This window comes from Pseudomonas sp. LBUM1657 (assembly GCF_059716075.1).
The window spans coordinates 5,504,185-6,411,713 of record NZ_CP166799.1 but is presented as its reverse complement, the minus strand read 5'-3'; the positions used below and the strand labels follow the sequence as shown (position 1 = coordinate 6,411,713).

Annotated in this window: 821 protein-coding genes, 11 tRNA genes, 3 rRNA genes, 1 other RNA gene, 12 pseudogenes and 1 riboswitch (2 of these 849 only partly in view); of the genes and pseudogenes, 468 read left to right on the top strand and 380 right to left on the bottom strand. The window is 58.8% G+C overall.

What is annotated here, in order from left to right:
* From ACA055_RS29665 to aspA, 3 genes are all read right to left on the bottom strand, one after another.
* Nucleotides 1-800, bottom strand: the 5' portion of a protein-coding gene (locus ACA055_RS29665; protein ID WP_497681743.1) for an asparaginase. The gene continues 205 nt to the left of window position 1, outside the view; the window shows 800 of its 1,005 coding nt (coding positions 1-800); it begins with the start codon at nucleotides 798-800; its stop codon lies beyond the left edge, outside the window.
* A gap of 136 nt (nucleotides 801-936) precedes the next feature.
* The gene (locus ACA055_RS29660; RefSeq protein ID WP_497681742.1) at nucleotides 937-2,388 is read right to left on the bottom strand and encodes an alanine/glycine:cation symporter family protein; all 1,452 of its coding nucleotides are present in this window, start codon (nucleotides 2,386-2,388) and stop codon (nucleotides 937-939) included.
* Between the two features lie 559 nt (nucleotides 2,389-2,947).
* The gene (gene aspA / locus ACA055_RS29655) at nucleotides 2,948-4,372 is read right to left on the bottom strand and encodes an aspartate ammonia-lyase (protein WP_201184599.1); all 1,425 of its coding nucleotides are present in this window, start codon (nucleotides 4,370-4,372) and stop codon (nucleotides 2,948-2,950) included.
* 180 nt (nucleotides 4,373-4,552) lie between these two features.
* On the opposite strand from aspA, the gene ACA055_RS29650 reads away from it, so the two are divergent.
* From ACA055_RS29650 to ACA055_RS29630, 5 genes are all read left to right on the top strand, one after another.
* Nucleotides 4,553-5,470, top strand: coding sequence for a LysR substrate-binding domain-containing protein (locus tag ACA055_RS29650; RefSeq protein ID WP_497681741.1), 918 nt, complete (start codon nucleotides 4,553-4,555; stop codon nucleotides 5,468-5,470).
* Nucleotides 5,471-5,807: 337 nt separating this feature from the next.
* Complete coding sequence (gene purE / locus ACA055_RS29645) at nucleotides 5,808-6,299, top strand: 5-(carboxyamino)imidazole ribonucleotide mutase (RefSeq protein ID WP_017341565.1); 492 nt, start codon at nucleotides 5,808-5,810, stop codon at nucleotides 6,297-6,299.
* A gap of 11 nt (nucleotides 6,300-6,310) precedes the next feature.
* Nucleotides 6,311-7,393 (top strand): 5-(carboxyamino)imidazole ribonucleotide synthase, encoded by a 1,083-nt coding sequence (locus ACA055_RS29640; RefSeq protein WP_497681740.1) that lies wholly within the window; start codon nucleotides 6,311-6,313, stop codon nucleotides 7,391-7,393.
* A gap of 145 nt (nucleotides 7,394-7,538) precedes the next feature.
* The gene (locus ACA055_RS29635; protein ID WP_090177848.1) at nucleotides 7,539-7,784 is read left to right on the top strand and encodes a GlsB/YeaQ/YmgE family stress response membrane protein; all 246 of its coding nucleotides are present in this window, start codon (nucleotides 7,539-7,541) and stop codon (nucleotides 7,782-7,784) included.
* An 87-nt stretch (nucleotides 7,785-7,871) separates the two neighbouring features.
* On the top strand, nucleotides 7,872-8,408 hold the full coding sequence (locus ACA055_RS29630) for a DUF3299 domain-containing protein (RefSeq protein ID WP_497681739.1): 537 nt from the start codon (nucleotides 7,872-7,874) through the stop codon (nucleotides 8,406-8,408).
* 132 nt (nucleotides 8,409-8,540) lie between these two features.
* Here ACA055_RS29630 and ACA055_RS29625 read toward each other — a convergent pair whose 3' ends face one another.
* Both ACA055_RS29625 and ACA055_RS29620 read right to left on the bottom strand, forming a co-directional pair.
* Entirely contained in the window at nucleotides 8,541-9,440 is a 900-nt protein-coding gene (locus ACA055_RS29625; protein ID WP_497681738.1) for a D-hexose-6-phosphate mutarotase, read from the bottom strand.
* A gap of 72 nt (nucleotides 9,441-9,512) precedes the next feature.
* A complete protein-coding gene (locus ACA055_RS29620) occupies nucleotides 9,513-9,917 on the bottom strand; it encodes an acyl-CoA thioesterase (protein WP_007896491.1) in 405 nt (134 codons plus the stop codon).
* 365 nt (nucleotides 9,918-10,282) lie between these two features.
* Between ACA055_RS29620 and ACA055_RS29615 the strand changes: the two genes are divergently transcribed.
* The 8 genes from ACA055_RS29615 (at nucleotide 10,283) to ACA055_RS29580 (ending at nucleotide 21,066) form a co-directional block, all read left to right on the top strand.
* Nucleotides 10,283-11,581: an MFS transporter gene (locus ACA055_RS29615; RefSeq protein WP_497681737.1), complete on the top strand. Its 1,299-nt coding sequence runs from the start codon at nucleotides 10,283-10,285 to the stop codon at nucleotides 11,579-11,581.
* Nucleotides 11,582-11,830: 249 nt separating this feature from the next.
* Nucleotides 11,831-12,829 carry a phosphate ABC transporter substrate-binding protein PstS family protein gene (locus tag ACA055_RS29610; RefSeq protein ID WP_497681736.1) on the top strand — a complete coding sequence of 333 codons (999 nt, stop codon included), beginning with the start codon at nucleotides 11,831-11,833 and terminating at the stop codon, nucleotides 12,827-12,829.
* A 471-nt stretch (nucleotides 12,830-13,300) separates the two neighbouring features.
* Nucleotides 13,301-15,334 carry an ABC transporter permease subunit gene (locus ACA055_RS29605; RefSeq protein WP_497684512.1) on the top strand — a complete coding sequence of 678 codons (2,034 nt, stop codon included), beginning with the start codon at nucleotides 13,301-13,303 and terminating at the stop codon, nucleotides 15,332-15,334.
* A gap of 15 nt (nucleotides 15,335-15,349) precedes the next feature.
* On the top strand, nucleotides 15,350-17,020 hold the full coding sequence (pstA, locus tag ACA055_RS29600; protein WP_497681735.1) for a phosphate ABC transporter permease PstA: 1,671 nt from the start codon (nucleotides 15,350-15,352) through the stop codon (nucleotides 17,018-17,020).
* A 176-nt stretch (nucleotides 17,021-17,196) separates the two neighbouring features.
* Nucleotides 17,197-18,030, top strand: coding sequence for a phosphate ABC transporter ATP-binding protein PstB (pstB, locus tag ACA055_RS29595; protein ID WP_497681734.1), 834 nt, complete (start codon nucleotides 17,197-17,199; stop codon nucleotides 18,028-18,030).
* A 74-nt stretch (nucleotides 18,031-18,104) separates the two neighbouring features.
* Nucleotides 18,105-18,866 carry a phosphate signaling complex protein PhoU gene (phoU, locus tag ACA055_RS29590; RefSeq protein ID WP_084317714.1) on the top strand — a complete coding sequence of 254 codons (762 nt, stop codon included), beginning with the start codon at nucleotides 18,105-18,107 and terminating at the stop codon, nucleotides 18,864-18,866.
* Between the two features lie 168 nt (nucleotides 18,867-19,034).
* On the top strand, nucleotides 19,035-19,949 hold the full coding sequence (locus ACA055_RS29585; RefSeq protein WP_497681733.1) for a response regulator: 915 nt from the start codon (nucleotides 19,035-19,037) through the stop codon (nucleotides 19,947-19,949).
* Between the two features lie 220 nt (nucleotides 19,950-20,169).
* Nucleotides 20,170-21,066, top strand: a complete 897-nt coding sequence (locus ACA055_RS29580) for a peptidoglycan DD-metalloendopeptidase family protein (protein ID WP_497681732.1) — start codon at nucleotides 20,170-20,172, stop codon at nucleotides 21,064-21,066.
* Between the two features lie 131 nt (nucleotides 21,067-21,197).
* Here ACA055_RS29580 and ACA055_RS29575 read toward each other — a convergent pair whose 3' ends face one another.
* From ACA055_RS29575 to phoB, 3 genes are all read right to left on the bottom strand, one after another.
* A complete protein-coding gene (locus tag ACA055_RS29575; RefSeq protein ID WP_497681731.1) occupies nucleotides 21,198-22,538 on the bottom strand; it encodes a hemolysin family protein in 1,341 nt (446 codons plus the stop codon).
* 123 nt (nucleotides 22,539-22,661) lie between these two features.
* Nucleotides 22,662-23,948, bottom strand: coding sequence for a phosphate regulon sensor histidine kinase PhoR (phoR, locus tag ACA055_RS29570; RefSeq protein WP_497684511.1), 1,287 nt, complete (start codon nucleotides 23,946-23,948; stop codon nucleotides 22,662-22,664).
* Nucleotides 23,949-24,029: 81 nt separating this feature from the next.
* The gene (phoB, locus tag ACA055_RS29565; protein ID WP_046045002.1) at nucleotides 24,030-24,719 is read right to left on the bottom strand and encodes a phosphate regulon transcriptional regulator PhoB; all 690 of its coding nucleotides are present in this window, start codon (nucleotides 24,717-24,719) and stop codon (nucleotides 24,030-24,032) included.
* 152 nt (nucleotides 24,720-24,871) lie between these two features.
* On the opposite strand from phoB, the gene ACA055_RS29560 reads away from it, so the two are divergent.
* Nucleotides 24,872-25,258 carry a COG4315 family predicted lipoprotein gene (locus tag ACA055_RS29560; protein ID WP_497681730.1) on the top strand — a complete coding sequence of 129 codons (387 nt, stop codon included), beginning with the start codon at nucleotides 24,872-24,874 and terminating at the stop codon, nucleotides 25,256-25,258.
* A 66-nt stretch (nucleotides 25,259-25,324) separates the two neighbouring features.
* Here ACA055_RS29560 and ubiA read toward each other — a convergent pair whose 3' ends face one another.
* Nucleotides 25,325-26,215, bottom strand: a complete 891-nt coding sequence (ubiA, locus tag ACA055_RS29555; RefSeq protein WP_497681729.1) for a 4-hydroxybenzoate octaprenyltransferase — start codon at nucleotides 26,213-26,215, stop codon at nucleotides 25,325-25,327.
* A complete protein-coding gene (locus ACA055_RS29550; RefSeq protein ID WP_497681728.1) occupies nucleotides 26,215-26,778 on the bottom strand; it encodes a chorismate--pyruvate lyase family protein in 564 nt (187 codons plus the stop codon). The genes ubiA and ACA055_RS29550 overlap by 1 nt, the downstream gene beginning before the upstream one ends.
* Nucleotides 26,779-26,979: 201 nt before the next feature.
* Between ACA055_RS29550 and ACA055_RS29545 the strand changes: the two genes are divergently transcribed.
* The 3 genes from ACA055_RS29545 to ACA055_RS29535 all read left to right on the top strand — a co-directional run bounded on the left by ACA055_RS29545 (nucleotide 26,980) and on the right by ACA055_RS29535 (nucleotide 28,785).
* The gene (locus ACA055_RS29545) at nucleotides 26,980-27,147 is read left to right on the top strand and encodes a rubredoxin (RefSeq protein WP_339431519.1); all 168 of its coding nucleotides are present in this window, start codon (nucleotides 26,980-26,982) and stop codon (nucleotides 27,145-27,147) included.
* A 20-nt stretch (nucleotides 27,148-27,167) separates the two neighbouring features.
* Nucleotides 27,168-28,316: an NAD(P)/FAD-dependent oxidoreductase gene (locus ACA055_RS29540; protein WP_497681727.1), complete on the top strand. Its 1,149-nt coding sequence runs from the start codon at nucleotides 27,168-27,170 to the stop codon at nucleotides 28,314-28,316.
* Nucleotides 28,317-28,509: 193 nt separating this feature from the next.
* Nucleotides 28,510-28,785, top strand: coding sequence for an HU family DNA-binding protein (locus ACA055_RS29535; protein ID WP_003213368.1), 276 nt, complete (start codon nucleotides 28,510-28,512; stop codon nucleotides 28,783-28,785).
* Nucleotides 28,786-28,890: 105 nt separating this feature from the next.
* On the opposite strand, the gene ACA055_RS29530 is transcribed toward ACA055_RS29535, so the two are convergent.
* The 3 genes and pseudogenes from ACA055_RS29530 to ACA055_RS29520 all read right to left on the bottom strand — a co-directional run.
* Complete coding sequence (locus ACA055_RS29530; protein WP_497681726.1) at nucleotides 28,891-29,409, bottom strand: Hcp family type VI secretion system effector; 519 nt, start codon at nucleotides 29,407-29,409, stop codon at nucleotides 28,891-28,893.
* 419 nt (nucleotides 29,410-29,828) lie between these two features.
* Nucleotides 29,829-30,224 (bottom strand): DUF6124 family protein, encoded by a 396-nt coding sequence (locus ACA055_RS29525; protein WP_497681725.1) that lies wholly within the window; start codon nucleotides 30,222-30,224, stop codon nucleotides 29,829-29,831.
* A gap of 386 nt (nucleotides 30,225-30,610) precedes the next feature.
* Nucleotides 30,611-30,835, bottom strand: a pseudogene (locus tag ACA055_RS29520) (DUF2931 family protein); the annotation flags it as partial.
* Here ACA055_RS29520 and ACA055_RS29515 point away from each other — a divergent pair.
* The 5 genes and pseudogenes from ACA055_RS29515 to tagH form a co-directional block, all read left to right on the top strand.
* Nucleotides 30,835-31,617: pseudogene (locus tag ACA055_RS29515) on the top strand (type VI secretion system baseplate subunit TssF); the annotation flags it as partial. The pseudogenes ACA055_RS29520 and ACA055_RS29515 sit on opposite strands and share 1 nt — an antisense overlap.
* Nucleotides 31,581-32,588 carry a type VI secretion system baseplate subunit TssG gene (gene tssG, locus ACA055_RS29510; protein ID WP_497681724.1) on the top strand — a complete coding sequence of 336 codons (1,008 nt, stop codon included), beginning with the start codon at nucleotides 31,581-31,583 and terminating at the stop codon, nucleotides 32,586-32,588. The pseudogene ACA055_RS29515 and the gene tssG, both read left to right, overlap by 37 nt.
* 12 nt (nucleotides 32,589-32,600) lie before the next feature.
* Nucleotides 32,601-35,255: a type VI secretion system ATPase TssH gene (gene tssH, locus ACA055_RS29505; RefSeq protein ID WP_497681723.1), complete on the top strand. Its 2,655-nt coding sequence runs from the start codon at nucleotides 32,601-32,603 to the stop codon at nucleotides 35,253-35,255.
* Between the two features lie 10 nt (nucleotides 35,256-35,265).
* A pseudogene (locus ACA055_RS29500) lies at nucleotides 35,266-36,048 on the top strand (sigma 54-interacting transcriptional regulator); the annotation flags it as partial.
* Between the two features lie 3 nt (nucleotides 36,049-36,051).
* A pseudogene (tagH, locus tag ACA055_RS29495) lies at nucleotides 36,052-36,927 on the top strand (type VI secretion system-associated FHA domain protein TagH); the annotation flags it as partial.
* 75 nt (nucleotides 36,928-37,002) lie between these two features.
* Here tagH and ACA055_RS29490 read toward each other — a convergent pair.
* Nucleotides 37,003-37,383, bottom strand: coding sequence for a DUF6124 family protein (locus ACA055_RS29490; RefSeq protein WP_454864118.1), 381 nt, complete (start codon nucleotides 37,381-37,383; stop codon nucleotides 37,003-37,005).
* A 483-nt stretch (nucleotides 37,384-37,866) separates the two neighbouring features.
* On the opposite strand from ACA055_RS29490, the gene ACA055_RS29485 reads away from it, so the two are divergent.
* Nucleotides 37,867-38,256 (top strand): helicase, encoded by a 390-nt coding sequence (locus tag ACA055_RS29485; protein WP_497681722.1) that lies wholly within the window; start codon nucleotides 37,867-37,869, stop codon nucleotides 38,254-38,256.
* A gap of 312 nt (nucleotides 38,257-38,568) precedes the next feature.
* Here ACA055_RS29485 and ACA055_RS29480 read toward each other — a convergent pair whose 3' ends face one another.
* The 6 genes from ACA055_RS29480 to exbB form a co-directional block, all read right to left on the bottom strand.
* A complete protein-coding gene (locus tag ACA055_RS29480; protein ID WP_497681721.1) occupies nucleotides 38,569-39,969 on the bottom strand; it encodes an aminoacyl-tRNA deacylase and HDOD domain-containing protein in 1,401 nt (466 codons plus the stop codon).
* A 78-nt stretch (nucleotides 39,970-40,047) separates the two neighbouring features.
* A complete protein-coding gene (recG, locus tag ACA055_RS29475; RefSeq protein ID WP_497681720.1) occupies nucleotides 40,048-42,123 on the bottom strand; it encodes an ATP-dependent DNA helicase RecG in 2,076 nt (691 codons plus the stop codon).
* Between the two features lie 9 nt (nucleotides 42,124-42,132).
* Complete coding sequence (locus ACA055_RS29470) at nucleotides 42,133-43,062, bottom strand: hydrogen peroxide-inducible genes activator (protein WP_497681719.1); 930 nt, start codon at nucleotides 43,060-43,062, stop codon at nucleotides 42,133-42,135.
* 277 nt (nucleotides 43,063-43,339) lie between these two features.
* A complete protein-coding gene (locus ACA055_RS29465) occupies nucleotides 43,340-44,089 on the bottom strand; it encodes an energy transducer TonB family protein (protein WP_497681718.1) in 750 nt (249 codons plus the stop codon).
* Nucleotides 44,086-44,514, bottom strand: coding sequence for a TonB system transport protein ExbD (gene exbD / locus ACA055_RS29460; protein WP_497681717.1), 429 nt, complete (start codon nucleotides 44,512-44,514; stop codon nucleotides 44,086-44,088). Before exbD ends, ACA055_RS29465 begins: the two co-directional genes overlap by 4 nt.
* Nucleotides 44,515-44,520: 6 nt before the next feature.
* Nucleotides 44,521-45,486: a tonB-system energizer ExbB gene (gene exbB, locus ACA055_RS29455; RefSeq protein WP_497681716.1), complete on the bottom strand. Its 966-nt coding sequence runs from the start codon at nucleotides 45,484-45,486 to the stop codon at nucleotides 44,521-44,523.
* 189 nt (nucleotides 45,487-45,675) lie between these two features.
* Here exbB and ACA055_RS29450 point away from each other — a divergent pair, with 189 nt between their 5' ends.
* Complete coding sequence (locus ACA055_RS29450) at nucleotides 45,676-46,533, top strand: SDR family oxidoreductase (protein WP_497681715.1); 858 nt, start codon at nucleotides 45,676-45,678, stop codon at nucleotides 46,531-46,533.
* A gap of 139 nt (nucleotides 46,534-46,672) precedes the next feature.
* On the opposite strand, the gene ACA055_RS29445 is transcribed toward ACA055_RS29450, so the two are convergent.
* The 6 genes from ACA055_RS29445 to ACA055_RS29420 all read right to left on the bottom strand — a co-directional run bounded on the left by ACA055_RS29445 (nucleotide 46,673) and on the right by ACA055_RS29420 (nucleotide 51,981).
* On the bottom strand, nucleotides 46,673-47,413 hold the full coding sequence (locus tag ACA055_RS29445; RefSeq protein WP_497681714.1) for a hypothetical protein: 741 nt from the start codon (nucleotides 47,411-47,413) through the stop codon (nucleotides 46,673-46,675).
* A gap of 73 nt (nucleotides 47,414-47,486) precedes the next feature.
* Nucleotides 47,487-47,867, bottom strand: coding sequence for a RidA family protein (locus ACA055_RS29440; protein ID WP_003229509.1), 381 nt, complete (start codon nucleotides 47,865-47,867; stop codon nucleotides 47,487-47,489).
* Nucleotides 47,868-47,891: 24 nt separating this feature from the next.
* Complete coding sequence (gene spoT, locus ACA055_RS29435; RefSeq protein ID WP_497681713.1) at nucleotides 47,892-49,997, bottom strand: bifunctional GTP diphosphokinase/guanosine-3',5'-bis pyrophosphate 3'-pyrophosphohydrolase; 2,106 nt, start codon at nucleotides 49,995-49,997, stop codon at nucleotides 47,892-47,894.
* A 56-nt stretch (nucleotides 49,998-50,053) separates the two neighbouring features.
* Nucleotides 50,054-50,317 (bottom strand): DNA-directed RNA polymerase subunit omega, encoded by a 264-nt coding sequence (rpoZ, locus tag ACA055_RS29430; RefSeq protein WP_003177259.1) that lies wholly within the window; start codon nucleotides 50,315-50,317, stop codon nucleotides 50,054-50,056.
* 167 nt (nucleotides 50,318-50,484) lie between these two features.
* Entirely contained in the window at nucleotides 50,485-51,105 is a 621-nt protein-coding gene (gene gmk / locus ACA055_RS29425; protein WP_059403875.1) for a guanylate kinase, read from the bottom strand.
* 12 nt (nucleotides 51,106-51,117) lie between these two features.
* A complete protein-coding gene (locus ACA055_RS29420) occupies nucleotides 51,118-51,981 on the bottom strand; it encodes a YicC/YloC family endoribonuclease (RefSeq protein ID WP_033059347.1) in 864 nt (287 codons plus the stop codon).
* Between the two features lie 270 nt (nucleotides 51,982-52,251).
* Here ACA055_RS29420 and rph point away from each other — a divergent pair, with 270 nt between their 5' ends.
* The 3 genes from rph to gltS all read left to right on the top strand — a co-directional run bounded on the left by rph (nucleotide 52,252) and on the right by gltS (nucleotide 54,948).
* A complete protein-coding gene (gene rph / locus ACA055_RS29415; protein ID WP_010465211.1) occupies nucleotides 52,252-52,974 on the top strand; it encodes a ribonuclease PH in 723 nt (240 codons plus the stop codon).
* A 28-nt stretch (nucleotides 52,975-53,002) separates the two neighbouring features.
* Nucleotides 53,003-53,371, top strand: a complete 369-nt coding sequence (locus ACA055_RS29410) for a DUF4870 domain-containing protein (protein WP_497681712.1) — start codon at nucleotides 53,003-53,005, stop codon at nucleotides 53,369-53,371.
* A 371-nt stretch (nucleotides 53,372-53,742) separates the two neighbouring features.
* Complete coding sequence (gene gltS, locus ACA055_RS29405) at nucleotides 53,743-54,948, top strand: sodium/glutamate symporter (RefSeq protein ID WP_497681711.1); 1,206 nt, start codon at nucleotides 53,743-53,745, stop codon at nucleotides 54,946-54,948.
* A 109-nt stretch (nucleotides 54,949-55,057) separates the two neighbouring features.
* Here the strand turns inward: gltS and crc are convergent, their stop codons facing one another.
* Entirely contained in the window at nucleotides 55,058-55,837 is a 780-nt protein-coding gene (gene crc / locus ACA055_RS29400; RefSeq protein ID WP_007934608.1) for a catabolite repression control protein Crc, read from the bottom strand.
* 82 nt (nucleotides 55,838-55,919) lie between these two features.
* On the opposite strand from crc, the gene pyrE reads away from it, so the two are divergent.
* The gene (pyrE, locus tag ACA055_RS29395) at nucleotides 55,920-56,564 is read left to right on the top strand and encodes an orotate phosphoribosyltransferase (protein WP_054048446.1); all 645 of its coding nucleotides are present in this window, start codon (nucleotides 55,920-55,922) and stop codon (nucleotides 56,562-56,564) included.
* Between the two features lie 164 nt (nucleotides 56,565-56,728).
* Here the strand turns inward: pyrE and argB are convergent, their stop codons facing one another.
* The 4 genes and pseudogenes from argB to coaBC all read right to left on the bottom strand — a co-directional run bounded on the left by argB (nucleotide 56,729) and on the right by coaBC (nucleotide 61,056).
* Nucleotides 56,729-57,634 (bottom strand): acetylglutamate kinase, encoded by a 906-nt coding sequence (gene argB / locus ACA055_RS29390; RefSeq protein ID WP_497681710.1) that lies wholly within the window; start codon nucleotides 57,632-57,634, stop codon nucleotides 56,729-56,731.
* Between the two features lie 25 nt (nucleotides 57,635-57,659).
* Nucleotides 57,660-59,063: pseudogene (locus ACA055_RS29385) on the bottom strand (phosphomannomutase/phosphoglucomutase); the annotation flags it as partial.
* A 323-nt stretch (nucleotides 59,064-59,386) separates the two neighbouring features.
* On the bottom strand, nucleotides 59,387-59,842 hold the full coding sequence (gene dut / locus ACA055_RS29380; RefSeq protein ID WP_010465200.1) for a dUTP diphosphatase: 456 nt from the start codon (nucleotides 59,840-59,842) through the stop codon (nucleotides 59,387-59,389).
* A 5-nt stretch (nucleotides 59,843-59,847) separates the two neighbouring features.
* Nucleotides 59,848-61,056, bottom strand: coding sequence for a bifunctional phosphopantothenoylcysteine decarboxylase/phosphopantothenate--cysteine ligase CoaBC (gene coaBC / locus ACA055_RS29375; protein WP_497681709.1), 1,209 nt, complete (start codon nucleotides 61,054-61,056; stop codon nucleotides 59,848-59,850).
* A gap of 136 nt (nucleotides 61,057-61,192) precedes the next feature.
* Between coaBC and radC the strand changes: the two genes are divergently transcribed.
* Nucleotides 61,193-61,867 (top strand): RadC family protein, encoded by a 675-nt coding sequence (radC, locus tag ACA055_RS29370; RefSeq protein WP_497681708.1) that lies wholly within the window; start codon nucleotides 61,193-61,195, stop codon nucleotides 61,865-61,867.
* A 137-nt stretch (nucleotides 61,868-62,004) separates the two neighbouring features.
* Here the strand turns inward: radC and ACA055_RS29365 are convergent, their stop codons facing one another.
* On the bottom strand, nucleotides 62,005-63,591 hold the full coding sequence (locus tag ACA055_RS29365) for an ABC transporter substrate-binding protein (RefSeq protein WP_497681707.1): 1,587 nt from the start codon (nucleotides 63,589-63,591) through the stop codon (nucleotides 62,005-62,007).
* Nucleotides 63,592-64,036: 445 nt separating this feature from the next.
* On the opposite strand from ACA055_RS29365, the gene rpmB reads away from it, so the two are divergent.
* Together rpmB and rpmG are read left to right on the top strand one after the other, a co-directional pair.
* The gene (gene rpmB, locus ACA055_RS29360) at nucleotides 64,037-64,270 is read left to right on the top strand and encodes a 50S ribosomal protein L28 (RefSeq protein ID WP_007894701.1); all 234 of its coding nucleotides are present in this window, start codon (nucleotides 64,037-64,039) and stop codon (nucleotides 64,268-64,270) included.
* Nucleotides 64,271-64,281: 11 nt separating this feature from the next.
* Nucleotides 64,282-64,437 carry a 50S ribosomal protein L33 gene (gene rpmG, locus ACA055_RS29355; protein WP_007894709.1) on the top strand — a complete coding sequence of 52 codons (156 nt, stop codon included), beginning with the start codon at nucleotides 64,282-64,284 and terminating at the stop codon, nucleotides 64,435-64,437.
* 80 nt (nucleotides 64,438-64,517) lie between these two features.
* Here the strand turns inward: rpmG and ACA055_RS29350 are convergent, their stop codons facing one another.
* Nucleotides 64,518-64,736, bottom strand: a complete 219-nt coding sequence (locus ACA055_RS29350; RefSeq protein ID WP_497681706.1) for a peptidase inhibitor — start codon at nucleotides 64,734-64,736, stop codon at nucleotides 64,518-64,520.
* Nucleotides 64,737-64,883: 147 nt separating this feature from the next.
* Nucleotides 64,884-65,246 (bottom strand): cupin domain-containing protein, encoded by a 363-nt coding sequence (locus ACA055_RS29345; RefSeq protein ID WP_497681705.1) that lies wholly within the window; start codon nucleotides 65,244-65,246, stop codon nucleotides 64,884-64,886.
* A 229-nt stretch (nucleotides 65,247-65,475) separates the two neighbouring features.
* On the opposite strand from ACA055_RS29345, the gene ACA055_RS29340 reads away from it, so the two are divergent.
* Both ACA055_RS29340 and ACA055_RS29335 read left to right on the top strand, forming a co-directional pair.
* Entirely contained in the window at nucleotides 65,476-66,969 is a 1,494-nt protein-coding gene (locus tag ACA055_RS29340; RefSeq protein ID WP_497681704.1) for an aldehyde dehydrogenase, read from the top strand.
* Nucleotides 66,970-67,131: 162 nt separating this feature from the next.
* The gene (locus ACA055_RS29335; RefSeq protein WP_497681703.1) at nucleotides 67,132-68,277 is read left to right on the top strand and encodes an MFS transporter; all 1,146 of its coding nucleotides are present in this window, start codon (nucleotides 67,132-67,134) and stop codon (nucleotides 68,275-68,277) included.
* 113 nt (nucleotides 68,278-68,390) lie between these two features.
* Here ACA055_RS29335 and ACA055_RS29330 read toward each other — a convergent pair whose 3' ends face one another.
* Together ACA055_RS29330 and ACA055_RS29325 are read right to left on the bottom strand one after the other, a co-directional pair.
* The gene (locus ACA055_RS29330; RefSeq protein WP_497681702.1) at nucleotides 68,391-69,959 is read right to left on the bottom strand and encodes a phospholipase D family protein; all 1,569 of its coding nucleotides are present in this window, start codon (nucleotides 69,957-69,959) and stop codon (nucleotides 68,391-68,393) included.
* Nucleotides 69,960-70,019: 60 nt separating this feature from the next.
* Nucleotides 70,020-71,453 carry an aminotransferase-like domain-containing protein gene (locus ACA055_RS29325; RefSeq protein ID WP_497681701.1) on the bottom strand — a complete coding sequence of 478 codons (1,434 nt, stop codon included), beginning with the start codon at nucleotides 71,451-71,453 and terminating at the stop codon, nucleotides 70,020-70,022.
* Between the two features lie 179 nt (nucleotides 71,454-71,632).
* On the opposite strand from ACA055_RS29325, the gene ACA055_RS29320 reads away from it, so the two are divergent.
* Nucleotides 71,633-71,878, top strand: a complete 246-nt coding sequence (locus ACA055_RS29320) for a DUF1127 domain-containing protein (RefSeq protein WP_497681700.1) — start codon at nucleotides 71,633-71,635, stop codon at nucleotides 71,876-71,878.
* A 126-nt stretch (nucleotides 71,879-72,004) separates the two neighbouring features.
* On the opposite strand, the gene ACA055_RS29315 is transcribed toward ACA055_RS29320, so the two are convergent.
* Nucleotides 72,005-73,318, bottom strand: coding sequence for an NAD(P)/FAD-dependent oxidoreductase (locus tag ACA055_RS29315; RefSeq protein ID WP_497681699.1), 1,314 nt, complete (start codon nucleotides 73,316-73,318; stop codon nucleotides 72,005-72,007).
* 147 nt (nucleotides 73,319-73,465) lie between these two features.
* Between ACA055_RS29315 and ACA055_RS29310 the strand changes: the two genes are divergently transcribed.
* Entirely contained in the window at nucleotides 73,466-73,819 is a 354-nt protein-coding gene (locus tag ACA055_RS29310) for a YkgJ family cysteine cluster protein (protein ID WP_064680422.1), read from the top strand.
* A gap of 126 nt (nucleotides 73,820-73,945) precedes the next feature.
* On the opposite strand, the gene ACA055_RS29305 is transcribed toward ACA055_RS29310, so the two are convergent.
* A complete protein-coding gene (locus tag ACA055_RS29305) occupies nucleotides 73,946-74,434 on the bottom strand; it encodes an Lrp/AsnC ligand binding domain-containing protein (protein ID WP_003206849.1) in 489 nt (162 codons plus the stop codon).
* Nucleotides 74,435-74,591: 157 nt separating this feature from the next.
* On the opposite strand from ACA055_RS29305, the gene dadA reads away from it, so the two are divergent.
* The 6 genes from dadA (at nucleotide 74,592) to ACA055_RS29275 (ending at nucleotide 80,720) form a co-directional block, all read left to right on the top strand.
* The gene (gene dadA / locus ACA055_RS29300; RefSeq protein WP_497681698.1) at nucleotides 74,592-75,896 is read left to right on the top strand and encodes a D-amino acid dehydrogenase; all 1,305 of its coding nucleotides are present in this window, start codon (nucleotides 74,592-74,594) and stop codon (nucleotides 75,894-75,896) included.
* Nucleotides 75,868-76,221: a RidA family protein gene (locus ACA055_RS29295; RefSeq protein WP_497681697.1), complete on the top strand. Its 354-nt coding sequence runs from the start codon at nucleotides 75,868-75,870 to the stop codon at nucleotides 76,219-76,221. Before dadA ends, ACA055_RS29295 begins: the two co-directional genes overlap by 29 nt.
* A 98-nt stretch (nucleotides 76,222-76,319) precedes the next feature.
* On the top strand, nucleotides 76,320-77,393 hold the full coding sequence (gene alr, locus ACA055_RS29290; RefSeq protein WP_497681696.1) for an alanine racemase: 1,074 nt from the start codon (nucleotides 76,320-76,322) through the stop codon (nucleotides 77,391-77,393).
* Between the two features lie 128 nt (nucleotides 77,394-77,521).
* On the top strand, nucleotides 77,522-78,070 hold the full coding sequence (locus tag ACA055_RS29285) for a cupin domain-containing protein (protein ID WP_008150195.1): 549 nt from the start codon (nucleotides 77,522-77,524) through the stop codon (nucleotides 78,068-78,070).
* Nucleotides 78,071-78,239: 169 nt separating this feature from the next.
* The gene (locus ACA055_RS29280) at nucleotides 78,240-78,662 is read left to right on the top strand and encodes a c-type cytochrome (protein ID WP_497681695.1); all 423 of its coding nucleotides are present in this window, start codon (nucleotides 78,240-78,242) and stop codon (nucleotides 78,660-78,662) included.
* A 135-nt stretch (nucleotides 78,663-78,797) separates the two neighbouring features.
* The gene (locus ACA055_RS29275; RefSeq protein WP_497681694.1) at nucleotides 78,798-80,720 is read left to right on the top strand and encodes an acetyl-CoA hydrolase/transferase C-terminal domain-containing protein; all 1,923 of its coding nucleotides are present in this window, start codon (nucleotides 78,798-78,800) and stop codon (nucleotides 80,718-80,720) included.
* Between the two features lie 67 nt (nucleotides 80,721-80,787).
* On the opposite strand, the gene ACA055_RS29270 is transcribed toward ACA055_RS29275, so the two are convergent.
* Together ACA055_RS29270 and rep are read right to left on the bottom strand one after the other, a co-directional pair.
* Nucleotides 80,788-81,360, bottom strand: a complete 573-nt coding sequence (locus tag ACA055_RS29270; protein ID WP_083349906.1) for a xanthine phosphoribosyltransferase — start codon at nucleotides 81,358-81,360, stop codon at nucleotides 80,788-80,790.
* A gap of 56 nt (nucleotides 81,361-81,416) precedes the next feature.
* Complete coding sequence (rep, locus tag ACA055_RS29265; RefSeq protein ID WP_497681693.1) at nucleotides 81,417-83,426, bottom strand: DNA helicase Rep; 2,010 nt, start codon at nucleotides 83,424-83,426, stop codon at nucleotides 81,417-81,419.
* 262 nt (nucleotides 83,427-83,688) lie between these two features.
* Between rep and ACA055_RS29260 the strand changes: the two genes are divergently transcribed.
* Nucleotides 83,689-85,362 carry a putative bifunctional diguanylate cyclase/phosphodiesterase gene (locus tag ACA055_RS29260; RefSeq protein ID WP_497681692.1) on the top strand — a complete coding sequence of 558 codons (1,674 nt, stop codon included), beginning with the start codon at nucleotides 83,689-83,691 and terminating at the stop codon, nucleotides 85,360-85,362.
* A 107-nt stretch (nucleotides 85,363-85,469) separates the two neighbouring features.
* Here the strand turns inward: ACA055_RS29260 and ACA055_RS29255 are convergent, their stop codons facing one another.
* Nucleotides 85,470-86,867: a NorM family multidrug efflux MATE transporter gene (locus ACA055_RS29255; protein WP_497681691.1), complete on the bottom strand. Its 1,398-nt coding sequence runs from the start codon at nucleotides 86,865-86,867 to the stop codon at nucleotides 85,470-85,472.
* Nucleotides 86,868-87,025: 158 nt separating this feature from the next.
* Between ACA055_RS29255 and ACA055_RS29250 the strand changes: the two genes are divergently transcribed.
* Nucleotides 87,026-87,946 carry a LysR substrate-binding domain-containing protein gene (locus tag ACA055_RS29250; protein WP_497681690.1) on the top strand — a complete coding sequence of 307 codons (921 nt, stop codon included), beginning with the start codon at nucleotides 87,026-87,028 and terminating at the stop codon, nucleotides 87,944-87,946.
* A gap of 186 nt (nucleotides 87,947-88,132) precedes the next feature.
* A complete protein-coding gene (locus ACA055_RS29245; protein ID WP_497681689.1) occupies nucleotides 88,133-90,109 on the top strand; it encodes a methyl-accepting chemotaxis protein in 1,977 nt (658 codons plus the stop codon).
* A gap of 125 nt (nucleotides 90,110-90,234) precedes the next feature.
* Here the strand turns inward: ACA055_RS29245 and ACA055_RS29240 are convergent, their stop codons facing one another.
* From ACA055_RS29240 to ACA055_RS29190, 11 genes are read right to left on the bottom strand one after another with little or no spacing between them, the layout of a single operon-like run.
* A complete protein-coding gene (locus ACA055_RS29240; protein WP_497681688.1) occupies nucleotides 90,235-91,638 on the bottom strand; it encodes a vWA domain-containing protein in 1,404 nt (467 codons plus the stop codon).
* A 57-nt stretch (nucleotides 91,639-91,695) separates the two neighbouring features.
* Nucleotides 91,696-92,202, bottom strand: a complete 507-nt coding sequence (locus ACA055_RS29235; RefSeq protein WP_497681687.1) for a hypothetical protein — start codon at nucleotides 92,200-92,202, stop codon at nucleotides 91,696-91,698.
* Between the two features lie 4 nt (nucleotides 92,203-92,206).
* Nucleotides 92,207-92,938 (bottom strand): hypothetical protein, encoded by a 732-nt coding sequence (locus tag ACA055_RS29230; protein ID WP_497681686.1) that lies wholly within the window; start codon nucleotides 92,936-92,938, stop codon nucleotides 92,207-92,209.
* Nucleotides 92,939-92,971: 33 nt separating this feature from the next.
* A complete protein-coding gene (locus ACA055_RS29225) occupies nucleotides 92,972-94,516 on the bottom strand; it encodes an SUMF1/EgtB/PvdO family nonheme iron enzyme (RefSeq protein ID WP_497681685.1) in 1,545 nt (514 codons plus the stop codon).
* Nucleotides 94,506-95,729: an ABC transporter permease gene (locus ACA055_RS29220; protein ID WP_497681684.1), complete on the bottom strand. Its 1,224-nt coding sequence runs from the start codon at nucleotides 95,727-95,729 to the stop codon at nucleotides 94,506-94,508. The genes ACA055_RS29225 and ACA055_RS29220 overlap by 11 nt, the downstream gene beginning before the upstream one ends.
* Nucleotides 95,713-96,435, bottom strand: a complete 723-nt coding sequence (locus tag ACA055_RS29215; RefSeq protein ID WP_497681683.1) for an ABC transporter ATP-binding protein — start codon at nucleotides 96,433-96,435, stop codon at nucleotides 95,713-95,715. The genes ACA055_RS29220 and ACA055_RS29215 overlap by 17 nt, the downstream gene beginning before the upstream one ends.
* A 10-nt stretch (nucleotides 96,436-96,445) precedes the next feature.
* Nucleotides 96,446-98,440, bottom strand: a complete 1,995-nt coding sequence (locus tag ACA055_RS29210) for a vWA domain-containing protein (protein ID WP_497681682.1) — start codon at nucleotides 98,438-98,440, stop codon at nucleotides 96,446-96,448.
* Entirely contained in the window at nucleotides 98,437-99,462 is a 1,026-nt protein-coding gene (locus ACA055_RS29205; RefSeq protein WP_497681681.1) for a hypothetical protein, read from the bottom strand. Before ACA055_RS29205 ends, ACA055_RS29210 begins: the two co-directional genes overlap by 4 nt.
* 3 nt (nucleotides 99,463-99,465) lie before the next feature.
* Nucleotides 99,466-102,177, bottom strand: a complete 2,712-nt coding sequence (locus ACA055_RS29200) for a putative virulence factor (RefSeq protein WP_497681680.1) — start codon at nucleotides 102,175-102,177, stop codon at nucleotides 99,466-99,468.
* On the bottom strand, nucleotides 102,174-105,239 hold the full coding sequence (locus tag ACA055_RS29195; RefSeq protein ID WP_497681679.1) for a virulence factor SrfB: 3,066 nt from the start codon (nucleotides 105,237-105,239) through the stop codon (nucleotides 102,174-102,176). The genes ACA055_RS29200 and ACA055_RS29195 overlap by 4 nt, the downstream gene beginning before the upstream one ends.
* Nucleotides 105,240-105,256: 17 nt before the next feature.
* Nucleotides 105,257-106,600 (bottom strand): SrfA family protein, encoded by a 1,344-nt coding sequence (locus ACA055_RS29190; RefSeq protein ID WP_497681678.1) that lies wholly within the window; start codon nucleotides 106,598-106,600, stop codon nucleotides 105,257-105,259.
* A gap of 266 nt (nucleotides 106,601-106,866) precedes the next feature.
* Here ACA055_RS29190 and ACA055_RS29185 point away from each other — a divergent pair, with 266 nt between their 5' ends.
* On the top strand, nucleotides 106,867-108,081 hold the full coding sequence (locus ACA055_RS29185; RefSeq protein ID WP_497681677.1) for an aldose 1-epimerase family protein: 1,215 nt from the start codon (nucleotides 106,867-106,869) through the stop codon (nucleotides 108,079-108,081).
* A 92-nt stretch (nucleotides 108,082-108,173) separates the two neighbouring features.
* Here ACA055_RS29185 and ACA055_RS29180 read toward each other — a convergent pair whose 3' ends face one another.
* The 4 genes and pseudogenes from ACA055_RS29180 to ACA055_RS29165 all read right to left on the bottom strand — a co-directional run bounded on the left by ACA055_RS29180 (nucleotide 108,174) and on the right by ACA055_RS29165 (nucleotide 111,020).
* On the bottom strand, nucleotides 108,174-108,509 hold the full coding sequence (locus tag ACA055_RS29180) for a hypothetical protein (RefSeq protein WP_497681676.1): 336 nt from the start codon (nucleotides 108,507-108,509) through the stop codon (nucleotides 108,174-108,176).
* Nucleotides 108,510-108,526: 17 nt separating this feature from the next.
* A complete protein-coding gene (locus tag ACA055_RS29175; protein ID WP_497681675.1) occupies nucleotides 108,527-110,020 on the bottom strand; it encodes a YifB family Mg chelatase-like AAA ATPase in 1,494 nt (497 codons plus the stop codon).
* Between the two features lie 262 nt (nucleotides 110,021-110,282).
* A pseudogene (locus ACA055_RS29170) lies at nucleotides 110,283-110,462 on the bottom strand (BRO-N domain-containing protein); the annotation flags it as partial.
* 297 nt (nucleotides 110,463-110,759) lie between these two features.
* Nucleotides 110,760-111,020 carry an accessory factor UbiK family protein gene (locus tag ACA055_RS29165; protein WP_497681674.1) on the bottom strand — a complete coding sequence of 87 codons (261 nt, stop codon included), beginning with the start codon at nucleotides 111,018-111,020 and terminating at the stop codon, nucleotides 110,760-110,762.
* A 418-nt stretch (nucleotides 111,021-111,438) separates the two neighbouring features.
* On the opposite strand from ACA055_RS29165, the gene glnK reads away from it, so the two are divergent.
* From glnK to sutA, 4 genes are all read left to right on the top strand, one after another.
* Entirely contained in the window at nucleotides 111,439-111,777 is a 339-nt protein-coding gene (gene glnK / locus ACA055_RS29160; RefSeq protein WP_002555808.1) for a P-II family nitrogen regulator, read from the top strand.
* Nucleotides 111,778-111,812: 35 nt separating this feature from the next.
* A complete protein-coding gene (locus ACA055_RS29155) occupies nucleotides 111,813-113,150 on the top strand; it encodes an ammonium transporter (RefSeq protein ID WP_497681673.1) in 1,338 nt (445 codons plus the stop codon).
* A 213-nt stretch (nucleotides 113,151-113,363) separates the two neighbouring features.
* Nucleotides 113,364-113,789, top strand: coding sequence for a secondary thiamine-phosphate synthase enzyme YjbQ (locus tag ACA055_RS29150; RefSeq protein WP_007989493.1), 426 nt, complete (start codon nucleotides 113,364-113,366; stop codon nucleotides 113,787-113,789).
* Nucleotides 113,790-113,891: 102 nt separating this feature from the next.
* The gene (gene sutA / locus ACA055_RS29145) at nucleotides 113,892-114,215 is read left to right on the top strand and encodes a dormancy-specific transcriptional regulator SutA (RefSeq protein ID WP_403024226.1); all 324 of its coding nucleotides are present in this window, start codon (nucleotides 113,892-113,894) and stop codon (nucleotides 114,213-114,215) included.
* A gap of 187 nt (nucleotides 114,216-114,402) precedes the next feature.
* On the opposite strand, the gene ACA055_RS29140 is transcribed toward sutA, so the two are convergent.
* Genes ACA055_RS29140 through lptM form a run of 6 tightly spaced genes read right to left on the bottom strand, consistent with a single transcriptional unit; the run spans nucleotide 114,403 to nucleotide 119,016 of the window.
* Entirely contained in the window at nucleotides 114,403-115,110 is a 708-nt protein-coding gene (locus ACA055_RS29140; protein WP_497681672.1) for an HAD family hydrolase, read from the bottom strand.
* Complete coding sequence (xerC, locus tag ACA055_RS29135) at nucleotides 115,107-116,006, bottom strand: tyrosine recombinase XerC (protein WP_497681671.1); 900 nt, start codon at nucleotides 116,004-116,006, stop codon at nucleotides 115,107-115,109. Before xerC ends, ACA055_RS29140 begins: the two co-directional genes overlap by 4 nt.
* Before the next feature lie 2 nt (nucleotides 116,007-116,008).
* Nucleotides 116,009-116,734 carry a DUF484 family protein gene (locus ACA055_RS29130; RefSeq protein ID WP_497681670.1) on the bottom strand — a complete coding sequence of 242 codons (726 nt, stop codon included), beginning with the start codon at nucleotides 116,732-116,734 and terminating at the stop codon, nucleotides 116,009-116,011.
* Nucleotides 116,735-116,747: 13 nt separating this feature from the next.
* A complete protein-coding gene (gene dapF, locus ACA055_RS29125; RefSeq protein WP_497681669.1) occupies nucleotides 116,748-117,578 on the bottom strand; it encodes a diaminopimelate epimerase in 831 nt (276 codons plus the stop codon).
* Between the two features lie 4 nt (nucleotides 117,579-117,582).
* Nucleotides 117,583-118,830: a diaminopimelate decarboxylase gene (gene lysA, locus ACA055_RS29120; protein ID WP_497681668.1), complete on the bottom strand. Its 1,248-nt coding sequence runs from the start codon at nucleotides 118,828-118,830 to the stop codon at nucleotides 117,583-117,585.
* A 9-nt stretch (nucleotides 118,831-118,839) separates the two neighbouring features.
* A complete protein-coding gene (gene lptM, locus ACA055_RS29115) occupies nucleotides 118,840-119,016 on the bottom strand; it encodes an LPS translocon maturation chaperone LptM (protein WP_497681667.1) in 177 nt (58 codons plus the stop codon).
* Nucleotides 119,017-119,354: 338 nt separating this feature from the next.
* On the opposite strand from lptM, the gene cyaY reads away from it, so the two are divergent.
* The 3 genes from cyaY (at nucleotide 119,355) to rnk (ending at nucleotide 120,602) form a co-directional block, all read left to right on the top strand.
* On the top strand, nucleotides 119,355-119,687 hold the full coding sequence (cyaY, locus tag ACA055_RS29110) for an iron donor protein CyaY (protein WP_497681666.1): 333 nt from the start codon (nucleotides 119,355-119,357) through the stop codon (nucleotides 119,685-119,687).
* A gap of 4 nt (nucleotides 119,688-119,691) precedes the next feature.
* The gene (locus tag ACA055_RS29105; protein ID WP_497681665.1) at nucleotides 119,692-119,910 is read left to right on the top strand and encodes a DUF1289 domain-containing protein; all 219 of its coding nucleotides are present in this window, start codon (nucleotides 119,692-119,694) and stop codon (nucleotides 119,908-119,910) included.
* A gap of 281 nt (nucleotides 119,911-120,191) precedes the next feature.
* Entirely contained in the window at nucleotides 120,192-120,602 is a 411-nt protein-coding gene (gene rnk / locus ACA055_RS29100; protein WP_497681664.1) for a nucleoside diphosphate kinase regulator, read from the top strand.
* Between the two features lie 9 nt (nucleotides 120,603-120,611).
* Here the strand turns inward: rnk and ACA055_RS29095 are convergent, their stop codons facing one another.
* The 3 genes from ACA055_RS29095 to ACA055_RS29085 all read right to left on the bottom strand — a co-directional run bounded on the left by ACA055_RS29095 (nucleotide 120,612) and on the right by ACA055_RS29085 (nucleotide 124,473).
* Nucleotides 120,612-123,455: a class I adenylate cyclase gene (locus ACA055_RS29095; protein WP_497681663.1), complete on the bottom strand. Its 2,844-nt coding sequence runs from the start codon at nucleotides 123,453-123,455 to the stop codon at nucleotides 120,612-120,614.
* 195 nt (nucleotides 123,456-123,650) lie between these two features.
* The gene (locus tag ACA055_RS29090; RefSeq protein WP_497681662.1) at nucleotides 123,651-123,896 is read right to left on the bottom strand and encodes a TIGR02647 family protein; all 246 of its coding nucleotides are present in this window, start codon (nucleotides 123,894-123,896) and stop codon (nucleotides 123,651-123,653) included.
* A gap of 280 nt (nucleotides 123,897-124,176) precedes the next feature.
* Nucleotides 124,177-124,473 carry a hypothetical protein gene (locus tag ACA055_RS29085; RefSeq protein ID WP_347804154.1) on the bottom strand — a complete coding sequence of 99 codons (297 nt, stop codon included), beginning with the start codon at nucleotides 124,471-124,473 and terminating at the stop codon, nucleotides 124,177-124,179.
* A 125-nt stretch (nucleotides 124,474-124,598) separates the two neighbouring features.
* On the opposite strand from ACA055_RS29085, the gene ACA055_RS29080 reads away from it, so the two are divergent.
* A complete protein-coding gene (locus ACA055_RS29080; protein ID WP_497681661.1) occupies nucleotides 124,599-125,258 on the top strand; it encodes a glutathione S-transferase family protein in 660 nt (219 codons plus the stop codon).
* A 203-nt stretch (nucleotides 125,259-125,461) separates the two neighbouring features.
* Nucleotides 125,462-126,127, top strand: coding sequence for a glutathione S-transferase family protein (locus ACA055_RS29075; protein ID WP_497681660.1), 666 nt, complete (start codon nucleotides 125,462-125,464; stop codon nucleotides 126,125-126,127).
* A 60-nt stretch (nucleotides 126,128-126,187) separates the two neighbouring features.
* Here ACA055_RS29075 and argH read toward each other — a convergent pair whose 3' ends face one another.
* A complete protein-coding gene (argH, locus tag ACA055_RS29070) occupies nucleotides 126,188-127,582 on the bottom strand; it encodes an argininosuccinate lyase (RefSeq protein WP_497681659.1) in 1,395 nt (464 codons plus the stop codon).
* Nucleotides 127,583-127,926: 344 nt separating this feature from the next.
* Here argH and ACA055_RS29065 point away from each other — a divergent pair.
* The 8 genes and pseudogenes from ACA055_RS29065 to rsd form a co-directional block, all read left to right on the top strand.
* Nucleotides 127,927-128,043 (top strand): annotated as a pseudogene (locus ACA055_RS29065) (sensor histidine kinase); the annotation flags it as partial.
* Nucleotides 128,040-128,786, top strand: coding sequence for a LytR/AlgR family response regulator transcription factor (locus tag ACA055_RS29060; RefSeq protein ID WP_497681658.1), 747 nt, complete (start codon nucleotides 128,040-128,042; stop codon nucleotides 128,784-128,786). The pseudogene ACA055_RS29065 and the gene ACA055_RS29060, both read left to right, overlap by 4 nt.
* A gap of 138 nt (nucleotides 128,787-128,924) precedes the next feature.
* The gene (gene hemC, locus ACA055_RS29055; RefSeq protein ID WP_497681657.1) at nucleotides 128,925-129,866 is read left to right on the top strand and encodes a hydroxymethylbilane synthase; all 942 of its coding nucleotides are present in this window, start codon (nucleotides 128,925-128,927) and stop codon (nucleotides 129,864-129,866) included.
* Nucleotides 129,863-130,630, top strand: a complete 768-nt coding sequence (locus ACA055_RS29050; protein WP_497681656.1) for a uroporphyrinogen-III synthase — start codon at nucleotides 129,863-129,865, stop codon at nucleotides 130,628-130,630. Before hemC ends, ACA055_RS29050 begins: the two co-directional genes overlap by 4 nt.
* Nucleotides 130,631-130,646: 16 nt before the next feature.
* Entirely contained in the window at nucleotides 130,647-131,789 is a 1,143-nt protein-coding gene (locus tag ACA055_RS29045; RefSeq protein ID WP_497681655.1) for a uroporphyrinogen-III C-methyltransferase, read from the top strand.
* Nucleotides 131,786-133,024, top strand: a complete 1,239-nt coding sequence (locus tag ACA055_RS29040; RefSeq protein ID WP_497681654.1) for a heme biosynthesis protein HemY — start codon at nucleotides 131,786-131,788, stop codon at nucleotides 133,022-133,024. The genes ACA055_RS29045 and ACA055_RS29040 overlap by 4 nt, the downstream gene beginning before the upstream one ends.
* A gap of 267 nt (nucleotides 133,025-133,291) precedes the next feature.
* Nucleotides 133,292-133,843, top strand: a complete 552-nt coding sequence (locus ACA055_RS29035) for a disulfide bond formation protein B (protein WP_497681653.1) — start codon at nucleotides 133,292-133,294, stop codon at nucleotides 133,841-133,843.
* Nucleotides 133,844-134,003: 160 nt separating this feature from the next.
* Nucleotides 134,004-134,462: a sigma D regulator gene (rsd, locus tag ACA055_RS29030; protein ID WP_454188170.1), complete on the top strand. Its 459-nt coding sequence runs from the start codon at nucleotides 134,004-134,006 to the stop codon at nucleotides 134,460-134,462.
* A gap of 79 nt (nucleotides 134,463-134,541) precedes the next feature.
* Here the strand turns inward: rsd and ACA055_RS29025 are convergent, their stop codons facing one another.
* Entirely contained in the window at nucleotides 134,542-135,207 is a 666-nt protein-coding gene (locus ACA055_RS29025; protein WP_497681652.1) for an FKBP-type peptidyl-prolyl cis-trans isomerase, read from the bottom strand.
* Nucleotides 135,208-135,399: 192 nt separating this feature from the next.
* Between ACA055_RS29025 and ACA055_RS29020 the strand changes: the two genes are divergently transcribed.
* Nucleotides 135,400-136,497: an AlgP family protein gene (locus ACA055_RS29020; protein WP_497681651.1), complete on the top strand. Its 1,098-nt coding sequence runs from the start codon at nucleotides 135,400-135,402 to the stop codon at nucleotides 136,495-136,497.
* On the opposite strand, the gene ACA055_RS29015 is transcribed toward ACA055_RS29020, so the two are convergent.
* A complete protein-coding gene (locus ACA055_RS29015) occupies nucleotides 136,494-136,958 on the bottom strand; it encodes a TIGR02444 family protein (RefSeq protein WP_497681650.1) in 465 nt (154 codons plus the stop codon). The genes ACA055_RS29020 and ACA055_RS29015 overlap by 4 nt on opposite strands.
* Before the next feature lie 50 nt (nucleotides 136,959-137,008).
* Here ACA055_RS29015 and ACA055_RS29010 point away from each other — a divergent pair, with 50 nt between their 5' ends.
* From ACA055_RS29010 to ACA055_RS28990, 5 genes are all read left to right on the top strand, one after another.
* The gene (locus tag ACA055_RS29010) at nucleotides 137,009-138,919 is read left to right on the top strand and encodes an ATP-binding cassette domain-containing protein (RefSeq protein ID WP_497681649.1); all 1,911 of its coding nucleotides are present in this window, start codon (nucleotides 137,009-137,011) and stop codon (nucleotides 138,917-138,919) included.
* Nucleotides 138,919-139,500, top strand: a complete 582-nt coding sequence (locus ACA055_RS29005) for a mechanosensitive ion channel domain-containing protein (RefSeq protein WP_497681648.1) — start codon at nucleotides 138,919-138,921, stop codon at nucleotides 139,498-139,500. The genes ACA055_RS29010 and ACA055_RS29005 overlap by 1 nt, the downstream gene beginning before the upstream one ends.
* 238 nt (nucleotides 139,501-139,738) lie before the next feature.
* The gene (rhtB, locus tag ACA055_RS29000; RefSeq protein WP_497681647.1) at nucleotides 139,739-140,371 is read left to right on the top strand and encodes a homoserine/homoserine lactone efflux protein; all 633 of its coding nucleotides are present in this window, start codon (nucleotides 139,739-139,741) and stop codon (nucleotides 140,369-140,371) included.
* A 168-nt stretch (nucleotides 140,372-140,539) separates the two neighbouring features.
* Nucleotides 140,540-142,438, top strand: a complete 1,899-nt coding sequence (locus ACA055_RS28995) for an FTR1 family protein (protein ID WP_497681646.1) — start codon at nucleotides 140,540-140,542, stop codon at nucleotides 142,436-142,438.
* A 111-nt stretch (nucleotides 142,439-142,549) separates the two neighbouring features.
* Nucleotides 142,550-143,005, top strand: a complete 456-nt coding sequence (locus tag ACA055_RS28990) for a YaiI/YqxD family protein (RefSeq protein WP_192227491.1) — start codon at nucleotides 142,550-142,552, stop codon at nucleotides 143,003-143,005.
* 117 nt (nucleotides 143,006-143,122) lie between these two features.
* On the opposite strand, the gene elbB is transcribed toward ACA055_RS28990, so the two are convergent.
* The gene (elbB, locus tag ACA055_RS28985; RefSeq protein ID WP_497681645.1) at nucleotides 143,123-143,791 is read right to left on the bottom strand and encodes an isoprenoid biosynthesis glyoxalase ElbB; all 669 of its coding nucleotides are present in this window, start codon (nucleotides 143,789-143,791) and stop codon (nucleotides 143,123-143,125) included.
* Between the two features lie 115 nt (nucleotides 143,792-143,906).
* On the opposite strand from elbB, the gene ACA055_RS28980 reads away from it, so the two are divergent.
* Nucleotides 143,907-145,142, top strand: a complete 1,236-nt coding sequence (locus tag ACA055_RS28980; protein ID WP_497681644.1) for a sterol desaturase family protein — start codon at nucleotides 143,907-143,909, stop codon at nucleotides 145,140-145,142.
* On the opposite strand, the gene ACA055_RS28975 is transcribed toward ACA055_RS28980, so the two are convergent.
* Complete coding sequence (locus tag ACA055_RS28975; RefSeq protein WP_497681643.1) at nucleotides 145,123-145,746, bottom strand: DedA family protein; 624 nt, start codon at nucleotides 145,744-145,746, stop codon at nucleotides 145,123-145,125. The two genes, ACA055_RS28980 and ACA055_RS28975, sit on opposite strands and share 20 nt — an antisense overlap.
* Before the next feature lie 208 nt (nucleotides 145,747-145,954).
* Here ACA055_RS28975 and hemB point away from each other — a divergent pair, with 208 nt between their 5' ends.
* A complete protein-coding gene (gene hemB, locus ACA055_RS28970) occupies nucleotides 145,955-146,968 on the top strand; it encodes a porphobilinogen synthase (protein ID WP_008076082.1) in 1,014 nt (337 codons plus the stop codon).
* A gap of 18 nt (nucleotides 146,969-146,986) precedes the next feature.
* Complete coding sequence (gene ppk1 / locus ACA055_RS28965) at nucleotides 146,987-149,209, top strand: polyphosphate kinase 1 (RefSeq protein WP_497681642.1); 2,223 nt, start codon at nucleotides 146,987-146,989, stop codon at nucleotides 149,207-149,209.
* 167 nt (nucleotides 149,210-149,376) lie between these two features.
* On the opposite strand, the gene ppx is transcribed toward ppk1, so the two are convergent.
* The 5 genes from ppx to ACA055_RS28940 all read right to left on the bottom strand — a co-directional run bounded on the left by ppx (nucleotide 149,377) and on the right by ACA055_RS28940 (nucleotide 153,969).
* On the bottom strand, nucleotides 149,377-150,879 hold the full coding sequence (gene ppx, locus ACA055_RS28960) for an exopolyphosphatase (protein ID WP_497681641.1): 1,503 nt from the start codon (nucleotides 150,877-150,879) through the stop codon (nucleotides 149,377-149,379).
* Between the two features lie 243 nt (nucleotides 150,880-151,122).
* Nucleotides 151,123-151,860 carry an amino acid ABC transporter ATP-binding protein gene (locus ACA055_RS28955; protein WP_497681640.1) on the bottom strand — a complete coding sequence of 246 codons (738 nt, stop codon included), beginning with the start codon at nucleotides 151,858-151,860 and terminating at the stop codon, nucleotides 151,123-151,125.
* A complete protein-coding gene (locus tag ACA055_RS28950) occupies nucleotides 151,847-152,497 on the bottom strand; it encodes an amino acid ABC transporter permease (protein ID WP_497681639.1) in 651 nt (216 codons plus the stop codon). Before ACA055_RS28950 ends, ACA055_RS28955 begins: the two co-directional genes overlap by 14 nt.
* Nucleotides 152,494-153,162 (bottom strand): amino acid ABC transporter permease, encoded by a 669-nt coding sequence (locus ACA055_RS28945; RefSeq protein ID WP_497681638.1) that lies wholly within the window; start codon nucleotides 153,160-153,162, stop codon nucleotides 152,494-152,496. The genes ACA055_RS28950 and ACA055_RS28945 overlap by 4 nt, the downstream gene beginning before the upstream one ends.
* A 21-nt stretch (nucleotides 153,163-153,183) precedes the next feature.
* Complete coding sequence (locus ACA055_RS28940; protein WP_497681637.1) at nucleotides 153,184-153,969, bottom strand: transporter substrate-binding domain-containing protein; 786 nt, start codon at nucleotides 153,967-153,969, stop codon at nucleotides 153,184-153,186.
* A gap of 256 nt (nucleotides 153,970-154,225) precedes the next feature.
* On the opposite strand from ACA055_RS28940, the gene ACA055_RS28935 reads away from it, so the two are divergent.
* The 6 genes from ACA055_RS28935 to ACA055_RS28910 all read left to right on the top strand — a co-directional run bounded on the left by ACA055_RS28935 (nucleotide 154,226) and on the right by ACA055_RS28910 (nucleotide 160,342).
* Nucleotides 154,226-154,933 (top strand): FadR/GntR family transcriptional regulator, encoded by a 708-nt coding sequence (locus ACA055_RS28935; RefSeq protein WP_497681636.1) that lies wholly within the window; start codon nucleotides 154,226-154,228, stop codon nucleotides 154,931-154,933.
* A 120-nt stretch (nucleotides 154,934-155,053) separates the two neighbouring features.
* Nucleotides 155,054-155,383, top strand: a complete 330-nt coding sequence (gene trxA, locus ACA055_RS28930) for a thioredoxin TrxA (protein ID WP_003177349.1) — start codon at nucleotides 155,054-155,056, stop codon at nucleotides 155,381-155,383.
* 248 nt (nucleotides 155,384-155,631) lie between these two features.
* The gene (gene rho, locus ACA055_RS28925) at nucleotides 155,632-156,891 is read left to right on the top strand and encodes a transcription termination factor Rho (protein ID WP_007942421.1); all 1,260 of its coding nucleotides are present in this window, start codon (nucleotides 155,632-155,634) and stop codon (nucleotides 156,889-156,891) included.
* A 139-nt stretch (nucleotides 156,892-157,030) separates the two neighbouring features.
* Entirely contained in the window at nucleotides 157,031-158,497 is a 1,467-nt protein-coding gene (gene ubiD / locus ACA055_RS28920) for a 4-hydroxy-3-polyprenylbenzoate decarboxylase (RefSeq protein ID WP_497681635.1), read from the top strand.
* Nucleotides 158,497-159,465, top strand: a complete 969-nt coding sequence (locus ACA055_RS28915; protein WP_497681634.1) for a CDP-6-deoxy-delta-3,4-glucoseen reductase — start codon at nucleotides 158,497-158,499, stop codon at nucleotides 159,463-159,465. The genes ubiD and ACA055_RS28915 overlap by 1 nt, the downstream gene beginning before the upstream one ends.
* 208 nt (nucleotides 159,466-159,673) lie before the next feature.
* Complete coding sequence (locus tag ACA055_RS28910) at nucleotides 159,674-160,342, top strand: gamma-glutamylcyclotransferase (protein ID WP_497681633.1); 669 nt, start codon at nucleotides 159,674-159,676, stop codon at nucleotides 160,340-160,342.
* Here ACA055_RS28910 and glpT read toward each other — a convergent pair.
* On the bottom strand, nucleotides 160,318-161,667 hold the full coding sequence (glpT, locus tag ACA055_RS28905) for a glycerol-3-phosphate transporter (RefSeq protein ID WP_497681632.1): 1,350 nt from the start codon (nucleotides 161,665-161,667) through the stop codon (nucleotides 160,318-160,320). The two genes, ACA055_RS28910 and glpT, sit on opposite strands and share 25 nt — an antisense overlap.
* Nucleotides 161,668-161,994: 327 nt before the next feature.
* Between glpT and ACA055_RS28900 the strand changes: the two genes are divergently transcribed.
* Nucleotides 161,995-162,609 carry an energy transducer TonB gene (locus ACA055_RS28900; protein WP_497681631.1) on the top strand — a complete coding sequence of 205 codons (615 nt, stop codon included), beginning with the start codon at nucleotides 161,995-161,997 and terminating at the stop codon, nucleotides 162,607-162,609.
* A gap of 57 nt (nucleotides 162,610-162,666) precedes the next feature.
* On the opposite strand, the gene ACA055_RS28895 is transcribed toward ACA055_RS28900, so the two are convergent.
* The 3 genes from ACA055_RS28895 to ACA055_RS28885 form a co-directional block, all read right to left on the bottom strand.
* On the bottom strand, nucleotides 162,667-162,927 hold the full coding sequence (locus tag ACA055_RS28895; RefSeq protein ID WP_497681630.1) for a bacteriocin immunity protein: 261 nt from the start codon (nucleotides 162,925-162,927) through the stop codon (nucleotides 162,667-162,669).
* Nucleotides 162,924-165,647, bottom strand: coding sequence for a pyocin-S2/colicin E7-DNase domain-containing protein (locus ACA055_RS28890; protein WP_497681629.1), 2,724 nt, complete (start codon nucleotides 165,645-165,647; stop codon nucleotides 162,924-162,926). Before ACA055_RS28890 ends, ACA055_RS28895 begins: the two co-directional genes overlap by 4 nt.
* 255 nt (nucleotides 165,648-165,902) lie before the next feature.
* Complete coding sequence (locus ACA055_RS28885) at nucleotides 165,903-166,880, bottom strand: NADPH:quinone oxidoreductase family protein (RefSeq protein WP_315866798.1); 978 nt, start codon at nucleotides 166,878-166,880, stop codon at nucleotides 165,903-165,905.
* 150 nt (nucleotides 166,881-167,030) lie between these two features.
* Here ACA055_RS28885 and ACA055_RS28880 point away from each other — a divergent pair, with 150 nt between their 5' ends.
* Nucleotides 167,031-167,438 (top strand): flagellar basal body-associated protein FliL, encoded by a 408-nt coding sequence (locus ACA055_RS28880; protein ID WP_497681628.1) that lies wholly within the window; start codon nucleotides 167,031-167,033, stop codon nucleotides 167,436-167,438.
* Nucleotides 167,439-167,562: 124 nt separating this feature from the next.
* Here the strand turns inward: ACA055_RS28880 and ACA055_RS28875 are convergent, their stop codons facing one another.
* Nucleotides 167,563-168,015, bottom strand: coding sequence for an EVE domain-containing protein (locus ACA055_RS28875; RefSeq protein ID WP_497681627.1), 453 nt, complete (start codon nucleotides 168,013-168,015; stop codon nucleotides 167,563-167,565).
* Nucleotides 168,016-168,210: 195 nt separating this feature from the next.
* On the opposite strand from ACA055_RS28875, the gene ACA055_RS28870 reads away from it, so the two are divergent.
* On the top strand, nucleotides 168,211-168,363 hold the full coding sequence (locus ACA055_RS28870; protein WP_007942433.1) for a hypothetical protein: 153 nt from the start codon (nucleotides 168,211-168,213) through the stop codon (nucleotides 168,361-168,363).
* A gap of 34 nt (nucleotides 168,364-168,397) precedes the next feature.
* Here the strand turns inward: ACA055_RS28870 and ACA055_RS28865 are convergent, their stop codons facing one another.
* The 4 genes from ACA055_RS28865 to ACA055_RS28850 all read right to left on the bottom strand — a co-directional run bounded on the left by ACA055_RS28865 (nucleotide 168,398) and on the right by ACA055_RS28850 (nucleotide 169,819).
* The gene (locus ACA055_RS28865) at nucleotides 168,398-169,003 is read right to left on the bottom strand and encodes a 5-formyltetrahydrofolate cyclo-ligase (protein ID WP_497681626.1); all 606 of its coding nucleotides are present in this window, start codon (nucleotides 169,001-169,003) and stop codon (nucleotides 168,398-168,400) included.
* 83 nt (nucleotides 169,004-169,086) lie between these two features.
* A non-coding RNA gene (gene ssrS, locus ACA055_RS28860) (6S RNA) lies at nucleotides 169,087-169,265 on the bottom strand.
* A 30-nt stretch (nucleotides 169,266-169,295) separates the two neighbouring features.
* Nucleotides 169,296-169,613, bottom strand: coding sequence for a cell division protein ZapA (locus ACA055_RS28855; protein WP_497681625.1), 318 nt, complete (start codon nucleotides 169,611-169,613; stop codon nucleotides 169,296-169,298).
* Entirely contained in the window at nucleotides 169,610-169,819 is a 210-nt protein-coding gene (locus ACA055_RS28850; protein WP_007982902.1) for a TIGR02449 family protein, read from the bottom strand. The genes ACA055_RS28855 and ACA055_RS28850 overlap by 4 nt, the downstream gene beginning before the upstream one ends.
* Before the next feature lie 128 nt (nucleotides 169,820-169,947).
* On the opposite strand from ACA055_RS28850, the gene ACA055_RS28845 reads away from it, so the two are divergent.
* From ACA055_RS28845 to gcvP, 10 genes are all read left to right on the top strand, one after another.
* Nucleotides 169,948-170,508, top strand: a complete 561-nt coding sequence (locus ACA055_RS28845) for a YecA/YgfB family protein (RefSeq protein WP_497681624.1) — start codon at nucleotides 169,948-169,950, stop codon at nucleotides 170,506-170,508.
* Nucleotides 170,509-170,535: 27 nt separating this feature from the next.
* The gene (gene pepP, locus ACA055_RS28840) at nucleotides 170,536-171,870 is read left to right on the top strand and encodes a Xaa-Pro aminopeptidase (protein WP_497681623.1); all 1,335 of its coding nucleotides are present in this window, start codon (nucleotides 170,536-170,538) and stop codon (nucleotides 171,868-171,870) included.
* Nucleotides 171,867-173,054: a 2-octaprenyl-6-methoxyphenyl hydroxylase gene (ubiH, locus tag ACA055_RS28835; RefSeq protein WP_497681622.1), complete on the top strand. Its 1,188-nt coding sequence runs from the start codon at nucleotides 171,867-171,869 to the stop codon at nucleotides 173,052-173,054. The genes pepP and ubiH overlap by 4 nt, the downstream gene beginning before the upstream one ends.
* Nucleotides 173,047-173,532: a DUF4442 domain-containing protein gene (locus ACA055_RS28830; RefSeq protein WP_497681621.1), complete on the top strand. Its 486-nt coding sequence runs from the start codon at nucleotides 173,047-173,049 to the stop codon at nucleotides 173,530-173,532. Before ubiH ends, ACA055_RS28830 begins: the two co-directional genes overlap by 8 nt.
* 9 nt (nucleotides 173,533-173,541) lie before the next feature.
* Nucleotides 173,542-174,759 carry a 2-octaprenyl-3-methyl-6-methoxy-1,4-benzoquinol hydroxylase gene (locus ACA055_RS28825; RefSeq protein ID WP_497684510.1) on the top strand — a complete coding sequence of 406 codons (1,218 nt, stop codon included), beginning with the start codon at nucleotides 173,542-173,544 and terminating at the stop codon, nucleotides 174,757-174,759.
* A gap of 206 nt (nucleotides 174,760-174,965) precedes the next feature.
* Nucleotides 174,966-175,970 carry an extracellular solute-binding protein gene (locus ACA055_RS28820; RefSeq protein ID WP_497681620.1) on the top strand — a complete coding sequence of 335 codons (1,005 nt, stop codon included), beginning with the start codon at nucleotides 174,966-174,968 and terminating at the stop codon, nucleotides 175,968-175,970.
* Nucleotides 175,971-176,142: 172 nt separating this feature from the next.
* Nucleotides 176,143-177,759 carry an ABC transporter permease gene (locus ACA055_RS28815; RefSeq protein ID WP_497681619.1) on the top strand — a complete coding sequence of 539 codons (1,617 nt, stop codon included), beginning with the start codon at nucleotides 176,143-176,145 and terminating at the stop codon, nucleotides 177,757-177,759.
* A 156-nt stretch (nucleotides 177,760-177,915) separates the two neighbouring features.
* Complete coding sequence (gene gcvT, locus ACA055_RS28810; RefSeq protein WP_497681618.1) at nucleotides 177,916-178,998, top strand: glycine cleavage system aminomethyltransferase GcvT; 1,083 nt, start codon at nucleotides 177,916-177,918, stop codon at nucleotides 178,996-178,998.
* Between the two features lie 50 nt (nucleotides 178,999-179,048).
* A complete protein-coding gene (gene gcvH, locus ACA055_RS28805; RefSeq protein ID WP_033060614.1) occupies nucleotides 179,049-179,432 on the top strand; it encodes a glycine cleavage system protein GcvH in 384 nt (127 codons plus the stop codon).
* Between the two features lie 145 nt (nucleotides 179,433-179,577).
* Nucleotides 179,578-182,451, top strand: coding sequence for an aminomethyl-transferring glycine dehydrogenase (gene gcvP, locus ACA055_RS28800; protein ID WP_497681617.1), 2,874 nt, complete (start codon nucleotides 179,578-179,580; stop codon nucleotides 182,449-182,451).
* Nucleotides 182,452-182,627: 176 nt separating this feature from the next.
* On the opposite strand, the gene ACA055_RS28795 is transcribed toward gcvP, so the two are convergent.
* The 3 genes from ACA055_RS28795 to ACA055_RS28785 all read right to left on the bottom strand — a co-directional run bounded on the left by ACA055_RS28795 (nucleotide 182,628) and on the right by ACA055_RS28785 (nucleotide 185,239).
* A complete protein-coding gene (locus tag ACA055_RS28795) occupies nucleotides 182,628-182,948 on the bottom strand; it encodes a DUF2388 domain-containing protein (protein WP_497684509.1) in 321 nt (106 codons plus the stop codon).
* Nucleotides 182,949-183,025: 77 nt separating this feature from the next.
* Nucleotides 183,026-184,810 carry a type IV pilus assembly ATPase TfpB gene (gene tfpB / locus ACA055_RS28790; protein WP_497681616.1) on the bottom strand — a complete coding sequence of 595 codons (1,785 nt, stop codon included), beginning with the start codon at nucleotides 184,808-184,810 and terminating at the stop codon, nucleotides 183,026-183,028.
* A 90-nt stretch (nucleotides 184,811-184,900) separates the two neighbouring features.
* A complete protein-coding gene (locus tag ACA055_RS28785) occupies nucleotides 184,901-185,239 on the bottom strand; it encodes an ACT-like domain-containing protein (protein WP_497681615.1) in 339 nt (112 codons plus the stop codon).
* 126 nt (nucleotides 185,240-185,365) lie between these two features.
* On the opposite strand from ACA055_RS28785, the gene ACA055_RS28780 reads away from it, so the two are divergent.
* Complete coding sequence (locus ACA055_RS28780; RefSeq protein ID WP_046045137.1) at nucleotides 185,366-185,830, top strand: Lrp/AsnC family transcriptional regulator; 465 nt, start codon at nucleotides 185,366-185,368, stop codon at nucleotides 185,828-185,830.
* A 114-nt stretch (nucleotides 185,831-185,944) separates the two neighbouring features.
* Here the strand turns inward: ACA055_RS28780 and ACA055_RS28775 are convergent, their stop codons facing one another.
* Nucleotides 185,945-187,312 (bottom strand): CYTH domain-containing protein, encoded by a 1,368-nt coding sequence (locus ACA055_RS28775; protein ID WP_497681614.1) that lies wholly within the window; start codon nucleotides 187,310-187,312, stop codon nucleotides 185,945-185,947.
* A 177-nt stretch (nucleotides 187,313-187,489) separates the two neighbouring features.
* Between ACA055_RS28775 and argE the strand changes: the two genes are divergently transcribed.
* Nucleotides 187,490-188,665 (top strand): acetylornithine deacetylase, encoded by a 1,176-nt coding sequence (argE, locus tag ACA055_RS28770; RefSeq protein ID WP_497681613.1) that lies wholly within the window; start codon nucleotides 187,490-187,492, stop codon nucleotides 188,663-188,665.
* Nucleotides 188,666-188,921: 256 nt separating this feature from the next.
* Complete coding sequence (gene argA / locus ACA055_RS28765) at nucleotides 188,922-190,220, top strand: amino-acid N-acetyltransferase (protein ID WP_074871805.1); 1,299 nt, start codon at nucleotides 188,922-188,924, stop codon at nucleotides 190,218-190,220.
* A 53-nt stretch (nucleotides 190,221-190,273) separates the two neighbouring features.
* Here the strand turns inward: argA and tauA are convergent, their stop codons facing one another.
* On the bottom strand, nucleotides 190,274-191,263 hold the full coding sequence (gene tauA / locus ACA055_RS28760) for a taurine ABC transporter substrate-binding protein (RefSeq protein WP_497681612.1): 990 nt from the start codon (nucleotides 191,261-191,263) through the stop codon (nucleotides 190,274-190,276).
* A 360-nt stretch (nucleotides 191,264-191,623) separates the two neighbouring features.
* Between tauA and ACA055_RS28755 the strand changes: the two genes are divergently transcribed.
* The 9 genes from ACA055_RS28755 to ACA055_RS28715 all read left to right on the top strand — a co-directional run bounded on the left by ACA055_RS28755 (nucleotide 191,624) and on the right by ACA055_RS28715 (nucleotide 200,659).
* A complete protein-coding gene (locus ACA055_RS28755; protein ID WP_497681611.1) occupies nucleotides 191,624-192,946 on the top strand; it encodes an OprD family outer membrane porin in 1,323 nt (440 codons plus the stop codon).
* A 426-nt stretch (nucleotides 192,947-193,372) separates the two neighbouring features.
* Nucleotides 193,373-194,713 (top strand): OprD family porin, encoded by a 1,341-nt coding sequence (locus ACA055_RS28750; RefSeq protein ID WP_497681610.1) that lies wholly within the window; start codon nucleotides 193,373-193,375, stop codon nucleotides 194,711-194,713.
* 294 nt (nucleotides 194,714-195,007) lie between these two features.
* On the top strand, nucleotides 195,008-195,646 hold the full coding sequence (locus ACA055_RS28745) for a peroxiredoxin (RefSeq protein ID WP_497681609.1): 639 nt from the start codon (nucleotides 195,008-195,010) through the stop codon (nucleotides 195,644-195,646).
* Between the two features lie 332 nt (nucleotides 195,647-195,978).
* The gene (gene ssuE, locus ACA055_RS28740; protein ID WP_497681608.1) at nucleotides 195,979-196,572 is read left to right on the top strand and encodes an NADPH-dependent FMN reductase; all 594 of its coding nucleotides are present in this window, start codon (nucleotides 195,979-195,981) and stop codon (nucleotides 196,570-196,572) included.
* Nucleotides 196,573-196,673: 101 nt separating this feature from the next.
* A complete protein-coding gene (locus ACA055_RS28735; protein WP_497681607.1) occupies nucleotides 196,674-197,639 on the top strand; it encodes a sulfonate ABC transporter substrate-binding protein in 966 nt (321 codons plus the stop codon).
* A gap of 25 nt (nucleotides 197,640-197,664) precedes the next feature.
* The gene (gene ssuD, locus ACA055_RS28730; RefSeq protein WP_007939251.1) at nucleotides 197,665-198,813 is read left to right on the top strand and encodes an FMNH2-dependent alkanesulfonate monooxygenase; all 1,149 of its coding nucleotides are present in this window, start codon (nucleotides 197,665-197,667) and stop codon (nucleotides 198,811-198,813) included.
* An 8-nt stretch (nucleotides 198,814-198,821) separates the two neighbouring features.
* Nucleotides 198,822-199,604, top strand: a complete 783-nt coding sequence (ssuC, locus tag ACA055_RS28725) for an aliphatic sulfonate ABC transporter permease SsuC (RefSeq protein WP_497681606.1) — start codon at nucleotides 198,822-198,824, stop codon at nucleotides 199,602-199,604.
* Nucleotides 199,601-200,407 (top strand): aliphatic sulfonates ABC transporter ATP-binding protein, encoded by an 807-nt coding sequence (gene ssuB / locus ACA055_RS28720; RefSeq protein WP_497681605.1) that lies wholly within the window; start codon nucleotides 199,601-199,603, stop codon nucleotides 200,405-200,407. Before ssuC ends, ssuB begins: the two co-directional genes overlap by 4 nt.
* A 36-nt stretch (nucleotides 200,408-200,443) precedes the next feature.
* Nucleotides 200,444-200,659 (top strand): TOBE domain-containing protein, encoded by a 216-nt coding sequence (locus tag ACA055_RS28715; protein ID WP_003229256.1) that lies wholly within the window; start codon nucleotides 200,444-200,446, stop codon nucleotides 200,657-200,659.
* Between the two features lie 185 nt (nucleotides 200,660-200,844).
* Here the strand turns inward: ACA055_RS28715 and ACA055_RS28710 are convergent, their stop codons facing one another.
* Nucleotides 200,845-201,477, bottom strand: coding sequence for a TetR/AcrR family transcriptional regulator (locus tag ACA055_RS28710; protein WP_497681604.1), 633 nt, complete (start codon nucleotides 201,475-201,477; stop codon nucleotides 200,845-200,847).
* A gap of 226 nt (nucleotides 201,478-201,703) precedes the next feature.
* The gene (locus tag ACA055_RS28705) at nucleotides 201,704-203,080 is read right to left on the bottom strand and encodes a glutamine synthetase family protein (protein ID WP_007897683.1); all 1,377 of its coding nucleotides are present in this window, start codon (nucleotides 203,078-203,080) and stop codon (nucleotides 201,704-201,706) included.
* A 278-nt stretch (nucleotides 203,081-203,358) separates the two neighbouring features.
* Between ACA055_RS28705 and ACA055_RS28700 the strand changes: the two are divergent.
* The 8 genes and pseudogenes from ACA055_RS28700 to ACA055_RS28665 form a co-directional block, all read left to right on the top strand.
* A pseudogene (locus ACA055_RS28700) lies at nucleotides 203,359-203,676 on the top strand (gamma-glutamyl-gamma-aminobutyrate hydrolase family protein); the annotation flags it as partial.
* Nucleotides 203,677-203,776: 100 nt separating this feature from the next.
* Nucleotides 203,777-205,135, top strand: coding sequence for a glutamine synthetase family protein (locus tag ACA055_RS28695; RefSeq protein WP_497681603.1), 1,359 nt, complete (start codon nucleotides 203,777-203,779; stop codon nucleotides 205,133-205,135).
* Nucleotides 205,136-205,218: 83 nt separating this feature from the next.
* Complete coding sequence (locus tag ACA055_RS28690; protein ID WP_497681602.1) at nucleotides 205,219-206,583, top strand: aspartate aminotransferase family protein; 1,365 nt, start codon at nucleotides 205,219-205,221, stop codon at nucleotides 206,581-206,583.
* A gap of 181 nt (nucleotides 206,584-206,764) precedes the next feature.
* Entirely contained in the window at nucleotides 206,765-207,862 is a 1,098-nt protein-coding gene (locus ACA055_RS28685; protein ID WP_497684508.1) for a polyamine ABC transporter substrate-binding protein, read from the top strand.
* A 187-nt stretch (nucleotides 207,863-208,049) separates the two neighbouring features.
* The gene (locus ACA055_RS28680) at nucleotides 208,050-209,147 is read left to right on the top strand and encodes a polyamine ABC transporter substrate-binding protein (protein WP_497681601.1); all 1,098 of its coding nucleotides are present in this window, start codon (nucleotides 208,050-208,052) and stop codon (nucleotides 209,145-209,147) included.
* 70 nt (nucleotides 209,148-209,217) lie between these two features.
* On the top strand, nucleotides 209,218-210,360 hold the full coding sequence (locus ACA055_RS28675) for an ABC transporter ATP-binding protein (RefSeq protein WP_497681600.1): 1,143 nt from the start codon (nucleotides 209,218-209,220) through the stop codon (nucleotides 210,358-210,360).
* A gap of 35 nt (nucleotides 210,361-210,395) precedes the next feature.
* Entirely contained in the window at nucleotides 210,396-211,277 is an 882-nt protein-coding gene (locus ACA055_RS28670) for an ABC transporter permease subunit (protein WP_497684507.1), read from the top strand.
* On the top strand, nucleotides 211,274-212,167 hold the full coding sequence (locus ACA055_RS28665; protein ID WP_497681599.1) for an ABC transporter permease subunit: 894 nt from the start codon (nucleotides 211,274-211,276) through the stop codon (nucleotides 212,165-212,167). Before ACA055_RS28670 ends, ACA055_RS28665 begins: the two co-directional genes overlap by 4 nt.
* Nucleotides 212,168-212,311: 144 nt before the next feature.
* Here ACA055_RS28665 and ACA055_RS28660 read toward each other — a convergent pair whose 3' ends face one another.
* Nucleotides 212,312-212,953 carry an HD domain-containing protein gene (locus ACA055_RS28660; protein WP_497681598.1) on the bottom strand — a complete coding sequence of 214 codons (642 nt, stop codon included), beginning with the start codon at nucleotides 212,951-212,953 and terminating at the stop codon, nucleotides 212,312-212,314.
* A gap of 215 nt (nucleotides 212,954-213,168) precedes the next feature.
* On the opposite strand from ACA055_RS28660, the gene ACA055_RS28655 reads away from it, so the two are divergent.
* A complete protein-coding gene (locus ACA055_RS28655) occupies nucleotides 213,169-214,134 on the top strand; it encodes a GlxA family transcriptional regulator (RefSeq protein ID WP_497681597.1) in 966 nt (321 codons plus the stop codon).
* A gap of 136 nt (nucleotides 214,135-214,270) precedes the next feature.
* On the opposite strand, the gene ACA055_RS28650 is transcribed toward ACA055_RS28655, so the two are convergent.
* A complete protein-coding gene (locus tag ACA055_RS28650; protein ID WP_497681596.1) occupies nucleotides 214,271-216,682 on the bottom strand; it encodes a penicillin acylase family protein in 2,412 nt (803 codons plus the stop codon).
* 111 nt (nucleotides 216,683-216,793) lie between these two features.
* The gene (locus ACA055_RS28645) at nucleotides 216,794-217,375 is read right to left on the bottom strand and encodes a DUF6436 domain-containing protein (protein WP_497681595.1); all 582 of its coding nucleotides are present in this window, start codon (nucleotides 217,373-217,375) and stop codon (nucleotides 216,794-216,796) included.
* 97 nt (nucleotides 217,376-217,472) lie between these two features.
* On the opposite strand from ACA055_RS28645, the gene bipL reads away from it, so the two are divergent.
* On the top strand, nucleotides 217,473-218,420 hold the full coding sequence (gene bipL, locus ACA055_RS28640) for a phospholipase BipL (RefSeq protein ID WP_497681594.1): 948 nt from the start codon (nucleotides 217,473-217,475) through the stop codon (nucleotides 218,418-218,420).
* A 118-nt stretch (nucleotides 218,421-218,538) separates the two neighbouring features.
* On the opposite strand, the gene ACA055_RS28635 is transcribed toward bipL, so the two are convergent.
* On the bottom strand, nucleotides 218,539-219,291 hold the full coding sequence (locus ACA055_RS28635; protein ID WP_497681593.1) for a DUF2059 domain-containing protein: 753 nt from the start codon (nucleotides 219,289-219,291) through the stop codon (nucleotides 218,539-218,541).
* 108 nt (nucleotides 219,292-219,399) lie between these two features.
* Here ACA055_RS28635 and ACA055_RS28630 point away from each other — a divergent pair, with 108 nt between their 5' ends.
* Both ACA055_RS28630 and ACA055_RS28625 read left to right on the top strand, forming a co-directional pair.
* Complete coding sequence (locus tag ACA055_RS28630; RefSeq protein WP_497681592.1) at nucleotides 219,400-220,032, top strand: 2OG-Fe(II) oxygenase; 633 nt, start codon at nucleotides 219,400-219,402, stop codon at nucleotides 220,030-220,032.
* A gap of 2 nt (nucleotides 220,033-220,034) precedes the next feature.
* Entirely contained in the window at nucleotides 220,035-220,520 is a 486-nt protein-coding gene (locus ACA055_RS28625) for a 2-thiouracil desulfurase family protein (protein WP_497684506.1), read from the top strand.
* 140 nt (nucleotides 220,521-220,660) lie between these two features.
* Here ACA055_RS28625 and ACA055_RS28620 read toward each other — a convergent pair whose 3' ends face one another.
* Nucleotides 220,661-221,248: a transporter substrate-binding domain-containing protein gene (locus ACA055_RS28620; protein ID WP_497681591.1), complete on the bottom strand. Its 588-nt coding sequence runs from the start codon at nucleotides 221,246-221,248 to the stop codon at nucleotides 220,661-220,663.
* A gap of 135 nt (nucleotides 221,249-221,383) precedes the next feature.
* Between ACA055_RS28620 and ACA055_RS28615 the strand changes: the two genes are divergently transcribed.
* Nucleotides 221,384-221,809, top strand: a complete 426-nt coding sequence (locus ACA055_RS28615; protein ID WP_497684505.1) for a DUF4399 domain-containing protein — start codon at nucleotides 221,384-221,386, stop codon at nucleotides 221,807-221,809.
* 61 nt (nucleotides 221,810-221,870) lie between these two features.
* Here ACA055_RS28615 and serA read toward each other — a convergent pair whose 3' ends face one another.
* Nucleotides 221,871-223,100, bottom strand: a complete 1,230-nt coding sequence (gene serA, locus ACA055_RS28610; RefSeq protein WP_497681590.1) for a phosphoglycerate dehydrogenase — start codon at nucleotides 223,098-223,100, stop codon at nucleotides 221,871-221,873.
* Nucleotides 223,101-223,301: 201 nt separating this feature from the next.
* Between serA and ACA055_RS28605 the strand changes: the two genes are divergently transcribed.
* The 4 genes from ACA055_RS28605 to ACA055_RS28590 all read left to right on the top strand — a co-directional run bounded on the left by ACA055_RS28605 (nucleotide 223,302) and on the right by ACA055_RS28590 (nucleotide 227,552).
* On the top strand, nucleotides 223,302-224,696 hold the full coding sequence (locus ACA055_RS28605; RefSeq protein ID WP_497681589.1) for a D-2-hydroxyglutarate dehydrogenase: 1,395 nt from the start codon (nucleotides 223,302-223,304) through the stop codon (nucleotides 224,694-224,696).
* Between the two features lie 35 nt (nucleotides 224,697-224,731).
* A complete protein-coding gene (locus tag ACA055_RS28600) occupies nucleotides 224,732-225,397 on the top strand; it encodes a fumarylacetoacetate hydrolase family protein (RefSeq protein ID WP_497681588.1) in 666 nt (221 codons plus the stop codon).
* Nucleotides 225,398-225,588: 191 nt separating this feature from the next.
* Nucleotides 225,589-226,518, top strand: a complete 930-nt coding sequence (locus ACA055_RS28595) for an SdiA-regulated domain-containing protein (RefSeq protein ID WP_497681587.1) — start codon at nucleotides 225,589-225,591, stop codon at nucleotides 226,516-226,518.
* 116 nt (nucleotides 226,519-226,634) lie between these two features.
* On the top strand, nucleotides 226,635-227,552 hold the full coding sequence (locus tag ACA055_RS28590) for an SdiA-regulated domain-containing protein (RefSeq protein ID WP_497681586.1): 918 nt from the start codon (nucleotides 226,635-226,637) through the stop codon (nucleotides 227,550-227,552).
* A 125-nt stretch (nucleotides 227,553-227,677) separates the two neighbouring features.
* On the opposite strand, the gene rpiA is transcribed toward ACA055_RS28590, so the two are convergent.
* A complete protein-coding gene (gene rpiA / locus ACA055_RS28585) occupies nucleotides 227,678-228,352 on the bottom strand; it encodes a ribose-5-phosphate isomerase RpiA (protein ID WP_497400293.1) in 675 nt (224 codons plus the stop codon).
* Between the two features lie 147 nt (nucleotides 228,353-228,499).
* Here rpiA and ilvA point away from each other — a divergent pair, with 147 nt between their 5' ends.
* Entirely contained in the window at nucleotides 228,500-230,014 is a 1,515-nt protein-coding gene (gene ilvA / locus ACA055_RS28580) for a threonine ammonia-lyase, biosynthetic (RefSeq protein ID WP_497681585.1), read from the top strand.
* 39 nt (nucleotides 230,015-230,053) lie between these two features.
* Nucleotides 230,054-230,482 carry a DUF2269 domain-containing protein gene (locus tag ACA055_RS28575; protein WP_497681584.1) on the top strand — a complete coding sequence of 143 codons (429 nt, stop codon included), beginning with the start codon at nucleotides 230,054-230,056 and terminating at the stop codon, nucleotides 230,480-230,482.
* Between the two features lie 110 nt (nucleotides 230,483-230,592).
* On the opposite strand, the gene ACA055_RS28570 is transcribed toward ACA055_RS28575, so the two are convergent.
* On the bottom strand, nucleotides 230,593-231,249 hold the full coding sequence (locus ACA055_RS28570) for a histidinol-phosphatase (protein ID WP_497681583.1): 657 nt from the start codon (nucleotides 231,247-231,249) through the stop codon (nucleotides 230,593-230,595).
* A 143-nt stretch (nucleotides 231,250-231,392) separates the two neighbouring features.
* Between ACA055_RS28570 and ACA055_RS28565 the strand changes: the two genes are divergently transcribed.
* Entirely contained in the window at nucleotides 231,393-231,872 is a 480-nt protein-coding gene (locus tag ACA055_RS28565; protein ID WP_028623697.1) for an RNA pyrophosphohydrolase, read from the top strand.
* A gap of 22 nt (nucleotides 231,873-231,894) precedes the next feature.
* Nucleotides 231,895-234,174, top strand: coding sequence for a phosphoenolpyruvate--protein phosphotransferase (gene ptsP, locus ACA055_RS28560; RefSeq protein WP_497681582.1), 2,280 nt, complete (start codon nucleotides 231,895-231,897; stop codon nucleotides 234,172-234,174).
* Between the two features lie 132 nt (nucleotides 234,175-234,306).
* Here the strand turns inward: ptsP and ACA055_RS28555 are convergent, their stop codons facing one another.
* Complete coding sequence (locus ACA055_RS28555; protein WP_497681581.1) at nucleotides 234,307-235,053, bottom strand: NRDE family protein; 747 nt, start codon at nucleotides 235,051-235,053, stop codon at nucleotides 234,307-234,309.
* Between the two features lie 132 nt (nucleotides 235,054-235,185).
* Between ACA055_RS28555 and ACA055_RS28550 the strand changes: the two genes are divergently transcribed.
* The 3 genes from ACA055_RS28550 (at nucleotide 235,186) to ACA055_RS28540 (ending at nucleotide 237,878) form a co-directional block, all read left to right on the top strand.
* Nucleotides 235,186-235,968 carry a sulfite exporter TauE/SafE family protein gene (locus ACA055_RS28550; protein WP_497681580.1) on the top strand — a complete coding sequence of 261 codons (783 nt, stop codon included), beginning with the start codon at nucleotides 235,186-235,188 and terminating at the stop codon, nucleotides 235,966-235,968.
* An 83-nt stretch (nucleotides 235,969-236,051) separates the two neighbouring features.
* A complete protein-coding gene (gene lgt / locus ACA055_RS28545) occupies nucleotides 236,052-236,858 on the top strand; it encodes a prolipoprotein diacylglyceryl transferase (RefSeq protein WP_497681579.1) in 807 nt (268 codons plus the stop codon).
* 48 nt (nucleotides 236,859-236,906) lie between these two features.
* The gene (locus ACA055_RS28540) at nucleotides 236,907-237,878 is read left to right on the top strand and encodes a thymidylate synthase (RefSeq protein WP_008150524.1); all 972 of its coding nucleotides are present in this window, start codon (nucleotides 236,907-236,909) and stop codon (nucleotides 237,876-237,878) included.
* Between the two features lie 122 nt (nucleotides 237,879-238,000).
* On the opposite strand, the gene cadR is transcribed toward ACA055_RS28540, so the two are convergent.
* Entirely contained in the window at nucleotides 238,001-238,450 is a 450-nt protein-coding gene (gene cadR / locus ACA055_RS28535; RefSeq protein ID WP_123434771.1) for a Cd(II)/Pb(II)-responsive transcriptional regulator, read from the bottom strand.
* An 85-nt stretch (nucleotides 238,451-238,535) separates the two neighbouring features.
* On the opposite strand from cadR, the gene ACA055_RS28530 reads away from it, so the two are divergent.
* The 8 genes from ACA055_RS28530 (at nucleotide 238,536) to ACA055_RS28495 (ending at nucleotide 248,339) form a co-directional block, all read left to right on the top strand.
* Nucleotides 238,536-240,815 (top strand): heavy metal translocating P-type ATPase, encoded by a 2,280-nt coding sequence (locus tag ACA055_RS28530; RefSeq protein ID WP_497681578.1) that lies wholly within the window; start codon nucleotides 238,536-238,538, stop codon nucleotides 240,813-240,815.
* A gap of 16 nt (nucleotides 240,816-240,831) precedes the next feature.
* On the top strand, nucleotides 240,832-241,695 hold the full coding sequence (locus ACA055_RS28525; protein ID WP_497681577.1) for a LysR family transcriptional regulator: 864 nt from the start codon (nucleotides 240,832-240,834) through the stop codon (nucleotides 241,693-241,695).
* Nucleotides 241,696-241,953: 258 nt separating this feature from the next.
* Nucleotides 241,954-243,030, top strand: a complete 1,077-nt coding sequence (locus ACA055_RS28520) for a putative 2-aminoethylphosphonate ABC transporter ATP-binding protein (protein WP_497681576.1) — start codon at nucleotides 241,954-241,956, stop codon at nucleotides 243,028-243,030.
* A complete protein-coding gene (locus ACA055_RS28515) occupies nucleotides 243,030-244,754 on the top strand; it encodes a putative 2-aminoethylphosphonate ABC transporter permease subunit (RefSeq protein ID WP_497681575.1) in 1,725 nt (574 codons plus the stop codon). Before ACA055_RS28520 ends, ACA055_RS28515 begins: the two co-directional genes overlap by 1 nt.
* 50 nt (nucleotides 244,755-244,804) lie before the next feature.
* Nucleotides 244,805-245,830 carry a putative 2-aminoethylphosphonate ABC transporter substrate-binding protein gene (locus ACA055_RS28510; RefSeq protein WP_150659029.1) on the top strand — a complete coding sequence of 342 codons (1,026 nt, stop codon included), beginning with the start codon at nucleotides 244,805-244,807 and terminating at the stop codon, nucleotides 245,828-245,830.
* A gap of 146 nt (nucleotides 245,831-245,976) precedes the next feature.
* Complete coding sequence (locus ACA055_RS28505; RefSeq protein WP_497681574.1) at nucleotides 245,977-247,110, top strand: TIGR03364 family FAD-dependent oxidoreductase; 1,134 nt, start codon at nucleotides 245,977-245,979, stop codon at nucleotides 247,108-247,110.
* A complete protein-coding gene (locus ACA055_RS28500) occupies nucleotides 247,110-247,667 on the top strand; it encodes a phosphonate degradation HD-domain oxygenase (RefSeq protein WP_497681573.1) in 558 nt (185 codons plus the stop codon). The genes ACA055_RS28505 and ACA055_RS28500 overlap by 1 nt, the downstream gene beginning before the upstream one ends.
* A 138-nt stretch (nucleotides 247,668-247,805) precedes the next feature.
* On the top strand, nucleotides 247,806-248,339 hold the full coding sequence (locus tag ACA055_RS28495; RefSeq protein WP_497681572.1) for a hypothetical protein: 534 nt from the start codon (nucleotides 247,806-247,808) through the stop codon (nucleotides 248,337-248,339).
* A 15-nt stretch (nucleotides 248,340-248,354) separates the two neighbouring features.
* On the opposite strand, the gene ACA055_RS28490 is transcribed toward ACA055_RS28495, so the two are convergent.
* Together ACA055_RS28490 and ACA055_RS28485 are read right to left on the bottom strand one after the other, a co-directional pair.
* Nucleotides 248,355-249,731, bottom strand: coding sequence for a GTPase/DUF3482 domain-containing protein (locus ACA055_RS28490; protein ID WP_497681571.1), 1,377 nt, complete (start codon nucleotides 249,729-249,731; stop codon nucleotides 248,355-248,357).
* Nucleotides 249,724-251,094: a DUF2868 domain-containing protein gene (locus tag ACA055_RS28485; protein ID WP_497681570.1), complete on the bottom strand. Its 1,371-nt coding sequence runs from the start codon at nucleotides 251,092-251,094 to the stop codon at nucleotides 249,724-249,726. The genes ACA055_RS28490 and ACA055_RS28485 overlap by 8 nt, the downstream gene beginning before the upstream one ends.
* Nucleotides 251,095-251,179: 85 nt before the next feature.
* Between ACA055_RS28485 and ACA055_RS28480 the strand changes: the two genes are divergently transcribed.
* The gene (locus ACA055_RS28480) at nucleotides 251,180-251,692 is read left to right on the top strand and encodes a dihydrofolate reductase (RefSeq protein WP_497681569.1); all 513 of its coding nucleotides are present in this window, start codon (nucleotides 251,180-251,182) and stop codon (nucleotides 251,690-251,692) included.
* Between the two features lie 122 nt (nucleotides 251,693-251,814).
* On the opposite strand, the gene ACA055_RS28475 is transcribed toward ACA055_RS28480, so the two are convergent.
* Complete coding sequence (locus tag ACA055_RS28475) at nucleotides 251,815-253,206, bottom strand: L-cystine transporter (protein WP_497681568.1); 1,392 nt, start codon at nucleotides 253,204-253,206, stop codon at nucleotides 251,815-251,817.
* Between the two features lie 254 nt (nucleotides 253,207-253,460).
* Here ACA055_RS28475 and ACA055_RS28470 point away from each other — a divergent pair, with 254 nt between their 5' ends.
* A complete protein-coding gene (locus tag ACA055_RS28470; protein WP_497681567.1) occupies nucleotides 253,461-254,516 on the top strand; it encodes an HAD family hydrolase in 1,056 nt (351 codons plus the stop codon).
* Between the two features lie 195 nt (nucleotides 254,517-254,711).
* Here ACA055_RS28470 and ilvD read toward each other — a convergent pair whose 3' ends face one another.
* The 5 genes from ilvD to ACA055_RS28445 form a co-directional block, all read right to left on the bottom strand.
* On the bottom strand, nucleotides 254,712-256,553 hold the full coding sequence (gene ilvD, locus ACA055_RS28465) for a dihydroxy-acid dehydratase (RefSeq protein WP_497681566.1): 1,842 nt from the start codon (nucleotides 256,551-256,553) through the stop codon (nucleotides 254,712-254,714).
* A 258-nt stretch (nucleotides 256,554-256,811) separates the two neighbouring features.
* The gene (locus ACA055_RS28460; RefSeq protein ID WP_497681565.1) at nucleotides 256,812-258,032 is read right to left on the bottom strand and encodes an MFS transporter; all 1,221 of its coding nucleotides are present in this window, start codon (nucleotides 258,030-258,032) and stop codon (nucleotides 256,812-256,814) included.
* Nucleotides 258,025-259,002, bottom strand: coding sequence for a diiron oxygenase (locus ACA055_RS28455; protein WP_497681564.1), 978 nt, complete (start codon nucleotides 259,000-259,002; stop codon nucleotides 258,025-258,027). The genes ACA055_RS28460 and ACA055_RS28455 overlap by 8 nt, the downstream gene beginning before the upstream one ends.
* Entirely contained in the window at nucleotides 258,999-260,078 is a 1,080-nt protein-coding gene (locus ACA055_RS28450; protein WP_497681563.1) for a SagB family peptide dehydrogenase, read from the bottom strand. The genes ACA055_RS28455 and ACA055_RS28450 overlap by 4 nt, the downstream gene beginning before the upstream one ends.
* Nucleotides 260,079-260,501: 423 nt before the next feature.
* Complete coding sequence (locus ACA055_RS28445; protein ID WP_497681562.1) at nucleotides 260,502-261,698, bottom strand: class I SAM-dependent rRNA methyltransferase; 1,197 nt, start codon at nucleotides 261,696-261,698, stop codon at nucleotides 260,502-260,504.
* Between the two features lie 386 nt (nucleotides 261,699-262,084).
* Here ACA055_RS28445 and ACA055_RS28440 point away from each other — a divergent pair, with 386 nt between their 5' ends.
* From ACA055_RS28440 to ACA055_RS28430, 3 genes are read left to right on the top strand one after another with little or no spacing between them, the layout of a single operon-like run.
* Nucleotides 262,085-262,900 carry an HDOD domain-containing protein gene (locus ACA055_RS28440; RefSeq protein ID WP_497684504.1) on the top strand — a complete coding sequence of 272 codons (816 nt, stop codon included), beginning with the start codon at nucleotides 262,085-262,087 and terminating at the stop codon, nucleotides 262,898-262,900.
* Between the two features lie 28 nt (nucleotides 262,901-262,928).
* Nucleotides 262,929-263,741: a bifunctional DNA-formamidopyrimidine glycosylase/DNA-(apurinic or apyrimidinic site) lyase gene (mutM, locus tag ACA055_RS28435; RefSeq protein WP_497681561.1), complete on the top strand. Its 813-nt coding sequence runs from the start codon at nucleotides 262,929-262,931 to the stop codon at nucleotides 263,739-263,741.
* 50 nt (nucleotides 263,742-263,791) lie between these two features.
* On the top strand, nucleotides 263,792-264,115 hold the full coding sequence (locus ACA055_RS28430; protein WP_497681560.1) for a multidrug transporter: 324 nt from the start codon (nucleotides 263,792-263,794) through the stop codon (nucleotides 264,113-264,115).
* A gap of 150 nt (nucleotides 264,116-264,265) precedes the next feature.
* Here ACA055_RS28430 and ACA055_RS28425 read toward each other — a convergent pair whose 3' ends face one another.
* The 6 genes from ACA055_RS28425 to ACA055_RS28400 all read right to left on the bottom strand — a co-directional run bounded on the left by ACA055_RS28425 (nucleotide 264,266) and on the right by ACA055_RS28400 (nucleotide 270,037).
* Nucleotides 264,266-264,517: a YfhL family 4Fe-4S dicluster ferredoxin gene (locus tag ACA055_RS28425; RefSeq protein WP_497681559.1), complete on the bottom strand. Its 252-nt coding sequence runs from the start codon at nucleotides 264,515-264,517 to the stop codon at nucleotides 264,266-264,268.
* Nucleotides 264,518-264,619: 102 nt separating this feature from the next.
* Nucleotides 264,620-265,099, bottom strand: coding sequence for a pantetheine-phosphate adenylyltransferase (gene coaD / locus ACA055_RS28420; protein WP_074871700.1), 480 nt, complete (start codon nucleotides 265,097-265,099; stop codon nucleotides 264,620-264,622).
* Between the two features lie 187 nt (nucleotides 265,100-265,286).
* Nucleotides 265,287-266,165 (bottom strand): SDR family NAD(P)-dependent oxidoreductase, encoded by an 879-nt coding sequence (locus ACA055_RS28415; RefSeq protein ID WP_497681558.1) that lies wholly within the window; start codon nucleotides 266,163-266,165, stop codon nucleotides 265,287-265,289.
* 140 nt (nucleotides 266,166-266,305) lie between these two features.
* Complete coding sequence (locus ACA055_RS28410) at nucleotides 266,306-267,901, bottom strand: GMC family oxidoreductase (protein WP_497681557.1); 1,596 nt, start codon at nucleotides 267,899-267,901, stop codon at nucleotides 266,306-266,308.
* 131 nt (nucleotides 267,902-268,032) lie between these two features.
* Nucleotides 268,033-268,578 (bottom strand): twin-arginine translocation pathway signal protein, encoded by a 546-nt coding sequence (locus tag ACA055_RS28405; RefSeq protein ID WP_497681556.1) that lies wholly within the window; start codon nucleotides 268,576-268,578, stop codon nucleotides 268,033-268,035.
* Between the two features lie 28 nt (nucleotides 268,579-268,606).
* On the bottom strand, nucleotides 268,607-270,037 hold the full coding sequence (locus ACA055_RS28400; protein ID WP_497681555.1) for a coniferyl aldehyde dehydrogenase: 1,431 nt from the start codon (nucleotides 270,035-270,037) through the stop codon (nucleotides 268,607-268,609).
* 145 nt (nucleotides 270,038-270,182) lie between these two features.
* Between ACA055_RS28400 and ACA055_RS28395 the strand changes: the two genes are divergently transcribed.
* Both ACA055_RS28395 and ACA055_RS28390 read left to right on the top strand, forming a co-directional pair.
* Nucleotides 270,183-270,854, top strand: a complete 672-nt coding sequence (locus ACA055_RS28395) for a TetR/AcrR family transcriptional regulator (protein ID WP_497681554.1) — start codon at nucleotides 270,183-270,185, stop codon at nucleotides 270,852-270,854.
* Nucleotides 270,855-270,887: 33 nt separating this feature from the next.
* A complete protein-coding gene (locus ACA055_RS28390) occupies nucleotides 270,888-271,742 on the top strand; it encodes a sulfurtransferase (RefSeq protein WP_497681553.1) in 855 nt (284 codons plus the stop codon).
* 121 nt (nucleotides 271,743-271,863) lie between these two features.
* Here ACA055_RS28390 and ACA055_RS28385 read toward each other — a convergent pair whose 3' ends face one another.
* The 5 genes from ACA055_RS28385 to ACA055_RS28365 are packed head-to-tail and all read right to left on the bottom strand — an operon-like array spanning nucleotide 271,864 to nucleotide 277,214.
* Entirely contained in the window at nucleotides 271,864-272,703 is an 840-nt protein-coding gene (locus tag ACA055_RS28385; protein WP_497681552.1) for an AraC family transcriptional regulator, read from the bottom strand.
* Between the two features lie 4 nt (nucleotides 272,704-272,707).
* Nucleotides 272,708-273,706 carry a hydrolase gene (locus ACA055_RS28380; protein ID WP_497681551.1) on the bottom strand — a complete coding sequence of 333 codons (999 nt, stop codon included), beginning with the start codon at nucleotides 273,704-273,706 and terminating at the stop codon, nucleotides 272,708-272,710.
* Nucleotides 273,707-273,761: 55 nt separating this feature from the next.
* The gene (gene rsmD / locus ACA055_RS28375) at nucleotides 273,762-274,376 is read right to left on the bottom strand and encodes a 16S rRNA (guanine(966)-N(2))-methyltransferase RsmD (protein ID WP_497681550.1); all 615 of its coding nucleotides are present in this window, start codon (nucleotides 274,374-274,376) and stop codon (nucleotides 273,762-273,764) included.
* Complete coding sequence (locus ACA055_RS28370; RefSeq protein WP_497681549.1) at nucleotides 274,376-275,866, bottom strand: M16 family metallopeptidase; 1,491 nt, start codon at nucleotides 275,864-275,866, stop codon at nucleotides 274,376-274,378. The genes rsmD and ACA055_RS28370 overlap by 1 nt, the downstream gene beginning before the upstream one ends.
* Complete coding sequence (locus ACA055_RS28365) at nucleotides 275,859-277,214, bottom strand: M16 family metallopeptidase (RefSeq protein WP_497681548.1); 1,356 nt, start codon at nucleotides 277,212-277,214, stop codon at nucleotides 275,859-275,861. Before ACA055_RS28365 ends, ACA055_RS28370 begins: the two co-directional genes overlap by 8 nt.
* Nucleotides 277,215-277,558: 344 nt before the next feature.
* On the opposite strand from ACA055_RS28365, the gene ftsY reads away from it, so the two are divergent.
* The 4 genes from ftsY to rpoH all read left to right on the top strand — a co-directional run bounded on the left by ftsY (nucleotide 277,559) and on the right by rpoH (nucleotide 281,758).
* Nucleotides 277,559-279,103: a signal recognition particle-docking protein FtsY gene (ftsY, locus tag ACA055_RS28360; RefSeq protein ID WP_497681547.1), complete on the top strand. Its 1,545-nt coding sequence runs from the start codon at nucleotides 277,559-277,561 to the stop codon at nucleotides 279,101-279,103.
* Nucleotides 279,100-279,771 carry a cell division ATP-binding protein FtsE gene (gene ftsE, locus ACA055_RS28355; RefSeq protein ID WP_064680267.1) on the top strand — a complete coding sequence of 224 codons (672 nt, stop codon included), beginning with the start codon at nucleotides 279,100-279,102 and terminating at the stop codon, nucleotides 279,769-279,771. The genes ftsY and ftsE overlap by 4 nt, the downstream gene beginning before the upstream one ends.
* Complete coding sequence (gene ftsX, locus ACA055_RS28350; protein WP_462020716.1) at nucleotides 279,768-280,790, top strand: permease-like cell division protein FtsX; 1,023 nt, start codon at nucleotides 279,768-279,770, stop codon at nucleotides 280,788-280,790. The genes ftsE and ftsX overlap by 4 nt, the downstream gene beginning before the upstream one ends.
* A gap of 113 nt (nucleotides 280,791-280,903) precedes the next feature.
* On the top strand, nucleotides 280,904-281,758 hold the full coding sequence (rpoH, locus tag ACA055_RS28345; protein WP_007897890.1) for an RNA polymerase sigma factor RpoH: 855 nt from the start codon (nucleotides 280,904-280,906) through the stop codon (nucleotides 281,756-281,758).
* A gap of 191 nt (nucleotides 281,759-281,949) precedes the next feature.
* Here the strand turns inward: rpoH and mtgA are convergent, their stop codons facing one another.
* Nucleotides 281,950-282,672 (bottom strand): monofunctional biosynthetic peptidoglycan transglycosylase, encoded by a 723-nt coding sequence (gene mtgA / locus ACA055_RS28340; protein ID WP_497681546.1) that lies wholly within the window; start codon nucleotides 282,670-282,672, stop codon nucleotides 281,950-281,952.
* A 74-nt stretch (nucleotides 282,673-282,746) separates the two neighbouring features.
* Between mtgA and ACA055_RS28335 the strand changes: the two genes are divergently transcribed.
* The 4 genes from ACA055_RS28335 (at nucleotide 282,747) to trmB (ending at nucleotide 284,999) form a co-directional block, all read left to right on the top strand.
* Entirely contained in the window at nucleotides 282,747-283,118 is a 372-nt protein-coding gene (locus ACA055_RS28335) for a DUF423 domain-containing protein (protein ID WP_497681545.1), read from the top strand.
* Between the two features lie 90 nt (nucleotides 283,119-283,208).
* Nucleotides 283,209-283,409 carry a sulfur carrier protein ThiS gene (gene thiS / locus ACA055_RS28330; RefSeq protein ID WP_007897898.1) on the top strand — a complete coding sequence of 67 codons (201 nt, stop codon included), beginning with the start codon at nucleotides 283,209-283,211 and terminating at the stop codon, nucleotides 283,407-283,409.
* 60 nt (nucleotides 283,410-283,469) lie between these two features.
* Complete coding sequence (locus tag ACA055_RS28325) at nucleotides 283,470-284,264, top strand: thiazole synthase (protein ID WP_007897902.1); 795 nt, start codon at nucleotides 283,470-283,472, stop codon at nucleotides 284,262-284,264.
* Nucleotides 284,265-284,273: 9 nt separating this feature from the next.
* Nucleotides 284,274-284,999, top strand: a complete 726-nt coding sequence (trmB, locus tag ACA055_RS28320; protein WP_497681544.1) for a tRNA (guanosine(46)-N7)-methyltransferase TrmB — start codon at nucleotides 284,274-284,276, stop codon at nucleotides 284,997-284,999.
* A 73-nt stretch (nucleotides 285,000-285,072) separates the two neighbouring features.
* Here trmB and ACA055_RS28315 read toward each other — a convergent pair whose 3' ends face one another.
* The 10 genes from ACA055_RS28315 to ACA055_RS28270 form a co-directional block, all read right to left on the bottom strand.
* Nucleotides 285,073-285,396, bottom strand: a complete 324-nt coding sequence (locus ACA055_RS28315) for a DUF3392 domain-containing protein (RefSeq protein ID WP_084322429.1) — start codon at nucleotides 285,394-285,396, stop codon at nucleotides 285,073-285,075.
* A 22-nt stretch (nucleotides 285,397-285,418) separates the two neighbouring features.
* The gene (hemW, locus tag ACA055_RS28310) at nucleotides 285,419-286,624 is read right to left on the bottom strand and encodes a radical SAM family heme chaperone HemW (RefSeq protein ID WP_497681543.1); all 1,206 of its coding nucleotides are present in this window, start codon (nucleotides 286,622-286,624) and stop codon (nucleotides 285,419-285,421) included.
* Nucleotides 286,621-287,217, bottom strand: a complete 597-nt coding sequence (gene rdgB / locus ACA055_RS28305) for an RdgB/HAM1 family non-canonical purine NTP pyrophosphatase (RefSeq protein WP_497681542.1) — start codon at nucleotides 287,215-287,217, stop codon at nucleotides 286,621-286,623. Before rdgB ends, hemW begins: the two co-directional genes overlap by 4 nt.
* On the bottom strand, nucleotides 287,214-287,648 hold the full coding sequence (locus tag ACA055_RS28300) for a DUF4426 domain-containing protein (RefSeq protein ID WP_497681541.1): 435 nt from the start codon (nucleotides 287,646-287,648) through the stop codon (nucleotides 287,214-287,216). Before ACA055_RS28300 ends, rdgB begins: the two co-directional genes overlap by 4 nt.
* A 26-nt stretch (nucleotides 287,649-287,674) precedes the next feature.
* A complete protein-coding gene (gene metW, locus ACA055_RS28295; protein ID WP_497681540.1) occupies nucleotides 287,675-288,295 on the bottom strand; it encodes a methionine biosynthesis protein MetW in 621 nt (206 codons plus the stop codon).
* Between the two features lie 7 nt (nucleotides 288,296-288,302).
* Nucleotides 288,303-289,442: a homoserine O-succinyltransferase MetX gene (metX, locus tag ACA055_RS28290; protein WP_497681539.1), complete on the bottom strand. Its 1,140-nt coding sequence runs from the start codon at nucleotides 289,440-289,442 to the stop codon at nucleotides 288,303-288,305.
* 184 nt (nucleotides 289,443-289,626) lie between these two features.
* Nucleotides 289,627-289,920: a DUF167 domain-containing protein gene (locus ACA055_RS28285; RefSeq protein ID WP_497681538.1), complete on the bottom strand. Its 294-nt coding sequence runs from the start codon at nucleotides 289,918-289,920 to the stop codon at nucleotides 289,627-289,629.
* A gap of 4 nt (nucleotides 289,921-289,924) precedes the next feature.
* Complete coding sequence (locus tag ACA055_RS28280) at nucleotides 289,925-290,515, bottom strand: YggT family protein (RefSeq protein WP_497681537.1); 591 nt, start codon at nucleotides 290,513-290,515, stop codon at nucleotides 289,925-289,927.
* Nucleotides 290,516-290,525: 10 nt separating this feature from the next.
* Nucleotides 290,526-291,344, bottom strand: coding sequence for a pyrroline-5-carboxylate reductase (proC, locus tag ACA055_RS28275; RefSeq protein ID WP_497681536.1), 819 nt, complete (start codon nucleotides 291,342-291,344; stop codon nucleotides 290,526-290,528).
* Between the two features lie 33 nt (nucleotides 291,345-291,377).
* Nucleotides 291,378-292,076 (bottom strand): YggS family pyridoxal phosphate-dependent enzyme, encoded by a 699-nt coding sequence (locus ACA055_RS28270; RefSeq protein ID WP_497681535.1) that lies wholly within the window; start codon nucleotides 292,074-292,076, stop codon nucleotides 291,378-291,380.
* A 57-nt stretch (nucleotides 292,077-292,133) separates the two neighbouring features.
* Here ACA055_RS28270 and ACA055_RS28265 point away from each other — a divergent pair, with 57 nt between their 5' ends.
* Nucleotides 292,134-293,168: a type IV pilus twitching motility protein PilT gene (locus tag ACA055_RS28265; protein ID WP_497681534.1), complete on the top strand. Its 1,035-nt coding sequence runs from the start codon at nucleotides 292,134-292,136 to the stop codon at nucleotides 293,166-293,168.
* 141 nt (nucleotides 293,169-293,309) lie between these two features.
* Here the strand turns inward: ACA055_RS28265 and ACA055_RS28260 are convergent, their stop codons facing one another.
* A complete protein-coding gene (locus ACA055_RS28260) occupies nucleotides 293,310-293,930 on the bottom strand; it encodes a C40 family peptidase (protein WP_497681533.1) in 621 nt (206 codons plus the stop codon).
* A 249-nt stretch (nucleotides 293,931-294,179) separates the two neighbouring features.
* Between ACA055_RS28260 and ACA055_RS28255 the strand changes: the two genes are divergently transcribed.
* On the top strand, nucleotides 294,180-294,611 hold the full coding sequence (locus ACA055_RS28255; RefSeq protein WP_497681532.1) for an NINE protein: 432 nt from the start codon (nucleotides 294,180-294,182) through the stop codon (nucleotides 294,609-294,611).
* A gap of 112 nt (nucleotides 294,612-294,723) precedes the next feature.
* On the opposite strand, the gene ACA055_RS28250 is transcribed toward ACA055_RS28255, so the two are convergent.
* The 7 genes from ACA055_RS28250 to gshB all read right to left on the bottom strand — a co-directional run bounded on the left by ACA055_RS28250 (nucleotide 294,724) and on the right by gshB (nucleotide 300,728).
* Nucleotides 294,724-295,995 (bottom strand): dihydroorotase, encoded by a 1,272-nt coding sequence (locus tag ACA055_RS28250; protein WP_497681531.1) that lies wholly within the window; start codon nucleotides 295,993-295,995, stop codon nucleotides 294,724-294,726.
* Nucleotides 295,992-296,996 (bottom strand): aspartate carbamoyltransferase catalytic subunit, encoded by a 1,005-nt coding sequence (locus tag ACA055_RS28245; protein ID WP_007897943.1) that lies wholly within the window; start codon nucleotides 296,994-296,996, stop codon nucleotides 295,992-295,994. The genes ACA055_RS28250 and ACA055_RS28245 overlap by 4 nt, the downstream gene beginning before the upstream one ends.
* 27 nt (nucleotides 296,997-297,023) lie before the next feature.
* Nucleotides 297,024-297,527 (bottom strand): bifunctional pyr operon transcriptional regulator/uracil phosphoribosyltransferase PyrR, encoded by a 504-nt coding sequence (pyrR, locus tag ACA055_RS28240; RefSeq protein ID WP_497681530.1) that lies wholly within the window; start codon nucleotides 297,525-297,527, stop codon nucleotides 297,024-297,026.
* 84 nt (nucleotides 297,528-297,611) lie between these two features.
* Nucleotides 297,612-298,049, bottom strand: coding sequence for a Holliday junction resolvase RuvX (ruvX, locus tag ACA055_RS28235; RefSeq protein WP_497681529.1), 438 nt, complete (start codon nucleotides 298,047-298,049; stop codon nucleotides 297,612-297,614).
* Nucleotides 298,049-298,621: a YqgE/AlgH family protein gene (locus ACA055_RS28230; protein WP_497681528.1), complete on the bottom strand. Its 573-nt coding sequence runs from the start codon at nucleotides 298,619-298,621 to the stop codon at nucleotides 298,049-298,051. The genes ruvX and ACA055_RS28230 overlap by 1 nt, the downstream gene beginning before the upstream one ends.
* A gap of 192 nt (nucleotides 298,622-298,813) precedes the next feature.
* Entirely contained in the window at nucleotides 298,814-299,710 is an 897-nt protein-coding gene (locus ACA055_RS28225) for an energy transducer TonB (protein ID WP_497681527.1), read from the bottom strand.
* A 64-nt stretch (nucleotides 299,711-299,774) separates the two neighbouring features.
* Entirely contained in the window at nucleotides 299,775-300,728 is a 954-nt protein-coding gene (gene gshB, locus ACA055_RS28220) for a glutathione synthase (protein WP_497681526.1), read from the bottom strand.
* Nucleotides 300,729-300,963: 235 nt separating this feature from the next.
* Here gshB and pilG point away from each other — a divergent pair, with 235 nt between their 5' ends.
* The 15 genes from pilG (at nucleotide 300,964) to madM (ending at nucleotide 318,413) form a co-directional block, all read left to right on the top strand.
* On the top strand, nucleotides 300,964-301,368 hold the full coding sequence (gene pilG, locus ACA055_RS28215) for a twitching motility response regulator PilG (protein WP_008152601.1): 405 nt from the start codon (nucleotides 300,964-300,966) through the stop codon (nucleotides 301,366-301,368).
* 57 nt (nucleotides 301,369-301,425) lie between these two features.
* Nucleotides 301,426-301,791, top strand: a complete 366-nt coding sequence (pilH, locus tag ACA055_RS28210; protein WP_027926574.1) for a twitching motility response regulator PilH — start codon at nucleotides 301,426-301,428, stop codon at nucleotides 301,789-301,791.
* Between the two features lie 10 nt (nucleotides 301,792-301,801).
* Nucleotides 301,802-302,341 carry a chemotaxis protein CheW gene (locus ACA055_RS28205; protein WP_497681525.1) on the top strand — a complete coding sequence of 180 codons (540 nt, stop codon included), beginning with the start codon at nucleotides 301,802-301,804 and terminating at the stop codon, nucleotides 302,339-302,341.
* 156 nt (nucleotides 302,342-302,497) lie between these two features.
* Nucleotides 302,498-304,555: a methyl-accepting chemotaxis protein gene (locus ACA055_RS28200; RefSeq protein WP_497681524.1), complete on the top strand. Its 2,058-nt coding sequence runs from the start codon at nucleotides 302,498-302,500 to the stop codon at nucleotides 304,553-304,555.
* A 51-nt stretch (nucleotides 304,556-304,606) separates the two neighbouring features.
* Nucleotides 304,607-310,507: an Hpt domain-containing protein gene (locus ACA055_RS28195; protein WP_497681523.1), complete on the top strand. Its 5,901-nt coding sequence runs from the start codon at nucleotides 304,607-304,609 to the stop codon at nucleotides 310,505-310,507.
* Nucleotides 310,500-310,955, top strand: coding sequence for a chemotaxis protein CheW (locus ACA055_RS28190; RefSeq protein ID WP_497681522.1), 456 nt, complete (start codon nucleotides 310,500-310,502; stop codon nucleotides 310,953-310,955). The genes ACA055_RS28195 and ACA055_RS28190 overlap by 8 nt, the downstream gene beginning before the upstream one ends.
* Nucleotides 310,956-311,171: 216 nt before the next feature.
* Entirely contained in the window at nucleotides 311,172-312,842 is a 1,671-nt protein-coding gene (gene mdcA / locus ACA055_RS28185) for a malonate decarboxylase subunit alpha (RefSeq protein ID WP_497681521.1), read from the top strand.
* Nucleotides 312,842-313,717, top strand: coding sequence for a triphosphoribosyl-dephospho-CoA synthase (locus tag ACA055_RS28180; protein WP_497681520.1), 876 nt, complete (start codon nucleotides 312,842-312,844; stop codon nucleotides 313,715-313,717). The genes mdcA and ACA055_RS28180 overlap by 1 nt, the downstream gene beginning before the upstream one ends.
* Complete coding sequence (locus ACA055_RS28175; RefSeq protein ID WP_497681519.1) at nucleotides 313,717-314,016, top strand: malonate decarboxylase subunit delta; 300 nt, start codon at nucleotides 313,717-313,719, stop codon at nucleotides 314,014-314,016. The genes ACA055_RS28180 and ACA055_RS28175 overlap by 1 nt, the downstream gene beginning before the upstream one ends.
* Nucleotides 314,009-314,863, top strand: coding sequence for a biotin-independent malonate decarboxylase subunit beta (locus tag ACA055_RS28170; RefSeq protein ID WP_497681518.1), 855 nt, complete (start codon nucleotides 314,009-314,011; stop codon nucleotides 314,861-314,863). The genes ACA055_RS28175 and ACA055_RS28170 overlap by 8 nt, the downstream gene beginning before the upstream one ends.
* Nucleotides 314,860-315,663: a biotin-independent malonate decarboxylase subunit gamma gene (gene mdcE / locus ACA055_RS28165; protein WP_497681517.1), complete on the top strand. Its 804-nt coding sequence runs from the start codon at nucleotides 314,860-314,862 to the stop codon at nucleotides 315,661-315,663. The genes ACA055_RS28170 and mdcE overlap by 4 nt, the downstream gene beginning before the upstream one ends.
* Nucleotides 315,657-316,277, top strand: a complete 621-nt coding sequence (locus ACA055_RS28160) for a malonate decarboxylase holo-ACP synthase (protein WP_497681516.1) — start codon at nucleotides 315,657-315,659, stop codon at nucleotides 316,275-316,277. Before mdcE ends, ACA055_RS28160 begins: the two co-directional genes overlap by 7 nt.
* Nucleotides 316,274-317,185, top strand: coding sequence for a malonate decarboxylase subunit epsilon (gene mdcH / locus ACA055_RS28155; RefSeq protein WP_497681515.1), 912 nt, complete (start codon nucleotides 316,274-316,276; stop codon nucleotides 317,183-317,185). Before ACA055_RS28160 ends, mdcH begins: the two co-directional genes overlap by 4 nt.
* A gap of 65 nt (nucleotides 317,186-317,250) precedes the next feature.
* Nucleotides 317,251-317,643, top strand: coding sequence for a malonate transporter subunit MadL (gene madL, locus ACA055_RS28150; RefSeq protein ID WP_497681514.1), 393 nt, complete (start codon nucleotides 317,251-317,253; stop codon nucleotides 317,641-317,643).
* A gap of 5 nt (nucleotides 317,644-317,648) precedes the next feature.
* Nucleotides 317,649-318,413 (top strand): malonate transporter subunit MadM, encoded by a 765-nt coding sequence (gene madM, locus ACA055_RS28145; RefSeq protein WP_497681513.1) that lies wholly within the window; start codon nucleotides 317,649-317,651, stop codon nucleotides 318,411-318,413.
* Between the two features lie 83 nt (nucleotides 318,414-318,496).
* On the opposite strand, the gene ACA055_RS28140 is transcribed toward madM, so the two are convergent.
* Complete coding sequence (locus ACA055_RS28140) at nucleotides 318,497-319,411, bottom strand: LysR family transcriptional regulator (RefSeq protein ID WP_497681512.1); 915 nt, start codon at nucleotides 319,409-319,411, stop codon at nucleotides 318,497-318,499.
* A gap of 141 nt (nucleotides 319,412-319,552) precedes the next feature.
* On the opposite strand from ACA055_RS28140, the gene trhA reads away from it, so the two are divergent.
* Entirely contained in the window at nucleotides 319,553-320,170 is a 618-nt protein-coding gene (gene trhA / locus ACA055_RS28135) for a PAQR family membrane homeostasis protein TrhA (protein WP_497681511.1), read from the top strand.
* A gap of 96 nt (nucleotides 320,171-320,266) precedes the next feature.
* On the opposite strand, the gene ACA055_RS28130 is transcribed toward trhA, so the two are convergent.
* Together ACA055_RS28130 and ACA055_RS28125 are read right to left on the bottom strand one after the other, a co-directional pair.
* Nucleotides 320,267-320,986, bottom strand: a complete 720-nt coding sequence (locus tag ACA055_RS28130; protein ID WP_497681510.1) for a 16S rRNA (uracil(1498)-N(3))-methyltransferase — start codon at nucleotides 320,984-320,986, stop codon at nucleotides 320,267-320,269.
* Between the two features lie 143 nt (nucleotides 320,987-321,129).
* Nucleotides 321,130-322,536 carry an adenosylmethionine--8-amino-7-oxononanoate transaminase gene (locus ACA055_RS28125; RefSeq protein ID WP_497681509.1) on the bottom strand — a complete coding sequence of 469 codons (1,407 nt, stop codon included), beginning with the start codon at nucleotides 322,534-322,536 and terminating at the stop codon, nucleotides 321,130-321,132.
* Between the two features lie 222 nt (nucleotides 322,537-322,758).
* Between ACA055_RS28125 and ACA055_RS28120 the strand changes: the two genes are divergently transcribed.
* On the top strand, nucleotides 322,759-324,519 hold the full coding sequence (locus ACA055_RS28120) for an FAD-dependent oxidoreductase (protein WP_497681508.1): 1,761 nt from the start codon (nucleotides 322,759-322,761) through the stop codon (nucleotides 324,517-324,519).
* A gap of 354 nt (nucleotides 324,520-324,873) precedes the next feature.
* Here the strand turns inward: ACA055_RS28120 and llpB are convergent, their stop codons facing one another.
* The gene (gene llpB, locus ACA055_RS28115; protein ID WP_497681507.1) at nucleotides 324,874-325,386 is read right to left on the bottom strand and encodes a lectin-like bacteriocin LlpB; all 513 of its coding nucleotides are present in this window, start codon (nucleotides 325,384-325,386) and stop codon (nucleotides 324,874-324,876) included.
* A 606-nt stretch (nucleotides 325,387-325,992) separates the two neighbouring features.
* On the opposite strand from llpB, the gene ACA055_RS28110 reads away from it, so the two are divergent.
* On the top strand, nucleotides 325,993-326,544 hold the full coding sequence (locus ACA055_RS28110; protein ID WP_497681506.1) for a cytochrome b: 552 nt from the start codon (nucleotides 325,993-325,995) through the stop codon (nucleotides 326,542-326,544).
* Between the two features lie 32 nt (nucleotides 326,545-326,576).
* On the top strand, nucleotides 326,577-327,170 hold the full coding sequence (locus ACA055_RS28105; protein ID WP_497681505.1) for a YceI family protein: 594 nt from the start codon (nucleotides 326,577-326,579) through the stop codon (nucleotides 327,168-327,170).
* Nucleotides 327,171-327,417: 247 nt separating this feature from the next.
* Here ACA055_RS28105 and rhlE2 read toward each other — a convergent pair whose 3' ends face one another.
* The 4 genes from rhlE2 to ahcY all read right to left on the bottom strand — a co-directional run bounded on the left by rhlE2 (nucleotide 327,418) and on the right by ahcY (nucleotide 332,938).
* Nucleotides 327,418-329,292: an RNA helicase RhlE2 gene (gene rhlE2, locus ACA055_RS28100; protein WP_497681504.1), complete on the bottom strand. Its 1,875-nt coding sequence runs from the start codon at nucleotides 329,290-329,292 to the stop codon at nucleotides 327,418-327,420.
* Nucleotides 329,293-329,514: 222 nt separating this feature from the next.
* Complete coding sequence (locus tag ACA055_RS28095) at nucleotides 329,515-330,330, bottom strand: substrate-binding periplasmic protein (protein ID WP_497681503.1); 816 nt, start codon at nucleotides 330,328-330,330, stop codon at nucleotides 329,515-329,517.
* Between the two features lie 192 nt (nucleotides 330,331-330,522).
* Entirely contained in the window at nucleotides 330,523-331,368 is an 846-nt protein-coding gene (gene metF / locus ACA055_RS28090; RefSeq protein ID WP_497681502.1) for a methylenetetrahydrofolate reductase [NAD(P)H], read from the bottom strand.
* 160 nt (nucleotides 331,369-331,528) lie between these two features.
* The gene (gene ahcY, locus ACA055_RS28085; RefSeq protein WP_497681501.1) at nucleotides 331,529-332,938 is read right to left on the bottom strand and encodes an adenosylhomocysteinase; all 1,410 of its coding nucleotides are present in this window, start codon (nucleotides 332,936-332,938) and stop codon (nucleotides 331,529-331,531) included.
* A 23-nt stretch (nucleotides 332,939-332,961) separates the two neighbouring features.
* Nucleotides 332,962-333,064: riboswitch (S-adenosyl-L-homocysteine riboswitch) on the bottom strand.
* A gap of 198 nt (nucleotides 333,065-333,262) precedes the next feature.
* Between ahcY and ACA055_RS28080 the strand changes: the two genes are divergently transcribed.
* Together ACA055_RS28080 and ACA055_RS28075 are read left to right on the top strand one after the other, a co-directional pair.
* A complete protein-coding gene (locus ACA055_RS28080) occupies nucleotides 333,263-333,667 on the top strand; it encodes an acyl-CoA thioesterase (protein WP_497681500.1) in 405 nt (134 codons plus the stop codon).
* A 186-nt stretch (nucleotides 333,668-333,853) separates the two neighbouring features.
* A complete protein-coding gene (locus ACA055_RS28075) occupies nucleotides 333,854-334,741 on the top strand; it encodes a formate/nitrite transporter family protein (RefSeq protein WP_497681499.1) in 888 nt (295 codons plus the stop codon).
* Here the strand turns inward: ACA055_RS28075 and ACA055_RS28070 are convergent, their stop codons facing one another.
* Nucleotides 334,742-336,007: a cation:proton antiporter gene (locus ACA055_RS28070; protein WP_497681498.1), complete on the bottom strand. Its 1,266-nt coding sequence runs from the start codon at nucleotides 336,005-336,007 to the stop codon at nucleotides 334,742-334,744.
* Nucleotides 336,008-336,115: 108 nt separating this feature from the next.
* Nucleotides 336,116-337,285, bottom strand: a complete 1,170-nt coding sequence (locus ACA055_RS28065) for an MFS transporter (RefSeq protein WP_497681497.1) — start codon at nucleotides 337,283-337,285, stop codon at nucleotides 336,116-336,118.
* Nucleotides 337,286-337,502: 217 nt separating this feature from the next.
* Here ACA055_RS28065 and ACA055_RS28060 point away from each other — a divergent pair, with 217 nt between their 5' ends.
* Both ACA055_RS28060 and ACA055_RS28055 read left to right on the top strand, forming a co-directional pair.
* Nucleotides 337,503-338,336 (top strand): EamA family transporter, encoded by an 834-nt coding sequence (locus ACA055_RS28060; RefSeq protein WP_497681496.1) that lies wholly within the window; start codon nucleotides 337,503-337,505, stop codon nucleotides 338,334-338,336.
* Between the two features lie 41 nt (nucleotides 338,337-338,377).
* On the top strand, nucleotides 338,378-338,761 hold the full coding sequence (locus tag ACA055_RS28055; RefSeq protein ID WP_497681495.1) for an MAPEG family protein: 384 nt from the start codon (nucleotides 338,378-338,380) through the stop codon (nucleotides 338,759-338,761).
* A 126-nt stretch (nucleotides 338,762-338,887) separates the two neighbouring features.
* Here ACA055_RS28055 and mltA read toward each other — a convergent pair whose 3' ends face one another.
* The gene (gene mltA, locus ACA055_RS28050) at nucleotides 338,888-340,072 is read right to left on the bottom strand and encodes a murein transglycosylase A (protein WP_497681494.1); all 1,185 of its coding nucleotides are present in this window, start codon (nucleotides 340,070-340,072) and stop codon (nucleotides 338,888-338,890) included.
* Between the two features lie 128 nt (nucleotides 340,073-340,200).
* Between mltA and ACA055_RS28045 the strand changes: the two genes are divergently transcribed.
* Nucleotides 340,201-340,650 (top strand): c-type cytochrome, encoded by a 450-nt coding sequence (locus ACA055_RS28045; RefSeq protein WP_497681493.1) that lies wholly within the window; start codon nucleotides 340,201-340,203, stop codon nucleotides 340,648-340,650.
* A 156-nt stretch (nucleotides 340,651-340,806) separates the two neighbouring features.
* On the opposite strand, the gene ACA055_RS28040 is transcribed toward ACA055_RS28045, so the two are convergent.
* The 4 genes from ACA055_RS28040 to ACA055_RS28025 all read right to left on the bottom strand — a co-directional run bounded on the left by ACA055_RS28040 (nucleotide 340,807) and on the right by ACA055_RS28025 (nucleotide 345,451).
* Nucleotides 340,807-341,202: a DUF1090 domain-containing protein gene (locus ACA055_RS28040; RefSeq protein WP_497681492.1), complete on the bottom strand. Its 396-nt coding sequence runs from the start codon at nucleotides 341,200-341,202 to the stop codon at nucleotides 340,807-340,809.
* Nucleotides 341,203-341,301: 99 nt separating this feature from the next.
* Nucleotides 341,302-342,981: an NAD-dependent DNA ligase LigB gene (gene ligB, locus ACA055_RS28035; RefSeq protein ID WP_497681491.1), complete on the bottom strand. Its 1,680-nt coding sequence runs from the start codon at nucleotides 342,979-342,981 to the stop codon at nucleotides 341,302-341,304.
* Nucleotides 342,982-343,246: 265 nt separating this feature from the next.
* Nucleotides 343,247-344,437, bottom strand: a complete 1,191-nt coding sequence (gene metK, locus ACA055_RS28030) for a methionine adenosyltransferase (RefSeq protein WP_497681490.1) — start codon at nucleotides 344,435-344,437, stop codon at nucleotides 343,247-343,249.
* Between the two features lie 18 nt (nucleotides 344,438-344,455).
* On the bottom strand, nucleotides 344,456-345,451 hold the full coding sequence (locus ACA055_RS28025) for an ArsR/SmtB family transcription factor (RefSeq protein ID WP_497681489.1): 996 nt from the start codon (nucleotides 345,449-345,451) through the stop codon (nucleotides 344,456-344,458).
* A gap of 273 nt (nucleotides 345,452-345,724) precedes the next feature.
* Between ACA055_RS28025 and tkt the strand changes: the two genes are divergently transcribed.
* The 6 genes from tkt to fba all read left to right on the top strand — a co-directional run bounded on the left by tkt (nucleotide 345,725) and on the right by fba (nucleotide 352,105).
* On the top strand, nucleotides 345,725-347,722 hold the full coding sequence (tkt, locus tag ACA055_RS28020; protein ID WP_497681488.1) for a transketolase: 1,998 nt from the start codon (nucleotides 345,725-345,727) through the stop codon (nucleotides 347,720-347,722).
* Nucleotides 347,723-347,872: 150 nt separating this feature from the next.
* Nucleotides 347,873-348,925: an erythrose-4-phosphate dehydrogenase gene (epd, locus tag ACA055_RS28015; protein ID WP_497681487.1), complete on the top strand. Its 1,053-nt coding sequence runs from the start codon at nucleotides 347,873-347,875 to the stop codon at nucleotides 348,923-348,925.
* 12 nt (nucleotides 348,926-348,937) lie between these two features.
* On the top strand, nucleotides 348,938-350,101 hold the full coding sequence (locus ACA055_RS28010) for a phosphoglycerate kinase (RefSeq protein ID WP_497681486.1): 1,164 nt from the start codon (nucleotides 348,938-348,940) through the stop codon (nucleotides 350,099-350,101).
* A 34-nt stretch (nucleotides 350,102-350,135) separates the two neighbouring features.
* Entirely contained in the window at nucleotides 350,136-350,357 is a 222-nt protein-coding gene (locus ACA055_RS28005) for a hypothetical protein (RefSeq protein ID WP_497681485.1), read from the top strand.
* A 56-nt stretch (nucleotides 350,358-350,413) separates the two neighbouring features.
* Nucleotides 350,414-350,746 carry an MliC family protein gene (locus ACA055_RS28000; protein ID WP_497681484.1) on the top strand — a complete coding sequence of 111 codons (333 nt, stop codon included), beginning with the start codon at nucleotides 350,414-350,416 and terminating at the stop codon, nucleotides 350,744-350,746.
* A gap of 294 nt (nucleotides 350,747-351,040) precedes the next feature.
* Nucleotides 351,041-352,105 carry a class II fructose-bisphosphate aldolase gene (gene fba, locus ACA055_RS27995; protein WP_149416425.1) on the top strand — a complete coding sequence of 355 codons (1,065 nt, stop codon included), beginning with the start codon at nucleotides 351,041-351,043 and terminating at the stop codon, nucleotides 352,103-352,105.
* 84 nt (nucleotides 352,106-352,189) lie between these two features.
* Here the strand turns inward: fba and ACA055_RS27990 are convergent, their stop codons facing one another.
* Nucleotides 352,190-353,719: a DUF2599 domain-containing protein gene (locus tag ACA055_RS27990; RefSeq protein WP_497681483.1), complete on the bottom strand. Its 1,530-nt coding sequence runs from the start codon at nucleotides 353,717-353,719 to the stop codon at nucleotides 352,190-352,192.
* Between the two features lie 529 nt (nucleotides 353,720-354,248).
* Between ACA055_RS27990 and ACA055_RS27985 the strand changes: the two genes are divergently transcribed.
* Nucleotides 354,249-354,512 (top strand): hypothetical protein, encoded by a 264-nt coding sequence (locus ACA055_RS27985; RefSeq protein WP_497681482.1) that lies wholly within the window; start codon nucleotides 354,249-354,251, stop codon nucleotides 354,510-354,512.
* A 96-nt stretch (nucleotides 354,513-354,608) separates the two neighbouring features.
* A pseudogene (locus ACA055_RS27980) lies at nucleotides 354,609-354,833 on the top strand (IS3 family transposase); the annotation flags it as partial.
* Nucleotides 354,834-354,887: 54 nt separating this feature from the next.
* Here the strand turns inward: ACA055_RS27980 and ACA055_RS27975 are convergent.
* Complete coding sequence (locus tag ACA055_RS27975) at nucleotides 354,888-355,556, bottom strand: polysaccharide lyase family 7 protein (protein WP_497681481.1); 669 nt, start codon at nucleotides 355,554-355,556, stop codon at nucleotides 354,888-354,890.
* A gap of 324 nt (nucleotides 355,557-355,880) precedes the next feature.
* On the opposite strand from ACA055_RS27975, the gene ACA055_RS27970 reads away from it, so the two are divergent.
* From ACA055_RS27970 to ACA055_RS27960, 3 genes are read left to right on the top strand one after another with little or no spacing between them, the layout of a single operon-like run.
* The gene (locus ACA055_RS27970; RefSeq protein ID WP_497681480.1) at nucleotides 355,881-358,004 is read left to right on the top strand and encodes a putative bifunctional diguanylate cyclase/phosphodiesterase; all 2,124 of its coding nucleotides are present in this window, start codon (nucleotides 355,881-355,883) and stop codon (nucleotides 358,002-358,004) included.
* 45 nt (nucleotides 358,005-358,049) lie between these two features.
* On the top strand, nucleotides 358,050-358,541 hold the full coding sequence (locus tag ACA055_RS27965; RefSeq protein WP_497684503.1) for a M48 metallopeptidase family protein: 492 nt from the start codon (nucleotides 358,050-358,052) through the stop codon (nucleotides 358,539-358,541).
* 23 nt (nucleotides 358,542-358,564) lie between these two features.
* A complete protein-coding gene (locus ACA055_RS27960; RefSeq protein ID WP_090178776.1) occupies nucleotides 358,565-358,861 on the top strand; it encodes a winged helix-turn-helix domain-containing protein in 297 nt (98 codons plus the stop codon).
* Nucleotides 358,862-358,968: 107 nt separating this feature from the next.
* Here the strand turns inward: ACA055_RS27960 and ACA055_RS27955 are convergent, their stop codons facing one another.
* Nucleotides 358,969-359,421 (bottom strand): GNAT family N-acetyltransferase, encoded by a 453-nt coding sequence (locus ACA055_RS27955; RefSeq protein WP_497681479.1) that lies wholly within the window; start codon nucleotides 359,419-359,421, stop codon nucleotides 358,969-358,971.
* A 256-nt stretch (nucleotides 359,422-359,677) separates the two neighbouring features.
* Here ACA055_RS27955 and ACA055_RS27950 point away from each other — a divergent pair, with 256 nt between their 5' ends.
* Complete coding sequence (locus ACA055_RS27950) at nucleotides 359,678-360,415, top strand: substrate-binding periplasmic protein (RefSeq protein ID WP_497681478.1); 738 nt, start codon at nucleotides 359,678-359,680, stop codon at nucleotides 360,413-360,415.
* Between the two features lie 124 nt (nucleotides 360,416-360,539).
* Here ACA055_RS27950 and yccS read toward each other — a convergent pair whose 3' ends face one another.
* The 12 genes from yccS to betI form a co-directional block, all read right to left on the bottom strand.
* Entirely contained in the window at nucleotides 360,540-362,723 is a 2,184-nt protein-coding gene (gene yccS / locus ACA055_RS27945) for a YccS family putative transporter (protein WP_497681477.1), read from the bottom strand.
* Between the two features lie 230 nt (nucleotides 362,724-362,953).
* Nucleotides 362,954-364,132 (bottom strand): BaiN/RdsA family NAD(P)/FAD-dependent oxidoreductase, encoded by a 1,179-nt coding sequence (locus ACA055_RS27940; RefSeq protein WP_497681476.1) that lies wholly within the window; start codon nucleotides 364,130-364,132, stop codon nucleotides 362,954-362,956.
* Between the two features lie 152 nt (nucleotides 364,133-364,284).
* Complete coding sequence (gene dbpA, locus ACA055_RS27935; RefSeq protein ID WP_256730367.1) at nucleotides 364,285-365,622, bottom strand: ATP-dependent RNA helicase DbpA; 1,338 nt, start codon at nucleotides 365,620-365,622, stop codon at nucleotides 364,285-364,287.
* A 248-nt stretch (nucleotides 365,623-365,870) separates the two neighbouring features.
* A complete protein-coding gene (mdtD, locus tag ACA055_RS27930) occupies nucleotides 365,871-367,298 on the bottom strand; it encodes a multidrug transporter subunit MdtD (protein WP_497681475.1) in 1,428 nt (475 codons plus the stop codon).
* A 219-nt stretch (nucleotides 367,299-367,517) separates the two neighbouring features.
* On the bottom strand, nucleotides 367,518-368,855 hold the full coding sequence (locus ACA055_RS27925) for a TldD/PmbA family protein (protein WP_497681474.1): 1,338 nt from the start codon (nucleotides 368,853-368,855) through the stop codon (nucleotides 367,518-367,520).
* On the bottom strand, nucleotides 368,855-370,297 hold the full coding sequence (locus ACA055_RS27920) for a TldD/PmbA family protein (protein WP_497681473.1): 1,443 nt from the start codon (nucleotides 370,295-370,297) through the stop codon (nucleotides 368,855-368,857). Before ACA055_RS27920 ends, ACA055_RS27925 begins: the two co-directional genes overlap by 1 nt.
* Before the next feature lie 229 nt (nucleotides 370,298-370,526).
* Nucleotides 370,527-370,871 (bottom strand): AzlD domain-containing protein, encoded by a 345-nt coding sequence (locus ACA055_RS27915; protein WP_497681472.1) that lies wholly within the window; start codon nucleotides 370,869-370,871, stop codon nucleotides 370,527-370,529.
* Nucleotides 370,868-371,593: an AzlC family ABC transporter permease gene (locus ACA055_RS27910; protein WP_497681471.1), complete on the bottom strand. Its 726-nt coding sequence runs from the start codon at nucleotides 371,591-371,593 to the stop codon at nucleotides 370,868-370,870. The genes ACA055_RS27915 and ACA055_RS27910 overlap by 4 nt, the downstream gene beginning before the upstream one ends.
* A complete protein-coding gene (locus ACA055_RS27905; protein ID WP_497681470.1) occupies nucleotides 371,593-372,585 on the bottom strand; it encodes a hypothetical protein in 993 nt (330 codons plus the stop codon). Before ACA055_RS27905 ends, ACA055_RS27910 begins: the two co-directional genes overlap by 1 nt.
* Before the next feature lie 234 nt (nucleotides 372,586-372,819).
* Entirely contained in the window at nucleotides 372,820-374,523 is a 1,704-nt protein-coding gene (gene betA, locus ACA055_RS27900) for a choline dehydrogenase (protein ID WP_497681469.1), read from the bottom strand.
* A 146-nt stretch (nucleotides 374,524-374,669) separates the two neighbouring features.
* A complete protein-coding gene (gene betB / locus ACA055_RS27895; protein ID WP_497681468.1) occupies nucleotides 374,670-376,142 on the bottom strand; it encodes a betaine-aldehyde dehydrogenase in 1,473 nt (490 codons plus the stop codon).
* A 110-nt stretch (nucleotides 376,143-376,252) separates the two neighbouring features.
* Entirely contained in the window at nucleotides 376,253-376,846 is a 594-nt protein-coding gene (gene betI, locus ACA055_RS27890) for a transcriptional regulator BetI (RefSeq protein ID WP_497681467.1), read from the bottom strand.
* A gap of 379 nt (nucleotides 376,847-377,225) precedes the next feature.
* On the opposite strand from betI, the gene ACA055_RS27885 reads away from it, so the two are divergent.
* Nucleotides 377,226-379,175, top strand: a complete 1,950-nt coding sequence (locus ACA055_RS27885) for a BCCT family transporter (protein WP_497684502.1) — start codon at nucleotides 377,226-377,228, stop codon at nucleotides 379,173-379,175.
* A 209-nt stretch (nucleotides 379,176-379,384) separates the two neighbouring features.
* On the opposite strand, the gene choV is transcribed toward ACA055_RS27885, so the two are convergent.
* The 3 genes from choV to ACA055_RS27870 all read right to left on the bottom strand — a co-directional run bounded on the left by choV (nucleotide 379,385) and on the right by ACA055_RS27870 (nucleotide 382,419).
* Nucleotides 379,385-380,563: a choline ABC transporter ATP-binding protein gene (gene choV / locus ACA055_RS27880; protein WP_497681466.1), complete on the bottom strand. Its 1,179-nt coding sequence runs from the start codon at nucleotides 380,561-380,563 to the stop codon at nucleotides 379,385-379,387.
* Nucleotides 380,560-381,405 carry a choline ABC transporter permease subunit gene (choW, locus tag ACA055_RS27875; RefSeq protein WP_497681465.1) on the bottom strand — a complete coding sequence of 282 codons (846 nt, stop codon included), beginning with the start codon at nucleotides 381,403-381,405 and terminating at the stop codon, nucleotides 380,560-380,562. Before choW ends, choV begins: the two co-directional genes overlap by 4 nt.
* Before the next feature lie 66 nt (nucleotides 381,406-381,471).
* Nucleotides 381,472-382,419: a choline ABC transporter substrate-binding protein gene (locus ACA055_RS27870; protein WP_497681464.1), complete on the bottom strand. Its 948-nt coding sequence runs from the start codon at nucleotides 382,417-382,419 to the stop codon at nucleotides 381,472-381,474.
* Nucleotides 382,420-382,854: 435 nt separating this feature from the next.
* On the opposite strand from ACA055_RS27870, the gene ACA055_RS27865 reads away from it, so the two are divergent.
* Nucleotides 382,855-384,231 carry an L-serine ammonia-lyase gene (locus ACA055_RS27865; protein WP_497681463.1) on the top strand — a complete coding sequence of 459 codons (1,377 nt, stop codon included), beginning with the start codon at nucleotides 382,855-382,857 and terminating at the stop codon, nucleotides 384,229-384,231.
* A 531-nt stretch (nucleotides 384,232-384,762) separates the two neighbouring features.
* The gene (gbdR, locus tag ACA055_RS27860) at nucleotides 384,763-385,866 is read left to right on the top strand and encodes a choline metabolism transcriptional regulator GbdR (protein ID WP_007907526.1); all 1,104 of its coding nucleotides are present in this window, start codon (nucleotides 384,763-384,765) and stop codon (nucleotides 385,864-385,866) included.
* A 100-nt stretch (nucleotides 385,867-385,966) separates the two neighbouring features.
* On the opposite strand, the gene ACA055_RS27855 is transcribed toward gbdR, so the two are convergent.
* The 6 genes from ACA055_RS27855 to ACA055_RS27830 form a co-directional block, all read right to left on the bottom strand.
* Nucleotides 385,967-386,230 (bottom strand): hypothetical protein, encoded by a 264-nt coding sequence (locus ACA055_RS27855; RefSeq protein WP_497681462.1) that lies wholly within the window; start codon nucleotides 386,228-386,230, stop codon nucleotides 385,967-385,969.
* Nucleotides 386,231-386,616: 386 nt separating this feature from the next.
* Entirely contained in the window at nucleotides 386,617-387,780 is a 1,164-nt protein-coding gene (locus ACA055_RS27850; RefSeq protein ID WP_497681461.1) for a gamma-butyrobetaine dioxygenase, read from the bottom strand.
* Between the two features lie 24 nt (nucleotides 387,781-387,804).
* Complete coding sequence (locus ACA055_RS27845) at nucleotides 387,805-388,281, bottom strand: thioesterase family protein (protein WP_497681460.1); 477 nt, start codon at nucleotides 388,279-388,281, stop codon at nucleotides 387,805-387,807.
* 135 nt (nucleotides 388,282-388,416) lie between these two features.
* A complete protein-coding gene (locus ACA055_RS27840; RefSeq protein WP_429511716.1) occupies nucleotides 388,417-389,382 on the bottom strand; it encodes an L-carnitine dehydrogenase in 966 nt (321 codons plus the stop codon).
* 142 nt (nucleotides 389,383-389,524) lie between these two features.
* Nucleotides 389,525-390,412 (bottom strand): 3-dehydrocarnitine:acetyl-CoA trimethylamine transferase CdhC, encoded by an 888-nt coding sequence (cdhC, locus tag ACA055_RS27835; protein WP_140674841.1) that lies wholly within the window; start codon nucleotides 390,410-390,412, stop codon nucleotides 389,525-389,527.
* A gap of 74 nt (nucleotides 390,413-390,486) precedes the next feature.
* Nucleotides 390,487-391,431: a choline ABC transporter substrate-binding protein gene (locus ACA055_RS27830; RefSeq protein WP_497681459.1), complete on the bottom strand. Its 945-nt coding sequence runs from the start codon at nucleotides 391,429-391,431 to the stop codon at nucleotides 390,487-390,489.
* A gap of 208 nt (nucleotides 391,432-391,639) precedes the next feature.
* Here ACA055_RS27830 and ACA055_RS27825 point away from each other — a divergent pair, with 208 nt between their 5' ends.
* Complete coding sequence (locus tag ACA055_RS27825) at nucleotides 391,640-392,599, top strand: GlxA family transcriptional regulator (protein ID WP_497681458.1); 960 nt, start codon at nucleotides 391,640-391,642, stop codon at nucleotides 392,597-392,599.
* 138 nt (nucleotides 392,600-392,737) lie between these two features.
* Here ACA055_RS27825 and ACA055_RS27820 read toward each other — a convergent pair whose 3' ends face one another.
* The 4 genes from ACA055_RS27820 to ACA055_RS27805 all read right to left on the bottom strand — a co-directional run bounded on the left by ACA055_RS27820 (nucleotide 392,738) and on the right by ACA055_RS27805 (nucleotide 394,365).
* Nucleotides 392,738-393,154, bottom strand: a complete 417-nt coding sequence (locus ACA055_RS27820) for a DUF3010 family protein (RefSeq protein WP_497681457.1) — start codon at nucleotides 393,152-393,154, stop codon at nucleotides 392,738-392,740.
* 32 nt (nucleotides 393,155-393,186) lie between these two features.
* Nucleotides 393,187-393,510, bottom strand: coding sequence for a helix-turn-helix domain-containing protein (locus tag ACA055_RS27815; RefSeq protein WP_497681456.1), 324 nt, complete (start codon nucleotides 393,508-393,510; stop codon nucleotides 393,187-393,189).
* Nucleotides 393,494-393,748: a type II toxin-antitoxin system RelE family toxin gene (locus ACA055_RS27810; protein WP_497681455.1), complete on the bottom strand. Its 255-nt coding sequence runs from the start codon at nucleotides 393,746-393,748 to the stop codon at nucleotides 393,494-393,496. Before ACA055_RS27810 ends, ACA055_RS27815 begins: the two co-directional genes overlap by 17 nt.
* A 215-nt stretch (nucleotides 393,749-393,963) precedes the next feature.
* Complete coding sequence (locus ACA055_RS27805; RefSeq protein ID WP_497681454.1) at nucleotides 393,964-394,365, bottom strand: lysozyme inhibitor LprI family protein; 402 nt, start codon at nucleotides 394,363-394,365, stop codon at nucleotides 393,964-393,966.
* 248 nt (nucleotides 394,366-394,613) lie between these two features.
* On the opposite strand from ACA055_RS27805, the gene ACA055_RS27800 reads away from it, so the two are divergent.
* The 11 genes from ACA055_RS27800 (at nucleotide 394,614) to ACA055_RS27750 (ending at nucleotide 412,279) form a co-directional block, all read left to right on the top strand.
* Nucleotides 394,614-395,591 carry a dipeptidase gene (locus ACA055_RS27800; protein ID WP_008033250.1) on the top strand — a complete coding sequence of 326 codons (978 nt, stop codon included), beginning with the start codon at nucleotides 394,614-394,616 and terminating at the stop codon, nucleotides 395,589-395,591.
* Between the two features lie 79 nt (nucleotides 395,592-395,670).
* Nucleotides 395,671-396,201 (top strand): DUF5943 domain-containing protein, encoded by a 531-nt coding sequence (locus ACA055_RS27795; protein ID WP_008033249.1) that lies wholly within the window; start codon nucleotides 395,671-395,673, stop codon nucleotides 396,199-396,201.
* A gap of 15 nt (nucleotides 396,202-396,216) precedes the next feature.
* Nucleotides 396,217-398,277, top strand: coding sequence for a dimethylglycine demethylation protein DgcA (gene dgcA, locus ACA055_RS27790; RefSeq protein WP_497681453.1), 2,061 nt, complete (start codon nucleotides 396,217-396,219; stop codon nucleotides 398,275-398,277).
* 171 nt (nucleotides 398,278-398,448) lie between these two features.
* Nucleotides 398,449-400,398, top strand: coding sequence for a dimethylglycine demethylation protein DgcB (gene dgcB, locus ACA055_RS27785; protein ID WP_497681452.1), 1,950 nt, complete (start codon nucleotides 398,449-398,451; stop codon nucleotides 400,396-400,398).
* Entirely contained in the window at nucleotides 400,398-401,618 is a 1,221-nt protein-coding gene (gene etfA / locus ACA055_RS27780) for an electron transfer flavoprotein subunit alpha (RefSeq protein WP_497681451.1), read from the top strand. Before dgcB ends, etfA begins: the two co-directional genes overlap by 1 nt.
* A 15-nt stretch (nucleotides 401,619-401,633) precedes the next feature.
* Nucleotides 401,634-402,404, top strand: coding sequence for an electron transfer flavoprotein subunit beta (gene etfB, locus ACA055_RS27775; protein ID WP_497681450.1), 771 nt, complete (start codon nucleotides 401,634-401,636; stop codon nucleotides 402,402-402,404).
* Between the two features lie 109 nt (nucleotides 402,405-402,513).
* Nucleotides 402,514-403,080 (top strand): GNAT family N-acetyltransferase, encoded by a 567-nt coding sequence (locus tag ACA055_RS27770; RefSeq protein ID WP_497681449.1) that lies wholly within the window; start codon nucleotides 402,514-402,516, stop codon nucleotides 403,078-403,080.
* A gap of 188 nt (nucleotides 403,081-403,268) precedes the next feature.
* Nucleotides 403,269-404,519, top strand: a complete 1,251-nt coding sequence (locus ACA055_RS27765) for a retropepsin-like aspartic protease (RefSeq protein WP_497681448.1) — start codon at nucleotides 403,269-403,271, stop codon at nucleotides 404,517-404,519.
* Nucleotides 404,520-405,514: 995 nt separating this feature from the next.
* Complete coding sequence (locus tag ACA055_RS27760; RefSeq protein ID WP_497681447.1) at nucleotides 405,515-408,967, top strand: alpha/beta fold hydrolase; 3,453 nt, start codon at nucleotides 405,515-405,517, stop codon at nucleotides 408,965-408,967.
* 171 nt (nucleotides 408,968-409,138) lie between these two features.
* Nucleotides 409,139-411,007: a c-type cytochrome gene (locus ACA055_RS27755; RefSeq protein ID WP_497681446.1), complete on the top strand. Its 1,869-nt coding sequence runs from the start codon at nucleotides 409,139-409,141 to the stop codon at nucleotides 411,005-411,007.
* A gap of 27 nt (nucleotides 411,008-411,034) precedes the next feature.
* A complete protein-coding gene (locus ACA055_RS27750) occupies nucleotides 411,035-412,279 on the top strand; it encodes a metallophosphoesterase family protein (RefSeq protein WP_497681445.1) in 1,245 nt (414 codons plus the stop codon).
* A gap of 128 nt (nucleotides 412,280-412,407) precedes the next feature.
* On the opposite strand, the gene gbca is transcribed toward ACA055_RS27750, so the two are convergent.
* Nucleotides 412,408-413,703: a glycine betaine monooxygenase oxygenase subunit gene (gene gbca, locus ACA055_RS27745; protein WP_497681444.1), complete on the bottom strand. Its 1,296-nt coding sequence runs from the start codon at nucleotides 413,701-413,703 to the stop codon at nucleotides 412,408-412,410.
* 440 nt (nucleotides 413,704-414,143) lie between these two features.
* On the opposite strand from gbca, the gene gbcB reads away from it, so the two are divergent.
* Nucleotides 414,144-415,244, top strand: coding sequence for a glycine betaine monooxygenase reductase subunit (gene gbcB / locus ACA055_RS27740; RefSeq protein ID WP_497681443.1), 1,101 nt, complete (start codon nucleotides 414,144-414,146; stop codon nucleotides 415,242-415,244).
* A 65-nt stretch (nucleotides 415,245-415,309) separates the two neighbouring features.
* Here the strand turns inward: gbcB and ACA055_RS27735 are convergent, their stop codons facing one another.
* The 5 genes from ACA055_RS27735 to ACA055_RS27715 all read right to left on the bottom strand — a co-directional run bounded on the left by ACA055_RS27735 (nucleotide 415,310) and on the right by ACA055_RS27715 (nucleotide 419,911).
* Nucleotides 415,310-415,696, bottom strand: coding sequence for a hypothetical protein (locus ACA055_RS27735; protein ID WP_497681442.1), 387 nt, complete (start codon nucleotides 415,694-415,696; stop codon nucleotides 415,310-415,312).
* The gene (locus tag ACA055_RS27730) at nucleotides 415,693-417,156 is read right to left on the bottom strand and encodes a hypothetical protein (RefSeq protein WP_497681441.1); all 1,464 of its coding nucleotides are present in this window, start codon (nucleotides 417,154-417,156) and stop codon (nucleotides 415,693-415,695) included. Before ACA055_RS27730 ends, ACA055_RS27735 begins: the two co-directional genes overlap by 4 nt.
* On the bottom strand, nucleotides 417,153-417,638 hold the full coding sequence (locus tag ACA055_RS27725; RefSeq protein ID WP_497681440.1) for an Hcp family type VI secretion system effector: 486 nt from the start codon (nucleotides 417,636-417,638) through the stop codon (nucleotides 417,153-417,155). Before ACA055_RS27725 ends, ACA055_RS27730 begins: the two co-directional genes overlap by 4 nt.
* A 170-nt stretch (nucleotides 417,639-417,808) precedes the next feature.
* Nucleotides 417,809-418,633, bottom strand: a complete 825-nt coding sequence (locus tag ACA055_RS27720; RefSeq protein WP_497681439.1) for an SDR family oxidoreductase — start codon at nucleotides 418,631-418,633, stop codon at nucleotides 417,809-417,811.
* 237 nt (nucleotides 418,634-418,870) lie between these two features.
* Entirely contained in the window at nucleotides 418,871-419,911 is a 1,041-nt protein-coding gene (locus tag ACA055_RS27715; RefSeq protein WP_497681438.1) for a threonine aldolase family protein, read from the bottom strand.
* 131 nt (nucleotides 419,912-420,042) lie between these two features.
* Between ACA055_RS27715 and ACA055_RS27710 the strand changes: the two genes are divergently transcribed.
* From ACA055_RS27710 to fdhA, 8 genes are all read left to right on the top strand, one after another.
* Nucleotides 420,043-420,759 (top strand): TraX family protein, encoded by a 717-nt coding sequence (locus ACA055_RS27710; protein ID WP_497681437.1) that lies wholly within the window; start codon nucleotides 420,043-420,045, stop codon nucleotides 420,757-420,759.
* Nucleotides 420,760-421,042: 283 nt separating this feature from the next.
* Complete coding sequence (glyA, locus tag ACA055_RS27705; RefSeq protein WP_497681436.1) at nucleotides 421,043-422,296, top strand: serine hydroxymethyltransferase; 1,254 nt, start codon at nucleotides 421,043-421,045, stop codon at nucleotides 422,294-422,296.
* Nucleotides 422,297-422,319: 23 nt separating this feature from the next.
* On the top strand, nucleotides 422,320-423,570 hold the full coding sequence (locus ACA055_RS27700; protein ID WP_007947735.1) for a sarcosine oxidase subunit beta: 1,251 nt from the start codon (nucleotides 422,320-422,322) through the stop codon (nucleotides 423,568-423,570).
* Between the two features lie 14 nt (nucleotides 423,571-423,584).
* Nucleotides 423,585-423,914 carry a sarcosine oxidase subunit delta gene (locus ACA055_RS27695; protein WP_046818244.1) on the top strand — a complete coding sequence of 110 codons (330 nt, stop codon included), beginning with the start codon at nucleotides 423,585-423,587 and terminating at the stop codon, nucleotides 423,912-423,914.
* On the top strand, nucleotides 423,911-426,928 hold the full coding sequence (locus ACA055_RS27690) for a sarcosine oxidase subunit alpha (RefSeq protein WP_497681435.1): 3,018 nt from the start codon (nucleotides 423,911-423,913) through the stop codon (nucleotides 426,926-426,928). Before ACA055_RS27695 ends, ACA055_RS27690 begins: the two co-directional genes overlap by 4 nt.
* 176 nt (nucleotides 426,929-427,104) lie before the next feature.
* The gene (locus tag ACA055_RS27685; protein ID WP_497681434.1) at nucleotides 427,105-427,737 is read left to right on the top strand and encodes a sarcosine oxidase subunit gamma; all 633 of its coding nucleotides are present in this window, start codon (nucleotides 427,105-427,107) and stop codon (nucleotides 427,735-427,737) included.
* 159 nt (nucleotides 427,738-427,896) lie between these two features.
* Nucleotides 427,897-428,754 carry a formyltetrahydrofolate deformylase gene (gene purU / locus ACA055_RS27680; protein ID WP_497681433.1) on the top strand — a complete coding sequence of 286 codons (858 nt, stop codon included), beginning with the start codon at nucleotides 427,897-427,899 and terminating at the stop codon, nucleotides 428,752-428,754.
* 189 nt (nucleotides 428,755-428,943) lie between these two features.
* Nucleotides 428,944-430,143, top strand: coding sequence for a formaldehyde dehydrogenase, glutathione-independent (gene fdhA, locus ACA055_RS27675; RefSeq protein ID WP_007947729.1), 1,200 nt, complete (start codon nucleotides 428,944-428,946; stop codon nucleotides 430,141-430,143).
* 66 nt (nucleotides 430,144-430,209) lie between these two features.
* On the opposite strand, the gene ACA055_RS27670 is transcribed toward fdhA, so the two are convergent.
* The gene (locus ACA055_RS27670; protein WP_497681432.1) at nucleotides 430,210-431,214 is read right to left on the bottom strand and encodes an RHS repeat-associated core domain-containing protein; all 1,005 of its coding nucleotides are present in this window, start codon (nucleotides 431,212-431,214) and stop codon (nucleotides 430,210-430,212) included.
* 130 nt (nucleotides 431,215-431,344) lie between these two features.
* Here ACA055_RS27670 and ACA055_RS27665 point away from each other — a divergent pair.
* Nucleotides 431,345-431,527: pseudogene (locus tag ACA055_RS27665) on the top strand (formaldehyde dehydrogenase, glutathione-independent); the annotation flags it as partial.
* Nucleotides 431,528-431,667: 140 nt separating this feature from the next.
* On the opposite strand, the gene ACA055_RS27660 reads toward ACA055_RS27665, so the two are convergent.
* Entirely contained in the window at nucleotides 431,668-432,816 is a 1,149-nt protein-coding gene (locus tag ACA055_RS27660; protein ID WP_497681431.1) for an RHS repeat-associated core domain-containing protein, read from the bottom strand.
* A 224-nt stretch (nucleotides 432,817-433,040) separates the two neighbouring features.
* On the opposite strand from ACA055_RS27660, the gene ACA055_RS27655 reads away from it, so the two are divergent.
* Entirely contained in the window at nucleotides 433,041-433,595 is a 555-nt protein-coding gene (locus ACA055_RS27655) for a DUF2780 domain-containing protein (RefSeq protein WP_497681430.1), read from the top strand.
* Here ACA055_RS27655 and yihG read toward each other — a convergent pair whose 3' ends face one another.
* Complete coding sequence (gene yihG, locus ACA055_RS27650) at nucleotides 433,596-434,483, bottom strand: 1-acylglycerol-3-phosphate O-acyltransferase, YihG family (RefSeq protein ID WP_497681429.1); 888 nt, start codon at nucleotides 434,481-434,483, stop codon at nucleotides 433,596-433,598.
* A 294-nt stretch (nucleotides 434,484-434,777) separates the two neighbouring features.
* Between yihG and rloA2 the strand changes: the two genes are divergently transcribed.
* Nucleotides 434,778-435,284, top strand: coding sequence for a retropepsin-like aspartic peptidase RloA2 (gene rloA2 / locus ACA055_RS27645; RefSeq protein WP_497681428.1), 507 nt, complete (start codon nucleotides 434,778-434,780; stop codon nucleotides 435,282-435,284).
* A gap of 8 nt (nucleotides 435,285-435,292) precedes the next feature.
* On the opposite strand, the gene ACA055_RS27640 is transcribed toward rloA2, so the two are convergent.
* The 9 genes from ACA055_RS27640 to ACA055_RS27600 all read right to left on the bottom strand — a co-directional run bounded on the left by ACA055_RS27640 (nucleotide 435,293) and on the right by ACA055_RS27600 (nucleotide 445,692).
* On the bottom strand, nucleotides 435,293-436,354 hold the full coding sequence (locus ACA055_RS27640; RefSeq protein WP_497681427.1) for an RHS repeat-associated core domain-containing protein: 1,062 nt from the start codon (nucleotides 436,352-436,354) through the stop codon (nucleotides 435,293-435,295).
* Nucleotides 436,355-436,456: 102 nt separating this feature from the next.
* Complete coding sequence (locus ACA055_RS27635; protein ID WP_497681426.1) at nucleotides 436,457-437,086, bottom strand: glutathione S-transferase; 630 nt, start codon at nucleotides 437,084-437,086, stop codon at nucleotides 436,457-436,459.
* 190 nt (nucleotides 437,087-437,276) lie between these two features.
* On the bottom strand, nucleotides 437,277-437,456 hold the full coding sequence (locus tag ACA055_RS27630; protein ID WP_497681425.1) for a hypothetical protein: 180 nt from the start codon (nucleotides 437,454-437,456) through the stop codon (nucleotides 437,277-437,279).
* Nucleotides 437,453-438,583 carry a PepSY-associated TM helix domain-containing protein gene (locus ACA055_RS27625; RefSeq protein ID WP_497681424.1) on the bottom strand — a complete coding sequence of 377 codons (1,131 nt, stop codon included), beginning with the start codon at nucleotides 438,581-438,583 and terminating at the stop codon, nucleotides 437,453-437,455. The genes ACA055_RS27630 and ACA055_RS27625 overlap by 4 nt, the downstream gene beginning before the upstream one ends.
* A gap of 72 nt (nucleotides 438,584-438,655) precedes the next feature.
* Complete coding sequence (locus ACA055_RS27620) at nucleotides 438,656-441,085, bottom strand: TonB-dependent siderophore receptor (protein ID WP_497681423.1); 2,430 nt, start codon at nucleotides 441,083-441,085, stop codon at nucleotides 438,656-438,658.
* A gap of 233 nt (nucleotides 441,086-441,318) precedes the next feature.
* Nucleotides 441,319-442,293, bottom strand: coding sequence for a FecR domain-containing protein (locus ACA055_RS27615; RefSeq protein WP_497681422.1), 975 nt, complete (start codon nucleotides 442,291-442,293; stop codon nucleotides 441,319-441,321).
* Nucleotides 442,290-442,808: an RNA polymerase sigma factor gene (locus tag ACA055_RS27610; protein ID WP_497681421.1), complete on the bottom strand. Its 519-nt coding sequence runs from the start codon at nucleotides 442,806-442,808 to the stop codon at nucleotides 442,290-442,292. Before ACA055_RS27610 ends, ACA055_RS27615 begins: the two co-directional genes overlap by 4 nt.
* A 239-nt stretch (nucleotides 442,809-443,047) precedes the next feature.
* Entirely contained in the window at nucleotides 443,048-443,755 is a 708-nt protein-coding gene (locus ACA055_RS27605; RefSeq protein WP_497681420.1) for a 3'-5' exonuclease, read from the bottom strand.
* Nucleotides 443,752-445,692, bottom strand: a complete 1,941-nt coding sequence (locus tag ACA055_RS27600) for a putative nucleotidyltransferase substrate binding domain-containing protein (RefSeq protein ID WP_497681419.1) — start codon at nucleotides 445,690-445,692, stop codon at nucleotides 443,752-443,754. The genes ACA055_RS27605 and ACA055_RS27600 overlap by 4 nt, the downstream gene beginning before the upstream one ends.
* Before the next feature lie 251 nt (nucleotides 445,693-445,943).
* Between ACA055_RS27600 and ACA055_RS27595 the strand changes: the two genes are divergently transcribed.
* The gene (locus ACA055_RS27595) at nucleotides 445,944-446,405 is read left to right on the top strand and encodes a response regulator (protein ID WP_497681418.1); all 462 of its coding nucleotides are present in this window, start codon (nucleotides 445,944-445,946) and stop codon (nucleotides 446,403-446,405) included.
* 71 nt (nucleotides 446,406-446,476) lie between these two features.
* Here the strand turns inward: ACA055_RS27595 and ACA055_RS27590 are convergent, their stop codons facing one another.
* Nucleotides 446,477-448,654: a malate synthase G gene (locus ACA055_RS27590; RefSeq protein ID WP_497681417.1), complete on the bottom strand. Its 2,178-nt coding sequence runs from the start codon at nucleotides 448,652-448,654 to the stop codon at nucleotides 446,477-446,479.
* 547 nt (nucleotides 448,655-449,201) lie between these two features.
* Between ACA055_RS27590 and ACA055_RS27585 the strand changes: the two genes are divergently transcribed.
* A complete protein-coding gene (locus ACA055_RS27585) occupies nucleotides 449,202-449,720 on the top strand; it encodes a glycine cleavage system transcriptional repressor (RefSeq protein ID WP_007947710.1) in 519 nt (172 codons plus the stop codon).
* A gap of 215 nt (nucleotides 449,721-449,935) precedes the next feature.
* Here ACA055_RS27585 and rarD read toward each other — a convergent pair whose 3' ends face one another.
* The 5 genes from rarD to ACA055_RS27560 all read right to left on the bottom strand — a co-directional run bounded on the left by rarD (nucleotide 449,936) and on the right by ACA055_RS27560 (nucleotide 455,730).
* The gene (gene rarD / locus ACA055_RS27580) at nucleotides 449,936-450,823 is read right to left on the bottom strand and encodes an EamA family transporter RarD (protein ID WP_497681416.1); all 888 of its coding nucleotides are present in this window, start codon (nucleotides 450,821-450,823) and stop codon (nucleotides 449,936-449,938) included.
* A gap of 195 nt (nucleotides 450,824-451,018) precedes the next feature.
* Nucleotides 451,019-451,993, bottom strand: a complete 975-nt coding sequence (locus ACA055_RS27575; protein WP_497681415.1) for a serine/threonine protein kinase — start codon at nucleotides 451,991-451,993, stop codon at nucleotides 451,019-451,021.
* Between the two features lie 198 nt (nucleotides 451,994-452,191).
* The gene (locus ACA055_RS27570; RefSeq protein WP_497681414.1) at nucleotides 452,192-454,093 is read right to left on the bottom strand and encodes a PhoX family protein; all 1,902 of its coding nucleotides are present in this window, start codon (nucleotides 454,091-454,093) and stop codon (nucleotides 452,192-452,194) included.
* Between the two features lie 68 nt (nucleotides 454,094-454,161).
* On the bottom strand, nucleotides 454,162-454,926 hold the full coding sequence (locus ACA055_RS27565; RefSeq protein ID WP_497681413.1) for a TOBE domain-containing protein: 765 nt from the start codon (nucleotides 454,924-454,926) through the stop codon (nucleotides 454,162-454,164).
* Nucleotides 454,927-454,989: 63 nt separating this feature from the next.
* On the bottom strand, nucleotides 454,990-455,730 hold the full coding sequence (locus ACA055_RS27560) for a ComFC family protein (protein WP_497681412.1): 741 nt from the start codon (nucleotides 455,728-455,730) through the stop codon (nucleotides 454,990-454,992).
* A gap of 92 nt (nucleotides 455,731-455,822) precedes the next feature.
* On the opposite strand from ACA055_RS27560, the gene bioB reads away from it, so the two are divergent.
* The 10 genes from bioB (at nucleotide 455,823) to ACA055_RS27510 (ending at nucleotide 468,389) form a co-directional block, all read left to right on the top strand.
* Nucleotides 455,823-456,878 carry a biotin synthase BioB gene (gene bioB / locus ACA055_RS27555; protein WP_497681411.1) on the top strand — a complete coding sequence of 352 codons (1,056 nt, stop codon included), beginning with the start codon at nucleotides 455,823-455,825 and terminating at the stop codon, nucleotides 456,876-456,878.
* A gap of 154 nt (nucleotides 456,879-457,032) precedes the next feature.
* Entirely contained in the window at nucleotides 457,033-458,211 is a 1,179-nt protein-coding gene (gene bioF / locus ACA055_RS27550) for an 8-amino-7-oxononanoate synthase (RefSeq protein ID WP_497681410.1), read from the top strand.
* Nucleotides 458,204-458,935: an alpha/beta fold hydrolase gene (locus tag ACA055_RS27545; protein WP_497681409.1), complete on the top strand. Its 732-nt coding sequence runs from the start codon at nucleotides 458,204-458,206 to the stop codon at nucleotides 458,933-458,935. Before bioF ends, ACA055_RS27545 begins: the two co-directional genes overlap by 8 nt.
* Complete coding sequence (gene bioC, locus ACA055_RS27540) at nucleotides 458,928-459,740, top strand: malonyl-ACP O-methyltransferase BioC (protein WP_497681408.1); 813 nt, start codon at nucleotides 458,928-458,930, stop codon at nucleotides 459,738-459,740. Before ACA055_RS27545 ends, bioC begins: the two co-directional genes overlap by 8 nt.
* On the top strand, nucleotides 459,737-460,417 hold the full coding sequence (gene bioD / locus ACA055_RS27535) for a dethiobiotin synthase (protein ID WP_497681407.1): 681 nt from the start codon (nucleotides 459,737-459,739) through the stop codon (nucleotides 460,415-460,417). Before bioC ends, bioD begins: the two co-directional genes overlap by 4 nt.
* A 120-nt stretch (nucleotides 460,418-460,537) precedes the next feature.
* The gene (locus ACA055_RS27530) at nucleotides 460,538-460,834 is read left to right on the top strand and encodes a pyrroloquinoline quinone biosynthesis protein PqqE (protein ID WP_497681406.1); all 297 of its coding nucleotides are present in this window, start codon (nucleotides 460,538-460,540) and stop codon (nucleotides 460,832-460,834) included.
* Between the two features lie 278 nt (nucleotides 460,835-461,112).
* Nucleotides 461,113-462,918, top strand: coding sequence for a phenylacyl-CoA dehydrogenase (locus tag ACA055_RS27525; protein WP_497681405.1), 1,806 nt, complete (start codon nucleotides 461,113-461,115; stop codon nucleotides 462,916-462,918).
* Nucleotides 462,919-463,246: 328 nt separating this feature from the next.
* A complete protein-coding gene (locus tag ACA055_RS27520; RefSeq protein ID WP_497681404.1) occupies nucleotides 463,247-464,539 on the top strand; it encodes a GGDEF domain-containing protein in 1,293 nt (430 codons plus the stop codon).
* Between the two features lie 86 nt (nucleotides 464,540-464,625).
* Nucleotides 464,626-466,422, top strand: a complete 1,797-nt coding sequence (locus tag ACA055_RS27515; RefSeq protein ID WP_497681403.1) for an acyl-CoA dehydrogenase C-terminal domain-containing protein — start codon at nucleotides 464,626-464,628, stop codon at nucleotides 466,420-466,422.
* Nucleotides 466,423-466,610: 188 nt separating this feature from the next.
* Entirely contained in the window at nucleotides 466,611-468,389 is a 1,779-nt protein-coding gene (locus ACA055_RS27510; protein ID WP_497681402.1) for an acyl-CoA dehydrogenase C-terminal domain-containing protein, read from the top strand.
* 226 nt (nucleotides 468,390-468,615) lie between these two features.
* Here ACA055_RS27510 and ACA055_RS27505 read toward each other — a convergent pair whose 3' ends face one another.
* Entirely contained in the window at nucleotides 468,616-469,545 is a 930-nt protein-coding gene (locus ACA055_RS27505; RefSeq protein ID WP_497681401.1) for a LysR family transcriptional regulator, read from the bottom strand.
* A gap of 169 nt (nucleotides 469,546-469,714) precedes the next feature.
* On the opposite strand from ACA055_RS27505, the gene ACA055_RS27500 reads away from it, so the two are divergent.
* Both ACA055_RS27500 and ACA055_RS27495 read left to right on the top strand, forming a co-directional pair.
* Complete coding sequence (locus ACA055_RS27500; RefSeq protein ID WP_497681400.1) at nucleotides 469,715-470,998, top strand: aspartate aminotransferase family protein; 1,284 nt, start codon at nucleotides 469,715-469,717, stop codon at nucleotides 470,996-470,998.
* A gap of 206 nt (nucleotides 470,999-471,204) precedes the next feature.
* Nucleotides 471,205-471,363 (top strand): YqaE/Pmp3 family membrane protein, encoded by a 159-nt coding sequence (locus ACA055_RS27495; RefSeq protein WP_007904205.1) that lies wholly within the window; start codon nucleotides 471,205-471,207, stop codon nucleotides 471,361-471,363.
* Nucleotides 471,364-471,504: 141 nt separating this feature from the next.
* On the opposite strand, the gene ACA055_RS27490 is transcribed toward ACA055_RS27495, so the two are convergent.
* The 10 genes from ACA055_RS27490 to ACA055_RS27445 form a co-directional block, all read right to left on the bottom strand.
* Nucleotides 471,505-473,331, bottom strand: a complete 1,827-nt coding sequence (locus tag ACA055_RS27490; protein ID WP_497681399.1) for a S9 family peptidase — start codon at nucleotides 473,329-473,331, stop codon at nucleotides 471,505-471,507.
* Nucleotides 473,297-474,439, bottom strand: a complete 1,143-nt coding sequence (gene pqqE, locus ACA055_RS27485; protein WP_497684501.1) for a pyrroloquinoline quinone biosynthesis protein PqqE — start codon at nucleotides 474,437-474,439, stop codon at nucleotides 473,297-473,299. The genes ACA055_RS27490 and pqqE overlap by 35 nt, the downstream gene beginning before the upstream one ends.
* 4 nt (nucleotides 474,440-474,443) lie before the next feature.
* The gene (pqqD, locus tag ACA055_RS27480; protein ID WP_497681398.1) at nucleotides 474,444-474,719 is read right to left on the bottom strand and encodes a pyrroloquinoline quinone biosynthesis peptide chaperone PqqD; all 276 of its coding nucleotides are present in this window, start codon (nucleotides 474,717-474,719) and stop codon (nucleotides 474,444-474,446) included.
* Nucleotides 474,716-475,468 (bottom strand): pyrroloquinoline-quinone synthase PqqC, encoded by a 753-nt coding sequence (gene pqqC, locus ACA055_RS27475; protein WP_497681397.1) that lies wholly within the window; start codon nucleotides 475,466-475,468, stop codon nucleotides 474,716-474,718. The genes pqqD and pqqC overlap by 4 nt, the downstream gene beginning before the upstream one ends.
* A 138-nt stretch (nucleotides 475,469-475,606) precedes the next feature.
* Nucleotides 475,607-476,518: a pyrroloquinoline quinone biosynthesis protein PqqB gene (gene pqqB / locus ACA055_RS27470; RefSeq protein WP_497681396.1), complete on the bottom strand. Its 912-nt coding sequence runs from the start codon at nucleotides 476,516-476,518 to the stop codon at nucleotides 475,607-475,609.
* Nucleotides 476,519-476,592: 74 nt separating this feature from the next.
* Entirely contained in the window at nucleotides 476,593-476,667 is a 75-nt protein-coding gene (gene pqqA, locus ACA055_RS27465) for a pyrroloquinoline quinone precursor peptide PqqA (protein WP_009045898.1), read from the bottom strand.
* A 154-nt stretch (nucleotides 476,668-476,821) separates the two neighbouring features.
* Nucleotides 476,822-479,248 (bottom strand): pyrroloquinoline quinone biosynthesis protein PqqF, encoded by a 2,427-nt coding sequence (pqqF, locus tag ACA055_RS27460; protein WP_497681395.1) that lies wholly within the window; start codon nucleotides 479,246-479,248, stop codon nucleotides 476,822-476,824.
* A 38-nt stretch (nucleotides 479,249-479,286) separates the two neighbouring features.
* Nucleotides 479,287-480,081 (bottom strand): carbon-nitrogen hydrolase family protein, encoded by a 795-nt coding sequence (locus ACA055_RS27455; protein WP_497681394.1) that lies wholly within the window; start codon nucleotides 480,079-480,081, stop codon nucleotides 479,287-479,289.
* A 12-nt stretch (nucleotides 480,082-480,093) separates the two neighbouring features.
* Nucleotides 480,094-481,776: a flavin monoamine oxidase family protein gene (locus tag ACA055_RS27450; RefSeq protein WP_497681393.1), complete on the bottom strand. Its 1,683-nt coding sequence runs from the start codon at nucleotides 481,774-481,776 to the stop codon at nucleotides 480,094-480,096.
* Between the two features lie 259 nt (nucleotides 481,777-482,035).
* Complete coding sequence (locus tag ACA055_RS27445) at nucleotides 482,036-482,497, bottom strand: Lrp/AsnC family transcriptional regulator (protein WP_007980298.1); 462 nt, start codon at nucleotides 482,495-482,497, stop codon at nucleotides 482,036-482,038.
* A 175-nt stretch (nucleotides 482,498-482,672) separates the two neighbouring features.
* Here ACA055_RS27445 and ACA055_RS27440 point away from each other — a divergent pair, with 175 nt between their 5' ends.
* Nucleotides 482,673-485,030 (top strand): glucose/quinate/shikimate family membrane-bound PQQ-dependent dehydrogenase, encoded by a 2,358-nt coding sequence (locus ACA055_RS27440; protein ID WP_497681392.1) that lies wholly within the window; start codon nucleotides 482,673-482,675, stop codon nucleotides 485,028-485,030.
* A 141-nt stretch (nucleotides 485,031-485,171) separates the two neighbouring features.
* On the top strand, nucleotides 485,172-485,819 hold the full coding sequence (locus tag ACA055_RS27435; protein WP_497684500.1) for a peptidase M41: 648 nt from the start codon (nucleotides 485,172-485,174) through the stop codon (nucleotides 485,817-485,819).
* Nucleotides 485,820-485,977: 158 nt separating this feature from the next.
* Here ACA055_RS27435 and ACA055_RS27430 read toward each other — a convergent pair.
* From ACA055_RS27430 to rpsU, 5 genes are all read right to left on the bottom strand, one after another.
* Nucleotides 485,978-486,054: transfer RNA gene (locus tag ACA055_RS27430), tRNA-Ile, on the bottom strand.
* 15 nt (nucleotides 486,055-486,069) lie between these two features.
* Nucleotides 486,070-489,816 (bottom strand): bifunctional diguanylate cyclase/phosphodiesterase, encoded by a 3,747-nt coding sequence (locus ACA055_RS27425; RefSeq protein ID WP_497681391.1) that lies wholly within the window; start codon nucleotides 489,814-489,816, stop codon nucleotides 486,070-486,072.
* Between the two features lie 122 nt (nucleotides 489,817-489,938).
* Nucleotides 489,939-491,786 (bottom strand): RNA polymerase sigma factor RpoD, encoded by a 1,848-nt coding sequence (gene rpoD, locus ACA055_RS27420; protein ID WP_438658098.1) that lies wholly within the window; start codon nucleotides 491,784-491,786, stop codon nucleotides 489,939-489,941.
* Between the two features lie 67 nt (nucleotides 491,787-491,853).
* Entirely contained in the window at nucleotides 491,854-493,821 is a 1,968-nt protein-coding gene (gene dnaG / locus ACA055_RS27415; RefSeq protein WP_497681390.1) for a DNA primase, read from the bottom strand.
* A 476-nt stretch (nucleotides 493,822-494,297) separates the two neighbouring features.
* The gene (rpsU, locus tag ACA055_RS27410) at nucleotides 494,298-494,513 is read right to left on the bottom strand and encodes a 30S ribosomal protein S21 (protein WP_002551877.1); all 216 of its coding nucleotides are present in this window, start codon (nucleotides 494,511-494,513) and stop codon (nucleotides 494,298-494,300) included.
* A gap of 199 nt (nucleotides 494,514-494,712) precedes the next feature.
* On the opposite strand from rpsU, the gene tsaD reads away from it, so the two are divergent.
* Entirely contained in the window at nucleotides 494,713-495,738 is a 1,026-nt protein-coding gene (gene tsaD / locus ACA055_RS27405) for a tRNA (adenosine(37)-N6)-threonylcarbamoyltransferase complex transferase subunit TsaD (protein ID WP_497681389.1), read from the top strand.
* A 23-nt stretch (nucleotides 495,739-495,761) separates the two neighbouring features.
* Here tsaD and plsY read toward each other — a convergent pair whose 3' ends face one another.
* Nucleotides 495,762-496,331 (bottom strand): glycerol-3-phosphate 1-O-acyltransferase PlsY, encoded by a 570-nt coding sequence (plsY, locus tag ACA055_RS27400; RefSeq protein ID WP_497681388.1) that lies wholly within the window; start codon nucleotides 496,329-496,331, stop codon nucleotides 495,762-495,764.
* A gap of 74 nt (nucleotides 496,332-496,405) precedes the next feature.
* On the opposite strand from plsY, the gene folB reads away from it, so the two are divergent.
* Together folB and folK are read left to right on the top strand one after the other, a co-directional pair.
* Complete coding sequence (folB, locus tag ACA055_RS27395; protein WP_497681387.1) at nucleotides 496,406-496,762, top strand: dihydroneopterin aldolase; 357 nt, start codon at nucleotides 496,406-496,408, stop codon at nucleotides 496,760-496,762.
* The gene (gene folK, locus ACA055_RS27390) at nucleotides 496,753-497,271 is read left to right on the top strand and encodes a 2-amino-4-hydroxy-6-hydroxymethyldihydropteridine diphosphokinase (RefSeq protein ID WP_497681386.1); all 519 of its coding nucleotides are present in this window, start codon (nucleotides 496,753-496,755) and stop codon (nucleotides 497,269-497,271) included. The genes folB and folK overlap by 10 nt, the downstream gene beginning before the upstream one ends.
* Before the next feature lie 83 nt (nucleotides 497,272-497,354).
* Here folK and ACA055_RS27385 read toward each other — a convergent pair whose 3' ends face one another.
* The 11 genes from ACA055_RS27385 to ACA055_RS27335 form a co-directional block, all read right to left on the bottom strand.
* Complete coding sequence (locus tag ACA055_RS27385; RefSeq protein WP_497681385.1) at nucleotides 497,355-498,584, bottom strand: multifunctional CCA addition/repair protein; 1,230 nt, start codon at nucleotides 498,582-498,584, stop codon at nucleotides 497,355-497,357.
* Between the two features lie 63 nt (nucleotides 498,585-498,647).
* Nucleotides 498,648-500,210 carry a SpoVR family protein gene (locus ACA055_RS27380; protein ID WP_497681384.1) on the bottom strand — a complete coding sequence of 521 codons (1,563 nt, stop codon included), beginning with the start codon at nucleotides 500,208-500,210 and terminating at the stop codon, nucleotides 498,648-498,650.
* Nucleotides 500,207-501,478, bottom strand: a complete 1,272-nt coding sequence (locus tag ACA055_RS27375) for a YeaH/YhbH family protein (protein WP_007980218.1) — start codon at nucleotides 501,476-501,478, stop codon at nucleotides 500,207-500,209. The genes ACA055_RS27380 and ACA055_RS27375 overlap by 4 nt, the downstream gene beginning before the upstream one ends.
* Before the next feature lie 205 nt (nucleotides 501,479-501,683).
* A complete protein-coding gene (locus ACA055_RS27370) occupies nucleotides 501,684-503,606 on the bottom strand; it encodes a PrkA family serine protein kinase (RefSeq protein WP_497681383.1) in 1,923 nt (640 codons plus the stop codon).
* Between the two features lie 297 nt (nucleotides 503,607-503,903).
* The gene (glpE, locus tag ACA055_RS27365) at nucleotides 503,904-504,233 is read right to left on the bottom strand and encodes a thiosulfate sulfurtransferase GlpE (protein WP_429512788.1); all 330 of its coding nucleotides are present in this window, start codon (nucleotides 504,231-504,233) and stop codon (nucleotides 503,904-503,906) included.
* A gap of 33 nt (nucleotides 504,234-504,266) precedes the next feature.
* Entirely contained in the window at nucleotides 504,267-505,151 is an 885-nt protein-coding gene (locus tag ACA055_RS27360) for a symmetrical bis(5'-nucleosyl)-tetraphosphatase (protein WP_497681382.1), read from the bottom strand.
* Complete coding sequence (gene apaG / locus ACA055_RS27355; RefSeq protein ID WP_497681381.1) at nucleotides 505,151-505,531, bottom strand: Co2+/Mg2+ efflux facilitator ApaG/CorD; 381 nt, start codon at nucleotides 505,529-505,531, stop codon at nucleotides 505,151-505,153. The genes ACA055_RS27360 and apaG overlap by 1 nt, the downstream gene beginning before the upstream one ends.
* 115 nt (nucleotides 505,532-505,646) lie before the next feature.
* Nucleotides 505,647-506,465 carry a 16S rRNA (adenine(1518)-N(6)/adenine(1519)-N(6))-dimethyltransferase RsmA gene (gene rsmA / locus ACA055_RS27350; protein WP_497681380.1) on the bottom strand — a complete coding sequence of 273 codons (819 nt, stop codon included), beginning with the start codon at nucleotides 506,463-506,465 and terminating at the stop codon, nucleotides 505,647-505,649.
* Nucleotides 506,462-507,451 carry a 4-hydroxythreonine-4-phosphate dehydrogenase PdxA gene (gene pdxA, locus ACA055_RS27345; RefSeq protein WP_497681379.1) on the bottom strand — a complete coding sequence of 330 codons (990 nt, stop codon included), beginning with the start codon at nucleotides 507,449-507,451 and terminating at the stop codon, nucleotides 506,462-506,464. The genes rsmA and pdxA overlap by 4 nt, the downstream gene beginning before the upstream one ends.
* Nucleotides 507,448-508,764, bottom strand: a complete 1,317-nt coding sequence (surA, locus tag ACA055_RS27340) for a peptidylprolyl isomerase SurA (protein WP_497681378.1) — start codon at nucleotides 508,762-508,764, stop codon at nucleotides 507,448-507,450. The genes pdxA and surA overlap by 4 nt, the downstream gene beginning before the upstream one ends.
* Nucleotides 508,745-511,543, bottom strand: a complete 2,799-nt coding sequence (locus ACA055_RS27335; protein ID WP_497681377.1) for an LPS-assembly protein LptD — start codon at nucleotides 511,541-511,543, stop codon at nucleotides 508,745-508,747. Before ACA055_RS27335 ends, surA begins: the two co-directional genes overlap by 20 nt.
* Before the next feature lie 130 nt (nucleotides 511,544-511,673).
* Between ACA055_RS27335 and ACA055_RS27330 the strand changes: the two genes are divergently transcribed.
* From ACA055_RS27330 to ACA055_RS27320, 3 genes are read left to right on the top strand one after another with little or no spacing between them, the layout of a single operon-like run.
* Nucleotides 511,674-512,693, top strand: coding sequence for an aminoglycoside phosphotransferase family protein (locus ACA055_RS27330; RefSeq protein WP_497681376.1), 1,020 nt, complete (start codon nucleotides 511,674-511,676; stop codon nucleotides 512,691-512,693).
* A complete protein-coding gene (gene murU, locus ACA055_RS27325; RefSeq protein WP_497681375.1) occupies nucleotides 512,690-513,361 on the top strand; it encodes an N-acetylmuramate alpha-1-phosphate uridylyltransferase MurU in 672 nt (223 codons plus the stop codon). The genes ACA055_RS27330 and murU overlap by 4 nt, the downstream gene beginning before the upstream one ends.
* 1 nt (nucleotide 513,362) lies before the next feature.
* A complete protein-coding gene (locus ACA055_RS27320; protein WP_497681374.1) occupies nucleotides 513,363-514,130 on the top strand; it encodes a DnaJ domain-containing protein in 768 nt (255 codons plus the stop codon).
* A 150-nt stretch (nucleotides 514,131-514,280) separates the two neighbouring features.
* Here ACA055_RS27320 and ACA055_RS27315 read toward each other — a convergent pair whose 3' ends face one another.
* Entirely contained in the window at nucleotides 514,281-515,273 is a 993-nt protein-coding gene (locus ACA055_RS27315; protein WP_497681373.1) for an alpha/beta hydrolase family protein, read from the bottom strand.
* 73 nt (nucleotides 515,274-515,346) lie between these two features.
* Here ACA055_RS27315 and ACA055_RS27310 point away from each other — a divergent pair, with 73 nt between their 5' ends.
* From ACA055_RS27310 to trpE, 10 genes are all read left to right on the top strand, one after another.
* Nucleotides 515,347-517,743 (top strand): PAS domain-containing sensor histidine kinase, encoded by a 2,397-nt coding sequence (locus ACA055_RS27310; RefSeq protein WP_497681372.1) that lies wholly within the window; start codon nucleotides 515,347-515,349, stop codon nucleotides 517,741-517,743.
* Between the two features lie 90 nt (nucleotides 517,744-517,833).
* Nucleotides 517,834-518,487, top strand: a complete 654-nt coding sequence (locus ACA055_RS27305) for a response regulator (protein ID WP_178082239.1) — start codon at nucleotides 517,834-517,836, stop codon at nucleotides 518,485-518,487.
* A 341-nt stretch (nucleotides 518,488-518,828) separates the two neighbouring features.
* On the top strand, nucleotides 518,829-519,953 hold the full coding sequence (locus ACA055_RS27300; RefSeq protein ID WP_497681371.1) for an ABC transporter ATP-binding protein: 1,125 nt from the start codon (nucleotides 518,829-518,831) through the stop codon (nucleotides 519,951-519,953).
* A gap of 50 nt (nucleotides 519,954-520,003) precedes the next feature.
* A complete protein-coding gene (locus ACA055_RS27295; protein WP_497681370.1) occupies nucleotides 520,004-521,047 on the top strand; it encodes an ABC transporter substrate-binding protein in 1,044 nt (347 codons plus the stop codon).
* A gap of 144 nt (nucleotides 521,048-521,191) precedes the next feature.
* Complete coding sequence (locus ACA055_RS27290) at nucleotides 521,192-522,439, top strand: ABC transporter permease (RefSeq protein WP_497681369.1); 1,248 nt, start codon at nucleotides 521,192-521,194, stop codon at nucleotides 522,437-522,439.
* Nucleotides 522,440-522,451: 12 nt separating this feature from the next.
* On the top strand, nucleotides 522,452-523,276 hold the full coding sequence (locus ACA055_RS27285; RefSeq protein ID WP_497681368.1) for an ABC transporter permease: 825 nt from the start codon (nucleotides 522,452-522,454) through the stop codon (nucleotides 523,274-523,276).
* 208 nt (nucleotides 523,277-523,484) lie between these two features.
* The gene (locus tag ACA055_RS27280; RefSeq protein ID WP_497681367.1) at nucleotides 523,485-524,633 is read left to right on the top strand and encodes an iron-containing alcohol dehydrogenase; all 1,149 of its coding nucleotides are present in this window, start codon (nucleotides 523,485-523,487) and stop codon (nucleotides 524,631-524,633) included.
* An 80-nt stretch (nucleotides 524,634-524,713) separates the two neighbouring features.
* Nucleotides 524,714-525,388 carry a ribulose-phosphate 3-epimerase gene (rpe, locus tag ACA055_RS27275; protein WP_497681366.1) on the top strand — a complete coding sequence of 225 codons (675 nt, stop codon included), beginning with the start codon at nucleotides 524,714-524,716 and terminating at the stop codon, nucleotides 525,386-525,388.
* Complete coding sequence (locus ACA055_RS27270) at nucleotides 525,385-526,203, top strand: phosphoglycolate phosphatase (protein ID WP_497681365.1); 819 nt, start codon at nucleotides 525,385-525,387, stop codon at nucleotides 526,201-526,203. Before rpe ends, ACA055_RS27270 begins: the two co-directional genes overlap by 4 nt.
* Before the next feature lie 71 nt (nucleotides 526,204-526,274).
* Nucleotides 526,275-527,756: an anthranilate synthase component I gene (trpE, locus tag ACA055_RS27265; RefSeq protein ID WP_497681364.1), complete on the top strand. Its 1,482-nt coding sequence runs from the start codon at nucleotides 526,275-526,277 to the stop codon at nucleotides 527,754-527,756.
* 58 nt (nucleotides 527,757-527,814) lie between these two features.
* Here trpE and estP read toward each other — a convergent pair whose 3' ends face one another.
* A complete protein-coding gene (gene estP / locus ACA055_RS27260; RefSeq protein ID WP_497681363.1) occupies nucleotides 527,815-529,722 on the bottom strand; it encodes an esterase EstP in 1,908 nt (635 codons plus the stop codon).
* A 406-nt stretch (nucleotides 529,723-530,128) separates the two neighbouring features.
* Between estP and ACA055_RS27255 the strand changes: the two genes are divergently transcribed.
* The 4 genes from ACA055_RS27255 (at nucleotide 530,129) to ACA055_RS27240 (ending at nucleotide 533,415) form a co-directional block, all read left to right on the top strand.
* Nucleotides 530,129-530,722: an aminodeoxychorismate/anthranilate synthase component II gene (locus ACA055_RS27255; RefSeq protein WP_497681362.1), complete on the top strand. Its 594-nt coding sequence runs from the start codon at nucleotides 530,129-530,131 to the stop codon at nucleotides 530,720-530,722.
* A 9-nt stretch (nucleotides 530,723-530,731) separates the two neighbouring features.
* Complete coding sequence (trpD, locus tag ACA055_RS27250; protein WP_497681361.1) at nucleotides 530,732-531,781, top strand: anthranilate phosphoribosyltransferase; 1,050 nt, start codon at nucleotides 530,732-530,734, stop codon at nucleotides 531,779-531,781.
* Nucleotides 531,778-532,614, top strand: coding sequence for an indole-3-glycerol phosphate synthase TrpC (trpC, locus tag ACA055_RS27245; protein ID WP_497681360.1), 837 nt, complete (start codon nucleotides 531,778-531,780; stop codon nucleotides 532,612-532,614). The genes trpD and trpC overlap by 4 nt, the downstream gene beginning before the upstream one ends.
* Before the next feature lie 99 nt (nucleotides 532,615-532,713).
* Nucleotides 532,714-533,415 carry a lipoate--protein ligase family protein gene (locus tag ACA055_RS27240; protein ID WP_497681359.1) on the top strand — a complete coding sequence of 234 codons (702 nt, stop codon included), beginning with the start codon at nucleotides 532,714-532,716 and terminating at the stop codon, nucleotides 533,413-533,415.
* Here the strand turns inward: ACA055_RS27240 and crp are convergent.
* Nucleotides 533,412-534,056, bottom strand: a complete 645-nt coding sequence (crp, locus tag ACA055_RS27235; protein WP_497681358.1) for a cAMP-activated global transcriptional regulator CRP — start codon at nucleotides 534,054-534,056, stop codon at nucleotides 533,412-533,414. The genes ACA055_RS27240 and crp overlap by 4 nt on opposite strands.
* 231 nt (nucleotides 534,057-534,287) lie before the next feature.
* Between crp and ACA055_RS27230 the strand changes: the two genes are divergently transcribed.
* Nucleotides 534,288-534,710, top strand: coding sequence for an OsmC family protein (locus tag ACA055_RS27230; protein WP_008061600.1), 423 nt, complete (start codon nucleotides 534,288-534,290; stop codon nucleotides 534,708-534,710).
* Between the two features lie 237 nt (nucleotides 534,711-534,947).
* A complete protein-coding gene (gene speD / locus ACA055_RS27225; protein ID WP_497681357.1) occupies nucleotides 534,948-535,742 on the top strand; it encodes an adenosylmethionine decarboxylase in 795 nt (264 codons plus the stop codon).
* A 121-nt stretch (nucleotides 535,743-535,863) separates the two neighbouring features.
* On the opposite strand, the gene coq7 is transcribed toward speD, so the two are convergent.
* The 6 genes from coq7 to hemJ all read right to left on the bottom strand — a co-directional run bounded on the left by coq7 (nucleotide 535,864) and on the right by hemJ (nucleotide 540,471).
* Nucleotides 535,864-536,511 carry a 2-polyprenyl-3-methyl-6-methoxy-1,4-benzoquinone monooxygenase gene (gene coq7, locus ACA055_RS27220; RefSeq protein ID WP_497681356.1) on the bottom strand — a complete coding sequence of 216 codons (648 nt, stop codon included), beginning with the start codon at nucleotides 536,509-536,511 and terminating at the stop codon, nucleotides 535,864-535,866.
* A 191-nt stretch (nucleotides 536,512-536,702) separates the two neighbouring features.
* Nucleotides 536,703-537,041: a histidine triad nucleotide-binding protein gene (locus tag ACA055_RS27215; RefSeq protein ID WP_008147240.1), complete on the bottom strand. Its 339-nt coding sequence runs from the start codon at nucleotides 537,039-537,041 to the stop codon at nucleotides 536,703-536,705.
* 81 nt (nucleotides 537,042-537,122) lie between these two features.
* On the bottom strand, nucleotides 537,123-537,911 hold the full coding sequence (locus ACA055_RS27210) for an SDR family NAD(P)-dependent oxidoreductase (RefSeq protein ID WP_497681355.1): 789 nt from the start codon (nucleotides 537,909-537,911) through the stop codon (nucleotides 537,123-537,125).
* Between the two features lie 62 nt (nucleotides 537,912-537,973).
* Nucleotides 537,974-538,948, bottom strand: coding sequence for a DUF805 domain-containing protein (locus ACA055_RS27205; protein WP_497681354.1), 975 nt, complete (start codon nucleotides 538,946-538,948; stop codon nucleotides 537,974-537,976).
* A gap of 89 nt (nucleotides 538,949-539,037) precedes the next feature.
* Complete coding sequence (locus tag ACA055_RS27200) at nucleotides 539,038-540,006, bottom strand: NAD(P)H-dependent flavin oxidoreductase (RefSeq protein ID WP_497681353.1); 969 nt, start codon at nucleotides 540,004-540,006, stop codon at nucleotides 539,038-539,040.
* 33 nt (nucleotides 540,007-540,039) lie between these two features.
* Nucleotides 540,040-540,471, bottom strand: a complete 432-nt coding sequence (hemJ, locus tag ACA055_RS27195) for a protoporphyrinogen oxidase HemJ (RefSeq protein WP_497681352.1) — start codon at nucleotides 540,469-540,471, stop codon at nucleotides 540,040-540,042.
* A gap of 135 nt (nucleotides 540,472-540,606) precedes the next feature.
* On the opposite strand from hemJ, the gene argC reads away from it, so the two are divergent.
* A complete protein-coding gene (argC, locus tag ACA055_RS27190; RefSeq protein WP_282481849.1) occupies nucleotides 540,607-541,641 on the top strand; it encodes an N-acetyl-gamma-glutamyl-phosphate reductase in 1,035 nt (344 codons plus the stop codon).
* A gap of 168 nt (nucleotides 541,642-541,809) precedes the next feature.
* Nucleotides 541,810-542,160, top strand: a complete 351-nt coding sequence (gene erpA, locus ACA055_RS27185; protein ID WP_007947969.1) for an iron-sulfur cluster insertion protein ErpA — start codon at nucleotides 541,810-541,812, stop codon at nucleotides 542,158-542,160.
* Nucleotides 542,161-542,244: 84 nt separating this feature from the next.
* Here erpA and ACA055_RS27180 read toward each other — a convergent pair whose 3' ends face one another.
* Nucleotides 542,245-543,336, bottom strand: coding sequence for an anhydro-N-acetylmuramic acid kinase (locus tag ACA055_RS27180; RefSeq protein WP_497681351.1), 1,092 nt, complete (start codon nucleotides 543,334-543,336; stop codon nucleotides 542,245-542,247).
* A 3-nt stretch (nucleotides 543,337-543,339) separates the two neighbouring features.
* A complete protein-coding gene (locus tag ACA055_RS27175) occupies nucleotides 543,340-544,773 on the bottom strand; it encodes a peptidoglycan DD-metalloendopeptidase family protein (protein WP_497681350.1) in 1,434 nt (477 codons plus the stop codon).
* A gap of 211 nt (nucleotides 544,774-544,984) precedes the next feature.
* Here ACA055_RS27175 and tyrS point away from each other — a divergent pair, with 211 nt between their 5' ends.
* The 56 genes from tyrS (at nucleotide 544,985) to bfr (ending at nucleotide 588,650) form a co-directional block, all read left to right on the top strand.
* Nucleotides 544,985-546,184 (top strand): tyrosine--tRNA ligase, encoded by a 1,200-nt coding sequence (tyrS, locus tag ACA055_RS27170; protein WP_497681349.1) that lies wholly within the window; start codon nucleotides 544,985-544,987, stop codon nucleotides 546,182-546,184.
* 552 nt (nucleotides 546,185-546,736) lie between these two features.
* Nucleotides 546,737-548,275 (top strand): 16S ribosomal RNA (locus tag ACA055_RS27165).
* 82 nt (nucleotides 548,276-548,357) lie between these two features.
* Nucleotides 548,358-548,434, top strand: a tRNA-Ile gene (locus tag ACA055_RS27160).
* 30 nt (nucleotides 548,435-548,464) lie between these two features.
* A tRNA-Ala gene (locus ACA055_RS27155) sits at nucleotides 548,465-548,540 on the top strand.
* Between the two features lie 237 nt (nucleotides 548,541-548,777).
* Nucleotides 548,778-551,669: ribosomal RNA gene (locus ACA055_RS27150) — 23S ribosomal RNA — on the top strand.
* A 156-nt stretch (nucleotides 551,670-551,825) separates the two neighbouring features.
* Nucleotides 551,826-551,941: ribosomal RNA gene (gene rrf, locus ACA055_RS27145) — 5S ribosomal RNA — on the top strand.
* The 16S, 23S and 5S rRNA genes sit together here with 2 tRNA genes alongside, the layout of an rRNA operon.
* Nucleotides 551,942-552,074: 133 nt before the next feature.
* Nucleotides 552,075-553,034: a bifunctional biotin--[acetyl-CoA-carboxylase] ligase/biotin operon repressor BirA gene (gene birA / locus ACA055_RS27140; RefSeq protein WP_497681348.1), complete on the top strand. Its 960-nt coding sequence runs from the start codon at nucleotides 552,075-552,077 to the stop codon at nucleotides 553,032-553,034.
* Entirely contained in the window at nucleotides 553,024-553,773 is a 750-nt protein-coding gene (locus ACA055_RS27135) for a pantothenate kinase (protein WP_497681347.1), read from the top strand. Before birA ends, ACA055_RS27135 begins: the two co-directional genes overlap by 11 nt.
* A gap of 7 nt (nucleotides 553,774-553,780) precedes the next feature.
* Nucleotides 553,781-554,221: a hypothetical protein gene (locus ACA055_RS27130; protein ID WP_497681346.1), complete on the top strand. Its 441-nt coding sequence runs from the start codon at nucleotides 553,781-553,783 to the stop codon at nucleotides 554,219-554,221.
* 142 nt (nucleotides 554,222-554,363) lie between these two features.
* A tRNA-Tyr gene (locus tag ACA055_RS27125) sits at nucleotides 554,364-554,448 on the top strand.
* Between the two features lie 23 nt (nucleotides 554,449-554,471).
* Nucleotides 554,472-554,545 (top strand) — tRNA-Gly (locus ACA055_RS27120).
* Between the two features lie 26 nt (nucleotides 554,546-554,571).
* Nucleotides 554,572-554,647 (top strand) — tRNA-Thr (locus tag ACA055_RS27115).
* 84 nt (nucleotides 554,648-554,731) lie between these two features.
* Nucleotides 554,732-555,925: an elongation factor Tu gene (gene tuf / locus ACA055_RS27110; protein ID WP_007896619.1), complete on the top strand. Its 1,194-nt coding sequence runs from the start codon at nucleotides 554,732-554,734 to the stop codon at nucleotides 555,923-555,925.
* 53 nt (nucleotides 555,926-555,978) lie between these two features.
* A tRNA-Trp gene (locus tag ACA055_RS27105) sits at nucleotides 555,979-556,054 on the top strand.
* 45 nt (nucleotides 556,055-556,099) lie between these two features.
* The gene (gene secE / locus ACA055_RS27100; protein ID WP_008145488.1) at nucleotides 556,100-556,468 is read left to right on the top strand and encodes a preprotein translocase subunit SecE; all 369 of its coding nucleotides are present in this window, start codon (nucleotides 556,100-556,102) and stop codon (nucleotides 556,466-556,468) included.
* 9 nt (nucleotides 556,469-556,477) lie between these two features.
* Complete coding sequence (gene nusG / locus ACA055_RS27095) at nucleotides 556,478-557,011, top strand: transcription termination/antitermination protein NusG (RefSeq protein WP_007896622.1); 534 nt, start codon at nucleotides 556,478-556,480, stop codon at nucleotides 557,009-557,011.
* A gap of 117 nt (nucleotides 557,012-557,128) precedes the next feature.
* Nucleotides 557,129-557,560 (top strand): 50S ribosomal protein L11, encoded by a 432-nt coding sequence (gene rplK, locus ACA055_RS27090; protein WP_003210097.1) that lies wholly within the window; start codon nucleotides 557,129-557,131, stop codon nucleotides 557,558-557,560.
* On the top strand, nucleotides 557,560-558,255 hold the full coding sequence (rplA, locus tag ACA055_RS27085; protein WP_007896626.1) for a 50S ribosomal protein L1: 696 nt from the start codon (nucleotides 557,560-557,562) through the stop codon (nucleotides 558,253-558,255). The genes rplK and rplA overlap by 1 nt, the downstream gene beginning before the upstream one ends.
* A 198-nt stretch (nucleotides 558,256-558,453) precedes the next feature.
* Nucleotides 558,454-558,954 (top strand): 50S ribosomal protein L10, encoded by a 501-nt coding sequence (gene rplJ / locus ACA055_RS27080; protein ID WP_007896629.1) that lies wholly within the window; start codon nucleotides 558,454-558,456, stop codon nucleotides 558,952-558,954.
* A gap of 80 nt (nucleotides 558,955-559,034) precedes the next feature.
* Nucleotides 559,035-559,400 (top strand): 50S ribosomal protein L7/L12, encoded by a 366-nt coding sequence (gene rplL, locus ACA055_RS27075; RefSeq protein ID WP_010467258.1) that lies wholly within the window; start codon nucleotides 559,035-559,037, stop codon nucleotides 559,398-559,400.
* Between the two features lie 221 nt (nucleotides 559,401-559,621).
* The gene (rpoB, locus tag ACA055_RS27070; protein WP_462019840.1) at nucleotides 559,622-563,695 is read left to right on the top strand and encodes a DNA-directed RNA polymerase subunit beta; all 4,074 of its coding nucleotides are present in this window, start codon (nucleotides 559,622-559,624) and stop codon (nucleotides 563,693-563,695) included.
* Nucleotides 563,696-563,759: 64 nt separating this feature from the next.
* A complete protein-coding gene (rpoC, locus tag ACA055_RS27065) occupies nucleotides 563,760-567,959 on the top strand; it encodes a DNA-directed RNA polymerase subunit beta' (protein WP_007896632.1) in 4,200 nt (1,399 codons plus the stop codon).
* Nucleotides 567,960-568,175: 216 nt separating this feature from the next.
* Entirely contained in the window at nucleotides 568,176-568,547 is a 372-nt protein-coding gene (gene rpsL, locus ACA055_RS27060) for a 30S ribosomal protein S12 (protein WP_002555494.1), read from the top strand.
* Nucleotides 568,548-568,664: 117 nt separating this feature from the next.
* Complete coding sequence (rpsG, locus tag ACA055_RS27055) at nucleotides 568,665-569,135, top strand: 30S ribosomal protein S7 (protein WP_002555493.1); 471 nt, start codon at nucleotides 568,665-568,667, stop codon at nucleotides 569,133-569,135.
* A 30-nt stretch (nucleotides 569,136-569,165) separates the two neighbouring features.
* Nucleotides 569,166-571,271, top strand: a complete 2,106-nt coding sequence (gene fusA, locus ACA055_RS27050) for an elongation factor G (RefSeq protein WP_056743438.1) — start codon at nucleotides 569,166-569,168, stop codon at nucleotides 571,269-571,271.
* Between the two features lie 31 nt (nucleotides 571,272-571,302).
* The gene (gene tuf, locus ACA055_RS27045; RefSeq protein WP_008145495.1) at nucleotides 571,303-572,496 is read left to right on the top strand and encodes an elongation factor Tu; all 1,194 of its coding nucleotides are present in this window, start codon (nucleotides 571,303-571,305) and stop codon (nucleotides 572,494-572,496) included.
* A 141-nt stretch (nucleotides 572,497-572,637) separates the two neighbouring features.
* On the top strand, nucleotides 572,638-572,949 hold the full coding sequence (rpsJ, locus tag ACA055_RS27040) for a 30S ribosomal protein S10 (protein WP_003186070.1): 312 nt from the start codon (nucleotides 572,638-572,640) through the stop codon (nucleotides 572,947-572,949).
* Nucleotides 572,950-573,029: 80 nt separating this feature from the next.
* Nucleotides 573,030-573,665, top strand: a complete 636-nt coding sequence (rplC, locus tag ACA055_RS27035; protein WP_003186059.1) for a 50S ribosomal protein L3 — start codon at nucleotides 573,030-573,032, stop codon at nucleotides 573,663-573,665.
* 12 nt (nucleotides 573,666-573,677) lie between these two features.
* Nucleotides 573,678-574,280 (top strand): 50S ribosomal protein L4, encoded by a 603-nt coding sequence (gene rplD, locus ACA055_RS27030; RefSeq protein WP_007896707.1) that lies wholly within the window; start codon nucleotides 573,678-573,680, stop codon nucleotides 574,278-574,280.
* A complete protein-coding gene (rplW, locus tag ACA055_RS27025) occupies nucleotides 574,277-574,576 on the top strand; it encodes a 50S ribosomal protein L23 (protein WP_002555488.1) in 300 nt (99 codons plus the stop codon). Before rplD ends, rplW begins: the two co-directional genes overlap by 4 nt.
* A 14-nt stretch (nucleotides 574,577-574,590) precedes the next feature.
* Entirely contained in the window at nucleotides 574,591-575,415 is an 825-nt protein-coding gene (gene rplB / locus ACA055_RS27020) for a 50S ribosomal protein L2 (protein WP_003176423.1), read from the top strand.
* A 16-nt stretch (nucleotides 575,416-575,431) separates the two neighbouring features.
* A complete protein-coding gene (gene rpsS / locus ACA055_RS27015; protein ID WP_002555486.1) occupies nucleotides 575,432-575,707 on the top strand; it encodes a 30S ribosomal protein S19 in 276 nt (91 codons plus the stop codon).
* A 13-nt stretch (nucleotides 575,708-575,720) separates the two neighbouring features.
* Entirely contained in the window at nucleotides 575,721-576,053 is a 333-nt protein-coding gene (gene rplV, locus ACA055_RS27010) for a 50S ribosomal protein L22 (protein WP_003103908.1), read from the top strand.
* Between the two features lie 13 nt (nucleotides 576,054-576,066).
* On the top strand, nucleotides 576,067-576,753 hold the full coding sequence (gene rpsC, locus ACA055_RS27005) for a 30S ribosomal protein S3 (RefSeq protein ID WP_003176422.1): 687 nt from the start codon (nucleotides 576,067-576,069) through the stop codon (nucleotides 576,751-576,753).
* A gap of 12 nt (nucleotides 576,754-576,765) precedes the next feature.
* Nucleotides 576,766-577,179, top strand: a complete 414-nt coding sequence (rplP, locus tag ACA055_RS27000) for a 50S ribosomal protein L16 (protein WP_008145497.1) — start codon at nucleotides 576,766-576,768, stop codon at nucleotides 577,177-577,179.
* Nucleotides 577,179-577,370 carry a 50S ribosomal protein L29 gene (rpmC, locus tag ACA055_RS26995; RefSeq protein ID WP_008030901.1) on the top strand — a complete coding sequence of 64 codons (192 nt, stop codon included), beginning with the start codon at nucleotides 577,179-577,181 and terminating at the stop codon, nucleotides 577,368-577,370. Before rplP ends, rpmC begins: the two co-directional genes overlap by 1 nt.
* Nucleotides 577,371-577,372: 2 nt before the next feature.
* Nucleotides 577,373-577,639 carry a 30S ribosomal protein S17 gene (gene rpsQ, locus ACA055_RS26990; RefSeq protein WP_003176419.1) on the top strand — a complete coding sequence of 89 codons (267 nt, stop codon included), beginning with the start codon at nucleotides 577,373-577,375 and terminating at the stop codon, nucleotides 577,637-577,639.
* Nucleotides 577,640-577,662: 23 nt separating this feature from the next.
* Entirely contained in the window at nucleotides 577,663-578,031 is a 369-nt protein-coding gene (rplN, locus tag ACA055_RS26985) for a 50S ribosomal protein L14 (RefSeq protein WP_002555479.1), read from the top strand.
* Between the two features lie 11 nt (nucleotides 578,032-578,042).
* Nucleotides 578,043-578,357 carry a 50S ribosomal protein L24 gene (rplX, locus tag ACA055_RS26980; RefSeq protein ID WP_033059465.1) on the top strand — a complete coding sequence of 105 codons (315 nt, stop codon included), beginning with the start codon at nucleotides 578,043-578,045 and terminating at the stop codon, nucleotides 578,355-578,357.
* Nucleotides 578,358-578,377: 20 nt separating this feature from the next.
* Complete coding sequence (rplE, locus tag ACA055_RS26975; RefSeq protein ID WP_003176415.1) at nucleotides 578,378-578,917, top strand: 50S ribosomal protein L5; 540 nt, start codon at nucleotides 578,378-578,380, stop codon at nucleotides 578,915-578,917.
* A 13-nt stretch (nucleotides 578,918-578,930) separates the two neighbouring features.
* Nucleotides 578,931-579,236 (top strand): 30S ribosomal protein S14, encoded by a 306-nt coding sequence (gene rpsN, locus ACA055_RS26970; RefSeq protein ID WP_003176414.1) that lies wholly within the window; start codon nucleotides 578,931-578,933, stop codon nucleotides 579,234-579,236.
* 208 nt (nucleotides 579,237-579,444) lie between these two features.
* Complete coding sequence (gene rpsH, locus ACA055_RS26965) at nucleotides 579,445-579,837, top strand: 30S ribosomal protein S8 (RefSeq protein WP_003186040.1); 393 nt, start codon at nucleotides 579,445-579,447, stop codon at nucleotides 579,835-579,837.
* A 12-nt stretch (nucleotides 579,838-579,849) separates the two neighbouring features.
* Nucleotides 579,850-580,383 (top strand): 50S ribosomal protein L6, encoded by a 534-nt coding sequence (gene rplF / locus ACA055_RS26960; RefSeq protein WP_007896774.1) that lies wholly within the window; start codon nucleotides 579,850-579,852, stop codon nucleotides 580,381-580,383.
* Nucleotides 580,384-580,393: 10 nt separating this feature from the next.
* The gene (gene rplR / locus ACA055_RS26955) at nucleotides 580,394-580,744 is read left to right on the top strand and encodes a 50S ribosomal protein L18 (protein ID WP_003186037.1); all 351 of its coding nucleotides are present in this window, start codon (nucleotides 580,394-580,396) and stop codon (nucleotides 580,742-580,744) included.
* Nucleotides 580,745-580,747: 3 nt separating this feature from the next.
* Nucleotides 580,748-581,248: a 30S ribosomal protein S5 gene (gene rpsE, locus ACA055_RS26950; RefSeq protein ID WP_007943782.1), complete on the top strand. Its 501-nt coding sequence runs from the start codon at nucleotides 580,748-580,750 to the stop codon at nucleotides 581,246-581,248.
* 2 nt (nucleotides 581,249-581,250) lie between these two features.
* Nucleotides 581,251-581,427, top strand: a complete 177-nt coding sequence (gene rpmD / locus ACA055_RS26945) for a 50S ribosomal protein L30 (RefSeq protein ID WP_003186033.1) — start codon at nucleotides 581,251-581,253, stop codon at nucleotides 581,425-581,427.
* Between the two features lie 3 nt (nucleotides 581,428-581,430).
* Nucleotides 581,431-581,868 (top strand): 50S ribosomal protein L15, encoded by a 438-nt coding sequence (rplO, locus tag ACA055_RS26940; RefSeq protein ID WP_007896782.1) that lies wholly within the window; start codon nucleotides 581,431-581,433, stop codon nucleotides 581,866-581,868.
* Nucleotides 581,869-583,197, top strand: coding sequence for a preprotein translocase subunit SecY (secY, locus tag ACA055_RS26935; RefSeq protein WP_007896784.1), 1,329 nt, complete (start codon nucleotides 581,869-581,871; stop codon nucleotides 583,195-583,197).
* A 27-nt stretch (nucleotides 583,198-583,224) separates the two neighbouring features.
* A complete protein-coding gene (gene rpmJ / locus ACA055_RS26930) occupies nucleotides 583,225-583,341 on the top strand; it encodes a 50S ribosomal protein L36 (protein ID WP_002555468.1) in 117 nt (38 codons plus the stop codon).
* Between the two features lie 130 nt (nucleotides 583,342-583,471).
* Nucleotides 583,472-583,828 (top strand): 30S ribosomal protein S13, encoded by a 357-nt coding sequence (gene rpsM, locus ACA055_RS26925; protein ID WP_003186020.1) that lies wholly within the window; start codon nucleotides 583,472-583,474, stop codon nucleotides 583,826-583,828.
* A gap of 30 nt (nucleotides 583,829-583,858) precedes the next feature.
* On the top strand, nucleotides 583,859-584,248 hold the full coding sequence (gene rpsK / locus ACA055_RS26920) for a 30S ribosomal protein S11 (RefSeq protein ID WP_002555466.1): 390 nt from the start codon (nucleotides 583,859-583,861) through the stop codon (nucleotides 584,246-584,248).
* A gap of 18 nt (nucleotides 584,249-584,266) precedes the next feature.
* A complete protein-coding gene (rpsD, locus tag ACA055_RS26915) occupies nucleotides 584,267-584,887 on the top strand; it encodes a 30S ribosomal protein S4 (RefSeq protein WP_003210056.1) in 621 nt (206 codons plus the stop codon).
* A gap of 22 nt (nucleotides 584,888-584,909) precedes the next feature.
* A complete protein-coding gene (locus ACA055_RS26910) occupies nucleotides 584,910-585,911 on the top strand; it encodes a DNA-directed RNA polymerase subunit alpha (protein ID WP_003186012.1) in 1,002 nt (333 codons plus the stop codon).
* Between the two features lie 42 nt (nucleotides 585,912-585,953).
* Nucleotides 585,954-586,340: a 50S ribosomal protein L17 gene (gene rplQ / locus ACA055_RS26905; RefSeq protein ID WP_008145500.1), complete on the top strand. Its 387-nt coding sequence runs from the start codon at nucleotides 585,954-585,956 to the stop codon at nucleotides 586,338-586,340.
* Nucleotides 586,341-586,581: 241 nt separating this feature from the next.
* Nucleotides 586,582-588,036 carry a catalase gene (locus ACA055_RS26900; RefSeq protein WP_497459678.1) on the top strand — a complete coding sequence of 485 codons (1,455 nt, stop codon included), beginning with the start codon at nucleotides 586,582-586,584 and terminating at the stop codon, nucleotides 588,034-588,036.
* 149 nt (nucleotides 588,037-588,185) lie between these two features.
* Nucleotides 588,186-588,650 carry a bacterioferritin gene (gene bfr, locus ACA055_RS26895; RefSeq protein WP_007943775.1) on the top strand — a complete coding sequence of 155 codons (465 nt, stop codon included), beginning with the start codon at nucleotides 588,186-588,188 and terminating at the stop codon, nucleotides 588,648-588,650.
* A 64-nt stretch (nucleotides 588,651-588,714) separates the two neighbouring features.
* On the opposite strand, the gene uvrA is transcribed toward bfr, so the two are convergent.
* Nucleotides 588,715-591,549, bottom strand: a complete 2,835-nt coding sequence (gene uvrA / locus ACA055_RS26890) for an excinuclease ABC subunit UvrA (protein ID WP_497681345.1) — start codon at nucleotides 591,547-591,549, stop codon at nucleotides 588,715-588,717.
* 191 nt (nucleotides 591,550-591,740) lie between these two features.
* Between uvrA and ACA055_RS26885 the strand changes: the two genes are divergently transcribed.
* The 10 genes from ACA055_RS26885 (at nucleotide 591,741) to ACA055_RS26840 (ending at nucleotide 604,718) form a co-directional block, all read left to right on the top strand.
* Nucleotides 591,741-593,138: an MFS transporter gene (locus ACA055_RS26885; RefSeq protein WP_497681344.1), complete on the top strand. Its 1,398-nt coding sequence runs from the start codon at nucleotides 591,741-591,743 to the stop codon at nucleotides 593,136-593,138.
* A 9-nt stretch (nucleotides 593,139-593,147) separates the two neighbouring features.
* Nucleotides 593,148-593,678, top strand: coding sequence for a single-stranded DNA-binding protein (locus ACA055_RS26880; RefSeq protein WP_008145505.1), 531 nt, complete (start codon nucleotides 593,148-593,150; stop codon nucleotides 593,676-593,678).
* Between the two features lie 367 nt (nucleotides 593,679-594,045).
* Nucleotides 594,046-595,116: a site-specific integrase gene (locus tag ACA055_RS26875; protein ID WP_497681343.1), complete on the top strand. Its 1,071-nt coding sequence runs from the start codon at nucleotides 594,046-594,048 to the stop codon at nucleotides 595,114-595,116.
* Nucleotide 595,117: 1 nt separating this feature from the next.
* Nucleotides 595,118-596,692 (top strand): site-specific integrase, encoded by a 1,575-nt coding sequence (locus tag ACA055_RS26870; protein WP_497681342.1) that lies wholly within the window; start codon nucleotides 595,118-595,120, stop codon nucleotides 596,690-596,692.
* The gene (locus tag ACA055_RS26865) at nucleotides 596,689-598,677 is read left to right on the top strand and encodes an integrase (protein ID WP_497681341.1); all 1,989 of its coding nucleotides are present in this window, start codon (nucleotides 596,689-596,691) and stop codon (nucleotides 598,675-598,677) included. Before ACA055_RS26870 ends, ACA055_RS26865 begins: the two co-directional genes overlap by 4 nt.
* Nucleotides 598,664-599,155, top strand: a complete 492-nt coding sequence (locus tag ACA055_RS26860) for a protein kinase (RefSeq protein ID WP_497681340.1) — start codon at nucleotides 598,664-598,666, stop codon at nucleotides 599,153-599,155. Before ACA055_RS26865 ends, ACA055_RS26860 begins: the two co-directional genes overlap by 14 nt.
* 473 nt (nucleotides 599,156-599,628) lie before the next feature.
* Nucleotides 599,629-601,191, top strand: a complete 1,563-nt coding sequence (locus tag ACA055_RS26855; RefSeq protein WP_497681339.1) for an MltF family protein — start codon at nucleotides 599,629-599,631, stop codon at nucleotides 601,189-601,191.
* A 148-nt stretch (nucleotides 601,192-601,339) separates the two neighbouring features.
* Nucleotides 601,340-602,002 (top strand): hypothetical protein, encoded by a 663-nt coding sequence (locus ACA055_RS26850; RefSeq protein ID WP_497681338.1) that lies wholly within the window; start codon nucleotides 601,340-601,342, stop codon nucleotides 602,000-602,002.
* Nucleotides 602,003-602,059: 57 nt separating this feature from the next.
* Entirely contained in the window at nucleotides 602,060-602,881 is an 822-nt protein-coding gene (gene ppk2, locus ACA055_RS26845; protein ID WP_497681337.1) for a polyphosphate kinase 2, read from the top strand.
* Between the two features lie 49 nt (nucleotides 602,882-602,930).
* The gene (locus ACA055_RS26840) at nucleotides 602,931-604,718 is read left to right on the top strand and encodes a SulP family inorganic anion transporter (protein ID WP_497681336.1); all 1,788 of its coding nucleotides are present in this window, start codon (nucleotides 602,931-602,933) and stop codon (nucleotides 604,716-604,718) included.
* Between the two features lie 17 nt (nucleotides 604,719-604,735).
* Here the strand turns inward: ACA055_RS26840 and ACA055_RS26835 are convergent, their stop codons facing one another.
* A complete protein-coding gene (locus ACA055_RS26835) occupies nucleotides 604,736-605,104 on the bottom strand; it encodes a DUF5064 family protein (RefSeq protein WP_497681335.1) in 369 nt (122 codons plus the stop codon).
* A gap of 755 nt (nucleotides 605,105-605,859) precedes the next feature.
* Complete coding sequence (locus tag ACA055_RS26830) at nucleotides 605,860-606,312, bottom strand: potassium channel family protein (protein ID WP_497681334.1); 453 nt, start codon at nucleotides 606,310-606,312, stop codon at nucleotides 605,860-605,862.
* 464 nt (nucleotides 606,313-606,776) lie between these two features.
* On the opposite strand from ACA055_RS26830, the gene ACA055_RS26825 reads away from it, so the two are divergent.
* The 3 genes from ACA055_RS26825 to ACA055_RS26815 all read left to right on the top strand — a co-directional run bounded on the left by ACA055_RS26825 (nucleotide 606,777) and on the right by ACA055_RS26815 (nucleotide 611,862).
* A complete protein-coding gene (locus ACA055_RS26825; protein ID WP_497681333.1) occupies nucleotides 606,777-607,880 on the top strand; it encodes an AI-2E family transporter in 1,104 nt (367 codons plus the stop codon).
* A 407-nt stretch (nucleotides 607,881-608,287) separates the two neighbouring features.
* Nucleotides 608,288-610,108, top strand: a complete 1,821-nt coding sequence (locus ACA055_RS26820; RefSeq protein WP_497681332.1) for an ATP-dependent nuclease — start codon at nucleotides 608,288-608,290, stop codon at nucleotides 610,106-610,108.
* Nucleotides 610,090-611,862 carry a UvrD-helicase domain-containing protein gene (locus tag ACA055_RS26815; protein ID WP_497681331.1) on the top strand — a complete coding sequence of 591 codons (1,773 nt, stop codon included), beginning with the start codon at nucleotides 610,090-610,092 and terminating at the stop codon, nucleotides 611,860-611,862. The genes ACA055_RS26820 and ACA055_RS26815 overlap by 19 nt, the downstream gene beginning before the upstream one ends.
* A gap of 106 nt (nucleotides 611,863-611,968) precedes the next feature.
* Here ACA055_RS26815 and ACA055_RS26810 read toward each other — a convergent pair whose 3' ends face one another.
* Together ACA055_RS26810 and ACA055_RS26805 are read right to left on the bottom strand one after the other, a co-directional pair.
* Nucleotides 611,969-613,651, bottom strand: a complete 1,683-nt coding sequence (locus ACA055_RS26810; protein WP_497681330.1) for a hypothetical protein — start codon at nucleotides 613,649-613,651, stop codon at nucleotides 611,969-611,971.
* Between the two features lie 463 nt (nucleotides 613,652-614,114).
* Nucleotides 614,115-614,423, bottom strand: coding sequence for a helix-turn-helix domain-containing protein (locus tag ACA055_RS26805; RefSeq protein WP_497681329.1), 309 nt, complete (start codon nucleotides 614,421-614,423; stop codon nucleotides 614,115-614,117).
* A gap of 93 nt (nucleotides 614,424-614,516) precedes the next feature.
* Between ACA055_RS26805 and ACA055_RS26800 the strand changes: the two genes are divergently transcribed.
* The 3 genes from ACA055_RS26800 to ACA055_RS26790 are packed head-to-tail and all read left to right on the top strand — an operon-like array spanning nucleotide 614,517 to nucleotide 616,022.
* Nucleotides 614,517-614,930: a hypothetical protein gene (locus ACA055_RS26800; protein ID WP_497681328.1), complete on the top strand. Its 414-nt coding sequence runs from the start codon at nucleotides 614,517-614,519 to the stop codon at nucleotides 614,928-614,930.
* Nucleotides 614,923-615,519: an antitoxin Xre/MbcA/ParS toxin-binding domain-containing protein gene (locus ACA055_RS26795; protein ID WP_497681327.1), complete on the top strand. Its 597-nt coding sequence runs from the start codon at nucleotides 614,923-614,925 to the stop codon at nucleotides 615,517-615,519. The genes ACA055_RS26800 and ACA055_RS26795 overlap by 8 nt, the downstream gene beginning before the upstream one ends.
* 5 nt (nucleotides 615,520-615,524) lie before the next feature.
* The gene (locus ACA055_RS26790; protein ID WP_497681326.1) at nucleotides 615,525-616,022 is read left to right on the top strand and encodes a hypothetical protein; all 498 of its coding nucleotides are present in this window, start codon (nucleotides 615,525-615,527) and stop codon (nucleotides 616,020-616,022) included.
* 268 nt (nucleotides 616,023-616,290) lie between these two features.
* Here ACA055_RS26790 and ACA055_RS26785 read toward each other — a convergent pair whose 3' ends face one another.
* The gene (locus ACA055_RS26785) at nucleotides 616,291-616,482 is read right to left on the bottom strand and encodes a hypothetical protein (protein ID WP_497681325.1); all 192 of its coding nucleotides are present in this window, start codon (nucleotides 616,480-616,482) and stop codon (nucleotides 616,291-616,293) included.
* Nucleotides 616,483-616,628: 146 nt separating this feature from the next.
* On the bottom strand, nucleotides 616,629-617,777 hold the full coding sequence (locus ACA055_RS26780) for an MFS transporter (protein ID WP_497681324.1): 1,149 nt from the start codon (nucleotides 617,775-617,777) through the stop codon (nucleotides 616,629-616,631).
* A gap of 193 nt (nucleotides 617,778-617,970) precedes the next feature.
* Here ACA055_RS26780 and ACA055_RS26775 point away from each other — a divergent pair, with 193 nt between their 5' ends.
* The 13 genes and pseudogenes from ACA055_RS26775 (at nucleotide 617,971) to ACA055_RS26715 (ending at nucleotide 630,409) form a co-directional block, all read left to right on the top strand.
* Complete coding sequence (locus ACA055_RS26775; RefSeq protein WP_497681323.1) at nucleotides 617,971-618,468, top strand: MarR family winged helix-turn-helix transcriptional regulator; 498 nt, start codon at nucleotides 617,971-617,973, stop codon at nucleotides 618,466-618,468.
* Nucleotides 618,469-618,549: 81 nt separating this feature from the next.
* Nucleotides 618,550-619,053 carry an arsinothricin resistance N-acetyltransferase ArsN1 family A gene (locus tag ACA055_RS26770; RefSeq protein ID WP_497684499.1) on the top strand — a complete coding sequence of 168 codons (504 nt, stop codon included), beginning with the start codon at nucleotides 618,550-618,552 and terminating at the stop codon, nucleotides 619,051-619,053.
* 14 nt (nucleotides 619,054-619,067) lie between these two features.
* A complete protein-coding gene (locus ACA055_RS26765) occupies nucleotides 619,068-620,423 on the top strand; it encodes an NAD(P)-binding domain-containing protein (RefSeq protein WP_497681322.1) in 1,356 nt (451 codons plus the stop codon).
* Between the two features lie 320 nt (nucleotides 620,424-620,743).
* Nucleotides 620,744-621,157 (top strand): annotated as a pseudogene (locus ACA055_RS26760) (arsenate reductase ArsC).
* A 9-nt stretch (nucleotides 621,158-621,166) separates the two neighbouring features.
* Nucleotides 621,167-621,538: a metalloregulator ArsR/SmtB family transcription factor gene (locus ACA055_RS26755; protein ID WP_010455862.1), complete on the top strand. Its 372-nt coding sequence runs from the start codon at nucleotides 621,167-621,169 to the stop codon at nucleotides 621,536-621,538.
* A gap of 27 nt (nucleotides 621,539-621,565) precedes the next feature.
* On the top strand, nucleotides 621,566-622,036 hold the full coding sequence (locus ACA055_RS26750; protein WP_497681321.1) for an arsenate reductase ArsC: 471 nt from the start codon (nucleotides 621,566-621,568) through the stop codon (nucleotides 622,034-622,036).
* A gap of 17 nt (nucleotides 622,037-622,053) precedes the next feature.
* Nucleotides 622,054-623,127: an ACR3 family arsenite efflux transporter gene (gene arsB / locus ACA055_RS26745; protein ID WP_497681320.1), complete on the top strand. Its 1,074-nt coding sequence runs from the start codon at nucleotides 622,054-622,056 to the stop codon at nucleotides 623,125-623,127.
* Entirely contained in the window at nucleotides 623,120-623,836 is a 717-nt protein-coding gene (gene arsH, locus ACA055_RS26740) for an arsenical resistance protein ArsH (RefSeq protein WP_497681319.1), read from the top strand. The genes arsB and arsH overlap by 8 nt, the downstream gene beginning before the upstream one ends.
* A gap of 12 nt (nucleotides 623,837-623,848) precedes the next feature.
* Nucleotides 623,849-624,361 (top strand): cyclin-dependent kinase inhibitor 3 family protein, encoded by a 513-nt coding sequence (locus ACA055_RS26735; RefSeq protein ID WP_497681318.1) that lies wholly within the window; start codon nucleotides 623,849-623,851, stop codon nucleotides 624,359-624,361.
* Nucleotides 624,362-624,384: 23 nt separating this feature from the next.
* A complete protein-coding gene (locus tag ACA055_RS26730; protein WP_497681317.1) occupies nucleotides 624,385-625,389 on the top strand; it encodes an ArsJ-associated glyceraldehyde-3-phosphate dehydrogenase in 1,005 nt (334 codons plus the stop codon).
* A 9-nt stretch (nucleotides 625,390-625,398) separates the two neighbouring features.
* Nucleotides 625,399-626,619 (top strand): organoarsenical effux MFS transporter ArsJ, encoded by a 1,221-nt coding sequence (gene arsJ, locus ACA055_RS26725; protein WP_497681316.1) that lies wholly within the window; start codon nucleotides 625,399-625,401, stop codon nucleotides 626,617-626,619.
* Between the two features lie 390 nt (nucleotides 626,620-627,009).
* On the top strand, nucleotides 627,010-628,851 hold the full coding sequence (locus tag ACA055_RS26720) for an RNA-directed DNA polymerase (protein WP_497681315.1): 1,842 nt from the start codon (nucleotides 627,010-627,012) through the stop codon (nucleotides 628,849-628,851).
* The gene (locus tag ACA055_RS26715) at nucleotides 628,844-630,409 is read left to right on the top strand and encodes a DNA polymerase (RefSeq protein WP_497681314.1); all 1,566 of its coding nucleotides are present in this window, start codon (nucleotides 628,844-628,846) and stop codon (nucleotides 630,407-630,409) included. Before ACA055_RS26720 ends, ACA055_RS26715 begins: the two co-directional genes overlap by 8 nt.
* 198 nt (nucleotides 630,410-630,607) lie before the next feature.
* Here ACA055_RS26715 and ACA055_RS26710 read toward each other — a convergent pair whose 3' ends face one another.
* The 16 genes from ACA055_RS26710 to ACA055_RS26635 form a co-directional block, all read right to left on the bottom strand.
* Nucleotides 630,608-631,417, bottom strand: a complete 810-nt coding sequence (locus ACA055_RS26710) for a hypothetical protein (RefSeq protein ID WP_497681313.1) — start codon at nucleotides 631,415-631,417, stop codon at nucleotides 630,608-630,610.
* A gap of 201 nt (nucleotides 631,418-631,618) precedes the next feature.
* Nucleotides 631,619-632,134 carry a hypothetical protein gene (locus ACA055_RS26705; RefSeq protein ID WP_497681312.1) on the bottom strand — a complete coding sequence of 172 codons (516 nt, stop codon included), beginning with the start codon at nucleotides 632,132-632,134 and terminating at the stop codon, nucleotides 631,619-631,621.
* A 118-nt stretch (nucleotides 632,135-632,252) separates the two neighbouring features.
* A complete protein-coding gene (locus ACA055_RS26700) occupies nucleotides 632,253-632,567 on the bottom strand; it encodes a nucleotidyltransferase domain-containing protein (protein ID WP_497681311.1) in 315 nt (104 codons plus the stop codon).
* Nucleotides 632,564-633,208 carry a hypothetical protein gene (locus ACA055_RS26695; protein ID WP_497681310.1) on the bottom strand — a complete coding sequence of 215 codons (645 nt, stop codon included), beginning with the start codon at nucleotides 633,206-633,208 and terminating at the stop codon, nucleotides 632,564-632,566. The genes ACA055_RS26700 and ACA055_RS26695 overlap by 4 nt, the downstream gene beginning before the upstream one ends.
* Before the next feature lie 2 nt (nucleotides 633,209-633,210).
* Nucleotides 633,211-633,906, bottom strand: a complete 696-nt coding sequence (locus ACA055_RS26690; RefSeq protein WP_497681309.1) for a hypothetical protein — start codon at nucleotides 633,904-633,906, stop codon at nucleotides 633,211-633,213.
* Nucleotides 633,907-634,551: 645 nt separating this feature from the next.
* Complete coding sequence (locus tag ACA055_RS26685; RefSeq protein WP_497681308.1) at nucleotides 634,552-636,756, bottom strand: OsmC domain/YcaO domain-containing protein; 2,205 nt, start codon at nucleotides 636,754-636,756, stop codon at nucleotides 634,552-634,554.
* A gap of 157 nt (nucleotides 636,757-636,913) precedes the next feature.
* Nucleotides 636,914-638,071, bottom strand: coding sequence for a glutathionylspermidine synthase family protein (locus tag ACA055_RS26680; protein ID WP_497681307.1), 1,158 nt, complete (start codon nucleotides 638,069-638,071; stop codon nucleotides 636,914-636,916).
* Nucleotides 638,072-638,083: 12 nt separating this feature from the next.
* Nucleotides 638,084-638,803 carry a DUF1190 domain-containing protein gene (locus ACA055_RS26675; protein ID WP_438662382.1) on the bottom strand — a complete coding sequence of 240 codons (720 nt, stop codon included), beginning with the start codon at nucleotides 638,801-638,803 and terminating at the stop codon, nucleotides 638,084-638,086.
* A gap of 18 nt (nucleotides 638,804-638,821) precedes the next feature.
* Nucleotides 638,822-639,250 (bottom strand): DUF350 domain-containing protein, encoded by a 429-nt coding sequence (locus ACA055_RS26670; protein WP_010467290.1) that lies wholly within the window; start codon nucleotides 639,248-639,250, stop codon nucleotides 638,822-638,824.
* Between the two features lie 15 nt (nucleotides 639,251-639,265).
* A complete protein-coding gene (locus ACA055_RS26665; RefSeq protein ID WP_497681306.1) occupies nucleotides 639,266-639,940 on the bottom strand; it encodes a DUF2491 family protein in 675 nt (224 codons plus the stop codon).
* The gene (locus tag ACA055_RS26660) at nucleotides 639,927-640,961 is read right to left on the bottom strand and encodes an ion channel (protein WP_497681305.1); all 1,035 of its coding nucleotides are present in this window, start codon (nucleotides 640,959-640,961) and stop codon (nucleotides 639,927-639,929) included. The genes ACA055_RS26665 and ACA055_RS26660 overlap by 14 nt, the downstream gene beginning before the upstream one ends.
* Nucleotides 640,962-641,034: 73 nt before the next feature.
* Complete coding sequence (locus tag ACA055_RS26655) at nucleotides 641,035-641,598, bottom strand: rhomboid family intramembrane serine protease (RefSeq protein WP_497681304.1); 564 nt, start codon at nucleotides 641,596-641,598, stop codon at nucleotides 641,035-641,037.
* A 71-nt stretch (nucleotides 641,599-641,669) separates the two neighbouring features.
* Nucleotides 641,670-642,368, bottom strand: a complete 699-nt coding sequence (locus ACA055_RS26650; protein ID WP_497681303.1) for a PspA/IM30 family protein — start codon at nucleotides 642,366-642,368, stop codon at nucleotides 641,670-641,672.
* A gap of 24 nt (nucleotides 642,369-642,392) precedes the next feature.
* Nucleotides 642,393-642,974: a YjfI family protein gene (locus ACA055_RS26645; RefSeq protein ID WP_497681302.1), complete on the bottom strand. Its 582-nt coding sequence runs from the start codon at nucleotides 642,972-642,974 to the stop codon at nucleotides 642,393-642,395.
* Between the two features lie 273 nt (nucleotides 642,975-643,247).
* Nucleotides 643,248-644,072, bottom strand: coding sequence for an alpha/beta fold hydrolase (locus ACA055_RS26640; protein WP_497681301.1), 825 nt, complete (start codon nucleotides 644,070-644,072; stop codon nucleotides 643,248-643,250).
* A gap of 38 nt (nucleotides 644,073-644,110) precedes the next feature.
* Nucleotides 644,111-644,665, bottom strand: coding sequence for a cysteine hydrolase family protein (locus tag ACA055_RS26635; RefSeq protein ID WP_497681300.1), 555 nt, complete (start codon nucleotides 644,663-644,665; stop codon nucleotides 644,111-644,113).
* 102 nt (nucleotides 644,666-644,767) lie between these two features.
* Here ACA055_RS26635 and ACA055_RS26630 point away from each other — a divergent pair, with 102 nt between their 5' ends.
* From ACA055_RS26630 to ACA055_RS26620, 3 genes are all read left to right on the top strand, one after another.
* Nucleotides 644,768-645,763, top strand: coding sequence for a GlxA family transcriptional regulator (locus tag ACA055_RS26630; RefSeq protein WP_497681299.1), 996 nt, complete (start codon nucleotides 644,768-644,770; stop codon nucleotides 645,761-645,763).
* Nucleotides 645,764-645,971: 208 nt separating this feature from the next.
* Nucleotides 645,972-647,081 carry a DUF3182 family protein gene (locus ACA055_RS26625; RefSeq protein WP_497681298.1) on the top strand — a complete coding sequence of 370 codons (1,110 nt, stop codon included), beginning with the start codon at nucleotides 645,972-645,974 and terminating at the stop codon, nucleotides 647,079-647,081.
* A complete protein-coding gene (locus tag ACA055_RS26620; RefSeq protein ID WP_497681297.1) occupies nucleotides 647,071-647,829 on the top strand; it encodes an alpha/beta hydrolase family protein in 759 nt (252 codons plus the stop codon). Before ACA055_RS26625 ends, ACA055_RS26620 begins: the two co-directional genes overlap by 11 nt.
* A gap of 77 nt (nucleotides 647,830-647,906) precedes the next feature.
* On the opposite strand, the gene ACA055_RS26615 is transcribed toward ACA055_RS26620, so the two are convergent.
* The 5 genes from ACA055_RS26615 to ACA055_RS26595 all read right to left on the bottom strand — a co-directional run bounded on the left by ACA055_RS26615 (nucleotide 647,907) and on the right by ACA055_RS26595 (nucleotide 653,320).
* Entirely contained in the window at nucleotides 647,907-648,893 is a 987-nt protein-coding gene (locus ACA055_RS26615) for a lysylphosphatidylglycerol synthase domain-containing protein (RefSeq protein WP_497681296.1), read from the bottom strand.
* Nucleotides 648,890-650,176: a cardiolipin synthase ClsB gene (gene clsB / locus ACA055_RS26610; protein ID WP_497681295.1), complete on the bottom strand. Its 1,287-nt coding sequence runs from the start codon at nucleotides 650,174-650,176 to the stop codon at nucleotides 648,890-648,892. The genes ACA055_RS26615 and clsB overlap by 4 nt, the downstream gene beginning before the upstream one ends.
* Nucleotides 650,173-650,970, bottom strand: coding sequence for an endonuclease/exonuclease/phosphatase family protein (locus ACA055_RS26605; RefSeq protein ID WP_497681294.1), 798 nt, complete (start codon nucleotides 650,968-650,970; stop codon nucleotides 650,173-650,175). The genes clsB and ACA055_RS26605 overlap by 4 nt, the downstream gene beginning before the upstream one ends.
* Nucleotides 650,967-651,893: a DUF72 domain-containing protein gene (locus tag ACA055_RS26600; protein WP_497681293.1), complete on the bottom strand. Its 927-nt coding sequence runs from the start codon at nucleotides 651,891-651,893 to the stop codon at nucleotides 650,967-650,969. The genes ACA055_RS26605 and ACA055_RS26600 overlap by 4 nt, the downstream gene beginning before the upstream one ends.
* A gap of 215 nt (nucleotides 651,894-652,108) precedes the next feature.
* The gene (locus ACA055_RS26595) at nucleotides 652,109-653,320 is read right to left on the bottom strand and encodes an MFS transporter (RefSeq protein ID WP_497681292.1); all 1,212 of its coding nucleotides are present in this window, start codon (nucleotides 653,318-653,320) and stop codon (nucleotides 652,109-652,111) included.
* Nucleotides 653,321-653,655: 335 nt separating this feature from the next.
* On the opposite strand from ACA055_RS26595, the gene ACA055_RS26590 reads away from it, so the two are divergent.
* Complete coding sequence (locus tag ACA055_RS26590) at nucleotides 653,656-655,776, top strand: mechanosensitive ion channel family protein (protein WP_497681291.1); 2,121 nt, start codon at nucleotides 653,656-653,658, stop codon at nucleotides 655,774-655,776.
* A gap of 131 nt (nucleotides 655,777-655,907) precedes the next feature.
* Here the strand turns inward: ACA055_RS26590 and ACA055_RS26585 are convergent, their stop codons facing one another.
* The gene (locus ACA055_RS26585; RefSeq protein ID WP_497681290.1) at nucleotides 655,908-660,224 is read right to left on the bottom strand and encodes a DEAD/DEAH box helicase; all 4,317 of its coding nucleotides are present in this window, start codon (nucleotides 660,222-660,224) and stop codon (nucleotides 655,908-655,910) included.
* A gap of 300 nt (nucleotides 660,225-660,524) precedes the next feature.
* Between ACA055_RS26585 and ACA055_RS26580 the strand changes: the two genes are divergently transcribed.
* Both ACA055_RS26580 and pgnE read left to right on the top strand, forming a co-directional pair.
* Nucleotides 660,525-661,409: a sugar nucleotide-binding protein gene (locus tag ACA055_RS26580; protein WP_497681289.1), complete on the top strand. Its 885-nt coding sequence runs from the start codon at nucleotides 660,525-660,527 to the stop codon at nucleotides 661,407-661,409.
* Nucleotides 661,402-662,331 (top strand): UDP-N-acetylglucosamine epimerase PgnE, encoded by a 930-nt coding sequence (pgnE, locus tag ACA055_RS26575; protein WP_497681288.1) that lies wholly within the window; start codon nucleotides 661,402-661,404, stop codon nucleotides 662,329-662,331. Before ACA055_RS26580 ends, pgnE begins: the two co-directional genes overlap by 8 nt.
* A 146-nt stretch (nucleotides 662,332-662,477) precedes the next feature.
* On the opposite strand, the gene ACA055_RS26570 is transcribed toward pgnE, so the two are convergent.
* The 5 genes from ACA055_RS26570 to ACA055_RS26550 form a co-directional block, all read right to left on the bottom strand.
* A complete protein-coding gene (locus ACA055_RS26570) occupies nucleotides 662,478-663,176 on the bottom strand; it encodes an OmpW/AlkL family protein (RefSeq protein ID WP_497681287.1) in 699 nt (232 codons plus the stop codon).
* Nucleotides 663,177-663,396: 220 nt separating this feature from the next.
* A complete protein-coding gene (locus ACA055_RS26565) occupies nucleotides 663,397-663,915 on the bottom strand; it encodes a DUF3299 domain-containing protein (RefSeq protein WP_497684498.1) in 519 nt (172 codons plus the stop codon).
* A gap of 11 nt (nucleotides 663,916-663,926) precedes the next feature.
* A complete protein-coding gene (locus ACA055_RS26560; protein ID WP_497681286.1) occupies nucleotides 663,927-665,192 on the bottom strand; it encodes an ABC transporter permease in 1,266 nt (421 codons plus the stop codon).
* A gap of 1 nt (nucleotide 665,193) precedes the next feature.
* Nucleotides 665,194-665,904: an ABC transporter ATP-binding protein gene (locus tag ACA055_RS26555; RefSeq protein WP_497681285.1), complete on the bottom strand. Its 711-nt coding sequence runs from the start codon at nucleotides 665,902-665,904 to the stop codon at nucleotides 665,194-665,196.
* 136 nt (nucleotides 665,905-666,040) lie between these two features.
* Nucleotides 666,041-666,619 (bottom strand): DUF2796 domain-containing protein, encoded by a 579-nt coding sequence (locus tag ACA055_RS26550; RefSeq protein ID WP_497681284.1) that lies wholly within the window; start codon nucleotides 666,617-666,619, stop codon nucleotides 666,041-666,043.
* Nucleotides 666,620-666,754: 135 nt separating this feature from the next.
* On the opposite strand from ACA055_RS26550, the gene ACA055_RS26545 reads away from it, so the two are divergent.
* A complete protein-coding gene (locus ACA055_RS26545) occupies nucleotides 666,755-667,102 on the top strand; it encodes a hypothetical protein (protein ID WP_497681283.1) in 348 nt (115 codons plus the stop codon).
* Here ACA055_RS26545 and trxA (ACA055_RS26540) read toward each other — a convergent pair.
* The 3 genes from trxA (ACA055_RS26540) to ACA055_RS26530 all read right to left on the bottom strand — a co-directional run bounded on the left by trxA (ACA055_RS26540) (nucleotide 667,099) and on the right by ACA055_RS26530 (nucleotide 669,264).
* On the bottom strand, nucleotides 667,099-667,971 hold the full coding sequence (gene trxA, locus ACA055_RS26540; protein WP_497681282.1) for a thioredoxin: 873 nt from the start codon (nucleotides 667,969-667,971) through the stop codon (nucleotides 667,099-667,101). The two genes, ACA055_RS26545 and trxA (ACA055_RS26540), sit on opposite strands and share 4 nt — an antisense overlap.
* Before the next feature lie 175 nt (nucleotides 667,972-668,146).
* Nucleotides 668,147-668,803, bottom strand: coding sequence for a class I SAM-dependent methyltransferase (locus ACA055_RS26535; protein ID WP_497681281.1), 657 nt, complete (start codon nucleotides 668,801-668,803; stop codon nucleotides 668,147-668,149).
* Nucleotides 668,800-669,264 (bottom strand): YbaY family lipoprotein, encoded by a 465-nt coding sequence (locus tag ACA055_RS26530; protein WP_497681280.1) that lies wholly within the window; start codon nucleotides 669,262-669,264, stop codon nucleotides 668,800-668,802. Before ACA055_RS26530 ends, ACA055_RS26535 begins: the two co-directional genes overlap by 4 nt.
* A gap of 128 nt (nucleotides 669,265-669,392) precedes the next feature.
* On the opposite strand from ACA055_RS26530, the gene nrdR reads away from it, so the two are divergent.
* The 12 genes from nrdR (at nucleotide 669,393) to ACA055_RS26470 (ending at nucleotide 678,216) form a co-directional block, all read left to right on the top strand.
* Nucleotides 669,393-669,857 (top strand): transcriptional regulator NrdR, encoded by a 465-nt coding sequence (nrdR, locus tag ACA055_RS26525; RefSeq protein WP_003228656.1) that lies wholly within the window; start codon nucleotides 669,393-669,395, stop codon nucleotides 669,855-669,857.
* On the top strand, nucleotides 669,854-670,987 hold the full coding sequence (gene ribD, locus ACA055_RS26520; protein WP_497681279.1) for a bifunctional diaminohydroxyphosphoribosylaminopyrimidine deaminase/5-amino-6-(5-phosphoribosylamino)uracil reductase RibD: 1,134 nt from the start codon (nucleotides 669,854-669,856) through the stop codon (nucleotides 670,985-670,987). Before nrdR ends, ribD begins: the two co-directional genes overlap by 4 nt.
* Nucleotides 670,988-671,033: 46 nt before the next feature.
* Complete coding sequence (locus ACA055_RS26515; RefSeq protein WP_497681278.1) at nucleotides 671,034-671,714, top strand: riboflavin synthase; 681 nt, start codon at nucleotides 671,034-671,036, stop codon at nucleotides 671,712-671,714.
* A gap of 31 nt (nucleotides 671,715-671,745) precedes the next feature.
* Nucleotides 671,746-672,837: a bifunctional 3,4-dihydroxy-2-butanone-4-phosphate synthase/GTP cyclohydrolase II gene (gene ribBA, locus ACA055_RS26510; protein WP_403102729.1), complete on the top strand. Its 1,092-nt coding sequence runs from the start codon at nucleotides 671,746-671,748 to the stop codon at nucleotides 672,835-672,837.
* Nucleotides 672,838-672,928: 91 nt separating this feature from the next.
* Complete coding sequence (gene ribH / locus ACA055_RS26505; protein WP_003185938.1) at nucleotides 672,929-673,405, top strand: 6,7-dimethyl-8-ribityllumazine synthase; 477 nt, start codon at nucleotides 672,929-672,931, stop codon at nucleotides 673,403-673,405.
* On the top strand, nucleotides 673,402-673,902 hold the full coding sequence (gene nusB, locus ACA055_RS26500; protein ID WP_462019799.1) for a transcription antitermination factor NusB: 501 nt from the start codon (nucleotides 673,402-673,404) through the stop codon (nucleotides 673,900-673,902). Before ribH ends, nusB begins: the two co-directional genes overlap by 4 nt.
* A gap of 22 nt (nucleotides 673,903-673,924) precedes the next feature.
* A complete protein-coding gene (gene thiL, locus ACA055_RS26495; RefSeq protein WP_497681277.1) occupies nucleotides 673,925-674,890 on the top strand; it encodes a thiamine-phosphate kinase in 966 nt (321 codons plus the stop codon).
* Nucleotides 674,887-675,390 (top strand): phosphatidylglycerophosphatase A family protein, encoded by a 504-nt coding sequence (locus ACA055_RS26490; protein ID WP_497681276.1) that lies wholly within the window; start codon nucleotides 674,887-674,889, stop codon nucleotides 675,388-675,390. Before thiL ends, ACA055_RS26490 begins: the two co-directional genes overlap by 4 nt.
* Before the next feature lie 22 nt (nucleotides 675,391-675,412).
* Nucleotides 675,413-676,150, top strand: a complete 738-nt coding sequence (locus ACA055_RS26485; RefSeq protein WP_497681275.1) for a substrate-binding periplasmic protein — start codon at nucleotides 675,413-675,415, stop codon at nucleotides 676,148-676,150.
* 232 nt (nucleotides 676,151-676,382) lie between these two features.
* Nucleotides 676,383-677,000, top strand: a complete 618-nt coding sequence (gene ribA, locus ACA055_RS26480; RefSeq protein WP_007906827.1) for a GTP cyclohydrolase II — start codon at nucleotides 676,383-676,385, stop codon at nucleotides 676,998-677,000.
* Nucleotides 676,997-677,416, top strand: a complete 420-nt coding sequence (locus ACA055_RS26475) for an MFS transporter (RefSeq protein WP_497681274.1) — start codon at nucleotides 676,997-676,999, stop codon at nucleotides 677,414-677,416. Before ribA ends, ACA055_RS26475 begins: the two co-directional genes overlap by 4 nt.
* Nucleotides 677,416-678,216: a cobalamin-binding protein gene (locus ACA055_RS26470; RefSeq protein WP_497681273.1), complete on the top strand. Its 801-nt coding sequence runs from the start codon at nucleotides 677,416-677,418 to the stop codon at nucleotides 678,214-678,216. The genes ACA055_RS26475 and ACA055_RS26470 overlap by 1 nt, the downstream gene beginning before the upstream one ends.
* A 138-nt stretch (nucleotides 678,217-678,354) precedes the next feature.
* Here the strand turns inward: ACA055_RS26470 and ACA055_RS26465 are convergent, their stop codons facing one another.
* The 4 genes from ACA055_RS26465 to ACA055_RS26450 all read right to left on the bottom strand — a co-directional run bounded on the left by ACA055_RS26465 (nucleotide 678,355) and on the right by ACA055_RS26450 (nucleotide 683,510).
* A complete protein-coding gene (locus tag ACA055_RS26465; RefSeq protein WP_497681272.1) occupies nucleotides 678,355-680,238 on the bottom strand; it encodes a TonB-dependent receptor domain-containing protein in 1,884 nt (627 codons plus the stop codon).
* Nucleotides 680,239-680,392: 154 nt separating this feature from the next.
* Nucleotides 680,393-682,291 carry a 1-deoxy-D-xylulose-5-phosphate synthase gene (gene dxs, locus ACA055_RS26460; protein ID WP_497681271.1) on the bottom strand — a complete coding sequence of 633 codons (1,899 nt, stop codon included), beginning with the start codon at nucleotides 682,289-682,291 and terminating at the stop codon, nucleotides 680,393-680,395.
* A 92-nt stretch (nucleotides 682,292-682,383) separates the two neighbouring features.
* Nucleotides 682,384-683,271, bottom strand: coding sequence for a (2E,6E)-farnesyl diphosphate synthase (ispA, locus tag ACA055_RS26455; protein ID WP_497681270.1), 888 nt, complete (start codon nucleotides 683,269-683,271; stop codon nucleotides 682,384-682,386).
* Complete coding sequence (locus ACA055_RS26450) at nucleotides 683,268-683,510, bottom strand: exodeoxyribonuclease VII small subunit (protein ID WP_007894317.1); 243 nt, start codon at nucleotides 683,508-683,510, stop codon at nucleotides 683,268-683,270. Before ACA055_RS26450 ends, ispA begins: the two co-directional genes overlap by 4 nt.
* 380 nt (nucleotides 683,511-683,890) lie before the next feature.
* Between ACA055_RS26450 and ACA055_RS26445 the strand changes: the two genes are divergently transcribed.
* From ACA055_RS26445 to ACA055_RS26410, 8 genes are all read left to right on the top strand, one after another.
* Nucleotides 683,891-684,682 (top strand): YfaP family protein, encoded by a 792-nt coding sequence (locus ACA055_RS26445; protein ID WP_497681269.1) that lies wholly within the window; start codon nucleotides 683,891-683,893, stop codon nucleotides 684,680-684,682.
* A 48-nt stretch (nucleotides 684,683-684,730) separates the two neighbouring features.
* Nucleotides 684,731-686,443, top strand: coding sequence for a DUF2138 domain-containing protein (locus ACA055_RS26440; RefSeq protein WP_497681268.1), 1,713 nt, complete (start codon nucleotides 684,731-684,733; stop codon nucleotides 686,441-686,443).
* Nucleotides 686,444-686,475: 32 nt separating this feature from the next.
* Nucleotides 686,476-687,078: a DUF1175 domain-containing protein gene (locus ACA055_RS26435; RefSeq protein WP_497684497.1), complete on the top strand. Its 603-nt coding sequence runs from the start codon at nucleotides 686,476-686,478 to the stop codon at nucleotides 687,076-687,078.
* The gene (locus tag ACA055_RS26430; protein WP_497681267.1) at nucleotides 687,075-691,649 is read left to right on the top strand and encodes an alpha-2-macroglobulin family protein; all 4,575 of its coding nucleotides are present in this window, start codon (nucleotides 687,075-687,077) and stop codon (nucleotides 691,647-691,649) included. Before ACA055_RS26435 ends, ACA055_RS26430 begins: the two co-directional genes overlap by 4 nt.
* A 1-nt stretch (nucleotide 691,650) precedes the next feature.
* On the top strand, nucleotides 691,651-693,270 hold the full coding sequence (locus tag ACA055_RS26425) for a DUF2300 domain-containing protein (RefSeq protein ID WP_497681266.1): 1,620 nt from the start codon (nucleotides 691,651-691,653) through the stop codon (nucleotides 693,268-693,270).
* A gap of 3 nt (nucleotides 693,271-693,273) precedes the next feature.
* The gene (locus ACA055_RS26420; RefSeq protein WP_497681265.1) at nucleotides 693,274-694,089 is read left to right on the top strand and encodes a YfaP family protein; all 816 of its coding nucleotides are present in this window, start codon (nucleotides 693,274-693,276) and stop codon (nucleotides 694,087-694,089) included.
* A 183-nt stretch (nucleotides 694,090-694,272) separates the two neighbouring features.
* Entirely contained in the window at nucleotides 694,273-694,536 is a 264-nt protein-coding gene (locus ACA055_RS26415) for a helix-turn-helix domain-containing protein (RefSeq protein ID WP_497681264.1), read from the top strand.
* Complete coding sequence (locus tag ACA055_RS26410; RefSeq protein ID WP_497681263.1) at nucleotides 694,536-695,876, top strand: type II toxin-antitoxin system HipA family toxin; 1,341 nt, start codon at nucleotides 694,536-694,538, stop codon at nucleotides 695,874-695,876. The genes ACA055_RS26415 and ACA055_RS26410 overlap by 1 nt, the downstream gene beginning before the upstream one ends.
* Before the next feature lie 305 nt (nucleotides 695,877-696,181).
* Here ACA055_RS26410 and ACA055_RS26405 read toward each other — a convergent pair whose 3' ends face one another.
* Nucleotides 696,182-697,165, bottom strand: a complete 984-nt coding sequence (locus tag ACA055_RS26405) for an HNH endonuclease family protein (protein ID WP_497681262.1) — start codon at nucleotides 697,163-697,165, stop codon at nucleotides 696,182-696,184.
* Nucleotides 697,162-699,477: an AAA family ATPase gene (locus ACA055_RS26400; RefSeq protein WP_497681261.1), complete on the bottom strand. Its 2,316-nt coding sequence runs from the start codon at nucleotides 699,475-699,477 to the stop codon at nucleotides 697,162-697,164. The genes ACA055_RS26405 and ACA055_RS26400 overlap by 4 nt, the downstream gene beginning before the upstream one ends.
* Before the next feature lie 604 nt (nucleotides 699,478-700,081).
* On the opposite strand from ACA055_RS26400, the gene ACA055_RS26395 reads away from it, so the two are divergent.
* Entirely contained in the window at nucleotides 700,082-700,951 is an 870-nt protein-coding gene (locus ACA055_RS26395; protein WP_497681260.1) for an HNH endonuclease, read from the top strand.
* Between the two features lie 97 nt (nucleotides 700,952-701,048).
* On the opposite strand, the gene ACA055_RS26390 is transcribed toward ACA055_RS26395, so the two are convergent.
* The 8 genes from ACA055_RS26390 to ACA055_RS26355 all read right to left on the bottom strand — a co-directional run bounded on the left by ACA055_RS26390 (nucleotide 701,049) and on the right by ACA055_RS26355 (nucleotide 715,338).
* A complete protein-coding gene (locus ACA055_RS26390) occupies nucleotides 701,049-701,471 on the bottom strand; it encodes a very short patch repair endonuclease (RefSeq protein ID WP_497681259.1) in 423 nt (140 codons plus the stop codon).
* A 213-nt stretch (nucleotides 701,472-701,684) separates the two neighbouring features.
* Complete coding sequence (locus ACA055_RS26385) at nucleotides 701,685-707,114, bottom strand: ATP-binding protein (protein ID WP_497681258.1); 5,430 nt, start codon at nucleotides 707,112-707,114, stop codon at nucleotides 701,685-701,687.
* 1 nt (nucleotide 707,115) lies between these two features.
* Nucleotides 707,116-708,657 carry a hypothetical protein gene (locus ACA055_RS26380; protein WP_497681257.1) on the bottom strand — a complete coding sequence of 514 codons (1,542 nt, stop codon included), beginning with the start codon at nucleotides 708,655-708,657 and terminating at the stop codon, nucleotides 707,116-707,118.
* Nucleotides 708,658-708,661: 4 nt separating this feature from the next.
* Entirely contained in the window at nucleotides 708,662-710,776 is a 2,115-nt protein-coding gene (locus tag ACA055_RS26375) for a hypothetical protein (protein WP_497681256.1), read from the bottom strand.
* Between the two features lie 219 nt (nucleotides 710,777-710,995).
* The gene (locus ACA055_RS26370) at nucleotides 710,996-712,687 is read right to left on the bottom strand and encodes a DNA cytosine methyltransferase (protein ID WP_497681255.1); all 1,692 of its coding nucleotides are present in this window, start codon (nucleotides 712,685-712,687) and stop codon (nucleotides 710,996-710,998) included.
* A 630-nt stretch (nucleotides 712,688-713,317) separates the two neighbouring features.
* The gene (locus ACA055_RS26365; protein WP_497681254.1) at nucleotides 713,318-713,812 is read right to left on the bottom strand and encodes a JAB domain-containing protein; all 495 of its coding nucleotides are present in this window, start codon (nucleotides 713,810-713,812) and stop codon (nucleotides 713,318-713,320) included.
* A 134-nt stretch (nucleotides 713,813-713,946) separates the two neighbouring features.
* The gene (locus ACA055_RS26360; RefSeq protein ID WP_497681253.1) at nucleotides 713,947-714,915 is read right to left on the bottom strand and encodes a DUF932 domain-containing protein; all 969 of its coding nucleotides are present in this window, start codon (nucleotides 714,913-714,915) and stop codon (nucleotides 713,947-713,949) included.
* Between the two features lie 93 nt (nucleotides 714,916-715,008).
* Nucleotides 715,009-715,338 carry a hypothetical protein gene (locus ACA055_RS26355; protein WP_497684496.1) on the bottom strand — a complete coding sequence of 110 codons (330 nt, stop codon included), beginning with the start codon at nucleotides 715,336-715,338 and terminating at the stop codon, nucleotides 715,009-715,011.
* 498 nt (nucleotides 715,339-715,836) lie between these two features.
* Here ACA055_RS26355 and ACA055_RS26350 point away from each other — a divergent pair, with 498 nt between their 5' ends.
* Nucleotides 715,837-716,070 carry a helix-turn-helix transcriptional regulator gene (locus ACA055_RS26350; protein ID WP_497681252.1) on the top strand — a complete coding sequence of 78 codons (234 nt, stop codon included), beginning with the start codon at nucleotides 715,837-715,839 and terminating at the stop codon, nucleotides 716,068-716,070.
* A 384-nt stretch (nucleotides 716,071-716,454) separates the two neighbouring features.
* Entirely contained in the window at nucleotides 716,455-717,534 is a 1,080-nt protein-coding gene (locus tag ACA055_RS26345; RefSeq protein WP_497681251.1) for a YagK/YfjJ domain-containing protein, read from the top strand.
* Nucleotides 717,535-717,606: 72 nt separating this feature from the next.
* Here the strand turns inward: ACA055_RS26345 and ACA055_RS26340 are convergent, their stop codons facing one another.
* From ACA055_RS26340 to exaC, 11 genes are all read right to left on the bottom strand, one after another.
* Nucleotides 717,607-718,359 carry a hypothetical protein gene (locus tag ACA055_RS26340; RefSeq protein ID WP_497681250.1) on the bottom strand — a complete coding sequence of 251 codons (753 nt, stop codon included), beginning with the start codon at nucleotides 718,357-718,359 and terminating at the stop codon, nucleotides 717,607-717,609.
* A gap of 114 nt (nucleotides 718,360-718,473) precedes the next feature.
* Nucleotides 718,474-719,688, bottom strand: coding sequence for a tyrosine-type recombinase/integrase (locus ACA055_RS26335; protein ID WP_497681249.1), 1,215 nt, complete (start codon nucleotides 719,686-719,688; stop codon nucleotides 718,474-718,476).
* 535 nt (nucleotides 719,689-720,223) lie between these two features.
* The gene (locus ACA055_RS26330) at nucleotides 720,224-720,970 is read right to left on the bottom strand and encodes a S24 family peptidase (RefSeq protein ID WP_497681248.1); all 747 of its coding nucleotides are present in this window, start codon (nucleotides 720,968-720,970) and stop codon (nucleotides 720,224-720,226) included.
* 217 nt (nucleotides 720,971-721,187) lie between these two features.
* A complete protein-coding gene (gene ppa / locus ACA055_RS26325; protein WP_028620880.1) occupies nucleotides 721,188-721,715 on the bottom strand; it encodes an inorganic diphosphatase in 528 nt (175 codons plus the stop codon).
* 272 nt (nucleotides 721,716-721,987) lie between these two features.
* Complete coding sequence (locus ACA055_RS26320) at nucleotides 721,988-722,800, bottom strand: M90 family metallopeptidase (RefSeq protein WP_497681247.1); 813 nt, start codon at nucleotides 722,798-722,800, stop codon at nucleotides 721,988-721,990.
* 6 nt (nucleotides 722,801-722,806) lie between these two features.
* A complete protein-coding gene (locus ACA055_RS26315) occupies nucleotides 722,807-723,463 on the bottom strand; it encodes a DedA family protein (protein ID WP_497681246.1) in 657 nt (218 codons plus the stop codon).
* A 293-nt stretch (nucleotides 723,464-723,756) separates the two neighbouring features.
* On the bottom strand, nucleotides 723,757-724,218 hold the full coding sequence (locus ACA055_RS26310) for a GNAT family N-acetyltransferase (protein WP_497681245.1): 462 nt from the start codon (nucleotides 724,216-724,218) through the stop codon (nucleotides 723,757-723,759).
* 119 nt (nucleotides 724,219-724,337) lie between these two features.
* Nucleotides 724,338-725,162 carry an ethanolamine ammonia-lyase subunit EutC gene (eutC, locus tag ACA055_RS26305; RefSeq protein ID WP_497681244.1) on the bottom strand — a complete coding sequence of 275 codons (825 nt, stop codon included), beginning with the start codon at nucleotides 725,160-725,162 and terminating at the stop codon, nucleotides 724,338-724,340.
* An 8-nt stretch (nucleotides 725,163-725,170) separates the two neighbouring features.
* A complete protein-coding gene (locus tag ACA055_RS26300) occupies nucleotides 725,171-726,565 on the bottom strand; it encodes an ethanolamine ammonia-lyase subunit EutB (protein WP_497681243.1) in 1,395 nt (464 codons plus the stop codon).
* 51 nt (nucleotides 726,566-726,616) lie between these two features.
* Nucleotides 726,617-728,065, bottom strand: coding sequence for an ethanolamine permease (eat, locus tag ACA055_RS26295; RefSeq protein WP_497681242.1), 1,449 nt, complete (start codon nucleotides 728,063-728,065; stop codon nucleotides 726,617-726,619).
* Between the two features lie 160 nt (nucleotides 728,066-728,225).
* Entirely contained in the window at nucleotides 728,226-729,746 is a 1,521-nt protein-coding gene (gene exaC / locus ACA055_RS26290) for an acetaldehyde dehydrogenase ExaC (protein ID WP_046055564.1), read from the bottom strand.
* Between the two features lie 298 nt (nucleotides 729,747-730,044).
* Here exaC and ACA055_RS26285 point away from each other — a divergent pair, with 298 nt between their 5' ends.
* From ACA055_RS26285 to ACA055_RS26270, 4 genes are all read left to right on the top strand, one after another.
* Nucleotides 730,045-731,958: a sigma-54-dependent Fis family transcriptional regulator gene (locus ACA055_RS26285; RefSeq protein WP_497681241.1), complete on the top strand. Its 1,914-nt coding sequence runs from the start codon at nucleotides 730,045-730,047 to the stop codon at nucleotides 731,956-731,958.
* 188 nt (nucleotides 731,959-732,146) lie between these two features.
* Nucleotides 732,147-733,496, top strand: coding sequence for a UDP-N-acetylmuramate:L-alanyl-gamma-D-glutamyl-meso-diaminopimelate ligase (mpl, locus tag ACA055_RS26280; protein WP_497681240.1), 1,350 nt, complete (start codon nucleotides 732,147-732,149; stop codon nucleotides 733,494-733,496).
* A complete protein-coding gene (gene ubiX, locus ACA055_RS26275) occupies nucleotides 733,493-734,125 on the top strand; it encodes a flavin prenyltransferase UbiX (RefSeq protein ID WP_128871424.1) in 633 nt (210 codons plus the stop codon). The genes mpl and ubiX overlap by 4 nt, the downstream gene beginning before the upstream one ends.
* Nucleotides 734,118-734,402 carry a YceK/YidQ family lipoprotein gene (locus ACA055_RS26270; protein WP_497681239.1) on the top strand — a complete coding sequence of 95 codons (285 nt, stop codon included), beginning with the start codon at nucleotides 734,118-734,120 and terminating at the stop codon, nucleotides 734,400-734,402. Before ubiX ends, ACA055_RS26270 begins: the two co-directional genes overlap by 8 nt.
* A gap of 141 nt (nucleotides 734,403-734,543) precedes the next feature.
* Here the strand turns inward: ACA055_RS26270 and ACA055_RS26265 are convergent, their stop codons facing one another.
* From ACA055_RS26265 to ACA055_RS26255, 3 genes are all read right to left on the bottom strand, one after another.
* Nucleotides 734,544-735,191, bottom strand: coding sequence for an oxidoreductase (locus ACA055_RS26265; RefSeq protein WP_497681238.1), 648 nt, complete (start codon nucleotides 735,189-735,191; stop codon nucleotides 734,544-734,546).
* 26 nt (nucleotides 735,192-735,217) lie between these two features.
* A complete protein-coding gene (locus tag ACA055_RS26260) occupies nucleotides 735,218-736,936 on the bottom strand; it encodes a C13 family peptidase (RefSeq protein ID WP_497681237.1) in 1,719 nt (572 codons plus the stop codon).
* Nucleotides 736,937-737,049: 113 nt separating this feature from the next.
* Nucleotides 737,050-737,505 (bottom strand): MaoC family dehydratase, encoded by a 456-nt coding sequence (locus ACA055_RS26255; RefSeq protein WP_429529308.1) that lies wholly within the window; start codon nucleotides 737,503-737,505, stop codon nucleotides 737,050-737,052.
* 195 nt (nucleotides 737,506-737,700) lie between these two features.
* On the opposite strand from ACA055_RS26255, the gene ACA055_RS26250 reads away from it, so the two are divergent.
* The 4 genes from ACA055_RS26250 (at nucleotide 737,701) to ACA055_RS26235 (ending at nucleotide 739,656) form a co-directional block, all read left to right on the top strand.
* Complete coding sequence (locus ACA055_RS26250; RefSeq protein WP_497681236.1) at nucleotides 737,701-738,063, top strand: CidA/LrgA family protein; 363 nt, start codon at nucleotides 737,701-737,703, stop codon at nucleotides 738,061-738,063.
* A gap of 2 nt (nucleotides 738,064-738,065) precedes the next feature.
* On the top strand, nucleotides 738,066-738,776 hold the full coding sequence (locus tag ACA055_RS26245) for an LrgB family protein (protein ID WP_497684495.1): 711 nt from the start codon (nucleotides 738,066-738,068) through the stop codon (nucleotides 738,774-738,776).
* Between the two features lie 10 nt (nucleotides 738,777-738,786).
* Complete coding sequence (locus tag ACA055_RS26240) at nucleotides 738,787-739,377, top strand: LON peptidase substrate-binding domain-containing protein (protein ID WP_497681235.1); 591 nt, start codon at nucleotides 738,787-738,789, stop codon at nucleotides 739,375-739,377.
* 117 nt (nucleotides 739,378-739,494) lie between these two features.
* On the top strand, nucleotides 739,495-739,656 hold the full coding sequence (locus ACA055_RS26235) for a hypothetical protein (RefSeq protein WP_497681234.1): 162 nt from the start codon (nucleotides 739,495-739,497) through the stop codon (nucleotides 739,654-739,656).
* Nucleotides 739,657-739,746: 90 nt separating this feature from the next.
* Here the strand turns inward: ACA055_RS26235 and ACA055_RS26230 are convergent, their stop codons facing one another.
* Together ACA055_RS26230 and ACA055_RS26225 are read right to left on the bottom strand one after the other, a co-directional pair.
* Entirely contained in the window at nucleotides 739,747-741,063 is a 1,317-nt protein-coding gene (locus tag ACA055_RS26230) for a bifunctional DedA family/phosphatase PAP2 family protein (protein WP_497681233.1), read from the bottom strand.
* 173 nt (nucleotides 741,064-741,236) lie between these two features.
* Complete coding sequence (locus ACA055_RS26225) at nucleotides 741,237-741,935, bottom strand: DNA-3-methyladenine glycosylase (RefSeq protein ID WP_497681232.1); 699 nt, start codon at nucleotides 741,933-741,935, stop codon at nucleotides 741,237-741,239.
* A gap of 189 nt (nucleotides 741,936-742,124) precedes the next feature.
* Between ACA055_RS26225 and ACA055_RS26220 the strand changes: the two genes are divergently transcribed.
* From ACA055_RS26220 to ACA055_RS26160, 13 genes are all read left to right on the top strand, one after another.
* Nucleotides 742,125-743,396: a glutamate-5-semialdehyde dehydrogenase gene (locus ACA055_RS26220; protein WP_497681231.1), complete on the top strand. Its 1,272-nt coding sequence runs from the start codon at nucleotides 742,125-742,127 to the stop codon at nucleotides 743,394-743,396.
* 1 nt (nucleotide 743,397) lies between these two features.
* Nucleotides 743,398-744,087: a nicotinate-nucleotide adenylyltransferase gene (nadD, locus tag ACA055_RS26215; protein ID WP_497681230.1), complete on the top strand. Its 690-nt coding sequence runs from the start codon at nucleotides 743,398-743,400 to the stop codon at nucleotides 744,085-744,087.
* A 72-nt stretch (nucleotides 744,088-744,159) separates the two neighbouring features.
* Complete coding sequence (rsfS, locus tag ACA055_RS26210; protein ID WP_497681229.1) at nucleotides 744,160-744,654, top strand: ribosome silencing factor; 495 nt, start codon at nucleotides 744,160-744,162, stop codon at nucleotides 744,652-744,654.
* A 9-nt stretch (nucleotides 744,655-744,663) separates the two neighbouring features.
* Nucleotides 744,664-745,131: a 23S rRNA (pseudouridine(1915)-N(3))-methyltransferase RlmH gene (gene rlmH / locus ACA055_RS26205; RefSeq protein ID WP_007937439.1), complete on the top strand. Its 468-nt coding sequence runs from the start codon at nucleotides 744,664-744,666 to the stop codon at nucleotides 745,129-745,131.
* Between the two features lie 10 nt (nucleotides 745,132-745,141).
* Nucleotides 745,142-747,037 carry a penicillin-binding protein 2 gene (gene mrdA, locus ACA055_RS26200; RefSeq protein WP_497681228.1) on the top strand — a complete coding sequence of 632 codons (1,896 nt, stop codon included), beginning with the start codon at nucleotides 745,142-745,144 and terminating at the stop codon, nucleotides 747,035-747,037.
* A 31-nt stretch (nucleotides 747,038-747,068) separates the two neighbouring features.
* Nucleotides 747,069-748,172: a rod shape-determining protein RodA gene (rodA, locus tag ACA055_RS26195; RefSeq protein WP_497684494.1), complete on the top strand. Its 1,104-nt coding sequence runs from the start codon at nucleotides 747,069-747,071 to the stop codon at nucleotides 748,170-748,172.
* 17 nt (nucleotides 748,173-748,189) lie between these two features.
* Nucleotides 748,190-749,200 (top strand): lytic murein transglycosylase B, encoded by a 1,011-nt coding sequence (gene mltB / locus ACA055_RS26190; RefSeq protein WP_497681227.1) that lies wholly within the window; start codon nucleotides 748,190-748,192, stop codon nucleotides 749,198-749,200.
* A complete protein-coding gene (locus tag ACA055_RS26185; protein WP_497681226.1) occupies nucleotides 749,200-750,210 on the top strand; it encodes a septal ring lytic transglycosylase RlpA family protein in 1,011 nt (336 codons plus the stop codon). Before mltB ends, ACA055_RS26185 begins: the two co-directional genes overlap by 1 nt.
* 180 nt (nucleotides 750,211-750,390) lie before the next feature.
* A complete protein-coding gene (locus ACA055_RS26180) occupies nucleotides 750,391-751,548 on the top strand; it encodes a D-alanyl-D-alanine carboxypeptidase family protein (RefSeq protein WP_497681225.1) in 1,158 nt (385 codons plus the stop codon).
* Nucleotides 751,549-751,628: 80 nt separating this feature from the next.
* Nucleotides 751,629-751,904 carry a DUF493 domain-containing protein gene (locus ACA055_RS26175; RefSeq protein ID WP_129440902.1) on the top strand — a complete coding sequence of 92 codons (276 nt, stop codon included), beginning with the start codon at nucleotides 751,629-751,631 and terminating at the stop codon, nucleotides 751,902-751,904.
* Nucleotides 751,904-752,551, top strand: coding sequence for a lipoyl(octanoyl) transferase LipB (gene lipB, locus ACA055_RS26170; RefSeq protein ID WP_497681224.1), 648 nt, complete (start codon nucleotides 751,904-751,906; stop codon nucleotides 752,549-752,551). Before ACA055_RS26175 ends, lipB begins: the two co-directional genes overlap by 1 nt.
* Before the next feature lies 1 nt (nucleotide 752,552).
* Nucleotides 752,553-753,575: a lipoyl synthase gene (gene lipA / locus ACA055_RS26165; RefSeq protein ID WP_059402097.1), complete on the top strand. Its 1,023-nt coding sequence runs from the start codon at nucleotides 752,553-752,555 to the stop codon at nucleotides 753,573-753,575.
* Between the two features lie 162 nt (nucleotides 753,576-753,737).
* Nucleotides 753,738-754,688 (top strand): S66 peptidase family protein, encoded by a 951-nt coding sequence (locus ACA055_RS26160; protein WP_497681223.1) that lies wholly within the window; start codon nucleotides 753,738-753,740, stop codon nucleotides 754,686-754,688.
* A 121-nt stretch (nucleotides 754,689-754,809) separates the two neighbouring features.
* On the opposite strand, the gene ACA055_RS26155 is transcribed toward ACA055_RS26160, so the two are convergent.
* The 5 genes from ACA055_RS26155 to leuS all read right to left on the bottom strand — a co-directional run bounded on the left by ACA055_RS26155 (nucleotide 754,810) and on the right by leuS (nucleotide 760,857).
* Complete coding sequence (locus tag ACA055_RS26155; protein WP_497681222.1) at nucleotides 754,810-756,132, bottom strand: lytic murein transglycosylase; 1,323 nt, start codon at nucleotides 756,130-756,132, stop codon at nucleotides 754,810-754,812.
* A 62-nt stretch (nucleotides 756,133-756,194) separates the two neighbouring features.
* Nucleotides 756,195-756,359, bottom strand: coding sequence for an alternative ribosome rescue factor ArfA (arfA, locus tag ACA055_RS26150; protein WP_052967114.1), 165 nt, complete (start codon nucleotides 756,357-756,359; stop codon nucleotides 756,195-756,197).
* A gap of 120 nt (nucleotides 756,360-756,479) precedes the next feature.
* On the bottom strand, nucleotides 756,480-757,517 hold the full coding sequence (gene holA, locus ACA055_RS26145) for a DNA polymerase III subunit delta (RefSeq protein ID WP_497681221.1): 1,038 nt from the start codon (nucleotides 757,515-757,517) through the stop codon (nucleotides 756,480-756,482).
* Between the two features lie 39 nt (nucleotides 757,518-757,556).
* Nucleotides 757,557-758,162: an LPS-assembly lipoprotein LptE gene (locus tag ACA055_RS26140; protein WP_497681220.1), complete on the bottom strand. Its 606-nt coding sequence runs from the start codon at nucleotides 758,160-758,162 to the stop codon at nucleotides 757,557-757,559.
* Nucleotides 758,163-758,250: 88 nt separating this feature from the next.
* Entirely contained in the window at nucleotides 758,251-760,857 is a 2,607-nt protein-coding gene (gene leuS / locus ACA055_RS26135; protein ID WP_497681219.1) for a leucine--tRNA ligase, read from the bottom strand.
* Nucleotides 760,858-761,136: 279 nt separating this feature from the next.
* On the opposite strand from leuS, the gene ACA055_RS26130 reads away from it, so the two are divergent.
* Nucleotides 761,137-761,457 carry a hypothetical protein gene (locus tag ACA055_RS26130; RefSeq protein WP_497681218.1) on the top strand — a complete coding sequence of 107 codons (321 nt, stop codon included), beginning with the start codon at nucleotides 761,137-761,139 and terminating at the stop codon, nucleotides 761,455-761,457.
* Between the two features lie 106 nt (nucleotides 761,458-761,563).
* Nucleotides 761,564-762,322: a YdcF family protein gene (locus ACA055_RS26125; RefSeq protein ID WP_497681217.1), complete on the top strand. Its 759-nt coding sequence runs from the start codon at nucleotides 761,564-761,566 to the stop codon at nucleotides 762,320-762,322.
* Between the two features lie 109 nt (nucleotides 762,323-762,431).
* Here ACA055_RS26125 and lnt read toward each other — a convergent pair whose 3' ends face one another.
* The 5 genes from lnt to miaB form a co-directional block, all read right to left on the bottom strand.
* A complete protein-coding gene (gene lnt, locus ACA055_RS26120) occupies nucleotides 762,432-763,955 on the bottom strand; it encodes an apolipoprotein N-acyltransferase (protein ID WP_497681216.1) in 1,524 nt (507 codons plus the stop codon).
* 14 nt (nucleotides 763,956-763,969) lie between these two features.
* Nucleotides 763,970-764,809, bottom strand: a complete 840-nt coding sequence (locus ACA055_RS26115; protein WP_084319721.1) for a CorC family transporter — start codon at nucleotides 764,807-764,809, stop codon at nucleotides 763,970-763,972.
* 5 nt (nucleotides 764,810-764,814) lie between these two features.
* Entirely contained in the window at nucleotides 764,815-765,309 is a 495-nt protein-coding gene (gene ybeY, locus ACA055_RS26110) for an rRNA maturation RNase YbeY (protein ID WP_497681215.1), read from the bottom strand.
* Complete coding sequence (locus ACA055_RS26105) at nucleotides 765,302-766,318, bottom strand: PhoH family protein (RefSeq protein WP_497681214.1); 1,017 nt, start codon at nucleotides 766,316-766,318, stop codon at nucleotides 765,302-765,304. Before ACA055_RS26105 ends, ybeY begins: the two co-directional genes overlap by 8 nt.
* A 215-nt stretch (nucleotides 766,319-766,533) precedes the next feature.
* Complete coding sequence (gene miaB / locus ACA055_RS26100; protein WP_033053447.1) at nucleotides 766,534-767,862, bottom strand: tRNA (N6-isopentenyl adenosine(37)-C2)-methylthiotransferase MiaB; 1,329 nt, start codon at nucleotides 767,860-767,862, stop codon at nucleotides 766,534-766,536.
* Nucleotides 767,863-767,997: 135 nt separating this feature from the next.
* Between miaB and ACA055_RS26095 the strand changes: the two genes are divergently transcribed.
* Nucleotides 767,998-768,327: a DUF1820 family protein gene (locus tag ACA055_RS26095; RefSeq protein WP_007894425.1), complete on the top strand. Its 330-nt coding sequence runs from the start codon at nucleotides 767,998-768,000 to the stop codon at nucleotides 768,325-768,327.
* 121 nt (nucleotides 768,328-768,448) lie between these two features.
* On the opposite strand, the gene ACA055_RS26090 is transcribed toward ACA055_RS26095, so the two are convergent.
* From ACA055_RS26090 to ACA055_RS26075, 4 genes are all read right to left on the bottom strand, one after another.
* Nucleotides 768,449-769,003: a tetratricopeptide repeat protein gene (locus tag ACA055_RS26090; protein ID WP_497681213.1), complete on the bottom strand. Its 555-nt coding sequence runs from the start codon at nucleotides 769,001-769,003 to the stop codon at nucleotides 768,449-768,451.
* A 225-nt stretch (nucleotides 769,004-769,228) separates the two neighbouring features.
* Nucleotides 769,229-770,512 (bottom strand): glutamate-1-semialdehyde 2,1-aminomutase, encoded by a 1,284-nt coding sequence (gene hemL / locus ACA055_RS26085; protein ID WP_497681212.1) that lies wholly within the window; start codon nucleotides 770,510-770,512, stop codon nucleotides 769,229-769,231.
* 15 nt (nucleotides 770,513-770,527) lie between these two features.
* Entirely contained in the window at nucleotides 770,528-771,151 is a 624-nt protein-coding gene (gene thiE / locus ACA055_RS26080; protein WP_497681211.1) for a thiamine phosphate synthase, read from the bottom strand.
* A 17-nt stretch (nucleotides 771,152-771,168) separates the two neighbouring features.
* Nucleotides 771,169-771,966, bottom strand: coding sequence for a hydroxymethylpyrimidine/phosphomethylpyrimidine kinase (locus ACA055_RS26075; RefSeq protein WP_497681210.1), 798 nt, complete (start codon nucleotides 771,964-771,966; stop codon nucleotides 771,169-771,171).
* A 336-nt stretch (nucleotides 771,967-772,302) separates the two neighbouring features.
* Here ACA055_RS26075 and ACA055_RS26070 point away from each other — a divergent pair, with 336 nt between their 5' ends.
* The 4 genes from ACA055_RS26070 (at nucleotide 772,303) to ACA055_RS26055 (ending at nucleotide 778,788) form a co-directional block, all read left to right on the top strand.
* Nucleotides 772,303-774,687: a hybrid sensor histidine kinase/response regulator gene (locus ACA055_RS26070; protein ID WP_497681209.1), complete on the top strand. Its 2,385-nt coding sequence runs from the start codon at nucleotides 772,303-772,305 to the stop codon at nucleotides 774,685-774,687.
* Nucleotides 774,688-774,762: 75 nt separating this feature from the next.
* Nucleotides 774,763-776,409 (top strand): acyl-CoA dehydrogenase family protein, encoded by a 1,647-nt coding sequence (locus tag ACA055_RS26065; RefSeq protein WP_497681208.1) that lies wholly within the window; start codon nucleotides 774,763-774,765, stop codon nucleotides 776,407-776,409.
* A gap of 171 nt (nucleotides 776,410-776,580) precedes the next feature.
* The gene (gene amn, locus ACA055_RS26060) at nucleotides 776,581-778,080 is read left to right on the top strand and encodes an AMP nucleosidase (protein WP_497681207.1); all 1,500 of its coding nucleotides are present in this window, start codon (nucleotides 776,581-776,583) and stop codon (nucleotides 778,078-778,080) included.
* A gap of 72 nt (nucleotides 778,081-778,152) precedes the next feature.
* On the top strand, nucleotides 778,153-778,788 hold the full coding sequence (locus ACA055_RS26055; protein WP_497681206.1) for a pseudouridine synthase: 636 nt from the start codon (nucleotides 778,153-778,155) through the stop codon (nucleotides 778,786-778,788).
* Here the strand turns inward: ACA055_RS26055 and ACA055_RS26050 are convergent.
* Both ACA055_RS26050 and ACA055_RS26045 read right to left on the bottom strand, forming a co-directional pair.
* Nucleotides 778,783-778,992, bottom strand: a complete 210-nt coding sequence (locus tag ACA055_RS26050; protein ID WP_497681205.1) for a DUF2788 domain-containing protein — start codon at nucleotides 778,990-778,992, stop codon at nucleotides 778,783-778,785. The two genes, ACA055_RS26055 and ACA055_RS26050, sit on opposite strands and share 6 nt — an antisense overlap.
* Before the next feature lie 214 nt (nucleotides 778,993-779,206).
* On the bottom strand, nucleotides 779,207-779,686 hold the full coding sequence (locus ACA055_RS26045) for an Lrp/AsnC family transcriptional regulator (protein WP_403102566.1): 480 nt from the start codon (nucleotides 779,684-779,686) through the stop codon (nucleotides 779,207-779,209).
* Nucleotides 779,687-780,121: 435 nt separating this feature from the next.
* Between ACA055_RS26045 and ACA055_RS26040 the strand changes: the two genes are divergently transcribed.
* Nucleotides 780,122-781,141, top strand: a complete 1,020-nt coding sequence (locus ACA055_RS26040; protein ID WP_497681204.1) for a DUF6515 family protein — start codon at nucleotides 780,122-780,124, stop codon at nucleotides 781,139-781,141.
* On the opposite strand, the gene ACA055_RS26035 is transcribed toward ACA055_RS26040, so the two are convergent.
* Both ACA055_RS26035 and pmcY read right to left on the bottom strand, forming a co-directional pair.
* Nucleotides 781,135-782,031, bottom strand: coding sequence for a cation diffusion facilitator family transporter (locus ACA055_RS26035; protein WP_497681203.1), 897 nt, complete (start codon nucleotides 782,029-782,031; stop codon nucleotides 781,135-781,137). The genes ACA055_RS26040 and ACA055_RS26035 overlap by 7 nt on opposite strands.
* A 29-nt stretch (nucleotides 782,032-782,060) precedes the next feature.
* On the bottom strand, nucleotides 782,061-782,480 hold the full coding sequence (gene pmcY, locus ACA055_RS26030; protein WP_497681202.1) for a periplasmic Zn2+ metallochaperone PmcY: 420 nt from the start codon (nucleotides 782,478-782,480) through the stop codon (nucleotides 782,061-782,063).
* 109 nt (nucleotides 782,481-782,589) lie between these two features.
* Between pmcY and hrpB the strand changes: the two genes are divergently transcribed.
* A complete protein-coding gene (gene hrpB / locus ACA055_RS26025) occupies nucleotides 782,590-785,106 on the top strand; it encodes an ATP-dependent helicase HrpB (protein ID WP_497681201.1) in 2,517 nt (838 codons plus the stop codon).
* Nucleotides 785,107-785,437: 331 nt separating this feature from the next.
* On the opposite strand, the gene ACA055_RS26020 is transcribed toward hrpB, so the two are convergent.
* A complete protein-coding gene (locus ACA055_RS26020; protein ID WP_497684493.1) occupies nucleotides 785,438-786,367 on the bottom strand; it encodes a LysR substrate-binding domain-containing protein in 930 nt (309 codons plus the stop codon).
* A gap of 226 nt (nucleotides 786,368-786,593) precedes the next feature.
* On the opposite strand from ACA055_RS26020, the gene ACA055_RS26015 reads away from it, so the two are divergent.
* The 5 genes from ACA055_RS26015 (at nucleotide 786,594) to ACA055_RS25995 (ending at nucleotide 792,510) form a co-directional block, all read left to right on the top strand.
* Complete coding sequence (locus tag ACA055_RS26015; RefSeq protein WP_497684492.1) at nucleotides 786,594-788,087, top strand: aldehyde dehydrogenase; 1,494 nt, start codon at nucleotides 786,594-786,596, stop codon at nucleotides 788,085-788,087.
* Between the two features lie 31 nt (nucleotides 788,088-788,118).
* Complete coding sequence (locus ACA055_RS26010; RefSeq protein ID WP_497681200.1) at nucleotides 788,119-789,489, top strand: aspartate aminotransferase family protein; 1,371 nt, start codon at nucleotides 788,119-788,121, stop codon at nucleotides 789,487-789,489.
* 397 nt (nucleotides 789,490-789,886) lie between these two features.
* The gene (locus ACA055_RS26005) at nucleotides 789,887-790,873 is read left to right on the top strand and encodes an ABC transporter substrate-binding protein (protein WP_497681199.1); all 987 of its coding nucleotides are present in this window, start codon (nucleotides 789,887-789,889) and stop codon (nucleotides 790,871-790,873) included.
* Nucleotides 790,874-790,882: 9 nt separating this feature from the next.
* The gene (locus tag ACA055_RS26000; protein ID WP_497681198.1) at nucleotides 790,883-791,686 is read left to right on the top strand and encodes an ABC transporter permease; all 804 of its coding nucleotides are present in this window, start codon (nucleotides 790,883-790,885) and stop codon (nucleotides 791,684-791,686) included.
* Complete coding sequence (locus tag ACA055_RS25995; RefSeq protein WP_497681197.1) at nucleotides 791,674-792,510, top strand: ABC transporter ATP-binding protein; 837 nt, start codon at nucleotides 791,674-791,676, stop codon at nucleotides 792,508-792,510. The genes ACA055_RS26000 and ACA055_RS25995 overlap by 13 nt, the downstream gene beginning before the upstream one ends.
* 122 nt (nucleotides 792,511-792,632) lie before the next feature.
* Here ACA055_RS25995 and ACA055_RS25990 read toward each other — a convergent pair whose 3' ends face one another.
* Together ACA055_RS25990 and ACA055_RS25985 are read right to left on the bottom strand one after the other, a co-directional pair.
* Complete coding sequence (locus ACA055_RS25990) at nucleotides 792,633-793,712, bottom strand: endonuclease/exonuclease/phosphatase family protein (protein WP_497681196.1); 1,080 nt, start codon at nucleotides 793,710-793,712, stop codon at nucleotides 792,633-792,635.
* Nucleotides 793,713-793,786: 74 nt separating this feature from the next.
* A complete protein-coding gene (locus ACA055_RS25985) occupies nucleotides 793,787-794,461 on the bottom strand; it encodes a YciC family protein (RefSeq protein WP_497681195.1) in 675 nt (224 codons plus the stop codon).
* A 178-nt stretch (nucleotides 794,462-794,639) separates the two neighbouring features.
* Here ACA055_RS25985 and ACA055_RS25980 point away from each other — a divergent pair, with 178 nt between their 5' ends.
* From ACA055_RS25980 to ACA055_RS25965, 4 genes are all read left to right on the top strand, one after another.
* On the top strand, nucleotides 794,640-795,389 hold the full coding sequence (locus tag ACA055_RS25980) for a DUF2076 domain-containing protein (RefSeq protein ID WP_497681194.1): 750 nt from the start codon (nucleotides 794,640-794,642) through the stop codon (nucleotides 795,387-795,389).
* Nucleotides 795,390-795,525: 136 nt separating this feature from the next.
* Nucleotides 795,526-796,005 (top strand): LabA-like NYN domain-containing protein, encoded by a 480-nt coding sequence (locus tag ACA055_RS25975; RefSeq protein WP_054052625.1) that lies wholly within the window; start codon nucleotides 795,526-795,528, stop codon nucleotides 796,003-796,005.
* A 22-nt stretch (nucleotides 796,006-796,027) separates the two neighbouring features.
* Nucleotides 796,028-796,639: a 3'-5' exonuclease gene (locus ACA055_RS25970; RefSeq protein WP_046048736.1), complete on the top strand. Its 612-nt coding sequence runs from the start codon at nucleotides 796,028-796,030 to the stop codon at nucleotides 796,637-796,639.
* Nucleotides 796,640-797,103: 464 nt separating this feature from the next.
* The gene (locus ACA055_RS25965; RefSeq protein WP_497681193.1) at nucleotides 797,104-797,628 is read left to right on the top strand and encodes a BRO-N domain-containing protein; all 525 of its coding nucleotides are present in this window, start codon (nucleotides 797,104-797,106) and stop codon (nucleotides 797,626-797,628) included.
* Nucleotides 797,629-797,752: 124 nt separating this feature from the next.
* On the opposite strand, the gene ACA055_RS25960 is transcribed toward ACA055_RS25965, so the two are convergent.
* Nucleotides 797,753-798,205: an Lrp/AsnC family transcriptional regulator gene (locus ACA055_RS25960; RefSeq protein ID WP_497681192.1), complete on the bottom strand. Its 453-nt coding sequence runs from the start codon at nucleotides 798,203-798,205 to the stop codon at nucleotides 797,753-797,755.
* A 162-nt stretch (nucleotides 798,206-798,367) separates the two neighbouring features.
* Here ACA055_RS25960 and yedA point away from each other — a divergent pair, with 162 nt between their 5' ends.
* On the top strand, nucleotides 798,368-799,294 hold the full coding sequence (gene yedA / locus ACA055_RS25955; protein WP_497681191.1) for a drug/metabolite exporter YedA: 927 nt from the start codon (nucleotides 798,368-798,370) through the stop codon (nucleotides 799,292-799,294).
* A 65-nt stretch (nucleotides 799,295-799,359) separates the two neighbouring features.
* A complete protein-coding gene (gene rhlE1 / locus ACA055_RS25950) occupies nucleotides 799,360-800,694 on the top strand; it encodes an RNA helicase RhlE1 (RefSeq protein WP_497681190.1) in 1,335 nt (444 codons plus the stop codon).
* A 117-nt stretch (nucleotides 800,695-800,811) separates the two neighbouring features.
* Here the strand turns inward: rhlE1 and ACA055_RS25945 are convergent, their stop codons facing one another.
* Entirely contained in the window at nucleotides 800,812-802,053 is a 1,242-nt protein-coding gene (locus ACA055_RS25945) for a TIGR03862 family flavoprotein (protein ID WP_497681189.1), read from the bottom strand.
* Between the two features lie 281 nt (nucleotides 802,054-802,334).
* A complete protein-coding gene (locus tag ACA055_RS25940; protein ID WP_033054220.1) occupies nucleotides 802,335-803,255 on the bottom strand; it encodes a histone deacetylase family protein in 921 nt (306 codons plus the stop codon).
* A gap of 84 nt (nucleotides 803,256-803,339) precedes the next feature.
* On the opposite strand from ACA055_RS25940, the gene ACA055_RS25935 reads away from it, so the two are divergent.
* The 3 genes from ACA055_RS25935 (at nucleotide 803,340) to ACA055_RS25925 (ending at nucleotide 805,472) form a co-directional block, all read left to right on the top strand.
* On the top strand, nucleotides 803,340-803,909 hold the full coding sequence (locus tag ACA055_RS25935) for a GNAT family N-acetyltransferase (protein ID WP_497684491.1): 570 nt from the start codon (nucleotides 803,340-803,342) through the stop codon (nucleotides 803,907-803,909).
* Between the two features lie 103 nt (nucleotides 803,910-804,012).
* Entirely contained in the window at nucleotides 804,013-804,882 is an 870-nt protein-coding gene (tesB, locus tag ACA055_RS25930; protein ID WP_497681188.1) for an acyl-CoA thioesterase II, read from the top strand.
* A complete protein-coding gene (locus ACA055_RS25925) occupies nucleotides 804,879-805,472 on the top strand; it encodes an HAD family hydrolase (RefSeq protein ID WP_497681187.1) in 594 nt (197 codons plus the stop codon). The genes tesB and ACA055_RS25925 overlap by 4 nt, the downstream gene beginning before the upstream one ends.
* Before the next feature lie 115 nt (nucleotides 805,473-805,587).
* Here ACA055_RS25925 and ACA055_RS25920 read toward each other — a convergent pair whose 3' ends face one another.
* On the bottom strand, nucleotides 805,588-806,547 hold the full coding sequence (locus ACA055_RS25920; RefSeq protein ID WP_497681186.1) for an alpha/beta fold hydrolase: 960 nt from the start codon (nucleotides 806,545-806,547) through the stop codon (nucleotides 805,588-805,590).
* Nucleotides 806,548-807,435: a KPN_02809 family neutral zinc metallopeptidase gene (gene ypfJ / locus ACA055_RS25915; RefSeq protein ID WP_497681185.1), complete on the bottom strand. Its 888-nt coding sequence runs from the start codon at nucleotides 807,433-807,435 to the stop codon at nucleotides 806,548-806,550.
* A gap of 273 nt (nucleotides 807,436-807,708) precedes the next feature.
* Here ypfJ and ACA055_RS25910 point away from each other — a divergent pair, with 273 nt between their 5' ends.
* Nucleotides 807,709-808,485 carry an IclR family transcriptional regulator gene (locus tag ACA055_RS25910; RefSeq protein WP_497681184.1) on the top strand — a complete coding sequence of 259 codons (777 nt, stop codon included), beginning with the start codon at nucleotides 807,709-807,711 and terminating at the stop codon, nucleotides 808,483-808,485.
* 251 nt (nucleotides 808,486-808,736) lie between these two features.
* Nucleotides 808,737-809,615, top strand: a complete 879-nt coding sequence (locus ACA055_RS25905; protein WP_497681183.1) for a DMT family transporter — start codon at nucleotides 808,737-808,739, stop codon at nucleotides 809,613-809,615.
* 46 nt (nucleotides 809,616-809,661) lie between these two features.
* On the opposite strand, the gene ACA055_RS25900 is transcribed toward ACA055_RS25905, so the two are convergent.
* Nucleotides 809,662-810,996, bottom strand: coding sequence for an MFS transporter (locus ACA055_RS25900; RefSeq protein ID WP_497681182.1), 1,335 nt, complete (start codon nucleotides 810,994-810,996; stop codon nucleotides 809,662-809,664).
* 501 nt (nucleotides 810,997-811,497) lie between these two features.
* On the opposite strand from ACA055_RS25900, the gene quiC reads away from it, so the two are divergent.
* Both quiC and ACA055_RS25890 read left to right on the top strand, forming a co-directional pair.
* Complete coding sequence (gene quiC, locus ACA055_RS25895) at nucleotides 811,498-813,399, top strand: 3-dehydroshikimate dehydratase QuiC (RefSeq protein ID WP_497681181.1); 1,902 nt, start codon at nucleotides 811,498-811,500, stop codon at nucleotides 813,397-813,399.
* 102 nt (nucleotides 813,400-813,501) lie between these two features.
* Nucleotides 813,502-814,179: a TetR/AcrR family transcriptional regulator gene (locus ACA055_RS25890; RefSeq protein ID WP_497681180.1), complete on the top strand. Its 678-nt coding sequence runs from the start codon at nucleotides 813,502-813,504 to the stop codon at nucleotides 814,177-814,179.
* Nucleotides 814,180-814,254: 75 nt separating this feature from the next.
* Here ACA055_RS25890 and ACA055_RS25885 read toward each other — a convergent pair whose 3' ends face one another.
* The 3 genes from ACA055_RS25885 to ACA055_RS25875 form a co-directional block, all read right to left on the bottom strand.
* A complete protein-coding gene (locus tag ACA055_RS25885; protein ID WP_497681179.1) occupies nucleotides 814,255-815,109 on the bottom strand; it encodes a shikimate dehydrogenase in 855 nt (284 codons plus the stop codon).
* Between the two features lie 5 nt (nucleotides 815,110-815,114).
* Nucleotides 815,115-815,555 carry a type II 3-dehydroquinate dehydratase gene (gene aroQ / locus ACA055_RS25880; RefSeq protein WP_497681178.1) on the bottom strand — a complete coding sequence of 147 codons (441 nt, stop codon included), beginning with the start codon at nucleotides 815,553-815,555 and terminating at the stop codon, nucleotides 815,115-815,117.
* Nucleotides 815,556-815,685: 130 nt separating this feature from the next.
* Nucleotides 815,686-816,606, bottom strand: coding sequence for a LysR family transcriptional regulator (locus ACA055_RS25875; protein ID WP_497681177.1), 921 nt, complete (start codon nucleotides 816,604-816,606; stop codon nucleotides 815,686-815,688).
* 277 nt (nucleotides 816,607-816,883) lie between these two features.
* On the opposite strand from ACA055_RS25875, the gene ACA055_RS25870 reads away from it, so the two are divergent.
* Nucleotides 816,884-817,312 (top strand): DUF4160 domain-containing protein, encoded by a 429-nt coding sequence (locus ACA055_RS25870; protein WP_497681176.1) that lies wholly within the window; start codon nucleotides 816,884-816,886, stop codon nucleotides 817,310-817,312.
* Nucleotides 817,309-817,755, top strand: coding sequence for a DUF2442 domain-containing protein (locus tag ACA055_RS25865; RefSeq protein WP_497681175.1), 447 nt, complete (start codon nucleotides 817,309-817,311; stop codon nucleotides 817,753-817,755). The genes ACA055_RS25870 and ACA055_RS25865 overlap by 4 nt, the downstream gene beginning before the upstream one ends.
* A gap of 54 nt (nucleotides 817,756-817,809) precedes the next feature.
* On the opposite strand, the gene trmA is transcribed toward ACA055_RS25865, so the two are convergent.
* Together trmA and ACA055_RS25855 are read right to left on the bottom strand one after the other, a co-directional pair.
* Nucleotides 817,810-818,889, bottom strand: a complete 1,080-nt coding sequence (gene trmA, locus ACA055_RS25860) for a tRNA (uridine(54)-C5)-methyltransferase TrmA (protein ID WP_497681174.1) — start codon at nucleotides 818,887-818,889, stop codon at nucleotides 817,810-817,812.
* Nucleotides 818,886-820,181 carry an NCS2 family permease gene (locus ACA055_RS25855; protein ID WP_497681173.1) on the bottom strand — a complete coding sequence of 432 codons (1,296 nt, stop codon included), beginning with the start codon at nucleotides 820,179-820,181 and terminating at the stop codon, nucleotides 818,886-818,888. The genes trmA and ACA055_RS25855 overlap by 4 nt, the downstream gene beginning before the upstream one ends.
* Before the next feature lie 213 nt (nucleotides 820,182-820,394).
* Between ACA055_RS25855 and ACA055_RS25850 the strand changes: the two genes are divergently transcribed.
* Nucleotides 820,395-820,850 (top strand): DUF4879 domain-containing protein, encoded by a 456-nt coding sequence (locus ACA055_RS25850; RefSeq protein ID WP_497681172.1) that lies wholly within the window; start codon nucleotides 820,395-820,397, stop codon nucleotides 820,848-820,850.
* Between the two features lie 67 nt (nucleotides 820,851-820,917).
* Nucleotides 820,918-821,469 carry a DJ-1 family glyoxalase III gene (locus ACA055_RS25845; protein ID WP_497681171.1) on the top strand — a complete coding sequence of 184 codons (552 nt, stop codon included), beginning with the start codon at nucleotides 820,918-820,920 and terminating at the stop codon, nucleotides 821,467-821,469.
* A gap of 29 nt (nucleotides 821,470-821,498) precedes the next feature.
* On the opposite strand, the gene ACA055_RS25840 is transcribed toward ACA055_RS25845, so the two are convergent.
* On the bottom strand, nucleotides 821,499-822,737 hold the full coding sequence (locus ACA055_RS25840) for an MFS transporter (RefSeq protein WP_497681170.1): 1,239 nt from the start codon (nucleotides 822,735-822,737) through the stop codon (nucleotides 821,499-821,501).
* 480 nt (nucleotides 822,738-823,217) lie between these two features.
* On the opposite strand from ACA055_RS25840, the gene ACA055_RS25835 reads away from it, so the two are divergent.
* The 3 genes from ACA055_RS25835 to ACA055_RS25825 all read left to right on the top strand — a co-directional run bounded on the left by ACA055_RS25835 (nucleotide 823,218) and on the right by ACA055_RS25825 (nucleotide 825,923).
* A complete protein-coding gene (locus ACA055_RS25835) occupies nucleotides 823,218-824,660 on the top strand; it encodes a cytochrome ubiquinol oxidase subunit I (protein WP_497681169.1) in 1,443 nt (480 codons plus the stop codon).
* A 3-nt stretch (nucleotides 824,661-824,663) separates the two neighbouring features.
* Nucleotides 824,664-825,671, top strand: a complete 1,008-nt coding sequence (gene cydB, locus ACA055_RS25830; protein ID WP_497681168.1) for a cytochrome d ubiquinol oxidase subunit II — start codon at nucleotides 824,664-824,666, stop codon at nucleotides 825,669-825,671.
* Nucleotides 825,672-825,755: 84 nt separating this feature from the next.
* A complete protein-coding gene (locus ACA055_RS25825) occupies nucleotides 825,756-825,923 on the top strand; it encodes a DUF2474 domain-containing protein (RefSeq protein ID WP_497681167.1) in 168 nt (55 codons plus the stop codon).
* Between the two features lie 76 nt (nucleotides 825,924-825,999).
* On the opposite strand, the gene ACA055_RS25820 is transcribed toward ACA055_RS25825, so the two are convergent.
* Entirely contained in the window at nucleotides 826,000-827,124 is a 1,125-nt protein-coding gene (locus ACA055_RS25820; RefSeq protein ID WP_497681166.1) for a methyltransferase, read from the bottom strand.
* Nucleotides 827,125-827,298: 174 nt separating this feature from the next.
* A pseudogene (locus ACA055_RS25815) lies at nucleotides 827,299-828,012 on the bottom strand (helix-turn-helix transcriptional regulator).
* Nucleotides 828,013-828,347: 335 nt separating this feature from the next.
* Between ACA055_RS25815 and ACA055_RS25810 the strand changes: the two are divergent.
* Complete coding sequence (locus ACA055_RS25810) at nucleotides 828,348-829,124, top strand: ferredoxin--NADP reductase (protein WP_497681165.1); 777 nt, start codon at nucleotides 828,348-828,350, stop codon at nucleotides 829,122-829,124.
* A 43-nt stretch (nucleotides 829,125-829,167) separates the two neighbouring features.
* On the opposite strand, the gene mscL is transcribed toward ACA055_RS25810, so the two are convergent.
* On the bottom strand, nucleotides 829,168-829,584 hold the full coding sequence (gene mscL, locus ACA055_RS25805) for a large-conductance mechanosensitive channel protein MscL (protein ID WP_497681164.1): 417 nt from the start codon (nucleotides 829,582-829,584) through the stop codon (nucleotides 829,168-829,170).
* A gap of 720 nt (nucleotides 829,585-830,304) precedes the next feature.
* Between mscL and radA the strand changes: the two genes are divergently transcribed.
* Nucleotides 830,305-831,672: a DNA repair protein RadA gene (gene radA / locus ACA055_RS25800; RefSeq protein WP_462033335.1), complete on the top strand. Its 1,368-nt coding sequence runs from the start codon at nucleotides 830,305-830,307 to the stop codon at nucleotides 831,670-831,672.
* Nucleotides 831,673-831,803: 131 nt separating this feature from the next.
* Here the strand turns inward: radA and ACA055_RS25795 are convergent, their stop codons facing one another.
* Nucleotides 831,804-832,172: a PilZ domain-containing protein gene (locus ACA055_RS25795; RefSeq protein ID WP_497681163.1), complete on the bottom strand. Its 369-nt coding sequence runs from the start codon at nucleotides 832,170-832,172 to the stop codon at nucleotides 831,804-831,806.
* 161 nt (nucleotides 832,173-832,333) lie between these two features.
* On the opposite strand from ACA055_RS25795, the gene ACA055_RS25790 reads away from it, so the two are divergent.
* From ACA055_RS25790 to yjiA, 3 genes are all read left to right on the top strand, one after another.
* Nucleotides 832,334-834,400, top strand: coding sequence for a carbon starvation CstA family protein (locus ACA055_RS25790; protein WP_497681162.1), 2,067 nt, complete (start codon nucleotides 832,334-832,336; stop codon nucleotides 834,398-834,400).
* 14 nt (nucleotides 834,401-834,414) lie between these two features.
* Nucleotides 834,415-834,612, top strand: coding sequence for a YbdD/YjiX family protein (locus ACA055_RS25785; RefSeq protein ID WP_007895266.1), 198 nt, complete (start codon nucleotides 834,415-834,417; stop codon nucleotides 834,610-834,612).
* A 179-nt stretch (nucleotides 834,613-834,791) separates the two neighbouring features.
* Entirely contained in the window at nucleotides 834,792-835,763 is a 972-nt protein-coding gene (gene yjiA, locus ACA055_RS25780) for a GTPase (RefSeq protein WP_497681161.1), read from the top strand.
* Nucleotides 835,764-835,817: 54 nt separating this feature from the next.
* On the opposite strand, the gene ACA055_RS25775 is transcribed toward yjiA, so the two are convergent.
* The 5 genes from ACA055_RS25775 to ACA055_RS25755 all read right to left on the bottom strand — a co-directional run bounded on the left by ACA055_RS25775 (nucleotide 835,818) and on the right by ACA055_RS25755 (nucleotide 844,258).
* Complete coding sequence (locus tag ACA055_RS25775) at nucleotides 835,818-836,531, bottom strand: GntR family transcriptional regulator (RefSeq protein WP_497681160.1); 714 nt, start codon at nucleotides 836,529-836,531, stop codon at nucleotides 835,818-835,820.
* A gap of 25 nt (nucleotides 836,532-836,556) precedes the next feature.
* The gene (locus tag ACA055_RS25770) at nucleotides 836,557-837,261 is read right to left on the bottom strand and encodes a FadR/GntR family transcriptional regulator (protein WP_497681159.1); all 705 of its coding nucleotides are present in this window, start codon (nucleotides 837,259-837,261) and stop codon (nucleotides 836,557-836,559) included.
* Between the two features lie 67 nt (nucleotides 837,262-837,328).
* Nucleotides 837,329-838,642 (bottom strand): C4-dicarboxylate transporter DctA, encoded by a 1,314-nt coding sequence (locus tag ACA055_RS25765; protein WP_497681158.1) that lies wholly within the window; start codon nucleotides 838,640-838,642, stop codon nucleotides 837,329-837,331.
* 274 nt (nucleotides 838,643-838,916) lie between these two features.
* Nucleotides 838,917-840,170, bottom strand: a complete 1,254-nt coding sequence (gene glyA, locus ACA055_RS25760) for a serine hydroxymethyltransferase (RefSeq protein WP_162437764.1) — start codon at nucleotides 840,168-840,170, stop codon at nucleotides 838,917-838,919.
* Nucleotides 840,171-840,409: 239 nt separating this feature from the next.
* On the bottom strand, nucleotides 840,410-844,258 hold the full coding sequence (locus tag ACA055_RS25755; RefSeq protein WP_497681157.1) for a sensor domain-containing protein: 3,849 nt from the start codon (nucleotides 844,256-844,258) through the stop codon (nucleotides 840,410-840,412).
* Between the two features lie 278 nt (nucleotides 844,259-844,536).
* Between ACA055_RS25755 and ettA the strand changes: the two genes are divergently transcribed.
* Together ettA and gdhA are read left to right on the top strand one after the other, a co-directional pair.
* A complete protein-coding gene (gene ettA / locus ACA055_RS25750; protein WP_497681156.1) occupies nucleotides 844,537-846,201 on the top strand; it encodes an energy-dependent translational throttle protein EttA in 1,665 nt (554 codons plus the stop codon).
* A 362-nt stretch (nucleotides 846,202-846,563) separates the two neighbouring features.
* On the top strand, nucleotides 846,564-847,901 hold the full coding sequence (gdhA, locus tag ACA055_RS25745) for an NADP-specific glutamate dehydrogenase (protein WP_497681155.1): 1,338 nt from the start codon (nucleotides 846,564-846,566) through the stop codon (nucleotides 847,899-847,901).
* Here the strand turns inward: gdhA and ACA055_RS25740 are convergent.
* From ACA055_RS25740 to ACA055_RS25730, 3 genes are all read right to left on the bottom strand, one after another.
* Nucleotides 847,898-848,389, bottom strand: coding sequence for a GreA/GreB family elongation factor (locus ACA055_RS25740; protein ID WP_497681154.1), 492 nt, complete (start codon nucleotides 848,387-848,389; stop codon nucleotides 847,898-847,900). The two genes, gdhA and ACA055_RS25740, sit on opposite strands and share 4 nt — an antisense overlap.
* Nucleotides 848,390-848,591: 202 nt before the next feature.
* A complete protein-coding gene (locus ACA055_RS25735) occupies nucleotides 848,592-850,445 on the bottom strand; it encodes an Lnb N-terminal periplasmic domain-containing protein (protein WP_497681153.1) in 1,854 nt (617 codons plus the stop codon).
* Nucleotides 850,446-850,538: 93 nt separating this feature from the next.
* Entirely contained in the window at nucleotides 850,539-851,027 is a 489-nt protein-coding gene (locus ACA055_RS25730; RefSeq protein WP_064675806.1) for a DUF3015 domain-containing protein, read from the bottom strand.
* 274 nt (nucleotides 851,028-851,301) lie between these two features.
* On the opposite strand from ACA055_RS25730, the gene ACA055_RS25725 reads away from it, so the two are divergent.
* Together ACA055_RS25725 and ACA055_RS25720 are read left to right on the top strand one after the other, a co-directional pair.
* A complete protein-coding gene (locus tag ACA055_RS25725) occupies nucleotides 851,302-853,740 on the top strand; it encodes a Lon protease family protein (protein ID WP_497681152.1) in 2,439 nt (812 codons plus the stop codon).
* A gap of 317 nt (nucleotides 853,741-854,057) precedes the next feature.
* Nucleotides 854,058-854,399, top strand: a complete 342-nt coding sequence (locus tag ACA055_RS25720) for a PA4575 family protein (protein WP_090179723.1) — start codon at nucleotides 854,058-854,060, stop codon at nucleotides 854,397-854,399.
* A 5-nt stretch (nucleotides 854,400-854,404) separates the two neighbouring features.
* On the opposite strand, the gene ACA055_RS25715 is transcribed toward ACA055_RS25720, so the two are convergent.
* Nucleotides 854,405-856,234, bottom strand: coding sequence for a hypothetical protein (locus tag ACA055_RS25715; RefSeq protein ID WP_497681151.1), 1,830 nt, complete (start codon nucleotides 856,232-856,234; stop codon nucleotides 854,405-854,407).
* A 159-nt stretch (nucleotides 856,235-856,393) separates the two neighbouring features.
* Here ACA055_RS25715 and ACA055_RS25710 point away from each other — a divergent pair, with 159 nt between their 5' ends.
* The 3 genes from ACA055_RS25710 (at nucleotide 856,394) to bamJ (ending at nucleotide 858,013) form a co-directional block, all read left to right on the top strand.
* Entirely contained in the window at nucleotides 856,394-856,882 is a 489-nt protein-coding gene (locus ACA055_RS25710) for a TIGR00645 family protein (protein ID WP_007901849.1), read from the top strand.
* A 98-nt stretch (nucleotides 856,883-856,980) separates the two neighbouring features.
* Entirely contained in the window at nucleotides 856,981-857,274 is a 294-nt protein-coding gene (locus ACA055_RS25705) for a DUF6482 family protein (protein ID WP_497681150.1), read from the top strand.
* A 121-nt stretch (nucleotides 857,275-857,395) separates the two neighbouring features.
* Nucleotides 857,396-858,013 (top strand): BamJ family beta-barrel-assembly machinery protein, encoded by a 618-nt coding sequence (gene bamJ, locus ACA055_RS25700; RefSeq protein WP_109634978.1) that lies wholly within the window; start codon nucleotides 857,396-857,398, stop codon nucleotides 858,011-858,013.
* A 148-nt stretch (nucleotides 858,014-858,161) separates the two neighbouring features.
* On the opposite strand, the gene ACA055_RS25695 is transcribed toward bamJ, so the two are convergent.
* The 3 genes from ACA055_RS25695 to ACA055_RS25685 form a co-directional block, all read right to left on the bottom strand.
* Nucleotides 858,162-858,419 carry a PA4570 family protein gene (locus ACA055_RS25695; protein WP_095055691.1) on the bottom strand — a complete coding sequence of 86 codons (258 nt, stop codon included), beginning with the start codon at nucleotides 858,417-858,419 and terminating at the stop codon, nucleotides 858,162-858,164.
* A gap of 207 nt (nucleotides 858,420-858,626) precedes the next feature.
* Nucleotides 858,627-858,968 carry a zinc ribbon domain-containing protein YjdM gene (locus ACA055_RS25690; RefSeq protein WP_007901863.1) on the bottom strand — a complete coding sequence of 114 codons (342 nt, stop codon included), beginning with the start codon at nucleotides 858,966-858,968 and terminating at the stop codon, nucleotides 858,627-858,629.
* 184 nt (nucleotides 858,969-859,152) lie between these two features.
* Nucleotides 859,153-860,121 carry a polyprenyl synthetase family protein gene (locus ACA055_RS25685; protein ID WP_497681149.1) on the bottom strand — a complete coding sequence of 323 codons (969 nt, stop codon included), beginning with the start codon at nucleotides 860,119-860,121 and terminating at the stop codon, nucleotides 859,153-859,155.
* 240 nt (nucleotides 860,122-860,361) lie between these two features.
* Between ACA055_RS25685 and rplU the strand changes: the two genes are divergently transcribed.
* The 5 genes from rplU (at nucleotide 860,362) to ACA055_RS25660 (ending at nucleotide 864,121) form a co-directional block, all read left to right on the top strand.
* Nucleotides 860,362-860,676, top strand: a complete 315-nt coding sequence (gene rplU, locus ACA055_RS25680) for a 50S ribosomal protein L21 (protein ID WP_007901869.1) — start codon at nucleotides 860,362-860,364, stop codon at nucleotides 860,674-860,676.
* A 34-nt stretch (nucleotides 860,677-860,710) separates the two neighbouring features.
* Entirely contained in the window at nucleotides 860,711-860,986 is a 276-nt protein-coding gene (rpmA, locus tag ACA055_RS25675) for a 50S ribosomal protein L27 (RefSeq protein WP_003215862.1), read from the top strand.
* Nucleotides 860,987-861,179: 193 nt separating this feature from the next.
* On the top strand, nucleotides 861,180-862,403 hold the full coding sequence (gene cgtA, locus ACA055_RS25670; protein ID WP_201116282.1) for an Obg family GTPase CgtA: 1,224 nt from the start codon (nucleotides 861,180-861,182) through the stop codon (nucleotides 862,401-862,403).
* A gap of 123 nt (nucleotides 862,404-862,526) precedes the next feature.
* Entirely contained in the window at nucleotides 862,527-863,645 is a 1,119-nt protein-coding gene (proB, locus tag ACA055_RS25665) for a glutamate 5-kinase (protein WP_497684490.1), read from the top strand.
* Between the two features lie 11 nt (nucleotides 863,646-863,656).
* On the top strand, nucleotides 863,657-864,121 hold the full coding sequence (locus ACA055_RS25660) for a CreA family protein (protein WP_497681148.1): 465 nt from the start codon (nucleotides 863,657-863,659) through the stop codon (nucleotides 864,119-864,121).
* A 184-nt stretch (nucleotides 864,122-864,305) separates the two neighbouring features.
* Here the strand turns inward: ACA055_RS25660 and rpsT are convergent, their stop codons facing one another.
* Nucleotides 864,306-864,584, bottom strand: coding sequence for a 30S ribosomal protein S20 (gene rpsT, locus ACA055_RS25655; RefSeq protein WP_008154937.1), 279 nt, complete (start codon nucleotides 864,582-864,584; stop codon nucleotides 864,306-864,308).
* Between the two features lie 252 nt (nucleotides 864,585-864,836).
* Here rpsT and murJ point away from each other — a divergent pair, with 252 nt between their 5' ends.
* From murJ to ispH, 6 genes are all read left to right on the top strand, one after another.
* Nucleotides 864,837-866,375: a murein biosynthesis integral membrane protein MurJ gene (murJ, locus tag ACA055_RS25650; protein ID WP_497681147.1), complete on the top strand. Its 1,539-nt coding sequence runs from the start codon at nucleotides 864,837-864,839 to the stop codon at nucleotides 866,373-866,375.
* A gap of 129 nt (nucleotides 866,376-866,504) precedes the next feature.
* Nucleotides 866,505-867,455 carry a bifunctional riboflavin kinase/FAD synthetase gene (gene ribF / locus ACA055_RS25645; protein ID WP_497681146.1) on the top strand — a complete coding sequence of 317 codons (951 nt, stop codon included), beginning with the start codon at nucleotides 866,505-866,507 and terminating at the stop codon, nucleotides 867,453-867,455.
* Entirely contained in the window at nucleotides 867,456-870,287 is a 2,832-nt protein-coding gene (ileS, locus tag ACA055_RS25640; protein ID WP_497681145.1) for an isoleucine--tRNA ligase, read from the top strand.
* Nucleotides 870,280-870,792, top strand: a complete 513-nt coding sequence (gene lspA, locus ACA055_RS25635; RefSeq protein WP_497681144.1) for a signal peptidase II — start codon at nucleotides 870,280-870,282, stop codon at nucleotides 870,790-870,792. The genes ileS and lspA overlap by 8 nt, the downstream gene beginning before the upstream one ends.
* A 7-nt stretch (nucleotides 870,793-870,799) precedes the next feature.
* Nucleotides 870,800-871,237 (top strand): FKBP-type peptidyl-prolyl cis-trans isomerase, encoded by a 438-nt coding sequence (gene fkpB, locus ACA055_RS25630; protein ID WP_497684489.1) that lies wholly within the window; start codon nucleotides 870,800-870,802, stop codon nucleotides 871,235-871,237.
* A 162-nt stretch (nucleotides 871,238-871,399) separates the two neighbouring features.
* Nucleotides 871,400-872,347: a 4-hydroxy-3-methylbut-2-enyl diphosphate reductase gene (ispH, locus tag ACA055_RS25625; protein ID WP_497681143.1), complete on the top strand. Its 948-nt coding sequence runs from the start codon at nucleotides 871,400-871,402 to the stop codon at nucleotides 872,345-872,347.
* Here the strand turns inward: ispH and ACA055_RS25620 are convergent.
* Nucleotides 872,324-872,866 carry a GspH/FimT family pseudopilin gene (locus tag ACA055_RS25620; RefSeq protein WP_497681142.1) on the bottom strand — a complete coding sequence of 181 codons (543 nt, stop codon included), beginning with the start codon at nucleotides 872,864-872,866 and terminating at the stop codon, nucleotides 872,324-872,326. The genes ispH and ACA055_RS25620 overlap by 24 nt on opposite strands.
* Nucleotides 872,867-872,997: 131 nt before the next feature.
* On the opposite strand from ACA055_RS25620, the gene ACA055_RS25615 reads away from it, so the two are divergent.
* Genes ACA055_RS25615 through thiO form a run of 7 tightly spaced genes read left to right on the top strand, consistent with a single transcriptional unit; the run spans nucleotide 872,998 to nucleotide 879,793 of the window.
* Nucleotides 872,998-873,471 carry a GspH/FimT family pseudopilin gene (locus ACA055_RS25615; protein WP_497681141.1) on the top strand — a complete coding sequence of 158 codons (474 nt, stop codon included), beginning with the start codon at nucleotides 872,998-873,000 and terminating at the stop codon, nucleotides 873,469-873,471.
* A complete protein-coding gene (gene pilV, locus ACA055_RS25610; protein ID WP_497681140.1) occupies nucleotides 873,468-873,917 on the top strand; it encodes a type IV pilus modification protein PilV in 450 nt (149 codons plus the stop codon). Before ACA055_RS25615 ends, pilV begins: the two co-directional genes overlap by 4 nt.
* Entirely contained in the window at nucleotides 873,914-874,627 is a 714-nt protein-coding gene (locus tag ACA055_RS25605) for a PilW family protein (protein WP_497681139.1), read from the top strand. Before pilV ends, ACA055_RS25605 begins: the two co-directional genes overlap by 4 nt.
* A gap of 11 nt (nucleotides 874,628-874,638) precedes the next feature.
* On the top strand, nucleotides 874,639-875,127 hold the full coding sequence (locus ACA055_RS25600) for a pilus assembly PilX family protein (protein WP_497681138.1): 489 nt from the start codon (nucleotides 874,639-874,641) through the stop codon (nucleotides 875,125-875,127).
* Entirely contained in the window at nucleotides 875,114-878,221 is a 3,108-nt protein-coding gene (locus tag ACA055_RS25595; protein WP_497681137.1) for a pilus assembly protein, read from the top strand. Before ACA055_RS25600 ends, ACA055_RS25595 begins: the two co-directional genes overlap by 14 nt.
* Before the next feature lie 14 nt (nucleotides 878,222-878,235).
* Nucleotides 878,236-878,637: a type IV pilin protein gene (locus ACA055_RS25590; RefSeq protein ID WP_497681136.1), complete on the top strand. Its 402-nt coding sequence runs from the start codon at nucleotides 878,236-878,238 to the stop codon at nucleotides 878,635-878,637.
* Nucleotides 878,638-878,692: 55 nt separating this feature from the next.
* On the top strand, nucleotides 878,693-879,793 hold the full coding sequence (thiO, locus tag ACA055_RS25585; protein ID WP_497681135.1) for a glycine oxidase ThiO: 1,101 nt from the start codon (nucleotides 878,693-878,695) through the stop codon (nucleotides 879,791-879,793).
* A gap of 131 nt (nucleotides 879,794-879,924) precedes the next feature.
* Here the strand turns inward: thiO and ACA055_RS25580 are convergent, their stop codons facing one another.
* From ACA055_RS25580 to ACA055_RS25565, 4 genes are all read right to left on the bottom strand, one after another.
* Complete coding sequence (locus tag ACA055_RS25580; protein WP_497681134.1) at nucleotides 879,925-881,271, bottom strand: sigma-54-dependent transcriptional regulator; 1,347 nt, start codon at nucleotides 881,269-881,271, stop codon at nucleotides 879,925-879,927.
* The gene (locus ACA055_RS25575; protein WP_497681133.1) at nucleotides 881,268-882,857 is read right to left on the bottom strand and encodes a sensor histidine kinase; all 1,590 of its coding nucleotides are present in this window, start codon (nucleotides 882,855-882,857) and stop codon (nucleotides 881,268-881,270) included. Before ACA055_RS25575 ends, ACA055_RS25580 begins: the two co-directional genes overlap by 4 nt.
* Nucleotides 882,847-883,080, bottom strand: coding sequence for a PP0621 family protein (locus ACA055_RS25570; RefSeq protein WP_497681132.1), 234 nt, complete (start codon nucleotides 883,078-883,080; stop codon nucleotides 882,847-882,849). Before ACA055_RS25570 ends, ACA055_RS25575 begins: the two co-directional genes overlap by 11 nt.
* Before the next feature lie 125 nt (nucleotides 883,081-883,205).
* Nucleotides 883,206-884,228, bottom strand: coding sequence for an outer membrane protein assembly factor BamD (locus ACA055_RS25565; protein ID WP_497681131.1), 1,023 nt, complete (start codon nucleotides 884,226-884,228; stop codon nucleotides 883,206-883,208).
* Nucleotides 884,229-884,379: 151 nt separating this feature from the next.
* Here ACA055_RS25565 and rluD point away from each other — a divergent pair, with 151 nt between their 5' ends.
* The 7 genes from rluD (at nucleotide 884,380) to ACA055_RS25530 (ending at nucleotide 889,472) form a co-directional block, all read left to right on the top strand.
* Nucleotides 884,380-885,342, top strand: a complete 963-nt coding sequence (gene rluD / locus ACA055_RS25560; RefSeq protein WP_140681055.1) for a 23S rRNA pseudouridine(1911/1915/1917) synthase RluD — start codon at nucleotides 884,380-884,382, stop codon at nucleotides 885,340-885,342.
* Nucleotides 885,339-886,064 (top strand): peptidoglycan editing factor PgeF, encoded by a 726-nt coding sequence (gene pgeF / locus ACA055_RS25555; RefSeq protein ID WP_497681130.1) that lies wholly within the window; start codon nucleotides 885,339-885,341, stop codon nucleotides 886,062-886,064. The genes rluD and pgeF overlap by 4 nt, the downstream gene beginning before the upstream one ends.
* Before the next feature lie 129 nt (nucleotides 886,065-886,193).
* Nucleotides 886,194-888,758, top strand: coding sequence for an ATP-dependent chaperone ClpB (gene clpB, locus ACA055_RS25550; RefSeq protein WP_497681129.1), 2,565 nt, complete (start codon nucleotides 886,194-886,196; stop codon nucleotides 888,756-888,758).
* A gap of 298 nt (nucleotides 888,759-889,056) precedes the next feature.
* Nucleotides 889,057-889,132 (top strand) — tRNA-Asn (locus tag ACA055_RS25545).
* 9 nt (nucleotides 889,133-889,141) lie between these two features.
* Nucleotides 889,142-889,218 (top strand) — tRNA-Pro (locus ACA055_RS25540).
* Between the two features lie 5 nt (nucleotides 889,219-889,223).
* Nucleotides 889,224-889,299, top strand: a tRNA-Lys gene (locus tag ACA055_RS25535).
* A gap of 96 nt (nucleotides 889,300-889,395) precedes the next feature.
* A tRNA-Pro gene (locus tag ACA055_RS25530) sits at nucleotides 889,396-889,472 on the top strand.
* Nucleotides 889,473-889,624: 152 nt separating this feature from the next.
* Here ACA055_RS25530 and ACA055_RS25525 read toward each other — a convergent pair.
* The 5 genes from ACA055_RS25525 to ACA055_RS25505 all read right to left on the bottom strand — a co-directional run bounded on the left by ACA055_RS25525 (nucleotide 889,625) and on the right by ACA055_RS25505 (nucleotide 893,072).
* Nucleotides 889,625-890,014, bottom strand: coding sequence for an HvfA family oxazolone/thioamide-modified RiPP metallophore (locus ACA055_RS25525; protein WP_497681128.1), 390 nt, complete (start codon nucleotides 890,012-890,014; stop codon nucleotides 889,625-889,627).
* A 320-nt stretch (nucleotides 890,015-890,334) separates the two neighbouring features.
* Nucleotides 890,335-891,633: an NAD(P)/FAD-dependent oxidoreductase gene (locus tag ACA055_RS25520; protein ID WP_497681127.1), complete on the bottom strand. Its 1,299-nt coding sequence runs from the start codon at nucleotides 891,631-891,633 to the stop codon at nucleotides 890,335-890,337.
* Nucleotides 891,634-891,693: 60 nt separating this feature from the next.
* A complete protein-coding gene (locus ACA055_RS25515) occupies nucleotides 891,694-891,867 on the bottom strand; it encodes a DUF3094 domain-containing protein (protein ID WP_032830895.1) in 174 nt (57 codons plus the stop codon).
* A gap of 54 nt (nucleotides 891,868-891,921) precedes the next feature.
* Complete coding sequence (locus tag ACA055_RS25510) at nucleotides 891,922-892,449, bottom strand: MOSC domain-containing protein (protein WP_497681126.1); 528 nt, start codon at nucleotides 892,447-892,449, stop codon at nucleotides 891,922-891,924.
* Nucleotides 892,446-893,072 (bottom strand): DUF1780 domain-containing protein, encoded by a 627-nt coding sequence (locus ACA055_RS25505; RefSeq protein WP_008154887.1) that lies wholly within the window; start codon nucleotides 893,070-893,072, stop codon nucleotides 892,446-892,448. The genes ACA055_RS25510 and ACA055_RS25505 overlap by 4 nt, the downstream gene beginning before the upstream one ends.
* Nucleotides 893,073-893,324: 252 nt before the next feature.
* On the opposite strand from ACA055_RS25505, the gene ACA055_RS25500 reads away from it, so the two are divergent.
* Genes ACA055_RS25500 through ACA055_RS25490 form a run of 3 tightly spaced genes read left to right on the top strand, consistent with a single transcriptional unit; the run spans nucleotide 893,325 to nucleotide 897,195 of the window.
* Nucleotides 893,325-894,692 (top strand): aromatic acid/H+ symport family MFS transporter, encoded by a 1,368-nt coding sequence (locus tag ACA055_RS25500; protein WP_497681125.1) that lies wholly within the window; start codon nucleotides 893,325-893,327, stop codon nucleotides 894,690-894,692.
* Entirely contained in the window at nucleotides 894,689-895,909 is a 1,221-nt protein-coding gene (locus ACA055_RS25495; protein WP_497681124.1) for a benzoate/H(+) symporter BenE family transporter, read from the top strand. The genes ACA055_RS25500 and ACA055_RS25495 overlap by 4 nt, the downstream gene beginning before the upstream one ends.
* 17 nt (nucleotides 895,910-895,926) lie before the next feature.
* Entirely contained in the window at nucleotides 895,927-897,195 is a 1,269-nt protein-coding gene (locus ACA055_RS25490; RefSeq protein ID WP_497681123.1) for an OprD family porin, read from the top strand.
* A gap of 8 nt (nucleotides 897,196-897,203) precedes the next feature.
* Here the strand turns inward: ACA055_RS25490 and ACA055_RS25485 are convergent, their stop codons facing one another.
* Nucleotides 897,204-897,446, bottom strand: coding sequence for a DUF2790 domain-containing protein (locus ACA055_RS25485; RefSeq protein WP_497681122.1), 243 nt, complete (start codon nucleotides 897,444-897,446; stop codon nucleotides 897,204-897,206).
* Nucleotides 897,447-898,172: 726 nt separating this feature from the next.
* Here ACA055_RS25485 and ACA055_RS25480 point away from each other — a divergent pair.
* Together ACA055_RS25480 and ACA055_RS25475 are read left to right on the top strand one after the other, a co-directional pair.
* The gene (locus tag ACA055_RS25480; RefSeq protein ID WP_497681121.1) at nucleotides 898,173-898,862 is read left to right on the top strand and encodes an energy-coupling factor ABC transporter permease; all 690 of its coding nucleotides are present in this window, start codon (nucleotides 898,173-898,175) and stop codon (nucleotides 898,860-898,862) included.
* 63 nt (nucleotides 898,863-898,925) lie between these two features.
* On the top strand, nucleotides 898,926-899,141 hold the full coding sequence (locus ACA055_RS25475) for a hypothetical protein (RefSeq protein ID WP_497681120.1): 216 nt from the start codon (nucleotides 898,926-898,928) through the stop codon (nucleotides 899,139-899,141).
* A gap of 8 nt (nucleotides 899,142-899,149) precedes the next feature.
* On the opposite strand, the gene yacG is transcribed toward ACA055_RS25475, so the two are convergent.
* The 5 genes from yacG to pilB are packed head-to-tail and all read right to left on the bottom strand — an operon-like array spanning nucleotide 899,150 to nucleotide 903,761.
* On the bottom strand, nucleotides 899,150-899,350 hold the full coding sequence (yacG, locus tag ACA055_RS25470; RefSeq protein WP_497681119.1) for a DNA gyrase inhibitor YacG: 201 nt from the start codon (nucleotides 899,348-899,350) through the stop codon (nucleotides 899,150-899,152).
* Nucleotides 899,347-899,970: a dephospho-CoA kinase gene (gene coaE, locus ACA055_RS25465; RefSeq protein WP_497681118.1), complete on the bottom strand. Its 624-nt coding sequence runs from the start codon at nucleotides 899,968-899,970 to the stop codon at nucleotides 899,347-899,349. Before coaE ends, yacG begins: the two co-directional genes overlap by 4 nt.
* Nucleotides 899,967-900,839 (bottom strand): prepilin peptidase, encoded by an 873-nt coding sequence (locus ACA055_RS25460; protein WP_497681117.1) that lies wholly within the window; start codon nucleotides 900,837-900,839, stop codon nucleotides 899,967-899,969. The genes coaE and ACA055_RS25460 overlap by 4 nt, the downstream gene beginning before the upstream one ends.
* A gap of 1 nt (nucleotide 900,840) precedes the next feature.
* Complete coding sequence (locus ACA055_RS25455) at nucleotides 900,841-902,058, bottom strand: type II secretion system F family protein (protein ID WP_497681116.1); 1,218 nt, start codon at nucleotides 902,056-902,058, stop codon at nucleotides 900,841-900,843.
* A gap of 2 nt (nucleotides 902,059-902,060) precedes the next feature.
* Nucleotides 902,061-903,761: a type IV-A pilus assembly ATPase PilB gene (pilB, locus tag ACA055_RS25450; RefSeq protein WP_497681115.1), complete on the bottom strand. Its 1,701-nt coding sequence runs from the start codon at nucleotides 903,759-903,761 to the stop codon at nucleotides 902,061-902,063.
* 225 nt (nucleotides 903,762-903,986) lie between these two features.
* Between pilB and ACA055_RS25445 the strand changes: the two genes are divergently transcribed.
* Nucleotides 903,987-904,403, top strand: coding sequence for a pilin (locus tag ACA055_RS25445; protein WP_497681114.1), 417 nt, complete (start codon nucleotides 903,987-903,989; stop codon nucleotides 904,401-904,403).
* 316 nt (nucleotides 904,404-904,719) lie between these two features.
* A complete protein-coding gene (locus tag ACA055_RS25440) occupies nucleotides 904,720-905,073 on the top strand; it encodes a BON domain-containing protein (protein ID WP_497681113.1) in 354 nt (117 codons plus the stop codon).
* A 269-nt stretch (nucleotides 905,074-905,342) separates the two neighbouring features.
* Here ACA055_RS25440 and ACA055_RS25435 read toward each other — a convergent pair whose 3' ends face one another.
* Both ACA055_RS25435 and ACA055_RS25430 read right to left on the bottom strand, forming a co-directional pair.
* Nucleotides 905,343-905,639, bottom strand: coding sequence for a DUF2845 domain-containing protein (locus tag ACA055_RS25435; RefSeq protein ID WP_497681112.1), 297 nt, complete (start codon nucleotides 905,637-905,639; stop codon nucleotides 905,343-905,345).
* Nucleotides 905,639-907,529 carry the 3' portion of a DUF748 domain-containing protein gene (locus ACA055_RS25430; RefSeq protein WP_497681111.1) on the bottom strand. The gene runs 1,064 nt beyond the window's last position, so 1,891 of the gene's 2,955 nt are visible here — the last part of the coding sequence; its start codon lies beyond the right edge, outside the window; it ends in the stop codon at nucleotides 905,639-905,641. Before ACA055_RS25430 ends, ACA055_RS25435 begins: the two co-directional genes overlap by 1 nt.

The following is a 907,529-nucleotide window of genomic DNA, read 5'->3' as shown; positions in this document are numbered from 1 at the left end:
ACGACCACAACACCCTTGTCCCGTGCCCGCTCCAGACTGGCGAGAAACTCAGGGTTGTCACTCGGGCCGGTGCCGCTGCCGTAACACTCCAGCACCAGGCCCTGGATGCCGCTGCCCAACACACCATCCAGCTGCTCGGCGCCGATCCCGGGAAACAATGGCAGCACGCCGACTTTCGCCAGTTGCTTGTTCTGGTTGTAGGTCAGCTGTGAAGGCAAGGACGTCGCCTTCACGCCGCCGCCCTGACGTTCCAGTCGCTTGAACGGATGACGACCGAAGCTGCGAACCTTCGCGCAACGGGTCGGGTCCAGCAGTTCGCCGTGGAAGTACAGATGCACGCCAGGCGCCAGGCCTTGGCCCAACGCAACCAGCGCCCCGCTGAGGTTTTCCCAGGCATCGCTGTCGGTCACGCCGGCCGGCAGCATCGAGCCGGTGAACACCACGCGGGCATGCAGTCCGAGCAGTTGAAAGCTCATGGCCGCAGCGCTGTAGGCGAGGGTGTCGGTGCCATGCAGGATCAGCACGCTGTCGCAGCCTTGAACGTCAACAGCATCGACTACCGCTTCACGCAGTTGCTGCCAGTAGGCCGGGCTCATGTTGGCGCTGTCGATCAGTGGCGCCATCTCGCGAAAGCGCCACTGCGGTACCACGAGATCAGGTTGGCTATGCAGATATTCGCGCATCCGCAATTCGAAACCGGACGCCGGGGCCAGGCCGTGGGCGCTGGCTTGCATGCCTATGGTGCCACCGGTGTAGAGCACCATGACGTGCTGGGCGGCAGGGTAGGTCGAGGAATTCATGGAGACTCTCCGAAACGATGAGTTCCTGTGGGAGCGCTTGCTCGCGAATGGGGTTGATCATTCAACATTGATGTCGATTGACACACCACTTTCGCGAGCAAGCCCGCTCCCACATGGGATTGCGCACTTTAACCGATCAGCGTTGCGCTGCGGTCACGCCTTGCGGCTCAGCTGCGGCTTTAGGGGCAACGGCTGGCGGATTGGCGGGCCAGGCTTTCAAGTCCAGGTCCAGATCCGGGAATTTGCTCGAATCGAACACAGGTGTCTTGATGCCGGCGGCACGCTGGTCATCGTAGTCACGCAGGATGCGCATGCCGACCTTGAACAGCAGGAACAGCGCGATCAGGTTCACAAACGCCAGCAGGGTCATGGTGATGTCGGCGAACGCGAACACGGTGCCAAGGTTTTCGATGGCACCCCAGAAAATCAGCACCAATACCAAACCGCGATAGACGATCAACGCCTTGCGGTTTTCACCGATCAGGAAGCGCAGGTTGCTCTCGCCCAGGTAGTAGTTGTAGAGAATCGAGGTGAACACGAACAACGCCAGCGCCACGGAAATGAACATCCGGCCCCAGTCACCGACCACGGCGGCCAGGGAGTTCTGGGTCAGGGCAATCCCGTCACCTTCGAAGCCCGGTGTGTAGAAGCCCGAGAGCAAAATCAGCAACGCGGTACAAGTGCAGATGACGAAGGTGTCGAGGAACACGCTGAACGCCTGAACCACGCCTTGCGCGACCGGGTGCTCGACCGAAGCCACAGCCGCCACGTTAGGCGCACTGCCCAGGCCCGCTTCGTTGGCGAACACGCCGCGCTTCACGCCCATGACGATCGCGCTGCCGATCAGGCCGCCGAAGGCTTGGTCCAGACCGAAAGCACTTTTGACGATGGTCATCAGCATCGCCGGAACGTGGTCGAACTGCAGCACGATCACGTAGATGGTCACGCCGATGTACACCAGGGTTTTCACCGGCACCAGCAGGTCAGCGACCTTGGCGATGCGCTTGATCCCGCCGATGAACACCAGGCCCAGCAACACCGCCAGGGCCAGGCCGGTCCAGGTAGTGTCGAGGCCGAAGGCGTTGTTCAACGAGTGCGTCACGGCATGGGATTGCAGGCCGTTGAAGGCGAAGCCGAAGGTGATCAGCAGCAGGAACGCCATGATCATGCCCAGCCAGCGTTTCTGCAGACCGTGCTGGATGTAATAGGACGGGCCGCCACGGTACTGGCCTTCGGAATCGCAGCGCTTGTAGAGCTGGCCGAGGGAGCATTCGAAGAAGCTGCTGGACATGCCGACCAGCGCCGTCACCCACATCCAGAACACTGCACCTGGGCCACCGAGGGTCACGGCGATGCCGACACCGGCGATGTTGCCCGCACCGACGCGGCCGGCGAGGCTGAGCATCAGGGCCTGGAACGAGCTGAGTTGGCCGGCGCTGCTGCGCAGGCTGTCGCGGAACACCGCGAACATGTGGAAGAAGTGGCGCAATTGAACGAAACGCGAGCGGATCGTGAAGTAGCTACCGAGCCCGACGATGAGCACGATCAGTACTTTCCCTGAGAGGAAGTCGTTAATGACTTCGAGCATGGATTATTCCTCGCTGTTTTTTGTGTAGGCAAATGCTGGACCGTCAGAAACATCGCGTTACACCGGTTTGCGCACGGCACAACAGGTGAGGCGAAGATTCGTCCCGGTTCCAAATTGCGGGTTGTTATTAGTTCGGGTTTCGCATGGGTTTGGGCCTCGTTACCGACGACCGCTCACGCGAAGAGGGGCGGCACTATACCTATCAGTGTGCCGTCCGTCTGCACGGTTGTGGTGCAAGCGACGCTACGAAGCCTTTGAAACACCTGACATTTTCGGTGTCAGGCTTATGTGGGAACTGCTGTCTGTGGGAGCGGACTTGCTCGCGAATGCGGTCAGGCATTCACTGTTTAGAGTGACTGACGCACCGTCTTGGCGAGCAAGCCCGCTCCCACATTTTTCAGCTTCCAGACATTCTGTCTTGCTGCAAAAAGTTAAAAAAAAGGGCTTGGGAAATAAATCCCCAAGCCCTCAAAAGGTGAGAGGTGTCTAGTCCCTCGACCTGGTGAGCGTGGCTCCTGGTGCTCTTCGTTAAAAGAGCAAGAGCCGATGTTGCGTTCGGTTAAGCCTTCAAAGGCACCAGACGCGGAGCAATCATGTTTTCCGGGCGCAAGATGTCGGCGAGCATTTCGTCGTCGAGCAAGCCTTCTTCGCGCACCAGTTCCAGCACGCCGCGGCCGCTTTCGAGGGCGATACGGGCGATGCGGGTGGCGTTTTCATAGCCGATGTACGGGTTCAGCGCGGTGACCAGGCCGATCGAGTGCTCGACCAGTTCGCGGCAGCGCTCTTCGTTGGCGGTGATGCCGACGATGCAGTGCTCGCGCAGCATGTCCATGGCGCGTTGCAGCAGGCGGATCGAGTCGAAGATCTTGAACGCGATCAGCGGCTCCATCACGTTCAATTGCAACTGGCCGCCTTCGGCCGCGATGGTCAGGGCCAGGTCGTTGCCGATGATCTGGAACGCCACCTGGTTTACCGCTTCCGGGATAACCGGGTTGACCTTGCCTGGCATGATCGAGCTGCCTGGCTGACGCGCCGGCAGGTTGATTTCGTTGATGCCGGTGCGTGGGCCGCTGGACAGCAGGCGCAGGTCGTTGCAGATCTTCGACAGCTTGACCGCGGTGCGCTTGAGCATCCCGGAGAACAGCACGAAGGCGCCCATGTCGGAGGTGGCTTCGATCAGGTCGGCGGCCGGAACCAGCGGTTGACCGCTGATCAGTGCCAGACGCTGAACGGCCAGGTGCTGGTAACGCGGGTCGGCGTTGATGCCGGTGCCGATCGCGGTGCCGCCCAGGTTCACTTCGGTCAGCAGTTCAGGTGCCAACGTTTTCAGGCGCGCCAGGTCTTCGCTCAGGGTGGTGGCGAAGGCGCGGAATTCCTGGCCCAGAGTCATCGGCACGGCGTCTTGCAGTTGGGTACGACCCATCTTCAAGACGTGGCTGAATTCCTGGCCCTTGGCGGCGAACGCCTGGATCAGGCTGTCGAGGCTGGCCAGCAGCGCGTCGTGACCCAACAGCAGACCCAGACGGATCGCGGTCGGGTAGGCGTCGTTGGTCGACTGCGCCATGTTCACGTCGTTGTTCGGGTGCAGGTACTGGTATTCGCCCTTCTGGTGACCCATGGCCTCCAGCGCGATGTTGGCGATGACTTCGTTGGCATTCATGTTGGTCGAAGTGCCAGCGCCGCCTTGAATCATGTCCACCACGAACTCTTCGTGGAAATCGCCGCGGATCAAACGTGCACAGGCTTCGCTGATGGCAGCGTGCTTGGCTTCGCTCAGGTGACCCAACTCGCGGTTGGCGTCAGCAGCGGCTTGTTTAACCATTGCCAGGCCGACAACCAGCTTCGGGTAATGCGAAATCGGAACGCCGGAGAGGCGGAAGTTGTTCACCGCTCGCAGGGTCTGGATGCCGTAATACGCTTGAGCAGGTACTTCGAGTACGCCAAGCAGGTCTTTTTCTGTGCGGAAAGATGCAGCGGAGGACATGATAGAAATCATCTCGATAAGGACCCGGTCTGTGCCGGAACACTGCAAATGCTAGGCTTGTAGAGAATTTTGAGCCAATGCTGTTAAACACTAGCCTATGCACATTCGGCATAATGCCCGTGTGACGCCGTGTCTGCGGCGAGCGTGTGACCTAAATTGGTGCGTGTCCGGGAGGACGTGATGAATCTGGAAAGTAAATGGCTTGAGGACTTCAGCGCCTTGGCCGCCACCCGCAGCTTCTCCCAGGCTGCCGAACGACGCTTCGTGACGCAGCCGGCTTTCAGCCGACGGATCCGCAGCCTTGAAGCCGCGCTGGGGCTGACCTTGGTCAACCGCTCCCGCACGCCAGTCGAGCTGACAGCGGCGGGGCAACTGTTTTTGGTGACCGCGCGAACCGTGGTCGAACAACTCGGCGAAGTGCTGCGCCACCTTCATCATCTGGAAGGCGGGCAGGGCGAAGTGATGCAAGTCGCCGCCGCGCACTCACTGGCGCTGGGTTTCTTCCCGCGCTGGATTGCCCAATTGCGCAACGAAGGTCTGAACATCGCCACGCGGTTGGTGGCGACGAACGTGGGCGATGCCGTGCACGCCCTGCGTGAAGGTGGCTGTGATTTGATGCTGGCGTTCTATGATCCGGACGCGGCCATGCAGATGGACCCGGAAATCTTTCCGTCTCTGCACCTTGGCGACACCGAAATGCTCCCGGTCTGTGCGGCCGACGCCGACGGCAAACCGTTGTTCGACCTGGAAGGCGAAGCCAGCGTGCCGTTGTTGGCCTATAGCGCCGGTGCGTTTCTGGGGCGCTCGGTGAACATGTTGCTGCGCCAGCGGGCCCTGCGTTTCACCACCATTTACGAAACGGCCATGGCCGATAGCCTTAAAAGCATGGCCCTGGAAGGACTGGGGATTGCCTGGGTGCCACAACTGAGCGTGCGCGCCGAACTGGCGCGCGGCGAACTGGTGGTCTGCGGCGGTCCGCAATGGCATGTACCGCTGGAGATTCGTCTGTATCGTTGCGCGCTGGTGCGCAAGGCCAACGTGCGGTTGTTGTGGCGCAAACTTGAGGGTGGTGCCGCTCAAGGCACGACGGGTTCCTGAGACCACTGAAGATCAAATGTGGGAGCGGGCTTGCTCGCGAATGCGGTGTATCAGTCGATATCAGTGGTGCGTGACACACCGCTTTCGCGAGCAAGCCCGCTCCCAGAGGGGATTTGCGTAGTTCTGCTGCTGACCTTCGAGTCAATAAAACCGGCACTTTGCGCCGTATGACAGATGGTCGTATCGGGGGCTGTTTATCTGCTCCATTACGGTATACTGCGCGGCCTTCGGCCGGTTCGCCCGGCCTTAATTCGTACACTCAAGCCACGCCGGATATCCCGCGTGGCTTGTTGTTTTTTGACGCGCCTGCGGGCGCCCAGAGAGAAGAGGCACGACGATGAGCGCACTGGTTGGCGTGATCATGGGCTCCAAGTCCGATTGGTCCACCCTTAGCCACACCGCCGATATGCTGGAAAAGCTCGGCATCCCTTACGAGGTGAAAGTGGTCTCTGCCCACCGCACCCCGGACCTGCTGTTCCAGTACGCCGAAGAGGCCGAGGCGCGTGGCATCGAGGTGATCATCGCCGGTGCCGGCGGCGCGGCCCACTTGCCAGGCATGTGTGCGGCCAAGACCCACCTGCCGGTGCTGGGCGTGCCGGTGCAGTCGTCGATGCTCTCGGGAGTCGATTCGCTGCTTTCCATCGTGCAGATGCCCGCGGGCATTCCGGTCGCCACCCTGGCCATCGGCAAGGCTGGCGCGATCAACGCAGCCCTGCTTTCGGCCAGCATCCTGGGCGCCAAGCACCCGCAGTTTCACGCGGTGCTGAAAACTTTCCGTGCTGAGCAGACAGACAGCGTCCTGGAAAATCCAGACCCACGCATCGCCTGAGGTTGTTGACGATGAAGATCGGTGTAATCGGTGGCGGCCAGTTGGGTCGCATGTTGGCGCTGGCGGGCACTCCGCTGGGCATGAACTTCGCTTTCCTGGATCCGGCGCCGGATGCTTGCGCAGCCGCGTTGGGTGAACACCTGCGGGCCGATTACGGCGATCAGGATCACCTGCGTCAGCTGGCCGATGAAGTCGATCTGGTGACCTTTGAATTCGAAAGCGTCCCGGCTGAAACCGTGGCGTTCCTGTCGCAGTTCGTCCCGGTCTACCCGAGCGCCGAAGCCCTGCGCATCGCGCGTGATCGCTGGTTCGAGAAGAGCATGTTCAAGGACCTGGGGATTCCCACCCCGGCGTTCGCCGACATCCAATCGCAAGCCGATCTGGACGCTGCCGTGGCTGACATCGGTCTGCCGGCCGTGCTGAAAACCCGCACCCTGGGTTACGACGGCAAGGGCCAGAAAGTCCTGCGTACCGCTGAAGATGTGGTCGGCACCTTCGCCGAACTGGGCAGCGTTGCCTGTCTGCTGGAAGGCTTCGTGCCGTTCACCGGTGAAGTCTCGCTGATCGCCGTGCGTGCTCGCGATGGTGAAACGAAGTTCTATCCGCTGGTCCACAACACCCACGACAGCGGCATCCTCAAGCTGTCCGTGGCCAGTACCGATCACCCGCTGCAAGCCTTGGCTGAAGACTACTCCAGCCGCGTGCTCAAGCAGCTGAACTACGTCGGTGTGATGGCGTTCGAATTCTTCGAAGTCGACGGCGGCCTCAAGGCCAACGAGATCGCCCCGCGGGTACACAACTCCGGGCACTGGACCACCGAAGGCGCCGAGTGCAGCCAGTTCGAAAACCATCTGCGGGCGGTTGCCGGTCTGCCGCTGGGTTCGACCGCCAAGGTCGGTGAAAGCGCGATGGTCAACTTCATCGGCAAAGTGCCGGAGACCGAGAAAGTCCTGGCCATCGCCGATTGCCATCTGCATCACTACGGCAAGGCCTTCAAGATCGGTCGCAAGGTCGGTCACGCCAACCTGCGTTGCGCAGACCGCGAGACGCTGGCGGCGCAGATCCTCAAGGTCGAAGCGCTCATCGCCGAATAGTTTCCTGTGGCAGCGGCGGAACCATTCAGGGGCCGCCGTTCTCTCATGGCAGGATGCCAAAGTCTGACTAGGCTTGGGCTAGGTGCCAGGTCTCACCAATACTATTGGTGGGCAGGACACAGCCATTCAATCAGAGGGAAATGACATGGGAATTATCGGAACCATCTTTATCGGCTTGATCGTCGGCCTGCTGGCGCGGTTCCTGAAGCCGGGCGACGACAGCATGGGCTGGATCATGACCATCTTGCTCGGTATCGGCGGTTCGCTGGCGGCCACCTACGGCGGCCAAGCCCTGGGCATCTACCAGGCCGGTCAAGGTGCAGGCTTCATCGGTGCGCTGGTCGGCGCCGTGGTGTTGCTGGTGATCTACGGCTTGATCAGAAAGAACTGATTTAAGCGACAAAGCCCTCTCTGCGTCGCGCGCAGGGAGGGCTAGAATGCTCGGCGACTTACTGTCCTCTCTTTGCCGAGCACCTTCATGCGCCGTCTTCTGTTGACTCTTCTTTTACTGGGCACGGGCCTTGCCCACGCCGGCGAACTGCCGGAAACCGACTGGCTCGAACTGATGCCCAAGTCCGACCAGAAAGCCCTCGAGGCCATGCCCGAAATCGACCACGACTCCCCCGAAGCCAATGGCACCTTTACCGAGAAGGGTGGCATGAAGCAGAGCAAGGGCTTGCCGGCGGTGATGTATTCGACCAAAACCGTGCCGTCGATGAACGACAAGAACATCCGTCTCGGGGGTTATCCGGTGCCGCTGGAATCCGACGCCAAGGGTCGCAGCACGCTGTTCTTCCTCGTGCCCTATCCAGGCGCCTGCATCCACGTGCCACCACCACCGCCAAACCAGTTGGTGCTGGTGCGGTATCCCAAAGGCTTGAAGCTGGATGATATCTACACGCCGCTGTGGGTGACCGGCACGCTGAAGATCGAGAAGGTCAACAACGACCTTGCGGATGCGGCGTATGCGCTGGATGCGGCGAAAGTCAGAGTGGTGGAAGAGTCTGACCTGTAAAGCGCCAGTCGGTTTGGCACTGATCAACTGTGGGAGCGAGCCTGCTCGCGAAAGCGGTGTAACAGTCAGCGATGATGTTGAATGTTATGGCCTCTTCGCGAGCAGGCTCGCTCCCACATTGGTTCTGGGGTGTTACAGAGGTTTGCTGCCGATGCTCACGCCAAGGGTATGACTCGCACCCGGCGCCAGCGTCACCACATCATCCATCACATTCGCCGTTTCGATGCACAGCATGCGTTGCCAGCCGTCGTCGGCCATGTCGCTGAACGCTGCGGCGCGGTCGATCCACGGGTTCCAGATCACTGCCGAGCGCGAGCCACTGCTGGTCAATTCGATGCGCCGTTCCCAGGCCGGATCGACAATGCTCAGCTTCGCCGGAGTATTGAGGTAAATACGGTCGGTTTCGCCGGTAAAATGCAGATCGCCGCTCTGCTTCGCGGTTTTCCAGTCGTCCAGCGTCTCGATGTAACTCAGGCCATCCACCCCTTCGACATGCACATTGCGCACATCGCTGACCGCGAAATAGCTGTGCAGCGCCTGGCTGAGGGTGACTTTATCCGTGCCCTGGTTGTGACTGGTCAGGTTGATGTGCAGTTGCTCGTCCAGACGGATGCTCAACTTCAAATCCACCTGATGTGGCCAGCCTGGCAAGCCGCCTTCGGGATAGGGCAAGAGGAACTCGACCTTCAGGCTTTCGCCCTCGGCTTCGATACCGCCCAGTTCCCAGTCCATCGCCCGTACCAGTCCGTGGGCGGTCGGCGGTTCGTGGCTGACGCGCATCGCCTGAACGCTCTGCGGGTTGCGCGTGAAGTTGCCGAACCACGGCCAGCACACGGGCACGCCGGCCCGAATGCTCTTGCCGGTCTTGAACACGGCCTCGTCGTTGAGCCAGATCAGCGGCGGTTCGCCAGCCAATTGATAACTGAGGATGTGCGCACCTTGCTGGGCGACCAGCAATTCGGCCTGACCGTGGCGGATGCGCCAGCAGTTCAGTTCATCCAGTTTCACGGCTTCAACGTTGGGCGTGCTCATGGGACAGCTCTCGATCAGGAACAATGACTGCTATGGACCGCAAAACGGCCACCGGGTTTAACGCTGCCTGTTTTAGCGAGCTCTAGGCGGAACCGAGCGAGTACGGCCGCTGCCGTCGATGGCGACGAATACGAATACCGCTTCGGTCACTTTACGCCATTCGCTGGACAGCGGATCGTCGCTCCAGACCTCGACCATCATCTGGATCGAGCTGCGGCCGATTTCCAGCGCCTGGGTATAGAAGGAGAGCTGTGCGCCCACCGCCACCGGAACCAGGAACGCCATGCGATCGATCGCCACCGTGGCCACCCGGCCGCCAGCGACCTTGCTGGCCATCGCGGTGCCGGCCAAATCCATCTGCGCCACCAGCCAGCCGCCGAAAATATCGCCAAAGCCGTTGGTTTCGCGAGGAAGCGCGGTGATTTGCAGGGCCAGGTCGCCTTGCGGGATTGGATCTTCTTGTTCGAGCTCTATCATGCCGGGGGTGCCTCTGACCCGTGACTCTTCATTGGTACTTCAAGGTGAATAGCCGTCTCAAGGAAAAACGATTCAGCCCCGAACATACTACGTCCGTCACGTTTTTCGTAAGGCGCCTAAAGGGAAACTCTGCGAAATCGCCTATGAACCCCGGCAGGCGTTTTCGCACAGCAACCCTTTCAAGCTGTTGCAAGATTGCGAGTATATCGGTCGGTAGACCCCGAGACGACCGTCCGGTTCTCATTTTGACTGTCAAATACGCACCTCTATGTGCTTTTTCGAACAATTTGCTATCGTGCCGGACCTGCCCAAGCCTCCGCCAGCGTTGTTGGGGTTGCAGATCCGACTATAAGAGAAGCCTTGCCATGACCACAGCGCCCTCGAGCGTCGCGCAGCCAGTTCAATCCTCACGTCCGCTGACCCGTAGCGATTACAAGACTTTGTCGCTGTCTGCCCTGGGCGGCGCGCTGGAGTTCTACGACTTCATCATCTTCGTATTCTTCGCCACGGTGGTGGGCAAACTGTTCTTCCCGGCGGACATGCCCGAGTGGCTGCGCCTGATGCAGACCTTCGGCATCTTCGCTGCCGGTTACCTGGCACGGCCGCTGGGCGGCATCGTGATGGCGCACTTCGGTGACCTGCTGGGACGCAAGAAGATGTTCACCTTGAGCATTTTCATGATGGCCGTACCGACCCTGATCATGGGGCTGCTGCCGACTTATGCGCAGATCGGCATGTGGGCGCCGATCCTGTTGCTGTTGATGCGGGTGATTCAAGGCGCGGCCATCGGCGGTGAAGTGCCGGGTGCGTGGGTCTTCGTTTCCGAACACGTTCCTCAGCGGCATATCGGCTACGCCTGCGGTACGCTGACCAGCGGTCTGACGGCCGGCATCCTGCTGGGTTCATTGGTCGCCACGGCGATCAACAGCTTCTACACCCCCGTGGAAGTGTCGGATTACGCCTGGCGGATCCCGTTCCTGCTGGGCGGGGTGTTCGGCCTGTTCTCGGTTTACCTGCGCCGCTGGTTGCACGAGACGCCGGTGTTCGCCGAGCTGCAACTGCGCAAAGCACTGGCCGAAGAAGTGCCGCTGCGCGCGGTGCTGCGTGACCATCGCGGGGCGATTCTGATTTCCATGCTGCTGACCTGGCTGCTGTCGGCCGCCATTGTGGTTCTGATCCTGATGACCCCGACCGTATTGCAGACGGTCTACCACTTCTCGCCAACCACCGCCCTGCAGTCCAACAGCGTGGCGATCGTGTTCCTGAGCATTGGCTGCATCATTGCCGGCGCCCTGGCGGATCGCTTCGGCGCGGGACGAGTCTTCGTGTTCGGTTGCGCCGCATTGCTGGCGAGCTCGTGGACCTTCTACCACAACCTGGCTGACCATCCCGACTGGCTGTTCCCGATGTACGCCCTGACAGGTCTGCTGGTGGGCACCATCGGTGCGGTGCCGTACGTCATGGTCAAAGCGTTCCCGCCGGTAGTACGTTTCAGCGGCCTGTCGTTCTCGTACAACGTGGCCTATGCCATTTTCGGCGGCCTGACGCCGATGATCGTCAGCCTGCTGCTCAAGGAAAGCCCGATGGGGCCTTCGTATTATGTGGCAATCCTGTGCGGGGTCGGGATTATGGTGGGTGGGTATCTTTGGAAGAAGGGACGCTGAATTTTTCTGTGGGAGCGGGCTTGCCCGCGAAGGCGGTGGAACAGTCAGCATAGATGTTGAATGTTATGGCCTCTTCGCGGGCAAGCCCGCTCCCACAGGGGGCATGTATCAGGCAGAAAATCTCGAAAGGCCAGCCTTCTCAACAGAATGCTGGCCTTTCATCCAATTGTCATATTTCAGCCATAGAGTGTTCACACGGCCTGCTGATACTTGGCCCGACTAAACACACCTATCTGCTAGGAGTAAGGCATGAAACTGAAGCGTTTGATGGCGGCAATGACTTTTGTCGCTGCTGGCGTTGCGACTGCCAACGCGGTTGCCGCTGTTGACCCTGCTATCCCGAGCTACACCAAGACCACTGGTGTGTCGGGCAACCTGTCCAGCGTCGGCTCCGATACCCTGGCCAACCTCATGACCCTGTGGGCTGAGAACTACAAAAAAGAATACCCGAACGTAAACATCCAGATTCAGGCTGCCGGTTCGTCTACCGCGCCACCTGCGCTCACTGAAGGCACCGCTAACCTGGGCCCGATGAGCCGTAAGATGAAGGACAACGAACTGCAAGCCTTCGAAACTAAATATGGCTACAAGCCAACCGCCATCCCGGTTGCCGTGGATGCCCTGGCTGTGTTCGTGCACAAGGACAACCCGATACAACACATGACCATGGAGCAGGTCGACGCGATTTTCTCTTCGACGCGCCTGTGCGGTGCGAAAACCGACGTGAAAACCTGGGGTGATCTGGGTGTAACCGGCGACCTGGCGAACAAGCCGGTTCAACTCTTCGGTCGTAACTCGGTTTCCGGCACTTACGGTTACTTCAAGGAAGAAGCCCTGTGCAAAGGCGACTTCAAACCAAATGTCAACGAACAGCCTGGCTCGGCTTCGGTTGTGCAGTCGATCAGTTCTTCGCTGAACGGCGTCGGCTATTCGGGCATCGGCTACAAGACCGCCAGCGTGAAGACCGTGGCTCTGGCCAAGAAAGGCAGCACTGACTTCATCGAAGACACCGAAGAAAACGCCCTGAACGGCAAATACCCGCTGTCGCGTTTCCTCTACGTGTACGTCAACAAAGCCCCGAACAAGCCTCTGGCCCCGCTGGAAGCCGAGTTCGTGAAACTGATTCTGTCCAAGCAGGGTCAGGACGTCGTGGTGAAAGACGGCTACATCCCGCTGCCAGCCAAGGTTGCTGCAAAAGCACTGGCTGACCTGGGTCTGCAAGAAGGTAGCAACGTAGCAAAAAAGTAAAACCCTGAGCCCGGGTTGAAACCGGGCTCCAGTGTGGGAGCGGGCTTGCTCGAGAAAGCGGTGGATCAACAACAGAGATGTTGAATGTGAAAACCTCTTCGCGAGCAAGCCCGCTCCCACACCCCTCGAATTTTCACTCCGCTGCCAGTTCCCACGGGCGGCGGATTTGTTGCGTCACTGCATTGTCATCTTTCTGTCATACAGGATCGCTAGGGTGTGCGAATGAATGATCTGGCCAATTCCACAATGACTACAAATCCCCCCAAGCGAATTGACTTCAATACGCCTGAGCTGCAACGCAAGCGCCGTATACGTGCGCTCAAAGATCGCCTGACCCGCTGGTACGTCCTCGTCGGCGGCCTCGCCGTCCTCGGCGCGATCACGCTGATCTTTTTCTTCCTCGCCTACGTCGTCGCGCCACTGTTCCAGGGTGCCGACCTGACCGCCAAGGACGCCATCACGCCTGCCTGGATGCAAGACGCCGGCAAGCCGTTGATGATCTCCCTGGAAGAGCAGAACCAGGTCGCCCTTCGGGTTTCCGACAAGGGCCAGGCGCTGTTCTTCGATATCGACAGTGGTGCCGAACTCAAGCGCGTCGATCTGCCGGTTCCGGCAGGTACCAGCGTAACGTCTATTGGTGAAGACCAGCCCGGTCATCCGCTGGTGGCGGTGGGCTTTTCCAATGGTCAGGCCTTGGTGTTCCGTCACACCTATAAAGTCAGCTATCCGGATGGCAAGAAAACCATCTCGCCGGCGATCGAGTATCCGTACGGCGAAACGCCAATCGTGCTGAACGAGGCGGGCGGTGCGCTGGAGCATGTCAGCCTTAACGCTACCGATTCGACCCTGATGCTGGTCGGCTCCACCGGTTCGCAACTCAATGTTTTGTCGCTGACCAGCGAAGAAAACATGATGACCGGCGAGATCACCAACGAGCAGAAGCGTATCGATCTGCCGCAGATGACCGAGCCGGTTAAAAACATCTTCGTCGACCCACGCCAGCAGTGGCTGTACGTGATCAACGGGCGTGCCCAGGCCGACGTGTTCAGCCTGCGCGACAAGAGCCTCAACGGTCGCTACAAGCTACTCGATAACGGCGAAACAGAAGTCACCGCCAGCACCCAATTGGTGGGTGGCATTTCGCTGATTATTGGTGACTCCAAAGGTGGTCTGGCCCAGTGGTTCATGGCCCGCGACACCGATGGCGAGCAACGCCTGAAGCAGATTCGTACGTTCCAGATGGGCACCACGCCCATTGTTGAAATCACCGCGGAAGAGCGTCGCAAAGGCTTCATCGCCCTCGACGCCTCCGGCAAGCTCGGCGTGTTCCACAGCACCGCGCATCGCACCTTGCTGGTGGACCAGGTGGTCGATGGCCAAGGCCTGTTCGGTCTTTCGCCACGTGCCAACCGCGTGATCGTGGAAGCGGGCGGCAAGCTGCAACCACTGCTGCTGGACAACCCGCACCCGGAAGTTTCGTGGAGCGCGTTGTGGAGCAAGGTCTGGTACGAGAACTACGACGAGCCTAAATACGTCTGGCAATCGACCGCCGCCAACACCGATTTCGAACCCAAGCTGAGTTTGTCGCCGCTGACCTTCGGCACCCTGAAGGCCGCGTTCTACGCGATGCTGCTGGCCGCGCCTCTGGCCGTCGCCGCTGCGATCTACACCGCGTACTTCATGGCCCCGGGCATGCGCCGCAAGGTCAAGCCGGTGATCGAGCTGATGGAGGCGATGCCGACGGTGATCCTCGGTTTCTTCGCCGGCCTGTTCCTCGCACCTTATGTAGAAGGCCATTTGCCGGGCATCTTCAGCCTGTTGATGCTGATGCCGATCGGCATCCTGGTGGCGGGTTTCACCTTCAGCCGCCTGCCTGAATCGATCCGCCTGAAAGTGCCGGACGGCTGGGAAAGCGCGATTCTGATCCCGGTGATCCTGTTCGTGGGCTGGTTGTCGCTGTACATGAGCCCGTACATGGAAACCTGGTTCTTCGGCGGTGACATGCGCATGTGGATCTCCCACGACCTGGGCATCACCTACGACCAGCGCAACGCATTGGTGGTCGGTCTGGCCATGGGCTTCGCGGTGATCCCGAACATCTACTCCATTGCCGAAGACGCCGTGTTCAGCGTGCCTCGCGGTTTGACGCTTGGTTCCCTGGCCCTCGGTGCCACGCCGTGGCAGACCATGACACGCGTGGTAATCCTCACCGCGAGCCCGGGCATTTTCTCGGCGCTGATGATTGGCATGGGCCGTGCGGTCGGTGAAACCATGATCGTGCTGATGGCCACCGGTAACACCCCGGTCATGGAAATGAACCTGTTCGAAGGCCTGCGCACCCTGGCTGCCAACGTCGCGGTGGAAATGCCCGAATCGGAAGTCGGCGGCAGCCACTACCGCGTGCTGTTCCTCTCGGCGCTGGTGCTGCTGATGTTCACCTTCGTCATGAACACCCTCGCGGAACTGATTCGTCAGCGTCTGCGCAAGAAATACTCGTCGCTTTAAGAAAGGTAGAAGTCTGTGAAACAGAACTCCCTGAAAGGATGGTTCAAGAGCGGCGCCCCCGGCGTCTGGATCAGCGGCGGCGCGGTGTCCATCGCGGTCATCATGACCATTGGCCTGCTCGCGGTGATTGCCGTGCGTGGTCTGGGTCACTTCTGGCCGGCGGACCTGATACACGCTAGCTACGATGTGCCGGGCCAGGCCAATCACCTCGTCATCGGCGAAGTGGTGCAGAAAGAACAAGTGCCCCGCGAGCGCCTGAAAAGCGCTGGCCTGCCGGTGCCCGACGAGGGTCCGGAGTTCATGACCCGTGAGCTGATCAAGGTCGGCAACCGTGACCTGAACGGCAACGACTTCACCTGGATCGTCGGCGAGTGGCTGACGAACCAGAAGACGCCGCCGGAACTGATGGCCATCGAACGTCGTGAATGGGGCAATTTCTACGGCTACCTGGTCAACGTCAAACAGGACGGCAAGGTCATCGCTGAAGGCGAAGCGGCGTGGCCGGAGCTGCAGGCCCGTGTCGCCCGCGTCAACGAGCTCGCCGCACAGCTCAAGACCCTGGAAAAATCCGACATCGGCGCGATCAACGCTGGCCTCGAACGGATCCGTCTGCAGGGTCGCAGGCTGGAACTGGACGGCCGGCTCGACGCCGCCGCGCAAGCCGACATGGAGTCCGAGCGTGCCGAGCTGAATGCGCGTTACCAGGACATCGAAGCGCGCCTGAACGATTTGCACAGCCAGTTCAATCGCGACAGCCTGACCGCCCGCGACGCCAACGGCAAAGAGCTGGAAATCAGCATCGGCAAAGTGGTTCACGCCTATCAGCCGAACGCCATGGGTACCTTTACCAAGGTCCGTTTCTACTTCAGCAAGGTCTGGGAATTTCTCAGCGATGACCCGCGTGAGGCGAACACCGAAGGCGGGATCTTCCCGGCGATTTTCGGCACCGTGATGATGACCCTGATCATGGCGATGATCGTCACGCCGTTTGGCGTGCTGGCGGCAGTTTACCTGCGTGAATACGCCAAGCAGAACGCATTGACCCGGATTATCCGTATCGCGGTGAACAACCTGGCTGGCGTACCGGCGATTGTTTACGGCGTGTTCGGCCTGGGCTTCTTCGTCTATGTGCTGGGTGGATCGGTCGACCGGTTGTTCTTCCCGGAAGCACTGCCTGCACCGACCTTCGGTACGCCGGGCCTGCTCTGGGCTTCGTTGACCCTGGCATTGCTGGCGGTGCCGGTGGTGATCGTGGCCACTGAAGAAGGGCTGGCGCGGATTCCTCGCACCGTGCGCGAAGGCTCGTTGGCTCTCGGCGCGACCAAGGCTGAAACCTTGTGGAAGATCGTCCTGCCAATGGCCAGCCCGGCGATGATGACCGGCATGATCCTCGCCGTGGCGCGCGCCGCCGGTGAAGTAGCGCCGCTGATGCTGGTGGGTGTGGTGAAACTGGCGCCGTCGCTGCCGCTGGACGGCAACTACCCATACCTGCACCTGGACCAGAAGATCATGCACCTGGGCTTCCACATTTATGACGTCGGCTTCCAGAGCCCGAACGTCGAGGCCGCTCGGCCTCTGGTGTACGCCACGGCGCTGTTGCTGGTGCTGGTGATCGCCACTCTTAACTTGTCGGCCGTATACATTCGAAACCACCTGCGCGAGAAGTACAAAGCGCTGGATAGTTGATTACCTGTGGGAGCGGGCTTGCTCGCGAAAGCGGTTTGTCAGTCGCATCTTTGTTGGATGTGCCGACGTCTTCGCGAGCAAGCCCGCTCCCACAGTAGACCGGGTACACCGGAAATTTATTGGATGTGCCGCACTGCGGCGTTCCGAACCGAATTTGTTAGCACAGGGAGCCTCCCATGCAGCACGAAGCACATACCCACGGTATCAACATGTCCGCCCTGGGCCGCGACAAACAGAGCCTGAGCCTTGAACAGGAAACCGTGGCCATCGAAGTGCCGGGCCTGAGCCTGTTCTACGGCGACAAACAAGCGCTGTTCGACGTCGCCCTGAACATTCCGAAACAGCGCGTGACGGCTTTCATTGGCCCGTCCGGCTGCGGCAAGTCCACGCTGCTGCGTACCTTCAACCGCATGAACGACCTGGTGGACGGCTGCCGTGTCGAAGGCGCGATCAACCTGTACGGCAACAACATCTACCGCAAGGGCGAAGACGTGGCCGAGCTGCGTCGTCGCGTCGGCATGGTGTTCCAGAAGCCCAACCCGTTCCCGAAAACCATCTACGAAAACGTGGTCTACGGCCTGCGCATCCAGGGCATTAACAAGAAGCGCGTGCTCGACGAAGCCGTGGAGTGGGCATTGAAAGGCGCGGCGTTGTGGGAGGAAGTCAAAGACCGTCTGCACGAATCGGCACTCGGCCTGTCGGGTGGTCAGCAGCAGCGTCTGGTGATCGCTCGTACCATCGCCGTGGAACCGGAAGTGCTGCTGCTCGACGAACCGTGCTCGGCACTCGACCCGATCTCCACGCTGAAAGTCGAAGAGCTGATCTACGAACTGAAATCCAAGTTCACCATCGTCATCGTGACCCACAACATGCAACAGGCCGCGCGGGTTTCCGACTACACGGCGTTCATGTACATGGGCAAACTGGTGGAGTTCGGCGACACCGACACCCTGTTCACCAATCCGGCGAAGAAGCAGACCGAAGACTACATCACCGGTCGTTACGGCTAGGATGCCGCTAGCGTTGCTCACTGAACCACCGCTGCGGTCGACCGCACCTTACCGGACGCTCCAAGGACGCCAACATGATTAGCAAAGAAGGCCTTACCCATCACATCTCCGCGCAGTTCAACGCCGAGCTCGAGGAAGTGCGCAGCCACCTCCTGGCCATGGGCGGGCTGGTGGAAAAGCAGGTCAACGACGCGGTCACCGCGCTGATCGAGGCCGACTCCGGTCTGGCCCAGCAGGTTCGCGAAATCGACGACCAGATCAACCAGATGGAACGCAACATCGACGAAGAATGCCTGCGCATTCTGGCCCGTCGTCAGCCGGCGGCGTCCGACTTGCGTCTGATCATCAGCATCTCCAAGTCGGTAATCGACCTTGAGCGCATCGGCGACGAAGCCACCAAGATCGCCCGCCGCGCCATCCAGCTGTGCGAAGAAGGCGAAGCCCCGCGCGGTTATGTCGAGGTGCGCCACATCGGCGACCAGGTGCGCAACATGGTGCGCGACGCGCTCGACGCATTTGCCCGTTTCGACGCCGACCTGGCGTTGTCGGTGGCGCAGTACGACAAGATTATCGACCGCGAATACAAGACCGCGCTGCGTGAACTGGCCACCTACATGATGGAAGACCCGCGCTCTATCTCGCGGGTCTTGAGCATTATCTGGGTCCTGCGTTCGCTGGAGCGCATCGGCGACCATGCGCGCAACATCTCGGAGCTGGTGATTTACCTGGTGCGCGGCACCGACGTGCGTCACCTGGGCCTCAAGCGCATGAAGGAAGAAGTTGAAGGCACAAGTGGCGAAACCGCTAATGTTCCGGGCAAAGTTGACGATAAGTAAGATTGCCTGAAGAAAAGCGCCCGGCCTTTTGGCCGGGCGTTTTTGTTTGCGGTTTACGCATTCGAAAGCAGCACCCGCGAACGAAAAGTCCCGGCGTGACTGAAGGTTTTTGGCAATGTGCCATCAGCAAAGCGGTATGCTTGCCGGGATTTTTTAAAGGGGTGGTGGATGAGTAAGGTCAGTGTGTTGGTCGTGGACGATGCGTCGTTCATTCGTGACCTGGTGAAGAAGTGCCTGCGCAACTACTTCCCGGGTATCCGGATCGAAGACGCGGTCAACGGCAAGAAGGCGCAGTCCTTGCTGGCGCGGGAAGCGTTCGACCTGGTGTTGTGCGACTGGGAAATGCCGGAAATGTCCGGCCTGGAATTGCTGACCTGGTGCCGCGAGCAGGACAACCTCAAGACCATGCCGTTCGTGATGGTGACCAGCCGTGGCGACAAAGAGAACGTGGTGCAGGCGATTCAGGCCGGGGTTTCCGGTTACGTCAGCAAGCCGTTCACCAACGAGCAACTGCTGACCAAGGTCAAGCAGGCGCTGAACAAGGTCGGCAAGCTCGACACCTTGATGAACAGCGCGCCGACCAAAATGAACTCGGCGTTTGGCAACGACTCCCTGAGCGCATTGACTGGCGGCAAGGCTGCCGTGGTCGCGCCCGTCGCCGCGCCAGCCCCGGCTGCGGCACCGCCCCGTGGCCTGCTCAACAACCCGCCGGTCAAGGCACCCGTTGCCTCTGCCGCGCCTACTAGCGGGCGTGGCCAGGGCCAATTGCGTTTGCCGAACGGCATTCAGCAATGCGTGATCAAGGCGTTGAGCCTCAAGGAAGCGCTGCTGGTGGTGAAACGTACCGACGCACTGCCGCAAGTGCTCGACAGCGCCGTACTCGACCTGGAACAGGGCGACAACGCTGAAGTTGCCCGCCTGAACGGCTACCTGCACGCCATCGTCGCCCACGAGCAGAAACCTGACAGCGAATGGCTGCAACTGACCTTCCGTTTTGTGGATCAGGACGCGCAGAAGCTCGACTACATCTCTCGTTTGATAGCACGTGGTACAGCGCAGAAGCATTTCATTCCTGGCGCGTAATCTTCGTCGCTGACAGGCCGTCTTCGCGAGCAAGCTCGCTCCCACATTGGAATGCGTTCCCCTGTGGGAGCGGCGGTGCGACGATTCGACTTGCTCGCGAAGATGCAATTGAATTCACCGCCCATCTCCCGCCCACCCCATTTTGAAACATCTGCCGACTACCCGGGTCCATTGCAGCTGCTAGGCTCCTTCCCAGACCTTACTCGACAGAATCTTGCCCATGCTCGCGCGCCTGCTGTTTTTCTGTGGTCTTTTCATGGCCTCCACCTCGGCTGTGGCCATGACGATCTACAAGTCCAAAGACGCCAATGGCGTGGTCACCTACAGCGACCGCCCTACGAAAGGCTCCCAGGTGTTTGTTTTTCGAGATCGCATGGTTGAGCACCTTGAGCGTCAGGTGTACCTCGACATCAAGAAACAGAAGGGCATGGACAGCGTTTACGTGCGCAATGACCTGTATGCGCCAGTCGAGATCGAGTTGAGTTTCGCCGGGTTGAAGAACGTCAGCGGCGCGCCGAGCCGGCCGATTCGCCGGGTTATGCCGGCGCGCAGCAACATTCGTCTGGCGCTGCTCACGGCCACCCAGGCCGGAAGGCCGCTCGCCTACACCCCAAAGTTTGAATACTCCCTGGGCGACCCCTCAGACACGGCCATGGCCTATCGATACCCATTGCCGTGGCGCGGCGGGCCGTTTCGTTTGAGTCAGGGGGCCAATGGTCAATACAGCCACTTCGGTGCCAAGAGTCGTTACGCCATGGACATCGCCATGCCCGAAGGCACGCCGATCATCGCGGCGCGCGGTGGCGTGGTGGTGAAAACCGAGAACAAGCAGACCGGACGCGGTAACGATCCGTCGGGGAATTTCGTGCGGGTGCTGCATGATGACGGGACCATGGGCGTTTATCTGCACCTCAAGCGAGGGTCGGTGAGCGCTCGCGAAGGTCAACGGGTGTCGGTGGGCAGTGAACTGGCGCTGTCCGGCAATACCGGCAATAGCACCGGCCCGCATTTGCACTTCGTGGTGCAGCGCAATACCGGGTTGGGGTTGGTGTCTATTCCGTACCAGTTCAATCAACCGGTGGGGGCATTGCCCAACTTTGCGTTGGGCAAACAGTGACGGGTTGCCTGTTCTGACGCCTTCGCGAGCAAGCCCGCTCCCCCATTTGAAACGCATTCCAATGTGGGAGCGGCGGTGCGACGATTCGACTTGCTCGCGAAGGGCGCGACGCGGTTTAAGCCAGGGACGACTTAATCGAGCATCAACACCTTGGCCAGAATGATCTTCGGCCCTTTCATCTTCTTGATGATGATCCGCAGGCCTTCGACTTCCAGCACTTCCTCCTCTTCCGGTACCCGTTTCAGGGTTTCGTAGACCAGCCCGGCGAGGGTCTCGGCTTCGATGTGGTCCAGGTCGATACCCAGCAGCCTTTCGACCTTGAACAGCGGCGTATCACCTCGCACCAGGAGCTTGCCCGGCTGATACGCGAGGATCCCGCGCTCGGCCTTGCGGTGTTCGTCCTGAATGTCGCCGACCAGCACTTCCAGCACGTCTTCCATGGTCAAGTAGCCGATGATGTTGCCGTCGGCTTCTTCAACCAGGGCGAAGTGCGAGCCACCCTTGCGGAACTGTTCCAGCAACTGCGACAACGGCATGTGCCGCGACACGCGCTCCAGGGGGCGGGTCAGTTCGGCGAGGTTGAACGACTCGGGAATGTGGTCCAGGGCCGCCAGTTCCAGCAGCAGGTCCTTGATGTGCAGCAGGCCAACGAACTCCTGACTTTCGCTGTCGTACACCGGATAGCGGCTGAACTTGTGGCGACGGAACATCGCCAGGATTTCCTTGAGCGGCGCGTTGAACTCCAGCGTCACCAGGTCTTCCCGGGAGTTGGCCCAGTCCACCACTTCCAGCTCGCCCATTTCCACCGCCGAGGCCAATACACGCATGCCTTGGTCGCTTGGGTCCTGGCCACGGCTGGAGTGCAGGATCAGTTTCAGTTCTTCACGGCTGTAATGGTGCTCGTGATGTGGACCGGGCTCACCCTGGCCCGCGATCCGCAGGATCGTGTTGGCGCTGGCGTTGAGCAGGTAGATGGCCGGGTACATGGCCCAGTAGAACAGGTACAGCGGCACGGCGGTCCAGAGCGACAGCAGCTCGGGTTTGCGGATGGCCCAGGATTTCGGAGCCAGTTCGCCGACCACGATGTGCAGGTACGAAATGATAAAGAACGCGGTGAAGAACGACACGCCCTTGACCACTTCGGCGGACTCTACGCCCGCGGCGCTCAGTACCGGCTCGAGAATGTGCGCGAACGCCGGCTCACCGACCCAGCCAAGGCCCAGGGAGGCGAGGGTGATACCCAATTGGCAGGCCGAGAGGTAGGCATCGAGCTGACTGTGGACGGTGCGCAGAATGTGTCCGCGCCAGCCGTGCTTTTCTGCGATGGACTCGACGCGGGTCGAGCGCAATTTGACCATGGCGAATTCCGCCGCAACGAAAAAACCGTTGAGCAAAACCAGGATCAGAGCAAAAAGAATCATGCCGAAATCGGCGAAGAGTGTCGCGAAGGTCAAACCTGGGGAAGGGTCCATGATGGAGTTTTGCGGGTTCCGTGTATTCGAAAGAAAAGAAAAAAGTGCGCCTGAAGGGCAGGCGCAAGTCAGCCAATGTAGCGGCTGACCGGTCGATTGCCTAGTGGCGCGTGCCGGCCGGTATCAGTCGGTGGTGCTGATGACCCGAGATTTGGTGACCTGCGCTGGCGCAAAGTGGCAGGTAAACGTGCTGCCGTGGCCCGGTACGCTGCTGATTTCCATCCGCGCGCGGTGGCGCAGCAACACGTGTTTGACGATCGCCAGCCCCAGCCCGGTGCCGCCGGTGTTGGAGTTGCGGCTGGAGTCGACGCGGTAGAAACGCTCGGTCAGGCGCGGCAGGTGTTTGCTGTCGATGCCGATCCCGGAATCCTGCACGCTCAGGTGCGCACCTTGGTCGTCGCCCCACCAGCGAATGCGGATATTGCCTTCGGCCGGGGTGTATTTCACCGCGTTGAACACCAGGTTGGAAAACGCGCTGCGCAATTCAGCTTCGCTGCCCTTGAGCAGAATCGTCGGATCGGCGTCCAGCGTGATGGTCTGATTACGCTGGCCGGACAGTTGCTGCGCGTCGCTCTTGATCGATTGCAGCAAGCCGTCGATGGCCACCGGCTGGTTGTCCGACGGGTAATCGGTGGCCTCCAGTTTGGCCAGCAGCAGCAAGTCGTTGAGCAACGTCTGCATGCGCCCGCCCTGTTGCTGCATCTGTTGCAAGGCACGGGTCCAGCGCGGGTTCACTTCCTCGACATTGTCGAGCAGGGTTTCCAGGTAGCCGCAGATCACCGTCAGCGGCGTGCGCAGCTCATGGGAAACGTTGGCGATGAAGTCTTTGCGCATCTGTTCCAGCTGATGGATGCGCGTGACGTCGCGCACCAGCATCAGATGTTCATTATTGCCGTAGCGGGTGATGTACAGCTGAATACGCAGGCGATCGTTGATCGGCGAGGGGATGTCCAGCGGTTCGGCGTAGCTGTCCTGTTCGAAGTATTCCTTGAAGCGCGGATGGCGCACCAGGTTGGTCACCGGCTGACCGCTATCCTGAGGAGTTTTGAGACCGAGCAGGGTTTCAGCGGCGCGGTTCCACCATTCCAGGTTGCCATCGCTGTCGAGCATGATGACCGCATCTTTGAGCGCGGCGGTGGATTCCTGGACTCGGTCGATGACCGCTTGCAGGCGCCCCCGCACTCGTTGGTCGCGGCGTTGCAGGTGGTAGATGCTGTCGAACACTTCGCCCCACAGGCCGTAGCCATCGGGCGGTGCTTCATCGGGTTTGTGCAGGCGCAGCCATTCGTGCAGGCGCAGCAGTTGCTTGAGCGTCCAGGCCAAGTAAAGGCCCAGGCCCGCGGCGAGGCTCCAGCCGTAATAGCCGGTGATCAGTCCGATCACCAAACAGCCGGTCACCAGCAAAAGCATGTGGCGGATCAGGGTGCCATGCCAGTTTTGGTTCACTTGAACACGCGTCCTTGTCAGCTTGTCGGGCGGGAAAGGTCCGGATCAGGCTTTGGTAGAAAAGCGATAACCGGTGCCGCGCACGGTTTGTACCAGATTTTCGTAGGCATCGCCGAGGGCTTTGCGCAGACGGCGGATGTGCACGTCGACGGTACGCTCTTCGACATAGACATTGCCGCCCCAGACCTGATCCAGCAACTGGCCACGGGTGTAGGCGCGCTCCTGGTGGGTCATGAAAAATTGCAGCAGACGGTATTCGGTCGGGCCCATCTCGGCGGGTTTGCCGTCGATGGTCACGCGGTGGCTGATCGGGTCCAGTAGCAGGCCACCGACTTCGATCGGCGTCTCGCCATCGGTCGGTCCGGCACGGCGCAGCACGGCTTTGAGGCGTGCGACCAGCTCACGGGGGGAAAAGGGTTTGGTGATGTAGTCGTCAGCGCCGACTTCCAGGCCTTGGATCTTGTTGTCCTCTTCGCCCTTGGCGGTGAGCATGATGATCGGGATGTCCCCGGTCAGCTCATCGCGCTTGAGGCGTCGAGCCAGCTCGATGCCGGACGTGCCGGGCAGCATCCAGTCGAGCAGGATCAGGTCCGGCTTGCGGTCGACGATGATGGCATGGGCCTGCTGGGAGTTCTCCGCCTCCATGCAGTCATAGCCGGCCATTTCCAACGCAACGGCGATCATTTCGCGAATGGGCGCTTCGTCGTCGACGATCAGAATGCTCCTGCCAACCATGCCTAAGTCCTCTTGTCATTTAACTGTCTTGCGCCGCATTAGATAACGGAATTATTGCAGTCGTGTGACAGTATTTTAGACGCCCTGCGATTGCCATGAACCTGAACTAAGCTCTAAGTCCGAATCCTGACAACCACAAAAGGAAGGTTTCCATGAAGCACATCGCTCAATCCTGGAAGGCTCTGCTGGTCACTGCTGCGCTAACACTGCCGACAATGGCCTTCGCCGAAGACCCAGGCATGGTTAAAGACGGCATGTTGGTCGACCACAAGGGCATGACGTTGTACACCTTCGACAACGACACGGGCGGCAAATCAGCGTGCACCGGCAAGTGCGCAGAAAACTGGCCGCCGCTGAAAGCCACCGAGGCCGACAAGGCTGAAGGCAAGTGGACCATCATCAAACGTGACGATGGCACGATGCAGTGGGCATTCGACGGCAAGCCGCTGTACTACTTCGTTCAAGACAAGAAGCCAGGAGACATGACAGGCGACAAGAAAATGGACAAGTGGCACGTTCTCCAAGGGCCGAAGATGTAACGAGTTCAGTCTCCGCAGCCTCGCTCCCTGTAGGAGCGAGGCTTGCCCGCTAAGACGCCAGTCGCCTCAACGCATTCCGTAATCCAGCACAATCCCGACGAAAATCGCCAACCCGGCCCAGTGGTTGTGCAAAAACGCCTTGAAGCAGCGCATCCGGTCCTTGCCGCGGGTGTACCAGAACTCCCACGCAAAACAGCCCGCCGCCGCCAGCAATCCGAGATGGAACCAGCCACCGAGCTCGAATTTCGACCCGGCCAGCAGTAAGCAACCCAGCGCCAACCCTTGCAGGGTCAGGATGATCACGCGGTCCGCCTCGCCGAACAAAATCGCCGTGGATTTCACGCCGATCCTCAGATCGTCATCGCGGTCGGTCATGGCGTAATAGGTGTCATAGCCCACCGTCCACAGCAGGTTAGCGATCCACAGCAACCACGCCGCCGCCGGCAGTTCACCGGTTTCGGCGGTGAACGCCATCGGCATCCCCCAGGAAAACGCCGCGCCCAGCACCACTTGCGGGTAATAGGTGTAGCGCTTCATGAACGGGTAGGTGAAGGCCAGCGCCAAGCCGCCGAACGACAGCCAGACCGTTGCTGCGTTGGTGCACAGGACCAACAGAAAACTCACGCCCATCAGCAGCGCAAAAAACACCAAGGCTTCTTTGGAGCTGATCTTGCCGCTCACCAATGGCCGCTGTTCGGTGCGTTTGACGTGGCCGTCGACTTTGCGGTCCGCCCAGTCATTGATCACGCAGCCGCCGGCGCGGGTCAGTACCACGCCGAGGACGAAAATCACGATGTTGGCCAGGGACGGCGAGCCCTTGCCGGCAATCCACAGCGCCCACAGCGTCGGCCACAGCAGCAGATAGATGCCGATCGGCTTGTCCATGCGGGTCAGCTGAATGAAATCCCAGGCCCGTGGATTCAAGCGATTCAGGGACTTGAGTAGGCTCTGGTACATCAGCAGTTCTCCGGATGGACGCGGGCGGCGTTCCACAGGGTCGGCAGGAAAATTTCGGCCACCAGCACGCTCAGGGCGCCGCGATCGAAGCGCGAGCGACGGCCCCACAGTTCAGGTGACCGGCACTCCATCGGCAGCCACTCCTGAGGATAGTGACAAACCTCGATGGCCCGACGCTGGAACGCTTGATCGCAAAACAGCAGTTCGCCCAACGAGCGGCTGCCCAGCTCATCCATGTGCAACCCGTCGCCCTGCAACGCGCTTCGCGCCGCCACGCTGCGAGCAAACACCCAGGCTTCACCGTGACCGCGCAAATAAACCTCGCGCACCCAACCCTCGCTGCCTTCGGCCAGATCCAGCGCGGCACATTCATCGGCGCGCAGGGGCTGCCAGCCTTCGAACAGCGGGGTGACGCTGAACGCATCATTCGACAAACGCGTCAGCCGTCGTGTCAGCGATCCTTCATCGAACAGCCAGTCGAGGGTAGACGTGTCAGGGAGGGGCGCCAGTCGGCTTTCAGGGAGCCAGAGCGGGGACGGGCAGGGGGCTTTTGTGTGTTGCACAATGAGTCATTATTGGCAGCAAATGAGGCGGCGAGCTTACCATGTCAGCCGGCGATTTTGACTGATCCGGCCCTCCGTTGCGTCGAACAGGCTTGCATCTGACGGGCCCGATCAGTACAAAACGCCCCTGAGCCGGACGGCAGCGCTTCAACCATTGACCGTTCGCGCCGGCAAAAGCCTGAATCCTGAGGATGTACCTGAATGAAAAAGTGGCAATGTGTGGTCTGTGGCCTGGTCTATAACGAAGCCGACGGCTGGCCGGACGACGGAATTGCGCCGGGCACGTTGTGGCAAGACGTACCGGAAGACTGGCTGTGCCCGGATTGCGGCGTAGGCAAGATGGATTTTGAAATGATCGAAATCAACTAAGACATTTAGAGGAGCAAGGAATGAACGCACCTGTCGTGATCGTCGGCACCGGGCTGGCTGGCTACAACCTGGCCCGGGAGTTTCGCAAGCTCGATGGCGAAACCCCGCTGCTGCTGATTACCGCCGATGACGGACGCTCCTACTCCAAGCCGATGCTCTCCACCGGTTTCGGCAAAAACAAAGACGCCGACGGCCTGAGCATGGCCGAACCCGGCGCGATGGCCGAGCAATTGAAGGCCGAAGTACGCACCCACACCCGCATCAGCGGTATCGATCCGGGCCACAAACGCCTGTGGATCGGCGAAGAATCGGTGATCTACCGTGACCTGATCCTGGCCTGGGGCGCCGAAACCGTGCGAGTGCCTATCGAAGGCGATGCGACGGACGCGGTTTTTCCGATCAACGATCTGGAAGACTATGCCCGCTTTCGCGCGGCAGCCGCCGGCAAGCATCGGGTGTTACTGCTGGGGGCCGGCCTGATTGGCTGCGAGTTCGCCAACGACCTGATCGTCGGCGGCTACGAGGTGCAACTGGTTGCACCGTGCGAACAGGTCATGCCGACGCTGCTGCACCCGGCGGCGGCCGCTGCGGTCCAGGCGGGGCTGGAAAGCCTGGGAGCCCGCTTTCACCTGGGGCCGGTGCTGAACCGTCTGCAGCGAGTGGCTGACGGACTGGAAGCGCATCTGTCCGATGGCCAGGTCATCCCATGCGACGTCGTGGTTTCGGCCATTGGTCTGCGTCCGCGCATCGATCTGGCGGCCGCTGCCGGTGTACAGGTCAATCGCGGCGTTGTCGTGGACCGCCACCTGAAAACTTCCCACGCCAACATCTACGCGCTGGGCGATTGCGCCGAGGTCAATGGGCTGAATCTTTTGTACGTCATGCCCCTCATGAGTTGTGCGAGAGCGCTGGCACAGACCCTCGCCGGAAATCCTACCGCCGTGAGTTATGGCCCGATGCCGATCACCGTGAAAACCCCGATCTGTCCGCTGGTGGTTTCGCCACCACCACGGGGCCTGGAGGGCGTCTGGACGGTCGAAGGGCAGGGTGCCGACATCAAGGCTTTATGCCGCGATGCCACCGGCAAACTGCTCGGTTATGCCCTGACAGGCACGGCTGTGATGGAAAAACTGGCCCTCAACAAAGAGCTTCCGGCCTTGCTGGCGTAAATACCGGTCGTTCTGTCGGAATCACCCCGCTTTTGCCCCTACAAAGGTCGCGCCGAGACTGGCGCGGCTCTTCTGTGCATGCCATCCTCACTCCCGTCTGCCGCAGAGTAGAGCACCTGCGGCGCTTTGGGCGCTGTTCCAACGAGAACAGCACGGACATAACAACAAAAAACCGTCAAAGGGGCTTCACTAAATGCGTAAACCAGAACTCGCCGCAGCAATTGCTGAAAAAGCAGACCTCACCAAAGAGCAGGCCAACCGCGTTCTCAACGCCGTTCTCGAAGAAATCACCGGCGCTCTGCACCGCAAGGACAGCGTTACGCTGGTGGGCTTCGGAACCTTCCTGCAACGCCACCGCGGTGCCCGCACCGGCAAAAACCCGCAAACCGGTGAGCCTGTGAAAATCAAGGCCAGCAACACTGTTGCGTTCAAGCCAGGCAAATCGTTGAAAGACAGCGTTAATCCGTAATCTGTATTCCCAGCCCGCTTAACCGGGCAGCGGAAAAAAAATGGGCACGCCGATTGAATCGGGTGCCCATTTTTTGTGGCTTGTTGAGATGTGCTGAGTGTTTATTTAGCCGGTGACCGGGGTACGCCAGTCATCGGAACCCGAAGTACCGGATACTTCGTGGGTCCAGGTGATTTTGCGATAGGCGAACTGCACTTCTTCCAGATGGGTGAAGTGCAAGTTACCCGGATCCTGGCAGTTATGCATTTTGTTGTTGATGGCGACGATGGTCGCGTCTTCCAACTTGGTGGTGTAGTAGTGCTCTTGGGTGCCTTGTGCCGAAGTGCGAAACCACTGGATAACGATCTCGCTCATGCGCTCTCCGGAAGTCAAAGCCGCTTGTAGCAGAGGCGAAGCCTTGTCGTAGACCTTGGTAATCACTACTGGTTTGTGAATGCGCTGGCCGGTGGGCTGACCGGATTGCGGGTCCCGCGGGATGATCACGTCGTGCTCGAAAGCCTGAATCATGACCTGGTCTTCGTGACCTTCCTGGTAGGTGTTGCCAACGGAGTCGGCGGTGAAGGCGCCAGCAGTGATCAGACCTTGTTTCTCGCCAGTGACGGACATGTACGCTGGTGTTGCCATGGGTTTGCTCCTTGCAGTTGGTTAAGTGCCTGAATGGCGGTATTACTTGTGGGTGAAGCCGAGATTTTTGTTACCGAGAAGGATTAAAGCGCGATCTCCAGTCGTCCTTGACTAAACCCCGCGAAAGAAAAAGTTAAACGCACGCTAACAAGGCTTGCAACATATTGATGTAAGAAGCCTCCCGCATGTTTGTAGGAGCGCTCCGCATACAAAATGTTGTGAAAGAGGTGAGAGAAGATTTCCGGAGCAGAGAGTTACTTTGAGGCCAACGAGACTAAATCGGACGCGTCCTGCGTGTGTTTAGGAAATTGGGAAAATAATTGAAATGGTTATGTGTTCCCAGCTATGTGTTGGATACCTTGACGAGATAAACCCCGACGGGTGCAGGAATCACCGATCGGGGTTGTTTGCTCGGCGAGCTAGCAGGTTCGGCTTTGCTGCTTGGCAAAGATCGCCGCCATTTCCGGCTCATCCAGATGGTCCAGTGCTCGCTCCACTAACAAGTGCACTCCGTCTGCCATGCGGCTGAGCGCCAGGGCTACGGAGCGGCGTGAACCGTCCACATCGTCAGCGAGGTCGGCGGCGATGGCACTGATGGACAGCAGATCTTCCGAGGCGCTGGCCAGGAGTGCTTCAGTGTCGATGTTCGGGCAGACACTGAAGAGTTGGCCTGTGCGTTTCGGTGGTTTCGGTTCGGCTGGCGGGAAGTGATGGTCGAGGGCGCGTTCGGCGGCTTCATGGAGCTTGTTGGAGTCAAGGGATGCGTAGGGCGATGCCGGGTCGGTGTCCGGCGGATTCGGAGTTACCTTGAACATTTTCTTCAATTCCATAAATGATGCTGACAACACTTCGCCGACTAAACGAAGGGGTGGCAGCTGTACGCAGGTTAGTCGGACCGGGGAATTGAAGAAGCCGGCGCACCCGAAGGTGCCCTACGCACAGCCGCCATCAAATGCAGGTAGGAAACACCTGTCTGAAGGACGCTCGTGCTACTTCAATTACCAGCGGGCGACTAAACCCGATCACTGACAATCAGCGACGAGAATCAAACTACCGACCCGCCCCAAGGCGCACAAGCCGGCGGATTCTGGCGTAGCCGTAGGCAACGACGCAAGGTGTTGTTGCTTGCAGGACGTAACCTCAAGGCGTTTTAAACAAGCGCTGGCGAGTGGTGTTTAACCATCGGAAATGTTGGCATTCCTTACCAGCTTCCATAGGGAATTCCGAACTTCTCTATGTAAGCCTCAGATGTCTCGGACAAGGGTCGATGCTTGCCACTGGATTTTCCTTCATAGGGACCTCTTGGGTTTATGGTTCCTTCTACTCGTGCAATCTCGACTGCCTTCAAGCAAGGACCGCCCAACCAGACCTTGGCAATACCACCCGGCGCCAGACCAATGCCAATGTCATCGCGGTAGTCGGTAATACGACCTGGAAAACTGCGGCGTATTCTCGGTGGAAACCGTGACCGGCTGGAAACCTGGCGGCCTCGGCTATCAGGAGTACGTGCCGTTCGAATCCTTCGAGCACGACCCGAGTTTCGACGTGCCCACCAGCCGTCCGCATTACAGCATCCGCCAGCGTTCGTCTTCGTCGCACGATGGCCTCGACACCCACCTGAGTTTCGGCATCCGCCACACCGAAGCCCACGAAACCCTGTCGATCGAGCTGATGTGCACCAACCAGAACCTGCCGCGCAAGCTCAAGCTCGGGGACATCAGCCAGGCCTGCGAAGACACGCCGGAGTTCCTGAGTTTCCGCAACATCACCCCGGCCACCCCAAGTTATGCACCACCGCTGAACCGTGACTTCCTCTGGAAGCTGATCAGCAACATGTCGCTTAACTATCTGTCCCTGGCCGACGTCAATGCGTTGAAGGTGATTCTCGAAACCTACGACCTGCCGAGCTATTACGACCAGCACTCGGCAAAAGTCAGCAAGCGCCTGCTTGGCGGGCTCAAGTCGATCAAACACCAGCACGTGGACAGATTGCACCGAGGGTTGCCGGTACGCGGATTGCGCACCGAGCTGACCATCGACCCTGAGGGGTATATCGGTGAGGGCGACCTGTTCGTTTTCGCTTCGGTTCTTAACGAGTTTTTCGCGCTTTACGCCAGTCTCAATTCGTACCACGAGCTGCGGGTAAAAAGTACACAAGGAGAGGTGTACCAATGGACACCACGTATGGGCCTGCAGCCCCTGCTTTAAGCGGGCTGACCCGGGTTATACGCGAGTACTCGCTGTTTCAGGCCGTGCTGCTGGTGGTTGACCGGCTGCGCGATGCACACCCGCACCTGAGCGAAGACGATTTGTACGACCAGCTGGAATTCCAGGCCAACCCGAGCCTGGGTTTCCCTGGCAGTGACGTCGATCGCGTGGAGTTTTTCTACGAGCACGGGCAGATGCGCGCGCGTCTGCGCTTCAACCTGATCGGCCTGGTAGGTTCCGGTTCGCCGCTGCCGGCGTTCTATGGCGAACAGGCCTTGGGCGATAGCGAAGACGGCAACCCGACCCGCAATTTCCTCGACCTGTTTCACCATCGCCTGCAACGGCTGATGCTGCCGATCTGGCGCAAGTACCGTTACCGCGCGAGCTTCCAGAGTGGCGCCCTCGACCCGTTTTCCTCGCAACTGTTTGCGCTGATCGGTCTCGGTGGCGAAGAGATCCGCCGGGCCCAAGAACTGAACTGGAAACGCCTGCTGCCATACCTCGGCCTGCTCAGTCTGCGGGCGCACTCGGCGGCGCTGATCGAAGCGGTGCTGCGTTACTACTTCAAGCACGCCGAACTGACCATCGAGCAGTGCATCGAGCGCCGCGTCGAAATCCTCGAAGAGCAACGCAATCGTTTGGGCCGCGCCAACAGCCTGCTCGGCGAAGACCTGGTGCTGGGCGAGCATGTGCGCGACCGCAGCGGCAAGTTCCGGATTCACATCCGCGAGCTCGACTGGCAACGCTTCCACGAATTCCTGCCAATCGGTTTCGGCTATCAGCCGCTGTGTGCGCTGGTGCGATTTACCCTGCGTGACCCGCTCGATTACGACATTCGCCTGGTCCTGCGCCAGGAAGAAATCCGCGAACTGCGCATCGGTGAGCAGAACGCCTGTCGCCTGGGATGGACCAGTTGGCTCGGCCGCGAAAAAGCGGACGGCGTGGTGACCCTGGGTAGCAAAATTCATTAAGGACGTGAGCCAATGATCAACGTAGACCTGCAACAACTTATCCAGGCGCTGGACGCCGAAACCCGTCGTGACCTGGAAAGCTCTGCCGAACGCTGCGTCGCCCGTGGCGGTAGCAAGATTCTCGTAGAAGACTTGCTGCTGGGCCTGCTGGAGCGCCCGCAAGGCTTGCTCGCACGCGCGTTGCAAGACGCCGAAGTGGATGCCGGTGAGCTGAGCGCTGCGCTGCAATCGCGGGTCGAACACAGCGCTTCGCGCAACCCGGTATTCGCTCCGGAACTGGTGCAGTGGCTGCAAGACGCTTTGTTGGTGGCCAATCTTGAATTGGGCCAGAGCCAGGTTGAGCAGGCCGCATTGATCCTCGCGCTGCTGCGCAACCCGATGCGCTACGCCGGCAGTCGCTACCAGTCGTTGCTGGCCAAACTGAACATCGAGCGCCTGAAAGAATTCGCGTTGTCGCAGAAAGAACAACCGGCGACCGGCAAACCGGTCGTGCCGGGCGAATCGCTGCTGGAGCGCTTCACCCACAACCTGACCCAACAGGCCCGCGACGGTAAACTCGACCCGGTGCTGTGCCGCGATGGCGCGATCCGTCAGATGATCGACATCCTTGCCCGTCGTCGTAAAAACAACCCTATTGTGGTCGGTGAAGCCGGCGTCGGCAAAACCGCGATCGTCGAAGGTTTGGCTTCGCGCATCGCCGCCGGTGAGGTACCGCAAGTCCTCAAAGGCGTCGAGTTGCTGTCCCTGGACATGGGCCTGTTGCAGGCCGGCGCCAGCGTCAAAGGTGAGTTCGAGCGTCGTCTCAAAGGCGTGATCGACGAAGTCAAAGCCTCGCCGAAACCGATCATCATCTTCATCGACGAAGCCCACACCCTGATCGGCGCGGGCGGCAATGCCGGCGGTTCCGACGCGGCCAACCTGCTCAAGCCAGCCCTGGCGCGCGGCGAGTTGCGCACCATCGCCGCCACCACGTGGGCGGAATACAAGAAATACTTCGAAAAAGACCCGGCCCTGGCCCGGCGCTTCCAACCAGTGCAACTGCACGAACCGACCGTCAGCGAAGCGGTGACCATCCTCCGTGGCTTGGCTCAGGTCTACGAGAAGAGCCACGGCATTTACTTGCGCGATGATGCGGTGGTTGCCGCGGCCGAGTTGTCCGCTCGTTATCTGGCCGGCCGTCAGCTGCCGGACAAGGCTGTCGATGTGCTCGACACCGCGTGCGCCCGCGTGCGCATCAGTCTTGCGGCCGCACCGGAAAGTCTTGAGCGCCTGCGGGGCGAACTGGCTGAAGGTGGCCGTCAGCGCCAGGCGCTGCGCCGCGACGCCGAAGCAGGTTTGCTGATCGATCACGAAGCGCTGGACGCTTTGGAAGATCGACTGGCCGCCGCTGAAGACGAAAGGGTTGCGCTGGAAACCCTCTGGAATGAACAGAAGGAACTGGCCGAGCGCTTGCTGGACCTGCGTCAGCAACTGGCCAAGGCCCGCGAAACCGCCGCCGTCGAACCAACCGTTACGGTCGAAGAAGACGCCGAAGGCACCGTGATCGAAACCCTGGATGCACCAGTAGACGAGGCGCACAGCGTCGAAGCTCTGGAAGCATTGCTGAACGAGACCCATCGCGCCCTGACCGATGCCCAGGTCAAAGAGCGTCTGGTGAGTTTCGAAGTCTGCCCGCGTCTGGTGGCTGAAGTGATCAGCGCCTGGACCGGCGTGCCACTGGCGCAACTGGCCCGCGAACACAACGCCAAGGTCGCGAGTTTCGCCACCGACCTGCGCACCCGCATTCGCGGTCAGGAACAAGCCGTTCACGCGCTGGACCGTTCGATGCGCGCCACCGCTGCCGGCTTGAACAAACCTGACGCGCCGGTGGGTGTGTTCCTGCTGGTCGGCCCGAGCGGTGTCGGCAAGACCGAAACCGCGCTGGCCCTCGCGGATTTGCTGTACGGCGGTGATCGTTTTATCACCACCATCAACATGTCCGAGTTCCAGGAGAAGCACACCGTTTCGCGCTTGATCGGTGCTCCACCAGGCTACGTCGGTTATGGCGAGGGCGGCATGCTCACCGAAGCCGTGCGCCAGAAGCCGTATTCGGTGGTGTTGCTCGATGAAGTCGAGAAGGCCGACCCGGACGTGCTGAACCTGTTCTACCAAATCTTCGACAAAGGCGTGGCCAACGACGGGGAAGGGCGCGAGATCGACTTCCGCAACACGCTGATCCTGATGACCTCGAACCTGGGCAGTGACCGCATCAGCGAACTCTGCGAAAACGGCGCGCGTCCCTCCGCCGAAGTGCTCGAAGAAACCATCCGCCCGGTGCTCAGCAAACACTTCAAACCGGCGCTGCTGGCGCGGATGCGCGTGGTGCCTTACTACCCGGTCGGCGGCCCGGTATTGCGCGAGTTGATCGAAATCAAACTCGGTCGTTTGGGCGAGCGCCTGAACCGTCGTCAGCTGGATTTCACTTACTCCCAGGACCTCGTCGATCACTTGGCCGAACGTTGCACCCAAAGCGACAGCGGCGCGCGCCTGATCGACCACCTGCTGGACCTGCACGTGCTGCCGCTGGTGGCCGACCGCTTGCTCGATGCCATGGCCACCGGTGAAAGTCTCAAGCGTGTCCACGCGACGCTCGACGGCAACGCCAGCGTGACCTGCGAGTTCGCCTGAGGTGGGTGTGATGTTCACGCAAGTGCCGCAACCGCTGGTGTATGCCGAAGCCTTGCTGGCGCAATTCGCCAGCCTGTCGCGGGCGGCGGACGGCGCTGCGCTGCTGGGTGACTTCGTGCGCGGGGTGGCGGAACTCAGCGGTTGCGAGTTGACGCAGTTGTACCTGCTGGACGCCACCCACACGAGCCTGGGGATGAACGCCGAGTGCCTCAACGGCATCCTGCAGCCCCGGGAAGCGGCGAGCCTGCCGGCCGATTACAACGGTGAGCAACTGCTGCAATTCGCCCTGTGCCAAAACCGCGTGGTCAGCCTCGGCGAATTGAGCGGCAGCCTGCACGAAACCAGTTTCCTGCCGCCCCAGGCCACGCCGTGGCAGTCGCTGCTGTGCGTGCCACTGGTCAATCAGCACAAGGCCGTTGAAGGTTTGCTGGTGTGCGCCAGTGGCCGGCACATCGATCTGCAAGGCTTTGCCGATTCCCTCGGCCAGCTCGGTTCGTTTGTGCTTGGCCAATTGCACTTGCTGCACCGTTTGCGTCGTCCGTCCGGCGACGCACGACCGGCGACGCACGACCGGCGCCGGTCAGCGTCCCGAGCGCCAGCGGTTACGGTTTGATCGGCAAAAGCGCGGCCATGCGCCAGACCTATTCGCTGATCAGCAAAGTCCTGCACAGCCCTTACACCGTGCTGTTGCGCGGCGAGACCGGCACCGGCAAGGAAGTGGTCGCGCGGTCGATTCACGACTGCGGCCCGCGCCGTTCCCAGGCGTTCATTGTGCAGAACTGCGCGGCGTATCACCATGGAACTGGTTTTCGAAATGCTGAACACCAAGCAGTTCGTGCCCACGGATTTGTGCCAGAAGACCTTCAAGCAGGCCGGCGGCGTGATCGGTCGGGGCGAGGATTGCGACTGGATCATTCCGGACCGCAAGCGTCATCTGTCCAATCACCACGCGATGATCAGCTACCGCGAAGGTACGTTTTACCTGACCGATACCAGCAGCAACGGCATCCAGGACAGCGAAAGCGGCGCGCGCCTGCGCAAGGGCGAAGCGATGCGCATCGAGCACGGCAGCATCTACGTGCTGGGTGACTTCGAGATCCGCGCGCGGCTGGTGCGCGACCCGGCGACCTTCGACGTGGAAGTCGGCCGTCCGCAAGCGGCAGGCAGCATCATTCCGGACGATGCGTTCCTTGACCTCGACCCGCTGAACGCCCTTGATCAACAAGAGCGCGTGTACTCGGAAATCGACGAGTTGATCTCCCCGAGCACCACCCTCTCAGACACCCGTCAGCGTGCCGACTATGCGCGCATCGACATGGAAAGCCTGTTGGTTCCGGAGTTGATCAACGCCCCGGCAGAACCTGCGCCAGCCCCGATCCCGAAGGCTGTCGAGCGTCAGAGCGAAGGTTTCTGGGAGCATTTCGGTGCAGCGTTGGGCGTGGACCTTAAAGGCCTTGATCACGACGCTCGCGAAGCCCTGGCGCTGAATGCCGCGCGTCTGCTCAAGCAGAGCGTTGGCGGTTTGCAACAGAGCCTGCGCACCCGCAGCGAACTGAAAAACGAACTGCGACTGGCCCAAACCACCGTGCAAGGCACCCATAAAAATCCGCTGAAGTTCGCCGTCGATGCGGGTGAAGCGCTGGGCATTTTGTTGCAGCCGAACAAGCCGGGCATCTAAAGCTCGAAGTGCAGACGTGACAATGCATTGGAATGAAGAAGGGGACGTCAGTCCCCTTCGTATTTCTTGCTATGTCTTAGCCCGATGCTCCGCCGGATCCGGCGAGTCAATATGGTCCAGCGCTCGTTCCACTAACAGATGCACGCCGTCCGCCATTCTGCTGAGTGCCAGGGCTATGGAGCGGCGAGAGCCTTCTACATCGTCGGCCAGGTCGGCGGCGATGGCGCTGATGGATAGCAGGTCTTCCGAGGCGTTGGCCAGGAGGGTTTCCGTGTGGACGTCAGGGCAGACCATGAAGAGTGGGCCCATGCCGGGAGAGGGTTTTTCTTGGGGCGGAGCGAAGTGATGGTCGAGGGCGCGTTCGGCGGCTTCGTGGAGTTTTTTGGAGTCGAAGGATTCGTAGGGGGAGGTGGCTTCGTGCTCTGGAGGGTTGGGTGTTGGCTTGATCATTGGTGTAATCCCGTAATTAAGGAGCCGACACCGTTTCGCTTGCACTTCGAAAGAGGTGGCAGCTGTGCATAGGTGTGCAAGACCGGCGGGATTACCCGGCAGACCCAAAGGTCTCCCATACACAACTGCCATAACGGTTCGCGAGCATAGGAAAATGCTCGATGAATTGCCATAACCATTGTGTATCCCACCGGACTTGCACGTCCGTGTCACCGATTTTGCGGCGACGGACAAAGCCTATCGATGAAGCCAAGGCCTGCCTAGTTCATGAACAGCGCCACGTGTTGAAGGAAATGTCCGATAGCCCCGAGCGTAGAAAGCTCAATAAACCTCAGCTTTTAAACAGCACCGTTTAGTCAATGACTTGGTAGTCATCAGCGTCAAAAATACCGGTATCTTCTTCTAACACTGCACAACAGTGGCGTTCCTGCTCGAAGCCGCTACACTGCGCCGGCCGTTCATTTTTCTCTTGAGGCTGTGCGCATGAAATTTCGTTTTCTTCTGTGGATGCTGGGTTTGTTGATGGGTAAGGCCAGTCGGACTAATCCTGCGTTTCAGCAGCAGTTGGGTGACAAGGCGTTGGTGTTCCAGCTACAGACCCTGGACGGGAAAGTGGCGCGGCATTTCTTTGTGAAGGATCAGCGCATCACCAGTAAGTCCGGCGTGTATGCCGAGCCGGCGTTTGCGATTGCCTTTAAAGATGCGGCGTATGGCTTTGCCACGATGCAGGCGAAGAACAAGCAGTTGGCATTCATGACGGGGATTCAGGACAAGTCGATTCAGATCAAGGGGAATCCGGCGTTGGTGATCTGGTTTCAGGGGTTGACCAAGTATTTGAAGCCGAGGAAGGCCAAAGCTAAGGCAAAGGCTTGAGTCGAGTGACTGACTTTGTGGCGAGGGAGCTTGCTCCCGCTGGGCTGCGAAGCGGCCCTAAAGCCTAAGACCTCGGTTGTATCTGACACATCGCGTTGGCTGGGTTGCGACTGCTGCGCAGTCGAGCGGGAGCAAGCTCCCTCGCCACAGAGGTGTGGTGATTCAGAGATACCGAGTTGGATTCATCGCGAGCAGGCTCACTCCCACAAGGGGTTGAGGTGATTCAGTTGGATCGAGGGGGATTCATCGCGGGTAAGCCCGCTCCCACAGGGATCGCGTAAATCCTGTGAGAGTGGGTTTGCCCGTAGTGCTTTAGGCCTGGGTGAATTGCGAAGCCAGTTCACGCAGCAGGACTTCTGCTTCGAGGACTTTGCTGACGACGTCGTTGGCTTTGTCGCGGGTCAGGCCTACGCGTTCCAGCAGGGCGTCCGGGATGTCTTCATCCGGGCCGGAGCCGATGCCGCGGCTGCGCAGCAGACGTACGGACAGGCAGACCAGGTTCGGGTATTCGGCGTAGGGGCCGTCATAGCCCGGGTCGTGCTGGAAGCGCAGCGCAGTGGCCAGTTCTTCGGGCATGTCCCAGTAGCGCATCAGCCACGAGCCGATCTGTTCACGGCTGATGCCCAGCAGGTGTTGCTCGACGTAGCTGTGGCAAAGGTGCGGGTTGACCTCCAGGTGGCGGCAGATCAGCGAGAAGTGCGGCGGGAACACGTGGGCCAGCAGTAAGTAGCCGAAGTTGTGCAGCAGGCCGGCGAGGTAGGTCAGGCCGGCTTCCGGGCGCTGGGCGCGCGGCATGGCGCGGGTCAGGCCTTCGATGACGGCGGCGGTGTAGATCGATTGCTGCCAGTACGGCGTGGTGTGTTGCGGATGGTCTTTTGGCAGGCTCAGGGTTTTGCCCAGGGCCAGGCCCAGCGCCAGGTTGATCACCAGGTCGAAACCCAGCACCCGCACGATGGCGTCTTCCACTGAACGAATTTTGCCCGGCGACGCGTAGTACGGCGACGCCGCCCAGCTCACGACTTGTGCGGCGAGCGCCGGGTCGGTTTCGACGACGCCGGTGATGTCGTCGATGGTGGCGTTGGGGTCGACCCGAAGTTTGATGATTTTCTGCGCGGTCTCGGCCAGCGGCGGAATCTCGATGGTCGCTTCCAGGCGCTGCTGGATGCGTCGCGCGGTGAACGCTTGAACGGCCTGGGTGATTTCCTGGCGGTCATCGTCGGGGCGGTCGAGGTTCGGGCGGATGCTGGTCAGGTTCTCGCCGAAGTTGGCGGCGCTGGCCTTGGTCAGCATGGTTTTGAACGCTTCGCTGGTGACTTCCAGCAATACGCCTGGCTCCCCCGAGTTGATCAACAGCTTCGGCTCGCGCAGCAGACTTGCTTCATACAGACACGGTGAAGTGGTCAGCGCCGGCAGGCCGGGCAACAGGCTCAGGTTGTGTTTGCCGAGCATTTTCACCAGGCGTTCGGTGGACACGGCGGTGAGGCGGCGGCCCGTCAGTTCGGCGAGGCGGTTGAGGTCCAGCAATTGGCTCTGCGGGAACAGCACCATCAGAGAGCCAACGGCGTCATCCACCAGTACCGCCTGGACTTTGCGCGCGGCGTTCAGGCCGTGGTGTTCGAGAACTTCTTCGTAGGCAATTCCCAGTTTGCCCAGCAGCAGCCGAATAACCGACGGAGCGTGCGGGGTGGCGGGTGCGAGGGCAACTTCGGTCATGGTTTGTATCCGTTCTCAAACAATTGCAGGAGTATAACCAGCTTGTTTACAGCCAGGGTCTACAAACTGCGACGGTGCTCACACTTGGCCGTATTGCTGCCCGTGGCGCAGCCAGCGGTCGAGTAGCGGGCTGACGTGATCGGGCCAGCGCTCAAGCAAAGCTTGGGCGGCGTCGCGCACGGCGGGGAGCAAATCTGCATCGCGCATCAGGTCAGCGACCTTGAATTGCAGCAGACCGGTCTGGCGCGTGCCGAGCATTTCGCCAGGGCCGCGCAGTTCGAGGTCTTTTTCGGCGATGACAAATCCGTCGTTGGTTTCGCGCATGATCCCCAGGCGTTGACGGCCGATCTGCGACAGCGGCGGATGGTAAAGCAGCACGCAATGGCTGGCGGCGCTGCCCCGACCGACACGACCGCGCAACTGGTGCAACTGCGCCAGGCCCAGGCGTTCGGGGTTTTCAATGATCATCAGGCTGGCGTTCGGTACGTCGACGCCAACTTCGATCACTGTGGTGGCGACCAACAGTTGCAGGTTGCCAGCCTTGAACTCGGCCATGACCGCGGCTTTCTCGACGGGCTTCATGCGGCCGTGGATCAGCCCGACCTTCAACTCGCCGAGCGCGGCGGTGAGGTCTTCGTAAGTGGTTTCGGCAGCCTGGCAGGTCAGCTCTTCCGACTCTTCAATCAGCGTGCACACCCAATAGGCCTGACGCCCTTCGGCACACGCACCGCGCACCCGCTCGATGACTTCAACGCGGCGGGTATCCGTGATCAGCACGGTGTTTACGGGTGTGCGGCCGGGCGGCAGTTCATCGAGGATCGAGGTGTCGAGGTCGGCGTAGGCGCTCATGGCCAGCGTCCGTGGAATCGGCGTGGCGGTCATGATCAGCTGGTGCGGACACATCCGCCCTCCGACGCCTTTCTGGCGCAACGCCAGACGCTGCTGCACGCCGAAGCGGTGTTGTTCGTCGATGATCGCCAGCGCCAGGTTCTTGAACTGCACTTCGTCCTGGAACAGTGCGTGGGTGCCGACCACCATTGGTACGCCGCTGGCGATTTGCTCCAGCGCCGCCACGCGGTTCTTGCCCTTGAGTTTGCCGGCCAGCCACGCCACTTCGATGCCCAGCGGTTCGAGCCAGCGCTTGAAGGTGATGAAGTGCTGCTCGGCGAGAATCTCGGTGGGCGCCATCAGCGCGACTTGATAACCCGCTTCCAATGCCTGAAGCGCAGCAAGGGCGGCGACCACGGTTTTGCCAGCGCCGACGTCGCCCTGAATCAGGCGTAGCATCGGCTCATGCTGACTGAGGTCGTAGGCGATTTCGTTGCCGACGCGTTGCTGGGCGCCGGTCGGGGTGAACCCGAGGTTGGCCAGGTATTGCGCCGGCAGCTTCGTGGCTTTCGGCATCGCTGGCGCGCGTAGGGAGCGCATGCTCTCGCGCAGGCGCTGCTGGGACAGTTGATGAGTCAGCAGTTCTTCGAAAGCCAGACGGTGCTGCGCCCAGTGATGACCGAGGGCGAGTTCGTCGACGTCGGCATCGGCGGGCGGGTGATGCAGGTAGCGGATCGCATCGGCCAGCGGCGCAAGCTGATAGTCCCGGGCCAGTTCGGTCGGCAGCCAGTCGGGCAGGCTGCTGGGGCCGAGCAACGTCAGGGTTTGCATGCACAGTTGGCGCAGGCGTTGTTGGGTCAGGCCTTCGGTGAGCGGGTAAACCGGGGTCAGGGTTTCGTCCACCGGTGGCGGCTCGTCGCCAGTGATGGCGCGGTATTCCGGGTGGTAGATTTCCAGCCCTGACGCACCGGGCCGCGCTTCGCCGTAGCAGCGAATCCGCGTGCCGCGTTTGAGGCCTTCTTTCTGGGCGTTGCTGAAATGATAGAAGCGCAGGCTGAGCCCGCCGGTGCCGTCCTGTAGACGTACAACGAGACTACGGCGACGCCCCATGACCACATCGGCGCCGCTGACGGTGCCTTCGATCACCGCATCCTGGCCGGGTCGCAAATGGCCGATCGGGACCACGCGGGTGCGATCCTGGTAGCGCAGCGGCAGGTGGAACAGCACGTCCTGGAGATTCTCCAGGCCGACCTTGGCCAATTTCTCGGCCATGGCTTCGCCGACACCCTTGAGTGCCGTCACCGACACTTGCGACAACTCGGTCATGGCAGCGACTTAACCGGCAACCACCGGCGCCGGCGGCTTGGCCACCGAGCACAGGCGAATGGAGTCAGCGAGGATCTCAATCGCTTTCGGCCGCGGGAAGCTCGCGCGCCAGGCGATGGCAACGGTGCGGAACGGCACCGGTGGCGTCAGTGGACGCACTTCGATCACGCCGGGGGCGTAGTGATGGCTGTCCACCGCCGACAGCGGCAGGATCGAAATGCCGAGGCCGGAGGCGACCATGTGGCGGATGGTTTCCAGGGAGCTGGATTCCACCGTGGTGTGCTTGGCGCCGTCGTTGCCTTTGGCCAGGGTCGGGCATGCTTCCAGCACTTGATCGCGGAAGCAGTGGCCTTCGCCGAGCAGCAGCAGGCTCTTGTCGTTGAGCAGGGCGGCGTCGATGGATTCTTTTTGCGTCCACGCATGCTGGGCCGGCATCAGGACGTAGAACGGCTCGTCGTAGAGTTGCAGGGTCAGCACGTCGGCTTCGTTGAACGGCAGGGCGATGATGATCGCGTCGAGCTCGCCGTTGCGCAGTTTGTCGCGCAGCACGTGGGTGAAGTTTTCTTCGATGTACAACGGCATCTGCGGGGCGACCCGGTGCAGTTGTGGAATCAGGTGCGGGAACAGGTACGGGCCGACGGTGTAGATCGCGCCGACTTTCAGCGGGGCGGTCAGCTGGTTCTTCCCGGCCTGGGCCAGTTCGCGAATGCCTTGGGCCTGTTCCAGGACTTTCTGTGCCTGGGCAACGATGCCTTCGCCGACCGGGGTCAGGCGCACGGCACTCTTGCTGCGCTCGAAAATCAGCACACCGAGTTCGTCTTCAAGCTTTTTCACGCCCACCGACAGGGTCGGCTGGCTGACGTGGCAACGCTCGGCCGCATGGCCGAAATGCTGCTCTTGGGCGAGGGTAACGATGTAGCGTAATTCTGTCAGAGTCATAGCAAGCGTCCATGAAGTTGCGAGCCAAGCATACCGGCTGCAATCGATAGACGCACGTTATCAGAGAGAGTGTGCTGAGTGACACAGGGCAATGCCGGTTTGCCGTTGGCAGATAGGCAAAAGGCACCTTTCGGTGCCTCGCATGAATCTTATAGCTGTCGGTGATCTCCTGTGGGAGCGGGCTTGCTCGCGAAAGCGGTGTATCAGTCAACATGGATGCTGAATGTAATAGCCTCTTCGCGAGCAAGCCCGCTCCCACATTAGGATCTGCTGTGTTTCAACGCCGGCGTTTTTCCAGCGAATAAACAAACGGTGCAACAATTTCAATGGCGCCGTTAGTCAGCATATCGGCCGGTGGCTTGGGCAGCGGCTGGGCGCGTTTGATCATTTCCAGGGTGGCCCGGTCCAGATCAGCATTACCGGAGCGGCCCACCAGTTCGAACGACAGCACGTTACCTTCGGCATCCACCACGAAGCGCAGACGGTTCAACCCTTCCTTGCCCCGCGCCTGTGCACTGGCCGGGTACTTTTTGTACTTGGCCAAGTGAGCGAGCAGGGTGCCTTGCCAACTGGCCTTGGCCGCTTGCTGCGCTGGCGATGGGCCGGGTGCCGGTTGTGCGGATTTCTCCGTCGGCGCCTGAGTCGGTTGCGCGTCGCTTGGTTTTTCCTCGGATGGTTTTTCCTTCGGCGGCTCCGGCTTTTTCTCCACAGGCTTGGGCGGTTGAGGCTTGGGCTTGGGTTTGACCGGTTTCGGCACGGCAATCTCGGCCTTCGGCGCTTCAGCCAGTTTCGGGATAGGCAGTTCTTCCACCGGGGCGGGTGGCTGTGGTGGCGTTATGACCTTCGGCGGTGCCGGCGGTGGTGGGGCCGGAACCGGCGCCAACTCGACCATCATCGCCTGCGGCGGCAGCTCGATTGGCGGGCGCGACGTCCAGTTCAGCGCCAGCGCAATGGCCAGCGCATGGACGCCTAGCACCACGGCCAGGCTCCCGCTGTAACGCGTCAGATTTTGGCGCGTCGTGATCATTTCTTGACTGCCGTCTCGAGTCCGACCAGACCAACCTTCAGGTAACCGGCGGCGCGCAGTGCGTCCATCACGCTCATCAGGTCGCCGTAGTCCACGCCTTTATCGGCCTGGAAGAAGATCGTCGTGTCTTTCTTGCCCTTGGTCTTGGCGTCCAGAGTGGCGCCGAGTGCTTCGGCTTTCACTTCTTCTTCGCCGAGGAACAGGCGCTGGTCAGCCTTGACGCTAAGGAACATCGGTTTCTCTGGCCGCGGCGCCGGTTTGGCGGTGGAGGCGGGCAGGTCGACCTTGATATCCACGGTTGCCAGCGGGGCGGCCACCATGAAGATGATCAACAGCACCAGCATCACGTCGATGAACGGCGTGACGTTGATTTCGTGGTTCTCGGCCAGATCGTCGTCTGCGCCTTCTTTCAAATGCAGGCCCATGGCCGATTACCCCACTTTCACCATGTGCGGTTGCGAGCTGCGCTCAGGCTGGTGGTCGAGGTCACGGCTGACCAGCAGCAGAACTTCAGCCGAAGCGTCGGACACCTGCGCCTTGTAACCGGCGATGGAGCGGGCGAACACGTTGTAGATCACCACGGCAGGAATCGCGGCAACCAGGCCCAGCGCAGTGGCCAGCAGGGCTTCGGCGATACCGGGAGCCACGACGGCGAGGTTGGTGGTCTGGGTTTTGGCGATGCCGATGAAGCTGTTCATGATGCCCCACACGGTACCGAACAGACCGACGAACGGCGCGGTGGAGCCGATGGTGGCGAGGACGCCGGTGCCGCTGCTCATGTTGCGACCGCAGGCTGCCACCAGACGCTCGAGGCGGAAGGCGACGCGTTCCTTGATGCCTTCTTTCTCGCGGCTGTTGGCTGACAGGCGCATTTCTTCCAGCGCATCGTGCACCAGCAGGTTGGCGAGGGTGCCTTCCCTGGTCGCCGAAGCGCTGGCTTCTTTAAGGGTGGTGGCTTTTTTCAGGTGGACGATTTCGGTACGCAGACGACGCTTGGCGCCCATCAGCTCGAAACCCTTGGCGATCCAGATGGTCCAGGTGATGATCGAGGCGATGGCCAGACCGATCATCACGATTTTCACGATGATGTCGGCGTTTTGGTACATGCCCCATGGAGAGAGGTCGTGAGCCATGCCCAGGGTGTTGTCGGCTTCAAGGACTTCAGGAGCATCTTCGGCGATGGGGTCTACGGCTTGGGCCGGATCGGTCGCGGCCGGAGCTGCTGCAGGAGCAGCTTGATTTGCCGGAGCCTCGGCTGTCGTGGCCGGGGAGGCTGGAGCTTGTGCGTCAGCGAAAGCGGCGGTTGGCGCCAGCATCAGGCTGAGCAACAGGGCGGCCACCGCGCTCCAGGCGCGAGGTCGTTTGGTTGGCGAAGCGGGGAATTGATTGCGTGTCATGCTGGCCGGACCTGAGAAAGAAAATCGGTAGATGCTCTTCCAGGCCTCGCGAGGCCGAGAGCAAAAGTGGCGGGCATTATTGCAAGTAATTCTTGTTAACAGAAGTAATAGAGTATCTTTTTTTCCTTGATTGCTAGCCGCTTGTCCCTTGCCGGCGCTAGGCTGTGCCTTTCTGATGGGAGTTTTTTGATGTCTGCGCCTTCTGTTTTGATCGCCGGCTGCGGTGATGTTGGCAGCCGTCTGGCTACGCAATTGTTGGCTTTGGGGTGGGAAGTCCACGGCTTGCGGCGTGACGTCTCGCGCCTGCCCAAGGGTGTGATTGGCGTTGCTGGCGACTTGTTCAATAAAGACTGCCCGGCAACCTGGCCAGTCGGTGCAGTGGATTACCTGGTGTATTGCGCGGCCGCCACCGATCACGATGAGGCCGGTTACCGCACCGCTTATGTGCAGGGTTTGCAGCACGTGCTGGAATGGCTGGGCGACTACGGGCAAGTACCCAATCGGCTGCTGTTCGTTTCCAGCAGCAGCGTTTACGGCCAACAGGAGGGCGAGTGGGTCGACGAAGCTTCGCCGGCCGTGGCGGCTGGGTATTCCGGGCGTGTGATGCTCGAGGCCGAGCAGATTGCCCTCAATAGCGGTATTCCCGCCAGTATTGTGCGATTGACCGGTATCTACGGCCCAGGCCGCGAATGGCTGTTGACCCAGGTTCGCCGGGGTTATCGCGTGGCGATCGATCCGCCGCTGTACGGCAACCGCATTCACGCGGACGACGCGGCGGGGTTGATGGCGTTTCTACTTGAAGCGGATCGACGCGGCGTGGCGCTGGATGACGTCTATATCGGTGTCGATGACGCGCCGGCACCACTCGCAGAAGTCGTGGACTGGTTACGTGAATACTTGGGCGTAACCGAATGGGCCGAAGACGCGAGCGTGCGGCGTGCGGGCAGCAAGCAATGCAGCAATGCTAGAGCGAAGGCCTTGGGCTGGACACCGCAGTATCCAAGCTATCGCGAAGGTTATGCCGCGATCCTCGAAGGCCGCTGCTGACTCCCGGACACCACAAACAAATGTGGGAGCGGGCTTGCTCGCGAAGAGGTCATAACATTCAACATCATCGTTGACTGTTACACCGCTTTCGCGAGCAAGCCCGCTCCCACATGGGATCTTCTTTGAAGTTAGATCCGGATTACTGCTTTTCCAACAACCACTGCCGATTGCCAGGCGTGTAGGTCGGCTGTTCATCCTGCAAGGCAGTGTTGATCGCCGGAAAGATTTCCAGCTGCTTGCCTTTGCGGGCGAAGATCCACGGACTGCCTTGGCCATTCAACTGCAACCACAGGCTATCGTTGCCGCTGCTCATCGAAGCGCAATCACCCGCCAGACACAGGGCATAACGATCCGCACCCTGCAGGCCGGAAACCTGGCCGTCAGCCTGGAACTGCACCGTGCTGCCTTCACCGGGACCGCTGACGACTTTCCAGCTGCCACCCATATAGGCTGAATACAGCGCGCGTTCAAAACTGGCGCCAAGCGGTGCGCCCTCCGGCGCTGGAGTCAGAACGCGGTCGAAGACCTGCTCTGGTTCGTTTTCGGTCGCGGCCTGGCTCAATTGCTGGCCATCGCGTTTTAGCTCACTGCCAGAGCTGCCATAAAAGTCGATTTTCCAGGCGCCGGACTCTTCGCCCAGCAGCTTGCCTTCGACATTTTCAAACCCATTGGTGTAGCGGGCCTGAGCGGCCTTGGTGTTGACGTCCCACTCCAGGTTGGGGCCATAAGCCTGGAGCGCTTCACGCAGGGGGCCGCCTTTGGATGCAGCATCGATCGCCACCTGATTGATCCAGGTGCCGCTGATATCACGGTCGGCAGGGTCGCTGGCACAACCGCCCAGGAGTAGGGCGAGCAGCGAGAGAGCAAGCGCTTTGCGCATTTTGGAATCCTTTCAGAACCCTTTTTTTACGAGATAAGTCAGCGCAGCCTGTTTAGGGCTGCGCCGTACGCATTTACTCGATGACCAGGATGGCATCCATTTCAACCTGCGAACCCTTCGGCAGGGCTGCTACGCCGATGGCGGCGCGGGCAGGGTAAGGCTGGTCAAAGTACTTGCCCATGATCTCGTTGACCTTGGCGAAGTGGCTCAGATCGGTGAGGAAGATGTTCAGTTTGACGATGTCCTTGAACGAACCACCGGCAGCTTCAGCCACGGCCTTGAGGTTCTCGAACACCTGGACGGTCTGGGCTTCGAAGCCTTCAACCAGTTCCATGGTTTTTGGGTCCAGAGGAATTTGACCCGACATGTAGACAGTGTTGCCAGCCTTGATCGCCTGGGAGTAAGTACCGATGGCGGCCGGGGCCTTGTCGCTGGTGATAACAGTCTTGGTCATGAATGACTCCTTGTAATGGTGGGCTTATGCACGCATGCGGGTGATGCGAATCACCCCGGTCAGGGCGCGCAGTTTCTTGATCACGCGGGCCAGGTGCACGCGGTCGTGCACGCTGACCACCAGTTGGACCACGCTGATGCGACCATCGCGTTCGTCCATGCTGATTTTTTCGATATTGCCGTCGGCCGCGTTGACGCTGCTGGCCAGCAGGGCGATCAGGCCGCGTTGGTGTTCCAGCTCGACGCGCAGTTCGACGTTGAATTCACCGGTGACATCCTTGGCCCACGAGAGCTGGATGCATTTTTCCGGGTTGTGGCGGATTTCGCTGATGTTGCGGCAGTTGTCCAGGTGCACAACCATGCCTTTGCCTGCGGACAGATGGCCGACAATCGGGTCGCCCGGGATCGGCGTGCAGCACTTGGCGTAACTGAGTACAAGGCCTTCGGTGCCGCGAATCGCCAGTGGGCCTTCCGCGCTTGGCAATTGCTCGCCTTCGCCCAGCAAGCGGCGGGCGACCACATAGGCCATGCGATTGCCCAAGCCGATGTCTTCGAGCAGGTCTTCGATCAATTCGAGGCGGTACTCGGCGAGCATCGCCTTGACGCGCTCGGCCGGGACTTTGTCCAGGGAGCTGTCGAAACCGTTGAGGACTTTGTTCAGCAGGCGTTCGCCGAGGCTGATGGATTCGGAGCGGCGTTGCAGCTTCAGCGCATGGCGGATGTGAGTCCGCGCCTTGCCGGTGACCACGAAGTTGAGCCACGCCGGGTTCGGCCGTGCGCCGGGAGCGCTGACGATCTCGACCGTGGAGCCGCTTTGCAGCGGTTCGGACAGCGGCGCGAGACGACGATTGATCCGACAGGCAATGCAGCTGTTGCCCACGTCGGTGTGCACCGCGTAAGCGAAGTCGACTGCCGTGGAGCCTTTCGGCAGCTCCATGATCCGGCCTTTGGGCGTGAACACGTAGACCTCGTCCGGGAACAGGTCGATCTTCACGCTTTCGATGAATTCCAGCGAGTTGCCGGCCCGTTGCTGCATTTCCAGCACGCCTTTGACCCACTGGCGGGCGCGGGCGTGAGTGCCTTTGGGCTGCTCGTCGCCGCTGGATTTGTACAGCCAATGGGCGGCGATGCCGTTGTTGGCCATTTCTTCCATTTCACGGGTGCGGATCTGGATCTCGATCGGAACACCGTGCATGCCGAACAGCGTGGTGTGCAGCGACTGGTAGCCGTTGGCCTTGGGGATCGCGATGTAATCCTTGAAGCGCCCCGGCAACGGTTTGTACAAATTATGCACAGCACCCAGCACGCGGTAGCAGGTATCGACCTTGTCGACGATGATCCGGAACGCATAGACGTCCATGATCTCGTTGAAGGCCCGACGCTTGCCGCGCATTTTCTTGTAGATGCCGTAGAGGTGTTTCTGGCGCCCGCTGACCTCGCCCTGGATCTCATCGATGGCCAGGCAATGACTGAGGGATTCTTCGATCTTGTTGACGATTTCCTTGCGGTTGCCCCGGGCGCGTTTGACCGCCTGGTTGATCCGCGCGGAACGCATCGGGTGCATGGCCTTGAAGCCGAGGTCTTCGAATTCTATGCGAATGGCGTGCATGCCCAGCCGATTGGCGATGGGTGCATAGATTTCCAGGGTTTCCTTGGCGATCCGCCGACGCTTTTCGCCGGACAGGACTTCCAGCGTGCGCATGTTGTGCAGGCGGTCGGCCAGCTTGACCAGGATCACGCGAATGTCGCGCGCCATGGCCATGGCCATTTTCTGGAAGTTTTCGGCCTGGGCTTCGGCTTTGGTTTCGAAGTTCATCTGGGTCAGTTTGCTGACCCCGTCGACCAGTTCGGCCACGGTTTCGCCGAACTGCGCTTGCAGCGCTTCCTTGGCAATACCGGTGTCTTCGATCACGTCATGCAGCATTGCAGCCATCAAGCTCTGATGGTCCATGTGCATGTCGGCAAGAATGTTCGCCACGGCAAGAGGATGCGTGACGTACGCCTCACCGCTACGGCGGCGCTGGCCGTCGTGGGCTTGTTCGGCGTAGAAGTACGCTCGGCGGACCAGGTTGACCTGGTCCTTGCCGAGGTAGGTCGATAAGCGATCGGCGAGGGCGTCTATGCTCGGCATGATGATTCCTGCCGTTCGCTGTGACCCCGCGCCGTGCTACGTCGACCAGGCATGGCTTAGACTGCCTCGTTGGACTCGTCCTCGAACGCTGCGAACAGCGGTTCGTCTTCGACGATTTCAGCGTTGGCGATGAACTCGTAGCTCATCAGGCCTTCCGCGATTTCACGCAGGGCTACAACGGTAGGTTTGTCGTTTTCCCACTGTACCAGGGGCTCTTTGCCGCCGGTGGCCAGTTGACGGGCACGCTTGGTAGAGAGCATGACCAGCTCAAAGCGGTTTTCCACGTGTTCTAGGCAGTCTTCAACGGTTACGCGGGCCATGGTATTCCTCGGAGCGAATGCAAAATGCGCGCTGCCCGGTTGGGCGAGCGGACTCGACAGTTTAAAAAATCACCAGCGATTAGGGAAGCGCTGTTTTTTTGACCAAGCCCTTCAACCCGCTGCAAGTGCCAATGTAAAGCCCCCGCAGCGGTTTTGGGAAGAGCAAATCAACCCAGCAATTCAGCCAAAAGTTTTCCGTTACGCTGCTGCTGACGCTTCTGATGCAGCTGGTTTGCGCGGAAAATCGCCTTCAGATCGTCCAGTGCGTGGGCGAAATCGTCGTTGATGATCAGGTAGTCGTAGTCGACGTAGTGGCTCATTTCGCTGACGGCTTCGCGCATGCGGCCCTCGATGATCTCGTCGCTGTCCTGGCCGCGATTGGTCAGGCGCTGGCGCAGCGCTTGCTGGCTCGGCGGCAGAATGAAGATCGATCGCGCCTGGGGCATCAACTTGCGCACTTGCTCGGCGCCTTGCCAATCGATTTCCAGAATCAGGTCGTGGCCTTCATCGAGAGTCTGCTGCAAGTGGCTTTGCGAGGTGCCGTAGAGGTTGCCGAAAACTTCGGCGCGCTCCAGGAAATCGCCATGTTCGATCATCTTCACGAACTGTTCGCGCGAGACGAAGTTGTAGTTCACGCCGTCCACTTCGCCCGGGCGCATGGCGCGGGTGGTGTGGGAAACGGAAACCTGAATCTGCGGCTGGGCGTCGATCAACGCCTTGACCAGGCTGGTCTTGCCGGCGCCCGAAGGCGCGGAAATGATGTAGAGAGTGCCGGTGCTGTGGGTCATGTCGGTTTTGCCTTACTCAATATTCTGCACTTGTTCGCGCATCTGCTCGATCAACACTTTGAGGTTGACCGCCGCCTGGGTGCTGCGCGGGTCGAAGGCTTTGGAGCCCAGTGTGTTGGCTTCGCGGTTGAGCTCCTGCATCAGGAAATCCAGGCGCCGACCGGCAGCGCCGCCGGATTTGAGCACCCGGCGAACTTCGATGATGTGGGTGCTCAGGCGATCCAGTTCTTCGGCAACGTCGCTTTTTTGCGCGAGCATGACCATTTCCTGCTCCAGCCGCTGCGGGTCCATCTCGGCTTTCATGTCGGCGAAGCGATCAAGGACTTTCTGGCGCTGGGTGGCGAGCATCTGCGGGACCAGTTCACGCAAGGTCACCACGTCTTCCTCAATGGAGGTCAAGCGATCGTTGATCAGCCGCGCCAGCTCAGCGCCTTCTCGCTCACGGCCGGCCTTGAGTTCCTTCAGGCCTTCGTTGAACAGCGCCAATGCTTCGGCATTCAGGGCTTGCGGGTCGGTCGCGTCGCCTACCAGCACACCGGGCCAGGCCAGGACTTCGAGCGGGTTCAGCGCCGCCGGATTCTTGATCAGGCTGGCGATCGTCTCGGCAGCAGCGACCAGTTGCGCGGCGCGTTCGCGGTCCACTTGCAGTGGTTTGTCGGTGTTTTCTTCGGTGAAACGCAGGGTGCATTCGAGCTTGCCCCGGGAGATTCCCTGGCGCAGCGCTTCGCGGACTGCGCCTTCGAGATCGCGGAAGGACTCCGGCAAACGCAAGTGGGGTTCCAGGTAGCGGCTATTGACCGAGCGCAGTTCCCAGCTAAGGGTGCCTTGGGCGCCGGCTTTCTCGACGCGGGCGAAGGCGGTCATGCTGTGCACCATGGAGGTACCTCGCAATGCAGGCCGGCGCGCAACCTTCAAGGTTTCGCGGACCCGCTATCTGTGAATTTAAGCCGAGAGGCAGCAAAGGCGCAGGATTGTAGCGCAGTGGGGCGGATGCGCCCAAACACACCGTGTGACAAAGAGCTGCAGGCCGTCGGCTACGCTCTATTCAGGGCCTTCAATCGTCGGGCGAATTTTTTAGAAGTGCCCAGGCGCGGCCCACGGCTCTATAATGCTCCGCAGTTTTCCGTCCCCGTACAGGTATTCCCTATGAAACGTCCAAGTGGTCGCGCTGCCGATCAGCTCCGCTCGATCCGCATTACCCGCAACTACACCAAACACGCCGAGGGATCTGTACTGGTCGAGTTCGGTGATACCAAAGTCATCTGCACCGTCAGCGTCGAGAACGGCGTGCCGCGCTTCCTCAAAGGTCAGGGCCAGGGCTGGCTGACTGCCGAATACGGCATGCTGCCGCGCGCCACCGGCGAGCGTAACCAGCGTGAAGCGAGCCGTGGCAAGCAAGGCGGCCGTACTCTGGAGATCCAGCGTCTGATCGGTCGTTCCCTGCGCGCGTCGCTGGACATGTCCAAGCTGGGCGACGTTACCCTGTACGTCGACTGCGACGTGATCCAGGCTGACGGCGGCACCCGCACCGCGTCCATCACTGGCGCCATGGTTGCACTGGTAGATGCCTTGAAAGTGATCAAGAAGCGCGGTGGCCTGAAAGGTGGCGACCCGCTCAAGCAAATGATCGCCGCCGTTTCGGTGGGCATGTATCAGGGCGAGCCTGTGCTCGACCTCGACTACCTGGAAGACTCGGCTGCCGAGACCGACCTGAACGTGGTGATGACCAGCACTGGCGGCTTCATCGAAGTCCAGGGTACTGCCGAAGGCGCACCGTTCCAGCCGGAAGAGCTGAACGCTATGCTTGAACTGGCGAAGAAAGGCATGACCGAAATCTTCGAGCTGCAAAAGGCTGCACTGGCCGACTGATCGGGCCGTTCCACGCAAGGAGGACGCCATGAGTGACGAGCAACAGCTGCTTCCCACCCCGAGCAAAGAAGTTCGGCAGTGGGCGATGTTTTGTCACCTGTCCGCCTTGCTGGGGATCTGGATTCCGTTCGGCACGTTGATCGGGCCGCTGATTCTCTGGCAGATGAAGCGCGAGATGGACCCGTTTGTCGATGCGCAGGGCAAGGAGGCGCTGAACTTTCAGATCACCGTCGCCATTGCTTCCGCCATCTGCTTCCTGCTGATGGTGGTTATCGTTGGGTTCTTCCTGTTTGGTCTGGTGGCGATTGGTGCGCTGGTGTTGACGATCATTGGCGGAGTGAAGGCCAATGAAGGTGTGCCATATCGGTATCCGTTCACTTGGCGATTGATCAAGTAGGTCGCGACCGCGGTTTATAGCAAATGCCCTGACTTGTCGGGGCTTTTGTTTTTTTGCAATTAGATAAATGTCTCCAGTCGTGTACGGCGGTTGCCATTTTAGTTGAATGCTAAGTCCCGCCCAAAGTTTGTTATCTCTCTTACACTTTTAGTCACAACTGCAAAGCCTCAACGCCGCCTATATTCTTGGCAATAAGACTTGGCGATTGATAAAGTTGCCCCACGTAATAACTATCAAGAAATATTTCGATACGTTCAGGCCATTGACGGTCCCTGGATCTAAAATCAATCAGCGTTGAGACGAATCAACCTGTTCAAAAGGCGTGCCCAGGTAAAAAGTTCGCCTCTGAATGTATATCCAAGAATATCCCAATGGTTCAGCTCGATTTCTATGGAACACTTGTGGCCGCCTCTTTAGTGCTTTTGTTGGGGCGCGGACTTGTCGCACATGTTGGTTTCTTACGCACTTATAATATTCCTGAGCCAGTAGCAGGCGGCCTGGTAGTTGCTCTGGTTCTCTTGGCTTTGCGAGTCCTTGACGTTGAAGTTCGATTTGATACTTCACTGCAGACTCCTTTGATGTTGGCGTTTTTTGCCACCATTGGCTTGAGTGCAGACTTCGCCAGCCTGAAGAAAGGCGGGCGCGTAGTAGGGATTTTTCTACTGGCGGTCATCGGGCTTTTGGTGGTCCAAAATGCCATGGGCATCGGGCTCGCAACGGCGTTGGGGCTTGATCCGTTGATAGGCCTGCTGACGGGCTCGATTACGTTGGCGGGCGGGCACGGTACAGGTGCTGCGTGGGGAGCGACGTTCAGTGAAAAGTTCGGTCTCGCTTCCGCCTCTGAACTCGCGATGGCCTCTGCGACATTTGGCTTGGTGCTGGGTGGTTTGATTGGTGGTCCTGTCGCTCGCCTGCTCATCAAGCGTGTCCAGACACCCGGCTGCGAGCAAGGAAAGCCACGACTGCCAAAGGGCTTTGAGCAGCCGAACAAGGAGCGCTCGATCACGCCATTTTCGTTTATCGAGACACTCGCTCTGATCGCTGTCAGCTTACTGGCAGGCACACTGCTAAATGGCCTGCTGCACGAAACCGCATTTGAGTTGCCGACGTTTGTTTGTGTCTTGTTCGTGGGTGTAGTTTTACGGAACGGGCTTTCAGCACTTGGCTTGTATCAGGTGTTTGAGCGTGAAGTTTCCGTGCTGGGGAATGTCAGCTTGTCGCTGTTTCTGGCGATCGCTCTGATGTCGCTCAAACTGTGGGATCTGGCTGCACTGGCTTTGCCGTTCTTCATCATTCTGGCTGCGCAAACGTTGGTCATGGCGCTGTTTGCGATTTTCGTGACGTTTAGATTGATGGGTAGTAACTACGATGCAGCAGTACTGGCGGCAGGACACTGCGGTTTTGGACTGGGTGCCACGCCAACTGCCATCGCTAACATGCAAGCGGTGACACAGCGTTACGGGCCTTCGCAGATAGCGTTCCTGGTGGTGCCAATGGTGGGGGCTTTCTTTATCGACATCATTAACGTCATCGTGATCAAGTTGTACCTCGCGCTGCCGTTTTTCGCTGTTTCTTGATGTTCAGGCGCGCCTTTTACCCCGGATAGCGCATAAGAAAAATGCCCGTATCTTGCGATACGGGCATTTTCTTCGACTGGCCGGCTTTTTTGTCAGTGACAAAAAACACTTAGATGGTCAATGTCCAGTCGTAGTCCACGATCAGCGGTGCGTGCTGCGAGAACCGTGGCTGACGTGGCAAGCGCGCGCTGCGTACGAAGCGGCGCAGGCCAGGTGTCAGCAACTGATAGTCGAAACGCCAGCCGAGGTTGAGCATTTCGGCCTGTTCGTTATCCGGCCACCAGCTGTACTGGTCGCCTTCACGGCTGACTTCGCGCAGGGCATCGACATAACCCATGTTGCCGACAATCTCGTCCATCCAGGCACGTTCAGGTGCCAGGAAGCCCGGAGATTGCTGGCTGTCGCGCCAGTTCTTGATATCCAGCTTTTGTTGCGCCACGTACAGCGAGCCACAATAAATGTACTCGCGACGTTTGCGCCGCTGTTTATCCAGATAACGGGCGAAATCGTCCATTAGCTTGAACTTCTGGTTCAAATCTTCATCGCCGTTCTGCCCTGAAGGGAGCAGTAAGGTCGCGATGCTGACCTTGTCGAAATCGGCTTGCAGGTAGCGCCCGTAGCGGTCGGCCGTCTCGAAGCCGAGACCGCTGATGACTGCCTTCGGTTGCAGCCGCGAATACAAAGCCACGCCACCTTGGGCGGGAACTTCGGCTTCGCAGGCATAAAGGAAGTAGCCATCCAGTTGGAAGGCTGGATCGTCCAGTTCAAAGGCGGAGGCGCGGGTGTCCTGCAGGCAGATGACGTCGGCATTCTGTGCTTGCAGCCAACTGAGCAAACCTCGCTCCACTGCAGCCTGAATACCATTGACGTTCACACTGATGATCCGCATAAATGGCCCCAAAAATCGCGTGCGTGTATGATACACGGCGTCAACCTAATTAGCTAAATCCGTGGTATTTGGGGTTTTTTTCATGCAAGCGTATCAGCGCGATTTCATTCGTTTTGCCATCGATCGCGGCGTTTTGCGCTTCGGCGAGTTCACCCTGAAGTCCGGGCGTACCAGTCCTTACTTCTTTAATGCGGGCCTGTTCAACTCGGGTTCGGCCCTTGCGCAGCTGGGTCGTTTCTATGCGGCAGCCATCGTTGAAAGCGGCATTTCCTTCGACGTGCTGTTCGGTCCAGCCTACAAAGGCATCCCTTTGGCGGCGACCACCGCAGTGGCCCTGGCCGAACATCATGAGCGGGATTTGCCATGGTGCTTCAACCGCAAGGAAGCCAAGGCTCACGGCGAAGGCGGCAGCCTGGTCGGTGCGCCATTGACCGGTGACGTGCTGATTATCGACGACGTGATCACCGCAGGCACCGCGATCCGTGAAGTGATGCAGATTATCGCTTCCCAGGACGGCGCCAAGGCTGCGGGCGTGTTGATCGCCCTGAACCGTCAGGAACGTGGCAACGGTGAGTTGTCGGCGATCCAGGAAGTGGAGCGTGACTTCGGCATTCCGGTGATCAGCATTGTTTCGCTGAACCAGGTGCTCGAATTCCTGGCTGACGATCCGCAGCTCAAGCAACACCTGCCGGCGGTTGAAGCCTACCGCGCCCAATTCGGCGTTTGACTGCAATCCCTTGTGGGAGCGGGCTTGCTCGCGAAGACGGAGTGTCAGTCACATCAATACTGGATGTGCCGCCGCTTTCGCGAGCAAGCCCGCTCCTACAAGGATCGCAGGCAAAAAAAGACCCCGCTCAGCCAGGCTGAGCGGGGTCTTTTTGTTTGTGCGGCTTAGGGACGCTTGCGATTGCTGATCAGCGTGCCCACACCGGTATCGGTGAAGATTTCCAACAGAATTGCATTCGGCACCCGGCCATCGATGATCAGAGAACTGCCCACGCCACCCTGAACCGCTTCCAGCGCGCAACGGATCTTCGGCAGCATGCCGCCGTAGATGGTGCCGTCGGCAATCAGGTCGTCGACCTGTTGGGTGGTCAGGCCGGTCAGGACCGTCCCCGACTTGTCCATCAGGCCTGCGATGTTGGTCAGCAGCATCAGCTTCTCGGCTTTCAACGCTTCGGCCACTTTACCGGCCACCAGATCGGCGTTGATGTTGTACGACTCACCGTTCGCGCCGACGCCGATTGGGGCGATCACCGGGATGAAGTCACCTTTGACCAGCAGGTTCAGCAGGTCGGTGTTGATGCCGACCACTTCGCCCACATGCCCGATGTCGATGATTTCCGGCTGGGTCATCTCCGGCGTCTGGCGGGTCACGGTGAGCTTTTTCGCACGAATCAGCTCGGCGTCTTTGCCGGTCAGGCCAATGGCGCTGCCGCCGTGACGGTTGATCAGGTTGACGATGTCTTTGTTCACCTGACCGCCGAGGACCATTTCCACCACGTCCATGGTCTGCGCATCCGTCACGCGCATGCCATCGATGAAGTGGCTCTCGATCGACAGACGCTTGAGCAGGTCACCGATTTGCGGGCCGCCACCGTGAACCACCACCGGGTTGATGCCGACAGCTTTCATCAGCACGATGTCGCGGGCGAAGCCGGTTTTCAGCTCCTCGCTTTCCATCGCGTTGCCGCCGTATTTGATCACCAGCGTCTTGCCGACATAACGGCGAATGTAAGGCAGCGCTTCGGACAGGACCTTGGCGGTGTTGGCGGCGGCTTCGCGTTCGAGGGTCATTCAGGGCTCCGGGTGCTTCAGAAGATCAAAACGGTAATTGGAGATCAGGTGCAACACGCTTCAACTGGACTTTGAAAACATCCTTGATGCGCTGCAATTCAGCCTCGTCATCGGCCTCGAAGCGCAGCACCAGCACCGGTGTGGTGTTGGACGCGCGCACCAGGCCCCAGCCTTTGGCGTAGTCGACTCGCACGCCGTCGATGGTGGTCAGGTCAGCGCCTTCGCCCCACTTCGCGTCGTGCAGAGCATCAATGATGCTGAATTTGCTCTCTTCGGTCACATGGATATTGATTTCCGGCGTAGAAATATCGTTCGGGAAGGTCGCAAACAGCTCTTCCGCAGTGGATTTTTCCTTGCTGAGGATCTCCAGCAGACGCGCGGCGCTGTAAATGCCGTCGTCGAAACCGAACCAGCGCTCCTTGAAGAAGATGTGCCCGCTCATTTCGCCGGCCAGCAGGGCGCCGGTTTGTTTCATTTTCTTTTTGATCAACGAATGACCGGTCTTCCACATTAGCGGGCGACCACCGTATTCCTTGATCAGCGGCGTCAGGCGGCGGGTGCATTTGACGTCGAAGATGATTTCCGCGTCAGCGTTGCGCGCCAGCACGTCGCGGGCGAACAGCATCAGCAGGCGGTCCGGGTAGACGATGCTGCCGGTGTTGGTCACCACACCCACGCGGTCGCCGTCGCCGTCGAAAGCCAGGCCCAGGTCAGCGTTGGTTTCCTTGACCTTGGCGATCAGGTCCACGAGGTTTTCAGGCTTGCCCGGATCCGGGTGATGGTTCGGGAAATTGCCGTCGACGTCGCAGAACAGCGGGATGACTTCGCAGTTCAGGGCTTCGATCAGTTGCGGAGCGATCACGCCAGCGGCACCGTTACCGCAATCGACCACCACTTTCAGGCGGCGGGCGAGCTTGATGTCCTGGACGATTTCGGTGTTGTAGCGGTCGAGAATCTCGACCTTGGTGATGCTGCCCTTGCCGCTGCTCAGATTGTTGGTCTTGAGGCGTTCATGCAAGGCCTGGATCTGTTCGTTGGCCAGGGTATCGCCAGCGATGACGATCTTGAAGCCGTTGTAGTTCGACGGATTGTGGCTGCCGGTCAGCATCACACCGGATTTGCCGGCCAGTACGTTGGCGGCGTAGTACAGCGCAGGCGTTGGCACCAGACCGACGTCGCTGACGTGGCAGCCGCTGTCGGCGAGGCCTTTGATCAATTGTTCTACCAGCTCCGGGCCGGACAGGCGTCCGTCGCGGCCGACCGAAACGTTCGGTTCGTCCTGGGCCAGGCTTTGGGAGCCGATGGCGCGACCGAGCCAATAAGCGGTTTCAGCGTTCAAGAATTCCGGGACGGTGCCGCGAATATCGTAGGCGCGGAAGATGCTGTCGGGGAACTTGGGTGCGACTTGGGCTGGGGTGCTCATTACTGGAAATGCTCCATCTTGAAGGTGGCTGGACCTGCCGGCGAAGAACTCGCCGACGGGCGCAAACTGAAGGGTATGACGGCGTTTTCCACCGAGAGTTCGTGGTGTGCAAAGGCCATGACCCCAGATTCAGTGAGCCTTTGTCCGGTCAATGCCTTGATTTCCAGTAGTAAACCTTCCAGATGACGGCTGTGCAATTTCAGCCGCAAACCTGTGGGAGCGAGCTTGCTCGCGATATCTCGCTGGTGGTCAGCACTCGTGTTGAATGTGCCACCGTCATCGCGAGCAAGCTCGCTCCCACAATGAAGCGTCCAGCCGCCATTTTCGGATCAATGGCTGCCGGAATGCCCGAAGCCGCCAGCACCGCGCTCGGTTTCAACGAACTCTTCGACCATCTCGAAGTGCGCCTGAACCACCGGCACCAGAACCAGTTGAGCCAAACGCTCGCCGACCACCATGTTGAAGTCGGTCTGGCCACGGTTCCAGCACGACACCATCAGTGGACCCTGGTAATCGGAATCGATCAGGCCGACCAGGTTGCCCAGCACGATGCCGTGTTTATGGCCCAGGCCTGAGCGCGGCAGAATCAACGCTGCCAGGCCTGGATCGCCGATGTACACCGACAGGCCGGTAGGGATCAGCAGGGTTTCGCCCGGCTTGATGACGGTGTCTTTTTCCAGCATGGCGCGCAGGTCGAGGCCGGCGGAGCCTGGTGTGGCGTACTGTGGCAGCGGAAATTCGGTACCGATGCGAGGGTCGAGGATCTTGGCTTGCAAAGCGTGCATGTAAATTAAACCTGGTTCAGACGTTCGGCGATAAAAGTGATCAGCTGGCGAGCAATCTTGCTCTTGCTGGTCTGGGCGAAGAGTGTGGCGTGAAGCTCACGATCGATCACGCTGCAGGCGTTTTCTTCGCTGTTGAAGCCAATGCTCGGATTGGCGACGTCGTTGGCGACGATCAAATCGAGGTTCTTGTCTTTCAATTTGCGGGCAGCGTAATCGAGCAGGTGTTCGGTTTCGGCGGCGAAACCGACACTGAATGGACGGTCGGGGCGAGTTGCAATGGTGGCCAGGATGTCCGGGTTACGCACCATCTGTAGCAACAAGCCGTCGCCGCTCGTAGGGTCTTTCTTGAGTTTCTGTGGGGCGACGACTTCCGGCCGGTAGTCCGCGACCGCAGCGGAGGCGATAAACAGGTCACAGGGGATTGCGGCTTCACAGGCGGCGAGCATGTCGCGCGCGCTGACCACGTCGATGCGGGTGACGCGGTCCGGGGTCGGCAGGTGCACCGGGCCGGTGATCAGCGTTACGCGAGCACCGGCTTCCACCGCTGCTTCGGCCAGGGCAAAGCCCATTTTTCCCGAGCTGTGGTTGGTGATGTAGCGCACCGGGTCGATGTTTTCCTGAGTCGGGCCGGCCGTAATCAGTACGTGTTTGCCAGTCAGTGCCTGGCGCTGGAAGCAGTCCGCCGCGCACTGCGCGAGGTCGGTGGCTTCGAGCATGCGACCCATGCCGACGTCGCCGCAGGCTTGGCTGCCGGAGGCTGGGCCGAAGGTTTTCAGGCCACGGCTTTCGAGGGTTTGCAGGTTGGCCTGGGTTGCCGGATCGCGCCACATGGCCTGGTTCATTGCAGGGGCAACGGCGACCACGGCGTCTGTGGCCAGCACCAAAGTGGTCAGCAAGTCGTCGGCAATGCCTTGGGCCAGGCGGGCGATCAGGTCCGCGGTGGCGGGGGCGATCAGCACCAGGTCGGCCCATTTGGCCAGCTCGATGTGGCCCATCGCGGCTTCGGCCGCAGGGTCCAGCAGGTCCAGGTGAACCGGGTGGCCGGACAAGGCCTGCATGGTTAACGGAGTAATGAACTCGCTGCCGCCACGGGTCATGACCACGCGCACTTCGGCGCCCTGGTCGATCAGCCGGCGAACCAGATCGGCGCTTTTGTAGGCAGCGATACCGCCGCCGACGCCCAGAACGATGCGTTTCCGATACAGCCGCTGCATAGGTCTGCCTTTCAATTCGATGGTGACTGCATGGCGATACCCCCTCCCCAGGGATGAAATCGCCAGCAAAAAAGATGGGCTACGATATCACAGCGACCGCTACGGAACAGCGGCGCCCACATACCAGGGAGGTGCTATGAGTATTCGAGATTGGCCGGCGGCCGAGCGGCCGCGGGAGAGGTTACTTGAGTTGGGCTCGGCGAGTCTTTCGGACGCCGAGCTGCTGGCGATTTTTTTGCGAACTGGCGTGTCAGGTAAAAGCGCAGTTGATCTGGCGCGACACCTGTTGAGTCAGTTTAGCAGTCTGCGCTCACTGCTCGAAGCTGATCAGGCAGCGTTCAGCCGGCAATTGGGGCTTGGGCCAGCGAAATTCGCTCAGTTGCAAGCAGCACAGGAGATGGGCAGACGGCATTTAGCCGAACGTGCGCGGCAAAAATCGGCGCTGGAAAACCCACAGGCGGTTCGTGATTACCTGAAGTCGATGCTGCGCCACGAGCCTCACGAGGTGTTCGGGTGTCTGTTTTTGGACTCCAAGCATCAAGTGCTGGGCTTTGAAGCGTTGTTTCGCGGCTCTATCGACAGCACGAGCGTCCATCCAAGGCAGGTAGTCAAACGTGCCCTTGCCCATAACGCTGCAGCGTTGATCCTCTGTCACAACCATCCGTCGGGCAACACCAACCCCAGTCAGGCCGACCGGATGCTGACCAAACGCCTGCGAGAGGCGCTGGACCTGGTCGATGTGCGGGTGCTCGACCATTTCATCATCGGTGACGGCGACCCACTGTCCATGGCTGAGTATGGGTGGATGTGAGCGAAGGATTCGAAGTTAAGTGAGTCCATGTGGGAGCGGGCTTGCCCGCGATGACGTCGGCAAATTCAACATAGTTGTCGCCTGAAAGTCCGCTATCGCGGGCAAGCCCGCTCCCACAGGTTTTGTGTCGGGTCGGATTACTTGATGCTGACCTTGGAGTAATCCTGACGACCAAACGGGCTGACCGAATAACCCTCAACGTCTTTGCGCGTCAGCGCGAAGGCAGTCGGGTGGGCCAGCGGCAGCCACAGCGCCTGCTGCTGGATCTGTGCTTGGGCCTGTTCGTAGAGCTTGGTGCGTACACCTTGCTCGCCAGTGGTCTTGCCGGCGCTGATTAGCTTGTCCAGGTCCTGGTTGCAGTAGCGGGCGAAGTTGGTGCCGGACTTGACTGCGGCGCAGGAAAACTGCGGCGTGAGGAAGTTATCCGGATCGCCATTGTCTCCGGCCCAGCCCATGAACAGCAGGTCGTGTTCACCGGCCTTGGCGCGGCGAATCAGTTCGCCCCATTCGATCACGCGAATCTCGGCCTGAATGCCGATTTCCGCCAGGTCGGACTGCAGCATCTGCGCGCTGAGGCTTGGATTAGGATTCAACAGACTGCCGGAAGGACGGGTCCAGATGGTGGTCTGGAAGCCATCCTTGAGCCCGGCCTTGGCCATCAATGCCTTGGCTTTCTCGATGTCATGTGGATAACCCGGCAAGCCTTTGGCGTAGCTCCAGGTGTTGGGCGGGTACGGGCCGTTGGCGGGTTCGGCGGTGTCTTCGAACACCGCTTTGACGTAGTTGGCCTTGTCGAACGCGAGGTTGATCGCCTGGCGCACTTCAGGTTTATCCAGCGGCGGATGCTGGCTGTTGATGCCGACGAACGCGGTCATGAACGCGTCAGTCTTTTCCACTTTCAGTGTCGGTTCTTTCAGCGCGGCCTGTACGTCCAGCGGCTTGGGTGACAGGGCGATCTGGCATTCATTGCGGCGCAGCTTCTGCAAACGCACGTTGGCGTCCGGCGTAATGGCGAAGATCAGCGGGTCCACCGAAGGTTTGCCGCGGAAGTACTCGGCGTTGGCCTTGTAACGAATCGAGGCGTCTTTCTGGAAGCGCGTGAAAATGAACGGGCCGCTGCCGATCGGCTGGCTGTTGAGCTTTTCTGGAGTGCCGGCCTTGAGCAGCTTGTCGGCGTATTCGGCCGAATAGATCGAGGCGAAGCCCATGCTCAGGGTCGGGAGGAAGGTCGAGTCCGGGTGGTCGAGGGTGAAGCGCACGGTCAGCGGGTCCAGCGCGTCGATCTTCTTGATCAGCGCGGGCAACTGCATCGATTGGGCATGCGGGAAGCCACTTTGAGCAACTTTGTGCCACGGGTTGGCCGGGTCGAGCATGCGGTCGAAACTGAATTTCACGTCTTCGGCGGTCAGTTCGCGCGTCGGGCTGAAATAGTCGGTGCGATGGAATTTCACTTTTGGGTGAAGTTTGAACACATACGTCAGGCCGTCGGGAGTGACTTCCCAGCTGTCCGCGAGGCTGGCGACCACTTTGCCGCTGGCCGTATCGAAGTCCACCAGACGATTCATCAGCACGTCGGCCGATGCGTTGGTGGTGGTCAGCGAGTTGTATTGCACCACGTCGAACCCTTCAGGGCTTGCCTCGGTGCAGACGCTCAGCGCGGCAGCATGGGCCAATGGGCTCAGCAGAAGAGGGGCGAGCAACAGCGGTAGGGCAGCGAGGCGCATGGTCGGATTCCTTTACAGATCGAAGGCCCATCTGCAAGTGCAGTCTGGAAAAGGCTTACCCTAGTGGGCTCTTTTGCAAATGACTATCCCCTTTTTCATTTTCGGGGGACTATGGGCGACTGATTTTGGTGTGTGAAGGTCGGGGAAGCTCCGGATTGATGGGTTGGCCGTTTCTGTGCGACGAGCGGTCGTTATCGACCATAGCCTTTATCCAAGGCGCTCGGCGCTCGAAAAATGGGGTTTTTATCAACTCAACGCACACCGATTGTTGTTGCTCTCCAGTCTTTCTGGTATAAAGCAGCGCTCTTTTCTAGGGGCCCGGTTCCTTCACTGTAGGTGTAGCCGGTAAGACCTCTAAAGAAACGCGGCGCCTGGCGCCAAATGACTGAGAGATTAAGCGGCCAACCCATGCCGGGTTGGGCATGTGGTTTTAGAGGGCTGAGGCATGTCGAGAGTATGTCAAGTTACCGGTAAGGGTCCGGTGACTGGGAATAACATTTCCCACGCAAACAACAAAACCCGTCGTCGTTTCCTGCCGAACCTGCAGCATCACCGCTTCTGGGTTGAAGAAGAGAAACGTTTCGTGCGTCTGCGCGTATCTGCCAAAGGCATGCGTATCATCGACAAGCGTGGCATCACTGTCGTGCTGGCCGAAATCCGCAAAGCTGGCAAGATCTAAGGGAGCTAATCATGCGTGAATTGATTCGTTTGATTTCGAGCGCCGGTACTGGTCACTTCTACACTACCGACAAGAACAAGCGCACTACTCCGGACAAAATCGAGATCAAGAAATTTGATCCGGTTGTTCGCAAGCACGTGATCTACAAAGAAGGCAAAATCAAGTAATTGATTTTTCCCTCTTACGAAAAAGGCCCGTATCGCGAGATACGGGCCTTTTTTGTCAGGTCTGAAAAGCTTTCAGGTTTTTAGCCGCACTGAATGCTGACGATGATTTTGTCAGCATTGGTCAGCAGGCTGATTCTCCGTGGGACCCGTTTTCGATCCGATGCAAATCTTGGCCCGGTGACCCGGACCGGTGCGCCATCGGCCTTTGCGCGAACTTCTTCGAGCAATTCGGGGGTGTACGTTTTGCCGATGGTGTATTGAGCGATCGTGATGTCGCATTGATCTGGATTGTCAGACATGAGGCTTCCTTGCGGTTAAAAAAGTTGAGGTGACAGCGAGTCAAAACCTGACAACACGTCCTGTGTTGTCATTCGTTTTGGCGCTGAAGAAGCTTCGCTCAACCGAACCTCTCATGTCTTACCTGGATCGTGACCAGCCGTGTCGGATCAGGCCTTCTGTTCAAACACCACGTAGATCTTGCGGCAATCCTCCAGTACCTCCCAGGTGCCGCGAAAGCCCGCCGGAATGACGAAGCGATCACCAACGCGCAGGGTCTTGGCATTGCCATCGTTGTCGCGCAGTACTGAAACGCCCTGAACGATTTCGCAGTATTCATGCTCGGTGTAGTTCACATGCCACTGGCCGACTGCGCCTTCCCACACACCTGCGCTCATCTGGCCGCACGGGCTGTTGTAGTGGTTGTACACCGCTTGCTCGGGGTCGCCCTTGAGGACTTTCGCCGGGTCTGGCCGATAGCGATCGGGCTGAGTGGTGACCTGGTTGAAATCGACGACATCCTGGATCTTCATTCTTGTAATTCCCCATGATTGCGCTGGAAAGTCCAAAGTCTATGTTTATTAAAATGAACATCGCAAGGCCGTTTGCCGGTCTTATGTCAAATATATTGAAACTACACCGGCCGCTGGTTTAGGGTGACGGTTGCCTCGGGCCGAAAAATGCAGGCTGGCCGGGCAGAATTCCTGAGACCGCCCGCGAAGAACGCGGGGCGCTCGTATTCAATAAGAGGAGGACACTCGTATGACCACCCTGACTCGTGCCGATTGGGAACAACGGGCTCGCGATCTGAAGATCGAAGGCCGCGCCTACATCAATGGCGAATACACCGATGCCGTCTCCAGCGAGACCTTCGAGTGCATCAGCCCGGTCGATGGCCGTCTGCTGGGCAAAATTGCCAGCTGTGACGCCGCCGACGCCCAGCGCGCTGTTGAAAACGCCCGCGCTACCTTCAATTCCGGCGTGTGGTCGCGCCTGGCGCCGACCAAACGCAAAGCCACCATGATTCGTTTTGCCGGCCTGCTGAAGCAGCACGCCGAAGAGCTGGCGCTGCTTGAAACCCTGGACATGGGCAAACCGATCAGCGACTCGCTGTACATCGACGTTCCCGGCGCGGCGCAAGCCCTGAGCTGGAGCGGTGAAGCGATCGACAAGATCTACGACGAAGTCGCCGCCACCCCGCACGACCAACTGGGTCTGGTGACCCGCGAGCCGGTCGGCGTCGTCGGCGCCATCGTGCCGTGGAACTTCCCGTTGATGATGGCCTGCTGGAAACTCGGCCCGGCGCTGTCCACCGGTAACTCGGTGATCCTCAAGCCGTCCGAAAAATCCCCGCTGACTGCCATCCGAATCGCTGCGTTGGCCGTCGAAGCCGGTATCCCGAAAGGCGTGCTGAACGTGCTGCCAGGCTACGGTCACACCGTCGGCAAGGCGCTGGCCCTGCACAACGACGTGGATACCCTGGTGTTCACCGGTTCGACCAAAATCGCCAAGCAACTGCTGATCTACTCTGGCGAATCGAACATGAAGCGCGTCTGGCTGGAAGCCGGTGGCAAGAGCCCGAACATCGTGTTCGCCGATGCTCCGGACCTGCAAGCCGCCGCTGAATCGGCTGCCGGCGCCATCGCCTTCAACCAGGGCGAAGTCTGCACCGCCGGTTCGCGTCTGCTGGTCGAGCGTTCGATCAAGGACACCTTCCTGCCGCTGGTAATCGAGGCGCTGAAAACCTGGAAGCCGGGCAATCCTCTGGACCCAGCGACCAACGTCGGTGCGCTGGTGGATACCCAGCAGATGAACACTGTGCTGTCTTACATCGAGTCCGGTCACGCCGACGGCGCCAAACTGGTGGCTGGTGGCAAGCGTACGCTTCAGGAAACCGGTGGCACTTACGTTGAGCCGACGATTTTCGACGGCGTGAGCAATGCGATGAAAATCGCTCAGGAAGAGATTTTTGGCCCGGTCTTGTCGGTGATCGCTTTCGATACCGCCGAAGAAGCCATCCAGATCGCCAACGACACGCCGTACGGCCTGGCCGCGGCGGTGTGGACCAGGGACATCTCGAAGGCTCACCTGACCGCCAAGGCGCTGCGTGCCGGTAGCGTGTGGGTCAACCAGTACGATGGCGGCGACATGACTGCACCGTTCGGTGGCTTCAAACAGTCCGGCAATGGTCGCGACAAGTCGCTGCACGCGTTCGACAAATACACCGAGCTGAAGGCGACCTGGATCAAGTTGTAAGTCGGTTGCCTTAACGACGCAGATCCCCTGTGGGAGCGGGCTTGCTCGCGAAGACGGTGTAACAGTCAACATTGATGTTGAATGTACTGGCCACTTCGCGAGCAAGCCCGCTCCCACATTGTTTTGTGCCGTCTGAAAATAATATCCACAGGAGCGTGGAACATGCGTTGGGCGACGTATTTCGCCGTGTTGGCGTCTGTCTTGAGTGTCGGCCTGGCCCTGGGCGTCACCATGCCGCTGGTGTCGTTGCGCCTGGAAGGCTGGGGTTATGGCTCGTTTGCCATCGGTGTGATGGCGGCGATGCCGGCGATTGGCGTGTTGCTGGGGGCGAAAATCTCCAGCCATCTGGCGGCGCGTCTCGGCACGGCCAACCTGATGCGCCTGTGCTTGTGGGCCGGGGCTTTGTCCATCGGCTTGCTGGCACTGTTGCCAAGCTATCCGATCTGGCTAGTGCTGCGGTTGATGATCGGGGTGATCCTGACCCTCGTCTTCATCCTCGGCGAAAGCTGGATCAACCAGTTGGTGGTCGAGCAGTGGCGCGGACGGCTGGTGGCGCTGTATGGCAGCAGCTATGCGCTGAGCCAACTGGCCGGGCCATTACTGTTGGGTGCGTTGGGCACCGAGCACGATTACGGTTTCTGGGCCGGTGTCGGTTTACTGGTGGCGGCGCCGTTCCTGTTGCTGGGACGTAGCGGGGCGCCCACCAGCGAAGCCTGCAGCGTCACCTTCGGTGACTTGCTGACCTTCTGCCGTGGTTTGCCGGCAATTGCCTGGGCGGTGTCGCTGTTCGCGGCGTTCGAAGCGATGATCCTGACGTTGCTACCGGTTTACTGCCTGCGTCAGGGCTTCACGACGGAAATCGCGCTGGCGATGGTCAGCACGGTGGTGGTGGGTGATGCGTTGCTGCAATTGCCGATTGGCGCGTTGGCGGATCGTTTGTCGCGGCGCACCTTGTTCACCGGGTGCGCGGTGGTCTTGCTGCTGTCGAGCCTGGCGATTCCGCTGTTGATCGATACCTTGCTGATCTGGCCGCTGTGGGTGTTGTTCGGCGCCAGTGCCGGCGGCTTGTTCACCTTGTCACTGATTTTGATCGGCGAGCGCTATCGCGACGATGCGCTGGTGCGCGCCAATGCGCATATCGCACAGCTATGGGGGATCGGTTGCCTGGTCGGCCCGCTGGCGGCGGGTGCCGGCAGCCAGTGGATCAGTGGCCACGCGTTGCCGCTGCTGATGGCGGCGGGGGCGTTCGGATTAGTGATACTGGTGTCGCGGCAAGGTGCGTTTGGCGCCGTGGCCGAACCCGCCTGAAACCTGTGGGAGCGGGCTTGCTCGCGACGGCGGTCCGCCGGTCAATAATGATGTGACTGTTACATTGCTTTCGCGAGCAAGCCCGCTCCCACAGGAATCGCGTTCAGGTGCGCTTATAACATCCGCTCCAGCCCCACCGTGGTGCTGAACCATGCATTGAAGCGTCGCCACCAGCTCCCCGGTTCCTTGGTCAGCGTGTGCATTTTGCCGTTATCTTCGGTGACCCAGACGATCTGACCCTTCTCCAGTTTCGCCTGATAACTCAGTGGCGGCGCCATGCCCTGCATCGCCAGTTCGCGGACATGGGCCGCGAGTTCAGGGCTGTCCACCAACACTCCGACTTCTGTATTCCATAGCACCGAGCGCGGGTCGAAATTGAACGAGCCGATGAAGGATTTCTGCTGGTCGAAGATGATCGCCTTGCTGTGCAGGCTGGAATCGGAGCCACGGTAAGACTTGCTGTAAAAGATATGCGGACCGCTACCGCCGCCTTCGCCGGGTTGGCGACGCAACTCGAATAACTGCACGCCATGCTGCAGCAGTGCCTTGCGATACGGCGCGTATCCGCCATGTACCGCCGGTACGTCGGTGGCTTCCAGTGAGTTGGTCAGAAACTTTACCGACACCCCGGCATCGGCGCGCCCGGTCAGGTACACAAGGCCCGGCTGGCCGGGGACGAAGTAGGCCGAGATCATGATCAGCTCTTTGCTGACTCTGTTGAGTTCGGGCGCCAATTGCGTGGTCAGCAGCAACTGCGGGTCGGGTTCGCCGTTGGCCAGCACTTTGCTGGGTGCGTCCCACAGCGCCTGATTCCAGGCCCAGATCAACTCTCGACGCCAGATGTCCAGGCGCGGGTGAGTGGTGTAGGTCATCAGTTGTTGATAGAGCGCGTGATTCTGCTTGCGCGTTTCTTCCAGGGATTCTTCCAGTCGGGTCCGCGTATTTTGCAGATCCTTGGCCGTCGGTTTGCTCGAAAGGAACTCATCGATCGGCTTGCTCAGCGCACTGTTCCAGTACTGATCAAAACTGTGTCCCAACTGTTCGGCGACCGGGCCGACGCTGAGCATGTCGATGTCGGTGAAATTCAGGTTCGGCTCGGCATCGAAATACTCGTCCCCCAGATTGCGTCCGCCCACGATGGCCACGCTGTTGTCCGCCAGCCACAGTTTGTTGTGCATGCGCCGGTGTTGCAGCGACAGGTTGAACAGCCGGCCCATGGCCCGTGTCACACCTGTGGCGCGGCCCAGGTGCAGCGGGTTGAACAGTCGGATCTGAATATGCGGATGCGCGGCCAGGGTCGCGATGATCCAGTCCAGGCCATCGCTGGTCATGTCGTCGAGCAGAATGCGCACCCGCACGCCGCGGTCGGCGGCCTTGAGCAGTTCGTCCACCAGCATTCGTGTGCTGATGCCGTCGTGGACGATGTAGTACTGCAAGTCGAGGCTGCTTTGGGCGTTGCGGATCAGCTCGGCGCGGGCCATGAAGGCCTCGCCGCTGTCGGACAGCAGGCGAAAACCGGATCTCCCCTCATGGGGCGCGGCTTGAGCCTGAATCGAACGGCCGAATGCCGAATCACTGGCGGGCAGTGCCTGGCTCGGTTCGCGCTGAACATTAAACCCGGCGCAACCGCTCAGGAACGAGGCGAGTAGCAGAAGAGCGAGCAGGGACTGTCTGACTCTCACGTGGGATCGTTCCGATTGGCGGCTGGTGTCGGCATATGGACGCTGGTTTCCGGATAAAGGTCAGTCGGTGATGCTGTCAGTTTCCGCCAGCAACTTTATCGCTGCAGCCCCGACTTTGCGCACCGCTTCTTCGATCTGGGGTGTTGGTTTGGCAGCGTAGTTCATCCGCAGGCAATTGCGGTACTTGCCCGAGGCGGAAAAGATGCTGCCGACGGCAATCTGTACGCCTTGGTCGTGCAGGGCGCGATTCAGTTTCAGCGTGTCGAAGCCTTCTGGTAGTTCGACCCAGAGCATGAAGCTGCCTTGCGGGCGACTGGCCCGGGTGCCGGGCGGGAAGTAACGGCTGACCCAATCGATCATCACGTCGCGATTGCGCTGGTATTGGGTGCGCATCCGCCGCAAATGCGGTTCGAAGTGCCCGGCCTTGAGGAATTCGGCGATGGCGATTTGCGGTTGCGGGGCCGTAGAGCCGGTGCTGATGTATTTCATGTGCAGCACCCGCTCCAGATAACGACCGGGCGCGACCCAGCCGATCCGCAGGCCTGGCGCAATTGTCTTGGAAAATGAACTGCACAGCAGGACGCGGCCGTCTTCGTCGAAGGATTTGATCGTGCGCGGACGCGGGTAGGTGTAGGCCAGTTCGCCATACACATCGTCCTCGATGATCGCCACGTCGAAACGCTGCGCCAGCGTCAACAACGCACGTTTGCGCGATTCCGGCATGATGTAGCCCAGCGGGTTGTTGCAGTTAGGGGTCAACTGTATGGCCTTGATCGGCCATTGCTCCAATGCCAGTTCCAGCGCATCGAGGCTGATGCCGGTGAGCGGATCGGTGGGGATTTCCAGGGCTTTCATGCCCAGGCCCTTGAGGGTCTGCATGGCGCCGTGAAAGCTCGGCGAGTCCACGGCCACGATGTCGCCAGGCTCGCAGATGGATCGGATGCTGGTGGACAGCGCTTCATGACAACCGGTGGTGACCACCAGATCGTTGGCGCTCAACTGGCAGCCGGAGTCGAGCATCAGGCGCGCGATCTGTTCGCGCAGTTCGAGGGTGCCGTGGATGTTGTCGTAATACAGGCCGGGCATGTCTTGCCGCCGGCTGATTCGCGCCAGGCCACGCAGCAGCGGTTTCATGGTCGGCGTGGTGATGTCCGGCATGCCGCGACCCAGTTGCACCACGTCCTTGCGTGGCGTTGCGCGGATCAGCTCCAGCACCTGATCCCATTGCGAAATATCCACCGGGCGTTGCGCCGGACGCCCAATCGCCGGGAGCTCCGGCAGCTCACGACTCGCCGGTACGAAGTAGCCGGACTTGGGTTTTGGCTTCGCCAGCCCGCTGTCTTCCAGCACGCGATAGGCCTGTTGCACCGTGCTCAGGCTGACCCCGTGTTCAACGCTCAACGCCCGCACCGACGGCAGCCGGTCGCCGGGGCGATAGAAGCCCTGTTCGATACGCGTGCCGAGCAATTCGGCGAGGTTGACGTAAAGGGTCATGGCGCAGTCTCGGTTGGAGTGATTCGGTTAACCAGTACAGATGAGGCAAAAATACAGGATTCAGTCTCGGAAGCGGTCAATCTGTATGGAGTTAATACAGCTACATTGAATCTGTAATGCTTTTCGCCGTCCACGCATCATGAAAGCTCTGGCTACCCAAGTAAACAGGAGCAATCAAAATGAACGGCTTGAGCGATGTGCGGCTGACGTTACGCAGTCAGGAACTGGCGGCAGGGCAAACCAACGGCGCGCGGGAGGCGGTCATGCGCAACGCGCCGTCCGGCCTGAGTCGCTGGGGCCTGTTCTGGCATCGTCTGCACACGCGCAAGGCGTTGCTGGCCCTGACACCGGAGCAGCTCAAGGATGTGGGGCTGAGTCGTGAGCAGGCGCGGGAGGAGGGGCTCAAGCCGTTTTGGCGGATCTGAGTTTCGTGGCGCTCTCTAGATCCATTCGCGAGCAAGCCCGCGCCCACAGGGGATTTGTGAACAACACAGATCCACTGTGGGAGCGGGCTTGCTCGCGAAGGCGTCGACAAGAACGCTACTAATCCTTCAGACCAACTCTTTAAGCCGATGCCACAACATCCCCAACGCCAGCAACGGCGAGCGCAAATGCTTGCCGCCCGGGAACGTGATATGCGGCACCTTTGCGAACAGATCGAACCCGCCGCTCTGCTGCCCACTGATCGCCTCAGCCAACAACTTCCCTGCCAGGTGTGTGGCATTCACGCCGTGACCGGAATAAGCCTGGGCGTAATACACATTCGGTTGATCCTTGAGCCGACCGATCTGCGGCAGGCGGTTGGCGCCGATGCCGATCATGCCACCCCACTGATAGTCGATCCGCACCCCGGCCAGTTGCGGGAAAACCTCCAGCATCTTCGGTCGCATATAAGCCGCGATGTCTTTCGGGTCGCGTCCTGAATAGTGGCAAGCGCCGCCAAACAGCAAGCGTCGGTCCGCCGAGAGTCGGTAGTAATCCAGTGCTACCCGTTGATCGCAGACCGCCATGTTCTGCGGCAGCAAGGCGTGCGCCTGTTCTTCGCTCAAGGGTTCGGTGGCGATGATGTAGCTGCCGGCGGGCAGCACTTTGCCGCTGAGTTCGGGATTGAGTTCATTGAGGTAGGCGTTGCAGCCCAGCACCAGCGTCTTGGCGCGAACCGAGCCCTGGGCGGTATGAACCCTCACTTCGGAACCGTAATCGATGCGGGTAACCGCCGACCGTTCGAACAGTTTCGCCCCCAGAAACTGCGCGGCTGCCGCTTCGCCCAGCGCCAGGTTGAGCGGGTGCAGATGCCCGGAGCCCATGTCGATCAGGCCGCCGACATAGCGGTCGGACCCGACGACGGAATGCATTTCATGGGCTTGCAGCAGTCGTGTTTCGTAACGGTAGCCGAGGCCGCGCAGCTCTTCGGCGTCTTCGGCGAAGCCTTCCAGATCGCGGGGCTTGTTGGCGAGGTCGCAATACCCCCAGGTCAAATCGCAAGGAATCTGAAAACGCTCGACCCGCTGTCGGACGATTTCCACGGCTTCCAGGCCCATGAGTTTCATCTGACGCACGCCTTCCACACCGATCACGTTGGCGAACTGATCGAGGCCATGGCCGACGCCACGAATCAATTGCCCGCCATTACGTCCACTGGCGCCCCAGCCAATTTTGTGGGCTTCGAGTAGCACTACGCTGAGGCCGCGTTCGGCCAGTTCGAGCGCTGTGTTCAACCCCGAGAACCCGCCGCCGACCACGCACACGTCGGCCACCAGGTCGCCTGTGAGCACCGGATGCTCGGGTTGCGGCAGGCTGCTGGCGGCGTAATAAGAGGCGATGTGCTGGTGGCTCGGAACAGGTTGCTGAACACGGGCAGTCATGTGGGTGTTCCTGATTCTTGTGTTTAGAAAATTTGACGGAGCATAAGCCGGACCTTCGAAGCCGGGCAACACTGGTCGGTTGCTGCTTTCTGGATCGGGGCTTTTGCGTCAGAATCCCGTTCTATTCCGCTTTTGGTCACCGCTTCGATGAGCTGCAACAGTCAGAAAATTCGCACGTTGCGACAGCAGATTCCCTCGTTCGAGTGCGTGCCCGGCTGTCATGACTGCTGTGGGCCAGTGACCACCTCACCGGAAGAAATGTCGCGCCTGCCGCGCAAGACCCGGGCCGAGCAGGATGCGGCGATGGATGAACTCAATTGCGTTCATCTGGGGCCTGACGGCTGCACCGTGTATGACGAGCGGCCACTGATCTGCCGACTGTTTGGCACCACCAAGACTTTGCCCTGCCCCAATGGGCGCGGGCCGGTGGAGCTGATTCATCCGCGGGTCGAGAAGCAGATTCATGAATACATGGCTTCTACCCGGCAGGTGTTGGTGTAACGATCGCGGTCATTCAGATTGACCGTGTCGACTCAATCGCGAGCAGGCTCGCTCCCACAGGTACAGCGTTGACCTTGTGGGAGCGAGCTTGCTCGCGATGGGGCCCGAACAGGCACCGCAAAACTCTCAATCCGGAATCGGCAGGTTCAAGCTCTCTTTCACCTCTTCCATCACGATATAGCTCTTGGATTCGCGCACATGCGGCAGTTTGAGCAGGATGTCGCCCAGCAGCTTGCGGTACGAGGCCATCTCGGAAATCCGCGCTTTCACCAGATAGTCGAAATCCCCTGACACCAAATGGCACTCCAGCACGTGGGGGAGTTTCAGTACTGCGCGTCGGAATTCTTCGAAAGTATCGCCGGATTTGTAGTCGAGGCTGATCTCGACAAACACCAGGAGACTGCCCTTGAGGTGTTGCGGGTTGAGCCGTGCGTTGTAGCCCATGATGATCCCTTCGCGCTCCAGCCGCCGGACCCGCTCGGTACACGGCGTGGTCGAGAGCCCGACCTTTTCCCCCAGCTCGGTGAAGGAGATACGCCCGTCCGCTTGCAGGATCCGCAGGATGTTGCGGTCGATCTTGTCCAGCTCACGTTTGGTCTGAGTGTTGGTACGCATAGGGGATGCGCCTCCGTGAAAAGGGTTTTTGCCGAGAATTGTCGCCAAATATAGGCACTTATATAGTGAAAAGCACTGCCTAATCTTTTTTACACTGCGCACATCAATGCTCGAATACAACAAACGTCAGCGGTAAGCCGCGATGAGGGATATGAAAATGCGCGTTATGGTCTTGGGTAGCGGCGTCATCGGTACCGCCAGTGCTTATTATCTGGCTCGGGCCGGGTTTGAAGTGGTGGTCGTGGACCGGCAGCCAGCCCCTGCCATGGAGACCAGTTTCGCCAACGCCGGGCAGGTTTCGCCGGGTTATGCCTCGCCGTGGGCCGCACCGGGCGTGCCGCTCAAGGCCATCAAGTGGCTGTTGCAGCGCCACGCACCGCTGGCGATCAAGGCCACCGCCGACATCGACCAATACCTGTGGATGGCGCAAATGCTGCGCAACTGCACCGCCAGCCGTTATGCAGTGAACAAGGAGCGCATGGTCCGTCTGTCCGAGTACAGCCGTGACTGCCTCGACGAATTGCGCGCCGAAACCGGCATTGCCTACGAAGGCCGCAGCCTCGGTACTACACAATTGTTCCGTACCCAGGCTCAGGTCGACAATGCCGCGAAAGACATCGCCGTTTTGAGAGAGTCCGGCGTGCCATTCGAACTGCTCGATCGCGCCGGCATTGCTCGGGTTGAACCGGCGCTGGCCGGCGTCACCGACATCCTCGCCGGTGCCCTGCGCCTGCCGAACGACCAGACCGGCGACTGCCAGATCTTTACCACCCGCCTGGCCGAGATGGCTGTGAAACTGGGTGTGGAATTCCGCTTCGGCCAGGACATTCAGCGCCTCGACTACGCCGGTGATCGCATCAACGGTGTGTGGATCGACGGCAAGCTGGAAACCGCTGACCGCTACGTCCTGGCGCTGGGCAGCTACTCGCCGCAACTGCTCAAGCCGCTGGGCATCCGGGCACCGGTGTATCCGCTCAAGGGTTATTCCCTGACCGTGCCGATCACCAACCCGGCGATGGCCCCGACCTCGACTATTCTCGACGAGACCTTCAAGGTCGCGATCACCCGTTTCGACAATCGCATCCGCGTCGGCGGCATGGCTGAAATAGCCGGTTTTGACCTGTCGCTGAACCCGCGTCGGCGCGAAACCCTGGAGATGATCGTCAACGACCTTTATCCTCAGGGCGGCGATCTGACCGAGGCGAGCTTCTGGACCGGTCTGCGTCCGACCACCCCGGACGGCACGCCGATCGTTGGCGCTACGCCGTTCAGCAACCTGTTCTTGAACACCGGTCACGGTACGCTTGGCTGGACGATGGCGTGTGGTTCCGGTCGCTTGCTGGCTGACCTGATGGCGAAGAAAACGCCGCAGATCAGCGCTGAAGGCCTCGATATTTCCCGTTATGGCAACAAAACCCAGGAGTCCGCAAAACATGTCAATCCAGCGCCAGCTCACCAATGAGCGCATGAGCCAGATCGTCGTTAACAACGGCACCGTATATCTGGCAGGGCAGGTCGGCGACGAGATGAACGCCGGGATTGAACAGCAGACCCGTGAAACTCTTGCCAACATCGAGCGTTTGCTGGATCTGGCCGGTACCGACAAGACCCGTTTGCTGTCGGTGACGATTTACTTGAAAGACATTGATGCGCACTTCGAAGGCATGAATGCGGTGTGGGACAAGTGGCTGCCAAAAGGCGTCGCGCCGGCCCGTGCTACTGTCGAAGCGAAGTTGTGCGAACCGGAAATCCTGGTTGAGCTATCGGTTGTAGCCGCTCTGCCATAAAGCAAGTCAGAAAAATCCCTCTCCCGGCGCTACTGGCGGTTTACGCCGTCAGCCAGCGCCGGTTTTTCTTCCAAATGACCGACCAGAAGTCTGCCGCCATGCGTCCTGCCCGTGCCCTGATCGACCTTCAAGCCCTGCGTCACAACTACCAAATCGCCCGTGAAGTCACGGGGGCCAAGGCCCTCGCGGTAATCAAGGCCGATGCCTACGGCCATGGTGCGGTGCGTTGCGCCCAGGCGCTGGAAGCCGAGGCGGACGGTTTTGCCGTGGCGTGCATTGAAGAGGCGCTGGAGCTGCGCGCCGCGGGCATTCGTGCGCCGGTGCTGTTGCTGGAAGGCTTTTTCGAAGCCGACGAGTTGTCGCTGATCGTCGAGCATGATTTCTGGTGCGTGGTGCACTCGCTTTGGCAACTCGAAGCGATCGAGAAAGCCGCGCTGAGCAAGCCGATCACGGTCTGGCTCAAGCTCGATTCGGGCATGCACCGCGTGGGTTTGCACCCGGCGGATTATCAGGCGGCCTATCAACGGCTGCTGGCCAGCGGCAAGATCGCGAAGATTGTCCTGATGAGCCACTTCGCCCGCGCCGATGAGTTGCACAATCAAACCAGCGCCGAACAGGTGGCGGTGTTCGAGGCTGCGCGTCAGGGCTTGTCGGCCGAGATCAGTCTGCGCAACTCGCCGGCGGTGCTCGGTTGGCCACAGATTCCGAGTGACTGGGTGCGCCCCGGCATCATGCTCTACGGCGCGACGCCATTCGAAGAAGCCAACGCCGTGGCATCGCGCCTGCAACCGGTCATGACGCTGGAATCGAAAGTGATCTGCGTGCGTGAGCTGCCAGCCGGTGAGCCAATCGGTTACGGCGCCAAGTTCATCACTCAGAAGCCGATGCGTGTTGGCGTGGTGGCCATGGGGTACGCCGACGGCTACCCGCGTCAGGCGCCGACCGGTACGCCGGTGTTGGTCGCCGGGCAGCGCAGTCAGTTGATCGGTCGGGTGTCGATGGACATGCTCTGCATCGATTTGACCGACGTGCCGCAAGCGGGGCTGGGGTCGACCGTCGAGTTGTGGGGCAAAAACATTCTGGCCAGTGACGTGGCCAAGGCTGCTGACACGATTCCTTACCAGATCTTCTGCAACCTGCGCCGGGTGCCGAAGCTCTATTCCGGGGCTTAGCGCAAAGCACTCCGGACCGGAAGTCGCCTCGCTGAACAGGATTCAGGCCCAAGTGTTGTAAATACTGAACGCTGTCGCCATGATAACGCTCAATATTCCTACAACCTGAATCCCTGGAGGCTCCAGCATTGGACGTCGGTGAACGACTGCAATCCATCCGTAAGCTCAAAGGACTTTCCCAGCGTGAACTCGCCAAACGGGCGGGCGTCACCAACAGCACCATTTCGATGATCGAGAAGAACAGCGTCAGCCCCTCGATCAGTTCGCTGAGGAAAGTACTGGGCGGGATTCCCATGTCCATGGTCGAGTTCTTTTCCGAAGAAATCCTGCAGGAAAAACCGACTCAGATCGTCTACAAAGCCAACGAGCTGATCGATATTTCCGATGGTGCAGTGACCATGAAACTGGTCGGCCGGGCTCACCCGAGCCGGGCTATCGCGTTCCTCAATGAAATATATCCGCCAGGCGCCGACACCGGTGACGAGATGCTCACCCATGAGGGCGAGGAAACCGGGATTCTGCTTGAGGGTCGACTGGAGTTGGTGGTCGGGCTTGAAACTTTTGTGCTTGAAGCCGGCGACAGCTACTACTTTGAAAGCACAAAGCCGCACCGTTTCCGTAATCCGTTCGATGCACCGGCGCGACTAATCAGCGCAGCCACACCCGCGAATTTCTAACAGAAGAGGCGTCCTGCCAGCACTGCGGAGGCGCCCGAGTTGTTTTTCCGCCCACAACAAGACCCCTTCGACTTTGGGGTTGTTTCAGTGTGGCGGGCTTACCGTTATACTTGCGCCCGCCTGCGAACCGTGGCCGTGGGCGTGACTAGCCACCATTGAGGGTGAACGCGTGAACCTAATTATGAAAATGCTGGCCGTACCAGCAACCGTATTGGCCCTTTGGGCAGTCAGCGCTCAAGCTGCGACCGACGATATTGCCAAACGCCTTGAGCCAGTCGGCCAGGTTTGCGTACAGGGCAAAGAATGCAAGGGGATGGAAGTCGCGGCTTCCGTGGGTGGCGGTGATGCCAAAACCCCTGACTCAGTGATTGCAAAACATTGTAACGCTTGCCACGGTACCGGCCTGCTGGGCGCGCCGAAAGTCGGTGATGCTGCAGCCTGGGGCGAACGCTCCAAGAAAGAAGGTGGTCTTGACGGACTGCTGGCGAAAGCAATCTCCGGCATCAATGCGATGCCACCAAAAGGCACCTGCGCCGATTGCTCTGATGCCGATCTCAAGGGCGCCATCGAAAAGATGTCCGGCTTGAAATAAGTCTTCATCTTCAGCAAAAAAGCCGCTTGCGAGCGGCTTTTTTGTGCCCGCGATTTGGCCTTGGGACTATTCTTTGCAGCAAAGGCCCGGCAAGGTCGGTCCAACCCCAATTCACGGAATGTAAGGGAGGATCAGATGGTGCAGCTGTGTTCTATCGAGCAGGCGGTCGATGATGTCTTGGCACGGTTGCCGGCGCATATCCACATGGGCCTGCCCCTCGGCCTGGGCAAACCCAACCACTTCGTCAACGCGCTGTATCAACGCGTTGCGCAACTGCCCAAGCGGCAGCTGACGATCTACACCGCGCTGTGTCTCGGTCGCCCGTCCTTAGGTGACGGTCTGCAAAAGCGTTTCCTCGAACCCTTCATCGAGCGTGTTTTCGGCGATTACCCGGAACTGAATTTCCTCGCTGACCTGCAGCGCGACAGCCTGCCGTCCAATATCCACGTTCAGCAATTTTTCATGCAGCCCGGCAGCCTGCTCAACAGCGCAACCGCCCAGCAGGATTACGTCAGCAGCAACTACAGTCACGCCGCCCGGGACATCAACGCCGCGGGTTTGAACCTGGTGGCGCAGCTCGTGGCCAGCCACAGCGAACACCCTGATCGCCTGAGCCTGAGCTGCAATCCGGACATCACCCTCGACCTGTTTCCAATGATCGCCCAGCGTCGGGCGGCGGGGGAGACGATTCTGCTGGTGGGCCAGGTGCACAACGATTTGCCGTACATGCCCGGCGATGCGGAAATCGGCATCGACAGCTTCGACCTGCTGATCGACGAGAAGGACAGCACCACGCTGTTTTCCACGCCGAACATGCCGGTGGGTTTCCAGGATCACTTGATCGGGCTGCACGCCAGCACGTTGGTGCGCGACGGCGGCACCTTGCAGATTGGTATCGGCGCCATGGGCGATGCGCTGACCGCCGCGTTGCTGGCGCGGCAGGCCGACAACGACGGTTACAAGGCATTGTTGAGGGATGTGAATCTCAGCCAGTGGGCGCAGCTGATTGATCGTGAAGGTGGCATCGAGCCGTTCGCCAAGGGTCTTTACGGTTGCAGCGAAATGTTCGTCAACGGCTTGCTGGTGCTGGCCGATGCCGGGATCGTGCGCCGCAAGGTCTACCCCGATGTTACGACCCAGCAACAGGCGAATGCCGGCACCCTGGACGAAGCCGCGCAGCCTGACGGCATTTCGGTGCACGGCGGCTTTTTCCTCGGGCCGCGCAGCTTCTATGAGCGCTTGCGCGAGTTGCCCCAGGACAAACGCCTCGAATTCAACATGACCCGCATCAGCTATATCAACGAGCTTTACGGTCAGGAAGAGCTCAAACGTCTGCAGCGCCTGGATGCGCGCTTCATCAACACCGTGTTCACCATGACGTTGCTCGGCGCGGGCGTGGCGGATCAGTTGGAGGATGGGCGGGTACTGAGCGGCGTTGGCGGGCAATACAACTTCGTTGTTCAGGGGCATGCGCTGCAAGGCGCACGTTCGGTGCTGCTGTTGCGCAGCTGGCGCGAATCGGGCGGTGAAGTCAGTTCGAACATTGTCTGGGAGTACGGCCATTGCACGATCCCGCGGCACCTGCGAGACATCGTGGTCACCGAATACGGCATCGCCGATCTGCGGGGCAAGACCGATGCGGCGGTGATCGAGGCGTTGCTGAACATCAGCGACTCACGCTTTCAACCGGGGCTGATCGAACAGGCGCAGAACGTTGGCAAATTGCCGAAGGGTTTTCGTCTCGATCCGCGCTTCACTGACAACAGCCCGCAGCGTTTGCAAGCGATTCAGGCGCGGCATCCGCAGTTGTTTCCGGAGTATCCGCTGGGCTGCGATTTCACCGTTGAAGAGCGAGATCTGCTGCGAGCGCTGAACTGGTTGAAGAGCAAGTTCAAGCTCACCGAGATTCTGGAGTTGGGCAAGGCAGCGCTGGATGCGCCGCAGGCTTCGGAGTTTCCCGAACATTTGGAGCGCATGCAGCTGACTAACCCGGAGGGGCTGAAAGAGGATTTGTTTCAGCGGTTGCTGCTCACCGGCCTCAAAGCCACCGCGCAATAACTGTTTACGCAGACCAACTGTGGGAGCGAGCAAGCCCGCTCCCACATTGGTTTTGTGGTGTGGCGAGTTATTCGATGAAGGTCACAACACCGTCAGCCAGGGATTGCACCCGCGCCAGGGATTCAACGCGATAACCCTGGGCATCCAGTTCCGCACGGCCGCCCTGGAACGACTTCTCGATCACGATGCCCAAACCGGCCACGGTCGCGCCGGCCTGTTTGATGATCGAGATCAGCGCTTGCGACGCCTTACCGTTGGCCAGGAAGTCATCGATGATCAGCACGCGGTCGCTGCTGGTCAGGTGGCGCGGAGAGATCGCCACGGTGCTTTCGGTCTGCTTGGTGAACGAATAAACGGTCGCCGACAACAGGTTTTCGGTCAAAGTCAGGGACTGATGCTTGCGGGCGAAAATCACTGGCACGCCAAGATTCAGGCCGGTCATGATCGCAGGCGCTATGCCCGAGGCTTCGATGGTGACGATCTTGGTGATGCCCGAATCCTTGAACAGCGTGGCGAATTCGTCGCCGATCAGCTTCATCAGGGCCGGGTCGATCTGGTGGTTCAGAAAGGCGTCGACTTTCAGGACCTGGTCGGAAAGCACGATGCCTTCTTCGCGAATTTTCTTGTGCAGTGCTTCCATGAAGCTTTCCTCTAATGACGCCTGTGCGTCTAAGGCTGGTTAAAAAGTAGTCGATTCTAACGCTTTAACATCGCGCGTATATCCGCCAATGCGGTATTGCCGCGAACGGCTTTGACTTCGACCGGTGTGTCGTCGTTGCCTTCCCAGGCCAGGTCGTCCGGCGGCAGCTCGTCGAGGAAGCGACTTGGCGCGCAGTCGATGATCTCGCCGTATTGCTTACGCTTGGCGGCGAAGGTGAAGGCCAGCGTCTGACGCGCCCGGGTAATTCCGACGTAGGCCAGGCGGCGTTCTTCTTCGATGGTGTCGGCTTCGATGCTGGAGCGGTGCGGGAGGATTTCCTCTTCCATGCCCATGATGAACACGTAAGGGAATTCCAGGCCCTTGGACGCGTGCAAGGTCATCATCTGCACGCCTTCGGCGCCGTCTTCCTCTTCCTGCTGACGTTCCAGCATGTCGCGCAGCACGAGTTTGCCGATGGCGTCTTCGACGGTCATCTCGCCTTCTTCGTCTTTTTCGAGCGTGTTCTTCAGCGCCTCGATCAGGAACCAGACGTTACCCATGCGGTAGTCGGCAGCCTTGTCGCTTGAGCTGTTGGTGCGCAGCCAGTTCTCGTAGTCGATGTCCATGACCATGCTGCGCAGCGCCGAAATCGGGTCTTCGCCGGCGCACTGCTCGCGGACCTTGTCCATGAAGCGCTTGAAGCGCGACAGGCGATCGGTGAACCGCGTATCCAGATGTTCACCCAGGCCGATTTCGTCGGTGGCGGCATACATCGAGATCTTGCGTTCGGTGGCGTAGTTGCCGAGCTTTTCCAGTGTGGTCGAACCGATTTCCCGGCGTGGGACGTTGATTACCCGCAGGAAGGCGTTGTCGTCGTCCGGGTTCACAATAAGACGGAAGTAGGCCATCAGGTCTTTGACTTCCTGACGTCCGAAAAAGCTGTTGCCGCCGGACAGGCGATAGGGAATCTGGTGATGTTGCAGCTTCAGCTCGATCAGCTTGGCCTGGTAGTTACCGCGATAAAGAATCGCGAAATCGCTGTACGGCCGATCCGTGCGCAGGTGCAGGGTCAGCAGCTCCACGGCCACGCGCTCGGCTTCGGCGTCTTCGTTGCGGCAGCGGATCACGCGGATTTCGTCGCCGTGGCCCATCTCGCTCCACAGTTGCTTTTCGAATTCGTGCGGATTGTTCGAGATCAGCACGTTGGCGCAACGCAGGATGCGGCTGGTGGAGCGGTAGTTCTGCTCCAGCATCACCACTTTCAGGGACGGATAGTCGTCCTTGAGCAGCATCAGGTTTTCCGGACGGGCGCCGCGCCAGGCGTAGATCGACTGGTCGTCGTCGCCCACCACGGTGAACTGGTTGCGTTTGCCGATCAGTAGTTTCACCAGCAAATACTGGCTGGCGTTGGTGTCCTGGTATTCGTCCACCAGCAGGTAGCGGACTTTGTTCTGCCACTTTTCGAGGATGTCGGCGTGTTCCTGGAAGAGTTTTACCGGCAGCAGGATCAGGTCGTCGAAATCCACCGCGTTGAACGCCTTGAGCGTGCGCTGATAGTGGGTGTAGACGATGGCGGCGGTCTGTTCCTTGGGATTGCGCGCGTTTTCCAGGGCTTCGGGCGGCAGGATCAGGTCGTTTTTCCACGAGCCGATCATGTTCTTGATCTCGTCGACGCCGTCGTCGCCCGAGTATTCCTTTTGCATGATGTCGGTCATCAAGGCTTTGACGTCAGTCTCGTCAAAGATCGAGAAGCCCGGTTTGTAGCCCAGCCGCACATGTTCCTTGCGGATTATGTTCAGGCCCAGGTTGTGGAAGGTGCACACTGTCAGGCCCCGGCCTTCACCGCCCTTGAGCAGGGTGCCGACCCGTTCCTTCATCTCGCGCGCGGCCTTGTTGGTAAAGGTCATGGCGACGATGTACTGGGCGCGGATGCCACAGCTCTGGATCAAATGCGCAATTTTGCGGGTGATCACGCTGGTCTTGCCGGAGCCTGCGCCGGCGAGCACCAAAAGAGGGCCGCCGACGTAGCTCACGGCTTCTTGCTGCCGGGGATTGAGTCGGGACATACGGAATCAGGGAGTCGTTTGCGAAATGGGCCGGCATTTTAACAGGCTCAGCGAATTGTGCTGCTCTCTCCGACTTGTGACGCAACACGCGATCTCTAATTGCCGGTTTTGTTACTTTCACGCAGGATGCGCAATGAATTTGCGTCTAATGTTCGTAATCCAGATGCAAAGGCGCGTTTGATAACCGATGTCATTTGGTCATTGGTTATCGTCGCGGCATAATGCCCGCCGCCTACATCATTGCAGAGTCTAGGGAGCTAGCTTGTCTACGCCTGTCGAACCCTTGCGTTTGCTGCTACTGGCCGAAGAGCCAGCGTGGACAGCGTTGTTGCGCGAGTGTCTGGCTCCGATGGGGAGCTCGGCCGTGCTGATCAGCGCGCCAAGCTGGGAGTCGGTCAGCAGTCTGTTCGATGACAACCGCAGCGCGGTGTTATTGACGATCCCGGCTCTCCAGCCTTTGCCTGGCCGTTGCAACCTGCCGACGGTGTTGCTGCTCGAGCATGAACCGCCGTCACCACCCGATGGTGTGAGCGACTGGCTGGTGCGCGATCATCTCGACCCCGGCATGTTGCGCCGTTGCCTGCGCCACGTGCGTGAGCGCGGCCTGCTGGAGAACACCCTGCAACGCCTGGCCGAGCAAGACCCGTTGACCGGCATCGCCAACCGCCAGGGTTTCCAGACCTTGCTGGCGGCACGACTGGCGGACAACGACGGTCGCGGCCTGGCCCTCGGTCACCTCGATCTCGACAATTTCCGTCACGCCAACGACGCCCTGGGCCATCAGGCCGGCGACCGGTTGATCCTGCAAGTGGTCGCACGGCTGAAAAACCAGCTGGAGGCCGGCGATCAACTGGCGCGGCTCGGCAGCGACGAGTTCGCCCTGCTGATCGACACCCGCCGCGCTCCCCAGCGTGCCGAGTGGATGGCCGAACGCATTACTGAAGCCCTGGCCGAACCCTATTGGGTCGACGGCGAAAGCCTGTTGATCGGTTCCAGCCTGGGCATTGCGCATGCTCGGGCTCAAGCCGGCGCCGACCCGCTGATGTGGCACGCACACATCGCCATGCAGCAGGCCAAGAGCACCCAGGGCTGCACCTTTCACATCTTCAACGAGCGTATCAACCGCAACGCTCGCAGCATGGCCGACCTCGAAAGCGAGCTGCGCCGGGCCTTGCGCCGCGATGAGCTGGAACTGCATTACCAGCCCCGCCTGAACCTTGCGGACGGCCAGATCGTCGGCCTCGAAGCCCTGGTGCGCTGGCGCCACGCCGAGCGCGGCTTGCTGCCACCGAGTGAATTCGTGCCGCTGGCCGAGCAGAGCGGTCTGATCGTGCCGCTGGGTTACTGGGTCATTTCCCGCGCCTTGCGGGACATGCAAGCGCTGCGCGAACGGGGTTTGCCTGCGTTGCACATGGCGATCAACCTGTCGTTCCGTCAGTTTCAGGACAGCCAGTTGCTGTCGACCTTGAGCCGGCTGATTGCCGAGCGCGGCGTCGAGGCGCAATGGCTGGAATTTGAACTCACCGAAACCGCGGTCATGCGCCGCAGCGATCTGGTCAAGCAAACCATGGATGCCCTCGGGCGCCTGGGCGTGCGCTTTTCCCTGGACGATTTCGGCACCGGGTTCTCTTCGTTCGTGCACCTCAACAGCCTGCCGATTGCCTTGTTGAAGGTCGACAAGAGTTTCGTCGGCGGTATGGAGGAGCGGGAAGAGAATCGCAAACTGGTGCACGCGATGATCAACCTCGCGCACAACCTCAACCTTGAAGTCGTCGCCGAAGGCGTGGAAACGCCGGAGCAGCTGGATTTGTTGCGCGGGTTTGGTTGCGACCAGGTGCAGGGGTATCTGATCAGCAAGCCGTTGCCGTTGGCGGGGTTGATTGAGTATCTGACGTTTGGCAGCAGCCAGCAGCCGGCACTGGAAGTGGTGAGTTAACCACAACCAAATGTGGGAGCGGGCTTGCTCGCGAAAGCGGTGTGACTGTCAGAGTAGATGTTGACTGACACGGCCCCTTCGCGAGCAAGCCCGCTCCCACAGGGATCTCATTCGGTCTGGACGCTCCCGAAGCCCTGATCTGGGGACGGCTCCCGTCGAATCATCCGCTTCATCTTCCATTCAAACGCCAGCGTCAGGCTCACCGCCGCGCACGCCAACCCCAGCGCCAATCCCCACCAGACGCCCGTTGGCCCCCAGTTCAAATGGAAGGCCATCCACCAGGCGGCCGGTGCACCAATCAGCCAGTAGCAACCCAGGCCCACGAGGAAGGTGGTCTTGGCATCCTTGAGCCCGCGAATGCAGCCCATGGCGATGGTTTGCGTACCGTCGAACAGCTCAAACCACGCCGCCACCGCCAGCAGGCTTACAGCGAGGTTGATGACTTCGCGAAACGCCGGGTCGTTGTGGTCCAGGAACAGGCCGATCAACTGATTCGGCAAGAACCAGAAGACCATGGCGAAGCCGAGCATCGCCGCCGCGCCGAACGCGATTCCGACCCGCCCGGCCAGTCGTGCATCCAACAATTGCCCTGCGCCGTAGTGCTGACCGATGCGCATGGTGATCGCATAGGACAGCCCCGCCGGAATCATGAATGCCACCGAGACGATCTGCAGGGCGATCTGGTGCGCCGCCAGTTGCGTACTGCCCATGGTGCCCATGCACAGCGCCGCGAACGCAAACAACCCGACTTCCACCGCGTAGGTGCCGCCAATCGGCAGGCCCAGGCGCCACAGTTCTTTCAGGTATTGGCGATTGGGCCGCGACAGCCCCTGGCGCAGTGGATAAGCGTCGTAGGCCGAATGCCGCTTGATGTGCAGCGCGAGCGCCAGTGCCATGAGGTTGGCCACGATCGCCGTGACCAGGCCGATGCCCACCAGGCCCATTTTCGGCAGGCCGAACATGCCGGTAATCAACGCGTAGTTGAGCAGGAAGTTGGCCACGGTGCCGCCGAGGCTGATGACCATCACCGGCGTCGCCCGGCCGATGGCGCTGGTGAAACCGCGCAGGGCCATGAAGCTCAGGTAGCCGGGCAGGGCGAAGGGCAATATCAGCAGAAACTGCCCGGCGGCCTGGACGTTGGTTTCGGTCTGGCCGAACAGCAGCAAAACCGGTTTGAGGTTCCACAGCAGCAGGCCCGCCACCAGCGCCATCAGCCACGCCAGCCACAATCCGGCCTGGGTCAGTCGTGCGGCACCGACAATGTCGCCGGCGCCCTGACGGATCGCCACCAACGTGCCGACCGCGGCGATGACGCCAATGCAGAAAATGGACACGAACGAATACGTCGCGGCACCCAGACCGCCGCCGGCCAATGCCTCGGGACTCAGGCGCGCCATCATCAAGGTGTCGGTGAGGACCATCAGCATGTGCGCCAACTGCGAGGCAATCAACGGCCCCGCCAGCCGCAGGATGGCCCAGAGTTCAATACGCGCTGGATGCTGCATGGTCATCACGCTCGATTATCAAAGAGAACACAAGAGCGTCGATTCTCGGCGCTCTGCGGGGTTTGCACAAAGGGATAAAAAGGATGGGTGGCATGATTAAAACTCATGCTGTGGAGTTTCTGATAAGTTGACGAAATTGCGCTATAGGAGCTTTCCTCATGTCTCGTCGTCTTCCTCCCTTGTATGCCCTGCGCGCATTCGAAGCGGCGGCGCGGCATAGCTCGTTTACCCGCGCCGCCGAAGAGTTGTCGATCACGCAAAGTGCGGTCAGCCGGCATATTCGTACGCTCGAAGAGCATTTCGCCTGTCGGCTGTTTCACCGCAGCGGGCGCAATCTGCAACTGACCGAGTCGGCGCGGCTGATCCTGCCCGGCATTCGCGAAGGCTTCACCGCACTGGAACGGGCCTGCAATACCTTGCGCGCCGAAGATGACATCCTGCGGATGAAGGCACCGTCCACCCTGACCATGCGCTGGCTGCTGGCGCGACTCAGCCGTTTTCGGCACCTGCAACCGGGCAATGAGGTGCAATTGACCAGCGCCTGGATGGACGTCGACTCAGTGGACTTCAACCATGAACCGTTCGACTGCGCCGTCATCCTCAGCAATGGGCGTTTTCCCCCGGACTGGGAGTCGAGTTTGCTGTTCCCGGAAGAGCTGATTCCTGTGGGTGCGCCGAATCTTCTGAAGGATCAACCGTGGGACGTCGCCCGTCTGGTCAGTGCCGAACTGCTGCACCCGACCCCGGATCGTCGCGACTGGCGCAATTGGTTGGAGCGCATGGGGCTGGCAGATCAGGTGTCGCTTAAAGGCGGGCAGGTGTTCGATACGCTGGAGTTGGGCATGATCGCCGCTGCCCGTGGTTACGGCGTGTCCATGGGGGATTTGCTGATGGTGGCCGAGGATGTGGCTCAGGGGCGTCTGAGTTTGCCGTGGCCGACCGCCGTCGCCAGCGGTGAGAATTATTACCTCGTCTGGCCGAAAACGCGTCCTGGAGGTGAACGTTTGCGCCGTCTCAGCGACTTCCTACAGGGCGAAGTCCGGGCCATGGAATTGCCGGATGTCGAGCGTTTGAGCTGAATCGATAGAGCCATCGCAATGATGGCTTTAAGCTATATCCCGGCGAATGACTCAAGTATCCCGGTTTGCCGCCGAAAATCTGCATGTAGAACCTTCGTGCAGGTTCGACGTTTTTCCCATTATTAGAAATTTTGCCGAGTGCGCCTCGTGATCAGGAATGATCCGGTCACTGGGCCAGGAGCTGTCATGTCTCAACCTCGTGCCCGGATCGCCTCACAGCTTGGTCTTGCGCTTGCCGTGATACTGGCGATAGTCATCAGCGGCAGTACCGTGTTCGCCTTGCGTTCGCTGGACACTGCCAACCTCGCTACCCGCGAAGAGCACCTGGCCAGTGAGGCCCGGTTGCTGGCCGATCAGTTGAGTACTTTTCACAGCACCTTGCGTGAAAGCACCCAGCGCCTGGCCGGCCTGTTCGAGAAGCGCTTCAGCGCGGGGCTGAGCGTGCATCCGGACCAACCGGTGACGGTGGCGGGCACCCAGACGCCGGGCCTGCATCTGGGCGACGAAGTGTTGAACAACAACTTCAAGGAAGTCGACGAGTTCAAGCAAATGACGGCGGGTGTCGCCACGGTGTTTGTGCGCAGCGGCGAAGATTTTATTCGGGTCAGCACGAATGTCAGCAAACAAGACGGCAACCGTGCCATCGGCACTTTGCTCGATCACGCGAACCCGGCTTACGCGCGTTTGATGGCGGGGCAGAGCTACGTGGGTCGAGCCTTGCTTTTCGAACGCCTCTACATGTCGCAATACACCCCCGTACGCGACAGCAGCGGTAAGGTCATTGCCGTCCTGTATGTAGGATTCGATTACACCGACGCGCAGAACGCTCAGTTTGCCAACCTCAAGCGCTTCCGCATCGGCCAGACCGGTTCCCTGGCGCTGCTTGATGAACAGAACAAATGGCTGGTGCCCATCGCGGGTGTGCAAGCGCTGGATCAAGCGACGCCGGCCATCGTTGCTCTGGCCAAAACGCCGGGCAAAGGCGAGTTCTGGAGCGACAAGGCCGAAGATTTCTACAGCATCGCCGTGCCGTTTGAAGGCGGTCCGTGGTCGGTGGTCGCGAGCATGCCGAAATCCGAGATCCGCGCCGTGACCTGGAGCGTCGGCATTCAATTGGCGATTGGCAGCTTGTTGGCGATGTTGATCGCTGTAGGGGCGGCGGTCTGGTTGCTGCGCAGCAAACTGGCGCCGCTGGGTGATCTGGTGCGTCAGGCCGAAGCCTTGGGCGCCGGTGATTTGAGCGTGCGCCTGAGCGTGTCGAGCAACGACGAAATCGGTCAGTTGGCCCGCGCCTTCAACCAGATGAGCCAAGCCTTGTCGACCATGGTCGAGCACATCCGCAAGGCCTCGGTAGAGGTCAACAGCCGTGCCCAGGCGTTGTCCGGTCTATCCGGTGGCGCCTATGAAGGAATGGAACAGCAGTCCGGAGAAATCACCAGCATGGCCGGCGCCGTGGAAGAGTTCAGCGCCACGTCCCTGAACATTGCCGACAACATGGGCAGCACTCAGCGTCTGGCGCAGGAAAACGCACAGCAAACCCAGATCGGTCGTACGTCGATGGACGAAGCGTCCTCGTCCCTGGAACAAATTGCTGGCGCGCTGAACAGCACCGCGACGGTGATCAACACCTTGGGTCAGCGCTCCCAGGAAATCGGCGGCATTGTCGGGGTGATTACTTCGATCGCCGATCAAACCAACCTGCTGGCGCTCAACGCCGCCATCGAAGCCGCCCGTGCCGGTGAGCAAGGACGTGGTTTTGCGGTGGTGGCCGATGAGGTGCGCAACCTGGCTTCACGCACCCGGGAAGCGACTGACGAAATTTCCGGGATGATTCAAAGCATCCAGCAGGAAACCGGCAACGCCATAAGCACCATGGAGCAGGGCAACCTGTTGATGCAGGAAGGCCTGTCGCGTAACGCCAACGTGGCCACGGCACTGGCGCGGATCGATGAGCAGAGCCGTTCTGCGGGTCAGCAGTTCGCGGCGATTACTACGGCTACCCAGGAGCAGAGCAGCACGGCGACGTTGCTCAGCAGTAACCTGCAAAGCATCGCCTTGGCGAACAGTGAGCAGCGCGAAGTGGTGTCGAACCTGGCCGTTACCGCCAAAGAGCTGGAGAAGCTGGCGGCGGACTTGCGGCATGAGGTTGACCGGTTTCGTTGAGGTACCTTTGAAATAGCATTCGCGAGCAAGCCCACTCCCACACTCGATCTACGGTGAACACCAGAGATCCAATGTGGGAGCGGGCTTGCTCGCGAAGGGCTCACCTCAACATTCAAGCCGAGTGACTAGTTGCACTTGGCGTTGCTCGACACTTCCTTGCTCGCCAGTTTCAGCTGTTTGCCCAATTCTGCCGCGTTGCTGCTGGCATAAACCCGGCCACCGGTGTTTTCAGCGATGCAACGCGAAGGTCCGCCGGCACCGATGTTCACCACGTTGACCCGCAGTCGCGGTTGCTCCCTGGCGATTTGGCGGGAGACGGCGCAGACGTCCTTCTGACAACCGTCCTCACCATCGACAAACATCACGATGACCGCATCGTTGTTGCGCCCATCGACCGTGCTCGCCGCTTTGGCCAAGCTGTCGGCCAGTGGTGTGCCGTCGTTGGGAACGAGGCCACGAATCCCGTTGATCAACCGTTGGCGGTCACCAAACTTGAACACGCCCTGGTCAGGCGTGCTGTTGCAGCCGGCGAAGGTGATCAGGCGCGTGTCGATCTTCGGATCAAGCCCATTGATCATGCCGGCCAGCGAGTCCTGGGCGACGTCCATGCGGCTGGGTTTGGCGAAGATCTGCTGCGTGCGGTTGATGTCCAGGTACTTGTTGAGTTCGTTGCCAAAGAACCAGTCCTCGTCGGCTTTCACTGACTTTATGTTCAGTTCCATCGAGCCCGAGGTATCGAGCACCACGACGAATTGAGGGATGACGGCGTCTGGCGCTTTTTTGCGGCAGGCGAAGTTATCCAGCGTCGGCGGCGGCGGTGGCGGTGGCGGGGCGACCACCACGGGTTTTGGCGGCGGCACGGGCTTGGGTTCCGGCACCGGTTCTGGCGCTGGTACCGGTTCCGGAACGGGTTCCACGACAGGCTCGGGCACCGGCTCAACCGGTTTCTCAATCGGCGTCACCACGGGCGCCACTGGTTCGACCGGGACGATTTTTTCGCGGTGCATGAACCACCAGTAAGCCCAGAGCGCCAGAAGCAGCAACAGCAGCGCAAGCAATGCCGCCGCAATCCACCATCCTCGGCGCGACGGCGGCACGACTGGCACCATCGGAACAACCGGCGGCACGATCGGTTTGGGCGGACGCTGGTTCCAGCGCACCACCAGCGGCTCACCGTTGAGGCTGTAGAGTTTGTCCAGCTCGGGGCTGCCAAGCAGGCTGCGCAGGTCATCCGCTACGGTGGGTTGACCGCGTTTTTGCAGTTCGTCCGCCAACTGTCCGAGGGACGTCTGACGCACTTCATAGGTTTCCAGCAATCGCCGTTGAGCGTCCTCGTTGAGGTCGGCATAGGGCGTGGGTTGGCCACCCAGTTCGGTCCACCACTCCAATACCTCGCCGCTGCCCATCCGGGGGATGGCAAACAGGCTGGCGACGGTCGGCGGAAAGTGTTTCTGGATGAGGGCGACTTTGGCTTGCAGCGCACTCATTCCCTCCGGTGTGGCTTGCGCATCCCTGATAACCCGCTGCATGACGACGATTCCTGAAAAGGGTGCAGGCCTCCATCGGGATGCCTGCGGGGTGAAAAGTTACTCCTCGTAACCGAGGCTGAATTGCAGCTGATTAACTTTCTTCTGCAACGCCTTCAGTTGTTCCTGCTTGGCTGCCAGCGCGGCGGGCGAGGCCTTGGTCACCGGCGTTGCCTGCGAAGCCTTGAGCTGCTGCTCAAGCCCGGCGATCTGCTTTTGCACCTGACTCTCGTTGCCATGTCGAGCCTTGAGCGAAGTCAGCAACTGACTCAGGGACTGGTTCAGCGCCGCCTGGGATTTCTGCTGGCTGGCCAGGTCGGTTTTGGTGCTGAGCTGCTGGGCCTGAATGTTCTCGTACACCTGACGGAACATCGCGTTTTCCTGACGGGACGCGGTCAGGGCCAGTTCCTTCTGTTTGACCTGATCGCTGTAACCACCGGAGTAGTCGCAGTTCATCTTGGTCAGCATGCTGCTGTCGCGATTGGTCGCGTCGCATTCGCCCGGCTTCGTCGCGCAACCGCTCAGGGCCAGGACGGCGGTCAGGACCGCCAGCTGTCGTAGAGTCATGTGCTTAGCCCAGGGTGATCGCGGAACGCTGGTTGTACAGACCGTCGACTTCCTTCTGCAGGGCGGCGACTTTCTCGTTCATTTTCAGAATGCTCACGTCCACCTGCTTCATCTCGGCGCTGGTGCCTTGCTGACGCTCGGCATCCGCCACCTTGGTGTACTCGGTGACTTTGGTGCGCATGTTGCCCAGGTCTTTGCGCAGGCGCGCGATGTTCTGGTCGATCTCGGCGATTTCCGTCTGGGCCTTGGCCTTGTCGAGCTTCTTGCTGGTCATGTCTTTCTTGATCTGGGCGATGCGCGCCTGGTCATCCTTGATCACTTGTTGAGCGGTCGCGGTACGGGTGATGACGTTCTGCGTGTCTTGCTCGACATCGCTGTTCATCTTCTGCAAGCGGGTGGTGGTGTCGGCGTATTCGGTGCGGCGCTGATCCAGATAGTAGTTCGCACCCATGGCCACGCCACACGCGGTAATACCGGCGGCGATGGCGCAGACGGCCTTGTTGCTGCTGTTGGACAGCGCGCAACCGAGGATGCCGACACCGGCGCCGACAGCACAGGCCTGGTAACCGGACTTGCTGAAGAATTGCGCGTCATTGCCCTGGGTCAGGCGCGGGTCGGCACCCTCGCTGCCACCGAGCATCGAGCTGCCGGTGTTGGCGCAACCGGTCAGCAACAGGCTGCCGGTAAGGACTAAAGCGATCTGTAGCTTGAAGCGAGTCCAAAGGCTGCGCGACATGGTGAGACTCCTTGATGACGGTGTTGGGCGTTGTTATTGAGTGACGGTTTTGCAGCTGGTCAGCCAGGCCTCAGTGTCGATCTTCTGCTTTTGCAGGAAGGCCTTCTGATTCGCCCAGTGGGTGCGTAAATAGGGTTTGAGTTCTTGCAGCTGTTTGTTGCGGGTGATGATTTCTTCCATCACCGGGACCTGTGTTTCAAGCAGTGGCTGGCCGTACAGCGTCGCCGATTCCACCAGGCTGCTGGCGTAATAACGGCTGAGTTTGTGCAGGCGATCCTTCTGCTCGTCGAGCTTGCCTTTGCGCATGTCGCAGCTGGCGTCTTTATCCGCCGACTCGCAGTTGAGCTTGTAGTTTTTCTGCAGGAAATCCACGTACTGGCCGTCATCGAGCATCTTGGTGCAAAGGAACGCACCCAGGTTGAGGCTGGCGCGAATCGCCTGGTCGCGGGTTTCTTCCTGCTGCTGGTTACTGGCGCGCAACTGGTTTTCCAGGGCCTGGAGTTTTTCCTTGAGGGCTTTGTCTTCGACGCCCGAGGCCAGGTTGTTCAGGGATTGCACCGTGCCTTTGTCGGCCGATTCGGTTTCCTTGCTGCCGGTGCCGAGTTTCTTCCAGCTGCTTTCAATGCTGGCCACGCGTTCGCGGGAAGTCAGGGTCGGCGACACCAGTACCAGGCGCAGACCGCTGGTTTTGTTTTTCACCTGGCCTTCGGCGTTGTAGTACGGCTCTTCCTTGCGCAGCGCGGTGCGCAGGTCGGCCTGGGCGGTCAGATAATTGCCACCCCGGACCACGTAGCCCCCGGCCTGGCCGTGCTGTCGGTCGAGTTTGTTCAGGCGAAACGGTTCGAACATGATCTCGTCGACGTTGCCCAGCATGTCGTGTAAGCCCAGCGGATTGGGTTTTTGCAGGCCGGACAATTGCAGCTTGCCGTTGGACGATTGCGCGCCGGCGAACCATTCGTAGGCGTTGATGCCGTCGAGCATCGGGTAGCGAGTGTCGCGGAACTCTGCGGCACCGACTTCCAGGCCGCCGCGAGCAGCAAACTCCCATTCGACTTCAGTCGGCAGGCGCAGGAAGCCCAGCGCGCCGTCTTCTTTCGGCAGCTTGTTGGCAGCGTTCTTGCGCAGCCACAGGTTGTACTTGTCCGCCGCTTCGACGGCTTGCACCCAGCTCACGGCCACTTGCGGCAGGCGCATCTTGGTGGCGGCGGTGGGGCAGGTTTCGTCGTTCAGCGCGGCGTACTGCAACTGACTCATCTCGTACTTGGCCATCAAGTAGTAGCGGGATTTGTCACTCTTGGCCCCGGTAAAACTGCCGGCGATAAAGGTTGGCCGGGTCTGTTCGACGTAACCGTATTCCGCGCCGTCCTGACCGATGTTGATCGGGTAGTCATCCAGCGGCCCTGCGACCGGAATGAACACCTTGCGAAACACCATCGAGCCTTCGCAGGGCATCGGCAGCGCGACATCGCTGGCGTCGGGCATCGGGTTGTAATACTTCTCTTCCCAGCCCGCAGCCGAGGCGTCCAGCAGGTAGCCCAGGCTCAGGGGCAACAGCAAGCCGAAACGTTTATAGCTCACGCAGACTCTCCGCAGGTTGGATGCTGATGGCTCGCACCGCGCCGATCACGGCCACCAATGCAGCGACCAGAAAGGTCAGGAGCAGGGCGGCGAGCCCGTGCCAGATAGTGATGTGGCAAACAAAAGTGCCGGTGGCCTGGCTGCTGCCGAGCAAGCGGTCGAACAGATGGCTGCCGACAGCATAAAAACCCAGCCCGCCGAGGTAACCGGCCAGGCTCAGCAACAGCGCTTGCAGCACCACGAAACCGCCCACCGCCGTGCGCTTGAAGCCCAGCAGACGCAGCACCGCAAGGCTTTTGCGCTTGCGGTCGATGTTGGCCAGGAACGCGCCGACCATCGACGCCACGCAGCCGATCAATGCGGCCAGGGCGATAACCCCGAAGATCAGCCCCAACACATGGTTGATGGCTTTGACGTTGTCGATATCGGCCAGTCGGCTCGAGGTTTCGATGTGTTGTTCGTTTAGCCAGCGCTCCAGTGGCGCGACTTGATCGATGTCCCGCGCATAGACCCGAGCGCGGGCATACAGCGGTTGCAAATCGCCCAGCGGCTTACCGGTATCGACCCCGAACGCGCTGACTTGATAGCCATCGCGAAAGCGTTCCAGGTTCAGCAGCAGTGGCGGGGCGACAAACCCGGCAGCGCGGCCGAAGCGGGCACCGTCGAGCACCGCCAGCACGGTGAGGGTTATTTCGCCGCGTTCGTTTTGCCCTTCCAGGCGCCGCAGGACGCGCATTTGCACGCTGTCGCCGACCTTGGCCTGCAAGCGTTGCGCGGCGCGGGCGCTGAGGATCACCTGGTTGCCGATGGGGTTGAGTTGCGGCAGGTTCAGTTGCGGATCGCCGGGTTCGGTGGCGATGATTTCCGCGCCTTCGACAAATCGTTGCATGCCGATCAGCAGGTCGGCCTGGGTGTTGAGCGAGCGGGTCTGGCCGAGGGCGAAAGCGGTCTCCGGGCGCTGGCGCAGGCCTTCGATCCAGTTGCTGTCGTAATTGCCGTTGCTGAGCATCTTCACTTCAAGGTTGCGCGGGTCGCGCAGCAGTTCATCCTGCAACTGACTGACCACCCCATGCTTGAGGCCGAACAGCAGCAACAACGGCGCGATCACCGCTACCAGCGACGCGGCGATGCACAACGACACCTTGCGGTCGTGCCAGAGGTCTTGCAGCGCCAGTGTGCCCAGCAGGCGAAAACGATCAATCCATCGGTTCAAAGAGTGTTTCTCCCTGACGACTGACAGCACCGAGTCGCGGCAGGCCGAAATCCTTCAGCAAGGCCCAGTCATGGGACACCACCAAGGCGCTGAGTCCCATGCCCGACACCAGACTCAGCAACAACTCAAACAAGCGCCGGGCGCTGTGGGGATCGAGCGCGGCGGTCGGCTCGTCGGCCAACAGCAGCAGCGGCTCGTGAGCAATCGCCCGCACGCAGGCGACGCGCTGGCGTTCGCCGATCGACAAGGCTTGAGGTTGTTTATCCAGCAAACCTTGCAGGCGCAACACGTCAACCGCGTGATCGATGTGCGTGCTCTTGATAGGCATACCGAGCAAGCGGCGGGGCAGGCTGATGTTGTCACGCACACTCAGAAACGGCAGCAACCCGCCACTTTGCAGAATGAACCCCAAGTGTCGCGACCGTACCGCCGCCAGGGCTGGCTGATTGTCGTTGGCGAGCAATTGGCCGATGTCTTGAACCTGTGCCGTCTGCGTCCCGGCCTGTGGCGTGCCCAGGCGAAAGCGCTCCAGTTCCAGCGGCGCCAGCAACAGGCCGATGGCTTCGAGGAGCGTACTTTTGCCGCTGCCACTCTCGCCGGTAATGGCGAGGATTTCCCCGGCACCGAGCTGCAAGTCCGGTAGGCGCACGTGATGGGCCAGCGCGCCTTCACCACGGCGCACCAGCAGGTTCTTGATATCGAGCATGACCGTCTCGTTAAGGCATCATTTCCAGAGGCACGGGGTACACGTTGTCCCGCGCATCGCTGTCCTTGGCTAAAGCTACCCAACGGTCGACGTCAGCGTTGTAGCGCTGGTAGTGCCGCAGTTTGGTATTGAGAGTGCGGATGAATTTCTCTTGGGCCAGGCCATCCCAGCTTTTCCAGGTTTCTTCATCCAGGTTCAGCACTTCGCTCTGGTAGGGCAGGTCTTCGAGGTACTCGCCAAGCACGCCCATTTCCGCCAGTTTGGCGTTGCCGTTTTGCTTGAGCTGGTTGGGATCGGCGCCCATGGTGGCCGCTACCGAGCGCAGGCGATCGAACATTTCGGTCGGCGAAATCAGGCCTTCGTTGGCGGCGTCGAGGATCTGTTTCATCACATCGCTCAAGTCGCTGAGCTGGGATTTCGTCAGCAACACCCGGACATCCGTAGTCGGGATGTTCTGCTTGATCAGGTCGCGGTCGGTGATCCACGCCTTGAACACGGGAGGGGCCTTGCTGTTGGTCTTCTCGCCCAGATAGGCGAGCTGCATGGCGTGACCGATCAGCGCCGCGTCATCGAGCATCTTCTTCTCGGCCGGGTCCTGCTTGGCGTTCAGCGCGCTGCCGATGGCGTCTTCGCCCATATAGGCGGCTTTCACCTGCGAGGTGATCGCGGTGGCCAGGGCATCGACCTTGCGCCCGAACTCCTGAATGTCGCCAGCGTTCACCGGGTAGTACAGCGAGGTGTTGGTGCCCGGATAGGTCGACAGATTCTGATACTGCGCCTCGGCCTTGGCGTGGTCCTTGATGCCCGCCGGGGTTTTCAGGTGCAGTGTGTAAATCGCCACGCCGGGGTTGGCCGCTTCGAGGCGAACCTGAGCAGCGCTCAAACCGGTTTTCGACAGTTTGTCGTCGCCTTCGATGGCGCCAGCGTCGGTGATCAGCACCACGTAGCGCGCGCCAAACTGGCTCCAGTCGACCTTGTCGATGCTGTGCATGACGCCGGCGTAGGCATCTTCATCGAAGCTGCTGCTGGAGATCTTCGCCTGCTTGAGGTCGGCGACCTTGGCCAGGAAGTCGGAACTGTCCTTCACCTGAGTCGGGTCGGCGTACATCTTGGTGGTGTATTCCAGCCCCGGCACCGCTTGCGTGCTGGAACGGAAAGCCACCAGGCCGAACTTGACCTGCTTGCCGAGGTTTTGCGATTCGATCTGCTGGTAGACCTTGCGAATCGCTTCGCGGGTGCGGTCGATGTACGGGTCCATGGAAATGGTCGAGTCGATGACGAACACCACGGCCGCGCTGAATTCCTTCAGTTGGCTGGCGGCTTTGTCCTCCGCCTCTTTACCGACGGTGGCGCTAGTCGCGGCACCGCCCTTGGCGCTCTTGTCGTCAGGCTTGCTGACGGAGGCGACGTTAAGCAGGCGCGTGCGGAAACCGGCTTCGGTCATGACTTCTTCGCCGCTGAGCACCGGCAACAGGTAGAACTGCTTTTGCAGGTCGACGAAGTACTCAGGTTCTTCGGCCAACACGCCCGGCGCTTGTTTGCCTTTTTTTAGCGTGGCCCGCAGCGGTGCGACTTTGCTGACCGGGTCCGGCGCATCGAGGATGCCTTCGACGGTGGCGCGCTCCTTGAAGAACAGCAACCGGTCGCGGTTGGCCGGGTTGGTGAAGGCCAGTGTCAGCTGCATCTTCCAGTCGGTGGTGCAACTGGCCGGCAGCCAGCCGATGGTTTTGCCGTAACTGTCGGGGCCGACTTTCAGCCACTCGGCATTGCCGGCCTGGCCACGTTCGTACACGTAGAAACGGCTGAAGGTCGGTTGCGCCTCGCCTGCCGCGCCACCCGCGGTCGGGCTGATGTGGCAACCCGGCGTGGTCAGCACGCGCTGGAACAAGGTCTTTTTGCCGGCCTGGATCAACGGTTTGTCATCGGCCTGGGACAGCGGGCTGATGCACAGCGCCAACAGTGCGGTGCCACTCAGCAGGAATCGACTCAAGGAGGAACGCTTCACTTCTGCAACTCCTCGAAACGCTGCTTGGCTTCGGCGTTGTTCGGGTCCTGGGTGAGGATGGTTTCATACCAGTACGCGGCGGTCGCATTGTCCGGGAGCGGGAAGCACTCGCTGGCCTTCAGGTATTTGGGGTCGTACTCGCGGGCATAGGCGTTGGCGATCAGCGAATCACCGGCCTGCGCACGGTTGGCGTACAGACGTTGGGCGACACCGCAGTGCTTGCCGGCCTTGGCCTCATTGATGATTTCCAGCAGCTTGGCGCTGTCCGGCGCCGCTTTGATGCAGGTCTGGACGAAGGTCAGCTCGGGCAGGCTGTTCATGCTGTCGAGGGTGCAAGCCTGGGCGTCGGCGCCGGCGGGTGCGGCGGCAGCGATAGCCGGGACAGGTGCCGGGGCGCGTTTGCTGAGCCAGAAGCCCACGGCGGCAGCCAGCAGCAACACCACCACAATCGCCAGGCTGATGAGACCTTTTTTACTTTTTTTCGCCGGTGCCGGAGGGGGGGTGTAGACGGGCTCGGCGTGCACCGATTCAACATCCACTTCAGGCTCGGCGGTAGGCAGAGTCAGTTCCGGCAGCTCTGGAATCTCTGGCGCGGGAGCCGCAATCGGGCTCGGCGTCGCCAGATTGGCCGCGTCGTAGGTCGAGCGCGTCTGGCCACCCGCGGTGGACGGCAACAGGCCCACGCCCGGACGAACCACCCCTTTATCACTATGCCCAAGGCCTTGCTCACGCAGTTCGATCTGAAACTGGGAACTGGCACTGCCTTCCAGCAGCGGGTCGACCACTTCCGATCCGATCAGGGTTTCCAGTGCTTCGCCACTGGCCCCCACACTGAAATGCGTGACCTTGAACCAGAACGGGTTGTTGCTCCACGCCTGCTGATCCTGCAGGTAGAAACCGTCCTGGTTGCGCTGGATGGAAAACTCCAGGCGCTCATGGGCACCTTGCCATTTCTTCACAGTGAGGCACGCCTGGCCAGGCACATTGGGTTCTAAGGCGAGCAGATCGACACGAATTGGCATTGCTTATCTCGCTGTGAAGGCTGTGAGCACATGGCCCAGCCGTTCATTCTGTTCAGGGGTAATTTCGCGGCCGGCACCGTGACCGGCGTTGTCCAGCGTGATGTAGGCCAGGCCCGAGAGCCAGTCGCCGAGAAACAGCTGCGCCTGGTTCGCCGGTTGCGGCGGCAGCACTGGCACTTGTCCCGGCCCGATGTCGGTATAGAACGAGAACAAGGGCGCCTTGGCGCCAGCGCGGCTGCTCGGACGTTCGCTCACCGGTTTCTGGATGTAGCCGAACCAGGACACGAAATCGCGCAGCACACGTTGTACTTCCAGCACCTGGCGTTCCACCAGTTGATCGCGCCGTGCACCGCTTTGCGCACGCTTGAGGACGGCGCGGCTCAGTTGGCCCGGTAGATCCTGGCGGTAGCCAGCAGTGATCAGTTCGTCGACCACCGCTTCGATCAGCGACTTTTCCAGACCCAGCAAGGTGAGCAGGCTTTGACGGGTGGTCAGTTCGCGCAGGTGCGCAATCCAGGCCTTGAAAGCGGCCTTGGCGAAACGGTGTTCGTTGCTTTGCAGTTCTGGCACGGGCGTGTGGCTTGCGGCAGTGCTAGCCGGCGCGCTGTCGAGTGTCAGGTCCCCGAAATCGAAACCGGGCTCGTTACCGTACAGGCTTTGGCTCGGTGTCGGGGCGGCCGGCTCATCGCTGGCGGCTGGTGCGTCGTCGGTTTCGTACACGCCGCTGAGGTACAGGTCACGCACCTCTTCGCTTGGCATGTCGAGTTGGTCGATGAACTCGCCAAGCACGGCCGGGCGACGACCCAGACCGGACAGAATCATCTGCGCCTGGGCTTTTTTGGCCGCTGCGGCGCCATCACCGTCGGCGTGATACCAAGTGCTCAGGCCGTGGACGGTCAGGCTTTCAATGCATTCGTCGAGTTGTTCGCGGATGCGCTGCAACTTGAATTCGGCGTTGGCCACGCCGTTGAAGCTGCTGCTGAAATAACTGATGCCGCCATCGTCGCTGCGCAGCATTTCCTGCCAGGCAACACTCGGTTTCTGGATGTGCTTGCAGACCAGGCTGTTGCTGGCAAAGCTCTTGCCCAGACCGTCGAGCCGTACTTGAAAGTCAGGGTTGATACCGATTTCCGGGCCGCTTTTGTCCTGCTGGATGAAGGCAGCATTCAGGCGAGGCTTGCGCACCATGAAGGTGTTTTGAAAGGGCGCGCCGGCCCAGTCGTTCATCCATGGCAGGCTGCCGAAGCGCTCGAGCATGGTCAGCTTGACCATGCCGTTCCAGCCTTCGTCGTCCTGGTCGGGGGTTTGGCTCAGCGACGTGGCCACACGCAAGTCGAGCATGGTCAATGCCCAGATCAAGCCGATGTTACGCTTGCCACGAGCCTCGGGGGTTTCACCTTGGGTCTTGTCGATCCAGCGGGTCAGCACCGGGCCAACGTCGTTGACGTCGCTCTGCTTGTTCGAGCTGGTGCAGACCACCAGGGCGTTCATTTCCTGATTGTCGGTGTAGCGTTCGAACAAGTAAGCGACCTTGCCACGCAAGATCAATTGCGAGACGGAGTTGTCCTTGTTTCGCGAATCCGGGTCGTTCGAGTTGGCGATTTCGCACAGCTGCTTGCGCCCGCGATAACCTGGGAAGTCCAGCAAGTCGACCTGATCGACGATGTCGTCAACCGGGGCTTCGATCAGACCGAAAGTCATTTCGGCGGTCAGCGCGGCGAGTTGCGCGACAGGGATACCCAGGCTGTTTTGCAGTCGCCCGTCTAGCTGTGGACGCACCTCGATCGGCGAGTCATCGGAAGTGCCGAAGCGCTCGAGGATGTCGACGTTCATGATGCTGTCGCGCTGACTGTAGCTGCCGTCGCTTTCGAAACGCACCAATGCATGCAACGGCGCGAACACAGTCTCGGGTAGCCCCAATTTGTGCAGCGTACCGGCCAACTGCTGGTAGACCCGGGTCAGCTCGCTCTGCTCACCCCACAGGATCGAAAACAGCTCGGCACGTTCCTGGAAATTCAGCCGTGGCGCCAGTTGCAGTGCCATGGGCCAGTAGCCGTGTTCGAGTTTGCGCACAGAGTTGCGGAAGTTTTCCCGCAAATAGTCCCACAGCGACACGATGTCATCGGCGCTGACGCCTTTTTGCAGCGGTCCGTTTTCGCGACCTTCGAACGGTTTGAGCGCGCGTTGGATGCGCTCCTCGTCAATCTCGTAGTTGATGCGTTCGAGATCGAAATCCTTGAACCAGGAGTTGGTCAGGATCTTCGCCAGTTCGATTTCCTTGAACAGTTTCAGCTCGACCGGGAACTGCAAGTCCTGGCTCGTCGTAGCGCGGCGGCTGAAGCGCGTCACTAGGCCGGTGGCTTCCTTGCCGCCACCCACCGGGTTGATGTGCTTGATGAAGTCCACGCGCTGGCCACCGAAGTCGGTTTCCAGCTTGCCGTTCTGACCGGCGGCCAGCGCCGAAATCAGGTAGGACTTGCCGGCCTGGGACAGGCCGAAAAAGCCGATGGTCATCGGCGTGCAGGCCACGCGGCCGAGGCTGTGAGCCAGGTTGCGCGCGCGGTGCAGGCGGATGTTCAGGCTGTCGGCTTCGCTGTCCAGGCGCGGCGCGTTGCCACGGGTCTGGCCGATCCATTCCAGCGCCTGACCGGCACCTTCATAAACAGCGGCCCAACTGGCAGAGAGCTGATGTTGTTCGGGGGTCAGGTCGTTCATTTGCGTTTCACACTTCCACTGTCGAGCCAGTACTTGGTCTCGCTCAGGCCGGCGTCGAGCAGGGTATTGAGTTCCAGCTCGAGGTCGCTGCGCGGGTTGAAGTTGACGTTGTTACTGTTGGATTCGATGTCGCGTACCGAGAGGCGGTCGCTGACCAGATCCTGCTTGCGGGTGTACTTGTCCGCCGCTTTGACTTCGAAGCGCACCTTGAGCAGCGGCGCTTCGCCGTTTTCACCGACCGCGCGGGAGAATTTTTCCCGGCCGGCATTGGTGAACCGCAAGGTGTACAGCGGCGAGGCGGCCCAGCGATCAGCCGCCAACTGGCGGAAACCCAGGCGCAAATCGCCGCGCATTTCCAGCTGTGGCGTGTCGGCGGCATCGCCCACGCCGATTTCCGGCAGCTTGATCTTGTAGTCTTCGGACTGGATGTCGCGGTACAGCACGTCGGCATCCTTGATCACGTTGTTCAGGTCGATGACGCCGATGTGCTTGACCGTCGAGTACGGCTTGAGCGCCGAGGAACGGAAGTAGAAGTTCGGCACGCTGTGGTTGGCGCACAACAGACAGAGCATCGCGCCGACGGAAGCAGTACTTTTCGGGTCGTCGATCCGGCCATTCTTGTGGAACGGGTACCAGCCGCCGGTGCGGTAATTCTGCAGCGCCAGGATGCGACCCGGTGGCAACGGCAATACCTTGCGGATGAACGCCTGGATGCCCGGCAGGCGCGAAGGCCGGCCAGTCAGCAACAAGACGTCGCACGGGTAATGAGCGACCACTTCACAGAGCGCGCCGAGGATCTTGGTGATGTTGATCTGATCATTGAGAAACGCAGCGTGCAGTTTTTGCAGATCAAAACTGATCGGCGATTCGTACAAGTCGAAGCCGTTCTGGCCGCCCACATCGCGACGCACGGCGGCGTTGACGTAGTCGAGCACGGTCTGGCTGATCGCGTTGTCGCCTAGCAACTGGCGATAACTTTGGGTGCTGACTTCCTGCTGGACTTGCGGGTCGTAATGCTCGTAGGCCTTGAGTAACGCCAGGCCCAGCGGTGCGAACACCTGCAGGTTCAGTTGCTGGCGCAGGATCATGTCCTGGGCGCTGACCGATTCGTCGCCGCACAACCGTGACATCAATGAGTCGGGCGATTTGACGCCCGCGTTCTGCAAGGTTTTCTCGAAACTGGGCAGGATGAAATCCTGAATCACGTCCAGCAGGATGTCATCGCCGGCCACTTTGAAGCCATCGCGGAAACGCTGCTCGGGCACGATGTGCACGTTGCTGCCACTGCCTGTGTTGCCGGCGCGGTCGAGGCGATAGTCGGTGATCACCAAATCCGTGGTGCCGCCACCGATGTCGATGGTCGCCAGGGTGATGCGTTCGCGGTTGGTCTTGTCGGGGCGGGCAATGGTGTCGAAAAACTCTTCCGGGTGACCGGCGAAGTTCTCGTTGACCTCGGTGTACAGGTACACCAATTGGCCGCAGGAAGCTTCGTCCCATTCCACGCGGATGCTCGGGATCGGTGTGCGCGGGCTGACCGCCTGATCCTGATGTGGGTCTTCCTCACCGGCGTGCCAACCGAGACTTTTCCACACCAGACCGATGGCTTGCTGCATGCGTTCGTTGAGAATGCTGCGCTCGGCCTGAGGCATGCCTGGCGGCACGGTCAGGGTGATGCTGTTGAGCTGGCGCGGCTTGCGGGTATGACCCTGGCGCGAGCGCTGGGCCGGGCTGTTGATTTGCGACAGCGCCTGGGCCAGAACCTCGGCGAGCATGAAGGTCATCAGCGAACTGCGCGAATAACGCGGCATGAACACCGGCAGACGATCGTCTTCTTCAAGGCTGTAGAGCGCTTCGCCGGTTTCGTTGATCAGGTGCGAAAACGGTGCCGCAGTGGCGTAGGGCTCGTTGTCGGTCTTGATGTACGAGCAGTTGAAACGCCAGCCGTGGCCGTAGGCGTTTTCATCCCACAGATAACGTTTCGGGCTGGACAGCCCGGTCGAGCCTTCGGTGCCGCGACGACGACTGGCCAGGCGACTGGCCTCGTTGCCGACGCGGGCAATCGTGGCCCACTGGAACGCATCGTGGCGACCGCTCTTGACGGAACAATGGTCCTTGCCGAAATACGCCTGGGCAAATTCCACGCGACTTTCGAACGGCAGGTTGTAGGTGTGTTCGGGGGTGATCAGGTCGCGCAGTTCCAGCACGTAATTCTGCTTCAGCCCGGAGCCGGCCTGACCGTGATTCTCGATCAGAATGCCGCAGGTGCGCGAGTTGCCGACGTCCAGCACCAAGTCCACCGGAATCGGTTTGACCAGGCCATTGCTGTCGTTGGCGACCACTTTGAGCTCAGGGATTTCGACCTTGGGCCGGCCAGTCGACGGCTGCGTCACCGAAGGCGTACTCAACAGGCTGAGCAGGTTGAGGTAGTGCGCCAGGTGATAGTTGGCGCGGATGTCGATGTCCAGCTCTTCGCGGGAGCGGTGGGCGTTGCCTTCGTTGAACACTTCCAGCAGCCATTCGTTGACCCACGGCTGCGCCAGGAACCAACGGGTTTCACTGGCCTTGGTCGCCAGTTTGAAGGACACGCCGGAGCTGATGTCTTCTTCGTTGGGCGCCAGGTACGCGGTGCCGTCGCGCTTGGGCATCACGCGGCTGTCGAAGGCCATCGTCAGCCGGTGGGTGTTGCCGTCGATGTCCGGCGTCGCCAGTTTTACCAGACGCATGCGCGACCAGTTGCTCGGACCTTCGTCGAAACGGTGCGGCGGCATAAAACGGAAAAACGGCGTCGGCAGCCAGACACCGTCCAGCAGCTCCAGGCTGCTCTTCATGTCGACGCTGAACGCCGGTTTGGCCTTTTCGACCTTTTGCGGTTCGGGCTCGTAGAAGTAGAAGTCTTTCTCTTCGTTGTACTGCAGGCGGCAAATCAGCCCGCTGATCATCGGCGCGAACTCGCCGGCTGGTTCCTTGCGAGGGTCCAGGCGCAGGGCGAAGTCCATGAACTGGATGCCGGTGTCACTGACGAGGGTGACGGTATCTTCGAATTGGGTGACTTCAGGCAACATGTCGGGTTATTCCAGTCTTATTCGCCCATTTGCCGCATGGACATGGGGAATTGATCTTTGCCATAACCGCCGGTGCAGTCCGCGACCGTGGTCGCTCCTTTGCGGCAGTTGACCTTGGGCATGTCGTAAGTGCTGCCATCGCCGCAGACGGCCTGACCCTGGCTATCGATGGCCAGGCTGCCGCCCTTCATGGCGGCGGTAACCGGGCCGCTGCAATTGACGCCGTTGGCCTGGTGCACAGTGACCTGGCCCTTGCCGTCCTTGAACTGGTACTCCAGACGCAGCGGTTTGCCGGTCCGGCGATCCTGAATGCCGGCACCGGCGCGGTACTGACCGTCGAGGAACTTGGCCGCGCCGTCGGCGGCGTCAGGGGGGATGCTCAGTGCCGGGCCTGCTTTGGCTGCTGCAGATTTTTCCGAGTCCAGCGGCGGGACGGCCGGGGGTTCGGTCTTGGCTTCTGGCGGTGTGGCAGGCGATTCGGTGGCCGGGTCTTTAGCTGGGTCTGCCGCCGCAGCGTCCGCCTGGCTGCCATCGATCGCCGGTGCTTGTGCACCGTGAGTGCCGACCACCGCATTACCTGTGGTGGTGCCCATGGCTGTGCCGGTCACGGGGACACCGTTCAGGACGTTGCCCGTCAATTGCGGTGCTTCCAGTGGTGTTTCAACCGGCAAGACGCCCTCGGGGAGAAGATCGACCGCCACCAGCGGAATCGGGACACAACCGCGCAGGCCGAGCAACAGCCATAAAAGCAGCAGCAAGAATGGAAGTAGCAACAGCCACCACCAGCGACGCCACCACGGGCGAACCACCGCCGGCACGATTGGCGCAACGACCGGCGCTTCGACCACGGGTGGCAGTGTGAATACGGGCGGAACCTGATAAAGACAGTGCAGGGGATCGCGATTGCGATCGGCACCGGCGTGCTCGAAGCCCCAAAAGGTCAGCACCGGTTTGCCTTGAACCAGGTAGACGAAGTTTTCGTCAGGGAAATGAATGACGCGTTTGAGCAACTTGCCGAACACGGCTTTGTCGCCCTGTTGCTCGGCAGGCTCCGTGCCCAGGAAACGCTGGCTCAACTCATCAAGCGCCCCCTTCAGGGCTTCAAGTTGGCGCCGGGCGGGTGCGCGCTCTTCTTCGGTTGCGCTGCTCCAGGGGATGACATCACCCTCAAGGCCGCTGTACCAGTCGATCTGGTTACCGAGCTCATCGCTTTGCGGGATGGCCAGATGATCGACCATGTCGGGGTTCTTGCGGCGAATGGCTTCGCGCAATTGCAGGGCCGCCCGGTAGACCGGTTGACCCGTTTCGCCCAGGGCACTGAAAGACCCACTCTTGCCACTGCGTAATAGTGCCCCGCGCATCCAAACTCCATATGATCCGTTGCGCAAAATTACAGGCGATAGGCCTGTTCTTGCTCCTGCAATTAGCTGGCGACCTTAATGTCATAATGATGTCGCCGTCAATCAGCCGATAGGCCAAAACCGTATGAGATTAGCGTAAGAAAGCGGGCGTTGCTTGGGTCGTTGTGTATTTGCCGGGGAAGGCTGGGAGGTGTGCGTTTTTTAATCTTGCTGAATCGTTTCATCAGCGCTATAAAAAATGCACAACTCCAAAAAAGGTTTTCTTCATGACCCCGCTCAAAATCGCCGTTGCCCTCGGCGCGCTGACTGCTGCCTCCCAATCCATGGCTTGGGACTACGTGCTGCTCGACACCGACAAGGCCGCGCAAAACTGGCAGATCACCAGCCAGCAACTCGGCGTCAAAACCGACAAACCCTTCTCCGTGACCCTGCGTACCTTGCACGGCGGTCGACAGGAGGGCGTCAGCATCGTCGACATTGATAACGGCACGATGAAACTCTCTGTGGTGCCGACCCGCGGGATGAATGTCCTGCAGGCGTCTGTCGGCAATGTGCGCATGGGTTGGGATTCGCCAGTCAAGGACGTGGTCAATCCATCCTTCATCGAACTCAATGGTCGTGGGGGCCTTGGCTGGCTGGAGGGCTTCAATGAACTGGTCGCCCGCTGCGGCTATGAATGGGTTGGCCATCCCGGTATCGACAACGGCGAACTGCTGACCCTGCATGGTCGCGCCGCCAACATTCCGGCCAGCAAAGTCACCCTGCACATCGACGAAAAACCGCCTTATGCCATCAGCCTGCGCGGCGAGCTGAAAGAGCAGGCGTTCAAGAAAGTCGATTTCTCGGTGGTGACCGAACTGGTCACTGAGCCCGGCAGCGTAGCGTTCGCCCTGAACGACACGTTGACCAACAACGGCGACTATCCGAAGGAATACCAGGCCCTGTATCACAGCAACTTCAGCACCCCATTCCTGGAACAAGGCGCGCGCTTTGCGGCACCGGTGAAACAGGTGTCCCCGTTCAACGACAAGGCCAAAGGGGATTTGCCCGATTGGCAGACTTACCGTGCGCCGACCAAAGACTATGACGAGACGGTTTACAACGTCGTGCCTTATGGCGATGCCAACGGCGACACGTTGACCGTGCTGCATAACAAGGCCGGGAGCCTTGGTGTGTCGGTTGGGTTTAATACGCAGCAGTTGCCGGTGTTTTCGTTGTGGAAAAACACGGATACGCAAGGGCAGGGGTATGTAACCGGGTTGGAGCCTGGGACGAGTTTTTCCTACAACCGTCGGTATCAGCGGCCGCTCGGTTTGGTGCCGATGATTGGGGTGAAGGAGCAGAAACAGTTTCAGATCCACTACAGCTTGTTGGTGGATAAAGGAGCTGTGGAAAAGGCGTTGAAGCGGGTGATTGAGATTCAAGGCGGGCGGGCGACTGAGGTAAGGCAGGCGCCGTTGGTGGATTTGACCAAGGGGTAGCTCTCCCTCATTTGCTGGTCGACAGTGTGGAGTGAGTGATGAAGACCACACGTGGAATTCACCACTCACGGGTATTTTTGCCAATGACATCATTAAAAAGGAAGCCTCATTTTTGAGGCTTGTGCGGCATCAAACAAACGCCGGATGAAATCGAAGTCATTCCAGGTTTGATTGGTATAAAACCGGTATTCCGTGTTTTCGATTTCATCTAAGTAGTAGATGACGTATTCCGCATATTTTTCATCGGCGTTGAAGCTGTAGCGCAGAGAAAGGGAAAAGCCTGTTTCTTTTAGTTTTACGAACGAGTTGTTGTCGTCATAAGTCCAGGAAAACTCGCCTTGTCCGGTCTTTTCGGTCAACGCTTTTACAAAGTTCAGAAATCTAGGCGGTAACATATTGTCGCCTTTTGGCCGGGTTAAGCTTTTCAAGATTCTCTTTGACGTTTTCACGCTGAGGCAGGCCGATATTGCAACGCTTCCGCCAAATGCTCGCGGGTGATCCCGTCGACTTGTTCAAGGTCAGCCAACGTACGGGCAACCTTTAGTAAACGATGGGCTGCTCTCAGCGACAATGTCAGTCGTTCACAGGCGGATTCCAGCCAGTTTTCATCGGCTGTGGATAACTTGCAGTGCCGACGCAGGCCCGGTAGATCGAGGAAGGCGTTGGCGCAGCCTTGGCGTTTGTGTTGACGCTCTCTTGCGTCGGCGACCAGCGCTGCGGCTGTGGCTGTGTCATCACCGGGTTTGGGCAAAGGATTCAACGCCGTGGCTTCTCGAGCGACGGTCAGGTGCAAGTCGATGCGATCTAGCAGTGGTCCGGAGAGTTTGTTGCGATAGCGCTGGACCATGTCCTGTGTGCAACTGCATTTGCCGCTCGGCTCGCCAAGATATCCACAGGGGCAGGGGTTCATCGCGGCCACCAGTTGGAAGCGCGCCGGGAAGCGCACGCGATCCTTGGCGCGGGATATCACGATATGGCCGGACTCCAGCGGCTCCCTCAAAACCTCCAATACTTTACGATCAAATTCCGGGAGTTCGTCCAGGAACAGCACACCATGGTGGGCGAGGGTGATTTCGCCGGGTTGCGGTTTTGAACCGCCGCCTACCAGCGCCGGACCCGATGCGGAGTGATGGGGTTGGCGAAACGGTCGCTGCGGCCAATGACTCAGCGGCACACAACTGGAGACTGATTGAATTGCTGCGACCTCCAGTGCCTCATTCTCTGCCAATGGCGGCAATAGCCCTGGCAAGCGGCTCGCCAGCAAAGTTTTCCCCGTACCCGGCGGCCCACTGAACAGCAGGTTATGAGCGCCCGCCGCCGCAATCAGCAGCGCACGCTTGGCCGAAAGTTGCCCCTGCACTTCATTCAAATCGGGATAGGGTTTGCTGGCGTACAGCAAACCGTCGGAAACATAGGGCTCCAAGGGCGTATGGCCATTGAAGTGCGCCACTGCCTGAAGCAAATGATCCACCGCAATCACCTTCAACCCCGACGCCAGGCACGCCTCTTCGGCATTCGCCCGGGGCACCACCAGCGTCCGCCCGGCCTTGCGCGCCGCCAGTGCTGCTGGCAACACACCGCGAACCGCCCGCACCGCGCCTGACAGCGCCAACTCCCCAAGACATTCCACGTCATCCAGCGTCAACGTCGGCACCTGCACGCTAGCCGATAGAATCCCCAAGGCAATCGCCAGATCGAACCGCCCACCATCCTTCGGCAAGTCCGCCGGCGCGAGATTCAACGTGATGCGCCGTGCCGGAAATTGAAGACCGGAATTGATGATCGCGCTGCGCACCCGATCCTTGCTTTCCTTGACGGCCGCTTCAGGCAAACCGACCATCGTCAGCGACGGCAAGCCGTTGGCCAAGTGGACTTCTACGGTAACGGCGGGCGCATCCACCCCAATCTGGGCGCGGCTGTGGACGATGGAGAGGGACATGGTCGTTCCTTGAGCTTTAGGGGACCGCTTCCTGCGGTTTTTGAAGGGTAGCCGGGTCGCGTGACGGCGCAGGCATCAAACTTTCGCAGGATGTTGCGAGTGCCTTTGCGGTCGGTGAAGCGTAAGCGAGCGTGGATTGCCGACGTAATCAGTCGTGGGATGATGTTTTTGTAGGACCTTGCTTAGATCAATGAAGGACTCCGGTGAAAGGTTGCGGACACTGAGCCGGGCTTGGTTTTCGAGATACACAAAGGACGTTGGCGGAAGACTGATGTGGGTCGGTGTCGAGTTTGCGGTCTGCGCGTTCGTCGAGGTAAAGGCGAAGCAGACGGCCTAGGTCTTGGGCACTGAACCAAGGTTGGATTTCGAGGAGAAGGGTGTGGAGGTGAAGTTTGTGGCGGGTGAAGACGTGGGGGATCAGATAAGCGTCATCGCTATTCATTGATACAGCTGCTTTTGCTGAAGGGGCTGCTGTCAATCGTCGCCAAACAATTGGGTGGCAGCTGTACGCGGGTTGGCGAACCGGAGCAAAAGGAACTCGGCAGACCCGAAGGTCTCCCACGCACAACCGCCATGACTCGATGTGGCGGAAGTAAACCCGCCATCGGATGGTCGTCGTGCGCCTTAAGCTTCGCAGCCTTCTTTAGTTCCTACAGGGGTGGTCGATCCAGTGTGGGATGGCTGGTAGACCGAGGCGACCCTATTCGCGGGCAAGCCCGCTCCCACAGGGATTGTGGCGTTATTCGGTCGGCGGACTGAGCTTCGCTTCCAACTCCGCCACTTTCGCCTCAAGACTTTCCAACCGTGCCCGTGTCCGTGCAAGCACGACCATCTGGCTATCAAACTCTTCCCGGCTCACCAGATCCAGCTTGCTGAAGCCGCTTTGCAATAGCGCCTTGAACTGGCTTTCGATTTCGCTTTTCGGCAGTGGGGTGTCGCCGCTGAAGAGGCGGGAGGCGGTGCCGCTCAGGGCGTCGAGGAAATCTTTGGGTGCGAGCATGGGAAATGTCCTGTCAACAATGACGGGCAGTGTATCACGCAGTGTCTATAGTCAATTCCGACTGCTGGCCATGCACGCTTTTCGCGCATGCGGACGGACGGCAGCGCACTGTTGTTGTGCGTATTCGTCGGGCCATTCAACCAAAGGGGCTGGCGGTCGTGGTCAAGGCGTTGAATTCAGTGGGTTTCGGCGAGATGGCAAGCTTTCTGCTTAGTCGGTAGTAACCCATGCACTGATGCAGTCGCTGTGACGAATGCAGTGCGCCGAGCGAAACGGGGAAGTGTTTCGTGCGGAGCGGTTAGCTGGCGTCGGACGGGCAGGTAAGGCCGACGATGCGTTACAAAGCCAGGCACTGCGCTTAGACTTGAGTCGGGTTTGTTTTCCTGGGGCAAGTCCACCAATTCGGGAGAGAGTTTTCATGAAGCTAGTCACTGCCATCATCAAGCCGTTCAAACTGGACGACGTGCGCGAGTCGCTGTCCGAGATCGGCGTGCAGGGCATTACCGTTACTGAAGTCAAAGGCTTCGGTCGGCAGAAGGGTCACACCGAGCTGTATCGCGGCGCGGAATACGTGGTCGATTTCCTGCCCAAGGTGAAGATCGATGTCGCCATTGACGACAAGGATCTTGATCGGGTTATCGAGGCGATTACCAAGGCTGCCAACACCGGCAAGATCGGTGACGGCAAGATCTTCGTGGTCAATCTGGAACAGGCGATTCGCATCCGTACCGGCGAAACCGATACCGACGCAATCTAAGCCGCCACAAACCCAACGCCCCAGGAGAAAACAATATGACTCTGCGTAAATTCGCAGGGCTAGGAGCCCTGTTGTCCCTCGTAATGCCCAGCCTGGCTATGGCGGCAGACGAAGTGGCGGCCCCAGTCCTCAATTCCGGCGATACAGCCTGGATGATGACCTCGACAGCCCTCGTGCTGTTCATGACCATTCCCGGCCTCGCGCTGTTCTACGGCGGCATGGTTCGGTCGAAAAACATTCTTTCCGTGATGATGCAGTGCTTCGCCATTACCGGTCTGATCAGCATTCTGTGGGTCATTTATGGCTACAGCATCGCGTTCGACACCACCGGCATGGAACAGGGCGTCGTCAACTTCAACTCCTTCTTCGGCGGCATGGGCAAGGCATTCCTCGCCGGTGTCACGCCATCGAGCCTGACCGGTCCTGCGGCGCTGTTCCCTGAGGCGGTGTTCATCACCTTCCAGATGACGTTCGCCATCATCACCCCTGCGCTGATCGTCGGTGCTTTCGCCGAGCGGATGAAGTTCTCCGCGATGCTGATCTTCATGGGCATCTGGTTCACCCTGGTGTATGCACCGATTGCACACATGGTCTGGTCCGGTAACGGCGGCCTGATGTGGGACTGGGGCGTTCTGGACTTCGCTGGCGGCACTGTGGTGCACATCAACGCCGGTGTGGCCGGTCTGATTGCCTGCCTGGTGCTGGGCAAGCGCAAAGGCTTCCCGACCACCCCGATGGCACCGCACAACCTCGGTTACACCCTGATGGGCGCGGCCATGCTGTGGGTCGGCTGGTTCGGCTTCAACGCCGGCTCCGCCGCAGCGGCCAACGGCACGGCCGGTATGGCAATGCTGGTCACCCAGATCGCAACCGCCGCTGCTGCACTGGGCTGGATGTTCGCCGAGTGGGTCACTCACGGCAAACCAAGCGCACTGGGTATCGCTTCGGGTGTGGTCGCTGGTCTGGTGGCAATCACTCCAGCCGCTGGCACCGTGGGCCCGATGGGCGCTCTGGTGATCGGCCTGGCCGCAGGCGTGGTGTGCTTCTTCTGCGCAACTACCCTGAAACGCAAGCTCGGCTATGACGACTCCCTGGACGCCTTCGGTGTACACGGTATCGGCGGTATCCTCGGCGCGATCCTGACCGGCGTGTTCGCTGCACCGGCCCTGGGTGGTTTCGGCACCGTTACTGACATCGGTGCGCAAGTCTGGATCCAGCTCAAAGGCGTTGGCTTCACGGTGATCTACACCGCGATTGTCACCTACATCATTCTCAAGGTACTGGACGCCGTCATGGGTCTGCGTATCACCGAAGAAGAAGAGGCTGTCGGCATCGATCTGGCACTTCACAACGAACGCGGCTACAACTTGTAAGACGCGCTCAAAAAACTTGCCCGGCTTGCCGGGCATTTTTTTGTCTGGAATTTGTCAATCAAGGAGCTGCTGAAAGGTTTTTTCGTACACGTTTAGTGGCGTTTGCGGAGGGCATTTTTCTGCGGCCAATGGCTTACAAGATTGAAGGAATATTAGGGCCTTTGTTTTTTCCCAGAGCGCGCTAGAATGCGCCCCGAACGTGCGGAGAACTGTATGTGGCAACAGACTCTGATTACCCTGCGGGCGAGGCCCCGGGGCTTTCATCTGGTAACGGACGAGTTACTCGCCGGCCTGCCTGAACTCAAGGCATGTCGGGTCGGTCTGTTGCATTTGTGGCTGCAGCATACCTCGGCGTCGTTGACCATCAACGAGAACGCCGATCCGGCGGTACGTCGCGACTTCGAACGATTTTTCAATCGTCTGATCCCACAAGGAACAGACGGCTATGAGCATAACGACGAAGGCCTGGACGACCTCCCGGCGCACTTCAAGGCCAGCGTGCTTGGCTGTCAGCTCAGTTTGCCGATTTCGGCAGGCCGATTGGCGCTGGGGACCTGGCAAGGCGTTTATCTGGGCGAGCACCGTGATCATGGCGGTGCCCGTAAAGTCCTCGCCACCGTGCACGGTGAAGGGGCATAAGCCGCTGGTTACCAGCGGTTGTAGAATTTTTTCCAGCGGCCTTCGACAGACGGCGAAGCTGGGCTATAACTAATCTGCTTTTCGCAAGTCATGAGGTAGAACATGAGCGACGATGATCTGGAAAACGACGACCTCGAAGTAGGCGACGAAGACGAGGCCGAAGAAGGGCTGGAAGCAGCAGCGGAAGACGTTGCTGACGACGACGGCGGTGATGCGCCGGTTCCGACCGCCAAAGGCAAGGCCAAGGCTGCTGTGTCAGTCGATGAGCTGCCGAGCGTCGAAGCCAAAAACAAGGAACGCGATGCCCTGGCCAAGGCCATGGAAGAGTTCCTGGCCAAAGGCGGGAAGGTGCAGGAAGTGGAGGCCAATGTGGTCGCCGATCCTCCCAAGAAGCCTGACAACAAGTACGGCAGCCGGCCTATCTGAGCCTGCTGCCTGCTTGTTGAAAAAGCCCGCCGTCGCTGCGGGCTTTTTCATGGGCGGAACAAAAACTCTCGAAGCCAGTTTGATCCATTGTGGGAGCGGGCTTGCTCGCGAAAGCGGATTGTCAGCCGCCATCAATGTCGACTGTACGGGCCTCTTCGCGAGCAAGCCCGCTCCCACAGGGTATGCGTCAGGCTGAGGCCGCGTTCCATTTGGCCAACAGCGCCGGCAACTCGGTCAGGCTGCGAATCTCGGCATCCGGTGCCATTTCGGCTTCCCACACCTTGCCCGTCGGGTTAAACCAGATCGCACGAAGGCCCGCCTGCTGGGCGCCGGCGATATCATCACCCGGATGATCGCCGATATGCACTGCCGTCTCGGCGGTCGCGCCACCCCGTTGCAGCGCCTCATGAAACAGTCGTGCATCCGGTTTGGCGATGCCGATGTCTTCGGCGCACAGCGCAAACTTGAAGTAATCCGCCAGCCCCAAGCGGCGCACATCAGCATTGCCGTTGGTGACCACGCCCAACGCGTAGTGATTGGCCAGAACCTCCAGCGTCGGCTCGACTTCAGGGAACACCTCAATCTGATGCCGCGCATGCAAAAACACTTCAAAACTCTTGTCGGCCAGGTCTGAAGCCTGCCCGTGGTCGTAACCTGCTTCTTCCAATGCATGGAACAGCACCCGACGGCGCAAGGCACTGATGCGGTGTTTCAGGCTCGGCTCGCTGCTCAGAATCCGCTCACGAATCGCCCACAAATGCTCCACCGGCAGGGCGCCAAGGTTCGGCGCATGCTCGGTCAGCCATTCACGCAATACGGCTTCGGCACTGACGATCACCGGGGCGGTGTCCCACAGGGTGTCGTCGAGGTCGAAGGTGATCAATTGGATGGTCATGAATCATCGCCTTTAATGCGTTTGGCCCGTGGATGGGCGCTGTCGTAAACCGTGGCCAGGTGCTGGAAGTCCAGGTGGGTGTAGATCTGGGTGGTCTTGATGTCCGAGTGGCCGAGCAGTTCCTGCACCGCCCGCAGGTCCTGGGAAGACTCCAGCAGGTGGCTGGCGAAGGAGTGACGCAACATGTGCGGATGCAGGTTCTGGCCCAGCTCGCGCTCGCCGGCGGCCTTGACCCGCACCTGAATCGCCCGTGGACCGAGACGTCGGCCTTGCTGGCTGACAAACACGGCATCGTCCGCCGGGTTGGTCATTGCCCGCAGCGGCAGCCAAAGCTCCAGGGCTTCCCGGGCCTTTTTACCCACCGGCAGCAATCGCGTCTTGCTGCCCTTGCCGAGTACCTGGACCATGCCGTCAGCCAAATCCAGCTGATCGAGATTCAGCCCCGTCAGCTCCGAAAGTCGCAGTCCGGATGAATAAAACAGCTCCAGAATCGCTTGATCCCGACGCGCCAGAAAATCATCTTCCACCGCGCCCTCAAGCAATTGCAACGCACGGTCGGTGTCGAGGGTTTTCGGCAGTCGACGTTCGCCCTTGGGCGGCGCCAGACCGTTGGCCGGATCGTGGTCGCAGTGGCCTTCGCGGTTCAAATAGTGATAGAGCCCGCGCACCGCCGACAGCAGCCGCGCCAGGCTGCGGGACGATTGACCTTGTGAATGCAGACGGGCGATCAAACTGCGCAAGCGCTGGATATCCAGAGCGGCCCAGCTGTCGATGTTCTGCTTGGCGCACCAGCCCAACACTTTGTCCAGGTCGCGGCGGTAGGCGTACAGCGTGTGAGGCGACACCTGCCGCTCACTGCGCAGGTGTTCGCAGTAAGCGTCCAGTTGCCGTTCCATGATCAGCGTACAGAGCGTAGGGAGTTGTTGACCCGTGGCAGCACGCGGCCCATGACTTCGGCGATGTAGCTCAGAAACAGCGTACCCACTGAACTTTTGTACTGCTGCGGATCGCGACTGGCGATGGCCAGGACGCCGTGGATGCCTTGATGGCTGATGGCGACGACGGCGGTGGAACCGATCTGCTTGCGCTGTTCTTCGCCGAACAGGAAGTCCAGTTCATGCTCTCGCAGGCTGCCGCTGACGCTTTTGTCTTCCGAGAGCAAGCCGCCAATCGCCGTTTGCGCCTCGGCATGGGTCACCCAACGGCCTACCGGCATCGGGTTGTCACCCAGCAGGATAAGGCTGACAAAAGGCACCTGGAAGTCCTGGCGCAGACTGTCTTCGACGCTGATCACCACGTCTTCCAGGCTGGTGGCGTCCATCAGCGCGAGAATCAGGCGGCGGGTTTTGTCGAACAGCCGGTCGTTGTCCCGGGCCACGTCCATCAAGTGCGAAAGGCGATGACGCAGCTCGATATTGCGGTCGCGCAGGATGGTCATCTGGCGCTCGACCAGCGAAATCGTGTCACCGCGCTGGTGTGGAATGCGCATGGCCGGGAGCAGTTCTTCGTGCTCGACGAAGAAATCCGGATGAGCCTCCAGGTACGCGGCAATCGCCGCCGCCTCAAGGCTTTCGGAAGGGGATTCGTCGGGCTGTTGGGCGGGAACCTGAGGCTTATCTTTCATGGGTTTAGCTCACTCAAAGACGCACTTGTCCTTCGTATACGCGTACTGCCGGGCCGGTCATCATGACCGGTTGGCCAGGGCCTGCCCATTCAATGGACAAACGCCCGCCGGGCAGGTCGATCAATAGTGGCGAATCCATCCACCCCTGGCTGATCGCGGCCACTGCGGCGGCACAGGCGCCGGTTCCGCAGGCCTGGGTTTCCCCGGCTCCGCGTTCCCAGACGCGCAACTGCGCGCGGTTCCGGTCGATGACCTGGAGAAAGCCGACATTGACCCGCGATGGAAAGCGCGGGTGATGTTCGATTTTCGGCCCCAGTTCATGCACCGGTGCATTGTTGATGTCGCTGACCCGCAGCACGGCATGGGGGTTGCCCATGGAGACGGCGGCCAGATCGACCGGGGTGCCATCGACGTCGACCTGATAGCTCAGGGCCTGTTCCGGCGCGTCGAATGGAATGTCGGCCGGCACCAGGCGCGGTGCGCCCATGTTGACACCGATTTGGCCGTCGCTGCGGATTTCCAGTTCGATGATGCCGCTTTTGGTTTCCACGCGGATCTGCCGTTTCGCGGTCAGGCGCTTGTCGAGCACGAAGCGGGCGAAACAGCGCGCACCGTTGCCGCACTGTTCCACCTCGGAGCCGTCGGAATTGAAGATCCGATAGCGGAAATCCACGTCCGGGTTGCTCGGCGCTTCGACGATCAGCAACTGGTCGAAACCGATACCCGTGTGCCGATCGCCCCATTGCTTGGCGTGCTTGGGCAGGATGTGCGCGTGCTGGCTGACCAGGTCAAGGACCATGAAGTCATTGCCCAGGCCGTGCATCTTGGTAAAACGCAGCAGCATGGTTTTACTCCGGCAGCAGGCTTTCGCCAGCAAACAACTCGGCTACCGTCTCACGGCGACGCACTTCAATTGCCTGATCACCGTCCACCAACACTTCAGCGGCGCGGCCGCGGGTGTTGTAGTTGGAACTCATGACAAACCCATAGGCACCGGCCGAATGCACGGCCAGCAAGTCGCCTTCTTCCAGGGCCAACTGACGATCCTTGGCCAGGAAGTCGCCGGTTTCGCAGATCGGCCCGACGATGTCGTAGGCGCGAGCCGCGGTATCGCGCGGGCGCACAGCGGTGACGTCCATCCAGGCCTGGTACAGCGCCGGGCGGATCAGGTCGTTCATGGCCGCATCGACGATGGCGAAGTCTTTATGTTCGGTGTGCTTGAGGTACTCGACCTGGGTCAGCAGCACGCCGGCGTTGGCGACGATGAAGCGGCCCGGCTCGAACACCAATGCCAGGTCGCGACCGTCGAGACGCTCGCGCACGGCTTTGATGTAGTCGGCAGCCAGTGGTGGCTCTTCATCGCGATAACGCACACCCAAACCGCCACCGAGATCGATGTGGCGCAGGTAGATGCCGCAATCGCCAAGGCGGTCGACCAGGCCCAGCAGGCGGTCGAGCGCGTCGATGAAGGGTGGCAGGGTGGTCAGTTGCGAGCCGATGTGGCAATCGACACCGACCACTTCCAGGTTAGGCAGCTGGGCGGCGCGGATGTACACGTCTTCGGCGTCGGCAATGGCGATGCCGAACTTGTTTTCTTTCAGGCCGGTGGAAATGTACGGGTGAGTGCCGGCATCGACGTCCGGGTTCACACGCAGCGAGATCGGCGCGCGAACACCCAGCTCGGCGGCGACCACTTGCAGGCGTTCCAGCTCGTCGGTGGATTCAACGTTGAAGCAATGCACGCCGACTTCCAGGGCGCGACGCATGTCGTCACGGGTCTTGCCGACACCGGAGAACACGATCTTGTCGGCGCTGCCACCAGCGGCCAGTACGCGTTCCAGCTCACCACGGGAAACAATGTCGAAACCGGCGCCGAGACGCGCCAGGACATTCAGTACACCGAGGTTGGAGTTGGCCTTGACCGCAAAGCAGACCAGGTGCGGCATGCCGTCCAGCGCATCGGCGTAAGCCAGGTACTGGGCTTCGATATGCGCACGGGAGTAGACGTAGGTCGGTGTGCCAAAGCGTTCGGCGATGGCGGACAGGGCAACACCTTCCGCGAACAGCTCGCCGTCACGGTAGTTAAAAGCGTCCATGGCGTTCCCTTATTGGTAGACGTCGTGCTTGTGTGCTTTGGAGGCAGGCTGCTTTTGCGACGACTTGGCTTGCTCGGCAGGATCCTGGTTCTCGTCAGGCAGGTACAGCGGGCCTTTTTGACCACAGGCCGACACAAGGCAGGCAACCGCGATGACCGCAGCAAGGGAAGAGATCAGGCGCTTCATGGCGAAATCCTTGAAAATACGTTAATTGCGCCGGAGTATACCGGCCACCCGACAGCTTGCCTATGTAACGAGGCTCCCGTCCGGCGGGGCTTGGCCCGATGCCGATAGTTATGGCAATCCATTGTGGGAGCGGGCTTGCTCGCGAAAGCGGTCAGCCAGCACCATCAGTGTTGAATGTCAGTTCGCACTCGCGAGCAAGCGCGCTCCCACACTGGTTGTGGCGCTATCAGATTTTTCGTACCGCATTTCGCGGTTGATCGTTATCCTTTGCAATCACCGGGGCTCGCCCGTATCTTGCGGCGCTTGAGCGTGATCAGACACTTTTTGAGGTTGCCGTAATGAGTTTGACCGAAGCCCGTTTCCACGACCTGGTCGATGCTACCCAGCAGTCACTGGAAGACATTTTCGACGAGAGTGGCCTGGACATCGACCTGGAGAGCTCGGCCGGTGTCCTCACCGTCAAGTTCGAAAGCGGCAGCCAGTTGATCTTCAGCCGTCAGGAACCGCTGCGTCAGCTGTGGCTGGCGGCGGTGTCCGGCGGCTTCCACTTCGACTACGACGAAGAGAGCGAGCGCTGGATGTGCGACAAGAGCGAAGAGCAGTTGGGCGAAATGCTTGAGCGCATCGTCAAGCAGCAGGCCGACGTCGAACTCGATTTCGAAGGCCTGTGAAACTGTGACCCAGCCTGCGCCCGTTCGTCCGCCAAAGCCGCTTTACAGCAATGTCAGCCCGGCGGTGCCTTCGCCGTGCAGCGGCGTGTGCCGGCTGGATGAGCAGAAGGTCTGCCTCGGTTGTTTTCGCCATGTCGAAGACATCCGCGAATGGCGCTCGGCCGATGATGATCGCCGGCGAGTGATTTGCACCCAGGCCCTCCAGCGCAAATCCTGCGCCTGACGCACAACCTGTGGGAGCGGGCTTGCTCGCGAATGCGGTATGACAGTCAACGTTGATATCGACTGATAGACCGCCTTCGCGAGCAAGCCCGCTCCCACAAAATCTCTATCTGAGCCACTTCACAATTTCCCCCTATCGGGTCCCTTGCCCCCCGACTTGTATATTTATTGAGCTGTGATAGTGTCCGGGTACGCCTCAACCCATCGAGGCTCGTGAAAACCCCGCCTTTTTCTGGCGGGGTTTTGCTTTTTTCGTGCAGAAGAAAGGAGTCTGCCTGGATCATGACCGTACCTTCCATCACCCTTACCCGTCTGGACGTACAACGTCTGGAGCGCCTGATCGACAGCCTGGATGACACGCTGCCGGGCGTTATCGCGCTGCAAACCGAACTGGATCGCGCTGATACTCTGGTTAGTCACGAAGATGTGCCAGCCGATGTCGTGACCATGAATTCCCGCGTGCATTGCCGCGAAGAAATCAGCGGCAAGGACTATCACCTGACGCTGGTTTACCCATCGGATGCCAACGCTGACGAAGGCAAAATTTCCATTCTGGCGCCAGTAGGCAGCGCACTGCTCGGCCTTAAGGTTGGCCAGCACATCGATTGGCCGGCTCCGGGTGGCAAGACCCTGAAGCTGACCCTGCTTGAAGTCGAATCACAGCCAGCCAATGGCGGCGACTGCCCGGTCTGAAAAACCTCTTCAGACCTGCTCGAGCGCCTCGTTCAATGCGCGCTCCAGGTCGGCCTTGTAACGCAGATACAGATTGCTTGAACTCTGGCCATCACCGAGCAGGCCCGACAGGTCCAGGTCGGTGATGTAGCAGCGGTAGCGTTCGGTTTCACGGCGTTGCTCGACGATTTCCCGGGCGACCACGCTGAACAGTTGTTCGCCATGTTCCAGCTCTGAAAACTCCCGCTGATTGCAATACAACGTGACCTGCACCTGGCCCGGTGCGGCTTTGCCGACGATCGCCTGCACGTCGTAAAACGGTTTGTTGACCGGGGTTTGCGGCGCCGGACGGGCTTCGACCCGACGCGCTCGCGCAGGGCCCGATGGCAATAGCTGGTAATACAAAGTTTCCAGGCTCAGTGGCTGGCCGGCATCCATCGGCAGCAAGGCGTCGCGCCGGTACTGGATCGATTGCAGGAACCGCTGCAACGGCACCAACAGGCTTTGCTCGTCGTGCCAGGGCAGGCGCTGCTGCCACAGGGCATTGAATTCATCCAATACGTACAGGTCGGCCTGGTCTTCGTTGATCCGGTAGAACACCTGAATGCAATCGGGCAGGCCCATGGGAAGGAGCAGCGCCAGGTCCTGGTCTTCCAGTGCCATCGGGTCAAGGTGCAGCGGGCTGTAGCTCGCCAGTTCTTCACCCAGATAATCGAACAGCGACGCCAGCGTCTCGAGGGCAACATGATTAACCTGACCGGGCACCAGCTCCAGCACGTGGTAATGCTGCTGGACCTGAATCAGGTAGCGGTAATTGAGTTTGCTCAGCAGCAGGTTCTGCGCGGTGTCGAGGATCTCTTCGACCCGCTGGGCGATGAACTGCGCGCGGTTGTGACAGAAGCAACGCACCCGCAATTTTGGCTGTTGTAGCCCGCTCGGCAGGTTGTTGAGGTAATCGCGCAGGCAGTCGAGCAGGGCGTGCGGGCCATCGAAGCGATTGACCAGCACTTCATTCCAGCTATTGAGCGTGACCTGGTCCAGGGTCAGCACCAAATTCTCCCTGACGCCGGCGTAGCTCAGGGAATCGGTGCGTTCGGTGGTCATCAGGATGTTCAAGTCCCGATGGTGCTTGAGCGGATCGACGCCAACGTTCACCAAAATCAGCACCTCGCTCGGTACGCTTGCACGCAGGAGCGGTTCTTCGGCGACGGTCGGCAGGGGCAGGGCGATGCTCTGTTGCAGGCTGCCGAGCAGGTTGAACAGTTCGAACTCGCTCAGGTCGCTGTTGCCCGGATGCAAGGCCAGGCGGGTGCTGCTGTCGATCACGCCATTGCGATGGCACCAGGTCAGCAGTTCCAGCAATTGGCGGCTGCGCTTGATCGACGCGAAATGTTCCCACTCGAGGGCCGTCAGGCTGCCGTTGTACAAACCCCATTGGGTTTGCCCCGGTTCTTTCTTGTTCGGTGCCTGCACCAGGGTCAGGGTGTCTTCCGCCAGATCCGGAGCGATGCCCGGGTTGATGAACTCGACCTTGTTCGCCTTGCGCTCGAAGGCGGCGTAGAGCCGTCGGCCCAGCACGTTGAGGTCGCGTTTGTTGATCAGGCTAACGGTCTGTTCGTTGCGGGCGAATTGGGTCAGAAAGCGATAGCTGTAATTCAGTTCGTTGACCAAGGCCCGGCGTTCGGAGCTGACCTGACGGACTTTCCACTGGCTGCGGCTGTCGAGCAACGCCAACTGACGCGGGTCCCAATGCCATTCGTGGGCCAGGCGTTCGAGCAACGAACGCTGCCAGCTCTGGGTGCGGCTGCTGCCGGTGAGCTTGCGGTTGACCTTCAGGTACAGCGCGCGACGCACCAGTTCCAGGCGTTCCGGCTCGCCCCGGGTGGTGAGGTATTCCTCGATACGCCGATAGACCGCGACGTAAGGGTCCAGCTCATCGAGGTCGAGCTGATTGGCGAACACTGCTTGTTTGAAGCGCAGGCTCAGGCAATGGACCCTGGGGTGTTCGCTGGCATAGACCTCGATCAGCAGCAGCTTGAGCACCGACTTGTACGGCGACTCGATGCCCTTGAACAGTTGCCAGAGCCCGGCGCCGATGAATTCGCCGGGGGGAATAAACGCCATGTGCCCCAGGTCCAGGGTTTCGTCCGCTCGAATGAAGCGTTTGGACATCAGTGTGTGGGTGTAACGGTCGTAGCTCGCCTCTTCATAGACCGGCACCAGCCACCAGATGGGCGTGCGCCCGGCCAGCCAGATAGCGGTGCGATAGAACTCGTCCAGCAACAGATAGTGCTGAGTGGTGCCGCAATCTTCCGAGCTCAACTGCGTATCGCGTTCACCGCGCACGAAACGGCTCGGGTCGATCAGGAAGAAATGCGCCTCGGCGCCCTGACTGGCGGCCCAGGCTTCAAGCAGCAGGCATTTCTTGCGCAGTTCAATGAGCTCGCTTTCGCTTAGCTCCGATCCATGACAGACCCATACATCCATGTCGCTCTGATCGGCTTGAGCCAGGGTGCCGAGGCTGCCCATCAGGAACAGGCCGTGAATGGGGCGCGGCGGGTTGTTGCGGTGGCGTGGCTTATAGGAGAACGAGCGGGTCAGGCGCTGGGCTTCGGCGAGGGCGTTGGCGTCGGGCTCGTAATTCGACAGCCCGGCCGGCGTGCTGCCCGAAACGTAACCCGGCAACAGCGGATGATTAACGTGGAAAAACAGCGGTAGCAGGGTCAACACAGCTTGCTGGCGGGTCGACAGCCCTTCCATGGCGCGCGCCATGCGGCCTTCATTGAGTTTCAGAAAGCGTGCGCGCAGTTGGCCGAGAACCTTGCGGTCGATTCCTTCGTCCAGATCGGGGCGGATTTCATGGGTGCGGGTCATGTCAGCTCAAACCGGCTCGCGGGGCTCGGACGTGGGAGGTCTCAGGATGAGGGGCAGTTTAGCGCCTCGGCCCCGGGACTTTTTAGCTGATTTTGTTTTTCTGGCGTCAGATTTCTATCGCGGGGCGACAGCGGGTCGCAGAGTGTGCCCGCGGAAATCCCGTAGCAGGGGTTTCCGTGGGCGATGCGGTAATTCTCAGGCTGTTTCCTCGACGTTCAGAATGGTCAGAACAGTTTGCACATTTTGTGCGGCGTCACGACCCAGGCTGGTCAGATAACCGCCATCAGGCTGGTCGATCAGTTCTTTTTCGTACAGGCGTTGAGCGGCAGCAATGGCTTTCGGGGCAGCGGTCTGATGAATTTTCAAACCTTCCTGGGAACTGTCCAGGTTGAAGAGTGCGAGGATTTCCAGTTCGGCAACCAACTCAGGGGTAAGCGACATAAGGACTCCAGACTTTCTAGGAATTGGACGACAGCGCCCCTAAGGTGATCCCACTCGGGCAGCATGTCCAGTGCTCGCGACAGGGTTTTTTACCTTGGGGGGCATTCCCCGGTGAGTGGTGCGGCAGCGGGGTGGATTCCAGTGTAGTCCGGGCCTGGGGAGAGGCCGGATTGAATGGTGACAATCTGTGTGGGAGCGGCGAAAGCGATGTTTCAGATGCCATTAACGTTGAGTGTGCGGGCCTCTTCGCGAGCAAGCCCGCTCCCACAGGTTGCGCGCTTTACTTCTTTTCCGGCGGCAACTCTGGCAATGCGCGCAGCGCGGCTTCGTACCATTCGGTGTTGAACGCGCGGTCTTCTTCGAGGATTGCGTCGATTTCTACCGCCAAAACATGGGCCATCAGGTTGAGGATCTCTTCGCGCTCGTAACCCACCAGGGTCAGCTTGTTGAAGGTTGCCTTGGCGGCTGGCGGGTTGTCGCTTTCGATCTGATTTTCGATGGCTTCGACCAGGGTGTTTTCGGCGAACTCTTCTTCGTCGATGTCGTCGTTGTTGGTGCCGGGGGTTGGCTCGCTCATGGCAGGCTCCTCAAGGAAAGGCGGCCAGTTTACCTGCATTCACCGCTGTGATGCTGCTGGCGAGAAGCGCCGGGGCGTTCTATAACTGGCGCTGCCAACCCCCTGCACGGCCTGGAGGCTTTGTGATGCTCAAGCTTTATGGATTTTCCGTCAGCAACTACTACAACATGGTCAAGCTGGCGTTGCTGGAGAAAGGACTGCCATTTGAAGAAGTACCTTTTTACGCCGGCCAAAGCCCCGAAGCGCTGGCCATCAGCCCGCGCGGAAAGGTCCCGGTACTGGGCGTCGAGCAGGGCTTCATCAACGAAACCAGCGTGATACTCGAGTACATCGAACAGAGCCAGAAAGACACGCCGCTGCTGCCGAGCGATCCGTTCGAACGGGCGCAGGTCTTGGCGCTGGCCAAGGAAATCGAGCTGTACATCGAGTTGCCAGGGCGCGCCTGTTATGCCGAAGCATTTTTCGGGATGACAGTGCCGGACACGATCAAGGAAAAGACTAAAGCCGAGTTGTTGCTGGGGTTTGCTTCGCTGGGCAGGCACGGCAAGTTCGCCCCTTATGTGGCAGGTGACAGTCTGAGCATTGCGGATTTGTACTTCCTCTACAGCGTGCCGCTGGCCTGTGCAGTGGCGAAAAAGCTGTTTGACCTGGATTTGCTGGCGGAAATGCCGGCGGCCAAGGCGTTGCTTGAGCGTCTGGAGCAGAATCCGAACGTGCGGCGGATCGCAGCGGACAGGGAGGAAGCCATGCCGGCGTTCATGGCGATGGTCGCGTCCAAAAAATAAATGAATCGACGGGTGTGGCCATCGAGTGTCAGGAGATTCGCAATCTTTTGTCCCATTTGGCCCACACCCTTGTCGGGCATTGCCTTCAGACGTTTTCGTCGCATCCGGCAATAACCCGAAGCTTCCAGGTTCCTGGCCAATGCTTACCTTGAGCACCGAATCGTCTTTCGATCAGGTAATTGCACGGTCAAGGAGACCCGGTAATGCTCAAGCTTTATGGTTTTGCGGCCAGTAACTATTTCAATATGGTCAAATTGGCACTCCTGGAAAAAGGCGTGCCTTTTGAAACCGTTCCCTTTCACGGTTGCCAGAATCCGGACATCCTCGCCGTCAGCCCTCGCGGGAAGATTCCGGTGCTGGAGACCGAACAAGGCTTTTTAAGCGAAACGGACGCCATCCTCGATTACATCGAAGAAACCCAGGACGGAATCGCGTTACTACCGGCGGACCCGTATGCACGGGCAGGCGTTCGGGCGTTGGCCAAGGAGATCGAGTTGTATATCGAGCTTCCGGCGCGCGTCTGTTACGTCGAAGTGTTTTTTGCTGGCCGGCCGACGCCTGAGGCGCTAAAGGCCAAGTCCGAGCGGGATTTGATCAAGGGATTTACCGCATTGAAGCACCGGGCACAGTTTGCGCCGTATGTAGCAGGTGAGCGGTTTACGCTGGCCGATCTGTACTTTCTATACAGTGTCGATTTGGCCGTGGACGTCGGAAGACGCTTGTTCAATCGCGATTTTCTGTCAGACATGCCGGGAGCCCAAGCGCTGCTGGAGCGGCTGGCCGACAATTCGAACGTACAAAAAGTAGCCGCTGACAGGCAGGCCGAAGCGCCGGCCTTTCTGGAGCGGGTGCGGGCGGTAGGTTTCTAAAATCGTAGAAAGTGTTGAGCTCGATGGCCGCGACCATCGAGCTCAGGCATTGCACCTTTATCAGCGGCTGGCGAGTAGCGCCTGGCCGCGAACCACAGCCTTCTTGACCTGCGCCGGCGCAGTGCCGCCGATATGGTCACGGGCATTCACCGAACCTTCCAGGGTCAGCACGGCGAACACGTCCTGATCGATCTGGTCGCTGAACTTGCGCAGTTCTTCGAGGCTCATTTCCGCCAGGTCCTTGCCGCTTTCCACGCCGTACTTCACGGCATGGCCAACGATTTCGTGGCAGTCACGGAACGGCAGGCCGCGACGAACCAGGTAGTCGGCCAGGTCGGTGGCCGTGGAGAAACCACGCAGGGCCGCTTCGCGCATCATCGCGTGCTTGGGTTTGATCGCCGGGATCATGTCGGCGAAGGCTCGCAGCGAGTCGCGCAAGGTGTCGGCGGCGTCGAACAGCGGTTCCTTGTCTTCCTGGTTGTCCTTGTTGTAGGCCAATGGCTGGCCTTTCATCAGGGTCAGCAAGCCCATCAGCGCACCAAATACGCGGCCGGTCTTGCCGCGAACCAGTTCCGGAACGTCCGGGTTTTTCTTTTGCGGCATGATCGAGCTGCCGGTGCAGAAACGGTCCGGCAGATCGATGAACTGGAACTGCGCGCTGGTCCACAGCACCAGCTCTTCGGAGAAGCGCGACAAGTGCATCATCGCGATACTCGCGGCCGAGCAGAATTCAATGGCGAAGTCGCGATCGGAAACGTTGTCCAGCGAGTTGCCGCCCACTGCGTCGAAGCCCAGCAGTTGCGCGGTGTATTCGCGGTCGATCGGGTACGTGGTGCCGGCCAGCGCGGCGCTGCCCAGCGGCATGCGGTTGGTGCGCTTGCGGCAGTCGACCAGACGCTCGTAGTCGCGGCTGAGCATTTCGAACCAGGCCAGCATGTGGTGCCCGAAGGTCACCGGCTGCGCGGTTTGCAGGTGAGTGAAGCCTGGCATGATGCTGCCGGCTTCGCGTTCGGCCTGCTCCAGCAAGCCTTTTTGCAGGCGGGTGATTTCGCCGAGGATCAGGTCGATCTCATCACGCAGCCACAGACGGATATCAGTGGCAACCTGGTCATTACGGCTGCGGCCGGTGTGCAGCTTTTTACCGGTCACGCCGATGCGGTCGGTCAGACGCGCCTCGATGTTCATGTGCACGTCTTCGAGGTCGATGCGCCAGTCGAACTGGCCGGCCTCGATTTCACCCTGGATGGTCTTCAGGCCATCGGTGATGCTGTCGCGCTCGGCATCCGTCAGCACGCCGACCTTGGCCAGCATGGTGGCGTGGGCGATCGAGCCCATGATGTCGTGGCGATACAGGCGCTGGTCGAAAGTGACGGAGGCGGTGAAGCGGGCGACGAAGGCGTCGACGGGTTCACTGAAGCGGCCGCCCCAGGACTGATTGGTCTTGTCAGTGCTCATGAATTCGCTCGTATCGGCTGAAGAAAAATGGCGTTGAAAGCTGTCGCGGATAATAACAGGGTTGCCAATCCTGTCGCTGACACTGGTCGATACGTTTTTTTCTCATGGCGCGGCCCATGCTCCGGGCAAGACAGGGAAGCGTTGCGCAACGATATTTTTCAATTGAGCAATATCGTGCCGGCAACCGTCTACAGTTGGACAGTAGGTCAGCGCACTTCTTGACGCTGCAGCTGACTATAAGAAGAGGGGTGTTCGTATTGAGTATCAGCAAACCCTACGGCGATGCCTCGCCAACGCGGGCGTGGGCCGCCAATCGCCCGGCAGATGAAAATTTAGCCGTCGGTCGCGCGGCACTTTTTGGCCCTCGCGCTAGTCTTAGCGTGGATCGCGGTGACGGACGTCACTTCACCTGTCTACGCTATCCTTGTGCGAGACTCACGCAGGAATCCAGCGCAATATGAATGTCCTGATCGTTGATGACGAACCCCTCACCCGCGAGCGCCTGAGCCGAATGGTCGGCGAACTCGAGGGATACAGTGTCCTGGAGCCCAGCGCCACGAACGGCGAAGAGGCGTTGGCACTGATCGACAGCCATAAGCCGGATATCGTATTGCTCGATATCCGTATGCCGGGCCTCGATGGCCTGCAAGTGGCTGCACGGTTGTGCGAACGCGAAACCCCGCCCGCCGTAGTGTTTTGCGCAGGACCCGATGAATTTGCCGTGGAAGCCTTACAGGCCAGCGCCGTAGGCTATCTGGTGAAACCTGTGCGAACTGAACAATTACATGAAGCGTTGAAAAAAGCCGAGCGACCCAATCGCGTCCAACTCGCCGCCCTGACCCGACCAGCCGCCGAAAGTGGCAGCGGCCCACGCAGTCACATCAGCGCCCGAACCCGAAAAGGTATCGAACTGATCCCGTTGGGTCAGGTGGTCTACTTCATTGCGGATCACAAATACGTGACCTTGCGCCACGAAGGCGGTGAAGTGCTGCTGGATGAGCCGCTCAAGGCCCTCGAAGATGAGTTTGGCGACCGTTTCGTACGCATCCACCGCAACGCTCTGGTCGCACGCGAACGCATCGAGCGCTTGCAGCGCACGCCTCTTGGGCATTTCCAGCTGTTCCTCAAAGGCCTGAACGGCGATGCCCTGATCGTCAGTCGGCGCCATGTGGCGGGCGTGCGCAAAATGATGCAGCAGCTTTAATTCGCTGTTCACAGGCGAATTTCACACCCGATTGCCGGACATCCGGGGCCAGGGAGGCCAAGCAATACCTGATACAAGTCAAAGTGGATTTGGCTGAGCTGTTATTATCCGCCGTATCTATTCAGTACGGATTGATCCATGTCCTCTCGCGAAATCCGCATCGCCACCCGCAAAAGTGCTCTCGCCCTGTGGCAGGCCGAATACGTCAAAGCCCGTCTGGAGGAGGCGCATCCGGGTCTGCTCGTGACGTTGGTCCCCATGGTCAGTCGTGGCGACAAACTGCTTGATTCGCCACTGTCGAAAATCGGCGGCAAGGGCCTGTTCGTCAAGGAACTGGAAACAGCGCTTCTGGAAAACGAAGCCGACATCGCCGTGCACTCCATGAAAGACGTGCCGATGGACTTCCCTGAAGGGCTCGGTCTGTTCTGCATCTGTGAGCGTGAAGACCCGCGCGATGCGTTTGTCTCCAATACCTACGCCAGCCTGGATGAGTTGCCAAAAGGCAGCATCGTCGGCACCTCCAGCCTGCGCCGTCAGGCTCAGTTGCTGACCCGCCGCCCGGATCTGGAAATCCGCTTCCTGCGCGGCAACGTCAACACTCGGTTGGCCAAGCTCGATGCCGGCGAGTACGACGCCATCATCCTCGCCGCTGCCGGTCTGATTCGTCTCGGTTTTGAAGATCGCATTACTTCGGCCATCAGCGTCGACGATAGTTTGCCGGCCGGTGGCCAAGGTGCGGTCGGTATCGAATGCCGTAGCGTCGACAGCGAGATTCACGCGCTGCTGGCACCACTCCACCATCTGGACACCGCCACCCGCGTCACCGCCGAACGTGCCCTCAACAAACATTTGAATGGCGGCTGCCAAGTGCCGATCGCCTGCTACGCCGTGCTTGAAGGCGAGCAGATCTGGCTGCGTGGCCTGGTGGGTGATCCGAGCGGCGGCCTGCTGCTCAGCGCTCAAGCCCGGGCGCCGCGCAGCGATGCCGAAGCGTTGGGCGTGCAGGTGGCCGAAGACCTGCTGAGCCAGGGTGCCGACGACATTCTCAAAGCAGTCTACGGCGAGGCAGGTCACGAGTGACAGGCTGGCGCCTGCTGCTGACGCGTCCGGCGGATGAGTCGGCGGCGTTGGGCAGTCTTTTGGCCGAAGCGGGGATTTTCAGCAGCAGCTTGCCGCTTTTGGAGATAGCACCGATGCCCGCCTCTGACACAATGCGCGAGGTGATTCAGCGTCTGGATCGTTTCTGTGCGGTGATCGTGGTCAGTAAACCGGCCGCCCGGATTGGCATTGATCTGGTCCGCCAGTATTGGCCGCAACCACCGCCTCTGAAGTGGTTTAGCGTGGGCGCAGCGACTGCACAGATCCTCGACGATCACGGGCTCGACGTGAGCTTCCCGGCGCAGGGCGATGACAGCGAAGCCTTGCTTGAACTGGCGTCGTTGCGCGAGGCGATTGCACGACCCGATCCACGGGTGCTGATCCTGCGCGGGGAGGGCGGGCGCGAGCTGCTGGCTGAGCGTTTGCGCGAACTTGGTGCTAGGGTCGAGTATCTGGAGTTGTACCGTCGCGACCTGCCGCAGTACACCCCGAAGCAGCTACCTGACCGGATCGAAGCGGAACGCTTGAACGGGCTGGTGGTCAGCAGTGGACAGGGTTTTGAGCACCTGCATCAATTGGCCGGCGATGCCTGGCCACGATTGGCGCGGTTGCCGTTGTTTGTTCCAAGCCCCAGGGTCGCCGAGCTGGCACGTGCCGCCGGGGCCCAAACAGTTGTGGATTGTCGTGGCGCCAGTGCCGCGGCTTTGCTGACGGCGTTACGGGAGCACCCCGTGCCCGTTCTCTAATGCAAAGGATGGATACGTGAGCGAAACAGCCTTGCCTAAAGATGATGTCCAGCCAGTGCTTGATGCGCCGGTTGAAACTCCTCCACCCGCTGCCGTGCAGCGCCGAGGCAATGGGCTGGCAATCGTCGCGCTGCTGCTGGGCGCTGCCGGTGTTGCGGTGGGCGGTTGGGGAGTCTGGCAGGTGCGTCACCTGCAAGCCAATACCCAGCAGCAACTGAGTCAGGTGCAGGCGTTGAACGATCAGGCGCAAAGCCTGAAGCTCAATGAACAGCGCCTGACTGCCCGCCTGGAACAAATGCCCGCCGCTGACGAGCTTGAAGCGCGCAGTCGTCTGGTGGCTCAGCTGCAAGGTGATCAGCAACGCTTGAATCAACGCCTGGAAACCGTCCTCGGCGCCAGCCGCAAGGACTGGCGTCTGGCTGAAGCCGAGCACTTGCTGCGTCTGGCCAGTCTGCGTCTTTCGGCGTTGCAGGACATCAGCAGCGCCCAGGCTTTGGTGCAGGGTGCCGATGAAATTCTCCGTGAACAGAACGATCCCGGTTCCTTTGCCGCGCGCGAGCAAGTGGCCAAAACCCTGGTGGCGTTGCGCAGCACCGAGCAGCCGGATCGCACCGGGCTGTTCCTGCGGCTGGGCGCGCTGCGCGATCAGGTGGTCAGCCTCACCGAGCTGGCGCCTGAGTACAAGGACCGTGGCGAATCCCTGCTGGGCCTGACCGCCGATGGCGACGGCGCCAGTCGCTGGGCGCAATGGTGGGATCAGATTTCGCGCTACATCCGTATCGACTTCAACGCTGACAAGAATGTTCGTCCGTTGTTGGCAGGGCAGAGCCTGAGCCAGGTGCGTTTGGCCCTGAGCCTTGCGCTGGAACAGGCGCAGTGGGCCGCGCTCAATGGCCAGGCAGCGGTTTACACCCAGGCGCTGGCCGAGGCGCGGGACGTGCTCAAGGGCAACTTCAACCCGGACAACCCGCAAAGCAAAGTGATGCTTGAGCAGGTGGGCGAGTTGAGCAAGCAGCCGGTTACCGTGGTCACGCCGGATCTGACGGGCACGTTGAGTGCGGTTCAAGGGTATCTGGAGCGGCGTAATGTCAACGCCGAGGACTCGGTCAAACCCATGGCCAAACCCGCCGCGAGCACCGCGCAGGAGGCCACGCCATGAAGCGCCTCTACGTGATCGTGTTTCTGGTGATCGCCGCTGCGGCTGCGTTGGGGCTGGCGATTGCCGAACACTCCGGGTACGTGTTGATCGCTTACAAGACCTTCCGTTACGAGTCGAGCCTGTGGGCGACACTGGCGCTGGTTGCCGTGCTGTGGCTGGTGTTCTGGGGTATCAAGGCATTGATCGAACTGGTGACGACCTCCAGTGGTGTGGTCAATCCCTGGTCGCGGCGCAATCGCAGTCGCCGGGTGCAAGTGGCGATCGAGCATGGTCAGCTGGACCTGGCCGAGGGGCGCTGGGCCAGTGCTCAGCGTCATCTGCATCGGGCCGCCGAAGCCGAGCGTCAGCCGCTGCTTTATTACCTCGGTGCCGCCCGCGCCGCGAACGAACAAGGTCATTACGAAGAAAGCGACAACTTGCTGGAGCGCGCACTTGAGCGCCAGCCCCAGGCCGAGTTGGCGATTGCCCTCAGTCACGCACAGTTGCAGACCGACCGCGGCGATACCGAAGGCGCCTTGGTGACTCTGCAAGCCATGCATGAGCGTCATCCGCATAACGTCCAGACGCTTCGCCAGTTGCAGCGTTTGCATCAACAGCGCGGCGACTGGTCGGCAGTGATTCGATTGCTGCCGGAGCTGCGTAAGGACAAGGTCCTGCCACCTGCCGAACTGGCTGAGCTGGAGCGCCGGGCCTGGGGTGAAAACCTGTCCCTGGCAGCGCATCAGGAAGAAGACGGGACGGTCGGTTTGCAATCACTCAATCGCGCCTGGCAGCAGCTGACGTCGGCACAGCGTCAGGAGCCGCAACTGGTGCTGGCCTATGCCGAGCAACTGCGGCAACTGGGCGCCCAGGTCGAGGCCGAAGAGATTCTGCGAACGGCGCTCAAACGTCAGTACGACAGCCATCTGGCGCGCCTGTACGGATTGGTTCGCGGCAGTGATCCGGCGCGACAGCTGCACACCGCCGAAGGCTGGCTCAAGGATCATCCGGCCGATCCGAGCCTGCTGCTGACCTTGGGGCGTTTGTGTTTGCAGAGCAGTCTTTGGGGCAAGGCCCGGGACTATCTGGAAAGCAGCCTGCGCGTTCAGCGCAATCCCGAAGCCTGCGCGGAACTGGCGCGGTTGCTGGCGCAACTGGGCGACACCGAGCGCAGTAATCAGCTGTTCCAGGAAGGTCTGGGCTTGCTGGACGAACGCTTGCTGGCGGCACCACTGCCGGTACCCGTTCACGCCTGACTCTGCACACGTGTAGCAGCGGGCGATGCCTGCGCTCGGCTGCTACAAAAACGTGGTTTTCAAGGACCGCCCAAAGACGTGAAATGCGCTGAGTTTTTACCTTTGTAGTCCGTCATCGGCAGAATCCTACAGAGGACTACACCCAATCCTCTCGATTCTGTCGGGAATTCCCTACACCACTGCTGAAGTGTCCCTGCCGCCCTGCCTTGAAAGGCTGGCGCGCTTTCCTCTACCGTAACCGTCTGTCTCTACTGTTACGGAAAAGCCATGTCTTTGGCCTGTTCACGCTCCTTGTTTTTTATGGCCTTCATTGCAGGCGCCCTGGCCTTGGGCGTGTCCTATTACCTGGAATATGCGGTGGGTCTCAAACCTTGTGGGTTATGTCTGTTGCAACGGTTTTCCCTGGCGTTGTTCACGGGTGTCTGTCTGATGGCTTCGGTGCATGGTCCCCGCCAGTTCGGCTCATGCCTGTATTGGTTACTTGGCCTGCTCTGCACCCTGGCCGGTACGGTCATGGCGTGGCGCCAGGTGCTGTTGCAGAGCGATCCGGCGCAACAATTGTCAACCTGTTCGCCGGATCTGACGGATGTGTTCGCAAACACACCCTGGGAGTGCATTGTGCAGCGGATGTACGCAGGCACCGGCGAATGTGCGCAGATTTCATGGACGCTGTTCGACATGAGCCTCCCGGAATGGAGCCTGCTTTTCTTCGTCGCGATGATGATCGTGGGTATTTATCAGTTGCTGCGCGTTGTCTGGATCGCCTCTCAGCGACCGCTCAGCGGCGAGTCGTCGCACCGAGCCCTTGCGGGTGATTAAACACTTGTATGAACTTTGTCGTCTGCGTACCTTGATGGCAGTGTCGTGCGGGCATAATCTGGCCCGCACGTGTCATTGGAATTATGTTGCTCGATGACGCTCTGCCTGGCCGATGCGACAGGTGTAGGGCAGCATGACCCACAAGGGAAGAGAGACCGCCATGCTCGAAAGTTGTCAGAATGCTCAGGAACGTTGGGGTGGAGTTCATCTGCTGATCGATCGCTGGTTGCAGGAGCGTCACGAACTGGTTCGGGCCTATGATGCTCTCGGCGCCAAGCCTGAGACTCTGGGTGAAAACCGCAAGCCGTTACAGGAATTCTGCGGAGTGCTGGTCGACTACGTGTCTGCCGGGCACTTCGAGATATACGAACAGCTGACCGGCGAAGCCAAGGCGTTTGGAGACACTCGCGGGCTGGAGTTGGCCGAGACGATCTATCCGCGCATCGACGTCATCACCGAAAAGCTGCTCGCGTTCAACGACCTGTGTGATGCAGGCAAATGCGTCGCAGAGAAGTTCAAGGAACTGGGTGGTCTGTTGCATGAACGCTTCGAACTGGAAGACTGCCTGATCGAAGTGCTGCACACCGCTCACAAGGAAGAGGATTCGGTTCAGGCCTGAGCCTTCTCTCCCTGCAGGACCTCCTTCCAGCAGGAAGCAAAAAACGGTGCGCCATGCGCGCCGTTTTCGTTTCCGTTGTTCAGCTTGTAGCGCCGCGCAATTCGACTTCGAATACCAGCGGCGTGAACGGCTCGATCAAGTCGCCGGCACCGTCGGCACCATAGGCCTGGGCCGATGGAATCACCAATCGCCATTTCGCCCCGACCGGCATATTTTGCAGCGCACTGCGCCAGCCACTGATCACGCTGTCGAGACTGAACCACTGCGGCTGGCTGTTCTGATCGAACACCGTGCCGTCGGGCAGGCGACCGATGTACAGCACTTGCACCTTGCCATTCGGTCCGGCCTTTGCGCCGTTGCCTGGCGTCAACTCGGTCAGCAATACACCATCTGCCAGTTCACGAACGCCAGGCCTGGCTTTCTCCTCGGTGAGAAAGCGTTGCTCTTTTTCCAGGGCGATTTCGCTTTGCGGCGCCGCCGATTGCACGGCAACCCGGGCTTCGTGTTCCGTGAGAATCCGTTCGATCTGCTCGTCTTTCAGCGCCAGCGGTTTGCCCTGATAGGCTTGCTGCAACCCTTCGACCAGCGCCTTGAGTTGCAGATCGGGAACCTCCTGGCGCAAGCGTTCGCCGAGGCTGGCACCCAAGCTGTAAGCAAGATCGTGAGCGTCATTTTCGTTGGTTTTTTCGGCGGCCTGGGCCACGGAAAAAAACACGCATAGCGATAAAAAAAGGTAGCGCGACATGGGCACTCTCCGACCTGAGATGCGCAGGATTATGCCAGTGTAAATGCGCTCGACAGTGAACTTGTTTTGCGCCAGCGCAGAACATTTTCAATCCGTTGCAACGCAGCGCTTTGGATACTGTCAACATGCCCTAGCGGCGGTAGCAGCAGAGGTCTAGTATGAGCCGCACCCACGTCAGCCAGGAGGTAAACCATGTCGGCCACCAAGAAGCCTGTAAATACCCCGTTGCACTTACTCCAACAACTCTCGGGCAGCCTGCTTGAGCATTTGGAAACCGCTTGTTCCCAAGCCTTGGCTGATGCTGAAAAACTGCTCGCCAAACTGGAAAAGCAGCGCGGAAAAGCGCAGGAAAAATTGCACAAATCCCGTACCAAATTGCAGGACGCTGCGGCAGCCGGCAAGGCCAAGGCGCAGTCCAAGGCGAAGGGTGCGGTGAAAGAGCTTGAGGACTTGCTGGATGCCCTCAAGGATCGTCAATCCGAAACGCGCAGCTACATTCTGCAACTCAAGCGCGATGCTCAAGAAAGCCTGAAACTGGCCCAGGGCGTCGGTCGTGTACAAGAGGCTGTCAGCAAGGCGTTGTCCCTGCGTTCGGCCAAGCCTGCCGCGGCTCCTGTGAAGAAAGCCGCTGCCAAACCGGTTGCTGCAAAAGCACCGGCCAGGGCTGCAGCCAAGCCTGCCGCGAAAGCACCGGCGAAAGCCGCCGCCAAGCCAGCAGCAAAACCTGCGGCGAAAAAACCAGTCGCAGCCAGCGCAGCAAAACCGGCTGCTAAAAAGACGGCTGCGAAGCCTGCCGCCGCCAAACCAGGCGCTGCAAAAACAGCGGCTGCCAAACCAGCCGTGGCGAAAACTGCCGCTGCAAAACCGGCAGTAAAATCAGCTGCCAAACCGGCCGCTAAACCTGCTGCAAAACCAGCAGCCAAAACCGCCGCAGCGAAACCGGCCGCCAAGCCAGCCGCCAAACCTGTTGCAGCTAAAGCCGCTGCAAAACCAGCTGCAAAACCCGCGGCAAAACCAGCTGCAAAAGCGGCACCGAAACCAGCGGCTAAACCGGCTGCAAAACCAGCAGCCGCAAAACCGGCTGCAGCCAAACCCGCTGCAAAACCAGCAGCCAAACCCGCAGTGAAAAAACCGGTTGCCGCCAAGCCGGCCACCGCGCCAGTCGCCAAGCCAGCCACCCCGGCTCCAGCTGCGACTTCTGCTCCGGCAGCAACCACCTCGACAGCCACGTCAGCGCCAACGCCAGCCGCTGCTTCGAGCGTAGCAACCACCCCAACCAGCGCTTCCTAAGTGCCGGTTGCCGCGACGCGCAGCTGATGCAGCGCGTCGCGGTCCAGGTGGGCGGCGCCTGCCGCCACACCTTCCAGCCAGGCCGATAAATCGGTCGCCTCATCTTGCGGCCAACTTAACGCCAATCGCTCCAGCCGCAACAACAGATGTCGCTCGGCTTCCAGTTCCAGTTTCTTAACTGCTTCGCGCAACGCATTGAGCTCGGCATCTTCAGATGCGACGGCTTTCCATTGCGTGCGAAGTGTTCGTAGCGGACGTACAACATCTGCATCCCAGGGTTCGGCTACGTTGCGAAGCTGCTGCAAGCGCTGCTCGTTGCAGGTGACTCCCCGCTGCGCCAGCCACAATCCACACAGCACCAGGCATACATTTACCCCTGTCGACTGCAATTGCAGGCACGCGTGTTCAACACCGGGGCGGGCGTAAGTGCCAAGGGAAAAGCTCCACAGGTCAGAGGACATAGTGCTACTCGCGCCAGTTGCGAGCGAAGCTGGTAGACTCCGCCGCCATTATGATTCGACTTCAGAACCTGACTTTACAGCGTGGCCCGCAACGTCTGCTAGAAGACGCCGAGCTGACCCTGCACGCCGGCCACAAAGCCGGCCTCATCGGTGCCAACGGCGCCGGCAAATCGAGCCTGTTCGCCTTGCTTCTGGGTGACCTGCACCCGGACTCGGGTGATTGCTTCTTGCCGGCTGACTGGCGCATCGCCCATATGCGCCAAGAGATCGACACCCTCGATCGCATCGCGGTCGACTACGTGCTCGATGGCGACCTGCGTCTGCGCGAGGTGCAACGTGACCTCGCCGCAGCCGAAGCGGCCCATGACGGTGCTGCTCAGGCCCGCCTGCACGCAGAACTCGACAGCGCCGACGGTTATACCGCCGACGCCAGGGCGCGCAAGCTGCTGGCGGGTCTTGGGTTCACCAATGATCAGATGGATCGTCAGGTCGGAGATTTCTCTGGTGGCTGGCGGATGCGTCTGAACCTGGCGCAGGCTTTGATGTGCCCCTCGGACCTGCTGCTGCTCGACGAACCGACCAACCACTTGGACCTCGACGCCATCATCTGGCTCGAAGAATGGCTCAAAAGCTATCCCGGTACCTTGATGTTGATTTCCCACGACAGGGACTTCCTTGATGCCGTGGTCGATCACGTGGCTCACGTCGATCAACGCAAGATCACCCTGTATCGCGGCGGCTACAGCGCTTTCGAGCGCGCCCGTGCTGAACGCCTGGCCCAGCAACAGCAGGCCTACGAGAAGCAGCAGGCGCAACGTGCGCACATGGAAAGCTACATCGCCCGCTTCAAGGCCCAAGCCACCAAAGCCCGTCAGGCCCAGAGCCGGATCAAGGCGCTGGAGCGGATGGAAGAGCTGTCGGCCGCTCACGTTGATTCGCCGTTCGACTTCGTTTTCCGCGAGTCGCACAAGATCTCCAGCCCGTTGATTGATATCTCCGACGCTCGCCTGGGTTACGGCGAGCGTGCGGTGCTGGAGAAGGTCAAGCTGCAACTGACCCCTGGCGCGCGCATCGGTTTGCTCGGCCCTAACGGCGCCGGCAAATCGACCCTGATCAAAAACCTCGCCGGTGAACTCGAGCCGTTGTCCGGCCGACTGACCCGTGGCGAGAACACCGTCGTTGGTTATTTTGCCCAGCATCAGCTGGATTCACTGGATTCCAAGGCCAGCCCGTTGCTGCACATGCAGCGCCTGGCGCCGACCGAGCGCGAACAGACGCTGCGCGACTTCCTCGGCGGTTTCGACTTCCGTGGCGCGCGTATCGACGAGCCGGTGCTGAATTTCTCCGGTGGTGAGAAGGCTCGTCTGGCGCTGGCATTGATCGCCTGGGGCCGGCCGAACCTGTTGCTGCTCGACGAACCAACCAACCACCTGGATCTGGAAATGCGCCTGGCGCTGACCATGGCGCTGCAAGAGTTCACGGGTGCGGTGCTGGTGGTCTCCCACGATCGTCATTTGCTCAAAAGCACCACCGACAATTTCTATCTGGTGGCGGACGGCAAGGTCGAGGAATTCGACGGCGACCTGGAAGACTACACCCGTTGGCTGGTGGACTACCGTCAGCGCAACGCCCCGGTCAGCAACACGCCAGTCAATCCGGACAAGACTGACAAGAAAGCCCAGCGCCAGGCCGCCGCTGCGTTGCGTCAGCAACTGGCACCGCACAAGCGCGAGGCTGACAAGCTCGAAGCCGAGCTGGGCAAGCTGCACGAGAAGCTGGCGAAGATCGATACCAGCCTTGGCGACAGCGACATTTACGAACCGGCACGCAAGAACGAATTGCGTGATCTGCTGGCCGAACAAGCCAAGCTGAAGGTACGTGAAGCCGAGCTGGAAGAGGCCTGGATGGAAGCCCTGGAATTGCTCGAAAGCATGCAGGCGGAGCTGGAGGCGCTGTCCTGATGGAAGCCTTCAAGCTACCGCTGTCGGCGATGTGGATCGGGCCGCTCTGGCTCTTCGTGCAAATCCTGCTGATTTTGTTGGCCGGTTACATCGCCCAGCGCTTGGTTGCCAAGTGCCTGACCCGCCTGGGTGAGCGCTATCCGTTTCCGCCGCAATTGCTGATGCCGCTGCGCGGTGGTCTGCGCTGGCTGATCATGGGTAGCGCGCTGATCTTCGTGCTGGAACGCCTCGGGGTTTCGGCCACAGTGCTCTGGACCGCGCTGTCGGGTTTTGTCGCGGTGGCCGCGGTGGCGTTCTTCGCCATGTGGAGCGTGCTCTCCAATTTGCTCTGCGCGATCCTGATTTTCACCGTCGGCCCGTTTCGGATCGGCGATGTGGTCGAATTGGTGGATACCACCGACAAGCCCGGCGTCAAAGGCCGGGTGGTGGCGATCAATCTGCTTTACACCACGCTGATCGAAGCCGAAGAGCTCGGTACCGGCAGCGCCATGGTGCAGGTGCCCAACAGCCTGTTTTTCCAGCGCTCGGTTCGACGCTGGCGCGGCAGCGATGTGTTCCCTTCAAACGGTTTTCAAAAGTAGGCGTTGACCTCCAGTATTGAGGTTGCCCGATATACCGTTTTCGCAAGCAAGCCCGCTCCCACACTGGATGTTCTGCGAACACAAACCATGTGAGCGCCAGAATTTCAGATTGGTAGCGGGCTTGCTCGCGAAGGGCTCACTGCCGTAATCGCTGGTCGGCGAACAAAAAATTTGATGGTCATCAGCCCAAAGCCGCATTAGCTTAGACATCTGTCAGGAGTCTGAGTCGAGGTGTGCGATGGAGCTTCAAACATGGCTGGCGTTTTTCGCCGCCTGCTGGGTGATCAGCCTTTCACCCGGTGCCGGCGCCATTGCGTCGATGTCCAGCGGTTTGCAATATGGTTTCTGGCGCGGTTACTGGAATGCCTTGGGCCTGCAACTAGGGCTGGCGGTGCAGATTGCGATTGTCGGTGCCGGTGTTGGCGCCATTCTCACTGCTTCGGCCACGGCCTTCTATGCGATTAAATGGTTCGGCGTCGCGTATCTGGTTTACCTCGCGATCAAGCAATGGCGAGCGCTGCCCAGTGGCATGAGCGACGACGCGGCCGTGCGCCAGATTGGCAAGCCGATGGCCCTGGTGTTCCGTGGTTTCCTGGTAAACATCAGCAACCCCAAAGCCCTGGTGTTCATGCTGGCGGTGTTGCCGCAGTTCATTGATCCGCATGCGCCGCTGTTGCTTCAGTATTTGATCATTGGCGTGACCATGGTCTGCGTCGATCTGATTGTCATGGCCGGTTACACCGGATTGGCGTCCAAGGTGCTGCGCCTGTTGCGTACACCCAAGCAGCAGAAACGCATGAACCGCACGTTTGCCGGCCTGTTCATTGGTGCGGCGGCGTTCATGGCAACGCTGCGCAAAGCAGCGGTGTAAAACCGTCAGGCATAAAAAGGCGACCATTTGGTCGCCTTTTTCATTTCTGAAATCGATAAAGGATCACCTGCACCTCATCAGCGGGGCGTTTCATCGCGAAGAAAGCTTGAGTGAATGTCATTGGGAGTGAAGAATATGTAACTTCGTATTTCCAATTGAGATTCATCCATGACTGCCCCGTCCCGTTTACTGGCCTGGCTGGTATTCCCGCTCTTTGCCCTGTGCAGTTTCAATCTGCTGGCCGACACCGTGGAAAGCGCGCCACAAGCGCTGCATTTGCTCGACTACATTGGCGCGGATTACCCGGACACGGTGCAAGCGGGCAAGGTTATCGATGAATCCGAATACCGCGAGCAGCTGGAATTCATCAAGGTATTGCAAGGCTTGATCGCGGCGATGCCGGCTAAACCGGAAAAAGCCGGGTTGGAGCAGGGTGTCAGCACGCTGCGCAACGCGATCACAGCACGGCAGGATGGCGCGGACGTTGCGCGTCAGGCCCGCCAGCTCGGCGCGAAGCTGGCGGTGGCCTATGAAGTCAGCCAGGCTCCGATCATCACCCCGGACCCGACTCGTGGAGCGCCGCTGTACGCCCAGCATTGTTCAGTCTGTCATGGCGATTCGGGTGCCGGGGATGGCCCGGCGGGTGTCGGTCTGACGCCGCCGCCGGCCAATCTGCGAGATACGGCGCGTCTCGATCACCTGAGCCTCTATGCGATCTACAGCACCTTGGGCCTCGGTGTCGAAGGCACCGACATGCCGGCGTTCGCCGATCAGCTGGACGATCGTCAGCGCTGGGACCTGGCCACCTATATCGCCAGCTTCAGCGCCGCCCCGGCGACTGCGAATACTGAAAAGACCTACAACATCGCCGACCTGGCCCGACAGACGCCCGCAGAAGTGCAGGCGGCCGATGGCCCGCAAGCCGCAGCGACTTTCCGTGTGCAGCGGGCGCAACCGCCGCAGGTCAAGCGCGGTCCGGCGCAGTTGCTCGATTACACCGCTGCGACGTTGGACAAAAGTATCGCGGCCTACTGTGCCGGCGATCACGACCAGGCCTACGACCTGTCGGTAGCGGCCTATCTGGAAGGCTTCGAACTGGTCGAAAGTTCTCTCGACAACGTCGATGCCAACGTGCGCAAAGACACTGAAAAGTCCCTGATGGCTTACCGTCAGTCGTTGCAGGACGGTTTGCCGGTGGCCCAGGCCCAGGAGCGTCTGGAGGCAGCAAAAGCCAAGTTGAAGGAATCTGCCGGCCTGTTGGGCAGCGATGGCTTGAGCTGGACCCTGAGCTACATCTCCGGCCTGCTGATTCTGTTGCGCGAAGGCTTGGAAGCGATCCTGGTGCTGGCGGCGATCCTCGCATTCCTGCGCAACACCGGTCAGCAATCGGCGGTGCGCAGTGTCAACGTCGGTTGGGGCTTGGCGCTGCTGGCCGGTCTGGCAACCTGGGCGCTGGCGGCCTATGTGATCGATGTCAGCGGTTCGCAACGGGAATTGCTGGAAGGGGCGACGGCGCTGTTTGCCAGCGTCATGGTGCTGTGGCTCGGTGTGTGGATGCATGATCGTCGTCATGCGGCGGCCTGGCAGGATTACATCAAGAGCAGCCTGGTGGGCGGCGGCGGACGTTTCGGTTTTGCGACCCTGGCGTTCTTCTCGGTGTATCGCGAGTTGTTCGAGGTGATCCTGTTCTACGAAACCCTGTGGCTGCAGGCTGGTCCGGCAGGCCATAACGCGGTACTCGCCGGCGGTGCGACGGCGCTGGTGTTGCTGGTCGGTCTGGCCTGGGTAATCTTGCGCGGTTCGGCGAAGCTGCCGCTGTCGTTGTTCTTCAGCATCAACGCCGGTTTGTTGTGCGCGTTGTCGGTGGTGTTTGCCGGGCATGGCGTGAAGGCATTGCAGGAAGCCGGGATCTTCGGCACCCGGCCGGTGTCGTTCTTTGACTTCGACTGGCTGGGGATTCATGCGGATGCGTATTCGCTGAGTGCTCAAGCCGTGGCGATTTTGGCGATCATCGTGCTGTACGGTCGCAGTCGGATGGCTGAGAAGCGGCGGGTGCAGGTTTCTTAAAACAGCATTCGCTGCGCTCACAATCGCGGGCAAACCCGCTCCCACAGGTTTTTAGCGTTAACCTGTGGGAGTGGGTTTGCCCGCGATGCTTTTTAAACAGGGGAAAACGCGATGCGTGTGTGGATCGATGCCGACGCTTGCCCACGGGCGGCCAAGGATCTGGTGGTCAAGTTCGCCCTCAAGCGCCAGTTCGAAGTGGTGCTGGTGGCCGGGCAGCCGCAAATCAAGCCGGGGCTGGCCCTGGTGAAGCTGATCGTGGTGCCCAGTGGCCCGGATGCGGCTGACGATTACCTGGTGGAACACGCGGTGCCCGGTGAGTTGGTGATCTGCAGCGATGTGCCGCTGGCCGACCGCCTGGTGAAGAAAGGCGTTGCGGCGCTGGACCCGCGGGGCAAGGAATTCGATGCGCAGAACATGGGGGATCGCTTGGCGGTGCGTAACCTGTTCACTGATTTGCGTGAGCAAGGGCAAATGAGCGGCGGGCCGGCACCGTTTGGCGAGCGCGAGAAGCAGGCGTTTGCCAATGCGCTGGATCGGATCCTGACGCGGTTGACCCGCAAATCCTGAGTCATGCCGAGATCTATGTGGGAGCGGGCTTGCTCGCGAAGGGGCCCTGACATTCAATATTGATGTCGACTGACACTCCGCCTTCGCGAGCAAGCCCGCTCCCACATTCAAACCGTGTCAGGCGTCATTCTCGTGGGTCAGTTCGAGCACGCGGTCGACCAGTTTATTGATCCCGGAAGCCGCTTCGCTGATCGACTGCGCCAGCATGTAAGCCGGGGTACTCACCAGTTTGCGCGCCTTGTCTTCGACGATCTCGGTCACTGCGCAGTCTTCGTGAGTGGCGCCCATCTTGTTCATGGCGGCGGCGGTATCGGCGTCATTGCCGATGGTGCAGGTCACGCCCGGCCCGTAGATCTTCGCGGCCAGCGCCGGCGAGATGCAGATCAAGCCGACCGGTTTACCTGCTTCGGCAAAGGCTTCAGCCAGGGCCAGGACTTCGGGCTGCACGGTGCAGCCGGCGCCTTCGATCGCGAAGTTGGAAAGGTTCTTGGCCGCCCCGAAACCGCCCGGAACGATCAGTGCATCGAAGTCTTCGACGTCGGCTTCGCGGATGTCCTTGATGTCGCCCCGGGCGATTCGCGCCGATTCCACCAGCACGTTACGCGACTCGGGCATTTCTTCGCCGGTCAGGTGATTGATCACGTGCAATTGCGCGATGTTGGGTGCGAAACACTGCACCTGGGCGCCACGTTGGTCCAGACGCAGCAAGGTAATCACGCTTTCGTGGATCTCTGCGCCGTCATAAACGCCGCAGCCGGAAAGGATCACTGCAATTTTTTTGCTCATGGGCTTTTCTCCAGATTCATGGCGTTAAATGTCCACTAATTTGTCACTCGTTGCCATAGGGTTAAATCACGGCTACACATAGGATCTGTCCTCAAGATTCCGATCAGGGCGCGTCATGGACTTCATTCTGTATGCGGTGCCGTTTTTCTTTGTGCTGATTGCCGTCGAGCTGCTGGCCGACCGTTGGCGCGGAGTGAGCAATTATCGCGTGGCCGACGCGATCAACAGCATCAGCACCGGCGTGCTGTCGACCACCACCGGCTTGTTGACAAAGGGCGTCGGCCTGGTGACCTATGCGTTTGCTCTCAAACACCTGGCGCTTTTCGAGCTCTCTGGCGACAGCCTTTGGGTCTGGGTATTCGCCTTCGTTCTCTACGACTTCTGCTACTACTGGCTGCACCGCCTGGGCCATGAGCGCAACATTCTCTGGGCCGCTCACTCGGTGCATCACCAGAGCGAGGACTACAACCTCTCCACCGCGTTGCGACAGACCAGCACCGGCTTCCTGCTCAGCTGGATTTTTTACCTGCCCATGGCTGTGCTCGGCGTGCCGCTGCTGGTGTTCATCAGCGTCGCTGCGCTGAACCTGCTGTATCAATTTTGGGTACACACCCGGCACATTCCCAAGCTTGGCTGGTTCGAGTGGTTCTTCGTCACGCCGTCCAATCATCGGGCTCACCATGCACAGAACGCTCTCTACATGGATCGCAACTACGGCGGGGTGTTCATTATTTGGGACCGTCTATTTGGCTCGTTCCAGGAAGAGGACGAAAACGAACCGGTGATTTTCGGCGTGACCACACCGCTGGCGAGCTGGAATCCGCTGTGGGCGAACGTGCAGTTTTATGCGCAGCTGTGGGATGACGCGCGGCGTACCGAAAGCACGTGGGACAAGCTGAGGATCTGGTTTATGCGCACTGGTTGGCGGCCGGCGGATGTGGCGGCGAAGTACCCGATGAACAAGCCGGACCTGAGCCAGTTCCGCAAATTCGAGGTGCCGCTGGAAGGGCGTCAGCAGTGGTATGTGCTGTTGCAGTTCTGCGTTTACGTCGCGTTGGGCAGCTACTTGATGAACCTGGAACAGAGTCTGCCGACCGCCGCCCTGGTGCTCGGTTGGAGTGCGGTGGCGCTGGGTTTGTTTGTGCTGGGCGTGGCCCTGGAGAATCGCCCGTGGGCGTTCAGGCTGGAGCTGCTGCGGTTGGCGTCGAACCTGCCGCTGGTGTGGCTGGCGCCGCTTGTCGGGCTGTGGCCGGCCAGCGCGGTGGGCTGGGTCGGCTTGCTCAGTTACAGTCTGCTAAGCGGTATCGGTCTCTACTGCTGCAGAAACCGGTTCACTCGGCTGGCGTCTTAGTCTCGGCGGTCTTGGCCAGTTCAGCCTGCTCGTCGGCGTAGATCTTCTTCGCCAGACGGGCATTCTTGAAGCGTCGGCGCAGCCACAGGCACAACCCCAGCAGTAGCAGGGCACCGAGCACCCACAATTCGTACTTCTTGATGCTGCCGAGCATGCCTTCGAGCACCGCTCCGAAGTGGTAAGCCGCAGCGGCCAGCGCGGTCGCCCAGATCGCCGCGCCAATGCCGTTGAGGATCAGATAGCGTCCCGGTGGATAGCCTGAAAGGCCGATCGCCACCGGCATCACCGTGCGCAGGCCGTAGACAAAACGGAAGCTCAGCACCCAGATGTCCGGATGCTTGCGGATATGCTCCAGCGCCCGGTCACCCATCAACTGCCAGCGTGGCTTGCGCGCCAGCAACTTGCGGCCATGCTTGCGCCCCATGAAGTACCACAGCTGATCGCCGGCATAGCTGCCGAAGAACGCCACGACCACCACCAGGTTGATGTCCATGTATCCGCGGAACGCGAGGAAGCCCGCGAGCACCAGAATGGTTTCGCCTTCGAAGAACGTGCCGAGAAAGAGGGCGAAGTAGCCGAATTCCTGAAGAAATTGTTGGAGCATTGTCTGGGTGCTGGCGAAATGAACGCGCAGCCTAACCCTTCGTGCACATTCATGAAAGTGTCCAAATGTGTCTCGACGTGAACATTTCCTACAAGGACAATGGAATGCGGCTACGCATTACAGGGCTAAGCACAACTGTCATGTGTTCGTCATAATGGCCGCTTATAACTGTCACGCTCGCCTGCCAGCGCGGGCTCAGGAGTCTGCCGTGAGCTTTACCCCCGCCAACCGTTTGTTTCCTGCAACCCGCCTGCGTCGCAATCGTCGCGATGATTTCTCGCGTCGACTGGTCCGTGAAAACGTTCTGACCGTCGACGACCTGATCCTGCCGGTGTTTGTGCTGGACGGTGAAAACCGTCGCGAAGCGGTGGCCTCGATGCCGGGCGTGGAGCGCCTGACCATCGATCTGTTGCTCGAAGAAGCAGCCAAGTGGGTCGAGTTGGGGATTCCAGCACTGGCGCTGTTCCCGGTGACGCCACCGGAACTCAAATCGCTGGATGCCGCCGAAGCCTGGAACCCTGACGGTATCGCCCAGCGTGCCACCCGCGCCTTGCGCGATCGATTCCCGGAGTTGGGAGTCATCACCGACGTTGCCCTGGACCCGTTCACCACCCACGGTCAGGACGGCATTCTCGACGAAGAAGGCTACGTGCAGAACGACATCACCGTCGACGCACTGGTCAAGCAGGCCCTGTCCCACGCCGAAGCGGGCGCGCAGGTAGTGGCTCCGTCGGACATGATGGACGGTCGCATCCAGGCGATCCGTGAAGCGCTGGAGCTGGCCGATCACGTCAACGTGCGGATCATGGCCTACTCGGCCAAGTATGCCAGCGCCTATTACGGCCCGTTCCGCGACGCGGTCGGTTCGGCGTTGAACCTGGGCAAGGCCAACAAGGCCTCCTATCAGATGGACCCGGCCAACAGCAACGAAGCCCTGCACGAAGTGGCGGCGGACTTGTCAGAAGGCGCGGACATGGTCATGGTCAAGCCAGGCATGCCGTACCTGGATATCCTTTACCGGGTCAAAGAAGAATTTAAAGTGCCGACCTTTGTTTATCAGGTCAGCGGCGAATACGCCATGCACATGGCGGCGATCCAGAATGGCTGGTTGAGCGAAGGGGTTATCCTCGAATCCCTGACCGCTTTTAAACGTGCAGGCGCTGATGGCATCCTGACTTACTTTGCCGTTCGTGCTGCTCAACTGTTACGAGAGCAAAAATAGCCCTCCCAGGAACATTCGATGAATACCGAAGGACTCACTGAAGTTGCCGTAAAAGATGCTCAACCCGTGGTGGAGCAAATCGCCGAAACCCCGCCGGAACTGGAACCTGCTCCACCCGCGGTAGTGGCCGAGCCCGTTGCGGCGGTGCCGACGATTGCCATTCCCGGCCTGGATGACAGCAGCCTGTACATCCATCGCGAGCTATCGCAACTGCAGTTCAACATCCGCGTACTGGAACAGGCGCTGGATGAGTCCTACCCGTTGCTGGAGCGACTGAAGTTTCTGCTGATCTTCTCCAGCAACCTGGACGAGTTTTTCGAAATTCGCGTGGCCGGTCTCAAGAAGCAGATCACTTTCGCCCGTGAACAGGCTGGCGCCGACGGCCTGCAACCGCATCAGGCCCTGGCCCGGATCAGCGAGCTGGTGCACGGTCACGTCGACCGTCAGTACGCGATCCTCAACGACATTCTGTTGCCGGAACTGGAAAAACATCAGGTCCGCTTCATCCGTCGCCGTCACTGGACCACCAAGATCAAAACCTGGGTGCGTCGTTTTTTCCGCGACGAGATCGCGCCGATCATCACGCCGATCGGTCTCGACCCGACGCACCCGTTCCCGTTGCTGGTGAACAAGAGCCTGAACTTCATCGTCGAGCTCGAAGGGGTCGATGCCTTTGGTCGCGATTCCGGTCTGGCGATCATCCCGGCGCCACGTCTGCTGCCGCGAGTCATCAAGGTGCCGGAAGAAGTCGGCGGCCCGGGCGACAACTATGTGTTCCTGTCGTCGATGATCCACGCTCACGCCGATGACTTGTTCCAGGGCATGAAGGTCAAGGGCTGCTACCAGTTCCGCCTGACCCGAAATGCCGACCTTGCCGTCGACACCGAAGATGTAGAAGACCTGGCCCGCGCCCTGCGTGGCGAGTTGTTCTCCCGTCGCTACGGTGACGCGGTGCGTCTGGAAGTCGCCGACACCTGTCCGAAACACTTGTCCGACTACCTGCTCAAGCAGTTCAACCTGCACGAGACCGAGCTGTATCAGGTCAACGGCCCGGTCAACCTGACCCGGCTGTTCAGCATCACCGGCCTGGACAGTCAGCGAGAGCTGCAATACCTGCCGTTCACGCCGCAGATCCCGAAGCTGCTGCAGAACAGCGAGAACATTTTCAGTGTGATCAGCAAGCAGGACATCCTGCTGCTGCACCCGTTCGAGTCGTTCACCCCGGTGGTCGACCTGCTGCGCCAGGCGGCCAAGGACCCGCACGTCTTGGCGGTTCGCCAGACCCTGTACCGCTCCGGCGCCAACTCGGAAATCGTCGATGCGCTGGTGGATGCGGCGCGTAACGGCAAAGAGGTCACGGCGGTGATCGAGTTGCGTGCACGGTTTGACGAAGAGTCCAACCTGCAACTCGCCAGCCGCCTGCAAGCGGCCGGTGCGGTGGTGATCTACGGTGTGGTTGGTTTCAAGACCCACGCCAAGATGATGCTGATCCTGCGTCGCGAGGCCGGCGAGATTGTGCGTTACGCCCACTTGGGTACCGGCAACTACCACGCGGCCAACGCCCGTCTGTACACCGACTACAGCTTGCTGACGTCCGACGATGCCTTGTGCGAAGACGTCGGCAAACTGTTCAGCCAGTTGATCGGCATGGGCAAGACCCTGCGCATGAAGAAACTGTTGCACGCACCGTTCACGTTGAAGAAGGGCATGCTCGACATGATTGCCCGGGAGACCCAGTTCGCCCTCGACGGCAAACCGGCACACATCATTGCCAAGTTCAACTCACTGACCGATCCGAAGATCATCCGTGCGCTGTACAAGGCCAGTCAGTCCGGGGTGCGTATCGATCTGGTGGTGCGCGGCATGTGCTGCCTGCGTCCGGGCATCGCCGGGGTCTCGCACAACATCCACGTGCGCTCGATCATTGGTCGCTTCCTGGAGCACACCCGGGTCTTCTACTTCCTCAATGGCGGGGAAGAGCAGATGTTCCTGTCCAGTGCCGACTGGATGGAACGCAACCTCGACAAGCGGGTCGAGACTTGCTTCCCGGTTGAAGGCAAGAAGCTGATCATGCGGGTCAAGAAAGAGCTGGAGCTTTATCTCACCGATAACACCCATAGCTGGAGCTTGCAGGCGGACGGTCGTTACATCCGCAACACGCCGACCGGCAACCAGAACCCGCGCAGTGCCCAGGCTACGCTGCTGGAGCGTTTGGGCAGTCCGATTCTCACTGTTCGCTAACGCGCAAAACCTGTGGGAGCGGCTTGCTCGCGAAGAGGGCGTGACAGTCGACATCAATGTTGCCTGACACACCGCCTTCGCGAGCAAGCCCGCTCCCACATAAGACTGCATCGTCTGCTGAATCGCGGGCACAAAAAAAGGCCTTCCGAAGAAGGCCTTTTTCAGTTTCAGCGAACGTTAAGCACGAAGCCGACGCGGGTCAGCCATTCCGCTTCGAGGGCGAAGTCCGCCTGGGTCAGCTGGTTTTCATCCAGCCAATTTTCCGGGAACAACACGTCCAGGCTGCCGCCGTTGGCGTGCAGCACGACTTGTGGCATTTCCTGGGTGCCGCGAATGTGATGGAACAGGATCGCAAAGCGCAGCAGCACGCACAGGCGAATCAGCTTGATGCCTTCATCGCCGAACTCGGCAAACTTGTCCCGGGGAATATTGCGTCGGTGGCCACGCACCAGCAGCGCGAGCATTAATTGGTCCTCGCGGGAGAACCCGGCCAGGTCCGAGTGCTCGATCAGGTAGGCGCCGTGCTTGTGGTAGTGATAGTGGGCGATGTCCAGGCCCACTTCATGGACCTTGGCCGCCCAGCCGAGCAGTTCGCGCCAGACGCCGTCATCCAGGTCCCAGTCCTCGGCCACCTGATCGAACGCATGCAAGGCTTTGCGCTCAACCCGCGCCGCTTGTTCCAGATCGACGTGATAACGCTCCATCAGCGAGCTGAGCGTGCGCTCACGGACGTCTTCGTGATGATGACGTCCCAGCAGGTCATAGAGCACGCCTTCGCGCAGGGCGCCCTCACAGTGGTCCATGCGTTGCAACTCGAGGGCATCAAAGATGGCTTCGAGAATCGCCAGGCCGGCAGGGAAGATGGCACGGCGGTCAGGCTTGATACCTTCAAAATCGATCTTCTCGGCGTCGCCGAGCTTGAACAGCTTGCGCTTGAGCCAGGCTAGGCCCTCGGCATTCACTTCGCCCGCGCCGTGACCGCCAGCCTTCAGCGCCAAGCCGATGGCGCGAATGGTGCCCGAGGAGCCGATGGCTTCATCCCAGGTCAGGCGATGCAGGGCGTGTTCAATGCTCATGATCTCCAGTCGCGCCGCCGTGTAGGCCTGGGCATAGCGGGCCGGGGTGATCTTGCCGTCCTTGAAATAGCGCTGGGTGTAGCTCACGCAGCCCATTTGCAGGCTTTCGCGCAGCAGCGGTTCGAAGCGCTGGCCAATGATGAACTCGGTACTGCCGCCGCCGATGTCGGCGACAAGGCGTTTGCCCGGGGTGTCGGCGAGGGTGTGGGACACGCCGAGGTAGATCAGGCGCGCTTCTTCACGGCCGGAGATGACTTCTACCGGGTGACCGAGGATTTCTTCGGCACGGCGGATGAATTCGCCACGGTTGCGGGCTTCACGCAGGGCGTTGGTGCCAACGATCCGCACGGCGCCGAGCGGCATACCGTTGATCAGTTGGGCAAAACGCTTCAGGCAATCGAGCCCGCGCTGCATGGATTCTTCACTGAGCTTGCGCTCTTCGTCGATGCCGGCGGCCAGCTGAACCTTCTCCCCGAGACGTTCGAGAATACGGATTTCGCCGTTCTGGGCCTTGGCCACGACCATGTGAAAGCTGTTGGAGCCCAGGTCGATTGCGGCGATCAAGGACAGATTCTTGGCTTGGGATTGCGGCATGGTCAGGGGGTCTCGGTCGATAACCTCGTCATCGTGCCACGATCAAACGCTGCCGCCAACGCGCAGGAGCTGTCGAAGGCTGCGATCTTTTACCGCGGGGTACCTGCGGCGTTGCGGATGGCCTCTTCGCGGGCAAGCCCGCTCCCACAGGATTGGTGTGTTGTCTTCAATCCCGCAGACGACGAAGAACCAATGTGGGAGCGGGCTTGCCCGCGAAGACGGCCTCACAGGCAACGAAGATCTTCAGCCTGCCGCCTCAACCGTCCCGATGAAATTCGCCAACTCCGCCGTCTGCGGGTTGGCAAACAACACTTTCGGATCCCCCACCTCATGCACCTTGCCCAGATGCATAAACACCAACTTATCCCCAACCTCGCGAGCAAAACGCATTTCATGGGTGACCATAATCAAAGTCATGCCCTCTTTAGCCAGCTGTCGCACCACGCTGAGCACTTCGTTGACCAGTTCGGGGTCGAGGGCCGAGGTGATTTCGTCGCACAGCAGCACCTTCGGCGACATCGCCAGCGCGCGAGCAATCGCGACACGCTGTTGCTGCCCGCCGGACAGCCGATCCGGAAAGGCGTCAAACTTCTCCCCCAGGCCGACCCGCTCCAGCATCTGTCGCGCCAGTTCGGCGGCCTTGGCTTTCGGTACTTTCTGCACCACTTGCGGCGCCAGCATCACGTTCTCGCCGACCGTCAGGTGCGGGAACAGGTTGAACTGCTGGAACACCATCCCGACTTTCTGCCGCAAGCTGCGCAGGTCGGCGCGGGCAGCATCAAGGTATTCGCCGTCGACTTCGATCACGCCATCGTTGATCGACTCCAGTCCGTTCAACGTGCGCAGCAAGGTCGATTTGCCCGAGCCGCTGCGACCAATGATCGCCACGACCTGGCCTTCCTCGACGCTGAGGTCGATGCCTTTGAGCACATGGTGGTCGCCGTAATATTTATGCAGGGCCGAAATTCTAAGCAGAGGCATGCAGTCTCCTTTCCAGGTAGCGCGCACTGAGGGACAAGGGGTAGCAAAGCAGGAAGTAACCGAGGGCCACGAGCCCGTAGACCATGAACGGTTCGAAGGTCGCGTTGGCGAGCATGCCGCCGGTCTTGGTCAGTTCGGTAAAACCGATGATCGAGGTCACGGCGGTGCCTTTGACCACCTGCACCGAGAAGCCCACGGTCGGCGCAACGGCGATGCGCAGGGCTTGCGGCAGGATCACGTAGCGCAGTTGCTCCAGCGGGTTGAGTGCCAGGCTCGACGAGGCTTCCCACTGGCCGTTGGGGATCGAGTCGACGCAACCGCGCCAGATCTCCGCGAGGTAGGCGCTGGTGAACAGCGTCAGGGCAATCGCCGCCGCCATCCACGGCGAAATCTCCACCCCGGCCAGCGCCACGCCGAAGAACACCAGAAATAACTGCATCAACAGCGGCGTGCCCTGGAACAGTTCGATGTAGGTGCGGGCGAAGTTGCTGGGCAAGGCGTTTTTCGAGATGCGCATGACCATGATCAGTAAACCGATCAGCCCACCGCCGATAAATGCCACCAGCGACAGCGCCAGGGTCCATTGCAGTCCGGTGAGCAGGTTGCGCACAACGTCCCAAAAGGTGAAATCGCTCATTGGCTGCTCCTTGCTATGTACCGACGGCCGATCCAGTTCAGCAGTTGGCGGATCAGCAGCGCCATGCACAGGTAGATCAGCGTGGTCAGGGCGTAGGTTTCAAAGGCGCGGAAGTTGCGCGACTGAATGAAGTTGGCGGCGAAGCTCAACTCTTCGGTGGCGATCTGCGAACAGACCGCCGAGCCGAGCATGACGATGATGATCTGGCTGCTCAGGGCCGGCCAGACCTTGCCCAGCGCCGGCAGCAACACCACGTGGCGGAACGCTTCGAAGCGGGTCATAGCCAGGGCGGCTGCGGCTTCCAGCTGTCCTCGGGGGATCGCTTGAATGCCGGCGCGAATGATCTCGGTCGAATAAGCGCCGAGGTTGATCACCATCGCCAGCACCGCCGCCTGCCATTCGGAAATCTGCACGCCCAGGGACGGCAAGCCGAAGAAGATGAAAAACAACTGCACCAGAAACGGCGTATTGCGGATCAACTCGACGTAGACCCCGAAAATCGCGGAAAACGGGCGGATGTTCCACGCCCGCACCAGCGCCCCGACGATGCCCAGCCCCACCCCGAGTACCGCGCCGATGGCCGTCAGTTCAAGGGTGAACAGCGCACCGCGCAATAGCAGGTCGGTGTTTTGCACCACCGGTATGAAGTCGAACTGATAGGACATATCGAGCCTCCCCAGCGGCGATCAGAGATCGGCCGGCAGCGGCTCTTTGAGCCAGGTCCGGGAGTTTTTCTCCAGGGCGCCATCGGTCTTGGCCGTGGCGAGGATCTGGTTGACCTTGCCCAGCAGCGCCGGCTCGTTCTTATTCACGCCAACGTAGACCGGGGAATCCTTGAGCTTCACTTTCAGCGCTGGAATGCGTTTTGGATTCCGCTCACTGATGGTCACCATCACCACGTTGCCGCTGGCGATCAGGTCAACTTGCCCGGCGAGGTAAGCGGCGATGGTCGAGTTGTTGTCTTCGAAGCGCTTGATGGTCACGCCTTCAGGGGCGACTTTGCTCAGCTCGATGTCTTCGATGGCGCCACGGGTGACGCTGATGGTTTTGCCCTTGAGATCGTCCAGGCCTTTGATGTCGGCGTCGGGCGGACCGAACACCGCGAGGTAGAAGGGCGCGTAGGCGCTGGAGAAATCGATGACCTTCTCACGCTCAGGGTTCTTGCCGAGGCTGGAAATCACCAGATCGACTTTTCCTGTGGTCAGGAACGGGATGCGGTTGGTGCTGTTGACCGGGGTCAGTTCGAGTTTGACCTTGAGTTGGTCGGCGAGCAGTTTGGCGGTGTCGATATCGAGGCCGCGCGGCTTCATGTCCGGGCCGACCGAGCCGAAGGGCGGGAAGTCCTGAGGCACGGCGACTTTGAGGACGCCGCGCTTGACCACATCTTCCAGACCGTCAGCGTGGGCGGGCGCCTGGCTCAGCATCAGGCTGGCAAACAGGGCGGTGAGGAGGGCGCTGTAACGCTTGGTCATGGCAAATCTCCGAATCGGCGGGGAGTGATTTCTGCGATTCGATAGAGCACGGGCCATGCCAAGTACTGGTTTTGGGTAGCGCAAGCCGCGGTTTTGCTGGGTTGGTTCGGTCTTACTGGTCTGAACAGTTGGCGTTGGTTTCGCACCCCGATGGCGCATCCGTGAAAATCCCCGAACCCCCATGGGGCACGACTTGCCGGGCGCTGCGAATAGCTTTACAACTAACCGCTCATTGGCCTGGTTCGTTTGAAAAACCATGAATTCGATCACTCGCGCCGTACCTGAAGTGGCGCTGCAAGCCATCCGTAAACTGATCACCGAACAAGGTTTCGGGCCGGGGGATGCCTTGCCCTCGCAGCGGGACCTGGCGGTGCAATTGGGGGTCAGCCGGGCGTCGTTGCGCGAGGCGTTGTCGTCCCTGAGTGCGCTGGGTGTCATCAGCATCCAGCCGGGTAAAGGCGTGTTCGTGCAGTCGCCGGTGGAGTTGCCGCGAGGCGATGCGGCGCTGAGTTGGCCGTTCGCGGCCCAGGCTTCGCCGCTGGATATCTTCCAGTTGAGATATGCGTTGGAGGGTTTCGCTGCCGGTTTGGCTGCCTTGACCTTGAGCACCCATGAACTCGATACGCTGGAAGACAACGTCGCCGCCATGCGCAACGAACTGCGGGCGGGAGACTTCGAAGCCGCAGCGCGGCTGGATTTCGATTTCCACCGGCGCATTCTGCTGGCCAGCGGTAATCAGGCGATGCTGAGCATCCTGACCGCCAGCGCCGACATCTTTCTGGAGAGCCAGAAGTTACCGTTCATCCGGGCCGAGCGGGCCATGGAAACCTGGCAGGAGCATCGGAAAATCCTCCGTGCGCTGGCCCGGCGAGCGTCCGGCGCGGCACAGAAGGCCATGCACGAACATGTGCGCAACGCAGCCTTGCGCACCGGAATTGCCTTTGTCGCTCCCGCCACCTCATGACTTGAGCTATACCCAAACTCATGGACCACCATAGCGAGACTCAATCATCTGCGGCTTCCTGAACGCGGGAAGGGCGGCTATGATGGGCCACGTTTTTTTGCTTACAACCTGGAGACTTCCATGAGCAGCGATCTTATCAAACACGTTAGCGACGCTAGCTTCGAGGCCGACGTACTCAAGGCCGAAGGCGCTGTACTGGTCGACTACTGGGCTGAATGGTGTGGCCCATGCAAAATGATCGCTCCTGTTCTGGACGAGATTGCTGAAACCTACAAAGGCAAGCTGACCATTGCCAAACTGAACATCGACGAAAACCAGGAAACCCCGGCCAAGCATGGCGTGCGTGGTATCCCGACGCTGATGCTGTTCAAGAACGGCAACGTTGAAGCGACCAAGGTCGGCGCACTGTCGAAGTCGCAACTGGCTGCTTTCCTCGACGCCAACATTTAAGTGTCGTTATAAAGTGTCCAAAATTGGCCCCGCATATTGCGGGGCCTTTTCGTTATTGAGGGCTAGACGCTCCGAAACTCAGGTGGTACATTCGGCCCCGCACTGGTTTCTCCACTGCCCCCTGCTAGCCGTCGCCGACGCACTCCTTTTCGAATAAGTACGCGATCCTGTCGCCTTCTCTGCGGCGCGGCCTCATTAAGCCAAAAGCTTAATTTCCCCCCCTCCATAAATGATTACGTCATTCCTATATGAATCTGACTGAACTCAAGCAAAAGCCGATTACCGAACTGCTCGAATTGGCCGAACAGATGGGCATAGAAAATATGGCCCGTTCGCGCAAGCAGGACGTGATTTTCTCCCTGCTCAAAAAGCACGCTAAAAGCGGCGAGGAAATCTCCGGTGATGGCGTGCTGGAGATTCTCCAGGACGGCTTCGGCTTCCTTCGCTCCGCTGACGCTTCCTATCTCGCCGGCCCTGACGATATCTACGTCTCGCCGAGCCAGATCCGTCGCTTCAACTTGCGCACCGGTGACACCATCGTTGGCAAGATCCGCCCTCCAAAGGAAGGCGAGCGTTATTTCGCGCTGCTCAAGGTCGACACGATCAACTACGATCGTCCCGAGAACGCGAAAAACAAGATTCTCTTCGAGAACCTGACCCCGCTGTTCCCGACCGTACGCATGAAGATGGAAGCCGGCAACGGTTCCACCGAAGACTTGACCGGTCGTGTCATCGACCTGTGCGCCCCGATCGGCAAAGGCCAGCGCGGCCTGATCGTTGCACCGCCGAAAGCCGGTAAAACCATCATGCTGCAGAACATCGCAGCGAACATCGCGCGTAACAATCCTGAAGTTCATCTGATCGTATTGCTGATCGACGAACGTCCGGAAGAAGTCACCGAAATGCAGCGCACCGTGCGCGGCGAAGTGGTTGCCTCGACGTTCGACGAGCCGCCAACCCGCCACGTGCAGGTTGCCGAAATGGTGATCGAGAAGGCCAAGCGCCTGGTCGAACACAAGAAAGACGTGGTGATCCTGCTCGACTCCATCACTCGTCTGGCCCGTGCCTACAACACCGTGATCCCGAGCTCCGGCAAAGTGCTCACCGGTGGTGTCGATGCCCACGCCCTGGAGAAACCGAAACGTTTCTTTGGCGCTGCACGGAACATCGAAGAAGGCGGTTCGCTGACCATCATCGCCACCGCGCTGGTTGAAACCGGCTCGAAGATGGACGAAGTGATCTACGAAGAATTCAAAGGCACCGGCAACATGGAACTGCCTCTGGATCGCCGTATCGCTGAAAAACGCGTCTTCCCGGCCATCAACATCAACCGTTCCGGCACCCGCCGCGAAGAGTTGCTGACGGCCGACGACGAGTTGCAGCGCATGTGGATTCTTCGCAAGCTCCTGCACCCGATGGACGAAATCGCTGCCATCGAGTTCCTGGTCGACAAGCTGAAAACGACCAAGACCAACGATGAGTTCTTCCTGTCGATGAAACGCAAGTAAGTCGAACGGGCCAAAAAGCCGGGGAAACCCGGCTTTTTGCTATCTGATTTTTGATGAACCGGCAGTTCGTGGTTCTGAACAGAGGGGTTCGGCGCTAAACTGCCACCCCCGAACGCCACGGCCAAAACGAGGCTCACGCATGCAGTATCGCGACTTGCGCGACTTTATCAGCGGCCTGGAACAGCGCGGCGAACTCAAGCGCATCCAGGTTCCGGTGTCCCCAGTACTGGAAATGACCGAGGTCTGCGACCGCACCTTGCGCGCCAAAGGCCCGGCCCTGCTTTTCGAAAAGCCTACGGGCTATGACATTCCGGTGCTCGGCAACCTGTTCGGCACCCCCGAACGCGTGGCGCTGGGTATGGGCGCAGAAGCGGTCAGCGAATTGCGCGAAATCGGCAAGCTGCTGGCGTTCCTCAAGGAACCCGAGCCACCGAAAGGCTTGAAAGATGCGTGGTCGAAGCTGCCGATCTTCCGCAAGATCATCGCCATGGCGCCGAAAGTCGTCAAAGACGCGGTGTGCCAGGAAGTGGTCATCGAAGGCGACGACGTCGATCTCGCCATGCTGCCGGTGCAGACCTGCTGGCCCGGCGACGTCGGCCCGCTGATCACCTGGGGCCTGACCGTCACCAAAGGTCCGAACAAGGATCGCCAGAACCTCGGTATCTATCGTCAGCAAGTGATCGGCCGTAACAAAGTCATTATGCGCTGGCTGAGCCACCGTGGCGGCGCGTTGGATTATCGCGAATGGTGCGAGAAGCATCCTGGCCAACCGTTCCCGGTGTCCGTGGCCCTGGGCGCTGACCCGGCGACCATCCTCGGTGCCGTGACACCGGTGCCGGACAGCCTTTCCGAATACGCTTTCGCCGGTCTGCTGCGCGGCAACCGCACCGAGTTGGTGAAGTGTCGCGGCAACGACCTGCAAGTGCCGGCCACCGCCGAGATCATCCTCGAAGGCGTAATCCATCCGGGCGAGATGGCCGACGAAGGTCCTTATGGCGACCACACCGGTTACTACAACGAAGTCGACAGCTTCCCGGTGCTCACCGTCGAGCGCATCACCCACCGTATCAAACCGATTTATCACAGCACCTACACCGGCCGACCACCGGATGAGCCGGCGATTCTCGGCGTGGCGCTGAACGAAGTGTTCGTGCCGATCCTGCAGAAGCAGTTCCCGGAGATCACCGACTTCTATCTGCCGCCCGAAGGCTGCTCGTACCGCATGGCCATCGTGACCATGAAGAAGTCGTATCCCGGACATGCCAAGCGGGTAATGCTCGGTGTCTGGTCGTTTTTGCGACAGTTCATGTACACCAAGTTCGTTATCGTCACTGATGACGATATCAATGCACGGGACTGGAACGACGTGATCTGGGCCATCACCACGCGCATGGACCCCAAGCGTGACACGGTGATGATCGATAACACGCCGATCGACTACCTGGACTTCGCCTCGCCGATTTCCGGCCTGGGTTCGAAGATGGGGCTCGATGCCACACATAAATGGCCGGGCGAAACCACTCGCGAGTGGGGCCGGGTGATCGTCAAGGACGAAGCCGTGACCCAGCGGATCGATGCCATCTGGAATCAGTTAGGAATAGATTGATGCGTGTAACCTTGCAGCCCTCCGGAGCAGTGCTTGAGATTCTGCCCGGCGAGCGGATTCTCGATGGCGCGCGGCGTCTGGGCTATGAATGCCCGCAAAGCTGTCGCAACGGCAATTGCCATGTTTGCGGTGCGCTGCTGGTGGAAGGCCGGGTCGAACAAGCTGGCGATGTGCGCGACCATGGCGAGTTCTACACTTGCATAGCAGAGCCGCTGGAAGACTGCATCGTGCTGTGGGATGGCGTGCTCGCGCTGGGAGAATTGCCGGTGCGCAGCTTGTCGTGTCAGGTCATTGAATGCAGGGACGTCGGCGGTGATACCTGGCGTGTGCGTCTGCGAGCCCCGGCCGGCAAGCCGCCGCGTTATCATGCCGGTCAGTACCTGATGATCGAGCGTGAGAACGGCGAGAAATCCGCGTTTTCCCTGGCCTCGGCACCCCATGGTGGGCGTGATCTGGAAATCCATGTGCTGGCGCGCGAAAGCAGTGCGCTGAGCCTGATCGAACAGCTGCAACGCAACCCCATGGTGCGGATCGAGATGCCATTCGGCGATACCCATCTGGCGGAATTGCCGGACGGGCCCTTGGTGCTGGTCGCCGCTGGCACCGGCATGGGCCAGATCCATAGCCTCATCGAACATTGCCGCGCCAAGGGCTTCAAACATCCGGTGCATTTGTATTGGGGGGTACGCCGTCCCGAAGACTTTTATGACATCGAACATTGGGATGAATGGCTGAAACTGCCCAATCTGTTCCTGCATAAAGTCGTCAGCGATCAGTGTGGCTGGCAGGGGCGCTGCGGCATGCTGCATGAAGCGGTGTGCGAAGACTTCGCCGATCTGAAGACGCTGCATGTGTATGCCAGCGGCTCTCCGGCAATGGTTTACGGCACGTTGGATGCCTTGGTCGAAGCCGGCATGGATGCTCATCAAATGCGCGCCGACGTGTTTGCGTACGCTCCGCGATCTTGATCCGCGATCTTAATCGTTATAACCCTCTATATAGCCGATCGGTATTTATAAAATTATATAAATGCCGGTAGGTTATATGTCATTCAGGTAATTATTTAAAAACTGTGCCATGGCACTTAAATTGCCTCGAAACATATGTGCCTTATTGTTACAGCGGTGCGTTCTATTTAGTAATTCTTTACCCGCGGGGAGCTGAACGCTATTCGCCATGAGCGCCATTGAATCTGCTTTTTTGAATCTGGCTTATCCGCCGCGACTCGATCTTGGGCCGCAGCTTACGCACGAACAATTGCTCAGCTCGATGCAGTCGACCATGGCACGGCACAAGGGCGGGCCGGTGTGGCTGTTCGCGTACGGCTCGTTGATCTGGCGTCCTGAATGCGCGGCAGTAGAGCGAGTGCGCGGTCGTGTGCATGGCTACCATCGCGGTTTGTACCTGTGGTCCCACGAACATCGCGGCACGCCGGAAGTGCCGGGGCTGGTGTTTGGTCTGGATCGCGGCGGCTCTTGCAGCGGTTTTGCTTATCGCTTGCCCGAAGAACAACTCGAAGCTTCGCTGTATGCGTTGTGGCAGCGCGAGATGCCATTTCCGTCCTATCGCCCACACTGGCTCAACTGCCGACTTGAAGACGGAAGCCAGGTTCAGGCGTTGGGATTCGTGTTGGAGCGGCACCTGCCCAGCTATGCCGGCAACTTGCCGGATCATGTGTTGAGCCACGTATTCGAAAACGCTTGCGGGCGTTACGGCACCACTCGCGATTATGTCGAGCAGACCGCCAACGCCCTGCGTAGCCACGCCATGCCAGACCGGAATCTGGAGGCGCGGCTCAAGCGCTGCAAATCAACGCCTGATCAGGCGATTGCTTCGCGGCTCTGACTGGCGACTTGCTTGTGCCACAGTGTCGGCGCCAAGAAGGCCATCGCAAGGATACATGCGCCGATCAGCAGGACGAAACCGCCGTCCCAGCCGAAGTGGTCCACGGTGTAGCCCATCGCTGCACTGGCCGCGACCGAACCACCCAGATAACCGAACAGACCCGTGAAGCCCGCTGCCGTACCGGCGGCTTTCTTCGGCGCCAACTCCAGCGCTTGCAAGCCGATCAGCATCACCGGGCCGTAGATCAGGAAGCCGATCGAGACGAGCGCGATCATGTCGACGGTCGGGTTGCCAGCCGGGTTGAGCCAGTAAACCAGTGTCGCCACGGTCACCAACGCCATGAACACCATGCCGGTCAGGCCACGATTGCCACGGAAAATCTTGTCCGACATCCAGCCGCACAGCAGCGTGCCCGGAATGCCCGCCCACTCGTAGAAGAAATACGCCCACGAGGTTTTATCCACGGTGAAGCCCTTGGCTTCCTTGAGGTAGGTCGGTGCCCAGTCCAGCACGCCGTAGCGCAGCAGATAGACAAAGACGTTGGCCAGAGCGATGTACCAGAGCATTTTGTTGCGCAGCACGTATTTGACGAAGATTTCCTTGGCGCTGAATTCTTCTTCGTGACTGGCGTCGTAGCCTTCCGGGTAGTCGTTCTTGTACTTCTCGATCGGTGGCAGGCCGACCGATTGCGGGGTGTCGCGCATGGTGACGAAGGCAAACACCGCCACCGCCATGGCGACCGCTGCCGGCACATAAAACGCCGCGTGCCAGTCATTGAACAAGCCCATGCCGAGCAGGAACAACGGGCCGATCAGGCCACCGCCAACGTTATGCGCCACGTTCCACAGGGACACCACGCCACCGCGTTCCTTCTGCGACCACCAGTGGACCATGGTCCGTCCACTCGGTGGCCAACCCATGCCTTGAGCCCAGCCGTTGATAAACAGCAGGATGAACATGATGGTCACGCTGGACGTCGCCCAGGGCGCAAAACCGAAAATGAACATCACACCAGCCGACACCAGCAGGCCGAACGGCAAGAAGAAGCGCGGGTTGGAACGGTCGGAAACAATGCCCATCAAGAACTTGGACAGGCCGTAGGCGATGGCAATCGCCGACAACGCCAGGCCCAGCTCACCGCGGGTGTAGCCCTCTTCGATCAGATAGGGCATGGCCAGGGAGAAGTTTTTGCGCAGCAGGTAATAACCGGCGTAGCCAATGAAAATACCGGCGAAGATCTGCCAGCGAAGGCGTCGATAGGTGTTGTCTATTTTTTCTTCAGGCAAAGGAGCCTGATGTGCGGCAGGACGAAAGAAAGCAAACATTCAAGAGCTCCAGTTTTCTTGTTTTGACTGCGGATGCGAATGTTACAGTTTCGTTACCGAAAATAGCACCGGTTTGCAGTGACCAAACAGCGGAAATGCTGGAGATCGCATGTTCTTTTATGAACATGTCGCTCAGGTATAAATGAAGGACGTTGTAGGAAACATTACCTGCGAGCCTTCATGCGGCTTTTTTCGTGCAACGTAGGGCGAGGGCTTGGGAAATGTCCTGCGTGCGAATAGGAAGCCTTGGCGTTCAGTTTCCCCCGCTTGAGCTTTAACCTATGCGCTGATGCCAAGTCTGGCGGTTCAGTCGCGAAGGGAGATGTTATGCGGTGGTTGGTGTGCTTGCTGTTGCTTGTGGTGTCCATTGTTAGCAGGGCTGGCGGGGTATTTCTGATACCTGAGCACAATCCCAAGCCGATTTACCCGAGTCAGCTTCAACGGGCCGGGGTAATCGGAGACGTCCGGGTCAGCTTTATCGTCAACGCTGATGGTTCGGTCAGCAAGGTGAGTATTTTGCAAAGCGACCATCCTGAGTTGGCGGAAGCGAGCAGAGTCGCGGTAGAGCAGTGGCGGTTCAAACCGTGGACGGTCGAAGGCGACAAACCTAGCGAGCAGGGAGTCATCGCTCCATTGACGTTCCGACTGGATCTGGACTCACCTATTCATACTAACCAGTGGCTCAAAAAATTGAGGTGTCGCGACGTCAATGAGGAGCTGCTCAATATCCCGGAGTACGCATGGGTTGATTCCACGCCGTTTCATTACACCCGGGCTTATCTGTCGAACGTGTTTCATATCACCCAATTGCCGAATGAAAAGCGCCTGGAGCTGATCGCCAAGCTGAACAGGAAGGTGCCGATCATTGCCAGGCAATGCCTGAATAACCCGGTTTCCCGGTATGTGAGGTTTTTGCCGGAGGACATTCGCAAGATGCTTTAGCTTTAAAACAGACAGCGTCACCGTCGAGGACGATGACGCTGTTTTATTTGTTTCGATTTACTCTGGCTTGAAGCCGGGCTTGCCGTTTGCTTTGCGCCACTCTTTGATGTTGTTAAGTATTCCCGTAGGTGAGTTTTCAACGCCTTTTTCAGGGTAGAAAAGAATATCTGTACCGTCTGGATGTTCAGATGCATCTACTATTTTATGAACAATAGTATCCAGCTCTTCTTCGGATGAGTAGTCTCCGTCGAACAACTGATTAATTATTTTTAGAAATTCGGATTCCGTGTATTGATCGTATGGTTTATTTGAATTCATAACGATTCACCATTGTTTTTTGAATGCACTGCAATATGAGATTTTGGAGTTGTAATAACCATGTTGTCAATATTGTAGACCTCACCACCTCTTTGGATTGGATTTACATGGTGAATTTCGAATTTTTCTCGTCCCCTAACTTGTTCTCCACGAGGAGCATAGGGCGAGTATCCATTCTTCATTATCGCGTTGTTTAGAGGGCTCAGTTGCTTGCTTAACTCTGGATCATTTGACACGGCCCCCCAAAATCCCTCCCTGAATTTATCAAAATTCCTGAAGTCCTGACCACGCAATTGATCCGCGATTTGAGCAGGAATCGGAGCTCCGCCTGCTTCCGTTGCACTCCCTAACCAGTTCTCTCCGACCGTTTGTCCTACGCCAGTCGCCGTCCCAGGTTCATACCGTGGGCCAGTCCGACTTAGCATCACATAAACGGGCTCTATCCCAGACTCTTCCGGAAACCACAAAATGTAATCGTCGGAATCGGCCTCGTCACACGTTGGATGGTCGTCGATTCGACCTTCTACCTGTGTGACTCTGGCACCAGGATAAATCCTGATACCAGTTTGATCGGAAGGTAATTCCGTTGAGCCTAGGGCGTCACCGCCCGGTGCGTTGTTGGGCGTCCATGTCAGGGTTCTTGGAAGAAGGCCTTCGGTCGTAAAGGTGTAGAGATTGTTCAATGGATCAAGTTTTACTTTTCTAACTCGGATCCAGTGGGACAGTCTTCCACCGGTTTCGGAGAGATAGAGCTGTGTGTGTTCTCCGCGAACTGACGACACCGCTCGAAACGGTATAGTTACGTTGCCATTACTGGGTAGGTATGAGTAGTCCTCGTCTTCGTCATCATTGGGAAGTTGAGACAGTGGGATACTCAGTGCCACAGGATTGCGTTGCAGTTCGCCATTCCCAACCGAAGGTGAATAGAATACTGATCCAAACAACATTGCTATTGGTGTACGTCCTATTGCATCCGCTGTTTTATTCAGTAAATCGACGGCCCCTCCAAAGGAAATGGGCAGATTTTCATACCCAGCGATCAAGCCATCGGGAGTGGTCACTAAAGGCTTTACGGAGGCTTCAGCACCTCTCACGGCAGGCAGGCTTAAGTTTTCTATTTGATATTTTTTTCGAATCAATGCATCGATGTCGCTTTTTACTTGCCTTAGCGAGGCCCAGCGACGACTGCTCCTGTGGTAACCGAAACCCGGCCCAGCTATTCGGTCCGCTCTAGTTGCCTCCTGGTTTAGAGCAGACAGTTCAAGGCGTTTTTTTTTCAGCCACTGCAGTCTTTGGTCTATATCATCGGGATGGCTCGCGCTGAGTTGCTGATACATCTCATCGAACCGATCTGCCAACTCAGATGCGATTTTTTGTTTCGTTTCTCGTTCTGCTCGACGCGCAACAGCCAGCGCTTCTGCTCGTTCCAGTGCTTGCCGATGAGCCTCCTGCTCGGCTGCAATTCGTCGTTGTTCCTGTAGACGTTGAGCCTCCTGCTCGGCTGCAATACGTTGCTGTTCTTGTAGCAGTTGAGCTTCCTGCTCGGCTGCAATACGTCGCTGTTCTTGTAGACGTTGAGCCCCTTGCTCGGCTGCAATACGCAGCTGTTCTTGTAAACGTTCTGCTTCCTGGGCACGAGCGATAAGGCCAGAAAAAGAGTTGGTTGTCTCGGTCAAGTATCGAGCGGTTTCTGAATGAAGAAGTGACACATGGTAGTCTTGCCAGCGTTTGCCCAGGTTGGTGTTCGCCTGTAAATACACCAGGTTTCTAAGTGCTTCGAGTTCAGGTTTGCTCAGCGGCGAACTAATGGCGGGATTGGCTGTTGCATAAGGTCCGATAGCTGCCTGCTCAGATGCGATAATTTTGTTTATCGTAGTTCTGTAATTTGTAAGAGATTGAGAAAGTGTAAGTTGGCCTATCACACCCATAGTTGTAGAAAACTTTTCCAGAAGAAAAGACGGTAAAAGCTGGAAGCGGATGTTTGTTTCCTGATTGATAACCGAGACTCTCTCAGCCACAATGGACGTCGAACCAGCGTCGGCCTGGTTTCTTCTTGCGGCCAACCCGTCTAATTGATTGGCTAGTATATTCGCCTGCAGTGAAGTGCGTTTTAGCTCTAATGCTGAGCGATACGCCTTGTCTATAGCTGAATATGCAGCGGAGACGTCAGGAGGGGACGTCTCCAAGCTGTCTCTTATTTTGTTAAAGGATAGATCCTTCATTAAGAAGAACGGATTGTGACCATAAAGTGAGTAAGCGCTTTGCGTATGAGCTTGATACTCTAACGCTTTTGATTGGATTGTTTGAATAGTTGTTTCTTGGTCTATTTTTGCTGTTTCACTCACGGAAGGATAACGGGTGCCTTTGGCTGCTTGTCTTGCTTGTTGTATTTCGCTATTGGTCCTCTCTGCAAGTCTATTGAATGTTTCGATATATTCGCTATCAATATATGATGTGTTTGTTTTCTGCTCATGCATCAGGTCATCCCATATGAGAGGTGTAAGCGGGCTAAGCTTTCCTGATCCTTGACTGGTGCCTCTATGGGGGCCTTCAGTTAAGCCCCAGTTTCCTGAAAAAAATCTGTTTTGATCGAGATTTGAGAATTTTACTGCGCTAACGGATATAGGCGCTAATTCGTATGAGTTTGGGCCTGTTTGAATATGAGGTCCTAAGTATTTGTTGATGTCGGACATATGACCTATCCATGTCGATAATTCCATTTGTTTAAACACCCTGAATCAGGGGTCAGCATGATTTACAGATTTTTTGGAGAGTTTTGGGTTCATGCAGTCACTCCTTTTTTCTGTAAAACATAAAGTTGCCGTAATCTTTAGCGGTGAATGCGGTATATATTTATCGCCAAACTAATTTTTAAGTTAATTAAGCAGGTTTTCTTGAGTCCCTTGAAACCATCTAAATAAAAAGGCCAGAACAACCTCGGCAGTTGTTCTGGCCTTTTTGTGCCCGGCGTAGATTCAGCGAACCTGCACCACCACCTTCCCGACCGCCTTGCGCTGGCCCAGATCATTGATCGCCTGTGCCGCATTGCTCAGCGGATACACCTGCGACACCAACGGCTTCAACTTGCCCTCGGCAAACCAGCCAAACAACTGCTGGAAGTTCGCCGCGTTGTCCTGTGGCTGGCGCTGGGCGAACGAGCCCCAGAACACGCCGACCACCGCTGCGCCTTTGAGCAGTGCGAGATTCACTGGCAGTTCGGGGATGCGGCCGCTGGCAAAGCCGACCACCAACAGGCGGCCGTTCCAGGCGATGGCGCGGATGGCCTGGTCGAACAGGTCACCGCCCACCGGGTCATAGATCACGTCGGCGCCCTGGCCGTCGGTCAGGCGTTTGATTTCGTCCTTGAGGTTGGTTTCGCTGTAGTTGATCAGCTCGTCGGCGCCGGCAGCCTTGGCCACGGCCAGTTTTTCGGCGCTGCTGGCGGCGGCGATCACGCGGGCGCCCATGGCTTTGCCGATTTCCACGGCGGCCAGGCCGACGCCGCCGGAAGCGCCGAGTACCAGCAACGTTTCACCCGGTTGCAGGTTGCCCCGTTGCTTGAGCGCGTGCATCGAGGTGCCATAGGTCATGCTGAATGCGGCGGCGGTGTTGAAGTCCATGGACGGTGGGATTGGCAGCACGTTGTAGCCCGGCACCGCGACCTGTTCGGCGAAGCTGCCCCAGCCGGTCAGGGCCATGACTCGGTCACCGACTTTGAGGTGGCTGACCTTTTCACCCACTGCGCTGACCACGCCGGCCGCTTCGCCACCCGGGGAAAACGGGAAGGGCGGTTTGAACTGGTATTTACCCTCGATGATCAGCGTGTCCGGGAAATTCACCCCGGCGGCGTGCACGTCCAGCAGGATTTCATTCTTCTTCGCGACAGGGCTGGCGACGTCTTCCAGCACCAGCGATTCGGCAGGGCCGAAGGCTTTGCACAGCACGGCTTTCATCAGGGCTATTCCTTTGGGAGTGATGGCCGATAAGTGTAGGTGTGTGAGTCGTTGGGTCAACGAGCATGCCCGACCCTGATAGTCAGCCATAAGCTTGTGCTTGAGCGGCGGGTCGTTATGCTTGGCCGCAAACCGGATAAGGAGCGAATTGTGAAAGCGTGGATCATGTTGTTGCTGGCCCTGTCTCTGCCCGTGGCAGCGATGGCCGAAGAAGCCAAAGAAGGCGTAGCGCCGAAGGTCAATTACATCACCCTGAGCCCGCCGTTCGTGGGCAACTATGGGTTGGACGGCACGCCGAAGCTCAAGGTCTACAAGGCTGATGTGGCGTTGCGCGTGACCGGAGATGAGGCGACCAAGCTGGTGAAAGCCAACGAACCGTTTATTCGCAATCAGCTGGTGGCGCTGTTTGCCCAGCAGACGACCGAGACGATGAACAACGTCGAGGCCAAGGAAAAGCTGCGCCAGGAAGCCTTGAAGCAGACCCAGCAAATCATGAATGACGAAACCGGCCAGCCGGTGGTTGAGGATCTGTTGTTCAACAACCTCATTATTCAGTAAGTCTTTCGTTGTCCGGGCTGGCCTCTTCGCGAGCAAGCCCGCTCCCACAGTGATCCGTGTCGTTCACAAATCTCCTGTGGGAGCGGGCTTGCCCGCGAAGGCTTTATTACAGTCGCTACAGGGCTCAGGCCCGCAACGCATTCACCGCCGTCCACTGTTCAGCCGTCACAGGCATCACAGACAGCCGACTACCTTTCTTCACCAATGGCATTTCGGCCAGCGCCGTCTGCTGTTTCAGATAATCCAACTTCAGCACCTTCGCAAACGTCTCGACGTGAGCGACATCGATCGCACTCCAGGCGTTTTTCTCTGCTGTTGCCTTTGGATCGTAGTAATGACTTTCAGGCTCCAGCGCCGTCGGGTCCGGATACGCGGCTTCGACAATCTTTCCGATCCCGGCAATTCCGGGTTCAGGGCAGCTGGAGTGATAGAAGAAAAACTCGTCGCCTACCGCCATGGCCCGCAAAAAGTTACGCGCCTGATAGTTGCGAACCCCGTCCCAGCGCGCTTTGCCAAGCTTCTCCAGACCTTTGATCGACAGTTCGTCGGGCTCGGATTTCATCAGCCAGTAGGCCATGGTTTTTGCTCCTTGCGAGGTGAGTGGGCAAGTTGTCGGTCAATTTTATGACAAACCGACGGTCGGTTGACGCCAGTGTTTGCGTGTCGGTTCACGTTGTCGCAAAATGCCGGCCTTCTAAGCTTGACGCTGCTGCACCGCCTACAACGGAAACCGCTGCTGTCATCGTGTTGATGTGCCTTTGGGGGGCAATCGATGAAACGCAAACCGGATTTACTATGGATTTTGGTTATTTTGTTCGGCCTGGGCGTCGTGACCACTGGCTATGCCCAAAGCCTGTGGAATAACAAGACCGATGCACCGATCGAGATCGCGCAGCAACAGCAGCCGTCGGCCTTCAAGCGCTGACCTGTCTTTTCGACGCCGCTGATTCCAGTGGCGTCTAGCCTGCGTAATACCACGCCTTGTCTGTAACCGTTCCTTGCAACGGCACATCCCAGCTCGCCTGCGCCAGCCGCGGCACCTTCTGACATTCATGGGCCAGCCCTAACAGCGTCGGCTTGCGCCAGTTTTTGCGCCGCGCCAGATACGCCAGGCTTCGATCGTAGAAACCGCCGCCCATGCCCAGGCGTCCGCCGACATCGTCAAAACCCACCAATGGCAACAGAACCAGATCCAGTGCCCAGACTTTGCGTTGTCGGGCGAGGTTGTGCCGGGGTTCGAGAATACGGAAACGGTTGGGTTTCAGTTTTTCGCCGGGGCGAATTCGCTGGAACACCATTTTGGTTCGCGGCCAGGCACTGAGCACCGGCAGATAGGTTGCCTTGCCCCGGCGCTGAGCGGCACGCAACAGCAAGCGCGGATCGATTTCACCGTCGGTGGGCAGATAGAGAGAGATGTGTTTGGCGCGGCGAAACAATGGCTGCTGGGCCAATTGCTTGTACAGCCCGCGAGCTGCCTGGCGCTGCTGACTGGGTGTCAGTGCGCGGCGGGCCTTGCGCAGCATGCGTCGAAGTTGCGGGCGGGGTAGCAACGCAGGTTCGGTCATGAAAAGGGCTCGCGGGTCGGGTACGTAAAGCGTACCCGTAAAAAAGCCGATGCCGGTATTTAAACCGGCATCGGACTGGAATCAGGCTCCCCGGATGAACCGCTGCTGACTTAGCCCTTGAACCCGAAAGTTCAAGGTGGAAGATGCAGTAGGCTTTAAGGCTTTCCGTCTAGCGGACATGCACACCAGCCCAACGTGCAACTTCCAGGGTAGTGCGAATCGGCTCAGGGACGTGGTCAACTGGCAAGCACCCCAGGGAGTGTTGCGAGTATACCCCAAGCGGTTCCGCGTTTCAGCCCTTGGTGACATCCGGATCGGTAGCGAGCACCAGATCGACGCGGTCCAGCAGGTCGCGAACCTGTTCGCGGGTCGAACCGCTGGCCTGCACATCCGGGCTTTCTTGCTTGTGCAAAAGATCGTGGGTGATGTTCAGCGCGGCCATCACGGCGATGCGATCGGCGCCGATGACTTTGCCGCTGCTGCGGATTTCGCGCATCTTGCCATCCAGGTAACGGGCGGCGCTCACCAGGTTGCTGCGCTCTTCCTGGGGGCAGATGATCGAATACTCTTTATCGAGGATCTGCACGGTAACGCTATTGCTTGAACTCATGAGTCTTGCTCCAGGGCCTTGAGGCGCGAAATCATCGATTCGACCTTACGCCGGGCGATTTCGTTCTTTTCAATGAGGTGCGCGCGTTCCTCGCGCCAGGTCTTTTCCTGAGCTAATAGGAGTCCGTTTTGACTCTTTAGTTGCTCGACGCGAGTAATTAGCAGTTCGAGTCTGGCCATCAGCGCTTGCAGGTCGGTGTCTTCCATTGTGTCCACTGAAATTGTGCTTGATGAGTGGTAGCTGGCGGACAGCCTTTAATAGTCTTGGCGAGTCTGTCGATGTAGGATACAAGGCCTTCATTCTAGACATAGCGCCGTCTGGCGCCTAGCTGCCCATGCCCATTCAGAATTCCCCGTACAAAGCCTTCGCCACCCTGCTGACTTCCAGCGGTCACAATGTCTCGCCAGCCGAATTGCATGGCTTGCTGCTCGGTCGCAGTTGCGCCGGCGCCGGTTTCGATGCCGAAGGCTGGCTGATTGATGCCGCCGAGCTGCTCGAAAGCGAACCGCAAGATAATGTCCGCAATGCCTTGATCGGCTTGCAGGAGATGGTCAAGGGCGAGCTCACCGGCGACGACGTGACCGTCGTTCTGCTGCTGCCGACCGATGACGAGCCGCTGGCTGATCGCGCCGCTGCACTCGGCCAATGGTGTCAGGGCTTCCTCAGCGGTTTCGGCCTCAATTGCCGTGACAGCAGCATGCTGAGCACCGAGGCCACCGAAGTACTGCAGGACCTGGCGGCGATTTCCCAGGTACAGGACGCGCTGGAAGAATCCGACGACGGCGAAAGCGATTACATGGAAGTCATGGAGTACCTGCGCGTCGCGCCGCTGCTGCTGTTCACCGAGACCAAAAAACCGGCCGAGCCGGCTGCCGCCAAACCGTCGTTGCATTAATCTCGAGCCAGGGAAAGCCATCTGCCCATGATTCATATCCCGAAATCGGAATACAGCCGTCGCCGCAAGGCCCTGATGGCGCAGATGGAACCCAACAGCATCGCTATTCTGCCCGCCGCAGCGGTTGCCATTCGCAACCGCGACGTCGAGCACGTCTATCGTCAGGACAGCGACTTCCAGTACCTCAGCGGTTTTCCCGAGCCCCAGGCGGTCCTCGTTTTGATGCCTGGGCGTCTGCATGGCGAATACATCCTGTTCTGCCGTGAACGCAACGCCGAGCGTGAGTTGTGGGACGGCCTGCGCGCCGGGCAGGAAGGTGCGATGCGTGATTTCGGTGCCGACGATGCGTTTCCTATCACCGATATCGACGACATCCTTCCGGGCCTGATTGAAGGTCGCGACCGGGTGTATTCGGCCATGGGCAGCAACCCGGAATTCGATCGGCACCTGATGGACTGGATCAACGTGATCCGCTCTAAAGCGCACCTTGGCGCCCAGCCACCGAACGAATACGTTGCTCTGGATCATCTGCTTCACGACATGCGCCTGTATAAATCGGCAGCAGAAGTGAAGGTGATGCGCGAGGCCGCACGGATTTCCGCCCAGGCGCATATCCGCGCAATGCAAGTCAGCCGAGCCGGTTTGCATGAGTTCAGCCTGGAAGCCGAGCTCGATTACGAGTTCCGCAAGGGCGGGGCGAAGATGCCGGCCTACGGTTCGATCGTCGCGTCAGGGCGCAATAGCTGCATCCTGCATTACCAGCAGAATGACGCCGTGCTCAAAGACGGTGATCTGGTGTTGATCGACGCCGGTTGCGAGATCGATTGCTACGCCAGCGACATCACGCGCACCTGGCCAGTCAACGGCAAGTATTCAGCGGAGCAGAAGGCGATCTACGAGTTGGTGCTGGCGTCGCAAGAAGCCGCGTTTGCCGAAATCGCCCCGAACAAACACTGGAATCAGGCGCACGAAGCCACGGTTCGCGTGATTACGGCCGGCCTCGTGAAACTGGGCCTGTTGCAGGGTGACGTCGACGAGTTGATCGCCAGCGAAGCCTATAAGGCGTTTTATATGCACCGGGCCGGCCACTGGCTGGGCATGGATGTGCATGACGTCGGCGAGTACAAGGTCGGCGGCGAATGGCGCGTGCTGGAGGTCGGCATGGCGCTGACCGTGGAACCGGGCATCTATATTTCCCCGGACAACCAGAACGTGGCGAAGAAATGGCGCGGCATTGGCGTGCGCATCGAGGACGACGTAGTGGTGACCAAAACCGGTTGTGAAATATTGACTCGCGGCGTGCCTAAAACGGTCGCCGAGATCGAGGCCTTGATGGCCGCTGCACGGACACAAGCGGCATGAGTCGAGTCAATCTGGCAATCATCGGGGGTGGTCTGGTTGGCGCCAGTCTGGCGTTGGCGTTGCAGGAAGGGGCCAAGGCCCGTGGCTGGAAGATCGTACTGATCGAGCCATTTGCCCCCGGCGACACCTACCAACCGAGCTACGACGCCCGCTCTTCGGCGCTGTCCTACGGCGCCCGGCAGATTTATCAACGGCTGGGCGTGTGGCAGGAAATCTCCCGCCGCGCCGAGCCGATCAAGCAGATTCATGTTTCCGACCGCGGACGTTTTTCCACGGCGCGACTGTCGGCGATGGAAGAGGGCGTTCCGGCGCTGGGTTACGTGGTGGAAAACGCCTGGCTTGGCCAATGCCTCTGGCAGGGTCTGGACAAGGATGTGATCAGTTGGCGTTGCCCGGCGGAAGTCACGCGCATGGAACCGCTGACTGATGGCTATCGCCTGACGCTCAATGACGAAACCACCCTGGAATGCGACCTTGCGGTGCTGGCTGATGGCGGCCGTTCCGGCCTGCGCGAGCAACTGGGGGTCGGCATCAAAAAGCGCCCGTATAACCAGAGCGCACTGATCGCCAACATCACCCCGAGCGAATCCCACAACGGCATGGCGTTCGAGCGTTTCACCGACGATGGCCCGATGGCGTTGTTGCCGTTGCCGGACAACCGCTGTGCCCTGGTCTGGACCCGTCTGGGCATGGACGCGCAACGGCTGGCGGCGCTTGATGAACGAAGCTTTCTCAGCGAGTTGCAGGGCGTGTTCGGTTATCGCCTTGGCACCCTGAAACAAGTGGGCGCACGGCATCTGTATCCGCTGTCGCTGATCGAAGCTGAAGAGCAAGTACGCCCGCATCTGGCGATTCTCGGCAACGCCGCTCACAGCCTGCATCCGATTGCCGGCCAGGGTTTCAACTTGTCCCTGCGCGATGCCCAGGCATTGGCGGACGCCTTGCTGGCCAGCGAGACTTCGCCGGGGGACTTCGCCACCTTGCAGGCCTATCGCGAACGCCAGCGTCTGGATCAGAACCTGACCGTGGGTTTCTCCGATCAGGTCACCCGCCTGTTCGGCAGCACCCAGCCGCTGGTTTCCCTGGGGCGCAACATTGGCCTGCTCGGCCTCGATTTGTTGCCGCCGGCCAAACGCTGGTTCGCACGGCAGGCCATGGGCTTGGGTACGCGTCCCGATGCTTAAGTGGTTGACTGACAAGTTCGGCAAAGCCCGATTAATGCGCTGGGCGATGAGCTTCTATCCACCGTATCTTGGCGCCGGGGTTCGCATTCGGCACATCGCCGATGATTTCCGCGAAGTCCGGGTGTCCATGGGCCTGGGCTGGTACAACCGCAATTACGTCGGCACTCAGTTCGGTGGCAGCCTGTATTCGATGGTCGACCCGTTCTTCATGCTGATGCTGATGGAAAATCTCGGGCGCAAGTACATCGTCTGGGACAAAGCGGCGGACATCGATTTCATCGCGCCGGGCAAAGGCCCTGTATTCGCCCATTTCACGATCGACGAAACCTTGCTCGATGAGATCCGTCGGCAGACAGCGAATGGCGAAAAATACCTGCCGCAATTGCAGGTCGATATTCACGACGGCGCCGGCACGCTGGTGGCGCGAGTCGAGAAAACCCTTTACGTGCGGCTCAAGCCGCAAGCGAGACAGGCTTAAAGCATGGAAATGCGCGCAGATCTGCTGATTGTCGGGGCCGGAATGGTTGGCAGCGCCCTGGCGCTGGCGTTGCAGAACAGCGGGCTGGAAGTCCTGCTGCTGGACGGTAGCCCCATGAGCGTCAAACCGTTCGATGGGCAGGCACCGTTTGAACCGCGGGTGAGCGCCTTGTCGACTGCCAGCCAGCGGATTCTCGAACGCCTGGGCGTCTGGGATGGCATCGCCAATCGACGCAGCAGTCCTTACACCGACATGCACGTCTGGGACGGCAGTGGCACCGGGCAGATTCATTTCTCCGCGACCAGCGTGCACGCCGACGTATTGGGGCACATCGTCGAGAACCGCGTGGTTCAGGATGCCTTGCTCGACCGCTTGCACGACTGCGATCTCGGGATGCTGGCCAATGCGCGTCTGGAACAGATGCGTCGTTCCGGCGATGACTGGCTACTGACCCTGGCCGATGGCCGCACGCTGCGCGCTCCGCTGGTGATCGCCGCGGACGGTGCCAACTCGGCAGTACGGCGCCTGACCGGTGTTGCGACTCGCGAGTGGGATTATTTGCACCACGCGATCGTCACCAGCGTGCGCAGCTCAAAGCCTCATCAGATGACGGCCTGGCAGCGTTTCACCGATAACGGCCCGCTGGCGTTTCTGCCGCTGGAGCGGGACGGTCAGCAGGATTGGTGTTCGATCGTCTGGTCGACCACGCCGAGCGAGGCCGAACGCCTGATGGCGCTGGACGAAGAAGGCTTCTGCAAGGAACTGGAGCGGGCCTTTGAAGGACGACTCGGCGCGGTACTCAGCGCCGACCCACGTCTGTGCGTGCCGCTGCGTCAGCGCCATGCCAAGCGTTATGTGGCTGAGGGCCTGGCGTTGATCGGTGATGCGGCCCACACCATTCACCCGTTGGCCGGGCAGGGCGTGAACCTCGGTTTTCTCGATGCTGCGGTGTTGGCCGAAGTGCTGCTGCAAGCGGCTGAGCGTGGCGAGCGCCTGGCGGATGCAAAAGTGCTTAGCCGTTACGAGCGTCGGCGCATGCCGCATAACCTGGCGTTGATGGCGGCGATGGAAGGGTTTGAGCGGTTGTTCCAGGCTGATCCGCTGCCGGTACGCTGGTTGCGTAATGCCGGGTTGAAGATGGTCGACCAGATGCCTGAGGCCAAGGCGTTGTTTGTGCGTGAAGCACTGGGGTTGATCGGGGACTTGCCGGCACTGGCCAAGGCCTGAGATTTCCGGTGGGGATGATGGCCTCTTCGCGAGCAAGCCCGCTCCCACAAGGGATGCGGGCAACTGTGGTAGCGGGCTTGCAGCTCAGTCACCACTCATCTCGGGCTGTGCAACATCTGGTAACGCCTCCACAAACTGTTCGATTGAGAACGTAAATGTGAGTCCTTATCATTTGGCCTCATTCATTCAATCGAGAGACCGCTCCCATGTTGGCACCCAAGCGTCTATTGACCGCACTGGCCCTGACCCTGATCGGCAGCACCGTCGCGCAGGCCGCCGACGAGGTGGTGGTTTACTCCTCGCGGATCGATGAACTGATCAAACCGGTTTTCGATGCCTACACCGCGAAAACCGGCGTGCAGGTGAAGTTCATCACCGACAAGGAAGCGCCGCTGATGCAGCGCATCAAGGCCGAGGGCGAGAACGCCACCGCCGATCTGCTGCTCACGGTCGATGCCGGCAACCTTTGGCAAGCGGAGCAGATGGGCATTCTCCAGCCGTTCACCTCCAAGGTGATCGACGCCAATATTCCGCTGCAATACCGCTCGTCTGCCCACGCCTGGACCGGCCTCAGCCTGCGGGCGCGGACCATCGCGTACTCCACCGATCGGGTGAAACCCGGCGAGCTGACCACTTACGAAGGTCTGGCCGACAAGAATTGGGAAGGTCGCTTGTGCCTGCGCACGGCGAAGAAGGTCTATAACCAGTCCCTGACCGCCACCATGATCGAAGTCCACGGCGCCGATAAAACCGAGAAAATCCTCAAGGGCTGGGTGAGTAACCTGTCCACCGACGTGTTCTCCGATGACGTCGCGGTGCTGGAAGCGATCAACGCTGGCCAGTGCGACGTTGGCATCGTCAACACCTACTACTACGGTCGCCTGCACAAGCAGAAACCTGACTTGGCGGTGAAGCTGTTCTGGCCAAACCAGGGTGACCGTGGCGTCCACGTCAACCTGTCGGGCATCGGCCTGACCAAACACGCTCCGCACCCGGAAGCGGCCAAGGCTCTGATTGAATGGATGACGACCCCTGAAGCGCAGAAAATCTTCGCTGATGTGAACCAGGAGTTCCCGGCCAATCCTGCCGTTCAGCCTTCCGCTGAAGTGGCGAGCTGGGGCAAGTTTGTCGCCGATACATTGCCAGTGGAAATCGCCGGCAAGCGTCAGGCTGAAGCGATTCGCATGATGGATCGGGCTGGCTGGAACTAAAGCTACCGTTATACTGCGCGCCTTTGCAAAACTGATCGTTCCTGCGCTCTGCGTGGGAACGCATCCACCGACGCTCCGCGTCGAAGCGTGACGCAGAGCGTCATCAGATGTGTGCCCACGCAGAGCGTGGGCACAATCATTTCTGTTGATCCACACCCCTGAGAGCTTTTCCTTGGCCCACCCCGCCCAACGCCGCTGGTATCCCCTGGTCTTCGCCATCGCCGCGCTGGTCCTGCTCCCCCTCAGCGTTTTGCTGTTGTCATGGCAATCCATCGATCAACAGATCTGGTCCCACCTCTGGGACACGCAAATGCCGAGGTTGCTCGGCAACACACTCACCCTGGTCATCGGCGTCGGTGTTGGCGTAACGCTCTTGGGTGTAAGCCTCGCTTGGCTCACCAGCCTCTGCGACTTCCCCGGTCGGCGTTGGCTGGACTGGGCGCTGATGTTGCCCTTCGCGATACCGGCCTATGTGCTGGCGTTCGTCTTCGTCGGCCTGCTGGATTTTGCGGGCCCCGTGCAAACCCTGCTGCGCGAATGGTTCGGCACTGGCCTGCGGCTACCGCGAGTACGCTCCACGGGTGGGGTGATTCTGGTCTTGGTGCTGGTCTTTTATCCGTATGTTTATCTCTTGGCACGCACGGCTTTCCTGGCGCAGGGCAAAGGCCTGATGGAAGCGGCGCGCGTCCTTGGGCTATCCCCGTTGCAAGCCTTCTGGCGCGTCGCATTGCCGATGGCGCGACCGGCCATTGGTGCTGGCGTGGCGCTGGCGCTGATGGAAACCCTCGCGGATTTCGGCGCGGTGTCGGTGTTCAATTTCGACACGTTCACCACCGCCATTTACAAAACCTGGTACGGGTTTTTCAGTCTCTCAACCGCCGCGCAACTGGCCAGCCTGTTGCTGTTGGTGGTGATGGTCGTGCTCTACGGTGAACGCCGTGCTCGCGGGGCTAACCGGGCGAGTAACGAACGACCGCGGGTCAAGGCGCTGTATCACCTGCGCGGCGTCAAAGCGCTCGCGGCCATGAGTTGGTGCGGTCTGGTGTTCGCTTGTGCCTTTGTCATTCCGATGCTGCAGTTGGTGGCGTGGTTCTGGCAGCGCGGGCGCTTCGATCTGGATGAGCGTTACGCCGGGCTGATCGTTCATACCTTGTACCTGGGCGGTATGGCGGCGTTGATCACCGTCAGCGTTGCCTTGGTGCTGGTGTTTGCTCGACGACTGGCGCCGACACGGGCGATCCGTTCCGGGATCAGCCTGGCCAACCTCGGTTATGCCTTGCCGGGCTCGGTGCTGGCGGTGTCGATCATGCTGGCGTTCAGTTACCTGGACCGCGAACTGGTCATTCCGCTTTCGAGCTGGCTCGGTGGCGCTGGCAAGCCATTGCTGCTGGGCAGTCTGGCGGCGTTATTGCTGGCCTATCTGGTGCGTTTCATCGCCGTGGCTTATGGGCCGCTGGAAAGCAGTCTGGCGCGAATACGGCCTTCTTTGCCCGAAGCGGCACGTAGCCTTGGCGTCAGTGGGCCACGACTGTTTTTCAAAGTGTATCTGCCGTTATTGCTGCCCGGCACATTGAGCGCCGCGTTGCTGGTGTTCGTCGATGTGCTCAAGGAAATGCCCGCGACCCTGCTGATGCGCCCGTTTGGCTGGGACACGCTGGCGGTGCGGATCTTCGAAATGACCAGTGAAGGCGAGTGGGCGAGGGCGTCATTGCCGGCGCTGACCCTGGTTTTGGTCGGGCTGCTACCGGTCATCGGATTGATTCGACGTTCGGCGCATCGAAACACCTAGGTGTCAGTCCTACACCTTGAGGCTACAATGCGCGGCATTCGGTGCGGTCCGTCTGACAGACCCGGTAGCTGAAATCGGCTGAAAGCCTTTTATTTCAAGGATTTCACTCGGTACAGCACCCGTCCGCACCTTCGCCACGCCCGGAAGGAGAAGCCCATGGGACAGCGTACGCCTCTGTATGACCTTCATCTCGCCCTCGGCGCGAAGATGGTCGATTTTGGCGGTTGGGATATGCCTCTGCATTACGGCTCGCAAGTCGAGGAACACCATCAGGTGCGCCGCGACTGCGGGGTTTTCGATGTATCCCACATGACCGTGATCGATATCAGCGGTGCCCAGGCCAAGGCCTGGCTTCAGCATTTGCTGGCCAATGATGTCGAACGTCTGCACAGCCCCGGCCGTGCCTTGTACAGCACCATGCTCAACGAGCGCGGCGGCATCGTCGACGACATGATCGTTTACCGCCTCGAGGACGGATATCGGCTGGTGGTCAATGCCTCCACCCGCAATCAGGACCTGGTCTGGATGCAGGCTCATCTCGACGGCTTCGATGTGCAGCTCAACGAGCGCTCCGAGTTGGCGATGCTGGCCATTCAAGGTCCACAGGCTCGGCACAAGATCGCAGAACTGGTCACCCAGTCCCGTGGCAATCTGATTCAACTCCTCAAGCCTTTTGAAGGCCAGCCAGACGGTGACTGGTTTATCGCCCGCACCGGCTACACCGGCGAGGATGGCCTGGAAATCGTGCTGCCAGCCAATCAGGCACCCGGCTTTTTCAATGATCTGGTGGGAGCGGGCATCTCGCCGATCGGCCTTGGCGCGCGGGATACCCTGCGTGTCGAAGCGGGAATGAACCTCTACGGTCAGGACATTCACCAAGACGTTTCACCGCTGGCTTCGAACATGGCCTGGAGCATTGCCTGGGCACCGGCCACTCGCCAGTTCATCGGTCGCGCTGCCCTGGAAGCCGAAAAAGCCGCGGGCGTGCAGCACAAACTGGTCGGTCTGGTCCTTGAGGAACGCGGTGTTTTGCGCGCTCATCAAGTGGTCCGCATCGCCGATGTTGGCGAAGGGGAGATCACCAGTGGTAGTTTCTCTCCTACGCTTAGCAAGTCGATTGCACTGGCGCGCGTGCCAATGGCGACTGCCGACCGCGCTGAAGTGGAAATCCGTGGCAAATGGTACCCGGTCCGAGTGGTCAAACCGACCTTCGTACGCCATGGCAAAACCTTGATCTAACCTTTTCTGGCGGGCAACAACCGCCGACATTTTTCTTGAGGATACAGAACATGAGCGATATCCCTGCTGACCTGCGTTTTGCCGAAAGTCACGAATGGGCCCGCCTGGAAGCCGATGGCACCGTCACCGTGGGCATCAGCGATCACGCTCAGGAAGCCCTGGGTGACGTGGTGTTCGTTGAGCTGACCGAAGTCGGAACAGTCTTCGCTGCCGGTGATCAATCCGGTGTGGTGGAGTCGGTTAAAGCCGCGTCCGACATCTACTCCCCGGTTGCCGGTGAAGTGATTGCGATCAACGAAGAACTGAGCGCTAACCCTGAGTTGCTCAACTCCGACCCGTACGGTGCCTGGATCTTCAAGCTCAAGCCAAGCAACGCTGGCGATCTGGACAAGCTGCTCGATGCGGCTGGCTACAAGGCCGCTATCGGCGAGTAAGCGTTCAGCGTTACCCCCAAAGCCCCGACCTGTCGGGGCTTTTTTGTCTCTGTCTTTGTGGGAGCGGTTCGCTGTTGGCAGTGGCTGCTATGCTGGTTTGACCGTGTTGCATCGACGTTGAGCGCCAGTCAAGAGAGAGCCCGTCATGTCCCAGTTGCCGTCCTTGAGCCAGTTACGCGATCCCAATGCCTTTCTTCGTCGTCACCTCGGGCCCGATGCCGCCGAGCAGCAGGCGATGCTCGACAGCCTCGGCCTCGGCACCCGGGTTGAGTTGATCGAGCAGACAGTGCCGCCGGGAATCCGCCTGAACCGGCCCCTCGATCTGCCGCCCGCCCTCGACGAAGAGGCCGCGTTGGCCAAGCTGCGCGGTTATGCCGAGCAAAACCAGGTCTGGACCAGCCTGATCGGCATGGGCTACCACGGCACCCTCACGCCGGCCGTCATCCTGCGTAACGTGCTGGAAAATCCCGGTTGGTACACCGCCTATACGCCCTATCAACCGGAGATCGCCCAGGGCCGGCTCGAAGCGCTTTTGAATTTCCAGCAATTGACCATCGACCTCACTGGCCTGGAACTGGCCAATGCCTCGCTGCTGGATGAAGCCACCGCGGCGGCGGAAGCCATGGCGCTGGCCAAGCGTGTCGCCAAGTCCAAAAGCAATGTGTTCTTCGTCGACGAAAACTGCCATCCGCAGACCATCTCCGTGGTGCAGACCCGAGCCGAAGGCTTCGGCTTCGAGTTGATCGTCGACGCTGTGGATAACTTGAAGCAACACCAGGTGTTCGGCGCGGTGCTGCAATATCCCGACACCCACGGCGAGATACGCGACCTTCGGCCGTTGATTGATCATCTGCATGCCCAGCAAGCCCTGGCCTGTGTCGCAACCGACCTGCTGAGTCTGTTGTTGCTGACGCCGCCGGGAGAACTGGGCGCCGACGTGGTGTTCGGCTCATCCCAGCGCTTCGGCGTGCCGATGGGCTACGGCGGACCGCACGCGGCATTTTTTGCCAGTCGTGATGAGTTCAAACGGGCCATTCCCGGGCGGATTATTGGCGTGTCGAAAGATGCTCGCGGCAATACCGCCTTGCGCATGGCGCTGCAAACCCGCGAGCAACACATCCGCCGGGAAAAGGCCAACTCGAACATTTGTACCGCCCAGGTGCTGCTGGCCAATATCGCCAGTTTCTATGCGGTCTACCATGGCCCGGAGGGGCTCAAAAGAATTGCCCAGCGCGTTCACCGGCTGACCTGCATCCTCGCCGCCGGGCTGGAAAGAAACGGCATCACCCGCCTCAACTCACACTTTTTCGACACCCTGACCCTGGAAGTCGGTGGCACCCAGACCGCGATCATCGAAAGCGCCCAGGCGGCGCAGATCAATTTGCGCATTCTCGGACGCGGGCAACTGGGGCTGAGCCTCGACGAAACGTCTGATGAAACGACCGTGGCGAAGTTGTTCGATGTATTCCTGGGCGCCGATCATGGGCTCAACGTCGACGAACTCGATGCTGAAACCCTGGTGCCCGGAATCCCCGAAGGGCTGCAGCGCACCTCGTCTTATCTGCGTCACCCAGTGTTCAGCGCCCATCACAGCGAAACCGAGATGCTGCGTTACCTCAAGCAGCTGGAAAACAAGGATCTGGCGCTCAACCAATCGATGATCCCGCTCGGCTCCTGCACCATGAAGCTCAACGCCACCGCCGAGATGATCCCCATCACCTGGCCGCAGTTCGCCAACTTGCATCCGTTCGTGCCAAAAGAGCAGGCGGTCGGTTATTCCCTGATGATCGAGGAGTTGGAGCGCTGGCTCTGTGCAATCACCGGTTTCGATGCGATCTGCATGCAACCCAATTCCGGCGCCCAAGGCGAATACGCCGGGTTGCTGGCGATTCGCAAATATCACGAGAGTCGGAATCAGGGCACCCGGGACATCTGCCTGATCCCATCCTCGGCCCACGGCACTAACCCGGCTTCGGCGCAAATGGCCGGGATGCGCGTGGTGATCGTCGAGTGCGATGAGGCGGGCAACGTCGATCTGGAAGATCTGAAAGAAAAAGCCGCCGCCGCCTCGGACAAACTCGCCTGCCTGATGGCGACTTATCCTTCGACCCACGGTGTGTATGAGGAAGGCATCAGCGAGATCTGTGAGGTTATCCACAGCCACGGCGGCCAGGTTTACATGGATGGCGCCAACCTCAATGCCCAGGTCGGACTGGCCCGGCCGGCGGACATTGGCGCCGATGTATCCCACATGAACCTGCACAAGACCTTCTGCATCCCCCACGGCGGGGGCGGGCCGGGCATGGGGCCGATCGGAGTTCGTGCACATTTGGCGCCGTTCGTGGCCAACCACCCGGTGGTGCCGATTGAAGGTCCGTTGGAGCAGAACGGCGCAGTCAGCGCAGCGCCCTGGGGTAGCGCGAGCATTCTGCCGATCAGCTGGATGTACATCGCCATGATGGGCCCGCAACTGGCGGATGCCAGCGAAGTGGCGATCCTTGCCGCAAATTACCTGGCGCAGCACTTGTCCGGTGCCTTTCCGGTGCTCTATACCGGGCGCAACGAACGGGTGGCCCACGAATGCATCCTCGACTTGCGGCCACTCAAGACGCTGACCGGGATCAGCGAAGAGGACGTTGCCAAGCGCCTGATGGACTACGGCTTCCATGCACCGACCATGTCGTTTCCGGTGCCGGGCACGTTGATGGTCGAACCCACCGAAAGTGAGTCCAAGTCGGAACTCGACCGTTTTATCGGGGCGATGCTGAGCATTCGCGCAGAAATCACCGAAGTGCAGAACGGCAACTGGTCGGCCGAAGACAACCCGCTCAAGCGTGCGCCGCACACCCTGGCCGACATCACCGGGGTTTGGGAGCGGCCCTACAGTATCGAGCAGGCGGTGACGCCGGATGCGCACACCAAGGCTCACAAGTACTGGCCGGTGGTGAACCGGGTGGACAATGTTTACGGAGACCGCAATTTGTTCTGCGCCTGTGTCCCGGTGGATGACTACCGCTGAAACCTCAGGCAACACAGGACCAATGTGGGAGCGGGCTTGCTCGCGAATACGGTTTAACATTCAACATTGATGTCGCCTGACACACCGCTTTCGCGAGCAAGCCCACTCCCACAGGGGTTTGCATCAGGCAAAAAAATGCCGCTCATGAGAGCGGCATTTTTGTTTAGCGGTAAATCTTATTCCGAAGCGACGGCATTCTTCGCCAGGATCGCGTTCGCCAGTTCCATGTCCGTAGCCTGCAGGCCCGGGTTGTCGGCGCGGACTTTCTGCATCGCGGCTTCCAGGTAAGGGCCGCGGATGCCGCCGTCACTGGCGACAAAGCTGCCGGCATCGTCCTGCGCGGCAACCATCAACTTGTGATCCTTGAAGGTCAGGTAGGTCGAACCGGTGGTTGCACCGGACGAGATGACGTTACGCCAAAAGCTATCGGCCATCGCCGAACCGACTGGAAGGGACAACAGGGCGATGGTAGCGACAGCAAGTTTGAGACGCATGATGGGTGACTCCACTGGGGGTTAACTACGGCGTTGGATCGCCAATCCCCCAATCGAGTTCCATTACGCGGGATGAGGATTCACTTCTGTTCACTCTGCGGTGTCACCCGCAGCACCTCTTCAATCGTCGTCAAACCCGCCGCCACTTTCTGCGCCCCCGACAGCCGCAGGCTGCGCATGCCTTCCTTGAACGCCTGGCGCCGCACCGCCAACAAGTCGGTATCGGGATTGATCAGCGCTTTAACGCCGTCAGTCAGCTGCATGATTTCGTAAACCCCGGCGCGCCCGCGATAGCCGGTGTCGCGACACTCCAGGCAGCCGATGGCGCGCTGGGCGTTGCTCGGCAGGGGCGCTTGCCAGGGTTTGGTCAGGGTTTGCCAGTCGTCTTCACTCAGGGTCAGCGGCGCCTTGCAGTGCGGGCACAAGGTGCGGACCAGACGCTGGGCCATGACGCCGAGCACCGTGGCCTTGATCAGGTAATGCGGCACGCCGAGTTCCAGCAGGCGGCTGATGGCGCTCGGCGCATCGTTGGTGTGCAGCGTCGACAGCACCAGGTGACCGGTGAGTGCCGCCTGAATCGCCATCTCGGCGGTTTCGAGGTCGCGGATCTCGCCGATCATGATGATGTCCGGGTCCTGTCGCATCAGGGCGCGCACACCGGCGGCGAAGGTCAGGTCGATATTGTGCTGGACCTGCATCTGGTTGAACGCCGGTTCGACCATTTCAATCGGGTCTTCGATGGTGCAGAGGTTGACCTCCGGCGTCGCCAGTTTCTTCAGCGTGGTGTAGAGCGTGGTGGTCTTGCCCGAACCGGTGGGCCCGGTGACCAGGATGATGCCGTTGGGCTGGCGGGTCATGTCCTGCCAGCGACGCAGGTCTTCGGCGGAGAAACCCAACTGATCGAAATCCTTGAGCAGCACCTCAGGGTCGAAGATCCGCATGACCATTTTTTCGCCAAATGCCGTGGGCAATGTCGACAGCCGCAGTTCGACCTCGCCACCGTCCGGGGTCTTGGTTTTCACCCGGCCGTCCTGGGGTTTGCGCTTTTCCGCGACGTTCATCCGCCCCAGGCTTTTCAGGCGGCTGACGATCGCCATGGTGACCTGCGGCGGGAATTGATAGACGTTGTGCAGCACGCCATCGATGCGAAAGCGCACGGTGCCTTGCTCACGCCGGGGTTCGATGTGGATATCGCTGGCCCGCTGCTGGAATGCGTACTGGAACAGCCAGTCGACGATGTTGACGATGTGCGCGTCGTTGGCGTCCGGTTCCTGGTCGCTGGCGCCGAGATTGAGCAGCTGTTCGAAGTTGCCCAGGGTGTTGGTCTGCTGATCGGCGTTGGTCGCGCCGCTGACCGATTTGGCCAGGCGGAAAAACTCCACGCTGAAGCGCTGGATGTCCACCGGATTGGCGACCACGCGCTTGATCGGCAGCTTCAACACGTGGGTCAGGTCGGCTTCCCAGCCGTTGACGTACGGCTGGGCGCTGGCCACGGTCACCGCGTCACGGTCGATGGAGACGGCGAGAATCTTGTGGCGCTGGGCGAAGGCGTAGGACATCAGCGGCGTAATCGCTGCAACGTTGATTTTCAGCGGATCGATGCGCAAGTAAGGCTGGCCGGCCTGCTGGGACAACCACAGGGTCAGGCTTTCCAGATCGAGATGTTTGCCGGGACGACTGAGGTCGTCCAGGTGTTGGCTGGCAATGAACTCCAGCGGGTGCATCTGGCCACTGGCCGCATGGCGGCGACGGGCATTGAGTGCGTGTTCGGCCGAGTCCTGGCTGATAAAGCCTTGGGCGACCAGCTCACGCAGCAAATCATTGAGATCCAGCCAGCGGTCCTGAATGGCAAGTTGAACGGACATGCGGGCTCCTCATGAACAACAGTTCGCAAAGGATAGTCGCGGACCCGCCGACCGTTGGGCCACTACCCGACGAAGCCGTGTCGAGGTTTTTCAGCCCGTCGCCTGAGACGGTTCAACCCACGCAGAATCAGCCGCTTGCAGATCCACCGAACAGACGCTGATCAGGTTACGTAATTTTTCCGCGATGACGTGGGCGCGGTGCCAGCTCAGGCCGTCCATGACGATGTCGATCGACAGCAGATCATCCCTGCGCTGCACATTGACCTGCTCGGGCGTCAGGAACTGCAAGGCGAACAGGTTGAGTGCCCGGCACAACAGATCCGGTTCGGCCTCGGCCAGCAATTGGTAATGAACGCGGCAGTGCGCATTGTTGACGTTCCAGACATCGGCCCGGGTGGGTGGGGTGTTCACGGCTTCTAGGTGCGGCATGGTAGGGCTCCAAAATCACTGGAGGAATTTTTACATTCGGTGCCGGGCATTTCTTATCTATGATTGGGCTTATTGGCGATTTATCGAATTGCACGATTCACCAAACTTCAATTCAAGAGTTTTTTTATGCACAGCGAGCTGGATGGCTACGACCGCAAGATTCTCGCGTTGCTGCAAGAGGACGCATCGCTCTCCAGTGCGCAGATTGCCGAACAGGTGGGGCTCTCGCAGTCGCCGTGCTGGCGGCGGATTCAGCGGATGAAGGAGGAAGGGATCATTCGCGGTCAGGTGACGCTGCTTGATCGCAAGAAAATCGGCCTGAACACGCAGATATTTGCCGAGATCAAACTCAACGCCCACGGCCGTTCGAATTTCACCGAGTTCACCGAGGCGATTCGCGGTTTTCCCGAAGTGCTGGAGTGTTATGTGTTGATGGGGTCGGTGGATTTTTTGCTGCGGATTGTGACGGCGGACATCGAGGCTTATGAGCGTTTCTTCTTCGAGAAACTGTCGATGGTGCCGGGGATTCAGGAGGTTAATTCGATTGTGGCCCTGTCGGAAATCAAGTCTACGACGAGTTTGCCGGTCTGAGGTTTTGTGGTGACGTTGCTGGCATCTTCGCGAGCAAGCCCGCTTCCACAGTTGATCGAGTTGTATGAACGAACGCGGTCTAATGTGGGAGCGGGCTTGCTCGCGAAGGCGGTCTTACATGCGCAGAAGCATCTTCCAGGCACGATTCTGATAAACCGCAATCGCCTGCTGCTTGCGCGCATCCAGCGACTCATCGGTGATCGGCTCGTTGGCCAATTGCGCGAGTTTGTTCAGCTCACCGTACAGGCGATCCATTTCCGGGATGTCCAGCACACCACGGGCGTGGTGCATCCAGGCCTGGATGCGTTCGATACGCGGCAGTTGCTCGGCCAGGTCTTCCGGCTGTTGCTGGTAGCGCTGCAATTGCAGGGACGTTGCTTCCTCGCCCAACAGACGCGGCAACCAACTGCCCAATTGCGCAGCACCTTGGCGATTGCCGCGGGTGTTGCGATCGGCCGCCCAGGTACGGGCCAGCAACCAGCGCGAGGTGTTCAGCGAGAACAGGCCCCAGCGTGGGTCTTCCAGTTCTTCGAGGAACTGCTCCGGTGCGGCTTTACGCACATCCTCATCGTCCAGACCAGCTTGTACCAGCGGACGCCAGTCTTCCAGCAAGGCATCCAGCGCGACCCGCAGATCGTGCGTCGACTGACGCGGTGCGGCTTGACCCAAACTGCTCAGCAGCGCACGCAATTCAGCCAGGTTTTCCACCCAGTCCTGCAACAGGCGCCAGTGGCCGTTGAAGCGATACTGTTCGGCCAGACGCTGGCTGCTACCCAGCAAGTGCCAGCTCAGGGCGGCGAACGCGTCGTCCAGTGGCGTTTCAGCGGTGATCTGCGGCGCTGGCAGGCTCAGGGAGTAGCTGTGGGCGTCATACAGACGATAACCGCGCTCGGCCTTGCTGATATCACACGGCATCAAGGCCAGGGTCGCGGCCAGTTCGGCGGCCAGTTCCAGTAGCGCGGCAGGTTCGCCTTCGCGCAGCTCCAGCTCCAGCTCGCAGATTTCTTCTTTCTGCTTGCCGACTACCACGTGGCCCAGGTCCAGCGCGGCTTCGATGACCACTTTGGTCTTGCCGCGGCCCCAGGCGATTTCTGCGCGTTCGCGAACGAAGTCGGTGGTGAAAATGGCTTTCAGGGTTTTCTTGTCCAGCTCGGCCAGCTCTTCAGGCCAGCATTCGCCGTCGAGTTTCTTCAGGTCGAGCTTGGCTTTGGGCAAGTTCCAGTCGTATTCATTACGCTCGGACAGACCGGCGACGCTCTGGCCACGGGTCTTGAGGGTCTGAATCACGTCTTCGCCATCGCGGCGCAGGCGCAGGGCAACCTTGGCGCGGGCCAGGTCGCGTTCAGGCGTGTCGAAGTACTGGTTCATCAACTCACGGCGTTCCCAGCCACTTTTGTTGCGTTTTTTCAGGAGCGGGTGCTCGCGCAGGGCAGCGAGGGTTTCGCGGCTGACGCGGAGTTTGATTTCGGTTTCTTTTTGCATGGCCGGAAAATCCAGGATCGGGAGCGCAGCCGGGGGAATGTGTGGCTGCCAAGGCCGAGCAGTGTACAGCACTGACCTGAGATAGGGTCTGTTGACGCTTGGTGACGAGCCGCGACGGTTTATTCCTGTCGCCGGATGGCTCTATGATGGACTTCAATTCGGGAGTTGGAGTCAGCGATGCTTTTGCCGTCCATGAAAGATCAGTTCGCTGCGCTGATCGCCGCACCGTCCGTCAGCTGTACGCAGCCCAGCCTCGATCAATCCAACCGTCCGGTGATCGATCTGCTGGCGACGTGGCTCGGTGATCTGGGTTTTGCCTGCGACATTCAGCAGGTCAGCCCCGGCAAATTCAATCTGCTGGCCAGTTTCGGTTCCGGCCCTGGCGGTCTGGTGCTGGCCGGTCACAGTGACACCGTGCCGTACGACGGCGCGCTGTGGCAGACCGATCCGTTGAAGCTGACCGAAGTCGACGGCCGCTGGGTCGGTTTGGGCAGTTGTGACATGAAGGGTTTTTTCGCCCTGGCCATCGAAGCCGTCATACCGCTGCTCGACCAACCGTTCAAACAACCGCTGCTGATTCTTGCCACGTGCGATGAAGAAAGCTCGATGTCCGGCGCTCGCGCCCTGGCCGAAGCCGGGCGGCCATTGGGCCGGGCCGCCGTGATCGGCGAGCCGACCGGGCTCAAGCCGATTCGCATGCACAAAGGCATCATGATGGAACGCATCGACATCCTCGGCCAGAGCGGTCATTCCTCGGACCCGCGCCTGGGCCACAGCGCCCTTGAAGCCATGCACGACGCCATCGGCGAACTGCGCGGTCTGCGTTTGCTCTGGCAGCGTGAATATCGCAATCCACAGTTCGGCGTACCGACGCCGACCATGAACTTTGGCTGCATCCACGGTGGTGATAATCCCAATCGCATCTGTGGCCAGTGCTCGTTGGAGTTCGACTTGCGGCCGTTGCCGGGCATGGACCCCAACGTCTTGCGCGCGGAGATTCTGCAGAAACTCCAGCCCATTGCCGAACGGCATCAGGTGAAGATCGATTACGCGCCGCTGTTCCCCGAAGTGCCGCCCTTCGAGCAGGCTGAGGATGCGGAATTGGTCCGGGTCGCCGAAAAGCTCACCGGTCATCGCGCCGAAGCAGTGGCGTTCGGCACCGAAGCGCCTTATCTTCAGCGTCTTGGCTGCGAAACACTGGTGCTTGGCCCTGGCGATATCGCCTGCGCCCACCAACCGGGGGAGTACCTCGAAATGTCACGTTTGCAGCCTACGGTGCATCTATTACGCAAACTGATTGAACATTACTGCCTGACACCGGCCAAAACGCCAATGCCAGACAGTCAGTTGTAATCCATGTGGGAGCGGGCTTGCTCGCGAAAAGGGCGTGTCAGTCGATATCAATGTATCTGACACACCGCCTTCGCGAGCAAGCCCGCTCCCACAGGTTCTATGCCATAACCAAGTCGTATAAATTGCCAGTGTCCCAACCCGTATTCATGAGGAGAGCGCGCGTGTCGCCAAGCCTGTTCCGACGATAACCATCAGCCCGCTGTGCGTTTTCAGTTTCGCCCTTTTTTCGGCTGCTATTTATTACAGGCCCAGGTTCATGCCCGAATACGTCAATTGGCTTCGTCACGCTTCGCCTTACATCAACGCCCACCGCGATTGCACCTTCGTCGTCATGCTCCCTGGCGACGGCGTGGAGCACCCGAACTTCGGCAATATCGTCCACGACCTGGTGCTGTTGCACAGCCTGGGTGTGCGACTGGTACTGGTTCACGGTTCCCGCCCGCAAATTGAAACCCGCCTCGCCGCACGCGGCCTGACTCCGCATTACCACCACGGAATGCGCATCACCGATGCGGCGACCCTGGAATGCGTGATCGATGCGGTCGGCCAATTGCGCATCGCCATCGAAGCGCGGCTGTCCATGGACATGGCTTCATCGCCGATGCAGGGCTCGCGCCTGCGGGTGGCCAGCGGCAACCTGGTGACTGCACGGCCCATCGGCGTGCTGGAAGGTGTCGACTATCACCACACCGGCGAAGTGCGCCGGGTCGACCGCAAAGGCATCAATCGCCTGCTGGACGAGCGCTCGATCGTGCTGCTGTCGCCGTTGGGTTACTCGCCGACCGGTGAGATTTTCAACCTCGCTTGTGAAGACGTCGCCACCCGCGCGGCCATCGATCTTGGGGCGGACAAACTGCTGCTGTTCGGCGCGGATCTCGGCTTGATCGACGAAAACGGTCGCCTGGTGCGTGAGCTGCGTCCGCAACAAGTGCCGGCGCATCTGCAGCGCCTGGGCAGCAACTATCAAGCGGAATTGCTCGATGCGGCGGCTGAGGCCTGCCGCGGTGGTGTCGCCCGCAGCCATATCGTCAGCTATGCCGAAGATGGCGCGCTGCTGACCGAACTGTTCACCCGGGACGGCGGCGGTACGCTGGTGGCCCAGGAACAATTCGAGATCGTGCGCGAAGCGGCCATCGAAGACGTCGGCGGTTTGCTGGATTTGATCAGCCCGCTGGAAGAGCAGGGGATTCTGGTGCGTCGCTCCCGCGAAGTGCTGGAGCGCGAGATCGAGCAGTTCAGCGTGGTGGAACGCGAAGGCATGATCATCGCCTGTGCGGCGCTGTATCAGATTGCCGATTCGGATGCGGGGGAGTTGGCGTGTCTGGCGGTGAATCCGGAATACCGCCATGGCGGGCGCGGGGATGAACTGCTGGAACGGATCGAAACCCGTGCCAGGGCTCAGGGGTTGAAAACCTTGTTCGTTCTCACCACCCGGACCGCTCACTGGTTCCGCGAGCGTGGCTTCGTGCCGAGCAGTGTCGAGCGCCTGCCATCGGCGCGGGCGTCGCTGTACAACTATCAGCGTAATTCGAAGATCTTCGAAAAAACCCTCTGAACTGATCGTTCCCACGCTCACGTGGGAACGATCATCAAAGCAGCCGCGAAAGATCACTCGGTTACAAATTTCGCGCTGACATACGGCGAATAGTCCGGCAGCACCGTTTCAACTTTCCCTTGCTCCTTCAAGAACTTCGCCGTCTCGCCAATCGCCTTGGCTGTGCCGCCGTCCAGCAGGGCGGTGGTCTGTTGAGCCTTGGCATCCGGGAAGGTGGAGCCTGCCAGCAATTCCGGCACATCGGCGGCGTTGGCACCGGTCAGTTTGGCGATTTTCTGCACCGGTACCGAGTCAGCTGTCCAACTGTCTTTATGCGCCGCATAGTCGGCGAACGAGTCCAGCGTGACCTTGGCGAACCTGGCCACAACCTCCGGGTGCTTCTCGGCGTAATCCTTGCGCGCAACCCAGACTTCGAAAGTCGGTGCACCCCATTGGCCAACCTGTGCGGCATCGGTCAACGTCTTGCCGGTCTTGCGAATTTCCCCCAGGGCTGGCGACCAGACAAACGCGCCGTCGATATCACCACGCTTCCAGGCCGCGGCGATTTCTGCCGGTTGCAGGTTCACCACTTTGACCTTGGTGGCGTCCAGACCCCAATGCTTCAGCGCGCCGAGCAAGCTGTAGTGAGAGGTTGAAACGAACGGTGTGGCGATGGTCTTGCCGATCAAATCTTCCGGTTTATTGATGCCGCTGCCGTTGCGCACCACCAGCGCTTCGGCGGCATTGATCTGGGCCGACACGATGAACGCGACAATCGGCAGATTGCGCGAGGCCGCTGCCGCCAAGGGGCTGGAGCCGAGGTTGCCGATCTGCACGTCGCCGGACGCTATCGCAGTAACCACTTCTGGCCCGCTATTGAAACGACGCCAGTCAATTTTTTGCCCAATGGTTTTTTCGTAAAGTCCATCCGCCTGAGGGACTTTGCTGGGGTCGATGCCCGTTTGATAACCCACCGTCAGGTTCGCTGCATGCGCAGAAAAAGATAACGCGAGCGATACACAAACTGTAACAAATGGACTGGATAGTGCGCGTTTAGTCGTCATGACGTCGCCTTTAAGTAGGGTTTGTTTACGATTTGCGTCAAAGCTAATCGATCTAAAAAAAGGCTAATAAATACCCTTTAGGAATTAGCTTATGAGTCGGCCGCTCTATTCCGGTCGAGCAAAAAAAGTGAGCCCTATTCCTAAAAGGTATGAAAAAAATAATTGAGTAATTCTTTTCGGATTTATGACGAATTCATGACCATCAAAGCACCAATTGCCGGGGATTAGACTATGGTCGTAGACACACGTAGTTACGATTGACTTGTGGGTCACGGTCTGGCGCTAATCGCGCATCTTAGGATCTTGGGCGATTGACCCCGGACCAGGAATACAAGAATTAGAAACGAGAGGAGCGAAACAATGAACAAGTCCACCTTGGCACTGGCCGTGGCCGTAGGGGTTTTGGCGCAGCAGGCAGGCGCCGCAGGTTTCATCGAAGACAGCAAAGCTTCCGTTAGTTCCCGCACCATGTATTACAACGACGATAACCGTGACGGCGGCGCGGATCAGCGCGAGACCGCTGAAGGCCTCAAGTTCGATTACCTGTCCGGCTTCACACAAGGGACTGTCGGATTTGGTTTCGACGCCCAGGCGCTCGTCGGCATCCATCTGGATGGTGGCCGGGGTCATCACCCGGATAGCAACACATTCTTCCCAAGCGACACCGATGGTTCGGCATCGGACCCGTGGAGTCGTGTGGCGGGTAACGTCAAGGCACGCTTCTCGAAAACCGAGGCCCACTACGGTGGCGCTCTGCAGCCAAACATGCCGATTCTGGTAGCGAACGACAGCCGTCTGCTGCCTCAGACCTTTGAGGGGGCCACGATCACCTCGAAGGAAATCGACAACTGGACCTTTAACCTGGGTCAGCTTGAGCACGCGGCGGGTCGCGCCTCGTCAAACACTACCGGTCTGGCAGTGGCTGGCGGTACGCAGGAAAGCAAGTTCCGTTACGCCGGGGCTGACTGGAAGGTCACCAAAGAACTCACCCTGCAGTACTACTACGCGAACCTGGAAGACTACTACAAGCAGAACTTCCTCGGCCTGGTGCACGTCTTGCCGATCAGCGCCAACCAGTCGTTCAAGACCGATATTCGCTATTTCGACAGCAGTTCTGACGGGAAGAACGGCGACCCGGGCTATATCTTCAATAACAACGGTGGTTTCGCCGAAACTCCGAACGAGGTCGATAACAAGACCTGGAGCGCCATGTTCACCTACACGTTGGGTGCCCATGCCTTCCTGGTGGGTCATCAGCGTGTCAATGACGACGGCGGCTTCGTTTATCTGAACCAGGGCAGCGTTGTCGATGGTAACGGCCGCAACGAAGGGGCTGGGGGCACAAGCTTCTACCTGTTCACTGACGCCATGATCAACGGGTTCGTCCGTGCCGGTGAGAACACCACGTTCGGTCAGTACACTCTCGACTTCGCCTCTTTGGGTGTTCCAGGCCTGAAAACCTCTATTGCCTATCTGCATGGCGAAAACATCAAATCCGCGACCGGCGGCAGCGATGCTTCCGAGTGGGAACGCGACATGCGGGTGGACTACACCATTCAGCAGGGCGCGCTCAAAGGCTTGGGCGCAACGGTGCGTCATGGCGTCTACCGTGGCGACGCAGCCGGCATTCCTGACAAGGACCAGACCCGTCTGATCTTCAACTACACCTACAGCTTCATGTAGTAGTCATCAGGAAAAGCCTCGCCTGCGGGTGAGGCTTTTTTTGTGTTTGTTCATATTCCAAAATAAGCACAGATGCTAATTTTTTATTCTTTTTAGCTTTTATCCCTTGGGCCTAAAGTAGGCCAGCCAGACACTCACAGGCTCAACCTCGCGGACCTCAGATTTCCCTTCCGAATTTGAATGTTCAGAAATCGGTTTAGGCGCCGATACCCTGTGTCCGGCTGGGGAAAGCCATACGAATGTATATTTCTAAATGGCATTAAAAAGAGTGAAATAAATCTTTTTGGGTTTACCATGCGCGGCCAAATTACGGTGGTCAGACCATGACCGTAGAGCTGCGGTCTGGCGCTGATCGCGCATTTCAGGATCCGGGGCACTCGACCCAGGACCAGCAACACTAAAAATTAGAAACGAGAGGAGCGAAGCATGAACAAGTCCACCTTGGCCCTGGCTGTGGCCGTAGGGGTTTTGGCGCAGCAGGCAGGCGCCGCCGGTTTTATCGAAGACAGCAAGGCTACCTTGGGGCTGCGCAACTTCTACATCAACAACGATAACCGTGACAGTGCTGCTGGCACTGCTGCTGGTGTTCAGAGCAAAAACGAAGAATGGGGCCAAGGCTTCGATCTGCGTTTCACCTCTGGCTACACCCAAGGTACCGTTGGCTTCGGTATTGATGCTATCGGCCTGTTGGGCGTGCGTCTGGATTCGGGTGGCGGTACTAACGGTGCTGCCAACAACTCCTACGGCGGTACTGTTTTCCCAAGCGAATCCAACGGCGAAGCGGTGGATAACTTCTCCAGTCTGGGTCTGACGGCAAAAGCCAAGATCTCCCAGACCGAGCTGAAGCTGGGTACTCTGCAGCCAAAACTGCCGGTGATCGTGACCAACGACGGTCGTCTGTTGCCACAAACCTGGCAGGGTGGCCAGATCACCTCTGGCGAGATCAAGGACCTGACGCTGGTCGGCGGTCAGATCGAGCACGTCAAGGGCCGTAACTCCAGCAGCAATGAACAAATGTCCATCGGTGGTGCAGCTGCGCGTACTGCTAACAGCAACAAGTTCATCTACGCCGGCGGTGACTACAAAATCACCAAAGACCTGACTGCCCAGTACTACTACGGCAACCTGGAAGACTTTTATAAGCAGCACTTCCTGGGTCTGGTTCATAACTGGGCTATTGGCCCTGGCGTATTGAAGTCGGACTTGCGTTACTTCAACAGCTCCGACGACGGTCTGAACGGTAACACCCCGGCTTACTACAGCAACGGTAACTACAACAGCACCGCGAACGGTAAAGGCAAGGTCGATAACAATCTGTACAGCGGCCTGTTCCTGTACACCGTTGCCGGTCACACCTTTGGTGGTGGTTACCAGGTCAGCAATGGCAGCAGCGACTTCCCTTGGCTGAACCAGGGCGACGGCTCGTCGGCTTACCTGACTACCGACATGCAGATTGCCAAATTCGCCCGTGCCGGCGAACGTACCTGGCAAGCACGCTACTCGTATGACTTCGCCAAGGTTGGCGTACCTGGCTTGACCGCCGGTGTGGTTTACCTGCGTGGCGACAACATCGATACCCGGTCCCCAGCGAGCACCAATAGCTCCGAATGGGAACGCGATCTGACCGTTGGTTACGTCGTACCGGAAGGCCCGTTGAAAAACGTTGGCCTGATGTGGAAAAACGCTACATGGCGTAACAACATCCCAGGTCAACGCGACCAGGATGAAAACCGCCTGATCGTCAGCTACTCGATCCCGCTGTTGTAACAGCGCTCGCGTAACCGATGTAAAAAAGCCCCGCCCGGCATTACGCCGGGCGGGGCTTTTGCGTTTTCAAGTCAGGCTCACCCCCGTAAACCTGGCTTGAAATCTCCTCTTTTTTGCAGCAACTCAAGGCCTTCTCGAACCTTGGGGCTGATGTTCGTTTCGATGCTGTATCAAGTCCAGTGAACAGATTTTTAATATTCGCTTACGATCTAAACAAATCGATATTTATTCTTTTTAATAGATAAAAAAGACAGGCACAGTTGAGCTCAACAAGCACTCACCAGGAGCAGCACCATGAGCCTCAGACTGGGCGATATCGCCCCCGATTTTGAACAGGATTCCAGCGTCGGCACCCTCCGTTTCCACGATTGGCTGGGCGATAGCTGGGGCGTGCTGTTTTCCCACCCGGCGGACTTTACCCCGGTATGCACCACCGAGCTGGGCTTCACCGCCAAGCTGAAAGATGAATTCTCCCAGCGCGGGGTCAAGGCCATCGCGCTGTCCGTAGACCTGGTGGATTCACACCACAAGTGGATCGAAGACATCAACGAAACCCAGAACACGATCGTCAATTTCCCGATCCTGGCCGACGCTGATCGCAAAGTCTCTGACCTCTACGACCTGATCCACCCGAATGCCAACGACACATTGACCGTGCGCTCGCTGTTCGTGATCGACCCGAACAAAAAGGTTCGGCTGACCATTACCTACCCGGCGAGCACTGGCCGTAATTTCAACGAAATCCTGCGGGTGATCGACTCGCTGCAACTCACCGATAACTACAAAGTGGCCACCCCGGCCAACTGGCAAGACGGTGAGGAGGTGGTGATCGTGCCGTCGCTCAAGGATGAAGACGAAATCAAGCAACGCTTTCCCAAGGGCTACCGCGCGGTGAAGCCGTACCTGCGCCTGACGCCACAGCCTAACAAGTGAATCATTGAGACGTGTGGTGTGGCTGATGCCGCTTTCGCGAGCAAGCCGCTCCCACAGGAGTACGCGGTTAACTATGGGAGCGGGCTTGCTCGCGAAGACGTCGGGTCAGCCACCACAGGATTAAGAGTTAAACAGCATCCACAAAGCAGGGGATTTTCAGGCCGTTTCGACGGCCTGTTTTTTTGTCCGGAACATCTGTTTTTTATATCTCCATAATGCATAAGCAAATGAATAAATATGATTTATGGATATATGAATCGCCTGTTAAGGTCACTCCACTCAAGCGAGACCGCAAGCCGCGAATCGCCAACACCGCTCAAGGAATTGTCTGAATGCTGGTCGTCTCACTCGGTGGCAGTCCGAGCCAACGCTCCCGTTCCGGAGTGCTGCTGGAACGCTCTCAACGCTGGTTGCAGGAGCAAGGTGTGGAAGTGGTGAGTTACCAGGTACGGGACTTCCCGGCCGAAGACTTGCTGCACGCTCGCTTCGACAGTCCCAAGGTGATCGACCTGCTGCAACAGATTGAAAACGCCGATGGCTTGTTGATCGCTACTCCGGTTTACAAGGCGTCGTTCTCCGGTGCACTGAAGACCGTGCTGGACCTGCTGCCCGAACGCGCCTTGAGCCACAAAGTGGTTTTGCCGATGGCCACCGGCGGAAGTATCGCCCACATGCTGGCGGTGGATTACGCCCTCAAGCCAGTGCTGTCGGCGCTGAAAGCCCAGGAAATGCTCCACGGGATTTTCGCCGTCGACAGCCAGATCGCTTACGGCGAAGGCAGCGCCCAGGCGCAATTGGCACCCGAGCTGGAACAAAGACTGAGCGAATCGCTGGAGCTGTTTTTCAGCGCCATGGCTCGACGGCCGAAACCGATCGATCCGAACCTGTTGAACGAACGTTTGTTGAGTGCTCGCTGGAGCATTTAAGCCAGCACTTAAGCCACATCTGAATTTGAAGTACTCACCTTACTCGCCCGCTAACGGGCAAGCAGGTGCAGCCAAAACCCAACTGCAAAAAGGAGAGCGCTATGCGCACTGTCATTTTGCGTCGTGGTCTGGTCGCTCTGTTTGCTGCGGCTGTGTCCTTCGGCGCCATTACTCAAGCTCAAGCTGAAACTTTACGAATCGGCTATCAGAAGTACGGCACCCTGGTGCTGCTCAAAGCCAAGGGCACGCTGGAAAAGCGCCTCGCCGCCCAAGGCGTTGACGTGCAATGGACTGAATTCCCCGGTGGCCCGCAACTGCTCGAAGGCTTGAACGTCGGTTCAATCGACTTCGGCGTCACCGGCGAAACGCCACCGGTGTTCGCTCAAGCGGCGGGCGCCGATCTGCTCTACGTTGCTTACGAACCGCCTGCGCCTCACAGCGAAGCGATCCTGGTGCCGAAGGACTCGCCGATCAAATCGGTGCAGGAACTCAAGGGCAAGAAAATCGTGCTCAACAAGGGCTCCAACGTGCACTACCTGCTGGTGCGTGCGCTGGAAGACGCCGGCCTCAAATACACCGACATCCAGACCGTGTTCCTGCCGCCGGCCGATGCCCGCGCTGCGTTCGAGCGTGGCAGTGTCGATGCCTGGGTCATCTGGGACCCGTACCAGGCCGCCGCCGAACAACAGCTGCAAGCACGCACCCTGCGCGATGGCCAGGGCATCGTCGACAACCATCAGTTCTATCTCGCGACCAAACCCTACGCGCAGAAAAATCCCGAGGTGATCAAAACCCTGGTGGAAGAAGTGCGTGCGGTCGGTGAATGGTCCAAGGCCAATCCCGAGGACGTGACCAAACAAGTCTCGCCACTGCTCGGCCTGCCGGCGGATATCACCCTGACGTCGGTGAAACGCCAAGGCTACGGCGCGTTGTTCCTCACGCCGGAAGTGGTCGCCGCCCAACAGAAAATCGCCGACAGCTTCTACCAGCTCAAGCTGATTCCGAAGCCGCTCAGCATCAAAGACGTGATCTGGACGCCACCGGCAGCCGTTGCCAAAGCGCAGTAATCCGATTCCCCAAGGAGACCACTCCATGAGCCTCAATATTTTCTGGTTCCTGCCTACCCACGGCGACGGCCATTACCTTGGCACCGCCGAAGGCGCTCGCGCCGTCGACCACGGTTATCTGCAACAAGTCGCGCAAGCGGCGGATCGCCTGGGCTTCGGCGGGGTGCTGATTCCCACCGGTCGCTCCTGCGAAGACTCGTGGCTGGTGGCGGCGTCGCTGATCCCGGTGACCCAGCGTCTGAAATTCCTCGTCGCCCTGCGCCCCGGGATCATTTCCCCGACGGTGGCAGCGCGGCAGGCCGCGACGCTGGATCGTTTGTCTGGCGGTCGTGCGTTGTTCAACCTGGTAACCGGCGGTGATCCGGAAGAATTGGCCGGCGACGGTTTGTTTCTCAGCCACGAAGAGCGCTATCAAGCCTCCGTGGAATTCACCCGCATCTGGCGCCGCGTGCTGGAAGGCGAAACCGTGGATTACGACGGTCAGCACATCAGCGTGAAGGGCGCCAAGTTGCTCTATCCACCGATCCAGCAACCGCGCCCGCCGCTGTACTTCGGCGGTTCGTCGGAAGCGGCGCAAGACCTCGCGGCAGAGCAGGTCGAAATGGTCCTGACCTGGGGCGAACCTCCGGCCGCCGTTGCCGAGAAAATCGAACAGGTGCGCGCCAAAGCCGCGAAGCTCGGACGCACCGTGCGCTTCGGCATTCGTCTGCATGTGATCGTTCGCGAAACCAATGCGGAAGCCTGGCAAGCGGCGGATCGACTGATCTCCCATCTGGACGACGACACCATCGCGCGTGCCCAGGCTTCCCTGGCGCGCTTCGATTCGGTGGGCCAGCAACGCATGGCCGCGTTGCATGGCGGCAGTCGCGACAACCTGGAAGTCAGCCCCAACCTGTGGGCCGGTGTCGGCCTGGTGCGCGGCGGTGCCGGGACGGCGCTGGTGGGTGATGGTCCGACCGTGGCCGCGCGCGTGAAGGAGTACGCGGATCTGGGCATCGATACGTTCATCTTCTCCGGTTATCCACACCTGGAAGAGTCTTATCGCGTTGCCGAACTGCTGTTCCCGCACCTGGACATCGAGCGTCCGGAGTTGCCGAAAAGCGCCGGTTACGTCAGCCCGTTTGGTGAGATGGTCGCCAACGACATTCTCCCCAAAGCCGCGTCCCAGAGCTGAGGCGAGCCATGAAGAAACTTATCCATAGCCTGGCGCCCTGGGCGTTGCCGGTGCTGTTGCTGGCGGTGTGGCAGTTGTCGGTGTCCGCGGGCTGGTTGTCGACGCGGATTCTGCCGGCGCCAATCGCCGTCATTGAAGCCGGTGTGAGCCTGGTCAGCAGTGGCGAAATCTGGACTCACCTGGCGATCAGTGGCTGGCGTGCGGCGCTGGGTTTTGCCATCGGCGGCGGCATCGGTCTGACGTTGGGCTTCATCACCGGCTTGTCGAAATGGGGCGAACGCCTGCTCGACAGTTCAGTGCAGATGATCCGCAACGTGCCGCACCTTGCGCTGATTCCGCTGGTGATCCTGTGGTTCGGCATCGACGAGTCGGCGAAGATTTTCCTGGTGGCGCTGGGCACGTTGTTCCCGATTTACCTCAACACCTATCACGGCATCCGCAACGTCGATCCGGCGCTGGTGGAAATGTCCCGCAGTTATGGCTTGTCCGGTTTCAGCCTGTTCCACCAGGTGATTCTGCCCGGTGCATTGCCTTCGATTCTGGTGGGTGTGCGCTTCGCGTTGGGCTTCATGTGGCTGACGCTGATCGTGGCGGAAACCATTTCCGCGAGCTCCGGCATCGGCTACCTGGCGATGAATGCCCGGGAGTTCTTGCAGACCGACGTGGTGGTACTGGCGATTCTGTTGTACGCGGTGCTCGGCAAATTGGCCGACCTCGCGGCCCGTGGGCTTGAACGCGTGTGGCTGCGCTGGCATCCGGCCTATCAGGTCGTCAAAGGAGGTGCCGCATGACCGCTCAACAACCTCCACGCTTGCTGCGCGGAATTCCGCTGGCCGTGCGAAAACTGCAAAAAACCTTTGGCACGCGGCAAGTGCTGCGGGAGATCGATCTGCACATTCCGGCGGGCCAGTTCGTCGCGGTGGTCGGTCGTAGCGGCTGCGGCAAAAGCACCTTGCTGCGTTTGCTCGCCGGTCTCGACAAGCCCACGGGCGGTGAATTGCGGGCCGGTTCTGCGCCGTTGAGTGAGGCGCGGGAAGACACTCGGTTGATGTTCCAGGAAGCGCGTCTGCTGCCGTGGAAAAAGGTCATCGACAACGTCGGCCTCGGGCTCAAGGGCAACTGGCGTGCGCAAGCGCTGGAAGCCTTGGAAGCGGTGGGCTTGGCGGATCGCGCCAACGAGTGGCCAGCGGCTTTGTCCGGTGGGCAGAAGCAGCGTGTGGCCCTGGCCCGCGCGCTGATCCATCAACCGCGCTTGCTGTTGCTCGACGAGCCTCTGGGTGCCCTGGATGCCCTGACCCGTATTGAAATGCAGCAGCTGATCGAACGGCTCTGGCAAAAGCACGGCTTCACCGTGTTGCTGGTGACCCATGACGTCAGTGAAGCGGTGGCGATTGCCGATCGGGTGATCCTGATCGAAGAAGGCGAAGTCGGCCTCGACCTGCACGTGGAACTCCCGCGGCCTCGGGTTCGCGGCTCCCATCGGCTGGCGGCGCTGGAAGCCGAAGTCCTCAATCGCGTGCTCGCGTTGCCCGGTCAACCGCCGGAACCGGAACCTGTTTCACCATTGCCCACGCAATTACGCTGGGCTCAATAACTCAAGTCTCTTATCTCAACGACAGGAATCAACATCATGACTATCAAAGCCATCAACGTTCGTAACCAGTTCAAGGGCTCGATCAAGGAAATCGTACTCGGCGACGTGCTGTCGGAAATCGACGTGCAAACCGCGTCCGGCATCGTGACTTCAGTGATCACCACGCGCTCGGTGAAAGAGCTGGAACTGGTGGTCGGCAGCGAAGTGATCGCCTTCGTGAAGTCCACCGAGGTGTCGATCGCCAAGTTGTAAGCGCGTGCATTGCCCATAACCCCGGAGGGTTTTAGCCCTTAGGGGTTTTTTGTATGGCTTGAGCTCAGCGGTGTAGCCATCGCGGGCAAGCCCGCTCCCACAGGTTTATTTGTTACTCACACAATCTGTGTTCGCTGGAGATCTTTGTGGGAGCGGGCTTGCCCGCGATGAGGCCGGTGAGCGCGCTAGAGATTCCGCTTGGGCAAATACGGCGGCAAATACAACCCCAGATACGCATCAAACACCCGCATCCCTTCTTCAGCCATGCGCGGGGTGATCTGCCCATGCTGCTGCACCGAACGCGCATAGACCCGGTCGCCCAACTCCATGGCCAGTGCAAACACATCAACGTCGGTCGGCAGCTTCGGCAGTTCGAAGTGGTGGTCGAAGAGCTTGTGCATCAGGTCGCCCAGTTCGATGTCGTGCTGGCGGTCGGCCTGGGTGACTTCGGTCAGGCCGTGTTGGGCGAGGATCAGTTGGCGGGCGGCGGCGTCTTCGCCGTAGATATCGAGCATGCGTTGTTCCACCAGTCGCGACAGGTCGCGCCAGCCGTTGAGGCCGTGGTGGTCGATGGGGGCTTGCAGGCAGGCGCGGAACGCCGCATGGACGTCGGCCGTCAGGGCTTCGAGCAGGGCCGGGACGCTGGCGAAGAAGTGGTAGACGGAGGAGGGCGGAATCTCCGCGCGTTCGGCGACGCTGTAGATCGACAGGCTGGCCACACCTTCGGCAGCCAGCAGCGTGCGTGCGGCATCGAGTATCGAATCGATCCGGGCCTGGCTGCGTGCGCGGGGTTTGCGTGGAGTGGCGAGTCGGGTCATTGAAGTCTCCTGCGGGGCAGCGGGCATTGTACGAGCAGGCATCTATGTTGTCTTGTCGACCGCCTTCGCGAGCAAGCCCGCTCCCACATTTGATCTCCACTGTTCACGCGGACACTGTGGGAGCGAGCTTGCTCGCGAAGCAGGCGCCTCGATCCAACTGAATGAACACACAAAAAAACGCCGCAGGCTTTATCAGCCGGCGGCGTTCTTTTTTACTGCAAACCGCTTACACGGTATGCAGGTACCAGTTGTACTCGAGGTCGGAGATGGAGTGTTCGAACTCCTCCAGCTCGCTCTCTTTACAGGCCACGAAGATATCGATGTATTTCGGATCGATGTACTTGGCCATGACTTCGCTGTCGTCCAACTCGCGCAGTGCATCGCGCAGGTTGTTCGGCAGGCTTTGCTCGTTCTGCTCGTAGGAGTTGCCTTCCACGGGTGCGCCAGGCTCGATCTTGTTGGTCAGGCCGTGATGCACGCCTGCCAGCACCGAAGCCATCAGCAGGTACGGGTTGGCGTCGGCGCCGGCCACACGGTGTTCGATGCGCACGGCATCGGACGAGCCGGTCGGTACGCGGATCGCCACGGTGCGGTTGTCCAGGCCCCAGCACGGCGAGTTCGGCACGTAGAACTGTGCGCCGAAACGACGGTAGGAGTTGACGTTCGGGCAGAGGAAAGCCATCTGCGCCGGTAGGGTCTCGAGCACACCGCCGATCGCGTGACGCAGTGCGGCGTTCTGCTCGGGATCCTCACTGGCAAAAATATTCTTGCCGTCTTTATCAAGGATCGAGATGTGGACGTGCAGACCATTGCCCGCCTGGCCCGGATACGGCTTGGCCATGAAGGTGGTGTCCATCTCATGGTCGTAGGCGATGTTCTTGATCAGGCGCTTGAGCAGGACCGCGTAGTCGCAGGCCTTGATCGGGTCGGCCACGTGGTGCAGGTTCACTTCGAACTGCGCCGGGGCACTTTCCTTGACGATCGCGTCGGCAGGGATGCCTTGCTCCTTCGCACCTTCCAGAATGTCCTGGAGGCAGTCGACGTATTCGTCGAGGTCGTCGATCAGGTAGACCTGTGTCGAGTGCGGGCGTTTGCCGGAGATCGGCGAGCGCGGAGGTTGTGGGCGACCGTTCACGTTCTCCTGGTCGATCAGGTAGAACTCCAGTTCGAACGCGGCGCAGATGGTCAGGCCCATCTCGTCAAACTTGGCAACAACCTGACGCAGGACTTCGCGCGGATCGGCGAAGAAAGGGTCACCTTCGAGTTCGTGCATGGTCATTAACAGTTGCGCGGTAGGGCGCTTCTGCCAAGGCTCGTTGCACAGGGTGTCAGGGATTGGATAGCAGATTCGGTCAGCATCGCCGATGTCCAGGCCCAGACCGGTGCTTTCGACCGTCGAGCCATTGATATCCAGAGCAAATAGAGAGGCCGGCAGGTTGATGCCTTTCTCGTAAACCTTGTGGAGACTGGTGCGTTCAATGCGCTTGCCGCGCACCACACCATTCATATCCGCAATCAGAAGGTCAACGTACAGAACCTCAGGATGTTCCTTAAGGAACGCGTTCGCTTCGTTAAGCTGAACGGCACGCGGGGGTACCGACATGATGCAACACCTTTGTTGTTAAAAATATCAATCATTGATCTCTTCGGATTCCAGTCAACCCCAATGGCATGCCGAAGTCAAGTAAGGCCTTTTTTGCCCTAAAAAAGCGCTCGTAGGGCTTTTTTGAGGCGGTTTGGGGCGTTTTTATGCCTTTGAACGCTTTGGCGCCCGCAGGCTTGAGCGGGCCGTGTTGTATTTTTTACGGGGGTGTTGTGTAAAAAAATGAACAAGGCTAAGCTCGATTCAAACCCATAACAGCAATAATACCGGGGTGCTTCATGTCTCGCCTGCCGTTAATCGGCGTCACCCTCTGCCCCGGGCAGATCGGTCAGCATGCTTATCACATCAGTGGCGATCGTTACGTTAACGCCGAGGCCTGCGTTGCCAGCGGCGTGCCGTCGACACACCTTCCCCCGGCGAACCTGCTGGCGCCGTCCGATATTCTGGACGGTCTGGACGACATTCTCTTTACCGGCTCACTTTCCAATATAGAACCGTTTCACGCCAGTGGCCCGGCCAATGCGTCGGGCGCTGCTCATGATTCTGCACGCACAACTACTCTAATGTTGACCCACGCCATTGCCCGGACGGGCCTTTGTGCGCGGCAATTGCAGTGGCAATCTGTACCAAGCGACGCCGATGCGTCAAACAACGCCTGACTTATAAGAGTCAGGAAACTCAGCCTAAGAGGCATTTATGAGTAACAACCTCGACCAGCTCACCGATTGGTTGAAAGACCACAAGATCACAGAAGTCGAATGCATGATCGCCGACTTGACCGGGATCACCCGGGGCAAGATTTCGCCGACCAACAAGTTCATTGCCGAAAAAGGCATGCGGCTGCCCGAGAGCGTGCTGTTGCAGACCGTGACCGGCGACTATGTCGAAGACGACATCTATTACGAACTGCTCGACCCGGCCGACATCGACATGATCTGCCGCCCTGACTCGAAGGCGGTGTTCCTGGTGCCCTGGGCCATCGAACCCACTGCCCAGGTGATTCACGACACCTACGACAAGCAGGGCAACCCGATCGAGCTGTCACCGCGCAACGTGCTCAAGAAGGTGCTCAAACTCTATGCCGACAAGGGCTGGCAGCCGATCGTGGCGCCGGAGATGGAGTTTTACCTGACCAAGCGCAGCGACGACCCTGACTATCCGCTGCAACCGCCAATCGGCCGATCCGGTCGTCCGGAAATCGGTCGCCAGTCCTTCTCGATTGAAGCGGCGAACGAATTCGACCCGCTGTTCGAAGACGTCTACGACTGGTGCGAATTGCAGGAGCTGGACCTCGACACGCTGATCCACGAGGACGGCACGGCGCAGATGGAAATCAACTTCCGTCACGGCGATGCCCTGTCCCTGGCCGACCAGATCCTGGTGTTCAAACGCACCATGCGCGAAGCCGCGCTCAAGCACGATGTTGCGGCGACGTTCATGGCCAAGCCCATGACCGGCGAACCGGGCAGTGCGATGCACTTGCACCAGAGCATCATCGACATCGAGACCGGCAAGAACGTCTTCTCCAACGAAGACGGGACCATGAGCCAGTTGTTCCTGCACCACATCGGTGGCTTGCAGAAACTGATCCCCGAGCTGTTGCCGTTGTTCGCACCGAACGTCAACTCGTTCCGCCGCTTCCTGCCGGACACTTCGGCACCGGTGAACGTGGAGTGGGGCGAAGAGAACCGTACCGTGGGCCTGCGCGTTCCGGATGCGGGGCCGCAAAACCGTCGGGTGGAAAACCGCCTGCCGGGCGCCGACGCCAACCCGTACCTGGCGATTGCCGCGAGCCTGCTCTGCGGTTACATCGGCATGGTCGAAGGCCTGAACCCGAGTGCACCAGTGGTGGGGCGTGGCTATGAGCGCCGCAACCTGCGCCTGCCACTGACCATCGAAGACGCGCTGGAACGTATGGAAAACAGCGCGACCATCGAGAAATACCTGGGCAAAAAATTCATCACTGGCTACGTCGCGGTCAAGCGGGCCGAGCATGAAAACTTCAAGCGCGTGATCAGTTCGTGGGAGCGGGAATTCCTGCTCTTCGCCGTCTGATGCGCCGGGCGCGGCTGAGAGGCCGTCATTTACGGTAATCACGCCCTCTTTGCCGCGCCTTTAACCTTCCAAGGAGAATTCGCATGACCAGTAACAACCCGCAAACCCGTGAATGGCAAACCCTGAGCAACGATCACCACCTGGCCCCGTTCAGCGACTTCAAGCAGCTGAAAGAGAAAGGCCCGCGGATCATCACCACCGCCAAAGGCGTTTACCTCTGGGATAGCGAAGGCAACAAGATCCTCGACGGCATGGCCGGCCTGTGGTGCGTAGCAATCGGCTACGGTCGCGATGAACTGGCCGATGCCGCCAGCAAACAGATGCGCGAACTGCCTTACTACAACCTGTTCTTCCAGACCGCTCACCCGCCGGTGCTGGAGCTGGCCAAGGCCATCGCCGACATCGCGCCTGAAGGCATGAACCACGTGTTCTTCACCGGTTCCGGTTCTGAAGGCAACGACACCATGCTGCGTATGGTTCGTCACTACTGGGCGATCAAGGGTCAGCCGAAAAAGAAAGTCATCATCAGCCGCAAGAACGGTTATCACGGTTCCACCGTGGCCGGCGCGAGCCTGGGTGGCATGACCTACATGCACGAACAAGGCGATTTGCCGATCCCGGGCATCGTCCACATCGCTCAGCCGTACTGGTTCGCTGAAGGCGGCGACATGACCCCGGAAGAGTTCGGTATCTGGGCGGCCAATCAGTTGGAAGAGAAGATTCTGGAAGTCGGCGTGGACAACGTCGGTGCCTTTATTGCCGAGCCGATCCAGGGCGCCGGTGGCGTGATCATTCCGCCAGACAGCTACTGGCCGCGCATCAAGGAAATCCTCGCCAAGTACGACATCCTGTTCGTGGCCGACGAAGTGATCTGTGGTTTCGGCCGCACCGGTGAGTGGTTTGGTTCCGATTTCTACGGCCTCAAGCCCGACATGATGACCATCGCCAAAGGCCTGACGTCCGGCTACATCCCCATGGGTGGCCTGATCGTGCGTGACGAAGTGGTCGAGGTGCTCAACGAAGGTGGCGATTTCAACCACGGTTTCACCTACTCCGGGCACCCGGTGGCCGCCGCGGTGGCGCTGGAAAACATCCGCATCCTGCGCGAAGAAAAAATTATCGAGCGCGTCCATGCAGAAACGGCACCTTATTTGCAAAAGCGTCTGCGGGAACTGAACGATCACCCGTTGGTGGGGGAAGTGCGTGGGGTTGGTCTGTTGGGTGCCATCGAACTGGTTCAGGACAAGACCACTCGCAAGCGTTACGAAGGCAAGGGCGTCGGCATGATCTGCCGCACGTTCTGCTTCGAAAACGGCCTGATCATGCGCGCCGTGGGCGACACCATGATCATTGCTCCGCCACTGGTGATTACACCGGCTGAAATCGATGAGTTGGTAACCAAGGCGCGCAAGTGTCTGGACCTGACCCTGAGTGCGTTGCAGGGCTAAGTGCTAGGCTCTGAGCGGGGTGTGAAGTTCGCATTTCGCTCAGAGCAGACAAAGGATGGGTCTTTCCTTGAAAGCCTGCCTTGGATCTTGCCAGACTACCGGTTGTTCGGATGCCCAGGAAAGGCCGCTGAGCACGTGGTTAAAAAGAAAAATTGGAGCATTACCCATGAAGGCATTAGGTATGAAGATAGCTGGCAAGACCCTCCTCGCCATGTCCCTGATGGGCGTGATGGCGGGCGCAGTTCAGGCAGATGACAAGGTTCTTCACGTGTACAACTGGTCCGATTACATCGCACCGGACACCGTCAAGAAGTTCGAAGCCGAGTCGGGGATCAAGGTTGTTTACGATGTGTTCGACAGTAACGAAACCCTTGAAGCCAAGTTGCTGGCAGGCAAGTCCGGTTACGACATCGTCGTCCCGTCGAACAACTTCCTGGCCAAGCAGATCAAGGCCGGTGTTTACCAGAAGCTGGACAAGTCCAAGCTGCCTAACTGGAAAAACCTGAACACTGACCTGCTCAAAGCGGTATCGGTGAGCGACCCGGGCAACGAGCATGCGTTTCCTTACATGTGGGGCTCGATCGGTATCGGCTTCAATGCCGACAAGGTCAAGGCTGCACTGGGTGCCGATGCGCCAACCAATTCCTGGGACCTGCTCTTCAAACCTGAAAACGCCGCGAAGTTGAAGTCGTGCGGTATCAGTTTCCTCGATTCGCCAACCGAGATGATTCCGGTGGCGTTGCACTACCTGGGCTATCCAACCGACAGCCAGGACAAAAAACAACTGGCCGAAGCCGAAGCACTGTTCCTGAAGATTCGTCCTTCGGTGGGCTACTTCCACTCGTCCAAGTACATCTCCGACCTGGCTAACGGCAACATCTGCGTCGCCGTCGGTTACTCGGGTGACATCTACCAGGCCAAGTCCCGCGCAGCTGAAGCCGGTGACAAGGTGAAAGTCAGCTACAACATTCCCAAAGAAGGTGCCGGCAGCTTCTACGACATGGTCGCCATCCCTAAAGATGCCGAAAACGTCGAAGGCGCCTACAAGTTCATGACCTTCCTGATGAAGCCGGAAATCATGGCTGAAATCACCAACGCCGTGCGTTTCCCGAACGGTAACGCCGCTGCCACCGCATTGGTGGAAAAAGAAATCACCGACGATCCAGGCATCTACCCGCCAGCGGACGTGTTGGCCAAGTTGTACGCGATTGCCGATTTGCCGGCCGCGACCCAGCGAATCCTGACTCGTAGCTGGACCAAGATCAAATCGGGTAAATAAGCCGGTTTGAGGCAACAACCTGTTGTCGTCGCCTGCGCGGTGGCGGCAACAGGTGTAATTAAATGCAGAAAGTTTTGCTGGAACGGTTTTTCGAGGGTAAGTTGCGCGCCGGTTTAGTTGCCGGGCAGCCATGGCTGTCATGTAACGCGGGGCAACTTGGGCCCAACTAATTTTAGAGGACCTCCACTTGCCTATTTTTTCTTTGTTGCGCAATGCCCTGCTGGTCGGCGCCGGACTGACGCTTGCCGTCAGTGTCCAGGCCGCCGGCACTGTGCATATTTATAACTGGTCGGACTACATCGGTGAAACCACCCTGGCCGACTTCCAGAAAGAGACCGGCATCAAGCCGGTGTATGACGTATTCGATTCCAACGAAACCCTGGAAGGCAAGTTGCTGGCCGGGCGTACCGGTTATGACGTGGTCGTGCCGTCCAACCACTTCCTCGGCAAGCAGATCAAGGCGGGCGCTTTCCAGAAGCTCGACAAGAAACTGCTGACCAACTATTCCAACCTCGACCCGGTACTGCTCAAGCGTCTTGAGCAGAATGATCCGGGTAACCAGTACGCCGTGCCGTACCTGTGGGGCACCAACGGCATCGGTTACAACGTCGAGAAGGTCAAGGCTGTGCTGGGCCTCGACAAGATCGACTCCTGGGACGTGGTGTTCGAGCCGGAAAACATCAAGAAGCTGCACAGTTGTGGCGTAGCGTTCCTCGACTCCGCCGATGAAATGATGCCCACCGTCCTCAATTACATGGGCCTCAACGCCAACAGCACCAACCCCGAAGACTACAAAAAGGCTGAAGCCAAGTTGCTGGCGGTGCGGCCTTACGTGACCTACTTCCACTCTTCCAAATACATCGCGGACCTGGCCAACGGCGACATCTGCGTGGCCATCGGTTTCTCCGGTGACATGTTCCAGGCCCAGGCCCGCGCGGCCGAAGCGAAGAAAGGCGTGGACATCGCCTACTCGATTCCCAAAGAGGGCGGTGCGCTGTGGTTCGACATGCTGGCGATTCCGAAGGACTCGAGCAACGTCAAAGAGGCCCACGCCTTCATCAACTACTTGTTGAGACCCGAGGTGATTGCACAGGTCAGTGATTCTGTTGGCTATGCCAATCCAAACCCTGGCTCGGACAAACTGATGGAACAGTCCATACGCACCGACGAGTCGGTTTATCCACCGCAAGCAGTCCTCGACAAGACTTACGTGTCGATCGAGTTACCACCGAACATTCAACGTTTGATGACCCGCAGCTGGACCAAGGTCAAGTCGGGTAAATAGCGACAAGGCTCAAACTATCCAAGGTTCGCTCGCCTCGGGCGAACTGCAAATTTTGTTGGGAGTTTCGTAAATGGCAGTTGCCTCCGGCGCCTATAAGAAAGCCCTCGAGGGCGACCAATCACCTAAACAGGTGTTGGTCAAAATCGACCGGGTCACGAAGAAGTTCGACGAGACGATTGCCGTGGACGACGTGTCCCTGGAAATCAAGAAAGGCGAGATCTTCGCCCTGCTCGGCGGTTCGGGATCGGGCAAATCCACCTTGCTGCGCATGCTTGCAGGGTTCGAACGGCCCACGGAGGGGCGCATTTTCCTTGATGGCGTAGACATCACCGACATGCCGCCGTACGAGCGGCCGATCAACATGATGTTCCAGTCCTACGCCTTGTTCCCGCACATGACTGTGGCGCAGAACATCGCTTTCGGCCTCAAGCAGGACAAACTGTCGGCGACGGAAGTCGATGCGCGTGTGGCCGATATGCTCAAGCTGGTGCAGATGAGCCAGTACGCCAAGCGCAAGCCGCATCAGTTGTCCGGTGGCCAGCGTCAGCGTGTGGCGCTGGCGCGTTCGTTGGCCAAGCGGCCGAAGCTGTTGTTGCTCGACGAACCCATGGGGGCGCTGGACAAGAAGCTGCGCTCGCAAATGCAGCTCGAGCTGGTCGAGATCATCGAGCGGGTCGGTGTAACCTGCGTCATGGTGACCCACGATCAGGAAGAGGCCATGACCATGGCCGAGCGTATCGCGATCATGCACCTGGGCTGGATCGCCCAGATCGGCAGCCCGATCGACATCTACGAAACCCCGACCAGCCGTCTGGTCTGCGAGTTCATCGGCAACGTCAACATCTTCGACGGTGAAGTGATCGACGACGCCGAAGGCCATGCGTTGATCACCTGCAAGGATCTGGACCGCAACATCTACGTCGGTCACGGCATCAGCACTTCGGTACAGGACAAGTCGGTTACCTACGCGATCCGCCCGGAAAAACTGCTGGTGACGGCTGACATGCCGACCTGCGAATACAACTGGTCCAGCGGCAAGGTGCACGACATTGCGTACCTCGGTGGTCATTCGGTGTTCTACGTCGAGCTGCCGAGCGGCAAGATCGTCCAGTCGTTCGTCGCCAACGCCGAGCGTCGCGGTCAGCGCCCAACCTGGGGCGACCAGGTTTACGTGTGGTGGGAAGATGACAGCGGCGTGGTACTGCGCTCATGAACATGCGCAAATTCAAACGCCGACTCAACCGAATAATTCCCGGTGGCCGCCAGCTGGTCATCGGGGTTCCCTTCATCTGGCTGTTCCTGTTCTTCATGTTGCCGTTCTTCATTGTCCTGAAGATCAGCTTCGCCGAAGCCGACGTGGCCATTCCGCCGTACACCGAGATCTACAGCTACATCGACCAAAAGGTGCAGTTGCTGCTTAACCTGAGCAACTACGCCATGCTGGCCGGCGACGAGTTGTACATCGCCGCTTACCTCGGCTCGTTGAAGATGGCGCTGATCAGCACCGTCCTCTGTTTGCTGATCGGCTACCCGATGGCCTACGCCATCGCCAGTGCCCGCAAAGAGATGCAAACGGTGCTGGTGCTGCTGATCATGATGCCGACCTGGACCGCGATCCTGATCCGCGTCTACGCGTGGATGGGCATCCTCAGCAACAACGGTCTGCTCAACGGCTTCTTGATGACCATGGGCTGGATCGACGAACCGCTGCAGATCCTCAACACCAACCTGGCGGTTTATATCGGCGTGGTTTATTCCTACTTGCCGTTCATGATCCTGCCGCTTTACGCCAACCTGGTGAAGCACGACAACAGTCTGCTGGAAGCCGCATCGGATCTTGGTTCGAGCACCTTCAACAGCTTCTGGAAGATCACCATTCCTTTGTCCAAGAACGGCATCATCGCCGGCTGCATGCTGGTGTTCATCCCGGTGGTGGGCGAGTTCGTAATCCCGGAACTGCTCGGCGGTCCGGAAACCCTGATGATCGGTAAAGTGCTCTGGCAAGAGTTCTTCAACAACCGTGACTGGCCGGTGGCGTCTGCCCTGGCGGTGGTGATGCTGGCGATCCTGATTGTGCCGATCATCCTGTTCAACCGTAGTCAGGCCAAAGAAATGGAGGGCAAGGAATGAAGCGCTTCCGTTTCTCAAGCTTCATGCTGGTAGTGGGTCTGCTGTTCATCTACGCGCCGATGCTGATCCTGGTGATCTACTCGTTCAACGCCTCGAAACTGGTGACGGTGTGGGGCGGCTGGTCGATCAAGTGGTACGTCGGATTGCTGGACAACACCCAACTGATGGGCTCGGTGGTGCGCTCGCTGGAAATCGCCTGCTACACGGCGGTGGCAGCGGTGGCGCTGGGTACGCTGGCGGCGTTCGTGCTGACCCGTATCACCCACTTCAAGGGTCGCACGCTGTTCGGCGGCCTGGTCACCGCGCCGCTGGTGATGCCCGAAGTGATCACCGGTCTGTCGCTGTTGCTGCTGTTCGTGGCCATGGCGCAGATGATCGGTTGGCCACAGGAACGCGGCATCATCACCATCTGGATCGCCCACACCACGTTCTGTGCGGCGTACGTGGCTGTGGTGGTGTCGGCGCGTTTGCGTGAGCTGGACCTGTCCATCGAAGAGGCGGCCATGGACCTCGGTGCACGGCCGTGGAAGGTGTTCTTCCTGATCACCATCCCGATGATCGCACCATCGCTGGGGGCGGGCGGCATGATGTCCTTTGCCCTGTCGCTGGATGACTTGGTGTTGGCCAGCTTCGTGTCGGGTCCGGGTTCCACGACCCTGCCGATGGAAGTGTTCTCGGCGGTGCGTCTGGGTGTGAAACCCGAGATCAACGCCGTGGCCAGCCTGATTCTGCTGGCGGTATCGCTGATGACCTTCCTGGTCTGGTTCTTCAGCCGTCGTGCCGAAGAAGCGCGCAAGCGAGCGATTCAGCAGGCAATCGAAGAAAGCGCTGCCGACTCCTGGAAACAACCGGACGTGCGTCGCGCACAGCAGGCGCCGGAAGCGGCTTAAATATAATGCCGGGCTGACCACAAAAGTGTGGCCAACCCAAATCCAATGTGGGAGCGGGCTTGCTCGCGAAGACGGACTGACATTCAACATCACTGTTGACTGACACACCGCCTTCGCGAGCAAGCCCGCTCCCACATTTTTTGCTTATGCCACCCAAGGTGACTGGCGGATGATCTCGACAAAGTTCATCGGCTTGAAGCCTGGCTCGCTGTCCACCAACACGTCCGCGTTCACCGTGCCAAACGTGGTCTCCGGCTTGTGTTTGAAGCCGTTGGCGAACGCGCACAGGATGCACTCCTTGAACCCATCGCCTCGTGGATGCGCATGCACCACCGCTTCGCGCTGCACGGTCGGGAACGCAGCGTAATCAATACCCAGCACATCCATTTCGACACCGGCGGTGACCAGCGCCACGTTAGGGCGCAGGTGTTGGGGCACGCCCGGCGTGGTGTGCAGGGCAATCGACAACCACACCTGCTCGATATCGTCCTCCGATAAACCGTAGGGCTTGAGGAACGCTTTGGCAGCGTTGGCGCTATCGACTTCGAAACGCTCGTCGTTACTGCGATGACCTTCCACCAAACCCAAATCATGGAACATGGCGCCGACGTACAATAGCTCGGGATTGTAGGCCAGTTGCTTGCGTTCACCGCTCAAGGCACCGAACAGAAAAACCCGGCGCGAGTGGTGATACAGCAGGTCTGATTCGACGTCGCGAATGTATTCAGTGGTGGCCCTGGCCAACGCGCTGTCGGGGATTTTGATACCGGCGATGGTGCTGCTCATGGTGCTTTCCTCATGGGGAGCGCCGTGGCGGCGCTGATGGGTTCAGTCTGTCCGCGCACCTGAAAGCGGACAATCGATCCATGGCTGCGATCCCGGCCAATGAGCATGCAAATCGCGCCAACCTCGCTTGTTGGGCGCGGATTGGCTAGGGTTGACCTGCACGCGCGCTACAGGTGTGCGACTCACTTCAGGGCCAGAGAAGGTGATTTCCTGTCATGCAGAAATCCGTTGCCATCGTGGTATTTACAGGCGTCCAGTCCCTGGACGTTACCGGTCCCATGGATGTGTTTTCCGAAGCCAATCGTTTCCTGGACCCGCAGGACCACTATCGTCTCGAAGTGATTGGCGTCGAGCGCGGCGTGATGTCGTGCTCCAACGGTCTGGCCCTGAACGGCCATCGGCATTTCAGCGAGGCGCTGGATGCCTATGACCTGTTGCTGGTGGCCGGTGGGCCGCAGTTGCCGTTCATGGATTTCGGCGCCGCGTTTGATGCCTGGCTGCGCGATGCCTGCGCACTGGCGCAACGTTTTGGCTCGATCTGCAATGGTGCGTTCATGCTCGCCCGGGCCGGATTGCTGGAAGGGCGAACGGTGACCACTCATTGGGGAGATGCGACGGCGCTGGCTGCGATGTGCCCCTCGACCCACGTTGAAGCCGACCGCTTGTACGTGCAGGACGCGGAGCTTTACACCTCGGCGGGCGTCACCGCGGGAATTGATTTGTCGCTGTACCTGCTGGCCCGGGATCATGGTCCGGAAGTGGCGCTGAGCGTGGCAAAGCGGCTGGTGGTGTTCACGCAGCGCTCGGGCGGGCAATCACAGTTCAGCCCGTTCCTCACGCCTCACGCCGAACCCACTTCTGCCGTGGCCTTGGCGCAGCTCTACGTGTTGGCCAACCTGACCGGCGACCTGACCATCGCTGACCTGGCCAACGCCGCCAACATGAGCGCCCGTAACTTTTCCCGGGTGTTTGCCAAGGAAGCGAAAATCACCCCGGCCGAGTTTGTCGAAAGGGCGAGGGTGGACGCCGCGCGGGTACTGCTCGAAAGCACACATTCACCGCTCAAGACCGTGGCGTATCAGTGCGGGTTTCGCGATGCCCAGCACATGCGCAGTGTGTTCAATCGCCGGCTGGGTGTGACGCCGCAGCAGTTCAGGCTGAACTTTGCGGCGATGGTTTGAGCTGACAGTGTTGTTTTCTGTCCGGGCCCCTTCGCGAGCAAGCCCGCTCCCACATTAGACCTGGCTTGTCAGTTAGGACTCGGTCAACTGTGGGAGCGGGCTTGCTCGCGAAGACGGCAGCCCGGCCAACAAAAATCTACTGCCCGGTCCTCGCCGGCAACAGCTTCAACGTGCTGCGGGTATTGGCCGTGACTTCTTCTTCGTTGAGATACGCCTGGTAGTAGGTCCCTTCGATATACGCCTCGGCCTGGTCGTCGTAATGGCTGTCGAACGGCACACCGCTCTGGCCGACCGGGTTGACGGTCAGGCTGTGGGCGGGGTCGGCGAAGTCGATCAGGCGTCGCGTCGACGGGCCATAGGTCACGGGCCACGGCGCCGGACCGATCTTGGCCGACAGGTTGTTCGGCACTTCATGGGTGCCGGGCGCCGCGAATGGCCCGACATTGAAAATGCGATCCAGCGGCTTTTGCTGCCCCAGTGGATGGCCGTGGGTCAGCGTGTGCGCCTTGCCCCATTGCCACTGCGCGAAGTCCGCGCCCAGGGTGGTTTTGAGATGGGCGATGCTGGCTTGCCAGGCCACCTTGACCGTATCGGCGCGGTTTTCCTTGCCGAGAGTGTTGCGGTTGTCCCACCACGGTGAATCGGCGGTCGCGGCCAGGCGCGGCAGCGCGGCATCGATTACCCGCGTCGACAGCAGCGTCTCGAAGAAGTCATTGCCCAGCTCATCGTGCATCGTCGCGTCAGCCAGGTTGAACAGGAACTGGTTGAACAGCGTGGCGCTGGTGGAGTCGAGCGGGTAGTCGCCTTTCCACTGGGCCAGTTGCTCTACCATTTTGAGTTCGGCGGGATCACTTACCACTTCGCGCAGTACCGGCAGCAACGGCGCCAACAAGCGCGGGCCATAGGCGGTCGTGGTGCCCAGTTGCAGCTTCTGGCTGGCATCCAGATCCCATTTGATGTTTTTGTCGCTGAGCTGGCGACTGAGTTGCTGACCACGATCGGCCAGGTTGTAATAACCGGGAATCTCCATGCCGGTGGGTGACACGGGCTGGAAGTTGGCCGAGACGATGTAGCCCCGTGCCGGATTCTCTTCCTGCGGATTGGCGCTGAACGGGTAGAAGCCTTCCTTGTCTGCCTCGGCGCTGCTGCCATCGAGGATGAACCACGGACGCACGCCGGCAGGACGTTTTGGCAATTGCGCCGCGGCCCACCAGCCGATGTCACCCTTGGCGTTGGCCCAGACAATGTTCAGGCCCGGTGCCTGGACTTTTGCGGAGGCACTGCGCGCCTTGGCCAGGGTGTCGGCGCGGTTGAGCTGATAAAAGCCTTCAAGGATCGGATTCTGGCTTTCGAGAAATCCCCACCACATGGCGATCGGCGTTTTGCCGACGCCGCTACCCAGCGCATCGTTGACGATCGGCCCATGAGGCGACTGGCGCAGCACCAGCGTCACCGGCGCCTGGCCCTTGACCGCGATCTGCTGTTCGCTGGTCACCAAGTCCACCCACTTGCCGCGATACCAGACCTGGTTGGCGTTGTCCGGGTTGACCTTCTCGGCGATCAGGTCGAGGTCGTCGTTCTGGAACATGGTGATGCTCCAGCCGAAGTCGCGATTCATGCCGAGGGAGGCGAACGGCATCAATGCCTGATAGTGACCGTAGAGTTCAAAGCCCGGCGCCGATAGGTGCGCTTCGTACCACACCGATGGCGCGGAAAAGCGGATGTGCGGATCACCGGCCAACAGCGGCTTGCCACTTTTGGTGCGACTCCCGGAAACGACCCAGGCGTTGCTGCCTTCGAACTGCGGCAAGCCATTGTCGGCCAGTGCCTGTTCGCTCAAGCGAGCGAGGGCGTTGAGGTCTTTCCAGTCGGCGCTGGCAAGGGGTGGCACGATACCGCCGGGATTCTTCGCCAGTACACCCTTGGGTTGCCAGTCGAGATCGAAGACGTTCAAGTAGTTGGCGCCCAACTGATCGCGCACGAAGGTCAGCAAGGGTTCAGTGCGAAACGCCGCGGCAAAGCTGTAGGCCATGTAGCCGGCAATGCTGATGGTGTCCTGCGCGGTGAACGGGCGCTTGGGAATGCCCAGCACATCGAATTCGGCGGGTTTTGCATGGCTGTCCTGATACTGGTTGATGCCGTCCAGATAGGCTTGCATGGCGATGAACGCTGGCGACTGTTTGTCGAGGTTCGCCAGGTAGGTTTCGGCGCGTTCGCGAATCCGCAGGCTGCGCATCAATTTGTCAGTATCGAGCAGTTTCGGGCCGAGCACCTCGGCCAGCTCGCCGCGTGCGAGGCGGCGCAGGACTTCCATCTGAAACAGCCGATCCTGGGCGTGCACGTAACCGAGGGCGCGATACAGATCGGTTTCGTTTTCGGCGCGGATGTGCGGGATGCCGCGCTCGTCGTAGCGCACGGTGACCGAACCTTGCAGGTGCTGCAGCTCAACCATGCCCTGGCGTGTCGGCTGCTTGCTGTAGACGTACCAGCCGGCGCCTGCGGCGAGTGCGACAACCAGCACGGCGAGGACAGTCAGGCTACGTTTCATGGTGATTCCTTGTTGTTATTAGTGTCAGCAGTTCCCTGGCGCCACTGTTTAACACGGCTTGCCGAATTGGCCCATCACCCGTAGGAGGGATTCGTATTGCGGCGTTTGTCCCTACTTTGTTGTATCGACAGGCCACGGGCAGTAACAACCCACCGCCAGTGTGTGCGTGGCATTCACCGTACGGCCTTCGTTTAACGCTTGCAGGATCGGTTCGATGAAGCTGTTGCTCGAATTGCAAGTCAGGCCTTCGCTGTACGGGCCGAAATACGCCAGCTTGCCGCTGCGATCCCAGATCGCCACGGCCGGGCTGGCGGGGATCTGTTCGGAACCGGGCAGGACGTTGAGGGGCTTCAGGCTGCTCAAGGTACTCGGCAACTGGCCATGGCTGCCGGGTTTTTGTACCGCATAAAACTCCACGCCCTGCGGTACATACTGCTCAACCAGTTCGCTGAGGTGCTGTTGATTGCCGACATTGCACGGGCAGGCCGGGTCCCAGAAGTGCACGAGGCGGATGGCACCGGGGCCAGCGAGGTTGTCGGGCAGGCGCAACGGGTCGCCGGAAAAAACCGCCGTGTGTGAGCTGAACGCCCGCAGATAGCGACCCTGAAACCAGTCGTAAGCCGCCCACAACACGAAGGCACACACCAGGGCGAGCAGGACGGCAAGCAGTGTGGCGCGGTGGGGCGAACGCATGGGTTTCAATCCTCGAAGGTCGGCTAGCTTGCCATGCTTGCCGCGACAGATGAATATCGCAGGCCGATAAAGTCCGTTTCCCGTTCTGGAATTGCTCATGTCTGCCACTTTCGACCCCGATCATTTGCGTGCCGCCCTGCGACCACTGGCCGAGGGACAGCCGTTGTCGGTTGAGGCGTTGGCTTACCAGCGGTTTTACGGACTGGATTTTCCGGGACGTCACCTGCGCAGTGGTCTGGGGCGTTTCGCGATCGATGGTTATGACGTGGTCAGCCAGGTCTGGTGGCCCGAGGACGCGAAAGCGACGCTGTTTCTGTTCCACGGTTTTTACGACCACACTGGGCTCTACCGGCATGTGATCGAGTGGGCGCTGGATCAAGGTTTTGCGGTGATTGCCTGCGACCTGCCGGGGCACGGACTGTCCAGTGGCGAGCGCGCCAGCATCAAGGATTTCGCCGAGTACCAGGACACGCTGCAAGGATTGTTCGCCGAGGCGTTGTCCCTTGGTCTGCCGCAGCCGTGGCACCTGTGCGGGCAGAGCACCGGGGGCGCGATCGTGATCGATCATGTGCTCAACCAGGGCGCGAGCAGTCCGGCCCAAGGCCAGGTCATCCTGCTGTCGCCGCTGGTGCGGCCGCGAGCCTGGGGCTGGTCGCAGCTCAGTTATTACCTGCTCAAGCCTTTCGTCAAAGCCATCGCCCGGCGCTTCAGCGAGAACTCCAATGACCCGGACTTTTTGCCGTTCCTGCAAGCCGATCCGTTGCAGCCATTGCGCTTGCCGACGGCGTGGGTCGGTGCGCTGGCGCGCTGGATCAAACGCATCGAAGCCGCACCGGACAGCACGCGACGGCCGCTGATTGTGCAGGGTCAGGCGGACATGACCGTGGATTGGCAGCACAATCTTGAAGTGTTGCGAGGCAAGTTCGATCGGCCGCAGGTCTTGATGTTGCCGCAGGCGCGGCATCATCTGGCGAATGAGACGCTGGCGATGCGGCAGGAGTATTTCGGGTTTTTGACGACGCGGATCAACGGGCGGAATCTTTAGAGACTGTGGTGGCCCCTTCGCGAGCAAGCCCGCTCCCACATTAGACCGAGTTGTCCAGATAGACGGTCAACTGTGGGAGCGGGCTTGCTCGCGAAAGCGATTTTGCAGGCGCCGGATATCACTGGCGAAGCGTTGAAGTATCTTGCCCCACCGCCAGCCCCGCGCGAATCGCCGCCAACGCCGCCTGATAATAGGCCTTGCCTTCAGCCGACTCGGCAAACGTGGCGAATTCTTCCAGTTCGTTATCCGACAGGTCGCGATAGACATACAGCAGCGTGTTGTTCAGGTCGCTGCCGATCTGGTCCATCAAACGCTGGCGTTGCCCGTTCAACATGCCCTGCGCCTGACCACCACCCAGCAGACCGGGGATCATCGAACTCAGGCTGTCCGCCGCGACACCGGCAATCGCCAGGCTGACTTCCGCGCCGGCCTCGCGAGCGGGCAGGGCTTGGGCCAGGTGACCGATGATCAGCATGCGCGTGTCGCTGGCTTGCATCTTCGGCAGACCCTTGGCGTTTTTCGCCAGTTGGTCGCGACGGGTCGCCAGCAGTTCGGCGGCGACGATTTTCTTGCCCAGGGGTGACTGGAAGAACGTCAGCGCAGGTTTCGGATCGGCGAGGGTCTTGCGCAATTGTGCTTCGGCGCGCTGATCCACGGCCTGGGGAGCAAAGCGCTGATTGCTGTTATTGACCAACGCCTGGAACACCGCCGGTGGCAGGCTGTTCTGGTAGCGCTGCTGGGCGGCTGAAAGGGCGTCGTTGAAATGCGCGCGTTGTTCTGGCCAGCCGGCGACCTTGTACAACTGGTCGTGGCCGTCTGCCCACGCGGGCATAACGCAGAACATCAGCAGTGAGAAAAGCAAACGGCGCATAGGGACTCCTGTCAGCAGGCGACTATTCTCCGTGGGGCATTGGTACTTGTCGAGAATTCGTATCAAGCCGCTGCGCGGCTCTGTCGGATTTCCAGGCACAGGCATACTATGCGCGCCATGCAAATCCCCTCTGATCACCCGCTGCTGTTACGTATCGTCGACGACCTGGCTGAGCACGGCTGGTCGCAGCAGAATATTTTCCTGCCTCTGAGTCTGACTCGGGAACTGGCGGCTGAGTGCCATAAACGTGCAGCCGAGGGCGAATTGGCCCCGGCCGCCGTGGGGCGCGGGCCGTCATCGGAGATTCGCGAGGGGATTCGTGGCGATCATATCCAGTGGATCGAACCCGGCCAGGCCGAAGCGTGCGACAGCTATCTGGGGTTGATGGACAGCCTGCGTGAAGCGCTGAATCGCGGGTTGTACCTGGGCCTGGAAGACTTCGAAAGCCATTTCGCCCTGTACCCGCCCGGCGCGTTTTACCTCAAGCATGTCGACCGTTTTCGCGACGATGACCGGCGCATGGTGTCGGCGGTGGTCTACCTCAACGACGCCTGGTTACCCGAGCACGGCGGTCAATTGCGCATGTACCTGAATGAAGGCGTCGAATACGATGTGGTGCCGACCGGCGGATGCCTGGTGGTGTTCCTGTCGGGCGAGGTCCCCCACGAAGTCCTGCCCGCGACCCGAGATCGCCTGTCGTTGACCGGCTGGTTCCGGCGTCGTGGCAACGAGCCGTTATGATCATGCAGAAAATTCTGGTAAGCCGCTGTTTGCTGGGGCACCGCGTACGTTACGACGGCGGGGCCAGCGGGCCGTTCGATCAACTTCAGCAGTGGATCGATGAAGGTCGGGTGGTGCCGTTGTGCCCGGAGGTTGCCGGTGGGTTGCCAACGCCGAGGGCAGCGGCGGAAATTCCGGGCGGGCAGGGTGGTGAAGTGCTTGATGGACATGCGCCGGTAATCACCATCGAGGGTGAAGACGTCAGTGCCGAGTTTCTCTCGGGGGCGTATCAGGCCTTGGAGCTGGTGCAAAAGCACGGCATCCGCATTGCCGTGCTCAAGGCCAACAGCCCATCCTGCGGCAATCTGTTGACCTATGACGGGACGTTCACTGGCGTGAAGGTCAGTGGGGAAGGGGTGACGGCGGCGTTGCTCAAGCGCCATGGCGTAGCGGTCTTCAGTGAGCTGGAGTTGGCTCAAGCGGCTCAGGCTCTGGCAGCCCTGGACTAACGATCAATACAAAACAAATGGGAGCGGGCTTGCTCGCGAAGGCGGTCTGCCAGTTGATATCTCTATTGACTGGCACGACCCCTTCGCGAGCAAGTCCGCTCCCACATTAGATCTCCGTCATGTGAGCCATTGCGGGTTGATCAGGGCTTGGGCGCCACGCTCGTATCCGCCCCGAACCACTTCTGCGACAACGCCTCCAATCGCCCATCCGCCTTGATCCGCTGCAGCGCGTTTTCCAGGCTGACATGAAACGCCGGGTTACCCTTCTGGAACGGAATTGCCAGGCTCACCGTCGGGCCGGCCTTCGGCTTCTCTTCTGTCAGCGACTGCACCAGCACCATCGGGCGCGGTTGCTCGTCTTTCTGTGCGATCAATTGCGCATCGGTTTGAATGTAAGGTTCGCTGAAGTCGAAACGATCCTTGAGCGCCGGGGTCACTGTAATGTGATTGATGGCGACGTCGTACTTGCCGCTTTCAACGCCGGTCAGCAAATCGCTGGAATCGGTGATGACGAAGTCCGCCCGCACATCCAGCTCATTGGCCAGCAGTTGACCCAGTTCGACCTCGAAGCCCGTTAATTTGCCGTCATCCTTGAAATTGAAGGGCGGTGTATTAGCCTCAAGGGCAATGCGCAGTTCGCCGCGGTCGTTTACGTCGTCAATCAGTTCGGCATGAGCCAAAGGGCTCAAAAGGGGTAGCAGGCAGATCAGGCCAGGCAAAAAACGCATGGTCACTCCTTTGAATTCATTATCGCGACGCTCTGGTTCAGGCTCGCTTTGCTATGGTTGTCGAATGCCTTCGACAACGAATGGCCGTGAAGTTGTCATGGCCACGCGGATTTTATGGAAAAACTGGAGAAGAGAATGAAAACCTTTATGTCACGTGCTGCTTTGGCTGGCCTGTTGCTGGGTGCTTCGATGCTGGCAACGGCTGCCACACCGGCTCCCAAGGGTGCAGAAGTGTCCATCGTTTCTCCCGAGGACGGTGCCACGGTTCCGCAGACCTTTACCGTCAAATTCGCCGTCGAGAATATCGCGTTGGCACCGGCGGGTGATGTCACTAAAAACACTGGCCATCACCATTTGCTGATCGATGTCGATAAACTCCCAGCCGCGGGTGCACCGATTCCAACGGATGCCAACCACATGCACTTTGGCAAGGCTCAGACCCAGGCTGAAATCAAACTAGCGCCGGGCAAACACACCTTGCAGCTTGTGCTGGGTGACAGCGGTCACCAGCCATTCGATCCGCCAATCGTGTCGAAGAAGATCACCGTCAACGTCAAATGACATTGTCGCGCACATGAAAAAGGAGCCCGAGGGGCTCCTTTTTTTGTCACTCAAGTCACTATCAGAACAGTACACGGCAACGAATGGTGCCGTTGATGTGCTGCAGCTTCTCTTGCGCCATTTCCGAGTACTCGGCGTCGACGTCGATCACGACGTAGCCGACTTTCTCGTTGGTCTGCAGGAACTGACCGGAAATGTTGATGCCGTTTTCGGCAAAGACCTTGTTGATCTCGCTCATCACTCCCGGAATGTTCTCGTGGATGTGCAGCAGACGGTGCTTGCCAGGGTGCGCCGGCAGGGCCACTTCCGGGAAGTTCACGGACGATACCGAAGTACCGTTGTCGCTGTACTTGACCAGTTTTTCCGCCACTTCCAGACCGATGTTGGCTTGCGCTTCAGCGGTGGAACCGCCGATGTGCGGGGTCAGGATCACGTTGTCCAGGCCGCGCAGCGGGCTTGCGAACTCTTCGTCGTTGGAGCGAGGCTCCACCGGGAATACGTCGATGGCCGCGCCGATCAGGTGCTTGTCCTTGATCGCGTCCGCCAGGGCGTCCAGCTCGACCACGGTGCCACGCGCCGCGTTGATCAGGATGCCGCCCTTCTTGATGGCACGGATTTCCTTCTCGCCGATCATCCACTGGGTGGCAGCGGTTTCCGGAACGTGCAGGGTGACGATGTCGGACATGCCCAGCAGCTCGTGCAGGTTGCCGACCTGGGTCGCGTTACCCAATGGCAGCTTGGTCACGGTGTCGTAGAAGTACACCTGCATGCCCAGGCCTTCAGCCAGGACCGACAGTTGAGTACCGATCGAGCCGTAACCGACGATGCCCAGCTTCTTGCCGCGGATTTCGAAGGAGTTGGCCGCGCTCTTGATCCAGCCGCCACGGTGGCAGGAAGCGTTCTTCTCGGGGATGCCGCGCAACAACAGGATCGCTTCGGCCAGCACCAGCTCGGCAACGGAGCGAGTGTTGGAGTACGGTGCGTTGAACACCGCGATGCCGCGTTCGCGTGCCGCGTTCAGGTCAACCTGGTTGGTGCCGATGCAGAAACAGCCAACAGCCACCAGTTTCTTCGCGTGATCGAAGATCTCTTCGGTCAGTTGAGTGCGGGAGCGAATGCCGATGAAGTGAGCATCAGCGATCTTTTCCTTCAGCTGGGCTTCCGGCAGAGAACCTGTGAGGTACTCGATGCTGGTGTAGCCCGCCGACTTGAGGACGTCGACAGCCGATTGGTGGACGCCTTCGAGAAGAAGGAACTTGATCTTGCTCTTATCGAGAGAAGTCTTGCTCATCTGCGTAAACCTGTATCCCGGAGAAAAATGGCAGGAAGCCAGCAGACGCTGACCCGGACGGCAAGAAAGCCGTCGCCGCAGAACGGCCGTTGGGCACTATCCTGCGGGGTCGGTATGCTAGCATATGCACCCCGCTAAACACTCATTCCTGCGACGTGAAGCGTTCTCAGGATGACCATGAATTGTTCGAGAGTTCTGTCGATGACCAATCCTGTCCTGATTGAAGAGCTGAAGTCCCTGGTCGAGCCTGGCAAGGTGCTGACCGATGCCGACTCCCTGAATGCTTACGGTAAGGATTGGACCAAGCATTTCGCCCCGGCCCCGACGGCTATCGTGTTCCCCAAGACCACCGAGCAGGTTCAGGCCATTGTCCGTTGGGCCAATGAGTACAAGGTCGCGCTGGTGCCGTCGGGCGGTCGCACCGGGCTTTCGGCGGCGGCGGTGGCTGCCAATGGCGAAGTGGTCGTGTCCTTCGACTACATGAATCAGATTCTCGACGTGAACATGACCGACCGCACTGCCGTCTGCCAGCCGGGCGTGGTCACCGAGCACCTGCAGAACGTCGCTGAAGAAAAAGGCCTGTATTACCCGGTGGACTTCGCATCGGCAGGTTCCAGCCAGATTGGCGGCAATATCGGCACCAATGCCGGCGGGATCAAAGTCATTCGCTACGGCATGACCCGCAATTGGGTCGCCGGCATGAAAGTTGTCACCGGCAAAGGCGATTTGCTGGAACTGAACAAAGATCTGATCAAGAACGCCACCGGCTACGACCTGCGTCAGCTGTTCATCGGCGCTGAAGGCACCCTGGGTTTTGTGGTTGAAGCGACCATGCGCCTGGACCGTGCCCCGAAAAACCTCACTGCGATGGTCCTCGGCACCGCAGATTTCGATTCGATCATGCCGGTATTGCACGCGTTCCAGAGCAAACTCGACCTGACCGCCTTCGAATTCTTCTCCGATAAAGCCCTGGCCAAGGTCATGGCGCGCGGCGACGTGCCGGCGCCGTTTGAAACCGATTGCCCGTTCTATGCGCTGCTGGAATTCGAAGCGACCACCGAAGAAGTCGCCAACCACGCCCTGGAAACCTTCGAACATTGCGTCGAGCAGGGCTGGGTACTGGACGGCGTGATGAGCCAGAGTGAAACCCAGTTGCAGAACCTCTGGAAGCTGCGCGAATACATCTCCGAAACTATCTCCCACTGGACGCCGTACAAGAACGACATTTCGGTCACCGTGTCGAAAGTCCCGGCGTTCCTGAAGGAAATCGACGCGATCGTCGGCGAACACTACCCGGACTTCGAAATTGTCTGGTTCGGCCACATCGGCGACGGCAACCTGCACTTGAATATCCTCAAGCCGGATAACCTGAGCAAAGACGAGTTCTTCGCCAAGTGCGCGACCGTCAACAAGTGGGTATTCGAAACCGTCGAGAAATACAACGGCTCGATTTCCGCCGAACACGGCGTGGGCATGACCAAGCGTGATTACTTGACCTACAGCCGCTCGCCGGTTGAGATCGAGTACATGAAAGCCGTCAAAGCGGTGTTCGACCCGAATGGCATCATGAACCCGGGCAAGATTTTCGCTGTTTGACTTTTGAATTAAGAGCTACGAACCAGGAGTCGGTAATGAGCTATCAGCACCAGTATGTCGACGGTACGCGTATTCACTTCCCGCTCGGGAAAGTGGTGTGCATCGGCCGCAACTACGCCGAGCACGCCAAGGAACTGGACAACCCGGTGCCAACCGAGCCATTGCTGTTCATCAAGCCTGGCAGTTGCGTAGTGCCACTGGAAGGTGGTTTCAGCATCCCTGCCGAGCGTGGCTCGGTGCATTACGAAGCAGAAATCGCGGTGTTGATCGGCAAGCCTTTGTCGACCAAGCCGAGCCGTGAAGAAGTGCTCGATGCCATCTCCGGCTTCGCCCCGGCCCTGGACCTGACCCTGCGCGACAAGCAGGCCGAGCTGAAATCCAAAGGCCTGCCGTGGGAAATCGCTAAATCCTTCGACGGCGCGGCGGTGATTGCTCCATTCGTGTCCGGCAGCACCTTTGCCGACCTGACCGACATCGGCATTCGCCTGACCATCAACGGCGAAGTCCGCCAGGATGGCAACAGCAGCGCGATGCTCAACCCGATCGTGCCGATGATCCAGCACATGGCCGGCTGCTTCTCGCTGCAGGCTGGTGATGTAATCCTCACCGGTACGCCGGTGGGTGTTGGCCCATTGAATGTCGGTGATGAGATTGTCCTGGAGCTGCCGGGCGCCAGCAGCTTTAGCAGCAGCGTCCTCTGATCCACGCATAACCCTGTGGGAGCGAGCAAGCCCGCTCCCACATTGGTTTTTTGTGATCGACCATGGGAGGGCTTTCCCGCCATTTCCCGTTTTTTTCACATCCTGTCTGGATAATTCCGTGGCTTCTGGCGTCTGAGCCGGTCCCAATTGTGCTATTACCCTTGGCCTGAATTTCTGGAACGCTTCCCTTGATGCCCACCCAAACGCAGCCCACGCTCAAAACTGCTCGCCGCTCGCGCTTTGTCATGCGCTGGTATTCCTGGCTTTTGCTGGTGGCAGCCGCCGCGTATGGCCTCGCGTTTGCGATGCATTGGGATGATCGCGGTGTGCTCTGGGTGCTGGAGCGTTTCCAAAGTCCGGCCGAACGCCAGGAGAGTGTCTGGCTGCCGGATTACCGGGCAGTGATCGATGCCAAGCAGCTGCCGGGCCTGGAAAAGGACGAAGCGTCCGATCTGACCTACAACCCGCAGACCAAAACCCTGTTCTCGGTGATGGGCAAGAACCCGTTCCTGGTCGAGTTGAGCTTGCAAGGTGAGGTACTGCGCAAAATGCCGCTGGTGGGCTGGAGCAACCCGGAAGGGCTGGCGATGATGGGTAACGGACTGATGGCCATTGTCGATGAGCGCGAACACGTGCTCTCCATCGTCAACGTCGATGCCGAGACCCGCGAGCTGAACATCGCCAACTTCCCGAAATACGACCTCGGTCCTTCGAAAGACCAGAACAAGGCCTTTGAAGCCATCGTCTGGGATTCGCGCAATCAGCAGATCCTGCTGGGCGAAGAACGTCCGCCAGCGCTGTTTACCTGGAAAAGCGACGGTAGCCAGACGCTCACAGGTGACAAACACAAGCTCGCCAGTGACGAACTGGACATTCGCAATCTATCGGCCCTGGCCATCGACCCACGTACCGGCCACACCCTGGTGTTGTCCGCCGATTCCCACCTGTTGCTGGAACTGGACGAGAAGGGTGAGCAGGTCAGTTTCATGACTCTGCTGGGTGGTTTCAACGGTCTGAAAAAGACCATTCCTCGTGCCGAAGGCGTGACCATGGACGAGGCTGGCGTGCTCTATATGGTGAGCGAGCCGAACCTGTTCTACCTCTTCGAAAAGCAGCCCTGATCGTTAGTTTGTAGGAATTGACATGCTCGGTTGTAGGATCGGGCTAATGGCCATTAAGCTTCAATTCAGACAGACGTGATATTTCATCCGCCTGTCTTGAATCCGAGCCCGCCCGAATGCGTCGATTTGCCCGTCCCAAACCCCTGATTCTGATCCTGTCGGTGATTGCGCTGATCGTGCTGGTTGCTATCGGCCAATACCTGCGCTTGTTTGAGCGCACCTGGTTCAACCTGCACACCCTCTGGCAGCCGTTGAGCAGCGAGTCCATCGGGCTGGATCAGTACCGGGTGGATATCGAGGCTCGGGTCATCGAGGGGCTGGATGACGATGTTTCGGCATTGACCTACGACCCTGTGCGCAAAAGCCTGTTCACCGTTACCAACAAAAACTCCGAACTGATCGAGCTGTCCCTCGAAGGCAAGATCTTGCGGCGTATGGCGTTGGTCGGCTTTGGCGATCCGGAGGCCGTGGAGTTCATCAGTGCCGACACTTACGTGATCACCGATGAGCGCCAGCAGCGGTTGATCAAGATTCATCTAGAGAAGGACACCACATTCCTCGACGCGGCAGAAGCCGAACAGATGACCCTCGGCGTGCACATGAGCGGCAACAAGGGCTTCGAAGGCCTGGCCTACGATTCGGTGGGCAAGCGGCTGTTTGTCGCCAAGGAACGCGACCCGATGCTGATCTATGAAGTGCACGGTTTCCCGCATTACAACCCGGAGAAATCCTACGCGGTGCACGTGATCAACAACCCCAAGCGCGATGCCGGGATGTTTGTGCGAGACCTGTCGAGCCTGCAATACGACGAGCGCAGCGGCCATTTGCTGGCGCTGTCCGACGAATCCCGGTTGATTCTGGAGCTGGATGTGAGTGGGCGACCGATGAGCACCATGTCACTGAGCAAGGGGCGTCAGGGTCTGCAAAAGACCGTGCCGCAAGCGGAAGGGATCGCCATGGACGACGACGGCACGATGTACCTGGTCAGCGAACCGAACCTGTTCTACGTCTTCAAAAAACCACCGCAACCCTGACCAACACCCCAAAACAAATGTGGGAGCGGGCTTGCTCGCGAAGGGGTCATGTCAGTCAAAGAGATGTCAACTGACAGACCGCCTTCGCGAGCAAGCCCGCTCCCACATTGGGTTTTGCGTTTGGCTTATTGGGCGCGCAGGGTTTTTACGCCTTCACTGGTGCCCAACAACAACAGATCGGCCGGACGCGCCGCGAACAGACCGTTGGTGACCACGCCGACGATGGCGTTGATTTGCGTCTCCAGCTCCACCGGGTTGGTGATCTGCATGTTGAACACATCGAGGATGATGTTGCCGTTGTCGGTCAGCACGCCTTCACGGTAAACCGGGTCGCCGCCGAGTTTCACCAGCTCGCGGGCCACGTGGCTGCGGGCCATCGGGATCACTTCCACCGGCAGCGGGAATGCGCCGAGGACCGGCACCAGCTTGCTGGCGTCGGCGATGCAGATGAAGGTCTTGGCCACGGCTGCCACAATCTTTTCGCGGGTCAGGGCTGCGCCACCACCCTTGATCAGGTTCAGGTGTTCGTCGCTTTCATCGGCGCCGTCGACATAAAACTCCAGGTCGCTGACGGTGTTCAGTTCATACACCGGAATGCCGTGGCCCTTGAGGCGGGCGGCGGTGGCTTCGGAGCTGGCGACCGCGCCATCGAATGCACCCTTGTGTTGGGCCAGCGCATCGATGAAGCAGTTGGCGGTGGAGCCGGTGCCGACCCCGACGATGCTCTTGTCGTCGAGTTTCGGGAGGATGAAGTCGACGGCGGCCTGAGCCACTGCCTGTTTGAGTTGATCCTGGGTCATGCGGGCTCCGAAGCGGGCAAGGGAATAACGGAAAGGCCGGCATTATAGCCCCATGCCGGGCTAAAACCTCTTGATTCGTGTGGTCGCTTAGGCAAAAGCCGGGTTAGACTCCTTGGCCCTGCCCAACCCGCTCAGTGATGCTTTCCGATGCTCGAACAGTACGTCAAAAAGATCCTCACCTCGCGCGTTTATGACGTTGCCGTAGAAACCCCATTGCAGACTGCCCGCCAGCTTTCCGAGCGGCTGGGCAACAGTATTTGGCTCAAGCGCGAAGACTTGCAGCCGGTGTTCTCGTTCAAGATTCGTGGCGCCTACAACAAGCTGACCCAGCTCACTGATGAAGAACGCGCCCGCGGCGTGGTGACCGCTTCGGCGGGCAACCATGCACAAGGCCTGGCCCTGGCGGCGAAAGTGTTGGGCGTAAAAGCCACCATCGTCATGCCCAAGACCACGCCGGAAATCAAAGTCGAAGGCGTGCGTTCGCGCGGCGGCAAAGTGGTGCTGCACGGCGATTCGTTCCCGGAAGCCCTGGCCTACTCGCTGAAACTGGTCGACGAAAAAGGCTACGTCTACATCCACCCTTACGATGATCCCCACACCATTGCCGGGCAGGGCACGGTGGCCATGGAGATTCTGCGCCAGCACCCGGGGCGTCTGGATGCGATTTTCGTCCCGGTGGGCGGCGGCGGGCTGATCGCCGGTATCGCGGCGTATGTGAAGTACCTGCGTCCGGAAATCAAAATCATCGGCGTCGAGCCGGACGATTCCAATTGCCTGCAAGCGGCCATGGCGGCCGGAGAGCGTGTGGTGCTGCCGACGGTGGGACTCTTCGCCGATGGCGTTGCGGTAGCGCAGATCGGCCAGCACACCTTTGACATCTGCAAAGACTACGTCGATGAAGTGATCACCGTCAGCACCGACGAAATCTGTGCAGCGATCAAGGATATCTACGACGATACCCGCTCGATCACCGAACCTGCCGGTGCGTTGGGCGTCGCCGGGATCAAGAAATACGTCGAGCAGCATGGCATCAGCGGCCACACCTTCGTGGCCATCGATTCCGGCGCGAACGTCAATTTCGACCGCCTGCGCCACGTCGCCGAGCGCGCCGAACTGGGCGAGGGCCGCGAAGCGATCATCGCCGTGACCATCCCCGAGAAACCGGGTAGCTTCAAGGCGTTCTGCGAAGCCATCGGCAAGCGCCAGATCACTGAATTCAACTACCGCTACAACACCGGCAGCGAAGCACACATCTTCGTTGGTGTGCAGACGCACCCGGAAAACGACCCGCGCAGTGCGCTGCTGGCCAGTCTCACCGAACAGGGTTTCCCGGTACTCGACCTGACTGACAACGAATTGGCCAAGTTGCATATCCGCCACATGGTGGGTGGCCGTGCGGCTCATGTGGTCGATGAAGTGATTCTGCGTTTCGAATTCCCGGAACGTCCGGGTGCGTTGTTCAATTTCCTCAACAAGCTCGGCGGGCGCTGGAATATATCGATGTTCCACTACCGCAACCATGGGGCGGCGGATGGCCGTGTCGTTGCGGGCCTGCAAGTGCCTCACGAGGAACGTCATCTGGTTCCTGCTGCGCTGGAAGAAATCGGCTACCCATACTGGGACGAAAGCGACAACCCGGCCTATCAGCTGTTTCTCGGCTGAGGGGCTACGCTGATGGGCATGCCCTAAGGAAATCGAACAATGGAAACGTTAACCGCCCTGAAAATGGCGCACACCGCGGCGACGGCAATATTGTTGGGCTGTGCGCTGGGCTTGGGGATATGGGTTTGGCAAACGCGGCGTAGTGGCGATGCGACTGCTGCGGCACGCACGTTGCAGCGGCCTCGGGTGTTCGTTTGGCTGCTGATGGGCCTGGCGTTGCTGAGCATGCCATTCACGGGTTGGTGGATGGTGCATCTGGTGGGCTGGCCGCTGGGGCAGACCTGGTTGCTGGCCTCCAGCGTGCTCTACACCCTGGCGGCGTTGGGCTGGTTTTGGCTGCTGGTGCGGCTCAACAAGCTGCGCAAGGCGCCGACGGGGAGTAACGGCAAGTTCACCCTGGCCTTGGCGTTGTTCAGTTTTGTCTGTTTTATCGCCATTGCGGGGTTGATGGGGGCCAAGCCGGTTTGAGGCTTCAGACCGAGTCGACCCCTTCGCGAGCAAGCCCGCTCCCACAATAGACCGTGTCTGTCTGGACAACTCGGTCAACTGTGGGAGCGGGCTTGCTCGCGAAAGCGATTTCAGTCGCGCAGGCTAATCACCGGCCAGCCACGCTTCTCAGCTTCAGCCCGCAGATTCGGATCAGGATCGACCGCGACCGGATTCGCCACCTGCTCCAGCAACGGCAAATCATTCATCGAATCGCTATAGAAATAGCTGTCTTCGAGAGTGTGCCCCGTCTCTTCCAGCCAGCGACTCAATCGCGTCACCTTGCCTTCCCGGAAGCACGGGATGTCTGTACTGCGGCCGGTATAACGTCCATCAACCATTTCGCATTCGGTGGCGATCAGGGTTTCGACGTTCAGGCGCTGGGCTATCGGCCCGGTGACGAAGCGGTTGGTGGCGGTGATGATCACCAGCTTGTCGCCGGCCTCACGGTGTTTGGCCAGCAGTGCGAGCGCCTTGGGCAACACGATCGGTTCGATGCAATCGCGCATGTAATCCAGGTGCCATTGATCCAGCGTGGCCATTTCGGTGCGGCCGAGGACTTCCAGGCAGAAGTTCAGGTAGGCATCGTTATCGAGCTTGCCCGCCAGGTAATCCTGATAGAACTCGTCGTTGCGTGCCTTGTAGGCGACGGCGTCGAGGAAGCCGCGTTCGCACAGGTAATCGCCCCAGGCGTGGTCACTGTCGCCGCCCAAAAGCGTGTTGTCCAAGTCGAATAAAGCCAGCCGCATTGCAGTTACTCGCTGAAAAGTCTGTAGAAAGGCGTCCAGAATACGGACTTTTCACAAGAGTGCACATAAGGTAGGCCGGCTCGTTGCTGCCTTCACAACCTTTGTGGAACAATGCGGCGACATGCGTTTGCGAGGTTGTTGCCGTGATCGACCCCGATGGTTTCCGCCCCAATGTCGGGATCATTCTCACGAATGATGCCGGACAGGTGCTATGGGCTCGCCGTATCAATCAAGATGCCTGGCAGTTTCCACAGGGCGGGATCAACCCCCAGGAGACGCCGGAAGACGCCTTGTACCGCGAGTTGAACGAAGAAGTGGGTCTTGAGCGCGAAGATGTTGAAATTCTCGCCTGCACCCGGGGCTGGTTGCGCTATCGTTTGCCGCAACGTCTGGTCCGCACGCACAGCCAACCGCTGTGCATCGGCCAGAAACAGAAATGGTTTCTCCTGCGCCTGATCTCCAACGAGCAGCGGGTGCGGATGGATTTGACCGGTAAACCGGAATTCGATGGCTGGCGCTGGGTCAGTTATTGGTATCCGTTGGGCCAGGTGGTGACATTCAAGCGCGAGGTTTATCGACGCGCTCTCAAAGAGCTTGCCCCGCGCCTTTTATCGCGCGACTGACGACGGAGTTCGACCCCGAGCCATGCTCAATACGCTGCGCAAGATCGTCCAGGAAGTTAACTCCGCCAAGGATCTCAAGGCGGCGTTGGGGATTATTGTGTTGCGCGTCAAAGAGGCCATGGGCAGCCAGGTCTGCTCGGTCTACCTGCTTGACCCCGAGACCAACCGTTTCGTGCTGATGGCCACCGAGGGCTTGAACAAGCGCTCGATCGGCAAAGTCAGCATGGCACCCAACGAAGGTCTGGTCGGCCTGGTCGGCACGCGTGAAGAACCCCTGAACCTCGAAAACGCCGCGGGCCACCCGCGCTACCGCTACTTCGCCGAGACCGGTGAAGAACGCTACGCCTCATTCCTCGGGGCGCCGATCATTCACCACCGTCGCGTTGTCGGCGTGTTGGTCATTCAGCAAAAAGAACGCCGCCAGTTCGATGAGGGTGAAGAAGCCTTCCTCGTGACCATGAGCGCGCAACTCGCCGGCGTTATCGCCCACGCCGAGGCCACCGGTTCGATCCGCGGGCTGGGGCGTCAGGGCAAAGGCATCCAGGAAGCAAAGTTCGTCGGCGTACCGGGTTCGCCGGGTGCGGCGGTCGGTACTGCGGTGGTCATGTTGCCACCGGCCGATCTGGACGTGGTGCCGGACAAGACCATCACCGACATCACCGCGGAACTGGGGCTGTTCAAGACCGCCATTGAAGGCGTGCGCGCCGACATGCGCGCCTTGTCCGCCAAGCTGGCGACCCAGTTGCGCCCGGAAGAGCGTGCGCTGTTCGACGTCTACTTGATGATGCTCGACGATGCCTCGCTGGGCAGCGAAATCACCACGGTGATCAAGACCGGCCAGTGGGCCCAGGGCGCGCTGCGTCAGGTGGTCACCGAACACGTCAACCGTTTCGAATTGATGGACGACGCCTACCTGCGTGAACGCGCGTCCGATGTCAAAGACCTCGGTCGCCGCTTGCTCGCGTACTTGCAGGAAGAGCGTCAACAGACCCTGGTCTACCCCGACAACACCATCCTGATCAGCGAAGAACTGACGCCGGCGATGCTCGGCGAGGTGCCGGAAGGCAAGCTGGTCGGTCTGGTGTCGGTACTGGGTTCCGGCAACTCCCACGTAGCGATCCTGGCACGCGCCATGGGCATCCCGACGGTCATGGGCCTGGTCGATCTGCCGTATTCCAAGGTCGACGGCATCCAGATGATCGTCGACGGCTACCACGGCGAGGTCTACACCAACCCCAGCGAAGTGCTGCGCAAGCAGTTCGCCGAAGTGGTCGAGGAAGAGAAACAACTGGCCCTCGGGCTGGATGCTCTGCGGGATTTGCCGTGCGTGACCCTCGATGGCCACCGCATGCCGCTGTGGGTCAACACCGGCCTGCTGGCGGACGTTGCGCGAGCGCAGAAGCGCGGTGCCGAGGGCGTGGGTCTGTACCGCACCGAAGTGCCGTTCATGATCAACCAGCGCTTCCCGAGTGAAAAGGAGCAACTGGCGATCTATCGCGAGCAACTCGCCGCATTCCACCCGCAACCGGTGACCATGCGCAGCCTGGACATCGGCGGCGACAAGTCGCTGTCGTACTTCCCGATCAAGGAAGACAACCCGTTCCTCGGCTGGCGCGGCATTCGCGTCACCCTCGATCACCCGGAAATCTTCCTCGTGCAGACCCGCGCGATGCTCAAGGCCAGCGAGGGCTTGAACAACCTGCGAATTCTGTTGCCGATGATCTCCGGCACCCATGAGCTGGAAGAGGCCCTGCACCTGATTCACCGGGCCTGGGGCGAAGTCCGCGACGAAGGCTGCGACGTGCCTATGCCGCCGATCGGCGTGATGATCGAGATTCCCGCAGCCGTTTATCAGACCAAGGAATTGGCGCGGCAGGTGGACTTCCTGTCGGTCGGCTCCAACGACCTGACCCAGTACCTGCTGGCCGTGGATCGTAACAACCCGCGGGTAGCCGACCTCTACGATTATCTGCACCCAGCGGTGCTGCAAGCCCTTCAGAGCGTGGTGCGTGACGCTCATGCCGAAGGCAAGCCAGTGAGCATCTGCGGTGAGATGGCTGGCGATCCGGCGGCGGCGGTGTTGTTGATGGCGATGGGCTTCGACAGCCTGTCGATGAACGCCACAAACCTGCCGAAAGTGAAGTGGATGCTGCGTCAGATCAATCTGAACAAGGCCAAGGAATTGCTCGCGGAGTTGATGACCATCGACAACCCGCAAGTTATCCACAGCTCGCTGCAACTGGCGCTGAAGAACCTCGGATTGGCGCGGATGATTAATCCGGCTTCGGCGAAGACTCTCTGAACCTGTGGCGGCCCCTTCGCGAGCAAGCTCATTCCCACACTTGATCTGCAGTGAACACAGACTTTATGTGCGACGTAGATCCAGTGTGGGAGCGGGCTTGCTCGCGAAGGCGCCCGCCCAGACGACACCGAACTAAACCCTGATCTCTACCTCCCCCAAACGCCCCCCATACGGCCCGAAACTTCGCTCGACCAAATGCCGCGTCCCATCGGCATGAACAATCAGCGCCGTACTCGCCCGGGTCCCGTAACTCTGACTGGCAATAAACACACTCGACAGCAACGTCTCGGTAGCCAGCCCGACCCCGGTATCCGGCAGTTCGGTAAACGGCGCGGTCTGTGGATCATTCAACAAGGCCAATAGCGCCTCTGGCTGCGGATCCGTCAGCACTTCCTCCAGCGCTGCTCGAGCCTTGAGCAACTTCGGCCACGGCGTATCCAGCCCGGCGTTCGACAACCCATAAACCCCCGGTGCCAGCATCACCGCCTCTGTCTCCCGAGCATTGAAGTGCCACAGCTCGTTTGCATTGCCGACAAGCAGGTTAAACCCTGCATATTCCACTGAACGTCCGACAACGTCGCTCAAATAGTCATCAATCGGCATCTCACCGCTAAGAAATCGCGCCACCAGTTCACCGCGGGATTTACGCGCCGGTGGTTGATGGGGATCGCGGATATTGGTCAGTGCGGCGAAGCGCCCGTTGGCACCGACACCGAGCCAGGTGCCACCGGCCTCCAGATCGCGACCGGCGTATACCTGCGGTGCTTGCGGCCATTGGGCCAAGGGCAGACTGGGCCGGGCATAGAATTCGTCGCGGTTGGCCGCGACGATCAGCGGTTGCGCGTGGTCGGGCCGCCAAGCGAAAACAATCAGGCACATAAGGTGATCCTTGTGTGTTTTTTGCCCACTCTACGCAGTCATCGCCTGTCGATCTATCGCCTTCCACAGTGGAGCCCAAGGCCATGCATCCGTTACCATGCCGCTCCAGTTTTGGGATGAGTGGGGATGCACATGGAATTTCTGCTCTATCTGGCGCTTGGCGCCTGTGCAGGCGTGCTGGCCGGACTGTTCGGGGTCGGCGGTGGAATCATCATCGTCCCGGTGCTGGTGTTCAGTTTCACCTTGCAGGGCTTCGATGCGTCGATCCTGACCCACCTGGCGGTCGGCACATCCCTGGCAACGATCATCTTTACCTCGGTCAATGCGATCCGCGAGCATCACCGCCGTGGCGCCGTGCGTTGGCCGATTTTTGCCTGGATGACCGTCGGTATTCTGATCGGTGCCGGTTTCGGTGCACTGACGGCTGAGGCGATCTCCGGACCAAACCTGCAGAAAATCATTGGTGTGTTTGCGCTGATCATCGCGGTGCAACTGGCACTGGACGTCAAACCCAAGGCCAGCCGAACGGTGCCCGGTAAAGTCGGTCTGACCATCGCCGGCAGTGTGATCGGCTGGGCTTCGGCGATTTTCGGGATTGGCGGTGGCTCGCTGACCGTGCCGTTCCTGACTTGGCGCAGCGTGCCGATGCAGCAAGCAGTGGCCACTTCGTCGGCCTGCGGTCTGCCGATTGCCCTGGCCAGTGCATTAAGTTTCATGATTCTGGGCTGGCACGATCCATTGTTGCCGGCCCATAGTCTCGGTTTTATTTATTTGCCGGCGTTGCTGGGCATTGCTTTGACCAGCATGGTGTTCGCCCGCCTTGGCGCACGACTGGCCCACAGGCTGTCGCCGCGCTTGCTGAAAAGACTGTTCGCCGCTTTGCTGTTCTGCGTGGGCCTGAGTTTCCTGCTCTGACGCACAGCGCAATGCTGGCTTAATCCTGAGGTGGCAGCGTCGCCCGGGAATTTTGAAGGTTTCAACTCTAACGAGGAGTCGCAATGCTGCCTTACCCGCAGATCGACCCGGTGGCCCTGGCCATCGGTCCGCTGAAAATCCACTGGTACGGCCTGATGTACCTGATCGGCATCGGCGGTGCGTGGTGGCTGGCGTCACGCCGGCTGAACCGTTTCGACCCGACCTGGAGCAAAGAGAAGCTCTCCGACATGGTGTTCTGGATGTCGATGGGGGTCATCGTCGGCGGCCGCCTGGGTTATGTGCTGTTCTACGATCTGAGCGCTTACCTGGCCAATCCGACGCTGATCTTCGAAGTGTGGAAGGGCGGCATGTCGTTCCATGGTGGATTCATCGGCGTGATGCTGGCGGCCTTGTGGTTCGGTAAAAAGAACGGCAAGTCGTTCTTCCAGCTGATGGACTTCGTTGCACCAATGGTGCCGATCGGCCTGGGCGCCGGGCGCATCGGCAACTTCATCAATGCCGAGTTGTGGGGCAAGGCGACCGACGTGCCGTGGGCGATGATCTTCCCGACCGATCCGGCGCAATTGCCGCGTCACCCGTCGCAGCTGTATCAGTTTGCGCTCGAAGGTGTGGCACTGTTTGCCATCCTCTGGCTGTTCTCGCGCAAGCCACGGCCGACCATGGCGGTGTCCGGGATGTTCGCGCTGTTCTATGGCATCTTCCGTTTCATCGTCGAATTCGTCCGGGTGCCGGACGCGCAACTGGGCTATCTGGCCTGGAACTGGCTGACCATGGGTCAGGTGCTGTGCATCCCGATGATCGTCGGCGGGCTGTTCCTGATCTGGCTGGCGTATCACCGTGCCCCGGCGACTCCTGCGGCAGCAGTATAAATTCGAATCCCGGGGTGACGACCCCGGGTTCAAGGACACAGGTAACTCATGAAGCAATATCTCGAACTGGTCGCCCACGTCATCAAGAACGGCACCAAACAGGCCAACCGCACCGGCGTGAACACCATCAGCTTCCCTGGCGCGATGCTGCGTTATGACCTGAAGGAAGGTTTCCCGGCGATCACCACCCGCAAGATGGCCTTCAAATCGGCCATCGGCGAGATGTGTGGTTTTCTGCGCGGGGTGAACAACGCCGCCGAATTCCGTGCCTTGGGCTGCAAGGTCTGGGACCAGAACGCCAACGAAAACGCACAGTGGCTGGCCAACCCGTTCCGTCAGGGTGAAGACGACCTCGGCGAGATCTACGGCGTGCAATGGCGCAAATGGCCGGCGTACAAGCAGATCCCGGTCAGCAACCAGGCCGCCATCGAGCAGACTTTGAGCCAGGGTTATCGTCAGATCGCTGAAGGCGAGGAAGACGGTCAGGCCTACGTGGTGTTGTACAAGGCGATCGACCAGATCCGCCAGTGCGTCGACACCATCATCAAGGACCCGGGCAGCCGCCGCATCCTGTTCCACGGCTGGAATGTCGCCCAGCTCGACGAAATGGCCCTGCCGCCGTGCCACTTGCTGTACCAGTTCCACCCGAATGTGGAGACGAAGGAAATCTCCCTGACCCTCTACATCCGTTCCAACGATCTGGGCCTGGGCACGCCGTTCAACCTCACCGAAGGCGCTGCGCTGCTGAGCCTGATCGGGCGCCTGACCGGCTACACGCCGCGCTGGTTCACCTATTTCATCGGTGATGCCCACGTCTACGAAAACCACCTGGACATGCTCAACGAACAGCTCAAGCGCGAGCCGTTCCCGATGCCGAAACTGGTGATTTCCGACCGCGTGCCGGAGTTTGCCAAGACCGGTGTTTACCAGCCGGAATGGCTGGAGTTGATCGAGCCGGGTGATTTCTCGCTTGAGGGTTACGAACACCACGCGCCGATGACTGCGCCGATGGCGGTCTGAAGGTCTGCCACTAAACCTGTGGGAGCGGGCTTGCCCGCGATAGCGGTTTGTCAGTCACATCAATGTTGAATGTGCTGCCGTCATCGCGGGCAAGCCCGCTCCCACAGGTTTTTGCGGTGTTTTTAGTGGCCGTGGCTGCGGCCAACATGTGAATGCTCCACCTCCGTCGCCACCACCCCGCCACTCACCTCCAGCCGCTGCAAAATCCCGCACTGATCGATATCCGGCCCTTCGCCACAGCGTTGGCGCAGGTCGAGTAGTTGTGTCTGCAAGGCCAGTAAACCGTCGATCCGCGCTTTGACGTGATGGATGTGTTCGTCGATCAGCGCATTGACGCTTTGGCACTGGTCCTGCGGGCTGTCGCGCAGGGCCAGCAGGCTGCGGATTTCCTCGAGGGTCATGTCGAGCGTGCGGCAATTGCGGATGAAGGTCAGGCGCTCGGCGTGGGCCTGGGTGTAGACGCGGTAGTTGCCGTCGCTGCGGGCCGGCTCCGGCAGCAGGTTTTCGCGCTCGTAGTAACGGATGGTTTCTACGGCGCAGTCAGTGAGTTTCGCCAGCTCTCCGATCTTCATGACGACAATCTCCAAATAGGTGGTTGACCCTATAGTGGCTACAGGGTCTTTACTTGGCAACAGGCACCTTCATGGACGCGACCCGATGAGCGATTCCCTTCACACCCACAAACCCGAGGCTGGCCACGATCACGATCACGATCACGATCACAGCCACAAGCTGCAGCCTGTGCAGAAGCATGATCATGGCAGCCACGGGGATTCTTGCTGTTCCTCCAAGTTGGCGGCGCCGTCGCTGATCAAGTTGAGCGAAACCCCGACCGCCGGTTCGCGGCTGAGCAGTTTCCGTATCGACGCGATGGATTGCCCGACCGAGCAAACGCTGATTCAGAACAAACTCGGCAAACTGGCAGGTGTGCAACAGCTGGAATTCAACCTGATCAACCGGGTGCTGGGCGTGACCCACGACTTGCCTGACACCGCGCCGATCATCGATGCGATCAAGTCCCTCGGCATGCAGGCCGAGCCGATGGAGCAGGGCGTTGAAATGCCAACGCCGGCTCCCGAGAACAAGCCCTGGTGGCCGCTGGCGCTGTCCGGTGTTGGTGCGGTGACTGCGGAAGTCATCCACTTTACCAATGCTGCGCCGGACTGGGTGGTGGCGATTATTGCGCTGGTTTCGATCCTCAGCGGCGGCCTCAGTACTTATAAGAAGGGCTGGATCGCCCTGAAAAACTTCAACCTGAACATCAATGCACTGATGAGCATCGCGGTGACGGGCGCGATCCTGATCGGCCAGTGGCCGGAAGCGGCGATGGTGATGTTCCTGTTCACCGTGGCCGAGTTGATCGAGGCCAGGTCGCTTGATCGCGCACGCAACGCCATCAGCGGTCTGATGCAAATGACGCCGGAACAGGCCACGGTGCAGCAGGCTGACGGTGGCTGGGTCGCGCAGGATGTCAAAATCATCGAGCTGGGCGCCCGGGTGCGGGTGCGGCCCGGTGAGCGGATCGGCCTGGATGGCGAAGTGGTTTCGGGCAGTTCGACCATCGATCAGGCACCGATCACCGGCGAAAGTCTGCCGGTGGAGAAAACCATCGGCGACAAGGTCTTCGCCGGCACCATCAATCAGGCCGGTTCGCTGGAATACGCCGTGACCGCTGCGGCAAACAATTCGACCCTGGCGCGGATCATCCACGCCGTTGAACAGGCCCAGGGTGCGCGGGCCCCGACCCAGCGTTTCGTTGACCAGTTTTCGAAAATCTACACGCCCGCCGTGTTCATTTTCGCACTGGCTGTCGCGGTGATTCCGCCGTTGTTCATGGGCGCGCTTTGGTTCGACTGGATCTACCGGGCGTTGGTGTTGCTGGTGGTTGCGTGCCCTTGCGCGTTGGTGATTTCTACGCCAGTCACTATCGTCAGCGGACTCGCGGCGGCGGCGCGCAAAGGAATTCTGGTCAAGGGCGGCGTTTATCTGGAGGGTGGTCATAAACTTGATTACCTGGCGCTGGACAAGACCGGCACCATCACCCACGGCAAACCGGTGCAGACCGACTATCTGTCCCTTGATCCAACCGCTGATGAAACTGCCCCGGCCATTGCGGCGGCGCTGGCCGGTCGCTCGGATCACCCGGTGTCGCTGGCCATCGCCAACGCGGCTGTGGATAAACAATTCGCGCCGCTGGTTGTGGATAACTTTGAAGCGTTGGCCGGTCGCGGTGTACGCGGCGACATCAACGGTCAGACCTACCACTTGGGCAATCACCGCTTGGTGGAAGACCTGGGTCTGTGCTCGCCCGCCCTGGAAGAGAAGCTGTTCGCGCTGGAGAAACAGGGCAAGTCCGTAGTGTTGTTGCTCGACCAATCCGGCCCGTTGGCACTGTTTGCGGTGGCGGATACGGTGAAAGAGTCCAGCCGCGAAGCGATCCAGCAACTACACGACCTGGGCATCAAAACCCTGATGCTGACCGGCGACAACGTGCACACCGCCCAGGCAATTGCCGCGCAAGTCGGCATTGATCAGGCCCAGGGCGATCTGCTGCCAACAGACAAACTGCAAGCCATCGAGGCGCTTTATGCACAGGGACATCGGGTCGGCATGGTTGGCGACGGTATCAATGATGCGCCGGCGCTGGCCCGTTCCGAGATCGGTTTCGCCATGGCCGCTGCTGGCACCGATACCGCCATTGAAACGGCCGATGTCGCCCTGATGGACGACGATCTGCGCAAGATTCCAACCTTCATCCGTCTGTCGCGGCAGACCTCGACCATCCTCAAACAGAACATCGCCCTGGCATTGATCATCAAAGCGATCTTTCTTGGGGTAACCTTCGCCGGGCTCGCTACCATGTGGATGGCAGTGTTCGCTGACATGGGCGTGAGCCTGTTGGTGGTGTTCAACGGTTTGCGCCTGCTGCGCAAATAGACGATGGGGGAAGGGTGTGCTGAGTGCCGAGCTGAAGGCGTTTTATATGGTTGCCCGCCTGGGCAGCATTACCCTGGCGGCGAAAAAGCTCGGCCTGAGCCAACCGACGGTGACGACTCAGATTCGGCACCTGGAAAGTCAGTACTCGGTTGAATTGTTCTACCGTGGCGGCCGCCGTCTCAGCGTCAGCGATGAAGGCGCGCGGTTGCTGCCGATGGTCAAGGCGCTGCTGCAGCAGGAAGCCGATATCGAGTTTTTCCTGCGCAACAGCGGTCAGGTCCAAGGCACCTTGCGCATCGCCGCCACCGCGCCGTATTACATTCTCGATCTGGTGAAAACCTTCCGCGAGCGCCTGCCGCACGTGGAGGTGTCGGTAGAAATCGGTAACTCCCAGCAAGTGCTCGAAGCGCTGGAGGATTACCGGGTGGACGTCGCGGCGTCCTCGCAGTTGCTCGACGATGCGCGACTGATTCGCCGGGTGCTCGGCAGCGATCCGCTGGTGCTGGCGGTGCATCGTAATCATCCGCTGGCGGTGCATGAGCATGTGCCGCTCAGCGCATTGGCCGGGCATACGCTGTTGATGCGTGAATCCGGTTCGACTACACGGCGGCTGACCGAGGAATTGCTGGCCAGCGCCGGGGTGAGTTTCGGGCCGTTGCTGGAGATCGGCAGCCGTGAGTCGATTCGTGAGGCGGTGCTGCGCAACATCGGCATTAGCATCATTGCCCGGCAGGAAGTGCCCCATGATCCGCAATTGCGGGTGCTGACCATCGAGAATGCGCCGCAGATTCCCGAGTATTTGTACTGCCTCAAGGAGCGAAAAGGTGCGCGGTTGCCGGCGGCGTTTTTGGGGTTGGCGCAGGAGATGGCGCCGGCCTGAGAATTGCGGCGACTGTTCTGGCCTATTCGCGAGCAAGCCCGCTCCTACAGTTGATCTCCAGTGATCAAAGATTTTGTGTACGACACCGATCCAATGTGGGAGCGGGCTTGCTCGCGAAGGCGTCAGCCCAGGCCCCACCTGCTTTGAAGACTCAACCCAAATCCCCGAATACCACTATCAGCCGTTTTTGCCTCACTGCCACATGACCGACGCATTGCATCCCTAGGATGACCCTCATCTGCTTGATGAGGCCTGTCCATGAATCACTCGATCGCAACTGCCCTGACCAACCCCGGCGCACCGATGAAAGTGCGCGGTGTGCAGAAACGCTTCGGCGCTTTCACCGCGCTGGATAACGTTTCCCTCGACGTGGCGGCGGGTGAACTGGTGTGTCTGCTCGGTCCGTCGGGCTGCGGGAAAACCACTTTGTTGCGCTGCATCGCCGGCCTGGAGAAGCAGGACAGCGGCGAGTTGTACCTCGGCGATCGCGACGTTTCCCACCTGGCACCCCAGGCTCGGGACTACGGCATTCTGTTTCAGTCCTACGCGCTGTTCCCCAATCTCACCGTCGAAGCGAATATCGCCTACGGCCTCGCCGGCAGTGGTCGCGATGAAGTGCGCCAGCGCGTCGGTCAGATGTTGGAACTGGTAGGCCTGATGGGCAGTGAGAAAAAGTACCCCGGCCAATTGTCCGGCGGCCAACAGCAACGTGTCGCACTGGCTCGAGCCCTGGCGCCCGCACCTTCGTTGTTGTTGCTCGACGAACCAATGTCCGCCCTAGACGCCCGGGTTCGCGAGCATCTATGCACCGAACTGCGCCAACTCCAACGCAACCTCGGCATCACCACGTTGATGGTCACGCACAATCAGGACGAAGCCATGCTGATGGCCGACCGCATTGCCGTGATGAACAACGGCAAGGTCGAGCAGTACGCCACGCCCCAGGAAATCTACGACCACCCGGCGACGCCGTTTGTGGCGGAGTTCGTCGGTCAGGGCAACTGGCTGCCATTCCACCGCAGCAGCGACAGCCATGCCCGGGTCGGCGGGATGAACATGCGCCTGGCTGAAGGCTGTGCCAAAACCGCGTCCGGCCGTTTGTTCTGCCGTCCCGAGGCGATCAACGTCAACCCGCCGGTGCATGAAGAAAACCTGTTCCCGGCCAAGGTTCGCGAAATCACTTTCCTCGGCAACCGCTGCCGCATGAGCTTCGAACTCGATCAACTACCGGGCCACGCATTGCTGGCGGAGCTTGCGCCGGAAGCCATGCCGCGCCTCGGCGCGCAGCAGATCATGGTCGCCTTGCCGCCGCGCAGCTTGCAGGTGTTTGCCTGATGAGCGCGCACATCGCGTTGCCGATACCGCGCAAGCAGGTTCGGCAGACCTCCCGTGCCGAGTTCGGCGACCGGGTGTTCGTGGTCGGCGGAAAACTCCTTTTGCTGATATTGCTCGGCGTCGCGGTATTGATGCCGTTGCTGGCGATCTTCTGGCGCGGCTTCAGTTCTGAAGCCGGGCAGGGCGGTGGTCTGGTGGCCGCCCGAGAACTGGTGACCAGCGCGAACTTCCACTGGCTGCTCGGCAATAGCCTGAAAGTTTCCCTCAGCGTCGCGGCGATTGTCGTACCGCTGGCCTACCTGTTTGCCTACGCCCTGCAACGTACGTTGATTCCAGGTAAAGGCATTTGGCGTGGGATGTCGCTTTTGCCGCTGATGGCGCCGTCGATGTTGCCGGGCATTGCGCTGGTTTATCTGTTCGGCAACCAGGGCATGTTGCGTGGTTTGCTCTCGGACAACATCTACGGTTTCTGGGGCATTGTTCTGGGCGAGGTGATCTACACCTTCCCACACGCGTTGATGATTCTGCTGTCGGCGCTTTCCCTGGCAGATGCGCGACTGTTCGACGCCGCCTCCAGCATGGGCGCCAGTCCGGCAAAAGCCTTTCGCAGCATCACCTGGCCGGCGACTCGTCAGGCGGTATTCGCGGCGTTTTGCCTGGTGTTCACCCTGACCATCACCGACTTCGGCGTGCCCGTGGTGGTCGGCGGCGACTATCAGGTGCTGGCGCTGGAAGCCTACAAAGCCGTGGTCGGCCAGCAACAATTCGGTCGCGGCGCGTTGATCGGCATGGTGCTGTTATTGCCGGCGCTGTTCAGTTTTGCGGTCGATGCCTGGTTGCGTCGGCGTCATGGCGATTCCATGAGTGGCCGCGCACAAGTCTTTAAACCGGCGCCATCGAAGCTGCGGGACGGCTGTTACCTGGCCATCGTGTTGTTGATCTGCGCGGTGTTGCTGTTGGTGTTCGGCATGGCGGTGTACTCGTCGCTGGTAAAATTCTGGCCGTACAACCTGTCGCTGTCGCTCAACCATTACCAGTTCAACGACACGGCGGGCGGCGGGTGGCTGGCCTACGGCAACAGCGTGAAGATGGCCCTGTGCACGGCGTTGATCGGCAGCGTGCTGATCTTCACCGGCGCCTACCTGATGGAAAAAACCAAGGGCCAACGCGGACTGAATCTGACGCTGCGCATGCTCAGTTTCGTACCGATGGCGGTGCCAGGTCTGGTGCTCGGCCTGGGTTACGTTTTCTTCTTCAACCTCACCGGCAACCCGCTGCATGTGCTCTACGGGACCATGACCCTGTTGGTGGTCTGCACTATTGCGCACTATCTGACCACCGCGCAAATGACCGCCACCACCGCGCTGCGTCAGCTCGATGCCGAGTTCGAAGCCGCCGCGCTGTCGCTCAAGGCGCCGCTGTACCGGCACTACCTGCGCGTCACCGTGCCGATCTGCCTGCCGGCGCTGCTGGACATTGTGCGTTACCTGTTCGTCTCGGCCATGACCACTGTTTCGGCGGCGATCTTCCTCTATAGCCCCGACACCATCCTCGCGGCGGTGGCAGTGCTGAACATGGACGACGCCGGCAACGTCGGCGGCGCGGCGGCGATGTCGACCCTGATTCTGATCACCTCGCCGGGCGTGTCCCTGCTGCTGGCCTGGGCCTCGCGCGGCTTGCTGCGCCGCTCCCAGGCCTGGCGGCAAACCGCGCCCGGCAATTGATTCGCTGCTCCTAAAACCGAAAGCCCCTCAACTCAAAACAGGAAAAGATCATGTTCAAGCCCCTGGCCCTGGCCGCTGCTGTCCTCACCGCTTTCAGCCTGAACGCCTTCGCGGCGAAAACCGAGTTGACGGTGTACACCGCCCTCGAAGCCGAACAACTGAAGACCTATAAAGAAGCCTTCGAAAAGGCCAACCCGGATGTCGAGATCAAGTGGGTACGTGATTCCACCGGCATCATCACCGCCAAGTTGCTGGCCGAAAAGGCCCGTCCGCAGGCGGATGCCGTGTGGGGCCTGGCGGCATCGAGCCTGGCGATCCTCGATCAGCAAGGCATGCTGCAAAGCTACGCGCCGAAGGACCTGGGCAAGATCGGCGGCAACTACCGCGACGCCGCCAACCCGCCGGCCTGGGTCGGCATGGACGTCTGGGCCGCGACCATTTGCTTCAACACCGTGGAAGCCGAGAAGCAGGGTTTGAGCAAACCGGTGAGCTGGCAGGACCTGACCAAGCCTGAGTACAAAGGCAAAATCGTCATGCCGAACCCGGCCTCGTCCGGCACCGGTTTCCTCGACGTCAGCGCGTGGTTGCAAACCTTCGGCGAGAAGCAGGGCTGGCAGTACATGGACGACCTGCACCAGAACATCGGCCAGTACGTTCACTCCGGTTCCAAGCCGTGCAAACTCGCTGCGGCCGGTGAATTCCCGATCGGCATTTCCTTCGAATACCCGGCCGTTCAGTTGAAACGCCAGGGCGCGCCACTGGACATCATCCTGCCGAAAGAAGGCCTGGGCTGGGAGATCGAAGCCACGGCCGTGATCAAAGGCACACCGCACGAAGAGGCAGCGAAGAAACTCGCTGACTTCTCCGCCAGCCCGGCGGCGATGGAGCTTTATAAAGAGAACTTCGCCGTGCTCGCTCAGCCGGGCATCGCCAAGCCACAGACCGAATTGCCGGCGGATTATGAGCAGCGCTTGATCAAGAACGACTTTGCCTGGGCGTCGAAGAATCGCGACGAGATCCTCACTGAATGGCGCAAGCGGTATGACGGCAAGTCCGAAAAAGTGGCTGCGAAGTAAGATCTTTATCGGCTGACAGGGCCTCTTCGCGAGCAAGCCCGCTCCCACGTTTGATCTGTGTCGTTCACAAATTCAGTGTCCGCTGGAGATCCAATGTGGGAGCGGGCTTGCTCGCGAAAGCGGTCTCGAATTCAGGACATCTCTTCATGACACAACACAACGACATGCTCATCGTCGGCGCCGGCATTCTCGGCTTGTCCCACGCCTACGCCGCCGCCAAACGTGGCCTCAAGGTCACGGTTTTCGAGCGCAGCGAAACGCCTTTGGGCGCCTCGGTGCGCAACTTCGGCCAGGCACTGGTCACCGGCCAGCCACCGGGGCCGATGCTGGATCTGGCACGGGCCAGCCGCGAAATCTGGGGCCAATGGGCCCGGCTCGCCGGCCTGCAACTCAAGCGCAACGGCTCGTACCTGTTCGCCCGCACCGAAGCCGAAGAACACCTGCTGGAAGTTTTCTGCGGCGGTCGCGCGGTGGCGCACGGTTACCGCGTCGACCTGCTGCGCGGTGCTGCCTTACGCGATTTGTATAGCGGACAGTTCCGCCATCACCGCGCCGCGTTGCACGGCATGGACGATCAGCAACTGTATTCCCGCGAAGCGATTCCGGCGCTGATCGACTACCTGCGCCGCGAACTGGGCGTGCGGTTTCATTTCTCCACCCTGGTGCGCGACCTCGAACCGGGCCGCTTGCACAGCACCGCCGGCACTTTCAGCGCCGAGCAGATCATCGTCTGCTCCGGTCACGATTATCAGACGTTGCTGGCCGAGCCGATCGCCGAACTCAACCCGCAAATCTGCCGTCTGCAAATGCTCCGCGCCCGACCACAGATCAATCTCAACCTGCAACATGCACTGCTCACCGGTTTGAGTTGCGTGCACTACGGGGCCTTCGCCGATTTGCCGGAAGCGGCTGCGGTGCAGGCGCAGATTCTGCGCGACGCGCCGCACCTGCATGAAAACGGCATTCACCTGCTGATCAGTCCGACGCCTTATGGCGAATTGATCATCGGCGATTCCCACCATTACGGCGGTGACCCGTCGCCATTCAATGCCGAACAGGTGGACGACTGGATGCTCGAACTCGCGGAGCAAACGTTGGGTTGCAAGGTGCAAGTGGTCGAACGCTGGCAGGGTGTCTATGGTTCACGGGGGCCGGGACCGTTTTCGTTCCTGCGGCCGGCTCCGGGTTTGAGTGTGGCGCTGATGCACACCGGCGTCGGTATGAGTGTCGGGCCGGCGATGGCCGAGCGTAACGTCGCTATTTTATTGGAGGACCTTTGATGGACCGCAATGAGCAAGTGATCGCCGAGGTGTTCGCGTTGTACGAGCGCTTTGGCGACAGCGATTACATCGGCGAACCGGTGTCGCAGATTGAGCACATGTCCCAGGCAGCTGAACTGGCCATGGCTGAAGGCTTCGATGACGAAGTGGTGCTGGCGGCGTTCTTTCACGACATCGGGCATATCTGTGCCGAGAACGCGGAAAACATGGGTGGCTTCGGTGTGGTCAGCCATGAACGGTTGGGCGCCGATTACCTGCGTTGCGCCGGTTTCAGCGACCGCATGGCGCGATTGGTGGAATATCACGTGCAGGCCAAGCGTTATCTGACACTCAAAGAGCCGGGGTACTACGAGCGCTTGAGCGAGGCCAGTCGCCGGACCCTGGAATATCAGGGCGGAGTGATGACCGCGGCCGAGGCTGAAGCCTTCGAGCGGGATCCGTTGTGCGCGATCAGCCTGCGCATGCGTCAGTGGGATGAGCAGGCCAAGGAGATGTGGGTGCCGGTGATCGATCTGGAGGTGTTGAAGGAGAAGGCGTTGCGCCTGTTGGTGGCCTAGGGCTGTGGGACGAGGTGCGGTCTTTGCCGAAGTCGACACTGAAAAGAAGAGATTTCCGACACGCCACATGCACTGAGGACTGCATCGGGCAATGGGCCCTGAAGAATAGCGTTGGGTCTCAATTTGGATGGAGTCCATATGCGCTATTTACAGGTGACAGCCCAGGATCGTCTTCGTAACGGCAAGGCGGATACAGTGTTTCTACATTTTTTTGAGCAGCCCGAAGCAGGGGCTGCAGCAATTCTGAGCAATACGGCGTTGGCGCTCGATCTCAACGGCGACGGCAAAGTCGATTACAAGATTGGAGATGTGACAAACAATGGCCGGGAGAACACGGTAGACGAACGACTGCTGGAAAGCTTTGCCAACGCTGTCCTGAAACTGAACTGGTTTAATCGTGGTGCGGTCTGGAAGCGCTATCTGAAGATCTACGCGGAAGATTTTTATACCGATGGCACGCCGGACACGGTACGGCTCCACCTTCACGAAGGTGGGCCGGTGGCGGACGAGCGCAGTCTGGTGTCCTGGCACGCCGCGTATGATCTGGACAATGACGGCAAGCTTGAATGGAACATCCACCACGACATCAATCAGGACGGTGTCATTGACGGTGTGGATGACCGGTTGGTACAGCGCATGGCCGAGGTTTTCCTCCAGTTCCGCTGGAAATGATTGCCTGAGCTGTTTTCAGATTTGCTGCGCCAGCACCTCGATTTGCTCTTGGCGCTCAGCCTGGCTCAACTTCGGATGAGGATTGAGCGACGACCACTGCGGATGCGCCCGCGCCTTGTTCAGTGGCTCGGGCAGTTTGCCTTCGCGCCACGTCTTGTCCTGGGGCGCGGCCACCTGAATGCTGTCCATCGCCGCATGTCCACGGGCATTCAGCGCCTGCAGCAGTTGCCGCTGGCGCAACGCCAACAGCCGCAGCACGCTGTCGTCGACGGTCAGTTCGCGCTGGCCTTTGATCTTGCCCAGCAACCGGCTGCCATAGCTGCGTGCGGTTTGTAGCGCACCGCCGGCAATCGCGCCGGCCAGTGCTGCTGCGCCAAGGGTCAGGCCGCCCACCAGCAAGTCGACCCCGGCCCCGGCTGCCGCGCCGGCCGCGATCCCTCCACCGACTCGCACGCCCAACTGCTTGAGGGTTTCCGGGTTGAACAGGTCATCTCCCCAGCGGCCATCGAGCAGCGGCAGATCACTGGCCGCGGCGTCCTGTGGGCGAAAGGCGTAGAGCTTGAGCAGGGCTTCGACGCAGCGCTGTTCCCGTTGCCGAACGGCGGTGCGCAGTTCGCTGATGGCTTGCTGTTCCAGCGCGGCATCGCTGGCCACGCTGCGGCGGCAAGCGGCGCAGTCGATCAACAATTCAGCAATCAGCCGCACCGCACTCTGCTGACGAGCGAGTCGTTGGGCCTGTTGATCGGCAATCAGCCGCTCCAGTTGTTCGCGGGAGTTTTCCAGCAACAAGGCGAGACTTTCATAGAGTCGCCGTTCGCCGTCCTCAGGAGGCGCGACGCTGTCGAATCGCACCAAGGCGTGCAAACCCAGGCGCGCCAATGCTTCGCGCCAGTCCGGCGCGCGGTGGTTGGCGCTGCTGACGAAATTCAGCACCGGCAGCAGCGGTTTGCCGCAGCTGGCCAGCACTTCCAGTTCGTCGCGGTACTTGGCCAGCACCGGCTCGCGGGCATCGATCACATACAGCCCGGCATCGCAGGTGAGCAGTTGGCGCAGTACTTTGGCTTCCTGTTCGAAACGCTGGCGCGCTTCACTTCCCTCAAGAAAACGCGCCAGTCGTGCCGGGCCGTCGAGCCGCTCGCCGGGGCGCTCAAGGCGTTCTAAGTAGTCGAGCAGGGCGATGGCGTCTTCAAGGCCCGGCGTGTCGAACAGGTCGAGCAAGGGTTCGCCGTCCACCGACAACCGCGCGCCTTCGACGTGTCGCGTGGTGCTGGGGCGATGGGACACCTCGCCGAAGCCGACATCCCGGGTCAGGGTGCGCAGCAACGACGTTTTACCGACGTTGGTGTGGCCGACCACCGCCAGCTTCAAGGGCGGTTTCCAGGGCTTAGTCATGACCACTCTCCAGCCAGTTCAACGGTGCGCAATCGGCGAACGGCAGGTTCAGCTGTTGCAGGGCTACGTGCCAGTCACCGAGGCGTTCGGCGTCCAGCGCTTCTCCGGGTGGCGCTTGCAGCAACCAGACGCGGGTCGCAGTTGCGCTGCGCGCCAGCTCGGCGATCAGCGCCAGGCTGCCGCGATCCGGCGAGCGCCGTGGGTCGCAAGCGATGGCCAGACGGGCGGGAGGAAAACGGCTCAGTTGTTCGAGGAGTTTGTGCCGCGATTCGCGACTGTCGAGGATGCCGGCGTTGTTCACGGTTTTCGGCAGTGGCGGTGGCCACGGGCGTTGATCGTCCAGCTCGATGGCGACCAGCAGAGCGCCGTCGCTTTGCTGTTCACTGACACCGCTTTCCACGCGATGAAGTTGTGCAGGCGCAGCATCGCTGATGCCCAGGCGTTCGCTGGTGGGCATCAGGCGTTCGCGCAGTTGGGCGTAACCGGGCAGGTTTAAATCCAGGCGCAATGCCGCTTGACCGGTTTTCCAACGCCACAGGCAAAACAGCGCCAGCAACAAACGCGGTAGCACGCCGTAGACCAGCAGCACGCCCACCAGCCACGCCGCCCAGGCCTGTCGGGCGCTTTCAATGTTCAGCGCAGCATCGCCACTGGCGCGGATCATCTCGACGGTGGGCACGCTGAAACCCAGCAGGGCGGGCAGCGTGCCGAGGGCCTGGGTCATGGCGACGAAAGTGTCGCCGCCGAGGATCGTGGTTTCCCAGACGAAGCCGTAACGCCGGGTCGCCAGCAGCGTCAGCAGAATCACCAGGGCGCTGAGCATCGCCAGCAACCACAAGCCATTGACCAGTACGCCGAGGGCCCAGCGATTGAGTTTCTGTCGTTGCAATAACAACAGCAGGGCCGGCGCCAGTTGCGCGGCTTTGGCATCGCGGGCGAGTTTTTCACTGAGCCACAGCCACAAGCGTCCCAGCGTGGCGCCGTGTTCACCGGCAAACACCAGGCCGAGTGCCCAGCTCAGCAGCAGAATCAGGTTCAGCCCGAGCAGACTGCCCAAGGCCCAGAACACATTCACCGGAGTTTGTCCGTCGCCCATTGCGGCAAACGCCAGACCGGCGCCGCTGACAACGGCAAGCACCGCCATGACGATCAGCGCCAGTCGCGCCCCTTGCAGCCAGTGTTTGAGGGCAGCGGTCAGTCCATCGCGCTCGGCCAGCCACAGGGCGCGGCGTTGAATGCGTGTCGGCAGGTCACCGCCCGCGCTGCGGGCCAGTCGGTTGGCTTCCAGATCATCCAGGTTGCCGGCGTGCTCTTCACGCAGGCGAACGGTTTCCGTCAGCCAGAGGTTATTCAGTTCAGTCACGCAGCATCCCGTCGCTCAATTGAGCTGTGAGCATAACCGCTGTGACGCTTATCGGGGTACGGGAGGCTCTGGTATCCTCGCCGGCATGACTAAATCACTCCCCCTCAGCCTGATCGCAGCCCTCGGTGAAAACCGCGTGATCGGCGTCGACAACAGCATGCCCTGGCACTTGCCGAGGGACTTCAAATACTTCAAGGCCACCACGCTCGGCAAGCCGATCATCATGGGGCGCAAGACCTGGGATTCCCTCGGTCGTCCGCTGCCGGGCCGCTTGAACATCGTGGTCAGCCGCCAGACGGATCTGCAACTGGAAGGCGCGGAGGTTTATCCGTCGCTGGAGGCTGCCGTTGTTCGGGCGCAGGAATGGGCGAACGAGCAGGGCGTCGATGAGGTGATGCTGATTGGTGGGGCGCAGTTGTATGCGCAAGGGCTGGCACAGGCCGATCGGCTGTACCTGACTCGCGTGGCGTTGAGCCCGGTCGGAGATGCCTGGTTTCCGGAGTTTGATTTGAAGGAATGGAAACTGGTGTCGAACATCGAGAATCCGGCCGTGGATGACAAGCCGGCGTACAACTTTGAGGTTTGGGAAAAGGCTTAAGAGCTTCGCGAGCAAGCCCGCTCCCACATTAGTTCTGTGGTGAACACAGCATTTGTGAACGCCCGAGACCAACTGTGGGAGCGGGCTTGCCCACGAAGAGGCCCGCACTGTCGCTGAAAGCCCTAAGCGTGAGCCAACTCTGCATGCTCATCCGCATCCAGCAACTCTTTATCCGTCTGCTGCATGACCTGACTGGTAATCGCACCGGCAGTTATCGAACCACTGACGTTCAACGCCGTGCGCCCCATATCGATCAGCGGCTCAACCGAAATCAGTAACGCCACCAGTGACACCGGCAAACCCATCGCCGGCAACACGATCAGCGCGGCAAACGTCGCGCCTCCGCCAACCCCGGCCACACCGGCCGAACTCAGCGTGACAATCGCCACCAACGTCGCGATCCACAACGGGTCCAGCGGGTTGATGCCCACGGTCGGCGCCACCATCACCGCCAACATCGCCGGGTACAGACCGGCGCAACCGTTCTGGCCAATAGTTGCGCCGAACGAGGCGGCGAAACTGGCGATGGACTGCGGAATCCCCAAACGGCTGGTCTGCGCTTCAATGCTTAGCGGAATCGTCGCGGCGCTGGACCGGCTGGTGAAGGCAAACGTCAGTACCGGCCAGATCTTGCGGAAGAAACGCAGCGGGTTGATCCCGGCCGCCGACACCAGCACGCCATGGACCACAAACATCAGGCCCAGGCCGATGTAAGAAACCACCACGAAACTGCCGAGCTTGATGATGTCCTGCAAGTTGGAACCGGCGACCACTTTGGTCATCAGCGCCAATACACCGTACGGGGTCAACTTCATCACCAGACGCACCAGACGCATCACCCAGGCTTGCAGGGTGTCGATGGCGTTGATCACTTTCTGACCTTTTTCGACGTCATCTTTGAGCAGTTGCAGCGCCGCGACCCCAAGGAATGCAGCGAAGATCACCACGCTGATGATCGAGGTCGGCTTGGCCCGGGCCAGATCGGCGAACGGGTTCTGCGGGATGAACGACAGCAACAGTTGCGGCACATTCAGGTCAGCGACCTTGCCCGCGTAGTCGGTCTGGATGGTTTGCAGACGCGCCATTTCCTGAGTGCCGGCGACAAGACCTTCAGCGGTGAGGGCGAACAGGTTGGTCAGGCCGATACCGATCAGCGCCGCGATGGCGGTGGTGAACAGCAGCGTGCCGATGGTCAGGAAGCTGATCTTGCCCAGTGACGAGGCGTTGTGCAGGCGGGCCACGGCGCTGAGGATCGAGGCGAACACCAGCGGGATCACGATCATTTGCAGCAACTGCACGTAGCCGTTGCCCACCAGATCGAACCAGCCAATGGATTTTTTCAGCACCGGGTTGCCGGCACCATAAATCGTGTGCAAAGCGACACCGAACACCACGCCCAGCACCAGCGCGAGCAGAACTTTTTTCGCCAGGCTCCAGTTGGTGTGACGGGTTTGCGCCAAGCCAAAGAGCAGGGCGAGGAATACCAGCAGATTGAGAGTCAGCGGCAGATTCATTGGAACTCCGATAAAGACTTGTGCCAGCCACCTTCCGGGGCAGCTGCGAACCGGGAAGCCTAACAGCTTGATATCTAATGAATTAATATCAAAAAAGTCTGTTAACTGTCGTTTTTGGAATAAGCCGGTGTCGCTGTCAGGGATGCAACTGACGCGAAAGGGACGTGAGCGGTCGTTGGCAGGCGGGGACTGTCACACTATTTTGTTAGCGTCGATATCTTTGAATCAGGTCTTTCAATAAGGGAAGCATGCCGATGAAGCTCGTACCGAAATTTCTGGCTGTCGCACTCTGTCTGGGCCTTGCCAGCCAGGTATTCGCCACCGACCTGAAACACTGGCCGGCCGATCAGGCCAAGGCGCTGGACGCAATGATTGCGGCCAACGCCAACAAAGGTGCCTACGCGGTGTTCGACATGGACAACACCAGTTACCGCTACGATCTCGAAGAGTCGTTGCTGCCGTTCATGGAGAACAAAGGCCTGATCACCCGCGAGAAGCTCGACCCCTCCCTGAAACTGATGCCATTCAAAGACACCGCCGAACACAAGGAAAGCCTGTTCAGCTACTACTACCGTCTCTGCGAAATCGACGACATGGTTTGCTATCCATGGGTCGCCCAGGTGTTCTCCGGCTTCACGCTTAAAGAGCTCAAAGGCTATGTCGACGAACTGATGGCGTCCGGCAAACCGGTGCCGAGCACTTATTACGAGGGCGACGTGGTCAAGACCCTCGACGTCAATCCGCCGAAAATCTTCACCGGTCAGAAAGAGCTCTACGCCAAACTGATGGAGAACGGCATCGAGGTCTATGTGATGACCGCCGCTTCCGAAGAACTGGTGCGCATGGTCGCTTCCGATCCGAAGTACGGCTACAACGTCAAACCGCAGAACGTGATCGGCGTGACTCTGCTGCTCAAGGACCGCAAGACCGGCGAACTGACCACGGCACGCAAGCAAGTCACCGCCGGCAAATATGACGAGCAAGCCAACCTCGGCCTCGAACTGACCCCGTACCTGTGGACGCCGGCGACCTGGATGGCTGGCAAGCATGCGGCAATCCTGACCTACATCGATGAGTGGAAAAAACCGGTGCTCGTCGCCGGCGACACCCCGACCAGCGACGGTTACATGCTGTTCCACGATGTTGACGTGGCCAAGGGCGGTATCCACTTGTGGGTCAACCGCAAAGACAAATACATGACCCAGATAAACGGCATGATGGCCAAACACGCCGCGGCCCAGGCCAAGGAAGGGCTGCCGGTGACAGCGGACAAAAACTGGGTGATCGTCAAGCCTGAAGAAATCCAGTAACCGAGACCAGGCTCACTCTCACAGACAACATCGAACCAATGTGGAAGCGGGCTTGCCCGCGAAGGGGCCGCCACCTTCAGCATTGATGGTGACTGACACACCGCCTTCGCGAGCAAGCTCGCTCCCACAGTTGACCGAGTAGGCCAAAAAAATGCCCCGCACTTGGCGGGGCATTTTTTGTTCAACGGTTAAGTATTACAGCCCGTCGAGCATCGCCTTGTTACGCACGGCACCCTTGTCGGCGCTGGTCGCCAGCAGGGCGTAAGCCTTCAGTGCGGTGGTGACTTTGCGTGGACGCTTTTCCACTGGTTTCCAGCCTTTCTGGTCCTGTTCGGCGCGACGTCCGGCCAACTCTTCGTCGCTGATCAACAGATTGATCGAGCGGTTCGGAATGTCGATCAGCACTTTGTCGCCGTCCTGCACCAAACCGATTGCACCGCCCGCAGCGGCTTCAGGCGAAGCGTGGCCGATGGACAGGCCCGAGGTGCCGCCAGAGAAACGGCCGTCGGTGAGCAGGGCGCAATCTTTGCCCAGGCCTTTGGATTTCAGGTAAGACGTCGGGTACAGCATTTCCTGCATGCCCGGGCCGCCTTTCGGGCCTTCGTAACGAATGATCACGATGTCGCCGGCCTTCACTTCGTCAGCGAGGATGCCGCGTACGGCGCTGTCCTGGCTTTCGTAGATCTTCGCGTTTCCCTCGAAGACATGGATCGACTCGTCGACGCCAGCGGTCTTCACCACGCAACCGTCCAGCGCGATGTTGCCGTACAGAACAGCCAGGCCGCCTTCTTTCGAGTAGGCGTGTTCGACACTGCGGATGCAGCCGTTTTCACGGTCGTCGTCCAGGGTTTCCCAACGGGTCGACTGGCTGAACGCGGTTTGCGTCGGGATGCCCGCAGGGCCGGCCTTGAAGAAGTGATGCACCGCTTCGTCGGTGGTCTGGGTGATGTCCCACTTGGCGATGCCTTCGGCCAGGCTCTTGCTGTGCACGGTCGGCAGGTCGGTGTGCAGCAGGCCGCCACGGGCCAGCGAACCGAGGATGCTGAAGATCCCGCCGGCACGGTGCACATCTTCCATGTGGTACTTCTGGATGTTCGGCGCGACTTTGCACAATTGCGGCACATGACGGGAGAGACGGTCGATGTCGCGCAGGTCGAAATCGATCTCGGCTTCCTGGGCTGCGGCCAGCAAGTGCAGGATGGTGTTGGTGGAACCGCCCATGGCGATGTCCAGGGTCATCGCGTTTTCGAATGCCTTGAAGTTGGCGATGTTGCGCGGCAATACCGACTCATCGTTCTCGCCGTAGTAACGCTTGCACAGCTCGACGATGGTGCGGCCGGCTTGCAGGAACAGCTGTTCGCGGTCGCTGTGGGTGGCCAGGGTCGAACCGTTGCCCGGCAATGCCAGGCCCAGGGCTTCGACCAGGCAGTTCATCGAGTTGGCGGTGAACATGCCTGAGCACGAACCGCAGGTCGGGCAGGCGCTGCGCTCGTACTCGGCGACTTTCTCGTCAGAAGCGCTGGAGTCGGCGGCGATCACCATGGCGTCGACCAGGTCGAGGCCGTGGCTGGCCAGTTTGGTCTTGCCGGCTTCCATCGGCCCACCGGAAACGAAGATCACCGGGATGTTCAGGCGCAGGGCGGCCATGAGCATGCCAGGGGTGATCTTGTCGCAGTTGGAGATGCAGACGATGGCATCGGCGCAGTGGGCGTTGACCATGTACTCGACGGAGTCGGCGATGATCTCGCGGCTCGGCAGCGAATAGAGCATGCCGTCGTGACCCATGGCGATGCCGTCATCCACGGCGATGGTGTTGAATTCTTTTGCCACGCCGCCGGCGCGTTCGATTTCGCGGGCGACCAGTTGACCCAGGTCCTTGAGGTGCACGTGGCCCGGTACGAACTGGGTGAAGGAGTTGGCAATGGCGATGATCGGCTTTTTGAAGTCGTCATCTTTCATCCCCGTGGCGCGCCACAGTGCGCGGGCACCGGCCATGTTGCGGCCGTGGGTGGATGTTTTCGAGCGGTAATCAGGCATGAAGCACTCCGGGCGGCTAATCAGGTATCAAAAGGGAAGTGAGCTTCTATTGACGTCTGGAACACTCAGAAATGGCCGTGTGTCCGGAAGTTGCCGATAACTTTGCGGGATCGCCGCGCGCTTCAGCTTGAGCTCATAAACCCGCCGGGGGATGACTGGCGATGAATGTCGCGATTCTACACGGCTGGCGTCAGGAGGGAATGCCGGAAAAGGTTGATCCTGCACTGACGGAGCGTGTGGGATGACGACTGGCAGCGGTTATTCGCAATCCGGGCTGGGGCTCATGCTTTTGGTGCGGTTGTTGATGCGATTGTTCAGTGCCAGCGCGAGTGCACTCAGGAAGATGAAGCTGTAACCCAGCGTGGCTTGCAGATTGGCGGGGCTCAAACTGACCAGTGCGCTGATCAGTCCACCGCAAATGAAAATCAGTGTGCTCCCGGCCGATGCCGAGGTCCCTGCATTGTCCGGGAACAGGCTCATGGCTTTGGACGTTGCGGCCGGTCGAGCGACGGTGGTACCGGCTGTGCAGATGATCATTGGAATCAGCACGGTTGTTGTCGACAGCGCAAATTGGACAGAGAGATAAAGCATGCTCACGCCTGACAGCAGAATCAGGCTCAATCCAATAATGATCTGATGGCCGCCGCTGATTCGACGGCTCAACAATGTCGCAGCAACCCCCCCGAGCAGGTAGGCGGCACCGTAAATCAACAGGGTTAGCGAGAAGTCATAGGCCGACAACTGAAGTCGCTCCATGAAAATCAGAGGCGACATGACGATGAAAGAAAAATGGCAGGCGAAGGCAAAGGCCGATATCAACCAGTAGCTCACAAACTTGAAGTCGCCGTAGACCCGCCTATAGGACTGAATGATGTTTGGTCGACCACCGGTTGCACCGGAGTGAGCGCTTTCAAGAAAAAAATACGCTTTGAGAAACACCGCACCAGTGAGTGCGGTGAACACCATAAAGCTACCCGGCCAATCCAGCATGGCTTGCAGAAAGGTACCGGCCAGTGGTGAAACAGAAATGAAAACACCTGTGGCGGTCACCATGAGAATCCTCAGGCGGTCACGCTCCTCGCCTTCGAACAGATCCTGAATCAACGCCTGCGAGAGTACGAAGCAACCGCAACCGATCGCCTGCACCATCCGGAACACCAGGAACCAGGTGTACTCAGTGGACAGGACGCAACCTGTCGCACCGATGATCGAAACCGCCATCCCCACCAGCAGCAGGCGCTTGCGCCCGATGGCATCCGACAGGGGGCCGATCAATAGTTGGGAAAGGGAAATGCCGACGGCGAACAGACTGATGGACAACGCAATGTCGGCCGGCGTGGTGCGGAAGTGTTCGGCCAACGCCGGGAAGGACGGCAGCATGACGTCGAGGGGGAAGACCCCGAGCAACACCATGGTCAGCAGCAGGATGATCGCGGCCCGACGTTTTTCGGCACTGACTTCAGGTTTTCTTTCATCCATCGACAAGCCCCGCCTTTGCAAAGAGTTGCTGGTTGGAAGGCAGATCGAAGAATCCGGCCTTCTCCATCGCTTGAAGCGTTGCGCCCGCCCCCGATCGGGCACGCTGAAGGCAGGCTTGCGAGTCTGTCAGACCATCGATGATTTCAGTGATGGATGCCCTACTGATGCCTGCGCCCTGCAGGCTTTCCTTCAGCCATCGCTCATCGACCTCGAAGAAAGCCTGAATGATGTCCAGCAACTGCCGGGCGGCGAACGTTCGTTGGCTGCTGTTCAGGGTCAGCCACAGATAATGGAACACCTCGCAAAAGTAGCGGCTGTGTCGCGCCTCGTCGGCGAGATGGTCCCTGAACATTTCCTGAACGCTGGATACCAGCACATCGCGGCAAACCTCGAGCAGTTCCCTGGCGATAATCGTCTCTGAGACGAAACCGACGAGAAACCAGGCCAGCGCCTTGTGCCTGTCCGGGGCACCGTCGATCAAGGCGTTCAGGCGAGTAATCCGCTGCGGCATCACCGGGCGATGGGTCATGCCGTAGTGGTCGGCAATCTGCTCGGCGAGCCTGTTGGAGAACAGGGCGTGATAACCCTCGTCGGTATAGAGCTGGAGCGCGGCCGTTTTCATTCGTCGCGGGATACAGGCGCCGAGCTCATCGTGAACGATGGTTTCCACGGAGCGGTTGACGATGCGATGTTCGAGCAGGGTGGTGTAGTCGAGGAAATACACCAGATGGTTGGCCGACAGCCGATGGGTGATCGCGCTTCCTGCTCTGTCGATTGCCGGGTGATTCAGGTAAGGCAGGAACGCCGGAGGGAACCAGTGTCGTGTGCCCAGTTGCTGTTCCAGGTCTGATGGCAATTGATAGGTGTGCTCGCTGGTTCGTACCGAGGCTCGCGTGTTCCAGTCGCCGAGTGTGAAGCGCTCGGCCCAGGCGTCGGGCATGGGCAACTGAAATGTGCCGGCCCCGGTCATTGTTGTGCGCCCTGGCTGCTCAGCAGCGCTTTCAATTCCTTGCACATCACTTGTCCGTCGCTCTGGCCGCAGCCCACAAAAAACAACGGTTGTTCTGCACTGTCCTCGATCTCCAGCAACGTTTCGACCTGATCGTCCGCCAGTGCGCCGGTCAGCCACGTCCTCAACCCGAGTGCGGTGGCCACCAGTTGAAAGGTCTGGGAAATATGACCGGCCTCGACGTATGCCATTCGATACGCCCGCGAGTGTTCATATTTCCACCAGAGCTTGTCGAAGCGAGCCGTGATGAACAGACCCACCGGCAGGTTGTTGATGAAATGTTGTCCGCACAACAATTGGCCCAAGGACGACTCTGGCAGTGGATTGACGAAGCTCAACGCATGTTCGGCGGGGTGGTAGGCGTAGAGCCCGGGTTTCAGGCCGCTGACGTTTTGTACATGAAGAAAGCCTTCGCAGGCATTAAGTCCGCCACCCGATGGGCTGCTGCGCCGGGCGCCGAGTCCGTCTGCAATGGTTTCGTCGAGATCGTTTTCACGCTCTCGCAGATAACCAAGGGACAAGTACAGGAGAGTGCTGACCTGTTCCAGGGAAACCACTTCATCCGTGAAAACGCGACAGGACTTTCGGCTGATCAAGACGGTTGCAAGAGCGCTTTCCGGCAGGCGGGAAGGTTGAGGCAGGGCGATCCGCTCGCTTGCCGGACGTTCCACACGTCTGACCGCGGGTGCGGGTGTGGCCAGTACCTCGGTGCAATGGTCCAGATAGTGTCTTGACCATTCATGTATGTCTTTGGGGATATGTTCAAAAGGAATGTTCTTGGTGCCGATATGAAATATCTTTGATAGTTCGTCCCAGCCCCATTCGATAGTGTCTTCTACTGTCGTTGTAAGTATTCCGGCATCCAGAAACTGAGAGTCAATTGTATTGCTGTCATCAAACTTTTCGGGGTCGTTAATAAGGGTTGTAAGACGGGTAGAGTATTCGGGGCTCAATTTAAACTGTTTGTGGTTTTTGTAATCCCAGACTATTTTTCCTGGCGAACGAGGAAGTATGAATATATACGGATTTATATGCATCAATGGGCGACTCACTCTGGTTTGTGCCATAAAAAACGCTGGGTGGCCGGCCTCCCCAGCGTCTCATTTACTTAGCGGGCTTTTGGTGAAACCAGAAAAGCCAGGTTGGCGATTTTGTTAGCTTCCAGAGTAATTGCTTTCATGTTGTGAACTCCTTGTCATTGATGTGAGTGCCACCTCTTGGTGACAACACAATCATAGTTTGTAATGAGTTCTTATCAAGGGGAAGTTAAGTAGGAATATTCCAGTAATTTTGTCGGAGCGATCTTAAGAACGGCGAATATTTGTAAGTTATATTCTTGAAAATAAGCGATGCGCGGAAACGTCCTGCAAGTCAGTAAGACCGCAAGCGTAAGAAGAGGGGGATTTCAATTGCAGGTGATAGGGCGGGGAGCCTGCTGGCCCCCCGTCATATCGATGTCATCAGCTGTTTGGCAGCAGACGGCAGGTGATGCTCTTGATGTAGCGGGTTTCGGCGATGGCCGGGTGAACCGGGTGGTCCGGACCCTGGCCGCCACGCTCTAGCATCTGGATGTTGCGATCCAGATGACGGGCGCTGGTCAGGAGGATGTTCTGCAGATCGTCTTCGGGCAGGTGCATGGAGCACGAAGCGCTGACCAGGATGCCGTCCTTGCTGAGCAGGCGCATGGCTTGCTCGTTCAGGCGACGGTAGGCACCTTCACCGTTCTTCATGTCTTTTTTGCGTTTGATGAATGCCGGCGGGTCGGCCACGATTACGTCGAAACGTTCTTCGCTAGCTTTCAGCTCTTTCAGGGCTTCGAACACGTCGCCTTCAATGCAGGTCATCTTGTCGGCGAAACCGTTCAGCGCGGCGTTGCGCTCGACGCCGTCGAGGGCGAAGGCTGAAGCGTCGACGCAGAACACTTCACTGGCGCCGAACGCGGCTGCTTGCACGCCCCAGCCGCCGATGTAGCTGTACAGGTCCAGCACGCGTTTGCCTTTGGCATACGGTGCCAGGCGCGCGCGGTTCATGCGGTGGTCGTAGAACCAGCCGGTTTTCTGTCCCTGGATGACGGGCGCTTCGAATTTCACGCCGTTCTCTTCCAGCGCGACCCACTCCGGCACCAGGCCGAACACGGTTTCGACGTAGCGATTGAGGCCTTCGGCATCACGGGCGGCGGAATCGTTCTTGAAGAGAATGCCGCTTGGCTTGAGCACTTGGGTCAGTGCCGCGATGACGTCTTCTTTATGGGCTTCCATGGTCGCCGAAGCAATCTGGACCACCAGGATATCGCCGAAACGGTCGACCACCAGACCTGGCAGCAGGTCGGAGTCGCCGTAGACCAAGCGATAGAATGGCTTGTCGAACAGGCGCTCGCGCAGGGACAGGGCCACGTTCAAGCGATGCACCAGCAGCGACTTGTCCAGCGGCAACTTGATGTCGCGCGACAGCAGGCGGGCGCAGATCAGGTTGTTCGGGCTCATGGCGACGATGCCCAACGGCTTGCCGCCGGCGGCTTCGAGGATCGCCTGATCGCCGGCCTTGAAGCCGTGCAAAGGGGTCGCCGCTACATCGATTTCGTTGCTATAGACCCACAAGTGGCCGTTTCGCAGGCGACGGTCGGCGTTGGCTTTGAGGCGCAGGCTAGGCAGGGACATGACGTCGCTCCGGAAAAAAGAGCGGGAGTATAGCGTGTTGAGGCATGTGGCGGGTTTGGCGGGCGATGAAACGCTGATGGCCTATTCGCGAGCGAGTCCGCTTCCACATTGGATCCCCGGCGAATACAGAGTTTGTGTACGACGCAGATCCAATGTGGGAGCGGGCTTGCTCGCGAAGGCAGTTTCGAACATCACTGCGACAGAGTGCTTGCCCGTGGGCATTCCAAGTCCGAAGCCCGAGCTTGAATGAAAGTTCCCGAGATATGCCTACCGGTGTGTCGGATCCAACTTTATAAAGGTTAGAATCGCCGCCTGACCCAGAGTGTGTACTTATGTCCCAAGAGCTGACCACCGAACAGATTCAACAGTCCCTGCAAGGCATCAGCGTGCCGGCCCAGCCGCAGATCATGGTGGATTTGCAGATGGAACAGTACATGCCCGACCCTGACCTGGAGGTGATCGCGAAGCTGATCTCCCAGGACCCAGGCCTCTCTGGCGCCTTGCTGAAAATCGTCAACTCGCCGTATTACGGCTTGAGCAACAAGATCGCCTCGATCCAGCGTGCGGTGAACCTGTTGGGCAGCCGTTCGATCATCAACCTGATCAACGCGCAGTCGATCAAGGGTGAAATGAACGACGACACCATCGTCACCTTGAACCGTTTCTGGGACACCGCTCAAGACGTGGCAATGACCTGCCTGACCCTGGCCAAGCGCATTGGCGGCCAGGCCGGCGATGAAGCCTACGCCTTGGGTTTGTTCCACGATTGCGGCGTGCCGTTGATGCTTCAGCGCTTTCCCAACTACATGACCGTGCTGGAAGAGGCCTACGCCAGCGCCAGTGCCGAATGCCGCGTGGTGGACACCGAGAACCGGGTGTTCAACACCAACCACGCCGTGGTCGGATACTACACGGCCAAGTCCTGGCGCCTGCCGGAGCATGTGAGCACGGCTATCGCCAATCACCATAATGCGTTGGCAATTTTCAGTGATGAGTCGTCGCGCAACTGCCAGTTGAAGAACCTGTTGGCGATCCTGAAGATGGCCGAGCACATTTGTGCGTCCTACCGGGTGCTGGGCAACCAGAACGAGGACCACGAATGGAACAGCATTGCGCCTTTGGTGCTCGATTACGTCGGTCTTTCGGACTATGACTTCGAGACCCTCAAACAAACGATTCGCGACCTCGGCACTCACCGCTGAGCGTCGGACAGCCTGATTCGAGAGCACCATGCCTGAACTGCCAGAAGTCGAAACCACCCGCCGCGGGATTGCGCCGCATCTGGAAGGCCAGCGCGTCAGCCGAGTGATCGTGCGTGAGCGGCGTCTGCGTTGGCCGATTCCCGAAGATCTCGATGTGCGGCTGTCCGGCCAGCGCATCGTGCTGGTGGAGCGGCGCGCCAAGTACCTGTTGATCAATGCCGAAGTGGGTACGTTGATCAGCCATTTAGGGATGTCGGGGAACCTGCGCCTGGTGGAAGTCGGCATGCCGGCGGCCAAGCATGAACACGTGGACATCGAACTGGAGTCCGGCCTGGCCCTGCGTTACACCGACCCGCGCCGGTTTGGCGCGATGCTGTGGAGCCTCGACCCGCTCAATCACGAATTATTGATTCGCCTGGGGCCGGAGCCGTTGACCGACCTGTTCGATGGCGAACGTTTGTTTCAGCAGTCCCGTGGGCGCTCCATGGCGGTCAAGCCGTTCATCATGGACAACGCGGTGGTGGTCGGCGTCGGCAATATCTACGCGACTGAAGCGCTGTTCGCCGCCGGTATCGACCCGCGCCGCGAGGCCAAGAGCATCTCTCGGGCGCGTTATCTGAAACTGGCGATTGAGATCAAGCGCATCCTGGTCCATGCCATCGAGCGCGGTGGCACCACACTGCGGGACTTTATCGGCGGAGACGGTCAGCCGGGTTATTTCCAGCAGGAACTGTTCGTTTATGGGCGCGGTGGTGAGCACTGCAAGGTCTGTGGGACGGGGCTGCGGGAAGTGAAACTCGGGCAGCGCGCCAGCGTTTTTTGCCCGCGCTGTCAGAGCTGAGGTCTCTGGGTCTATAGTCAGTGCTCACTGCCTAGTCGAAGGACCGTGCCATGAACCTGTTTCGAACCCTTGCCGTCGTTTTGCTGCTGAGCGTCGGCACGCCCGCGCTGGCGGCCAACACGGGCAGCGGTGACCCGCGTTACACCATCCAGAATCCACCCGCGTACGCCATGATCGGTGACTTGCTGATCGCCCGACCCTTGTTGATCGTGGCCACAGTGATCGGTGCCGGTTTGTTTGTGGTGGCGCTGCCGTTTACCGCATTCGATGGCGGCATTGGCGATGTAGGGAAGGCGCTGGTGGTTGATCCCGGGAAAGCCGCGTTTGTGCGGTGTCTGGGGTGTATCGGGGAGGGGTTTGAGCAGCGGGAGTGAAGTCAGTTATATCTTTGGTGTAGCTAATGACGTATTCGCGAGCAAGCCCGCTCCCACATTAGGTATTCGGTGTGGCTGACACCCCAGAACAAATGTGGGAGCGGGCTTGCTCGCGAAGAGGCCGGCCCAAGCACTACAAAACTATCAGGCTCAAACCTTGCCGGTAATGATCCGATACTTCGCCATCAACTGCTCTTCAGTCTCCGGATGCGCTTCATCCAGTGGGATGCAATCCACCGGGCAGACCTGCTGGCACTGAGGTTCGTCATAGTGGCCGACACACTGCGTGCACAGGTTCGGGTCGATCACGTAGATCTCTTCCCCCTGGGAAATGGCGGCGTTCGGGCACTCGGGTTCGCAGACGTCGCAGTTGATGCAATCGTCGGTGATGATCAGGGACATGCTAACTCCAGCCGGGGCGGCGGGCCCGGGCGTAATAAACCAATGCGCACAATTGTGCCGCATTGGCGCCCGCAGTGCACGCGGGCGCCGCTTTAGCGGTCGTTACTTCTTGAAGCGCTCGGTGAGTGCGTCCGCCACCGCCGGGTGGACGAATTTGGTGATATCGCCACCCAGGGCTGCGATTTCACGCACCAGCGTCGAGGAAATGTATGAATAACGCTCGGACGGCGTAAGAAACAGGCTTTCCACATCCGGCGCCAACTGACGGTTCATGTTGGCCAGTTGGAATTCGTATTCGAAGTCCGATACCGCGCGCAATCCGCGCAGGAACACGTTGGCGTTCTTCTCTTTGGCAAAGTGCGCCAACAGCGTCGAGAAGCCGACGACTTCAACGTTCGGCAGATGTTTGGTGACCTCGCGGGCCAGCGCCACACGTTGTTCCAGGGGAAACAACGGGTTTTTCTTCGGGCTGGCGGCGACGGCGATGATCACGTGATCGAACAGGCGCGCGGCGCGTTCGACCAGATCGCCATGGCCCTTGGTAATAGGGTCGAAGGTACCTGGGTACAACACTCGGTTCATCGCGTCGTCCTGGCGGGAGTCCGTTGGGGAGTCGGATGGTATCGCAGCCTTCCCGGTCGGCCAAGTCGCCTTTTGGGTAAGAAAGCACTATAGACGATTGGAATATTCCAATCCTTCCCTCGTCTTTTTCACGGTTACCTGCCAGATCGTCTACCGAAGCGCCCCGAAACCCGCGGTTGACAGATGTTCAGAGGTCAGTGGGGTCGTTGAAGTCAATGGGCTTCAAACGCAACGTCAGAGCGTCACTGCGTTGAATTTGGGGCGCCTGCTCCAGCAGAACCGACAAGTTGTCATGCACCGTGAGGTAGCGACCGTTGAGGGCATCGAAGTGCCCAGTGGCCAGTTCAAGTACGCGGTGTGCGCAGGCCGCCGGGGCGACCGAGTGGCCGGCCTGTCGTTGCTTTTCTACCCAGGCCAGCAGATTGCCAAGGTCGGAGCCCGGGATATTCGGGTGTTCGCTCAGTTGGCTGACCAGCCCTGCCCCGATGACTATGCCCGGATGCAGCGAGAACAACTTGACCTGGGTGGATTTGGCTTCCACGGCGACGTTTTCGGTGAATTTGATCATTGCCGCCTTGGCGACTGAGTAAGCGGACGCCGCCGGCCAGCGATAGACGCCTGCGTGGCTGACAATATTGATAATGCGGCCCCGGCGGTTTCGGGCCATTACTTTGAGCGCCGCGCTGGCGCAAAGAAAGCTACCAAGCAGATGTGTCTCAAGCGTGTTCCACCATTGCGTCGGCTCCACTTCCCAGGTTTTGCCCAATGGCCCCATATTGCCGGCGTTGTTCACCAACAGGTCAATGGTGTGAAACTGTTCGGTGATCTGTTCGAAACGCAGTTTTACCGCGGCGGCATCGGTCACATCCAGCGTCATGGCGGATGCTTGGCCGCCGCTGTCGCGGATTTGCTGCACTACAGCGTCCAAATGCGCTGCGGAACGCCCCATCAATACGACGGTTGCGCCGGCGTGTGCCAATGTCCGGGCGATGACTTCTCCGATGCCTCGGCCGGCGCCAGTAACCACCGCAACTTGACCGTCTAGAGTGTTGAAGTCTGGATTCATGTCGTGGCGCTCCGCGTGTTCGAAAGTATTCTTTGCCCGGTATGGCCCAGAGGCCGTTGGGTGGTATTTTCGAAGCTACGCCTCAAGCACCGAGTGATCTACTGTCAGAAATAACAGGTCAGCTACGTGATTCTGAGGATTCAAGAGCTTTTCAAACAATCGGCCAGCGAAGTCGCCAGTTGCGCCGTCAATCCGTAGACCGACAATTGCGGGTTTGCGCCAATGCTGGTGGGGAACAGCGAGCCATCGTGGATCGACAGATTGCTGATCTGGTGATGCCGGCCAAGGCTGTCGGTCACAGCGGTTTTGGGGTCCTCACCCATGGCACAACCGCCCATCACATGAGCGCTGCCCAGACGGGTGCGATACAACTCAAGGCTCAAACCGTCGATCAACGTGCGCGCTTCGGCCAGGGTTTTCACATAGCGCGCGTCGGCGTGCATCGGCATCACCGCGTTGGCGCCGCCGGCGAACTGGATCTCGGCCATGCTGTGGAAGGCCCGGCGCAAGCCGTCCCAGGCGTAGGGTGAAACCTGATAGTCGAGCACTGGCGTGTTGTCACCGCGCAATTCGACACTGCCGCCGGGACTGTCCGGATGAAAACCATCCCGCAACAACGCCAGCATCGCGTGGGTGTGGGGCAGGTTTTTCATGTGTTGGGCGTTTTCCTGGCCGAAGCCACCGAGCAGGGTGGTGGCCAGCGCCGGGTGCAGCGGCGGTACTTCCAGTTTGTAGGACATCTGGCCGGTGGTGCCGTCCTGCCATTGGAAGTGGTCGGAATAGATCGACTGCGGCGCGCCGTAGTACGGATTGATCACCTCATCGAACAGCCCGGCAGACATGTTCACCAGATGCAGAAACGTCCGCTTGCCCAGCCGTTTGTGAGGGTCGGGCGCCTCGGAGCGCAACAGCAACGCCGGGCTGTTGATCCCGCCACCGGCCAGCACGTAATGCCGCGCCTTGACCGTGATCGTCTTGCCCGTGGGCTCGACGCAGCGCTCGTCCATCGCCACGCATTGCAGTCCCGTGACCTTGTCGCCGTTGATCGACAGTTTTTCGGCACGGGCCAGATAGAGCAGCTCGCCACCTTTTTCCAGGGTCGCCGGAATGGTCGTCACCAACATCGATTGCTTGGCGTTGGTCGGACAACCCATGCCGCAGTAGCCGAGGTTCCAGCAGCCACGCACATTGCGCGGGATTACATGCCAGGTGTAGCCAAGCTTTTCGCAGCCTTTGCGGATCACATCATTGTTGGGGTTGGGCGGAACCATCCACGGCGCGACGCCCAGGCGTTGTTCCATTTTCTCGAACCAGGGCGCCATCTCGGCCGGCGTGTGGCCTTTGACGTTGTGCTCCCTGGCCCAGTGGTCGAGGGTCGGGTCGGGTGTGCGAAAGCTTGAGGTCCAGTTGATCAGCGTGGTGCCGCCCACCGCCCGACCTTGGAGGATGGTGATCGCACCGTCCTTGCTCATGCGGCCGATGCCTTCCTGATAGAGGCTGGTGTAGGCCTGGTCTTCGAGCATCTTGAAGTCGCTGCTGGTCTTGAGTGGGCCTTCTTCGATCAGCAATACCTTGTAGCCGGCGGCGCTGAGGATTTCCGCAGTGGTGCCGCCGCCGGCGCCGCTGCCGATGATTGCCACATCCGCTTCGAGGGTCAGGTCCTGGGTCAATTGCGAACCGTTGTAGGTTTTCCAGCCACGGGCCAGGCCTTCGCGGAACGGATCGGGTACGGGCATGTTCAGGCTCTCTTATTCTTTTGGATTCGGTGGTGAGGCGGCTGACGTCTTCGCGAGCAAGCCCGGTCCCACAAGGGGTTACGCGGTCCCCTGTGAGAGCGGGCTTGCTCGCGAAGGGGGCACCGCCATTTTCAAACCGTTGGCGGCCCGGGATACCCACAATGCGCCCACGATTCCCGGCGGCTGTACCAGGCCATCATCACCAGTTGCAGCAATGAACTGTGGCCCATGCGCAGCAGACTCAACGAGCTGTTTTCCCAACGATCGAGAAAGTGTCGGATGTCCTCGCTGCTGGCGTTTTCCCAGCTGCCCCAGATTCCGGTCAGCGGTCCACGCGTGACGGCCATCCCCAGCACATCGAACAATTGTCGGGTCAGCTTGAGCATTTCCGGCGAAAGGTGATTCAGGTCTATATCCAGGGTTTCAAGGGTGCCGTCGACGGCCGCCGGCATTTTCCCGACAACCACGGCACCGTCGAGCATCACCGGGATCAGTGCTCGCAAAAACAGCAAGTCGCCGCTGCGCAGAATCGCGAAACCACTGGCCGGGATGCTCGACGAGCAGCCGCTGAGGCTCGCGCCCAAGCCTGCGGTGGCGAGGAAAGCGCTGGCGCCCAGGCTGAATTTAAGCAGGCCGCGCCGTGACAGCGCGGGTGTATCGGACAGGCTTGGGCTCATTCTTGTTATTACCCGAAGGGGTTGATCGTTAGCGGATAAACAGCTTCTGGATCAGTTTCTGAATGGATTTACCGTACGGCGGGTAGATCAGTTTCGCCGCGTTGAACCGCTGTTTGATCAGCACGCCTTTGGCTTTGCTGAAGGTCAGGAAACCTTCATGGCCGTGGTAATGGCCCATGCCCGAGGCGCCGATACCGCCGAACGGCATGTCGTCCTGAGCGACGTGAAGCAGGGTGTCGTTCAGGCACACGCCACCGGAATGGGTTTCGTTGAGCACGCGGTTTTGTTCGCGTTTGTCGTAGCCGAAGTAATACAGCGCCAGTGGGCGAGGTCGTTGGTTGATGTAGGCAAACGCTTGATCCAGGTCTTTGTACGGAACGATCGGCAGCACGGGGCCGAAGATTTCGTCCTGCATGACCAGCATGTCGTCGCTGACATTGAGCAGCAGACTGTGACTCATGCGGCGCCCCTGGCCCTGGTCGAACAGTGGAATCAGCAGCGCTCCCTTGCTGGTGGCGTCACTGAGGTAGCCGTTGAGTCGCGCCAGTTGTCGGTCATTGATGATCGCGGTGTAGTCCGGGTTGTCGGTCAGGGTCGGATAAAACCCGCGAACCGCCTGGCGATAGGCTTCGACGAAGGTGCCTACGCGATCTTCTGGTACCAGCACGTAGTCCGGGGCGACACAGGTTTGCCCGGCGTTGAGGGTCTTGCCGAACGCGATGCGTTCGGCGGCGTCCTTGAGTGGTACGTCGCGGGAAACAATGGCCGGGGACTTGCCGCCGAGTTCGAGGGTCACCGGCGTCAGGTTCTCGGCTGCCGCGCGCATGACATGCTTGCCGATGCTGGTGGCGCCGGTGAACAGCAGGTGATCGAAGGGCAGCCGAGAGAACGCCACGCCGATATCGGCCTCGCCCAGCACGACGCAAACCAGGTCTTGGGGGAAGATCCGGCCGAGCAATTCCTTGAGCAGCAACCCGGTAGCAGGGGTCGATTCACTGAGCTTGAGCATCACCCGATTACCCGCCGACAACGCCCCCACCAACGGCCCGATGGCCAGGTAAAGCGGGTAGTTCCAGGGCACGATCACGCCGACCACGCCCAGCGGCTGATACACGACTTTGGCCGAAGCGGGCTGGAACGCCACGCCAACCTTGCGCCGCGAGGCTTTCATCCAGCCTTTGAGGTGTTGGCTGGCGTAATGGATGCCGTGCAGGCTGGGCATCAGTTCGGCGAGCAGCGTTTCGTCGGCGCTGCGGTGGCTGAAGTCCTGGCTGATCGCTTCGATCAGGGCCTGACGCTGATTGTTCAACAGGTCCCGTAACGCCTTTAGCCATTGTTGGCGCTGGGCGGCCGGTGGCATCGGATTGGCGGCATAGGCGGCGCGCTGGGCATCGAACAGTGCCTGGAGTTCTTCCAATGGCTGCTGTAGGTTCTGCAGGTAGGCGATGTCAGCAGTCATGGTCAGCTCCGGATTTATTGTAATGAGGCACTTTTTAGAGTCTATGCTCTAAAAAGTCAAATGACATCCTGGCACAGCTTTGTTTTATCCACTCCCGGATAGGTCGTAAGATGCCCGGCAACGCACTCTGATTAAAGCTCAAGCCATGGCCCCACGGATCAAAACCAGCGAGCGCATCGTGCAGAACAGCCTCGAGCTGTTCAATCAGCAGGGTGAGCGCAGCATCAGCACCAACCACATTGCTGCCCACATGGAAATTTCCCCGGGCAACCTGTACTACCACTTCCCCAACAAGCAGGCGATCATCGCCGTGCTGTTCAGTGAGTACGAAAGCCTGGTGGACAGCTTCCTGCGTCCGCCTCAGGGCCGCGCCGCCACGGTGGAAGACAAGCGTTTCTACCTTCAGGAATTGCTGGCGGCCATGTGGCGTTACCGGTTTCTGCATCGCGACCTCGAACACTTGCTCGACAGCGATCCGGAGCTGGCCGCGCGTTATCGGCGCTTTTCCCAGCGCTGCCTGATCCATGGCACGCACATCTACGCGGGCTTCGTCGAAGCAGGCATCCTGAACATGGACCGGGTTCAGATCGAATCCCTGACCCTCAACGCCTGGATCATTCTCACGTCCTGGGTGCGCTTTCTGTGCACCACGCGGGAAAATTCCAGTCACTTGAGCGAGCAGGCGATCAAACGCGGGGTGTACCAGGTGCTGGTGCTTGAAGCCGGGTTCGTCACGGATCAATCCCGCGACGCGGTAAACGCATTGTTCGAAGAGTTTTACGTGCCGCTGGCCCAGGCGCTTGAAGAAGTGCAGTAGGATCGAAAACCGACAACATCACTGGAGCCCTTTATGCCGATTGCGCAACTGATCAGCCCACAAGCGTTGTATGACCGTAAAGAACAGCCTGGGCTGGTGATTCTGGATTGTCGGTTTGCCCTCGAAGACCCGGACTACGGTCAGCGCAGCTATTCCGAAGGGCACATTGCCGGGGCGAGCTTCGCTGATCTGGAGCGTGATCTCAGTGGCAAGGTGATCAAGGGCGTCACCGGGCGTCATCCGCTGCCTGAGTCCGAAAACTTGATCGAGCGCCTGCAAGCCTGGGGCATCAATGCCGACAGCGAAGTGATTTTGTACGATGACGGTCCAGGTGCCTACGCGGCGCGGGCCTGGTGGTTGCTGGCCTGGCTGGGTAAGCGTGACGGCGTGTTCATCCTCGATGGCGGGCTCAAGGCCTGGCACGCGGCCGGGTTACCGCTGAGTCTTGATGCGCCTGGCATTGAGCATGGCACCTTCACGGGGGCGCCGGACAGCGCGCTGATCTTAAGTGCAGAACAGCTTCAGCAACGTCTCGGTCAGCCCGCGCTGACCTTGATTGATGCCCGAGCCTTGCCGCGCTTCAAGGGCGAAGTGGAACCGATCGACCCGATTGCCGGGCACATCCCCGGCGCGCAATGTGCGGCGTTCACCGACAACCTGGGCAGTGACGGGCGTTTCCTGCCCGCCGATCAGCTCAAGCAGCGTTTCGCCGCCAAACTGGGTGATCGCTCACCGACCGACCTGGTGGCGTATTGCGGTTCCGGCGTGACGGCGTGTCACAACCTGTTTGCCTTGTGCCTGGCGGGTTACCCGTTGGGGGCGTTATATGCCGGTTCGTGGAGCGAGTGGATCAACGATCCCGCGCATGGCGTCGCCAAGGGCGAATAGTCCCAATCCAATGTGGGAGCGGGGGCTTGCTCGCGAAAGCGATAGGTCAGTCGATATCAACGTTGACTGTTACACCGTCTTCGCGAGCAAGCTCGCTCCCACATTTGGATCTTTATCGTTATCAATATCCCGGTAACTGCCGGGCACTGCGATACGCCCCCGGCCCCACCCCGTAAACCTGCTTGAACTGCCGACTCAGATGGCTCTGGTCGGCAAATCCCAACTGCGTCGCGACTTCCAGTGGCAAGCAGCCGCCTTGTAACAGCGCCCGTGCCCGAGCGATGCGCTGCTGCATCAGCCAGGTGTGCGGCGGCATGCCAGTCGCGCGGCGGAACACACGGGCGAAGTGGAACGGGGACAGGTTTACCGCCGCCGCGAGTTCCTCCAGCGAAGGCGGCGCCGCCAGTTGTGATTGCAGCAGGTCCTTGGCCAGGGTCACCGCCCGGTGCTCCTTGCCGGGTTTGCCGGCGATCGGAACGGCTGCGTGACGTTGCAGCAGCGACAGCATCAGTTCCCGCCAGGCCGTCTGCTGTTGCAGGGCCGTGGACGGACCTTCCAGCAAGCAATGCAACTGGCAGAAACCCTTCACCAGATCCGGGTCGCGATACAGCGTGGCGCCAAACGCCGGCAAGGTGTGGGTCGGCAGTTCAAGCTCTGCCAGCAACGAAAGAATCTGACCGCTGTCGGGATAAAACGCCCGGTATAGCCAGCCGTCCTCCGTGCCTTTATGGCCGGTGTGCAATTCGTCGGGGTTGATCAGCACCAGCGTGCCACTGCCCGCCAGGTGTTCGGCGCCGCGATAACGGTAACGCTGGGCGCCGGCCATGATCATGCCGATCACGTAGCCGTCATGCACATGGGGCGCGAAACGGTGTTCGATGTAACGCGCCGACAGCAACTCGACACCGGCCAACGGCGCCGTTTGCCAGAAACGGATCGACTCGCCCTGGTCGATTTCCATGACCTTACTCGCGACCTGTGGCGGTCAACCACTGCGGAATACGCCGTTCCAGGTAGTAACCCGGCTGCCTGAACGTGCCATCGACGAAGCCGACATGCCCCCCTTTGGCCTGCAACTCGAACTGAGTGCAGTCGGACAATTCATCGGCTTGGGGCAAGCTATGAGGAAAGACAAAAGGATCATCGGCTGCCTGGATAATCAGGGTCGGCGTACGAATCTCCCCAAGAAAATAGCGACTTGAAGCGCGGCGATAATAATCTTCGGCATCGACGAAACCGTTCAGCGGCGCCGTCACCCGGCCATCGAAATCCCAGAAGGTGCGCATGTTTTCCAGCGAGCCCAGCGCGGCCAATGCCGCCAGTCCATCCTCGCGCCCGTCATGCTGGAACTGCCGCTGCTTGTTCTTGATGTAGGCCACCATTTCGCGCATGAAATGCGCCTGATAAACCTTCGAAAATCCCTGGCCGATACGATCGGCGCAATGATCGAGGCGGAACGGCACCGATACCGCCACGGCTCCGAGCACGCCACTGTCGCTGCCGGTCTCGCCCAGATGCTTGAGCAAAATATTGCCCCCCAGGGAATAACCGACCGCATACAGCGGCGCAAGCGGTCGCTTGGCCCGCAGGTGCCTGATGGCTTCGGCGAGGTCTTCGCTGGCACCGGAATGGTAGCTGCGCGGCAACAGATTGGGTTCGCCGGAGCAGCCGCGCCAGTTCAGCGCGACACTGGCCCAGCCGTGAGCACCCAGGGCCTTTTGCAGCCCGGCCACATAAGGGGAATTTGACGAGCCGGTCAGGCCGTGCAACACCAGCACCAACGGCGCATCGACGCTGTGAGGGCCGTGCCAGTCCAGGTCGAGAAAGTCGCCATCCTCAAGCCACAGACGTTCGCGCTCGCGCTCGATATGCGTGGTCTTGCGCCACAGCGGTCCCCACAAGGTTTGCAAGTGCGGGTTGCCGAGGCCGAAGGCCGGGGTGAAGCGTTCTGGCGGATGGGACACGATAATTCTCGATGCAGCGGTGCGTACCGGGTACGCACCTTTTCAGGCCGGTCGGTTAACCGGCGATCTCTGCCATACGTTGCCACAACGCGTAATACACCCGCCCGGATTTCTGCTCCCGGTGCAGGCGCCAGTTACCTGGCAAGCCAAGGCTTGACGGTGCGTTTTCGCTTTCAGTGTAGATCCAGGCCTCAGTGGCCAGCCATTGGCGCTCTTCAAGCAGCGTGCAAACGGCAGGCAACAAGTTCTGGTTGAACGGCGGGTCGAGGAACACCAGGTCGTAAGCCGTCGCTGACTGGGTTTCCAGATAACGCAAGGCATCGGCGGTCTGCACCTGGCCGGTGGTGCAGCGCAGGGTGCCTAGATGCTCTTTCAGGCTGGCGACCGCGATGTTGCTGGCATCCAGCGCCTGGCCCATGGCCGCGCCACGGGACAGGGCTTCGAGAAACAGCGCGCCGCTGCCGGCAAACGGATCGAGCACCTTGGCCCCGGCGACATAAGGCGCGAGCCAGTTGAAAAGCGTTTCACGCACCCGGTCCGGGGTCGGACGCAGGCCCGGTGCATCGGGGAAGCTCAACTTTCGGCTGCGCCATTCGCCGCCGATGATGCGCAATTGATTCACGCCGTTGTGCACGTTGTGAACAGGTTTTTTTGGACGAGAAGTGGCCATTAATGCTCCGGAACCCCGAGCGGTTGCTCGGCAGGTTTATCAGTAGGGGCCGGTAACGGCTTTTGCGGCACGGTCGGCCCAGCGCTGACGATGACCATTTTGTCCGTGCTCAGGTGTTTGTTCAGTGCGGCTTTGACTTGCTCGACGGTCAGGCTCTGGGACTGTTGCATGAAGTCTTCCAGATAGCTCAGCGGCAGATTATAGAAACCCATGGCGCCCAGCTGACCGACGATATCGGCGTTGCTGGCGGTAGACAGCGGGAAGCTGCCCGCCAGTTCGCGCTTGGCATCTTCGAGTTCTTTTTCGGTTGGGCCGGTTTTAAGGTAGTCGGCGAGTACGTCCTGCACCAGCTTCAATGTGCCTTCGCTCATCTCGGCGCGGGTTTGCAGGTTGATCATGAACGGACCACGTGCCTGCATCGGGGTGAAGCCCGAATACACGCCGTAAGCCAGGCCACGCTTCTCGCGCACTTCGCTCATCAACCGGGTGCCGAAACCACCGCCGCCGAGGATCTGGTTGCCCATGGACAGTGCGGCGTAGTCCGGATCATCTCGGTCGATGCCCAGTTGCGCCAGCATCAGATTGGTCTGCTTGGATGGAAATTCGATATGGCCGATGCTGGACTTGGGTTCGGTCGGTTGCGGGATTTTCGGCAAGGCCGGGCCTTTTGGCAGCGCAGTGGAAACCTGAGCGGCAATCACTTCGGCCTCGGCGCGGGACAGGTCGCCCACCAACGCAATCACCACGTTACCGGCGGCGTAGGTTTTCTCGTGGAACGCCCGCAGTTGCGCGAGGGTAATCGTCGGAACGGTCTTCGCCGTGCCGTCGCTGGAATGCGCGTATGGATGAGCGCCATACAAGCGGTTCATCAGTTCCAGGCTGGCCAGTTTGCCGGGGTTCTGTTTCTGGTATTCGAAACCGGCGAGCATCTGGTTTTTGATTCGCGCAAAGGAATCGGCCGGGAAGGTCGGTTTGCCGACAACTTCAGAGAACAGCTTCAAGGCCGGCTCGCGTTTGTCCGCGGCACTGAGGCTGCGCAAAGAAGCAACTGCCATATCTTTATAAGCGCCGTTGCCGAAATCGGCCCCCAGGCCTTCGAAGCCCTGGGCAATGGCGCCGACGTCTTTACCAGCGACACCCTCGTTGAGCATGGCGTTGGTCAGCAGCGCCAGGCCGGGTGCGTCGCCGTCCTGGCTGCTACCGGCGGAAAAGATCAGGCGCATGTCGAACATCGGCAGCTCCCGGGCCTCGACGAACAGCACCTTGGCGCCTTCGGCGGTGTTCCAGGTCTGCACATCCAGCGAACGGTGGCTCGGCGCCTTGCCGTCGAGTTCTGCCAGCGATTGCAGTTTCTGGCTGGCCTTGGCCTTGTCGAGGGCTTCGCTGGCCTTGGACTCATCGGTCTTCAAGAAGTAGAAAGCAGCAGATCCGATCAGGGCGACGGCGATCAGGCCAATCAGGGCCAGACGCGGTTTTTTACGCTCACTCATGAGTCGTCTCCTGTGGCAGTACATGGGCGACGCTGAGACGTTCGCGGGTGAAATACAGCTTGGCGGCGTTCTGGATGTCTTGTGGGGTCACGCTTTCCAGCTCGGCGAGTTCGGTGTCCATCAGTTTCCAGGACAAACCGACGGTTTCCAGCTGGCCGATGGCAGTGGCCTGGCTGGTGATCGAGTCACGCTCGTAGACCAGGCCGGCAATCACTTGGGCACGCACGCGCTCAAGTTCTTCGGCAGACGGCGCGGTGGTTTTCAGCTGTTCAAGCAGTTTCCACAGACCGGCTTCGGCCTGGGCCATGGTTTTGTTTTTCTGGGTGTTCGGTGTTGCCGACAGGGTGAACAGGCTGTCGCCACGGGTATAGGCGTCGTAGCTCGACGAACCGCCGGACACCAGCTCTTCGCCGCGTTCCAGTTGCGTCGGGATGCGCCCGCTGTAGCCGCCGTCGAGCAGGGCCGAGATCAGGCGCAAGGCGTTCACCGAGCGCTTGTCTTCTGCGGTGGCGATACTCGGCACGTTGAAGCCCAGCATCAGGCTCGGCAGTTGAGTCTGCACGTGCAGGGTGATCTGCCGCTCGCCAGGTTCGGCCAGTTCCATCGGGATTTTCGCCGCCGGCACCGCACGCTTGGCGATCGGGCCGAAATAACGCTGGGCGAGGGTTTTGACTTCCTCAGGCGTTACGTCGCCAACCACTACCAGCGTGGCGTTGTTCGGCACGTACCACGACTCGTACCAGTGACGCAGCTCTTCGACCTTCATGCGGTCGAGGTCAGCCATCCAGCCGATGGTCGGCGTGTGGTAGCCGCTGGCGGGGTAGGCCATGGCCTTGAAACGTTCGTAAGCCTTGGACATCGGTTTGTCGTCGGTGCGCAGACGACGTTCTTCTTTAATGACTTCGATTTCGCGGGCGAACTCGTCTGGCGGCAAGCGCAGGCTGGCCATGCGGTCGGCTTCCAGCTCAAAGGCTACGCCCAGGCGGTCGCGGGCCAGAACCTGGTAGTACGCGGTGAAGTCGTCGCTGGTGAAGGCGTTTTCTTCGGCGCCGAGGTCGCGCAGGATCAGCGAGGCTTCGCCGGGGCCGACTTTCTCGCTGCCCTTGAACATCATGTGTTCCAGCGCATGGGACAAACCGGTCTGGCCAGGCGTTTCGTAGCTGGAGCCGACCTTGTACCAGACTTGGGAAACCACCACCGGCGCACGATGGTCTTCGCGCACGACGACCTTCAGGCCGTTATCGAGGGTGAATTCGTGGGTGGGTTGTGGATCGGCAGCCAGGGCCGAGAGGGGCAGGCAAACTGTGCTGAGCAGCAGGCCTGCAGCGCGGCGGGCTAGAGCATTCATTCGTTTTTTAAACCTTTGGGGCTGCCCGCTTGTTCTTAGCGTCGGCGGGCGAGAGGGTGCTAGGATACTGATCCGTTTTACTGGCGGCCACGCCTATCAGGCCTTTGTGCTTGATCAGGTTGTATGGGTTTGCGGCAGAAGGCTGTGGTTTATCAACTAAACTCTGCTTTTTCGCCGAATTTGCCGCTTCAGTCCTTCGTGAAATCGTTTTTGTAAGGTGCCGTTTGCACCTCGACAAAATGTTGCGCGTGAACAAGCTGGGTCAATCGCAGTCTGTTCTGCATCGAATATTTATTTGCCGAGGCGCCCTTTGGCGCGTCGCTACCGTGAGATAGCCGTCCTCCATGTTTGGTTCCAACGACGACAAGAAGACCCCAGCTGCGGCTGGCGAGAAGAAAAGCCTGTTCGGATGGCTGCGCAAAAAGCCGCAGGAACCCGTCGTCGAACAGCCACAGCCACTTCCTGAGCCAACACCGACGCCGGTAATAGAAGAAGAGCTCGCGCCGACTGTCTTGCCGATCGCCGAGCCGGTGCTGCAACCAGTTGCCGAGCCTGCCCCCGATCTTGTCGCTGAAGTCGTGGCCCAATCGCCGCTGACCCCGGTGGCAGAGCCGTGGTTGACGTTGCCGGTGGCGGAAGAACCGGTGGCACTGGTCGCAGATGAGCTGGCGCCGCACATTACGCCGCCGATTCCGGCTCCGACTGCGTTTAGCCCTGAGCCGATTCAGCCGCCAGTGGTTGAGCCGGTAGTCGCGCCTGTTGTCGTGGCGGAACCTGCGCCGGTTGATCCAGAGCCTGTGGTTCCTACATTTGTTGCTCCAGTTGCTCCAGTTGCTCCAGTTGTTCAAGCACTCGAGCCTGCACCTGCACCTGCACCTGCACCTGCACCGGTCATCGCCCCTGTTGTCGCCGCACCGGTCGAAACCCCGGTCGAACAGCCACGCACCGAAGAAACCAAAGCCGGTTTCTTCGCCCGCCTCAAGCAAGGTTTGTCCAAGACCAGCGCCAGCATTGGCGAAGGCATGGCCAGCCTGTTTCTGGGCAAGAAGATCATCGATGACGAGTTGCTCGAAGACATCGAAACCCGTCTGCTGACTGCCGATGTCGGTGTCGAAGCAACGTCGGTCATCGTTCAGCGGCTGACCCAGAAAGTCGCCCGCAAAGAATTGGCCGATGCCGATGCGCTGTACAAATCCCTGCAAGCTGAACTGGCGGCGATGCTCAAGCCCGTCGAGCAGCCGCTGAAAATCACCTCGCAGAACAAACCGTTCGTGATTCTGGTGGTTGGCGTCAACGGCGCCGGCAAGACCACGACCATCGGCAAGCTGGCGAAGAAGCTGCAACTCGAAGGCAAGAAAGTCATGCTCGCCGCCGGTGACACCTTCCGTGCCGCCGCGGTCGAGCAATTGCAGGTCTGGGGTGAGCGCAACAAGATCCCGGTCATCGCCCAGCACACCGGCGCCGACTCCGCGTCGGTTATCTTTGACGCCGTGCAGGCTGCCAAGGCCCGTGGCATTGACGTTCTGATCGCCGACACCGCCGGTCGCCTGCACACTAAAGACAATCTGATGGAAGAACTGAAGAAGGTTCGCCGGGTGATCGGCAAACTCGATGCGGACGCACCGCACGAAGTGTTGCTGGTGCTCGACGCCGGTACCGGTCAGAACGCCATCAGCCAGGCCAAGCAATTCCACCAGACCGTCGAATTGACCGGCCTGGCGCTGACCAAGCTCGACGGCACCGCCAAGGGTGGGGTGATTTTTGCCCTGGCCAAGCAGTTCGGCCTGCCAATTCGCTACATTGGCGTCGGTGAAGGCATCGACGACTTGCGTACTTTTGAAGCAGAACCCTTTGTCCAGGCACTGTTTGCCGAGCGGGAGCGTTCATGATTCGTTTCGAACAGGTCGGTAAACGCTACCCGAACGGTCACGTCGGCTTGCATGAGCTGAGCTTTCGAGTCCGTCGGGGCGAATTCTTGTTTGTCACCGGCCATTCGGGCGCCGGTAAAAGCACCTTGTTGCGGTTGTTGCTGGCGATGGAGCGTCCGACCACCGGCAAATTGCTGTTGGCCGGGCAAGATCTAGCCACTATCAGTAACGCGCAGATTCCTTTCCTGCGTCGGCAGATTGGCGTGGTGTTCCAGAATCACCAGTTGTTGTTCGATCGTACGGTGTTTAATAACGTCGCGTTGCCGTTGCAGATTCTTGGGCTGTCCAAGGCCGAGATCGTCAAGCGCGTAGACTCGGCTCTGGAGCGCGTGGCGCTGTCGGACAAAACCGATCTGTACCCGGGCGACTTGTCCACCGGTCAACAACAGCGCGTTGGCATCGCCCGCGCCATTGTTCACCGCCCGGCCTTGCTGCTGGCGGACGAACCAACCGGTAACCTCGACCCGCGCCTGGCCGCCGAAATCATGGGCGTGTTCGAAGACATCAACCGTCTGGGCACCAGCGTGCTGATTGCCAGTCACGACCTGGCCCTGATCGCCCGCATGCGTCACCGCATGCTGACCCTGCAACGCGGCCGATTGATCGGCGACGGGGAGGCTGCGGTATGAGTGCGACACGCAGCCCCAAGGTTTCCGAGCGTGTGGCGCCGAAGGCCGCCGACCCGCAACCGCAGAAGAAAAAACGCGACGATGATGACGGCCCGGACTTCGCCACGCTGTTCCGCGCCTGGGTCGAAAGCCATCGTGCCAGCCTACTGGACAGCTTGCGTCGCCTGGGCAAGCAACCCATCGGCAGCTTCTTCACTTGCATGGTGATGGCAGTTGCCCTGAGTTTGCCCATGGGCCTGTCACTTTTGCTAAGTAACGTCGAGCGTCTGGGCGGTTCCTGGCAGCGTGCGGCGCAGATTTCCCTGTACCTGCAACTGGAGGCCAGTCCGACCGAGGGCGAGGCGCTGCGCGAACAGATCAAGGGCATGCCGGGCGTGGCCGATGCCGAATATGTCGGCCGCGATCAGGCGCTGGAAGAGTTTCAGCAGCAGTCGGGTCTGGGCGAGGCGCTCAAGGAACTGCCGGAAAACCCGCTGCCGGGCGTGGTTCTGGTGACGCCGAACGAAGTCGACAAGCCGGCACTTGAAGCATTAAGACAAAAACTTTCCGAGTTGCCGAAGGTACAACAGGCACAGCTTGATCTAGTCTGGGTCGAGCGTCTGGCGGCCATCCTGAAGCTCGGCGACCGTTTTGTCTTCGGTCTGACCGTGCTTCTGGTTTCTGCATTACTTTTGGTGATAGGCAATACCATTCGTCTTCATATTGAAAACCGCCGCACAGAGATAGAAGTGATTAAACTCGTCGGCGGCACTGACAGTTATGTGCGCAGGCCCTTTCTGTACATGGGCGCGCTTTATGGCTTCGGTGCGGGGATTCTTTCATGGGGCGTATTGGCGTTTGGCCTGGACTGGCTGAACGACGCGGTAGTCGGACTGGCCGGTTTGTACGGCAGTGATTTCGCACTGGCCGGAGTGCCAGTTGCCGACGGTCTGTCGCTCTTGCTTGGCGCGGTGCTGTTGGGGTATATCGGTGCATGGATTGCAGTCGCACGCCACCTGAGGGAGCTTGCGCCAAAGTAATATCATTTTGCTCGTATTGACCTTTCAGCGTTTATGGGAACTTGTCCTACGGTTTCCGGTCAATTTTCGCAGTGCTGAACTGCACGAGTTATGTAAGTCGGAGGTTTTTTCGTATGACCAATTCTTTGCAACCTGCATATGCTCTGGTCCCGGGTGCGAACCTGGAGGCCTATGTGCACACGGTGAACAGCATTCCATTGCTGACGCCGGAGCAGGAGCGTGAACTGGCCGAGAGTCTCTATTATGAGCAGGATTTGGGGGCGGCTCGGCAGATGGTGCTCGCCCACCTGCGTTTTGTCGTACATATCGCCCGTAGCTATTCCGGCTACGGTCTGGCTCAGGCTGACCTGATCCAGGAAGGCAACGTTGGCTTGATGAAGGCCGTGAAGCGCTTCAACCCGGAAATGGGTGTGCGCCTGGTGTCCTTTGCCGTGCACTGGATCAAGGCGGAAATCCACGAGTTCATCCTGCGCAACTGGCGCATTGTGAAAGTCGCGACCACCAAGGCCCAGCGCAAGCTGTTCTTCAACCTGCGCAGCCAGAAGAAACGTCTGGCCTGGCTGAACAACGAGGAAGTCCACCGTGTGGCGGAAAGCCTCGGCGTAGAGCCGCGGGAAGTGCGTGAGATGGAAAGTCGCCTGACTGGCCACGACATGGCCTTCGATCCGGCCGCGGAAGCGGACGACGACAGTGCTTTCCAGTCGCCGGCCAACTATCTGGAAGACCACCGGTACGACCCGGCCCGTCAACTGGAAGATGCCGACTGGAGCGACAACTCCAACCACAACCTGCACGAAGCGCTGGAAGTGCTGGACGACCGCAGCCGTGACATTCTCTACCAGCGTTGGCTGGCAGAAGAAAAAGCCACGCTGCACGACCTGGCGCAGAAGTACAACGTGTCGGCCGAGCGTATTCGTCAGCTCGAGAAGAGCGCGATGAACAAGCTCAAGTTGTCGATCGCTGCATAACTGCAGCACCGGCAATAAAAAACGCCCCGATCATTGATCGGGGCGTTTTTGTTTGCGCCCGATAATTCAAACTCACCACGAACTTAATGTGGGAGCGGGCTTGCTCGCGAAGAGGGAGTGTCAGTCGACATAAATATTGCCTGACACACCGCTTTCGCGAGCAAGCCCGCTCCCACAGGAGTTCTTCGGTGTTACCGGGACCAAGGCGCCCGGCGCGAATCGTTGATCCCAACCAGATAGCTGTCGCCACCCAGCTGACTCATCTGCTGCCGAATCCAGCCAGCACGCCGTGCAACATATGAAGTCGGATGGCTCGCACTCCACACCCGCGGATTAGGCAGCACCGCCGCCAGCAAACTCGCTTGCTGCCGCGACAGCGAACGAGCGCCGACGCCAAAGTGATGCCTGGCAGCCGCTTCGGCGCCAAACACGCCTTCATCCCATTCGACGCTGTTGAGGTACACCTCAAGAATCCGCTGCTTGGGCCAGAGCACTTCGATCAGTCCGGTAAACCAAGCCTCCAGACCTTTACGCAGCCAACTGCGCCCAGACCACAGAAACAGGTTTTTCGAAACCTGTTGGCTCAGCGTGCTGGCGCCGCGAATCGAGCCGCCGCGTTCGTTATGGGCAAACGCCGCCTGAATCGCACCGATATCAAAGCCCCAGTGCTCGGAAAACTTCTGGTCTTCGCAGGCAATTACCGCGATTTTCAGGCTGTCAGAGATTTCATCCCAAGGCTTCCAGGTGCGTTGCAGGTCAATGGGTTCGCCATCGAACCAGGATTCGACCTTGCGCTCGACCATCAGCGCAGTCCCTGGTGGTGGCACTACGCGAAAGATCAGAACCAGCAATACGCTGCCGCCCGCGAACCAGAGCAGGGCCTTCGTGAATCGTCGCAAAAATAAACGCAGCATAGAGATGGCTTGGCCGAACCCGTTGAGCGGGCCATTATACAGACCCTGTTGATCGAGTCTGACTGGAGTTCTCAATGCTGCGTGGCTTTCTGATGCTGGCCGCTTTCTTCGGCTTCACCGGCGTTGCCCTTGGCGCGTTCGCCGCTCATGGCTTGAAAAGCCGGCTGACGCCCGAATACCTGGCGATTTTCCACACTGGCGTCACCTATCAACTGGTGCACACCTTGGCGCTGCTGGGTGTGGCATTGCTGGCCACGCAGATTCCCGATCGCTTGATCACCTGGGCCGGGGCGTCGTTTGCCATCGGCATCCTGCTGTTTTCCGGCAGTCTGTACGTGCTGACGATGACCGGCATCAGCAAGCTCGGGATCATCACGCCCTTCGGCGGCCTGGCGTTTCTGGTCGGTTGGCTCTGCCTGGGCCTTGCCGCCTGGCGGTTGAGCTGACCGGGCAGTCCATTTCATGACGAATGGCTTGGGTCGCCAAGACTGATCGGGCTAGAATGCCAGCCCCTAAAAATGATGGCGGCATTCGGTATGCGCATTCAGTTGAACGGCGAATCCCTTGAACTGCCCGACGGTGAAACCGTTGCGGCCCTGCTGACCCGTCTGGAACTGACCGGACGCAGGGTGGCGGTCGAACTCAATCTGGATATCGTCCCGCGCAGCCAGCACGCTGAAACCACGCTCAACGACGGCGATTCCGTCGAAGTGGTACACGCCATCGGCGGCGGCTAGTCGCCCGGTCCGCGAGGGCACAGAATTCTGCAAGAACCTCACCCCTACAGAGGATTTCCCATGAGCATCGTTCGTAGCGACAAGCCTTTCGTCCTGGCCGGTCGTACTTACCAGTCGCGTTTGCTGGTAGGTACCGGCAAGTATCGCGACATGGAAGAAACCCGCCTGGCCATCGAAGCCTCGGGTGCCGAGATCGTCACCTTCGCCGTACGCCGCACCAACCTTGGCCAGAACCCGGGCGAACCGAACCTGCTCGAAGTCCTGTCGCCGGATCGCTACACCTTCCTGCCTAACACCGCCGGTTGCTTCGACGCTACCGAGGCTGTGCGCACCTGCCGCCTGGCCCGTGAGCTGCTCGGTGGCCACAACCTGGTGAAGCTGGAAGTACTGGCGGACCAGAAAACCCTGTTTCCCAACGTGATCGAAACCCTCAAGGCCGCCGAAGTGCTGGTCAAGGAAGGTTTCGACGTGATGGTTTACACCAGCGATGACCCGATCATCGCCCGTCAACTGGCGGAAATCGGCTGCATTGCGGTCATGCCGCTGGCCGGTCTGATCGGTACAGGCCTGGGGATCTGCAACCCGTACAACCTGCAGATCATCCTTGAAGAAGCCAAGATCCCTGTGCTGGTGGATGCCGGTGTTGGTACTGCTTCCGACGCCACCATCGCCATGGAACTGGGTTGCGAAGCGGTGCTGATGAACTCAGCCATCGCCCATGCCCAGCAGCCGATCATGATGGCCGAAGCCATGAAGCACGCCATCGTGGCAGGCCGCCTGGCCTACCTCGCCGGCCGCATGCCGAAAAAACTCTATGCCAGCGCCTCCTCGCCGCTGGATGGTCTGATCAAGTAAGAGCCATTGATGACTGAATCAAACGACACGCCTATCCAGACGGAAGAAGGCGACGAGCGCCAACACCGTCGCATCAAGAGTTTCGTGATGCGCGCCGGGCGCATGACCGAAGGCCAGCAACGCGGTCTTGACCAAGGCACGCCGCTGTTCGTGCTGCCCCTGGCCAATGCGCCGGTGGATTTCGACCAGGTGTTCGGCCGTTCGGCGCCGCGTTCCCTGGAGATCGGTTTTGGCATGGGCCATTCGCTGCTGGAAATGGCCGCGGCTTCGCCGGAGCAGGATTTCATTGGCGTAGAAGTGCACCGTCCAGGTGTCGGCGCGCTGCTCAATGGCGTGCTGACTCAGGGCCTGACCAACCTGCGGGTTTACGATTGCGATGCGATCGAAGTGCTCAACCATTGCGTGGCCGACAACAGTCTCGATCGCCTGATGCTGTTTTTCCCGGACCCGTGGCACAAGAGCCGTCACCACAAGCGTCGTATCGTTCAGGCCTCGTTCGCTGAACTGGTGCGCAGCAAGTTGAAGGTCGGCGGTGTGCTGCACATGGCCACCGACTGGGAACCGTACGCCGAGTACATGCTGGAAGTGATGAACGTCGCGCCGGGTTATCGCAACCTGGCCGAAGACGGTAAATGTGTTCCGCGCCCGGCCGAGCGCCCGATCACCAAGTTCGAACGCCGTGGCGAACGTCTAGGGCATGGGGTGTGGGATCTGAAGTTCGAGAAACAGTCCTAAGCCATACACAATACAAAATGTGTGAGCGGCGGTGCCGCCGCTCCCACATTTTGTTTTGTGTTGTGCTTGGAAGTCAGCGGCGGTCTGCGACGACGCCGATCAACACCAGCACCACCAACAACACCGGCGCCAGGCTGTAGTTGTTGAACTGGCTCAGGCCTTTGATGATCCACGGCGTGGCGTAGATCAGCGCGACGCCGCTGCCAACCATGCACAGCAGGGCCATCAGCGGGACGCGCAACGCGCCGGCGATGCTGCCCAGGCGTTGGTCGACCCAGCCTTTGATATCCGCGCCGAACAGCACCAGCAGGCAGCCCACCAGTGCCAGAGAGATTTCCGACAGATTGCTACGGCTCCAGCGGGACACAGTGGCGAGCAGGTCGAGTATCAAATCCATTCGTTTTCCCTTAAGGCTGAAATCAGCTCAGAAATGTCTGCAGCAAGTCATTGAGAAAGAGTTGTCCGCGCGCGGTGGCCGCCAGACGTGACGGTTCGACCCGCAACAAGCCACTTTGTTCGGCTTCGAGACGGCCTTTGGCAAGGCTTTCCAGCGTCAACCCGGTGCGCTCCGGATAGAGTCGCGATTCGACACCCTCGGTCAGGCGCAAGGCGTTCATCAGAAACTCGAACGGCAACTCATCATTGGTCAGGGCTTTCTCGCCGGCCTGGAAGCTTTTGGCTGGGTTGAGGTAGTCCTTCGGCAGGCGCGTCTTCCAGGTGCGCACGATGCGCCCGTCCGGATGGCTGAGCTTGCCATGGGCTCCGGCGCCGATCCCGATGAAATCGCCGAAACTCCAGTAGTTGAGGTTATGCCGCGCCGGCCGACCCGGTTGGGCATAGGCCGAGACTTCGTATTGGGCGTAACCATGCTCGGCCAACAGCGCTTGACCGGCTTCCTGAATGTCCCAAAGGGTGTCGTCTTCCGGCAGCGTTGGCGGCTGGTTCCAGAACACCGTGTTCGGCTCCAGGGTCAGTTGATACCAAGACAGGTGGGTCGGTTTCAGGGCGATGGCCTGGCGCAGGTCGCTCAGGGCGTCGTCCAGGGACTGATCGGGCAATCCGTGCATCAGGTCCAGGTTGAAGTTGTCGAACCCGGCCTGACGGGCCATGCCGGCGGCTCGCACCGCTTCGTCGCCGTTGTGAATTCGGCCCAGGGCCTTGAGTTTCTCTTCCTGGAAGCTCTGGATGCCGATCGACAGGCGATTGATGCCCAGCGCGCGGTAGGCGACGAACTTCTCCTGCTCGAACGTCCCCGGATTGGCTTCCAGGGTGATTTCGATGTCGCTGGCAAACGCTATGCGTTGCTCGACACCTTTGAGCAGGCGGCCAAGCGCTTCAGCGCTGAACAGGCTTGGGGTGCCGCCACCAAAGAAAATCGAGCTCAGCTCACGACCATAAACCGCGTGCAGATCCTGATCGAGATCGGCCAGCAACGCGTCGACGTACTTTTCTTCCGGCAGCACGGGGCTGGCGGTGTGGGAGTTGAAGTCGCAATAAGGGCATTTGCGTACACACCACGGGATGTGGATGTACAGCGCCAAGGGCGGCAGCACTGGTAGCGCGGCCCGAGGCGATTGCGCAGCGCCACCGAAGATCAGCGGCGACGCGGATGATTCATGGGTCATTTCAAGCCCAGACGCTGGCGCAGCAGATCCATTGCACGGGCGCGGTGGCTGATGAGGTTCTTTTCGCTCGGGCTCAGTTCGGCGCTGGAGCAATCACGCTCCGGCACCCAGAACAGCGGATCGTAGCCAAACCCATGCTCGCCACTGGCTGCTGGCAGGATGCGACCGTGCCACAGGCCTTCGCAGATGATCGGCAACGGATCATCGGCATGACGCACCAATGCCAGCACACAGACGAACTGCGCACCGCGTTCGGCTTGCGGCACATCTTTCAAAGCGTCGAGCAGCTTGGCGTTGTTCGCCGCATCGCCCTGGCCGTCAGCGTAGCGGGCCGAGTAGATGCCCGGCGCACCGCCAAGGAAATCCACCGCCAGCCCCGAATCATCGGCCAGCGCCGGCAGACCGGAGATGCGCGCGGCATTGCGGGCCTTGAGAATGGCATTTTCGACGAACGACAGACCGGTTTCTTCAGGCTCGACGCTGCTGAACTCGCCGATCGAGCGCAGATGCACCGATTCGCCGAGCATGGCCTGGAGTTCCTTGAGTTTGCCGGCGTTATGGCTGGCCAGTACGAGTTGCGTGAAGTTCATCATTGGCCAGGGAAAAGCTCTTGGTTGAAATTGATGGTGTTGGTTTTATCGCCGCTTTTCACGTTGATCTGGAAGGTACGGGTTTCCTGCTGATCCACCGGGAACTGGGCGATGTAATAGATCGCACCTTGTTCAGTGATTTCGCGGAATTTCAGGTTCACACTCTGGCTGGTAAGGTCTTTGACCGTACCGCTGACCTGAGCCGTCTGCGGTTTGCCATCCTTGAGAACCGAAACGTTGATTACGCCTTGATTCTTGCTGCGGGTGAGCTCCGCGGCTTTGGCAATGTCCGGTGTCAGGAAAGTGGAGTTGAAGGTGTTGTAATGCACCGTCACATCACCAAATTTTTCCTGACGGTCACCTTTAATAACGTCGGCGGCCATGGCGGTGACGCTCAGGCAGGCAGTAAGTAAAAACAGCGCTAGACGACCCATGTTCGTTCTCCTCGAAGTGTCGCTGTTCAGACCGCGACCTTGTGGTCTTGCAGCCCAGGGCTGCTGACGCGGTAAATACCGATCTCACCTAACAGATTAGGCCATAGCTTACTGGCCCACCCGTGCCGATGCTGTTGATCCACGGCAAGCCGATCAATGACCTTGGCTTCACGTTCGCGACACAACGCTTCAAAGTCTTCGAAGGTGCAGAAGTGGATGTTCGGCGTGTTGTACCAGGTGTACGGCAGAAACTCGGAAACCGGCATCCGGCCCTTGCTCGCCAGGTACCAGCGGCAGCGCCAGTGACCGAAGTTGGGGAAGGTAATGATGCACTGGCGACCGACGCGCAGCATTTCGTCGAGGATCCTGTCCGGGTAGTGCACCGCTTGCAGCGCCTGGGTCATGACCACGATGTCGAAGCTGTTGCTGGCAAAGTTGCCCAAGCCCTTGTCCAGGTCCTGTTCGATGACGTTGATGCCCTTGGCCACGCACTCGGCGATGTTGTCCGGGTCGTTTTCCAGGCCATAACCGGTGACTTGCTTGTGGTCGCGCAACCAGGTCAGCAGCTCGCCGTCACCGCAACCGAGGTCGAGCACGCGGCTGCCGGCGGGGATCCATTCCTGGATGATTTCCAGATCGGCTCTCATGTCTTCCTCAAAGCGAAATGCGGTTCATGTAATTGCTGAAGGCTTGCAGGTAGCGCGGGATCGGAATCAGGAAGGCGTCGTGGCCTTGCGGAGCGTCGATCTCCAGGTAGCAGACGTCTTTCTTGGCCGCCATCAACGCGTCCACCAGTTCCCGCGAACGGGCAGGGGAGAAGCGCCAGTCGGTGGTGAACGACATCACGCAGAACTTGGACGTGGCGCCAGCGAAGGTTTTCGCCAGGTCATCGTCGAAGTTCGCTGCCGGGTCGAAGTAGTCCAGCGCCTTGGTCATCAGCAGGTAGGTGTTGGCGTCGAAACGCCCGGAGAACTCTTCACCCTGATAACGCAGGTAGCTTTCGACCTGGAACTCGACACTGTGGAAGTCGTAGTTGAGCTTTTCGCTCTTCAGGCCACGGCCGAATTTCTCGCCCATGGAGTCATCGGACAGATAGGTAATGTGCCCGACCATCCGCGCCAGCATCAACCCGCGTTTGGGGATCACGCCTGCTTCCTGGAACGAACCGCCGTGAAACTCGGGGTCGGTGAGGATTGCCTGACGGGCGACTTCGTTGAACGCGATATTCTGCGCCGACAGCTTGGGTGCCGAGGCGATGGCCAGGCAGTGCCGCACGCGGTCCGGATAAGTGATGGTCCACTGCAACGCCTGCATGCCACCGAGGCTGCCGCCAATCACGGCCGCCCATTGGCTGATGCCGAGCAGGTCCGACAGACGCGCCTGGCTGTGCACCCAGTCTTCCACGGTCAGCACCGGAAAGTCGGCGCCGAAGGGCTTGCCGGTTTCCGGATTCACGCTGCTCGGGCCGGTTGAGCCGTTGCAACCGCCGAGGTTGTTCAGGCTGACCACGAAGAACTTGTTGGTGTCGATCGGCTTGCCGGGGCCGATGCAGCTGTCCCACCAACCGGGTTTGCGGTCGTCGGGGCTGTGGAAACCGGCAGCGTGATGGTGACCGGACAAGGCGTGGCAGATCAGCACGGCGTTGCTCGCCGTGGCGTTCAGCGTGCCGTAGGTCTCGTAAATCAGGTCATACGCTGGGAGCGAACGGCCACAGGCCAAAGCCAGGGGTTCGCTGAAGTGCGCCACTTGCGGCGTCACCAGACCAACAGAATCGGGGGGAAAGGCAGTTGGCATCGACCCTGCTCTCGTTTAAATGAGGCGTAAGTCTAAAGACCGGTGGGGTTAGCGGCAAGCAAAGGCCGGGCCTGATTTCATTCAGTCAGACCGAGGTGCGCCATTCGCGAGCAAGCCCGCTCCCACAAGAGAACGCATTCCAATGTGGGAGCGGGCTTGCCCGCGAATGCAGCGCCTCGGTCTATCAGTTGTGTCGCACCAGCCCCGGTAAATCCGGCAGCTTCTTCGGCGAGCAAATCCGTACCCGCTTCTGCCGGTTCAGCTCGCCGCTGATCAAACTCACCTGGCTCTTGGATACTCCAAACGCCTTGGCCAGAAACGCCATCAGATACGCATTGGCCTTGCCCTCGACGGGCGGCGCGGTCAGGCGGATCTTCAGGCGATCACCGTGCAGCCCACAGAAATCATCGCTGCGGGCCGCCGGTTGCAGGTGACATTCCAGAATCAGGTCATCACCGTCCCAGCGAAAGTAGCTCACCGGGTCAGATCAGCAGGCGCAGGATTTCCGGCATCATCGTCAAGGCGGCGAGGTTGTTGATCACCAGCATGTCGATCAGCTTCAACACCAGGAACGCCAGGATCGGCGAGATATCCAGGCCGCCAAGGTTCGGCAGGATCTTGCGGAACGGCGCCAGGGCCGGCTCGCAGATCTGGTTCACCAACTCGGCACCCGGGTTATGGCTGCCCGGTGCGACCCAGGACAGGATCACGCTGATGATCAGCGCGAAGAAGAAAATCTTCAGGAACAGCGCGGTCACGCCGATCAACGACCAGATCAGCAGTTGCAGCGGGTTGCCGGTGGTGCCGTAAGTCAGCAGCAGGGTCAGGGCCATCAACGCCAGTTGCACGAGGATCGCCAGCACCAGCGAAGACATGTCGAGGCCGAACATGCTCGGAATGATCCGGCGCAGTGGCTTGAGCAGCGGCTGGGTGGCTTTCACGGCGAACTGGCAGAGCGGGTTGTAGAAGTTTGCGCGTACCAGTTGCAGCACGAAGCGCAACAGCACGATCAGCAGGTACAGGCTGCCGAGGGTTTGCAGCACGTAGACCGCTGCAGTGTTCAATCCAATCATGTAAGGCTCCTTATTGACCCAGTTGTTCGGCCATTTCGGCCGAGCGGTGCGCAGCGGCGCCGAGTGCTTTTTCTACCAGGGCTTCGAAGCCACCGGCCTGGAACGACTTGATTGCAGCTTCCGTGGTGCCCGCAGGCGAGGTCACGCGGCGACGCAGTTCGGCGGCGTCGACATCACTGGCGACGGCCATATGCGCGGCGCCCAAGGCGGTTTGCAGGGTCAGTTGTGCGGCGATATCCGCCGGCAGGCCGAGTTTCACGCCGGCGGCGGTCATGGCTTCGATCAGCAGGAAGAAATAAGCCGGGCCGCTGCCGGAAACGGCGGTGACCGCGTCCAGTTGCTGCTCTTCGTTCAGCCACAGCGCAATGCCGACGGCCGACAGCAACTCTTGTGCTTGCTGACGTTGTTCAGCGTTGACTTCGGCCGTGGCGAACAAACCGCTCACGCCCTGACGCAGCAGCGCCGGAGTGTTAGGCATGCAGCGTACGATCGGCTGGGCACCGAGCCAGGTGTTCATGCTGGCGCAGGTGATGCCGGCAGCGATTGAGACCACCAGTTGATTCGGCTTGAGGCTTGGGCGAAGCGCTTCGCAGACGGTTTTCATCGCCTGGGGTTTGACCGCCAGTACGATGACGTCCGCGCCTTGGATGGCATCGGCGTTGTCGGCAAACACTTCGATGCCGTGTTCGGCGTTCACGCGCGCACGGGTTTCAGCGCCCGGATCGCTGGCGCGGATCTGCGCAGCGTCCAGACCTTTGGCGCGCAGGCCGCCGATCAGACTGGCGGCCATGTTGCCGGCACCGATAAAGGCAATACGAGTCTTGCTCATGTCAGGTCCTTATAGATAGGTGTGTCAGCCAGGTTATGGCTGGCCATGCATTTGTTGAGAGCCGCGAGCACCGAACAGGGCTGTACCAATACGGACCCAGGTGGCGCCTTGGGCGATGGCCGACTCGAGGTCGTGGCTCATGCCCATGGAAAGTGTGTCGAGCGGCAGATTCAGGCTGGCTTGCAGGCTTTGTACGGCAGCAAAAGCGGCATCCTGGGTGGCGCGATCTTCAGTCGGCTCGGGAATCGCCATCAGCCCGCGCAACGTGAGGCGCGGCAGTTCGCTGATGGCATGGGCCAGGGCCGGCAGGTCGGCCGGGGTGCAACCGGATTTACTGGCTTCACCGCTGACGTTGACCTGGATGCAGATGTTCAAGGGCGGCAAATCGGCAGGACGTTGTTCGGACAGGCGTTGTGCGATTTTCAAACGATCCACGGAATGCACCCAGGCGAAGTGCTCGGCGATAGCGCGAGTCTTGTTCGATTGAATGGGGCCAATGAAGTGCCAGATCAAGGGCAGGTCGGCCAATTCGAGCTGTTTGCTCAGGGCCTCCTGCAGATAGTTCTCGCCAAAGTCGCGGATCCCCGCGGCATACGCTTCGCGCAAGGCCTCGGCGGGCTTGGTCTTGCTCACGGCCAGCAGCCGGACGCTGTGCTCGTCGCGGTGGGCGGCGAGGGCGGCAGCACGGATGCGTGAACTAACCAGTGCAATGTTGTCTGCTATCGTGGACATTCAAGAGGCGCCAGCGGGTCTGAGGTTCGCGGCATTCTACTGGAATTGAGGAGCGCTATGGATATCACTGAGCTGCTGGCTTTCAGCGCCAAACAAGGCGCGTCCGACCTGCATCTGTCCGCCGGGCTGCCGCCGATGATACGGGTTGATGGCGATGTGCGACGCATCAACCTGCCGGCCCTGGAACACAAACAGGTACAGGCGCTGATCTACGACATCATGAACGACACCCAGCGGGTGGACTTCGAGAAACACCTGGAAACCGACTTTTCCTTTGAAGTGCCCGGTGTGGCGCGTTTTCGGGTCAATGCGTTCAATCAGAATCGCGGTGCCGGCGCGGTGTTCCGCACCATCCCGTCGAAGGTTCTGAGCATGGACGACCTGGGCATGGGCGACGTGTTTCGCAAGATTACCGAATCCCCCCGTGGGCTGGTGCTGGTGACTGGCCCGACCGGTTCCGGCAAGTCCACCACCCTGGCGGCGATGATCGATTACCTGAACAACCATCGCCATCATCACATTCTCACCATCGAAGACCCGATCGAGTTCGTTCACGAATCGCGCAAATGCCTGATCAACCAACGCGAAGTCCACCGCGATACCCGCAGCTTCGCCACAGCCCTGCGCTCGGCCCTGCGGGAAGATCCGGACGTGATTCTGGTGGGGGAGATGCGCGACCTTGAGACCATTCGCCTGGCATTGACTGCCGCGGAGACCGGTCACCTGGTGTTCGGCACGCTACACACCACGTCGGCGGCGAAAACCATCGACCGGATAGTGGATGTGTTTCCGGGGGACGAGAAATCGATGGTGCGCTCGATGCTTTCCGAGTCGCTGCTGGCGGTGGTTTCCCAGACATTGGTGAAGAAGATCGGCGGCGGGCGCATTGCCGCTCACGAAATCATGCTCGGCACGTCGGCGATCCGTAACCTGATCCGCGAAGACAAGGTGGCGCAGATGTATTCGTCGATTCAGACCGGGGGGGGGCTGGGAATGCAGACGCTGGATATGTGCTTGAAGGAGCTGGTGAGCAAGGGGTTGATCAGCCGTGATAATGCGCGAGAGAAGGCGCGCTCGCCGGATAATTTCTGAGGGGGTGTGGCGCTTTCATGGGCGCCTTCGCGAGCAAGCCCGCCCCCGCAGAGGAATGCATTCCAATGTGGGAGCGGGCTTGCTTGCGAAGAAGCGGTCATGTTCAAAGAGCAACTCCCGGGTCAGCCCCGGAAGCTCAAATCAGCGCTGAACAACCTGTATGGTGTTCTTCTCTTTTGGCATAACTCGCTTGGCAACCACGTAGTGTTTTTGCCAGTACGGTTTCTTCAGGGTGTCGATGCTCACCGACTTGCCACGACGCGGTGCGTGGATGAAGCGGTCATTGCCCAGGTAGATGGCAACGTGATTGACCCGACGACTCTTGATATTGAAGAAAATCAGGTCGCCCGGTTTCAGGTCGTTGCGATCGACTTTGTCGCCATGACCGCTGGCCATTGCATTGGACGTGCGGGGCAGGTCGAACGTGGCGTCGTTGAACGCGTATTTCACCAGGCCGCTGCAATCGAACCCTTTACTTGGGCTGCTGCCGCCCCAACGGTACGGGGTACCGAGGACGTTCACGGCACGGCTCAGCACGTCGCTGCTTTCCTTGCTCGCCATTGGCGGAACCAGGTTGCTTTTGCTGCTGCTGAGCTGTGGGGCGCGTTTTGCTGTCTTTTTGTTTTTGCTCGAAGGAGCAGAAACATGGGATTTTTGGGTGTAACCATTAACGTTTGGAAGACGTTGCTCACGATTGGTGGCGTGGGCGGCCAGAGGCAATAATAGGCAAATGGTTAGCCATGTCTTGAAAAATGGACGCATTAGGCAAGGCTCATATAAGTTAGCGCGCAACTTTATAACAGCTTTTTTGGCCCTTCCGAGGCCGTTGGTCGATTCAACTTTCGGGCAACGGAACCAAATAAGCAGAAAATTGACGTCATTGTCGGACAGAAGTCAGGTGGTACAAGGGGTTACGGACGAATACGGTAACATTTGCCATACGTCGGCCACCTGTAAAAAAGTCACAAAGAATTCAAGAATATTTATCTATCGTGTGATTCGAGGTCCTTCATGAACACCTATCGACAACCCGTTGCGCAACAAGATACCCACAGCAAAGTGATCGGTTACCTGCTGTGGATTCTCGGTTTTACCGGGGCTCACCGCTTCTATTACGGCAAGCCGGTGACCGGGACGATCTGGTTCTTCACCTTTGGTTTGCTGGGGATCGGCTGGCTGATCGACCTGTTTCTGATTCCCGCCATGGATCGCGAAGCGGACCTGCGTTTTACCGCCGGACCTATCGAGTACAACGTTGCGTGGATTCTGCTGACGTTTCTTGGGATATTTGGCGTACACCGGATGTATCAAGGCAAGTGGATCAGCGGGTTGCTGTACCTGGTGACGGGCGGGTTGTTCTTTCTGGGGGTGCTGTATGACTTCTGGACGTTGAATGACCAGGTTTCGATTCGCAATGCCCAGGACAGAGGCGCCTTCCAGTAAGTCTTCGCGAGCAAGCCCGCTCCCACATGTGATCCCTGTCGTACACAAATGCTGTGTTCGTTGAAGGTCAAATGTGGGAGCGGGCTTGCTCGCGAATACAGGCGACGCGGTCTTACGCCTGGTGGCTGATCCGCCCATCCACCAGGGTGTAACGCACCACTCCCGGCAGGCTGTGGCCGATGAACGGGCAGTTTTCGCCCTTGGACAGCCAGGTTTCGCCGGCCACGGTCGAAGCGGCAGGGTCAAACAACACGATATCCGCCGCACCGCCGACCGCCAGCTTGCCCACCGGCAGTCGCAACGCTTCGGCAGGCCCGGCGCTGAGGCGTGCCAGCAGCGTTGGCAGATCCAGCAAACCGTCTTCTACCAGCGTCATCGCCAGTGGCAGCAGCAACTCAACGCTGCTGATGCCCGGTTCGGTGGCACCGAACGGCGCGAGTTTGGCGTCCCGTTCGTGGGGTTGGTGGTGGCTGGAGATGGCCGACACCACACCCGACTTCACCGCTGCACGCAGGCCATCGCGGTCGGCGCGGGTGCGCAGCGGCGGCTGGACGTGATAGAGGCTACTGAAGTCGATCAGCGCTTCGTCGGTCAGGATCAGCTGATACAACGCCACATCGGCGGTCACCGGCAGCCCACGCGCCTGGGCCTGAGCAATCAGGGCCACACCGCGCGCACTGGTGAGCTGGCTGAAGTGCGCACGCACGCCGCTCTGCTCGACCAGCAGCAGATCTCGGGCGAGGGCCACGGTCTCGGCGGTTTCCGGAATCCCCGGCAAACCGAGGAAGCTGGCAGTCGGGCCTTCGTGAGCCAGGCCGCCTTCGGCCAGGTCATGGTCCTGGGAGTTGAAAATCACCGTCAGGTCGAACGTCGCCGCGTATTCCAGCGCCCGGCACAGAGTGCGGGTATTGCGGAAACTCTCCAGGCCGTTGCCGAAGGCCACGCAGCCGGCGTCGCGCAAGGCGACCAGTTCGGCCAACTGCTCACCGTCCAGGCCTTTGCTCAAGGCGCCGATCGGGAAGACTTTGGTGTTGCCGGCTTCACGGGCGCGGTCGAGGATCAGCTCGGCCACGGCCGAGGTGTCCAGCACCGGTTTGGTTTTCGGCGGGCAGCACAAACTGGTGACGCCACCGGCAGCGGCGGCGCGGGTTTCGCTGGCGATCGAGCCTTTGCGGCTGTAGCCCGGCTCGCGCAGGGCAACGTTCAGGTCTACCAGGCCAGGGGCGGCCACCAGGCCTTTGGCGTCGAGGGTGTCGACGGCGACAAAACCGGCGGGAGCGGCACCAAGGGCGACGATCTTGCAGGCTTCGATGTGGATGTCGGTAACTTTATCCAGACCACTTGTAGGGTCGATAACGCGGGCGCCGAGAATGCTGAGCTTCACTGGGCGTTCTCCTGCTCGAATTGGCGCTGGGCAGTCTGCCCGCTCATGGCCATGGACAGCACGGCCATACGAATTGCAATGCCGTAGGTGACCTGATTGAGAATCACCGAGTGCGGGCCGTCGGCCACCGCCGACTCAATTTCCACTCCACGGTTGATCGGCCCCGGGTGCATGACGATGCAATCCGGCTTGGCCCCGGCCAGGCGCGCGGTGGTCAGGCCGAACAGGCGGTAGAACTCGCCTTCGCTCGGCAACAGGCCGCCGGTCATGCGCTCGCGTTGCAGGCGCAGCATGATCACTACATCGACGTCTTTCAGGCCTTCGGTCATGTCGGTGTAAACCTTCACGCCGTATTGCTCGATGCCGATCGGCAGCAGGGTTTTCGGCGCGATCACGCGGATGTCCGGGCAGCCGAGGGTTTTCAGGGCCAGCATGTTCGAGCGCGCGACGCGCGAGTGCAGGATGTCGCCGACGATGGCCACCGAAAGGTTTTCGAAACCGCCCTTGTGCCGGCGGATGGTGAGCATGTCGAGCATGCCTTGGGTCGGGTGCGCGTGACGACCGTCGCCACCGTTGATGATCGCCACTTGCGGGCACACGTGCTCGGCAATGAAATGCGCCGCACCGGAATCACCGTGACGCACGACGAACATGTCGGCGGCCATGGCCTCAAGGTTGCGCAGGGTGTCGAGCAGGGTTTCGCCCTTGCTCGCCGATGACGTGGACACGTTGAGGGTGATCACGTCGGCCGACAGCCGCTGGGCGGCCAGTTCGAAGGTGGTGCGGGTACGGGTGGAGTTCTCGAAGAACACGTTGCACACGGTCTTGCCGCGCAGCAACGGGACTTTCTTCACCGCCCTGGCGCCGACTTCTAGGAACGAGTCGGCGGTGTCGAGGATTTCCGTCAGCAGCTCGCGGCGCAAACCGTCGAGCGAGAGGAAGTGGCGCAGCTGGCCCTGATCATTGAGCTGCAGCGGGCGCTTGGTTTCTAGAGGCGTCATCGCGAGGGGGACTCTCAATAGGGCGAATTAAAGGGCGAGGTCTTGCAGTTCGAGCTTGAGCTCCGGGCCGGACAGCTTCACGCGCTCGTGGGCCGCCAGCGACAGGGTTGCGCCGACCACATTCGGGCGAATCGGCAGCTCACCGGCGTCCAGGTCCAGCAGGCATACCAGCGTCACGCTTGCCGGGCGGCCATAATCGAAGAGTTCGTTCATCGCGGCGCGAATGGTCCGACCGCTCATCAGCACGTCGTCGATCAATACCAGGTGCTGGCCTTCGATTTCAAATGGCAGGGCCGAAGGACGCACTTGCGGGTGCAGGCCATTCTGGCTGAAGTCGTCGCGGTAGAAGGACACGTCGAGGGTGCCGAGGGGCGAGTCGCTGCCCAGTTCATCGAGCAAGGCCTGGGCGACCCAGATGCCGCCGGTGCGAATGCCGATGTAACGCGGTTCGCTGATACCACGGTGTTCCAGGTGTGCCTTGAGACGGGTCGCCATCTGGCTGATCAGTTCGGCGGGATTGGGCAGGCTCATGGTTGCTCCTTCTTTGTCCCGAGTCGGGTTCTGCTTGAGTGATGGCTCGGGTTGTAGCTATAGAGAGTCGCTTGTTGCGACTCTTCAGGATTCGAACAGTGCGGTGTTTGCGTCGAGCCAGCCTTGCAGCAGCAGGGCGGCGGCGATGGCGTCGACCGGGTTGTCGCGGTAACTGCCTTTCTGGCCGCCACGGACCAGGCGTTCGCCCTTGGCCTCGAAGGTGGTCAGGCGTTCATCGTGGGTATAGAAGGGCAGGTTGTAGCGACCGTTCAGGCGTCGGGCAAATTTTTCGGCGCGCAGGCACATGTCGCTTGGCGTGCCGTCCATGTTCAATGGCAGGCCGACCACCACGGCGTCGGGTTTCCACTCTTTAATCAGGGCTTCGACCTGGTTCCAGTCGGGAATACCGTTTTGTGCCTTCAAGGTACACAGCTCGCGGGCCTGGCCGGTAATCACCTGGCCGACCGCAACGCCGATCTGTTTGGTGCCGTAGTCGAAACCCAGAATCAACCGCAGGGCCATCAGGCGTGCCCCGCCTGGCTGGTCAGCAGGCTGAGGTTGACGCCCAGACGCTTGGCCGCCGCTTCCAGGCGCAGTTCGCTGCTGGTGTTGAACAGGATGTCGGCGTCGAACGGGCAGGTCAGCCAGGCGTTCTGGGCAAGTTCGGCTTCAAGCTGCCCGGCTTCCCAGCCAGCGTAACCGAGGGCGATCACGCTTTTCGCCGGACCAACGCCGTCGGCGATGGCGAACAGCACGTCCTGGGAGGTCGACAAGGACAGCTCGCTTTCCAGATCAACGGTTGCTTGAAAGGTTTTACCTGAAGGGTGCAGGACAAAACCGCGATCGGTCTGCACCGGGCCGCCGATAAAGATCGGCACATGCTGGCAGAGCACCGGCGGTTCGATATCAGGGCGCAGTTGCTCGAGGATATCGGCCAGGTTCAGGTCTTGCGGACGATTGACCACCAGCCCCATGGCGCCATTGGCCGTGTGCTCGACGATGTAGGTCAAGGTGTGCGCAAAGTTCGGGTCGGCCATGTGAGGCATGGCGATCAGGAAGTGATGCTTGAGGTAGCTGGGGCTGACGTTCTTCATGAGCGCTAGTGTGGCGTTGGAGGGGCAAACTGACAAGCTGGGGATGCACAGGAAATGCTCGGAATACCCGTCACGCCACCGATCAAATGTGGGAGCGGGCTTGCTCGCGAAAGCAATAGGTCAGTCGACATCAATGCTGAATGACACATCGCTTTCGCGAGCAAGCCCGCTCCCACAGGGGATTTGCGGTGGTCAGTTACTTGAGAGTCTGTCCCCGCGGGCAAACTTCCAGGTGCGGATGATTTCCAGGCGGTCAATATCCGACAAATCCCCGGTAAACGGCGAAAACGGCGCTGCCAGCCGCACGATGCGCTGGGCGGCCTGATCCAGCAGGGGCTGCCCGGAGGATTCGAGCACCAACACTTCAAACAGCGAACCGTCGCGGTTGATCGACACCATCAGGCGCAAATTGCCGTAGATCTGCTTGCGGCGGGCTTCGTCGGGGTAATTGAGGTTGCCGATGCGCTCGACCTTCTTGCGCCATTCGTCCTTATACCAGGCGCCCTTGTCGCGCATGGTCGAGGCGGCGCTCAGGCGGTGGATGCGCGGGCGCTTGGCATACAGCTGTTGTTCGTTGGCCAGTTCGGCTTCCAGGCTGGCGATGTCGCTGGACAGCTGTTCACTGTCGAACGTCGGCGCCTGCAATGCGGGTTTTGCCTCGGTCTTGGGCTCTTCGGTTTTCGCGGCGGCTTTTTTCGGTTTCGGCGCTACGGTGGTCACGGCAGCCTTGGGCGGAGCTGCCTGCTCAGGCTTGGCCGCCGGCGGTGGCGTGACTTTCTGCACCTTGTTGTCCTGGAACGGCGCGACCTCAGTGGTCTTGGGGATCGCCTTTTTATCCAGGGTGCCGCTGCCTTGCTGGTTTTCCTGGGCGAGGAAATCAGCTTTCTCGGGCTTCTTTTCGCTTTTGAAGGTAGCGAGGGTGATTTCCAGGGTTTTGCTGATCTTCTGGGGTTCGACCATGGTGAACCCGACGCCCAACAGCAACGCCAGGTGAACCAGCGCCGCGAGAAACAGTGTAAATCCGAGGCGATCGGCCGGGCGAACGCCGGTATGGGCGAGTTCGGGTGGCAGATCGGACGGAAGCGTCATAACAAAAAAACCAACATCGCGTTTTTACAAGCCGCGCATGATAACGCAATGTTGGTTTGGCTTATCAACGAGCCTTGAGCTTCTGATCGATGGCATCCATCAGCATGCCGCCGATGTCGGTGCCGAACGCGTTATCAATCTCGCGAATGCAGGTCGGGCTGGTCACGTTGATTTCCGTCAGGTGCTCGCCGATCACGTCGAGACCCACGAACAACAGGCCTTTTTCACGCAGGGTCGGGCCGACCTGGGCGGCGATCCAGCGATCTTTCTCGGTCAGCGGGCGGGCTTCGCCACGGCCGCCGGCGGCCAGGTTGCCACGGGTTTCGCCAGCCGCCGGGATCCGCGCCAGGCAGTAATCCACAGGCTCGCCGTCGATCATCAGGATGCGTTTGTCGCCATCGATGATCGCCGGCAGGTAACCCTGGATCATGATCTGCTGTTTGCCATGCAGGGTCAGGGTTTCCAGGATTACCGACAGGTTTGGATGGCCGGCGGTGTGACGGAAGATCGATGAACCGCCCATGCCGTCCAGCGGCTTGAGAATCACATCGCCATGATGGTCGGCGAATTCACGCAGGACGTCCGGGCGACGGCTGACGATAGTCGGCGGCGTGCACTGCGGGAACAGTGTCGCGAACAGTTTCTCGTTGCAGTCGCGCAGGCTTTGCGGCTTGTTGACCACCAGCACGCCAGCGCGCTCGGCTTGTTCCAACAGGTACGTGGAGTAAACGAACTCCATGTCGAACGGCGGATCCTTGCGCATCAGGATCACGTCGAGATCGCTGAGCAGCGCATCCTGCTCGGCGTCCAGCTCGAACCATTTTTCCGGGTTGGCGAAGACTTTCAACGGGCGCATCCGCGCCCGTGCTTCACCTTCGGCCTGGTACAAGTCGCCCTGTTCCATATAGAACAGTTCCCAGCCGCGCTTCTGCGCAGCCAGCAGCATGGCCAGCGAGCTATCCTTTTTATAGGAGATGCTGGCGATAGGGTCCATGACAATCCCGACGCGAACGCTCATGGGTTTTTCCTCGAATTCTGGATGGTCGAAGTGACCTTTAAAAGTGGCGTCAGAGTGGCGCTGAGTGTGTTCCCGGTCAAGGAAAAACCACCGCGCAGGTCGGCCGATAGATTGGTATTGGAGACTGTGCTAAAAAGACTGCCAAGTTGTACTAGCCCTTGAGCATCAAGGGTTTCGGGCCGCCGTTAACCGGCAAACGGACAAATTGTTTCGCAAAGGCGACGGTAGAGCATTTATGGAACAGCATTCCAGCGCCTTGAAGGTCATGGTGATCGACGATTCGAAGACGATTCGCCGCACCGCCGAAACGCTGTTGAAGAACGTGGGTTGTGAAGTCATCACGGCCATCGATGGTTTCGATGCCCTGGCCAAGATTGCCGACAATCATCCCGGCATCATCTTTGTCGACATCATGATGCCGCGTCTTGATGGCTATCAGACCTGCGCGTTAATCAAGAACAACAGTGCGTTCAAGTCCACGCCGGTGATTATGCTGTCGTCCAAGGACGGGCTGTTCGACAAGGCCAAGGGGCGCATCGTCGGCTCCGACCAGTTTCTGACCAAGCCTTTCAGCAAGGAAGAACTGCTGAACGCGATCCAGGCCCATGTACCGGGCTTCGCCGCCGTTTTGCCGCAGTAGGACACGCACAGTGACGCTCGGCCAGCGGGCCCGGTGTCGACAAGAATGGGGAAGACCATGGCACGTATTCTGATCGTCGATGATTCGCCGACTGAAATGTACAAACTGACCGGCATGCTGGAAAAGCACGGTCATGAAGTGTTGAAAGCCGAAAACGGCGCCGACGGCGTGGCCCTGGCTCGTCAGGAAAAACCCGACGCTGTTTTGATGGACATCGTCATGCCCGGCCTCAACGGTTTCCAGGCGACTCGCCAGCTGACCAAAGACCCGGACACCGGGCACATCCCGGTGATCATCATCACCACCAAGGATCAGGAAACCGACAAGGTCTGGGGCACGCGCCAGGGCGCCAAGGACTACCTGACCAAACCGGTCGATGAAGAGACCCTGATCAAGACGCTGAACAACGTGCTGGCCGGTTGATCGTGCGGCCATGACCGAGTCGCTGACTGCCTTCGAGCTGCTGCTGCGGATCGACCAGCGCTGTCGCCTGCTGGCGGCGGACTTGCCGTCCCAGCCGACTCGGCAGGACAGCTGGAGCGGCATCGGTTTTCGTTTGGGCGAGCACTGGTACGTCGCGCCCATGGGCGAAGTCAGCGAAGTCTTGCACGAGCTGCGGTTCACCCAATTGCCGGGGGTCAAACCCTGGGTCAGGGGGGTGGCAAACCTGCGTGGGCGGCTGCTGCCGATCATGGACTTGTGCGGCTTCTTCGGCCATGAACTGTCGGCCCTGCGCAAACAGCGGCGGGTGTTGGTGGTGGAACATGAAGACGTGTTTGCCGGGTTGATGGTTGATGAAGTCTTCGGCCTCCAGCACTTTGCCCAGGACAGTCTGGAGCCGGTGCCGGCAGCCGATGTGCACGGGCCGATTTCGGCGTTCGTCAAAGGCCGGTTCCCGCGTGAGCAGACCTGGCAAGTGTTCAGCCCGTTTGCGTTGGTGCAGTCCCAAAGCTTTATGCACGTCGCGCTCTAACTGGCCTGACACCGACCCAATGTGGGAGCGGGCTTGCTCGCGAAAGCGGTGGGTCAGTCAGCATAGATGTTGAATAAGTGACCGCTTTCGCGAGCAAGCCCGCTCCCACAAGGGATCTTCGGCGGGTTCTAAAGGTTGGTTATTAGGCGAGGACCGATGATAAAAGCAAAAACAGGCAAGCCAGAAGGGTCGCGCAGCCGGTCGCAGATCATCGCGCTGTTCATCGCGCTGATTGTCTTCATCATGCTGCTGTTCGCCAACTTCGCTTACCTCAACACCCAGACCACGTACGACAAACAGTACATCGGCCACGCCGGTGAGCTGCGCGTGCTCTCGCAGCGCATTGCCAAAAACGCCACCGAAGCCGCCGCCGGTAAAGCTGCTGCGTTCAAGTTACTGAGCGATGCACGCAATGATTTTGCCCAGCGCTGGGGTTATCTGAAGAAGGGCGATCCCTCCACCGGCCTACCACCGGCACCCGCCGCCGTGCGCCCGGAAATGCGTGCGGTGCAGCAGGACTGGGAGCGTCTGCTGAAAAACACCGACGCGATTCTCTCCAGCGAACAAACCGTGCTGTCCTTGCATCAAGTCGCTGCAACACTGGCCGAAACCGTGCCGCAGTTGCAGGTCGAGTACGAAAAAGTCGTCGAAACCCTCCTGCAACGTGGCGCCCCGGCACCCCAAGTGGCGATGGCCCAGCGTCAGTCGCTGTTGGCCGAGCGCATCTTGGGTGCGGTGAACACGGTGTTGTCCGGTGATGAAAGTTCGCAGCAGGCCGCCGACGCTTTCGGTCGCGACGCCGCGCGTTTTGGTCAGGTACTCAACGGCATGCTCCAGGGTAATCCGGCGCTGAAGGTCAGCCAGGTTGAAGACCGCGATGCGCGGGCGCGGTTGATCGAGATTTCGGAGCTGTTCGAATTCGTTTCCGGTTCGGTGGATGAAATCCTCGAAACCTCTCCGGAACTGTTCAAGGTCCGCGAATCCGCCACCAACATTTTTAGCCTGTCGCAAACCCTGCTCGACGAAGCCTCGCACCTGGCCACCGGGTTCGAAAACCTGGCCGGTGGGCGCAACACCGACACCATTGGCGGTTACGTGCTGGGCCTGGCGGCGCTGATGTCGATCATCCTCATTGGTCTGGTGATGGTGCGTGAAACCAACCGTCAACTGCGCGAGACTGCCGAGAAAAACGAGCGCAACCAGAACGCGATCATGCGTCTGCTCGATGAAATCGAAGACCTCGCCGACGGCGATCTGACGGTGACCGCCTCAGTCACCGAAGACTTCACCGGCACCATCGCCGACTCGATCAACTATTCCGTGGACCAACTGCGCGATCTGGTGGCGACCATCAACCTCACCGCCGGCCAGGTCGCTGCCGCCGTGCAGGAAACCCAGGCCACCGCCATGCATCTGGCCCAGGCCTCGGAGCATCAGGCCCAGCAGATTTCCGAAGCCTCTACGGCGATCAACGACATGGCCCAGTCCATCGACCAGGTGTCGGCCAACGCCGCCGAATCTTCGGCGGTGGCCGAGCGTTCGGTGGAAATCGCCAACAAGGGCAACGAGGTGGTGCACAACACCATCCATGGCATGGACAATATTCGCGAGCAGATCCAGGACACCGCCAAGCGCATCAAGCGCCTCGGCGAGTCTTCTCAGGAAATCGGCGATATTGTCAGCCTGATCGATGACATTGCCGATCAGACCAACATCCTCGCCCTCAACGCGGCGATCCAGGCGTCCATGGCCGGTGACGCCGGACGCGGGTTTGCGGTGGTGGCCGATGAAGTCCAACGGCTGGCCGAGCGCTCGTCCGCGGCGACCCGGCAGATCGAAACCCTGGTGCGGGCGATCCAGACTGACACCAACGAAGCGGTGATCTCCATGGAGCAGACCACCACCGAAGTGGTGCGCGGCGCGCGTCTGGCGCAGGATGCCGGTGTGGCCCTGGAAGAAATCGAAGGTGTCTCCAAGACCCTCGCGGCGCTGATCCAGAGTATTTCCAACGCCGCGCAGCAACAGACGTCTTCGGCCGGTCAGATTTCCCTGACGATGAACGTGATCCAGCAGATCACCACGCAGACCTCGTCCGGCTCCACCGCCACCGCCGAGAGCATCGGCAACCTGGCGAAAATGGCCAGTCAGCTGCGGCGTTCGGTGTCCGGTTTCACCTTGCCGGCCGCCAAGGCGCAGACTGCGGATAAAGTGTGAAGCGCCGATGGGCGTTTGCTTTTTTTGACTGGAGCAGTGACTGGAGTGGTTATGGGTGATCGGCACGACTATGTGGCCCTTGAGTGGGTCAAAGGCGAGATTGCCGAAACGCTGAAGCAGGCTCATCAGGCGATCGAAGACTTGCTTGATGACCCGCAGGCGACGCACGCGCTGAGCGATTGCCTGGCGTGCATCCATCAGGTTCACGGCAGTTTGCAGATGGTCGAATTCTACGGCGCGGCCCTGCTCGCCGAAGAGATGGAGCAGCTGGCCAGCGCCTTGCAGCAGAACCGCGTCAGCCATCGCGATGAGGCGATCCATCTGTTGATGCAAGCCTTGGGGCAGCTGCCGATCTACCTCGACCGGGTGCAAAGCGCCCGCCGTGACCTGCCGCTGGTGGTGTTGCCGCTGATCAACGATCTGCGCAGTGCCCGTGGCGAAAGCCTGCTCTCGGAAACCAGCCTGTTCACCCCGCAATTGCCGCACCTGCCGCCTCTGGATCAAGAATCCCTGGCGCTGCTGGAACCGGCTGATTTACCGAACGTGCTGCGCAAATTGCGGCAGATGATGCAGATGGCCCTGGTCGGGTTGTTGCGCGAGCAGGACGACGAAACCAACCTCGGTTATCTGGCCAAAGTTTTTGCGCGCCTCGAAGGGCTGTGCGGCAATGCGCCGCTGAGCCCGGTGTGGCAAGTCGCCTCGGCGCTGGTCGAAGGCATGCGCGCCGGTGCCATCGCCAACAGTCCAGCCTTGCGCAGCCTGTTCAAGGACGCCGACAAAGAACTCAAGCGTTTGCTCGAACAGGGCATGCCCGCCATCAATCAGCCGGCGCCGCCGGAGTTGCTCAAGAGTTTGCTGTTCTATATTGCCAAGGCCGAACATCCCACCGGGCAGATGCTGACCATGAAAGATCGCTACGGACTGGACGACGCGTTGCCTGACAGCGCGATGGTCGACGAAGAACGCGCACGCCTTGCAGGCCCCGACCGCGATGCCATGCGCTCGGTGTTGGCGGCGCTGTGCGAAGAACTGGTGCGGGTCAAGGAGCGGCTGGACCTGTTCGTGCGCAGCGACCGCCAGCACACCTCGGACCTCGAAAGCCTGCTGGCGCCCCTGCGGCAGATTGCCGATACCCTGGCGGTGCTCGGTTTCGGCCAGCCGCGCAAGGTCATCATCGACCAACTGGCGGTGGTGCTGAGCCTCGCCCAGGGCCAGCGCGAACCCAACGACGCGATCCTCATGGACGTCGCCGGTGCCTTGCTCTATGTCGAGGCGACCCTGGCCGGCATGGTCGGCACCGTGGAACCGGAAAGCCAGGAAGAAAGCCGCCTGCCGACCACCGACCTGACGCAGATTCACCAGATCGTCATCAAGGAAGCACGCATCTGTCTGCAACAGGCCAAGGACATGATCGTCGACTACATCGACGCCGATTGGGACCGTCAGCATTTGCAGCCCTTACCGGCCTTGCTGACCCAGGTGCGCGGCGCGCTGGCGATGATTCCGTTGAGCCGTGCGGCGAGCCTGATCGAAACCTGCAACCACTTCATCCATGAACATCTGTTGCTGGATCCGGACCACCCCGGTTGGCAGGAACTGGACAGCCTGGCCGACGTCATCACCAGCATCGAATATTACCTTGAGCGCCTCAGCGACGACCCCGAAGCGCCCGGTGAACAACTGCTCGATGTCGCGGAACAAAGCCTGGCGTCCCTCGGTTTTTTCCCCAGCGAACAGCATGTGCCGGTGCTCGAAGATGTGCTCAGCCCCAGCGAAGCGCAGGTGATGCAGGATCTCCAGGAACTGGACGATCCAGAGGTGGTGCAAACCCTGGCCGACGTGCTCGCCAGCCCCGTGTCTGCCGTCAACCCGCCAGCCCTGACCACGCCCGGCAGCCTGTTGCCGCCGCCGGAGGGCGAAGAGCCGGTGGACGATGAGCTGCGGGAAGTCTTTCTCGAAGAAACCGACGAAGTCCTGGAAATCCTCCAGGAATACCTGCCGCGCTGGTCGGCCAATCCCGAAAGCAAATCGGCCCTGAGTGAACTGCGCCGCGCGTTCCACACGTTGAAAGGCAGTGGCCGGATGGTCCGCGCGCTGGTGTTGGGCGAACTGGCCTGGGCGGTGGAAAACCTGCTCAACCGCATGCTGGAACAGAGCATTGCGCCTGGGCCGGCAGTCAAACAGTTGCTGGCGGATACGCTGGAGCTGCTGCCGGAACTGGTGGCCGAATTTGCCGCCAATGCCCAGCGCCAGCGCAACGATGTCGACCAATTGGCTGCCCGTGCCCACGCTCTTGCCAAGGGTGGTGAGCAGGCCTGCGATGAGGACACGCAGGACGTCGCGGCGCTCGATCCGCTGTTGCTGGAGATCTTCCGCAAAGAAGCCGAGACCCATCTGAACAGCCTCAACCGCTTTCTCGACCAGGCTGCCGAGCACGTGCCGTTGCAGGCCAGCGATGAGTTACAGCGGGCGCTGCACACCTTGAAGGGCAGCGCTTCCATGGCCGGCGTATTGCCGATTGCCGAGTTGGCGGCGCCGCTGGATCAGCTGGCCCGGGAATACAAGGCACACCTGATCGCCCTGGACCTGGACGAAGTCGAACTGTTGCTTGAAGCCGAAGGGTTGTTCCGCCTCGGGTTGCGCCAGCTCAAGTCCGACCCGCTGGCCGCGATTCCCGACGCCCCTTCGCTGATCGAGCGCACCCAGGCGTTGCTGGCCGAGCGGCTGCAAACCCTCTTGAGCGCGCCCAATACCAAACTGCGCATCAAGCGCGATCCGCAGTTGATCAACAACTTCCTGGCCCAAGGCATGGACATCCTGCTGGACGCCGAAAGCCTGTTGCAGCGTTGGCAACAGCACCCCGGCGAGCGTCAGGAACTCAGCGCTTTGCTGGACGAATTGACCACCCTCGGCGAAGGCGCGCACCTGGCCGACCTGCATCCGGTGGATGAGCTCTGCGAAGCCTTGCTCGACCTCTACGGTGCGGTGGAAGAAAGCAGCCTGGCGGTCAGCGAAAAGTTTTTCCATGAGGCGCAAAGCGCCCACGAGGCGCTGATCAACATGCTCGACGAACTGGCTGCCGGCCAGGAAGTCAGTCCGCAACCGGAGCGAATCCGGGCCCTGCGCGGGTTACTCGACGAGAGCCTAGACCCGTCGGCCATGGGCCTGATTCGCAGCGACGGCAGCCGCACCCTGAGCATTCGCGAGTTGGGCAGTGCCACCGCCGAACTGGAGCAGACCGCGACCCAGGTTGAACTGGACGATGAAATCGTTTCGATCTTCCTTGAAGAAGCGGTGGATATCCTCGAAAGCGCCGGCCAGGCTTTGCAGCGCTGGCTGAACGACCCGGAAAACGCCGCGCCGTTGTTGTCCTTGCAGCGGGATTTGCACACGCTCAAGGGTGGCGCGCGAATGGCTGAAGTCGAGCCGGTCGGCGACCTGGCCCATGAGCTGGAAAGCCTTTACGAAGGTCTGGTGGACCGCCGTTACGCCCACAGCGAAACGCTGGCGCAAGTGCTGCAACGAAGTCATGACCGGCTCGCCGAGTTGCTTGAACAGTTGCAGCACCAACAGCCGTTGGGTGATCCGGGCGAGTTGATCGGGGCCATCCGCGAGTTCCGCCAGGGCAACGCCAGTGCGGTTGAAGCGACCGAGCCTGCAAGGGTCGAAGATTCGCCGGGGCATGATCCGGAACTTCAGGAGATCTTCCTCGAGGAAGGTTTCGACATCATCGAAAACTCCGGGGCGGCGCTGGTGCGTTGGCAGGCGCAACCGTCGAATCGCCAGGAAGTGGAAACCCTGCTGCGTGACTTGCACACCCTCAAGGGCGGCGCGCGGATGGTGGAAGTCGGCCCGATCGGCGACCTGGCCCATGAGCTGGAATTTCTTTACGAAGGCTTGTCCGCTGGCGTCCTGCAACCCACGCCCGCGTTGTTCGCACTGTTGCAAAGCAGCCATGACCGATTGGCGCAGATGCTCGATGCAACACGCGCCGGTCAGCCATTGCCACCGGCCGATCAACTGATCGACGCGATCAGGAATTTCAGCCACCCGGCGGTGCTCGAAGCGCCGACTCCAGTGCAAGCAACGCCAAAAACCGAGACGCTGGCGCCGTCACCCGATGCCAGCGCGGACATGGTCAAGGTGTCGGCCGAACTGCTGGACGACCTGGTCAACCTGGCCGGCGAAACCTCAATCTTCCGGGGCCGAATAGAACAACAGGTCAACGATGCGCGCGTGGCCCTGAGCGAAATGGAAACCACCATCGAGCGTATGCGCGATCAATTGCGCCGGCTCGACACCGAAACCCAGGGGCGGATTCTCAGTCGTCAGCAGGTCGAAGCCGAACGCCTGGGCTACGAAGAATTCGATCCGCTGGAGATGGACCGTCACTCGCAGCTGCAGCAACTGTCCCGCGCGCTCTTCGAGTCCGCGTCCGACCTGCTCGATCTCAAGGAAACCCTTGAGCGGCGCAATCAGGACGCGGAGAACCTGCTGCAACAGCAGGGCCGCATCAACACTGAACTGCAAGAAGGCCTGATGCGTACGCGCATGGTGCCGTTCGAGCGGATGCTGCCGCGCTTGAAACGCATTGTTCGGCAGGTCTCCAGCGAGCTGGGCAAGGACGTGGAATTCATCGTCGGCAACGCCGAAGGCGAGATGGATCGCAATGTCCTTGAACGCATGGCAGCGCCGTTGGAGCACATGTTGCGCAACGCCGTCGACCATGGCCTGGAATCCGCCGAGGTGCGTGTGGCGGCCGGCAAACCGGCTCAGGGGCGGATCACGCTCGACCTGTCGCGAGAGGGCGGCGACATCATTTTCGATATCCGCGACGACGGTGCCGGTGTGCCTTTGGACGCGGTGCGGCGCAAGGCGATCAAGCGCGGTTTGCTCGCCCCGGACAGTGTCATCAGTGATCGCGACGTGCTGCAATTCATCCTGCAACCGGGGTTTTCCACCGCCGAAAAAATCACCCAGATTTCCGGGCGCGGCGTCGGCATGGATGTGGTTCACGAAGAAGTCCGCCAGCTCGGCGGCACGATGAGCATCGACTCTGTGGCTGGGCAGGGCGTGCACTTCCGGATTCGCCTGCCGTTCACCGTCTCGGTCAACCGTGCGCTGATGGTGCAATGCGGGGAGGATCAGTATGCGATCCCGCTGAACACCATCGACGGTATCGTTCGCGTATTGCCCAACGAACTCGAAGGGCACTACCGGCTCGATCCACCGACGTACAAGTACGCTGGGCAGGACTATGAGCTGTGCTATCTGGGCGAGTTGCTGAAAACCAGCACCCGCCCGAAACTGCTGGGCCAGAGCCTGCCGCTGCCGGTGCTGCTGGTGCAGTGCAACGAGCGGCACATCGCGGTGCAAGTCGACGCCATGGCTGGCACTCGGGAGATCGTGGTCAAAAGTCTCGGCCCGCAGTTTGCGGCGGTGCAGGGGTTGTCCGGGGCGACGATTCTCGGCGATGGGCGAGTGGTGCTGATTCTCGATTTACTCGCGCCAATCCGCGCCATGCAGGCACATGTGCCGCAGCGGCCGGTAACCCAGGAAGCCGAGGCCGAGCCGCACAAACCATTGCTCGTGCTGGTAGTCGACGATTCGGTGACCGTGCGCAAAGTCACCAGCCGCCTGCTGGAGCGCCACGGCATGAACGTGCTGACGGCCAAGGACGGCGTCGACGCCATGCTGCTGCTCGAAGACCACAAGCCTGACGTGATGCTGCTGGACATCGAAATGCCGCGCATGGACGGCTTCGAAGTCGCGACCCAGGTACGTGCTGACGAACGTTTGCAGCACCTGCCGATCATCATGATTACTTCCCGCACCGGCCAGAAACACCGCGACCGCGCCATGGCCATCGGCGTCAACGACTACCTCGGCAAGCCGTATCAGGAATCGGTATTGCTCGAAAGCATTGCCCTGTGGAGCAAAAAACATGCTTGAGCATCGCACCAGCAATCTCACCGGGCTGCTGCTGCCCTTGGCCGACCGCAACCTGATCCTGCCCAACGTCGCTGTCGCGGAGCTGATTGACTATCAGCCAGGGGCGTTCGATCTGGATACGCCACCGTGGTACCTCGGGCGAGTGGCATGGCGGAACCGGCAGATTCCGCTGCTCAGTTTCGAGTCGGCGTGTGGCCAGAAAATCGTCATCGGTGAACGGGCGCGAATCGTGATTCTCAATGCGCTGGGTGGCCGGCCCGAATTGAAGTTCATTGCCCTGCTGGTGCAGGGGATTCCACGGTCGTACAAGCTCGACAGCCAGCTGAGTTATGTGGATGTGCCGTTGTGCTCGTTGGAACAGGCAGCGGTACAAGTGGGTGATCAGGTGGCCAAAGTGCCGAATTTGCTGGCTCTGGAGGAATTGCTTGTGAGTGCCGGGCTCGTCTGACTGGCCCCTTCGCGAGCAAGCCCGCTCCCACAGTAGATCTCCAGTGTTCACTAATACCTTGTGGGAGCGGGCTTGCTCGCGAAGGCGTCAGCACTGCCAATTGATTTCTCAAGTCGACCATTACCCTAACCGTAACGATCCAACACTCTGCTTGATTGATGCCCAGTCCCGAACGCTCCTAAGGTGACCCCACGACAGCGAACCCGTGGAGTGGTCATGACAACAACAATATCCCCCGACTCGCGATGGACGCGGCGGCGCAGCGAGAAGCAGCGGCGTCTGGCGCAGGTAGCGAGTTTCGCCGACGGTGTGGTGTTGCCCACCGACAAGATCGTAGCGGCGCTGGAGGCGTTGATCCTGCCCGGCGACCGTGTGGTGCTGGAGGGCAATAACCAGAAGCAGGCGGATTTTCTTTCCCGCTCCCTGGCCAAGGCCGATCCGGCGAAACTGCATGATCTGCACATGATCATGCCCAGCGTCGGTCGCTCCGAGCATCTGGACCTGTTCGAACGCGGCATCGCCCGCAAGCTCGACTTTTCCTTCGCCGGCACCCAGAGCCTGCGCATTAGCCAGTTGCTGGAAGACGGCCTGCTGGAAATCGGCGCGATCCACACTTACATCGAGCTCTATGCACGCCTGGTGGTCGACCTGATTCCCAATGTCGTGCTCTCGGCCGGTTTCATGGCCGACCGCGCCGGCAACATCTACACCGGCCCGAGCACCGAAGACACGCCGGCATTGATCGAACCGGCGGCCTTCAGCGACGGCATCGTCATCGTCCAGGTCAACCAATTGGTGGACGATGTCAGCGAGCTGCCTCGCGTCGACATTCCGGCATCCTGGGTCGATTTCGTGGTGGTGGCCGACAAGCCGTTCTACATCGAACCGCTGTTCACCCGCGACCCACGGCACATCAAGCCCGTGCACGTGTTGATGGCGATGATGGCGATCCGCGGGATCTACGAAAAACACAACGTCCAGTCCTTGAACCACGGCATCGGTTTCAACACCGCAGCCATCGAATTGATCCTGCCAACCTACGGCGAATCCCTCGGCCTCAAGGGCAAGATCTGCCGCAACTGGACGCTCAATCCGCACCCGACGCTCATCCCGGCCATCGAAAGCGGCTGGGTCGAAAGCGTGCATTGCTTCGGCACGGAACTGGGGATGGAAAACTACATCGCCGCGCGGCCCGACGTGTTCTTCACCGGGCGCGACGGCTCCCTGCGCTCCAACCGGATGTTCTGCCAACTGGCCGGCCAGTACGCGGTGGACCTGTTCATCGGCGCCACGCTGCAAGTCGATGGCGACGGCCATTCCTCCACCGTGACTCGTGGACGCCTGGCCGGTTTCGGTGGTGCGCCGAACATGGGCCACGACCCGCGCGGTCGCCGCCACGGCACGCCGGCCTGGCTCGACATGCGTCACGGCGATGCGCCCGAAGCATTGCTCGAACGCGGCAAAAAACTCGTGGTGCAAATGGTCGAGACCTTCCAGGAGGGCGGTAAACCGACCTTCGTCGAAACCCTCGATGCGGTGGAAGTGGCGAAGAAAAGCGGCATGCCGCTGGCGCCGATCATGATCTACGGCGACGACGTCACTCATTTGCTCACCGAAGAAGGCATCGCCTATTTATACAAAGCGCGTTCGCTGGAAGAGCGCCAGGCAATGATCGCCGCCGTCGCCGGGGTCACTGTCATCGGGCTGCGTCATAACCCGAAAGACACCGCGCGCATGCGCCGCGAAGGCCTGATCGCCTTGCCCGAAGACCTCGGCATCCGTCGCACCGACGCCACCCGCGAATTGCTCGCGGCTAAAAGCGTGGCCGATCTGGTGGAGTGGTCCGGTGGCCTCTACAACCCGCCTGCCAAGTTCAGGAGCTGGTAATGCACGCATTCAACCTGCAACCGAAAACATTAACCCTGGCCGAACGGCTGGCGGACCTGGCGGTGGACGCGCTGATCGACGAGGCGGACCTGTCACCAAAACCGGCACTGGTCGACCGTCGCGGCAATGGCGCGCATACCGACTTGCACCTCGGGCTGATGCACGCTTCGGCGTTGTCCCTGTGGCCGGCGTTCAAGGCAATGGCGGAGGCGGCCATCGAGTTCGGCGAAATCGCTTTGCCGCTTCGTGAAGCCGTTGGGCAAATGGGTCGTGAAGGCGAGCAGGCAATGCTCGTCACCACCAATGGCGTGAACACTCATCGCGGCGCGATCTGGGCCTTGGGTTTGTTGGTCGCTGCTGTTGCGCTGGAACCTGAATCCACCGCCGCCAGTTCCATCACGTTGCGCGCTGCACGGCTGGCGCTGCTTGATGATCGATACGCGCCGCGCCCGTTCAGTCACGGCGCGCAAGTCGCCCAGCGCTACGGCGCACGCGGTGCCCGTGAAGAAGCGCAACTGGGTTTCCCGGCCGTGATTCAACGCGCGCTGCCGCAGCTCAAAAGCAGCCGCGCCGCCGGCCATGGCGAGCAGAACGCCCGGCTCGATGCCTTGCTGGCGATCATGACGAATCTGTCCGACACCTGCGTGCTCTACCGCGCCGGTGAAGAAGGCCTGCACACCATGCAACTCGGCGCCCAAGCCGTGCTCGATGCGGGCGGCAGTGCCAGCCTGGCCGGTCGCCGCCGCTTGCATGAGCTGGACCAACAATTAATCGCATTGAATGCCTCACCCGGCGGCGCTGCGGACTTGCTCGCAGCCTGCCTGTTCATCGACCGTATCGAGTCAGGCGACGGCCTCATCCAGGGAGCTTTCTGATGGAAACCTTATCCTTTGAATTCCCCGCCGGGCAGCCGCCACGGGGCCGGACGCTGGTGGGCTGTGTCGGCTCGGGCGATCTGGAAGTGCTGATCGAACCGGGTCAGGCCGGCAAGCTGACGATCACGGTGCAGACCTCGGTCAACGGCGCCGAACAACGCTGGCAGCATCTGTTTGCGCGGATGTTCGACGGTCAGACACCGCCGGCCATGGCCATCGATATTCATGATTTCGGCGCGACCCCCGGCGTGGTGCGTTTGCGTCTGGAACAGGGCTTCGAGGAGATCGGCCATGACTGATCTCCTCCAGCCATCCCTACAAAGACGCAGCTTCGTCGAACTCGGCGCCCGGCAACGGGCGAAAGCCTTGCTCGATGCCGGCACCTTCCGCGAACTGCTCGACCCCTTTCAGCGCGTCATGTCGCCATGGCTGTCGCGCCAGGGCGTGGTGCCGCAGGCCGATGACGGCGTGGTGATCGCCAAGGGCAGCATCGGCGGTTTGCCAGTGATGATCGCCGCCATCGAAGGCGCATTTCAGGGCGGTAGCCTCGGCGAAGTCGGCGGGGCGAAAATTGCCGGCGCGCTGGAACTGGCCGCTGAAGACAACCGCAAAGGGGTTCCCACTCGCGCAGTGTTGCTGCTGGAAACCGGTGGCGTGCGTTTGCAGGAAGCCAACCTCGGGCTGGCGGCGATCGCCGATATCCATGCGGCGATTGTCGATCTGCGCCAATACCAGCCAGTGGTCGGCGTGGTGGCTGGCAGCGTCGGTTGCTTTGGCGGCATGTCGATTGCCGCGGGGTTGTGCAGCTATTTGCTGGTAACTCAGGAAGCGCGGCTTGGCCTGAACGGTCCGCAAGTGATCGAACAGGAAGCCGGGCTTGAAGAGTACGACTCCCGCGACCGCCCATTCATCTGGAGCCTGACCGGTGGCGAGCAACGCTTTGCCAGTGGTTTGGTGGATCGCTACGTCGCCGACGATGTGGCGCAGATTCAGCAGCAGGTCAGTGAACTGCTCAAACAGGGTTTGCCCGCACAACAACGTAGCCGACAAGCCGAACTGTTCCTGCAACGGCTGGCCCGCCTGGACACCGAGCCGCAAATCGAGGCGTCGACGGTTCGCGATCTGTATCAAGGAGAGCGCTCATGAGCACGTATTCCCTGAGAGGTTTGAACTGGTTCAACGCCTTGAGTGCCGACGCCAAACCGGTCGATGGCTTGCCGGCTTCGTTGAAGGTTGCCGACGGTGCGTTGGGTGGCCAGCCTGTTCGGTTTATCGCGGTGGTGGCTGATCCCGACAATCGTTTTGTCCGCGCTCGTAATGGCGAGGTTGGTTTGCTGGAAGGTTGGGGCTTGGCCAAGGCGGTGGATGAAGTCATTGCGGCGGATAACGACAAGCCGCACAAACGCGCGTTGATCGCCATCGTTGATGTACCCAGCCAGGCTTACGGTCGGCGCGAAGAAGCCCTCGGCATTCATCAGGCCTTGGCCGGTGCCGCAGACAGTTATGCCCGCGCCCGCCTGGCCGGCCACGCAGTGATCGGTTTGCTGGTGGGCAAAGCGATGTCCGGGGCGTTTCTCGCTCATGGGTATCAAGCCAATCGGCTGATCGCCCTGCGCGATCCGGGCGTGATGGTTCATGCGATGGGCAAGGCGTCGGCGGCGCGGGTGACCTTGCGCAGTGTCGAAGAACTCGAAGCCCTGGCTGCAAGCGTGCCGCCAATGGCCTATGACATCGACAGCTATGCCAGTCTTGGTTTGCTTTGGGAAACCTTGTCGGTGGAACAAATCGAGCAACCGACAGTGGCTGATCTGACACGGGTGACTGAATGCCTGAGTCTCGCGATGAGCGATGTCGCCGCGAAGGGCCGTGACCTGAGCAGCCGCTTGGGCGCCACCAATCGCGCAGCATCGAGCAAGGTTCGCCAACTGCTGAGAGAGCAGTGGTGAACGCGTTTCTGGCCCACGACCTGCTCTGGGGGATGACCCCGGAGCAGCTACCTGCGGACGCGCCTTCGTGGGTGGTGGAGTCGATCAGCGCAGGTCAGCCGGTGGTGGTTCGGCGTGCGTTGACGGCGCCGGATCAGATCGCAGTGGGCGTGCGTGGACGTTTGCGTGAGCAGCGTTATGCGACGTCGATGGCGTTCGCTGGGATATCGCGTTGCGTGCGGCCGGAAGAACTCTGCCATGTCGAGACGATTCGCGACTTGCCGGCACTTCAGGCCCTGGTGCAACTGCGGCCCATGCTCGACGCCTGCGGTTGGATTTGGGGTGTCAGCGGCAGTGCCGGTTTCGAGTTGGCCAGCGGTTTTACGGCGTTGCACGAGCGCAGCGATCTCGATCTGATTCTGCGTACACCGCAACCGTTGGACCGTGCTCAGGCGCATAAAATGGTGAAGCTTCTCGATGCAGCTCTCTGCCAGGTGGACATGCAGTTGCAGACTCCATTCGGTGCAGTCGCTTTGCGCGAATGGGCCAGTTCTGCACCTCGGGTTTTGCTGAAAAGTGCGAGCAAAGCCTGCCTGGTGATCGATCCCTGGAACCCCCGGGAGCAAGCAGCATGAGCAGCCTGCTGGTATTCCCCGGTCAGGGCGCGCAGCAGCCGGGCATGCTCCATCGTTTGCCTCGGGAAACGGTGAACGAGGCAAGTGAAGTCCTCGGGGAAGACGCTTTGCTTCTGGATTCTGCCGAGGCGCTGAAGTCGACGAGGGCGGTTCAACTGTGCCTGTTGATTGCCGGCGTTGCCGCTTCACGGCAGTTGTTGTCGGCGGCGGATTACGTCGCCGGACTGTCCATCGGCGCCTACCCAGCGGCGGTGGTGGCCGGTGCCTTGAGTTTCAGCGATGCGCTGTATCTGGTCAGCCTGCGCGGAGAATTGATGCAGCAGGCTTATCCACAAGGCTACGGGATGACGGCGATAATCGGCCTCGATTTGGCAACGGTGGAAGGGTTGCTGGCGCAGGTTCACAGCGCCGACACGCCGGTTTACCTGGCCAACATCAACGCCGATAACCAGGTGGTCATCGCCGGTAGCGATGGTGCGATGAAGGCGGTTGCCGAGTTGGCGAAAAGTCATGGTGCCGGTCTGGCCAAACGACTGGCCGTCAGCGTGCCGTCCCACTGCCCGCTGCTGGAAACGCCCGCCAAAACCCTGGCCGAAGCGTTTGCCAAAGTGCAACTGCAAACGCCGACCTTGGGTTACCTGAGCGGCAGTCGCGCCCGGCCCGTTACCCACATCGAAGCGTTGCGCGATGACCTGGCGTTCAACATGTGCCGCGTCGTCGATTGGCGCGGCACCGTGCAAAGCGCCTATGAGCGCGGCGTACGTCTACAGATCGAACTGCCGCCCGGTGCGGTGCTGACCGGGCTGGCGCGCCGGGTGTTCGAGCAGGGCACCGTCATTGCCTTCGACGGAGCGCGACTCGATACCCTGCAGGCGCTGTTGCGTGAGGAGGGAAGCCGCCAACTCTAGATCACCGACTCAGGCGTTCGAACAACAAAAACAACATTCGACGATGCACTTTGAGGATAACAACAATGATTATTTACGGTGTGGCGTTTCTCGCCTTTTGTACCCTGACGGGGATTTTTATCGGCGAGCTGCTCGGCAAGCTAATAGGCATACCGGCCAACGTCGGCGGTGTCGGTATTGCGATGCTGCTGTTGATCGGGCTCGGCAGTTACCTCAACAAAAGCGGCTGGTTCAAAGGTAAAACCGAACAGGGCGTAGAGTTCTGGAGCGCAATTTACATTCCGATTGTCGTTGCCATGGCGGCACAGCAGAATGTTTATGGCGCGCTCAAGGGCGGGCCAATGGCGATTCTGGCGGGAGTGGCTGCAGTCACCATCGCTTTTGCCTTGGTGCCGGTCCTGGTTCGTATCGGTAACAAAGAACCGTCCTCGGTCATTCCTCCTAAGACTGTAGGGTGATCGCCATGTACGAATCGATGATGAAGGTGATTACCGGTTACAGCCTGATCAGTGGCTTTGCGATTGTCGGCGTGACCATGTGGGTGTCCTACTGGATCTCCAATACGTTCACCAAAGGCCGCTTGCACGGCTCGGCCATCGCCATTTTGCTCGGCCTGTTGTTGTCGTATGTCGGTGGTGCGTTGACCGGTGGCCAGAAAGGCGTGGTGGACATCCCGTTGCTGTCCGGGATCGGTCTGCTGGGCGGTGCCATGTTGCGGGATTTCGCCATTGTGGCCACGGCGTTTGGCGTCAGTGTCGATGAGCTAAAACGTGCCGGTTTTGTCGGAGTACTGGCGTTGTTCGTCGGCGTCGGGACGTCGTTCATTGCCGGTGTCGCCGTGGCCATGGCCTTCGGATACACCGATGCGGTAAGCCTGACCACCATTGGTGCCGGGGCCGTGACGTATATCGTCGGTCCGGTAACCGGGGCTGCCATCGGTGCCAGTTCCGAGGTCATGGCGCTGTCGATTGCGGCAGGGTTGATCAAAGCCATTCTGGTGATGGTCATGACGCCGTTCGTGGCGCCAATGATTGGTCTGAACAACCCACGCAGTGCAGTGATCTTCGGGGGCTTGATGGGGACATCCAGCGGTGTGGCGGGCGGGTTGGCGGCCACGGATCCGAAACTGGTGCCTTATGGTTGCCTGACCGCCGCGTTCTACACGGCATTAGGCTGTTTACTCGGGCCTTCGTTGCTGTTTCTGATCATGCGCGGATTAATGGGCTGATATCTTCGAGGGTAAGCCTCGCGCCTGCAGGGGTTGCGTAATCCCTATAAGCGCGAGGTTTGCTCGCGAAGGGCGCTGCGGTATCAAGCCTGGCGGTTGGCATACATCCGGCACTCCGCCAGTAACGCCAACAGATTCGGATCGCGCTCCTTGGCCTTCAGGAACACCACGCCAATGTGCTGCTGCAACCGATACTTTTCCTGCAATGGAATCAGCTTCACCCGGTTCTCATACACCGCCGCAATCCTCCCCGGCAGCAGCGCATAACCCACTCCCGAGCTGACCATGCTCAGCAAGGTGAAGATGTCGTTGACCTGCATCGCCACCTTCGGCTCGAACCCCGCTTGCCTGAACACCCGGTTGCCGTCCTGGTGCGTGGCGAAGCCTTGGGTCAGGGTAATGAACGTCTCGTCGCGGACCTCTGCAAGGTCGACTTCGGTCCGTTGGGCAAACTTCGAATCGGCCGGCGTGGCCAGGAAGATGTCATCGGAAAACAGTGGAATGTGCTCCAGATCCGGGTCGTTCACGCTGTCGTCCAGCGACACCAGAATCGCATCGACTTCCATGTTCTTGAGCTTGTACAACAGGTCGAAATTCGAGCCGAGGATCAGGTCGATATTGAGTTCGCTGCGGCGGATTTTCAGGCCCATGATCAGCTGCGGCACGGTCTTCACCGTCAGCGAATACAGCGAGCCGAGCTTGAAGCGTTCAGCAGAGAACCCGGCGGCTTCGCGGGTCAGGCGCACGGTTTCGACAACGTCCTGAACCAGTTTCTGCGCCCGTTCTTCCAGCACATAAGCGCTTTCCAATGGCGTCAGGTTGCGGCCTTCGTGTTTGAACAGCGGGCAGCGCAGGGCGCTTTCCAGAGAGTGGATCGCACGGTGCACGCTGACGTTGCTGGTCTGCAACTCGGCAGCCGCCCGGGCCAGATTGCCGGTGCGCATGAAGGCCAGGAACACCTCGAGTTTTTTCAGGGTCAACTCTTCATCGATCAGCATGGTGCGGACTCTTATTTGAATGGCTCGATTGTGCACGCATGCAAGCTTTTGCAGGGGCGATTGTGTTCTGAAACATTGCGCTTTTAGTCTCAAGGCCTGAGCCTTGCGCGACGTTGTATCGGATTTTGAGGTGAGCAACACATGTATCACGGGGAACGATTGAACGCCTGGACGCATTTGGTCGGGGCGGTGGCGGCGACTGTCGGGGTGGTGTGGATGCTGGTGATCGCCAGCATGGACGGCAGCCCGTGGAAGATCGTCAGCGTGGCGATTTACGGATTTACCTTGATGGTGCTCTACAGCGCGTCGACCGTTTACCACAGCGTGCGCGGTCGTAAAAAAGCGATCATGCAGAAGGTCGATCACTTTTCGATCTATCTGTTGATCGCCGGCAGCTACACGCCGTTCTGTCTCGTGACTCTGCGCGGGCCGTGGGGTTGGACGTTGTTCGGGATTGTCTGGGGGCTGGCGTTGGTTGGCATCCTGCAAGAGATCAAGCCACGTTCGGAAGCACGGATCCTGTCGATCGTGATTTACGCGGTGATGGGCTGGATCGTGCTGGTGGCGGTCAAACCGTTGTTGGCTGCACTAGGCAGTACCGGGTTTGCCTGGCTGGCGTCGGGCGGGGTGCTGTACACCTTCGGGATTGTCTTTTTTGCGCTTGATCAACGCATGCGTCATGCCCACGGCATCTGGCATTTGTTCGTGATTGCCGGGAGTTTGCTGCACTTTGTGGCGATTATGTTTTATGTCCTTTAGACCGAGGTGCGGCCATTCGCGAGCAAGCCCGCTCCCACACTGGATTTGTGAACGACACAGATCAAATGTGGGAGCGGGCTTGCCCGCGAAGAGGCCCTAGAAGTCACCCCACAACTGCTGGGCAACCGCCAACGCAACAACCGGCGCAGTCTCTGTACGCAACACCCGAGGGCCAAGGCGGGCGGAATGAAACCCGGCAGACTGAGCCTGCTCAACCTCAGCATCCGACAACCCACCCTCCGGCCCGATCAAGAACGCCAAAGTCCCAGGCTTGGCATGACTCACCAACGGCTCGGCCACCGGATGCAGTACCAGCTTCAAATCAGCCTCGGTGTGTTTCAACCAATCTGCCAACAGCAGCGGCGGATGAATCACCGGCACCCGTGAACGCCCGCACTGCTCGCAAGCGCTGATCGCCACCTGACGCCAGTGCATCAGGCGTTTGTCGGCGCGCTCATCCTTCAAGCGGACTTCGCAGCGGTCGGTAAAAATCGGGGTGATTTCGGTGACGCCCAGCTCGGTGGCTTTCTGAATGGCCCAGTCCATCCGCTCGCCACGGGACAGGCCCTGGCCGAGATGGATCTGCAGCGGCGACTCGACCTGGCCGATGAAGCTCTCATCGATCTGCACCACCACGCGTTTCTTGCCGACCTCCACCAACGTGCCGCGAAACTCATGGCCCGAGCCGTCGAACAGTTGCACCGCATCACCCTCGGCCATGCGCAGCACACGGCCGATGTAATGGGCTTGGGCTTCGGGCAACTCGTGTTCGCCGGTGCTCAAGGGGGCGTCGATAAAGAAGCGGGACAGTCTCATGCTGGGTCTCTGTAATTCATGTGTAGGTCATGGCGACGCCTTCGCGAGCAGGCTCGCTCCCACAGGGAACTCGGTCTACTGTGGGAGCGAGCCTGCTCGCGAAGGCGTCAGCGCTGACGCAACGAAAGCTTAAGTGAAATCAATCAGCCCGGATCACGAAAGCCCGGATGAAAGTCCTTCGGCACCGAAACACTGACGCTATCGCGAGTCGCGATGTCGATGCCTTCACTGGCCACCTCGGCCAGGAAATCGATCTGCTCCGGGGTGATCACGTACGGCGGCAGGAAATACACCACGCTGCCCAACGGTCGAAGTAAAGCACCGCGCTCCAAAGCGTGCTGGAACACTTTCAAGCCACGACGTTCCTGCCACGGATAGGCTTCCTTGGTGGCCTTGTCCTTGACCATCTCGATGGCCAGCACCATGCCGGTCTGGCGCACCTCCGAAACGTTCGGGTGATCGGCCAGGTGCGCGGTGGATGTGGCCATGCGCTGCGCCAGTGCCTTGTTGTTCTCGATGACGTTGTCTTCTTCGAAGATATCCAGCGTCGCCAATGCCGCCGCACAGGCCAGGGGATTGCCCGTGTAGCTGTGGGAATGCAGGAAGGCGCGCAGGGTCGGGTAGTCATCGTAGAAGGCGCTGTAGACGTCTTCGGTGGTCACGCAGGCCGCCAGCGGCAGATACCCGCCGGTCAGGGCCTTCGACAAGCATAGAAAATCCGGGCGGATGCCGGCCTGTTCACAGGCGAACATCGTCCCGGTGCGGCCGAAACCGACGGCGATTTCGTCGTGGATCAGGTGTACGCCGTAACGGTCGCAAGCTTCGCGCAGCAGCTTGAGGTACACCGGGTGGTACATGCGCATGCCGCCGGCGCCCTGGATCAGCGGCTCGACGATCACCGCAGCCACGGTGTCGTGGTTCTCGGCCAGGGTCTGTTCCATCGCGGCGAACATGTTGCGCGAGTGTTCTTCCCAGCTCATGCCGTCGGGGCGCTGGTAGCAGTCGGGGCTCGGCACCTTGATGGTGTCCAGCAACAGGGCTTTGTAGGTTTCAGTGAACAGCGGCACATCGCCCACCGACATCGCCGCCATGGTCTCGCCGTGGTAGCTGTTGGTCAGGGTGACAAAGCGCTTCTTATTCGGCTGGCCACGGTTGAGCCAGTAGTGGAAGCTCATTTTCAGCGCGACTTCGATGCACGACGAACCGTTATCGGCGTAGAAGCATCGGGTCAGGCCTTCCGGGGTCATCTTCACCAGCCGCTCGGACAACTCGATCACCGGCTGATGACTGAAACCGGCGAGGATCACGTGCTCCAGCTGATCGACCTGATCCTTGATCCGCTGATTGATGCGCGGGTTGGCGTGGCCGAATACGTTGACCCACCAGGAGCTGACCGCGTCGAGGTAGCGTTTGCCTTCGAAGTCTTCCAGCCACACGCCTTCACCGCGCTTGATCGGGATCAGCGGCAGCTGTTCGTGGTCTTTCATCTGGGTGCAGGGGTGCCATAACACCGCGAGATCGCGTTGCATCCACTGATTATTCAGGCCCATGTTCAGTCTCCTCGAGGCGGCTCGCTTGTTTCGCGGGCAAACAATCGCGCAAGCCTATGCAATGCGTCGCTTGGGGACAACCTATTGTGTCGTTTGAACTACTTTGTATAGGGCGAGAGACGTTGCTGGCGGGCGTCTGAAGCCTGACGTATCCTTCGCGGTTCTTTGAGTCGTCTGACTCGTAAAACCGCTATTTCCTTGTGTATTTCCGGAGTTCTCTGAATGTCTGCTGGTTGGCTGCGCGCCTGTGCGCTGGTGATGTTGGGGCTGTTCAGCGTGTCTGCGCTGGCCAAGGATAAAACCGCGATCGTGATTGGCGGTGGGTTGTCAGGCCTCACGGCGGCTTACGAGCTGCAGAACAAAGGTTGGCAGGTCACCCTGCTGGAAGCCAAACCGAGCCTGGGCGGACGCTCCGGCATGGCCACCAGCGAGTGGATCGGCAACGACAAGACCCAACCGGTTTTGAACAAGTACGTCTCGACTTTCAAGCTGAGCACCACGCCGGCCCCTGAATTCGTGCGGACCCCAAGCTACCTGATCGACGGCGAGTATTTCACCGCGGCCGATCTGGCCACCAAGCAACCGGCCACCAGCGACGCGCTCAAGCGCTACGAAACGACCCTGGATGATCTGGCGCGCTCGATCGAAGACCCGCAGAACCCGTCGGCCAACAGCACGCTGCACGCCCTGGACCAGATCAACGTGTCCAACTGGCTCGATCGCCTGTCGTTGCCACCCACGGCCCGTCAATTGGTGAATCAGCAGATTCGTTCCCGTTACGACGAACCTTCGCGCCTGTCGTTGTTGTACTACGCGCAACAGAGCCGGGTTTACCGTGGCGTTTCCGACCGCGACCTGCGCGCTTCGCGTCTGCTCGGCGGTAGCCCGGTATTGGCTCAGGCCTTTGTCAAACAACTGAAAACCATCAAGACCAGCTCCCCGGTCTCGGCCATTATCCAGGACAAGGACGGCGTGACCGTCAAGGTCGGCAGCGTCGGCTATCAGGCTGACTACGTCGTGGTAGCCGTGCCGTTGCGCGCACTGAACAAGATCCAGATGACCCCGGCGCTGGACGCCCAGCACCTGGGCGCGATCAAGGGTACCAACTACGGCTGGCGCGACCAGATCATGCTGAAGTTCAAGACGCCGGTGTGGGAAAGCAAGGCGCGCATGTCCGGCGAGATCTACAGCAACACGGGTCTGGGCATGTTGTGGGTTGAACCGGCTCTGAAGGGTGGCGCCAACGTGGTGATCAACCTGTCCGGCGACAACGCGCGCGTGATGCAGGCCTTCGGCGACAAGCAGATGGCCGATCAGGTGTTGATCCGTCTGCACGCGTTTTATCCACAGGCGCGCGGCTCGTTCACCGGTTATGAAATCCGCCGCTACAGCACCGACCCGTCGATGGGCGGCGCTTACCTGGCCTTCGGCCCGGGCCAGATCAGCAAGTACTGGCGCTTGTGGGAACGCCCTCTGCAGCGTGTAGCCTTCGCTGGCGAACACACCGACACCTTGTACCCAGGCACCCTGGAAGGCGCATTGCGCACCGGCCAGCGTGCAGCCAGTCAGGTGGAAGACCTGGCGGCGGGCAAGTCGTTTGAACCGGCGAAAGTTGTTCCCGCGGCGGCGGCTGTTGCCGCCGGCGCGGTGGCGGCGAAGAAAGGCAACTTCTTCACCAACCTGTTCGGTGGATCTGACGACAAACCGGAACCGGCCAAGAAGCCTGAACCCGTGGCTCCGGTTGCTCCTGCACCGGCTCCAGTGGCTCCGACCCCGGCGCCAGCCCCGGTCGAGGCGCCCAAGCCTGCAGCACCGGTAAAAGCCGAGCCAGCGAAAAAAGCCCCGGTAAAAGCGCCGGTGAAAAAGCCTGCTGCCAAAACCGAGGCTAAAAAGGCCCCGGTAAAAGCCCCGGCGAAAAAAGCTGAACTGGCGAAGAAGCCAGTGGCCAAACCGGCTGCGACTACTGAGACCAAGGTTCAGTAACGTTCAGGCGTAAAAAAGCGCGGCCCGAGGGTCGCGCTTTTTTTGCTCATCCGATTGCCGTCCTACAGGATTTAGCGGTGGGTCAGATATTTCTCACAAGATAATCAGAAACAAATGATTGATAGTGCGTGAACTACAAACCTATGCTCTTCAAGAAATTTGGAGGGTATATGAAGGCGCTAGTAGCAGTAATGGTAGTAATCGTACTTTCTGGTTGTGTAAGTGGTGAGTTCTTTCCTAAAGGGTATGGCAACCGACTGGCTTATAAATGTCAGATTGATCCGTACTATTATGAATGCCTGAATCCACCTCCAGTCTTCAAAAATTAATGAGCAACTAAGTTGCCAGGAACTATTAGAGAGGGCCGAGCGAAAACTTCCATGTCTTAATCTCCGTTCCATCTTCTAGTACTCTGGTGAACCTTTCCTTTGCCTTTGGAATACGACCAGGGACGAAGCCAAAGCGAGCCCAGCACAGATTTCCCGTACGCTGATCGTAAATGACCAAATTCCCGTCATCTTGAATAACCATACATGTGTTGTACCAAAGCGATTTATCAGTGCTGTGAGTGCTCTCAGCAATCCATAACCGCCTTTTGGATGGATCATAAAGAAAGCCACTATTGCTGATCACAAACTGCAAAGGCTCACGCATTCTTTTCCGATACAAGGTTCGGCTATATATCTGATTACCATCTGCAATCCAGACTACAGCTTCACCCTCCTTAATAACCAGGTTTCCGTCAGCTTGCAATACCAATCGAAATCGCCCGTTCGCGGACATGAGGTGCTGCCCCGGCGACATCGTTTGATTGGGAGGTAATACCGGTGAACCGCTTGATTGAAATGGAGTAGTAGCAGCGGCCATGTTTTTTACCTTAATCAATGAGTTGTCGAGCCCTCATTGAATCAAGTTCAAATACAGAAATGGCCATACATATGTATTACTTTTCTTTAAAAACATTCATCGCAGGTTAGCGTGAAACACAAAAGCAAGCTGCAGCCATTAAGTGCTCTGGATCGGTGAAATCCGAGCCTGCCAAGAAGGCAGCGACCATGGCCCCGGCGAAAAAACTGAACCGGCGAAGAAGCCGGCGGCCAAACCTGCCGAGGCCAAGACGCAGTAAGGCTGTGGAGTGAGCAGAAACGCGGCTCAAGGATCGCGCTATTTTTGCCTGATCAGCCGCTTTCGCGAGCAAGCCCGCTCCCACATTCGATCTGTGGGGTGAACACAATTCATGTCACACAGCAGATCCCCTGTGGGAGCGGGCTTGCTCGCGAAGGCGGCTTGGTAGACACCCACATTTCCCTGGCAGCCCCTAACATCCCGCCTCACTTTCGCCTTTAATCTTTCCTTAACTCACCGCTTTCAGACTCCTTGATCGTATTTCTCGATATTTCAAAGCGAAATTTTCCGCTTTAACTCGATAGATAACTCGATAGTCTTGGTCGCAGTTCTCACAGGATTTGGGCAATGCAGCTTCGTAACTCTTCTTCCCGCTATGGTTGGGTCAGCATCTTCATGCACTGGGGCGTGGCGCTGGCGGTCTTCGGTTTGTTTGCGCTGGGCTTGTGGATGGTCGGGCTCGACTACTACAGCGTCTGGCGCAAAGACGCGCCGGACCTGCACAAGAGCATTGGCCTGGTGCTGTTCGCCGTCATGCTGCTGCGGGTGCTGTGGCGCTACTTCAGCCCGCCGCCTCCGACCTTGCAAAGCTATAGCCGCATGACGCGCCTCGGCGCCAAATTCGGCCATTCGTTTCTGTACCTCGCTTTGTTCGCTGTGATGATTACCGGTTACCTGATTTCCACCGCAGACGGTGTCGGGATTCCGGTGTTTGGCTTGTTTGAAGTGCCTGCGCTGGTTTCCGGACTACCGGACCAGGCAGATACCGCGGGTGTGATTCATTTCTACCTGGCGTGGGCGCTGGTAATTTTTTCCGGTCTCCATGCGTTGGCAGCATTGAAGCACCACTTTATCGATCGTGATGCGACCCTGACGCGAATGCTGGGGCGCAAAGCCTGATGTTCAACCTCGACTCCCAAGGAATAGAAAGCATGTTGAAAAAGACGCTCGCCGCTCTGGCAATCGGTTCTGCTCTGTTGTCCGCTAACGTGATGGCAGCTGACTACGTCGTCGACAAGGAAGGCCAGCACGCCTTCGTTGACTTCAAGATCAGCCACCTGGGTTACAGCTTCATCACCGGCACCTTCAAGGACATTGACGGTAAGTTCAGTTTCGATGCCGCCAAGCCTGAAGCCAGCAAGATCGAGTTCAATGTGAACACCGCCAGCGTGTTCACCAACCACGCCGAACGCGACAAGCACATCGCCAGCGGTGATTTCCTGAATGCGAGCAAATTCGGCAAAGCCACGTTTGTTTCCACCAGCGTCAAATCCACCGGCAAAAACGCCGCGGGTAAGGATACTGCTGATGTGACTGGCGACCTGACACTGCTGGGCGTGACCAAGCCAGTCGTGGTCAAAGCTACATTCCTGGGCGAAGGCAAGGATCCATGGGGCGGCTACCGTGCCGGCTTTGAAGGCACCACCAGCATCAAGCGCTCCGACTTCGGTAAGCAGAAAGACCTGGGCCCACAGTCTGATGCGGTCGAGCTGTACGTTTCGTTTGAAGGTGTTAAAGCGAAGTAACTTTCGCCGCCTGAACAAAAACGCCCCCGATCTTGCGATTGGGGGCGTTTTTTATTGCCTGACGCAATCGACACTGGCAATGAGATCCAGTGTGGGAGCGGGCTTGCTCGCGAATGCGGTGTGTGAGTCGACATGAATGTTAAATGAAAATTCGCCTTCGCGAGCAAGCCCGCTCCCACAGGTTTTCCAGCGCAAAAAAAATGCCCCAGATCGCGAGATCCGGGGCATTTTTTATGGCAGCGCTAAATCAGCGATTGCGAGTCAGCAACGCTGGTTTTTCGCCGCGCGGACGGCCTGGCAGTTGATCCAGTTGCTCAGGTGTCGGGAAACGATCGGTTTTCGACTCCTTGTGGATGATCTTCGGTGCCGGGCCGCGCGGGTTTTGCACGGCGGGTTCCGAACGCGGCTGGTCGTCACTGCGGGCCGGGCGGCGATTGCGCGACTCTTCGCGACGGGCCTGGCCGTCACGTGGAGCACCGTTGCGTGGACCGCTGCGCTTGGCCGGCGGAGTGCCGGTGGTGGCGCCATCGCTGCTGCGCGGACCGCTCGGGCGACCTTGCGGCTTGCCGCTGCGTGGAGCACCAGCGCCTGCAGCCGTACCTTGTGCCGGAGCGCCCGGACGGCGGCCACGGCCCTGAGCAGGTTTGGCTTGAGGAACGTAGTCGACGCGGTTACCGAAGTTATCGATATCGTCGTCCAGGAACTCGTCCGGAGCACGGTCAGCGGCAGCGCGAGGCGCCGGACGCTGCTGCTCGCGAGCCGGAGTGCCTTCGCGTGGCTTGTGTTCACGTGCCGGGCGATCACCACGGCCAGTGGCTGCAGGTTTTTCCTTGCCGCCCTTGTCCTTGCCTTTGTCCTTGCGACCGCCGCCACCACCGGTGCCGTTCGGGCCGTCGCCGCGCGGGCCACGTGGGTTGCGCGGGTTACGCACATCCGGACGCTCGCGAACTTCTGGTTTCTCGGCTTCTACCGCGCTCGAATCGAAGCCCATCAGGTCGCCGTCGGCGATTTTCTGCTTGGTCATGCGCTCGATGCTTTTCAGCAGTTTTTCTTCGTCTGGAGCCACCAGCGAGATCGCCTCGCCCGAGCGACCGGCACGGCCGGTACGACCGATGCGGTGAACGTAATCTTCGTCGACGTTCGGCAGCTCGAAGTTGACCACATGTGGCAACTGGTCGATGTCCAGGCCGCGAGCGGCGATGTCGGTAGCGACCAGGATGCGCACTTCACCGGCCTTGAAGTCGGCCAGGGCTTTGGTCCGCGCGTTCTGGCTCTTGTTGCCATGGATGGCAACGGCGCTCAGGCCGTGTTTGTCCAGGTACTCGGCCAGGCGGTTGGCGCCGTGCTTGGTGCGGGTGAACACCAGCACCTGTTCCCAGGCGCCGGCAGTGATCAGGTGCGCCAGCAGCGAACGCTTGTGGCTGGAAGCCAGGCGGAATACGCGCTGTTCGATGCGCTCGACCGTGGTGTTCGGCGGCGTGACTTCGATGCGTTCCGGGTTGTGCAGCAGCTTGCCGGCGAGGTCGGTGATGTCTTTGGAGAAGGTCGCCGAGAACAGCAGGTTCTGGCGTTTGCTCGGCAGACGGGCGAGGACCTTTTTCACGTCATGGACGAAGCCCATGTCGAGCATGCGGTCGGCTTCGTCCAGCACGAGGATTTCCACGTGGGACAGATCGACGCTGCCTTGGCCGGCGAGGTCGAGCAGGCGGCCGGGGCAGGCCACCAGCACGTCAACACCACGGGACATGGCCTGAACCTGTGGGTTCATGCCGACGCCGCCGAAGATGCAGGCGCTGACGAATTTCAGGTCACGGGCATAAACCTTGAAGCTTTCATGCACCTGGGCCGCGAGCTCGCGAGTAGGGGTCAGGACCAGTACGCGCGGTTGGCGCGGGCCGTGACGCTGGGATTTGTCCGGGTGACCGCCCGGAAACAACCGCTCCAGGATCGGAAGGGCGAAGCCGCCGGTTTTACCAGTACCTGTCTGTGCCGCGACCATCAGGTCGCGACCTTGCAACACGGCGGGAATAGCCCGCTGTTGCACCGGAGTAGGCTCGGTATAGCCCGCTGCCTCGATGGCGCGGACTAAAGCCTCGGAGAGACCGAGGGAAGCAAAGGACATGAGTAATCCTGTTTTAGTTAGGGCTTGGCCCAATGGGAGTCTTGCCTGGCGCGAATGGCGTTTAAGGGGACGCAATCCCGTCCGGTCCTGCTGGGCCTCGAAGGCTCATCTGGAGCGCTCGCGCGGGCTGAAAAGCTGCGCTGTAGCGGGGTCGAGATGCCTTGAACGAGTCCGAGCGTCCGGGCGTGAGCCTGGCGGGAAGGCCGGAGTATAACAGAGCAATCACTGCGCGCCGCTTTCCTGCTGCTCAACGGTTTTTTCGGCGGCCGCCGTGGCTCTTGCGGTCTTCGCGCCGGTCGCCGGGTTGGCGCCATAACGGGCACTCAATTCAGCGTAGGCGGGCTCGCGCTTGAAGCGTTTGAGTTCGGCGCCGAAGCGCTGGACCAACAAATCCATGCCGGCATTGCGGCGCACGGCCAAAAACTGGCTCTGCTGGCTGATGACTGTGGGGTTCTCGGTGATCTTGTCGCGGATGTTCAACTCGTCGAGCAAATACTGGCCCACCCGGCGATCGGTGATCAGCAGGTCGATCCGCCCGCGTACCAGTTTGCCGAAGTTGGCTTCGTGACTCGGGGCCGGTTCACGGGTGAACAGCGTCGATTCCCTGAAATCCTCGCTATAGAGGTAGCCCGGCGAGGTGCCAATGGTCAGGCCGCGCAGTTCGTCGAGGGTGCGGAACGGATGGGGCCTTTCATTGGCGTAGAACATCACGAACTCGACTTCCGAGAGCGGTTCGCTGGGGTAGAGCAGGGTCGCGTCGCGCTCATCGCTGTGGAAAATGTCGAGCGCGCCGTCCGCCTGACCCTGTTCAAGCATCGACAGGCAGCGCTTCCAAGGCAGGAACTGCCATTCCACTTCGATGCCCAGGCGTTTGAAGACAATGGCCGTGGTTTCGTAGTCCAGGCCCAGGGATTTGCCGTTCTCCTCATACACGTACGGCGCCCACGGTTCAGTGACAATGCGCAGCTTCTCGCCCCGGGCGGCAAAGCTCAGGCAAGTAAAAAGAAACACGGTCAGTAACTGCGCGATCAAAGGCATGGCTTGAGATTACGACGAGAAACCGGAAAGAGCCAGAAACAGGATCCAGAAGCTCTATCTCCGTATGTTGCTGCACAATAAAAGTGCGTTAAAAGCAAAAGATCGCAGCCTTCGACAGCTCCTGCAAAGGTACGTATTCCAATGCAGGAGCTGTCGAAGGTTGCGATCTTTTGATCTTGCTTGTAACGGCTTTTAGCGCGGCAACTTCAGGTTGTTCCACACCGCCAGGCTCGGGTCGGCCTGGTTCAGTGTGTAGAAGTGCAGCCCGGGAGCGCCACCCTGCAGCAGGCGTTCGCACATCTCGGTGATGACTTGCTCACCAAAGCCTTGAATGCTCTGGGTGTCGTCGCCGTAGGCTTCCAGCTGCTTGCGGATCCAGCGCGGGATTTCCGCACCGCAGGCGTCGGAGAAGCGGGCCAGCTTGCTGTAGTTGGTGATCGGCATGATTCCCGGCACGATCGGGATGTTCACGCCCATCGCCTGTACACGCTCGACGAAGTAGAAGTAGCTGTCGGCGTTGAAGAAGTACTGGGTGATCGCGCTGTTGGCGCCGGCGTTGGCCTTGCGCACGAAATTGGTGAGATCGTCCTCGAAGTTGCGCGCTTGCGGATGCATTTCCGGGTAGGCGGCGACTTCGATGTGGAAATGATCGCCGGTCTCTTCACGAATGAATTCAACCAGATCATTGGCGTGACGCAGTTCACCACTGGCCATGCCCATGCCCGAAGGCAGGTCGCCACGCAGGGCAACGATACGGGTGATGCCCGCGGCCTTGTATTGAGTCAGCAGGCTGCGCAAGTCGTTCTTGCTGTCGCCAACGCAAGACAAATGCGGTGCGGCAGGGATTTTGACTTCGCTTTCGAGCTGCAACACGGTGTTGATGGTGCGATCACGGGTCGAACCGCCAGCGCCATAGGTGCAGGAGAAGAAGTCGGGGTTGTACGTAGCCAGCTGACGAGCAGTGGCGAGCAGCTTTTCATGCCCGGCATCGGTCTTCGTAGGGAAGAACTCGAAGCTGTAGCGACGGTCTTGGGACATAGTCATATCCTTGGAAACGCGTAAGCCTGGGAGGCTTGCACTACCCATGTGGGAGCGGGCTTGCTCGCGAAGGCGTCAGCACATCCACCATCAATGTCGACTGAAACACCGCTTTCGCGAGCAAGCCTGCTCCCACAGGGAGAGCAGGCGGCAGGACCGATCAGTAGCGGTAAGCGTGCGGCTTGAACGGGCCTTCGACGGTCACGCCGATGTAGTCGGCCTGAGTCTTGGTCAGTTGAGTGACCACGCCGCCGAAGCCACGGACCATTTCCAGGGCCACTTCTTCGTCGAGTTTCTTCGGCAGTACTTCAACCGTCAGGCGCTCGGCTTTTTGGGCTGGCGACAGGTCGGCGTACTTCTGGCCGAACAGGAAGATCTGCGCCAGAACCTGGTTGGCAAACGAACCGTCCATGATGCGGCTTGGGTGGCCAGTGGCGTTGCCCAGGTTAACCAGACGGCCTTCGGCCAGCAGGATCAGGTAGTCGTCGTTCTGGGCGTCGAACGCGCCAGCACCGGTACGGTGAATCTTGTGAACCTGTGGCTTCACTTCTTCCCATGCCCAGTTCTTGCGCATGAAAGCGGTGTCGATTTCGTTGTCGAAGTGGCCGATGTTGCAGACAACAGCGCGCTTCTTCAGGGCCTTGAGCATGTTTGCGTCGCAAACATTGACGTTGCCGGTGGTGGTCACGATCAGGTCGATCTTGCCCAGCAGTGCTTTGTCGATGCTTTCTTCAGTACCGTTGTTGATACCGTCGATGAACGGCGAAACCAGCTCGTAGCCGTCCATGCAGGCTTGCATGGCGCAGATCGGGTCGACTTCGGAGACTTTAACGATCATGCCTTCCTGACGCAGGGACTGAGCGGAACCCTTGCCCACGTCACCGTAGCCAATCACCAGCGCTTGCTTGCCGGACAGCAGGTGGTCGGTGCCGCGCTTGATCGCGTCGTTCAGGCTGTGACGGCAGCCGTACTTGTTGTCGTTCTTGCTCTTGGTCACCGAGTCGTTGACGTTGATGGCCGGGATTTTCAGCTCGCCCTTGGCCAGCATGTCCAGCAGGCGGTGAACGCCAGTGGTGGTTTCTTCGGTGACGCCGTGGACGCGGTCCAGGATCGCCGGGTATTTCTTGTGCAGCAGCTCGGTCAGGTCGCCGCCGTCGTCGAGGATCATGTTGGCATCCCATGGCGCACCATCTTTCAGGATGGTTTGCTCCAGGCACCACTCGTACTCTTCTTCAGTCTCGCCTTTCCAGGCGAAAACCGGGATACCGGCAGCAGCGATGGCGGCAGCGGCCTGGTCTTGAGTCGAGAAAATGTTGCAGGACGACCAGCGTACTTCGGCGCCCAGGGCAACCAGGGTTTCGATCAGCACGGCAGTCTGAATGGTCATGTGGATGCAGCCGAGGATCTTCGCGCCTTTGAGCGGTTGCTCGGCGGAGTACTTGCGGCGCAGACCCATCAGGGCTGGCATTTCGGATTCGGCGATGATGGTTTCACGACGGCCCCAGGCAGCCAGGGACATATCGGCGACTTTGTAATCGTTAAAATCTGCAGGCGTGATAACAGCGCTCATGAAGAGCCTCCATTCGTAATGTATGCGAATGGGCGCCGTTGTGCGTTTAGTGTCTGGTCGATGATGACCAAGCAACGCCCCATCCGAGCCTGACAGGTCGAACCTGCTGCAGCGCCCCTCGGACAGGTGGCGGGAAAACGGTATCAATGGAACGTTACCGTTTTGAAACGGTGGCGATTATAGCCGTGTGAGCGATACTTCCAAAGCGTTTCTGTCAGTCAATGTCTGAACGGTAATCGCGACCATAGTCGATGCTTAATAGAGCTCTAGCGAGGGCTCTGCCATGATGCCGGGCATCAATCGGCAAGACGGTCAGGAGTGAGTATGAATTTCCACACCCGCAAATGGGTAAAACCCGAAGACCTCAACCCCAACGGCACGCTGTTCGGCGGCAGCCTGTTGCGCTGGCTCGACGAAGAAGCGGCGATCTATGCCATCGTCCAGCTGGGTAATCAGCGTGTGGTCACCAAGTACATTTCCGAAATCAACTTCGTCAGCGCCTCGCGACAGGGCGATATCATCGAACTGGGCATCACCGCCACCGAGTTCGGTCGCACCTCGATCACCCTCAAGTGTGAAGTGCGTAACAAGATCACCCGCAAAAGCATCCTGACGGTGGACAAGATTGTCTTTGTCAATCTGGGTGAAGACGGCTTGCCCGCGCCACATGGACAGACCGAGATCAAGTACGTCAAAGACCAGTTCAAGGATGATGGCATCAGCGATTGAGAACGGTGGCGCGCCCTCGCGAGCAAGCCCGCTCCCACATGGGATCTCCAAACGACCGAGATCCAATGTGGGAGCGGGCTTGCTCGCGAAGGCGGTCTACCGATTAACGATGATTTAGCGGACCACTGAACAGCTCCGAACCGCGCGTGTCGTACCTACATGACACGCCACAGGTTCAGGAGCTTTATGGACACCAAGAAAGACGGCAAGACCCCGAACCTCTCCGCTGAAGAACAGCACGACGTCGACAAGAGCCAGCCCCCGCGCGCTGCGGTTCTGCATGAAATCATCCGCACTCAGGGCGATCTGGAGCTGGAACGCAGCGTCGCGGCGCTATGGTGGTCGGCCCTGGCGGCTGGCCTGACCATGGGCTTGTCCCTAATGGCCATGGGGCTGCTCAATTCCCGTTTGCCGGATGGTGAAGGCTTCAAGGTGATTGCCAGTTTCGGTTACTGCGCCGGTTTTCTCGCGGTGATTCTCGCTCGTCAGCAATTGTTCACCGAGAACACGCTAACGGCCGTGCTGCCGATCATGACCAAACCCACACTGAACAATTTCGGACGATTGTTACGCCTATGGTCGGTGGTGCTCGTGGGCAACCTCTGCGGCACGATACTGGTGGCGTATGTGATGCTGCACCTGCCGATTTTCGATAGCAAGACTGACCTTGCCTTCCTCGACATCGGGCGCAAGATCATGGAAAACGATGCCAGCCAGATGTTCGCCAAAGGCATTGTGTCGGGCTGGATGATCGCCACCATGGTGTGGATGATTCCGTCCATGGAAGCCGCCAAGATGTGGATCATCATCCTCATCACCTACCTCATGGCGCTGGGGGATTTCACCCATATCGTGGTCGGTTCGGCGGAGGTGTCGTATCTGGTGTTTGCCGGCCAGTTGCCGTGGAAGGATTTCTGGATGGTATTCGCCGGGCCGACGCTGGCGGGGAACATCATCGGCGGCAGTTTCATCTTCGCGCTGATCAGTCATGCGCAGATTCGCAGCGAGAGCGGGCCGCCGAAGAAGTCGACGGATCAAGGCCAGGAGCCTGATCCGCAGAAAACCAAAAAGTAATCAGTGATGCTCGGCCTGTGCCGCTGGCGCAGGTTCATCACGGGTCACATGCTTGACCAGTTTGCCGATGCTCAGCCCCTGCAACAGGATCGATGACAGCACCACGATGTAAGTGATGCTCAGCAACAGATCGCGCTCCGGGCCCAATGGCAGGGCCAGCGCCAATGCCACCGACACACCACCGCGCAAGCCGCCCCAGGTCAGAATCCGGATCGTGCCGCGAGGCACCGTGCGCCAGCGCCGCAGCAGCACGATGGCCGGCGCCACCGTCAGCAGGCGCGACAGCAGAATCGCCAGCGCCAGCAAGCTCGCGGCCAGCACGTGCAACCAATTGAACGGCAACAGCAACAACTCCATGCCGATCAGCGCAAACAGCAAGGCGTTGAGCATGTCGTCGAGCAGTTCCCAGAAACCGTCCAGGTACTTTCGCGTCATGTCGTTCATCGCCAGGTTGCGGCCCAGGTTGCCGATGATCAGACCTGCGACCACCATCGCGATCGGCGCCGAAACATGCAGCTCCGAGGCCATGGCCGAACCGCCGATGACCAGCGCCAGGGTCAGCATGACCTCGATCTGATGCTGCTCGATGCTCTTGATCATCAGGTACACCAGATAACCGATCAGCCCACCAAACAGCACGCCGCCAATTGCTTCGTGGGCGAACAGCATCGCCGTGGCACCGATGGTCGGGGTTTCGCCCAGTTGCGCGATGCCCAGCAACACGGTGAACACCACAACTGCTGTGCCATCGTTGAACAGCGACTCCCCGACAATGGTGGTTTTCAGCGGCTTGGACGCATTGGCCGTGCGCAACACGCCGAGCACTGCGATCGGGTCGGTGGGGGAAATCAATGCGCCGAACAGCAGGCAATAGAGAAAGCTCACGTGCCAGCCGAACAGGGCAAATATGTAATAGGCGAGGCTACCGATCACCGCGGTGGCGATTAACACACCGAAAGTGGCCAGCAAACCGATGGGCCAGCGATAGCTGCGCAGGTCGTTGAGATTGACGTGTAGGGCACCGGCAAATAACAGGAAGGACAGCATCCAGTTCATCAGCAGATCGCCGAAGTCGATCTGGCCGATCAATTGCTGAATGCGTTCCTCGAGGCCGGGATAGCCGAGGAAGCTCAGGCCTTGCAGCAACAGGGAAAACATCAGTGCAGTGACCATGACACCGATGGTCGGGGGCAGGCCGATGAAGCGGAAATTCACGTAGGTGAGGAGCGTGGTGAGGCAGATAAACGCAGCGACAAGTTCAAGCATCCGGGGTCCTTGGGATGGGAGGTGGCAGATTGGTTGTTTGGCAGTTGCACCGCATCAACTTCTTCGCGGGCTTGCTCGCGAAAGCAATGTCATTGGCGATGCAGCTATTCAGCCGGACACATTGACCGCAGTCGCACCGCGACGTTGCAGGTAGATAAAGAAAAGCGCCGCCAGCACCGTCAAGCCACTGACCAGCGCGCCCGTCCAGGGCAAGTCAGCCAGGTCCGCGCCACTGGCCACAACCAACCCGCCAATCCAAGCACCAGCCGCATTACCCAGATTGAACGCACTCTGATTCAGCGTCGACCCCAGGTTCGGTGCTTCATGCGCCTGGTCAATGATCAGCAGTTGCAGGATCGGGCACAGCGCAAACGCGAAGATCCCCCATAACACCAGCGTAATCGCCGCCGGGATCACCGAGTGACTGGTCTGTGTGAACGCGGCCAGCACCACCAGCACGGCCAGCGCCATGCCCACCAGCGAAGGCAGCAAACGACTGTCCGCCAGCCGGCCGCCGAGCATGCTGCCCGCCGTCAAACCCACACCGAACAACAGCAGCATGATGGTCACGCCGTGGGGGCTGACGCCGGTGATGTCCTGCAAGATCGGCGCGATGTACGTGAACACACTGAACAGGCTGGTGGACGCCAACACGCTCATGCCCAGGGCCAGCAGCACGTTGGGCTTGCCCAATACTTTGAATTCGCTGGCGAGGTTGGCTTTGTCCATCGGGATTTCCTTTGGCAGCCAGGCCCACTGCGCGATCGCGGCAACCACACCGATCACCGACACCGCCCAGAACGTCGAGCGCCAGCCGGCGTATTGCCCAAGCGCAGTACCCAACGGCACGCCGAGCACGTTGGCCAGCGTCAGGCCGGTGAACATCATGGCAATCGCCTGGGCCCGTTTGTTCGGGGCGACCAGACCGGCCGCAACGACCGAGCCGATGCCGAAGAACGCGCCATGGCACAGCGCCGTAACCACCCGTGCGGCCATCAGCGTGGCGTAGTTCGGCGCCAGGGCGCAAAGGACGTTGCCGAGGATGAACATCAGCGTCATGCCCAGCAATGTGGCTTTGCGTGGCATGTTGGCGGTGCCGACCGCGAGGATCGGCGCCCCGAACACCACGCCCAGTGCGTAGCCGGTGATCAGCAGGCCGGCGTCGGGAATGCTCACGGCGAGGTCGCGGGCGACGTCGGGCAGCAGGCCCATGATGACGAATTCGGTGGTGCCGATGCCGAACGCGGCAACAGCGAGGGCAAACAAGGCGAGTGGCATGCGCAAGGTCTCTGTCGGTAGTCTTGACGCTTTGATCAGGCATACGCATGCCAATGCCCGTTCTCGACGAGAGCGGGCAGGAGCAAAATTATTGGAATTAGTCTGTGCGCAACTGAGTGCGGCGTGGTCGCTTGCAGTATAAACAGCTGCGGACATATGGCGAATCAATTATCCAGACGCTTCCCATAGGGAACAAAAACAAATAAAGGAGTGTGCCGTGCTCGCAACGGCTTTGGTGTTGGTGGCAGCGCTGTTGCACGCGGCGTGGAATACCCTGATCAAATTCAGTGCGGAACGATTGCTGGTGGTGGCCTGCATGGACAGCGTAGCGATGCTGTTTGTCGCGCTGATGCTGCCGTTCGTGGAGCTGCCGCCGCTGGACATCTGGCCGTGGATCCTGGCGTCGGCAGCGTTCGAGCTGCTCTATCGCTATTTGCTGATCCAGGCCTATCGGGTCGGCGACCTTGGGCTGGTCTATCCGTTGATGCGTGGCTTGTCGCCGCTGGTGGTGCTGGCACTGACGCTGATCTTTGCCGGAGAAGTGCTGACCAACCAGCAGATCTTCGGAATTCTGTTGATCCCGTTTGGCATGCTTTGCCTGCTGTGGCAGGGCGGGGGCGGTGCGCGTTTGCCATGGTCGATGTTGCCGGTGGTGGCGCTGATCGGCCTGTGCATCGGCTGCTACACGTACATTGACGGCCAGGCTTTGCGGCGCTGGTCCCACCCGCTGGATTACCTGGTTTGGGTCACGTTGCTCAGCGCCTGGCCATTTCCGTTGCTGGCACTGGTGCGCAAGCGACCGGCCTTCATGTTGTTCTGGCGTGAGCAGTGGCGGCTGGGGTTGGCGGTCGGATTCTGCGTGTTGTTCAGCTACGCTTTGGTGCTATGGGCCATGCAACTGGGCTCGATTGCCGAAGCGGCGGCATTGCGCGAGATCAGCGTAATTCTGGTGGTGCTGTTCGGCATGCGTTACCTCAAAGAACCTTTCGGCAGGCCACGGCTCTTAGCCTGTGGGTTGGTGTTGATCGGCATGCTGGTAATGAAGTTCTGATTGAAATTCGAATGGTTGAAACTTGAAGAAGGGACTGCTTTATGACGGTTGCTCTGTGGTGCATCTTGATTGCGATTCTCCTGCCTTATCTGTGTACGGGCGTGGCCAAGATCAGTGGCGGGTACGGGCTGAAAAATAATCATGATCCCCGGGGGTTTCTCGATTCCCTGGAAGGCTTGGGCAAGCGGGCGAATGCGGCGCAACTGAACAGTTTTGAGGTGACACCCGCATTCGCGGCAGCCGTGATCGTGGCGCACCTGGCCGGCAATGCCGAACTGGTGACGATCAATGTGCTGGCCGTGTTGTTTATCACCAGTAGGCTGCTGTTCATCATTTGCTACCTGGCGGACTGGGCCACTCTACGGTCGCTGATGTGGTTTGTGGGGATGGGGTTGATAGTCGGTTTCTTTGTGGTGTCGGCCTGAAAATAGGTCGGTATCTGTGAGGGCCTTTTCGCGAGCAAGCCCGCACCCACATTTGATTTGTGGCGTTCACAAACCAATGTGAGGGCGGGCTTGCTCGCGAAAGCTATTTATCCGTCGCAGCAAATCTCAAGGATTAGCCTTAGCCGCATCGGCAACCTGCGGCACTTGCGGCAACGCCGCGCCTTTTGGCCACAGCATCCAGATCTGCCCTTGCTGTTTCATATCCCCAGCCAGTTGCCCGGCCGCTTCGCCGGTGCCCCAGAAAAGATCCGCTCGCACTTCGCCGGCAATCGCGCCACCGGTGTCTTGAGCCGCCACCGGGCGTACCAGCGCGGTGCCGTCCGGTTTTGTGGTCGATAGCCACAACAGGCTGCCCAGCGGAATCACCTTGCGATCCACCGCCGCGCTATAGCCGGCTGTCAGCGGTACGTTCAGCGAGCCGCGCGGCCCTTCGTTGCTGTCCGGGTTGCGGGTGAAGAAAACATAGCTCGGGTTGCTGCCGAGCAGTTCCGGAATCCGCGACGGATTGGCCTTTGCCCAGGTGCTGATGGCGCCCATGGTCACGTCCTCTTTCTTCAGCTCGCCCTGCTCAACCAGCCAGCGGCCGATAGGGCGATAGGGGTGGCCGTTCTGGTCGGCATACGCAATGCGCAACTGGCGGCCGTTGTCGAGCTGGATACGACCGGAGCCCTGGATTTGCAGGAACTGCAGGTTCATCGGATCGGTCAGCCAGGCAACGACCGGCGCCTTGACCCCATTGGTTTCAATGGTTGCCGCATCGTCGTAAGGCTTGAGCACGCGACCTTCGAGCCGGCCGCGCAGACGTTTGCCTTTGAGTTCCGGGTAGATGCTGTCCAGCGACACAATGATCATGTCTTCGGGGACGCCGTACACCGGGATGTTGGCCACTTCGGTCTGGGTCAGGCTGCCGGGATAGACCGGTTCGTAGTAGCCGGTGATCAAACCGTTTGGATTGTCATTGGCGGCGCGCAGGCCGTAGACGTCGAGGTTCTGCTTGAGGAAGCCACGAATCTCGTTGGCGGTTTGCGGCACGTTGGCGGCAGCGGCACAGGTTCCGCCCCAAACCGGGTCGGCCTTGAGCCGGGTGCAGGCGCTGCGCCACGAGCCGAAACCAGCGACGAGGTCGATGTCGGACACCGTCGGAAGGGCTTCCCACGTGGCGCTGGAGTAGGTGGCCAGTGCGTGGGTTTTCGGTTTGCTGCTGTCGCCACCGGTGCAGCCAGCAAGCACGGCCATCATCGGGAGGGTCCAGGCGAGGTTGTGACGCCATGCCTTGAAACGGCTGTTCATGGAGTAATTCCTTTGCCGGTTGCCTGAGTGCTCCATGCGCTCAAACAACCCGTATTGATAATAGGGCTATTGGTCTTTGCCGGTGACGCGAGGATACTGGCCGCCGTTTCCAGTGACCTGAAGCCACCATGACTTTCAAAAGACTTTCTGTTGTATTGCTGGCCTGCCTGGCCTTGTCCGCTTGCGGTGGTGTCGACCCCAATTCGCCGCTGGGCCAGCGCAAGGCGATCTTCAAGCAAATGCTCAAGACCGGTGAAGACCTGGGCGGCATGTTGCGTGGCCGCATTCCGTTCGACGGCCCGAAGTTCGCTGACGGCGCCGTGAAACTCGATGCGCTGTCCCATGAACCGTGGAAACATTTCCCGCAGGTGCGTGAAGAAGATCACACCAGCGCCAAGGACGATGTCTGGCAGAAGCAGGCACGCTTCCAGGAAATGGCTCGCACTCTTGAAGCCGCCACCGGTGAGCTGGTGATTGCCAGCAAGGTTCAGCCCTACAAAGCCAGCAACCTGGGGCCGGCGGTCCAGAAGGTCGAAGATGCCTGTAGTGCGTGCCATAAAGAGTTTCGGGATCATTGATTGGCGGTGCTCTCGTTGACGTCTTCGCGAGCAAGCCCGCTCCCACATTTAATCTCGGACGCACACAAATCATGTGTGCACTGAAGTTCAAATGTGGGAGCGGGCTTGCTCGCGAAGGCGACTTTGAAAACGACGTAAATACTTGATCGTCGCCTCTTATTTATCCAGTTCGTCGAGCGCGTCCTGCAATTCCTTGCGGGACTGGGCAAGTTTGTCTTTGCGCTTGTTGATCTTCTCGGCGTCGCCTTTCTTCATGGCCTTGTCGAGATCCGCCTGACGCTTGCTGACGTCGTGTTTGGCGTCGAGCACTTTGTTTTCCCGTTCTTTCTTCAGGGACGCGTCGGTGCAATGAGCGGTGACTTCACTCAGGGCTGTTTCAAGGCCGGCCTGCTGGTCGGTGTTGCCGCGAGTCTTGGCGAGTTCGATCTGGTTGATGATGCCCTGTTTCTTGGCGGCGCAGCCGGTCAGCCCCGGAGCTTCTTCGGCGGCCATCAGTGGAGCGGCCATCACGCTGCAGAGGGTCAACAGGGCGAGCGGTGAAAGAAGTTTCATAAAAGCTCCATGTGAAAAGGCAATCGGGTCGATATGGCGATGGGGGATTTGAGCCCAACGGCACCAATGGGTTCCCGGGTTGGCGGGGATCAACGGCTGCTAAAAACCGTCGATCCCCGCGACACGTAATGTTTCACTCAAGGCCAGGACCTGCGGATCGCGGAAAAATGCGCTCAATTGCGCCGCGCGTCCCGGGCCGATGCCGATTTCAGCCTGCCATTGTTCGGTATTTCGTTGCGCCAGTGCCTGCCATGAATCGGCGAGGTGCGCCTGACCGGTCGGCGGTAAGCCCAGGGCTTTGAGCCAGCGAGCGAAAGGGCGTTGCCGGGCGCTGTTGAAACTGTTCAAAAGACGAGCACTGCTGCGTTCGCCGAAGCCATCAATGTTAGCAAGCTCTTGAGCATCGAGGGTCAACCAATCCAGCAGGCCGTTCAGGCGGCCTGTTTCGAGAAGTTTCTCCCAGGTGCCCGGGCCGACATGCGAGAGCGCCAGCCCCTGCTTGCCGCTGAGCCAGTTCAGGCGCGCCAGGAATTGACCTTCACAGCCTGGCGTTGGCTGCCAGCAACTCAACTGATGAAAGTCCTCTGCCATCGGAACGTTCAATTCGGGACGTTCGGTACTGCGCAAGACCACGCCATCAAGTCTGGGAATGGTCAGTCCTGCCAGGCTGATGGCGACTTGATCTCCGGGCCGGATGTCCAGTGATTGCCAGCGTTGCAGGGAGCTGACACTGACGCGTTTGATTTGTCGGTCATCGAGTGCCACCGGCAACAGTTCCAGCACCGGGGTGATCCGCCCGGTCCGTCCGACCTTGAAGTGGACCTTGCGCACCTCGGCCAGCGCCTGGGCAAACGGGTACTTCCAGGCGACGCTCCAGTGAGGTGGTTTTGCCTGCCAGCGCTCGGCGGGTGGGCGTTGGTTCTGGCGCAGGACGATGCCGTCGGTGGAAAAGGGCAGGGGTGCGCGATACCAGTGATCGCGCCAGTGTTCAGCGTCGGCGAATGCCGTGACGGGCTGACTGTACGACGCTGTGCTCGGGAAGCCCAATTCATCCAGCACGGCGACTCGGGCAGGCAAGCTGGCCGGACCTTGGGGCCAGTCCCAGACAAACAGGCCGATACCGTCGGCTTGCTCATCAGTCAGTTCCTTGCGGGCCATCAAGCCGGCCACTGTGGCTCGTGCATTGAGGCTGCCGGCCTGGGCTTGTACGTGGTCGGTAAGCCGCCAATAGAGTTCGCCTTGCAGCAGCAGGTTGAGCGGTTGTGGCAGGTGTTGGGGGATGGCAGCGATCCGCTGTGCCGAGGCCGTCCAGTCTTGCCCGTTCACTCCGTCGCCACGACTGATCGCCCGAATCAGCACGCCTTTGCGGTAAATCAATGTCACCGCGACGCCGTCGACCTTGGGTTGGGCCCATATGTCCGTGCGGTGACGTAGCCAGTTCTCGACGGCGCGAGCATCCCGGAGTTTTTCCAGGCCGGTGTGGGCGATGGGGTGGGGAACCGTGCCGCCTGCGGTGCGCAACGGTTCTGCGGATACGTCCAAATCAAAACAGTTGCGCCATTCGCTCAGGCGCTCACGGGACTGATCGTAGAGTTCGTCGGTGACCAATGAGCGGCCTTCGCGATGGTAGTTGTCGTCCCAAAGGTCGATTTGTTTTTGCAGGGCTGCGATTTCGCCCGTCGCGCGGGCGAAGGGCCAGTCGGGGCATCCGGTGGCGTTGGCGGTCAGGCAGGCAAAGCTCAGTAGGAAGGTTAAAAACAGGTGCAGGTTGGGGAGCATCGTGAGCGTCCTTGCTCAGGGAGATGCTTCAAGGCTAGGTGAGGATTGTGGAGCGCAATGGGTGGGTGTTTTGCTGAGTGTTTCTGGGGATTAGCGGTGACCGGTCGGGCCTCTTCGCGAGCAAGCCCGCTCCCCCATTGGCTCTGTGAACGGCACTAATGTGGGAGCGGGCTTGCCCGCGAAGGCCGCAACACGGTCCCACGTGAAGACAATAAAAAGCCCCGCACGGCAAACCGTGCGGGGCTTTTGGTACTGCCGGGAAAGCTTACAGACCAGCAGCAGAACGCAGAGCGTCGGCGCGGTCGGTTTTTTCCCAGGTGAAAGTGGTGAAAGTATCGTCACCCACAGTCTTGGTCGCCGAGGTGCGACCGAAGTGGCCGTACGCAGCGGTTTCCTGGTACATCGGGTGCAGCAGGTCGAGCATGGTGGTGATTGCGTATGGACGCAGGTCAAATATTTCGCGGACCAGTTTGACGATTTTGTCGTCGCTGATCTTGCCGGTGCCGAAGGTATTCAACGAGATCGACGTAGGCTGAGCGACACCGATAGCGTAGGAAACCTGAATCTCGCAGCGCTCGGCCAGGCCGGCAGCGACGATGTTCTTGGCCACGTAACGACCGGCGTAGGCGGCCGAACGGTCAACCTTCGATGGATCTTTGCCGGAGAACGCACCGCCGCCGTGACGGGCCATGCCGCCGTAGCTGTCGACGATGATTTTGCGGCCGGTCAGGCCGCAGTCGCCTACCGGGCCACCGATGATGAACTGGCCGGTCGGGTTGATGTGGAACTGAGTGTCCTTGGACAGCAGTTCGGCAGGCAGTACGTGCTTGACGATCAGTTCCATCACGCCTTCGCGCAGGTCTTTGTAGGACACGTCAGGGTTGTGCTGGGTCGACAGTACAACGGCGTCGATTCCTACAACCTTGCCGCCTTCGTAACGGCAAGTCACTTGCGACTTGGCGTCCGGGCGCAGCCAAGGCAGCAGGCCGGATTTACGGGCTTCGGCCTGACGCTGAACCAGCTGGTGCGAGAAGGTGATCGGTGCTGGCATCAGCACGTCGGTTTCGTTGCTGGCGTAACCGAACATCAGGCCCTGGTCGCCGGCGCCCTGATCTTCAGGTTTGGCACGGTCGACACCCTGGTTGATGTCAGGAGACTGCTTGCCGATGATGTTCATCACGCCGCACGTAGCGCCGTCGAAGCCGACATCGGAGCTGTTGTAGCCGATGTCCAGAATCACGTTACGCACGATCTCTTCCAGATCGACCCACGCCGAGGTGGTGACTTCACCAGCGATAATTGCCACGCCGGTTTTCACCAGGGTTTCGACCGCAACACGGGCGAATTTGTCTTCAGCAATGATGGCGTCCAGCACCGCATCGGAAATCTGGTCGGCGATTTTATCCGGATGCCCTTCGGACACGGACTCGGAGGTGAAGAGGGAGTATTCGCTCATCTCGATGTTTTCCTGAATTTACCGATGGTGAGTGTCGCCAGTCGGTCGCTGAAAATGGCGAACCTGGATCTGGAAACCATTACGTAAGCCTACATAGAGGCTTTCCCCGGGAGCGAGTCCCGCAGCGGTGGCCCAACGGGCCAAATCGTCCTGTTCAAACCCCAACCAGAGATCACCGCAGGCCTCCCTGGCCCAACTCTGGTTGTGGCTACATAACTCTGTCACGAGCAGGCTACCGCCCGGTTGCAGCAAGTCGGCCATGTGCTTGAGCGCTTCGGCCGGTGCGGCGAAATGGTGCAGTACCATGTTCAGTACAACGCAATCGGCCTGAAGACTTACACCGTTCAATGCATCGGCCAGTTGCAGGCTTACGTTAGCCAGCATTTCACGTTCGCAGACCTGCCGCGCCAGTTCGAGCATCGCCGGGCTGTTATCCAGCGCCGTCACCTGAGTGAAGCGGCGCGCCAGTTCCGGTAGAAACGCACCGTCCCCGGGGCCGACTTCGATGGCCGTGGCGCCTTCGCTGAAGCTCAGCTTGTCGAGCAATGCCACCACGCTTTCGCGGTACTGCGGCAGGCCGGCGATCAAGTCTTGCTGGGCGCGAAACTTCTCCGCGACCCGTGAGAAAAAGTCCTGGCTGGCCGCCGCACGTTGCCCGTGGACCTGAGCGATCCGCGCCTGCACCTCGACCGGAAGGGTCAGGTTGTCCACTTCTTCCAGCAGCGCGGCATGTAGCTTGCCGCCCAGCAAGTCAGTGTGGGGCAGGGCGCGACGGTAGAAAATCGCATTGCCCTCACGGCGGGTCGCCACCAGGTCGGCCTGGGCCAATACCTTGAGGTGATGACTCATGCCCGACTGGCCAATACCAAAAATCTGCGCCAGTTCCAGTACGCCAAACGAATCGTTGGCCAGCGCGCGCAATACATTCAGTCGCAAAGGATCGCCGCCAGCCTTGCACAGGGCTGCCAGCTCATCGCAATCGTCATGTTGAATGGAAGGCACGCGTAAATTCATAAGGCCGGCAGTCTAGTGACCGTCAGAAAGCATCGCAAGGGCAATATCAAAAAGTTTTGATATTGGTCGATAGATGGCACTTCTCAGCGTTAGGTTTAGTCAACAAACGAACAGCGGAAAGGTTTCACCAGTCGAATACGCTGTTAACCATTGGAAAAACGCCTTCAAGTGACTATCTGTCATTGCCCCGAGGCGGGTCGGTGAGGGAAAATGCTCGCCTTTTTTCCGTTTCGTTTTATTCACTCTCGATACAGAACCCGCAGGAGAACAGCGATGCCCAGCCGTCGTGAGCGTGCCAACGCCATTCGTGCCCTCAGCATGGATGCCGTGCAAAAAGCCAACAGCGGCCATCCCGGTGCCCCGATGGGTATGGCGGATATCGCCGAAGTACTTTGGCGTGACTACCTGAAGCACAACCCGAGCAATCCATCGTTCGCCGACCGTGACCGCTTCGTGCTGTCCAACGGTCACGGCTCGATGCTGATCTACTCGCTGCTGCACCTGACCGGCTACGACCTGTCGATCGAAGACCTGAAGAACTTCCGCCAGCTGCACAGCCGCACCCCGGGTCACCCGGAATTCGGTTACACCCCAGGCGTTGAAACCACCACCGGTCCACTGGGCCAAGGCCTGGCCAACGCCGTTGGTTTTGCCCTGGCAGAAAAAGTCATGGCGGGGCAATTCAACCGTCCTGGCCATAACATCGTCGACCACCACACCTACGTGTTCCTGGGTGATGGCTGCATGATGGAAGGCATTTCCCACGAAGTCGCTTCCCTGGCCGGTACCTTGGGCCTGGGCAAACTGATTGCCTTCTACGATGACAACGGTATTTCCATCGACGGCGAAGTCGAAGGCTGGTTCACCGATGACACGCCGAAGCGCTTCGAAGCCTATAACTGGCAGGTGATCCGCAACGTCGACGGTCACGACCCGGAAGAAATCAAGATCGCGATCGATACTGCACGCAAAAGCGAGCAGCCAACCTTGATCTGCTGCAAGACCACCATCGGCTTCGGTTCGCCGAACAAGCAAGGCAAGGAAGACTGCCACGGCGCCCCATTGGGTGACGCGGAAATCGCCCTGACCCGTGCGGCGCTGAAGTGGAACCACGGTCCGTTCGAAATTCCGGCCGATATCTATGCCGAGTGGGACGCCAAGGAAACCGGTCGCGCGGCCGAAGCCGAATGGGATCAGCGTTTCGCTGCCTACTCCGCAGCCTTCCCTGAGCTGGCCAACGAGCTGGTTCGTCGTCTGAGCGGCGACCTGCCGGAAGACTTCGCCGAAAAAGCCTCGGCTTATATTGCTGAAGTTGCGGCCAAGGGCGAAACCATCGCCAGCCGTAAAGCCAGCCAGAACGCACTGAATGCCTACGGCCCGTTGTTGCCTGAACTGCTGGGCGGCTCGGCTGACCTGGCCGGTTCCAACCTGACCCTGTGGAAAGGTTGCAAAGGTGTCACCGCCGAAGACGCCAGCGGTAACTACATGTACTACGGCGTTCGCGAGTTCGGCATGAGCGCGATCATGAACGGCGTGGCGCTGCACGGCGGCCTGGTGCCTTACGGCGCGACCTTCCTGATGTTCATGGAATACGCCCGCAACGCGGTGCGCATGGCGTCGCTGATGAAGAAGCGCGTGGTGTTCGTCTACACCCACGACTCCATCGGCCTGGGCGAAGACGGCCCGACTCACCAGCCGATCGAGCAACTGACCAGCCTGCGCAGCACACCGAACCTCGACACTTGGCGTCCAGCCGATGCCGTTGAATCGGCAGTGGCCTGGAAACTGGCCATCGAGCGCAAGGACGGCCCTTCGGCGCTGATCTTCTCGCGTCAGAACCTGCAGCACCAAACCCGCAATGCGCTGCAGATCGCTGACATCGGTCGTGGCGGTTACGTGTTGAAGGACTGCGCAGGCGAGCCTGAACTGATCCTGATCGCTACCGGTTCGGAAGTCGGTCTGGCCGTTCAGGCCTACGACAAGCTGACCGAACAGGGTCGCAAAGTGCGTGTTGTTTCGATGCCGTGCACCAGCGTGTTCGATGCCCAGGACGCCGGTTACAAGCAAGCGGTTCTGCCGTTGCAGGTCAGCGCCCGTATCGCCATTGAAGCCGCTCACGCGGACTACTGGTACAAGTACGTGGGCCTGGAAGGCCGCGTGATCGGCATGACCACCTACGGCGAGTCGGCGCCTGCGCCTGCCTTGTTCGAAGAGTTCGGCTTCACCCTGGAAAACATCCTGGGTCAGGCTGAAGAACTGCTGGAAGACTGATCCAGAAAATGTGTCGTCTGGACCGCCGCTTTCGCGAGCAAGCCCGCTCCCACATGAGATTGCATTCTCCTGTGGGAGCGGGCTTGCTCGCGAAGGCGTCGGTCCGGCCAACACTGCAATGACGGATTCACCACGGTAATCGAGAACCCCATGCCTCAACCGCGTCCTTACAAAGTTGCACTCAACGGCTACGGCCGGATTGGTCGTTGCGTCTTGCGTGCGTTGTTCGAGCGAGGGGCGAAGGCCGGGTTTGAAATTGTCGCGATCAACGATCTGGCCGACATGGCCAGCATCGAATACCTGACACGCTTTGACTCCACTCACGGGCGTTTTCCCGGTGAAGTGAAGGTCGACGGCGATTGTCTGCATATTAATGGCGACTGCGTGAAGGTCCTGCGCAGTGCCACTCCCGAAGGTATCGATTGGGCGTCTTTGGGCGTCGATCTGGTGCTGGAATGCTCCGGCGCATACCACACGCGTGAAGACGGCCAGCGGTTCCTCGACGCTGGCGCGCCACGGGTGCTGTTTTCCCAGCCGATGGCCAGCGAGGCGGATGTCGACGCCACCATCGTCTACGGCGTGAACCAGGATTGCCTGACCGGCGACGAGCTGCTGGTGTCCAACGCATCTTGCACCACCAACTGCGGCGTGCCGCTGTTGCGCCTGCTGGATCAGGCCATTGGTCTGGAATATGTGTCGATCACCACCATCCACTCGGCGATGAACGATCAGCCAGTGATCGACGCCTATCACCACGAGGACCTGCGCCGCACCCGTTCGGCGTTCCAGTCGGTGATTCCGGTGTCCACTGGTCTGGCGCGTGGCATCGAACGCCTGTTACCGGAACTTGCCGGACGAATTCAGGCCAAAGCCGTGCGGGTGCCGACGGTTAACGTGTCTTGTCTCGACATTACGATGCAGACCGTGAGCGACACCGACGCCACCGAGGTCAACCGGATTTTGCGCGAGGCTGCCACCAGCGGCCCGCTCAAAGGCCTTCTGGCCTACACCGAGTTGCCTCACGCCAGTTGTGATTTCAATCATGACCCACATTCGGCCATCGTCGATGCCAGTCAGACTCGAGTTTCCGGCCCACGGCTGGTGAACATCCTGGCCTGGTTCGACAACGAATGGGGTTTTGCCAATCGAATGCTGGATGTTGCGGAACACTATCTGCAATCAACTGCCTCTCCAAAACAGTAGGAAATGCGACCCATGACCGTGTTGAAGATGACCGACCTCGATCTGCAAGGTAAGCGCGTACTGATCCGCGAAGACCTCAACGTCCCAGTCAAGGACGGTGTAGTCACCAGCGATGCGCGAATCCTGGCCTCGCTGCCGACCATCAAGCTGGCCCTGGAAAAAGGCGCGGCCGTGATGGTCTGCTCGCACCTTGGCCGTCCGACCGAAGGCGAATTCTCGGCCGAGAACAGCCTCAAGCCAGTCGCTGACTACTTGAGCAAGGCCCTGGGCCGCGAAGTGCCGTTGGTGTCCGAGTACCTGAACGGCGTCGACGTGAAAGCCGGCGACATCGTGCTGTTCGAAAACGTGCGCTTCAACAAGGGCGAGAAAAAGAACGCTGACGAACTGGCCAAGCAATACGCCGCCCTGTGCGACGTGTTCGTGATGGACGCTTTCGGCACCGCTCACCGCGCCGAGGGTTCGACCCACGGCGTGGCCAAGTTCGCCAAAGTCGCTGCCGCTGGTCCGCTGCTGGCCGCTGAACTGGACGCATTGGGCAAAGCCCTGGGCGCGCCGGCTCAACCAATGGCTGCCATCGTTGCCGGCTCCAAGGTCTCGACCAAACTCGACGTGCTCAACAGCCTGAGCCAGATCTGCAACCAGCTGATCGTCGGCGGCGGCATTGCCAACACTTTCCTGGCCGCTGCCGGTCACCCGGTCGGCAAGTCCCTGTACGAGCCGGATCTGCTGGACACCGCTCGTGAAATCGCCGCTAAAGTCAGCGTGCCGCTGCCAGTCGACGTTGTCGTCGCCAAGGAATTCGCTGAAAGCGCCACCGCTACGGTCAAGCTGATCGCTGACGTGGCCGCTGACGACATGATCCTGGATATCGGCCCACAGACCGCGGCGAATTTCGCCGAGCTGCTGAAGTCGTCCAAGACTATTCTGTGGAACGGCCCGGTGGGCGTGTTCGAGTTCGACCAGTTCGGTAACGGCACCAAAGTCCTGGCCCAGGCCATCGCAGACAGCTCGGCATTCTCCATCGCGGGCGGCGGCGACACTCTGGCAGCCATCGATAAATATGGCGTTGCTGATCAAATCTCCTACATTTCTACCGGCGGCGGCGCGTTCCTCGAGTTCGTCGAAGGCAAGGTTCTGCCGGCCGTTGAAGTCCTGGAAAGCCGGGCCAAGGCCTGAGGTCGCTCATTTGACCAGGCAAAGGAGTGTTCACATGGTCAAGACGCTGGCGCTGTTGATTGTCGCGGGCTTGCTGGCGGCTTGCGGGAGTAACCCGAAAGCCACACCGGAACCCGGGCCGCGCGTACCGGAAAAAGGCTGCTATCAGGCCGACTGGCAAGCGGAAACCAACCCGGTGATCAACAAGCGTTCCGGGCCTGATGGCCTGGACAAATACGAGACACAGACCCCGGCCAAGGAACATGGCTGCCCTTGACGGGTCTGACTCTTTACTCAAGGCTGGGGGCGTGCGCCGTCGGTCGAGGAACATGGATGAAAGGTTTTATCGCCGTTACGGCGCTGGCACTGCTGGCAGGTTGCTCGAATTTTAACCTGTTCAAGCCTGCCGAATCGACGGACAACTGGACCACCTGGACCTGCGACAGCCAGGCCAAAGTGCTCTGGCGCTACACCGACGACAGCCGCAAGGAAGTAGACGTTCGCCTGGGCGGCGCCGATCAGGTGTACCGCTTGAAGCATGAGCCGGGCGCCGAAGGTTCGCTGTACAGCAACGACATGTTGGCGTTTCACGTAAAAGGTGAGGAAGGCCTGGTGTACTGGGTCGCCACCAATGATTTGATCGGCCGCGGTTGTAAAGCGCAGTAATACACGAAACTGATACACCACTGATCCAATCTGGAAGCAGATCCAAATGTGGGAGTGGCGGTGCGACGATTCGACTTGCTCGCGAAGGCGGCGGGTCAGCTTGCATCAGTGCTGAATGTTAAACCGCATTCGCGAGCAAGCCCGCTCCCACAAGGGTTCTGTGTAGGTACATGAATTTAGGCACCACCGAATTCGCAGCCCGGGCTCACCCCCGATCTGCAATAACTTGAATAGCCGCCGCCGCTACGGCAGGCTGGCACGATTAACGACCCTCAACCGGGAGAGACACACACAATGGCACTTATCAGCATGCGCCAGATGCTGGACCACGCAGCCGAGTACGGCTACGGCGTTCCAGCCTTCAACGTCAACAACCTTGAGCAGATGCGCGCCATCATGGAAGCCGCTGACAAGACTGACTCCCCGGTGATCGTCCAGGCTTCGGCCGGTGCTCGCAAATACGCCGGTGCACCATTCCTGCGTCACCTGATCCTGGCGGCAATCGAAGAATTCCCGCACATCCCGGTGTGCATGCACCAGGACCACGGCACCAGCCCTGACGTCTGCCAGCGTTCCATTCAACTGGGCTTCAGCTCGGTGATGATGGACGGTTCCCTGGGCGAAGACGGCAAGACCCCGACCGACTACGACTACAACATCCGCGTCACCCAACAAACCGTAGCCATGGCTCACGCCTGCGGCGTTTCGGTAGAAGGTGAGCTGGGCTGCCTGGGTTCGCTGGAAACCGGCATGGCCGGTGAAGAAGACGGCATCGGCGCTGAAGGCGTTCTGGATCACAGCCAAATGCTGACCGACCCGGAAGAAGCCGCAGACTTCGTCAAGCGCACTCAGGTCGACGCCCTGGCCATCGCCATCGGCACCAGTCACGGCGCGTACAAGTTCACCAAGCCGCCTACCGGCGACGTGCTGGCCATCGACCGCATCAAAGAAATCCACAAGCGCATCCCGAACACCCACTTGGTGATGCACGGTTCGTCTTCGGTTCCACAAGACTGGCTGGCGATCATCAACCAGTACGGCGGCGACATCAAAGAAACCTACGGCGTACCGGTTGAAGAAATCGTCGAAGGCATCAAGCACGGCGTGCGCAAGGTCAACATCGACACCGACCTGCGCCTGGCGTCCACCGGTGCGATGCGTCGCCTGATGGCCACCAACCCGAGCGAGTTCGACCCGCGTAAATTCTTCGGCGCCACCGTGACGGCTATGCGCGATGTGTGTATCGCACGTTATGAAGCGTTTGGTACGGCGGGCAATGCTTCGAAGATCAAGCCGATCTCGTTGGAAGCGATGTACCAGCGTTACCTGAAAGGCGAGTTGAACGCCAAGGTGAACTAAGCCTTAGGGTTTAAATAGCGTTGATGAGAAACCCGCCGAGAGGCGGGTTTTTGTTTGGAACATTAAATCGGTAGGTTTTTATGGCTAGATCAAGGTTGGGTTACAGCCCCTGGCAATTGATGTTTCATGTGATGCATCTGGCCTGAAAGGCTCCAGGTTCCACTCGCTCTTTTCCCTGGCAATCACGAGATGGCAAACAAATTGGCGGCGCATTCCGCCTCCGTCATTATTTTTCCATTGCGCATCATTTCCGTATTTTTGAACGAGTTCTTCGAATGCGGTATTAGTTTTATCTGATGCTATATGCCTCCCGCAGTCAGTAGGGATGACTGACAAACTCCATTCGTCTTTTTGGGTTCCTGGGTCATAACGATGGACCCATGATGCTGACGCGATGTAAGGGGGGCATGCCGCAGTATTGATAGCGAAGTTACGGTTTCTTGCCCAGTTGGATTGTTGACCGTTCAAGAGCTGGCGGGCGGTGATAGGTTGAGCGCTAGACATCTCCACATTATCGATATACCAAGCTCCATATGCGTCGGCGACAGATGTCCCAAGATGCCGTGCGCCCCCAGCCGTAAGTACTTCAACCGAAGCATAAGGTGCACTTCTGCCAGAGATTCTGAAGGGCGATGTAACAAGGGTGCCCTCGCCAGGATAGTCAATGGTTGGATGGTCAGTAGCGGAAATGACTGGCGCTGTCGTACCGGTTACTGCCTGCTCATTAGCATTAAATTCAAAGGCAACATCTTCGTTCGGCGTAGCGGGGAGTTTGACTCTAATAACCGGAACGATGATTGTATTGCCTGTTGCCTCATAAAACTCTTTTTGATTGGCTTTGGCATCCGAAAGACTTTCGGGCGTGGTATAGAAAAAAGCCTGAATGGGCAAGCTTCGAGCTATATCTTGCTCCCACGTTGCCGCCTGCAATTCATTCCATTCAGGAAAGCGCCCCAGCTTTTGTTGAGCTTTAAGCGACTCATTGAAAGCGATAGCCCCATCGGAAATGGTTTTATTTACATCGAACCCGCATTGGGCCAAATATTGATTTTTGTTGTTGTCATATTTATGCCAATGCTCTATCCATTGATCAGCTGTGTTAATGCCTTGCAGCGAGCATAGCTTGCTGGCCTCCGAGTATTGTCCATCGTCCCCTGTAAAACTTCCGCAAGGTCTTTCACGATTCCACTCCCAAGAGTCCACTGGGTAGGAGCATAGAACGTCAATGGGTGTTTTTCCTGGGGATTTAATCTTGGGATAAATGATATACCCATTTGCAGTAGTTGAGTTCCAGGCGAAGTTGCTAAATTTTGAATCCGCTCTCAAGTAGGAAAATGAAACAGTGCCGCGGTTTACCGAGGTCGGGCTTGGATTCCAGACTTTATACTGAGTAGATTTTTTTGTGACCCTTAAAATAACGCCGTTACACAGGAAGGCCGGCCTGTTGTTGGTGCCGCAGTTTTCGCTTGTATCGTTGTATCGATTTCGGATGTCTGAAACTGTATCTTGACCATCGGCAATGGAGTCTTTTGAATCGCCCGCAATCCACTGTGCATGAGTCTGGTTGGAAACAGCAATAATAGTTGAAAGTATGAATAGGATTGGCGCTCTCATGGTGCTTTCCTTTTGTAATCTGGAGTCCCTAAGTTTTTTTGGGAGCGAAGGACTTGGTTGTATTCTGCTGTTGCAGGCCGCCTTGGAAGTTTCTAGCAAAGCGTCCATTTGTTTTTTACTGATGTGCACAACGTTGGTTGTTGTGGGGTGAGAGGGATGGTCATTATGTTGCTCCTGTATTATCTGTCTATTTCGGTGAAGAATTAAAATGGACTAGTCATTGTCAATCTCTCTTCTTGAGTAGCGAAGAGTAGATGGCGCATGCTGAAAATTAACCTGTAAAAAATGACAGTTTTTTATTCGAAATTTACGGTGTTGCGAAGGAGGTTGGATAATAAAAAGAATAAGCAATTTGATGGGTTCTGTACGAGGTCGGCGTTGCTGCAGGACTGAGCGGCTCCTCATGTATGTATGCGTATACACCTGTCATGTTTGACAGTGGACAACAAATTCCCAAGTAAATATGTTGTGCCTGGCGTTGTTGCGCAAAGCAATGATCTACTCATAACTGAATGGATGAGGTGTTGTGATGGCTAGTAAGGAAATTCGACTGTCGGTTGAAGATCTTGATGGAGATAAAAGCCCTGAGGTAGTGCTTGAGTTCTACTCCAAGGAAAATGGAACGAAGGGCTTTGCTCTTGATTTCGCTATTTCAGTTTCGGCGTCAAAGAAGAAAGGTGACTATGACACCGTGGATGGAAAGGGTGATGCTGACGGTGATCGCGATTTTGATGAGCGGGATGATGAGCTGTTCATCCAGTTGGCGAAGGCAGCGGTCAATGTATTGAAGTGATTATTTAGCGTGTAGAAAAGGGGGCGGATTTTTTAATCGCCCCTGTCCCGTTCTGAATAAGGTTTACACCTTCTGATCTATTTTCAGGAGGGCGTAATGGAAGCAAAAAAAAGGCGTAGTCAGCGAGACTACACGCTGACTTTTAAATTGTCGGTCGTCGACCAGGTCGCAAAAGGCGGGCTGAGTGATAAAGAGGCTCAGGAGCGTTACGGGATTTAAGGCAAGACGACCGTTCTGACGTGGTTACGCAAGCACGGTCGGCAAGACTGGAGCCCAGGCGCATACATTGGTTCGCCGAGATCTGTAGCAGCTGCCGAGCCTGCGAGCTGCTGCTACGGGGGATCGAGTCGCCCTCAAGAGTCCAGTGGGATCGGCTTACTTATCGTGATCAATATCCAGCTTGCTGAACGTCACTTTCCCGCCTTCGCTTTTGTACCCGGTGTGGTCTTGCACATAGACCCCGGCCTTGAAGTACAGCGGCTTGTCGCGCCAGGTCGCGCTGATGTCGGTGTCCCATTGGTAGCCAGCAGCGCTAATGCCCAATGCCCCCTTGGGGCTGAGATGGATGAGGTAGTTGAACTGCTGATCGAGTTTCACCCCGGTGGCGATGGTGATGACCCGACCCTCTCCGTCATCCGGGCGCATGCGCACCTTGGCGACGATGTTGCCGCTAGCCGTGCTGGTTTTGTACTGGTACTCGAGCTTCACCATGGGCTTCTGGCTTTCATAGGCGTGGATCTGGCCGATGACGATCTTTCCCGAACTCGGCACCTGGTTCACTGCGAGGGTGGCGCGCAGGGAGTTGTCGGCGTCCGGGTAGAGCCAGTTACGCAGAGTGCCGTTGCTGTAGGTTTCTCGCAGTTCAGTGCGGGGATACTTTGCGTTTGCAGTGCGGGAACCGGTTACCGGGGACCAGAAAAACAGTGTGCCGGTATCGGAATGGAAGTATTGATCCTTGAAGCCTTTCACCAGTTTGGGAGTGTCAACGGTGTACGGCGGACTGCCGACGGGAACGCTGAGGTTCCAGGTTGCGAGATCGATCATAGACAAAAGCTTCCACGGATTTTTTTGCTGCACGCCCGTGCCAGAAGCTCTAGCACGCGCCTTGGAGGGCGGTCTTTATAAGCGTTGAAGGCTTCTTTGTTAATGCCCGTCTGGCAGATGGTTGACGTCAACATCCTGTCGAAATGCCATCTTCCCCGGTTTTAGCGGCCTGTAGAAGCGACCGTTAGTCGGCAAATGAACGCTTTGGTTAAATGATGGCGTACTGACACCTTCTGCTTTGTTGGATCCAGGTCTAGAGTGAAGGTTAGTATTTGTCCGGTTTTCACAAGAAACCGGCCTGCCGCCCCGAACAAGAGAAGCAGCATGGAATGCGCGCACCCCACGCCAGCTGAAGGCAGCTCGATTCTTCTAATCGTCGATGATTACCCTGAAAATTTGACCAGCATGCGCGCGTTGTTGCAGCGCCAGGACTGGCAGGTCATCACTGCCGCCTCGGGTTTCGAAGCCCTGAGCCTTTTACTTGAACATGATGTCGACCTGGTGCTGCTGGATGTGCAGATGCCGGGCATGGACGGTTTTGAAGTGGCGCGCCTGATGCGCGGCAGTCAGCGAACCCGCCTCACTCCGATCATCTTCCTGACCGCCAATGAACAGTCCCAGGACGCCGTGATCAAGGGTTACGCCAGTGGTGCGGTGGATTACCTGTTCAAACCGTTCGATCCGCAAATTCTCAAGCCCAAAGTCCAGGCGCTGCTCGAACATCAGCGAAATCGTCGCGCCTTGCAGCGCCTGAGCCACGATCTGGAGGTCGCTCGCGCCTTCAATGCCTCAGTGCTGGACAACGCCGCCGAAGGCATCCTGGTGGTCGGTGAGGACGGTCTGATCCGCTTCGCCAACCCGGCGATGTCGCGGCTGCTCAATGCCACTGTGCAAGATCTGCAGGGCAAGGAGTTTCTGGATTTCCTGCAGAAACCGCACATTCCGGTGTGGGCCGATTCAGAACTGCTGGCCGGTTACAAACGCGGTGAGACCCTGCGCCTGCACGATGCGCTGCTGCGTACGGCGCCCGGCCAGCAGGTGCCCGTGGCGTTGTCCTGTGCGCCATTGCCCGCCGAGCAACACGCCATGGTGGTGACGGTGCTGGACATGTCGGTGGTGCGCCATCTGCATCAGCAATTGGAATTCCAGGCTGTCACCGACCCGCTGACCGGGCTGCTCAACCGTCGCGGGTTCTATCAAACGGTGGAAAATCTGCTGCTGCGCGGCGAACGTACCGACAGTGCCTGGGTGCTGCTGTACCTTGATCTCGATGGGTTCAAGCGGGTCAACGATTCCCTCGGTCACGATGCGGGCGATCGGGTGCTGCGCTGGGTATCCGAGCAATTAAAAGCCTGTCTGCGGCCGTTCGACATTCTGGCGCGCATGGGCGGCGACGAGTTCACCGCGCTGCTGGATCTGGAGTTCCCCGAGCAAGCGGCGAAGATTGCCGAAAAGCTGATTGAACGGGTGTCGATCTGTCAGCAGATCGACGGCCTGGATATCGCCCTGGGCGCCAGCATCGGCATTGCCACCTACCCGGATTGCGGTGCCAATCTCGACGGATTGCTGCGGGCGTCCGACATTGCCATGTACGAAGCCAAGCGCGCGGGCCGTCAGCAATATCGCTTCTACGATCACGAAATGAACGGCCGGGCACGCTCGCGGTTGATGCTCGAAGAAAGCGTGCGTGCGGCCATCGAGAACCGTGACTTCAATCTGGTGTATCAACCTCAGGTGTCCATAGTCAGCGGACAGATTCGCGGGTTCGAGGCGTTGCTGCGCTGGCAGCACCCGAGCGTCGGCGACGTACCGCCGGGTCTGTTTTTGCCGTTGCTGGAAGAAGCGCGGTTGATCAGTCGTCTGGGCAGCTGGATTTACCATCGCAGCGCCGGGCAACGCAAAGCTTGGGAGACCTTGTTTGCCGAGGATCTGGTGGTGGGCGTCAGTTTGAGCAGTACGCAGTTCGGCATGCCCAACCTGGTCACCGAGTTGCGCCAGGTGCTGGAGCGTCATGGCTTGCAGGCGCGGCATCTGGAAGTCGAGGTCACCGAAGAGGCCTTGATGCAAAACCCCGAAGAAACCCGCAAACAACTGCGCCTGCTGCGCCATCTGGGGGTGCGGGTGGCGTTGGATGACTTCGGTTCCGGACCGTGTTCGCTGGCTCATCTGCGTGACCTGGAACTGGACACGCTCAAACTCGACAGGCATTTGATCGCCCGGCTGCCGAATTCCTCCCGGGATGCGGCGCTGGTAAGCAATGTGATCGACCTGTGCAAGCAGTACGGAATGCTGGTGGTGGCCGAAGGCGTGGAAACCGTAGCGCAATATGATTGGTTGCAAGCCAATGGCTGCGAGTACGTGCAGGGTTTTCTGGTGGCGCGACCGATGATGGCTGAAGACGTCGGTCACTTTGTGCAGCCGTTCGACTGGAGCGCGCTGAACAGCTGAATTCGCTACACTGGCGGCCTTTTCGTGACTCGTGTTGCCGCCCCGATGACTGCGTTGAAATACCTCCAGGCTTATCCCGCTGCGCTGCAGGATCAGGTTCGCCAACTGATCAGCGAAGGTCGGCTGGGCGATTACCTGAGCCAGCGTTACCCGGAAAAACACGGGGTGCAGAGCGACAAGGCGTTGTACACCTACGCGCTGGACCTCAAGCAGGAATACCTGCGTAACGCCCCCGCCATCGACAAGGTGTTGTTCGACAACCGCCTGGACCTGACCCACCGCGCCCTCGGCCTGCACACCACGATCTCTCGGGTGCAGGGCGGCAAGCTCAAGGCCAAGAAAGAAATTCGCGTGGCCTCGCTGTTCAAGGAAGCGCCCTCCGAGTTTCTGAAAATGATCGTGGTGCATGAGCTGGCGCACTTCAAGGAGTCGGATCACAACAAGGCGTTCTACAAGTTGTGCGAACACATGTTGCCGGGGTATCACCAGGTGGAGTTCGACTTGCGGGTGTACCTGACGTGGCGGGATATGCAGTAGACATCACAGCAAGGAGTGTGTGGATGGACGTAAGCAAGACCAAGAGCAGCTTCTATCGCCGGTTGTACGTGGCGTACCTGATCGACAGCGGGCTGGCCAGCAGCGTTCCGGCGCTCACCGAGGTGACTGGCATGCCCCGGCGCACCGCCCAGGACACGATCGCGGCGTTGGCGGATCTGGATATTATTTGTGAGTTCGAGCAGGAGGAGGGCGCACGCAACCATGCCGGGCGCTATCGGATTCGCGAGTGGGGGGCGATTGATCGCGGGTGGATCGAGCGTAATCTGCGGCAGATTAAAGCGGTGCTTGAGTATCCCTGAGATTTTACGGTGACTGATCTGACGCTTTCGCGAGCAAGCCCGCTCCCACATTGGTTTGTGTACGCCACAGATCAAATGTGGGAGCGGGCTTGCTCGCGAAGAGGCCCTTAAGGACGACGCATCCCGATATGCGGAATGTCATCCTCCAGATACTCCTCGCCTGCCACTACAAACCCGTACCGCCCGTAATACCTCTGCAAATGCGCCTGGGCCGAAAGATAGATCGGCACATCAGGCCAGCGCTTTTCGGCCTGCTTCAGCGCTTGGGCCATCAACTCGTGCCCAAGACCGGTGCCGCGGGCTTGAGGGGCGATGATCACCCGGCCAATGACCACGTCGCCGCCCTGTAACTCCGGGTCGAGCAAGCGCAGGTACGCCACCAGTCGATCCCCGTCCCAGGCCATCAAGTGGCAGGTGTCACCTTCCAGGTCCTGGCCATCGACGTCCTGATAGATGCATTTCTGCTCGACGACGAAAACCTCTACCCGTAGCTGCAGAATGGCGTACAGCTGTTCTTTGCCCAGATCGCTGTGGTGTTTGCAGACCCAATCGATTGTCATCTTCACATTCCTTGAACTACGTCGCTTCGATACTAAGCGCCCGGCCGGAAGATGTCTTTATGGCGGAGAAATCTGTGACAAAGGCCAAAATGCCATCATTCATTTCTCGCGGCGTAGTCTTCTTTGTGTAATCTGGGATCAAGCGCTGTGCAGTGGCTTCAATGAGCTAATGTTAGTACCTGGGTTTGGCGGTACAGGGCCTTGAGTTTTGGCTGAAAAACACGTCGGGCATGCTGCCCGCTAAGGATTTTCTAGCATGCCGCGATTGCATCGAGCCTTTGCTTTGATTGGATTGCTGTTGCTGACTCAAGGCGCGGCAGCGGAAAAGCTGCGACTGGTGGCCGATGCCTGGCCGCCCTTTACCGACGCCACGCTGGTCAACGGTGGGTTGGCCACGGACATCGTCAGCACGGCGCTGGCCCGGGCAGGCTATGCCAGCGACTTTGAACAGGTGCCCTGGGCGCGAGCCTTGCTGGGGGTAGGCGAGGGGCGATATGACGTGTTGGTCAACGCCTGGTACACCGACGAGCGCACCAAGCTCGGCAAGTTCTCCGGCGAATACCTGCTCAACCGCGTACGTTTTCTCAAGCGCAAAGACGCACCGATCGAATACAACAACCTGCAACAACTGCATACCTACCCAATCGCGGTGGTGCGCGGCTATGCCTATTCGCAGGAGTTCGATGACGACGTGTCGCTGCAGAAAGTCCCGGTGCACAGCTTCGCCATGGCCGTGCGCATGGTCGCTGCCGACCGGGTCAAGCTGACCCTGGAAGATGAATACGTCGCGCGTTACTACCTGGCGCGGGAACCCCCCAAGGTGCGCAATGCCGTGGAATTCTTGCCCAAGCCGCTGAGTGAGAACAGCCTGCACATCCTGGTCAGCCTCAAGAACCCGAAGCATGAGCAGATCGTCGCCAATTTTGATCGTGAGATTGCGGAGATGAAGGCTGATGGGAGTTATGAGCGGTTGATGAAGCAGCATGGGATGTGAGCTTTATGGTGTGGCTGATGGCCTCTTCGCGAGCAACCCGCTCCCACACTGATTTGCGGCGCAACGAAGATCCACTGTGAGAGCGGGCTTGCCCGCGAAGAGGCCCGCCCAGACACCACACATCTCAGGCTTCGCTGGTGTCCTTGATCAAATGCGCCGCCAACGTCCGCAACGGCCCAAGTTGCCGACAAATCAACGCCAACTGCGTCTGCACCAGCCGTTGCCCTTCATCGATCTCATCCGGCATCTGCTCAAGCGCATTGGCCAGCGCCTCTTCCTCATCACTTTGAATCGCAATCGGCAGTTTGCTTGCCAGTCCTTGGGCGATTTCATCGATGCTAGTGGCCAGTTTCACCCCGGCACCGTCGATCAAATGCTCGTGAACGTCCGGCGGTAGTTGGGTTTCCCGGTGTGCGCCGAGTCCAGACAGATAACTGAGCAACGTGTGCGACAGCACCAGGAAGCGGAAGCCGACATCCGCTTCCTTACGGAAATGCCCAGGCTCCATCAGCATATTCGCCAGCGTCGTGGACAGCGCCGCGTCGGCGTTGTGCGCGTTGCGGCGGGCCAGGCGATAAGCCAAGTCGTCGCTTTTGCCGGCGGCGTATTGCTGCATGATCTGGCGCAGGTAAATGCTGTTGCAGGTCAGGGTGTTGGCCAGCACTTTGTTCAGGCGCCGACCCTGCCAGTCCGGCAGGAACAGGAACACCGCCAGCCCGGCGATCAGGCTGCCGAGCAACGTATCGAACAGTCGTGGCAGGAACAGCCCGTAACCGTCGCCCACCTGATTGAAGCAGAACAGCACCATCAGGGTGATCGCCGCAGTCGCCAGGGTGTAACGGGTGGTGCGGTTGATAAAGAACACCACCCCGGCGGCGATCGCGAAGCACGACTGGACCAGCGGGTTCGGAAACAGATCGAACAGCGCCCAGGCCACGGTCAGGCCGATGGCGGTGCCGATGATCCGCTGGCCGAGTTTGCGCCGGGTGGCGCCGTAGTTCGGTTGGCAGACAAACAGCGTAGTGAGGATGATCCAGTAGCCCTGGGATGGGTGAATCAAATGCACCATCCAGTAGCCGATGCTCAGTGCCAAGGGCAAACGCAGTGCATGGCGGAACAGCAGCGAGGTCGGCGTCAGTTGCGTGCGCAAGCGAATCCACACGTCCTTGAGGCTGCGTGGCGAACGGTCGAGCAGGCTGCTGTCGGTGGCGTCGGCCAAGGCGTCGGGGTTGCTCGCGTCGCTGAGCAGCCTATCAAGTGTGCCGAGGTTCGCCGCCAATGCTCGCAAAGAACGCAATAAACCGCGCCACGCCGGGTTGCTCTGGACCCGCAGGTGCTCGAGGGAGGCGTGCAAATCGCTCAGGGCTTCGGCGAAACCCGCGTCATAGATGAATGGCTGGCGCATCTGGATCGACTCGGCCAGCGCTCGGCAGGCTTTGCCTTGTTGGCGCAGCAGGCGTTGACAGCGAAACAGCACGTCGCTGTGGAAGAAGGCGTCGGCCAGCGCGTTGTAAGGGTAGTGCGAGGAACTGGCGCGCTCGTGGATGTCCTGGGCGAGGAAGTACAGCTTCAGGTAGCGGCTGACCTTCGAGCCCGGCCGACCGTTGCCCACCCGGTGCAGGATGATTTCCTTGGCGGCGTTCAATGCCGCGACGACGCGACCGTTCTGCTGGGCCAGTTCCAGTCGGCGCGCTTCCACATCCATCTGCCGGATCGGCTCGAACAGCGACGATTTGAGCTTCAGGTAAAAACCCAGTTCACGGAACAACCGCGCCAGGCTCTGCTGCACCGGCTGGTTGGAAAACAGCGCCTGCCACAGCACCGAGAGCAAGCCATACCAAGCTGCACCGGCCACCAGCAACACCGGTTCGTGCCAGAAATCGGTGACCGCCCCGCCGCGCTGGTCCACGCCGATCATGGTGTAGACCGACAGAATCAGCGTCGCCGAGGCAATTGCGCCGTAGCGTTCGCCCAGGGCGCCGAGCATGGTCAGGCAGAAACTGGCCAGGGCAAGGGCGATGACAAAGAGGATGGGGTAGGGGAAGAGCAATTCGACGGAGAGGGCGGCAACGCTGAAACACACCAGTGTCACGGCCAGCGCGTTGAGGCGGCCTTGCCAACTGTCATCGGTCTCGGCGAGGGCGCTGGCGATGATCCCCAGGAACAACGGGATCAGCAGCCCCATTTCGTCTGTGTACCAACACAGCGCCATGGTGCCGGTCAGGGCGATGAACACCCGCACGCTATAACTGAATTTATCCAGCGCCCAGAGGCGACGCAGTGACTGACTGAACGAGGTCGAGGACATGAAGTGCGAAGGCCTTCCGAGGCAATGACGCTAAATTGAGCCAGTAATGACGCCGACGCAATGGCGCCGATCACATCTGACAGCAAAATTTGTTCCTTGATATCACTGCACAATCAATGTGGGAGCGGGCTTGCTCGCGAAGAGGCCGGTTCATCCAACATCCATGTTGAATGTGCTGACGCTTTCGCGAGCAAGCCCGCTCCCACATTTGATGTGTGTACGACGTTGGATCAGACGAATTGTGCAGCCGCGTAACCCGAGGCCCAGGCCCACTGGAAATTGAAGCCGCCCAGATGCCCGGTCACGTCGAGTACTTCGCCGATGAAGTACAGACCGGGGCTTTTCAGCGACTCCATGGTCTTGGACGAGACTTCCCGCGTATCGACGCCCCCCAGTGTTACCTCGGCGGTGCGGTAGCCTTCGGTGCCGGCCGGCACGACTTTCCAGCTCGCCAGTTTTTCGGCGATGTCGGCAATTTCGGCATGGGTGTACTGTTTCATCGGTTTGGAGACGAACCAGTTATCCGCCAGCAAGTTGGCCATCTTCTTGGTGAAGATTTCCCCGAGCAGGGTTTTCAACTCACTGTTCGGGCGTTCGGCCTGCTGCTGTTGCAGCCAGCTTGGCACGTCGTGGTCCGGTAGCAGGTTGATCTCCACCGTGTCGCCAGACTCCCAAAACGAAGAAATCTGCAAAATCGCCGGCCCGCTGAGGCCGCGGTGGGTGAACAGGATGTTCTCGCGGAAGCTCTGATCGTTGCAGCTCACCAGGCAATCCACCGACGTACCGGACAGCTCGGTGCAAAGCTCCTTGAGCTGATCGGTGATGGTGAACGGCACCAGGCCTGCGCGGGTCGGCAGCAGGTCGTGGCCGAACTGCTTGGCCACCTGATAGCCGAAACCGGTGGCGCCCAGAGTCGGGATCGACAGGCCGCCGGTGGCGATCACCAACGATTCGCAGGTGATTTGGCCCAGTGTGGTATCGAGCAGGTAACCGCTTTCGAGCTTCTCGATGGTCTGGATCGAAGTGTCCAGGTGCAGGCTGACGCCGACCTGATCGCACTCATCGAGCAACATGCCGAGGATGTCGCTGGATTTGTTATCGCAAAACAGCTGGCCGAGTTTCTTCTCGTGGTACGGCACGCCGTGTTTGGCGACCATGCCGATGAAATCCCACTGGGTATAGCGCGCCAGTGCGGATTTGCAGAAGTGTTCGTTCTGCGAGAGGAAATTGCCAGGTTCGGTGTACATGTTGGTGAAATTGCAGCGGCCACCGCCCGACATCAGGATTTTCTTGCCGGCTTTGTTCGCATGGTCGAGCAACATCACCTTGCGCCCGCGCCCGGCGGCGGTTAGCGCACACATCAACCCTGCGGCGCCAGCGCCTATGATCACGACTTCGGTAGAGCGCAAAACGGTGTCCTCTTGATGTTCACCACAAAACTGATTGTGGGAGCGGGCTTGCTCGCGAAAGCGGTGTGTCAGTCAACTTGATGCCAACTGATACTCCCTCTTCGCGAGCAAGCCCGCTCCCACATTTTGATCTCTGTCAGGCAGACGATCGCTTACAAAATCCGCACGCGTAACGAGCGGCCTTTGATCTTGCCGTCGTTGAGGCGCTGCAAGGCTTGCTTGGCGATCCCACGCTCAACAGCCACATACGCCTGGAAGTCGAAGATCGCGATCTTGCCGACCTGGGCGCCCGGAATGCCGGCATCACCTGTCAAAGCACCGAGGATATCTCCCGGACGAACCTTGTCTTTGCGGCCGGCGCCGATGCACAACGTGCTCATCACCGGCAGCAGCGGTGCGCCGCCCTGGGATTTGAGGTTGTCCAGCTGATCCCAGCTCAACGGCGACTTCTGCAGTTGCTCGATGGCTTGGGCGCGGTGCGCTTCGGACGGTGCGACCAGGCTGATCGCAATACCTTTCTCACCGGCACGACCGGTACGGCCGACGCGGTGAATGTGGATTTCCGAGTCACGGGCCAGTTCGACGTTGATCACCATGTCCAGCGCGTCAATGTCCAGACCGCGAGCGGCGACGTCGGTGGCGACCAATACCGAAGTACTGCGGTTGGCGAACATCGCCAACACCTGGTCGCGGTCACGCTGTTCCAGATCGCCCTGCAGACCGACGGCGGAGATGCCTTTGGAGGTCAGGTGATCGACGGTTTCCTGAACTTGCTGCTTGGTGAAGCAGAAGGCAACGCAGGAAGCCGGACGGAAATGCGCGAGGACTTTGACCACGGCGTCCATACGCTCTTCCGGAGAGATCTCGTAGAAGCGCTGCTCGATCTGCGTGTCGTCGTGGAACGCCTCAGCCTTCACGATCTGAGGGGTGCGCATGAATTTCGACGCCAGTTGCTTGATGCCCACCGGATACGTGGCGGAGAACAGCAGGGTCTGGCGACGCTCCGGGGTCTGGGCGATGATTTCTTCGATGGAATCGTAGAAGCCCATGTCGAGCATGCGGTCGGCTTCGTCGAGGATCAGCGTGTTCAGGCCATGGAGCACCAGCGAACCCTTGCGCAAGTGCTGCTGAATCCGGCCCGGAGTGCCGACGATGATGTGCGCGCCGTGCTCCAGCGAAGCGATCTGCGGGCCGAAAGACACACCACCACACAGGGTCAGGACCTTGATGTTGTCTTCGGCGCGGGCCAGGCGACGGATTTCCTTGGCGACCTGGTCGGCCAGCTCGCGGGTCGGGCAAATGACCAGCGCCTGGCAACCGAAGAAGCGCGGATTGATCGGGTTCAACAGGCCGATACCGAAGGCGGCGGTCTTGCCGCTGCCGGTCTTGGCTTGCGCGATCAGGTCCATCCCCTTGAGGATCACCGGCAAGCTTTGCGCCTGGATCGGCGTCATCTGGGCATAACCGAGGGAGTCGAGGTTAGCCAGCATGGCGGCGGACAGCGGCAAAGTATTAAAAGCGGTGGCGATGGTGGTCACGGGACTGGCCTGCAAAACAAAATGTCGCGCAGTGTATCAGTCCCATGGCCATTCGCCCGTAGTTTCCAGACGAGAAGTCGCCGAGCGAAGGCCAGGCAAGGCGAAAACAGGCGAGGAAGCGGAGTTGACTTTAGTCAATGAGCATTCCGAGCCTGTTTTCAACGCAGCATGGTCGAGCGCAGGCACTTCTCGTTTGGAAACTAAGGCTCGATGTGTTCTTCCGGTCTCTTGACGCGCCGTCCGTCTTCCTTTGAGAGTTGCGAGAAGATCGTGGCAGCCAGCATCGCCATGATGCCGACGGTGACGAAGGTCAGCTGGAACGCGCCTAAAACCGTGTCCACGCCATCATTGCCGACCTCTGCCGTGAAGCCGCCGAGCAGAGCGCCCGCGCAGGCCACGCCCAGGCTCAAGGACAATTGCGCGACCACCGACAGCAAGCTGTTGCCGCTGCTGGCGCTGGCGTCGTCGAGGTCGATCAGGGTTACGGTGTTCATTGCGGTGAACTGCAAGGAGTTGATCGCGCCGAGAATCGATAGCATCACCAGCAGCAGCCAGTACGGCGTCTGCTCGCTGACCAGCCCCATGCTTGCCAACATGAGCCCCAGTGCCAACGTGTTGCCGGTGAGGACGATGCGATAGCCCAAACGCTCAATTAGCGGCCGCGCCACCGACTTGGCGACCATCGCTGCCGCCGCCAGCGGCAGCATACTCATCCCGGCCTGGGACGGCGAATAACCGAGTGCCACTTGCAGCAGCAACGGCACGAGAAACGGCAGGGCGCCGCTGCCCAGACGGGCGAACAGGTTGCCGAGAATGCCCACGGCGAAGGTTCGGGTCTTGAACAGCGACGGTGCGAACAGCGGATTATCAATGTGCCCCGCACGAAGCCAATACGCGGCCAGACACGCCATGCCGCCAAACAGCAGCAACATCACGCGCAAGTGCGGCAGGTGCAATTCACCGAGGCCTTCCATGGCGATGGTGATCAGCACCATCGCCGCGCCGAACAGCAAAAAGCCCAGGCTGTCGAAACGCGTGCGCTCAGTGCCACGCAGGTCGGGAATGAATTTCCACACCGCGTAGCAACCGATTACCCCCACGGGCAAGTTGATCAGGAAGATCCAGTGCCACGACAGGTACTGAACCATCCAGCCACCGGTCGTCGGGCCGAGCAACGGGCCGAGCAGGCCGGGAATGGTGATGAAACCCATGATCCGCACCAGCTCCGAACGCGGGTAGGCGCGCAGCACTACCAGTCGCCCGACCGGCAGCATCAACGCACCGCCCAGGCCCTGAATCACTCGGGCACCGATCAGCATGCTCAGGGTGCTCGACAGTGCGCAGAGCAGCGAACCGATGCTGAACAACAGGATCGCACTGAAGAAGATTTTCTTGGTGCCGAAACGGTCGGCGATCCAGCCCGAAGCGGGGATCAGCAAGGCGACGGTGAGCATGTAGGCAATGATGACGCCCTGCATGCGCAATGGATCTTCCGCCAGGTCGCGGGCCATGGCGGGCAGGGCGGTGTTGAGGATCGTCCCGTCGAGGGACTGCATGAAGAAGGCAATGGCGACGACCCACGGTACCCAGCGGGCGGTGACAGCGTCGAGAGGCGGGCGGTTGGGCATGGGACCTCTTGTGGGTAGAAGTTGTTAATGCAAGGTCATTGCGGATCACAGGCCAAGTGGCGAGGGAGCTTGCCCACATGCCGGTGAGTCAAACGCAATCCTGTGGGAGCGGGCTTGCTCGCGAAAGCGGTGGATCAGTCAACATTGATGTTGAATGTGATGACCTCTTCGCGAGCAAGCCCGCTCCCACAGGGTCCCCTGTATGCCGGGGATTTGTTTTTACAACGTAAGGGTTAATCGGCTGACCAGTGCCCCTGGCAACAACGCCGAGGCCGTCGCCCGCTGACTGTAAGTACTGGCCGAGAGCAGCAATTCCCGCTCCTCGGTCAACGCTTCCAGCTGCGATCCCAGCAAACTGTAAGCACTGTCATCGAAGCGCATGGTGCTCACCGGTGCCTGAATCTCTCCGTTCTCGACCCAGAAGGTCGCAAACCGCGTCATGCCGGTCAGGCGCGCGGCCGGTTGGTCCGAGTAGTTCAGGTACCACAGGTTGCTGATGTACAGCCCCGTGCCCAATTGCTTGAGGATTTCAGCCTCGGGCAATGAACCGGCCGCCATGTTCAACGCGCTCGGCATTTCGCCACCGCTGGCGCCGTTGGCGGTGAGACCGTACTCGGCGGCACTGCGTGAACTGACCATCTGCGCGCCGGCCTTGCCTTCGACGATCAACCCCAGATCGCTGCGTGGATAACCTTCGCCGGAGAATGCCGGGCTCAAAGAGCCGCTGACCTTTTCATCGACGGACACCAACGGGCTGAACGAACTGTCGCCACCGTACAGCTTCTGCAGCGGACTGTTTTTGCTGGCAATCGACTGCGCCGAGAAGCCGCCCCAGCCCAGCATGTCCATGATTTCTCCCAGGGCTGCCGGAGCCAGGTAGGCGCGGTACTGACCCGGCGCGAGGGTGCGTTGCGGTCTGCCTAGAAACGCCAACTGTTCGCGCGCCTGGGCAAAGCGCCTGGCAAACCCTTCGCTGCTCCAGTCGTGCCCGGCGTAGCTGGCTTTCACCGCTTGGCCGTTGTCATGGAACAGACTGAAATCGAAGTTGAAGCTATTGGCCTGATGCCAGCCAAAGGCGCCCGAGGAACTGGCGAAACCGCGACTGATCGGGCCGGCGGCGTAGAACCCCACCAGGTCCAGCCCTTCGGCCGCTTGGGTGATTTCGGCGATCACCTGCTCGGTCTCCGGCAGCGGATGCTCCTGCACATTCTTGCTTTGCCACCCGTTGTAGTTGAGCAGCAGGTACGGATCCTGAGGCAACAGCGGCAAGGTTTCGCGCAACTGTTGCAGACCTTCGGCCAGACGCTGAAGGTCGACCTCCGGATCGCCTGCCAGAGTGATGTTCAAGTCGGCATGGCGACCTTCGTTGATCAGCTTGAAACCGACGCTCGCCTGCTGCACCTGACCGACCTGACGTACCTTGGCGTGGTTGAAACGCACGAAGGCCGACGACTCGGCGGCGTAACTGAGGGTGAATTGCTCCGGCTCGCGAATCGCCTCGCGCAACCCGTTGACCAGCGCCTTGAACGCATCGGCCTGATTCTTGGACGTACTCATCAGGCGTCTCCCCCAAACACATCAACGTTGCTGAACACACACGCCGGCGACGCATGGCCGACGCGGATCACCTGATTTGGTTCGCCCTTGCCGCAGTTCGGCGTGCCCAACACCTTGACGGTGCTGGCATCGCCCACGGCGCTGAGGCTTTTCCAGAACTGCGCGGAAATCGCCCGGTAGTTGGGGTTTTTCACTACGCCCTTGAGTTCGCCGTTTTCGATCAACTGGCCCCACTCGCAACCGAACTGGAACTTGTTGCGTGCATCGTCGATGGACCAGGAACGGTTGGTACTCATCAAAATCCCGTGCTCGATATTGCCGATCATCTGTTCTAGAGGCTGATCGCCCGGCTCGATGTTCAGGTTGGCCATGCGGTCGATCGGTGGACGGTTCCAGCCGCAGGCGCGGCTGTTGGCGACGCCGCCCATGCCGGCCCGAAATTGCGACAGAGCCCCACCCAGTGGTCGCAGCAACAAACCTTCTTTAATCAGAAATTGCTTGCTAGCGGCCGTGCCGTCGTCGTCATGGCCGTAGCTGGCAAGCTGCTCGGGAATGTCCGGGTCGAAGGTCACGTTGAGTAATTCGGAGCCGTATTGCAGGCGGCCGAAGTCTTCTGCCTTGACGAAGCTGGTGCCGGCGTAATTGCGCTCGTCGCCGAGGATGCGATCCAGTTCCAACGGATGACCGATGGATTCGTGGATCTGCAACATCATCTGATCGGGCATCAGCAGCAGGTCGCGCGGGCCTTGCGGGGTGTTCGGTGCCATCAGCAATTGCAGCGCCTGCTCGGCGATTTTTGGACCGGCACCCACCAGGCCGCAGCGGCTGATCACATCAAAACCGCCCTGTTGACCGAAGTTCTCGCGGCCCAGGGTGCGGGTCTGGCTGTCGCTGCCGTCGTAGGCGGTGACGTCCAGGCTCGGGTAGACGAAACGCTGGGCCTGACGCAGCTCGGCACCGGCGTTGTTGAGGTAAATCTGCTCGACGTTGGTGATACCGATGCTCACCTGCCAATTCACCAGTCGCTCGTCCTTGGGCACGGCGGCGGATTCGGCTCCGAGCAGTTGGTAGCAGTCGCTCAGGGACGGAAATGGTTGGTCGAGGTTCGGTGAAAAGTAGTCTGCGCGCTCACTGGAGACGGCTTGCTCGCGCAGGTCGAGCAGGGCATGCGGCTTGAGACGGCGGGCCTGTTGTTCGGCCCGCTCCAGCGCGGCTTGCAAGCCGGATTGGGACAGGTCATTGGTGGCGGCGTAGGCTTCGACGCCGTTGACCCGAACGGTCAGCATCGCGCCTTCGTCACGGTTCAGGCTCGGAGGTTCGGCGACGTTCTTGCGTACCGAGAGGTACTGGCCGGACTCGCGCACATAACGCAGCGAAAAGAATTCAGCGCCCGTGCGCAAGGCAGCGAAGCGCTGCTTGAGCTGGGGGTGGAAATCGAACATTCGGGAACCTCCTTGGCATGGAGTAGCGGCGTATCGGTATTGCGAGGGGGTGAAACGTTTGCGTGGCGCTAGATTAGGCCTGCGTGGGGGTAGGATCAAGGGTAGAGCGGTGTAGGAAGGGGTGACGCAGTGTAGAGGGCGCGTGACGAGATGGCTGATGATTGAGGTTCGCGAACACCCCATTGCGGCTTGTTCGCGATCATTCTCACTGTCAGGCAAAGAGCAACTTTCAACCGTTCAGATAGGCGAACGCTGCCAGATAAATAAATAGACTTGCAAAGAAACCAGGCAGGATCTTCTTTGTTTTGGCGACTGCGATGAAGGTGCCCACAAGCAAGGAAAGCTTCAGCGCATCCAGCATTTGAAACTGCTGTATCAGTGTTAGCGCATCCATCTTGTTGAACGCGGTATCGTAAATGATGACCCCCAACATGGCTTGTGCGCTGTAGCTGATAAACCGATAAAAGGAACCCTGGGTTTGTGTAAGTGCAGTGCTGTTTTTGAAGGCAAAAGGCAGGGCGCGAAATACGAAGGCGGTGAGGGCGGAAAATGCGATAAGAAGCCAGATTGTCATGAGGCTACACTGCCTCTTTTTTTGTAATTGTTTTCAATAAGCACGATCAATCCGCCGATGATAAAAGGCGTACAGAGCAAGCTGTAATCCTTGAATAGATAAACCAGTAGTGGCGCGCCAACAAAGCCCAGCCAGTAACTTGATACTTCCGCATAATGAGGCCAATGCTTACCGGCCAAGGCGGTGAATTGAAGTGGTAACAGAAGTGTCATGGTTGCATAGATAATCGGTGAGGCTAATTCTGCGCCGGCGATGAAACCGATATAGGTGCAGATAATCGAGACAATGAATATCGGCAGACCAAGCCCGATCAAGTAAGTGAAGGGGTGGTCGGTTCGTCGTTTGAATCGGGTGACGCATCCAGTGAATATCGACGGTGTGATCAGAATCAAGGAGGCCATGATTGTCATGGTTGAGGTGTTTCTTATATAAGGTGCAAGTGTCGCGGAGAGTAGTACGAAGCGAGCATTAAGTGCCATGATGATGGGGATCAATATCCATCCATCGTTATGGTTTTGTATTAGCAGGAACTGCAGCGGAGTGGAGAATATTAATAGCGTCGTTGCAAGGGCCTGGCTTAAAGATAATGATTGCGTGGCGCTTAAGATACCAATCGATAAGTAGAGGAAGATGAATGCGACGCCGAAGGTGATTGCATCGCGTGCCCCTTCCGTAAATACATTAGCGGCCGAAGAGCGAGCAGGTGTGTCCGCAGTAACCATCAACGGGCCACCCGCGTGTAAGCTGTTTCATCCAGCGAGTAGTATTGCTTTCTAGGGCCTTTGCTTCGGAACAATAGTCGAGGCGTAGTATTGAAGGTCGAGTTGTGTGCTTGTTGGCGAGCCTCGTTCGCGTCGATATTCAGCATCGGGCGTGCATGCAGGATCTTGTGGTTGGCTACGATCAGGAATGTACCGGTTTCGGCCGTTGACACATGATTTTTTGTGTTGGGCAACCCGGCCCGGATTTTGTCCAGCACGTGTTGGCCGCCATTTAATGCACGCATCCGTTCACCGTTCTGCGAATCAATGCGGAAATCCAGCGAAAAGTGAAAGCCGTAGATGTCGGAATACTCAACGACGTGACGAACCCGTTCTTTCAAACCGCTGACGTTTTTGCCGGAAATAAACGCGGCTTGCATCGTCAGTAATTCGCGTATTTCTTCATCGTTCAACTCACAAAGCAAGTCGCTTGGGAAATAATAGGCGGTGGGGGTTTTTGTGATGTCGCGGCAAACAGTCAGGGCCAGATAATCAACCTTCAGGTTTTCATATAAATCATCGGAGTGCGGTGTGATATCACCATGCCCGTTGCCCCATTCCCGATATTTTTCTGCAGAGGGTTTTAGAAACAACGCTTTGTGTTCTTCGTATTCGTATTTTATGTCAGTTAGGTGAAACAGGTCGGCCAAAGCCTCATGCACCGTTAAGGCTAGTTTTGGCGAGTCTAGACTGAATATATTATTTATACAGACGGCGGCGCCTCCATTTGCCAGGCCTACTTTGTCGAAGTGAAAAATGTCTTCGGTGCGCAGGTAAGTTAGAAAAAGATTAACCAATTGTGTTTTTAAGGCGTGCGTGTCTTGATTGTTGTTCTTGTGCCACCAGGATTCGATGACGCCAGTCAAATAACTGAAGTCCAGAGTAATTGTTTTTTCTTTGGATATTTTTTCTCGGAAGAAACTCACGTCTGTGATCGGGTCGATCTCACGCATGTTCTTGGTCTCCATTAAAATTACCGGCGTTCGGCTTAAACGCGGCGCGGATAGTAATGGAGGTTTTTAGGCATGTGTAAATACAAGTGTTACTAGTTTTGTTGGGTTGTAATAATAAATTTTTAGTTACTTGGTGTAATGCTAGTTGTTTCAGGTGATGAGCTTATGCTAGATGAAAAAAAACCGCCAACCTAGCGAGGTTGACGGTTTTGTTTGAAACAAGTGCGCTAACTTTTACTGAGCTGTCAGGCTCACATCACGCAACGGCTTGCCACGTACCGGTGCATCGCCCGCCACGTAGTAATCGGCGGTGCTGCGGGGCAATGACTTGCGGCCACGGATTTTGTCGGCGATTTTCTCGGCGATCATGATCGTTGGCGCGTTCAGGTTGCCGGTGGTGATGATCGGCATGATCGAGGCGTCGACTACGCGCAGGGCTTGCATGCCATGCACACGACCTTCGGCATCGACCACCGCCATTTCGTCGGTGCCCATCTTGCACGAGCAGGACGGGTGGAACGCGGTTTCGGCGTGTTCGCGGATGAACTTGTCGAGCTGCTCATCGGTTTGCACGTCGATGCCCGGGCTGATTTCGCGGCCACGGAAAGCGTCCAGCGCCGGCTGTTGCATGATTTCACGGGTCAGGCGGATGCCGTCGCGGAATTCCTGCCAGTCCTGCTCGGTGGCCATGTAGTTGAACAGGATACTCGGGTACTCGCGCGGATCCTTGGACTTGGCCTGGATGCGGCCGCGGCTTGGCGAGCGCATGGAGCCCATATGCGCCTGGAAGCCGTGTTCTTTCACGCCGTTGCTGCCGTTGTAGTTAATCGCGACCGGCAGGAAGTGGTACTGGATGTTCGGCCAATCGAATTCTTCGCGGGTACGGATGAAACCGCCGGCTTCGAACTGGTTGCTGGCGCCGATGCCGGTGCCGTTGAACAGCCATTCGGCACCAATGGCCGGCTGGTTGTACCAGAGCAGCGACGGGTACAGCGAGACCGGTTGGGTGCAGGCGTATTGCAGGTACAACTCGAGGTGATCCTGCAGGTTTTCGCCGACGCCTGGCAGGTCGTGGACCACCGGGATGTCGAGCTTGTTCAGGAGTTCGGCCGGGCCGACACCGGAGCGTTGCAGAATCTGCGGCGAAGCGATGGCGCCGGAGCACAGCAGCACTTCTTTGCGGGCACGGGCTTCAACGCGTTCTTCAGCTGAGCCGATCAAGTAACGCACGCCGACCGCGCGCTTGCCTTCGAACAGAATCTTGTCGGTCAGGGCGTGGGTGACGATGGTCAGGGTCGAGCGTTTCTTGGCGATGTCCAAGTAGCCGCGAGCGGTGCTGGCGCGACGGCCGTTCGGCGTCACGGTGCGGTCCATCGGGCCGAAACCTTCCTGCTGGTAGCCGTTCAGGTCTTCGGTGCGCGGGTAACCGGCTTGCACGCCGGCTTCAACCATCGCGTGGAACAGCGGGTTGTTGCCAGCCTTCGGCGTGGTCACGCTGACCGGACCGTCGCCGCCGTGGTAGTCGTTGGGGCCGATGTCGCGGGCTTCCGCCTTGCGGAAGTACGGCAGGCAGTCGAGGTAGGTCCAGTCTTCCAGACCTGGCAGTTTCGACCAGTTGTCGTAGTCCATGGCGTTGCCGCGGATGTAGCACATGCCATTGATCAGCGAAGAGCCACCCAGGCCCTTGCCGCGACCGCATTCCATCCGGCGACCATCCATGTGTGGCTCTGGATCGGTTTCGAATGCCCAGTTGTAGCGACGGCCTTGCAGCGGGAACGCCAAGGCGGCCGGCATTTGTGTACGGAAGTCCAGACGGTAGTCCGGGCCGCCCGCTTCGAGCAGCAGGACGGTGACGCCTTCGTCTTCAGTCAGACGGGTCGCCAGGGTGTTACCGGCCGAGCCGGCACCGATGATGATGTAATCGAATTCTTGGGACATTGAATGCACCCTCTTTGAAGTTGGTCAGGTCAGGCGAGTGCTTCGCACTCGATCGCGAGCAAGCCACGCTCCCACATTGAAATGGGGGCTCCTGTGGGAGCGGGCTTGCTCGCGAAGGCGGCCTCGCAGGCGAAGCAAATGCCGCCTTAGAAAACCGAGGCGTAATCGCCCAGTTCGACCTGTACCGATTTGATGCGTGTGAAGTTGTTCAGCGAGCTGATGCCGTTCTCACGACCCACGCCCGACTGCTTGTAGCCGCCGACCGGCATCTTCGCGTCGGACTCGCCCCAGGCGTTGATCCAGCAGATACCGGCTTCCAGCTGATGAATCACGCGGTGAGCGCGGTTCAAGTCTTTGGTGACAACGCCAGCGGCCAGACCGAAGTCGGTGTCGTTGGCACGACGGATCACTTCTTCTTCGGTTTCGTAGCTCAGGATGCTCATCACCGGGCCGAAGATTTCTTCGCGAACGATGGTCATCTCGTCGGTGCAGTCGGTGAACACGGTCGGTGCCACGAACGCGCCTTTGGCGAAGTCGCCGTCGGTCAGGCGAGTACCGCCGCACAGCAGGCGAGCCCCTTCTTCCTTACCTTTGGCGATGTAACCCAGCACGCTTTCCATGTGGGCGAAGCTGACCAGCGGGCCGAAGTTGGTGTTTTCGTCTTCCGGGTTGCCGATGCGGATGCGCGCTACGCGCTCAGCGATCTTGGCTTCGAACGCAGCTTTCAGATGGCTCGGTACGAACACGCGAGTGCCGTTGGTGCAGACTTGGCCGGAGCTGTAGAAGTTGGCCATCATCGCGGTGTCGGCGGCGCGGTCGAGGTCGGCGTCGTCGAAAATGATCAGCGGGGATTTGCCGCCCAGTTCCATGGTGACGTCTTTCAGGGACGAGGCGGAGGCGCTGGCCATGACCTTCTTGCCGGTGTCGGTGCCGCCGGTGAAGGAGATTTTTTCGATGCGCGGGTGCTCGGTCAGCCAGGTGCCGACTTCACGGCCGCTGCCGGTCAGAACGTTGAACACGCCAGCGGGCACGCCTGCTTCGGTGTAGATCTCGGCCAGTTTCAGCGTGGTCAAGGAAGTGACTTCGCTTGGCTTGAAGATCATTGCGTTACCGGCTGCCAGGGCAGGGGCGGATTTCCACAGGGCGATCTGGATCGGGTAGTTCCACGCGCCGATACCGGCGACGACGCCCAGCGGCTCGCGACGGGTGTAGACGAACGAAGTGGTGCGCAGCGGGATTTGCTCGCCTTCGATGGCCGGCACCAGGCCTGCGTAGTATTCCAGCACGTCAGCGCCGGTGACGATGTCGACGTAGCGGGTTTCGGAGTACGACTTGCCGGTGTCCAGGGTTTCCAGGGCGGCCAGTTCATCGTTGCGCTCGCGCAGGATGTCCACGGCGCGACGCAGGATGCGCGAACGCTCCATGGCGGTCATCGCGGCCCAGATTTTCTGGCCCTTTTCGGCGCTGACCACTGCGCGCTCAACGTCTTCCTTGGTCGCACGTTGTACGGTTGCGAGGACTTCACCGTTAGCCGGGTTGATGGCTTCGAAGGTGGCGTCGCTGCTGGCGTCGGAGTAACCGCCATCGATGTAGAGTTTTTGCAGTTCGAAACGGGCCATAGTGTCCTCGCAAGTGCATAAGTGGTTGGCGTAGGCCACTGGGGGGATGCCATAAGGTTGTGGCAACACCGATCAGCAGCAGTTCAGGGGTTGAGCGTTTTATGTGTGCTCTAACTCACCTGCTTGGCCAGTTGGAAATCCATGTATTCGTAAGCGATCTGGTGCGCCTGCCCGGTGTCGAAAGCGTCTCCCGACAGCGCGCCGCGCAACCACAAACCGTCAATGAGGGCTGCCAGGCCTCGGGCTGCACTGCGCGCGTCATCGAGCGGCAATACACGGCGGAACTGGCAGCACAGGTTGGAATACAGACGGTGATCGTTGATCCGCTGCAACCTGTGCAAAGACGGGTGGTGCATGCTGGTGGCCCAGAAGGCCAGCCAGGTTTTCATTGCCGGGCCATTGACCTGGCTGGCGTCGAAGTTGCCTTCGATAATCACCTGGAGGTGAGCCCGCGGGCTGTTGTCCTCCAGCGCCTGACGACGCGCGGTGACGTTCTCGCTGAGGACGCTCATCAGATACTGCGCCGTGGCAGCGATCAGGCCGTTCTTGTCCTGAAAATAGTGACTGATGATGCCATTCGAGACACCGGCCAAACGGGCGATCAGCGCAATGCTGGCGTCCCCCATTCCGACTTGATCTACCGCCTGCAATGTGGCTTCGATCAACTGCTGGCGACGGATGGGTTGCATACCGACCTTGGGCATCTTGCACATCTCCTTAGGCCTTCCGATGGGCGAAAAACGTCTATCGGATTAAGGGCCAGTCTATTTTGTTTTGATTGAACGTTCAATCAACAAAGAATAAGATCTGCGACAAATCGTCGCGATTTACAGATTTTTCCTACGTGTAAACGGCGATAAACCGACATCCGAAACTGCTCGAAACCCATACGCACTGGCGTCCCCGGGCTTCGGGCTTTTTTCGGGGTGTCTTTATATCACCCGCCGGTCGGCTGCCAACTAACCGATTGGTCGGGTAACGCGTTGCCTTGTGTTCTTCTCTCGCACTGCCCGGAGCATCTGTGCCATGAGTTCTGCCTCTCTTATAAAGACCCCACCCGATAAGGTGACGGTCAACGGTTGGGTGTTTTACACCTCTACCGCGTTGATCCTGCTGTTGACCGCCATTCTGATCATCGCCCCGCAAGAGGCCGGCAGATTGCTCGGCATTGCCCAGGCCTGGTTGTCCCGCAGCTTCGGCTGGTACTACATGGTGGTGATCGCCGCTTACCTGGTGTTTGTGGTCGGCCTGGCGTTTTCGTCCTACGGCAAGCTCAAGCTGGGCAGCAAGGACGACACCCCGGACTTCAGCTACGGCGCATGGGCGGGAATGCTGTTCTCGTCGGGTATCGGCATCTCGCTGCTGTACTTCGGTGCTTCCGAGCCGCTGGATCACTATTTCAACCCGCCGGAAGGCGTGGCCGGCAGCAACCTCGCCGCCCGTCAGGCGGTTCAGCTGACGTTCCTGCACTGGGGCCTGCATGGCTGGGCGATCTACGCGTTGGTCGGCCTGGCCGTGGCTTACTTTGCGTATCGGCATAACCAGCCGCTGGCGTTGCGTTCGGCGTTGTATCCGCTGGTGGGCGAGCGTTGGGTCAAAGGCGCGGCCGGGCATGCGGTGGACGGCTTTGGCATGTTTGTGACCCTGCTGGGTCTGGTGACGAACCTGGGGATCGGTTCGCTGCAAGTGTCGTCCGGGCTGGAAAATCTGTTTGGCATGGAACACAGCAACACTAACCTGCTGATCGTGATCATCGTGATGAGCACCGTGGCGACTATCGCAGCGGTGTCCGGCGTGGAAAACGGCATTCGTCGTCTGTCCAACCTGAACATCGTGCTGTTTAGCGGTCTGCTGATTTTCGTCTTGCTGTTCGGCCCGACCCTGCACCTGCTCAACGGCTTCGTGCAGAACGTCGGCGACTACCTGAACGGAGTGGTGCTGAAGACTTTCGACCTCTATGTGTACGAAGGCGACAGTGAGAAATCCGACCGCTGGTTGGGCCTGTGGACCCTGTTCTACTGGGCGTGGTGGATTTCTTGGGCCCCATTTGTAGGCATGTTCATCGCGCGTATCTCCCGTGGTCGCACGGTGCGTGAACTGGTGGCTGGCGTACTGCTGATTCCGCTGGGTTTCACCCTGGCGTGGTTGTCGATCTTCGGTAACTCGGCACTGGACCTGGTGATGAACCATGGGGCGGTGGAGCTCGGGAAGACGGCGCTGGAACAGCCGTCGATGGCGATTTATCAGTTGCTGGAACATTACCCGGCGTCGAAGATTGTGATCGGCGTGTCGATTTTCGTCGGTTTCGTGCTGTTCCTGACCCCGGCGGATTCTGGCGCGGTGATGATGGCGAATCTTTCGTGCAAGGGCGGCAACGTCGACGAAGATGCGCCGCACTGGTTGCGGATCTTCTGGTCGGTTGTGATCACCCTGGTGACTATCGGCCTGCTGTTCGCCGGCAACTTCGAAGCCATGCAAACCATGGTGGTGCTGGCCGGTCTGCCGTTCTCGGTGGTGCTGGTGTTCTTCATGTTCGGTTTGCACAAGGCCATGCGCCAGGACGTGCAGATCGAACAGGAGCAAGCGGAGCTCGCGGCCCGCGGTCGTCGTGGTTTCAGCGAGCGTTTGACTCAGCTGGATCTGCAGCCGAATCAGTCGATCGTTCAGCGCTTCATGGACAAGCAAGTCAGCCCGGCGCTGGAAGAGGCCGCGGTTCAATTGCGCGGTCACGGCCTGGATGTGCAAACGCTGCTGGGCAAGGCCAAGCGTTGCATGGGCGTGCGGATCGAGATGGAAGAGGGCAATCCGTTTGTCTACGAAGTAAGCCTGGATGGTTATCTGGCGGCGGCGAGCGAAACAGTTTCGGCTGAAAGTGCCGACGAGCCCCGCGCACGTTACTACCGCGCCGAGGTGTACCTGCACAACGGCAGCCAGGATTATGACTTGATGGGCTTCACTCAGGATCAGATCACCCGTGACGTGCTCGATCAGTTTGAAAGCCATCGGCAGCTCCTTGGCCGTGTCTATAGCTGATACTTGATAGGACGCGGTGTTTCGGTCTGAAGCACCGCGTTGTCTTCTTCGCGAGCAAGCCCGCTCCCACATTAAATCTGCGTCGTTCACAAATCCAATGTGGGAGCGGGCTTGCTCGCGAAGGGGCCATCAGCCGCAAAGCTGTTCGACCCGATATCCCGTAAACAAAAACGCCGCGATCCTCTCGCGGCGTTTTTGTGTCTGCTGCCTTACCCCAGGTTCTTGCCGAGCAGTGCGTGATACAGCTCGCTGTCGCCGAGAATCCCGACCACCTTGTTGTTGTCGTGCAGCACCAGCTTGTTGCCCGTCTGATAGCGAATCTGCAGCGCGTCGCGCATGCCGATGTTCGAGTCCACCAGCGTCGGCCGACGACCCAAACCTTCAACCGCTTGCCCCGGGATCCAGTTCTGCAGGTCCAGGCTCGCACCGTTCTGGCGGGCGCCTTTGATGGTGTTGCCTTCGGCCAGGTCCAGCCATGAATCGCCGCCCGGATCGAGGCATACCGAACCGTTGATGCGTTTGCAGTTATCCAGCGTGCGCATCAGGCTGCGACCGCACAAAACGTTCAGCGGGTTAGTGTGGGCCACGAAGGTCCGCACGTAGTCGTCCGCAGGGTTGAGGACGATTTCTTCGGGTTTGCTGTACTGGATGATCCGGCCGTCTTTCATGATTGCGATACGGCTGCCGAGCTTCAGGGCTTCATCGAGGTCGTGGCTCACGAAAACGATGGTTTTGCTCAGCTTGCGTTGCAGCTCCAGCAGTTCGTCCTGCAGGCCTTGGCGGATCAGCGGGTCGAGTGCCGAGAACGGTTCGTCCATCAGCAGAATGTCGGCATCCATCGCCAGTGCGCGGGCCAGGCCCACACGCTGCTGCATGCCGCCGGAGAGCTCGTCGGGTTTCTTGTTGCGCCACTGGGTCAGGCCCACCAGTTCGAGTTTTTCATCGACCAGTTTTTTCCGTTCTTTCTCCGGACGACCCTGCATTTCCAGGCCGAAGCTGATGTTCTCGCGAACGGTCAGCCAAGGCATCAACGCGAACTTCTGGAACACCATTGCAATGCGCTTGGTGCGCATCATTTTCAGCTCGACCGGGGTACAGGAAGCGATGTCGATCTGCTTGCCTTCATGCTCGACGTACAACTTGCCGCGGCTAACGGTGTTGAGGCCGTTGATGCAGCGCAGCAGGCTGGATTTGCCGGAGCCGGACAGGCCCATCAGCACGCAGATTTCACCCTTTTCGACGTCCAGGCTGGCCTTTTCGACGCCGACGATTTGCCCGGTCTTTTTCAGGATCTGGTCGCGGGTCATGCCCTGGTCGAGAAGTTTCAAGGCTTCGCGTGGATCTTTGGAGAAGATCACGTCGACGTCTTCGAAGCGAATAATGCTCATGCGTCACCCCCTACTTTGGCTTCGGGTTGTTTGCAGATACGGTCGAGCATGATCGCCAGCAGTACGATCGCCAGGCCTGCTTCGAAGCCCAGGGCGATATCAGCAGTGTTCAGTGCGTTGACCACGGGTTTGCCCAGGCCGTCGGCGCCCACCAGTGCCGCAATCACCACCATCGACAACGACAGCATGATGCACTGGGTGATACCGGCCGCGATGCTTGGCATGGCGTGGGGCAGTTCTATACGTGAGAGCAGCTGACGGCGCGAGCAGCCAAAAGCCTTGCCGGCGTCCATCAGTTCTGCGGGAACATCGCGGATACCCAGGTAGGTCAGGCGGATAGGCGCGGCAATCGCGAACACCACCGTCGAAATCAGGCCTGGAACCACGCCCAGCCCGAAGAGGGTCAGGGTAGGAATGAGGTACACGAAGGTCGGCACGGTCTGCATCAGATCGAGCACCGGACGCATCAGTGTGTAGAACATCGGTTTATGCGCAGCGACGATGCCCAACGGCACGCCGATCAGTACGCAGACCAGGGTAGCGAACAACACCTGGGCGAGGGTTTCCATGGTTTCCTGCCAGTACCCCAGATTGAGGATCAGCAGGAAAGAGACAATAACGAAGACCGTCAGTCCCCATTTGCGTTGAATGAAGTGTGCCAATAGCGCGATGAGGCCGATCAATGCCAGCGGGTTGAACCAGGTCAGCGCAAAAGTCACGCCGTGGATCATCGTTTCCAGTGACACGGCGATTGCGTCGAAGGTGTTGGCGCCGTGTTGCGTCAACCATTCAACGAAGCCCGCGATGTACTGGCCTAAGGGTATTTTCTGATCAATCAGCATGGTAGTGAACGTCCGCATGCAAGGAAATAAACAGCCCGAGGGAGCACGCTCCCTCGGCGTAAGCGATTACTGCGCGAGCTTGGCTTTCACGGCCTCCAGGCCTGGTTTACCGTCAATGGTGGTCACGCCAGCGAGCCAGGTATCGAGCACCTGTGGATTCTTTTTCAGCCAGGCCTTGGCGGCCGCGTCAGGCTTCATTTTGTCGTCCAGGACGTTGCCCATCAGCGTGCTTTCCATGTCGAGGGTGAACACCAGGTTTTTCAGCAACTGTCCAACGTTGCTGCATTCCTGGGCGTAACCCTTGCGGGTGTTGGTGTAGATGGTTGCCTGACCGAAATTCGGGCCGAAGAAATCGTCGCCGCCAGTCAGGTACTTCATCTTGAAACGTGTGTTCATCGGGTGCGGTTCCCAACCCAGGAACACCACGGCGGTGTTGCGGCGCTGGGCGCGATCGACTTGCGAGAGCATGCCTGCCTCGCTGGACTCGACCACCTTGAAGCCGGCTGCTTTCAAGCCGAAGGCGTCCTTGTCGATCATGCTCTGGATCAGACGGTTGCCGTCGTTACCCGGCTCGATGCCGTAGATCTTGCCGTCGAGTTCTTTCTTGAACTTGGCGATGTCGGCGAAATCCTTCAGACCCTTGTTATACAACTCTTCGGGCACGGCGAGTGTGTATTTTGCGTTTTCCAGGTTGGCGCGCAGGGTGTCCACGGTGCCCGCTTCGCGGTAGGCCTTGATGTCGTTTTCCATGGTCGGCATCCAGTTCCCGAGGAACACGTCCATGTTCTTGCCGTCGGCCAGGGACTTGTAGGTCACCGGCACGGAAATCATCGTGGTTTTGGTCTTGTAGCCCAGGGCATCGAGAACGACGCTGGTGGTGGCGGTGGTGACAGTAATGTCAGTCCAGCCGACATCGGAGAAGTTTACGGTGCTGCATTGAGCGGGTTCTGCGGCTTGAGCCAGTAACGGCAAACTCAGCATGGCGGCCAACAACAACGACGGGGAACCTTTCATGGATGGACTCCTTGGTGTTTTTTTTGGCAGTGTTCCGACTGGACCACCGCACTTATAGGTTGCGGTTGGATGGCGTTTTGGAGACATCTCTACCACGGCGCCTTGCAATCGAGTCGATACGATCATGTACCAGTGAAAATCTGACGCCTACAGGGTGCGTCGTAACCAGTACAGGGATGGTCGCATCCAGTGTCGGTGACGTCGTTTACAGCTTTTTTCAGCCCCGTTTGCCGCTCTGAACCGCAAAAAAACGGCGAAAACGCTGCGTAAAACGCCCGCGGCGTTTGTGGACAAGAGTGCGTCGGTGTCAGACGTCGAACGACACGGTAAAAGCCTGATGATGCAGCCATACCGGCGGATTGCAGCTTGAGCGTAGCAGCTCCGTCACCGGGCGCTTTTGCGCCTGGAGCAGGCACATCCAGGAGTTCGGCAGTAATGGCTATCAGTGTTTTCGACCTGTTCAAAATCGGCATTGGCCCTTCCAGTTCGCACACCGTCGGGCCTATGCGCGCTGCGGCGCTGTTCGTGCAAGGTTTGCGCGAGCAGGGTCTTTTGGAACAAGTCCGTCGAGTCGAAGTTCAGCTTTATGGTTCGTTGTCAGCCACCGGCATCGGCCATGGCAGCGACAACGCCGTGATCATGGGCCTGATGGGCGAGTGGCCGGACGCGATCGATCCATCGCAAATCGGCATCCGCATCGCCAGCCTGCGCGAAACCGACACGCTGTTACTCGACGGTCGTTTGTCGGTCCCGTTCATCTGGGCTCGGGATATGCGCCTGATCGACGAAAACCTGCCATTCCATCCCAACGCCATGACCCTGATCGCCGAGGGCGATGACGGCGAGCTGCATCGCGACACCTACTATTCCATCGGCGGCGGCTTTGTCGTCGATGAGGCACAAGCTTCCAGCGGCGTGGTGGATCTGGATCGCACGGTGCTGCCGTACGACTTCTCAAGCGCCGTCGAACTGCTCAGCCTGTGTAAACAGCACAACCTGCGCGTGGCCGAATTGATGATGGCCAACGAAAAGGTCTGGCGCAGCGAAGAGGAAATCCGTGCCGGCCTGATGACCCTCTGGCGGGCCATGCAGGATTGCGTTGAGCAAGGCCTCAAGCACGAGGGCATCCTGCCCGGCGGCCTCAACGTGCGCCGTCGCGCGGCGAAATTACACCGCAGCCTGCAAGAGCTGAATAAACCTAACGTGATCGGCTCGACGTTGAGCGCCATGGAGTGGGTCAACCTGTTCGCCCTGGCGGTCAATGAAGAGAATGCGGCCGGCGGGCGCATGGTCACGGCGCCGACCAACGGGGCGGCGGGGATCATTCCGGCGGTATTGCATTACTTTATGAAGTTCAGCGAAGTGGTGACCGACGCCAACGTGGTCGACTACTTCCTCAGCGCGGCGGCGGTAGGGATTCTGTGCAAGAAGAACGCCTCGATTTCTGGCGCGGAAGTCGGTTGCCAAGGTGAAGTCGGTTCGGCCTGCGCCATGGCGGCGGCCGGGTTGGCGGAAATCCTCGGCGCCACGCCGGAGCAGTTGTGCAACGCGGCGGAAATCGGCTTGGAACACAACCTGGGCCTGACCTGCGACCCGGTGGGCGGGCTGGTGCAAGTGCCGTGCATCGAGCGCAATGCGATTGCTGCGGTGAAAGCGATCAACGCGGCGCAGATGGCCTTGCGCGGTGATGGTCAGCACTTTATTTCGCTGGACCGGGTGATCCGCACCATGCGTGATACCGGTGCTGATATGCATGACAAATATAAAGAGACATCGCGGGGTGGGTTGGCGGTGAGTGCGGTGGAGTGTTGAGTCAGAAATACCGGTTCGCCTGCTTCGCGAGCAAGCCCGCTCCCACATTAAATCTGCGTCGTTCACAAATCCAATGTGGGAGCGGGCTTGCTCGCGAAGGCGCCAGACCAGTCAAAACTGCGCGGTAAGTGAACACCTGATTTAAAACGCGCCACGTTTTGGCGCGTCGCTTACAGGTAAGTGGTCCGTTTGAAGACAGGGATCCAAACCGACCCTGACCACTTGTCACCCGTGCTTGTGGTGACACTCGTTCCGGGCCTGCACAACCCTGTTCCCACAAGTGCTACCGATTTGCTCAAACGCAACGGGGTAGAGCGCTTGCAGCCATTGATGGCACTTAAATTCCATACTCCCTGCGCGTCATATTTAGACACATCGCGACGTCGTTTTCAGGAGTTATTGAACACCCATTCAATTTTAGGCATGGCAATTGCTCTGTCATTACAAAGCCCGTCTCCCACGCGAGAACGATGGCAATAACAAGAGCCTCCGCCTGAGGCCATCACCCGCTTTGTGTGAGGAGATACCGCGATGACGACGTTCAACTCCGGGGCTCAACCCCAGAACCGTGCGCCTCAATCCATCGGCTTTTTGCTGCTGGACAATTTCACGCTTATTTCTCTGGCCTCCGCAGTAGAACCCCTGCGCATGGCCAACCAATTGTCCGGTCGCGAGCTGTATCGCTGGACCACGCTCACCGTCGACGGCGGTCAGGTCTGGGCCAGTGACGGTCTGCAGATCACCCCCGACGCCTCCATGCACAAAGCGCCTCCCCTGGACACCATCATCGTCTGCGGCGGCATCGGCATCCAGCGTACGGTGACCCGTGAACACGTGTCATGGCTGCAAAGCCAGGCGCGTCAGTCGCGTCGTCTCGGTGCGGTCTGCACCGGCAGTTGGGCCCTGGCGTGCGCCGGCCTGCTGGATGGTTTCGATTGCAGCGTGCACTGGGAATGCCTGGCCTCGATGCAGGAAGCGTTTCCGCGCGTGGCCATGAGCACCCGTCTGTTCACCCTCGACCGCAACCGTTTCACCAGCTCCGGCGGCACCGCGCCCCTGGACATGATGCTGCACCTGATCAGCCGCGATCACGGCCGTGAACTGTCGGCGGCGATTTCGGAGATGTTCGTCTACGAGCGCATCCGTAACGAGCAGGATCACCAGCGTGTGCCGCTCAAGCACATGCTCGGCACCAATCAGCCGAAACTGCAGGAAATCGTCGCGCTGATGGAAGCCAACCTCGAAGAGCCGATCGACCTCGACGAACTGGCGGTGTACGTCGCCGTGTCGCGCCGTCAGCTCGAGCGGCTGTTCCAGAAATACCTGCATTGCTCGCCGTCGCGTTACTACCTGAAGCTGCGCTTGATCCGCGCCCGGCAACTGCTCAAGCAAACGCCGATGTCGATCATCGAAGTGGCGTCGGTGTGTGGTTTCGTGTCTACACCGCACTTCTCCAAGTGCTACCGCGAATACTTCGGCATTCCGCCGCGTGACGAGCGCGTAGGTTCCAACACCACGCAGCAAGTGGCGATGATGCCGCTGCCGCAAGCGCTGGTGCTGTCGCCATTGTCCGGGCCGTTGTCGGCGCTGAGCCAGGCGCGGAACGAATCGACGTTCGCCAGCGTAAGGCTCTAGACCGAGGGGTATTCATTCGCGAGCATGCACGCTCCCACATTTGATTTGTGAACGACGCAGATCAAGTGTGGGGAGTGGGCTTGCTCGCGAAGGCGGTTTATCAGGCGCTACGGCTTTGCTGGTACTCCGCCAATGCGGGCAGCAATTGCTTGTCGATAGCCTGGCGCACCGCCGGCAGGATGGTCGCGCTGCTGGTGTACATCTGCTTGACCATGGTCCGCAGCACTATCGCCCGTTCATCGTTCAAGCCTCGTACCGCACACTCACAAGCCTGCTCGGCTGTGGCGCCGCTCGGCACTTGAAAACCCAACGATTTCAGCTGGCCCAACAGGTCTTCCTGGTCAATCAAATCGGCGTGCATCATGACGCAATCCTTCTTCAGGGAACGGTGTCGTGGCTCGATTCTCGTAGCGGGGCGGGGTGGCGGCAAGGACGATTTGTCGCAATGGCCGCAATACCTATGAACAGGTCGTTTTCGGCTAACTTGCCATGCGAGAGAGTGGGCACACTGGATTCAGCTGGCTTCACGAAGGTTTGGTCACCCTCGCGCAACGGCTCCTCAACAGTACCCTCCTCAGCTCCGATCTTGTCACGGCTTGATCGGGGTTTTTTTTGCCTGTGAATCAGGGATTTGTGTTGATTGATAAACCGCTTTCGCGAGCAAGCCCGCTCCCACATTCGATCGCATTCCCCTGAGAGAACGCGGACAAGTGTGGGAGCGGGCTTGCTCGCGAAGAACGATGACTCGGTCTAGCGTTGCAACACGAGGATGCGCGACAACAATTCATCCCGATCGACATAACACCCCTGGAAATGCCGGGCGCCAGTGGCGGGGTCGAAGGCGTTGCGGGCGTGGAGGGTACGGCGATTATCGAAGCACCACAGCTCGCCGGGATTGAGGCGCGTCATCACCCGAAAACGTGCCTCTCGCGTCATGGCAATGAAGCGGCGATACGCGCGATACAGCTTCGGCATCTGCTCCACGGACGCATCAAACGGACCGCGCAGAAAGTTCGCCATGCGGATTTCCGACACCTGCCCAAAGGCATCCAGGGCGATGATCGGCGCCAGGCAGCGGTAGTCGCTGTGGCGGTCCTTGTTGCGGAACTCCACAGGGATTTCACAGAGACTTTTAAACGACTCTGGATCTTCCTGGCGCAACGCTTCGGCGATGGCAAAACCGTCGACGAAAATACTTTCGCCACCCACGGCGTCATTCACCAGGCAATGCAGAAATTGCAGTCCCGGTTGCAGCTCCCGAGTCGGCAAGTCGCTGTGCAGCGGCAGATTGAAGGCGGTGTAGGCATTGCTGTCGGCATCGGCCTTGGATTGCACGTTGAACAGCACCCCGAAATTGCTCTCGCGGATGAAGGAAACCCGCTGGGCAATCAGTTTCAAGGAGCCGGGTTCGGTGGGCACGCCACGGACCTGGGTCAACCCGGTATCGCGCACCGCCAATAGCCACTGCAGCAGGGCATCGTTGTCGTCCATCAGTGCCTGGTATTCGAACACCGGCAACTGTAGATCGCTGTGCCAAAGCCTGGCTTTCGGTTTGCGGGCGCGGCGTTCGGCGCGGGACTCGTCGTCATAGGCATGGGCCCGCAACCAGCCTGGATCGAACCGGCTGAGGTGTCCGTCCTGCCACTGGACGCAGAGGCAGCCTAGAGCATCGACGCTCGTCTCTGCGGGTGTCAGGTTGTCTGCGACGTCGACGATTTCCAGCACTTGTTCGCGGGTCACCGTGTAGACGCACAGCGGGCACGGGCAGTTATCCCGCAACCATTGATGATGGAAGGGGCTGACGCGGTCGTCGGCCCACTTCACCAGGACGCGATCCGCCAGGGTCTGCACGCCTGCAAGCGCGCTGATCAACGGATAAGTACGGAAGTCGGCAAAAGCGGCGGCGGTGTTCATGGCGATCTCCTTGTCGTGTGATGGTTATTTGGCCGGGGGTAGAGCGATGACGCGGCCGATGTAGGCGGGCGCAGGCAGGTCGGCTTGCTCGGTGACGATGGCTTGCAGCTTGCTCAAGGTCGCATCGCTGAACGGCGCGGAACGCGGCCCGGCGAGGTCGACGTGCAGCAGCATTTGCTCGTTGCCCGCCAGCTCTTTGTCATCGCCCACCAAGTGGAGGCTGTGATAGAGGTGCAGCCGTTTTTGGTCGTGGGCAATGATCTGCGTGTGCACTTCGACATCGGCGTCGAGCTTCACTTCGTGCAGGTAATTGAGATGCAGTTCGAGGGTGAACAGCGAGTTGCCGCTGGCTTCGCGGTTGTTGCTGTCCATGCCAAGACGATCCATCAGCGCATCGGTGGCGTAGCTGAAAATCAGCAGGTAGAAGGCGTCGCGCAGGTGGCCGTTGTAGTCGACCCAGTCGGGGATGATTTTGGTTTGGTAGGTGGTCAAGGCTGGCATGGTATAGGTTCCAACATGAGGGGTGACTGGACTGCCGTCTTTGCGAGCAAGCCCGCTCCCACAGGTCTTGCGCTGTCCTTGTGGGAGCGGGCTTGCTCGCGAAGGGGCCAGACCAGCTGGCCCATAAGCCGGGAATTACTCGCTGAAGGCCATCCCGTGTTTTTCCTTGGTGGTCTTCACCGCTTCCAGCACCGCCAGCAGGCAATCATCACGATAGCGCTCCAGCGCCGAAATGCTGTGCTTGCCCAGCTGATCACTGGTGCCGTCTACCACGTCATCGATCAATTTGTCGGTCAGCTCTGGTGCTGGCAGGTAGGTCCAGGGCAACTGCAACGCCGGCCCGAACTGAGCCATGAAGTGCCGCATACCGGCATCGCCACCCGCCAGGGTATACGTCAGGAAAGTCCCCATGAACGACCAGCGCAGGCCCGCGCCAAAGCGGATCGCATCATCGATTTCGCCAGTGGTCGCCACGCCGTCGTTGACCAGGTGCAGCGCTTCACGCCACAGCGCTTCGAGCAAGCGGTCGGCAATAAAACCGGGCACTTCCTTGCGCACATGCAGCGGACGCATGCCCAAGGATTCATAGACTTTCATCGCCGCTTGAACGGCTTCGGGAGCGGTGTTTTTGCCGCCGACCACTTCCACCAATGGCAACAGGTAAACCGGGTTGAACGGGTGCCCGACCACGCAGCGTTCCGGGTGGGTCGAACTCTCGTAGAACTCGCTCGGCAGCAGGCCCGAAGTACTGGAACCGATCAGTGCATTGGGCTTGGCCGCTGCGCTGATTTTACTGTGCAGTTCCAGTTTCAGATCCAGACGCTCGGGGGCGCTTTCCTGAATGAAATCCGCGTCGCGTACACACTCTTCAATCGTCGCGACAAAGCGCAGTCGATCTTGCGAGGCGCCCGGCGCCAGGCCTTGTTTTTCCAGTGCGCCCCAGGCATTGGCGACACGTTTGCGCAGGGCCGCTTCGGCACCGGGCGCAGGGTCCCAGGCCACTACGTCAAGGCCATGGGCGAGGGCGCGGGACACCCAACCGCTGCCGATGACACCGCTGCCTAACGCTGCGAAGGTTTTGATTTCGGTGATAAAGCTCATGGCGATTTCCTAAAGAGTTCGGTGATCCATTGTGAGAGCGAGCTTGCTCGCGAAAGCGGTATGTCAGTCACAGAAGATGTGGCGGATGTACCGGCCTTTTCGCGAGCAAGCCCGCTCCCACAGGTGAAGTGTGTGGCTTGGGTTACCCGCGCTTGGTCAGGCCCATTTTTGCCCGGCCTTCAGCCGGGGTCAGGACGCGGGCGCCGAGGCGGCTGAGGATTTCAGAAGCGCGTTCGACCAGTTGGCCGTTGGTCGCCAGCACACCTTTGTCCAGCCAGATGTTGTCTTCCAGCCCGACCCGCACGTTGCCGCCCAGCAACACCGCTTGCGCCGCCATCGGCATTTGCATGCGGCCGATGCCGAAGCCGGCCCACACGGCGTTAGCCGGCAAGTTGTCGACCATGGCTTTCATGGTGGTGGTGTCGGCCGGAGCGCCCCACGGGATGCCCAGGCAGAGCTGGAACAGTGGATCGTCGAGCAGGCCTTCCTTGATCATCTGTTTGGCGAACCACAGGTGACCGGTGTCGAAGATTTCCAGCTCGGCCTTCACGCCTAGCTCTTGAATGCGTTTGGCGCCAGCGCGCAGTTGGGCTGGGGTGGACACGTAAATGGTGTCGCCGTCGCCGAAATTCAGGGTGCCGCAATCGAGGGTGCAAATTTCCGGCAGCAGTTCTTCAACGTGGGCCAGGCGGGTCAGCGGGCCGACCAGGTCGGTGTTCGGGCCGAACTCCATCGGGTTCTCGCCAGCGCCGATTTCCAGGTCGCCGCCCATGCCGGCAGTGAGGTTGACGATGATGTCGACGTCCGCCTCGCGGATACGCTCCATCACTTCGCGGTACAGCGCCACGTCGCGGCTGAACTTGCCGGTTTCGGGGTTGCGCACGTGGCAATGGACCACGGTGGCGCCAGCCTTGGCGGCTTCCACGGCGGCTGCGGCGATTTGTTTCGGGGTGACCGGCACGTGTGGGCTCTTGCTGGTCGTGTCGCCAGCACCGGTAAGTGCGCAGGTGATGATGACGTCGTGGTTCATGAGGCGGGTTCCTTGCAGGCGTGATGATTCCGTTCGCAGCCCGGTTGGGCTGCGAGTCGGTGGTTCAATCGGGTTTATTTGGTCGTCAGTTTCAGGTTTTCAGCCGCCGGTTTGCCATCGAAGGTGGTTACGCCTTCGAGCCAGCGTTGTTTGTCTTGTGGGTGATCCTTGAGCCATTGCTTGGCGGATTCGAAGGCGTCCTTGTGATCCAGCAATGGCTGCATCATCCGGCTCTCGTCTTCGGCGGTGTAGGTCAGGTTACTCAGCAGGCGGCCGATGTTCGGGCACTGTTGGGCGTAGTTCGGCGCAGTGACGGTCCAGACCGTGGCCATGCCTTCGTTCGGGCCGAGGGCGTCTTCACTGCCGGTGAGATAGGTCATCTGCACGTTGACGTTCATCGGGTGCGGTGCCCAGCCGAAGAACACCACGGCTTCCTTGCGCCGCACGGCGCGATCCACCGCCGCGAGCATGCCGGCCTCGCTGGATTCGACCAGTTGGAACTTGCCGAGGCCGAACTGATTCTTGGCGATCATCGCCTTGATCTGGGTGTTGGCGCCCGAACCTGGTTCGATGCCGTAGATCTTGCCGCCCAGTTCTTTCTGGAATTTGGCAATGTCGGCGAAGGTTTTCAGACCCTTGTCGGCGAGGTAAGTCGGTACGGCGAGGGTGGCGCGGGCATCTTTGAGGCTCGGCGCTTCCAGCACTTTGACTTGCTTGGCCTCGACGAACGGGGTAATCGTCTGGGTCATCAGCGGGTTCCAGTAGCCCAGGAACAGGTCCAGGCGCTGGTCGCGAATCCCGGCGAAGATAATCTGCTGGGAGGCGCTGGTTTGTTTGGTGTTGTAGCCGAGGCCGTCGAGCAGGACTTGGGCCATCGCGCTGGTGGCGATCACGTCGGTCCAGTTCACTACGCCCATGCGCACGTTCTGGCATGAGGCGGGTTCGGACGCCATGACGCTGGCGCTCAAGAAAGCGGTACCACTGAGTGCGAGAACACAGCTGCTGATCAGTCGTTTCATGTCGGGTTCCTCGGCAGACGTTATTGTGGGTTCCGGCATCTTCGTGTGCCGGTGATGCCAAGTTACGCAGCTAAGGCCCCGTGAAAGCGCACTACGGCGACCAGCTCTTGCACTGCTGCGACCTGTGCTCTTGAATGCCATCCGCAAGTGGCGTATCAACGTCCACACGCTTCCCGCCCTCACGTTACCTGCCAGTCGAGTGCGCTCCATGTCCCAGGATTTCTACTTTTTGTTGATGCCGGGTTTCTCGGCCATCGGTTTTATTTCGGCCATCGAGCCGTTGCGGGTCGCCAATCGCTTTCGCGGCGAGCTGTATCGCTGGCATGTGCTGAGCGCCGACGGTGGTGCGGTATTGGCCAGTAACGGTATGTCGGTCAACGCCGATGCGGCGCTGGAACCGCTGAAGAAAGGTGCAACCTTGTTGGTGATCGCCGGTTTCGAGCCCCTGAAATTCTCCACCCCGGCGTTGGAACACTGGTTGCGCCGGCTGGACAACGAAGGCGTGACCCTCGGCGCCATCGACACCGGCAGCTTTGTCCTCGCTGAAGCCGGTCTGCTCGACGGCCATCGGCTGACCCTGCACTGGGAAGCCATCGACGCCTTCAAGGAGTCCTACCCGCAGCTCAGCGTCACTCAGGAGCTGTTCGAGATCGACCGCCGCCGCATCACCTCCGCCGGCGGCACCGCGTCCATCGACCTGATGCTCGACCTTATCGGCCAGGCTCACGGGCCGGACCTGGCGATCCAGGTCAGCGAGCAGTTCGTACTCGGCCGCATCCGCCCACGCAAAGACCACCAGCGCATGGAAGTCGCCACGCGTTATGGCATCAGCAACAAGAAGCTCGTTCATGTTATCGGTGAGATGGAGCAACACAGCGAACCGCCGCTCAGCACACTTGAGTTGGCCGAATCGATCAAAGTGACCCGGCGTCAGCTCGAACGCCTGTTTCGCCTGCATTTGAACGACACGCCGAGCAACTTTTACCTGCGTTTGCGGCTGGAGAAAGCACGGCAGTTATTGCGGCAGACAGACATGAGTGTGCTGGAAGTGAGCATTGCGTGCGGGTTTGAATCGCCGTCGTATTTCACCCGCAGTTATCGGGCGCGGTTTGAGCGGTGTCCGCGAGAGGATCGGCGTCGATTGGGGGATGGGCGGGAGTTGGTCTGATCGCTTTCCAAAGCTGAAGGCAGGACAAAATGTGGGAGCGGGCTTGCTCGCGAATGCGGTGGGTCATTTAACATTGAAGTTGACTGACACACCGCATTCGCGAGCAAGCCCGCTCCCACACTAGATATGCTTGCTCTTCTACTTCTTCATCAAGGCAGAACACGCTGCCTTGTAAGCTTCATGCTGATACTTGTTCAACGTACCCGGCAGCTCAAAATCGAACTTCTTGTTCTGAGCATTGATGGTTTGTGGCGACAGTAGCGTGACCTCGCAATTTTCCAGCAACTGGAAAACGCCCTCGATCTTGAACGTGGTCGGCCCACCAGCAAATTCGCCTTTCTTGCTGCGCTTTTTGATCGCGATCCGGTCGACGGAATTCTCGCGCACAAACGATGCCACCTGAGCGGCAAACACTTTGACGTTCGCCGCTTCGTCGTCATCGTCGAGGGCGATTTTCTTGGTGGCCAGGGCGACGTGGCTCAGCACCTGATCGTCGAGGGAGGCCACGGCGATGATCGCTTCGCTGCCTTTGATTTCGATGCCGCAGATTTTCATTTGAATCCCTTTCCCTGATGGTGGCGTGCAGCTTACAGCTCAAGCTGATTCGCGTTGATGCCAAAAGCTGCGGCAATTTTTTCGCGGGTGGCTTTGCGAGGCTTGGCAACGGTCTCTTGTTGGGCGAAGGCCGGTTGGGAGATACCCATGCGTTTGGCCACTTCATCCTGGGTAAGGTTCAAGTGTTCACGCCAGGCGCGAACAGGCGTCGCGCCGTCGACGATGCGACTGACCACCTCGTGAGGAATCAGATGGAGTTCTATCTTCTGCGCGACGTATTGCGCATAGGGAATGACCACGAATGCAGGGTTTCCATCTGCGTCATTGATGATTTGAACGTCAGTAGGTGCGTTCATCGCGTTTTTTAACCTCTTGAATACTGATCACTTTGATTGCGCCGTCCCAGTCGAACATGACCCGATAGTTACCCACCCGCAGTCGATAGGCGTAGTCATGACCAACCAGTGCTTTGACATTGTTTGCATCAGGCATGCCAGCCAGCATCGTGACGGCATCACGAACCTGAATCTGGTGAGCGGAATGCAATTTCAGAAGCTGCTTAACGGCCTTTCGAGTCCAGTGGATACTGTTCATGGAAGAATATAAGTCTTTTATAAGATTTGCGAATCTTTACTTATATTTTTCTGGCGGCCAATAAACGAAGCATGTCGGCATGTTGCCTGACCAATAGGGTCTACTGGGGGGGGCTCAAATGGGATGTAGTCCTGATAAGCCTAGCGTGTAGGAAAGAGGGTTTTTAGAGGGCTGAAAGCTGGCAGCCGTACCAGCTTCCAACGGGGGATCAATGCTTACTCCTGCCCAATCGACTCCAAAAACTCCGACCGCTCATCACTCATCCGCGCCACGCAATCATTCTGCGCAATGGTGAATGCCTTGCTACCGCTGGTCGCCGGAAACGCTTCAACCGTGCAATCCGCATCCCGGGTCTTCAGCCATTGTTGTTGCGATGCCTTGAGCTTGGCGGTGATGTCGGTCAGCTGTGCCGGGGTCTTGCCGTAGAGCGTTTGCATGCGCTCGGTCAGGCTTTTGTAGTTTTCGCTCAGCAGATCTTCGGCGGTGGTTCTGCCGTAGGCCGAGCATTCCAGGGTCTGGACCTCGTTTTCGACCGCGTCGCAGGGGTTGATGTCGGACTCTTCAGCCGCCTGTACGCCGGTCGCTATCAGTGCCAAAACCAGGAAAATCAATTTCATCGCGTCACCACCCCTTATTCCCGTAAAGCATCCAGTGAAACATCCAGTGATGCGCCGAATTCTGGCCCATGCGCAGGCCCTTGAACAGATAGCTGATCACGCCCGGCGACGACCCTTTGTCGCGGATTGACGCTTTCGGCAAACCCCCTGTCGTTTTTGCACCCGGCTGCCCCGGTCCTCAGGCATATGCTGGCCCCAAAGCGCCGGCACACGATTCGGCGCATGAATCGCTAATAGGGGACAGCCTGATGAGCCCAGCCGAATTGCACGCAGACAGCATCGTTATCGACGGGCTGATTATTGCCAAGTGGAACCGCGAGCTGTTTGAAGACATGCGCAAGGGCGGTCTGACCGCAGCCAACTGCACCGTGTCGGTGTGGGAGGGCTTCCAGGCCACCGTCAACAACATCGCCGCCAGTCAGAAACTGATCCGCGAGAACAGCGACCTGGTGATTCCGGTGCGCACCACCGCCGATATCCGCAAAGCCAAGGAGCAGGGCAAGACCGGCATCCTCTTCGGTTTCCAGAATGCTCACGCATTCGAAGACCAGATCGGCTATGTCGAGGTCTTCAAGCAACTGGGCGTCGGTATCGTGCAGATGTGCTACAACACCCAGAATCTGGTGGGTACCGGTTGCTACGAGCGTGACGGCGGCCTGTCGGGCTTCGGTCGCGAAATCGTCGCCGAGATGAACCGCGTCGGCGTCATGTGCGACCTGTCCCACGTCGGCTCCAAGACTTCCGAAGAAGTCATCCTCGAATCCAAGAAGCCGGTGTGCTACTCCCATTGCCTGCCGTCGGGTCTGAAAATTCACCCACGCAACAAATCCGATGAAGAGCTGAAGTTCATTGCCGACCACGGTGGTTTCGTCGGCGTGACCATGTTCGCGCCGTTCCTGGCCAAGGGCATCGATTCGACCATCGACGACTACGCCGAAGCCATCGAATACACCATGAACATCGTCGGCGAAGACGCCATCGGCATCGGCACCGACTTCACCCAGGGCCATGGCCAGGATTTCTTCGAATACCTGACCCACGACAAGGGCTACGCCCGCCGTCTGACCAGCTTCGGCAAGATCATCAACCCGCTGGGCATCCGCACCGTCGGCGAGTTCCCGAACCTGACCGAAACCCTGCTCAAGCGCGGCCATTCCGAGCGTGTGGTGCGCAAGATCATGGGCGAGAACTGGGTCAACGTCTTGAAAGACGTCTGGGGCGAATAAGCCGCCGCACCTAAGAATCCTTTCCCCCGGCCGTCCGCTGCCTGGGGCTACACCAAAAATTTTCTGGAGTTAAGTTTCCATGGCCAAGATCGCCCCGCAATTGCCAATTGAAGTCGACAGCGAAACCGGTGTCTGGACCTCCGACGCCCTGCCGATGCTGTACGTACCGCGTCACTTCTTCGTCAACAACCACATGGGCATCGAGGAAGTGCTGGGCGCCGACGCCTACGCCGAGATCCTCTACAAGGCCGGCTACAAATCCGCCTGGCACTGGTGTGAAAAAGAAGCTGAATGCCACGGCCTGGAAGGCGTCGCGGTGTTCGAACACTACATGAAGCGCCTGTCGCAGCGCGGCTGGGGCCTGTTCAAGATTCAGGACATCGACCTCGACAAAGGCACCGCCAGCGTCAAGCTCGAACACTCGGCGTTCGTTTACGTGTACGGCAAGGTCGGGCGTAAGGTCGACTACATGTTCACGGGCTGGTTTGCCGGTGCCATGGACCAGATTCTGCAGGCCCGCGGCAGCAAGATCCGCACCGTTGCCGAACAGGTTTACGGTGGCTCCGAAGAAGGCCACGACGACGGTTTGTTCACCGTCAAGCCGTTGTAAGTCGAGGAACCCGCCATGGCTTTCGAAGCAATGTTCCAGCCGATCCAGATCGGCAAACTGACCATCCGCAACCGCGTGCTCAGCACCGCGCACGCCGAGGTCTACGCGACCGACGGCGGCATGACCACCGACCGGTACGTCAAGTATTACGAAGAGAAAGCCAAGGGCGGGATCGGCCTGGCGATTTGCGGCGGTTCCTCCAGCGTGGCCATCGACAGCCCGCAAGGCTGGTGGAAGTCGGTCAACCTGGCCGACGATCGGATCATTCCGCACTTCCAGAACCTGGCCGACGCCATGCACAAGCATGGCGCCAAGATCATGATCCAGATTACCCACATGGGCCGTCGTTCCCGCTGGGACGGCGAACATTGGCCAACCCTGCTGTCGCCATCGGGCATCCGTGAGCCGGTGCACCGCGCGACCTGCAAAACCATCGAGCCGGAAGAAATCTGGCGGGTGATCGGCAACTACGCCAGCGCAGCCGCGCGGGCCAAGGCCGGTGGCCTGGATGGCGTCGAACTGTCCGCCGTGCACCAGCACATGATTGACCAGTTCTGGAGCCCGCGGGTCAACAAGCGTACCGACGAATGGGGCGGCAGCTTCGAAAATCGCATGCGTTTCGGCTTGGAAGTGATCAAGGCTGTGCGGGCCGAAGTGGGCCCGGATTTCTGCGTCGGCATCCGCCTGTGCGGTGACGAGTTCCACCCGGACGGCTTGTCTCACGAGGACATGAAGCAGATCGCCAAGTACTACGACGACACCGGCATGATCGACTTCATCGGCGTGGTGGGTTCGGGTTGCGACACCCACAACACCCTGGCCAACGTTATCCCCAACATGAGTTATCCACCGGAGCCATTCCTGCACTTGGCTGCCGGTATCAAAGAAGTGGTCAAGGCCCCGATACTGCACGCGCAGAACATCAAGGACCCGAACCAGGCAACCCGTATTCTGGAAGGCGGCTACGTGGACATGGTCGGCATGACCCGCGCCCACATCGCCGACCCGCACCTGATCGCCAAGATCAAGATGGGCCAGGTCGACCAGATCAAACAGTGCGTCGGCGCCAACTATTGCATCGACCGTCAGTATCAAGGTCTGGACGTCCTGTGCATCCAGAACGCCGCTACCTCCCGTGAATACATGGGCGTGCCGCACATCATCGAGAAGTCGACCGGTGTGAAACGCAAAGTCGTGGTGGTCGGTGCCGGTCCTGCCGGGATGGAAGCCGCTCGCGTGTCGGCCGAACGTGGCCACGACGTCACCCTGTTCGAGAAAAAAGAATTCATCGGCGGGCAGATCACTACCGCTTCGAAAGCCCCGCAGCGGGACCAGATCGCCGGCATCACCCGCTGGTTCCAACTGGAACTGGCGCGTTTGAAAGTCGACCTGCGCCTGGGCGTGGCGGCGGATGCGGCGACCATTCTTGACCTGCGCCCGGACGTGGTGGTGCTCGCCGTCGGCGGTCATCCGTTCCTGGAACAGAACGAGCACTGGGGCGCGGCTGAAGGCCTGGTGGTCAGCAGCTGGGACATCCTCGACGGCAAGGTGGCACCGGGCAAGAACGTGCTGGTCTACGACACCATTTGCGAATTCACCGGGATGTCGGCGGCAGACTTCCTGGCCGACAAAGGCAGCCAGGTCGAGATCGTCACCGACGACATCAAGCCGGGCGTGGCGATTGGCGGCACATCGTTCCCGACTTACTACCGCAGCATGTACCCCAAAGAAGTCATCATGACCGGGGACATGATGCTGGAGAAGGTCTACCGCGAAGGCGACAAGCTGGTGGCGGTGCTGGAAAACGAATACACCGGCGCCAAAGAGGAGCGGGTGGTGGACCAGGTCGTTGTCGAAAACGGCGTACGTCCGGACGAAGAAATCTACTACGCCTTGAAGGAAGGCTCGCGCAACAAAGGCCAGATGGACATCGAAGCCTTGTTCGCAATTCAGCCGCAACCTTCGCTGAGCCAGGCGGGCGACGGCTACTTGCTGTTCCGCATCGGCGACTGCGTAGCGCAACGCAACACCCACGCGGCGATCTACGACGCCCTGCGGTTGTGCAAGGATTTCTAAGAGCTTGTGGATAACCCTGTGGGAGCGGGCTTGCTCGCGAAAGCGGCGTGTCAGGCAACATCAATGTCGACTGACACTCCCTCTTCGCGGGCAAGCCCGCTCCCACAGGAATCGAGCAAGGCATCCAGGTAGTTTGGCCTGCAAGACCCTGCGGTCTTTGGGAGCTCCACCATGTTGAACACCCTTCTTCCAATCCTGTTGTTCGCTGCCCTGGGCCTGGCTGTCCTGGGCGCGTTGCGGCGGGTGGCAATGTGGCGCCGGGGCCGTGCGTCCAAGGTCGACCTGATCGGCGGCCTGTTCGCCATGCCCAAGCGCTACATGGTCGACTTGCACCACGTGGTAGCCCGGGACAAATACATCGCCAACACCCACGTCGCCACGGCCGGCGGCTTTGTGCTGGCGGCAGTGCTGGCGATTCTGGTGCACGGTTTCGGCCTGCATAACCGCATCCTCGGCTACGCCTTGCTGTTCGCTTCGGTGCTGATGTTCTGCGGCGCGATCTTCGTCTACCTGCGTCGGCGCAACCCGCCGGCACGGCTGTCGAAAGGCCCGTGGATGCGCCTGCCGAAAAGCCTGATGGCGTTCTCTGTCAGCTTCTTCCTGGTGACCTTGCCCGTGGCCGGGATTCTGCCGGCGGACTTCGGTGGCTGGCTGTTGGCCGCACTGTTGGGGCTTGGCGTGCTGTGGGGCGTCAGCGAAATGTTCTTCGGGATGACCTGGGGCGGGCCGATGAAGCACGCCTTCGCCGGTGCCCTGCACCTGGCCTGGCACCGTCGTGCCGAACGTTTTGGTGGCGGTCGCTCCACCGGTTTGAAACCGCTGGACCTCAACGATCCAAACGCGCCGCTGGGCGTGGAAAAACCCAAGGATTTCACCTGGAACCAACTGCTCGGCTTCGACGCTTGCGTGCAGTGCGGCAAGTGCGAAGCCGCATGCCCGGCTTTCGCCGCCGGTCAGCCGCTGAACCCGAAAAAACTGATTCAGGACATGGTCGTTGGCCTCGCTGGTGGGACCGACGCCAAGTTTGCCGGCAGCCCGTATCCTGGCAAGCCAATCGGCGAGCACGCCGGTAATCCGCACCAACCGATCGTCAACGGTCTGGTAGACGCCGAAACCCTGTGGTCGTGCACCACTTGCCGCGCCTGCGTCGAGGAATGCCCGATGATGATCGAGCACGTCGATGCCATCGTCGACATGCGTCGCCATCTGACCCTGGAAAAAGGCGCGACCCCGAACAAGGGCGCCGAAGTCCTGGAAAACCTGATCGCCACCGATAACCCTGGAGGCTTCGCACCGGGCGGGCGGATGAACTGGGCGGCGGACTTGAACCTGAATCTGCTCAGCGAGAAGAAATCGGTCGACGTGCTGTTCTGGGTCGGCGACGGTGCGTTCGACATGCGCAACCAGCGCACCCTGCGTGCGTTCGTCAAAGTGCTGAAAGCAGCCAAGGTCGACTTCGCAGTGCTGGGTCTCGAAGAGCGTGACAGCGGTGACGTGGCCCGACGTCTGGGAGATGAAGCAACCTTCCAACTGTTGGCCAAACGCAATATCCAGACCCTGGCCAAGTACAGCTTCAACCGCATCGTTACCTGCGATCCACACAGTTTCCACGTGTTGAAAAACGAGTACGGCGCCTTCGACGGCAACTACCTCGTGCAGCACCACAGCACCTACATGGCGGAAATCATCGGTGCTGGCGCCCTGAACCTCGGCCAGCACAAAGGCACCAGCGTGACCTATCACGACCCGTGCTACCTCGGCCGCTACAACGGCGAGTACGAGGCGCCGCGAGAAGTGCTTCGCGCCCTGGGCATCGAGATCAAGGAAATGCAACGCTCCGGTTTCCGCTCACGTTGCTGCGGCGGTGGTGGCGGAGCACCGATCACCGACATTCCGGGCAAGCAACGAATCCCCGACATGCGCATGGAAGACATCCGCGAAACCGGCGCCGAGCTGGTGGCGGTGGGTTGTCCACAGTGCACCGCGATGCTCGAAGGCGTGGTCGAGCCGCGTCCGTTGATCAAGGACATCGCCGAACTGGTGGCCGATGCACTGCTCGAAGACGCAGCCCCAAGCAAGCCGACCGTGCCCGCCCAACGTGAACCTGCGGAGGCCCACTGATGAGCGACATTATCCGCCGCGATCCACGCGCCGAATGGATCGCCCGCAACCGCCTGCACCCGTTGCACGCGGCCATGCAGCCGGCGCAACACAGCTGGATGGGGCCTAACGGGATCATCCGCAAGAATCCCCATGGCATCGGTTTTATCGGTCCCAACGGCATCAAGCGGATTGACCGCAGCGGCGCTCAACAAGGCGGGGCAAGCAAGCGCTCGGCTGCCGTTGAAGTGCAACTGCCGCTGCATCAAGTGCCTGCACCTGCGTTTTACATCAGCGTGGTGCCGGACATGGTCGGCGGCCGCTTGAGCAGCCACGACCGCGACTTGCTCGGTCTGGCGCATCAACTGGCCGGCAAGGACGGCGCGGTGTTGGCCGTGGTGTTTGGTGAACATAAAGAAAGTGCCTTTGCGACCGCTGGCGTCGACCGCTTGCTGGTGCTCGAGGGCGAGGAATTCAGCGGTTATGCACCGGAACAACGGGTCCAGGGCCTGCGGGCTGTGGATAACCAGTTCAGCCCGCGTCACTGGCTGTTGCCGGACAGTCGCAGCGGTGGTGGCGAACTCGGTCGACGCTTCGCCGCGGCCCTGGGCGAACGCCCGGCCACGCGGGTCTGGCAAGTCAAGGATCAGGAGTGCATCGGCCGCGCCGGCGCTGGTTTGCAGGACCTCGCGCGCCCGGTTGCACGGCTGATTCTGGCCGCCGCCGAGTGCGCTGAGCCGGTCAGCGAAACCCGTCACGAAGCATTGCCGGTGGAGTTATCCACAGCCGTTGCCCGCAGCCTGTCGCGGATCGAAGATCTGGGCGCGGTGGCGGTAGACCCGGCAGCCATTCCGATGGCCGAAGCCGAGTTCATCTTCTCCGGCGGCAACGGGGTCAAGGATTGGGAACTTTTCCACAGGACCGCCGAAGCCCTCGGTGCGACCGAAGGTGCATCTCGAGTGGCAGTGGACGATGGCTTCATGGCGCGGGACCGTCAGGTCGGCGCGTCCGGCACCTGGGTCACCGCGCGCGTTTATGTGGCGGTGGGAATTTCCGGGGCGATCCAGCACCTGCAAGGCATTGGTGCCTGCGACAAGGTGGTGGCGATCAACCTCGATCCTGGCTGCGACATGATCAAACGGGCCGACCTGTCGGTGATCGGCGAGAGCGCCGAGATTCTTCAAGCCTTGATCGATGCGGTTGCGGCTTACCGCAACGACGCCAAGCGCGATGCGGCTTAAGGGAAGGAAAGGGTTATGAGCACGAAAATCATCAGCCTGGTGTCCATCGGCGCCCACCCGACTTCCGGCCGACCACGTCGCGCGGAGCAAGATGCGCGGGCGGTGGAACTGGGTCTGCAACTGGCTGGGGATAACCTGCAAGTACTGCATGCCGGCGACGTCGCGGAACCTGCGTTGCGCGCTTATCTCGGCATGGGCCTGGAACAGTTGCACGTCTTGGAACAACCGGACGGCGCCGACGCGCTGCCGGCATTGACCGCCTATTTGCGTGACGCCGGGGCGCAGGTCGTGTTGACCGGCAGCCAGGCGGAAACCGGTGAAGGCTCGGGCATGTTGCCGTTCCTGCTGGCGGAAAGCCTCGGCTGGCCGCTGGTGGTGGGGTTGGCCCAGGTCGAATCCATCGACGGCAGTTCCGCGTTGGTGCTGCAAGCCTTGCCCCGCGGTCAGCGTCGTCGCTTGAAAGTGCGTTTACCGTTTCTGGCGACTGTGGATAACGCTGCGCCGAAACCTCGGCAGAGCGCTTACGGTCCGGCACGGCGTGGTGTACTCCAGGCGGATGAAGTCGAAGTCATCGACGATGAACTGTTGGCGATCGCGACACTGCAACCAGCCAAGCCACGGCCAAAACGCCTGAAGGTGATCAAGGCCAAGAGCGGCGCCGACCGGATGAAAGCCGCGACGGCCAAGGCCAGTGGTGGGGGCGGGCAGGTGCTGAAAGGGGTGAGTGCCGAGGCTGGGGCCGAGGCGATTCTCAAGTTGCTGATTGAAGAAGGCGTGGTTCGTTAGCGTTAAATTTCAGGCGGCAACAACCCGTTAAATAACCGTCCTCCCGGCGCGTTGGCGCGCCTGAATTGTCCGTGTAAAACGGACGCTCAATGTCTGTGGAGCCTGGTAAATGGCAGTTGAATTTCGTTCGGCCCTGCGCTCGGATGCGCGGGAGATTGCTCGTCTGTTCCAGATTTCGTCAGAGGGCGGTGCGGATTACATTTGGAGCCGACTGGCGGAACCCGGTCAGGATCTATTGGACGTGGGCGCTATTCGTTACGCCCGTGACGACGTGGATTTTTCTTACCAGAACTGCCTCATCGCAGAGTCGGACGGCCAAGTCATCGGCATGATGCACAGCTACGTGATGCGTCATGATCCGCTGGCAGAGCCGACGACCGACCCGGTGTTGGCGCCGTACTCGAAAATGGAAATCCCCGACACCCTCTATATTTCCAGCCTGGCGCTGCATGAGGGTTGGCGGAACCAGGGCCTGGGCAAGCAATTCCTTGCCTATGCCTACGACCGCGCCAACCAGCTAGGGCTCAACGGTTTGAGCCTGATCGACTACGCCGTGAACACCGGCGCTCGCCGGTTTTATGAACGACATGGCTTTCGTATCGTCGATACCTGCCAGATCACGCCCCATCCGATGATTCGGGTCACGGGTGAGGCTTATCTGATGTATCGGCCTTAGGGGCTGATCCTGCCCGGCAGGCTATTCCAAATGAGGTTATCCACATCCGGTAGATAACCTCGCTCCACACCATACCCATCAGTGAGCTACAGTTTTTCTATGCGCTGTCCAAGGGTGCAGCACTGTTTCACGGAGCTTTCAGCGTTCAGCGCTAAATCATAAAACTCGTTTTTATGAATGGGCTGAACATGAAAGTTTTAAGGCAGCGTGAGACATGTCCTATCTTGGAAGTGAGTTTAAAGTCATCTCTGGCGCTTCTTGTATTTGTTGTTTTTATATTGCCGCATTTGATTGCCAATGCCAGGTTAAATAACCCAGAACAACAAGATCAGGATTTTTATAAGTGGATAGCGTCTGAGCAGGGGCAGAACGCATCTCTGGCACAAATGAGGCAGCAATGTGACAAGGTGTTGGACGCTAAAAAAAGCCTGAACTGTTCAGTGTCCGTTTTTACCCGGATGTTCGAAGCCAAAGCCGCCAACCAGCTTCCCGACTACTATTTGGCGATCAAGCGTCGTCATGCTCAGGCAATCGAGAACAGTCCAGAACTCAAGACATTATTTTCCATGTTCGGCAGCGAGTCCCTGTCGATCCTGCGGTCGACCGCTGATTTTTCGGTGAACAGGACGAATCGACGCGAAGTGCTCACGATTCATCCTTATGGCAGTGACTATTACCTTTCCGAGCAGGGGTTACCCTACGTCGATGTCAGCGCAGCGACCGGTTTTACGTCACGTTTTATTCTGGACACTGGCGCACCTCAAACCCGGATCAACTACAAAACCGCGAGGCGGATGGGGGGCAGGTTGCTGGTCGATTCTCACTATCGCTACAACACTTTTTATGGTGAGAAAGATCTGCCCGTAAAACTCTGGATGATTCGATCTATAAAAATAGGCAACAGCGAGTTCAATAACGTTCTGGTCCTTGTCAGTAATCGAGAGAATCTATTAGGGCTTGATCTGATCAGTAAGTTGGGACCTCTGAAAATATCTAAAAAAACGCTCGAGCTGAATGCCGAACCTGCCGTGCGATGTGACTCGCCGATTGTTTACGCGCGTATGGATATCAATCAAAGATTGACTGTCCCTGCACGGCTTGACCGTAGGGCGACGATGGCGATTATTGATACGGGAAACGTTGATTACCTGACGTCGGCCTGGCCCGGAGGTCAGATCAATGTTGCAAGGGCTCTGGTCCCCGGTAACTCATCCACTCACGCCGCCGATAAGCAGCGCTATCAAACGTTTAAAGGTATATTGGGTTTGCCCGGCAATACCATGGCAATCAGATATAAATACTACCCGGGCTACACGATTCCCCCTTCTTTGTTGTCTGGGCAGTACGTGCCTTCAATTTTGCTTGGGTGGCGTGCATTCGATGATTTTGAGTTGAGTCTGGATGTCGATTCAGGTCGGTCTTGCTTCAACAAGATCTAGTTATCCCAAGCGCTGACGCGTTTACCCACAATCCCTGTTGGTGCTTCTGTGGATAACGTGTTCGTTCCTCGCTGCACCCCAGACAAATCAAGCCCTGCAAGCCTTCGTACAAAAAACAACCAGGCTAACGTACAGATTTTCCGAGCTTTTTCCAGAGGATAACTTCTCAGCTGAGCCAATAGTTGCCCCCAATCTCTGTTGGCGCTTCTGTGGATAAGTTGTTCGCTGTCCTCTGCAGGCCATACAAAACGCGGCTATCAGGCTAATGATCAAAAAATGATCAAAACACCGCTTTAACCCGTCAGATCATACGTTACGCCAGATTTATCGCGGCATTCAGCAGTTTTCCACAGATCCACCGAAGTTGCCCCCAAAGTCTGTTGGCGCTTCTGTGGATAAGGTGTTCGCCATCCTCTACAGGCCACGTAAACCGTGATCTGCAAGGACCTGATCAAAAAACACCCAATCGCATCTCAAAACCCTGCTTCTGGATAAGTCACGGATTTTCTTCGCTTTCTGTGGAGAAAATTTCCACAAAATCCACACTTGTCCCCAATAACTGTGGGTGGAGGTGTGGATAACTTGTTCGCTAAACCCTGCAAGCCACGTGCAGCATAGGCCTGAATGGAATAGATCAGATTTCATACAGTTCTAAGTCCACGCCTTGACTTAGAACTATCAGCTGTCTTCACTCACAGGGCACAAGGACAGCCGTCACTTATCCACATCTGGTTCAGGGAGAACGCGTGATGGATAGCCAGCCACATCGTTCGCCCCCCTTTCGCTGCGCAACCTGCGTGCCTACACCCGCTGCTTTGTTGCGCAAACGCATTCACCGGCACGCCGCCAATCAGCGCGCTCGTCTATAGCGCCTGAACTTTTCCAATGACACCCGCTTGCTGCCGCTGAGTTCACTCAGTGGCCAGGTGTTCGTTCGCCCATCGATTGCAGGCAACCGCAGAGTTGCCCTATCTGCCTGATAGAGGAAAAGTCCCATGACACGGATCGCAACGCCCATCAGCGACATCAAGGAACATTACGACGTCATCGTCATAGGCTCGGGTTACGGCGGCGGGATTGCGGCATCGCGCCTGTCTCGCGCCGGAAAGCGGGTGTGCTTGCTGGAGCGCGGGCGGGAGATGCAGCCCGGCGAGTACCCCAACACGATGTTGGCGGCCACCGAAGAGTTGCAGGTGCATGACCCGGACGGCCACATCGGCTCGCGCACGGGGTTGTTCGACCTGCACGTCAACGCCCAGCAAAACGTGGTGGTCGGTTGCGGCCTGGGCGGCACCTCGCTGATCAACGCCAACGTCGCCCTTGAACCGGAGCCCGGAGTATTCGACGACCCGCGCTGGCCATTGGCGGTGCGCGAACATCGCGACACCTTGCTCAAGGACGGTTACGCCCGGGCCCGGGAAATGCTCAAGCCCACGCCGTACCCAAGCACTTCGCCCGTGTTGCCGAAACTCGAAGCCAACAAGAAGTCGGCGGATTACCTCAAGCAAGGCGCGCACTTCTACAAGCCGCCGATCAACGTGACCTTCGACAAACTGCCGAACAACCTCAACCACGTGGGTGTTGAGCAACTGCCTTGCAATCACTGCGGCGACTGCGTGTCGGGCTGTAACAACAAGGCCAAGAACACCACGCTGATGAACTACCTGCCGGACGCCTGGAATCACGGCGCGGAGATTTTCTGCCAGGCCGAAGTGCGACATCTGGAACGCGACGGCGATGGCTGGATCGTGCATTTCCAGTACCTGGACAGCGGTCGCGAGAAGTTTTCTGCGCCGACGCTGTTCGTCAAAGCCGACATCGTGGTCGTCTCCGCTGGCACCCTGGGCTCTACCGAAATCCTCCTGCGCTCCCGGGACAAAGGCCTGTCGATGTCCGGCCAGCTCGGGGAAAACATGAGCGGTAATGGCGACATCCTCGGTTTCGGCCACAACTGCGAACAACCGATCAATGGCATCGGTTTCGGCGCCCATCCGGCCAAGGAGCTGCACCCGGTTGGCCCATGCATCACTTCGGTCATCGACATGCGCACCGAAGGCGACTGGCGCAGTCGCATGGTCATCGAAGAAGGTTCGATCCCCGGCGCCCTCGGCCGGCCGATGGTGCCGAGCATGGCCGGGTTCGCCGAGATGATCGGCAAACCCACCGATGACAGTTTTACCGGCAAGTTGAAGTACAAGGAACGCGAAGTCGAAAGTTTCCTCCGTGGCCCGTATTACGGCGCGCTGCACAACATGCAGACGTACCTGATCATGAGCCACGACGACGGCAAAGGCCGGATGGTACTGGACAGCAAGGATCAGCTGCGCATCGACTGGCCGGGCGTCGGCGAGCAGGAAAACGTGAAGATCGGCAACGAGCGGCTGCACCAGAGCACCAAGGCGCTAGGCGGAATCTGGGTCGAGAACCCGATCTGGACCAAGCTGCTCAAGCACAGCATCGTTTCCGTTCATCCGTTGGGCGGATGCGTCATGGGTGAGGACGCAGTGCAGGGCGTGGTCAACCACAAGGGACAGGTGTTCAGCGGCGCCAACGGGACCGACGTGTATGCCAGTTTGTACGTGACGGACGGGGCGGTGATTCCGACCTCTTTAGCGGTGAATCCGCTACTGACCATCTCCGCCGTGAGTGAGCGCAACATGGGCCTGCTGGCCGCCGATCGCGGTTGGCAGATCGACTACACGCTGCCCTCGGCACCGCGCAAACAGGTGGCGCCGCCGACCCTTGGCGTGCAGTTCACCGAAACCATGAAAGGCTACTTCTCACGGGCCTTCACGGCGGCCCAGAGCACTGACCTGAAGGTCTACGAAGCAGCGGCCAAGCGGGGCGAGTCGGACAACTCGCCCATCGACTTCACCTTGACCATCACCGCCAACGACCTGAACCGCATGATCAAGGAACCGGAACATGCCGCCACTCTGGTCGGCACGGTCAACGCACCGAGCCTTTCACCGCAGCCGCTGACTGCCAGCAATGGCGTGTTCAACCTGTTCGAGCAGTACCAGGAACAGGTCGGCGTGCGGCACATGAAGTACGACATGAAACTGACCGCCGAGGACGGCAACGACTATTACTTCAGTGCCTTCAAAACCGTGCCCGAAGACAACGGCGTGCTGAACATCTGGCACGACACCAGCACGCTGTACGTGACGCTCTATCGCGGGCCGGACAAGACCGGCGAGGTCATCGGCACCGGGGTGATGCACATCCATCCGACTGACTTCGCCAAGCAAATGACCACCATGAAAGTGCTCAACGCCCGCAACGAGCGCGAACGCATCGACGGCCTGGCACGGTTCGGCAAATTCTTCGCCGGGATTCTCTGGGAGAGCTATGGCGGCGTTTTCGCTGGCGACATTTACTTCAACCCCGATGCACCGCCGCGGCTGAAACGACCACTGGATGCGCCGTCGCCGGTGGTGCATTTCTTCCAGACCGAAGACAACGTCGAACTGCGCCTGACCCGTTATCAGGGCGGCAACAAAGGGCCGGTGATGCTGGTTCATGGGTTGGGCGTGGGTTCGAACATTTTCTCCACCGACACCATCCAGACCAATCTGCTGGAGTACCTGTGCAAGCACGAGTACGACGTCTGGCTGCTGGATTTGCGGGTGAGCATTTTGTTGCCCGCGAGCAAGAAGGAATGGAATGGCGACCAGATCGCCCAGTACGACTTCAAGGCCGCCATCGAGCAGATCCGGCAAGCGACTCAGGCGCCGGATGTGCAATGCGTGGTGCATTGCTACGGCGCGACGACTTTCTTCATGTCGCTGCTGGCCGGGTTGCAGGGCGTGCGTTCGGTGGTCTGCTCGCAGATTGCGGCGGATACGGTTGTCGCTACGGCGACCGGGCTCAAGGCCGGTCTGCACCTGCCGGGGATGCTCGACGCCATCGGTATCAAATCCCTCACCGCATATGCCGACAACAAGGAGAACTGGTTCAACAAACTCTACGACAAAGCCCTCAACGGCTACGCCCGCATCGAGGCTCAGGGCTACTGCACCAACCCGGTGTGCCACCGCATCACCTTCATGTACGCGTCGCTGTACCGCCACGACACTCTCAACGAAACCCTGCACGACAACCTGCACGAGCTGTTCGGCGAGTCGAACATGCACACCTTCGAGCACCTGGCGCTGATCGTGCGCAAAGGGCATCTGGTGGACTTCAAGGGCGAGGACGTCTACATGCCGCACTTCGACCGGCTGACCATGCCGATCTGCTTTATCAGCGGCGCGGACAACCAGTGCTACCTGCCGGAAAGCACGCTCAAGACCTATGAGCGCGTGTGCAAGGTCCATGGGCCGGACCGCTATAGCCGGCATGTAGTGCCGGGTTACGGCCATATCGACTGCATGTTCGGCAAGGACGCGGTGGTCGATGTGTACCCGATCATCCTGCAGCACCTGGAGAAAACTGCCCTCGGTTAGCACATCTCACCAGTGGGAGCGGCGGTGCGGCTATCCGACTTGCTCGCGAAGGGGCCATCAGCAACAACATCACCGTTGACTGACACACCGCTTTCGCGAGCAAGCCCGCTCCCACAGGGTCGTGCGCGCTCAACTATCTGCGGTGTTCAGGGATAGAAGGAAAAGGATGATATGGACAGTTACATCCGCTGGTTTCAACGCTTCATCTGGCTAGGCATCGTGATGAACATGGTCTTCGCGATCCCGGCGCTTTTCGCTCCGGCGCTGCTGACCTCGATGCTCGGGATGCCGCCGCAACTCTCCGATCCCTGGCTGGAAAACGCCGGCATGCTGCTGGTGGGCATCAGCGTGTTCTACATGCCGTCGGGCTTCAACGCTCCCCGGTTCGTCGTGCACTCCTGGTTGTGCGTGCTGTCGCGGCTGATCGCGGTGGTGTTCTGGATCTACCTGATCAACACCAGCAGTCAGGCCCAGGTGTTCGTGCCGATGCTGATGGGCGATCTGAGCATGTTCCTGATCCTCGGGATTCTGCTCTATCTGGGCAGCACGCCGGCCAATCGGCCGTTGGCGTTGCTCTGCGATGGCTGGCGAGAATGGCGCGCGGGCTGGGCGCTGCGCTGGCAACGGCACAGCTTCAAGGTTGGCACGCTGATCGTGGTGCTGGCGCTGGGGTTTATCGGCTACGAAACCTGGTACCAGATGCTGCGGGCCGTGCCGGCCGAGAAGTACGCCTCCGACGAAGACCACTACAAATACGCCGCCATCGGTTTGGGCATCGAAGCGCGGATTCCTTACTACCTGTTCGCCGTACTGCCGCAGATGTGCCCGGAGAAACTGCCCAAACCTGGTGGCTACGAAGTCTTCGGTTTCCTCTATGAAAACGGCAAGGACCTGCCCATCGGCATGGCCAAGCGCCAAATCGGCTACCCGACCGTGGAGCCGAACTGCGCCTTGTGCCACACCGGTTCCTACCGGGCCAATGCCAGCGACGTCGCGACCCCGGTAGCCACTGCGCCGGCCAATACCCTGCAACTACAGGCCTTCCAGTGGTTTGCCTACGATTGCGCCAGCGATCCGAAATTCACCGCCGAGGCGGTGATGACCGCTATCAATGGCAAGTTTCAGCTCGGGTTTTTCGAGCGGCTGTACAACCGCTATTTGATCATCCCGATGGCCAAGAGCGCGCTGCTCAAACAGAAACAGGCCTACGCCTGGCAGAAGCTGCGCCCGCAACAGGGACCGGGGCGTACCGACACGTTCAACCCGACGAAAATGGTGGTGTTCGGTTTCCCGGATGATTCGACCATCGGCACCGTCGACCTGCCGCAAGTCTGGAACCAGAAACCCCGGGAGTCGCTGTACCTGCACTGGGACGGCAACAACAACGACATCCATGAGCGCAACTACGCAGCGGCCATGGCCGTGGGCGCGACGCCGGAATCGGTGTTGCCCGAAAGCTTCAACCGTGTGACCAACTGGCTGCTGGGCACCAAGCCGCCCACCTGGCCGTTCGCGCTGGATCAGTCCAAGGTCGCCCAAGGCAAGCCGGTCTGGGATCAGAACTGCGCCGGCTGCCATGACTTCGGCCGCACGGACACCGGCCAGGTGACCACCAACATCGACGAACTGGGCACCGATCCCCATCGCCTGAACTCGTTCACCACGGGGCTGGTGGAAGCCTTCCACACCTTCAAGAAACCACCGTTCGACTTCAATGCTTACCGCAAGACCCAGAGCTACAGCAACACGCCGACCGACGGCGTCTGGCTGCGGGCGCCGTACCTGCACAACGGTTCGGTGCCGACCCTGTGGGATTTGCTGCAGCCACCGGAACAGCGGCCATCGGTGTTCTACACCGGCTCCGATGTGTACGACCAGGACAAGGTCGGCTTCGTCACCAGCGGCGCGCAGATGAAAGCCTCGGCGGATTTCAAATACGACACGCGCCTTGAGGGCAACCACAACAGCGGCCATCTGTATGGCACGCAGCTGTCGGACGTCGATAAACGGGCGCTCATCGAGTTCATGAAAACCCTGTAATCCCACTACGGATGGAGGAATGCCAACATGTCATTAGTCGCTCATTGGGAACATGAGTACGACAAGGTCAAGGTCCGGCTGCACGGATTGTTCACGCGGCTGGAGATGTCCTGGAAAAAGCTCATCAGCGAGCTCGAGCCCGAAGAGTTCGAGGCCATCGTCGCATTGCTGCAACGCGGCCACGATCAGGCGCAGTACGTGCTCAAACACGGCGATCTGCCGGACGATCAGCCGAGCGTGCCGTGGGAGTTGTCCCACGGTTTGTCGATCCTGCACATCGGCAACGCGACTCCCTTGCCGCAGTCGGTGGACGAGCTGCAAACCCGGGTGCTCAAGGACGGTAGTTTGCTGGGTTGTCGCAAGTGGGAGTTGCTGGATTTGCTGTGGAGCGAGGCGCTGCTCAAGTGGATCGAGAACCTGCGCCACCATGCACCGTTCGCCACTAACCCGGCGCTGATGAAGATGGACAGCGACGTGACCCTGGCGATTGCCGGCGACTGGGGCACCGGACCGTTCGACAGCCATGCCCCGGCGGTATCGGTGGCCAATCAGATGCAACTGGCCCAGGCCGATTTCACCATTCACCTGGGAGACGTTTATTACGCCGGCACCCATTCCCAGGAAGACGTCGACATGGTCGGCTGGCCCATGGGCAAGCACGGCTCGTTCACGCTCAATTCCAATCACGAGATGTACAGCGGCGCCCATGGTTACTTCAAGGAACTGGCCAAGCGCTTCCCGGCGCAGCAGGGCACCAGTTATTTCGCGTTGTACAACGACGACTGGCTGGTGGTCGGGCTCGACAGCGCCTATGCCTCTAATGCGATCAATTTGTACATGGATGGCACGCTGAACAAGGAGCAGATTGCCTGGATGAAAGACCTGCCCCAGCGCAAGAAGATCATGGTGCTCAGTCACCATCAGGGTTTTGATATCTCCGGGCACAACAAGACGGCGCTGTATCAAACAGTGTGTGATGCCTTGGGCCGTGAGCCGGATTATTGGTACTGGGGGCATTTGCACAATGGCATCTGCTATGCCGCTCAGGGTGGCTTGCATGCGCGCTGCGCCGGGCATGGGGCGATTCCGTATGGCAACGCCAGTGAACTGGACGGGCATTCGCGGGTGTTGTGGTCGGAAACTGAAAATGCGCGGGATGAGGCGTACCCGGACCGGGTGTTGAATGGTTATGTGAAGGTGCGGCTGGTGGGGGAGAACATTGAGGAGACGTTTATTGGTGAGGATGGGTCGGTGCGGTGGGCCTCCACTTAATCGGGTGAATGTCAGACCGCTTTCGCGAGCAAGCCCGCTCCCACATTTGACCGGTGTCGTTCACAAAACTTGTGTACTCCACCGATCCACTGTGGGAGCGGGCTTGCTCGCGAAGCTTTTGATCTTGATTAACCTTGAACCGGCACACCCTTGAGGTAAGGCGCAGGCTCTGCCCCCAGGTTGTTCAGCAGACGCTCGCTGTACCAGTCCACGAAGTTCACCACACCAAACTCATAGGTCTTGGAATAAGGCCCAGGCTGGTAAGCCGTGGAGTTGATGCCGCGCTGGTTCTCTTCGGCCAGGCGACGGTCCTGGTCGTTGGTGGCGTCCCAGACCTGGCGCATGCGCTCCACGTCGTAGTCCACACCTTCGACCGCGTCCTTGTGGACGATCCACTTGGTGGTGACCATGGTTTCCTGGGCGCTGATCGGCCACACGGTGAACACGATGATGTGGTCGCCCATGCAGTGGTTCCAGGAGTGCGGCAGGTGCAGGATGCGCATCGAGCCCAGGTCCGGGTTCTTGATGCGGCCCATGAGTTTGGCGCAGCCCTGTTTACCGTCCAGGGTCATCGATACGGTGCCCTTGAGCAGCGGCATGCGCACGATGCGGTTACGCAGACCGAAGCTGGCGTGAGCGTAAGGGATCTTCTCGGCTTCCCAGGCAGCGGCCGAGGCAGCAACGTGGTCCTTGAAGGCCTGGTCGGCACGCGGGTCGGTGACGTCGTCCCACTCCAACAGGGTTTTCAGCAGTTCCGGGTGCGACGCGTTGCAGTGGTAGCACTCGCGGTTGTTTTCCAGCACCAGTTTCCAGTTGGCTTTTTCGAACAAGGTGGTCTGGATCGCCACCTTGGTGTTCTCCATGTCGTACGGTTCCATGTAATGGTTGAGCGTCGACAGGAAGTCATCGATGGCCGGCGGGTTCTCCGCCAGGCTGATAAAGATGTAGCCGCCAGCGGTCTTCACGTTCACCGGTTTGAGGCCGTACTGCTTCATGTCGAAGTCGGCGCCCATTTCAGTGCCAGCGAACAGCAGGCGACCGTCCAGCTCGTACGTCCACTGGTGGTAGTGGCAGACCAGCTTGGCCACCTTGCCCTTTTCACTGGTGCACAGGCGCGAACCGCGGTGGCGGCAGACGTTGTGGAACGCATGCACGACGCCTTCGGCACCGCGAATCACGATGATTGGGTTCTTGCCGATTTGCAGGGTCAGGTAATTGCCCTTGGTCGGGATCTCGCAGGTCATGCCGGCGATCAACCACTCTTTCTGGAAGATTTCCTGCATGTCGATATCAAACAGCCGCTCGTCAGAGTAAAACGGCTGCGGCAGCGAGAACGTGCGTTCGCGCTCTTGCAGCATCTGCGCAGTGGCCTTGCGTGCGGGTTCCAGCGGATCGCCCAGGCTGATTTTTGCGGTGACGTCCATCGATTTGATCCTCAAGGCCATTCTGTGTGGCCGGCGAAAGTGGCTATGTGGCCGGTGTAGCGGGGTTGGGCGGGCAGGTCCGGCGCATGAAGTCCTGATCCTGCGTTGCCGCTCCTCCCCATAGCTAGCTATGAGTCGTCGCGGCGCCTTGGCTCAGAACTTCACGCATCCGAACCTGCTCCACCCAACCCCGCTACACCGGCCACCGGTTTGCTACGCAAGGTGTAAAGAATGTGTCTTGGTATGGAGCGAGTGTGGGGCCGGCGCACGCCAGAACCTTATCCATGGGCGACATGGCCCAATCTGTTCCCGACGCGCAACCCCCGGTAGTTGGGGGCTGGTCGCGATAAGTATGTGAATGTCGCAGATAGGTAAATGGGTGGCTCGCGCTATACGCAGAATCGCCAACATAAGGCCGAGCATCGGCGGTGGAGAACAGCATGTCCAACAGCTTCCTGAATCCGGTAACCACCCAGACCTGGGCCAATGGTCGACACATCGTCCGTTGCGTCAAAGTCATCCAGGAAACCTGGGATGTGCGCACCTTCTGCTTTATGGCCGACCAGCCGATCCTGTTCTTCTTCAAGCCGGGGCAGTTTGTCACCCTGGAGCTGGAAATCGAAGGCGTGCCGATCATGCGCTCCTACACCATTTCCAGCTCGCCGTCGGTGCCGTACAGCTTCTCGGTGACGATCAAGCGCGTGCCGGGGGGCAAGGTGTCCAACTGGCTCCACGACACCCTGCACGAAGGCCAGGAGCTGGCGGTGCACGGGCCGGTCGGGCTGTTCAACGCCATGGACTTCACCGCGCCGAAGGTGCTCTACCTCAGCGGTGGTGTCGGCATCACGCCGGTCATGTCCATGGCACGCTGGTTCTACGACACCAACGGCAACGTCGACATGGTGTTTATCCACAGCGCCCGTTCGCCCAAAGACATCATTTACCACCGCGAGCTGGAACACATGGCGTCGCGGATCGATAACTTCAGCCTGCACCTGATCTGCGAGAAGCATGGTCTGGGCGAACCGTGGGCCGGTTATCGCGGTTACCTGAACCACAAGATGCTCGAACTGATGTCCCCGGACTTCATGGAGCGCGAAGTGTTCTGCTGCGGCCCGACGCCGTATATGAACGCGGTCAAGCGAATGCTCGAAGCGGTCGGCTTCGACATGTCGCGTTATCACGAGGAATCGTTCGGTGCCACGCCGCCGGAAGCTCGTGCCGATGCGGTCGAGCAAGCCGAAATCGCAGCAGACGCACCGGATATCGACGTCGCGGACCTGCACCAGGTGGAATTCACTGCGTCCGGCAAGAGCATTCGTGTGGCGCCTGGTGAAACCGTCCATGCGGCAGCGGCCAAGCTCGGTCTGTTGATTCCGAAGGCTTGCGGGATGGGGATCTGCGGCACGTGCAAGGTGATGAAACTGGGTGGCGAGGTCGAGATGGACCACAACGGCGGGATCACCGAGGAAGACGAAGCGGAAGGGTTCATTCTTTCGTGCTGCAGCGTGCCGAAGGGGGATGTGCGCATCGAGTTTTGAGAGCAGTTTGTAGGCATTGGCCGATCTCCCCACAGGGGAGATCGAATGGGGATCAATAGTTGTTTTTAAATCAGTTCGAATGTGGCGAGTAAGCCAAAGCCCATGAATATAAAGCCGAAAATCTTCTGATATTTATGTAGTGTAAGTAGTGTGCGTTTTAGGTTGGGAGGGAAATTCTTGATATCTTTTGCACTTAACTTTCCTTGATAAATGTAGATTGCGGGACTTTTGAGAATGCCGAAAACTTCTCCCATCATATATATTCGCCCCCAAAAACCTCCGTGCCATAGCATCAGCAGGGATGAGGCGATGGAGCTGTTTTGAAGGCTGTTTAATATAATTTCTATTTTTGTTTTTGCGATGTATAGCGAAACTGCATTAACTATTATGAGTCCCGCGAAGCTAATGGTGACAGTAATCATCAATATATCTTTTGCAATGCTAAGGCTCATTTGATTCTCTCGTAGATCCACTCTGCGGCGTGCTCGCCACTTTTTTCACCAATATATTCACCCGCGAAAGACCCTGCTCCCGCAACAAGGGCACCGCATAGCAAAGTACCGATTCCAGCGGTCGATACACCAACTGCTACGCAAATTGTGGTGGCAGTGCCTGCACCCAAGACAGAGCCAGCAAATGCTCCGCCGGCAACCCCACCGAAGAAGCTTGCGGTTTCGGTGTACTTCACCTTTTCACATGCCTCGGAACTTCCATTCCTGCAAACATCCTGAACCTTCATGGCAGATGCGCCACCTCCCACAGCAGTGCCGATCCAGCCTCCATATTTGACGTATTGCGATGCTTTGGTGATGCCTTTGAAGTGGGTGGCATAGCCGGGAATCTGGCCAAGCGCCCCGGCTTTTCTCCAGCGGTGCACCAGATGACGCATATCGATGCCCAGAGCCGTTTTCAGGTTTGGGTGATCGGGGAAACCGATGGTCTTCTTCGTCAGTACATTGAGTTGCACATCAAGATCGGCCAGCAACTTTTTACGTTCGCTGAGGAATGATTGCGTGCTCATTCCTCCATTGAAAGTGCGGGTGTGCAGGGCCTCAATGTCACGCAGAATGGATTTAACGCCGTCCAGATGATTGGCTGCCATGGCAGTGCTGACACCAATCACTTTAGAGCCACGTTCAAGTGTTTTCTTGATGACCTCATAGTGCTGCGCCATAAAATCCGCTTCCTCCACCGTCAACGGCTCCAGCGCAGTGCTGACGATTTGAGCGGTTTGCATCAGCAGCGATTCTTCATAAGTACATTGCTGATTGTCCGGGTCGCTCAGGACAATCATCGATCCGGCTTTCACCAGATCCAGCTTCTGATTCAAACTTTTGAATTTGGCAATGACGGCCGGATTGGCGGACGCGAACAACTGAGCCTGGAGTTTCTCGCCGGTGACGCTCTTGGGCACGATGTAGAACCCGGGCTCCTGGGGTGCTGGAACCTCCAGTGGCCAGCGTTCCTGAGGGAAAAAGCCGGGAACGCGGGACGCTGGACGAGGGGCGTCAGTCGTGTTTTTGAAGTGGGTGTTCAGGGCTTTGAGATTCTGCGCATGCACCGCCCGTAACAGGCGCTCCGGGTCGGGTTGCAGCGCCGCTTGCGTGAGCATCGACAGTGGCGTCTGCTTGGCCGATTCGGGGATCGCGCCGTGCTTTTTCAGCATCAAGAGCCGGGACTGGTTCAAAAGGTTGTGCTGTTCCTGAACCAGCGCCCGTATCCCTTGTTCCGGGGTCTTCCGACCCGAGGTGACTTCATCGACGATGCGCTTGGCGTAATCGGCGGCCTGCTGGTTGAAACGCACGCGGGCCGAGCCGAAAGCCAGGTGACGGGCGCTGATCGAGTGGGCATGCCCGATCAGTTTGGCGGCGGTGCTTTGGACGTCCCACAGGTCGTGGCGCTCAAGCGTCACCCCTCTTCGCCCCACGAGGCGTACCCGGTGGTGCCGGCCGTGTGGTGAACCCAGCTGATGCCCCGATATCGCAATGCCAGCAACTCCTGAGGCTCTGCGTCGTTTTGCAGAATCACGTGGGGTACATCTTGCGTCAGATTGGCGACAACGGCCCCGTCGAGGGAGACGGTGAAGTACTTTTCCTGCAGTCCCATGGCGGATGTGCGATAGAAACTGATCGTGCAGTCGAGCTCTTCTCTGTTTGCGAGTGCCTGGGTCAGCAGAGGCGAGGATTTGTCGACACTTTTGGTGACGATGACCGGAAAGTGGGTGGGCTTGCCGAGGTTGCCATCGTTGGTCAGGTTGTGGCTGTAGGCTAGCACCATGATTTCATCGGTGTGCGCCGCCTGATACTTGTTGCCAACCGACTCCGGGGTCGAGCAACCCGCTGAAATCAGGCCTTGAGTCTTGCCAGTGATCGTCATGTAGCCGGGATTCGCCATCGCTGCCATTCCTTGTTTGAAATAGGATTCGGCAGTCTAGGACGAGGACTTTCCGGGTTTATGTAGTCCCTGGAGTAGTCCGTTTCTGAAAAGCAGCGATTGAAACAATTTGAGAACATCTGCGCCGATCCCGTCCGTAGGACAGGATCGACGTCTTCGCGGGGACAGCGTCAGTCGACAAACAGATCCGGCATCAGCGTATCGGTTGAGTCAGGCGCAAACCGATACTGTTCAAAGTCCGTCACCCCGTGCTCGCCCAGAATCTCCTCATCAATCAGCAACCGCCCGGTAATGCTGCGCCCACCGCTGTCCAGAATGACATGAGCCGCATCCGCCATGATCGCGGGCGTGCGCGCATGCTTGAATGACTCGCGCGAGCCCAGCTGAAACTCGATGGCGGCGGTGGCAATCATCGTTTGCGGCCACAACGCGTTGACGCTGATGCCGTAGTTCTTGAACTCCTCGCTCATGCCCAGCGTCAGCATGCTCATGCCGTACTTGGTCACCGTGTAGGGGCTGTATTGCGCGAACCATTTGGTCGCCAGATTCAGTGGCGGGGAAATGCTGAGAATGTGCCCGCTGCTCTTTTTCAGGTAGGGCAGGGCGGCCTGGCTGCAGAGCAACACGGCGCGGGTGTTGATCTGGTGCATCAGGTCGAAGCGTTTGAGTTCGACGTGTTGAACGCCGGTCAGTTTGATTGCGCCGGCATTGTTGATCAGTGCATCAATGCCGCCGAAATGTTCATTGGCCTGGGCCAACGCCTCACGCACCGCAACTTCATCGCGCACATCCACCTGCAAGGCCAGGGCCTTGCCACCCGCAGCTTCGACTTCCTGCGCCACGCTGAAAATGGTGCCGGGCAGTTTGGGGTGGGGGGCGGCGCTTTTGGCGGCAATCACGATATTGGCCCCGTCCCGCGCGGCCCGCAGCGCAATCTCGCGACCGATCCCGCGACTGGCACCGGTAATAAACAGGGTTTTGCCTTGTAGTGACATGCGTGCGCTCCTGATTGTTTTTATCTCGGCGGATCGAAACGGCTCGCAGTCAATGTAGACGAAGTATGTGTGGCGAGGGAGCAGCGTTGATATCAGTAAATCGAGTGCGATCCTTGTGGGAGCGGGCTTGCTCGCGAAGGTGGTGTAACCGTCAACATTGATGCTGAATGTAACGACCTCTTCGCGAGCAAGCCCGCTCTCACAGGTTCCTCACGTTGACTCATGTCATGTCGGGAATCAGTGAGACATCACTTCCCGAATATCCGCTGCCAGTTCCCGCACGCGTTCTTCTTCGGTGTCCCACGAGCACATGAACCGTGCGCCGCCATTGCCGATGAAGGTGTAGAAGCGCCAGCCCTTGGCTGTCAGTGCGGCAATCGCCGGTTCCGAGAGTTGCAGGAACACGCCGTTGGCCTGCACCGGGAACATCAGTTCCACGCCAGGAATGTCGCTCACCAGTTCGGCCAGCAGCTGCGCGCAGTGGTTGGCGTGGCGGGCGTATTTGAGCCAGGCGTCGTTTTCCAGGATCCCGACCCAGGGCGCGGAAAGAAAGCGCATCTTTGAAGCAAGCTGCCCGGCCTGTTTGCAGCGGTAGTCAAAGTCTTCGGCCAGTTTATGGTTGAAGAACAGGATCGCCTCACCCACTGCCATGCCGTTTTTCGTGCCGCCAAAGCACAACACGTCGACGCCGGCCTTCCAGGTCAGGTCCGCCGGCGAGCAGCCGAGGAACGCGCAAGCATTGGAGAAGCGCGCGCCGTCCATGTGCAGGTTCAAGCCCAGCTCTTTGCAGGTGGCGCTGATGGCGCGGATTTCTTCGGGGGTGTAGATGCTGCCCACTTCGGTGGCTTGGGTCAGGGTCACCACGCGGGGTTTCGGGTAGTGGATGTCCTGGCGCTTGAGGGCGATTTCGCGGATCGATTCCGGGGTCAGCTTGCCGTTTTCGGTACGGGCGACGAGCAGCTTGGAACCGTTGGAGAAGAACTCCGGGGCGCCGCATTCGTCGGTTTCGACGTGGGCGGTTTCCGAGCAGATCACGCTGTGGTAACTCTGGCACAGCGACGACAGGGCCAGGGAGTTGGCGGCGGTGCCGTTGAAGGCGAAGAACACTTCGCAGTCGGTTTCGAACAGTTTGCGGAATTGATCGGACGCGCGTGCGGTCCACTCATCGTCGCCATAGGCGCGTTGGTGGCCGTGGTTGGCCTGCTCCATGGCGGCCCAGGCTTCAGGGCAGATACCGGAATAGTTGTCGCTGGCGAATTGTTGGCTCTTGTCGGTCATGGCCGGCTTCCGTGGTCGAGGCTCTAATGGTGAAGAGCTCCGTGGTCAATGATGGTGCGCACTTTACCGAAGATCGTCCGGGGAGCACACGGGATGTCACTGTCAGAACATTACAAGGATGCCGGGCAATTATGCACATGACTCAACGGGACGGTGCACTCGATCTGCTCAAGTGGCTGGCGCTATTGAGCATGGTGCTCGATCACCTGCGATATGTCGGTTATTCCGTCGATATTCTGTATGTGCCGGGCAGGTTGGCGTTCCCGTGGTTCTGCCTGGCGATGGCGGCCAATCTTGCGCGCGTCCGTGCGGCGGCGACCGACGGCCAGTGGCGTTATCTCGGTTGGCTGACGCTGTTTAGCGCCATCAGCGAAATTCCCTACCGGATCTACATTCCTGATCCCGACACGTTAAACGTGCTGCCCACGTTGGTCCTGGGGCTACTGGTTGCGCGGGGCTGGCAGGATCGAGCGTTGCCATCGCAACTGCTGGCGGCCGGTGCCTTGTTGTTGGCGGCCCTGTTCCCGGAGCGACTGATGTTCGGTTTCTTCGGCGTGCTGTTGCCCTTGGCGATGTTGCTGGTGATCAGGCGTCCCTGGTATTTCAGCCTGCTGCCGGGGCTGGTGTGTCTGGCGGCAAATCAATGGGAGGTGCTGTATTACGGGGCGCGGGTGGGTAACACCGCCGCCATCCTCGGCATTGCCGCTTGTCTGATCGCGCCACTGCTGGGGCTGCTTTTGTTGCGGCACGCCAAAGGCATCCAGCCACCACCGATGTGGCGCTGGGCGTATGCCTTATATCCACTACATTTTCTACTGCTGTTACTTGTCCGCCAGATCGCCGCCTAACCCTGTGGGAGCGGGCTTGCCCGCGATAGCGGTGGGTCAGCTGACATCAATGTTGGATGTGATGCCGCCATCGCGGGCAAGCCCGCTCCCACAGGGATCCTTGCTGGTTTGAAGAGTGTGTTCGGCATGCCATTTCCCGCCATGTCGTAAACGCACCTTTGCGTGGCGTCCGTAGGCATTTGGCCTGTCTGCGCCGGTCATACCATCGCATTCAAAGGGCACTGTCGAAACACCGGTGCCTTACCGAGACGAATGGCGCATAGATGCCGCTGGGAGAGACGCGATGTTCAGCAAGCAAGACCAGATCCAGGGTTACGACGATGCACTGCTGGCGGCGATGAATGCCGAGGAGCAACGCCAGGAAGATCACATCGAGCTGATCGCGTCAGAGAACTACACCAGCAAACGCGTCATGGAAGCGCAAGGCAGTGGCCTGACCAACAAATACGCCGAAGGCTATCCGGGCAAGCGCTACTACGGTGGCTGCGAGCACGTCGACAAGGTTGAAGCCCTGGCCATCGAACGCGCCAAGCAACTGTTCGGCGCCGACTACGCCAACGTGCAGCCGCACTCCGGTTCCTCCGCTAACAGCGCCGTTTACCTGGCCCTGATCCAGCCGGGCGACACCATTCTAGGCATGAGCCTTGCCCACGGCGGTCACCTGACCCACGGCGCCAAAGTGTCGTCCTCGGGCAAGCTCTACAACGCCGTGCAGTACGGCATCGACACCAAGACTGGGTTGATCGATTACGACGAAGTCGAGCGTCTGGCCGTCGAGTGCAAGCCGAAGATGATCGTCGCCGGCTTCTCGGCCTACTCCAAGACCCTCGACTTCCCGCGTTTCCGTCAGATCGCCGACAAGGTTGGAGCGCTGCTGTTTGTCGACATGGCTCACGTCGCAGGTCTGGTCGCTGCCGGCCTGTACCCGAACCCGCTGCCGTACGCTGATGTGGTCACCACCACCACCCACAAGACCCTGCGCGGTCCGCGTGGCGGCCTGATCCTGTGCAAGTCCAACGAAGAAATCGAGAAGAAGCTCAACGCGGCAGTCTTCCCGGGTGCCCAGGGCGGTCCGCTGATGCACGTGATCGCCGGTAAGGCGGTGTGCTTCAAGGAAGCGTTGGAGCCAGGTTTCAAGGCCTATCAACAACAAGTGATCGACAACGCCCAGGCCATGGCCGGCGTGTTTATCAAACGCGGCTACGATGTAGTGTCCGGCGGCACCGATAACCACCTGTTCCTGGTCAGCCTGATCCGTCAGGGCCTCACCGGTAAAGAGGCAGATGCAGCACTCGGTCGCGCCCATATCACTGTGAACAAGAACGCTGTCCCGAACGATCCACAGTCGCCGTTCGTGACCTCCGGCCTGCGTATCGGCACCCCGGCGGTGACCACTCGCGGTTTCAAGGTTGCCCAGTGCGTCACACTTGCCGGCTGGATCTGCGACATCCTCGACAACCTCGGCGATGCCGATGTCGAGGCCAATGTCGCGCAGCAAGTTGCGGCACTGTGCGCGGACTTCCCGGTTTATCGCTGAGCGCGGTTTTGGAGTAAATGACTATGCAACGCTATTCGGGCTTCGGCCTCTTCAAACACTCCCTCAGCCATCACGAAAACTGGCAGAAGATGTGGCGCACGCCCACCCCGAAAAAGGTCTATGACGTGGTCATCGTCGGCGGTGGCGGGCATGGTCTGGCGACCGCCTACTACCTGGCCAAGGAGCACGGCATCACCAACGTGGCCGTGGTCGAAAAAGGCTGGCTGGGCGGCGGTAACACCGCGCGCAACACCACCATCGTTCGCTCCAACTACCTGTGGGATGAGTCGGCGCACCTGTACGAACACGCGATGAAATTGTGGGAAGGCCTGTCCCAGGACCTGAACTACAACGTGATGTTCTCCCAGCGTGGTGTCTACAACCTGTGCCACACCCTGCAGGACATTCGTGATTCCGAGCGTCGGGTCAGCGCCAACCGCCTCAACGGCGTGGACGGCGAACTGCTCGATGCCAAGCAAGTGGCCGACGAGATTCCGTACCTCGATTGCTCCAAGAACACTCGCTACCCGGTAATGGGCGCAACCGTCCAGCGCCGTGGCGGCGTGGCCCGTCACGATGCCGTGGCGTGGGGCTTTGCCCGTGCCGCCGACGCCTTGGGCGTGGACCTGATTCAACAAACCGAAGTGATCGGCTTCCGCAAGGAAAACGGTGTGTGCATCGGTGTTGAAACCAACAAGGGCTTCATCGGCGCCAAGCGCGTCGGTGTAGTGACCGCCGGTAACTCCGGGCACATGGCCAAACTCGCCGGTTTCCGCCTGCCGATCGAATCCCACCCGCTGCAAGCGCTGGTGTCCGAGCCGATCAAGCCGATTATCGACAGCGTGATCATGTCCAACGCCGTACACGGTTACATCAGCCAGTCCGACAAGGGCGACCTGGTGATCGGCGCCGGTATCGACGGCTACAACGGCTACGGCCAGCGTGGTTCGTACCCGGTGATCGAGCACACCATCCAGGCCATCGTCGAGATGTTCCCGGTGCTGTCCCGCGTACGCATGAACCGTCAGTGGGGCGGCATCGTCGATACCACGCCCGATGCATGCCCGATCATCTCGAAAACCCCGGTACCGAACATGTTCTTCAACTGCGGTTGGGGCACCGGCGGCTTCAAGGCAACACCTGGCTCGGGCAACGTATTTGCCGCAAGCCTGGCCAAGGGTGAAATGCACCCATTGGCTGCACCTTTCTCCATCGACCGTTTCCACAACGGTGCGTTGATCGACGAACACGGCGCTGCTGCGGTTGCCCACTAACAGGAGAAATCCCCATGTTGCATATCTTCTGTCCTCACTGCGGCGAGCTGCGCTCCGAAGAGGAATTCCACGCATCCGGCCAGGCGCACATCCCGCGCCCACTGGACCCGAACAGCTGCACCGACGAGGAGTGGGGCGACTACATGTTCTTCCGCGACAACCCTCGCGGTTTGCACCATGAACTGTGGGATCACGTCGCCGGTTGCCGTCAGTACTTCAACGCCACCCGCGACACCGTGACCTACGAGATTCTCGAAACCTACAAGATCGGCACCAAGCCACAATTCACCGACAAGACCGATAGCCCGAAAGCGGCCGCCACGGCTCTGGGAGAGAAGGTATGAGCCAGATCAATCGCCTGTCCAACGGCGGACGGATCGACCGCAACAAAGTGCTGAGCTTCACCTTCAACGGCCAGACCTACAAAGGCTTTGAGGGCGACTCCCTGGCTGCAGCCCTGTTGGCCAACGGTGTCGACATCATCGGCCGCAGCTTCAAGTATTCCCGCCCGCGCGGCATCTTCGCCGCCGGCGCCGAAGAGCCGAACGCCGTGCTGCAGATCGGCGCGACCGAAGCCACGCAAATCCCGAACGTGCGCGCCACGCAACAAGCGCTGTACCAAGGCCTGGTCGCCACCAGCACCAACGGCTGGCCGAGCGTGAACAACGACATGATGGGGATTCTCGGCAAGGTCGGCGGCAAGCTGATGCCGCCGGGCTTCTACTACAAAACCTTCATGTACCCGCAATCGTTCTGGATGACTTACGAGAAGTACATTCGTAAGGCTGCCGGCCTTGGCCGCTCGCCGACCGAGAACGATCCGGACACCTACGACTACATGAACCAGCACTGCGACGTGCTGATCGTCGGCGGTGGCCCCGCAGGTCTTGCCGCTGCATTAGCTGCTGCGCGCAGCGGTGCTCGCGTGATCCTGGCCGATGAGCAGGAAGAGTTCGGCGGCAGCCTGCTCGATTCCCGCGAAAGCCTCGACGGCAAGCCGGCTACCGAGTGGGTCGCCAGCGTCATCGCCGAACTCAAGGACACACCGGACGTGCTGTTGTTGCCGCGCGCCACGGTCAACGGTTACCACGACCATAACTTCCTGACCATTCACGAGCGCCTGACCGATCACCTCGGCGACCGCGCACCGATTGGCCAGGTGCGTCAGCGCATCCACCGGGTTCGCGCCAAGCGTGTGGTGCTGGCGACCGGCGCTCACGAGCGTCCACTGGTTTACGGCAACAACGACGTGCCGGGCAACATGCTCGCCGGTGCTGTCTCGACTTACGTTCGTCGTTACGGCGTGGCACCGGGCAAGAAGCTTGTCCTGAGCACCAACAACGATCACGCCTATCGCGTGGCGCTGGATTGGCTCGACGCCAGCCTGCAAGTCGTGGCCATCGCCGACGCCCGCAGCAACCCACGTGGTGCGCTGGTGGAAGAAGCACGCGCCAAAGGCATCCGCATCCTGACCGGCAGCGCCGTGATCGAGGCCCGTGGCAGCAAGCACGTGACCGCCGCTCGCGTGGCCGCGATCGATGTCAAGGCGCACAGCGTGACCAGCCCGGGCGAGTGGCTCGATTGCGACCTGATCGCCAGCTCCGGCGGTTACAGCCCGGTGGTTCACTTGGCTTCGCACTTGGGCGGCAAGCCGATCTGGCGTGAAGACATCCTCGGTTTCGTACCGGGCGAAGCACCGCAGAAACGCGTGTGCGTCGGTGGCATCAACGGCGTCTACGGCCTCGGTGATTCCCTGGCCGATGGTTTTGAAGGCGGCGCTCGCGCGGCCAGCGAAGCCGGTTTCAGCATGGTCGAAGGCACCTTGCCGAAAGCCCTGAGCCGTCTGGAAGAGCCAACGCTGGCGCTGTTCCAGGTGCCGCACGAAAAAGGCACTGCACGCGGACCGAAGCAATTCGTCGACCTGCAAAACGACGTCACCGCTGCCGCCATCGAACTGGCGACTCGCGAAGGCTTCGAGTCGGTCGAACACGTCAAACGCTACACCGCACTGGGTTTCGGTACTGACCAGGGCAAGCTCGGCAACGTTAACGGCCTGGCCATTGCCGCCCGTTCGCTGAACGTGACCATCCCGCAGATGGGCACCACCATGTTCCGCCCGAACTACACGCCGGTTACCTTCGGCGCCGTGGCCGGTCGTCACTGTGGGCATATCTTCGAGCCAGTGCGTTTCACCGCACTGCATCACTGGCACGTGAAGAACGGCGCCGAGTTCGAAGACGTCGGTCAGTGGAAACGTCCTTGGTACTTCCCGAAGCACGGTGAAGACCTGCACACCGCCGTGAAACGCGAATGCAAAGCCGTGCGCGACAGCGTCGGCCTGCTGGACGCTTCGACCCTGGGCAAGATCGACATCCAGGGCCCGGACTCGCGCGAGTTCCTCAACCGCATCTACACCAACGCCTGGACCAAGCTCGACGTGGGCAAGGCGCGTTATGGCCTGATGTGCAAAGAAGACGGCATGGTGTTCGACGACGGCGTAACCGCCTGTCTTGCCGACAACCATTTCGTGATGACCACCACCACCGGCGGCGCTGCACGCGTGCTGCAATGGCTGGAAATCTACCACCAGACCGAATGGCCAGACCTGAAGGTGTACTTCACGTCCGTGACGGATCACTGGGCAACCATGACCCTGTCCGGGCCGAACAGCCGCAAGCTGCTCAGCCAGGTCACCGACATCGATCTGACCAACGAAGCCTTCCCGTTCATGACCTGGAAAGAAGGTTTGGTCGGTGGTGTTCCGGCGCGGGTGTTCCGGATTTCGTTTACCGGTGAGCTGTCGTACGAAGTCAACGTGCAAGCCGACTACGCCATGGGCGTGCTTGAGAAAATCGTCGAGGCGGGCAAGCAGTACAACCTGACGCCGTACGGCACCGAAACCATGCACGTACTGCGTGCCGAGAAGGGTTTCATCATCGTCGGCCAAGACACCGACAGCTCGATGACCCCGGACGACCTGAACATGGGCTGGTGTGTCGGTCGCACCAAACCGTTCTCGTGGATCGGCTGGCGTGGCATGAACCGCGAAGACTGCGTGCGCGATCAACGCAAGCAACTGGTTGGCCTGAAGCCGATCGATCCGACCAAATGGCTGCCGGAAGGCGCGCAACTGGTGTTCAACACCAAGCAAGCGATCCCGATGACCATGGTCGGTCACGTGACCTCCAGCTATCTGCATAACTCCCTGGGCTATTCGTTCGCCATGGGTGTGGTGAAAGGCGGCTTGAAGCGCATCGGTGAGCGAGTGTTCGCACCGCTGGCAGATGGCAGCGTGATCGAGGCGGAAATCGTTTCTTCGGTGTTCTTCGATCCTAAGGGTGATCGCCAGAACGTTTAGGTGGCTTCAAATCTTGTGGTGCGCCTGCTGACGCCTTCGCGAGCAGGCTCGCTCCCACAGGATGCGAGTTGCCAAAGGATATTGAGTCAGGCATCAATCAATGTGGGAGCGAGCCTGCTCGCGAAGACGGCAGAACAGCCTCCACAGAAGCCAACAGAATTTAGAGCAGGTGCTTTATGACCGCAGCCAATGTTTACCAACAACGCCCAACCACTGGGGCCAAGGCCGAGTCGTCGCTGCATCACGCCGACCTCGCCAGCCTGGTGGGCAAGGGCCGCAAAAGCGCCGGCGTGATCGTGCGTGAGAAAAAACTCCTCGGCCACCTGACCATCCGTGGCGATGGCCACGATGCCGCGTTCGCCGCTGGCGTGCACAAGGCCCTCGGCATCGAATTGCCGGGCGCGCTCACCGTCATCGTCAAGGGTGAATCCAGCCTGCAATGGATGGGGCCGGATGAGTGGCTGCTGATCGTGCCGACCGGTGAAGAATTCGCCGCCGAGCAAAAACTCCGTGAAGCGCTGGGCGACCTGCACATCGCAATCACCAACGTCAGCGGTGGCCAGCAGATCCTCGAACTGAGCGGCCCGAACGTGCGCCAGGTGCTGATGAAATCCACCAGCTACGACGTGCACCCCAACAACTTCCCGGTGGGCAAGGCGGTTGGCACAGTGTTCGCCAAGTCGCAACTGGTCATCCGCCATACCTCCGAAGACACTTGGGAACTGCTGATCCGTCGCAGCTTCTCGGATTACTGGTGGTTGTGGTTGCAGGATGCGGCGGCTGAATACGGCCTTAGCGTCCAGGCCTGATCACGGAGGCGACCACCTGTGGGAGCGAGCCTGCTCGCGAAGGACTTGAGAGCGACGCGTTAAATCAGGAAGCACGCGTCATCGTTCACGTCCATCGCGAGCAGGCTCGCTCCCACAGGTGGATGCTTTGTTTACCGATCTCTCAGGAGTCACCGCACTATGAGCCGCGCCCCAGACACATGGATTCTGACCGCCGACTGCCCCAGCGTCCTCGGCACCGTGGACGCGGTGACCCGCTTTCTGTTCGAGCAGGGCTGCTACGTCACCGAGCACCATTCCTTCGATGACCGGCTCTCGGGTCGTTTCTTCATTCGTGTGGAATTCCGCCAGCCCGACGGCTTCGACGAACAAGCCTTCCGTGCCGGTCTCGCCGAACGCGGTGAAGCCTTTGGCATGATCTTCGAACTCACCGAGCCGAACTACCGGCCAAAAGTGGTGATCATGGTCTCCAAGGCCGATCACTGCCTTAACGATTTGCTCTACCGTCAGCGCATCGGCCAGTTGTCCATGGACGTGGTCGCCGTGGTGTCCAACCACCCGGACCTCAAGCCTCTGGCCGACTGGCACCAGATTCCGTACTACCATTTTCCGCTCGACCCGAACGACAAGCCGTCCCAGGAGCGGCAGGTCTGGCAGGTGGTCGAAGAGACCGGCGCCGAACTGGTGATCCTTGCCCGTTACATGCAGGTGCTGTCGCCAGACCTGTGCCGCAAACTCGACGGCAAGGCGATCAATATCCATCACTCCCTGCTGCCGGGTTTCAAAGGCGCCAAGCCTTATCACCAGGCCTACAACAAGGGCGTGAAACTGGTCGGCGCCACGGCGCACTACATCAATAACGACCTGGACGAAGGCCCGATCATCGCCCAGGGCGTGGAGGCTGTGGACCATAGTCATTACCCCGAAGATTTGATCGCCAAGGGACGGGATATCGAAGGGCTGACCCTGGCCCGTGCCGTTGGTTATCACATTGAACGACGGGTGTTTTTGAACGCCAATCGCACCGTCGTTCTTTAGATCGTTTTCGCGAGCAAGCCCGCTCCCACAGGGTCTCGCGTCGTGCACAGAACCAATGTGGGAGCGGGCTTGCTCGCGAAGAGGCCCTCCCAAACAACACAAGACACACAGGCAATAACCCGAGCAATCAACGCGCCGCCGATCCATGGCGACGCGACCGCTACATAAAAACAACAGCGAGGTGAAAGCATGTCTGGCAATCGTGGTGTGGTGTATCTCGGCAATGGCAAGGTCGAAATACAGAAAATCGACTATCCGAAAATGCAGGACCCGCGCGGCAGGAAGATTAATCACGCTGTCATCCTGCGCGTAGTCTCCACCAACATCTGTGGTTCCGATCAGCACATGGTGCGCGGTCGTACCACGGCGCAAACCGGCTTGGTACTGGGTCACGAAATCACCGGCGAAGTCATCGAAAAGGGCAGCGACGTCGAAAACCTGCAAATCGGCGATCTGGTATCCGTCCCGTTCAACGTCGCTTGCGGACGCTGCCGTTCCTGCAAGGAAATGCACACCGGTGTCTGCCTCAGCGTTAACCCGGCGCGTCCCGGCGGTGCCTATGGTTATGTCGACATGGGCGACTGGACCGGTGGCCAGGCTGAATACGCCATGGTGCCGTACGCCGACTTCAACCTGCTCAAACTCCCTGATCGCGATCGCGCCATGGAGAAAATCCGCGACCTGACCTGCCTCTCCGACATCCTGCCAACCGGTTACCACGGCGCAGTGACCGCTGGCGTTGGCCCGGGCAGCACCGTGTACATCGCGGGCGCCGGCCCGGTCGGTCTGGCAGCCGCCGCTTCTGCGCGCCTGCTGGGCGCGGCGGTGGTGATCATCGGCGACGTCAACACCGTCCGCCTGGCACACGCCAAGGCGCAGGGTTTCGAAATCGCCGACCTATCCCTGGACACCCCGCTGCACGAACAAATCGCTGCCCTGCTGGGCGAACCGGAAGTGGATTGCGCCGTCGACGCCGTAGGCTTCGAAGCGCGCGGTCACGGCCATGATGGCGTGAAACACGAAGCTCCGGCCACCGTGCTCAACTCACTGATGGGTGTGGTTCGTGTAGCGGGCAAGATCGGTATCCCAGGCCTGTACGTGACTGAAGATCCAGGTGCAGTGGATGCCGCCGCGAAAATGGGCAGCCTGAGCATTCGCTTTGGTCTGGGTTGGGCTAAATCTCATAGCTTCCACACCGGCCAGACACCAGTGATGAAGTACAACCGCCAGTTGATGCAGGCGATCATGTGGGATCGTATTCATATTGCTGACATTGTTGGGGTTGAGGTTATTAGCCTGGATGATGCTCCGCGTGGGTATGGTGAGTTTGACGCGGGTGTGCCGAAGAAGTTTGTGATTGATCCGCATAAGTTGTTTAGTGCGGCGTAAGGCTTCTAGCTAGTAAAAAAGGGCGATCGATGGTCGCCCTTTTTTGCTCAGTAACTAAGTGTGGTTCTAGCGAGGTGTATGCGCACTTCCTCTACGTAACGCCAAGCCGGTCGTTCTGATATTTTTATCTATGACGCCACTAATTGCAGTTGCTGAGAGATTCAGAACTGCACCTGCAAAGTTGGCACCATTTTTTTCTTTGGTAAATTTTTCTGCCCACGACATCGCTTCTCTAAAGTGGGCCGTTGTATTGCTTATTTTTCCGTCGTTAACTTGCTGGACAACTATTTCTAATTTTTTGGCTTGATCCATTGTTAAGGAGTTATTGCCGTGGCTCGCAAGATTTCTATTAACATTAGCAAGGCTTGATACATAAGTCTCTGGGTTTGGATCTCTCGTGGCAACACTGTTCAAGTATTGCCTTTCGAGAGGCATTGACTCGGGAGAGACCTCGCCTCTTGTTATCGCTTGCTTCGCTGTCGTTATCATCTCGTCCGAAAAATTGTTCACGACTTTAATGAGATTTGAAACTCTTGATAGTACATGTCCTGTTGGATCCAAGAAGTTCACTGGATCCCCCTTGCAATACGCATACGCATTCAACCCACCCTCCCCAAACGGACTCCAACTGTCCGGACTGTTAAACCGCATCAACACCGGGTTAAACGCCCGATACCCATTCCCCAACAAATAATGCCCCGTCACCGAATCCGGTCGCTCACCATTGAAGCCAAGCAGACTGAGTAAACCGTTGCCCAGTGGTCGATGGCCATAAGGTGTGTAGGCAAGTGGACGAGACTGAGTCGCATCAAGCACATTCAACACCGAACGCTGTTGATCCGTGGCGAGCAAGCGTGTTTCCACAGTGCCGCTCTCACGCTGTTGCTGGGCCAGCAATTGATCATCGTGCTGCATGATCGAACGCTGTACCGCGCCTTGAATCTCAGTGGCCAGCCGATCTTTCTGGTAGAAGCGCCGTGTGTTGGCTTGCGCCGAGGGGGTGCAATCAACCAGTCGATCCAGTGGGTCGTAGTGATAGCGGCAGAGCAGGGTTTCGCGGTTCGTCGGCATGGGGTGGGCTCCCTGAAAGGTCCCGTCGATTCAGGGTTTTACTGTGGCGCAATTGGCAAATGCAGGCTACTAGCAGAACTGATAGTCCGAACGGACGCAGGTGCGTTCACCTTTGGCTGAGGCGACCAGACCAGTGATGAAGTACAACCGCCAGTTGATGCAGGCGATCATGTGGGATCGTATTCATATTGCTGACATTGTTGGGGTTGAGGTTATTAGCCTGGATGATGCTCCGCGTGGGTATGGTGAGTTTGACGCGGGTGTGCCGAAGAAGTTTGTGATTGATCCGCATAAGTTGTTTAGTGCGGCGTAAGGCTTCACGCAAAACAAGACGGCGACTGTGGGTCGCCGTTTTTTATGAAAGCAACTGTGTCACTGGTATTGCTTCTGATTTTCCAAATTTTTTGTTCATGGAGTTTTTTGCGCAAACCTCAACGAGTTAGATTATGAATACTATGGTGCATATCTAATGGATCTGAAATTGTGATGTAGGTAGTTAATGGGGTTGAGTAGAGGGTTGTTTGGGTTTTTTTTGTGTATCCGAAACGTCAACTTGAAGTCCTCGTCTAAATGTTTGTACGGTTGATTTGGATTTATACTTTTTGATAGGTCAAATGCCTTTTCCAGATTCTCGGGCAGAGCGTTTGAGGACACGACGCCTGAATAACCCTTTACAGGTTTGTTCGTCAGTCTTGAGAACTCTGCTGCAAAAGAGCTGGTTCCTCCATCAGCAGAATAACAGGATAGTAATCTTACATTTTTGTAAGGAGTTAAATCCCCTCCTTGGTCAAGGATCATCGAATGTAGCTGCGTTGGATTCAGACGCCTTCCGTTAGATGATATTACCGATGTGCCGGTCGAGGTCCGTTTGCCATGCGCTAATATGTTAAAGCGCGGGCTGGATTTGTAAACGCCCTCAAAAATAAAAACATTATTATCTAGTTTGTGTATGTTCTGCATGATTCCGCTTTTTTGAATATGCTCAATCGCGGGCGTACTGCGAGTAGCGAAGGTAAGCGCCTTCGTTGCAGTACTAACCAAGTTCTTAAATATATTGAATGCTGCACTAATAAAGTGGCCCGTCGGATCTTTAAAATTCACCGGATCCCCCACACAATACCCATACGCATTCAACCCACCCTCCCCAAACGGACTCCAACTGTCCGGACTGTTAAACCGCATCAACACCGGGTTAAACGCCCGATACCCATTCCCCAACAAATAATGCCCCGTCACCGAATCCGGGCGCTCACCATTGAAGCCAAGCAGACTGAGTAAACCGTTGCCCAGCGGTCGATGGCCATAAGGTGTGTAGGCAAGTGGACGAGACTGAGTCGCATCAAGCACATTCACCACCGAGCGCTGTTGATCCGTGGCGAGCAAGCGTGTTTCCACAGTGCCGCTCTCACGCTGTTGCTGGGCCAGCAATTGATCATCGTGCTGCATGATCGAACGCTGTACCGCGCCTTGAATCTCAGTGGCCAGCCGATCTTTCTGGTAGAAGCGCCGTGTGTTGGCTTGCGCCGAGGGGGTGCAATCAACCAGTCGATCCAGTGGGTCGTAGTGATAGCGGCAGAGCAGGGTTTCGCGGTTCGTCGGCATGGGGTGGGCTCCCTGAAAGGTCCGTCGATTCAGGGTTTTACTGTGGCGCAATTGGCCAGGGCTGCCTAGTAGCAGAACTGCTAGTGTTCCAACCTTCGGGCCTGCCTGACGAACGGGTTGAAAATGGCCGCAGGCCTGAGGAACATGCTCATGCATACCCGGTCAAACCGGCAGCTTTTCCGTCCGTCAACCGGGCGGTTTTCATGGCGCAAGAGGATGTCTGGATGAAGATTTCACGCGGTTTTGCACTGGCTTCGCTTTTGACCCTGGCGGCCAGCCCGGTCTTCGCACAGTTCAGCCTGAACGATGCGGCCAATGCCATTTCGGGGATGAAGGGCGGCGATACGGCCGCGGCTGCCGCACCGACTTCGGAGACGGCGGGCCTGCTGGGCGCGCTCAGCCAATTGAACGTGACGCCACAACAAGCCGTTGGCGGCACCGGGGCGATGCTGGGGTTGGCGAAGAATCAGTTGAGCTCGACCGACTACTCGGAACTGGCCAAAAGCGTACCGGGGATCGACAAGCTGTCGGGCGGCGGTGAACTGGGCGCCCTTGCCAGTTTGCTCGGTTCAAACGGCAAGGCCGCTGGGCTGGATAACGCCCTGGGCAACGTCAAGGACACCAACGATCTGAACAACGCCTTCAGCGCCTTGGGCATGGACAGCGGCATGATCGGCCAGTTTGCCCCGGTGATCCTGCAATACCTCGGTCAACAGGGTGTTGGCGGCTCGTTGCTGCAAAGCCTTGGCGGGATCTGGGGCGCAGGCACTGGTAGCTGATTAACGCCGATCGGCGCGCAACGCGTCGATGCGCTGGTCTTTCTCGATCCAGAGCTGGTTGACCCAGTTCTGGATGGTTTCGCGAAAAACCGGATCGTTCTCGTAATCGCCTTGCCACAACGCGGGGTCGAGCTCGCGGGTCTTGATATCGATGATGACCCTTGGCACGTTGCCGCTGATCAAGTCCCAGAACCCCGGAATCTGATGCTGCGGATAGACCACCGTGACGTCGAGAATGGCGTCCAGTTGTTCACCCATCGCGGCCAGTACGAATGCAACGCCGCCAGCCTTGGGTTTGAGCAGGTGAGTGAAGGGTGACTGGTGCTGCGTGCTTTTCGCTGCGGTAAACCGGGTGCCTTCCAGGTAATTGACCACCGTCACCGGCTGACGCTTGAACAGCTCGCACGCGGCTTTGGTGATTTCCAGATCCTTGCCGGCAAGCTCCGGGTTCTTCGCCAGAAACGCCTTGGTGTAGCGCTTCATGAACGGATAATCCAGCGCCCACCACGCCAGACCCAGGAACGGCACCCAGATCAGCTCTTTCTTCAGGAAGAATTTGAAGAACGGCGTACGCCGGTTAAGCGTCTGGATCAACGCCGGTATATCGACCCAGGATTGGTGATTGCTGATCACCAGATACGAGGTGTCACGGCGCAGATCATCGCCGCCGCGAATGTCCCATTGGGTGGGGATGCACAGTCGGAAGATCAACTTGTCGATCTCGGCCCAGGTCTCGGCAATCCACATCACCGCCCCTGAGGCGTAATCGCGCAAGCGGCCAGGCAGGACCAGTTTGAGCAGGGCAAACAGCATCAGCGGTCCAAACAGGATCAGGGTGTTGAGCAACAGCAGCAGGATGACGAAACAGCCGGTGAGCAGGCGGCGCATAAGTAACTCTTGAAAGCCTTTGGGCGCGCCATGATAAGCAGCTTCGGGCGACAGGCCAAATCGGTGACGACAAATGTTTCACCTTGATAGCGGTAGGCTGTGTCGAAGGTGTAAAGATCAGATTGCTATGGTGCTTGTTCCGGCCTCTTCGCGGGCAAGCCCGCTCCCACAGGGGGTTGCGTCGTTCACACATTCAGTGCTCGTCCGCGATGCGATCTGAAGAACGAACGAATTGCTGACTGACGGTCTAAAATCCCGCAACCGACGCCCAAATTCCCCAAGGAAGCCCATTACGTGAAATCCCTCCTTGCACTGCTTTCCCTCGTGGCCCTGCCGGTCCTGGCCGCCGAGCCGACCCTGTACGGGCGCTACGAATACATCGCACTGCCGGAAATCGGCGGCGAAGTCCTTAAAGCCAAAATGGACACCGGCGCCCTGACCGCGTCGCTGTCGGCCAAAGACATCGAAACCTTCACCCGCAACGGCGACGAGTGGGTGCGCTTCCGCCTTGGCACCAAAGACGCGAGCAACAAAGTCTACGAACACAAAGTCGCACGGATCAGCAAGATCAAGACCCGCACTGAAGAAGACGAGGATGACGACGAAAAGACCGCACCCACCAAGCGCCCGGTGGTCGATCTGGAACTGTGCCTGGGCAACGTCAAGCGTACGGTTGAGGTCAACTTGACCGACCGCAGTAGTTTTAATTATCCGTTGTTGATTGGGGCGAAGGCGTTGCGAGAGTTTGGCGCGGCGGTGAACCCGGCGCGGAGGTTTACGGCGGATAAGCCGGATTGTTAACCGGGTGATTATTTTTGTCCTCCTGTTCGGATTGTTCTTTGAGTTTGCGCCGTAGGGAACTCGGAGAACTCTGAATACATTGCCGCATAGAGTCTCGCATGAGTGCCGGTTGGATTGGCAGCGAATTGGGAAGTTAAAAAGTCACCATCTGGATCATATTGTTTAGAGACATAGAAGGCCTCAATATTTCCACCTGAGTTTTCCGGAGTGTGGTCCAGCGATTTCGTTCGACGATTCAATAGCCGGTTTCTTGTAAGGTCGGAAGAACTCTGTTTCTTGAGTGGTGTGCTGACGTTTCCATGAGTATTGTCTGAAAAGATACTCGTCTCGCCAATATGGATTGTGTTTTTTGAATCAGTTTTTTTGACGTTATCCAAGAACTTTCCCGTTGTGTTGTTCAATTGATTGGTCGGAGCGCCAAGGGGATCTTTGATCGTCTGACTGTTTGTCGAAACCGGTGACGGTGTACGGAACTTGCTAGGAGTTCTGACACCAATCCTATTTCTTAAACCTTTCCAGAACCGTAAAAGTAAGCTTGAGTGTCCATTCGGATCCACTTGATTTATCGGATCACCCCCACAATACCCATACGCATTCAACCCACCCTTCCCAAACGGGCTCCAACTGTCCGGGCTGTTAAACCGCATCAACGTCGGGTTGAACGCTCGATAGCCATTCCCCAATAAATAATGCCCGGTCACCGGATCCGGCCGTTCGCCGTTAAACCCGAGCAGGCTGAGCAAGCCGTTCCCCAGTGGGCGATGGCCGTAAGGCGTATAGGCGAGGGGATTAGGCTGAGTTGCGTCGAGTGCGTTCAATACCGAGCGTTGTTGATCGGTGGCGAGTAAGGTTGTTTCGATGACACCGCTCTGGTGCTGTAGCTGCGCCAGTAGTTGGTCCTCATGCTGAAAAATCGAGCGTTGCACAGCACCTTGAATTTCAGTGGTCAAACGACTCTTGCAGTAAAAGCGCCGGAGATCAGCCTGAGCAGATGGCGTGCTACTAGCCAGACGATCCAGCGGGTCGTATTGGTAACGACACAATACGTTTTCGCGAGAGGCAGAAGGCATTGGCTGAGCTCCGTGCAAGGTCCAAAATTCTGGACCCTCAATATCGGAGTTTTTTCAGCCATTGCCTACTAGCAGAACTGCTAGGGTTTGCCGTTGTTGGCTTCAAACCTTCGGCATCGTCGCCACCATCGAAGGCCGCTGACTCACCTCGAAGTACCACGCCGCCAACTGCGGATTCGCTGTGCGCCATTCCAGGTCCGGATGGCGAAAGTCCAGGTAACCCAACGCGCAGGCAACACTGATCGCCGCCACATCGAAATGGCTGGTCAGCTCGGCAATTGCGTCTGCCTCCAAATAGGCCAGGGCGCGGCGGATTTTGTCGCGTTGGCCGTCGAGCCATTCGTCCCAGTGTTTTTCCGGGGCACGCAGGGCGACTTCATAACGGGTCAGCACCGCCGCGTCCATGATCCCGTCGGCCAGGGAGGCCAGGGTCATGCGGCGCCAACGGGCCGAGCCTTCGCGGGGGATCAGCGGGTTGCCGACGTGTTGGTGATCGAGGTAGTCGAGGATCACCCGGCTGTCATGAATCACGTTGCCATCGGCCAGGCGCAGGGCGGGGATTTTGCTTAGCGGGTTGTCGTCGATCAGGTTCAGGTCCGGGCTGACCGGCGTGAGTACGCTGGTTTGCAGTGCCACGCGGTCCTGTTGGCCGGTCTCGTGCAGCAGCACCATGACTTTGCGAACGAAGGGCGACAACGGGTTGTGGAACAGGGTCATGCTGGGGGCGGACATGGCGGCGTCTCGATCGTGGGCAGTGCCGGCAGCATAGCGCTTGGAGAGGTGAGCTCAAGCGCGAATTGACGGCTGTGCAACGATTAAAGTGTGGGAGCGGGCTTGCTCGCGAATGCGGTGTGTCAGTCACATCATTACCGGCTGACACTCCGCTTCCGCGAGTAAGCCCGCTCCCACACGTTCTTGCCAGTCAGCGACGTTGTAGCAGGCCCCGCAGGGCGAGGGCGGCGGGAACGCCCAGGCCAAGCCAGCTCAAGGCATCCCACACACCATCGCCCAGTAGTGCAGCAAATAACCCGGCGGCGCTGAGCAGGGCAATGACCGTGGGGGTGGCGAAGACTTTCCAGAAGTTCGACTGCCTTGGCTTCATGCTTGAGCCTCCACTTGCTCAAGCACAGGTTTAGCCGTCTTGCGCCGCACCACCCACAGGTAAACCCCGCTGCCGAGCACAATGATGGTCAGCACATCCAACGTCGCCCAGAGGATTTTCATCGGCATGCCGCCGTAATCGCCAAAGTGCAGTGGCTGCGACATGCCCATGGCGTCCATGTACCACGGCCGTTCGGCCACGGCGGTGACTTGCAGGGTACTGGCGTCGATCAGTACCGGTGTCAGCAGGTGCGACGTCAGGTGGGTGCTGCCTTTCATGAACACCGCGTAATGGTGTTCGCTGGAGAACCGCGTGCCGGGGAAGGCGATGAAGTCCGGCTTCATGCCCGGTGCAACTTCCTTGGCGATGTCGAGCAGGCGGGTGGCCGGCGCCAGTTGCGTCAGCGGCGGCGCGTCGCGGTACGGCGCGATCATCGCGCTCAGGCTGTCGTTGCGCCACGCCGCAATCAGCAGGTCGGCGCAGGCACTGATCACGCCGGTCACACCTACCACCAAAGCCCAGGTCAGGGTCACCACGCCGATCAGGTTATGCAGGTCGAGCCAGCGCAAGCGGGTGGATTTGTCCTGGCGCACGGTGGCGAATTTCAATCGCCGCATGAACGGCAAATACAGCACTGTCCCGGACACGATCGCCGCCACAAACAGAATCCCCATGAACGCCAGCAGCAACTTGCCCGGCAGCCCGGCGAACATGTCCACGTGCAGGCGCAGCATGACCATCATGAAGCCACCGTTGGCCGACGGCATCTCCAGCGCTTCGCCGGTGCGGGCGTCGAGCATGAAGGTATGGGACTCGTTGGGCCCGGTGCCAGCGGTCGGCGCCATGATCGCGATTGCGCCGTTGGGGTCTTCCTCGTCGTAGCCGAAATACTGCACGACTTCGCCGGGACGATGTTTTTCCGCTGCCTGCACCAATTGCTGCAAATTCAGCTGTGGGGTGTCCGCCGGCATTTGCTTCAGCTCGGCGGCATCGCCCAGCAGATGGTCGATCTCGTGATGGAAGATCAACGGCAGACCGGTCAGCGCCAGCATCAGCAGGAACACCGTGCAAATCAGGCTGGTCCAGGTGTGGACGACGGACCAGCGGCGAATTGTTTTACTTTTCATTTCATGGCCTTCAAAAAAACCAAAGCCGTCCTCGAAGGACGGCCTGGGCGTTGGGCGTGTCAGATCATGCCATTACCACTTGTAGGTGGCACTGGCGACGACACTCCGTTGGTCGCCGTAGTAGCAGTAGAAACTGTCACAGGTGGAGATGTATTCCTTGTCCAGCAAGTTGGTGGCATTCAGCGCCAGCGACGCGCCTTTCAGACTGTTGTCCAGACGCCCCAGGTCGTAATGGACCGCGGCGTCGAACACGGTGTAGGCGTTGGCCTTGCCCAGCCAAGTGTTGCCTTGGTCACCGTAGGTATTGCCGGTGTAGCGCGCGCCGGCGCCGATACCGAAACCGTCCAGCACGCCGTTGTGCCAGGTGTAATCGGCCCATAGCGAAGCCTGTTGGTTAGGCATCAATTGCAGACGGTTGCCTTTGAAGTTGCCTTTCTGCACTTCGGACTTGGCCAGGGTGTAGGCGGCGATGATTTTGAGGTTATCGGTTACGTCTGATACGGCTTCCAGTTCCAGGCCTTTGACTTTCACTTCACCGGTCTGGCTGGTGATCGAGACGTTGTCCGCGTTGGTGGTGGTGACGGAGACGTTTTTCTGGGTCAGGTTGTACACCGCAGCGCTCAGCAGCGTGCTGCTACCGGGCGGTTGGTACTTGATGCCCAACTCCCATTGCTCGCCTTCAGTCGGCTTGAACGATTCGGTCGGCGACGCCGTGGCGTTGCTGGTCGGCTGGAACGACTCGGCATAAGACAGGTAAGGCACAAAGCCCGATTCGAACACGTAGCTGATCGCTGCGTTGCCGCTGAATTTCTTGTCGCGCTCGGTGTTCGTGGCGTCGTCCCGGTTGAAGAACTTGGTGCCGGTGTGGACCCAGTCTTCACGGCCACCCAGCGTCAGCCGCCATTGATCGAGGGCCATCTGGTCCTGAATGTACAGGCCGGTCTGGTACGTCTTCTGGTCGTAGTCATAAAACGCATCGGAGCGTGGTGGACGAACGATTGGCTGGCCATAGATCGGGTTGTTGACGTTGGTGCTCAGGCCGTCACCGAAAATCGAGGTGTAGTTGGTGTTGCTGCGTTGGTGATCAAGGCCGATCAGCAAAGTGTGACGGATGTCGCCCGTGGTGAAGTCGGCCTGAAAGTTGTTGTCCACGGCGAACTGACTGATGTCTTCGTCGGTACTGGTGCTCGAACGGCCAACGTTGCCCTCGGCGTCGACCTGGGTGAACGGATAGGCGCCGGGGGTGAGGGTCTGGAAGGACAGGTCCGACTTGGTGTAGCGCAGGTTCTGCCTGAACTGCCAGACATCATTGAAACGATGTTCAAAGGCGTAGCCCAGTGCGTAATAGGTACGGTCGTAGTATTCCCAGTCCGGGTCGCCCAGGTTTTTGTGGTGGGAAATCTTGCCCAGTGGCGAATCAATTTTGGTGCCTTGCACCGGCAGGAACTGGCTGGTGATGCCGGTATCGTCGCGGGTGAATTGCGTGAGCAGGGTGAATTTGGTGTCTTCGTCAATGTTCCAGGTCAGGCTCGGCGCAATGTTGTAGCGCTTGTTGTCGACATGGTCGACTTGTGTGCCGCTGTCACGTACCACGCCACTCAGGCCATAAAGGAACCGGCCTTCATCGTCGATTTTGCCGGTGCTGGCGAAGTTGATCTGGCGATGATTGTCACTGCCATATTGCACCTGGATTTCATTGCTCGACTCGGCGCTGGGACGGCGGCTGACCATGTCCAACAAGCCGCCTGGCGGGGTCTGGCCATAAACCGATGAAGCCGGGCCGCGCAGCAGGGCGAGGCGATCCAGGTTCCAGGTTTCCTGTTTCGGGTTGGCGTACACGCCTTTTGGCAGCGGCAGGCCGTCGAGGAACTGGGTCGGTTCGAAACCGCGTACGCGCAGCCAGTCGGCGCGGGTGTCGCTGCCGTAGCTGCTGGCCGTGATGCCGGGCATGTAGCGCACGGCGTCATCGAGGCTATGCACGCTGCGATCGTCCATTTGCTGACGGGTGGCGACCGAAATCGAACGCGGCGCTTCCACCAGTGCGGTGTCGGTCTTGGTGCCGGCGGCGGTGCGGGTCGCCAGATAACCTTGCGCCGGACCCCAGGCGCTTTCAGTGTTTTCCACACCGATTACAGAAGTTTCCGGCAGGGCCATCACGCCTTCGGGAACGGCCACCAGGGTGTAGGTGCCGACGCTGCTCTGTTCCAGTTGCAGACCGGTGCCGCGCAAGGCTTCGCGCAGGGCGCCGGTCGCATCGAATTGGCCTTTGACCGGTGCCGAGGTTTTGCCCGCCGCCAGCGATGGATTCAACGACAGTGCCAGGCCGGCCTGGCTGGCGATCTGGTTCAACGTGCTGGCCAATGGCGCGGCAGGCAGGTTGTAGGCACGAACGCTGGACGCCTGTTCAGCGGCAATCAGCTGACTGCTGGCCAGAGGGACGCAAAGGGCAATGGCGACTGCCAGCAAACTGGGGCGCAACAAAGTGTCTAGCGAACGGGACATACAGCGGCTCCTGAATGGAAATATTTCTCAATTGCCTAGGTGCCGAACGAGAATCCAAAAGTGATAGGGCTGGATGAAAATAATTTCGATTCATCAATTGCGGTGAAGCTGACGGCCTCTTCGCGGGCAAGCCACGCTCCCACAGGTTTTTTGTCGTTCACAAATTACCGTTCGACTCAAAACCTGTGGGAGCGTGGCTTGCCCGCGATGGCGTCGGCTCAGACACAGAAATATCAGGGCTTGCCTTCGGTCTTCGCCGCCACCGTCACCCACCACGGCGTGCGCTGTTCAATCTGTACCGGCAGGGTCGGCAGCAGGGCATTCAGGGCCAGGTCGGTGTCATGCAGCGGGAAGCTGCCGGTAATCCGCAGGTCGGCGATCTCTGGCGAAACGCCCAAATGTCCGCGGCGATAGCGGCCGAGTTCGTGTATCAGATCTTCCAGCCGTGCGTTGTCCACCACCAGCATGCCGCGTGTCCAGGCATCGGCGCCGAGATTGAGCGCGACGATGGGCCCGAGGCCGTTGTTGCGCATCAGCACTTGCTGGCCTTCGCGCAGAATCTGTTCTTCCGGGCTCGACTGCGGATGCGCCGCCACTGCCGATTTCAACACGCTCAAACGCGTGCCTTCTTCTTCACGCTTGACCAGGAACCGCGTGCCCAGCGCGCGCATGCTGCCTTCGCGAGTCTCGACGATAAAAGGCCGGGCATCGCCATGACCGGTTTCGACGAGGATTTCCCCTTCCTGAAGAATGATCAGCCGCTGTTTCTCATCGAAGCGCACGTCCACGGCACTGTGAGTGTTGAGGTTGACCAGCGTGCCATCGCTCAGGCGCAGGGTGCGCTGTTCGCCGGTGGCAGTGCGCTGGTCCGCCAGCCAATAGTCGATCGGCAGATAACGATCACCGGCGAACAGTGCCAACCCGATGACCGCGACGACGCTGGCTAGACCGCTGCCCAGTTTGCGCACGCGCCGGCGAATACTTTCCCGCGATTGCAGCAGGGCGGTGCGGGCCGGGCCGTTGGCGACGCTGAAACGCTGGTCGAGCATGCCCAACTGGCGCCAGGCGCGCGCATGTTCTTCGTGGGCCGCGTGCCATTTGGCGAACTCTTCGCGCTCCACCGGGTTGCCGGAATCCAGGGACAATTGCCAGGCAATCGCGGCGTCCAGCACGTGCGCCGACACTGGTTTGGAACTGACCGGGCTCATACTGGCTCACCGTACAGCGCGATGTAACACTGACGAATGCCTTGGGCCAGGTACTGACGCACCCGCGGCACCGACACCCCCAGACGTTCGGCGATTTCCGCGTGGCCGAGGCCGTCGAGACGGTTGTAGAGAAATGCTGCCCGGGCCTTGCTCGACAGTTTGCCGAGCAGGCGGTCGATATTTTTCAGGTCTTCGAGAATCAGTTGCTGTTCTTCCACCGACGGTTGTTCGTCAACGGGGATCAGCATCAGTTCGGTGAGGTAGGCCTGTTCCAGCGCAGCGCGGCGGAAATAATCGAACAGCAGACCCTTGGCGATTGCCACCAGAAACGCCCGCGGTTCACGAGGTTCCTTTAGCCCGTCACGACCCAGCAACCGCACGAAGGTGTCCTGGCTCAGGTCTTCGGCCCGTTGCGGGCAGGCGACATTGCGTCGAAGCCAGGTCAAAAGCCAGCCGCGATGGTCGCGATACAACGCACCAACAAGCTCACTCTGGGGGCTTTGGACTGACGACACGCAGCATCACCGATTGGGAAGTGTTAACTAACGAGAATTGTTCGCGATTGTGGCAGAGGCGGGGGAGGTAAGCAATTGGCCACTGGTCGGGTGATTCGATGGCGTGCGTTCAGTCAGACCGCGTCATCGTTCTTCACGGGCAAGCCACGCTCCCACAGGGTTTGTATCGTTCACGAAATTGGCGAAACCTGTGGGAGCGTGGCTTGCCCGCGAAGGCGCCAGAACAGGCGCCGTAAAGCTTAAAACGAGGGCGCGCGCTGTCTGCGTTTCCACTGATTCAACCGCTGTTGCAGATTCAACGGGCTATGAATCTGCTGCTTCTGCGCCCGGCTGAACAGGATCAGTGCCAGCTCCGCCGTGGCCAGCGCATCGGCACTGGCATTGTGGCGCTCGAAGACTTCAAGCTTGAACCAGTCGATCCATTCATCCAGCCCGGCCTCGCGAATGTGCGCCTGAGGGCACAGCAGCGGTGCGATGTCCGCCACATCCAGAAACGGATGCTGCAACTTGTAGCTCAGATGATCCTTCAAGGCGCGGCCGAGCATGTGCTGATCGAACGGCGCATGAAACGCCAGCACAGGACTGTCGCCGACAAACTCCATGAATTCGAGCAAGGCCTGAGCCGGGTCGCTGCCGGCGGCAATTGCACTGGGGCCCAGGCCATGAATCAGCACGCTGGGGCCGAGTTTGAGTTCAGAGCACTGCAAGGTGCGTTCGAACTGCTGGCTGAAGTCGATCGCGCCGTCCTCGATCACCACCGCGCCGATGGACAGCACCCGGTCCTTGTTCAGGTTCAGCCCGGTGGTTTCCAGGTCAAGCACCACCCAACGCTGCTCACGCAGGCTGCATTCGCTCAGCGCGACAGCCGTGGGGAGGCGTTCCAGACGTTGCAGATGATCGCCGGACAGTGGCGGGCCTGCGGGTCGCAACCATGAAAACAGACTCATAGTTGATACCTCAGGGCCAGGCTGCTTTGCAGGCGCTGAGCTTGGCGCAAGGATTCACGCAGGATCCGTCGATCAAGGTGATTGAGGCTGTCCGGATCGACCCGGTTGGAGTAGGGCAAATTCTCGCGCGTCTGTAGCTGATGTTGCTGCATGCGGGTTTGCTGGATGAAGTGATAGGCCTCTTCGTACGCCGCGCCGTCCAGCCGTTCGATCACCTCGTGGTCCACCAGTTGGCGGAAGCGCTCCAGCGTGTTGTTTGCCTCGATCCCGTGGGCCAGCGCCAGCAACCGGGCCGCGTCGACAAACGGCGTGAGCCCCTGGATTTTCAGGTCCAGCGTCGCTTTCTCGCCATTTTTGCGCGCCAACACGAAGTCACGGAAACGTCCTACGGGCGGGCGGTTGCGCAGCGCGTTCTCGGCCATCATTCGCTGGAACAGCCGATTGTCGTTCACCTGATCGAGAATCCCTTGGCGCAACTGCTCGCAGCCCTGTTCATCACCCCAGACCACGCGCAAGTCGAAATAGATACTCGACCCCAGCAGGTTCTCCGGCGTGGCCTCGCGGATAAACGCCGAAAAACGTCGCGCCCATTCGGCCCGGGACAAACACAGCTCGGGGTTGCCGGCCATGATGTTGCCCTTGCACAGGGTGAAGCCGCAGAGCGCCAGGCTCTGATTGATCTGCTGGGCGATGGGCAACAGCTTGCCGCGAATCTCGGCGGCGTGGGCCGCGTCCCGGGCTTCAAACAGAATGCCGTTGTCCTGATCGGTGTGCAGCGTCTGCTCGCGGCGGCCTTCGCTGCCGAAGCACAGCCAACTGAACGCAATGCCGGGGTCGCCTTTTTCGGCGAGGGTCAGTTCGATCACCCGGCTCACGGTGTGATCGTTGAGCAGGGTAATGATGTGCGTGATCTGGGTCGAAGATGCGCCGTGGGCCAGCATGCGCTCTACTAATTGGCCTATCTCGCCGCGCAGGGCCACCAGGTTTTCCACACGCTGGGCGCTGCGGATGGTCCGCGCCAGGTGCACCAGATCGACCCGTTGCAGGGAAAACAGGTCGCGTTCGGAAACCACACCGCACAGACGATGATCCTTGACCAGGCAGACGTGGGCGATATGCCGCTCGGTCATGGCAATCGCCGCATCGAAGGCGCTGTGGTCCGGCGACAGGAAAAACGGTGCGTGGGTCATGTGCCGCTCGATGGCTTCAGTGAAATCACCGATGCCGTCGGCCACCACGTGGCGCAAGTCGCGCAAGGTGAAGATTCCCAGCGGGGCTTTCTGTTCATCGACCACCACGATGCTGCCGACCTGCTGCTCATGCATCAGGGTCACGGCTTCGCGCAGGGGCGTGAGCGGGCTGCAGGTCACCGGATGGCGCATGGCCAATTCGCCCAGCCGGGTGTTGAGTGAGTACTGGGTGCCGAGGGTTTCCACGGCTTTTTGCTGAACTTGCTGATTAACCTGATCCAGCAAACTGCTCACCCCGCGTAGGGCAAAGTCGCGAAACGCGTTGGAAAGCGCGAACAGTTTGATGAACGCCAGCTTGTTCAGCTGTAGGCAAAAGGTGTCTTCGGCCGCCAGGTGCTCGGTGCGCGTCGCGCGCTCGCCCAGCAATGCGGCAAGGGGAAAACACTCGCCGGTGGTGATTTCGAAGGTGGTTTCGGTGCCACCCTTGGCGGTGTGGGGGCGTTCACCCACCACGCGACCTTGTTTGACGATATAGAAATGCTCAACCGGGCCGTCGGCGGGTTTGATGATGCTCTCGTCGGGGGCATAAAAACGCAGCTGACATTGCTCGACCAGGTACGCCAGGTGAGCGTGTTCCATCTGATTGAAGGGCGGGAAGCGCTGAAGGAATTGCAACGTGCCCTGGATGTTCTGCAACACCGCGGTTTTCCCTGCCTGTGTGAAGGCGTCCGCTTTACTCATAACCATTACCGCAGTCTTTTTTCAATTGTTGTTGTCGGATGACTCAACCATGGTCGGCCCCTGAGCGCAGGGTGCCCATTGGACGTAAGTCTAGGTAGGACGTGTAGCTGTCGGAAGTTAGGAAATGTCTGACGCAACTATCAGAAAAACCTCCTACATTGGCTATAGGAAAACTTTCCGACGAAGTGCACATTGAAGGTCCTACTGGCGCTGTCTGACGAATGAGCCAGACGATTGAATGAAACGTAGAGTAAGCCATGTCCGACCACGATATTTTGAGTGACGCAGAGCGCGAGGCGCTGAGTGCCGTCATGCTCGAACCTGATCTGCCGCCGCAGCGGGTGCTGATCGTCGATGACGATAAAGATGCACGTGAGCTGCTGTCGCAGATTCTGGAGCTTGATGGCATTCGGTGTATGACCGCTGCAAGTGGCGAAACTGCTCTCAAGATGTTGGTTGACACAGAGGAACTGAAAAAGCCTTCAATCGGTCTGGTGATCACCGACTTACGCATGGGCAATGTCGATGGCCTGGATCTAATCCGTAAGGTACGTGAGTCGGTTCGGGCGGCTTTGCCGATCATCATCGTCTCCGGCGACGCCGATGTGAAAGACGCCATCGAGGCGATGCATTTGAGTGTGGTGGATTTTCTGCTCAAGCCTATCGACACCGAGATATTGCTGGGTTTGGTCAAACATGAGCTGGGCATAAATTTATAGCGCCCCATCCCAAACGAAAAAGGCCCTGATCTTTCGATCAGGGCCTTTTTTTGTCCGGCGTCAGCGCTCAGTTACAGGCCATTGGCAGCCTTGAACTCGCGACGACGACGGTGCAGAACCGGCTCGGTATAACCGTTCGGCTGTTTGGTGCCTTCGACCACCAATTCGACCGCCGCCTGGAAGGCGATGTTGCTGTCGAAGTCCGGTGCCAGTGGGCGGTACAGCGGGTCATTGGCGTTCTGGCGGTCAACCACCGGCGCCATGCGCTTGAGGCTTTCCATGACCTGATCTTCAGTGACGATGCCGTGACGCAGCCAGTTGGCGATGTGCTGGCTGGAAATCCGCAGCGTCGCACGGTCTTCCATCAGGCCGATGTCGTTGATGTCCGGCACTTTCGAACAACCTACGCCCTGGTCGATCCAGCGCACGACATAACCGAGAATGCCCTGGGCGTTGTTGTCCAGTTCGTTCTTGATCTGCTCTGCGGTCCACTCCGGGTTCACAGCCAGCGGGATGGTCAGGATGTCGTCCACCGAAGCACGCGCACGTTTGGCCAGTTCGGCCTGACGGGCGTACACGTCGACCTTGTGGTAGTGCAACGCGTGCAGCGCAGCCGCGGTCGGCGATGGAACCCAGGCAGTGTTGGCACCGGCCAGCGGGTGAGCGATTTTCTGTTCCAGCATCGCGGCCATCAAGTCGGGCATGGCCCACATGCCTTTACCGATCTGGGCGCGACCTTGCAGGCCGGTGCTCAAACCGATGTCGACGTTCCAGTTCTCGTAGGCGCCGATCCATTTTTCAGCCTTCATGTCCGCCTTGCGCACCATCGGGCCGGCTTCCATGGAGGTGTGGATTTCATCGCCCGTGCGGTCGAGGAAACCGGTGTTGATGAACACCACACGCTCGCTGGCGGCCTTGATGCAGGCCTTGAGGTTGACCGTGGTACGGCGCTCCTCGTCCATGATCCCGACTTTCAGGGTATTGCGCGGCAGGCCCAGTACGTCTTCGACGCGACCGAACAGCTCGTTGGTGAACGCCGCTTCTTCCGGGCCGTGCATTTTCGGCTTCACGATATAGACCGAGCCAGTGCGGCTGTTCTTGCGCGAATTGTTGCCGTTAAGGCTGTGGATGGCGGCGAGGCAGGTCACCAGGCCATCAAGAATGCCTTCCGGCACTTCGTTGCCGTCTTTATCGAGGATCGCGTCGATGGTCATCAGGTGACCGACGTTACGCACGAACAACAGCGAGCGACCGTGCAGGCTCAATTCACTGCCGTCGAGGGCGGTGTAGGTGCGGTCGGCGTTCATGGTGCGGGTAAAGGTCTGACCGCCCTTGGAGACTTCTTCCGACAGATCGCCCTTCATCAGGCCGAGCCAGTTGCGGTAGATCACCACTTTGTCATCGGCATCGACGGCGGCGACGGAGTCTTCGCAGTCCATGATGGTGGTCAGCGCGGCTTCCATCAGGATGTCTTTGACGCCGGCTGCATCGGTCTGGCCGACCGGAGTGTTGGCATCGACCTGGATTTCGAAGTGCAGACCGTTGTTTTTCAGCAGGATCGCGGTCGGTGCCGCGGCATCGCCGTGGAAACCGATCAGCTGGGCATCGTTGCGCAGACCGGTGTTGCTGCCGCCTTTAAGAGCGACCACCAGTTTGCCGTCAGCGATTTTGTAACCGGTGGAATCGACGTGGGAGCCGGCCGCCAATGGCGCCGCTTCGTCGAGGAAGGCGCGGGCGAAGGCGATGACCTTGTCGCCGCGAACCTTGTTGTAGCCTTTGCCTTTTTCCGCGCCGTCGGCTTCGCTGATGGCGTCGGTGCCGTAGAGCGCGTCGTACAGCGAACCCCAGCGGGCGTTCGAAGCATTGAGCGCAAATCGAGCGTTCATTACCGGCACAACAAGTTGTGGACCGGCCATGCGGGCGATTTCGTCATCGACGTTTTGCGTCGTTGCCTGGAAATCGGCCGCTTCTGGCAGCAGATAACCGATGTCTTGCAAGAAGGCTTTATAAGCCACGGCGTCGTGCGCCTGACCGGCACGTGCTTGGTGCCAGCCATCGATACGAGCCTGGAAATCATCGCGTTTGGCGAGTAGGGCTTTGTTCTTCGGCGCCAGGTCATGAATGACCTTGTCGGCACCGGCCCAGAACTTATCGGCGGTGAGGCCGGTACCGGGAATGGCTTCGTTGTTCACGAAGTCGAACAGGACTTTGGCGACCTGCAGGCCACCGACTTGAACGTGTTCAGTCATTGCTTGCCTCACTCTGCTCAGCTATTTCGCTTTTCAGCTCTTCAATTTTGACAATGAAGCCTCTGGCCATTTAAACCACAAACCCGTCTACCAGTACATGCCATTGCGGGCGGCTGGGTTTGGTCCAATCAACGGCTTGGGGCCTTGCTGACGGGGCTTTCAGGGTTGCGACTGTGCCTGTGGCAGACATCGATCCAACGTTATGTAGTGCGCGCTGCGGCATACTACATGATGAGTTGCGGTTGTGAAAATTAGACTAATTACGTCGTTCTGCGACCCCATGACGCATTGCAGTCACGTCGGGGCACGGGATGTTCTCAAAAAACTATTGGATTGTTCCAGTTAAATATAAAAACTTGTACACGATTTGTTCTTCCCGCTAGATCGGCGGGTGCCTTCATTCGCGAGCAAGCACGCTCCCACATGGACATACGCAGTTCCTGTAGGAGCGGGCTTGCTCGCGAAGGCGTCAGACCTGGCAACGCAGAATCAACCCTTGCCTATACTTGGTCTTCTATAACAAAAGTCATGATCAGAGGGCTGCGCCATGGACCACCTCGTACTCACGGTATTCGCTCCAGACAAGCCTGGGCAGGTCGAGCGCATCGCCCAGTGCATTGCCGAGCACGGCGGCAACTGGCTCGAGAGCCGCATGTCGCGCATGGCCGGACAATTCGCCGGGATTCTTCGGGTGGGCGTGCCGGCCGAGGCCTACGACGAATTGGTCGATGCCCTACAAGCATTGTCCGCCCACGGCATTCGGGTATTGATCGCTGAAAGCGGCATCGAGCAATCCTGCACCTGGAAGCCGATTGCCATGGAACTGGTGGGCAATGATCGCCCGGGGATCGTGCGCGATATCACGCGCCTGCTGAGTGAGCAGGGAGTCAACCTGGAACGATTGGTGACCGAAGTGCGTCCGGCGCCGATGAGCAGCGAGCCGTTGTTCCACGCCGAAGCCATTCTCGCGGTGCCGCTGACGCTGTCCCTGGACGTACTGCAATCACGCCTGGAAACCCTGGCGGACGATCTGATGGTGGAATTGGTGCTGCGCAGTGAACCTTGAAAAGGTTATCCAAGTTATACGTGCACCTGCCTGTGGATAACCTGTAGAGACAGCCCGCCAGGCCAAGCCAACCGGGGCTCTTCAAGACTTGATCAAAAAACCAGCAGTTTCAACAAGTTGCGCACAAACGGCGGGGATCACGCTGTGGATAACCTTGGGAAGGATCGATGCAGGCCACGAAAAACGTGGCCTGCAGTCGTCTGTTCGTTTTTTGATCACCTGCGGCGGCGAAGACTTATCCACGCATCGACGCTGTAAACCGCCAGGCCGGCCCAGATAAAGATGAACGCCACCAGGGTGCTGGACGACAGGTGTTCACCAAACAGTAGAACCGCTTGCAGTAACACCAGCGTCGGCGCCAAGTATTGGAGAAATCCCAATGTCGTGTAGGGCAAATGCCTTGCTGCGGCGTTGAAACACACCAGCGGCACCAGCGTCACCGGACCGGCGGCTACCAGCCACCAGGCTTCGGATGTCGTCCAGAACTCGGCCTGGGCGCTGCTCGCGGATGGATTGAACAGCAACCAGGCGACGGCTATCGGCACCAGCATCCATGTTTCCACCACGAGCCCCGGCAGCGCTTTGACCGGCGCCTGCTTGCGGATCAGACCGTAGAAGCCGAAGGTCAGCGCCAGCACTAACGATACCCACGGCAGACTGCCAACTTGCCAGACCTGTTGCGCCACGCCGACCGCTGCCAGACCCACCGCGATCCATTGCATGCGCCGCAACCGCTCGCCGAGGATCAGCATGCCCAGCAGTACGTTCACCAGCGGATTGATGTAATAACCGAGGCTGGCTTCCAGCATGCGCCCGTTGTTCACCGACCAGACGTAGGTCAGCCAGTTGGCCGCGATCAGCGTGCCACTCAACGCCAGGATCGCCAGCCGTTGCGGGTTCTCCCGCAATTCACGCCACCAGCCCGGATGTTTCCAGACCATCAGCAACAAGGCACCGAACAGCGCCGACCAGAGGACCCGGTGGATGATGATTTCCACGGCGGGCACACTGGCGATGGCTTTGAAGTAGAGCGGGAATAATCCCCAGATGATGTAGGCACTCAGGCCCAGAATGTACCCGCGACGCGGGTTGGCGGCTTGCATGCAGAATCCTTGCTTAGGCAGCTAACAAAGAAGGGATTGTAAGGAGATTTGCCTCGGTGTGCTGTGAACCTTTGTGGGAGCGGGCTTGCTCGCGAAGGGGTCGTGTCAGCCAATAGAGATGTCAGCTGACAGACCGCCTTCGCGAGCAAGCCCGCTCCCACAGGGGATTGGGAGGGCTTTTGGTGTCGTGGTGAATCAGAAAATTTTCAGTGGTTCTTCGTTGAGTGCGGCCAGTTGTTCCCGCAACGCCAACACCTGATCCCCCCAGTACCGCTCCGTGCCAAACCACGGGAAACTGCGCGGGAACGCCGGGTCGTCCCAGCGGCGGGCGAGCCAGGCGCTGTAATGCATCAGGCGCAATGCCCGCAGGGGTTCGATCAGCGCCAATTCCCTAGGGTCGAAGTCGTGGAACTCGTTGTAGCCGTCCATCAATTCCGACAACTGGCCGAGACATTCCTGACGATCACCGGCGAGCATCATCCAGATGTCCTGCACCGCCGGACCCATGCGACAGTCGTCAAGGTCGACGATATGGAACATCTCGTCGCGGCACATCATGTTGCCGGGGTGGCAATCGCCGTGCATGCGAATGTTCTGGTGCGGCGTGGCTTTGTAAACCTCTTCCACACGCTTGAGCAGGTCGCGGGCCACGGACTCGTAGGCCGGCAGCAGGCTGCGCGGTACGAAATTGCCCTCAAGCACGGTCGTCAGCGAGTCGTGACCAAAGTTCTTCACACCCAGCGCTTCGCGGTGCTCGAACGGTTTTGTCGCGCCAACCGCATGCAGGCGACCCAGCAATTGCCCCAGTCGATACAGTTGATCGAGATTGCCCGGCTCCGGCGCACGGCCGCCACGGCGAGGGAACAGGGTGAAACGGAAACCGTTGTGTTCGTGCAGGCTTGAACCGTTGTGGATCATCGGCGCGACGACCGGCACATCGCACTCAGCGAGTTCGAAGGTGAACTGGTGCTCTTCGAGAATCGCTTCGTTGGTCCAGCGCTGCGGACGATAGAACTTGGCGATCAGCGGCTCGGAGTCTTCGATGCCGACCTGATAGACGCGGTTCTCGTAGCTGTTGAGCGCCAGAATGCGCGCGTCGCTGAGAAAGCCGATGCTTTCGACGGCATCGAGCACGAGGTCTGGGGTGAGGGTTGCAAACGGGTGGGCCATGCTGACTCCTGCGCGCAGCAGGCTGCCGCGTCCGGCCAAGCATGGTAGCGCAGACGGGGAGGTTTTAGGGGGTGGGCTTGAGATGAGTGTAGTTTGGGCTGACGCCTTCGCGAGCAAGCCCGCTCCCACATTTAACCGAGTTCTCCCAGAAAGAATGCGGTCGAATGTGGGAGCGGGCTTGCTCGCGAAGAGGCCGGATCAGGCGCCCACGATCCCGCCGTCTTCGCGCGAAATCGCCATTACCGAAGACCGCGGCTTGCCATTGGCCAGGTGCTCGGGAAACGTTGATCCACCGTTCTCACCCGGATGCTGAATCCCGACGAACAAGGTTTTTTGATCCGGCGAGAAGCTGATCCCCGTGACCTCGCAACCCACCGGTCCCACCATGAAGCGCCGGATCTCCCCGGTGACCGGGTCGGCGCAGAGCATCTGGTTGTTGCCCATGCCGGCGAAATCCCCGGCATTGCTCGAATCGCCGTCGGTAAGAATCCACAACCGTCCGGCCTTGTCGAACCCCAAGCCATCCGGGCTGTTGAACATGTTCTGTGGCGTGATGTTCGACGAACCGCTCTTCGGCGTGCCGGCATGCACGCCCGGGTTGCCGGCGACCACAAACAGGTCCCAGGCAAAAGTATTCGAGCCGTGATCGTCGCGGTCGGTACGCCAGCGCAGGATTTGCCCGTAGAGGTTTTTTTCGCGCGGGTTAGGTCCGCCCACCGGTTGACCGTCTTCGCCGCGTTTGGCGTTGTTGGTCAGCGTGCAATAGACCTGGCCATCCTTGGGGCTGACGACGATCCATTCCGGACGGTCCATGCGAGTTGCCTTCACCACGCTGGCGGCGAGACGCACGTGAATCAGCACTTCGGCCTGACTGGCAAAACCGCTGCTGGCGTCGATGCCGTTTTTGCCGTGGGTCAGCTCGATCCATTCGCCCTGGCCTTTGGGGTGATCGGCATTGCCGTCGCCCGCATCGAAACGCGCCACGTATAAGGTGCCGTGGTCCAGCAGGTCGCGATTGGCCTTGGGATTTTGGTGGTTGATCTTGTCGCGGCTGACGAACTTGTAGATGAACTCGCCGCGCTCGTCGTCGCCCATGTACACCACGGCATGACCGTCGCTGGTTTCAGCCAGTGCGGCGTTTTCGTGTTTGAAACGGCCCAGTGCCGTGCGTTTGACCGGGGTCGACTGCGGGTCGAACGGATCGATTTCCACCACCCAACCGTGACGGTTGAGTTCGTTGGGGTTTTTCGCCAGGTCGAAACGCGGGTCATGTTGATGCCAGTTGATCTCTTTGCTGGCCGTCACCACGCCGTAGCGTTTCTGCGCAGCGTCGAATTTTTGCTCTGGATTGCTGCTGCCGAAGCAATCGGTGAAGTTCTCTTCGCAGGTCAGATACGTGCCCCACGGCGTCATGCCGTTGGCGCAGTTCTGGAAGGTGCCGAGGACGTTTTTGCCCAGTGGGTCGGCGCTGGTTTTCACCAGCTCGTGGCCAGCGGCCGGGCCGCTCAGGCTGATCGGTGCGTTGCCGTGTATGCGCCGGTTGTAGCGCGAGCCCTGGACGAATTGCCACTGACCGTTCTTGTGTTGCACTTCGATTACCGACACACCTTCGCAGGCCAGCGCCTTGCGCACGTCCTCCGCCGACTGCGGCATGCCGCCGTGGGGGTAGAGGTAGCGATAGTTGGTGTACTCGTTGTTGATCGCCATCAGCGCCCGGTCTTTTTCACCGGGAAACTCGAACAGGCTCATGCCGTCGTTGTTGTCGCCGAACTGGACTTCTTGTTGCTCGGCTGTGCCGTTACCGCTCGGATCGAACGCCGGGCCATTCTTTTGCAACGGCTGGCCCCAACTGATCAGTACCGACGATTTGTAGCCCCGAGGCAGGCTGATGCCGTCGCTGGTGGCGGCGGGAATACTGTCAAAACCCAACAGTTTGCTGGAGCCAGCGCTGACACTGGCGGCCAGCACGCTGCGACTCAGCAGGTTGCCGCCGAGGAACATCGCAGCACCACACAGGGCGCCGGCGCTGATGAAGCCGCGACGGCTGAGGCCGACCATCTTTTCGAGGTCGGTGGATTGGTTGTCTTCTAATAAGCTCACATCAGGCTCCCTGCGGGTTTTTGCAGTCACCTTAATGATGGTCGATGAAGGTTTTGTTGCAGCCCGGTTTAAAGCGGCGTGCCGATCAGGATGTTGGACGGCGCGAACTGCACCTGCACCGGTTTGTCTACGGCCAGACCGAGGGCTCGCAAGTGCAACGGCTCGGCCAACGCGCACAACGTCTGGCCATTGGGCAGACTGATGCGCACTTCGCTGGGGCCGTCTTCGGCGTCGAGAATTTCTTCGACAAGGCCCTTCAGGCAATTGTTGCCGGGGGCTGCTGCTTGCTCGATGCCCAGTAACTCCAGCCATCCAGCCTTGATCAGGGCGACCACTTCGGTGCCGGTTTCCAGCTCCAAACGCAGGGTGCTGTCGTGGGTGATCTGCGCATCGATGGCCAAGCCTTCTGCCAGTTCAAGACGAATCAGGTCGTTGCGCCCCTGGCTTTCGATCGCTGCGACCTTGCCATGCAGTTGATTGCGCGCGCTGGTTCTGAGCATCAGCCGGCCTAGCAGGTCGAGGTCACTGGCATCTTCGGCGGCTTCCAGCACCTGGGCCTGCAAGGCTTGCAGCTTTTGATAAAGGCGCAACACGCGCTCGCCTTCGCTGGACAGTTTGGCGCCACCGCCGCCCTTGCCGCCGACACTGCGCTCCACCAGCGGTTTTTGCGCGAGGTTGTTCAGCTCATCGATGGCATCCCACGCCGCTTTGTAGCTCAGGCCGGCGCTTTTCGCGGCGCGGGTGATCGAACCTTGCTCGGCGATGTGTTGCAGCAGGGCGATGCGCTGCGGGCGACGGACAATGTGCTGGGACAACAAGGTAGGCAAGGACATGGCAAGACGCTTTGGGCTGTGGCAATGGAAAGGACGTTGGCGGCTCGGGACGCGGGAGTCAAGTCAGGTCGTATCGCCGGGTTTGGGGGTGCGGGCCAGGCAATAGACGTCGACTTGCGTGGCGCCGGCTTCCATTAGCAGGCGGGCGAGTGCTTGTGCGGTGGCGCCGGTGGTCAGCACGTCATCCACCAGCGCCAGATGTCGTCCTTTGACGGTTGCATCGGGCGTCAGCGCAAAGGCGTTACGCAGGTTCTTTTTGCGCGCGTCGGCATTCAGGTCCTGTTGGGCGCTGGTGTCCTGAATTCGCAGGAGCAGCCGTTCGTCGCAAGGAATGTCGAGGCTGGCGCTCAGCCAACGGGCGAGCATCGCGGCCTGGTTGAAACCTCGTTGGCGTAGACGTTTGGCAGCCAAGGGCACCGGGACCAGCGCGTCGGGTCGGTTCAGGTCTTCTTCGAAGCGATGTTGCAGGGACTGCGCGAGAAGTTCGGCGAGCAGGTGGCCAAACGGCCACTTCGCGCTGTGCTTGAAACGGGTGATCAGCGTGTCCAGCGGAAAACTGTAGGTCCAGGGCGCGGCGACCCGCTCAAAGGCCGGCGGGTGCTTCAAACATTGGCCGCAGGTCAGGCCCGCCGAGGGCAAAGGCAGCGCGCAGGTCTGGCAGTGATCGCCCAGCCATGGCAACTCGGTTTCGCAGGCGGTGCAAATGGGCACAGTGCCGTCGGCGGGCTCTGTGCAGAGCAAACATGATTGTTTGTTTTTTAACCAGATGTAAACCGGTCCTTCGTATTGTGGTTGACAGCGCATCGCTCTTCCTTAAATATGCCGAACATCCGTGTCGCGCCTGTGGGTATTCCATCCTGCAGCCGCTTGCCCAGCATAAAACAAAGGAAACGCCCATGAGCGCCAGCACCACTGCAACCCTGCGTCATGACTGGTCTTTGGCCGAAGTCAAAGCACTCTTCGTTCAGCCATTCAATGACCTGTTGTTCCAGGCGCAGACGGTGCACCGCGCGCATTTCGACGCCAACCGGGTCCAGGTGTCGACGCTCCTGTCGATCAAGACCGGCGCCTGCCCGGAAGATTGCAAATATTGTCCGCAGTCCGGTCACTACAACACCGGCCTGGAAAAAGAAAAGCTGATGGAAGTGCAGAAGGTCCTCGAAGAGGCCGCTCGCGCCAAGGCCATCGGTTCGACCCGTTTCTGCATGGGCGCGGCGTGGAAACATCCGTCGGCCAAGGACATGCCTTACGTGCTGGAAATGGTCAAAGGCGTGAAAGCCATGGGCCTGGAAACCTGCATGACCCTCGGGCGCCTGGACCAGGACCAGACCGAAGCGCTGGCTCAGGCCGGCCTCGACTACTACAACCACAACCTCGACACCTCGCCCGAGTTCTACGGCAGCATCATCACCACCCGCACGTACAGTGAACGCCTGCAAACCCTGGCGTACGTACGTGAGTCGGGGATGAAGATCTGCTCCGGCGGCATCCTCGGCATGGGCGAGTCCCTCGACGACCGTGCCAATCTGCTGATCCAGCTGGCCAACCTGCCGGAGCATCCAGAGTCGGTACCGATCAACATGCTGGTGAAAGTCGCCGGTACGCCGCTGGAAAATGCCGATGACATCGACCCGTTCGATTTCATCCGCATGCTCGCCGTCGCACGCATCCTGATGCCGCAATCCCATGTGCGCCTGTCCGCCGGCCGCGAGGCGATGAACGAGCAGATGCAGGCCCTGGCCTTCTTCGCCGGCGCCAACTCGATTTTCTACGGCGACAAATTGCTGACCACCGCCAACCCGCAGGCCGACAAGGACATGCAACTGTTCTCACGCCTGGGCATCCTCCCGGAAGCGCGCGAAGAGCACGCCGACGAAGTGCATCAGGCGGCCATCGAGCAGGCGCTGGTGGAGCAGAAGAGCAGCGAGCAGTTCTACAACGCTGCAATCTGATCCGACACAAATCCAGTGTGGGAGCGGGCATGCTCGCGAAGGCGGCTTAACCTTCAACACAGATGTTGAATGGCAGACTGCTTTCGCGATCAAGCCCGCTCCCACATGGATTGTGTCCACCTTGAGTTATGTGATCTGACTGTCCGAGGCCTGCATGTCTTTCGATCTCGCCGCACGCCTTGCTGCCCGTCGTGCCGAAAACCTTTACCGCCAGCGTCCCCTGCTCGAAAGCCCTCAAGGGCCGGAAGTGGTGGTCGATGGCCAGCCGTTACTGGCGTTCTGCAACAACGACTATCTGGGCTTGGCGAATCACCCGCAAGTGATCGAAGCCTGGCGCGCCGGGGCGACCCGCTGGGGCGTCGGTGGCGGGGCTTCGCATCTGGTCATTGGCCACAGCAGCCCGCACCACGCCCTGGAAGAAGCCCTGGCCGACCTGACCGGGCGCCCGCGTGCGCTGTTGTTCACTACCGGTTACATGGCCAATCTCGGGGCAGTCACTGCATTGGTAGGACAGGGCGATACGGTGCTGGAAGACCGGCTCAATCACGCGTCGTTGCTGGATGCGGGTCTGTTGTCCGGTGCGCGCTTCAATCGTTATCTGCACAACGACGCTGCGAGCCTGGCCAAGCGCCTCGAGAAAGCCACCGGCAATACGTTGGTGGTCACCGACGGCGTGTTCAGCATGGACGGCGATATCGCCGACCTGCCGGCGCTGGCCCGGGAAGCCAAGGCGAAAGGCGCGTGGTTGATGGTCGATGACGCCCACGGCTTTGGTCCGCTGGGCGCCCATGGTGGCGGAATCGTCGAGCATTTTGGTTTGAGTCAGGAAGACGTGCCGGTGCTGGTCGGCACCCTCGGCAAGGCCTTCGGCACTGCCGGGGCGTTTGTCGCGGGCAGCGAAGCGTTGATCGAGAGCCTGATCCAGTTCGCCCGCCCCTACATCTACACCACCAGCCAGCCACCGGCGCTGGCCTGCGCAACGCTGAAAAGCCTCGAGTTGCTGCGCACTGAACATTGGCGACGTGAGCATCTGCAGACGCTGATCCGTCAGTTCCGCCAAGGCGCCGAACAAATCGGCCTGGAGTTGATGGACAGCTTCACACCGATCCAGCCGATCATGATCGGCGATGCCGGGCGTGCGGTTCGCTTGTCACAGATGCTGCGCGAGCGCGGCCTGATGGTGACCGCGATCCGTCCACCGACCGTGCCCGCCGGCAGCGCCCGTCTGCGTGTGACCCTGACCGCCGCCCACAGCGAGGCGCAGGTGCAGCTATTGTTAAATGGACTCGCCGATTGTTTTCAACAACTGGGACCGGAGCCAAGCCATGCGTGATCGTTTGATTCTACTGCCCGGCTGGGGCCTCGGGATTTCACCGCTGGAGCCTTTGGCAGCAGCGTTGCAGGGGCTGGATGAACACCTGCGGGTCGAGATCGAGCCGTTGCCGGAACTGGAGTCGAGCGATCTTCAAGAATGGCTGGATGAGCTGGATTCCACCGTGCCACAGGATGTCTGGCTCGGTGGCTGGTCCATGGGCGGCATGCTCGCGTCCGAGTTGGCAGCCCGCCGAGGCGATCGGTGCTGCGGTTTGCTGACCCTGGCGAGCAACCCTTCTTTTGTCGCTCATGAACAATGGCCGAGCGCGATGGCCGGCGAAACTTTCGATGCGTTTCTGGCCGGCTGTGACGCCGACCCGCGCATGACGTTAAAACGCTTTTCGCTGCTCTGTGCCCAAGGCGCCGAAGACCCGCGCGGGTTGTCTCGATTGCTACTCGGTGGCGCGCCACATACGTCGGCAGCCGTGCTGATGAGTGGCCTGGAGTTGCTCGCGCAACTGGATACCCGCGAGGCGTTGCAAGCCTTCCGCGGCCCGCAATTGCATTTGTTCGCCGGCCTCGACGGGCTGGTCCCGGCCGAAGCGGCGGGGGACTTGCTGGCGTTGCTGCCGGATGTCGAAATCGGTCTGATCGAACAGGCCAGCCATGCGTTTCTTCTGGAAGACCCCCACGGCGTGGCGGGGGCGATTCAAGCCTTTTTGCACGAGTCCGGTGATGACTGATTTATCCCTTCCCAACTTGCCCGGCGGCTTGCCGGACAAACGTCAGGTAGCGGCGTCCTTTTCCCGCGCGGCGGCCAGCTATGACAGCGTGGCCGAACTGCAACGCGACGTTGGCAGCCAGTTGTTGAACCGCTTGCCGGATAACTTTGTGCCCGGTCGGTGGCTGGACCTGGGATGTGGCACCGGGCATTTCAGCCGTGCGCTGAGTGAGCGTTTTCCTGCTGGTACCGGTGTGGCGCTGGACATCGCCGAAGGCATGCTCAATCACGCCCGGCCATTGGGCGGCGCTACGCATTTCATCGCCGGCGATGCCGAACGTTTGCCGTTGCAGGATTCGACCTGCGACCTGATTTTCTCCAGCCTTGCCGTGCAGTGGTGCGCAGACTTCGCCTCGGTGCTCAGCGAGGCCCATCGAGTGCTGAAACCGGGTGGTATTTTCGCGTTTGCTAGTCTGTGCGTGGGCACGTTGATTGAGCTGCGTGACAGCTGGCGTCAGGTCGATGGCCTGGTGCACGTCAACCGCTTCCGAGAGTTCGGGGTTTATCAACAGCTGTGTGCGGACAGTGGCCTGAAGGTTGCGAGTCTGCAAACCCGTCCTCATGTGTTGCATTACCCGGATGTACGCAGCCTGACTCACGAACTCAAGGCCCTGGGCGCGCACAACCTGAACCCCGGTCGGCCGGGCGGTTTGACCGGCAGGGCGCGGATTCTCGGCTTGATCGAGGCTTACGAGCAGTTTCGTCAGGCACAGGGCCTGCCGGCGACTTATCAGGTGGTCTACGCCGTTTTGGAGAAACCTTTATGAGCGCAGCCTATTTCATCACCGGTACTGACACCGATGTCGGCAAGACGACCGTTGCCGCAGGTCTGCTGCATGCCGCGCGGTCAGCGGGCTTGAGCACGGCGGCGGGAAAGCCGGTGGCCTCGGGTTGCGATGTGACGCCCAAGGGCTTGCGCAACGCCGATGCACTGGCGTTGATGGCAGAGTGTTCGGTGCCGCTGACTTATGCACAGGTCAACCCGGTGGCGTTCGAGCCGGCAATCGCTCCGCACCTGGCGGCGCGGGAGGCCGGTGTGGCGCTGACGGTGCAATCGCTGTTGACGCCGATGCGGGAAATTCTCGATATGCAGGCGGATTTCACCCTGATCGAAGGCGCCGGCGGCTGGCGCGTGCCATTGGCGGATCAGGACAACCTGTCGGACCTGGCCATCGCACTGGATCTGCCGGTGATTCTGGTGGTGGGGGTGCGCTTGGGTTGCATCAATCACGCACTGTTGACGGCCGAGGCGATTGCCCTGGACGGTTTGCAACTGGCGGGGTGGGTGGCCAATATCATCGAGCCAAAGACGTCGCGCCTGGAAGAAAACCTTGCGACTCTCGCCGAGCGAATTCCCGCGCCGTGCCTGGGCCGGGTGCCGAAACTCAAGTTGGTGACGGCTGAAGCGGTGGCCGAGCATCTGCAACTGGATCTGCTGGACTGAAGTGTCAGTGCGGGTTTTGACTATGACAAGGCACTGTGCCATTAGTGTTTTTGTCGGGTGTTTTGCTCATGCGTCTGTTTCAATGGCCGCTGTTGATCCTTTGCAAGGACGAGTTCCCCTATGGAAATCTCAGGTAATACCGCTTTCTATGCCGGTCTGAGCACTATTCAGACAGGCCAGAACCGCGTCGATCAGGCCGCCGGCCAGATTGCCAACAATACGATCGAGCGTTCGGTCACCAGCCAGTCTTCCGATATTCAGGTCGACCGTCTGCGTTCGGTCGATCGCAGTCAGCAATCGGACCTGGCCAGCAACATCGTAGAGATGTCCCAAGGCAAGTTTCAGGTGGAGCTGGGCGCCAAAGTCGCGAAGGCATCCGATGAAATGCTCGGCACTTTGATCGATACCTTCGCCTGATCCCTCGCTGAATCCGCTATTTCAACGCCGCGATTATTCGCGGCGTTTTTCTGCGTAAGTCCTTCTCGCTCAACTAATCTTTCCAGCACAGCGTGTTGATCGCTCAACGGTGTGGTGTGGCTGCGTGTCCGCCATTCCCTGTCGCGTGATGACGAACGGCAAAAGATCGGCGCTTGACAAGATTTGGGCGTAAACGTATGTTTCAAACAACTGTTTGACCGTCACAACAAATCAACACGGTCGTTCATTCCCGGTTACATCAGCAGAGGTTTATCGCTATGCCTGACTACAAGGCCCCCTTGCGTGATATTCGCTTCGTTCGTGACGAACTGCTCGGCTACGAAGCGCATTATTCGAGCCTTCCGGTTTGCGCAGACGCAACTCCAGACATGGTTGACGCCATTCTCGAAGAAGGCGCCAAGTTTTGTGAGCAGGTGCTGGCTCCGCTGAACCGCGTGGGTGACACCGAAGGCTGCACCTGGAGCGAGTCCGGCGTTAAAACCCCGACCGGCTTCAAAGAAGCCTATAAGCAATTCGTCGAAGGTGGCTGGCCAAGCCTGGCTCACGACGTAGAACACGGCGGCCAGGGCCTGCCGGAGTCGCTGGGCCTGGCGGTCAGCGAAATGGTTGGCGAAGCCAACTGGTCGTGGGGCATGTACCCAGGCCTGTCCCATGGCGCGATGAACACCATTTCCGAGCACGGCACGCCTGAGCAGCAAGAGGCTTACCTGACCAAACTGGTTTCCGGCGAATGGACCGGCACCATGTGCCTGACTGAACCGCATTGCGGCACCGACCTGGGCATGCTGCGCACCAAGGCCGAACCTCAGGCCGACGGTTCCTACAAAGTCTCCGGCACCAAGATCTTCATCTCGGCCGGTGAACACGACATGGCCGACAACATCGTCCACATCGTGCTGGCACGCCTGCCGGATGCACCGGCTGGCACCAAAGGCATTTCGCTGTTCATCGTTCCGAAGTTCATGCCGAACGCTGACGGTTCGATCGGTGCGCGTAACGCGGTGACCTGTGGTTCCCTGGAACACAAAATGGGCATCCACGGTAACGCCACTTGCGTAATGAACTTCGACGCGGCCACCGGTTTCCTGATCGGCCCGGCGAACAAAGGCTTGAACTGCATGTTCACCTTCATGAACACCGCACGTCTGGGTACCGCGCTGCAAGGTCTGGCTCACGCTGAGATCGGCTTCCAGGGTGGTCTGAAATACGCTCGCGATCGTCTGCAAATGCGCTCGCTGACTGGCCCGAAAGCGCCGGAAAAAGCCGCTGACCCGATCATCGTTCACCCTGACGTACGTCGCATGCTGTTGACCATGAAGGCCTTCGCCGAAGGCAACCGTGCGATGGTTTACTTCACCGCCAAGCAAGTCGACATCGTCAAGTACGGCGTGGATGAAGAAGAGAAGAAGAAAGCCGACGCACTGCTGGCTTTCATGACGCCAATCGCCAAAGCCTTCATGACCGAAGTCGGTTTCGAATCCGCCAACCACGGCGTGCAAATCTACGGCGGCCACGGCTTCATCGCCGAGTGGGGCATGGAGCAGAACGTTCGCGACAGCCGCATTTCGATGCTGTACGAAGGCACCACCGGCATCCAGGCACTCGACCTGCTGGGCCGCAAAGTGCTGATGACTCAAGGCGAGGCCCTCAAAGGCTTCACCAAGATCGTCCACAAATTCTGCCAGACCAACGAAGGCAACGAAGCAGTCAAAGAGTTCGTCGAGCCATTGGCTGCGCTGAACAAAGAGTGGGGCGAGCTGACCATGAAGGTCGGTATGGCAGCCATGAAAGACCGCGAAGAAGTCGGCGCGGCGTCGGTGGACTACCTGATGTACTCCGGTTACGCTTGCCTGGCTTACTTCTGGGCTGACATGGCGCGTCTGGCTGCCGAGAAACTGGCTGCCGGCACCTCCGAAGAAGCGTTCTACACCGCCAAGCTGCAGACTGCGCGTTTCTACTTCCAGCGCATCCTGCCGCGTACCCGCACTCACGTTGCAACCATGCTGTCGGGCGCCAACAACCTGATGGACATGAAAGAAGAGAACTTCGCACTGGGCTACTAAGCCTCACGCGGTTCTTGCAAAAGCCGCTGCTTCCTCGGGAGCAGCGGCTTTTTTGTGCCCGTCGAAATCCCCTTGTGGGAGCGGGCTTGCTCGCGAATGCGGTCGTTCATTCAACATCGATGTCTGCTGACTCGGCGCATTCGCGAGCAAGCCCGCTCCCACACTGAATCGCTGGTGTTTGGAAGATAAATATTCCCTAGCAAAACGCTAAGAAAAGCCCGGCTCCTGCCGTTAAAGAGGATGGCTATATGACATCTCTCATGGGCCATGTACTTAACTGCCAAAAATGAAGGCAAATGCCATCTTTTGCCGGGTCGGAGCTTTACCCTTGCCGCGTTCTTCCGCTGTACGTTTCAGTCATTTCCTACCCTCACTCCTGCTGTTGCTGGCGGGGCTTGCGGCTGCGTACGTCAAGGACCTGAACGTTTTCTTCACCTCGTTGTTCAACGTATTGCCTACTCTGGTGCTGTTACTCGGCGGTGCCTACTGCGCGGTTTACCGACGTCAGCGTGAACTGTTTCTGATGGTCACGGTGTACATCGCCTACTACCTGCTCGACACCCAGACCGACTATTACCGCGACAACGGCAAGGTTCGCGAGGACGCCGCCGTCGTCTTTCATCTGTGCTGTCTGTTGCTGCCGTTACTGTTTGGCGTGTTCGCCGCCTGGCAGGAGCGCACTCATTTATTCCAGGACATGGTGGCGCGCTTTGCCGTGCTACTCGCGGTCGGCAGCGTGGCGCTGGGGCTGGAGCAAAGTTACCCGCAGGCATTGTTGATGTGGCTGTCGGAGATCCGCTGGCCGGCCTTGCATGGCGCGTGGATGAGCCTGATTCAACTGTCTTACCCGGTATTCATCGCCGCATTCGCGCTGTTGGGTTGGCAATACTGGCGCAACCCAAGACCTTTGCACGCCGCGCAATTGGTGGGTTTGCTCGGGTTGTTCTGGATGTTGCCGAAAACTTTTATTCTGCCGTTTACGCTCAACATCATGTGCAGCCAAGTGATGCTGATGATCGCCGCAGCGGTTGCCCACGAAGCCTATCAAATGGCCTTCCGTGATGAACTCACAGGCCTGCCGGGCCGCCGTGCCTTGAATGAACGCATGCAACGGCTGGGGCGCAATTACGTGCTGGCCATGGGCGACGTCGACCACTTCAAGAAATTCAACGACACCCATGGCCATGATGTCGGCGACCAGGTGCTGCGACTGGTCGCCAGCAAGCTGTCGAAAATCGGCGGGGGCGGTAGGGCGTATCGCTACGGCGGGGAGGAATTCGCCCTGGTATTTGCAGGCAAGACCCTCGAAGAATGCATGCCGCACCTGGAAGTCATCCGCGAGTCCATCGCCACCTACAACATTCACCTGCGCAATCAGGACAACCGTCCTCAGGATGATCAGCAGGGCCGCCAGCGCCGTGCCGGTGCCAATGCTTCGAGTGTATCGGTCACGGTCAGCATTGGCGTGGCCGAACGACTGGAGCAACGCACGCCCGAAGAAGTGCTCAAGTCCGCCGACCAGGCGCTCTACAGCGCCAAGGGTGCCGGGCGAAATTGCGTGATGGCGTTCGGTCAGAATCGCCGTGGCGCGGTGCGCATGGACGCCGCCATGGTTGAGTGATGATGACGCATTCAGCGTCTGGACTGTGATTGTGAGGCGTGGCGCGCGGCAGTAGGTTTGAGCCATCTGCTGCCGGAGAAATGACCATGCCTGAGTACAAAGCTCCCCTGCGCGACATGCGCTTTCTGATCGACCACGTTTTCGATTTCCACAGCAATTACGCCGCGCTGGGCGCCACCGATGCCAGCCCGGACATGGTCAATGCGATCCTCGAAGAGGGTGCGAAATTCTGTGAGAACGTTCTCGCACCGCTGAACCGCAGCGGCGACGAAGAAGGCTGCCATTTCGACAACGGCGTGGTGACAACGCCTACAGGCTTCAAGCAGGCATTCGCACAATACGTTGAAGGCGGCTGGCACGGTCTGGCGGCGGATCCCGCTTACGGCGGACAGGGTTTGCCAAGCTCCCTGGGCCTGGTCATCAGCGAGATGGTCGGTTCCAGCAACACGTCCTGGGGCATGTACCCCGGCCTGACCCATGGCGCCATGTCGGCCATCCACGCTCATGGCACCGAAGAGCAAAAGCTCACTTACCTGAGCAAACTCACCGCGGGCCAATGGACCGGCACCATGTGCCTGACCGAAGCTCATTGCGGCACCGACCTGGGCATCATCAAAACCCGCGCCGTGCCTGCGGCCGACGGCAGCTTTTCGATCTCCGGCAGCAAGATTTTCATTTCCGCCGGCGAGCACGACATGAGCGACAACATCATTCACTTGGTGCTGGCGAAACTGCCGGATGCGCCGGCCGGGACCAAGGGCATTTCGCTGTTCATCGTTCCAAAATTCCTACCCAATGCCGAGGGCGAAGCGGGCGAGCGCAACGGCGTTTCCTGCGGCTCGATCGAGCACAAGATGGGCATCAAGGCTTCGGCCACCTGCGTGCTGAACTTCGACGAGGCCAAGGGCTTCCTGATTGGCGAGCCGAACAAGGGCCTGAACTGCATGTTCACGATGATGAACCATGCTCGACTCGGCACCGGCATGCAGGGGTTATGCCTGGGGGAGGCAAGCTTCCAGGGCGCCATCAAGTACGCTAACGACCGCCTGCAGATGCGCGCGTTGACCGGCCCGAAAGCGCCGGAAAAAGCCGCCGACCCGATCATCGTTCATCCTGATGTGCGCAGGATGTTGCTGACCATGAAGGCCTTCAACGAAGGCAACCGGGCGCTGACCTACTTCACCGCGCAGTTGCTGGATATGGCGCACCTGAGCCCGGATGAAACCGCACGCCAGGATGCCGAAGACTTGTTGGCGTTTCTCACGCCGATCTGCAAAGCCTTCATGACCGACACCGGGCTGGAAGTGACCAACCACGGCATGCAGGTGTTTGGTGGCCACGGTTTCATTCGTGAATGGGGCATGGAACAGTTGGTTCGCGACTGCCGGATCGCGCCGATCTACGAAGGCACCAACGGTATTCAGGCGCTGGATCTGCTGGGGCGTAAAGTGCTCGGCAGCCAGGGCAAACTGCTGCGTGGCTTTACTAAAATCGTTCACAAGTTCTGCGCGGCAAACGCCGAACATCCGCAGCTCGCCAACTACGTGGCGCAGCTCAACGGGCTAAATCAGCAGTGGGGCGAGTTGACCACCAAGGTCGGCATGGCGGCGATGAAAAATCCGGATGAAGTCGGCGCGGCGTCGGTGGATTACCTGATGTATAGCGGTTACATCATCCTTGGTTATCTGTGGTTGCGCATGGCACTGGTGGCTCAAGCGCAGCTCGATGCAGGGATCGGCGATACCGATTACTGTCAGGGCAAACTGGCGACGTGTGAGTTTTACTTCAAGCGATTGTTACCGCGCACTGCCGCTCATCGGGCAGCCATCGAGGCGGGGAGTGATTGCCTTATGAAGCTGCCGGCGGAGTTGTTTGCACTTTAGTCTTTCAAGCAAGCCGCAACAGAGCCCGCCTTGTTGCGGGCTTTTTTTACGACAGGTACGCCAGTGACCAAAAATTACAAATCGGTCACGAGCTGACCCTATGTGTCGTAAAAGTTGTTGGGTTACACTCTGACCCATCGAAAGCATCATTCCTACGACTCACCTGTTTAGATCTTGCGAGGTTTGCCATGGCTGACTACAAAGCGCCCCTGCGCGATATGCGCTTCGTCCTCAATGAAGTGTTCGAGGTCGCCAAACTCTGGGCCGAGCTGCCAGCGCTGGCCGACACCGTCGATGCTGAAACCGTCGAAGCCATTCTCGAAGAAGCCGGCAAGGTCACCAGCAAAAGCATCGCACCGCTGAGCCGTGCGGCTGACGAAGAAGGTTGCCATTGGGCGGACGGTGCCGTCACCACGCCGGCCGGTTTCCCACAGGCTTATCAGACTTACGCTGAAGGCGGTTGGGTCGGTGTCGGTGGCGATCCGACCTACGGCGGCATGGGCATGCCCAAGGCTGTTTCGGCCCAGGTCGAAGAAATGGTCAACTCCGCCAGCCTGTCGTTCGGTCTGTACCCGATGCTGACGGCCGGCGCCTGCCTCTCGATCAACGCCCACGCCAGCGATGAGCTTAAAGCCGCGTACCTGCCGAATATGTACGCCGGTGTCTGGGCCGGTTCCATGTGCCTGACCGAGCCGCATGCCGGTACGGACTTGGGGATCATCCGCACCAAAGCCGAACCTCAGGCCGACGGTTCCTACAAGGTCAGCGGCACCAAGATTTTCATCACCGGTGGTGAACACGACCTGACCGAGAACATCATCCACCTGGTGCTGGCCAAACTGCCGGACGCACCGGCGGGCCCGAAAGGCATTTCGCTGTTCCTGGTGCCGAAGTTCATGGTCAATGCCGATGGCAGCCTGGGCGCGCGCAACCCGGCAAACTGCGGTTCGATCGAACACAAAATGGGCATCCAGGCGTCCGCGACTTGCGTGATGAACTTCGATGAAGCCGTGGGTTATCTGGTCGGCGAGCCGAACAAAGGTTTGGCCGCGATGTTCACCATGATGAACTACGAGCGTCTCGGCGTGGGTATCCAGGGCCTGGCTACTGGCGAGCGCTCCTACCAGAATGCCGTCGAATACGCCCGCGACCGTCTGCAAAGTCGCTCGCCGACAGGCGCGCAGAACAAGGACAAAGTGGCCGACCCAATCATCGTCCACCCGGACGTGCGTCGCATGCTGCTGACCATGAAAGCCTCGAACGAGGGCGGGCGCGCCTTCTCGACTTACGTGGCCATGCAATTGGACACCGCCAAGTTCAGCGAAGACGCCACCACGCGTAAACGTGCGGAAGACCTGGTTGCACTGCTGACGCCGGTGGCCAAGGCGTTCCTGACGGACCTCGGTCTGGAAACCACCGTTCACGGCCAGCAGGTGTTCGGCGGTCACGGCTATATCCGCGAGTGGGGCCAGGAACAACTGGTGCGCGACGTGCGCATCACCCAGATCTACGAAGGCACCAACGGCATTCAGGCGCTGGACCTGGTGGGGCGCAAGATCGTCGGTACGGGCGGGGCGTTCTACAACCTGTTCGCTGACGAGATCCGTCATTTCACCGCGACAGCCAGCGCCGATATGGCGGAATTCACCAAGCCGCTGAACGACGCCGTGACCACGCTCGACGAATTGACCGCCTGGTTGCTGGATCGCGCGAAGAGCAACCCGAACGAAATCGGGGCCGCCTCGGTCGAGTACCTGCAAGCCTTCGGTTATGTGGCTTACGCTTACATGTGGGCGCTGATGGCCAAGGCCGCCCTTGGTAAAGAAGCGCAGGACGATTTCTACGCGAGCAAACTGGGGACGGCGCGGTTCTATTTCGCACGTCTGCTGCCGCGGATTCACTCGTTGAGCGCGTCGGTGAAGGCCGGTAGCGAGTCGTTGTTCCTGCTGGACGCAACGCAGTTCTGACAATGTAACGTCATGTAAGCATTCTCTTACATGACGTGCTGCTCTTCTCCCATAGATGCAGATTGGATCCACAGCTAATCTACTTACATGGACGTCGCGCAGGAAGCGCAAAGCAACAACACGGACACGTAGGATTCTGCCAGGACGGCGGAGTGAAATGGATGTCAGGGAAACAGTCTGCAAAGCCCCGCTTCGGCGGGGTTTTCTTTTGCCCGCAGAAAAGTTTTCAACTCATCTCATCCCGCGTCGCCGGGCTGTTCAAGCGCCTATCCGAACCATTCATCACGTCTTCCAACAACGTACGCAATAAGGCCAGTGAGGCCTGTTGTCGCTGCACATCCCGACACACCAATCCGACTTTCAGCGGCACTCGCGGCTCGCTCAATGGTTTCCACAGCAGTTGCTTGTTGCCGTGTGCCTGCTGCGAACGCCCGGGCAGCACGGTCGCCAGTCGCGTATGCGGCAGACTGTCGAGAATCCCCGCCATGTTGTTCAGTTCGGCCTGCACCTGTGGGCGCCGTCCCAGGCTGGCCAGTTGTGCCTGCCAGATTTGCCGCACCTGGAATTCTTCACCCAACAGCAGCATCGGCAACTCGGCAGCCTGACTCATGGAGACTTTCTTGAATTCCCGCAATGGATGGTCGGCGGGGATGACGAGGGTCAGTTCATCTTCGTACAGCATCACGCCATGCAATCCCGGCTGACGGGGTGGTAGGTAACTGATGCCGATGTCCAGAGAGCCATTGAGCAAGCGGCGCTCGATTTCCAGTCCAGTCAGTTCATAGATCTGCACCACCAGATGCGGTTGCGCCTTGCGTAGCCGGTCCAGCATCTGCGGCACCAGGCTGGTGTGGACAGTCTGCAAGACACCGATGGCCAATGTGCGCAGCGCCTGCCCCTTGAAATTACCCAAGGCTTCCCGCGCCCGTTGCAGGCCATCAAGCAAGGGCAGGGCGTGGTTGTACAACGTGTGGGCAGCCAAGGTCGGCAGTAGACGTTTGCTACTGCGCTCGAACAGGCTCACGTCGAGGTTCTGTTCGAGGTGGCGGATCTGCTGTGACAGTGCCGGCTGGGAAATAGAAAGTCGCTCAGCGGCCCGGCCTACATGACCTTCTTCATAGACCGCGACGAAATAACGCAGTTGCTTGAAATCCATAAGTAATGCTTATCAAAAATGCTGGGAAATCGAAATGGCTCACCGCCTTGAATGAGCCTAGTCTAACCGCATTCACAAGGCTTACAGGGCCATAGAGCGCGATGAGTACCGTTTGCGGAGAGGTTGTTTACATAGGTAAGGCAAAAAACCTCACTCGAGGTTTGATCAGATGAATTTGTTCAATTTGCGTCGCACTCCTTCGAGTCTGGATGACCTGGCCGAGGACGCTTTCCTGTCGTCTCAGAGTGACAACCTTTCGGCGGAGTGCCTGATGCCCAGTATCGAACGGCCGAAGCAGGTTTTCGTGCGCGGCCAAGGATCATGGTTGTGGGACAGTGATGACCGCGCGTATCTGGATTTCTCACAGGGTGGCGGCGCCAACAGCCTCGGACACAGCCCTTCGGTATTGGTCAACGCCATCGCGGCGCAGGCTCAGTCACTGATCAACCCGGGTTTCGGCCTGCACAACCGAGCCATGCTCAACCTCGCAGAACGTCTCTGCACCCGCACTGGAAGTGATCAGGCGTACTTGCTCAACAGTGGCAGCGAAGCCTGTGAAGCGGCGATCAAGCTGGCGCGCAAATGGGGCCAGCGGCATCGCGGCGGCGCTTCGCGGATCATTGTTGCCAGGCAAGGCTGCCATGGCCGTAGTCTGGGGACGATTTCGGCGTCGGACAGTTCGAATCTGATCAACCGATTCGAACCGCAGCTGCCGGGCTTCAGTCACGTGCCGTTCAATGACCTTGCGGCGCTGCATGCCGCTGTGGATGCCCGGACTGTGGCGATCATGCTCGAACCGATCCAGAACGAAGCCGGGGTGATTCCGGCCACCGAGCATTACCTCAAGGGAGCCGAACGCCTGTGTCGTGAGCTTGGCATCTTGCTGATCCTTGACGAAGTGCAAACCGGTATCGGTCGATGCGGCACCTGGCTTGCCGAACAGTCCTACGGCGTACGGGCAGATATCGTCGTCCTCGGAAAGGGGCTGGGTGGTGGTGTGCCATTGGCGGCGTTGCTGGCGCGGGGCAAAGCGTGCTGTTTCGATGTTGGCGAACTGACGGGCACCCATCATGGCAATGCGCTGATGACGGCTGCCGGCCTTGCCGTACTCGACAGCGTGCACGACAAAGGCTTTCTCGAGCATGTCGGGGAAACCGGCCAGTACCTGCGTGAAGGCCTGATGCGCTTGGCCCATCGCTACGGTCACGGCGAGTTACGCGGACAGGGGCTGCTCTGGGGGCTTACGCTGTCAGACGATTCGGCTGACGCCGTCATCAAAGCCGCGCGGTACGAAGGTTTGCTATTCGATGCCCCGCAGCCCGATTGCCTGCGTTTTACGCCCGCCCTCACTGTCAGCAAAGCCAACATCGACGAAATGCTCCTGCGCCTGGCCCGAGCCTTCTCCCGCGTACGTACTGCGCAATTACAGTGCCGCAAAGGGATTGCCGTTTGATCAGACTCGCCCTACATGAATTTCCGAACCGTCTCGCGGTATAACGCGTCGCCCCACGCCTGATTCTTTTGGCGTGGGGCGTTTTTTTGCCTGCAAATTCACCTGAAAGGTTTCGCACTCGGACGTGAGGACACTGAACCCTGACGAACGGCGCAGGTCGATTAGTTGTAAGGCTCACACGAGCCAACTTTATTCAGGAGCTGCCCATGGACTTTATTCGAATCATCATTGCCATTCTGTTGCCGCCATTGGGTGTGTTTCTGCAAGTCGGTTTTGCCGGCGCGTTCTGGCTGAATATTCTGCTGACGTTGTGTGGTTACATTCCGGGGATCGTGCATGCGGTGTACATCATTGCCAAGCGCTGAAATCATCTGCGTCAGGTAGATCGCTTTCGCGAGCAAGCCCGCTCCCACACTGACCGAGTTCTCCCCAGGGGAATACGGGCGAATGTGGGAGCGGGCTTGCTCGCGAATGAGGCGCCACAATTCCTGCAATGAGCGCAGGCTTCAGTCCACCGAATCCATCACCCGTCGATAAAACAACCACTCCTGCTCCAGCGCATGAGCCTGATTGCCAGCCTTGCGAAAGCCATGGCGTTCGTCGGCGTAGTAATGGGCTTCAACCAGAATGCCGTTGTCCTGCAGCGCCTGGACCATGTCGCGTGTCTGTTGCGGCACCACCACGGCGTCCAGTTCACCCTGAAAGAAAATCACCGGCACGCTGATATTGCGTGCGTGCAGTAACGGCGTTCGTGCGGCATAGCGTTCGGCGTCCTGAACCGGATCACCGATCAGCCAATCCAGATAGTCGCCTTCGAACTTGTGGGTCGCCCGGCCCAGCGCAACGGGGTCGCTAACCCCATAAAGGCTGGCGCCGGCGCGGAAAGCGTCACGGAAGGCCAGTGCGCAAAGGGTGGTGTATCCGCCGGCACTGCCGCCGCGAATAAACGCTTTGTCGCCATCGATCAACCCACGTTCGGCGAGATGTGCGACCACCGCGCAGGCATCTTCGACATCGACTTCACCCCAACTCAAATGCAGCGCCTGTCGATAAGCCCGGCCATAACCACTGCTGCCGCGGTAGTTGAGATCGGCCACGGCGAATCCGCGTTGGGCCCAGTACTGGATGCGTGGGTCGAGCGTCGGGTAGCACGCCGAGGTCGGGCCTCCGTGGATGAACACCACGAGCGGTGGTTTTGCATCCCCAGTCATCGCCGGATAGAAGAAACCGTGAGCCTCGCCCGAGCCGCTTGGGTAGCGCAGAGTTTGCGCTAAGCTGATCTGCTCGCCAGGCAGTGGCGCAACACCGCCGGCCAGTACGTTGATTTGTCGGGTGTTGCGGTTGATGGCGATCACTGCCGCAGGACTGATTGGCGAGGCGGCGATGCAGTAAATGAACTGCTGATCCAGTGCGAGATGGCGGAATCGGCTGTAGTCGCCGGTGAAATCTTCAGTGGCGCCGCCGCAAACACCCAGTCGACCAAAACCGCCTTCGGTCCAGCTCGCCAGATAAGTGTCTTCGCTCAGCGGTAACCAGGTGCTGCCGCCCAGCTGCCAGGGCGCGGGTCCGTGATCGGCTGGGGCGCAGGGCAGTGGCGTCAACCCGGTTGGCGACTCCACCCAGGGTTGCCAATAACCGCCACGATCCGTCAGGCAAAACAGTCGGCCACTGTCATCGAATCGAGGTTGTTGCAGCGACTCTTGAGCGTCATTGCCAGCCACACAACGGGGCTGAGCAAAACCGCCATCGCTCTGACGTTCGGCAACCATCAATCGGGTCGCGGTCCAGGGTTGATCCGGGCGACTCCACTCGATCCAGGCCAGGCGCAGAGCATCCGGACTCAGTGTCGGTGCGGCGTAAAAATCCGCGCCTTCGGCCAACACATGACGCGCACCGTCCGCGAGATCGATGGCAACCAGGCGATGCCGATCGCCGTTTTCTTCAACCGCAAGCACCTGTCCGTTGGCGAACTGCAAATCGCCGTAACGGCATTCACTTGAAGTCAGCACCTCAGGTGTCTCGTCTGCCAGCGATTGCCGATACAGCTGCTGATCGGCCTCGTTGACGAAAACAACCCCGTCATCCGTCAGACAAAACGCGCCACCACCATATTCGTACACACGGCTGCGCACACTGAAGCCCGGCGGTGTCAGACAACGGGCCTGGCCGTCGCGCCAATGCCAGATTCGGCAGGCGGCATCCTCGGGTCGGTACTCGTTCCAGAACAGGCCCTGTTGGCCGGCCTGCAATTCGGCAAAGTCGATGCCGGCCGCGACTGCTTTGGCAGCGCTGAAGGGTTCAGCTTTTGGCGATGAGTCGTGAGTTTCGTTCATTGCGAAAGGCCAGTTGTTCGATGGTCTGGGACGCGTGCTCGGCTTCTTCGCGGGCCTTGAGGATCACGCCGTGATGTTCCGACTTGCTGCACACCGGGTCGGCATTGCTCGCGTCACCCGTGAGCATGAATGCCTGGCAGCGGCAGCCGCCGAAGTCTTTTTCTTTCTCGTCACACGAGCGGCATGGCTCGGGCATCCAGTCGTAACCGCGAAAGCGGTTGAAACCGAAGGAGTCGTACCAGATGTGCTGCATGCTGTGGTCGCGCACGTTGGGAAACTGCACCGGCATCTGTCGGGCGCCGTGACAGGGCAGCGCGGTTCCGTCCGGCGTGACCGTCAGAAAAATACTGCCCCAGCCGTTCATACAGGCTTTCGGGCGCTCTTCGTAATAATCCGGGGTGACGAAAATCAGCTTGCAGGGATGCCCTTCGGCTTCCAGTTTGGCGCGGTATTCGTTGGTGATGCGTTCAGCGCGAACCAGCTGTTCCTTGGTCGGCAACAGACCGACCCGATTGAGCTGCGCCCACCCGTAGAACTGGCAAGTGGCGAGTTCGACGAAGTCCGCTTCAAGGGCGATACACAGCTCGATGATCCGGTCGATCTTGTCGATGTTATGCCGATGGGTCACGAAGTTCAGCACCATCGGATAGCCGTGGGCCTTCACTGCACGGGCCATTTCCAGCTTCTGCGCGAAGGCCTTTTTCGAGCCGGCCAGCAGGTTGTTCACCTGCTCGTCGCTGGCCTGGAAGCTGATCTGAATGTGGTCCAGACCGGCCTTTTTGAAGTCGCTGATTTTCTGCTCGGTCAGGCCGATGCCGGAGGTAATCAGGTTGGTGTAGAAACCCAGCTTGCGGGCTTCAAAGATCAGCTCGGCGAGGTCCTGACGCACCAACGGCTCACCGCCGGAGAATCCCAATTGCGCCGCGCCCATCTCCCGCGCCTCGCGGAACACCTTGATCCATTGCTCGGTGCTCAGCTCTTTACCTTGCTCGGCGAAGTCCAGCGGATTGGAGCAGTACGGGCATTGCAGCGGGCAGCGATACGTCAGCTCGGCCAGCAGCCAAAGTGGCAGGCCAATTTCAGGCTTGGGCGGTAACTTGTCTGACACGGAATCAGGCAAGTTCGATCCAGTGCTGAGCACGGGCGACCTCCATGAATTGCTCGATGTCTTCAGCGAGCTCGGGCACGCCGGGGAACTGCGCGTCCAGTTCGGCAATGATCGCCGTGACATCGCGTTCGCCATCGATCAAACCGCCGATCAGCGCGGCGCTTTCATTGAGTTTGATCATGCCTTCCGGATAGAGCAACACATGGCCTTTCTGCGCCGGTTCGTACTGGAAGCGGTAACCGGGACGCCAGGTCGGGGTCTTGCTGCGATCGAAACTCATAAGGTGATTCCTTTATGCCAGACCCGTTGCTCGGTCACGCTGTGGTACGGCGGGCGTTTCAGTTCGTAGGCCATGCTCATGGCATCGAGCATGCTCCAAAGAATGTCCAGTTTGAACTGGAGAATTTCCAGCATGCGCTCCTGGCCTTCCCGCGTCGTGTAGTGCTGCAAGGTGATCGTCAGACCGTGCTCGACATCCCGTCGTGCCTGGCCCAGACGCGTACGGAAATACTCGTAACCGGTCGGGTCGATCCAGGGGTAATGCTGTGGCCAGCTGTCCAGGCGCGACTGGTGGATCTGCGGCGCGAACAGCTCGGTCAGCGAGCTGCTGGCGGCTTCCTGCCAACTGGCTCGGCGGGCGAAGTTGACGTAGGCGTCCACGGCGAAACGCACGCCGGGAAGCACCAGTTCCTGGGAACGCAGCTGATCCGGGTCGAGGCCCACCGCTTGTCCCAGGCGCAGCCAGGCTTCGATACCGCCGTCTTCGCCGGGGGCGCCGTCATGGTCCAGCAAGCGCTGAATCCACTCGCGACGGATCTCGCGGTCCGGGCAGTTGGCAAGGATCGCGGCGTCCTTCAGGGGAATGTTCACCTGGTAGTAGAAACGGTTGGCGACCCAGCCCTGGATCTGCTCGCGTGTCGCCCGGCCTTCATACATCGCCACGTGATAGGGGTGATGGATGTGGTAGTAGGCGCCCTTGGCGCGCAGGGCCGCTTCGAATTCGGCGGGGGACATGGGGGTGTCTGTCATTTCGGTTCTCCGGGGAATAACCGTTAAATACTTTGGTGTCTGGCCTGGCCTCTTCGCGAGCAAGCCCGCTCCCACATTAGACCTGTGGTGTACACGGAACCCCTGGGGGAGCGGGCTTGCCCGCGAAGAGGCCATCCGCTACAGCACAATACTCATACCGTCATAAGCCACTTCAACCTTGCGCCGCGCCAGTTCAGCACGCTGCGGCGAATCCTCATCGAGAATCGGGTTGGTGTTGTTGATGTGGATAAGTATTTTGCGCTGCTTGGGCAGTTGTTCCAGCACCTCGAGCATGCCGCCGGGGCCGTTCTGCGCCAGGTGGCCCATTTCCCGGCCAGTGCGGGTGCCGACGCCACGGCGCTGCATTTCATCGTCGTCCCACATCGTGCCGTCGACCAGCAGGCAATCGCTGCCGGCCATGATGTCCAGCAGCGGCGCGTCGACCTTGCCCAACCCCGGCGCGTAAAACAGCTTGCCGCCAGTGTTCAGGTCTTCGACGATCAGGCCGATGTTGTCGCCGGGGTGCGGGTCGAAGCGGTGCGGCGAATAGGGCGGTGCGGCGCTGCGCAGCGGCAGCGGAGTGAAACGCAGGCTCGGGCAGGCGGGAATGGTGAAGCCGCGGTCGAGTTCGATGCGGTTCCAGGTCAGCCCGCCGTTCCAGTGGGTGAGCATGGTGAACAGCGGGAAACCGGTGCTCAGGTCTTCGTGGACCATGTCGGTGCACCAGACCTGATGCGGGCAGCCTTCGCGCAAGCTGAGCAGGCCGGTGGTGTGGTCGATCTGGCTGTCCATCAGGATGATCGCGCTGATGCCGGTATCGCGCAGGGAGCGGCCCGGTTGCATGGGCACATAACTCTGCAGCTGGGCGCGGATGTCCGGCGAAGCGTTGCACAGGATCCAGTTCACGCCGTCATCGGAAATCGCGATGGACGACTGGGTACGCGCCTTGGCCCGCAGGCTGCCATTGCGAAAACCTGCGCAGTTCACGCAGTTGCAATTCCACTGGGGGAAACCACCGCCGGCGGCGGATCCTAGAATCTGGACAAACATGGCCTCTCCATTATTTGAAAGCTGAAAATAAAAACGCCTCGGCAAACCGAGGCGCTGAACCACAAAGACAAACGTTAGCGGCTTGCGAAGTACATGGTGACTTCAAAGCCGATACGCAGGTCGGTGTAAGCAGGTTTGGACCAGGACATAGAGCGCTCCTTCAGGTGATTGGACAGTTGAGACCTATACATATAGTCCACCTCCGGCGGGAGATGTTCAGATAGTTAGGTGGCTATGTTACTCAAAATTTCAGAGTGATTGGCCGCGAATCTTTGAGAAAGCTAATTGCAGCACCGGTAATGATCATTTTGCCGCTTGCCAAGACGCGTCCGGGCCAGAACTGCTGGCCAGGCAGAGCCAACCGCCTTCGGCCTTGTTCAGACGTTGGACAGCAGCGAGTAGAGCGGAGCGGTCGGTCATCAGAATTGCCTGGGGCAGTTGCGTCAGATAATCCGACGAGCGGCCGGCCAATTTGCCTTGCCAGAGCAGTTCAGCGGCCTGGGCGTGGGGCAGGGCGATGATGGCGAACTGATCGGCCAAGGCCTGGCGCTGGTCGATGAAGGTCGCGTCATCGATGGCATTGATGACGTCTGGCAATCCGTTCAGGAACTGTTCGATGTGCTGCAGCAGATCCAACGGCGCGACACTTGGCGATTGCACGCCGAACAGCAACCCGGTCTGCCCATGCATTTGCCGCAGTGCGCTGAACACGGCATAGCCAAGTTGCAGTTCCACCCGCAGGCGTTGGTAGAACGGTGTCTGGCAGCAGTGCGCGAGCACGCGCCAGGCGGCTTCGTCGGTGATGTCCTGAGTTGCCGTCGGACAGAACAGCAGCAGCGCGTGTTCACTGGAACCGGTGTCGAAAGTGCTCCAGAGATGCTGCGAATGGATCGCTGGGGGCGGCGTCACTTGGTTGTCCGCAGTGCCGGGAACGCGACTCAGGGCAAGTCCCATCGCCGCTTGAGTCTGGGCAGAAAAGCCGGTCGCCAGACCATCCCAGCGCGCACTCGACCAGAGTTGCTGCACGTCGTCCGAGTCTGCGGTGTGCTCAACGCAGTGATCGGGCAGCGCCTTGAGCAACTGGCGGATTGGCATTAACGCGGGAGTCGTCAGCGCTTCGTGTGGGATATCGACATCAGGTTTTGTCAGTTCTTTCAGCGCATGTTCGAGGACAGTCGGCATCGGCTCCTGTAGTCCGGTCATTTTCAGCAGCCACTCATTGCCCGATGCACTGAAGGAAAAATCCACGCCTGCCTGGCGAGCGTCTTCGCGCAACGGCTGCAGACGGTTTTCCAGCCTTGTCTGAAGAGTGCTGCGAGGCACCGAGTCCAGGCGCCAGCGCAGATAAACGGCACCTTCAGCCGTGTTATCCGGTAGCGCCTGACTGAATTGCATGGGCGAACGTTCGCGACGATTACGTGAACGATCCTGGGCAAAGGTCCGCAGGCCTCGGTGTTTGCTGGTCTGGCCACGGATCAGTCCGGCATTCTGGGCCGGAGTCTCGGCGCGCAGGAACGGGTTGGGTGTCGGCAGTTGCCATTGGCCAGTGAAGTTATCCACAGCGCCGATTTGGTTCAGGATTTGTTTGAGGGTTGCCACGCCTTGTTCGGTTAGCCCGGTTTCGAGCTGTTCGCTGTCCAGCCGGGCTAATTGCAAGGCGCCGCTGACCTGTTGCTGGCGCTGAAGCAATGCGGCGTACTCTTCGCGCAGATGTGGCCAATCTTGATGAGAGGCAAAAAATCCCAGCCAATCCAGCAGACTCTCCCGGATCACGTTCTCCGGTTGAGCTGTTGTGAATTCGATGTGCAACAAGGCTTGCCCGCAGAACTGATACAGCGGAGCGGCCTTCAGGTTTTCAGCCAGCCCGTGTTCGCGCAATTGCGCCAGCAGCCCACCGGGTTTCGCAGCGTTAAGCCAATGGCACAAAAACGCCAGCGCTTCGGTCGATGCGTCGGGCAACGCTTCGAAGGCGAACATCAAATCCAGCCGACGTTCGCCAGCCTGTTGATAACTCGCTTCCGATGAATCCATCAGCGGCACCGGCGCTTGTTGCGGGACTTTTTCTCCCGCGGGAATCGCCGCACCAAAGCTCAGCGCCATCTCCTTCAGCGCGTCAATACTTTGCGGTCCGGCCAGGTTCAAGGACATCTGTCCAGTCTGATAAAACCGCTGATAGAAGTCCTGCAACGCTTGCTGAAACTCGGGGTGTGGCACCGGTAGGCTGTAGCGATTGCCGGCATGAAACGCCCGCAACGGGTGTGCCGCCGAGAGTCCGTCGAACAACGCGAATTGCTGTTGGGCCGTCGCATCCCGGGACCAGGCGACAAATTCTGCGTGCAGAACTTCCCGTTCCCGCCGCTGATCGTCCGGATTCATACGCGGATGCGCGAGCATGTCTGACAGACGCTCCAACCCGCCGGCAAATGCCTGCGGTGGCAATTCGAAAAAGAAGTCGGTGGTGCGTTCACTGGTCCGCGCATTCACCTGCCCGCCATGGCTCTGGACGTAGGCCATCAGCCCTTGTCCTGCGGGAAAACGCTCTGTCCCCAGAAACAGCAGATGCTCAAGAAAGTGCGCCAGTCCGGGCCAAGCCAGCGGCACATCATGGCTGCCGGCCGCAACCCGCAACGCAGCCGCGCAGCGCTTCAAATCGGGCGCATGACGCAGCGTCACCCGCAGGCCGTTGGCCAGGGTTTCAGTGTGAAGGTGGGGATGATTCAGCGCAGGCATGAGCACTTCCAGTACAGAGAAGCGCTAATGCTAGCGGATTAGCGCTTGTTCAGCTCACCGTAAAGCTCGGGGCGGCGATCGAGGAAGTAGCGATTGGCGGCGCGGGAATCGACCATCAACTGACGATCCAGCTCGCCAACAATCAACGCTTCATCCAGACCGGCCTGGGCGATGCGGCTGCCATCCGGTGCGGCGATGCTGCTCTGGCCGCAATACTGGATCTCGCCTTCATTGCCGCAATAGTTGGCGTAGGCCACATAACACTGGTTTTCGAAGGCCCGGGCGCGGACGGTGACGTCGGCGATGAAGTCGTAGGGAATCATGTTCGCCGTCGGCACCAGGATCAGCTCGGCACCGGCCAAAGCCAGGCGCCGTGCGTTTTCCGGGAACTCCAGGTCGTAGCAGATCAGGAAGCCGAGTTTCCAGCCATTGAGTTCCACCAGCGGAAACTCATCCGCCCCGGCGCTGAACATCGAATGATCGAGGTCGCCGAACAGGTGAGTCTTGCGGTAGTTGCACAGGCGCTCGCCGTTGGCGTCGATCAACTGCACGGCGTTGTAGATCTGCCCGTCCTCGGTACGTTCGGGGTAACCATACAAAATGGCGATCCCCATCGTCTTGGCAATGCGCGCAATTTGCTGTGCCGACTCACCGTTGTGCACCTCGGCCAGTACGCTGACAGCGTCGAGTCCAATGTTGTAGCCGGTCAGAAACATCTCGGGCAGCACCAGTAAATCCGCTCCCTTGGCCTCCAGCGCCAGTTGATGCAGGCGTTGCAAGTTGCCTGCGACATCTAGAGGCAGCGGTGGACATTGGTAAAGGGCTACGCGCATTTCGGATTCCTCTTACTCGGGCAGGGCGATCGGACCGATCTCGTTGAACACATCACCTGGACCCGGGTTCTCGGCATGAGTTTCACCGCCGAAGTGTTTCATGATGCCCCACACCGCATTGAGCGAGGTCTGCACGGCGCCTTCGACCCACGCAGGCGTCCACGAAACGTCGTCGCCGGCGATGAAAATCCCGCGCTGCTCGGCCGGCATATCGTCCTGCATGAAGTGCGCGTACATGCGCTGGTTGTAGCGGTAATGGCCGGGCAGGGCGCCTTTGAAAGCACCGAGGAAATGCGGGTCGGCTTCCCACGATACGGTGATCGGGTCGCCAATGATCCGCGCGGCAATGTCGACTTTCGGGTAGATCTTTTTCAACGCATCCAGCGCCAGCTTCACGCGTTTTTCCACCGGATGCGGGAGCATTTTCAGCGCGTCGCTCATCCACGAATACGACAGGCAAATTACGCCGGGTTTGTCATCGCCGTTATCAAACAGGTAGGTGCCGCGGGTCAGGCGATCGGTGAGGGTCATGCTCATCAGGTCACGGCCGGTTTCCGGATCTTTGTCCTTCCAGAACGGCCGGTCCACCATCACGAAGGTTTTCGACGATTGCATGTAGCGGGTGCGGTCCAGGGCCATCCACATCTTTTGCGAGAACAGGGTCTCGTCGCATTCGATCTGGGTGGTCAGCAGCCAGCTCTGGCAGGTGGTCAATACGGCTGCGTACTCGCGGGTATCGCCGTAGTTGTCGGTGACCGTAAAACGACCATTTGCCGCGTGGGCAATTTTTTTCACCCCAGAGCGCGGCGCGCCGCTGTGCAGGGAGCTGAGGCTGGTGCCTTTCGGCCAGTGCACGCAACGTTCCGGCACATGGCGCCAGATCCCGAGTGGCACTTGTTCCACACCGCCGACCACCAGGTGCTGGTGATCGTCGCAGTTGGTCATCACCACGCGGAAGATTTCCAGCATCGAGTTCGGGAAGTCCGAGTCCCAGCCGCCGGTGCCGAAACCGACCTGACCGAACACTTCGCGGTGATGGAAAGACAGCTTGGCGAAGGCTTTGGAAGTGGCAACGAAGTCGTAGAAAGTGCGGTCGTCCCACAGCGGAACCAGAGTGTTCCACAGCTCTTTGAGGCGCGGCACATCACGGTCGCGGATCGCTTGCTGGATGTCAGAGAACTGCGAACCGGCTTCCAGTGCATCCGCCCAGGCGTCAGCCACTTCCTGGAACAGTGCAGGAAGATCCGCCAGTTTCTGTGCGTAATGGGTTTTGCCTTCCAGATCGATCACCGTGCTGCCTGAAGCAGGGGTCAGCGGGTTCGGGAAGGGTTTGGTTTCCAGGCCGAGCTTGTCGACGTAGTGATAGAACGCGGTGGACGACACAGGGAAGCGCATGCCCCCCAGCTCGGCGATGATGCCTTCGGCGCCGTTGAACGCCTGGGAGCGAAGACGACCGCCCATTTTCGAGGCTTCGTAGACGACAGGTTTCAGGCCCAGCTTCATCAATTCATACGCGGCCACCAGGCCTGCGATGCCCGCGCCGACAATAGCTACCTCGGCACCGTGGTTTTGCTCCGGAATGCTGCCCAGGCCGGCCGGGTGTTCGATCCAGTCGTCGAAGGCGAAAGGAAAGTCCGGGCCGAAAATGGTGACTGGTTTTTTACCGTCTGCAGGATGGCGATTGTTCTTGTTCATGGCTGACCTTGCTGGCGACCCGACGCGGAATGCGCATCTGAGTATAGGAAATGATGGCAGCCATTCTAGAGAGCGTAGAACACGTTAATAAGACGCAATGTGTCGTCGATTTGCTAGTTGTCTGATCAAAGTGACGATCAAACGATGCACACTGACCAATGTGGGAGCGGGCTTGCTCGCGAAAGCGGTGTGTCAGTCGACTTCAATATTCCCTGACATGCCGCTTTCGCGAGCAAGCCCGCTCCCACCTGGATTGCACTCAAACCGGCTGCCCCCGATCAATCTTGCTACTCAGGATGATCGACGTCGTCGTTTTCTCCACCCCATCCACACTGCCAATCTGATCCAGCAGTTGATCCAGCTGCTCCGGCGAGTCAGTACGCAGCCACGCCACATAGTCAAATTCGCCACTCACCGCACACAACTGCTGAACCTGGGCCATCGCGCTGAGACGTCGCAACACTTCCTTGCCGGATCGCGGTTGCACCGTGATCCCCACATACGCCTGCAACCCGCCATCCACCACGCGCTGACCCAAACGCACGCCATAACCAGTGATCACTTTGGCTTTTTCCAGCCGCGCCAGCCGCGAAGTGACGGTCGTGCGGGCGATGCCCAATTGGCGAGCGAGCATGGCCACGCTTTCGCGGGCGTTGATCTGCAAGGCTGCAATCAATTGGCGGTCGATTTCGTCAAGAACGGGCGGGCGGGTGTCAGGCAAGGGTCGTCTCCAGCGGCACAGATCAATGGGCAAACATGTTACAGGCACAGCCCGTACAGCGGATGTTTGATCTAGCTTCAGTGCCGTTCATGCCATTTTTACCTGCGACAATTTGCCATAAGTAACCAGGTAGTACATTATTTCGCGCTTGTCACAAATGGGGAAAATTTTCGCGATGAATAATTCTGAGGCTGCCGGTGGCGGCAGATGGTTACTGGTGGGGCTGGGTGTCCTGATTGCATTGATCGGGCTCGGCCTCGCGGGCGGCGGTGGATATTTGGTCTCACTCGGCGGTAGTTGGTACTTCCTGCTGATGGGGCTGGCAATGCTGGTTTCCGGGCTGATGATCGCCCGTTGTAAACCACAGGGCGCGTGGATGTATGGCCTGGCGTTGATCGTGACCGCGATCTGGGCGGTGTGGGATGCCGGTTTCGAATACTGGCCTTTGGTTTCGCGGGTGCTGACTTTCGCTGTGATCGGCCTGGTTGTCGCACTGGTTTATCCGACGCTGGTTCGCGCGTCCGGCGCCAGTGCTGGCCGAGGTGCTTATGGTCTGGCGGGCATTCTGGGCGTTGGCGTCGTCGCGACCCTGGCTTACATGTTTGTGCCGACCCACGTGGTCAAAGCCACCAGTGAACCGACTGTTACGCCCGTAGCACCGGGCACCGAGCAGAAAGACTGGGCCCATTGGGGCAACACCACGGCCGGTAACCGCTTCGCCGCGCTGGACCAGATCAACAAAAGCAACATCGACAAGCTGCAAGTGGCCTGGACCTTCCGCACCGGTGACATCCCGGAAAGTACCGGCGCCGGCGCCGAAGACCAGAACACCCCACTGCAAATCGGTGACACGGTCTACACCTGCACCGCCTACGGCAAAGTCTTCGCCCTGGATGCCGACACTGGTGCCCAGCGCTGGAAGTTCGACCCGCAAGGCACCGCGCCAAACTGGCAACGCTGCCGTGGTTTGGGTTACTTCGATTCCAGCGCTGCGGCTACAACCGACCAGCCTACTGCCTGTACGAAACGTCTGTTTCTGCCGACCGGCGATGCCCGCCTGATCGCAATTAATGCCGAAACCGGCAAGCCATGCGAAGAATTTGGCGACAAAGGCACCGTCGACCTGACAACCGACATGGGCGAAGTGAAACCCGGTTATTACCAACAAACCTCGACGCCATTGGTAGCGGGTGATGTGGTAATCGTCGGTGGCCGTGTGGCTGACAACTATTCCACCGGCGAGCCGCCTGGTGTGGTCCGCGCCTACGACGTGCGTAGCGGTGAGCTGATGTGGGCGTGGGATCCGGGGAACCCGAACACCACCAAACGGCCTCCGGCCGGTGAGACGTATACCCGTGGTACACCGAACGTCTGGTCGGCCATGTCCTACGACGCCAAACTCGGTCTGGTGTACCTGCCAACCGGCAATGCCACCCCGGACTTCTTCGGTGGTCAGCGCACGGCGTTCGATGACAAATGGAACTCTTCCATCGTTGCGATCGATGTGAAGACCGGTCAGGTGCGCTGGCACTTCCAGACCACTCACAACGATCTATGGGACTTCGACCTGCCGGCACAACCGCTGCTGTACGACGTGTCTGACGACAAGGGCGGCACCCAGCCAGCCTTGGCGCAGGTCACCAAGCAGGGCGAGATCTTCCTGCTCAACCGCGAAACCGGTGTGCCGATCGCCCGCGTAGAAGAGCGCCGGGTGCCGCAGGGCAACGTGCCCGGCGAACGCTATTCGCCGACCCAGCCGTTCTCGGTGGACATGCCGTCAATCGGTAACCAGAAACTGACCGAATCCGACATGTGGGGCGCCACGCCGTTCGATCAACTGATGTGCCGCATCCAGTTCAAAGGCATGCGCCACGAAGGCGTCTACACCCCTCCGGGCCTTGATCGTGCGTTGCAGTTCCCGGGCTCGTTGGGCGGCATGAACTGGGGCAGCGTTTCGGTTGATCCGAACACCAACTACATGTTCGTCAACGATATGCGCTTGGGTCTGGCCAACTACATGATCCCGCGCGACAAGATCGCCGCCGGGGCCAGTGGCATCGAAATGGGCGTCGTGCCACAGGAAGGCACGCCGTTCGGTGCGATGCGCGAACGCTTCCTCTCGGCGGTCGGCATTCCATGCCAGAAACCCCCGTTCGGCACGATGTCGGCCATCGACCTCAAGACCCATAAACTTGTGTGGCAGGTGCCGGTGGGCACCGTGCAGGACACCGGCCCGCTGGGCATCCGCATGCACCTGCCGATTCCTATCGGCATGCCAACCCTCGGCGCGTCCCTGGCTACCCAGTCCGGCCTGCTGTTCTTCGCCGGCACACAGGACTTCTACCTGCGTGCTTTCGATACTGGCAACGGTAATGAAATCTGGAAGGCTCGTTTGCCTGTGGGTAGCCAGTCAGGGCCGATGACTTACGTTTCGCCGAAAACCGGCAAGCAGTACATTCTGCTGACCGCTGGCGGTGCACGTCAGTCGACGGACCGTGGGGACTACGTAATTGCGTACGCCTTGCCCGAGTAAAGGCTGAATCGCAGGTACGAAAAAGCCGCGCAGTTGCGCGGCTTTTTTGGCTGAGTACTACGCCATCAACGAAATGACAGGATGGACAGCAACAGTCACTCGTAGTCGAATGCGAAAATCGAGGGAAGCGAGGCTATGGAAATGACGAAGAAGATGCCTCCCGCTATTCGGGATCACGCATTGCAGATCGCACATCACGAAATGGGCCACTACGTCATGGCCCGAGCCTTGGGGTTTGCAACGGGCGGCGTGACCCTGACAGTGACCATGGACCTAAGGCATCAAGGGGGGGCTTCCATTACCTTGGTGCGGTCGATTTTGTCGATAGAAGCCATGAAGGAACATTTGGAAGCTCGGATGATGGTCCTCTTCGCTGGCGCTATGGGGCAGACATTGGCTTCAAAACATTCGTCCAGGAAACTCATCGATAAGTCCAAAGCGTCAGCCATCCTGAAAGGAGAGCTGGGGGCAGAACAGGACTACGCAAAAATAAGAGAGTTACGGCACTTGCTGCGCAATATCGCCTACCCCGATACGGATCCAGCGTCGTCTGACCGCATAGCGGCTGAACTTAAAGAGATAACTGATCGCCTGTGGTTGCGGACTCAAACAATCGTAGAGGCATTGGCCGATACGATTACCGAATTGGCAAGGGCGTTGGTAGACGGCATGGTCCTCGTGGAGCAGTGGGGTAGGGCGGCGGATACGTATGAGGTTGTGTTGACGGGTGAAATGCTTGAACGGCTGCGGCCGGTGCAGGGCATTCCAGCATTAAACGTTGTTTCTTAACCCGAGGGTGATCTGCGCGTATGAGGATTGAAAGCGAAAACTCGGGGCTCATCCCGCGACTTAATCTTGGAGTTCGTCGCCATCCATGCCGAAACACCCATCAATAGAAACCCAAGTGTCAGCCACGAAAAAGCCGCGCATTGCGCGGCTTTCGTGTTTGGTGGGCCCAGTAGGACTCGAACCTACGACCAAGGGATTATGAGTCCCCTGCTCTAACCAACTGAGCTATAGGCCCTCAGTAGGTCGCGGATTATAGCGACGGTTTCTCGGCTGTGCTATCCGAAAAATCCAATACCGCTGTACGAAGAAACGTCGCGGCGAATTCGTTGGGGGGAAGGGGCAGGCTAACGATATAGCCCTGGATCTGTTCACAGCCTTCCGCAGCGAGGAATTGCTGCTGCGCGAGGGTTTCGACGCCCTCGGCAATGATGGTGAATTGCATGCTGCGGCCGAGCGCGATGATGGCACGCACGATGGCCGCGTCGTGGGGATCATCCGGAAGGCCGCGGACGAAAGACTGGTCGATCTTGAGAATGTCCAGCGGCAGGCGTTTGAGGTAGCTCAGCGACGAGTAGCCGGTGCCGAAGTCGTCGATCGCCAGTTGCACGCCCAGGTGTTTGAGTTGATGCAGCACCGCGAGCGCTTCTTCTGCCTGGCTCATGATGAAGTTTTCGGTGATTTCCAGTTGCAGGAAATCGGGTCTGAGGTGGTTGTCCTTGAGCAGTTGCTCGATCCGGCCCAGCAGGTTCGGCTGGCGCAGTTGGGCGCCCGCGAGGTTGACCGACAGCGGGCCGAGGCATTCGTAGACCTGATTCCATTCGTACATTTGCCGGCAGGCGTTCTCGAGTACCCAGTCACCGATCTGCAGGATCATGCCGTTTTCTTCGGCCAGGGGGATGAAGTGTTCCGGCGGCACATCGCCAAAGGTGGGGTGCCGCCAGCGAATGAGCGCTTCTGCGCCGACCAGGCGATGGTCGGCAAGGCTGATCTTCGGTTGGTAATAGAGGTGCAGCTCATTGCGTTCGATGGCGCGTCGCAGTTCGTGCTCCAGCGCCACTCGCTCGCTGGCCTGGGCAGTGAGGTCGCGGGTATAGCTTTCGACCCGATTGCGGCCCTTGGCCTTGGAGCGGTACATCGCCGCGTCGGCGTTCTTGACCAGTGTGGCGACGTCACAGCCGTCCTTGGGATAGAGGCTGGTGCCGATGCTGGCGCTGATGAAAAACTCGTGTACGCCTGCCTGGAACGGCGCAGCGAAGCAATTGAGCAGCTTGGTCGCGATGTTGTCGGCGTCGCTGGACTGTTGAAGGCCAGGGAGCAGGATGATGAACTCGTCGCCACCCAGGCGCGCCACGGTATCGATATCGCGCAGTTGCTCTTTGAGGCGCACCGCGATGCCCTTGAGCAGCAGGTCGCCGACCGGGTGGCCAAGGCTGTCGTTGATGTGTTTGAAGCGGTCCAGGTCCAGGAACAGGACGGCACCCTGGCCACCGTTTTCTTGCTGATTATTGAGTGCAGTCAGCAACCGGCTCTCGAACAGTGTGCGGTTCGGCAGCCCGGTCAGTGGGTCGTGGTGCGCCTGGTAGTCAAGCTTGGCCTGGGCATGTTTGAGGCTGGAAATGTCAGCAAAAACCGCGACAAAGTGGGTGATGAATTTATCGCGGTTGCGCACGGCACTGATGGTCAGCCAGCTCGGGTAAAGCTCGCCGTTTTTACGTCGGTTGGAGATCTCGCCTTGCCAATGACCTTCCGCGGTCAACTGATGCCACATGGCTGCATAGAACGCGCTGTCATGCAGGCCTGAGGCTAGCAGGCGGGGGGTGTGGCCCAGCGCTTCGCTCTCACTGTAACCGGTGATTTCGGTAAACGCGCGATTGACCGCACTGATGTGCTGCTGCGTATCGGTGATCAAAACGCCCTCGGCGGTGCTCTCGAACACGGTGGCGGCCTGTTGCAGTTTTTCCTGCATCAGGTGTCGCTCGGTGATGTCCCGGGCGATGGTCAGCATGCAATCCTCATCGCCGATCGGCAGCGGACGGCTGGAGACTTCGCAGAGGCGAATCTGCCCGTCGCTGCGGCGAATATGACATCCGAAGTCACGGACGAAACCGTCCCGGTGCAGCAGATCAAGCATCTGTTTGCGTTCGTTGAGATTGACCCAGATCCCCAGCTCCAGCGCCGAACGATCCACCGACATTGCGCTGTTGAAACCGGTAATACGACTGAAGCCCTCGTTGACCTCCAGCAGCAAACCGTCGCTCTGTCGGGACAGCAGCAGGCCATCGGGGGAGGCGTGGAAGGCCTTGGCAAATTTCTCTTCGGAGGTTTGCAGTTGTTGCTGGGTTTCCTTGAGTTTGCTGATGTCCCGCACAACCACTACCAGCGCCGGGGTGGTATCGAGGTCAAACGGTTCAGCGGAGATCAGTCCGGTAAACACCTGGCCATTGTTGCGGCGAAAGGGCATCTCCAGGTTGCGGATACTGCCGGCCTGCAAGCGTTGCAACAGCCCGGGACCTACACCGGGTATGCCCCAGATGTTCAGGTCGGTGGCCGTCTGGCCGATGACGTCTTCGGCCTTGAGACCAATCTGTTCTTCGAACGCTTCGTTGACCTCCAGCAGGCAGCCATCGGAGAGGCGCGCGATGACCAGAATGTCCGGGCATTGCTGGAACACCGAGGCAAATTTCTGTTCCGACAGGCGAAGCGCTTCTTCAGTCCGTTTGGCTTCGCTGATGTCGATCATCAGCCCGCGCATGACCGGTTCATGGCCGTGTTCGATCAGGCTGACGATGTCGCGCACCCAAATGCAGCGACCATCGGCGGTGATGACCCGGTAATCGAGGCTGTGATCGCGCCCAGCCAGGACTTCGTGATCGCAGAAGGTCTGGGCGCGGGTCAGGTCGGCGGGGTGAATGATGTTGCGCCAGAAGCCCGGAATCAGCCAATGAGACAGGGGATAACCGAGCAGATCCTCGGCATGGGGCGACACATAGCTGTAGGTGAAATCGCTGATCCGCGCTTCCCAGGCGATGGCCGAAAGGCTCTCCACCAGCCCGCGATAGTGGTATTCGCTGCTGCGCAGTTCCTGTTCCAGATCGACACGGCGGGCAATTTCCGAACTCAGTCGGCGATTGATCCGGATAACCACTGCCAGCACGACGATCAGCAGCAGCAATCCCGGCAGGCCGTAGACCAGCAGATCGGACCAGAATGTGCGGTGATCGAGGACGTTGCCGACCCACTGCTCCTGGATTGCGTTTATTTCTTCCGGGGTCATGTCTGCCAGGACTTTGTCCAGGATGCCGACCAGTATCTTGTTGCTCTGAGGTACACCCATGGCCAGTTGATAGCGGTAGGGCGTCTCTCCGCTGACGTAGAGTCCGTCCAGTTTGAGTTGGCGCAGGCTCCAGACGCTGGAGGCAAGATCGCCGACGACTGCGTCCACTTCGTCGGTCGCCAAGGCTTGCAAGGCTGAACTGACGTTGGGCATCGCTACCAGATTCAGATCGGGGTGGTGAGTGCGCAGCAGTTCATGGGGTGCGTAGTTTTCCACCACGGCGATTTTCAGGCCGTACAGCTCTTCGAGTTTGCGCGGCTGGGGGCCGCCGACATGAGCCAGAATGACAATCGGGAAATCCAGGTAAGGGCGGGTAAACGACAGATAAGACTGACGTTCCGGGGTCGACATGATGCCCGGCAACAAATCCAGCTTGGCTTGTTTGGCCTGCTCCAGGACGACCGTCCAACTGACCGGCTCGATGGGCGTGAGCTTGATGGCCAGGCGTTGGCGAATCAGGTCGATGTAATCCGCTGCAAGGCCCTGATAGCGGCCCTGATCGTCGCGAAACTCGAAGGGCGGCCAGGACGCATCGACACCCAGGCGCAAGTCCGGGTGAGCCTTCAGCCAGCTACGTTCTTCGTCGGTTAGAGTCAGCGCGCCAGCCGTTGCGGTCCAGGTTATCAGCGACAGCAAAAAAAGCACGGTCGGCAGTCTGGGCATAACGGCCTCGTTATGGTCTGGGGGAATGATTCGAGTGTAGACGGGCAATTCGGCGGGGGGAGAGCGCGGGGAATTTAATCTGTAGAAAGCAAAACCCCCGGCCTGGGCCGGGGGTTCTGTGATCACTCGTCGAGGAAGGAGCGCAGATGCTCGCTTCTCGTCGGGTGGCGCAGCTTGCGCAGCGCCTTGGCTTCGATCTGACGAATCCGTTCACGGGTAACGTCGAACTGCTTACCAACCTCCTCAAGGGTGTGGTCGGTATTCATGTCGATACCGAAGCGCATGCGCAGAACCTTGGCTTCACGGGCAGTGAGGCCGGACAGAACTTCGCGAGTCGCTTCTTTAAGGCTCTCAACGGTTGCAACATCGATTGGCGACTGCATCGTCGAGTCTTCGATGAAGTCACCCAGATGGGAGTCTTCGTCATCACCGATCGGGGTTTCCATGGAGATCGGCTCTTTAGCGATCTTCAATACCTTGCGGATCTTGTCCTCAGGCATTTCCATGCGTTCGCCCAGCTCTTCCGGAGTCGGTTCGCGACCCATTTCCTGCAACATCTGCCGGGAAATACGGTTGAGCTTGTTGATCGTCTCGATCATGTGCACCGGAATACGGATGGTGCGGGCCTGGTCGGCGATCGAGCGAGTGATCGCCTGACGGATCCACCAGGTGGCATAAGTCGAGAATTTGTAGCCGCGGCGGTATTCGAACTTGTCTACCGCTTTCATCAAACCAATGTTGCCTTCCTGGATCAGATCGAGGAATTGCAGGCCACGGTTGGTGTACTTCTTGGCGATGGAGATCACCAGACGCAAGTTGGCTTCGACCATCTCTTTCTTCGCGCGGCGGGCCTTGGCCTCACCGATCGACATGCGACGGTTGATGTCCTTGATCTCGGCAATCGTCAGACCGGTTTCGGTCTCCAGCGCGGTCAGCTTCTGCTGGCAACGAATGATGTCCGGTTGCAGGCGACCAATGGCTTCGGCGTATTTGCTTTTGCCTTTGGCCAGTGCGTCGGTCCAGCTTTCGTCGACTTCATTGCCCGGGAACTGGCGCAGGAAGTCGGCACGCGGCATGCGGGCATCACGAACACACAGTTGCATGATCGCGCGCTCTTGCTGACGCAGACGATCCAGGGCACTGCGAACACGCTCGACCAGGCCTTCGAATTGCTTCGGCACCAGTTTGATCGGCATGAACAGCTCAGCCAGAAGCACCAGCTCGGCAATTGCCAGCTTGTTGCCACGACCGTGCTTTTTCAGCGCCTTGCGGGTGATCTCCATTTGATCGGAGACAGCACCAAAACGCTGTGCGGCGATGACCGGATCCGGACCGCTTTCGGCTTCTTCTTCGTCATCGGTCGCTTCGGCGTCATCGTCGTCGGTATCGTCGTCCGCTTTCACGGCTTTCGGATCGACAGGCGGCGGCACTTCGGCAGCAGGCGGCGCAATGCCGTCGTCCGGGTCGATATAACCGCTCAGGACGTCGGACAGGCGGCCACCTTCGGTGGTTACGCGAGTGTATTCGGAGAGAATATGGTCAACCGTGCCAGGGAAGTGCGCAATTGCGCCCATCACTTCACGGATGCCCTCTTCAATACGTTTGGCGATTTCGATTTCGCCTTCACGTGTGAGGAGCTCTACCGTACCCATTTCACGCATATACATGCGCACTGGGTCGGTGGTGCGACCAATGTCGGTCTCGACCGCTGCCAACGCTGCTGCTGCCTCTTCGGCCGCGGCTTCGTCGGTATCGGCGTCGGCCAGCATAAGGGAATCCTTATCTGGCGCAACCTCGAATACGTTGATCCCCATGTCATTGATCATGCGGATGATGTCTTCCACCTGTTCCGGATCTGAAATATCCTCCGGCAGGTGGTCGTTGACCTCCGCGTAAGTCAGGTAACCCTGCTCACGACCAAGTGTGATCAACTCTTTGATACGAGACTGCTGTTGCGCTTTTCCGGACATAACACCCTATCCACTGAAGGTCTTGGCGGGCAAAAAACAAGCCGAGGATTATACCTGAGCTATGACCTCACGCGCCAGTTGAGGTCGGGCTTGATGCGGAAACATTGCGACTTAAAAGGTCGCGCAGTTGATTTTTCTCTTCGGCACTCAGCTCACTTTGACGTGCTTTTCTGAGAAGTTGTTCCAGGTTTCGCTCGCGTTGGCGGGCTGACAAGCTAGTAATGGTGTCGAAAAACTGTTGTTCAAGGTTATCTCCGTCAATCAGCCATTCCTTTTCCGCCAGCGCCTTGAGCAAACGTCCTTGCTCCGTACCGTGCCAGCGTGCAATCAACTGAAATGAGTTTAGCTTGGGATTCTTCTGTACGGCTTCGAGCAATGCCACCAGCAATTGCGTGTTGGTGTGATCCTCGGCAGCGAAGTGCCCGGCATCTTCGACTTTCTCGGCCAGTTGCGGGTGATGCAGTAGTGTGCGCAAGGCGGCCAGTGTCGGCGGCTCTACGGCTGCCGGCACCCGTGGCGCGCGGGGTTGATCACGATCGCCGCCGCGTTTGCCGTTCTTGTCCCAGGGCTTCTTGTCCCATTTCTTGCCGCCGGCACCGGGTTTCTTCGGTGTCCACTCCTGCTGCGGCGCGTACATCTCTTGTGCTTGCGGCTGATGGTAGTCGCTGTAATCCGGCATGGCATCGTAATCGATGCCCGGGTCGTAGGCCGGTGGCGCTTCCTGTGGCGCGCTTTGCGCTAACTGACTCACGGCTTCGCTGTTGAGGCCGGTGATTTCGGTCAGGCGCTGGCGCATCAGGATGCGCAGGTTGGCGCCCGGGACTTTGTCGATCAGCGGCGCGGCGAGGGTGGCCATGTGGGCCTTGCCTTCGAGCGAGCGTGGGTCCGATTCTTCGGTCAACTGCTGGAAAAAATAATCCGCCAATGGCTGGGCGTGTTGGTTGATTCGCGCGCGGAAAGCGTCAGTGCCTTCGGAGCGGACCAGGGTGTCCGGGTCTTCGCCTTCGGGCAGGAACAGAAAACGTGCGCGCCGCCCATCCTGCAGGCAGGGCAGGGTCGCTTCCAGTGCCCGCCAGGCGGCGTTTCGACCAGCCTGGTCGCCGTCGAAGCAGAACAGCACGTTGGGTACGACGCGAAACAGCCGTTTCAAGTGTTCTTCGCTGGTGGCGGTGCCTAGCGTGGCGACGGCATTGCGCAGACCCTGCTGGGCAAGGGCGATGACGTCCATGTAGCCTTCGACGACGATGATTTCGTCGAGATTGCGGTTGTTCTTGCGTGCTTCATAAAGGCCGTAGAGTTCCTGGCCTTTATGGAATACCGGGGTTTCCGGTGAGTTCAGGTATTTCGGTTTGTCGTCGCCCAGTACCCGGCCGCCGAAAGCGATGATGCGCCCGCGACTGTCGCGTATCGGGAACATCACGCGATCGCGAAAGCGGTCATAGCGTTTGCCGGTTTCGGCGTTCTCGATCAGCAGGCCGGCATCGACCATGGCTTTCTGTTGCAGGGTATCGCTGCTCAAGTGCTTGAACAGATTGTCCCAGCCGGGCGGGGCGAAGCCGAGGCCGAAGTCCCGGGCGATTTCACCAGTCAGCCCGCGGCCTTTCAAGTAATCCACAGCCGCTTTGCGCGATGGATGGCTTTTCAGGGACTGACGGTAAAACTCTGCGGCGGCGGTGAGCAGCGGATACAGCGGCGAATCGGTCGGCTGCCGCGGTTTATGCGGTCGGCCGCTTTCTTCGCGGGGAATTTCCATGCCGGCGGCTTTGGCCAGTTCTTCGACTGCCTGGACGAAATCCAGATTGTCGTGATCCATCATGAAGCCGAGAGCGTTTCCGCCAGCGCCGCAGCCGAAGCAATAGTAGAACTGCTTGTCGGGGCTGACGCTGAAAGACGGGGTTTTTTCTTTGTGGAACGGGCAGCAGGCGGTGTAGTTCTTGCCGGCCTTTTTCATTTGCAGGCGCGAGCTGACCACGTCGACGATGTCGGTGCGGTTCAGAAGGTCGTCAATGAAGCTCTGGGGAATTAGCCCGGCCATGGCGTTCTCGTCATCTGCAATGGATCCAAAACGAACGGCGAACGAGCGCGGGTCGTTACTTGAGGCGCAAAAGTTTGCGGCTCGACCTGTGTCGTCTGCGTAATCGCTGTCGGGAAGTGTATCTGCCGAAAATCCACTGACGTTAGTACCAATCAGTATTCGACTATTTGAAAGTATTGCGCTGAAATCCGCTGCGACCAGTCGATGGCCTCGGATCGCTCATAAGCGGGCACGCAAGAAGGTGCCTTGGGCTGATCGTCGTGAGAGGAATCAGTGGGTGTGCTCGTCAGTAGCCTTGGAAGGCTCGTCAGAAAAGACGTGCACCGCTGGCAAAAGAGCCAGGTCTGACGCTGTGAAGCAGGTTTGTCTCGGTCGCGTCTGCGGCTTTGACGGTGAAGCATCAAGCGATATCCGCAAATGCCATTAGCCCGGCTGAGGGCCGGGCTTGGCAGAAGCTTGCTACGAACGTCTGTGTATTAGTACAGACGAACGGCGCGGCGCTGTTCGCGCTGAACTTTCTTGGCGTGACGCTTAACAGCGGCTGCTGCTTTACGCTTACGCTCAGAAGTTGGCTTCTCATAAAATTCGCGGCTACGAACTTCAGCCAGTACACCGGCTTTTTCGCAGGAGCGCTTGAAACGACGCAGAGCTACGTCGAAGGGTTCGTTCTCTTTTACTTTGACGGCTGGCATCCAGAGCTACCTTCATTCATTACCGGGGTCAACATCCTCGTGGCAAAAGAGCACTTGAAGACGTCGGTTTTTAAGGGTTGCGGATGTTAACCCCTCATCGCCCGGAATGCAAAGCCTCTGATCGAAAACCGCTGGTCGGGGCATCACGTGGCGACTATTATGCGCGCCTTCGAATTCAGCCTAAACAAGGCGCAAACCCATGCTAGTACTGGGATTAGAAACCTCTTGCGACGAAACCGGTGTCGCACTTTACGACAGTGAGCGCGGCCTGCTGGCCGATGCGCTGTTCAGCCAGATCGACCTGCACCGCGCCTACGGCGGCGTGGTGCCGGAGCTGGCCTCGCGAGATCACGTCAAACGCATGCTGCCCTTGATTCGTCAGGTGTTGGCCGAGGCCGACTGCGTGCCGACCGAGATCGACGCCATCGCCTACACTGCGGGTCCTGGCCTGGTCGGTGCCTTGCTGGTGGGGGCTTCCTGCGCTCAGGCGCTGGCCTTCGCCTGGGGAATTCCGGCCCTGGGTGTGCACCACATGGAGGGCCACTTGCTGGCGCCCATGCTGGAGGCGCAACCGCCGCAATTTCCGTTCGTCGCTTTGTTGGTGTCGGGTGGTCATACGCAACTGGTTCAGGTCGATGGAATCGGCCAATACACGCTCCTGGGTGAGACTCTCGATGATGCTGCCGGCGAAGCTTTCGATAAGACGGCAAAGATGATGGGTCTCAATTATCCGGGCGGTCCGGAAATCGCTCGCCTGGCTGAGCAAGGCATTGCAGGACGTTTCCTCTTCCCGCGTCCGATGTGCGACCGTCCGGGCCTGGCTTTCAGCTTTAGTGGCTTGAAAACCTTCGCGCTCAACACCTGGCAGCAGTGTGTCAACGCCGGGGACGACAGCGAGCAAGCCCGTTGCGACATCTCGCTGGCGTTCCAGCAGGCCGTGGTGGAGACTTTGACCATCAAGTGCAAGCGCGCCCTGAAACAGGCGGGCATGAAGCGCCTGGTGATTGCAGGGGGCGTGAGCGCCAACAAGGCGTTGCGGTCTTCACTGGAGAAAATGCTCGGTGACATGAAGGGTGATGTGTTTTATGCCCGTCCGGAGTTCTGCACCGACAATGGCGCGATGATCGCGTTTGCCGGTTGCCAGCGTTTGCAGGCCGGTCAGCACGAAAGCCTGGCGATCAGCGTGCAGGCGCGCTGGCCAATGGAGCAATTGTCGGGGTTGTGATGAGCGGCGCTCATGTGCGGTATTTAAAAATGCCGTTCGCGCCCGGCAAACAGGTCGCGTAGATTGCCGCGATGACGCCAGACGATCAGCCCGGTGAGCGCGCTCATGGGCAGCAGGGCAGCCGGCTCTTGCCAGGCCAGCAGCGGCAGCGTCAACGGTGTGGCGATCAACGCCGCCAGTGAGCTGGTGCGGGTCAGGTAGAACGTCAGCAGCCAGGCGCAGACCGCGAGCAGGGCTGCGGGCGGATAGAGGCCCAACAGCATTCCGGCAGCGGTGGCGACACCCTTGCCACCGCGAAAGCGAAAGTACAGCGGGAACAGGTGGCCGATGACGGCACTGACGCCAATCCAGGCCTGTTCTTGCAGCGTCAGGCCCGCAAAATCGGCGATCAGTACCGGTAGCAGGCCTTTGCAGAGGTCCCCGAGCAAGGTCAGGACGGCGAGTTTCTTGCCGGCAAGACGCAACATGTTGGTGGCACCGGCATTGCCCGAGCCACTCATTCGCGGATCGGGGTTACCGGTCAGGCGGCTGAGCAAAATGGCGAAGGACAGAGAGCCGAGCAGGTAGGCGAGAATCGCCAATAACCAAAACATGCTAACTATTCCGGGCGAGGACGCCCTGATTCTAACGGCGCAATGCGCCCTTGTCGTGCAGCGGAGAAGAGTGCTTGGACAGAGTGTTTATCGAGGGCCTGGAAGTTGACACCGTCATCGGTGCCTATGACTGGGAACGAGGCATCCGACAGTGCCTGCGTCTTGATCTGAGCTTCGCCTGGGACAATCGCCCGGCTGCAGCCGGTGACGACCTGACACTGGCTCTCGATTACGCCAGTGTGTCGTCGCGCATCCAGGCATTTGCCGAGCAGGCACAGTTTCAGCTGGTCGAGACCTTTGCCGAGCGTCTGGTTGAAGTCCTGATGAGCGAATTCAACATTACCTGGATGCGTCTCAAGCTGACCAAGCCAGGTGCCGTCCCGGCTGCCACCGGTGGTGTGGGCGTGGAGATCGAGCGCGGATGTTGTTGACACAGGTTTACCTCGGGCTCGGCAGCAATATCGAGCGTGTATCCCATTTACAGGCTGGCCTTGAAGCCCTGGCGGGTTTTCTGGTGGATATACGCTGCTCTGCGGTCTTCGAAAGCCAGGCGGTGGGGATCAAGAGCGGGCCATTTTTCAATTTCGTGGTCTCGGCTTACACCGATCTGCCGCTGATGGAGCTGGATCGCCGGCTGAAATTCATCGAAGCGGACAACGGTCGCTACGCGCCGGACCGCAAGGGTTTGCCGCTGGATATCGACGTGTTGTTGTTCGGTGATTGGGTGGGCAACTTCGATGGTTTGATTCTGCCGCGGGCCGAGATTCTGAAAAATGCCTTCGTGCTGTGGCCGTTGTCGCTGATTGCGCCGGACAGGGTTCATCCGGGTGTAGGCAAAAGCTTTGCGACGCTGTGGAGTGAGGCGCAGATTGATCAGGTATTGGCTCCGGTTGCGTTCGAGTGGCGCGGTGAGCAACTGACCCCTTCAGAATTGTTGTGATGCGGATGACGCCTTCGCGAGCAAGCTCGCTCCCACAGGATATGCGCTGATCCTTGTGGGGGCGGGCTTGCTCGCGAAGCTGTTCATTCAGCCGCTGCGGCCTTGTAAGTCTTCAGCGCCTTGAGCCGTTCGCGTTTTATCGCTTCACCCAGTTCCGGCCCTTTGAATCCTTTCTCCAGCAACGGCTGAACCGCCACACTTCGTGCTGCGGTCGCCGCCCCGCGCAAATAATCCGCCTGTGGATAACTTCGCTGCTCAAGCCCTTTGCGCCCGCGGGCGTCCATTTCGCAGGCCGCGATGAACTCTTCAAACCGCTGAGGTCGACGGTAAACGTCGAAACTTTGCAGCAGCTCCAGCAAAGTCGCGGGCTTAAGCTCCAAAGCTCGATGGCCGTGGGTGTGATACTCGCCCACCAGCAACGCTAATTCCTGACAATCCCGCGGCGCCTTGAAGCGTTCGTTGACCGCTTTGATCAGCTTCAAGCCTCTGTGCTCATGGGCAATGTGCCGAGGCCATTCCTCCTCAGGGGTCAGCCCTTTGCCCAGGTCATGGAGCAGGCAGGCCCAGCGTACGGTCAGCGGTTGTTTGTGTAACGCCGCTTGCTCCAGCACGCTCAGTGTGTGCACGCCAGTGTCGATTTCCGGATGATGGGCTTGCGGTTGCGGCACGCCGAACAGGGTGTCGACTTCTGGCATCAGCACCTTGAGCGCTCCGCACTCGCGCAGCACCTCAATGAATACCTGTGGCTGATCCTCCATCAGGGCGCGGGAAATTTCTTTCCAGCTGCGCTCCGCAGTCAACGCCTCCAGTTCGCCGGACTCACTGAGTTGGCGCATCAATTCCAGCGTTTCGGGAGCTACGGTGAAACCCAATGACGCATAACGAGCAGCGAAGCGGGCAACACGTAGAACCCTGAGCGGATCTTCGGCGAATGCGGGGGAAACGTGACGAAGAAGGCGCGCTTCGAGGTCGCGCTGGCCATGGTAGGGGTCAGTTAGATTCTGCTGATCGTCTTCGGCCATGGCATTGATCGTCAGGTCGCGACGGATCAGGTCTTCTTCGAGGGTAACTTCCGGGCTGGCGTGAAAGGTAAAGCCGCCGTAACCGCGTCCGCTTTTGCGTTCGGTCCGGGCGAGGGCGTATTCCTCACCGCTTTTTGGATGTAGGAACACCGGGAAGTCCGCGCCTACCGGGCGAAAGCCCTTGGCGAGCATTTCTTCGGTGGTGGCGCCTACCACGACCCAATCGATATCGGTGACAGGTTTGCCTAGCAGGCGATCACGTACCGCGCCGCCGACTTTATAAATCTGCATAAAAAACCTCCGTTAGCTCGACAGAATAACCTTTGCGTCGAACTTTCGGAGGCGCAAACAGGATCAAAGATGGATGACGGCCAGGTCCAGTCGGCCGTAATCGCCTTCTGCGTGTTCACCTCTGGGCGGAACGTGGTGAGTTTTCATCAGTTGGTCGCCTTGCAGGGTTTCCAGATGAATGTCGAAGCCCCAAAGGCGGTGCAGGTGCTTGAGAACTTCCTCTGTGGACTCTCCCAGCGGTTTACGGTCGTGTTGCTGGTGTCGCAAGGTCAGGGAGCGGTCGCCGCGCCGATCGATGCTGTAGATCTGCACGTTGGGTTCGCGATTGCCCAGGTTGTACTGCGCCGCCAGGGTTTCACGGATGATTCGGTAACCCCCTTCATCGTGAATCGCCGGTACCAACAGATCGTCCTTTTGGTCGTCATCGAGAATGCTGAACAACTTCAGATCACGAATCACCTTGGGCGACAGGTACTGCAGGATGAAACTCTCATCCTTGAAGCTGCTCATGGCGAACTTTATGCTCGACAGCCAATCGGTGCCGGCAATTTCCGGGAACCAGCGGTAATCCTCTTCCGTAGGGTTTTCACACATGCGCCGGATGTCCCGGTACATGGCAAAGCCCAGGGTGTAGGGGTTGATACCGTTGTAGTAGGGGCTGTCGAAGCCGGGCTGAAAGACCACGCTGGTATGGGACGTCAGGAACTCCATCATGAAGCCATCGGTTACCAGGCCTTCGTCGTACAGGTCGTTCATCAAGGTGTAGTGCCAGAACGTAGCCCAACCTTCGTTCATTACCTGGGTCTGGCGCTGTGGATAAAAATACTGGGCGATTTTGCGCACGATCCGCACGATTTCCCGCTGCCATGGCTCCAGCAGTGGTGCGTGTTTTTCGATGAAGTAGAGGATATTTTCCTGAGGTTCGGCGGGGAAACGTGCGTTGTCCTTGTCGCTGTACTTGTCCGCGCCTTTCGGAATGGTCCGCCACAGATCATTGATCTGTTTCTGCAAATGCTCTTCCCGATCCTTTTGCCGACGACGTTCTTCTTCGGCGGAAATCGGATAGGGGCGTTTGTAACGGTCGACGCCATAGTTCATCAGGGCGTGGCAGGAGTCGAGCAGGTCTTCTACCGCGTCGATGCCGTGGCGCTCTTCGCACTGCATGATGTACTGCTTGGCGAACACCAGGTAATCGATGATCGAGCTGGCATCGGTCCATGTGCGGAACAGGTAATTGCCCTTGAAGAAGCTGTTATGTCCATAGCAGGCATGAGCAACCACCAGCGCCTGCATGCAGATGGTGTTTTCTTCCATCAAATAGGCGATGCACGGATCCGAGTTGATCACGATCTCGTAGGCCAGGCCCATCTGGCCGCGCGAGTAGGATTTCTCGGTGCTGAGGAAGTGTTTGCCATAAGACCAATGGTGATAACCCAGCGGCATGCCGACGGAGGCGTAGGCGTCCATCATCTGCTCGGCAGTAATCACTTCAATCTGGTTGGGGTAAGTATCCAAGGCGTAACGAGCCGCCAGGCGACTGATTTCTTTGTCGTAGGCCTGGATCAGCTCGAATGTCCATTCGGAGCCGGTGGAAATGGGTTGGCGCTTCTGCTCTTTGGCGGTCATGTCACTAACCTGCGCTGGAAGAGTTCACGGAAGACCGGATAGATATCCCCGGCCGAGACCAGTTGTTGCTGGGCAAATGTGTCAGAGAAGGCTTCAGCGATGCGTTCGTACTCGAACCACAGGGCCTGGTGTTCGCGCGGGGTTATCTCAACGTAAGTGTAGTACTGCACGAACGGCATGATCTGGTTGATCAGGATGTCGCGGCAGATCGGCGAATCGTCGTTCCAGTTGTCGCCGTCGGACGCCTGGGCGGCATAAATGTTCCACTCGTTGCTCGGATAGCGTTCGGCCATGATTTCCTGCATCAGTTTCAAGGCGCTGGAAACGATAGTGCCACCGGTTTCGCGGGAGTAGAAAAACTCCTCTTCATCCACTTCCCGGGCACTGGTGTGGTGGCGGATGAACACGACGTCGATCTTGTCGTAGTTACGCTTGAGAAACAGGTACAGCAGGATAAAGAAGCGCTTGGCGATGTCCTTGGTCGCCTGGGTCATCGAGCCGGACACGTCCATCAGGCAGAACATGACCGCCTTGGAGCTGGGGTTGGGTTGCTTGATGAGCAGGTTGTACTTGAGGTCGAAGGTATCAAGGAACGGCACGCGATGGATGCGCGCACTGAGTTTTTCGATTTCCGCTTCGATTTCCTGAATATCGCCGAAGTTGTCTGGCTCTTCCTGCTTGAGTCGTAGAAGTTCTTCTTTGGCTTCGCGCAATTTTGCCCGGCTGCTGCCAGACAGGGCGATTCGCCGTGCATGGGCCGAGCGCAAGGTGCGGATGATGTTGATCCGCGACGGGTTGCCCTCGTTGCTGATCCCGGCACGAACGGTCTTGAAGGTGTCGGTGCCGGTCAGGTTACGCTTGACCAGATTCGGCAGTTCGAGGTCCTCGAACATGAATTCGAGGAATTCTTCCTGGGTGATCTGGAAGACGAATTCGTCCATCCCCTCACCGGAGTTGCCGGCCTTGCCGGGGCCTCTGCCGCCGCCACCTCCGGGCGGACGGGCAATGTGCTCGCCGCTGGTGAATTCCTTGTTTCCGGGGTGTACGACCGTCTGCTTGCCACCGCGACCGTGGTGAAGCACCGGCTCGTCGATGTCGCGGCCGGGAATGCTGATCTGTTCGCCGTGTTCCATGTCGGTAATGGAGCGCCGGCTCACCGCCTCTTCGACGGCCTTTTTGATGTGATCACGGTAACGCCGCAGAAACCGCTGACGGTTCACCGTGCTCTTGTTCTTGCCATTGAGACGTCGGTCGATCACATAGCTCATGACTGCTCCTTAGAAGCTGTCCTGAAAGGGGCGAGCGGTTATGCAGCATCGTACCGAGTGCCAAGGGATGTTCACGCTCCCCCAAGCGCTTTGGATACTGCCTGATTACTCGCTACCGACTTTCGAACACCTTCCAGAGGCCTGTGTATCAGAAAAAGCGCACACAGGTCTCTGGCTGACGACAACCGGTCTGACCGGCAGCGGGTTATTGTGATTTTCTGACCCGCAGGTACCACTCGGACAGCAGTCGTACCTGTTTGTCGGTGTAGCCCCGCTCGACCATCCGTGTGACGAAGTCGTTGTGCTTCTGCTGGTCCTCTTTGCTGGCCTTGGCGTTGAAGCTGATGACTGGCAGGAGGTCCTCGGTGTTGGAGAACATTTTCTTCTCGATAACCACCCGCAGTTTTTCGTAGCTGAGCCAGGTCGGGTTTTTACCGTTGTTGTTGGCCCGGGCGCGCAGCACGAAGTTGACGATTTCGTTGCGGAAATCTTTCGGATTGCTGATGCCAGCCGGTTTTTCGATTTTCTCCAGTTCCTCGTTCAGCGCTACGCGGTTGAGGATCTCGCCGGTTTCCGGGTCGCGGTATTCCTGGTCCTGGATCCAGAAGTCGGCGTACAGCACGTAGCGATCGAAGATGTTCTGCCCATACTCGCTGTAGGACTCGAGGTAGGCCGTCTGGATTTCCTTGCCGATGAACTCGATATAACGCGGTGCCAGATACTCCTTGAGGAAGCGCAGGTACCGTTCGCGAGTTTCGGCCTGGAATTGTTCCTGTTCGATCTGTTGTTCCAGCACGTAGAGCAAATGCACCGGGTTAGCGGCGATTTCATGCGGATCGAAGTTGAAGACCTTCGACAGAATCTTGAACGCAAACCGGGTCGAGAGGCCGTTCATGCCTTCGTCGACGCCAGCGTTGTCGCGGTATTCCTGGATCGACTTGGCCTTCGGATCGGTGTCCTTGAGGTTTTCGCCGTCATACACCCGCATCTTCGAGTAGATGTTGGAGTTTTCCGGCTCCTTGAGGCGCGAGAGCACGGTGAATTGGGCGAGCATCTTCAGGGTGTCAGGCGCGCAGTGGGCCTTGGCCAGCGAGCTGTTGAACAGAAGCTTGTCGTAGATCTTCACTTCGTCGCTGACCCGCAGGCAGTACGGCACTTTGACGATATAGATCCGGTCGATGAAGGCTTCATTGTTCTTGTTGTTGCGGAAGGTGTGCCATTCCGATTCGTTGGAGTGGGCCAGCAGGATCCCGGTGAACGGAATCGCCCCCAGACCTTCGGTGCTGTTGTAGTTGCCTTCCTGAGTGGCGGTCAGCAATGGGTGCAGCACCTTGATCGGTGCCTTGAACATTTCGACAAATTCCATCAGACCCTGGTTGGCCCGGCACAGTGCGCCCGAGTAGCTGTAGGCATCGGCGTCGTTCTGCGGGAATTCTTCCAGTTTGCGGATATCGACCTTGCCCACCAGTGCCGAGATGTCCTGGTTGTTTTCATCTCCCGGCTCGGTTTTGGCCACGGCGATCTGGTTCAGGATCGACGGATAGAGTTTCACCACCCGGAACTGGCTGATATCGCCGCCGAATTCGGCCAGGCGTTTGGTAGCCCAAGGCGACATGATGGTGTTCAGGTAGCGCTGTGGAATGCCAAAGTCTTCCTGGAGGATCGCGCCATCTTCAGTGGCGTTGAACAGTCCCAGAGGCGATTCGAATACCGGCGAGCCCTTGATCGCGTAGAAGGGCACTTTCTCGATCAGCTGTTTAAGCTTCTCGGCCAAAGATGATTTACCACCACCGACGGGGCCGAGCAGATAGAGGATCTGTTTCTTCTCCTCAAGACCCTGAGCGGCATGGCGGAAATACGACACGATCTGGTCGATGCATTCTTCCATCCCGTGGAAGTCTTCAAAGGCCGGATAGCGGCGGATCACCTTGTTGGAAAAGATTCGCGACAGTCTCGAGTTGGTCGAGGTGTCGAGCAGCTCCGGCTCACCGATGGCCAGCAGCAGACGCTCGGCGGCGGAGGCGTAGGCGCTGCGGTCCTGTTTGCACAGCTCAAGATACTCTTGCAGAGAGAGTTCTTCCTGGCGTGTGGACTCGAAGCGTTGTTGGAAGTGGCTAAAGATACTCATGACGTCACCTCGCTCGATACGTGGAGCCGACGCCGGATCAGTCAGTCGATGCTGGCAGCAACCGAATATGCAGTTGCTGTTTACCCCCCAGAACCCTTTCAAAGCGTACCGCCCCGAAAGCTACTCCCGATGACCCGCGCGCCGGTGTACCGGCTCTCCCCTGTTTTGGATGGCCTGCGCTTAAGGATAGTTGGGAATTCGGGAGGTAAAGGCAAGATGCGTAATTAGTTGTGGCAGACCGTTCGTCTGCCACCGCGCTAACCCGCGGGGGCCGGGGGCTTGCGCATTACAAAAAAATTATTCGGAAGTGCCTTGCGCCGTTTCCGAAGGATAAGTCGTACGCCACAGCTCAAAACCGCCATCCATGCTGTAGACGTCGGAGAAGCCTTGGCTGATCAGGTACGCCGCCGCGCTCTGGCTGGAATTTCCGTGATAACAGACCACTACAGTCGGTGCATCAAGGTCGGCAGCACGGATGAAATCCGAGATGGAAACGTTGTCCAGATGCTTCGAGCCGCTGATGTGCAGCGCGGCAAAGGTAGCAGGGTCGCGGACGTCGACTACCACGGCGCCTTGTTCGCGCAGGGCCTGTGCCTGTTCCGGGGGAATACGTTTGAATTCGCTCATGGCGGGCTCCTGTGGCTCGGCTGAAAGCGCAGTCTAGCGCGGGGCGCTGGCTGACGATGGTTCGGAAATTCGTGGGGCGACTGGTGGTACGGCGGCATGGCCATGCTCATCGCATTTGCAGGACAGGCGCTCAAAGCTGTCGACGTTCATCATGGTCAAGGCGCCACCCCAGACACAGCCGGTGTCGAGGGCCGAGATACCTGGCTCTTGGACCTTGCCTTCCAGCGCTGCCCAATGGCCGAAAATGATTTTCAGGCCCTTGGTCTTGCGGTCTTTATGCAGGAACCAGGGCTTGTAACCCGGCGGTGCGGAGTCGAGACCTTCTTTGCTCTTGAGATCAAGCTTGCCTTCGGCAGTGCAGAAGCGCATGCGGGTGAAATAGTTGGTGATGACCCGAAGACGCATCACCCCTTTGAGGTCGTTGTCCCATTTCGCCGGATCGTTGCCGTACATGCCGTCGAGGTAGGGTGGAAACAGGTTGTCGTCGCGCAGGGCTGTCTCGACCTCCGCGGCGCACTTGAGGGCTTTGCGCAGCGACCATTGCGGCGGAATGCCGGCATGCACCAGCGCAACATTACGTTGTTCGTCGTAATGCATGAGTTTTTGCTGGCGCAGCCAGTCCAGCAGTTCGGCGCAATCCGGTGCTTCAATAATCTCGCGCAGGGTGTCGGCTTTCTTCAGGCGTTCGATGTTCTGCCCGGCGGCCAGCAAGTGCAGATCGTGGTTGCCAAGTACGCACACCAACGATTCGCGGATGCTATAGAGAAAGCGCAGCGTTTCCAGCGATTGCGGGCCACGGTTGACCAGATCTCCCACCAGCCACAGGCGATCCTTTGCCGGGTCGAAGGCGACCTTCTTAAGCAGGCATTGCAGGGCTTCAAGACAGCCTTGCAAGTCACCGACGGCATACGTCGCCATCAGTGTAGGGCTCCGGGAACCGCCAGGCGAAATGGCGCGATGATGGCGTCGAAGTGTTTGCCGTCGTCGGCGACCATTTGATAAGTACCCTGCATCGTACCGACCTTGGAGGTCATGACGGTGCCACTGCTGTAGGTGTGGCTCTCGCCCACGCCGATCAACGGTTGTTGGCCAACGACGCCGGCACCGCGAACCTCCTCGACATGCCCGTCACCATCAGTGATCACCCAGTGCCGCGACAACAGTTTGGCCGGTAATTCGCCATTGTTGTGCACGGTGATGGTGTAGGCGAAGGCAAAGCGGTTTTGCTCGGGTTGCGATTGTTCTGCCAGATAGCGGGTGACGACGCTGACGTCGACCTGATAACGAGGATCGGACATGCAAGAGGCCTTAAAAACGAAGCGGGACGCGGGGCGTAGCTGATGCAACTCAGTCTAGGCCAAGTATCGGATAGTAAACCAGACTGGCGTCCTACCCGATAGCGCTCATCGCCTGTCAGTCTGCAGCAGGCTTGTGTAGGACTTGTTCGCTGAGTTTGTCAGCCAGTCGCACGAAGGCAGCTAGATCTAGCTGTTCGGGACGTAGGCTGCCGTCGACACCGGCGGCTTCGATCTCAGCGTTGCTCAGCAGCAGCTTGAGGGTGTTGCGCAGGGTCTTGCGGCGCTGGTTGAAGGCTTCGCGTACGACGCGTTCCAGCAGCTTGTGATCCTTGGCCGGGTGCGGCAGAACCGCATGGGGCACCAGACGCACGATGGCCGAATCAACTTTCGGCGGCGGATTGAACGCGCCCGGACCAACGTTGAATAGATGCTCAACCCGGCAGTGGTACTGAACCATGATCGACAGGCGACCCCAATCACCGCCGCCAGGACCTGCGGCGAGACGCTGGACCACTTCTTTCTGCAGCATGAAGTGCATGTCGCGAATGATGCTTGCGTTGTGCAGCAGGTGAAAAATCAGCGGCGTAGAGATGTTGTACGGCAGGTTGCCGACTACGCGCAGGCTGTTTGGCGCGGCGTTCAGGCTGTTGAAGTCGAACTTCAGCGCGTCACCTTGATGCAGGTTGAAGTTGCTCTTGCCGGCGAATTGCTGGTTGAGAATCGGGATCAGATCCTTGTCCAGCTCGACCACGTCCAGTTGCGCGCCGCTATTAAGCAGGCCTTCGGTCAGCGCACCCTGACCCGGGCCGATTTCCAGCAGGCGGTCTTCAGGCTTGGCGTGAATGGAGCGCAGGATGCGGTCGATAACGCCGGCATCGTGCAGGAAGTTCTGGCCGAAACGCTTGCGCGCCCGGTGTTGGTAATGCTCGGTCATAAACGGGTCTCGGCCATCTGGTAGGCGGTTTCCAGGGCGACTTGGAGGCTGCCGGTGTCGATTTTACCGCTGCCGGCCAAGTCCAGGGCGGTGCCGTGGTCGACCGATGTGCGGATGATCGGCAAGCCGAGGGTCACGTTGACTGCTGCGCCGAAGCCTTTGTACTTCAGCACGGGCAGGCCCTGGTCGTGGTACATCGCCAGCACTGCGTCGCAGTGCTCCAGATATTTGGGGGTAAACAGAGTGTCGGCGGGCAGGGGGCCGCGAAGGTCCATGCCCTCGCCGCGCAGGCGCTCTAATGTAGGTTCGATGATGTCGATTTCTTCATGGCCCAGGTGTCCGCCTTCACCGGCATGGGGGTTGAGCCCACAGACCAGGATGCGTGGCTGGGCAATGCCGAATTTTTCTTGCAGGTCGGCATGCAGAATTCGCGTGACCCGTTCCAGACGCTCCGGCGTGATTGCATCGGCAATCTCGCGAAGGGGCAGGTGAGTAGTAACCAGTGCCACACGCAAGCCGCGGGTGGCGAGCATCATTACCACCTGTGTGGTGTGAGTGAGGTCGGCGAGAAATTCCGTGTGCCCGGAGAAGGCAATCCCGGATTCATTGATCACGCCTTTGTGCACAGGGGCGGTGATCATGCCGGCAAAATGCCCGTCCAGGCAGCCCTGGCCGGCCCGGGTCAGGGTTTCCAGAACGAAAGCGGCATTGGCTTTGTCCAGTTGCCCGGCGGTGACCTTGGCGTTGAGCGGTGTATCCCAGACATACAGGCTGTTGGCGGGTGCAGGTACATCCGGCCAGCTGACCGGTGTGACCGGCAGCAAATCGACAACCACGCCCAGTTGCGCGGCCCGCTCAAGGAGCAGGTCGCGGCTGGTAATGGCAATCAGGGGATGTGGCTGGGCTTGCGAGGCGAGCAGCAGGCATAAGTCTGGGCCTATGCCGGCCGGTTCACCGGGTGTCAGCGCGAAACGTTTGGGTTTCACTGCGTTGCCTGGTCTGCACCAGGGAGCTTGATTTCTACATACGCTTCGTCACGGATCTGACGCAGCCAGGTTTGCAGCTCTTCGTCGTATTTGCGGTTACGCAAGACGGTCATTGCTTGCTGCTCTCGGGCCTGGGTGGTGCTGTCGGTGGCGCGACGGCCAAGGACTTCCAGAACGTGCCAGCCGTATTGAGTCTGGAACGGCTTGGACAACTGCCCTTGTGGGGTATTGGCCATCACTTCGCGGAACTCGGGAACCAGTGCATTCGGGTCGATCCAGTTCAGGTCGCCACCGTTGAGGGCGGAACCCGGATCCTCCGAGAAGTTTTTCGCCAGTTCGCCGAAGTCTTCGCCCGCTTCGATACGGGTGTAGAGCGACTCGGCCAGGGCCTTGGTTTTTTCTTCGTCGCGGATCGGGCTTGGTTTGACCAGGATGTGACGCACATGCACTTCGTCACGTACCTGGGTCTCACCGCCACGCTTGTCGAGGATCTTCAGAATGATGAAACCGCCCGGCGTGCGCATTGGCTCGGTGATGTCACCGACCGCCATGGTGCTCAGCATGCGATCGAACGGAGGTGGCAGTTGAGCGGCTTTACGCCAGCCCATGTCGCCGCCTTCCAGTGCGGTTTCGCTGGCGGATTTGGCGATTGCCAATTGACCGAAGTCAGCGCCTTGCTTGAGTTGCTGGTAAACCGCGTCTGCCTGTTTGGCGGCATTCTGAATTGCGTCGGAGTTGGCGCTTTCCGGCGTAGGAATCAGGATGTTGGCAAGACGGAATTCTTCGGACAGCTGCATTTTGCCGAGGTCGGAAGCGAGAAAGTTCTTCACTTCTTGCTCGGACACCTGGATGCGCTCGGCCACACGACGCTGACGCACGCGGCTGATGATCATCTCGCGACGAATCTGGTCACGCGCGTCGTCGTAAGACAGACCGTCGCGAGCCAGGGCGGCGCGGAATTGTTCGATCGACATGTTGTTGCGTTGGGCAATAGTGCCGACAGCCTGGTTCAGTTCTTCATCGGTAATTCGGATGCCGGAACGCTCGCCGATCTGCAATTGCAGGTTTTCGACGATCAGACGCTCAAGCACCTGCTGATCCAGCACGCCGGCCGGCGGAACGGCCGACCCGCGTTTGGCGATGGTTTGCTGAACTTCATGAACGCGTTGGTCCAGTTGGCTCTGCATGACCACGTCGTTGTCGACAATGGCCACCACTTTATCGATGGACTGTACCGCAGCGTTGGCCGCGGTACCCAGGAACAGCGCGCCCAGCATCAGCGGGCGCAGACAATCAGAAAGCTTGGTCTTCACGTTCACGATAACCTTGAATGCCTTTGTCGAGGAAGCTCTCTACCTTGGCGCCAGTGAGGCCGCCGAGTCCCTTCAGAACAATTTGTAGGAAGATGCCGTGGTCGCCTTTTTCATTTTCCGGGGCTTCCTGACTGAATTCGTCATAGTCGACCCAGTAACGGTTGATCAGGCGCAGTTTCCAGCAGCAATTGTCGTACTCGAAACCACCGAAGGCTTCCAGGGTACGGTTGCGGTTGTAATCGTACTGCCAGCGGCTGATGGCGTTCCATTGCGGCACGATCGGCCAGATCACCGAGAAGTCGTGCTGTTGGATCTTGTAGTAGTCCTTCACGTAGCCAGGTTGGCCCGGGGTGCCATAGTCACCGCCGCCCACCGACCATTGACCGGTGTTCTGGTCGTAACGGACCTGGTCATTGCGATAGCGATAACCGGCATTGATGACCTTGTTCGGGTTGTCTTCAGGCTGGTAGTGGAACATCGCGCTGCCCGAGCGAGGACTGCGGCTGTCCGGGTCCCAGTTGTAGTCAGCGGTGGCACGCCAGTCGCGGTTGAAGCGGAATTCGTATTCCAGTGCGTATGGAGAAACGTCGGACTGCGCGTCGGTGCGGGTTCTTGCATCGATACCCGGCAGCTGGACTTTGCGATCCTTGAAGTACAAGGCCTGACCGATGCTGATGCGTTGACGTTCGAAGCCGTTCTCTTCGATCCAGCGGTTGGTCACGCCCAGCGACAGTTTGTTCTCGTCACCGACACGGTCGGAGCCAGAGAAACGGTTGTCACGGAACAGGGAAGCATAGTTAAAAGTGTATTCCCCGGTATCGAACACCGGAATGTCTTCCTGGTCTTTCTCTGGTACATAGAGATAGAACAGGCGCGGTTCAAGCGTTTGGCGATAATTCTTGCCGAACCAGGTAGTGTCGCGATCGAAATACAGACCGCTGTCGATGCTTGCAATCGGAACGCCACGGTTCTGGTTGGTGCTGAAGGTGCCGCTGAGTTCGTTCTGTTCCGCTGTCTGCGCGGCAACCTGGCCTTTGCCAATACTGTCCAGATCCAGTTGATACTGCGTGTACTGGTACTTGAGCGATGGCTTCAGGAAACCATAACTCCAGTCCAACGGCAGGCTGACACCTGGTTTGAGATTCAAACGATCACCGGTAGCGCGTGCGAGACCCGTTACGTTGGTATCGAGGCGTGGGGACACGTTACCGTCTTCATCGGTAAAGCTGCCGTTTTTCAGGTCCCGATCAAACCGAACGACTTCTGTTTCATAGTCGAAGTCCAGGCCGCCCGGGTGAGTAGGCAGCTGACCATTGAAGGTAATCTGCGGCAAACGATCGTACGGCGTGATGTTCGATACGGTCGCCAACTGGTAAGCCTGGGCATTGATACGAGCGGTGTAACTGTCGCCGCGGTAGCTGACAGAACCCTGCTGGTTCACGTAGTCGGAACTTTTCACACCAATCTGGTCGCTCTGCAGATCCTGGAAGTAATAAGGATCGCTGATCTTGGTGTAATCGACTTGCGTGAAGACGCGCGAGTCGAGGCCACCCTTGTGCTGCCAGTTGTACATGTAGCGGGTTTTTTCGTAGTCGGTCTGTAGCTTGCGATCGTCGTTCTCGTCATTGAGATACGCCGCACCGAACTGACCCTCGGTGGACTTGGTCAGGTAGCGGAATTCGCCTTCCATCAATAAGCCACGTTTGGCCATGTAACGCGGGTACAACGTGGCATCGTAGTTCGGTGCCAGGTTGAAGTAATACGGTGTGACCAGTAGGAAGCCGGTATCGCTGCCGGTGCCGATGGTCGGCGGCAGGAAGCCGGACTGGCGACGGTCGTCGATCGGGAAATAGATGTACGGCGTGTACAGAACCGGGAAGTCCTTGACCCGCAGCGTGACGTTGGTCGCGGTACCGAAACCGGTGGCCGGGTTCAAGGTGATGTTGTTGCCCTTGAGCTGCCAGGCGTTGCTGTTCGGCTCGCACGTGGTGTACGTGCCATCCTTGAGGCGGATGATCGCGTTCTCGGCACGTTTGGCGTACAGCGCGTTACCGCGGATACGGGATTTGTGCATCACGTATTCAGCGTTGTCGACCTTGGCTTCACCGGTGTCGAGCTGCACGTCGGCGTGGTCGCCCACGATCAGTGCGCCGTTGTCGCGAATGCGCACGTTGCCGCTCAGTTCGCCACGGCTCTCGGCCTGGTAAAGGTTCGCTTCGTCGGCTTCGACCTGCATGCTGCCCTGACGCATGACCACGTCACCGGCGAGGGTCGCGACTTGCTCATCCTGCTTATAGCGGGAGGCCTTGGCGCCGATAAAGGTCGGAGCGTCACTTTTATCCGTCTTGTCATTCATGCCTGGACGAATCGGTTCGATATAGGAACCAGCGCAGTAAGGACCGGTTTCAGCCAATTGCGCGGCAGTGAGGTTCTCGCGCGGAACCCAGTCGAGGTGACTGTAGTCTGCGCTACGGGACTTCAGGCCGCGGCCTTTGGACTCGGTGACCAGCACTGGCTTGGCGTCGGCGTCTTGACTGGAATCGCTGTCGGCCGGAGTCTCGCCGCTCGCACTTACCGCGCCGCCGTCATGGACGGGACGCGGTGGCAGTGCAGCTGCGGGAGATTTTGGCGCACAGTCCCAGGCACCCGAAGCAGAGACTGAGCAGTCATACTGTTCCGCGGCGACCACGAACGAAGTGGCAAGAGGTTGCAGGGCCAGCAGACTGCCGGTCACCAACAACGGAAATTTTTTACGAAACGCGGGGGATTTCAATGCCATCTTATTAGTCCGGGCTTCCTGCGTGCCATCTGCCCGCGGTGTGGGCCGCACGCCTCTCGATGGTCTGAAAAAGATGCTGGATAATAAAGCATGACCCGCTTGACGGCTAGCGCCGTCGGAGACCCTTGCAATGCCTGACCAAGATGTACGTTTGCAACACCTGAAAGTTTGGCTCGATGAGCAGTTGGCAATCCTCTTTGCGGAACAGGGCTGGGGCGCCGTACCCCCGGCCACGTTGACCGCGGCCAGTAGCGACGCCAGTTTTCGGCGCTATTTCCGCTGGGAAGGCGAGGGCAAAAGCTTCGTCGTAATGGACGCGCCACCGCCCCAGGAAAACTGCAAACCCTTCGTGGATATCGCTTTTTTGCTGGCGAAATCCGGAATAAATGTGCCGAAAATTTATGCCGAAGACCTTGAACGCGGTTTTCTTTTGCTCAATGACCTGGGCAACAAGACTTATCTGGACGTGATCGACCGCGAAAATGCCGACGATTTGTTCGAGGATGCGCTGCAAGCGCTGCTGGCTTTTCAGCAATTGCCGATGGTCGCACCGCTGCCGAGTTACGACGTTGCGTTGCTGCGGCGCGAGCTGGAATTGTTCCCCGAGTGGTACGTGAAGCGCGAGTTGGGCATCGAGTTCGATTCGGCTCAGCAGATGCTCTGGCAGCAGGTCACCGACTTGCTGATCGACAGCGCCTTGGCCCAGCCAAAAGTCCTGGTGCATCGCGATTACATGCCGCGCAACCTGATGCTCAGCGAGCCGAATCCCGGTGTGCTGGATTTCCAGGATGCGGTCTATGGTCCCGTGACTTACGACGTGACCTGCCTGTTCAAAGACGCCTTCCTCAGCTGGCCTGAGGAGCGTGTACATGGCTGGCTGGAAGCTTACTGGCAACAAGCAGGCGAACTCGGAATCCCGGTTCAACCCGACTTCGAAGAGTTCCTGCGTGCCAGCGACCTGATGGGGGTGCAGCGTCACCTGAAAGTGATCGGCATCTTCGCCCGTATCTGCCACCGCGACGGCAAGCCGCGTTATCTGGCTGATGTGCCGCGCTTCTTTGCTTATATAGATGCCGTGATCGCCCGCCGTCCTGAACTGGCTGAGCTGGACGTATTGCTGCTAAGTCTGCGTGCTGGAGCGACTGCATGAAGGCGATGATTCTGGCGGCAGGCAAAGGCGAGCGCATGCGCCCGCTGACCCTGACCACGCCAAAACCGCTGGTCCGCGCAGGCGGGGTGCCGCTGATCGAGTATCACCTGCGCGCGCTGGCCGCCGCCGGTTTTACCGAGATCGTGATCAACCATGCCTGGCTCGGCCAGCAGATCGAAGACTATCTGGGCGACGGCTCGCAGTATGGCGTGAGCATTCAGTACTCGCCGGAAGGTGAGCCGCTGGAAACCGGAGGCGGGATTTTCCGGGCGTTGCCGTTGCTGGGTGATGAGGCCTTTGTGGTGGTCAACGGCGACATCTGGACGGATTACGACTTCAGCGTGTTGCATCAGCCCATTGCCGGGTTGGCGCATCTGGTGCTGGCGGACAATCCGGCCCATCACCCGGCCGGGGACTTTCGCCTGGTCGACGGGCAGGTGCGCGACGGTCAAGCGGATACCGCAACCCTGACCTACAGCGGTATCGCCGTGCTGCACCCGCAGCTGTTCGAAGGTTGCTCCGCCGGGGCGTTCAAGCTGGCGCCGTTGCTGCGTACGGCCATGGCTGACGGGCAAGTGTCGGGTGAGCGCTTGAGGGGACAGTGGGTCGATGTTGGCACGCACGAGCGTCTGGCTGAAGTTGAAACCCTGATAGAAGCGAGACGCTGACATGCTGTGGCCAGGGACTCTGATTGGAGCCGGAGCGGGCTTTGCCATAGCCAGCATTCCGGGGGCCATGCTCGGCGCGTTGTTGGGACAGGCGCTGGACCGGCGTTTGAACCTGCAGAGCTGGGCGCACGTGCGGGAAAAACTCGGTGGTCGCTCCGTATTACGCAACGATGAGTTGTTGTTTGTGTTGTTGGGGCGGCTGGCCAAGAGCGATGGGCGAGTGGTGGATGGCCACATTCAGCAGGCCCGTCAGGAAATGCGTTCGTTGGAAATGACTGACTCGGCCCAGCGTCGCGCGATTGCCGCGTTCAATCGCGGCAAGTCGGGGCATGATCGGTTGCGCGGTTACCTTCGGCGCCTGAGTACTCAGCCCTACGCCGCCGAGGGTGTATTGCGCGCCTGTTGGCGGATGGTCTGGGCCGATGGTCGTGCCGGCAACGGTGAGCTTGAGCTGATAGCCCAATGGGGTAAATGGCTGGGCTGGACGTCTCAGCAGGTAAGGGCGTTGGCGAGTGACTATGAACCGCAGAAACGGTCAATGGTCAGCAGTACGGTGACCTATCAGGACGCTCTGCGGCTGTTGGGGGTTTCCGCCACCAGTGAGCCGGCACAAATCAAACGTGCCTACCGACGCCTGCTCAGTCGCCATCACCCGGACAAGATTGCCGGTAGCGGTGCGTCGGCGTTGCAGGTTCGCGAGGCCACCGACAAGACTCGAGAATTGCATAATGCCTACACGTTGATTCGTGAGCGGCGGGATTTTCGGTAGAGCTGTAGAGCGATAGAGTCGTTGTGTTTGTAAAGCCGTCTTCGCGAGCAAGCCCGCTCCCACATTAGATCTTCAGCGGACACAGAATTTGTGTACGACCGAGATCGAATGTGGGAGCGGGCTTGCTCGCGAAGGGAGCAACTCGGTCTATCAGTCCGTCGCAGGCTGAGGACTCAACCACCCACGTACCCGGCGAAACAGCTGTTCTTGCTCCGCTTTGGTATTACCTGGCAATGCCTTGAGTGATACTTGGCTGAACCCCGAAGTCTTCAACCGCTTGCTCGCTTGCAAGCGCGCCAGCGCCAGATTGCGATCCTGCGGCTTATCCATATAAAAGATGTCGGCGGTAGGCAGTTTCAAGGTTGGCGTGAGTTCGACCAGCTCGGGCTTCACCGTAACGGGCGTCTGCGCGGCGACCATCACGAACTTCTCCACTTGCGAGGGCTGTTTCTCGCTCAGATAACGCGCGGCCCAATAAGCACCAGTGCCATGACCCAGCACCACGATGCTGCGAGCGCTTTGCTGTTCGGCATAAGCAATGGCGGCATCGATGCGGGCGAAGATGCGCTCGGCATCGGCTTTGGCCTGTTCATCGGTGGTTTCAGCGATCGCCTTGTCCACCACCTCCGCTTCACCGCCCGCCACCTGCTCGATGGGCGCGGCAGTGGTCGAATCTTTGCTGCCCACGTCGGGAGCGTTTGGCGTTGGCGCCACTTCTGCGACACGTGGCGCTATGGCATCGCTTTGCAGGTCCGGCAAGGTGATACTCAGGCTGCTCCACTCGGCGTCGGGTAATTTACGTCGCAATGGGCCGATTGCTTGCGGCCAGTCAACGGTCTCACCGGCGCCAGGGATGATAATCACCGCACCTTTGGGGTCGGCGGTATTGGCCGGTTTCCACAAGGCCAGAAAGGTATCGGCTCCGGCCTGTAGTTGTTGCTGTTCCTGAGCGGGAATTTTTCGCTCAAGTGCTGCCGCTTCTTCCTGACTACGCTCAAGCAGCGGCTGACGTTCGACCGGCTTTTCTTCTGCTGGTTTTTCCGTGGTGGAAGGTGCCGGGTTGGCCGCCTCGACAGAAAAGGCGCAAGGCAGGATCAGCGACAGGCACAATGCTGGCAGTGCCAGGCGGTAGACAGGGGGCATCGGATATTCCAGGCCAGAAGTTATTCCGGCAGCCTAATGGGTTGGTCAGTATTTGTCAGTGTGTGAGATTTCGATGATGCGTGTTTGCTGCCTGTGGGTTATCGGCTGTTTGTGGTTTCCCTTGATGGGTTGGGCGGCTCCTGCGCCACCGACGCACGTCGCGCCATTGTCCGCGGGCCAGCAACAATGGTTGGCGCAGCATGACGAATTGCGGGTCGGGCTGGTGTTACAGGCGCCCTATGCCCAATACGATCGCCGTTTGCAGCGCCTGTCCGGGGTTAACGTCGAGCTGATGAAATGGGTCGCCAAAGCCCTCAAGGTCGAGCTGAGCTGGCGTAACTTTCCCGACCTCGCGCAACTGGAAGCCGCCGCGCGCGAGGGTGAAATCGACATCGCTCCAGGGCTGATGCAAACCCCAGCAGGGCTGCGTCTTTGGCAGTTTTCCGATCCGTACATGCGGGTGCCGCAACTGGTGGTCAGCGACCAGAAAAGTACCGGCGCAGTCGAGTTGGAAAAACTCGACGGCCAGACCCGCGTCGCCGTGCGCATGCCCAGTGCCACCGCCGATTACCTGCGCGGCAACTATCCGCATTTAAACCTTCAGGGCGTGCCGATCGAACGCCAGGCATTGCAATTGCTGTTGAGCCAGCAGGCCAGTTACGCCGTGGTCGATGAAGCGCAACTGGGGCGGCTGTCCGTCGAACCGGAATTCGCCGGGCTGGTGGTGGTCGGCGACATTGGCCTGCCGCAGTTGCTGCGGGTGGCCACGCGACGGGACTGGCCAGAGCTGGCCGGCATTATCGAAAGCGCGTTGCGGGCGATCCCGCCCAAGGATCTGGAACAACTGCACAACCAATGGCTGCAACCCAAGTACCCACGGCTGACCGAGACCCCGGGATTCTGGCAAAACCTCTGTCTGTTGTTGCTGGTGTTGGCGCTCAGCAGCATGGCCATTGTGTTCTGGCAGCGTCGGCAACAGCACAGTCTGGAGCAACGATTATTGGCGGCTCGGGAAGACATTGCCCTGCGTGCCGCCAGCGAAGAAGCCTTGCGCCTCACGCAGTTTTCCATCGACCAGAGCACCGTCGGCATCCTCTGGGTCAACTGGGACAGCCATGTGCGTTACGCCAACCGCGCGGCAGAAACCATGCTCGGCTATCCGGCGGGCGGAATCATCGATCGGCCGCTGATCGACTTCGAGCCCGGCTTGCACATGGACCGCTGGCTGAACCTGTGGAAGCGCGCCCGGGCCAGCGAAGACGCTCCGCCAAGTTTCGAAACCAACTGTGTGCGGGCCGACGGCAGTATCCTGCCGACGGATGTTTCGCTGAGCTTCTTGCGTTTTCGCGACGGCGAATACCTGGTGGTTTACCTCAATGACGTCACCGAGCGTCGTCGTGCCCTGGCGGCGTTGCAGGAAAGCGAAGCGCGGCTGCAAGGGATTGCAGCCAACGTCCCCGGACTGGTCTTTCGGCTGGAGCGGGCGCCGGTGACAGGTCAGATCGACTTTGCCTACATCAGTGAAGGCAGCGAAAGCCTGGTGGGTTACTCGCCGGCCACCCTGGCCCATCGCGACAAAGGCCTGCGCAGCCTGGTGCATCCCGACGACAAGGCCAGTTATCACCAGACCCAGGATCATGCGCTGGATACTGATAGCGACTGGTCGTGGCAAGGACGGATTCTCACCCGTTCGGGAGAACAGCGCTGGGCCGAGATCAAGGCGATTACCCGCCGGCTCGAAGATGGCGCTTATGTCTGGGACGGGATTGTCTGGGACATCAGCGAGAGCAAACGCATCGAGCTGGAACTCGCCAGCTCCCGGGAGCAACTGCGTGAGCTGTCCGCCCACCTGGAGAGCGTGCGGGAAGAGGAAAAGGCCCGCATTGCCCGGGAAGTTCATGACGAGCTGGGGCAGATGTTGACCGTGTTGAAGCTTGAAACGTCCATGTGCGAACTGGCCTACGCCCAACTTGATCCCGGCCTCAACGAACGCCTGAACAGCATGAAGCGTTTGATCGCCCAACTGTTTCAACTGGTGCGTGATGTGGCGACGGCGTTGCGACCCCCGATTCTGGATGCCGGGATTGCCTCGGCCATCGAATGGCAAGCCCGCCGATTCGAGGCGCGCACGCAGATTCCGTGTCTGGTGCAGGTGCCGGAGAACTTGCCGGTACTCAGTGATGCCAAGGCGATTGGCTTGTTCCGGATTCTTCAGGAGGCGCTGACCAATGTCATGCGCCATGCCCAGGCGCATACTGTGGAACTGACACTGGCCCTTGAGGGCGACGAGTTGTGTCTGACGGTTAGCGATGATGGCGTAGGATTTATCGCTCCCACCGGTAGGTCGACATCCTTTGGTGTGGTCGGCATGCGTGAGCGGGTGTTGATCATGGGGGGCGAATTGTCGCTTGAGAGTGAGCCGGGGGAGGGCACGACCCTGATTGTGCGAGTGCCGTTGGATGGGGCCTGAGGGTTTAAGTTGTTTGAACTGGCGCCTTCGCGGGCAAGCCCGCTCCCACATTTGATCACGGTCTAAAAGTGGGAGCGGGTTTGCTCGCGAATGATCTTGAATCTGGAGAAGAACGTGATCCGTGTACTGGTAGCCGAAGACCACACCATCGTCCGTGAAGGCATCAAGCAACTGATTGGCCTGGCCAAGGATTTGCTGGTGGTGGGGGAGGCCAGCAATGGCGAACAGTTGCTCGAGACCTTGCGTCATGTGCCTTGCGAGGTGGTGTTGCTGGATATCTCTATGCCGGGGGTCAATGGCCTGGAGGCCATTCCGCGGATTCGCGCCCTGAACAATCCGCCGGCGATTCTGGTGCTGTCGATGCACGACGAAGCACAAATGGCTGCCCGGGCGTTGAAGGTCGGTGCCGCTGGCTACGCGACCAAGGACAGCGATCCGGCGCTGCTGCTGACGGCCATCCGCAAAGTCGCGGCGGGCGGGCGTTACATCGATCCGGACCTGGCCGACCGCATGGTCTTCGAAGTCGGCCTGACCGATTCGCGACCGTTGCACTCATTGCTGTCGGAGCGTGAGTTCTCGGTGTTCGAACGCCTGGCCCAGGGAGCGAATGTCAACGACATCGCCCAGCAACTGGCCTTGAGCAGCAAAACCATCAGCACTCACAAAGCGCGGTTGATGCAGAAACTCAACATCACCTCCCTGGCTGAGCTGGTGAAATACGCCATGGAACACAAACTGCTCTGATACACCCCGAATCAATTGTGGGAGCGGGCTTGCTCGCGAAGGCGGCGTTACATTCAGTGCATATGTCGACTGACACACTGCATTCGCGAGCAAGCCCGCTCCCACAGGATCGCGGTGGCATATCTATTTGCGACATCCCCCAGCATCGCATTTACCCGTTCTTGCGGCTCGAAACCAGCCGATTGCCGCTGCCCCTATCCATCCCCGCCATCCTTGTAGGGCAATCCCTACCCCCAGCCTTCCATCCCGCTGAGGCGATTCTCTCCTGCACCCCGATTTGCGTGGTCACCAGCGTCCACTAGGCTTAGTCCACAGCAGTCATCAACAACAAAGGTGTGGGTATGAGCCAGGTCGATTCAAGCGCAGGGGCCAGTGACATTCTGGTCAGCTTTCGTGGAGTGCAAAAAAGCTACGACGGCGAGAACCTGATCGTCAAAGACCTCAACCTGGATATTCGCAAAGGCGAATTCCTCACTTTGCTGGGGCCGTCCGGCTCCGGCAAAACCACCAGTCTGATGATGCTCGCCGGTTTCGAAACTCCGACCGCAGGCGAAATCCTGCTGGCCGGGCGCTCCATCAATAACGTGCCGCCGCACAAGCGCGACATCGGCATGGTGTTTCAGAACTACGCGTTGTTCCCGCACATGACGGTCGCCGAGAACCTCGCGTTCCCGCTGACCGTGCGCGGCTTGAACAAGAGCGACGTCAGTGACAGGGTCAAGCGTGTCCTGAGCATGGTTCAGCTCGACACCTTCGCCCAGCGTTATCCGGCACAACTGTCCGGCGGTCAGCAGCAACGCGTGGCCCTGGCCAGAGCGTTGGTGTTCGAGCCGCAACTGGTGCTGATGGACGAACCCCTCGGCGCACTGGACAAGCAACTGCGCGAACACATGCAGATGGAGATCAAGCATCTGCACCAGCGCCTGGGCGTGACCGTGGTCTACGTAACCCACGACCAGGGCGAAGCCCTGACCATGTCCGACCGTGTGGCGGTGTTCCACCAGGGCGAAATCCAGCAGATCGCCCCGCCGCGCACCCTCTACGAAGAACCGAAAAACACCTTCGTCGCCAACTTCATCGGCGAGAACAACCGCCTCAATGGCCGCTTGCACAGCCACACCGGCGACCGCTGCGTGGTTGAACTCGGTCGCGGGGAAAAGGTTGAAGCCTTGGCCGTCAACGTCGGCAAGACCGGCGAACCGGTCACGCTGTCGATTCGCCCCGAGCGCATCAGCCTCAACGGTTCCAGCGAGTCCTGCGTCAACCGCTTCTCAGGGAGGGTGGCGGAATTCATCTATCTGGGCGACCACGTCCGGGTTCGCCTGGAAGTCTGCGGCAAGACCGACTTCTTTGTGAAACAACCGATTGCCGAGCTCGATCCCGCGCTGGCAGTCGGCGACGTGGTACCGCTTGGCTGGCAGGTCGAACACGTTCGCGCGCTCGACCCACTTCTAGAGGCGCATTGATCGCCCCCCTGCTTCAACAACACCAACCCTGCACGTGGAGAGAACAATAAATGTTGAGATCCCTGAAATTCACCGCTTTGGTCATGGGCATGATCGGTGCGGCACACGCGATGGCGGCGGGCCCGGACCTGACCGTGGTGTCCTTTGGCGGGGCGAACAAGGCGGCGCAGGTCAAAGCCTTCTACGCACCGTGGGAAGCGGCAGGCAACGGCAAGATCGTGGCGGGCGAGTACAACGGCGAAATGGCCAAGGTCAAAGCCATGGTCGACACCAAGAGCGTGTCCTGGGACCTGGTGGAAGTTGAATCGCCGGAACTGTCCCGTGGTTGCGACGAAGACATGTTCGAGCAACTCGACCCTGCGCTGTTTGGCAAATCTGAAGACTACGTCAAAGGCGCTATCCAGCCATGCGGCGTGGGCTTCTTCGTGTGGTCGACCGTGCTGGCATACAACGCCGACAAGCTGAAAAGCGCACCGACCAGTTGGGTAGATTTCTGGGACACCAAGAAATTCCCGGGCAAACGCGGCCTGCGTAAAGGCGCGAAGTACACCCTGGAATTCGCTCTGATGGCCGACGGCGTTGCGCCAAAAGACGTCTACAAAGTGCTGGCCGGCAAAGACGGTCAGGACCGCGCGTTCAAGAAACTCGATGAACTCAAGCCAAGCATCCAGTGGTGGGAAGCCGGCGCACAACCGCCGCAGTACCTTGCTTCCGGTGACGTGGTCATGAGCTCCGCCTATAACGGTCGGATCGCTGCGGTACAGAAAGAAAGTAACCTGAAAGTCGTGTGGAATGGCGGTATCTACGACTTCGACGCATGGGCCATTCCAAGAGGTCTGGACAAGGCGCGGGCTGAAGCGGCGAAGAAATTCATCGCCTTCTCGGTACAGCCCCAACAGCAGAAGACCTATTCGGAAAACATCGCCTACGGCCCGGCCAACATCCAGGCTGTACCGTTGCTGAACAAGGATGTCTTGAAGGACATGCCGACCACCCCGGAAAACATCGCCAACCAGGTGCAGATCGACGTCAGCTTCTGGGCTGACAACGGCGAGCAATTGGAGCAGCGCTTCAATTCCTGGGCAGCAAAATAAGCTGACCCATGTGGGAGCGGGCTTGCTCGCGAAGGCGTCTTCACATCCAACATTGATGCTGACTGACACACCGCTTTCGCGAGCAAACCCGCTCCCACATCAGAGTTGTGTGAATTTAACGATCAAAGATTTCCGGAGTACGTCATGGCTATCGCCGTTCCCCTGAACGCGGGCACCGACCCCACCTTGAAGCAGCGGCTCAAGCACGCCGAGCGGATCAACCGCTGGAAAGCTCAAGCCTTGATTGCGCCTTTGGTGCTGTTTCTGTTGCTGGTGTTTCTGGTGCCGATCGTGGCGCTGCTCTACAAAAGCGTGGGTAACCCGGAAGTGGTCGGCGGCATGCCGCGCACCGTGGCCGCCATCGCCAGTTGGGACGGCCGCGGCCTGCCCGCTGAGCCGGTTTACAAGGCAGCCAGCGAAGACCTCGCCGAAGCCCGCAAGAATCAGACCTTGGGCGACCTGTCCAAGCGCTTGAACATGGAGTTGGCCGGCTACCGCAGCCTGCTGACCAAAACAGCACGCGCCCTGCCGTTCGCCACTGAACCGGCCTCTTATAAAGAAGCGTTGGAAGCGCTCGACGAGCGCTGGGGTGACCCGGCCTATTGGCAAGCCGTGCGCCGCAACACCAGCAGCATCACACCGTACTACCTGCTGGCGGCCGTCGATCATCGCATCGACGACCTCGGCGAAGTCGCCCCGGCCACGCCGGATCAGGCAATCTACCTCGACATATTCGCCCGGACCTTCTGGATGGGCCTGATCATCACCGTGATCTGCCTGGTGCTGGCGTATCCGCTGGCCTACCTGCTGGCGAACCTGCCATCCCGCCAGAGCAACCTGCTGATGATTCTGGTGCTGCTGCCGTTCTGGACGTCGATCCTGGTGCGAGTCGCCGCGTGGATCGTGCTGCTGCAATCGGGCGGGTTGATCAACAGCGGCTTGATGGCCATGGGCATCATCGATAAACCGCTGGAGCTGGTGTTCAACCGCACCGGGGTCTACATCTCGATGGTGCACATCCTTCTGCCGTTCATGATCCTGCCGATCTACAGCGTGATGAAAGGCATCTCGCCGACCTACATGCGCGCCGCGATTTCCCTCGGCTGTCACCCGTTCGCCAGTTTCTGGCGGGTGTACTTCCCGCAGACCTATGCCGGTGTCGGCGCCGGTTGCCTGTTGGTGTTCATCCTCGCCATCGGCTACTACATCACCCCGGCCTTGCTGGGCAGCCCGAACGATCAGATGGTCAGTTACTTCGTCGCCTTCTACACCAACACCAGCATCAACTGGGGCATGGCGACCGCACTCGGTGGGCTGCTGCTGTTGGCGACCGTGGTGCTTTATCTGATTTACAGCTGGCTGGTGGGCGCCAGTCGCCTGCGCCTGAGCTAAGGGGAGAACGAAATGCTGAGTCCTTATATGTCGCCCATCGAACGGGTGTGGTTCTACAGCTTGCGGATTCTCTGCGGCTTGATTTTGTTGTTCCTGATTCTGCCGGTGCTGGTGATTATCCCGCTGTCGTTCAACTCCGGCAGTTTCCTGGTGTACCCGCTGCAAGGGTTCTCGCTGCAGTGGTATCACGATTTCTTCACGTCGGCGGAGTGGATGCGGGCGTTGAAGAACAGCATCATCGTCGCTCCGGCGGCCACGGTGCTGGCGATGATTTTCGGTACGCTGGCGGCGATTGGCCTGACCCGCGGTGACTTTCCCGGCAAGGCGCTGGTGATGGCCCTGGTGATTTCGCCGATGGTGGTGCCGGTGGTGATTATCGGTGTGGCCAGTTACCTGTTCTTTGCCCCATTGGGCCTGGGCAACAGCTTTTTCTCGCTGATCGTGGTGCATGCGGTGCTGGGTGTGCCGTTTGTGATCATCACCGTGTCGGCGACATTGCAGGGGTTTAACCATAATCTGGTGCGCGCTGCGGCAAGCCTGGGTGCATCGCCGCTGACTGCGTTTCGCCGGGTGACCTTGCCGTTGATCGCGCCGGGCGTGATTTCCGGTGCGCTGTTCGCGTTCGCCACCTCGTTCGATGAAGTGGTGGTGACGCTGTTCCTCGCCGGTCCCGAACAAGCGACGTTGCCACGGCAGATGTTCAGCGGCATACGCGAAAACCTCAGCCCGACCATCGCCGCCGCCGCGACACTGCTGATCGCCTTCTCGGTGATCCTGTTGCTGACCCTGGAATGGCTGCGTGGCCGCAGCGAGAAACTGCGTACCGCTCAGGTCTGAATCTACACGCGGTAAAAATGTGGGAGCGGCTTGCTCGCGAAGGGGCCGTGTCAGTCAACATCGATGTCGACTGACACGGCTCCTTCGCGAGCAAGCCCGCTCCCACGATTGTTTGGAATCGCCGGTCATTCACAGCCTGAATAGCAGACAAACCCCAAACCCCAGCTACTATTGTGCCCAGCTCCCCTATCTATAAGAGGCCGCGCACATGAGTCTTTCCTCTTTCAAAATCGCTCACAAACTGATCACCGGCGCAGGTGCCATCGAGCAACTGGCGGCTGAGCTGACGCGCCTCGATATCGACAACCCGCTGATCGTCACCGATGCCGCACTGGTCAAGTCCGGCACGGTAGAGCTGGCGCTGGCGCAGTTGGGGGATCGCAGCTACGAGATTTTCGACCGGGTGTTGCCGGACCCGGAAATCGCCATCGTCGAAGACTGCATGCGGGTTTACCGCGAGGGCGGGCATGACGGGCTGATCGGTCTGGGCGGCGGCAGCGCTATCGACATTGCCAAAAGCGTGGCCGCTTATGCCGGTTACCACGGTGCGCTGGAAGATTTGTTCGGCATCGATCAGGTGCCACGCAAAGGCCCGCCGCTGATCGCCATCCCGACCACCGCTGGCACCGGCTCGGAAGTTACCAACGTGGCGATCCTCTCCGACAAGGTTGCACAACTGAAGAAAGGCATCGTCAGCGACTATCTATTGCCAGACGTGGCGCTGGTCAGCCCGCAAATGACCCTGACCTGCCCGCGCAGCGTCACCGCTGCCAGTGGCGTCGATGCGCTGGTGCATGCCATCGAATCCTACCTGTCGGTCAACGCCTCGCCGATCACCGACTCCCTGGCCATCGGCGCCATCAAGCTGATCGCCAAGGCATTGCCCAAGGCCTACGCCAATCCCTCCAATCTGCAGGCCCGCGAAGATATGGCCACCGCCAGCCTGATGGCCGGCATGGCGTTCGGCAATGCCGGCGTCGGCGCGGTGCATGCGCTGGCGTATCCGTTGGGCGGGCGTTTCAACATCGCCCATGGTGTGAGCAACGCCTTGCTGCTGCCGTATGTCATGACCTGGAACAAGATGGCCTGCGTCGAGCGGATGCAGGATATTGCCGAAGCCATGGGCGTGAAGACCGCTCATCTGAGCGCCAATGAGGCGGCCGACAAAGCCGTGGAAGCCATGACCGAACTGTGCGCTGCGGTGGAAATCCCATCGGGCCTGCGCAGCTTCGGCGTTCCCGAGGATGCGATCCCTGCCATGGCCGTGGAAGCCGCAGGCATCGAGCGCCTGATGCGCAACAATCCGCGCCAGTTGAGCGCCGTCGATATCGAGAAGATCTACCGAGCGGCCTACTGATCATCGCAGTCACGTCGCGCGGGTCAAAGCATGAGGTATACAATGCGCGCCATCGTGATTCTGCTCAGAAAAGGTGCGTGATGCAGCCCTTCGTAATTGCTCCGTCGATTCTCTCCGCCGACTTCGCCCGCCTGGGTGAAGAAGTGGACAATGTCCTGGCCGCTGGCGCCGACTTCGTGCACTTCGATGTCATGGATAACCATTACGTGCCGAACCTGACCATCGGCCCGATGGTTTGCGCGGCCCTGCGCAAGTACGGCGTGACCGCGCCGATCGATGCACACCTGATGGTCAGCCCGGTGGACCGCATCGTCGCTGACTTCATCGAGGCCGGTGCGACCTACATCACCTTCCACCCGGAAGCCACGCAGCACGTTGACCGTTCGCTGCAACTGATCCGCGAAGGCGGCTGCAAGTCGGGGTTGGTGTTCAACCCGGCGACCCCGCTGGACGTGCTCAAATACGTCATGGACAAGGTCGACATGATCCTGTTGATGAGCGTCAACCCCGGCTTCGGCGGGCAGAAGTTCATCCCCGGCACCCTCGATAAGCTGCGTGAAGCGCGGGCGCTGATCGATGCTTCCGGCCGAGACATCCGCCTGGAAATCGACGGCGGCGTGAACGTGAACAACATTCGTGAAATCGCTGCCGCGGGCGCCGACACCTTCGTCGCCGGCTCGGCGATCTTCAATGCACCGAACTACCAAGAGGTGATTGAAAAGATGCGTTCCGAACTGGCATTGGCTCGCCCATGAGTGGCTTTGAGCAGCTGTTCCCGGGGCGTCTGCCGCGGCTGGTGATGTTCGATCTTGATGGCACGCTGATCGATTCGGTCCCCGACCTCGCAGCGGCTGTGGATAACATGTTGCTCAAACTCGGCCGCGTACCCGCGGGCATCGAGTCGGTGCGCGAATGGGTCGGCAACGGCGCGCCGGTGCTGGTGCGCCGCGCGCTGGCCGGCGGCATCGACCATTCGACAGTCGATGACGGTGAAGCCGAAGGCGCGCTGGAGATTTTCATGGAGGCCTACAGTCAGAGCCATGATCTGACCGTGGTTTACCCCGGCGTGCGCGACACGCTGAAATGGCTGCACAAGCAGGGCGTCGAGATGGCGCTGATCACCAACAAGCCGGAGCGCTTCGTCGCGCCGCTGCTGGATCAGATGAAGATCGGCCGCTACTTCAAATGGATTATCGGTGGCGACACCCTGCCACAGAAAAAACCTGACCCGGCTGCGCTGTTTTTCGTGATGAAAATGGCCAACATTCCTGCATCGCAATCGTTGTTCGTCGGCGATTCGCGCAGCGACGTGCAGGCGGCGAAAGCGGCGGGGGTCAAGTGCGTCGCCCTCAGTTATGGTTACAACCATGGTCGACCTATCGCCGAGGAATCGCCGACGCTGGTGATCGACGATCTGCGCAAACTAATTCCCGGTTGCCTGGATCCGGCCGCTGAGATAACGTTGCCCGACGCTGTTCAACCCCCTTCTGGAAACGCCATCGTGGTGGTCACTCGCAAACTCTGGATGAAAGTCATCAAGGCCCTGGCCCGCTGGCGTTGGCGCGCCTGACTTGATCCTGGCCGGCGTACCGGCGCGTTTGCATACCTGACTGTTAGAACCTCAAGCCACGAGGCTACCCCATGATCCGTGAAGAATTCCTGCGTTTGGCCGCTGCCGGCTACAACCGCATCCCGCTTGCCTGCGAAACCCTGGCCGACTTTGACACGCCGCTGTCGATCTACCTGAAACTGGCCGACGAGCCCAACTCCTACCTGCTCGAGTCGGTGCAGGGCGGGGAGAAGTGGGGCCGTTATTCGATCATCGGCCTACCGTGTCGCACCGTGTTGCGGGTTCACGATCATCACGTCAGCGTGACCCACGACGGCGTCGAGATCGAAAGCCACGATGTTGAAGACCCGCTGGCTTTCGTCGAAGCATTCAAAGCCCGTTACAACGTGCCGACCATCCCCGGCCTGCCGCGCTTTAACGGCGGCCTGGTGGGTTACTTCGGCTACGACTGCGTGCGCTATGTAGAGAAGCGTCTGGGCAAGTGCCCGAACCCGGACCCACTGGGCGTGCCGGACATTCTGTTGATGGTCTCCGATGCGGTGGTGGTGTTCGACAACCTCGCCGGCAAGATGCACGCGATTGTCCTGGCCGACCCGGCGCAGGACGATGCTTTTGAACAAGGTCAGGCACGACTGGAAGCGCTGCTGGAGAAACTGCGTCAGCCAATCACCCCGCGCCGTGGGCTGGATTTCAGCAAGCAGCAATCGGCTGATCCGGTGTTCCGCTCCAGTTTCACCCAGGACGATTACGAAAAAGCCGTCGACACCATCAAGGAATACATCCTGGCCGGTGACTGCATGCAAGTCGTGCCGTCCCAGCGCATGTCGATCGACTTCAAGGCTGCACCGATTGATCTGTACCGGGCGCTGCGCTGCTTCAACCCGACGCCTTACATGTACTTCTTCAACTTTGGCGACTTCCACGTCGTCGGCAGTTCGCCGGAAGTGCTGGTGCGGGTCGAAGACAACCTGATCACCGTGCGCCCGATCGCCGGCACCCGTCCGCGGGGCGCAAACGAAGAGGCTGACCTGGCACTGGAAAAAGACCTGCTGTCCGACCACAAGGAAATCGCCGAGCACTTGATGCTGATCGACCTGGGCCGCAACGACACCGGTCGCGTCTCGGAAATCGGTTCGGTGAAACTCACCGAAAAGATGGTCATCGAGCGCTATTCCAACGTGATGCACATCGTGTCCAACGTCACCGGGCAATTGAAGGCCGGGCTGACCGCGATGGACGCATTGCGGGCGATTCTGCCGGCGGGCACTTTGTCCGGCGCACCGAAGATTCGCGCGATGGAAATCATCGACGAACTGGAACCGGTCAAGCGTGGCGTCTACGGCGGCGCGGTCGGTTACTTCGCCTGGAACGGCAACATGGACACCGCGATCGCGATCCGCACCGCGGTGATCAAGAACGGCGAACTGCACGTGCAGGCCGGTGGCGGTATCGTCGCCGACTCGGTGCCGGCACTGGAATGGGAAGAAACCCTGAACAAACGCCGTGCGATGTTCCGTGCAGTGGCTCTGGCCGAACAAACCCCGGACAACTGAGTTCGCTCAAGACTTCCAACCAAAGAAAGCTGCCCCTTAGGAGGCAGCTTTTTTTTAATCAGAAATCCAGACTGACCCCGACGGTCACCCCTTGCTGGGTAAAGTCATCATCCTTGCGGAACGTGTACCCACCACGTAGCGCCAGATCGGCCGTCAACTTGTGGCTGACCCCCAGGCTCACGCGATTCAAGTGGCTTTGCGGCGTATAGCCGTCGAGCTTGAAGTCCAGGGATGGCAGACTGTTGAGGGCGATATTCACTTTCTGCACGTCATCTTCATACTCACGCTCGTGGGCATATTCGCCGAACACTTGAGTCTGCGCAGTGATCTGGTATTTGCCCTGCAAACCGATGCCCAGACGTTTCGAGTCACGCTTCTGGTCATCGAAGGTCAGCGCGGTGGAGCGGTTACTGTTTTCCGAGTAGCCGTCGACTTCCACTTTCGCGTAGTCGGCGCTGATGAACGGCGACAGGTGCCACTCACTGCCCGGTTGCGCAATGTCGTAGCCAACCCGCGTACTAAAGGCCCAGAGATAGCCATCGGTATCGCCTTTTTCCGAACCTTCGCTGGCACCCAAATCGAATTTGCGTTTGAGGTTGTCGTAATCCAGTTTGCCGCCAGTCAACGCGGCATCAGCCCACCAACGGTTCTGCTGAAACTGGGCGAAGGCTGTAGCCAGGTAGCTGTTGAGTTTGTAGTCCGAATCGTTATTGCCTGCCTCCAGATTCTGACGATAAAAGCCTGCCGCTACCCCCACACGCCAGGCGTCATTGAGACGGTAGCTGCCGCCGATATTCAAGTTGTAACCGCTGCCATCCGCGCTGGCGCCGCTACTTTGGCTATCGACATCGAGATGCTGACCGCCGCCGGCGACAATCGCTCGCCATTGGCCGACCGCCTGCCAGTTCTCCCAGTCCGATTGCCATTGGCTGCGCAACTCGTCCTGATGTGCACGCAAGGTGGCGTGGGCCATTTCCGGCAGCAGTGTCAGTTCCCACGGCGCTGCCAGTAAGGAATAGGCGTAATCGGAAATCAGCTTTTGCCCGGCTTCGGTCGGATGGACGCCATCGTTATAGATCAGCTTGCTCGGGTCCGGGGTGGCACTGTTGATGCCATACGTTGCGTTTTCGACGCAGCCGTTACCGCTGAAGCACGTGGCGGTCAGATTCTGGCCGGTGGCCAGAGCGAATCGCGCCGGGTCGGCGAAGGTTTCCTGCAACAGCAGCGGAATGTTCAGCGGGATGATTTCAGCATCGATGCCCGCGAGCCGAGTGACCAGTTGCCGGTTGAAAGCGCTGCTCAGTTGTGAAGTCGCTGCCTGCTGGGGAGTGCCATTGATGGCGGGCGTCAAACCCAGGTCAGGCAGCAGCCAGACCATGATGTAGCGGGCGCCGGCGGTTTGCAGAACCTGGACGCTGTTTGCCAGTCGATCCGCAGCGGCATTTGCCTGAGCGCCACTTTGGACACGTCCCTGAAGAAAATCGTTACCGCCGCCGGAGAGGTAATACAGCGCGTTCGGATCGGCGCGGAAGTTGTTTGTCGGCAGGTAGCCCAGGCGGGCGCGTTCACCCGTGGCGGATGCAGTGGTGATCGAGTCGAGGATCTGGTCGGTGCGGTAGCCGCCAACGGCCCAGTTATTGCCATCCGGCAGGCCTTGGCTGGCGCGCGCCGCCGAGGTCGAGGCGGCCGTCTGGTCCGGTGAAAACCCGAGTCTTCCACCCAGCAGTTGCGTCGAGTTGGCGGAATACACTTCGCCACTGCCGTCCTGGTAAACAGGGCCGATTCGGTTGGTGAAGCGCAGGGTCGAGCCGGGAGGGCCGCCCGCGTCGGTAAACTGCCCCGCATCGTTGAGGCTGTCGCCGAAGACGATGAAATTCGAGTAAGGGTTGGGCGCCGCGATCGCCTGGGTGCAGGCTATGGCGAGCAAGCAGCCGGCAAGCGGTACAGCCAACATCTGTCTGATCATGAGCAAGTCCGTTTGTTTATTGTTGTTGTGAGCGAAACGAGAGTGCCAAAAACTATAGAGCCAGTTGCCGTTCGGCGCGAACCCATCGATTGTTTCGCGCGCTTCGATCGCGCCATATTGCACGCTCTGCCCAGCTAAGTTACTGTGCCGAGACGTATAAATGAGACCTTCCCCGTGTTGATCGTCAGCAAACTTCTGGATCAAGTCATCAAGGCACACGCCCGCTGGCGTTGGCGCGCCTGAATCCTTCTGCCGGCCCGGCCGGATCTTTACCGCTTTGCCTTCTTTACCCGTAAGACCAACCGCTTTGCTGCGCAACTCCAGCGACCGACAAAGCGCAGGACGCTGCGGGTAAATCATTCGAAGGCTGTATTAAAGTCAGTGAATTCAAGAGGTTCTAAACGCCATGTTGCTGATGATCGATAACTACGACTCTTTTACCTACAACGTTGTGCAGTACCTTGGTGAGCTCGGCTCCCAGGTCAAAGTCGTGCGCAACGATGAACTTACCATTGCCGAAATCGAGGCCCTCAACCCAGAGCGCATCGTGGTTTCCCCCGGTCCTTGCACGCCAAACGAAGCCGGCGTCTCGATTGACGTCATCAAGCACTTTGCCGGCAAGCTGCCAATTCTGGGCGTTTGCCTGGGGCATCAGTCCATCGGCCAGGCCTATGGCGGCGATGTGGTCCGCGCCCGTCAGGTCATGCACGGCAAGACCAGCCCGGTGTTCCACGAAGACAAGGGTGTGTTTGAAGGGCTGAATCATCCGCTGACGGTCACCCGCTATCACTCGCTGGTCGTCAAACTTGAAACCCTGCCCGATTGCCTCGAGCTGACCGCCTGGACCCAACTTGAAGACGGCTCGGTCGACGAGATCATGGGCCTGCGCCACAAGACCTTGAACATCGAGGGGGTGCAGTTCCACCCTGAGTCTATCCTCACCGAGCAGGGCCACGAGCTATTGGCTAACTTCCTCAAACAAACCGGCGGCACGCGCTAAGGACTTTCCATGAATATCAAGACAGCCCTGAGCCGTATCGTCGAGCAGCTCGACCTCAGCACCGATGAGATGCGCGATGTGATGCGCGAAATCATGACCGGGCAATGCACGGACGCGCAGATTGGCGCCTTCATGATGGCCATGCGCATGAAAAGCGAAAGCATCGACGAAATCGTCGGCGCCGTGTCGGTCATGCGCGAGCTGGCGGACAAGGTCGAACTCAAGACCCTCGACGGCGTTGTCGACGTGGTCGGTACCGGCGGTGACGGCGCGAACATCTTCAACGTCTCGACCGCGTCCTCGTTCGTGGTCGCCGCAGCCGGTTGCACCGTGGCCAAGCACGGCAACCGTGCGGTGTCGGGCAAAAGCGGCAGCGCCGATCTGCTGGAAGCGGCCGGTATCTACCTGAACCTGACGCCGGCGCAAGTGGCGCGTTGCATCGACAACGTCGGCATCGGTTTCATGTTCGCCCAGACCCATCACAGTGCCATGAAGTACGCTGCCGGCCCGCGCCGCGAGCTGGGCTTGCGTACGTTGTTCAACATGCTCGGCCCGCTTACGAATCCGGCCGGCGTGAAGCATCAAGTGGTGGGCGTGTTCAATCAGGCGTTGTGCCGGCCATTGGCCGAAGTTTTGCAGCGTCTGGGTAGCAAGCATGTGTTGGTGGTGCACTCGAAGGATGGCCTGGACGAGTTCAGTCTGGCAGCGCCCACCTTTGTAGCGGAATTGAAGAACGACCAGATCACCGAGTATTGGGTCGAGCCAGAAGATTTAGGGATGAAAAGCCAGAGTTTGCACGGCTTGGCAGTGGACGGTCCGGCGGCTTCCCTTGAGCTGATTCGCGATGCCTTGGGCAAGCGCAAGACCGAAAACGGTCAGAAAGCTGCGGAAATGATCGTGCTCAATGCCGGTGCCGCGCTGTACGCCGCCGACCTGGCCAGCAGTTTGAAAGAGGGCGTTGCCCTGGCGCACGATGCGCTGCACACAGGCCTCGCTCGGGAAAAACTCGAGGAGCTGGGTGCATTTACCGCGGTATTCAAAGTGGAGAATGAGGGATGAGTGTACCGACGGTTCTGGAAAACATTCTGGCGCGCAAAGTCGAGGAAGTTGCCGAGCGTAGTGCTCGCGTGAGCCTCGCCGAGCTGGAAAGTCTGGCCAAGACGGCCGATGCACCCCGTGGTTTTGCCCAGGCACTGATCGCTCAGGCCAAGCTGAAGCACCCTGCGGTCATTGCTGAAATCAAAAAAGCTTCACCGAGCAAAGGCGTGATTCGCGAGAACTTCGTGCCTGCCGACATCGCGAAAAGCTACGAGAAGGGCGGCGCCACTTGCTTGTCGGTGCTCACCGATATCGATTACTTCCAGGGCGCCGATGCTTATCTGCAACAGGCGCGCGCGGCGTGCAATCTGCCGGTGATCCGCAAGGACTTCATGATCGATCCGTATCAGATCGTCGAAGCCCGCGCCTTGGGCGCTGACTGCGTGCTGTTGATCGTCTCCGCACTGGACGACGTGAAAATGGCCGAGTTGGCAGCCGTGGCCAAAAGCGTCGGCCTCGATGTGCTGGTGGAAGTCCACGATGGCGACGAGCTGGAGCGAGCCCTGAAAACCCTCGACACGCCGCTGGTAGGCGTCAACAACCGCAACCTGCACACGTTCGACGTCAATCTGGAAACCACACTTGACCTGTTGCCGCGTATTCCGCGTGATCGCCTGGTGATCACCGAAAGCGGCATCCTCAATCGTGCCGATGTCGAACTGATGGAAATCAGCGACGTATACGCGTTCCTGGTCGGCGAGGCGTTCATGCGCGCCGAAAGCCCGGGTACCGAACTGCAGCGTCTGTTCTTTCCAGAGCGTGGCGTTCCCGTCAGCGGCTCGACCCTGGACTGAACACGCCTTCGCAGGCAAGCCTGTCTCCTTGTGGGAGCGGGCTTGCCCGCGAAGAGGCCATCAAATCCTCCAAAGACTTCACGTCTTACGGAATAGTCCATGACCCAACCTATCGCTCTGACCGTCGAAGCCGGCCTCGTCGCCGAACAGGATCTGCTAGCCCAGGTATGCACCGGCGATACGGATTTCGGCCTGCTGTTCTGGCAGCCAAGCGACCGCGCATTAGTCATGCCTCGTCGCTTGAATCGTCTGCCCGGCTTCGAAGCTGCGTGCGAAGTTTCGGCGGCGGCCGGTTGGCCAGTGCTATTGCGCGAAACTGGCGGTGAGCCGGTGCCACAATCGGCATCGACGATTAACATAGCGCTGGTCTACGCACCACCGCGTAGCGAAGGTGACCAGAACCGGATCGAAACCGCGTACCGCCGACTCTGCGACCCGATCTGTCAGCTGCTCGACGAGTTGGGTGGCGTTTCGTCATTGGGCGAAATTGAAGGCGCGTTTTGCGACGGCCGTTTCAACGTCAACCTCGACGGTCGCAAGATGGTCGGCACTGCCCAGCGCTGGCGCCAGAGCAAAGGTGGCCAGCGTCCGGTCGGGCTGGTGCACGGGGCGATGTTGCTGGATAACGAGCGGGAGTCGATGGTCGCGGCGGTCAATCGCTTCAATGAAGCATGTGGCCTGGAGCAGCGGGTTCGTGCCGAAAGCCACATCGCACTGCATGAAAAATTCGCCGCTCCAGACGCGCTGGAGCGGCTCGACGCGCTCTATCGTCAGTTGCTGGCAGAAATGCTCAAGGCTTAGCGCGTACCGAAGACCACCATGGTCTTGCCTTTGACGTCCACCAGATTGCGCTCTTCCAGGTCCTTGAGTACGCGACCGACCATTTCACGGGAACACCCGACAATCCGCCCGATTTCCTGACGGGTCACCTTGATTTGCATGCCGTCGGGATGGGTCATGGCGTCTGGTTGTTTGCACAGTTCCAGCAGGCAGCGGGCGACGCGACCGGTCACATCGAAGAACGCCAGGTCGCCAACCTTGCGCGTGGTGTTGCGCAGGCGTTGTGCGATTTGTCCGCTAAGTACGTAAAGAATGTCTGGGTCTTGCTGGGATAACTCGCGGAATTTCGCGTAGCTGATTTCCGCGACTTCGCATTCGATCTTGGCACGCACCCAGGCGCTGCGTTCTTGCTCCAGGCCAGCCTGTTCAAATAAACCCAGCTCGCCGAAAAAATCCCCGGAGTTCAGATAGGCGATGATCATTTCGCGGCCGTCGTCATCCTCGATCAGGATGGTGACCGAGCCTTTGATGATGAAGAACAGCGTCTCGGAGCGGTCGCCGGCACAAATGATGTTGCTCTTGGCCTGATAACGACGGCGCTGGCAGTGCATCAACAGCTTGTCGAGGTTCTTGATTTTGGGGGTAGGGGCAATAGCAACCATGGTTGTATCCCGAAAAGACTTCACGGTGTGTTTGGTTTTTTTATGAGTCGCTGAGGTTGCTACAAAGCTGGCTATGCGCCAGCGAATTGGCGCCAGCTTAACAGACACTTCCTGCAATATTCGAGCATTTACCTACGCCGTAGATGGTTATGTCCTAGGAAGGCGAAGCGCTGTCATTCCAGGGCCCTGTGCTAAGCTGGCGACCCTTTTTTATACAGTGGAGTCTTGGCGATGAAGGCACGCATCCAATGGGCTGGCGAAGCCATGTTCCTCGGCGAATCCGGCAGCGGTCATGTCGTGGTCATGGACGGTCCGCCCGATGCCGGTGGTCGTAACCTGGGTGTCCGGCCGATGGAAATGCTCCTGCTGGGTGTTGGCGGTTGCAGCAATTTCGATGTGGTCAGCATCCTCAAGAAGTCCCGTCAGGCCGTCGAAAGCTGCGAAGCCTTTCTCGAAGCCGAGCGCGCGACCGAAGATCCGAAGGTGTTCACCAAGATCCACATGCATTTCGTGGTCAAGGGCCGCGGGCTGAAAGAAGCCCAGGTCAAACGTGCCATTGAGCTGTCCGCGGAGAAATATTGCTCGGCGTCGATCATGCTTGGTGCGGCCGGTGTCGAGATTACCCACGACTACGAAATCATCGAACTCGGTTGAATTGACATTCAACTATCATAAAAGCTGTGCAGACTCTGGTGATCCCAAGCTGACGTCTGCAAAATGCGCCACTTTTTTCAGGGGGTGGCCCGTCCGCTGACAGGCCGCGCTCCCGAACCGATAATAAAAATCGCCATCGCGAAGAGGTGCTGACCGTCCTACGCAGGTGCGTTGTTCGCATCTGACGGGCATGCTTGATCACGTGGCCCGGGCCGCAATACATAGAGAGTTTTAACGGTGAAAAGCAAACTCAAGCTCCACGGGTTCAACAACCTGACAAAGACCTTGAGCTTCAACATCTATGACATCTGCTACGCGGAAACCCCGCAAGACCAACAGGCTTACGTCGAGTACATCAATGAAGAGTACAACGCCAAGCGCCTGACGCAGATCCTCACAGAAGTTGTCGATATCATTGGTGCCAACATCCTGAACATCGCCAGTCAGGACTATGAACCCCAAGGCGCCAGCGTAACGATTCTAATCTCTGAAGAGCCGGTCACCCCCACCGACAGCCAGATTGAAGAGTCCCCGGGCCCGTTGCCTGAAATCATCCTGGCCCACCTCGACAAGAGCCACATCACGGTGCACACCTACCCGGAAATACATCCGGTGGACGGTATCGCGACGTTCCGTGTGGACATTGATGTGTCGACCTGTGGCGTCATTTCACCGCTGAAGGCGCTCAACTTCCTGATTCACCAGTTCGATTCGGATATCGTGACCGTGGATTACCGGGTGCGTGGTTTCACCCGCGACGTTGAAGGTAAAAAGCACTTCATCGACCACGAGATCAACTCGATCCAGAACTACCTGTCCGAAGACACCCGCGACGGTTACCAGATGACCGACGTGAACGTGTATCAGGAAAACCTGTTCCACACCAAAATGCTGCTGAAGCACTTCGAACTGGACAACTACCTGTTCGGCGACGCGACCAATAGCCTGTCTGCTGAGCAACGTGCCCAGGTGACCGAGCGTGTGAAGCACGAGATGCTGGAAATCTTCTACGCGCGCAACATGCCGCGCTAAGCTCTTCGAGCACAAAAAAAGGCGACTACCTCACGGCAGTCGCCTTTTTTATTCGTTGGAATACAGAACCATTGTGGGAGCGTGGCTTGCCCGCGAAGAGGCTCGTCAAACAACGCAACCCTCAGATCCGATAAGTACTCTTGGTCATGACCTTGGCCATCAGACTCATGCCGAACTTCACCGGTGCCGGGAAGCGAAAGCCACCAGCCTCCAGCGCGCTTTCGGCGTGCTGTTCTTCATCAATGCGCATTTGCTCAAGAATCGCCCTGGATTTTTCATCCTCGGCGGGCAGTTGCTCAAGGTGTTCGTTCAGGTGCTTGCAGACCTGATGCTCGGTGGCGGCAACGAAACCCAGGCTGACTTTATCGCTGATCAACCCGGCCACCGCGCCAATTCCGAACGACATGCCGTAGAACAGCGGATTGAGAATGCTGGTGTGGCTGCCCAACTGATGAATGCGTTGTTCGCACCAGACCAGATGGTCGATTTCTTCTTCGGCGGCATGTTCCATGGCCGCGCGAACTTGCGGCAGCCGGGCGGTCAGGGCCTGACCCTGGTACAGCGCCTGGGCGCAGACTTCGCCGGTGTGGTTGATGCGCATCAGGCCGGCGACGTGCCGGGTGTCTTCGTCGCTCATCTGCGCATCCGGCTGCACGATAGCGGGGGACGGACGATACGGCTGGCCACTGAAGGGCAGCAAGGTACGCATCGCGGCATCGGCTTGCAGCAGAAGACGGTCAATCGGCGAGTAGTGACGTTGGGTAGTCATGCTGACCTCCGGGAAGAATCTCGGCGGCCAGTTTAACCGAATCGGCCGGGGAAGGTTTGCGCAGGGTCATTGGATAGCACCGCGATCTGTAGGAACGTGGCTTGCCCGCGAAGGAGCCTACGCGCTTATTCAGACAGACCGAGGCGCCCCTTTCGCGGGCAAGCCTCGCTCTTACAGGGACGTGTGGCGAATCAGCCCGGCGGCCAATGCATCTGGCGCTGACCCAGTACATGCATATGAATGTGATAGACGGTCTGCCCGCCCAGAGGATTGCAGTTCATGACCACACGGAAGCCCTCTTCGCAGCCCAGTTCCAAGGCCAGGCGTTGGGCAGTGAACAGAATATGCCCGGCCAATGCCTTGTCGTCCTCGGTGAGGTCGTTAAGGGTGCGCACCGCTTTCTTCGGGATCACCAGAAAATGTACCGGTGCCTGTGGGGCGATGTCGTGGAAGGCCAGTACTTGGTCGTCCTCGTAAATGATCTTTGCCGGGATTTCCCGGTTGATGATCTTGGTGAACAGAGTATCCACAGCTGTTTTCTCCGTTGTTTGGGCTGGCCTGAGTGTAACCATGGGGTAGACCTGAGCCCAGCCTTTTACCTTGAGTGTCGATCAGCGCGGGCAATAGGCCTTGTTGACCATGCCTGCGATTGTACGGGTCAGCCACCGCGAGCCTAGCCGCGGTAGGAAGGCGCGCCAACGGTTGCGTCGACCTGGAATAATGATCGCGCGATTTTTTTCCAGGGCTCGCACCGTATAAAGCGCGACTTCCTCGGGGCTCATCAGCATGTTGCTGTCGACCAGTTTGACGGTGTCCAATTGCGCGGTGCGGAAAAACCCGGTGCGGGTAGGGCCGGGGCAGAGCACCGACACCTTGACCGCGCACTTTTTCAGTTCGACGCGCAGTCCTTCGGAAAAATGCAGCACATAGGCCTTGCTGGCGTAGTACGTACTCATCCACGGGCCGGGGTGGAACGCTGCGACCGAGGCAACATTCAGAATCTGCCCGCCACCCTGCAACGCCATGCTGTTCCCGATCGAGTGACACAGGCGAGTAAGCGCCAGAATGTTCACTTCGATCAGGTCCTGCTCGGTCATCCAGTCCTGGGCCAGGAACGGGCCGCAGGTACCGATGCCGGCGCAATTGACCAGCAGATCGATCTGCCGGTCGCCTTCCTCCAGCTCCAGCAGAAATCCCGACAACCGCAAAGGCTCGCCCAGATCACAGGCACGGAACAACACTTCCACCCCAAAACGTTGAGTCAGTTCAATCGCAATACTTTCCAGCTGATCACGCTGTCGGGCCACCAGAATCAGGCTGCGGCCGCGCCGGGCCAGCGCTTCGGCCATCGCCAGGCCGATGCCGCTGGAAGCGCCAGTGATCAGAGCGTAACGGGTCATGCAGTTCTCCATCGCAACAGCTCCGCGCCAGCGACGCAGGTGTCACGGGCGGGGAGCGCTGTTCATTCTTTCGCAGAGTCTACAGGGGGAGGGGCTTCTTCGGCTGCATCGTCGGCTGAATTCGGCGCCTCCTCCGCCTCGGCGGCTGGCTCTACTTCGACTTCATCGGTGATCACCGAGCCACTTTCATAGCTGATGTCAGTAGCGCTTTCGTACTCGTCCTGAATAGCAGTAAGGCCTCCGGCCAGCGCACCAATGAAGACGATGGCGATAAGCACGACCCAGAGTGAAGCAAGCACCTTGACCGCCGTGCTATTGGGCGGAGGTGGCGCACCGTAGCGGTTGGCGATGTTGTTGCCCGGCACAATCATGATGACGAACGGGAAGAAACTGCCCACGATCGGCACAAGGTTCAGCAACCAAAGCCAGCCGGACCAGCCGATGTCGTGAAGACGCTGGACGCTGAACTGGATACTGACGAATGCGAGCGCCACAACGAGGATAAAGGCCAGCAGGCCGCCGAGAATCAGGCCAGTGGTCGAATCCGCGCCGATGAGGGCGAGGCCGAAAATGGCAAACAAAGCGCCAATGCCAAGCGTCACCAGCGTCAGGACCATCGTCCAGGCCAGAAAACGCAGGCGGCCGATGCGTCCCTCGAAACTGAAGGCCTTGAGCGAGGCGAATTCCGGTAGCGCTTCGCCAACAGCGGCGCGCGGTGGTGCGTAGGGTGATTCCGGATCTGTCATTAGCGGTGCAGCGGGAGGTGTGTGATCCTGAGCTTCGGACAGGTTCAGCTCGATCGAAGGTTCAGCCTCGATTCGGGCATTGATGCCGGCCTTTGTCAGCGCTTGAAGATAAGTTTGCGCGTCTGCCTGTGACAATTTGCGCTTGAGCGTAACCGCCTGACCACTGAACAGCCGCTCGATGGCAGCGACTTCGCTTTTGTACAGCGCGGCCAGGTTGAGTTTGGCGGTGGTGACGTCAACCCCTGGCAGCAGAGCGCCGTCGAAGACGATCTTGAAACTGTTTTCGCTCATTGCGAGGCATCCTTGTCGCGAGGGGTTGAGATTGAAATGACAAGCCTGGAGTGTAAGGCCAGCCGGGATGGGCTGGCCAAGTATTCACCTCAGCGTGGCCAGCGCTTTGGCAGCTCGGCCGCCAACTCCAGCGCCTTGCGGTATTCCGCGTCAAGGCGTGCGACCAGTTGATCCACGCTCGGCAAATCATCGATTTCCCCTACACCTTGACCCGCAGACCACACGGTTTTCCAGGCTTTGGCTTCATCGCTCAACGGCTTGAGCTTGGAGCCGAAGTTGACTTCGCCCTTGCCTTGCAGCGCAGCCGTGTCGAAACCGGCAGCCTCCAGGCTCTGACGCATGAAACTGGCCGGTACACCGGACACGGCTGGAGTATGGACGATGTCCGCCGCTCTGGATGTCAGCAGCATCTCCTTGTAGGCGTCAGGTGCATGACTTTCAGTGGTGCCGATAAATCGCGTACCGAAGTAGGCCAGATCCGCACCGAGCAATTGCGCGGCGAGAATCTCGTGCCCGTGGTTCAGGCAACCGGCCAGCAGCAGGGTTTTATCAAAAAACTGGCGGATCTCGGCAATCAGCGAGAACGGGCTCCAGGTGCCGGCGTGTCCACCGGCCCCCGCCGCGACGGCGATCAAACCGTCCACGCCGGCCTCGGCCGCTTTTTCTGCGTGGCGACGAGTCGTCACATCGTGGAACACCAGGCCGCCATAGCTGTGGACCGCATCGACCAGTTCCTTCACGGCGCCGAGGCTGGTGATCACGATCGGCACTTTGTGCTCGATGCAGATATCCAGATCCGCTTGCAGGCGCGGGTTGCTGTTGTGGACGATCAGGTTCACCGCGTATGGCGCCGGGTTCTCCAGTGTCGCCAGTCCCGCTTCGATCTCTTCCAGCCAGGCCTTGAAACCACTGCTCTCGCGTTGATTCAGCGCGGGGAAGCTGCCCACCACGCCATTACGGCAGCAGGCGAGCACCAACTCAGGGTTGGAAATCAGGAACATCGGCGCCGCCACCACCGGCAGGCGCAAACGTTGTTCAAGTAAAGCGGGCAGCGACATTGGAAGTACCCCGGTGAGTTGTGTTTGTTGGAGTTAAAACGGCCGAACGACGACCAGAATTACAATAGCCAGCAATATCAGAACCGGCACTTCATTGAACCAGCGATAAAAGACATGGCTGCGGGTGTTTTCGCCACGGGCAAAACGTTTCACCTGTGCACCGCACATGTGGTGGTAGCCGATCAGGATCACCACCAGTGTCAGCTTGGCATGCATCCAGGCGCCCTGGCCGAAGTAAGCGCTTGGGTTGAGGCTGATCAGCCAGATGCCGAACGCCAGCGTCGCGATCATCGCCGGCCCCATGATGCCGCGGTACAACTTGCGCTCCATGATGCTGAAACGTTCTTTGCTGACAGTGTCTTCACTTTGCGCGTGATAAACGAACAAACGCGGCAGGTAGAACAGGCCGGCAAACCAGCAGACCATGCTGATGATGTGAAGCGCTTTGAGCCATAGATAAAGCATTTTTAGTTATTCCCAGGTTCACGGTAGGCACGATAGTAGAGGCTTGAGGCTCCGCACGTCACCTTGACGGTTGTCGCAGGGCCGCGCGGCCCCTATTATCGACGGCTTTCCAGTGGGTTCGTTGAGGGCAGGTTTATGGTCAAGGTCGGTATCGTCGGCGGCACGGGTTACACCGGTGTCGAACTGCTGCGTCTGTTGGCACAGCATCCGCAAGCTGAAGTGGTAGTTATCACTTCCCGATCCGAGGCCGGTCTGGCCGTGGCTGATATGTACCCGAACCTGCGCGGCCATTACGACGGCCTGGCTTTCAGCGTCCCGGACATCAAGACCCTGGGCGCCTGCGACGTGGTGTTCTTCGCCACGCCGCACGGTGTTGCCCATGCGCTGGCGGGTGAACTGCTGGCGGCCGGGACCAAAGTCATCGACCTGTCGGCGGACTTCCGTCTGCAAGACGCCGATGAGTGGGCCAAGTGGTACGGTCAGCCGCACGGCGCGCCGGAACTGCTGGAAGAGGCGGTCTACGGCTTGCCGGAAGTCAATCGCGAGCAGATCAAGCAGGCTCGCCTGATCGCTGTGCCAGGTTGCTACCCAACCGCCACACAATTGGGTTTCCTGCCATTGCTCGAAGCGGGGCTGGCAGATACCACCCGCTTGATCGCTGACTGCAAATCCGGCGTCAGTGGTGCCGGTCGTGGCGCGTCTGTAGGTTCGCTGTACTCCGAGACGTCGGAAAGCATGAAGGCGTACGCGGTCAAAGGTCACCGTCACTTGCCGGAAATCCGCCAGGGGCTGCGTCGCGCAGCGGGCAAGGACGTTGGGCTGACCTTCGTTCCGCACCTGACGCCAATGATTCGTGGCATTCATTCGACGCTCTATGCCACCGTCGTGGACCGTTCGGTGGACCTGCAAGCGCTGTTTGAAAAGCGTTATGCCAGCGAACCTTTCGTTGATGTGATGCCGGCGGGCAGCCATCCGGAGACCCGCAGCGTGCGTGGTGCCAACGTTTGCCGTATCGCCGTGCATCGTCCGCAGGATGGTGATCTGGTGGTGGTGTTGTCGGTGATCGATAACCTGGTCAAAGGTGCGTCGGGGCAGGCGGTACAGAACCTGAACATCCTGTTCGGGCTGGATGAGCGTTTGGGCCTGTCCCACGCCGGCATGCTGCCGTAAGGGTTTATCCCGCTCAACAAAAAGGCCCGTCGAACGGGCCTTTTTGCATTTCGCGCCGGCAATCGGGTTTATTGATATACCGTAACAATAGTTGACCGATTTTCTAGGAGAAGCGGATAATGCGCGTCATCACGCATTATGGCGGCGTAACGCCGGGAGATAGTCAGCATGAGCGTCGAATCCTTCACCCCCACGGCTTTGCAATTCACTCACGGTGCCGCGCACAAGGTGAAGAGTCTGGTCGATGAAGAGGGGAATGATCGCTTGAAGCTGCGCGTATTCGTTACGGGCGGCGGTTGTTCAGGTTTTCAGTACGGCTTCACCTTCGATGAAGAAGTGGCCGATGACGACACCATCGTCGAGCGCGAAGGTGTGAGTCTGGTGGTCGATCCGATGAGTTTCCAGTACCTGGCAGGTGCCGAGGTGGATTATCAGGAAGGTCTGGAAGGTTCGCGTTTCGTCATCAAGAACCCGAACGCCAGCACCACCTGTGGCTGCGGCTCTTCGTTTTCGATCTGATCGCAAGTCACGCATCATAAAACGCCGCAAAGCCTCAGGGCTTTGCGGCGTTTTGCTGTCCAGGATTCAGTCGTCAGGGATCGTTCAGGCGGGGTAAATGGCGCCGAGTATGCGCAGGCCCCGTGCACCGGTGACGCTTGGGCGGTTGGCCGCGATGCCTTCAAGGCAGCAATGGGCCAGCCAGGCAAAGGCCATGGCTTCGACCCAGTCCGGGTCCACGCCGTAAGCAGCGGTGCTGCTGACTTTTGCGTTCGGCAGCAAACTGGCCAGGCGGGTCATCAGCGTGGCGTTGTGTGCACCGCCGCCGCAAACCAGCAGTTCTTGAGTGTTCGATTGGGCGCTTTGCAGTGACTCGATAATGGTCAGTGCGGTCAGCTCAAGCAGCGTGGCCTGAACATCTTCGGCGGCGAAGGCGGGCAGCTGTGCCAGATGCTGTGTCAGCCATGGCAGGTTGAACACTTCGCGCCCGGTACTTTTCGGGCCTTTTGTCACAAAGAATGGATCGCTCAGCAGCGCCTTCAACAGAACCGGTTCGACCTTGCCGCTGGTAGCCCATTGGCCGTCACGATCAAAGTTGTCGCCGCGTTGCTGGTGGATCCAGGCATCCAATAGCACATTCCCCGGCCCGCAGTCGAAACCGGCAACCGGTTTACCGGGTTCAATCAAGCTGAGATTGCTGAAGCCACCGACGTTCAGCACTGCACGATTACCTGCCTGTTCTGTAAACAACGCCTCGTGAAAGGCTGGAACCAGGGGTGCACCTTGCCCGCCAGCAGCGACGTCACGACTGCGAAAGTCGCTGACCACTGTGATGCCGGTCAGCTCGGTCAGCAGGGCAGGGTTGCCGATCTGCACCGTGAATCCGCGCGCCGGTTCGTGGCGTATGGTCTGACCATGGCTGCCAATCGCACGAATATCATCAGGTTTGAGCTGCTGTTGATCGAGGAGGGTGAGGATGCCCTGTGCGGCGAGTTTCACCCAGTTTTGCTGGGCAATGGCAGAGCGGGCAATCTCGTCCGGGCCACTGGCGCACAAGCCAAGCAGCTCGGCGCGCAGGGATTCGGGCATCGGGATGTAATGCGTGGCGATCAGCTTGATCGCCGGGGCTTGCTCGATCAGCGCAATGTCCAGTCCATCGAGGCTGGTCCCGGACATCACACCTATATAGAGCGTCATGACTTAGCGCTTCGAAGCCAGCATGGTGGCTTTCTCTTGGTCCATGCGCGCCATCAGCGGCTGACTTTGCGCGAGGAAGCGTGCGCGTTCGCCTTTGGAGATTGGATCGGCCATCGCCACTTTCTGGCCCAGTGGGTCGACGTGCACGCCATTGACCTGGAATTCGTAGTGCAAGTGCGGGCCCGTAGACAGGCCTGTCGTGCCGATGTAACCGATCACCTGACCTTGCTTGACGCTACCGCCAGTCTTGACACCCTTGGCGAAGCCCTGCATGTGGCCGTACAGCGTACGGTAAGTATTGCCGTGCTGGATGATCACAGTATTGCCGTAGCCGCCGCGGCGACCGGCCAACAATACCTTGCCGTCACCGGCAGCCTTGATCGGCGTACCGCGCGGTGCCGCGTAGTCGACACCTTTGTGGGCGCGGATCTTGTTCAGGATCGGGTGTTTGCGGCCCATGGAGAATTTCGAGCTGATGCGGGCGAAGTCTACCGGGGTACGGATGAACGCCTTGCGCATGCTGTTGCCGTCTGCGGTGTAGTAGCTGCTGTTGCCTTGTTTGTTGGTGTAACGCACAGCGGTGTACGTTTTGCCGCGATTGGTGAAGCGGGCGGAAAGGATCGGGCCGTTGCCGACTGCCTTGCCGTTGACGACTTTCTGCTCGTAGATCACGTCGAACTCGTCACCCTGGCGAATATCCTGAGCGAAGTCGACGTCATAGCCAAACACGCTGGCCATGTCCATGGTCAGGCTGTGCGACAGCCCGGCACGCGCTGCGGATTGCGACAACGAGCTGTTGATCACGCCGTGAACATAGGCGGAGCGCACGGTCGGTTTGGCGGTAATGCGGTTGAATGCGTAACCCTTGTCGTTCTTGGTCAGGGAAATGCTTTCGAGATCACTGACCTTGCTGTGCAAGTTCGTGAGCTGGCCTTCAGGGCTCAGTTCGAATTCGAGTTTCTGGCCATGCTTGAGTTGGCTGAACTGCTTGGCCTGCTTGTCGCTGGCCAGCACGTCATGCACCGACGCGGCCGGAAGACCGACTTTCTCAAACAGTGTGGAGAGCGTGTCGCCTTTGGCGACGATCACTTCCCTGTGGTTTGGAGCCTTCTTTTCTTCGACCGCAGGCGCAGGGGGCGGTGCGGGTTCCGGTGCAGCCTGGGCGGTTCCCTGTGTCTCTTCGGCGCTGTTTTCGATCTGCGCGAATGGGGAAGCTGCTGGCTCATTTGTGGCCTGGACGGCTTCGGCAGCGTCTTGATCTTGTGTCAGTTGTTCAGCAGGGCTTTCCAGTTCAAGACTCAGGGTCGTCTTTTTGGCTTCAACATCACTGGAAGGGAATACCAGAAGCGCCAAGCTCAGAAGAGCGGCGATGCCACTTGCTGCGAGCAGGTGGGTCTTCGGGTAAAGCGGCGGCGCTTTAGACGATTCTTTGGTCATAGGTAATTTTTGACTTTGAAAAGATGAATTGGAAAAGATGAATGACATGATGAAGATGAAATAACTGTATAAAATATAACCAAATCATCTCTGAAGCAAGCCCGCGGACGCTCTGTCCGTGGATTGGCGTCCGTGCGCCGGGCAAAACTTGTATTTGACGCCCGTTCTTGTATGGTTGGTTCCCTTTGAATTCGAGCCTTGCGGGTCTGTTATGAAGTCGGTTGAAGAGCAGCTAGCGCTGATCAAACGTGGTGCGGAAGAACTGTTGGTCGAGTCCGAGCTGATCGAAAAGCTCAAGCGTGGCCAGCCGCTGCGTATTAAGGCAGGCTTCGATCCGACCGCCCCGGATTTGCACCTGGGTCACACGGTGCTTATTAATAAGCTGCGCCAGTTCCAGGAACTGGGTCATCAGGTCATCTTCCTTATAGGTGACTTCACCGGGATGATCGGTGATCCGAGCGGCAAGAGTGCGACGCGTCCACCGCTCACTCGAGAGCAGGTTCTCGAGAATGCCGAGACCTACAAGACTCAGGTCTTCAAAATTCTTGATCCGGCTAAAACCGAGGTGGCGTTCAACTCTACCTGGATGGATCAGATGGGGCCGGCCGACTTCATTCGCCTGACTTCGCAATACACCGTCGCTCGCATGCTAGAGCGCGACGATTTTGATAAGCGCTACACGACCAACCAGCCAATCGCCATTCACGAGTTCCTCTATCCGCTGGTCCAGGGTTACGACTCGGTTGCTTTGCGCGCGGATGTCGAACTGGGCGGTACCGATCAGAAATTCAATCTGCTGATGGGGCGTGAGCTTCAGCGTAGCTATGGTCAGGAGGCTCAGTGCATTCTGACCATGCCGCTGCTCGAAGGGCTGGATGGCGTGAAGAAGATGTCCAAGTCTTTGGGCAACTACGTCGGTATTCAGGAAGCGCCGGGTGTTATGTACGGCAAGCTGGTTTCCATTCCGGATGTTCTGATGTGGCGCTACTTTGAGTTGCTCAGCTTCCGTTCCATGGATGAGATCAATGCGTTCCGCGCGGATGTCGAGGCGGGCGCCAATCCACGTGACATCAAGATCAAGCTGGCAGAAGAGATCGTTGCGCGTTTCCATGGTGAAGAGGCTGCGGCCAATGCTCACCGTGCTGCAGGTAACCGTATGAAGGAAGGCGAGCTGCCGGACGATCTTCCAGAGATCGAATTGACCGCTGCCGAAGATATGCCAATCGCTGCCGTCCTTAATAAGGCGGGCTTGGTGAAGAACTCTGCCGTGGCTCGTGATCTCCTGGGCTCCGGTGGTGTACGTATAGATGGTGAGGTTGTCGATCGCACCTTTATATACGTGCTGGGTGCGACCCATGTTTGCCAGGCTGGGAAGAAGGCGTTTGCGCGTATTACGCTTAAATCCGAATAAAGCTGAAATGAGGGGTTGACGGCAGATTCTGGACGTCTATAATTCGCCCCACTTCCGGCGCAGTCGAAACGGAAAACTCCTTGGTAAACAAAGAGTTACGCAGTTTTCGACAGCGAGTTGCTTCAGGTCATCGAAGCCTGGAAGAAGTTGAAAGGGCAGGGTTGTGTGGCTCTTTTGACGGTTCGATCTTCTCGGTCGAAAGCGGTGAAAAAGAGGTGTTGACAGCAGCGAGTAACGCTGTAGAATTCGCCTCCCGCTAACGAGAGATCGAAAGCGCAAGTGGTTGAAGTTGCAGAGGAAACTTTGAAAACTTCGGAAAATAACCGCTTGACAGCAACAGAGGCTGCTGTAGAATGCGCGCCTCGGTTGAGACGAAAGATCTTAACCAACCGCTCTTTAACAACTGAATCAAGCAATTCGTGTGGGTGCTTGTGGAGTCAGACTGATAGTCAACAAGATTATCAGCATCACAAGTTACTCCGCGAGAAATCAAAGATGTAACCAACGATTGCTGAGCCAAGTTTAGGGTTTCTTAAAAACCCAAAGATGTTTGAACTGAAGAGTTTGATCATGGCTCAGATTGAACGCTGGCGGCAGGCCTAACACATGCAAGTCGAGCGGCAGCACGGGTACTTGTACCTGGTGGCGAGCGGCGGACGGGTGAGTAATGCCTAGGAATCTGCCTGGTAGTGGGGGATAACGCTCGGAAACGGACGCTAATACCGCATACGTCCTACGGGAGAAAGCAGGGGACCTTCGGGCCTTGCGCTATCAGATGAGCCTAGGTCGGATTAGCTAGTTGGTGAGGTAATGGCTCACCAAGGCGACGATCCGTAACTGGTCTGAGAGGATGATCAGTCACACTGGAACTGAGACACGGTCCAGACTCCTACGGGAGGCAGCAGTGGGGAATATTGGACAATGGGCGAAAGCCTGATCCAGCCATGCCGCGTGTGTGAAGAAGGTCTTCGGATTGTAAAGCACTTTAAGTTGGGAGGAAGGGCAGTTACCTAATACGTATCTGTTTTGACGTTACCGACAGAATAAGCACCGGCTAACTCTGTGCCAGCAGCCGCGGTAATACAGAGGGTGCAAGCGTTAATCGGAATTACTGGGCGTAAAGCGCGCGTAGGTGGTTCGTTAAGTTGGATGTGAAATCCCCGGGCTCAACCTGGGAACTGCATTCAAAACTGTCGAGCTAGAGTATGGTAGAGGGTGGTGGAATTTCCTGTGTAGCGGTGAAATGCGTAGATATAGGAAGGAACACCAGTGGCGAAGGCGACCACCTGGACTGATACTGACACTGAGGTGCGAAAGCGTGGGGAGCAAACAGGATTAGATACCCTGGTAGTCCACGCCGTAAACGATGTCAACTAGCCGTTGGGAGCCTTGAGCTCTTAGTGGCGCAGCTAACGCATTAAGTTGACCGCCTGGGGAGTACGGCCGCAAGGTTAAAACTCAAATGAATTGACGGGGGCCCGCACAAGCGGTGGAGCATGTGGTTTAATTCGAAGCAACGCGAAGAACCTTACCAGGCCTTGACATCCAATGAACTTTCCAGAGATGGATTGGTGCCTTCGGGAACATTGAGACAGGTGCTGCATGGCTGTCGTCAGCTCGTGTCGTGAGATGTTGGGTTAAGTCCCGTAACGAGCGCAACCCTTGTCCTTAGTTACCAGCACGTAATGGTGGGCACTCTAAGGAGACTGCCGGTGACAAACCGGAGGAAGGTGGGGATGACGTCAAGTCATCATGGCCCTTACGGCCTGGGCTACACACGTGCTACAATGGTCGGTACAGAGGGTTGCCAAGCCGCGAGGTGGAGCTAATCCCACAAAACCGATCGTAGTCCGGATCGCAGTCTGCAACTCGACTGCGTGAAGTCGGAATCGCTAGTAATCGCGAATCAGAATGTCGCGGTGAATACGTTCCCGGGCCTTGTACACACCGCCCGTCACACCATGGGAGTGGGTTGCACCAGAAGTAGCTAGTCTAACCTTCGGGGGGACGGTTACCACGGTGTGATTCATGACTGGGGTGAAGTCGTAACAAGGTAGCCGTAGGGGAACCTGCGGCTGGATCACCTCCTTAATCGACGACATCAGCTGCTCCATAAGTTCCCACACGAATTGCTTGATTCATTGAAGAAGACGATAAGAAGCAGCCCGAAATTGGGTCTGTAGCTCAGTTGGTTAGAGCGCACCCCTGATAAGGGTGAGGTCGGCAGTTCGAATCTGCCCAGACCCACCAATTTTGTGTGGGAAACGCCTGTAGAAATACGGGGCCATAGCTCAGCTGGGAGAGCGCCTGCCTTGCACGCAGGAGGTCAACGGTTCGATCCCGTTTGGCTCCACCACTAACTGCTTCTGACACGTAGAGCTTAGAAATGAGCATTTCCTTCGAGTGAAGGTTAAATGTTGATTTCTAGTCTTTGATTAGATCGTTCTTTAAAAATTTGGGTATGTGATAGAAAGATAGACTGAACGTTACTTTCACTGGTAACGGATCAGGCTAAGGTAAAATTTGTGAGTTTAATCGCGAATTTTCGGCGAATGTCGTCTTCACAGTATAACCAGATTGCTTGGGGTTATATGGTCAAGTGAAGAAGCGCATACGGTGGATGCCTTGGCAGTCAGAGGCGATGAAAGACGTGGTAGCCTGCGAAAAGCTTCGGGGAGTCGGCAAACAGACTTTGATCCGGAGATGTCTGAATGGGGGAACCCACCTAACATAAGTTAGGTATCTTAAGCTGAATACATAGGCTTAAGAAGCGAACCAGGGGAACTGAAACATCTAAGTACCCTGAGGAAAAGAAATCAACCGAGATTCCCTTAGTAGTGGCGAGCGAACGGGGACTAGCCCTTAAGTGGCTTTGAGATTAGCGGAACGCTCTGGAAAGTGCGGCCATAGTGGGTGATAGCCCTGTACGCGAAAATCTCTTGGTCATGAAATCGAGTAGGACGGAGCACGAGAAACTTTGTCTGAATATGGGGGGACCATCCTCCAAGGCTAAATACTACTGACTGACCGATAGTGAACTAGTACCGTGAGGGAAAGGCGAAAAGAACCCCGGAGAGGGGAGTGAAATAGATCCTGAAACCGTATGCGTACAAGCAGTGGGAGCCCACTTTGTTGGGTGACTGCGTACCTTTTGTATAATGGGTCAGCGACTTATTTTCAGTGGCGAGCTTAACCGAATAGGGGAGGCGTAGCGAAAGCGAGTCTTAATAGGGCGTCTAGTCGCTGGGAATAGACCCGAAACCGGGCGATCTATCCATGGGCAGGTTGAAGGTTGGGTAACACTAACTGGAGGACCGAACCGACTACCGTTGAAAAGTTAGCGGATGACCTGTGGATCGGAGTGAAAGGCTAATCAAGCTCGGAGATAGCTGGTTCTCCTCGAAAGCTATTTAGGTAGCGCCTCATGTATCACTGTAGGGGGTAGAGCACTGTTTCGGCTAGGGGGTCATCCCGACTTACCAAACCGATGCAAACTCCGAATACCTACAAGTGCCGAGCATGGGAGACACACGGCGGGTGCTAACGTCCGTCGTGAAAAGGGAAACAACCCAGACCGTCAGCTAAGGTCCCAAAGTTATGGTTAAGTGGGAAACGATGTGGGAAGGCTTAGACAGCTAGGAGGTTGGCTTAGAAGCAGCCACCCTTTAAAGAAAGCGTAATAGCTCACTAGTCGAGTCGGCCTGCGCGGAAGATGTAACGGGGCTCAAACCATACACCGAAGCTACGGGTATCACTTAGGTGATGCGGTAGAGGAGCGTTCTGTAAGCCTGTGAAGGTGAGTTGAGAAGCTTGCTGGAGGTATCAGAAGTGCGAATGCTGACATGAGTAACGACAATGGGTGTGAAAAACACCCACGCCGAAAGACCAAGGTTTCCTGCGCAACGTTAATCGACGCAGGGTTAGTCGGTCCCTAAGGCGAGGCTGAAAAGCGTAGTCGATGGAAAACAGGTTAATATTCCTGTACTTCTGGTTATTGCGATGGAGGGACGGAGAAGGCTAGGCCAGCTTGGCGTTGGTTGTCCAAGTTTAAGGTGGTAGGCTGGAATCTTAGGTAAATCCGGGATTCTAAGGCCGAGAGCTGATGACGAGTGTTCTTTTAGAACACGAAGTGGTTGATGCCATGCTTCCAAGAAAAGCTTCTAAGCTTCAGGTAACCAGGAACCGTACCCCAAACCGACACAGGTGGTTGGGTAGAGAATACCAAGGCGCTTGAGAGAACTCGGGTGAAGGAACTAGGCAAAATGGCACCGTAACTTCGGGAGAAGGTGCGCCGGTGAGGGTGAAGGACTTGCTCCGTAAGCTCATGCCGGTCGAAGATACCAGGCCGCTGCGACTGTTTATTAAAAACACAGCACTCTGCAAACACGAAAGTGGACGTATAGGGTGTGACGCCTGCCCGGTGCCGGAAGGTTAATTGATGGGGTTAGCTAACGCGAAGCTCTTGATCGAAGCCCCGGTAAACGGCGGCCGTAACTATAACGGTCCTAAGGTAGCGAAATTCCTTGTCGGGTAAGTTCCGACCTGCACGAATGGCGTAACGATGGCGGCGCTGTCTCCACCCGAGACTCAGTGAAATTGAAATCGCTGTGAAGATGCAGTGTATCCGCGGCTAGACGGAAAGACCCCGTGAACCTTTACTATAGCTTTGCACTGGACTTTGAATTTGCTTGTGTAGGATAGGTGGGAGGCTTTGAAGCGTGGACGCCAGTTCGCGTGGAGCCAACCTTGAAATACCACCCTGGCAACTTTGAGGTTCTAACTCAGGTCCGTTATCCGGATCGAGGACAGTGTATGGTGGGTAGTTTGACTGGGGCGGTCTCCTCCTAAAGAGTAACGGAGGAGTACGAAGGTGCGCTCAGACCGGTCGGAAATCGGTCGTAGAGTATAAAGGCAAAAGCGCGCTTGACTGCGAGACAGACACGTCGAGCAGGTACGAAAGTAGGTCTTAGTGATCCGGTGGTTCTGTATGGAAGGGCCATCGCTCAACGGATAAAAGGTACTCCGGGGATAACAGGCTGATACCGCCCAAGAGTTCATATCGACGGCGGTGTTTGGCACCTCGATGTCGGCTCATCACATCCTGGGGCTGAAGCCGGTCCCAAGGGTATGGCTGTTCGCCATTTAAAGTGGTACGCGAGCTGGGTTTAGAACGTCGTGAGACAGTTCGGTCCCTATCTGCCGTGGACGTTTGAGATTTGAGAGGGGCTGCTCCTAGTACGAGAGGACCGGAGTGGACGAACCTCTGGTGTTCCGGTTGTCACGCCAGTGGCATTGCCGGGTAGCTATGTTCGGAATAGATAACCGCTGAAAGCATCTAAGCGGGAAACTAGCCTCAAGATGAGATCTCACTGGGACCTTGAGTCCCCTGAAGGGCCGTCGAAGACTACGACGTTGATAGGTTGGGTGTGTAAGCGCTGTGAGGCGTTGAGCTAACCAATACTAATTGCCCGTGAGGCTTGACCATATAACACCCAAGCAATTTGTTGGCCTGAAAGGGCACCAGATTGCGGTGTGTGAAGACGAAACGAACCGAAAGTTCGAGAAACAAACACACAAACTATCGCATACCCATTCGCTGGAGCGTGAACCTGTAAAGGCCCACGACCCGGCTCCAGAATTTCTTGACGACCATAGAGCATTGGAACCACCTGATCCCATCCCGAACTCAGTAGTGAAACGATGCATCGCCGATGGTAGTGTGGGGTTTCCCCATGTGAGAGTAGGTCATCGTCAAGATTAAATTCCGAAACCCCTATCTGCGTATGCAGGTAGGGGTTTTGTTTTGCCTGCAGGAAACTGCCTGTAGGGTTTCTATGCAACGGCTTGATGCATGGCTATCATGCGGGCCTCTTTGTGAGGCGAGACTTGCATGTTGACGTTGTTAAATCTTCTTAAAGATGGTCGATTCCACTCGGGGCAAGCCCTGGGGGTTGCCTTGGGCATCAGTCGTAGCGCCGTATGGAAGCAGCTTCAGCATCTAGAGGCTGAGTTGGGGCTATCTATCCATAAGGTGCGAGGGCGCGGCTATCAGTTGGCTACGCCGTTGACACTGCTAGATCCTGTCGAGATAGCAAAGCTCGCGCCTTCTAGTAATTGGCCCATTCTGGTTTTTGACTCAATTGACTCCACAAATGCCGAAGCTTTGCGTGCCATAGAGAGGGGGAATGCTCCACCGTTTCTGGTGCTCGCCGAGCGGCAGACGGCAGGTCGTGGCCGGCGGGGGCGGAAGTGGGTGAGCCCGTTTGCGGAGAACATCTATTACAGCCTGGTGTTGCGCATTGAGGGTGGGATGCGTCAGCTGGAGGGCTTGAGCCTTGTTGTCGGACTCGCCGTTATGCAAGCGTTGCGACAGCTTGGTGTTTCGGGGGCTGGATTGAAATGGCCCAATGATGTTTTGGTTGGGCAGAAAAAGATTGCTGGAATATTGCTCGAGTTAGTGGGAGATCCTGCTGATGTGTGTCATGTCGTACTGGGTGTTGGAATTAATGTGAACATGCAGATGACCGATGAGGTTGATCAGCAGTGGACGTCCATGCGGCTCGAGTCCGGTCATGCATTTGATCGCAATCGGCTGGTCGCGGAGTTGGGTGCAATACTTCAGGCATATTTGAGTCGCCATCAGCACGGTGGTTTTTCAGCTATCCAGGCAGAGTGGGAGCAAAATCATCTATGGCAGGGGCGAGCAGTGTCACTGATTGCCGGTGTTAACCAAATAGATGGCGAAGTGGTGGGTATCGATAGTCAGGGTGCCTTGCGCTTGAAGGTGGGTGGCGTGGAAAAAGTCTATAGCGGTGGTGAGCTCAGTCTGAGGTTGCGTGATGATTCTTGAGCTCGACTGCGGAAACAGCTTCATCAAGTGGCGTGTGCTCGACGCGGATGCCCGGCGGGTGGTAGGTGAGGGAGTCGTTGATTCAGATCTCGCATTGCTAGACAGCTTGAAAGCACTTAATGGGCTTGCTCTCAAATTTTGCAGGCTGGTCAGTGTCAGAACTGTCGATGAGACCAGTGTGTTGATTTCGCTCCTCACAGAGACCTTTGGTGTGTCAGTGGTCTGCGCGGCGTCAGCTCGTGAGGCGTCCGGGGTTCGCAACGGTTATGAAGAGTTCGAGCGGTTAGGGCTCGATCGCTGGCTAGCGATGCTGGGAGGATTCCACCTGGCTTCGGGCGCGTGCCTTGTACTGGATTTTGGTACTGCCGTTACTGCGGACTTCATCGCCGGGGATGGAGAGCATCTAGGGGGATTCATCTGTCCGGGGATGCCATTGATGCGCAACCAGTTGCGCACCCATACCCGCAAAATTCGCTATGGGGATCTGGCGGCCGAACGCGCTTTGGAAAGTCTCGTTCCTGGTCGTACAACTGTCGAGGCGGTCGAGCGGGGATGCTTGCTGATGCTCAGAGGCTTTGTCGTGACTCAGTTGGAATTGGCGCGTAGTTACTGGGGAGATGACTTTAGTGTGTTCCTTACTGGCGGAGACGCGGAACTGGTCTCTGAAATAGTGCCTGAAGCCAGGGTGGTTTCAGATCTGGTGTTTGTAGGTTTGGCTATGGCGTGTCCCTTGTCTTGAGGTTTTTATGCGTTGGTTGTTTTTGCTGCTGCTTGTCCTCAATGTGTTCTATTACATCTGGCATCAACAAGAGGCTCCTCTGCGTGCAAAAGACGTAACCCCTTTGAGTTTGTATCGGGGATCGCAGCAAGATATCCGCTTGTTGAGTGAGGCGGCTGACGCGGCTCGTGATAAAGGAAAATCTACCCCGGTAGATGATGGGTGTCTCTATCTGGGCGGTTTTAGTCGCCAGGAAGGAGCTCTGGCGCTTGAGCGGCGATTGAGCGGCATGGAGATCAAGTTCCAATCCTTGCCGAAGACCACCTCCGAGTCTGCTGATAACTGGATCCGAGTCGCCCCAGAAAGCCGGCGCTGGCTGGATGAGTCGCAACTGAAAAACCTTTCTAGAGAATTCAATGAGTTAAAACATAAAATAATGCCCTGCGAGGGGGTTGCACCCACTGAATAGTTTGCATAGAATGGCGCCCGCTTCGCAGTGAAGACCTTTAACGGTTAACAGTGCGGAACGAGGTCAACGCAGCTAACCTCAGGTTTTTAATGAGAAAATGCTTGACAGAAGGCTGGCATGATATAGAATGCCGGCTCGCTTAGGAGGGGTTCCCGAGCGGCCAAAGGGATCAGACTGTAAATCTGACGTCTACGACTTCGAAGGTTCGAATCCTTCCCCCTCCACCATTTTTAGCGAGAGCTGCAAGCTCGCGGGTATAGTTTAGTGGTAGAACCTCAGCCTTCCAAGCTGATGATGCGGGTTCGATTCCCGCTACCCGCTCCAAGTTTGCAGATCCTGCAAAGTGTTACGCTCTTGTAGCTCAGTTGGTAGAGCACACCCTTGGTAAGGGTGAGGTCAGCGGTTCAAATCCGCTCAAGAGCTCCATATAACAAGGCAGATATGAAAATATCTGCCTTTGTTTTAATGGCTTGTTTGACTTGCTTAATTCTTCTCCTAGGGGTGATTTCGATGGCTAAGGAAAAGTTCGAACGTAATAAGCCGCACGTTAACGTTGGTACCATTGGTCACGTCGACCACGGCAAAACCACTTTGACTGCAGCCTTGACCCGTGTCTGTTCCGAAGTTTTCGGTTCGGCAAAGGTTGACTTCGACAAGATCGATAGCGCCCCTGAAGAAAAAGCTCGCGGTATTACCATCAACACCGCTCACGTTGAGTACGATTCGGCTGTGCGTCACTACGCACACGTTGACTGCCCTGGTCACGCTGACTATGTGAAAAACATGATCACCGGTGCTGCCCAGATGGATGGTGCGATCCTGGTTTGCTCGGCCGCTGATGGCCCGATGCCGCAAACTCGTGAGCACATCCTGCTGTCCCGTCAAGTTGGTGTTCCGTACATCGTTGTCTTCCTGAACAAGGCTGACATGGTGGACGATGCTGAGTTGCTGGAGTTGGTTGAGATGGAAGTGCGCGATCTGCTGAGCACTTACGACTTCCCAGGTGATGACACTCCGATCATCATTGGTTCCGCGCTGATGGCGCTGAACGGTCAAGACGACAATGAGATGGGCACTACTGCCGTCAAGAAGTTGGTTGAGACTCTGGATAGCTACATTCCGCAGCCTGAGCGTGCTATTGATAAGCCGTTCCTGATGCCGATCGAGGACGTGTTCTCGATCTCCGGTCGCGGTACTGTTGTGACTGGTCGTGTTGAGCGTGGCATTGTCCGCATTCAGGAAGAAGTTGAGATTGTTGGTCTTCGTGACACTGTCAAAACTACTTGTACCGGTGTTGAGATGTTTCGCAAGCTGCTCGACGAAGGTCGTGCTGGCGAGAACTGCGGCGTTTTGCTGCGTGGTACCAAGCGTGATGATGTGGAGCGCGGCCAGGTTTTGGTCAAGCCGGGCACCGTCAAGCCGCATACCAAGTTCACTGCTGAGGTTTACGTTCTGAGCAAGGAAGAGGGTGGCCGTCATACGCCATTCTTCAAGGGCTACCGTCCGCAGTTTTACTTCCGTACTACTGATGTGACTGGTAACTGCGAGCTGCCAGAAGGTGTTGAGATGGTGATGCCGGGTGACAACGTTCAAATGACCGTCACTCTGATCAAAACCATCGCAATGGAAGATGGTCTGCGTTTCGCTATCCGTGAGGGCGGTCGTACCGTCGGCGCTGGTGTCGTAGCAAAGGTTATCGAGTAAATTGTTGTAATGTCTTTTTCGGGCCGGCATAATGGTCGGCCTGATTTTGTTTTAGGTCAGTAGCTCAATTGGCAGAGCGACGGTCTCCAAAACCGTAGGTTGGGGGTTCGATTCCCTCCTGACCTGCCAGATTCACTTGGTGTATCTGGCTTTCTTTTCACAGGATCTTCATAGATGACTCCTAAAGCTGAAGCTCAAGGCTCTCGCTTCGATCTGCTCAAGTGGCTAGTAGTAGTCGCTTTGGTGGTTGTTGGCGTTGTTGGCAATCAGTATTACTCTGCTTCGCCGATCCTGTACCGCGTACTTGCTTTGCTTGCCATTGCTGCTGTAGCTGCCTTTGTAGGCCTGCAGACGGTCAAGGGCAAGTCTTTCTTTGTACTGGTTAAGGAAGCTCGCACCGAGATTCGTAAAGTCGTGTGGCCAACTCGCCAAGAAACCACGCAGACCACTCTGATTGTTGTGGCTGTTGTTCTGGTTATGGCGTTGCTGTTGTGGGGGCTTGATTCCCTGCTCGGTTGGCTTGTTTCCTTGATTGTCGGCTAAGGGTGTCCCGTGGCTAAGCGTTGGTACGTTGTGCATGCTTACTCCGGTTACGAGAAGCATGTCATGCGCTCGTTGGTAGAGCGCGTAAAGCTGGCTGGCATGGAAGATGGCTTTGGCGAAATTCTGGTTCCCACTGAAGAAGTGGTTGAAATGCGTAATGGCCAGAAACGCAAAAGCGAGCGCAAGTTCTTCCCAGGTTATGTGCTGGTTCAGATGGACATGAATGAGGGGACTTGGCACTTGGTCAAGGATACGCCTCGGGTGATGGGTTTCATTGGCGGTACGGCCGATAAGCCTGCACCAATCACAGATAAAGAGGCAGAAGCAATTCTGCGTCGCGTTGCTGATGGTAGCGACAAGCCTAAGCCGAAGACGTTGTTCGAGCCGGGCGAGTCGGTACGTGTCAACGACGGACCGTTTGCCGATTTCACCGGTACGGTCGAAGAGGTTAACTACGAAAAGAGCCGGATCCAAGTGGCTGTGCTCATTTTCGGTCGCTCTACTCCGGTAGAGCTAGAGTTCAGCCAGGTCGAAAAGGTCTAGCTGAGCAAGCATCCCAACCCCGCAGCCCTAGGCTGTGGGGTTTTGTCGTCACTGGGATAAACGCGCAAGTAACCGGGGAGCCTTTCGAGGCGTTCGAACCCGTAATTGGAGTGCCTCATGGCCAAGAAGATTACCGCTTACATCAAGCTGCAAGTGAAGGCCGCTCAGGCTAACCCAAGCCCACCTGTTGGTCCTGCTCTGGGTCAGCACGGCGTGAACATCATGGAATTCTGCAAGGCTTTCAACGCCCGTACTCAGGGTATTGAGCCAGGTCTGCCGACTCCAGTGATCATCACTGTCTACAGCGACCGTAGCTTCACTTTCGAAACCAAATCCACCCCTGCTTCGGTTCTGCTGAAGAAGGCTGCTGGTCTGACTAGCGGTTCCGCTCGTCCGAACACCGTTAAGGTTGGCACCGTGACCCGTGCTCAGCTGGAAGAAATCGCGAAAACCAAAAACGCGGATCTGACTGCAGCTGATATGGACGCAGCCGTGCGTACTATCGCCGGTTCTGCTCGTAGCATGGGCCTTAACGTGGAGGGTGTGTAATGGCTAAGTTGACCAAGCGTCAAAAGGCTATCGCCGGCAAAATCGAAGCAGGCAAGTCTTACAACTTTGTAGACGCTGCTGCTCTGCTGGCTGAACTGTCGACTGTCAAGTTCAGCGAGTCGTTCGACGTTGCTGTAAACCTGGGTGTTGACCCGCGTAAATCCGACCAGGTCGTTCGTAGCGCTACTGTGCTGCCACACGGCACTGGCAAGACTGTTCGCGTTGCCGTGTTCACCCAGGGTCCAGCTGCTGAGGCCGCTCTGGCTGCCGGCGCTGACCGTGTAGGTATGGACGATCTGGCTGCCGAAATGAAAGGCGGCGACCTGAATTATGACGTAGTTATCGCATCCCCGGATGCAATGCGCGTTGTAGGTCAGTTGGGTCAGATCCTCGGTCCACGTGGTCTGATGCCTAACCCTAAAGTCGGCACCGTAACTCCAGACGTAGCTACCGCGGTTAAAAACGCCAAGGCTGGTCAGGTTCGTTATCGCACCGACAAAAACGGCATCATTCACACCTCCGTTGGCAAAGTCGGCTTTGATGCCGTCAAGCTGAAGGAAAACGTTGAAGCCCTGATCGCTGATCTTAAGCGTATCAAGCCAGCTTCCTCGAAAGGTATTTACGTCAAGCGCGTTACCCTGAGCACCACCATGGGCCCAGGTCTGGTCATCGACCAGGGTTCGCTCGACGCGTAAGACAAAGGTTGGCGCAAGCGATTGCGCCAATTGAAAGATTGGGGTCCCTGCCTGGCGGGGGCTATCCAAGACCGTAGGCGACGCAAGTCTTAAACCTCAAGCCTACGCAGATGGTGCTCCCGGTTCCTTACCGAATCAGACACCAAAACGACATCCGGCTCCGGTTGGATGAAACGGTAACAAGCAGGAGTTAAACCCGTGGCAATTAAACTCGAAGACAAGAAGGCCATCGTCGCTGAAGTCAACGAGGCTGCCAATGTCGCCCTTTCCGCTGTTGTGGCTGATGCCCGCGGTGTGACTGTAGGCGCTATGACCGGACTCCGTAAAGAGGCTCGTGAAGCTGGCGTTTACGTACGTGTTGTACGTAACACCCTGCTCAAGCGCGCCGTTGCTGGCACTCAATATGACGTGCTCAACGACGTGTTCACCGGCCCGACCTTGATTGCATTCTCCAAAGAACATCCGGGCGCTGCTGCTCGTATCTTCAAAGAGTTCGCAAAAGGTCAGGATAAGTTCGAGATCAAGGCAGCTGCGTTCGAGGGCAAGTTCCTCGCAGCTAATCAGATCGACGTACTGGCAAGTCTGCCGACCCGTGACGAAGCAATTTCTCAGCTGATGAGCGTGATTCAAGGCGCAACCAGCAAATTGGCTCGTACTCTGGCGGCCCTTCGCGACCAGAAAGAAGCTGCAGCAGCCTAAGGCTGAGCGACTCCTTTCAGCGTTTATTGTTTATTTCGATGGCCGCGTAGGCTGTCACCCCAATACAGGAATTTATAGTCATGTCTCTGACTAACGACCAAATCATCGAAGCAATCGGCGAAAAATCCGTTCTGGAAATCGTTGAGCTGATCAAGGCCATGGAAGAGAAGTTCGGCGTTTCCGCCGCTGCTGCTTCTGCTGGTCCAGCTGCTGTTGCTGCCGTTGTTGAAGAACAAACTGAATTCAACGTCATGCTGCTGGAAGCTGGCGAGAAGAAAGTTAACGTGATCAAGGCTGTACGTGAGCTGACCGGTCTGGGCCTGAAAGAAGCCAAAGCTGTAGTTGACGGCGCTCCTGGCATGGTTCTGGAAGCTGTTTCGAAAGATGCAGCTGACAAAGCCAAAGCCACTCTGGAAGAAGCAGGCGCTAAAGTCGAGCTGAAGTAAGCATCGACTTTGCTCCTCCAGCCCGAGCTGTAAAGCGAAAGGCTGATGGCTGGTGGCTCTTGCCACCGGCCTTTTTCCGTTATTGGCAGCCGACTGGGTCGGTGCTGATAACGAGCTGTAACCACCCGATGCGGTGGCGCAAACCATGGGGTTTGCACGATTTTCTGGCTGCTCCCGTCGGGAGGGGCCAAACAAGCAGGTGACCAAGCTGGGGAACGCTGATGGCTTACTCATATACTGAGAAAAAACGTATCCGCAAGGACTTTAGCAAGTTGCCGGACGTCATGGATGTGCCGTACCTCCTGGCCATCCAGCTGGATTCGTATCGTGAATTCTTGCAAGCGGGAGCGACTAAAGATCAGTTCCGCGACGTGGGCCTGCATGCGGCCTTCAAATCCGTTTTCCCGATCATCAGCTACTCCGGCAATGCTGCGCTGGAGTACGTCGGTTATCGCCTGGGCGAACCGGCATTTGATGTCAAAGAATGCGTATTGCGCGGTGTAACTTACGCCGTACCTTTGCGGGTAAAAGTGCGCCTGATCATTTTCGACAAAGAATCGTCGAACAAAGCGATCAAGGACATCAAAGAGCAAGAAGTCTACATGGGTGAAATCCCCCTGATGACTGAGAACGGTACCTTCGTAATCAACGGTACCGAGCGTGTAATCGTTTCCCAGCTGCACCGTTCCCCGGGCGTGTTCTTCGACCACGACCGTGGTAAGACGCACAGCTCCGGCAAACTGCTGTACTCCGCGCGCATCATTCCTTACCGCGGTTCGTGGCTGGACTTCGAGTTCGACCCGAAAGACTGCGTGTTCGTGCGTATCGACCGTCGTCGCAAGCTGCCTGCATCGGTACTGCTGCGCGCGCTCGGCTATACCACTGAAGAAGTGCTCGACGCGTTCTACACCACCAACGTCTTCCATGTGCAAGGTGAAAACCTCAGCCTGGAACTGGTGCCTCAGCGCCTGCGTGGTGAAATTGCTGTCCTGGATATCCTGGATGACAAAGGCAAGGTTATTGTCGAGCAAGGTCGTCGTATCACTGCTCGCCATATCAACCAGCTGGAAAAAGCCGGGATCAAAGAGCTGCAAGTGCCTTTGGACTACGTCCTGGGTCGCACTACCGCCAAGGTCATCGTGCATCCGGCAACCGGCGAAATCCTGGCAGAGTGCAACACCGAGCTGAACACCGAGATCCTGGCAAAAATCGCCAAGGCCCAAGTTGTTCGCATCGAAACTCTGTACACCAACGATATCGACTGCGGTCCGTTCGTCTCCGACACCCTGAAGATCGACTCCACCAGCAACCAATTGGAAGCGCTGGTCGAGATCTATCGCATGATGCGTCCAGGCGAGCCGCCAACCAAAGACGCTGCCGAAACTCTGTTCAACAACCTGTTCTTCAGCCCTGAGCGCTATGACCTGTCTGCGGTCGGCCGGATGAAGTTCAACCGTCGTATCGGTCGTACCGAGATCGAAGGTTCGGGCGTGTTGTGCAAAGAAGACATCGTCGCGGTACTGAAGACTCTGGTCGACATCCGTAACGGTAAAGGCATCGTCGATGACATCGACCACCTGGGTAACCGTCGTGTTCGCTGCGTAGGCGAAATGGCCGAGAACCAGTTCCGCGTTGGCCTGGTACGTGTTGAGCGTGCGGTCAAAGAGCGTCTGTCGATGGCTGAAAGCGAAGGCCTGATGCCGCAAGACTTGATCAACGCCAAGCCAGTGGCTGCGGCGGTGAAAGAGTTCTTCGGTTCCAGCCAGCTTTCCCAGTTCATGGACCAGAACAACCCGCTGTCCGAGATCACCCACAAGCGTCGTGTTTCTGCACTCGGCCCTGGCGGTTTGACTCGTGAGCGTGCCGGCTTTGAAGTTCGTGACGTACACCCGACTCACTACGGTCGTGTATGCCCGATTGAAACGCCGGAAGGTCCGAACATCGGTCTGATCAACTCCTTGGCCGCCTATGCGCGCACCAACCAGTACGGCTTCCTCGAGAGCCCGTACCGTGTGGTGAAAGACGCTCTGGTCACCGACGAGATCGTGTTCCTGTCCGCCATCGAAGAAGCTGATCATGTGATCGCTCAGGCTTCGGCCACGATGAACGACAAGAAAGTCCTGATCGACGAGTTGGTAGCTGTTCGTCACTTGAACGAGTTCACCGTCAAGGCGCCGGAAGACGTCACCTTGATGGACGTATCGCCGAAGCAGGTAGTTTCGGTTGCAGCGTCGCTGATTCCGTTCCTCGAGCACGACGACGCCAACCGTGCGTTGATGGGTTCGAACATGCAGCGTCAAGCTGTACCAACCCTGCGCGCTGACAAGCCGCTGGTCGGTACTGGCATGGAACGTAACGTAGCCCGTGACTCCGGCGTTTGCGTCGTGGCTCGTCGTGGCGGTGTTATCGATTCCGTAGACGCCAGCCGTATCGTGGTTCGTGTTGCTGATGACGAAGTTGAAACCGGCGAAGCTGGTGTCGACATCTACAACCTGACCAAGTACACCCGTTCCAACCAGAACACCTGCATCAACCAGCGTCCGCTGGTGCGTAAAGGTGATCGGGTTCAGCGCAGCGACATCATGGCCGACGGTCCGTCCACCGACATGGGTGAACTGGCTCTGGGTCAAAACATGCGCATCGCGTTCATGGCATGGAACGGCTTCAACTTCGAAGACTCCATCTGCCTGTCCGAGCGTGTGGTTCAGGAAGATCGCTTCACCACGATCCACATTCAGGAACTGACCTGTGTGGCACGTGACACCAAGCTTGGGCCAGAGGAAATCACTGCAGACATCCCGAACGTGGGTGAAGCTGCACTGAACAAGCTGGACGAAGCCGGTATCGTTTACGTAGGTGCTGAAGTTGGCGCAGGCGACATCCTCGTTGGTAAGGTCACTCCGAAAGGCGAGACCCAACTGACTCCGGAAGAAAAACTGCTGCGTGCCATCTTCGGTGAAAAAGCCAGCGACGTTAAAGACACTTCCCTGCGTGTGCCTACCGGCACCAAGGGTACCGTCATCGACGTACAAGTCTTCACCCGCGACGGCGTTGAGCGTGATGCTCGTGCACTGTCGATCGAGAAGACTCAACTCGACGAGATCCGCAAAGATCTGAACGAAGAGTTCCGTATCGTTGAGGGTGCTACTTTCGAACGTCTGCGTTCCGCTCTGGTCGGCCACAAAGCCGAAGGTGGCGCCGGTCTGAAGAAAGGTCAGGAAATCACCGACGAAGTTCTCGACGGTCTTGAGCATGGTCAGTGGTTCAAACTGCGCATGGCTGAAGATGCTCTGAACGAGCAACTCGAGAAGGCTCAGGCCTACATCGTTGATCGCCGCCGTCTGCTGGACGACAAGTTCGAAGACAAGAAGCGCAAACTGCAGCAGGGCGATGACCTGGCTCCAGGCGTGCTGAAAATCGTCAAGGTTTACCTGGCAATCCGTCGCCGCATCCAGCCGGGCGACAAGATGGCCGGTCGTCACGGTAACAAAGGTGTGGTCTCCGTGATCATGCCGGTTGAAGACATGCCGCACGATGCCAATGGCACACCGGTCGACGTCGTCCTCAACCCGTTGGGCGTACCTTCGCGCATGAACGTTGGTCAGATCCTTGAAACCCACCTGGGCCTCGCGGCTAAAGGTTTGGGCGAGAAGATCAACCGGATGATCGAAGAGCAGCGCAAAGTCGCCGAGCTTCGTAAATTCCTGGACGAGATCTACAACCAGATCGGCGGTCGTAACGAAGATCTGGATAGCTTCTCCGACCAGGAAATCCTGGATCTGGCGAAGAACCTGCGTGGCGGCGTTCCAATGGCCACTCCAGTGTTCGACGGCGCCAAGGAAAGCGAAATCAAGGCCATGCTGAAACTGGCAGACCTGCCAGAAAGCGGCCAGATGCAGCTGACCGACGGCCGTACCGGCAACAAGTTCGAGCGCCCGGTTACTGTTGGCTACATGTACATGCTGAAGCTGAACCACTTGGTAGACGACAAGATGCACGCTCGTTCTACCGGTTCGTACAGCCTGGTTACCCAGCAGCCGCTGGGTGGTAAGGCGCAGTTCGGTGGTCAGCGTTTCGGGGAGATGGAGGTCTGGGCACTGGAAGCATACGGTGCTGCTTACACTCTGCAAGAAATGCTCACAGTGAAGTCGGACGATGTGAACGGCCGGACCAAGATGTACAAAAACATCGTGGACGGCGATCACCGTATGGAGCCGGGCATGCCCGAGTCTTTCAACGTGTTGATCAAGGAAATTCGTTCCCTCGGCATCGATATCGATCTGGAAACCGAATAACACGTGACGCGAATCGAGAGCGGGGCAGGATTGCCCGCTCTCTGCTCCGCCAGGAGGAAAGGCCTTGAAAGACCTACTGAATTTGCTGAAAAACCAGGGTCAAGTCGAAGAGTTCGACGCCATCCGTATTGGATTGGCATCGCCTGAGATGATCCGTTCGTGGTCGTTCGGTGAAGTTAAAAAGCCGGAAACCATTAACTACCGTACGTTCAAACCTGAACGTGACGGCCTGTTCTGCGCCAAGATCTTTGGCCCGGTAAAGGATTACGAGTGCCTGTGCGGTAAGTACAAGCGCTTGAAGCACCGTGGTGTGATCTGCGAGAAGTGCGGCGTTGAAGTCGCGCTGGCCAAAGTTCGTCGTGAGCGCATGGCGCACATCGAACTGGCTTCGCCAGTTGCCCACATCTGGTTCCTGAAATCGCTGCCGTCGCGTATCGGCTTGCTGATGGACATGACCCTGCGTGATATCGAACGCGTTCTCTACTTCGAGAGCTATGTCGTTATCGACCCGGGCATGACCACCCTTGAAAAAGGTCAGCTGCTCAACGACGAGCAGTACTTCGAAGCGCTGGAAGAGTTCGGCGACGATTTCGATGCCCGCATGGGTGCCGAAGCTGTCCGCGAACTGCTGCACGCTATCGACCTGGAACACGAGATTGGCCGCCTGCGTGAAGAAATTCCGCAAACCAACTCCGAAACCAAAATCAAGAAGCTGTCCAAGCGTCTGAAGTTGATGGAAGCCTTCCAGGGTTCCGGCAACCTGCCAGAGTGGATGGTGCTGACCGTTCTGCCGGTTCTGCCGCCAGATCTGCGTCCACTGGTCCCGCTGGATGGCGGTCGCTTCGCGACTTCCGACCTCAACGATCTGTATCGTCGAGTGATCAACCGTAACAACCGCTTGAAGCGTCTGCTCGATCTGTCCGCTCCGGACATCATCGTGCGCAACGAAAAGCGTATGTTGCAAGAAGCCGTCGATGCACTGCTCGACAACGGTCGTCGTGGCCGCGCTATCACTGGTTCGAACAAGCGTCCTCTGAAATCCCTGGCTGACATGATCAAGGGTAAGCAAGGTCGTTTCCGTCAGAACTTGCTCGGTAAGCGTGTTGACTACTCGGGTCGTTCGGTAATTACCGTAGGCCCGACCCTGCGTCTGCACCAGTGCGGTCTGCCGAAGAAGATGGCTCTCGAGCTGTTCAAGCCGTTCATTTTCGGCAAGCTGGAAATGCGTGGTCTCGCGACCACCATCAAAGCTGCCAAGAAGATGGTCGAGCGCGAGCTGCCGGAAGTTTGGGACGTTCTCGCTGAAGTTATTCGCGAACACCCGGTTCTCCTCAACCGTGCACCGACCCTTCACCGTCTGGGTATCCAGGCGTTTGAACCGGTACTGATCGAAGGTAAGGCTATCCAGCTGCACCCTCTGGTCTGTGCTGCGTACAACGCCGACTTCGACGGCGACCAAATGGCCGTGCACGTACCGCTGACACTGGAAGCCCAGTTGGAAGCGCGTGCGTTGATGATGTCGACCAACAACATTCTGTCGCCAGCCAACGGTGAGCCAATCATCGTTCCGTCGCAGGACGTTGTATTGGGTCTGTACTACATGACTCGTGAAGCGATCAACGCCAAGGGCGAAGGTCGTGTGTTTGCGGATCTGCAAGAAGTTGACCGTGTGTTCCGTGCCGGCGAAGCCGCACTGCACGCTAAAGTCAAAGTGCGGATCAACGAAACCGTCAACGATCGTGATGGTGGCAGCGTCAAGAACACCCGTATCGTCGACACCACTGTCGGCCGTGCGCTGTTGTTCCAGGTTGTTCCACCTGGCCTGTCGTACGACGTCGTCAACCAGCCGATGAAGAAAAAGGCGATCTCCAAGCTGATCAACCAGTGCTACCGCGTGGTTGGTTTGAAAGAGACCGTGATCTTCGCTGACCAGTTGATGTACACCGGTTTTGCCTATTCGACCATTTCCGGCGTTTCCATCGGTGTTAACGACTTCGTTATCCCGGATGAAAAAGCCCGCATCATCGGTGCTGCTACCGACGAAGTGAAAGAGATCGAAAGTCAGTACGCCTCCGGCCTGGTAACCCAGGGCGAGAAGTACAACAAAGTGATCGACCTTTGGTCCAAGGCGAACGACGAAGTTTCCAAGGCGATGATGGCCAACCTCTCGAAAGAGAAAGTCATCGACCGTCATGGCGTCGAAGTCGACCAGGAGTCCTTCAACTCGATGTACATGATGGCCGACTCGGGCGCACGGGGTTCTGCTGCGCAGATCCGTCAGCTCGCCGGTATGCGTGGCCTGATGGCCAAGCCGGACGGTTCCATCATCGAAACGCCGATTACTGCGAACTTCCGTGAAGGTTTGAGCGTACTTCAGTACTTCATCTCCACTCACGGTGCTCGTAAAGGTTTGGCGGATACCGCGTTGAAAACTGCGAACTCCGGTTACCTGACTCGTCGTCTGGTAGACGTGGCGCAGGATCTGGTTGTGACCGAGATCGATTGCGGCACCGAACATGGCCTGGTAATGACTCCGCACATTGAAGGCGGTGACGTTGTTGAGCCATTGGGCGAGCGCGTATTGGGTCGAGTTATTGCCCGTGACGTGTTCAAGCCAGGTACCGAAGAAATCATCGTTCCTGCCGGCACGCTGGTAGACGAGAAGTGGGTCGAGTTCATCGAGCTGAACAGCATCGACGAAGTGATCGTGCGTTCGCCGATCAGCTGCGAAACCCGCTATGGCATTTGCGCCAAGTGCTACGGCCGTGACTTGGCTCGTGGTCACCAGGTGAACATCGGTGAAGCGGTCGGCGTTATCGCTGCCCAGTCCATCGGTGAGCCGGGTACCCAGCTGACCATGCGTACGTTCCACATCGGTGGTGCGGCAAGCCGGACCTCCGCAGCCGACAGCGTTCAGGTGAAGAATGGCGGTACCGTCCGTCTGCACAACCTGAAGCACGTTGAGCGAGTGGATGGTTGCCTGGTTGCTGTGTCCCGTTCCGGTGAGCTGGCGATCGCTGATGACTTCGGTCGTGAGCGCGAGCGTTACAAGCTGCCGTACGGTGCCGTGATTTCGGTTAAAGAAGGTGACAAGGTCGACGCTGGCGCAATCGTGGCCAAGTGGGATCCGCACACTCACCCAATCGTTACCGAAATGAAAGGTACCGTGACCTACGTGGGCATGGAAGAAGGCATCACGATCAAGCGTCAGACTGACGAATTGACCGGTATGACCAACATTGAAGTACTCGACGCCAAAGACCGTCCAGCTGCCGGTAAAGATATCCGTCCTGCTGTGAAGATGGTTGATGACAACGGCAAGGATCTCTTGCTGCCGGGTACCGACGTAATTGCTCAGTACTTCCTGCCTGCCAACGCCCTTGTCGGTGTGGCGGACGGTGCGAAAATCGCGATCGGTGATGTTATCGCGCGTATTCCGCAAGAGACTTCGAAAACCCGTGACATCACCGGTGGTCTGCCGCGTGTTGCCGACTTGTTCGAAGCTCGTCGTCCGAAGGAAGCGTCGATTCTGGCTGAAGTCAGCGGTACCATCGCGTTCGGTAAAGAGACCAAGGGCAAGCGCCGTCTGGTCATTACCCCGAACGACGGTAGCGATCCGTACGAAGAGCTGATTCCGAAGTGGCGTCACCTGAACGTCTTCGAAGGCGAACAGGTAAACCGCGGCGAAGTTATCTCCGACGGCCCAAGCGATCCACACGACATCCTGCGTCTGCTGGGTGTGAGTGCGCTGGCCAAGTACATCGTGAACGAGATCCAGGACGTTTACCGTCTGCAAGGCGTGAAGATCAACGACAAGCACATCGAGACCATCCTGCGTCAGATGCTGCGTAAAGTTGAAATCGCCGAATCTGGCGATTCCAGTTTCATCAAGGGCGACCAGATGGAATTGACTCACGTTCTGGTAGAGAACGAGCGTCTGGCTGGCGACGAGAAATTCGTTTCCAAGTTCACTCGCGTGCTGTTGGGTATCACCAAGGCGTCGTTGTCCACCGAATCGTTCATCTCGGCGGCTTCCTTCCAGGAAACCACTCGCGTACTGACCGAAGCGGCGGTAACCGGCAAGCGCGATTACCTGCGCGGCCTGAAAGAAAACGTGGTCGTGGGTCGTCTGATCCCGGCTGGTACCGGTCTGGCTTATCACAGCGAGCGCAAGCGTCGCCGTGATGCTGACAAACCGTTGCGCGTAAGCGCCAGTGAAGTGGAAGCTGCACTGACCGAAGCGCTGAACTCGAGCGGTAACTGAGTTCTGCGGTAACTAAGCGTGAGGCCCCGGCCGCTCCGTTCATCGAATCGAGACAATTTGTCGAGATTGGATGAGCGGGGAGGTCGGGGCCTTGCCTTGACTGGGGACAAGATCCTCTTTAGACTCTTGTACCCCTAAATTTGGCGGGAATTCGTTCCTGCCATTTTGCTTTTCTTGCAAGACAATAGCGTCGCAAGACAACAGTGGAGCTAGTAGATGGCAACTATCAACCAGCTGGTACGTCAGCCGCGTAAGCGTATCGTCGAGAAATCCGACGTGCCTGCGCTGCAGAACTGCCCGCAACGTCGTGGCGTATGCACCCGTGTGTATACCACCACGCCGAAAAAACCTAACTCGGCACTGCGTAAAGTATGCCGTGTGCGCCTGACCAACGGTTTCGAGGTTTCCTCGTACATCGGCGGTGAAGGCCACAACCTGCAAGAGCACAGCGTGGTACTGATCCGCGGCGGTCGTGTAAAAGACTTGCCAGGTGTTCGTTATCACACCGTACGCGGTTCTTTGGATACTTCCGGCGTTAAAGGTCGTAACCAGGGTCGTTCGAAGTACGGTACCAAGAAGCCTAAGTAGTAGCGGCTTTTTGTAAAACTGATTTTCTATTTTTCTGAGTCGATAAGAGTAAGGTCGGAGGCGTCCCGAAAGGGCACCGATTCCGAGCGAACCTGAAGACCGTTTGAGGGCTTATCCATGCCAAGAAGACGCGTAGCAGCCAAGCGCGAAGTGCTTGACGATCCAAAATACGGCAGCCAGATCCTGGCCAAGTTCATGAACCACGTGATGGAAAGCGGCAAGAAAGCCGTTGCCGAGCGTATCGTTTATGGCGCGCTGGAGAAGGTTAAAGAACGCAAGAACAGCGACCCCCTGGAAATCTTCGAGAAAGCTCTCGACGCCATCGCTCCGCTGGTCGAAGTAAAGTCGCGCCGTGTAGGCGGTGCTACTTACCAGGTTCCGGTTGAAGTTCGTCCGTCCCGTCGTAACGCCCTGGCAATGCGCTGGTTGGTAGACTTCGCCCGCAAGCGCGGCGAGAAGTCTATGGCTCTGCGTTTGGCTGGCGAACTGTTGGACGCTGCCGAAGGTAAAGGTGCTGCAGTTAAGAAGCGTGAAGACGTGCACCGTATGGCTGAAGCCAACAAGGCTTTCTCGCACTACCGCTTCTAATTTTAGCGTCACTAATTTTGCGAGGGCTTTATGGCTCGTACTACACCGATTAATCGCTACCGTAACATTGGTATCGTTGCTCACGTGGATGCTGGTAAAACCACCACCACCGAGCGCGTCCTTTTTTACACTGGCAAAAGTCACAAGATGGGCGAGGTGCATGACGGCGCCGCGACCACAGACTGGATGGTGCAGGAGCAGGAGCGTGGTATTACCATTACTTCTGCTGCTATTACCGCCTTCTGGCAGGGTTCCGAGAAGCAGCACAAAGACCAATACCGCTTCAACGTTATTGATACTCCGGGCCACGTTGACTTCACTATTGAAGTTGAGCGTTCCCTGCGTGTACTCGATGGCGCGGTCGTTGTGTTCTGCGGCACCTCGGGTGTTGAGCCTCAGTCGGAAACCGTATGGCGTCAAGCCAACAAATACGGCGTTCCACGTCTTGTTTACGTAAACAAGATGGACCGTGCTGGTGCAAACTTCCTGCGCGTGATCGGTCAGATCAAGCAGCGTCTGGGTCACACTCCGGTTCCAATCCAGTTGGCTATCGGTTCCGAAGACAACTTCCAGGGTCAGATCGATCTGATGGCCATGGAAGCTGTTTACTGGAATGACGCTGACAAAGGTATGGTTCCAGTTCGCAAGCCTATCCCTGCTGAACTGCAGGAATTGGCTGACGAGTGGCGCGGCAACATGGTTGAGGCTGCGGCCGAAGCCAGTGAAGAGCTGATGAACAAGTACCTCGAAGGTGAAGAACTCACCAACGAGGAAATCAAGGCCGCTCTGCGTCAGCGTACTATCGCTGGTGAGATCGTTCTGGCTGTTTGCGGTTCTTCCTTCAAGAACAAGGGTGTTCCCCTGGTTCTCGACGCCGTTATCGACTACCTGCCTGCTCCAAGCGACATTCCTGCCATCAAGGGTACTGACCCGGATGACGAGACTCAGGAAATGGAGCGTCACGCAGACGACAGCGAGCCGTTCTCGGCTCTGGCGTTCAAGATCGCTACCGACCCATTCGTGGGTACCTTGACCTTTGTTCGAGTTTACTCGGGCGTGTTGGCCTCCGGTGACGGCGTGATCAACTCGGTAAAAGGCAAGAAAGAGCGCGTGGGTCGTATGGTGCAAATGCACGCAAACGCCCGTGAAGAAATCAAGGAAGTGCGCGCTGGTGACATCGCGGCCTTGATCGGCATGAAGGACGTCACCACTGGTGAAACTTTGTGCAACGCTGACAAGCCAATTATCCTGGTTCGCATGGACTTCCCGGAGCCGGTTATTTCGGTTGCCGTAGAGCCTAAGACCAAGGACGACCAGGAAAAAATGGGTATCGCTCTGGGCAAACTTGCTCAGGAAGACCCGTCTTTCCGCGTCAAGACTGATGAAGAGACTGGTCAAACGATCATCTCCGGCATGGGCGAGTTGCACCTGGACATCCTGGTTGACCGGATGCGCCGTGAGTTCAACGTCGAAGCCAACATCGGTAAGCCTCAAGTTTCGTACCGTGAGCGCATCACGAAGAGCTGCGAAATTGAAGGCAAGTTCGTTCGCCAATCCGGCGGTCGTGGCCAGTTCGGTCACTGCTGGATTCGTTTTGCTCCTGCTGACGAAGGTCAGGAAGGTCTGCAATTCCTGAACGAAGTTGTGGGTGGTGTGGTTCCTAAGGAATACATCCCGGCTATCCAGAAGGGTATCGAAGAGCAGATGAAGAACGGCGTTGTTGCCGGCTATCCGCTGATCGGCCTGAAGGCTACCGTGTTTGATGGTTCCTACCACGACGTCGACTCCAACGAGATGGCGTTTAAGGTGGCTGCTTCCATGGCGACCAAGCAACTGGCCCAGAAGGGCGGTGGTGAGTTGCTTGAGCCGATCATGGCGGTAGAGGTTGTTACGCCTGAAGACTATATGGGTGACGTGATGGGCGACCTTAACCGTCGTCGCGGCATGATCCTGGGTATGGAAGACACGGTTTCCGGCAAAGTGATTCGCGCCGAGGTTCCGTTGGGTGAGATGTTCGGTTACGCAACCGACGTACGCTCCATGTCCCAAGGTCGCGCAAGCTACTCTATGGAATTCAAAAAATACAATACGGCTCCGTCGCACATCGTCGAAACCGTTACCAAAAAACAAGGCTGATTCAGCCCCTTTAGGCTAGGAGTTAATTGTCGTGGCTAAAGAAAAATTTGACCGTACCCTCCCGCACGTCAACGTTGGCACCATTGGTCACGTCGACCACGGTAAAACCACGCTGACCGCTGCTCTGACTCGCGTCTGCTCCGAAGTTTTCGGTTCGGCTGTTGTTGCTTTCGATAAAATCGACAGCGCTCCAGAAGAAAAGGCTCGTGGTATTACCATCAACACCGCGCACGTTGAATACAACTCGCTGATCCGTCACTACGCTCACGTTGACTGCCCAGGTCACGCTGACTATGTGAAGAACATGATCACCGGTGCTGCTCAGATGGACGGCGCTATCCTGGTTTGTTCGGCCGCTGATGGTCCGATGCCACAAACCCGTGAGCACATCCTGCTGTCCCGTCAGGTTGGCGTTCCGTACATCGTTGTCTTCCTGAACAAGGCTGACATGGTTGACGACGCTGAGCTGCTGGAACTGGTTGAGATGGAAGTGCGCGATCTGCTGAGCACTTACGACTTCCCAGGTGACGACACTCCGATCATCATCGGTTCGGCTCTGATGGCTCTGAACGGCCAAGACGACAACGAAATGGGCACCACTGCCGTTCGTAAACTGGTTGAGACTCTGGACAGCTACATTCCAGATCCAGTCCGTGTTATCGACAAGCCGTTCCTGATGCCAATCGAAGACGTATTCTCGATCTCCGGTCGCGGTACTGTTGTAACTGGTCGTATCGAGCGCGGTATCGTCAAGGTTCAGGATCCACTGGAAATCGTTGGTCTGCGTGACACTACCGTCACCACCTGCACCGGTGTTGAAATGTTCCGTAAGCTGCTCGACGAAGGTCGTGCTGGCGAGAACTGCGGCGTGCTGCTGCGCGGCACCAAGCGTGACGACGTTGAGCGTGGCCAGGTTCTGGTCAAGCCAGGTTCGGTTAAGCCGCACACTACCTTCGAAGCCGAAGTGTACGTGTTGAGCAAAGAAGAAGGCGGTCGCCACACTCCGTTCTTCAAAGGCTACCGTCCACAGTTCTACTTCCGGACCACTGACGTGACCGGTAACTGCGAACTGCCGGAAGGCGTTGAAATGGTAATGCCGGGCGACAACATCAAAATGGTTGTCACCCTGATCAAAACCATCGCAATGGAAGATGGTCTGCGTTTCGCTATTCGTGAAGGCGGTCGTACCGTCGGCGCTGGCGTCGTAGCCAAAATCATCGCTTAATAAGTGATGACTTGAAAAAGCCCCCGCCTAGCGGGGGCTTTTTTATTGGGTTGACACTGTGGTAGCCCGTCTATAGAATTGCGCCTCCTTTTAACGGGCGTATTGCGCTCGCTGGGAATAGCAGCCGGAGTCTGAAATCCAATGCAAAATCAGCAAATCCGTATCAGGTTGAAGGCTTTTGACCATCGCCTGATCGACCAATCCACCCAGGAAATCGTGGAAACCGCGAAACGTACTGGTGCTCAAGTGCGTGGTCCAATTCCACTGCCTACCCGTAAAGAGCGGTTCACCGTTCTGGTCTCCCCGCACGTCAACAAAGACGCGCGTGACCAGTACGAGATCCGTACTCATAAGCGCGTTCTGGACATCGTCCAGCCAACGGATAAAACCGTTGATGCTCTTATGAAGCTTGATCTTGCGGCCGGTGTGGAAGTGCAGATCAGCCTCGGCTAAGACTCGGTCTTAGTCGTGTAACGCTCTGAAATGGGCGGCCATAGCGGGTGAAAGCCCCGTACACTCATGAGGTTTACAACATGACTATTGGTGTAGTCGGTCGTAAATGCGGTATGACCCGTATTTTCACCGAAGAAGGTGTCTCCATTCCGGTCACGGTCATTGAGATCGAACCGAATCGCGTCACCCAGTTCAAAACTGAAGAGACCGATGGCTATCGTGCAGTGCAAGTCACTGTAGGCGAGCGTCGTGCTTCGCGTGTTACAGCTGCTCAGGCTGGCCACTTCGCTAAAGCGAACGTTGCCGCTGGTCGTACCGTAATGGAATTCCGCCTTGAAGAAGGCGAGTACCAGGCCGGCGATCTGATCAACGCTGAAATCTTCGCCGCTGGTCAACTGGTTGATGTAACCGGTCAGTCCAAGGGTAAAGGCTTCCAGGGTACGATCAAGCGTTGGAACTTCCGCGGGCAAGATAATACCCACGGTAACTCCGTGTCCCACCGCGTTCCAGGCTCTATCGGCCAGTGCCAGACTCCTGGTCGTGTATTCAAGGGCAAAAAAATGTCCGGTCATATGGGCGCTGAGCGCGTGACCGTGCAGTCCCTCGAAGTAGTGCGCGTGGACGCTGAACGCAATCTGTTGTTGGTCAAGGGCGCTGTTCCTGGCGCTACTGGCGGCAACTTGGTTGTACGTCCAGCAGCCAAGGCTCGCGGTTAAGGGGAAGCTGACATGCAATTAAATGTAAATGACGCTCAAGCGATCGAAGTTTCCGAACTGACATTTGGCGGCGAATTCAACGAGACGCTCGTTCACCAAGCAGTCGTGGCCTACATGGCCGGCGGCCGTCAAGGTAGCAAGCAGCAAAAGACCCGTTCCGACGTTCGTGGTGGCGGTAAGCGCCCATGGCGTCAGAAAGGTACTGGCCGTGCTCGTGCCGGTACTATCCGTAGCCCAATCTGGCGTGGCGGCGGTACCACTTTCGCAGCTCGTCCTCAGGATCACACCCAGAAGCTGAACAAGAAGATGTATCGCGCAGCAATGCGTTCCATCCTTGCTGAGCTGGTGCGTACTGATCGTCTGGTTGTGGTTCAGGACTTCGCTGTTGATGCACCGAAGACCAAAGATCTGCTGAACAAACTGACCGGCATGGGCCTGACTGACGTCTTGATCGTGTCTGAAGTAGTTGATCAGAACCTGTACCTGGCTGCTCGTAACCTGCCACACGTTGATGTACGTGACGTGCAAGGTTCCGATCCAGTTAGTCTGATCGCATACGACAAGGTGTTGATCACCGTGTCGGCCGTGAAGAAATTCGAGGAGCTGCTGGGATGAACCAGGAACGCGTATTTAAAGTTCTGCTTGGCCCGCACGTTTCCGAGAAGGCTACGGTTCTGGCTGACAAGAAAGGCCAGTTCGTTTTCAAGGTTGCAACTGACGCAACCAAGCTGGAAATCAAGAAGGCCGTCGAAAGCCTGTTCAGCGTGAAAGTAGAGCGTGTTACTACCCTGAATGTTCTGGGTAAGAGCAAGCGCACTGCTCGCGGTCTGGGCAAGCGTAATGACTGGAAGAAGGCAGTTATCTCCCTTCAGCCAGGCCAAGATCTCGATTTCAGCAGCAGTGCTGAGTAAGGAAGGGGTGCATCATGGCAATCGTTAAATGCAAACCGACTTCCCCTGGCCGCCGTTTTGTGGTCAAGGTGGTCAACCAGGAGCTGCATAAAGGCGCTCCTCACGCACCGCTGCTCGAGAAAAAATCGAAGACTGGTGGTCGTAACAACAATGGTCGTATTACCACTCGTCACATCGGTGGTGGCCATAAGCAGCATTATCGTCTGGTCGATTTCCGTCGCAACGACAAAGATGGCATCTCTGCCACTGTCGAGCGTATTGAATACGATCCAAACCGTACTGCTCACATCGCTCTGCTGCTGTACGCAGATGGCGAGCGTCGCTACATCATCGCCCCTAAAGGCGTGAGTGCTGGCGACCAGCTGATCGCAGGTGCTCTGGCACCGATCAAGCCGGGCAACGCTCTGCAACTGCGTAACATTCCAGTTGGTAGCACCGTACACGGCATCGAATTGAAGCCAGGTAAAGGCGCGCAAATCGCTCGTTCCGCTGGTGCTTCGGCTCAGCTGATCGCTCGTGAAGGTGTCTACGTGACCCTGCGTCTGCGTTCTGGTGAGATGCGTAAAGTGCTGGCTGAATGCCGCGCGACCCTGGGTGAAGTCTCGAACTCCGAGCACAGCCTGCGTTCGCTGGGTAAAGCTGGTGCCAAACGCTGGCGTGGCGTTCGCCCAACCGTTCGTGGTGTTGCCATGAACCCGGTTGACCACCCACATGGTGGTGGTGAAGGTCGTACCTCTGGTGGTCGTCATCCGGTATCGCCATGGGGCTTCCCGACTAAGGGCGCGAAGACTCGTGGTAATAAGCGTACCGACAAAATGATCGTCCGTCGTCGCAAGTAAATAGAGGGATACGACAGTGCCACGTTCTCTGAAAAAAGGTCCTTTTATTGATCTTCACCTACTGAAGAAGATCGAAGTGGCGGCGGAAAAGAACGATCGCAAACCAGTTAAAACCTGGTCGCGTCGTTCGATGATCCTGCCACAAATGGTCGGTTTGACCATTGCAGTGCATAACGGTCGTCAACATGTTCCAGTTCTCGTGAACGAAGACATGGTCGGCCACAAACTGGGCGAGTTTGCCGGTACCCGCACATATCGTGGGCACGTGGCAGACAAGAAAGCCAAGCGTTAAGGGGTAAGGAACGATGGAAGTAGCCGCTAAGTTGTCGGGCGCTCGAATCTCCGCCCAGAAAGCCCGCTTGGTCGCCGACCAGATCCGCGGGAAGAAGGTGGGCGAAGCGCTCAACCTGTTGGCTTTCAGCAGTAAGAAAGCCGCCGAGATCATGAAGAAAGTGCTGGAGTCGGCCGTAGCCAACGCCGAGCATAACGAAGGCGCAGACGTTGATGACCTTAAAGTCAGCACCGTTTTCGTCAACGAAGGGCGTTCGCTGAAGCGAATCATGCCACGTGCCAAAGGCCGTGCTGATCGCATCGTCAAGCGGTCTTGCCATATCACTGTCAAGGTTGCTGACAAGTAACGGAGTCGAAGAGATGGGTCAGAAAGTACATCCCATTGGCATTCGCCTGGGAATCGTCAAGGAGCACACCTCCGTCTGGTACGCAGACGGTCGGACTTATGCGGACTATTTGTTCGCTGATCTGAAGGTGCGTGAGTATCTCCAAGACAAACTAAAAAGCGCGTCCGTAAGCCGTATCGATATCCATCGTCCGGCTCAGACTGCACGTATCACCATCCACACCGCTCGTCCAGGTATTGTTATCGGGAAGAAAGGTGAAGATGTTGAGAAACTGCGTCAGGACCTGACCAAACAAATGGGTGTGCCTGTGCACATCAATATCGAAGAAATCCGCAAGCCGGAACTCGACGGTATGTTGGTTGCGCAGAGCGTAGCTCAGCAGCTGGAGCGTCGCGTAATGTTCCGTCGCGCTATGAAGCGCGCTGTACAGAACGCCATGCGCATTGGTGCCAAAGGCATCAAAATCCAAGTGAGCGGTCGTCTCGGCGGTGCTGAAATCGCACGTACTGAATGGTATCGCGAAGGTCGTGTGCCACTGCACACCCTGCGTGCCGACATCGACTATGCCAACTACGAAGCTCACACCACTTACGGTGTGATCGGTGTAAAGGTTTGGATCTTCAAAGGCGAAGTAATTGGTGGTCGCCAAGAAGAACTGAAACCACAAGCACCAGCGCCTCGTAAAAAAGCTGCTAAGTAAGGGGTACGCCAAATGTTGCAACCAAAGCGTACGAAGTTCCGCAAGCAGATGACAGGCCACAACCGTGGTCTGGCACAGCGCGGTAGCAAAGTCAGCTTCGGCGAGTTCGCGCTGAAGTCTGTAGCTCGTGGTCGTCTCACCGCTCGTCAGATCGAGTCAGCGCGTCGTGCTCTGACCCGTCACGTTAAACGTGGCGGCAAGATCTGGATCCGTGTATTCCCGGACAAGCCTATTTCCAAAAAGCCACTCGAAGTTCGGATGGGTAAAGGTAAGGGTAGTGTGGAGTACTGGGTTGCCCAGATTCAGCCAGGCAAAGTCCTGTATGAAATCGAGGGTGTTACTGAAGAGCTGGCGCGTGAGGCTTTTGCCTTGGCTGCTGCAAAGCTGCCGCTCGCCACTGCCTTCGTTAAACGGACGGTGATGTGATGAAAGCGAACGAACTTCGTGAAAAAGACGCGCCGCAGCTTAACGAGCAACTGCTCGGCCTGCTGCGCGACCAGTTCAATCTGCGCATGCAGAAAGCAACTGGCCAGTTGGGGCAGTCTCACCTGCTCCGGCAAGTTAAGCGTGACATCGCTCGCGTGAAGACTGTGCTCAAACAGCAGGCAGGTAAGTAATCATGGCTGAAGCCGAAAAAACCGTCCGTACGCTGACTGGCCGTGTTGTCAGCGACAAAATGGACAAGACCATCACCGTTCTGATCGAGCGTCGCGTTAAGCACCCGATCTACGGTAAATACGTTAAGCGTTCGACTAAGCTGCACGCGCACGACGAAACCAATCAGTGCCACATCGGCGACAAAGTCACTATTCGTGAAACTCGTCCGCTGGCCAAGACCAAGTCTTGGGCACTGGTTGATGTTCTCGAACGCGCTGTGGAAGTCTAAGGACTAGGGGTCGGAGAAATTATATGATTCAGACTCAATCCATGCTCGATGTGGCCGATAACAGCGGCGCTCGCCGTGTTATGTGCATCAAGGTGCTGGGTGGCTCCCATCGTCGTTACGCTGGTATCGGTGACATCATCAAAGTTACCGTCAAGGAAGCAATTCCTCGCGGTAAAGTGAAAAAAGGCCAAGTGATGACTGCTGTTGTAGTCCGCACCCGTCACGGCGTACGCCGTGCTGATGGCTCCATTATCCGCTTTGATGGCAACGCTGCTGTTCTTCTGAACAACAAGCAAGAGCCGATCGGCACCCGTATCTTTGGGCCAGTGACCCGTGAACTTCGTACTGAGAAGTTCATGAAGATCGTCTCGCTCGCCCCAGAAGTGCTGTAAGGAGATCCGACATGCAAAAGATTCGTCGTGACGACGAGATCATCGTGATCGCCGGCAAAGACAAAGGTAAGCGCGGTAAGGTGCTTAAGGTTCTCGCTGACGACCGTCTGGTCGTTGGTGGTCTGAACCTGGTTAAGCGTCATACCAAGCCTAACCCCGCGTCGGGCGTACAAGGCGGTATCGTCGAGAAAGAAGCGCCACTGCACGCTTCCAACGTTGCCATTTTCAACGGCGAAACCAACAAGGCTGATCGCGTTGGTTTCAAAGTAGAAGACGGCAAGAAAATTCGTGTCTTCAAGTCGACCCAAAAAGCGGTTGATGCTTGAACACTGCTAGGTAGAAGACCATGGCACGACTAAAAGAGATTTACTGGAAGGAAATCGCACCGAAGCTTAAGGAAGAACTTAAGCTTTCGAACGTGATGGAAGTTCCACGCGTTACAAAAATCACCCTGAACATGGGTCTGGGCGAAGCGGTCGGTGACAAAAAAGTCATCGAGCACGCTGTTGCCGACCTGGAAAAGATCACCGGCCAGAAAGTCGTTGTGACCTACGCTCGGAAATCCATCGCTGGCTTTAAAGTCCGTGAAGGTTGGCCGATCGGCGTCAAAGTGACCCTGCGCCGTGAGCGTATGTACGAGTTCCTGGATCGTCTGCTGTCGATCTCCCTGCCTCGGGTTCGCGACTTCCGCGGCCTGAATGCCAAGTCCTTCGATGGTCGTGGTAACTACAGCATGGGCGTTAAAGAGCAGATCATCTTCCCGGAAATCGACTACGACAAGATCGATGCTCTCCGCGGTCTGGACATTACCCTGACCACCACTGCCAAGAACGATGATGAAGGTCGCGCCCTGTTGCGTGCTTTCAAATTCCCGTTCCGCAACTGATTGGAGTAGGAAAATGGCCAAGATGAGCATGAAAAACCGCGAGCTGAAGCGTCAGCTCACGGTTGCCAAGTACGCCAAAAAGCGTGCAGCACTGAAAGCTATCATCGTTGATCTGAACGCAAGTCCAGAAGCACGTTGGGAAGCTACAGTAGCTCTGCAGAAGCAGCCACGTGACGCAAGCGCCTCGCGCATGCGTAACCGCTGCCGCCTGACCGGTCGTCCACACGGCGTTTACCGCAAGTTCGGCCTTGGCCGTAACAAACTGCGTGAAGCTGCAATGCGTGGTGACGTACCAGGTCTGGTTAAAGCTAGCTGGTAAGTACTTTCGAAGTCTCGGCGGTCAGAATCGCAAGATACTGACCGCCGGTGGCCTTGAATCTGGAACAAGCCCCTATTGGGGCTTGTTTCATTTCCGGAGTATGTCTAAAATACGCGGCTCGCCTGAGCCCGTGTGTTTTATGCCCGGAGATTCTCGGTGACATATGTAGCCGCAAGGCTAATTTTTTTGTATTAGGAGCGTCTAGCCCATGAGTATGCAGGACCCGTTAGCGGACATGCTAACTCGTATCCGTAATGCCCAGATGGCTGAAAAGTCCGTCGTAAGCATGCCATCTTCCACGTTGAAGGTAGCTGTTGCCAAAGTCCTGAAAGACGAAGGCTACATTGCGGGTTATCAGATCAGCAGCGAAATCAAACCACTGCTGTCCATCGAGCTGAAGTACTTCGAAGGCCGTCCGGTCATCGAGGAAGTGAAGCGCGTTAGCCGTCCAGGCCTGCGTCAGTACAAGTCCGTCGATGATCTGCCAAAAGTTCGTGGCGGTCTCGGTGTGTCTATCGTCTCCACCAACAAAGGTGTGATGACGGATCGTGCTGCGCGCGCTGCCGGTGTCGGCGGCGAAGTTCTTTGCACTGTGTTCTAAGGGGGGATAAGCATGTCACGCGTCGCTAAGAACCCCGTTAAGCTGCCAGCCGGTGTCGAAGTAAAATTCGCAGGCCAACAGCTTTCGGTGAAGGGTGCCAAGGGCACTCTCGAACTGAACATCCATTCGTCCGTTGAGATTGTTGAAGAAGCTGGTGAGCTGCGTTTCGCTGCTCGCAATGGCGATCAACAAACTCGCGCAATGGCTGGTACCACTCGTGCGTTGGTAAACAACATGGTCCAAGGCGTAAGCCAAGGCTTCGAGCGCAAGCTCCAGCTGGTCGGTGTTGGTTACAAAGCGCAAGCAAAAGGCACAGTGCTGAACCTGGCTCTTGGCTTCTCGCACCCAGTGGATTATGAACTGCCGGAAGGCATCACCGCTGAGACTCCTAGCCAAACCGACATCCTGATTCGGGGTATCGATAAGCAGCTGGTAGGTCAAGTGGCCGCCGAGATCCGCGACTTCCGTCCACCAGAGCCGTACAAAGGCAAAGGTGTGCGCTACGCGGACGAAGTCGTCCGTCGTAAAGAAGCCAAGAAGAAGTAGGGCATAGCAAATGACCGACAAAAAAGTTACTCGACTGCGTCGCGCTCGCAAAGCACGCCTGAAAATGCACGAACTCGAAGTCGTGCGTCTCTGCGTGTTCCGCTCGTCGCAGCACATCTACGCCCAGGTCATTTCGGCCGACGGCAACAAAGTCCTGGCATCTGCCTCGACTTTGGATAAAGAACTGCGTGATGGCGCCACTGGCAACATCGACGCGGCCACTAAGGTTGGCCAGCTGGTCGCTACGCGTGCTAAAGCCGCTGGCGTCTCGCAGGTGGCTTTCGACCGCTCTGGCTTCAAGTACCACGGCCGCGTCAAGGCGCTGGCTGATGCTGCTCGTGAAGCTGGGCTGGAGTTCTAAGTTATGTCAAATAACGACCAAAAGCGCGACGAAGGCTACATCGAGAAGCTGGTTCAAGTTAACCGTGTAGCCAAAACCGTTAAAGGCGGCCGTATCTTCACTTTCACCGCGTTGACCGTGGTTGGTGATGGTAAAGGGCGTGTTGGCTTCGGCCGTGGCAAGTCGCGTGAAGTGCCTGCTGCGATCCAGAAGGCAATGGAAGCTGCTCGCCGCAACATGATCCAAGTTGATCTGAACGGCACTACTCTGCAGTACGCAATGAAGTCCGGTCACGGTGCTTCGAAGGTGTACATGCAGCCTGCTTCTGAAGGTACCGGTATCATCGCTGGCGGCGCTATGCGTGCTGTCCTCGAAGTTGCTGGCGTTCAGAACGTTCTGGCCAAGTGCTACGGCTCGACTAACCCGGTAAACGTGGTTCACGCCACTTTCAAAGGTTTGAAAGCTATGCAGTCTCCTGAATCCATTGCCGCCAAGCGTGGCAAAAGCGTCAAGGAGATCTTCTGATCATGGCTACCGTAAAAGTTACGCTGATCAAAAGCATGACCGGCCGCATCCCTAACCACAAATTGTGCGTTAAGGGTCTGGGTCTGCGTCGCATCGGTCACACTGTAGAAGTACTTGATACTCCCGAGAATCGCGGGATGATCAACAAGGCTTACTACATGCTGCGTGTCGAGGGTTAATCGATGAAACTCAATGATCTGAGTCCAGCGCCGGGTTCCCGTCGCGAAAAGCATCGTCCGGGCCGTGGTATCGGTAGTGGTTTGGGCAAGACCGGTGGCCGTGGCCACAAAGGTCAGTCCTCCCGCTCCGGTGGCACCATTGCTCCAGGCTTTGAAGGCGGTCAACAGCCGCTGCATCGTCGCCTGCCGAAATTCGGTTTCGTTTCCCTGAAAGCCATGGATCGCGCAGAAGTGCGTTTGTCCGAACTGGCTAAAGTGGAAGGCGACATCGTCACCGTGCAGTCCCTGAAAGATGCCAACGTGATCAACGTCAACGTTCAGCGTGTGAAAATCATGCTGTCCGGCGAAGTTACTCGCGCTGTCACCATCGGAAAGGGAATCGGCGCCACCAAAGGTGCGCGTGCGGCTATCGAAGCAGCTGGCGGCAAGTTCGAGGAATAAATGGCTAAGCAAGGTGCTCTCTCTGCGCTCGGCAAAGGCGGTATGTCTGAACTCTGGGCTCGTCTGCGTTTTCTGTTCCTGGCGATTATCGTCTACCGAATAGGCGCACACATCCCGGTTCCAGGTATCAACCCGGACCGACTCGCGGACCTGTTTCGACAGAATGAGGGGACCATTCTTAGCTTGTTCAACATGTTTTCCGGCGGCGCGCTGGAACGGATGAGCATCTTTGCACTGGGGATCATGCCGTACATTTCGGCATCGATCATCATGCAGCTGATGACCGCCGTCAGCCCGCAGCTGGAGCAGTTGAAGAAGGAAGGTGAAGCTGGGCGTCGCAAGATCGCTCAGTACACCCGCTACGGCACCGTCGTCCTCGCTCTCGTTCAGGCAATTGGCATGTCCATTGGTCTGGCAGGGCAGGGCGTTGCGTTCACTGGTGACTTTGGCTTCCATTTCGTCGCGGTATCCACTTTTGTGGCTGGTGCGATGTTCATGATGTGGCTGGGTGAGCAGATTACTGAGCGTGGTGTTGGCAACGGTATCTCGATGTTGATTTTCGCAGGTATCGTCGCCGGTCTTCCGAGAGCGATCGGGCAGTCTTTCGAGTCTGCGCGTCAGGGGGATATCAACATCTTCGCCCTGGTTGCCATCGGTTTGCTGGCAGTAGCGATTATCGGTTTTGTGGTGTTCATTGAGCGTGGTCAGCGTCGTATTGCTGTTCATTACGCCAAGCGTCAGCAGGGCCGCAAGGTCTTCGCTGCGCAGACTAGCCACTTGCCGCTGAAGGTGAACATGGCCGGTGTTATTCCGGCCATTTTCGCGAGCAGCATTTTGCTGTTCCCGGCTTCGTTGGGTACCTGGTTTGGTCAGTCTGAAGGTATGGGCTGGCTGCAGGACATCTCGCAGTCGATCGCTCCTGGTCAGCCGTTGAATATTCTGCTGTTTAGTGCAGGGATTATTTTCTTCTGCTTCTTCTATACGGCGTTGATGTTCAATCCGAAAGACGTAGCGGAAAACCTGAAGAAGTCCGGTGCCTTTATTCCGGGCATCCGTCCAGGTGAGCAGTCTGCGCGCTACATTGATGGCGTTCTGACTCGTTTGACCCTGTTCGGTGCTCTATATATGACGGCCGTGTGCCTGCTGCCCCAGTTCCTGGTGGTTGCAGCAAACGTTCCGTTCTACCTTGGCGGGACCTCGTTGCTGATCGTCGTCGTGGTTGTGATGGACTTCATGTCCCAAGTACAATCGCACCTCGTTTCGCACCAGTACGAATCCCTGATGAAGAAAGCCAACCTGAAGGGTTACGGCAGCGGCATGTTGCGCTGAGTACCCATAAGGTTCGAGGAGTTGGTGATGAAAGTTCGTGCATCGGTGAAAAAGCTGTGCCGTAACTGCAAGATTATTCGCCGCGAAGGTGTTGTTCGAGTAATTTGCAGCGCGGAACCGCGTCACAAACAGCGCCAAGGCTGAGTGTGATTGTGCTTCAAGCCCGGTAGCTAGTGCGCTACCGGGTTGATTATTTGTTATTACAGCGATATTATCTCGCGCCCTATTTCTTGGCTTCCGGGGCGTAGGTAGCTGTCAATTGGAGTCCCACTGAATGGCCCGTATTGCAGGCGTTAACATTCCAGATAACAAGCATACTGTTATCTCGCTGACCTACATCTATGGTGTTGGTCGCACTACTGCACAGAAGATCTGTGCAGTGACTGGGGTAAACCCAGCCGCAAAGATCAAAGATCTGAGCGACGAGCAGATTGAACAGCTGCGTGGCGAAGTGGCGAAGTTCACCACTGAAGGTGACCTGCGTCGCGAAATCAACATGAAAATCAAGCGTTTGATGGACCTCGGTTGCTATCGCGGTCTGCGTCATCGTCGTGGTCTTCCAGTGCGCGGTCAGCGTACCAAGACTAACGCGCGTACCCGTAAAGGTCCGCGTAAGCCGATCCGCAAGTAATCGCCCCAGCGAATCGACAGGAAATTAATCATGGCTAAACCTGCTGCTCGTCCTCGTAAAAAAGTCAAAAAGACAGTGGTTGATGGCATCGCCCACATCCACGCGTCTTTTAACAACACAATCGTGACCATCACCGACCGTCAAGGTAACGCTCTTTCCTGGGCTACCTCCGGTGGTTCGGGTTTCCGCGGTTCCCGCAAGTCCACCCCGTTTGCTGCTCAAGTAGCTGCTGAACGTGCTGGTCAAGCTGCGCTGGAATACGGCCTGAAAAACCTCGACGTCAACGTCAAAGGTCCAGGCCCAGGTCGTGAATCTGCAGTCCGCGCTTTGAACGGCTGTGGCTACAAGATCGCCAGCATCACCGACGTGACGCCAATCCCGCACAACGGGTGCCGTCCGCCGAAGAAGCGCCGCGTGTAATCCAGGAGATTGTAAAGAATGGCTCGTTACATTGGTCCAAAATGCAAACTCGCTCGTCGCGAAGGCACCGATCTCTTCTTGAAGAGCGGCGTGCGCGCGATCGAATCGAAGTGCAACATTGAAGCAGCACCTGGTATCCACGGCCAACGCCGCGGTCGCCAGTCCGATTACGGCACCCAACTGCGTGAAAAGCAGAAGGTCCGTCGTATCTACGGCGTTCTCGAGCGTCAGTTCAGCGGCTACTACAAAGAAGCTGCTGGCAAGAAAGGTGCAACTGGCGAAAACCTGTTGCAACTGCTCGAATGCCGTCTGGACAACGTTGTATACCGTATGGGTTTTGGCTCTACTCGTGCCGAATCCCGTCAGCTGGTATCGCACAAATCCGTAAGCGTTAACGGTCAGACCGTAAACGTGCCGTCGTACCAGGTTCGTGCTGGTGACGTGGTTGCGATTCGCGAGAAAGCAAAGAACCAACTTCGCATTGTCCAAGCTCTCGATCTGTGTGCCCAACGTGGCCGCGTAGAATGGGTAGAAGTAGACACTGAGAAGAAGTCGGGCGTTTTCAAGAACGTTCCAGCTCGCAGTGATCTGTCCGCCGACATCAACGAAAGCCTGATTGTCGAGCTCTACTCCAAGTAAGGGCTAGAAAATAGGTGCATCCATGCAGATTTCGGTAAATGAGTTCCTGACACCCCGCCATATTGATGTGCAGGTTGTCAGTCCAACCCGCGCCAAGATCACTCTCGAGCCTCTCGAGCGTGGTTTTGGCCACACCCTGGGCAACGCGCTGCGCCGCATCCTGTTGTCCTCAATGCCCGGCTGCGCAGTAGTCGAGGCCGAGATTGACGGTGTGCTCCATGAGTACAGCGCCATCGAAGGTGTACAGGAAGACGTAATTGAAATCCTGTTGAACCTTAAAGGTCTGGCTATCAAGCTGCACGGCCGTGACGAAGTTACGCTGACCTTGTCGAAGAAGGGTTCGGGGGTGGTTACCGCTGCCGATATTCAGCTGGATCATGATGTCGAGATCGTTAACCCCGATCACGTAATCGCTAACCTGGCGTCTAACGGCGCCCTGAACATGAAGCTCACCGTAGCTCGTGGTCGTGGTTATGAACCGGCAGACTCGCGTCAGAGCGATGAAGACGAAAGCCGCAGCATCGGTCGCTTGCAGCTTGACTCTTCGTTCAGCCCGGTTCGCCGTATCGCATACGTGGTGGAAAACGCCCGTGTCGAACAGCGTACTAACCTGGACAAGCTGGTTATTGATCTGGAAACCAACGGTACTCTGGATCCTGAAGAGGCTATTCGCCGCGCTGCAACCATTCTGCAACAGCAGTTGGCTGCGTTCGTCGACCTCAAAGGTGACAGTGAGCCAGTGGTTGTCGAGCAGGAAGACGAGATCGATCCGATCCTGCTTCGCCCGGTTGACGATCTGGAACTGACTGTACGTTCGGCTAACTGCCTTAAGGCGGAAAACATCTACTACATCGGTGACCTGATTCAGCGTACCGAAGTAGAGCTGTTGAAGACTCCGAACCTTGGCAAGAAATCCTTGACTGAAATCAAGGACGTTCTGGCCTCCCGCGGTCTGTCCCTCGGCATGCGCCTCGACAACTGGCCGCCTGCAAGTCTTAAGAAGGACGACAAGGCGACTGCCTGATCGTCGTAATCACCGAACGTTGTGTTTGGTAAGGAATGAACCATGCGTCATCGTAAAAGTGGTCGTCACCTGAGCCGCACTAGCTCGCACCGCAAGGCCATGTTTCAAAACATGGCAGTGTCGCTGTTCGAGCACGAGCTGATCAAAACTACACTGCCGAAAGCTAAAGAACTGCGTCGCGTTGCTGAGCCGCTGATCACTTTGGCCAAGACAGACAGCCTGGCTAACCGCCGTCTGGCTTTCGACCGTACTCGTTCGAAAGCTATCGTTGGTAAGCTCTTCAACGACCTGGGCAAGCGTTACGCTACCCGTGAGGGTGGCTACCTGCGCATCCTCAAGTGCGGTTTCCGCACTGGCGACAACGCGCCTATGGCGTACGTCGAGTTGGTTGATCGTCCTGCCGGTGGTGAAGCTGTATCCGCTGAGTAAGACGTCAGTCTGAAACGAAGAACCGGGCCTAGTGCCCGGTTTTTTGTGCCTGTAAAAAAACGCACTGTTTATACAAGCTTCCCTGCGGTTCATGCCGTCATGATGAGAACGGGATTGTTGGTAGTATTTTTCTATTGATCTCCACAAATTAATGAATTTGTAGCCTTCCTGATCAATGGTCAATACTCCGTCCCAAGCCGATTAGCCGGCAGTTCCAAAACTGACAGAGGAAAAAGATCGCATGAGCCAAAATAAAACGCTTACGACCGCCAGTGGCGCTCCTGTCGCCGACAACCAGAATTCCCGCTCCGCCGGCCCTCGTGGTCCGCTGCTGCTCGACGATTTTCACCTGATCGAGAAGCTTGCCCACTTCAATCGCGAAAACATTCCTGAGCGTCGCGTGCACGCCAAAGGCTCGGGTGCCTACGGTACGTTCACCGTTACCCGTGATATCACTGAGTACACCAGTGCCAAGCTGTTCGAGTCCGTTGGCAAGCAAACCCCGACCTTCCTGCGGTTTTCCACGGTAGGTGGTGAACGGGGTTCGGCTGATACCGAGCGCGATCCACGGGGCTTCGCCCTGAAGTTCTATACCGAGGAAGGCAATTGGGACATCGTTGGCAATAACACGCCAGTGTTCTTCATCCGCGATCCTTTGAAATTCCCGGACTTTATTCATACCCAGAAACGTCTGCCGCAAAGCAATCTGAAAAGCGCACAAATGATGTGGGACTTCTGGTCGCACTCACCTGAGGCGTTGCATCAGGTCACTATTCTGTTCTCGGACCGCGGCATCCCCGATGGCTACCGTCACATGCACGGCTTCGGCAGTCACACCTACAGCCTGATTAACGCCAATGGCGAGCGTCACTGGGTGAAGTGGCACTACAAGACCAAGCAAGGGATCAAAAACCTGGCGCCGGCAGAAGCAGCACGCCTGGCTGGTACAGATCCGGATTACGCACAGCGTGATCTGTTCGGCGCGATCGAGCGTGGTGATTTTCCGAAATGGCGCGTGTGCATCCAGATCATGACCGAGGCTCAGGCCGCAGCGCACTATGAGAACCCGTTTGACGTGACCAAAACCTGGTCGCAGAAAGAGTTTCCGCTGATCGAAGTGGGCGAGTTGGAGCTTAATCGCAACCCGCAGAATTACTTTGCTGAAGTCGAGCAAGCGGCGTTCGGTCCAAGCAACATGGTCCCAGGCGTCGGTTTGTCGCCTGACCGCATGTTGCAGGGGCGCGTGTTCGCTTACGCCGATGCTCACCGCTACCGTATTGGCACCAACCACCAGCAATTGCCGGTGAACGCACCTCGCAGCCCGGTGAACAGCTATCAGCGCGACGGTTCGATGGCGTTTGGAAGCAATGGCGGTGCTACACCTAACTACGAGCCGAACAGCTACATCGAATCGCCGAAACAAGCGCCTCGCTATGCAGAGCCGGCGCTGGCGCTGAGTGGTGCAGCTGATCGTTACGATCATCGCGAAGATACTGACTACTACAGCCACGCGGGTGCGCTGTTCCGTCTGATGAATGATGAGCAGAAAACCCTATTGATCAACAACATTGCCGGTGCGATGGCCGGGGTCTCCGGTGATGTGGTTGACCGTCAACTACAACACTTCTTCAGGGCCGACCCGGCGTACGGAGAAGCAATCGCAACGGCGTTGGGCGTACAGCTTAACGAAGTCTAAACGAGAAGCAGAACCGCCCTCATTAGGGCGGTTTTTGCGTTATTTAAACCACTTTTCTCAGAATATCTTCGCTTTTATCGCGCAGGCAGAGTGACCAAACAGTCTGCTTGGTTCAAACTACAGACTTTCAAGCAGGGAGATGTAGGGCGATGCAAGGCCACCCAGACGTAATCGATTACCTCAACACGTTGCTGACCGGCGAACTGGCGGCGCGTGATCAATATTTCGTCCATTCGCGGATGTATGAGGACTGGGGTTTCACCAAGCTCTACGAACGTATCAACCACGAGATGGAAGAAGAGGCCGGGCACGCTGATGCCCTGATGCGTCGGATTCTGATGCTCGAAGGCACGCCGCGCATGCGTCCGGACGACCTTGATGTCGGCACTACCGTGCCGGACATGCTCGCCGCTGACCTGCGACTGGAATACAAAGTCCGCGCCGCGCTTTGCAAGGGCATCAAGCTCTGCGAGCAGCACAAGGACTATGTCAGCCGCGAGATGCTGCGGGTTCAATTGCATGACACCGAAGAAGACCACACCTACTGGCTTGAAAAGCAGATGGGTCTGATCAAGTTGATCGGTCTCGAGAACTACCTGCAATCCCACGCCTGATTGCACCGATACAAAAAAGCCCCTGTCACCGATGAAGTGACAGGGGCTTTTTCGTGGGCCTCATTCAGGCCTTGTCGCGAGCCAGCAGCGGCTTGAGGTAGAAGCCAGTGTGAGATTGCTTCATCTCGGACACTTCTTCCGGCGTACCGACGGCAATGATCTGGCCGCCCTTGGAGCCGCCTTCCGGCCCCAAGTCCACCAGCCAGTCGGCCGTCTTGATCACATCCAGATTGTGCTCGATCACCACTACAGTGTTGCCGTGGTCGCGCAGGCGATGCAGCACGTCGAGCAATTGCTGAATATCCGCGAAGTGCAGGCCGGTCGTCGGCTCATCGAGGATGTACAGCGTCTTGCCGGTATCGCGCTTGGACAATTCGCGGGACAGCTTCACCCGCTGGGCTTCACCACCCGACAGCGTGGTCGCTGATTGCCCGAGCTTGATGTACGACAGGCCGACATCCATCAGAGTCTGAAGCTTGCGCGCCAGAGCCGGAACTGCGTCGAAGAACACCCGCGCTTCCTCGATCGTCATCTCGAGGGTTTCGTGGATGCTCTTGCCCTTGTACTTGATCTCCAGGGTTTCGCGGTTGTAGCGCTTGCTCTTGCAGACGTCGCATGGGACATAGATGTCCGGCAGGAAGTGCATTTCCACCTTGATCAGGCCATCGCCCTGACATGCTTCGCAACGTCCGCCCTTCACGTTGAAGGAGAAGCGTCCAGGACCATAACCGCGGGAGCGAGACTCCGGCACACCGGCGAACAGTTCGCGAATCGGTGTGAACAACCCGGTGTAGGTCGCCGGGTTGGAGCGTGGCGTTCGACCGATCGGGCTCTGGTCGATGTCGACAACCTTATCCAGATGCTCCAGACCTTTGATGCTGTCGTGAACGGCCGCTTCGAGCGTCGTCGCACCGTTCAGTGCCGTAGCGCTAAGCGGGAACAGGGTGTTGTTGATCAGCGTCGACTTGCCCGAGCCGGACACGCCGGTGACGCAAGTCAGCAGACCAATCGGAATGTCCAGATCGACATCGCGCAAGTTGTTGCCACGGGCACCCTTGAGGGATAGCGACAACTTCTTGTTTCGCGGTGTGCGTTTGGCCGGCACTGCAATCTTCACACGGCCCGACAGATACTTGCCGGTCAGCGAATCTGGATGAGCCATGACTTCGGCCGGCGTACCTTCGGCGACAATGTGTCCGCCGTGTACACCTGCGCCCGGACCGATATCCACCACGTAGTCAGCCAGGCGAATCGCATCTTCATCGTGCTCGACCACGATCACCGTGTTGCCGATGTCACGCAGGTGCTTGAGGGTGCCGAGCAGCCGATCGTTGTCCCGCTGGTGCAAACCAATTGACGGTTCGTCGAGAATGTACAGAACGCCAACCAGGCCTGCGCCGATCTGGCTGGCCAGACGGATACGCTGCGCTTCACCACCGGACAACGTGTCGGCACTGCGATCCAGTGACAAATAGTCCAGGCCAACGTTGACCAGAAACTGCAGTCGCTCGCGAATTTCCTTGAGAATCTTGTCGGCAATTTCGCCGCGGCGGCCAGTGAGTTTCAGTAGGCCGAAATACTCGCAGGCGTCACCAATCGGAAGATTGGTCACCGCCGGCAGCGTCTTCTCGCCAACCCATACATGCCGCGCCTCTCGACGCAGGCGCGTGCCACGACAATCCGGGCAATGCTGGGTGCTGAGGAACTTGGCCAGCTCTTCACGCACCGAGGCGGACTCGGTTTCGCGGTAGCGACGTTCCAGGTTCGGCACGATGCCTTCGAACGGGTGCGAGCGTTTAACGATGTCGCCACGGTCGTTCAGGTATTTGAAATCGACGTTCTGCGAACCGCTGCCGTGCAAGATGAACTTCTGCTGATCGGCCGGCAGTTCATTGAACGGCACTTCCAGACTGAACTTGTAGTGGGAGGCCAATGAGCCAAGCATCTGGAAGTAATAGACGTTGCGCCGGTCCCAGCCACGAATCGCGCCTTCGGCCAGGGTCAGCTCACCATTGACCAGCCGCTTGATGTCGAAAAACTGCTTCACGCCCAAGCCATCGCAGGTCGGGCAGGCGCCGGCCGGGTTGTTGAAAGAAAACAGTTTGGGTTCGAGTTCACTGATGGCGTGGCCGCAAATCGGGCAGGCGAAGCGCGCGGAGAAGATGATTTCTTCACCAGGCTCGTCGTCCATCGGCGCGACCAGTGCGATGCCGTCCGCGAGCTTCAGAGCGGTCTCGAATGACTCGGCCAGGCGCTGTTGCAGATCGGCGCGGACCTTGAAGCGGTCCACCACCACATCGATCGAGTGCTTCTTCTGTTTATCCAGCTTCGGCAACTCGTCCAGCTCGCAGAGTCTGCCGTTGACCCGTGCCCGCACAAAGCCTTGGGCGCGCAGCTCTTCGAAGACCGAAAGGTGTTCGCCTTTACGCTCGCGGATCACCGGGGCCAGCAGCATCAGTTTGCTGCCCTCCGGTTGCGCGAGGACCAGGTCGACCATCTGGCTGACAGTCTGGGCTTCCAGCGGAATGTCGTGGTCCGGGCAGCGGGGAATACCGACGCGGGCATAAAGCAGGCGCAGGTAGTCGTAGATTTCGGTGATGGTGCCGACCGTCGAGCGCGGGTTGTGCGAAGTCGACTTCTGTTCGATCGAGATCGCTGGCGACAGGCCTTCGATGGTGTCGACGTCAGGCTTTTCCATCATCGACAGGAACTGGCGGGCGTAGGCCGACAGCGATTCAACGTAGCGGCGCTGGCCTTCGGCGTACAGCGTGTCGAATGCCAGGGATGATTTGCCGGATCCGGACAGGCCGGTGATAACGATCAGTTTGTCCCTTGGCAGGGTCAGGTCGATGTTCTTCAGGTTGTGGGTTCGGGCCCCACGAATCAGGATCTTGTCCAAAGTGGCCTCGCTCGGCGGGCGTCGAAAACGTAGGAGTATACGGCCAAATACTGGATGGATGCACACTATCAAATCAGGGCTGCGCAGCCTTACATGAAGACTGCGTCATCTATGCGCGGCAAAGCGTCGCGATATACCCCGTCAATCGATGGGACTGGTAGAATCGCCGCCGGTTCACATGAGGTTTTTCCATGCACGATCCCCACAGCGAACGCATGAGTGGCAGTGAGACCCGCGCAGCAAGCGGTCTGGCCCTGGTGTTCGCCTTCCGTATGCTTGGCATGTTCATGGTGTTGCCGGTGCTGGCGACCTATGGAATGGATCTGGCAGGAGCGACCCCAGCTCTCATCGGGCTGGCGATTGGCGCTTACGGCCTGACCCAGGCACTTTTTCAGATTCCTTTCGGCTTCGTTTCCGACCGCATCGGTCGTCGGCCGGTGATTTACCTGGGGTTAATCGTGTTCGCCCTGGGCAGCGTACTGGCGGCCAATGCCGATTCGATCTGGGGCGTCATCGCTGGACGCATCCTGCAAGGCGCCGGGGCTATTTCCGCGGCGGTGATGGCGTTGTTGTCAGACCTGACCCGGGAACAGCATCGGACCAAAGCCATGGCCATGATCGGCATGACGATCGGTCTGTCATTCGCTGTCGCAATGGTTGTAGGACCGTTGCTGACCCGAGCTTTCGGTCTGTCCGGATTGTTCCTCGCCACCGGCGCGATGGCGCTGGTGGGCATCGTGATCGTGATGTTCATGGTGCCGCGCTCCACCGGGCCGTTGCAGCACCGTGAATCCGGCGTTGCGCGCCAGGCGTTAGTGCCGACGCTCAAGCATCCGGACCTGTTGCGCCTGGACCTCGGTATTTTTGTGCTGCACGCGATGTTGATGTCGAGCTTCGTTGCATTGCCCCTGGCCTTGGTCGAGAAAGCCGGGCTGCCCAAAGAGCAGCACTGGTGGGTCTACCTGACCGCGCTGCTGATTTCCTTCTTCGCCATGATCCCGTTCATTATCTACGGCGAGAAGAAACGCAAAATGAAACGAGTTTTACTCGGCGCCGTCGTGACGCTGATGCTCACTGAGCTATTCTTCTGGCAGTTCGGCGACAGCTTGCGGGCTCTGGTGATCGGGACGGTGGTGTTCTTTACCGCGTTCAATCTGCTGGAAGCCTCGTTGCCGTCGCTGATCAGCAAGGTTTCACCGGCAGGCGGCAAAGGCACGGCGATGGGGGTTTATTCCACCAGCCAGTTCCTCGGTTCGGCACTGGGCGGCATCCTCGGCGGCTGGCTGTTTCAGCATGGCGGTTTGTCGGTTGTGTTCCTTGGATGCGCCGGTCTGGCTGCCCTCTGGCTGGCCTTTGCTGTTACCATGCGCGAACCTCCCTACGTGACGAGCCTGCGCTTGCCGTTGTCGCCCGAGGCGATCCGCGAAGCGGGTCTGGTCGAGCGCCTGAAGGCCGTCGTAGGGGTAACAGATGCAGTGATCGTCGAAGATGAAGCGGCGATTTACATCAAATTGGACACAGAACTATTGGATCGCACCACCCTTGAACGCCTGGTGAACAACCCGGCCGGGGCAGCGTGCGTAGCCTAGGAGAACGTTATGGCCCGTGGGGTTAACAAAGTCATATTGGTCGGCACTTGCGGCCAGGATCCCGAAGTTCGCTATCTGCCTAACGGTAACGCCGTGACCAACCTGAGTCTGGCGACCAGCGAACAGTGGACCGACAAGCAAACCGGTCAGAAGGTCGAGAAGACCGAATGGCACCGTGTTTCGATGTTCGGCAAGGTTGCCGAAATTGCCGGCGAATACCTGCGTAAAGGTTCGCAGGTCTACATCGAAGGCAAGCTGCAGACCCGCGAGTGGGAAAAAGACGGTATCAAGCGTTACACCACTGAAATCGTGGTCGACATGCAAGGCACCATGCAACTGTTGGGCGGCCGTCCACAGCAGGGCGACCAACAAGGCGGGGGCAATAACTACCAGCAGTCCGCCCCAGCCCCACGCCAACAGGCTCCGCGTCCGCAGCAGTCGGCAGCACCGCAACAGTCGCGTCAGGCTCCGGCTCCACAGCAGGCCGCTCCGCAACCGGCTCCGGATTTCGACAGCTTTGATGACGATATTCCGTTCTGAACCTCATAAGGTCGGAATGTAAAGATCTTTAGCAGGGATAAATGCTACAAAGCCCCGTAAATTAAAGACTTTATAATGAATAAGACGGCCCCGCCTCTGTAAAGAGAGCGGGGCTTTTTCTTTACATCAAAAAAGACATCAAAAAAGTAGACATAAGAGGAAAATGTAAAGTAAAAGGTTCTCATAAGGTGCAGTGTAAAGGTGGAGCATGAAGCTTGAGGTAATCCAACACCCTACGGGGGAGCGAATTCCAATTATTCTGGACGGTCAGGGGTTCCCAGTCCCGGCTCCGAATGAGTGGATTCTTTCGCGAAGGGACCTAAGTGGAAATACCCTTACTCGTAATGGGAGGGAGTTGCTCCTATTGATGGAATGGCTGGATGACTCCGGAATAGATTTGGAGTCTCGCCTTCGGTCGGACCGGATTTTCACCGAGGCCGAGCTGAATGGCGGCCTGATAGAAAGGCTGCGTCACTCAGTCAAGAAGGCAGTTCCGGGCAAAGCTCCTGTAGCACAAAACCTGACACGCATTGGGTCAGGAACCGAAAAGACTCCAGTGGGTGAAGAAACGTTTAACCAGCGCCTTCTTACGGTGAGAAATTTTTTGGTTTGGGCGTTTGGGGTCGAGTTGGGGCGCTTGAGTAGTCGAGACCCAATGTACACTCGTATGACAATGCATCAACAGCATGTTGAACGTATCATAGACAAGGCTTTTATCGCATACGCTTCCCCAGTTTCATCATTAAGAAAGTCTTTTACACGTAAAGGACTTGAATTTTTCAATAGGGCGATACATTACAAGTATCCCGCAGCTATCGGAGTTAATGAGTCAGTAAAATTCAGAAACTATATCTGCGCGATGATTATGCTCATGTATGGTCTGAGGATGGGCGAGCTTCTCAGTTTGAGGGTTCAGGATATTGTCTTCGGTAGCATTTCTGAATTGCGAGTTGTACGTCGCCCTGTCGATCCAGACGATCATAGGCGGCCTCCACCCAGAGTTAAGCGTCTCGCTAGACAGTTGCCCTTAGATAATGACGTGTTTGCGCGTGAGCTATCTGAATATATTGAAATACACCGTGAAGCGATGATGGATAACGGAGATGTCGATGACCATGAATATTTGATTGTGAGCGATGAGGGTGAGCCGTTACATTTGAATACTCTGGGCCAATATTTTCGACAGCTTCGTATTGCATTCTGCGACAGTCTGCCGCCAAACCTAACGTCAAAAATGCTACGTCACACATTCTCGATGTCTCTTGAAAGGCGGCTCCGGGAGGCGGGCTTTGATGAGGAGCACCGTCGTCAAACGTTGGCCGGGATACGCGGTGATAGCCGGCTTGAGTCGCAGGATACTTATATCCGTGCGGGAATAGTCGAATCTGCTAATGAAGTGTTAAAACAATATCACGCTGACCTGATACCGGAATTTTGATATGAGTGCCGCCCTTGCTGTTCAAGAACTTTTTGAGGTCCATCAGTGGGAGTCGATTCCCGCTGAAGTAACTACAGCTGAAGGTTACGTCCTTTCCACAGTCGGCCCAGATTGGTATTTTCCGTATACTTTATCTTCCGGTAGTACAGGGCATTTCTCCAAGATCGTAAGCTTTCACGCAAAATTGGCGTTGCAACTATACTGCGTAGATCGCGTGAGAACCGTTTCTACACATGCGGGAATGGTTATGTTTCAAGACGTTTGGCAGGTAGTTTTGAGCCGTCCTGAAGCAGTTAGCATTTCCAACGGGGATTTTAAAAATTCGCTAATCAGTGTATTTCAAAACGCCCTCAAGACTGCCCGCTCTGAGCAGCAGCTTTGGCGCATGTACCGTCCTATCCGCTGGTACATCTGGTGCTCTGAAAACTATGCCGAGCTAGGCTTCTGTGAGGCGTATGCTCTAGAGCTTGATAGCATAATCCTACCAGGGAACCCCAAAGGCGAGGCTGTAAGAAACGAGCATGTTGATAAAGGCCCTCTGAACAGGGGCTTGGAGTTGCAACAGTTGATCAATGCGATGGAACGACCCACTGATCGCTCTCTGAAGCAGTTGCAAGAGCGGGCAGCGCTTGCACTTTTCATCGCTCATGGGCGAAATCCAGGCAATCTTTCTCTTTTGTTGGAGGAGGACCTAGTGAATCTCACACCTGAATCCGAGATTCCAACGTGGGTTATAAATTATCCTAGGATCAAGAAAAGGCTAAAAAATCCTCGCGCAGATATGAAAGTTGTGCCGATTCCTACACAGTATGCTGAATACATTCTTGAACTCATTGCAGCGGGCCAGTCGATAGACTGCTCGGCGCAAGTCGACGGTAAGAAGGTATCTCTACCTCGTCCAATGTTCATAAATCCCTCGCAAAACACATCTGCACTCAATGCGGGGCGCCTTGATCAGTTGTTTCATTATGCTACATATAGTGTTACCGATCTCCTTAGGTCTTTTGTCCGCCGCCACCAAATTATGTCTCCTTTGACTCGGCGGTTACTGATTATAAGTGCCAGAAGGTTGCGATACACACTCGCCACTAACCTCGTCTTGGATGGAGTAAGCAGGAGAGAACTTGCCGAGCTTTTGGACCATTCGGATCTTCAGCATGTTGAGGTTTACTTCGAACTTGCCGAGGGAATTGTTGAGCATTTGGATAAAGCTCTTGTCGGTTTTTATGCGGAATTTTTAAAGTATTTTCAAGGGAAAGTTGTCCACCCTGGGGATGTAGTCAAAAACGTAGATGATCCCAGTAAGCTGATCCCGTGCATGGACGTCAATGAGGACATTGGTGTCTGCGGCAAAGACAGTTTGTGTGGTCTGTATCCACCTTATTCTTGCTACAAGTGCCCGAAATTCCAAGCTTACGCGGAGGCTGATCACCAAGCCGTCTACGAGTTTTTGTTCCAGAGAAGGACGCGAGTCTTGGAGGCAGGTAATTCGCGGATTGCAGTCCAGTTAGACGAAATTTTGTACGCGGTTAAACAGGTCGTATTGCTGTGTGAGTCGGAAACCGTAAAAGCATGAAGCGAATTTCTAAAGTTACGCCATTCGTCTCTTCGTTGGAGACTGATAGAAAGCAAAATTTAGCCATGCTAGTGGCGCGTGCAAAACGTCTCTCAATGCTTGGCTTCGAGACGATTGAGTGGGAGGCTGTCACATGGGTTATATCGGACGGTAAGCTTTCAGCCAGCCCAGGGAAAAGGAAGGGTGACGCTTCCATTAACTTTATGACCGCGCCGAAATTGGGAGGCGCCGCGCTCGAAGGGTCGTGGGCTGAGGCGGCTAAGTCGCTCATGTGCCTGCGGTTTCACAGAAAATCTTCTTCAATGTCTAGTCAGCGTAACTTTGTAACTGCGCTCGGCTATGTTGCCCATATCGCTGGGTCTACTGAGGTTTGGGAGCTTAAGCGTGAGGTGTTAGATAGGGCTTGTGCCCTGATTGCTTCACACTATTCTGAAACTACGGCTTATAACCTTTACAAGGCATTGCACGAATTTACTGATTATTGCGATGCGAATTTTTTGTGCAACGTGAGCCTTCGATATCGCTATCACGCGTTCAGTCGACCAAGTGCTGTCAACTCACGGGAACAGACGCGGCTGGACGATGCGCAAAATGAGACCACCAAGGCTGAAAAAATGGTTAGCCCAGAGGTTCTCCAAGCCCTAGGTGTTTTGTTTCTCGATGTGCCCAAAGATCATAATCTTCGTATTTATGTTGTGATGCTCACATTTTTGGCTTTCATGGGGCGCCGTTTTAGTGAGCTTGCAATGATGCCATTTCAATTGGTTGGGTCGGTGACCAATGGCGAGCGCTACATTTACACGTTTCCCGGTAAAGCTAAAAGCGGGGATGATCCAAGTGTTAAAAGACGTGTGTTTATTCCTACCAAAGCAGAAGAAGTTATTGAACAATGTGTCCAGGAGTTTTCAGATTTAAGTCACAGTGCCAGGGAAACGGCCAAAGAAATGCGGAGATGTGAAGGTCCGGATGTGCGCTTTATTCCTAAAGTTTCTGAGGATTACAGATTTTACAGTCTTGAATTAAGCGAGCTTGGAATTCCTAATTTAGTTGGGGTAAATGGATGGGCAAGGAAGAATGGACTGGCATTTCCTGATTTCAATAAACTCACTCTACAGGGTATAAGGCCAGCGAATCCGTCTCACTATGTCACTCGCTCGGGGATCGTTGCGTATTGCCAGTCTCTTTACAATTCTAGACAGATCGAGTGGCTGATCAAGGATTCGGAGGGTATTACTTACTTTCCTGAGAATCTTTTGCTTCTGCGTTTTATGGGGTTGTCATCAGGTATGTATTCTCGCTCCATTGCGCAACCCATAAGTCATGCAATGTTGCAAAGATTTATAAAGGTGGACATCCATACTCTGGTGGAGAAATTTGTTGCGTCTGATTTGCGGCTTAAGTTTACCAGTCATCAATTTAGGCACACGCTAAACACTTTGTTGGATGAAGGTGGGCTATCTGAGCTTATGCAAACTCGTTGGTTTAACCGTACCAATCCACGAGATACCAAGGCATATCAGCATTCCAGCCCAGCGAAGAAGGCGCTTATGTATCGTGAGATGATCAAACTTGGTGAGGTCGGAGGCCCAATTGCAGATACTTACCACCAACTCCCGGTCGCGCAGAAAGACGCATTCCTGATAGCTAAGGTTAGGGCTATCCATGATCTGGGGCCAGGATTTTGTACGCATTCCTTCGCGCAGAGCCCTTGTCCGAAAGGACTCGAATGCCAAGCGGAGTGCAACGAGTTTTCTTGGGTAAAGGCCAGTGAAGACGGTAGGGCTGAAACCATTCGGCTGTTTAAAACTCAAGTGGTGCAGGTTGCGGCTGCTGCTTCGAAATACTCATCAAAACGTAAGGGGGAAAGCGAACAGTGGCTAGCGCACGCGACTAAGAAGCTTGGCGTGATGGAAAGGCAGCTTCTTGATTATGGTGTGGATCCGCACCTTTTGAAACTGGAGGCATTGACCAGTGAACAAGAATAGTGAAAGTCGTTCTCGACGTATGACGGACACTGATATACGTCGAATTGTCAGAGACCTAGACCTCTGGGCATTGGGGGAAAAAAACGGGGAACTGTCTTGGGCCGCTGTTGAGGAAATGTCGGGATTTACACGTCAGGCTCTCAATGCACGCCCTGAGATCAAGGCAGCCTTTGGCGTTGCTAAGGCAGCGTTACGGACCGGTGGGGCTGGCAAAGCAAAGCAAGAGGCGCTCGGTGATAATGCGTTGTTGCTCAACGAGAACGCACGCCTCAAGGCTGAGATCGAGACGTACGCAGCGAGGGAAACAGCGTGGAAGGCGCGCTGGCAAAGAATCGCGTTCAACCTTAGGTTGAATAATCTTCAAGTCAGCCATATTGATCGGCCTGCACCCGATGGCGTGAAGTTGCCTTCTGAGCGCGAGACAGATTCAATTTTAAGACCATTTGACAAGGAGATACCCTCGTCCGGTCGAACGTAGTCGGGGCCACGTTTTGCCAGATTAGCGGGATCAGTGTCATATCCCTTAGCTTTCTGCGAACAAGATCCGAGCGACCAAATGGCTGAGTGGGTAATTGCACTCCACCTGACCACCCATTTGCATTGCACTTGCCCACTCATTTGCATTCGACTTGACCAGTCGTTCGCATCGGATTTGACCAGCACACTGAGTGGCCCTGACTGGCAGAAGTCGACCCAAAGCAGCCAGTCATAACGGATAGAAAATAGCAAAAAGTAGACGTTTCAGATGCATCCAAACAAAGTATTGCGATCTCACATTTGAAGCGCGAAATGTTTGAAGCTGGTCCGATGCATTGCGTCGTGACAGGCAAGTATGAACTAAGCTTTTCTGTGTGCTTGTGGATGTAGGGTCTTGGCCATCCTGGCACGGCTGAAGTCAAGGATGGAGCCGCTGGAACAAGTCAGACGATAACAGCGTGTGGAGCACTGACCATGGTGGGAATCCGCGATTGGGCCACACACCTTACGGTTCATTCCTTTGCACGCTCAGCGCTAATCTTCAACGCCGTTGCGGCGCTCGCATTCGCTCTTTTCACCGGCCCGCTCTATGCCGTAACCGAGGTAATGGCACCCCCCGAGTCACCGCAGCGTGAGCAATTGACCCTCTCGACCGATAGCGCAATGAAGCCGTGGACCGGCGATCTCGACGGGATGATCGATCGACAGGTCATCCGGGTCCTGACGGTTTACAGCAAGACTTTTTATTTCGTCGATAGAGGTGTCCAGCGCGGTACGACTTACGACTTTTTTCGCGTATTCGAGGAGGATCTGAACAAGAAGCTCAGCAAGGATAAAAAGCTGAAGCACAAAGCTCTGAAAGTACGGGTGATGTTGATTCCCGTCGCTCGGGATGAGTTGCTGCCGGCGCTGGCTGCTGGCAAAGGTGATATTGCGGCGTCTAACCTAACCATGACCGAGGAACGCAGGCAACTGGTTGATTTTACTTCACCTGTCTATCGCAACGTCAGCGAGGTGGTGGTCTCCGGTCCCGACTCGCCCGCGGTGTCCAACGTGGACCAGTTGGCGGGGCAGGTGGTCTTCGTTCGCAAATCCTCCAGTTACTACGAGAGCCTGATGGCCCTCAACCAGCGTTTCGCCAGCGAGAACAAACCGGCGGTCATCCTCAAGGAAGCACCAGAGGCCCTGGAAGACGAGGACCTGATCGAGATGCTGAACGCCGGGATGATTCCTCTCATCGTCGTGGACAAGCATAAAGCGGACTTCTGGAAGAAGGTCTTCCCGGCTATCACGGTGCATGACGACGTCACGTTACGCACCGGAGGGGAGATAGCCTGGGCGATTCGCAAGGGCAGTCCGCAGTTGCAGGCCTTCACCAATGATTTCATTACTCGTCACGGTCAGGGGACCGCCATCGGAAACATGATCCTGACGCGTTTTTTTAGAAGCGAAAAATATGTAAAGGCCTCTGTCTCCGAGTCCGAACGCAAGAAATTTATCGCATTGGTTCAGTACTTTCAGCAGTACGGGAACAAATATGATGTGGACTGGTTGCTGATGGCCGCCCAGGGATACCAGGAATCTCAACTGAATCAGGCAGCCAAGAGCAAGGTGGGGGCCATCGGTGTCATGCAGGTCATGCCCGCCACCGGCAAGGAACTCGGCGTCGGCAACATTGCTGAAGTCGAGCCAAACATTAACGCCGGGATCAAGTACATGCGTTGGATGATTGACCAGTATTATGGCAAGGAGCCCATGACCAACCTGGACAAGGCGTTGTTCGCCTTCGCTTCTTACAATGCAGGGGCGGGCAGGATTTCCAAACTTCGCAAAGAAGCCACCCTCCGTGGGCTGGACCCGAACGTCTGGTTTCACAATGTTGAGTACGTTGCCGCCGAGAAGATCGGAGCGGAGACGGTTACCTACGTCAGTAATATCTACAAATACTACATTGCCTACCAATTGATCATGCAAGCCAATGCGGCGAAAGCCGAGGCTGCGCAGACGTTGAAAGACCAGAGCAAAGAGTCGCCTTGATTGATCAATGTGACCACAGGAGCGAAAAAATCTTTTCAACCTACACTGAATTGAGTTGAGAACGCTCTGGCGAAAAGACCGGTGCTTTGGCCTGTGAACCCTTACGCAAAGGGCATCACGCTGATGGAACCGTCGCGAGGATGACCGCATGCAAAGCACTGGAGAGCAAAAGCGGGCACGTGTGCTTGGTCCGGTCGAGCGTGTCACGGAGGTCATATTCGGACTGCTCATGGCAATGACCTTCACTGGAACAATCAGCGTGGCGACGGCTGGCCAAGAGGCGGAACGTACAATGATGATCGCCGCGCTGGGTTGCAACCTCGCCTGGGGACTCGCGGATGCGGTGATGTATTTACTGCGAACCCTGATCGAGCGCACACGCAACCGTACGTTACGCACAAACCTGTGCGGTGCGGCCGATGCCGCCACCGGGCAAGCGCTCATTGCTGATGCGTTACCCCCGCGTCTCGCGGCAGTGGTCGGTTCAGATGAGCTGGAATCGCTGCGCCGCCGCGTAGTCGAGTACGCATCCATGCCGATGCAGCCGCGCCTCGGCTGGGATGATTTCAAGGGCGCAATCGGCGTTTTCCTGTTGGTGGTGTTTTCGACATTCCCACTCGTAGTACCGTTTCTGTTACTCGACCAGACGGCTCTTGCCGTACGCGTATCTAACCTGGTCGGACTTGGAGTGCTGTTCCTCGCCGGTTGGGTGCTTGCGCGATACGCAGGCGCAAAACCGTGGCAAGGCGCAATTGCATTGGCCGTCACCGGCGCTGTTCTAATCACCGCGATCATCGCGCTCGGTGGATGAGCAGACAGTGCCTACCGTGTTTACCCATCAACGACGTGTTTTGGAGAGGTCTTGGTCATGGCGAAGGACAAGAAAAAAGCCCCTAAGCGCAATTCAGCTGAAAGCCTGAAACTGAAGAACAAGGATTATCTTGAGCAACTGCGCAGCCTGCACGTCGAACTTGTCAAATTGCAGGAGTGGGTAAAAGCCAAGGGCATCAAGATCTGTATCGTCTTCGAAGGGCGCGATGGCGCTGGCAAGGGCGGGACGATAAAAGCGCTCACCGAACGCGTGAGCCCCCGTGTCTTTCGGGTGGTGGCGCTAACGGCGCCGAGTGAACGAGAGAAAAGCCAGATGTATGTCCAGCGCTACCTGCCGTACCTTCCCGCGGCTGGCGAAGTGGTGATCTTCGATCGCAGTTGGTACAACCGTGCGGGCGTCGAGCGGGTGATGGGGTTCTGCACCAAAGAGCAGGTTGCCGGTTTCCTGAAAACAGCACCCAACGTGGAGCGTGCAATCGTCGACTCGGGCGTGATCCTGCTCAAGTATTGGCTGGAAGTCAGCCCGCAAGAGCAGACCCGCCGGCTTGAGGCACGGATCAAGGATGGACGCAAAATCTGGAAGCTAACCCCAATGGATCTTAAGTCATACAGCCGCTGGTATGACTATTCACGTGCGCGTGACGACATGTTCAAGGCGACCGACACCGAACATGCCCCATGGCTGGTGGCCAACTCGAATGACAAGCGGCGGGCCCGCCTTAACATCATCACCGATTTGCTCAGCCGCATCCCGTACAAGGATGTAACACGCGAGCAGGTGATATTGCCCAAGCGGCAGAAACCAGGCGGCTATCGCGAACCGGATTATCCGCTTAGGCGAGTCCCAGAAAAATTCTGACGGGCACTTGTAAGCGAATTTGTGCTGTACACCAAAGGGCCACAGTCCTATGAGCAATTCGGATTCTTCGCCTCCCATCCCGGAACCGGGCCGGATTGCACGTCGGGATACCGGTGACGAGACCGGCTGGACCCGCTGGCTCCCCGGAATTCGCACGCTACGCGAATACCAGGTTGCTTGGTTGCGTCACGACATCATGGCCGGACTGGTGCTCACCACGATGCTGGTACCCGTTGGCATCGCTTACGCCGTGGCATCGGGCGTCCCCGGCATCTATGGGCTCTACGCGACCATCGTTCCGCTACTCGCTTATGCATTGTTCGGACCTAGCCGAATTCTGGTGCTGGGTCCGGATTCTTCGCTGGCCGCCGTTATCCTTGCTGTCGTCTTGCCACTGTCGGGAGGCGACCCCCATCGCGCCGTCGCCCTCGCGGGCATGATGGCGATCGTGTCGGGAACAGTGTGCATCCTGGCGGGCATCATGCGCTTGGGCTTCATTACGGAGTTGCTTTCCAAACCGATCCGCTACGGGTACATGAATGGAATCGCCGTGACGGTTTTGATCAGCCAATTGCCCAAGTTTTTCGGTTTTTCGATTGAGTCCGACGGCCCGCTGAGAAACTTATGGGCCATCACCACCGCAGTGATGGAAGGAAAGACCAACTGGACCGCGTTTATGGTAGGCGCAGCCACCCTGGCGGTGATCCTTCTGCTCAAGGGCAACAAGCGCGTACCAAGCATCTTGATCGCAGTGGCCGGAGCGACCGTCGCCGTAGGTGTGCTGGATCTTTCCGCGCGCGCTGGTGTGTCGGTCCTCGGTTCTCTTCCACAAGGTTTGCCTGCGTTCGCCATCCCTTGGATCACCCGCGCCGATATTGTCCCTGTCCTCATCGGCGGTTGCGCCGTCGCCCTTGTCTCGTTCGCCGACACCAGTGTGCTCTCTCGTGTCTATGCGGCGCGGACCCGTACCTATGTCGACCCGAATCAGGAGATGGCGGGGCTCGGCTTTGCCAATCTGGCCGCCGGATTTTTTCAGGGTTTTCCGATCAGTAGCAGCTCCTCACGCACGCCCGTGGCTGAGGCCGCAGGTGCCAAAACCCAGCTGACCGGAGTCGTCGGCGCGCTTGCTGTTGCCTTGCTGCTGTTGGTGGCGCCGGACCTGTTGGAGGATCTACCCACCAGCGCACTGGCTGCCGTCGTGATTGCATCGGCTATCGGCCTGATTGAAGTCGCCGACCTGCGACGCATTTATCGCATCCAGCGCTGGGAGTTCTGGCTGTCGATCGTCTGCACCATCGGCGTAGCCGTGCTGGGTGCGATTGAGGGCATTGGGCTGGCCATCGTGATTGCCGTCATCGAGTTCCTGTGGGACGGCTGGCGGCCGTATTCCGCGGTACTGGGGCGAGCCGATGGCGTCAAGGGCTACCACGACATCCAGCGCTATCCCGACGCGCGCCTTATGCCTGGCCTGGTGCTGTTTCGCTGGGATGCGCCGTTGTTTTTCGCCAACGCCGAACTGTTCAACGACCGAGTGCTCGACGCAGTGGCTGCATCGCCTACGCCAGTGCGCTGGTTAGTCGTTGCGGCAGAACCCGTCACCAGTGTGGACGTGACCTCTGCCGATATGTTGGCTGAGCTGGACGAAACCTTGCACGCGGCGGGCATCAAGTTGTGCGTGGCCGAGATGAAAGACCCGGTCAAGGACAAGCTGAAGCGATTCGGGCTTTTCGCGCGGCTTGGCGAAACGTCGTTCTTTCCAACGATAGACGATGCAGTAGACAGCTATCTCGTGATTCATCCGGTGGATTGGGCGGGTCGGCAGGGTGAGGATGGCTGAGCAACATGGGCTGACACTCAATGTCGGTCTTTATCAACGTTATCCAAATTGACTGGCTCTCCCGGTTGGACGCCGAGCTTGTCGCGAATATCCTCAAACATCGCGTCGTATTCAGCGTGCCCGCGCATGATGAGACTGGCATTGGCGGGTAGTCCATGCTTGACCGCAGCCTTGGCCACCCGGCTGGCAAAATTGAAAGCAGTGTCGCGGTGCATATCGAATTCTTCAGTGAAGCTATGACCTGATACCTCACCGACCATCTTGAAGTGCATCAGCATTCCTTCCTTGGGGTCGCAGCGGACTTCATAGTAGACATCAATGTTGTATTCCGGGACTCCGGGATTGCCATGAGGATTGGTACGATTTAGGTGACCGGGCGTGAACATGGCATGCTCCTTTTCGGGTTGATGGCTACCTTCTTGGCATCGGCTGAGTTCGAGGTTCAATTTGCTGCCGGTGCACAATTCCGTAACCGGTACGACCATTGCCGCCAACCCTCGAGGATTGGCTTTGCGGATTGTCTTCGCTTTTACTATTTCGATGACAGGACGATCCGCTGACGCCGATCGGCACGGCAACCATAACAAAGGGGATTAGGTACCTGAGCATCAGGAATCTCCAGCACTGGAAGGCCAAATGACCTGGATTTCAGTCCATGGAAATCGCATGGAGAGTGTTCCATAGCGTGCTGCTATCAACTAGCGGCAGTGTAAAACCCCCTTTAGAGCTTAGGTGATCGCTTGGCGTTTTATACTTCATGGTGCACAAAAAGAGCACCAGTACCAAAAACGCGGCACTCTTGAAGCGGAGAATGCGACCGTTATGGCAATCGCGATTAGCTCGGAGGGCACGGAATCTACCGTAGAGGTTGTTCGGTCAAAGCGCTGGTAATCAGAGCATCATTATCTCTGTCGAGGGTCAGCCAGCCGGCGACTGACCGTCCACTGGCAGAGGGCAAGCCAACTAAATGGCCACCCTCGGAAAACACTAAATTACAAAACGCCCGCTGAAAGTTTTAGCCGGTCTGTTGCATCGACCGGTTGAATCCACAACAAGCAGCGATTAACGAGAGCGTCGGTGGTCAGTAATCCCCCTCGGACTCACACAATTCTACTGGTGGTAATCCCTTTCCCCGTTTCGGTTATTTGGGCCGTTCACTCTGCTGCAACCTGCCTATGTTGTGCTTGATGACATCCAACACCGCAGCGGTCATCACCGAGGTGGAGACTCCAAACATTAGGATGCCATTGGCCGCCTCCATCGGGCCGAGCAGGCGCCAGCGTGGGGACATGATGATGTCACCGTAACCCAGAGTGGCGAAGTTGACCCCGGAGTAATACAGCGCAGCGTCGAAGTCGTCAAATTCGCCGAGCAGCATGAACAGGGTTGCCCATATCGCCATCTGTACAAAATTCCCAAGCAACATCAGCAACATCACCATCGATAGCAAGAGGATATCCTGCGATTGCAAATTACGGCTTTGCTGGGTATGCCTGAAATGCGCGTAGTTCCGCAGGCATATGGTCAGAAAAATGGCCTGCAATAGCAGGCAAAGCACCATAACGGGGAGGCCGGTCAGTAGATTGAGAAGCATAGGTGACCTCTTTAGCGGGTGGGCTGTCGCACGCAGCGGCGTTGGTCGAACAGGTGGACCATCAGGCAGGTATCTAGGGTAACGGCGATAAGCAACCGCATACGCACGGCGAAGTTGGTCTAGACATACTTGCTGACAGCGCTTAGCCATTAGTTTGGTCGCCGCCCGTGCCACCTCTTGGAAATTCGTGTTTGCTGGCTATGGAAGTCTAGGGTGAATTGGTGCTCACTGCATGGATTGAGTCTTGCGCGCCACTGTTGAAAGCTCGTCTGCCATTGGGGTAACAAGATCGTTCAACCTACAATGGGGTTGGAAAAGGCCTCTCCCTCCCGACAGCGATCGTGTCAGGGACGACGCGGCCCCATTGCGGACAGTCGTGAGAGCGGCCAACACGTAGATTGTCAGCACGTCTATGCTCGACTTACCCATCTCATGCGTTGGCTCCTATCTACAGGATGAAATCAATGGTTCCCACACCCATTTTCGAGAAGGCTTTTTCCCGAGGTCTGCTCGATGTACTGATTCGTGCCGGACTGATTGCCGTTCTGGTGATTTTCTGTTTTCGGATACTCCACCCATTTCTTGATCTGATGCTGTGGTCGTTGATCCTGGCAATCACCCTCTACCCATTGCAAGTCAGGTTCAAAGGCGTGGTGGGAAACAAGGACGGGATCACCGCGACGCTGATCGTGTTGATCGCCATCAGTATCCTTATGGTGCCAGTCTATTTGTTAGGAACCTCGATTGCAGATTCCGTGGAGAGGGTCATGACCATGGTCAAAACTGACAGTTTCCATATTCCGCCACCGTCCGATGCGGTAGCCGGCTGGCCACTCGTGGGGAAACCTCTTCATAGCTTATGGGTGCAAGCCGTCACCGACCTGCCCGATCTGGTACAGAAATTCATACCGCAAATCAAAGGTGTCAGCCTCTCCCTGCTGAGCAAGCTTGCGGGTATCGGCATGGGGCTCCTTTTATTCATTGTCGCCCTGATTATTGCCGGTATTTTTGTCGCGTATGGCGAAAGTGGCCACCGCAGTGCGGTGCAAATCGTTTCGCGCTTCTGCGGTCCAATCAAGGGACCGAAAATCACCGAGCTGTGCACCGCTACCATCCGGGCAGTGGCATTGGGTGTGATCGGTATCGCCTTCATTCAGATGCTGTTGGTTGGCATCGGCTTTGTGCTCATGGACATCCCCGGCGCAGGTCTTCTCGCCTTGGCGGTGCTGTTTCTTGGCATCATGCAGTTACCGGCCACCCTAATTACCCTTCCGGTTATCGTCTTCGTTTTCGCGAGTGAAGGTGCCAGTACAGCGACCATTGTGTTTGCCATCTATGTCTTCATCGCAGGATTGGTCGATAACGTCCTCAAACCGTTGTTACTAGGTCGTGGTGTCGATGTGCCGATGCCTGTGGTACTGATTGGAGCCTTAGGCGGCATGGTCACGAGCGGTATCCTCGGCCTGTTTATTGGTCCTGTGATACTTGCGGTCGGCTATCAGCTGTTCTGGCAATGGGTGGAGGATCAAGCGCAAGATCTCGGGCCAGACGAGCAGCGGCAGATCTGACGCAACTTGGCTCGCTCCATGTCTCCTCTATTTCATCGGTTGCAAACCCTCAACTCAGTCATTAACTGACATTTTGATGAGTGACTGCTTCTGGCCGTTTTTTGCCGGTCAAGGCCACTCAGTATGCTGGTCAAATCCGATGCAAACGACTGGTAAAGTCGAATGCAAATGGGTGGTCAAGTCCACGCAACTACGCAGCTGAGACTTGTCTCCAAAGAATGTTGCGCTTCATCCAGTCCGCTCATCGGAAAAATCGTGTTCATCAATCCGAAGGATTCCGCTGCGATCTTTGGGATTTCCTTTAGCTGCGCCATGATTGAATGAGCTAGCCAAAATGAATGGGGTGACCATAGAATCATTTTGATGCCATGATCAAAAGATCATTGGGTTTGTGCTGAAGGAACAGTATGAAAGTCGTCAGACTCACCATTCAAAATTTTCGTGGCATCCGGCTCGCGAACCTAATTTTTGATGGCCATACCCTTATGGTCGGAACCAATAACGTTGGCAAGAGTACGATTTGCGAAGCTTTGGATCTTGTATTAGGCCCTGACAGATTAAATCGCTTTCCGCCCATAGATGAGTTCGACTTTTACAACGGCATTTATTTATTCCCTCCCATAGCGGAGGGGGCCGAGCCGCAACCGGTACAGCTGCGCATTGAAGCGGTTGTGATTGAGCTTAACGGCGAGGTTGGCAACAAATGCGGCGGCAACATAGAGTTTTGGCACTTGGTTGAAAATCGAATTCTCGGTCCAGGAGAGATCGAGGCAGCGAATCCCCCCGAGGTAGTCCCGTGTTTGCGAATTGAAACGGTGGGTAAATACGACGCTGAAGAGGATGAGTTTGTCGCTAAAAGCTATTTTTCGCACAGCCCAGATGCCCCACTTGGAGAGCTGACGTCAGTTCCCAAGGCGATCAAACGCCAGTTTGGATTTCTTTATCTCAGAACCCTCAGGACAGGTTCGCGAGCGCTCAGTCTTGAACGTGGATCGATGCTAGACATCATCTTGCGTACCAAAGGGGTTAGGACAAGCTTGTGGGAAAAGACCATCTCCCGTTTGAAAAATCTCGACATCGAAGCTGACGCCGCTGAAATTGCTCCAGTTCTTCGATCTGTAGAGAAGCGTCTTGCTCGATACATTGCGCTGGAGTCTAACGGCAATGCCACGAAGCTGCATGTGTCAGAACTGACCCGCGAGCATCTACGCAAAACCATGACCTTTTTCCTGGCGTTAGCGCCTGATCAGGGGCACGTGCCATTCGCTCACGCTGGCACCGGCACTATTAATACCTTGGTATTGGCGCTGCTGTCGTTCATCGCAGACCTTAAGCCTGATACGGTTATCTTTGCTATGGAGGAACCTGAAATTGCAGTCCCGCCCCATACTCAGCGCCGCATCGCTGAGTATTTAACAACGAAGACGACGCAGGCTTTTGTTACCTCACACTCACCATTTGTAATTGAAAAGTTTGAGCCAAGCAAAACGCTTCTCCTTGCTCGCGATGGAGGTATTGTCACTGCGAGAAAGGTGTCCGACGCTACTGGCCTGAAAGACAACGATTACAAGCGTTTTTCCCGTTCCGGACTTTCAGAATGCATGCTTGGTAGGGCGGCGATAGTTGTCGAGGGGATCACTGAATTTCACGCATTGCCAATTGTTGCTCGCCGTATGGAGGAAAGCGACCCGACCCTCCAACCGCTTGATATCGCAGGGGTGGCTTTCTTCGATGCAGACGGCGAATCGAACATGCCGAAATTCGGTAAATTTTTTAAGACTATGGGACTTCGCACATTCGGATTTTATGACTTCGACTACAAGCACATACGTAAAGCCGAGCAGGCGAAAGCACTCGCTGATAATTATGAGATCAACGTAGAGCATGCCTACAAAGGATTCGAAGGCCTACTTTCTACAGAGGTGCCTGCGGATCGCTTGTGGTCATTTCTGACCACGTTGAAGGCCAACAACGAGAATGGTAATGCCGCGATTCCTGACCAGCGTCCCAGCGACGAGATGGTAAGAGGTTTAGCAAGAGACGTTTTGGGAAGTAACAAAGGAGCTGGTTGGTCCGCTCGCCTCCTTGATGAATGTGCGATTCACGAGCTGCCGGAAACGGTAACTAAATTTTTAACTTCGATTTATGCGCTCTTTCCTTTGCCACCCCCGATCAATGACGGTCCGGAGCAGGAGGTAGGGGACGATGCATGGCCGCCGAAGATATGAACGACGCCTGCGGACTGCGCGATAGCGTATTAGCATGTGAGGGCCACATTCTTGTAATGGGCGGCCCAGGTAGCGGCAAGACAACGGTCGCCCTTCGAAAAGCCGTACAACGCATTAAGCGTGGTATGCAGCCAGGACAGTCGGTGCTATTTCTCAGCTTTTCCCGCGCAGCAGTTGCTCGGATACTCGACGCCGCCAAGCTTGAATCCTCCAGCGAGGAGCGAGAGCAACTGTCCATCCAGACATTTCATTCATTCTTCTGGAGCATCTTGAAAGCACATGGCTATCTACTTGGTGTGCCATACAAGCTTTCAATCCTATTACCTCAGGATGAGAAAGCTATTTCTGGTGGAATCGATGAGCGAGATGAAGGTTGGGCTGACTGGCAGGCGGAGCGAGAACAACTCTTCCGAGTAGACGGTAGGGTTGCTTTCGATCTATTTGCGCAAAACGTTGTGAGGTTACTCAGTCTCAGTAAACATCTGCTGTCCTCCCTTGCAAGCCGGCACCCACTCATAATCGTGGATGAAGCCCAGGATACCGGGGATCAGGCTTGGCAGTGTATCGGGATGCTTGCTCCATATACGCAGATCTTATGCCTCGCAGATCTCGAACAGCAGATATTCGACTTCCTTCCGGGCGTTGGACCTGAGCGCATCATCGCAATTCGAGACGTACTTCATCCCCATGAGGTTGATCTTGGGGCTCAAAATCACCGGAGTCCTGATTCTGAAATTCTAGCTTTTGGCAATGACATCCTAAGTGGCAAAGTGCGTGGTGCTTCCTACAAGGGTGTCTCGACGCTGTCTTACAGGCCTGAGAAGCCGCCTCCAAATTGGAACCATCTGCTGCGTCGCGCTCTGTCTCAACTTTACGATGCTACTAAGGCGCAGACGGGCTCATTCCCAGAGTCGATAGCTATCTTGGTTTCTAACAATAGAAGCGCATTAAAAATGTCTAATGCGCTGAACGCGCTTGGCTCAAATGTGGGCAAGGTCATAAATCACAAGCTGCTTTTCGATGAAGCAGAATCGCTGTTGTCTGCACGGTTTGCTGCATTTCTATTGGAGCCGAAGAACCTGGAGCAAATGGAAACTCACGTCGCTACCGGTATGGAGCTAATCGCTGCCGCCCGCAGTGCGACGGGGCAAGCAAGAAAAGACGTAGCAAAATTGAAAGAACAGGCTTTAAAGATCAGGAGTGGAAAAGCGTTAAATATTAATATCGCAAAATCATTGCGTATCTTGATCTCCGACTTAAACCTTAGATTCACGGGTGATCCAGCTGCGGATTGGTTGGAGGTGAAACGTAGTCTTCGATCTACCAACCAAGCTGAACTCGTTCGGGTTGCTTTACAGCTGGATTTTTTGGTGGCTTTCAGGCGCGGACATCGCATTGCTTCCGCATTTTCTTCAGAGTGGTTGCGCGATGGCGCTTACACAAATGCTCGTTTGGCACTTGATCAAGCGTTGGCGCAAGAACAGATATTGGATGGATCTGAGGATTCACCTTTCTTGCAAGTTATGAACATCCACAAGGCGAAGGGAAAGCAATTCGATGGCGTAATTTTGGTTCGGGAGGCAAGACGGAGCGGGGCGGTTGTGGAGTCATCGTTTATTTGGCGCGACGATCTTCCACCTTACCCTAAAAGTCGCAAAGTGCTTCGGGTTGCGCTGACGCGGGCGCGAACCCATGTGGTTATCTTAGATCCCCAGTGGCCGCCTTGTCCTCTGCTTAAAGGCCATCGGTTATAAGCAAGCGTTGATGGATACTGCCCGATCTGGCTCCGATCAGCGTAGCCGGTAGTCAGGTTGACGTTCGGCCGCCGAAGACTGCGACGGGCCTGCTTTTAATGCAAGGCTAGTTCACTGAATCGCCCAAATAGCCTGTATAGGTCTCAGGTGCCGAAAGAGTTGGTAACGGTGGAGGCGTTGCTTTTGTTAGAGAAACTTCCTTCACTTTTGCTCGACTCGCCGCTCTCTCCGCCTTTCTTTTTGCTCGCTTTTGCGCTTCCTCAAACTCCTGCATGGGATTTTTGACGAAGTGCTGCTCGTACGTCCTCAAAAGCCCCGTATCTTTGCTAGCGACCGCTTGTGCTAATACATATTCCGCATCACGAAGCTGAATTAGGAATTTATGGCTCTCAGCCTGCCTGGCGCTTACCAGAGATAAGGCTCGTTCAGAGAAGCGGCCACTGGTCCAAAGTTCAAACCTCAGATCCATTCCGGCCCACTCCGAATGTGTCTTAGCGAACGCCCTAAGCACAGGAATCCTTTTATCGAGCCATTTGTTTATTTCGTCATCATCAAGTGTGGTGACTGGATGAATCCCTTTGCATTCGATGAAGACGACTTCGTGATTTCTTCGGACTGCCAATACGTCAATTTCGGCTTTATCGCCCAGCAAGTTTTTGACGATTCGGTTCATTTCCTGCTCATAACCAGGAAGGGTAAATTTAGCGATCTGGGCAACGGCGAACTCAAAAAGGCTACCTCTCAAGGTGGAGGCGGCACCTTCAATGCGAGAAAGGTCATCGAAAATTTTCTCCAATGCCTCGGGGTTTTGGGTCAGCTTTGCTGTATCCGTCAGTATCGCGCATAGGTTTTTTAAGGCTTTGGCTACGTCTCGGCCAAACAGGCTTTCAGTCGTAGCCGGAATAATCCCCTCTTTTTTGAGTAAAGCAAAAGCCTCTGCTTCATACTCTTCCGCCACGAATATCTGAAGGCACTTACCCACTTTCGGCAGGCTTCTAAGTGTTATGCACTTGCGAACAAACGCGCCAATGTGTTCGAGAGAAACTCTGCCATTCAACGCTAAATCACAAACCAGAAAGCCAGGTTTTACACCGACAATTGCTTGTCCTCGCATTGGGAATAAATACGACGGCCCTGCCAAATCCCAGTTAAACGTTCCGACCTTAGGCAAGGTCGTGGTGTCTTCATCTTCTCGGGTCTCGACTGAGTCATAGCTGACCATGCCCAGATTCCGGGACCAGTCTTTAACTGCCAATAACGTGATTTTTTCCGCGATGAGTCGGCTCTTCATTTTTGCCCAGAGCGACGTTGCGTCCAGGATGTGTTCAACGTCGCATCGTACGATGCAGGTCTCTCCACCTGGAACCGTGATTTCTTTCACTAGGGTCGCTTTGATCAGTCTCTCAAGCAGACTCTCGGATGAGATGTGTTTTTTCTGGGCTACCGGTGCTCCGCAGGCAATCAGAAAGTGGCCGCGAGGCATGATGTTGTCGCGTAACTCCAATGCATTGAGAGCAGTGAAGTATGAGCTTCCAGTTTTTTTGAGTGCGACCATTAAATTTTGAAAGAAAAAGGGGGAGCCGTAATTTTTCTCCAAATACAGGAATCGGGCTCGGTGCGGAAAAATGATATGGCTCAGCTTGCTCATTCCCTCGCAGCCTCGTTCAACCCGTTTCCGGGCAGCGGTCGCATTCAAACCGTGCCGTTGCTCCAGTAGCTTCGACAGGTCGCTGCTTAGCATTGGGCCATCGCGTTTGAGGATTTCTGCGATTGAGTTCGCTGCCATCATGATTCTCCTGGATGTCACACTGCGCTATTTATATCCCTTGTAAACAAGGTGCAGTGGCTGTTTCGCGGCCTGGCTCAGGTATAGAGGTAAAACAAGGCTTTCAAGCCTGGTCGATTCTGATTTTTGCCCGAAATGTCACAATGCGAAATCTCAGTCACCCTAGGCGATAAAACGGTGGCGACTTACATCGCGTAGACACCTGCTACTTTTCTCCCACTCAGAGCGAATTTCGATGTAGGCCCACGAGCCTGGAGTGGAAGCCTTGTGGGCTCATTCGGCGAAGTCGGTTTAAAGAAAGCAACGAAGATCAGTCCGGCTTGTTACCTCATTCGCTGGGTAGAAGAGTCAACAACGCAGAAGGTGCACGGAGCGAAGCATACGTTTCCCGTCGAATGCTTCGTTTCAATGCCAAAACCAGGGCTGCCCGTGAGCGTGCAGCAGTGAAAAGGCTCAGGTGTGTCTCCTAGCCCACATCCTCATCTTTGCCAGGGATCATTTCTACCCTTACATCGCGAACCGCTTTTGCAAGAAGGGCCTCGAAGCTCGTGCTTGGATCCCGATGCAGATAGCACTGGAGCACAAGTGCCAGCGGGGAGATACCCATGATTTCAGCTAGATCGTCTATCACCTTCAGGCTAGGGGAGCGAAGTCCACGCTCCAGTAGGCTGATGTACTCCCTGCTAACCCTCGGTGGGAAGTCGCTCTGGGCCAAATTGGCCTGATGCCGCATATCCCTCAGAGCCAGCGCAAATGCGTCGTTAAGCTCGCGCATGCGGCTACTCCTGAAAAAGGAGTATGTAGCCACATTGAGCTAGCGTTCGCAGCGTACTATAGTACGCCGATAGTGAACGCTTGGAGAGATAATATGTTCGAAACCCACGCGCAAGCGCGATTGCAGAATCCGCTTTTCGCTTTGGAGGAAGGAACGCATCGTTGGGCCTACATCTCACAGACGGCGAATCATGAGTGGTTTTTTTTGACCTACGAAACGTTCGATGGGGAGATTTCCTCACAACAGCAATTCATGATTCCTGCCGTCCGCCACCTATTGGGTTTGGCCTATAGGGATACACCCGAGGAATTTATTCGAGAAATTCAGCTTGTGTCCCCGCCATGGTTGAACGAGAAATGCAGGTGGTTGATGGAGCCGATTCGAGCGATCCATTCGGTCGGTGAGCGGTACTGCTACGAGCTGATGGATGGACAGATTTACCCGTCCGCGCTACTTCGGCATCCCAGAGAAACGTTGTGGTCCAGGGTAGATAGAGCAAATGAATAATTTCATCGAAAGACGCCTCGCTACTAATCATCGAACCCTTCTTTTTCAGCGAGACGTCTCTGAGACGGAAGTGTTCGGGTTTGAATGCCTCGACGGTTGGTCGGATCTGATCGAAGGCAGTCTGCTGCTAATCCAGCGATATGCAGAGTTGAGAGCGCTCGACGTGAAAATATCACAAGTGAAAGAAAAGTTCGGTCAGCTCCGGATTTATCAACGTGGGGGCGACGCTGGCGTCGGTATGGCTCTAGAAATCACCGAACTGGTCTCGGGTTGCGTATGCGAGCTGTGCGGCATGCCGGCGGCATTGACGGAGCTTGAAGGTTGGCTTCTTGCTCGTTGTGAAAAACATCGCGGGCCACAGCTTATTGAACAAATGGAGCCTCGGATCGCTGACCAAAATTACATTGCCAGCTATGAACGAACGTTGGCGTTAATTTTGTCATTCTTCGGAGCGAACGCCGTACATTGGGTGCAACAGCCAAGCATTGCTCTTGCCGATCGACGACCATACGAAATGCTTAATTTGAAGGATGGATGCGAGTCGGTCTACACGCTGTTGAAGCGGCTCGAATACGGAATTGGGGTGTAATCATCATGACTGTAATTACCGATTCTAGAGTAGTGATGGCCGATCACCCAAATCTTGAAGACCACCTGCGTCGTGAACTGGCGTGGGAATTTGGTCAAGGGCTAGTCGACATGAAACACGTAAGAAGCCTCGTATCGTCGCCTCGGGTGATGTCGTTCTGCGTAAGAGCCTTCACTCATCCGTCGCTTGCTTCCGCTGGGGACACGTATTTGGATGCCAGAACGAAGTTAGCGGATTGGCCTCTGAAAACTTGTGCGGTATCTCTATGCGAATTTACCCAGTTGGAGAGCCTGCTGGAATTTGTCGATGAATACCGCCTCAGCGATGTTTCATTGATGAAGCTCCAAGTCTGGCCATTCGATCCTCAAAGCCTTGATGATTTTGCGATGGCCATAGCTGTGGCACTCAGCTACACGCCTTCTGAACTGATGCAGGAATCGAGAATTTCACTGGCTATAAATGAATTGGTCAGTAAATGGGGCTATTACGCCGATGGGTTCTGAAGCCATCCTGGCCAACCACAAGCTCTTGTATGCCGTTGGCTGATGGCGCGGTTATCCACGATGAGGCGGTTCGAGAGAATGTTAATCGCCGGAAGGATTACGTTGGTCTCTATGTTGGATACTGGATGTTTAAGGTTGTTTATTTGAAGGCTAAATTGCCTGAGCAAAACTGCTGAAGCACGCATTTAGATCCCTCAGCTGGTTTCGATGGATAGACGGAGCGTTGCTGGTGCAATCCGCAGGACAGATATGGAAGCCAAAATTCACGTCAGAATTCACGCCCGACTGAGGCCATTTTTTCCCATGCCTCGTCTAGATTGTCCTCCGGAGTTTCTGCCAGCAGGCGTTCAAGCGAAAGCTTTGTACCTTGGGACGGACCATTAGAAACCTCGTGCCCGACGGTTAGAGGTTGTTCTGCCAATGCATCTTCGATTGGAGTTAGCTGCTTTTTTCGTGTCATTTTTCTTCCTCCAAGACTCGTCCATAAGAGTTTAGTGTTTGAGCGGAGGGGAGGGCGTCAAGGTGACAGGTGGCTGGATCCGCCTGCATTACCAATAGGGGTTGCAGTCGAGTTCCCCGATTTAACACTGCGCCTCCAGCAGCGCCTCACGTGCTCTCTTTTTGAGCCGTCGGTAACCGCCAGGTAGCCATGAAGCATAGGAACAGAAGCCCGCACATCACACCGATAAGTACCGAAGCTCCGAAGCTTTCCAAAACAAAAGCTGAGCCGATGGGGCCGCACGCTTGGGCAACAAGGACAGGCCTTGCGAGCAGTCCCATGCGTGCGCCATATCCTTGAGACCCAAAAAGCGCCAATGGAAGAGTACCGCGAGCGATGGTGAGAATGCCGTTACCCGCACCGTAAAGAACAATTGCTACGAAGGCCAGCCAGGGCAGGCCTGAGATCAGCAATCCAAGTCCGACGAAGCAAAGCAACACACCCACTCGGGCGGACCAAGTTGGGTGCAGATTCCTTCCAATGGAAAACTCCGCAACCCGTGCCACGACTTGCGAGGGTCCAATCACCATGCCGACCGCCAAGGCCATAGCGGTCGCGATCCCCAACTGCTTGAGAACATTGAGCAGGTGTACCGAGATACCAGATACCACCAGTGCCAGTACCGTAAGCATGGCGCCAATCAAGAAAAACAGATAATTGGAGGTCTTTGGGCGAAGCGCAGCCCCCCCAAGTGATTCGGTTATGACGGGGTGGGGCGGTTGTTTTGTGCTTCCAGGAATCAACAGGGCATGAATAGGCAACCCGATTAGCAAGTGTGCAGCTGCGATGGCAAAGCAGGCGCTCCTCCAACCGATCCAACTCTCCAGTCCCGCTATCACCGGCCAGCCTATGGTGCTTGCGAAGCCGCCTAAAAGGGTCAGTCCGGTGATGGAGGTTCGAGCCCCTTCGCCGAAAAGTCGTCCCAGGGTTGAGAAGGCTGCGTCGTATAAACCCGCCGCCATGGCGACGCCGATCAGCGTCCAGGCGAGGTAGTAGGTGGCAAGGTTTCCCGCCAGCCCCATCAGTAACATGCCAAGAGCTAGGAGCAGTGAGCTGGCAGCCAGGACAGAGCGTCCGCCATGACGATCAATCTGACGACCAACTGCCGGCGAGGAAGCTCCCGCTATCAGCATTCCCCAAGACAGACCGCCCACTACGCTGGTAATGGACCAACCTGTTTCTTTGGCTATCGGAGTCGCAAGCACTGCCGGCAAGTAATAGGTCGTACCCCAGGCAAGAATTTGGGTGAAACCCATTGCCCATACGAGCCTGGAGCGATTGATCGTAGAATGAATCTGCTCTGGAAGTGTCACTACCGGTGCGCCCATTTTTAGTTGTCAGTAACAACAAGCTAGCGCCTTCCTCTGGCTATCGTCAATCTAAGTTCGTTGTTGACGCCTCCGAGATTCGAGGATTACTGTTGCGGCTAACAACTAATTTGTGACGGTTATGACGAAGCGTAAAAACGATCAGCTGACTCAGGATTCCGAGGACTTGTATGAGGCGCTGAACCATCTCGTTCGTGTCTATCAATTCCGTGATCGTGACCGGATATGCTGTTACGACGTATCGGTAACCCAATGCTATGCCGTCGAGACGCTGGTCAAAAGGGGGACGCTGCGCCTTCAGGTTTTGGCGGAAGAAATGTTCTTGGACAAAAGCACAGCGAGTCGAGTGATCGATACCCTGGAGCGCAAAGGGTATGTGTCCCGCGTTGAGGATGATGAAGATCGGCGTGCCGTGCGAATCCAGGCAACGGATGCTGGACGTGAGCTATACGGGAAAATTAGAGCTGACCTGATTGCTGAAGAGAGAGCGATGATTGAGAACCTCTCGGCTGAGGCCAGGCAGGGAGCGCTGAATTTGCTCAGGCAGATCACGCGGGCCACGGAGATCCGCTGCGGACTCGTAAACGAGTGCTGCGCGGGCGTGAAGAGCAAGGATTGAAAGGGAAAACTTCCTTTTTAGCAGTAATGTTGTTACTACCAACCTAGTGGGGCCCGAACAATGCTAACAATGCAAACGCTGATGCGATTTCGTTTAGCTGAACGCTTAGATGCTACCAAAATGGCAGCCATCTACAATCAAGGTATCGAGGATCGTAGCTCTACGTTTGAAACGACTCCTGTATGTACATCAGACATGTTTAATCGCATTGACTCAGTAGAACGCTATCCGATAGTGGTCATGGTTGATGTGGCTGATCAGGTTGTTGGATGGGCTGGACTCAGTAGTTATCGCGCCCGAGCCTGTTACGACGGTGTTGCAGATTTCTCCATTTATCTAGATCGCGATGTTCGCGGCTACGGGTTCGGCAAACAGTTGCTTCGGGCATTGCTGGAAGAAGCCGAAGCTCGCGGATTCTGGAAAATTCTTTCGCGTATTTTCACCTTCAATCACGCCAGTCTTGCAATGTGCGAAGCCTGCGGTTTTCGTCAGGTGGGGGTGTATGAAAAGCACGCCTGCCTGGAAGGGCGCTGGCTTGACTGTGCGATTGTCGAACGCCTGTTTCCGGTCAATCAGCCAGTCTGAAAAAGGAATGGACCATGGTGAACAACGATCTTCCCGTTGCCATTATCGGAGCAGGGCCGGTGGGCTTGGCGGCAGCCGCTCATCTATTGGCCCGAGGGATCACTCCGCTGATTCTGGAAGCTGGGCCGAAAGCCGGATCCAGCATTGAAGAATGGGCGCACGTGAAGATGTTCTCTCCATGGCAGTTCAATGTGGACAAGGAGGCAGCTAAGCTTCTGCTGGCCGATGGTTGGACTCCACCACCGGAGAACGAGTATCCAACGGGTTGTGAACTGCTGGACCGGTTTGTTCGACCTCTCGCGGACCTCGAACAGATCAAGCGTCACTTGCAGCTCAATACCCGTGTTCTGGCAGCCACTCGCGTCGGTCAGGATGTGATGAAGACCCAGGGCAGATCGGCAGCTCCTTTTTTACTGCGTGTCGCAGGGCCCGCGGGTGAACAGGATGTGCTTGCCAGTGCTGTCATTGATGCCTCCGGCACCTACCTGACACCAAACTGGATGGGCGCCCATGGCATCCCTGCATTGGGCGAGATCGTGCATGCAGCGCACATTGCGTACGGCATTCCGGAGGTGCTGGGTCGTGCGCGGAATCGCTATGCCAACAAAAGAGTGCTGGTGGTGGGTGGTGGTCACTCCGCGTTTAACGCCCTACAGGATCTGGTGCGTCTGATTCAGGAGGCACCGCAAACCAAAGTGCTCTGGGCGATCCGAGGTAATTCTCTTGAGCATATTCTGGGTGGTGGTGCGAATGATCAATTGGAAGAGCGCGGAAAGCTCGACCTGAAGATTCGCCAATTGCTGAATGACGGCGTGATCGAGCTTTTCAAAAACGTCGCTATCGATCAGGTTGTAGGCAATGACCAAGGGTTGGTTGTGAGGGCGGGAGACCAGATACTTCCACCTGTGGACCAAATCATTGTGGCGACTGGATTCCGACCTGACATGAGCCTGCTCGCCGAGTTGCGTATCGCACTTGATCCCGCAACTCAAAGCGCAGTGTTGCTCGGTCCAATGATCGATCCCAACGAGCACAGCTGCGGTACGGTCAGACCTCATGGCGCGATAGAGCTGGCCCATCCTGAGGAAGGTTTGTTCATTGTGGGGATGAAGAGCTATGGTCGGGCGCCTACGTTCTTGTTGATGACTGGGTATGAGCAAGTTCGCTCTGTCGTCGCGGCGCTGGCGGGTGATTGGGATGCGGCCAAAAGGGTTGAGCTGATCCTCCCGGAAACGGGCATTTGCAACTCGGATTTCGATGAAATCGATGATCGCTTGAAGGCTTCGGCAAGTCAGACGTCTTGTTGTGGCACCGGAGAGACAATCCTTGAGGCCGCGCCTCGTACCCCGCCGGGTTGTTGCAAAGCCTAGTGCGCAGCAACCGAACCCGCCCTCGATGACCGGGGCGGGTTAGGGCGACCTTCTTATTTTCTTTTGCACGTCCAGGTAGTCCTTGAGCCAAGGAGCGACCTATTTCTGCGTGAGTGACAGATTCATTACAGAAACCATATATGCACCGCCGCAGATATTTGAAGAGACACGGAAGGCAGGGTAGCGCCTTAATACACAGCTTTCATTGACGGTACTCGGCGGAGCCCAATCGTTTTGATGGATTAATGGGTCGTTGGCTCTTTACCTTGCATGCGGAAAAACATATATTCGTTAAGCCGCATATGAGCTGAGGCTTCACAATGACCAGCAAAGCCCGTGTCCTGTTCGTCTGTACTGCCAACGCTGCACGCTCCCAGTTGGCTCAAGCGTTGCTAAGGCATACCGATTCGGAGCATTTCGAGGCGTTCAGCGCCGGCACAACTCCAGCTCAGGTACATCCGCGCACCTTCGAGGCGCTTTCACACATCGGTGTGAGCACCGAAGGATTACGTAGCAAGTCGATAGACGAGTTCCGTGGTGAGCGTTTCGATTACGTCATCACCTTGTGTGATAAAGCAGCAGCGGAATGCCTGTCTTTACCTGGAGCGGGTGAGGCATTGGCCTGAAGTTTTGAAGACCCGGTCACTAGCACCAAACCCGATGCCTTCCGTCACACCCTTCACGAAATTCATGAGCGCATCAAGATGTTCGTCTTGGTCAAAAACAAACACTGAGAAAACCATATGGCTGACCATCTGACACCGACCACTGTTTTCAAATGCCTGGCTGACGACACTCGGGTCCGCACGATGATGCTCATCACCCGTGAAGGAGAGCTTTGTGTTTGCGAGCTGACCTGCGCGTTGAACGAGAGTCAGCCAAAAATCTCCAGGCACCTAGCGCAACTGCGTACTTGCGGCCTGTTGTCGGACCGTCGGCAAGGCCAATGGGTGTATTACCGACTGCACCCGAATCTCCCTGATTGGGTTCATCAAGTGCTGACCACCGTGCTGGAAAGCAACAAGCACTGGTTGAGCCCTGATGCCAAACGCCTTGATGAAATGGGTGACCGTCCTGAACGGGCAGCCGTGTGCTGTGAAAGCAAAATCGCCTGATTCCGCCTTCGACTACGAGATCGCTCGATGAAAATCCTGTTCCTCTGCACTGCCAATAGCTGTCGCAGCATCCTTTGTGAGGCGGTTTTCAATCACTTGGCACCGGAAGGCATGAAAGCCTACAGCGCGGGCAGTCAACCCAAAGGCGAAGTGCATCCGCTGAGTCTCAAAACTTTGGAAAACGCTGGTATGTCGACGCTCGGGCTGTTCAGTAAGTCCAGCGATGTCCACGTGAACTTGGCACCAGATTTCGTCATCACGGTGTGCGACAAGGCTGCCGGTGAGGCCTGTCCGGTATTTTTCGGGCCGGCCACCAAGGCCCACTGGGGGCTGGCTGACCCTTCGGAATACCACGGAACTCAAGAAGAGATCGAGGCGGCTTTTGAAGCCACTTTGGAGCAGATCAGAACCCGTATTGAAGCCTTCTTGGCATTACCGCTTCCGCAACTGAGTGCCGAACAGCTCAAGGCAGAGCTGGCCCTGATTGGCACGCTGTAACCACAGGAGCAATGATCATGAGTAAAAGCCGCCTTTCCTTCCTGGACCGATACCTGACCCTGTGGATTTTTCTCGCCATGGCCTTGGGCATCAGTTTGGGGAGCCTGTTCGAAGGCTGGCCGCAGTGGCTCAACAGTCTTTCTGTAGGCACAACCAACGTCCCCATCGCTATCGGCTTGATCGTGATGATGTATCCGCCTCTGGCCAAAGTTCGTTATGAGGAACTGCCGGAAGTCTTCAAGGACAAGCGCATCCTAGTTTTGTCTTTGGTCCAGAACTGGGTCATCGGCCCTGTGTTGATGTTTGCGCTGGCGATCATCTTCTTGCGGGACCAGCCGGAATACATGACGGGTCTGATCCTGATCGGCTTGGCTCGTTGCATCGCGATGGTGCTGGTCTGGAATCAGATCGCGGGCGGTAACAATCAGTACGTCGCCGGGCTGGTGGCGTTCAACAGCATCTTCCAGATCCTGTTTTTCAGTCTTTATGCCTGGGTCTTCCTTGGGTTGTTGCCGCCGCTGTTTGGGCTGGAAAGCAGTGTGATTGAGACCAGTTTTGTCAGCATTGCTGAGTCGGTTCTGATCTACCTGGGTGTGCCATTCCTGGCGGGCTTCCTGACCCGCAAGATTCTCATCGCCCGAAAAGGCGAAGCTTGGTTCCAGGATCGCTTCATTCCGAAGATCAGCCCGCTGACGCTGGTGGCACTGCTGTTGACCATCGTGGCCATGTTCAGCCTCAAGGGTGACGTGGTGCTGCAATTGCCATTCGACGTATTGCGCATCGCGATCCCGCTGACGATCTACTTCGTGGTGATGTTTTTCATCAGCTTCTGGATGGGCAAGCTGCTCAAGGCTGACTACCCGCGCACCACCGCATTGGCTTTCACAGCCGCAAGCAACAACTTCGAATTGGCGATTGCCGTGGCCATTGCCACCTTCGGCCTGGCTTCCCCGGTCGCCTTTGCCACGGTGATTGGTCCGCTGGTGGAAGTACCGGTACTGATTTCTCTGGTCGGTGTGGCGCTTTGGTTGAAACGCCGCTGGTTCGATGAATCCAAGAGCGCCGTTGCGCAGGACAAAGACTATGTTTGATGACCATATCCCCCAACTCGATACAGAACTGGTTGATCTCCCATCAACAGACAAACTCGGTATCGAAAAGACCTCCATCCACAAGCCGCGCATTTTGCTGCTGTACGGATCGACCCGTGAGCGCTCCTTCAGTCGCCTGTTGGTAGAGGAAGCCGCTCGACTGCTAGAGCACTTCGGCGCCGAGGCGCGGATTTTCGATCCGTCAGGTTTGCCGCTGCCAGATGACGCACCCGACGATCATCCGCGCGTGAAGGAACTGCGCGAGCTGATGCTGTGGTCCGAGGGACAGGTCTGGTGCTCTCCAGAACGTCACGGTTCCATGAGCGCAGTCTTCAAAGCGCAGATTGACTGGGTGCCACTGGCGATGGGCGCGGTGCGCCCGACCCAGGGCAAAACCCTCGCTGTCATGCAGGTGTGCGGTGGCTCGCAGTCGTTCAACGTGGTCAATCAGCTGCGAGTGCTGGGACGTTGGATGCGCATGTTCACCATCCCCAACCAATCCTCCGTGCCGAAGGCCTATATGGAGTTCGACGACAACGGTCGGATGAAGCCTTCTCCGTTCTACGACCGTGTCGTTGATGTGATGGAAGAGTTGGTGAAATTCACGCTGCTGCTTCGCGACCGTCAGGACTATCTGGTGGATCGTTATTCCGAGCGCAAGGAGTCAGCGGAAGAACTCATGAAACGTGTCAATCAGCGCTCCATCTGAGGATTTTTCAACGTGCAACAACACCCATATTCCGTACTGCCCTTGGCACAGTTCAGTGGCCAATTGATCTTCACCCCGTGTCCAGGCACAAAGGACACCCGACCTTTCGAGGCGTTGCAAACCCTTAAGGATGCAGGCGCATCGGCGTTGCTGACGCTGATGCCGACCGAGGAATTGCTTCAGAACGAGATCGACCTGCTGCCCGAAGAGTGCCAAATGCTTGGCATCGAGTGGTTTCACCTGCCAGTAGAAGATGATCAAGCGCCTGGCGAAGCATTCAAGGCTGCTTGGGCGCAGCACTACCCGCGTCTGAAGCAATTGCTGACCGAAGGGAAAACCATCGCTATCCATTGCAAAGGCGGCTCGGGTCGTACCGGTTTAGTCGCCGCTCAACTGTTGATCGAGAGCGGTGTGCCATTCAGCGATGCCATCCGCGATGTTCAGTCGTTGCGTCCACGTGCCATTCAGCATCCTGCCCATATCGAATACATCGGCCAGTTCGACACCCAGTCGAACTCCCACTGACAACAGATACAGAGCACAACAACATGACTATCAAAGTTGGCATCAATGGTTTTGGTCGGATCGGTCGCCTCGCGCTACGAGCAGCCTGGAGCTGGCCAGAATTTGAGTTCGTTCAGATCAACGATCCGGCAGGCGACGCAGTAACCCATGCGCACCTGATCAACTTCGACTCCGTGCATGGTCGTTGGCACAACGAAGCCAGCGCTGAAGGCGATCAGGTGGTGATTGGCGGCAAGCACATCAAGGTGACCGCGAACAAAGCGATTGCCGACACCGACTGGTCGGGTTGCGATCTGGTGATCGAAGCCAGCGGCAAGATGAAAACCGTGGCGGTCTTGCAGGCCTACCTGGATCAGGGCGTTAAGCGTGTGGTGGTTTGCGCTCCGGTGAAGGAAAAAGGCGCGTTGAACGTCGTCATGGGCGTCAACCATCAACTGTTCAATCCGGCGGAACATCGCATCGTCACGGCGGCGTCATGCACCACCAATTGTCTGGCGCCCGTGGTCAAGGTCATCCACGAAAAGCTGGGCATTCGTCACGGTTCGATCACCACCATCCACGACCTGACCAATACCCAAAGTATTCTCGATCAGCCGCACAAGGATCTTCGGCGTGCGCGTGCTTCCGGGATGAGTCTGATACCAACCAGTACCGGCTCGGCCACTGCCATTGCCGAAATCTTTCCGGAGCTGCGTGGGCGTCTGAATGGTCACGCGGTACGCGTGCCGCTGGCCAACGCTTCGCTGACCGACTGTGTCTTTGAGGTCGAGCGGGCCACCACTGTCGAGGAGGTGAATCAGTTCCTCAAGGACGCGTCTGAGAACGAGCTAAAAGACATCCTCGGTTTCGAGACGCGTCCGCTGGTGTCCATTGACTACCGTACCGACCCACGTTCGTCGATCATCGATGCGCTGTCGACCATGGTTATTAATGGCACCCAAATCAAACTTTACGCCTGGTACGACAACGAATGGGGCTATGCCAACCGCACCGTCGAGCTGGCCAAAATGGTCGGTATGGCAGTCTAAGGAGCGGTCATGAAAGCGTTGTCAGCCCTCGCTCCGGAAGTGCGGCAGTACCTGTTCGTGACGGGTAACTACTGGGCCTTCACCCTCACCGACGGCGCCCTGCGCATGTTGGTGGTGCTGCATTTTCACGCGTTGGGCTACAGCCCACTGCAAATCGCGGCGTTGTTTCTGTTCTACGAACTCTTTGGGGTGATCACCAACCTGGTGGGTGGCTACCTCGGCGCCCGGCTGGGTCTGAACCGAACCATGAACATCGGGCTGGGCATCCAGGTCGCGGCGCTGCTGATGCTGACCGTTCCGGTATCTTGGCTAACCATCCCATGGGTGATGGGCGCGCAGGCGTTGTCGGGGATCGCCAAAGACCTGAATAAGATGAGTGCCAAAAGCTCCATCAAGCTTCTGGTTCCTGATGGGCAGCAGGGCAAGCTCTACAAGTGGGTGGCGATCCTCACCGGCTCGAAGAACGCACTCAAGGGTGTCGGTTTCTTTCTGGGCGGAGCCTTGTTGGCACTCATCGGCTTCAAAGGCGCCTTGCTGGCCATGGCGGGTGCCCTGGCTCTGATCTGGATCAGTAGCTTGATTCTGTTGAAGAAGGACCTGGGCAAAGCGAAAGCCAAGCCTAAATTTCGCGACATCCTGTCCAAGAGCCGGGCGATCAATATCCTCTCAGCGGCGCGGATGTTTCTGTTCGGTGCCCGCGATGTCTGGTTTGTGGTGGCCTTGCCGGTGTACCTGAGCAGTGTCTTCGGCTGGGATTTCTGGATGGTTGGCGGCTTCCTTGCGGCATGGGTGATTGGCTACGGCATCGTGCAGTCCTTTGCACCTAATATCACCGGTAAGAAACGTGGACACGTACCGGATGGTCGTGCGGCATTTCTGTGGGCACTTGCACTGGCAGGCTTGCCTGCGGCAATCGCTCTTGGGCTGAACATTGGTTTGTCGCAGCAGACGGTGCTGCTCGGCGGGTTAATGGTCTTTGGCGCGCTGTTCGCGGTGAATTCGTCGCTGCACAGCTACCTGATCGTGTCCTACGCCAAGGAAGACGGCGTGTCACTGGATGTGGGTTTTTATTACATGTCGAACGCCATGGGGCGACTGATCGGCACGGTGCTCTCCGGCTGGGTCTATCAGGTGTATGGGCTTGGCGCGTGCTTATGGATATCGAGTGCATTCGTGCTGCTTGCGGCTTTGATTTCAATTGCATTGCCTCGTCATGCGTCTAGTGAATGACTGCTTTTGGCCGTTTTCTACCTCTCGCCAAAGAGCAGTAATCGGCCAGTAGCTGATTCAAGGTGTCTACAAAATCAGTAGCGATTCAGATCAGACGGTGATAGACGCCAACGCGTGCCACACTCCCGACGACATTGCCGGGTGTCACTATGACGGAGGACCCACGATTGGACAAAAAATTTCAGCCTCAATGCTTCTTCCTATTCCTGTGGCAATACGCCAGCGGACATGCTACCAAGTAGACTTCGCCGGAAGATTCGGATAAACGTTATCTCGCAGCATTTTTACGCATCGCCGCAAGCATCAATGAAAGGTCTAATTCGTGGCATGAAAAATAGCAATATAGATGGGTGATTTGGCTGCGCCACCACAACTATCAAGGATTGAAGTATGGAAACAGAAATTGCTTCCGAAAACAGCGGCGAAATCACCGACCCCTGTGAAAGCGATCCACTTCATCTTACATTAGACTTATTGTTGTCAGAGATACAGAACAACAAGGCACTGCTTAAAGATAATATATTTCGCAAAAAACTAAGCACCCTATTCAAAGAATCTAACACCCAAAAGCTTATAGGCTTAGGCAATAAAGCCCCCCTTGAGCTATTAGCATTTCCAATTGATGTCGACGCAGTATTGCAACACTTAAACCAAGATATGCGCGACGACTGGTTCGTTGACGTACTACAGCACCAGGACTTATTTTCTAATAAGTCGCAATTGCACGACACGTTAAAGTCTCTCTTGCTTGAAGAAAACGGGCGTTACTTAGGCTGTGAAAGACAGGCGTACGACATCCCTAAAAAAGGATTAGGAGTTCGTTATTCGTTAGAAACAGACTTCTATGATCGTTTTATATATCAAGCAATATGCTCTTATTTGATGCCATTTTATGATCCACTACTATCCCATCGGGTGCTGGGCCATCGGTATAACAAAAAACGAGCCTCCGAGAAATACATATTTAAAAGTCGAATCGATTTATGGAAAACCTTCGAAGGCGTAACAAAAACAGCACTTTCTAACGACCAATCGTTGCTAGTCACCGACCTAATTAACTATTTCGAGAACATTTCCCTGGCGGCCATAAGTGCAGCCTTCGAATCGATGCTTGAACAAGTGAAAGCATCAGGGCCGGAAAAGACTTTAATTCGAAATGCGATACATACTCTCTGTACTCTTCTGGCAAGATGGGGATACAACGAGAGGCATGGCCTCCCTCAAAATAGAGATGCTTCTTCCTTCATTGCCAACATAGTACTCAACTCAGTTGACCAGAACATGGTGGCATTGGGGTACGACTACTATCGGTATGTGGATGACATCAGGGTAATTTGCTCTTCACCGCGAACAGCCAAAAAAGCGCTTACAGATTTAATAAATCAGCTTCGGAAACTCGGAATGAATATTAACTCAGGAAAAACCGCGATCCTTACAAAGGATACTCCAGAATCCGAAATCGCCGAAAACTTTCCGACTACCGACGATAGAACACTTACAATCGACAGTATGTGGCGCTCCAGAAGCAGGAGAGTTATAGCTCGATCGGCAAAGTACATTTATCAGTTGCTGAAAGATTGCATAGACAACAAGCAAACGCAGTCGCGACAGTTTCGTTTTGCGGTAAATCGTCTAATTCAACTAAGTGAAGCGAAGCTTTTTGATATCCATACAGAGATTTCTGATGATCTTAAACTGCTACTAATAGAAACTTTAGAAGACCACGCTGCCTCTACAGACCAGTACTGCCGCCTTCTTTCAGCCCTAAACTTAACAGAAGATGACAACGGAAAAATCACTCAATACTTGATGGATGATGAGAAGTCCATTCATTCCTGGCAGAATTTTCATCTTTGGTTATTGCTCGCAAAGAACCGCTACAAAAGTGAAAAAATTCTTCAATACGCATCCGCCAAAATACAGACGAACGTTCTTCAAGCAGAGGCATCCGCGATCTTCATATACCTCCGCTGCGTTGATGAAAGCGCTGCACTAATTCCGGTCATCCCGGAATTCAAAAGTACATGGCCTTTTTACCATCAAAGAAATTTTTTGCTTGCTACAAGTGAATTTGGCAAAGAAGATTTACGCCCTTTAATATCAGAGTTAAAAACAAAAATAAAAGGTACTGCTACCCGAGCAAGATCTCATTTCAAAGACGGACGCCCTCTTGCAGAGCGCGAATCAAGAAGCCCAATGGAACTATACGAAGAGATAAGCCCATATGACTAAAAAGGCTCTCATCTTCATCAGGGACTACACGGATCAAGCAAAAGACAGATTTTTTCTTTGGTCTGAAAAAGTTCTAAAAGAAACATCTGCTGAAGACATTTCCTCTCAAACAGAAGAGCTAGTTTGCCATGATTACTGGCTTATAGCCCCAATACTTTTCAGACTAACTGGAAGGCTGCCAAAGCTAATTACAGACGTCGAAGAGCTGAGAATTTCTATCTCCGGAAAGAGATCCGAGAGAGAGAAAAAAGAAAAGATAGACATTACCAATTCGCTTCAAAGCCTTGTAGCCAAAGAGACTATACAAAAATATCTCGCGATATTTAACAGGAAAGAAGAAATCTGCGAAGAAACTCTTTCAGTGTTTGCCGATGCTCTCTTGTCGTACTCTAACCAAGTTGAAGCTGAAGCAAAGCACGAGCAGGAATGGGACAGGCTAATCCAAATAGAACAGCCTGTCGCGCGCTACCTGATAGGTTCTGCTGCGGCTGGAATAAATATAAACACGGAAGTGCTCAGAGGCCATAAGGATAAGATCGAGTTCGATTTTTACATGGCCCTGAAGCAATTTTCATCCAAGTACAGTGTTCCTCTAGAAGTTCCGTCGGATGAAGATGTTGTGGAGTACTTAGAGCCTCGCGGCTTTGATTTTTCTGGCGTATATGTAGATTACGTTCTCAATTTCGTCCCAATGCAGGACGAATATGCTGACGACTTACTCAATCTAAGAAAAATTCAAAAATCCAGAATGGTATTGGCGGCAATACCGCTCAGCCAGAAAAAAATCTTCCCAATAGTAGATTCATTCGGTTCAATTACTTCGCGCATATACTTCAAAGACCCATCATTGCAAAATCTTGCTAAGCAGCACCGAGATATACTCATTCCAGATGAGGGGCAACTCTTCTCTTACGTCGATTACGAGCAGTACGAGGCCGGAATAATGGCCGCGCTATCTGGCGACCCATTACTTAATAAACTCTATGCGGAAGGCGATCTCTATCAAATAGCAGCTGACTCTATTTTCCGGGATGTAACAAAGCGAAAAGAGGCGAAACGACTATTCCTGTCTTACGCGTATGGAATGAGGCACCGTGACTTAATTGATGCAGCGTACGGGTACGGCGCGGACAGACAAAATGCAAAAGCTTTTTTTAAGCAATTTGCCGAATTTGAGGATTGGAAATCCAGAGTTTATACCCAGTTTGAAACAGAGGGCAAAATTGGAACTGTTCTTGGCAACCACATTAAACGAGAGCGAACGGGAGCTTTAAGTGAGAAGGAGAAGAGATCCTCAATCAGCCAGCAAGTCCAAGGAACCGCATCACTAATCTTTAAAAAGGCTTTGATTGCGATGAGCGGCGATCCACGAGTCGAGCTAAAAGTGCCAATGCACGATGCCGTGCTTTTTCAGCACCAGGAAGGTTTTGACCCGCAAGTCGTAGTCAATATTTTTGCAGAGGTCATGTCCAACCACTTTGAACACAAGGTGACAGGAAAAGCATCATTGGCACCGTTTAGTCCTCCTCCTGAAACAGGCCAATTGCCTAGCGATTGAAATAACTAAGCCAATGCTGGTCCCGAGTTCTTTTGTGGTACCAGTAATCGACCGTTTCTCGTCACTAGCGATGTGAATCGCCCCGAGTTTCGTAGGCACTTCCTGTGGTCCGCTCTTGGCCGAACTCTACCTATCACCAAGGGTCCCAACTGGTTGAATTCTCGGCCGATACCAGCCCTTCACCATCAACAGTTGGCATTACCAGATGATGCGGCCATCTGGCTCAACCCCCTGAGCGTTTCGGAGCACGTCAAAATCGTACATTCCAAACTTGTATTTTTTAATGATTTTGATGACGAAGCTTGCCGAGATCTTCAAAGTTCTCTCAGCCGCCATCGGCTTGATCGCATAGTTCCTTGATGCTTCTGAGGCGACACCGCTGTAGGCAATTGCATCAATGCCAGGATTACGCTCGAAGAGAAGGCTGGCAAGCGTTCTAGAGTGAAGATACTGCGTTTGCCGGGCTGATCTGTCCTTGAGGATTGAGGAAAGAAATGCGTCAGTGAACACGAAGCTCTTTCCGAAATCATGGGGCATCTGATTCAGCTGCTTGTTAATCAATTGCCCAACCATCTCTGAGGTCAAGCCTGAGCCCCAGCGATGAACATGGGTGATTTCGCCGATCATTGCACATCTCAGCAATTCGTTAGGTAGTTGCTCAAACGCTGCCACATGCAAGAAGTCACCCTGGGAAGCACCTATTTCTTCGAAGGTAGACATCAGGTTGGCTGACAAATAGAGGACCGGGGCATTTTCCTCATTTAACCGGCCAGCGACAGTCTGATACAAAGGAGGATGGTTCAGTTCACCAACGCGCTCAAAGCCTGTGTCGGTCGGGCATCTTCGAGCCCGCCAAAATGCCCGGTCATATTTCATCTCGTAATTGATGACCTGGTAATAATCGAGCAGGAAACTCAACTTCTCTCTTACGAATGCGATGTTCGTACTCGCCAAGATCGCCGTGGAAAGCTCGTCGAGATGGGGTAGCGAAAGCGCTTTGAATTCCACGGCTAGTGATCTCCTGATGAACCGTACAGTATATTGAGCCTAGCAACCGTATATGGACTCCTCCTCGTCGGGAAGCTTCCTTCGCTTGGCAACAGCAAGCTGGCAACCTTCGACGAAGCCGGATCTTAGGGATGGCAGAGCAGTTCCGTTTCGCGCCCGTTGCATGGAAAAATCGTTGAATTGGTTAACTAGATTGACTGATTATTCATTAAGGGAGCTATGCCACTGTGAAAGTATTAGAGCCGTTTTCGCTTCAATTACCTCCGGCGGGATGCCTTTGCTAATGACAAACTTTTGCGATTGCTCCGAAATTTCCTTTAGTAATCGCCCTGCTTCATCTGTGATTGCCTCCAGGCGAGATTGAAGGCGAGCGAAAGACAAATCATCAATTAGCGCTTTGTTGCTGTCCGTCCGAGAGCTATGTACTAGCCAATTTCTTTCCTTCAGCAACGCTTGAAATCTTGCTAATAAAGTGACAGGTAGTTTTTCGGTTTTAGCCAGTTGCGTTAAGCTCCCACCGAAGGTCTTCCGCTGAGCATTTTCTACTAGAGCGTCGCCTTTTTCCTCACCCATCCCTGGCTGGGCCTGCTCTACAAGCACAAAAAACTGGGCAGTAGAGCCTTCTAGGATTTGCAGTTGCCATAGCGCGAGGCCAACTGCTTGAGTAAGTGTCTCTAGTCTTTCGGCCTTGGCATACCTGTCATTTACCGCAGTCATTGATATTTCCATCCTTTAGATTATTTTTTAGGTGGAACGACATATTCTGCGACCAGTCCAACAATCGTCGGCGGATCGGCCGCTGGCCACATTCCGCAAGTCGGGTTCTCGCCTAGGATCAATCAGTATTTCGAGACGAGGGGGACGCGAAAATAACGTGGCTTTTTTGTACTCTGACCGCGTCCACCTCAGCAGCTTCGTCGTAGGTCATGAGCGCCAAATCAAGAGGTAGTAAAAAGGCATCAGGATCAATACTGCGCCGAAGCGCATCAGCTTGCTCGTCGTCCTTGCATAAAATCATCAGATCAATGTCTGAGGCACTCGCCTCGTTTCGATCTGCTGAACCAAAAAGGTGCCACTCTGTGCCGTCGGCGATCTGTCCCAGCGCCACGGCATACGTATGAAGGCTAGCGATTACACGTTCTCGGATCATTTGGCCAAGCTCACCATCAACTCTTTGAAGGTCAGAGCTTCAGCACCCATCGACTGGGCTGCCTCGGATGCACTAGAGGTAATTGAACCATAGCCACTAGACTTGACGACAATATCGAACGCACCCAGTTGTGTCCGTGCGTTACGTACATCCTCAGCGCTCATGTTGTAAGCCTCGATTACAGCAACGGTAAGAGGCTCACCGACTTTCCGCTTTACGAAAAAAACGTTCTCGTATACGTAAGAAACATCATTTACATTTTTGTGCTGAATCATTGCATTGATAAAGAATTCCATCCCCTTATTTCTATACCAGCCAACATTCTTACTACGAGCCGCCTTGGATACTTCTCCAAGAGTGCCAAAAGCTGCATTTTCCAAATGTATGCGGTGAATCGCTGAGCCTCCCCACTTTGTCTTCGAGGGCACGTTCACTACGAATTCTGGTTTCACCTTTCCGGCGAAAATAGGTTCAACATGGGAACGCTCAACCACACCCTTAACGCCCAAAACTGCGAGCAGAAAACTGCCTGCGCGATTCGATGTGATGGATAAAAAACCTTCGGGGGTACGGTCTATAGCCTCAAACTCACCCGTTGCAGCAATCTTTCCAGCAACCCAATCTATGACTTCGTCGCTCATCATCAGCCCTCTAAAATTTCTGCAAAACCTTCAGGAAAGCGTGCTGCATCTTCCCGACGACCCTCAATGTGAAAAGCTTCCAGATCATCGATATGCTGCCGAAATTCCTCTAAAAAGGATTTTTCATCAAGATTCAGGAGATGGCGATTAGCGCCGAGGATAGCGAGCATTCTTTTGCTATTCGGAAGGATACGGGTCAACATTTTCCTCTTCCATTTCTCAGCTGCGCCGCTCTCTGGATTAATGGCGTCGGCTATGTGTGGCCCGTAGTGCTTGAAGATCGTGTGGTTCTCTAACAATAGCGGTTCCACGACCTCCCGGGCCTCTTCCCTCCGCGCGAACTTTACTGCACCGAATAGGCTCAGCAGCTTGTCGGCGTGCTCACGCTTCCACCGAAGCATGGCCTCAACGGGGTATGCATCTGGAGCCTTGTCCACCATCGTGTGGCAATTTGCACACAGCATGATCAGGTTCTCGAAGGAGCCTCGCTTCTCTTTACTGAGTTCAGGTGCCGCCCGAGGGCCAGAGTCGTTGGCAGCAAATACGTGCGCCATCTCAGCGATCAGTACTGGCTCTCCAGCAGCATCCATGAAGATCGGGTTTGCGCACCCTGGGTTTTGGCAGTAGCCAGCGGATGCAGCAAAGAGCCGGCGCTGCGTGTTTGCATCTGGAGATGCCGCACCTCGGGAACAAGCCATTTCATTTCCTTGAAGATAGTTCGAACCGATATTGGATACATGTTAGAAGGCGGAAGCAAGCCGCTCGCCCGTGGGGACCCTGCGGCTGCGTATCCTGTGCAACACCTGATGCAACATTCCTACAGCGACTTGTTCGTCGCTGCGTAAAATCACCCTGCGGGCGTCGGTATGGGGCATCGGAGCGTTTGCTCGAAAAAGATAAAGCCTCTGTCGCCAGCGGCATCCTTGTTGGCGACCTTCATTTGAGCCCTTTGTCACTCCTCACCATGATGTTGGAGATGCTGAGGACGGAAGCTATGCGAGATGTGTGAGCGGAGCCGGTCGACCCTCGATGTTTGCGTGTTTAATCTCACTGCCACCTGAGTGACAAGGTCCCGACATTTGATGCGATGTAAAGCTCTCCTTTACACCCGTTGAGGGTCGATGGTTTACGTGAAGAAAAGTGGACACGTTAGAGGCCGTTTCTTTACAAATTTTGACGGGTCGGTTGGGAGAATTGGAGAATAACCAGTAAAATAGGGCATATGAAGAAGTTTGGCTGGCAAGGTTCATAGTCTTATGTGAACTACCATTCTAAGAAGCAGCTATCCAGTCAGTAACAAAAAAAAAGCGAAGCCATCTGGCTTCGCTTTTTTGTTGGCGCTATTAACTGGATAACGTCGTCACGTTGGCCCGCGCCATGTGCAGCTTTTTGTAGCTGTCGATCAGGCGCAGGTGTCTATCGAGCCCTTCCAGTTTGATGCTGGTCGGCGTCAAGCCATGGAAGCGCACACTGCCGTTCACCGAACCGATCACTGCATCCATCCGCTCGTTACCAAACATCCGACGGAAATTGGCCTCGTAGTCTTCCAGTTCCAGGTCTTCGTCCAGCTTCATCTCCAGCACCGCGTTGACGGCTTGGTAAAACAAGCCACGTTCAACGGTGTTGTCGTTGTACTGCAGGAACATCTCCACCGCCTCTTTCGCCTCTTCAAATTGCTGCAAGGCGAGATAAATCAGCAGCTTCAACTCCAGGATCGTCAGCTGACCCCAGGCCGTATTGTCGTCAAACTCGATGCCGATCAGGGAGGTGATGTCGGTGTAGTCGTCCAGCTCACTTTCCACCAGACGCTCAACCAGTGCTTGCAGTTCGTCGTCGTCCAGGCGATGCAGGTTGAGGATATCGGCGCGGAAGAACAGCGCTTTGTTGGTGTTATCCCAGATCAGGTCGTCCACGGGATAGATTTCCGAATAGTCCGGCACCAGGATGCGACATGCCGTCGCGCCGATATGCTCGTAGACCGCCATGTACACTTCCTTGCCCATGCTTTCGAGAATCCCGAACAAGGTTGCGGCTTCCTCCGCATTCGAGTTTTCACCCTGGCCGGAGAAGTCCCACTCCACGAACTCGTAATCCGATTTGGCACTGAAGAAGCGCCACGACACAACGCCGCTGGAGTCGATAAAGTGCTCGACGAAGTTGTTCGGCTCGGTCACCGCATGGCCTTCAAACGTCGGCTGGGGCAGGTCGTTGAGGCCTTCGAAGCTGCGGCCCTGCAACAATTCGGTCAGGCTGCGTTCCAGCGCCACTTCCAGGCTCGGGTGCGCGCCGAACGAGGCGAACACACCGCCGGTACGCGGGTTCATCAACGTGACGCACATCACCGGGAATTCACCCCCCAGGGACGCATCCTTCACCAACACGGGGAATCCCTGCTCTTCTAGCGCCTGAATACCGGCCAGTATGGCGGGGTACTTCGCCAGCACGCTGGCCGGCACATCCGGGAGTGCGAATTCGCCTTCGATGATTTCGCGCTTTACCGCGCGCTCGAAGATCTCCGACAGGCACTGCACCTGGGCTTCGGCCAGTGTGTTGCCGGCACTCATGCCGTTGCTCAGGAACAGGTTTTCAATCAGGTTGGACGGGAAGTACACCACCTCGCCGTCCGACTGGCGCACATACGGCAACGAGCAGATGCCGCGCTCTTCATTGCCCGAGTTGGTATCGATCAGATGGGAACCGCGCAGCTCGCCGTCGCGGTTGTAAATCTTCAGGCAGTACTCGTCGAGAATCTCAGTCGGCAGCGCGTCTTTGCGGCCAGGCTTGAACCAGCGCTCGTTCGGGTAATGCACAAACGCAGCGTTGGCGATGTCTTCGCCCCAGAACTGGTCGTTGTAGAAGAAGTTGCAGTTGAGTCGTTCGATAAACTCGCCCAACGCTGACGCCAACGCGCCTTCCTTGGTCGCACCCTTGCCGTTGGTAAAGCACATCGGTGAGTGCGCGTCGCGGATATGCAGCGACCACACGTTGGGCACAATATTGCGCCACGAGGCGATTTCAATCTTCATGCCCAGGTCCGCCAGAATGGCAGACATGTTGGCGATGGTTTGCTCCAGCGGCAGATCCTTGCCGGCGATATAAGTGCTCGCCTCGGAGTTAGAAGCAGGCATCAGCAACGCCTGGGCATCGGCGTCGAGGTTTTCCACCTCTTCGATCACAAACTCGGGCCCGGCTTGCACCACTTTTTTCACGGTGCAACGGTCGATGGAACGCAGGATGCCCAAGCGGTCCTTGTCGGAGATGTCCGCAGGCAGCTCGACCTGAATCTTGAATATCTGGTTGTAGCGGTTTTCCGGATCAACAATGTTGTTCTGCGACAGGCGGATGTTTTCGGTGGGAATACTGCGAGTGTCGCAGTACAACTTCACGAAATAAGCCGCACACAAAGCCGATGAAGCGAGAAAGTAATCGAACGGACCAGGTGCCGATCCATCGCCCTTGTAGCGGATAGGCTGATCGGCCACGACTGTGAAGTCATCGAACTTTGCTTCAAGCCGAAGGTTGTCGAGAAAGTTGACCTTGATTTCCATGGGGGATTACCAGAATAACGGGCTAGACGAATTGGCTGCCATTATCCGGCTTTTCAGTCGTAAGTCTTGTCGTTGTCTAGTCCGGAGCCTGGGTTACACCGGTTTCACCCTAAAGCCCGATGCATGGCAACGGGCTTTTTTGTGGGCGAGGGGTTTATCAGTCGAGGATCAGGTGCGGCAGAAACCGGCTCGAATCCTTGGTGATCAAACTGTTGTCTTCCCGTACGCCGATGCCGGCGGCCTGGTCGCCAATCACCCATGAGCCGACCAACGTGAAGCTGTCGCCAAACTTCGGCAGCGGGGCAAACTCCTGAAGGATAAACGGCGCATCGGTATAGGGGCCGTCCTCTTTCACGGTCAGACCGTCAGCGGTTTGCAACTCGATGTTGGCGCCTTCCCGCGAGAAGAACGGTTTGCGCACCCAGCCCTTGGGCACCGCTGTGTTCGGATTGGTATCCAGGTGGGTGGCGAGCAGGTTCGGGTGACCTATGTTGAATTCCCACAGCAGCGACAGGATGCCCTTGTTGGAGATGATCGATTTCCAGGCCGGCTCGAAAAATTGCGTATCGCTCTGGGCAATCGCTGCGCCGAACGGTTCGTGGAAGATGAACTCCCAGGCGTGCAGTTTGAACAGGTGAGGAATCCAGCGATCTTCGAGGTCGACGAAACGTCCGTCACTGGTCAGGCCGATGTCTTCGATATCGATGTGGCGTGATTCGATGCCGACCTTTTCCGCCACCAGGCGCAGGTAGTCGGTGGTGCCCTTGTCTTCGACCGAGTCTTTCATCGAGGCAAAATAGAAGGGTTGCTTGAGCTGCAATTGAGCGAAGGCCTGATGCAGTTTGGTGTCGATGCTGTTGAACTGGTCGGCGTGCTTGGGCAGCAAGCCGCGTTCGATGCATTGCTCCAGCCAGCCCCACTGAAACGCCGCCGCCTCATACAGGCTGGTCGGCGTGTCGTAATTGAGTTCCAGCAACTTGGCGGGCCCGGTGCCGTTGTAGGAAAAGTCCATGCGCCCGTACAGGTGCGGGTGACCCTCGAGCCATGAGGTGCGCACCATGTCGAAAAATGGCGCGGGAATGCTCAGGCGCTCCAGCAACTCCTCGCTCTGCACCACGCGGGCCACCAGGTCCATGCACATCTCATGAATCTCGGTGGTCGGGTCTTCGAGATCGTTCTCGATCTGCTTGAGCGAGAACTGGTAATACGCGCTCTCGTCCCAATAGGGCTCGTTGTCGATGGTGTGGAACAGAAAGCCGAGATTCTCGGCGGTCTGTTTCCAGTCAGGACGCTCTGCGCAATGGATCTTCTTCATGGCCCGGTTTCCTTAACTGCTCGATCCGCCGCCGCCCCAGCCGCTGCGTGCGCTGGCCTTGCTGCCGAAACCGCCACGGGAGGTGGACGAGGCAACGGAAACCGGCTTGCTGGTAGAAGAGCGGACGGAGTCGGCGTAGTTGCTGCTGCCGTACCGCGCCTGATTGGACTTGGTAAACGTCGAGCCCTTGGCAATCCGCTGGCTGAGCGTCGAGTTCGAGTAGCTGCCGCGATCATCGCGATAGCGGTACACCGGCTCCGAGTAGTAGCTGTTGCGGTTGCTGCTCAGCATGTTGCCGATCAGCAGGCCGGTTAGCAGGCTGCTGGTGGAGAAGCCCGAACCGCCCGTGTTCGCCGTTTCCGAGGCGGGTAATTGCGCCTTGGCCGCGTCCACCTGGGATTGCGTCACCTGGCCATCGGCGGTCAGTTCGAAACCGCCGAGCTTGGGGATGAACTTGCCGGCGGAATCCTGCTGGCACCAGTCGGCGACAAAGTCGGCATCGCAATCGGCCTGGCTGTCGTAAACCGGCGCAATGCGGCGATGCTCGGCCATGGCCGTCATGTAGGCGTCCGAGCAGACGTCCACCGGGAGCTTTTCATCGGCACACTGCTGAACGGACTGGAAGTTGTACTTCTTCTGCACCGCGTAGGTTTTTTCCGTCGGCCCGCAGCCTGATATCGCCATGGCGACCGACGCTGCCAGCGAAAGCTGAACGTACTTGCTTCGTTTCATCGGGATCTCCGGGCGCAATCAGTTCTGGGAAGGAGTCATGCACGCGGCGTTCAGCATGCCGACGCTGATGGCGACGGCTGCCACGTAGATGCCCGCCGCGATTTCACCTTTCTTGATGCGCTCGGAGGTGCCTTTGAGCACCAGGCTGGTCACCAGGAATGCCAGCAATTGAACGAGGGCTGCGATGACCGCCCAGACGACGAAGTCGAGAATGCTGATCGAGTAGGCAATCACGTTGCTCGCCGGAATGGCGAAACCGATGATGGCGCCGCCGAGGGCGATGGCGGCGGCCACGTTGCCGGAACGGATCAGTTCGAATTCCTTGTGCGGGGTGATGCGGGTGTAGATGAACTGGAACAGCGCGAACAGCACGGCGGCACCGAGGATGTACGAGACAAACCCGAACACGGCGGCTTTGTTCAGGGAAATGGAGAGTGCTTCTAGCATGGACTTCTTCCTTTTTTAAAACGTATTCAGGTCGGTTGTGTACAGCGAGATGCCTAGCGACGTACTCAAGCTGATGGTGCCTTCGGCATCCTCTTCGACGGAAAACAGCAGGAATTCCCGGCGATCGGTCAGGCCGGTTTCGCGGGCGTACAGCATCGAACGGTGCTCGATGCTGTAGGACTCATTCGGATTGCTCAGGCGTTCGCTCAACGCCACCAGTTCCGTCTGGCCGGCCTCGGTGCCCCATTCGCGGGTGTACTCGACACCGTTGTGGTTGTAGGTCGGCAGGCCGATCAAGCTTTGAGGGCCGGCCAGTCGGCGCAACTCCGCTTCACTGTTGATGGTGACGTAACTGAGGTAATTGAACAGGATCACCGACTCGACCTGTCCGGCGATGTCGCCGCTGGTGTGCACTTGCAGCCAGAAGTCTTCGTCGTTCATGTAATAACGCGACAGCCAGTTCGACTGCCCCAGATCAACAGCCCCAGCGCTCCAGATCTGTTGGGAGCCAGGGATGACCACACTAGTGTTGCCGTCGAGCAACAACTTCAGGGTGGTGTCGAACATCACCTCTTTGCCAAATGCCAGACCCAGCGGACCGATGGCGGGCAGGGTTTCGTTGGCTGTCCATTTCGATTCCGTATTCGCTTTCGGGGCCTCAAGCCCCATCAACTGTTTAAACCATCCCATTGGTGATTTCCTTGAGGCGAGTGGAGGCGATGTAGAAGAGTTCGCCGCCCTCAACGCGGGTGGTGCCGGGCGGGTTGATCGAAGGGTGTCGGGCGCCTTTGGCGCGGTAACCGATAAGGGTCGCGTTGTGATGCTCTTTCATCTGTGTATACAGATCGCCGAACGTTGCTTCAAAAGCCTCGGGCAGTTTCATCAGGTACTGGGTGGCGCCTTGACCCACGCACAGCAATTCATTGATGACCACTGACGAGCCCGGATCCTGAGAGGCGCGCACCAACATCTCGATGGCCATGCTTGAGGTGCACTCCAGGCTGGGCGCGTAGGCGCTGGCGAGCGCGGCGACTTCACTGTCATTGAAGTGGGCGACCACATGCCCGACAGGGCTCAGTTGATTGATCGCCAGCACGGTGGCCAGGGACAGATCGTCTGAATGGGTTCGCACCAGGACGCGCTCGGCACCGGGAACGCCGGCACGCAGCAAAAGTGCGGCAGAGGACAGACTTTCGCCTTTGATAAAATCTGCTTTGCCCGGCATGGGGTTTTCTTCGAGGTCGCAATCGCAAATGACGATCAGGTTGTCATTGGACGTTTCGTCCTGCAGCAGTAATTCAATGACTCGCTCGCTGGATGCGCCTTCCCAGCCGATGAGAACGGTGTGACCGACCTTGCCGGTGAAATCACCTTTGCCCTTCATGCTTTTTCTCCATACATCAATGACGCTGCTGGTGGTTTTGCCGATAGCTGCCGTCAGCAGCGCAATGCCCCCGAGCATGACCCAGGTAGCCACGAAAACCCGTCCCGCCGAGGTTTGGGGCGCAAGATCGCCGTAACCGACCGTCAGCGTGGTGGTGAGGTAGAAATAGGTAAATGTGGCGGGGGCGGTGAGATGTTGTTCGCCCAGAAGCACCAGGCCGAGCCAGGCCGTGCTCAGGTGGATGCCCAAGGCAATCGCCAGTCCCGCCCAGCCGAAACGGTGGAAGAAGGACGAGGCATACACGCGTAATAAAAGAAAAATAGACATGACGTCCCTGACTCCGTGGGATGACTCGTTCCTGGCAATGCGCAGGCCTGAACCCCTGAACGTTCAATTGCCGTTACCGGGCGGCATTAAACCTGTTGCCGGGCGCCGAGAGAAGTACCTTGGCTGCAATAAATCCGGCGAATGCCCCGGCGATATGGCCTTCGAAGGAAACCCCCTGGCGCGGAAGGAAACCAAGCACCAGTCCGCCATATAGCAGGGCGACAACCGCGGCCGTGATCAAGTTACCCCAACTGTGCTGGAACCAGGCTCGCGACAGAATGTACGCCCACAGCCCGAACACCCATCCGCTGGCACCGATGTGCATCCCGGAAAAACCGAACAGCCAGACCAGCAAGCCGCCCAGACCAATGATGATCGCGCTCACGGCGATGAAGCGATTGAGGCCATCGACAATGACCAACGTGCCGAGGATCAAAAAGGGAATCAGGTTGGCGCTCAGGTGCGCAAAGGACGCGTGCAGAAAAGGCGAGGTAATGATACCGAGCAGCCCGTGCGATGTCCTCGGGACCAGGCCAAATGCAACAAGGCTGTAGCCAGTCGCGGTGTTGAGTACTTGCAGCGCGACCATGAGGATTGCCAGGCCGGCAATTGTCTTGAAACCCTTCAGGGCATTCATCCTTGACCTCTACTCGACAAAAAAAGGAAGGGCAATGAATGCCCTTCCTGTTCAGCTTGTGCCCGGCCCGGTTACTCGGCTGATTTTTTCTTCAGGCGATCCAGGATTGCGTTGGCGCTGCCCGAATCCGGGGTAATGCCGGCTTCGCGCAGTTTGCGTTCCAGATCAGTGCCGGTCGATGCATCGGCCAGTTGATCCTGGGCTTCCAGTTCAGCGGCGCGTTGCTGCTGCTTGGCCTGCAGGCGGTTCAGCGTACCGACGGCGGTTTCCAGTTTGCCATTGGCGCCGCCACTGGCGATCGAAGCGCTGACCTGGGCTTTCTGGACGCTTTCGCGAGCCTTGGCCATGTCCACTTGCTGGCGCAGGCTTTTGATGCGGTTTTCGGCCTTGGTGATGTCTTTGCGCATGTTGTCCGCGTAACCGCCGAATTCGGTAGCCTGCTTTTGCTCGACATCCAGTTCATTGGTCAGGGTCGAAATGGCTTCGGCCACTTCCAGTGCCAGGTCTTCACGGTTGGCCTGGATCGCGGCCATGGCCTTGGATTCCAGGTCCTTGATCTTGGCGTTGTACTCGCTGACGCGATCGGCCGACAGTTTGTGCTTGGCCATGATGGTGATCAGCTCACGCTTGGCGTTGGCCAGGGCGCTGTCGGCATCGCGAATTTCCTGATCGAGGATGCGCAGGGCCTGTTGATCGGCAATCGATTCGCCGACTTCATTGGCACCGCCACGCAGCGCGGTGAACAATTTGCTCCAGATGGACTGAGTCATTGGATATTCCCTATTCCCGAAAAATTAATTGAAGAAACGTTCGAAGGCTTCGCTGGCGCGCTGGACGTTGTCGACGAGGGTTTTGACCTCGGTCACGATGTTGGTCAGGCTGGAGTCGGAGCTCAGCGCGCCGAACATGTTGTAAACGACCTGCCCGTTGGGCATGGACTCGATCCCGATCGAAGACAGTGGGAACATTTCCCGGCTGCGCAGAACGGCATCATTGAAGGCCGGTACGTCGTTGATCGACTCGACGTCGACCAGCACGGTGTCGACGATGATCTGTTCGCCAACCACCGCGATGTAAATCGGCAAGCCACCGAAATCGTTCATTTCCAGCTTGATGCTGGACTCGGAGCCTTGAACGAGGGAGAGGGTGATGTCGTTCGAGACGACTTCGTCCAGGGCCTTGAGGGCGTTGAAGAGGCTATCAATGTTCCAGTTATTACCTGCGCTCATGTAATTCTCCGACATGAATGAGCCAGCCATAATCGGTTGGCGTAGCTGTTGCTCCATCTGCTTGAGCAGGCTTCGGTTTTCGGGAAGCACCCAAGTCTCGTGTTTCACATAACCGGCGGCACTCAGGCCCGCGCGCATCTGCTTCATGTAAAAGCTCGACGGTTTTTTCGCGGACGGTTTCGAGCGCTCTCCCTTTTGGCTTGCTGAATCGGATACAGGCCCGGTAGACGGGCCTGATGGAGAGCGGCTTTTCATGCTGGTGACTCCGTTGTGAAATCTCACGCGTGAGAAACACTACAGGCAATGTTTGCGAGTCTCAATAGCTCACGCGTGAGATTTTGTGACGGTCATCCAGGTATAACGAAAGAAGGCCAGTAGCGTGCGAACACGACTGGCCTTTTGATTGTTTCCGAGATTTGTTCAGCGCTTGGCGAACGCCAGCATATCTGCATTGACCTGCTCTTTATGCGTATCCGTCAGCCCATGCGGCGCTCCGGGATACACGATCAACTCGGCATGCTCGATCAACCGCTTGCTCTCCAGTCCCGCAGCCTGAATCGGCACGATCTGGTCGTCATCGCCGTGAATGATCAGGGTCGGCACATCGAATTTCTTCAGGTCCTCGCGGAAGTCGGTTTCCGAGAATGCCTTGATGCTGTCCAGGGTGTTTTTGTGGCCGCCCATCATGCCTTGCATCCAGAATGAGTCAATCAGCCCTTGCGACGGTTTCGCGCCGGGGCGGTTGAAGCCGAAGAACGGGCCGCTGGCGACGTCCTTGTAGAGCTGCGAACGGTCGGCGATGGAGCCGGCGCGGATGCCGTCGAACACTTCGATCGGTAAGCCTTTGGGGTTGGTGTCGGTTTTGAGCATCAGCGGCGGCACGGCGGAAATCAGCCCGGCCTTGGCCAGACGCTGGGTGCCGTGGCGGCCGATGTAGCGGGCAACTTCGCCGCCACCGGTGGAGAAACCGAAGAGGATCACGTCCTTGAGGTCCAGGTGTTCGATCAGCTCGGCCAGGTCGTCGGCGTAGTGATCCATGTCGTTGCCGTCCCACGGCTGGCTTGATCGGCCATGGCCTCGACGATCGTGGGCGATGGCGCGGAAACCGTTGTTGGCGAAGTGCAGCATCTGCGATTCCCAACTGTCCGCACTCAAGGGCCAACCGTGGCTGAACACCACCGGTTGTCCGCTGCCCCAATCCTTGTAATAAAGAGTGTTGCCTTCGCGAGTCGTCAGAGTAGCCATGTCGATCATCTCCAGTGAGTTGCGTGGGTTAAGGCGTTTTAATGGTTGGCCGCCAGGAACTCGTCGGTGGACACCACGCTGGCATAGGCAAACCCCAAGGCCGACATGAAGGCGGCGTGAACGTGGGCGGCCGGAACCGTGAGACCGTTGAACTCCAGATCCCGCGAGGCACAGGCGTCGTGGATCACCGTGACGGTGTAGCCAAGGTCGGCGCCGGCACGGGTGATGCCATCTACACACATGTGGCTCATGCTGCCGACCACTACCAGTTCCTTGATGTCTTGCTGGTCGAGGATTGACTGTAGTTCGGTTTCGCGGAACGAGTTGACGAAGTGCTTGAGCACCACCGGCTCATCAGCGCGGTTGAGGACTTTGGGGTGCAGCTTGGCGCCTTCGGAGCCCGGAGTGAAAAACGGCGCTTCGTGAGAGGTGAATTCGTGGCGGATGTGCACCACCGAATCACCGGCGTCGCGAAAGGCTTTGATCAGGCGAACGGCGTTGTCCGCAGCGGCATCAGCGCCAGCCAGCGGCCACTTGCCTTGGGGGAAGTAGTCGTTTTGGATATCGACTACGATGAGTGCTTGCTTGGCCATGACTGTTTCCTCGAAGTGCGGGTTGGGTGTGGAATGAAGTATTGGCTTTGGCAGGCCGTCCGAGGATTGGCCGCACCGACAATAGAAGGGGGAAAACTGACAATGGACGCACAAAGGGCAATCGCTGAACTGGGCGTGCTGATCTATCCCGGCGCGCAGATGGCTGCGGTGCACGGGTTGACGGACCTGTTCGGTGTGGCCAACCGGATTGCCGCCGAGCATGAGGCCGTGCAGTTGCCGCTGTTGCGGATCAGCCATTGGCAGATGAATGGCGATCAGGCGCCCGAGCGGGTCTACGACAGTCATCCCGGTCGGGACGGCGCATTGGTGGCGGTGTTGATTCCGCCGTCGATTGCAGGGTTTACCGAAGGCCAGGCGCCGCAGGGTTTGATCCGCTGGCTTCGTCAGCAACACGCGAACGGCGCGACCCTCGGCGGCGTTTGCGTAGGCTCGTTGCTGTTGGCCGAAAGCGGCCTGCTCGACGGCCGCAGCGCCACCACCCACTGGACCTCGGCCAAGACTTTCGCCGAATGTTACCCGTCCATCAAGCTGAAGGCCGATACCCCCATTGTCGACGACGGCGACCTGATTACCACGGCTGGGTTGATGGCTTGGTCCGAACTGGGTTTGCGTTTGGTGGACCGTCTGCTGGGGCCGAGCATCGCCACCGGCACCGCGCGTTTTCTGGTGGTGGAACACAGCGACAGCGCGAGCGAGTGCGGCAGCAACTTTTCACCGATTCTCAATCATGGCGACGCGTCGATTCTCAAGGTCCAACATTGGCTGCAAAGCACTGGGGCGACCGATGTGTCGCTGACGGCGATGGCCGAGCGGGCAGGGCTGGAAGAGCGCACCTTCCTGCGTCGATTCCGCGCGGCGACCGGGTTGAAACCCACGGAATACTGCCAACACCTGCGAGTCGGCAAGGCTCGGGAAATGCTCGAATTCACCAACGGCACCATCGATCACATTGCCTGGACCGTGGGTTACCAGGACCCGAGCGCGTTTCGGGCGACGTTCAAAAAGATCACCGGGCTGGCGCCGAGTGATTATCGGGCGCGGTTTGGGGTGACACCGACTACAGTCGTGGCTCGGTAGTCAGCACCAAGCCCGCTCCCACAGGGATAGTGGTGAGGTCGTGCAAAATGCAGGAGATGAAATCGCAGTCGTGCAGAATCAAACAGGCCAAGTGCCATCATTCTTTGCGCAACTGGCTGATTTAAAAATCGTTTCACTCCAGCGTCCCTTGGCCTGATCTCTGCACCTCTCCAATTACATTCATCAAACGCTGATTGAAGGGGAACGCATGACCCCAACAAATCGCAAGAAACTGGTAGTCGCCCATTCGGTGCGCGCCGACGCGCCGCAGCATGAAGTCGAAACCAATCGCGCACTGGCCCGCTGGCTGGCGCAGATTCTGGGGCTCAAGTTCGGCGGCAGTTACGACCCCGAACTTCACAACGGCCGCGACCTGTATTTGTTGCCGACCCAGACGCTGGTGGGGGCGGCTGTCGCCCGGCAACTGGGCGTCAAAGGGCCGGAAGATATGTGGGGCGGGTACGTCGACCATGATTTCATCTGCACCAAAGCCATCAGTCACGGGTTGCGTAATAAATATGCTTACGCGCCGGAAGGCTGGTCGCCATTGTTCTCCGAGCGCGTGCGCAGCGTGGTGCTCGATGGCCTCAGCGTGTTCTCCCTTGATGATGCGCGACCTGCGGCAGAGCACCTGCTCTACAGTGGCCCGATCCGCCTCAAGCCGATCCATGCCTGCGCCGGACGTGGGCAGGAAGTGATTGAAAGCCTCGATCAGTTCGATGCCATCCTCGCCAGGCCTGAGGCGAAAACGCTGTTCACCGAAGGCGTGGTGCTGGAACAGGACCTCGACAAAGTGATTACCCACAGCGTCGGCCAGAGTTTTATCGGCGACAAAGTGCTGAGTTATTGCGGTGATCAATACTTGACCGAAGACGGTCAGGGCGAGCAGGTTTATGGTGGTTCCAACCTGCTGGTGGTGCAGGGTTACTACGACGATCTGCTTGAGCTGGAGCTGCCAGACGATGTGCGATTGGCCATCCAGCAAGCGCAGGTGTTCGACAACGCAGCGGATGAGGCCTATCCCGGTTTCTACGCCTCGCGGCGCAACTACGACATAGCACAGGGCCTGGACAGTAACGGCAAACTACGCAGCGGCGTGCTCGAACAATCCTGGCGCATGGGTGGGGCCAGCAGTGCCGAAGTGGCGGCCTTGCAGAGTTTTGTCAACGATCCGGGGATGCGTGCGATCCGGGTGTCTTCGGTCGAGACCTACATCGATCAACCGTTGCCGGTGGACGCCATCGAGGTGTATCGCGGGCCGGCGCAAAACAGTGACTTTCTTCTCAAGTACGTAACGGTCAAATCCTATGACGGCTAGAAGCGAAACCATTGAGATCGACATCGACGACGAACAGATGACCGGGACCTTTCTCAGTCCTAAATCAAAAGTCCCTGGCGTGCTCTTCGTGCACGGCTGGGGCGGCAGTCAGGAGCGGGATCTGGAGCGGGCCAAAGGCATCGCCGGCCTGGGATGTGTGTGCCTGACGTTCGACTTGCGCGGGCACACCGGCGGGACGGGGATTCCGTTGTCCAGGGTGACGCGGGAAGATAATTTGCGCGACCTGTTGGCGGCGTATGACCGCTTGCTCGCTCACCCGGCGCTCGACACGTCGGCGATTGCCGTGGTCGGCACCAGTTATGGCGGTTATCTGGCCTCGATCCTGACTTCTTTGCGCCCCGTTCGCTGGCTGGCGCTGCGGGTGCCGGCGCTGTATCGCGACGACTTGTGGCACACACCCAAGCGTGAACTGGACAAGGTCGATCTGCGCGATTACCGCAGCACGCTGGTCCGCGCCGACAGTAATCGTGCGTTGCATGCGTGTTCGCAATTTACCGGGGATGTGTTGCTGGTGGAGTCCGAGATCGATGACTATGTGCCCCACGCGACCATCATGAGTTACCGCGCCGCTTGTCAGCAGACGCACTCCCTGACTCATCGCATTATCGACGGATCCGATCACGCATTGAGCACGCCCGTTGCGCAGCAGGCCTATACCTCGATCCTGGTGGGCTGGATTACTGAAATGGTCGTGGGCGAGCGGTTGAGCATTATTCAATCGAGCTGAGAGTTGCTCCCACATTAGACCGCGATCAACTGTGGGAGCGGGCTTGCTCGCGAAGGCGTCATGACCGTCACCACAAATCACCCGGGTTTCTTCTCGATCCGCAACGCCTTGGCCTTGGCCTCCACCACCAGATACATCACCAGCGTAATCAACAGCGGCAAGATGAAATAGATCGCCCGATACGCCAGCAACCCCGCCACCAGACTGCCCCGTGAAGCCTCATGTTGCAGCAGCGCCACGAACACCGCCTCCAACACCCCAAGCCCCGCCGGAATGTGCGTGATGACCCCGGCAATCGCGCTGATCAGCAACACCCCCAGCACCAGCGGATAATCGAGCTTGCTCGGCAGCAGCGTGAAAATCACCGCCGCCATGAGCGACCAGTTCAGCGCGCCGAGGCACAACTGCAGGATCGCCATGCGCAGGGACGGCAGGTTGATTTCCACCCCGCGAATCGACCACTCCCGGCGCCTGGAAAACTGACAGGCCGCCAGATACCCCGCGCTCACCAGCAGTAACGCAACACCGACAACCTGCAAGGCCCCGCTGCTCAGCTTCCAGCCCGGTGGCATTCGCACCAGTCCGCTGCTGAATACCGCGCCGGCAATCACCATGTAGCCAAACCAGTTTGTTGCCAGGCTCAGCCCGAGGATTTTCGCGATGTTGCTCTTGCTCACCCCGAGCCGCGAATACAGCCGATAACGCATGGCAATGCCACCGACCCAGGCACTCAGGTTGAGGTTGAAGGCGTAGCTGATAATCCCGACTGGCAGGATCTGCTTCCAGGTCAGGTCCTGGCGGATGTAGGTGCGGCCGATCAGGTCGAAGCAGGCGTATACCAGAAAACTCGTCAGCGTCAGCCCGGCCGCGATGATCAGCGTGCGCACCTTGAACTCGGCCAGGGTCTCGAACACTTCGCTCCATTCGATGCGCTGGGCGAGCATCGTGAGCAACACGATCAGCGCCAGAAAAAACAGCATCGTCAGCGGTCTTTTCCAGCGGCTCCAGCGGGATTTTTTCGGGCTGTCGGTGTGAGTGGCCGATTGTGCATCGGAGTGGCTCATCGGATGTCACTCCCTGTGGGGTTCGCAAAAGGTTTCAGGCGCGGTTTGTGCGCCGGCAGCCAACCGGCCCAGGCCGGGAAGTGCCGCAAAAAGTGAAACACCAGGAAACCGACGGTCATGTGCCAGATTCGTCCGCGCGGGGATTTATCGGCTGACATGGCTTTGCAATGGTTGCTGCTGAGGTCTTCGAGACGCTCGAACAGGTTGCGGTTGAAGGCACGATCGCGGATCAACACGTTGGCTTCCAGGTTCAAGGACAGGCTCAGCGGGTCGAGGTTGCTGGAGCCGACGGTGCTCCACTCCTCATCCACCAGCGCGACCTTGCCGTGCAACGGACGCTCGCAATATTCGTGAATCTTCACGCCGGACTTGAGCAGGTAGTCATAGGTCATGCGCGCCGCCAGTTTGGCCACCATCATGTCGGGTTGGCCTTGCAGAATCAGCCGCACATCAACCCCGCGGCGGGCGGCGTTGCGGATCTCCCGCAGCAGTCGATAACCTGGAAAAAAGTAGGCGTTGGCGATGACCACTCGGCGTTTGGCACTGCGCAGCACCAGCAAGTAAACCTCTTCGATATCGGTCCGGTGCTCGCCGTTGTCGCGGTACACCAGCCGAACCTGGCCGTCATGATCTGTGAACGCCAGTTCCAAGCGTCGTTGCCGGCGGCGCCGCCACCAATATTTGGCCCGGTTCAGGCGACCGCTTTGCAGGAGCGCGAAGTGATGAATGTCGGTCACCGCCGGGCCTTGCACTTCAACCGAATAATCCTGTTTGGCCTCGGGGCCGAAATCGGCCAGATGATCGCCGGAAAAGTTGATCCCGCCGACGAACGCAATCGTGCCGTCGACCACCACGATCTTGCGGTGCAGGCGGCGGAACCAGTTTGTGCGGATGCCCAGGTGCTTCGGCGCCGGATCAAAGATTTGAATGCGCACGCCGGCCTCGCTCAGTTCGGCGAGGTAACCGTTGCTCAGTTCGCCGCAGCCGAAACCATCGAGGCTGGCGGTCACCCGAACGCCCCGTCGGGCGGCGTCGATGAGCACGGTTTTCAGTTCTTCGCCGACCTTGTCTTCGAACACGATGAAGGTTTCCAGGAGGATTTCGCTCTTGGCTTCGCGCATGACCTCGAACACCCGAGGGAAATATTCTTCGCCGTTCTCCAGCAGTTCGACGCGGTTATTGCCCTGCCAGCCGTACTCGACATCGACCACGCCCGGTTCACGGATCGGCGGGGTCGTGGACAGGTGTTCCACGGTGGCTTTTTCCATCGATGGGCTGCTCATAGCTCGATCTCCACCGATAGCGGTGCGTGGTCGGAAAGGTGTGACCAGGGCCGCGCCGCCAATACTTGTGGACGGCTGGCCTTGAGGTTGCGCACGTAGATGCGGTCCAGGCGCAGCGCCGGCAAACGCGCCGGAAAACTGCGCGCCGGTTTGCCGTGGTGTTCGGCGAATACTTCCCGTAAACCGCTGGGTTTGAGCAGCGCATCGGCGCGCAGACGCCAGTCGTTGAAGTCACCGGCGACAATCACCGGCGCATCGCTCGGCAGTTCTGCCAGGCGCCGGGCCAACAGCTTCAGTTGTTCCGTGCGATGGGTTTCGCGCAGCCCCAGATGGACGCAAATGGCGTGCACTTCCTGGCCGTCACCGGGCATGCGCAATACGCAATGCAGGATGCCGCGGTTCTCGTGGCCGCTGATGGAAACGTCGAGGTTGTCGTGGCGAATGATCTGGAATTTCGACAGCAGTGCATTGCCGTGATCACCCGCCGGGTACACCGCGTTGCGGCCATAAGCGAACTGTGGCCAAAGGGTGTCAGCGAGAAATTCGTACTGCGGCATCGCCGGCCAGTTGCTGTAGCGCTGGGGATGATGCTCGTGGGTGCCGTGGACCTCCTGCAAAAACACCACGTCGGCGGACACGCTGCGCACCGCTTCGCGCAGTTCCGGCAGGATGAAACGCCGGTTGAGCGCGGTGAACCCCTTGTGGGTGTTGACCGTCAGTACGGTGAAGCTGCGCACGGCGGTAATGATCGGCTGTTGGTCGTCGGTGGTGCCGACCGGTTCGGAAATGCTCATGTCAGCACTCCTTCGGCGGCGGGTTCACCAGGGCGGGTGGCGAGTTCTTTGTCGAGATGAAAACGCTCCAGCAGGCTGCGGGCATCGAAGGGCGCGCGGACTTTGATGTCGTTGTCGAAATAGCAGAACACGTCCCGGCACTTGCGCACCTTGGGCTTCTGCCGGGGTGCGATCAGTTGCGGGTCGCTCGGTTGTTTACCGTGGTGCCAGGCGTCGATGCGGTCGCCCCAGCGTTTCAGTGCTTGCGAGGTGTAGCCGCTGGCGTAGAGCTCTTCGGCACCGTGCAGGCGCAGGTAGACGAAATCACTGGTGATGTCTTCGCGGTACGGCCACTTGCCGGCGGTGTCGGCGATGACCAGGGCGGCGTTGTAGCGCTTGAGCAGGCGCACAAACGCCGGATCGACGAAGCTTTCGTGGCGAATTTCCACAGCATGACGCATGGGCTTTTTCTTGTAGGCCCTCATGCTGGCGTGGCCATTGAGGCGTGCCTCATGTTGGCGGGCGAGGGCGGCAGCTTGTTCGGTGTCGTGGGGCAGTTGTTCGAGGAAGTGTTCGAACAGCTCGGCGTCGAACTTGAAATTGGGCGGGAACTGCCAGAGGATCGGGCCGAGTTTGTCCTTGAGCTCCAGCACCCCGGAGGCAAAGAAGTTCGCCAGGGGTTTATGAATGTCCCGCAGTCGCCGGATGTGGGTGATGAAACGCGGGGCTTTGACGCTGAAAACGAAGTCTGGCGGGGTTTCGGCGTACCACTGGGCGTAACGTTCTGGCCGTTGCAGGGCGTAAAACGATCCATTGATTTCGATGCTGTTGACCGCCCGGGACGCGAATTGCAATTCGCGTTTCTGGGTCAGCCCCTGCGGGTAGAAGTCCCCCCGCCAGGGTGTGTAGCGCCAGCCTGAAATACCGATGTGAATCGCCGCCATGTCGCCTCCCGTCTAATGGTCCTCGGACTGCCCCTGTCTTTTGATGACTGCGCAGTGCCTGAGAAAGTTTCGACGGGACTACAGACGGTTAGTGCTTGAACGGACCAACACAAATCAAATGTGGGAGCGGGCTTGCTCGCGAAGGCGGTGGCACATCCGGCATCGATGTGGCTGATACACCGCTTTCGCAAGCAAGCCCACTCCCACAGGGTCAATCAGTGGCTGGCGACGACTCGGGTCGAGCCTTCGGCCGGTTCGGCATACACCGGGCCCAACCGATCAAGACGACCACTCCATGCGGTCAGCGCCAGTGCCACCAGAACCACCAGACCACCAATCCACGCCGTGTGGATCAGGCCCATGTGAGCGACGATCAAGCCACCACCCCACGCGCCACCGGCAATGCCGAGGTTGAAGGCGGCGATGTTCAGGCCGGAAGCCACGTCCACCGCATTCGGGGTGTGATGCTCGGCTTGGCGCACCACATACACCTGCAGGCCCGGCACGTTGCCGAATGCCACCGCACCCCAGACCAGCACGGTAGCCAGGGCCAGCCATGGATTGCCGGCGGTGAAGGTCAACACGAACAGTACGGCAGCGAGCAGGGCGAAGATGATCTTCAGGGCGCTGATCGGGCCGCGTTTATCCGCCAGTTTGCCGCCCCAGATGTTCCCGACGGCCACTGAGATGCCGTAGACCAGCAACACCAGGCTGACGGTGCCGGCGCTGAAGCCGGAGATGTCCTGAAGAATTGGAGCCAGGAAAGTAAAGGCAATGAACGAGCCGCCGTAACCGACCGCTGTCATGGCGTACACCAGCAGCAGACGGGGTTGCTTGAGCACCTGCAATTGCTCCAGCAGCGAAGCTGGTTTGCTGTGAGTGATGTTCTTCGGCACGTAAAGCAGGCTGCCGATGAAGGCGATCACGCCCAATGCAGACACGGCGAGGAAGGTTTCACGCCAGCCGAAATGTTGACCGATAAATGTCCCCAGGGGCACGCCAGTGACCAGCGCCACGGTCAGGCCGGTGAACATGATCGCAATCGCGCTCGCGGCTTTTTCCTTCGGTACCAGGCTGGTGGCGATGGTCGAGCCGATCGAGAAGAACACCCCGTGGGCCAGGCCGGTGACGATCCGCGCAATGATCAGCGATTCGTAGCTCGGCGCTTTCCACGCCAGCAGATTGCCGAGGGTGAACAGCACCATCAACGACAACAGCAGCAATTTGCGCGGGACTTTGCCGGTGAGGGCGGTCAGCACCGGAGCGCCGATGGCCACGCCCAGGGCGTAGAGGCTGACCAACAGGCCGGCGGACGGCAGGCTGACGCCGAGGTCGGTGCCGATGGTGGGTAACAGGCCAACGATGACGAACTCGGTCGTCCCGATGGCAAAGGCGCTGAGGGTCAGCGCGAGCAAGGCAATGGGCATGGCTGCAACTCCGGTGGATTTGATTGATGGAGCGCAGTGTCCGGGTTTGGGTTGTGCGGAAAAATAGCGGGATGGGCATTTGATATTTGCGTGTAGATCAAAGATTGCCAGGTTGAGGTCGCCACGCAACCAGTGGGAGTGGGCTTGCTCGCGAAAGCGGTGTGTCAGATACATCAATGCTGGATGTGCCGCCGCCTTCGCGAGCAAGCTCGCTCCCACAGGGTCTGCAAGTAGCTGATCTTGGCGGCATTGGCTGGTTATCTCACCGCCAAAACCGAACTTGCCTACAATTTCCCGATCAGTTCCTTACAGACCCTTTTGCAGGAGCACCGCGTTTGTTCAAGTTCAAGACCGCGATACTACTGGGGGCGTTGCTGATTCTGGGCAGCAACGAGCTGGAGGCCGCCACATTGCCGGGGGGCCCCGCCGCAGCCGAGGAGCCGGCAAAACCTGAGCCGCTGGTCCAGGGTGGTCTGCTCGGGGCCATCAGTTCCAGCATCGACGACGTTCAGGAAAAGCTCGACCTCAACGAAGACCTGGTCGACGCCTGGCGCCTGCGGGCCGATCGGGCGGCGGATGAAGTGGACAAACTGGTGAATCGACCGTCGTCCCGCTCCGCGTGGAGCGTGGTCGGCGATTTCCTGTTGTTGTCTGGCGTCTGGGCCGGTGCGTTTGCTTCGCTCACAGTCTTTGGCGGGATCCTCGCCAGGCGCCTGAACCAGGGTCGCTGGCTGCGAACCCGACAGCGTAGCCAGGACCTGCTCCAGTATTTACTGCCTTACACCTTGCCCGCGGTGCTCAGTCTGCCGCTGACGCTGTATGTCAGTCATTTCCTGCCCAGCTCCATGGGCCGGGCGCTGGCGCTGTGTTTCGCCTACTCCACCAGCAGTGGCATTTTTTCCACGTCGATGCTGCTTTGCGTGATTGTCATGTTCAACACCGGGCACAAGCGTGCGGCGGTGCAAATCATCCGCAATTACTGCCCGAAACCGCTCTTCCTGATCGGCTTCCTCGCCGCGCTCAGCGATGCCTTGACCAGCCCGCAGATCGCCCGGCAATTCGGCGGCAATATCACCAGCAGCATTGCGGTGTTCACCGGTCTGTTCGCTTCCATCATCTTCGGTTTGCTGGTGATTCGCCTGCGTCGCCCGGTGGCGCACCTGATCCGCAATAGACCGCTGGCCCAACGCCTCAAACAGCCTTCGCTGCAGGAATCCCTGCGGATCTTTTCCGGGCTGTGGTACTGGCCAATCGTGTTGATGGTGATGGTCTCGGCGATCAACCTGATCGGCGTTGGCGAGGACAATCAGAAAGCCCTGCGCTGTGCGTTGTTCACCACGATCCTGCTGATCGCCACGGTGTTTCTCAGCACGATCTTTCAGCACATGTTCAAGTCCCGCCAGATCGAAGCGATCCAGCACAGCAGCGCCTACAAGGAACGCTTCCTCAGTTTGCTCCACGCGTTGCTGCGGATCGTCATGGCTGTGGCGTTCATTGAAATCCTCGGGCGAATTTGGGGCGTGTCGCTGTTCGAATTCGCCGAGAGCAACTCCGTCGGCCGGGCAATCAGCGAGTCGTTGAGCAGCATCGGCCTGATCTTTCTGATGACCTGGCTGTTCTGGGTCGTGCTCGATACCTCGATCCAGGAGGCCCTGAAACCACCGGTCAGCAAACGTGGAGCGCGCCAACCGAGTACCCGGGTAAAAACCATCCTGCCGCTGCTGCGCAACGCGATCAAAATTATCCTGGTGGTGATCTGCGCGATTACCACCATGGCCAACCTGGGGATCAATGTCGCGCCGCTGCTGGCCGGTGCCGGGGTCGTCGGGCTGGCCATCGGGTTTGGTTCGCAGCAACTGGTGCAGGATGTCATCACCGGTCTGTTCATCATCATCGAAGACACGTTGTCGATTGGCGATTGGGTGGTGCTTGATTCCGGTCATGCCGGCACAGTCGAAGGCCTGACCATCCGCACCTTGCGCCTGCGCGATGGCAAGGGCTTCGTGCACTCGGTGCCGTTCGGTCAGATCAAGGCCGTCACCAACCAATCGCGGCAGTTCGCTTATGCGTTCTTTTCGGTGCAGTTCACTTACGACACCGATGTCGACAAGGCGATCGAATTGATACGGGAGGCCGGGGATTCGATCCGCGAAGATGCGTTTCTCAAGTACAACCTGCAAGGGCCGCTGGATGTGTTCGGCGTGGACAAGATGGACCTCAACGGGGTGGTGCTGACGGCACAATTCCGCACCGTGTCGGGTGGGCAATATGCGGTGAGCAGGGCGTTCAACCAGCGTTTGAAAAAGCTTGTGGATAACAGCCCGTGGGTGCATTTCGCGCAGACTTATCCACAGCAGGTGTTGATGCCCAGGCAGGCGGTTGAACCGTTGGACAGTGATGGGCTTGCGCCGGAGCATTCATCGGTGTTGCTGCCGGATCAGCCGCGTACTCAATGATTGGGTTGATGCTGCTGGCCTCATCGCGGGCAAGCCCGCTCCCACAGTGATCTCTGTTGTTTATAGGTTCTGTATTCACAGAAATACCTGTGGGAGCGGGCTTGCTCGCGAAGGGGCCAGCCCAGGCGACATCAATGCCGGATCAGTTTGCTTCGCACCTCAGCACCGGCCTGTTGATCCAGCTCCAGCCAGAAATGCTGCTGGCCAGCAATCTCGGCAGCGGCGTGCAGACCATCGCGATACACCAGCCGATTACTCGCCAACGCCGGCACTTTCGCGCCGTGCAGCAGGGTGCCCGCAAGGTTCAACGGGTCAACTCCGCACACCGCGATCAAACTGCCGTCATGGGGCCGTCGCCGTACTTCCCGCAGCAACGGGATCGCCTCCGGCAGCGCAAACTGTTCGCCGGCCAAGCCACTGACAAACCGCCCGCCGCGAATCTCGCCCCGGGCCTCCAGTCGATGGAAGGTGCGCAGCAATTCCCGCCAGCTCGGCAGCCAGTCTGCCTCGCGATCCAGCAAACGCCAGAACACGACGCCGTAGCGGCGCAGCAAGGTTATGGCGATGTGTTCAAGGGTGTCGCCGGGGGTGGGCGCCGGACGTTTGTTATCCACAACCGGCGCTGCCGCCCCGCGCCGTAACAGCGCCCAGCGCCCGGCATCGTCCATGCCGCCGACAAACGCTCCGCGGCCACGACGGCTGCTGCGATTCTGCCGTTTGCTGGCCGGGGTGATCAGCGCCCGCAGGCCGGCGAAGCTGTCAGCATTCACCAGCCCGGCGCCCACCAGTTCCTGCAAGGCAATTTCCAGTTCCGAGCGCAGTAGATGAGCTTCGTGAATCAGCTCATCAAAAAACAGCGCGCCGTGTTGGCTGAGGGCTTCGTGGACTTTTTGTGTTTTGGGCGACAGTTGGCTGACCGGCGTCTGCTCGGTCAACCCGCTCCACAATCCGACCTGACTGCGCGGAAGCAACAAAATCGGTGTGCTGCGCAACGCCGTGCTGGCGCTCTTGTTGCGCGCGGTCAGGCGGGTCCAGACCAGTTTGCCGCTGCGGCAAAGGTCATCCAGCCAACTCGCCGAATAGTCTTTGATGCGTGCCGGCAAGATGTCGCTGTCCCACGCGGAAGCGGCGGCGGGGTAGCCTTCGAACTGCGCGACAATCGCCGGCAACACCGCCGCGCCTTGACCTTGAGTCGCGGCCGACAAATGCTGCCAATCGAACAGAAATCGCATGAAATCCTGCAGCGCCACCGGCTCGATTTCCCGCCGCAGACGCTTGACCGTATAGCGATGAATCCGCGCCAGCAAATGCCGTTCGCACCACTCTTCCTGATCGGCGCCTGGGGTGAATTGGCCGCGCAGTACATAACCTTCGCGTTCCAGTTGCGCCAAAGTTTGGGTGACTTGCTTTGTCGGCAAGCCAAGCGGTTCGGCAATCGCTTTCAGCGGCAATGGACCGAAGGCACTGAGCCGTGCACGGAGCATTTCAAGCATTGCTTCGTCCGCCTCCCAGACTTCATCGAACCCCGGCAGCGCTTCCAGCGGTGGCAGCAATGTTGCCTGTGGATAAATCGCTTGCAGGCAAGTAAGTCGCTCCAGCGCCAGCCACATCGATTGCTCGGCATTGATTTGCAAACGGCTGGCGCGGCCGTTGTCGGCGAGGGTACTGAGCCAATCGAGCCAGTCGGGGTTGGCCTGCGCTTCGGCATCGGTGATGCACGCCAGGCTCATCAGCGCCTCATGCATTTCATCGACGCCGGTGGGCGCGGGCCAGGCTTCCTCGCGCACCGCGGCAATCGCCTCGGCGTCGAGCGCGCCGAGGTCTTCGGTGGATTGCGGATCGCTCCAGCGGCGGTTGATGACCGCTTGAGTGCGGCGTTCCTCCAGCGGTGCGTCGTCGAGAAAGGTGTAGGGCCGGGCGCTGAGAATTTCTGCGGCCAGTGGCGAGGGCGCTGGCAGGTCGCGGCTGATCAGGCGGATCTCGCCACGTTCCATGCGCCGCAATACGTTCAGCCAGCCTTCGCAGTCCATGGCGTCGTGCAGGCAATCGTCGAGGGTTTGTTCCACCAGTGGATGGTCGGGAATTTCCCGTTCGCCGGCGAGGTTCTCCACGCAGGCGATCTGGTCGGGAAACACGCTGGCGATCAGGTCTTCGCTTTTCATGCGCTGGATTTGCGGCGCAACTTTGCGCCCGCCGGTGTAACGCGGCAGGGCCAACGCCACTCCGGCATTCCAGCGCCAGCGCACGCCGAACAGGGGCGCATCGAGTACCGCCTGGATCAACATGTGTTCGGCAGTGTTGCTGTGCAGGTAGCGCCAGACGTCATCGAGTTCGAAGCTGTGGCTGGTAGACAACGACAACACGATGGCGTCTTCGCTGGCGGCGGCCTGCAATTCGAAGTTGAAGGTGCGGCAGAAACGTTTGCGCAGGGCCAGGCCCCAGGCGCGGTTGATGCGGCTGCCGAACGGCGTGTGGATGATCAATTGCGTACCGCCGGACTCGTCGAAAAAACGCTCCATCAGCAGCGTGTCTTGTGACGGCAGGGCGCCGAGGGTCAGGCGCGCCCGGGCCAGGTATTCCACCAATTGTTCGGCACTGGCGAGGTTCAGGCCCAGGGTGTCGGTCAGCCAGTCGATACTCGGTTGCAAGTTGCCCGGCGTGGCGCCGAGCAGGGCATCGAGTTGCGCTTGCAGGCGCGCCACGGCCAACGACAGTTCGGCACTGCGCCCCGGCGCTTCACCGAGCCAGAACGGAATGGTCGGCGGCTGGCCCTGAGCGTCCTCAACCCGCACCTTGCCGGTTTCGACCCGCAGGATTCGATAGGACGTATTGCCCAACTGGAAGATATCCCCGGCGATACTTTCCACCGCAAAGTCTTCGTTGACGCTGCCGATGTTCAGCCCCTGGGGTTCCAGTAACACGCTGTAGTCGGCGTTGTCCGGGATGGTCCCGCCGCTGGTGACGGCCGTCAGTTTGGCGCCCCGGCGGCCGCGCAGGGTGCGGGTCACGGCGTCGCGGTGCAGGTAAGCGCTGCGGATGCCCTGGCGCCCGTTGTAGCCCTCGGCGAGCATCTGCAACAGCGCCTGGTAATGTTTTTCGTCGAGTTCGCTGTAGGGCGAGGCATTGCGGAAAACGTCCAGCAGCGCCTGTTCCTGCCATTCCTGGCAGCCGACTTCGGCGATGATTTGTTGCGCCAGCACATCCAGCGGCGCCACCGGGATCTGCAAGATGTCGAGCTCGCCCCGACGCACGCAGTCGAGCAGGGCGGCGCATTCGATCAGGTCGTCGCGGGTGGTGGCGAACAAGCGGCCCTTGGGCGTGCCGCCGACCTGGTGCCCGGAACGACCGACCCGTTGCAGAAACCCGGAAATCGAGCGTGGCGAAGCGATTTGGCAGACCAGGTCGACATCGCCGATATCGATTCCCAGCTCCAGGGAAGCGGTGGCAATCAGCACTTTCAGCTCGCCGCGCTTGAGCCGCTGTTCGGCGTCCAGGCGAAACTCCTTGGCCAGGCTGCCGTGGTGGGCGGCCACGGCGTCCTTGCCGAGGCGTTCGCTCAAGTGGCGGCTCAGGCGTTCGGCCAGGCGTCGGGTGTTGACGAAAACCAGGGTGGTGCGTTGTTCACGGGCAAGCACGGCGAGGCGGTCGTAGACCAGTTCCCAGACGTCATTGGCCATCACCGCCGACAACGGCACCGGCGGCACTTCGATGTCCAGATCCCGTGGGCGAGCGTGGCCGATGTCGACGATTTCGCATTCACGATCACGCCCGACGAGAAAGCGCGACACGGCTTCGATAGGCTTTTGCGTGGCGGACAGGCCGATGCGCACCAGCGGTTCCGCACAGAGCGCCTGCAATCGTTCCAGACTCAACGCCAGGTGGCTGCCGCGCTTACTGGCGGCGATGGCGTGGATTTCGTCGACGATCACTGTGCGCGTGGTGCCGAGCATCTGCCGGCCGGAATCTGAACCGAGCAGCACGTAAAGGGATTCCGGGGTGGTCACCAGAATGTGCGGCGCCGTCTTGCGCATCGCCGAGCGTTCTTTTTGCGGCGTATCGCCAGTGCGCACGGCGGTGTTGATCTGCAACTCGGGCAGGCCCATGACGCGCAACTGCTCGGTGATGCCGGCCAGCGGGTCTTGCAGGTTTATCTGGATGTCGTTGGACAGGGCCTTGAGCGGCGAAATGTAGACCACCAGGGTTTCGTCCGGCAGACCCCCTTCGCTTTCCAGCCCCCGGTGGACCAGATCGTCGATGACGGCGAGGAACGCGGTGAGGGTTTTGCCCGAACCGGTGGGCGCGGCGATCAGGGTCGAGCGGCGCTGGCGAATCAACGGCCACGCCCGGGCCTGGGCGGCGGTGACCGTCGGGAAGGTATTGCTGAACCAGGCGCTGACGGCGGGGTGGAAGCCGCTCAGGGCACTGTCTGCGGGGATGGGAAGGTTCATGGTGGAAGTTATGCGGGTGGGGGCGGGAAGTTGCAAGTACCGCTCAAGGCCCTCGCTGACCTTCAGGGTCTCCACAGGGATCTTCTGTGAATGCAATATTTGTGAACACAAAGCTGTGGGAGCGCGCTTGCTCGCGAAGAGGCCAGTCGCAGCACCGCAAATCCTGGAGATCTACACTTTACGGATGACGGTTGCGCACTAAACCCGCAAAATGCAACGATTCCGGCAACTAACAACGACTTCGCCTGCGGGCGCTGTCGATTAAGCCATCGTTCCAATCAGACTGGGCCTGCTGACTCTATGCGAATGCGCCTTATGTTACTGGGCGGCGGAAATGCCCTTGGGCAGGCGCTGATTCGCCTCGGTGCGGAGGAAGACATCGGTTTCCTCGCCCCCCGCCCACCACAAGACGGCTGGGATGCCGCGAGCCTGACGCAACTGCTCGACGACACCCGCCCGGACGCGCTGATCAACCTCGCCTACTACTTCGACTGGTTCCAGGCGGAGACGGTCAGCGAGCAGCGTCTGGCCGGGCAGGAGCGGGCGATCGAGCGTCTGGCCGAACTGTGCCAGCATCACAATATCGTTCTGCTGCAACCGTCGAGCTATCGTGTATTCGATGGCTCCCGCGCGACTGCCTACAGCGAAAAAGACGAGCCGGTGCCCTTGGGCTTGCGCGGTCAGGCCTTGTGGCGGATCGAACAGAGCGTACGCGCCACGTGCCCGCAACACGTGCTGTTGCGTTTCGGCTGGCTGCTGGATGACAGCCCCGACGGTACACTCGGGCGTTTCCTCGGCCGGGCCGAAAAGCCAGAAGAACTGCTGATGGCCGATGACCGTCGAGGCAACCCGACGCCGGTGGACGACGCCGCCCGGGTGATTATTTCGGTGCTCAAGCAACTCGATTGTTCGGCGCCGCTGTGGGGCACCTATCATTACGCCGGGCATGAGGCGACCACGCCGCTGGCGCTGGGGCAAGCTATCCTCACTGAAGCACGCAGCCTGCATCCGCTGGCCATCGAAGCGCCAACCGCCCAGGCTCACGCCGCGCGGCCTGACGCTGCCGAAGAGCCACAGCACGCAGTGCTGGCCTGCAAGAAAATTCTGCACACGTTCGGGATCAAGCCCCGCGCCTGGCGCGCTGCTCTCCCGGGCTTACTGGATAGGTTCTATCGCCATGGCTGACGGCCCTGTTTTAATCACCGGCGGTGCCGGTTTCATCGGCTCGCACCTGACCGACGCCTTGCTCGCCAAGGGCCATTCGGTGCGGATTCTCGATGACCTCTCCACCGGCAAGCGCAGCAACCTGCCGCTGGACAATCCCAAGGTCGAGCTGATCGTTGGCGACGTCGCCGATGCTGCCTTGGTAGCTCGGGCGATGCTCGGTTGCAGCGCCGTGGCGCACCTGGCGGCCGTGGCTTCGGTGCAGGCCTCGGTGGACGATCCGGTGAAAACTCACCAGAGCAACTTCATCGGCTCGCTGAATGTCTGCGAAGCCATGCGCCAGGCCGGCGTCAAGCGGGTGTTGTTTGCCTCCAGCGCGGCGGTCTACGGCAACAATGGCGAAGGCGAGTCGATCGACGAAGACACGCCCAAGGCGCCGCTGACACCGTACGCGTCGGACAAGTTGGCCAGTGAGCATTACTTCGATTTCTACCGTCGCCAGCATGCTCTGGAACCGGTGGTTTTCCGCTTCTTCAACATCTTCGGCCCGCGTCAGGATCCATCCTCGCCGTATTCCGGGGTGATCAGCATTTTCAGCGAACGCGCGCAGAAAGGCCTGCCGATCACCGTGTTCGGCGACGGCGAGCAGACTCGCGACTTTGTGTACGTCGAGGATTTGGTCGACTTGCTGGTGCAAGCCATCGAGAAGCCGCAGGTCGAAGTCGGTGCAGTCAATGTCGGCTGGAACCAGGCGACGACCCTCAAGCAAATGCTTGAAGCCCTTGAAGCGGTGGTCGGTCAATTGCCGCCGGTGAGCTATGGTCCGGCGCGCTCGGGTGACATTCGTCATTCTCGGGCGAACAACCGGCGTTTGCTGGAGCGCTTTACCTACCCGGAGCAGACACCGATGAGTGTGGGGCTGGCGCGGTTGTTGGGGCGCTGAGTTTTACGCGACCATGAAAAAGGCGCCTTTCGAGGCGCCTTTTTTACTTCTGGATTTCGATTGTCAGGACTGACGTCTTCGCGAGCAAGCCCGCTCTCACAGGTTCCGCGCAGGCCCTGTGGGAGCGGGCTTGCTCGCGAAAGGGTTTAGAACTTGTAACCGAGCCCGACCATGTAGATGAACGGGTCCACATCAACGTTGACCTTGGCGCGGGTGCCCGGTGCCACGGCGTTGTTTTCCACCGTCGCGGTGGTGTCGATGTCGATGTAGCGCACTTGGGCGTTGATCATGACGTTGTCGGTAATCATGTAGTCGGCGCCGACCTGGAATGCCATGCCCCAGGAGTTTTTCGCCTTGAAGTTGCTGAAGCCGTTGGCGCTCGCTTCGCTGCCGACGTGCTCGTCGAAGATCCAGGTGTAGTTGATGCCGGCGCCGACATAGGGCTGGAAGGCAGACTTGGCGTCGAGCGGGTAGTAGACCAAGCTCAAGGTCGGAGGCAGGTGTTTGAGCGAACCGAGTTTACCGTTGGCCGCGCCCAGAGCCGTGCCTTTGATTTTCACGTCATGCTCGAACGGCGAGGCCGCCAGCAGCTCGATACCCCAATGGCTGGAGAGCATGTAAGCGAAGTTGAGGCCCAGTTGCGTGTCGCTGCTCATGGTGGCCTTGCCACCCAGATCAGCGCCGGCCAGCGGGCCCTGGTCGACCTTGACGCTGGAGCTGTCGGCTTTCGGGTTGACGGTGATTGCACCGGCACGAACGATGATGTCGCCCGCGGTGTGGGCGTAGGCGAGCGGGGTTGCGAGCGCGAGGGCAAACAACGAAGCGCTGAGCAAAGACTTGTGCATGGGGGCTCCAAAGGACGTTAAAAATGTTCGATGTCCAATGGTACGGAGCCGTCTGATACGGTCTTTTGATTCAGCTCAATGAAACAGTGATGGCCTGAGTTTGTGAGTGCTTTTGATGGCCTCTTCGCGAGCAAGCCCGCTCCCACAGGGTTATGCGATCACCTGTGGGAGCGAGCTTGCTCGCGAAGGCTATCTATCAAACAACCCATGACTACCGGTTTCACTCCGGCAATTCATACACATAAATCTTGTCGGCCTCCATCTGATACCCGGCATCCGCCAACTCGCTGGTGGACGCCTTGACCTGCAACGCACCCTCGATCCAGTACGGCTGATACAACTCGTCAAGCTTCACGCCGACTTCGCTTTTGACATGGACGATCTGGTTCGACGGCGGTGGCGGGACGTGAATACACGCGCCGAAATACGGCACAAGTAGAAACTCCGTGGTGCGCCCCTCTTCACTGACTTCCAGCGGCACGATGTAACCCGGCAAGCGAATGTTCTGGCCATCCAGGGTTTTCACCACAGGCGCATTGGGCATGTCCTGTTTGGCGGCTGGCGCGGCTTCGGCGGACAGCGCGTCGCTCATCTGCGACAGGTCGTGCAATGGCGTCATGTTCGGCACTTCCGGCATGGCGTCCGCAGGAATCATCTCCGACCAGGTCAGCTCTTTCGGCTCGGCCGCCCACAGCGGCAGGGCGACCAGCATCAACAGGGCAAGCACAGCGCGCAGCATCATCAACATCCTCATAAACGGATCGACAGGCCATCGGCCAGGGATTGGCGATACGCGCGCCAGGCCGGCACGCTGCCCATCAGCAATGCGGCGATCAGGATGCCAGCGAGCAGCGTCCATTCATATTCGCTCGGCCAGGCCAGCGGCAGATACAAGCCGTAGTTGGCTTGCACATAACCCTGGGCCACGGCGATGCCCACATACAAAAGAGCCACCCCGGCAATCACGCCCGACAGCGCCAAAGCAAACGCTTCCAGCACCAGCAACGTCGCGATGTGCCATGGTCGGGCACCCACCGAACGCAGAATCGCCATCTCTCGACGTCGTTCATTGAGGCTGGTGAGAATCGCCGTGAGCATGCCGATCAATCCGGTCAGCACAACGAACAGCGAGACCACGAACAAGGCTTTTTCTGCCGTGCTCATCAAGCTCCACAACTCCTGCAGCGCCACGCCTGGCAGGATCGCCAGCATCGGTTCGCCACGGAATTCGTTGATCTCACGCTGCAGGGCAAAGGTGGAAATCTTGCTGTTGAGGCCGAGCATGAACGCGGTAATCGCTTGCGGCGTCAGGTCCATGTTGCGCGCCTGATCGGCAGTGATCCGGCCATTGCCCCGGGCCGGGACGCCGTTGTGCCAGTCGACGTGAATCGCCTCCATCCCGCCGAGGCTGATGTGCAACGTGCGGTCCACCGGGGTGCCGGTGCGTTTGAGAATGCCGACCACGGTGAACGGTTTGTCGTCGTGCTTGACCAGGCTGATCACCGCCACGCCGTGGGCCAGCACCAGTTGGTCGCCGAGTTTGTAGTGCAGCACATCGGCCACTTCGGCACCGAGCACCACTTCGAATGGGTCACTTGCGAAGGCGCGGCCATCGGCCAGCTCAAGGTGTTGTTGACGACCGTATTGGTAATGCTCGAAGTACGCTTCCGTGGTGCCCATCACCCGATAACCGCGATGGGAATCGCCGAGGGACATCGGGATCGCCCACTTCACTTTGGGGTTGTTGGCGAAGTGCTCGAAGCTGTCCCAACGGATGTTGTTGGTGGCATTACCGATGCGGAACACCGAGTACAGCAACAGATTCACCGAACCGGAACGGGCACCGACGATCAGGTCGGTGCCGCTGATGGTGCTGGCGAAACTGGCCTTGGCTTCAGTGCGAACCCGCTCCACCGCCAGCAACAGGCAGACCGACAGGGCGATGGCGAACGCGGTGAGGATCGCGGTGAAGCGGCGGTTAGCCAGGCTGGCCATGGCTAGACGAAACAAATACATCTCAGACCTCGAACGGAGTGGCGGCGCGATTGAGTTCGGCCAGCGACAGGTGGCGATCGAACAGCGGCGCCAGGCTCTGGTCATGACTCACGAACAACAGGCTTGATCCGGCCTCGCGGCATTCGGCGAACAGCAGGCGAATGAAGTTTTCGCGAGCGTCGTAATCCAGGGCCGAGGTCGGTTCGTCGGCGATCACCAGTTCCGGCTGACCGATCAACGCACGCGCGGCGGCGACGCGTTGCTGCTGGCCGATGGACAGCGAATCCGCGCGGCGGCTGAGGATGCTTTCGTCCTTCAGACCCAAGTGGGCGAGGAGGGTGGCCGCGGCCTGATCGACGCTGCCGTGGCGCTGGATTGCCCGTTCGGCGCGTAGTCTGGAGAAGTGGCAGGGCAGCTCGACATTCTCGCGAACCGAGAGAAACGGCAACAGATTGAACTGCTGGAAAATGTAGCCAGTGTGATCGACCCGGAAGTGATCGCGGGCGCCGGCCGAGAGTTCGGTCAATTCCTGGCCCAGCAGTCGGATGCTGCCGCGATCGGGCTTCTGCACACCGCCGAGCAGGCCGAGCAGGGTGGTCTTGCCGCTGCCGCTGGGGCCTTTGAGGAACAGGGTTTCGCCCGGTTCCAGACGAAACGCCGGGATATCCAGCAGTGGCGGATGACCGGGCCAGCTGAAGCTCAGGTCGGACAGTTCGATGAGTGCTTGGGTCATGTGAAACCGGTCAGATAAGTGGTGAACCCTGTGGGAGCGGGCTTGCTCGCGAAGGCGGTATGTCATGCAACATTGATGTCGACTGACACTCCGTCTTCGCGAGCAAGCCCGCTCCCACATTGGATCTGCGGTGAATTTAGAATTTCAGGGCGGCAGCCTTGGCTGTCACCTCTACCCCTTGCTGCCCGCTCGGGCTGATCAGTTGTACCTGAATCTTCTGGGTCGCCGGGAAGGTGTTGAAGATGTTCGCCAGGTCCAGGGTTTTCAGCGCGCCGGGTGCCGAGCAGCTGAATTGGTAATGGGCGTGGATTTCGCTGTGGTCGTGGTGGTGCTCATCTTTTGCATCTTCATGGTGATCATCATCGGCATCCGGCTTGTCACCGAACAGCGGGCTTTCCAGTTCCTGAGTAGCGACCTTGCAACCGGCGGCGTTCGGCAGGTTGAAGAGCACCAGTGGTTTCTCAAGCTGCGCACGAACGGCGGCGACCTTGGCTTTGTCGGCGTCGGAAGTGGCGGCGTGTTCGAACCCCACAAGGTTCATCGCCGGGCTTTCCAGTTCCAGTTCCAGGGTCTGGCCGTCCAGCGCCGCATTCAGGCGGCCGACGCCATGTTCGTGGGCGCCGAGGCTGCCGTGCTCATGATCGTGTTCGTCAGCCGCGTGGACGACAGCCAGCGGCAATAGGGCAAGCGGCAGAGCGAGAAGCAGACGACGCATGGCGGTCTCCGGAACGGGAAAATGAAGAGTTTGTTATGTAATCTTATAACGAAAGTGCGGAGAGTTTGACCGCCCGCTTGGCGTTGCACAAGTCCCGTGGGAGCATGTGAGTCAGAAATGTGCAGGAGCAGACCTATGTTGCGTATACGCGGAAGCATCGGCGACTGGCCGGTGGATTTGACGCTGGAGATGGATGACGGCGACTGGGCGCGGCTCGGCGCGCAGTTACAGGTGATCAAGCCCGAGGCGAGTGCAACGCCGGCCAAACCGCTGAACCAGGACGATACGCAGTGGCAGATCGCAAAGGATTTGCTGCGCAAGGCCGGGCACTTGAGCGGGCCGGATTTGCTGGAGCAGCTGGAAGGGCTGACCGGCAGCGCGGCGTCGGGCAAGCGCTTGCTGGTGCGCTTGCGCCATTGCTCTGATGTGAAGGTGACGAGCGGCGGGGATACGCCGCTCTACAGCTGGATCGAGGCGACTTAATACAACGCAGCAAACAACTTGCGACGGTAAGTGGTCACCAACGGGTGATCATTACCCAGCAGTTCGAACACTTGCAGCAAAGTTTTGTGCGGCAGGCCTTCGCTGTAGCCGCGATTGCGGATGAACAGCTTGAGCAACGCATCCAGTGCCGCGTCGTACTGCTGGCGAGCCAACTGCTGGATCGCCAGTTGATACACCGCCTCATCGTCCTGCGGATTTTTCGCCAGTCGGGCTTTCAGATCCGCCGCATCCGGCAGGTCCTTGGCCTGGCCGAGAAACTGGATCTGCGCCTTGGCACCGGCCAGGGCGGCCTTGTGTTCATCGCTCTTGACCGCGTCGAGCACGGTTTGCGCTTCGCCCAACTCGCCACGTTCGGTGAGGCAACGGGCGTAGAGGATCAGCGCCTTGGCGTTGGTATTGTCCTCGCCCAACAGCTCTTTCAGGACCACTTCTGCATCGGCAAAACGGTTGTCATCGAACAGCGCTTGAGCCTGCTCAAACGGATCGGCAGCTGCCGGCGGTGGCATTTGTACGTGAGGTTCAAGCATCGTGCGGACTGCGGATTCCGGCTGCGCACCGGCAAAACCGTCGACCGGCTGACCGTCCTTGAACAGCACCACTGTCGGCAAGCTGCGAATGCCGAAGCGCGAAACAATATCCGGCTCGACGTCGCAGTTGACCTTGGCCAGCAGCAACTCGCCCTGATAACTCTCGGCGACGGTTTGCAGCATCGGCATCATGGCCTTGCACGGCGCACACCATTCGGCCCAGAAATCCACCAGCACCGGTTTGTGGAAAGAGTTCTCGATCACTGACTGGTCGAAGTCGGCAGTCGTGGCGTCGAAGATGTACGGCGTTTCCTGACTCATGGGGGATCTCTTGGAAGCGTGAATAGGGCAACTATACGGCCTGGCGGGGTGTGGCCGGAAGCGGGGTGGCATTGAGAGGTGTACTGCCCGACGGGAAGCCTTCGCGAGCAAGCCCGCTCCCACATGTGAGTCACGCCGCAGATCTCCTGTGGGAGCGGGCTTGCTCGCGAAGCTTTTAGCCGCGCCGCGCATGGTAGAGGCTCACATGCCGAAACTCTTCGGGTTCGGCCAAATCCGGCAGGGTCATCGCTTCCAACATCTCGATGCGTTGATACAACGGATGACGAAAATCCCTCACCCGCGAATCCGCTACCAGCGCCTCCCGACCACGGCTCAAAAACTCATCGAGCAACGGCAGGTTCGCCCGGTCATACAACACGTCGGCCACCAGAATCAGATCAAAGCGATCCGCCTCGGCGAAAAAGTCCGTCGAGTAGTTGAGGTGTACGTCGTTGAGTTCGGCATTCGCGCGGCACGCGGCAATCGCCAGCGGGTCCAGGTCACAGGCCACCACTTCCAGCGCCCCGGCCTTCACCGCGGCAATCCCCGCCACCCCAGAACCGGCGCCGAAATCCAGCACCCGTTTACCTTCGACCCAGTGCGGGTTCTCCGCGAGATAACGGGCGACCGCCAACCCACTGGCCCAGCAGAAACTCCAGTACGGCGGTTCATGCAGAATCCGCCGGGTTTCCTCGGGGCTGAAGGCGCGGTCCATGTTGTCGCCGTCGATCAGCCAGAGCTTCAGTTCGGTATCCGGCAACGCACAAGCGACAAGCTGTGCATCACCGAGCAGTTCACTTAACGCCTGTTGCAGGTCGAGCGGTGCCGTCATGGTGCTTTGACGAATTGCAGTTGGCCCATCGCCTGGGTCGTCGGTTGGGTGATGACCTGCGACGGCAGGTGCAGAATCAACTGGCCGGACTGGCTGGCGCGGCCCCGCAGTTCAACGCGGGCACCCATCGGAAAGGATTCCGGGTTGAAGCGCAGGCGAAACGGCAACACTTGATTGGTGCCGATCAGGCTGGAACTGGCGAGCAATTGTTGCGGACGGTCCTGATTGTCGATCACCAGCAGCGCCAGTTCGACTTCGGCACCGGACGGCACGCCTTGCAAGGTGCCGCTCAATTCACGCTGGTACGCGGGCAGCGGGCCGAGGTCGGCAGACTCCTTGGCTTTCTTCTGCGCCTGTTGCGGTGCGGGGCCTGGCGTCGGTGGCTGGGGCTTGGGCGCATCGCTGCTGCAGGCCACCAGCAGGCTGAAAAGACTGAGCAAAACGAGCGGTCTTAGGGACATTTGCGGCTCCAGCAAAGTGAAATCCATGGATCAAGCTCTATATCCCGTCTGTATACCGCAAACCCTATGGCTTGTCTTGCCACGGGGATGCGCTACCATGGCCCTCCCTTTTTTTGTTGCCTGCCACCATGCACTGTCCCTTCTGCGGTGCCAACGACACCAAGGTCATCGACTCGCGTCTGGTCGCCGAGGGCGAACAGGTGCGCCGCCGGCGCGAATGCCTGGCCTGCGGCGAACGTTTCACGACGTTCGAAACCGCTGAACTGGTGTTGCCGCGCCTGATCAAAACCGACGGTAGCCGTCAGCCGTTCGACGAAGAAAAACTCCGCGCCGGTATGCAGCGCGCGTTGGAAAAGCGCCCGGTGAGTGTCGAGCGCCTCGAATCGTCGTTGGTGCACATCAAACACAAATTGCGCGCCACCGGCGAGCGCGAGGTCAAATCCCTCGTGGTCGGTGAACTGGTGATGGCCGAGCTGCAAAAGCTCGACGAAGTCGCCTATATCCGCTTCGCTTCGGTGTATCGCCGCTTCCAGGACCTCAACGAGTTCCGCGAAGAGATCGATCGCCTGGCCCGTGAGCCGGTGAAAGAATGACCACTGCCCCAGAACTTGCCATCCTCGATGCCCATTACATGGCCCGTGCCCTGGAATTGGCGCGAAAAGGCCATTACACGACACACCCCAACCCGCGGGTGGGCTGCGTGATCGTGCGTGACGGGCAGATCGTCGGCGAAGGCTGGCATGTGCGTACCGGCGAACCTCACGCCGAGGTCCACGCCCTGCGCGTCGCTGGTGACAAGGCTCGGGGCGCCACGGCGTACGTGACCCTCGAACCTTGCAGCCATCACGGCCGTACGCCGCCTTGTGCCGATGCGCTGGTGAATGCCGGCGTAGCCCGAGTGGTCGCGGCGATGCAGGACCCGAACCCGGAAGTTGCCGGTCGTGGTCTGCAACGCCTGGCCCAAGCCGGCATTGCTACCGAAAGCGGCGTGCTGGAAAGTGAAGCGCGCAAGCTCAACGAAGGTTTCCTCAAGCGCATGGAACACGGCTTGCCGTTCGTGCGGGTGAAGTTGGCCATGAGCCTGGACGGTCGCACCGCGATGGAAAGCGGCGAGAGCCAATGGATCACCGGCCCGGCGGCGCGTTCGGCGGTGCAACGCCTGCGCGCCCAGGCCAGTGTGGTGCTGACCGGTGCCGATACGGTGCTGGCGGATAACGCCCGTTTGACCGTGCGTGCAGACGAATTAGGTCTGGACGCCGAGCAAACCGCCCTGGCCATGAGCCGTCCGCCGCTGCGCGTGCTGATCGACGGCCGCTTGCGGGTGCCGCTGGACGCGCCGTTCTTCAAGGCCGGCCCGGCGCTGGTGGCCACGTGCATGGCGATCGAAGAGCAATACGCCAACGGACCGGAATGCCTGATCGTGACTGGCGACGATGGCTTGGTCGACCTGCGCAAGTTGCTGGTCGAACTCGCCAACCGTGGCGTCAATGAGGTGCTGGTCGAGGCTGGCCCGCGCCTGGCCGGGGCTTTCGCCCAACAAGGTCTGGTGGATGAGTTCCAGATTTTTATCGCCGGCAAGTTTTTAGGTTCCTCGGCGCGGCCGTTGCTGGACTGGCCGCTGGCGCTGATGAAAGACGCGCCCGAACTCAAAATCACCGAAATCCGCGCGGTTGGCGATGACTGGCGAGTCATTGCCATTCCTGCGCCAGCGGCGAGCGTATAATTCCGGGCTTGCGCCACGCGACGGCCCTGTTCTCGAGGAGGACTCCATGTTTACCGGCATCATCGAATCCATCGGCAGTATTCGTGCATTGACCCCAAAAGGCGGAGATGTACGAGTACACGTAGAAACTGGCAAGCTCGATTTGAGCGACGTCAAACTGGGAGACAGCATCGCGGTCAACGGCGTTTGCCTGACCGCGGTTGAACTGCCGGGCAACGGCTTTGCAGCGGACGTCAGCCGCGAAACCCTTGACTGCACCGCGATGAATGATCTGAAAAGCGGCAGCCCGGTCAACCTGGAAAAAGCCCTGACCCCGACCACTCGCCTCGGCGGGCATCTGGTCAGCGGACACGTCGATGGCGTGGGCGAAGTGGTCACCCGCACCGAGAATGCGCGTGCCGTGGAGTTCCGCATCCGCGCCCCGAAAGAACTGGCCAAGTACATCGCCCATAAAGGTTCGATCACCGTCGACGGCACCAGCCTGACGGTCAACGCGGTCGATGGCGCCGAGTTCTTGCTGACGATCATTCCTCACACCCTGAGTGAAACCATCATGGCGTCTTACCAGCCAGGTCGCCGGGTGAATCTTGAAGTCGACTTGCTGGCCCGTTACCTGGAACGCCTGTTACTGGGCGACAAGGCCGCAGAGCCTAATAGCTCTTCACAAAAGCCAGCCGGAAACATCACTGAAAGCTTTCTGGCCGAGAACGGCTACCTCAATTCCTGAAACTCAATTTTTGAAAGAAGGGGGGTGCCTTGTGGCGCTCAATAGCATCGAAGAACTGGTTGAAGACATCCGCCAAGGCAAGATGGTCATCCTCATGGATGACGAAGACCGCGAGAATGAAGGCGACCTGATCATGGCCGCCGAGTGCTGCCAGCCTGAGCACATCAACTTCATGGCCAAGCACGCCCGTGGCCTGATCTGCATGCCGATGAGCCGCGAGCGCTGCGAACTGCTGAAGCTGCCGTTGATGGCGCCACGCAACGGGTCCGGTTTCGGCACCAAGTTCACCGTGTCCATCGAAGCGGCCACCGGCGTGACCACCGGCATCTCCGCCGCCGACCGCGCGCGTACCGTGCAGGCCGCGGCTGCGAAAGACGCCAAGGCTGAAGACATCGTCAGCCCTGGCCACATCTTCCCGCTGATGGCCCAGGCCGGCGGCACCCTGGCTCGCGCCGGCCACACCGAAGCGGCCTGTGACCTGGCGCGCATGGCCGGTTTCGAGCCGAGCGGCGTGATCTGCGAAGTGATGAACGACGACGGCACCATGTCCCGTCGCGCGGAACTTGAAGCGTTCGCGGCCGAACACAACATCAAGATCGGCACCATCGCCGACCTGATTCACTACCGGATGATCCACGAACGTACCGTTCAGCGGATTGCCGAGCAGCCACTGGACAGCGAACTGGGTCAATTCAACCTGGTGACCTATCGTGATTCCGTGGAAGGCGACGTGCACATGGCGCTGACCCTGGGCACCGTGTGCGCCGAAGAGCCGACTCTGGTCCGGGTGCACAACATGGACCCGCTGCGCGACCTGTTGATGGTCAAGCAGCCCGGCCGCTGGAGCCTGCGCGCCGCCATGGCCGCGGTCGCCGAGGCCGGTAGCGGCGTCGTGCTGTTGCTCGGTCACCCGCTCGATGGCGACGTGTTGCTGGCGCATATTCGCGAAACAGCGGAGCACGCACCGGCGAAAAAACCGACCACCTACAGCATCGTCGGTGCCGGTTCGCAGATTCTGCGAGACCTGGGTGTGCGCAAAATGCGCCTGATGAGTGCGCCGATGAAATTTAATGCGATATCCGGTTTCGATCTGGAAGTTGTAGAATACGTGCCCTCCGAATAATGACCGGTTGTTTCCAGTCCTTGATTCGCGGTTAACACATCACTGAGGGACGCGTAGAAAACGCGTCCCGGCTCTTTAAGAGATCTAACGAATGACCCTGAAGACCATCGAAGGTACCTTCATCGCCCCTAAAGGCCGCTACGCTCTGGTAGTAGGCCGTTTCAACAGCTTCGTAGTTGAAAGCCTGGTCAGCGGTGCAGTTGATGCCCTGGTTCGCCATGGCGTGAGCGAAAGCGACATCACCATCATCCGTGCGCCTGGCGCCTTCGAAATCCCGCTGGTTGCGCAGAAAGTCGCTCAGAAGGGCGAATACGCGGCAATCATCGCCCTGGGCGCGGTCATTCGTGGCGGTACTCCGCACTTCGAATACGTGGCTGGCGAATGCACCAAGGGCCTGGCCCAGGTGTCCATGGAGTTCGGCGTTCCAGTCGCGTTCGGCGTGCTGACCGTTGATTCCATCGAGCAAGCCATCGAACGTTCCGGCACCAAAGCCGGCAACAAAGGTGCTGAAGCTGCCCTGTCCGCTCTGGAAATGGTCAGCCTGCTGGCGCAGTTGGAGGCCAAGTGATTAGCGACGATAGCGATCGTTTCAACCCGCGCGATCCAAAGCCTGCGGATGCCGGCAAGCCATCGAAAAGCGTCAAACGTCGCGAAGCCCGTCAGCTCGCGACTCAGGCGCTGTACCAATGGCACATGGCCAAGCAATCGCTGAACGAGATCGAAGCGCAGTTCCGGGTCGATAACGATTTCAGCGATGTCGATGCCGCTTACTTTCACGACATCCTGCACGGCGTTCCGGCTCACAAGCCTGAGATCGACGCTGCACTGACGCCGTGCCTGGACATCACCATCGAAGAGCTGGACCCGGTTGAACTGGCCGTACTGCGCCTGTCCACCTGGGAACTGCTCAAGCGCGTCGATGTGCCTTACCGCGTTGTGATCAACGAAGGTATTGAACTGGCCAAGGTCTTCGGTTCCACCGATGGCCACAAGTTCGTCAACGGCGTACTCGACAAGCTGGCCCCGCGTCTGCGTGAAGCTGAAGTGAAGGCGTTCAAGCGCTAATCGGCGCTTGAACGGCTGCCAAATGGGCGAGTTTGAGCTGATCCGCAATTTCTTCGCCGCCGCGCCTTGTGCGCAAGGCGGCGAAGGCGTTGCCCTCGGGATCGGCGACGACTGCGCCTTGCTCGCTGTTCCCCCAGGGGAGCAGTTGGCGATTTCCACCGACACGCTCGTGGCCGGTGTGCATTTCGCAGATCCTTGCGACCCGTTTCTGCTCGGTCAGCGCTCGCTGGCCGTGGCCGTCAGCGACCTGGCTGCCATGGGCGCCACCCCTGTTGCCTTTACCCTTGCCCTGACCTTGCCAACGGTGACCGCCGATTGGCTGGAAGGCTACGCCCGTGGTTTGAACGTCATGGCGCAGAGCTGCGGAGTGGCGTTGGTGGGCGGCGACACCACCCGTGGGTCGCTGAGCCTGACCATGACCGTGTTCGGTCGTGTGCCGGCGGGTGAGGCGTTGACCCGCAGCGGCGCGCAGCCAGGTGATCTGCTGTGTGTCGGCGGTGAACTGGGCAATGCTGCTGGCGCCTTGCCGCTGGTGCTTGGCCAGCGCACGGCGGTCGCGGCCGTCGCCGATCCGCTGCTGGCCCATTACTGGTCACCGCAACCGCAGCTGGGTCTGGGCATGGCGCTGCGTGGCAAGGCGACCTCGGCGCTGGACATCTCCGACGGCCTGCTCGCCGACTGCGGGCATATTGCGCTCGCGTCGAAGGTCGGCATTCAAGTTGAACGGGACCGGTTGCCGCTGTCGAAGGCTTTAGTGGCCTTCCTCGGTCAGTCGGGTGCCGAAGCCGCCGCCGTGAGTGGTGGTGACGATTACGTGCTGGCCTTCACCTTACCGTCCGTCGAGTTACCGAAATTGGTGGCCGACGGCTGGCCGATCCATGTGGTCGGACGGGTAGTGACGGGGCAGGGTGTGACACTGCTGGACGCCGACGGCCAAGACATCACCCCGCAAACACGGGGCTATCAACATTTTCGGGAGACACCGTGACAGATCATCCCAAACAGGTCCCCGCGGAGTTCGTGCCGCCATCGGTCTGGCGCAATCCATGGCATTTCCTGGCGTTCGGCTTCGGCTCTGGCACCCTGCCAAAAGCACCGGGCACCTGGGGTTCGTTAGTTGCGCTACCCTTTATTCCGTTGTGGCAGATGATGCCCGACTGGGGTTACTGGTTGATGCTGGGTGTGACCATGCTGTTCGGCTTCTGGCTGTGCGGCAAGGTGGCCGACGATTTGCGGGTGCACGATCACGAGGGCATCGTCTGGGACGAAATGGTCGGGATGTGGATCACCCTGTGGCTGGTGCCGGAAGGCTGGTACTGGTTGCTCGCGGGTTTTCTGATGTTCCGTTTCTTCGACATTCTCAAGCCTTGGCCGATTCACTGGATCGACCGGCATGTGCACGGTGGTGTCGGGATCATGCTCGATGATGTGTTGGCCGGGGTGTTTGCGTGGATGGGGATGCAGGGATTGGTGTGGCTTTTCGTCTGAGTGGCGAAACAGGAGACTAAGGATGGCTCGACGCTGGTTGATGGCGATGGTCTTTGCGGTGTTTGGCTCGATTGCCCAGGCGGGCGATGCACCGGTGATGCCCTCCGTGATTCATCTGGCCAGCGAAGACTGGGAAGACTACACCGCCGCCGACGGCCATGGGCTGGGCTGGGACGTGCTGCGCGAAGTCTTCGAACCGGCGGGGGTCAAAGTGGACATCCGCACCGAGCCTTACATCCGGTCCATGGGCCTGGCCCAGCGCGGCGAAGTGGACGCCTGTGTCGGCTCCTATCGTGACGAAGAAGACGATCTGCTCTATCCGCGCTGGAACTTCGACACCGATCACATCTATGCCTTGGGCCTGGCCAGCAGTCCGGTCCCGACCCTGGAAACCGTGGGCAATTATCGACTCGCCTGGGTCCGCGGTTACGATTTCCAGGATTACCTGCCCAACGTGCGCCGCTATAACGAAGTGGTGAGGCGTACCGGCATTGTGTCGATGCTGACCCACAACCGCGCCGACTACTACATCGACGCGCTCACCGAAGTCGATTACGTGCTCAAACGGGCCAAGGATCCGAGCCAGTTTCGGCGCACCCATATCGCGGAACTGCCGCTGTATCTGTGTTTCGCCAACACGCCCAACGCCCGCAAATTGATGGCGCTGTTCGACCAGCGCATGGAAGTTTTAGTGAAAAGCGGCCGGCTGAAACCGATCTTCGAACGCTGGAAACAGCCTTATCCGTTTGACTCGAACTGAACACGGTCAATGTGGGAGCGGGCTTGCTCGCGAAGGCGGACGGTCAGTCGACTGAGATGATGACTGACACACCGCCTTCGCCAGCAAGCCCGCTCTCACAGGGCCGGCCGCAAGGCAGATATCAAGCTTTTTGATCGTTATGCCCCATAATTCAGCCTAAGCGTCTGTCGGAACCTGCTGTTACAATGCCGCGTCTGCGAATATCCAGTACCAATAGATCAGGAGCACACCGGTGCCTGTCGTTTTTGTCGCCGCTTCCAAGCTGCCAACGCCTTTTGCGCAATTCACCATGCACGGTTTTCTCGATGAAGAAAACGGGCGCGAGCACGTCGTGCTGAGCCTGGGTGAGTTTGCCGACGGTGCCCCGGTACTCGGCCGGTTGCACTCCGAATGCCTGACCGGCGATGCCTTGTTCAGCCAGCGTTGCGACTGCGGCTCGCAACTCGAGGCCGCCTTGCAGGCCATCGCCCGTGAAGGCCGTGGCGTGTTGCTCTACTTGCGTCAGGAAGGTCGTGGCATTGGCCTGTTGAATAAGATCCGCGCTTATGAATTGCAGGATGGCGGCGCCGACACCGTTGAAGCCAACGAACGTCTGGGCTTTGCCGCCGATCAGCGTGATTACGCCATGTGCCTGCCGATGCTTGAGCACCTGGGCGTGAAATCCCTGCGTCTGATGACCAACAACCCGCGCAAGGTCAAAGCCTTGACCGACATGGGTATCGTGGTCGCCGAGCGTGTGCCGCTGCACACCGGGCACAACCCGCACAACAAACTCTACCTGGCCACCAAGGCCAGCAAGCTCGACCACATGATGGGCAACGAGCATCAGGGCGAGGTAGACCGGGCGTGACCCGCGGTCAGGTACGGCGGCGACTGTCCTTCAACTGGTGGCAATACCTGGCGCTGTCCTTGCTGCCGCTGTTCGTGATCAACGGCGTGTTTGGCCAGGGCGAGGCGATTCTGCCAGTGCTGGCGATGCCGTTTTTCATCGCCGGTGTGGCCTCGATGTTTGTCAGTCTGAAGTTTTTCGGCGGCTACAAGCACGCCTTGATCGCCACTCAAAAAGCCCTCGACACCCCTGAAGAGCCCAACGCCTGGATCGATCTGGCCGCCAAGCGCCGCACGGCGTTCCTCGCGGCCGGTCTGCCCGCCTGGATTGGTGCATTGGCGGTATTTGTCGGTCTCGAAGCGGTGCCGCTGGTGCTGCTGGGGTTATCGACCCTGGTGCTGTTCTACCTCTACCGTATTCCGCGTCAACTCGGCTGATGCGCAGCGTTTGGCTGGCGGTTTTGCTGCTGGCCGTCAGTGGCTCGGCATTGGCGGTTGAGCGCGTCGTCAGCCTTGCACCGTCTCTCTCTGAAATCGTTGTTGAACTGGGTTCGGCTGACCTGCTGGTGGGTGTGCTGGATGCCGGTGAACGTCCTGCCGAACTCAAAGACCTGCCTTCCGTTGGCCGTTATGGCCAGTTGGACATGGAACAACTGCTCAGTCTCAAACCGGATTTACTGCTGCTCTGGCCGGGCAGTGTTGGCCCGGCCCAGCGTGAACAACTCAAGCGCTTGAACATTCCCACCTACGTTGCTGAACCTCATAACCTCGACCAACTCACCGCGCAGATTGAGGCGATTGCCACGCAACTCGGCAGGCCTGAGCGCGGCGTTTCATTGGCCACGGATTTACGTCAGCGACTGGATTCGCTGCGCCAGCGCTATCGTCGGGATGAGCCATTGCAGGTGTTTTATCAGGTCTGGGACCGGCCGCTGTACACCGTCGGTGGCGGGCAGATCATCAGCGATGCGCTCGAAGTGTGCGGGGCGCGCAATGTGTTTGCCGACCTGACGTTGCCCGCACCGCAGGTCAGTGTGGAAGCGGTGCTGCAGCGTGATCCCGAAGTGATTCTGGCCAGTGATCAGGCTCAGCTCAATGCGTGGAAAGCCTGGCCGCAAGTGGCGGCGGTGACGCGGGGGCAGTTGCTGTTGGTGACGGATAAGGGGTTGGAGCGGCCGAGTGGGCAGATGATCGAGGCGACGGCCAAGTTGTGCCAGGTGATTGCGCCTGATCGTTGAGATCGTGGCGCCTGCTTCGCGAGCAAGCCCGCTCCCACATTGGATCAATGTCGTACACACAATGTGTGTCTGCACTCAATCTACTGTGGGAGCGGGCTTGCTCGCGAAGAGGCCCGTCGAAACACCGCAATTCTCAGATCAGAGCTCAGGCGTCCAGGTCACCCCAAACATCCACGCCCGACCTTCCTCGCGATACCCGAACTGGCTGTCGTCATGGCTGTACAGCGCCCGGCTATACCCCTTGTCCAGGAGGTTATCAACCTTCAACTCAAGCTTGATCTCACGATTCAACGCCCAACTACTGCGCAACCCCAGCAACGCATAACCGCCCAACGGCTGCTGATTGTTCTCATCGTCATAACTGCTACTCACCGCCTGCCAACTGCCGCCCAGCCCCAGACGATCGAACTGCCGATCCAGATCCAGACTCAACGTCCGCCGCGCTCGACGGGCCAGGGTATGGCCGCTGTCGCGATCCCGCGGATCGATGATCGCCACGCCGAGGTTGCTCTGCCAGCCAAACAGCTCCTGCTTCAAGGCCGCTTCGAACCCGTTGATCCGCGCCGAAGCGACGTTCTGGGGGCGTGAATTGCTGCCGAAAATAATCGCGTCTTTCAGGTCGGTGCGATACAGAGAAGCTTCCAGGCGACTGCTCTCAGTCAGCTGACTGCGCCATTGCAGCTCGTAACTTTTTGAGGTTTCAGGCTTGAGATCCGGGTTGCTGAAGTCCGGGTAGTACAGGTCATTGAAGGTCGGCGCGCGAAAGCCTTCACTGTAGGTCAGCAACACATCGTTGTCCGGGTTCAGCGGCAAGGTTAAGGTGCCGCTCCAGCTGTTCTGGCTGCCGAACTGCTGATTCTGGTCGCGACGCAGACCCAGTTCCGTGGAGAAACTGTCGGCCTGGTAGCGATGCTGAATAAACGCGGCGCGATTCCAGCGGCTGTCCTCGTCGAACGCTGTGCTGCTGTTGATCCGGTCTTCGTACCAGTCACCGCCGAGGATCAGGCTATTGCGTTCGTTGAGGGTCAGGTCGTTCTGCCAGTTCACCGAATCACGGTACGTATTGAACACACTGCGCTCATCGCTGAGCTTGTCGAACGTCTTCTCGCGGTTTTCGCTGTGGCCGAATTCGACGCGGGATTTCCACACGTCATTGATCCGCGCGTCGACGTAACTGCTGACGCTACTCACCGTGAATTCGTTGTAGGGCTGCTGCTGGACAGACTCGAAGGTATCCATATCGAAGCGGCCGAACGGGTTGTCGAACGCGCTTTTGCCCCGGTTATCCAACAGATTGGCGCCGATTTCGATGTCGTCGGAGAGGGCGTGGCTCAGGCTCAAACTCAACGACTTATTACGGTACTCATCATGATCGCCATCGCTCGGATACGACGCGTGGGTGCGATTGATTCCGGCGGTTTCATCGAGGCTGGCGCCGAGGTTGAAGCGGGTTTTCTCATCGCCGCCGGACAACCCGAGGCTGCGCTCCAAAGTCTGGTTGCTGCCAAAACCTACGTGCATGCGCGGTTGCAGGCCTTGTTCATCGCCACGGCGGGTAAAAATCTGGATCACCCCGCCAATCGCATCGCTGCCGTAAATCACCGAGCGGGAGCCACGCAGCACTTCCACGCGCTCGACCTGTTCAATGTTGATGTGCTGCAGGTTGCTGTCGCCGGACGTGGAGTTGCCGACACGCTGGCCGTCCACCAGCACCAGGCTCTGGGCCGATTTGGTGCCGCGAATGTAAATCCCCGGCAGACTGCCGCGCCCACCGGTTTGACCGACTTGTACGCCCGGGACTCGACGCAGCAGATCCGTGACACTGTTCGGTTGCAGGCGATCGATGTCTTCACGGGTGAAGACCGTGTTGGCCGCGCTGCTGTCGTTGCGCGCTTCGACCTGACGGTTGGCACTGATCAGCACGTCGGGGAGCTTCAGGGCTTGATCGCGTTCGAAGGTATCGGCCAGGAGTTGGCCGGCCGGCAGAAGGGTCAGCGTCAGGGCGAGAGGGGAGAGTTTCATTGGTAGTCCATTGGCGCGTTGTTGCGAACACGAATGTGAAGGTCGCACAAATCAAATGTGGGAGCGGGCTTGCTCGCGAAGGCGCTGTGTCAGTCAACTTCTCAGTCGACTGACAGTCCGCCTTCGCGAGCAAGCCCGCTCCCACAGGGTCGCGCTAGATATTCAGTAATTGCAGCCGCTGACGAATCGAAGCCTCGATCCCCGCTTCATCCAGCCCACACTCAGCCAGCATTTGCGCAGGCTTGGCGTGCTCGACGTAGATGTCTGGCAAGCCCAGGTGCAGCATCGACTTGAGGATGTTTTCCCGGGCGAGGAACTCGCTGACCGCGCCACCGGCACCGCCCATGATCGCGTTCTCTTCGATGGTCACCAACAACTCGTGGCTGCCGGCGATTTCGCGCACCAGTGCTTCATCCAGCGGTTTGACGAAGCGCATGTCGACCACGGTTGCATCCAGCTTGTCGGCGACTTTCAGCGCCTCGGCCAGTTGCACGCCGAACACCAGCAGGGCGACTTTGCTGCCCTGACGGCGGACCACGCCTTTGCCGATTTCGATCGGTTCGAGGTTTTTTTCGATGGTTGCGTTCGGGCCCGAGCCACGGGGATAACGCACAGCCGCCGGGCCGTCATACAAGTGGCCGGTGCTGAGCATTTTACGCAATTCGTTTTCGTCGCTCGGGGTCATCACCAGCATGCCGGGGATGCAGCGCAGGAACGACAGGTCGAAGCTGCCCGCATGCGTCGGGCCGTCTTCGCCGACCAGGCCTGCGCGGTCGATGGCGAACAATACGTCGAGGTTTTGCACCGCGACGTCATGAATCAACTGGTCGTAACCCCGTTGCAGGAACGTCGAATAGATCGCCACCACCGGTTTCGCGCCTTCGCAGGCCATGCCGGCGGCGAGGGTCACGGCGTGCTGCTCGGCAATCGCCACATCGAAGTAGCGCAGCGGGAAGCGTTCGCTGAAGGCCACCAGATCGGAGCCTTCTTTCATTGCCGGGGTAATACCTACCAGGCGGGAATCGGCAGCGGCCATGTCACACAGCCATTCGCCGAACACACCGGAATACTTGGGCCCGCCAGCCTTTTTCGGCACGGCGGCCGGGGCGTCCAGCGGTTCGAGTTTGGTAATGGCGTGGTAACCGATCGGGTCGACTTCCGCCGGGGCGAAGCCTTTGCCTTTCTTGGTGACCACGTGCAGGAACTGCGGGCCTTTCAGATCGCGCATGTTGCGCAGGGTGGCGATCAGGGTCGGCAGGTCGTGGCCATCGATCGGGCCGATGTAATTCCAGCCCAGCTCTTCGAACAGCGTGCCGGGAACCAGCATGCCCTTGGCGTATTCTTCGGTGCGACGGGCGATTTCCCAGGCGCCGGGCAGGCGCGACAGAACTTTTTTGCTGCCTTCGCGCATGCTTGCGTAAGTGCGACTGGAAAGGATCTTCGCCAGATAGTTCGACAGCCCGCCGACGTTGCGCGAGATCGACATGTCGTTGTCGTTGAGGATCACCAACATGTTGGCGTTCACTTCCGGCGCGTGGTTCAACGCCTCGAAGGCCATGCCGGCGGTCAACGCGCCGTCGCCGATCACGGCGATGGCTTTGCGATCACTGTTTTGCAGGCGGGCGGCAATCGCCATGCCCAGCGCAGCGCTGATCGAGGTGCTGGAGTGGCCGACGCCAAACGTGTCGTACTCGCTCTCGGAGCGCCGCGGGAAAGCGGCGACGCCGTCCTTCTGGCGCAGGGTGCCCATGCGCTCGCGACGGCCGGTGAGGATTTTGTGCGGATAGGCCTGATGACCCACGTCCCACACCAGCCGGTCATCCGGGGTGTCGAAGACGTAATGCAACGCGATGGTCAGCTCGATGACGCCCAGGCCGGCACCGAAATGCCCGCCGGTCTGACCGACCGTGTAGAGCAATTCCAGGCGCAACTCATCGGCCAGGGTTTCCAGCTCGGCTTCGCCTAACCGGCGCAGGCCGTCCGGCGTGTCGGCACGGTCGAGCAGGGGCGTGGTCGGGCGCTTGCGGGGAATCTCATGAAACGTCGTGGGCATCAGGCGAATCGTTATAGGTATAAAAGATGCGGCAGTTTACCTGATGCATCGCCCCCTGCCCACGCGTTGCTTTTAACTTGGCGGATACGCCGTCAGCTGCGCCGGTCGACGATATAACGGGCCAGGTCGCGCAACGGCTCGGCTGCCGCGTCAAACGGTCGCAGCGCGTGCAGGGCCTGATCGCGCAGTTCCAGGGCATAAGCCTTGGCGGCGTCGAGGCCGAGCAAAGCAGGGTAGGTCGGCTTGTCCCGGGCGATATCGGCACCCTGGCGTTTGCCGAGGGTCTGGGTATCGCTTTCGACGTCGAGAATGTCGTCCTGCACCTGAAATGCCAGGCCGATGGCCTGTGCATAAGTCTGCAAGGATTTGAGTTCGCCCTTCTCGGCGCGGCCACTGGCCAAGGCGCCAAGCTTGACGCTGACCTCGATCAACGCGCCGGTCTTGTGCCGGTGCATGTATTCGAGGGCTTTTTGATCGAGCTTCAGGCCGACCGAACCCAGGTCGATGGCCTGACCGCCGACCATGCCCGCAGGGCCTGCCGCCAGCGCCAGGGCGCTGACCATTTGCAGGCGAATCTCTGCGTCGCAGGTGCTCAGGCGTGGGTCGAGCAGGGCGCTGAAGGCCAGACTCTGCAAACCGTCACCGGCGAGGATCGCGCAGGCTTCGTCGAATTTCTTGTGAGTGGTCGGCTGGCCACGACGCAGATCGTCGTCGTCCATGGCCGGCAAATCGTCGTGTACCAGGGAATAAGCGTGGATCAGCTCCACGGCGCAGGCCGCGCCATTGGCTTGCTCGGCCTTGCCGCCCAGCGCTTCGCACGCGGCGTAGGCCAGCAACGGACGTACGCGCTTGCCGCCATTCATTACGCTGTAGCGCATGGCTTCGTACAACCGCGCGAGCTCAGGGCTCGGCGCGCTGAACAGAGATTCCAGTGCTGCGTTGACGCGGGCCTGGCTGGTCGCCGAATACGCTGCAATCATTCTGGCTGATCCGCGTCGAAGGGTTCCTCGGCCAACTCGCCGTCACGCTCGAGCAGCACCTGAACCTTTTGCTCGGCCTGGGCCAGCGCCGCCTGGCAATCGCGGGTCAGACCGATGCCTTGCTCGAAAGCCGTCAGCGAGTCTTCCAGCGACAATTCGCCGTTCTCCAGACGCTCCACCAGCGTTTGCAGGTCAGCGAGAGATTGTTCGAAATCCAGTGCAGCTTTTTTGCGGGCCATGGCGGCTATTTCCGGTTGACGTTAAACCGGCGCGACACTAGCAGACATGGGGGGTATGGGCAAATGAACGGGGCTTGGCGGCGCACCGATATGGAGAGCGAAACTCGCCACAAGGTTCGGTGTGTCTGGTGGGTGGTGCGGCTTATTCGGCTCATTTTGTGAGCCGAATAAGTTCGCTGTTCGGCTCACGCCCTAAAAATGTACGTGATTCGCCACGCATATTCAGATGTATCCGATTGTTAAAAAACCGCCAAATGGCTAATCTTCGCGCCTTCAAGGGCCCGATAGTCGCGGGTCTTTCTGACGAAACGCAGTTTTTGGATCTGTCACGCGCCGAGGATCGGGCGCAAGGTTTCGTTATGCATGGCAGGAGGCGTCACATGCGTTCAATTCTTCTAGTGCTGATGGGGCTGGCCTGCGCGACCGCTGCGTGGGCCGAGCCCTCGGCCGGGTTATCGGAGCCGGTCGGCGGCTGGCGCTATAACGGCCTGCTGGACCGCAGTGAAAACCCTCAAGTTGCCTACCCCACGCCACCCATCGACCGGGGCGTGCAGCGCAATCGCACGATGATCGAAGGTCAGCTCAAGGCCATCGGCACGCAACGTGGGCCGCACACCTTGGCGGTCAACGGCAATCCTTTGAATCTGTACACCGACGAGCAAGGGCGTTTCGCCCGGCCGTATGCGTTCGGTGCCGGGTCCAACAGCGTCGAAGTGCGCAGTGCCGAAGGTCGGTCGCTCAAGCGCGTTCAATTCTATGAAGCCAACAACCTGCGCACCCCTGCACGGATTCGCGTGGTGCTCGGTTGGGACGATCCGAAAGCCGAACTCGACCTGCACATCATTACGCCCGACGGCCAGCATGCATTCTGGGCTCGCCCGGCGATGAGCAACGGCGGCGGCCTGGACCCGGACGGGGTCGATGGCCCCGGCCCGGAAATGTTCACCATGACCGCACCGATGCATGGCACCTATCTGGTTTACGTGAACTATTGGGGCAACTTCGGCAGCGGCGGCTATAACTTCGAGGAGACCAGCAACCAGAACGAGGTGATCACCTCGCAGATCAACCTGGTGCTCAACGAAAACACCGTCGACGAAAAACGCGAGACCTTCATCGTGCCCTTGCGCGCGATCGGTGACCTGCTGCTGGTCAAGACTTTCAACTATTGAACATCCCGCACCACGGGTGAATTGTGCTTTGTAAACATGAGCGTGAACATGAGCGATAACACTGTTTCCCCGACCGCCGACGCACCCCCAGCCAAACCTTCCCGGCGCTGGCCAGCCGTGCTGCTCGGGCTGGTCCTGGTGGCCGGCGTGGCGGCCGGGCTGGGGTGGTTCATGCACAAACCCAAGGCGCCGCCCGCGCAATTGGCCAGTGACAAACTGGGCATGAGCCGGCCGGACGGTCTGCTGGAAACTCACTCCTTGAGCCAGTTACCCAAGGACTTGCTGGCCGTGCCGTTTCTCAAGGAAACCCTCACCGAAGATTTCGTCTTCTATTACGAAGCCCATGCGGATCGACTCGGCTTGATCGGCAGTCTGCGACGAATCATTTACGAACATGACCTGAAGTTGCAGGACAGCCTGATCGAGCAACTCTTCGATCAACCGGCCGACGTGGCGTTGTGGCGCGGGGCGGATGGTCGGCTCAAGGATTTTCTGTTGGTGATGGATCGTGGCGGGCTGGCCAAGGTGCTGGAGCCACTGGCCAAAGTAGCACTGGATGATTCGCAGCTGACCAGGCTCGGCGACGTGAAAGTCGGCGCCAATGACGTTGCGCTCTATCAACTCAACTACAACGCCAGCAGGGCGCTGGTGTTCGCCTCCCATGGCGACAAACTGGTGGTGCTGTCGAATCCGTCCAAACTCTACGATCCGGACAGCGGGGCGACCGAAGAGCCGGGCAGTGTCTCGACCCTGGCCATCGCCGCGTTGCTCAACGGCGACAAACTGTTCCCCGAAGCCTTCGGACTGCCACCGCGCGCGCCTGAGGTGAAACAACGCCTGTCAGTCAATTCCAGCGTCCTGGCGATGGGTTACCAACGCTTTATCCCGAACTTCGCCGGCCTGCGTTTCGACATGGACGACAAGGGCTGGCACAGCTTCCTCGCCATGGATGAACTGGAGAACCAGCCGGACTTCGATTTCAAACCGATCTGGCAAGCCATGCCCATGGGCGCCAGCGCTTGTGTGGCTTTGCCGCTGGCCGCCGAACAACAAAAACCGCTGCTGGTGAAACTCGGCGCTGAAGACACCGTGGCCCAGGCGCTGACCGAACACATGGCCGGTGCCGCCGGTCTGTGCTGGTACGCCGACTCGCGGCTGTACACGCCGTTGCTGGTGGCCAGCCTCAACGACGATGACAGCGCCAAACTCGACGGCGACTTGGGCAACCTGTTCGGCTCGATGGTCGGCGCTTACGAAGGCAACGTCGAAGAGCACGCCTTCCCGGTGGTCGAAAAACAGGAAGGCCAAACCCATCAGTGGCTGCGCCAGGTCAGCTCTAACTTCGGTCCTTATAAAGCCAAGGATGCCGAGCAACCCGACGCGATTACCGGTAAGGCTTTCATGCGCGTCAGCCTCGCGCGCCACGGTTCGACGTTGCTGTTTTCCCTCGACGACAAACTGGTCGATAAAGCCCTCGGCACCCTCGACAAACGTTTCCCGCCCATGGCTGACGTCGTGCCCAAGGACCTGCTGATGCCGGTCTACTTCGGCCCGGATTCCATGGCGCAACTGATGCAGCAGGAAACCCTCGACAGCCTGCCGCAAGACATGGAACCGGTGTTCTACAACGCCGCGCAAACCTACCTGATCCCGAAACTGCGCAAGCTCGGCGGCTACGGCAAATACGCCCTGACCTTGCCCGAAGGCAGTGAGCCTGACGGTCATTGGCAGTGGTTGCCGCTGGAATGGAAAGCCCTGTGACCGCACTCATCCGAGGACTTGGCCTGCTGGCGATGCTGCTTGGCACTCGGGCATTTGCCACCGAAGCGGTCGCGCTCGACGTGCAGCAATCCCAGGTGTTCCGCGCCTGGTTCGTACGCATCGCCCAGGAGCAACTGACCCAAGGCCCGAGCCCGCGTTGGTATCAGCAGGACTGCGCCGGGCTGGTGCGTTTCGCCGCCAACGAAGCGCTGAAAGTCCATGACGACAAATGGCTGCGCAGCAACGGCCTGTCCAACCGCTACCTGCCGCCGGAACTGCAACTGAGCGAGGCCCAGCGTGGCCTTGCCCAGCAATGGCAGCAGGGCGGCGGCAAAGTCGGGCCGTACGTCAACGCGATCAAATTGATCCAGTTCAACAGCCATTTGATTGGCCGTGATTTGGCGCAAGCCCGACCCGGTGACCTGATGTTTTTCGATCAGGGCGACGACCAGCACCTGATGATCTGGATGGGCCGCTACATCGCCTATCACACCGGCACCACCACCCCCACTGACAACGGCATGCGTTCCGCGAGCCTGCAGCAACTCATGACATGGAAGGACACCCGATGGATACCCGACGCAGCCAACCCCAACTTCATCGGCGTCTATCGACTGAACTTTCTCTCCCAATGATCGGTGCCCGCATGCTGCGCATTTGCTCTCGAATCCCACTGCTGCTGGCGCTGCTGGTTCCTATAGCCACGGCCCACGCCGAAGACACTGTCGAGCCAAGCGGCTACACGCCGGTGGCCGGTGAAAGTTTTTTCCTGCTGGCCGACAGCAGTTTTGCCAGTGACGAACAGGCGATGGTGCGCCTCGAAGCGCCGGGCCGCGACTATCGTCGGTTCCGCATGGAGCCTTATGGCGGTGCCGACATCCGGGTGTATCGCATCGACAAACCGCTGGATTTCCTCAAACGCCAGAAAAACCTGCACCGCGTCGTCAGTGACGGCCAGTTCAAGGGAGAAGGACTGTCGAATACCCTCGCGTATCTGTGGGACAACTGGTACCGAAAATCCCGTCGTGTGATGCAGCGGGCGTTTTCCTACGAGTCGCGTAAACAAGTCACCGAGGAAGTGCCGGAACTGAAGATGGGCACCGCCATCGCCGCGCCAACGCCTTACGACGCACAGCCGCAATTTGCGTTGATCCCGGGCCTGCCGGTGGTCAGCCAGTTCCGTTATCCGCTGTGGCAAGCCAAACCGATCCAGCCGCCTGAAGGGGTGAACCTGGCCGGGTCTTCCAGCGAGTTCGTCAGCGTCGCGCCGGGTAACGTGTATATCCCGTTGGGCAACTTGAAACCGGGTCTGTACCTGGTGGAAGCGTTGATCGGCAAGTACCGCGCGACCACCATGGTGTTCGTTTCCAACACCGTGGCCGTGAGCAAGATTGCCGGTGATGAATTGCTGGTGTGGGCCGCGCGCAAACATGAAGGCAGTTCGGTGGCCAAGGTCAATGTGCTGTGGACCGATGGCCTGGGTGTGATGAGCAGTGGTGCCACCGATGCCGATGGTTTGCTGCGTCTGAAACACGTCAGTCCGGAGCGTTCGTTCGTGATCGGCGAGGACGAAGAGGGCGGGGTATTCGTCTCCGAGAACTTCTACTACGACAGCGAAATCTACGACACCAAACTCTATGCGTTCACCGACCGGCCGCTGTATCGGCCGGGGGATTGGGTGTCGCTGAAAATCGTCGGGCGCGAGTTCAAGAACGCGCGGGATTCGGTGCTGCCAACGGCGGCGGACGTCAACGTGACGGTGCTGGATGCCACCGGTACGGCGTTGCAATCGCTGGCGCTGAAGCTCGATTCCAAGGCCGGCACTCAAGGGCGTTTCCAGTTGCCGGACAACGCCGTGGCGGGCGGTTATGAGCTGCGTTTCAACTACAAGGATCAGGCTTACAGCAGTGCGTTTCGCGTCGCCGAATACATCAAGCCGCACTTCGAGATTTCGCTGAACCTGGTCAAGCAGGACTACGGCACCGGCGAGCCGGTGAAAGGCAGTCTGGTGCTGCTGTACCCGGACGGCAAACCGGTGGCCAACGCCAAGTTGAGCCTGAGCTTGCGTGCTCAGCAACTGTCGATGGTCGACAACGAGCTGCAATACCTCGGGCAGTTTCCGGTGGAGCTGACCAGCACCGAATTGACCACTGATTCCAAGGGCAACGCGACCCTCGATCTACCCGCTGCCGAAAAGCCGAGCCGCTACATGCTGACTGTGTTCGCCAGCGATGGCGCGGCGTATCGGGTCAAGACCACCAAGGAAATCCTCATCGATCGCGGCGCCGCCAGTTTCCGCATGAGCGCACCTCAGCGATTCAGCGCGGTGGGCGACAAGGTTGCCTTCAGCTACGCCAATGAGGGCGGCAGCGAGCAGAGCAAAGCGGTCACCCCGAGCAGCTTCAGCTGGGTGCGTCTGGAAGACCAGAGCACCGGCGAAGGCAAACTGGCGGCCACCGATAAAGCCTTCACGTTGGCCTTCGAGCGTCCGGGTACCTACAACCTGACGCTGAAGGATGATCACGGTCGGGTACTCGGCGCGACCGGACATTCGGTCACTGGCGACGGCGTCAAAGCAGTGCCGGGCACCGTGGAAATCGTCCTCGATAAACCAGAGTACAAGGCTGGCGACGAAGCCCTCGCATTGATCACTTTTCCTGAGCCGGTCATCGATGCGTTGCTGTCCCTTGAACGGGACAAGGTCGAGGCCACGGCGCTGCTGTCCAAGGGCGGCGACTGGCTGAAGGTGGAAAAACTCAGCGATACCCAATACCGCGCGCGGATCGCGGTGAAGGACAGTTTTGCGCCGAACCTGACCTTCTCCGTGCTTTACACCAAGGGCGGCCAGTACAGTTTCCAGAACGCCGGCATCAAGGTCATCGCGCCGCAAATCGACGTGGCGATCACCACGGATAAAGAGACGTATCTGCCCGGCGACACCGTGTCGGTGGACCTGACCACGCAGTTCGCCGGCAAGCCGATTCCGGCGCACCTGACGGTCAGTGTGGTCGACGAAATGGTCTACGCGCTGCAACCGGAAGTCGCACCGTCCATTGACCAGTTCTTCTACCACCCGCGGCGCAACAACGTGCGCACCAGCGCCAGTCTGTCGTTCATCAGCTACGACGTGGCCTTGCCGGGCAGCCCTGGCGCACCGGGCAAAGCCAACCGCAGCGAACGGGGCGTGAAAGTGCTGGAGCGGCCGCGTCGCGAAGACGTCGACACCGCCGCGTGGCAGCCAGAATTGGTCACCGATGCGAATGGCAAAACCCGCTTCACCTTCAAAATGCCGGACTCGCTGACCCGCTGGCGCATCACCGCCCGGGCGATTGCCGATGACGGTCAGGTGGGGCAGAAGAAGCAATTCGTGCGCTCGGAAAAACCGCTGTACCTGAAGTGGAGCGGCCCGACTAAATTCCGCACTGGCGACAAACCGGATCTTGGTGTGTTCGCCTTCAGTCAGGCCGAAAACCCGGTCAAGGCTGAGCTGGTGATTCATTTCGCTGGCGCCGAGCAACGCGTGCCAGTGACGCTGAACAACGGCATCAACTACATCGAGCTGCCGGCGTTCGCATTAGCCAATGGCGAGTGGACCGCCGAGCTGGTGCAGGACGGCAAAACCGCCGACGCTTTGGCCGTACGCCTGACCGCGACCGGCGAAGGTTGGCAGGTGACGCAAAGCCAAAGCCTGGACGTGGCCAGCGGCGATACACCGCTGACTTTGCCGGTGGACGCGACGGATATTCGCTTGCGTCTGGATGACAGTCCGCAAGCACTGTTCCGTTCGGCCCTCGATGATTTGCTGAGCTATCCGTACGGCGGCGTCGAACAAACGGCCAGTCGTTTGTTGCCGCTGAGCATCGCTTATCCAACGCTGTCGTCGAACCCGAAGATTCGTGATCGTTTGCGGTTGATCATGCAAAACAGCCGTCTGCGTCTGGTGCAAATGGCCGGGCCGTCAGCGAGTTTTACCTGGTGGGGCATGGACGGTGAGCCCGATGCATTTCTCACCGCTTACGCCTATTACGCCGACTGGCACGCCAGCAAAGCCCTGGAACTGAGCCTGCCGCCGGAGCATTGGCAGCGGGTGTTGGAGGTCTACGCGAAACAAGCGAAGAACACGCCGCTGTTGCAGCGGGCGCTGATTCTGTCGTTCGCCAAACAGATGCAATTGCCGGTCAATACGTTGCTCAGTGGTTTGATGGATGATCTGGCAGCAGCCGGCGAAGGCAATGCGGCGAACCTGATGGAGGAGGGTGAAGACAGCATCGTCATGAGCGATCCGGATTCGGCGCTGGGTCTGGCCGCGGCTCGTGTGTTGACTGCCTCCTTGGCCAAACAATCGAAGGTTGAACTGCCGGACGCTTTCAACCGGCAACTGGCGGATGCGCAGCAACGTGTGGAAGTCAGTTCCCAGCCGTTTGCCGAAGCGTTGAACCTGTCGCTGCAGGCCTTCGATCAAGCTCATGCTCAAGCATTGTTGCAACGTTTGCTGCCGCAACAATCGACGCTGGAACGTGCCTTGGCACTGACCTGGCTGCAACGCAGCATCGAACAGGCATCGCCCGCCGTCGCGCTGACACCGAGTGAAGACTGGAAGCAGGAGCAGGGCGCGACCGGAGAGGTTTATTGGACGTGGCAGGGCTCTTCGCAATTGCCTTTGGTGTTGTCGCTGACCGGCGCACAAGAGCGTCCGCTGCGGGCTGCGTTGAGTTTCCAGACCAAACAACCACCGATTGAGCCGATGGCCGTGACCATCACCCGGCGCCTGTCGCGTCTGGTGCCGGGTGACGAAGCCTTCAACTTCAAACTGGAAGCGGTCGGCAACAAACCATTGTCCAGCGACAGCCTCTATCTGGATGAAGTGATCATCACCAGCAAAGCCGCGAAACCGCTGCGCTACGGGATGATCGAAGTGCCGCTGCCGCCGGGTGCGGATGTCGAGCGCACCACCTGGGGCATCAAGCTCATGGGCAAGGCCGGCACCGAACCGACTGCACTGGAGAAGGCGCGCTTCGAACCTGGACACATGGCGTACGCGATCCCGGTGGATGCGTTGAGCGGCGAGCTGCGACTGCGTCACTTGGTGCGTTTCTCGCAGAAAGGCCAATTCAACCTGCCGCCGGTGCGCTTCACCCAGGTGTACGCGCCACAGCATCAGGCCCAGGAACAGAAACCGGCCCTCGGCCAGGTCACGGTTCACTGACATGACCCGGCCTCTGGTCTGGTTGCTGCTGTGCTTGATCCCTGCGCTGGCGACAGCGCAGGACGAACCTTTGCGCCTGGCCTTCAAAGGTGAATTGCTTTCTTTGAATCGGACTCAGGTGATTTCCCGTGAGCCATTGCCTGCCGATTTGGAGGCACCGTTGGGCAGTCTGTGGAAGTTGTTCGTCTACGGCTGGCTGGTGGACACCGGTGCCCGAGAGTCGCCTTATGAGTGTCGCGGGCAGTCGAAGGAAGAAGTTTATTGCTGCACTACGGGCGGAAAGATTGGTCGCGATCAGGCGTTGGTGAAGTCTTGCGGGTTGTATTTCGAGCCTCAGCGGTTGGGCATTGCCGACGCGCAGTGGCGCGAGTATTGGCAAGCGCGGCAAGCGCCGAAGTGGTTGCTGGATTTGCCTTCGTTGCAGCCTGCCACTCGGGTTTCAGTGCCTGAGTTGCTTAAGGTGCTGGCGCTGATGCCAGCCCAGGATCAGGCACGGCGAGTGTTGCTGGATGTGGTGCTGAATGCCGCCGACGGCAATGTCGCGGGCGAACTCGGTGGCCGGTTGCGGGTGAAAACCTGGAGCTGGTTGGGGGATCATGATCCTTCGTCGCGTCAGGGTGGGTTTGCCGGTTGGACGGCGGATGGCACGCCGATCTGGGCCGGTGGGCGAGGGACCAGTCAGATGGTCTTGCGCAATTACGGTGAGGCGTTGTCCTCTGTGTTATCAGTTGATTGGCCTTTGGATGCAGGACGCTGTGTCGAAGTAGGGCTGTTTTCACGTTATCCGATTAGCCGCGTTTTGGCGGGGGATCGTGTTGTTGCATCGGGGCCTATGCAGGGCGACTATCGCGTCGAATTCACCAACGGCAACCAACTCGATATCCACAGTGACGGCGAACTCTTTCTGCTCAACGACAAGTTGATCGCCCGTCTGGACCGCGAAGAATACGTCGCCCGCGTCCTCCAGCGCGAAGCCAGCCCCGAACCTGCCGAAGCCGCCAAAGCCCTGGCCGTTGCCATTCGCACTTACCTGCTGCAAAACGCCACGCGAAACGGCGACTGTTTGAGCATCGACGACAGCAGCAGCCGCCAGCGCGTCGCCCCGCGCCCTGCCACTGCCGCATCACGCAACATCGCCGCCTGGACCAGCGACCTGGTTCTCGCCGGCAGCACCGTCACCTACCACTCCGACCAACCCGGCCCGGACAAACTGTCCTGGCAACAAGCCGTCGAACAAGCCAGCGGCGGCCAACGCTACGACGCCATCCTGCTGCACGCCTACCCGCGCGCGAGCCTCAGCCGCTGGGACAACCCCGTCGCCTCCTGCGAAGCGCTGCCCGCCGCGCAAGACTGGCTGCTGAACCAACGCCGCGGCTGGCGTCCGCGGTTGGAAAGCGAGGTTGGCTACAACGAAATCAGCACCTTCGCCGTTTGCCGCCTGACCTTCGGCCGCCCCTATGTCGACCGCGAACGCCAGCGCCTCTACGTGCGCGGCGTGTTGTCGCTGCAAGACCGCCTCGACCTGACCCACGAATACCTGCACCTGGCCTTTGAAGCACACCCCAACGGCCAGGATGAAACCTACATCGAAGGGCTCGCCCGCCACCTCTTGCTGGAATAGGCCATGAAACTCCGTTATCCACAGGTCTTCCTGTTCCTCTGCTCTTTTTGTGTATTGCCAGCGGCGTTTGCTGTTGATGGCGCCGTCAAACTTGATACTCCTGTTGGCGGCTGGCGCACCGGAGCATCCGAAGGCGAGGGCGAACACTTCCGCCAGACCGTCAACTACCCCGCGTCCTCGGTCAACACCCCCGTGGGGCAGGCCAACACCGCCCGCATCACCGGCCAGATCAACGCCACACCCAAGAGCAACGAGCCGGGCCGATTGATCATCAACGGCGTCAGCATGCCGCTCAAAATCGACCCCGCCGGCCGCTTCGATCGCCCGTTCTCATTCCCCAACGGCAGCAACAGCGTCGAAGTCCGCAGCCCCGATGGCCAACAACGGCATCGCACGCAATTCCTCAACGCCAGCGGCGGGGCAACGCCGGCCAAATTGCGGGTGCTGCTGGCCTGGGACAGCGACGGCACGGATCTGGATCTGCACCTCATCACCCCTGATGGTGCGCACATCTGGTACGGCGATCGCGTTGTTCCCAATGGTGCTGCGCTGGATGTCGACGTGACGACAGGGTACGGCCCGGAAATCTTCGCCATGCCCGCGCCGATCAAGGGGCAGTATCTGGTGTATGTGAATTACTTCGGGGGCGGGTATCGGAGTGATGACGAGGGGCAGGAGGATGCGGTTCAACCACTGACGACCGCGCAGGTGACGGTGATTACGGAAGAGGGGACGCCGAATGAGAAGATGGAGACTTTTCTCGTGCCGATGCGGGCGGTGGGGGAATTGACGTTGGTTAAGGGGTTTAGTTATCCGTGAGACGAAATTTCAGCGGAAACAAATTGATGCTTGCAGGCTACAAGATTTAATTTCAAGGTCGTTTTTGTGGCTTGGGAGCTACAAGATGACCCTTGATTGAAGTTAAATCGAAAGTTGTGGTTTTGTGTCTCCAGGGCTACATTAATCGACGTGATAACGATTTTTGATGCTCGAGGGCTACAAATGACCACTCTGTTTGACGTTGCTGAAATGTTGAAACAGGCCCGAGGTGCAGCTCATCTGAGTCAAGAAGCCTTGGCTAACCGTGCTGGAGTATCCCGTTCGACCGTGGCGCGAATGGAAACCATGGCTAAAGGCGATATGAGCGTCTCGGCTTTCGTCCGCTTGTTAGAAGCGGCCGGGTATGATTTGAAGCTGGTTAAGACCGGACATGAGCGCACTGTTGAAGACATCCTTGCCGAGCAGCGCTATGGGGTTTCTGAATAATGATTCTGGATGTTCATGTCAAAGCAAGATTGGTCGCCAAACTCTACCGAGAGCGCGACGAATATGTCTTGAAATACCAGCCAGGAACAGAGAACGGGGACTTTGTCAGCTTGGCGTTGCCTGTTCGTGAAGAGCCTTGGCGATGGCCTCGCGATCTGTTCCCGTTTTTTCGGCAGAACTTGCCTGAGGGGTATTTGCTGGGGGTCATCCGTGAGGAATTTGGTTCATTGCTCGACGGTACCGATCTTTCGCTGTTGGCTGTGATCGGTGGTGCCGGTATCGGGCGGGTGACCGTCACGCCGGAAGGTGTCATGCCGGGTGCCGAAATGGAACCCTTGGAAATTGAGCAATTGCTGACTGCCGAAAACACCACTGAGCATTTCGCTGCACTGGTGCGCCGTTACGCACGAGCGGCGATATCGGGTGTAGTGCCCAAATTCATCGCGGCCGATATCAGACATCACGATTTATCCTTGGGTAAACCCACCCTGCGTACTGGTTTTCACATCATCAAAGGCTCGGACGATACGACGCCCTACCTGGGCTTCAACGAGTTCTACACCATGCGCGTGCTGGAACGATTACAGGTCGTACCGGTAGCCACATGCAGCATGTCGGACGATGGGCGAGTATTGGTAGTGGATCGTTTCGACGTCGATGAACACGGCCAGCCACGCTGTGGGCTGGAAGATGCATGTGGATTGTTGGGGCTTCCACCTCATGAGAAATATGCCACCACCATCGAACGAGTATGGAACGCCACGCGTCCCTACATACCTGGAGACCGGTTACGTGAACAACGTGAGCACTTCGGCTGGAATATTCTGGCCAACTACGTGGTGCGAAACGCCGACTGTCACGCCAAAAATATCGCGCTTTATTACACCTCGCGAGCCAACGTCGCGTTTACACCGATCTATGACCTGGTGACCACTCAGGCTTACCCGCGTTTCGCCTCCAACCCCCCAGGTTTATCTGTGGGCGGTCGGCAGACCTGGACGCCGGGCCGCACACTCGAAATCTTCTTCAATGGTGTTTTGGGTATTCCCCCGCGTCAGTACGCCACGATGGTCGAGCAACTGTGCGAGTCAGCTGTCGCCGTGGGAAACGAAGTGATCGAAGCCGCGAAAAACGAGCCAGCCTGGCGTGATGTGGCCAAACACATGGTGCATGCCTGGAACGAAGGTATGGAAACATTACGTAGTCAGAAAGCGGCCCCGCATTTTCGAGGCTTGGATACCGCCATCATGGAGGCGGGTTACTCAGGCCCTCGAGCGGCAGAAAGCAGTCGAGTACAGATTGGCCGTTCCGAGTTGCTGGCACCAAGAAAGCGCAAGTAAACCCCCGTATCAGGCAAGTACACGACTGAAACAGTGCGGAGGGACTTGCTCCGCTAGGGCTGATCTATCTCGCAACTCGTTGAGTGGCACTTTCTACCAGGCATTAAAAAGCCGGCTTGTGGCCGGCGGTTTTTTTGAATTTTTGCCTTATTTTGCTAGGCATTGTGAAGCTAAATATTTTTGTCCCCCCATTTGTCCCCCCAGGCTGACTTTGCGTGGTTGGTTTTGAAGGGCAGAGTCAGAACCAGCTAGCGCTGAGCTTAACGTTCACATAGCTAAGTATCAATGTACCGCCCGGGCAGCATTTAGGTTGCGAATAGCAAAAATGCTTCGAGCTTAATTCCGAATTTTTCCAAGGTCTCGAATTCGCCGCGCTCGTACGCCACTCTCACCCATCCCCTTTTGGCTGCAATATAGACTGCCTCAGGGAGCATCATGGTTCTGATACCCATTACAGTCTTGGCAATATGGTCGAGATTCTCCGATCGACCATCGTCGGGGAAGTCGGCCGAATTTGCCATTCGATTATGTTGGCGTACCAGCCTCTGCAGGTCATCGATCTTTGATCTGAGTTCATTGATCTGGTCTCGTCTAGCTTCCACCAGATCTTTACGTTGCAACGCATAAACGTCGATCGATGCTTTGCCCCGCGGACTTTCGACGCCGTTCACCATGGCCCGTACCAAGCCGGTCTCGTCGAATGCAAGGTGTTCCGTTGGCTGATCGACACAGGGATGCAGCAGTAGCCGCAGATCCGCCTCGGCGGCAATATTTCCACCGTGTGCCCGCACTCGCTTGGATTCGTCCGATAGGGGAAATTGGCTGCCTTTCCCAAGGAGGGTATTTGCGCTTTGCCCTGGCACTTCATGGTTGCGTACACGATTGCAGTGTTGGCATGAAATCAAAAGATTATCCCAATCACCTGCGAGCCAGTAGTAACCTGGTTTGAGTTCGGTCGTGCCCGAGCCAATAGAAGCCTTGGGTCGATAATGCTCAATATCGGCAGAGCTCACTGCTCCAAATTTGCTCTCGCAATAAGCGCATTTGCTTCGAAAATCTCTGGCTAAGACGTTCGCAAGCGCTTTGTCTTTGTAGACTTTAAAGCTGAAGGATTTCTCGCCTAATTTTTCGTTGTTGTGATAATTGGCGACGTTCGTGAAAAAGGTAATCGCAGCCGCGCGCTCGTGCTCAAAGCGGGTAACCTTTGTCTTCCCGTCCGCTGCTTTTACAGTCGTCTTTGTATAGAGAGGCAGCGTTTCCGCATCCGATGAGCGCGAAACGTAAATCATATCTGCTCCTCTCCAGTCTCTGCGATGTCACCAATTAGGTTGTCCCAGATTGCTGATATCTCACTAACCGCCTTCTCGCGAATTTCTTCGTGCGGGAGGTCTGGCAAAGATTTTTGCCTTGCCAGTAGGCGGTCGATCGCCTCAAGGTAAAGACCTTCGCGCTGGCTCTCTCCGAACTGTTTGCGTCGTTCGAGTTGGTTAGTTAGCTCTGTGAGTTCGACCTCATTCTGTTCATCGCGCGTATCCATCGCAAGTAACGCATAGTAGCGATCGAAGAGCCGTTCGACGTCGGGATCCGTTGTAGAGTTGAGCCCGAAGAAAGGCGATGTGAGCAACTGATCGACCCGGAAGTCAGCCGGTGAAGGTAGATCCGTAATGATTTCGACTTCATGGTTCGCTCCACGATGCATCACTACAATTTCACCCTCTGACAGTCCTCGAAGGCACAGAGGTTGATGAGTAGTGGTGATGAACTGGACCCCAGGCAGGGCTTGTCTCAGGCTATTGACGATTTGCATCTGCCAGGTTGGGTGCAAATGAGCATCAAGTTCGTCAATCATCACGATACCCTCGGCTTCCAATGGATTGCTCCAAACTCTGGAGAGGATCTCAAGCATGTCGACGGTTGCTGCAACGACGGTCTGATAGCCAACACTGAGGCTGCTCAGGCTGACATTCTCCCCTGAAGCATGAAGGAAAATGTTTCCTCGGCTTCGATCAAGATAGGCGTCTGGGTCAATCGCAAGTAAATCCTTGAGGATGATTGCGACGCGGTTGAAGTCTTTTCGGGTCAGACTGGCCAGCCATTTCTGTGCATCCATCAACGGGACGAAGGGATCAAAGAGGTTTTCCACCCGGGCAAAGTCGCCTCCTGGTGGTGAGTCGTTACTTATGCGTGGCGATAGGCGTGTAGCGCCATATCCTGCCATCACCGTCTGGGGCTCCCACGCAGTTCCTCTAACCTCGCCGTCAAGCATGATGCAGACGGTCTCTTTGGAGGGGCTAGTGAACTCGAGGTGGTCTTTGAATACCTTGAGTCGGTGTGGCGTGTCGAAGCCACTCATTTTCACGGCGATCTCACCGGAGCGGCAGCGGAATCGCACAAGCTCGGGAATACGGATGCGCTGCTCTTTGATAAGCTTTGAGATGTAGGCTGATCCACCTAATACGAGCGCGATCGCTTGGAGCACAGTGCTCTTGCCGGTGCCATTCTCACCGAGCAGCATCAACCAGCGACCTGCGCCGCTGCCTTGCGTCGCTAAATCCACATAAAAGGATCCTAGCGCTCGGATGTTTCGGATGGATATGGTCTCGATGGAGCGACGTTGAGACTTATACCGTTTGATCCCTTCTTCATCGGCCAGAGAGTAACTTGCCATTCGCTCTCGATAGGCCTTGGTCGTGCGAACTGCCCTCTTCACGCTTGCGGGGCCAGATACGGGGGCCTTACTTTCAAGTGATCGAAGGGTACGCTTAATGGCGTCGTCTTCTATCACCTCCGTCAATTTGTGGTTGTTTATTTGTTGCTCAAGCCGGGCTGTATCACGCCGCAGAAATTGTTGGATCATACCGGCATAACTGGCTTCGCTCGCCGCCATCTCAAGGAGCTCATCGAGAAACTGCTTGCTTAGGTCGACATCCTTGTCCATCGCCCAAATGACTCTTTCGAACAAGTTTCGATAGTTCTTCGCTGTCTTATGCCTTTCATTGGCGAGATTGGGTCGATTCAATCCCAGTATTGAGATCGTCGCATTTCCTCTTTCCGTTTCGCTGAAAACCAGCCCTTCATCTGAGAACGTAAGATGTGAGATTGGGTCGTCGAAGGTGGGGTTAAGCAGCAATGGTTGTTCCATCGACAAGTCCGTGCTCGGTGCAAAGGCGCGTTTGCTTTCATCAATTAAGGGAAATCGATTGTGCTTACCGATCGGCCCCTGCCCCTCACTTTTGTTTGCAGCAGAAAGCGACTTTCGATTGCAAGACTGACAAGCTATCAGCAGATTTTCCCAAGAATTGGCTAGCCACCAATAGCCCGGATGATCCCTGGCCTCGGAAACGCTCGCTTTCGGTCTGAACTGCTCGATGTCGGCAAAGGAACCCACGATCCGCGTCTCGCAGTAGGCGCATTTATCATGAAAGAGAGCGGATAGCGCTGCTTTTACAGTCGGGTGCTTATAAGCCGTGAACAGAAGTCTCCGCTGAGAGGACGCTCCCATGACTTCAGCTCCGGCGCGTGCAACTTCTAATGCCGCTTTGCTCGCCAAAGCAGCGTCCTCGAAGGGATTTTGGACAGATTTGCGGTCAACGAAGATCATCAGTAAGGGCCATCCAAATACATATCAGCGTCCGCAACTATAGGTGAAATCGGCCAAAAATCAGAACTGTTTAAGCATGCCCTCGGCCTCGGATGAACGGTTGCAATAACGTCGCAGAGCTTCGATGTCTTCGTCCTTGTCGGTGAGCAGCCATCAGCGTTCCTTCGAAGATGTTTACGCGCTCGCAGCGAGCACGGATTCGCATTCCTCTCAACGAAATATCTCAATATGCGATGATCTGGGCGTTGAGAGATTTGGAGTAGGGACAACACTGTAGCTGCTCAGAGGACCCGCATAAGAGACTAGAAATGGTGGTCACTGAAAATTTAAGTGCACACCATGTCTTGACTTCGCGGGACGCGCTAGATGCCCTGTGCCGGGCACATGCGCCTCTTGCGTGGGGCTGTCAAAATGTTCGGCAACGGATCGCGAGGCAAGAACAATCAGGGCGTTGCCTAAGCCCTATTCTCTCTGAGGACCGCAGAAGTTTTCTAGTTTCTCGGGAGATGTTAATGCTCCAATGGTGGCGTATTGATATTTTCTATATTGTCCGGTTCTATCTTCGCGTATGTTGATACAAGTGGATGCTAGTTCTGGAGTGAAAATGTCTCCCTTTGTAATTGGTCAAGAGTACGAAAGACCCCGTCTCCTTGAGTTTATTGGTAGTAGGCAAGCGCAGTCAGGTGTTCTTTGGGGGCGCGACGAGCTAGGATGTCTTATTTGTACATCAGGGGGGCGAGGTGGTAAGAAAGCTGGTTATTCAGATGAGCGACTTTCTGACGGTACCTGGTGGTATTTTGGCCAGGGCCGTACGGGAGATCAAACTCTGAGCAATGCCGCTAACTCTAAGCTATCTTCTGGAAAGTATTCAGTTCTACTCTTCACTACAAGAGAACCAACTGCGAAGGAAGTGGCCGATCGAGGAAATTATGGGAAATTGTTTTCCTATTGTGGACAGTTTAATGTCTCAGGATATGAGCAGTTCGTGCCGAATGATGGCGGTCGTCAAGGTGATAAGCTATGGCGTTTTCGTCTACTGCCTATTGGTGACGAGGGATATAATTACTACAGCGATGAAAGTGATCTGGATCTAGATTTATCCGGGGGCTTGCGAGAGATGCAGTATCGACTAACTTCTTTAGGCTCCAGAAAAGTTGAGACTCGGGCAAGTATGGCAGAGTATCGGTTTAGGAGTGCTGCGGTTCACCTCTACGCCTCTCTTAGATCAAGCGGGATATGCGAGGCATGCGGGCTTGTCGCTCCATTCGCTCGTCCTGATGGACGAGGATTTCTTGAAGTGCATCATCTCACTCGGCTTGCCGATGAAGGACCAGATTTGCCTTCAAATGTTGCTGCACTTTGTCCTAATTGTCATCGCCGTGCCCACTATTCTGTTGATAGACAGGAATTCGGTAAGAAGCTCAAAGATGCTATAGTTTTAAAGGAAAATATTGTTTTGGGTGGGGAGGGTTGATTAATAAGTTGTTTTTAATGAGTTTTCGCAAAAAAATATGTCGTTCGGGGGGAGGAGGATTAACGGTGTTTTCATTGTTTTGATGATAAATGCTCTCCTACTCCTGACGTATTAAATCCGCAAGTCGCTTGCCGGTGGCATTTGCTTTTTTGGTAGAGCTTACCTCGCACTCCCAAACGATGAATACTTTCCAACCTAATGCCTGTAGAGAAGACGTCACCCGATTGTCTCGGGCGACATTTTTTTCGAATTTCTCCACCCAAAATGCTGTATTACTTTTCGGTGTTGTCGCAATGCTGCAGTTAAGATGCCTGTGCCAGAAGCATCCGTGAACGAAAACTACTGCCTTGTAGCGGGGGAAAATTAGATCAGGTTTACCAGATAAACCACCGCCATTCAGGCGGTAGCGTAGGCCGAGACTATGCAATACTTTGCGCAATGCTATTTCTGGGCGTGTGTTATTTCCCTTGATTCGGGCCATCCTCTCTGACCGCTCTTTAGGGGAGAGGAAATCGGTCATGTTCGACCTCCAGATCGAGCGCGCCGGTTTAGTGCTTTAATTTTCCTCGTATACCAACTTTTAGAAAAATTGATCACGAACTACCTCTTCTGAAATATCGAGAGACCTATATGGCTTACGCATTTCTAAATGACACCTCAGGTTCGAGCAACTTCGTAGCGCAAAACTGAGGTGTAAAGATTTATAGGTTCTCGCAGTCCTCAAATTTACAAGCTAGTCCAGAGTGTAGAATGGGATTTCTTCAATGAACTCTCCACTCCAATCAAGTGTCTTGCAGAGGGAGTTGAATTTTTCCAGACTTGATATTCGATTTACCATGCTGTCAGAGGCAGCCGGTAAGCCGATTTTATCCAGATCTCTCGCCGTCAACCCAGGAACTTGGTGGATAAACCAGCTCCCGATCGGCTCTAGGTAATCTGTGCGCGTTGTTTTGAAGTGACTAAAGTACTGGGAAGCAAGGATTACGCCAACTCCGAACGCTCGGCCTTGTACTAGGAGTTTAGTTAGTACTTCAAACTCATAAGGCATAATGTTGTGGGCTTCATCTACCAATAGGTAGGAGTCAATGAAGCGTGTTTGTGGGGTGTTGCCCAGAAAAGGCTTCTTTTTTACCCTCAACATGTAATCGAGATAGAGGTTAAGGAAAATAACCACTACCATTTTCTTCAACTTCTCATCACTGAGATCTTTCAAGTCGATAGCCACAACTCCTTCGAAAAACTCGTCGAAGCTAACGATTTTAGTCGGATCATCTTCAAAGATTTCGTAATCCACCATATCACTGATGATTCCAGTCACTGAGTCAGGCTTATCGACGATCGCTTCGTAGTGTTTGAAAACGTCGTAGATAGTAGGATCACGTCCCTCGTCATCCCTCGAGCGTTGATAAGCCGTCTTGATAGCCTCCTTGAGATTTTTATCCTGAACCGGCGCGTTCACTGAGAATATCTTGCGCAGGATGTCCCGGAAGAAGCCGATTTTGTCGAGCATCGTCCGGTTGGAATTGTCCCCGTCCGTTGCGAATAAGTTCAGTGGTATCTTGTATGGAGATACAATCTTAACCTTAGCCTTGTTAATGAACTGGCAGCTATCTTCCGTATCGCTGAAGTCCCGCTTGTAGTCTAGAATCAAGACCTTAGGAGCCACTCCTCGGTTTTGCTCTGGTTGTTTTACCATCTGGTAAACCAAAGATTTTAGTAGCTGGGTTTTTCCAGTCCCTAGATCGCCAACTACTCCTATGTTGATGTTGTTTAGCTCAGTGTTGCCTGGGTGGAAAATGACTTCCTTGCTTCCAATTAGATCCTTTGTGTTGCCAATTTTAAAATGAAGTCCAGCGCCAGCTTCGGGAATGATAATTTCGAACTCATTGCTTGTAAGAACTGTTTCTCCTAACTGCGAGAATAGTTCGTTTGGCTCGGTCAAAATCTCGCTAAGTTCGTAGGGCTCGTCTGCTAACTGGTGGGTTTCTTGTTTATCTCCGAGAACCTGGATTTTTTCGTCGATTATTGTTTCCGCAGTGAAACTGCTGACTGCCAGCAGCCCCCAATTACCTACCTGCTTCACCATATCTGCAACCACCTGTGGCTGATTCCCAGACAGCAGGGCCCCAGCTAACTCTAAGCCGAGTACAGCTGTATTTTTTAGAGGACTTTTCCCTGTGCACACCACTCGACTCTTGGAAGTGTTCTCAATAGATATCAGGCGTCCTTCAGGGTCGAGTTCAATCTCGAGCTTATTAGACATCAAGCTGGCGATAGTTTGCTGGTGGTACTGAACCCAGCGAGGAGTTGCCTGAGCGACTTCAGTTTCACCGTAAACGCGGAAGCCATAGTCCAGCCAGCTGGCTATCAGGTCACGGTAAGCAATTCCCCAAAGGGCAGAATCTTTCCCGCGCTCTTTCAAACTATTGAGAAATCCGGCAAACGATTTAGCCTGGGTTAACGCTTCGTCACGCTGTCTTTCTGTCATCTCGGTGGAGCGGGCCTTCACCTCGATTGGCGTGATTTTGAGGGCATTCGGTTCGAGTAATTCGTCTCCTGCATCTATGCCGAAGGCGATGCTTAAAACGAGCAAGTCTGGCCTTTCTCTAGTCTCCGCACCTAACGCTTTGCGTAGCTCGTCGAAACGAGGCTGGAACACGTCTGCCGGGATCACGAGATTCACCATGCGGTTGCCAATTGCGGGAACCAGTCCCTTGCCTTCGCTACCGCGTTGGAAGTCTGACTGAAGCAAGCGTGCAGCTATCAGCATGCCTACTTCACCCAGGCTGGCTGAGCCCCCGCTGGTCAACCTTTTTAGAGTCGGGATCCCCCGCCGAGAAACTTCGTCAAGCAGTGAAGCCACTTGTTCGTCGCTGACGTTTCTTGTGCCGGGGAGCTGTTTCAGCACGTTCCTCACCGCCGTGACCATGGTTGGTGACTGCTTTGCCACCAAATAAAATCCACTCGATTGCCCCGCACCTGGCGCGTAACGGGGCAGTTCGAAGTCCCAGAGGTATGCGTCTTTGCCAGGGCTGTGGAAGCAGGTAGCGTCTACGGCAGAAGAAGAGATTGCGCTGTAGCGCGTATCCCTCAGTGAGTTGTTCAAAGTTTGTAAGTTGGGTGCGAAGCTTAGGCTGTCAAACTGGGCGTCGTTGACACACGCTGATTCGAGCAATTCCAGGGCTCGGGACAGGTTATCCTGCAATACGTCACCAGTTGATTCAGTAACGAATTGGCCAGCTCTGGATAGAGATAAGTACTGTCTGTGGGCAGCGGCGTTTTTCTTGATGCTAACGCGGGATACGCATGTAGGATCAACAGGGGAGAGCACGCCGTCTTTGCGGAATTCTTGGTCCATGGTCTGCAGGTGGTCGACAATGGATAGATCCCGCTCAGCGTGATCTCCTTTGCTCTTCGTATACCACCTAATCTTGGTGCCTGAGCGCTCCGTTAGGGAGGCAAGCACAGCTGGCCTAGGCTGCTCCTCCCGAGGTCTCTTATCTATGATCTGAAGTGTTAAACCTTGGGCAGGAGACCACTCGTCGGCTTCAGGCCCAAGATTCTCAAGGCACCACTCATCTATTCCATCATTGCAGGAGCTGTACCCAGATGAGTCGCTGTGCAGGGAAATCCGGAGAGTGGACTTGGCGGGGTAGAGGTGGCGGATTTCGTCTAAGGAGCGCTTCACCTGCTGCCTATTGAAACCATTTACCATTCCCTCGATCTTCAACCCCAGATCGTTGCCAAATACCCCTTCATAACTGCCTTTACCCACTTCGGCTATAAGATCAGCCCGCCACAGAACTGACCAGTAATCCGACGAGCTTTTAACAGCGACGAACCCTGCTGGATTAAAGCGTCCGTCCATATCTCTGCACTTCAGAGCCAGGCAATCGGGAAAGCTGTATGGCTCGATGATCCCTGCAACCGGGCAGGGCAAACCTGCATTAATCGAATCCTGCATGAGTTGCTGGGCATTGCATTGCCAAGCTAACCGAACCGGGTGAAAGGGCGACAGCAGTACAGCGAGTGGTTTCGACTCTAGAAACTGGCTTTGTTGCTGAGCCTTGTGAACCGTGATCAGATCTGCCCAAGCTGCCAGGGAGTTAGGCGCCGATAGCCAGTCTGCATACTCGCTCACGTAGCGCTCGATAATGCTGCGGTTATCTTTATCCAGCATGAGCTGGCCTAGGCTGAGTGCCTCAATTGTGCATCCTTTAACGTCGCAAAGTTTCTTTAGAAGCTCCCGTGCTTGTTTCCGGGCTTGCAGGTAACCGGTAGGGGGCGCTAGCTCGTCCGTCCTTGGGCGCGGATCTAGGGACAAATGAAGGTTGGAAATACGAGGCTGCGAGGTCCAATCTGGTTGATGCCAGCTCTCCTTAAAGCCGGGGCCAATAACCAATGGTTGGTATGACTCCTCACTCTCTAAAATCCATTGCTCTAGTAGAGTCAACATGGATTGCTCGACATCCGTCTTCGCCACGTTTTCAGAGCGGGTGCAGTTGTTGGTGACTAATCTGTCGAACTCGCTAGAGGCTCCTTTGGCCGTAAATTCGTTAGCACTAATATTGAGAACATAGGTGATCGGCCCATCTAGCTCGGGAAGGCTCATCTCGAAGCTGATCTGACAATCTTCGGTTATCTCAATAACGGCTAATGCGTGGCCCTCTTGTACTTCGGAGGTTGTCAGTGGCCAAACCGCTTCGCTAGCGTTTACCCCCTCGCCGAATTGACCGCAAATGCTGTCAGGCAAGCTCACGGCATTACGGAAAAAAAACTCGATAGTCTGGGTGCCTGTCCCGTTGCTCACCAATTCACATTCGTACTGATTGGTGGTCCTCGCTCCACGGCCTACCTTTTTCTTTTTAAAAGGAGTTAATTTCTGTGCTGACCGGCAGTTTAGTACCACTGAAGGAAGGTAGGACTCCAGTGATATTAGTTTGAATGTGGCAGGCTTTTCCTGCTTATTGCAGGTGAATTCATAGCGGATGTACTGTTCATGATCACAGGGCCACAAATTATCATCCCAGTGAGTTTCAAGATCACTAATGGTGATCTTCTGAATCAGCTCAAGGGTTTTCCGACCTGAGGCTCGGTACACGGAGAGTTCCTCTCCTAGCAATTCTTCGTCAACTCTGAGTAGGAATTGGGGCGAACTTTTCACAACTGCTAATTGGCTAGTCAAAGTAGGGCGGAACAACTCATTGGCACAGGTAATCTTGAGCGTGCCCAGATTTTTACTTTCTTCCTGATTGAGCAGCTCGATCCACACAGATTGCGACAATACGTCCCACCATTGCGCCCCTTGAGCATTCCCGGCCTTGGCGTAGTTCCCGAACGGGCGGGTAACGAATCTCTGGGGCGTCCGGTACAGCAACACGAGGTCCTGACTTAACAGTTTTAGGGCCTCGGAAACCTCCGCTGAGCCCGTATCCTCTTGCAACAAGTGAATACCGGCCGTGAAGCCATGAGCTTGCATGTAGTTGGCAATATCGTAGTTTATCTGTGGCTCGGGAGATTCGCCGTCTTCCAGCTTGGGTACCCCAAGGGCGTGACATAGGTCCCGGCTGGTTTTTCCATTCCCCCCTAGATCGTACAAGGCTCGGAGCAACTCCCAGGGTTCCTGCATGTCCCCAGCCTGGGCAGACTCGATGAAGGCCTCCTCCAGAGCTTTCCAGGCCAGCTCTTTCTCCAGAACGGGCACATCTTTAAAGCGGCTTAAGACTGCCTCGAAGACATCCTGTACGAATGGTTCCTCTCTCCATGTAGAGAAAGACACGTGATTTACCCGATTCAAACCCAGTTTGTTTGCTGTGGTATCTGTAGATAACAACGGGGGGGAATTGATGGTCGAAAGTGCCAAGTAAGAGCCATATGAGGTTCTTATCGCCACGACATGGTTGCTCGAACACCTGGTGGTATTCTGGTGCGAAGGGTCTTCAATCCCTTCTTGAACTCGCAATACGGGCACCAGCATTACATGGCCAGCAGATTCAAGCTCCAACCGGGGGCCCATTGCATCAAATCTGTCGTAGATCTCGTCGAGAATGCCCGCTGGAGGAGCAGAGAACGTGACCCTCAAGTTATTATTTTCCGACGAGATAAAGTGTCCAGCTTCTGCTCGTATCTTCGATACCAGATAGCCAATAAAGTCACCGATCACGTTAGTTTCCTTCTTTGCCGGCTTTCGCCAAGGGGCTAGCGATAACCATGCCACCTTCAGCATCGGGGCTATCGATGGCGATGGACATATCTCTCAGTCTCTTGTTCAAGCTTTCACCTTTCCCTAGGGCCATCTCGGCGCTGATGCCGTACCCGGCCAACTGCTGACACAGATTTTGAACAGTGCAGGGGCCTGTTACCCGACTGGCTGCGCAATGGACCATCAACAACGTCGACAGGGGGCCGAGACCAACAACACGCGGTGAGTTTGAGTGGTTGCCGCGCTTCTCCATGTAGTACCCCTGATCATAACCGTCGAGTCCGGCCTCGGAAGTTATGCGTTGGCGAGCAACGTGTTCTAGGAATTCCAACACATTCTTCGACGAGCCCTTCTTGCATTCGGCAACCTTGGGGTCACTTTCTATCATTTGGTTGAAGTTATTAAGATACAGTCTGAAGTCAAACTTACCGCGATGCTGGGCTAGATAATCCAGAGTTTCGGCAATCTCTGCAGTGGACCCTAGGCTAACCTGCGCCATATCAAACCCGGCTTGCTCCAGCATATGCAGCAACAGATTCAGGGCGCCACGGCCTTCGATGTAATGACGTGCCGCCTCCTTTATCGGTTTCGCTGTAAGTTGGCCAAGACTCCAAAATCCTTTACCTGTTGATAGCTTTTCAGCTACTTCATCCTCGCTATGGCACTTCCCTAGGCTCAGCGCTTCCTCTATAAGCTCGCAGCATTTGTTGTTAGCGTGGCAACACCAGGTAACGTGAGCGGCCGTTCCTATCCTACACAAAGACTCCAACATGCTTACCCATTGCCTACGGGTAAGGTCCTGCTTTAAATCGAGCACCACATGGAGATCTTCAACAAAGCGCTTGGCTGGGCAATCAAGGTTTAACGGGCTTGGGAAGGTGCCTTCATCCTGCGGGAACTCACTAGGCATTTTCCAGGCATCACTTATCTTTTCTACACGCCAGGACTCGAATTCTGATTGCAGCATCCTGGCCCAAACATCATCTTCTTCCGAAGTGACGCTTAGCTTGTAGAAAAGCTTCTGCCAGGTTGCCAGGGCTGCGTCGTAGTCATCGCTGCCTAGGGCAACCATTCTTGCCACGAGCTTACCTGGATTCCATGGGTGGCCCCTGAGCCGCGCTGACATGGAATATAGGGTGGCGTCGGGTACAAGCGGGGAAATTTGGTTTCCTCGCTGGCGAGATTGTCCCGAGAGATTCGGTGTCGCGATCACCCGGTTTACCACCGTGTTCCACAGCTGAATATCGAACGCCACCTCGCTTTGCGCGCTATTCGGACGCCTCCCAGTTGCCAGCTGTTTTTTGAAAGGTGTTCCAAGTTCCCAGACGGTTTCCCCCACAGCTTTGTTATCGACGAACCCTACGTTCCTATATAGGGACGCGAGCAGGATTTCGCCCGTTGTGACTTCGGGTGAAGGTGTCAAGTGCAAGAAGCTACCTTTGTAAGTCTTGTGCAAGCTAGACTTCTGCCAGGGGTCGCTCAAATAGTCCTTTAATTTATCCATCGACTCAGCCCCTGAACCGGATAGTTTTGCCAACTTTCAACGTGTAGGTGTCCTGGCCTATGGTCAGATCAACATTACCGTCTACGAAATTCTTGTCCCTTGCTATCTGGCCAGCAGTTACCGATTTCACTTCGTCGAACAGGGCAAACACCTCCTGTGGAAGGGAGGCGGGGTCTAGCCCTTCCTCGAGCTCCACGAGAGCCTTGTACAGCGCAAAAGTGACCGGTACATATCGGTTGTGAACCTTGATGAATGGGAAGCGGTTTGCCGGCCGGGAAATATCTCCTTTGAACATTTCCATTGAGGTTTTAACGCTGCGCACACGTAGCGACACTTCCCTGTCCCAGTGTGCTACTGGCTGGCCAAAAGTCGTAGATAGGGGGATTTTGAAAAAACGCCTGTCTTCGTTTACTAGTTGTTCGACGAGGTCTTCGAGGTTTTCATGCTGAAAATCGCTCTGGTACAAACCGGCGTAATCCGCGAATAGCTTTACATCCTTGGATACCCCGTACTTTAATCCGAGGCTCCGTTTTGCCAGCCTTCCTGCGAACTGTCTCATGGAGGACTGTAGCCGCCGCACTTGTCTGGATACCTTGGAGGGATGGTGTTGGTCCATCAAGGCTTCGTCTGCTTCCGATAGCTGTGCAAGTAGCTTGCGTTCGCTCGGTGCCAGACGGTTGGATACCAGCTCCAGTCCGTCTTTTATGGAGAGACTAAAGTGCTCATCCACATCATTTACGGTAACGATCTTTCCATCCTTCGCCTCGGTATACATCTTCTGTTCGCCGTATAAGAGCGCGGGATCCAAGAAGGTGGCGAAATCACCTGATAGAAGTTCACTGATAGCAGTGTGTTCTTTCTCGGCTAGGACTTTGAGAGATCCAAAATGATACTTCGCCATGTTGAAGGCTTTTTCGTCAAGCTGGTCTGGAACCTTTGATCCTGCGAACACTGCGTGGTAAGCCTCGAGATGCTTGCCTGAGGCTAGTCGGGGCCAGTTGGAGAACAGCCGGTGATGATACAACCGAGAGGTCAACAAGTAGCGAGCACGAGCTCCTGCCAAAGTGCTGGGGCCCTTTGCCTCCAGTTGCAACATCTTGGCCGTCCAGTCGCAAGGCGCGTAGGACTTGCCGTCGATCGTCAAGGATCCTGGTTCCCCAATGAAAAGGTGGGACACCAGTGAGTACAAGTCGCGAAACGTCCATCGTTTGCCAGACGCGAGCTCGTAGTAGTAAAGAAACTGGATCAGGTTATCGCGAGCTTTTTCGTTCGCCAGCAAAGTTTTATTTTGACAAAACGGGCAGTCTGCCTTGTTGTTGCACGCTGGCGTCCACTTTTCCTCGGCCAGGGCCTTTTCCAGTACTCGATGTGCAACTGTACTGCCTGGATCGCCATCTCGGGGGGCAACCAAAGAGTCCACGTCCATGGGCCACAATGCAAGGTTGCTTTCTTGAAGGGGCCAGCAAGCCGGGGCATCTACGCCTCCACTCACGGCGGAGACGATTCTTGCGATAAATGAAGCCATCTCTGTGTCGCCAGTTCGGATGGCAAGCGATGACGTGTTTGCCAGAATCCCGCGATTTACACAGCCGATGTAAATACCTTTGTACTCACCGTACCTAATTGCCCGTAGTTCTTTTAGTAGCAGCGACTCTGCTGTCTCACCTGGTTGCGCCGGGTCTTTTTCAGTGGCGTCTTGCACCAACCGGATAACAGGAATCATGCCACTACCATCAGGTACGATTCCGTCGAATTCAACCTCAGTTCGGCGAGGGGGGAGAGACCCTGATGGGTTCCTGTACTGGTTCGAGAACTTAGCCAACAGCTGCCCACCCGCACCGCTTAACCGATCAAAAGTCTCGATGGCCCCCTCAACCGCATCAGTTTTCCCATTTCCGGGCCCGCCGACCAGTAAGACGGCCGAAGGAGTTCCAGGGATGCCTGCGATAACTGAGTCAACCCAGCTCGACAATTTTTCTACTAGCGGGGTTTTTAGTTGCTCTTTTACGGGCCTTCCGGACTCTTCTTGAAAGGGCTGCCTGACACCTCCTTTCTTGGCCCCAGACCAGTTAATCAGTCCCTCTGGGTAAAGCAATTCATCTTGCCTTTCAAATTCCATGTAACCCCTTGAATTCAATTGCTGGAGCGGCTGCGACCTTTCGATGAGCCAGGTCGATATAAATTGCGCAGAGTGGCGCCGGGAAGATGGCTTCCCCCTAAGCAATAGCTTTTTCCTTTGCAGCTGTCGAGCGGAAGGATGGCCGGCCAAAACGATAAGGTAGAGAGGTCGCGCGGCCCTTCCAGTTGGGTGCCATCCATCTCCCTTGAGCCCTATGTTTTAAGCTATGGCCAAGGTTTCTTGTTCTACTTGATCGACTGCTTGTTGGCTAGAGACCGCCATGGCTTCATCCAGTACCGACCTGATGGCTAGGCCAATGGCTCTTGCAAGGTAAGGAGGAACAGCATTGCCTACCTGCGTGTACCGCGGGCATTCTTTAGTACGTTGGCTACCGCCCGTGGTGAATTTGCCTCGGAACTGGAACCAGTCGGGAAACGACTGCAGGCGTGCAGACTCTCGGACGGTCAGTATTCTGGGCTCGCTGTAGTGGAGCACATCGTCGGGCAACGTTGTTATTGTAGGTGCGGGATTTTTCTCGTGCATTAGGCAAATGCGGTGCTTCTTGAGGCCATATTTTTCCCTTTGGGCCAAGCTCATCAAACCACCCCTAACGCACTCGGGGTCCTGAATGATCCTCATGAATCGTTCACTGATTTCGGGCTTGTGTTTTGCTAAGCGTACGCTGTCCATAGAACCGTCGCTCCCTTGATGCATAAGGGTTTGGTAATGTGTCCGAGGCCCCTTATATGCGAGCTCTAGAAAACCGGTACGAGAGAAGGGATCAGTACATGGTCTTGTCCCAACGTGCGTTATTTCCAAATCAGAAATGGCCTCCGACGCGCTGACAACTTCTGGAAGGCCAAGCTCCTGCAGTTGGTTCAGCCTTGCTTCCTCTAGAAGCTCGAAAGCTCTGTTGGCGCCGCCACGGAGATGGCGAGCGAGATCTTTGTGGATCCCTATTACGATTAGACGTGGGCGCTTCTGGGGAACTCCAAAAAGTGAGCAGTCCACTATTTTACCGAGGACTTCATAGCCGACGCTATTCAGGCTTTCGACAAGCTTGTCATAGTAGGAATGGGGCTTCACTTTCGTTAAGCCAAGTTCTTCTTTCCAAGATTTGGCTTTATGCGCGACCTTCATGCCCGGTACGTTTTCCAGAACAATGGCCGCTGGCTGAATGGCCTTGACCATTTCCACATACTTCTCAAACAGTTGGTTTCGAGGGTCGGACTCTAGTCGCTTCCCTGCGAAGCTGAATCCTTGGCAGGGAGGGCCTCCTGCAAGCACATGAACTTTGCCCTTGAGCCTGGAAAGATCAAGTGGGTGCTGTTCAAGAATGTCATCGATACCCCAGGCTTTTCTTTCCAACCAAGAGGGCCATTCGAACTGGGGTACGGGCACGTCACGCCCTTCGAGCAGGTTTGCCGAAAGCGTAGAAAAAGCCATTTTGTCGCGTTCGACGGCAAAAACGCCGTTTAGCCCTGCGAGCGATAGACCTAGAGATAGGCCTCCACAGCCCGCAAAAAGATCTGCGAACATCAAAGGTTGCCCGTGGGCGGGTAGCGGGGGGAGGGTTTCGAAGTTTTTCATGGGCTCCTGCCCGGATACGGTCGTTTTCAGGGTAGGGAGCGTCTCGCGAAGCCCTTGGCTATCGCCTATATAGACAGAACGATGGTGGTCTTTTTTCGCCACCGCTGCTTGATGCCTACTCGGCATGCTGACTAGTGGTAGTCCGGTAGGCGCCGAGGGGGCAATAGTGATGGATAATGGATTGCCCCGCAAGCAAGCGCAATGGCTTGGGCTGACTGGAGGCTGGCTTGATTTGAGATTACAGGCTTCACATATGTCGTTGAATTTATCTAGAAATATTGCATCGGAAAAGCCTTGGGCTTCGCTTGGTGGTACCCACATGGTTGCGCTCCTTAAGCCGCTTTGAAACCGGAGTAATCTCGCTTAAGCACAGCCCTATGCTGGCTTCTTCAGGCGCTACCGAGGGATGGTATTGAAGAGTAAGCAGATAGGTCCAGGTGTTTTGGATGTATGGTTTGGCTACTGTGATTATATACAGTATCTGCTCAGGGGCTACTGGCGCCAGGCGCGTTTGTCGACTGGTGAGGGGCTAATCAATTGCAGGATGCTTTGAGCAGCATCGTTCGCGAGGGGCGCCGAGTGAGCGACATGAGCGATCCTGTAGGAATAGATCCTAGGGGTTCGGTCGGACAGATAAAAAATGAATTTAGACAGACAGGAGGCGTTTCAGCCTCCTGTCCGATTTCTGCCTTATTCGACGCAAGGAAGGCGTTTGAGAAGCCATTGAAGGAGCAGTAAAGCGATGACAACGACGATTAGGATCAGCGGAAATCGCAGTATCAGAATTACAGTCAGCACTACTGCTGAAGCACTTGCCAGTACACCGATGAAGGTGAGAAGTGTTATCAAGAAATGTATCAGCGCCATGGGAGTCTCCTCGTTTTAAGGTGATTTGGCTCGGTGAAAGTTTTAGGTGCCACCTGCCGAATTGGCCGGGCTTGTACGTGCCGCTTACAGATCTCGCTCTGCCATTGATTTGCAGCCTTCATGGCCCACCACAACGTGATCCAAAATCTGGGTGCCAACCATGTCCAGGGCGTTTTTAAGGGGCGTGGTCGATCTACGATCGGCTTGCCTACTTTCTTGGATGGCGAAGGGTTGGTTATGAACCAGAATCAAAGCTGCAGCGTTGTGTTCCAGTACGATTTTCACCACTTCTCGTGGACACACGCTGCCCCCCTCTAGAGGACTTCTGAATAGCTCTCTGAAACCAATAACCCGGTGCTCGGTATCGAGCAGTAACAAAGCAAAGAATTCGTAATCATGAAATTGCAGCAGAGTCTGTAGGTGACTGAATACGAGCCTGCGCTCAGTCAGCGCCCGTCCTTTAGACAGGCGGTACATCGCGAGTTGTTGAGCCATCTGCAAGACGTCTGCCTCGGTGAACGGTGATTCCAGGGCAAAGGTACCGGTCGTTTCACCGGATTTGAGCTTGGGATATTTCATGCTGGGATTCCTATCCGAACGCGTGAAAGCACTAGGGAGTGGGTGGCGCAGTTACTGGAGGGGGCGGTGCTGGGATTAAATGATTCCGAACACCCCATTAGGGGAGAGCGCTCGGCGGGGCTGTGTTTGATGGTTCACGCAACGAGTTGTAAGGCTGCATTGAGTGCCTTCTGTTTGATTACTGCGCCTTGCCCAAACCATGCCGAATCCATTCGATATTCAGAACTCCTGGCACGCTTTTCATGATCCACATATTCAGTCACGGCGTTTAGCAAGCCCCAGGCTGTTCCGCGAGCGGACTCCATATCAGATCCTCTGCCTTTACCTTCGTAGAGGCTTTGTACCTTCTCCATAGCTCGCTTGTTGGGCAGTACATTGGGAATCGGGTCATGCACACCGGTGTCGCACAGCACGTCCATAAAGAAGCCGATGACCTCTTTCGTCTGAACTTTGCGTTCGGCGAGGGCGCGCATCCGGTACATGAAATCGTCCCATTGCGAGACGGCGATGCCCGGGTGCTTTTTGACCGTGCGCGGATCAAAGCGAGTGCTGTGCGGCACCTTGATGGCGTGAGTGGCGCCGTTCAGGGAAATGCTCAAGGTGTTGCTGCAGACAACACGCACGGTAGTGGGCGTGGCAGTGGTGGCCAGTGTGCCGTCGCAGGAGGTGGCCAGCAGCAGGTAACCGTTGACCTGATCATTACCCTTCAGCGCCGTGGCCTGACCGGTTCTGGCGAGTGCCCAGAACTTGCGGCCTCCCTTGAGCACGCCAGCGGTTTCCAGCTCGTAACCGGAGAACTCCGTCAGGTCTCGGTAGAACTCCAGCACTTCACGCGGCTGCACCACCTGATAGCGATGCGAGACCACCGACAACGGTGCTTTGGTGTCGGAGCGATACAGCACCTTTTGTTCCGGGAATGAGTGAATGCTGCCCAAATGGCCAGCGGCCTCGGCCTTGTAATGCACCGAGCTGTCCTGGATCTGCCAATTCATCCCTGCTTCACGTTGCCAGACTTCCAGCGGTTGTTTTTCAGTGAGGCGACTACCTAAACCATGCCAAGGGGTAGCGCCAACGTAAGCCATTTGTTCGATGAGATGAGCCATGGGAAACATTCCTTCGGGTGCAGGTCGGCATAAAGCACTGCGCAGAACGCAGCACGGACCGGATTAATGTGAGGGAGTTGAAAGCTGCGCCGATTAAGTGGGCAGGTTGAAGCGATGTCCGCAGACCAAACACAGGTTGTTGGCCAGCACATGGCGATCCAGCTTTTCGCCGAGTTGAGCGCCCAGAACGCATCCACCGACACCGCCAGCCAATCCGCCGAGGATGGCGCTAGAGACTGAACCGAATCTGATACCCGGTGGACGGATATGAACGCCGAGAGTGACCCCGATTTGACTGCCGGCGAGTGCGGAACTTGCGCCTTGTGCCGCGCCGCCAATGGAACCAACAAGTGCGCCAACCGTCATGGCCGTTCTGCGAGACGCGATTTTTGGGGAGGTACAGCAAGGACACTGAAATGACATGGGGTTGGATTCCATAGGGGATATTCAGTGTCGTGATATAGGCTCGAAATAGGTTTCAGTGTTGGGTTGATACGCGGTTAAAGGGCGGTGTGACAGTCTCAGCGAGCAGCGTTCCCCAGCCCAAAACGTACGGAGTTGGTTCCTACCCTGCGTGGTTAGTTCCTATTGCTGGGAAACGGCTGTTGTCGGGTTATTCAAGGTCTTTGACCAAAAGATTGGCTTGGATCGACTCACCAGTGAAAAATTACTGGAGCACCCTATGGCATGTTCAGTACCCACACCATCAGCTCCTGCCCTATCAGCTACCCAATAAGGGCACGACAGCGACGTCGATGAAAGGCTGTCGCCAGGTACGAGGAAAGCAAACGGTTATAGGTGGCTACCGCATTTGTCCAGTTCGTGTCAGAGCACACTCTGTCTGCGCAGAAAAAAAATACTGATCGCTGTCGGCTTTTGTCGGGCGGGGCTGAAGCCTAAAGTCGCGTCATTCCCAAACACATGACGAGAACGCCAATGACAATTATACAACGTGATTTCTACCCGAGAATTGTACGACTCAAGGAGTTGACCGGACGCATCGGCCTCGGACGCTCGACGATCTACGACCGCATGAATAAGCTATCGCCGAGGTATGACGCTACCTTTCCAAGACCGATCAAACTGGGATCTGTAGCCATTGGTTGGATCGACTCCGAAATCACCATTTGGATTGAACAGCGCATGTCTGCCTAGAAAGCGTGCTAATCATTGAGCCGCCTCTCTACCTATGGAGAGGCTTAATTCTCTCTACTGTTTTGTAATTAAATCTAGCACTAACTCTGTATGGCGTTTCAATTCATATTTCAATTGCCGGGTGCGCTACAGGCAGTGCTTTGATTAGAGTTTGCTTGCCTTAATATTTCTGGTTTATATGTTATTAGCAGTATCAGTGGTTGCTATTCATTTATTACAACCGAAGGGGTCTATAGTAAGTAGATACTAGAGTGATGCGCTAGGTATCAACAAGATACCGTTAGCAGCAAGATAAGTACAAATAGAATGTTCAAGTTGAATTGGATGTCTAGGATGTAATGTGGGCTGCATTTGTCTGAGCCCTGAGTACGATCAGGTGTCTATATGGGGGTTGCTATGGAGGTTGGTTATTATGAGCGCGGTATAGCGCTCTTGAGTAAGTGCGGCATGCAGATCGAAGGAGAAGACGATGTTCAGTTAGGGGCTGTAGATGCTGGTTTGATTATGGAGCTCAAACAAGTGTCGGGGTGGATTCAAAAGCTTATAAAAACAGAAGGAGGTGCCTTTGGCCTTCAGGTTGCGAATGGGGATGGTAATGCTCATTTGGTAGCCGCTGAATCAGGAAGGCTGTTGCGAAAAATAATCAAAAGCTATGCGCCTATGGGGAGTGGGTACAAATCGCTGCATCAATTCGAACCGTATATCGACATGGCATTCAATCAGATTGTAAGGTTTGACCTAAACCAGGAGCATTTGATTCCTAGAGCAGCAGTTCAGATTGAGGATGCTAAAGCGATAGCACAGCGGCTGAACAAGTGTGTCGACAATATCCGTAACGAAGCCAAGAGTGCGCAGTTTGAATCCAATCTAAACAGCTATCGGCGATCAAGCAATAAGAACTACAGGGAATTGAACAAATACGTTGATGCGCTGTTTGAGCGCTATTCCAGACTGCTTGTGTTGAGGGTTGACCTTTCCTATTCGAAGGTACATTCAAAAACTACGCAGGATCAAGCGAAGCGAGATAGAGAGCATCTGTTTCAAAATGCGAGATCGAACAACCTGTTTAATGGTATGGTGGGTTACATCTGGAAGTTGGAGCATGGTCCGGAGAAAGGCTTCCATTACCATGTAATGTTTTTCTTTGATGGCTCTAAGGTTCGGGAAGATATAACCAGAGCTACTCTGATAGGCCGCTACTGGGCAGAAAGCATAACCCAGGGTCGAGGTCTATACTTCAACTGCAATGCCGTTAAACGGTCTTACAAGAGCTGTGGGATAGGGATGGTTGACCATGCGGATGGCGAGATGCGTGAGGGGTTACGGAAGGCTGTGGTTTACCTCACTAAGACTGATCTCTACATGAAACTTCAAACTGAAGGCCGCAGTATGGGAAGAATGAATAACCCTTCTCCAAAAGGTCCACGAGGGAGGCCAAGAGCCGCACTCCCTTCCGAAAAATGACGGTGCTGAAGCTTAGGTTTTCTCTGATGGCTCTTAGAGTCGTTCTTTAACCGTCAGGGAAAACCAGTGCGTTCATAAATTTGTTTTTTTCTTGGCTCGTTTGTTTTTTTGCCAGGCATTATTAACTAGTTCATCCTTCGGGATCCATGTTTTCTCTAAAAGGGCTTGTATGTTTGAACTTTGTATGCCGCCAATTCGATTGGCGTCAATGAAGCTTGCCAATGGGGTTTCTAAAGCAGAAGCTGCACTAGCTACGGATAACCATCCCCCTTCGGGTTTTAATTCTTCTAGTAGTCTTGCCGCCTCCTGTTTGGCGGGGAAGAAGTTTTTAATTCTACCTTTGCCGTTCTCGCTGTTTTGCTTAGTGCGGTTGGCAGCTTCTATCTTGTCGAAAATTGATCCCGATGCACCTGCAATCCCATTAATCATCAGGCTGGCCTCGTTCGTGAAGGCCCACGCCCTGTCGCGGTCTTTATTATCTTCGGCTACCGTAGCCAGCTCAAGGTAAAGGCAGGCATGTCTCACATGGTCGAATAATATATTGATTTCTTCATCGAGTCCCTCGATCTCCTCGTAACGCTTGTAGACCTCGTGCTCCCAGGTTGAAATTAGCTTACCTTGCAGTTCTGGATCAGTCGTCACGGCGCGTATGTTTTCTAACAGCCTGGTGTACTCGTCAGATTCAAGTAGAGGTTCAAAAAAATAATCAAAAAGGTAGTGGTGATTTCTACCTATGGCCGCTCGAACTGTCGTGTTGCCTATGCGCTTATTTGTATTTATTGCGTATTGTGTTGGCGAAAATAGTCGTGGCGTAAATTTTTCCATTATGTACTTCTTGGTCAAAGTCGTTGAAGTGTTACGTGCGTGATATTCCATCAGGTCGGCTACTGAAAGATAATAGCTCCACTTCTATCCGATAAGGTGGAAATAGCGGCACTGTCAACGTTGGGATGTTGTTGTGGGTGCGGTAATGAATTGAGTCCAGTCGTTCATTAGGAGCCGCCGCTTATCAAGAAAGTCCGAACGCGAGTACGCCCCTTCAGTCTGGTCACGCTCATCATGCGCCAGAGCCATTTCGCAAACCTCCCTTGGGTAGTGAGTGCATTCACCGGCCCAGTCTCGAAATGAGGATCGAAAGCCGTGTCGGGTGATGTGCTCGTACCCCATGCCATGCAAGAGCGTTCGGACTGCGTTTGCGTGCATGACCCCTGTCTTGCCCTGGCCAGGAAATAGAAAGGCGCTTCCCTCGTCTCGCGGAATGCTATTCACCAGCTTTACGACTTCCTCGGCAAGCGGAATTATGAAAGCTACCCGCATTTTCATTCGCTCATCTGGCAGCGACCAAGTGCCTGCTTCCAAATCAAACTCATCCCAACGAGCGAACCTCACCATGTGGGCGCGTGCGCTGGTCATGATCAGCAGTTGTGCGGCCCAAGATGGTGGTGTGGTGTTTGCTCGCAGCTTGGTTATCAGCTCCGGGACATCCTGCCAGCGCAAAGCTTCAAAGTGCTCACGCTTCCGAGCTTTCCTCTTTTCAGAACGGCTCAACAGATTGTCTAAGTGCCCACGCCAGCGAGCGGGATTCTCACCCTGTCGCAGGTTCCGTGCCTTGGCTGCATCCAGAACCTGTTCAATCTGCCCACGTACTTCATCGGCGGTTCTTGTCTTGGTGGCCCAGATGGGTTGCAACACCTTGAGCACTTCAGGAGTGCCGATGCTTTCGGCTGAAAGCTTGCCGATATGATCAAACGCATACAGCTCCAGCTTTCGCAGCCAGCCTTTACGCCATTTCTCCGACCATGCTGCGCCGTGAGCATCACGGTATTCCGTTGCGAGGGACTCGAACTTCAGTTGCTTGGCTTCACTTGCTCGCTGGGCTTCCCGTTGAGCTGCGCGCTCTATGTCGCGAGCGGCTAATGGGTCTATGCCATCACTCAATTGGGTGCGTTTAGCACTTGCGTCTTGTCTGGCTTTCTTGAGGCTCACCTCAGGGAATGAGCCCAGGCCCATTTCTCTACGACGCCCCGCCAGTTGGAAGCGAAGTAGCCAGGACTTGCGCCCGGTTGGTTTGACGACCAAGCGAAGCCCATCACCATCTTCGTAGGTGCCGGGTTCGGTCAGGTTTTCGACTTGTTTCGGGTTGAGCTTGCCCATTGGATTTCCCCTCTCGTCCCTTTTGTCCCCCCACCTGTCCCCCCACTTCATCGTCGGATGAGGTCAAATGGCGTCGAACACCATCGGACAGGGGAGCACCTGAAGCACCCGTGATAGCTAGGCTATCGGCAGGATTCTCGGATGGGATAGGATTATTTCGGACAATTAAAAAGCCGGCTTGTGGCCGGCTTCTCGGGGACTGGCTTGGTTCATTTTTGGTAAACCGCGCCAGCCTTCAAAACGTACACCCGGATCTTGCGTCCGGCTGTGGGACTTGGCGAGAAAGTTATCTGCCTTGTCGGTGCGATCTGAGCCGCGGGGCGGGTCGATGCGCAAATGTGGGGCGCAGCATACTGATTTTTTTGGAAAATTCCCAGCTTGGTGTGCGTCGTAGAGCTATTGGATTGTTCGGGACTGGGTAGCAGTTCTGGGTTTTGAGGTGAATGTTCCACCGCATTCTCGAGCAAGCCCGATCCCACAGGCATTGCGCAATCCTTGTGGGAGCGGGCTTGCTCGCGAAGAAAACGCCTCGGTGTCACAAGAACGGTACCGGCGGTCGGCGTTTGTTCAGGGTCGACCACCAGAACACCCAGCCCAATACCCTGATGTTCTGTTCTTCGATTTGCTCGGCTCTGAAGATCTCATCCGGATACTCAGTCCTGTTGTGGCTGCGCAATCGCAGTGCGTTCCCCGGCATGCGGTGCAGGTATTTGATTCTGAGCATCCCGTCATGCTCGATCGCATAAATTTCCCCATCCACAATCTGCGTCAGCCCTCGATCAATGGCGAGGGTGGAGCCGTCTTCAATTTTCTCGCCCATGCTGTTGCCGATCATGTGGGCGCAGATGGCGTCGTCGTGATTGATTTCCAGTGAGTCGAGGTGGCTGCGGGGTAGGCGGATGGATTGTTCGGGATCTTCGACGACATGGGTTTTGTTGGACCCTGGGGCGGTGGCTGTTTCTGTGTAGAAGGGCAGTTCGACGTCGGTGGGTTCGATGACCGTATAGATGCCTCGGATGGCTTGGGCATCGAAGGTGTTGCCGGAGTCGTCGTGCAGGCGCAGGTGCTGGGCGTCTTTCGGGCCTTCGCCGGTTTTGAGCCAGTCGCTGTAGACGGACAGCTTTCTGGCCACTTCTTCCATGCGGTAGGCGGGCACACCGCGGGTGTACCAGTTGTGGACGTTTTGCGGCACCGTGTCCAGGAACTCGGCAAATCCTGTTGTCGAAATGTTCGCCGCTCCGAGGAGCGCTTTAAACCGTGGGCCGCTAGTGTTCTTTTTCATAAACACGAGTCTACTGGCGCCAGGTAGGGGTTTGAATAAACGACCCGTTCAAATTTCGAGGGAAATTTAAGACCGGATGTAAGACGTTCTAGGTAAAAATTAAACAAGAAAAAACCAAAGCAGCAGAGCGTTAAACGTATTGTTTAAGGCGTTTTTTCAAGCGCCCACAAAAAACCCCGGATCAACCGGGGTTCTTCTTGAAGCTTGCAGCTACTTCTCAGCCTTTGTAAGCAGCAACCGACTTCATGATCTCGGTGCGAGCGGCTTCTGCGTCGCCCCAACCTTCGATCTTCACCCATTTGCCTTTTTCGAGGTCTTTGTAGTTCTCGAAGAAGTGCTTGATCTGTTCCAGCAGCAGAGGCGGCAGATCGGTGTATTCCTTCACGTCGACGTACAGCTGGGACAGCTTGTCGTGTGGGACTGCGATGACTTTGGCATCGCCGCCGCCGTCGTCGGTCATGTGCAGGATGCCGACCGGACGAGCGCGGATCACGGAGCCTGGGGCAACCGGGTAAGGGGTCACGACCAGCACGTCGAGGGGATCACCGTCGTCAGCCAGGGTGTTCGGGATGAAACCGTAGTTGGCCGGGTAGAACATCGGGGTGGCCATGAAACGGTCAACGAACAGGCAATCGCTGTCTTTGTCGATTTCGTATTTGATCGGCGCGTGGTTGGCCGGAATCTCGATCGCGACGTAGATGTCGTTCGGCAGGTCTTTGCCAGCCGGAATCTTGCTGTAGCTCATTGGGCGGTGCCCCCGTTAGTTGACCAAAAACACTTGGCCGGATTGACCAAAAAGTGGCGGCGATTATAGGCATATTCCGCCACCGTTGCTATGGACCAGAGGTCGTGTAGACCCGAGTGTCCTGCCTCACCGATGCTGTCGCTTTTTGACGGCGTCCGTTACGGCCATGCTGCGTTGTCGCTCCTCGCCATAGCCAGCTATGACTCGTCGCGGCGCCTAGCCTGAACATAACGACCACTCGTCAAAAAGCGACGCATCGGTGAAGCAGGACACTAGTCGTGTGCCTGATAGACCGGGTTCTCGGCCAGAAGTTGCCGCAGCCGGGCCAGCGGGTCCTGGCGGTAAAACAGCTTTAGCTGCTCATAGACCTGAGGATACGCCTCGTGCAGTAAATCCGGTGCGCTGAAGAAGTATTCGCTGGTGACCGAGAAGAACTCGGCGGCATTTTCCGCCGCGTAGGGGTCGATGGCGGTTTCGGCGTCGGGATTGCGCTCCAGTTGCCGGTCCAGGTCGTCGTAGGCCTCTTGCATGACTTTGGCCCAGTCGCTGACCCGCATGTCAGCGTGCAGCGGCGGCAGGCCGTTGGCATCGCCGTTGAGCATGTCGAGTTTGTGCGCGAGTTCGTGGATCACCAGGTTGTAGCCTTCCCAGCCACCGCTGGCCATCACGCCGGGCCAGGCAAGGATGATCGGGCCCTGCTGCCAGGCTTCGCCGCTGTGTTCGCCATCCCATTCGTGCTCGACGCCACTGGCATCGCGATGGCGCTGGGGGCTGAGGAAGTCGTCGGGGTAGAGGACGATTTCGTGAAAACCCTGATACCAGTTCAGATCGCCCAGGTGTATCAGCGGCAATTGCGCTTGGGCGGCGAGCAGCAGGCGTTGCTCCTGGTGGAGTTCGACGCCGGGCAGGGCGGTCAGGTGCTTGTCTTGCAGGAACAGGACACAGGCTTCGCGCAGCCACTGGTCTTCGGCAGCACTGATGCCATCGAGAAAACTCAAGTGATGGCGCACCCGCTGCCACATGTCGTCGGCAATCGGGTGCTTGGCCAAAGTACGCTGGCGTCGCCAGGCGCTAAGGGACCACATGATAATTCAGCGTGGGTGGGCTTTGGACGCGGCGTTGCCGAAGCGGCTGCGGATGACGCCGATGATCATCGGTACGAGCGACAACAGGATGATGCCAACTACCAGCAGCGACAGGTTTTGCTTGATGAACGGTACGTTGCCGAAGAAGTAACCGAGGGTGACCAGGCCGCCAACCCACAGAATGGTGCCGAGAACGCTGAAGCCGAAGAAGCGCGGGTATGGCATTTTCGCGACGCCTGCGACGAACGGTGCGAAGGTGCGGATGATCGGCAGGAAACGCGCCAGCGTCACGGTTTTTCCGCCGTGCTTGTCGTAGAAGTCGTGGGTTTGTTGCAGGTAGTCGCGGCGGAAAATTTTCGAGTTCGGGTTGCTGAAAAGCTTCTCGCCCGCCGTTCGTCCGATCACGTAGTTGGTGCTGTCACCGAGGATCGCCGCCAGCATCAGCAGGCCGCCCAGCAGCACAGGGTCCATGCCACCACCGGCCGCGACGGCGCCAGCGATGAAGAGCAGGGAATCGCCCGGCAGGAACGGCATCACCACCAGACCGGTTTCACAGAAGATCACCAGAAACAGGATGGCGTAGATCCATGGCCCGTAGTTGTTTACCAGCAAGTCGAGGTAAACATCGAGATGCAGGATAAGGTCGAGCGGGTTGAAATCCATGGAGGGCACCTGTGGTGACGGCCCGACTCAGCAGGCCTGTGCATATGACTTCGTGTAAGCCTACAGATGATTGTAGTTTTTCTTACAAGCCGGAAAGGTCGGCATTATACGGGCTGAGTGGTGAAAAGCGCGTCGAGTTTGTAGCTGGGGATGTCGATGGAACCCTACCGACGAGAATGGCGAAACCGACCCCTGTGGGAGCGAGCTTGTTCGCGATTCAGGCACCTCGGCGTATCAGTTGTGCCGAGGCGATACCATCGCGAGCAAGCTCGCTCCCACAGTTTTAGTGTGGATCAGAGCTCGTCGCTGATCGGCAACACGTAGTTCTTGAACTCGGTGTCTTCCTTGAATCCGATGGATTCGTAGGTTTTCTGCGCGACTTCGTTGTTGCTGCTGGTGGAAACGCGCATACGCACGGCGTTGGTGTCCTTGGCCATTTTCTTCGCGGTGCGGATCAGGTTATCGGCGACCAACTGGCGGCGGGCGTCTTCGGCGACGTAGATGTCGTTGAGGATCCATACGCGTTTAAGCGAAAGCGACGAAAAGCTCGGGTACAACTGACAGAAACCTATCAGTTTGTTGCTGTCGTCATCGGCCAGGGCCAGATAAATCACCGACTCCTTGCGGGACAGGCGTTTCTCGAGGAACGCCCGGGACGAGTCCGGATAGGCCAGGGAGCCATAAAACTCGCGATATTTGACGAACAACGGGGTCAGCAGGTCCAGGTGTTCGAGGGTCGCTTGAATAATCCGCATCGATAGGTCTCGTCTTCAAGTGGCTGTCTTCACGTGCTCTGACGGCGAACGGTTCTCACTCGGGCAGCCGTGTTTCGATCGTGCCTGAAACCTGATCAGAAACGCAATGCGGAATCGGTTCAGGCATCCGGCGGACTCAGTAGGAAATTACTTTTCATGTCCGCACCTGCGTCCGACTCAAGCGTATGAACCTGGGCTTCGTCCTTCAGATTGACGCCCGACAACTGCCGTCGGCAGGCTTCGCGCATCAAATACAGCAAACGGTGTGCCGCCATGCCGTAACTCAGCCCTTCGAGGCGAACATTGGAGATGCAGTTGCGATAGGCATCCGTCAGGCCGACCTTTGGATTGTAGGTGAAATATAAACCCAGGCTGTCGGGAGAACTGAGGCCAGGGCGCTCGCCGATCAGGATCACCACCATTTTTGCCCCAAGCAGCGCGCCGATCTCGTCGGCTACGGCGACCCGGCCCTGCTCCACTAAAATCACCGGTGAGACGGACCAGCCATCAGCCACACTCTGTTCTTCCATGCGCGCCAGTAATGGCATGGTGTGACGATGAACGGCCAGCGCCGACAAGCCATCGGCGACGACGATTACCAGATCCACCCCGCCAGGGTTGGCCAGCGCGTAATCGCGCAGCGCTTGCGCCGACTCATCGCTCAACTTCCGCCCCAGATCGGGGCGCTGCAAATAGCTGTTGCGATCCGTTGCTGCGCTATGCAGCAGCAAACTGTCACGTCCACGTTCGGCCAGTTGTGAACTGAGTTCGACGTGATCGAACGGCAAATGCACCGCATCCCGCGCCTGGGCGTGGGCGAACTGGAAATCCAGCTGCGCACTGGTGGGCATGCTGGTGCCGGTGCGACCGAGGGCAATTCGCGCCGGGGTCAGGCGCCGCAGTTCCAGCCACGGGTTTTGCGGATCGACAGGTGGTTTATCCATATCAACACTCATCCCAATTGCGCCAAGGCCTGGCGGAAGGCCGGCGGCAGGCTGTTGCCGAAGTGAATCTTGCCGTCCGCCTGGGTAAAGATGCCCATTTTTTCCAGCCACTGCTCGAATTCCGGTGCGGGTTTCAGCCCTAGCGTCTGGCGGGCATAGAGCGCGTCATGGAACGACGTGGTCTGGTAGTTGAGCATGATGTCGTCGGAGCCGGGGATGCCCATGATGAAGTTGATCCCGGCCACGCCCAGCAGGGTCAGCAGGGTGTCCATGTCGTCCTGGTCGGCTTCGGCGTGGTTGGTGTAACAGATGTCGCAGCCCATCGGCACGCCCAACAACTTGCCGCAGAAGTGGTCTTCGAGGCCGGCGCGGATGATTTGTTTGCCGTTGTAGAGGTATTCCGGGCCGATGAATCCTACGACGGTGTTCACCAGGAACGGTTTGAAATGTCGCGCCACGGCGTAGGCGCGGGTTTCGCAGGTCTGTTGATCGATGCCATGGTGGGCGTTGGCTGACAGGGCGCTGCCCTGGCCGGTTTCGAAATACATCAGGTTTTGCCCGAGCGTGCCGCGGTTCAGGCTCAAACCTGCGTCGTAGCCTTCTTGCAAGATATTCAGGTTGATGCCGAAACTGGCGTTGGCCGCTTCGGTTCCGGCGATCGACTGGAACACCAGGTCCAGCGGAACGCCGCGATTCACCGCTTCAATCGACGTTGTGACGTGGGTCAGCACGCAAGCCTGGGTCGGAATGTCGTAGCGCTGGATGATCGCATCCAGCATTTCCAGCATGGCGCAGATCGAGGCGATGCTGTCGGTGGCCGGGTTGATGCCGATCATCGCGTCGCCGTTGCCGTAGAGCAGGCCGTCGAGAATGCTCGCGGCGATGCCGGCCGGTTCGTCGGTGGGGTGGTTGGGTTGCAGACGCGTGGACAACCGGCCGCGCAGGCCCATGGTGCCGCGGAATTTCGTGACCACGCGGATCTTCTGCGCCACCAGCACCAAATCCTGCACGCGCATGATCTTCGATACGGCGGCGACCATTTCCGGGGTCAACCCGGGGGCGAGGGCGCGCAGGCTCTGTTCATCGGCGGCATCGCTGAGCAGCCAGTCGCGAAATCCGCCGACAGTGAGGTGGCTGATGACGGCGAAAGCCTGTTTGTCGTGAGTGTCGATGATCAGTCGGGTGACTTCATCGGCTTCGTAAGGAATCAGGACTTCCTGCAGGAAGTGACTGAGCGGGATGTTCGCCAGGGCCATTTGCGCAGCCACACGCTCGCCATCGTTGAGGGCGGCAACACCCGCGAGAAAGTCCCCGGAGCGCGCCGGGCTGGCCTTGGCCATGACGTCCTTGAGGCTGTCGAAACGGTAGGTCTGGGCGCCGACAGTGTGAGCAAAACTAGCCATACAGATTCTCCGTGACGGCGCAGAGGTGGCCTGCGCCGTGATTTGCGGCCGTTAGTGCAGGGCTTCTTCAGCTTTTTGAATGGCCGCGAATTCCTCTTCGGGCGTGCCTGCTACCAAGTGATGCCGACTGTAGAAAGCAAAGTAAGCAATTAACACTCCATAGATGATCGCCGCGCCGATGACCACCCGCGGATCCACCAGAAAACCCGCGACCACGGCAATACACGCCAACACCAGCGCCACACCTGAGGTGAAGATGCCGCCCGGTGTGCGATACGGCCGATCCATTTTGGGGCGACGAATGCGCAGCGTGATGTGTGCCGCCATCATCAGGACGTAGGAGATGGTCGCGCCGAACACGGCCACCAGAATCAGCAAGTCACCCTGGCCGGTCAGCGACAGGCCAAAACCGATGATGCCGGGAATGATCAACGCCAGCACCGGCGCCTTGCTTTTGTTGGTCTCGGAGAGTTTGCGCGGCAAGTAGCCGGCGCGGGACAAGGCAAAAATCTGCCGCGAGTAGGCATAAATGATCGAGAAGAAACTGGCGATCAGGCCGGCCAGACCCACGAGGTTGACGAAGTTGCCCATCCAGGTCGAGCCGCCGTAGGCTTTGCTCAACGCTTCGACCAACGGGTTGCCCGAGGTCAAGAGGGCATTGGAGCCCGCACCGCCAGGGCCGATCACCAGAATCAGCAAGGCGAAGCTCACCAGCACCAGCATGGCGCCAATCAGCCCGCGGGGCAGGTCGCGTTTCGGGTTTTTGGTTTCTTCGGCGGCCAACGGCACGCCTTCTACCGCCAGGAAGAACCAGATCGCATAGGGAATGGCCGCCCACACGCCGACATAACCAAAGGGCAGGAAGCTGCTGGCGCCCTTGGCCTCGGTTACTGGAATGTCCAGCAGATTGGCGACGTTGAAGTGCGGCACCATCGCCACCAGAAACACACCCAGCGCCAGAGCGGCGACGGCGGTGATGACGAACATCAGTTTCAGCGCTTCACCGACTCCGAAAATATGAATGGCAATAAAGATGATGTAGAACGCCAGGTAAATTATCCAGCCGCCGATGCCGAACAGCGACTCGCAATAGGCACCGATAAACACCGCAATGGCTGCCGGCGCAATGGCGTACTCGATCAGGATCGCGGTTCCGGTCAGGAACCCGCCCCACGGCCCGAATGCGCTACGGGCGAAGCCGTAACCACCGCCGGCAGTAGGAATCATGGAAGACAGTTCTGCCAAAGAGAAACACATGCACAGGTACATCGTGGCCATCAGCAGCGTGGCGAGAAACATGCCGCCCCAGCCCCCTTGGGCCAGGCCGAAGTTCCACCCGGCGTAATCGCCGGAGATGACGTAGGCCACGCCGAGGCCCACCAGCAGGACCCAGCCTGCCGCGCCTTTTTTCAGTTCCCGTTGCTGGAAGTATTCGGAGCCGACTTTTTCGAAGTCGACGGAGGAGCCGGTCGCCGGTGCTCCGGTGTGTTCGCTAGGCATAGTGTTTACCTTTTTATTGTTTTGTTTTGGCCCGGTCATGATGTCCGGGTTGGCGCAACACTCAATGTGGGAGCGGGCTTGCTCGCGAAGAGGCCAGAACATTCAACATTACTGTTGACTGAATGACCGCCTTCGCGAGCAAGCCCGCTCCTACAGGGTTTTAGAAGAAGCCCAACGGATTGATGTCGTAGCTCACCAGCAGGTTTTTGGTCTGCTGATAATGGTCGAGCATCATCTTGTGGGTTTCACGGCCGACGCCGGACTTTTTGTAACCGCCGAACGCGGCGTGCGCCGGGTACAGGTGGTAGCAGTTGGTCCACACACGACCGGCCTTAATGGCGCGGCCCATGCGGTAGGCGCGGTTGATGTCGCGTGTCCAGAGACCGGCGCCCAGGCCGAACTCGGTGTCGTTGGCGATGGCCAGGGCTTCGGCTTCGTCCTTGAAGGTAGTGATGCTCACCACCGGGCCAAAGATTTCTTCCTGGAACACCCGCATTTTGTTGGTGCCCTTGAGCAGGGTCGGCTGGATGTAATACCCGGTCGCCAGGTTGCCCTCGAGTTTTTCCACCTTGCCGCCGGTCAGCAACTCGGCGCCTTCGCCCTTGGCGATTTCCAGGTACGAAAGGATTTTGTCGAATTGCTGCTCGGACGCCTGGGCGCCGACCATGGTGTCGGTGTCCAGTGGGTCGCCGCGTTTGATCGACAGGACTTTCTTCATCACCACTTTCATGAAGTCGTCGTAGATCGACTCTTGCACCAGTGCGCGAGAAGGGCAGGTGCAGACTTCGCCCTGGTTGAAGAACGCCAGCACCAGGCCTTCGGCGGCTTTTTCGATGAAGGTTTCTTCGGCTTGCATGATGTCGGCGAAGAAGATATTCGGCGACTTGCCACCCAGCTCCACGGTGGACGGAATGATGTTTTCGGCGGCGCATTTCATGATGTGCGAGCCGACCGGGGTCGAGCCGGTGAAGGCGATCTTGGCGATGCGTTTGCTGGTGGCCAGGGCCTCGCCGGCTTCTTTACCGAAGCCTTGCACCACGTTCAGCACGCCGGGCGGCAGCAGGTCGCCGATCAGCTCCATGAGCACGGTAATGCCCAGTGGAGTTTGTTCGGCAGGCTTGAGCACCACGCAGTTACCAGCAGCCAGCGCCGGGGCAAGTTTCCAGGCGGCCATCAGAATCGGGAAGTTCCACGGGATGATCTGCCCGACCACGCCCAGGGGTTCATGAATGTGATACGCCACAGTGTTGCCATCGATCTCGGCGGCGCTACCTTCCTGGGCGCGGATGCAACCGGCGAAGTAACGGAAGTGGTCGGCAGCCAGCGGGATGTCGGCGTTGAGGGTTTCACGCACGGCTTTGCCGTTGTCCCAGGATTCGGTGATCGCCAGGACTTCCAGGTTTTGTTCGATGCGATCGGCGATTTTCAGCAGCACCAGCGAGCGCGCCTGGGCGGACGTGGCGCCCCAGGCATCAGCGGCGGCGTGGGCAGCGTCCAGGGCCTTGTCGATGTCTTCGGCGGTGGAACGCGGGAATTCGGCAATCGGTTGGCCGTTGACCGGCGATGTATTGGTGAAGTACTGACCTTTGACAGGCGCGACGAACTCGCCGCCGATGTAGTTACCGTATTTGCTCTTGAACGAAACGATAGCGCCTTCAGTACCGGGGTGAGCGTAACGCATGATGATTTCTCCTTGGCTTTTGTGCTTATAAGGGAGGGGCGCATGTGCGCTTGCTATAAGCGTAGAGCAAAGGTCGGGCCACTGCCTTGCAGGTCAGGCAAATCAAGGCTTTGCGTGGTTTTTGTCGGACAGGCGGGTGGCGCCTGTGACGGTTTCGGTACAGGGTGGGTGACAGTTTGTACCGCTTTTGGCACAGGCTGTGACCGAGTGGTCTTGCCAGCATTGCAATGCAAGCTAGGCTGGAGGATGCTCGGCCTCACGGAAGCGAGCCAGACTCTGCGCGGGAGAATAATAAGAAATGCACGACAACCATTTGAGTCGCCATGCCCAGCAAGTGCTGACCGTGACCCAGGGTAAATCCCACCTGCACGGGCCTGGCAGCGATCCGTCCATCGCTCGTTCCTGGCTGCGCTGCCTTGAGGACTATCACCTCGACCCGGCCCTGACCATGGCGCCAACGGTGCTCGAACATGGTCGCGTGCTCGAAAGCCGCGAACGCCTACAGCAAGTGCTGCAGATCGCCGGCAACGAAATGACCAGCCTGCATCAACAACTCTCCGGCGCCGGGCATGCGGTGCTGCTGACCGATGCGCGCGGGGTGATCCTCAACTGTGTCACCGCGCCCGCCGAGCGGAAGATTTTCGAGCGCGCCGGTCTCTGGCTCGGTGCCGACTGGAGCGAAGCCTGCGAAGGCACCAACGGTATCGGCACTTGCCTGGTGGAACGTCAGTCGCTGACCATCCATCAGGACGAACACTTTCGCGGCCGCCACACCGGCCTGACGTGCTCGGCGAGCCCGGTGTTCGACCCTCACGGCGAACTGCTGGCGGTGCTCGACGTGTCCTCGGCGCGTCATGAGGTGTCGCGCCAGAGTCAGTTCCACACCATGGCCCTGGTCAATCTTTCGGCAAAGATGATCGAGAGCTGCTATTTCCTGCGTTACTTCGACAATCAATGGCTGCTGCGCTTTCACTTGCAGGCCGAATCCGTCGGACTGTTCAGCGAAGGGCTGCTGGCATTCGACGGGGAAGGGCGGATCAGCGCGGTCAACCAGAGCGCGCTGAACCTGCTGGGACACATCCGCGGCGGGCTGCTGGGCAAACCGGTGGAGGCGTTTTTCGACTGTTCGCTGGATGATTTGCTCGGCCGTGCAAGTGTGAACGCCAGCGCCAGTTGGCCATTGCGCACCCGTGACGGGCGGAGCCTGTTTGCCGTGTTGCGCGGGCAGCCGCGTAGCATTCCGGTGCCGGTGGTGCAAAGTCCAGTGATTGCCGAACGTCCGCGTCTCGCCGGCATCTGCCTGGGCGACACGGCGTTGCAGGAGGATTTCCGCAAGTCCCTGCGAGTCTTCGAGCGCGACGTGCCGCTGCTGATCAACGGCGAAACCGGTTCCGGCAAGGAAGCCTTCGCTAAAGCCGTGCACCAGGCCAGTCAACGGGCGGAAAAAGCCTTCGTCGCCCTCAACTGCGCGGCCATCCCCGAGAGCCTGATCGAGAGCGAACTGTTCGGTTATCGCGGCGGCAGTTTCACCGGCGCCCGCAAGGAAGGCATGCGTGGCAAGTTGCAGCAGGCTGATGGCGGCACGCTGTTTCTCGATGAAATCGGCGACATGCCCCTGGCCTTGCAGACCCGGCTGTTAAGGGTGCTGGAGGATCGTCAGGTGGTGCCGATTGGTGGCGAGCCTGAAGCGGTCAATGTGCGGATCATCAGCGCCACTCACCGAAATTTGCTGGAGCGGGTGCAGGACGGCAGCTTCCGCGAGGATTTGTACTACCGGCTCAATGGCCTGGAAGTCGCCTTGCCTGCATTACGCGATCGCACGGATAAATCCCAGCTACTCGACTTTCTGCTGGCCGAAGAGGCAGGCGGGGAAACGGTATTGATCGACGGGCCGGCACGGCAGGCGTTGCTGGCGTTTGCCTGGCCGGGGAATGTTCGGCAGCTGCGTAATGTGCTGCGTACATTGGCGGCGTTGTGTGAAGAGGGGCGGGTCGGGCTGGAGGATTTGCCGGCGATGATTCGTCAGGCGCGGCCGGTGGTTGCCTTGGCGACTGAGGAGCCTTCCGAGCATCCATTGGATGATGCCGAGCGGCTGGCACTGTTGAATGCGCTGGAGCAGACACGCTGGCACATGACTCACACTGCCGAGCAGCTGGGTGTCAGTCGCAATACGCTTTATCGGAAGTTGCGTAAGCACGGTATCGCCCGGTAAACCGAGTCGCGGCCATTCGCGAGCAAGCCCGCTCCCACATTAGATCGTCAGCGAGCGCTAATTATGTGAACACCGCCGATCCAGTGTGGGAGCGGGTTTGCTCGCGAAGGGCGTCCTCAAGTCCGAAACACAAGGTGCGATTTTTCCCACCCTACGCTAACCTGCGGCCATGTTTTACGAGGTCGACTATGCACATTCATATTCTTGGTATCTGCGGCACTTTCATGGGTTCGATGGCGGTTCTGGCCAAAGAGCTGGGCCATCACGTGACGGGCTCCGATGCCAACGTCTATCCACCGATGAGCACTCAGCTTGAGGCTCAGGGCATCGAGTTGACCCAGGGTTACGACCCGGCGCAGCTCGATCCGGCCCCCGACCTGGTGGTGATCGGCAACGCCATGTCCCGTGGTAACCCCGCCGTTGAATACGTACTGAACAAAGGCTTGCCCTACGTCTCCGGACCGCAATGGCTGGCCGACCACGTGCTGCAAGGCCGCTGGGTCCTGGCTGTCGCCGGCACCCATGGCAAAACCACCACCAGCAGCATGCTCGCCTGGGTCCTGGAACACGCAGGCATGAGCCCGGGTTTCCTGATCGGCGGCGTGCCGCAGAACTTCTCGGTGTCGGCCCGTCTGGGTGACACGCCGTTCTTTGTGATCGAAGCCGACGAGTACGACAGCGCCTTCTTCGACAAACGCTCCAAGTTCGTTCACTACCGTCCGCGCACGGCGATCCTGAACAATCTGGAGTTCGATCATGCCGACATCTTCCCCGATCTGCCGGCCATCGAGCGGCAATTCCACCATCTGGTGCGAACCATCCCAAGCGAAGGCCTGGTGATCCATCCGACCACCGAACCGGCCTTGCTGCGCGTGATTGAAATGGGTTGCTGGACCCCGGTGCAAACCACCGGTGCCGGCGGTCAGTGGCAAGTCAAGCTGCTCAGCGAAGACGGTTCGAAATTCGAGGTGATGTTCGAAGGTGTCGCCCAGGGTGTGGTTGAGTGGGACATGACCGGACAGCACAACGTCGCCAACGCCCTGGCCACATTGGCGGCTGCACGCCATGTAGGTGTTGTGCCGTCCATGGGCATCGCTGCATTGAGCGCGTTCAAAAGCGTGAAGCGCCGGATGGAGAAAGTCGCGGAAGTGCGCGGCATCACCATCTACGACGACTTCGCTCATCACCCGACCGCCATTGCCACGACGCTCGACGGCCTGCGCAAGCGCATCGGCGACGCTCCGTTGATCGCGATCATCGAACCGCGCTCCAATTCCATGAAGCTCGGTGCTCACCGCGACGGCTTGCCGGAAAGCGTGGTCGATGCCGATCAGGTGATCTGGTACGCACCGGCCAACCTCGGTTGGGACCTGGGCGCGACAGCGGCGCTGTGCACGGTGCCATCGATTGTCAGCGATTCACTCGAAGGCATCATTGAGCGCGTGAAGAGCCAGGCTCGGCCCGGTACTCACGTCGTGATCATGAGCAACGGCGGCTTCGGCGGCCTGCACGGCAAACTCGCCGAGGCGCTGCAATGAACAACGGCCCGGAACGCATCACGCTGGCGATGACCGGCGCTTCAGGCGCCCAGTATGGCTTGCGCCTGCTGGACTGCCTGATACGCGAGGACCGCGAGGTGCACTTCCTGATATCCAAGGCAGCGCAACTGGTGATGGCCACCGAGACTGACGTTACGTTGCCGCCGAAGACCCAGATGATGCAAGCCTTCCTCACCGAATACACCGGCGCTGCCGCCGGGCAGATTCGCGTGTATGGCAAGGAAGACTGGATGTCGCCGGTGGCCTCGGGTTCCGGCGCACCGGCAGCGATGGTGGTGGTGCCGTGTTCCACCGGCACCTTGTCGGCTATCGCGACGGGCGCCTGCAACAACCTGATCGAACGTGCCGCCGACGTCACCTTGAAGGAGCGCCGCCAGTTGATTCTGGTGCCGCGCGAGGCGCCATATTCGAGCATTCATCTGGAGCACATGCTCAAGTTGTCGAACATGGGCGTGACGATATTGCCGGCGTCGCCGGGGTTTTATCATCAGCCACAGACCATCGATGATTTGATCGACTTCGTCGTGGCGCGGATTCTCAATCTGCTGAACATTCCGCAAGACATGCTGCCACGTTGGGGCGAACACCATCTGACCAGCGATGAATAAGCTGCTGGTGATTGTGCTGGCGTTGCAACTGGCAGGCTGCGCCACGGCGCGCACGCTCGATGCGGCCAAACCGGGGGCTCCGGTGGTGTATTCAGGGACTCGACTGGATTTGTATGCCATGAACGGCGGTTGCTGCGCCATGGACCGCTTCGGAGCAGAAGCGCCGAGCTATCCCGGCATCGACCTGCCGGCCAGCGCGTTGCTCGACACGCTGCTCTTGCCGCTGTCGTTGCTCACGGTTTTAGGCGTGAGTTTTCAGGCGACGGGTGGGTTGTAGCGCTTGGCTCTGAGCCGGTGTTGTGCCCTTCGCGAGCAAGCCCGCTCCCACATAAGATCTTCAGCGAACACAAATTATGTGAACACTTGAGATCAAATGTGGGAGCGGGCTTGCTCGCGAAGGCGTTCTCCCGGACAGCACTTATTTATTTTTGCCCAGTTTCCTCAATTCATCCGACTCGACAATCCGAATCCCATCCTGCTCTTCCAGCGCCAGTCGCCACATGGCGCGGGCCAGTTGGCAGGCTTCAATCCCGCGATATTTGCCGGGCATCAGGCGGGAAAATGGCCCGATGAACTGCTCGGCCGGGCGCGGCTCGAGGCGATCGCCCAGCAGCAGGGAAGGGCGGCAAATGGTCAGTTGCGGCCAGTCCTGCGCGCGCAATGCGTATTCCATCTCGCCTTTGACCCGGTTGTAGAAAATCGGGGATCTCCGATCGGCTCCCAAGGCACTGATCACGATCAGGTGCCGCGCGCCCATCTCCCGTGCACGTTTGGCGAACGCCACCACCATGTCCAGGTCCACCGCGCGAAACGCCTGTTCCGAGCCGGCTTGCTTGATCGTGGTACCCAGGCAGCAGTAGGCGATGTCGACGCGACCATTCAATTGCGGCAGAAACACCGCGGGGTCGCCGACGGGGTTTTCAAGGTGGGGATGCTCGGCCAGTGGCCGGCGTGAGGGTGCCAATACTCGCGTAATCGTTGGCTCATTGAGCAGGCGATCAAGCAAGTGTTCACCGGTTAACCCGGTAGCTCCGGCAAGCAGTACATGCTGAGGCGTCAAGTACATAGTGTTTCCCCCTTGATACATTCAGCTTAGTTGTTCTTTGCATCCTTGCTGCCGGCAGAGACACTTTGTAGTGCCTTTCGCGCCTGCTGCTTGCGTAACAGTTGCCAGTGGGAGAGGACGGTTTTCGGCGCCCAGATCTGCGGCTCGGATGCTTCGAAGTTGTCCGCCAGTTCGCGCTCGGCCACGGTGGCCTTGGCCAGCTTGAAAGCTTGCTCCAGATCGTCGGTCTGGTTCAGCGCCTGGGCGAACAGGGCATCGCCGAAGTAAGTGAAGTTGGCTTCTTCCGAGCAACCGAAAGACACCCGGTCGGCGCGCGAGGCGGTCATGATCAGGGTGCGTTCGTCCTTCAGCGCAGGGATGAAGCCGCCGGAGTAGCAGGAAGAAATCACGATGATCTTGTCGCGGTTCTTCAAAGGGGCGAGCACAGCGGCGAGCTCGTCAGCCGGCAGGTCGGCCAGCTCCATGCGTGGCTGGTCGAGCACCAGTTCGTGTTCACTGGTGCCGTGACTGGTCAGGTAGATGAAGATCAAGTCTTCCGGGCCACTGCGTTCGGCCAGGGTCAGGGCGGCGCGGCGCAGGCTTTCGCGGGTGGCCATTGGCCGGTCGACGAGGTGGTCGCGATGGTTCACCAGGCGGATCTGGCCAAATGCACCGAAGCGACTGTTGAGCATGTTGCTGACGTAATCGGATTCGCGCAGGAACACGCTTTGCTTGCCGTCACCACCGACGGTCAAGGTGTACAGCTCGACTGCAGGGGTCGAGGCCGGCAGGTTGGACAGGGCGTCGTCCAGCAAGCGGCCTTGGGCCAGCAAGCCGAGTTCAAGTGAGTCTGGCAGTAACTTGCCGTCGGCATCGCGAACGCGCTGACCATTGATCCAGGTGCCGCTTTGTACGGTTCCGTCGGTCAACACCAAGGTGCCGCGCCCGGCATAACTGTCACCGTCGAACTGGCCGATGTAGAAACTGCCGTCGGGCAGATTCAAGCGGCCCTGTCCGGTGAAGCGCCAGTCGCTGAACTGGCCCATGTAATGGCTGCCGTCGGCGCCGATCAACTCGCCCTTGCCGTTCAGCGATCCTTCCTTGAATTGGCCCAGCCAGACATCGCCATCGGCGTTTTCGTAGCGACCCTTGCCGTGCAGTTGATTGTTCTTGAAGCCGCCGACGTAAAGGTCGCCGTCAGCGCTGTTGAAAGTCCCGTTGCCTTCCAGCTGACCGTCGACGAAATGCCCGGTGAACTGATTGCCGCTGGCGTCGCTGCGCTGGCCTTCGCCATTGGGTTTGCCGTGGGCGAACTGGCCCTGGTATGAGCTGCCGTCTTCGAGTTCGAGACGACCGAGCCCTGAATATTGATCGGCTTTGAATTCGCCTCGGTACGTCATGCCGCTTTCTTTGAGGGTGCCTTCGCCGTCCCGTCGACCGGCCTTGAAGCCGCCGTTGTAGCTGCTGCCGTTGGTGGTCAGCGCGCCTTGACCGTCGAACAGGCCCAGATTGAATTGCCCGCGATAGACCTCGCCGTTGCTGCCGTGCCATTCGCCCTTGCCATGCCATTGCCCCTTGTCGAAGTCGCCGGCGTACCAGCTGCCGTTCGGGTAGTCGATGCGGCCCTGACCTTGCAGCAATCCATTGACCAGTTCACCGCGATAGCGTCCGCCGTCCGGCAGGCGGGCGTCGGGAGGCAACAGCGATTCACCATCGCCGCAAGCGGTGAGCAACAGGGTCAAGGCAAGGAATGCAAGTGAGCGCATAGCGGGATCCGGGCAATTAGGCGACCGAGTATGCCGCAGCTATGTGCCCTTATATAGCCGGTAGAAACGAAGCGGGCGCGAAACAGCGTGAGCTGCTTCGCATCCGGGATGGTTTACACGAAGCAGAGCGACAGTGGCTCGGCGATATACGCCGGTTTGTCCGACCCTTCGATCTCAAGTGTGGCGGTGGCCTTGAGCAGCCATTGGCCGGGTTTCTTCTCGGTGACTTCGTTCATGTCGACCTTGAGTCGCACCCTGGAATTGACCTTCACTGGCTGGATGAAGCGCACGCTGTCCAGACCGTAATTGACCACCATCTTCACCCCTTCAGGGAGAATCAGGATGTCTTCCATCAGTTTGGGAATCAGCGACAGCGACAGGAAACCGTGGGCGATGGTGCTGCCAAATGGCGTTTGCGCGGCTTTGACCGGGTCGACGTGGATGAACTGATAATCTCCAGTGGCTTCGGCGAACAGGTTGATGCGCTCCTGATCGATCGTGAGCCATTCGGAACGTCCAAGTTCCTTGCCGACATAATCTTTGAGCTCTGCAACGGGAACATAGGGCATTGAGACTCTCCTTGGGTTCATCGGTTTTATAGTTTTGAGGTGGGGGGCTTTGACCTCCCGGATTACCACTTTAGATCAACATGGCAAATTGCTCCGGTCAACTGAACATGCTTTTGGCGAATGCCGATCCATAGCGTTGACGTGCTTATAATGATCGGTCCCTTCTTTGTGGGGAGAGCGCGCGGGAGATGCTGGATGTTGTTACGTGGCCTGACCTGGCTGGTGCTGTTCCAATTGCTGGGCACCGCCATCAACCATTTGTTTTTGCCGGTGCTGCCGGGGCCGATTGTCGGCCTGCTGCTGTTGCTGGTGTACTTGATTTCGCGCGGCCAAGTCGGCGAACCGTTGAACCTCGCGGCCAGCAGTTTGCTGCGTTACCTGCCGTTGCTGTTGGTGCCGCCAGCCGTGGGCGTGATGGTTTACGCCGCCGACATCGCGGCGGATTTCTGGGCGATTGTCGGCGCGCTGGTGTTGTCGCTGATGCTGTCCCTGGCGTTTGCGGGTGTGCTGATGCAGCGCATGATCAAGCGTCACGCACCTCATGAGGACGGCCAATGATTATCGACTGGCACGGTGCCTGGGCGGCCGTCATTCACCATCCGTTGTTTGGCATCGGCATTACTCTCGGCGCCTATCAACTGGTGCTGGCGGCGTTCGAGAAAACCCGCTGGGTGTTTCTGCAACCGGTGCTGGTCTCCATGCTGTTGGTGATCGGCGTACTGGTGGGCTGCGGCCTGACCTACGCCGAGTACCGCAAGAGCACCGAGATCCTCAGTATTCTGCTCGGTCCGGCCACGGTTGCGCTGGCCGTGCCGCTTTACCTCAATCTGCGGCGGATTCGGCAGTTGTTCTGGCCGATATTTACTACGCTGGTGGTAGGCGGTGTGGTTGCCACGGGCATGGGCGTGCTGCTGGGCTGGTGGTTTGGTGCTGAACACATGATTCTGATGACCATGGCGCCGAAGTCGGTGACTTCGCCGATTGCCATGCTGGTGGCCGAGCAGATCGGTGGTGTCGCAGCATTGGCGGCGGTGTTCGTATTGATCACCGGCGTGATCGGTGCGATCTTCGGACCCGGTATTTTGACCCTGCTGGGTGTCCACAGCGCTGAGGCTCGCGGCATGGCGCTGGGCATGACTGCCCACGCGGTAGGTACCTCGGTGGCGTTGCAGGAAAGTGATGAGTGTGGCGCCTTCGCGGCGCTGGCGATGAGTCTGATGGGCGTGGCCACGGCGGTTTTCCTGCCGTTGGCGGTGTCGATGGTGGTGTAAGGAAATGTCTATGAGCTTGCCGCTTTTCCCGCTGAACACAGTACTGTTTCCGGGCTGCATCCTCGATTTGCAGATTTTCGAGGCGCGCTACCTGGACATGATCGGCCGCTGCATGAAACAGGGCGGCGGCTTCGGTGTGGTGTGCATCCTTGACGGCGAAGAAGTCGGCATCGCCCCGCAGGGTTATGCGCTGGTGGGGTGTGAAGCGCTGATCACCGATTTCAAGCAGCAGGACAATGGCCTGCTGGGCATTCGAGTGCAGGGCGGGCGGCGTTTCCACGTGTTGCGTACCGAGGTTCAGCGCGATCAGTTGACCGTCGCCGAGGTCGAGTGGCTGGAAGATGAACCGGAACAACCGCTGCAGGATGAAGACGCCGATCTGGTCGCGTTGCTCAAGGCGTTGGCCGAACACCCGATGGTCGAAGCATTGAACATGGGCACCGAGGCGACCGGGCAACAGTCCCTGGCCAATCAGTTGGCGTACCTGTTGCCGTTTGCCGAGGTGGACAAGATCGACCTGCTGCAACTCGACGATCCGCAGCAGCGCCTGGATGCGATTCAGGCGCTACTGGACGAGTTGCAAGGCGAGTTGTTTGCCTGAGCAGCATTTGGCAAACATTGGGGCAGCAGGCGAACATTGTTGGAGGCCAGGGTTTGGATTAGTTTATGGCTGCCCGCATGAAGTGGGCTATTCGATTTTCTAAAAGGATTTAACGCCATGACTATCTACACAAATGAACGTGCTGCCTGGGAAGCTGTTGCAGTGGGCTACCTGCTCAAGCATGCAAGTATCGGACAGTCTTTCGAAGACACCGCAGTGACGGCGGGTCGGCTCGCCGATGCATTGATTCTGGAAATGCGTAAGCGCGGACGTGCCTGATCCGTTCTGGCCGAGCGTATTCAAGTTACAAGACCCCGACTTTTTGGTCGGGGTTTTTTGTGGGCGGAGACTTAGCGCAAAACCTTGCGCTTAATACGCATACCGCAACATCGTATGCGGCAGATGCCGCAACACGAAGAACCCGAACAACGCCACCAGCGCCGGCAACACCAGCCACCAGGCTTTAGGCGGCATCGCGTTGAGCGAGGTCTGGCGCTGACTCAGCCACAGGCTGGCCGCACACACGCACGCCGCCAGCATCGCGCCGGCCAGCACATCCGTCGGCCAATGTGCGCCGAGGTAAACCCTCGACAGTGCAATGGCCAGCGCAGGAATGCAGCCCACCAGCAACCAGGTCAGGCGCATGCGCGGCGGTTGGCCGCGGCCGGCCAGCACAGCGAGGGTCAGGAACAGTGCAAACGACCCTGACGCGTGTCCACTGGGCATGCTGTAGCTGGTGAGCGGGTCGCTCAACACTTCCGGGCGCACGCGGGCAAAAAACTGCTTGGTCACGGTGTTGGCCAAGGCGGTACAGAGTAGGGTGCCGGCGGCGAAGATCGCCTGTCGCCATTGTCGCGTCAGCAGCAGCAATACCGTCAGCAGGGCGCTGAATATCAGCATGTTGCGGAATTCACCGATCAGGGTGAAGACGACGGCCACTTCATCGAGCATCGGGCTGCGGTGTTCTTGCACCAGGGTCATCACGCCCTGATCGAGGGCAGACAAGTGCGGGTAACCGATAAACAGCCCCGCCAGAATCAGCAAGCTCATCCCGGTAATAAACACCGTGGCGTTGCGATGACGACGCAGGCTGCTGGTTGCACTCAGCCCCACCATCACCGCGATACTGCCGGCAACGATCCCGGCTTGAGGCCAGAAACCGTCCGGCAATGGCAAGCGAATCGCCGCGCCTGTGGCCCAGCCAGGCAGCAGGTAAGCGACACTCCAGCCAGCGGCGGCCAGCAGGCTGACGGCGGCGAAGCGCGGGAAGGGCATGTCGAACATCCCGGCGACCATCGGCAGCATTGGCCGCAGCGGGCCGATGAAGCGTCCGACCAGCAGGCTGGCGATGCCGTAGCGCTGGAAATATGCTTCTGCACCAGCGATCCATTCCGGGTGATGGCGCAACCCTGGAAGGCGCCGGATGTTCTGGTGGAAATGTCGTCCGATGAAGTATGAAACGATGTCGCCCAGCACGCCGGCGACAAACCCCAGCAGCAGCGTTTCACTCAACGACAGGGCGCCACTGCCGGCCAGTACTGCAACGGCAAATAACAGCACCGTGCCGGGCACGATCAGCCCGGCAATCGCCAGGCATTCCACAAAGGCCACGATGAACACCGCCATGGCCAGCCATTGAGGGTTGACTGTCAACCAGCCGGTAATGCTATCGAGCCATTGGCCCATAAAAACAACTCCATCGAATGTTCAAAATCCAAACAACGCCACACATTTACTGTGGGAGCGGGCTTGCTCGCGAAAGCGGAGTGTCAGGCGACATCAACCTCGACTGAAAGGCCGCTTTCGCGAGCAAGCCCGCTCCCACATGAAATTCTCTTTGCCTCAAGTCCGAGCAATCATCAGGTAAGCAACACGTAATCGCGACCTTCGACCTGCCCCCGTCGCAGCGGGTTCCGCGTGCAATAGGGGGCGTAGGCGCCATCGACGAATCGGTACATCAAATGTTCGTCACGCCCATGGGGAATGCCCAGGCGTGTGGTCTGGATAATGTGCGCGGGCGCCGGGCCGACATCCTCCACCAACAGCACCTCATGATCGAAACGCTTGGCGTCCCAGACCGGCACTTTCAAACCCAGCGCCTTGCACAACAACGTCTGCCCGGCGCACAGCTTTTGCGACGGGCGAGGGCGGCCCTGGGCGTCGGGGTTGTTCAACAGCATCTGCGCCAGGCTCGCCGGCCCGCTCAACTCATCGATCCACGGATAGGCGGATTTGATCAACACTGCATTGCCCGGACCCTGGGCGCTGAAGTTCAAGGAGTCGCCACCCCGGGCGTAATACATATAGATGTGGCCGCCATCCAGAAACAAAGCCTTACGCTTTTCTGTGTAGCCGAGGGAGGCATGGCTGCCTTTTTCATCGAAGTAATAGGCTTCGGTCTCGATGATCCGGACGCTGAGCCACAGATCGCCAACCCGGTGACGGATCACTTTGCCGAGTAAATCCCGCGCCAGTGTTTGCGCGTCGCGGTCAAAAAACGCGTCCGGAAGGCCGGTGGGCTGGCTCGCGGCGGACGCAGGAACAGTCAGGTTGGACATGATGAGCGGCGTTTATCAGGGCTGATTGAGTCGCGATGATAACAATTTGCAGCTTAATCACGGCTGAACGTCGACTAATTGCCCTCCATTTCGACCATCCGCCCGTCACCGCTGTTAGTCCCGGGACGCGACAGCTATAATCTGCCGCTTTACTCTTTACCAAGACCTTAGCAAAGACCACTCCAGACCATGACTGAGTCCGTTCTTGACTACATGACCCGATTGGGTCGCGCTGCCCGCGAAGCTTCCCGCGTCATCGGCCGTGCCAGCACCGCGCAGAAAAACCGCGCCTTGCAGGCTGCTGCCAATGCGTTGGACGCTGCACGCGCCGAATTGAGCGCCGCCAATGAGCTGGATCTGGCGGCCGGCCGCGCCAATGGTCTTGAGCCTGCTCTGCTGGAGCGTCTGGCGCTGACCCCGGAGCGTATCGACGGCATGATCGTCGGTCTGCGTCAGGTGGCGGCCTTGCCGGACCCGGTCGGCGCAATCCGTGACATGAGCTACCGGCCGTCGGGCATTCAGGTCGGCAAGATGCGCGTGCCGTTGGGCGTGATCGGGATCATCTATGAGTCCCGGCCGAACGTGACCATCGATGCTGCCAGCCTGTGTCTGAAGTCCGGCAACGCGACCATCCTGCGTGGCGGTTCCGAGGCGATCCATTCCAACCGTGCCATTGCCGCCTGCATCCAGCGCGGCCTGGCCGAGGCCGATCTGCCCGCCGCCGTGGTGCAAGTGGTCGAAACCACTGATCGTGCCGCCGTTGGCGCGCTGATTACCATGCCCGAATACGTCGACGTCATCGTGCCCCGTGGCGGCCGTGGCCTGATCGAGCGGGTCAGCCGCGATGCCCGCGTGCCGGTGATCAAACACCTGGACGGTATCTGCCACGTTTACGTCAGCGCCCACGCCGACCTGCCGAAAGCCCAGCGTATCGCGTTCAACGCCAAAACTTACCGTTATGGCATCTGCGGCGCCATGGAAACGCTGCTGGTCGATCAAACAGTTGCCCAGGATTTCTTGCCATCGATGGCTGCGCAGTTCCGCGAAAAAGGCGTCGAACTGCGTGGTTGCGAGCGTGCCCGGGCAATCATCGAAGCTGTAGCGGCCACAGAAGAAGACTGGAGCACCGAGTACCTGGCGCCGATTCTCTCGATCCGCGTGGTCGACGGACTGGACCAGGCCATCGAACACATTAATCATTACGGCTCCCATCACACCGATTCGATCGTCAGCGAAAACCTTGCTGACACACGGCGTTTCGTGGCTGAAGTCGACTCGTCGTCGGTGATGATCAATACGCCGACGTGTTTCGCCGACGGCTTCGAATACGGATTGGGTGCCGAGATCGGCATTTCTACTGATAAGCTGCACGCCCGCGGCCCGGTGGGCCTCGAAGGTCTGACCTGCGAGAAGTACATCGTGGTCGGTGATGGCCAGTTGCGCGGCCAGGCGTCGGTCTGACTTGGGCGACCTCGACCAGTCGGCCCCGGTAACCGCCAGCGAGCCTGCGCCTCGACGCATTGGCATGCTGGGCGGAACCTTCGACCCGGTGCACATCGGCCATTTGCGCGGTGCGCTGGAAGTCGCCGAATCGCTGGCGCTCGACGAGCTGCGCCTGACACCCAGCGCCAGGCCGCCCCATCGCGGTACGCCGCAGGTGTCGGCCAAGGACCGTCTGGCGATGGTCAAGTGTGCGGTGGCCGGTGTGGCGCCGTTGGTGGTGGATGCCCGCGAATTGCAGCGGGACAAACCGTCCTACACCATCGATACCCTGGAACTGATGCGTGCCGAGTTGGCCGCCGAAGACCAGGTTTTTCTGCTTTTGGGTTGGGACGCATTTTGCGGCCTGCCCACTTGGCACCGCTGGGAAGAGTTGCTCCAGCATTGCCACATCCTGGTGCTGCAACGCCCGGATGCCGACAGCGAACCGCCGGATGCCTTGCGCAACCTGTTGGCGGCGCGCTCGGTGAGCGACCCGCTGGCCCTCAAAGGGCCGAGCGGACAGATTGCATTCGTCTGGCAGACGCCGCTCGCGGTATCCGCCACCCAGATCCGTCAACTGCTGGCCAGCGGTAAGTCGGTACGTTTCCTGGTGCCCGACGCGGTCCTGGCCTACATCGATGCGCACGGACTTTACCGTGCGTCGAACTGAAAAAGGGCGCGCTTCAAAGCACGTGAATGCGTGTATTGAAGCGCCCGAACATACGAGCAAAACGAGTTTTATATGACTGACAAAGACCAAACCAAAGTAAAGCGCAAAGGCACATTCAAGAGCGCCCCGCTGCCAGTAGAGGCTCAAACCGGGCCGGAGCTGCGCGGCGAAGAGCTGGTCAAGGTTGCCGTAGCAGCCCTGGAAGACGTCAAGGGCCAGGACATTCAGGTGATCGACGTTCGTGAAAAGCAGAGCATCACTGACTACATGATCATCGCTACCGGTACATCCAACCGCCAGATCGGCGCGATGCTGGATAAGGTTCGCGAGGCGGTCAAGGCTCAGGGCGTCAAGCCGCTGGGTGAAGAAGGCAAGGGTGACAGCGACTGGGTCCTGCTGGATATGGATGATGTCATCGTGCACATGATGACCGCCTCGGCTCGTCAGTTCTATGACCTGGAGCGCCTGTGGGCCGGTGCCGAGCAGAGCCGTTCGGCCAGCGCCGCGCATCACAGTCCGGAAAACACCCATGAGCACTTCACCAAGCTCAACAAAGACCAGCAATAAGGGATCGCTGTGCGACTGCGACTGATCGCCGTCGGTTCACGCATGCCCAAGTGGGTGGAAGAAGGCTGGCATGAATATGCCAAGCGTCTTCCGTCCGAGCTGGCACTGGAACTGGTGGAAATACCGCTCAACACCCGCGGCAAGAACGCCGACGTGGCACGCTTCATCCGTCAGGAAGGCGAAGCCATGCTGGCGAAAGTCGGGCCGAACGAGCGCGTTGTCACCCTCGAAGTCCACGGCAAGCCCTGGAGCACCGAGCAACTGGCGGTCGAGCTCGATCGCTGGCGGCTGGACTCGCGCACGGTGAATTTCATGGTCGGCGGCCCCGAAGGGCTGGCGCCGGAAGTCTGTGCCCGAGCCGATCAGCGCTGGTCGCTCTCGCCGTTGACGTTGCCGCACCCGCTGGTGCGAATACTGATCGGCGAACAGCTGTATCGTGCCTGGACAGTTCTGTCCGGCCACCCTTACCACAAGTAGTTCTGCCCTCATGTCCCAGCCGATCCGCATCAAGGACCACGAAAAAGACGCCCGTCTGGTGCGTGGCCGCGTCGTGTTCGGTGCAGTTGCGGTGGTGTTGCTGATCTGCGTGCTGATCGCGCGACTGTATTTCCTCCAGGTGATCCAGTACGAGTACCACTCGACCCTGTCGGAAAACAACCGCGTCCATGTGCAGCCGATCCCCCCGACGCGCGGCCTGATCTTCGATCGCAATGGCGTGGTGGTGGCCGATAACCGGCCCAGCTTCAGCCTGAGCATGACCCGTGAGCGCTCCGGCGACTGGCAGCAAGTGCTCGACGTCATTGTCGAAGTGCTGGAGCTGACGCCCGAGGACCGGGTGATCTTCGAGAAGCGCATGCGTCAGGGGCGTCGGCCGTTCGAGCCGGTGCCGATCCTGTTCGAGCTGACTGAAGAACAGATCGCCCGCATCGCGGTGAATCAGTTCCGTCTGCCCGGTGTGGAAGTGGTCGCGCAGCTGGTACGTCACTACCCGCAGGGCCCGCACTTTGCGCACTCGGTGGGCTACATGGGGCGGATCAACGAGAAAGAGCTGAAGTCCCTCGATCCGGTCAATTACAGCGGCACCCACCACATCGGCAAAACCGGGATCGAGCGTTTCTACGAGCCCGAGTTGCACGGCCAGGTGGGTTACGAGGAAGTCGAAACCAACGCTCGGGGCCGCGTCTTGCGTGTGCTCAAGCGTACCGATCCGATTCCCGGCAAGGACATCGTCCTGAGCCTGGACATCAAATTACAGGAAGCCGCCGAAGCCGCACTCGGCGGTCGCCGTGGCGCGGTGGTGGCGTTGGACCCGAAAACCGGCGAAGTGCTGGCGATGGTCAGTGCGCCGAGTTTCGATCCGAACCTGTTCGTCACCGGCATCGGCTTCAAAGCCTATGCCGAGCTGCGCGATTCCATCGACCGGCCACTGTTCAACCGCGTGCTGCGCGGCCTCTACCCGCCGGGCTCGACCATCAAGCCGGCGGTGGCGATTGCCGGGCTGGATGCTGGTGTCGTGACTGCGTCGAGTCGGGTCTACGATCCTGGCTATTACCAGTTGCCCAATTACGACCACAAGTACCGTAACTGGAACCGTACCGGTGACGGCTACGTGGACCTGGACACGGCGATCATGCGGTCCAACGACACCTACTTCTACGACCTGGCCCACAAATTGGGAATCGATCGCTTGTCGGCGTACATGAGCAAGTTCGGCATCGGCCAGAAGGTCTCGCTGGACATGTTCGAAGAGTCACCGGGGCTGATGCCGACACGGGAATGGAAGCGTGCAACCCGACGTCAGGCCTGGTACCCGGGAGAGACACTGATTCTTGGGATTGGGCAGGGCTACATGCAGTCCACGCCGTTACAGCTGGCCCAGGCCACCGCGCTGGTCGCCAACAAAGGTGTCTGGAACCGTCCGCACCTGGCCAAGACCGTCGAAGGCGAGAAGCCGAAGGACGAAAACCCGATACCGGACATCGTCCTGCGTGACCCGTCCGACTGGACCAAGGTCAACCATGGCATGCAGCAGGTGATGCACGGTGCCCGGGGTACGGCGCGCAAAGCGGCGATCGGTGCGCAATACCGCATCGCGGGCAAAAGTGGTACGGCTCAGGTGGTGGCGATCAAGCAGGGCGAGAAGTACGACCGCTCGAAGGTTCAGGAGCGCCATCGCGACCACGCCTTGTTCGTCGGCTTTGCACCGGCCGACAACCCGCAAATCGTGGTGTCGGTGATGGTCGAGAACGGCGAGTCCGGTTCCGGCGTCGCTGCGCCTGTTGTGCGTCAAATCATGGACGCCTGGCTCCTGGACCAGGACGGCCGTCTCAAAGCCGAATACGCCAGCCCTATCAGTGCGGAGGCTACGGCCCGTGAAGAGTAATTTCGATCGCATCCTCTCAAGCGAGGATGTGATGCGTCGCCGTGCGACGCTGTTGCAACGCATGCACATCGACGGCCCGTTGCTGATCCTGCTGCTGACCCTCGCCGCCGGCAGCCTGTTCGTGCTGTATTCGGCCAGCGGCAAGAGCTGGGATCTGCTGGCCAAGCAAGCCACTTCGTTTGGTATCGGCCTGGTGTCGATGATCGTCATCGCCCAATTCGAGCCGCGCTTCATGGCCCGTTGGGTGCCAGTCGGTTATGTGCTTGGCGTGCTCTTGCTGGTGGTGGTGGACATCATGGGCCACAACGCCATGGGGGCCACGCGCTGGATCAACATTCCGGGTGTGATCCGTTTCCAGCCTTCGGAATTCATGAAAATCCTGATGCCGGCAACCATCGCCTGGTACCTGTCCAAACGCACCTTGCCGCCACAGCTCAAGCATGTGGGCGTCAGCCTGTTTCTGATCGGGTTGCCGTTCATCCTGATCGTGCGTCAGCCCGACCTCGGCACTTCGTTGCTGATTCTGGCGGGTGGTGCGTTCGTGCTGTTCATGGGCGGTCTGCGCTGGCGCTGGATCCTCAGCGTGCTCGCCGCCGCCGTGCCGGTGGCTATCGCGATGTGGTACTTCGTCATGCACGATTACCAGAAGCAGCGCGTCCTGACCTTCCTCGATCCGGAGAGCGATCCGCTTGGCACCGGCTGGAACATCATCCAGTCCAAAGCCGCCATCGGTTCCGGCGGCGTATTCGGCAAGGGCTGGTTGCTGGGAACGCAGTCGCACCTGGACTTCCTGCCGGAAAGCCACACCGACTTCATTATTGCGGTCATGGGCGAAGAGTTCGGTCTGGTGGGCATCTGCGCGCTGCTGCTGATTTACCTCTTGTTGATCGGTCGCGGGCTGGTGATTACCGCCCAGGCCCAGACATTGTTCGGCAAATTGCTCGCCGGCGCGCTGACCATGACATTTTTTGTTTACGTTTTCGTCAACATCGGTATGGTCAGTGGCCTGTTGCCGGTAGTGGGGGTGCCGTTGCCGTTCATTAGCTACGGAGGAACTTCGCTGGTGACGCTGCTGTCAGCGTTTGGGGTTTTGATGTCGATCCATACCCATCGTAAGTGGATCGCACAGGTTTGAATAAGGTGAAGATTTCAATGCAAGTAATGCGTGGCTGGGCGACTCGATACGCGCCATGGGTCGGCCTGGTAAGCATCCTTGGCACAGCGCAGGACGCGTTGGCCGGCGACTACGAAGGCACACCCCAGGTGGCCGAATTCGTCGGTGAAATGACCCGCGACTACGGTTTTGCCGGTGAACAGCTGATGGGCGTGTTCCGCGAAGCCGAGCGTAAGCAGTCGATTCTGGACGCTATCTCGAAACCCGCCGAACGGGTCAAGCAGTGGAACGAATATCGCCCGATGTTCATCACCGACGCGCGCATCGCCCGTGGTGTGGACTTCTGGCGTCAGCACGAAGCGATACTGGCCCGTGCCGAGCAAGAATACGGCGTGCCGGCCCAAGTGATTGTCTCGATCATCGGCGTTGAGACCTTTTTCGGTCGTAATACCGGCAATTTCCGGGTGATCGATGCGTTGTCGACCCTGGGTTTCGACTATCCTCCCCGTGCCGAATTCTTCCGCAAGGAGTTGCGTGAATTCCTGCTGCTGGCCCGTGAAGAGCAGGTCGATCCGTTGACCCTCAAGGGCTCCTACGCCGGCGCCATGGGTTTGCCGCAGTTCATGCCGAGCAGCTTTCGCGCCTACGCGGTGGACTTCGACGGCGACGGCCACATCAATATCTGGACCAATCCGGACGATGCCATTGGCAGCGTCGCCAGCTATTTCAAGCGTCACGGCTGGGTCGCCGGCGAACCCGTGGTCAGCCGCGCCGATGCGCGTGGCAATCAGGTGGATGAAGGTTTGACCACCGGTATCGAACCGACTAAAACCGTCGGGGAGTTGCGGGCTCTAGGGTGGTCAAGTCATGATGCGCTGCGCGATGATATGCCGGTTACGGCTTTCCGCCTGGAAGGTGACAATGGCCCGGAATACTGGATGGGCCTGACGAATTTTTACGCAATCACGCGTTATAACCGCAGCGTGATGTACGCCATGGCCGTACATCAACTGTCTGAACAGCTGGTCCAAGCACGGGGCGTCAAGTAATGCGGGCATTGCCTATGAATAAACCCCTGAAGCTGATGGCATTCGCCACGTTGGCGGTGCTGGTCGCCAGTTGTTCGACCAGCCGTGCGCCAACCCAAAAGTCCCCCACCGCCGTGCGTTCTACGCCCGGCCTGGATATCAACCGGGCTCACAAGGATGGCGCGCCATGGTGGGACGTCGACGTATCGCGCATCCCGGATGCCACGCCGACCCTGCACAGCGGTCCTTATAAAGCCAACCCATACACCGTGCTGGGCAAGACCTATTTCCCGCAGCAAGAGTCGAAGACCTACGTCGCTTCGGGCACGGCATCCTGGTATGGCACCAAATTCCACGGTCAGAACACCGCCAACGGCGAGGTGTATGACCTGTACGGCATGAGTGCCGCGCACAAGACATTGCCACTGCCGAGTTACGTTCGGGTGACCAACCTGGACAATAACAAGGCTGTGATTCTGCGGGTCAACGACCGTGGGCCGTTCTACTCGGACCGGATCATCGACTTGTCCTACGCGGCCGCCAAGAAGCTCGGCTATGCCGAAACCGGCACCGCGCGGGTCAAGGTCGAAGGTATCGACCCGCAAGAGTGGTGGGCACAACGTGGCCGTCCGGCGCCGTTGATGCTCAACGAGCCGAAAGTCGCGCAAAATGCCGCGCCAACCGTGACCGCGTCCACTGGCACTGTCGAGCAATGGACGCCACCGCCGCAGCAACACGCCGCCGCCGTTGTGCCCGTGCAGCTCGATGCAAAAAAAAACGCTTCTGCACCAGCGTCTGGCCAGTATCTGCAGGTGGGCGCGTTCGCCAACCCGGACGCTGCAGAACTCCTGAGGTCGAAGCTCAGCGGGATGGTGAGCGCTCCGGTGTTCATCAGCTCGATCGTGCGTAATCAACAGACCCTGCATCGGGTGCGCCTGGGGCCGATTGGCTCGCCGGGTGAAATCCAGCAGGTACAGAACAGCGTGCGACTGGCCAATCTCGGTTCGCCGAGCCTGGTCACCGCCGAGTAATACGTAGTACTTGATTGACGGTTCGCTTGCGGTTTGGGGGGTGGACCTGGTTGTTGGCTCGTTGAAGAACAAAAGCCCGGCAAGGGTTCTGAGTGAACAACTGAACACGCGACAGCCTTTTAAAGGCTGTCTGATTAGTTTTGCCCTTGGGCAGTTTCCATTAGCGATTTCGAGAGACGGATGAACATCACCACCTTTGCCAAACGCCTGTGCCTGCTAGTCCCGCTGCTACTCTCGCCTGCCGCTTTCGCGGTCGAGATGATGCCGTCGCCACCACAACTGGCCGCCAAATCCTACGTACTCATGGACGCCAGCAGCGGCAACGTGCTGGTAGAGAACAACGGTGACCAGCGTCTGCCTCCGGCCAGCCTGACCAAGCTGATGACCGCGTACATCGCGACCCTGGAAATCCGTCGTGGCCAGATCGGCGAGAATGATCCGGTGACCGTCAGCGAAAACGCCTGGCGTACCGGCGGTTCGCGGATGTTCATCAAAGTCGGCTCGCAAGTGACGGTCAGCGACCTGCTGCACGGCATCATCATTCAGTCGGGCAACGACGCCAGTGTTGCGCTCTCCGAGCACATCGCCGGCAGCGAAGATGCGTTCGCCGACATGATGAACAAAACCGTGGCCGACCTTGGCATGACCAACAGCCACTTCATGAACCCGACCGGCCTGCCAAACCCTGAGCACTACTCGTCGGCTCACGACATGGCCGTGCTGGCTCGCGCAATCATCCACGAAGACCCGGCTCACTACGCGATCTACTCGCAGAAAGAGTTCTTCTGGAACGGCATCAAACAACCTAACCGTAACCTGCTGCTGTGGCGCGACAAGACCGTCGACGGTCTGAAAACCGGTCACACCGACGAAGCTGGCTATTGCATGGTGTCTTCGGCCGTACGTGATGGCATGCGCCTGATCGCCGTGGTGTTCGGCACCAATAGCGAAGTGGCTCGCGCCTCTGAAACCCAGAAGCTGCTGACTTACGGTTTCCGCTTCTTCGAAACCCAGACGTTCTATCAGAAAGGCACCGAGCTGGCTCAGGCGCCTGTCTGGAAAGGCACCACCAATCAAGTCAAGGCCGGCCTGGCTCAAGACCTGACCATGACCTTGCCAAAAGGCCAGCTCAAAAAGCTCGCTGCCAGCATGACCATGAACCCGCAACTGATTGCACCAATCGCCAAGGGCGACGTGATCGGTAAAGTCGAAGTGAAACTGGACGACAAGGTTGTGCACAGTGCAGACCTGATCGCTCTGGATGCGGTCGACGAGGGTGGTATCTTCCGTCGCATGTGGGATAGCATCCGTCTATTCTTCTACGGCTTGTTCAACTGAATTAGTGTGGACTCACATGGCCCCGCTCCAATCCGGAACGGGGCCATGTCCGTTGCCACGGCTTACGAGGCCGTTACGCCATGACAGACAACGAAGTAAAGGCGCCAAAAATCGAATTCCCCTGCGCGGATTACCCGATCAAGGTAATCGGCGACACCGGCGTGGGTTTCAAGGACAAGATCATTGCGATCCTTGAGAAGCACGCGACCGTTGACCACAAGACCCTGGCCGAGCGCCAGAGTACCAACGGCAAGTACACGACTATCCAGTTGCACATCATCGCCACCGGTCAAGAGCAGCTGTACGACATCAACAGCGAGTTGCGGGCTACCGGTTTCGTGCACATGGTGCTGTGATGTCTGGCACGCTGGGCTTTCGCGAGCTCGGCCAGATGGCTTACGAGCCGGTCTGGCATGCCATGCAACGCTTCACCAACGAACGCGGCAGCGATGCGCCAGACGAGATCTGGCTGGTCGAACACCCGCCGGTGTTCACCCAGGGCCAGGCCGGCAAGGCCGAGCACTTGTTGCTCCCGGGGGATATTCCGGTGGTGCAGGTTGATCGTGGTGGCCAGGTGACGTACCACGGTCCCGGCCAACTGGTGGTCTATCTGTTGCTCGACGTGCGCAAGCTGGGTTTCGGCGTGCGTGACCTGGTCAGCCGGATGGAACAATGCCTGATCGAGCTGCTGGCCAGCTACGGCGTGACGGCCGCGGCCAAGCCGGATGCACCGGGTGTCTACGTCGATGGGGCGAAAATCGCTTCTCTGGGTCTGCGGATCCGCCACGGTTGCTCCTTTCACGGCCTGGCCCTGAACGTGGACATGAACCTGGAACCGTTTCGACGGATTAATCCCTGCGGCTACGCCGGGCTGGCGATGACCCAGCTGAGCGATCACGCAGGATCGATTGAATTTGCCGAGGTAAGTGCCCGGCTGCGCGCGCAGCTCGTCAAACACCTCGACTATGCTGAGCAGACGACCCTAACGGGCGGAATCGACTGATATGACTACTGATGCAGTGCAAACCATGATCCCGACGCTGGATGTCACCGAGCGTCCGGCCCCGCGTGCCAAGGTAGAAGCCGGCGTCAAGCTGCGCGGCGCCGAGAAGGTTGCACGCATCCCGGTGAAGATCATCCCGACCACCGAACTGCCGAAGAAACCTGACTGGATTCGCGTGCGTATCCCGGTTTCCCCGGAAGTCGACCGCATCAAGGCCCTGCTGCGCAAACACAAGCTGCACAGCGTTTGCGAAGAGGCGTCCTGCCCGAACCTGGGCGAGTGCTTCTCCGGCGGCACCGCGACCTTCATGATCATGGGTGACATTTGCACCCGTCGCTGCCCGTTCTGCGACGTCGGCCACGGTCGTCCGAAGCCATTGGACGTCAACGAGCCGGAAAGCCTGGCCATTGCCATCGCCGACCTGAAACTCAAGTACGTGGTGATCACTTCGGTTGACCGCGATGACCTGCGTGACGGTGGTGCCCAGCACTTTGCCGACTGCATCCGCGAAATCCGCAAGTTGTCGCCGAACGTGCAACTCGAAACCCTGGTCCCGGATTACCGTGGACGCATGGACGTCGCGTTGGAAATCACCGCGGCCGAGCCACCGGATGTGTTCAACCACAACCTGGAAACCGTACCGCGCCTATACAAGGCTGCGCGTCCGGGTTCGGATTACCAGTGGTCGCTGACCCTGCTACAACGCTTCAAGCAGATGATGCCGCACATTCCGACCAAATCCGGCCTGATGCTGGGTCTGGGCGAGACCGACGAAGAAGTCATCGAAGTCATGAAGCGCATGCGCGAACACGACATCGACATGCTGACCCTGGGCCAGTATCTGCAACCGTCCCGCAGCCACTTGCCAGTCCAGCGCTTCGTGCACCCGGATGTGTTCGCCTGGTTCGCCGAGGAAGGTTACAAGATGGGCTTCAAAAACGTCGCTTCCGGCCCGCTGGTACGCTCCTCGTACCACGCCGACGAACAAGCGAAGCTGGTCAAGGCCGAGCTGATGTCGTCCTGATCCAAGCCGCCCGTAAGGCTTTTCGGCCTTACGGGCGTTTTTTTGCCTGAACCCACGGCAACTACAGTCTTTTCCTGCAACCTGCGGGGCGACTGACCCTCTTCTGTTTGTCCCCGTTCCTGACTACTGTGTGTTGAAGCTTTCACGCAGGGAGATTCATGGATGACCGTTCGACCGACCCATACCCTTTGTCCTCACACCCTCGTTCCGGCCTTGCCGTCGCAAGGGTTGATCGGCGTCATTGCGCCCGCCGGCCCTGCGCCGCTGGATACCGATAAAGCCATTGCCTGGATGCGCGCTCGCGGCTATTCGCTGCGGATTTTCTCTGGGGTGTACGAAACGGATGGCTACCTGGCCGGCAGCGACGATGTCCGGCTCAATGATTTGCACGCAGCGTTCGCCGACCGCGAGATCGACGCCATTATCTGCTTGCGCGGCGGTTACGGTACGCCGCGGCTGCTCGATCGAGTCGATTTCGAGTTGTTGCGCAACAATGCCAAACCATTCATCGGCTACAGCGATATCACTGCGCTACATCTGGCGATCAGCCGTTATGCGGGCTTCGTCACTTTCCATGGCCCATTGCTCAACGCCGACTTGTTGGGTGACAAGCAAAAGCCAACCGAGTCTTCGTTTTTCAACATGCTGCGAGGGCAGGTGAAGGCGGGCAGCGTACTGACGCATCCGGTGGCCTGCCCGTTGACCACCATCGAGCCGGGCATTGCTCACGGGCGTTTGCTGGGCGGCAATCTGTCGATGATCGCCGCGACCATGGGCACGCCGTACGAGATTGATGCCGAGGGCGTCATCCTGTTCATCGAAGACATCAACGAGCCGCTGTATCGCATCGACCGGCTACTGACCCATCTGCGCCTGGCAGGCACGCTGCGCAAGTTGCGCGGGGTTCTGGTGGGGGACGTGGCGGGTGTGGACGCCGATGCGCTGGCACGCTTGCTCAAACAGACCTTCGAGCCGTTGTGCATACCAGTGCTGGCAGGCTGGCGCAGCGGGCACTGCGACCCGAACCTGACATTGCCGATGGGGGCACTGGTCAGGCTGGATGCGGGAAACAAGGAGTTGGTGCTGGAGCAGGATGTGGTGATCAAGCGATAGAATTCGTCGCTTGGTAGTCAGTCTTCGCGAGCAGGCCCGCTCCCACATTAGATCTTCTGCGAACACATAATGTGTGAACAACAGGGATCAAATATGGGAGCGGGCTTGCTCGCGAAGCTTTTTAGCGGTTACGCAACCCTTCCAGCAACTTATGCGTCGGATAGCCATCCGCCGGCCAGCCAAACGACTGCTGGGCGTTGCGGATCGCCTTGCGGGTGTTGGCGCCGATGATGCCGTCGGCGGTGCCCGCATCGTAGTTCTGCGCGCTCAGCAGGCTTTGCAGTTCGATTCGCTCGGTACGGCTCAACGGCAGATCATCCTTGGGCCACGTGCCATTGATCAGCCCGGCACCATTGAAACGCTCGGACAACAGGCTCACGGCCAGTGCGTAAGACGATGAATTGTTGTACTTGAGGATCGCGCGGAAGTTGTCGAGAACCAGGAACGCCGGGCCACGATAACCGGCGGGCAGCAGCAGCGCGGCTGACAGGTGTTCGGAACCCGTCGGAACTTGGCCGCCATTGGGCAGGGTGACGCCCAGTTGCAACCATTCAGCGACGCTCTTGCGAGTCGAGCCGTCAGCCAGCACATAGTTGAAGCCACTGGCCAGTTGTACTTCGAAGCCCCACGGCTGGCCCTTCTGCCAGCCGGAGCTTTGCAGGTAGTGCGCGGTCGAGGCCAAAGCATCGGCGGGACTGCCCCAGATGTCGCGACGCCCATCGCCATCGAAGTCCACGGCATGGGTGTTGTAGGTGGTCGGAATGAACTGGGTCTGGCCCATGGCGCCGGCCCAGGAACCGAGCATCTTCTCCGGTGTGATATCACCCTGTTGCAGAATCTGCAGGGCGGCGATCAGTTGTGCGTGGGCGAAACCAGGGCGCCGGCCTTCGTAGGCCAGGGTCGCCAGTGAATTGATCACCGACTTGCTGCCTTGGAACTGACCGAAATTACTCTCCATACCCCATACCGACACCAGTGCCTGGCGGTCGACGCCGTAGCGTTGCTCGATGCTTTGGAGGATGTCGGCGTATTGTCTGACCAGTGCCTGACCTTTGTGTACCCGCAGCGGCGAAACGGCGCCATCGAGGTATTCCCACACAGGGCGGGAAAACTCCGGCTGACTGCGGTCGGCACGGATCACGCTGGTGTCCAGGCTGACATTGGCAAAGGCGCTGTCGAACAGGTCGGCGCGGATGCCGGCCGCCAGAGCGTCCCTACGGAAACCGGCCTGCCATTCAGCGAAGGTTTGGGTTGGCTGGATGTCGAGATTTTCACCGGTCGGCACAACGGGTGGAATGACCGCAGGGGCTGTCGCGACAGGGAGAGTCTGAAGCGGTTTGGCATCGGCGGCGGTCGGTTTTTCCGCGCAGGCGACAAGCAAAACGAGGCTGGAGGCAGCTATCAGTTGGCGAAAATGCCAACGACGGGAAAGACAAAAGGGCATGCACGGGTCCAGGAAATACAAATCAGGTGCAGACCTTAACATGTTGAGCGAAAGCCTGCCTTTCAGGCCGCCAGAAAGTAAGAAGCCTCCCAGCTATTAGACTGGAAGGCTTCGCGGCGGTAGCTGCCTTTGCCCTTGCCGGCTCGTTCCTGGCGGCTGCGGAACAGTGGCTGGGCGATGATGGATTTGGCCTTGTTGGGGCCATTCCTAGATGGCTTTTTGCTCATGGTGATTGCTCGCATGTGAGTGTGTTTTGCGGGGCAAATCATCGGCCGAAGTCAGCGTTCTGTCTAGTCCCTGCATTGTGTAGGACTTTTCTGGCATCTTCGCGGGCGTGGTCAAAAGCCTTACTCGGCAGGCAATGTCAGCCGCTGACCGGCCATCAACAACGACAACCGGCTCAGGCTCATCCACGGCGAACCCGCGGCCTGGCCTTTGATTTGTGCGTCGATGCGCTGTGCTTCCAGCAACAACTGTGCCCAGCGTTGCGCCGAGTAGCGTTGCAGGGCTTTGCTCATCAGCGGTTTGCGTTTGTCCCAGACCGGCGGTCGGGCCTGGCTGAAGGCTTTGTCCAGCGGCACGCCCTGGCTGTATTGCAGCGACAGGTTGGCCAGCAGACGCAGCTCCCGGGCCAGGGCCCAGAGAATCACCGGTGGTTCAACGCCTTCACCGCGAAGCCCTTCAAGCATCCGCAAGGCATGAGCTGCTTCGCCGTTGAGAATCGCATCGGTCAACCCGAAGACATCGAAGCGTGCGCTGTCGGCCACCGCCGCTTGCACGGTCTCAACGGTGATCTGGCCACCTTCGGCCATCAGCTTGAGCTTTTCGATTTCCTGGGCTGCTGCCAGCAGGTTGCCCTCGACCCGTGCGGCGATCAGTTCCACGGCGTCCTGACTGGCGGAAAGGCCAGCCTGGGACAATCGTTGACGGATCCAGCTCGGCAACTGGTTGGCATCCACCGGCCAGATTTGCACGAACTGGGTGTGCTGGCCTTCGACCAGCGCCTTGCCCCACTTGGTTTTCTGCGCGCTGCCATCAAGTTTGGGCAAGCTGATCAGCAAGATCGTGTCTTCGGCGGGGCGCGAGCAGTACTCGATGAACGCGGCTGCGCCTTTGTCACCGGGCTTGCCGGACGGCAGGCGCAGTTCCAGCAGACGTTTTTCGGCGAATAACGACATGCTTGCGCCCGCCTGCAACAGCATACCCCAGTCGAAACTGGCGTCGGCGGCAAACACCTGGCGTTCGTCGAAACCTTGCTGACGGGCAGCGGCACGAATGGCGTCGGCGGCTTCCTGGCACAGCAGTGGATCATCGCCACTGATGATGTAGACCGGCGCGAGGGAGCCTTGCAAGTGCTTGGCGAGTTGGGCGGGGGCAAGTTTCATAAGAGAGGGCGAACGGGGCGCCTGAGCGCCCCGTAAGTCTTATTGCTGCGGCAGTTCGATAGGCGACTGACGCGGGGTTTCCGCTTCAGCCTTCTGCGCCGCTTCCAGTGCCGCGGCTTCAGCCTTGGCCCTGGCATCGGCGGTCTGTTGCAGCTGATCCAGCTGGGTCGGGGTCAGCTGTTGCAGGCGCAGCATCATGCGTTGCACCAGCTCGCGACGCATTTCCTTGCGGGCATCGTTGGCTTCTTGGTCGGAGCCCACGAGGTTGTTGCCGTCGTGGATGAAGACTTTTTGCACTTCAAGCTTGTCGCTCAGCAGCGGCAGGTTGCCCTGGCCACGGATGTCGTAGCTCAGGACTGTGCTTGCCTGGTACTCGCCAGTACGACCGGCGCCTGCGTAGCTGAGAATGCGCTGGCTTTCCTGCTCGTCGGTCAGCACCAGTTTGTAAGGCGCGCCGCTGTAGACCTTGACGCCGCTGCTTGCCAGCACCTGACGCATTTGCGTCACGGTTTCGCCGTAGGCATTGCGGGCACTCAGGTCGAGTTCCTTGATCGCCAGTTCAGTGGTGCCGGTACCGCGCAGCTGGAAACCGCAGGCACTCAGCAAAACGGCGAGGCCCATCACCAGCAAATTGCGTTTGATCATCTTGTTGCTCCCCTTGAAACCATGTGGGCCGATCATGCGGCCCGAAAGGTTTTACTCGGCGCCAGGCATGACCTGGCGCCTGATCCAATTAGCTGGCGACGATATTGACCAGTTTCCCGGGCACTACGATCACTTTACGAATCGTCAGGCCATCGACGAAGCGCAGCACGTTCTCGTTGGCTCGTGCGGCGGCTTCGACTTCTTCGCGGCTTGCACTGGCGGGCATTTCGATATGGCCGCGCAGCTTGCCGTTAACCTGAATCACCAATTGCAGGCTGTCCTGCACCAGAGCGCTTTCGTCCAGCACCGGCCAGCCAGCGTCGATCACCGGATCGGCGTGACCCAGACGATGCCACAGCTCATGGCTGATGTGCGGAGTGATCGGCGCCAGCAGCAGGACCACGGTTTCCAGGCCTTCGTGAATCAGCGCGCGATCCTGCTCGGTGCCTTGCGGGGCTTTCTCCAGCACGTTCATCAACGTCATCACCTGGGCGATGGCGGTGTTGAATTTGTGGTTCTGGCCGACGTCGTGGCTCGCCTGCTTGATGGCTTGGTGGATCGAACGGCGAATGGCTTTCTGCTCGTCGTTCAGGCTGGCGACGTCCAGTTTGCCCGGCAGGCCCTGAGTAACGTGCGCTTGAGCCAGACGCCAGACGCGCTTGAGGAAGCGGTGCGAGCCTTCTACTCCGGAGTCGGACCATTCCGCGCTCATGTCTGGTGGCGAGGCGAACATCATGAACAGACGGCAGGTGTCTGCGCCGAACTGGTCAATCATCGACTGTGGGTCGACGCCGTTGTTCTTCGATTTGGCCATCTTCTCGGTGCCGCCGATCTCCACCGGCAGGCCGTCTGCGATCAGCTTGGCGCTGATGACCTTGGCCTTGCTGTCTCGCTCAAGCTCCACGTCCGCCGGGTTGAACCAGGTGTAAGCACCATTGGCTTCACGACGATAGTAAGTCTCGGCAATCACCATGCCTTGGGTCAGCAGGTTCTTGAACGGCTCGTTGGAACTCACCAGGCCTTCGTCACGCATCAGCTTGTGGAAGAAGCGCGCGTAGAGCAGGTGAAGAATGGCGTGTTCGATACCGCCGATGTACTGATCCACTGGCAACCAATGGTCGGCCGCCGCTTTTTCCACCAGACCGCCTTCATAGTGCGGCGAGGCGTAACGGGCGTAGTACCACGAGGACTCGACAAAGGTGTCCATGGTGTCGGTTTCACGCTTGGCAGGCTGGCCGCATTTCGGGCAGCTGCACTCGTAGAACTCTGGCATGCGCGCTAGTGGCGAACCTGCGCCGTCCGGAACAACGTCTTCCGGCAGTACGACCGGCAGTTGATCTTCCGGGACCGGCACATCACCGCAGGTGTCGCAGTGGATGATCGGAATCGGGCAGCCCCAGTAGCGTTGACGGCTGATGCCCCAGTCGCGCAGGCGGAACTGGGTGCGCGAAGCACCGAGGTTTTTCTTGATCAGCGCCACTTCGATAGCGTCGAAGGCGCCTGCGAAATCGAGGCCGTCGAACTCGCCGGAGTTGATCAGCATGCCATGCTCGCCATAGGCGTCCTGCCAGGGTGCCGGATGGGTGTCACCGGAACTGGTGCGCACCACGGACTTGATCGGCAGGTCGTACTTGGTGGCGAATTCGAAATCACGTTCGTCGTGCGCCGGAACGGCCATGACCGCGCCATCGCCGTAGTGCATCAGCACGTAGTTGGCGACCCACACCGGGAGTTTCTCACCGGTCAGCGGGTGCTCGACGAACAGCGAGGTCGGCAGACCTTTTTTCTCTTGAGTGGCGACGTCAGCTTCGGCGACGCTGCCGCCTTTGCATTCAGCGATGAACGCTTGCAGCTCTGGATTGTTCTGCGCGGCCAGGGTCGCCAGGTGATGCTCGGCGGCTACGGCAACGTAGGTCGCGCCCATCAGGGTATCCGGACGGGTGGTGAAGACTTTCAGTGCGCCGGCTTCGCCGATGGAATCGACGTTGTACGGGAACTGCACTTCCATGCCGCGGGATTTGCCGATCCAGTTGCGCTGCATGGTCTTGACCTGTTCAGGCCAGCCAGTCAGTTCGTCGAGGCTTTCCAGCAGCTCATCCGCATAAGCGGTGATCTTGAAGTAGTACATCGGGATTTCGCGCTTTTCGATCAGCGCGCCGGAACGCCAGCCGCGACCGTCGATTACCTGTTCGTTGGCCAGAACGGTCTGGTCGACCGGGTCCCAGTTCACGGTGCCGCTTTTTTTGTAAATAACGCCTTTTTCGAACAGGCGAGTGAACAGCCATTGTTCCCAGCGGTAGTAATCCGGCTTGCAGGTGGTCACTTCACGGGACCAGTCCACCGCTAGGCCCAGGCTGCGCAGCTGGTTTTTCATGTAGGCGATGTTTTCGTAGGTCCACTTGGCGGGCGCTACATTGTTCTTCATCGCGGCGTTTTCCGCCGGCATGCCGAAAGCGTCCCAACCCATGGGTTGCAGGACGTTCTTGCCTTGCATGCGCTGGTAGCGGGAGATCACGTCGCCGATGGTGTAGTTGCGCACATGCCCCATGTGTAGCTTGCCGCTGGGGTAAGGGAACATCGACAGGCAGTAGAACGTCTCCTTGCCTGGCTGTTCACTGACTTCAAAGGACTTTTGCTCGTCCCAGAAGGACTGGGCGGCGGCTTCGATTTCACGGGGCTGATATTGTTCGTGCATGGCTACTTTTGAACTGAATAGGGGTGGCCTAATCCTCTTCAATGCAACGCTGGACGGTGATCACGCCAAATCGGCGTTTCGGTGCCCAGACGAGCTGGAAGTGGAGTTACAGGAAGCGCCGTAGCATACATGACCGCGCTCTACCGAGGGAAACCCTGATTACTGCCGCAAGTCACCTGAAACCCGCTGCGAGGGCCGTTGGTCGCAGTTCTCAGCCGGTTTGTTCATGGAAGCTAAGCTCTAAATGGGGAGCGAGTCTTATCTTCAATGAGGTGAGGGATGGTTGAGTCACGGCAAAAAGTTACAAAACCGGAGCTGTACGAAAGACTGATCGATCGTCTGGGAATGGCCCTGGACGTGGCAAAAACCGCTGGCCGGTTACGCGATGAGCGTCCGCTGGAACTGGAGTTGCGTGGCTTGAGCCCCGCAGAGTTTGCACTGGTCAAGGCGTATCTCGATCGCAGTGAACGTGAGACACACGGATGCTTGTCAGAAGCAGTGAAGCAACTAGACGCACCACGTTCAGCCAAGATCATCTGGCTCAAGGACAAAACACCCGGCAGGGACGCGGTAAAGGTCCGGTCTCTGCAATTCAAGTAAGGGCACTTGAAGCCATAACGTATGGTTTTTTTAAGCATAGTCCTTCCGCATTTGTTGTCGCATTGCGTCAACCCACTTAGGCTTCGGGCATCTCTGGAGATGCTCGATGCCTTTTCGTTACTTCGTTAAACAACTTCTGCTGCCCCCCGGCATTCTTTTGCTGTTGCTGCTTCTTGCCTGGTGGTTACGCCGCTCAAGGCCGCGACTGGCCGGATTGTGCTTTGCCCTGGGATTGGGCGGCTTCTGGCTGATGAGTCTGCCGATCGTGGTGCAGTGGAGTGCCGAGGCCCTTGAGAGTGAGCCGCCGTTGGCTCGCGAAGAATGGGCAGCTTTGCGCCAGCACGCCGATGCCATTGTGGTGCTGGGTTCCGGGCGTGAACGGGGTGACTCGGCCTGGGGCACCGATCAGCCGACCGGCATTGGCCTGGAGCGTCAGCGTTATGCGGCGCGATTAGCCAAGGCGTCGGGTTTGCCGATCCTGACCAGTGGTGGGCTGCATTACGGTACCCCGCCCACCGAAGCCAAGCTGATGGCCGATTCTCTGCTCGATGATTTCGGCGTGACCGTGCGTTGGCAGGAGGGGCGAAGCCGTACGACGTGGGAAAACGCCCAGTTCAGCGCCGACGTGTTGTTGCCGCAGGGGATCAAGCGTGTGGTGGTCGTGACCCAGGCCTGGCACATGCCGCGAGCGGTATGGAGCTTTCAGAAAGCAGGTTTTGAGGTGGTGCCCGCACCGGTTGGCTTTTTAGGCGGGGACAACGCCCGGCCACTGGGCGGCTGGATGCCGGAATTCAAGTCGATCTGGCAATCAGGGCAATTGTTGAACGAAGCGGTGGGGCAGATCGGGTATTCGTTGTTTTACTGACGAGAGGTCACCGGCGATTGATGCGGTGTCCGCCATGCCCGCTCCCACACTTGATCACAAGTGTGAACACCATAGATCTACTGTGGGAACGGGCTTGCTCGCGAAGCTTTTAAACGGTTTTTGCCATCCGGCTAGCCACCAGTGCCCAGCCAAACAACAGCACGCACACAATGATCAGCGGCCACGAACGCCATTGCAGGTAGGGCGTCAGGTTGTGCATCGGCACTACTTCGCCGTACAGGACGCCTTGTTCGAACTGCGGGATCTGCACCGTGATCTGGCCGAACGGGTTGATCAGTCCGGTCACGCCGTTGTTGGTAGCACGGATCATCCAGCGACCAGCCTCTAAGGCGCGCATCTGCGCCATCTGCAAATGTTGCAGGGGGCCGATGGAGGTGCCGAACCAGGTGTCGTTGCTGATGGTCAGCAGCAAATCGCTGCGTGCCGCGAGGCTCGCGGCGAATTCCGGGTACACCACTTCGTAGCAGATGTACGGTGCAATCTGATAACCCTTGGCCTGCAGCATCGCCTGGTCGGAGGGCCCGCGGGCAAAGTCCGACATCGGCAGGTCGAAGAAAGCGATCAGCCCGCGCAATACGTCCTGCAACGGAACGTACTCGCCAAACGGCACCAGTTTCTGCTTGAGATAGGTGCCATCGCCTTCACCAACCACGGTGATGCCATTGAAAAAACGCTTCTCGCGATGCACTTCCTGGCGGATCGGCACGCCGGTAATCAGCGCTGAATTACGCTCTGCAGCGAATTTCCCCATCATGTTCAGGTAGCCCTCGGCAGACTCCTTGAGCACCGGGACTGCGGTTTCCGGCCAGATCAGCAGGTCGACACGCTTGGAACTGAAACTCATGTCTCGGTACAGCGCCAGCTGTGCGTTGAGCTGCGCCGGGTCCCACTTCATGCTCTGTTCGATATTGCCCTGAATCGCCGCGACACTCAGTGGCGCACCTGCCGGGCTGGTCCAGGCGTGTTCCTTGAGCGCCATGCCGGCCACCCAAGGGCCGACCAGCAGTAACACCCCAGCGGCGATGAAGCCTTTACGACCGGTTTTCACCAGGCGCACCGCGTTGTAGAGCAGCGCGGCCGTGAGGGCCAGGGTGAAGGAAATCAGCCACATTCCGCCGACTGGTGCGAGCCCGGCCAGCGGACCATCGAGTTGGCTGTAACCGGAGTAGAGCCACGGAAAACCGGTGAGAAACCAGCCGCGAAAGGCTTCCTGGCCGACCCACAACGCCGCGAAAGCCAGGGCGTCAGCCAGTGGTGCCTCGTTGCGACGTAGCCAACGCGCCCAGATCCAGGCGGGCAGGGCAAAGAACCAGGCAATCGCCGCGGTGAACAGCAGCATCAAAAAACCGGCCAGCAGCACGGAAGCGCCGCCAAAGTTATGAATGCTGTAGTAGATCCAGCTGGTACCGGCGCCAAACAGGCCGAAACCGAAACACCAGCCACGGCCCAGGGCCTGACGGGGATTCAGTTCGCGCAATCCGGCATAGAAGAAACCGACCGCCAGCAATGCCAACGGCCAGATGTCGAACGGCGCCAGGGCCAGGGTGGTGATTGCACCGGCCGCCACGGCCAGCAGGTTACCGGGCCAGCCGGGGCGGGTCAGACGGAGCATTTCAGTCCTTAGATTTACCGGGCAATTGGGGTCAGGCGCAGCAAGTGAATCCGACGGCTGTCGGCATTCAGGATGCGAAAGCGATAGGGGCCGATTTCAGTGATTTCGTTACGTTTTGGCAAGTGCCCGAACGCGCTCATCACCAAACCGCCGACGGTGTCGAATTCATCGTTGGAGAATTCGCTGTCGAAGAACTCATTGAAGTTCTCGATCGGCGTCAGGGCCTTGACCAGGAAATCACCGCTGGGCAGCGGCTTGATGTAGCTGTCTTCTTCGACGTCGTGCTCATCTTCGATGTCGCCGACGATTTGCTCCAGCACGTCTTCGATGGTTACCAGACCGGCCACGCCGCCGTATTCGTCGATGACGATGGCCATGTGGTTGTGGTTGGCGCGGAACTCGCGCAGCAGCACATTCAGGCGCTTGGACTCGGGCACGAAGGTGGCCGGACGCAGCAGGTCCTTGATGTTGAAGCTGTCGCCGTTCTCCCTGAGGATCAACGGCAGTAAGTCCTTGGCCAGCAATACGCCCATCACGTCATCGTGGCTTTCGCCGATCACCGGGTAGCGGGAGTGGGCCGAATCGACCACGGCGGGCAGAAACTCGCGGGGAGTCTGGGTCGCCTTGATGCTGATCATCTGCGAGCGCGGGACCATGATGTCCCGTACTTGCAGGTCAGCGACCTGGATGGCGCCTTCGACGATGGCCAGCGCTTCGCTGTCCAGCAGCTTGTTTTGGTGTGCGTCGCGCAGCAGCTCCAGCAGCTCCTGGCGGTTCTTCGGCTCGTGGGCAAAAGCCTGGGTGAGCTTACCCAACCAGGACTTTTGCCCGTTGCTCGATCGATCTTCGCTCATAGCGATTACTCTGAATCCTTTGTTGTAACGATAGGGGATGTGTCTGTTTCATCGTCCGCATACGGGTCGGGAAAGCCCAACTCTGCAAGCAACGTTCGTTCCAGTGCTTCCATTTCTTCAGCTTCTTCGTCATCTATATGGTCGTAACCAAGCAGATGCAAGCAGCCGTGAATGACCAGATGCGCCCAGTGCGCCTTCAGCTCCTTGCCTTGTTCCGCGGCTTCGCGCTCGACCACCGCTACGCAGATCACCAGATCGCCCAGCAGCGGGATGTCAAGAAACTCGTCAGGCACATCGGCAGGAAACGACAGGACGTTAGTGGCGTAATCTTTTTGCCGCCAGGTGTGGTTCAGCTCGCGGGCTTCTTCTTCGTCGACCAGGCGAATGGTCATTTCAGAGTCGGCGGTGCGCTGGCGCAGGGCGAGTTCGCACCATTGGCGGAACTCGGTTTCGCTGGGGGCGGGCGCTTCGGTAGCCAGTTGCAGATCAAGCTCAAGCATCGTGGCGAGTGTCCCTGGATGAGAGCTTCGCCGGCTCTTCGGCAACGCGATTTTCGAAGCGCTCGTAGGCTTCGACGATGCGCTGCACCAGCGGATGGCGCACGACGTCTTTGGGCATGAAATGGGTGAAGCTGATGCCCGGCACGTCCTTGAGCACTTCGATCACATGGTGCAGCCCGGACTTGGTGCCTTTCGGCAGGTCGACCTGGGTGATGTCACCGGTAATGACCGCTGTGGAACCGAAGCCGATGCGGGTCAGGAACATTTTCATTTGCTCGACGGTGGTGTTCTGGCTTTCGTCGAGGATGATGAAACTGTTATTGAGCGTACGACCACGCATGTAGGCCAGTGGCGCAACTTCAATGACCTGGCGCTCGATCAGCTTAGCCACGTGTTCGAAGCCGAGCATTTCGTAGAGCGCGTCATAGAGCGGACGCAGGTACGGGTCGATCTTCTGCGACAGGTCACCGGGCAGGAAACCGAGTTTTTCGCCCGCTTCCACCGCCGGACGAACCAGCAGGATGCGGCGAATCTGCTCGCGTTCCAACGCGTCTACCGCGCAGGCAACGGCCAGATAGGTCTTGCCGGTACCGGCCGGGCCAATGCCGAAATTGATGTCGTTGCCGAGGATTTCCTTCACGTAGCGCAGCTGATTCAAGCCGCGAGGGCGAATCATTCCTTTTTTGGTGCGCAGGGCGACGGACGGTTCGGCGGGGGAGGCGTTGTCCAGCTCTTCGACGGCCGATTCCTGCAGGAACAGGTGAACCATGTCCGGCGACAGCTCGGTACCCTTGGTTTCCCGGTACAGGCGGCGCAGGAGGTTTTCCGCGGAGGTGGTGTGCTTGGGCTCGCCGATCAGTTCGAACTGGTTTCCGCGGTTGCGGATCTCGATGGTCAGGCGCTGTTCGATCAAGCGCAGATGCTCGTCGAATTGCCCGCACAGATTGGCGAAGCGGCGAGCTTCAAAGGGCTCGAGGATGAAACGATGTGGTTCTATAGGTGCGTTCAAGGTCGTATTTAGCCGCCCTGGGGCAATTAAGATGAAATCAAGGATAACGCCAGTGGCCTGGGTGCGAAAGCTCTTATACAGACCAATCTGATTCCCGTGCCTGGCGCGGTCTCTGTGGGAGCGGGCTTGCTCGCGAATGAGGAGTGTCAGTCGACATAATGTAACTGACACCCCGCCTTCGCGAGCAAGCCCGCTCTCACATTGACCTGCGACAGTTACTGGATCAACGAACCCCGCAGCGAGTGCGGCTGCGCAGCGTCGATGTGCACGTCAGCGAACTGGCCGATCAAGGTTGGATTGTCGCAGCGGAAGTTCACGATACGGTTATTCTCGGTCCGGCCTTGCAGTTCGCCAGGGTCTTTTTTCGAATAATCGGTCACCAGGATCCGCTGGATCGAACCGACCATTTGTCGGCTGATCTCGAAACCTTGCTGGTTCAAACGATGTTGCAGCGCGTTCAGGCGTTCTTTTTTCAGCGCTTCCGGCGTTTCGTCGGCCAGATCGGCCGCCGGTGTGCCCGGGCGCTGGCTGTAGACGAACGAGTAGGAGAAGTCGAAACCGACGTCTTCGATCAGCTTCATGGTCTGTTCGAAATCTTTCTCGGTCTCGCCCGGGAAGCCGACGATGAAGTCCGAGCTGATGCAAATCCCCGGCACGGCGGCCCGCAATTTGCGCAGTTTGGATTTGTATTCCAGCGCCGTGTGGTTGCGCTTCATGGCCGCCAGGATCCGGTCCGAACCCGACTGCACCGGCAAGTGCAGGTGTTTCACCAGCTCCGGTACGTCGGCGTGGGCCTGGATCAGACTGTCGGAAAATTCCAGCGGGTGTGAAGTGGTGTAGCGAATCCGGTCGATGCCATCGACTGCAGCCACCACCCGGATCAGCTCGGCGAGATCCGCCAGGCGTCCGTCGTGAGTGGTCCCGCGATAGCCGTTGACGTTCTGACCCAGCAACGTCACTTCACGCACGCCGTTTTCGGCCAGGTGGATGATCTCGGCAATCACGTCGTCGAACGGCCGGCTGACTTCTTCACCGCGGGTGTACGGCACCACGCAGAAAGTGCAGTACTTGCTGCAGCCCTCCATGACCGACACGTAAGCGCTCGGCCCGTCGATGCGCGGCTCGGGCAGATGGTCGAATTTTTCGATTTCCGGAAACGAGACGTCGACTTGCGGCAGCTTGGTGGCGCGCGCGGCGTCGATCATTTCCGGCAGGCGGTGCAGGGTCTGCGGACCGAACACGACGTCAACATAAGGCGCGCGATCGCGGATGGCGGCGCCTTCCTGGCTGGCGACGCAACCGCCGACGGCGATCACCATGTCCGGGTTGGCGAGTTTCAGTTCGCGCCAGCGGCCGAGCTGGGAGTACACCCGGTCTTGGGCGCGTTCGCGGATCGAGCAGGTGTTGAGCAGGATCACGTCGGCATCTTCAGCGCGAGCGGTGACTTCCAGGGCCTGGTGTTCACCCAGCAGATCAACCATGCGCGAGCTGTCGTACTCGTTCATTTGGCAACCGTGGGTTTCGATGTAAAGCTTCTTGGCCATGGACAGAGTCATCACGTGATTCAAAGAACCGCGCATTATAGGGAACATGTCCCGAGGTTCCTACCGTTGTGCGTCCGGCGGCTATGCTATAGTTCGCGCCCTCATTTTTATCCCCCGATGTGTTGCTCGCCCACCATGACCAAACGTGAAGCTCCAATCTACAAGGTGATTTTCCTCAACCAGGGCCAGGTGTACGAAATGTACGCCAAGCAGATCTATCAAAGTGATCTGTGGGGCTTCCTGGAAGTAGAAGAGTTCGTCTTTGGCGAGCGCACACAAGTGGTCGTCGATCCGAGCGAAGAGAAACTCAAGGCTCAATTCGAAGGTGTTGTGCGCAGTTTCGTGCCCATGCATTCGATTGTACGCATCGACGAAGTCGAGCGTCTCGGCACACCGAAAATCAGCGAAGCCCGCGGCGCGGTCGGCAATGTCATGCCGTTTCCGATGCCGATGCCTGAGAAATAGGTCTCAAGACCGCGTCGCGTCCATTCACGAGCAAGCCCGCTCCCACAGTTGATTTGTGACGACGCAGATCAACTGTGGGAGCGGGCTTGCTCGCGAAGGGGCCAGAAAGGTCGATGCAGAATTAAGGCAGTGGCGAAAACGGCGTACGCCCATCGGCGCTCTGCAGTTCCATCAAGTATTTACGGAAGATTTGCCCCAGCACCTGAGTCGCCACCTCAAGTTCTTCGCGAGGCATTTTCTCGGCCACTTCATCGGCCGTATCCAATGCCTCTTCAGCGCCGTTGACCGCAGCCATTTTCAGCACGATATACGCCTGGACGTTATTGGCCTGTACGCCTTCGCCGTGGAAAAACATGGTGCCGAGTTTGAATTGCGCCTGGGCGTGGCCTTGCAGCGAGGCTTTTTCGAAGTAATCCAAGGCTTTATTGAGGTCGCGCGGCGCGTTTTTGCCGTCGTAGTAGAACTCACCCAACTCGTATTGCGCTTGCGCATCCCCTTCATCCGACGCTTTCTGGCAGGCGGCGAGAGCCTGTGCCAGGTCTTGCGGCTGGGTATTGAGGGTGCAGCGACCCATCGCTGGGATTAACAACGAGTTGCCGCCTGCTTGTGCGAGCGCGAGCAGGGGCTGAAGGAGCAACAGGCAGCCCAGTGCAAGGGCGCGGCCGGTGCGGTTCATGGGAATCGACTTACCTCTGAAGGGCGCGCGGACCCATCGAGGGGATCCAATAAGCGCGCATTATGAAATAAGCAGGGCCAACCTTACAAAGTCTTTACTCGTTTTTCTGCTGCGCGGGAAATATATCGCCCACTTTGCGGGGCATTATTAGCAGATGAGTAGGAAAAAGGGCGGGAATGTAGGTGAAAGCTGACGCTGGCAATCGCCAACGTCAGCGGCACAGCGTTATTTCAATGCGGCAAAAGCGCGCTCGGCGGCATCCAGCGTCAGTTTCAACTCCGCTTCGCCGTGGGCGATCGAGGTGAAGCCGGCTTCGAATGCGCTCGGCGCCAGGTACACGCCGCCTTCGAGCATCAAGTGGAAAAAGCGACCGAACAGCTTGGCGTCGCTGGCCATCACGTCATCGAAGGTCACGATGTCGTCGGCACCGCTGAAGTACAGGCCGAACATACCGCCAGCCTGGGTGGTCACGAACGGAATGCCCGCGGCATCGGCGCGCTGTTGCAGGCCATCGAGCAGGCGGCTGGTGTAGTCGGTCAGTTCAGCGTGGAAACCTGGACGGCTGATCAGGCGCAAAGTAGTCAGGCCCGCGGCCATGGCCAGCGGGTTACCCGACAAGGTGCCAGCCTGGTAGACCGGGCCCAGCGGCGCGATGTGCGACATGATTTCGCGTTTGCCGCCGAAGCAGCCAACCGGCATGCCGCCACCAATGATCTTGCCGAAGGTAGTCAGGTCCGGCGTTACGCCGTAATGGGCTTGTGCGCCGCCGAGGGCGACACGGAAGCCGGTCATCACTTCGTCGAAAATCAGCACCACGCCGTGCTTGTCGCACAGGGTCCGCAGGCCTTCGAGGAAACCTGGCGCCGGCGGCACGCAGTTCATGTTGCCAGCCACTGGCTCGACGATGATGCAGGCCACGTCCTGGCCGACTTCGGCGAGCATGGTTTCCACGGCGTCGATGTCGTTGAACGGCAGGGTCAGGGTGTGTTTGGCAAACGCCGCCGGCACACCGGCCGAACTTGGCACGCCTTGGGTCAGGGCGCCGGAACCGGCCTTGACCAGCAGGCTGTCGGAGTGACCGTGATAGCAACCTTCGAACTTGATGATGCTGTCACGGCCGGTGAAACCGCGAGCCAGACGGATAGCGCTCATGGTTGCTTCAGTCCCGGAGCTGACCATGCGCACCATTTCCATCGACGGCACGATCGAGCAGACCAGATCGGCCATCTGCGTTTCCATCTCGGTCGGAGCGCCGTATGACAGGCCGTGCTCCAGCTGCTTGCGCACCGCGTCCAGCACATCCGGATGGCTGTGGCCGAGAATCATCGGGCCCCAGGAACCGACGTAATCCACATAACGCTTGTCGTCTTCGTCGGTGACGTAGGCGCCTTCCGCATGCTTGAAGAACAGCGGCGTGCCGCCGACACTTTTGAACGCGCGAACAGGCGAGTTCACGCCACCGGGAATATGTTTCTGGGCATTGGCAAACAGCGTTTCGGAACGAGACATGATCGGACTCTCAAATCAGACTTTAAGTAATTCATTGAATGCGCGGGCGCGGCGCGTCACTTCAGCGGTGCTCTCGGCGCCAAACAGACCATGCACAACCGCCAGCAAATCGACCCCGTGTGCCACCAGCGGGGCGGCGTTATCCAGGGTGATGCCACCGATCGCGCAGATCGGCAGGTGCAATTTGCTGCGGGCCTGGTCGAGCAGTTCGAGGCTGCAGGTCGGTGCGCCGGGTTTGGTGTTCGAATTGAAGAAGCGACCGAAGGCGACGTAACTGGCGCCTTCTTTGGCGGCCTGCTCGGCGAGTTCGAGTTGCGCGTGGCAGGTCGAACCGATGATTGCCTGGCGACCGAGCAACGCGCGGGCCGGAGTCAGCGGGCCATCGGTCTGGCCCAGGTGCACGCCAACGTTCAGGCGTGCGGCCAGCTCGGCGTCGTCATTGATGATCAGCTGGGTCTTGTAGCGTTCGCACAGATCGCGCAGGGCTTCGGCCTCGCGCAGGCGGCGGGCCTCGTCGCTGCTCTTGTCGCGGTATTGCAACAGGATGACGCCGCCTTCCAGCGCCGCCTCCACGTACGACAGAAATTTACCGGCCAGTAACTGGCTGTCGGTAATGGCATACAGGCCACGTAGTTTCATCGAGCAGGCCTCTTGGCTTACGAACAGAAATCCAGCGGCAGGCGGCGTGGTACGAACTGGCCTTTGCCCAGTTGTTCCGCATCACGCAGGGTGCGCCACGTGTAGTTAAGCGCGGTCTGCACGGCGCTGGCGAGGTTTTCACCCTGTGCCAGACGACCGGCGAGAGCGCTGGCCAGCGTGCAACCCGAACCGTGGTAGCTGCCAGGCAAACGCTGGCAGGTGTAGGTTTCGCGGCGACCGTCGCGGCTGTACAGGCGATTGTGGATTTCGTCTTCATCGCCATGGCCGCCGGTGATCAGCAGGTGTTTGACGAACGGCAGGAGCTTTTCAGCGCATTCGTCCGCGGTGCCTTCGGGCAGTTCAGCGAGGATGCGGGCTTCGGGAAGGTTAGGGGTGGCAATGATGGCCAGGGGTAGCAGGCGTTCGCGCATGGCGTAGCCGACTTCGTCCTTGCCCAATCGTCCGCCGCCACCGGCGCGCAGCACCGGGTCGCAGACCACTGGCAAGTGCGGATGCGCCGAAAGCAGTTCGACGACGGTGTCGACCATTTCCAGAGAACCGAGCATGCCCAACTTGACCGCGGCGACCGTCGAATCGTTGAGCACGGCATTGGCCTGGGCCAACACCCATTCACGGTCGAGGACGCGGAAGTCAGTGACGTTGACCGTGTCTTGCACGGTCAGGGCGGTGACGGTCGGAGCCGCATGACAACCCTGAGCGAGCAGGGCTTCGATATCTGCCTGCAAGCCGGCGCCACCACTTGGGTCGTGGCCGGAGAGACAGAGGACAACGGGGCGAGAGCTGTAGATATTCATGGTGCGCGAGCTTACCACCAAACATCTTTTTTCGGGTGTAGCGACATCCAGTTCGGCCGATACATTGTGGCGAGGGAGCAAGCGCCCTCGCCACAAACGGTCATTGGCCGCACTGCCATTGTCACAATCTGACCGAACCTACAACTGTGGCCCGATGGGCGGCTCTGGAACGCCCGTTCTAGAGCCTTTGTAGGAAAAATTTCAATGGTGTTCAATGGCCATCAACGGCTATGCTAGAGTGGATCCAAACCAATAACAGGTAATACCGGTTTTACGTCTACTCAAAAGGAATGGGGGGCTTCCTGACAGAACCGGACAGGCCACGCTGGGGCTTAAATGCGCTATTTGCTAATGTTGCTGTTGTGCTTGCCCCTCCTGGCGAGCGCGGTCGAATTCGATGAATTCACTAAAAGCCTTCCCCTGGGCCGAACCCTGCAAGTGTTCGAAGACGCGGGTGGTCACGCGACCATCGCCGATGTCTTGGCGCAAGCGGCTGCCGGGAAATTCAAAACTCACGATAAAGCCACCCTCAACGCCGGTTATTCGCGCTCGGCGTTCTGGCTGAAAATCGACCTGCATTACCGCCCGACCAATCCTGCGGCGCAACGCACCTGGTTGCTGGAGCTGGCGTATCCGCCCCTCGATCACCTTGACCTCTACTTGCCTGATGCTGCCGGCGGCTATCAGTTGGCCCGGCAAACCGGCGACGCCTTGCCGTTCGACAGTCGCGAAATCCGTCAGAACAACTACCTGTTCGATCTGAATTTCACCCCTGATCAAGCGCAAACCGTGTACCTGCGGCTGGAAAGCGAAGGGTCGATCCAGGCCCCCGTCACGTTGTGGTCGAGCACCGCTTACCTCGAAGAACAACCGGTTCGACTTTATGTACTGGGGCTGATCTACGGCGTATTGCTGGGAATGCTGGTCTACAACCTGTTCATCTATCTCAGCGTGCGTGACACCAGCTACCTCTACTACATCTTCTACATCGCCTCGTTCGGCTTGTATCAGCTGTCGGTCAACGGCGCGGCGGTAGAGTATTTCTGGCCGAATAACCCGTGGTGGGCCAACGCTGCGACGCCATTTTTCATCGGTTGCGCCGGGCTGTTCGGCAGTCAGTTCGCCCGCAGTTTCTTGCAGACCGCCACCCACAGTCGCTGGCTCGACCGCTTGCTGCTGGCGCTGATTGCGTTCAGTGCGGTGGTTGTCGGGTTGTCGCTGATGACCAGTTACGGCCTGGCGCTACGCCTGGCGACGGCCCTGGCGCTGACATTCACCGTGGTGATTTTTGCCGCAGGGATTTTCGCCTGGCTGCGCGGTTTGCGGGTGGCACGGTATTTCATCATTGCCTGGTCGGCGTTTTTGCTTGGCGGCATTGTCAACACGATGATGGTGCTGGGTTATCTGCCGAACGTGTTCCTGACCATGTATTCCAGCCAGATTGGCTCGGCAATCGAAGTGGCGCTGCTGTCCCTGGCCTTGGCCGACCGCATCAACGCCATGCGGGAGCAGCAGGCGCAGACCTTGTTCGATGCCGGTCAGAAACTTGAAGTGCTCAACCAGCAACTGGCGCACAGCAACAAACTCAAGGATGAATTCCTCGCCACCCTGACCCATGAACTGCGCACCCCCATGAACGGTGTGATCGGTTCGTTGGAACTGATGCAGACCGTCGAGATGGACCCTGAGTTGGAGCAATATCAACAAACGGCCGCAGGGTCGGCACGGGACATGATGCGCATGGTCAACGGCATCCTCACGCTGACCGAATTGCAGGCGGGCAAGCTCACGGCCTCTGCGGCCACGTTCAGTTTGCGTGGTGTCGTCGATGCCTTGCGCGTGCAGTTCGAAGGCAATGCGTTGAGCAAGTCGCTGGACTTCAAGGTCGAGGTATCACAGGGGCTGCCGGATCGCTTGATTGGCGACAGCGCCAAGTTGGCGCAATGCCTGGAATGCCTGTTGGATAACGCAATCAAGTTCACCCGAATCGGTGGGTTGGCGCTGCGGGTGACGGGTAAACCCGCAGAGCCCGGCCGGATGGCGCTGTCGTTTGCGGTAATCGACACAGGCATCGGTTTCACCGATCTGGGGGAGGCGACCATGTATCAACGGTTCTTCCAGCTCGACGGCTCGATGACCCGTGAATACGGCGGTCTGGGCGTTGGTCTGGCGATTTGTCGGCAACTGATCGAATTAATGGGCGGGCGCCTGACTCACCGTTCGGAGCCTGGGCGCGGCAGTCGTTTCCAGCTGGATGTCGAGTTCGAGTTGCCGGTGGTGGAACGGCCGTCAGTGCCGAAGATGACCCGGGAATTTCCGCGCTTGCGCCTGCCTCAGGACTGCAGGGTGTTGCTGGTGGATGACAACAGCATCAATCAATTGGTGATGCGCGGCATGTTGCTCAAGCTCGGGTTCCGGGTACGCACTGCCGACAGCGGGCCTGCTGCACTGGATCACTTGCAGCGCGAATCCTTCGATGCAGTGTTGCTCGATTGCGAGCTACCGCCTGTGGACGGTGTGTCCGTCTGCTGCCAGATTCGCGCGTTGCCGGGTTGTGCCCAATTGCCGGTATTTATGCTTGCCCTGAGTGTTGATCGCGAACGCTGCCCGACCGGCACGCTGATCGATTACCTGAGCAAACCGGTGAAATTCGAAGACTTGCAGGCCGCGCTCTATCGGCGGGTGCTTTGCCCGAGGCAGGGTGAAAGCGCCGACAGTTAGGCAGATATGACACTTTGTTCGGTCAAGGGGCGGTGCTTAACTGAAGTCCCTTGGCTGACCAAAGGAGCCCCCGTCATGAACCTGCATCAGTTCGCCGAAACCCACGAAGTCACCAACCAGCCGCCGTCGCTGGACGGCACCAACCTGTATCGAATTGATTTGCCATTGCAGGAATGGTCACGGCGTTTCGGTGCCGGTTGGGCCGAATCGCGGATCGACGCCTACGGCGCACTGGCCGGCGGGCCGCTGATGGAAGCGGGGTTCCTGGCCAATCAAAACAAACCGGTTTTCAGCAGCCATGACCGGTATGGCCATCGTATCGACCTGGTGGAATTTCACCCGGCCTATCACGAGCTGATGCGCACAGCGGTCGAGCACGGCTTGACCTCGTTGCCCTGGGCTCATCCGCAGTCCGGCGCCCACGTCGCCCGCGCCTCGATGACGTACTTGCACAGCCAGGCCGAAGCCGGCAGTGGTTGCCCGCTGACCATGACTTTCGCCAGCGTCCCGGCCATGCGTCTGCAACCTGATCTGGCCGAGCAGTGGCTGCCAAAAATCCTCTCGACCGAATACGACCCGCGCAACGTTGGCATGGCGCATAAGGCCGGCGTCACCATCGGCATGGCCATGACCGAAAAACAGGGCGGCACCGACGTGCGGGCCAACACCACCAAGGCTTTTCCGGTCGGTGCCAGCGGCCCGGGTCAGGCCTACGAACTGGTGGGCCACAAATGGTTCTGTTCGGCGCCGATGTGCGATGCCTTCTTGACCCTGGCCCAGACTGACAAGGGTTTGACCTGTTTCCTGCTGCCGCGCCATCGCCCGGATGACACGCGTAATCAGTTCTACATACAGCGGCTGAAGAACAAACTCGGCAATTGCTCCAACGCGTCCAGCGAAGTGGAGTTCCGTGGCGCCCTGGCCTGGATGGTCGGCGAAGAAGGCCGTGGCGTTCCGACTATCATCGAAATGGTCGCCATGACCCGCTTCGATTGTATGGTCGGTTCCAGCTCGCTGATGCGCCAGGCCCTGACCCAGGCCAGCCATCACTGTGCCCACCGGATGGTCGGCGGCAAGCTGCTCAGTGAACAACCCTTGATGCAGAACGTGCTGGCCGACCTGGCCCTGGAAAGCGAAGCCGCCCTGGCCTTGAGCTTGCGCATGGGCCGGGCGCTGGATCATCTGGATGACGATCATGAGGCCAAATTCGCACGACTGGTGACGGCGGTGGGCAAGTACTGGATCTGCAAGCGCGCGCCGGGAATGATCAACGAAGCCGCCGAATGCATGGGCGGCGCGGGGTATGTCGAAGAAAGCATCCTGCCGCGCCTGTACCGTGAGGCGCCGGTGAACTCGACTTGGGAAGGGTCCGGCAACGTGCAATGCCTGGATGTGCTGCGAGCCCTGTCCAAGGAGCCGGGTGTGCTCGATGTGTTGTTCAGTGAGTTGGGTGATGGCCATGGCGATAAACGCCTGGCCGCGCATATCAGCCAGTTGCAGACGGCGTTCAAGGACACCGGCGACATTCAATACCGCGCCCGGCAGCTCACCGAAGACATCGCTTTGGGTCTTCAAGCCAAGCTGTTGCTGGAAGCCGGCAATGCCGCAGTCAGTGATGCCTTCATTGCCAGCCGCCTGGGTTCAGCAGGGCGGGTGTATGGCGCGCTGCCTCGCGGACTGGATGTTGAGGCGATTGTGGCGCGGTCGACGCCGCTTATATAAACGACACCACACCCCTGTGGGAGCGGGCTTACTCGCGAAGACGGCGGCACATCCGACATTGATGTGACTAACACGCCGCACTCGCGAGCAAGCCCCACATTGGATTTTTAGTGATCACAGCATTGGAGTATCAGCACACCACTGTTCCCGTGAAGCGACGATACAGGCAAGATGAAGGTCTGCAAGTCAGAACACAGGAAGCTGATCGTGACCGAAGCGTTTATTGTCGTTCAAACCGCCGAGCAAGCCGTGGATCGGCTTGCGCTCTTGCACAATCGTGCAACCACCGCGCTGAACCAGGCGCTCAAGCGTTACCTCAAAGATCGCGTGGAACCGGACGCCGAGCAGCGTGCGATGTTTCGTTATCCCGAACTGCGTCTGACCTACCATTGCCAGGGCGAAGTCCCACAGACCACCCGCGCCTACGCCAAGGTTCAGCTGCCAGGGACCTACAGCGTCACCGTCACCCATCCCGCAGCGTTCCGTAAGTATTTGCTGGAACAGCTGGTGCCGTTGATGCATGACTTCACCGTGACGGTCGAAGTCGGCATCAGCCAACAGAACATTCCTTACCCGTACGTGGTCGAGCAGGGCGATGAGCTGGCCGGCTCCGGCGTTACTGCCGCCGTGCTGGCGCGGGTGTTCCCGAGTACCGATCTGTCCGCTGCCACCGATGGCATTGCCGACGGTCTGTACGATTGGGAAAACACCGATCCGCTGCCCCTGGCCCTGTTCGATGCCGCGCGCGTGGATTTCTCCCTGCGTCGACTGGTGCATTACACCGGCAGCGACTGGCGTCATGTGCAGCCGTGGATCCTGCTGACCAACTACCACCGTTACGTCGACCAGTTCATCGTTCATGGCCTGGAACAACTGCGCAGTGATCCGCGTTTCGTGCGCATGGTCTTGCCGGGCAACGTGATCATCGAAAAGAGCATGGATCACGGCGAAGCCTCGGCGATTGCCGCTGGCGTGGTGTGGCATCGTTACCAGATGCCGGCCTATCACTTGATCGCCAGCGATGGCCACGGCGTGACCCTGGTGAATATCGGCGTTGGCCCGTCTAACGCCAAGAACATTACCGACCACCTGGCAGTGCTGCGTCCACATTGCTGGCTGATGATCGGCCACTGCGGTGGCTTGCGTCAGTCCCAGACCATCGGCGACTACGTTCTGGCTCACGCTTACATGCGTCGTGACGGGATTCTCGACCGGGTCGTGCCGCCGAATATCCCTATTCCGGCCCTGGCCGAAGTGCAGATGGCCTTGCAGCAAGCGGCGGCCAACATCACCGGCGAGAAGGGCGACGAGCTGAAGAAACGCCTGCGTACCGGCACTGTGCTGACCTACGACGACCGTAACTGGGAGTTGCGCTGGGCGCAGGAACGTCCGCTGATCAACCTGTCCCGCGCCGTGGCGGTGGACATGGAAAGCGGCACCATCGCCGCCCAGGGTTATCGCTTGCGGGTGCCCTACGGCACGTTGCTCTGCGTGTCGGACAAACCCCTGCACAGCGAAATCAAGCTGCCGGGTTCGGCCAACGCCTTCTATGAACGCGCGGTCAGCCAGCACTTGAAGATCGGCATCGAGGCGGTGGATCTGTTGCGCACCGAACTCAACTCGCTGCACTCGCGCAAACTGCGCAGCTTCGACGAGCCGCCGTTCCGCTAACGGTTTGTCGTGGTCATTTGGCGGTCGGGGCACTAGCATTAGCAGCCCTGACCGTTAGATGTTGTTTTCCCCATGTCCCGTCCACCGCGTCCTCCTTCCCGTCGTCCAGGCGCGAAGCCAGCTCCTTCAGCCCCTCGCCGCGTTGCCAAAGCGCCGCCCGCCGAGCCGAAGCTGATCCTGTTCAACAAACCGTTCGATGTGCTGACGCAATTCAGCGACGGCGAAGGGCGGGCGACGCTCAAGGATTTCATCGAGATGCCCGGGATTTACCCGGCAGGGCGGCTGGACCGCGACAGTGAAGGCTTGCTGCTGCTGACTAACGATGGCCAGCTTCAGGCGCGGATCGCCGACCCGAAACACAAACTGGCTAAGACGTATTGGGTGCAGGTGGAAGGCGAGCCGAGCGACGAGCAGTTGCAGCGCTTGCGCGAGGGCGTCGAGCTGAACGACGGCATGACCTTGCCGGCCGAAGCGCGCCAGTTAGAAGAGCCTGAACTGTGGCCGCGCGACCCGCCGGTGCGCTTTCGCAAAAGCGTGCCGACCAGTTGGCTGGAATTGGTGATTCGCGAAGGTCGAAACCGTCAGGTACGGCGCATGACGGCGGCGGTGGGCTTGCCGACGTTGCGTCTGGTGCGGGTCAGAATCGGCGACTGGACGATCGAAGGGCTCGATCAGGGCCAGTGGAAGGAAGTGCCTGCGCGTTTATAACGTGCCGGATTCGATCATGCCGATGACCACACTTTTGATCACGAACGCGCCGACACCCAGACCGAGCACGAAGAACAGGATGAACGAGCCGAAGCGTCCGGCCTTGGACTTCTTCGCCAGATCCCAGACGATGAAACCCATGAAAATGATCAGGATGCTGACCAGTCCGGTCATCATCCACTCTTCGAATACTGCAGGATCCATCGAACATCTCCAGCGCGGGCGGGGCTAAAAAGGGCGGGGCGAGTATACGCCAAGGGAGATTGGCGGGGCATTGACCTGCGTCTCTGTGCCGCAGTCATTCGTCGCCTGTGCCGGCCTCTTCGCGAGCAAGCCCGCTCCCACAAGGTTTTGTGTTCATCGGAATATTTTGTCCAGAGCAAAACCTGTGGGTGCGGGCTTGCTCGCGAAGGCGTCCTTAACCACGCAGATGCGTCAACGGCAACTCAGTGCTGTTAAGCACCTGGTTCAACACAAAACTCGACCGCACACTGGTCACCCCTTCAATCCGCGTCAGATGCCCCAGCAGCAGTTTCTGATAATGGTCCATGTCCGGCACCACCACCTTGAGCTGATAATCCGCATCCATTCCTGTCACCAGGCTGCATTCCAGCACCTGGGGCAACGTGCGAATGGCCGCTTCGAAGTTCTCGAAACGCTCCGGCGTATGGCGGTCCATGCCGATCAGCACATAAGCCGTCAGGCTCAGGCCGAGCATCTTGCGGTCCAGCAGGGCGACCTGACGGGTGATGTAGCCATCGTCTTCCAGTTGCTTGACCCGCCGCGAGCAGGGCGAGGGTGACAGGCCGATGCGTTCGGCCAGCTCCTGGTTGGAGATGCGCGCGTCGCGCTGCAATTCCGCCAAAATGCTCAGGTCGTATCGGTCGAGTTTGCTCATCAATCAGGCCTTTGTCATAACAATTGCGGCAGATTATCTATCCAGGGTAAAAAATTGCGCAAGTTATGTTTATTTGAGCAATCTTCGCAATCCTCTGCCAGCGCTGCGGGCCTATTCTTATCACCAGAATCACTGCTCGGACAAACAGTCCAGTGCGGCTCGCCCAATCAGGCCAGCTGCGGTCGCCACCCCCACAGGGGATGTGTCGGCCCCCGAGCTACACACTGTCCAGAAGACGGCGTGAGGTGAGCCGACGTCAAAAGCGTCGAGCACGGACGAAGTTTTCAAAGGGAGGCCGACGGGTCTCCCTTTTTTCTTGCCCGCAATTTGGCTCTTGCCCTCAATAAATAAGTTTCGTGACTGATAACCTGTTGCAGAACCGGTCTGTGCTTTCCCAGTCTTACGTACAGGCCCTAACCCGCAGTGAGGAAAAGCATGAAGTCGCGCATCTGGCGTTTGGCCGGTGTTGGTTTGCTGTGTGTAAGTGTCACTGCGCAATCGCTGGCCGATGAGCCGCAAAACCGTGGCCCCGACGGCGGACAACGTGGCTCGGACGGCCATCAGGGCAACAATCAGGGGCGTGGCGGCAATAATCAGCCACGTCCGCAGAACAGCGACAACATCATTCGCGGCGACAACAGCCGTCAGTTCGAGCACAACGGCCAAAATCAGAACGACGGCCAGCGGCAGAACCGTCCGGCGCCCGACTACAACAGTCCGGTTCGCCCGCCACCTCCGCCGCCGCAGCTGCCGGCCAATGACCTGCCGATCCAGGGGCGGCCGGACACCGTGCGTCAGACCCAGCAACCGCAGCGCGGCTACTATCAGGATGTGCCGCGGCGCAACGATAACAATCAGCACTGGCAGAATAACGCTCCGCGTCCCGATGACCGTCGCTGGTCCGGTCGCCCGGACGGGCACGGAAACGGCTGGGGCCCCGGCCCGCAGTACCGACCCGGCCACGTGATCGATCGCTTCCCGGATCGTGACTACCGCGTGCCGTACCGTGGTCAGGATTACTTCTACTCCGGTGGCTACTGGTATCGCCCGCTCGGCCCGCGTTATGTAGTGGTGCAGCCGCCACGGGGAATCCGTGTCAGCTACCTGCCCGATTACGCCCGTGAAGTGTGGATCGGCGGGGCGCTGTTGTTCCTGGCGGCAGGCTCGTATTACGCCTACCAGGAGAACACTCAGGATTACGTGGTGGTCGAGCCGCCCGTGCAACCGCAGCCGCAACCGGTCAGCAACAGCTTTGACGTGGTGGCTTATCCGGCCAACGGCCAGTCGCCGCAGCAGGTCAACCAGGACGGTTACGATTGCTATCAGTATGCGGTGCAGCAGAGTGGCTTCGATCCGCGAACCGCCACCTATCAACCGGACCCGTCGGTGGTGCAAGCCTACCGCCAGGCCCAGGGCAACTGCCTGAGCAGTCGCGGTTATCAGGTGAGTTACTGAGCCCCGGCAGCCGGCACCACTTCCTGCGGGTCGGCGTGCACCAGCACTTCGGCTCGTGGGTAGGCGGCGTGAATCGCATCGGCGGCTTGATCGCTGATGCCGTGGGCGACTGACAGGGTCAGCTCGCCCGGTAACTCCAAGTGCAATTGCACAAACCACTGGTTACCGGAAATCCGCGTGCGCAGGTCGTGCGCCCCCAATACGCCCGGTACGCTGCAGGCCAGTTCGAGCATGTGCTGGCTCACATCGGGCGGCAGCTCTTCATCCATCAGCACCGCAAAACTTTCCCGGGCAATCTGAATCGCGCTCCAGAGGATGTAGGCGGCGATCCCCAATCCGAACCAGGGATCCACCTGATGCCAGCCAAAGCCGGCCAGCACCAGCGCCACCAGAATGCTGCCGTTGAGCAACATGTCCGAGCGGTAATGCAGGGAATCGGCGCGCACCGCGCTGGAGCCGGTGGCCTTGACGACGCGATGCTGCAACATCAGCAGGGCCAGGGTCAGGGCGAGGGAAAACACAATGACGCCGATGCTGATCCACGGCGCCCCCACCGGTTCCGGATGCTTCAGCCGGTCGACTGCCTGCAAGGCAATCAGCACCGCACTGCCGCCAATGAATAGCGCCTGAGCCATCCCCGCCAGCGACTCGGCCTTGCCATGCCCGTAGCGATGATCGTTGTCGGCCGGGCGCAAGGCGTAATGCACCGCCAGCAAGTTGAGCAACGCGGTGAAGCCGTCGAGTGTCGAGTCGGTCAACCCGGCGAGCATGCTCACCGAACCGCTCAACCACCAGGCGATGGCTTTGGCGACAATCAGGGTACACGCCACCGCCACCGAGGCACGGGTCGCCAGCCGCAGCAGGCGGGCGTGTTCGGAGCTGGAGATCATGAGTGCGCTCGCTCCTTGAAGTGCACGCGTTACGCGGCGGGTTGCAGGCCGAACATCGCCAGTTGCTGGGCGCTGCCCTTGTGTTGAATCAAGCGTGGATCATCCAGCGGGAAGCTGCGACCCAGCTCTGTTTCGAGAATAGTCTGCAACTTGAGGTTATCGACCTTGCCGTCGGCACCGATGGCTTCCTTGAGTTTTTCCGGAGCTACCTGGGCGGTCTCGCCCGGTGCGTAGTAAATCGCGCCGGTGGCGAAGTCCACGGCAAACGCGATCAGACCGGGAACGATGTAGAACAACAGGCCTATGGCATCGAGTGCGGCGATGGCCGGGTCGATCTTGCCGTCAATCTGGCCACGGCGGTCAGGGTAGAAAATCGAACCGCAGGCGGTCACCTGGGTCAGCAATGTCGCGACCAATACACCGCCAATCAAGCGAAAGGGAACACGCATATGAAATCTCCTGAGTCTCTGGAAAACGAAGCGTCGTCGATATGAATTAGGACCGCGACAAACGCCGAGCAGTTCGCCGTTATACTCGGCCCTCTGTTTGGGAGCCAGCATGATTTCTTTGCCGATTGATGAAGTTTTACCCGCCCTGCGTGAAGCCTTGGCTACACGCCACGAAGCCGTGCTCGAAGCACCGCCCGGCGCCGGTAAAACCACCCGTGTGCCTTTGGCCCTGCTCAACGAGCCGTGGTTGGCCGGGCAGACCATCCTGATGCTCGAGCCGCGCCGTTTGGCTGCGCGGGCAGCAGCGGAAAGGTTGGCCAGCGAGCTGGGCGAGAAGGTCGGCGAAACCGTCGGTTATCGCATTCGTCTGGACAGCAAAGTCGGCCCCAACACCCGAATCGAAGTGGTCACCGAAGGCATCCTCACCCGGCGCTTGCAGGACGACCCGGCGCTGGAAGGCGTGGGCCTGCTGATCTTTGATGAATTCCACGAACGCAGTCTCGATGCGGACCTGGCGTTGGCCCTGAGCCTGAATGGCCGGGAACTGTTTCGTGACGATCAGCCGCTGAAAATCCTGTTGATGTCCGCGACCCTGGAAGGCGAACGCCTGGCCGGGTTGCTGGATGACGCGCCGATCCTGCGCAGTGAAGGTCGCATGTACCCGGTGGCCATGCGCTGGGGCCGGCCGTTCCAGCCCGGTGAATTCATCGAGCCACGCTTGGTGCAGACCATCCTTGAAGCCTTGAATGACGAAACCGGCAGCGTGCTGGTCTTCCTGCCGGGGCAGGCGGAAATCCGTCGGGTGCATCAACAACTGGCCGATGCGCTGGGTGAGAGTACGAAGGTGTTGCTCTGCCCGTTGCACGGCGAACTGGATCTGGCAGCGCAACGCGCGGCGATTGATCCGGCGCCGGCGGGCAAACGCAAAGTGGTGCTGGCGACCAACATCGCTGAGACCAGCCTGACCATCGACGGCGTGCGCGTGGTGATCGATGCCGGGTTGGCGCGGGTGCCGCGATTTGACCCCGGCAGCGGCATGACTCGTCTCGACACCCAGCGCATCTCCCGGGCCAGTGCCACGCAGCGTGCGGGTCGGGCCGGGCGACTGGAACCTGGCGTGTGTTATCGGTTGTGGTCACAGGATCAGCACGAGCAACTGGCGGCCTACGCCAGTGCGGAAATTCTTTCGGCGGACCTCGCCGGTCTGGCTTTGCAACTCGGGCGCTGGGGCGTTCTGCCCGGGCAATTGGTGTGGCTCGACGTACCACCGGCAGCGGCCTATGCGCAGGCTCAGGATTTGCTTGAGCGCTTGGGCGCACTGGATGGCGAGACGCTGACCCGCCACGGTAAGGCCATGGCCGAACTGCCGGCCCATCCGCGTATCGCGCATTTGTTGTTGCGCGGTCAGGCGCTCGGCCTGGCAGACATGGCCAGCGATGTCGCGGCGCTGCTCGGTGAGCGGGATATCCTGCGCGGTGCCGGGGCAGATCTGCACAGTCGACTGGTGCTGCTGTCCGGCGAAGAACGGGCCGCACGCGGTGCTCAGGGTGGCGTTCAACGGGCCCGGCAACTGGCGCGGCAGTATCGAGGTTACCTGCGTGGCAAGGCGTCGGAGCCGGTCAGCGATCCGGATCATCCGCGCTGGCTCGGTGCGCTGTTGGCGTTGGCCTATCCCGATCGCGTCGCTCAGCAGCGCCGGGCCGGTGGCGCGGAATATCGCCTGGCCAATGGCCGTGCCGCGCTGTTCGCTGAAGCCGACAGTTTGATGAAACAACCCTGGCTGGTGATTGCTGATCTCGGCAGTCGTCAGGGCCAGCGTGAAGAACGGATTTACCTGGCGGCGGATTTCGATCCGGCGCTGTTCGATTCTGTGCTGGCGGAGCAAGTGCGCTGCGTCGATCAACTGGATTGGGACGAGCGCGAAGGCGTGTTGCGCGCCGAGCGTCAGCGCAAGGTCGGAGAATTGATCCTCAGCCGTGAGCCACTGACCGGGCTCGATGAAACCGCGCGCAGTCAGGCGCTGGTGAATCTGGTGCGGCGCAAAGGTCTGGAGCTGTTGCCCTGGACCCCGGAGCTGCGTCAATGGCAGGCGCGGGTGGCGTTGTTGCGGCAGTTGGACCTTGGCAGCAAGGACCAAAGTGAGTGGCCGGATGTCAGCGATGCTGCGCTGCTCAAAAGCCTTGAGCACTGGTTGATGCCGTATCTGGGGAAAGTCTCGCGGCTCAGTCATTTTGCCAATCTGGACTTGTCGAGCATCGTCCATAACCTGCTGCCGTGGCCGCTGCCGCAACGGCTCGATGAGCTGGCTCCGCATCATTTGAGCGTGCCGTCGGGGTCGTCGATTCGTCTGGATTACAGTGAGCAACCGCCGATTCTGGCGGTACGTTTGCAGGAGCTGTTTGGCTTGGCTGAAACCCCGCGGATTGCCGGGGGGCGGCAAGTGGTGAAGTTGCATCTGTTGTCGCCGGCGCGGCGGCCGGTGCAGGTGACGCAGGATCTGGCGAACTTCTGGCGTAGTACGTATGCCGAGGTGAAGAAGGATTTGAAGGGGCGGTATCCGAAGCATTACTGGCCGGATGATCCGTTGGTGGCTGAGGCTACGGCTCGGATCAAGCCTCGCAAGTGATTTTTGTGTGTATATCCATTTGTGCGGTAGCGGCGAATTAGGGGGCCGCCCTTACGGCGGGTTACTTGGAAAAGCGCCAAGTAACCAAGCGCTTTTGCCCCTAATGAAATGGTCAGCCCGGCGAGAACCTCGGCGAGTCTAAACTTGCCGGGTTGCCCACTGCGCAGAACCTGCGCTCGGCCTCGAGGGGGTGTACCGCAAAAGCGAGGCGGCCTACCGGTCGGCCTATCACTTCAAGCGTATGCGTATCCCTGTGGGAGCTGGCTTGCCTGCGATAGCGGCTTCAAGGTCGATGCAAGTCTTTAAGGCCCATCGCCAGCAAGCCTGGCGCCTACAGGATTGGGTGTGATCTTTCGGCCTTGGCAGTGAGCTGTTCTCTACAGTAGTCAGCAAACAACTGCGCCGGTTTGGTCAGTTGTCCGCGCTTGAGCCACGCTGCTACCAGCCCTGATCCGGTGACGTCTTCGACGATGTCCACGCACACTACTTTCTTGCCGTCATAGGTGCATTCCGAATGCGGTCGAGTCACCAGGATCGAGAAGCCGAACCCTTGGCCGACCATGCCCCGGACCATTTCGATCGACGGTGAGCTGAAGGCGATGTTGGGCGTCAGGCCCAGCTCTTCGAACAGGCTGACAAAGTAGGTGCGGCTCGGTTGCACGTCCAGCAGGATCATCGGTTCCAGGCACAGATCGCGCAGCGACACTTGCTTGAGTTGGGCAAAGCGATGATCCGCTGGCAGCAACGCATAAGGTCGCTGTGCCGGCATCAGCGGTTCGGTCTGGATGGTGGCGTCGAGGTCGTGTTCGTACAGGATCGCCAGGTCGAAGGCGCCCGAGGTCAGGCCTTGCACCAGTTCTTGCTGCTCGCCGTCGCGGATGCGGATTTTCACCCCCGGATACAGCGCCGAGAACCCGGCAATCAACTGTGGCAGGTACAGCGGCGCGACGGTTTCGAAGCAGCCGATATCGATTTGCCCGGCCACCACGTCGTTGTCGGCGAGGGCGTTCTGTTCGAACTCCTTGGCCATGCGCAGCAGCTCCTGGGCCTTGCGGTAGAAGCGCGCACCGCTGGGGGTCAAGGACACGCCCTGGGCGTGATGACGGATCAGCAGTTGCACGCCGAAGCTGTCCTCCAGGCCTTTGATCGCCGTGGAGATCGCCGGCTGGGCGATGTACAGCTTGCGCGACGCCTCGGCAACGCTGCCGCACTCGACGGTGGTGATGAAGTACTTCAATTGACGCAGATTGTAGGCGGCCACGGCAAACCTCAGGGTGGATGGATTCGACATCCAGGCAATTTGCGCGCCGCCCGCATCCGTTCGTACGACGGTGTTGTTGTGCTTGAACAATAACCACATGCCGCGCAACTGGGGAGATTGGCTGCCCAGTTTTTTCATCGTCTGCGAACACATTTTTACTATTTTTCCTGGACACAGGCCTGGGCCACCATCCACTGCACAAGAAAAGCCCATGGAGCATCTGAACGTGTTCGAGCTTGCATATTGGCAAAACAAAGCCGCTGCGCTGCAGTTTCCCGACCAGGCAGTGATCGACGGTAAACCCCGTTCGGCGCAGTCCGGGCAGACCTTCGCCGCGATCAATCCCGCCACCGGCCAGTGCCTGGCTAACGTGACCGCGTGCGGTGTTGAAGAGGTGGACGCAGCGGTGCGCAATGCGCGGCAGGTGTTCGAGGCCGGCACCTGGTCGGCACGCTCGCCGGGTGAGCGCAAACAAGTGCTGCTGCGTCTGGCCGATCTGATCATGGCCCACCGCGAAGAACTGGCGCTGCTCGATTCGCTGAACATGGGCAAACCAGTCATGGACGCCTACACCATCGACGTGCCGGGCGCCGCCGGGGTGTTTCGCTGGTACGCCGAAAGCCTCGACAAACTCTACGACCAAATCGCCCCCAGCGCGCAGAACGTGCTGGCGACCATCACCCGTGAAGCCCTCGGTGTCGTCGCAGCGGTGGTGCCGTGGAATTTCCCTTTGGACATGGCTGCCTGGAAACTCGCTCCAGCGCTGGCAGCAGGCAATTCGGTGATTCTCAAGCCGGCCGAGCAGTCACCGTTTTCCGCGTTGCGCCTGGCCGAGCTGGCGTTGGAAGCCGGCCTGCCAGCAGGCGTGCTAAACGTGCTGCCGGGTCTCGGCGAGCAGACCGGCAAAGCCCTCGGCTTGCACCCGGATGTCGATTGCCTGGTGTTCACCGGCTCCACCGAAGTCGGCAAATATTTCATGCAGTACTCCGCGCAATCGAACCTCAAACAGGTGTGGCTGGAGTGCGGCGGCAAGAGTGCCAATCTGGTATTTGCTAATTGTCAGGACCTTGATCTGGCCGCAGAGAAAGCTGCGTTCGGGATCTTCTTCAATCAGGGCGAAGTCTGTTCGGCTAACTCGCGGTTGCTGGTGGAGCGCTCGATCCATGACGAGTTCGTCGAGCGGCTCATGGTTCAGGCCGAGCGCTGGCAACCGGGTGATCCGCTGGCCCCGTCGAGCCACGCCGGGGCGATTGTCGACAGCCGTCAGACCGCACGCATCATGAAGTTCATCCAGCAGACCGAACGCCAAGGCGCGACGAAGGTGTGCGGTGGCCGGCAGTCGATCTTCAACGGCTCCGACAACTTTATTCAACCGACCATCTTCACGGGTGTGAGCCCGGACATGCCGCTGTTTCGCGACGAAGTATTTGGCCCGGTGCTGGCGGTCACGGCGTTCGATGACGAGGCCCATGCCTTGCAACTGGCCAACGACAGCGTCTACGGATTGGCGGCCTCGCTGTGGACCGACGACCTCAATCGCGCCCACCGCGTGGCGCGGCAATTGCGAGCCGGTACGGTGTCGGTCAACAGCGTCGATGCGCTGGACGTGACCGTGCCTTTCGGCGGCGGCAAACAGTCCGGTTTCGGCCGCGACCTGTCGCTGCATTCATTCGATAAATACACCCAGTTGAAGACCACTTGGTTTCAGCTGCGCTCATAACAGCCGCTAATAACAAAACGGAGAACTGGCGATGAACACACCACGTGAAACCCGCGACTACCAGGCCGCCGACGCTGCGCACCACATCCATGCATTCGTCGATCAGAAGGCGCTCAACGACGAAGGACCGCGGGTGATGGTCCGTGGCGAACGCCTGCATCTGTGGGACAACGATGGTCGGCGTTACCTCGACGGCATGTCCGGGTTGTGGTGCACCAACCTCGGTTACGGCCGCAAGGACCTGGCCGCCGCCGCGACCCGACAGCTGGAGCAGTTGCCGTACTACAACATGTTTTTCCACACCACTCACCCGCAGGTGATCGAGCTGTCGGAGCTGCTGTTCAGCCTGTTGCCGGGGCACTACAGCCACGCGATCTACACCAACTCGGGCTCCGAAGCCAACGAGGTGTTGATCCGCACCGTGCGTCGTTACTGGACGATCCTCGGCAAGCCCGAGAAGAAAGTCATGATCGGTCGCTGGAACGGTTACCACGGCTCAACCCTGGCCGCGACGGCGCTCGGTGGCATGAAGTTCATGCACGAAATGGGCGGCATGCTGCCTGACATCGAACACATCGACGAGCCGTACTTTTTCGCCCACGAGGGCAACCTGACGCCGGCTGAATTTGGCCTGCGAGCGGCACAGCAACTGGAAGCGAAGATTCTTGAATTGGGTGCGGACAAGGTTGCCGGATTCATCGCCGAACCGTTCCAGGGCGCCGGCGGGATGATCTTTCCACCCGAAAGTTACTGGCCGGAAATTCAGCGGATCTGCCGCAAGTACGACGTGCTGCTGTGCGCCGATGAAGTGATCGGTGGCTTCGGTCGCACCGGCGAATGGTTCGCCCACGAGCACTTCGGTTTTGAGCCGGACACACTGTCGATCGCCAAGGGTTTGACCTCCGGGTATATCCCCATGGGCGGGCTGATTCTGTCGAAGAAAATGGCTCAGGTGCTGGTGGAGCAGGGCGGGGTATTTGCCCATGGCCTGACCTATTCCGGGCACCCGGTGGCGGCGGCGGTGGCCATCGCCAACCTCAAGGCGTTGCGCGATGAAGGGGTGGTGACGCGGGTCAAGGATGACATCGGCCCGTACCTGCAACAGTGCTTGCGCGAGGTGTTCGGCAACCACCCGCTGGTGGGCGATATCCAGGGCGTCGGCATGGTGGCGGCGCTGCAATTGGCCGAGGATAAAACCAGCCGCAAGCGCTTTGCCAACGAGAGCGACATCGCGTGGCGCTGCCGCACGATTGGCTTTGAGGAAGGGGTAATTATTCGCTCGACGCTGGGGCGGATGATCATGGCACCGGCGTTGATTGCCAGTCGTGAGGAGGTTGATGAGCTGGTGGGGAAAACCTTGAAAGCGGTGGATCGTACGGCGCAGGAATACGGTCGGCTCTGACATTGTCGGAAGGTCCTTCGGACCTTAATCGCGGGCAAGCCCGCTCCCACAGGATTTGTGTCGGCCTCAGGATTCAGGCACGACACATGACCTGTGGGAGCGGGCTTGCCCGCGATTGCTTTTGCCCATTCAACAGATTTATCACCTTTTGCACCCACCCCGTGCACCCCCGCCAACCCCGCCCTTTCGCAGTGCACGCTACCCAGTTTTTTCATCGCTCGCCTCGACATATTTCCTAATTTTCCTAATCCCGGCCTTGGGCCAACATCGACTTCGCCAGCAAGCCAAACGCTGCTCGCCGAAAGGTCCATCAGAGACCTCAGGTAGCCGCTCTTCTCCATGGCCGCTGGCCGTACTGCCCATGACAAAACTAAATCAACAGCTTTGGGAGTGCTCCATGATCAAGTCCTTGCTTACCCGTTTCGCTCATCCACTGGCGGTCACCGCCATCGCTGCGACGGTCGCCACCAGCGCCCAGGCCGGCACCTTGTCCATCGGCCATACCACGTGGGTCGGCTACGGCACGCTCTATCTGGCCAAGGATCTGGGCTACTTCAAGGAAAACGGTTTGACCGTCGAATTGCCCGTCGTCGAAGAGGCCGCGATGTACATGGCCGCCCAGGCGTCAGGCGAATTGTCAGGCTCGGCGTCGACCATCGACGAAATACTCAAATACCGTCCGCAATTCTGCTTCAAGGCTGTCGCCGCACTGGATGACAGCCATGGTGGCGACGGTGTTCTGGTCGGCAAGGACGTCAAGAGCCTGCAAGAGCTCAAGGGCAAAGCCGTGGCGGTGAACGAAGGTTCGACCTCGCAGTTCTGGCTGTCTTACTTGCTGAAAAAAAACGGCATGAGCATGAGTGACATCACCGTGCAGAACATGACGGCCGACGACGCCGCCACCGCGTTCATCGCCGGGCGTGTGCCGGCCGCCGTGACTTGGGAGCCGCATCTGTCGATGGTCCGCAACAAGCAACAAGGCAAGGTGCTGATCGACAGCAGCAGCACGCCGGGCGTGATCGTCGACGTGGTGGCGCTCAACTGCACCGTCATCGAAAAGCAGCCGGAGGACGTCAAGGCGTTGGTGGCCGGTCTGTACAAGGCGGTGCAGTACACCAAGGATCATCCGGAGGAAGCCTACAAAATCATGGCCAAGGGCGTCGGTGGTTACCTGGCCGATCCGAAGGAGTTGGCCGCCGCGGCCCAAGGCGTGCGGTTCTACGATCAGGCCATGAGCGAAAAACTGTTCGGCTCGCCGGGCAAGCCGGGCGATAGCGCGCCGCTGATCAAACTGGCCAACGAGACTGCCAGTGAATTGCAGGGCAAACCCTACAACGTCAGCAATGACGACCTGATCGACAACCGCTTCGTCAGCCCGCTCTAGGAGGTCCGCATGTTCAAGCGCAATTCGTGGCTGAGCCGCTGCATCACGCCCAAGACCGGCTTGCCGGTGGCGGTGATCTGGAGCGCCAGCGGCCTGGCCTGGGTGCTGTTGGTGGGCCTGTGGGCCGGGCTGTCTTATGGCGGTGTGGTGCCGGGCATGTTCCTGCCGACACCCGGCGCGGTGGTCGAGGCCGCCGTGCGCCTGAGCCGTGACGGCACTCTCGGGCAGCATGTGTGGGCCAGTGTCGAAGTGGTGATGGTCGGTTTCATCGTGTCGTCCCTGGTGGCCGTGCCGCTGGGGTTGCTGATGGGCAGCTTCCGCATCGTCCAGGCGTTCCTCGAGCCGATGGTCAACTTCATCCGCTACCTACCGGTGACCTCGTTCGTTCCGCTGTTCATTCTGTGGATCGGCATCGGTCTGGAACAGCGGGTCTCGGTGATCATCTTCGGGGTGTTTTTCCAGCAACTGGTGATGATCGCAGACGTGTCCAAAGGCATCTCCAAAGACCTGATCAACGCGTCTTACACCTTAGGCTCGAACCGCCGCGATGCAGTGTTGCATGTGATTGCCCCGGCGTCCTTGCCCGGTGTGCTCGACACCTTGCGCGTGACCATGGGCTGGGCCTGGACTTACCTGGTGGTCGCCGAGCTGGTCGCGGCTTCCAGCGGCCTGGGTTACCTGAGCCTCAAAGCCATGCGCGGCTTTCAGGTGGATGTGATTTTCCTGGCAATCGCGATCATCGGCCTGCTGGGCCTGGTCACCGATCAACTGTTCCGTTTCCTACGTCTGAGGATCGCCGCATGGGCTCAGTAACCGCTGCCAATCATAGTTTCGTCACGCCCCAGGCTGCCCCCGTGCACGCCGCGCCCCGCTTGCAAGTGGACAAGGTCGGCCTGCGTTATCAAAAGCCTGATGGCGGAATATTCACCGCGCTGGATCAGGTGTCCTTCGAAGTCCCGGATCAGCAGTTCGCCGTACTGGTGGGACCTTCGGGTTGCGGCAAGTCGAGCCTGCTGTACCTCACCGCCGGCCTGGCTGAACCCACCGAAGGCGAGATTTACGTCGGTGGCCAGCAAGTCCAGGGGCCGGGTGCGGATCGCGGCATGGTGTTCCAGAGCTATACGTTGTTCCCGTGGCTGACCGTGCGGCAGAACGTCGAGTTCGGTCTCAAGCGTCGCGGCATGCCGGCGGCGAAGCGCAAGGAGATCGTCGATTACTACGTCAATGAAGTCGGCCTGACCGGGTTCGCCGACAACTACGCCAAGCAGCTTTCCGGCGGCATGATGCAGCGTGTAGCGATTGCTCGCGCGTTGGCCAATGACCCGCAAATCCTGCTGATGGACGAACCTTTCGGCGCCCTCGACAGCCAGACTCGCCTGCAAATGCAGCAGCTGTTGTTGCGGGTCTGGGGCAACAGCAAAAAGACCGTGTTGTTCGTGACCCACGATATCGACGAGGCGATTCTGTTGGGCGATAGGGTTTACGTCATGGGCGCACGGCCGGGGCGGATCAAGCAGATTCTGGACGTGCCGATTGAACGCCCACGGACCCTGGACATGGTCATGGAGCGCTCGTTCATCGACATGAAGCGCAAGATTTTCGGATTGCTGCATGACGAGCTGGAGGAGGCGCATTGAAGGCGCCATCCATGTGGGAGCGGGCTTGCTCGCGAAGGCGGTGGGTCAGCCAACATCAATGTTGAATGATGAATCGCTTTCGCGAGCAAGCCCGCTCCCACAGGTTTGGTATTGAGTGAAGGTTAAGGCGCGGCCGGCAACAGGAACCGCGCAATCACCGGCAAGTGGTCGGAGATGCGCAAGGTGTCGTCCTGCCTCACCATCGCCTCGACCCGTTTGATCCGAGGGCTGTAGAACAGGTAGTCGACGGTCCGGTCCGGGCCGTTCAGCCCTGGATCGTTCGGGTAATGGGTCAGCCACCGCGCCCGGTCGATGCCACTGGCTTCGTTGTTGGTGGGGATCATCGGGTACTTGTCCCACAGCACGTGCAGTGCGCTGTCGGCGGAGTAGGGCGTGCGTTGCTCGTCGGGCAAACGTCGATATTGCCCCAGCGGCAACAGGTTGAAGTCACCCCCGATCAGCCACGGCGTGCCGCGGCTCTCGAATCTGTCGAGGACTTTGGTAATTGCGGTCACTTGGGCTTGCAGCGTTTCGTCGGGTGGGATCACGCGGTCCAGATGGGTGTTGAGCACTGCCATCTGGCCGCCATCGCTCAGCGGCAGATAACTCACCAGCAAGGCGTTTTTCGGTTTGAACTGACGACTGATGAAGTTGGCCGGTGCGACCGGCAATTGCTGGCGTTCGGCGTGGCCGATCCGGTAGCGACTGAGGGTTGCCAGTTGCCGGCCAACGCTGCCGAAGATGTGCGGTTCAGGTACGAAATCAGCCTTCCAGTCGAAGGCGTGGGCACTGCACGGGTAAAGGTCCGCGACCCGCTCCTGAAGTAATTTGAGCTGGTTCTGGTAATCGCTGGCCTTGGCACCCTCATTGAGTTCTTGCAGCAGAACCACGTCCGGTTGCTCGTCGCGAATCACCCGCGCCACTTCATCGAGGCTGAAAGCCATGTCTTCAGAGGTGGGTTTTTCGTCGTTGCCGGCGGCCAGGTCGTTCCAGAATACGTAGCGCTTGCCCGCCAGGAACTGGACGTTCCAGGTCATCACTTTGAGCGCCTGGCCAGGCACCAGCGTCGGCGCCTGAGCGTTGCAACTGACCGGCAGTGCTTCCTTGGCCTCGGGGCGCCAGGTCAGGTTGTAGATCAGCAAGGCCACCAGGCCGATCACAATCAACAGGCCCAGCAGGGTGTAGCGCAGTAGTCGGGTCATGGCTCGGCTTATAGCGTTACAAAAGTTGACCCGAGCATAACCGAGACCCGGGCCGAAGCCCACGGGTAGAGCGGTCAGAGCGGCCCGTCGATTTTCTCCGGTACATCGCTGATCAGCATGAACAAGCGGAACAGCACCACGCTGGTGAACAGTTGCAGGAAGCTGTGAGCGCTGTCGATCAGCAGCGAAATCACCGGGTTCTGCGGTTCAGGGTAGACCGTCAGGGTCGCACCCTTGAGCAGCCACAGCGGACCCATCACGCACAGAATGCACACCAGGATGCGCAGGAAATGGCCGCGGGTCAGGCGCAGGCTTTCCTTCATTGCTGCGAGCGGGGCCAAGCCGCGCAGCACCAGCAGGTATTCGCCGAAAGCGAGGGTCACCATCAGCCAGATGCCCGGCAGGAAATACAGCGACAGGCCGATCAGGATCAGCAAGGTATTGAGCGCGGTCAGCAAGGCAAAACGCGGCCACAGGGTTGCCGACATCGCCAGCAGGTCGCGGGTGCGCGGTGATTCACCACGGCTGCGGGCATCGAGAAACAGGATCAGTGCGCCGGTGTACAGCGGGTAAACCAGCAAGCCGACCATCACACTGATACCGGGAAAACTGTCCGGCTCCGTGGACTGGTCGACCACTTGCTGCAAAATCGCCTCGAAGATCACCAGCGGCAGGCACAGCTGGGCGATCTGGGCGAGATTGCGCTTGAAGAAATACAGAGAGTCACGCAGTACATCTAACGAATTCATCAGTCGATATCGCAGGTTGAAAGCAGTGGCCCACTTTAACCGATGAAACCCTTCGGGGCGCAAACGTAAACGTTCGGTAAAGGTCATTGAAACATCCTGTAGCAGCCTCCATTACTCGTGAGCACCTGATCCACAGTGGATGAGGGCGACGATATTCCCGGCAATCTACGAGGTCGCCATGAACAGCGAAGAACAAACCCTGATCGATGGACTGTTTTCCCGGCTGCAACAGGCCGAAACGGACTCAGCCCCGCGCGATGCCCAGGCCGAGGCGCGGATCAAGGAGCACCTGACTCGCCAACCCGCGGCAGGTTATTTCATGACCCAGGCGATTCTGGTGCAAGAGGCAGCGATCAAGAGCCTCGACGAACAGAACAAGCAACTGACCCGGCAAGTCCAGCAATTGCAGGCCGAACTGCAACAGGCCAAGGCGCAGACGACTGCTCCGGCACCGAGCGGTGGTGGCTTTTTGTCGAGTATCTTCGGTGGCGGTTCCCGGGACCCGCAGCCCGCCCCCACCCAGAGTGCACCTCCCTCCACCGGCGGCTGGCGTGAACCGGCACGGCCGTCGTTCAACGCGCAGCCACCACAGCAAAACTTCGGTGCCCCGCAGCAGAATTACGCCCCGCAACAGCAGGCTCCGGGCGCTGGTGGCAGTTTCCTGGGCGGTGCGCTGAAAACCGCCGCAGGGGTGGCCGGTGGTGTGATGCTGGCGCAAGGGATCAGCAGTCTGTTTCAGCACAATCAGCAACCTGAAGAAGTGGTCGAAGTCATCAAGGAAGAACCGGCGCCGGTCAATGATCAGGCTGACAACCAGCAGGTTGCCGATAACGATTCCTACAACAATGACCAGGGTGGTTTCACCGACGCCGACTACAGCGATGACAGTTCATCGTTCTTCGGCGGCGACGACGATTCCTTCGTCTGACACGCCATTCGTCCGGAGCGCTACGGCGCTTCGGGCCGATTATTCGCGGAACATTCCTTTGGGCTGGCATACTGGGCGACTTTTCGGGCCTGGTGCCTGATCCTGCCCGCGCTTCAGCGCGCCAAGAGGAACCCCGGTGAAAAAAATCGCAGTGTTCGCCGATGTCCAGAACCTCTATTACACCGTGCGTCAGGCCTATGGTTGCCACTTCAACTACGCCGCCCTGTGGGCTGACATCAGCAAACAGGGGGAGATCGTCGAGGCGTATGCCTATGCGATCGATCGTGGCGACAGCAAACAGCAGCAGTTCCAGCAAATCCTGCGCAACCTCGGCTTCATTGTGAAGCTCAAGCCCTACATCCAGCGCAGCGACGGCTCGGCCAAGGGCGACTGGGACGTGGGCATCACCCTCGACATCATGGACGCCGCCGATCATGTCGACGAAGTGGTGCTGGCCTCCGGGGATGGTGATTTCGACATGCTGCTGGAACGCATCATCAGTAAGCACGGGGTGCAAGCGGTGGCCTATGGCGTGCCGGGCCTGACGGCCAATTCGCTGATCCGCGCCGCCAGCCGCTACGTGCCGATCGAAGGCGCGTTGCTGCTCAAGAATTGATTTTTACGGAGTTGAAACAGGTTTGGAACGCATAGCAGTCATCGACTTTGAAACCACCGGGATCTCCCCGAGCAGCAGCTGCCGGGCCACGGAAATTGCCGTGGTGATCCTCGAACAGGGGCGCATCGTCGAGCGTTACCAGAGCCTGATGAACGCCGGCGTGCGCGTGCCGGCCTTCATCGAACAACTCACCGGCATCAGCAACGCCATGTTGCGCACCGCGCCGTCGGCCGAGCAAGTGATGAACGAAGTCAACGAATTCGTCGGCATCACACCGCTGCTGGCCCACAACGCAGCATTCGACCAAAAGTTCTGGGACTTTGAACTCGGACGCATCAAACGCACACGCTTGCAGAACTTTGCCTGCTCTTTGCTACTCGCCCGCCGTTTGATGCCCGCCGCGCCGAACCACAAACTCGGCACCCTCACCACGTTCGCCAACCTGCCTCACACCGGCAAGGCTCACCGGGCCATGGCCGATGCCGAGATGGCGGCCAACCTGACGGCGCATTTGGCGCAAGAGTTGCGACAGAAGCATGGGTTGCGCGAGTTGTCCCATGATTTGCTGGTCAGCCTGCAGAAAGTACCGGCGGCGAAGATCAACGAACACCTCAAGCGGCATCGCGGATTCTAAAAACACCGCCGTCCAAATGTGGGAGCGGGCTTGCTCGCGAATGCGGTGGGTCAGTCGACATTAATGTTGAATGACAAATCGCTTTCGCGGGCAAGCCCGCTCCCACAGGGTCGGTGTTCGATCTTGTTTATTGTGTTTAACCACGCCTCAAATTCGACGATCGATCCTACCGAACTTTAGGGATTGTCTGTCTTGCCCCTCATCTGGGGCATCGATAACCTCTGGGACGTCGCTGCCAATTCAGCGACCGGGTCTGCAAGCCCGCCGACAGTTTGTTATGAGACCACCGGCGCACCTATAATCGCGTCGCTTTAATGAGCGACCATCGATTTATGGTAGCTGTGTGCGGGAGACCTTCGGGTCTGCCGGGGTGGTCTCCTACTCGGTCTTGCAGACCCGCGCATAGCTGCCACCCATCATCTGCAAGTGATGCTGGCAGCTCCGACTTTCTCAGGAGATTCGCCATGATCAAAGTTACCCCCAATCCCCCTGAAGACTCTGCGCAATCAGTTGCGAGCGCAGCTCACTTCATCCCCAAAACATTCATCCGTCATCACATCCAGTTGCGCGCACTTTTACTGCATGCAGAACCCTGGTTCTGCGCCCGCGATATCGGCCGGTTAATGGGCGTGGATATAAACGGCCGACAAGCCCTCAAGCTCGACGCCGACCAGCGTCGGATGGTGTGTTTGTCCGGAAGCGACGAACCTCAAGAGACATTGATGCTGAGTGAGTCCGGCGTATACGCGATGCTGGTCTATCACTACTGCCCGGAGAACCGGAATCTGCGGCGTTGGCTGACCCATCACGTGGTGCCGATGTTGCGGGACGGTGGCGGGGTCGCTTCGAATCAGGCGCCAAGTCTGCGCTTGATGGAATGGGCGGGAGGAACGTTAAGCCTGCTGCATTGGCGGACAGAACCTTGGGTTCGTTTAAAAGATATGCCGTGTTTGTTGGGCGCGGGATATAGCGGCGTTCGCGGGTTCTGACAACACCGCAAATCCCCTGTGGGAGCGGGCTTGCTCGCGAAAGCGGTGGGTCAGTCGACATTAATGTTGAATGACAAATCGCTTTCGCGAGCAAGCCCGCTCCCACATTAGATCTGCTGCGGCATTAGATTGGCTTACCTTCCAGTTGCCCCAACGGCACGCGCTTCTCTATCGCGCTGGAGAGCACAATCGACGTCTTGCTGAACCCGAACTGGGCGACTCGGTTGATCAACTCTTCCAGCTCCGGCATCGAACCCACCGCCGCTTGCATGATCACGCATGGATCGCCAGTCACCCGATGGCACTCTGTCAGCTGTGGGATTTTGATCAGGTCGTCGTAGGCTTTCTGGTTGCCGTGCTGGTTCAGGCGCAATTCGATGACGCATTGGATCGGCAGGCCGATTTTGGACATGTCGACGGTCGCCTGGTAACCGGTGATCACCCCGCAAGCTTCGAGTTTGGCCACGCGTTCGGCCACGGCCGGGGCGGACAGGTTCACTTTGCGCGCCAGCTCAGCGTAGGACGCGCGACCGTTTTCCAACAGGGCGCTGAGCAGCATGCGGTCGTATTTGTCCATGGTCGTATTCCTGAAAAATGACTGACTTTCGAAAACACGGTTTATAGCGATTAACTCCGTGTTTTGAAAAGTGTACTGGCGCTATAAACAGGTTTTGTAACTTATTTTTCGCCATTGGCCTTTCTAGAATAGCTGTTCTTCAAACCTGTCTACGAGCTGCCCATGCCTGGCCTACGTCGTTTTCCCTTACCGTTGATCGCTGCCTTTTTCGCGTTGTATGTGATTTGGGGCTCGACCTATCTGGTGATTCGTATCGGCGTGGAGTACTGGCCGCCGTTGCTGCTCGCGGGTATCCGCTTCGTGATCGCCGGTTCGTTGATGTATGGCTTTCTGCGTTGGCGCGGGGCGCCGGCGCCGACCTGGGCGCAGTGGAAAGCGGCGGGGATCATCGGGATTTTGCTGCTCACGTGCGGTAACGGCGCGGTCAGTGTCGCGGAACACACGGGCGTGGCCTCCGGTGTCGCCGCGCTGGCGGTGGCGACGGTGCCGCTGTTTACCTTGCTCTGCGGATATTTCTGGGGCGCGCGTAATACCCGTCTCGAATGGGCGGGGATTGTGCTGGGGTTGATTGGTATCGCCATGTTGAATCTCGGCTCGAACCTGCAATCGAGCCCGCTGGGTGCCGCATTGCTGATATTCGCGGCGGCGGCCTGGGCCTTCGGTTCGGTGTGGAGCAAACACTTGCCGCTGCCCCAGGGCGCGATGGCCAGTGCCGTGGAAATGTTGGTGGGCGGGGTGGTGTTGCTCATCGCCAGCGCGGTGAGTGGCGAGCACCTGGAACGTCTGCCGCCGATCGAAGGCTGGGCAGCCCTGGCGTATCTGACCTTTTTCGGTTCGATCATCGCTTTCAATGCTTACATGTATCTGTTGAAAAACGTGCGTCCGGCGGCAGCGACCAGTTATGCCTACGTCAATCCGGCGGTGGCGGTGTTGCTGGGGATCGTGTTTGTCGGCGAGACCATTGGTATAGAGGAAGCGTTGGCCATGGCGGTGATCATCAGTGCCGTGGTGTTGATCGGATTGCCGCAATGGCGGCGGGCGCCTGTTCAGCCCGCTGTAGTCGTGCCGACAGAATCCCGTGTGAATTAGGGTAAACTGCGCGCCATTGCACACTCGTTTTGCACAACTGCGCTGAATTTTCCTACGGTAATCCCATGACTTTCGCCTCCCTTGGCCTGATCGAACCCTTGCTGCGCTCTCTTGAGACGCTCGGCTACCAGACCCCGACGCCGGTTCAGGCGCAAGCCATTCCGGCGGTGCTGGCCGGTCGTGACCTGATGGCCGCCGCCCAGACCGGCACCGGCAAGACCGCCGGTTTCGCGCTGCCGCTGCTGCAATTGCTGGCCATGGAAGGGCCGAAAGTCACCGCCAACTCGGTGCGCGCCCTGATCCTGGTGCCGACCCGCGAACTGGCCGAACAGGTTCACGAAGCCGTGCGTCAGTACGCTGAGAACCTGCCGTTGAGCACTTACGCGGTGTACGGCGGCGTCAGCATCAACCCGCAAATGATGAAGTTGCGCAAAGGCGTCGACCTGTTGGTGGCGACTCCTGGTCGTTTGCTCGACCTGTTCCGCCAAAACGCGTTGAAGTTCAACCAGCTGCAAACCTTGGTGCTGGACGAAGCTGATCGCATGCTCGACCTCGGCTTTTCCGAGGAGCTGGGGAACATTTACAAGGCTCTGCCAAAGAAACGTCAGACGCTGTTGTTCTCCGCGACCTTCTCCGATGCGATCCGCACCCTGGCTGGGCAAATGCTCAACGATCCATTGACCGTCGAAGTCAGCCCGCGCAACGTCGCTGCCAACACCGTCAAGCAATGGGTGGTGACGGTGGACAAGAAGCGCAAGCCGGAACTGTTCATCCATTTGCTGCGCAAGGGCAAGTGGAAGCAGGTGCTGGTGTTCGCCAAGACTCGTAATGGCGTGGACGCGCTGGTGGAAAAACTTCAGGGCCTGGGCATCAATGCTGATGGCATCCACGGTGACAAACCTCAGGCGACCCGTCAGCGTGCGCTGGATCGTTTCAAGCTCAGTGAAGTGCAGATTCTTGTAGCCACTGACGTCGCGGCCCGTGGTCTGGATATCGAAGATTTGCCGTTGGTGGTCAATTTCGACTTGCCGATCGTGGCTGAGGATTACATCCACCGCATCGGTCGTACCGGCCGTGCGGGTGCGAGCGGGCAGGCAATTTCCCTGGTGTGTGCCGATGAAGTGAATCTGCTGTCGGCCATCGAGACGTTGACCCGTCAGACATTGCCTCGCCAGATGGAACACGATTTCGAACCTGAGCATCGCGTACCGGATACCGATGCCAGCGGTCAGGTGGTCAAGAAGCCGAAAAAACCGAAGAAGCCCAAGACCTCCAGTGGCGGCAAGCGCAACCTGGGTAAGTGGGTGGAGAGCGGCGATGCGTCGGCGCCGGAACCTTCGATCAAGCCTGTGCGAAAAGTGCCGGTGTTTAACACTGGGCCGCGTAAGAAGAAGCCTTGATTAGATTCGGCGTCTGTTAGGCCGCCTTCGCGAGCAAGCCCGCTCCCACAGTTGATCTGAGTCGTATGAAGATCCAGTGTGGGAGCGGGCTTGCTCGCGAAGCGCGCACCTCGGTCTTCAACCCTTACGCTGTAACCACTCAACCATCCCCAACCCCGCCGCACGCCCGCTGGCGAAACACGCGGTCAGCAGATAGCCGCCCGTCGGTGCTTCCCAATCGAGCATTTCCCCCGCGCAGAACACGCCAGGCAGTTGCTTGAGCATCAAACGCTCATCCATCGACTCGAACATCACGCCACCGGCGCTGCTGATGGCTTCGTCCAGTGGACGGGTTTTCACCAAGGTCATCGGCAATGCCTTGATCGCGTTGGCCAGCAGTGCCGCATCGGCAAAACAATCGGCCGGCGTCAGCTCACGCAACAATGCTGCTTTGACCCCATCAATGCCGAGTTGACTGTGCAGGTGTTTGGCCATGGAGCGTGAACCGCGTGGCTTGCTCAGTGCAGCGTGAACCTTATCCACAGGCTTGCCCGGCAGCAGGTCCAGATGAACAGTCGCCGAGCCATGCAGGTTGATGGCTTCGCGAATCGGTGCCGACAGGGCGTAGATCAAGCTGCCTTCAATCCCCGTCGCTGTAATCACACATTCCCCGAGTCGAGGAACGTCGTCATTGAGGCCGATCGCGATATTTTTCAGCGGTGCGCCGGCGAATTTACTGACCATCAATTCGCTCCAGGCCTGCACCTCGAAGCCGCAATTGCTCGGTTGCAGCGGTGCGAGTCCTACACCGCGTTGCTCCAGTGGCAGCATCCAGGCGCCGTCCGAACCCAGGCGCGACCAACTGCCGCCGCCAAGGGCCAGCAATGTTGCGTCGGGCGTTACGGTTTTCTCACCCTCGGGACTTGATACTTTCAAACTGCCATCGGCATTCCAGCCAAGCCAACGGTGGCGGGTGTGGATAACTACACCCGCGTCTCGCAGTCGTTTGAGCCAGGCGCGTAATAGCGGGGCGGCTTTCATGTCGGTGGGAAACACCCGGCCGGAGCTACCGACAAAAGTTTCAATGCCCAGGTCATGAATCCATTGGCACAGTGCATCGGCGCCAAAGGCACGCAGCAGCGGCGCAATCTGCGGCGCCCGTTCGGCGTAGCGCGAAAGAAACGCCGGGTAGGCTTCGGAGTGGGTGATGTTCATGCCACCAACCCCGGCGAGCAGGAATTTTCGCCCCACTGAAGGCATGCCGTCGTACAGGTCGACTTTGATCCCAGCCTGGCTCAACACTTCAGCCGCCATCAATCCGGCGGGGCCGCCGCCGATGATGGCGATGTGAGAAGGGGGAGAGGTCGAAGGCTGGGTCATGGCGTGAGCTGCGGCGTGGCGGAATAAGCCGGGCATTCTACCAGCACAGATCCATGTGGGAGCGGGCTTGCCCGCGATAGCGAACTGTCAGCCAACAAAGATGTTGAATGTGCCGGCCTCATCGCGGGCAAGCCTGCTCCCATAGGGGTCGTGTGTGGATTTGAAAGCTGGTTAAAAAACAACCACCACTCTGTAGCCTATACGCGGTCTGGTCTGTAAGCCCTTTCACTCAGGTTATCCACAGGCGGTTCCACAGGCATTGTGGGTAAAGCATCCACAACTCAGTGACAACCTGATGACTGCCAAACCCGTTGGGCGCTGTGATGAAGGATTCCGTGACGTCGGGCCAGGGCCTTGCGGTCCTTGCTGTAGCCGCCGCCGATTACCCCGACCACCGGAATATCCCGGCCCAGGCAATGGCGCATCACGCTTTCATCACGAGCGGCGACGCCTTCGTCTGTCAGCTTCAGGTAACCGAGCGCGTCATCCTTGTGCACATCGACGCCGGCGTCATACAGCACCAGGTCCGGTTGGTAGAGCGGCAGCAGGTAGTTGAGCGCATCGTCCACCACCTTCAGGTAATCGGCATCGCCCATGCCCTTGGGCAAGGGTATATCCCAATCACTTTCGGCCTTGCGTGCAGGAAAATTCTTTTCGCAGTGAAGGGAAACAGTCACCGCCTCCGGGGTGTTGTGCAGGATTCGTGCAGTCCCGTCGCCTTGATGCACATCGCAGTCAAAGATCAGCACCCGATTCACACGACCACTTTCCAGCAGGAAATGGCTGATCACTGCCAGGTCATTGAAGATGCAGAACCCGGCGGGATGGTCGTAGTGCGCGTGATGAGTACCGCCCGCCAGATGGCAGGCCAAACCGTGTTCCAGCGCCTGCTCGGCCGCCAGCAACGAACCACCCACCGCCCGTACCGTGCGCCGTGCGAGCGCTTCGCTCCAGGGCAGACCGAGGCGCCGTTGGTCCTCGCGGGACAACTCGCCACCCATGTAGCGTTCGATATACGCAGGGTCATGAGCGAGGGCGAGAATCTCTGGCGGGCACAGGTCCGGGCGCAACAGGTCGGCGTCCCGGGTCAGGCCGCTGTCCACCAGGTGATCGCGCAGCAGGCGAAACTTGTCCATGGGGAAGCGGTGATCCGCCGGGAACTCGGGACTGTAGTCTTCGTGGTAGATCAGGGGCAGGGGCATGGCGGATTTATTAGGAAAGCTTGTAGGAATGAGTGAAGGATCCTACCAGCGATGTAGACTCGCAGCAGGGAAATGGAGGGGATGATGGAGCCGATACTGGAACTCGAGAGCGCGCGACTGCTGTTGCGGCAGTGGCGCGACGAGGATTTGCCGGAGTTTGCGGCAATGTGTGCCGATCCGCAGGTGATGCGATATTTTCCGGCGCCCTTGAGTCGGCTGGAAAGTGCTTCGCTGATCGGACGGATTCGTGGTCATTTTGCTGAACATGGCTTCGGTCTCTGGGCGCTGGAGCGCAAGGACACCGGCGCTTTTATCGGTTTTACCGGGCTCGGCGTGGTCGGTTTCGACGCACCGTTCACCCCGGCCATTGAAATCGGCTGGCGTCTGGCCCGCGAGCACTGGGGCCTGGGCTATGCCAGTGAAGCGGCGTGGACCGCTCTGCGTTGCGGGTTTGACCGGTTGGCGCTGAAAGAGGTCGTATCGTTCACTTCCGAAACCAACATGCTTTCCCAGAAAGTCATGCAGGCGATCGGCATGCACCATGACCCGGCGGAAGATTTCGAACACCCGAAGCTCGCGGTCGATCATCCCCTGCGTCACCATGTGCTGTACCGCATCACCCGTGAACAATGGCTGCAAACCTTGCATGGATAAGCTGGCGCGGACGTTTACAATGGCTCCATGGGCCCCGGCCAGAAACTGAATCGACCGCCGCAGCCAAGACTGCGCGGCATTGCTTTGTGTGAGGAGAGTCTGAATGAGCCAAGTGTTGGATGATCTGGTCGACCTGCTGACCCTGGAACCGATCGAAGAAAACCTGTTCCGTGGCCGCAGTCAGGACCTGGGTTTTCGCCAGTTGTTCGGCGGCCAGGTGCTCGGGCAGTCCCTGTCGGCGGCCAGTCAGACCGTCGAAGAAGCGCGCCATGTGCATTCGATGCACGGTTATTTTCTGCGTCCGGGCGATGCCGGGTTGCCGGTGGTGTATCAGGTTGATCGGGTCCGCGACGGCGGCAGTTTCAGCACGCGCCGGGTGACGGCGATCCAGAAGGGCAACCCGATCTTCACGTGCAGCGCGTCGTTTCAGTACGACGAAGAAGGCTTCCAGCACCAGACCGAGATGCCGACCGTGGTCGGCCCGGAAAACCTGCCGTCGGAACTGGACCTCACCCATCAGCGCGCGCACCTGATCCCCGAGCACATGCGTGAAAAACTGCTGTGCCCCAAACCGATCGAATTCCGACCGGTCACCGAGAAAGATCCCTACAACCCGCAACCGTCCGATCCGATCAAGTACGTCTGGTTTCGCGCCGATGGCGCCTTGGCCGACTCCCCGGCGCTGCATAAATACTTGCTGGCCTATGCCTCGGACTTCGGTTTGCTGACCACGTCGATGCAGCCCCATGGCAAATCGGTCTGGCAAAAAGACATGCAGGTCGCCAGCCTTGATCACGCGTTGTGGTTCCATGCTGACCTGCGCGCCGATGACTGGTTGCTGTACGCGATGGACAGTCCGTGGGCCGGCAATTCTCGCGGCTTCTCCCGTGGCAGCGTGTTCAACCGCGCCGGGCAACTGGTGGCTTCGGTCACTCAGGAAGGCCTGATCCGCCATCGCAAGGACTGGGCATGAGCCTGGCCGAGGTGCGGCACTGGGTGTTCGACATGGATGGCACCCTGACGGTGGCTGTGCATGATTTCGCGGCGATCCGCGAAGCCTTGGCGATCCCGGCCGAAGACGACATCCTGACCCACCTCGCCGCGCTGCCGGCCGATGAAGCCGCCGCCAAGCATGCGTGGTTGCTGGAACACGAACGAGATCTGGCGTTGGGTTCGAAACCGGCGCCGGGCGCGGTGGAGCTGGTACGTGAGTTGGCCGGGCGCGGTTATCGCCTCGGCATTCTCACGCGCAACGCTCGCGAACTGGCGCATGTCACGCTGGAGGCGATCGGCCTGGCCGACTGCTTCGCGGTGGAGGATGTGCTGGGTCGCGATGAAGCGCCGCCCAAACCACATCCGGGTGGTTTGCTGAAGCTGGCCGAGGCCTGGAGTGTTCCGGCGAGCGAGCTGGTGATGGTCGGTGATTACCGCTTTGATCTGGATTGCGGGCGGGCAGCGGGTGCGCGGACGATCCTGGTTAACCTGCCGGATAATCCCTGGCCGGAGTTGGCGGATTGGCATGCGGCGGATTGTGTTGAGCTGAGACGAATGCTGTTGGCTTGAGGGCCCCATCGCGGGCAAGCCCGCTCCCACAAGGTTTGTTGATCACAATACGTTGTCCACAAAACCTGTGGGAGCGGGCTTGCCCGCGATAGCGTCAGATCAGGCAATACAGAACTCACTGACCGAACAACACCTTCTGCCCCTCAGGCGATGTAAACATCCCATCCCCGTCATGCCCGACCCCGGGCACTTCGATCAGTTGCTGATTCAACCCTTGTGGCTGCAGCCGCTTCAGATAATTAAAATAATTGCGCCCGCGAGCCAGGCGATTCGCGCCCTGGGCTTTCGCCTCACAACGTTTATCCAGCGCCGGATGATTCGGGTCGGTGTCCTGCTGACCCAGTAGATAAATGACGTCACGCTTGAGGTAGTTTTCCTTCAACTGCGCGGGCGTTTGCCCCTCGGCGTAGGCGGGTAAATCGGCCAGTCCGTATTTCCAGCGGTTGAAGTCCGGACACCCGGCATGACTGAACGCCACGGGCCGGCGTTCATCGAAATACGCATAGGACGACGGATTGGCGATCACGTATCGCACCTGCACATCGGCAGCCTTGAGCTCTGGTTGATCGTGGCTCACCAAGGCGTATCGCTGAACCACTTGCGCCCCACCTGAGTGTCCGGCGATAACGATTTGCTTCACGTCCGGAAACTGTCGGCGATCGCCGATTCGGGCGATGATTTCGTCCAGCGCCTCGTAGGAACTCAGACGAAACGGACTTGTGGATAAGCCGCCAGCCATCCACTCATTGCCCTGCCAACGCAAAACAGTGTCGGCCACTGGATGCAGCGCGATGTCGTTTTCATTGAGAAACTGCGGGGCGATCACCAATGTGCTCGCGCTTTGCCCGGCCAGTTCGGTTGCGTGTTCACCGCTCTGAAGGTAAGTAGGTGCATTGCGCAATCGACCGTGGATGATGATTAACACCCGTTCGATTTTTGTCGGCGCCGTGCTGATGCTCACCGCAATCTCCCCCGATTTCAATAACAGGCGCCCGGAACTGAGTTCCTTGACCCCATGCTCGGCAGCCTGGGTATTTGCACAGATGATCAACAGAGCCAACAGCCACTTATTCATTTATAGATTTTTCGCCGCAAAGGTGTCGCACTGGCCAACCTGGCCTTGTGCGAATCCGGTTTTGAACCAGCGCACCCTTTGCGCCGACGTACCATGGGTAAACGAGTCCGGCACCACGCGACCCTGACCTTGCTGCTGCAAGCGGTCGTCGCCGATGGCGTTGGCGGCGTTCAAGGCTTCTTCGATATCGCCCGGTTCCAGCCAGTTCAGACGCTGCTGCGCATTGTTGGCCCAGACTCCGGCCAGGCAATCGGCCTGGAGTTCCTGGCGCACCAGCAAGCCATTGTCACCTTCCATTTGCCGACCCTGTTGGCGAGCGGCCTGAATTTTCGCTGAAACACCGAGCAAGGTCTGAACATGATGTCCGACTTCATGAGCGATCACGTAGGCCTGAGCGAAGTCGCCGGCGGCGGAGAAGCGTTGTGACATTTCCTGAAAGAAACTCATGTCCAGGTAGACCTTTTGGTCTGCCGGGCAATAGAACGGACCGGTCGCGGAGGTCGCCAGGCCACAAGCCGAGTTGACGCGGTTGCTGAACAGCACCAGGGTTGGGTCTTTATATTGGCGCCCAGCTTGCTGGAAGATTTGACCCCAGGTGTCTTCGGTATCGCCGAGAATCGAGCGCACGAATTCGGCGCCTTCATCAGTGGTCGGCGGCGCCTTGCGGGTTTGGTTTGAGGCCGGTGCCGATTGTTCACTCATCTGCCCGGTCAGTTCCCCGAGGATTTGCATCGGGTCCTGGCCGGTCATCCAGCCGATCCCGACGATCAGAATGATCGCCGTCAGACTCAAGCCTTTGCCACCACCAAAGCGCATCCCGCCGCCACCGCCGCCATCACCACGGGCATCGACCACGTTGTCACTGCGTCGGCCTTTTTTCCATAGCATGTGGGAATCCTCTGGTTATCCGTGGGATGAGTGTTGCTGGTGAGTGGGAGCGGCGCCAGTCCGGTCGTCCATCTTTCGTCGTGTACGCAAGGATTCGCGGCAAGCCGTTTGGGGGCCGGGAACATTCCAGACCTGTATTGAACGTGGACAACCCATCTAATTCCCCAGGCCACGGGTTTTTATCGAGTCGGCGAATGCCTGGCGCTCAGGTTCCAGATTTCGCATTCGGTCGGTTGTATTCTAGAATCGATCAAATTTAGCGTGGAACCCCCCATGGCCGGCAGTCAGATCGAACGTGTTTTCAGCGTGCTGGAAAGTCTCACCAGTGACCCTCGGGGGCTGCCGATGCAGACGCTGGCGGAGCAACTGGATATCCCCAAAAGCGCGACCCATCGCCTGCTCGCCGAGCTGATTCGGCTGGGTTACGTGCGGCAGAATCCGGAGAACCTGCGGTATCACCTGTCGACCAAACTGGTGGCGATGGGCTTTCGCTATTTGTCGGGCAGCGGCGCCGATATCGTTCAGCCGGTGCTTGATCGGCTGGCTCAGGAAACGGGTGAACTGGTGCGCCTCGGAGTCATCGAAGGGGAGCGACAAACCTGGATTGCCAAGTCCCAGGGCGCCCGTTCCGGTCTTCGTTACGACCCGGACATGGGCCGCGATGCACCGCTGTTTTATACCGCGTCGGGGCATGCGTGGCTGGCGTGCATGAGTGATGCCGAGGCCTTGTCGCTGGTGGAACGCCAGGGTGGCGATCGGCCGAAGGACTTGGGGCCGAATGCCCCGCGTTCCAACATTGAATTGCTTGAACGCCTGCGCCTGGCACGGGAGCAAGGTTATGCCTGGGTTGAGGAAAGTTCGGCGGTGGGAACGTCGGCGATTGCGGCGGTGGTGCGGCATCCGGGCGATGGCCGGGTGATCGGCGTACTCAGCATCGCCGGGCCGAGCGCACGGATGCCGGGGGCGCGGCTGCATGAGCTGGCGCCGTTGCTGTTGAAGTTTGCCGAGGAGTTGTCGGCGGCGAGTCTGGCGTCGGAGTTTTTTAGCTGAAGCCTGTGCTAATCCTTTGTGGGAGCGGGCTTGCTCGCGAAAGCGTTGTGTCGAGCAACATCAATGTCGACTGACCGATCGCTTTCGCGAGCAAGCCCGCTCCCACGTTTATCTCGGGGCTCCAGCAAAACCGGGCGTTATTCGAACACTTTTGGTCTTGGCGTATGTAAGATTCTGGAACCAGGTTCTAAATTGTTGGCGTGCCCGCGAAGTTATTTTGACTATTGACGCAGTACACAAGGGATTACCTAATGACCGTCAGCACCCCGCTTTCCGGTGTCAACCAGCCCTTCAAAGGGATCCTGCTGATCGTTGTCGCGACCTTTCTGTTTTCCAGCCACGACGCCTTGTCGAAATACCTTTCAGGGTTCTATCCGATTGTCATGGTGGTGTGGGCGCGGTACGTGGTTCATACCTTGCTGATGGCGGGGATTTTTCTGCCGCAATCGGGGCTGCGTGTCCTACGGTCCAAACGACCGTTGCTGCAATTGCTGCGGGCGTTGTGCTTATTGGGCACCAGTCTGTTTTTCACCACCGGCCTTCAGTACATCCCGTTGGCCGAAGCCACGGCGGTCAACTTTCTCGCGCCAGTGTTAGTGACCGCGTTATCGGTGCCGTTGCTGGGGGAGCGGGTGACACGGGGTCAGTGGATTGCGGTGATTTGTGGATTCATCGGTGTATTGATCATCGTCCATCCCGGCGGTGAATTGTTCACCCCGGCAATCTTGCTGCCGCTCTGTTCGGCGCTGTTTTTCTGCTTCTATCAGTTGCTGACCCGCAAGCTCAGTGAAATCGACAGCCCGACCACCAGCAACTTCTTCGCCGGCTTGTGCAACACCCTGGTGATGAGTGCACTGGTGCCGTTCTTCTGGCAGGTGCCGAGTCTGGGGCACGGTGCAATGATGCTGGCGCTGGGCGCGTGCGGGATGACGGCGCATCTATTTCTGACCCAAGCCTTTCGTCATGCGGCGCCGGCATTACTGGCGCCATTTGGCTACTGCCAGATTGTGTTTGCCGGTCTGCTGGGTTGGTTGGTGTTTTCTCACACGCCGACCCTCACCGCCCTGGTCGGGATCGCCGTGATTTGCTGTAGCGGCCTGGCGGCGGCCTGGCAACAAAGTCGTCGCTGAGAAGAGCGAGGCAGGCCTGGAATCAGGCCTGCCGGGTGAAGGGACATTAGTCGGTGACGGTAGGAATCTTGCGCGGTGCCATGAAGTACATCCAGATCAGCGCGATGAAGTACATCGCCGGAATCATCGTGAACAGCACGGTGTAGTTGTTGTTGGTGATTGTCAGAATGTGGCCGACCAACTGGGTCATGAACATCCCGCCAATCGCTGCGCACATCCCGCCGAAGCCGAATACCGTACTCATCATGTGCTTGGGCGTGTAGTCCATCACCAGGCTCCAGATGTTCGCGGTCCAGGCCTGGTGTGCACCGATGGCCAGGGAGATGGCGGCCACTGCAACCCACAGATTGCTGGAACCCGCGGCCATGATCACGCCGATGATGCAGCAGGCGAACAGGAACATGGACATCAGGCGCGCCTTGATCGGGTTGACCCCGCGACCGATCAGGAACGAGGACAGAATCCCGCCACCGACGCTGCCGAAGTCGGCGGTCAGGTAGATGATGATCAGCGGAATGCCCATCTGGGTCACGTTGATCCCCAGGTTGTATTGCTGATTGAGAAACGGCGGCAGCCAATAGAGGTAGAACCAGAACACCGGCGCGGTCAGCGAGTAGGCGAGGGCGAAGGCCCAGGTGCCACGCATGCGCAGGATTTTCGAGAACGGTACGCGGGATTGTTCCGGTTCAACTTCCTTCTGGATGTAGTCCAGTTCCGATTGTTTAACGCTCGGGTGATCTTCCGGGTTGAAGTACTTCAAACCCCAGAACACCAACCAGATTCCGCCCAGCGACGCCATGCACAGGAACGCAGCTTGCCAGCCCCACACGTGGAGGATCAGCGGCAGCAGCATCGGCGTGAACATCGCACCGACGTTGGTCCCGGCGTTGAAGATGCCAGTGGCCACGGCGCGTTCACCGGCGGGAAACCACAAACGGGTGGTTTTCACACAGGCCGGGTAGTTGGCGGCTTCGGTCAGACCAAGAATGAAGCGGCAAACCATGAATCCGACCGCCGAAGTGGCCAGGCCATGGGCACCGGTCGCCAGGCTCCAAAGCAGCACGGCGCAGAAGAACACGCGTTTCACGCCGACCCGATCGATCAACCGGCCTTGCAACACGAAGCCGATGGCGTAGCCGACCTGGAACCAGAAGTTGATATTGGCGTAGTCCATCGCCGTCCAGCTCATTTCCTTGGCCAGGATCGGCTGCATCACGCCCAGTGCGGCGCGGTCGATGTAGTTCAGGGTGGTGGCGAAAAACACCAGCGCCAGCATGCCCCAACGGGTTTTGCCGACGGCCATGGCGCCGCGGATCTTGTCGCCGATGCCGCCGGTGGTGCCTATGGCCGGAGCCATGCGTGAGCTTTGAGAAGGAATCATCTGTGCCATCCGTTCAATGACTGACAAGCGAAGCTCGTCGGGACTTCAAGGGCGCGTGATCAATCGGTGCGTTGTGCGCTGAAGGATTGATCGACTGATTTCGTCGGCTGACGGGTTATTCAGCGAGCGGCACGGAAGTGCCGGCGGTGCGCAAGGTTCGGATGGACGCCAGGCAAGGCGTAATGACGGTGGTTGCAGCGAGCAAGGCGTTGAATGAGCGCATGAGCGTTTACCCGTTTTTTGAAATTTTTATGTGGTGTTCAGGGTCTTTGGTAACCGGGACCGGTTGTTTAAGACCGGACCCAATGTGTTGTCGATGTTGCGCAGTGGACGAAAAATCGTCAATTCGCCAACGGCCATTGTGTTCGATAATCGCACGCAAAACTAACCGGGTAGTACACTTTAAATTGCTCAATAGGGAAGCCAGCTCAATAATCCGCTCATTCTTTTAAAAGCGGCGCAAATTCCCTGTAGCCGGAAGCCTCCACCGGGAGTCGAAATATGCAGCGTTCCATTGCCACCGTGTCCTTGAGCGGTACCCTGCCGGAAAAACTCGAAGCCATCGCCGCCGCCGGTTTTGACGGCGTAGAGATTTTCGAGAACGACCTTCTCTACTACGACGGCAGTCCGCGGGAAATTAAACAGATGTGCGCCGATCTCGGGATCGCTATCACACTGTTTCAACCGTTCCGGGATTTCGAAGGCTGCCGCCGCGACCGCCTGCCGCGTAACCTGGAGCGGGCCGAGCGCAAGTTCGACTTGATGCAGGAACTGGGCACCGATCTGGTGCTGGTGTGCAGCAATGCCTCGGCCGACTCCATCGGTGATGAACAAATCCTTGTCGACGACTTGCGCCTGCTGGCCGAACACGCCGGGGCTCGTGGTTTGCGGATCGGTTACGAAGCGCTGGCCTGGGGCCGGCACGTCAACACTTATCAACAGGTGTGGAACATCGTCCGGCAAGCGGATCATCCAAGTCTCGGCGTGTTGCTGGACAGCTTTCACACCCTGTCGCTCAAGGGCGATCCGAGCGCCATCGCGGAGATTCCCGGCGATAAGATCTTCTTTGTGCAAATGGCCGATGCGCCGATCCTGGCCATGGACGTGCTGGAGTGGAGCCGGCATTTTCGCTGCTTCCCGGGTCAGGGCGAATTCGATTTGCCGGGGTTCCTCGCGCCGATCATCAAGAGCGGCTACACCGGTCCGTTGTCGCTGGAGATCTTCAACGATGGCTTCCGCGCCGCACCGCCTCGCGCCAACGCCGCCGATGGTTTGCGTTCGTTGCTGTACCTGGAAGAGAAAACCCGCGAGCGTCTGGCGCAGGAAGCCAAGCCGTCGGCCACTGGCGATATTCTGTTCGAAACGCCCAAGGCCAGCGAATACAACGGCATCGAGTTTCTCGAATTCGCGGTGGACGAAAGCCTCGGCGCCAAGCTTTCCCATTGGCTGGAGCGGCTGGGTTTCGTCAAGGCTGGCCAGCATCGCTCCAAAAGCGTCAGCCTGCTGCGCCAAGGCGATATCAACCTGATCCTCAACTCTGAACCTTATTCGTTCGCCCACAGTTTTTTCGAAGCTCACGGTCCTTCACTGTGCGCCACGGCGGTGCGAGTCAAGGACAGCGCCAGTGCGCTGGCTCGGGCGGTGGCTTACAAAGGCCAGCCGTATCGCGGGCTGGTCGGCCCCAATGAACTGGAACTCGCCGCCGTTCGTGCGCCGGATGGCAGCCTGATTTACCTGGTGGACCAGGAGGCCGACGTCTACGGCACCGATTTCAACCTGCAATCGACGGCCGTGGTCAGTGGTGGCCTCAAGCGCATCGACCACATGGCCATGGCGTTGCCGGCCGACAGCCTCGACAGTTGGGTGCTGTTCTATAAAAGCCTGCTGGATTTCGAGGCCGACGACGAAGTGGTGCTACCCGATCCATACGGTTTGGTGAAGAGCCGAGCGTTGCGCAGCCGTTGCAGTTCGATTCGCTTGCCGCTGAACATTTCCGAGAACCGCAACACCGCCATCTCACACGCACTGTCGAGTTATCGCGGCTCTGGCGTGCATCACATCGCATTTGATTGCGACGACATCTTTGCCGAAGTCAGTCGCGCGAAAGAGGCGGGCGTGCCGCTGTTGGATATTCCGCTCAACTACTACGATGACCTGGCGGCGCGCTTCGATTTCGATGACGAATTCCTCAGCGAGCTGGCCTATTTCAACGTGCTGTATGACCGCGATGCCCAGGGCGGTGAGCTGTTCCACGTGTACACCGAGCCGTTCGAAGGGCGATTTTTCTTTGAAATCATCCAACGCAAGAATGGTTATGCCGGTTACGGCGCGGCCAATGTGGCGGTGCGATTGGCGGCGATGGCCAAATCGCGAAGTGGTGCCGTACGTCAGGCAAAGTTGTAGGAAAATCGTAAACACGAGGTTAATCCGCTGCCGCGCGGCTTCCTTCACTGTGCGGCGCGGCCCATAATCGCCAGCCTGTGCAGTGATGGCCGTGAGCCCGCAATGACGATGACTTCAGAACTCTCCATAACGCCTGACGAGCCAATCGTCGAGCCGCGCAAGAGTCGCAAGAACAACCCGGAAAAGACCCGCGAGAACATTCTTCAAGAGGCCATTGTAGAGTTCGTCCAGCAGGGGCTTTCCGGCGCCCGCGTCGATGCAATCGCCGAGCGCATCCACACCTCGAAACGCATGATCTATTACTACTTCGGCAGTAAGGAACAGCTCTACATCGAGGTGTTGGAGAAGCTCTACGGCGATATCCGCAGCACCGAAAACCGCCTGCACCTGGCCGAACTGGCGCCCGTGGAGGCGATTCGACGGTTGGTGGAATTCACCTTCGATCACCATGATCGCAACGTCGATTTCGTGCGCATCGTCAGCATCGAGAACATTCATAACGCCGAATATGTGAAGCGTTCCGATGCGATCAAAGCGATGAACAACACGATTCTTGACTCACTCGGCGTGATCCTGCGTCGCGGTGCCGAGGAAGGTGTATTCCGTGCGGGGCTTGAGCCGTTGGATGTGCACTTGCTGATCAGTTCGTTCTGCTTCTATCGCGTGTCGAACCGCCATACCTTCGGTGAGATTTTTCAGATCGACTTGCCGGACGAAGGCATCAAGCAGCGTCATCGAGAGATGATTTGCGAGTCGGTGTTGCGGTATTTGCAGGCCTGACGCATTCGCGAGCAAGCCCGCTCCCACAAGGACACTACAGATCCTGTGGGAGCGGGCTGCTCGCGAAGCTTTTTTTCAGCCATCCATGCTCTGAAAATGCGCCAGCATCCGCTGGGCATCCGGCACCACCCCGCTGAACAATTCAAACGCCTTCACCGCCTGAAACACCGCCATGTTGCCGCCATCCAGCGTCCGACAACCCAAGGCACGGGCGTTGCGCAGCAGTTCGGTTTCCAGCGGGAAGTAAACAATCTCTGCTACCCACAACTCGGCACGCAGCAACTCCACCGGCACCGGCATGCCCGGCAGTTTTTTCATGCCCATGGGCGTGGTGTTCACCAGGCCATCAGCCTCGGCCAATGTGCTCGTCAAGTCATGACCGGCAACGGCCCGGCCGAAGCCAAAATGCTGGTTGAGGTTGTTCGCCAACGCTTGGGCACGGCTGTTATCCACATCGAAAATGCTCAGCAGCTGTACGCCTTCGCTCAATAACGCGTGGGCCACCGCCGCACCTGCACCACCTGCGCCCATCTGGACGACGCGCTCAAGGGCCGCGCCCTTCAAGCCACGGCGAAAACCTTCGGCAAACCCCAGGCAATCGGTGTTGTGGCCTATGCGTTTGCCGTCCTTCAGCACCACCGTGTTCACCGCGCCGATGCCGCGGGCTTCCGGCGACAATTCGTCGAGCAGCGGGATGATCGTCTGTTTGCACGGGAAGGTGATGTTCAGGCCGGTGAAGTTCATGCGTTCGGCGGCCATCAACAAGTCGGGCAGGGCGCTGCTGTCGAGTTTCAACTGGTCCAGGTCGATTAAGCGATAGAGGTAACGCACCCCCTGAGCATCGCCTTCGTGCTCGTGCAGCGCCGGGGTGCGGGAAGCCTGGATGCCGGCGCCGATCAGCCCGGCCAAAACCACGGTGTTCTGGGTCATGGCATTCACCCCTTCAAACGTTGACTGAAATGTTCCAGCGCCAGGCGATAGCCGTGGCTGCCGAAGCCGGCCATTACCGCAGTGGCGATGGCCGAGACGAAGGAGCGGTGCCGGAAAGGTTCGCGGGCGTGGACGTTGGACAGATGGACTTCGATCACCGGCAATTCGCTGGCGACCAGGGCATCGCGAATCGCCACCGAGGTGTGTGTCCAGGCGGCTGGATTGATGACGATCCCGGCGCAACGACCGCGGGCGGCGTGAATCCAGTCGAGTAATTCGCCTTCATGGTTGGTCTGGCGAAACTCCACCGTCAGGCCGAACTCTTCGGCGGCACGTCCGCACAACGCCGAAATGTCTGCCAGGGTTTCGTGGCCGTAAGTGGCCGGTTCACGGGTACCGAGCAGATTCAAATTGGGGCCGTTGAGCACCAGAACGATAGGGGGCATCGAGTCTCTCCACTTATTATTTTTGGCATTGGCCAAGAGTTTCGGCCTGTGGAGATAAATTGTACTAGATGGTTAGTTTGGTCAATTGAAGAGGCGCGGCACCGATTATTTGTGTGCGGTGATCGAACGGTCACGATGATTTGCGTGGCAAATGCTCGACCAGAAAATCGATAAACGCCCGCAGCCGAAGCGGTACATGGCGACTTTGCGGGTAGAGCAGTGTGAACGGCCGAGACCGCCCGCCAAAAGGCTTGAGCACTTCCACCAGCGAGCCATCGGCCAGTTCGTTTTCGACAATGAAGCGATAGGTCTGAAACAACCCCGCGCCATGTTTGGCCAGGGTCACGCCCCCCAGCACGTCATCGGAACAGCTGAAGCTGCCCTCGGCAAGAATCTCCCGCGGTACGCCGTTGTCATTGAACAACCAGGCAATCCGTCGGCCGCTGCTGGGCAGTTCGTATTGAATGCATTCGTGTTGTTCGAGGTCGTCCAGGTTCTGCGGAACGCCAGCGCGCTTCAGGTAATCGGGGCTGGCTACCATGACCAATGCAGCGTCTTCAAGGTGTCGGGCGATCAGACCGGAGTCCGGAATGGCGCGCACGCGAATAGCCATGTCATAGCCTTCGCCAACGAAATCGATGTTGCGATTGCTGATGTGCGACTCGACTTTCACCGATGGAAAGCGTGCCCGAAACGCCGGTAGCAACGGCAGGATGCGATGGTGGGCATAAGTCGTCGGAATACTGATGCGCAAGGTACCGGACGGCACTTGCTGCTGGCCCATGACTTCCCGCTGGGCTTCGACCAGTTGCGCCAGGGCCTGGCGACATTCCTCGTAATACCGACGACCACTGTCGGTCAGTTTGACGCTACGAGTGGTGCGCGCAAACAACCGCACACCCAGGCGTTCTTCCATCCTCGACACCGAACGACTCACGGCGGCGGGCGTCACGCCAGCCACCAAAGCGGCAGCAGTAAAACTCCCGGCCTCGGCGGCCAGACAAAACAGTTCGATGCTGCCCAGCTGAAGATCGTCGAATTGTCGCTGCATGATTGATTACACCGAGGGGATAAATGAAGTACCTGATGCTGTGTTTATCAAATACCTGCGCACAAATACAGTGAGTTAAAAACAGCCGTCAGCGTGACGGCTTTTTTGTGCAGGGATGAAAGGATTGCTTACTCTTTTTCGCCGCAATCGACAGGTCCGGGTCGACTCGGAACGCTAGGCTCCAGAAGCGGATGCCTGATAAAGCGATCAGCACCAGTTATCGATTTTTCAAGGAAAGACGAGTCTTTTGGCTCATTAACCTAACGGATGGGTTGGCATGAAGTTATTCAGCTACAAAGGGCTTTCAATGGTGATCATGTTGCGCGATGAACACTGCCCGCCGCACGCACACGTAGACGCCGGAACCTGGAGTGCGCGCTTCAAATTCAGCTTTTGGCACAACAGTGTCGAGCTGTGGGATGTGGTGCCTCATTCACTCCACCCACCTGTCGAAGTGCTGGAAGGATTGCGTCACTCGCTCAGACAACCCGCCCACTTGCGTCGCGCACGGGCCATCTGGTGGGACAAGCTGCACACGGTCTGTCTCGATCATCAGATATGGGACTGGCAGGCCAGCGAAGTCGTGGTGGTAAACAGGGTCGCCAGTACGACCTCCATGATTGGCTCGGCTTGCTATGAGCCCGAAACGAACAAGACCCTGCTGGCGCTCATGGGCGTTCCGGAGGGCGTGGAGATCGAACTATGAAAACAATAACAGCAAAAATGTTGGTGGATCGGCCCGTAACCGAAGCAGTGCTGGATGAAGCCATCCAGCGTGGACACGTGCGTCACAAAAGCGGTTTGCAGGCGACTTCGGTGAGTTTTTTGGAACCGTGTCTGGCGGTCAGTTTCATTGATGGCAGTGGCGTGTTGCTGCCTGTGCAGCACTATCCGGAATTCGATGATTTCGACGTCGAGGATTTCGCAGACCTGAAAGTCGGCTTTTCCGGGACCGCCCTATGCCGTGAGGACAAGGATCTACAGGTGTCCATCGCCGGGATGATTTCGGCGAGCAAGCCGCTGATGGACATGGCCGCCTCCGTCATCGCCTCGCGCAATGGCCGCCAAAGCAGCGCAGCCAAAGCCGAGGCTGCACGAGCGAATGGCCGTAAGGGCGGGCGTCCGCGCAAGACAGATATCACCGTTTGAGCACCCATAAAAAAGCCGTCGTACTGACGGCTGTTTTGTATCGGTCGACTGCAATCAACGTCGGGTCAACAACACTCCGGATTCCATGTGATGCGTCCACGGGAACTGGTCGAACATCGCACACCGGGTGATGCGGTGGGTGTCGTGCAGTTGGGCGATGTTGGCTGCCAGGGTTTCCGGGTTGCAGGAAATATAGAGAATGTTGTCGAAGCGACGGGTCAGCTCGCAGGTGTCCGGGTCCATGCCGGCGCGAGGCGGGTCGACAAAGACGCTACCGAACTCGTAGCTCTTGAGGTCGATGCCGTGCAGGCGACGGAACGGGCGAACTTCGTTCAAGGCTTCGGTCAACTCCTCGGCAGACAAACGCACCAGCGTGACATTATCCACAGCGTTTTCGCTGAGGTTGCTCAGCGCCGCGTTGACTGACGTCTTGCTGATTTCGGTGGCCAGCACTTTGCGCACGCGGGTTGCTAGCGGCAGGGTGAAGTTGCCGTTGCCGCAATACAGCTCCAGCAAATCGTCGGAACGATCACCCAGTGAATCATAGGCCCAGTTGAGCATCTTCTGATTCACGGTGCCATTGGGCTGGGTGAACGCGCCTTCCGGCTGGCGGTAGCTGAAGGTGCGACCGCCGACTTCCAGTTTCTCGACCACGTAATCGTGACCGATCACTTCGCGTTTGCCCTTGGAGCGACCGATGATGCTGACGTTCAGGTCGGCGGCCAGTTTCGATGCGGCCGCGTGCCAGTGCTCGTCCAGCGGACGGTGATAGCACAGCGTGATCATCGCATCGCCGGCCAGGGTGGTCAGGAACTCCACCTGAAACAGCTTGTGGCTTAGCGCTGCACTGGCTTGCCATGCCGCTTTGAGCTGCGGCATCAACTGATTGATGCGCAGGCTGGCGATCGGAAACTCTTCGATCAAAATCGGCGTGCGTTTATCTTCCTGGGAAAACATCGCGTAGTGACGTTCGCCGGCTTCGCGCCACAGGCGGAATTCGGCACGCAGACGGAAATTTTTCAGCGGCGAGTCGAATACCGCCGGTTCTGGCGCATCGAACGGGGCCAACAGATCACGCAGGCGCGTGACCTTTTCTTCGAGTTGTACGGCGTAAGCCTGGGTATCAAAAGTCATGCGTTGAACCAACCCAACTTGATCACGAACAGAATCGACAGAATCACCAGAGCCGAGTTCAGCTCACGGCCGCGGCCGGACAGCAGCTTGATTGCGGTCCAGGAAATGAAGCCGAAGGCGATGCCGTTGGCGATGGAATAAGTGAACGGCATGGCCAGGGCAGTGACCACGACCGGTGCGGCAACGGTGATGTCGTCCCAGTCTATTTCGGCCAGGCCGGAAGTCATCAGTACTGCGACGAACAGCAGTGCCGGTGCGGTGGCAAATGCTGGAACGCTGGCCGCCAATGGCGAGAAGAACAGTGCCAGCAGAAACAGAATCGCGACCACGATGGCGGTCAAACCCGTGCGGCCACCGGCACTCACGCCGGCTGCGGATTCGATGTAGCTGGTGGTGGTCGAGGTGCCCAGCAGCGAGCCGGCCATCGCCGCGGTACTGTCCGCGATCAGGGCGCGGCCCATTTTCGGCATGTGACCATCCTTGCCCATCAGGCCGGCACGCTTGGCGACGCCGATCAGGGTGCCGGAGTTGTCGAACAGGTCGACGAACAGGAAGGCGAAAATCACACTGACCAGGCCGATATCCAGTGCGCCCTTGATGTCCAGTTGCAGGAAGGTCGGCGCCAGGGACGGCGGCATCGACATCACGCCACCGAACGGGGTGAAGCCCAGCATGATGGAGGCGATGGTCACCACCAGAATGCCGATCAGCACCGCACCGCGAATCTTCAGGGCTTCGAGGGCGACGATGAGGGCGAAACCGAGGGTCGCGAGGATCGGCGCCGGTTGCTTGAGGTCACCGAGGCCAACCATGGTCGCCGGGTTGCTGACCACGATACCGGCGTTGTGCAGGGCAATCAGTGCCAGGAACAGGCCGATACCGGCGGCAATCGCCGAACGCAGGGGCAGCGGGATGCTGTTGATGATCCATTCACGGATGCGGAAGATCGACAGCAGGAAGAACAGCACCGCCGAAATGAACACCGCACCCAGCGCCACTTGCCAGGTATGGCCCATGTTCAGGACCACGGTGTAGGTGAAGAAGGCGTTCAGGCCCATGCCCGGCGCGAGGGCGATCGGGTAGTTGGCGATCAGGCCCATCACCGCGGAGCCGATGGCGGCTGCCAGACAGGTCGCGACGAACACCGCACCCTTGTCCATGCCGGTCTCGCCGAGGATGCTCGGGTTGACGAACAGAATGTAGGCCATGGCCAGGAAGGTCGTGACGCCCGCAAGAATCTCGGTTCGCACGTTGGTGTTGTGTGCCTTGAGTTGAAACAGCCTTTCCAGCATGTCTGCTCCCCGTGGCGCGCAGTGCGCCGTGAATGTATCGACCTCAACAGCAAAGCACAGACCGCTGCAGGCGCCTGGTAATTTCTGTGGGTCGGAAAAAGCCGCGCATCATACCAGCAGCGTGGGGTTGTGGCTGCTTATGGCTGCGATCGTCGTCGATGTTTTGCCGTCAAGCCAAGTGAGCCATACTGCGCGCTCGTTTTGGGGGGAGGTATGTATTGCATGAAAAAGCACCTGGTTGCCGCATTCGGGTTTTCGACGGCCTTGACCCTGGGCGCGCCAATTGCCTTGGCGGCATCGGCGCCACCGTTGAGCGAGGTGAAGGTGCTCAAGGTCGAGTCGCCGGGCTGTGGCTTTGAAAGTATTGCCGACGGTCAGGCGCAGACGCGCTGCAATCACAGCGGACCGAGCATCAAGGTCTACGTACTGGAAGTCGGTTATGGTCGCCAGCCCCATGTCGCGCTAGACGGTTTTGAAGTGGACGGAACCCGGTCCAAGGTCTGCGCGTTCAATAACGGCAACCTGACCGACTGCACCCAGGTGACGAAAGTCGTCGGCTATTTGTATGTCTTCGATCTGGCCGGAAAGCAGGAAGGCACCTTCACCTTCAGCAACACCTCGATCAATGCACCTGGCAACACCATGTCGACGCAGCTTTACATCAAGTAACGGCCGGGCTCGAACAAGGGGCAGGAAAGCTGACTACGCTTTAAAGATTCTCCTGTGGACTGTGCCCATGACCTTTAGAGCCCTGATTACCCTCGCCGAGGGCATCGACGACCTGCAAACAGTGACCCTGATCGATGTGCTGCGCCGCGCCAACGTTGAAGTGGTGGTGGCCAGTATCGAAGCGCGACGCATGCTTACCTGTGCCCGCGGCACCCGCGTGACGGCCGATGCGATGCTGGTGGATTTGCTGGCGCAGCCGTTCGACCTGATCGTCCTGCCTGGCGGCGCCGTGGGGGCGCAGCACCTGGCAGCCCATCAACCTCTGGAGCAATTGATCAAGGATCAAGCCGCGGCGGGGCGCCTGTTCGCCGGTATCGCTGAGGCCCCGGCGCTGGCGCTGCAAGCCTTTGGCGTACTGCGTCAACGACGCATGACTTGCCTGCCCTCGGCCAGCCATCAACTGTCGGGCTGCAACTTCGTCGATAAGCCGGTGGTGGTCGATGGCAACTGCGTCACCGCTCAGGGCTCAGGCGCCGCGCTGGAATTTGCCCTGACGCTGGTGGAACAGCTTTGCGGCAAAGCCACGCGCACGGCGGTGGCGGGGGAGATGGTGGTTTAGTGGGTGTCAGGCGTGGACGGCAAACTGTTTCAGACCCTGGCTTCTTCCACCGGCACATGCATTCGGTCACGGTTGGCCAGGGTCGGGAACAGTTTGATCCAGGTTCCAGTCACCACCAGCGTGCCGATGCCGCCCATGACCACCGCGGGCACGGTGCCGAACCAGTGGGCGGTCAGGCCGGATTCGAATTCACCCAATTGGTTCGAAGCGCCGATGAACAGACCGTTCACAGCGCTGACCCTACCGCGCATTTCGTCCGGGGTTTCCAGCTGCACGAAGGACGCACGGATCACCATGCTGATCATGTCCGCCGCACCCAGTACCACCAGCACGGCCAGGGAAAACCAGAACGACGTCGACAGGCCGAAGGCAATGGTTGCGACGCCGAAAATGCCCACCGCGGTGAACATCACCCGTCCGACTTTGCGCTCCACGGCAAACCGCGCCAGGTACAGCGACATCAGTAGAGCACCGACTGCCGGTGCCGAACGCAATAGACCGAGGCCCCAGGGACCGGTCAGCAGAATGTCCTTGGCGAACACCGGCAGCAGCGCTGTTGCGCCTCCCAGCAGGACCGCAAACAGATCCAGGGAAATCGCCCCGAGAATGTCCGGGCGACTGCGAATAAAACGGATGCCCGCCAACAGCGAGTCCAGGGTTGCCTTGCCCTTGTTCAGCGGCGTTTGCCGGGCCGGCAGGTTAAGCATCAGCAAACAGGCGATGATGTAGAGCACCACCGTCGGGCCATATACCCAGACGCTGCCGAAGGCGTAGAGCAAACCGCCGAGGGCCGGGGCGACGATGGTGGCCGATTGCTGGGCCGACTGCGCGGCGGCGACGGCGCGCGGGAACAAGGTGCTAGGCACGATGCTCGGCAGCAGGGCCTGAGTGGTCGGCATCTCGAAGGAGCGGGCGGCGCCGAGCAGGAACGCGAGGATGAAGATCATTTCCCGGGTGACATGGTCGGTCGCGCTGCCAATCGCCAGTGACAGTGCGATCAACGCTTGCAGGGACTGGCAGATTGCCGCGACCTTGCGCCGGTCATAGCGGTCCGCAACATGCCCGGTGTGCAACATGAACAGCACGCGCGGAGCAAACTCCACCAGGCCCACCAACCCGAGATCGAGCACATTGCCGGTCAGTTGGTACAGGTTCCAGCCGATGGCGACGGTGAGCATCTGAAAACCACTGGCGGTAAACACCCGAGCCAGCCAGAACGCGAGAAAAGGGCGGTGATGACGTAACAGCAAGGGCGCTTGGCTGGGCATCTGAAGGCAAATCTGGGTGAGGGGAAGGGCGAGATTATCACCAACCTGTAACCAGAAGTTGCAGCGCAGAAAAATTTAGTTAGCTAGACACCGACCTTCAGAACACAGAAATCCCCTGTGGGAGCGGGGCTTGCTCGCGAAGGCGATGTGGCAGTCACATCAATGCTGGATGTGCCGCCGCCTTCGGGAGCAAGCCCGCACACAGGTATGTGTTGCAGCTTATGAACCGAGCAGTGAGGCAACCTGTCACGCGTCAATAGACCACACCGTCCATCGCCAAAAATGCGACTACTCTTTTAACGTTGCTTGATCCAGATCAAGACCCTCGCGGGAATGATCGGGCGGCCAGATGGCCAGAATCCCTACGTTGTGATGTTTGTAAAAAAAGAACGAATTCAAATTCGCCACACTCCATATCCGTGGGGGCAGTGGGTGTAGGCCGCAAGCCTTCAGCCGGTATTACCTGACAGAGGAAGACTTATGTTCGGTTTGGAGGCACTTGATCTCGCCCGAATTCAATTCGCGTTCACCATCTCGTTCCACATCCTGTTCCCGGCCATCACCATTGGCCTGGCGAGTTACCTGGCGGTACTCGAAGGCCTGTGGCTGAAAACCCACAACGACACTTACCGCGATCTGTACCATTTCTGGTCGAAGATCTTTGCCGTCAACTTCGGCATGGGCGTGGTCTCCGGGCTGGTCATGGCCTATCAGTTCGGCACCAACTGGAGCCGCTTCTCGGACTTCGCCGGTTCCGTGACCGGGCCGTTGCTGACATACGAAGTACTGACCGCTTTCTTCCTTGAGGCCGGATTCCTGGGCGTCATGCTGTTCGGCTGGAACAAGGTCGGCCGCGGGCTGCACTTCTTCTCTACGGTCATGGTGGCCATCGGCACGCTGATCTCGACCTTCTGGATTCTCGCTTCCAACAGTTGGATGCAAACCCCGCAGGGCTTCGAAATCATCAACGGCCAGGTCATTCCGACCGACTGGCTGGCAGTGATCTTCAACCCGTCGTTCCCTTACCGCCTGATGCACATGTCGACGGCAGCGTTCGTGGCGACCGCCTTCTTCGTCGGTTCCTCGGCGGCCTGGCATTTGCTGCGCGGCAAGGACAATCCGGCGATCCGCACCATGCTGTCGATGGCCATGTGGATGGCGTTGATCGTGGCGCCGATCCAAGCCGTCATCGGTGACTTCCACGGACTCAACACCCTCAAGCATCAGCCGGCGAAAATCGCCGCGATCGAAGGCCACTGGGAAAACCATGGTGATGAACCGACTCCGCTGATCCTGTTCGGCTGGCCGGACATGAAAGAAGAGAGGACCAAATTCGCCGTCGAGATTCCGTACCTCGGCAGCCTGATCCTGACCCACTCCCTCGACAAACAGGTGCCGGCTCTTAAGGAATTCCCGCCGGAAGACCGACCGAATTCGACCATTGTGTTCTGGTCATTTCGGATCATGGTCGGCCTTGGTTTCCTGATGATCTTTACCGGTTTGTGGAGTCTGTGGCTGCGCAAGAGCGACAAGCTGTATACCTCGCGGCCGTTCCTGTACTTGGCGTTGTGGATGGGACCGTCCGGCCTGATCGCGATCCTCGCCGGTTGGTTCACCACTGAAATCGGTCGTCAGCCGTGGGTGGTCTACGGCCTGATGCGCACGGCGGATGCGTCCTCCAATCACAGCTTCATGCAGATGAGCATCACGCTGATCCTGTTCGTTGTGGTGTATTTCGCGCTGTTCGGTGCCGGCCTGGGCTACATGATGCGCCTGGTGCGCAAAGGGCCGAAGATCGACGAAGGCAAGGAAACCAACGACGGTGGTCCTGGCCAGAAACGCACACCGGCGCGTCCGCTGTCCGCTGCTGACGATGATGGCGCCGAAGGTGACCACCGCCCCAGCCTGACCAAGGAGATTTGAATCATGGGTATTGATCTTCCGCTGATCTGGGCCGTGATCATCATCTTCGGCATCATGATGTACGTGGTCATGGACGGCTTCGATCTGGGGATCGGGATTCTCTTCCCGTTCATCAAGGGCAAGACCGACCGCGACGTGATGATGAACACCGTGGCGCCGGTCTGGGACGGCAACGAAACGTGGCTGGTACTGGGCGGCGCGGCATTGTTCGGCGCCTTCCCGCTGGCCTATTCGGTGGTGCTCTCGGCGTTGTACCTGCCGCTGATTTTTATGCTGATCGGGCTGATTTTCCGTGGCGTGGCCTTCGAGTTCCGCTTCAAGGCCAAGGACGACAAGCGCCACCTCTGGGACAAGGCATTCATCGGTGGCTCGATCGCCGCGACGTTCTTCCAGGGCGTGGCGTTGGGAGCGTTCATTGACGGGTTGCCGGTGGTCGATCGCCAGTTTGCCGGTGGTTCACTGGACTGGTTGACGCCCTTCACGATGTTCTGCGGCGCGGCGCTGGTGGTGGCCTATGCACTGCTCGGTTGCACCTGGCTGATCATGAAGACCGAAGGCAAGTTGCAGGAACAGATGCATGACCTGGCGCGGCCATTGGCTTTCGTTCTGTTGGCGGTGATCGGCGTCGTGAGCATCTGGACCCCACTGGCCCACGCCGAGATCGCGGCTCGCTGGTTCACCTTACCGAACCTGTTCTGGTTCCTGCCGGTGCCGATTCTGGTGCTGGTCACTATGTACGGCCTGATCCGCGCCGTGGCCCGCAACGCGAACTACACGCCATTCCTGCTGACCCTGGTGTTGATTTTTCTCGGCTACAGCGGGCTGGGTATCAGCCTGTGGCCAAACATCGTGCCGCCGTCGATCTCGATCTGGGACGCCGCCGCACCGCCGCAAAGCCAGGGCTTCATGCTGGTGGGCACGCTGTTCATCATTCCGTTCATCCTGGGCTACACCTTCTGGAGCTATTACGTGTTCCGCGGCAAGGTGACCCACGAAGATGGTTACCACTAGTCTCTGCGCCGGAACCCATGTGGGAGCGAGCCTGCTCGCGAAGGCGTTTTCACAAACGCCGCCCCTTCATCGGAGGATTAAGTAATGACAGGCAAACATTCCCTGCACGACATTGAAGAAGCCGAAAAAAAACCGCTGTGGCAGCGGCTTGGCTGGTTGGCCCTGATCTGGGTGGGCAGCGTCGGTACACTGTTCATCGTGGCCAGCCTGATGCGGATGTTCATGAATGCCGCAGGCCTGACCACTCACTGAAAAAACCGACATCCCATCCCGTTGCCTTGTGGCACGGATTTACAACCCTCCTGCGATGGAGGGTTTTTTTTGCCCGTTATTTCCGGGCTTTGAGAATCACGAATTTGGGTGTGGCTGCGACCTGTTCGACCCCGCGGAACAACCGCGCGAGCTTGCTGTGATAGCCCAGATGACGGTTGCCGACGATGTACAACGCACCGCCCACCACCAGCGCTTCCCGGGCTTGCTGGAACATGCGCCACGCCAGGAAGTCACCGACGACCTGCTGCTGGTGAAACGGCGGATTGCACAGCACCACGTCCAGAGACTGAGGCTCCTGGCCGGCCAGGCCATCGCCAGCGTGGACGATCACGTCCCGGTCACCCAGCGCCGCGCGCCAGTTTTCGGCCGCCGATTGCACCGCCATGAACGACTCGTCCACCAGCGTGTAGTGCGCCTCAGGGTTTTGCAGCGCGCTTGCGATTGCCAGCACACCGTTGCCGCAACCGAGGTCGGCAACCCGCGCCGCGCCGAGATTCTTTGGCAAGTGCGGCAAAAAGGCTCGCGTACCGATGTCCAGGCCTTCGCGGCAGAACACATTGGCGTGGTTGAGCAATTCGATTGCAGGCGTATCGAGTCGATAGCGGGTCGGGTAGGGGGATAGGGCGGGGGTTTTGGCTTCTGGCGTGGAGATCAATAGCCGGGCCTTTTTTACGGCCAACGAGGCCTGCACGGGGCCGATGTAGCGCTCCAGCAGATCGCCCGCCGCGCGTGGCAGATGCTTGATCATGGCGGCGGCTACCATTTGGGCGCCGGGCGCCAATTGGCCCTGCAAGCGGATCAGTTGTTCTTCCAGCAACGCCAGGGTTTTCGGCACCCGGATCAACACACGATCAAACGGTCCGATGAAGGCCTCGCTGGCCGGTACGCTCGGCACGGCATCAAATGCCAAGCCATTGCGAATAAGGTTTTTTTCCAATCCCTGAAAGGCCAGGAACGAGTCGCCGCTGCTGACCACCCGGACCTTGCCCGCCAGACTCGCTGCCAATGCGCCGAAACTGTCATTGAGCACCAAAACCCGAGTGTCTGCCGTCGGTTGTTGGTCGGCCAGATGACTGAGCAGGTATTCGTCTGCCGCATCGAAGGCTTGCAGCGGTTCGTTCGGCTGTTCGGGCTGGCGGATCAGGTCGAGGTGGGCGAACGGTGTTTCGAGCAGGGGCATGGGGCGAAGGCTCTGGATAATAAACAGGTGTTCCGCGGCCGGGACATTGGTTGCGGGCGGGACCGTCCGAGTGGACTACTACGTGGCATTTCACAGTCATCACTCAGGAAGGATCGCAAATGGTACGTTTTTTTCTTTTGGATTACTCGCGGGTTTTCCTTGAGTCGAACGGTTTCAGATGGCCCCGGCCCTGGTCGCTGCAATCACCGCCGCAATCTTGTTGTTGACGCCGAGTTTCTGAATGGCGCTGTGCACATGAAAATTGATGGTGCGCTCGCTCAGGCACAGGATTCTGGAGATCTCGTACGCGGTCTTGCCATCGGCGGACAATTTCAATACCTCGATTTCTCGGGCTGACAAATGCGGTGCCTTCGGGCGAGGCGGCTTTTTCGGTTGAGTCTTTGCTACGAGAGCATGCAGGTGGTGGCTGATAAAAACCGTGAATCCGAGGTTTTCATACAATTCATAAGCCGAGATCGGACAGTGGCTTCTGGCCAGGCTCAACATGCTGCACAGATCGTGTTCCTCGTCATGGATTGATTGCGACCATCCATGCTGCAAGCCTTGTTGTTGTAGCAAATTTCATAGCCACGGAGTCTTGGAAAACAGCTCTTCGCTCCAAAGAATCGGTAACATGGAATGATTACAATAAGCCACTATTGGATCTGTTTGGCTGGCATTATTTTGTTCATATTGCTTATTCCAGTCATTGGGGAAATTGTTGAGGTTAACGGTAATACCGGGGGTTCCGCTTGTAAGTGAAGTGATTGAAAAGGCGCAAAATTTGTAGCCCAGATTTTTAACAAAGTTGAGCGAAATCTGATAGGCAGTGTCGATCTCCTTTGCATGGGCTAACTGTTTCAATTGAGATTCCTTCCACATCTCCATCTTTTTTCTCCATTCTTTTGTTTCCTCTGGGTGCCTGAAGGATCCGAAATCCGGCACGTGACGAGTGTAGAATGTTTCTTTGTGTGTTGTTGGAAATTTTTCGCTCTTGTTGATAAACGAAAGTACATATTTTAGTTCTTAAGGTCCAAATTTTTTTGAAATGGCGTATGGCATGTAATCGGTGGTGTTTCCTACTGTTTAGTTATCAGCGCGTCAGCAGGGATGGCTTGAAATTGCGGTAGTGCGAAATCCATATATTAAAGCCACTACAAATCATCGGTGTTTTCGCCGACTGCTTTGCGGGACACTGGGGTATCTGTTTAATGGAGCGACCCATGACCGCCAGTGCAGAAAAATTCACGCGCCAGACGCTGCTAGACGTACAGCCGTTGACTCCGAGCTTGTTCACCCTGCGAACCACCCGAGACCCGGGGTTTCGCTTTCGTGCAGGGCAATTCGCCCGCCTGGGCGTGACCAAGGCTGATGGCAGCACGGTATGGCGGGCCTACTCCATGGTGTCGTCGCCCTTTGATGAGTTCCTCGATTTCTTCTCTATTGTGGTGCCGGGTGGCGAGTTCACCAGCGAGCTGAGTCGTCTGGCAGTCGGCGATACATTGCTGGTCGAGCGTCAGGCCTTTGGCTACTTGACGCTAGATCGCTTCATCGACGGGCGTGATCTCTGGTTGTTATCCACCGGCACCGGCGTGGCACCGTTTCTGTCGATCCTGCAGGACTTCGAGGTTTGGGAGAAATTCGAGCGAATCATCTTGGTCTACAGCGTGCGCGAAGCCCGGGAGCTGGCGTATCAAGAGCTGATTGCGGGGATTGCGCAGCGCGACTACCTGGCCGAGTACGCACACAAACTGCAATTTATCGCCACTGTCACTCGCGAGCAGCATCCTGGAGCCCTGAGCGGTCGGATCACAACGCTTATAGATAGTGGCGAGCTGGAGCGGGCAGCTGGTGTGGCACTGACTGCCGAGCATTCGCGAGTGATGCTCTGCGGCAATCCGCAGATGATCGATGACACCCGAAAACTGCTCAAACAGCGTGGTATGCACTTGAGCCTCAGCCGCCGCCCCGGGCAAGTGGCGGTGGAAAACTACTGGTAAAAAAAACGGCGCCTCGAAGGCGCCGTTTTTGAGTGCAGTACCCTTACTCAGGCCGATTGTTCTGGACTTTGAGCAGGTCGCGAATCTCGCTCAGCAACTCTTCTTCCTTGGTCGGCACCGGCGGCAGGGTAGGCGCGACGGCCTCTTCGCGCTTCAAACGGTTGATGGCCTTGACGCCCATGAAGATCGCAAAGGCGACGATGATGAAGTCGATCAGGCTCTGGATGAATTTGCCATAAGCCAGCATCACCGCCGGGATGTCGCCATTAGCGGCCTTGAGCGTTATGGCCAGGTCAGTGAAGTCCACCCCACCGATCAGCAGGCCGATTGGCGGCATCACCACGTCGCCGACAAACGACGAAACGATCTTGCCGAAAGCGGCACCGATGATGATCCCGACGGCCATGTCGACTACGTTTCCTTTGACCGCGAAGGCCTTGAACTCACTTATCACGCCCATAGGTTATTTCCTTGTTACAGATGAGGTTGGTGAAAGCATTGTAAATCAGCAAAAGGCATCCTGCTGGAAACCCCTGCTGACAGTGCTTGCCTGCTATCGACCTGATCAGTGGTCAAAAGTTTGCAGAACAGCCCTCTTGGCGTGCAGTTCAACCTTCCTCTAGCGGGTTTACAGAGTCAGTCCCTCCTTGCTGTTGGAGGGCAGGCTGTGAACGTATTGCTGATCGCGATTGACGAAAGACTGCCGGCTTCCGTTCTATTTTTTATACTTAGCAAACTATCTAATCGGTAAACGTGCGCTTTCCGAAATTCATAGATCTATAGTCAGATTGTTACTAATGGCTTGGTTGATCATATTGTTGATGAGGGTTTTCGGGGTAAAACTTGTACGATCAGGTGTTTAACTTTTAATCTTTGTACAGGTTTTGTTACAGGTTGTTTTGAAGTCATCAGAGTTTATCGGGCAGGCCCGCACTAAAAAACTTGGACAATACTTGTGAGTGGTAATAGTACAAATGTGAACCAGTAAAAGCAGAAGTTCACCGATCTGCCGTGCAAAGCTCGAAGTGTCCCGTCGCAGTGAACATTTTATTAAGTATTACTTATTGAGGTTTCTCACTACCAAGGGGGCGTCGACCTGCATATTGAAGAGCCGCCGATAACCGCGCAGCGCCGATCCGCTCCAGCTGAGCTATCATCGCGGTTTTTGCCGGGAGTTCAGATGGCCAAGGCCAAGCGCATGTACGGCTGCACCGAGTGCGGCTCAACCTTCCCCAAGTGGGCCGGCCAATGCGGCGAGTGCGGGGCCTGGAACACTTTGACCGAAACCATGGTGGAAAGCGGCGGAGCAGCGGCCCCAAGCGGTCGCACCGGCTGGACCGGTCAGCAGGCGCAGATCAGGACATTGGCCGAAGTCAGTGTCGAAGAAATTCCGCGCTTCTCCACCGCCTCCAGTGAACTCGATCGGGTTCTGGGCGGCGGCCTGGTGGATGGCTCCGTGGTGCTGATCGGTGGTGATCCCGGTATCGGCAAGTCGACCATTTTGTTGCAAACCTTGTGCAACCTGGCCAAGAGCATGCCGGCGCTGTACGTCACCGGCGAGGAATCCCAGCAGCAAGTGGCCATGCGCGCCCGACGCTTGGGGTTGCCTCAGGATCAGTTGCGGGTCATGACCGAAACCTGCATCGAAACCATCATCGCCACGGCCAGGCAGGAAAAGCCCAAGGTCATGGTGATCGACTCGATCCAGACGATCTTCACCGAGCAACTGCAATCGGCCCCAGGTGGTGTGTCACAGGTTCGGGAAAGTGCGGCATTGTTGGTGCGTTATGCCAAGCAGAGCGGCACGGCGATTTTCCTGGTTGGTCACGTTACTAAAGAAGGCGCACTGGCCGGTCCGCGGGTTCTGGAGCACATGGTCGACACCGTGCTGTATTTCGAAGGTGAGTCCGATGGGCGCTTACGGCTGCTGCGCGCGGTGAAAAACCGTTTCGGCGCGGTCAACGAGCTGGGCGTGTTCGGCATGACTGACAAGGGCCTGAAAGAAGTCTCCAACCCTTCGGCGATTTTTCTGACCCGTGCTCAGGAAGAAGTGCCGGGCAGTGTGGTCATGGCAACGTGGGAAGGGACTCGGCCGATGCTGGTGGAAGTCCAGGCGCTGGTGGATGACAGTCATCTGGCCAATCCTCGCCGGGTAACGCTGGGTCTGGATCAGAATCGACTGGCGATGTTATTGGCCGTATTGCACCGTCATGGCGGCATTCCGACCCACGATCAGGATGTGTTTCTCAACGTGGTCGGTGGGGTGAAGGTACTGGAAACGGCTTCCGACCTGGCGCTGATGGCCGCGGTCATGTCCAGTCTACGCAATCGGCCGCTGCCCCATGATTTGCTGGTGTTCGGCGAAGTCGGCTTGTCCGGCGAAGTGCGTCCGGTGCCGAGCGGTCAGGAGCGCCTGAAAGAAGCCGCCAAGCACGGCTTCAAACGCGCCATCGTGCCCAAGGGCAATGCACCGAAAGAGGCGCCGCCGGGGTTGCAGATCATCGCGGTGACCCGTCTGGAACAGGCGCTGGACGCGTTGTTCGAGTAGCTGCCTGGCGGAACACAACTCTGTGGGAGCGGGCTTGCTCGCGAAAGAGGCTCACCAGTCAACATTGATGCTGACTGTAAGACTGCTTTCGCGAGCAAGCCCGCTCCCACATGTTGAATGGCGTGAGGCCTTCAGACTTCGATCAGTGCACCCAGCTCCCGCTCCAGCTCTTGCGGATCGCCCAGGTTGAGCTCGATCAACCGCCGCAGGCGCTCGATGGATTCCAGGCTGATGTGTTTGCAGACGAATCCGAGCTGGCCATGATCATCGTGGGTCAGTTCCACGTCCATCTTGATGGCGACGTCCTCGTTGAGATGAATGTCGATCAGGAAATGCCGCTCCCGATTACCCAGCCACGGCTCGGGCTTTTCGATCAACACCCCTTTGAGCGACAGGTCGATCAGCTTCACCGGCCAGATGAATTCCCCCTGGCTCAACTCGGTTCGGGCATCGAACGCAATACGTTTGAAGCGGCGGCGGTCGGCAGGGTGGTCGCTCATGGCGCAATCCTCTGAAAGGTTCGCTGACTATAGACCCGCATCGTCCAAGGCTGCCAGCAATCTGAAGGCTCTAAACCAATGTCGGGGGTATGGCCTTTGGCGTCAGTAGCGCTAAACTCCGGATGGCTGTCTTTCTTGTCCACCCTGGCTGGAATATAAAAATGAAAAATAATAATAGCCTCCTACGCCACATACCCTGGCTGTTGCTGGCAATCGTAGGAGCGTGCGCCCTTGGTGTAGTGGCATTGCGCCGAGGGGAACCGATCAACGCCTTGTGGATTGTGGTCGCTGCCGTGGCCATCTACCTGGTCGCGTATCGCTATTACAGTCTGTTCATCGCTAACAATGTGATGCAGCTCGACCCCCGACGGGCCACCCCCGCCGTGCTCAACAACGATGGTCTGGACTACGTGCCGACCAACAAACACATCCTCTTCGGTCACCACTTTGCAGCCATCGCTGGCGCAGGTCCGCTGGTCGGTCCGGTGTTGGCGGCGCAGATGGGCTACTTGCCCGGAACGCTGTGGCTGATTGCCGGTGTAGTGCTGGCCGGTGCCGTTCAGGACTTCATGGTCCTGTTCATGTCCACCCGCCGCAACGGTCGTTCCCTGGGCGATATGGTCCGTGAAGAAATGGGCCGGATCCCCGGGACTATCGCGCTGTTTGGCTGCTTCCTGATCATGATCATCATCCTCGCGGTGCTGGCGCTGATCGTGGTCAAGGCCCTGGCCGAAAGCCCGTGGGGGATTTTCACGGTGATGGCGACCATCCCGATCGCGATGTTCATGGGCATTTACATGCGCTACATCCGCCCGGGCCGCATCGGTGAGATCTCGGTGATCGGTGTGGCGTTGCTGCTGGGTTCGATCTGGCTGGGCGGACAGATTGCCGCCGATCCGGTCTGGGCCAAAGCCTTTACCTTCACCGGGATCCAGATTACCTGGATGCTGATCGGCTACGGTTTTGTCGCCGCAGTACTGCCGGTGTGGCTGATTCTGGCCCCGCGTGATTACCTGTCGACCTTCTTGAAAATCGGCACCATCGTGGCGCTGGCGATCGGCATCCTGATCACCATGCCCGACCTGAAAATGCCGGCAGTGACCCAGTTCATCGATGGCACCGGCCCGGTGTGGAAGGGCGGCCTGTTCCCGTTCCTGTTCATCACCATTGCCTGTGGCGCGGTGTCGGGTTTCCACGCGCTGATCTCCTCCGGTACCACACCGAAACTGCTGGATAACGAAGTTAACGCCCGCTACATCGGTTACGGCGGCATGCTGATGGAATCCTTCGTGGCGATCATGGCCATGGTGGCCGCTTCGGTGATTGAGCCGGGTGTGTACTTCGCCATGAACAGTCCGGCGGCAGTCGTTGGCGGTGACGTGGTGGCTGTGGCGCAGGCCGTCAGCAGTTGGGGGTTTGCGATTACCCCGGAAGCCCTGCAAGCGGTGGCCAAGGACATCGGTGAAACCACCATCCTGGCCCGTGCCGGCGGTGCGCCGACCCTGGCGGTCGGTATCGCGCAGATCCTGCACAGTGTCCTGCCGGGTGAAAACACCATGGCGTTCTGGTACCACTTCGCGATTCTGTTCGAAGCACTGTTCATTCTGACCGCAGTCGATGCCGGTACCCGTGCCGGACGCTTCATGTTGCAGGACTTGCTCGGCTCCTTCGTGCCGGCGCTGAAACGCACCGAATCCTGGACCGCGAACCTGATCGCTACCGCTGGTTGCGTGGCAATGTGGGGTTACTTGCTGTATCAAGGCGTGATTGATCCATTGGGTGGCATCAACACCCTGTGGCCGCTGTTCGGTATCTCCAACCAGATGCTGGCCGGTATCGCGTTGATGTTGGCGACGGTCGTGCTGATCAAAATGAAGCGTCAACGCTACATTTGGGTCACCATGCTGCCCGCCGTGTGGCTGCTGATCTGCACCACCACCGCTGGCTTCATCAAACTGTTCGATGCCAACCCGGCGATCGGTTTCCTGTCGCTGGCCAAGAAGTACAGCGATGCGTTGGCCAATGGTCAGATCCTGGCCCCGGCCAAGAGCGTCGAGCAAATGCAGCACGTGATCTACAACGCCTACACCAACGCAACACTGACGGCGCTGTTCCTGTTCGTGGTGTTCAGCATCCTGTTCTACGCGCTCAAGGTCGGCATTGCCGCTTGGGGTACCAAAGAACGTACGGATAAAGAATCGCCGTTCCAGGCTCAGCCGGATGCGTAATAGAGGATTGCACCATGTTCAATGACCTGAGTCGCCTCGGTAAATACCTCGGTCAGGCCGCGCGCCTGATGGTCGGCATGCCCGACTACGACAACTACGTCGAGCATATGCAAACCAAACACCCGGACAAACCGGTGATGAGCTACGAAATGTTCTTCCGGGAACGTCAGGAAGCCCGTTACGGTGGCAAGGGTGGGCCGAAGTGCTGTTGATCCGCTGAGTCGGATCATGTGATGTGAGGGTGGAAGCAGGTCCATGTGGGAGCGGGCTTACTCGCGAATGCAATCTGTCATTCAACATTAATGCTGACTGACACACCGTCTTCGCGAGCAAGCCCGCTCCCACAGGTCAGCTTCCACCTTTTTATTTGTGCAATTGAAGGAGATCGAGTTTGTCCTCTCCCATACCGGTAACGATCCTCAGTGGCTTCCTCGGCGCGGGTAAAACCACGCTGTTGCGCCACCTGCTCAAAGCCGAGCACGGGCTGAAAATCGCCGTGATCGAAAACGAATTCAGCGACGCCGGCATCGACACCCAGCTGTTGGGCGACGAGCCAGTGCAAGTGATGACGCTGTCCAACGGCTGCGTCTGCTGCACCATCCACACCGACCTGACCAAAGCCCTGTACCTGTTGCTCGAACGCCTGGACAGCGGCGAAATCGCCTTCGACCGTTTGGTCATCGAATGCACCGGTCTGGCCGATCCGGCACCAGTGGCACAAACCTTCTTCATTGATGAAGAACTGCGCGAGCGCTACATCCTCGACGGCATCATCACCTTGGTGGACGCTGCGCATGCCGACCTGCACCTGACCCAAACCATCGCCCAGGCGCAGATCGGTTTCGCCGACCGCTTGCTGGTGAGCAAGCGCGACCTGGTGGACGAGCCGACCTTCACCGCGTTGAGCGAGCGCCTGACCCGTATCAATCGTCGCGCACCGATCCGTGTGGTCGATCACGGCAAGATCGATCTGGCCGAGCTGCTCGACGTGCGCGGCTTCAATCTCAATGCCGACCTCGGCGGTGGCATCAGTTTGCGGCCGGTCAGCAAAGCGCCGTCCATCGATCGCATTTCCAGCCTGGTGCTGCGCACCGACAAACCGCTGGATATCGACAAGCTCAGCGAGTTCATGAACGAGCTGCTGGAAGAGCATGGCAAGCAACTGCTGCGCTACAAAGGCGTACTGAATATCGTTGGCGAACCGCGACGCATGGTGTTTCAAGGCGTGCTCAAACTTTACGGTTTCGATTGGGATACCGAATGGGCTGACGATGAGAACCGCGAAAGCGTGATCGTGTTTATTGCCGATGATCTACCGGAAGAGAAGATTCGTGAGGGGTTTGCGCGGGTGGCAGCAGACTGAATCATCATCAGCGTCTATGACGACGTCATCGCGAGCTTGCTCGCGATGGCGACTCTAACCGGCAACACAATTTCGGCTGATCGGTGATCCAGAGTTCAGCAACGTCTGCTCAAGATGATCCAGATGTCGGTTCATAAATATCTCGGCCATCACAATATCTCCACGCTCCACCGCATCGACGATCCTCGCGTGCTCCTGCCACACGCAATAAGCTGCCTGCGCGTCATACTGCGCAATCGCCAACGAAGTCAGCGGCACCAGACTGCCGAGAAAATGTGCCAACGGCGCATTCCCCGCCATCTGTGCAAATTGCAGATGAAACTCCCCCGACAACCGAATTGCCGGCCCGCGCTGATCGCGCTCCAGGCACTGGCGTTCGCTGTCGATCAAGGCGCGCAGGCGTTTCAAGTCTTGCGGCCGAGGTTGCTGGCAGGCCAGTCGAATCAGCATGATCTCGGTCAGCCGTCGGGCATGAAGTGTCTGCCGAGTCTGCTCGGCATCCGGCGCGGCGACTCGGGGGCGATGATGGGTTCGCAGGATGATGACCTGCTGATTGGACAGCCTCGCCAATACGTCACGAATAATGCTGCGGCTGACCCCGAACATTTGCCCCAGGCTTTCCTCGGTAAAGCGACTGGCCGGGGCGATGCGCTGTTCGAGAATGGCGTCGAAAACCCGTGGGTAGGTTTCGTCCACCGAGGGTTTTGCGCAATGGGCGCGGGAGAAGGGCAGGGCAGTGAGTGTTTGCGGTGAGGCGAAGCTGTTCATGGCCTGTCTCCAGTTCGAAGAGGGTTCAACTGACGAGGTTGTCGTCCGGGATGTTCAATTCGATGCCCATTCGTTGGCCTTCGCGCAGAATGTGCCGACGCATCTCGGCGCTGGCCTGGGCGCTGTTCTTGCTGCGGATCGCCCGCACCACGGCTTCGTTTTCCTCGAGGCGTTCAGCTAGATGCTCCGGGGAATTGCGTAGCACCTCGGCGCTTTGCTTGAGGGCATTACTGGTCTGCTGCACGACGCTCTGGAAGATCGGGTTCGAGGTCAGGGTAAATAGCTCTTCGTGGAACGCGATGTAGGCGTTCACCCCGGCTTCACTGTCGTTGGCTTCCAGGGCTTCGCGCATGTCCATGAGTGTCAGGCGCAGCTGCCCCACTTCCTTGCTGCTGATGGACTGCGCCACGAGCCCGACGATGAACGGTTCGAGGGTGTAGCGCAGTTGCAGCACATCTTCCAGGCTCGCACTGGCTACCGCGCTGTCGTGGCTTTGGCTGTCGTTGTGATTGGCCTCCAGCACCACTACCCCTTTACCCGGCATGGAACGCACCAGGCCGAGGGTTTCCAGGACAATGACTGCTTCACGCAGGCTCGGGCGACTGATGCCCAGTTGTTCGGCCAGTTCACGTTGCCCCGGCAACATTTCGCCGGAACGCCATTGACCACGGGCCAGAGCGGCCCGAAGTTTTTCTACGACTGAAGTTACAACGGTCGACGAGGTGATCACTGTTCGCTCCATGAGCATCGAAAAGTAGTGAGAATGTGCCTGCCATCGGGCAGGCACAAACGTTGATTCAAAATTCCTGCTGATGCGCCGGGGTCACCGGTTTACGAGGCTGGAAGGTATAACCCAGTTCGCCGGAAAGCACTTTGTTCGCCCGTTGGATATCGATGTCTTTTTCCCATCGAGCGATGGCCACGGTGGCCACGCAGTTACCGATCAGGTTGGTCAGCGCCCGGCCAATGCCCATGAACCAGTCCACTGCCAGCACCAGCACAAGACCCACCACGGGAATCGCCGGAATGGCCGTCAGGGTTGCCGCGAGAATCACCAGCGCCGAACCGGGAATGCCGTGGGCACCTTTGGAGGTGATCAACGACACTAGCAGAATCGTCAGCAAGTCAGTCATGGCCAGCGGTGTGCCGGTGGCATTGGCGATGAACACAATGGCCAGGGTCAGGTAGATCGAAAAACCGTCGAGGTTGAACGAGTAGCCGGTTGGAATCACCAGGCCGACCGTCGAACTGCCAATGCCCAGATGCTCGAGCTTGCGCATGATTTGCGGCAACACGGCGTCGGACGAAGCGGTGCCCATGACGATCATCAGCTCTTCACGCAGGTACTTGAGCAGGGGCCACATGCGCAGGCCGGAAAGCCGCATCACCAGGCCGAGAATCAGTGCAACGAAGGCCACGCAGGTCAGATAAAACAAGCCGACCAGATTGCCCAGGTGTTGCAGCGAGTCCAGGCCATATTTGCTGGTAGTGAAGGCGATCGCCCCGAACACGCCGATCGGCGCCAGGCGCACGATCATGCCCATGATGCGGAAGATCACGTGGCTGAGCTCATTGATCAGTCGTGAAATACCCGACGCCGCATCTCCCACCAGATTCAACGCGCTGCCGAACAGCACCGAAAACAGCAGCATTTGCAGGATGTTGTTTTCGGCAAAGGCGCCGATCACCGAGGTCGGGATCAGGTCCATCAGGAACTGTGTGGTGGTGTGCATGTGTTGGCCGCGCTGGGCGATATCGCCCATGTCGGCAGCGGAAAGCTGATCCAGATGAATATTCGCGCCGCTGCCGATGCCAGTACTGAAAGCGAACACCAAGCCGATCACCAGGGCGATGGTGGTCAGGATTTCGAAGTAGATCACCGATTTCAGGCCGATGCGTCCGACCTTCTTCAGGTCGCCGGCACCGCTGATGCCACTGACCACCACGCAAAACACGATCAGACCGATAAGCATCTTGATCAGTTTGATGAAGCCGTCGCCGAGGGGTTTGAGTTGGGCGGAATATTCGGGAAGGGTCAGCCCGCAGACGATGCCGAGCACCAGTCCGAGAACCACTTGGAGGAAGATTGAACGCGAGCACCATCTGAGCATGGGAGGAATCCTGGTCGGTGTCCTGGCTGCCGACGCTTGCGCATCAGATTCAGGACTTAATTATTGTGGTCTTACCGGTATGTCCAGTGCAGGCGCAGTCTAGGCGCTGTTTTTGGGTGATCGCAAGCAAAAATTGCGTGATTGGCATGACCGGTCTTACCAGTTGAGCGCAATGCCCCGATCTTGAGCCTTTTCGTGTTTTGAAAAAAATAACGGGCGAAAAAAAACCGGTCATCACTGACCGGTTTTTTAGTGCTGCGATTTAGCGGTGCAGTTAAGCGCCGTACACCGGCAGCTTCTTGCAAATAGCCTTGACCTTCTCGCGAACGGCGTCGATCACCGCTTCGTTGTTCAAGTCCGCCAGGATGTCGCAGATCCAGCCGGCCAGCTCTTTGCACTCTGCTTCCTTGAAGCCGCGAGTGGTCACAGCCGGGGTGCCGAAGCGCAGGCCGGAGGTGACGAACGGGGAGCGTGGATCGTTTGGCACGGAGTTCTTGTTCACGGTGATGAAAGCCTTGCCCAGAGCGGCGTCAGCATCTTTACCTGAGATTTCCTGCTTGATCAGCGACAGCAGGAACAGGTGGTTTTCAGTACCGCCGGATACCACGTCGAAACCGCGCTCGATGAACACGCCGGCCATGGCCTTGGCGTTTTTCACCACTTGTTGCTGGTAGGTCTTGAACTCAGGCTGCAGCGCTTCCTTGAAGCAGATCGCCTTGGCAGCGATCACGTGCTCCAGCGGGCCACCCTGGGCGCCCGGGAATACGGCGGAGTTCAGCTTCTTCTCGATGTCGGCGTTGGCGCGAGCCAGGATCAGGCCGCCACGTGGACCGCGCAGGGTCTTGTGGGTGGTGGTGGTCACGACGTCAGCGAAAGGCACCGGGTTCGGGTAGACGCCAGCGGCGACCAGACCGGCCACGTGGGCCATGTCGACGAACAGGTAGGCGCCAACCTTGTCGGCGATTTCGCGGAAACGCGGGAAGTCCAGAATCTGCGAGTAGGCAGAGAAACCGGCCACGATCATTTTCGGCTTGTGCTCAACGGCCAGACGCTCGACTTCGTCGTAGTCGATCAGGCCATTGGCATCGATGCCGTACTGAACGGCGTTGTACAGCTTGCCGGAGGACGAAACGCTGGCACCGTGGGTCAGGTGACCACCGTGGGCCAGGCTCATGCCCAGGATGGTGTCGCCGGCCGACAGCAGAGCCAGGTAAACGGCGCTGTTGGCTTGCGAACCGGCGTGCGGCTGAACGTTGGCGTAATCGGCGCCAAACAGTTCCTTGGCACGGTCGATGGCCAGTTGCTCGACCACGTCGACGAACTCGCAACCACCGTAGTAGCGCTTGCCCGGGTAGCCTTCGGCGTACTTGTTGGTCAGTACCGAGCCTTGAGCTTCCATCACCGCAGGGCTGGTGTAGTTTTCCGAAGCGATCAGCTCAATGTGCTCTTCCTGGCGCTGAGCTTCTTGCTCCATGGCGGCAAAGAGATCGGCGTCGTACTTGGCAATAGTCAAATCACGGCTGAACATGGCGGTCCTCAAGGATCGGGGCAGAAAAGGGGGGCATTCTACCCCAATGGGTTTTGGATGGCATATGAAAGGACGTCATGTCGCAGACAAGTGGGCTTCATGACCAGACATGTGGCGCCTGGAAGGGCCTCTTCGCGAGCGAGCCCGCTCCCACATTTAAACGAGTTCCTCCAAGGGAATGCGGTCGAATGTGGGAGCGGGCTCGCTCGCGAAGGCGTTATCGGCCGCGCCGCAAAATTTCAATCGAACATGAACAACGCATCATTGCTGAACTGCGCTTCAAACCGGCTCGCCGGCATCGGACGCCCAAACAGATACCCCTGAACCTCATCGCAACCATGCTCACGCAGGAAGTCGAGCTGCTCATGGGTTTCCACGCCCTCGGCGATCACCGCCAGATTGAGGCTGTGGGCCATGGCGATGATCGCCCGGGCAATCTGCGCATCCTGTTCACCCGACGGCAGGCCGTCGACGAAGGTGCGGTCGATTTTCAGCACGTCGATCGGGAATTGCTTGAGGTAGTTGAGCGATGAATAACCGGTGCCGAAATCGTCGACCGCAATGCTCAGGCCCAGGTTTTTCAGCCCGGCAAGGATCTGCATCGCCTCGCTGACTTCACGCATCAGGATACTTTCGGTCAGCTCCAGCTCCAGGCACGCCGGCGGCAGGCCGGTTTCCTTGAGAATGGTGGCGATCCGCGTGCCGAGTTGACCATCGGAGAACTGCCGCGCCGAGATGTTCACCGACACTTTTGGCACGCGGACCTTGGCCTGATGCCAGGTCTTGAGCTGACGGCAAGCCTCGCTGATCACCCAATCACCGACATCCACTACCAGGCCGAGCTCTTCGAGCACCGGAATGAAATCCCCCGGCGGCACCAGGCCGCGTCGCGGATGACGCCAGCGCAGCAAGGCTTCGGCACCGGTCAATCGTTTGCCATCGCCACTGAATTGTGGCTGGTAATACAGAACGAATTCGTTTTGCTCCAAGGCGTGACGCAAGTCGCTTTCCAGCTCCAGGCGCTCCAGGGCGCTGGCGTTCATGTCCGCCTGATAGAACTGGAAGTTGTTCTTGCCGCGCTCTTTGGCGTGGTACATCGCGGTGTCGGCGTTTTTCATCAACTGGCTGAGTTCATTGCCGTCCTGCGGGCTCAGGGCGATCCCGATACTGGCCGTGACGAAGAACTCGCGGCCTTCGAGCACGAACGGTTTCACCAGGCTCGCGAGAATCTGCTCAGCCACATGAATCGCCCGGTTCAACGCAATTTCACGGTTGATGCGCGGTTGCAGCAGCAACGTGAACTCATCGCCGCCCATGCGCGCCACGGTGTCGTCATCGTCGACACAGCCGAGCAGGCGCGTGGCCATTTCCTTGAGCATGCGATCGCCGGCGGCGTGGCCCAGGGAATCGTTGATCGGCTTGAAGCGGTCGAGGTCGAGGAACATCAACACCACCCAGGACTTCTGCCGTTCTGCCGATTGCAACGCGGTGTGCAGGCGATCCTGGAACAGCGTGCGGTTGGGCAGGTGAGTCAGGGCGTCGTAGTAGGCGAGGCGGTGAATCCGCTGTTCACTGGCCTTGCGCTCGCTGATGTCGCTGAAGAAGCACACGTAGCTGGCCAGATCGCCTTCGTCATCCAGCACCGCCGTAATCCCGACCCAGGCCGGATAGTGTTCGCCATTACGTCGCTTCAGCCAGACTTCGCCTTCCCAGGTGCTGTGCTGGTGCAATTGCTTGAGCACATAGCGCAGATGGGCTTCCTGCTGATCGTCGACGGTCAGCATGTTCGGCAACTGGTCGAGGACCTGCTCCACCGCATAACCGCTGACGCGACTGAAGGCCTCGTTGGCCTGGACGATGTAGCCGGCCGGGTCGGTGATCAGGATCGCCGAGGTCGAGTGTTCAAAGACGGTCGCCGCCATGCGCAGGTCTTTTTCGGCCCGGCGTTGCTGGCTGATGTCGCGACCGACGCCCAGCACGCCTTCGAATGCACCGTGTTCGTCCCACACCAGCACCAGCCGCAGCTCGATCGGAATCTTGCGTCCGTCGGCGCGCAGGCAGTCGAACAAAAACAGTTGGGTCTGCACCTGGCTGCGCAAAAGCGCCAGTTGCTCGGGTTTATCCAGGGCTTTGCTGACCCGGTCCATCAAGCTGTAAATGCCGGTCAGCTGTTGCGGGTTGGCGATGGTCGATTGCCAGCCATTCTGGAAAATCCAGTCGACGTCGTAACCCAACACGGCGTGCACCGACGGGCTGACGTAATTGAGCGCCATCTTGCTGTCGGTGGAGAAAATCACGTCGCTGATGCTTTCGGCGAGCATCCGGTAGCGCTGCTCGCTGTCGCGCAGGGATTCACTGGCTTCGATCTGGTCGGTGATGTCCTTGGCCACGCCGATGATTCGGGTGACCTGATCGTGCTTGTCCCGCGCCAGTGCCTGTTCGCGAATCTCGAAACGCCGCCATTTGCCATCCCGATGGCGGAAGCGCAACTGGCATTGCAGCAATTGACGGTAACCGGCCTGCCGCTGGGTCTGGCGCGAGCGGTGGTAGTAGTCGGCATCTTCGGGGTGCAGGAGGATTTCCCAGAAGTACTCGCCCATCTGGTGCAACTCGGTGCGGTTATAACCGAGCGTCTGGCCCAGGTGGTGGTTGCTGAAAATCATTCGCTGGCTGATCACGTCTTGCACGTAGAGGTGATCCGGCACGGTGCGCACAACGTCGGACCAGAACCCTTCACGCTCCAGCAGCGACAATTCGGTGAGCTTGCGGCTGGTGATGTCGCTGATGCTCAGGATCACCGCTTTATAGTCGTCCTGGTCTTCCGGCAGGCGCAACACCAGCCACAAGTGCTGGTCGCGGCCAGTGGCGTCCTGGAGTTTGATTTCCAGCTCAAGCTGTTTTTGCTGATTGAGCACCGCTTCGAGCATTTGATTGCCGATGGCGGTGCCGTCCAGCGGATTGCTATCGATCAGCAGTTTCCAGGCCTGATCGCAGGAATTGACGTTGAGCAGTTGCAGCGCAACCTGGTTGACCTCGGTGATGCGCAGTTCCTGCAGCAAGGGCTGGCGCTGTTCCGGGGTTTTCAGCCAGGCCTGCAGCTCTTCGTTGCTGTGCAAGCGGGCCTTGTCGAAGCAACTTTTGAGGCCCGAGACATCGAGTACACACAGCGCGACGCCGGTGCCGTCGAAAATATCCTGATAGCGTCGGCGGCCTTCGTGCAGCTGGCGTTGACGGCGGCGCATGTTCAGCAGAACGATGAACGGCAACAGGGAAAAGGCCAGTCCCAGCAGGCATTTGCCGATGAACGCCGGCAACAGTTGTTCGAGCACTTGTTGTCGGTCGAACAGCCCGCGCATTTGCCAGTCGCTGCTGCTCAGGGGAACGGTCAACACGCTGTTGGCCTGCTCATCCGGGGTCAGCATGCCCGGATTGACCGAGGGGCGAGCTTCATCGCGGCTGATGATCTGGTGATTGATGCGGTTTTCCACCAGCCACAGCGGTCGCAGACCGGCTTCGTTCTGTTTGGTCAGAGACGAGAAAAAAGTCGGCGTCAGACGCAGGGCCCAGTAGCCACGGGTGCTGCCACTGGCCTGATGCAGCAACAGATGCACCACCGAGCCGTCATCGGCATTGCTGAAATAATGCGCCTGGGCACGGCTGCGCCGGACCAGTTCGCTCAGGTAATTAGCGTCGTCGCTGTCGGTGGCACTGTCGCTGATGATTTTCCCGGATGGGCTCAGTAACGCGAGGCTGCGCAGCTCGGGCAAGGACTGTTGCAGCTTGCGCAGCAGCGCCTGCTGTTCGTCGGCGCTTTGCGGTTGTTCGACGATCGGTAGCAGGTTAAGGGCGATCTGGGCGTTCAACGCCATGTTCAGGCTGACTTGCGAGGCCAGATCGGCGGTGTAGTCGATGGTGTACTGCCGCTGGTTTTTCTGGGTTTCGCGAAGCTGATCCAGCAACTGCCAGAACAGCAGTGCGAGCAGCAACAGGACGAGCATTGCCAGCGCGCCCTTCAGGGTACCGCGCAGCGGGGAGCCGGGCGCAACAGTCTGTGCACTGGTGGTCAGGGGCGGAGTGACATTAGACAAACTGTAATCCTGCGGTTTGGCTGGACTGGCGCGACGTGCACTATAAGCCGGACGCCCGAAGGGCGGCTAGCATGCCTTGAGTTGTGGCAAAGTGCCAGCCCCTCCCGGCTGGACTGCCTCTCGTCATTCAGGTAGCTTTGCCGGTTACGCGGGAGCGTTCCAGCTCCTAGGCTTTTTCAGCGCGCACGCATTGATACCCTCAAGCGGACGACGCGCACAGCCTGACCGGGCATCGCCTGCGCTCCAATCATTCATCGTTCACTGACCCTAGGTTCTCCATGGCTCAATACGTATTCACCATGCATCGGCTGGGCAAAGTTGTTCCGCCGAAGCGGGAAATCCTGAAAAACATTTCTCTGTCGTTCTTCCCCGGCGCCAAGATCGGCGTACTCGGCCTCAACGGTTCGGGTAAGTCCACGCTGCTGAAAATCATGGCGGGCGTCGACACCGAGTTCGACGGCGAAGCCCGTCCGATGCCGGACCTGAACATCGGCTACCTGCCGCAAGAACCGATCCTGGACCCGACCAAGACCGTGCGTGAAGTGGTCGAGGAAGCGGTCAGCGTGATCAAGAACGCCCAGGCCCGCCTGGACGAGGTCTACGCGGCTTACGCCGAGGAGGACGCCGACTTCGACAAACTGGCTGCCGAACAGGCCAAGCTCGAAGCCATCCTGCAGGCCAGCGACGGTCACAACCTGGATCGCCAACTGGAAGTCGCCGCCGATGCGCTGCGTCTGCCGGCCTGGGATGCCAAGGTCGAATTCCTGTCCGGTGGTGAAAAGCGTCGTGTGGCCCTGTGCCGTCTGCTGCTGTCCGCTCCGGACATGCTGCTGCTCGACGAACCGACCAACCACCTGGACGCCGATTCCGTCGCCTGGCTGGAGCACTTCCTGCACGATTTCCCGGGCACCGTGGTAGCGATCACGCACGACCGTTACTTCCTGGACAACGTCGCTGGCTGGATTCTGGAACTCGACCGCGGCGCCGGTATCCCTTACGAGGGCAACTATTCGGGTTGGCTTGAAGCCAAGTCCGATCGTCTGGCTGCCGAATCCAAGCAGCAGTCGGCCCACGAAAAAGCCATGAAGGAAGAACTGGAGTGGGTGCGCAAAGGCGCCAAAGCTCGTCAGTCCAAATCCAAGGCTCGTCTGCAACGCTTCGAAGAAATGCAGTCGCAGGAATTCCAGAAGCGCAGCGAAACTAACGAGATCTACATCCCGGCCGGTCCGCGCCTGGGCGACAAGGTCATCGAGTTCAAGAACGTCAGCAAGGGCTATGGCGATCGCGTGCTGATCGACAACCTGTCGTTCTCCATGCCGAAAGGCGCCATCGTTGGCGTGATCGGCGGTAACGGTGCCGGTAAGTCGACCCTGTTCCGCATGCTGATGGGCAAGGAAACACCGGATTCGGGCAGCATCGAAGTCGGCGAAACCGTGCAACTGGCGTGTGTCGACCAGAGTCGCGAAGACCTGGACGGCAGCAAGACGGTGTTCCAGCAAATCTCCGACGGCTCCGATCAGATCCGCATCGGCAACTACGAGATCCCGTCGCGCACCTACGTCGGTCGCTTCAACTTCAAGGGCGGCGATCAGCAGAAGTTCGTCAAGGACTTGTCCGGTGGTGAGCGCGGTCGCTTGCACCTGGCCCTGACCTTGAAAGAGGGCGGCAACGTCCTGCTGCTCGACGAACCGTCCAACGACCTCGACGTCGAGACCCTGCGTTCCCTGGAAGAAGCCTTGCTGGACTTCCCGGGCGCCGCCATTGTGATCTCTCACGATCGGTGGTTCCTTGACCGCGTCGCGACGCACATCCTGGCGTACGAAGACGACTCGCAAGCGGTGTTCTTCGAAGGCAACTACACCGAGTACGAAGCTGATCGCCGCAAACGCCTCGGCGAAGCGGCTACCCAGCCTCACCGTGTGCGGCACAAGAAACTGGCCTGATTTCAGGTTGGTTGCATGAAAAACGGAGCCTTTGGGGCTCCGTTTTTTTTTTGGTTTTTCAGTGACACCGCGGTGCGTCATTCGCGAGCAAGCCCGCTCCCACAGTTGATCCCTATTGTCAGCGACGACGCGGTTAAATGTGGGAGCGGGCTTGCTCGCGAAGGCAATCTCCATGACGGTGCAGTGCTCGTATTGTGAATCCCTGTTCGGGTGCAAAAAAAAGGCAAAATCGACGTTAATTTATATCCAGCGCACCATTTAATTTCATAAGTGCGACATTTTGCGCTGTCATGGTGCGCGATCTGTTTGTTAAAGTCCGGCTCAATTTCTTCCAACGACAATAAATTTGCCGAGACTTTTCCATGATCGAATCCGTTGAATCCTTCCTTGCCCGTCTGAAAAAGCGTGACCCGGACCAACCCGAATTCCACCAGGCCGTGGAAGAAGTCCTGCGCAGCTTGTGGCCATTTCTTGAAGCTAATCCGCACTATCTGACCTCCGGCATTCTGGAGCGCATTTGCGAACCGGAGCGGGCGATCGTTTTTCGGGTTTCCTGGGTCGACGATCACGGCAAAGTGCAGGTCAACCGCGGTTTTCGCATCCAAATGAACAGCGCCATCGGCCCATACAAGGGCGGATTGCGTTTCCATCCCTCGGTGAACCTTGGTGTGTTGAAGTTCCTCGCCTTCGAACAGACCTTCAAAAATTCGCTGACCTCGTTACCCATGGGCGGCGGCAAGGGTGGGTCGGACTTCGATCCGAAAGGCAAAAGCGACGCGGAAGTCATGCGTTTCTGCCAGGCCTTCATGAGCGAGTTGTACCGTCACATCGGTGCGGACGTTGACGTACCGGCGGGTGATATTGGCGTCGGTGCCCGCGAGATCGGTTTCCTGTTCGGCCAGTACAAGCGCCTGAGCAATCAGTTCACCAGCGTGCTGACCGGCAAGGGCCCGAGCTATGGCGGTAGCCTGATTCGCCCGGAAGCCACCGGTTTCGGTTGTGTGTACTTCGCCGAGGAAATGCTCAAGCGCAGCGGTGAAACGGTTGAAGGCAAGCGCGTGGCCATCTCGGGTTCCGGTAACGTCGCGCAATACGCGGCGCGCAAGGTCATGGACCTGGGCGGCAAAGTGATTTCGCTGTCCGACTCCGAAGGCACGCTGTACTGCGAAAGCGGTATGACCGAAGAGCAATGGCTGGCGGTTCTGGAACTGAAAAACGTCCAACGCGGACGCATCAGTGAACTGGCCGCCCGTTTTGCGCTGGAGTTCAAGGCCGGCCAGCATCCATGGACGCTAAGTTGCGACATCGCACTGCCGTGCGCGACCCAGAACGAACTGGATGCCGAGGCGGCTCGCACGTTACTGCGCAACGGCTGCATCTGCGTGGCGGAAGGCGCGAACATGCCGACCACCCTGGAGGCGGTGGACCTGTTTATCGAGGCGGGCATTTTGTTCGCGCCGGGTAAGGCGTCCAACGCGGGTGGTGTCGCGGTGAGCGGGCTGGAGATGTCGCAGAACGCCATGCGCCTGCTGTGGACCGGCGGTGAAGTGGACAGCAAGCTCCACACGATCATGCAATCGATCCACCACGCTTGCGTGCATTACGGCGAAGAGAATGGCCGGGTCAACTACGTCAAAGGTGCGAACATCGCCGGATTCGTCAAAGTCGCCGACGCCATGCTCGCCCAAGGCGTGGTTTAAGCCGGTTCGATGCGGATGATTTCGATCGACTGATCACCGGCCGGACGTTGCCACAGCACTTCGTCACCCAGTTGTGCACCGAGCAACGCCCGGCCCAGTGGTGAACCCCAGTTGATCAGGCCCGCCGCCGCGTCCGCCTGGTCCTCACCGACCAGTTGCACCGTTTGCTCGGTGTCATGTTCGTCGGCGAACGTGACACGGCTGCCGATCTGCACTTTTTGCGTGGAGCTGGCAGCGGTTACGACCTGAGCGCTTTGCAGGCGTTGGTTGAAATAGCGCAAATCACGTTCAAGGTCCGCCAGGCGCTGCTTGTCTGGCTCACCTTTGGCCGATTGCTCGCTGTGCAGGCGTTGCAGTTCGGCGACCTTCGCCTGCAACTGGGCAAGGCCTGCCGGCGTAACGTAATTGGGCTGCGCGCTGACCTGTCGTTCGACGGGCTGATCGGCTTGCGCGGCGGCGTTATCTTCATTGACGAAGGCACGACTCATGGTTTTCTCCCGTTGTAGGGTTTGGGCCATGGTCGTAGGCTTTTAGTTTCGATGGATGTCTGTCAGCGACTGATTGCAAGCCGTTGGGTAACGACAACCCCTGTGGGAGCGGGCTTGCTCGCGAAAACGGTGTATCAGTCAGCGTCGATGTCGACTGGCAGATTGCATTCGCGAGCAAGCCCGCTCCCACAGGGGATTTGCGTCAGTAGTGATACCACTTCAACTCAAGCATCACTTCGTTTTCGGGTGAGGCCAGGTGACTGAATTCGCGCTGGGCACTCAGGCGCAGGCCGAGGTTGCGGGACAATTCCCACTGCTGATTCAGGCTCACGCTACGACGCACTTCGCCATTGGTGAAGAAATCGCCCTTGGCTTCAAGGCTGAAATTGCCCAGTGGGTTCTTCCACAGCACGCCGGTATTGAAACCCGCGGCCGGGGCGATGAAACCGGCGAAGTCGTTGTTGTGCTCCACGCGCACAGTGCCCAGGACAAACCCGAGCATGTCGTCGCCCAATTGCCAGGTACCGCCGCCACCGCCATTGACATGGCTGACCAGGGTTTCGTCGTCATGTTTGCCCGGCACGCGCTCCAGGCCACCGGTGACCTGCCATGAAAGCGGTTGCAACAGTTCGTTGCGCGGTGTGAGGGAACGAATGGTCGCCAGGTCCAGTTGCTGCAATTGCCAGTCATTGCTTTCGTATTGACGCAGTTTCAGCTGCAGGATTTCAATTTGCGCACCGAGGGGGAAGCTCTCGGCGTTGTCGTTGAGGTCGTGATAAGCCATGCGCAGGCCATATTCACCAAACGCCTTGTCGCCCCGGGTGCCGATGCCGGCCTGCCAGGTGCGGGATTCGTGGCCGTCTTCGGGCAGGCCGGGGCGCGGGATGTCCAGGTTCGGCGCGGGGTTCTGGTTGATCGCCCGCAGCAGTTCGAAGCTGCGCTGGGCCCGTTGCGGATCGCGTTCCTGACCGTTGGCGCGGTAACGCTCCAGACGGTAGGACGCGTCGATAATCAGCGCCTGACGGTCGCGGGGTTGGGCCTTGAACGCCGGCTCCTGCAATTGCTTCTGGTCGGCGCTGACTTTCAGCACCCAATCCTGTTCTTCGTCAGTCAACGGCTCGGCGCGGCTTAGCAGTTCACGCTCGCGGGACGGACGATACTCGATGGACTGCACCAGCCCGGCTTCTTTCACGGCTTTGACTGTGTCGGTTGGGATCGCGGTCAGCGGGAATTGTTCGGTCAGGCGCAGGCTTGGGCGCGCCACTTGCAGCAGTTCAAGCAGGCGATAGGAGCAGTTTTCGTCGAAGAAAAAATAGTCGAACTGGATCTGTTTCAGCTCCCAGACGTGCTCGACCATGCGCTCGGTTTCTGCCTGCGTCAGATTCAGGCGGTATTCCCACAGGTCACGGTTCTCGAGACTACGGTATTCCGAGAGTTTTTCCTGATAGGGCACCAGCGCAAACAGCCCCGGATAACCGCCCATCAAGCCTTTCCAGGCATACAGGATGCTGTTGTCCGAACCTTCGATGTACGCGCCGAAGTTGATCGCGTAACTGAGCAGGGCAGTGTGATCGCTCTGCACGTCAGCCTGATCGATGCGCAACAGGGTATGGCCGAACATCGACGACGGACTGTTCAGGTACGCCGCCGGGAAAATCATCACTGCGCTATGGGGCGAAACGTCCTTGAACCATTGCTTGAACTCGGTGCAGTCCAGGGTCGGCAGATCGTTCAGATTGAGTTGCGCCTTCAGCCAGCGGGTGCGCGCCGGGTAAACGCATTGCGCATGTTGCTCAGCGGCACTGGCCGGGGCGTACAGCGCCTGCACGGTGGCGGCCAGTTCACGGTCGGGATGTTCGTTGCCGTCGGGGGCGAGGAAGAACTTCTTGTCGCTGACATAGCTGCGCCAGCCGCCGAGCTTGGCGGTTTCGTAGTGGCCCAGGGAAATCCAGAAGGGGTCGTTAGCCAGTTGCTGCAAACGTTGATTGTCGATGTGTGGCGCGGCGGACAGCGGGGCGCAGACACAGAGCGCCAGCCAGGCAAGGCGTTTGAGCATAGTGGGCAACTTAGAATTCGAGAATAAAGACCCAAAGCGGGGCAAGGTCCAAAAAATAAAGCCCGCTCCCCGAAAGGCGCGGGCGGGTCGAGCTTAAGCTTGAGTGGCGTACTTGACCAGACGAGGATCGTTTTTCAGGACGGCCAGGGTGTTGGTATGCACGTCTTCAGCGGTCACGTCAGCCTTGCTGAAGATCTGCTGGAAGTGCTCGTGAGTCACGGCGGCGAAGTGCGCACGGTCTTCCGGCGCCACGCCCAGTACCACGGCGTAAGTGGTCAGTGCTTCGCCCTGACCTTTAGCCATGTCTTCGGACAGCTCGTTCATCATGCCATTCATGGCCAACCAGGATTTGCCGCCATAAGTCAGCGACGCATTAGTCGAGCAACCGTTGGTACCGGAGGTCATACCAAAGGTGGCGTTGCCGGAAGTGCCGTTGGTGGTGGATGCCAGGAAGTGAGCCGGGGTGCCACGCTGACCTTCGAACAGCATGTTGCCCCAACCGCAATCCGGGCCGCCTGGCGCCTGAGCCATGGCGTTGATGGATACAGCGGTGAAGAGAGTACCGAGAAGAATCCGTTTCATAGCTATGTTCTCTTTATGTGCATACCAATGGACAGGGTCTGGCCCGATCTGGCGCCAGTGGGCCGGTTATTGTTCCAGCCGCGCAGTTTGGAGTTTAGGCACGTTCCAGGGGTTCCGTGATTTTTTGCAAAACATTCGTTGGAAACGTTGATTCAAGCCCGTCCCGCCTGGAGATGCCGGTTTGTCTATGCTTTGACTTGAGGCGCGCCTTGCAAGTGAGCTATGGGCAGCGCCAGAATGCCGCTATCTGCCCCGCCTGATGTAAGGAAGCCCGATGCCTGATCCTGTTGCTGCCAGCTTGCGTCTAGCGCCCGAAGCGCTGACCCGTCCGTTTTCCGCTGAACAGTTCAGCTTCTCTACCACCAATGATTTGGAGCCCTTCCGCGGTGTGCTTGGCCAGGAACGTGCGGTCGAAGCCTTGCAGTTCGGTGTGGCCATGCCACGCCCCGGTTACAACGTATTCGTCATGGGCGAGCCCGGCACTGGCCGGTTTTCGTTCGTCAAACGCTACCTGAAGGCCGAAGGCAAACGCCTGCAGACCCCGGCGGACTGGGTCTACGTCAACAATTTCGAGGACCCTCGCGAGCCTCGCGCACTGGAATTGCCCTCGGGCACCGCCGGTGCCTTCATCGATGACATCAACGGTTTGATCGACAACCTGTTGGCGACTTTTCCGGCCGTGTTCGAACACCCGTCCTACCAGCAGAAGAAAAGCGCCATCGACCGCGCCTTCAATCAGCGTTACGACAAGGCACTGGATGTAATCGAGCGCCTGGCGCTGGAGAAAGACGTCGCGCTATACCGCGACAGCAGCAACATCGCGTTCACCCCGATGGCTGAAGGCAAAGCCGTGGACGAAGCAGAATTCGCCCAGTTGCCGGAAGCCGATCGCGAGCGTTTCCACGACGACATTTCGTGGCTGGAAGAGCGGCTGAACGAAGAGCTCGCCAGCCTGCCGCAATGGAAGCGTGAGTCGAGCAATCAACTGCGCCACCTCAACGAAGAAACCATCACGTTGGCCTTACAGCCATTGCTGTCTCCGTTGTCGGAGAAATATGCAGAAAACGCGGCGGTGTGCGGATACCTGCAAGCGATGCAGGTTTACCTGCTCAAGACCGTGGTCGAGCAACTGGTGGACGACAGCAAGACGGACGCCATCGCTCGCAAGTTGCTGGAAGAACAATACGCCCCGAGCCTGGTGGTTGGTCATCCGTTCAGCGGCGGTGCGCCAGTGGTCTTCGAGCCGCACCCCACTTACGAAAACCTGTTCGGCCGCATCGAGTACACCACCGACCAGGGGGCGCTCTACACCACGTATCGCCAGTTGCGTCCGGGTGCGCTGCACCGCGCCAACGGCGGCTTCTTGATTCTTGAAGCGGAAAAAATGCTCAGTGAGCCGTTTGTGTGGGATGCGCTTAAACGCGCCCTGCAATCGCGCAAATTGAAAATGGAATCACCGTTGGGCGAGATGGGCCGTTTCGCCACCGTGACCCTTACTCCGCAACATATTCCGTTGCAGGTCAAAGTGGTCATCATCGGTGCCCGTCAGCTGTACTACACGCTGCAAGACCTCGATCCGGACTTCCAGGAGATGTTCCGTGTCCTGGTGGATTTCGATGAAGACATCCCGATGGTCGATGAAAGCCTGGAACAGTTCGCCCAGTTGCTCAAAACCCGCACCTCGGAAGAAGGCATGGCGCCGCTGACCGCCGATGCGGTGGCACGTCTGGCGACCTACAGCGCGCGCCTGGCCGAGCACCAGGGGCGTTTGTCGGCGCGGATCGGTGATCTGTTCCAACTGGTCAGCGAAGCGGACTTCATTCGCCACCTGGCGGGTGACGAAATGACCGACGCCGGCCACATCGAACGTGCGCTCAAGGCCAAGGCCACCCGTACCGGGCGCGTCTCGGCGCGGATTCTCGATGACATGCTGGCCGGGATCATCCTGATCGACACAGACGGTGCGGCCGTCGGCAAGTGCAACGGGCTGACGGTGCTGGAGGTCGGTGACTCGGCGTTCGGTGTGCCGGCGCGGATTTCCGCCACGGTGTATCCGGGCGGTAGCGGCATCGTCGACATCGAGCGTGAGGTCAACCTCGGTCAGCCGATCCACTCCAAAGGCGTAATGATCCTCACCGGGTATCTTGGCAGCCGCTACGCCCAGGAATTCCCGCTGGCGATTTCCGCGAGTATTGCGCTGGAGCAGTCCTACGGTTACGTCGATGGCGACAGCGCATCGCTGGGCGAGGCGTGCACCTTGATCTCGGCCTTGTCGAAAACCCCGCTCAAGCAGTGTTTTGCGATCACCGGCTCGATCAACCAGTTCGGTGAGGTGCAGGCGGTGGGCGGGGTTAACGAGAAGATCGAAGGCTTCTTCCGTCTCTGCGAAGCCCGCGGGCTGACCGGTGAGCAGGGGGCGATCATTCCGCAGGCCAACGTTGCCACGCTGATGCTCGACGAGAAGGTGCTGGCGGCAGTGCGGGCGGGGCAGTTCCATGTCTACGCGGTACGCCAGGCCGACGAGGCGCTGAGCCTGTTGGTCGGCGAACCGGCCGGTGCGCCGGACGAGAATGGTGAATTCCCTGAAGGCAGCGTCAATGCGCGGGTGGTGGAACGCCTGCGGGTCATCGCGGAAATGATCAGCGACGAAGACCTCAAGGAAGCCGAGAAAGAGATTGCGCAGGAAACGCTGGTGGAAACCAAACCCGCCTGACGCAAAACAACCTGTGGGAGCGGGCTTGTCCGCGAATGCGGTTTTTCATTAAACAGAGATGTTGATTGATCTACCACCTTCGCGAGCAAGTCCGCTCCCACAGTTTTTGTAGATTGTCGAAATCGACATTCAACGCCAAAAGTGCCATCACTCTGGCGTCAACATTCACACAATGACCATTCGGCGCCTTCTGGTCTCACTTGACGTGCTAGTCAGACTTTTCTTCTATTCTCAGGTCAAGGATATCGACAGTAATCACTGGATCGAGACAGCTCTCCCGTGGGGGCTGAATACCGGATCTACCGAGGGTCGCCGCCATGTCGCGCAACCTCTGCCTCACCCGTCAATGCCTGGGCCTTGTGACCCGTATCGAATGTGCCATCCGCCCTTTGGCGGGGGATACGGGCATGTGGACCTTACTTTTCGCCGCCGGAATGGCCGGTGAACAACCTTCCGCCATCAAGGCTCAGGGCCCGTTTCATGGTCCTTTCGTGGCTGAGTCGATCCTCGACACCATTGTTGAAAGCCTGACCCTGCACGGCTATGAACTGGCCGATGATCCACAAATCTGGTGCCTGCATCTGCAAGCCCAGTTGCGGGAAATCAATGGTGGCCGTTGCCGCAATCTCGGCGGGTTCGAATTCCGGCCCGACCACTGAGATGGCTATTGGACAAGGTTGGAGGTGTCAGCCTTGTCCAGTTTGACCTCGAATCCATATTGCACGGTGGCGAGGTCAGTTCGCTGATAGGTTTCCAGTCGGGTGGGCTGCCCGTAGAAATAATGCACCCCGAATAATGCAGGGCCTTCTGCACTCGCATTGTGGTTGACCGAAAGAATCTCCTTCAGATAATTACCGCTGTCGTCCTTGGCAAAAAAACGCCAGTCCTGGGCCGGAAACAGCTTCAGATCAACCACCAGCGCATTGCCTTTGAACTCCAGGCCTTTGGGCAATTGGTGGGCGTCGATGGTTTTCTTGTCGATCGTCGCCAGGAACAGCGGCATGGAGCCCACCGCGTAAGCCGGGGTTTCCGGAAACAGGTTCAGGTCGTAAGTGATCGTGCCGCGCAGGGGATCAACCTGGTAAGCCTCTGGCGGTAATTCGATCGGCTCATCGCGTTTGCCACTGCTGTCCTCGGTAAAGAAACTGACCGGGCCGTCGCCAGTGTTGAAGGAGGTGCCGAGCAGTTCGTCATTGAAGCTTTTGGGGCGATTGAACTCGATCTGCGCGGCGCTGGGGTCATCGACCGACTGACGGATGGTGACGCTTTTTTTCAGTTGATCCTCGCCAAGCGTCGCACCCTTGAGCCAGCTCGGGGCCTGGTCGTCGTATACCACCACGGGCAATGTCAGCGGCTGGATGGTTTTCTCCGTGGTGTTCCGGTCGAAGCGGCGTACCGGCAGGTTCAGCTCCTTGCGGGTCACCGTGGCGGCCGAAAAGTCCAACACGCTGACTTCGAGGGTGTCGATCGCCCCGTTGAAGTACACCTTGCTGTAATGGTGGTTCCGCCCCTTCTCAAACGCTAGCTGTTCTTCCTCAAGCTGTTTTTCGAACGCCTCGCTCCAGGCTTTCTGCTGCTGCATTTTCGCCAGTTGTTTTTGATAGAAGGCAATTTGCGCGGCCGTTTCGTTGATCGAGCCGGAGCGCGAGAGAAACTGCCCAGTGGTGTCTCTGGCCTGGACGATCAGCGGGTTCAACGGTGTTTCACTGACCTCGGGGGCCAGCGGCGCGCTGTTGTTGAATTCGATTTCGGCGTAATTGTTTTCAAGTTTCAGCAGGGTGACGCTGAGGTTGTCGTTGGTGCGGGTCTGGCCAATGTCCTTCTTCGTCAGGTCGAAGCTGTAGAGCCTGCGTGGCGCAATGACTTCCACTTTGCCTTGCAGGCTCACCGGTTGTGGCTGGTTCTTGTTGTCGACGTCGAGGCCATCGATGAAAGGGTAGGTCACCGTCAGGTCATCGGGATTGGTCAGGTTTGAGCTCGACGGGCTCAGTTGAATACCCGGATCGGTTTCCGACCATTCCGGCTGAAACGGGATCACGCGCTTGTTGCTGAGGGTCACCGATTGCCACTCCAGGCCATGGGGAAAGAGAAACGCGGCCGGAATGTTGAAGTTGAAGGGGAACACCGGTTGCAGGTCGGTCAGGTAGTCGGAGCTGGAGTCTTTGTGTAATACGAACAGGCCGTTGATGTAGGTGTCGACCAGGGTCTGTGGCGTGGGGTAGTGCTTGAGCACGGCGAGGGCGTCTTCACCGTATTCGGTTTCCACCGGTTTGCTGTCGAGCTTGAGTTGCGCACGTTCGAGCAGCAACAGTGAACCACCGAGCTCGGCCACGGCATCCTTGAGCTTCGGGTCTTGAATCGCATCCAGGGACTTTTCGAACTGCGCCGTCTTTTCATCGAGGCTGACTTGGCGTTTCTCATCGCTGGGTGAGCAGCCGCTCATCAGCAGGGCCAGGCAAATTCCGGCACTCGTTAAAGGCAATCGCACATCCATTTCCAATCTTCCTGTCCGATGTCGCTGGGCTGTCAATGGTTTGGACACTAGCAGAAAAACTTTGTCACACACGTGCAGGTGACGGATTTCCCGACGGTTTCTGGGTGCAACAGGCGGCTGTTATACTCGCGGCCATTTCCAGCCCACGTGTGAGATTCAATGGAACGCTTTATCGAAAATGCAATGTACGCCTCCCGCTGGCTGCTGGCGCCGATCTACTTCGGTCTGTCCCTTGGGCTGCTGGCCCTGGCGCTGAAATTCTTCCAGGAAGTCTTCCACGTCATCCCAAACGTGTTCTCGATGGCCGAGTCGGACCTGATTCTGGTGCTGCTGTCGCTGATCGACATGGCGTTGGTCGGCGGTTTGCTGGTGATGGTGATGATTTCCGGTTACGAAAACTTCGTCTCCCAACTGGATATCGACGACAGCAAAGAAAAACTCAACTGGCTGGGCACCATGGACTCCTCTTCATTGAAGATGAAGGTGGCTGCTTCCATCGTGGCGATTTCGTCCATTCACCTGCTGCGGATCTTCATGGACGCCAAGAACGTCGATCCCGAGCATTTGAAGTGGTACGTGGTCATTCACATGACCTTCGTGGTATCGGCATTTGCCATGGGTTATCTGGACAAGCTGACCAAGCACTGATCTGAAACAGACCGGCGGTGGCGTTTATGGCTTGTACTTTGATGCGTCGAGGCCTATGCCTGTAAGGATCTTGGCTCGCCACTGTGTGAGGTGTGTTCATGAACCTGCAAGAGTTGAATGCCTATGCCATCGCCGGGAAGATCGATGAGCTCAACCTGATATCAATGGAAGGTGGGATCTACCTGCTGGAAGCGCGCATGCATGGCGCGGGGTATCGATTGAGTGATGCCCATGGCGGGGCGTTTCATGTGCGCTCGGTCGAACATGCACGTGAAGTACTTCACGCCTTTCCCAGGTTGCCATTCAACCTCGTCCATGTTTCGGTTCATGACGAGATGTGTGGACTTGGCATCGAGGAAAACTTGAAGGTGCCGATTGCGTGGCAACACTGACGGCTCTCATCAACGCGATGGCATCTGTGCTAGTCTGCTGGCCCTTTTGGTTCCGGGCGCTCCGGGACGCGCTGTGCACGCACGGCAAGTTCCCGGGCCGTCCGCACAGCGGAGCAGTGTCATGTCCGAAGTAAATCTGTCCACCGACGAAACCCGCGTCAGCTACGGTATTGGCCGTCAGCTGGGCGACCAACTGCGCGACAACCCGCCACCGGGCGTTAGCCTGGACGCGATCCTGGCAGGTCTGACCGACGCATTCGCCGGTAAGCCAAGCCGTGTAGGTCAGGAAGAAATGTCCGCGAGCTTCAAGGTGATTCGCGAAATCATGCAGGCCGAAGCGGCCGCCAAAGCTGAAGCTGCTGCTGGCGAAGGCCTGGCCTTCCTGGCTGAAAACGCCAAGCGTGATGGCATCACCACCCTGGCTTCCGGCCTGCAATTCGAAGTGCTGACTCAAGGTGAAGGCGCCAAGCCAACCCGTGAAGATCAAGTGCGCACTCACTACCACGGCACTCTGATCGACGGCACTGTGTTCGACAGCTCCTACGATCGTGGCCAGCCTGCGGAATTCCCGGTTGGCGGTGTGATCGCTGGTTGGACCGAAGCCCTGCAACTGATGAACGCCGGTAGCAAATGGCGTCTGTACGTGCCGAGCGAACTGGCTTACGGCGCTCAAGGCGTTGGCAGCATTCCGCCGCACAGCGTGCTGGTATTCGACGTCGAACTGCTCGACGTTCTGTAACACCTCGATGTTGGAGCCGGCTCTGTAGTGTGGGAGCGGGCTTGCTCGCGAAGACTGGCCAACATTCAACATCTTTGTTGAATGTCACGCCGCTTTCGCGAGCACGCCCGCTCCCGCAGGGCCCGCTCCGGCATTTTGCAGGTGATTTTCATATTTCGATCTTGTGGTGCAGTTCGTTTGTCGGGCGCAATGCCCGGGCATAGCAGAACAGAAACAGATTTCGCACCAGTTCCTTGAGCACCACCGGCTCGCTGGAACTCAGGCCATTGACGTCCAGGTCACCCTGATCCTGCAGCTCGTTCAAGGCTTCTTCTTCAAGCACCGCGCAGACTTCCCCGGTTTCCCGATGCAGAATCCTGAGGTAAGGGTGTGGACGGTCCAGCCAGGCATCGATCAAATAAGTCATGGTTCTCATCTCCATTGAAAGGGTTCAATGAGAATAATTCTTATTCATCAAATAGCAAGGGCCTATTGGCGGTTTGTGCTTTTTTGTGGGTAAAGATTGCGTAAGGTCAAAATGGCTGGCGTTTGGCTACTGCGAGGGATTGTTGGCCGAAGCGGGGAGGGGTGAAGCGCCATCCCACGCAGGGCGCGGGATGGAATTACAGCAGGCTCAGACTTTTCTGACGAACTCGGATTTGAGCTTCATCGGGCCGATGCCGTCGATCTTGCAGTCGATGTCATGATCGCCATCGCACAGACGGATGTTCTTGACCTTGGTACCGACCTTGACCACCAGCGACGTGCCTTTGACCTTCAGGTCCTTGATCACGGTGATGGTGTCGCCGTCCTGCAGGACGTTGCCGACCGAATCCTTTTTCACGGTGTCATCGGACGCTACTTCAGCTTCGCCGCTGGCGGACCATTCGTGGGCGCACTCGGGGCAGATCAGCTGGGCGCCGTCTTCATAGGTGTATTCGGAATTGCATTTTGGGCAGGGTGGCAACGTGCTCACTAAAGCTCCTTGGATTCAGGATCGCTAAAAAGCGCACATTGTATAGGGTTTTAGGCGGGAGGGGCGAGGCGGTGACATACCTGTGGCAGCGGGCTTGCTCGCGAAGCGGTGTGTCAGTCAGCATCGATGTCGACTGGCAGGTTGCATTCGCGAGCAAGCCCGCTCCCACAGGGGATGGTCGTTGTCAGTGCGTACGGGCTACCGCAAACTCGCTCAACTCGATCAATGCATCGCGATATTCGCTGGCGGGCAGCGCGTCGAGGCATTTGATCGCGCGGGCCACGTAGTCACGGGCCAGTTGCGCGGTGTAGTCCAGGGAGCCTGAGGCTTCCACGGCTTCGCGGATGCTTTCCAGGTCTTCGATGCCGCCTTTCTGGATCGCCTTGCGTACCAGCGCAGCCTGCTCCGGCGTACCTTCACGCATGGTGTAGATCAGCGGCAAGGTCGGTTTGCCTTCGGCCAGATCGTCACCGACGTTCTTGCCCAGGGTTTCCGCGTCGCCACGGTAGTCCAGCAGGTCGTCGACCAGTTGGAAGGCCACACCCAGGTGATCGCCAAAGGTACGCAGCGCTTCGCTCTGTTCCGGTGTTGCACCGGCCAGCGCCGCGGCACTGTGGGTCGAGGCCTCGAAGAGCATCGCGGTCTTGCCGCGGATGACTTCCATGTAGGTTTCTTCAGTGGTGCTGGCGTCGCGAACCTTAGACAGCTGCAACACTTCGCCTTCGGCGATGATGCGCGTGGCTTGCGAAAGGATCTTCATCACCGGCATGGAGCCCAGTTCGACCATCATTTCGAAGGAACGCGAATACAGGAAATCGCCCACCAGCACGCTCGGAGCGTTGCCCCACATGGCGTTGGCGGTCGAGCGGCCACGGCGCATGCCGGACATGTCGACCACGTCGTCATGCAGCAGGGTGGCGGTGTGCAGGAACTCGATGGTCGCAGCCAGCAGGCGCAGGTCATCGCCTTCGCGACCCAGTGCCTTGCCACACAGCAAAACCAATAAAGGACGCAAGCGTTTGCCGCCGGCCGAGGTAATGTAATCGCCGATTTTCGATACCAGCGGCACTCGGGAAGTCAGCTGCTTCTTGATGATGCCGTCGACGGCGCTAAAATCGTCCGCCACCGCGCGGTAGAAAGCTTGGGGTTGCATCAGCGACAGTTGCTCCAGAAGGGTTGCGCGGCATGCTAGGACCCACGTCGGCGGGTGTCAAGGTACGATGGACGGCCTCTTGCATCGCTCCGGCAGCTTGCGTACAATCGCGCACCCTGAACTTCCTGGGCAGCACCTGCCTTACGCAATTGCAAACAGGCCTTCCAGCCTTATGCAGCCATGCCAGCCAATACCTCTTCTTATAAAGAGCTGGGTGAGCAGGATTATCGGAGAAATACCATGTCTTATGCAGTAATCGTTACTGGTGGCAAGCAGTACAAAGTTGCTCCAGGTGAATACCTGAAGATCGAAAAACTGGAAATCGCTACCGGCGAATCCGTTACTTTTGATCGCGTTCTGTTGGTTGCCAATGGCGACGACGTGAATATCGGCGCTCCAGTTGTTCCTGGCGCTACCGTTGTGGCTGAAGTGATCTCCCAAGGTCGTCACGATAAAGTCCGCATCATCAAGTTCCGTCGCCGTAAGCACCACATGAAGCGTATGGGCCACCGCCAGTGGTACACCGAGATCAAAATCACCGGTATTCAGGCTTAATTTCAGCCTAATTCCTCACTAGGAGAATTGACTCATGGCACACAAAAAAGCTGGTGGTAGTACCCGTAACGGTCGCGACTCAGAAGCCAAACGCCTTGGCGTGAAGATGTATGGCGGCCAGGTTATCATTCCGGGCAACATCATCGTGCGTCAGCGCGGCACCCAATTCCACGCTGGCTACGGCGTTGGCATGGGCAAAGATCACACTCTGTTCGCTAAAATCGACGGCGTGATCAAGTTTGAAGTAAAAGGCGCTTTCAATCGCCGTTACGTGAGCATTGTCCCGAAGACTGAAGTCGTCGCGGCATAATTACGTAGTTGCTGGAAAAGCCCTGTCTTGCGACGGGGCTTTTTCGTTTGTGGGGTGAGTCTCTTGCAAAGCTGTTTGTAATGGGCTCCAGCGCTGGATTTGCGGTCGTTGATTGAGGTCGCTGCGCTCATTTTTGCAAGAGTCTTATGTCTAGATTTTTTCGGCTCGTCCGTATGACGAGAGGCGTTTTGTTATGAAGTTTGTTGATGAAGTATCGATTCGAGTAAAGGCCGGTGACGGCGGCAACGGTTGCATGAGCTTCCGTCGCGAAAAGTTTATTGAAAACGGCGGCCCGAACGGCGGTGACGGTGGTGATGGCGGCTCGGTCTACATGATCGCCGACGAAAACCTCAACACCCTGGTGGACTACCGTTACACCCGGCACTTTGATGCCGAGCGCGGTTCGAACGGCGGCAGCACCGACTGCACCGGCAAGAAGGGTGAAGAGCTGGTGCTGCGTGTTCCGGTCGGCACTACCGTCATCGACTCCGCTACTCAGGAAGTGATTGGCGACCTGACCAAGGCTGGCCAGCGCCTGCTGGTGGCTCATGGTGGTTGGCACGGTCTGGGCAACACCCGTTTCAAATCCAGCACCAACCGTGCTCCGCGTCAGACCACTCCGGGTAAGCCGGGTGAGGCGCGTGATCTCAAGCTGGAAATGAAGGTGTTGGCTGACGTCGGTCTGCTGGGTCTGCCAAATGCTGGCAAAAGTACTTTTATTCGTTCGGTGTCGGCCGCCAAGCCGAAAGTCGCCGACTACCCGTTCACCACCTTGGTGCCGAACCTGGGTGTGGTCAGCGTCGATCGCTGGAAGAGCTTCGTCGTCGCGGACATTCCAGGTCTGATCGAAGGTGCTTCCGACGGCGCGGGCCTGGGGATTCGCTTCCTCAAGCACTTGTCGCGTACCCGTCTGCTGCTGCACCTCGTGGACATGGCGCCGCTGGATGACGCCAGTGCACCGGATGCCGCGGAAGTGATCGTCAGCGAGCTGACCAAGTTCAGCCCGTCCCTGGCTGAGCGTGATCGCTGGCTGGTATTGAACAAGTGCGACCAGATCCTTGAAGAAGAGCACGATGCTCGCGTCAAGGAAATCGTTGATCGCCTGGAGTGGACTGGTCCGGTCTATGTGATCTCGGCCATCTCCAAGCTCGGTACCGAGCGTCTGTGCCATGACATCATGCGTTACATGGAAGATCGCGCCGATCGCCTGGCTAACGATCCAGCCTACAAGGAAGAGCTGGCCGATCTCGATCAGCGCATCGAAGATGAAGCCCGTGCCCAGTTGCAGGCGCTGGATGACCAGCGTGCCCTGCGTCGCAGCGGCGTGAAGTCGGTCCATGACATCGGCGACGATGATTGGGACGAAGAAGATGTGGATGACGAAGACGGTCCGGAAATCATTTACGTGCGTGACTGATTCGTTGCAGTAAACTTAAGCGCCGCTCAATCGAGCGGCGTTTTAGTATCTGGAAATCGGTAGTCACGAATAACGTTACGGGCAGCGCTGGGTCGCGCTGTCCTCAAGCTAAGGTTGAAGATGATGCGGAGCAAGGTGGCAGGTGCGCAGCGTTGGGTCGTGAAGATCGGCAGCGCGTTGCTGACGGCGGACGGCAAAGGCCTGGATCGCGCAGCAATGGGTGTCTGGGTCGAGCAGATGGTGGCGTTGCATGAGGCCGGCGTCGAACTGGTGCTGGTGTCCTCCGGGGCGGTGGCGGCGGGGATGAGCCGTCTTGGCTGGAGCGTGCGACCCAGTGCGATGCACGAGTTGCAGGCAGCTGCCGCCATTGGCCAGATGGGGCTTGTGCAGGCCTGGGAATCGAGCTTTGCCGAGCATGGCCGGCACACCGCGCAGATTCTCCTGACCCACGACGACCTGTCTGATCGCAAGCGCTACCTGAACGCCCGCAGCACCTTGCGTGCGCTGGTGGAGCTCAAGGTTATCCCGGTGATCAATGAGAACGATACCGTGGTGACCGACGAGATCCGTTTCGGCGACAACGATACCCTGGCGGCGCTGGTGGCCAACCTCGTCGAGGCTGACTTGCTGGTGATCCTTACCGATCGCGACGGCATGTTCGACGCCGATCCACGCAACAATCCGAACGCCAATCTGATTTATGAAGCGCGTGCCGATGATCCTGCGCTGGATGCAGTGGCGGGCGGCGTTGGTGGTGCGCTGGGGCGTGGTGGCATGCAGACCAAATTGCGTGCGGCGCGGCTGGCGGCTCGTTCCGGTGCTCATACGATCATCGTCGGTGGGCGCCTTGAGCGAGTGCTGGATCGTCTGAAGGCTGGCGAGCGCATTGGCACGTTGCTGTCGCCTGAGCGCGGCATGCTGGCGGCGCGAAAGCAGTGGCTGGCAGGGCATCTGCAAACTCGCGGCACGCTCGTGCTGGATGCTGGTGCGGTCACGGCCTTGTCCCAGGGCAATAAAAGCTTGCTGCCGGTGGGCGTCAAATTGGTCCAGGGCAGTTTCCGTCGTGGCGAAATGGTGGTCTGCGTGGCGCCGGACGGTCGGGAGATCGCCCGGGGCCTGGCCAATTACAGCGCGCTGGAAGCACAAAAAATCATCGGTCAGTCGTCTGAAGCGATTGTCGGTCTGTTGGGATATATGGCGGAACCGGAACTGGTTCATCGCGATAACCTGATTCTGGTCTGAAGGAAAACTGAATGCGCGTTGCAAAGGGGTTATTGGGCTTGTTGCTGACAATGCCGCTGCTGGTGTCGGCAGAGGAAATTGGACAGGTATCGACGGTGTTCAAATTTGTCGGTCCGAACGACCGTATCGTCGTCGAGGCTTTTGATGATCCGAAGGTCGAGGGCGTGACCTGCTACCTCTCGCGAGCCAAGACTGGCGGTGTGAAGGGTGGTCTGGGTTTGGCTGAGGATCGCGCCGAGGCGTCGATTGCCTGTCGTCAGGTTGGGCCGATCAGCTTCAAGGGCGAGCTGAAGGATGGCGACGAGGTGTTCAAGGAACGCACATCGCTGGTGTTCAAGACCATGCAGGTGGTGCGGTTCCTCGACAAAAAGCGCAACACGTTGGTGTATCTGGTCTATAGCGATCGTTTAATCGAAGGTAGTCCGCAGAATGCGGTGACGGCGATTCCGATTCTGCCGTGGGCGCACGCCCAATAATCTGACGCAGATCGAAATGTGGGAGCGGGCTTGCTCGCGAAGAGGTCGTGTCTGTCGGCATTAATGTCGCCTGACACACCGTTTTCGCGAGCAAACCCGCTCCCACATTTTTTTGTGCTGTGTTTGTTAAATCGCAGGCAATAAAAAACCGACCCTGAGGTCGGTTTTTTAACAAGCTTATCGCTTAGGCGGCAACAGCAAGGTTCAGAGCCTTGACGTGACCGTTCAGGCGGCTCTTATGACGAGCAGCCTTGTTCTTGTGGATGATGCCTTTATCGGCCATGCGGTCGATAACTGGCACGGCCAGAACGTAAGCAGCTTGAGCTTTTTCAGCGTCTTTTGCGTCGATGGCTTTAACTACATTCTTGATGTAGGTACGAACCATGGAACGCAGGCTGGCGTTGTGGCTGCGACGCTTCTCAGCCTGTTTTGCACGTTTTTTGGCGGAAGGTGTGTTGGCCACCGTCGAGCTCCTCGAAAGACTTTTTAGGAAATAGCAAACAAAATAGGCCGCGAATCATGCCGATGAGTTGATGTCTTGTCAAGGGCGGTTGAGACGTTCCGCTAAGTGGTAGGTATAAAGAGGCGGGATATTTATTTCCGGCGCTTGACCTGTAAACTCGCGAGCTTTGGCTCTGTGCTGCTGCGGCGCGGAGTATCGCATAAGTGGGCGCGTTGTTCGCCTGCTGTTTATCGACAGGCACAAACTCTTTCAATGAATCTGCTCAAATCGTTGGCCGCCGTCAGCTCTATCACGATGCTTTCCCGGGTTCTGGGGTTCGTCCGTGACACCCTCATCGCGCGTGCATTTGGCGCAGGGATGGCGACAGACGCCTTCTTTATCGCCTTCAAATTGCCCAATCTGTTGCGGCGGATCTTCGCCGAAGGAGCGTTTTCCCAGGCATTTGTGCCGATTCTTGCCGAATATAAAAACCAGAAGGGCGAGGAAGCGACGCGAACGTTCATTGCCTATGTCTCTGGCCTGCTGACGCTGGTGCTGGCGCTGGTCACTGCGTTGGGCATCATCGCCGCGCCATGGGTCATCTGGGCAACTGCGCCCGGCTTTACCGATACCCCGGAAAAATTCGAGCTGACCACCGATCTGCTGCGAGTGACCTTTCCTTATATATTGCTGATCTCCCTGTCTTCATTGGCCGGGGCGATCCTTAATACGTATAACCGCTTCTCCGTCCCGGCCTTCGTGCCGACCCTGCTCAACGTCAGCATGATCATTTTCGCGGTGTTCCTGACGCCATACTTCGATCCGCCGGTCATGGCCTTGGGCTGGGCGGTTCTGGTGGGTGGTCTGGCGCAGTTGCTCTATCAACTGCCCCACCTGAAAAAGATCGGCATGCTGGTGCTGCCCCGCCTGAACCTGCGCGATAGCGGCGTCTGGCGGGTGATGAAACAGATGCTGCCCGCGATTCTCGGCGTCTCGGTGAGCCAGATTTCGCTGATCATCAACACCATCTTCGCCTCATTCCTGGTCGCGGGTTCCGTGTCCTGGATGTATTACGCCGACCGTTTGATGGAGTTGCCGTCCGGCGTGCTGGGCGTAGCCCTCGGCACGATTTTGCTGCCGACCCTGGCCAAGACTTACGCCAGCCAGGATCGCCACGAATACTCGCGGATCCTCGACTGGGGCTTGCGCCTGTGCTTCATGCTGGTGCTGCCATGCTCCCTGGCGTTGGGGATTCTGGCCGAGCCGCTGACGGTTTCGCTGTTCCAGTACGGCCAGTTCAACGCGTTCGATGCCTCCATGACCCAGCGCGCGCTGATTGCCTATTCGGTCGGTTTGCTCGGGATTATCGTGATCAAAGTGCTGGCGCCGGGCTTTTATGCGCAACAGAACATCCGTACCCCGGTAAAAATCGCGATTTTCACCCTGATCGTTACGCAATTGTTCAACCTGGTCCTGATCGGTCCACTGGCCCATGCCGGTCTGGCCCTGGCCATCAGCATCGGTGCCTGCATCAATGCCGGGTTGCTGTTCTATCAACTGCGCAAGCAGCAGATGTACCAGCCACAACCGGGCTGGGCGAAGTTCGGGGCCAAACTGGTGGTCGCGGTTATCGTGATGTCCGCGGTATTACTGGCCGGGATGCACTTTATGCCGGCCTGGGATCAGGGGCACATGCTTGAGCGGTTCCTGCGCCTGGGCGCTCTGGTAGCGGCTGGTGTGGTGGCCTATTTCGGTATGTTGCTGTTGATGGGCTTCCGTTTGCGCGACTTCAATCGCAAGGCCTTGAGCTGAGGTCTTTACCTCGATAAACACGGGCGGGCCGACGGTTTTGTCGGCTCGATCACTTTGGGTTACGGTGTTGCCTGTCGTCGGCCGCCGGGTGTGGTTATAATCGACCACTTTATGAGCAAGAAGCGCGTTATGCAGCTGGTTCGAGGCCTCCACAATCTGCGCCCCCAGCATCGGGGCTGTGTCGCCACTATTGGCAACTTTGACGGTGTTCACCGTGGTCACCAGGCAATCCTGGCGCGCCTGCGTGAGCGTGCGATCGAGTTGGGCGTGCCCAGCTGCGTGGTGATTTTCGAGCCGCAGCCCCGGGAGTTCTTCGCTCCGGACACGGCACCGGCTCGCCTGGCCCGTCTGCGGGACAAATTGCAGCTGCTGGCCGTGGAAGGTGTCGACCGGGTCCTGTGCCTGGCGTTCAATCAGCGACTGAGCAAGCTCAGCGCCAGCGAATTCGTCGATACTATTCTGTTGGACGGCCTTGGCGTACAGCACCTGGAGGTCGGTGACGACTTCCGATTCGGCTGTGACCGGGTAGGGGATTTCGATTTCCTGCAACAGGCTGGCGTCCTGCAGGGTTTTACCGTCGAAGCGGCGCAGACCGTCGAGCTGGACGGCATTCGCGTCAGCAGCACCCAGGTCCGCAATGCCCTGGCGGCTGCCGATTTTGCTTTGGCCGAGCGTTTGCTGGGTCGTCCGTTCCGGATTGCCGGGCGAGTCTTGCACGGCCAGAAGCTGGCGCGCCAACTGGGTACGCCCACGGCCAACATACAACTCAAGCGTCGTCGCGTGCCGTTGAGCGGGGTTTACCTGGTCAACGTCGACATCGACGGCAAGACCTGGCCAGGCGTCGCCAATATCGGCGTGCGGCCAACGGTTCAAGGTGATGGCAAAGCCCACCTCGAAGTACATCTTTTAGATTTTGCCGGCGATCTGTATGACCGGCGTTTGACGGTGGTTTTCCACCACAAGCTGCGTGAAGAGCAGCGTTTCGCCTCTCTGGAGGCGCTTAAGACGGCGATCAATGCGGATGTTGCCGCCGCCCGTGCCCTGTCGCACCTAGCGCCAATCGCTAATGAAGAGCCTTAAATGACCGACTATAAAGCCACGCTAAACCTTCCGGACACCGCCTTCCCAATGAAGGCCGGCCTGCCTCAGCGCGAACCGCAGATTCTGCAGCGCTGGGACAGCATTGGCCTGTACGGTAAGTTGCGCGAAATTGGCAAGGATCGTCCGAAGTTCGTTCTGCACGACGGTCCTCCGTACGCCAACGGCACGATTCACATCGGTCATGCGCTGAACAAGATTCTCAAGGACATGATCATCCGCTCGAAAACCCTGTCGGGTTTCGATGCGCCTTATGTTCCGGGCTGGGACTGCCACGGTCTGCCAATCGAGCACAAAGTCGAAGTGACCCACGGCAAAAACCTGGGCGCCGACAAGACCCGCGAACTTTGCCGTGCCTACGCCACCGAGCAGATCGAAGGCCAGAAATCCGAATTCATCCGTCTGGGCGTGTTGGGCGACTTCGCCAACCCGTACAAGACCATGGACTTCAAGAACGAGGCCGGTGAAATCCGCGCGCTCGCCGAAATCGTCAAGGGTGGTTTCGTGTTCAAGGGCTTGAAGCCTGTGAACTGGTGTTTCGACTGCGGTTCGGCCCTGGCTGAAGCGGAAGTCGAGTACGAAAACAAAAAGTCCTCGACCATCGACGTAGCCTTCCCGATTGCCGATGAAGCCGAGCTGGCTGCCGCTTTCGGTCTTCCGTCGCTGGGCAAGCCTGCTTCGATCGTGATCTGGACCACCACCCCGTGGACCATCCCGGCCAACCAGGCGCTGAACGTTCACCCGGAATTCAACTACGCCCTGGTCGATGTCGGCGACAAACTGCTGGTGTTGGCTGAAGAGCTGGTCGAGTCGTGCCTGGCCCGTTACAGCCTGGAAGGTTCGGTCATCGCGACCACTACCGGTAAAGCGCTGGAACTGATCAATTTCCGTCACCCGTTCTACGATCGCCTGTCGCCGGTTTACCTGGCCGACTACGTCGAACTGGGCGCTGGCACTGGTGTGGTTCACTCCTCGCCGGCCTACGGCGTAGACGACTTCGTGACCTGCAAGAAATACGGCATGGTCAACGACGACATCATCAATCCGGTGCAAAGCAACGGCGTTTACGTACCGTCGCTGGAGTTCTTCGGCGGCCAGTTCATCTGGAAGGCCAACCCGGCCATCGTCGACAAGCTGACCGAAGTCGGTGCGCTGCTGCACACCGAAACCATCGAACACAGCTACATGCACTGCTGGCGCCACAAGACCCCGCTGATCTACCGCGCCACCGCGCAGTGGTTCATCGGCATGGACAAAGAGCCAACCACTGGCGACACCCTGCGCCAGCGCGCGATCAAGGCTATCGAAGAGACCAAGTTCGTCCCGGCCTGGGGCCAGGCGCGTCTGCACTCGATGATCGCCAACCGTCCGGACTGGTGCATCTCCCGTCAGCGCAACTGGGGCGTGCCGATCCCGTTCTTCCTGAACAAGGAAAGCGGCGAATTGCATCCACGTACCGCCGAGCTGATGGAAGAAGTCGCCAAGCGCGTCGAAGTCGAAGGCATTGAAGCCTGGTTCAAGATGGACGCCGCCGAGTTGCTCGGTGACGAAGCGCCGCAGTATGACAAGATCAGCGACACCCTGGACGTCTGGTTCGATTCGGGGACCACGCACTGGCACGTCCTGCGCGGTTCGCACCCGATGGGCCACGACAACGGTCCACGTGCCGACCTGTACCTGGAAGGCTCGGACCAACACCGCGGCTGGTTCCACTCGTCGTTGCTGACTGGTTGCGCCATCGACAACCACGCTCCGTACCGCGAACTGCTGACTCACGGTTTCACCGTCGACGAGTCCGGCCGCAAGATGTCCAAGTCCCTGGGCAACGTGATCGCGCCGCAAAAGGTCAACGACACCCTGGGCGCCGACATCATGCGTCTGTGGGTTGCCTCTACCGATTACTCGGGTGAAATGGCGGTTTCCGAGCAGATCCTGCAACGCAGTGCGGACGCCTACCGGCGTATCCGTAACACCGCGCGCTTCCTGCTCTCGAACCTGACCGGTTTCAACCCGGCCACCGACATCCTGCCAGCCGAAGAAATGCTGGCGCTGGACCGTTGGGCCGTGGACCGCACCCTGCTGCTGCAACGCGAACTGCAAGAGCACTACGGCGAATACCGCTTCTGGAACGTCTACTCCAAGATCCACAACTTCTGCGTGCAGGAGCTGGGCGGTTTCTACCTGGACATCATCAAGGACCGTCAGTACACCACTGGCGCCAACAGCAAGGCCCGCCGTTCGGCGCAAACCGCGCTGTACCACATCTCCGAAGCGCTGGTGCGCTGGATCGCGCCGATCCTGGCATTCACCGCGGACGAACTGTGGGAATACCTGCCGGGCGAGCGCAACGAATCGGTGATGCTCAACACCTGGTACGAAGGGCTGACCGAACTGCCGGAAGGCGTCGAGCTGGACCGCGCCTACTGGGAGCGGATCATGGCGGTGAAGGTGGCGGTCAACAAGGAAATGGAAATCCAGCGCGCGGCCAAGGCTGTCGGTGGCAACCTGCAAGCCGAAGTGACGCTGTTCGCCGAAGAAGCCCTGAGCGCCGACCTGGCCAAGCTGAGCAACGAACTGCGCTTCGTGCTGATCACCTCGACCGCCAGTGTTGCACCGCTCGTGCAAGCGCCGGCGGACGCGGTGGTCACTGAAGTTGCCGGTCTGAAGCTCAAAGTAGTCAAGTCGAGCCACGCCAAGTGCGCCCGTTGCTGGCACTGCCGTGAAGACGTCGGCGTGAACCCGGAACATCCGGAAATCTGCGGTCGTTGCGTCGACAACATCAGCGGCGCTGGCGAGGTTCGTCACTATGCCTAATGGTGTTGGCCGTTTCGGACGGCTGAGCTGGCTTTGGTTGAGTTTGCTGGTCCTGGTCATTGACCAGGCCAGCAAGTTTTACTTCGAAGGCTCGCTGAAGATGTACCAGCAAATCGTGGTGATCCCCGATTACTTCAGCTGGACCCTGGCTTACAACACGGGCGCGGCGTTCAGCTTTCTGGCCGATAGCTCAGGCTGGCAGCGCTGGTTGTTTGCCCTGATCGCGGTCGTGGTCAGTGTCGTGCTGGTGGTCTGGCTCAAGCGTCTTGGGCGCAACGAAACCTGGCTGGCCGTCGCACTGGCGCTGGTGCTGGGTGGTGCGCTGGGCAATCTGTATGACCGTATTGCCTACGGCCATGTGATCGATTTCATTCTGGTGCATTGGCAGAACCGCTGGTATTTCCCGGCGTTCAACTTTGCCGACAGTGCAATTACCGTCGGTGCCGTGATGCTGGCACTGGATATGTTCAAAAGTAAGAAGACCGGAGAAACCGTTCATGACTGAACAGGTATTGGCTGAGCAACGCATCCGCCAGAACACGGAAGTCACCTTGCACTTTGCATTGCGCCTGGAGAACGGCGACACCGTCGACAGTACCTTCGACAAGGCACCGGCGACCTTCAAGGTCGGTGATGGCAACCTGTTGCCAGGTTTCGAAGCAGCACTGTTCGGCTTCAAGGCTGGCGACAAGCGTACGCTGACGATTGCGCCGGAAAGCGCTTTTGGCCAGCCTAACCCGCAAAACGTACAGATCATCCCGCGCTCGCAGTTCAAGGACATGGAACTGTCGCCGGGCTTGTTGGTGATCTTCAACGATGCGGCCAATACTGAGCTGCCTGGCGTTGTGAAAGAGTTCGATGATGCGCAAGTGACCATCGACTTCAACCACCCGCTGGCCGGCAAGACATTGACCTTTGACGTTGAGATCATCAGCGTAATATCGCTGTAACTGACCAAATTCGGTCTAGTGTGGGAGCGGGCTTGCTCGCGAAGGCGTAGTGTCAGTCAACATCAATGTTGAATGTGCAGCCCTCTTCGTGAGCAAGCCCGCTCCTACATTAAGTTTTTCACTGTTTTCGCTATTTCTTGCGCGCAAGACACGAGGCACAGCATGCAAATCAAACTCGCCAACCCCCGTGGCTTCTGCGCCGGTGTGGACCGGGCGATCGAAATCGTCAACCGCGCCCTGGAAGTCTTCGGGCCGCCGATTTATGTGCGCCACGAAGTGGTTCACAACAAGTTCGTCGTCGAAGACCTGCGCGCTCGCGGAGCGATCTTCGTCGAAGAGCTGGATCAGGTGCCGGATGACGTCATCGTGATCTTCAGTGCCCATGGGGTTTCCCAGGCTGTGCGTACCGAAGCAGCCGGTCGTGGCCTGAAGGTGTTCGACGCAACCTGCCCGCTGGTGACCAAGGTGCACATCGAAGTCGCGCGGTACAGCCGCGACGGCCGTGAGTGCATTCTCATCGGCCATGCCGGTCACCCGGAAGTCGAAGGCACCATGGGCCAGTACGATGCCAGCAACGGTGGTGCGATTTACCTGGTCGAAGACGAGAAAGACGTTGCTGCGTTGCAAGTGAACAACCCGGAAAAACTGGCGTTCGTAACCCAGACCACCTTGTCCATGGACGACACCAGCCGCGTCATCGACGCCCTGCGTACGCGCTTCCCGGCCATCGGTGGACCGCGCAAGGACGACATCTGCTACGCCACACAAAACCGTCAGGACGCGGTCAAGCAACTGGCCGACGAATGCGACGTGGTGTTGGTGGTCGGCAGCCCGAACAGCTCCAACTCCAATCGCCTGCGTGAACTCGCTGAGCGCATGGACACCCCGGCTTACCTGATCGACGGCGCTGAAGACCTGCAAAAGAGCTGGTTTGATGGTGTCGAGCGGATCGGCATCACCGCGGGAGCCTCCGCACCAGAAGTCCTGGTCCGTGGCGTGATCCAACAGTTGCAGGCGTGGGGCGCTACCGGTGCCGATGAGTTGGCTGGTCGCGAGGAAAACATCACGTTCTCCATGCCTAAAGAGCTACGGGTCCGCTCGCTGCTCTGAGTTTTCTCCTCCCACGCATAACGCCTGCGCAGTCTTTTTGTTGCGCAGGCTGACGCGACCGCTCGGGGCCAGCACCACCTGGAGCTGACTCACCGGCTCGCGGGCTGCGCAAATGTGTAATGTTCCCGATTGAAAGCCCCCGTACAACGGTTCGCCCAGATGGCTGAATCGTACGGCGGTCTTGACGTAGTGATTGCCGAAAATCGGCACCCGAGTGCCACTCTGGCGCTCGACCAGCAGAGGATTGCTGCTGTCCTCATGCCCTTTGCCATTCTCATCCAGAATAATTCGCCAGCCCTGGCCCCAGTCCCCGTTGATGCCGTGAATGACAACTGTCTGGTTGCGCGCGATCGCTTCGCTTCTGGCGCTGCGCATACCTCCGACAAGAGAGTACGCTGCCTCCTCACGCTGGTTCGATTCCGCGAGCGCAGCGACCGCCGGACTGACCAGGTGCAGAACAATCCCGACAATCGTCAGTCCCATGAGCAGTTCGATCAGGCTGAAACCTTGCTGATGCATGACCTCTCCCTCCCTGGAGTGCGGCAGCCCGCGCGATCCCTGCGCGAGTAATGGCAAAACAGCCGAACATCTGCCGGTCGAATGTTCTAGCGTGTAGAAGCAGGTATAGCCGACGGCAACGGAGGGCACCGATGGATCATCGTACAAAAGGTTTCACGCTGATCGAGTTGCTGGTCGCGCTCGCGGTTTTTCTGGTCCTGATCACCCTGGCTGTTCCGGCGTTTACCCGTTCGGTGCAAGGCACCAAGGCCGACACCGAGATCGGCGATCTGCAACGCGGTCTGAATTTCGCCCGGCTTGAAGCGATCGACCGGGGCGTCACCACCCGTATTCGGCCGACGGCGGGTGGCGCGGTCTGGACTGGGGAATTGACGGTTTATGACGGTACTGGCAATCCGGCCAATATATTGCGGGTTGTTCCAGCGATGAGCAGCGGGGCAACTCTGACGCTAACCTCTGGAGTGACCGCCATCGATTTCAACAATCTGGGCGGCTTGTCGGCACCGTCTACGGCGGTGGTGATCAGTTATGTACTGGGGGCGCAAAGCAGGACGCTGAACGTGTGTTTGAACGGACGAATTCTATTGGGTGGAAGTTGCGGATGAGGGGATGGAGCAAGCGTGCACAGGAGGGCATGACGCTGATCGAAGTCTTGGTTGCGTTGTTGATTCTGAGCGTGGGCCTGTTGGGGGCAGCGGCAATTCAGCTGAATGCGCTGAAATACACTGACAGTTCGCGGATGACCAGTCAGGCCAGTTTTATCGCCTACGACATGATGGACCGCATTCGCGCCAACTCCGGCGCCGACTACACCGTCACGCCACCGACCTCGGGGAACTTGAGCGTCGCGCGGGATCAGGACCTCTACGACTTCACCACCAACATCGTCAGCTTCGGCGGCGCCACCGCTACCGGCAGTGTTGCTCTCAACCAGCGGGTATACACCATCACCATCACCTGGGACGACTCGCGGGCCGCGAACACCGCTAATTCGCGTCGTAGCTTCGTCCTCACCAGTCGCGCTACCGTCGACCCGGTGGCAACCCCGTGAGCCGCTTCAATAGAGGCTTCGGCCTGATCGAGTTACTGATCGCCCTCGCGCTAAGCCTGGTTGTGGTCCTGGGCGTTGCACAGATCTTCATCGCATCGAAGAACACCTACGTCAGCCAGAACACGGCTGCGAGCATGCAGGAAGACGCGCGTTTCGTGCTAAGCAAGTTGATTCAGGAAATCCGCATGGTCGGTATGTTCGGCTGCCTGGGGACGATCACCGATGCCAGTTCGGCAGGTGATTTCAACGCTGTACAGGTCACGCCGATCAGTTGGGACAACGCCAACCTCAAGCTGACGATGGTGACCGCCGATGTCGGCAGCAATGGCGGGACGCCGAACTGGACGGTGGTTTCCGACTGTCGAAACACGGCGACGGCGTACACCGGCGTGCGGAGTCCCGCATCGGGGCAATTGGCATTTCCGATTCGGCGGCTGATCTACAGCTTGAAGAATGGGCAACTGACAATGGGTGTCGGCCCCGGTACGCCGACACAGCAGGTGCTGGTGGACCACGTCAGTGCCTTCGAGGTGAGCTTCGGTCTCGCCAGTTCGGCCACCGATTCGGCGGCCTCCAGTTACAGCACCAATCCGTCGGACCCCGCGCGCATCCGGAGTGTGCGCCTGAAATTGACGCTTACCGACCCGAACAACCGGGTACGCAATCAAACCTTCAACGTGGTTGCCGCATTACGCAACCGGTTGCCATGAGGGGAGGGCCGATGAATTTTTCACCCATGACCACCCACTCCCAGCGCGGCATGGCGCTGCTGGTCAGCCTGGTGTTTCTCCTGTTGCTGACGTTGATTGGTCTTTCATCCATGCAGAACGCCACGCTGCAGGAAAAAATGGCCGGTAGCGTGACCTTGCGCAATCAGTCATTCCAGAGCGCCGAAGCCGCGTTGCGCATCGGCGAAAGTGCGGTGCAAGTGGACACCTATACGTTGCCGGTCTGCAGCGGCACCAGCCAATGCGCGCCGCCGGCCGAGTCGTCTTCAATCACCGCTGCCGGCTTCAATTCCACCTCGGGGGTGACGTGGATCGCCGCCGGCAACGGTTATTACGGTGTGCAGAATATCGGCACCACCCTGACCGCCGTGAATGTGCCGAGCAACACCTCGGCAACGCTGTACCGGGTGACCGCCGTAGGTTTCCCGGGCACCTCGCGTAACTCACGCAGTGTGGTGGAGAGTATTTATGCGAAGTACTGAGAGGCGCGCCGGGTTGTGGCAGCTGCTTTGCGGCATGCTGGCGGGTCTTTATCTGTCGGCGCCGGCATATGCCTTCACACCCTCGGAATCACCCCTGTTGAGCGCCGCTGCAGTCGCGCCGAACGTGATGCTGTTGATCGATGACTCGGGGAGCATGAACAACATCATTTGGGCGCCGGGTTTCGATCCGAGGGTCAACCGTGCGCAGATCGCCAATTGCAGTTCCAACACATCATGTTTCAGTGGTCAGGGTCTGGACATGAGCGATACCAATATCATCCTGTCGAGCCTCAATCGTGGAGGCTGTTCCACCAGCGGCAACTGGTATGGTTTTTATCGCGGTTTTCTAGGTCTCTCGTCTATCTGCCTGAAGTTACCGGACCCTGTTGGCAATGAAAACACGCGTTATACGGCTAACTATTTGTCATACCTGGTGGGCTTGGCGAATGGCTCTGACCGGAATTTCACCACTGGAACCGGGGCGATTCCCAACGAATACCGAATGAACGTAGCGAAGGAAGTTTCCACCGAACTGGTCAACAGTAATCGCGAGCTGCGTATCGGGCTGGCGACGTTCAATCCGCCCACCGGCAGTAACTCCGGTCCCGGCGGGTTTATTGCCCGCGCTGTCAGTGATCTGTCTCCTGTCGGCAGCGTCACCCAAGGTCAGGCGCAAACTAACTTCAATAACCTGATTTCATCGATCGATGGTTTGAGCGCAATCGCCAATACCCCGTTGGCTGAGGCTTACTACGAGATCACCCGGTACATGCGCGGCCTGGCGCCGTACTACAACTCGACACCTTCCACCTATACCAGCCCGATCCAGTATCGCTGCCAGAAAAACTATGGCGTGGTGATCACCGATGGCTTGCCGACGTTTGACCGGACGTTTCCGACCTCCGATCCGCTGGGTGGTGCTCGTTTGCCCAACTGGGATGGCGTGAATAACGATGGCGACAACCTGAGCGGTGACACTGAAGGCGACACCTTGTATCTGGACGACATCGCCAAGTTCGCCTTCGACATCGACATGCGCACAACCGGTACCGATGCCTCCGGCAAAAACTGGAATGCCGTGGACTTCCCCAAGCAGAACATGAACACCTACACCGTAGGTTTCACCGCCGCGAACCAGATGTTGTCGGACGCCGCCACTTACGGTCAGGGCAAGTATTACCAGGCCACCGATAGTGCCGGCCTCAACGCCGCGTTGTCGTCCGCACTGAGCGACATCACCTCCAAGGCGGGCTCCGGCGGCAGTGGCGTCACCAGCAGCACCACACTGGCCAGCGGCACACAATACTTCCAGACCAGTTACGATCCCAAGGACTGGCGCGGAACGATCAAGTCTTACGGTTTTACCTCCAGCGGCGCGGTCAATACCGCTTCGGTGCTGTGGACCACCGACACCGCCATCGTGCCCGGAGCCACGGCCCCGACCTATCAATCCTGGAACACCCTGACCAACGCCGCCGTGACACTGGCCTTTAGCAATTTCTCCCCGGCCCAGCAGACATCCCTCAGCCAGAGTTTGCCCACGGGCATCACCGGCAGCGACCTGGTGGAGTGGAGCAAGGGCACCAACAAGACCGGTCTGAAAGTGCGCAGTGTGCTACTTGGCGACATCATCAATTCACCCTTGGCGCTGGCTTCACCCACGGATAAAACCGCATCCGATCTGTCGGGCGACACCACCTACAGCACCTACCTGGCCACCAAAGCGACCAACATGAGCGCCAGCCTCGTGGTGAACGCCAACGACGGCTTTGTAAACGTCATCAACACGAGCAATGGCGCCCGGCGTTACGCCTACATGCCTTCCAGCGTGTTGCCATCGCTGCGTTTGATCGCCGATACCAACTATATCAACGGCGTCAGTCACAAGTTTCTGGTGGACGGCCAGGTGGGTGTGTTCGATGCCCAGCTCAACAGCGCCTGGAAAACTTTGGCATTGGGCGGAACAGGGGCGGGAGGCAGGACCTTCTACGCGTTGCAGTTGTTCGACGCCTCAGCGGGCAATGTGACCAAGGCGCTCTGGGAGATCAGCGCGCCGACCACCGCCAATACCGCGAACGTTTTCAATGATCTGGGTTATGCCTACGCCCGCCCGGAAGTGGCACGCTTGGCCGACGGTCGATGGGCAGCGTTCATTTCCAATGGTTATGGCAGCAATTCGGGAGTGGCGGCGTTGTACGTGGTGGATATCCGCGACGGTTCTCTGATCAAGAAAATCGTCGTCGACAGCACTGAAACCACTAATGGCCTGTCCTCGGTGGAACTCAAGGTCAACTCGCAGAATGTGGTGCAGGCAGCCTATGGCGGCGACTTGAAGGGGCGGCTATGGAAGTTTGATTTGAGTGGCACCACCACGGACACCTGGCGCGTCGCATTCTCCGGCAAGCCGTTGTTTACCACCGCTGGCGGTGCCAGCCAGCCGATCACCACGCAGCCATTGCTGGCGGACAACGCTCTGGGCGGCAAGGAAGTATTTTTCGGCACCGGTAAATTCAATGAGACTGCCGACAAGACCAACAAGGATTTGCAGGCGTTTTACGCCGTATGGGATGCGGACGGTGGCTCCGGGCAGATCACCACGTCCAGTTTGCAGGCCCAGGCGGTGACGGGGGTGTTTTCCGGCAGCAGCGGGCAATTCATCACCACCAGCCAGAACGAGGTGACCTATCCGGCGGAGAAAGGCTGGTACCTGCCGCTGGTGTACAGCAGCGCGCTGACCGGCGAACGGGTGATCAACCAAGCCAGTCTGGTGCTGGGGCGGATTGTCTTTACCACGGCCAGTGTGGACACCACTGACCCCTGTGCCAGCTTCGGTACCGGCAAATTGGTCGAACTGGATGCGTTCAGCGGTAAGATGCTCAACTACGCGGTGCTCGACAGCAATGGCGACGGGTTGGTCGACAGCACTGACACGGTGTCCAGCGGGGTGATCTTTACCGGCGGTATCCCGACCCTGAACGCCATCGTCAACGGCGCGAGCCGCAAGATCGTGAACGATTCCAGTGGCGGCATTTCCACCCTGGTGGAAAAATCCGGTGGTGGCAGCCGCCGTATCATGTGGCGACAAATACAGTAAGTGAGAGTTGAGGCATGCGCAGATCCAACCGAGGTTTTACCCTGATCGAAATCATGATCGTGATTGCGATCATCGGGATTGTCATCACCATTGGCTACCCAAGCCTCACCGAATACGTGAAAAAAGGCCGTCGCACCGAAGTGGCCGGGCTGCTCTCCGAGCAGGCGCAAATTCTTGAACGGTTTTACTCGAAGAATAATGTCTACACCAATGCCACCGGCCTCAGCGCCGGCAACGACTTCTACACCATCACCCCGACCCTGACCGACCAGACCTTCCTGCTGACGGCGGCGCGCAAGTCTGGCACAGCCATGGCGACTGACAAATGTGGGGATTTCACCCTCACCAACACAGGCGTCAGAGGCATGGCGGGTGCGACGAGCGGCCTGACTACCAAGGATTGCTGGGGTCGCTGAGTTTTTTTTCGGACGCCTTTTGCGTCCTCTGTCTATTTATCGGTTGGATCAGAACATGACCAGGCAACAGCAAGTGGTGATTGTCGGCGGCGGGGTGATTGGTTTGCTGACGGCATTCAATCTGGCGTCCGAAGTGCAGAGCGTTGTGCTGCTGGATCGCTCGAACGTCGGTCAGGAGTCATCCTGGGCCGGTGGTGGCATCGTTTCGCCGCTCTACCCGTGGCGCTACAGCCCGGCGGTCACCGCGTTGGCTCACTGGTCCCAGGATTTTTATCCACAGTTGGGCGAGCGGCTGTTTGCTGCTACCGGTGTCGATCCCGAGGTGCATACCACCGGGTTGTACTGGCTGGATCTGGATGATGAAGCTGAGGCTCTGGCCTGGGCCAAGCGGGAAAACCGACCGTTGCGGGCTGTGGATATCTCGGCGGCGCACGACGCAGTACCGGTGCTGGGTACAGGGTTTTCGCGCGCTATCTACATGGCCGATGTGGCGAACGTGCGTAATCCGCGGCTGGTGAAATCTCTCAGGGCGGCATTGCTGGCACTGCCGAACGTGACGATTCATGAACACTGCGAAGTCAGCGGTTTTATCCGCGAAGGCGCTACGGTGGTTGGCGTACAAACTTCCACGGGGCCTGTTCATGGTGATCAAGTGGTTCTGACCGCAGGTGCCTGGAGCGGTGATTTACTCAAAAGCCTGGGGCTGGACTTGCCGGTCGAGCCGGTGAAAGGACAGATGATTCTCTACAAGTGCGCTGCGGACTTCCTGGCGAGCATGGTGCTGGCCAAGGGGCGTTATGCAATCCCCCGGCGCGACGGGCACATTCTGATTGGCAGTACGCTGGAGCATGAAGGCTACGACAAGACGCCGACCGGCTCTGCGTTGGAGAGTCTGAAGGCGTCGGCGATCGAATTGATTCCCGCTCTGGCCGATGCCGAGGTGGTCGGGCATTGGGCCGGGTTGCGACCGGGTTCGCCAGAGGGGATTCCTTACATTGGCCGGGTGCCGGGGTTTGATGGGCTCTGGCTCAATTGCGGGCATTACCGCAACGGGTTGGTGCTGGCGCCGGCGTCGTGTCAGTTGTTTGCGGATGTGATGCTGGGGCGTGAGCCGATTATTGATCCTGCGCCCTATGCCCCGACCGGGCGAATCTGATCGCAGAGTCTTTGTTGTCTGTCAGATAGTCTTCGCGAGCAAGCCCGCTCCCACAGTTGATCTTTGCCATTCACAAATAATGTGTTCGCATAAGATCCAATGTGGGAGCGGGCTTGCTCGCGAAAGGGCCCTCAATCCAGTCCCAATTTCTTGAGCCGATATCGCATCGACCTGAATGAAAGATTCAACCGCTGAGCTGCCGCCGTGCGATTCCAGCGGGTTTCTTCCAGGGCCTGGAGAATGAGTTTGCGTTCAACGTTTTCCAGATAGTCTTCCAGATTGTCGATCTGCGTCAGGTCCGGTACGCCCCCTTCCGGGTTGCAGTTGCCTTCTGCCAGGCGCAGATCGCTGGCTTCGATCTGCTTGTTTTCGCACAAGGTGTGAGCTCGTTCGAGCATGTTTTCAAGTTCCCGCACGTTGCCCGGAAAGCGGTAGCTTTTCAGCGCATCCAGCGCTTGTGGGTGGAGTTTTGCCGCGGGTTGGCCAGTGCCAGCTGCCAGGCGCTTGAGCACATGACTGGCCAGAAGTTCGATGTCATCGCGGCGTTCGCGCAAGGGCGGAACCCGTAGCTCGATCACGTTCAGCCGGTAGTACAAATCCTGGCGAAAACGCTCGGCGGCGACTTCGGCGTCGAGGTCTTTGTGGGTCGCGCAGAGTATGCGTACATCGACCACGACTTCCTGCTGCCCTCCGACACTGCGCACGGCTTTCTCCTGAATCGCCCGCAGCAGCTTGACCTGCATCGCCAACGGCAAATCAGCCACTTCGTCGAGGAACAGGGTGCCGCCGTGGGCGGCCTGGAACAGTCCGGGTTTGTCTTCAAAGGCACCGCTGAAGCTGCCTTTGCGATGCCCGAAGAATTCACTTTCCATCAGTTCCGATGGGATCGCCCCGCAATTGACCGGGATGAACGGTTGGTTGGCACGTGGCCCTTGCTCGTGGATCAGCCGGGCGACCAATTCCTTGCCGCTGCCGGATTCGCCGCTGATATACACCGGCGCCTGGCTGCGGGCCAGTTTGTCGATGTGTTTGCGCAGGGCGCGCATGGGCAGTGAGTCGCCCAGCAGTCGGCGATCGATGGCGATACCAGTGCCGCCGGGCGCAGGCAACCGCAGGGCGCTGCTGACCAGTTCCCGCAAACGGGTAAGGTCCACCGGTTTGGTCAGGAAATCGAAGGCGCCGGCCTTGAGGGCATTGATCGCCGTTTCCAGGTTGCCGTAAGCGGTGATCATAGCCACCGGTACGTGTGGGTAGCGTTGCTGGATGTGTTGCACCAGTTCAAGGCCGGTGCCATCCGGCAGGCGCATATCGGTCAGGCACAGGTCGAATGTTTCTCGCATCAGCAGGGCCTGGGCTTCGCCAAGGTTACGGGCGCTGAAGGTATCGAGTTTCATTCTTCCCAGGGTGATTTCCAGGAGTTCGCGGATATCCGGCTCGTCGTCGACGATCAGGACTTTTTGCTGTGGGCTGATGTTCAACTTTGTTTCCGTCCGTGAGCAAAGGTGATGCGAAAGCAGCCGCCGCCTTGGCGTGGATTGAAGTCTAGGCGGGCCTGGTTGCTTTCGCACAGCTCACGGGACAGATACAGCCCCAGGCCAGTGCCTTGAGTGCTGGTGGTGAAGAAGGGTTCGAACAGATGTGGCTGATGATCCGGCGCCACGCCGGGACCATTGTCCAGGATTTCCAGGACCGGAAGCTGGCTGTCGGGGGCGATAAACAGCTCAAGCCAGACCTGCGCCTGATCGTGGGTCAGGGCGCTATGGCGCCAGGCGTTGCGTAACAGATTGTCGAGAATCTGCGTCAACTGGTTCGGATCCATCAGTGTTTTGAAGTCTCCCGAGCCGATATGCAGGTGTATCCGTTGACCCTCAGTCGCGCGTTCCCGGGTTTCGGCGACGAACTGTTCCAGCCACGGCTTCAGATCAAGCCGTTGCGGTACGGTTTGCTGGCGGCGGGACAGTTGCAGGACGTTTTCGATTACCCGATTCATTCGCTGAGAGTGGTCTTGAATAATCTGCGTCAGACGCCGATCCGCGCCGTTCAGTTCCTCTGATTCCTGTAATAGCTGCGCGGCATGACTGATGGCGCCCAATGGATTGCGGATTTCATGAGCAATACCTGCAGTCAGATGGCCAAGGGCGGCGAGTTTCAATTGCTGGGCCTGTTGCGCGATTTGAGCGAGGTCTTCGAGAAAAACCAGGGTCTGGTGGTGTGGACTTTGGTCCAGGGCAATGAAACTCGGCTGCAGCTCCAGACCGCTGTTGACGGCTTTCAGGCTCTGGGGGCGCAGCGTCGGGTTGTTGAGCCACAGTTGCAGGCGTTCGACCAGGGTGGGTGAGTGGTCGTCGATCAGTTCGCCTTCGAGGCTGTCGCGCCCCAACATGGCCAACGCGCTGTGGTTGGCCAGTTGAACCCGCCGCTGGTCGTCGAGCACCAGGATGCCGGTGCGCATGCGTTGCAGGATCAGCGCATTAAGGTTCTCGAGGCCGACGACTTCGCTGGCCCGCTGCTCGGCCAGGGTTTCGCTGACCTCCAGTCGCCGAATCAGTCCCTGTACCAGCAATGCAGCGGCAAAACACAGGGCGCCGAGCGTGCCGACTTGCAGGTAGTCACTGGGGCGGGTCGGGTGGTTGAAGCTCAGAAAGAAACTCAAGCCGACGATGCCGATGGCGGCAACGGCTGCTATCGACAAGCCGATGCGTCTGCGCAGCAGGGTATTGCCGATGGCCACCGAGACGATCAATAGATTGCCGATGGCGCTGGCCACGCCGCCAGCGGCATAGAACAGACCGCACAGCAGCAGGACGTCAACCAGCGCCAGGCTGAACAGCTGCGCCGGGCGGCGGGTGTTCTCGAGGAAAACCACCAACAGGATGTTGAACACCAGGTACAACCAGCTGCCACTGCGTAGCAAGTTGTCATTGGCGGAGGTCAGCAACTGGTTGTCCATGTTGCTGGAGATCAGCAGCACCAGGGTGATGCCGACGCTCAAACGGTAAAGATGATAGAGACGCAGCAGTCGCTGGGCCTGTTTGCTGCCGGGACTGGACGTCTCAGCGATCACTGGAGCCCGGGCCTTGCTCAAGGTGAGCCTGGCTGCAATACCACTGTTGTTCAAGGTTAAGCGCGCGGTCACGGGGCAGGTGGACGCCGCAATGGGCGCAGCGGACCATGGGCGCTGCCTCCAGCTCGGCAGAGGACTTGGGCGCGGAAACCTGGCCCTTGAACTTGCGCCAGAACCATACCGCAGCGGCAATCAGAGCGATCCAGAACAATAAACGAAGCATGATGAGCAGCTTTTTGGCTAGTGATCATGCAGTTTAGCCACTGACATGATCAGCGCACAGCGTAATAAATCGCCGCCATAAAAAAGGGAGACTCAAGCGTCTCCCTTTTTGCGCAACCGGTGGTGTCAGTCGAACACACCGAAGGTCATGTAGCTGAACCACGAGCGGTCTTCGTTGTTGCCTTCCGCTTCGTGTTCCTCTTCCTCGATCACATCGCCGTCTGCATCTTTAGGCTTGAGTTCGTTCGGAATCGCGTCCTTGGCATCCTGGAACTGCTTCTGCACGTCCTGGTTGGCGCGGGTTTCGCCCGGCGGCAGCGGCGGACGGGACTCGATCAGGCCCAGGGTCGCCTTGCTCAACCACGAGCGGTTGTCGGCTTCGTCTACCGATGGCACGAACTGACCGTCCACCAGGCTTGGGTGGTTCGGGTAGTTGAGCTTCAGGGTTTCGAGGCTGGTAGCGGCCAGGTCGTCCAGGTGCAGACGTTGGTAGGCTTCGGTCATCACCGCCAGGCCGTCACCGACCGAAGGTGTTTCCTGGAAGTTTTCCACCACGTAACGACCACGGTTCGCGGCGGCGACATAGGCCTGACGGGTCAGGTAGTAGTCGGCAACGTGAATTTCGTAGGCGGCCAGCAGGTTGCGCAGGTAGATCATGCGCTGCTTGGCGTCCGGCGCGTAGCGGCTATTCGGGAAGCGGCTGGTCAGCTGGGCGAACTCGTTGTAGGAGTCGCGAGCGGCACCCGGGTCACGCTTGGTCATGTCCAGCGGCAGGAAGCGCGCCAGCAGGCCAACGTCCTGGTCGAAAGACGTCAGACCCTTGAGGTAGTAAGCGTAATCCACGTTCGGATGCTGGGGGTGCAGACGAATGAAACGCTCGGCAGCGGACTTCGCAGCCTCTGGCTCGGTGTTCTTGTAGTTGGCGTAGATGAGCTCGAGTTGAGCCTGATCAGCATAGCGACCGAACGGATAACGCGACTCCAGGGCCTTCAGCTTGGCTGTGGCACTGGTGTAGTTATTGTTGTCCAGATCCTGCTGAGCCTGCTGGTACAGCTCGACTTCACTCAGGTTTTCGTCTACGACTTCCTTCGATGAGCAAGCAGCGGTCAATGCGAGGATGGCGATCAGCAGCAGGTGTTTCACTTGCATGGCGGCTTGCGTCCCTATGACGGCCGCTGTCTTGGGCGGGGCCGTCCTGTTATGATGAGCGCCCCGTTGAATAGCCTCGGGGCAAAAGACGCCGTATTTAACCACAAGCGCGCAGCCGAAACCAAAGGCTGTGCCGACGCCTAGTCTGAGCATGTCCGATAAAATTGAACTTCGCGCAGAGGTGCCGTCCGAATTGGGCGGCCAACGCCTCGATCAAGTCGCCGCACAATTATTCGCTGAGCACTCGCGCTCGCGCCTTTCCGCCTGGATCAAAGACGGCCGCCTGACTGTGGATGGGGCGGTTATCCGCCCGCGAGACATCGTTCATGGTGGCGCCATTCTTGAACTGACTGCCGAGCAGGAAGCTCAGGGCGAATGGATCGCTCAAGACATCGAGCTGGACATCGTCTATGAAGACGACGACATCCTGGTGATCAACAAGCCTGCGGGCCTGGTGGTGCATCCGGCTGCCGGTCACGCTGATGGCACTTTACTCAACGCCTTGCTGCACCACGTGCCGGACATCATCAATGTGCCCCGCGCCGGTATCGTGCATCGCCTGGACAAGGACACCACCGGTCTGATGGTGGTGGCCAAGACCATTCAGGCTCAGACGCAGCTGGTAACACAGTTGCAGAGCCGCAGCGTCAGCCGGATCTACGAGTGCATCGTGATCGGTGTGGTGACTGCCGGCGGCAAGATCAACGCGCCGATCGGTCGTCACGGCCAGCAACGCCAGCGCATGGCGGTCATGGAAGGTGGCAAGCAAGCCGTCAGCCATTACCGCGTGCTCGAGCGTTTCCGCTCCCACACTCACGTGCGGGTGAAGCTGGAAACCGGTCGTACGCACCAGATTCGTGTGCACATGGCCCACATCAACTTCCCGTTGGTCGGAGACCCTGCCTACGGCGGTCGCTTCCGCATCCCGCCGGCAGCCAGTGTGACCATGGTCGAATCGTTGAAGGCGTTCCCGCGTCAGGCGCTGCATGCGCGGTTCCTGGAGCTGGATCACCCGACCACCGGTAAACGCATGAGCTGGGAATCGCCACTTCCGGACGATTTTGTCTGGTTGCTGACACTGCTCAAGCAAGACCGCGAGGCGTTCATCGGATGAGTGACTGGCTGATTCCCGACTGGCCTGCGCCTGCCGGGGTGAAAGCCTGCGTTACCACCCGTGCGGGCGGCGTCAGTCTGGCGCCGTTCGACAGCCTCAATCTCGGCGATCACGTCGACGACAGCCCCGAAGCTGTTGCCGAAAACCGCCGTCGCCTGACCGATCATTTCTCTATTCAACCGGCCTGGTTGCAACAGGTTCACGGCATCGCCGTGGCTCATGCTGACCCAAGCCAGGTAGTGACCGCCGACGCCAGTTGGACGGCAACCCCCGGTATTGCCTGCACGGCGATGACCGCCGATTGCCTGCCAGCGCTGTTTTGCGATCGTGCCGGCACGCGCGTAGCCGCGGCCCATGCCGGTTGGCGCGGGCTGGCGGCGGGCGTGCTGGAAGCCACCCTCGACAGCCTGGATTTGCCACCCTCCGAGGTGCTGGTCTGGCTCGGCCCAGCCATTGGCCCGCAAGCCTTTGAGGTCGGCCCGGAAGTGCGCGAAACCTTCGTTCTGCAACTTACTGAAGCCGCCAAAGCCTTTGTACCCAGTCCAAATGCCGGCAAGTTCATGGCCGACATTTATGAGCTGGCACGTTTGCGACTGGCTGCCCGCGGTGTAACAGCGGTCTACGGTGGCGGTTTCTGTACCGTGAACGATCCTCGCTTCTTTTCTTACCGCCGCAGTCCACGCACCGGTCGGTTTGCCTCCCTTGTCTGGCTCGAACGCTAGACTTAGCTGACCTGCATCAACGTCACGACGCTTGAATCTCCCAGAATCGACCACATCTAAGTGATATCTGGCAGGTTTCTTCATTCAGGATGTTTTATAGGTCCGGCCTGCTCAAAAGGAAGGTGACCCATGCGTATAGACCGTTTAACCAGCAAGTTGCAGTTAGCCTTGTCCGACGCCCAATCCCTGGCTGTCGGCCTTGATCATCCGGGCATTGAACCGGCGCACTTGATGCAAGCCATGCTTGAACAGCAGGGTGGTTCGATCAAACCCCTGTTGATGCAGGTGGGCTTCGACGTCAACAGCCTGCGCAAAGAGCTGACCAAAGAGCTCGATCAACTACCGAAAATCCAGAATCCCACCGGCGACGTCAACATGTCGCAGGATCTGGCGCGCCTGCTCAACCAGGCTGATCGTCTGGCCCAGCAGAAGGGCGACCAGTTCATTTCCAGCGAACTGGTGCTGCTCGCCGCCATGGACGAGAACAGCAAACTCGGCAAATTGTTGCTGGGTCAGGGTGTCAGCAAGAAAGCCCTGGAAAACGCCATCAACAACCTGCGCGGTGGCGAAGCCGTCAATGACGCCAACCACGAAGAGTCGCGCCAGGCGCTGGATAAATACACCGTCGACCTGACCAAGCGTGCCGAAGAGGGCAAGCTCGATCCGGTGATCGGCCGTGACGACGAAATTCGCCGGACCATCCAGGTGCTGCAACGTCGCACCAAGAACAACCCGGTACTGATCGGTGAGCCTGGTGTGGGTAAAACCGCCATTGCCGAAGGCCTGGCGCAACGCATCATCAACGGCGAAGTGCCGGATGGCCTGAAAGGCAAGCGCCTGCTGTCCCTGGACATGGGGTCTCTGATTGCCGGTGCCAAGTATCGCGGTGAGTTCGAAGAGCGCCTCAAATCCCTGCTCAATGAACTGTCGAAGCAGGAAGGGCAGATCATTCTGTTCATCGATGAACTGCACACCATGGTTGGCGCCGGCAAGGGCGAAGGCTCGATGGATGCTGGCAACATGCTCAAACCGGCATTGGCTCGCGGCGAGTTGCACTGCGTCGGCGCGACCACGCTCAATGAGTACCGCCAATATATAGAGAAGGACGCGGCCCTTGAGCGGCGCTTCCAGAAAGTGTTGGTGGACGAGCCGAGCGAAGAAGACACCATCGCCATCCTGCGTGGCCTCAAAGAGCGTTACGAGGTTCACCACAAGGTGGCGATTACCGACGGCGCGATCATCGCCGCGGCCAAGCTCAGTCATCGCTACATTACTGACCGGCAGTTGCCGGACAAGGCCATCGACCTGATCGATGAAGCCGCCAGCCGCATTCGCATGGAGATCGACTCCAAGCCGGAAGTGCTGGACCGCCTTGAGCGTCGCCTGATTCAGCTGAAGGTGGAATCCCAGGCGCTGAAGAAAGAAAGCGACGACGCGGCGAAGAAACGTCTGGAAAAACTGCAGGAAGAAATCGGTCGTCACGAACGTGAGTACTCGGACCTCGAAGAAATCTGGAATTCGGAGAAAGCCGAAGTACAGGGTTCGGCGCAGATCCAGCAGAAAATCGAACAGTCCCGTCAGGAACTGGAAGCCGCGCGCCGCAAAGGCGACCTGAACCGCATGGCCGAGTTGCAGTACGGGGTCATCCCGGACCTGGAACGCAGCCTGCAAATGGTCGACCAGCACGGCAAAAGCGAAAACCAGTTGCTGCGCAGCAAGGTGACTGAAGAAGAAATCGCTGAAGTCGTATCGAAGTGGACCGGCATCCCGGTGTCGAAAATGCTCGAAGGCGAGCGCGACAAACTGATGAAGATGGAAAGCCTGTTGCACCAGCGTGTGATCGGCCAGGACGAAGCGGTGATTGCCGTTTCCAACGCGGTGCGGCGTTCCCGTGCCGGGTTGTCCGACCCTAATCGCCCGAGCGGCTCGTTCATGTTCCTCGGCCCGACCGGTGTTGGTAAAACCGAGCTGTGCAAGGCGCTGGCTGAGTTCCTTTTCGATACTGAAGAGGCGATGGTGCGGATCGATATGTCCGAGTTCATGGAGAAACATTCCGTGGCCCGGCTGATCGGTGCGCCACCAGGCTACGTAGGGTACGAAGAGGGCGGTTACCTGACCGAGGCGGTGCGTCGCAAGCCTTACTCGGTGATCCTCCTGGACGAGGTCGAGAAGGCCCACCCGGATGTGTTCAACATTTTGCTGCAAGTGCTGGAAGATGGTCGTTTGACCGACAGCCATGGCCGTACGGTAGATTTCAAAAATACCGTGATTGTCATGACGTCCAACCTGGGCTCGGTGCAGATCCAGGAACTGGTCGGTGATCGTGAGGCTCAGCGCGCGGCGGTGATGGATGCGATTTCCACGCACTTCCGGCCAGAGTTCATCAACCGGGTCGACGAAGTGGTGATCTTTGAGCCGTTGGCTCGTGATCAGATCGCTGGCATTACCGAGATCCAGTTGGGTCGTCTGCGCAGTCGTCTGACTGAGCGTGAACTGAAGCTGGAACTCAGCCCTGAAGCCATGGATAAGCTGATCGCGGTAGGTTACGACCCGGTGTATGGCGCAAGACCGCTCAAACGAGCGATCCAGCGCTGGATCGAGAACCCGTTGGCGCAGCTGATTCTGTCCGGCCGTTTCATGCCGGGCGACACCGCGGTAGGTACGGTAGAAAACGACGAAATCGTTTTCGCCTGACCCAAAACGGCAGTGCAATAAAGGAGGCCTCGCATCGCGAGGCCTTTTTTTCGCCAGGCTGTTGAACTCTAAGGAAAAGGCTTGTAAAGTGCGCCCCGCAGTAAGTCGCCCTGAAGGGTTTTTGCTCCCCAAGCAGGAATCTGAAATAAGTTGCAAATCATTAACTTGAAAGCAATTTAGGGGGTTGACAGAGGTGCTTAAGATTGTAGAATAGCGCGCCTCAGACACACGAACGCAGCGATGCGAACGGGTCGAAGAGGTGAAGCAAGCTTCACAGTTGTAAATTGAAATATGTAGTTCCGTGATAGCTCAGTCGGTAGAGCAAATGACTGTTAATCATTGGGTCCCAGGTTCGAGTCCTGGTCACGGAGCCAATTTCAAACCGGGGTATAGCGCAGTCCGGTAGCGCGCCTGCTTTGGGAGCAGGATGTCAGGAGTTCGAATCCCCTTACCCCGACCATTTTTGGGTCGTTAGCTCAGTTGGTAGAGCAGTTGGCTTTTAACCAATTGGTCGTAGGTTCGAATCCCACACGACCCACCATTTTTGAAACCAGTTAACGCTGGGATCAGATCTTAAGATCAGACGCCAAAAGCGCTGATCGAAGAAGGCGACTTGTAAAGGTCGCTTTTTTTTTACCGGGGTATAGCGCAGTCCGGTAGCGCGCCTGCTTTGGGAGCAGGATGTCAGGAGTTCGAATCCCCTTACCCCGACCATATTAAAAATCCTCGTATCGAAAGATACGGGGATTTTTTTTGTCTTCAAAAAAATCGCCCAAGTCATCGCAGCGCTTACAGGCGCAAAACCGTCAGACGTAAAAAAGCCCCGCTTCTGAATGGAAGCAGGGCTTAGGTTTCAGCTACTCAACTTAGCTGTTGTCTTTCAGGTGCTCGAACAAGCCCTTCGGCATTTTTTTGCCATTGGATTCGTAGTTGGCTTTCACGTTATCAAAAGCTTCTTGTTCGTCGATCTGGCCGTCATGGTTGGTGTCGATCTTGTCGAAGTTGGCTTTCGGCGCCACTTTCAAGAATTCTGCACGGGACACCTTGCCATCGCCATCGGTGTCGGTCCGGGCCATCGATTCATCGCCACACTTGCCTTCGCCACATTTGCCTTCAGGTGTCTTCACGACCTGTTCTGCCGAGGCCAACAGGTAGCCTTGGGTCAGTGGCTGCGAAGCAAATACAGAACCGGACAACATCATGCCACCGGCCAGAACAGCGCCGAGCAGACCAATAGTGTTTTTGGTATGGGACATTTCAACTCTCCTGGGTTGCACGACACAACCGCTCGATAAGGGGGGCCACGTAAGTGCGGCGATAAACCTGTGCAGGCAGGGTGCCTTGCTCGGGTGTGGCCATTTAGCGGGCGTGGTGTATCGCTACTGTGTCGTGCAAGGGGGGAGTTTGTAAGCGAAGGGGCGCAATCGTGGGGAGAGATACAGTGAGACACAGATCTTCAGATTGATGGAGCACTAATGTGGGAGCGGGCTTGCTCGCGAAGGGGCCATAACATTCAACATTACAGTTAACTGTTACACCGCTTTCGCGAGCAAGCCCGCTCCCACACTAGACCGAGTTAGTGCAACTTGAGCCGAGGCTCAGTGCCACGCCCGATCTTGCTGCCCAGCATCAGCATCGCCGTGCGGAACGCGCCATACAGTGCCATTTGGTGCATGCGGTACAGCGACACGTAAAACATCCGCGCCAGCCAGCCTTCGAGCATCACGCTGCCGGTCAGGTTGCCCATCAAGTTACCCACAGCCGAAAAACGCGACAGCGAGATCAGTGAGCCGTAGTCGGTGTACTTGTACTCAGGCAAGGTCTTGCCTTCGATCCGCAGTTTTAGCGATTTGGCCAGCAGCGAAGCCTGCTGATGCGCCGCTTGCGCACGAGGCGGCACATTGCGATCCGTGCCCGGTTGCGGGCAGGCCGCGCAGTCGCCGAAGGCGAAAATGTTCTCGTCGCGGGTGGTTTGCAGGGTCGGCAGGACTTGCAGCTGGTTGATGCGGTTGGTTTCCAGCCCATCGATGTCCTTGAGGAAACCCGGCGCGCGAATCCCGGCGGCCCAGACTTTGAGGCTGGCGTTGATCACTTTGCCGTCGGCGGTGATCAGGCTGTCTGCGGTTACTTCGCTGACGGCTGCGTTGGTCATGACGTTGACCCCGAGTTTCTCCAGGGTTTTGTGCACAGGTCCGCCGATCCGCTCGGGCAGGGCAGGCAATACCCGTGGTCCGGCTTCGATCAGGGTGATGTGCATGTTTTCCGGTTTGATCCGGTCCAGGCCGTAGGCCGCCAGTTCATGGGCGGCGTTGTGCAGTTCGGCAGCCAGTTCGACGCCTGTGGCGCCAGCGCCGACGATTGCCACGCTGATCTGCTCGACCTTGTCGGTTTGCCCGGCATGGGCGCGCAGGTAGTGATTGAGCAATTGCTGGTGGAAGCGCTCGGCCTGTTTGCGGGTGTCGAGGAACAGGCAATGCTGCGCCGCGCCCTGGGTGCCGAAATCGTTGGTGGTGCTGCCGACTGCGATCACCAACGAGTCGTAACCCAGTTCACGGGCCGGCACCAATTCCACGCCGGCTTCGTCGTAAGTGGCGGCCAGCTGGATTTTCTTCTGTGCGCGATCAAGCCCGCTCATGCGCCCCAGCTGGAACTCGAAGTGGTTCCATTTCGCCTGGGCAACATAGTTGAGTTCGTCTTCGGAAGAGTTCAGGGAACCTGCCGCCACTTCGTGCAACAGCGGTTTCCAGATGTGGGTCAGGTTCGCGTCGACCAGCATCACACTGGCCGTGCCGCGCTTGCCCAGAGTCTTACCCAGACGGGTAGCCAACTCCAGACCGCCGGCGCCGCCGCCAACGATGACAATACGATGAGTCATGGGGATATCTCGCAAGGCTAAAAGAAATCGGTGCAATTACCCGAGCGAGCGCGATGCAGCTCATAGCGTCAGATAACTGATAAGTCGGCTCAACAGGCCTAAACCAATGGTCACTGCCAACACCACCACCAGGAGCATCCACGGCCGGAAAGGCCGGCGCTCGACACGGTGCTGGGACAGGTGCAGGTACTCTTCGACATGCTTTTGATCGTCGGGGTTCAGGCGGCTGGTCATTTTTGGGCCTCGTCAGGTAGACGTTGCTAAATGTTTAGAAGCTACAAGAGGGTTTTATCCCACGTTGAACGGAGCATAGCCGCTCTCTGGAATGGGCTCGACGCTCACCGAATCGTCCAGGCGAATGATTCCACTTTGTAACACTCGAGCGGTGATTCCGCCATGTCCACGAACGGCCTGAAAGGTCCCGGGGCCGAGGCTGTTTTGCAGGTGAGCACAGGGTTGGCACCAACCGGTGGTTTCGAAAATCGCCTGACCAATTCTGAAGCGACGGCCCTTGAGGCTGAACAGGTTGATCCCGCTGACGACGATGTTGCGACGTAAGTCCTGAGGTAGCACCGGCTGGCCATCCGCGCGGCCCATCAGCGAACTGATCACGGCCAGATGTTCCCACTGAATCAGCGTCACCTGGCGGGCATTACGCACGCCGGGACGGGCGCGATCACCGGTCAGGCCGGCCTCGAGACGCGCTTCCACAGCGTCAAGTTCAACCATCGGCGCGTGTCGCTCCGGGCGCACGCCGATCCACCGCACACGGCCGATTTGCGGCACTTCTGCGATCAACTCCTGCAATGGGCTCACAGGCTGATCCCGACGTCAAAAACAATGCTGCGTCCCAGGTTGCTGCGTAAAAAATCCGGGGCATCGGGGTGGGCGAACAGCACGCGGGCGAAGGTCGGGCCCACCAGCGACAACGAGCGCCAACCCTGACGCAGGTATTCGGTAGGCGGCGGGAAATGGCTGTTGAGGTCCAGCACTTCGCGCTTGAGGCTGGCGAAAGCGATGATGTCCAGTTCCCCCAGGTCCATGCCGCGTTCTTTGTAGTTGTGGGCCTTTTTGCGCAAGGTCGGCGCCAGTCTCAGCAAAAATTCATTGGCCGGAATCCGCCGGGGCTTCGCCTCGCGGCGTACCAGCGAACTCAGTGAAAACGCGCTGCGCCGACGTTGCAGTTCGTCGCGCCATTCGTCATTGAGGCGTCGGCCTTCGTCGAGCACGAAGAACACCTCGAAACTGGCGTCGCGAAACAGCACGTCCGGCGGTTCTCCGGCGGGGGCGAATTCGTCCGCGCGATAGGGAATGTTCAGGCCTTGCAGCAGGCGCTGGCAAACCCAACGCTCACGCTCCCATTTGCGGGCATTGGACAGGAACGCGTTGGCTTGCTCGGCCGCGATGGTCAGCAGGCGTAAATAATCTGAGTCATCCATAGGCCCAAGCTTAGCGTCCAAATACGTTCGCAAAGAAGACAATTTGTCGGAGAAGGCCGACGGCGGCCGGAGCTTCGTCGCGCCATGCCTGCACCAGTCCTCACTCAGAGCCCGGTTCAGGGCATTGCACAAAACGGATAGCGATCTGCGCACAGCGGATATTTTCCCGTGCCTGGCGTCTTTACCCTCGGCTGTACGGACGTAAGCCGTGTTACCGACGCTCTACAAAAACAACAACAAGAGATAGATGCCATGCGCAAGATTGACGTACATGAGGTTATCGACAACGCACGATTCAACCGCTTCCACTGGATGGTGCTGTTCTGGTGTGCCCTGATCATCATCTTCGACGGTTACGATCTGGTGATCTACGGCGTGGTGTTGCCGATGCTGATGAAAGAGTGGGGGCTCAGTCCCCTGCAAGCCGGGGCGCTGGGAAGTTATGCACTGTTCGGGATGATGTTCGGCGCGCTGTTTTTCGGCCCGCTCTCGGACAAGATCGGTCGCAAGAAAGCCATCACCATCTGCGTGATGCTCTTCAGCGGTTTCACCGTGCTCAATGGTTTCGCCCGAAACCCTACTGAATTTGGCCTCTGCCGGTTCATTGCCGGCCTGGGCATCGGGGGAGTGATGCCCAACGTGGTGGCGCTGATGAACGAGTACGCGCCGAAGAAAATCCGTAGCACGCTGGTAGCGATCATGTTCAGCGGTTACTCGGTGGGCGGCATGCTCTCGGCGGGGCTCGGCATCGTGCTGATCCCGAGTTTTGGCTGGCAGTCGGTGTTTTACGTGGCGGTGCTGCCGTTGCTGTTGTTGCCGTTGATCATGTACTTCCTGCCCGAGTCGGTGGGTTTCATGCTGCGTCAGGGGCGCCATGAAGAAGCGCGCAACGTTCTGCAACGGATTGATCCGGCTTACGTCGCACAATCCAGCGATCAGTTGCACATGAGCGAAGTGAAGGGCACTGGCACCCCGGTGCTGCAACTGTTCCGCGAAGGTCGAGCGCTGCGCACGCTGATGCTGTGGCTGGCATTTTTCTGCTGCCTGCTGATGGTGTACGCCTTGAGTTCCTGGCTGCCGAAACTGATGGCCAACGCCGGTTATAGCCTGGGTTCGAGTTTGTCGTTCCTGCTGGTGCTCAACTTCGGTGCCATTTTCGGCGCGGTCGGCGGCGGTGTCCTCGGTGACAAGCTCAATTTGCCACGGGTGTTGGCGGTGTTTTTCACCGGGGCTGCCGTCTCGATCACCTTGCTGGGATACAACAGCCCGATGCCATTGTTGTACCTGCTGATCGCCATCGCCGGCGCCACCACCATCGGCTCGCAAATTCTGTTGTACGCCTGTGCCGCGCAGTTCTACTCCATGACCATTCGCTCCACCGGTCTGGGTTGGGCCTCGGGTATCGGGCGCAACGGCGCCATCGTCGGTCCGCTGCTGGGCGGCGCCTTACTCGGGATCAACCTGCCGCTGCAATTGAACTTCATGGCCTTTGCCGTGCCTGGTGCGGTGGCCGCCGTCGCCATGACCGTGTTCGCCATCAGCAGCCGGCGCAGCGCCAGACAAGCGCTTGCGGGCTCGCGCCACGGATCATCTGACGGGGCTGTCGGCGAGGCCTCATGAAAGCGTTATTCCGGGACTTTTCCCTGTCGGCGGCCGTCGCCGGATTTATCGCCACGGTGATTTCCTACGCCGGCCCGTTGGTGATCATCTTTCAGGCTGCCGAGTCTGCGCACCTCTCGCGGGAAGTGCTGTCGTCCTGGGTCTGGGCGATTTCCATCGGCAGCGCCGTGCTCGGCATCGGTCTGAGTCTGCGTTACCGCGTCCCGGTGATTATCGCGTGGTCGGCGCCGGGTTCGGCGTTGCTGGTGGCGCTGTTGCCCGAGATCTCCATGCCGGAGGCGGTGGGAGCCTATCTGGTCAGCAGCCTGATTATCTTTCTCGTCGGGGTGTCGGGGGCATTTGACCGGATCATCAGCAAACTCCCCGCGGCCATTGCGGCGGCGATGCTGGCGGGGATTCTGTTCAGCTTCGGCACGGGGTTGTTCGTCTCGTTGCAGGGCAAGCCTTTGCTGGTGCTGGCGATGTTTGCCACGTACCTGATCTGCAAGCGGGTGATGCCGCGTTATGCGGTGTTGATGGTGCTGTTGGTGGGCTGTTGCATCGCTTTTCTCTCCGGTGATTTGCACCGCGAAGCGTTGGTGGTCGGCATGGCCACGCCCGTGTGGATCACCCCCGCATTCAGCCTGAGCGCGACCCTGAATATCGCCTTGCCGCTGGTGATGGTGGCACTGACCGGCCAGTTTGTTCCCGGCATGGCGGTGCTGCGTGCCAGCGGTTACCCGACGCCGGCAAGCCCGATCATCGCCAGCAGTGCGTTGGGCACGGCGCTGTTGGCCCCGTTCGGTTGCCACGGGCTGAACCTGGCGGCGATCACCGCGGCCATTTGTACCGGCCGCGAGGCCCATGAAGATCCGGGCAAGCGCTATGTGGCCGGCGTCGTGGGTGGGCTGTGTTACCTGGTACTGGGGATCTTCGGCGCCACCTTGGTTTCGCTGTTTTCAGCGTTTCCCAAAGAACTGATTGCGGCCTTGGCCGGGCTGGCGCTGTTCGCTGCGATTGCCGGGGCGTTGGCTGGCGCAATGGCCGTGCCGAGTGATCGCGAAGCCGCGCTGGTGACCTTTCTTACCACTGCGTCGGGCATGTCGTTGTTTGGTTTGTCCGCCGCATTTTGGGGGCTGATTTTCGGCATGGTCACGCACTTTCTGTTAAACGCCCGGCGTCCTGTTACCCGCAGCGAATCCGCTGCGGCTGAAGCACTTCAACCTGTCGATCAATAAAAATAAGAGAAAAAACGATGAAACAGATTTTCCCAACAACCGGTTCGGTGTTGTCCATGGCTGTTGTCTCGAGTTTCTCCGCCGGTGCGATGGCGGCGGAGGGTGGGTTCATCGAAGACACCACGGCGACATTGCAAGCGCGCAATTATTACTTCAGCCGGGACTTCTCCGACATCGTCGGCGCCAACCCGCAATCGAAGGCCGAAGAGTGGGCGCAGGGTTTCATTCTTAACGTCAAATCTGGTTACACCCAAGGCCCCGTCGGTTTTGGTGTGGATGTCATCGGCCTGCTCGGCCTCAAACTCGACAGCAGCCCGGATCGGGTCAATACCGGTTTGTTGCCGGTGCAGGATGACGGTCGCGCGGCGAATGATTACAGCCGTCTGGAAGGTGCGCTGAAGGTGCGTTACTCCAAAACCGAGCTGAAGGTGGGTGAGCTGCAACCCAACGTGCCGGTGTTGGCCTTCAGCGATATCCGTCTGCTGCCGCCCAGCTATCAGGGTGCAAGCATCAGCTCCAACGAGATCAACGGCCTGACCTTGCAAGGTGGCCACTTGAAGTCGACCAGCCTGCGCAACGAGGCCGGCGACGACAAGATGCAGGCCATGCTTGGTCATGTGCCGCAGCGCCAGGTCAGCAGCGATGGATTCAACTTTGCCGGCGCCGACTATGCCTTCAATGACAAACGCAGCTCGGTCAGTGCCTGGTTCGGGCAACTTGAGGATATCTACAACCAGCGTTTTCTCGGCTTCAAGCACAGCCAGCCGTTGGGCGACTGGACCTTGGGCGCCAACCTTGGCTATTACGATTCGCGCGAAGATGGCAAAAAGCTTCTGGGCAATATCGACAACCAGGCGTTCTTTTCCTTGCTGTCGGCCAAGCGCGGTGGCCACACGTTTTATCTCGGTTATCAGGGCATGTTCGGCGACAGCGCTTTCCCGCGTGTCTTTGCCAACATCAGCCCGCTGGGCAACGAGGTGCCGACCTACGAGTTCGCCTACACCGATGAGCGCTCATGGCAGGCGCGCTACGACTACGATTTCGCGGCCCTCGGGGTGCCTGGGCTGACCAGCACCGTGCGCTACATCACCGGCAACAATGTCGATACTGGGCAAGGGTTCGAGGGCAAGGACCGTGAGCGTGATCTCGATCTCGGTTATGTGGTGCAGAGCGGCAGCCTGAAAGGCCTCGGGATTCGTGTGCGCAATGTGATGGCGCGCTCCAACTACCGCAGCGATATCGATGAGAACCGGCTAATTCTCAGCTATACGTGGACGCTGTTATGAGGCCGTAATTAAAGATTGCTCATGCAGTTGCCCATCACCTGATAGGTCACGCGATGAGTCTGGCCCTGATGATCGATGTAGACCATGGTCGCTGGCACGACTTCGCAGGCGGTTGCGGTGTCTGTTACCGAAACTACTTCGGCGATGTCCAGCGGTTGAGCTGGGCTGTAAGGGGTGGCGGCTGGCTCGTTGCTGGCTGCCATGGCCGAGGTGGCTACAACGCTCAGAAAAAGGGTGATCAGGGTTTTCATTTTTGTGTGCTCGGTGTTGATTCTGATATCTGAATTTTAGTCTTTGCTCGCATCCGATAAAGGGGGCGGGGTCTGATTCAGCGTTGCAGGAAATGTAACAATCGCTCTTTTTGATTGGGTGTATATCCGTTCGTGTGGTGACGGCGGCTGGCGGTTCCGCCCTTACGGCGGGTCACTTTCGAAAAGCACGAAAGTAACCAAAGCGCTTTTGCCCCTCCATTCGGTGCCTCGCCCAGGCTCTGCATGCCCTCACTCCGGCATTGCTCCGGGGGCGGCAGATCTGAAGCCGAAGCAAAGCAACAGCAACGGCAAGATCAACAGCTTTGCGAGCAAGCCCGCTCCCACAGGGGAACGCGTGCGCTTGAAAGATCAGGCCGGCCGGTAGGCCGCCTCGTTTTGCTGTGGCGGTGCACGGCCCCTCGAGAGGCCGAGTGGAGGTTCTGCGCAGTGGGCAACCCGGCATGGATGCCGGGTTAGCCGCCCCCGGCCATGGATAGCCGATGGCGGCGGGCTGACCATCTCATTAGGGGCAAAAGCCCTTGGTTACTTGGGGCTCTTCCAAGTGACTCGCTGTAAGAGCGAAACCGCCAGTGGTCGCTACCGCGGAAATGGATAAACCCCCTATCGAAAAACGACCCTCCTGAGCAAAATCGAAGCGCATTCAAAGTGCGGTGTAGACTGAGAACCTGTCCTCTTTCGACAAAGACAAAGGAGTGCACCCCCGCCATGATCGGCGCCGAGTTACTGTCACCTGAATCCCTCACGGTGGGCTGGTTGATCTATGTGCCGGTGCTGATCTGGGCCATCGCGCGAGTCCCGTGGGTCGAACTGTTCAGCGACAGCCGCCGCCAACATCTGTTGTTCGGCACGGTGTTCGCACTGTTCATGCTCTGGCTGGTGCGACGGGATTTCGATACCGGCGTGTCCTACCACTTTATCGGCATGACGGCGGTAACTTTGCTGTTGGATTGGCCGTTGGCGATTGTCGGCGGGTTGGTCGCGCAAGCGGGATTGGTGCTGCTCGGGCGGCAGGATCTGGCGGCGATGGGGGTCAACGGCGCGTTGCTGATTCTGCTGCCAGTGCTGGTCACCGAGTGCTGCGCAATCCTGGTGGAGCGAGCGCAGCCGCGTAATCCCTTTGTGTATATCTTCGTTTCCGGTTTTTTTGCAGCAGCGTTGTCGGCGTTGCTGTGCCTGCTGCTGGCGTTGTGGCTGCTGTGGTTCGACGAACGATTCGCCATGCCGTACTGGCTGGAAGATTTTGTCGGTTACCTGTGGCTGATCATTTTTCCGGAAGCGTTCATCAACGGCATGGTGGTCAGTGCCTTGGTGGTGTTCTGCCCGGAATGGCTGGAGACCTTCAATCGCACACGCTACCTCTCGGCACCCTGGAAAGACGACGATCCGAAATCTTGATCCACATCAAATGCAAAAAACGCTGACGCTCCCATGCTCCGCAAAACCTTCAGGAGTATCGAAATGAGTGTCTACGAATGGGCAAGGCAGGAGTTGCGCCAGAGTCTGGATACGGCGCAAGAGGTGGGGTTTGACCCGGGGTTGAGCCTGCGCGCCTTGCTCAGCGCGGTGGTGCAGCAGAGCAAGGCCATGCGCAGTGTCGAGGATCTGGCCGATAAGTTGCGGTTTCTCGCCGAGAACCTCGACGAGGGGCAGGACTACGGCTTTATGCGGCCCTGATGGTCGGATCAGTGACGCGGGTCGAAGTCTTCGCTGAACAGTTCATCCTCGGCATCCGGGCTCACCGGAATCTTGTGTTCTTCCGATGCCCAGGCGCCCAGGTCGATCAGTTTGCAGCGGTCCGAACAGAAGGGCCGGAATTTGTTGTCAGGGGTCCATTCGACAGGGGCGCCGCAGGTTGGGCATTCGACGGTTGGGGTTTGGCTCATGACTGGCCTCCACGCAAAGTAAGGTAATAGTGATGCAGGCGTTCGACCTCGCTGTGCAGCCAGGCGAGGTCGCGGTCGTTGACCACCACGTCGTCGGCATGGCTCACGCGATCCTGGCGGCTGGACTGAGCCTTGAGGATCGCCTGGACCTGTTGTTCGCTGGTCTGGTCACGCTGCAGGGTGCGTTCGATCTGTAGTTGTTCCGGAGCATCGATCACCAGGACCCGTTGGGTCATGGCGTATTGTCCGGACTCGATCAGCAGCGGCGAAACCAGAATCGCGTAAGACGATTGTGCCTTGGCCAGATGATCGGCGATTTCCTCGGCGATCAGCGGATGCAACAGCGCTTCGAGCCAGAGGCGTTCCTCCGGCACCTCGAAGATCAGTTTGCGCAGCGCACTGCGATCCAGTTGCCCATCGGCTTGCAACACGCCGGGGCCGAAGTGGTCGGCGATTTTTGCCAGCGCCGGGCGACCCGGTTCCACCACCCAGCGAGCGGCATGATCGGCATCCACCACGTGCACGCCCAGGTCGATGAAGTGCTGGGCGGCCGCGCTTTTGCCGCTGCCGATGCCGCCGGTCAGGCCGAGAATCCAGGGTTTTTCCACAGGGGTATTCATTTCAAACCGACAAACTGCCAATAGAAGTCGGTTATTTGACCACCCCAGAGCAAGGCAATCCAGCCGGCAATCGCCAGATAGGGGCCGAAGGGGATCGGCGTCGAGGTTTTCGCGTTGCGCAGGCGCAGCAAAATCATGCCGAGAATGGCGCCCACCACGGACGACAACAGGATAGTCAGCGGCAAAATCTGCCAACCGCCCCAGGCGCCGAACATGGCCAACAACTTGAAATCCCCGTGGCCCATGCCGTCCTTGCCGGTGATCAGCTTGAACAGCCAGAACACCGACCACAGCGCCATGTAGCCGGCAATCGCACCCCACAGCGCCTCGTGCAACGGCACGATCAGTTCGAAACTGTTGACGATCAGTCCCAGCCACATCAGCGGCAGCACCAGCACATCGGGCAGCAACTGATGCTCGACGTCGATCAGGCTCATGGCCAACAGGCCCCAGGTCAGGACCAGCACCAGGCAGGCAGACCAGCCGAAGCCGAAGTGCCAGGCAATGAACGCCGACAACAGGCCGCAGGCCAACTCCGTCAACGGATAGCGTTTGCTGATGGGCGTCGCGCAATCAGAGCAGCGCCCACGCAGGAACAGAAAACTGAGCACGGGAATGTTTTCCCAGGCGCGGATCCGGTGCCCGCAGTGGGGGCACTGGGAGTGGGGCAGCAGCAGGTTGTAAGTCGGGAGCGGTGTTTCGGTCGACAAGCCGAGGATGTCTTGAGCCTGCACTCGCCATTCACGCTCGAGCATTTTCGGCAGACGCCAGATCACTACATTGAGGAAGCTGCCGACCAGCAGGCCGATCACCAGGGCGATGACGATGAAGGCCTGCGGGTAGAGGGTCAGAATTTCATTCAAGGGCATGTCAGATCGCTGAGCCGAGTTGGAAGATGGGCAAATACATCGCAACCACCAGGCCGCCGACGATAACACCCAGGACCACCATGATGAACGGCTCCATCAGGCTGGTGAGGTTGTCGACCATGTTGTCGACTTCGGCCTCGTAGAAACTCGCAACCTTGTCGAGCATGTCGTCCAGGGCGCCCGACTCTTCGCCAATGGCGGTCATCTGAATCGCCATGTTCGGAAAGACGCCGGAGGCACGCATCGAAAAATTCAGCTGCATGCCGGTAGAGACGTCTTGCTTGATCCGCAGCACCGCGCGCTTGAACACGATGTTGCCGGTGGCACCGGCCACTGAATCCAGTGCTTCCACCAACGGTACGCCGGCGGCGAATGTCGTCGACAGGGTGCGCGCATAACGGGCCACTGCCGACTTGTACATCAGTGTGCCAATCAGCGGTAGTTTCAGCAGCCAGGTGTCCATCCGGTCCCGAAAGCCTTGTGACGTTTTGAAGGCATGACGCACGCCGAAAACCGCTGCGATCAACACACCGAGTACCATCCACCACCATTGCTGCAGGAACTCCGAAAGACCGATGACCATCACGGTGAAGGCCGGCAGTTCGGCGCCAAACCCCTTGAACACCGACTCGAATTGCGGCACCACCTTGACCAGCAGAATCCCGGTGACAATCATCGCGACGACCACCACGGCCAGCGGGTAGGTCATGGCTTTCTTGATCTTGGCCTTGAGGCTTTCGCTCTTTTCCTTGTAGGTCGCCACCCGCTCCAGCAGGGTATCCAGCGCGCCCGCCTGCTCACCGGCGTCCACCAGGTTGCAGTACAACTCATCGAAATATTGCGGCTTTTTACGCAGGGACGCAGCGAAGCTGTTACCCGCCGCGACTTCCTGTTTGACCTCGTCCACCAGTTTGCGCATGGCCGGGTTATCGAAGCCTTCGCCGATGATGTCGAAGGACTGCAACAGCGGCACACCGGCTTTCATCATGGTCGCCATCTGCCGGGTGAACAAAGCAATGTCCTGGGCCTTGATGCGCTTGCCCATGTTGAAAATCGAGACGGATTTCTTGCGCACCTTGCCGGGGTTGATGCCCTGCTTGCGCAACTGAGCCTTGATCAACGCCGGGTTCTGACCGCTCAGTTCGCCGGTCATTTTCGTACCTTTGCGGTCTGTACCTTCCCAGGCGTACACGCTGATTTTTACTGCTTTGACCGCCATGTTCAGTCCTTGGTGACCCGATTGATTTCTTCAAGGCTGGTGATGCCTTGCATCGCCTTGTGCAGGCCCGAAGTACGCAGGTCGTTGAAGCCGTCCTTACGCATCTGGATATCGATTTCCAGTGAATTGCCTTCGGCCATGATCAGCCGCTGCAAATCCTGTGTGTTCTTCACCACTTCATAAATCCCTACGCGTCCTTTGTAACCGCCGTTGCATTGATCGCAACCGACCGGTTCATAGATCGTGAAAGAACCGATGCGTTCCTCGGGGAAGCCTTCCTTGAGCAGCGCCTCGCGGGGGATCTCGATGGGTGTCTTGCAATGGCTGCACAGTTTGCGCGCCAGGCGCTGGGCGATGATCAGGCTGACCGAGGTGGCGATGTTGAATCCTTGAATCCCCATGTTGTGCAGGCGTGTCAGGGTTTCCGCGGCGCTGTTGGTGTGCAGGGTCGAGAGCACCAGGTGCCCGGTCTGGGCGGCCTTGATGGCGATTTCGGCGGTTTCGAGGTCGCGGATCTCGCCAACCATGATCACATCCGGATCCTGACGCAGGAACGAGCGCAGCGCCTGGGCGAAGTCCATTCCCTGCCTGGGATTGACGTTGACCTGGTTGATGCCTTCCATGTTGATCTCCACCGGGTCTTCGGCGGTGGAGATGTTGATGTCCACCGTGTTGAGAATATTCAGCCCGGTGTAGAGCGACACGGTCTTGCCCGAGCCGGTAGGCCCGGTTACCAGAATCATTCCCTGCGGCTGCTTGAGCGCGGCCATGTACAGGTCTTTCTGATCCGGCTCGTAGCCGAGGGCGTCGATGCCCATTTGTGCGCTGGACGGGTCGAGGATCCGGATCACCACTTTCTCGCCCCACAGGGTCGGCAGGGTATTGACCCGGAAGTCGATGGACTTGCTCTTGGACAGGCGCATCTTGATCCGCCCGTCCTGGGGTTTGCGCCGCTCGGAAATGTCCAGGCTGGCCATGACTTTCAACCGCGCCGCGATGCGGTTGGCCAGTTGAATCGGAGGCTTGGCGACTTCGCGCAGCATGCCGTCGGTGCGCATCCGTACGCGATAGCTTTTTTCGTAGGGCTCGAAGTGCAAGTCGGAAGAGCCACTCTTGATCGCATCGAGCAACATCTTGTGAACGAAGCGCACCACGGGTGCATCGTCGGAATCTTGCCCGGCGATGGCGTCCTGTCTGTTGTCATCAGAGGATTCGATGTCCACACCATCGAGGTCGACGTCGGCCATGTCTTCCAGGCCGGTGCTATGACTGTCGAAGAATTTTTCGATGGCATCCGAGAGCTTGTCGTCTTCGACCAGGATGGCTTCGGTGCTGAGCCCGGTGCTGAACTGGATATCGTTGATGGCCTGATGATTGGTCGGGTCGGAGACGCCCACGAACAGCTTGTTGCCGCGCCGCCAAAGGGGCAGGGCATGGTGCAGGCGGATCAGTTTTTCGCTGACCAGGCCCTTGGGTTGGGTTTCTTTGTCCAGGCAGCTGAGATCCAGCAAGGCCATGCCGAAGTGTTCCGAAGCGATCTCGGCGACCTGGCGGCTTTTCACCATTTTGTTCTGCACCAAGTAACTGACCAGAGGGATTCGGTTACGTAGGGCTTGCTGATACGCCTGTTGCGCGCTTTTGTCAGTGAGCAGCTCGGCCAGGACCAGTTGCTTGGCCAGACCGCTAAGGGCGATGTCATTCATTGGGATACCAGACGCAGACAGTTCATGACTTATAGCCTAGTCAAGCCGAGGAACCAAACCAGGGGTGCCGAGGTGACAAAAAGTGTCAGATAGTGCGGATCCTGGGGGTAGGAAAGGGCGGTGCGTTGCTTTTGCGCCCCGAAAACAGGAGCTGCAGGTATTGGCACGCGCTGTGCTGCGGCTAGTTCAGATCATGAGATTTCGACTCATGCATGGAGCTAGTCTATGAATACTCAGAAAGGTTTTACGCTTATCGAACTGCTGATCGTTGTGGCGATCATCGGGATTCTGGCGACGTTTGCGTTGCCGATGTACTCCAAATATCAGGCGAAGGCCAAGGTCACCGCTGGCCTGGCGGAGATTTCATCGTTGAAAGTGCCATTTGAAGAACTTATGAATAACGGGACCAGCCCGGCGAATGTGGCGGCGATTGGTGGGGCTGGCACAACTTCAAACTGCACGCTGACAGCGTCCGGTACAGCCACTGATGGTACTGGGACCATTGTTTGTACGATCGTTAACGCGCCTGCACCGGTTTTAGGCAAGACGGTCACGCTGACGCGCTCGACGACAGGTTGGGTTTGCACCAGCACCGCTCAGCAGGACTTCTTGCCTAAAGGTTGCACCGGTTCGGCAACATAACGCTCGGCAGTTTTCTTGAAAGACAAAGCCCCGCCCTGAAAGCGGGGCTTTTTGTTGGAACGACACCTCGAATTTCGAAAAACAAGAAAACCCCGACAATTCATGGCCTTAGGCCTGCGGCAAAACCCGCAACTTGCATGTCGATAAATTCAAGGTCATGCATTTTGCATGATTCCGAAAATCAGGTGTTTTTATAACTTGTTGTTTTATAAAGATTTATTTGCTGTCTCAAAGTTGGCACAGCGTTCGCAACATACCCAGTAACCCTGCTGACAAGACATGCAGCAGACTTTATGGAAAAACAGGAGTTACTCGTATGAAGAAGTTCGCTATCGCTGCCGCTACTGCTACCGCGCTGACCCTGACCATGGCCAACGCTGCATTTGCCCAGACTCAGGCTACTCAAGCTCCAATGGTTCTGGCAGCCGGTGAAGTCACCGAAGCCAAAGAAGCTACTTCCGATACCTGGATCACTACCAAAGTCAAAGCAGACCTGGTAACCGAAAAAGGCATTCCTGGTACCGATATCAAAGTCGAAACCAACAAAGGTGTAGTGTCTCTGTCCTCCACCGTTGCGGTGACTGACGCTCAGAAAGCCACCGCAGTGGCTATCGCCAAGAAAATCAAAGGCGTCCAAGCGGTCTCCGCTGACGGCCTGAAAGCCGAGTAAGGCAAGACTTCTCGCCTGGACCGGGAGAAGGCGCGGTAGACGGGCCGAGTCATACGTCTGCCGCAACTTGAGAGTTCATGCGAAGGCCACAAGGATGTGGTCATTACAGGCCCCGGACATTCGTGTCCGGGGCCTGTTCTATTTGCGGCACCGCAAAACAAAATGTGGGAGCGGGCTTGCTCGCGAAAGCGGTGTGTCAGTCAACATCAATGTTGAATGAGAGTCCGCATTCGCGAGCAAGCCCGCTCCCACATTGCTTTGTGGTGGATTCAGTTACCGCGCTTGCTGGTGATCTGCTTCAAACGGTTACCTTCGAACCGCAGGTACTGGTACATCCCGCCGTTGGGCCCGTAGGTCCATTCCTCGACCTGGAACTCTTCCCGTCGATTGGCACTGCGCTTGTAGCCCAGCAGGTCGCGGCTGACCGGCTCACCGCATTTCTGCAGCACCTCGCTGGACCTGTCCCCGACACTGACCAATTGACTGCCGCAGCGCAGGGTATCGGCGGCCGAGGCCTGGCTCGCGGCCAGTGCCAGAGCCAGGCTCATCAGCAATCGTCTGATCATCACTCGGCATCCAGATGCATCTGCGTAATCACCCGACCGTCACTTTCCGCTTCACCCAGGTTAGCGTCGATGAAGTACACGCGGTCATCGGCCAGCTGACCCTTGTCCACCAGATAATCCTTGATGCTGCTGGCGCGTTCCTGGCCCAACTGACGTAACAGCACGTCGCTCGAACTCCAGAAGTTGATCACGCCTTCGCGCATTTTCGCGGTGCGTTCTTCTTTGCCCAGGTCTTTCCATTCGGCGGGTGGCTGAGTTTTCAGGCGTGTGCGGTAGATCCCTTCCAGCAGCGGACCTTTCTCGCTGTCCGGCACTTGCAGCAATGACGCTTGAGCCGGCACCTTGTCACCGCGGCGCTGGAGCATTTTGTAGTAGTTGTACTGGTATTCCCGTTCCAGGCGTTGTTCGGCAATCAACGGGCCGTCGCTGCTTTTCGCGGCGGCGCCTTCGATCTCCAGGCGCAGGGCCGGACGTTCCTTGAGGGCCTGGGACAATTTGACCAGCGCGCCTTCAGCGTCTTTGCTCAGCTCACTGGAACCCGGAGCAAAGGACACGGTGCCCAGATCTTCCGAACCGCCGCCCGCCACCAGCCCGCCAATCATTTTGAACGGTGCGGCCGCAGCCTTGACGATCAGGTTACGCAGGGTCTGCCACACAATCGGCATGATGCTGAATTGAGGGTTGTTCAGGTCACCTGTCACCGGCAGTTCGATGGAGATCTTGCCGTCGACATCCTTGAGCAAGGCAATCGCCAGTTTCAGCGGCAGGCTCACGGCATCTGGACTGTCGACTTTTTCACCCAGTTGCAGCTGCTCGACCACCACTTTGTTTTCGGCCTTGAGCTGGCCATTGGTGATCAGGTAGTGCAGGTCGAGATTGAGCCGGCCCTTGCGGATGCGGTAACCGGCGAACTTGCCGGAGTAGGGCGTGAGCGTGGTCAATTCCACGCGTTTGAAACTGGTGGCGATGTCGAGGCTGGCCATCGGATCGAACGGATTGACCGCGCCCTTGATGGTCACCGGCGCGTAGCGGTCGACCTTGCCTTTGATGTCGACACTGGCCGGTTTCGCCTGACGGCTGTCGATGGTGCCGATCTGCCCGTTGAGTTGCTGAACGGCGGTGGCAAAGTTCGGGGTCAGGCTGAAGTCGGCGAAGTTCGCCGAGCCGTCGTTGATGGCGATGCCACCAATGTGGATGCCCAGCGGTTTTTCCTTGGCAGCAGCCGGTTTGCCTGCAGCGGTCTTGGCGCCGGAGTCGGCCGGTTGCGGGATCAGCAGGTCATCGATGTTGGTGGTGCGGTCATCGTTGATCATGAAGCGCGCATAGGGCTGGAACAGGTTGATCTTGTTGATCGACAGGCTGTCGCCGTGCTGATAGTTCAGGCCTTCGACCACCAACTGCTGCCACTTGAGGAAGTCGCGGGTTTTGAGGGTGTCGAGGGTATGCAACTGATCGACCTGAGCCCGTCCGGTGACGTTGAAAGCCAGCGGCTCGGTGCTTTTCAGATCAACCGCCAGATCACTGCCGAGCATGCCGCTGCGCAGTTCGAGGCGAATGAACGGGTTGATGTAGGACTGGGCGACCCGCAGGTCGATGTCCTTGGTCTGAACTTTCAGCCTGGCGCTGACCGGGGCCAGATTGACCTCGCCGTCCGCAGTGAGCTTGCCTTGCTTGCCTATACCGGTGTCGAGCTTGAGGTTGAAGGGTGCGCCATTGAGGCTGTCGAAATTTTGCAGGTCCAGGTTCAGTGGGCCGAGTTCCAATGCCACGGCGGGTTGCGCTTTACGGTCCGCCAGATGCACCTGGTAATCGCGCAACTGCACGTCTTTGAGCAACACCTGCCAAGGTTTGCTCGAAGGTGCCGGTTCGGGTTTCGGTGAATCGGCTGCC

What these genes read in the sequence shown, in the direction of transcription:
- ACA055_RS29660 (WP_497681742.1), bottom strand. Translation starts at nt 2,388, where the DNA reads ATGCTCGAAGTCATTAACGACTTCCTCTCAGGGAAAGTACTGATCGTG.
- aspA (WP_201184599.1), bottom strand. Translation starts at nt 4,372, where the DNA reads ATGTCCTCCGCTGCATCTTTCCGCACAGAAAAAGACCTGCTTGGCGTA.
- ACA055_RS29650 (WP_497681741.1), top strand. Translation starts at nt 4,553, where the DNA reads ATGAATCTGGAAAGTAAATGGCTTGAGGACTTCAGCGCCTTGGCCGCC.
- purE (WP_017341565.1), top strand. Translation starts at nt 5,808, where the DNA reads ATGAGCGCACTGGTTGGCGTGATCATGGGCTCCAAGTCCGATTGGTCC.
- ACA055_RS29640 (WP_497681740.1), top strand. Translation starts at nt 6,311, where the DNA reads ATGAAGATCGGTGTAATCGGTGGCGGCCAGTTGGGTCGCATGTTGGCG.
- ACA055_RS29635 (WP_090177848.1), top strand. Translation starts at nt 7,539, where the DNA reads ATGGGAATTATCGGAACCATCTTTATCGGCTTGATCGTCGGCCTGCTG.
- ACA055_RS29630 (WP_497681739.1), top strand. Translation starts at nt 7,872, where the DNA reads ATGCGCCGTCTTCTGTTGACTCTTCTTTTACTGGGCACGGGCCTTGCC.
- ACA055_RS29625 (WP_497681738.1), bottom strand. Translation starts at nt 9,440, where the DNA reads ATGAGCACGCCCAACGTTGAAGCCGTGAAACTGGATGAACTGAACTGC.
- ACA055_RS29620 (WP_007896491.1), bottom strand. Translation starts at nt 9,917, where the DNA reads ATGATAGAGCTCGAACAAGAAGATCCAATCCCGCAAGGCGACCTGGCC.
- ACA055_RS29615 (WP_497681737.1), top strand. Translation starts at nt 10,283, where the DNA reads ATGACCACAGCGCCCTCGAGCGTCGCGCAGCCAGTTCAATCCTCACGT.
- ACA055_RS29610 (WP_497681736.1), top strand. Translation starts at nt 11,831, where the DNA reads ATGAAACTGAAGCGTTTGATGGCGGCAATGACTTTTGTCGCTGCTGGC.
- ACA055_RS29605 (WP_497684512.1), top strand. Translation starts at nt 13,301, where the DNA reads ATGCAAGACGCCGGCAAGCCGTTGATGATCTCCCTGGAAGAGCAGAAC.
- pstB (WP_497681734.1), top strand. Translation starts at nt 17,197, where the DNA reads ATGCAGCACGAAGCACATACCCACGGTATCAACATGTCCGCCCTGGGC.
- phoU (WP_084317714.1), top strand. Translation starts at nt 18,105, where the DNA reads ATGATTAGCAAAGAAGGCCTTACCCATCACATCTCCGCGCAGTTCAAC.
- ACA055_RS29585 (WP_497681733.1), top strand. Translation starts at nt 19,035, where the DNA reads ATGAGTAAGGTCAGTGTGTTGGTCGTGGACGATGCGTCGTTCATTCGT.
- ACA055_RS29580 (WP_497681732.1), top strand. Translation starts at nt 20,170, where the DNA reads ATGCTCGCGCGCCTGCTGTTTTTCTGTGGTCTTTTCATGGCCTCCACC.
- ACA055_RS29575 (WP_497681731.1), bottom strand. Translation starts at nt 22,538, where the DNA reads ATGGACCCTTCCCCAGGTTTGACCTTCGCGACACTCTTCGCCGATTTC.
- phoR (WP_497684511.1), bottom strand. Translation starts at nt 23,948, where the DNA reads ATGCTTTTGCTGGTGACCGGCTGTTTGGTGATCGGACTGATCACCGGC.
- phoB (WP_046045002.1), bottom strand. Translation starts at nt 24,719, where the DNA reads ATGGTTGGCAGGAGCATTCTGATCGTCGACGACGAAGCGCCCATTCGC.
- ACA055_RS29560 (WP_497681730.1), top strand. Translation starts at nt 24,872, where the DNA reads ATGAAGCACATCGCTCAATCCTGGAAGGCTCTGCTGGTCACTGCTGCG.
- ubiA (WP_497681729.1), bottom strand. Translation starts at nt 26,215, where the DNA reads ATGTACCAGAGCCTACTCAAGTCCCTGAATCGCTTGAATCCACGGGCC.
- ACA055_RS29545 (WP_339431519.1), top strand. Translation starts at nt 26,980, where the DNA reads ATGAAAAAGTGGCAATGTGTGGTCTGTGGCCTGGTCTATAACGAAGCC.
- ACA055_RS29540 (WP_497681727.1), top strand. Translation starts at nt 27,168, where the DNA reads ATGAACGCACCTGTCGTGATCGTCGGCACCGGGCTGGCTGGCTACAAC.
- ACA055_RS29535 (WP_003213368.1), top strand. Translation starts at nt 28,510, where the DNA reads ATGCGTAAACCAGAACTCGCCGCAGCAATTGCTGAAAAAGCAGACCTC.
- ACA055_RS29530 (WP_497681726.1), bottom strand. Translation starts at nt 29,409, where the DNA reads ATGGCAACACCAGCGTACATGTCCGTCACTGGCGAGAAACAAGGTCTG.
- ACA055_RS29525 (WP_497681725.1), bottom strand. Translation starts at nt 30,224, where the DNA reads ATGTTCAAGGTAACTCCGAATCCGCCGGACACCGACCCGGCATCGCCC.
- tssG (WP_497681724.1), top strand. Translation starts at nt 31,581, where the DNA reads ATGGACACCACGTATGGGCCTGCAGCCCCTGCTTTAAGCGGGCTGACC.
- tssH (WP_497681723.1), top strand. Translation starts at nt 32,601, where the DNA reads ATGATCAACGTAGACCTGCAACAACTTATCCAGGCGCTGGACGCCGAA.
- ACA055_RS29490 (WP_454864118.1), bottom strand. Translation starts at nt 37,383, where the DNA reads ATGATCAAGCCAACACCCAACCCTCCAGAGCACGAAGCCACCTCCCCC.
- ACA055_RS29485 (WP_497681722.1), top strand. Translation starts at nt 37,867, where the DNA reads ATGAAATTTCGTTTTCTTCTGTGGATGCTGGGTTTGTTGATGGGTAAG.
- ACA055_RS29480 (WP_497681721.1), bottom strand. Translation starts at nt 39,969, where the DNA reads ATGACCGAAGTTGCCCTCGCACCCGCCACCCCGCACGCTCCGTCGGTT.
- recG (WP_497681720.1), bottom strand. Translation starts at nt 42,123, where the DNA reads ATGACCGAGTTGTCGCAAGTGTCGGTGACGGCACTCAAGGGTGTCGGC.
- ACA055_RS29470 (WP_497681719.1), bottom strand. Translation starts at nt 43,062, where the DNA reads ATGACTCTGACAGAATTACGCTACATCGTTACCCTCGCCCAAGAGCAG.
- ACA055_RS29465 (WP_497681718.1), bottom strand. Translation starts at nt 44,089, where the DNA reads ATGATCACGACGCGCCAAAATCTGACGCGTTACAGCGGGAGCCTGGCC.
- exbD (WP_497681717.1), bottom strand. Translation starts at nt 44,514, where the DNA reads ATGGGCCTGCATTTGAAAGAAGGCGCAGACGACGATCTGGCCGAGAAC.
- exbB (WP_497681716.1), bottom strand. Translation starts at nt 45,486, where the DNA reads ATGACACGCAATCAATTCCCCGCTTCGCCAACCAAACGACCTCGCGCC.
- ACA055_RS29450 (WP_497681715.1), top strand. Translation starts at nt 45,676, where the DNA reads ATGTCTGCGCCTTCTGTTTTGATCGCCGGCTGCGGTGATGTTGGCAGC.
- ACA055_RS29445 (WP_497681714.1), bottom strand. Translation starts at nt 47,413, where the DNA reads ATGCGCAAAGCGCTTGCTCTCTCGCTGCTCGCCCTACTCCTGGGCGGT.
- ACA055_RS29440 (WP_003229509.1), bottom strand. Translation starts at nt 47,867, where the DNA reads ATGACCAAGACTGTTATCACCAGCGACAAGGCCCCGGCCGCCATCGGT.
- spoT (WP_497681713.1), bottom strand. Translation starts at nt 49,997, where the DNA reads ATGCCGAGCATAGACGCCCTCGCCGATCGCTTATCGACCTACCTCGGC.
- rpoZ (WP_003177259.1), bottom strand. Translation starts at nt 50,317, where the DNA reads ATGGCCCGCGTAACCGTTGAAGACTGCCTAGAACACGTGGAAAACCGC.
- gmk (WP_059403875.1), bottom strand. Translation starts at nt 51,105, where the DNA reads ATGACCCACAGCACCGGCACTCTCTACATCATTTCCGCGCCTTCGGGC.
- ACA055_RS29420 (WP_033059347.1), bottom strand. Translation starts at nt 51,981, where the DNA reads ATGGTGCACAGCATGACCGCCTTCGCCCGCGTCGAGAAAGCCGGCGCC.
- rph (WP_010465211.1), top strand. Translation starts at nt 52,252, where the DNA reads ATGAAACGTCCAAGTGGTCGCGCTGCCGATCAGCTCCGCTCGATCCGC.
- ACA055_RS29410 (WP_497681712.1), top strand. Translation starts at nt 53,003, where the DNA reads ATGAGTGACGAGCAACAGCTGCTTCCCACCCCGAGCAAAGAAGTTCGG.
- gltS (WP_497681711.1), top strand. Translation starts at nt 53,743, where the DNA reads ATGGTTCAGCTCGATTTCTATGGAACACTTGTGGCCGCCTCTTTAGTG.
- crc (WP_007934608.1), bottom strand. Translation starts at nt 55,837, where the DNA reads ATGCGGATCATCAGTGTGAACGTCAATGGTATTCAGGCTGCAGTGGAG.
- pyrE (WP_054048446.1), top strand. Translation starts at nt 55,920, where the DNA reads ATGCAAGCGTATCAGCGCGATTTCATTCGTTTTGCCATCGATCGCGGC.
- argB (WP_497681710.1), bottom strand. Translation starts at nt 57,634, where the DNA reads ATGACCCTCGAACGCGAAGCCGCCGCCAACACCGCCAAGGTCCTGTCC.
- dut (WP_010465200.1), bottom strand. Translation starts at nt 59,842, where the DNA reads ATGCACGCTTTGCAAGCCAAGATCCTCGACCCTCGCATCGGTACCGAA.
- coaBC (WP_497681709.1), bottom strand. Translation starts at nt 61,056, where the DNA reads ATGCAGCGGCTGTATCGGAAACGCATCGTTCTGGGCGTCGGCGGCGGT.
- radC (WP_497681708.1), top strand. Translation starts at nt 61,193, where the DNA reads ATGAGTATTCGAGATTGGCCGGCGGCCGAGCGGCCGCGGGAGAGGTTA.
- ACA055_RS29365 (WP_497681707.1), bottom strand. Translation starts at nt 63,591, where the DNA reads ATGCGCCTCGCTGCCCTACCGCTGTTGCTCGCCCCTCTTCTGCTGAGC.
- rpmB (WP_007894701.1), top strand. Translation starts at nt 64,037, where the DNA reads ATGTCGAGAGTATGTCAAGTTACCGGTAAGGGTCCGGTGACTGGGAAT.
- rpmG (WP_007894709.1), top strand. Translation starts at nt 64,282, where the DNA reads ATGCGTGAATTGATTCGTTTGATTTCGAGCGCCGGTACTGGTCACTTC.
- ACA055_RS29350 (WP_497681706.1), bottom strand. Translation starts at nt 64,736, where the DNA reads ATGTCTGACAATCCAGATCAATGCGACATCACGATCGCTCAATACACC.
- ACA055_RS29345 (WP_497681705.1), bottom strand. Translation starts at nt 65,246, where the DNA reads ATGAAGATCCAGGATGTCGTCGATTTCAACCAGGTCACCACTCAGCCC.
- ACA055_RS29340 (WP_497681704.1), top strand. Translation starts at nt 65,476, where the DNA reads ATGACCACCCTGACTCGTGCCGATTGGGAACAACGGGCTCGCGATCTG.
- ACA055_RS29335 (WP_497681703.1), top strand. Translation starts at nt 67,132, where the DNA reads ATGCGTTGGGCGACGTATTTCGCCGTGTTGGCGTCTGTCTTGAGTGTC.
- ACA055_RS29325 (WP_497681701.1), bottom strand. Translation starts at nt 71,453, where the DNA reads ATGACCCTTTACGTCAACCTCGCCGAATTGCTCGGCACGCGTATCGAA.
- ACA055_RS29320 (WP_497681700.1), top strand. Translation starts at nt 71,633, where the DNA reads ATGAACGGCTTGAGCGATGTGCGGCTGACGTTACGCAGTCAGGAACTG.
- ACA055_RS29315 (WP_497681699.1), bottom strand. Translation starts at nt 73,318, where the DNA reads ATGACTGCCCGTGTTCAGCAACCTGTTCCGAGCCACCAGCACATCGCC.
- ACA055_RS29310 (WP_064680422.1), top strand. Translation starts at nt 73,466, where the DNA reads ATGAGCTGCAACAGTCAGAAAATTCGCACGTTGCGACAGCAGATTCCC.
- ACA055_RS29305 (WP_003206849.1), bottom strand. Translation starts at nt 74,434, where the DNA reads ATGCGTACCAACACTCAGACCAAACGTGAGCTGGACAAGATCGACCGC.
- dadA (WP_497681698.1), top strand. Translation starts at nt 74,592, where the DNA reads ATGCGCGTTATGGTCTTGGGTAGCGGCGTCATCGGTACCGCCAGTGCT.
- ACA055_RS29295 (WP_497681697.1), top strand. Translation starts at nt 75,868, where the DNA reads ATGTCAATCCAGCGCCAGCTCACCAATGAGCGCATGAGCCAGATCGTC.
- alr (WP_497681696.1), top strand. Translation starts at nt 76,320, where the DNA reads ATGCGTCCTGCCCGTGCCCTGATCGACCTTCAAGCCCTGCGTCACAAC.
- ACA055_RS29275 (WP_497681694.1), top strand. Translation starts at nt 78,798, where the DNA reads ATGGTGCAGCTGTGTTCTATCGAGCAGGCGGTCGATGATGTCTTGGCA.
- ACA055_RS29270 (WP_083349906.1), bottom strand. Translation starts at nt 81,360, where the DNA reads ATGGAAGCACTGCACAAGAAAATTCGCGAAGAAGGCATCGTGCTTTCC.
- rep (WP_497681693.1), bottom strand. Translation starts at nt 83,426, where the DNA reads ATGTCCCGACTCAATCCCCGGCAGCAAGAAGCCGTGAGCTACGTCGGC.
- ACA055_RS29255 (WP_497681691.1), bottom strand. Translation starts at nt 86,867, where the DNA reads ATGCAGCATCCAGCGCGTATTGAACTCTGGGCCATCCTGCGGCTGGCG.
- ACA055_RS29250 (WP_497681690.1), top strand. Translation starts at nt 87,026, where the DNA reads ATGTCTCGTCGTCTTCCTCCCTTGTATGCCCTGCGCGCATTCGAAGCG.
- ACA055_RS29245 (WP_497681689.1), top strand. Translation starts at nt 88,133, where the DNA reads ATGTCTCAACCTCGTGCCCGGATCGCCTCACAGCTTGGTCTTGCGCTT.
- ACA055_RS29240 (WP_497681688.1), bottom strand. Translation starts at nt 91,638, where the DNA reads ATGCAGCGGGTTATCAGGGATGCGCAAGCCACACCGGAGGGAATGAGT.
- ACA055_RS29235 (WP_497681687.1), bottom strand. Translation starts at nt 92,202, where the DNA reads ATGACTCTACGACAGCTGGCGGTCCTGACCGCCGTCCTGGCCCTGAGC.
- ACA055_RS29230 (WP_497681686.1), bottom strand. Translation starts at nt 92,938, where the DNA reads ATGTCGCGCAGCCTTTGGACTCGCTTCAAGCTACAGATCGCTTTAGTC.
- ACA055_RS29215 (WP_497681683.1), bottom strand. Translation starts at nt 96,435, where the DNA reads ATGCTCGATATCAAGAACCTGCTGGTGCGCCGTGGTGAAGGCGCGCTG.
- ACA055_RS29205 (WP_497681681.1), bottom strand. Translation starts at nt 99,462, where the DNA reads ATGCCAATTCGTGTCGATCTGCTCGCCTTAGAACCCAATGTGCCTGGC.
- ACA055_RS29200 (WP_497681680.1), bottom strand. Translation starts at nt 102,177, where the DNA reads ATGAACGACCTGACCCCCGAACAACATCAGCTCTCTGCCAGTTGGGCC.
- ACA055_RS29195 (WP_497681679.1), bottom strand. Translation starts at nt 105,239, where the DNA reads ATGTTGCCTGAAGTCACCCAATTCGAAGATACCGTCACCCTCGTCAGT.
- ACA055_RS29190 (WP_497681678.1), bottom strand. Translation starts at nt 106,600, where the DNA reads ATGCGCGGGGCACTATTACGCAGTGGCAAGAGTGGGTCTTTCAGTGCC.
- ACA055_RS29185 (WP_497681677.1), top strand. Translation starts at nt 106,867, where the DNA reads ATGACCCCGCTCAAAATCGCCGTTGCCCTCGGCGCGCTGACTGCTGCC.
- ACA055_RS29175 (WP_497681675.1), bottom strand. Translation starts at nt 110,020, where the DNA reads ATGTCCCTCTCCATCGTCCACAGCCGCGCCCAGATTGGGGTGGATGCG.
- ACA055_RS29165 (WP_497681674.1), bottom strand. Translation starts at nt 111,020, where the DNA reads ATGCTCGCACCCAAAGATTTCCTCGACGCCCTGAGCGGCACCGCCTCC.
- glnK (WP_002555808.1), top strand. Translation starts at nt 111,439, where the DNA reads ATGAAGCTAGTCACTGCCATCATCAAGCCGTTCAAACTGGACGACGTG.
- ACA055_RS29155 (WP_497681673.1), top strand. Translation starts at nt 111,813, where the DNA reads ATGACTCTGCGTAAATTCGCAGGGCTAGGAGCCCTGTTGTCCCTCGTA.
- ACA055_RS29150 (WP_007989493.1), top strand. Translation starts at nt 113,364, where the DNA reads ATGTGGCAACAGACTCTGATTACCCTGCGGGCGAGGCCCCGGGGCTTT.
- sutA (WP_403024226.1), top strand. Translation starts at nt 113,892, where the DNA reads ATGAGCGACGATGATCTGGAAAACGACGACCTCGAAGTAGGCGACGAA.
- ACA055_RS29140 (WP_497681672.1), bottom strand. Translation starts at nt 115,110, where the DNA reads ATGACCATCCAATTGATCACCTTCGACCTCGACGACACCCTGTGGGAC.
- xerC (WP_497681671.1), bottom strand. Translation starts at nt 116,006, where the DNA reads ATGGAACGGCAACTGGACGCTTACTGCGAACACCTGCGCAGTGAGCGG.
- ACA055_RS29130 (WP_497681670.1), bottom strand. Translation starts at nt 116,734, where the DNA reads ATGAAAGATAAGCCTCAGGTTCCCGCCCAACAGCCCGACGAATCCCCT.
- dapF (WP_497681669.1), bottom strand. Translation starts at nt 117,578, where the DNA reads ATGCTGCTGCGTTTTACCAAGATGCACGGCCTGGGCAATGACTTCATG.
- lysA (WP_497681668.1), bottom strand. Translation starts at nt 118,830, where the DNA reads ATGGACGCTTTTAACTACCGTGACGGCGAGCTGTTCGCGGAAGGTGTT.
- lptM (WP_497681667.1), bottom strand. Translation starts at nt 119,016, where the DNA reads ATGAAGCGCCTGATCTCTTCCCTTGCTGCGGTCATCGCGGTTGCCTGC.
- cyaY (WP_497681666.1), top strand. Translation starts at nt 119,355, where the DNA reads ATGAGTTTGACCGAAGCCCGTTTCCACGACCTGGTCGATGCTACCCAG.
- rnk (WP_497681664.1), top strand. Translation starts at nt 120,192, where the DNA reads ATGACCGTACCTTCCATCACCCTTACCCGTCTGGACGTACAACGTCTG.
- ACA055_RS29095 (WP_497681663.1), bottom strand. Translation starts at nt 123,455, where the DNA reads ATGACCCGCACCCATGAAATCCGCCCCGATCTGGACGAAGGAATCGAC.
- ACA055_RS29090 (WP_497681662.1), bottom strand. Translation starts at nt 123,896, where the DNA reads ATGTCGCTTACCCCTGAGTTGGTTGCCGAACTGGAAATCCTCGCACTC.
- ACA055_RS29085 (WP_347804154.1), bottom strand. Translation starts at nt 124,473, where the DNA reads ATGAGCGAGCCAACCCCCGGCACCAACAACGACGACATCGACGAAGAA.
- ACA055_RS29080 (WP_497681661.1), top strand. Translation starts at nt 124,599, where the DNA reads ATGCTCAAGCTTTATGGATTTTCCGTCAGCAACTACTACAACATGGTC.
- ACA055_RS29075 (WP_497681660.1), top strand. Translation starts at nt 125,462, where the DNA reads ATGCTCAAGCTTTATGGTTTTGCGGCCAGTAACTATTTCAATATGGTC.
- argH (WP_497681659.1), bottom strand. Translation starts at nt 127,582, where the DNA reads ATGAGCACTGACAAGACCAATCAGTCCTGGGGCGGCCGCTTCAGTGAA.
- ACA055_RS29060 (WP_497681658.1), top strand. Translation starts at nt 128,040, where the DNA reads ATGAATGTCCTGATCGTTGATGACGAACCCCTCACCCGCGAGCGCCTG.
- hemC (WP_497681657.1), top strand. Translation starts at nt 128,925, where the DNA reads ATGTCCTCTCGCGAAATCCGCATCGCCACCCGCAAAAGTGCTCTCGCC.
- ACA055_RS29040 (WP_497681654.1), top strand. Translation starts at nt 131,786, where the DNA reads ATGAAGCGCCTCTACGTGATCGTGTTTCTGGTGATCGCCGCTGCGGCT.
- ACA055_RS29035 (WP_497681653.1), top strand. Translation starts at nt 133,292, where the DNA reads ATGTCTTTGGCCTGTTCACGCTCCTTGTTTTTTATGGCCTTCATTGCA.
- rsd (WP_454188170.1), top strand. Translation starts at nt 134,004, where the DNA reads ATGCTCGAAAGTTGTCAGAATGCTCAGGAACGTTGGGGTGGAGTTCAT.
- ACA055_RS29025 (WP_497681652.1), bottom strand. Translation starts at nt 135,207, where the DNA reads ATGTCGCGCTACCTTTTTTTATCGCTATGCGTGTTTTTTTCCGTGGCC.
- ACA055_RS29020 (WP_497681651.1), top strand. Translation starts at nt 135,400, where the DNA reads ATGTCGGCCACCAAGAAGCCTGTAAATACCCCGTTGCACTTACTCCAA.
- ACA055_RS29015 (WP_497681650.1), bottom strand. Translation starts at nt 136,958, where the DNA reads ATGTCCTCTGACCTGTGGAGCTTTTCCCTTGGCACTTACGCCCGCCCC.
- ACA055_RS29010 (WP_497681649.1), top strand. Translation starts at nt 137,009, where the DNA reads ATGATTCGACTTCAGAACCTGACTTTACAGCGTGGCCCGCAACGTCTG.
- ACA055_RS29005 (WP_497681648.1), top strand. Translation starts at nt 138,919, where the DNA reads ATGGAAGCCTTCAAGCTACCGCTGTCGGCGATGTGGATCGGGCCGCTC.
- rhtB (WP_497681647.1), top strand. Translation starts at nt 139,739, where the DNA reads ATGGAGCTTCAAACATGGCTGGCGTTTTTCGCCGCCTGCTGGGTGATC.
- ACA055_RS28995 (WP_497681646.1), top strand. Translation starts at nt 140,540, where the DNA reads ATGACTGCCCCGTCCCGTTTACTGGCCTGGCTGGTATTCCCGCTCTTT.
- ACA055_RS28990 (WP_192227491.1), top strand. Translation starts at nt 142,550, where the DNA reads ATGCGTGTGTGGATCGATGCCGACGCTTGCCCACGGGCGGCCAAGGAT.
- elbB (WP_497681645.1), bottom strand. Translation starts at nt 143,791, where the DNA reads ATGAGCAAAAAAATTGCAGTGATCCTTTCCGGCTGCGGCGTTTATGAC.
- ACA055_RS28980 (WP_497681644.1), top strand. Translation starts at nt 143,907, where the DNA reads ATGGACTTCATTCTGTATGCGGTGCCGTTTTTCTTTGTGCTGATTGCC.
- ACA055_RS28975 (WP_497681643.1), bottom strand. Translation starts at nt 145,746, where the DNA reads ATGCTCCAACAATTTCTTCAGGAATTCGGCTACTTCGCCCTCTTTCTC.
- ppk1 (WP_497681642.1), top strand. Translation starts at nt 146,987, where the DNA reads ATGAATACCGAAGGACTCACTGAAGTTGCCGTAAAAGATGCTCAACCC.
- ppx (WP_497681641.1), bottom strand. Translation starts at nt 150,879, where the DNA reads ATGCCGCAATCCCAAGCCAAGAATCTGTCCTTGATCGCCGCAATCGAC.
- ACA055_RS28955 (WP_497681640.1), bottom strand. Translation starts at nt 151,860, where the DNA reads ATGCCTCTGCTTAGAATTTCGGCCCTGCATAAATATTACGGCGACCAC.
- ACA055_RS28950 (WP_497681639.1), bottom strand. Translation starts at nt 152,497, where the DNA reads ATGAGCGATTTCACCTTTTGGGACGTTGTGCGCAACCTGCTCACCGGA.
- ACA055_RS28945 (WP_497681638.1), bottom strand. Translation starts at nt 153,162, where the DNA reads ATGTCCTATCAGTTCGACTTCATACCGGTGGTGCAAAACACCGACCTG.
- ACA055_RS28940 (WP_497681637.1), bottom strand. Translation starts at nt 153,969, where the DNA reads ATGACCAAGCGTTACAGCGCCCTCCTCACCGCCCTGTTTGCCAGCCTG.
- ACA055_RS28935 (WP_497681636.1), top strand. Translation starts at nt 154,226, where the DNA reads ATGAATTCGATCACTCGCGCCGTACCTGAAGTGGCGCTGCAAGCCATC.
- trxA (WP_003177349.1), top strand. Translation starts at nt 155,054, where the DNA reads ATGAGCAGCGATCTTATCAAACACGTTAGCGACGCTAGCTTCGAGGCC.
- rho (WP_007942421.1), top strand. Translation starts at nt 155,632, where the DNA reads ATGAATCTGACTGAACTCAAGCAAAAGCCGATTACCGAACTGCTCGAA.
- ubiD (WP_497681635.1), top strand. Translation starts at nt 157,031, where the DNA reads ATGCAGTATCGCGACTTGCGCGACTTTATCAGCGGCCTGGAACAGCGC.
- ACA055_RS28915 (WP_497681634.1), top strand. Translation starts at nt 158,497, where the DNA reads ATGCGTGTAACCTTGCAGCCCTCCGGAGCAGTGCTTGAGATTCTGCCC.
- ACA055_RS28910 (WP_497681633.1), top strand. Translation starts at nt 159,674, where the DNA reads ATGAGCGCCATTGAATCTGCTTTTTTGAATCTGGCTTATCCGCCGCGA.
- glpT (WP_497681632.1), bottom strand. Translation starts at nt 161,667, where the DNA reads ATGTTTGCTTTCTTTCGTCCTGCCGCACATCAGGCTCCTTTGCCTGAA.
- ACA055_RS28900 (WP_497681631.1), top strand. Translation starts at nt 161,995, where the DNA reads ATGCGGTGGTTGGTGTGCTTGCTGTTGCTTGTGGTGTCCATTGTTAGC.
- ACA055_RS28895 (WP_497681630.1), bottom strand. Translation starts at nt 162,927, where the DNA reads ATGAATTCAAATAAACCATACGATCAATACACGGAATCCGAATTTCTA.
- ACA055_RS28890 (WP_497681629.1), bottom strand. Translation starts at nt 165,647, where the DNA reads ATGGAATTATCGACATGGATAGGTCATATGTCCGACATCAACAAATAC.
- ACA055_RS28885 (WP_315866798.1), bottom strand. Translation starts at nt 166,880, where the DNA reads ATGAAAGCCGTGCTGTGCAAAGCCTTCGGCCCTGCCGAATCGCTGGTG.
- ACA055_RS28875 (WP_497681627.1), bottom strand. Translation starts at nt 168,015, where the DNA reads ATGGCCTACTGGCTGATGAAATCCGAGCCCGACGAACTGTCGATCAAA.
- ACA055_RS28870 (WP_007942433.1), top strand. Translation starts at nt 168,211, where the DNA reads ATGAAACGCAAACCGGATTTACTATGGATTTTGGTTATTTTGTTCGGC.
- ACA055_RS28865 (WP_497681626.1), bottom strand. Translation starts at nt 169,003, where the DNA reads ATGACCGAACCTGCGTTGCTACCCCGCCCGCAACTTCGACGCATGCTG.
- ACA055_RS28855 (WP_497681625.1), bottom strand. Translation starts at nt 169,613, where the DNA reads ATGAGTTCAAGCAATAGCGTTACCGTGCAGATCCTCGATAAAGAGTAT.
- ACA055_RS28850 (WP_007982902.1), bottom strand. Translation starts at nt 169,819, where the DNA reads ATGGAAGACACCGACCTGCAAGCGCTGATGGCCAGACTCGAACTGCTA.
- ACA055_RS28845 (WP_497681624.1), top strand. Translation starts at nt 169,948, where the DNA reads ATGCCCATTCAGAATTCCCCGTACAAAGCCTTCGCCACCCTGCTGACT.
- pepP (WP_497681623.1), top strand. Translation starts at nt 170,536, where the DNA reads ATGATTCATATCCCGAAATCGGAATACAGCCGTCGCCGCAAGGCCCTG.
- ubiH (WP_497681622.1), top strand. Translation starts at nt 171,867, where the DNA reads ATGAGTCGAGTCAATCTGGCAATCATCGGGGGTGGTCTGGTTGGCGCC.
- ACA055_RS28830 (WP_497681621.1), top strand. Translation starts at nt 173,047, where the DNA reads ATGCTTAAGTGGTTGACTGACAAGTTCGGCAAAGCCCGATTAATGCGC.
- ACA055_RS28825 (WP_497684510.1), top strand. Translation starts at nt 173,542, where the DNA reads ATGCGCGCAGATCTGCTGATTGTCGGGGCCGGAATGGTTGGCAGCGCC.
- ACA055_RS28820 (WP_497681620.1), top strand. Translation starts at nt 174,966, where the DNA reads ATGTTGGCACCCAAGCGTCTATTGACCGCACTGGCCCTGACCCTGATC.
- gcvT (WP_497681618.1), top strand. Translation starts at nt 177,916, where the DNA reads ATGGGACAGCGTACGCCTCTGTATGACCTTCATCTCGCCCTCGGCGCG.
- gcvH (WP_033060614.1), top strand. Translation starts at nt 179,049, where the DNA reads ATGAGCGATATCCCTGCTGACCTGCGTTTTGCCGAAAGTCACGAATGG.
- gcvP (WP_497681617.1), top strand. Translation starts at nt 179,578, where the DNA reads ATGTCCCAGTTGCCGTCCTTGAGCCAGTTACGCGATCCCAATGCCTTT.
- tfpB (WP_497681616.1), bottom strand. Translation starts at nt 184,810, where the DNA reads ATGTCCGTTCAACTTGCCATTCAGGACCGCTGGCTGGATCTCAATGAT.
- ACA055_RS28785 (WP_497681615.1), bottom strand. Translation starts at nt 185,239, where the DNA reads ATGCCGCACCTAGAAGCCGTGAACACCCCACCCACCCGGGCCGATGTC.
- ACA055_RS28780 (WP_046045137.1), top strand. Translation starts at nt 185,366, where the DNA reads ATGCACAGCGAGCTGGATGGCTACGACCGCAAGATTCTCGCGTTGCTG.
- ACA055_RS28775 (WP_497681614.1), bottom strand. Translation starts at nt 187,312, where the DNA reads ATGCAAAAAGAAACCGAAATCAAACTCCGCGTCAGCCGCGAAACCCTC.
- argE (WP_497681613.1), top strand. Translation starts at nt 187,490, where the DNA reads ATGCTTTTGCCGTCCATGAAAGATCAGTTCGCTGCGCTGATCGCCGCA.
- argA (WP_074871805.1), top strand. Translation starts at nt 188,922, where the DNA reads ATGCCCGAATACGTCAATTGGCTTCGTCACGCTTCGCCTTACATCAAC.
- tauA (WP_497681612.1), bottom strand. Translation starts at nt 191,263, where the DNA reads ATGACGACTAAACGCGCACTATCCAGTCCATTTGTTACAGTTTGTGTA.
- ACA055_RS28755 (WP_497681611.1), top strand. Translation starts at nt 191,624, where the DNA reads ATGAACAAGTCCACCTTGGCACTGGCCGTGGCCGTAGGGGTTTTGGCG.
- ACA055_RS28750 (WP_497681610.1), top strand. Translation starts at nt 193,373, where the DNA reads ATGAACAAGTCCACCTTGGCCCTGGCTGTGGCCGTAGGGGTTTTGGCG.
- ACA055_RS28745 (WP_497681609.1), top strand. Translation starts at nt 195,008, where the DNA reads ATGAGCCTCAGACTGGGCGATATCGCCCCCGATTTTGAACAGGATTCC.
- ssuE (WP_497681608.1), top strand. Translation starts at nt 195,979, where the DNA reads ATGCTGGTCGTCTCACTCGGTGGCAGTCCGAGCCAACGCTCCCGTTCC.
- ACA055_RS28735 (WP_497681607.1), top strand. Translation starts at nt 196,674, where the DNA reads ATGCGCACTGTCATTTTGCGTCGTGGTCTGGTCGCTCTGTTTGCTGCG.
- ssuD (WP_007939251.1), top strand. Translation starts at nt 197,665, where the DNA reads ATGAGCCTCAATATTTTCTGGTTCCTGCCTACCCACGGCGACGGCCAT.
- ssuC (WP_497681606.1), top strand. Translation starts at nt 198,822, where the DNA reads ATGAAGAAACTTATCCATAGCCTGGCGCCCTGGGCGTTGCCGGTGCTG.
- ssuB (WP_497681605.1), top strand. Translation starts at nt 199,601, where the DNA reads ATGACCGCTCAACAACCTCCACGCTTGCTGCGCGGAATTCCGCTGGCC.
- ACA055_RS28715 (WP_003229256.1), top strand. Translation starts at nt 200,444, where the DNA reads ATGACTATCAAAGCCATCAACGTTCGTAACCAGTTCAAGGGCTCGATC.
- ACA055_RS28710 (WP_497681604.1), bottom strand. Translation starts at nt 201,477, where the DNA reads ATGACCCGACTCGCCACTCCACGCAAACCCCGCGCACGCAGCCAGGCC.
- ACA055_RS28705 (WP_007897683.1), bottom strand. Translation starts at nt 203,080, where the DNA reads ATGTCGGTACCCCCGCGTGCCGTTCAGCTTAACGAAGCGAACGCGTTC.
- ACA055_RS28695 (WP_497681603.1), top strand. Translation starts at nt 203,777, where the DNA reads ATGAGTAACAACCTCGACCAGCTCACCGATTGGTTGAAAGACCACAAG.
- ACA055_RS28690 (WP_497681602.1), top strand. Translation starts at nt 205,219, where the DNA reads ATGACCAGTAACAACCCGCAAACCCGTGAATGGCAAACCCTGAGCAAC.
- ACA055_RS28685 (WP_497684508.1), top strand. Translation starts at nt 206,765, where the DNA reads ATGAAGATAGCTGGCAAGACCCTCCTCGCCATGTCCCTGATGGGCGTG.
- ACA055_RS28675 (WP_497681600.1), top strand. Translation starts at nt 209,218, where the DNA reads ATGGCAGTTGCCTCCGGCGCCTATAAGAAAGCCCTCGAGGGCGACCAA.
- ACA055_RS28665 (WP_497681599.1), top strand. Translation starts at nt 211,274, where the DNA reads ATGAAGCGCTTCCGTTTCTCAAGCTTCATGCTGGTAGTGGGTCTGCTG.
- ACA055_RS28660 (WP_497681598.1), bottom strand. Translation starts at nt 212,953, where the DNA reads ATGAGCAGCACCATCGCCGGTATCAAAATCCCCGACAGCGCGTTGGCC.
- ACA055_RS28655 (WP_497681597.1), top strand. Translation starts at nt 213,169, where the DNA reads ATGCAGAAATCCGTTGCCATCGTGGTATTTACAGGCGTCCAGTCCCTG.
- ACA055_RS28650 (WP_497681596.1), bottom strand. Translation starts at nt 216,682, where the DNA reads ATGAAACGTAGCCTGACTGTCCTCGCCGTGCTGGTTGTCGCACTCGCC.
- ACA055_RS28645 (WP_497681595.1), bottom strand. Translation starts at nt 217,375, where the DNA reads ATGCGTTCGCCCCACCGCGCCACACTGCTTGCCGTCCTGCTCGCCCTG.
- bipL (WP_497681594.1), top strand. Translation starts at nt 217,473, where the DNA reads ATGTCTGCCACTTTCGACCCCGATCATTTGCGTGCCGCCCTGCGACCA.
- ACA055_RS28635 (WP_497681593.1), bottom strand. Translation starts at nt 219,291, where the DNA reads ATGCGCCGTTTGCTTTTCTCACTGCTGATGTTCTGCGTTATGCCCGCG.
- ACA055_RS28630 (WP_497681592.1), top strand. Translation starts at nt 219,400, where the DNA reads ATGCGCGCCATGCAAATCCCCTCTGATCACCCGCTGCTGTTACGTATC.
- ACA055_RS28625 (WP_497684506.1), top strand. Translation starts at nt 220,035, where the DNA reads ATGCAGAAAATTCTGGTAAGCCGCTGTTTGCTGGGGCACCGCGTACGT.
- ACA055_RS28620 (WP_497681591.1), bottom strand. Translation starts at nt 221,248, where the DNA reads ATGCGTTTTTTGCCTGGCCTGATCTGCCTGCTACCCCTTTTGAGCCCT.
- ACA055_RS28615 (WP_497684505.1), top strand. Translation starts at nt 221,384, where the DNA reads ATGAAAACCTTTATGTCACGTGCTGCTTTGGCTGGCCTGTTGCTGGGT.
- serA (WP_497681590.1), bottom strand. Translation starts at nt 223,100, where the DNA reads ATGAGCAAGACTTCTCTCGATAAGAGCAAGATCAAGTTCCTTCTTCTC.
- ACA055_RS28605 (WP_497681589.1), top strand. Translation starts at nt 223,302, where the DNA reads ATGACCAATCCTGTCCTGATTGAAGAGCTGAAGTCCCTGGTCGAGCCT.
- ACA055_RS28600 (WP_497681588.1), top strand. Translation starts at nt 224,732, where the DNA reads ATGAGCTATCAGCACCAGTATGTCGACGGTACGCGTATTCACTTCCCG.
- ACA055_RS28595 (WP_497681587.1), top strand. Translation starts at nt 225,589, where the DNA reads ATGCCCACCCAAACGCAGCCCACGCTCAAAACTGCTCGCCGCTCGCGC.
- ACA055_RS28590 (WP_497681586.1), top strand. Translation starts at nt 226,635, where the DNA reads ATGCGTCGATTTGCCCGTCCCAAACCCCTGATTCTGATCCTGTCGGTG.
- rpiA (WP_497400293.1), bottom strand. Translation starts at nt 228,352, where the DNA reads ATGACCCAGGATCAACTCAAACAGGCAGTGGCTCAGGCCGCCGTCGAC.
- ilvA (WP_497681585.1), top strand. Translation starts at nt 228,500, where the DNA reads ATGCTCGAACAGTACGTCAAAAAGATCCTCACCTCGCGCGTTTATGAC.
- ACA055_RS28575 (WP_497681584.1), top strand. Translation starts at nt 230,054, where the DNA reads ATGGAAACGTTAACCGCCCTGAAAATGGCGCACACCGCGGCGACGGCA.
- ACA055_RS28570 (WP_497681583.1), bottom strand. Translation starts at nt 231,249, where the DNA reads ATGCGGCTGGCTTTATTCGACTTGGACAACACGCTTTTGGGCGGCGAC.
- ptsP (WP_497681582.1), top strand. Translation starts at nt 231,895, where the DNA reads ATGCTCAATACGCTGCGCAAGATCGTCCAGGAAGTTAACTCCGCCAAG.
- ACA055_RS28555 (WP_497681581.1), bottom strand. Translation starts at nt 235,053, where the DNA reads ATGTGCCTGATTGTTTTCGCTTGGCGGCCCGACCACGCGCAACCGCTG.
- ACA055_RS28550 (WP_497681580.1), top strand. Translation starts at nt 235,186, where the DNA reads ATGGAATTTCTGCTCTATCTGGCGCTTGGCGCCTGTGCAGGCGTGCTG.
- lgt (WP_497681579.1), top strand. Translation starts at nt 236,052, where the DNA reads ATGCTGCCTTACCCGCAGATCGACCCGGTGGCCCTGGCCATCGGTCCG.
- ACA055_RS28540 (WP_008150524.1), top strand. Translation starts at nt 236,907, where the DNA reads ATGAAGCAATATCTCGAACTGGTCGCCCACGTCATCAAGAACGGCACC.
- cadR (WP_123434771.1), bottom strand. Translation starts at nt 238,450, where the DNA reads ATGAAGATCGGAGAGCTGGCGAAACTCACTGACTGCGCCGTAGAAACC.
- ACA055_RS28530 (WP_497681578.1), top strand. Translation starts at nt 238,536, where the DNA reads ATGAGCGATTCCCTTCACACCCACAAACCCGAGGCTGGCCACGATCAC.
- ACA055_RS28520 (WP_497681576.1), top strand. Translation starts at nt 241,954, where the DNA reads ATGAATCACTCGATCGCAACTGCCCTGACCAACCCCGGCGCACCGATG.
- ACA055_RS28515 (WP_497681575.1), top strand. Translation starts at nt 243,030, where the DNA reads ATGAGCGCGCACATCGCGTTGCCGATACCGCGCAAGCAGGTTCGGCAG.
- ACA055_RS28510 (WP_150659029.1), top strand. Translation starts at nt 244,805, where the DNA reads ATGTTCAAGCCCCTGGCCCTGGCCGCTGCTGTCCTCACCGCTTTCAGC.
- ACA055_RS28505 (WP_497681574.1), top strand. Translation starts at nt 245,977, where the DNA reads ATGACACAACACAACGACATGCTCATCGTCGGCGCCGGCATTCTCGGC.
- ACA055_RS28500 (WP_497681573.1), top strand. Translation starts at nt 247,110, where the DNA reads ATGGACCGCAATGAGCAAGTGATCGCCGAGGTGTTCGCGTTGTACGAG.
- ACA055_RS28495 (WP_497681572.1), top strand. Translation starts at nt 247,806, where the DNA reads ATGCGCTATTTACAGGTGACAGCCCAGGATCGTCTTCGTAACGGCAAG.
- ACA055_RS28490 (WP_497681571.1), bottom strand. Translation starts at nt 249,731, where the DNA reads ATGACTAAGCCCTGGAAACCGCCCTTGAAGCTGGCGGTGGTCGGCCAC.
- ACA055_RS28480 (WP_497681569.1), top strand. Translation starts at nt 251,180, where the DNA reads ATGACTAAATCACTCCCCCTCAGCCTGATCGCAGCCCTCGGTGAAAAC.
- ACA055_RS28475 (WP_497681568.1), bottom strand. Translation starts at nt 253,206, where the DNA reads ATGAATCTGCCGCTGACTCTCAATCTGCTGGTATTCCTCGCCCTGCTC.
- ACA055_RS28470 (WP_497681567.1), top strand. Translation starts at nt 253,461, where the DNA reads ATGAAGCTCGTACCGAAATTTCTGGCTGTCGCACTCTGTCTGGGCCTT.
- ilvD (WP_497681566.1), bottom strand. Translation starts at nt 256,553, where the DNA reads ATGCCTGATTACCGCTCGAAAACATCCACCCACGGCCGCAACATGGCC.
- ACA055_RS28460 (WP_497681565.1), bottom strand. Translation starts at nt 258,032, where the DNA reads ATGGATGAAAGAAAACCTGAAGTCAGTGCCGAAAAACGTCGGGCCGCG.
- ACA055_RS28455 (WP_497681564.1), bottom strand. Translation starts at nt 259,002, where the DNA reads ATGACCGGGGCCGGCACATTTCAGTTGCCCATGCCCGACGCCTGGGCC.
- ACA055_RS28450 (WP_497681563.1), bottom strand. Translation starts at nt 260,078, where the DNA reads ATGCATATAAATCCGTATATATTCATACTTCCTCGTTCGCCAGGAAAA.
- ACA055_RS28445 (WP_497681562.1), bottom strand. Translation starts at nt 261,698, where the DNA reads ATGTCCCTGCCTAGCCTGCGCCTCAAAGCCAACGCCGACCGTCGCCTG.
- mutM (WP_497681561.1), top strand. Translation starts at nt 262,929, where the DNA reads ATGCCTGAACTGCCAGAAGTCGAAACCACCCGCCGCGGGATTGCGCCG.
- ACA055_RS28430 (WP_497681560.1), top strand. Translation starts at nt 263,792, where the DNA reads ATGAACCTGTTTCGAACCCTTGCCGTCGTTTTGCTGCTGAGCGTCGGC.
- ACA055_RS28425 (WP_497681559.1), bottom strand. Translation starts at nt 264,517, where the DNA reads ATGTCCCTGATCATCACCGACGATTGCATCAACTGCGACGTCTGCGAA.
- coaD (WP_074871700.1), bottom strand. Translation starts at nt 265,099, where the DNA reads ATGAACCGAGTGTTGTACCCAGGTACCTTCGACCCTATTACCAAGGGC.
- ACA055_RS28415 (WP_497681558.1), bottom strand. Translation starts at nt 266,165, where the DNA reads ATGAATCCAGACTTCAACACTCTAGACGGTCAAGTTGCGGTGGTTACT.
- ACA055_RS28410 (WP_497681557.1), bottom strand. Translation starts at nt 267,901, where the DNA reads ATGCCCGTACCCGATCCGTTCCGCGAAGGCCTGGCCCGTGGCTGGAAA.
- ACA055_RS28405 (WP_497681556.1), bottom strand. Translation starts at nt 268,578, where the DNA reads ATGAGCCCAAGCCTGTCCGATACACCCGCGCTGTCACGGCGCGGCCTG.
- ACA055_RS28400 (WP_497681555.1), bottom strand. Translation starts at nt 270,037, where the DNA reads ATGACTGCTGACATCGCCTACCTGCAGAACCTACAGCAGCCATTGGAA.
- ACA055_RS28395 (WP_497681554.1), top strand. Translation starts at nt 270,183, where the DNA reads ATGGCCCCACGGATCAAAACCAGCGAGCGCATCGTGCAGAACAGCCTC.
- ACA055_RS28390 (WP_497681553.1), top strand. Translation starts at nt 270,888, where the DNA reads ATGCCGATTGCGCAACTGATCAGCCCACAAGCGTTGTATGACCGTAAA.
- ACA055_RS28385 (WP_497681552.1), bottom strand. Translation starts at nt 272,703, where the DNA reads ATGGAAATCGACCAGGGCGAGTCGATCCGTTTCTGGCAAACGGCGCCG.
- rsmD (WP_497681550.1), bottom strand. Translation starts at nt 274,376, where the DNA reads ATGGCCACTTCTCGTCCAAAAAAACCTGTTCACAACGTGCACAACGGC.
- ACA055_RS28370 (WP_497681549.1), bottom strand. Translation starts at nt 275,866, where the DNA reads ATGAGTGAGCGTAAAAAACCGCGTCTGGCCCTGATTGGCCTGATCGCC.
- ACA055_RS28365 (WP_497681548.1), bottom strand. Translation starts at nt 277,214, where the DNA reads ATGAATGCTCTAGCCCGCCGCGCTGCAGGCCTGCTGCTCAGCACAGTT.
- ftsY (WP_497681547.1), top strand. Translation starts at nt 277,559, where the DNA reads ATGTTTGGTTCCAACGACGACAAGAAGACCCCAGCTGCGGCTGGCGAG.
- ftsE (WP_064680267.1), top strand. Translation starts at nt 279,100, where the DNA reads ATGATTCGTTTCGAACAGGTCGGTAAACGCTACCCGAACGGTCACGTC.
- ftsX (WP_462020716.1), top strand. Translation starts at nt 279,768, where the DNA reads ATGAGTGCGACACGCAGCCCCAAGGTTTCCGAGCGTGTGGCGCCGAAG.
- rpoH (WP_007897890.1), top strand. Translation starts at nt 280,904, where the DNA reads ATGACCAATTCTTTGCAACCTGCATATGCTCTGGTCCCGGGTGCGAAC.
- mtgA (WP_497681546.1), bottom strand. Translation starts at nt 282,672, where the DNA reads ATGCTGCGTTTATTTTTGCGACGATTCACGAAGGCCCTGCTCTGGTTC.
- ACA055_RS28335 (WP_497681545.1), top strand. Translation starts at nt 282,747, where the DNA reads ATGCTGCGTGGCTTTCTGATGCTGGCCGCTTTCTTCGGCTTCACCGGC.
- thiS (WP_007897898.1), top strand. Translation starts at nt 283,209, where the DNA reads ATGCGCATTCAGTTGAACGGCGAATCCCTTGAACTGCCCGACGGTGAA.
- ACA055_RS28325 (WP_007897902.1), top strand. Translation starts at nt 283,470, where the DNA reads ATGAGCATCGTTCGTAGCGACAAGCCTTTCGTCCTGGCCGGTCGTACT.
- trmB (WP_497681544.1), top strand. Translation starts at nt 284,274, where the DNA reads ATGACTGAATCAAACGACACGCCTATCCAGACGGAAGAAGGCGACGAG.
- ACA055_RS28315 (WP_084322429.1), bottom strand. Translation starts at nt 285,396, where the DNA reads ATGGATTTGATACTCGACCTGCTCGCCACTGTGTCCCGCTGGAGCCGT.
- hemW (WP_497681543.1), bottom strand. Translation starts at nt 286,624, where the DNA reads ATGACCCATGAATCATCCGCGTCGCCGCTGATCTTCGGTGGCGCTGCG.
- rdgB (WP_497681542.1), bottom strand. Translation starts at nt 287,217, where the DNA reads ATGATGAACTTCACGCAACTCGTACTGGCCAGCCATAACGCCGGCAAA.
- ACA055_RS28300 (WP_497681541.1), bottom strand. Translation starts at nt 287,648, where the DNA reads ATGGGTCGTCTAGCGCTGTTTTTACTTACTGCCTGCCTGAGCGTCACC.
- metW (WP_497681540.1), bottom strand. Translation starts at nt 288,295, where the DNA reads ATGAGAGCCGATCTGGAAATCATCCAGGAATGGATCCCCGCCGGCAGC.
- metX (WP_497681539.1), bottom strand. Translation starts at nt 289,442, where the DNA reads ATGCCAACTGCCTTTCCCCCCGATTCTGTTGGTCTGGTGACGCCGCAA.
- ACA055_RS28280 (WP_497681537.1), bottom strand. Translation starts at nt 290,515, where the DNA reads ATGATTGGATTGAACACTGCAGCGGTCTACGTGCTGCAAACCCTCGGC.
- proC (WP_497681536.1), bottom strand. Translation starts at nt 291,344, where the DNA reads ATGAGCAAGACTCGTATTGCCTTTATCGGTGCCGGCAACATGGCCGCC.
- ACA055_RS28270 (WP_497681535.1), bottom strand. Translation starts at nt 292,076, where the DNA reads ATGTCCACGATAGCAGACAACATTGCACTGGTTAGTTCACGCATCCGT.
- ACA055_RS28265 (WP_497681534.1), top strand. Translation starts at nt 292,134, where the DNA reads ATGGATATCACTGAGCTGCTGGCTTTCAGCGCCAAACAAGGCGCGTCC.
- ACA055_RS28260 (WP_497681533.1), bottom strand. Translation starts at nt 293,930, where the DNA reads ATGCGTCCATTTTTCAAGACATGGCTAACCATTTGCCTATTATTGCCT.
- ACA055_RS28255 (WP_497681532.1), top strand. Translation starts at nt 294,180, where the DNA reads ATGAACACCTATCGACAACCCGTTGCGCAACAAGATACCCACAGCAAA.
- ACA055_RS28245 (WP_007897943.1), bottom strand. Translation starts at nt 296,996, where the DNA reads ATGACGCCTCTAGAAACCAAGCGCCCGCTGCAGCTCAATGATCAGGGC.
- pyrR (WP_497681530.1), bottom strand. Translation starts at nt 297,527, where the DNA reads ATGAGCCTGCCCAATCCCGCCGAACTGATCAGCCAGATGGCGACCCGT.
- ruvX (WP_497681529.1), bottom strand. Translation starts at nt 298,049, where the DNA reads ATGGCCCTGCGGTTGATTCTGGGTTTCGACTACGGCACCAAACAGATC.
- ACA055_RS28230 (WP_497681528.1), bottom strand. Translation starts at nt 298,621, where the DNA reads ATGAAGAACGTCAGCCCCAGCTACCTCAAGCATCACTTCCTGATCGCC.
- ACA055_RS28225 (WP_497681527.1), bottom strand. Translation starts at nt 299,710, where the DNA reads ATGACGCTTCCGTCCGATCTGCCACCCGAACTCGCCCATACCGGCGTT.
- gshB (WP_497681526.1), bottom strand. Translation starts at nt 300,728, where the DNA reads ATGAGCGTTCGCGTCGGGATTGTCATGGACCCTATCGCCAGCATCTCC.
- pilG (WP_008152601.1), top strand. Translation starts at nt 300,964, where the DNA reads ATGGAACAGCATTCCAGCGCCTTGAAGGTCATGGTGATCGACGATTCG.
- pilH (WP_027926574.1), top strand. Translation starts at nt 301,426, where the DNA reads ATGGCACGTATTCTGATCGTCGATGATTCGCCGACTGAAATGTACAAA.
- ACA055_RS28205 (WP_497681525.1), top strand. Translation starts at nt 301,802, where the DNA reads ATGACCGAGTCGCTGACTGCCTTCGAGCTGCTGCTGCGGATCGACCAG.
- ACA055_RS28200 (WP_497681524.1), top strand. Translation starts at nt 302,498, where the DNA reads ATGATAAAAGCAAAAACAGGCAAGCCAGAAGGGTCGCGCAGCCGGTCG.
- ACA055_RS28195 (WP_497681523.1), top strand. Translation starts at nt 304,607, where the DNA reads ATGGGTGATCGGCACGACTATGTGGCCCTTGAGTGGGTCAAAGGCGAG.
- ACA055_RS28190 (WP_497681522.1), top strand. Translation starts at nt 310,500, where the DNA reads ATGCTTGAGCATCGCACCAGCAATCTCACCGGGCTGCTGCTGCCCTTG.
- mdcA (WP_497681521.1), top strand. Translation starts at nt 311,172, where the DNA reads ATGACAACAACAATATCCCCCGACTCGCGATGGACGCGGCGGCGCAGC.
- ACA055_RS28180 (WP_497681520.1), top strand. Translation starts at nt 312,842, where the DNA reads ATGCACGCATTCAACCTGCAACCGAAAACATTAACCCTGGCCGAACGG.
- ACA055_RS28175 (WP_497681519.1), top strand. Translation starts at nt 313,717, where the DNA reads ATGGAAACCTTATCCTTTGAATTCCCCGCCGGGCAGCCGCCACGGGGC.
- ACA055_RS28170 (WP_497681518.1), top strand. Translation starts at nt 314,009, where the DNA reads ATGACTGATCTCCTCCAGCCATCCCTACAAAGACGCAGCTTCGTCGAA.
- mdcE (WP_497681517.1), top strand. Translation starts at nt 314,860, where the DNA reads ATGAGCACGTATTCCCTGAGAGGTTTGAACTGGTTCAACGCCTTGAGT.
- mdcH (WP_497681515.1), top strand. Translation starts at nt 316,274, where the DNA reads ATGAGCAGCCTGCTGGTATTCCCCGGTCAGGGCGCGCAGCAGCCGGGC.
- madL (WP_497681514.1), top strand. Translation starts at nt 317,251, where the DNA reads ATGATTATTTACGGTGTGGCGTTTCTCGCCTTTTGTACCCTGACGGGG.
- madM (WP_497681513.1), top strand. Translation starts at nt 317,649, where the DNA reads ATGTACGAATCGATGATGAAGGTGATTACCGGTTACAGCCTGATCAGT.
- ACA055_RS28140 (WP_497681512.1), bottom strand. Translation starts at nt 319,411, where the DNA reads ATGCTGATCGATGAAGAGTTGACCCTGAAAAAACTCGAGGTGTTCCTG.
- trhA (WP_497681511.1), top strand. Translation starts at nt 319,553, where the DNA reads ATGTATCACGGGGAACGATTGAACGCCTGGACGCATTTGGTCGGGGCG.
- ACA055_RS28130 (WP_497681510.1), bottom strand. Translation starts at nt 320,986, where the DNA reads ATGAGACTGTCCCGCTTCTTTATCGACGCCCCCTTGAGCACCGGCGAA.
- ACA055_RS28125 (WP_497681509.1), bottom strand. Translation starts at nt 322,536, where the DNA reads ATGGGCCTGAATAATCAGTGGATGCAACGCGATCTCGCGGTGTTATGG.
- ACA055_RS28120 (WP_497681508.1), top strand. Translation starts at nt 322,759, where the DNA reads ATGTCTGCTGGTTGGCTGCGCGCCTGTGCGCTGGTGATGTTGGGGCTG.
- llpB (WP_497681507.1), bottom strand. Translation starts at nt 325,386, where the DNA reads ATGGCCGCTGCTACTACTCCATTTCAATCAAGCGGTTCACCGGTATTA.
- ACA055_RS28110 (WP_497681506.1), top strand. Translation starts at nt 325,993, where the DNA reads ATGCAGCTTCGTAACTCTTCTTCCCGCTATGGTTGGGTCAGCATCTTC.
- ACA055_RS28105 (WP_497681505.1), top strand. Translation starts at nt 326,577, where the DNA reads ATGTTGAAAAAGACGCTCGCCGCTCTGGCAATCGGTTCTGCTCTGTTG.
- rhlE2 (WP_497681504.1), bottom strand. Translation starts at nt 329,292, where the DNA reads ATGTCCTTTGCTTCCCTCGGTCTCTCCGAGGCTTTAGTCCGCGCCATC.
- ACA055_RS28095 (WP_497681503.1), bottom strand. Translation starts at nt 330,330, where the DNA reads ATGCCTTTGATCGCGCAGTTACTGACCGTGTTTCTTTTTACTTGCCTG.
- metF (WP_497681502.1), bottom strand. Translation starts at nt 331,368, where the DNA reads ATGTCCCAAGACCGTCGCTACAGCTTCGAGTTCTTCCCTACGAAGACC.
- ahcY (WP_497681501.1), bottom strand. Translation starts at nt 332,938, where the DNA reads ATGAGCGCTGTTATCACGCCTGCAGATTTTAACGATTACAAAGTCGCC.
- ACA055_RS28080 (WP_497681500.1), top strand. Translation starts at nt 333,263, where the DNA reads ATGAATTTCCACACCCGCAAATGGGTAAAACCCGAAGACCTCAACCCC.
- ACA055_RS28075 (WP_497681499.1), top strand. Translation starts at nt 333,854, where the DNA reads ATGGACACCAAGAAAGACGGCAAGACCCCGAACCTCTCCGCTGAAGAA.
- ACA055_RS28070 (WP_497681498.1), bottom strand. Translation starts at nt 336,007, where the DNA reads ATGCTTGAACTTGTCGCTGCGTTTATCTGCCTCACCACGCTCCTCACC.
- ACA055_RS28065 (WP_497681497.1), bottom strand. Translation starts at nt 337,285, where the DNA reads ATGCCACTCGCCTTGTTTGCCCTCGCTGTTGCCGCGTTCGGCATCGGC.
- ACA055_RS28055 (WP_497681495.1), top strand. Translation starts at nt 338,378, where the DNA reads ATGACGGTTGCTCTGTGGTGCATCTTGATTGCGATTCTCCTGCCTTAT.
- mltA (WP_497681494.1), bottom strand. Translation starts at nt 340,072, where the DNA reads ATGAACAGCCGTTTCAAGGCATGGCGTCACAACCTCGCCTGGACCCTC.
- ACA055_RS28045 (WP_497681493.1), top strand. Translation starts at nt 340,201, where the DNA reads ATGACTTTCAAAAGACTTTCTGTTGTATTGCTGGCCTGCCTGGCCTTG.
- ACA055_RS28040 (WP_497681492.1), bottom strand. Translation starts at nt 341,202, where the DNA reads ATGAAACTTCTTTCACCGCTCGCCCTGTTGACCCTCTGCAGCGTGATG.
- ligB (WP_497681491.1), bottom strand. Translation starts at nt 342,981, where the DNA reads ATGCTCCCCAACCTGCACCTGTTTTTAACCTTCCTACTGAGCTTTGCC.
- metK (WP_497681490.1), bottom strand. Translation starts at nt 344,437, where the DNA reads ATGAGCGAATACTCCCTCTTCACCTCCGAGTCCGTGTCCGAAGGGCAT.
- ACA055_RS28025 (WP_497681489.1), bottom strand. Translation starts at nt 345,451, where the DNA reads ATGAATTTACGCGTGCCTTCCATTCAACATGACGATTGCGATGAGCTG.
- tkt (WP_497681488.1), top strand. Translation starts at nt 345,725, where the DNA reads ATGCCCAGCCGTCGTGAGCGTGCCAACGCCATTCGTGCCCTCAGCATG.
- epd (WP_497681487.1), top strand. Translation starts at nt 347,873, where the DNA reads ATGCCTCAACCGCGTCCTTACAAAGTTGCACTCAACGGCTACGGCCGG.
- ACA055_RS28010 (WP_497681486.1), top strand. Translation starts at nt 348,938, where the DNA reads ATGACCGTGTTGAAGATGACCGACCTCGATCTGCAAGGTAAGCGCGTA.
- ACA055_RS28005 (WP_497681485.1), top strand. Translation starts at nt 350,136, where the DNA reads ATGGTCAAGACGCTGGCGCTGTTGATTGTCGCGGGCTTGCTGGCGGCT.
- ACA055_RS28000 (WP_497681484.1), top strand. Translation starts at nt 350,414, where the DNA reads ATGAAAGGTTTTATCGCCGTTACGGCGCTGGCACTGCTGGCAGGTTGC.
- fba (WP_149416425.1), top strand. Translation starts at nt 351,041, where the DNA reads ATGGCACTTATCAGCATGCGCCAGATGCTGGACCACGCAGCCGAGTAC.
- ACA055_RS27990 (WP_497681483.1), bottom strand. Translation starts at nt 353,719, where the DNA reads ATGAGAGCGCCAATCCTATTCATACTTTCAACTATTATTGCTGTTTCC.
- ACA055_RS27985 (WP_497681482.1), top strand. Translation starts at nt 354,249, where the DNA reads ATGGCTAGTAAGGAAATTCGACTGTCGGTTGAAGATCTTGATGGAGAT.
- ACA055_RS27975 (WP_497681481.1), bottom strand. Translation starts at nt 355,556, where the DNA reads ATGATCGATCTCGCAACCTGGAACCTCAGCGTTCCCGTCGGCAGTCCG.
- ACA055_RS27970 (WP_497681480.1), top strand. Translation starts at nt 355,881, where the DNA reads ATGGAATGCGCGCACCCCACGCCAGCTGAAGGCAGCTCGATTCTTCTA.
- ACA055_RS27965 (WP_497684503.1), top strand. Translation starts at nt 358,050, where the DNA reads ATGACTGCGTTGAAATACCTCCAGGCTTATCCCGCTGCGCTGCAGGAT.
- ACA055_RS27960 (WP_090178776.1), top strand. Translation starts at nt 358,565, where the DNA reads ATGGACGTAAGCAAGACCAAGAGCAGCTTCTATCGCCGGTTGTACGTG.
- ACA055_RS27955 (WP_497681479.1), bottom strand. Translation starts at nt 359,421, where the DNA reads ATGACAATCGATTGGGTCTGCAAACACCACAGCGATCTGGGCAAAGAA.
- ACA055_RS27950 (WP_497681478.1), top strand. Translation starts at nt 359,678, where the DNA reads ATGCCGCGATTGCATCGAGCCTTTGCTTTGATTGGATTGCTGTTGCTG.
- yccS (WP_497681477.1), bottom strand. Translation starts at nt 362,723, where the DNA reads ATGTCCTCGACCTCGTTCAGTCAGTCACTGCGTCGCCTCTGGGCGCTG.
- dbpA (WP_256730367.1), bottom strand. Translation starts at nt 365,622, where the DNA reads ATGCTGGCTAACCTCGACTCCCTCGGTTATGCCCAGATGACGCCGATC.
- mdtD (WP_497681475.1), bottom strand. Translation starts at nt 367,298, where the DNA reads ATGCCCAACCGCCCGCCTCTCGACGCTGTCACCGCCCGCTGGGTACCG.
- ACA055_RS27925 (WP_497681474.1), bottom strand. Translation starts at nt 368,855, where the DNA reads ATGAGTACGTCCAAGAATCAGGCCGATGCGTTCAAGGCGCTGGTCAAC.
- ACA055_RS27920 (WP_497681473.1), bottom strand. Translation starts at nt 370,297, where the DNA reads ATGTTCGATTTCCACCCCCAGCTCAAGCAGCGCTTCGCTGCCTTGCGC.
- ACA055_RS27915 (WP_497681472.1), bottom strand. Translation starts at nt 370,871, where the DNA reads ATGACAATCTGGCTTCTTATCGCATTTTCCGCCCTCACCGCCTTCGTA.
- ACA055_RS27910 (WP_497681471.1), bottom strand. Translation starts at nt 371,593, where the DNA reads ATGGTTACTGCGGACACACCTGCTCGCTCTTCGGCCGCTAATGTATTT.
- ACA055_RS27905 (WP_497681470.1), bottom strand. Translation starts at nt 372,585, where the DNA reads ATGCGTGAGATCGACCCGATCACAGACGTGAGTTTCTTCCGAGAAAAA.
- betA (WP_497681469.1), bottom strand. Translation starts at nt 374,523, where the DNA reads ATGTCCCAAGAATTCGATTACATCATCATCGGTGCCGGCTCGGCCGGT.
- betB (WP_497681468.1), bottom strand. Translation starts at nt 376,142, where the DNA reads ATGGCCCGTTTCGAACTGCAAAAACTCTACATCGATGGCGGTTACTCC.
- betI (WP_497681467.1), bottom strand. Translation starts at nt 376,846, where the DNA reads ATGCCCAAGGTCGGTATGCAACCCATCCGTCGCCAGCAGTTGATCGAA.
- choV (WP_497681466.1), bottom strand. Translation starts at nt 380,563, where the DNA reads ATGAGCATTATTCGCTTCGAAGACGTCGACGTGATCTTCTCCAAAGAT.
- choW (WP_497681465.1), bottom strand. Translation starts at nt 381,405, where the DNA reads ATGCTGATTGATCAGAAAATACCCTTAGGCCAGTACATCGCGGGCTTC.
- ACA055_RS27870 (WP_497681464.1), bottom strand. Translation starts at nt 382,419, where the DNA reads ATGAAAGGTTCCCCGTCGTTGTTGTTGGCCGCCATGCTGAGTTTGCCG.
- ACA055_RS27865 (WP_497681463.1), top strand. Translation starts at nt 382,855, where the DNA reads ATGGCTATCAGTGTTTTCGACCTGTTCAAAATCGGCATTGGCCCTTCC.
- gbdR (WP_007907526.1), top strand. Translation starts at nt 384,763, where the DNA reads ATGACGACGTTCAACTCCGGGGCTCAACCCCAGAACCGTGCGCCTCAA.
- ACA055_RS27855 (WP_497681462.1), bottom strand. Translation starts at nt 386,230, where the DNA reads ATGATGCACGCCGATTTGATTGACCAGGAAGACCTGTTGGGCCAGCTG.
- ACA055_RS27850 (WP_497681461.1), bottom strand. Translation starts at nt 387,780, where the DNA reads ATGAACACCGCCGCCGCTTTTGCCGACTTCCGTACTTATCCGTTGATC.
- ACA055_RS27845 (WP_497681460.1), bottom strand. Translation starts at nt 388,281, where the DNA reads ATGCCAGCCTTGACCACCTACCAAACCAAAATCATCCCCGACTGGGTC.
- ACA055_RS27840 (WP_429511716.1), bottom strand. Translation starts at nt 389,382, where the DNA reads ATGAGCTTTATCACCGAAATCAAAACCTTCGCAGCGTTAGGCAGCGGT.
- cdhC (WP_140674841.1), bottom strand. Translation starts at nt 390,412, where the DNA reads ATGAACCACGACGTCATCATCACCTGCGCACTTACCGGTGCTGGCGAC.
- ACA055_RS27830 (WP_497681459.1), bottom strand. Translation starts at nt 391,431, where the DNA reads ATGAAACGACTGATCAGCAGCTGTGTTCTCGCACTCAGTGGTACCGCT.
- ACA055_RS27825 (WP_497681458.1), top strand. Translation starts at nt 391,640, where the DNA reads ATGTCCCAGGATTTCTACTTTTTGTTGATGCCGGGTTTCTCGGCCATC.
- ACA055_RS27820 (WP_497681457.1), bottom strand. Translation starts at nt 393,154, where the DNA reads ATGAAAATCTGCGGCATCGAAATCAAAGGCAGCGAAGCGATCATCGCC.
- ACA055_RS27815 (WP_497681456.1), bottom strand. Translation starts at nt 393,510, where the DNA reads ATGAACGCACCTACTGACGTTCAAATCATCAATGACGCAGATGGAAAC.
- ACA055_RS27810 (WP_497681455.1), bottom strand. Translation starts at nt 393,748, where the DNA reads ATGAACAGTATCCACTGGACTCGAAAGGCCGTTAAGCAGCTTCTGAAA.
- ACA055_RS27805 (WP_497681454.1), bottom strand. Translation starts at nt 394,365, where the DNA reads ATGAAATTGATTTTCCTGGTTTTGGCACTGATAGCGACCGGCGTACAG.
- ACA055_RS27800 (WP_008033250.1), top strand. Translation starts at nt 394,614, where the DNA reads ATGAGCCCAGCCGAATTGCACGCAGACAGCATCGTTATCGACGGGCTG.
- ACA055_RS27795 (WP_008033249.1), top strand. Translation starts at nt 395,671, where the DNA reads ATGGCCAAGATCGCCCCGCAATTGCCAATTGAAGTCGACAGCGAAACC.
- dgcA (WP_497681453.1), top strand. Translation starts at nt 396,217, where the DNA reads ATGGCTTTCGAAGCAATGTTCCAGCCGATCCAGATCGGCAAACTGACC.
- dgcB (WP_497681452.1), top strand. Translation starts at nt 398,449, where the DNA reads ATGTTGAACACCCTTCTTCCAATCCTGTTGTTCGCTGCCCTGGGCCTG.
- etfA (WP_497681451.1), top strand. Translation starts at nt 400,398, where the DNA reads ATGAGCGACATTATCCGCCGCGATCCACGCGCCGAATGGATCGCCCGC.
- etfB (WP_497681450.1), top strand. Translation starts at nt 401,634, where the DNA reads ATGAGCACGAAAATCATCAGCCTGGTGTCCATCGGCGCCCACCCGACT.
- ACA055_RS27770 (WP_497681449.1), top strand. Translation starts at nt 402,514, where the DNA reads ATGGCAGTTGAATTTCGTTCGGCCCTGCGCTCGGATGCGCGGGAGATT.
- ACA055_RS27765 (WP_497681448.1), top strand. Translation starts at nt 403,269, where the DNA reads ATGAAAGTTTTAAGGCAGCGTGAGACATGTCCTATCTTGGAAGTGAGT.
- ACA055_RS27760 (WP_497681447.1), top strand. Translation starts at nt 405,515, where the DNA reads ATGACACGGATCGCAACGCCCATCAGCGACATCAAGGAACATTACGAC.
- ACA055_RS27755 (WP_497681446.1), top strand. Translation starts at nt 409,139, where the DNA reads ATGGACAGTTACATCCGCTGGTTTCAACGCTTCATCTGGCTAGGCATC.
- ACA055_RS27750 (WP_497681445.1), top strand. Translation starts at nt 411,035, where the DNA reads ATGTCATTAGTCGCTCATTGGGAACATGAGTACGACAAGGTCAAGGTC.
- gbca (WP_497681444.1), bottom strand. Translation starts at nt 413,703, where the DNA reads ATGGACGTCACCGCAAAAATCAGCCTGGGCGATCCGCTGGAACCCGCA.
- gbcB (WP_497681443.1), top strand. Translation starts at nt 414,144, where the DNA reads ATGTCCAACAGCTTCCTGAATCCGGTAACCACCCAGACCTGGGCCAAT.
- ACA055_RS27735 (WP_497681442.1), bottom strand. Translation starts at nt 415,696, where the DNA reads ATGAGCCTTAGCATTGCAAAAGATATATTGATGATTACTGTCACCATT.
- ACA055_RS27725 (WP_497681440.1), bottom strand. Translation starts at nt 417,638, where the DNA reads ATGGCGAATCCCGGCTACATGACGATCACTGGCAAGACTCAAGGCCTG.
- ACA055_RS27720 (WP_497681439.1), bottom strand. Translation starts at nt 418,633, where the DNA reads ATGTCACTACAAGGCAAAACCCTGTTTATTACCGGTGCCAGTCGCGGG.
- ACA055_RS27715 (WP_497681438.1), bottom strand. Translation starts at nt 419,911, where the DNA reads ATGACCGACAAGAGCCAACAATTCGCCAGCGACAACTATTCCGGTATC.
- ACA055_RS27710 (WP_497681437.1), top strand. Translation starts at nt 420,043, where the DNA reads ATGCACATGACTCAACGGGACGGTGCACTCGATCTGCTCAAGTGGCTG.
- glyA (WP_497681436.1), top strand. Translation starts at nt 421,043, where the DNA reads ATGTTCAGCAAGCAAGACCAGATCCAGGGTTACGACGATGCACTGCTG.
- ACA055_RS27700 (WP_007947735.1), top strand. Translation starts at nt 422,320, where the DNA reads ATGCAACGCTATTCGGGCTTCGGCCTCTTCAAACACTCCCTCAGCCAT.
- ACA055_RS27695 (WP_046818244.1), top strand. Translation starts at nt 423,585, where the DNA reads ATGTTGCATATCTTCTGTCCTCACTGCGGCGAGCTGCGCTCCGAAGAG.
- ACA055_RS27690 (WP_497681435.1), top strand. Translation starts at nt 423,911, where the DNA reads ATGAGCCAGATCAATCGCCTGTCCAACGGCGGACGGATCGACCGCAAC.
- ACA055_RS27685 (WP_497681434.1), top strand. Translation starts at nt 427,105, where the DNA reads ATGACCGCAGCCAATGTTTACCAACAACGCCCAACCACTGGGGCCAAG.
- purU (WP_497681433.1), top strand. Translation starts at nt 427,897, where the DNA reads ATGAGCCGCGCCCCAGACACATGGATTCTGACCGCCGACTGCCCCAGC.
- fdhA (WP_007947729.1), top strand. Translation starts at nt 428,944, where the DNA reads ATGTCTGGCAATCGTGGTGTGGTGTATCTCGGCAATGGCAAGGTCGAA.
- ACA055_RS27670 (WP_497681432.1), bottom strand. Translation starts at nt 431,214, where the DNA reads ATGCCGACGAACCGCGAAACCCTGCTCTGCCGCTATCACTACGACCCA.
- ACA055_RS27660 (WP_497681431.1), bottom strand. Translation starts at nt 432,816, where the DNA reads ATGCCGACGAACCGCGAAACCCTGCTCTGCCGCTATCACTACGACCCA.
- ACA055_RS27655 (WP_497681430.1), top strand. Translation starts at nt 433,041, where the DNA reads ATGAAGATTTCACGCGGTTTTGCACTGGCTTCGCTTTTGACCCTGGCG.
- yihG (WP_497681429.1), bottom strand. Translation starts at nt 434,483, where the DNA reads ATGCGCCGCCTGCTCACCGGCTGTTTCGTCATCCTGCTGCTGTTGCTC.
- ACA055_RS27640 (WP_497681427.1), bottom strand. Translation starts at nt 436,354, where the DNA reads ATGCCTTCTGCCTCTCGCGAAAACGTATTGTGTCGTTACCAATACGAC.
- ACA055_RS27635 (WP_497681426.1), bottom strand. Translation starts at nt 437,086, where the DNA reads ATGTCCGCCCCCAGCATGACCCTGTTCCACAACCCGTTGTCGCCCTTC.
- ACA055_RS27630 (WP_497681425.1), bottom strand. Translation starts at nt 437,456, where the DNA reads ATGAAGCCAAGGCAGTCGAACTTCTGGAAAGTCTTCGCCACCCCCACG.
- ACA055_RS27625 (WP_497681424.1), bottom strand. Translation starts at nt 438,583, where the DNA reads ATGAAAAGTAAAACAATTCGCCGCTGGTCCGTCGTCCACACCTGGACC.
- ACA055_RS27620 (WP_497681423.1), bottom strand. Translation starts at nt 441,085, where the DNA reads ATGTCCCGTTCGCTAGACACTTTGTTGCGCCCCAGTTTGCTGGCAGTC.
- ACA055_RS27615 (WP_497681422.1), bottom strand. Translation starts at nt 442,293, where the DNA reads ATGAGCCCGGTCAGTTCCAAACCAGTGTCGGCGCACGTGCTGGACGCC.
- ACA055_RS27605 (WP_497681420.1), bottom strand. Translation starts at nt 443,755, where the DNA reads ATGAGTCTGTTTTCATGGTTGCGACCCGCAGGCCCGCCACTGTCCGGC.
- ACA055_RS27600 (WP_497681419.1), bottom strand. Translation starts at nt 445,692, where the DNA reads ATGGTTATGAGTAAAGCGGACGCCTTCACACAGGCAGGGAAAACCGCG.
- ACA055_RS27595 (WP_497681418.1), top strand. Translation starts at nt 445,944, where the DNA reads ATGTCCGACCACGATATTTTGAGTGACGCAGAGCGCGAGGCGCTGAGT.
- ACA055_RS27590 (WP_497681417.1), bottom strand. Translation starts at nt 448,654, where the DNA reads ATGACTGAACACGTTCAAGTCGGTGGCCTGCAGGTCGCCAAAGTCCTG.
- ACA055_RS27585 (WP_007947710.1), top strand. Translation starts at nt 449,202, where the DNA reads ATGGACCACCTCGTACTCACGGTATTCGCTCCAGACAAGCCTGGGCAG.
- rarD (WP_497681416.1), bottom strand. Translation starts at nt 450,823, where the DNA reads ATGCAAGCCGCCAACCCGCGTCGCGGGTACATTCTGGGCCTGAGTGCC.
- ACA055_RS27575 (WP_497681415.1), bottom strand. Translation starts at nt 451,993, where the DNA reads ATGGCCCACCCGTTTGCAACCCTCACCCCAGACCTCGTGCTCGATGCC.
- ACA055_RS27565 (WP_497681413.1), bottom strand. Translation starts at nt 454,926, where the DNA reads ATGTCCTTGCCTACCTTGTTGTCCCAGCACATTGTCCGTCGCCCGCAG.
- ACA055_RS27560 (WP_497681412.1), bottom strand. Translation starts at nt 455,730, where the DNA reads ATGCGCTGTCAACCACAATACGAAGGACCGGTTTACATCTGGTTAAAA.
- bioB (WP_497681411.1), top strand. Translation starts at nt 455,823, where the DNA reads ATGAGCGCCAGCACCACTGCAACCCTGCGTCATGACTGGTCTTTGGCC.
- bioF (WP_497681410.1), top strand. Translation starts at nt 457,033, where the DNA reads ATGTCTTTCGATCTCGCCGCACGCCTTGCTGCCCGTCGTGCCGAAAAC.
- ACA055_RS27545 (WP_497681409.1), top strand. Translation starts at nt 458,204, where the DNA reads ATGCGTGATCGTTTGATTCTACTGCCCGGCTGGGGCCTCGGGATTTCA.
- bioC (WP_497681408.1), top strand. Translation starts at nt 458,928, where the DNA reads ATGACTGATTTATCCCTTCCCAACTTGCCCGGCGGCTTGCCGGACAAA.
- bioD (WP_497681407.1), top strand. Translation starts at nt 459,737, where the DNA reads ATGAGCGCAGCCTATTTCATCACCGGTACTGACACCGATGTCGGCAAG.
- ACA055_RS27530 (WP_497681406.1), top strand. Translation starts at nt 460,538, where the DNA reads ATGGAAATCTCAGGTAATACCGCTTTCTATGCCGGTCTGAGCACTATT.
- ACA055_RS27525 (WP_497681405.1), top strand. Translation starts at nt 461,113, where the DNA reads ATGCCTGACTACAAGGCCCCCTTGCGTGATATTCGCTTCGTTCGTGAC.
- ACA055_RS27515 (WP_497681403.1), top strand. Translation starts at nt 464,626, where the DNA reads ATGCCTGAGTACAAAGCTCCCCTGCGCGACATGCGCTTTCTGATCGAC.
- ACA055_RS27510 (WP_497681402.1), top strand. Translation starts at nt 466,611, where the DNA reads ATGGCTGACTACAAAGCGCCCCTGCGCGATATGCGCTTCGTCCTCAAT.
- ACA055_RS27505 (WP_497681401.1), bottom strand. Translation starts at nt 469,545, where the DNA reads ATGGATTTCAAGCAACTGCGTTATTTCGTCGCGGTCTATGAAGAAGGT.
- ACA055_RS27500 (WP_497681400.1), top strand. Translation starts at nt 469,715, where the DNA reads ATGAATTTGTTCAATTTGCGTCGCACTCCTTCGAGTCTGGATGACCTG.
- ACA055_RS27495 (WP_007904205.1), top strand. Translation starts at nt 471,205, where the DNA reads ATGGACTTTATTCGAATCATCATTGCCATTCTGTTGCCGCCATTGGGT.
- ACA055_RS27490 (WP_497681399.1), bottom strand. Translation starts at nt 473,331, where the DNA reads ATGAACGAAACTCACGACTCATCGCCAAAAGCTGAACCCTTCAGCGCT.
- pqqD (WP_497681398.1), bottom strand. Translation starts at nt 474,719, where the DNA reads ATGAGTTTCGATCGCAGCAAGACCCCGACCTGGCGTCCCGGTTACCGC.
- pqqC (WP_497681397.1), bottom strand. Translation starts at nt 475,468, where the DNA reads ATGACAGACACCCCCATGTCCCCCGCCGAATTCGAAGCGGCCCTGCGC.
- pqqB (WP_497681396.1), bottom strand. Translation starts at nt 476,518, where the DNA reads ATGTTTGTCCAGATTCTAGGATCCGCCGCCGGCGGTGGTTTCCCCCAG.
- pqqF (WP_497681395.1), bottom strand. Translation starts at nt 479,248, where the DNA reads ATGCCTGCGCTGAATCATCCCCACCTTCACACTGAAACCCTGGCCAAC.
- ACA055_RS27455 (WP_497681394.1), bottom strand. Translation starts at nt 480,081, where the DNA reads ATGCGCGTAGCCCTTTACCAATGTCCACCGCTGCCTCTAGATGTCGCA.
- ACA055_RS27450 (WP_497681393.1), bottom strand. Translation starts at nt 481,776, where the DNA reads ATGAACAAGAACAATCGCCATCCTGCAGACGGTAAAAAACCAGTCACC.
- ACA055_RS27440 (WP_497681392.1), top strand. Translation starts at nt 482,673, where the DNA reads ATGAATAATTCTGAGGCTGCCGGTGGCGGCAGATGGTTACTGGTGGGG.
- ACA055_RS27435 (WP_497684500.1), top strand. Translation starts at nt 485,172, where the DNA reads ATGACGAAGAAGATGCCTCCCGCTATTCGGGATCACGCATTGCAGATC.
- ACA055_RS27425 (WP_497681391.1), bottom strand. Translation starts at nt 489,816, where the DNA reads ATGCCCAGACTGCCGACCGTGCTTTTTTTGCTGTCGCTGATAACCTGG.
- rpoD (WP_438658098.1), bottom strand. Translation starts at nt 491,786, where the DNA reads ATGTCCGGAAAAGCGCAACAGCAGTCTCGTATCAAAGAGTTGATCACA.
- dnaG (WP_497681390.1), bottom strand. Translation starts at nt 493,821, where the DNA reads ATGGCCGGGCTAATTCCCCAGAGCTTCATTGACGACCTTCTGAACCGC.
- rpsU (WP_002551877.1), bottom strand. Translation starts at nt 494,513, where the DNA reads ATGCCAGCCGTCAAAGTAAAAGAGAACGAACCCTTCGACGTAGCTCTG.
- tsaD (WP_497681389.1), top strand. Translation starts at nt 494,713, where the DNA reads ATGCTAGTACTGGGATTAGAAACCTCTTGCGACGAAACCGGTGTCGCA.
- plsY (WP_497681388.1), bottom strand. Translation starts at nt 496,331, where the DNA reads ATGTTTTGGTTATTGGCGATTCTCGCCTACCTGCTCGGCTCTCTGTCC.
- folK (WP_497681386.1), top strand. Translation starts at nt 496,753, where the DNA reads ATGTTGTTGACACAGGTTTACCTCGGGCTCGGCAGCAATATCGAGCGT.
- ACA055_RS27385 (WP_497681385.1), bottom strand. Translation starts at nt 498,584, where the DNA reads ATGCAGATTTATAAAGTCGGCGGCGCGGTACGTGATCGCCTGCTAGGC.
- ACA055_RS27380 (WP_497681384.1), bottom strand. Translation starts at nt 500,210, where the DNA reads ATGACCGCCAAAGAGCAGAAGCGCCAACCCATTTCCACCGGCTCCGAA.
- ACA055_RS27375 (WP_007980218.1), bottom strand. Translation starts at nt 501,478, where the DNA reads ATGAGCTATGTGATCGACCGACGTCTCAATGGCAAGAACAAGAGCACG.
- ACA055_RS27370 (WP_497681383.1), bottom strand. Translation starts at nt 503,606, where the DNA reads ATGAGTATCTTTAGCCACTTCCAACAACGCTTCGAGTCCACACGCCAG.
- glpE (WP_429512788.1), bottom strand. Translation starts at nt 504,233, where the DNA reads ATGAGCGAATTCAAACGTATTCCCCCGGAACAGGCACAGGCCCTGCGC.
- ACA055_RS27360 (WP_497681382.1), bottom strand. Translation starts at nt 505,151, where the DNA reads ATGGCGACGTATGCCGTCGGTGACTTGCAAGGCTGTCTTGAAGCCCTG.
- apaG (WP_497681381.1), bottom strand. Translation starts at nt 505,531, where the DNA reads ATGTCCGATCCTCGTTATCAGGTCGACGTCAGCGTCGTCACCCGCTAT.
- rsmA (WP_497681380.1), bottom strand. Translation starts at nt 506,465, where the DNA reads ATGACCGAGCATTACCAACACCGGGCGCGCAAGCGTTTCGGCCAGAAC.
- ACA055_RS27335 (WP_497681377.1), bottom strand. Translation starts at nt 511,543, where the DNA reads ATGGCATTGAAATCCCCCGCGTTTCGTAAAAAATTTCCGTTGTTGGTG.
- ACA055_RS27330 (WP_497681376.1), top strand. Translation starts at nt 511,674, where the DNA reads ATGCCTGACCAAGATGTACGTTTGCAACACCTGAAAGTTTGGCTCGAT.
- murU (WP_497681375.1), top strand. Translation starts at nt 512,690, where the DNA reads ATGAAGGCGATGATTCTGGCGGCAGGCAAAGGCGAGCGCATGCGCCCG.
- ACA055_RS27320 (WP_497681374.1), top strand. Translation starts at nt 513,363, where the DNA reads ATGCTGTGGCCAGGGACTCTGATTGGAGCCGGAGCGGGCTTTGCCATA.
- ACA055_RS27315 (WP_497681373.1), bottom strand. Translation starts at nt 515,273, where the DNA reads ATGCCCCCTGTCTACCGCCTGGCACTGCCAGCATTGTGCCTGTCGCTG.
- ACA055_RS27310 (WP_497681372.1), top strand. Translation starts at nt 515,347, where the DNA reads ATGATGCGTGTTTGCTGCCTGTGGGTTATCGGCTGTTTGTGGTTTCCC.
- ACA055_RS27305 (WP_178082239.1), top strand. Translation starts at nt 517,834, where the DNA reads ATGATCTTGAATCTGGAGAAGAACGTGATCCGTGTACTGGTAGCCGAA.
- ACA055_RS27300 (WP_497681371.1), top strand. Translation starts at nt 518,829, where the DNA reads ATGAGCCAGGTCGATTCAAGCGCAGGGGCCAGTGACATTCTGGTCAGC.
- ACA055_RS27295 (WP_497681370.1), top strand. Translation starts at nt 520,004, where the DNA reads ATGTTGAGATCCCTGAAATTCACCGCTTTGGTCATGGGCATGATCGGT.
- ACA055_RS27290 (WP_497681369.1), top strand. Translation starts at nt 521,192, where the DNA reads ATGGCTATCGCCGTTCCCCTGAACGCGGGCACCGACCCCACCTTGAAG.
- ACA055_RS27285 (WP_497681368.1), top strand. Translation starts at nt 522,452, where the DNA reads ATGCTGAGTCCTTATATGTCGCCCATCGAACGGGTGTGGTTCTACAGC.
- ACA055_RS27280 (WP_497681367.1), top strand. Translation starts at nt 523,485, where the DNA reads ATGAGTCTTTCCTCTTTCAAAATCGCTCACAAACTGATCACCGGCGCA.
- rpe (WP_497681366.1), top strand. Translation starts at nt 524,714, where the DNA reads ATGCAGCCCTTCGTAATTGCTCCGTCGATTCTCTCCGCCGACTTCGCC.
- ACA055_RS27270 (WP_497681365.1), top strand. Translation starts at nt 525,385, where the DNA reads ATGAGTGGCTTTGAGCAGCTGTTCCCGGGGCGTCTGCCGCGGCTGGTG.
- trpE (WP_497681364.1), top strand. Translation starts at nt 526,275, where the DNA reads ATGATCCGTGAAGAATTCCTGCGTTTGGCCGCTGCCGGCTACAACCGC.
- estP (WP_497681363.1), bottom strand. Translation starts at nt 529,722, where the DNA reads ATGATCAGACAGATGTTGGCTGTACCGCTTGCCGGCTGCTTGCTCGCC.
- ACA055_RS27255 (WP_497681362.1), top strand. Translation starts at nt 530,129, where the DNA reads ATGTTGCTGATGATCGATAACTACGACTCTTTTACCTACAACGTTGTG.
- trpD (WP_497681361.1), top strand. Translation starts at nt 530,732, where the DNA reads ATGAATATCAAGACAGCCCTGAGCCGTATCGTCGAGCAGCTCGACCTC.
- trpC (WP_497681360.1), top strand. Translation starts at nt 531,778, where the DNA reads ATGAGTGTACCGACGGTTCTGGAAAACATTCTGGCGCGCAAAGTCGAG.
- ACA055_RS27240 (WP_497681359.1), top strand. Translation starts at nt 532,714, where the DNA reads ATGACCCAACCTATCGCTCTGACCGTCGAAGCCGGCCTCGTCGCCGAA.
- crp (WP_497681358.1), bottom strand. Translation starts at nt 534,056, where the DNA reads ATGGTTGCTATTGCCCCTACCCCCAAAATCAAGAACCTCGACAAGCTG.
- ACA055_RS27230 (WP_008061600.1), top strand. Translation starts at nt 534,288, where the DNA reads ATGAAGGCACGCATCCAATGGGCTGGCGAAGCCATGTTCCTCGGCGAA.
- coq7 (WP_497681356.1), bottom strand. Translation starts at nt 536,511, where the DNA reads ATGACTACCCAACGTCACTACTCGCCGATTGACCGTCTTCTGCTGCAA.
- ACA055_RS27210 (WP_497681355.1), bottom strand. Translation starts at nt 537,911, where the DNA reads ATGACCCGTTACGCTCTGATCACTGGCGCTTCCAGCGGCATCGGCCTG.
- ACA055_RS27205 (WP_497681354.1), bottom strand. Translation starts at nt 538,948, where the DNA reads ATGAGCGAAAACAGTTTCAAGATCGTCTTCGACGGCGCTCTGCTGCCA.
- ACA055_RS27200 (WP_497681353.1), bottom strand. Translation starts at nt 540,006, where the DNA reads ATGTCGCTGCCCGCTTTACTTGAACAACGTTTGCGCCTGCCGGTGGTG.
- hemJ (WP_497681352.1), bottom strand. Translation starts at nt 540,471, where the DNA reads ATGCTTTATCTATGGCTCAAAGCGCTTCACATCATCAGCATGGTCTGC.
- argC (WP_282481849.1), top strand. Translation starts at nt 540,607, where the DNA reads ATGGTCAAGGTCGGTATCGTCGGCGGCACGGGTTACACCGGTGTCGAA.
- erpA (WP_007947969.1), top strand. Translation starts at nt 541,810, where the DNA reads ATGAGCGTCGAATCCTTCACCCCCACGGCTTTGCAATTCACTCACGGT.
- ACA055_RS27180 (WP_497681351.1), bottom strand. Translation starts at nt 543,336, where the DNA reads ATGACGCTCTATATAGGTGTGATGTCCGGGACCAGCCTCGATGGACTG.
- ACA055_RS27175 (WP_497681350.1), bottom strand. Translation starts at nt 544,773, where the DNA reads ATGACCAAAGAATCGTCTAAAGCGCCGCCGCTTTACCCGAAGACCCAC.
- tyrS (WP_497681349.1), top strand. Translation starts at nt 544,985, where the DNA reads ATGAAGTCGGTTGAAGAGCAGCTAGCGCTGATCAAACGTGGTGCGGAA.
- birA (WP_497681348.1), top strand. Translation starts at nt 552,075, where the DNA reads ATGTTGACGTTGTTAAATCTTCTTAAAGATGGTCGATTCCACTCGGGG.
- ACA055_RS27135 (WP_497681347.1), top strand. Translation starts at nt 553,024, where the DNA reads ATGATTCTTGAGCTCGACTGCGGAAACAGCTTCATCAAGTGGCGTGTG.
- ACA055_RS27130 (WP_497681346.1), top strand. Translation starts at nt 553,781, where the DNA reads ATGCGTTGGTTGTTTTTGCTGCTGCTTGTCCTCAATGTGTTCTATTAC.
- tuf (WP_007896619.1), top strand. Translation starts at nt 554,732, where the DNA reads ATGGCTAAGGAAAAGTTCGAACGTAATAAGCCGCACGTTAACGTTGGT.
- secE (WP_008145488.1), top strand. Translation starts at nt 556,100, where the DNA reads ATGACTCCTAAAGCTGAAGCTCAAGGCTCTCGCTTCGATCTGCTCAAG.
- rplK (WP_003210097.1), top strand. Translation starts at nt 557,129, where the DNA reads ATGGCCAAGAAGATTACCGCTTACATCAAGCTGCAAGTGAAGGCCGCT.
- rplA (WP_007896626.1), top strand. Translation starts at nt 557,560, where the DNA reads ATGGCTAAGTTGACCAAGCGTCAAAAGGCTATCGCCGGCAAAATCGAA.
- rplL (WP_010467258.1), top strand. Translation starts at nt 559,035, where the DNA reads ATGTCTCTGACTAACGACCAAATCATCGAAGCAATCGGCGAAAAATCC.
- rpoB (WP_462019840.1), top strand. Translation starts at nt 559,622, where the DNA reads ATGGCTTACTCATATACTGAGAAAAAACGTATCCGCAAGGACTTTAGC.
- rpsL (WP_002555494.1), top strand. Translation starts at nt 568,176, where the DNA reads ATGGCAACTATCAACCAGCTGGTACGTCAGCCGCGTAAGCGTATCGTC.
- rpsG (WP_002555493.1), top strand. Translation starts at nt 568,665, where the DNA reads ATGCCAAGAAGACGCGTAGCAGCCAAGCGCGAAGTGCTTGACGATCCA.
- fusA (WP_056743438.1), top strand. Translation starts at nt 569,166, where the DNA reads ATGGCTCGTACTACACCGATTAATCGCTACCGTAACATTGGTATCGTT.
- rpsJ (WP_003186070.1), top strand. Translation starts at nt 572,638, where the DNA reads ATGCAAAATCAGCAAATCCGTATCAGGTTGAAGGCTTTTGACCATCGC.
- rplC (WP_003186059.1), top strand. Translation starts at nt 573,030, where the DNA reads ATGACTATTGGTGTAGTCGGTCGTAAATGCGGTATGACCCGTATTTTC.
- rplD (WP_007896707.1), top strand. Translation starts at nt 573,678, where the DNA reads ATGCAATTAAATGTAAATGACGCTCAAGCGATCGAAGTTTCCGAACTG.
- rplW (WP_002555488.1), top strand. Translation starts at nt 574,277, where the DNA reads ATGAACCAGGAACGCGTATTTAAAGTTCTGCTTGGCCCGCACGTTTCC.
- rplB (WP_003176423.1), top strand. Translation starts at nt 574,591, where the DNA reads ATGGCAATCGTTAAATGCAAACCGACTTCCCCTGGCCGCCGTTTTGTG.
- rplV (WP_003103908.1), top strand. Translation starts at nt 575,721, where the DNA reads ATGGAAGTAGCCGCTAAGTTGTCGGGCGCTCGAATCTCCGCCCAGAAA.
- rpsC (WP_003176422.1), top strand. Translation starts at nt 576,067, where the DNA reads ATGGGTCAGAAAGTACATCCCATTGGCATTCGCCTGGGAATCGTCAAG.
- rplP (WP_008145497.1), top strand. Translation starts at nt 576,766, where the DNA reads ATGTTGCAACCAAAGCGTACGAAGTTCCGCAAGCAGATGACAGGCCAC.
- rpmC (WP_008030901.1), top strand. Translation starts at nt 577,179, where the DNA reads ATGAAAGCGAACGAACTTCGTGAAAAAGACGCGCCGCAGCTTAACGAG.
- rpsQ (WP_003176419.1), top strand. Translation starts at nt 577,373, where the DNA reads ATGGCTGAAGCCGAAAAAACCGTCCGTACGCTGACTGGCCGTGTTGTC.
- rplN (WP_002555479.1), top strand. Translation starts at nt 577,663, where the DNA reads ATGATTCAGACTCAATCCATGCTCGATGTGGCCGATAACAGCGGCGCT.
- rplX (WP_033059465.1), top strand. Translation starts at nt 578,043, where the DNA reads ATGCAAAAGATTCGTCGTGACGACGAGATCATCGTGATCGCCGGCAAA.
- rplE (WP_003176415.1), top strand. Translation starts at nt 578,378, where the DNA reads ATGGCACGACTAAAAGAGATTTACTGGAAGGAAATCGCACCGAAGCTT.
- rpsN (WP_003176414.1), top strand. Translation starts at nt 578,931, where the DNA reads ATGGCCAAGATGAGCATGAAAAACCGCGAGCTGAAGCGTCAGCTCACG.
- rpsH (WP_003186040.1), top strand. Translation starts at nt 579,445, where the DNA reads ATGAGTATGCAGGACCCGTTAGCGGACATGCTAACTCGTATCCGTAAT.
- rplF (WP_007896774.1), top strand. Translation starts at nt 579,850, where the DNA reads ATGTCACGCGTCGCTAAGAACCCCGTTAAGCTGCCAGCCGGTGTCGAA.
- rplR (WP_003186037.1), top strand. Translation starts at nt 580,394, where the DNA reads ATGACCGACAAAAAAGTTACTCGACTGCGTCGCGCTCGCAAAGCACGC.
- rpsE (WP_007943782.1), top strand. Translation starts at nt 580,748, where the DNA reads ATGTCAAATAACGACCAAAAGCGCGACGAAGGCTACATCGAGAAGCTG.
- rpmD (WP_003186033.1), top strand. Translation starts at nt 581,251, where the DNA reads ATGGCTACCGTAAAAGTTACGCTGATCAAAAGCATGACCGGCCGCATC.
- rplO (WP_007896782.1), top strand. Translation starts at nt 581,431, where the DNA reads ATGAAACTCAATGATCTGAGTCCAGCGCCGGGTTCCCGTCGCGAAAAG.
- secY (WP_007896784.1), top strand. Translation starts at nt 581,869, where the DNA reads ATGGCTAAGCAAGGTGCTCTCTCTGCGCTCGGCAAAGGCGGTATGTCT.
- rpmJ (WP_002555468.1), top strand. Translation starts at nt 583,225, where the DNA reads ATGAAAGTTCGTGCATCGGTGAAAAAGCTGTGCCGTAACTGCAAGATT.
- rpsM (WP_003186020.1), top strand. Translation starts at nt 583,472, where the DNA reads ATGGCCCGTATTGCAGGCGTTAACATTCCAGATAACAAGCATACTGTT.
- rpsK (WP_002555466.1), top strand. Translation starts at nt 583,859, where the DNA reads ATGGCTAAACCTGCTGCTCGTCCTCGTAAAAAAGTCAAAAAGACAGTG.
- rpsD (WP_003210056.1), top strand. Translation starts at nt 584,267, where the DNA reads ATGGCTCGTTACATTGGTCCAAAATGCAAACTCGCTCGTCGCGAAGGC.
- ACA055_RS26910 (WP_003186012.1), top strand. Translation starts at nt 584,910, where the DNA reads ATGCAGATTTCGGTAAATGAGTTCCTGACACCCCGCCATATTGATGTG.
- rplQ (WP_008145500.1), top strand. Translation starts at nt 585,954, where the DNA reads ATGCGTCATCGTAAAAGTGGTCGTCACCTGAGCCGCACTAGCTCGCAC.
- ACA055_RS26900 (WP_497459678.1), top strand. Translation starts at nt 586,582, where the DNA reads ATGAGCCAAAATAAAACGCTTACGACCGCCAGTGGCGCTCCTGTCGCC.
- bfr (WP_007943775.1), top strand. Translation starts at nt 588,186, where the DNA reads ATGCAAGGCCACCCAGACGTAATCGATTACCTCAACACGTTGCTGACC.
- ACA055_RS26885 (WP_497681344.1), top strand. Translation starts at nt 591,741, where the DNA reads ATGCACGATCCCCACAGCGAACGCATGAGTGGCAGTGAGACCCGCGCA.
- ACA055_RS26880 (WP_008145505.1), top strand. Translation starts at nt 593,148, where the DNA reads ATGGCCCGTGGGGTTAACAAAGTCATATTGGTCGGCACTTGCGGCCAG.
- ACA055_RS26875 (WP_497681343.1), top strand. Translation starts at nt 594,046, where the DNA reads ATGGAATGGCTGGATGACTCCGGAATAGATTTGGAGTCTCGCCTTCGG.
- ACA055_RS26870 (WP_497681342.1), top strand. Translation starts at nt 595,118, where the DNA reads ATGAGTGCCGCCCTTGCTGTTCAAGAACTTTTTGAGGTCCATCAGTGG.
- ACA055_RS26865 (WP_497681341.1), top strand. Translation starts at nt 596,689, where the DNA reads ATGAAGCGAATTTCTAAAGTTACGCCATTCGTCTCTTCGTTGGAGACT.
- ACA055_RS26855 (WP_497681339.1), top strand. Translation starts at nt 599,629, where the DNA reads ATGGTGGGAATCCGCGATTGGGCCACACACCTTACGGTTCATTCCTTT.
- ACA055_RS26850 (WP_497681338.1), top strand. Translation starts at nt 601,340, where the DNA reads ATGCAAAGCACTGGAGAGCAAAAGCGGGCACGTGTGCTTGGTCCGGTC.
- ppk2 (WP_497681337.1), top strand. Translation starts at nt 602,060, where the DNA reads ATGGCGAAGGACAAGAAAAAAGCCCCTAAGCGCAATTCAGCTGAAAGC.
- ACA055_RS26840 (WP_497681336.1), top strand. Translation starts at nt 602,931, where the DNA reads ATGAGCAATTCGGATTCTTCGCCTCCCATCCCGGAACCGGGCCGGATT.
- ACA055_RS26835 (WP_497681335.1), bottom strand. Translation starts at nt 605,104, where the DNA reads ATGTTCACGCCCGGTCACCTAAATCGTACCAATCCTCATGGCAATCCC.
- ACA055_RS26830 (WP_497681334.1), bottom strand. Translation starts at nt 606,312, where the DNA reads ATGCTTCTCAATCTACTGACCGGCCTCCCCGTTATGGTGCTTTGCCTG.
- ACA055_RS26825 (WP_497681333.1), top strand. Translation starts at nt 606,777, where the DNA reads ATGGTTCCCACACCCATTTTCGAGAAGGCTTTTTCCCGAGGTCTGCTC.
- ACA055_RS26820 (WP_497681332.1), top strand. Translation starts at nt 608,288, where the DNA reads ATGAAAGTCGTCAGACTCACCATTCAAAATTTTCGTGGCATCCGGCTC.
- ACA055_RS26815 (WP_497681331.1), top strand. Translation starts at nt 610,090, where the DNA reads ATGGCCGCCGAAGATATGAACGACGCCTGCGGACTGCGCGATAGCGTA.
- ACA055_RS26810 (WP_497681330.1), bottom strand. Translation starts at nt 613,651, where the DNA reads ATGATGGCAGCGAACTCAATCGCAGAAATCCTCAAACGCGATGGCCCA.
- ACA055_RS26805 (WP_497681329.1), bottom strand. Translation starts at nt 614,423, where the DNA reads ATGCGCGAGCTTAACGACGCATTTGCGCTGGCTCTGAGGGATATGCGG.
- ACA055_RS26800 (WP_497681328.1), top strand. Translation starts at nt 614,517, where the DNA reads ATGTTCGAAACCCACGCGCAAGCGCGATTGCAGAATCCGCTTTTCGCT.
- ACA055_RS26795 (WP_497681327.1), top strand. Translation starts at nt 614,923, where the DNA reads ATGAATAATTTCATCGAAAGACGCCTCGCTACTAATCATCGAACCCTT.
- ACA055_RS26790 (WP_497681326.1), top strand. Translation starts at nt 615,525, where the DNA reads ATGACTGTAATTACCGATTCTAGAGTAGTGATGGCCGATCACCCAAAT.
- ACA055_RS26785 (WP_497681325.1), bottom strand. Translation starts at nt 616,482, where the DNA reads ATGACACGAAAAAAGCAGCTAACTCCAATCGAAGATGCATTGGCAGAA.
- ACA055_RS26780 (WP_497681324.1), bottom strand. Translation starts at nt 617,777, where the DNA reads ATGGGTTTCACCCAAATTCTTGCCTGGGGTACGACCTATTACTTGCCG.
- ACA055_RS26775 (WP_497681323.1), top strand. Translation starts at nt 617,971, where the DNA reads ATGACGAAGCGTAAAAACGATCAGCTGACTCAGGATTCCGAGGACTTG.
- ACA055_RS26770 (WP_497684499.1), top strand. Translation starts at nt 618,550, where the DNA reads ATGCGATTTCGTTTAGCTGAACGCTTAGATGCTACCAAAATGGCAGCC.
- ACA055_RS26765 (WP_497681322.1), top strand. Translation starts at nt 619,068, where the DNA reads ATGGTGAACAACGATCTTCCCGTTGCCATTATCGGAGCAGGGCCGGTG.
- ACA055_RS26755 (WP_010455862.1), top strand. Translation starts at nt 621,167, where the DNA reads ATGGCTGACCATCTGACACCGACCACTGTTTTCAAATGCCTGGCTGAC.
- ACA055_RS26750 (WP_497681321.1), top strand. Translation starts at nt 621,566, where the DNA reads ATGAAAATCCTGTTCCTCTGCACTGCCAATAGCTGTCGCAGCATCCTT.
- arsB (WP_497681320.1), top strand. Translation starts at nt 622,054, where the DNA reads ATGAGTAAAAGCCGCCTTTCCTTCCTGGACCGATACCTGACCCTGTGG.
- arsH (WP_497681319.1), top strand. Translation starts at nt 623,120, where the DNA reads ATGTTTGATGACCATATCCCCCAACTCGATACAGAACTGGTTGATCTC.
- ACA055_RS26730 (WP_497681317.1), top strand. Translation starts at nt 624,385, where the DNA reads ATGACTATCAAAGTTGGCATCAATGGTTTTGGTCGGATCGGTCGCCTC.
- arsJ (WP_497681316.1), top strand. Translation starts at nt 625,399, where the DNA reads ATGAAAGCGTTGTCAGCCCTCGCTCCGGAAGTGCGGCAGTACCTGTTC.
- ACA055_RS26720 (WP_497681315.1), top strand. Translation starts at nt 627,010, where the DNA reads ATGGAAACAGAAATTGCTTCCGAAAACAGCGGCGAAATCACCGACCCC.
- ACA055_RS26715 (WP_497681314.1), top strand. Translation starts at nt 628,844, where the DNA reads ATGACTAAAAAGGCTCTCATCTTCATCAGGGACTACACGGATCAAGCA.
- ACA055_RS26705 (WP_497681312.1), bottom strand. Translation starts at nt 632,134, where the DNA reads ATGACTGCGGTAAATGACAGGTATGCCAAGGCCGAAAGACTAGAGACA.
- ACA055_RS26700 (WP_497681311.1), bottom strand. Translation starts at nt 632,567, where the DNA reads ATGATCCGAGAACGTGTAATCGCTAGCCTTCATACGTATGCCGTGGCG.
- ACA055_RS26695 (WP_497681310.1), bottom strand. Translation starts at nt 633,208, where the DNA reads ATGAGCGACGAAGTCATAGATTGGGTTGCTGGAAAGATTGCTGCAACG.
- ACA055_RS26690 (WP_497681309.1), bottom strand. Translation starts at nt 633,906, where the DNA reads ATGGCTTGTTCCCGAGGTGCGGCATCTCCAGATGCAAACACGCAGCGC.
- ACA055_RS26685 (WP_497681308.1), bottom strand. Translation starts at nt 636,756, where the DNA reads ATGGAAATCAAGGTCAACTTTCTCGACAACCTTCGGCTTGAAGCAAAG.
- ACA055_RS26680 (WP_497681307.1), bottom strand. Translation starts at nt 638,071, where the DNA reads ATGAAGAAGATCCATTGCGCAGAGCGTCCTGACTGGAAACAGACCGCC.
- ACA055_RS26675 (WP_438662382.1), bottom strand. Translation starts at nt 638,803, where the DNA reads ATGAAACGAAGCAAGTACGTTCAGCTTTCGCTGGCAGCGTCGGTCGCC.
- ACA055_RS26670 (WP_010467290.1), bottom strand. Translation starts at nt 639,250, where the DNA reads ATGCTAGAAGCACTCTCCATTTCCCTGAACAAAGCCGCCGTGTTCGGG.
- ACA055_RS26665 (WP_497681306.1), bottom strand. Translation starts at nt 639,940, where the DNA reads ATGGGATGGTTTAAACAGTTGATGGGGCTTGAGGCCCCGAAAGCGAAT.
- ACA055_RS26660 (WP_497681305.1), bottom strand. Translation starts at nt 640,961, where the DNA reads ATGTCTATTTTTCTTTTATTACGCGTGTATGCCTCGTCCTTCTTCCAC.
- ACA055_RS26655 (WP_497681304.1), bottom strand. Translation starts at nt 641,598, where the DNA reads ATGAATGCCCTGAAGGGTTTCAAGACAATTGCCGGCCTGGCAATCCTC.
- ACA055_RS26650 (WP_497681303.1), bottom strand. Translation starts at nt 642,368, where the DNA reads ATGACTCAGTCCATCTGGAGCAAATTGTTCACCGCGCTGCGTGGCGGT.
- ACA055_RS26645 (WP_497681302.1), bottom strand. Translation starts at nt 642,974, where the DNA reads ATGAAGCAGATGCGCGCGGGCCTGAGTGCCGCCGGTTATGTGAAACAC.
- ACA055_RS26640 (WP_497681301.1), bottom strand. Translation starts at nt 644,072, where the DNA reads ATGGCTACTCTGACGACTCGCGAAGGCAACACTCTTTATTACAAGGAT.
- ACA055_RS26635 (WP_497681300.1), bottom strand. Translation starts at nt 644,665, where the DNA reads ATGGCCAAGCAAGCACTCATCGTAGTCGATATCCAAAACGACTACTTC.
- ACA055_RS26630 (WP_497681299.1), top strand. Translation starts at nt 644,768, where the DNA reads ATGGACGCACAAAGGGCAATCGCTGAACTGGGCGTGCTGATCTATCCC.
- ACA055_RS26625 (WP_497681298.1), top strand. Translation starts at nt 645,972, where the DNA reads ATGACCCCAACAAATCGCAAGAAACTGGTAGTCGCCCATTCGGTGCGC.
- ACA055_RS26620 (WP_497681297.1), top strand. Translation starts at nt 647,071, where the DNA reads ATGACGGCTAGAAGCGAAACCATTGAGATCGACATCGACGACGAACAG.
- ACA055_RS26615 (WP_497681296.1), bottom strand. Translation starts at nt 648,893, where the DNA reads ATGAGCCACTCCGATGCACAATCGGCCACTCACACCGACAGCCCGAAA.
- clsB (WP_497681295.1), bottom strand. Translation starts at nt 650,176, where the DNA reads ATGAGCAGCCCATCGATGGAAAAAGCCACCGTGGAACACCTGTCCACG.
- ACA055_RS26605 (WP_497681294.1), bottom strand. Translation starts at nt 650,970, where the DNA reads ATGAGCATTTCCGAACCGGTCGGCACCACCGACGACCAACAGCCGATC.
- ACA055_RS26600 (WP_497681293.1), bottom strand. Translation starts at nt 651,893, where the DNA reads ATGGCGGCGATTCACATCGGTATTTCAGGCTGGCGCTACACACCCTGG.
- ACA055_RS26595 (WP_497681292.1), bottom strand. Translation starts at nt 653,320, where the DNA reads ATGCCCATTGCCTTGCTCGCGCTGACCCTCAGCGCCTTTGCCATCGGG.
- ACA055_RS26585 (WP_497681290.1), bottom strand. Translation starts at nt 660,224, where the DNA reads ATGAACCTTCCCATCCCCGCAGACAGTGCCCTGAGCGGCTTCCACCCC.
- ACA055_RS26580 (WP_497681289.1), top strand. Translation starts at nt 660,525, where the DNA reads ATGCGAATGCGCCTTATGTTACTGGGCGGCGGAAATGCCCTTGGGCAG.
- pgnE (WP_497681288.1), top strand. Translation starts at nt 661,402, where the DNA reads ATGGCTGACGGCCCTGTTTTAATCACCGGCGGTGCCGGTTTCATCGGC.
- ACA055_RS26570 (WP_497681287.1), bottom strand. Translation starts at nt 663,176, where the DNA reads ATGCACAAGTCTTTGCTCAGCGCTTCGTTGTTTGCCCTCGCGCTCGCA.
- ACA055_RS26565 (WP_497684498.1), bottom strand. Translation starts at nt 663,915, where the DNA reads ATGCTGCGCGCTGTGCTTGCCCTGTTGATGCTGGTCGCCCTGCCGCTG.
- ACA055_RS26560 (WP_497681286.1), bottom strand. Translation starts at nt 665,192, where the DNA reads ATGTATTTGTTTCGTCTAGCCATGGCCAGCCTGGCTAACCGCCGCTTC.
- ACA055_RS26555 (WP_497681285.1), bottom strand. Translation starts at nt 665,904, where the DNA reads ATGACCCAAGCACTCATCGAACTGTCCGACCTGAGCTTCAGCTGGCCC.
- ACA055_RS26550 (WP_497681284.1), bottom strand. Translation starts at nt 666,619, where the DNA reads ATGCGTCGTCTGCTTCTCGCTCTGCCGCTTGCCCTATTGCCGCTGGCT.
- ACA055_RS26545 (WP_497681283.1), top strand. Translation starts at nt 666,755, where the DNA reads ATGTTGCGTATACGCGGAAGCATCGGCGACTGGCCGGTGGATTTGACG.
- trxA (WP_497681282.1), bottom strand. Translation starts at nt 667,971, where the DNA reads ATGAGTCAGGAAACGCCGTACATCTTCGACGCCACGACTGCCGACTTC.
- ACA055_RS26535 (WP_497681281.1), bottom strand. Translation starts at nt 668,803, where the DNA reads ATGACGGCACCGCTCGACCTGCAACAGGCGTTAAGTGAACTGCTCGGT.
- ACA055_RS26530 (WP_497681280.1), bottom strand. Translation starts at nt 669,264, where the DNA reads ATGTCCCTAAGACCGCTCGTTTTGCTCAGTCTTTTCAGCCTGCTGGTG.
- nrdR (WP_003228656.1), top strand. Translation starts at nt 669,393, where the DNA reads ATGCACTGTCCCTTCTGCGGTGCCAACGACACCAAGGTCATCGACTCG.
- ribD (WP_497681279.1), top strand. Translation starts at nt 669,854, where the DNA reads ATGACCACTGCCCCAGAACTTGCCATCCTCGATGCCCATTACATGGCC.
- ACA055_RS26515 (WP_497681278.1), top strand. Translation starts at nt 671,034, where the DNA reads ATGTTTACCGGCATCATCGAATCCATCGGCAGTATTCGTGCATTGACC.
- ribH (WP_003185938.1), top strand. Translation starts at nt 672,929, where the DNA reads ATGACCCTGAAGACCATCGAAGGTACCTTCATCGCCCCTAAAGGCCGC.
- thiL (WP_497681277.1), top strand. Translation starts at nt 673,925, where the DNA reads ATGGGCGAGTTTGAGCTGATCCGCAATTTCTTCGCCGCCGCGCCTTGT.
- ACA055_RS26485 (WP_497681275.1), top strand. Translation starts at nt 675,413, where the DNA reads ATGGCTCGACGCTGGTTGATGGCGATGGTCTTTGCGGTGTTTGGCTCG.
- ACA055_RS26470 (WP_497681273.1), top strand. Translation starts at nt 677,416, where the DNA reads ATGCGCAGCGTTTGGCTGGCGGTTTTGCTGCTGGCCGTCAGTGGCTCG.
- ACA055_RS26465 (WP_497681272.1), bottom strand. Translation starts at nt 680,238, where the DNA reads ATGAAACTCTCCCCTCTCGCCCTGACGCTGACCCTTCTGCCGGCCGGC.
- dxs (WP_497681271.1), bottom strand. Translation starts at nt 682,291, where the DNA reads ATGCCCACGACGTTTCATGAGATTCCCCGCAAGCGCCCGACCACGCCC.
- ispA (WP_497681270.1), bottom strand. Translation starts at nt 683,271, where the DNA reads ATGATTGCAGCGTATTCGGCGACCAGCCAGGCCCGCGTCAACGCAGCA.
- ACA055_RS26450 (WP_007894317.1), bottom strand. Translation starts at nt 683,510, where the DNA reads ATGGCCCGCAAAAAAGCTGCACTGGATTTCGAACAATCTCTCGCTGAC.
- ACA055_RS26445 (WP_497681269.1), top strand. Translation starts at nt 683,891, where the DNA reads ATGCGTTCAATTCTTCTAGTGCTGATGGGGCTGGCCTGCGCGACCGCT.
- ACA055_RS26440 (WP_497681268.1), top strand. Translation starts at nt 684,731, where the DNA reads ATGAGCGATAACACTGTTTCCCCGACCGCCGACGCACCCCCAGCCAAA.
- ACA055_RS26435 (WP_497684497.1), top strand. Translation starts at nt 686,476, where the DNA reads ATGCTGCTTGGCACTCGGGCATTTGCCACCGAAGCGGTCGCGCTCGAC.
- ACA055_RS26430 (WP_497681267.1), top strand. Translation starts at nt 687,075, where the DNA reads ATGATCGGTGCCCGCATGCTGCGCATTTGCTCTCGAATCCCACTGCTG.
- ACA055_RS26425 (WP_497681266.1), top strand. Translation starts at nt 691,651, where the DNA reads ATGACCCGGCCTCTGGTCTGGTTGCTGCTGTGCTTGATCCCTGCGCTG.
- ACA055_RS26420 (WP_497681265.1), top strand. Translation starts at nt 693,274, where the DNA reads ATGAAACTCCGTTATCCACAGGTCTTCCTGTTCCTCTGCTCTTTTTGT.
- ACA055_RS26415 (WP_497681264.1), top strand. Translation starts at nt 694,273, where the DNA reads ATGACCACTCTGTTTGACGTTGCTGAAATGTTGAAACAGGCCCGAGGT.
- ACA055_RS26410 (WP_497681263.1), top strand. Translation starts at nt 694,536, where the DNA reads ATGATTCTGGATGTTCATGTCAAAGCAAGATTGGTCGCCAAACTCTAC.
- ACA055_RS26405 (WP_497681262.1), bottom strand. Translation starts at nt 697,165, where the DNA reads ATGATTTACGTTTCGCGCTCATCGGATGCGGAAACGCTGCCTCTCTAT.
- ACA055_RS26400 (WP_497681261.1), bottom strand. Translation starts at nt 699,477, where the DNA reads ATGATCTTCGTTGACCGCAAATCTGTCCAAAATCCCTTCGAGGACGCT.
- ACA055_RS26395 (WP_497681260.1), top strand. Translation starts at nt 700,082, where the DNA reads ATGTCTCCCTTTGTAATTGGTCAAGAGTACGAAAGACCCCGTCTCCTT.
- ACA055_RS26390 (WP_497681259.1), bottom strand. Translation starts at nt 701,471, where the DNA reads ATGACCGATTTCCTCTCCCCTAAAGAGCGGTCAGAGAGGATGGCCCGA.
- ACA055_RS26380 (WP_497681257.1), bottom strand. Translation starts at nt 708,657, where the DNA reads ATGGATAAATTAAAGGACTATTTGAGCGACCCCTGGCAGAAGTCTAGC.
- ACA055_RS26375 (WP_497681256.1), bottom strand. Translation starts at nt 710,776, where the DNA reads ATGGAATTTGAAAGGCAAGATGAATTGCTTTACCCAGAGGGACTGATT.
- ACA055_RS26370 (WP_497681255.1), bottom strand. Translation starts at nt 712,687, where the DNA reads ATGTGGGTACCACCAAGCGAAGCCCAAGGCTTTTCCGATGCAATATTT.
- ACA055_RS26365 (WP_497681254.1), bottom strand. Translation starts at nt 713,812, where the DNA reads ATGAAATATCCCAAGCTCAAATCCGGTGAAACGACCGGTACCTTTGCC.
- ACA055_RS26360 (WP_497681253.1), bottom strand. Translation starts at nt 714,915, where the DNA reads ATGGCTCATCTCATCGAACAAATGGCTTACGTTGGCGCTACCCCTTGG.
- ACA055_RS26355 (WP_497684496.1), bottom strand. Translation starts at nt 715,338, where the DNA reads ATGTCATTTCAGTGTCCTTGCTGTACCTCCCCAAAAATCGCGTCTCGC.
- ACA055_RS26350 (WP_497681252.1), top strand. Translation starts at nt 715,837, where the DNA reads ATGACGAGAACGCCAATGACAATTATACAACGTGATTTCTACCCGAGA.
- ACA055_RS26345 (WP_497681251.1), top strand. Translation starts at nt 716,455, where the DNA reads ATGGGGGTTGCTATGGAGGTTGGTTATTATGAGCGCGGTATAGCGCTC.
- ACA055_RS26340 (WP_497681250.1), bottom strand. Translation starts at nt 718,359, where the DNA reads ATGGAAAAATTTACGCCACGACTATTTTCGCCAACACAATACGCAATA.
- ACA055_RS26335 (WP_497681249.1), bottom strand. Translation starts at nt 719,688, where the DNA reads ATGGGCAAGCTCAACCCGAAACAAGTCGAAAACCTGACCGAACCCGGC.
- ACA055_RS26330 (WP_497681248.1), bottom strand. Translation starts at nt 720,970, where the DNA reads ATGAAAAAGAACACTAGCGGCCCACGGTTTAAAGCGCTCCTCGGAGCG.
- ppa (WP_028620880.1), bottom strand. Translation starts at nt 721,715, where the DNA reads ATGAGCTACAGCAAGATTCCGGCTGGCAAAGACCTGCCGAACGACATC.
- ACA055_RS26320 (WP_497681247.1), bottom strand. Translation starts at nt 722,800, where the DNA reads ATGTGGTCCCTTAGCGCCTGGCGACGCCAGCGTACTTTGGCCAAGCAC.
- ACA055_RS26315 (WP_497681246.1), bottom strand. Translation starts at nt 723,463, where the DNA reads ATGGATTTCAACCCGCTCGACCTTATCCTGCATCTCGATGTTTACCTC.
- ACA055_RS26310 (WP_497681245.1), bottom strand. Translation starts at nt 724,218, where the DNA reads ATGCGGATTATTCAAGCGACCCTCGAACACCTGGACCTGCTGACCCCG.
- eutC (WP_497681244.1), bottom strand. Translation starts at nt 725,162, where the DNA reads ATGGATAAACCACCTGTCGATCCGCAAAACCCGTGGCTGGAACTGCGG.
- ACA055_RS26300 (WP_497681243.1), bottom strand. Translation starts at nt 726,565, where the DNA reads ATGGCTAGTTTTGCTCACACTGTCGGCGCCCAGACCTACCGTTTCGAC.
- eat (WP_497681242.1), bottom strand. Translation starts at nt 728,065, where the DNA reads ATGCCTAGCGAACACACCGGAGCACCGGCGACCGGCTCCTCCGTCGAC.
- exaC (WP_046055564.1), bottom strand. Translation starts at nt 729,746, where the DNA reads ATGCGTTACGCTCACCCCGGTACTGAAGGCGCTATCGTTTCGTTCAAG.
- ACA055_RS26285 (WP_497681241.1), top strand. Translation starts at nt 730,045, where the DNA reads ATGCACGACAACCATTTGAGTCGCCATGCCCAGCAAGTGCTGACCGTG.
- mpl (WP_497681240.1), top strand. Translation starts at nt 732,147, where the DNA reads ATGCACATTCATATTCTTGGTATCTGCGGCACTTTCATGGGTTCGATG.
- ubiX (WP_128871424.1), top strand. Translation starts at nt 733,493, where the DNA reads ATGAACAACGGCCCGGAACGCATCACGCTGGCGATGACCGGCGCTTCA.
- ACA055_RS26270 (WP_497681239.1), top strand. Translation starts at nt 734,118, where the DNA reads ATGAATAAGCTGCTGGTGATTGTGCTGGCGTTGCAACTGGCAGGCTGC.
- ACA055_RS26265 (WP_497681238.1), bottom strand. Translation starts at nt 735,191, where the DNA reads ATGTACTTGACGCCTCAGCATGTACTGCTTGCCGGAGCTACCGGGTTA.
- ACA055_RS26260 (WP_497681237.1), bottom strand. Translation starts at nt 736,936, where the DNA reads ATGCGCTCACTTGCATTCCTTGCCTTGACCCTGTTGCTCACCGCTTGC.
- ACA055_RS26255 (WP_429529308.1), bottom strand. Translation starts at nt 737,505, where the DNA reads ATGCCCTATGTTCCCGTTGCAGAGCTCAAAGATTATGTCGGCAAGGAA.
- ACA055_RS26250 (WP_497681236.1), top strand. Translation starts at nt 737,701, where the DNA reads ATGTTGTTACGTGGCCTGACCTGGCTGGTGCTGTTCCAATTGCTGGGC.
- ACA055_RS26240 (WP_497681235.1), top strand. Translation starts at nt 738,787, where the DNA reads ATGAGCTTGCCGCTTTTCCCGCTGAACACAGTACTGTTTCCGGGCTGC.
- ACA055_RS26235 (WP_497681234.1), top strand. Translation starts at nt 739,495, where the DNA reads ATGACTATCTACACAAATGAACGTGCTGCCTGGGAAGCTGTTGCAGTG.
- ACA055_RS26230 (WP_497681233.1), bottom strand. Translation starts at nt 741,063, where the DNA reads ATGGGCCAATGGCTCGATAGCATTACCGGCTGGTTGACAGTCAACCCT.
- ACA055_RS26225 (WP_497681232.1), bottom strand. Translation starts at nt 741,935, where the DNA reads ATGTCCAACCTGACTGTTCCTGCGTCCGCCGCGAGCCAGCCCACCGGC.
- ACA055_RS26220 (WP_497681231.1), top strand. Translation starts at nt 742,125, where the DNA reads ATGACTGAGTCCGTTCTTGACTACATGACCCGATTGGGTCGCGCTGCC.
- rsfS (WP_497681229.1), top strand. Translation starts at nt 744,160, where the DNA reads ATGACTGACAAAGACCAAACCAAAGTAAAGCGCAAAGGCACATTCAAG.
- mrdA (WP_497681228.1), top strand. Translation starts at nt 745,142, where the DNA reads ATGTCCCAGCCGATCCGCATCAAGGACCACGAAAAAGACGCCCGTCTG.
- rodA (WP_497684494.1), top strand. Translation starts at nt 747,069, where the DNA reads ATGCGTCGCCGTGCGACGCTGTTGCAACGCATGCACATCGACGGCCCG.
- mltB (WP_497681227.1), top strand. Translation starts at nt 748,190, where the DNA reads ATGCAAGTAATGCGTGGCTGGGCGACTCGATACGCGCCATGGGTCGGC.
- ACA055_RS26185 (WP_497681226.1), top strand. Translation starts at nt 749,200, where the DNA reads ATGCGGGCATTGCCTATGAATAAACCCCTGAAGCTGATGGCATTCGCC.
- ACA055_RS26180 (WP_497681225.1), top strand. Translation starts at nt 750,391, where the DNA reads ATGAACATCACCACCTTTGCCAAACGCCTGTGCCTGCTAGTCCCGCTG.
- ACA055_RS26175 (WP_129440902.1), top strand. Translation starts at nt 751,629, where the DNA reads ATGACAGACAACGAAGTAAAGGCGCCAAAAATCGAATTCCCCTGCGCG.
- lipB (WP_497681224.1), top strand. Translation starts at nt 751,904, where the DNA reads ATGTCTGGCACGCTGGGCTTTCGCGAGCTCGGCCAGATGGCTTACGAG.
- lipA (WP_059402097.1), top strand. Translation starts at nt 752,553, where the DNA reads ATGACTACTGATGCAGTGCAAACCATGATCCCGACGCTGGATGTCACC.
- ACA055_RS26160 (WP_497681223.1), top strand. Translation starts at nt 753,738, where the DNA reads ATGACCGTTCGACCGACCCATACCCTTTGTCCTCACACCCTCGTTCCG.
- ACA055_RS26155 (WP_497681222.1), bottom strand. Translation starts at nt 756,132, where the DNA reads ATGCCCTTTTGTCTTTCCCGTCGTTGGCATTTTCGCCAACTGATAGCT.
- arfA (WP_052967114.1), bottom strand. Translation starts at nt 756,359, where the DNA reads ATGAGCAAAAAGCCATCTAGGAATGGCCCCAACAAGGCCAAATCCATC.
- holA (WP_497681221.1), bottom strand. Translation starts at nt 757,517, where the DNA reads ATGAAACTTGCCCCCGCCCAACTCGCCAAGCACTTGCAAGGCTCCCTC.
- ACA055_RS26140 (WP_497681220.1), bottom strand. Translation starts at nt 758,162, where the DNA reads ATGATCAAACGCAATTTGCTGGTGATGGGCCTCGCCGTTTTGCTGAGT.
- leuS (WP_497681219.1), bottom strand. Translation starts at nt 760,857, where the DNA reads ATGCACGAACAATATCAGCCCCGTGAAATCGAAGCCGCCGCCCAGTCC.
- ACA055_RS26130 (WP_497681218.1), top strand. Translation starts at nt 761,137, where the DNA reads ATGGTTGAGTCACGGCAAAAAGTTACAAAACCGGAGCTGTACGAAAGA.
- ACA055_RS26125 (WP_497681217.1), top strand. Translation starts at nt 761,564, where the DNA reads ATGCCTTTTCGTTACTTCGTTAAACAACTTCTGCTGCCCCCCGGCATT.
- lnt (WP_497681216.1), bottom strand. Translation starts at nt 763,955, where the DNA reads ATGCTCCGTCTGACCCGCCCCGGCTGGCCCGGTAACCTGCTGGCCGTG.
- ACA055_RS26115 (WP_084319721.1), bottom strand. Translation starts at nt 764,809, where the DNA reads ATGAGCGAAGATCGATCGAGCAACGGGCAAAAGTCCTGGTTGGGTAAG.
- ybeY (WP_497681215.1), bottom strand. Translation starts at nt 765,309, where the DNA reads ATGCTTGAGCTTGATCTGCAACTGGCTACCGAAGCGCCCGCCCCCAGC.
- miaB (WP_033053447.1), bottom strand. Translation starts at nt 767,862, where the DNA reads ATGGCCAAGAAGCTTTACATCGAAACCCACGGTTGCCAAATGAACGAG.
- ACA055_RS26095 (WP_007894425.1), top strand. Translation starts at nt 767,998, where the DNA reads ATGACCAAACGTGAAGCTCCAATCTACAAGGTGATTTTCCTCAACCAG.
- ACA055_RS26090 (WP_497681213.1), bottom strand. Translation starts at nt 769,003, where the DNA reads ATGAACCGCACCGGCCGCGCCCTTGCACTGGGCTGCCTGTTGCTCCTT.
- hemL (WP_497681212.1), bottom strand. Translation starts at nt 770,512, where the DNA reads ATGTCTCGTTCCGAAACGCTGTTTGCCAATGCCCAGAAACATATTCCC.
- thiE (WP_497681211.1), bottom strand. Translation starts at nt 771,151, where the DNA reads ATGAAACTACGTGGCCTGTATGCCATTACCGACAGCCAGTTACTGGCC.
- ACA055_RS26075 (WP_497681210.1), bottom strand. Translation starts at nt 771,966, where the DNA reads ATGAATATCTACAGCTCTCGCCCCGTTGTCCTCTGTCTCTCCGGCCAC.
- ACA055_RS26070 (WP_497681209.1), top strand. Translation starts at nt 772,303, where the DNA reads ATGCGCTATTTGCTAATGTTGCTGTTGTGCTTGCCCCTCCTGGCGAGC.
- ACA055_RS26065 (WP_497681208.1), top strand. Translation starts at nt 774,763, where the DNA reads ATGAACCTGCATCAGTTCGCCGAAACCCACGAAGTCACCAACCAGCCG.
- amn (WP_497681207.1), top strand. Translation starts at nt 776,581, where the DNA reads ATGAAGGTCTGCAAGTCAGAACACAGGAAGCTGATCGTGACCGAAGCG.
- ACA055_RS26055 (WP_497681206.1), top strand. Translation starts at nt 778,153, where the DNA reads ATGTCCCGTCCACCGCGTCCTCCTTCCCGTCGTCCAGGCGCGAAGCCA.
- ACA055_RS26050 (WP_497681205.1), bottom strand. Translation starts at nt 778,992, where the DNA reads ATGGATCCTGCAGTATTCGAAGAGTGGATGATGACCGGACTGGTCAGC.
- ACA055_RS26045 (WP_403102566.1), bottom strand. Translation starts at nt 779,686, where the DNA reads ATGAGCAAACTCGACCGATACGACCTGAGCATTTTGGCGGAATTGCAG.
- ACA055_RS26040 (WP_497681204.1), top strand. Translation starts at nt 780,122, where the DNA reads ATGAAGTCGCGCATCTGGCGTTTGGCCGGTGTTGGTTTGCTGTGTGTA.
- ACA055_RS26035 (WP_497681203.1), bottom strand. Translation starts at nt 782,031, where the DNA reads ATGATCTCCAGCTCCGAACACGCCCGCCTGCTGCGGCTGGCGACCCGT.
- pmcY (WP_497681202.1), bottom strand. Translation starts at nt 782,480, where the DNA reads ATGCGTGTTCCCTTTCGCTTGATTGGCGGTGTATTGGTCGCGACATTG.
- hrpB (WP_497681201.1), top strand. Translation starts at nt 782,590, where the DNA reads ATGATTTCTTTGCCGATTGATGAAGTTTTACCCGCCCTGCGTGAAGCC.
- ACA055_RS26010 (WP_497681200.1), top strand. Translation starts at nt 788,119, where the DNA reads ATGAACACACCACGTGAAACCCGCGACTACCAGGCCGCCGACGCTGCG.
- ACA055_RS26005 (WP_497681199.1), top strand. Translation starts at nt 789,887, where the DNA reads ATGATCAAGTCCTTGCTTACCCGTTTCGCTCATCCACTGGCGGTCACC.
- ACA055_RS26000 (WP_497681198.1), top strand. Translation starts at nt 790,883, where the DNA reads ATGTTCAAGCGCAATTCGTGGCTGAGCCGCTGCATCACGCCCAAGACC.
- ACA055_RS25995 (WP_497681197.1), top strand. Translation starts at nt 791,674, where the DNA reads ATGGGCTCAGTAACCGCTGCCAATCATAGTTTCGTCACGCCCCAGGCT.
- ACA055_RS25990 (WP_497681196.1), bottom strand. Translation starts at nt 793,712, where the DNA reads ATGACCCGACTACTGCGCTACACCCTGCTGGGCCTGTTGATTGTGATC.
- ACA055_RS25985 (WP_497681195.1), bottom strand. Translation starts at nt 794,461, where the DNA reads ATGAATTCGTTAGATGTACTGCGTGACTCTCTGTATTTCTTCAAGCGC.
- ACA055_RS25980 (WP_497681194.1), top strand. Translation starts at nt 794,640, where the DNA reads ATGAACAGCGAAGAACAAACCCTGATCGATGGACTGTTTTCCCGGCTG.
- ACA055_RS25965 (WP_497681193.1), top strand. Translation starts at nt 797,104, where the DNA reads ATGATCAAAGTTACCCCCAATCCCCCTGAAGACTCTGCGCAATCAGTT.
- ACA055_RS25960 (WP_497681192.1), bottom strand. Translation starts at nt 798,205, where the DNA reads ATGGACAAATACGACCGCATGCTGCTCAGCGCCCTGTTGGAAAACGGT.
- yedA (WP_497681191.1), top strand. Translation starts at nt 798,368, where the DNA reads ATGCCTGGCCTACGTCGTTTTCCCTTACCGTTGATCGCTGCCTTTTTC.
- rhlE1 (WP_497681190.1), top strand. Translation starts at nt 799,360, where the DNA reads ATGACTTTCGCCTCCCTTGGCCTGATCGAACCCTTGCTGCGCTCTCTT.
- ACA055_RS25945 (WP_497681189.1), bottom strand. Translation starts at nt 802,053, where the DNA reads ATGACCCAGCCTTCGACCTCTCCCCCTTCTCACATCGCCATCATCGGC.
- ACA055_RS25940 (WP_033054220.1), bottom strand. Translation starts at nt 803,255, where the DNA reads ATGCCCCTGCCCCTGATCTACCACGAAGACTACAGTCCCGAGTTCCCG.
- ACA055_RS25935 (WP_497684491.1), top strand. Translation starts at nt 803,340, where the DNA reads ATGGAGCCGATACTGGAACTCGAGAGCGCGCGACTGCTGTTGCGGCAG.
- tesB (WP_497681188.1), top strand. Translation starts at nt 804,013, where the DNA reads ATGAGCCAAGTGTTGGATGATCTGGTCGACCTGCTGACCCTGGAACCG.
- ACA055_RS25925 (WP_497681187.1), top strand. Translation starts at nt 804,879, where the DNA reads ATGAGCCTGGCCGAGGTGCGGCACTGGGTGTTCGACATGGATGGCACC.
- ACA055_RS25920 (WP_497681186.1), bottom strand. Translation starts at nt 806,547, where the DNA reads ATGAATAAGTGGCTGTTGGCTCTGTTGATCATCTGTGCAAATACCCAG.
- ypfJ (WP_497681185.1), bottom strand. Translation starts at nt 807,435, where the DNA reads ATGCTATGGAAAAAAGGCCGACGCAGTGACAACGTGGTCGATGCCCGT.
- ACA055_RS25910 (WP_497681184.1), top strand. Translation starts at nt 807,709, where the DNA reads ATGGCCGGCAGTCAGATCGAACGTGTTTTCAGCGTGCTGGAAAGTCTC.
- ACA055_RS25905 (WP_497681183.1), top strand. Translation starts at nt 808,737, where the DNA reads ATGACCGTCAGCACCCCGCTTTCCGGTGTCAACCAGCCCTTCAAAGGG.
- ACA055_RS25900 (WP_497681182.1), bottom strand. Translation starts at nt 810,996, where the DNA reads ATGATTCCTTCTCAAAGCTCACGCATGGCTCCGGCCATAGGCACCACC.
- quiC (WP_497681181.1), top strand. Translation starts at nt 811,498, where the DNA reads ATGCAGCGTTCCATTGCCACCGTGTCCTTGAGCGGTACCCTGCCGGAA.
- ACA055_RS25890 (WP_497681180.1), top strand. Translation starts at nt 813,502, where the DNA reads ATGACGATGACTTCAGAACTCTCCATAACGCCTGACGAGCCAATCGTC.
- ACA055_RS25885 (WP_497681179.1), bottom strand. Translation starts at nt 815,109, where the DNA reads ATGACCCAGAACACCGTGGTTTTGGCCGGGCTGATCGGCGCCGGCATC.
- aroQ (WP_497681178.1), bottom strand. Translation starts at nt 815,555, where the DNA reads ATGCCCCCTATCGTTCTGGTGCTCAACGGCCCCAATTTGAATCTGCTC.
- ACA055_RS25875 (WP_497681177.1), bottom strand. Translation starts at nt 816,606, where the DNA reads ATGCAGCGACAATTCGACGATCTTCAGCTGGGCAGCATCGAACTGTTT.
- ACA055_RS25870 (WP_497681176.1), top strand. Translation starts at nt 816,884, where the DNA reads ATGAAGTTATTCAGCTACAAAGGGCTTTCAATGGTGATCATGTTGCGC.
- ACA055_RS25865 (WP_497681175.1), top strand. Translation starts at nt 817,309, where the DNA reads ATGAAAACAATAACAGCAAAAATGTTGGTGGATCGGCCCGTAACCGAA.
- trmA (WP_497681174.1), bottom strand. Translation starts at nt 818,889, where the DNA reads ATGACTTTTGATACCCAGGCTTACGCCGTACAACTCGAAGAAAAGGTC.
- ACA055_RS25855 (WP_497681173.1), bottom strand. Translation starts at nt 820,181, where the DNA reads ATGCTGGAAAGGCTGTTTCAACTCAAGGCACACAACACCAACGTGCGA.
- ACA055_RS25850 (WP_497681172.1), top strand. Translation starts at nt 820,395, where the DNA reads ATGTATTGCATGAAAAAGCACCTGGTTGCCGCATTCGGGTTTTCGACG.
- ACA055_RS25845 (WP_497681171.1), top strand. Translation starts at nt 820,918, where the DNA reads ATGACCTTTAGAGCCCTGATTACCCTCGCCGAGGGCATCGACGACCTG.
- ACA055_RS25840 (WP_497681170.1), bottom strand. Translation starts at nt 822,737, where the DNA reads ATGCCCAGCCAAGCGCCCTTGCTGTTACGTCATCACCGCCCTTTTCTC.
- ACA055_RS25835 (WP_497681169.1), top strand. Translation starts at nt 823,218, where the DNA reads ATGTTCGGTTTGGAGGCACTTGATCTCGCCCGAATTCAATTCGCGTTC.
- cydB (WP_497681168.1), top strand. Translation starts at nt 824,664, where the DNA reads ATGGGTATTGATCTTCCGCTGATCTGGGCCGTGATCATCATCTTCGGC.
- ACA055_RS25825 (WP_497681167.1), top strand. Translation starts at nt 825,756, where the DNA reads ATGACAGGCAAACATTCCCTGCACGACATTGAAGAAGCCGAAAAAAAA.
- ACA055_RS25820 (WP_497681166.1), bottom strand. Translation starts at nt 827,124, where the DNA reads ATGCCCCTGCTCGAAACACCGTTCGCCCACCTCGACCTGATCCGCCAG.
- ACA055_RS25810 (WP_497681165.1), top strand. Translation starts at nt 828,348, where the DNA reads ATGACCGCCAGTGCAGAAAAATTCACGCGCCAGACGCTGCTAGACGTA.
- mscL (WP_497681164.1), bottom strand. Translation starts at nt 829,584, where the DNA reads ATGGGCGTGATAAGTGAGTTCAAGGCCTTCGCGGTCAAAGGAAACGTA.
- radA (WP_462033335.1), top strand. Translation starts at nt 830,305, where the DNA reads ATGGCCAAGGCCAAGCGCATGTACGGCTGCACCGAGTGCGGCTCAACC.
- ACA055_RS25795 (WP_497681163.1), bottom strand. Translation starts at nt 832,172, where the DNA reads ATGAGCGACCACCCTGCCGACCGCCGCCGCTTCAAACGTATTGCGTTC.
- ACA055_RS25790 (WP_497681162.1), top strand. Translation starts at nt 832,334, where the DNA reads ATGAAAAATAATAATAGCCTCCTACGCCACATACCCTGGCTGTTGCTG.
- ACA055_RS25785 (WP_007895266.1), top strand. Translation starts at nt 834,415, where the DNA reads ATGTTCAATGACCTGAGTCGCCTCGGTAAATACCTCGGTCAGGCCGCG.
- ACA055_RS25775 (WP_497681160.1), bottom strand. Translation starts at nt 836,531, where the DNA reads ATGAACAGCTTCGCCTCACCGCAAACACTCACTGCCCTGCCCTTCTCC.
- ACA055_RS25765 (WP_497681158.1), bottom strand. Translation starts at nt 838,642, where the DNA reads ATGCTCAGATGGTGCTCGCGTTCAATCTTCCTCCAAGTGGTTCTCGGA.
- glyA (WP_162437764.1), bottom strand. Translation starts at nt 840,170, where the DNA reads ATGTTCAGCCGTGATTTGACTATTGCCAAGTACGACGCCGATCTCTTT.
- ettA (WP_497681156.1), top strand. Translation starts at nt 844,537, where the DNA reads ATGGCTCAATACGTATTCACCATGCATCGGCTGGGCAAAGTTGTTCCG.
- gdhA (WP_497681155.1), top strand. Translation starts at nt 846,564, where the DNA reads ATGATCGAATCCGTTGAATCCTTCCTTGCCCGTCTGAAAAAGCGTGAC.
- ACA055_RS25740 (WP_497681154.1), bottom strand. Translation starts at nt 848,389, where the DNA reads ATGAGTCGTGCCTTCGTCAATGAAGATAACGCCGCCGCGCAAGCCGAT.
- ACA055_RS25735 (WP_497681153.1), bottom strand. Translation starts at nt 850,445, where the DNA reads ATGCTCAAACGCCTTGCCTGGCTGGCGCTCTGTGTCTGCGCCCCGCTG.
- ACA055_RS25730 (WP_064675806.1), bottom strand. Translation starts at nt 851,027, where the DNA reads ATGAAACGGATTCTTCTCGGTACTCTCTTCACCGCTGTATCCATCAAC.
- ACA055_RS25725 (WP_497681152.1), top strand. Translation starts at nt 851,302, where the DNA reads ATGCCTGATCCTGTTGCTGCCAGCTTGCGTCTAGCGCCCGAAGCGCTG.
- ACA055_RS25720 (WP_090179723.1), top strand. Translation starts at nt 854,058, where the DNA reads ATGTCGCGCAACCTCTGCCTCACCCGTCAATGCCTGGGCCTTGTGACC.
- ACA055_RS25715 (WP_497681151.1), bottom strand. Translation starts at nt 856,234, where the DNA reads ATGGATGTGCGATTGCCTTTAACGAGTGCCGGAATTTGCCTGGCCCTG.
- ACA055_RS25710 (WP_007901849.1), top strand. Translation starts at nt 856,394, where the DNA reads ATGGAACGCTTTATCGAAAATGCAATGTACGCCTCCCGCTGGCTGCTG.
- ACA055_RS25705 (WP_497681150.1), top strand. Translation starts at nt 856,981, where the DNA reads ATGAACCTGCAAGAGTTGAATGCCTATGCCATCGCCGGGAAGATCGAT.
- bamJ (WP_109634978.1), top strand. Translation starts at nt 857,396, where the DNA reads ATGTCCGAAGTAAATCTGTCCACCGACGAAACCCGCGTCAGCTACGGT.
- ACA055_RS25695 (WP_095055691.1), bottom strand. Translation starts at nt 858,419, where the DNA reads ATGACTTATTTGATCGATGCCTGGCTGGACCGTCCACACCCTTACCTC.
- ACA055_RS25685 (WP_497681149.1), bottom strand. Translation starts at nt 860,121, where the DNA reads ATGCAACCCCAAGCTTTCTACCGCGCGGTGGCGGACGATTTTAGCGCC.
- rplU (WP_007901869.1), top strand. Translation starts at nt 860,362, where the DNA reads ATGTCTTATGCAGTAATCGTTACTGGTGGCAAGCAGTACAAAGTTGCT.
- rpmA (WP_003215862.1), top strand. Translation starts at nt 860,711, where the DNA reads ATGGCACACAAAAAAGCTGGTGGTAGTACCCGTAACGGTCGCGACTCA.
- cgtA (WP_201116282.1), top strand. Translation starts at nt 861,180, where the DNA reads ATGAAGTTTGTTGATGAAGTATCGATTCGAGTAAAGGCCGGTGACGGC.
- proB (WP_497684490.1), top strand. Translation starts at nt 862,527, where the DNA reads ATGCGGAGCAAGGTGGCAGGTGCGCAGCGTTGGGTCGTGAAGATCGGC.
- ACA055_RS25660 (WP_497681148.1), top strand. Translation starts at nt 863,657, where the DNA reads ATGCGCGTTGCAAAGGGGTTATTGGGCTTGTTGCTGACAATGCCGCTG.
- murJ (WP_497681147.1), top strand. Translation starts at nt 864,837, where the DNA reads ATGAATCTGCTCAAATCGTTGGCCGCCGTCAGCTCTATCACGATGCTT.
- ribF (WP_497681146.1), top strand. Translation starts at nt 866,505, where the DNA reads ATGCAGCTGGTTCGAGGCCTCCACAATCTGCGCCCCCAGCATCGGGGC.
- ileS (WP_497681145.1), top strand. Translation starts at nt 867,456, where the DNA reads ATGACCGACTATAAAGCCACGCTAAACCTTCCGGACACCGCCTTCCCA.
- lspA (WP_497681144.1), top strand. Translation starts at nt 870,280, where the DNA reads ATGCCTAATGGTGTTGGCCGTTTCGGACGGCTGAGCTGGCTTTGGTTG.
- ispH (WP_497681143.1), top strand. Translation starts at nt 871,400, where the DNA reads ATGCAAATCAAACTCGCCAACCCCCGTGGCTTCTGCGCCGGTGTGGAC.
- ACA055_RS25620 (WP_497681142.1), bottom strand. Translation starts at nt 872,866, where the DNA reads ATGCATCAGCAAGGTTTCAGCCTGATCGAACTGCTCATGGGACTGACG.
- ACA055_RS25615 (WP_497681141.1), top strand. Translation starts at nt 872,998, where the DNA reads ATGGATCATCGTACAAAAGGTTTCACGCTGATCGAGTTGCTGGTCGCG.
- pilV (WP_497681140.1), top strand. Translation starts at nt 873,468, where the DNA reads ATGAGGGGATGGAGCAAGCGTGCACAGGAGGGCATGACGCTGATCGAA.
- ACA055_RS25600 (WP_497681138.1), top strand. Translation starts at nt 874,639, where the DNA reads ATGAATTTTTCACCCATGACCACCCACTCCCAGCGCGGCATGGCGCTG.
- ACA055_RS25595 (WP_497681137.1), top strand. Translation starts at nt 875,114, where the DNA reads ATGCGAAGTACTGAGAGGCGCGCCGGGTTGTGGCAGCTGCTTTGCGGC.
- ACA055_RS25590 (WP_497681136.1), top strand. Translation starts at nt 878,236, where the DNA reads ATGCGCAGATCCAACCGAGGTTTTACCCTGATCGAAATCATGATCGTG.
- thiO (WP_497681135.1), top strand. Translation starts at nt 878,693, where the DNA reads ATGACCAGGCAACAGCAAGTGGTGATTGTCGGCGGCGGGGTGATTGGT.
- ACA055_RS25570 (WP_497681132.1), bottom strand. Translation starts at nt 883,080, where the DNA reads ATGCTTCGTTTATTGTTCTGGATCGCTCTGATTGCCGCTGCGGTATGG.
- ACA055_RS25565 (WP_497681131.1), bottom strand. Translation starts at nt 884,228, where the DNA reads ATGCAAGTGAAACACCTGCTGCTGATCGCCATCCTCGCATTGACCGCT.
- rluD (WP_140681055.1), top strand. Translation starts at nt 884,380, where the DNA reads ATGTCCGATAAAATTGAACTTCGCGCAGAGGTGCCGTCCGAATTGGGC.
- pgeF (WP_497681130.1), top strand. Translation starts at nt 885,339, where the DNA reads ATGAGTGACTGGCTGATTCCCGACTGGCCTGCGCCTGCCGGGGTGAAA.
- clpB (WP_497681129.1), top strand. Translation starts at nt 886,194, where the DNA reads ATGCGTATAGACCGTTTAACCAGCAAGTTGCAGTTAGCCTTGTCCGAC.
- ACA055_RS25525 (WP_497681128.1), bottom strand. Translation starts at nt 890,014, where the DNA reads ATGTCCCATACCAAAAACACTATTGGTCTGCTCGGCGCTGTTCTGGCC.
- ACA055_RS25520 (WP_497681127.1), bottom strand. Translation starts at nt 891,633, where the DNA reads ATGACTCATCGTATTGTCATCGTTGGCGGCGGCGCCGGCGGTCTGGAG.
- ACA055_RS25515 (WP_032830895.1), bottom strand. Translation starts at nt 891,867, where the DNA reads ATGACCAGCCGCCTGAACCCCGACGATCAAAAGCATGTCGAAGAGTAC.
- ACA055_RS25505 (WP_008154887.1), bottom strand. Translation starts at nt 893,072, where the DNA reads ATGGATGACTCAGATTATTTACGCCTGCTGACCATCGCGGCCGAGCAA.
- ACA055_RS25500 (WP_497681125.1), top strand. Translation starts at nt 893,325, where the DNA reads ATGCGCAAGATTGACGTACATGAGGTTATCGACAACGCACGATTCAAC.
- ACA055_RS25495 (WP_497681124.1), top strand. Translation starts at nt 894,689, where the DNA reads ATGAAAGCGTTATTCCGGGACTTTTCCCTGTCGGCGGCCGTCGCCGGA.
- ACA055_RS25490 (WP_497681123.1), top strand. Translation starts at nt 895,927, where the DNA reads ATGAAACAGATTTTCCCAACAACCGGTTCGGTGTTGTCCATGGCTGTT.
- ACA055_RS25485 (WP_497681122.1), bottom strand. Translation starts at nt 897,446, where the DNA reads ATGAAAACCCTGATCACCCTTTTTCTGAGCGTTGTAGCCACCTCGGCC.
- ACA055_RS25480 (WP_497681121.1), top strand. Translation starts at nt 898,173, where the DNA reads ATGATCGGCGCCGAGTTACTGTCACCTGAATCCCTCACGGTGGGCTGG.
- ACA055_RS25475 (WP_497681120.1), top strand. Translation starts at nt 898,926, where the DNA reads ATGAGTGTCTACGAATGGGCAAGGCAGGAGTTGCGCCAGAGTCTGGAT.
- yacG (WP_497681119.1), bottom strand. Translation starts at nt 899,350, where the DNA reads ATGAGCCAAACCCCAACCGTCGAATGCCCAACCTGCGGCGCCCCTGTC.
- coaE (WP_497681118.1), bottom strand. Translation starts at nt 899,970, where the DNA reads ATGAATACCCCTGTGGAAAAACCCTGGATTCTCGGCCTGACCGGCGGC.
- ACA055_RS25460 (WP_497681117.1), bottom strand. Translation starts at nt 900,839, where the DNA reads ATGCCCTTGAATGAAATTCTGACCCTCTACCCGCAGGCCTTCATCGTC.
- ACA055_RS25455 (WP_497681116.1), bottom strand. Translation starts at nt 902,058, where the DNA reads ATGGCGGTCAAAGCAGTAAAAATCAGCGTGTACGCCTGGGAAGGTACA.
- pilB (WP_497681115.1), bottom strand. Translation starts at nt 903,761, where the DNA reads ATGAATGACATCGCCCTTAGCGGTCTGGCCAAGCAACTGGTCCTGGCC.
- ACA055_RS25445 (WP_497681114.1), top strand. Translation starts at nt 903,987, where the DNA reads ATGAATACTCAGAAAGGTTTTACGCTTATCGAACTGCTGATCGTTGTG.
- ACA055_RS25440 (WP_497681113.1), top strand. Translation starts at nt 904,720, where the DNA reads ATGAAGAAGTTCGCTATCGCTGCCGCTACTGCTACCGCGCTGACCCTG.
- ACA055_RS25435 (WP_497681112.1), bottom strand. Translation starts at nt 905,639, where the DNA reads ATGATCAGACGATTGCTGATGAGCCTGGCTCTGGCACTGGCCGCGAGC.